Source organism: Spirosoma horti (assembly GCF_054776595.1).
In genome coordinates, this window is the sequence record NZ_BAAHBQ010000002.1 from 115,343 (window position 1) to 982,815 (window position 867,473).

The following is an 867,473-nucleotide window of genomic DNA, read 5'->3' on the forward strand; positions in this document are numbered from 1 at the left end:
GGTAAAAAAACGGATTCGTACAGATTGATCACTCAATAGCTTAGCAACTAGTTTCATGTCTGAATGAATCTGGCGAAACTGAGTCCAGCTCTTATAGACCAGCATGCGTTGTTCGGGTGTAGCAAGCGAAATTTCGGCGAACCGCATGGCTGTCCGGTTGAGCAGACCTGCCGTAGTAAGGGCATGGCCCAGGGAGGTAAGCATCGATAAATGGCGCAAGGTGTACCGAAACAGCCAGCGCCCCAGTCGGGAGTCTGTTGCCAGCCAATACCAGCGGTTGACGGTAATGCCGTCGGGAGCAATGAGCAGGAGCTGGTCAAGCCGATCTGCAAGAGCTTCGGCAGTTGCCAGCGCAAACCGCCCGCCCAGACTAAATCCTATTAGTGAAAACCGGTCGATGGCCTGTGCCCGTAAGAAATGATCGATCAATCGGCTCCAGTTGGTTTTGGTCAGCAGGCCCGTTCCCGTATAGCGGCTATTGCCATGAAAAAACAGATCAATTGAATAAAGTGTGAATCGGTTGCTTATGGCCGTTTCGAGAGGACTAAACGCGGTTCGGTCCTGGCCGAAGCCGTGAAACGCCAGCAAAACGCTTGGGCCGTTCCCAACTTTCTGGTACGTAATTTGGCTATCTTCAAACGAAAATTTATCGACGTTGTCGGCTTTTTGCATACACAACTAATTAAGCACAAGGGCCGCTGAACAAGTTCAGCCGGTTGTTCTTATTCATCATAAAGCACCCGTATGGTAACCACATTCACGGATCTATCGCATTTTTCGGCTCATGTCGGTCAATCGCTCGGTGAGACAGATTACTTGATCATCACACAGGAAATGGTTAATCTTTTCGCTGAGGCTACCGGCGATCATCAGTGGATTCATACCGATGCGGACCGCGCTGCGCGCGAATCACCCTACAAATCGACCATTGCACACGGGTTTCTGACACTTTCGCTGGCCCCTAAGTTACTGGCTGAACTCTACCGGGTTGAGTCGGTGAAGATGGGCATTAACTACGGAGCTAACAAAATACGGTTCACAAATGCTGTTCCAGTGGGCAGCCGTTTGCGCATGTCTGCTCATTTGCAGCGGGTTGAACCTCAAGTTAATAGCGTTCGGGCTACCATTTCGTGTATATTTAGCCTAGAGGGCGTCGATAAACCGGCTTGTATTGCCGAATTGGTCATACTTTTATTGGACTAGGCAGATAGTATGCGCGCATACTATCTGCCTATTTTTTCTTACTTTTACACTAGTCAACAGAACACAATGTTTATGAATTACAACGGATGAGGATGCATTGTGGGTCTTATCTACATCCCGAGAACTACAAACGGTTGTGTTCTGGTCACTTTCTCAACAAACGATAACGGTAATTAAACACAATTCAGATGGCAACGGCAACGCTGGACTTACAGGGATTGAATTTTAATTTGTCAGAGGAGCACTTGGCTGTTCAGGAGGCTGCTCGTGACTTTGCCCAAAATGAATTGTTGCCCGGCATTGTCGAGCGCGACAACGAAGCTCGGTTTCCGGCTCAGCAAGTCAAACGCATGGGCGAACTTGGCTTTTTAGGCATGATGGTATCGCCAGAGTATGGCGGGGGCGGTATGGACACCGTTGCGTATGTGCTGGCGATGGAAGAGATTTCTAAAATCGATGCTTCAGCCTCCGTTGTCATGTCAGTCAATAACTCGCTGGTCTGTTTCGGTCTGGAAGCGTATGGCACCGAAGAGCAAAAGCGCAACTATCTAACACGACTGGCCACGGGCGAAACCCTGGGGGCCTTTTGTTTGTCGGAGCCCGAAGCGGGTTCGGATGCTACCTCACAAGCGACAACTGCTGAAGACAAAGGCGACTATTATTTGGTGAACGGGACTAAGAACTGGATCACAAATGGTGGTTCGTCAGGCATTTGTCTGGTCATTGCCCAGACAGACCGGGAGAAAAAACACCGGGGAATCAACTGTCTGATTATTGAGAAAGGAACGCCTGGTTTTGTGGTCGGCAAGAAAGAGGATAAAATGGGTATCCGGGCGTCGGACACGCATTCGCTCCTGTTTACGGATGTGCATGTACCAAAAGAAAACCGTATTGGCGAAGACGGTTTTGGGTTCAAATTTGCCATGTCGACCCTCAATGGTGGGCGCATTGGTATAGCCGCACAGGCGCTGGGTATTGCAGCGGGCGCGTATGAACTGGCCCTGAAGTATAGCCAAGAACGGAAAGCCTTCGGAAAGCAAATTTTTGATCATCAGGCGATTCAGTTCAAACTGGCTGAGATGGCCACTAAAATTGAGGCCGCTCGCCTGCTAGTTTACAAAGCCGCCCGCCTGAAAGATGAGCATAAAGATTACGTACAGGCTGCCGCCATGGCTAAGTTGTTTGCCTCCGATGTGGCCATGTGGGCAACAACAGAGGCTGTGCAGATTCATGGCGGCTACGGTTATGTAAAAGAATTCCATGTAGAACGGTTAATGCGGGATGCAAAAATTACTCAGATTTATGAAGGTACATCTGAAATACAAAAACTAGTGATAGCCAGGGAGCTCGTCCGCTGAGTCTTTTCTTGGTAAAATAGAATTTTTCTAAAGGTGTAGTGCGTGTTCGATGCGAATACGCACTATTTTTTTTATTATTTGGAAACTTTTATACTTGTATTAGTTTTGTACAAATTATTAGTTTTGTGCAACTTTACGCACGAACACAATCTAGGGAGACACACCTTTCGGCTATGGAAGACTATAATAAAATAATCGAATCGCTGGGCGTGAAGTTTATCAAGGCCCGCAACATTCGGATTTTACAACCAATCACCATCAAAAATTTCTATGATGTTGAGAACACGCTACTTATTTTATTCAACGGTGATGTATCCATTGGCGATGAAAAAATAAAAGTAGAGGTGGGTGATATGCTGTTCATTCCGGGTGGCAAACACGTTACGGTTACCTACGGCGACCCGACAAACCCCAAAATTGTCTCTAATGAGGAATTCATGACGCATCGGGAGTCATATTGGGAAGGCAACCACGACCCTAAATTGATTGGCCATTTGCCAAACTCGTTTGGGTATGTGTCGTTTGAAGCAAAAGTCTTCGACTCAGTCAACTTCTTCAACTCACTCGATGTGCCGCCGTTTATCATCAAACGGGAGGAGCATCTGGCAACGACGATCGACCAGATTCTGGCGGAAGAAATGACCGATCTGGCTGGTAAAGGGCGGATTATTAAGATCAAAACCGAAGAGATCGTTATTGAGGTGGTTCGGTATATTTTGAAAAACCACCTGTTCGTCGAGCAACTCGTTACCAACAGTACGTATTTTAAAGACCCACGCCTGATCGACATCTTTGCCTATATCAAAGAAAACCTCGGTGGCGACCTGTCGAACAAGGTACTGGCCAACGTTGCCAACGTGTCGGAAGATTATGTAGGCCAGTATTTCAAGATGCTGACCGGTATCAACCCGCAAGATTACATCGAATATCAACGGATGGAAGCCGCCGTTGGGTTATTACGCACAAGTAAGAAGAGTATTCGGGCCATTGGTGCCGAGGTAGGCTATAAAGATACGGCTTACTTCTGCCGCCGGTTCAAGATGATGTTTGGTATTCCGGCCGGGAAAATGCGCCGTCGGGAGTCACTCATGAACGTATAAGTAGGTAAAAAACACAAAGTGGCTGACGTGGGCAACTTAACTTGCTCATTCGTCAGCCACTTTGTGTTTACTGATTATTGCAGACTTATTTCAATAGGAAGGGTATAAAACACCGCTACGTGTTTGCCGCCCACTTCACCGGGTTCCCAGCGGGGCATCTTTTCAATGGCCGAAATAATGTTAGTCATGAAGCCTTCCAGGCTTTTCAGCGTTTTCTTATCCTGCGGCTTCATCGTGATTCGAATATCATGCACATAGCCGAGTTCGTCGATGATGAATTTGGCGGCTATCGGGCCCGTATCATAACTCTTCTTGGCTACTGAGTTTGGTACGCGGATCGTTTCGGCCAGATAAGTGCTTAGTGCGGCTTTTCCGCCCGGAAATTCGGGCTGACGTTCGGGAACGGTATAAACCTTTTCATTTCTGGTTTGAGCAAAAGCACGGGTGCCCACGAAAAACGGGCTAAGGGCTGTCGTAATCAGCAGCAATAGCGTTGAGACGGAACGTTTCATAAATTAAGCTTGTACAACTGACTTGTTAAACTCCTGGACGACCGTCGATAGTTGAGGTAATAAATCCGGATCTTGCTCAATTCCATTGCCAACAACGATCAAGTCGGCACCTGCTTTCATTGCCTGGTAGGCCTTTTCGCCGGAGTTGATTCCACCACCCACAATGATCGGTACATCGACAACGCTGCGAACGGCCGCAATCATGTCGGCCGATACGGGCTTGCGGGCGCCACTGCCTGCATCCAGATACATCAGTTGCAGACCCAGCATTTCGCCGGCCATGGCCGTACAGGCCGCTACACCGGGTTTATCGTGCGGAAGCGGCATGGTGCCGCTAATGTAAGAAACCGTCGTCTGGGTGCCACTATCGACGACCATATAACCGGTTGGCAGAATTTCCAGTCCACTCTTTTTGAGCAGGGGTGCTGCAATGACGTGCTGACCAATTAAAAAATCCGGATTACGTCCTGAAATAAGGGATAAGAAGAAAATGGCATCCGCTGAAGATTCGATGTGTAACGGATTACCAGGGAACAGAATGATGGGCGTTGTCGATTGACGACGTATGGCCGCAATGACTTCTTTGTGCGAATAATCCGTTACCAGACTACCACCAACCAGAAAGAAATCAACGGGATAAGTTGCCGTGCGGGCAAGTAATTCAGAAAACGCGTTCTGCTCGATCTTATCCGGATCGAGCAGAACAGCAAATGCTTTTTGGCCAGATAGCCTATACTCCCGTAGTGTAGTCAACAGGCTCTGTGGACGCCTGTTCATGGTATTGGGTTGGCTCTGCGGTTGGATTGATGGCATTATTCGTACGTATGCGGGCTAAAAATCCGGTTAGCTGCTCGCGAGCGATGTTGGTAAGTACCGATGTGATCAGACCACCAATCAACCCGCTTGCGGCTGCTGACTTCTGCACTTTTTCCGCCTTCTGCCTGATTGCTTTTTGATTTGACGGATGGGGATGGTATTCGTCATCCTCGTCGCTTTCATCATAATCATAATCTTCGTCGTCCGGTTCGCCATATTTTTCGGCATACCGGTACTCGTCAGATTTGGGCAGAATGGCATTGACAACCAAATATACGGCTAAAGCAGCACCCGCTACAAACACTGCTGTTTTACCAACTTCAGTTGCATCGCCTTTTATGGCATCAACATTGTCAGAAATAGAGCTTTTAAAGCGCTCTGTAGCGGCCATCAACTGAGCTCGCCGAGCCGTCGTATCGGCAAAGGGTACTTTAGGGTCTTCCATTGTCGTTTGTCCTTGATTCGAAAAAATGAATCGATTTGTTTTGAGTTTAATCCTGTTTATCAGTGGGGTTACGCTGTGTTACCGGGCGGTTCCACCATCACTCATCGAGGAGCGCGTCTGGGCCATAAGCTCTTCAACTGCTTCTGATTTTTCTACCACTTTTTTCTCCTGACTTTTTTTCAGGGCGCTGTAGGCGGCTACCCGAATTTTTGATTTAAAGAAATCTTTAGCTGCCAGCCAGATCACCGTCAAAAGCAGAAAAAAGCCCGCGACAATCAAAAAGCCAAGATACTTGCTATTGGTTACTTCGTTCAGGTAAGCAGCTAACAGGCTGAATAAGAAAATAAGGGTCATGGTTCCCAGAAGGGCCAGTACAATACTATGTACGGCTACCACCACACCTTCTTCAAGTTTTCCCCGGCTCTCCAGTGTAAATAGCTCGATGCGGGCTTCCAAATAACGGAATATATTTTCCCGAATTTCTTCCAGGCGTTCGAACATGATTTCAGCTAATTAAATTTCTATATGCCGTATTTACCATAAAATACTCATTTTGTTTGAAAATGTGAGGAAAATAAAACGGCTACGGCACATTATGTGCCGTAGCCGTTTTAAAACCGCCTGGAGTGAAGGCTGAATTAATTACGTTTACCAACCAGAATAAGAAGTTATTATTTTGATTGCCGCAACTTAGCTTCGATGGTCTGTTGCGTATGGGGAACAGCCCGTAGCCGCTCTTTCGGAATCAGTTTACCCGTATCCTTACAGACACCGTACGTTCCGTTTTTGATGCGCACCATAGCCGCATCCAGTTGCTGAATAAATTTTTGAAGCCGGGCAGCTAACTGACTCAAGTTTTCGCGTTCGCTGGTATCGGCACCATCTTCCAGTAATTTTGAATTACCGGATGTATTATCCGTGCCGCTATCGTTTCGTTTGCTGAGCGATTCTTTTATGTAGTTCAACTCACTCCGAGTATCATCGAGTTTCTGACCGATCAGCTTTTCGAACTCTTTCAGATCCTCTTCTGAATAACGTTTTTTCTCTTCCTGAAGCATATCAAGTACTACATTAAATGGTGTGTACCTTATTTGGGCACAAAATTAATGCTTTGTCATCATTATTTCAATGAACAATTTTTAGAAGGTCTGTTTTTTTTGAAAATTCACTAAATTGACATTTTTCAATTTGGCAAATTAATCTATGGTCTAGAAACTTCCGAAGGATAAACTATACTGTAGTGAAAACAAATTATGAATGATTGTATGGTTTGTTAATATTACATTAATCTTAGAAAAAGTAGACCTTTCACAATATGGCTTTTGATTTGCTAAGTTTGCAAGACACTTCACAGCCAAATTTGTTTCTAAAAAAGAAGTAAAAGTAAAGACATGGGATATATTGAACCAGCTCCAATAAAAGACAAAGAGAATCCACTTCAGTCAATGATGTCGCGTTTCGATGCCGCTGCCAAACTGGTGGGTATTTCGGATGAAATGTATGATATTCTGAAAGTGCCGGCTCGGCAGGTCATCGTCGGATTACCCGTAACGATGGATAGTGGAGCCATCAAAGTTTTCGAAGGCTATCGTGTTATTCACTCGAATATTCTGGGCCCCGCCAAAGGAGGAATACGGCTTGATCCGGCGGTTCACCTCGACGAGGTTCGCGCCTTAGCGGCCTGGATGACCTGGAAATGCGCCGTGGTCGATATTCCATACGGTGGCGCGAAAGGCGGAATCGCCTGTAACCCACGGGAGATGTCGGCGGGCGAAATTGAACGACTTATCCGGCAATATACGGTAGCGATGCTCGACGTGATCGGACCTGACCGCGACATTCCGGCCCCTGATATGGGCACAGGTCCGCGCGAAATGGCCTGGATCGTTGATGAATACTCGAAGGCCAAAGGAATGACTGTCAACAACGTTGTAACGGGTAAGCCGCTGGTATTGGGCGGATCGCTCGGGCGTACAGAAGCAACAGGGCGGGGCGTTACGGTGGCGGCTCTGGCCGCGATGGACAAACTGCGGATGAATCCATACCGGACAACGGCAGCCGTTCAGGGTTTTGGTAATGTTGGTTCATTTGCTGCGGAGTTGCTTCATGAGCGGGGCGTTACCGTCGTTGCCGTGAGCGATATTTCGGGGGGCTATTATAACCAGAATGGTATCGATATTACCGCTGCGGTCGCTTATCGGAACGCCAACAAAGGCACCTTGGAAGGATTTGCGGGAGCCGAAAAAATCTCGAATGAAGAATTGCTCTCACTAGCCGTCGATGTATTGGTGCCAGCCGCCAAAGAGGACGTGATCACGGAGGATAATGCAGCCTCGATTCAGGCTAAAATGATTGTGGAAGGTGCCAATGGCCCAACCTCAGCCAGTGCCGATGAGATCATCAATAGCAAAGGTATTCTGGTTGTTCCAGATATTCTGGCCAATGCGGGGGGCGTAACGGTATCGTATTTTGAATGGGTACAAAACCGCATCGGCTATAAATGGACACTCGACCGGGTAAACCGGCGGGCCGACAGGGTCATGAAAGATGCCTTCGATCGTGTATTTGATACCTCTCAACGCTACAAAGTGCCCATGCGCTTAGCTGCTTATATCGTAGCAATTGACAAAGTTGCCAGCACCTACAAATACCGGGGCGGTTACTGATTTTCATAAAAGGTATGATGTGTACGGTATGATGGCTAATTTTGCTCGTACTTGATGCATTGACAATACATCATATCGCACGGGCAACCCCGATTATACACCATACAACTTATTTATGCGCTTACACCGCGAAGGTTTCACCATTATGCTTACGACGGGGCTGGTCTTACTGGCTCTCAATCTGTTCGCGTATTATTATTTGTTTTCCGATAATTCAACCGCGATTCTCTTATTAGCGATAATAAGCCTGGTCCTGTTTGTTCTAATCGTACAGTTCTTTCGTATTCCAAACCGACTGCTCACGACCGGCGACACGCAGGTGGTGGCCCCGGCCGATGGTAAAGTTGTTGTTATCGAGGAAACTACGGAGGGTGAATATTTTAAGGACCGCCGTCGGCAGGTATCCATATTCATGTCACCGCTCAATGTACACGTCAATCGCAACCCAATCACGGGGACTGTCCGGTATTTCAAGTACTTTCCGGGCAAGTATCTGGTGGCCTGGCATCCTAAGTCGAGTACCGAAAATGAGCGCACAACGGTTGTTGTTGAAGCGGCCAATGGGACGAGCATATTGTTTCGGCAAATTGCCGGAGCGGTCGCCCGGCGCATAATCTGGTACGTGAAAGAGGGCCAGCCCGTTAAACAGGGAGAAGAGTTCGGCTTTATAAAATTTGGCTCACGGGTGGACGTGTTTCTGCCGCTGGATGCCGAAATTAAAGTGAATATTGGGGATGTTACCAAAGGGGGCGTCACCGTAATTGCGGAGCTGCCAAGTTAAAAGAGGGCAGAAAGCCGGAAAAGAAAAGATAACGAGTCGTAAGTAGTTAATACGGGCGTAACGCCTGATGTTAGCCACTTACGACTCGTTGCCGTTTGACCGTATTTGTTGCGGATATTGCAAACCAATACGACCGGTAGGTTGTCGGGAACGTACCTGAAAATGTGGGTAGTGTTAATGAAGAACAAAAGGCTACCTGTAACAGAATTTACCACAACATTATCTCTGCAAGCGGTCAGTCGAGAACAATCACCGATTTTCCACTCAGTTTACCCCGTCTGGCTTCCCGGTAGGCTTCCCGGACGTTGGTGAAGGGATAGGTTTTATCCAGCACAATCTGTAAATCAGCTTCAGCTAGCTTTGTTAACGTATTGAGTCCTTCAACGGTCGGTTTCACGATCAGTATCTTACGTTTCTGGCCGGAGAATATATTATTGATGAATGAGGCAATGAGCCCTAACGGTGACGGAAGCGTACTGACAAAGACGGCTTTTCGCTTCATCAGGCTCTTTGCTTCGGTAAAGGACAGCTTGGTGGACAGGTCTATCACTGCGTCGAACGTCTGATTCAGGAGCTTGATAGGTTGTTTTGTGTAGTCGACTACCGTATCTGCGCCCAATTTTTTTGCTTCGGCAACGCCTTTCGTGCTGACAATCGCCGTTACACGGGCACCGCGTTTTTTGGCAATCTGTACGGCAAATACGCCAATCCCACCGGTGGCTCCGTTGATCAGTACGTCCTGGTTAGGGCCAACGGCGGTCAGTTGATCGATGATTTGCAGAGCTGACAGCCCGGTTAAGGGTAGGGCGGCTGCTTCCTCAAACGAGATATTGATAGGTTTCGGGGCAATATCAGTCTCTTTGACGGCAACGTAATCGGACAGGGCTCCCCCTTTGAATACATCCAGTAATCCCATTACGGCATCACCCGCCCTGAAGCGTGTAACAGCGCTGCCCGTTCGTTCGACAATCCCCGAGAAATCGATACCTACCGATTTAGGAAATGTAGAGCCCGACATCAGTTTCATTTCTCCCCCATACACCTTCCAATCCAGGGGATTAATGGAAACTGCTTTTACCCGGATCAATAATTGATCCTTCTCAATATCTGGCCTTTCCTGCTCAACTAATTCTAGGACGCTTTCATCGCCAAACTGGCTATACATTACTTTTTTCATGTTGTTTTTATGTTTTAGATGCACAAAATCCCGGTTACCGAAGAAGGCACCGGGCCTGATGGTGGGCTACAGGGGTGTGACTAATTCTTCCAATTCAGGATAGGCAGTGTACCCGCGCGCCCCAGGGGTGTATAAGGTTGTATAATCCACCTCATTTAGGGGAGCGTTTTTTTAATCCTCCTCATGAAGTCCAGCGGCATTAGTAAGTTTTTCATTACCGTGTGTTTTAGTTTTGTCATAGCAAAGTTGGGCTTTCCGGGGAGCTATAAATAGCGCAAAAAGCCGGAAAAATAGTCGAATACGACAGGGTATGGCAATCCAATAGTTAGCTGAAAGATGGGCTTGTGGTATTGTTGTGTGAGGCTGTGAACGGTATGACCTGGTTTGTCGAGTAGGACTGATTTATTGTCCCATCGGAATATTTTTCGATCGAAAGCCGGCCGTGATTTGTGGTGTATTTAAAATCAACTCATATGGAAAATCATAAGAAACCGTTCACCGTGAGCCCCGAAGCGGGCAAAAGCGTTTCCGTTGTTGGTGACACCTATCGAATCCTGATCAGCGGAGAGGATACGGGCGGAGCGTTTGCTACTATCGACATGCTTATCCCTCCCGGCGGTGGCCCCGGACCGCATGCTCACGCGGCTTTTAACGAATCCTTCTATGTGATCGAAGGAGAAATCGAGGTCAAATCTGAGTTTGGCAAGTACACAGCGACTAAAGGATCTTTTATTACGATTCCGGAAGGGGGCGTGGTGCACGGCTTTAAGAATACTAGCGGGCAGGTAGCCCATCTGCTTTGCACGGTGGTACCCGCTGGTCTGGAAACGTTCTTCGAGGAGATCGGTCAACCCGTTGCGGCCGGCCAATTCCTGCCTGTACCCCATTTTGATGAAGCAACCATTAAACAACTACAGGCTATAGCCGCCAAGTATGGCCAGCAAGTGTTCCCTCCCGATTACTTAGGGTAACCAGTGCGTTACGAATAAGAATACCGCTTCGGATTCAGGCCATAATGCTTCTCAAATAGTCGGCTGAAGTGACTCAGGTTGGAAAAGCCTAGTTCATAACCCACCTCGCCAACGGAATGCTTTCCCTGTTTCAACAGGAAGGCGGCTTCTTCCATTCTGGCTTGCTGGTAGTAATTGTAGATCGTACTGCCAAACGTTTGTTTGAAAAGCTGTTTCAGTTTTGTTTCGCTCATCGCAGCGACCTGTGCCAACTCACGGATTCGCGGAGGGACGCTCAGGTCGCTGATGATCTCATTGCGTATGTACAAGAGTCGTTCTGCATCGGCGCTGTTGATGGTTTGATGCGTAGCGCTTTCGCGTAAGGACAACTTATGGAAAACCAAATAAAGTAACTCCTGCACCTTGATTTGCATGTAAAAATTACTCAGGCTATTGGTCATGTCCACAGCGGCCATGTTTTTGAGTAGTAACTTGCTCTCCGCTTCCATACGTTCGAAGAAAAGAAACGAATTACCACTGCCGGTAATGGTCTGCAGTACCGAATTGGGCTGGCTGACGGCTAATAATTCGGTTAAACGGGCCGGCTTTATGGCAACAACTACATAAAAAATGGTTTGGTGGGCGGGAAAACGGATGGTTGAACTGAGATCGTTCGACGTAACCTGGATAGCCGACTCATCACGTTGAGAAAACAGTACCTGAGTGTCTTCATTGAAGGCGATCTGGAGCGCCTGCTCGTTATTGTAAAAAAAGACGGTGATCAGATCATTTCCCTGGCCGGATGTATTGCGTTTGATGATCAGGTCTTCCTTAAGACAGTACTGGTGGATGGTAATTTTGAAGTCTGACCCGAACGCTAGTTTACGAACGTACCCCTGTCCCAGATGATCAGGTATTACCAGGAGGTTGTTTTGTACTGTTGCCTGTATATGACGGGCAAAGTAAGTCATAAAGTCAAATTCAGGCGTGGCGTAAAAATTGAATAGCATGAGGACGGGGCTGTGTGTTGCCAAGGTTCAGCAATATGGCAGAATCGTACTTTATAAGTACAGCTTTAACGGTGAAAATAAACACACGCCGGTCAACGAATATTTGGTACTCTATGCAAACGCTCCTTTTGGAGACGAATGAGCTTTCATGGGTCGGCTTTTTAAATGAGCCGTTTTATCGGCAAATGATGACGGGTAAAAACTTTAACTGTAAGTTGTTACTAATACTACAGGTTGTATTTAGCAGTAGGAAACTCGTATGTAGAACTCTATTCTAAAATTAGTGGTCGTTTTATGCTTAAACACTGGTGGAAAGCCTTAACCATTCTGATTCTGGCCTATGTCTTCCTGGCAGGGCTGATGAGCCCCGTTCCCAAATTACCCATTTTACACGAAGCCATTCGAAATACATTCTTTCATCCGCCCCTCTGGATCGCGATGATGACCCTGCTGTTAGCGTCGACTATTTTCTCCATCCGCTATTTAAGAAAGGGCAAGTTGGATGATGATCTTATTGCTGTCGAGTTAGCTAATACCGCTCTCTTATTCGGTGTGTTAGGCTGTATCACAGGATCGGTTTGGGCTTATTTCGCTTGGGGTGATTTGTGGCCGAATGATCCTAAAACCAATGGAGTAGCTGTTGGCATGCTGTTGTATCTGGCCTATTTTGTATTGCGGGGGTCAGTGGATGATGAGATGCGTCGTGCGCGGATATCCTCTGTTTATAACATCTTTGCCTTTGCTGTTTTTATTCCACTCATCCTCATCCTGCCTCGATTGACGGATTCTTTACATCCAGGCAATGGAGGCAATCCAGGTTTCAATCAATATGATGCGGATAGTTCAATAAAGCGAATCATCAGACCGGCTTTTGTGGGCTTCACTTTACTTGGTTTTTGGATTACGCAGCTTCGGGTCAGATTGCGTCGGCTGGAAACGTTACTTGACGATCAGGATGAAGCAAGAAAGGTATCCATTAAACCCTCAACCTATTTATAAAATAGTCCAGACTTATAATTAACCTCTTATGGATCAGTTGACGGAATTATTACGCCAGGATGGAAAGATATGGGTGGTCGTGGCGGTGATGAGTATTATTTTATTAGGCTGGTTAGGCTATCTAGTCAAGATTGGGCACCGAGTCAGCAAAATCAAACGACGAAATAATAGTTAACAGCTGATTGGATTGACCCTCAGGTTTTCAAAAAATCGCTCTCATAGCCGACGAGTATTTTCACTTCTTGAGGCAAATGATAAGCTATCCGCACGAGCGGCCCCGTCCCTTTTCGCAGAACTACCCAAATGTGTTGTGTGTAAGGCACTTGATAGCCTAAAAATCAACGGTGCTTTTCGCATTAGATCAGTTTTGACAAGTAGGCGAGCTACCTGCCTTAAGAATCAAAAAGTGGCCAGTTGGTAGATATTGCGCTCCACTACTTCAATAACAACAACGGTTGGCCGCTCGGCTTTTAGCAGGGCGGGGTCTAATTTACTGCCCCGCATAAAATAAGACTCACGAAAATAGCCGGGTAGGTAATTCATCATCCCGTGGCTGAATGAATCACCAACGAAGAACAATCGCCCCGAGCCCGTCCCGGTAAAGCGAGTAGACGGATACCCGATGGCCTCATTGGGAATAAGCGCCGTTTGGCGGCCGATTCGCTCGGGTGATGGTTTGATGTAATAATAGATTGGGTCTTTTTGCTCGTTTTGCAGCGTCAGCATGGTAGTCAGATCGCCCGCTCCTCCATTCTGCTGCTCGATGTGGTAATCGGCCAGACGAACGGGGGGAATGGCTGGCTGATCAGCCCGAATGCGTTCTAGCAGGCTGGCACAGCCAATCAGCGTGCCATACTCATTCCAGTGCGTATCGGTCTGGTAATAAACAACATGGTCACGTTTGGCGGCCCGGAGGGTGTCCCGAATATCGATAAAGGGAAGGTTTGTTTGGGCGATGGCCTGTTTAAGGACATCCAAACGGGAAGGTTTCTCACTTTGTTGCAGATGGTCGGGCAGGAATTCCGGATAAATAGTATGCGAATCAGGCGCTACAAAAATGTACAGTTTAGCCCCCTGTCGGGCTAGTTCCTGTTGCCGCTGAATCAGGTGGCTGGCAATACGCCGTGCCGAATCGGCCGAAAGCGGTTGCAAGCCCCGATGCTGATCGACGACTTTATTGTAGCTGTTTCCCAGGTAAAGCCAGCCATTTTTGCCCACCACTACCTTCTCGGGCAAAGGCGATTCTTTCAATATGTTGAATTTCCAGCGGCTATAGACATAAAACAGAGCATTTCGCCAGCCGAAATTTTCTTTGTAATACCGATCGAACTGTTTAACAAAGCTCCGGACATGCGGAAAGTTCAGGGGAGGCATGCCCTTTAGCTGCCGGTTTTCGGTGCTGCTAAACCGTGATGACAACCCCAGCACCTGATCGAGGGTTGGCAGGAAGAGGACAAGGGCAAAAATGACAGCAACGATACGAGTGCGGCTACTATTCATGTTGTTTTTAAGGCCTATAGTTGGCCTAGAAAACCAATGTTTCGCTCAACAATCTCAAAGACGACAATGTCAGGGCGCTCCTTTTCTACCAGTTTCATGTCGCACGTATGATCGCGGACCAGATACGACTCCCGGAAATAACCCGGTAACGAGTGGTTCATTGAAAAACTAAAGGAGTCGCCTATGAGCAACAACTTGGGCAACTGGCTTGAGGCTGTAACAAATCGTTGAGAAGGCAACCCCTTCTCGAGGTTTTCTTTTTGTTCAATGTTTTGAGCAAGCAGAAACTTGGCTGGTTTTATTTTATAAGCTATTGAGTCAACAAATTCACTATTCAGCGCCAGCATTGTCACCAGATCGCCCCCAACCCCACGAATCGGCGAGACCCTATAGTCCGTTAGCCGGGCTACGGGTAGTTTAGGGAAATCTTTCCGCAATCGGTTTACCATCGTCAACGTGGCAATCAGCGAGCCGTACTCATTCCAGTGCGTATCGGTCTGATAGTACGTAACCCGGTCTGCTTTGGCCGCCATCAATTCCGGGCGCACATCGACTATCGGAATGGTCGTATGTTGACCCATGTACGTCTTGAACCGGTCAAAATTAGACACATGCGCGTTGATCGGCAAATAATTGGCTAAGTTCTCCGGATAAATCGAATAAGAGTCGGGAGCAACCAGGATGTATAACGTAGCGCCCTGTGCCTTTAACTGACGCTGAAACGTGCTCAAATGGCGCGCTATGGAGGCTAACGTATCCGGATGAAGTACCCATAAACCCCGGTGCTGGTCAGCAACATGGTTCAAGCTGTTGCCTGGATAAAACCAGTGGTTATTGCCGATTACAACCTTGTCGGGAAGGGGAGATGTTCCCAGAAGCTTGTATTTCCAGTGGGTATACTGATAAAACAAGGCATTCCGCCAACCGAAATTTTCTTTGTAATAGGTGTTAAACTGTTGAATGAAGGTGAGAACATGAGGAAATCGGGCTTCGGGAAAGGTAGCCAGAATCCGTTTTTCCGGGCTTTTAAAATTTACGGATAAGCCTAGCCATTGATCGAGCGTTGGCACAATCAGGAGCAGTACGAAGCCAAGGCTTAGTAAAGTCGCTTTAAAAGGCGGTCGTTTCGTAGGGGGCGTCCAGCGGTGGAGCGGCTGATGCGTATCGTGTACGGTCGAATGTTGTACCATCATGATGTGGATTGACGGTTTCTGTGCCTAAAATCGGAAGTAGATAAACGGATTGTAGGTATCGGCAGCCAGGTACATAACCGCTAATACGAACAAACTAAACAAGCCAACAATGTACACCGAGTTGAGAAAAAGCCGTACGGGTACCAGACGAGCCAGTGTGCGATCCCAGATCCGTTGAAAAGAAGGGTAAACCGGGGTGGCCAGTGTAAGCCCTAGCAGGAGAGAAACAACAAGCTCGCCGGTCAGGAAATAGGCGGGTGGGTAGGCTACGGCCGCTGACGGCTGTGCACCCAGACCAATCATTTTCTGAAGGAAATGAATGGCTTCCGGGAGGGTTTCGATCCGGAAAAAGACCCAGCCAACCAGAACGACGATCAGCGTGTAGGCATGTGCAATGGGTGGCCAGATACGTTCCAGCCGCTTGCCCAGACCAGCCCGCTCTACAAGCAGGAACAACCCGTGATACAGCCCCCAGATAATAAAATTCCAACTGGCTCCGTGCCATAAGCCCGTGACAAAAAAGACAATCAACAAATTTCGGTATGTCCGCAGTTTACTGCCCCGATTTCCTCCCAGTGGTATATATACGTAATCGCGGAACCAGCTGGACAGCGAAATATGCCATCGACGCCAGAAGTCCTGAATCGAGCGGGCGATGTACGGGTAATTGAAATTTTCTTTAAAATCGAACCCAACCATTTTGCCCAGCCCGATGGCCATGTCTGAATAGCCCGAAAAGTCGAAGTAAATCTGCAGCGAATAGGCTATAATGCCCAGCCAGGCTGTTGAGGTAGGGTACGAATCGATTGGAGCATTAAAAATAGTATCTGCCAGACTGGCAAACGTATTGGCCAGAAGCACTTTCTTGGCGAGCCCCAGAATGAACCGCTCGGCACCAACACCAAATTTTTCAATCGTTGTCGTTCGGTCTGCCAGTTCGGGAGCAATGTCGGCATAACGGACAATAGGGCCCGCTATCTGGTGCGGGAACATGGCTACATAGGTACCGTAGTCCAGAAAACTGCGGTTGGCCCGAATGCGGCCCCAGTAAATATCCAGCGTGTAGGAAATGCCCTGAAACGTATAAAAGCTAATGCCAATTGGTAAGGCAATGTGCGTGAGCGCCAGGCTATCCGGAACCGGCAGGGCGAAGGCATCCGCAAGACTACGGACTGAATCGACAAAAAAGTTGGCGTATTTGTAATAGAACAGCAAGGATAAACTACCTGCCAGCGAGAGCCATAGCCCCGCTCGCCGATGCCCCTGTTCAATCAAACGCCCCGCCATGTAATTGATCAAAGCCGACAGGAGCAACACCAAGACTACTGGCCCTTCGCCCCAGGCATAAAAGCACAGGCTGGCGGCAAATAGAAACGCATTGTGCCAGCGTTTGGGGAGTAAATAATAGGCGAGTAGAAAAAAAGGTAAAAACAGGAATAAAAAGATTGCTGAACTGAACAGCATAATGATTCATTTTTGAGGGGTGGATACAAAAATAAGTCTTTAGCTTTACACTTAGTGACTTAAACAACTACCAGGAAGGCTTGAGTTCTATTCGGATCAATAAATAAATTGACTGGAATAACGGCTGATTTTTGACTGTTTTAATCGATTTTAGGTCACCCGATACTCTAAAATAGGCCAAAAATAAATTGTTGGGGTGAAAGTAGTTTTTTTACGGTAACCCTGTATGTCGCATGAGTGTAATTAGATGAGTTGATGTGTAGTCGGCCCGGGCTTATATACCCATATAGATTGAACAGAATGAAAGCATTTGTTTATGCCGTTTATGCACTGGCCATCGTAGTCGTCACGGGTAGTTGTTCAAAGGATTACCCGGCTGCAGTTGGCAACAAAGCCACTACTGACCCATCGGCCGTGACATCGACAACGGCTTGCTCCTGTACTACATCGCCAGGAAGCAGCACCACGGCAACAACACCTGTTTCGGCTACCAGCAGCCCGCCAGTGTCTGTTCCTCAGATTGATACACTAAAAGTACCCGCTCCCGTCTTTTCCCCAGATGGTGGGACGTTTCATATTCGTACGCAGGTTAATTTAACCGCTGATACATTGCCTGCGGGAGCAGTCATTGAATACTCGTTGGATAACGGGCTGAGCTGGGAAACGGGTAAGCAGGTTACGCTAACCACGGGTGGGAGCGTGCTAAGCCGGATTCGCTCGGGCAATAAGGTATCACTTAGCCGGTCTTCGGCCCTGTTTAATCTCTACTTTGAGCGGATGCTGGTGATTGGCAACAGCATCATGAGCCACGGGCCCGCCCCCGACCTGGGGTGGTTCAGTAATAATGGAATGGCCGCTTCGGTGCCCGAAAAAGATTTCGTTCATTTGCTGACGAGCCGTTTGCGAGCGCTCTATCCCAATATGACCGTCACCCTTCAATCAGGGGGTAATTTCGAGCGCGAATTTGGAACGTCAGCGTATAGTTTCGATGAGTTCAAGGAGTCCTTACAACAGGTTCAACCGGACCTGATTCTGGTACGACTCGGCGAAAACATTGATGATTCACAAGTGCCAAAGCGCGGTTTTGAAACGCAGCTGCGTCAGCTGCTGGATGGACTGGCCAACTATGGTCGGCCGGTAAGGGTTGTCTGCACGACCAGTGTCTGGCAACAGCCACAAGCCGACGCGATCATCCGAAAAGTAACCATCGAAAAGGGGCATGCGCTGGTTGATCTCTCCTGCCTGGTTGGCCAGGGTCAGTATTTTGCCAGTCAATACGCAAATCCTGGCGTAGCCGCCCACCCAAATGATACCGGTATGCAGCGCATTGCCGATCTGATCTGGGAAAAAGTCAAATAGGCCATCAACCAGCAAACAAAAAGGCGTTTCCGAACCGGAAACGCCTTTTTGTTTGAAAATAGGGTGCGTTTTAAAAGAAGGAAAGCCGAAGCACAAACGGAGTACCGCCATAAACCTGATACGAAATAGGGTCGTTAGGCTTGTAGTTGAGGTTGTAAAGAGCCGTTAGGTTGACGCCAAAACGCCGGCTTATCGGTTGCATGTAGGTTATACCGACTAACGGAGCGGCAATAGTTCCGGTATAAGCTCCTGCAACCTGATCTATTTTTTGCTGGTAAGTATTAGTTTGTAGCTCGCCATGTAAATAGAGGTTCGGCAGTATGCTCGGTATAAATTCATACATGAGAAACCCTCTGAATCCATACTGATTAATTGTCACACCCTGGTTCGCATACAAAATACCGGGCTTATAGCGAGTATAGGTGTAATTACCACCAATACCAACGATCATTCGTTCAGTAGCCTGGTAGGCAATGACCGGCGAAATACCCAGGCTAAAAGGATTGCCGAACCGGAAGCCGTTAATGCCACCGCCAAACCGAAGTCGCTGGCCAAAAGGCAACGGGCGCCCTTCCGGCGTTTGGGTACGGAGAGGGTCCTTGCCCTGATCCTTTCGGTCGTCCGGGTCTTCGGTAAGTTGCCCGAAGGCAATACTACTACTTAATAAAAGCGTGATAAACAGTAATTTCTGGAGATAATTCATGGTATTTTATTCAGGAAATAACGCTTATACAGTAACGAAATCAAAAGGTGAATTCTTTTACCTCGGGGTCTCTCAACAAACGTTTAATGCACTTTTCATGGTTTTGTTCGGACCCGCTAACCCGCCAGTGACCGATGATTTCTGTGCCAATACGTTGTTGCTGATTTCGGGTCGATTTTAAGCTAAATTCTTCGAAAAGGTCTTCGTACTGTTTTAACGTCTTATTATGAAACGCTGTTACAATTTTATAATCACGAATTTGGTTCAATTTCTGAATCCGGCTTGCCAAGTTGACCAGCAAAAGTAATGACCCCAGAATAAAGACAAAACCAACCAGCGCAATATCGTAGTGGCCTGCTCCGACACACATGCCCAGAGCCGAGACGGCCCAGACGGTAGCGGCTGTCGTCAGGCCCTTTACACTGTTATTTTCGCGAAAGATAATGCCCGCGCCCAGGAAACCGATGCCATTGACAATGTTGGCTGCAATTCGGTCGCCAGAGCCGCCAATACGGCCCGAGATCATGGTGAACAGAGCAGACCCGACGCAAATCATGATCATGGTTCGCAACCCGGCCGATTTGCCATGATACTCGCGTTCGGCCCCAATCAGGCCGCCAATAACCAGCGAAATACTCAGCCGAATAAGGTCTTCCTGCGCAAAATCCATCTCGTATAGTAGCTAATACGGGTATTTGCCTGATCCCGTTGCAAAACCTCGTCTGTTTCAAAAACCAATAAGGTTTAAGAGAAACCATATCCCGAAATAAACCGTTAAAATCTAGATAGAGTTTACCCTCATTAACTTAGAATGACTCAGACTACGGAGACCGAACGCCGGACCGCCGGACCACAGCGTTCCGTTGATTATCTCGACCCCAAACAGTTTATTATTATCAAAGGGGCGAAAGTACACAATCTAAAAGGAATTGATGTTGCCATACCCCGTAACAAGTTAGTTGTCCTGACCGGCCTGTCGGGTTCGGGCAAATCGTCGCTGGCTTTTGATACCTTATTTGCCGAGGGCCAGCGCATGTATGTCGAAAGCCTGAGTAGCTATGCCCGTCAGTTTCTGGGGCGTATGGAAAAGCCTGAAGTTGAATATATTAAGGGCGTGTCGCCTGCTATTGCCATTGAGCAGAAAGTGTCGACCCGCAACCCTCGTTCAACCGTTGGCACCTCCACCGAAATTTACGATTACTTAAAGCTTCTCTTTGGCCGGGCCGGTATCACGTATTCGCCGATCTCGGGCCACGAGGTCAAGAAAGACACCGTTACGGATGTCGTTAATTTTATGTACGGCTTCGAGGCTGGGCAGCGGGTTATGGTCATGGCTCCCCTGCGCGTTCGGGACGATAGAACGCTGGCCTACGAGCTGAACATCCTGCTTCAGAAGGGCTATACACGTATTGTGGCCGAGGGCGGTCCGGCGGGTCGGCAGATCATGCAGATTGAAGATGTATTGACTGGCGACGAAGCGAGCGTACCGGAACCGTATACATCATTGGAAATTCTGGTCGACCGCGGCACGGTGCTTTACGACGATAAGGGCAATCCCGATGAGGATAACCAGTATCGTTTTTCCGACTCGGTGCAAACGGCCTTCAACGAGGGCGATGGAACCTGTCGCGTGGATGTCGTTGGCAAAGAATCCCGGATTTTCTCCGACAAATTTGAACTCGACGGCATTGTGTTCGAGGAGCCGAGCGTAAACCTGTTTACGTTCAACAACCCTTATGGAGCCTGTCGCCGGTGCGATGGATTTGGGAAAGTGCTGGGTATTGATCCCGATCTAGTCATTCCCGACAAAAATCTATCGGTATTCGAAGGGGCCATTGCGCCCTGGCGCAGTGAAAAAATGAGTGAAGAGTTTCTAAAACCACTGCTCAAAAACGGCATTCGATTCGACTTTCCCATCCATCGGCCTTATAAAGACCTGACCCCTGCCGAGCAGGAACTGCTCTGGACGGGTAACAAGTACTTCGAGGGAATCAACGCCTTCTTCGACTTTGTGGAAAGCCAGACTTTCAAGGTTCAGTACCGCGTTATGCTGTCCCGGTATCGGGGTAAAACAACCTGTCCTGAATGCCGGGGCTCGCGGCTGCGTAAAGATGCCGGTTATGTAAAGATCGCTGGCAAATCCATTACGGATCTCGTACTGATGCCCCTTACGCAGGTGACAACCTTCTTCCACGATCTGGAATTGCCCGAACATCAGCAGAAAATCGCCAACCGGATTCTGATCGAGATTCGTAACCGACTGGACTATATGGAGCGGGTGGGACTTGGCTATCTGACGCTCAATCGCCTGACCAATACCTTGTCGGGCGGTGAATATCAGCGCATTAAACTGGCTACTTCGCTGGGCTCGGCGCTGGTGGGTTCGATGTATATTCTGGACGAGCCAAGCATTGGCCTGCACCCGCGCGACACCCAACGGCTGGTGAGTGTACTCGAATCGCTGCGCGATATGGGCAACACCGTTATTGTGGTCGAACACGAGGAAGAGGTGATGCGGGCCGCCGACCAACTCATCGACATTGGTCCCGACGCTGGTTCTTTGGGTGGTCATCTGGTGTTTCAGGGAACGTGGGACGAAATTAAGAAATTGGGAGCGAGCAACGAGGAACGGGAGGTTGTTGACGCGTCAGAAACGACTCGCCCCTCACATACGATCGACTTCCTCACGGGACGTGAAACCGTTCCAGTACCCTCGTTTCGACGTAAGGCGACCAACTTCATTGACCTGAAAGGAGCCCGTGAAAATAACCTGAAAGGGGTAGATGTGCGGTTTCCGCTCAATACGCTTACGGTTGTAACGGGTGTTTCGGGTTCGGGCAAGAGCACGCTGATCCGTAAAGTGCTGTATCCGGCGCTTATGCGGCAACGGGGCGAAGGCACCGAAGAAGCAGGTAAATTCGATGGTTTAAGCGGCTCACTCGACCGTATTTCGGCCGTTGAGATGATCGACCAGAACCCAATTGGCAAATCGAGCCGCTCCAATCCCGTTACCTATATCAAAGCCTATGACTATCTCCGGCAGGTAATGGCCGATCAGCCAGTGTCGAAATCACGGGGCTATAAACCAAGTCATTTCTCCTTTAACGTGGATGGCGGCCGTTGCGAAGTATGTCAGGGTGAAGGTGAGGTGAAAATTGAGATGCAGTTTATGGCCGATATCTACCTCAAATGCGAGGGATGCGGAGGTAAACGATTCAAACAGGAAGTGCTGGAAGTTACGCTGCAGGATAAAAACATATCCGACATTCTGGATATGACCGTCGATGAAGCCATTAGCTTCTTTCGGAAAGTAGACAATAAAATGGCCGATAAACTCCAACCTTTGCAGGATGTAGGGTTAGGGTATATCGGGCTAGGTCAATCCGCCAATACCCTGTCGGGGGGCGAAGCGCAACGCGTCAAGTTGGCGTCGTTTCTGGGTAAAGGCAACCCAAACAAGGGTAGTACCCTGTTTATTTTTGACGAACCGACCACCGGCCTGCATTTCCATGACATTCGTAAACTGCTCTCGGCCATCAACGCCCTCGTTGACCAGGGAGATTCGGTGATCATCATCGAACACAACATGGAAGTCATCAAAAACGCCGATCACATCATTGACCTCGGTCCTGAAGGGGGCGAAACGGGAGGCTATGTTACCTTTACGGGTACTCCCGAGGAGATGGTGAAGCTAACCGACGGTAATTTTACCGCGCAGTATTTAGTCGGTAAAGTCTGACAAATCAATTGATACGTATCGCAAAGGCGGGTGGCAACATCCGCCTTTACGTTTGTGCTGTCTGCCCTGTGAAGGCGGTTATAAGTAACCGCCTTCACAGGTTCCTCAAAACCTATTGTGAGATGTTTCAATAGGTTTTGAGGAACCTAGTTTGGCAGATTTAAGAACCTGCCAGCACAAAACAGCATAAAAAGCGCAAATCGCAGCTATTTTGTTAAAAAAAGATACTTTTTATATATAAAAGAAGCCTCCCTTACCCCTAGTCAAACAAGGATAACTAACTTTCCAGTATTTTCGCGGAGTTACTATTTCCACCGTTCATGTCAAGGGTTGTCACGTGGGCCTTTTTTTTGCTTTTAGGGCCGGTTTTTGCTTTTGCTCAACTTCAGATTTCTCATCCGATGGCGCGCCTTGTGGTGCAGCGCGGGATCGATGGAAACGGCCGGATTTATCTGTCAGGGCGCTTTACGGGTTCAGTGGATCGGGTAGAAGCCCAGCTAACTCCCGCTGTGGCTGGTCAAGGGGTGGCTACTGGGTGGCAAACGATACAGACAAATCCTGCTAACAATCTTTTTCTGGGCTATGTTACGGGCGCTGGTGGCTGGTATACCCTCAACGTGCGCACTATCGCTGGCAATACCGTGCGGGAGCAGGTAAGTGTTCAGCCGGTTGGTATTGGCGAAGTGTTCGTTACGGCTGGTCAATCGAACTCACGCGGGCTGGGCATTGGCGACAACGATCTGGGAACCAATACCGACCGCGTCAACGCCATCGATTCCATCAACCATTATTATCCACAACCTCCGGCAGCACCAGCGTTGCTTTCTTCCGGTGATCCCTCGCCAGTACCGCGATTCAAGGCATTGACCGCTACCCGACGCATATTCCCGATGGCCGAGAGTTCGTGGGCATGGGGCGAACTGGGCGACTACATTGTGAATCGGTACAACGTGCCAGTGGCTTTCTTCGTGGCTGGTTGGGATGGGTCCACCATCGATAACTGGCAGAAAACGGCAAACGGTATTCCGACCTGTAATGCATATTACTGCACAGCAGGAAACTGGGAGAATCTGCAGCCCTACACTAACCTGAAAAACGTACTTCGGTATTATGGTTCGGTATCGGGCGTGCGGGCCATCCTCTGGCAGCAGGGCGAAGCGGAGGGTGATGTGGCCAGTAGTGATATTCCAACCTATGCCGATCGGCTTCGGGATGTTATTCAGAAAACCCGTCAGGATTTTGGGGGCCAAAATGTGCCCTGGATGGTCGCCCGGGCGTCATTTAATGGAACAAAGACAACGCCAGAGGTAGTCACCCAACAGGAAAATGTGATCGCTACGTCAGGATTTAATGTGTTTCAGGGGCCGTACAATGACACCATTCAAAACCGGAACGCAGGGAACGTCGATGTTCACTTTCGGAATGTATCGCGACCATCGCCCCATCCGCAATATTACCTGAATAACAAGCCCATTCCGGTGGATATGGGCCTGTCGCGGTATGCGCGTAACTGGAACAACAGCCTCAATAACGCCTTTTTCCAGAATGCCCAGCCCATCACACCGACACAATTTGCCGTAACGGGTAATCTGGCTGCCTATGTTTTACCGGGTTCTACCCTGGCCGTTACCTTCAGTACGCTGGGTACGTTCAATGCCGGAAATCAATGGCAGGTTCAATTGCTCGATTCACTGGGCCAGTATAAGAGCGTTTTGGGTAGCGGGTCGGCCAGCCCCATTCAGATTACCCTGCCCAGCGATCTTCAACGGGGCCGTTTTCAAATTCGGGTCGTGTCCACATCGCCTGCCTTGCCTGCCGTACCGTCCAATTTGTTTCAGATTTCGAATCAGGCCGACGTAAGTCTGGCTATGGGAATCAATCAGAGAGCTCCTGATGTGAATACGCCTGTTACCATCAGCCTGTATGTTCAGAACGCTGGACCGGGCCCGGCCAAAGGTGTGGTTGTTCGAAATCGTCTACCCGATAACCTGGCATTTGTCTCCTCTTCCGACCTGTCGGCCTCGGGAACGGTGCTGACCAGTGCCGCCTTTGACATTGCCTCGGGAGCTACCCAAAAGCTTAGTTTTATTGCCGTGCCGACCCAGTTAGGCACCTACAGGAACGCGGCCGAGGTGGCGCAGACAGTGACTATTGATCCCGATAGTCAGCCAAATTCCGGTACCGGCGATGGGCAGGACGATGCCGTTCAGCTGGATTTTCGTACGCGCCAGGGTAGTGCCGCCGTGTTTACCTCGCCGAATCCTAATCAGGTGCCGCTGCCAACCGTTAGCAGTAATCAGCCCACCCCTGATCCGGCAAAGGCCGATGTAAGCCTGAGAATATCGGTAAGCAATCGCACGCCCAGCGTGGGTAATGTACTTATTTATACCGTTACGCTGACCAATATGGGCGGTTTATCGGCAACGGGTTTAAGCGTAGCAGCCTATCTGCCCGCCGGTCAGGCGTTCGTGGCAGGTGATGATTTTGGATTGTCGGGTGGGGCGCTGGTTGGTGGGGTAAGCAGTTTAGCGGCCGGAAGTAGTATTTCCCTGCGTTTTCGGGCTAGTGCCACCGCCACCGGTCGGGGCGTTTGCACGGCTCAGATCGTGGCGGCCGGTGTGCCGGATCCCGATTCTACGCCCGGCAATGGCGTCACAAATGGGGAAGACGATACTGCTCAGGTAGACATCCGGGTGAAGTAAATCCTGCGCCAGTTAGGTGTTCATACTGAACAGTTTATGACTGGTTTGCGTTAAAATTAGCACTAGCCGTTTTTTTAATAGTACAAAAATCAGCCTTTCTGCTTTTAGACGTAGCGAATCGCTGTGTAGCTGTATTTTATGAAAATCAGGTGGATTCTTTTTGGCGCAGTTGGCATTGGGGTCGCCTTAATGCTTTCATCGTTTCTCGGCTTTTTTGAGAAACGGGTGGATTATAATACCCAGATCAAACCCCTGCTGAACAAAAACTGCATCGCCTGCCACGGTGGTGTCAAGAAAGCCGCCGGTTTCTCCCTGCTTTTCAAACATGAAGCGCTGGCGCCCGCCAAATCGGGCAAACTGGCCATTATTCCCGGCGATGCGGATGGGAGCGAACTGATTCGGCGGTTGACGCTGACGGACCCCGACGAGCGAATGCCGCTCGATCACCCCGCCTTGAAGCCCGACGAAATAGAGCTTCTTCGTAAATGGATCGATCAGGGGGCTGAATGGGGCGAGCACTGGGCCTACCAAACCGTTCAGCGGCCCGATGTGCCGAAAATTGGTACGTTATGGAGCCGGTTAGGGCTGGTCGACAATGACGAAACCGACTGGGCCAAGAATGAAATTGATCACTTCATTCTGGATAAACTAAAGCAGGATGGCCTCAAGCCTTCTCCCGAAGCTGACCGGGCTACATTGATTCGGCGGGTGTCGCTCGATTTAACGGGTTTGCCGCCAACCGAAAAAGAGGTCGCGGCTTTTGTCGCCGATCGATCGCCGGGTGCTTATGAAAAAGTGGTTGATCGGCTCCTCCAGTCACCCACCTACGGCGAACGATGGTCGGGGATGTGGCTCGATCTGGCCCGCTATGCCGATACCAAAGGATATGAACGCGACCCCGGCCGGAAAATATGGCGCTACCGCGATTGGCTGATCAAGGCTTTCAATACCGATAAGCCGTTTGATCAGTTCGCCGTAGAGCAACTGGCAGGCGATTTGCTGCCCAATCCGACCGACGATCAATTTATCGCAACGGGCTTTCACCGAAATACGATGACCAACGATGAAGGCGGTACGCAGGACGAAGAGTTCAGGGTAGCGGCCGTACTTGACCGAGTCAATACCACGTGGGATGTGTTTCAGGGCACGACCTTCGCCTGTATTCAGTGCCATAGTCATCCATACGATCCGTTTACCCACGACGAATATTATAAATACCTCGCGTTTTTTAACAACACCCGCGACGAGGATGTAACGAGTGATACGCCAACGCTGCGTTTCTATAAACCTGCCGACTCGCTTAGGGTACTGGCTCTACAACAATACTTAGCCAGCGCTACGCCAGACGCGAAGCAGGCACAGGCCAGCGTTAAGCAGGTTACGCAACTGCTGCGAACAGTCGAACCCAAACTAAATTCGCATGATTTCGATGCGTTAGCCAATGCGTCTCTGCTGGATGCGAAATACTTTGGTTTCCAGGACAAAGGGGCGGCTCGTATCAAAAACGTAACCCTGACGGGGCGGCCACGACTGCTCATTGCTTGGGGCACCAAAGCGCCCGATGCCGTTGTCACCATCCGGCAGGATAAGCCCGATGGGGCCATTCTGGCTACGCTGCCTGTTCCTAAAACGGGCAATCAGTGGAACGATACCATTCAGATGATTCCACTGCCACCGGTGACCGGGAAGCATACGCTCTATCTATCGCTCAACAGTCCCAAGGCCCCTAAAGAGTGGGTCATGATCAAGTGGGTCTCGTTTCAGCCGGTTATGCCCGGCCAGCCGCTTAACGCGCTTGGTGAACAGGACAAACTGCTCGTCGACCTGCTCAACGCCGACGTTGAGCAGACGCCTGTTATGCTGGACGGAACGGGTGATCTAAAACGTGAAACGCATGTTTTTGATCGGGGCAACTGGATGGTAAAGGGGAAAAAGGTAAGCCCTGATGTTCCCAAATCCTTTCCAGCGATGGACCCTGAATTACCCAGAAATCGTCTGGGACTGGCTAAATGGATGGTTAGCCGGGAGCATCCGCTGACGGCGCGTGTAGCGGTGAATCGTTTTTGGGAGCAGTTGTTCGGCACCGGCATTGTCGAAACGGTAGAGGACATGGGTACGCAGGGTATTCCGCCAACGCATCGGGAGTTGCTGGATTACCTGGCCGTCGAGTTTATGGAAACTGACCACTGGCAGGTTAAGAAACTGTTGAAACGAATAGTGATGTCGGCAACTTACCAGCAACAGTCAAAGGCTACGCCGGAGCTACTCGCCAAAGATCCATTCAATAAATTGCTCGCCAGAGGTCCACGCGTCCGGTTGTCGGCCGAAGCCGTTCATGACCAGGCGCTGGCCGTGAGTGGCCTGCTGAGCCATAAACTGTATGGGCCGAGCGTCATGCCGATTCAGCCGGATGGTATTTGGCAGTCGCCCTACGATGGTGAATCATGGAAACAAAGCACGGGCGAAGACCTGCACCGACGCGCACTGTACACCTACTGGAAACGGACAGCTCCCTACCCGTCGATGGTGACGTTTGATAGCCCCAGTCGGGAGTTTTGTCAGCTACGTCGGCTGCGGACCAACACGCCGTTGCAGGCCCTGGTCACGCTGAATGATCCCGTCTACGTAGAAGCTGCCCAGCAGCTGGCCAGTTATATGCAGGCGCACGGGAAATCACCCGTAAGCCAGATACAGGCTGGTTTCCGGCAGATCATGTTGTGCGATCTGTCTCCGAAAAAACTAATTGTACTTACCCGGCTCTATCAAAATACGGAGCAGTATTACCGCCAGAAACCAGATGAGGCAAAGAAGCTATTAGACTGTAGGGATGTTTCGCCCCAACGGGCTGCCCTGACTGTAACGGCCAACACGATGCTGAATCTGGATGAGGTGATTACGAAAGAGTAGGTTCATGTTTATTTAAAACACAATGAAAAAACTCCTTAACGAACTCCAGCAGGCTGCCGCCGAGCGCGAAACCCGGCGTCATTTCCTGCATACCTGCTCAACGGGCCTGGGCGCTATGGCCCTAAGCTCGGTATTGGGAAGTTGCGGGTTTTTCGGTAAACAGGATGCCCAAAACAACGTTGTTGGCTCTGCTTTATCGAGCGATGGGCCAGCCACGGCTCCCCATCCGTCTCAATATTTACCCAAAGCCAAACGGATCATTTACATCCATATGGCCGGGTCGCCGAGCCAGTTGGAGCTATTTGATTATAAACCCGAACTGGCCAAATACAACGGAAAAGACTGTCCGCAGGCGTTACTGGAGGGGAAAAAGTTTGCCTTTATTCGGGGTGTTCCCAAAATGCTGGGGCCGCAGGGGAAGTTTGCCCAATATGGCCAGTCGGGGGCGTGGGTGTCTGATTATTTACCCCATTTGCAGGGCGTTGTGGACGATATTTCGTTCCTCAAAGCGATGCATACTGATCAGTTCAACCATGCGCCCGCTCAGTTGCTCATGCACACGGGCAGTGCCCGGCTGGGTCGGCCGAGTATGGGCTCGTGGGTGACGTATGGCCTCGGAACGGAAAATGACAATCTGCCCGGTTATATCGTGCTGGCGTCGGGTGGAAAGCAGCCCGACGCGGGTAAATCCGTTTGGGGAAGTGGATTTCTGCCAACGGTGTATCAGGGTGTTCAGTGCCGTACGGATGGCGACCCGGTGTTGTATGCGTCAGACCCGGCAGGTATGAGCCGCGATGTGCGCAAACAAACCATCGACGCCATCAGCAAGATTAATCAGCAGCAATACGACGATGTGAAGGATCCCGAAATTCTGACCCGTATTGCCCAGTATGAACTGGCGTTTCGAATGCAGATGTCGGTACCCGATGCCATGGACATCAAGAGCGAACCGCAATACATTCTCGACAGCTACGGAGTAGACCCAAACAAAGGCTCCTTTTCGCGAAACTGCCTGCTCGCCCGTCGGCTGGTCGAGCGGGGCGTTCGGTTTGTGCAGCTATTCGATTGGGGATGGGATACGCACGGCACCAGCGCCGATGGGGCCATCGAGATCGGGCTTAAAAATAAATGCAAAGAGTCTGACCAGGCGGTTGCGGCCTTGCTGAAGGATTTGAAACAACGTGGTTTACTGGATGATACGCTTGTTGTCTGGGGCGGGGAATTTGGCCGGACGCCGATGCAGGAAAACCGCGATGGACAGGTGCTTCCCTTCATGGGGCGCGACCATCACCTCGAAGCGTTTACGGTCTGGATGGCGGGCGGTGGCGTTAAAAAAGGATTTTCGTTCGGCGAAACCGACGATATTGGTTATTACGGGGTCAAAGACAAAGTACACATTCACGACCTCCAGGCCACTATTCTTCATTTGCTCGGCTTTGACCATACCAAGCTGACCTACCAGTTTCAGGGGCGACCATTCCGGCTGACGGACGTAGCCGGAAAAGTCGTTAAACCCATACTGGCGTAAGAAATGGCAACAATTTCTTAATCGCATTCCTGGCTGGGTAACTTGCCTTCCGTAGCTGATCCATGTTCTTTTGCGTGTATGTTGACCGCTGGCCGATGCCATGATAACTCAAACTGCGCTTTCCTGGATCTATCTGATTGGAGCAGCCGCCTGTGAGATGGCCTGGATGTATTCACTTAAATACCTGCAATGGGACGCTCTGAAATCCCTGCGCTGGGATACGTTTTATCGCGCGGACCTGGGTTGGCCCATCTTGTTGCCCTGGATTGCCTATGTCTTTTTTGGTATTGTCAATACCATTTTGCTGGCCATTGCCATGCGGACCATACCCACCACAACCGCTTTTGCGGTCTGGATGGCGCTAACGTTGGTGTTTCTGAAAGCCGCCGATGTTTTTTGGCTGAAACTGAGCTGGTCGTGGAGCGAGCTGCTGTTCATTCTCCTGATCACCATCGGCATCATCGGGTTGAAGTTTGTTGGCCCGGTTGACTGAGCTTATGAATAAAATCCGTGATGTCGGGTTCTTTTACGGACTGTCAGTTTCTTAAAACCTATCGGATGGCGGTCAATTAAACAAGGTTTCTGGATCGCCTATTCCAATACTTTGGGGACCTCAAAAAACTGGTCATCATGCTGGGGCGCATTCGAGAGGGCCTGCTCACGGGAGAGATGATTAGCCACGGCGTCCTCGCGCAACACGTTCGTTTCGGCCGACATGTGCGTCAGTGGCTCGACACCTGTTGTATCTACTTCATTTAATTGCTCCATCCAGGTCAAGACGCCGTTCAGACTGTTCAGTAAGGCAGCTTCTTCGTCGGGCTTAACCTCCAGCCGGGACAGATGGGCAATTTTATGTAATGTTTCCTGATCTACTTTCATAAGTAAAGAGTGAATGAACGAAAGAGCGAAAGAGAATGGCTAATCCGCCGTAGCAGTTAGAGCATGAGGACTAGGCTGTTACTCTTTTATTACTCATCAGCTCTGAATCAATAATTTTATATGTTTCTTCTCTCAGGCGTACCACGTCATCCTGCGTCATACCTTTCGTCTCGATGGGCGGGTGAATGACCGCCCGAAGGGGATGCCAGTGAAAACGAATCGGACTCTTATCGGGTAGAATCTCGTAATTATTTAAGAGCGTAACCGGCACAATAGGCACCTGCTGCTGAATCGCCATAGTAAAAGCACCATCTTTAAAAGGCACCATCTGGGGCGGTTCGGGGGCGCGGATTCCTCCTTCCGGAAAAATCATGATGCTCCGTCCGGAAGCCAGCGTCCTGATGGATTTCGCCAGTGAATACGCCCGGCTGTTTGGCTGGTCGCGATCTACCTGTACGTGCAGTTTCGCGAACATATACCCCAGCAACGGAATGGTTTTTACGTCGCTCTTCCCGACAAAGGCGTAAAAATTCTTGACGATCACGCCCATGGCCGCTATGTCCAGGTACGAAAAGTGATTCGCGCAAAAAACGTAAACGCCTTTTGGCTCCAGCTTGAATCGGTACTCAACCCGAACGGGTATGCCTGCCCCAAGAAAAAAAAGGGTGCCCCAGATATAGTTGATCTTATGAGCAAGCGGTTTCCAGGCCTCACGCTGCAAAAACACAAACTGGATCGGGAACAGGAACAGGTATAATACCACAAAGTAAGTCGCGCACCAGATTGTGTACAGTAGTCGCATAGAAGAACTTTTTGTCTGATTGAGCAGATTGTCCTGCTCAATCAGACAAAAAAATTAATGTTTGAAATGTCGCACGCCCGTCGTAACCATAGCCAGTCCGTGTTGATTGCAATAATCAATCGAGTCCTGGTCACGAATAGAGCCGCCGGGTTGCACAACGGCCGTGATGCCTGCCTGACCCGCTATTTCGACACAGTCGGGGAAGGGGAAGAACGCATCCGACGCCATAACTGACCCCGCCAGATCGAAACCAAACGAATGCGCTTTGTCAATGGCCTGGCGCAAGGCATCGACACGGGACGTTTGCCCAACCCCACTGGCCAGAAGCTGGCTATAGGACGGCCCGGCTTCTTTTGCCAGAACAATGGTGTTCGACTTGGTATGTTTGCACACTTTCAAGGCAAACTCGAGCGCCCGGTTTTCACTCTCGGTCGGGGCTTTTTGCGTAACAACCTTGAACTGATCGGTTGCCTCGGTCTGGTTGTCTTTATCCTGCTCCAACACCCCGTTCAGGATCGTCTTGAACATAACGGTGGGCAGATTGATGGCATTGCGCTTCAGCAGAATCCGATTTTTCTTTGACTTTAGCAACGTCAATGCTTCCGGCGCGTAGTCGGGTGCAATCAGGATTTCCATAAAGAGCTTATTCAACTCTTCGGCCGTTTCCAGATCAACGGGTCCGTTGGTAATAACGACGCCACCAAAAGCCGATACCGGATCGCAGGCGAGGGCATTCAGATACGCTTCTTTTGGCGTTGGTGCGGTGGCAATGCCGCAGGCATTCGTGTGTTTGATAATGGCAAAGGCGCTGGCATCCGTGTCCGCAAACTCATCGATCAGACTGACACAGGCGTCAACGTCTACCAGGTTATTATACGATAGCTCTTTGCCGTGCAATTTTTCGAACATGGCTTCCAGATCGCCGTAGAACGTTGCCTGCTGGTGCGGATTCTCGCCATACCGAAGGTGGTTGGCAGGCATCGTTCTGAAATCATAGACGGTTCCGGTAGCATCAGGTTTTGGGCTTGGCGCACCGGCAAAATAGGCCTGAATAGCCGTATCATACTGCGAGGTTGTGGTAAACGCTTTGCCCGCATATTGCCGCCGGTCGTTCAGTTCGGTCGTTCCATTTTGCTGGGTCAGCAACGTCACTACGTCGGTATATTGGCTGCGTGAGGAAACGATCAGTACATCGTTATAATTTTTGGCAGCCGCCCGAATCAGCGAGATACCACCAATATCGATCTTTTCGATAATATCGTCGTCCGACGCACCCGATGCGACTGTTTCTTCAAACGGATACAGGTCAACGACCACCAGATCGATGGGTGGAATCTGGTGCCGCTCGGCCTGAGCCAAATCCTGGGGTACATCCCGCCGATACAAAATGCCGCCCATAACAGCGGGGTGCAGGGTTTTCACCCGACCGCCAAAAATGGATGGATAGCCGGTAAGGTCTTCGACGGCCGTTACGGGAATGCCGAGTTGCTCGATAAATGTCTGAGTGCCGCCCGTCGAATATATTTTGACGTTCTGTTCGTTCAACAGCCGGACTAAAGGTTCGAGACCGTCTTTGTAAAAAACGGAAATCAGCGCGGAGGAGATTTTGAGGGACATGAGGTCGATTGGAACAGCGTTGCGGCTGTTGACTATTGGGTTGTCCAATTATACGAAACAGTCACGTAACTGCGTCAACTGGAAGTGCAAAGATAACCAAAGGTCTTAACTTTGTCAGCCCGGAGCACAAAAGCCAAACCGAGCGGGTAAGTATTTCTTCTCTACATGAGTACGTTTAAAAAATTAGCGAGCGACACGGCCCTCTATGGTATCAGTACGATTCTGGCGCGCTTGCTCAACTACGCGCTGGTTCCCATTCAGACGTATGCGTTTCAAAAGCCATCGGCCATGGCCTCGAATGTGGAGCTGTATGGCTGGATTGGCGTGCTGCTCGTTGTCTATACACTGGGGCTGGAAACGGCTTTCTTTCGATTCATGGCCCGGTCCAAAGACCAGCCCATCGCCGAAAAGAACCGCATATTCAACCAGTCGCTAAGCATCGTTGTCCTCATCAGTGTATCTTCCTCTATTTTACTGTATAGTCTGGCTACGCCCATCACGAACTGGCTTCATTACCCTGGTCAGGAGCGATTTGTGCAATGGTCGGCCCTGTTGGTGGCCATTGATGCCATTGTCGCCATTCCGTTCGCTCGTTTGCGGGTCGAAAACCGGGTTCGTGAGTTTGTGAGGGCCCGAATTATCAACATCGTAATTGTGGTGGCGCTCAATATATTCTTCCTAATCATTGCGAAGGATATTTATGAGGGGAAGTATCTGACGGCTTTGCAGCCCATCGCCGACTTTATCTATGATCCCAAAATTGGGCCGGGTTATACGTTTCTGGCTAATTTACTGGGGAATGCGCTTTATTTTATCATCATCCGGAACGCCTTTTCTGGCTATCGTTTTCAACTCAATGGCGCACAGGTCCGGGTCCTGATTGCCTATGCTTTCCCCATCATGCTGACCAACTTGGCCAGTGTCCTGAATCTGCTAACCGACCGGCTGTTTTTACGGCATTTGCTGCCACCGGGCTTTTATCCGGGCTTATCGGCCGAAGCGGTGCTGGGTATTTATGGGAACTGCCTGAAACTGTCAGTTTTTATGGCCCTCGCCATCCAATCGTTTAAATTTGCCGCCGATCCCTTCTTTTTTTCGCAGGCCGAAGATAAGAATGCCCCAACGCTGCTGGCTAATGTAACAAAATGGTTCATCATCGTTTGTGTCTTGATCTGGCTGGCTGTCAGCCTGAATTTGGATTTGCTGGGTCAGTTGTTTTTACGGTCGAAAGCCTACCGGGTCGGTCTGAATGTTGTCCCGCTGCTGCTGCTGGGCAATCTGCTGCTGGGCGTCTACTACAACATTTCATTCTGGTTCAAATTAACCGACAAAACAAAATACGGCACCCTGATCACCGTCATCGGAACCATCGTAACCATTGGGCTTAACCTGCTGCTTATTCCCCTGATTGGTTATATGGGTTGTGCGGTCGCCTTTTTCGTTTCCAGCCTGATTATGATGGTTTTGTGTTACGTGCTGGGCGAAAAATATTATCCTGTTCCTTACCATATCCGGTCGGCAGTTGGCTACCTGCTCAGTGCGGGACTTCTGATTTACGTATCCTGGCAGTTTCCCATCGCTAATCTATGGGTAGCCGTGCCCGTACATACGGCTTTGTTCGGGCTATATCTGGCTGTCATGCTTTTTGTTGAGCGCGATACCATGCAGCCAGCCCTGGCCCGCCTGCGAAACAGGAACAGAAAACCGGTCAATCTCGGACAATGATTCGAGGTTCGCAGCGAACCCCTTAAGGATAGCAAGACAAAAAATGTAGTGAACGAGCTATATTTGGGTGTTTTTGTGGGTAAATTGCAAGATAATCTGCTAATTCTGCCACCGTAGAGGCACTGTCTATTTCATGAAACTAGCTTATCGAAACGGCGTCTGGTTATTGCCCGTCGTGTTTCTGCTCTTACTCTCTGGCTGCCGTGAAAAGCCCCTGTTTGAACGGCTCAATTCTTCCGAAACAGGAATTACGTTTGCCAATAACATCACCGATAGCGATACACTCAATATCCTCAACTACCAGTATATTTACAATGGGGGGGGCGTTGGCGTTGGTGATTTCAACGGCGATCAGAAACCCGATGTTTTTTTTGCCGGTAACCAGGTGTCCAACCGGTTGTATATCAACGAAACCGAAACGGGTGGTGGAAGCCTGCATTTTAAAGACGTTACCCAGACAGCTGGTGTGACCGGTGGTGGCCGCTGGTGTTCGGGCGTGTCGGTCGTAGATGTGAATGCGGATGGGAAGATGGACGTGTATATATCCACGACGCTGCATAAAAAAGCGGCCCAGCGCACGAATCTGCTGTACGTCAATCAGGGAAATGATATGGACGGAGCCCCGAAATTCCGGGAGATGGCTGCTGATTATGGCATTGCCGATACCACCTTCTCTACCCATTCCGCCTTTTTCGATTATGACAACGATGGCGATCTGGACCTGTTTGTTCTGGTCGATCAGATTGCTGATCCACGAAGTCCAACAAACCTACGCACCCGGGTCAATGATGGCACATCGCCCAATACGGACAGACTTTACCGGAATGATTTTGATCCAAAACGGGGTCATGCATTTTTTACGGACGTAACGATGCAGGCCGGTACGCTGGCGGAAGGCTTCGGCCTTGGCGTGAATATCTGCGACATCAACCGCGATGGCTGGAAAGATATTTACGTGACGAATGATTTCGCCAGTAGTGATGTGCTGTACATCAACAACCACGATGGCACGTTCACGAACCGGGCTCACGAAGCATTCAAGCACACCAGTTCGTCGGCTATGGGAAATGATGTGGCCGACATCAATGGCGATGGATTGGCCGACATCATTGTGATGGATATGCTGCCTGAGGATAACCTCCGGAAAAAGAGCCTGATGGGCCCCAGTAGCTATTTTGCTTACCAAGAATGGGATCGTATGGGCTACGAACACCAGTATGCCCGCAACACACTGCAACTTAATCAGGGGGTACGGCCTTCCGGGGTACGGCCTTCCGGGATACGGCCTTCCGATACATCGCACGCCAATGTGCCCATTTTTAGTGAAATCAGTATGCTGGCTGGTGTTGCCGAAACCGAGTGGAGCTGGTCGCCCCTGCTGGCCGATTTTGACCATGATGGCTACCGCGACTTGCTGGTTACCAATGGGTTCCCGCGCGATGTTACTGACCGGGACTTCACCAACTACTACAGTTCGGTAAATACTTACCTGAGTGACGAGCTTCGGAAAGGCCTGACGGAAAAAATGCCCCGAGTGAAGGTAAGCGATTATGCCTATCGTAACCGGGGCGATGCCCGGGCTGGCGGCCCCGCCTTCGAGAACGTTACGGACCTATGGGGCATGAGTGAGCCAAACTTTGCCAACGGAGCCGCCTATGCCGACCTCGACGGCGATGGTGATCTCGATTACATCGTCAATAATATTGATGACGAAGCCTTTGTGTACCGCAATACACTGGTCGATAAAAAAGCCGATAAGGCGCATTACCTGCGAGTTCAGTTTCAGGGAGATGGGGCCAATCGGATGGGGCTCGGTGCAACCATCGAATATGAATTGCCCAATGGCCATAAGGAGTTTTATGAACATACGCCTTATCGGGGGTTTCTGTCCAGTGTTGAGCCCATTGCGCATTTTGGCCTAGGCACAACCACAACCATTAAAAACCTGAAAGTAACCTGGCCGGGTGGCCGGGTCCAGATTCTCCCGAGTGTCAACGCCGATCAGACCATCACGCTCAAAGCGACTGATGCTCGGCAAGCGCCAGCCGTACAGAATGGCCCGGCAGCCCACCCGTTAGTCAAGGACGTGACCGCCGATCTGGGGGTTACGTATCGGCATGAAGAAACCGATATTATTGATTTTAACGGGCAAAAAACGCTTCTGCACAAACTCACTGAATATGGACCGGCGCTGGCCGTCGGCGACGTAAACGGTGATGGCCTGACCGATCTGGTGGTGGGCGGTAGTTCCAAGTATTCGACGGAGCTGCTCTTGCAGCAAAAAAACGGACATTTTATTCTGAAATCGTTGCCAACAAAACTGGCTGAAGATACAGGCTTGTTGCTCTTTGATGCCGATGCAGACGGTGACCTCGATCTATACGCAGCCAGTGGCAGTCCCGAATTTTCGACCGAGCAACTGGCCGAGGCCATGCGCCACCGCCTGTATGTGAACGATGGCAAAGGCAACTTTACGCTGGATCCGAACGCGCTGCCTGATTTCCGGGTGAATGGCTCGTGCGTGAAAGCCGCTGACTTCGATAAAGATGGTGACCTCGATCTATTTATTGGTGGACGCGTTGAGCCGTATAAATACCCAATGGGCGTACCGAGTTATTTGCTTCGAAATGACTATTCGGCCAAGTCGGGTGAAAAAGGTAAGCCGCATTTCACCGATGTGACGGCGCAGCTAGCCCCCGCCTTGACGAAAGCAGGTTTAACCTGTGATGCGCTCTGGACAGATTACGATAACGACGGCTATGTCGACCTGATGCTGGCCAGCGAATGGGCTCCGTTGACCATGCTGAAAAACGTGAAAGGCCATTTGCAACCGCTCGATAACAGTGGCCTGACCGATAAAATAGGTTTCTGGAATTCATTGACCCCCGGCGATTTTGACAACGATGGCGATATAGACTACCTGGCGGGAAACATGGGCCAGAATACGCTGTTCCGGGCCAGCGCCGAACGACCCGTTCGTATCTACGCGGGCGACTTCGACAATAATGGCTTTTATGACGCCTTTCCGTCTGTTTATTTTAAGAACGCCAAAGGACAATACGAAGAGTATCCGTATTTCGGGTGGGACGATATGGTGAAGCAGATGATCGGTATTAAGCGTCGATTCCTCAAATATGGCCCCTTTGGTGAAGCGACCATGAGCCAGATACTGACTGAGGACGAACGCAATCAAGCGTTGAAGCTCTCTGCTAACTATTTGACGAGCAGTTACATCGAAAACAAAGGGAACGGCAAATTCGAGGTTCATTCATTGCCCATACTGGCGCAGACTGCTCCGCTGTTTGGTATGCTGGCCCAGGATGTCGACGGCGATGGCAACCTCGATGCGGTGCTGGTTGGTAACGAGCATGGCAGCGACCTGGTAGCCGGGCGGATGGACGCTATGAACGGGCTGGTGTTGAGAGGAGACGGGAAAGGAGGCTTTTTGCCCCTGACAATCGCTCAGTCGGGCTTCTTTGTGCCCGGCAATGCCAAAGCCATGGTTAGCTTTCCCAATCCGCAAGGCCGTTGTGAGTTGGCTGTGACCGAAAACCGCGGCCCATTACGCCTGTTTGCCGTTCAGCAACCGCAGTCGTTCACGCCCGTCGATGCGCAGACCACGGTTGTCCATGTGCGTTTGAAAAACGGGCGTATACGTCGGCAGGAGATTCCCTTTGGCACTAGTTTCTACGGCCAATCGGCACGCGGGGTTTGGCTGCTGCCGGGTGAGCAACTCGTTAAAAAGTAAGTTAGAGGGCTTGCTCAGGAACGGTTTGCCGTTGCGAGGTAGTCCAGGCAACAATGAAAGCAGCCTTACCTTTTCTGTTTGTACTCCTTGTGATTGGGTGCTCGCCAGCGCGTCGTATAGCGCGTGAACTACGTACAGAATCCATGTACACGGATCATTTTACGGGCGTGGCGGTGTATGATCCTGCGCAACGGCGGGCACTTATTCAACACAATGCCGATAAGCCGTTTACGCCAGCGTCGAACACAAAGCTGTTTAGTTTCTATGCCGGCCTGCTGTCGCTTCGTGATTCGCTACCCGTACTGCGCTACGCCGTTCGAAATGACTCTCTGATCTTTTGGGGCGTGGGAAACCCGCTGCTTCTGCATCCTGATCTGCCCGATACCACGGCGCTGGCTTTTCTGCGAAATCGTTCGGAGCGGTTGTTTTATTCGCCCGCCAATTATGAGGGGCCGCGTTTCGGAGCAGGCTGGGCCTGGGACGATTATAATGATGACTACTCACCGGAGCTGGCGCCCATGCCCATCTATGGCAACGTTGTCCGCTTCACCAACGGAACCGCCATGCCGCATCGGTTTGCCGATAGCACACAGGTTAAGGCAACGGCTATGGGCGGAGTACACCGGGCTGAAAACGCGAACCAGTTTGTGCGTTCGACAGACGAGAAATCAACCCGGCAGGATGTGCCGTTCAAATGGTCGCCAACATTGGCTGCCCAACTGCTGGCCGATACCCTTCATCGGCCGGTGGGTGTTGTGAATCTACCAATTTCTCCCAATGCCCGGCTTATACGAGGAACCTCCACCGACTCGCTCTATAAGCGAATGCTTCACGTTAGCGACAATCAGTTTGCCGAACAGGTTTTGTTTATGGCCTCGGCAGAGCAGCATTCGGCGCAGCTCAACCCTACAGCCGAACTGCGCCGAATAGCCGATCGTTTACACGACTCATCCAGGGCAGGAAGCCCGGTAAGGTGGGTCGATGGCTCTGGTTTATCCCGCTATAACCTGTTCACGCCCAACGTACTAATTGATTTGCTTGGCCGCATTTACGCTAAAGTACCTCAGAAACGGCTGTTTGTGTTATTGCCGGCCGCTGGCCAGTCGGGAACACTGCGAAACCTGGCAACGACGGGTAATCCTTATATCTTCGCCAAATCCGGCTCCATGACGGGCGTGTATAACCTGAGTGGCTACGTACTGACGAAACGAAACAAGCTCCTTTATTTCAGCATTATGCATAACAACTTCACCCAGCCCGTCAGCGAAATGCGTCGTCGGACGGCGGAGTTATTGACGGAGATTCACGAACGGATGTAGGATGCAGCTATTCCGAAAATTCCTGGACCAAACGTTATTAAACGAATTCAAGCTGCTAATAGTCGCGTAGCGATCAACCAAACGCCTAGTTGGATCGCTACGCGGCCATTACACGACTTAAATATTAGTACTCGAAGTCTGGAGTAATTTATCTGGTTTTTATCAGTAAATAAACCGGGTAACTGACGGCTATGAAACCCAGCGCATACAAACTGCTCGAGAAGTCGCCGATGACGACGCCCAGAAGAAAAGCCAGTGATGCAACAAGCAGCGTCCAGGTTGAAAACGGGTATCCCCACGCCCGAACGGGGCGCTCAAGGTCCGGTTCCGTATGCCGGAGCCGAATCAGCGCGGCAAAACACGACGCGTAGCAAAGCACGAAGAAAAACGTAGCAATGTCGGAGAGCTTGCCATAAGTATTAGTCAGAATCATCAGGATAGAGGCTGAAGCTGTCAGAATGGTCGCATAAGTTGGCGTACCTCCCGTATTGACGTGCGTAACGAATCGAAAGAACAAACCGTCGCGGCCCATCGCGAAGATCACACGCGGATTGAACATGATCTGCGCATTGATGATGCCCATGATCGAGATCATCAGCAGGAACGTAACGACCTTGGCGCTCCCCGGTCCGAACAAAAGCTGAACGGCGTCAGCGGCTGGTAACTTCGATCCGGCAAGAGCCGACATAGGCAGCACGTATAGGAGGGCCAGATTGACCAATATGTAAATGCCAATAATCAGCAATACACCGCGGATCATGGAGCGGGGTAAGTTCCGGCTGGGATCAACATCTTCTTCTGTGAAGTAAGCCGCTGTATGCCAGCCGTCATAGGTATAAAAGACCGCCTGAAGCGCGGCAAGAATACCCACCCACAGGCCGCCTTCCGCCAGTGGCCGGACGGTACTGACCGGCACAGGTTGATCGGGTGTAATTACGAAGCAGATAACGACAAAGGCCAGCAGGCCAACCGCTTTCAGGACGCTCATCACTTCCTGCGCCCGGCTCGCTAACTGTACACCCAGCGAGTGGAAGGCAACGAAGGCAACCAGAATCCCAATGGCCATGATTTGCTGATAGGCTACCAATGCGGGTGACAATAAGCCAATATATTCACTCATAACCGCTGCCCCAAACGCCATCGCTGAGACGCTGCCCAGCCAACTACTGATTCCAATAATGAAACCGGCATAATTGCCAAAGGCCCGTCGGGCATATACGTACCAGCCCCCGGCTTTAGGAAGCATGGTGCCCAGTTCCATGACAGACAATGAACCTGCCAGGGCATAAAGGCCAACAGCGAGCCAGACGCCAATAATTAACGTTGGATTACCGATGTCCTGTGCAATGGGACCGGGTTTTCGCAGAATGCCCGTGCCTACGGTGCCACCAATGGTAACGGCTACACCAAAGCCGACGCCTAATAATTTTTTAAGTTGGTTTTGAGCCATAGCAGGCAGAAGCAAGAAGGGATAGGATTGGGCTATTTTACAATGATAGCGAAAAAAATGGCCCATCTATGATTCTACAGATGGTTCTATCTATCAGCATCCTGGTTTTTTGTAAGTTTGCCAACATGAGAGCTTTACTGATGAACGGCTATGTACTGGTTTTTTTCGGTGGTGGTCTGGGAAGCGTACTGCGCTATGCGCTTGGCCGACTGATACCGGCCACATTCACGAGTTCACCGTTTCCTACGGCTATTCTACTTGTGAACGTAGCGGCCAGTTTTGTGCTGGGAGCCATTGTCAGTTGGGTCGTTGGCCGGTCGGCGGGTGAGGAAGCCCGTCTGCTCATCGGCGTGGGTTTCTGCGGTGGGCTCAGTACTTTCTCAAGCTTTAGTAATGACACGGTTGTACTGGCACAGAATGGCCGTTTTGGGGCTGCCTTGCTCAATATTGGCCTGAATGTGATTTTATGCCTGATCGCTGCGGCCACGGGACTTTGGTTCGGACAAAAATTATGAGGAAGCTCTTCCTGTTTCTATTTTTTATTCTGATGATTTCGACTCATTTGCAGGCTCAGGATGTAGCCCGACAGTTACATGACGCACACGAAACCTATAAGGAAAAAAGCCTGACACACCGGCGTTTCAAGCATGCCGACATTGTGCCGTTGCTACAGGCCATATCTCAACCCTTGTCGGTGAGCCAGGTAGGAGAGTCGTTGGAGAAACGGGCTATTTACCAGGTTAAAGCGGGAACGGGTACAACCAATGTTTTGCTCTGGAGCCAGATGCACGGCGATGAAGCCACCGCCACCATGGCGTTGTTCGATATTTTTAACTTTCTGAGCGCTCAGGGCGATGTCTTCGATGCGTTCCGGCAGACGATTCTGTCGAAGACGACGCTCTATTTTTTGCCAATGCTCAATCCGGATGGGGCCGAGCGGTTCCAGCGCCGGACGGCTACGGATATTGATATGAATCGGGATGCCCTTCGGCTGCAAACGCCGGAGGGAGCATTGCTTAAACACATGCAGCAAACGCTGCAACCGCTGGTTGGCTTTAACCTGCATGACCAGAGTCCGCGCTACAGCGTCGGCAAAACGGGGAAACAGGCCGTCATGTCGTTTCTGGCGACGGCTTATGACGAAGAACGTAACGTCAATGACGTTCGGCAGCGGTCTATGCAGCTCATTGCGGGGATGAACCGTGTATTGCAGCCGCTTATCCCCGGCCAGATTGCGCGCTATGACGACGAGTTTGAGCCACGGGCGTTTGGTGATAATATTCAGAAATGGGGAACAACATTGGTGTTGATCGAATCGGGCGGATACAAAGATGATCCCGAAAAAATGGCGATTCGACGGCTCAATTTCGTCGCGATTTTGTCGGCACTGAAAGCCATTGCCGATGGCTCCTACAGGCAGGAATCCAAAGCTGATTACCAGGCTATCCCGGAGAATGGCCGGTCTTTATTCGACGTTTTAATTCGTAATGCAACGGTTGTACGTGAAGGCAAACCAGTCACGGTCGATGTGGGAATGAATTATGAGGAAATCAATGACAAAACCAATAAACAGTTTCAGTACAAAAGCCGTATTGAAGACATTGGTGATCTGTCGACGTTTTACGGAATCGACGAAATTGACGCCACGGGCCTGACGCTGGTGCCCGCTCATGTTCATGCCGATGTGCTGGAATCGCCCGCCGATCTGGATAAACTTGATCTGCCCGCTCTTCACCGCGATGGAGTTGTTATCTTTAAGGTACGGCAAGCGGCCAAAGAGAGCTTCCCGAATCAGGCTGTGCATCTACTTCTTGACGGCGAGATGCCTGCTCAACCGCTTCAACTGGAGCAGATTCCGACGTTCCTGTTGATGAAAGGAAAGCAGATCAAATACACGTTTGTGAACGGGTTTTGGAAAGACAATACAGGTAACTTGCGTAATGGCGTATTGGATTAAGTTGTTTCTTTAAACGTAATCTGCCCATAATACTGCCATAACGTTTGCATAATAGCTGGATGGTAACTTTGTGATACAGTTTGTTTCTGCAACAGACTATCCGTTATAATCATATTGGTGTCGTTCGAAAGGCCAGCGTGTTGCGCTGGCTTTTTTCTTTTGAGATGAATATGAATGGTAGAAAGTCAGTATTTGGTGGACTTTTTACGCCTAAACCCCCGAAGGAGACTTTGTTTACTCTTGAGTAAAATCCCCTTCACGGGATTTAGGGGTTTTGAGGGGCGGGGTAAACGAATTGAGCATTTTGCGTTAGGGAGATAAGAATTGAATTTTAGAACGTGTATCGGGCACCTACCTGCATCTGCCAGCGCGAACCCAGCGGATCAATCGAGTAGGGGGCAGATGGCGCACTCCAGGTAAACGTTGGATCGCCCGACGTTGGGTTCGTCGCCCGTGTCAGGCCAATAGAGCCTGTCGAGTTGAACGTGTTCGCTGCGAAGTAAGAATAGCCCAGCGTTTTGTCCAGCAAGTTCAGGAAGTTTATAATGTCGTAGCTAATCTGAATCGACTGACGACCTTTCAGTTTGAACTCGTGCAGGAAGCGGAGATCCATCGTGTTGTTCCAGGGTGTCCGACCGGCATTACGTTCCGTGAACGTGCCTTTACGTGTTTTCAAATACGAATCCGATTCAACGAAAGCCATGAAATCAGCGGCCTGCGTGCCCGTTGGAAATAGCTTTTGCGCTTCGGTCAGGTCGCGCGGAATGTACGCTAAACTATTGGCCTGGCCCGTTCCATCAACGGTCGTGTTGACATAGCCCCAGGAGAAAGGCGTTCCCGATTGCAGCGAGTAAAACAGCGTGACGGTGGTGGCATTCCGTGGATTCCAGATCTGGCGGTAATTCACCGTACCCACGATCCGGTGCCGGATATCGAAGTTCGAGTAGCCCAGTTGTGGATTGTTTGGCGTTAACGACTGGTTCAACTGCCAGTTCGACTCCATCGAGTTCCGAATGCCGTTCGTGATATCGAATGATTTTCCGTAGGTGTAGGCTGTTGAGAACCCGAAGCCAAACGGAAAGTTGCGTTGGATCTGGCCGGTCAGGCTGTAGCGATAGCCTTTGTTCGTGTTCGACAGCATGTAGGCATTGGCAAAATTGTTATCAATGCGCTGCGCCCCGGCAGACCCATTGGTCGCTACGTAAATAGGCTGCTGGTGCTGCGTGTCGTAGCTGTAGTACCGAACGACATCCTTCGTATTGACCTGCTGAAATTTCAAGTCCTGAATCACTTTCGTATATAACCCTTCGACCGTGAATTTATAGCCACCCACCACATAATCGACGGCCAGGTTATTGCGGAACATCTGCGGCATCTTGAAATTGTTGTCGATCAGATCGACTTGCGTGCGGGTTACTCCGCCGTTGGCCGAATTGTTGTTGATTAGCAGACCACCGTTGGGCACGAGAGGATCACCCACTAGTTTGGTTGTGGCCGTAGCGTTGTTATTGAAGTCATACGCGCCATAGCCTACGCCGTTGTTATAGAAGGCATAACCCAGCCAGGCAAAGGGAATCCGGCCCGTAAACAAGCCCGTTCCGCCCCGAATAACCAGGCTTTTGTCGCCATTGGCATCAAACGTAAAGCCCAAGCGGGGCGAGATTTGGACGTTGTTCAGGAAGTTGTTCGTGATCTTGTTCAGGGGCGTAAAGCTGTAGGTATTGCCCATGTTGGTTGGGTCACCGGCCGAACCCGTCACCTGCGGACTAAGCGTTGGTTTTTTAGGCAATCCTGAATAATCGAAGCGAACCCCCGGCGAAATTTTCAACTTGTCACTCAACTGAATATCATCCTGTAAGTAGGCACTCATCAGGTTGACATTGAAATGGGCGTATGGGTTGTTGAACTGGTTATCCAGGTTATTGGTGGCATCGGAAAATGGATATGAGCCACGTACGCGGTTAGGCAATTTTGCCAGAAATTCAGCCGGGCTACGGTACGAGATCCGGCCGTTCGGCGAATTGACGAACCCGTAATCAATGGTATAGAACTCGTTGTGCGTACCCAGCGTGAACGTGTTTTTGCCCAGATAAAAGGTGAAGTTATCGGTCAGCTCAAACGTCTTCTGGCGCATGTTGAATACCGATGCCTCCCGGTCATTGCCCAGGAAAATCGTTCCGCCATTGTAGCCGATTTCCACTTGCGGAAAGGTGCGGACATTGGACAGCGTATTGCGGTAATCATGCACACTCGAATAGCCAACGATCAGGCTGTTGGACGCCCGCCCGCTGAACTGACTTTTCAATTCGGCTACCGTGCTGCTCTGGTTGTTGGTTTGCTTGTAGTCGATGCTACCGAACCGGAAGTTCTGTGCGTCACGCTCCAGGTTTGTCGCTTCGGAAAAGACCGTGTTGTTGCGGATCGTCAGTTGGTTCTTCTCGTTGATGTTCCAGTCAATGCGGTTGAAGAACTTGGTACTGTTGGAATAAATGGCGTAATCACCAGCTGCACCCGCATCGAGGCCGTAATTGGTTTTAACGAAATCGCTGAGCTGCTGGGCCAGGGCTACGTCCTTAATGAGCGAGCTGGGCGACCCCGCCTGAAACTGGACGGGATCCTGCCGACGGGTGATTTCTTCGTTCGTAAAGAAGAATAATTTATTCTTGATCAGCGGTAGACCTACCCGAACGCCCGTCTGGTATTCATGAAACGTGCTGGGTAGTTTCTCTTTGGCATTCGACGCACCGTTCCAGGCACCGGTCAGCGACGCATTCCGGCCAAATCCGTATATAGAGCCCGTTACTTCATTCGTACCACTGCGGGTTACGGCATTGACCGACCCACCCAGGAAGTTTCCCAACCGGACATCGAATGGAGCCACGGCTACCTGAATGTCCTGAATAGCATCGAGGCTAACGGGGTTTGTGCGGGTACTTGAACCGGGTTGCCCCGATGTGCCGGTAGAGCCACCCAGCGAGGGACTGAACCCAATGGCGTCGTTGTTAATAGCACCGTCGATGGTCACGTTATTGTACCGGAAGTTGGTTCCGGCGAAGGAGTTGTTGTTATTCACCTGTGGCGACAGGCGGGTCATGTCGGTCAGGCTGCGGGAGATGGTGGGCAACCGACGAATGGTTTCGCTGTTGACGCTGATGCCAGCGCCCTGTTTTTCGCCTTCGCGGCTTCCTTTTACCACGACTTCAGACAATTGCGTACTGGCGTCCTGAAGCGTAATGTTCAGGTTGGTCGTTTCGCCCAGTTGTAAGGTAACCCCCGACTGTGTCTCGGTCTTGTAACTTACGTAGGTCACAACGATCTCGTAAGGGCCACCGGCATTCATGTTATTGATCCGAAAGCGGCCTTCCACATCCGTCACGGCTGCGTACTTCGTGCCGGTGGGTGTATAGGTCGCCTGTACGGTTGCTCCCACTAACGCTTCTTTCTTTGTGTCGATGATCCGACCGCTAAGACCGCTGGTGGTTACTTGCGCCCATGCTGTGGAAAAAGCGATAACTAGAAATAGTACAAGTAGTGATGTAGAACGAAAAAATTTCATCTGTTCGTAGATTGGTGATTTTCAGTGCAAAATTCACGCTTATCCGGATGAGGGCTGTTATGCCAATATTACGATATACGGCAATGAGGTTAAAATGTAATTAAAGGCCTTAGGAGCGTTTAAAACCCTGTTTTCAAGCTGAAAAAGCCTGTAACTGTACTACTTTAGGTTTACTGTAGAGTAAGTATTTTATGGCCTACAAATGGAGGAATGCCATCCATAAATACCTTCTTTTTGCCAAATTTTATTTTGTTAAAGCCTTTTTTTTGTAAAAAAAGCGTCGTTAAAAAAGATCAGGACGGTTTTAATGTGACGGAAATAACTGGGCAATACAAAATTGATAGTCAGGGGTTTGTGTTATTAAATCCGGATTAAAAGTTAACATTCGTGTAACATTGGCGTAACATTGGGCGGGTAGTTTTGCAGCGCTAAAAGCGATACCAAAACTAAAAAAATGAACCGTCACGTTTTACTTGTCCTATTTTCTCTACTGTCTACGGCCTTATGGGCACAGACCGGAACCGTCCGGGGAACCGTCAAAGACGGAAAAACAAAAGAATCTCTGATCGGCTGTACCGTGCGTGTTGATGGTACACAAATAGGTAGCACGACCGATATCGAAGGGAACTTCAACCTCGCCAACGTACCGGCCGGTACGCACAAAATCGTTATCTCGTACGTCTCCTATAAAACGAGAGAAATTCCAAACGTTCGGGTCGAATCGGGCAACACAACGGCCATCGATACCGAACTGGACGAAGAAGGGACTTCTCTTCAGGAAGTGGTGGTTCGGGCTAACAAGGCAACGAACACCGAGATCGCTGTTATCACGGAGATCAAGCAAATGAAGCCAATCGCCGTTGGCATTTCGGCGATGCAGATTCAGAAATCGCAGGATCGGGATGCGGCTGCGGCCATCCGCCGGGTGCCGGGCGTTAGTCTGGTCGACAACCGATTTGTGCTGATTCGGGGATTGGGCACCCGATATAACAACGTGCTGATTAATGACGTCATCGCTCCCTCGACCGAAGTAGAATCCCGATCCTTTTCATTCGACATCGTACCTAGTAATATCCTCGATCGGATGATCGTCTATAAATCTGGTTCAGCGGAGTTGCCTGGCGATTTTGCCGGAGGTGTTATTAAGATTTATACGAAGCGCCGTCCCGAGCAAAACTTCACCGATGTAGGTGTCACCGTAGGTTACCGGGCCAACACAACCTTTCAAAATGTACAGTCACATAAGCGGGGTGGCCTTAACTGGCTGGGAATGTGGGATTCAAAACAGCAGATTCCAACGAGTTTCCCTCAAAAGGCGGGCGAATTCAATAGCTTAAGTCCCATTCGGCGGGCTACCTACGCCCGGCTGTTGCCCAATAATTGGGGACTGACCAATGTGAATGTGGCCCCCGACGTGCGGATTGCGTTCAACACCGGCCGGCGGTTTGAGTTGGGAAACGTACGGGTGAGCAACCTGACTAGTATCAACTACGCCCTGACCAATCAATTTACTGACGTCAACCTCAAGCTGTACGAAAACACGACCGCAAATGACGTTCAGCAGGAGTATAATGACGCTACGTACGCCCGGTCTACTCGGTTAGGCGTTTTACATAACTGGACGTTTCGCTTCTCGCCTACTTTCACGCTGGAATGGAAAACGCTCTTTAATCAGTTAGGATCGACCGAAACGGTTGTCCGGAACGGGAGTTTTGTAATTGATGGTGTTGATGTGCGAAGCTACTCGGAGCGTTTTGAGAATCGGAGTATACTGAACTCCCAGGTATCGGGCGAGCATTCGCTGAGCCAGCTAACAAAAGTGAACTGGATTGGCAGTTATGGTTATTCCGGACGTTGGGAGCCCGACTGGAAACGCGCTCAGTATACACGTCCGCAGGGTGCTTTGGGGGCTGATGGACAACCTGAACCGTTTCGGCTGAATGTGCCGGTGCAGCCCAACCCACTTAACGTGGGTCGTTTCTACTCCAAGTTGAATGAGCAGGTCGTATCTTTGATTGGCAATTACGAACATACGTTCGGTAATCCAACCGACCGGGAGCCGAACCGCATCCGGGCCGGGGTGTATGGCGAGCGTCGTAACCGTGACTTTGCCGCCCGTTTCTATGGTTACGAGCGCGTAGGATTGATCAACAACATCAGCGGTTTGGGCGTTGGTCAGGCATTTGCGCCCGAAAACGTAACCGGTCGGGAAGGAAGCTTTAGCCTACAGGATGGTACGGTCGATAACGACTCCTATAATGGCAAGACAAGCTATGCCGCGGGTTATGTATCGGGCGACATCAATTTTGGGTCGCGGGCCAACCTAACGCTTGGTTTCCGGGGCGAGTTTTATAACCAGACCCTTCGGCTGGCCAATGCGCCCACCGGCAAAGCGCTGGTAGACAATAACATCTTCAGCCCGCTGCCCTCTGTCAATTTTACCTATAAACTTACTGAGCAGCAAAATCTTCGCATGGCGTACTCATCAACGGTCAACCGGCCTGAGTTACGTGAATTAGCACCCTTCCGATATTATGATTTCGCCCGGCAGATTGAAGTGCAGGGAAATACCGGCCTAAAAACGGCCACCATTCAGAACTTCGACCTAAAGTATGAGTTTTACCCGACGCCCAATGAATTGATTTCGATAACCGGGTTTTACAAAGGCTTTACCAATCCCATCGAATCGTTCCTGATCCCCATTCCGGGAGCCTTCACATTTACGTTTACGAATGCAATATCAGCACGAAACTACGGTGTGGAACTGGAGTTCCGGAAAGGGTTTAGTAACTCTAGCAGTGCCTTCTTACAAAACCTTCAGGTTGTTGGTAATGCTTCCTACATAAACAGTCGGGTAACAACAGGCGATGTCATTGAAGCACCGGGACCCAGCGGCATCATCGAGCGATTTGGTAACAGTACGGACCGGAATCGGTCCTTGGCCAATCAGTCGCCTTACCTGATCAATTTGGGCCTGTACTACGCTAATCCCACCTCTGGCTGGCAGTATAATGTATTATATAACGTAGCGGGTCCGCGCATCTTTCTGGTGGGTAACATCGAAGACCCGACCACCTATGAAATGCCGCGCCATGTGGTGGATTTCAACATCAGTAAGTCATTTAACAAGCAGCTTGAATTGCGCCTGGGTATTCAGGACATCTTTAATGCGCCCTTCCGGTTCTCACAGGACTTTAACGGAGATCGCAAGATTGGTAAGGATGTCACCTCACGCAGCGCCAATGCCGACCAGGATTATTTAAAATACCGCCGTGGCCAGTATGTAACTCTAACGGGTGTGTACACGCTGGGCCGACGAATTGTAATGCCTTAATAACCCGATTGATACTCAACTACTACCATAACAATTTAACCAAATCCATTTATGCAATTTATCAAGCGTTATCAGTCTCTGCTGCTTCTTGCCATTGGCCTGACCGTAACTATTTCGGCCTGTAAGAACGACGATGAGCCAACCATTGACCCGCTTTCCATTACGAGCATTAATCCAACGCAGGCTCCGGTAGGTGCGTCAATCGTTATTACCGGAACCAGCTTCAATGCTGCACCAACCAGCAACACGGTTGTATTCAGTGGCAATGCAACGGCCCAGGTTACAGCGGCTACTACTACTTCGTTGACGGTAGTTGTACCGGCAACGGCGCAAAACGGCCCGATTACGATTACCTCAGGTGGCGCAACGGTTCAAAGCCCATCGACGGCAAGCTTTACACTGGCTAACCGGCCTGTCGAAACGCTGCCTAGCTCGATTACGGCCAGCAGAACGCTTTCGGCCAATACCATTTACGCTCTGAAAGGGTATGTATATGTGACGAACAACGCGGTGCTCACGATTGAAGCGGGTACCATCATTCGCGGCTATAATGCCAGCCAGGACCCGGAAGCGCAGAACCACTCGGGAACGCTGATTATTGAGCGGGGTTCGCGAATAGAGGCCAAAGGAACGGCTACACAGCCAATTATATTTACATCGTCTCAGCCTGCCGGCTCACGGAAATATGGCGATTGGGGTGGCGTTGTGCTGATTGGTCGGGCACCGTCCAACCAGGGTACGTCGCGGGCGTTTGAAGGTGGTATCCGGGGAACGTTCGATGCAACTCTAAACGTGTCGGATGACAATTCGGGCACGATGCAGTATGTTCGGATCGAGTTTCCGGGAGTTGCGTTGTCATCGACACCGAATAGTGAAATCAACGGATTAACGCTGTATCAGGTAGGTTCAGGTACAACCCTCGATCACATTCAGGTTTCCTACAGTGGCGACGATGCGTTCGAATGGTTTGGTGGTACGGCTAACGCTAAATACCTAGTTGCTCTCCGCACATTCGACGATGACTTCGATACCGATTATGGCTTTAGTGGCAAGGTTCAGTTTGGTGTAGCGCTGCGCGATCCTAACGTGGCCGATCAGTCGGGTTCTGAAGCGTTTGAATCGGACAATTTCGATCCGGGTGTACCCGTTACGGCCGGTCTGCCAATAACGACTCCCATTTTTGCCAACATGAGCGCCTTTGCTTTCAATCCAGGTGTTCCCAGCAGTGCCAATACGGCGGGCGGTTCAGGTGCTTACCGGGCTGCTATGCACTTACGCCGGAACACAAGAATTAGTATCTATAACTCGGTACTTACTGGTTTTCCAGAAGGATTACGTCTGGAAGGAACAACCGCCGGTACATTGGCTAACATTGGTGACGGTAGTCTGGAACTACAGGGAATTGTTTTTGGCAACTCTGAAGTGCCTAACTCAACTACGGCTGTTCGTGGTATTGGCGACGTAACGACAGCGGCTGCTCAGGCCTACTTTACTCTGGCTTCCCGCAAGAACCAGATTGTCGGAACAGACATCACTTCGTTGTTGCTCAATGCACAGAACTTCAATCTGACGGCTCCTAACTTCCTGCCACAGGCGAGTTCCCCACTGTTAGTTGCTGGCAACGCGGCAACGGGCGGAAAACTGGCTGATTCGTTCTTCACAGCAGCTCCTTATCGGGGAGCTTTCAATACAGAAAACTGGTTAGCTGGCTGGACAAACTTCGATCCCCAGAACGCTAACTACGATAAATAAATTAATCAGTAAATTTTATATTGGTGTCGCCAAAAAGGGCCGGGGCTTTGCTCCGGCTCTTTTTATTGTTTAAAAAGCTACCGTTTAACAAATAAGTACGCAACTATTTACATTAAACGAATACTATACATATCTTTCAAATGGAGTAATATGAGGCTATTGAACACTGTAACTGCTTTGTAAATAGGATTTTTTGTCTGGCTACTAGTAGTTAGCCAATTTAATTGTTACTTATCCTATAACTTAGCGTCTAATACCCAAGTAAGTCCATGAACTTTTAGGCAAACTGTGTGTGTTTGGCAGTAAATTCGGGTTAATAAGCAGAACTGACCACCAAATGTATATTGTTCATTTTTCTTTATAGAATAGGGGCAACTTTTTGGCTGATAATTAGGGACTTATTAATTTGCCAGATAATACGCCCCTATTACATATCAGGGACAGGCTCACCATTTCACCATATCACCCTTAGTCACCGTAACGAATGATCTCTAAGAAAGCTAAGTATGCCATCAAAGCCCTTAAGGTTTTGACTGAAGAGTACGGAAAAGGACCCGTATTGATTTCCTATATCTCGGCGAAAGAAAATATCCCGAAAAAATTCTTAGAGGCAATTCTTTTGGAACTGCGTAATCACGGGATTCTGCAAAGCCAGAAAGGAAAAGGTGGCGGCTATTTGTTGCGCGTCGATCCGGGCCGGGTTAATCTGGCCCAGGTGCTACGGGTAATTGATGGGCCTATTGCGCCGACTCCCTGCGTATCGTTTAATTTCTATGTTAAATGCGACGATTGCAACGACGAAGTAACCTGTATGCTGCGGCCAATCATGGAACGCGTTCGGGATGCAAACTTAGGCGTTTACGAAAATACAACGCTGCTCACGTTCCAGAACCTTGGCTCACTCGAAACAAAAGAAGTGGCTATCGGTACGAATGCGGCCGACTTGATTGACACGCCGTCAAATCGGATGTCAGCCTAATAAATATAGTTAATTAAAAAGCCGTAAGTGGCTGATGTACAGCAAAATGTCGCTATACTTCAGCCACTTACGGCTTTTTTGTTGTCATGTCTACTCCGGCTGGTGTTCTTTCCGCAGTAGGTCGTTCACCGTTTTCACCGGATTGAACGTAATGAGCGGCACCTCAACGAAAATTGTGTTCCAGTCGGCCATAGCGCCGTTCCACAGCCCTGGCAGTTCCTGCGCCTTCAAGTCTTTTCCGTCTTTCGATTTCGCCGTAATGAATCCGGTGAGTGGATCGCGGTAAGCGGGCAAGTCATATTTGCGACCATTATGATCTTTAAGGCCGCACACCAGATCGACGGGGTTAAAGTGCGTTGCTTCATCGAAAATGGCTTTCTGCGCTGGGTCAGTCAAATCAATCTGAGCGGACTCAACAACCTGCAGAGACACGGAACCATCCTGATTTCTGGCCCAGAACGGCCCCCCGCCCGGTTCACCAACGTTTTTAACCATGCCACAAACGCGTACTGGCCGGTCTAATTTCCGACGGAGATAGTCCAGTTTCTCGGCTTTGGCCCACTGATCGAAGTCCGCTGGTGGTAACGTATAGAGCGTCCGTCGTAGAAGCTCGTCCGCTTCCGTCAGGTAACCGTCGCTGATGTTTCCTGAATCGCTCCCCTCCAGAAGACCTTGTAGGCGGGCAATCTGCTGCTGGGCATCGAGCAATACGGATGCCAGCACTTTCTTGTACGTTATGGTTGGCTCCTTGATCTGGTCGGGAACGACATTGTCGATGTTTTTGATAAAGACGATGTCGGCCTGAATATCGTTGAGGTTTTCAATCAGGGCACCATGGCCTGCCGGACGGAATAGCAACGAACCTGACTCACCGTTGCGGAAAGGCGAATTGTCCATATTCACCGAGATCGTGTCGGTGGATTTTTTCTGTTCGGAGAACGTGACGTCGAACGTCACGCCAAGCCAGGCTTCATAATCGGCTTTTTGTTCGTCGATAAGATGCTCGAAACGGCTGCGGTGCTCGGGCGAGACGGTGAAGTGAATTTTAACCAACCCATCCGAATTGGCATACGCGGCCCCTTCGACCAAATGCTCCTCTACGGGTGTACGAGGGCCATCGGGATACCGGTGAAACTTCAGCAATCCTTTCGGCAAACTGCCATAATCCAGGCCTGCTTCGGTCAATAAATAGTTCAGTACCGTTACTCTGTCATTTTCGGCAACGGCTTTGTTCAGATCATGGCCATCGGCGGCCATCGCGGCTTTGAGGTCGTCGTAGAAGGCGAAGTCGGTCAGGCGGGCAAACACCTCATCGACTGATTTATCAGATTTGCCATCCAGTGCCGAAAATAAGGATTTGAACATACGGGTAGCGGCTCCCGAAGCCGGAACGAATTTCACTAGGTCGCGTTCGTGAGCGGCCTCGTCGAACCGGTGAATATGCGTTGCCAGTTGATCTTCGGCAATACGAATGATGCCATCGCCAATGGTAGCGGCTTTAATGACATTGAGGTAAGGAAAGCCTTCTACAAAGTGTTTTATCTGCTGATCAATCTGGTCGAGTGAAACGCCCTGTAACAGAATCTGGTCCTGATCTTGCTCTGTGAATTGCATAGGGTTAACGGAAATAATGACATTAGGAATGGGGGGCAAATTGCGGATTTCGGAAATGGTACGCAAATCAAATCAGGACAAAAGAGCGGTAACAAAATAAGATTCTGGTTGTCTGCTTATCTTTGTTGCCCCAACCATTTTACCACCAGGCTCATGAAATTGATTGCGTTTGATGCCGACGATACCCTTTGGGCCAACGAACCAAACTACATTGATGTGAAGCTGAAGCTGTGCGAACTGCTATCGCCCTATGTTTCAGAAGAAGTTCTCTCTCAGCAGTTTTATGATTGCCAGATTCGAAACCTGGCCGTTTTTGGCTATGGTGCGAAGAGTTTTATGCTTTCTATGATCGAAACGGCGATCGAATTAACCAAGGGGGCCATTGTCGGATCAGAAATTCAGCAGATTATTGATGTCGGGCGGAAATTACTGGACTTTCCCATCGAGCTACTCGACGGGGTAGACGAGGTGCTGGAAACGCTCTCTAAACGGTTCGATCTGATGGTGCTAACCAAAGGCGACCTTTTTGATCAGGAGAGCAAAATTGCCCGGTCGGGATTAGGGCATTACTTTAAACATGTGGAGATCGTCAGTGAAAAAAATGAACAGGCGTATGAGCGTATTTTACAAAAATATCAGGTGCAACCGGCTGATTTCCTGATGATTGGTAATTCACTAAAATCTGATGTGTTACCGGTAGTGCATATTGGTGGCCGGGCCATACACATCCCCTTTGAAACGACCTGGGCACACGAAATGGTCGCTGATGAGCAGTTAAGCGGAAAGTCATTTACGACGCTGAGTAGCATACGGGAACTGCTGGATTTACTCGAAGATGCTAACGTCTAATCAACCAAGTGTTCCCAGAGACCGTTGAAACACAATACATGGGAAGCGGTATTATGGAAATAACGTAAAGGAATCGGCGTCCAGATTGGCCGGAAATTTTTCCCGGAACGCCCGCAGTTCATCCAGGGACAAGGTATGCTGATGGACGAGTTCAACATCGGACTGCCGGAACAATACATCACCTTTGAAGTCGATAACAGCCGAGTCGCCGGAATAGGGATGATGGTTGCCATCTTCGCCAACGCGGTTGACACCCACGACATAACTCAGGTTCTCGATGGCGCGCGCTTGTAGTAACGTATTCCAGGCGGTACGCCGGGCAGATGGCCAGTTGGCGACGTAAAGCAATAGATCGTAGTCGAAAGCCTGCGAACCGGCCGTGGCTGTATTGCGGCTCCAGACAGGAAACCTGAGGTCATAACAAACCAGCGGGCAGATGCGCCAGCCTTTCCATTCCTTTATAATCCGGCGAGTGCCAGCGGTGTAAATCGCGTCTTCACCCGCCATGCGAAACAGATGGCGTTTATCGTAGGTATCAAATTGCCCATCGGGCTGCATCCACACAAGTCGGTTGAAGAAGCGGCCATTTTCCTTCACCACATAGCTGCCCGTAACAACGGCGCCTGTTTGAGCCGCCATCTGTTTCATCCAGCGAAAAGTCGTCAGGTTCATGGGTTCCGCAACGGCTTGGGCCTCCATAGTGAAACCGGTTGTGAACATTTCGGGCAGGACAATTAAGTCTGTGGGGGCGGCCAGCGTAAAAATCTGTTCCTCCAGCATCGCCATATTGGCCACCGGGTCGTGCCAGTAAAGGGTAGTCTGGAGAAAGGTGATGCGCATGGAATAATAAATTATAAATGATAAGTTACAAATGACGAGCTGGTAAGAGGCACATTCATCATTTATAACTCGCCATCATTTTGGGAACTTCATTTTATATTCGGCATCCGTCTTTCCCTTTGAAATGTCGGCCAGTTTTTTCTTAATGAGCGTTCGGCGAAGGGAAGGCAGGTAATCGGTGAAGAGCTTCCCGTCGAGGTGGTCGTATTCGTGCTGAATAATCCGGGCGGCCATGCCTTCATATTCCTCCTCGTGCTCGTTCCAGTCGGTATCGAAATAGCGAATCACAATAATTTCGGGCCTAAACACTTCGCCCCGAATGCCCGGAATGCTCAGGCATCCTTCTTCGAATCCCCAGTCGTCGCCTGCTTCCTCGATGATTTCGGGATTAACAAATACCTTTTTAAAGCCAACCAGACTTTGATCCACGTCTTCTTCTGGCTCGTCTTCGTTCAGCGGCTCGCCGTCTACCACAAACATACGAATGCTCTGCCCGATCTGTGGCGCTGCTAAACCAACACCTGAGGCCGCATACATCGTTTCGAACATATTGTCGCTCAGCGCTTTAACGTCGAGGCTACCGGGCTCAATATCTTTAGCCCGTTTTCGTAAAACGGGGTCACCGTAGGCAATAATTGGGAGAATCATATTTTTAATGATGAATCATGGATGATGGATGATAAATGATTACGCTATAAAATCATTCATCATTTATCATTCATCATTCTTTTCTACTTTCCATGTATGACTGAAGAATAATAGCCGCACTGATTTTATCGATGTTGCCCTTTACCCGACGATCTTTTTTCGTGCTACCGTTGGCAATCATTGCCTGAAGAGCCATAACCGACGTAAATCGTTCGTCATGCCAGTAAACGGGAATATCGGGCAATGCATTTTCTAAATGGGTCACGAACTTCCTGACTCTGGGCGTGTTATCCGTATCGGCACCATCCAGCCCCTTCGGCAACCCCACCACAAACGCGTCGACCGGCTCCCGGGCTACATAGGCTCTTAAAAACTTCAGCACTTCGTGAGAAGGTACCGTTTCCAGCGCCGACGCAATGAGTTGCAAAGGATCCGTTACGGCAATGCCGGTGCGCTTCATACCATAATCAATTGCCAGGAGTCGTGCCATTTCGGAGCAAAGGTACGAAGGGAGGGCGCAAGGGGCAAGGTGTGTATGGCCCGGAGCGAAATAAGCTCTTCAAGAATGTTCGTCCTCTGCTTTAAATTTACCTTCTGTCCCGCGCCAGGCGTCTACATCCTGCCAGGTGTCAAGGTCAATGGCCGCTTGTGGAAACAATACTTCGCTGCAGTCATTGGCGTATTGCTGAATAAGTTTGCGGGCACCCGTATCGCCAGACAACTGCATAAACTCAGATCGATAACGGATGTCGAACAACGCCGGAACACCCAGATGCCCCAGTACACCATAACGGCAGGCAACGATGCCTCTATCCGTATGGTGTTGCGTGGTAATCAGTTGGCGTAGAAGATGCGCCGTGACATAGGGTTGGTCGGTCAGAACGATCAAAAAGGCATCCACGGGTTCGTCGCTCAGCTGATTCAGGCCAACCTGTATGGAGGACGACAGGCCTTGCTGCCAGTTGCCATTGGCAGGCGCATGGACAGGCAAATCGGTAAGTTCTGCCCGGATTCGTTCCTCGTTCCCGCCCAACACGACGACCACAGGACCCGCTTTTAGCGATAAGGCGGCCTCGGTAATCTGTCTGACGAGCGTTTTGCCGTTTTGGGTAAGCAATTGTTTAGGCTCCCCCCCAAGCCGGGTCGACCCACCAGCCGCTAAAATGATTGTTGCAACCGTCATGCTTAAATGACGTCTGCGCTGATCGCGTTGTAGCCACCAGCGTCCAGATCAACAGGATCCGCCTGCCGACGGTGGTTGGCCGAATTGCCCGAGAGTCGCTCATGAATAGGACCTGATTTATCTTTCAGAAAACCACCGGATCCCTTCGTGAAGAACGCTTTGATTTCAGCCATGATCGACAGCGCAATTTCATCCGGCGTTTCGGCACCGACATCCAGGCCAATGGGCGCATGAACCCGATCGAGCGAGGCTGCGCTGAAATGCAGGCCGTCTTTCCGGAATTCATCCTGCATCTTGTCGAATCGTTTGCGTGGCCCCAGCATACCAATATACGGTATGTCTGTTGTGAGTAGCTTTTCCAGTACAGCCCGGTCGTAGTTGAAGTTGTGCGACATCAGCACAGCCGCTGTTCGGTTGGTAATGGTCAACTTGTCGATAACCGCTTCCCGGTCGGCATACAGCACGCAGGTGGCAACCGGAAACCGTTTGGGGGATAAATGAGCGATGCAATCGTCGGTAACGGTTACCTGCCAGCCGAGTTCACGCGCCATTTTAGCTACTGGAATAACGTCATAACCCGCTCCAAAAATGACCAGCTCGATGCCCGGGTCGATCCGCTCGATAAATACTTCTGCGCTTCCCGACGAGACGGTATAGGTACGGGTCAGAGGTTTGCCCGTACTAAATACGTCGTTCATATCATTGTACAACCATTCGGGTACTGACGCATCGGATTGTTGAGTAAGCAAAAACCGGTTACCGGGCGTTAAGTTACTCTGCCCGTCGCTTTTCAGGACCGTGGCCAGCGCACGGACATCCCGTTTGCTTGTAAATTCCTTCAACAGAGCAACGGGATTTTGGGGGCTGTCGGGCGCGATGGGCTCAATCAGGACATCGATGATTCCGTTACAACCCAGACCAACGCCAAAGCTGTTCGCTCCGTCGTCCATTGTGTCGTAAGTAACCACAATCGGTTGACCGTCAAGCATCACCTGTCGGGCTTTCCGAAGCGCATCACCTTCCAGGCATCCACCGCTAATGGCGCCTTCCCAGCGGCCATCGTCGGTGATCAGCATTCGGGCACCGGGCCGCCGATACGACGATCCTTCGACCCAGACAACTGTTGCCAGGGCCGCTTTGCGTTGGGAGAAGTCGATTTGCTCAAAAACCTCGACAATACGGGTGATTTCTTTCATGATTATCAGTTTGCCGTTTACGGTATTCGGTTGGCTGACCAGACCAGCATACTATATCCTTGCGTCAGCCAGCCGAATATAATAAACCAAAAACCAGGCATTATATCTTTTCTAAATCAAATGGTAGCCGTCGGATGCGTTTGCCGGTGGCGGCAAAAACAGCGTTTGCTAAAGCAGGAGCCAAAGGCGGCAGGCCCGGTTCGCCAACGCCTTTGATGGTTGGACCACCTTCTGCCAGAATGTGGACGTCGACCGAGGGCATCTCATTGATGCGAAGCATGCGGTTGGCGTCGAAATTTGCCTGAACGGCCCGGCCATTTTCGAATGTGATACCATCTTTGGTGGCGGCTGTCAGGGCCATGGCAATGGCGCCTTCGACCTGGGCTTTCACCGTATCGGGATTGACCACGGTGCCGAGGTCGATGACGCAATAGACCTTATCAACCGTAATACCACCCGTCTTGTTCTTGGAAACTTCAACCACCTGACCGGCTAGCCCAGCGAAGAATTCCCACTGGGCAATTCCCCGTCCTTTACCCGCAGGCAGCGGTTTATCCCAACCCGAAACCTCTTTCAGTTTGAGCAGTACCCGTTTGGCATCACTTTCTTTAGTCAGCATCGACAGCCGGAACGCCAGTGGGTCCTGACCGGCTTTATGGGCCATTTCGTCGATAAAACACTCGTGCGAGAACGCCAGCGTCGAACTCGTCACCGACCGCCAGTAAGTGAGCGGAATGTGTATATCGGCATGGACATAGCGCGTGTTGAGGTTCGGGATTTCGTACTTCTGCTCGTTGGTTCCTTCGAGCATGGTTCCATCGGGCTTTGTCTTATCGTAGGTTGGGTTCATCGTCGCGTCGATCGACGGCGAGATAACCTTATGCTGAAGCGCACTGGCTTTCCCATCGGCAGACAACGCTCCGCGCATGGCCGAGAACGTCATGGGTCGGAAAGGGCCGAGCTGCGTGTCATCTTCCCGCGTCCAGATGACCTTGACGGGCTTGCCAATCGTTTTGGACAGCGATACGGCTTCGGTCGCAAAATCCTGCGTTAATCGTCGGCCAAAGCCGCCCCCGTTGAACAGCACATGAACGGTTATATTGTCGGCCGGAAGTTTAAAGACTTTGGCCACTTCGTCTTTGACCAAATCGCCCCCCTGCGAGGACACCCAAAGCTCCACTTTATCCCCTGCCTGATAATGCGCCAGGGCATTCATGGGCTCCATGGTTGAGTGGCTCACGATCGGGGTTTCGTAGAACGCTTCCAGTTGGTTCGGAGCATCGGCAAATGACTTATCGAAGTCGCCCGCGTTATGGCCCTGTACGCCATCCGTTTTTGCCAACTCGCGAAGCTGTTTCTCGAAGTCGACGGAGTTGAATGTCTCGTATTTGTCATGATCCCAGGTTACCTTCAGGGCTTTGCGACCCTGGAGGGCAGCCCAGTAGGTATCTGCAATAACGGCTACACCATCGTACTGATTCTTCCCAACGACCCGTTCCACTTTTACCACTTTCTGAACGCCTTTCACCTTCAGCGATTGAGCAGCATCGAAACTGACCAGCTTACTGCCAAAGACCGGGCACCGTTCGATGGAAGCATACACCATACCAGGCACCTTGGCATCTATACCGAACGTCGCTTTCCCGGCTACTTTGAGAGGAACGTCGGGCCGGGGCATCGATTTGCCGAGCATCGTAAACTGTTTCGGATCTTTCAGCGTCGGCTCTTTCGGGACCGGAAGTTTAGCTGCTACGTCGGCTAACTGGCCATAGGTTAGCTTTTTGCCGGTCGGTTTATGAATAATGGTCGCATTTTCGGCAACGCACTCGTCTACGGATACATTCCACTGCTGGCTGGCTGCTTGCCGAAGCATCTCGCGGGCCGAAGCGCCCACTTTGCGCATCTGCGTATAGCCACCCCGAATGGAGCCGCTACCGCCCACGGCCTGCGACCACATGCCGCCGTATTTACTCTCGCCCCCGGTTTGCAGAATCGTAACGTTGTCCAGCGGGACTTCCAGTTCTTCGGCAATGAGCGCTGGAACAGATTGGTAGGTTCCCTGTCCAATTTCGGGGCGGGGATTCATGATCGTGATGTGCCCCGATTTCTCGATCAGGATATAGGGCGTCAATTCAACAGAATCAGGTAGTGCACTGAGGTTTAAGACGGGACTGGCGAGGACGTTGGCCGACGGTAAGCCCAACGCAAAAGCGGCTCCGGCCAGTCCCGTAGCTTTCAGGAAATTCCGGCGGCTCGTACCGTTATCCGTTCCGGTAGACGTAGGTGTATGACTCATCGCTTGCCGATTTTAGGAGTTGATTTAGGCATTTTAGGGTTCGACGCCATATCGGCCGAGGCCGAATGAATGGCTTTGCGAATGCGCTCATACGTACCGCAGCGGCATATATTCCCCTGCATAGCCGTGTCGATGTCGGCATCTGTAGGCTTTGGGATTTGTTTCAGTAAGGCCGCTGCCGACATAATTTGCCCGGACTGGCAATACCCGCATTGCGGGACCTGGTGCTCGATCCAGGCTTTTTGAACCGGGTGGTCGGCGTTTTTTGATAGCCCTTCGATGGTGGTAATCTTATGACCCGCAGCGGCTGAAGCCGGGTAGCTGCAGGAGCGGATGGGTGCGCCATCGAGGTGAACCGTACAGGCTCCGCATTGGGCAATGCCGCACCCGAACTTAGTACCGGTCAGGCCGACCATATCGCGAATGGCCCACAACAAGGGCATATCCGGGTCTACATCAACCGTGTGTAGTTGGTTATTAATGGTCAATTTTACGAGAGCCATAGCCTGAAATGGATAAGGAATGAGCCGGTGTACAAGCGAACCGAAAGTTTCATTAAAATTAAGCTTTTTGACCGATAAAACAGAAACCTACGGATGGTTAATCACGGGTGCGGTAATCCGGCGCAAATTGAACGGGGATATCACACAAAAAGGTGGCCCGTTTTCAGGCCACCTTTCAGTATTGACTAATAGCGCAAGACTAAGCTACCAGATCGAAGCGGCCAAGATTCATCACCTTGGTCCAGGCGGCAATAAAGTCACGCACGAATTTCTCCTGCGAGTCGCCACATCCGTAGACTTCGGCGATTGCCCGGAGTTCCGAATTCGAGCCGAAGATCAGATCGACACGCGTGCCGGTCCATTTGATTTCGCCTGTTTTACGGTCGCTACCCGCAAATATGTTCTGCGCATCTGACGTTGCCCGCCAGGTCGTACTCATGTCGAGCAGGTTGACGAAGTAGTCAGTCGTGAGCGTTTCGGGACGATCCGTGAAGACGCCATGCTTCGAGTGATCGAAGTTCGTGTTCAGCACGCGCATACCGCCAATAAGCACCGTCAATTGAGGGATCGTCAACGTTAACAATTGCGCTTTGTCGATCAGCATATCCTCTGCCGCCGACTTATGTCTGGCGTTCAGGTAGTTGCGGAACCCATCGGCACCTGGTTCCAGCGCAGCAAATGACTGCAGATCCGTTTGCTCCTGCGAGGCATCGGTACGTCCTGGGGTGAAGGGCACCGTTACGTCGTGACCGGCGTTCTTAGCCGCCTGCTCAACACCTACACAGCCACCCAGCACGATCAGATCGGCGATTGAAATTCGGGTATCGCCCGACTGGGTACTGTTGAATTCTTCCTGAATACTCGTGAGCGTACCTAATACGGTGGCTAACTGAGCCGGATCGTTAACCTCCCAGTCTTTCTGGGGTGCCAGACGGACACGACCACCATTGGTGCCACCCCGTTTGTCGGAGTTACGGTAGGTGGAGGCTGAGGCCCAGGCAGTAGATACCAACTGAGGAATCGTCAGGCCGGAAGCAAGAATGTTTGCTTTCAACGCTGCAATATCCTGGTCGTTAACCAGCGTATGCGTAACGGCGGGAACAGGATCCTGCCAGATCAACTCTTCAGTTGGTACTTCCGGACCCAGATAACGCTCGATTGGCCCCATATCGCGGTGCGTCAGCTTAAACCACGCGCGGGCGAAAGCATCGGCAAACTCATCCGGATTCTCGTAGAAGCGTCTTGAGATTTTTTCGTAAGCTGGATCGGCTCTCAACGCCAGATCGGTCGTCAGCATCATGGGGGCATGGCGCTTCAACGGATCGTGTGCGTCGGGCACGGTTCCGGCCCCGGCTCCATCCTTCGGCCGCCACTGGTGGGCTCCGCCCGGGCTCTTGGTTAGCTCCCAGTCATAGTTGAACAGGTGCTCAAAATAGTCGTTGCTCCACTGGGTTGGGGTCGTGGTCCAGGTAACCTCCAGACCGCTGGTTATGGTGTCTGCACCATGACCGCTACCGAATGAGTTTTTCCAGCCAAGACTTTGCTCCTCGATGGTTGCACCAGCGGGTTCGGAACTAACGTATTGGCTTGGATCGGCCGCCCCGTGGGTTTTACCAAATGTATGTCCACCCGCAATGAGAGCGACGGTTTCTTCGTCGTTCATGGCCATACGGCCGAAGGTTTCACGAATGTCATGCGCTGAGGCAACAGGATCAGGATTTCCTGCCGGACCTTCGGGGTTTACGTAGATAAGCCCCATATTAGCCGCCCCAAGAGGTTGCTCCAGCGTACGCTCATGTGGATTGGCATAGCGAACATCGTCGCCCAGCCATTTGGTTTCGGAGCCCCAGTATATGTCTTCTTCCGGTTCCCAGACATCTTCACGTCCACCACCGAAGCCGAACGTCTTGAAGCCCATCGACTCAAGCGCGCAGTTGCCAGTCAGAACCAGCAGGTCAGCCCACGAAAGTTTCCGGCCGTATTTCTGTTTGACTGGCCATAGCAGCAAGCGAGCTTTGTCCAGGTTGGTATTGTCGGGCCAGCTGTTGAGCGGGGCAAAGCGCTGCGCGCCGGAACTGGCGCCACCACGACCATCGCCAATGCGGTAAGTACCCGCGCTGTGCCAGGCCATCCGAATAAAGAAAGGGCCATAATGACCGTAATCGGCTGGCCACCAGTCTTGTGAGGTGGTCATTAGATCAATAATGTCTTTCTTTACGGCCGCCAGATCGAGCGTCTTGAATTCTTCGGCATAGTTAAACGTCTCGCCCATCGGATCGGACAGCGAAGAATGTTGCCGCAGAATATCCAATCGTAGCTGATTTGGCCACCAGTCGCGATTTCTGGTGCCACCACCAGCGCTTTTGTTGAGTTCCCCATTTAGAAAAGGGCACTTGCCAACAGTGTTGACCTGGCTGTCATCATTGACGTCCCATACAGATGGGTCTTGTGTATCCTGTCTTTCGATGTTTTCCATCTTTGGTGGAGTTTTATTGTTTGACATGTCAAACTTACATTAACCTTTAGTATAATTTTTATTAATTGTTTTTATATAATCATAGATAATATCTATAAGATCAGTTTAGGGCTACTAAGGGTAGGTTCGGTAGGCAAACTAGCGTCATGGACTGACTGATCCAGCCAACATAAACGAGCGAATAAAGTAGTTCTTCAAAAGCAACCACCCTGTACAGGCAAAGCGCTGTTTCTACAAAAGATAAGAAACAAGGTAACAAATGATTGATTAAACCAAAAAATACTGGTAATTATACACGATTTCCTTTATTATGTTATAGTGACATAGAGAAAATTAAGGCCAGGCATGACATATACCGAACATCTAATTGCTTATTACAAAAAAGTAGCGAGTGAATGCATCTCAGGGGTATCGCTTGACTGTGTTATTTTTGGGTTTCATGATACAAAGCTTAAAGTACTGTTGCTGCGCTGGAAAGACACAAAAGAATGGAGCTTGCCCGGTGGATTTATCTACAAGGCCGAGTCGGTAGATGCTGCGGCCCAGCGGGTGCTACACGAGCGGACGGGCCTGAATCAGTTATTCCTGCAACAATTTCATCTTTTTGGCGACGCTGTTCGATATGACCAGAATGATACCTTACGGCGGCAGAAAATGCCCGACTTGTTGTTTGGTATTTGCCCTGACCGTACCATTTCGATGGGCTATTATGCGCTGGTTGATTATACGAAAGTGACGCCCACTGCCGATTTCCTGTCGGACGAATGTGTTTGGTGCGATGTATCGGACTTACCATCGTTGCTGTATGACCACCGACAGATCATTGATGTAGCGCTGCAAACCCTTCGGCTTCAACTGAACTGGCAACCTATCGGCCTGAACCTGATGCCCCAAAAGTTTACCATTCCTGAGTTGCAGCGGCTCTATGAAACCGTGCTTGGGCGACCCCTGGATGCCCGGAATTTCCACAAGAAAATAACGGGGCTGAGCATCCTGACCCGCCTGAATGAACGGCGGACGGGTGGTGCTCATAAGTCGCCTTATCTCTATCAGTTCGACCAGCAGAACTACCAGAAAGCACTCATTAACGGAAATCTGATTTTTGTCTAATCTAGTTGACCGGTTATCTTTGACCATCAATTTCTGGTTAGAAAAGACCGCTTATGACCGCTCGCGACACTGTTTCGACTTATTACAACGCGTTTAACCGCAAAGATTGGCAGACGATGCTCAGTCTGCTTCATGCCGATGTTCGCCACGACAGCAATCAAGGCGCTACGCGCACCGGCAAAGAAGTATTTCGGCAGTTTCTTCAGCATATGGATGATTGCTATGACGAGACCCTGACCGATCTGGTTATTATGACCGAACCAACCGGCAGCCGGGTGGCCTGCGAATTTGTCGTGAATGGCATGTACAAGAAAACGGATGGCGATCTGCCAGCCGCTACCGGACAAACCTACGTATTGCCCGCCGGTTCGTTCCTCGAAGTTACCGATGGGTTGATTACCCGCGTCACCACGTATTATAACTTGCCGCTTTGGGAGTCGCTGGTGTTAGGTAATCAATAGCAATTTGGTGAACGATTCATCCCTCACGTTTCTTCGACTGACAGGGCCAGCGTTTCGAACGGTTTTCGACGAGCTGGCTGCGTTGCGCATCGCGGTCTTTTACGATTTTCCGTATCTCTACGAGGGATCTGTTGACTACGAAAAAAGCTATCTGGAAACCTACGCCCGCGCCGAGCGTTCATTTTTATTTGCCGTCTACGACGGAGATCGAATGGTGGGCGCAACAACCGCTTTGCCACTTGGCGACGAAACGGCCGAAGTACAGGCGCCTTTCCTGACGGCAGGCTACGATCTGGATACAATTTTCTATTTCGGTGAAAGTATCCTGTTGCCCGCTTACCGTGGTCTGGGATTGGGAAACCGATTTTTCGACGAGCGCGAAGCCCACGCCCGACAGTTTGGTCAATACACAATGGCTTGTTTCTGCGCCGTTCAGCGCCCAATCGACCATCCGCTTCGCCCTGATGGCTATAAGCCACTTGATGGGTTCTGGACAAAGCGAGGCTATCGACGCGATGATACACTGAAAAGTACGTTTGTCTGGCCCGACCGAAACGAGACAGTCGAAACGGCCAAACCCATGATTTACTGGACGCGAATGCTCGATTGATGTAGCCACTAATGAGGCTCAGACAAGACTCTTTCCCAACATAAAGCCCGCTCATACGGTTGTCTTTGGTGTATACAACACGTAAGGGTATGGAAACAAACGCGAAAACCGAACGCGAAATCGGAATTGGAGTTATCGGTATGGGCGGCTTTGGCCTGTTTGCCGTACAGCAGTTTTTACAAGTCGGATCGCCGAACCACCCCCAGGCCAAACTGGTGGCCATTGCCGGATCGAAACGGGAAGAAGCGATTCGAACCGCTAAACGATTCGGTGCGGAGCAGTTAGGAAGCCTCGAAGAACTCGTCAATCATCCCGATGTGGATGTTATTTATATTGCCACCCCGCCTTTTTTGCACTATGAACAGGCCATGCTGGCACTTAATGCTGGTAAGCATGTCATATGCGAAAAGCCGCTGGCCATGAACCCCGAACAAGGCCGCGAAATGCTGGCGTTGGCTGAAGAAAAAGGGCTGTTGATGGTAACGAACCTGATGCAGCGCTACAACCCCATGTTTGCCCGGATCAAACACCTGATCGACAAGAACCTCCTCGGCGATTTCCTGCACGGATATTTCGAGAACTACGCGGGTGACGAAGGCCTTTCGCCCGAGCACTGGTTCTGGGACCGGACCAAAAGTGGCGGTATTTTCATCGAGCACGGCGTTCACTTTTTCGACATGTTTGCGGGCTGGCTGGGCGAGGGAACCGTGAAGTCGGCCCAGATTGTCAAGCGTCCCAACAGCAATGACATCGAAGACCAGGTCCAGGCGACCGTCGAATACGGTGACGACGTAACAGGCCGGAAACTGGTCAATTTCTACCACGGATTTACACAAACCGGGCGGATGGATCGGCAGGAAATGCGGCTGGTATTTGAGCGGGGCGACATTACGCTCTTTGAATGGGTGCCTACCCGTATGATCCTGCGCTGCGTGGCCGACGAAGAAACGACCCGGGCGCTTATGGATCTGTTCCCGGGCGCGCAACTCAACGTAACGGCCAATATTGGTGGAAAAGACTTACCCCTTCGCGGTCGGCACAAAGAATTTGACGCCTATCAGCAAATTGAACTGCGCTTCGGTTTTGGGGAAGAAAAGCAGCATTTATATGGTGAATTGCTCCGCCTGATGTTCCGTGATCAGATTAATGGCATTCATTATCCGGGTACGCACCGGCTTATTACGGAGCAGAACGGCTTAAGTTCGTTGGAAACAGCTACGATTGCGGATAAAATGGCCCGGCAAGAAGACAGGAGGTAGGCCTAAGCAGTTAATAAAAAAATTTAGTAATATTGGTTTCCAATCGAAATTTAACTGAAAACTAGCTGAATTTTTTCGACCTTTGTGCTGTCTCATCTTTTCTCCGCATAGCGCATCATGATTACGGAGTCTCCATTACTCGATAACCCGGACGGTCAAACGCCGGGCGCAGCACTCACCGGTGGCCCTATTCAGTCGGCCATCACGTATGAAAAAATTCCAACCCACATATACGCTGATGCCAAGGATGCATCGCGGGCAGTGGCACAGGAAATCGCTGATCTGATTCGTCAGAAACAAAGCGAGGGCAAGCCCTGTGTATTGGGCCTGGCAACCGGCTCGTCGCCTAAAACGGTTTATGCCGAATTGATTCGGATGCACCGCGAAGAAGGCCTGAGCTTTCGCAACGTTGTCTCGTTCAACCTGGACGAGTACTACCCAATGGAGCCCGACTCTCTGCAAAGTTACTGGCGCTTCATGCGGGAGCAACTGTTCGACCACGTCGATATTCCAGCAGGGAATTATCACGTGCCGGATGGTACACTCCGGACGGATAAAGTGGGCGAGTTTGCCAAGCAATACGAAGCGGCCATCGAAGCCGCCGGTGGGCTGGATTTCCAACTGCTGGGTATTGGTGGAAATGGACACATTGGCTTCAACGAGCCGGGTTCCCTGATCAATTCGCACACACGGTTGATGATGCTCGACAACTCGACCCGCGCTGCGGCATCGGTTGATTTTGGTGGATTACCGAAAACTCCCCGTAAGGCGATCACCATGGGCGTATCCAGTATTCTGGGTGCCCGTCGTGTGGTGTTGCTGGCCTGGGGGGAGCGGAAAGCGCCCGTTATTCGGGGAGCGGTCGAAGGGCTGGTTACCGAACTGAACCCGGCTTCGTACCTGCAAACGCATCCAAATGCTTTGTTCGTTATCGACGAAGCGGCTGCATCGGAGCTTACCCGCATGAAAACACCCTGGCTGGTGGATTCTGTGGAGTGGGATAATAAGATGAAGAAAAAAGCCGTCACGTATTTGTCTCTGACGCTCGGTAAGCCCATTCTGAAGCTGACCGACCGCGATTATAACGACAACGGGATGAGCGATTTACTGGCCCAATATGGTCAGGCGTATGATATCAACATTGACGTTTTCAATCAACTTCAACATACAATTACGGGCTGGCCGGGTGGCAAACCCAATGCCGACGATACAAACCGGCCAGAACGGGCGTTGCCTGCTCATAAACGCTGCCTGATTTTCAGCCCGCACCCCGACGATGATATTATCTCGATGGGGGGCACCTTCCAGCGGTTACGGGATCAGGGACACGAGGTGCATATTGGTTACCAGACATCGGGCAACATTGCCGTTGCCGATGATGAAGCCCTTCGGTTTGCCGATTACGTTGTCGATTTCAATACCAAATTTGGGATCAAAAGCCCGGAAGCAACCCGCATATTTCAGGATGCGGCTGCCTCCTTGCGGGAGAAGAAAGACTCTGAAATGGACACCGCCGAGGTGCGCTATGTGAAAGGGTTGATTCGGATGGGTGAAGCAAAATCGACCTGTCGGTTTGTGGGTATTCCTGTCGAGAACGCCCATTTTATGAACATGCCGTTCTACGAAACCGGCACCGTCGCCAAAAAGCCTCTGAGCGAAGAGGATATTAAAATTACAATGGCACTGATCGAAGAGATCAAGCCTCATCAAATTTATGCGGCCGGTGACCTGGCCGATCCACACGGAACCCACAAAGTGTGTCTGGATGCGATTCTGGAATCGGTTCGTCGGCTGAAACACAAGAATTTTATGAAAGACTGCTGGGTATGGCTTTATCGCGGTGCTTGGGCGGAGTGGGATATTCACGAAATTGAAATGGCCGTTCCTATGTCGCCCGATCAGGTGACGAAAAAACGGTTGGGTATTTTCAAACACCAGTCTCAAAAAGATGGTGTCGTATACCAGGGCACCGATTCGCGCGAATTCTGGCAACGAGCCGAAGAACGCAACCGGACTACGGCTGGCCTGTACAACAAACTCGGATTAGCCGAATACGAAGCCATGGAAGCGTTTGTCCGCTGGCGGTTTTAATATAGAAACCCATTCATAAAAATCCCTGTACAACATGTAAGTGTGTACAGGGATTTTTTATGAGTGACACTGTACGTTGACCGAGGCACAAGCCGTAAAATATTAAATACTTGTTTATTATAATATAGATTTTAGATATAATTGCATCAATATATAATAGTTGTATTATAATTAACTTTGACCAACGGTATGATAAGACAGAATAAGCAGAGAACACTCCGGCTTTTTGCGCTTCATGAGTTCATTCAGGACTACTTTACCAAGTCGGACTGGATCAAAGTGGCGTACCTGACCGATAGCCTTGAGCTGATAGAAGATCATCCCAGGTTGCTCCGCAGCCTGGATTTTAAAGATGATGATTATGAGGGGAATAGCCTGCAGGTTCTGTCCAAACTAATCAGCGAAAGCAACAGCAATCTATACGAGATAGAGCACTTTGTGGAAGCCAAGAAAGCAACGATGAACCGCCCTGTCCGGACGGTGCCGGATTTCATTTCGACCGTTCAAAATGTGGCACCCGAGCGGGTAATCACCTTTGCCCCCGACGTATTCCGAATTCCGGCCAAACCCGTTGAGCCCAATGTCTTGTCGGTCATGATGCCGTTTGAGAGTAAATTTTCGGGCACCTATGCCGCCATTCGGAATGTATGCGCCCGGCTGGGTATCGACTGCAAACGGGCCGATGATATTTGGGATAACAGTATTCTGATTCAGGATGTATTCGACCTGATTTTTACATCCAGAGCCGTAATTACCGACTTCACGGACCGGAATCCGAATGTGTTTTACGAAACGGGCGTTGCGCATACCCTGGGCAAACTCGTAATTCCAATCACGCAGTCCGTTGGCGACATTCCATTCGATTTGCGCCACCACCGGGCTCTAACTTATCTCTCAAACACGGAGGGGCTGCTGGTGTTGGAAAGAGATCTGGAAAAGAAACTGGCGAAGGTGTTTAGTTGAGGGCTTTATTAACTGTACCCACGGGCTTCAGCCCGTGAATAGCTAGCTTGTACAAAATGTATTGATTACAGATCGATGTTCATAAGTGGATCAAGGTATAAACTTTTATTTTCCTCTGAAAATTAATAGGTTAGGTGACTAATGCCGTAGCTTAATGATCAAGACTGAGTATGCTCGTAATCTACCCCATATCCAACCAATAGGGGCTACTTTTTTTGTGACGTTCTGTTTAAAAGGGACCCTTCCCGCTGCCGTAGTTCGTGAACTGATCGCCGAGAGGGATTGGGCGATTAAGACATTAAGCTCCCACAGAGAGACCGGTTTGGCTGATGAAATTTATAAAGAGCAAAAACGGTATTTTGCCCGTATTGACCGTATCTTGGATACCTGTCAGCATGGACCTGACTGGCTTAAAATACCCGATATAGCAACAATAGTCGCTAATCGAATTCTGAGGGCAGACAACAAGGAATATGAATTATTAGCCTACTGTATTATGCCCAATCATGTACATTTAGTGGTTGATACCGTCGTTCAATTAGACAGACTGGAATCTAATGAAACCATTACAACAGATAATTACCAACAATTGTATCAAACGCTGGGCTTGATAAAAGGGCATTCGGCGTTCAACGCAAATAGACTTTTAGCTCGTACAGGTTCTTTCTGGCTAGCAGAAAGTTATGACCACTATGTCCGGAATGAAGCTGAATTGAAACGAATAATAAATTATACACTACAGAATCCGGTGAAAGCTGGTTTGGTAGATGATTGGCAGGATTGGCCCTATACATATTTGAGTGGACGTTTTTGATTAAGTGATTTTATATGGAAACAAAAGAATATGGACTGGCGGAAAGTACCTACGGGCTAAAGCCCGTAGGTACAATGAGATTGCTCTCCCTCGACTTCTTTCGGGGGCTGACGGTGGCGGCTATGGTGCTGGTAAATAACCCCGGTGACTGGGGGCATATTTATGCGCCCCTGGAACACGCGCCCTGGAATGGCTGGACACCCACCGATCTGATTTTTCCGTTCTTTCTGTTCATCGTAGGAGTGTCGATTACGTTTGCACTGGATAGCAAAAAGAAAGACGGAAAGGGCGTAATTGGTAAAATCGTGCGACGGAGCGCAACCTTGTTTCTATTGGGGTTCTTTCTGAATTTCTTCCCGAAATTCGACCTTACAACGGTCCGCATTTTTGGGGTATTGCAACGGATTGCGCTGGTGTACCTGGTTTGCTCACTTATTTTTCTGAAGACTACGCCACGCCAGCAAGTGTACATCGGCTGTGGCCTCCTGGTTGGCTACTGGCTGCTGATGACGCTGGTTCCGGTACCGGGCGTTGGCTTCGCAAATCTCGAGCCTGCAACCAACCTGGCGGCCTGGTTCGATAAAACAATTATCACGCCTGCCCACGTCTACAAACCAGCCAAAGTCTGGGATCCCGAAGGGTTGTTGAGCACTTTGCCTGCAATTGTTACCGGGCTGATTGGCATCCAGACCGGAACGTGGCTTCGCAGCACCCGCCCGGTGGCCGAGAAAATTGCCTGGCTTTTTGCGGCTGGTTGTCTGATGACCCTGGGCGGTCTGATCTGGGATGGCCTGTTTCCCATTAACAAAGCCCTCTGGACAAGCTCGTATGTGCTACTGGCGGGTGGTCTGGCCATGCTCGGACTGGCACTTTGCTATTGGCTGATCGATGTGCAGGGTTACCGGCGGGGCGTGTTGCCATTTGTTGCCTTTGGCGTCAATGCCATTACCGTATTTTTCCTGTCGGGGCTGATTCCGCGAATTATGAATCTCATCCACATCACCCAGCCCGATGGAAGTGAAATCGGCTCGAAAGAATACCTCTACCGAACGTTCATTGCTCCGCCTTTCACTGATCCGAAAGATGCTTCTCTGGCCGGTGCACTGACGTTTGTGCTTATCTGGTTCGGAATTTTGTGGTGGATGTACCGAAAAAACGTAATTATCAAAGTATAGTCCATCCGCTGGGTGGCCGGATTGCCTAACTCCTGTTCTTTTCTTCCAGAGCCAGCCGAATGAGGTCGACCGTGTTTTTGACGCCCGCCTTTCGGATGATGCTCGCCCGCTGGTTAGCCACGGTATTCGGACTGATGCCGAAGCGATCCGCTATAGCCGGGCTGCTCATGCCATCGATCAGACAGGTTAACACCTGCGCTTCCCGTGAGGTTATTCGATTCCAGATCGACAAACCGGCTTTAGAACCGGATGCAGGCGCTTCCTGCCGGGGGCTCGTACCCGGTAAAATCAACGATCGGATGATGATCGAGGAGGCATTGGGTGGGTAATACAAATCACCCTTAACGACGGTACGAACCGCCCGAAGTATCTCTTCGAGACCCGTGTCTTTCAATAGATAACCAGCGGCCCCGTGCTGCACGGCTTTCAGAATATAATCTGGATTGCTGTGCATGCTGAACATCAACGTCCGAACGGAAGGGTATTGGCGAGAAATAACTTTCAACGCATCGAGGCCCGACATGCGGGGCATGGTGATGTCCAGTAACAAAACGTCCGTATCGATGCTGGCGAGCAGGTCGATCGCTTCGTCGCCATCAGAGGCTTCGCCCACGATCTGTACATCGGTTTCATCTTCCAGGAGCATCCGAATCCCTTTTCGCACCACAGAATGGTCATCGGCAATCAGAATTCGTATCGACATGACTAGTTAAGGTTATTGGATAAATCGACGCTTACCCGAACTTTCGTACCCTTTTTCGGTTTCGACGTAATGGTCAGCGCACCATTCAATAAACGGGTTCGCGTGCGCATGTTCTCAAGGCCGTTGATGGCGGGTAGGGGTTTTTCATCGGTCGGTACCGTTTTCATAATGAACCCCTTTCCATCATCGTCAATAGTTAAAACCAGCTTGTTCGTTTGCTGCTGTAAGGTAATTTTAATTAGTTGTGCATCGGCATATTTCACGGCATTGTGCAAAGCTTCCTGCGCAATACGATACAAACCAATTTCCATGGCGGGATTCAGTCGCCTGGCATCTATAGGACCCGTGAAGATGATAGGTATACCCGTCGAGCGGGTCGTTTGCTCAGCCAACAGCTGCAAGGTAGAGCCCAAACCAAAATCACTCAATGTCGATGGCATTAAATTGTACGAAATCTGCCGCGTTGTTTGAATCGTGTCGGCAATGAGATCGCATAATTCAGAGAAGCGTAGCCGCTGTTTTTCATCCGTAAACGAAGTCGACTTCAACTTCTCGGCGTGAAGTTTCAGGCCGGTCAGCATCTGGCCGATGCCGTCGTGAAGTTCGCGGGCGAAGCGTCGGCGTTCCTCTTCCTGGCCTTCGAGCAAGGCCGCCGACCGAACGGTGTCTTCGGCCAGTTGCAACTGGTATTTTTCCTGCGTTGTGCGCACCAATTCCTGTTGCGTATCCAGGAGTTTTTTATTTGAGGCTGCCAGGTTTTGATTGGTCGCTTCTAACTCGCGATTGGCAACTTCCATGTGGTTGTTCGCTAACTGGAGGGCCTTTTCTGACCGGGCCAGCCGACGAATAACATGCCGGGTATGATTGACCACGGGTCTGAAAATAAATAAGCCTTCAATTAGCAAGGTCAGCAGCGTAGCGATGGTCAGCAACCACTCAATTCGTTCGAGTTGTTTAACCCGATCGAAGCTTTCCGTATCGAACTGAAAGACAATATCGTTCATCTGCTGCAGAAAGGGAAACTCACTCTGCAGAATAATTTGAAGAGCTGCTTTTTTCTCGTCGGGCGTCGTTTTGGCGCTGTTGATGCGAGTAAAACTCTGGTAGATCGACTGGAAGAGGGGTTCGATCCGGGTAAACATGCTATCGAGCTGTCGGCTTTTTCGGACTGTATACTGCTTTTCCATTAGCAGCATCCCATTTCGTAGCTGAATATGGCTCTGGCCCCAGGAGTGAAGCAGCGAATCGGCTGAAACGGTATCGGCGGTGGAAAGGCCCTGGATTCGGAGCAAAGCCAATTTCGTCAACCGCTGGCTTAGCATCCGCTGGCGTCCGGCTACGTTCACGACCCGACTGTCGTTGTAGTGCGTGTTGATCGTGCGTTTGATAAACAGTAAACCACTCAGCGAAAGCACGGCAATGACAGCGAGGGCTATCCTATAAAACCGGGTTAATCGACTGGCTACCTGTTGATCGAGTTGAGTCATGAAAAGTCGGTTGACGATTTTCGGTTTGTAGTTTATGGTTTGTGGTTCATTCAGCCCGTAAGCGTTTGGCCAGCAAACGACAAATCACAAACTACAAACCTGTTACAACGCTTACAGCCCAATATACACAATCCCATTCACTGCTTTAACCGGAAAGGTATTTATTTCATACCCGTCATCGTTGAGGCAAGCACCCGTTTTAAGCGAGAATGTTTTCTTGTGGAATGGGCAGGCTACTTTGGGTTCCTCGCCCTGGCTGCCGATCATACCCCGCGACAGAGCCATTTGCTGGCGATGCGGACATTCATTATCCGTGGCATACCACTCACCCCGACGGGTGAAATTGAAAACGGCGATCTGCCGGCCATTGAGCAGCACACAGGCTCCGCCATCTTCGGGAATGTGATCGGTTGCACAGGCCGCGTGCCAGGTAACTTTATGGTTATTGACTGGTATTGTTTCCATGATTATTTCGGATGTTGGTTGAGTAACTGCTTTATCAACAGGGAAATAGCAATTACTTAAGGTGATACAACTAAACCCACTCTTTAGCCCGTTTCTGATCGCGTAATGACTCGAACGCAACAGTTGGGTCTTTCTGTTCGGGTACATTGACGAAGTGCGCAAACCGCGCGCGGAGCGCCGGATTTTCGACGGCTTCTTTCCATTCGCACTTGAACGTATCGACCAGCAGCTGCATTTCGCGTTCAAGATCATTGGCAATGCCCAATACATCATCGACGACAACGGCGCGCAGATACGTCATGCCGCCTTCCATCTTGTTCAGCCAGGTTGCCGTGCGGGTGAGTGGATCAGCGGTTTTGATATAGAACATCAGAAACCGGTCGATGTAGCGAATGCAGGTTTCCTTATCGACATCGGAAGCGAGCAGTTGGGCGTGCTGGGGCTTGGAGCCCCCGTTGCCGCCTACGTATAAATTCCACCCTTTTTCGGTCGCAATGATGCCAAAGTCTTTGCTCTGCGCTTCGGCGCACTCCCGGACGCAGCCCGAAACTCCCGACTTGAGTTTGTGTGGCGACCGAACGCCCTTATACCGTTCCTCCACCTCGATGGCAAACGAAACCGAGTCCTGCACACCATACCGGCACCAGGTGCTCCCCACGCAGCTTTTCACGGTGCGCAATGATTTTCCGTACGCGTGGCCGCTTTCAAAACCAGCGGCTATGAGTTCTTCCCAGATAAGAGGAAGATCACCAACGTGAGCCCCGAAAAGGTCAATGCGCTGGCCTCCGGTAATCTTGGTGTAGAGGCCATATTTCTTGGCAACCTGACCAATCACAATCAGCTTATCGGGGGTGATTTCGCCACCCGGAATGCGGGGCACAACCGAATAAGTGCCGCCTTTCTGGATATTGGCCAGAAACCGGTCGTTCGAATCCTGAATGGTGGCTCGTCCTTTTTCCAGAATGTTCTCATTCCACAGACTTGCCAGAATGGATGCCACGGCGGGTTTGCATACTTCACACCCGTCGCCTTTCCCGATATGGTCCAGTACGGCACCGAACGTTTTGAGGCTGTTGATTTTGACCAGATCTAGCAATTCCTGGCGTGTATACTCGAAGTGTTCGCAAAGGATATTCCGAACGTAGACGCCCTTTTGCTTCATGACGCCCTGAATGATGTCTTTCACCATGGGCGTACAGCCTCCGCAACCGGTACAGGCTTTGGTCGCTTTCTTGAGCGCATCGACGGTAGTATGGCCATTCTCGCCAATTTCATGGCAAAGCATGGCTTTGGTTACCGCTTCGCAGGAGCAGATCAGCGCATCGTCGGGTAACCCCATAACTCCGGCACCAGCTTCTTCGCCACCTCTGGAGCCCAGAATCAGGTCTTCGGGATCGGGAGGGAGAATGGTTTTGTTCTTACAGGTTTGCAACAGCATGTTGTACTGGTCGGCGTCCCCGACCAGAATACCGCCCAGCAATTCTTTTCCATCCGCCGATATATTAACTCGCTTGTAAACGCCCTTCGCTTTGTTTTCGTAGACAATCGTTTTACAATCCGACGCGAAGGGGTCGCCAAAGGAGCCTACGTCCGTGCCAATCAGCTTCAGTTTGGTTGACATGTCGTACGGCTTGAACTCTTTCTCTGTACCCGTCAGGCGGGCGGCTACCACCTCGGCCATTTCGTAGCCGGGCGCTACCAGACCATAAATCATATGGTGCGCCACGGCACATTCGCCAATGGCAAAAATGGATGGGTCCGATGTTTGCAGGAAGTTATCGACCAGGATGCCCCCGCGCGGGTGCGTCTCAATACCCGACGCTTTGGCGAGTTCATCGCGGGGACGAATACCGGCGGATATAACCAGCATGTCGACCTCGATGTGTGACCCATCGGCAAACTGCATCCCCGTAATGGCCTCGTCGCCGGTAATTTCCTGTGTACTCTTCGACAGGTGAATCGTCAACCCCAGCGATTCCAGTTGATGCTGCAAGATGCCCGATCCGGCATCATCGATCTGACGGGGCATCAGCCGGGGCGCAAACTCAACGACGTGAGCTTCATCCAGGCCCAGGTCAAGCAGGGCTTTAGCGGCTTCCAATCCTAACAAACCGCCACCCAAAACCGCCCCGCGCCGGGCCAATCCAGGCCGGGCTTTGCGCGCGTAGGACTGAATAAGGTCGAGGTCTTCAATGGTTCGATACACAAACACGCCGTCTTTTTCCACACCGGCTACAGACGGCACAAACGCCCCCGAACCCGTGGCCAGTACCAGATAGTCATAAGGTACTACGATGCCGTGGTGTGAACGGACCTCTTTTCGCTCCCGGTTAATGTCTGTAACCGGATCGGTGAGGTAGAGTGTAATATCATTTTCGGCATACCAGCTTTGGGGGGCAAGTGTCAGATCGTCGGCTGTTTTGCCATCGAAATAAGCACTTAAATGAACCCGGTCGTAGGCTACGCGCGGTTCTTCCCCAAAAACCGTTATCGTAAATTGGTACCCATTTTTTTCTTTGGCTACTAATTTCTCGCAGAACTTGTAGCCTACCATGCCATTGCCAATGACGACGACACGCCTGTTTTTGTTTGTGTTCATAGTTAATTGTAACTATATCATTGTGAAAACCCCGTTTTATTATTGTATTATATTTAGAAAATAGCCTTTTTCCTCCCAAAATAGGCTAGTCAAAAGTAAAAGGTGTTTTTGGTAAATCCTAACGTATTATTCCGCTAGAGGTTGATTATGAAACATATTTTTTCGAAAAAGACTTGTTTTTAAGAATTTCGTCTCTACTTTTGACCAAGAAACAGCGCATAGTTAAAGTTGCTTGTTGATAGTATAATAGTACTATTCCAGTATAAACGGTAAAGTCAAATGATGCCAAAGCTAACACTCGTGGGGGCGGGTCCGGGCGACGGCGAATTGATCACTTTGAAAGGGATCAGGGCGCTTCGGCAGGCAGATGTTGTTCTATATGACGATCTGGCCAACCACACATTACTGGAGTTTGCGCCCGAACAGGCGCTCAAAATCTATGTGGGAAAACGGGCTGGCCAGGCGTCGTTTACGCAGGAAGAAATCAACGAACTGATTGTTCGGTGTGCGCAGGAGCATGGCCATGTGGTTCGACTCAAAGGGGGCGATCCATACGTGTTTGGTCGTGGCTTCGAGGAGCTCGAGTATGTACGGCAGTACGCTATTGACTGCGAGGTTGTGCCGGGCGTATCGAGTAGCATAGCCGCACCCGCGTCGCAGGGTATTCCCGTAACGAGCCGGGGAGTGAGTGAGAGCTTCTGGGTCATTACCGGCACCACGCGGAATGGCGAACTGTCGGAAGACTTGTATCTGGCTGCTCAATCAAAGGCAACTATCGTTGTATTGATGGGTATGCGGAAAGTAAAAGAAATATGCGCTATTTTCTGCGAAGCCGGCCGCGGCCATTTGCCCATGGCCATTGTGCAGAATGGAACGCGTGCCGATGAGCAGTGCGTGATTGGTCAGGTCTGGAACATACCCCAGTTGGCGGCAGAGCAAGGCGTGGGGGCGCCTGCTGTGCTGGTCATCGGTGAAGTCGTTTCGTTGCATCCGTCTTATCTGGCGGAATCGATGCGAAACTTCGCTATGGCCTACTAACTGGTTTGTTGTTAATGAGTTTGTCGTTGTCGACAGAGAACCACAAACAACCAACCACAAACAAAAAAAGCCGATCCGGTGTGGGGGCACCTTTGGATCGGCCAAAACAGGGTTGTCTATGCGAAAAACACAAACGCTTCAAAGAAAATGAAAAAAAGCAGGTAAAGCAAATCGGCACCTTCCCGCCACTGGCCGCGCATTAGCCCGTCAGTCCGCTCCGTACCGCCTTCAGAACCATCGTTCGTTCTGTTACACACATCCTTACCCAACTGTGGGTAAGTCCACTCGCTATTGTCTTTGCCATTCATTTTCTTCTTAATCGGATTGCCTATTCTCATGAAGTATACAATCAACCGATTGACCATTGCCTGTGTGCTGTTGCTGGCGACCCGGTCAACAGGGGTCGCTCAATTCTCACTTGTTGGGCAGCTCCGTACGCGAACCGAACTCCGAAACGGGCTGGGTAATCTGGCACCGAAAGATGCGCCCGCAGCTTTCTTTACATCCCAGCGCACCCGCCTGACATTCGGTTACAAATGGGATCGGATTCAGTTTCAAACGTCGATTCAGGACGTTCGGGTGTGGGGGCAGGATGCCGCCACGATCAACAACGCCGATGGCAATCGCCTGATGGTTCACGAAGCCTGGGCCAACGTGAGTCTCATAAACAGGGCCGACACGACCATGAAATTCAGGCCTATCGAAAGCCTGTCGCTTAAAATTGGCCGTCAGGAGCTGGTTTACGATGATGTTCGGCTGTTGGGTAACCTCGACTGGCTCCAGCAGGGACGTCGGTTTGATGCCGCTCTGCTAAAAGCGCAGCACCTGGGCTGGGCCCTCGACCTTGGCGTCGGCTTTAATCAAAACACGGATGCGTTCGGTACGGTAGGCGATAACTACACACCCGGAAACGTGCCCGTATCCGGCCTGTCGACTAAGAATGTGACGCTGGCCATTCCGGCTGGGTTCATTCCGACGGCCGGAAAAGGGGGAGCCCCGGTGCTGGCAACGCCCCTGAGCACAAATGGCCAGAACCAACAATTCAAGTCGTTTCAGATGGCTTACCTGACACGTAAGTTTGGATCGTCCGGCCAGACAAAGTTCTCGGCTTTGCTCTTTAAAGATGATTTTCAGAAGTACCGGTCCGATTCATTGGGTAGTGCTACGGCTGGTTACGTATATGGTAGACGTTACGATGTGGCGGGCACTAATTCTCGGGTAACCTATGGGGCCATGCTGATTGGACAACTAGGTACTGCCGCATCCAAACTGGGCAAAGTGCAGTGGCAGGCGTTCGCTTATGGGCAGAACGGTAAAGACCGGGATGGGCTGCGCATAAAAAAAGCGTATCACTACGGCGGCAATGTCATGTTTCAGAAAGGGCTGTTAAGCTTCGGTCCTGGCTACGAAGTTCTTTCGGGAAACAACGCCACAACGATTCAGTCGGGCGAAACCAGCCGCTTCGATCCGCTTTATGGGACACCCCACCGCCACTGGGGTAACATGGACTACTTCTACGTGGGAACAGGGTCACCCGCGGGGGGCTTGCAGGATGCATTTCTGAAGTTCAAATACACAGCAACCCGCCTAACGACCACCTTCGATATTCACTATTTCGCCCTGGCCGCACCAACGTATAACAAAATGCCGGATGCACCCGTCGGTGCGCTTTTGTCGAACAAACTGGGTATGGAATATGACTTCGTGGCCAACTATGCCCTCAGCCGGTTTACGAGCCTGGAATTCGGCTATTCGATCATGCAAGGCACCAATAGCCTCGAGTACGCCAAGCAGGGCACGATGGACGAGAAAAATAAACTGGGTACCTGGTCCTACCTGATGATCAACATCCGCCCTGATTTTCTGGCTACCAAACGGTAGTCCTACCTAACCAACCTGTCAATCTCTAACCGTATAAACCGTATTGTCATGAATCCATCAGCCAATAAACCACTGGAGTCTTTAAACATCTTCCGTTTTAGCGGTGTGCAGATGCGGACTTTCCACATCACCTGGCTCACTTTCTTTGTCTGTTTCTTCGGCTGGTTCGGACTGGCTCCGCTGATGCCCGCCATCCGGGCCGATCTGGGCCTGACCAAACCGCAGGTGGGTAATACCATCATTGCTGCTGTATCGGCTACGATCCTGGCCCGGCTGGTCGTCGGTCGGCTGTGCGATACCTGGGGACCGCGAAAAACCTATACCGCGTTGCTCCTGTTGGGTTCATTGCCGGTGATGTTCGTCGGACTGGCGCATGATTACACCACGTTCCTGTTGTTTCGCCTGGCCATTGGCGTCATTGGCGCGTCGTTCGTGATTACGCAGTTTCATACGTCGATGATGTTTGCGCCCAAAATCAAAGGGACGGCCAATGCTGTGGCCGGTGGCTGGGGAAACCTGGGCGGTGGCATCACCCAACTGGCCATGCCCGTCATTATGGCCGCCATTGTTGGGTTCGGTTACACCAAACCCGAAGCATGGCGCCTGGCCATGATCGTGCCGGGTGTGCTGATGCTCATTATGGCGTTCATTTATTACCGCTTCACTCAAGATACGCCCGCTGGTAATGTTGATAAATTTGAGCGCTCCGTGGCAACGGGCGAAAAGGTGAGCTTCTGGGCGGCCTGCGCTGATATTCGTGTGTGGGCGCTGGCGTTGGCCTATGCCTGCTGCTTCGGGATGGAAATCACATTTGATGGTGTGGCTGCCCTTTATTTCTTCGATAATTTTAAACTGGCTGAAACCGAAGCCGGTTTCTGGGCCATGCTCTTTGGCGGCATGAACATTTTTGCCCGCGCGCTCGGTGGCATTGTGGCCGATAAAGTTGGGAATAAATACGGTATGCGGGGTAAGGGTATTTTGCTGGCAGGTATGCTGGTGCTGGAAGGCGTCGGTATTATGTTGTTCGCGCAGGCCGGCAGTCTGCCAATGGCGATTCTATCCATGATCACTTTCGCCCTGTTCCTGAAAATGTCGAATGGCAGTACCTACGCCATTGTCCCGTTCGTGAACCCCAAAGCCGTTGGTGTCATATCTGGCGTGGTTGGTGCCGGGGGCAACCTAGGTGGCATGCTCATGGCCTTCCTGTTCAAGTCACAATCAATCAGTTACGGCCAGGCTTTCCTGTATATTGGCTGCGCCGTAGCGGCTGCGGGGCTCCTTTTGTTCCTGGTCAATTTCAGTAAATCAGTCGTTGTCGAACCAGTTGAAGCCGAATTGCAGACAGCTTAAAAAATGATGAATGCTAAATGATGAGTTCAAATCGACCACAATTCATCATTTAGCATTCATCATTACCAATCTTATGACTCATCAAACGACCTGTTGCTATTGTGGTGTTGGCTGTGGAATTGTAGTCAAACAGGAACCGAACGGACGATTGACCGTTGAGGGCGATAAGCAGCACCCATCCAATCGGGGCATGCTGTGCTCGAAAGGCATGAATCTGCATTATACCGTTATGGACCAGTCGGACCGGCTGCTTTATCCGCAGATGCGGCTCAATCGCAATATGCCCATGCAACGGGTAAGCTGGGATGCGGCTCTGGAACGGACGGCTGCTGTATTTAAAACGTTTATTCAGAAATACGGTCCGGATTCGGTTGCGTTTTATGTGTCGGGGCAATGCCTCACGGAAGAATATTACCTGGTCAACAAACTCATCAAAGGGTTTATCGGCTCCAATAACATCGATACCAATTCCCGGCTCTGCATGAGTTCGGCGGTGGTGGGCTATAAGCTGTCACTGGGCGAAGATTCGGTGCCGGTTTGTTACGACGACATCGAAGAGGCCGACGTATTTCTGGTGCAGGGGGCCAACCCCGCCTGGTGCCATCCCATCCTGTGGCGTCGGATTGAGGCTCACAAAGCCGCGAATCCGCATGTTAAAATCATTTGTGTCGACCCGCGCCGAACCGATACGGCTCGTTCGTCGGATCTGCACTTGCCCATTCGTCCCGGAACCGACATTGTGTTGAACAACGCCATTGGCCGATTAATGATCGAGAACGGCGACATCGACGCTGGGTTTATTGCCAATCATGCCGATGGGTTTACCGCCTACAGCGAGCAGGTGATGCAGCGCAGTATTGACGAAGCCGCTGAAATCTGCGGTATTTCTGCCCAGTCTATCCGGCAGGCGGCTGACTGGATTGGCCGCTCAAAAGGGTTTCTGTCACTCTGGACAATGGGGCTGAATCAGTCAGTCATTGGGGTGAACAAAAACCTGTCGCTCATCAACCTGCACCTGATTACCGGTCGGATTGGTAAGCCCGGTAATGGACCATTCTCGCTCACGGGTCAACCCAATGCGATGGGTGGCCGCGAAACGGGTGGGCTGGCCAACGTCTTGCCCGCCCACCGCGATGTGACCAACGCCAGTCATCGGGCCGAGGTCGAATCCTTCTGGAACAGCCCGGTAAAGATTGCGGCAAAGCCCGGCCTGACCGCTACGGAAATGTTTGACGCGCTGGCTGACGATAAATTAAAGGCCATCTGGATCATCAATACCAATCCGTTGGTTAGTATGCCGGATGTCAATGCTGCCGAAACCGCCCTGAAAAACGCCCGGTTTGTGGTGGTTCAGGACGTATCGAACCGGGCCGATACGGTGCAGTTTGCTGATGTCGTACTACCCGCAGCGGCCTGGCTCGAAAAAGAGGGAACGATGACCAATGCCGAACGCCGGATTGCATACTTGCCCAAAGTGCTCGACGCGCCCGGTGAAGCCTTACCTGATTCGGAGATCATCTGGCGATTTGCCCAGAAAATGGGCTATGGCGACGCATTTGCCTATACGAATACCTCGGCTGTTTACGACGAATACGCCCAGCTTACGGCTGGTACGAATGTCGATATAACCGGGGTAAGTTATGACTTGCTCAAGGAGAAACGTACCATCCAATGGCCTTACCCTAAAAGTAAAAAGGGGCAGGAAAACCACATACCAAAAATCCCGTTGGGGAACCGCGAAAACCAAACGGGCACAAAACGACTCTTCACCGATTACAAATTCTATACACCGAATGGCCGGGCGCAGATTCACGCTGTGCCTGACGAAAATACCTCTGAACCAACGGATCATGACTTTCCGCTCGTCTTAACCACTGGTCGTATCCGCGACCAGTGGCACACCATGACCAAGACCGGGCGTGTGGCCAAATTAAATCAGCATATCCCGCAGCCCTTTCTGCAAATCCACCCGGCCGATGCAAAAGCACGCGGTATTGACGAGGGGCAATTGGTTGAGGTCCTGGGACGCCGGGGGGAGGTTCGGGTGAAAGCGCAACTCACGGAGGATGTTCGTCCGGGATTGTGTTTTCTACCCATGCATTGGGGAAAAGTGATGGCAGGGCCGTCGGGGGGCAGTAACCTGAACCGGGCAAACAACCTGACGAACTCGTTGGTTGACCCACGCTCCAAAGAACCTGATTTTAAGTTTTCGGCAGTCGAGGTTGTGCCATACAGCAAGCCGGTCGAAAAAATTATCATCATCGGCGCTGGTTCGGCCGGGTTAGGCTTCATCAATGCGTATCGCGCCCTGAAATCAGGTCGTGTCGAGAGCCCATTGACACCAGTTGATGATGAACTTCATGTTTTTTCGAAGGAAATCTACCCCTTCTACAACCGTGTCTTGCTGCCCGATTACATCAGTGGGGCGCAGTCGTGGGAGCAGCTTGTCAAACTGCGGGAAGATCAGTTCGAAGAGGCCCGCATCATCGTTCATAAAGGCGTTGGCATTGCCCATATAGACCGGAACGCGAAGGTTGTGGTCGATACCAACGGCATGGAGCATACCTACGACAAGATTATTCTGGGCACCGGTAGCCGGGCGTTTATGCCCAAAGGTATTCCTCGTTTGCCGGGAATCTTCAACATGCGGTCGCGGCTCGATGCCGATTCGCTGATGCCGTTTCTCAACCAACCGCCCGATGGCTCGGAGGCTCATACGGTCATTGTGGGTGGTGGCCTACTGGGCCTTGAACTGGCAGCATCCCTGCGGCAAATCAACGTTCGGGTGACGGTTATCCAGCGGGTGGGTCGGTTTATGGAACGCCAGCTCGACCCCTTGGCTAGCGAATTACTCTACCTAGAACTTCTCGACCGCGGCATCGACGTTTACTTTAACGAAGAAGTGCAGACGTTCATGGGTACGGATAAAGTAGAAGGCATTCAGCTGAAATCGGGCAAAAAGCTCAACTGTCAGGTGGTGGTCATGGCTATTGGCACCGTGCCCAATATCGAACTCGCCCGCGAAGCCGGGCTGACCTGCAACCGGGGCGTGGTCGTAAATGATTACCTGCAAACTTCCGACCCCGACATTTTTGCCGCTGGCGAAGTGGCGCAGTGGAACGGGCAGATGTGGGGCATTACTCTGGCCGCCGAACAACAGGCTGAAACAGCCGCGCGCTTCATTGCGGGCGATGTGTCGCAGCCCTATAAAGGCAGCCTGTCCATCAGCATCCTGAAAATGGAAGGGCTGCATCTGTGCAGTATGGGCCTGACGGACGTGCCCGCCAATGCCGGACGCGATTACGAAGAGATTGTCTTCATCGACAAATCGAAGCGCTACTACAAAAAGTGCATTGTCCAGGGCGACAGGCTTGTTGGGGCCATACTCGTTGGCGATAAAAACGAGTTTGCCGAATTTCGCGAATTGATCGCCAACGGCACCGAACTATCCGAAAAACGGCTTCAGCTTCTGCGGGCCAGCAAAAAGGTCGATCCACTGGAGGGCAAGCTGGTCTGCTCCTGCAACACCGTTGGCCAGGGTAACCTGGAACGGGCTATCCAGGCCGGTTGCACGGATTTTCATCAGTTATGCCAAAAAACCGGTGCCGGAACCGGCTGCGGCTCGTGTCGCCCAGAGGTGCGGAGTATTTTAGAGAAAATGAAAGAATTGGTGTAGAGACGCATACTTGCGTCTTATCTGGCCGGATGGATGTCTCACTTATCTGGCCGGATGGTTTACATGGCTGACGCACACTGAGACGCAAATATGCGTCTCTACATAAAAAAATATGCGCGATTATTATACATTAAAAATCAACTTACCTGCCGGGATTGTTTCGCCTGGTACGCTGCAAACGGTACTGTTGCTGGCGTATGAAGCGAAGGTTCGGCGGGTACGCTTTGGTGCCCGTCAGCAATTGCTGATGACGGTGCATTACGAAGATATGCGGTTTCTGGAAAAAGACCTGAAGCAGCATCAGATACCGTACGAGTTAAATACAGAACAGTATCCCAATATTATCAGCTCTTACTGCGGGGAAAACGTGTTTCGAACGGGAGCCTGGCTGCGGGAAAGCGAATACCATACGGTGCTGGATCAATTTGATTATCAGCCCCAGCTTAAGGTAAATCTATCTGACTCGAACCAGAGCTTTACGCCTTTTTTTACGGGAAATCTGAATTTTATCGCTTCGCCCGAACCCCATTTCTGGTACCTCTATGTACGCCCGAAACAGCATAATAACCTTTTTCGATGGCCGGAGCTAGTGTATACCAATGACATTGGCCGGTTGGCTAAAGCTGTTGAAGAAGCAATGCTGACACAGGATTATTCGGGCGAAGAGACCCTGTATAAGCTCGTTACGGCTGGGCAGAGTTTTATCACACAAGTTGCCAGTGAGGAAGTTGAACTGCCTGACTTTTCGCTACCGTATTATGAAGGATTTAACCGATACGGGGAGCGCTCGTGGTTGGGGCTTTATCGCCGGGATGAGCAGTTTTCGATTGCCTTTCTACTGGATGTCTGCACTTTATGCCTCAAAACCCGCATTGGAGACTTATGCGTTACGCCCTGGAAATCGCTGATTATCAAAGGAATTGAAGAAAAAGACCGCGCGGCCTGGTCATACGTACTCGGTAAGCACAACATCAACGTGCGCCATGCGGCCAATGAGTTGGCCTGGCAAACGGAAGATCATACCGATGCCGGTACAGAACTGAAAAATTATGTGATCCGCTATTTCGAAAAAAACGATACCCGAACGTTCGGCCTCTGTTTTGGGGTTCAGACGCGCGCTAAATCGGAAGTGTTCGGGTCGGTTTTAATTCGACAACGCTCCTTGATCCGGCTAGGGCAATTGGCCCTGTTTAGTGTGTATGATTTGTATTATACGGAGAATTTTAACCCCAACAGCCGGACCTATCATCTGGCCGAAAAAGGACTTCTGAAAATGCACGTGCCCAATCAGTTAAATCGGTTGTGCCGCAAGTTCAACGCGCACCGGGCGCAGGAGCGGATAGAGACGGTTCGGGTTGAGAAAGAACGACTAGAGCCTGGGTTAGGCGCCGAGGCTTTAGTTCATCAGTGTATGCACTGCTTCACGGTCTACGATGCGCAGTATGGAGACGCCCGACAGGGCATATCAGCCGGTACTACTTTCCAAGATTTACCTGTTGATTATATGTGTTCAACCTGTGATGCCCCTAAATCGGAGATGCACGAAGTAGAGGTAGCGTCAGTTTATCAAAACTGACACCACGAGTAAAAACAAAAATCAGTATTATTAGGGTATGAGCAGTCATACCAACGAACTCAAACAGCAAATCGAACACATCCTGCGCTGGGAGCAGCCGTCCCATTGGCGCCTGCGTGATTTTGAGTCGTTGAGTCAACTGGTTTTCCTTCATACCAACCGGCAGGTAGATGCGCGGGAGTTGCAGGCGTTCTGGGTATCGTCGGCCATACCCTCACAATCGTTTCTGGATACTCTTGCCTGTTACGCTGATTATTCGGACTGGAACGAGTTCTGTACACGAAATTTTTATGGTGAAGTCGGTCTCGACGATGAGTCAGTGACGCTTCATGCGCCGATGTGGGAAATTCCCATCAAATGGGTCATTTTGCTGTGCTGGTTATCGTTGATTGCATCAATTTTGGTTGCTGTACTTCTGGTGTGGAAGCACTAAGAAGCTGTTGGAATTAATCGTTTTTCGGCTCAAATCGCTAACTCAAACAGCTTCTAAACGATTCCCCTTGTCACAGCGTTATTGTTCCATAATTCCTAGTCAACAACTACAACCCAATTCAAGCGACCGAATGGTACGTTTTCCTTTATGTCTGGGCCTGTTGCTCAGCGCAACCCTGGTGCTGGCTCAATCCACACCCAAAGCGAAGTCAGCAGCAACAAAATCCACTCCCCGGTCCTCACAGGCCGCATTTCCCAGCCTCAATAGCCCAATCCCACTCGACCCCGATGTCAAAGTTGGAAAATTGCCCAATGGATTGACCTATTACATCCGTAAAAATGCGGAGCCAAAAAACCGGGCCGAACTGCGATTGGTCATTCGGGCGGGGTCGGTGCTGGAAAATGATAACCAGCAGGGACTGGCCCACTTCATGGAACATATGGAGTTCAATGGCACAAAGAATTTTCCTAAAAATGAATTGGTCAACTTCCTGCAATCGGCGGGTGTCCGGTTCGGCGCTGACCTGAACGCATACACGGGCTTCGATGAAACCGTTTATCAGTTACCCGTTCCGACAGATTCCGCCAATGTCTTCAACAAAGCCTTCCAGATCCTCGAAGACTGGGCGCACAACGCGACCATAGACCCAATCGAAGTCGATAAAGAACGGGGTGTCATTCTGGAAGAACGGCGGCTTGGGCGCGGGGCTGGTCAGCGGATGCGGGATAGCTATTTCCCGATTCTCCTGAACAACTCGCAGTATGCCAAACGTCTTCCGATCGGTACCGAACAGGTGTTGACCACATTTAAACCGGAAGTGCTGCGGCAATTTTACAAAGACTGGTACCGCCCCGATCTGATGGCTGTTATTGCCGTCGGGGATTTTGATATGAAGCAGGTCGAAGGGATCATCCGCGAAAAATTCGGCCGAATTCCAGTGGTAAAGAACCCCAAGCCGCGTACCGAATATGACATTCCGGCTCACAAGGACACGAAAGTGGTCATCGTTACGGATCCCGAACAGCCCAATACGGTAGTGCAGGTCATTTACAAACGGCCCGAAATCAAGGAAAAAACGCTGAACGACTTACGGGAGAGCATCAAACGAGGCTTGTTTAATACCATGCTTGGCAACCGGATTCAGGAGCTGACGCAGCGCGCTGACCCCCCGTTTTTGGGTGGCTACAGCAATTACAGCGATTTCCTGGGTAACCTCGATGCCTTTACGTCCATTGCCGTAGCCAAAGAAGGTAACGTCGAAAAAGCCATCCGGGCCGTGATCGATGAGAATGCCCGCGTAAAACAGTTTGGCTTTACGCCAACCGAGCTGGCTCGTGCCAAGCAGGAGTTTATGACCAATGTAGAACAGGCTTACAGCGAGCGCGACAAAACCCGGTCGGTCAATTACGTGAATGAGTACGTGCAGAACTTCACGGATAAGGCCCCATACACGAGCATCGAGTTTTATTACAACTTTCTGAAAAAGGAGCAGGATGGCATTAAGCTCGCCGAGGTCAATGCGCTTGTCGATCAGTTTATCCATAACGATAACCGGGCTGTCATTGTCATGGCTCCTGAGAAAGAGAAAGCCAAGCTGCCAACGGTGGAACAGATCATTAGCTACGTGGATGACGCGGGGAAAGGGCTGACGGCTTATGAGGATAAAACACTCAATAGCCCGTTGTTGGCTACGCAGCCAACTGCTTCGCCCGTGGTGAACGAAAAGCAGATCAAGGACATTGTCGTGACCGAGTGGACGTTGAAAAACGGTGTTCATGTGGTACTAAAGCCAACTAATTTCAAGAATGACCAGATTCTGTTTTCGGCGAGTAGTCTTGGTGGCACGTCGCTGTATGACTTAAATGACTTTCAGTCGGCGCGGTTCTCGTCTACGCTAACCGCTATGGGTGGTACGGGTGAATACAATCAGATTCAACTGGGTAAATTCCTGTCGGGCAAGCAGGTAAGTGTGTTCCCGTACGTGGGTGAGCTGAGCGAAGGCATCAACGGCAGCGCTGCCCCGAAAGACCTCGAAACAGCCCTGCAACTGCTGTATAGCTACTTTACACAACCGCGAAAAGACCCTGATGTGGTGAAAGGTTTCCTGTCGAATCAGCGAAGTGCTCTGCAAAACCGGATCAATACACCAACGCCACAGGGTGTATTTCAGGATACAGTGACCGTTACGCTGGGTAACAACAACCCCCGGCGGCAACCGCTCAAACCCGAAGATTTAGATAAAATTGACCTTGATCAGGCAATCAAAATCTATCAGGAGCGGTTTGCCAATGCCGCTGATTTTACGTTCTATTTCGTCGGTAATTTCAACCAAGACCAGCTAAAACCGCTGGTTGAGAAATACCTTGGTGGCCTGCCTGCAACGGGTAAACCGGAGAAATTCACGGATCTTGGCATCCGTGCCCCAAAAGGTCAGGTCAGCAAAACAGTTTATAAGGGCGTTGATCCCAAAGCCGCCGTGCAACTGGTTTATACGGGCGATATAACGTGGTCGCCGGAAACGGCTACGCAACTGGATGCACTGGCCGAAGTATTGGAAATCAAGCTGATTGAAAAACTTCGGGAAGAGGAAAGTGGCGTGTATGGCGTTGGAGCAAATGCGGCCTATGCCAAATACCCGGTGCCGCGCTACACCTTCCGAATCAATTTTGGTTGTGCACCCGAGAACGTCGAAAAACTCATTGCCAAAACGCAGGAGTTGATCAACGACCTCAAACAGAAGGGAGCTTTACCCGCCGATATTGCCAAGTTTAAAGCCGAAACCCGTCGCGAAACGGAAGTGCAGTTGAAAGACAACCAATTCTGGCTGGGCTACCTTCAGAATCAGTACTACAACGGCGATGCGCCAGACGAAGTTTTACACGAGAATGAGCAGTTGAACAAGGTGACTATAGAAAGCACGAAAGCTGCGGCCAATCAGTACTTTGGCCCGAATCTGATCAAGCTGGTGCTGATGCCGGAGAAGAAGCAGTAATGAAAAGCGGACAGTTACGAGGGCGTTTAAGCGCTTTGGTAACTGTCCGCTTTCGGTATCAGTGCGGCAACCTGTTTCGAATGGCTCCATATACCCCGGTGCCGCCAAGCGCACTTAGTAACGTAACCAGGACCACAGGATAACCCGCGCCGATTTGGGCAAAAAGTGGCCCCGGACACGCGCCGGTAATGGCCCAGCCAAAGCCAAACAAGAGACCGCCATATACCTGGCCCTGGCTGAACTGTTTTGGCTGGATAAAAATTGGGTCGCCCTGCAACGTTTTGATGGAGAATCGCTTGATGAGCTGGATGGATAGCATGCCAACTGCCACCGCCGTGCCAATGACGCCATACATATGGAAGGAGTTCAGCCGGAACATTTCCTGAATACGAAACCAGGAAATTACTTCTGCCTTGACAAACACGATCCCGAAGAAAATGCCCACCAGACCAAACCGCCAATTAGCCGTTTTGGGTCGTGTACTTTTTATCTCTGCTCTATCTTTCTGCTCTGTAGAAATCATAGACTTTTAGGTTGGTAATCATAACATGAATAATAGATTAAGGACCTGTCTAATCCTGCTAGAGATGGCCTGTCAATAGTTGTATAGCTTACCGTCTGATATGCTTGGACTTAAAACCCAACCAAATGCATCAGGTGAGGCAGAAAAAGGTGCGTCATGGCCAAGCCACCAATCATAAAACTGATGGTTGCTATGAGTGATGGCCATTGGAGATTCGACAGGCCCATGATGGCATGTCCGGAGGTGCAACCGCCCGCATAACGTGTGCCAAAACCGACTAGAAAACCACCAAGTATAAAAAACAGAAACCCTTTAGCGGTAAACAGGTTTTGCCAATTGAAAATATCCGCAGGCATTAATCCGCTTGTGAAGTCGTGGATACCCAACGTCTGTAAATCCCGTAGCGTGTCAGGAGAAATGGACATGGCGGCAGGGTTTTTTAATAATGTGCCGCCAATAAACCCACCGATCAGAATTCCACCGACGAACCAGAGATTCCAGGCTTCTTTACGCCAGTCGTAGTTAAAAAAACTAATGTTGGCCGGGAGGCAGGCCGCGCAAATATGCCGTAACGACGAGGATATACCGAACGCTTTATTCCCCAGAATAAGCAGAGTCGGTACCGTCAGGCCGATCAATGTTCCGGCTACGTACCAGGGCCAGGGTTGTGTGATGAAGTTGAGCATACCGGGTGTAATCAGTGATTGGTAGGCAGTTCCGTAACAACTGGTACATCGACTCGGCGAATGGCGGCCATGCCACCGGCCACATTTACGACATTATCGAACCCGCGCGCTTTCAGGATAGAATTGGCCACCATAGAGCGGTAACCACCGGCGCAGTGAACGTAGACGGGCTCGGTGCGGCTGATCTCGGCCATGTGGTCATTAAGGTTGTCAAGGGCCAGGTTTTCAGCGCCTTTAACATGTTCACCCGCAAATTCAGCGGGCTTACGCACATCAATAACCGGGATAGCCGGGTTTTGCTGCCAGCGTTTCGCGAATTCATCCGCCGAAATGGACTCGATGGAATCAACTTCTTTGCCCGACTGTTGCCAGGCCGAAAAGCCACCTTTTAAAAACCCGATACAATGATCATAACCAACGCGGGCCAACCGTAAGACCGTTTCGCTCTCCTGCCCTTCAGGAGCAACGAGCGCAATCGGCTGGGTAAGCTCCGGAATCAAAGCACCCACCCAGGGCGCAAATTGTCCATTCAGGCCAATATTGATGGCGTTTGGAATAAACCCTTTGGCGAAATCAGCCGCATCCCGCACGTCCAGAATCAACGCATTGACTTCATTGATGGCGGCTTCGAACGCATCGGGTGAGAGCGCCTGGCTACCCCGTTTCATCACGCGGTCGATGGGTTCATAGCCTTCTTTATTGAGCCGGGCATTCTCGGCAAAATAAGCTGGTGCCGCTGTCAGACCGTCAAGAACTTTTTCAATAAACTCGGCTTTGGATTTGGCTCGGAGCGCATAATTGAACCGTTTTTGGTTGCCGAGCGTGTCCGTCGTTTCTTTACTCATGTTCTTGCCACAGGCCGAACCTGCCCCATGAGCCGGGTACACGATCACGTCATCGGCCAGGGGCATAATTTTGGCTTGAAGACTGTCGTAGAGCATTCCGGCCAGATCGCGTTCGGTCAGATCGCCTTTGATGGCCAGATCCGGCCGGCCCACATCGCCAATGAACAGCGTATCGCCGGTAAAAATCGCCCGTTCTTTTCCGGTTTCGTCGATGAGCAGGTAAGTTGTCGATTCGGGTGTGTGGCCGGGCGTATGTAACACTTTTATCGTTACCTCACCCAGGGCAAACGTTTCGCCATCGGCTGCGTGGTAGGCTTCATAACTGGTCCTGGCATTCGGGCCGTAGACAATAATGGCCCCCGTTTTCTTTGCTAAATCGAGATGACCCGACACAAAATCGGCATGAAAGTGTGTCTCAAAAACGTATTTGATTTTTGCACCTGCTTTTTCAGTTTTTCGAGTGTAGGGCGAGGTTTCGCGAAGCGGATCAATAATGGCAGCTTCGCCGTTGCTTTCAATATAATAGGCTCCCTGAGCCAGACAGCCCGTGTAGAGTTGTTCGATAATCATACATAACGCGGACAAGATGCCCGCTTTTTTGGGTTCTATTGGTGCGGACAAGCTGTCCGCGTTACAGCAATTCCCGACTGATCATGTAAACGGCTACCGCCAGCACAAACCAGCCGAATCCTTTTTTGAGTTTGTCAGGCGCAATGAATTGAGCCAGGTACATCCCAATGAAAATGCCAATGATGGATAAACCCGTAAAAGGCAACAGAAAATTCCAGTTCAGATCGGTGTGGTGAATATCGCCCAAAAAGCCAACGATTGAATTGACGGCAATAATCAGTACGGATGTCGCCACGGCCCGCTGAACGGGTAAGCCTGCCAGCAGAACGAGCATAGGAACGATCAGAAAACCACCACCGGCACCAATAGTGCCTGTAAGTAACCCTACCGCCAGCCCATCCAGGCCCAAACTACCGTATCGTGGACGCCCATCGGCCGCTTCTCCCTGCTCCGGGCGATCACTGCGAATCATAGCCCGGGCCGCGATGATCATGACAATCGCAAAAAAGTAAAGAATTGCCTGGCTCTTTGATAGTATAAACTGCTCGAACTGAAAGAGCGGATCAGGTAAGGCCGGAACCAGAAACCGACGGCTCAGATAGACGGAAATAAAAGACGGAAGGGCAAAAGCTGCTGTTACCCGTAAATCGACCCGTTTATTCCATATATGGTTTACTGAGCCTATGGTTGAGGTGGCCCCCACAACAAACAGTGAGTATGTTGTCGCCAGTACGGCAGGCACGTGAAAGACGTAAACAAAGATGGGCACCGTCAGAATGGAGCCACCGCCCCCGGCCAGGCCAATAACCAAACCCACAATTACGGCTGAAGTGTACCCAAATAATTCTGTTGATGTCATGTAGTATCGTAACCCGTTTGCTGGTCAAACGTTCCGCCAAAGAAGGTCACTGCTTTATACGAATCCGATGAGGGCTACTGCCGACCGGTAAATATAGGGGGCATGAGCCAATCGGGGACATCATGAGCCAAACAGGGAAGAATGCGCTTTTGGGGAGTATCGCCATATCGTTGACTTGTTTATAGAATAACGCCACGAAGGTAATGCCACTATACCAATCGTTGTGTGACAAGAGTCACACAACGGATCACTGTAACTGCTGGCTATGCAGGCTGATCTTATTGCGGGCTATAGTTACCCAGCCACGCCGTTCCAGCTGTTTTAATAGGCGGGATATAACTTCGCGGGATGTGTGCAGGTCGCGGGCAATGGTCTCGTGGGTAATGTACACGTGACGCCCGCCAGCGTGGGCTGCTTTCTGATTGAGGTAAGCCAGTAAACGCTCATCCAATTGCCGAAAAGCAACCCAGTCGAGTGTTTGCAGGAGATTGTCAAACCGTTTCTGGTAGGTCTGAAAGACAAATTTTCGCCAGCTCGCATACCGTCCCAGCCAACTTTCGGCTCGCTCGGCAGGAATCATCAGGATGTGTGCTTTTTCCTCTACGATGGCCAGAATGGGGCTATCCTCTCCCGAAAGTAAACTGCTCATGGATAATGCACACGAGTCTGCCGGGTTTAGATAATACAGGAGTAATTCGCCCGAATCTTCATCGGGACGAACAATCTTGATACTTCCCTTCAAAACAATGGGTATGTAACGCATGGGCTGGCCGGGTTCCATCAATACTGTTCCTGTATCGGCTGCTCGAAGGTGAGCCACTAACTCAAGTTCAGCCAGTAAATCTGGTTCAAACGGATGAACTGAACGGACAGCCAGGGGAATATCGAGCATAGCAGAATGAGTAGATTGCCTTATAAACATAAAATGGCCCCCAACAAGTTGCTGGGGGCCATCTTTACGGATAGTAATAGTACAGGAAAAACTTATTCTACTGCTGGCTTATTCAGGTGGCTGTGTTTGCGGCTATAGGTGAAATAGACAATAAGTCCAATTACGCACCAGATCACGAACGAAATCTTGGTGTCCGTACGCAGGTTGTACATCAAGTACAGATTGGCCAGAATACCAAGGGTAGCAATAACGGGCAGTATGGGCGTCCGATAGGGGCGCTCCAGATTGGGTTCACGAACCCGTAACAGCCAAACGGCACCGCAGATCATAGCGAAGGCCAGCAACGTTCCCGAACTGGTTAATTCGGATACTTTGTCGATGGGCGTTAGAGCGGCTACGATCGATACGATAATGCCGACTAAAATCGTGCTCTTCCAGGGTGTTTTAAACTTGGGGTGAATAGAGGCAAACAAGCCCGGCGGAATCAGGCCATCTTTCGCCATACCCAGGAAAACCCGGGTCTGGCCAAGCATCATCACCAGCATAACGGATGTCAATCCTCCGAGAGCAGCAATGGTGATGATATAAACGGCCCATGTTAGCCCCTTATCCGCAAATGCCTGCGCAACAGGTGCTTTCAGGTCAAGATCCTTAAAAGGTACCATACCCGTCAGGACTAGTGAGACCAGAATATAGAGTACCGTACAGATAATGAGCGAGGCAATAATAGCGAAGGGGACGTCTTTCTTAGGATTGATGGCTTCACCCGCCTGGGTCGAAACCGCATCGAAGCCGATATAGGCGAAAAAGACTATGCTGGCTGCTGTTACAATACCATTGAAGCCATAATGCTGCTGGCCGGATTTATCGATAACTGGTTCAGGCAGGAAGGGATGCCAGTTGGCTGTATCCACATAAAATGCACCCGCAATAATTACGAAGATAACCACGGCTACCTTAACGATTACGATGATGTTGTTGGTACTGGCGGCTTCTTTGATGCCTCGAACCAGAATATAGGTTACGACAAGGACAATAAGGAATGCGGGAAGGTTGAAGGCAAACGAAAAGTCTGGAATAGCCACCCCTGTGGCCCGAAGGGCAGCTGCTTTTTCCTGAGCCGTAATCGGGTCGTTCATGAGCCAGATAGGTGGTTCAATATGAAACAGGTGAAGCAGCTTTTCAAAATAACCCGACCAGCTTACGGCCACCGTTGTGGCACCCATCATGTATTCCAGGATGAGATTCCAGCCAATGAGCCAGGCGAAGATTTCACCAACGGTTCCGTAAGAGTAGGCATAGGCAGATCCTTCGACAGGGAGAATGGAGGCAAACTCAGCGTAGCAGAGTGCTGCGAATGTACAGGCAATCCCGGCCAGTACAAATGATAAGGCCAACGCCGGACCAGCCCAGTCGTGAGCAGCAATACCTGTTAGTACGAAAATGCCGCCACCAATGACAGCGCCAATGCCCAGCGATGTTAAGCCCCAGCGAGTCAATACACGTTTGAGTTCACTTTTTTTCATGTCGGCCTCATAAGCCGCCAGGGGCTTCTTACGCCAGACACTCGTATCAACAGGTTTTAGTTTAGTCTCCATGTAGGAAAAATTAGAGTTTGGTGAAAGTGCTGATCAGGAAAAGATTATTAAGCATTTAGGCGAAATATACGAAATATAATGAGCGAAAGAATGAAAGAACGGTCTGCCATAGCGGTGAAAGAGCGAAGAAAACGGTTTACTAGGTTTCGCACGTTCACTCTTTCACCACTACAGCAGACCGTTCTTTCACACTTTCGCTCTTTAAATTACGATTGCGAAGGCCGAATCAACGGCTTTTTATCTTTCTTTTCCTTCTTTGCCGTAAACTCTTCGGGCGTAGCGGGTGCTGCGCTGGTGAAGTCGGCCGGAACAGCATCGAAGCCAGTTTTCTTCTCGGCTGCGATCACGGTTGGTGTGATGGTTTCGTTCTCCTGAGCGCTGCTCAGTGAGTCGACCACAATTGGCGTAGCCACAAACAGCGACGAATACGTACCCACGATAACGCCGATCAGCATGGCGAAGGAGAAACCACGAATTGTTTCGCCACCGAAAATAAACAGCACCAGCAGTACTAGAATCGTTGAGAAGCCCGTTACGGCTGTGCGGCTCAACGTACTGTTCAAGGCGTTGTTAATAATCGTAGCAATCGACTCTTTCTTGCCTTTGTTTTCGGCCAGATACTCGCGTACCCGGTCAAATACAACCACGGTATCGTTCATGGAGTAACCCATGATCGTTAGCAAGGCTCCTACAAACGCCTGGTCTACGTCCAGCGAGAAAGGCAGAATGCCGTTGAATATCGAGAAGATAGCCAGGATGATCAACACATCGTGGAACATCGCCACGACGGCTCCGTAACCGAAGGCCAGCTTTTTGAAGCGGATGAGAATATAAACAAACACAACCGCTACTGCCAGCAGAATAGACCATAACGCCGATGTCAGCAGGTCATTCGCAATCGTGGGGCCTACTTTCTGGGAACTCTCAATTTTAGCTGGGTTTCCTTTAATGGAGCTTAACCCCTGATAAACAGTAGCTTCTGCTTTTTTATCGGCTCCCTGTGAATTGTCGTCAACTAGAAAAGGGGTCGTTACTTTCACCTGATTGGCACCAATTCCTGTACCACCATAGGTTTTTACCTCCGGCGATCCGCCTAATACGGGCTCGAGGGCATTCCGAACGTCGTCCGTACTGATGGCCTTTTCGAAGCGAATGACATACGAACGGCCGCCTTTAAAGTCAACGCCCAGGCCGAAGCCTCTAAAAACAGCGGAGATAATACCCAGACCAATGATGATCGACGATACGGTATAGTACAGCTTCCGGCGTGATACGAAATCAAAGTCAGAATCTTTGAAGAGGTTCTTTGCCCACGAAGACGTAAACGACAGGGTTTTGCCATTGCGGATGTAGTATTCCAGCATCAGGCGGGTAATGAAAATAGCCGCAAACAACGATGTCAGAATACCGATGATCAGGGTTGTGGCAAAGCCCAGAATCAGACCTGTTCCGAAAATAAACAGGACGATACCGGTCAGGAAGGTCGTTACGTTGGAGTCGATAATCGACGAAAGCGCATTCTGGAAACCATCCGCAACGGCTTGCTTGAAGGTTTTACCTAAGGCCAGCTCTTCTTTGATCCGCTCGAAAATCAACACGTTCGCATCCACGGCCATACCGATAGATAGCACGATACCAGCAATACCTGGCATGGTCAGTACCGCCCCCAGCGAGGCCATAACGCCCATCAGAAAGAACAGGTTGACAAGCAAGGCAATATCAGCAATGAAGCCCGCCCGATTGTAGTAGAACACCACAAAGGCCAGCACTAACAAAATTCCGATGATGGATGACAGGACACCAGCGCTAACCGCTTCTGAACCCAGTGTAGCACCTACTACGTTTTCTTCAACGATGTTCGTTGGCGCTGGCAGTTTACCGGCTTTCAGTACGTTAGCCATGTCTTTCGTCTCCTCAACGGTGAAGTTGCCCGAAATACTCGACCGGCCGTTAGGAATCTCGTTCTGTACGTTTGGTGCCGTATAAACCAGGTTATCCAGCAAAATAGCCACTGGCCGACCAACGTTGGCTGCCGTCAAGTTCTTCCATTTACGAGCGCCTTCGGGGTTCATGTTCATCGTCACTTCAGGACGTCCCCGGTCGTCATAATCGTTAGACGCTTCCGTGATCACATCCCCTTCGAGCGGAGCGCGGCCACCTGCTTTCTTCAGGAAATAGATCGACAGGATTTCCCGTCCGTCGGTTGCTTTGAACGTCTTGCGATCCCAGGCAAAAAAAGCATCGGCAGGAAACAGACCTTTTACTTCCGGTGCGTTCAGAACGGCGTTTGCACGGGCGGTATCTTTCAGATAAACACCCAGTTGGTCCTGACCAACGGGCAGGAATAGTTGCGTAAGCGCGGTGCCTTGTGCAGCCGCTGCGCTCGTGTCATTTTTAGCCGTCGAATCTTTTTTGCTGCCCTGGGCCAGTTGCGACTCAAGGGTCGATGTTCCTTTAGCGGCTGTGCCAGTTGCAGGCGCTGTCGTTTTCAACGCGGCCTTCCGGGCGGCTTCCTGGCTGAGCAGGTACGCACCCATTCCTTCAAGGGCTGGAGCCAGTTCACTTAAGCGGTAAACTTCAGTGAATTCGAGCTTGGCGGCCCCGGTCAACAGACGACGGATACGTTCTGGATTATCGACACCCGGTAATTCGATTTGAATACGGCCTGAACCTGGTAAACGCTGAATGTTTGGGTTAGCAACCCCAAATTTGTCAACCCGTGCCTGAATGATTTGAAACGCCCGCTTCGTCGCGTCGTTTACTTCGTCGTTCAGCAACTTCCGTACTTCCGTATCGGTCGACTGGTAGTTGATTTTGCTCCGGTTGGCACTGGTGGCAAATACAGTTGCCAACTTGGTATCCGGCGAAATCTTGCTAAATGCGCTGGCGAACAGATCGACAAAGCTGGTGTTGCTCGATTTCTGATCCTGAACGGCTTGTTTCAGGGCCTGGTTGAATTTCGGATCGCGGTTGTTGCCTGACAGGCTGCGCAAAATATCAGCCGGTGATATTTCCAGCACAACGTGCATACCACCCTGAAGGTCAAGGCCAAGGCCGAGTTCGCGTTCGGTAACTTCCTGAAGGGTACTGCCCAGATAAACGGGTTCTTTCCAGAGTGAATCCAGGTAATGCTGTTTTTTGGCCCGATCAACAACGCCTTGTTTGTTGGTAGCATAAGCCTCTGCGTCGGATTTGATGCTCCGCGAGACAAATGTAAACGACAGGAAATAAATGCAGATAGCTGCAATAACGCCTGTCAGAATGAGAATTCCGGTTCTGTTTTGCATTGGGATACACGGGCAATTGCCCGTGAGTTGGCTATAAAAATACTAAGGTGATTAAGTATGGAGTCAGCTTTTTTGTGGGCATTGACTCAAGGAAAGAAACACGTGAGGCCAGTGGAAAACGCTGGATTTGGCCTGTAAACGCGTGTTAGGGCGCATTGGTGGCAATGTGATGCCCAAATACGTGCCTGAAATAAGAAAAATAGAAATGCGGTAAGGTAAAGAAGCGCAACAAGGGAACGCTCAGTAATAATAAGATCAGCAGCGTTGGCGCTGGCAGCAGAAAGGCGCTCTGCCCCGACTCGCCCAGTTGAATTGCGGGTGTAACAACGGCTTCAAATTGGGCCGTGCTTAACTTGGCTGATGCAGGGGCATCGGTCGCTTTGCCGGATTTTGCCTGCTCAGAAACGGCTTTATGGGCTACCGCTACTTTTGCCTGGGTCACATTACCACGTCCCCATACGGCCGTAAACAGCAGTAAGGTCGCCAGCGCAAGACTGGAAAGGCGTTGTAGGACACGAGGTTGCTTCATATATTTCCTTAGCGGATGACAAATTTCGTACCAATTCGGGAAGAATGCAAGTAGCCATGACAGGTTTTCGATGCCTTTATTCGGAAAGCTTTGTCTTTATATAAATTTAGTTAACGCTACGACAGAACTTGGCCTATCTATTACTCGTAAGTTTTCAACATACAGATTATCAGCCCACTTTAATAAACCACTATTATTTATACTACCTGTATGGTGTAAATATTTTATATATATATTACGCATAAATATAACTTATATGATAAACGCTATACTCACTTCCTTGTGTATATTGTTCACTCTGTCAAGTAAGGCACAAACTGGATCGACACCTGTTCGACTGACGGTTGTGTCTGTCATAGCCAGCGAGAATACGGGGCAGGATTATTCTCCCTGGCTGAACGACGATCTGACAAAACAGGTACAGAGTGTCTGGACCGGTAATGATAAATGGGTACAGGTAACCCTCAAGCTGGAGAAAAAAAGCCTGCTGTCGACGTTGTCTCTCTATGATGCAGAAGGGTCGTTTACGGACAAACCGGCTCTGCTCTATGCCATAACCGGTAACCAGCGAATACTGATCGGGTCGTTTGACGGAACAACGTATAAAAATTGGGTCACGCTCACGCCTTTTCAGCCGCTCGTTGCCGATGCCATCATGATTTATAAGTATGGCAATAACATACCACAAAAAATTAAAGCGTTTGGCCAGCCCATTACCGCCACTACGACTATACCGCACCCACTCGATTTGTTAACGCTTGCCTCGGCGAAAGACAATCCGGTAACCGGCGAAGATTACTCGGCCTACTTGAATGACAACATCGCTACTCTCGTCCCTACCTATTGGGAGCCCGCTAATTTTCAATGGACCGATGTGACAATAAAATTTAGTAAGAAAAGTCTGCTGACAAAACTGGATCTGTACGATTTTGAGGGCACATTTGAGTCGGCTCCGGCCCAGATCTATGCGGTCAATGGGAAGGAGAAAACGCTGATTGGTACGTTCACCGGCGACAGTTATAGGGTCTTCAAGCCATATACATTGACCGAGCCTCTGGTTGCGGAGGGAATTATCATTCATAAATACTGCAACAACATACCGGTTAAAATACGGGCCTATGGAAAGGTATTACCCGCTGATCCGCTTGATGCCATTTTGTATGCCCAGGAACGAGTCAAGGTAACGAGTGTGGCATCGAGTTTGCCTACGACACAGAGTTACGCTCCCTATCTGAATGATGATATGACTAGTCTGGTACAAACCGACTGGAATAGCGCCGACTGTGTATGGATGGATCTTACCCTTAAACTGGAAGCGAAAAGTACACTGACCAAACTGGAACTGTATGATGGTGAGAACGAATTTTCGGGCACACCAGCTATGATTTATGCCCTCAACGGAACGCAGAAAACATTGCTCGGCACATTTACAGGGCCTTCGTTTGCGGTCTGGCAGGAGTTGTCCGTTCCATCGGTAGTGGCCGATGCCATCCTGATCCATAAATATTGCAATGCGCTACCGCTTAAAGTTCGGGTGTATGGCCACCCCCTGGACGGTGCCGTAACGACAACAACGGGCAGTACCACTACCACCCCCCCCGTTACTACCACATCGCCAACGACATCAACGACTGCGGCTGTTTCATTAGGCAGCAAAATTCCCATTGATGCCAGCCGCTGGTATCAGCTCAATAACGTCAGCAGCGGTCTGGGGCCACTGTTTGATGGGAAAGTCACGGATGATATACAAACCGGCTGGGGTAAAGTGCTGAGTAATTACGATGCCTATTATCCGCTACAAACCGGCGAATCGATGGCCATTAAAGCCATTAAATTTTACGATGGAAATGGGAGTAATTCTACCGCTCCCATGCGGTTGTCCATAATCACCCGCGACTGGAAACGCATTGAACTGGCTCAGTTTCAGGGCCTGGAATACAATGCCTGGGTAGGTCCTTATCCGACCCGGTCAACATCGGGCGATTCGAAGTTTCTGCTCGATAGCATCGTGACCGGAGCGCGCTACCTGGTTATCAATACAACTGATTTCTGGCCTCGTGAGATCGAGCTTTACGGAACCTATCAGGCGAGTAGCGCCACCAGTGGCGCAGCGCCCAAAAAGAGTCCAACGTTTAAGAATCTGCTTGGCATAAACGGGTTCGAGTGGGACTTCTATCAGTCGGGTGTGCCCGGTATCTCGGCACCTAAAATGAAGGCTATCCAGTCGTTCGGTGTTATCCGGCACTATATGGATTGGGAAAAGCTGGAATTGGCCGAGGGGAACTACACCTTCAATCCAACCCATGCCGGTGGCTGGAATTATGATCTCATGTACGAACGCTGCAAAGCAGATGGCATTGAGGTGATGGCCTGCCTGAAAGACATGGCACCCTGGATGAAGGCGACCTATCCCGCAGACCAGCAGGGGAATGATAATGTACCCGTGCGTTATGGAAAAGACTTTGCCAGCCCATTATCCTACATTGACCAAGCGAAAGTAGCCTTTCAGTATGCGGCCCGATACGGTAAAAATACCGCCGTAAATCCAGCCCTGGTTAAGGTTAACACCGCCATTCGCTGGACATCCGATCCGCCCAACGTTGTGAAAATTGGCCTTGGCCTAATCAATTACATCGAGTGCGACAACGAGCGCGACAAGTGGTGGCGCGGCCGGAAAGCGTACCAGACGGGTCGGGAGTATGCGGCCAATATGTCGGCGTTTTACGATGGGCATAAGAATACAATGGGGGCGGGCGTTGGTGTGAAAAACGCCGACCCGAGCATGACGGTGGTCATGGGCGGCCTGTGTTCGATTGCCAATGGTACCGATTACATTCGGGGTATGATCGACTGGTGCAAAGAGTTCCGGGGCTACAAATCGGATGGGCGTGTCGATCTTTGCTGGGATGTTATCAATTACCATCTCTATCCCGATAATTCCAGCTCCATGCAAAATGGGAGTGGTGCATCGGCACGGGGAGCCGCCCCCGAATTATCGGTTGCCGCTCAAGTGGTCCGAAATGTGCTGAAACTGGCGCACGAAGCCTGTTATGACATGCCGGTCTACGTGTCTGAAACGGGCTACGACCTTCATCAGGGTAGCCCGCTACGCGCCATTCCCATTGGGTCTAAGTCGGTTTTGAGCACCCAGGCTGACTGGAATTTGCGGACGGCCCTGTTATATGGTCGGGAAGGCGTGGATCGAATCGACTTTTACCAGACGTATGATCTGAATCTGGATTGTCCGACCCAATTCTGTTCGATGGGCTTTATGAACGCCGATTTCACCCGTAAACCGACCGCCGATTATTTTTACCAGGCCAAAAAGCTCATTGGCGAGTATGTGTTCAAAGAGTCGATCAGTACAAACCCGAATGTGGACCGCTATGAACGTAACGGACAGTCGGCCTATGCTCTTTGGATTCCCGACGAAGTGGGGCGAACAGCCCAATATTCCCTGAATCTGGGGACGAGTTCAGCCGCACGGATATATACGCCCCAGGCCGGTCGTGATACGATGGCATTGCAGATCCGGCCAACGGTGAACAACCAGGTTACGCTGACCTTAACGGAGACGCCCCAGTTTGTTATCGTTGCGTCGGGAGCCGCCCGGTCATCTGCCGACTTGCCCGAGGTTAACGATGAATCGCTGCGTGTTTATCCGAATCCATCGGTAGAGCGAGTGGAAATTCAACTCAATAATGCCTATCTGGGCGATGTTGATGTCAGTGTGATCGATGCTAATTTGGGCGTTACCCGTCAGCAAACAACACTGCATAAAACGACCCGTTCCTTTTCTGGTACTGTGGACCTGTCGGCTCTCCCGTTCGGGATTTACCTTCTTGACGTGAAGCAGGGGAACGAACGAACCGTAAGACGGATTTTGAAAGCGCGTTGATCACTTTCCACCACCTGGCTCGCTGTTGCCGCTCTGTCGAAAAGAATAATCTGCTACCTTGCAGGTATGAATTTACACGAATTTATTCAGCTGGCGCTGGCCGAAGATGTCGGTGACGGCGACCATACATCCTTATCGACTATCCCGGCCGATGCACAGAAACGAGCACGGCTACTGGTGAAAGAAACAGGAATTTTGGCGGGTGTCGAGGTGGCACAGGCAATTTTCTCCGAAGTCGATCCCGCCTTTGAGGTGGATGTACTGATGCATGACGGAGCCTCCATCAAGCCTGGTGATATTGTGTTGACCGTTAGCGGAAACGCCCGTAACATTCTGACTGCCGAGCGATTGGTACTTAACTGTATGCAGCGGATGAGTGGCATTGCGACGCATACCCGGGAACTGGTTAACATTCTGGAAGGCACGCGGGCAAAACTGCTCGATACCCGTAAAACCACGCCAAACTTTCGCATTTGTGAGAAAATGGCCACAAAGATTGGGGGGGCAGTCAATCATCGGTTTGGCTTGTACGACCAGATTCTTATCAAAGACAACCATGTCGATTATGCCGGAGGCATTGAAGCGGCCATTACCAAGGCGGTTGCATACCTGAAAGAAACCGGTCGGCAATTGCGAATCGAAATAGAAACCCGTAACCGGGCCGAAGTAGACGAAGTACTTCGGATCGGGCAGGTAGATATTATTTTACTGGACAATTTCCCGCCCGACGGTATCCGCGACATGGTACGGCTTATTAATGGCCGCTTCGTGACCGAGGCATCGGGCGGCATCGACGAAACCAATCTGCGGGCTTATGCTGAAACGGGTGTCGATTATATATCGTCCGGAGCCTTAACACACCAGGTAAAGAGTCTGGATCTGAGTTTGAAAGCGTATTAACTCAGGGTTCGATTTTTCATTTTCACCGGGTTTTAACCCGGTGAAAATGAAAAAGTAATGACACTTTTTTAATTCAAATCAATGAACCCAATCTGGCATTTTTACCAATGTTATTTCTCCGGGTTCTCATCAATGCCCAGCCTTGGAAGTGCTGGATTTAGCACACGCGGCACGACCTTGATTCGGAAAACCCGAGCCCCGGCAACGTTGAAATCACAACTATAAAACTCCCGCTGTTTTATTCCTCGGTACACAGCCGTATAGTTGACTTTAGGCGGCCAATTGTTCAATGCCAGCTCCGCCGTAATCGCGTCAACTGCTTTGCGCAGATTCGAGAAGAATATAACTGTTGGTTCCCGTTGGCGTAACGCCGATAAGGAGCCTACGTATTGGCTGGTAACCTCATAAATTATACGGCCACTTAGCTTGAGTACCGGGCGTTTTGCTGCGTTATCAGATAAATCATTCATACGTATCAATAATACGAAAAACTATACGACTATTTTTCAGTGCCTAAACTTTTTTCCCCTGTCGAGGGTTTTACCTATAATTGCATCAAATACACTGCCCGGCCGTTGAAAAACAGTCGGGCTTTTTGTTAATAAAAAAGCGTCGACCGGGTGGATCGACGCTTTTTTTATAGAGCGGTCATTTAACAGCGCTCTATAGTACCTTGTTCATTACTTTTTATACATTACGGTTTCTACTGCCTGTAACGTACGTTTCACGTTTGGTAAAATAGCTTCAATGAGCGTTGGCGCATATGGCAACGGCAAATCCATGCTATTGACCCGAACAACAGGTGCATCGAGGTAATCGAACGCATTTCGCTGAATGTTGTAGGTTAACTCAGACGAGATAGCGGCTAATGGCCAGGCTTCTTCAACGATAACACACCGGTTGGTTTTCTTCACCGAGTTGATGATCGTTGCGTAATCAATGGGGCGCACAGACCGTAAGTCGATAACCTCCGCCGAAACGCCGTTTTTCGCTAACTCATCGGCGGCAGCAAGGGCCACTTTCATAATCTTCCCGAACGATACGATTGTTACGTCGTTTCCTTCCCGAACAACATTGGCCAATCCAATTGGAATCAGGTATTCTTCTTCCGGAACCTGGCCTTTGTCGCCGTACATCAACTCCGACTCCATAAAAATAACGGGGTCATTATCGCGGATACACGACTTGAGCAGCCCTTTAGCATCGTAAGGATTCGAAGGAACAACGACTTTCAGGCCCGACGTGTTGGCAAACCAGTTCTCGAAGTTCTGCGAGTGTTGCGAAGACAGCATCCCGGCGTTCCCGGTTGGTCCACGGAACACGATCGGACAGGAGTACTGGCCACCCGACATGGACATGATTTTAGCCGCCGAGTTGATAACCTGATCAATCGCAACAAGCGAAAAGTTAAAGGTCATAAACTCAATAATTGGCCGCAGTCCGTTAATGGCTGAACCTACACCAATACCGGCGAAACCAAGCTCAGCGATGGGCGTATCAATGACCCGCTCGGGGCCAAATTCGTCCAGCATTCCCTGACTAACTTTATAGGCGCCATTGTATTCGGCAACTTCTTCGCCCATCAGATAAACTTTCGGATCCCGGCGCATTTCTTCCGTCATGGCCTCCCGCAGGGCTTCACGGAATTGTATTTCTCTCATAATGAGTGCGTTGATTGCGTTTGGTTACTCATTCGGTTCATGTTGACACCTGAATGAGATGGCAGAAAACCTGTCAAAATTAGGCAAAATGCCCTGATTCGTCAAATAGCGTGTATAGGCTTATTTTCATAGGGTTCGTCAGAGGGTATTTTCCTGGTTTGCCTGGTGCGCAATTCGGGTACTATTGGGCTGGTTTAAGGGCTTGCCAGGCTGTGCCACACCGGCGTTAAGCCATGTTTATTCCCGCCAAAAAACACGCACACCACCTGGCTATTTATGCAATCCGGAGTCTAATTTCATCAACCCTGATAGGCGTGTAGTTTGGCCAGCGGGTCGAAATGTTAAATTTCCATAACGGTACACGCTCTTCGTTTACAGACACATAGCTTTGTTCCAGAATAGGGTAGGGAATGAACAACGTTGATTTACGGCCCCTTTCCTTCTCCTAAACTCATCCATATGAAACACCTGTTCCTGCTCTTTTTCTGTACGATCTCATTGCTGGCTTTTAGCCAGACAAACCCCGGCCGGATTCGCGGCACGCTTAATGACTCAACCACAACGAAGCCGGTTCCGTTTGCTACCGTGTCTATCCAAACGCTGGATAACAAACTTATCAATGGCGTTACCACCGACGAGAAAGGAAGTTTTCTGCTTGACAAAATTGCCGTTGGTACTTACAAGGTGGTTATTTCTTTCGTGGGTTACCAAACTAAAACGCTTGATAAACTAGCGATTACGACAGAGAAGCCGCTTATCGATCTGAAACAGATTCAGCTCTCGCCCGATAGTCGCAGTTTAAAGCAGGTGGATGTGGTTGGGCAGAAGGCGCTGGTGGAGGACAAAGGGGACCGGCTGGTATACAACGCCGAAAAGGATGTGTCGAACACGGGCGGAACAGCCGCCGACGTGTTACGAAAAGTGCCCATGCTGACCGTCGATCTGGACGGAAACCTCAAAATGCGGGGGAGTAGTAATATTAAAGTGCTGGTTAATGGCAAGCCGTCGAGTATTATGGCTCGTAATCTAGCCGATGCGTTGAAACAGATGCCCGCCAATATCATTAAATCAGTGGAGGTGATTACCAGCCCCGGCGCTAAATACGATGCCGAAGGATCGGCTGGCGTTATTAACATCATCACCAAAAAAGCCGTACAGGGAACCAACGGTACGGTAAACCTAACGGCCGGTAATCTGAACCGATCCTTGGGCGGTAACCTGAACGTAAAGGGAAAAAAACTTGGCCTGGCCATTTCGCTGAATGGGTATCAATACCGCAACATCGGCGAGAATTCAAGTACCCGTACGGCCCTGACAGATGGGCAACCTACCAGCATTTTACGTCAGAACGCGTATCGTGACAATACCGGTACGGGCGGCTATGGCGAGATGAGCCTCGATTATGACCCGGATTCGACCAACCGCATTAACTTTTCGGCCAACGCCTGGGGCGGCAACTTCCCCTCGAACAGTACCCTGGATAGCCGCCTGACCGATCCACAGGGCGGAGTTTTGCAAGAATACCACCGCGATATTCAATTTCGGAATCCCTACGGAAATACTGAGTTTAACCTCGGCTGGACAAAGTCATTCAACAAGTCGGGGAAAGCCACGGCGGGACGGGAGTTCTCGATACTGACGCAGTATGCACGGATGCCTGATAACTATTACTACTCGATCCGGCAGACCGGTATGCAGTCGGAAGTGCCAACTTATCTGGAACGAAGTACCAACCTGAGCCGCAATAATGAATACACCTTCCAGGCCGATTATACGCACCCATTTACGGCCCGCACCAAACACGATACGCTTGGTTTTAAACTGGAAGCGGGGGCTAAAACCATTTTGCGCGGCATAGGCAGCGAATTCGTCGTCGATCAGTCTACGACCGGGCTCGAAGCCGACTACGCGCTTGATCCATCCCGAACGAATGAGTTTACGTATGACCAGCGGGTTGTGTCAGGCTATACATCCCTCAAGATGGACTCGAAGCGCAAATGGAACCTGGCCGCGGGCGCCCGTCTGGAACATACCACAATTCACGGTGATTTTGTGTCGACCCAGACCCAATTCAATAGTCAGTATCAGAACCTGATTCCGAGCTTCACGATAGCCAAAACCATTCGCGACAAGCATACATTTAAGGTAAGTTATACACAACGAATTTCGCGTCCTCTGATCTGGTACCTCAATCCGTTCCGAAATTCCAGCGATCCGAAAAATATTCAGACCGGCAACCCACTGCTGAACCCTGAACTAACGCACGCGACGGAATTGTCCTATAGTACCTTTGGTAAGGAGGGCGCTTCCTTTAATGCGGCTCTGTTCTGGCGGCAGACGAACAACTCAATCGAGTTTTTATCGACGGTCGATGCACAGGGTGTCGCGCTGTCATCTCCGCAGAATATCGGGCAGAATGCCAGCTATGGGGCTAACCTTAATCTCTCGCTTCAGCCGAACAAGCAGTTTAATTTTAGTGTAGGATCGGATATTACGTACGTCGATCTGACCAGCGTTGCGCTCAACCAGCGGACGAGTGGTTGGGTTTGGAGCCTTAGTCCGAATGCGTCCTACAAATTGCCGAAAGACGTCACACTGCAAGCCAATGGTTACATTGGATCGGGCTGGATATCCTTGCAAAGCCGTAATTCAGGCTGGTATTACTACGGCGTATCGGCCAAAAAAGAGTGGATGGATAAAAAAATGAGCCTGACCCTGAACGTCAATAATCCATTTAACCGAAATGTCCGGATGACCAGTGATCAATTTGCCCCCTCTTACGCGGCTCAAGGTACATCACTCTTCGTTAACCGTTCGGTACGATTGACCCTCAGCTATAAATTTGGTCAGATGAGCGCTGGCGGTAAGCAAAGCAAAAAAATTCGTAACGACGATGGTAAAGGGGGCGGACAATAAGAAACACTGAGATCGTCGATGGGTTGAAGAGACAAGCCATCCGCTTTACACAAGCATTTGTCGGCTTTCTGCCAATAGCAGGCGTTTTTGCTCTATTGACAAGCTAAAAGGCAGCTGTGGGTGGCCAATCAGACGTCGTATCAGCTCAATGCCCGTGAATTGATGGCGTAGTTTTTCGTTGAAATGAGCTGGTTTTATATAGTTGGTCAATGCGGAGTTTATTGTTTCTGATGGCTGCTGAGCCAACATCAGGTGCGCGATCAGGATGCCCAGATCAAACTCGGCGGGACCGTAGAAACAAAACTCGGGATTGATGACTTTAAGGTGTTTATGGGACGTCTGAAGCCAGCTTCCTGGGTAAAAATCACCGTGCAGAAGTGTTTTTGACGCGTTTGCCTGCGGCTGACTATCGTCTGACAAATACAGTTGGCCCAATTGCCGGATACTCTTTTTCAGCGGTATGTCCTGCTTATAAGCCATGGCCAACTCTGCCAGACCTGGTTGTACGGTATCAAGATCAAGCCCGTTCTCTTCGTTGAAAGGAGCCACAAAAATAGATTCGTGGTTAAGCAGCCGCATCCCCTTATTGGTGAAGATCGGGCCGGGTTTTTCGGTGGCAAAATGATAATGAAGCTCGGACAGGTAGTCTGTCAGTGCCAACGTATCTGCTTCGGATAGCAATTGCCCTGAGTGGTACAAAAACGTATAGGCTCGGGTGTCCCCCAAATCTTCCAGAACCAGAATGTTATTTTCCCGATCTGTTCCCAATAGCAAAGGCATCGCATTGGCCAACATGGGAATCGGCTGTATCTCCTGATAAAAACTACCTTCGATAATGGCCCGATCGTCGGGAGCTGGTAACCTTGGGTGTTTCTCAATGTACGCCCGCGATTGTTTGACAACTAATGATCGAATGGAGGTCGTTACCCGAAGGGTATAATTCATGCTGCCTTCACCGGGAATCTCAACCGACGCAACAACTTCTTCATTATCGAGCCAGCCACGTCGGCGCAAATAGTCTTGCAGTGCACCCGTCTGTAGAATGTCTAAATGCATAAGCAGGCAGTTAGTAAGTTTGGCTAGACTAATATACAACCTGCTAACCAATTACGGATAAGCATTGGCTAGCGGACTACCGCCAGTTTTCCCGCCAGCCCTTCAGACCCATCAACGTTGACAACCACAATCAGGTAAATACCCGTTTGAGCCATGCGGCCCAGGTAATCTCGTAATGTCCAGGTGGCCGTGCCGCCCTGCGACCGGGTTTCGTAGACCAGTTGCCCGCCCGCGTTGAGAATTTTCACCGTGGCATTCTCCGTTAACCCGTTGATGCCGACGGTACCGGTAAAATCTGGCCGGACGGGATTTGGAAAAATAGTTATCTGGCTCAGAACCGGGGCTGGCTCCGTTGCCGAACCCTGATAGGAGACAATTCCTCTGGATTGATCTGCTGCGCCGGTTTCAATAAATACCTTGCCGGAGGTAGGTTCAATGGCTAGTGCCTGCACGGTATTGCTGGGCAAAGGGCTATTATCGGTCGTAAACGTGTCGAGCAGTTGTGATCCATCGGGCGAAACATGGTATAGACCGCTGCGTGTACCCAGCCATTTTCGGTTGCCCCCATCAACGGCTATTGATGTAATAAGCTCATTGGCCAGCAACCGGCGACCATTAATAATGGGCGATTGTGCTTTTACTACTGGATCGAAAGCACCATAGGGATTATCAAATACCATGGGACCAAGGTCGGTGCCAACCCAGATAACGCCGTTGCGATCTTTTACCAAAGCCCGAACGCTGTTCGTTAGCAGGGCGCCTTGGTTTGTCATCGTTCCTAAAGCCTGGCTGCGGTTTGTCTGAGGGTCAAAAACCAGTAAGCCGCCACCAACATCGGGCCGAAGCCACAGGAACCCATTATCATCGGGCACAATCTGTACAATAGTTGTCTGGCTGATTGCTGGAAAGGATTGATACTGTCCATCGGTTCGGCGAACGTGTAAGGTGGCCTGCTGGGCATTGCCCCGGCCCGTCGTGATCCATACATTTCCGTCGATGTCGGTAGCCAGACTGTTGATGAAAGGGCTAATGGTAGCCGGTAAGACAACTGGTGTCGGCGGTTGGCCTTCTACCTGACTCCAAAGACCCCCGCCAAAATTTCCCAGATAGAGTTTTTGCTCGGTGGTTACGTAGGCCGCCGAATTAAAGCCACGCGTTGAGCCCGTAGCCAGGCTGCTGGTCCATCGTTCCGCTGGCACGGATAATAGCTCAACCGGCGGCTGGTTTTGCGCTAAGGAAGTGGTTTCCTGTGGGCTATTGGGTAGGGCAACCAGCGTTTGCGCATAGGTGTATAATTGGGCAAACTGATCGCGTGTTGGTCCTTCGGGGGCAATACGCCGAAATGTACCAGCCGCTGTGGTCAAAAGTCCATTTCTAGCATCGGCAATCCAGAGGATATTTCCATCGACCTGCACCTCGCGCGGATCCGCCAGCAGCGAACTGGTAAAAGACCCCACGCCCGGCAAGGTTACGGCCTGATTGGTCGCTAAAATCAGACCCGATGCGCTGGAGAATTGCCTGATAATGGAGTTTGTGAGAGACTGGGTCAGCGTCCACCGGCCGAGTTGCCGGTCAAATGTGCCCTGGCCATTTACCGTTGCGGATAAACGCCCCTGGTTGGCGGCTATCGACTCAGTTTGCGGGCCGGGTGTGGCTACTGTTTTCCAGTTTACCGGATCGGCAATATTGACATTGGCCGCAAGTCGAATGGACCGCAGTTGACGTTGGGTGGCTGTTGTGCTTAAGGGGGCGGTTAAGACATACAGACTATCGGTCGTGGCGGCCGACTGCAAAATAGGAAGGGGAGAACCATCGGCCCGTTGGCTGAAATACGTGTCCCGAATCTCATTTTTTAAGAGATCCAGCACAACAAGGCCGAAATCAGTGCTCAGATAGACGTTATTGCCAATTCTATTGAGGTGATTAATGCCTCGGGTGTCAGGCAGAGACGATGCGCTAACGATTGTGTTTACATTCGAAACAGTACCTGGCTCGCCCGTGTCCGTTAGGGTCAGGAAATCCAGATTACCGTCCTGATAAGCAATAAACAACCGTTTTTGATCAGACAGATAGAGTAGCCGACTGATGCCTACGTCACTCAAACCATCCTGCTTCCCAAGGGTACGGGTTTCCTGAGTGGTTTTATCGAAATAGAATAACCCGTTTCGGGTAGCGGCATAAACGAAATTGCCAGTGACTGCCACCGATTGGCCAGACTGGTAGCTGACATGCGTTTGCCAAACACCAATCTGCGCGAATGAAGAAATAGGAAGTACCAGGCAAAGAATGATAAATGAGCCCCAGCATCTGTTAACTAAAGACTGGAGACGCTTTTTTGTGAATAAAAAATTAATTAAATCATTCATCATTCGCAACGTTCTCGTACGCCCACTCTTTTCGGCCAGCATCACTGCCGAGGTTAAAGCAGCGTCGGCAGCGGGCTTCGTAGCTATCGGTTTCGCCCAACAGCACGCGATCCTGTGAGGGGACGAGCCGGTAGGAATACTGGGCGATGTCGCCACAGACCACGCAAATAGCGTGGACCTTCGTGACATATTCGGCAATGCTCATTAGTTGAGGCATACAGCCAAAGGGTTGCCCGGAAAAGTCCATATCAAGTCCGGCAACAATGACCCGCTTTCCCTGGGTAGCCAGCAAGTTACAGACATTCAAAATGTCTTTATCAAAAAATTGGGCCTCGTCTATTCCAACAACGTCACAGTTACCGGCTAAGGCTGGAATTTGGCCCGCCGTTTGTACGGGGTTCGAATGAATCGCCAGCGCTGAATGAGATACGATGTTTTCGTCGTGGTAGCGAGTATCCAGTGCGGGCTTAAAAATCTCAACGTTCAGCTTGGCGATACGGGCTCGATTAAGGCGTCGAATTAACTCTTCCGTTTTTCCGGAGAACATCGATCCACAGATTACCTCGATCCAGCCAGTGCGGAGATGGGGCGGTTCGCGCCGTCGGGATGGTTCAATAAACATTGGAAATTGATTGATAAAGTACGGTAAAACGAGAAGAGAAAGTAAAAAGTCTCAGGGTGTCCCTGACAAATCGGAACGAAATTTGTTTCAATTACCCACAGGGTTTACCCACTGTAGTATTGAATCATGGTGTACAGCCCGTTGCATTTGATTTCTTCATGGACAACAGCCGGTTTGTGGCCGAAAGTTATATATTTACAAAACAAAGGCTTTTCCTAATGTCGAACAAGTTTAACGCCAACGCCCTCACAGAATATAGCAAGTCTTATGCTCGCCGGATCGCGTCCGATTTCTACCAGCATCATGCAACCATCAATGGTCAGCAAATTCTGTCGCTAACGCCCATTAATCAGATTAACCTGTTCGTTATTAGTAGCTTGTCTGATAAGTGGCAGGCAGACGCAGCTAAGTTTCGGAGCCCCTATTTTGATTTTACCGACGCCGATGTGGAGGAGGCTTTGCGCAACTTTATGAACGTTGTGTCGCAGCATATTTCGGTTCGGCGCGAGCATCTCGAACCATTATTGGCGGATGCGACTCGTCGGACGATCATTATGATCTTTGATCCCCGGGCTTACTTTGATGACGTGCTCCGAAGTCAGCCTGAGTTTACCGTAACGGTCGATGTCATTAGGCAAATGGTGCGGTACACGAAGATCAATCAATTCATCCCGACCCATATTATGCAGCGCATGAACGGTAAGCCGTTCGTGTATGTCAATCAGGCACTGGGTTTTTTGGACGAAGTGTTGAGCCAGCGTGCCCATGAGCTCGAACATTACGATAAGTTTGTGGCGCTTTTCTCGGAGAAGCTGCCCATGGATGTAGCGGGCCTGCTTCGTAGTCATGTACCCGATAGTATTCCCGGCGCTCCCCAGCGGTCGTTTTTCGATACCGCTACCGAACCATCGGTTCCACCAGCTCCTTTGGTAGCTACGGAGGCCACTATACCAGCACCAACAGCGGAGTCATTAGCCGACAGCCCGGCCAGCAATACACCAGCGACACCCCCGCAGGAATCTCCGGCAAAGTCAGCTTTTACCAGATCAGCCGATGAGTCGACGGCTACGGGTGGTGTCCTGTTCCTTGACCGGACCAGCGGGCCAGATCCCGTTTCGCCCATCAGTCAGCCGTCGCAGTTACCAGCTACAGATATCACCCAACCCGGCATACCTCAACAAGCGCAGCCTGACACCTCTGTTGAGGCCAAACCGACGCTGAATGATACCTTGCGCGAAAGCACACCTGCCGAGCCCACAACAGTAGCCGAAACATTCCATCGCGCGCCTATCGAGAGTGTTGCCCGCAGTATTTCACTGAATCAGAAGTTTCGCTTCATCAATCAGTTGTTCAACGGAAATTCGAGTGCGTACAATCAGGCGGTGGAGGAAATCGATACACTGAACAATTATGGACAGGCACTCGATTTAATCTCCTATCGTTATGCTTCGCAGTATTTGTGGGACATGAGCAGCGATGAAGTAAGCGAACTGGTTGAGATTCTGAAACGCCGGTTTGCCTGAAACTCACATCAATAGCCCGCTGATTTTTATGGTCAGGATGATTTTCGAAAGATGCTTGTAGAGGAATTATTTTAGTCTTTTGGTACTCTCCTTTCGTAAATCCCAGCTAAATCATCCTGACCACAAAAATCATCGGGCTACAGCCACATTACATATGTAACCTTTGTGCGGTATATTCGTCATAGACCTTATTCACTTGGTTAGTAAGGCCTTTGCGAAACGTTTATCTGCTCACTGTGGCCGGGTGGCTGATCGTTTGTTCAGCTTTTTGCCAGGCTAACCGACCTGTTTATCGAGTTCCTGATGGATCAGCCGATGCACTGAGCCAGCGTTTGCAGGATCTATTTCCCGTACAGACTGAAGGCGTCGATTACCAGTCGGTGTACGATGGCTTAACGCAACTCTACGCCAGTCCGCTCGATTTAAATATTGCTACGCGCGATGAGTTAGAAGCAACGTACCTCCTCTCGCAACGCCAACTGAGCAGTTTAGCTGCCTATCGGGCTGAATTTGGGAATCTCTTATCTGTTTATGAGCTACAGGCCGTACCAGACTTCGACGTGCCGACCATTCGGCGGCTATTGCCTTTTGTAACAGTAGGCGGTAACCAGGGGTTATTCGGTGCTTACACGACCCCAACGGATAACTACCTGATTGTTCGTTACGAACGACTTGTCGAAAACCAAAAGGGCTTTTCAGACGCCACACCCGATAAGAAAGGAAACCTCCCGACGCGGTATCTGGGTAGCCCTGGTCAATGGTATGCCCGCTATCGGTACAGCCGCCCTCGTGCGTTCAGCGTTGGCCTGACTGTGGAGCAGGACCCCGGTGAGCAGTGGGGATGGCAGCCTTCGGCACGTCGGTATGGCGTCGATTATGTATCCTTCCACGCGCAGGTGCAGAACCGGGGGAAATGGCGTAATTTATTGATTGGTGACTATCAACTGCAAATTGGGCAGGGATTGGTTCTGTCGGCAGGTTTTGTACTAGGCAAAAGTGCCGAAACGGTGCAAACTGTTCGTCGTCCAACGCTGGGTGCCCGGCCCTTTACATCGCTCACGGAATATGGTTATTTTCGGGGCGCAACGGCAACGTATAGCCTGCAATCCAATCTGGATTTAACCCTTATGGCCGCTCGTAACCGACGCGATGCCAATCGTGCTACGGACAGTCTGGGAGTGGGCGTTGTGGCTACGTCCTTACAAACGTCTGGTTTGCACCGTACGATATCAGAACGCGACGATCAGGGAAGTTTGCTGGAAACAAATATTGGTTTGCATCTGCTCTATCATAATCGGCAGCAGGTTCAACTGGGCGTAACGGTGCTACGCACCAGCTTTGACACCTTTTTTCGTCGGCGCGATCTGGCTTACAATCAGTATGAGTTTACAGGCAGGCAGAATTTAGTGGCTGGTCTTCACGGTGGCTACATCTGGCGGAACTGGAACCTGTTTGGTGAAGTAGCCCGTAGCAGCGGCTCTGTTACGAATTCGGGTGGGATTGGGGCTGTGGGCGGGGCGCTGGTCAGTCTGACAAAAAAGGTAGATATGTCGCTGATCATGCGGCATTATGACCGCAATTTTCATAGTTTCTACAGCAACGGATTCAGCGAAGGCAGTCGAACGATTAACGAATCCGGGGTTTATCTAGGATTGAAATACACGGTTTATCGTAAGCTAACGTTGGGGGGCTTTGTTGATTATTTCCGTTTTCCTTGGCTAAAATATCTGGTGGACAAACCGTCCAAAGGGTTTGATTATTTGCTCCAGGCCCGTTACTCACCCAATCGGCAGACAACCTTTTACGCGCTTTACCACGAAGAGCATAAAGAGAAAAACCTAACCATAGATAATGTTAAAGACGTAGTGAGAACCACACGCCGTAGCTACGTACTCAACGCCGACTATAAGCTTCGGCGCAGGCTATCGCTTCGTTCGCGGGTGCAGTGGGGTGGGTTTGGTTATGCGGGACAGCCGCCCTCGCGAGGGTTTGTGTTGGTGCAGGATGCCACGCTGGAGGTACGAAAATTTAGCCTGAGTGGCCGGATTGCTTTATTTGGTACGGATGATTACGACAGCCGACAGTATGTTTATGAGCGCGATGTTCTGTATGCGTTCTCCTTTCCCGCTTATTTTAACCAGGGTGTCCGGCATTATTTATTGGCTCAATATAATCTGAGTCGCCATCTGGATATTTGGGTACGATGGGCCAGAACAGACCTCACCAATCAGGATACGGTTGGCTCCGCCCTTGATCAAATCAATGCGTCTCATAAGTCCGAAGTGAAAATACAGGCCCGTTGGCGGTTTTGAGGGGCTGAGCCATCATGCGTACACATTACTTTTCCATTTCCCGAATCAGCTTGTTAGCATTTATAAATTCATTCAATTCTTTCACGTTTGAATGGATGAGCGTACTGCTGTCTCCCTGCCAGAGCTTGTGGCCTTCATAAAGAAACATAATCTGCTCGCCAATCTCCATCATCGAGTTCATATCGTGGGTGATCACAACGGTCGTAATTTGATACTCGTCGGTGATTTCAGAAATGAGCTGATCAATTTTAATGGATGTTAGTGGGTCCAGACCAGAGTTCGGTTCATCACAGAACAAATATTTGGGATTTAGGACAATGGCCCGGGCAATGCCAACCCGTTTTTTCATCCCGCCACTAATTTCGGACGGCATCCTGTCGCCCGCCTGGTCCAGCCCAACACGCCGTAAGCACTCCTGCGCCCGGTCTACCTTTTCACTTTCCGATTGATCGGTGAGCATATCCAGTGGGAAACGAACGTTTTCCAGAACGGTCTTCGAGTCAAACAGCGCCGAGCCCTGAAACAGGACCCCCATTTCGCGCCGAATGGCCTTTTGCGCTTCCAGATCGCTGGTCAGAAAGTCTCGCCCGTCATACAGAACCTGGCCGGAGTCAGGTTTGATGAGCCCAATCATACACTTTAGCAGCACACTCTTACCGGTGCCACTACCACCAATAATCAGGCTTGTGTCGCCCGGTTTGAAGCTCCCATCGATACCCGCCAGCACTTGTCGATCGCCGAACGATTTCGTAATGTTTTTAATGTCAATCATAGCCAATGATAGAATGAGTGAGTGATAGAATAAGTGAATGAATAATAGGTTTGCTTCCGTGATTCATTCACTCATTCTATCACTCACTCATTCAAAATTTACGTAAGTAACAACTGGGTGAGCACAAAGTCGGCGGCTACAATGGCAATACAACTGTTAGTAACAGCAGATGTCGATGCGGCACCTACTTCGAGCGCCCCCCCGCTAACGTTGTACCCCTGATAGGCCGAAATGGTCGAGATCAGGAAGGCAAATACGGTGGTTTTAATAAGCGCAAATGCAATACCAAAAGGCTTGTAATCAAAACGTAAGCCAGTTACATAATCCTCTGCGGATATGACACTCGCCAACGTACCGGCAATATAACCGCCTAGAATGGCCAGAAAAGCCGCCATAATAACCAGCAGTGGAAACATCAGAACCGATGCAACCACTTTGGGTAGTATCAGATAGGAGCTTGAGTTGATGCCCATAACCTCCAGCGCATCGACTTGTTCGGTAATACGCATCGTCCCTAATTCACTGGCAATATTTGACCCCACTTTACCCGCCAATACAATACACGATAGGGTAGGGGCCAGCTCCAGAATAGAACTGTCGCGTACAATAAGGGCGATAATATACTTCGGTACAAACGGATTGGTCAGGTTATAGGCTGTTTGAACGCAGGTAACGGCACCAATGAAGATATTGACCAGGGCAACTATAAAGATAGACCCGACGCCGATCGACATGCACTCATTTAAAATAAGGCCCACATAAACACGGAATTTCTCCCGGTTGCGGAAGAGGGTACCCAAAAAGATAAAATAACTACCTAATCGTGACATATAAGCGTGTAGAAAACAGTTGAACCTTGTTGAGGGTGGTCTGATTGGTATCCATTCGGGAGAACCCCCGTTAAGAGAGAATGGTTTCTGATGTAACTTGCGGCACCGCTTATCCCGATGGATAGCGGTTTAACTGCAAAGCAGGTTTTGCTGCGCAGGTTGACTCAGATTATCGTTAGTTATGAACCCATTGATTGTGGTAACCGGTGGCTCCAAAGGCATCGGTCGCGCGATTGCCAACCGATTTGTCGCCGAAGGTTTCGATGCCATTATTTGTGCCCGTTCGGTCGATGGCATCCGGGAACCCGGTTTGTTGCCTGTTGCCGCCGATCTGTCGACGCGTGATGGTGTCAATCACTTACTCAACTATATTCATTCGCTCAATCGGCCCGTCGATGTGCTGGTTAACAATACGGGCGTATTTCTGCCAGGTCAGATTCAGAACGAAGCCGAGGGCACGTTCGAGCAACTGATGAGTACCAATGTCGCGAGTGCGTATCATCTAACGCGCGGGCTGGTGGGTAACATGGTGGCCCGTCGGAAGGGACATATTTTTATGATGTGCTCTACCGCCAGTATTACGGCTTATACGAACGGGGGCTCTTATTGTATTTCTAAATTCGCGTTGCTGGGCATGAGCCGGGTGTTGCGCGAGGAACTGAAACCACATGACGTGAAGGTAACGGCCATCCTGCCGGGAGCCACGCTTACTGACAGCTGGGCCGGAACGGATCTGCCCGAAGAGCGCTTTTTAAAACCGGATGATGTGGCCGATAGCGCCTGGGCAGCCTATTCGCTCTCTAAAAGCGCCGTTATTGAAGAAATGCTTATTCGCCCTCAATTAGGCGATATTTAAGCTGGATGAAGGCCCGGATTGGGTAGGAACTAAGCAATCGGCTACCAACGCATGCCTATGGACTACCTACTTTTTGTATCTTGCGCCGATTTACGCGTCCCTGACCTGCTAATTGTTCACCATAAACTGACCAATATTAAGAATGGCTTCCGTTGAGTATCTGGGTATCGACGTCGGCGGTACGAACGTCAAAATGGGTATTGTCGATGCCAATACCGGTAAAATTTCTAATTTCTACAGCCACGACACCATTAGCTGGCGGGAATCAGGACACTTTGTTGATCGCTTTGGTGATGCCGTTGCGTTGCAATTACTAGCGAATAAAGAGGTAAAAAAAGTTGGTATAGGGTTGCCGGGTATGCTCAATCGAGAGCGGACTATCCCCCTCGAAATCACGGCTATTCCGGAAATCAATGACATTCCGATGGTCGATTTGCTAAGCAAGCGGTTTCCGGGTGTTCAGTTTTTTCTGGCGAACGATGCCAATGCAGCAGCGTTGGGGGAATATTATTTTGCTGAAGAGAAAATTACGGAAAATTATATTTTCATTACGCTTGGCACGGGTGTTGGTGGTGCAGCCATTATCAACAAAAAAATATTCACCGGGGGCGATGGCAATGCCATGGAGCCTGGCCATATCCCTTCCCGCAATGGCCGGGTACTGGAGCGGAATATTGGTAAAAAAGAATTACTCGATTTAGCGAACGAGCGCCGAAAAGAGTACAAAGGCGAAACTCACTTAGCCAGCGATGGGTCGATTTCGACAACCGGATTGGTCGCTGCTGCGGCAGAAGGTGATGAACTGGCGCTTCAGGTCTGGACCGAAGTCGGCGAAATGTTGGGCGAAGGCTTAGCTTCGCTAATTAAAATTCTGGATATCAAGCAAGTGCTAATTGGCGGTGGCTTGTCTGCTTCGTTCGATTATATTCTGCCTGCTGTTAATAAAACGCTGGAGTACTGGCTGAATCCCTACTACAAAAACGGCTTGAGTATTAAACGAGCTACACTCGGTAATGACGCAGGGCTGCTCGGAGCCGCTTCACTCTGCTTCGACTAAATGAATCGATTGAACCAGTCTTAACGTAGACAGGGGAGACAAGTTTGTCTCCCCTGTCTACGTTAAGACTGGTTTTCTGTTAAATGACGTTTACTTCGGGCGAAATCGTTACGCCAAATGTGTCCAGTACAGATTGCTGCACTTTCCTGGCCAGTGACATAATTTCGTTGCCGGTAGCCTTATCGTAGTTGACAAGTACCAGCGCCTGTTTGGCATGCACCCCCGCATCGCCGGATCGATACCCTTTCCAGCCAGCCTGCTCAATTAGCCAACCCGCCGGCACTTTCACTACATCGTCCCCTATGGGATAGCCCGGCAAAGCCGGATACGTTGCTTTCAGGCTATCGAACTGGCTTTTAATAATCTCAGGATTTTTGAAAAAACTTCCTGCATTACCAATCTGCGCTGGATCGGGCAGTTTGCTGCGTCGAATTCGAATCACGGCATCGCTGATCGCCTTAATGGACAATGTTTCGTCCGTTACGCCCATTTCGGTCAGCGTTTCCTGAATAGCGCCGTAACGTGTATGGAACGTTGGCCGCTTGTTTAGCTGGAACGTAACGCTCGTAATAATGTACTGGCCTTTTAGCTCCCGCTTAAATACGCTCTCCCGATACCCAAAGGCGCAGTCGGCATGGGCAAACGTTTTCTTTTCGCTGGTAAGAATGTGGATGGCCGTAAGCGACTCAAATACCTGTTCCAGTTCAACACCATAGGCACCGATGTTCTGCATGGGAGCAGCGCCCACTGTGCCGGGTATGAGCGATAGGTTCTCCATGCCTGCATAGCCGTGGCCAACGCAAAATAGAACCAGCTCATGCCAATTGACTCCCGCACCGGCCCTGATGTATACATGATTGTCATCGTCGCGAATGACATCGATGCCCTGAATATTCATTTTAACCACCAACCCATCGAAGTCATGGCATAGCAGAACATTACTACCGCCACCAAGGATCAATTTGGGTTGATTGATAAAGTCACTCAATTGAAGTACCGTCTGAAGGTCTTCCTCACTATTAACCTCGACCCAATACCGTGCGTTGGCATCAATTCCAAACGTGTTATAGGGTTTGAGCGATACGTGGCTTTGTATGTTCAGCATGTACTAAGCGTAATAAACGGTCAAAATTAACCAAATTATAGGAGGGGTTTATACAGATGATCGTTGGTTTGGTTTATTCCAGCCGCAAATGATTATTTTTACCCATTAATTCAAAGATGGTTATGCGTTGCCGATTTGCGGAAAGTATTGCATTTAGTTTATTACTTATGACGGGTTGTGCCACTAGCCGCTCGGTTACAACGGCTGTTGATTACAATAGTTACAATGAAGATCTGTCGTCGGTACGCCCTGTCTATAACCCGACAGCAACAGCTATTCCAACCACTACACCGCCACCCGTACCAACAGCTGCTCCTGCCCCTCGCCGGACAGATACGCGCAAGCCAAACGCACCCATAGAAGCTCTTCACATTAACCGTCGGCTCGATATGGTACTCGATACCATTGCCATGCAGAACCGTTCGATACGGTATGCTCCTGGTTTTCGTATTCAGGTTTATGTAGGCACGCAGCGAAAAGAAGTTGATGCGGCCAGATTGCTTCTTTCCCAGGAATTCCCGGAGCTGAGCCCTTATCTGAGTTATACGCAGCCAACGTATAAGCTTAAGGTGGGCGACTTTATGCGTCGGATGGATGCCGAACGGTACTATGCATCGATACGGCGTCTTATCGAATCAGCGCAGCTCCAACCCGACAAAGTGGACATTCGTCGTAGCCTGTTAATAAAATAAGTTATAAAATTTGCCTACCGGACATTACCTTTGGTCAATTTGATACACCTTTAGGCGTTGGCCTTGACCAGTTTATACTGATATGAAAAAAGCATTAGTTACCGGAATTACCGGCCAGGATGGGGCTTATCTGACCCAATTACTACTAGAAAAAGGATACGAAGTACATGGTATCAAGCGCCGAAGCTCACTCTTCAATACACAGCGGATTGACCACCTGTACGAAGACCCACACGAGAAAAACATACACCTCAAGCTTCATTACGGCGATCTGTCCGATTCGACCAATATTATCCGCATCATTCAGGAAGTTCAACCCGACGAAATCTACAACCTCGGTGCTATGTCGCACGTACGGGTTAGTTTCGATGAGCCAGAATACACCGCTCAGGTAGATGGAATTGGTACGTTACGTATATTGGAAGCAGTTCGGCTGCTTGGCCTTACCGAAAAAACCCGTATCTATCAGGCATCAACGTCTGAGCTGTATGGCGGTGTTCAGGGTCATGCCCAGTCAGAAACAACCCCATTTTATCCCCGTTCACCCTACGCTGTCGCTAAATTATATGGCTACTGGATTACGGTGAACTACCGCGAAGCCTACAACATGTATGCTTGTAACGGTATTCTGTTCAACCACGAATCGCCACTACGGGGCGAAACATTCGTGACGCGTAAAATTACACGGGCAGTATCGCGGATTGGTCTTGGCTTACAGGATAAGGTATATCTGGGTAATATGGACTCGCTGCGCGACTGGGGGCATGCCAAAGACTATGTTGAGGCTATGTATCTGATTCTGCAACAGGAAAAACCGGAAGATTTCGTGATTGCAACGGGTGTAACAACCAGCGTACGTGATTTTGTTCGGATGTCATTCTCAGAAATTGGTGTTGAACTGGCATTTACCGGCGAAGGCGTCAACGAAGTAGGTACGGTTGTGAGCTCGACTAACCCTGATTTCCCGGTTGCGGTGGGTCAGACAGTTGTTTGTGTCGATCCTCGCTATTTCCGTCCAACAGAAGTAGACCTGTTGCTGGGCGATCCTACCAAAGCCATGTCGAAACTAAATTGGACGCCGAAATACGACCTTCCTGCGCTGGTAAAAGACATGATGACCGCTGATATCAATCTATTCCGTCGGGACCAGCTCCTGGCCAGCAGTGGACATCAGGTTCTGAATTATTTTGAATAGTTGCTAGCCAGTTTCTAGCTTATCTTTCTGGACGGTCGGGTTTAAATACCCGACCGTTTTTTTAGGCACAAAAAAAGCGTCGGGTTTTAAGAACCCGACGCCAAATACTATTAAGAACGTGCTGATTACACAGGGACTGCGTAGTAGTACATCCGTGAACTGTTGGGGTACATACCGATAAGCATCAGTCCTTCGCCCTCTTTCACCGACGACATAATTGCCTGAAGGTCTTTTGTTGTTTTAACGTTCTTACCGTTCGCTTTCACAATAATGAATCCTTCTTCTACATCGGTTTCAGCTAACTTACCGTCCGTAATTTTCTTTACCCGGACACCACCGGTAATACCCAGTTGTTTAGCATCCTGAGCCGATAAATCTTCGAAGCTGGCACCCAGCGTACTCAACGATGTGTTCGCGGCTGCTACATCGGCTTTCTTGATCACATCCCGGCCACCGTTGCGGTTACGCAGCTCAACTTTGAAGTCACGCTCGGTACCATCCCGGTTAACGGTTACATTAACAATATCACCTGGACGGCGACGACCAATGATCTCACGCATCTGGGCGTCCGAATCAAGCGTCTGACCTTCCATTTTCACGATAACGTCGCCTTTTTTCAAACCAGCAGCTTCGGCAGCGCCTTTTTCGACAACGCTTTCAACATAAATACCACGGCCAATTTTTGCGCCTTTTTCTTTAGCTACCGTGCTGTTCAGTTCGATAGGCAGAATGCCGATATAGCCACGTTGTACGTTACCATATTTGAGCAAGTCGGCCGATACTTTTTTAACCAGCGAAACAGGTACTGCGAAGCCATAGCCACTATAGTAACCAGTTGCCGAAGCGATAGCCGAGTTAATACCCACTAATTCGCCACGTAGGTTGACCAGCGCACCACCCGAGTTACCTGGGTTAATGGCTGCATCCGTTTGGATGAATGCTTCTACCGGAGAATCAGGCTTGGCATCCGTCTTGCTGATATTTTGGTCTAAAATACCAATCCGACGACCTTTGGCACTAACAATACCAGCTGTAACAGTCGATTCCAGGTCGAGCGGATAACCAACGGCTAATACCCATTCACCCAATTTCAAGGCGTCCGAATCGCCCAGCGTAATGGCTGGAAGGTTGTTGGCATCTACTTTAATAACGGCTAAGTCAGTTAGTGGGTCGGTACCGATAACTTTTGCTTTGAAGCTCCGTTTGTCGGTCATAATAACTTCTACTTCATCGGCATCCTGAACAACGTGGTTGTTGGTAACGATATAACCATCCTTGCTGATGATTACCCCCGAGCCGGAAGCCTGGCCTTGCTGACGGCGTGGCTGCCGCTGGCTACCACCGAATTCGTCCCCAAAAAACTCCCGGAAAATATCAGGAACCTGCTGTTGGCGTACTGTACGCGTCATGGTGGTTCGGATGTGAACAACCATTGGTGTTACGGCTTCTGCCGCTGTAGAGAAATCGCCGGGAACACCACTTGGGTTGTTGCCGGGCATGGAGGCTAATCGCCCAGTAATCGTCTGAATTGGCGACGATTCGTTAAAAATTACATCCCGGTTGTTGAAGCCCAACAGGTTGTAAGCAGCCAACGTTACAACACTCGAGAGGAGTGCCATCAACGCCAATAATTTCCAGTTGCTTTTCATAATAAATGGGAAAATCTAATTGCTTTCTTTTTGTGTTAAAGGCAGTGGTTGTCTGTCTGATACTATAACGGAAAGTAGCGTCTGAAAAATCCGGCTACTGTGCGTCCTTAACAAAATTTAACAGGGCTTTGTTACCGGATAATTAGGTAATGAAAAGCCCGTGAGCACGACGCTCATCGGGCTTTTTTTGTACTAGTAAACAGGCCTGATCAACCACCTATTTCGATCTGCCGTGGTGGTTTCACTTTAGCTTCTTCGCGTTTGGGAACCTCAATTTTTAGAAGTCCATCGGTATAGGTTGCCTGAATGTGTTCGGCATCTATTGAGCTGGGCAAGGTGAAGGTCCGCTGAAATGACGAGTAGCTAAACTCCTTTCGGGTGTATTTTTCATGCCCTTTTTCAGCTTCTTCTTTTTGTGTTTCCTGACTAGCAGAAATGGTCAGGTTATTGTGATTCAGATTGAGTTTAAAATCCTCTTTCTTCAAACCAGGGGCGGCAACCTCAATCCGGAAGCCATCCTGATGCTCGACCACATTTACGGCCGGAACGTTTATCACTCCAGAGCCACTGGCATTAAAAAAGTCGTTCATGTCGCGTCCGAAAAAATTCTCGATCAACGATGGAAAGTGGTCGTTGGTGCGCATTAACGTATTCATGACTACTACGGTTTTAGGTTTGAAAATAGATTAACTAATTCTGAATAGCTATTTTCAAACCTTGTGCCAGTTGATTTACCAAGCAAATTTCTGATAATTTGACAGGTACAAAGGCAGCATAAAAGAGTAAAATCTGACAGAATGACGCCTACGCGCACAAGCTAGTACCAATGTCGGCAAATTTGACAAATTGAGCATCGATTTTATAACCTACTGATGGGGATGGTAAATGACCTACTTAAGCTCCAGCAATTCAAAGGCTTTCTCGGCGGCAGCCTGTTCGGCTTTTTTCTTGCTGTAGCCACTGCCCGTTGAGAATGGCTCGTCGTTGACCAATACTTGAGATATAAACTCACGGAAATGACTATTTCCTTTCTCCGACACAATTTCGAAGCGGATTTCTTTGCCTTCCCGTTGCGCCCATTCAATCAGGCGGCTTTTGTAGTTGCCATTGTTTTGAACAACGGACTCAATGTCGTAATGAGCTAGTAGATCTTTCAGGATAAATCGGCGTGTGAACCGAAATCCCTTATCCAGATACACCGCTCCAACTAGTGCTTCTAGCGCATCGCCATACATGGATGTGCGGGCCGGTAAGCTACGGGTGCGGCTTCCGTCGTATTCGATAAGCTGGTCGAGGCCAATTTTTCGGGCAATACCGTTCAACGTCTCTCGATTAACGATACGTGAGCGGATTTCTGTCAAAAAACCTTCGTCTTTGTAGGGATACTTTTTAAAAAGAAACTCAGCGATAACCATACCCAAAACGGCATCGCCCAAATACTCCAGCCGCTCGTTCGATTCCCGAAACCCTTCGATCGCCGTTGCTTTCGATGCCGATGTATGGCGCAAGGCGAGTTGGTAAAGCCCTAAATTGGACGGGCGTGCGCCAATGATATGGGCAATCGACCGACGCAGATTCTTACGAGGATCATCGTTGCCAGACCGGAACCAGTCGAGGGGATTAAATAAACTGCGTGGCAGAGCGATTTGCACGACTCAGCTAAGTTTACGGAAAATAACGATCGCGTTGTGACCTCCAAATCCAAAGGCGTTGCTCATCACGGTAGTGATTGGGCGTGCCTGTGCCGTATTGAACGTTAAATTAAAGCGGGAGTCGATTTCCTCGTCGTTCGTGACGTGGTTGATCGTTGGTGGAACAAGTTGGTGTTCCATGGCTTTAATACCGGCAATAGCTTCAACCGCGCCTGCAGCCCCTAGCAAGTGACCCGTCATTGACTTCGTCGAACTGATGTTCAACTTGAACGAATGCTCACCGAACAACTGGTGGATGGCTTTTAGCTCCTGCGGGTCGCCAATAGGGGTAGACGTGCCGTGCGTGTTGATGTAATCAATTTCATCTGGTGCAATACCGGCATCCCGAAGGGCATCTTCCATCGCCAGAAACGCACCTAAGCCTTCTGGGTGAGGAGCGGTGATGTGATAAGCATCCGAAGACATGCCCCCGCCGATCAGTTCGGCATAAATTTTGGCACCCCTCGACTGAGCATGTTCGTATTCTTCCAGGATAAGCGCCCCGGCGCCTTCGCCCAAAACGAAACCATCCCGATCCTTATCGTAAGGACGTGATGCTGTTTCGGGAGAGTCGTTGCGTTCAGAGAGCGCACGGTTCGCATTGAACCCTCCAATCCCCGCCCTGGTAACAGCCGCTTCAGAACCACCCACCACGCACATATTTAATCGGCCCAACCGAATGTAGTTGAATGCGTCGATAATTGCATTGTTGGTGGAGGCACAAGCTGAGACCGTTACATAATTGGTTCCCCGAAAACCGTAGCGCATCGAAATCTGACCGGATGCGCTATCCGCAATCATACGGACAATAAAGAAGGGATTAATCCGGGGTGTACCGTCCCCTTTGGCGTAATCAATCATCTCGTCTTCAAACGATTTGAGACCACCAATGCCGGATCCCCAGATAACACCAACCTTATTTTTGTCGAGCGAATCGAGGTTCATTCCCGAATCTTTCACGGCTTCGTCAGTGGCGATCAAGGCATAATGGGTGAACGCATCCATTTTGCGGGCTTCCTGACGAGGAATGTACTGCGTAACGTCTACGCCTTTAAGTTCGCAGGCGAAACGCGTGCGAAATTTGCTGGCGTCAAACTTCGTAATGGGACCGGCCCCGCTTACACCGGCGGCTAAGCTGTTCCAGTAAGAGGCTACATCATTGCCGATTGGTGTCAACGCACCGAGGCCGGTCACTACTACTCGCTTGAGTGTCATACGGGTTTACTACGTAATGGGAAAAGAAAAACAACGCCGATACCGTATTTGTTGGCGTTGGCTTCACAACTCAGTACCCGCTCCAAGGTAGACCTGGAATAGGCACCGAGATAATTCGTTATGACGTCTGCTAAATCTCGTTGAGACTTATTTACCGATATTTTTCTCCAGGTATTCGATGGCAAGGCCAACGGTAGAGATTTTTTCAGCCTCGTCGTCAGGGATAGGCAGGTTGAATTCTTTTTCAAATTCCATGATCAACTCAACAGTGTCGAGTGAATCGGCCCCTAAATCGTTGGTGAAGCTTGCCTCAGGCGTCACTTCTGATTCTTCAACGCCTAATTTTTCAACAATGATATTCTTTACTTTCTGTGCAATGTCCGACATTTTAGTAGTCCGTTCGAGTTAAAAAACTGCGCAAAGAAACGTATTTACCTTTGTATTATCAAACAATTTTTTAATCCTGAAATCGCTTGCTTATACCCCTGTGAGTGGCTTAACGTTCTCGTAATTAGTATTTTGTAGTGGAAATATGGGCCGAATCAGCGGATTACAACTGACTTGCAAACATAGGTAGGAATGATACCTGTACTCCGAATTAGAACCTCAGCATCCTGCGGTTGCGTATTTCCGGTGAGCACAAGAGCGGTATCCAGACCAAACTTATTACCCCCGAGAATATCTGTTCGAAGGGTATCGCCTACCATCAAAACATCGCGTTTACTAATATGGGTCGCGTTTTCCAGGCGCTCATAGGCAAACATAAAGAGTTGCGCATCGGGTTTGCCAAATTGAATAAACTGTTTTCCTACGATGGCCTCGATCATTCTGGCCACTGCCCCGATTGCAATAGCAATGCGGGTTTTTGAGACTGGATAGGTCGAATCGGTATTCGCGACAATAACGGGTATGTTCCGCTTGCGGAGTAAATTGACCGTTTTAGTCAGGTCGGTATTCCAGTCAAAGCCTTCATCGTCGAGCAAAACCAAGGCATTTATGTCGGCTACATCTTTTAGATCCACCTGGCTAATGGGTAATGTTTTGAGGCCAGTGGTTTCGAGGTAATGGGCTGATTTTTCCGTCCCAAGGTAGGCTACCGTCCCACTGGACACTTTAAGGTCCAGGTACTCCCGTGCCAGCATGCCCGACGAGATGATGCGCTCAGGCGGGATAGCGTAGAGATTTTGCCTATAATAAGATTCAGCTAACTCCTGTGGACTGCGAGAGGCATCATTCGTCAGTACGTAAAAGTCCTTTCCGTTTTCTTTGAGCCAATCGAAGGTGTGTTCAATTCCGGGTAAGAGGCCTTCCGAATTTTTCAGGACACCAAAGGCATCGAAGAAAATAACTTTGTAATTAGCCGCTATAGTTTTGAAATCAGTGAGTTGCATGAGGCACGCGGGAAAGATGAATAGCCATAAGCGAATCTCCGTGTTTACGTTGATCGCTTTGCCGCTGGAATTCTAGAAGAATATTGGTAAAAATACGATATAGGCCGATTCTTCAATCAGTGTTCCTGTAATAAGCTCCGAATATCGGCAATAAGCTGTTGCATTTCCAGCTCCAGAGTGCCATTATAAATACCCCGTATGCGTTTCTGCTTATCGACCAGCAAGAAATGCTCCGTGTGCAAAAATTCGGTGCTGTCTTTGCTAAAGCCTAATTCCTCTTCAGCAAAGTATGACTGTCGGGCTAACTGATAAATAGCTGATTTTGAACCTGTCAACAAATGCCAGTTTTTAGCTTGGATATTATTGGCCCGACTGTAGGCCTTTAGTCGGCCAATGCTATCAATCCAAGGGGTCACACTGTAAGAGAGTAATACCACATTTTTGTTATCCGGAAATGCCTTTTCAACTAGTTTCATATGCCTGGTCATCAGGGGGCAAATACGCCCGCAGGAGGTGAAGAAAAAATCAGCCACGTGAATTTTACCTTCAATATCCTTTTCGCTAATCGTAACGCCATTCTGGTCCCTGAAGGAGAAATTGCTGATCGTGTGTGGAATCTTTTCGGCCAACTCGCTTGCCGATTTAACAAAAATCGGGCTGAAATCGGGCGTATTATAATACGGTAGTTCCGGACCCGTTTCGTTCCGGCAGGCGATTAGCATGAGGCCAATAATCAGTACACTACTTCCTGAGAATACTGTCCGCCACATTTTTGCAGTGTTTGGTGCCCAATAACCCATACCGACGATTGTCCTTAATAATGTAGTTGGTTTTCACTTTTCCCGTCGTATACCAGCTTTGCTGAACGCCCGACTCTTCTCCTTTTTCATAATGCATATTTCGGAACAGCTTCCCATTCGGAAACCATTCCCTGTAACTACCCTCGAACAGATCATTATGAAAATGATACTCAAATTGGAGCCTGCCATTCGGATACCAGCCTTGGTGTGTTCCTTCTTTCCATCCATTAACATACAGTCGTTCGGCCTGACGACGTTTGCCTGGATAAAAAAAATGAGCCAGCCCGTTTTCCTTACCATTGCGAAAAGGCACGGTGAAGAGCGTATCGCCCTGAGTATCGGTTGTGAAGATAATTCCTGAAACGGGGTTGCCCTGTATGGATGTAATCCCTTCGCTGACCTGAATCGAGCACTTATTTGCATCGATATAAACGGGCGTTTCGGACGATGGCTGGCAGGCCACCAGGGCGCCTGCCAGCCACCATATTTTACTACTTCGACCAGGAACCAGCCGTGCCATAATAGCCATTCCCATTAATATACGGAGCATCGGCGGTAGTATGATAATGGTAAGTGCCATTCGGATAATCAGCGGTGGCGGAAGTATGCCCGTGGTAAACATCCAGATCGCTGCTGGTTAGTGTCTTTCCATTCTCGACGGGACCGTATACGGGGAAACCGTCCAGCAAAAACCCAATCAACGCACTGCTTCCTTTGGTCGTCGTTATATAGTTGGGCTCAATATGGTAATGATATTCACTAAATGGGGTTGGGTGGCCTCCATACAAATCGAAGGAAACATACTCATCCTTTCCGGGCGTCAGCAGATTTCCTTCCATCTGATACTGATTGAACAGTGGGACACCATTGATGGCGACGCCAATGGTAGCTGCTCCGAGCGCTTTATGGGTAGAGGCTACTACCGGACTTTTGGGAATTTTGAAGGTGTAACTGAACGAAGAAATCGTATTCGGATTTTGTTGAAAGCCAGAACGGGTGTCTGCTACATAAAGACTGGATGCCCACTGAGTGCCTTTATAATAAGGTGTTTTATGGTCTGGTAAACCCGTCGACTTAATGACAATGTAATCACCTTCTACATAAATTTGAGACGCTCCGTAAATCTTTTTATACACGTCGGCGACACCTGTACCAATGGATGTGATAGTAGTTGTGCTGCTACCGGTTGTCGTGGTTGTGCTGGTGCTGCCGGTTGTTGTCGTAGGCGAAACAGTATCGTTGCTTTTCGAGCAGGAGACGAAGGCTAATGAGCCTATTAGCGCAAATGTGCTCAGTATAGCGGCTAATGGTGGTTTGTTCATGATACAGTTAGTTTCTTTCGTCCTTAGACGAATAGATACTACCGAGTCACTAATTGCTGCTACTAAGGCATTAAAATTTAGACGCTTACGGAATATGTTTCTTTAAAATGTTAAGATAGACACTCTACGTGACCAGGCGCTATTAAGTAGCGATGCTACACCGAATACGCCACTTTATTGGACGTGATCAGCACAGATGCGGCTAAATCCCCAATGCCTTCAAAATTTTCTCGGCATCGAAGGTCTCAATCGACGGAAAGTAAATATCGTAGGCCTCCCGCTGGAGTTTGATGGCGTAGGTGCGATGAAAAAAATAACGGCCGTATTTTATGACGTAGTTGAGGATAAAAAAACGGTACGCTTCGGGCAGAAACCGAATCTCGCTCTCCGTCAGTGGGAATACCCGATGATACTCCTGGAGGAACAACAAAAAGCGGTCTTCCATCAACGGCCCGATGACGTAACTGAACACCGTTCGGTCGCCCGCGTTGGAAACCACCCGGCTGAAAAAGTAAAAATCCATGACCCGGTAGCTGATCCTGAACCAGTCATAATCCCAGCGGGAATAGAGTTCAAGGTTATCGGTAACCGAAAAGTTACCGATATTCCAGTCGACAAAAACGGGCATGGTCTCCACCGATTTGGCAACCAGCTTCTGGCGATTTTCTAAGAATAGTTCACACTGCCGTTTCAATTCATCAGTATGCATCCGATGCTCAAACTGACCCGTTTCGGTTTCCAGTAAGTCGAGCAAATCCCAGATGTCAGAGCGTAATGTTTTGCTGGATTTAGGCAGCACCGGACTAACGCGCGAGCAAGCTTTATGAAATCGGGCTACTTCGCGGCCAAGCATTCGAATATGGTGTTCTTCTAACCGGCGGGGCAGTTTTAACTGAATTCGAATGGGATTGTAGAACACAACCCAGGCATCCAGAAAACCGTCTTTGTGTCGATACGTATAGACCTGGCCGTCGCGTACCAGTGATTTTGCCAGTACGTTTTCAAACGGATAAAGCAGGTTATTCGCCAACGCATGGATAATCCGATGGTCTTCCAGAAACTGTTCGTAGGTCCCGAAGTAGGAAAGCTTGGCAATAATATGATCACCATCCTCAAACGTAACTCTGAAAACGTGGTTAGTCGAAACCTTGGCACTGATGTCTTCGATGGTCTGTACCTGAACCGAGCCATCAAATTCTGCCCAGGCTTTTTTTATAATGGATGAATAATCAACGAGACGCATTTTTTATGTGTGTAGAGACGCATACTTGCGTCTTTTCTCCTCAACAACGCCATCCGGTTGCTGAGACTCCTCAACAAGACCATCCGGTTGCTGAGACGCAAGTATGCGTCTCTACAGTTTAAATAATTTCAAAATATCGTTTCAGTTCCCAGTCGCTCACCTGGCGAATGTATTGGCGCCATTCCCAATCGCGCGTTCGGGTAAAGTGGTCAACAAACTCTGTACCAAACAGTTCAACCGCCACCGATGAATTGGCCATTACCTGGGTAGCTTCGGTCAGATTTCTAGGCAGGGTGCCATTGCGGGTGTCGGCATACCCATTGCCAACCGAAGCCGGGATGTCGAGCGATAACTTATGGCGGATGCCATACAAGCCTGATGCCAGGGATGCGGCAATCGCCAGATAAGGGTTCGTGTCGGCTCCTGACACCCGGTGTTCAACGCGGGTGTAGGCTTCTTTATGATTAAGGATGCGTAGTGCCGTTGTCCGATTATCAATCGACCAGGTGACGGTAGTTGGTGCCCAGGCTCCTTCTACCAGCCGTTTATAGCTGTTTATCGTTGGGGCAAACATGGGTGTAATATGCGGCAGGCAATATAGTTGTCCGGCTATGAACTGGCGCATCAGGTTGCTCATGTGGTTGGGAGCGGCAGGGTCATAAAACAGGTTTTTCGTCTGTTCCGGATTCCAGAGACTTTGATGAATATGGCCGCTACAACCGGGTAAGTCGGCATTCCACTTGGCCATAAACGTAGCCACGATGCCATGTCGGTAAGCAATTTCTTTAACCGCCGTTTTAAAAAGAGCGGCTTTGTCGGCAGCCCGAACAACTTCATCGTGCATAATGGCGGCTTCGTAAACGCCCGGTCCGGTTTCGGTATGCAAGCCTTCCAGCGGCACATCGAACTGCGCCAGTAAATCAAACAAGTCGTGGTAGAACGTACTTTCGAGCGAAGGTCGCAAAATGGAATACCCGAACATGCCGGGGGTAAGTGGCTCCAGTTGCTGGAAGTTTTTGTCCTGTAAGCTCCTGGGGGTTTCTCGGAAATTGAACCACTCGAACTCTTGGGCGTACTCGGCATGAAAGCCCATATCCTGGCACTGACTGGCTATACGCCGGAGTAGACTACGCGGACAGGCTGCCAGGGCATACTGGTTGGGCTGACTGGCTGGACCAGGGCTGAAGTCAGCGATAAAGAACGGAATGTTGTCTTCCCACGGAATCTGGCGGAAGGTTGCCAGATCAAGGCGAACCGGTGCATCGGGGTAGCCGGAGTGCCAGCCTGTGGTTTTTCCATTGTCGTAGGGTGTATCGGCCGAGTCCCATCCCCAAACCACATCACAAAAACCAAAGCCATCGGTCAACCCGTCCAGAAATTTCTGCCGGTGAATGATTTTGCCCCGCAACACGCCGTCGATATCCGTAAACGCATATTTGATTTTCGGACTGTCGCTTTGCTTGATGAAGTCGATGATGTCTTGCTGGTTCATGAATTCCCGGATGTGTAGAAGCCTGATCCGTGCGTCTTCGTTAAAGCTCCCTATGTCAGTCAAACCACCTCATAAGGAGCTATCATAGACTACAACGCTAAGTTGAGGCTGACCAAAGGTACTGACATCATCCCAAACTTTGCCCATTTCCTCACAAACAGGTGCCGCTCCGTGAAAATTGCCATAACGAGTACGATAAATGTATTAAACTGCCTCTGGCTGTTCGGCAACCGATAGGTTGCAAAAAGGGTTGACGGGTAGATTTGGTCTTACCAGACAAGAGGCCCCTTTTTGCAACGTTCCGTTGCCGGATGGCCGCTGTCAAACAGTTCAATACCCTACTTCACATTGTCCAGATTAAAGTGGAGACCGCTATTTTCGCGACGTGCCATCGCCATTTTGATGACCAGATACGCTACTTCGATCATGTTTCGAAGTTCGCAAATGGGGACCGACACTTTCGATTGCCGGTACAGCTCTTCGTGCTCCAGATAAATAAGCTCCAGTCGGTCCATAGCCCGTTTCAGACGCCGATTGGTTCGCACAATGCCGACGTAATTAGACATGATCGACTCCAGCTCCTTTTTCATTTCGGTGACTAATACCAGTTCTTCGGGATGAGTCGTACCGGCATCGTTCCAGGCTGGAATATTATCCGGCAAAACGGCCTGGTCAAGTAATTCGACCGTTTTTTCGTAGGCGCGATGCCCAAAGACAACGGCTTCGAGCAATGAGTTCGATGCCAGTCGATTAGCACCGTGCAGGCCCGTGCAGGAGCATTCGCCCACTGCATATAGAAACTGAATATTCGTTTGGCCCCATTCGTTCACACGAATACCTCCACATAAGTAATGTTGCGCCGGTACAACCGGAATATAATCTTTCCGCAAGTCGAGCCCCAGGTGGTCGCGGCAATAGGCCGTGATGTTGGGGAAATGCTCGATGAATTTTTCGTAGTCGCAATGGGTCACGTCCAGATAAACGTGCGGATCACCAGCCTTTTTCATTTCCGAATCAATAGCACGAGCGACAATATCGCGTGGGGCCAGGGAAAGGCGAGGATCATAATTTTCCATGAAGGTTTCCCCCTTACGTGTCCGCAAGATGCCTCCAAAGCCGCGTACGGCTTCAGAAATCAGAAAATTAGGCTTCTTGCCCGGTTCATACAACGCCGTCGGGTGGAACTGAATAAACTCCATGTCCTTGCCGATACCCTTGGCGCGGTAGGCCATAGCAATGCCATCGCCGGTGGCAATGTTGGGGTTGGTTGTATTCTGGTAGATATTGCCAATGCCACCCGTTGCCAGTAGAGTTGTTTTAGCCAGAAATAACTCGACCTTGCCGGTTTGCGTATTCAGCACATAAGCACCGAAGCACTTGTTGTCCGTATCGTACCGATGAACCGTTTCACCAAGCTGGTGACGGGTAATGAGTTCAACGGCGTAGAAATGAGTGAAAATCTCAATTGATTTCAGCGAATTCGCCTTTTCGAGCAAAGCCCGCTCAATTTCAGCCCCGGTGATGTCTTTGAAATGAAGAATCCGGAAATCGGAGTGACCACCTTCTTTGGCCAGGTCATATTCATCGCCATCGTGTTCTTTGTCGAAGCGCGTACCGTAACTGATCAGCTCCTGAATGCGGCCTGGCCCTTCGTTGACCACAATCTCGACGATATGCCGGTCACTCAGAAAATCCCCTGCCACCATCGTGTCTTCGATGTGCTTTTCGAACGAGTCGTCCTCCGACCAGACCGCAGCGATACCGCCCTGCGCATATTTGGTGTTGGTTTCATCGGCCTGCACTTTGGTAATGACGCCGATACGAACATCCTGTTTCAGGTTGTCGAAGTGCATGGCCAGTTTGGTGGCGTAACTCAGGCCCGCAATACCGGAGCCAATAACTAAGAAATCGAATTGATGGGGCATTGGTGTTTTATTTGGCGGGTCTTATGCGCAATCGGCGACAAACGAGCAATTATCCCACTTGAACATAAATGACTTCATTTTTACTGTTTCCGACGCAACTAGGATGCAGGCGTATTTACGCTGACTATTTACTCAACTCCAGCATTCGCGCCACGGATTCATACGCTTTCAACCGCACGTCTTCCGGCACAATGATCTCCGGTTGTTCGTAGAGCATGGCGTTATAAACCTTCTCCATTGTATTCATTTTCATGTACGGGCACTCCGAACAGGCGCAGGTGTTGTTCTGGGTGGCTGGTGCCGGAATGATCTTTTTGTGCGGCACCGCTTCTTTCATTTTGTGCAGAATACCCGCTTCCGTCCCTACAATAAACGTTTGCTCCGGGCTGTCGACTACATATTTCAATAACGCTGTTGTCGAACCTACAAAATCAGCCTCGCTCAGAATGTGTTCTTGGCATTCGGGGTGAGCAATGAATTTCGCTTCCGGGTAATCAACTCGGAGTTTGTGCAGCTTCTCCAGCGAAATGTCGATATGAACAATGCAGGCACCGTCCCAAAGCACCATATCACGACCCGTTTTTTTGGATACAAACCGGCCAAGGTTAGCATCAGGAGCGAAAATGATCTTTTGATCTTTGGGCAGACTCTCGACAATTTTCAGCGCGTTGGACGAGGTGACGATAATATCGGATAGTGCCTTTATTTCGGCCGAGCAGTTGATATACGACAGCACAATATGGTCAGGGTACTGCGCTTTAAACTCGGCAAACTTGTCGGCCGGAGCTGAGTCGGCGAGTGAGCAACCCGCATTGAGGTCGGGAATGACTACTTTCTTCTCGGGCGACAGTACTTTGGCCGTTTCGCCCATGAAATGGACACCACAAAACACAATCATGTCGGCGGGCGTTGCGGCTGCCTGCTGCGACAAACCCAGGCTGTCGCCTATGTAATCGGCTATGTCCTGAATGGCCCCATTGACATAATAGTGGGCGAGGATAACGGCATTCTTCTCTTTCTTGAGCCGATTGATCTCGGCCACTAAATCTATATCGTCAGCAACGGGTTTATTCACATACCCTACGCGTTGAACTTCTTCCAGGAGTGCTTCCATTGATGATTTTACAAGCGGTTTTATAGTAAACAATGAATGAGGGCAAAATGTCACGCTGTCGGCCAATCCACCCGTGGATTCTGACAATTTTACAAGAGAACGATTGACGTCGCTCTTTGGTCGCGTAGCGGCTAGCGAATGACCGCAACGGGGCGAATTTCAGTAAATCAACCGGGCTTTCAAACATCCGCCCTCATTTGATTAGTTTTGGCATAAAGCAGACCTGTTCATGACCGACGATTTTCTTACGCTCCGGATCACCCGTATTTATTCAGAGACGTCAGATGCCAAAAGCTACTTTCTCGAATCGGTGGATGGCCGACCCGTTCGGCACCGCGCCGGACAGTTTCTGACATTGATTCTGATTCACAATGGACATGAAGTCCGACGATCGTATTCGCTCAGTTCGGCGGCCGATGAACCGCTGCGGCTGACCATCAAACGGGTAGAAAACGGTGAGATATCCCGGTATCTGCTCGACACACTACAGGTTGGCGATGAACTGAAAAGCCTTCACCCCGCCGGGCGATTTATGGTTGATCAACAGACCACGGGCGATTTGGTGCTTTTAGGCGCTGGCAGTGGGATAACGCCGTTGTTCGCTATCATTAAGCAGGTCTTATGGACAGAACCGCACCGGCGAGTAACCCTGCTTTACAGCAGTCCCCACGAGCGAACCATTATTTTTCGAACGGAGCTGGACGAGTTACAGACGCAATACCCCGATCGGTTTCGGCTGATCTATCTGCTCAGCAACCCGTCTGACGACTGGCATGGCCTTCGTGGGCGGCTCAACAACGTTATGCTCGAACGATTGCTGCCTGACCTGGTCGGTACGTCAGATCCACGGACGCTCCAGTTCTACATCTGCGGACCGGGTGATTACATGCGGACGGCTCAGTTTACAATTATCTTCAGCGGGTTCCGCCCTGACCAGATTCGGCGGGAAGATTTCGTCATTAAACCGGTTGTGATGACGCCCCCGCCTGCACTGGCTCAGGACCGAACGGTATTGCTGCGTATCCGCCGACGGGAGGGAGAGTCTGGTGAGGTTGAGATTCAGGTTCCGGCTTATAAGTCTATTTTACAGGCGGCTCTGGATGAGGGTATCCATTTGCCCTACAGTTGCCGGGGCGGCCGCTGCTCTACGTGCGTGGCCCGTTGCGTGTCGGGGAGCGTCCATATGACGATCAATGACGTCTTGACCGAGCGAGACTTAAATGAAGGCTGGGTGCTAACCTGCACCGGTTACCCGGAAAGTGATGGCGTTGTGATAGAAATTTAAAAGGAGTAAAGGAGGGAGCCCATGCGAAGCTTTTTCCTTTACTCCCTCCTCCTTTTTTTACACCTTCGTTTTCAGAAACTCAATCACAACATCCAGCCCTTTCTGATAGTGATTGTTATTGGGGATCACGATGTCAGCTTCGGCACGGTAGGGTTTGATAAATTGCCGATACGTGGGTTTGACGTGATATTTCCAGCGGTACATAACGTCGTCGAGGTCATAGCCCCGTTCTTCGGCGTCCCGTTTCACGCGCCGTTCGAGTTTAATACTGTTTTTGGCGTCAATAAAGATTTTCAGGTCCATCTGGTCAGCCAGTTCACGGAAGTGAAAAACGAAGATGCCTTCAACAATAATGATTGGTGCGGGCTGAAACGTCAGCATCTTCGGAATAATGTTCGGATTGTTGAACGTGTATTCTTTCTGGATTACAGTTTCGCCCTTACGGAGCTGGCCGATATGCTGGGCATACAGGTGGTGATCGATTGTTTCGGGTAGATCGAAATTATGGATGCCCTGGTCGTCTACCGGAATCACGTCGCGGCTGAGGTAATAATTATCCTGCGAAATCAGGCAAATCTGGTCACTGTTAAAGGCATTAAGCACACCTTTCAAAAAAGACGTTTTGCCTGAAGCACTGCCGCCGGTGATGCCGACAATAAACGGTTTGGTGGTCATGTTTTCGTCAAGACTAGATAGCTGGAGATGAACTGTCAATAAAAAAAGCGGTCCACTTGGGTAAAGTGAATCGCTTTTAAGACAAAAAGAGATATTGTTTAGAGTACAATCGCTTCGGCAAGCACCAGTACTTTATTTTGAAGTACTTCAACGACGCCACCATCAACCGTGAAGGTTTGCTGCCCCGAAGCTGTTTGCACGACAATTTGTCCTTTATCGAGCGTACTAACTAAAGGTGCATGGTTGTTCAGAACCTGAAACTGACCTTGAGTACCCGGAAATGTAACCGCATTGGCCTCTCCAGAAAAAACTTTACGGTCGGGCGTAATAATGTCTACTGTCATACTATGGGATGATGAATTATAAATGATGAATTATAAATGATTTTATAGATCATTCCTCATTTACAATTCATCATTTTTTATAAAGCTCCTTTTACAAAATTAAGCACACTGTTGATCTGGCTCTTGGCTACGGGTTCTGCCGCTTTGGCGGCAAGGCCGCCTTGGTTGAGTTTGCCAACGGTTGCCAAGGCTGTTGATACCAGCGATTGACCAGCGGATGAACCACCACCCAAACCGGACAGCACGCTACCAATACCGGATAAACCACTGGTTAACTGGCTGCCTTTTCCTAATAAAGAACCGGCGGCTAAAATACCTTCCAGTTTGTTGCCACCCGAGGCAAGTTTAGCCAAACTGACCGCTTTTCCTAAAACACCACTGCCTAGTGCACCCGTTGGAATCAGGGGTAGTAACGCTTTTAGCTTGCTCGCTTGAGCCAGTAGCTTGTCTTTAAACGAAGTAGGCTTGGTCTGCGCTTCAGCCTCCAGGCCACTGATACCCGCCTTTAGCTCTTGGGTTGTTGTGGCTTTATCGCCCTTATTCAAGGCCGCTACGGCGTTGTCTAAGTGTGTCGTTGACGAAGAATCCTGTATAACGGTCGAGTCTATCACCCGTGCCATTTGAGCAACTGGAGTTGCAGCCTGTGCAGAGACCACCGCAGCAAAAAACAAGCTTGCTGATAACATAACTACTCCACTCTTTAGTCTAATCGTTTTCATAAAAATCAAGTGTATTTTTAATTTCAGACCATTAGACTAAAGAGTGGAGCGTAAGTCTCCGCGCACCGATTAACAACGCATTAAATTGTTGAATCGTTTATTGACCAGACTCTTTCAGGAGCCGTTCGCCTTTCGCAACGGCGTCTTCAATCGTACCAACCAGGTTAAAAGCTGCTTCAGGCAAGTGATCGTACTTACCGTCAATGATTTGGTTGAAACCTTTGATCGTATCTTCGATAGGAACCAGAACCCCTTTCAAGCCGGTGAACTGCTCCGCTACGAAGAATGGCTGCGACAGGAAGCGTTGTACCCGACGAGCGCGGCTTACGATCAGTTTGTCTTCTTCCGATAATTCTTCCAGACCAAGAATGGCAATGATATCCTGCAATTCTTTGTAGCGTTGCAGAATTTCCTTAACGCGTTGGGCGGTATTGTAATGCTCATCGCCAAGAATTTCGGCTGACAAGATACGTGATGTAGAATCGAGTGGATCCACGGCAGGATAAATACCCAACTCAGAGATTTTACGGCTCAATACGGTCGTAGCATCCAAGTGAGCAAAAGTCGTCGCTGGAGCCGGGTCAGTCAAGTCATCGGCAGGTACATAAACGGCCTGCACCGATGTGATCGAACCCCGTTTGGTGGAGGTAATCCGCTCCTGCATGACACCCATTTCGGTAGCCAGCGTAGGCTGGTACCCTACGGCCGATGGCATACGACCCAAGAGAGCCGATACCTCAGAACCTGCCTGCGTAAAACGGAAGATATTGTCAACGAAGAACAGAATGTCACGACCTTCGCCTTCACCGTCGCCATCGCGGAAGTGTTCGGCAATGGTTAAACCTGACAAGGCTACCCGGGCACGGGCGCCTGGTGGCTCGTTCATCTGGCCGAATACGAAGGTTGCCTGGCTGTTGGTCATTTCGGCCAAATCAACTTTGGACAGATCCCAGCCGCCTTCTTCCATCGAATGTTTAAAGGCATCACCGTACCGGATGATACCCGCTTCGATCATTTCACGAAGAAGGTCATTTCCTTCACGGGTACGCTCGCCAACACCCGCAAATACAGACAGACCTGCGTAGGCTTTGGCGATATTGTTGATCAATTCCTGAATCAATACAGTTTTACCAACACCAGCACCACCGAAGAGACCGATTTTACCACCTTTCGCGTAAGGTTCCAGCAAGTCGATAACTTTAATCCCTGTAAACAGAACTTCGGTTGAGGTCGCCAGGTCTTCAAATTTTGGTGCAGCACGGTGGATGGGCAGGCCAACTCCCGTCGTGGTCGGTTGCGGAATACCGTCAATGGCTTCGCCAACGACGTTGAAAAGCCGACCCCGGATACCTTCGCCCGTTGGCATCGTAATCTGATGGCCCAGGTCAACAACATCTATACCCCGGTATAGGCCATCTGTCGAGTCCATCGCGATTGTCCGAACACGGTCTTCGCCTAGGTGTTGCTGAACTTCCAGAATCACCTGTTGTCCATTGGCTTTAGTTACTTTGAGGGCGTCCAGGATGGCGGGAATCCGTGAGCCTTCGCCCTCGAAACTCACGTCCACGACCGGCCCGATTATTTGCGTAATCTTACCCGTATTGACTGCCGTTGCCGTACTCATTTGTATAGGATATTCTTTTAATTATATGTTGCCCATTGTTTGGGACTGCAAAAGTAGGAGAAAAACCGCGTAAGGTCAAGGATCGACCCAGTCATTTTCTCGCTGATTCTTACCGGAATAGGTTTGGCAATAAGGTTTTTACGATAAAAAGTAAACAAAAGTAGCTTCGGGCGGATTTGTACAAAAACAAGTCTGTGGTCAATGGGTGGTCTGTACCCATGGGCTTTAGCCTGTGGTTCTCTCCAATTTATATGCGGGCTAAAGCCCATGGGTACAGACCATCAAGCGACGACTCACAACTTCTCTTTTCATGCTGCAACAACGTTCGAGTGGTCTACTACTCCATATTACATCACTGCCTTCCGCTCACGGCGTGGGCGACTTGGGTCCTGAAGCGTATCAATTTGCTGATTTTTTGGCGAAATCCGGGCAGACCTATTGGCAGATTCTGCCATTAACCCCCATCGATCCGGGGGCCGGTTTCTCGCCCTACAGCAGCCCATCGGCGTTTGCGGGCAACACGTTGATGATTAGCCTCGAAAAACTGGCGGACGAAAAATTGCTTGATCCGGATGAATTAGCCGTATTTAACGAACAGCCCGTTCGCGACGTAACCATAACAGAAGTTCCTGCCACGTCGGATGACACAACGACGGTGCTGGCGGGGCCGCTCGTAATGGCTCCCTCTACACTTCACGCGGCCTGGATCAAAAAACGTCCGTTACTGGAGCAGGCGGCTCAGACTTTTCTGCGTGAGGCAAGTCCGGCGCAACGGAGTGATTATGATCGATTTTGTAGCTGGCAAGCCGACTGGCTTAACGATTACGCGCTTTTTTCCGCCTTGCAGGAGGCAACGGGTGAACCATTCTGGATTCGCTGGCCTGCAGAAATCGTTCGCCGTGAGCCCGATGAACTGGCGCGGCAGAAGGATTTGCTGCAGGACCGAATCGAGGTAATAAAAGTTCTTCAATACTTTTTCATGCGGCAGTGGAATGAACTGATCGCCTACTGCTACACCCGGAAAATTCACCTCATAGGCGATATTCCCATCTATGTCCAACTGAATAGTGCCGATGTTTGGGCAAATCCAACGTTGTTCAAACTGGATAAGCATTTTCAGCCCCTCTTTGTTGCCGGTGCTCCTCCCGACTATTTCAGCGAGGATGGGCAGCGCTGGGGTAACCCTATTTATGACTGGGCCGAACATGAGCGTACGGAATTTGCCTGGTGGATGCGTCGGTTACGGCACCAGATGTCTTTATACAGCCTGACTCGACTGGACCATTTTCTGGGATTTGCGGTCTACTGGGAGATTCCGGCCAGCGAACCGACGGCTAAAGTGGGCGAATGGGTTAAAGCACCGATCGAAGCGTTCATGCATGCCATGCACCGGCAGTTCGTGCAATTGCCCATTATTGCCGAAGACCTCGGGGCTAAAGCGGCCGACATTCAGGCGTATCTGCGCCATTATGGCATTCCGGGTATGCGGGTTGTCCAGTTTGGATTTGGTGAGGATATGCCCACGTCGACTTATGCCGTACACAACCACTCCGAAAATTTTGTGGTGTATTCGGGTACCCACGACAATAATACGACCCTGGGCTGGTTTCGGGAGTCCGATGACGAACATCGGCAGCGCATGAATGAATACCTTGGGTTTGAAGTAACCGAAGAAAATGTAGTGGACCAGGTTTGCCGTCTGACCATGCAGTCGGTAGCACGGTTGGCGATTATTCCTATTCAGGACATTCTCAATCTCGACGAAACAAATCGAATGAATACGCCCGGTCTGGGTGGACGAAGCTGGCAGTGGCGTTTACAACCCGGCCAATTGACAGATGAGGTGGCCGAAAAGTTGCTAAAACTGACAAAGATGACGGGCAGAGAATAGCTTTCGAAAAACCTGTGTCGTTAAACGACACTAACCCGGGGCTAACTGCGTTTCTTTTTCATGTCATCCTTATTTTTCTGGAAAGATTGGGGCCGCTCGTATAGGCTGACCTATCTGTTTAGCTTTATTGTCTTCATTTTCAGTATCGTTGCGTTAGCCGTCAGTTGGGCAAAAGGGCTTACCAATGTTGTTCATTGGGATGTCCTGAGTGAGCTCAATGAGGTGCCTATCACGTTTCATCGCTTCTCCGACGGCCTGCTCGACTATGCTGTCGATGGAAAAGCCTATGCCGTTTCCGAGCAATTTGTCCCCTCGGGCATGCAGGTGCGGCCGGGTGTCGCCACGGTCTTTATGGTTGGTATCTGCCTGTCGTTTGTGCTTTTGATGAGCGCCATTACCCGCTTTAGCCGCGTACGTTACCTGATCAGTATGGCTGTGCTCATACTCGGTCTGGCTTTCTTTCGGTGGGAAATGCTCGAAATACCCGGGCTGGGCAGTAACTATCTGTTTTTACTTCTAACGTTTATTTTCGGGTCGGTCAGCTACTATTTTCATGCGTTCCGGCCAGATCGTACCATCATTAGTCGGCTTGGTGTCTTTGCGCTGTTAACAGCACTTATTGCGGGGATTTTGGGCGCCTTTTCGCCGGTGAAGTTTCCCGCTTTGGTCATTGTGAGTTATGGAATGCCGGTGCTGCTGGTCTTTAGTATCGAATTTATTTTCTTCATTGCCACCGAAATCATTGCCGGACTGGTTTGGCTGACATCAGCCGGGCGTTCAGACGCAACAGCGGCTGCTTCCGGCCAACGGCGGGTTCTGGGGATGAATAACTTTTTGTTTATTAGCTTTCTGTACCTGATCAACCTGGTGCTCATCTGGCTCAAGAATACCAAATCCATTGATTGGGATGTACTGGCTATCAGCCCGTTTGTGCTGTATCTTATTTCCGTCACGCTGGGCCTATGGGGCTTCCGGCGGTTGATCGAGCAGCAGGAAGCGTTCTCATTCCGCGATGCCGGTGCTTATTTATATTTGGGGACGGCCCTGCTCACTACGCTCACCATGGGTTATGCCTTTGCCACAGCCAACGATCCATTGGTGGAGATGTTCGAAGATGTAATTGTGTACACGCACCTGGCCATGGGCGTGGCTTTTGTGGCGTATATTCTGATAAATTTCTGGCCAATCTTTCAGCAAAACCTGCCCGTTTATCGGATTCTTTACAAACCCAAACGGCTTGAGTTAAGCCTGTTTCGGGTAGTGGGCGTGTTTGGTGTCGTGGTGCTGGTCGCGTCGGGTGGGGCCATTGCGTTCCGACAGAGTATAGCGGGTTATTATAACGGTCTGGGTGATTTATACACAGCTGCCAACGAGCCTAGATCAGCCAATGCGTTTTACCAACTGGCGTTAGAGCAGGAGTTTCAGAACCATAAGTCGAACTATGCGATGGCCTCGCTGGCCTTGTCGCAGAACAATCAAACGGCGGCTGCTTTCTTTTTTCAGCAGGCGCTTCTAAAGCAACCAAATCCGCAGGATTATGTAGGGCTAAGCCAGACGTATCTGCAAACGAATCTGTTTTTTGAAGCCGTAAAAGCCCTTCAGCGCGGTATTCGGGCCTTCCCCAAAAGTGGCGAACTTCGGAATAATCTTGGGTTCCTTTATGCCCGTACGAGCGTAGCCGACTCAGCTTATTACTATTTAAAGTCGGCAACAACGCAGGCAGACCGGGACGAGGTTCCGGAGGCAAACCTATTGGCGTTTTATGCCCGTAATCCCCAAGTTATAGCGGCCGATTCGACAATACTTTCGGATAAGAAAGACCTTGCTTATGAGTCGTATCAGGCCAATGCATTCGCTCTTCAGCTAATTTCGCCAACGGCTAATAACCAACCACTTAAGCCTGCCTGGTTATCAAGTGAATTGGCTAAGCAGGGATTAAGTGTTGGGCGGTTTGCCAGTCTATACAACTATACGCTAGCCGAACAAAATCCTGACAGTTCCGTAACGGGTAAGCTTCAGCGCCTGGCGGAGGATCCTGTAAACCAGGATTTTACGGACGATTTGTTGCTCGCCCGTGCCGTTGGTGAATACAAGCGACATAATCAATCTGTGGCGTTTAGCCTGTTGAGCCAGTTGGCGGAGAATGACCAGCGCAACGGAGCGGCCTATCGATCCATAACGGGCTTATGGATGCTGGAGCAGGGCTTGTACCATCAGGCGGCCGAAACATTTGGCGCGAATTCAGACACCACGTCGATCTATTACCGGGCCGTGGCTTATACCAAAGCCAATGACCCCGCCCTGGCACAGTCATTTTGGGAAATAGCCGCTAAAAATGATTCGGCTGTAGCCGCCCTGAAGCAAGTGCTTTATCAGGAACGTAAGCCACAAACGGATCTGGAAAAAGCGTTTTACGCAATGTACAGAACCGATGATCCTAATCGGGGAGCCTATTGGGAAACAATTCTGGACCCCAGCCTGAAAACGGTGGCGGGTGTTGCTCTGATAAACGATTATCTCGATCAAATGCAGTGGCGAAATGCACAACTGGTGCTATCGGGATTACCTAATGCCAAACAGGTTAGCCCCATCGCAACCTCCCTCCGAAACGTGGCTGCCATTCGTTTATCGGCTTTCCGACGGAGTGTCGGTTCGGCGGAGACCATGGCAAAAGAGTTTATCTTGCCGCAACACCAGGCGGAGCGGGATTACTGGTTGGGGCAGACGTACGAACGTACCCGACACGTTGATCTGGCGCAAAAGATGTATCGGCAAGCCCTTCGGCTCGCGCCTTTAAACGCTCGGATTGTTACGGCGGCTGCCCAACTTGCCCAACAGAAAAAACAAACGAAGTCGGCGTACGATCTCATTCTGACGGCTTTGCCTTTCAACGAAGATAATCCTGATTTGCTTAAGACATACATTACGTTATGTCTGGCGTTAAGCTTACCCGATTATGCCGAAAGTGGACTGGCTAAGCTTCAGGCGGCTACAACCCCTGCCGATTATCAGGCATTTAGGGCAACTTATCAGGAAAAATTAGCGTCGATCGAAAAGAGTAGAGAGAAGTTTCTACAATAAAGTAGATTTGTCTATTCAGCCTTGCCAAACTATGAATATTATTGAAACCCGCAGTATTGCCAAGCGTTATGTAATGGGTACTGAAGTTGTTGACGCACTTAAGTCCATTACCATTAGTATTCAGAAAGGTGAATATGTTGCATTTATGGGTCCATCGGGTTCCGGTAAATCCACACTGATGAACATAGTCGGCTGTCTGGATTCACCGACCTCCGGTCAATATATTTTGAACAGCCAGGATGTGAGCGGCATGCGTGAAAATGACCTGGCCGAGGTACGTAACAAAGAAATCGGCTTCGTTTTCCAGACGTTTAACCTGTTACCCCGCCAAACGTCGCTTGAGAATGTGGCTTTGCCGCTCATCTACGCGGGTTATAGCAAAGCCGACCGTACTGAAAAGGCGATGATGGCGCTGAAAAACGTAGGTCTGGAGAACCGGGCTGGTCACCGGCCCAATGAGCTTTCGGGGGGACAGCGGCAACGGGTAGCCGTTGCACGGGCTCTGGTCAATGACCCAAGTATTTTGCTGGCCGATGAGCCAACGGGTAACCTCGATACCAAGACTTCCTATGAGATCATGGACCTCTTTGACCAGATTCATAGTAAGGGCAACACGGTGATCATGGTTACCCACGAAGAAGACATCGCCGAATATGCGCACCGTATAATCCGGCTCCGCGATGGCCTCATTGAAACCGACCGGGCAAATACAAATATCCGCAAGGCTCAGGTGCTGATGCAGTCACTGGAGTAAAAAGCTGGCTACTAATCTCTCTGCCCTTTTTACTCAGCCAAGCTAGTGACGTGAGTTCTACTACTACACGCACCAGCTTGACAGATTTTTCCTACGCCTTCAAATTTATTTTTTTACCCGTTTCGGCGGCCTGATAAATGGCCTGTAAAAGTTTAACATCGCGCAGTCCTTCGGCACCCGTAACGTGGTCGGGTAGTTGTTTGCCATCGAGAAGGTCTTTACAAACGCCATCCATATGAGCGGCCTGATGGTTCACAATGGGCATTTCTATCGGTCCTTTGCTGGTCATTCCTTTAAGTGGACCATAGCCAAAAGCGGGCGATAGCTCAAACCAGCCTTTCTCGCAGGAAGCTCTGAGCCGCTCGACACCCGCGGTATAACTTGTGGTTGAGTTGGAAACGGCGCCACTCGGAAACTGGAACTGCCAGAACATGGTCTCTTCAACTTCTTTGAATTTATCTGGTTCCGTTTTAGGTGAAAACTGAGCGGTTACTGAAATCGGCTCTTCGCCGGTTACGTATCGTGCGCCCTGGACGGCATAGATACCAACATCCATGAGTGGACCACCACCCGCCATCGACTTCTTCATGCGCCACTGCGTTGGATCGCCAATACGAAATCCATCACTGCTTTCCACAAACTTAACGGCTCCAAAGACTTTCTCCTGGCCTAAGCGCATCACTTCTTTCGTGAATGGCTCGTAATGCAGCCGGTAACCAACTGCCAGTTGTTTATTGGCCTTCTTACAGGCATCAATCATATTCTGGCAAGCCTTTGGCGTAATGGCCATTGGTTTCTCACAAATGACGTGCTTGCCCGCCTGAGCCGCCCGAACAACGAACTCCTCGTGCATGGAGTTGGGCAGTACCACATACACTACGTCAATATCTTTGTTATCGGCGATGCGGTCGAAGTTTTTATAGTCATAGACGTTTGCCTTCGGAATGTTAAATTTTTGCATCCACTCTTCGGCTTTCGCGGGTGTGCCTGTCACAATGCCGGCCAGACGGCAATTTTGGGTTTGCTGTAAAGCAGTCGCTAACAGGTTTTTGCTATAATAGCCCAATCCAACCAAGGCAATGCCTAGCTTACGACCAGGCTGGCCTGCGCGTTCATTGGCCGGATTTGTCAACAACGAATAAAGGCCGCTGGATTCATTCTGGACAAACTGGTCGTTACCATAGCCAAGAAGTGGCAATGATAGAGCCGATGCGCCTGTACCAAGATTACGTAGAAAAGTACGCCGGGAATTGAAGTCTTGATTTTTCATGAATAGCCGTTTGGGGAGACTCGTTGATACTATGTTAGTTAGACAGGCTTTCGAGTCTATAAAAAAAGCACCAAAGCCGGGTTTTCTACCAGCTTCGGTGCCAAGTTATTGCAGGTTATTAAGGTTATACCAGCTTAATCTGTATTTCAGTTACGCAACGCGCCGGATTTTCCCGATCAACAACAGCATAGACCTCCCGCAAATACCCATCGTTCTGATACCCGTCCCGATAAAGTTGACCAAAAAGTGTATCGTATAGTGGACCAAAATCGCTCCAGGGCCCCGCGTAGGTATAGAAGGCACATCGAAAGGAAGGAAATACCTTGTAGGGAAATGTGTCGGACTGACTACCTGGCTGGCGAACGGGTAAGGCAATCTCCAACTGGAATTCATTCGTTTCATCGCCGTTGACACCTGTGTAAATCCATTGAACCGGGCCGCTGACCTCCAGTTCAAGGTGAGTAGCTTCTGCGTAAAGACTATCCATAACGTTAAATACATGTCGCTCCAGTGTTGATAAGGTCGCGCGAGTCGTAAAACAAAGGGCCGTAAACGATTCTGTTTCTTCGATTTGTAGGGCTTTTTCAGGAATTTCCAGTTGCGTTGTCATGATTTTTGGCGTTTGTAAATAACATGACAAAGATCGCGTGGGGTAGTGACAGCCCTGTGTCAGTAGGGACTGCGTTTATTGACATGTCCACAAACAAACGAGCCAGCCCCTGTTCAAGGACTGGCTCGCTATGGATCGACTCTTTACGTCTTCTAAAAAATATACTTGTTCTCGGCAATCATCGCATCAGCAATCTGGCGCCGGGCGTCTTTGAGGTTCATCGGTTCAATTTTCGTAAACCGTTTCAAGCCCATCAGCATACCCCGTAGCTCATCGCCTTCGGCAAACGACGTAATAGCCGACCGCCCTGAGTTGTTGACTTTCTCAACCGCTTCGTGCAAGTAAACCAACGCCATCTGCTTCTGAAGAGCAACAGCTTCTTCGCCTTTGATTCCAATGAGTTTTTCAACGCGTAGCAACACTGATTCAGCTACGTAAATTTCGATAGCCATATCGGCCACGTTCATCAGAATTTCCTGCTCGTTCGAGAGGTTCATCATGAACTTTTGCACAGCAGCACCCGATACCATTAGAGCGGCTTTTTTCAGATTGCGAATGACTTTTTTCTCCGCAATAAATACACCGTCTTCCTCTTCGGTATTGAAATCAGGGATAGACATGATCTCTTTGGCAACGGCCATCGCCGGACCCATCAAGTCAAGTTCGCCTTTCATAGCCCGCTTCAGCAGCATATCTACGACCAGCATCCGGTTGATTTCGTTCGTACCTTCAAAAATCCGATTGATACGTGCGTCGCGGTAAGCCCGGTCCATCGGCGCGTCGGCTGAATAGCCCATACCACCGTATACCTGAACGCCCTCGTCAACTACATAATCCAGAGCTTCTGAACCGTGTACTTTCATGATGGCGCACTCGATAGAAAACTGCTCCAGCGCTTTCAATTTGGCCGAAGCGTCGTCGAGTCCCTGGCTTTTAAGGTCTTCGATCAGGTCGTCGATGTTTTGGCCAGCCCGGTAAGAAGCCGTTTCAGATGCATATACTTTCAAGGCCATTTCGGCTAGTTTGTGCTTGATCGCACCGAACTCAGAAATCGCCGTTTTGAATTGCTTCCGTTCGTTCGAATAACGAATGGCATTATTGATCACTTCTTTCGAGCCACCCACGGCGGCAATGCCCAGCTTAATCCGTCCAATGTTCAGAATGTTAACGGCGATTTTGAAACCATTACCACGTTCTGACAATAGGTTTTCAACCGGTACTTTGCAGTCATTAAAGAAAATCTGACGAGTGTCAGAGCCTTTGATGCCCATCTTATGCTCCGGCTCATTCATCGTGATGCCTTCATATCCACGCTCGACAATGAATGCCGACAGGTTTTTGTCCGGTTGGCCGTTGCCATCGTCAATTTTAGCAAAGACAATGTAGACATCGGCAAAACCACCGTTAGTAATCCACATTTTTTGCCCATTCAACACATAATGGGTACCATCTTCGGTTAGTACTGCTTTAGTTTTTCCCGAGTTAGCATCTGAACCCGAATCAGGCTCCGTTAAGCAGTAAGCGGCTTTCCACTCACCAGATGCTAGTTTAGGAAGGTATTTCGATTTTTGGTCTTCGTTCCCATAATATACAATGGGTAACGTACCAATACCGGTATGAGCTGATAACGCCACCGAAAAGGAATGGCCCGCACCTGTCACTTCAGCGACCAGCATGGACGTATTAAAATTGGTACCAAAACCGCCGTACTGTTCCGGTACGGATGTGCCCAGAATACCCAGTTCACCGGCTTTGTCCATCAATGATGAAATCAATTCGGGGGACTTGGCATTGTCAATTTCATTTAGACGTGGCCAGATCTCCCGTTCCAGAAATTCGCGGCAGGTAGCCGCAATCATCTGCTGCTCTTCAGTAAATTCTTCAGGAATAAAGACCTGTGATGCCTGCGTTTCCTTGATCAGAAATTCGCCACCTTTTAAGGAGGCTTTTGGTTCTGCCGCGATCATATCAAAAAGAGTTTATTATGCTTGCATACTAATTCGTTAACAAATAAAATCATTTCAAAAGTAGTATGCAAGCATACTAATAATATTTTTAGTGTAAATAATCCTATCCGTTTTTTTGGAAAGATAAGAGCGCTTTGAAAGTCCCTTTAACACAAAAACCGGATGCTGGAAGCCAGCATCCGGTTCAGTAAAAAACCATATAGTCCGTCAATTAAGCCGCTCAAAAATTCCGGCAACACCCTGTCCGCCACCAACGCAGGCGGAGACCATTCCGTATTTCTGATCGCGACGGCGCATTTCATTAAGCAATTGTACCGACAATCGCGCGCCCGTAGAGCCGAGTGCGTGGCCCAGTGCGATGGCGCCACCGTTTGGGTTTATCTTGCTGGGATCGAGGCCTAATTCCTGAATAACCGCTAATGACTGAGCCGCAAAAGCTTCATTCAGTTCAATTAGATCAATATCATCCTGCTTGAGCCCACCTTTTTTGAGCGCAATAGGGATGGCCGCAACGGGGCCAATACCCATAATTTTGGGCTCAACACCAGCTGTCGCGTAGGATACCATGCGAGCAACGGGCTGAAGATTTAACTCATTTACCAGGCGCTCCGACATGACGACGACAAACGCAGCTCCATCGGAGGTTTGTGACGAATTACCAGCAGTAACCGATCCACCAGCTGCGAAGACGGGCTTTAATTTAGCCAAGCCTTCGGCACTTGTGTCTTTGCGAGGACCTTCATCCTGCGCAACCGTCCACTCTCGGGTTTTCTTTTTATTGCTTTCTGCGTCGAAATACGTTTCGCTTACCTTAATGGGGACGATTTCATCCGTGAACTTGCCGTCTTTCTGGGCGGCCAGCGCCTTTTGGTGCGACGCGTAGGCAAACTCATCCTGGGCATCGCGGCTGATGTTGAATTGCTGGGCAACCTGTTCGGCGGTGAGGCCCATGCCTATATAATAATCGGGGTGAGCTTTGGCAATTTCGTAGTTGAGGGCTGTTTTCCACCCCATTACCGGCACCATCGACATGGATTCCGTTCCACCGGCAATAATACAGTCGGCCAGGCCAGCATGGATTTTGGCGGAGGCAATTGCAATCGCTTCCAGTCCAGAGCCACAATACCGATTGATGGTCATGCCGGGAACACTGTTGGGGAGTGATAACAACGCAATGTAGCGGGCAATCTGCATGCCTTGTTCCGCTTCGGGAACGGCATTCCCAACAATGAGGTCTTCAACACGAGCCGGGTCAAGTGAAGGAACCTGACTCAGTAAATGCTTAATAACGTCAGCCGCCATATCATCAGGGCGGGTAAAACGGAGCCCTCCGCGCGGTGCTTTACCCACGGCTGTACGGTATCCGGCTACAATGTATGCGTCCATAAAAATGCGATGTTGTTTTACTGATTAAGCAGGCAACTCAAGGCAATAACTTATTTCGTAGGCGAAAAATTACACTTGATTCGGAAATTATTATGCAAGCATACTATTTTCTTTTGATAAGTACAAGTTTTACCTGTGCGTCCCTCTCATTCGTTTACAGGGTGCCTAAAAACAAAAAAGCCGCTCATTGAGCGGCTTAAAAATAGAGAATTCCGATCAGAAATGGCGATCACCGGCTTCACGCTTGCCAAGCATGACTGCGCCAACCATGGCCACCAGGAACAGAACAGAGGCTAATTCGAAAGGCAAAATATAGTCGCTATAGAGTAACTGCCCCAGGTTCTCTACAAGTCCCGTTTTATTGCTGAAAGTCGCGGCACTAACCGTTGGAACCTGCGCACTTTTTGCCCGGAAAATTGTGATCAGCATAATCATCAGTATGCCGCCAACAACGACCGAAATCATTTTGGTCAGATTCGTTTTCGATTCTTCATCTTCTTTCCGCAGGTTCAGGAACATGATCGTGAACAAAAACAGGACCATGATAGCACCCGCATAGACAATGATATTCACCGCTGCCAGAAACTGGGCATTTAGTAAAATATAATGGCCTGAAAGGCAGAAGAAGGTAGCGATAAGCGCCAGAACGCTATAAATAGGGTTACGGGCCGTTACAACGCCAATCGCGCTAAATAGCGTAAGCGCCGTTAGGGCCAGAAACAGATAACCGGTTGGGGTTAACGTCTTAAAGAAAGTTGTAAACTCAGTTATAGATTCGGTCATAGCTCAATTAACTAGAGAATGGTAGAGAAGACAGCGAGCGGCTAGGTAGCCGCCCGCGTTAGGCTTGGTTCGGTTGGGGTGGTCTGCACTTCGGAGTTGGCGATTCGGATATACCGGTCATCCATTTTCTCCACCAGTTTGTCTTTGCCATAAATGACATCGTCACGCTCCATGAAAACCGGCACCATGCGGTCGTGGCGCAGGTAAACGGCCTGTTTCGGGCAGGCCTCTTCGCACAGACCACAGAAAATACAGCGTAACATATTTATCTCGTAAACAGCCGCGTATTTCTCTTCTCTATATAATCCTTCTTCCCCTTTTTTGCGTTCTGCCGCTACCATCGAGATGGCTTCGGCAGGACAGGCAACAGCGCATAGACCACAGGCTGTGCAACGTTCCCGGCCCTGTTCATCACGTTTCAGTACGTGGTGCCCACGGTAGATCGGGCCAAGGTATTTTTTTACCTCGGGGTATTGAATAGTTGGCTTCTTCCGGAAAAAGTGGCTGATTGTGATGGCTAACCCGCCCACAATGGCAGGTAGATACATCTTCTCGGCCAGCGTCATTTCCTTATTGCTGACTTGTTTGGAGCGATTCGTTAACTGCATGATCGTTTGTTTTTCGATACAGGTCGCCGGTTAAGCCCCTTGTGGTATAGCTTCCCGTTTCGGTGCCTTTGCTGATGAGACCATAACCATGACCACCATCACGACAACAATGAGCCAGGTTGCGTATTTAAAATTGTATAACAACCCTGCGCCGGTTAAAATCACATTCAGGATCGACAGGGGAATCAGTGTTTTCCAGCCCAGGTTCATTAGTTGGTCGTATCGGAAGCGCGGCAGCGTCCAGCGAACCCACATGAAGAAGAAGATGAAGAAGAAGATTTTACCGAAGAACACCACAAAGCCAATGGCGGTTGCGATGTTGTGCCCAGTAATCGCACCCATTGACTTTTCGAGTGCGCTACCAACTTCGTTCATGAATGGATAATGGAATCCACCGAAATAGAGGGATGAGATAAAGGCCGACGAAACGAACATATTGATGTATTCGGCGAACAGATAAAAGCCCAGTTTCATGGAACTGTACTCGGTATGGTATCCGCCAACAAGCTCGGTTTCACATTCAGGCAGGTCGAAGGGCGTACGGTTACATTCAGCAAACGAGCAGGTCAGAAAAATGATGAACCCGATCGGCTGTGTAAAAATATTCCACTCGAAGAAACCCGCCTGCTGATCAACAATGGCCCGAACGGATAAGGAACCCGTCATCATCAGAATGGCGATCATCGATAAACCCAGGGCAATTTCATAGCTGATGTTCTGGGAGGCCGCGCGTATTGCGCCCAACAGCGAAAACTTATTATTCGAAGCCCAGCCACCGACCATTACGCCATAAACGCCCAGCGATACGACACCAAAGATGTATAAGACACCGATGTTGATTTCAATGCCCTGAACGGGAATCGAATAATTATCAAACCGGATACTGTCGCCAAACGGAATAACTGCGCTCGACATGAGGGCGGTCAGCATGGCTAAACAGGGACCAAGGATAAACAGCCACTTGCTGGCCTGAGAGGGAATAAAGTCCTCTTTGAAAAACATTTTGCCCGCGTCGGCTATTGGCTGCAACAGTCCCCAGGGACCCGCCCGGTTGGGGCCAAGACGATCTTGCAGGAAGGCTGCAACTTTGCGCTCGGCGTACGTTGAATAAGTCGCAATCAGGAGCGTTATCCCAAAAATGACCAGGATAATGATACCCTTTACGAGTAATACGGTTAAGTCCATTTTTAAACGTTTTTGGTTCTTCGTTATCAATTGGTTTTCTGGCGATCACGTACGCATCAGCCAATCGAAAACCGTAAACTAACTACCAATGACTATCAAGGTTCTGGCTCCAGGGCTGATGGCAACACTTTCGCAAAACGTTCGGGAGGTAATTGCTGGATACCCAACTGCGAGGTGTCCCGCTTGTCGTCGATCAGTTTGTAGTCGGCAGCGGCCAGACGCTCGCCAAAACTTGGCTTGACCGTGTCGGCCCGGTATTTATTCGCCGAAATAACCGAACTCCGCGATATTTTTGTTGGGCCTTCGATTGTCCAGTCGCTTGTTTTCTTCGTATCGAAGCGGCAGGTATTACAGATAAACTCGGTTACTTCATTCCACTCATTTTTGCGGGCTGTTACCCGAATCACATCGTCGCCCCGATACCACAGGGTTACTTTTCCTGAGCAGGTTGGGCAATCGCGGTGCGCATCGACGGGCTTTGTAAACCACACGCGGTTTTTGAAGCGATAGGTTTTGTCGGTCAACGCACCAACGGGACACACGTCGATAACGTTTCCTGAGAAATCGTTATCAATTGCTTTCTCGATGTAGGTGCTAATCTCCGACGCATCGCCCCGGTTCATGACGCCATGAACGCGTTTGTTCGTAATCTGATCGGCCGTATATACACAGCGGTAGCACAGAATGCAACGCGTCATGTGCAGTTGTATGTACGGGCCGATGTCCTGTTTTTCGAACGTCCGGCGATCTTCTTCGTAACGGGTAGTCACTTTGCCATGATCGAAAGCAAAGTTCTGTAAATCACATTCACCGGCCTGATCGCAAACCGGGCAATCGAGCGGGTGATTCAACAGCAAAAATTCAACGATACCGTTCCGGGCATCAATAACTTGTGGACTAGTTTCATTCTCGACGACCATGCCATCCTGGACAGCCGTCAGGCACGATGCGACCAGTTTTGGCATAGGCCGTGGGTCTTTTGCGGATCCTGCTGCCACACGTACCAAACACGCCCGGCATTTGCCACCACTACCTTTCAGAGGCTGGTAGTAACACATGGCCGGAGGAGCCACCGCCGGACCTATTTTTCGAGCGGCCTGTAAAATGGTCGTTCCCGGCTCCACTTCAACTTCAATTCCGTCAATAGTGACTTTTAACAGTTGCGGCTTTACGTCTTCCATATGGTATACTGCGGCTAGGAAGCCGCAAATCATTCAGTTCAAAACGGCATTTCAGCCGCCGTATAATTAGACCAGAGCCATCTCGCCCCGATAAACAGCACCCGGTTGGGTCGCTTCGGTCGGGTGGTCGATATGCCATTGGAACTCATCCCGGAAATGCCGGATGGCGCTGGCAACCGGCCAGGCAGCCGCATCGCCGAGCGGGCAAATAGTATTTCCTTCAATTTTCTTAGCCACATCGACCAGCAAATCAATATCCTGCTGGTGCCCGTGTCCGTACTCAATTCGGTGAAGAACTTTCTCCATCCAGCCCGTGCCTTCGCGGCAGGGGCTGCATTGGCCACAGGATTCGTGGTGATAGAAACGCGAGAAATTCCAGGTGTTCCGAACGATGCAGGATGTTTCGTCGAAAACGATAAACCCACCGGAGCCCAGCATGGTGCCGGTGGCGAAACCGCCATCGGAGAGTGACTCGTACGACATCAATCGCTTCTCACCATTGGCCAGTGTCAAAGCCAGATTAGCAGGCAAAATGGGGACGGATGATCCTCCGGCAACAAGTGCCTTAAACTTATGGCCCGGACGGATGCCGCCACACCATTCATCGGCGTAAATGAAATCTTCGACTGGAACACCAAGATCAATTTCGTAGACACCCGGTTTGTTGATATGGCCCGAAGCTGAAATCAGCTTCGTACCCGTACTACGCCCAATGCCGATGGCCGCATAGGCATCACCACCATGATTAACGATCCATGACGTGGTGGCAATGGATTCAACGTTGTTGACAACCGTTGGCGATTGATACAGCCCTTTTACGGCTGGGAAAGGGGGCTTATTCCGGGGGTTACCGCGTTTCCCTTCCAGCGATTCGAGCAGGGCTGTTTCTTCACCACAGATATAGGCACCACCGCCGGGTTGAACGACCAATTCAAGGTCGTAACCACTTCCCAGGATATTCTTACCCAGGAAACCCTTTGCTGTTGCTTCGGCAATGGCTTTCTCGAGGATATGAATCACGTACATCAACTCCCCCCGAACGTAGATGAACGACTTATTCGCGCCCAGTGCAAACGACGAGATAATCATCCCTTCAATGAGCAGGTGGGGAATGTTTTTCATCAGGTAGTGATCCTTGAAGGTACCTGGCTCCGATTCATCGGCATTACAGACCAGATAACGGGGAACACCTTCGGGTTTGGCCAGAAAGCTCCATTTCATACCCATTGGGAATCCGGCACCACCCCGACCCCGCACGCCCGCTTTCTTCACCTCTTCAACAATGGCTTCGGGAGTCATTGTCTTGATTGCCTTTTCTACGGCCGTATAGCCGCCCTGTTTCCGATACACATCGAAGGTCTCGATGCCGGGAACGTTGATATGCTCGGTTAGTATTTTGGTCGCCATAGTGGGTTATTTCGACAATTCGTCAATGATCTCATCCACGCGTTCGTTGGTGAGGTTCATGTAATATTTCTCCCGAACCTGAAAGACCGGTCCCATGCCGCAAGCCGCCAGACACTCGACTTCTTTGAGGGTAAACTGACCGTCTACAGTTGTCTGACCGGTATCAATGCCAAGCCGTTGTTTCAAATGAGCGTATACTTCCTCGCCCCCCATCAGGCAGCAGGGGCCTGTCCGGCAGTACTCGATCACGTGTTTACCAACCGGGTTGAGGTGGTACATGGTGTAGAATGAAGCGACCTCATATACCTCAATCGGTTGAATATCGAGCATTCGGGCTACGTAGTCCATACCTTCAGGGCTGGTCCAGCCTTCCTGCTCCTGCAATAAGTGCAACAACGGCAATAAGGCCGATTTTTGCTTGCCTTCCGGATATCGGGCAATAATTTCCTGCGCTTTAGCAACCCGCTCGGGCGTAAATTGTACGGCGGGATTATTTGTCTCAGTTGTCATTATTTACAGCAGGTATTCAGCGTCAAAAACTTCATCCCAGGTTAACTCAGCCGGTTCAAATGTATCCTTTCTGGAAAGATTCATTTCAGCTTTGGCTCCCTCAACAGCCGCACTCGTATTTCGAGGCCAAACGCTTTCAATGTATTCTCGATTGAGCGATGGCATGTATTCCTGCAACTCTTTAATTTCCTGTCTTGCATTCACTATAGTACGAACCCAACTGGTAATACGCTTTTCTGGTTGGTATTTCCATTTAAGAATATGAACCATTAATCGGCGTAGTTGACTGCTTAAGGCATGCCGTTCGGCTCTTCCCATAGCTTCATAAAGCTCAGTCAATCCTTCTTGAGCTTCTTCGTAATGGTGCTCATCAACGAGTTGGCGTATTAACCCAACTGTGTCAAGATGAGAGGTTGTAACGAGCTCTTCCCAATCGACTTTCATGGCCAATTGTGTTTTAAGTTACGCGTCCAGTTCACCGGCAATGACGTTCATACTACTCATAATCACGATTGCATCGGACAGAGTCAGTCCTTTACACATTTCAGGGTAGGCCTGGTAGTAAATAAAACAGGGCCGACGGAAATGCAAGCGGTAAGGTGCCCGGCCACCATCGCTGATCAGGTAGAAGCCTAATTCGCCGTTACCGCCTTCAACTGCATGGTAAATCTCGCCAACAGGAGCATCGATCTCGCCCATCACAATCTTGAAGTGATAAATGAGCGCTTCCATGTTTTTATAAACTTCCTGTTTTGGAGGCAAATAATACTGGGGAGCATCGGCAAAGTAGGAACCTTCGGGCAGGTTATCGATAGCCTGCTGAATGATCCGTAAGCTTTGCTTCATCTCTTCGTTCCGAACCATAAACCGGTCGTAGGTATCGCCACTCTGACCGACAGGAATATCAAACTCAAAATCTTCATACGACGAATAGGGGTTCATAACCCGCACATCGTAGTCGACACCGGCAGCCCGCAGGTTTGGTCCCGTAAAGCCATAGCTCAGGGCCCGCTCAGCCGAAATTCCCCCCACGTTCACCACGCGGTCCATGAAAATACGGTTTCGGTTAAACAGGTTTTCAAACTCGTTCAATACTTTTGGAAAACGAACGAGCAACTCTTTAATTTTACGAATAGCAGTAGGGGAGAGGTCACGTTCCATACCACCAATTCGGCCCATATTGGTCGTCAGACGGGCTCCACAAACTTCTTCGTAGATATCGTAAATGTTTTCACGCTCCTGGTAAATATACAGGAAGCCTGTGAAAGCACCCGTATCGACACCCAAGATGCCATTACAAATGAGGTGATCGGCTATTCGGGCCAATTCCATCATAATGACGCGAATGTATTGCGCCCGCTTAGGAACCTCAACGCCTAGCAACTTCTCTACTGTCATGTGCCAACCCATGTTATTGATGGGCGACGAACAATAGTTCATGCGGTCGGTAAGAGTCGTGATCTGATAAAAAGGCCGACGTTCGGCAATTTTCTCAAATGCACGGTGGATGTAACCGATCGTTTGCTCGCCCGACACGATCTTCTCACCATCCATTTGGAGGATGTTCTGAAAAATACCGTGTGTAGCCGGGTGAGTCGGGCCAAGGTTGAGGGTGGTCAGTTCATTGACGTATTGAACCGGACCCTGCTCGGCGGGTAAGTTTTTGTTCGCTATATCGAGTTCTTCGGAAACCATAGGTAAAGAGCGAAAGAGCGAAAGAGTGGCAGAGTGACAAACAGTTGATAATACACCGCTCCTTCACTCATTCACTCGTTCACTAGTAGTTATCGTCCAAACAGTGCATCAATTTTATCTTTCCGGGTTGCGTCTTCGAGCGGATACTCTTTACGCATGGGATGGTAATCCATTTCTTCCATGTTCAGGATTCGGCGTAGGTCGGGATGACCATCGAAGAGAACGCCAAACAAATCGAAGGTTTCACGTTCCATCCAGTTAGCACTGGCATAGAGTGAAATCATCGTCGGGATATGAAGATCCTCGTTGGTCAGATAGACCTTAATCCGTATCCGGAAATTATTTTGCAGGCTATGTAAATGATAGACTACGCAAAATTCTTTTCCGGTCGAATCTGGGTAATGGATCGCGGTAATATCAGTAAGAAAGCCGATTTTCAAGGTCGGATGTTCTTTCAGGTACTTAACGAGCGGAATAATCTGATCCCGGCTGGTCGAACACGTTAGCAAGTTATAAGGATCATCAAAATCCGTAACGCTTTCGCCAAACTGGTTTATTATTATCTGCGCAACCTCTTCGTTGGTCAGCATTATCAGGGAGTGAATGAGTGACTAAGCGAACGAGTGAATGAAGCAGGAAGCAAAATGTTCCGTTACTCATTCACCCGTTACTATTTATTGAATGCTATAGGAATTCAGTAGCTTGGTATATTCTTCTGTATTACGCCGACGGAGCGACTCATTTTTGGCAAGCTCCTGCAATTGCATCACACCATCCAGAATCTGTTCAGGGCGGGGTGGGCAACCCGGTACATACACATCCACCGGAATAATGCGGTCGATACCCTGCAGAACGCTGTAGGTGTCAAAAATGCCACCACTCGACGCGCATGCACCAATCGCAATAACCCAGCGGGGTTCGGCCATTTGAAGATATACCTGCTTGACAATCGGCCCCATTTTCTTGGCAATTGTTCCGGCCACCAGCAGCATATCGGCCTGACGGGGAGAGAAGCTGGGCCGCTCTGAGCCAAATCGGGCTAAGTCGTAGTGCGAAGCCATGGTCGACATGAATTCGATACCACAGCAGGAAGTTGCAAAAGGTAGAGGCCAAAGCGAATTTGCCCGGGCTAGTCCAATAATTTTATCGAATGAAGTAGCCGAAAATCCCGGGCCATCATAACTCGCGGGGGCCTCAGCCAGCTTGATATCAGTTGCCATAAAAACACGGTCCGCCTTTGCGGTTGTAGTTGCTTACTGTAACAACGAATAAATATGCTCGAAAATTCATTTAAATGCTTATTCCCAGTTCAAAACTCCTTTGCGAATCACGTAATAAAAACCCGCCAGAAGGAGTCCCATAAACAGCACCATTTCGACAAATCCTGTTAAGCCTAACCCCTTGAAATTAACGGCCCAGGGATATAGAAAGATAACTTCAACGTCGAACAGGACGAATAGAATGGCAATCAGAAAATATTTGATGGAAATCGGCGTGCGGGCATCACCCTGAACCGGAATACCACACTCAAATGGATCATCCTTTTTCTGACTGTTGCGCTTAGGACCAATATTGTGTGTGACAATCATCGTTGTCACGATGAAGCCAAGTGCCAGACCTAGTTGAATGAGCACCGGCAGATAATCGGCCGGCAGATAAGTTGCGTTCATAGTAGTAGTTGACAGGAACGGCGCAAAGGTAGCGATAAAACCAATAAAGCCATTTACGTACGCATAGACGTTCGTTCCACTATCTTTCAAAGATAAGCTACAAGAGTTATTTTATCAACTCTGAATAAGCAGATTGGAGGAGCTAAACGACAGAAGCCACCCTATAAAGAGTGGCTTCTGTGAATGATAACCCGGAATAACGCTATCTGTTGATAATAATGCGCCGGGAGATATCGAAACCAGCCGAACGGACCCGAATGAGATAAATGCCCTGAGCCAGTCCTGAAACGTCAATCGCTTTCCGCTCATCCAGGGCGGGCACTTGCGTTGAAAAAAGCTCCTGACCAGTTAAGGAGAAGATGCTGACATCGGCATTTTTCAGGTCTTCAATAGTTTCTATCGTGACTGAACCAGTGGTGGCAGGATTTGGGTACACACTCAAGCCGCCATTCGACCGGTCGAATGTAAACGCTTTAGGAACGCTGAAATCAGAGTAACAAGTAAGCGTCGAACTGTTCGGTAATGTGTAGGTTGTTTGGGTGCGGGCCGAGTAATTGGCCGAAACCACTACTTTCACTACTGCGCTTCGTTGTGGAATCACTTCGGCTCCCCGGCGCCAGTCGAATAAGTCAGGTTGGCCGCCTGTTGGGGTAGGTAAGACAGCCTGTAAGCTATAAGCCCCGATCTGTTCAATGCTGGGCACTGGTACTTTAGGACGTACACTCAGTGTTATCGTAGCAGGCTGGGCTGATTTACACCCATATACGTTTACGGCCTGCACAGAATACGTACCTGATTGATTTAGATTAATCGCTTTGCTAACGGTTGTTGTCGTACTGACACTCCACACACCCGTGCTGTTTGCCGACGTGTTGGCTAGTAGGGACAAGCTGGAGTCGGCACACACCTGTAATTGGTTGGCCACTACAGTGCCCGGTCGACTGGCTAATGAAATAGTTGGCGTGGCCGGTTGAATAGGCCCTTGCACGTCAAGGGCGGGCGACAGGTACGTATTCCCTACTTTGTCTTTCAGAACGGCACGGTAAACGCCGGGCTGATTAACCGTTATGGTCTGTGTTTTCTGTCCCGAACTCCAGGTATACGAATTGTACAGGCTGGGCAAACTGAGTGTTATACTGTTATTGGTTGTGGCGCAAGCTACATTGACCGACGGCTGTGGTAGGGGAGGCAATGGCCGTGAGCTGGAAAAGAAAACCGCATTCATACTGGCGAACCAGGCTTGGCCTAAGTCATTAAGGCCTTTGTCACCGGGGTTATTTGTTGGTCGGTTGCCAAAGTGGACGTCATCGAAACGTGGAATCTGAATATTGTCCGTAAAGGGTCCGGCAAACACGTTATTGTTATACGTGTTAATTACGTCGTTTTGCGCCTGAATAATATCCTGACTTACCTGGCCATTATTGTAGGAAGAGCGAGCCAACACCCAGGCAGGATACCGATCGGTATCGACGCGCGTCTTATTGACCAGGTATTGCATGTTATCCGCGTAGTCTTTTCGGGTAGAATGCAGGGGGAAGTTGTCGAACTCGCCCTGTTGCCACAACACAGCCCTTAATCCCTGGAGCGAACAATAGTACCGTAACGCAATGACCAGATTGGCGTAGGGCATCCCGGTTGGAAAGTTTTCGTTCGGTGTTCCTAAGGCAAATAGATTTTTAGTGATCTTACCATCGGCGCTTTCCCGCCAGTTTTGGATGGTGGTGCCTTGCCAGGCTGTATTGATGAACAAGACAGGAACGTTATATTGCTTGACAAGTAAATCGCCCAGGTATCCCCAGCACCATGCACTCTGTCCACGGGGCCCGATTAAGGACGTGGCGGTCAACTGTTGGAAGGTCGGTGCCGGTGGGTCGCCCAGGGAGTTAGCCGTGCTGTTGTCATACGTGACACAGTTGACCCGGTCATCGCCAGCACCAACGGCGCCATAATTCTGGAAACCCTGCGCGTTGGATTGGCCTGTTATAATGAATACTTCGCCAATACCCACTTTACGGACTACATCAGTGCCAGTTGCTACCCCACCAACGAATGCCTGAACCTCTAAACGGTACCAGCCTCCTTTAGCTCGTAAGGCGCCCTGAAAAACGCCCCCCTGTGGATTTCGCTGGATGGTAACCCAGGCGGTATTGATCCCCTGCCCACTTTCTTCGGCCTGAACGCGAGCCTGGACGCTATCGGCCGGTTGGTATAAGCTTCCCGACAAATAAATGGTGCTGGTATTATCGTTTTCGCGCTGGAAAATAGCCCGGCTTTCTGGGTATGTAATTTTTATCACCTGGCTGGCAGTCTGAGCTGATATCCGCATACTGACGACCATCAAACCGAATGCTACCAGATGAACTAGAAAATAACGATTTTTCATTTTTGGTTTCTCAATAGCTCTTTATAATACGCTACTATCTCGAGCGAGTAATAGATAATAATATACACGAAAAAACAGACCCCTATTCAGTATAAAGTATGGTACTGAGCAGTAGGAATGTTTTCCCGATAAAGTGCAAAATTAAGGCTAATTTCTATGATTAAACGGTCACTCTGCGATTAATATTACAATCCGACAAGAATTCGTTTGGAAACGTCAAAGTTGGCCGACTGAACACGCAGAATATAAGAACCAGATGGGAGGCTCGTTAAGACAAGCTGTTTACGTTCATCAAATACAGGAACAGTAGCTGTTAGTGTTACCTGACCAGTCAATGTGTAAACGGTAACAATAGCGTTAGTAAGATTAGCCTGCGTTTCCAGGGTCAAGATCTTATCCGGATTTGGGTTTGGGTAAATACTCAGCCCTCTGTTGTTGGGGTCAATCGTAAAGGTGATTGGTGTTGACGGAAGGGAAAAGCAAGTTAGTGTCTGTGAATAAACGATAGAGGAACGGGCGGTGTAAACACCCGATTGATTTGCTTTAATAATGGCTGTTTGAGCCGCTAGCGAGTCGCTACCCTGGCGCCAGCGAAACTGAGTTCCATTGGTCGAGCTTACGGCCTCAAGCGTGTATGTACCGATAATGTTTATGGTTGGCGCTGGAGGGAGTGGTCTTGTTTCAACAACGACAGAGCCTGCCTGTAGCGACCGACAGCCATTTACATCTCGCACACTGGCCGAATAAGTACCCGGCGTTCCCGTTGTAATGCGTTGTGTTGAATCGCCGGTACTCCAAAAAACCGTATAATCCCCGTCAACTCGTAATGTAGCGCGGTCTCCTTCGCATATGATCGGAGATGGATTAGCCAGAATGATTGGCGTGGCGGGCAATGGGTTAACTTTTACAGCCAGAACAGACGAATAAGGCGATAGACAACCGTTCTGATCACGCGCCTGGGCTGCGTAATTTCCCGAGGTAGCCACAACAATGCTCTTATCTGTTTGGCCACTTGACCAAACGATGTTTATTGGACTGCTCGCGTTTAAGGTAACGCGGTTGCCTTCGCAAAACGTGGTTGCACCGGCTGCGCTGACAGAAGGAATGGCGGGCAAGGGATTTACCTGAATCGTGACCACATCCGACGGCACAGATGCACAGCCAAATTGGTTACTGGTCCGTACCGAAAAAGTACCCGACTGATTCAGGGTAATGCTTTGACTGGTTTGACCACTGGTCCACTGGTAGGCTACGTTTTGGGGCGCTGTTAGGGTAATGTTTCGATCGGCACAGAATGTCGTTGGGCCATTGGCTGCAATCACGGGCTTATCTGGCACTGGATTTGCCGTTACAACAATTGTATTGGACTGCGCCGATGTACAGCCGTTTTGGTCAGTTACGGTCAGAAAATAATTTCCTGAATTCCCAACGCTAACTACCTTAGCATTTTGGCCATCACTCCAGTTAAACTGGATATTATCGGCACTAGCCCGTAGCGTTGTATTATCGCCCTGACAGAAAGTTGTCGACTTCTCATTCGAAATAGTGGGCGTGGCTGGCAATGGATTTACAGTAACGTTCAGCGTATTGGACGTGAAGTCACAACCACTTATATCCCGATAACGAACAAAGTAGGCTCCAGCCGAGACCGTGGAGAATGTCCGTGAAGTAGCTACTGTTTGGTTGTTTTGCTGATTAAACCAGGTTACGTTATCATAATTTGTGGTTAAGGCTAAGCTACTGCCAATGCATACAGAAGGAGGACGGTTGTCGGTCGTGGCAGCTACAGGAGCATCTGACACCTTGGCTTGGCCTGTAAAAAGGGTATTTCCTAACGCATCTTTCACCTTAGCCCGGTAAGTACCCGCTCCTTTGGTAATGGTATTTCCTGATTCGCCCGACTCCCATTGCACGCTTGAATAACTTCCATTTACGGCAATATTGAGATTATTATTGCTGGCACAGGCAACCGAGAGAGTAGGTGATGGCTTTGGGTTGGCAGGTGTTGAACTTTGAAAGAAGGAGTCATTTAGGCTGCCATTCCAGGCGTTGGCCACCTCGATAAGACCGTTAAAGTCAAAGTGGAACCCCTCGGGGTCATTGAGAGGAGGACGATTGCGAGGTACCTGTATGGCATCTGTAGCGGGGCCAGCAAAGACATTCGCTGTTGCGGAAATAACCTGGTTCTGGGCCGCAATGACATTGGCGTCAACGCCAAAATTGTCACCATACGAGGCTCTGGCAACAACCCAGGGAACGGATTGACCAAAATCAGTGCGGCTACGGGCAATAACTGCCTGAAGTTGATTAATGTACTGGCTAGTAGGTACATTCAATAGATTGTCTGTTTCACCCTGTTCCCAAAGGATAGCCCGTACGCCAAGCGTGTTGGCATAAAATTGCAGCGCAATTTTAAGATTTATGTAGGGTTGACGAGGCAGGTAAGCGCCACCAGGGCCATAGGCTGTACCCCCTTCAACCGAACTATCATTCCAGTTTTGAGATGACGTACCGGTATAGGCGGCATTAAAAAACATAACCGGCACATTCAGCCGTTTAACCAAAAGGTCGCCTAACTGACCCCAGCACCAGCTTCCCACACCCCTGGGGGCAATCGTAAAACCGGGGGAATTATCGAGCAGCGTAAATACAGGGATTGGCGGGTCATTTGGGAAACCGTTGTCAGGATATCTATAGTTTACGCAATTCACCCGGTCGTTTTGTGGGTTTGGCGCATTTTGATGGATTCCCTGTGCGTTGGATTGGCCTGCCACTATAAATACTTCACCAATGCCCACCCGTTCAACCGTTGTTACATTGCCAACCTGTTGGTCGCCGTTCATACCCCGCACTTCCAGATTATACCAGCCACCTGACCCGGCTATGTCGCCGGCAAATACACCACCCGCTGGCTTATCCTGAATGGTACGCCAGTCAAGCGAAGTACCCTGACCATCGCGCGCCTGCAAGCGGGCCTCCACTCTGGTTATTGCCGACGTGTAATAGCCCGTAATACGAACAGTAGCCTGGTTGGCATTATTTCGCTGAAGAACCGCTCGACTTGTAGGAAAAGAAACCTGAATCTGGGCTATTGCTAGGAATGGGAGCAATAAAATAAAGGCCGTACCTAAGGCTACGGAGACGTTTTTCATAAGAATTAAAGGCGCAACCAGCCTGGCGAGCTAGTTGTTGATAAACAGATATGGGTATAATCAGACTGGCTCAATAGTTGTCAGATTTTGCCAGATAATATCTTTCAATTCATCCAGACCCCGTTGGCTTACGGCTGAGATATAGGCAATGGGTACTTTTTTGGGTAAATCACTTGCCAGCGTCAAACGAGTTTCCTCGTCAATAAGGTCAATTTTTGTAATAGCCAGCAAACGGGTTTTATCCATTAGTTCTGGATTGAACTCACGCAACTCGTTTAATAACGTATTGTATTCCTGTCGAATATTTTCGGATGTTGCCGGAATCAAAAAAAGTAAGATTGAGTTGCGTTCAATATGGCGCAGGAACCGTAATCCCAGGCCTTTCCCCTGCGAAGCGCCCTCAATAATACCCGGTATGTCAGCCATGACAAACGATTTGTAATCTCTGTACGCTACGACCCCTAAATTAGGAACAAGGGTTGTAAATGGGTAGTCGGCAATTTCAGGCCGGGCGGCCGATAAAACAGATAACAGCGTTGATTTTCCTGCGTTTGGAAACCCTACCAACCCAACATCAGCCAGTAACTTTAACTCTAGTACGACCCATTCTTCGCGACCAGGTTCACCAGGTTGTGCATAATCAGGCGCCTGTTGCGTGGGTGTTTTGAAATGGTCGTTGCCCATGCCGCCCCTTCCACCAGGGAAGAGAATAATTTCCTGACCCTCTTCCGTGATCTCGGCCAATTTCTCGCTTGTTTCGGGGTCTCGGGCAATCGTGCCTAGTGGTACTTCCAGAATGACATCCTCGCCCTGGGCACCACTCCGCCGACCACCTTCGCCTGCTACACCGTTGCCTGCTTTTACGTGCTTACGGTATTTTAAATGCAAAAGTGTCCACAGTTGCGAATTACCCCGTAGTATGATGTGACCACCCCGACCGCCGTCTCCGCCATCGGGCCCACCTTTTGGCGTGTGCTTTTCTCGACGAAAATGAACAGAACCAGCACCGCCCGCGCCCGAACGGCAGTTTATCTTTACGTAATCAATGAAATTTGATGAAGCCATGTTTGCTATTTACCGCCATCCGACTCATCAATTTGATGACATATTTCCTTGAAAATAGTGTCGATCTCACCAATGCCGTCGATGGCTGCGAATTTCCCCTGCTGACTGTAATAGTCAGCTACTGGAGCCGTTTTGTCATTATATTCTTTTACCCGACGACGAATCAACTCTTCGTTTTGATCATCTGGTCGGCCGGAGGTTTGTCCCCGGAGTAAAAGCCGCCGTGTCAGTTCTTCACTGTCCACAACCAGCGCAATCATTTTGGTTATTTTCGTATTATGTTGGCTCAAAAGTTCATCCAGCGTCTGCGCCTGTGGAACCGTTCTTGGAAAGCCATCAAAAATAAACCCTCCAGCGGATTGGTCCGCCAGTGCGGTCGCTGCAACCGATTTGTTCTCCTGTAATTTACTTTCGATCATCCCGATAACTACCTTATCAGGAACCAGTAAACCTTGATCCATTAATTGTTTTGCCTGTAAACCGAGTTCAGTACCAGCCGCAATCTGTGAACGCAACAAGTCACCGGTTGACAAGTGAACGAGATTATACTTTTTAATTAGATACTCGCTTTGGGTTCCTTTCCCGGCACCCGGGGGGCCAAACAGTACAAGATTAAGCATACGGTTTTCGTGGTAGTGTCGATCTGTCAAAAAATGCGCTCGCAAAGTTACGATACCCTTTGATAAAATTACGCTATTCCCTGAAAGCCACGCGCTTTATTCCATAGAAACAAAAAAAGCGTAGGTGTTAAACCTACGCTTTTATGACTGTAAATCTGAAAACTCAGTTATTTACTGGCTACTTTCTTTTTAACGGGGGCCTTTTGAGTAGGCTTAGCCGTTGGGGTTGGAGCCGCCTTAGGACCTTCCAGTGCCCGTTTGACGCTCTCGTCATTAGGGTCAATCGCCAATACTTTATCAAAATACTCCTTCGCTTTGGCATCGTCTTTCTTCAGAAGAGCAAAACCCGCCAATGCTTTATAGGCTGTTACCAGATAACGCTTATAGTCCGTTTTGTCCGTTGAATCGGGCGATAAAGCCTGCTCAATGAATTTTTCGTACAATGGACCTGCTAAGCTGGCAGCCTTTTCCTGCTCTTTTGGATACGCATAGTAATTGGCACCTGCACGGTAGTAGTAAGCTAATGGATACTTTTTGCCATCGGCTTCAATTTTTTGCGCCATCAGAGCAAATGCTGAATCAGCCCGCAGATAGTACTGCTGTTTTACCTGCCGGATCTGCGCTGTGTCCATAGGAGCTGCCGAACTATCCCGGCCAACCCGTGGAGCAAACTGATAATTAGAAAGACCTAACCACAGATAATCGTTATTTTGTGGTTTTTTATCGTTTTGAATCGTCTTCGCATAGTAATCAGCTGCCTTATCGTAGCGCTTGGTTTCGTAATACTTTTTGCCAATCTCACGATACAAGTTTTCTGTTGTGTCCATTGGCGCTGCCTTCTCCAGGTTAACGATACTCAGCGAATCTCCCTCTGGCGTACCTAACTGAGCTTCTGCCCGGCCCAGATACTTGTAATCGTCAGCCATCACTTTTTGTGGAGCTGTTGAAATGAACCGGTTAAGCGCTTCAACTGATTCTGCATTCTTACCTAAAGCACTGTATGCCCATCCATACATGCGGTCAATGATTGGGTTATTAACTTTCCCTTTCAATTGATCCAGGTAAGAAACCGCTCCCTGGTAGTCCTGCGCAAGGAATTTGTAACGAGCTACATCCAGTAACTGCTCAGGATCTGTCGTACCACTTTTCTGCACATACAGTTCATAGTTTTGAGCGGCTGCTTTATACGCACGGGAGTTAGCTAAAGCATCGGCGTAAGCACGATAGGTAGGCGCAAATTCAGGATCATTCTGGATCGCCAGTTTAAAGAATTCCTGTGCTTTGGCGTAGTTTTTACCACGCAGGTATAAACGGCCAATTTTGTAATTCGCTTCGGCCAGATTTGGGTTGATCGCCAAGGCATTTTCATACTTCGTGATGGCATTGCCACCATCATTTTTCAGAAAGTATGCATCGCCCATCAACATTTCGATTTCGGCGTTCTCGTTCTTTTTATCCTTTTCGTCAGCGACAGTCAATAAGCTTAGCGCAGCAGCAGGATCATTTTGTTTTGGCTGGTCTGATAAGGTGTACATTTCAGCACCCCGGATCAGTACATCCTGATTCTTGCTTTTCGTTTGTGCAACGGCATTATCGATCAGTGATTTCGCGGTTGCTCCGTCACCTTTGGCTAAAGCCACACCTGCCAGTCCAATATTATTCAACTGGTTCTTGGCGTCGGCAGTAGCACCCTTTTGAAAAGTTTCTTTTGCTTTGTCCAGCTGACCACTTCTTAGGTAATAATAGCCCAGATAAAATTGATTGTCAGCCGTCGGCGAGCTGGTGGCCAACTGCGTTAGCGTTTGCCCCGCCTTATTATATCGCTCAGCCTCTACATCTTTCAAGGCTGTCTGGACGTCCTGCGCCATTAAAGGGGCCGTCATAGTTGCCCCAACGAACAGGATGGTCATCAGCGATTGCTTCTGGTTGTTCATCATGTAATTCAAGTTGGAAATTAGGGAATTTGGTTAGTACCTATTAAACGAATTAGCAAATCTAAAAAATTGCGGGTAAACCCAAAAAACTTACTTATTTAGTTAGATTTATTATCCGATCGTAAGGAATTCTGGGCCAAAGGCCCAATTTACGAATGATTAGCGAACCTGCATCTCTAGCGATGTAGTTTATTAATCCCCCACCCAATCCAGGATGCGTTTCCCGGCTTATAATATAGACGGGCCGCCGTAGGGGATAACGCTGCATCCCTAGGTCTTCCTGAAACGGTTGAAAGTAGTCATCACGTTTCGTTGGATTCGGCTTGTCCGATACACCCATGACGCGCAAATCCTTCGCTAGTTCTACGGAGAGGGGTTCGTCGCTATCGCTAATCCAATTGACGCCGATGAAGCCCAATGCCGATGGATTCTTGCGCACAAAGTTTATAACTTCTCGATTTGAGCGCGTCGTGAAAATTCGTATGTTAGTAACATTTTTAATCTTGAAGGTGTTCAAAATAAATTCCAAATTGCTGGAATTGTTGTTGTCGAACACCAGCGTGATTGGGCTATTCTGGTTACCATTCTTTAATTGATTCCAGTTCTTCGTCTGCCCATTAAAAATGCGCTGCAATTCAGTCATTGTAATCAGGCTGTCGGTATTAGCCTTGTTAACAATGAGCGCTACACCGTCGGTCGCAATTTTTTCGGTCCCCCCTTTGATCTTACTTTTATCAAGTACGGCCCGCTCATTCGGTCTTAGCGGACGAGTCGAAAAGACTAATCGGGCACTGTCATGAAGCATCATATTGATAGCTTCCTGCTCAGGCTTAAAAACAACATCAAAATGAACATTCGGATAGATTCCAGCGTAAGCTGAGGTCAGTTGAGTAACCAGCGGCTGAAATGATTCATCGGCGGCAATCACAATGCTTCCGCGCGACGGATTGTCTAACGGGGGCTTCCCATTACCGCAGCCCATTAAACCAGCCAGACAGGCAATAGCCAAAAGTTGTCTAATCATCTTCCTGAAAGCGTTGATAAGCCCGGTACGCCCGAAAGGCGCCATAAATAAGCAATAAGGCTCCCATACTATACCGAAACGGGCCGGGCTCTGGGAGCACCCCAAAAGACTGAGAGGAGGCAATCAGTCCGATGCCTCCTCCCAAGTATGCCAGTGAAGCCAATACTGAAATATACAGCGTTAGCCGCGCTGGACCTCGATTTTGTCCGCGCATAGGGTTTATTCCAGCGTGAAGTTGATCGGTAGGTTGTATTTCACCCGAACCGGGCGGCCTGATTGTTTACCAGGGCGCCATTTCGGCATACCTTTTACTACACGTTGGGCTTCTTCATCTGTGCCAAAGCCCAGACCTTTCAGCACCTGTACATCCTGAATACTACCGTCCGTATTAACTACGAAGCTAACGAACACACGACCCGAAACGTTGGCCCGTTGAGCAGCTGCCGGGTAGCGCAGGTTTTTGCTTAGGTATTGGCCAAGAGCAGCCATGCCACCGCTAAACTCAGGTTGCTGTTCCACCACCGTAAAGATTTCTTCTTCTTTTGGGGCAGCTTCTACGGCAACTTCCACTTTGGTTGGAGCAGCGGATGCTTCAGGAGCGGCAATGATGTTTTCAGCATTTGGGTCACCTTCCTGCGTTTTTTCGGCAGCAACGGCTTCCTTCAATTCCTCAACAGCCGGTGGTGGCGTTTCTTCCGGTACTTCCTCATCCGGCTTTACTTCGGGCGGAAGGAATTTCACCGTGTTCACTTTCGGTAGTTCTACCGGTGGTGGTGGCGGTGGTGGCGGCTCGTTCGGGTCAATGGGTGGTGGTGGAAGCTTCATTAAGTCCACCTCTACCATTGCCTGTTCGGTTTTCTCCGGAGTTAGAGCGGTTATAATCGTTGGTGTCAATACCCCTAACGTGAACAGGATACCACCGATAATCAGGGCTCGTGTTACAGTTTTAGGGTATGACTTCCGCAGATCATAGGCACCATACGCTTTGTTCCGGTTGGCAAACACGATATCATCGAGTGTTGCCTGGGATTCTAGTTCTGCCATGGTGTTATGCGTCTAATTTTACTTTGTCTTTGAGAAGTTTCTTCTCGTCCGGAGTCAGTACATCCACTAGGGCGTACCGCTTAAGTTTCGTAATGGCCATCTCGTCCAGCACATCAACCATATTTTTATACGTTGATTCCTTTGTTGGCTTAATAACCACGACAAACTTTTCGCCACCTACTTTCCGGGCATTTTCCTGAAGTGCCTGACGGAATTCGTAGCCATAACCAACGGTCTTCACTTCGGGATCTTCGTTAGCGGCTTTACCGAAAATGTAATGCGCTTTATTGTCTTTCCCCAGAAAGATCGTCATTACGTTGGATGCCTTGATCGGCTCCGTTTCCTCTGTTTTTGTTTTATCCGGCACGTTGAGCGTCATTGAAGATGGTTTGCTCAGGGTAGTGGCCAAAATGAAGAAGGTAATCAGGAGAAATCCCAGGTCGACCATGGGCGTCATATCCACACGGGTTGACGCTTTCTTGGACCGTACCTTACCACCATCATGTTTACCACCACCACCGCCGGTATTAATTTCTGCCATGTTTTCTTAACAGATTCGCGTGGTGAAAATCAACTATAGTTGCAATCGCTAGGCAATTAATCAGCTTTCCAACCAGCCGGGGGCGCTTCCGTGCCCGTAATCAGGTTGAATTTGTTGATATTCTGCGCTTGTAGCGTAGCTAACACATTCTTGAACTCGGGGAATTTAGCGAGGTTATCGCCTTTCAACGCAATTCGAAGATTGTTGTTAGCCTTCCGGGCATTGTAAACCCATTCTTTCAATTCATTCGTTGGCGCTGCGCCGGTCGAATCGGTTGGAATGCCAGGTTGTTTTACCTTCGCCTGTTGTTCTTTAGGAAGGTTCAGGTAAGATTTCAACTGATTAATTGGCAGACCGAAGTTCGACATCAGCGAAAACTCTTTCTTTTCATTGTTTGAAAAAGAAAGCCCTTTGGCGGCAGCAATGTTATCCAGCATAGCAATGCGGTTTTGTGCATTGTCAATACCGAAATAGACTTTGCCATCTCTACCAAGACCAATGGTCATGATATCGTTATCGGGGACTTTGATCCCGGAAATGGACGAAGGAGTTTCGATGGCGGCTGCATCCTGCGACCGGAATTGGGCCGTTAGGATAAAGAACGTCAACAAAAGGAACGCCACGTCGCACATCGCGGTCATGTCCACTGAGGAACTGGCGCGTTTTACTTTAACTGCTGGCATAAGTTATTCTTAAATTTTAATAATGAGCGGCAAAGTTCTGCTGAATGCTCAAGCCGATTTCGTCGATGTTGTATGTCAGTACGTCAATACGGCTCGTAAAGTAGCTATACATGATCGTAGCGATAGCGGCTGTACCGATACCAAGAGCCGTGTTTACAAGGGCTTCAGAGATACCAGTCGAAAGTGCACCTGTGTCAGGCTGTCCCGTAGCACCCATAGCTGCGAAAGCGCGAATCATACCAAGTACCGTTCCTAGCAGGGCGATCAGTGTCGAAACCGAAGCCAGGGTAGCAATGATGGTCAGGTTTTTTTCCAGCATTGGTAACTCTAGCGTTGTTGCTTCTTCTACTTCTTTCTGCAGGGCTACCAGTTTCTGCTCTTTGTCCAACTGGGTGTCGGTCGCTAACTGCTGATACTTTACCAAGGCTGTTTTCACAACGTTGCCGATCGAACCTTTCTGACGGTCGCACTCCTGAATAGCAGCAGCGACTTCATTGCGGTCAAGCTGGCCTTTGATTTTCCGGACGAAATCATCGATAGAACCCGAACCGTTTGCGCGGCCGATGGTGATGAAACGCTCAATCGAGAATACCAGTACCGTTAGAAAACAGGTAAATAGAATTGGTACGATAAAGCCTCCCTTATAAACCGTACCGAAGTAGTCACCTGGAAGTGGTTCTTTCGTATTGTCGCCTTCCTGGAAGTGGCTGCCATCACCGAAGACGAACATGTACGTCAGGATACCGATCAGCAACAATACCGGAATTACTAACGCGGGGTTAAGACCACCTGACTTCTTTTTTGGTGCCGCTGCTTTGGCGGGTGCTGGAGAAGGAGTTTGTGTTTTCATTGGAACTGGACTGTAGGGTTAAATATTAAAAGTTGGTTTACCCGGTAAAAAAAGTGAAAAATTTAGACTCTTTCGGTTTGTGCATCTAAATTTTTAAAGGAAATGCCTTCAAACCTCCACAAAAATATGTGTTTTCTGCCAATAACAACACAATTCTCAAAGTCTATTGTTTCGCCTTAATTGCAGTCCAGCAACATATAGTTGGATAGAACTCACTTCTTGACCGAATGCCTGCCTTTGGCAAAGGCAGCATAACGCCTTGTTTCTCAACCGCCACACAAAAAAAAAATTGTTCGGGGTCCTTATTCATAACGGGTTAGGGCGGAGCATAGATCATAAAATAATTGTTAAGATTATTGAAAGACGCTTTCTAAAACAGCTTTTTAAATTCTTTTAGGATAGATGCTCTGGCAGCCTTAATTCCATAAAAGAGATAGAAAATTATTTCTGACTATCGGGAAAGAGTGAGGCAATGGCCGCCTGGAGCGAAGGTTAAGAGGAGAAGAATCCTATTGAAAGGGCAAAAAAAGAGAAACGCAGCCCCTGCATCTCTTCAAGAACAAGGATCAGGAAGGTGGGATTTGGCCTCATCATTTTCCCATTTCGGGCAGGACACGCAACCGGCCTGCGTTAATCAAACCCCTTGAAGTTGTGTTATGTTAGTGGGCTTAAAAACAGAACAGCCACCTACATAAATTGTAAGTGGCTGTTAATCGTTGTCGGGAAGGCGGGATTCGAACCCACGACCTCTTGCACCCCATGCAAGCACGCTACCGGACTGCGCTACATCCCGAATTGGATTGCAAATGTAATGAAGAGTGTAGAATGAACAATGAAGAATAGCGAATATTTGTACGCTCACTTGTTGCCACACGCTACACTCTTCATACAATATTTAGTTTTTCCCGCTACCCTGCGTAGCAGGCGGCTGGGTTGCCCGCCGTTGCTGTTGCATTGGATTTGGGCCCTGTGGACCAAAACGCTGCTGTTGCTTGAACAACTGGAAGCGGGTGGGTTGAGCCATCCGTGGGAATGCGTTATTTTCCGTATCTATATCAGCAATCTCCTGATAAGGGTCTAGAATCCATTGGGTTACTTTCTTTGGCGTAGCAATTACTTTCTTGATCGCTACATCGTTAAAACGCCAGATTTCGGCCGGGAAGCGGGCTACCGAGTCCGTACCGTCTTCAAATTGCATGCGGATGATCACAGGCATGGGTAACCCCCCTTTATTTTTCAACGACAGGGTGTAAAAGTTAGTCGCTGCGTTTGTTTCGAGGGTTTTCCGCTCGTCGGCGCTTAGGGTCGCCAGATAATCCTGATACTTCTTCTTATCCGCGTCTGTGACCGCATATGGGTCGTAGCTGTTGTAAAAATCGTTCATGGTCGAATCCTTGGCAACAACCGTTTCGGCCTGCGTAGCGGCATCCCGCTGCTTGCTGATGGTGCCGGCCCGACGCTTCGCTTCAGCACGGGCTGCGGCCTTTGTTACTTCCGGATTGCCCGAATCGACCTGGAACCAATCCACTTCGACCAGATCCTGATCAACCGGTTCAACACCGTAGAACCAGCCTTTCCAGAACCAATCTAGATCAACGCCTGAGGCATCTTCCAGCGTTCGGAAGAAATCAGCCGGCTCAGGTGATTTAAACGCCCACCGGCGAGCGTATTCTTTAAAGGCATAATCGAACAGCTCGCGGCCCATTACCGTCTCGCGCAGGATATTTAAAGCTGTTGCGGGTTTGGCATAGGCATTTGGACCAAGACCAATGACGTTATCGGACGATGTCATGATCGGAGACAGTACCGATTTGTCCGACTTCATATAATCGACAATGTACTGAGGTTCGCCCCGGCGGCTGGGAAAGTTATAATCCCATTCTTTTTCGGCCAGATACTGACAGAATGTGTTTAGCCCTTCGTCCATCCAGGTCCACTGACGTTCATCGGAGTTGACAATCATGGGAAAGAAGTTATGACCCACTTCGTGGATGATAACCCCAATCATTCCGGCTTTCGTCTGCTCGGAATACGTCCCATCGGCCTCTGGCCGACCCCCGTTAAACGAAATCATTGGGTATTCCATACCGCCACCGGCTGTAGCGTGGCATGAGATCGCCACCGGGTAAGGATATTTGATAGTCCGGTTACCGTACGACTTCAGCGTATGCTCGACCACGCGGGTCGAATATTGGCCCCAAAGCGGATTCCCCTCTTTAGCATAGTAAGACATCGACCATATTTTATGACCGTCGCCATAAACATCCGTCTGCATGGCGTCCCAGATAAACCGGCGGCTGCTGGTAAAGGCAAAGTCACGCACATTTTTTGCGTCAAATACCCATGTTTTCTTAGCGACTTTATCCGTTGGCTTAGTTTTCAGAGCAGCTTCTGCTTCGTCCTGCGTTACAATAACGACTGGGTTTTTTGATGTAGCTGCCTGCGCCAGACGTTTCTGCTGCGTGGCCGTTAGTACCTGCTTGTAGTTCTGACATTCGCCGGTAGCGCCAACAATGTGATCGGCGGGAGCTGTAATAGCCACTTTATAATTGCCGAAAATGAGCGTGAACTCACCCTGACCCAGAAACTGCTTGTTCTGCCAGCCATTTACGTCATTGTAGGCGCACAAACGCGGAAACCAGTGTGCAATGAAATAATTGTAGTTGCCATCTTTAGCAAAATACTCCATGCCGCTCCGGCCGTAATATTCCGTGACAAAGTAATTCCAGTCAACGTTGAACGAATAGGTCCCGCCCGGCTTGATGGCCGCTGGCAGATCGACTCGCATCATCGTTTGGTTGATCGTGTACTTCAACGCCGTACCCGACTTAGCGTCTTTTACGGACACAATTTTGTAACCGTATTTATCGGAAGCCTGCTGACTACTGCGCTCCCGAACCGAGGTCAGGTTCTGCAATTGCGCGAAACTCATACCGCTTTCGTTGACGCCCCCCGTCCGGGTTACACTTCCCGTTGAGCCTTTGGCAAACAGATTCTGGTCGAGTTGAAGCCAGATAAAGGGTAGCTCGTCCGTCGAATTGTTGTGATACGTAACCGTTTCCGTACCGATGATCTTTTGATTCGCATCGTCAAGTTCGACTTTGATGTCGTAGTCGGCGCGGTTCTGGAAATAATCTTTTCCGGGAGCACCCGAGGCTGTCCGGAAGGTATTCGGCGTTGGCAGGATCGGGCCGAGCTGCTCAAAACGGTTGTTGGCGTTTTGGGTAGGGGCTGCGGGTGCCTGTGCCATCAAAGCGGCCGACCAAAGGGTCAGGCCAGCCATTAACACGAGTTTTCTCATAGTTTATTGAAGTTAAGATTCGTTAGTTTCGGCCAGTACCTTGTTTCGCCGGCGATTGCTGCCGTTGTTGTTGCATTGGGTTCGGCCCTGTAGCTCCACCACCCCGCTGCTGTTGCTTAAACAACTGGAAACGAGTTGGCTGGGCAACCCGCGGAAACGAGTTGTCTTCGGTATTGATATCCGCAATTTCATAGTAGGGGTCGAGCGTCCATTGCTTGACCTTCTTGGACGTCGCAATTACTTTCTTGATCGCTACATCGTTAAAACGCCAGATTTCGGCCGGGAAACGGGCTACCGAATCGGTACCGTCCTCAAATTCCATCCGGACAATAACAGGCATGGGCAGACCACCGCTGTTTTTTAGGGATAGGGTGTAAAAATTGGTACCGGCTTCGGCCAGCAAGCGCTCTTCGGCCGACAGTGTAGCCAAGTAGTCCTGGTATTTTTTACGGTCTTCGTCCGTAACGGCGTATGGGTCATAGCGATTGTAAAAGTCTTTCATCGTGCTATCCTGCGCCACCACCGTCTCATCTTTGCTTAAGGCGTCCCGTTGTTTGCTGATCGTGTTCAGGCGTTGCTGAGCTGCTTTTCGGGCTTCTGCTTTAGTGATTTCAGGGTTTTGTGAGTTTGGCTGGAACCAGTCAACTTTCACCAGCGCCTGATCAACCGGCTGCACACCGTAGAACCAGCCTTTCCAGAACCAGTCCAGGTCAACGCCTGAGGCATCTTCCAGTGTCCGGAAGAAATCAGCTGGTTCGGGTGATTTGAACGCCCACCGACGAGCGTATTCTTTAAAGGCATAATCGAACAACTCGCGGCCCATTACCGTCTCGCGAAGAATGTTGAGGGCTGTTGCCGGTTTGGTATATGCATTTGGGCCAAATGTGTTCGGTAAAATATTATCCGAACTGCTCATAATGGGCACCTGCTGGGTCGAATCCAGCTGCATGTAGGGCACAATATATTGTGGATCAATGCCGTGAGCCGGGAAATTAGCATCCCACTCCAGACAGGCCAATCCTTCGAGGAAGCTGTTCAGCCCTTCGTCCATCCACGACCACTGGCGTTCGTCGGAGTTGACGATCATGGGAAAGAAGTTATGACCCACTTCGTGGATAACGACCGAAATCAGAAAGTTCTTTGTGCCTACCGAATACGTACCGTCCGCTTCAGGACGGGCTCCGTTGAAGCTCATCATTGGATACTCCATACCACCAACGGGACCATGTACCGAGTAGGCGGCCGGATATGGATAAGCAACTGTCCGGCGGGAGTAAGACCGGAGCGTGTGCGCAATAAGACGGGTTGAATACTGCCCCCAAAGTGGGTTGGCTTCTTTCGGATAAAGCGACATGGCCCAAACTCGCTTGCCTTCTATAGTCGGCTGAAGCGCATCCCAGATGAATTTGCGGCTACTGGCGAACGCAAAATCACGAACGTTATCGGCTTTGTAGACCCACGTTTTGGTGCCTGTTGGTTTGCCCTTTTCGGCGGCTTCGGCTTCGGTCTGCGTTACAATGAGCGTTGGGTTTTCACCTGGTTTATCACCTTTCCCTTTTGCGTCGTTCCAACGTTTCTGCTGGGTAGCGGTCAATACCTGAGCCGGGTTTTGTAGCTCGCCCGTTGCGCCGACCACGTGGTCGTTTGGCGCCGTAATGGCTACTTTGTAGTTGCCGAAAATGAGCGTGAACTCACCCTGGCCCAGAAACTGCTTGTTCTGCCAGCCGTATACATCGCTATAGGCACATAGGCGTGGGAACCATTGTGCCATCTCGTAAATGTAATTACCATCTTTTGGGAAGAACTCGTAACCCGACCGGCCACCTACGTTTTTGGCGTCGATGATCTTGAAATTCCAGTCGACCGAAAACGTAACGGTTTTGCCGGGCGCAACGGCCTGGGGCAGATCGACGCGCATCATCGTCTGGTTGATCGTATACTTGATCGCTTTCCCGGCCTGATCACGTACCGATGTGATTTTGTATCCGTAATCCTTTCCCGCAACAGCCGAACTAGGATCGATCTGCCGCATGGAAGCACCCCGGTCAGCGTTGATGCTGCTCGTCTTTGCGATGTTGCCAGTCGCATCGGGCTTGAACAGGTTCTGATCTAGCTGGAGCCACACATAGGGCAGCGCATCCGTCGAATTGTTATGGTACGTGATTGTTTCAGAAGCGGTTAGTTTCTGGCTCGTATCGTCGAGAGTAGCTTTTATATCATAATCAGCGCGGTTCTGGAAATAATCTTTTCCGGGGGCACCCGAAGCCGTTCGGAAAGTGTTCGGCGTCGGCAAAATGGGGCCGAGCTGCTCAAAGCGTGTGTTAGCATGCTGTGTTGGGGCTTGCGCCTGCACCAATCCTAGCGGAATGGCCAAACTCGCCACCAGCAAAACTATCTTTTGCATAAGTTAGATTGTAGTTGTTGATAAGAGGGGTAAAAGTACGAAAAAAAGAGATTGTGCCGTTTTTCAATATGATGAACGGAGATACAGTTAGGTTCCTGTTTCACTTCATCAACTCACTTAAATACTCATTATTGATAATAAGCGATAATGCCATCCCCGCCACAAGGCCTGATACGACGAGTGTCCAGCGTAGGCGACTTCGTTGTAACAGGTCGATCATCACAAAGGCCAGCCCAAGAATAAGGCTTACGATAACCAATTGGCCTAATTCGAGGCCGATATTAAACGCAAGCAGTGGTTTAATAATATCAGCTTCGCGGCCGAGCAGGCTCCGTAAATAGTTGGAAAAGCCCATACCGTGAATCAGGCCAAATACTAACGCGAGAATGTATCGCCCGGAGCGGTATGTTGGCGGTGTGATTGACGATCTCGATCTGGGCTCCTGAAAGGAAAAATTAATGATAGCGGTAATCAGAATGGTAATTGGGATGAGTAACTCGATCAGGGCCGTTTTATAATGAATGAGCTGGAGCGTCGCCAGCGCCAGCGTAATGGAATGGCCAATGGTAAAAGCTGTAACCAATATGAGCACCTGACGCCATTGCCGGATGGTGTAAACGGCACACAGGGCGACAACGAACAGAATATGGTCGTAACCACTGGGGTCGGTAATGTGGTCGAAGCCCAGGCGGAGGTAGATGAGGAAATCGTCCATATGCTATTCCTTGAACCAGCCTGCGTACATGACATAGTTGTTGGCCGTTCTACTGAAAATTTCAGCCTGTTCGGGCGAAACGGCTTTCAGAAATCGGGCCGGGTTGCCCGCATAAATAGAGCCGGGCGGAACAATCGTGTTCTGAGTCACAATGGCTCCGGCGGCAATGATGCTGCCCGTACCAATAACCGCCCCGTCCATAACAATGGCACCCATGCCAATCAGTACGTTATCTTCCACGGTGCAGCCATGAACAACAGCGTTGTGGGCAATCGATACACTGTTGCCAATAACGGTTTTGTGTCGTTGGTAGGTGCAGTGAATCACAGCCCCATCCTGGATATTGGTTCGGTCGCCAATGGTAATGCTGTTGACATCTCCCCGAATAACCGCGTTGAACCAGACTGTACAGTCGCGCCCCATGATTACCTCGCCAACAATGGTAGCGTTGTCGGCATACCAGCAGTTATCGCCGAATTGGGGGTGGTTTCCCCGAACAGATTTAATTAGTGCCATATCGCAAATATAGGTCGGTGGCGTGGTATGTGCTTTATCGTTCTGTTGGCTCAACAAAAAAGGGCTGATCCACTGGACCAGCCCTTCCTGTACAACCTCAATGAATTACTTATTTTTCTCTAATTTCTCGGCGGCTTTGTCAAGATCCTTGCCCATGTCGTCGATAATTTTAGACGTTTCTTTCTTCACTTTGTCGAAATCATCAGCGCTCGACCGTTGAACTTTATAGTACGAATCAGCTAATTGACGACGCTTGTCTTCGAGGTCTTTTACACGATCTTCGCGCTTCCGACGCTCTCTCTTGCTTTCGTTTTTAACCTCGGCTTTCGCATCGTCAAGTTGCTTATCAACTTTATCCATCTGCTCCGAAATCCGGTCGGTCAAATCACGCCTGTCCCGATCCGAACTCTGGTCATTGGATTGACCATTGTTGCGGTTGTTGTCCCGGTCGTTCATCCGGCTGTCGCGGTTATCACCGTTGTTTTGATTGTCGCGGTTATCGGAATTCCGGCGGCTGTCGCGGTCGTCAGATGAGTTGGAATTGCGGTCGTCAGAGCGGTAGTTGTCCTGACGGCTGTTCCGGTTATCATTACGGTCGTCATTCTGGCGATTGTCCCGATTATCATTCCGACGGTCGTCGTTCATGTTCCGGTTATCCCGGTCGTTGTCGCGGTTATCAGAATTCCGGCGATCGTTATCGCGGTTATCCCGCATGCGGTCGTCATCTCGACGGTTATCATTCCGATCATTCGATGAGTAACGATCATTGTTCCGACGGTCATAATTGCGGTCGTCATTCCGGTAATTATCCGAACGGCTGTTGTACGAATCGCGGGAATTGCGGCTATCGTAACGGTCGTTCGATGAGCGGTCATCATACGAATTACGACTGTCATCGTACCGATCACTGTATGAATTACGTCTGTCATCATTCCGATCATTATACGAATCCCGTCTGTTGGATGAGCGGTCATCGTAGCGATCGTTGTACGAGTCACGTCTGTTCGACGAACGATCGTCATAATCGCGATCCCGGTCATTGTACGAGTCCTGCCGATCATACGAGCGGCTGCTGTATGGATTGTTGTACGAATCGCCACCAGACATGCGGTTTGGGCGGTCTGCGTTATCACTGCGGTAGCCCATGCGATCATCCGACCGGTACGGATTCCGGTACGAACTGTTTTCCTGTGAGCCACGTGAGTCATTCCGGCTCATGCGGTCGTCATCATCCCGATCTCTGTTCCGGCGGCTGAAGATACCGCCTTCATCATTATCGTAGCTTCTACGTGCTCTTGAATTCTGGTTACTTCGCGAATCCCGCTGAACAATGTCTTCCCGGCTATTTTCATTGTTGCCGTAAATCAGCCGCTCCGTTGACGCACAGGACGATAAACCTGCCATCGCCACCACTAGAGCGCCTACTACCCATGTTTTGCGTTTCATAACGTTAGTATCATTGTGTTGAGTATATTTTTAAAATCAGCCAGACGATGTGTCAACGCTGTTTTGTCTGGTATAACAACGACAAGGAGTAAATGTTGAGAATTAGTACACCTAATGCCCTCTACCGAATGAGTATAGTTCCTGCACCGTTGTAACTACGATACTCAGCATTGTACATAGCATCGGCCGAAACCGGCCCCACCACAAAGCGGCCTTTCGATACGGCGCGTGCCAGGTAGTAAAACGTTCGTTCGGTACCGGTGGCAGTCGTGTAAAAATTGATCCGGTCATCGCGCAGATCAAAATGAGCGGGCCGGGTTGGCGTTCCGGTCGTTGATTTACCGATCCAGGCCATATCTCCGGTATCGCGCCCCGGCGACCCGGTCAGGCGTGGGTTCTCCACTTCCAGCCCGGCGGGCAGCAAATCGGTGACCACTACGTTGTCAACATGCAGCCCATTTGTACTGGTCAAGGTGATTTTTACGACAACCAGGTCATTTTGCCGTATGGCGTCCATGGGTTTGCCATCGCGGCTCAGGTATTGCCGCCGAACTCGTAAGCCATTGTCCTCTGCGCTGATTTTGCCGCTTGCTGGTACGCCTTCACTCTGGGCAAAATAATAGACATTCCCGGCGCCTTTGGCACTCAGGCTAAGGGGTACATTGGTCGGAACCCGTTTCAGATTCAGTAACCCATTGCTCATCGTACCAAGCGGTTTCCCGGCGGCCGTCAGTGTGGCCGTCGCTGTGCTGCCCGCCGTTTGGCGGGCCAGTTTGCCAAGGGCCAGGAAGGAGAATGCCGCTTCCTGTGTATTGAGATACGTGCTCTGCTTGAGCGCTGCGGCTAACTGTCGGGCCAATGCCGGAATCTGAATATTATCCCGGTCGGTATCCACCAGAGCGTCGAGGACAAGGGCCAGGTTTCGCAAAGGCGATGCATAACTACCGCCCGTTTGCCGCTCCGTGGTGTTATCCGAGAAGCGCTTCGGTAGAAGAGCCGCGTAGCTTCGGGTGTCGCCAACACGGAAGAAAGCCGATGCCAGTAGGTAGCGGCTGTCTGGCGTTAAGGTATTCGAACTCTGCTTATAATAGTTCATGGCCGACCGATTGGGCTTACCCGCCACCGCAAGCGCATAAAGTGCGTAGATACTCGTGCGACTGGCTACCTGCTTCACCGTTCGGGCCGATTGACTTTCACTCATGGTAACCGCATTTTCGGTAGCGGGGCTGTTGGTGAGGGTTGTCAGATAGTCGATGGCCGAACTCAGCACCGACGAGCGTACTTCGTACCCTGCTTCCTGCGCTTCAGACAGAAAATGAACGGCATAAGCTGTTGCCCATGGATCGACGGTTGAGCTTGTCGTTGAGCCATCTACGACCATACCCGGCCACATACTAAAACCGCCGTTCTGTACTTGTAGCCCTTCGACTTTTTGAACCGCCTGCCGAATGTTGGAGGCCGGATTCAAATCGCTGTCACCCGCCCGAACGAAGTACGTGTTGGTCGATAGCTGTTTGGATAAGTCCGCAAAGTATAGTTGTGGGAATGCTTTGGAAATGGTCTGTTCCAGGCAACCATGTGGGTAGCCGAGCAGGTACGATAATTCGCGGCCATACTGCGCCACCGGCGACCGGCTCAGGGTTATACTTGCCTGAGCGGTTCTCGGCAGAAAGTCATTGGCCAACTGGAGCGTTTGGGTCGATCCGGCAGCTATGGCACCCGATAACGTAGTCTTTTGCAACGATGCCGCCGGGCGAACCGTGACGTCCGTTTTCTCCGTAAAGGTTTCGTTAAGGCCGTTGACCGTTATAGTAATGGCTCCGGCACCGATGGCCTGTTTGGCCGAAACCCGAAATAGGGCGCGACTCTCCCGACCGGGCTGAATGGTCAGTTTTTGTGTGCTCACACTATCGGCTGTCAGTGGGCCAGTTAGGCTTAGCCGGGCGGTGACGGTGGCTACCTGTTTGGTCGTATTACTGAGATTGACGGGTAATTCCAGGTTATCGCCGGGTGTCAGGAAACGAGGAACGCCCGTGCTGATGACAATGGGGTCTGCGACTTTCATATTGGTATTGGCCGACCCAAAGGCATTGTCTTTGTACGCAACAGCCATCACCCGCAAATCGCCCGAAAACTGCGGAATGTCCACCGAAAATTCAGCTTGCCCATCGGAACCGGTTTCCAGAATTCCGCTCCAGAGCGCGACTAAGCGTACTCGACCGTTGCTGAGCGGATTAACGCGTCGTTCCAGATCATAGCCATCACCCCCGACGCTCGACGTCGATTTTAGCGAAAGTTCAGGGTAAAGCAGCGCGTACAAATCATGGCTGTCTACTTCCAGAGCGCGCTTTTGGTAGAAAAAGCCATGTGGGTCCGGCGTTTTGAAGTTCTTTAACTGCAAAATACCTTCGTCGACAACGGCCACTGTAACCTGGGCGTTAGCCGCCGTTTTGATCCGAATAGTCTGCTTTGTTTTTGAGCGGGACTGCGCAACGGCCGTTAGGGTGACGGGCAGCTTTGTATCCGGGTCCTGTACGGAAACCGGCGCAAATCCGTGTGCCACGGTGAGGGGAAGATTGGCTCCATCAATGGCCCGGATAAGCGTAGCCGTAACGTACACATTAGGCAAGTGATCTGCGCTTAACGAAAAGCTCCACTCGGCTGATTTATTGTTGGTGGTAAGCCAGTGTTGCTCCAGCACACGGTTGCGCTCCACGGTTACCAGCAGCTTGCCATCGAAGGGGGCCTTGAAAAGTACTTTTGCTTTGTCGCCGGTCTGGTAAACAGGTTTGTCGAGCGTCATCAGCACCTGACCTTCCTGACTGACGTCGAATGACGACGCGGACGTACTACCGAAGCCATAGGCATAAAAACGGGTCGTTGCATAAGCGGCTGCCGCTGCGCCCGGCCGACGAACGCGAATTTCGTATTCGCCGGAAACCGTCGGAACATACCGGAAAGCGGCTTTCCCGGATTTGAATAACAGCGTGTTGGCGTACACCGGCTTCTCCCGGCGTTTGGTCGTGTATTTAATGCGTGATTGATCCCCATCACCTTCTTTTTCAATCACGGTCTGGTACTCGTAGCGGACAACCTCAACCAATGCCGAAGCCGATGACCGCAACTGACCCGCCGGATCGAGGGCAACCAGATCGGCGGCCAGGGGCGTATTGGTGGCAACATAACTGTCAGGTATTCGCAGGCCAAAAAACGTGTCCTGCGTTAGAATGTCCAGCCGCCGGAGTCGATTGACCGGGCGGCCATTTTCGTCGAAAACAGTTACAAACAGTTTGCCTTCCAGTAAACCAATGTCCTGATAAAGTGCTGAGATCGGGAATTTTTCGCTTGCCTGACCACTGGCATTCGTTCGGCCCTGGCGTAGCTCTTTCGGAAATACGTCAGTTTTGACTTCGTCGCCCGTGGGTGACTGTCCATTGGAAATGCTGAAATCATACTCGCCGAAGCCTTTGGGGGCAAACGCCTTTCGCTTCAATTGGAATTCCACTTCATAATTTCGGTCAGATGCGGGCGGGCCGAACAAATTCATGGCGGTTAGCGAAAGCGTGATCGTTTGCCCCGCCTTGTAGATTGCGGGTATGGTTGGATCAGTCTGTCGATCCGTTGCCACATCCACCTTGATCCGATCCGGCACGAATTCTTCGACGCTGATTGGCTCTGAGGTCAGTAGAATATTGTTGGCATTCAACACCTCAACAGTATAGGTGCCGGTTACGGCCGCCGGATCGAGTAACACATCGGTAGCCACGGCCCCCTGCGCATTGGTCGTTTTGCGGAATACCCGAACTTCACGGCCATTTGGGGCCAGAAGGCGGACCAGCACGGGCACTTCGCCTACGCTTTGCCAGCTCTGCGACCGGATGACCGTGTTAATGTGTATTGTTTCGCCGGGGCGGTAAATGTTACGGTCGCCGTACACGAACGCATCAAAACCAGATTCATTGTCGCGTTTGCCGTCCACCTCGAACCGGGAGGTCTCGACTTGTGTATCGGGCAGAAATAGAAAGTTGAAGTCGTCCTGGTCCGATAGCTTTACAGCCGCCGTATTAGTGATGCTGGCCGTTAAGAGCGCTATTTTGAAGCCAGGGGCTTTCTCGCTCACCTTCTCGAATTTAACGAAGCCGGTGCCATCCGTTTTTAGCGTGTATACCGATTGATTGTTGCTACTGATTAAGGTTACCTCAACGCTTTGAAGGGGTTCGCCGGTGCGGATCGAATTGGCCCAAACCAGCACTTCGTCGTTCGTATGGCGCGCCACGAGCCCAATGTCAGATACCGAAACGAGCTGGCTCGCCTGCAAATACGCTTCGTCTTTCGACGATACGGAAACCAGATAAACGCCCCGCAATGGATGTTCCCGGAACGTATTGTTATGGTCGGGGAGGGCCAGATTTAACGCCGATACGCCCCTTACTTTGGGTAAATCGGCTGTTTCGACGGTTTTGTTGACCAGCACATCGCTCAAGTCACCTGCTTCGTCGTCGCTGTAATTAAAAGAGCCGGATGGCCCCCACTCGCCATTGGCCTTTTCTTTATACTCTTTGTACCGGTTAGCGCGTAAATAATTCAGGATGTTATTTTCATACACCTTCGCAATCTTGACCTGTACTTTGGGAACGTTGACGATGTTCAGGCCAATGTTTCGCGCTCCTTTTGACGAAAGGTACAGCGCCTTTTTAGTCGCGAACTGAATGCTGGCAGGCATTTTCCCGAAAAACAGATCTCGGCTTGTAGGCTCCTCCAGTTTCGTTCCCAATACGCCCCGGATCTGATCGGTCAACGTCAGAACATAGGTGTCTGTCTCCGTGAAATTTCCGCGAATAACGAAGCCATTCTCCGTTAGTTCAGCTGTTGTTTCGACCTGAGGCTGAATGGTGTAGTACTGGCTGAGTTCACCCGCCTGCAGTTCCTGCGTCGTAATGACCTTGACGACGCCCGTATTATTATCAAAACTTGTTTGTACATCGGCAATGTCAACCTTGAAGCGCGAGGGTAACGTACTGGTTTCTTCGATGGCCTCTTTGCTGACAAAGGCCGTGTTTGGCACCTTTACGCCTTTACCTAGTTTGATGGTCAGGGGCTGCTCGTTTTTCAAGGCAGGTGCATTCGTAAGCGTTAGCGCAACCGAGTTTTGGGCATCATTGGGCGTACTGACGATCGTAAGTGGCTTCTCGTCGGAAGAAACGGCTACTCGCTCAACCACGTTTGCGGCCGAAACCGGATAATTAAAGTTAAGGCGGGTTTTGGCAACGGGCTGACCGGTTTCCGGAGCGCGTGACCACCAGTTTTCGACGCCCGTCAGTTGCAGATAAGGCGTGTGAAAGGCAATGGTTTCGCCCGAAACTTTCAAGTCTTTTTTGTCAGAATTCTTTAGTAAATCGTCGGTCAGCTCTGCCCGGTAGTCCGTGGCGGGATCGAAGGCAAGGGCGGGCGAGAAGACCAGCTCGTTGGGAGCCGTCCATTTGAATTTCCCCCGAACGGCCGGAATGAAGCGTATGTACTGGGTCGAGTCCCAATCGCCGAACTGACTGGTTGGACCGACGTTTTTGTTGAAGGTAAACGTTAAGTTCTGGGTCTGTTGAACTTCATCGTCGAAGTTGCGACCAATAACCGATACGTCGTTGAATGGTAAGCGCGAACATTGGGAGAGAAGAGTAAATAATAGACTAACAAAGAGAAAGTTACGGAGATAGGACAGTGTTTGCATGAACGGTGGTTGTGAGGTGCCGAAGATAGACGAAAATGCCCATTCAGGATTAGTGGATGGGCTGAATTCCAGGATACCACTTACTGAACGGTTATTAATGTGCGGGTGTAAACTGGACATTGACGATTTTCCAGATGCCAGCCTGTTTGGCAATCACCACCGAAAACGTGACACTGTTGTCAAAGGCTTGCCCCTGAATGTTGCCCTTCGATTGCCAGACACCTGTCATTACCGCCGAGTCGTTGTTGTACACGCGTGTAACCTCATCCGAAACCGTGCCTGTTTCGATAATGATCGCTCCGCCACCCACGCTCTGTACCAGTAAGTCGCCATCTATGGATTGCCCGTCGAAGCTGATTACATCCAGATCGCTCGAAATGATACGCTCCAACGCTTTGCTGTCTTCATCGAGTAAGGCTTTGAAAAACGCCTGGCCAACCTCAGTAGGATCTTGTGAGGTTGCTGCCTGTTGCGCAGAAACGGTGGTCGTAAACAAGAACGTGATCAGCAGAGAGAAAAGGTAGTTCATTGCGTAGTTAATTAACTTTTTATGGGAAAAGTGTACATAAATTATGGAAAAGCAAAATCAATAAATCGTCACTCATTTTTGATAACCACCCGAATATCACGGCTCTGGCCCCGATCATCAGCGCAGGAAACTTTCAGCAGTCCTGGTCGTGGTTTGAAAAAGACGGCTTCCGTTGGTTTTGCCCGACGGTACAGCTTATCGTTTAAATACCAGAATACGGTTTGTACACCCGTAGGAGCCTGACAGGCTAGTTCTAACTCGGTCTGTTGTTTTGGATTGATGAAGTACTCGCTTCCGTCATTCAGACTCGTGATCAACGGCCCCGCCTGACCTGCATTCTGACTGCCAAACACGCGTTCACAAGTGGGATTGTGGGGCGGAATGGCTTCCATGGGAATGCTATGACTCTGGTAAAACGCCCTGATTTCGGGGGATACATTTGGGTAGTCCCGGCGAACGGCGCCAGAGTCGGGCATGCAATGAGCGCAATAGGAAATTGTTCTGGCTTCGTTGGTGAAAACGGCTTTCCGGTGCTGGCAACGCCGATAGCGGGAAACGCCCATGATGCAATAATCGGTTACCGGATTCAGGCAAAACTCACCCGGAACGTCGCCTGATTCGGGACAGATAAGTCGGCTACTTAGTTTAGAGGCCGCTTTTGGCACGTTGAACCAACCCGCCGGTGAATTATAGTCCAGCACATTGAAAAGCTGAAACAACAAGGGTGTTGCCGTATTGGCCCCGCTCAGCTCCGCGACTCCCGCCCCCGAAAAATTGCCAACCCAAACGCCAACCGTATACCGCTGATTGTACCCAATGCTCCAGGCATCGCGCCGACCGTACGACGTTCCGGTTTTCCAGGCAATTCGTGGCAGGTGATAGCTGTTGTCGAAATTATTGGGTAAGTCAGGCCGGGTAATCCGGGTAAGCGTATGCGTGACAAGGTAGGCGGCTTCGGGGGAGAGAAGAGGGACCGGTTCCGTTCGGCGTTCCGATGAACTGAACCGTAAGGGACTTACCCGGCCTGCATTTGCCAGACCCGTATACAATCGGGTCATTTCTTCCAGTGTAACGCCACAGCCGCCCAGAATCATGGAAAGACCTAAGGCTTTCGCCTGTTTCCTGATGGCCGAAAAGCCCGCTTTCCGGAGTGTTGAGACAAGAGCCGGCGTGCCCATTTCCTTCAATAAAGCGACCGCCGGAATGTTGAGGGAGTTGGCCAGCGCAAATTCTGCCGTGACAGGGCCATTGAATCGCCGGTCGTAGTTGTCGGGTTCGTAGCCGCCGAAGTTGGTGGGCACATCCGCTAGTTTTGTTTTGGGTGTAATAATGCCCGCATCGAACGCTAAGCCATATAGCAAGGGTTTTAGTGCGCTCCCCGGCGACCGGACCGCCCGCACACCATCTACTTGTCCCCCGTCGAACGTATTACCAAAATCGGTCGAGCCGACGTACGCAACGACCTCGTGGGATTGGTTATCCACAATCAGCACGGCCGAGTTGTGGATATTATAGGCTCGAATCCGGTTGGCATATTGCTGCACTAGCCGCTCAGCCGTCGACTGAATCGTTGGCGAAAGGGATGCGTGAATAATGGGCTGATCAGGGTTTTCCCGTCGAAGGCGACGCGATAGGTGCGGGGCCAGTTGGGGAGCTTCCCGCCGATAAGCCAAGAGTGGTTCATTCAGGGCATCGGCGATGGTGGTTTCAGTAAAAAGATGGCTCGCCCGGAAGCGGGCAAGCCAGCGATTGCGCTCCTGTATGACCAGGGCATTGTGTATGCCCAGTCGTAAACTCGATGGTCGGTTCGGAATGATGGTCAGTGTCGTCAGTTCGGCCAGACTCAGCAAGGCGGGCGATTTGCCAAAATACAGGAGTGAAGCAGACTTGAGCCCTTCGATATTACCGCCGTATGGAATCAGATTCAAATACAGTTGCAAAATCTCATCTTTTGAATAGTGAAGTTCGAGTTGCAGGGCCCGGAACAGCTCGATGAACTTACTGACGTAGGTTCGTTCACGGGGTTCGAGCAGGCGAATGGTTTGCATCGTAATGGTCGACGCGCCCGACGTTCGTCGTCCTGTCAGTAGGTTCCGGGCAGCCGCTCGTACCATTGCTATGGGATTGAAACCGGGATGATACCAGAAATATTTGTCTTCTTTAAACAGAATGGCGTTGCGGAGTGTGGGCGTAATCTCGTCCAGTTCGGCATACATACGCCATTTGTCGTCGCGGCTCAGAAAGGCGTGCAAAATTGAGCCATCACGGGCCGTAATAATGGTTGAATAAGGAACGCGGCTACGGATGGGGAAGAAAAAATCTAGCCCGAAAAAAATCAATAGAGCCACGAGAACGGTTTTTACCAGACGGTATTGCCACAACCGTTTGATGATACCACGTACATTTCTCAATATTGACCTGAACATTGCCATATAGGGTGTTACTTCTCCTTGTCCTTCGGTCTCAGAGAAGAATGCCTGCATCCCCTTGACCAACGAAACCTTACTTCAAAAATGACCATTCAATTCTTTGGTGCAGCCCGAACGGTAACGGGCAGCAAGCACCTGATTACCACCACCAGCGGTATACAAATTTTACTCGATTGCGGGCTATTCCAGGGTATTGATACGGACGAGCTTAACCAGCAGTTTGGCTTTGATCCGGCTCAGGTCGACTACATGGTACTTTCGCACGCCCATATTGACCATACCGGGTTGATTCCCCGACTGGTACGGCAGGGGTTTCAGGGGCCAATTTACACGACTTCATCCACAATTGACCTCTGTGAGGTTATGCTCATGGACAGCGCCCGAATTCAGGAGCGCGATCTTGAACGGGTCAACCAGCGCCGTACCCGCCGGGGGCAGGCTGAAATTGAGCCCCTCTACGATGAAGAAGACGTGAAAAAGGCGCTCGATCAAATGCAGGCCGTTGAGTATAACAAGCCCTTCGTCGTTTGTGATGGCGTAACAGCTTTGCTGACCGATGCGGGCCATTTGCTCGGAAGTGCGTCGGTCAGCCTGACGATTCAGGAGGGAAATGCAGAGAAAAAGCTATTTTTCAGTGGTGACATCGGTCGACCCGACGATAAGATTCTGCGTTCGCCCCAACCGTTTCCCCAGGCCGACTACATCATTTGCGAATCGACCTACGGCGACCGGCTTCATGAAGCAGAACCCGATATGAAAGCCCATTTGCTGCGCATCGTGCAGCAAACCTGCGTAGAAGGGCGGGGTAAATTGATCATTCCGGCTTTTGCCGTCGACCGGACGCAGGAGTTGATTTATGCGCTCGATCAACTATCGAGCGAAGGCCGATTGCCGCATTTTCCCGTTTACATCGATAGTCCGATGTCGGTAAAGGCTACTGAGGTGATGCGCGACCATGAGGAAGATTTCAATCCTGACATTCTGGCCTATATCAAGAAAGACGGTGACGCCTTTCAATTTCCCAATCTGCATTACATTACGGATGTTGAGGAATCGAAGGCCATCAATGACCTGAAGGAGCCTTGTATTATTATTGCCCCGTCGGGTATGGCCGAAGCGGGTCGGATCAAGCACCACATCAAGAATAATATCGGCAAAGCCAACACCACCATTTTGCTTGTCGGCTATGCCTCACCCAACAGCCTGGGGGGCGCCCTGAAGCGGGGCGACAAGGAAGTGACCATCTTTGGCGAGCGGTATGCGGTTGTTGCTCAGGTGGCCATTATGGATTCTTTTTCGGCTCATGGTGATTATCGGGAAATGCTAAATTTTTTGAGCTGCCAGGATGCTTCCAAGGTTAAATCCTTATTTCTTGTGCATGGCGATTATGAAAAGCAACTGATCTGGAAAGGCCATTTGCAGGCGGCTGGCTTTCAACACATCGAGATTCCGGAGATGCGCCAGAAAGTGACGTTGTAATGCCTTTTCACTATAGATGCTGTTTTTATCGAATCTTAATAAAACACAAATCCCCAGGCTTACAAGCCGGGGGATTTGTGTTTGAGAAAACGGATAACACCGTCAGGTGAACCGTACCCGAGCGAAACGACGATTTAAGACAGCGCGATACATTTTGCCAAACTGGACATAACACCAGCGTTTAAGTTGCTTTACCTCTTTTGGAATGAGCATTTTGATGGCTTTAGCCAGCTCTTTATCAAAAAGATTTTTATCAAAACTTACCTTCTGAAGGATCGTCTTGATATACTCAAGCATGGAAAGCATAGGGTAACATATTTTCGGTTGAAGAAGCTAGGATATTAAGAGAGGTTGGACAGTTCGTTCTTATCTTTGATACCTTAATTCGTAACGGCTGATTTCATACATTGTTGCTCAAAATTAATAATGTTTCTTGCAATATTCCGAAAAGTTGTTGTATTATTTTTTTGTTTCCTTTTCGTGGGATTTGGGCAATCTATTGATAATCTGTCATCTATCGAATTAGGGTCAACGACTTTTCCGATTGAACGGCCCTTCACCATTTCACTCATCATTCCCAACAGCGAAACTCGTGCCACAGTCACGTTTCCTGACATTGTCGGCTTTGTCAAAAAAGGTACGTCAACCAGTGTGACGCCGGTTGAGGTGGGTGGAAAAACGCTTACTAATCAAGTTATTACGCAAAACTACCAGGCAAAAGCACCCGGGCGTTTTCGACTGCCGCCGTTTATCATTATGATGAACGGCGAAATGGTCCGTTCAGAAGGGGCGACTCTCGTTGTTCAACCGTCGGCAAGTTTGTCAGTACCGGGCAGCGCAACCCTCAATACGGTTGCAGTGGTGCCCGAAGGAGCGGCATTTTTGTCACTTAGATCATCCCGGCAAGCTATCTATACGGGCGCTGAGGTAGGGCTGACGCTGTCTTTTTTCGTTGCCGATAACTACCCCTACGAACTTAGCTTTCAGGCGCTCGACAAACAACTGCAGGCAATCGTTAAAAAAATTCGTCCGGCCAATTCCTGGGAGGAAAACCTGCCGATCAATGACTTGAAACCAATTCCGGTGGTCATCCAAAAAAAGAAGTTCAGAGAGTATCGGATTTTTCAATCCGTATTCTTTCCATTATCCAACCAATCCCTGCGCATTCCCGCCGTATCGCTGCAGTTGAACCGTCGGCCGGTTATTGGACCGCCAGCTTCCCAGCCCGAAACGGCCGTTTTTAGCAGCCAGCCTCTTACCATCAGCGTTAAGGCGCTGCCTGTCCATCCCTTACGGGGCCGCGTACCGGTCGGAACGTTTCGACTGGAAGAAGCGCTGGAGCGGCAGCACGTGGTTGCCGGAAAAAGTGTGCGCTACACATTTTCTATTTCCGGGAAAGGTAATATTGCCACCTTGCCAGAACCTGGACTATTGAATGGGCGATCTGAAATAGATGTGTTTCCGCCGGAGGCAAAGCATACGATTACGCACGGCGGTAATGAGATAACCGGCCGAAAGACGTTTACATATTACATTGTTCCGCACCAGAATGGGGAGGTTACGTTGGCTAATTACTTTCAATGGGTTTATTTCGACCCACAAACGGCTCGTTATGATACGCTTCGGCCGCAATTGCAACTTCAGGTAGGGGGCAATGGATCGGGCATTGCAACGAACTCGGCCATAGCCAGTAGTTCAGTTGTTACGAACGGAGAGACTGTTCCGGGCGCACCGCTGGTCAATTCGATCTATGCTGGTATCGAAGGAATGGACAGCACCCGGCAGCCGGTTAGTGTGTCAGTACTTATCCGGTCGGTCGCGAACGTATTGATTTTGCTTATGTTGGTAGGGATGGTTTTTGTATTGGTTAGAAAATAGAGTGGAGAGGCAAAATATACAGCCAAAAGATGAGTTGTCTTTTGGCTACTAATCGGGGATGAAGCCCCAAAACAGGTAGCATGAGTAGTACGTACGGAACATTATTTAAGATTTCTACATTCGGTGAATCGCACGGGTCCGCCATTGGTGTTGTTATTGATGGCTGCCCGGCGGGGCTGGCGTTTGATACTGATTTTATTCAGCACGAATTAGACCGGCGGAAACCCGGCCAATCGCGGATTACAACCCAACGGCGGGAAGCTGACGAGTTCGAAGTGCTTTCCGGTGTTTTCGAGGGCCTTACGCAGGGAACGCCTATTGCCCTGATCATTCGGAACACCGATCAGCGTAGCAAAGATTATGGACACATTTCAGAGCAGTTTCGACCCTCCCACGCTGATTACACCTACCAGGCCAAATACGGTTCGCGGGATTATCGAGGAGGGGGGCGCTCGTCGGCGCGCGAAACCGCAGCCCGTGTAGCGGCTGGGGCCGTGGCTAAATTGCTGCTCGCCCACGAGGGTGTCCAGATTACCGCCTATGTCTCGCAGGTTGGTAAACTGAAGCTCGAAAAAGCTTACCCGGAACTGAATCTGGCACTTGCCGAAGAGAATGCCGTGCGTTGCCCTGATCCGGAAACGGCCGAACAGATGTTTCAGTACATCGATGGCATCCGCAAACAGGGCGATTCCATTGGTGGCATTGTCGATTGCGTCGTTACCGGCCTGCCGGCTGGTCTGGGCGAGCCCGTATTCGATAAACTTCATGCCGAACTCGGTAAAGCCATGCTTAGTATCAATGCAGTGAAAGGTTTCGAATATGGCAGCGGGTTCGCCGGTGTAGAACAACTTGGCTCCGAGCATAACGACGAATTCTACACCGACGAGAGCGGTCGGGTGCGTACGAAAACGAACCAGTCGGGGGGTATTCAGGGGGGAATCAGCAACGGCGAGGATATTTATTTCCGAACGGCCTTCAAGCCCGTAGCTACGATTATGCAGGATCAGGACAGTGTCGATGTGCATGGGCAGCCCGTTACCGTATCGGGAAAAGGTCGGCACGACCCCTGCGTGGTTCCCCGTGCCGTTCCTATTGTCGAAGCAATGGCTGCTCTGGTACTGGTCGATATGTATTTGCGGAACAAGGCAGCCAAGGTATAAACGACCCTGATCCAGTCAAAATCGGTATCTTTGACTAACCAGCAATGCTCAACATAGAAACAACAGCAACGCCTTCCCGCAAAAAACGCTCATCGGCTCCGCAGACAGTTGCTAAGTTTGAGCAGTGGCTTGCGCGTAAAAAAAGCTGGCTCGATTTATTTTTTCTTGAAGACAGCCTGCATAATGGCGAAGCCCAAAAAAGCAAAGCCAATGGCCTGCGCTGAAATGCCAACCGTCAGTAATGTACCTGTCGATTCCCATTGATGGCTTTTGCCATAAGCGCCCGCCAGCGTCAAGGCCAGACCAGTAAGCCAGAAACCGGCTGCCAGCAGGATAAATTTATTTTTGATAGTAACCATGGGTTGGTCAATTCTGGATGACGGCCTGCTAACTTATTTTGAACGTCCGTTTGTCTTTACGATTCCTGACCAGCTTGCTCGTTGTAGGTAGCCTACTGCCGGGAGTGGTCCTTGCACAACCCGGCTTGTCCCGTTTTTCGTTCCGACGGGGACTGATGGGCACACAGTTCAATGTCATTTTTTACGCACCGGATAGCCTGACGGCCAGACATGCTTATGCCGCTGTTGACGCCCGGATGGACTCGCTCAACCAAATTATGAGCGATTACCTGGACGGTTCCGAAATTAATGAATTGTCAAAAACGGCTGGCTCCGGGAAGTGGGTACCCGTATCGGTCGATCTATTTGCTGTGTTGCAAAAAGCAAAAATGGGTGCCAGTCGCTCCAATGGACGTTTTGATCCAACCCTTGGTCCCCTAACCTTGCTGTGGCGACGGGCCGTTCGGCGGAAGGAGTTTCCAACAAACAGGGAACGGCACCAGGCCAGACAGGCGGTCGGGTATCGGTTGATGGACCTGGATAGTACCACGCGCTCTGTTCGGTTGCGTCGGGCGGGCATGCGGCTGGATGTGGGTGGTATAGGTCAGGGATATGCTATCGACGAAGCCTTAAAACTCATAGCCACATTTGGGGTCCGATCTGCCCTAATTGACATTGGTGGAGATATTTTGGTCAGTGATGCGCCCCCGGGTAGCCAGGGTTGGCGGGTAAGCATTGGTTCGGGCAGATCGGATGACGCCGATACGGCGACGATCTACCTGAAAAATGCGGCCATTACAACCTCGGGAGATACTTACCGTTTTCTGGAACGCAAAGGTCGGCGGTATTCGCACATTATGGACCCGCGTTCGGGCTTAGGGCTTCGGCACTTTGTTCGGGCCACGGTGCTGGCGCCCGATGGTTACCGAGCCGATGCCTTAACAAAAGTATTTAGTGTGGCAGGCCTTCGCAAAAGCCGTCGGTTGTTAACGCGTTTTCCGGGTGTGAAGCTGCTAATTCTGGAAAACAAACGGGGCCGATTGCGAAAATGGCAATCGGCCCCGTTCCCGTAAGTTCACTATTACACCGTTACTGTTTTTCCGGGCACGGCAATTGGGTACAATCCATTGGCATCGGGGACGCTTTTCGGCATGGCGTCCCAGGCAAGTTTGTCCGGGAAAAGGTCGATTTGCGAATTGAGGGCTTCATCCCACTTGACGACTTTGCCGGAATAGGTAGCCATACGGCCCATAATGGCGGTCATCGTGCTCTTGGCTACGCGTTCGGCATCAGCGAACTTGTATTGGCCTTTAGCAATCGCGTCGAACAGTTCGTCGTGCTCAATTTGGTACGGGTTACCGTCGTTTTTGGCATTATGGCTGTAAATAGGCTGACCATTGTAGCCCAAGAGGGCACTGGTTTTCTTTTCGATGCCTTCCACCTTTCCTTTGGTTCCCAGGAACATTTCGTCTACCCGGCTGTAGGTTCCTTCGTAGTGGCGGCACTGGCTATTGATGGTCGTACCATCGGCATAAACGAAATCGACGATGTGGTGATCGAAGATCTCACCGTAATCCTTACCCGTCCGAACCTGCCGCCCCCCCGTTCCCTGACAGGAAACTGGATAACTGTTTTTTACCCAGTTGGCCACATCGATGTTGTGAACGTGCTGCTCATTGATGTGATCGCCACAGAGCCAGTTGAAATAATACCAGTTGCGCATCTGGTAGTCCATTTCGCTCTGGCCGGGTTTGCGAGGCTTCTGCCAAACGCCCCCACTGACCCAGTATACCTGTCCGCCTACGATATCGCCCAGCGCACCATCGTGAATGCGCTTGATCATCTCACGGTAGCTTGGCTGGTAGCGCCGTTGCAGGCCGACCACCACATTTAATTTTTTTCGTTTTGCTTCTTCTGCCGCTGCCAATACACGTCGAACACCCGGAGCATCGGTCGCTACGGGCTTCTCCATGAATACCTGTTTATTCTGGCGAACAGCTTCTTCGAAATGACTGGGCCGGAAACCCGGAGGTGTTGCCAGAATAACGACATCGGCCAGGGCCATTGCCTGCTTGTACGCATCGAACCCCACAAATTTATGGTCTTCCGGTATATCGACTTTAGGCGAACCATCGGCTGCTTTCAGTCCCCGTTCCGTCAATGCTTTGTAGGCATCATCCAACCGATCACGGAAGGCATCGGCCAACGCTACGATTTTGACATTTTGCTTCGTGTTCAGTGCCTGTTGAGCCGCGCCTGTGCCACGGCCTCCGCATCCGATCAGGGCTACTTTAATCGTATCGTTTACCGAAAAGTGGTAGCCTGGATTGCCAGCCGCTTTGGTTTGGAAAGGCAAACTGCCTAGCAGAGCACTTCCTGTTAACAGGCCGGATGCCTTAAGAAAGTCCCGGCGTGCCTGGTTCGATTCAGTTGTCATATATAGAAGAAATTTCAGTTGAGAAAGTTGTCTGATACAAAAGGAAATACGCGTTAAAATTTACTAATTGTTCAGCGTATGAGCGGTATAATTGCAGAGTGAAGCTGTTAATTTATTAATTACAAGAAAAAATAGAACAAAATGAAGACTTCTCTGTATGTTTAGCGCCTGAGACATTTTTGTAACCAAAGTTCCACTTATTACTCTACATCTATGAGGAAATTTATTACTTATTTGGCCTTTCTTATTCCGTTGTTCAGTGTCTTTAGCCTTGACGCTATTGCTCAGACCAGGGTTTCCGGGAAGATAACAGACGACGTAAAAAAAGAAGAATTAACCGGAATCAGTATTTCGGTAAAAGGCAAAGTCATCGGAACCATTACAGACCAGAAAGGTAACTTTTCGTTGACAACAACGACACCGACGCCCTTCACAATCGCGGTTTCGGCGGTGGGTTTCCAACCACAGGATTTTGTCATTAATGGCAACCGTACCGACCTGAATGTGAGCCTGAAAGAACAGATAACCATTGGGCAGGAGGTTGTTGTTTCGGCCTCACGGGTGGAAGAGAGCGTACTCAAATCGCCGGTGTCCGTTGAGCGGCTGGATATTCGCACGTTTCAGTCTACGCCAGCCGCTACCTTCTACGATGCGTTGCAGAACATTAAAGGAGTGGACATGAATACCCAAAGCCTAACGTTCAAATCAGTGAACGTGCGCGGGTTTGGCTCGAATGGTAATACGCGCGTGGTACAACTGCTCGATGGGATGGATAACCAGGCACCCGGTCTTAACTTCTCGGTAGGAAATATTGCCGGGGTGTCGGAGCTCGATCTGGAAAGTGTCGAACTCCTGCCGGGGGCGGCTTCGGCGCTGTATGGCCCGAATGCGATCAATGGCTTGCTGCTGATGAATTCAAAAAGCCCTTTCCTGTACCAGGGCTTGAGTGCCTACGTGAAAGGGGGCGTTATGAATGCCAGCAACCGGTCGACTGCTACAACGCCATTCTACGATGCCGCTTTTCGGTATGCCAAGGTATTTAACAATAAACTGGCGATTAAAGTAGGCGTTTCATACCTGTCGGCAAAAGACTGGCAGGCAACCGACTATCGGGACCAGGGTTTTTCGAACGGGTATAATCTTGAGACCGGCAATCGTGCTAACAATCCCGGTTATGATGGCATAAATATCTACGGCGATGCCAGTGCAAACCTGTACTCCAATCTATTAGGCAATGGCCAGCCTGGAACGGGAGCAAATGGGACATCCGCCATTCTGGGCGCTATTGCTACTACCCAGATTCCGCAGGCGGGTAATAGAACGTTACCCCAGCTGACGGGCCTGACTCCACAACAGATTTTCAATAACATTATCCCGAATCTGAACATTTCGCGGACAGGTTATCAGGAAAGCGATCTGGTCAATTACAACGCCACAAACCTGAAACTAAATGGCGCGTTGCACTATCGGCTAAATGACAATGTGGAAGCGATAGTTCAGGCCAACTGGGGCACCGGAACGACTGTTTATACGGGTGCTGACCGCTATTATATCAAAGGATTCAAATTGGGCCAGTATAAGCTTGAACTACGGGGCTCTAACTTCTTCGTTCGCGCCTACACCACGCAGGAGCGTTCGGGAGATGCCTATGCGACGGCCATTCTGGGGCAGGGTATCAATGAAGCCTGGAGTGGGAGCGCGGCCAAATGGTTTCCCACCTATTTCGGAACATACGCTCAATCGGCCTTACAGGGGTACGCTGGCGCTTACCTGACCGCGCTTGGGGCGGGACAGGCACCGGGCGCTGCTCTGTCGGCTGCACAAACCTACATAAGCAGTCAGCAAACGGCTTTGTTGAATCAGGCCCGCGGGGCTGCCGATCAGGGCAGGTTATTGCCGGGTTCGGCAGGCTTTCAGCAGGCTTTCGATGCTGTAACGGGAAAACCGATTCCGGGCGATGCAACGGGTGTTGGTGCCCGGTTCCTGGATAAAACCAATCTGTATCATGGCGAGGTGATGTACAATTTCACGAAATTGATCGACCCAAAAACGGTTGAGTTGATCGTGGGTGGAAACGTTCGTCGGTACGCGTTGAATTCGGAAGGTACGCTGTTTGCCCGTGACGAGAATGGGAAAGAGTTTACCATCGACGAATTTGGTGCGTATGCTCAGGCATCGAAAACCCTGGCTGATATTCTGAAACTGACCGGTTCGATTCGTTATGATAAGAACCAGAATTTCAAGGCACAGGTAAGCCCTCGTTTTTCGGCCGTCTTGACGGTTGCTAAAACGCACAACTTCCGGGCGTCTTTCCAGCGGGGTTTTCGCATACCCACCACGCAGGATCAGTACATCGACCTGAATACGCCCACGGCCCGGCTCATTGGTGGGCTGCCATTCCTGAAGGATAAATATAACTTCAACACGAATCCGACCTATACCCTTCAGTCTGTGCAGGCGTTTGGGGCGGCTTTGCAACAGGGCGGAGCCGCTGCTTTGCCGCAGGCACTTTCCCTGCTGCAAAAAACGCCCAACCTGGGCTATGATCCAGAACGCGTAGAAACGTATGAGGTTGGCTATAAGGGTCTTATTGGTAAACGATTATTTGTCGATGCCTATTATTATTACAACCGTTTCCTGAATTTCCTGGGTAGTCAGATTGTCGTGCAGGGAAAATCGCCGGTGTCATTGACGGATCCCGTCTCGGCGTTGCAATTGATCAGCGGATCAACTCGCTCGGTGTATTCATACCCAACCAACTCACCAACACAGTTGAAAAATGCGGGTTGGGCCATTGGTGCAGACTATGTGCTTCCGGGTAATTACATGGTCGGAGCCAACGTGTCGTCGAACTATTTAATCGATAAAGACAAGATCCCAACGGGCTTTGTCACGTTCTTCAATACGCCAAAGTATCGGTACAACCTGTCGTTCGGCAACCGGAATGTGCGCGGTACGGGTTTTGGTTTTAATGTGGTATATCGTCAGCAGGATTCGTTTCTGTGGGAGGGCAGCTTTGGCAATACAGAAGCCACGGCTCGCCAGCAGACAATTATCCCCTCTTATAGCACGCTCGATGCACAGGTCAGCAAGAAACTCACCGGCTTCAAGTCTATTCTTAAAGTGGGTGGTACCAACCTGACAGGTAAGCTGTATACCCAGGCCTGGGGAAATCCAAGCGTTGGCTCCATGTATTACATAAGCCTAACGTTCGATCAGTTGATGAACTAGGTAATCGGCCCAACTACTTTTTCAATGCCCTGCTTTTACGGAAAGCAGGGCATTTTTTTGTTCAAGGCAGGTCAGTGGTTTTCGAACTTTTAGCCGGTTTCTAGCCTTTCTCAAATAAATCAACACTCGCTCACGAATCCTGCCAGACACCGTTGTCTGGTTATCTGATTCGGTGTGGGGCAAGAACGAAAGCCTGTTATCCAGTACGCTATTGAGTAACGCTACTTCACCAGATCAACCGTCCGATGCCCCATCGGCTGCTTTGCCCCGCAACCTGACGCTTCTGCAAGGTACAGCGTTGAATATGATCGACATGGTCGGCATTGGGCCCTTTGTGGTGTTGCCCCTGGTGATCAAAACCCTGGGCGGTCCGCTTTTCATGTGGGCCTGGGTACTGGGTGCATTCGTCTCATTGATCGACGCCTTTGTCTGGGCCGAGTTGGGAGCCGCATTTCCACAAGCTGGAGGGAGCTATAATTTTCTGAAGATTTCCTACGGCGAACGGCGTTGGGGCCGGTTGTTGTCCTTTCTGTATGTCTGGCAAACGCTTATTCAGGCGCCATTGGTTATGGCCTCCGGCGCCATTGGTTTCGCACAATATGCATCGTACCTGATGCCCCTGGACGAATGGCAGCGCAAAGGGGTGTCGGGGGTGGTTGTTCTGATTATCATTGCCCTTTTGTACCGAAAGATCGATTCGATTGGTAAAATTGGTCTGATTATGTGGGGGGCCGTTCTCTTAACACTGGGCTGGATCATCATTGGCGGACTGACTAATGCTCGAATTCCACTGGCCGACACGTTCCAGTCAATTGGATCGGTGAGTGGTGGATTGCTGGCAGCGGGGCTGGGACAGGCATCTGTCAAAACGATTTACTGTTATCTGGGCTATTACAACGTTTGCCATCTGGGCGGTGAAATTCAGAAGCCCACCCGGAATATTCCGGCCAGTATGTTCATCTCGATCATCGGCATTGCGGGTCTATATCTGCTGATGAACCTGAGCGTTGTCAGTGTGGTACCCTGGCAGATTGCCCAAAATAGTAATTTTATCGTCAGCACCTTCGTCGAGACGCTTTATGGTCCCGGTGCCGCCAAACTTGCTACGATTCTGGTCCTGCTGGTGGCTTTTTCCTCCCTCTTTGCCGTTTTGCTCGGTTACTCACGCGTGCCGTATGCGGCTGCGGTGGATGGACAATTCTTCAAAGTTTTCGCCAAGCTTCACCCAACCCGGCATTTTCCGTATGTGTCGTTGCTGTTTCTGGGTGGGCTGGGCTTTGTGTTTAGTCTGCTATTCCGGCTGGGCGACGTTATTATGGCTATTCTTGCCATGCGGATCGTCATCCAGTTTGTTGGACAGGCCATTGGCCTGATGCTGCTTCATCGTCGGCGGGCTGTTTCTGAATTTCCGTTCCGAATGCCGCTTTATCCGCTCCCTGTACTACTGGCCATTGGGGTTTGGCTCTTTATCTTTTTCTCAACAGGCCTAACGTTCATGCTATCGGGGCTAACCGTCATTGGGTTAGGCATTGTCGCTTTTCTTATCTCTGCAGGCGTGCGAAAACAGTGGCCATTTGAGCGATAAGTGGCACTTTCTGTCTGACGTACCATGCTGGAATCAGGGTAACCCAACGCGCAAGTCGATCCAGGCAATGTCATCTTCACCGTTGACGTTATTGGCAGTTGGGGTCGAGGAGCCTGGTTTCGAGTCAGGATCAGCTACCGTCGATGACCAGATTTGCGCTACATTAGTTATGTAGCCTGTAGCACTGGTCAGGGCTCTAAAAACAACCTGTGTAGTTGCATTGGCAGCCAGCGAAGCAACCGTTCCTTCAATGATCGTGTAGCCCGCTCCAGTACTTACTACACTAAACACTGGCGATGAGCCGGTTAACGTCAATCCGCGTAAGGTATCACGGACAACAATGTTGGTAGCGGACAGGCCGCCTTCATTCCTGATACTGACGGTGAATGTAACGGACTGGCCCGCAATTGGTGTACGCAAATCGACCGCCATTGCCAGTGATAGGTCGGCTTTGTCTGGATCGGGAGCTGGCTGACTAGATGCAACGGCGGGTAAGGGAACCTGATTGGGGTTGGGCGAACTATACACGGTGCTGGTACTGGCTGCAGTGCGAATGTCGACCGAGGCTGCATCGTCCTGCCCGTCGCCAGTACCTGATCCGGGCTGGCTGTCGGGGTCGGGTAGACTGCTGGTCATAATTTGAGCCGCATTTACAAAGGTGCCTCCCCGGGTTGGAAAGAGATGATAAGCAAATGTAGCGGATTGGCCATTTGCCAGCGATAAGTTACTGCCGCTAACGGCCGTACCGGAATTGACGACATTCGCATCTCCACTGAAAAAGCTCATATTGGCCGGTAGCCGATTTTGCCAGCTAATACCCGTTGCGTCATCGGGGCCGGCGTTGCGGATAGTCAATGAGTAACTGACGAGTTGATTAGTTGCCAGCGTTCGGCTACTACTTTGCAGGGACAGACTAAGATCGGCCGACGGAGGAGTTGGGCTCACTACGTTTAGTGTATAGTCTTCGGCTTCCCCGTATGAATAGGTTCCGCAGGGAATGTTAGGAATGGTGGAATACGCAGTAATGGCCCGAATAGACAGCGCACCGGCCGATAAGCTGGCTGGCAGGGTAAGGCTACCCGTAAATTGCCCTGTCACGTAGGCAGACGTTTGAAACAGGCGCTCCCCCTGGGAGGCATCGAACGTTCCATCCCGGTTTAAGTCTGCCCAAATTGTTACGCCCTGGTCATAAAATGAGTAGAGGAAGGTGCCTGATATGGGATAAGACATACCGGCCAGGACGGTAGTCGATGTGCCAAAGGTTCCGTATCCATTGGGTGAACAGCCTGAGTTCTGGCTTAATGGCACATTATTCACCGTCATACTGGAAAACCCCACCGGATAATCACAGGCATAAGTAATGGACGGACGGCAGGCTGGCGTTTGGATGCTACTTACCTGACTTATTCCGGTTGTCGTTGAATTCGATGGTTTAACGCGGTAATAGTAGGTGATTACGGGAGCTGTTTTTGTGTCGGTAAACGTAGTCGTGTTGGGCCCAACGCCACCAACTGGCAAAAAGCCTGACGTAGGGGAGCGGGAACGTTCAATAAAGTAGCCCATTTCGTTGGTGCCATTGTCCTGCCAGGTCAATAAGACATTCCCATTGCTAATGGAGACCACCAGGTTCGTTGGCGCCGATACGGCTGTTGGCGGACAGTCTAACGAATAAGCCGTGTGTGTTTGGCGTAAGGCCAGCCCGGCCTGCATCCGTTCATACTGTCCTGCGGTAAAATCATGGGTACAGGGAAAATAATAGGACATAATGTTCGATATGGATGGGTCGTAAGCTTGCCCATTCGCGTCGCGGGCCGTACTACTCGGGTCATACTGCGGGCAATTGTTTACATAGGTAATATTCGCCCCATTAACATTATAAGGATCTGCGGGTGTATCGCATATGTAGTCACCTTCTATCGTGCAGTTGGCTCCGGGACCCCGCGTCACTAACTCGAAGGTGGTACCTGAACCTAACGTGCCATTGCCGGCACGCTCACCAAAGGTGTGAACAAGGTTAAAGTTATGGCCTAGTTCATGTGGAATGAGTCGATTGCCCATATCGTCTTCACCACCAGCTTCATTGAGGATAAACGAGTGAGTTGAGTATAGACCGTTAGCTGGGTAATAAGCATAGCCACCTGCACCTGATGCGAAGGAGTTGACGTAATACTGATTCATCGCATTCGTTACATCATGCCCTTGCGTTATAGCTGACTCATTATTGATATCGAAACTATTGTATTGCGTATCGTTATTGATGTAGTCCGGCGAAGTCCCACAGAAGTAGAACTGGATTCCGTAGCCATTCAACAAGTAGTAGCTATTTGTAACAGCTATGACCTGATTGAGGCTCGCCATTGACATGCCACCTGTGCCGTCGCTTCGCCGAAGAATGTGTGGTCGAATGGGTACATAGGTAATACTGGCGAATGCTGCATTCGAAGCGCGCTTCTGAGCCAGTGCCTGCGATGCCTGCAAGTTAAGTTCTTTCCGTTGCGCTGCTGTCAAATCGAAGGTAGCACAGAGCGGTAAGGTTGGATTTGTATGAACTGGCTGTTGAGCCAAAAGAATCGTTGGCAGCCACACCCACAAGAATAAAATTAGTACATACTTTCCCATAGACTAGTTTTTAGGGGAAAGTATGTACAAAAATTGTGCCTTTGTGTACTATTGATTATACCAGGATTACTGGTACTCTTCTTGGTTTAATTATTGGTGACAAAACTTTGGGTCTAATCAGGCTACACGCACGAAGTAAGGTCGTATAGGCTAGATAAAGCTGACTTTTAAGACAATCGGTTACACTATAGTTTACAAAAGTGCGTCAAATAAAATCTCGGCGGGGTGTTGTGATGTTCGATTTGTACCATCCTTGATCTGGTGGCGGCAGGAGGTGCCGGGGGCTGCAATAATCACGCCATCAGGCTGTTGGCGAACGGTCGGGAATAAAACAAGCTCCCCAACTTTCATAGAAACATCGTAATGTTCGGCTTCGTACCCAAACGAACCGGCCATACCGCAACAGCCCGATGGAATCAACTGCACGGTGTAATTTTTCGGTAATGACAACACTTTCTTGCCTGGCACCAAGGAAGAAACGGCTTTCTGCTGACAATGTCCATGTAATTTAATCAATCGGGTTTCGGTCGTGAACTGTTCCGGTTTAATGTGCCCGGCGTCGAGTTCCCGCGCTAAAAACTCCTCGAAGGTTAACGCATGTTCGGCAATACGTTTCGAGTCTGCTATCAGTGACTCATCGACCAGATCAGGATATTCATCCCGAAAAGTCAATATGGCTGATGGTTCCAAGCCAACCAGTGGTGTTTCGGCCGATACCACGTCTTTTAGCAAACGAACGTTCTTTTCGGCCAGTGTTTTGGCGTAGGTAAGCATCCCTTTCGATAAGGCTGCCCGTCCACTCTCGCCATGTTGCGGAATGATAACAGTATACCCCAATCGCTCAAATAGTTGAACGGCTTTTTGTCCCACTTCAACGTCATTGTAATTGGTAAACTCGTCGCAGAAAAGCAGGAGTGAGCGGCCGGATGACGTTGCTGTCCTGGTCTTCTGTGTTGTATGTCGATCAGAAAACCACTTTTTTAATGTTGTTTTACCCATCATGGGCATTGTCCTGTCGGGGTGAAAGCCGACCAGACGATTCGCCATGCGCCGGAGCGAAGGCGTGCCCAGAACGCCATTCCAGGCCCAGGGTGCCATAGATGCCAGGCTGGACAGGCGGGCAAAGTTGGCAATCAGCCGCGACCGGATAGGAATACCATTCGACTCGTAATAATGCTGTAAAAACTCCGCCTTTAGTTTGGCCACGTCCACATTGGATGGACATTCATTTTTGCACCCTTTACACGACAGACAAAGGTCATACGTTGCTTTTATTTCCTCGTGATCAAACCGGTTTTCCTTGGGTGAGCGGGTGAGCATTTCCCGCAGGATATTAGCCCGTGCCCGCGTCGTATCTTTCTCGTCGCGGGTCGCCATATAGCTTGGGCACATGGTTCCACCCGAAGCCTCCGTTTTCCGGCAATCGCCCGAGCCGTTGCACTGTTCAGCGTGCTGAAGAACATCCTGATCCTTATAACGGAAATACGTTTTGAAGGCGGGCGTTTGCTGACCAGCTTCATACCGAAGGAACGTATCCATGGGTGGCGTTTCGACAATTTTACCTGGATTGAAAATGCCCGCCGGGTCCCAGGTGTGCTTGAGTTGCCGCATCAATTCATAGTTGTGCGGGCCAACCATTTGCGGAATAAACTCGCCCCGAAGCCGCCCGTCGCCGTGCTCACCCGATAAGGACCCGTCGTATTTTTTTACCAGTGTGGCAATTTCTTCCGCAATCATCCGGTATTGCCGGTGCCCTTCTTCTGTTTTAAGATTAATGATAGGCCGCAAATGTAACTCGCCCGAACCCGCGTGGGCATAATGCACCGCGTGCATGTGGTGCTTCGTCAGAATTTCGTTGAAATCGCGGATATAGTCGGGTAGATCATGCACATCGACGGCTGTATCTTCAATGACCGCAACGGCTTTTTCATCGCCGGGCAGGTTACCTAACAGGCCCAGACCCGCCTTGCGGAGTGTCCATATTTTTTTGCTGTCCTCTCCGAACAATAAGGGATAATGATAGCCCATGTTTTGTGCCTGCATGTCGGCGATCATCCTGGACGAGAGCTGCTCAATTTCGGCCCGTGTCTCGCGTGAGAGGTCAACGACCAGAATAATCGGAAAATGGTCGGTGGGCGTTTTCTGAACGAAGAAGCTGTTTTTTCGTTGTTCCGGGTTGGTATCGGCCCGCTCCAGAATAATATCGTCAATTAACTCAACCGCATACGGCTTGTATTTCAACGCGATCAGCGTAGCGCGCAGAGCCTCGTCGATGGAATGGCAGTGAACACAAACCAGCCCGCTTTCCTTGGGGGGGAGGGGAACGATGTTCAACTTTATTTCGGTCAGAAAACACAAGGTTCCTTCTGAACCGGCAATCAGTTTGGCCATGTTGAACATCTCGCCTTCCGGGGCGAATGGCTGCATGTCGAGCAAAACATCCAGCGCATACCCGGTATTGCGTCGTTCAATGGTTTTCTTGGGGAAATTCCGCCGGATTTCCTCCTGATTAGTAACATCGGATAAAATGGCGTTTGCCTTCAGAAGGATCTTATCCGCCAGCGTGGCCGATCCATTTTTACGGCTTGCTTCTCCCACCCGTTTAGTGAAGTCCCAGCCATTGACCGGTCCAAATTCAGCCTCCGATCCATCGGCCAGCAACGCCTTTACCGATAGGGTATGTTCTCGGGTATCCCGATACACGACCGAGTTTGAGCCGCACGAGTTGTTGCCCACCATACCACCAATCATCGCCCGGTTCGCCGTCGACGTTTCGGGTCCGAAATAGAGGCCGTATGGTTTAAGAAACTGGTTCAACTCATCCCGGATAACACCCGGTTGTACGCGCACCCACCGCTCTTCGGGATTGACCTCCAGTATTTTGGTGAAATGCTTCGATACGTCGACAACAATACCGCTACCGACTACCTGTCCGGCCAGCGAGGTTCCCGCTGTACGGGGAATCAGGGCTGTTTTATGGGCATTGGCGAAGGCGATCAGTGTCTTAAGATCGTCAACTGTTTTAGGAATAGCAACCGCGGTTGGCATCTCCCGATAAGCCGATGCATCCGTTGCATACAGGGTTCGATACGTCGTATCGTCGAAGAGATCACCGGTTAACTGGTTGGCTAGATGTTTAAGGAGGTCCGCACTCATAGAAACACACAAACTGCCTATTGGCTAATAGGCAATGAAATAGTTAGGCAAAAGTAGGTGTAATTACCACATTTTTTTGAGTTGATAGAGTAAAAAATGGGCATAGGGTGTTTACTTGTAAAATTATAATTAAGCGTCATTGATTTATATTATAACGTGTTGATCATTAGACCGTAATAAAATATAATGTACTATTAAAAAGTGGAATTGTCTAAACAGGCTGATTTATTTTAACAATTATTGTGATACGATTTTGCCAGGAATTACTCGAATTTTAACCGCATCGTATTTGTATTTTCATCTTATCCTGATGTAATTCGCCAAATGGTTCGGTTTTTATTCAATAAATTCTCGCCAAGTTGATAGAATTCAAGCTCGTAGACACATATCTTATGTTTAAGTGCGTATCTGTAAACAAACGAGAATGAAGGGATAATTTTTAACCAAACGAATAATCAATATTTATTCATTTTTACTGCAAACCTATGATGGACAAATCCTACAAATTGAGTCACTTCGGTGGTAACGTAGGTCAGGTTGGTATCTGCCAACCCCAGGCATCAAATCAAAAGGCTTTCTTTAGCGTTTTGGCGATGCTGGTAATGATACTGCTGCTGGGTAATACCTCAGCGTGGGCACAAGGACGTACTGTGACTGGGAAAGTAGCGGATCCAACCGGGTTCGGCTTACCAGGTGTTAGCGTTCAGATTAAAGGAACGACACGGGGGACAAACACGAATGCGGATGGTGTCTATACACTAACGGACGTACCGGACAATGCCACAATTATACTGAGCTTTATTGGTTACACGACGCAGGAAGTTGCGGTTGGTAACCGCGCTACGGTAGATGTAAAGCTTGTTGATGACACCAAGGCACTTCAGGAAGTCGTTGTGATTGGGTATGGTACGCAAAAAGCCAAAGACGTTACCGGTTCGGTAGCGACGCTGGGGCCAAAAGACTTCAACAAAGGGGTCATTTCGTCGCCGGAACAATTGCTGCAGGGTCGCGTAGCGGGTGTGCAAATCACACCGGCCAGTGGGGAACCGGGCGCTGCCAACAACATCCAGATTCGGGGTGCTGTATCGTTGCGGGGTGGTAACACGCCGTTGTACGTAGTTGATGGTGTTCCACTCGATGGTGGTGACTTCAGCAGTGGTACGCCGGATTTCGGTACGGGTACAACAACGGCTCGTAACCCACTGTCGTTCCTGAACCCGAGCGATATCGAAAACATCTCGGTATTGAAAGATGCCTCGGCGGCTGCTATTTATGGTGCACGGGGTGCCAATGGTGTTGTCCTGATCACGACCCGGAAAGGCAAAGCAGGAGCGCCACAATTTAACTTCTCGGCCTCTGCTGCCGTTTCGACATCGCTGAAGAAGTATGATCTGCTTTCTCCCACTGACTTTCTGGCGGGTGTAAAAGCAGCCGGTGGCGACCCAACGCTGTCGACCGTTAACGCAGGCGCATCGACGAACTGGCAGGACCAAATTCTCCGTACCGGCGTATCGCAGATTTACAACGCCAGCTTTGGCGGTGGTACCAACGATACCCGTTATCTGTTCTCCCTGGGTTATCAGGATCAGCAGGGTCTTGTAAAAGGAACGGGTCAGAAGCGGATCACGGGTCGTATCAACGCTTCGCAGGATCTGTTCAATAAAAAAGTAACGATAGCGGTCAATGCAACGACTTCGTCGGTAACGGACCAATACGCACTGACAGGTAACCAGGCCGGTGCGCTGGGTAACCTGTTCGGCGCTATGATCAAAGCTAACCCTACGTATCCGGTTTTTGCAAATAGCAGCGATACAGCTTCTTATTACCAATTGGCGGGTGGTTCGTATCGTAACCCACGGGCTATGTTGGACTATTACCACGATAAAGGCGTTACGAATCGTACATTGGCCAACGTGAGTGCTACCTGGACGATTATGGATGGTCTATCGGTAAAAGCAAACTTTGGTGTTGATAACTCGACCTCGACCCGGACGACCACCATCGATTCACGATTGAATGGACAGTTCAACGTTCCGCTGGGCTCAGTAACGAACCCAGTGTATGCAGATCCAAATACGGGATTGGGCGGAGCGGCTTATATTAATAACCTGAATCGCTTGTCTAAACTGGTCGAGTACACCGTAAACTACAACAAAAATGTAGGTCCTGGCGTACTTGAAGCGGTCGCTGGGTTTGCCTATCAGACGTTCGGAACACGGACGAGTTATATAGCTGCCAGCCGTTTCCCCTTCAATGAATCGGTCATCGACTATGCAGATAACATTGGATCGGCAAACACCCTTACGGGAACGGCCATCGGTGGTGGTTCGACACGGAACCAGAATGACCTGCAGTCGTATTTTGGCCGGGCTAACTACAACCTCAAAGAAAAATACCTGTTGACGGCAACGGTACGGGTTGATGGATCGTCGCGCTTCGGTATTAACAACAAATACGGAACCTTCCCATCAGTGGCAGCTGCCTGGCGTTTATCGCAGGAGAGTTTCGTTCCGAAGAACATTTTCGATGACCTGAAACTCCGGGCCAACTATGGTATTGTGGGTAACCAGGACTTTACGGGCGGTGCCTCGAAAATCATTTATACCTACAACAACACGGGCGCACAGGTTCAGCAGAACAACCCGAACCCGGATTTGAAGTGGGAACAGAACACAACAACGGGTGTTGGTATCGACTTCAGTGTGCTGAAAGGTAGACTGGCCGGTTCGATTGATTACTACCACCGTGCTGGTTCGAACACGCTGTTGCAAGTATTCTATGCACAACCAGCTCCGGTTAACTACAAGTGGATCAACCTGCCAGGCGAAATCGTCAGCAAAGGTATAGAGTTGAACCTGACGTACCAGGTCGTTCAAAAGCAACAGTTTGGTTGGGAAGCGTTGTTTAACTTGACCACGGTTGACGTTAAAGCGCAAAATATTGCAACCGACCAGGCTGTAGGCGCTATCAGCGGACAGGGTCTGTCGGGTGCTTATGCAGAGCGTATTACCAGCGGATATCCACCATTTGCCTTCTTTATCCCGACCTTTACCGGGTATGATGCCAATGGGTACGCGACCTATGCCGACAATAGCCGGGCCAACTATCAGGGAAGTCCGTTTGCTAAACTGCGTTTGGGTTTAACGAACAACTTTACGTTTGGCCAGTGGACGGCCAGCCTGTTCGTGAATGGTCAGTTTGGCGGCAAAATCTACAACAACACAGCCAACGCCTTATTTGCTAAGGGAGCGCTTAAGAACGCGGGTAATGTAACGTATGATGTCGCTAACAGCGCAGAAAATGGCTTGAACCCAGCTTCGGTATCGACTCGTTTCCTGGAGAAGAGTGATTATGTACGGATTACGAACCTGACAATTTCGCGTCGGTTTGACTTACCCCAGGGTGGCTTTGCCAAGTCGCTTTCATTGTCGCTCACGGGCCAGAACTTGTTCATCTTCACCGGCTATACCGGGTTGAATCCAGATGTTAACACGGTGACGTTTAATAACAATGGCAATGGTATTCCATCGCTGGGTATCGACTATACGCCATACCCAACACCCCGTACAGTAACATTAGGATTAAACGTTGGATTTTAAGCAATCTTAAAGGCCTTCTGTTCGTATGTACTAATCAGATTGATTAGATATGAACGGAAGGCACAACACACTACTTATTTCTATACAAAATGAACGTATCTAAATATCAGACCATTGGAATACTGACGGCCACTTTATTAATTGGCTCGTTTGGTATCAATGGCTGTACAAACCTGGACGATAAAGTGTTTGGGTCACTTTCATCGACGGATGCTACACTCGGGGCCGTAACATTAGACCCGGCTGCTACATTGCAGGGTGCTTATCAAGCCCTGAATCCGATTGCCAACAGTCAGGGTCGGGCCTATGCGTTGGAAGAACACCCTTCTGATGAAATGATGGGGCCAACCCGTGGTACGGACTGGGACGATTTCGGCGTATGGCGGAAACTGCACCAGCACACCTGGGACTCTCAACACGTAGAGGTGTTAAATGCATGGAATGACCTGAATACGGGCGCTTTCCGTGCTTCGCAGGCCGTTTATGCGGCTGGATCGAATCAGTCCTTAGTGGCTCAGGCTAAATTCCTGCGTGGTTTCTTTACGTCTTACATCGTGGATTTGTTTGGCCGCACCCCCGTTCGCCAAGTAACGGATGCCGCTGATGCCAATCCAGCTGTGTTAAGTCGTCAGGCTGCGTCTAACTTCGTTATTTCTGACCTGCGTGCTGCTTTCAACGGGCTTCCTACCTACACGACGGCGACAGCTAGCATAGCTACCAAAGAGGCAGCAGCAACTATGCTGGCTAAGATGTACCTGAACCGGGCCGTTTATAATCAAGACCCTAAAAGTCCAGCGGGCCCTTACACATTTGCGAAAGCGGATATGGACTCAGCCGTATATTTCGCCAATCAGGTGATTTCTTCAGCTAAGTTTGCTCTGACCGCAAAAGGTAAATACTTCGATAACTTCCACTGGGATAACGATGCCCGTTCGCAGGAACTGATTTTTACCATTCAGAACACCGCGACGGCTCAGCCAGGCAGCGTTCAGAACCGGTATTTTATGACCGAACACTACAACCAGTACATCGGTGCCTGGAATGGCTTCACAACGCTGGCTGATTTCTACAATAGCTTCGAAGCCGCCGACGAACGTCGTGGTGCTTCTCCGTCTGATTTGACGCCCCAAACCGGTATGACGGCTGGTTTTCAGGTTGGTCAGCAGTATGGCGCGCCGGCTAAGGGTAGTACCGCGCTTGTTCCGCTGAAAGACCGTAGTGGTAACCCACTGGTCTTTACGCCTGCTGTAAACATCGCCCTGGCTAACGAGGTAGCCGGTATCCGGGTCATCAAGTACCTGCCAAACCCGCTTACCTACAACAACCCAACCAATGACTACGTCCTGCTGCGTTATGCCGACGTTCTGCTGATGAAAGCAGAAGCGCTTGCTCGCGGTGGTACCGATACACAGGGGCAAACAGCCGCTGGTATCGTAAATAGCGTGCGGACAACACGGGGTGCCTCAACGCTGTCAACGGTTGACCTGCCCGCTATTCTGGCCGAACGTGGTCGTGAATTGTATTGGGAAGGCTGGCGCCGGAGCGACCAGATTCGCTTTGGTGTCTTTACGAACCCAGTTGATCAGCGCCCAACCAAATCGCCTGATACAGCCGTGTTATTCCCATTCCCACAACAGGCCATTGACAGTAACCCAAATCTGCAGCCGCAGAATGCTGGGTACTAAACTAGCCTGATTCGATTGACAGGACAGCAGCCCGGTATTGGGCTGCTGTTTTGTTTTCCTATCCGTAGCAATACGCCTTATCTGGTAGCGTTTATTGGCCAATGAAAGCTGTTCTTCTCGTTCTTATTCTTCTTGCTTGTCTTTCCTGTCGTGATGATAAACCTCGATTCGTCGTTACGAATCCAGCTGAAACTGGTGTTGCCTTTACGAATCAACTGACCGAAACAGAAGAGGAAAACGTACTGGCATTCGAGTATTTTTATAATGGGGCGGGAGTAGCCGCTGGCGATCTGAATAATGACGGTAAAGTCGATCTGTACTATACCGGAAATCAGGTAGCCAATAAGTTATTTATCAATAAAGGCGGCTTTGCCTTCGACGATATAACCACAAAAGCAGGGGTGGCTGGCCGCACGGGTGGCTGGAAAACGGGCGTTACCCTGGCCGACGTAAATGCCGATGGCTGGCTGGATATTTATGTCTGCTACGGAGGCTTGCGACCAGATTCGCTCCGCAAAAATCAACTGTTTATCAACAACCACAACCTGACCTTTACGGATCGAGCCGCCGAATATGGGCTGGCGGACTCTGGCTATTCGGTGCAGGCTAATTTTTTCGATTATGACCTGGATGGCGACCTGGATTGCTTCCTCATCAATCATAATCTAAAGAATTACCAGCGCAAAGAAGCGTCGGTTATGCGGGCCGAACGGGATTATAATGCGGGCGATAAATTATTAAGAAATGATGGCAAAGTTGGAGCAGCCTCTATTCACTTTACCGATGTGTCAGAGCAGGCAGGTATCAAAGGAAATCCGCTGGGTTTTGGACTCGGCGTCTCCGTGTCGGATATTAACCGCGACGGGTATCCCGATGTCTACGTAACGAATGACTTCGTCGAGGATGATTACTGTTACATAAACCAGGGGAATGGCACGTTTCGGGACGAGCTACGAAGCCGGATCGATCATACATCCTACTCGGCCATGGGTGCCGACATTGCCGATCTGAACAACGACGCCCGGCCCGACATCATGACGCTGGACATGCTGCCCGAAAGCAACGCCCGTCAGAAACTGTTGCCCTGGCCGGATAACTGGAACGTGTATCAGGCCCAGTTGAAGAATGGGTTCTGGCACCAGAATATGCGGAATATGCTCCAGATTCAACAGCCCGATGGCGAGTTTGCCGAAATTGGTCAGCTGGCCGGTGTCGCCGGTACCGACTGGAGCTGGGGCGTCGTTCTCGCTGATTTTGACCTGGATGGCTACAAAGATATTTTTGTCAGTAATGGCACCCTTCGCGATTTTACCAACGCTGACTTTATAAAGTTCTCTGACGACAATGCGGCTCGACAGGCGGGTGGATCAGTACTCGACCAGATCAGGCAAATGCCGTCGACCCGAACGAAGAATTACATTTTTCGGAACAACCACGACCTCACGTTTACGAATGAACAGGCCGCCTGGGGCTTTGATGACCCAACGATCTCCAATGGATGCGCCTACGCTGATCTGGATGGCGACGGCGATCTGGAAATCATTACCAATAACCTGAATGAACCCGCCCGAATTTACCGGAACAATACGCAGGAAACAGCCCCGGCTAATTACCTCAGTGTTCAGCTAAAAGGCCCGTCAGGCAATCCGTTCGGTATTGGGGTCATCGTAACCGTCGGTGCCGATAAAGCACAACAGGTGCAGGAATATTTCCCGACGCGGGGATTTGAGTCGTGTAGTCACGGTAATCTACTGTTTGGAACGGGCACGGACGTCAAAACCATCCCTGTCACGGTACGGTGGCCAGATGGCAAAACGCAGGTTTTACCCGCTGTAACGCCCAACCAGACGCTCACGCTGGATTACCGTCAGGCAAACGCAGCTACATTGGCTCCCGCAACGCGCACTGGTGATCAGATCTTCTCGGCGGTCAATGCCATCGACTTCACGCACAAACTCGATTCAACCAATAATTTTGATCAACAGATCTTATTGCCCATTCAGTATTCAGCTACCGGCGTTCGTATGGCCACGGGCGACGTGAATAACGATGGCCTGATGGACCTGTTTGTTGGTGGCAATAAGTTGCAGCCGGGGCAACTGTTTTACCAGCAGGTAAATGGTTCATTTATGCCAGTCGCATTGCCGGATCAAATGAAAAGGATAACAACGGATGCCGTGCTGCTGGATGTCAATGGCGATAAGCAACTTGATTTGTATGTCGTAAACGGCGGCTATAGCGTTCGGGAGGCCAACCAACGGCAGGATCAACTCTGGCTGAACGATAAAGGCACCTTTATATCCAAGGCATTACCTACTGAAACCGAGAATGGAAGCTGCGTTAAGGTTATTGACATTGACCGCGATGGTGATTCGGATTTATTCGTAGGGGGGGCGGTTCGCCCGTTTAAGTTTCCGGCGTCTGACGAGAGCTTTTTGCTGATCAATGATGGCCAGGGAAACTTTAAAAAACAGCCACTTGGGCAAATCGGAATCGTGTCGGATGCGGCTGTTCTGGACATCAATAACGATAGTTGGCCCGACCTGGTGATTGTCGGTGAATGGATGCCCGTTACGGTTCTGCTGAATCAGCGGGGAAAGTTGTCGACTACCAATCAGAAAGTCTACGAAAATTTGGCGGGCTGGTGGAATCGGATCGAAAAGGCTGATCTGGATGGCGACGGCGACGATGATCTGATTCTGGGCAACCTTGGCCTGAATACGCAGATAAAAGCCAGTGAGGCCCAACCGGCTACGCTGACCTACGACGATTTTGATCAAAATGGCACCCTCGATTTCTTCATGAGCTATGCCATTCAGGGGAAAGTGTATCCGGCCTACTCGCGTGATGAGATTTGTGAACAGGTACCGTCGCTGCGAAAGCGGTTTACAACTTACCAGGCTTATGCCGACGCAACTCTGAATGAGTGCTTCGACGAACAGCAGCTTCGTCAGGCCAAAGTCAGGAAAATTAACGAATTGCAAACGCTCATGCTGGAAAATAACGCCGGTGATTTAGTTGTTCACTCACTGCCTACGGTCGCTCAGTATGCGCCTGTTTATAGCATTCTGGTGGATGATGTTGACCGGGACGGGAAGCCCGATCTGTTGTTGATGGGCAACAATTCCCGCATGCGTCTACGGATTGGTAAGGTTGACGCGAATCACGGCCTGCTACTGCATAACCAGGGTAAATGGCAATTCAGTGAGCGTTCAGCCCAGGAAACCGGACTGATGGTGCGGGGCGATGTGCGCGATGTGAAAAAAGTGAACGACTATATCGTTGTTGGTGTCAATGGAGAGAAGATACTGACGTTTAAACAAAAGCCTTGATAGCTGGAAATCGATATCCTGCCACACGGGCCAATTCGGTTGATTACGTAGCTTGATAAATTAACCAAACAAATGAATAAGAACGTAGGCTTGCTGGTCATCTGCCTGAGCGGATTGATTGCATGTCATAAGAAGCCCGAACCGCTTTTTGAGAATTTACCAGCCTCCGAAACCGGTGTTGATTTTGTGAACCGGAGTCTGGATAAAAAAAACTTCAATATTTTCAACTACCGCAATTTCTACAACGGGGGCGGGGTCGCCATCGGTGATGTGAACAACGATGGGCTGCCCGATCTGTTTCTAACCTCTAACTTCGAAGCCAACAAGCTGTATCTCAACAAAGGCGGGATGAAGTTTGACGACGTAACCACGAAGGCAGGGATTATCGGTAAGAAATTCTGGTCGACGGGTGTCACCTTTGCCGACATCAATGGCGACGGGCTACTGGATATTTACGTCTGTAACTCGGGTAGCCGCGACGAACGCGGCAATCAATTGTACATCAATCAGGGCGTAAAGAACGGTGTGCCCACCTTTGTTGAAAAAGCAAAGGAATATGGCCTGTTCGATGGTGGTTTCTCGACCCACGCGGCCTTCTTCGACTATGACCGCGACGGCGACCTGGACATGTACCTGCTCAACAATAGCTTCACACCCATGGATCGGCTGGGATTTGCTAACATGCGTGATTCCCGCGACAGACTGGGCGGGGATAAACTGTTTCGCAACGAAGGACCGGGTAAGCCGTTCCGGGATGTGAGCGCTGAGGCAGGCATCTACGGGAGCCTAATCGGGTTTGGGCTGGGCATTACCATTGGGGACGTGAACAACGATAACTGGCCGGATATTTATATCTCGAACGATTTCTACGAGCGCGATTACCTGTACATAAACCAGAAAAACGGCACGTTCAAAGAAGACATCGAGAACGAAATGGGGCACATTAGCCTGGCATCGATGGGTGCCGATATTGCCGATGTGAATAACGATGGTAATCTGGACATCTTCGTGACGGACATGCTGCCAGACGATGATTACCGACTTAAAACCACAACGGCTTTCGATAGCTATGAATTAAATGAACTTAAGGAAACCCGCGATTTTTACCACCAGGATTCCCGGAATATGCTTCACCTCAACAACGGTGACGGCACATTTTCGGAAATCGGGCGCATGGCGGGCACCAGCGCAACCGACTGGAGTTGGGGAGCTTTGTTGTTCGACATGGATATGGACGGCAAAAAGGATGTGTTTGTGGCCAACGGTATTCTGAAAGACTTGACCGATCAGGATTATATCGCTTATCTGGCCGACAATCCCGATCTGCAATCCATGATTCAGGGCACCAAGAAGTTTGATTACAAAGACTATGTGAATAAAATGGGGTCCAGCCCCATTCCAAATTATGCGTTTCGGAATACCGGCAACGGCATGCAATATGAAAACAAAGCCGCCGACTGGGGATTAGGTGAACCTAACTTCTCGAATGGTTCGGCTTACGGCGATCTGGACAACGACGGCGACCTTGATCTGGTCGTCAATAATAACAACTCGCCCGTGTCGATCTTCAAAAACACGTCGGTAGAGAAGGAAAAGAAGGCGTTTCTTCGCGTACAGCTCAAAGGAGGTGCCCAGAATCCCAACGCCATTGGCGCCAGAGTGTATGTGTATCAGGGTAAGGAAATGCAGTACCTGCAGCAGATGCCTAACCGGGGGTTTCAGTCGTCGGTAGACCTGACCATGGTGTTCGGTTTTGGGGGCGCGGTGGCTGGGAAACAGCCGGTTATCGATTCACTCGTTGTCATTTGGCCCGACCGGTTCGATGGTGCCGACAAGAAGCAGGTCATTCGGAACCCTGCTGTCAATACAACGCTGCATCTGTCGTACAAAAATGCGGATCAACTGGCGCTGCCACCTGCCAAACCAAGTGCCGCCACCCGCCTGTTTACCGATGTGACGCAGGCCGTTAAGCTCGATTATGTGCATAAAGAAAATGACTTTGTCGACTACAACCGGGATGGTCTGCTGAAGCAACTGCTCTCCCGCGAAGGGCCCGCACTGGCCGTAGGCGACATTAACGGAGATGGCCTGGATGACGTTTTTCTGGGCGGGGCGGCCAACATGCCCCGATCATTGTACGTGCAGCAACCGGGGGGTACCTTTGCCCTCCAGAAACAGCCGTTTCTGCTCGATGCTATTTATTCTGAAGACGTAGCGGCCACCTTTTTTGATGCTGATGGCGATAAAGACCTGGACTTATACGTGGCTACGGGCGGCAACGAATTTGACGATGTCACGTACCTGGCAGATCGGCTCTACCGAAACGATGGCAAGGGAAACCTTACCTGGGACAGAACCATGCCTCGTAGTTTGAACAATAACTCCTGCGTGGCTGCCGCCGATTTCGATCTGGATGGCGATCAGGATTTGTTTGTGGGTAGCCGGATGATTTCGGGGCAGTACGGCCAGAATCCCGACCAGTTGTTCATGGTCAACGATGGCAAAGGAAACTTCAGGAAAGCAACGCCGGAATTTATGCCGTTTGCCAAAGAGATTGGCATGGTGAAAGACGCCGTCTGGGCCGATATTGATCACGATAGCTACCCCGACTTGATTCTGGTGGGCGACTGGATGCCCATCACCATTTTAAAAAATAAACAGGGCAAGGGATTTGAGCGTGTCGAGAATGACAGGCTGACCAATTCGGGGGGCTGGTGGAATACGATTCATGCGGCCGACCTCGACAATGATGGCGATCTGGATTTTGTGCTCGGCAACCTCGGTCTGAACAGTCGGCTGATGGCGTCGGGTACGGAGCCGGCTCATCTGTATGGCAATGATTTTGATCGGAATGGCTCTTACGAGCAGATTATCACGTGTTATCGGCCAGGGCCTGACGGAAAAGAACACGAGTGTGTAGTGGTTCAGAAGCCGGATTTACAAAAACGGATTCCATCCATTAAGACCAAGTACATCAAGCATACCGATTACGCCAAAGCCAGTTTTGAGGATATTTTTTCGGCTCAGCAGCGCGAAGGAATGACCGTGAGGACCGCTCAAATGGCTGAGACATCCATCCTGATCAATGACGGAAAGGGTAATTTTACGCTTGAAGCCTTACCCATCCAGGCACAGACGTCGCCCATTCAGGCTATCCTGACAGGGGATTATAACCACGACGGAAAAACGGATATTCTGTTGACAGGTAACTTTTTCGATGTGCTGACCGAAGTAGGGCGGTATGACGCCAATTATGGGTTGCTACTGCTCGGCAACGGGCGGGCGAAGGATGGTAAGCTGCGGTTTACGGGTACAAAGCCCGAGCAGACCGGTTTCTTTGTGCGTGGGCAGATTCGGCGGATGCTGGCTGCCCGTGGGGCAAATGGAAGCCAGTTCATTGTCTTGGCCAAAAATAACGATCGGGCGCAGGTTTTCGCGGTCTCAAAAGGCGGTAAACCATGATACGATTCCTGTTTGTTCTTGTTGGTTGTGCACTTTTCCTGGCAGGTTGCTCGTCGGGGCCAGCGGTGCCCGAAAAACCGCTTTTCCAACGGCTGGATTCGGCCCAAACGGGTGTTAGTTTTCGCAATGAATTACGCAACACAGACAGCTTGTCTATCCTGGATTACCTGTATTTCTACAATGGTGGCGGTGTTGCCGTGGGTGATCTGAACAACGATGGCCTGAACGATATCTACTTCGTCTCTAATCAGGGCCCTAATACGCTTTACCTGAACAAGGGGAAATTTGCCTTTGCGGACATAACCGCTCAGAGTGGAACAAGGGGCCGGGCCGACTGGCAAACGGGCGTGACCATGGCTGATGTCAATGGGGATGGGTGGCTCGATATGTACGTGTGTGCCGTCAATCAGTTTAAAGGCTTGAAGGGCGTCAATGAGTTGTACATCAATAACGGGCCTGGCAAGGATGGTGTCCCGACATTTACCGAGCGAGCCGCTGACTATGGGCTGGCGTTTGCCGGTTTTTCCACCCAGGCTGCTTTTTTCGATTACGATCATGACGGTGATTTAGACTGCTTTCTGCTGAATCACGCCGTCCATACATCCCGCAGTTTCGATAATGTGTCGACCCGTAACAATCGGAACCGCGAATCGGGCGATTATCTGTTTCGCAACGATGGTGTTAAAGCGGGTCAGGCGCACTTTACGGATGTAAGTGAACAGGCGGGTATTTTTGGGGCGGCTATGGGCTACGGCCTGGGCATTGCCGTAGCTGATCTGAACAACGACGGCTGGGAAGACCTGTACGTGTCCAACGACTTTCACGAGGATGATTATTACTACGTCAATAACCACAAAGGGGGCTTTGTTGAGTCGGTCCGGCAGGCGTTTGCGCATACGAGCCGGTTCTCGATGGGAAACGACGTGGCCGACGTAAACAATGATGGTTTCCCGGATGTGATGACCCTCGACATGTACCCGGCTGATGAGACCGTCGAAAAATCCTCTCAGGGCGAGGATCCGCTGGACATTTACCGCTATAAGCTTTCGTATGGCTACATGAATCAATATAGCCGTAACTGCCTGCAAATTAGTCTGTCCGGAAAAAAATTCATGGATATTGGCATGATGGCTGGGGTTGCTGCCACGGACTGGAGCTGGGCACCTTTGTTAGCCGATTACGATAATGACGGAATCAAGGATCTGTTCGTGGCCAACGGTATTGCGCGTCGGCCAAACAACCTCGATTATATTAAGTACATCTCGAATGGCTCGTTGCAGAATGAGTTGAGGAATTCATCCCGGCTGGATGAAAAAGCAATTCAGCTCATGCCCGAGGGTAAAGTCCACAATTACCTGTATCGCGGAACACCCAACCTTGAATTTGAAGACAAGTCTGCAACCTGGGGTTTCGAGACACCAACGCTTTCGTGCGGGGCTGCGTACGCTGATCTGGATAATGACGGTGATCTGGACCTGGTTACGAACAACATAAATGATCCCGCCGGATTGTACCGGAATGAGGCAACGACGTTGTTCCCGGCAAATACCCATTTGACCGTTAAGCTCAAGGGCGATTCGCCTAACACATTTGGTGTGGGCGCTAAAGTCATCCTGAAGTATAGTGACTCCCTGCAATTCCAGCAGTTGATGCCCACCCGAGGGTTTGAATCGTCGGTTGCACCCGAATTGCTGTTCGGTTTGGGCAAACGGTCAACCATCGATTCGCTTATTGTGATCTGGCCGAATGGCCGGATGGAAGTTCAGAAGCATATTAAGGCGAATCAGGTTATAACTCTTCAGCAGGGAAACGCCCGGCTGGACGGCACCACGTATCGCTACACCCTTAATCCCGGTAAGCCCCTATTCGCTGATGTGACAACGACTGATTCGATACCGTACCGGCATCAGGAGGATACGGATTATTTTGACTTCGTTCGGGAGTCGCTAATGCCGTTTAAAGTGTCCACCGAAGGACCGCATCTGGCCGTGGCTGATGTGAATGGGGATGGTCTGGACGACATGTATGCTGGAGGTGCCCGCTGGCAGGCGGGTAGTTTGCTGATTCAGCAACCGAATGGTAAATTTTCTCCATCGGCTCAACCTGACTTTAGGAAAGACTCGGTCTATGAAGATGTCGACGCCGTTTTCTTCGACGCGGATGGCGATAAGGATCTCGACTTATACGTTGTTTCAGGGGGCAATGAGTTCTATAACAAAATGCCGGAGCAGTTCGACCGGCTTTATGTGAACGATGGCCGGGGTAATTTCAGCCGGTTGGCTAGTGCACTTCCGCCCATGTATGACAACAAAAGCTGCGTTCGGCCGGTAGACATTGACAAAGATGGTGATCTGGATTTGTTTGTTGGGGGCCGGGTGGTTGGCATGGCTTATGGAAAGTCACCGAATTCCTATTTGTTGATCAATGATGGCAAGAAAGGCAGCCAGCCACACTTTTCGGACAAAACGGATGAAATGGCTCCTGATCTGCGCAAAGCGGGCATGATAACGGACGCCGTTTGGGCCGATTATGATGGCGATAAAGACGTCGATTTGATCGTGGCGGGTGACTGGATGCCGATTCGCATTTTTGCCAATAACAACGGAAAGCTCTCGGAAGAGAAATCCATCACTGACCAGGAAACGCCCCTGAGTGGATTCTACCAGCGAATCACTGCGGCTGACTTTGATCAGGATGGCGATATTGACCTGATAGCGGGCAACTTGGGGACGAATACCAAACTTCGTAAAACGCCCGATTCGCAGCTACGAATGTGGATAAAGGATGTCGATAACAACCAAAGTACGGAGCAGATTATTGCCTACAATCGCGGTAACGAGTGGTTCCCGCTGGCGTTTAAAGATGAGTTGGGTAAGCAAATGCCCAGTATCGTCAATAAACGATTTACGGACTACGTATCTTTTGCCGGTAAGCCGTTCGAGGCCGTTTTTTCAGACGATGACCTGAAAGGGGCCGAAGAACGCACAGTCGATCAGTTTGCGTCCGTTTATCTGGAAAATGTGAATGGGAAATTTATCGTCCATGAGCTGCCTATGCTGGCTCAGGTCTCGAAACTATTTGCTTTACAGGCAATTGACATCGACCACGATGGCGATCTGGACGTACTGGGCGGTGGTAATTTTTATGGCGTCAGTACCTATCAGGGGCGTTACGACGCCAATTACGGCCTGGTGTTGCGCAACGATGGCAACGGTAAATTTGTCGCGCTCTCGCCAGTCAATTCGGGGTTCCTGCTCACTGGCGAAATACGGGATATTCGTCCGGTGCGCACTGCTCAGGGCGTTTTGATCCTGGTGGCCCGAAATGATGCTGGCCTACAACTTTTCAAGTTGCGTTAAGAAAGCTTGCCCTTGTAACTGAGATCAATCTTTATTTTGTCTGATATTTTCCGTTAATTTTGTAAGATGAATCAATTCTATTTGGATTGATTTCCACGTAAACTTGTCATTAAGAGTATGAATACTATGCTTCGCTTTGGCTCTCTGCTGGCTCTGTTGCTGGTCGGATTGAGCGGTTGCCAGAAGCCCGCGTCTCCTGCTGAATACAATGCAAAGGCGGCTAACCCCGAATACTATAATTCGGCGCTGAACAAACTAACGGAAGTTATTATCCACGATATTTTTTCGCCACCCGTTGCCAGCCGGATTTATTCGTACGCAAATTTAGCGGGCTACGAAGCGCTTGTTCCCTTTGATCCCCAATATCAGTCGCTGGGTGGTAAGTTGAAGCGATTTCAGAGCGGCCCGAAGCCGGAAGCCGGAAAAGAGTATTGCTTTCCATTGGCCAGTACCCGCGCGTTTATGACCGTTGCCCGGGCTCTGACGTTCTCGGTTGATTTCTATGACGAATTTGAGAAGCCATTTTATGAGCAGTACAAGAAAGACGGCGTTCCCGATGAGGTGTATGACCGCTCAATGGCGTATGGCGAAGCCGTAGCGAAGCATATTCTGGACTATGCGGCCAAGGATAGCTATAAACAAACACGAGGGTTCAAACATACGGTCACGAATGAAGAGGGCTCGTGGGTACCTACGCCCCCCGCGTATATGGATGCGGCTGAGCCTCAGTGGAATAAGCTTCGTTGCTGGGCTATGGATACCTGCAATCAATTTATGCCGCCACGGCCTTTCCCCTATAGTCTGGCTAAGGGTAGCCCCTACGAAAAGGAGCTGGATGAAGTCTATCAGATCGGTAAAAACATGGATAAGCAGAAACAGGATATCGCCTATTTCTGGGACGATAATGCATTTGTGATGAATGTAGCGGGGCACGTCATGTATGCCAGCAAGAAAATGACACCCGGTGGTCATTGGCTGGCCATAGCACAGACGGTTGCCCGGAAACAAAAGCTCACAATGATGCAAACTGTTGAAGCCTACGCGCTTACATCATTTGCGCTGAGCGACGGGTTTATATCCTGCTGGGATGAGAAATACCGGAGTAAAACGGTTCGACCGGAAACGGTCATCAATAAATCGTTTGATCCAAAGTGGACCCCTTTTCTGCAAACGCCCCCTTTCCCCGAATATCCCAGCGGGCATAGTGTTATTTCTACCGCAGCCGCCACGGTTCTGACGAATTTAATGGGGGATAATATTGCCTTTACCGATTCTACAGAATTCCCCTACGGGCATGGCGTCCGGTCCTTCACGTCTATCCGAAATGCGGCCGACGAAGCGTCGATCAGCCGGTTATACGGTGGCATTCATTACCGGTCAGCCCTTACGAACGGACAGATCGAGGGTGAAAAAGTTGGGAAGTGGGTAGTCGAAAAAATCCGTGCCCGTAAATCGGGCGTAGCACAACGGTAGAGTAGCCTCTCATGTTATAAAGTACCCCCGTTTGGGGTACTGGTCGAAACCGCTGATGGAAAAAATCCTTATTTCACTACCGGGGCAGGTGAAAGGCTGTAGGCTGTATTAAAAGGTTTTGGCTGGCCAAGTTTGGTGAATGTCAATCTATTGTAAACGGCTTATGGCTGCTTACCATTGGGCTACTGGCAAACGGCTAGACTGAAGCTCCAATTCAACATCTTTGGAACTAACGGCCATTTTGTTCAACGAGATGTAAATGGTTTTTATAGCATTTTCAATCCGTTGCCAGCCCTCTTCACTTCGCAGGTCGATGTTAATCATCGTACGATCGTTCTGGGCCATTATTGTAAGGTAGGTCATGGCACCAAGGATAACAGCTGAAATGGCTTGTGTATCAGCTCCTTTTACGAATGAAAGTTGACCAACGAGCCTTGTCAATTCTTCATCCTGAGCTCTGGCTGTTGTTTCAGCAATTGAATTGTTTTCTATGACACTTGCCTTGAGCACTTCACGGGCTGCCTTAAACGTACGGAAATATCTGTAGGTTTGAATGACTTGACGATACCAGATTCGAGCTACATCAGAGTCATGAAGCGGGCGGATTTGGTCTAGAGTGGCTGGCGTAAATACTGGGAACAGTTTTCCCATTTTTACGTAGTATTCCAGCAACCCTTCCATGCCACCAAAATATCTGTATATCAGTACTTTGCTGACGTTGGCCTTCTCTGCGATGCGATTTACGCCAACTCCTTCCAAGCCCCTTTCTGAAATCACTTCTTCCAAAGCTTCAACTATGCGTTGTGTAGTTTTTGCCCGGTTCCGTCTTATTTTTTCATCTGCTTCCATAGTAATCGTATTCATCGTAATTAAGTCCATGTCACCCCTTGGACTACTTATGCATGCGAAAGTCACTTTAATAAACTTCTATTTACCAGACAAAAAGTAATTTTTTAAAACGAACGACTTTGATTGTACTTATTAATATAATATTTGAGTAAATAAGTATATCAAAGTTAGTGCTACTTTTAGTTAGATATATATTATACAAGCAAAGTACTAGCTGGGTTATACAATACTATTGGTAGTGGTATATAAATTAGCGTTACTTAGTAAGTAGGGAGGTAACTATTGATTTATCGGAAAAAAGTAACTTCAACCCATCTCAGTAACCGTATCATTTGACTACACTGAGTTGGTATAGGAGGGAATAGGAGCCCTAAAATACTGTTTTCATACCTGCATCATTATGAGATGCTGGCAAAACGGTCTTCTGGAAGGCACTGTAACCGGCATTTATGTATATTGATAGGCCCACCAGATTAAAAGGCCCTGTAGGGGTAACCGGCCCCATCGGAGCCAGCCAGGAAGCTTACTAAATCGGCTTGCCATAGCCATATAGATATTAGCGGGAAACACTGCAATCAACAGAATCATAAGTCCCCAGGCCGATAGTGATCGGGTAGCCGGAAAAAGGAGCCCGATCCCCAGAACAATTTCAGCAATGCCGCTCAACGTGACCATCAGATTGTGTGCTGGAATATAAGGCGGCATAATGGCCAGATACGTTTTGGGGCTGATGAAGTGGTTCGCGCCAGCAGCAATGTAGACAAGCGCCTGAATATAAAGGCCTATATTAGCCATGAACGTGATGAATGAGAGTTAGTACGATTAATTAGGCCAATTAATGTCGATGAATGTGTGCTGACGGTAAATGAACGGGCTTCGACCAGCCCGTTCATAAGGTACCATTCGTCAATGGCTTCTCCTACCTGTTTACTCAATAATATGCCCGACAAAGCCAGCCGTATTGTCCAGAATCAGACCGCCCCTCCGAAAACCTAGTCCGCAGGCTTCACCTGCGTAGAAAACACCCGCCTGATAAGCGTTACCTGACGAATCCGTTGGAAACTCAACATACTCCTGATAGATTTTGGGGTAGTCGCCATAATCGCCATCTGTACTCTGCCGCTCGGTGCCGTCGGTGTTCAGGATGCGTGTATTAGCACCCTCCCGTCCAAATAACACTTTCTCGACGCAGGGCTTGCCAACCAGCGGTTTTGTGTCTGTTTCGAGCAAGAGCGGGTGGTTGGGATATAGCTCCCAAAGGATCTTTAAAATATATTTTGATTGAAAAAGTAGCGTGTAAGCAGGATTAAGAACAACGGCCAGCCGCTTACGGACAATTTCGGTCATGATTTGAAGTAACTCAGGCTCTTCTTCGGCAATGGATTCCCAGGGTACGAGCTTGAACCAGAAATCCAGTTTTTCGAACTCACCATTTTTAGGGTTCTGCCAGAAAATTCCTTCTTCCGCCGAAAAATCGACATTATCGATGAAATCGAGTTCTATATCGAATCCAGCTTCACGCGCTGCTTCGCCGAGTAACGCCACATTGGCATCATCTTCGGGAACGTCTCGAATGGCCGACAGCAAAAGTGTGGGTTGTAAGTCAGGATTTACCGCCAGCAATTCTTCAAACTGGCCGGTCAATGTCTCGAAGAGTGAGTTAAACTGATGGCTTTTATCAAGATTATTGGCCAGCAGATGAGCATGTTGTACCACCGCCGTTTCGGGCAGGCACGTGGCCGTATCAGCGTTGAACTCAATAAGCTTGATACTGGAATCACCACCAACGCCCCCTGCCAGGTCGAAACGTCCATAGAGGTGAATATGTCGGTCATCATTCCAGGTCAGGGTAATCAATTCAACAAGGTTGGCAGGAATGCCCAACTCGGCGAAGCGGTTTTCGTCGATCACATGCTGCCCGGCAGCTACAAACATCTCGAACAATTCGTTGGCGGCTTCGTAATAAGCATCTGCTTCAGCCGGCGTTACCGTAACAACTTCATTGGTTAAATAGGGCAGCGTATCCTGACCGAGCATCCAATCCCAGCCAAGATTGCGCAGTTGGGCGTCGGGTTGTGTCGTTAGTTTTTTGATCGAAATCATGGTCGTCAATAATTTAGAGAAGGTGAATTACGATTACTGAAAAAACAACCCGTAATTCGTGCTGGAACGGCCAGTAGTACCGCAGGGCTTTGTGGCCGTCCATAAACGTCCCGTAAATCTCGCTTAACCAAATGATTCGAACCTATTTATTTTCAGTTGGTGTGCTACTCAGTCTGACAGTCGGTGTAGTATATGGACAATTGGCCCCCGGAAATCAGCCCGTTTCGGTTATTTTCGATACAGACATGGGACCCGATTATGACGACGTAGGCGCTATTGCGATGCTTCATGCCTTTGCCGATGCAGGTCAGGCCCGGATTCTAGCAACCATTGCCAGCACTAATTATTCGAACGTAGCCCCGGTGTTGAGCGTGTTGAATACTTATTTCAACCGGCCGAATTTGCCTATCGGGGTGCCCAAAGGAAAGGCAATTAGCGACAGAGAATCGCAGCATTGGTCCGATACGCTGGTAGCTCGCTATCCGCACGCTATTAAGTCGAACGAGGATACCCCCGATGCTGTTGCCCTTTATCGACAGATTCTGGCCAAACAACCCGACCATAGTGTTACCGTCATCACGGTTGGCTTTCTGACAAATCTGGCTAATTTGCTTAACTCCTCCGCCGATCATTATTCTAACTTACCGGGTAAAGCGCTGGCTGCCAAAAAGATCAAACAAGTCGTGAGCATGGCGGGCAAATTTCCGGCTGGTCGCGAATACAATGTATTCAGAGATAGTACATCGTCAAAAATTGTGTTTGCCAACTGGCCGACGCCTATTTTGATGAGTGGGTTTGAAATTGGCGAACAGATTCATTCGGGCCTGCCACTCACGCAAAATAACCGGATTCAGCACAGTCCCGTAAAAGACGTATTTAAGATTTCGCTGCCCAAAGCGGCCGAAGATAAAAATGGGCGAATGAGCTGGGACCAGACTGCCGTTTTGGTTGGGGTAAAAGGATATGAGCCCTACTATACGGTTAAATCAGGTCGATTGACCATGAATCCGGACGGCTCAAATGGGTGGGATAATTCGGGGAAAGGACACCAGCATCTGGTGGTAAAAATGCCCGTTTCTCAAGTGGAGGATCTGATTAATACGCTCATGCAACATCAGCCCGTAAAGTAGGCTCTGGTAGATAAAATGCCTGCGCTGCTCGGGTTAAACTGAGTGATTTTAGGCTCACTTGTGTTATCATTTATATGACAGATTCAGTAAAGGATGCGCTTCGCAAAGCGGCTATGTTTTGTGCTTATCAGGAACGTACCCAGCAGGAAGTCCGAGATCGGCTGAAGGAATGGGGCGTTTCAGGTGATGATGCCGAAGAGGTCATTGCCGAGTTGATCCAGCAGAATTACCTGAACGAAGAGCGCTTCGCAAAATCGTTTGCCGGGGGTAAATTCCGGGTGAAAGGCTGGGGACGTCGTAAAATCAAACAACACCTTCAGCAGCGCGGTATCTCGGGTTACAACCTCGATCAGGCCATGAAGGAAATTGCGCCAGACGACTACCGCGAAACGCTGGCCGATCTGCTGGCAAAAAAACGCCAAAGTCTTCGCGATGACAATCCATTGGTTGTGAAGCAGAAACTCGTTCGTTACGCCCTTAGCAAAGGATACGAATCGGAGTTAATATTTACCGTGTTGAACGGCGAGGAGTAAACGCTGTCAGAACACAGGATTTTTGTTATTTTTAATTAACCCACTTGCCCATCTAATGCCTCGACTATTTCTGGAAACTGAACGAATGGCCAATCTGACTAGCGGCCTCGGTCAGCTTTGTTTACATCTGGGCCGCGAACTGGTACGGCAGAAACCACCCGACTGGGACCTGACATTTTTGGTTACTCGCGATCAGGTTGGCATTTTTGGGCCGTCGGTTACGTATCGGGTCGCCAGTCGCTGGAACCGGATCTGGCGCTCCTGGAAATTCGACATCTGGCATTGTCTGTATCAGGATACGCACATTTACCCTACCCGGTCGACCCGGTTTATGTATACGGTTCTGGATCTTAATTATCTGGCGCTTACCCAGTATTCGGCCCAGCGCAAAGACCGTCGTAAGAAACGATATCAGGCAAGGATCAACCAGGCACAGTGTATAACCACGATTTCAGCCTACGTAGCGCAGGATGTTCGCCAGCAGTTGGTCGTTCCTGCTCAAACTCCTGTGAACGTTATTTATTGCGGAGTCGACATTCCGGAGCCGGTTCCTGCTACGCCACCGGCCGTGGAGCCGGGTGGACCCTTCCTGTTTTTTATCGGGATGCTGCAATCCTACAAAAACGTGCACACCATGCTGCCTATCCTGGTGGCTAATCCCGATTACTGGCTGGTGCTGGCTGGCCCCGATAAACCGGAGTATAGCCAGACAATTCAGGAGCAGGCGCGGCAATTGGGTGTATCGAATCGGCTTCTAATGCCGGGACCCATCAACGAATCGACAAAGTGGTGGTTTTATTCCCATTGCGATGCGTTTTTGTTCCCTTCCCTGCTGGAGGGCTTTGGTATTCCTGTCGTTGAAGCAATGGCTTTTGGTAAGCCTGTCTTTAGCTCCAGCCTGACAAGTTTGCCTGAAGTTGGTGGGTCAGAAGCCTTCTATTTCCCATCATTCGATGCGGAAACTGTTGTCGAAACCTTTGGAAAAGGTATGGAAATGTATCGAAATGACCCCGCTATGCCAGACCGTCTGCGGGGGCAAAGCCAGAAATTTCGGTGGAAAATTGCCGCAGCCGAATACTGGAAACTCTACAAGGAGCTCATGCGTGCGCCCAAACCCTGACGTTGCCCAATGGAGCTCAATTTAACAGCTTTTACTGGCGCGTGGCTTCCAGCGCATAACAAAACGAATTAATGGGCGACCGGGTGGTTGTATAGCCCAGCGCCTGAATATAATGGTCGAAGGCATCGATATTGTTCAGGTTCTTGTCCAGGTTATGTACTTCAATGGTCATTTTTTTCGCCCGTCTGATTAGATCGGGGGCGGTGTTGTACATAATGTCATATTCACTTCCTTCGCAGTCCACTTTTAGCAGGTCAATGACATCCAGGTTATTTTTCTCAATGATATCGGTAAGTGTTATGCAGGGTACCATGATTTTCTGACTATTATTTTCATGAAAGGCGGAAAAGACAGAAGCTACGACCTGACTTTTGTCCTCGGTTTCAATGAAAAGCTCCAGTTGGTCAATGGGTTTTCCTGTTACGGCCATTGAGAAAAGTTTTATGCTCTGGCTCAGTCTGGGATTCTGTTGTAACGTATGCTGAAGAGTTTTTACATTAGCCGGTACAGGTTCGTAGGCGTAAATGGTCGCTTTCTCAATTTTAGACAATAACTGAATATCGAAAAAACCAACATTGGCACCAATATCGATTACGACTGGCGCTTTGGGTAGGGTGCTAACCAGTTCGTCCATCTCATAGACATCTGCCATAAATATCTCCTTGAATATCAGGTAAAGACTTGGAGGCACCTGGAAACAAATAGGAAACGGTTTCGTAGTAAAGGCCAGATCCTGTTTATGGCCGACTACTTTATGAAATAAGTATTCGCCAGGATTTGCGATATGTTTCCACAGCCTGAAATACCGACTAATTCCCTCTACCGCCATGCGTTGGTTCGACTAATGAACTACAAAGTAAGATACATTTACCATAGCTATCCTACAGTAAACACTAATTAAAGGAAGGAGGCCAGTAGCGCTACCTTACTTTAGCGCTAGATGTATTCAGAGTAGGAAAGTTTATTAAATAAATAATACGGAACCAGATTAGCACACAGGGTAATGCTTTTAGACTGTAGGGAACGACATAAGTACTTCTTATCGATGACGGAAATAAATCACTGGGAGACATTACGGTCAAAATAAAGCAACTTATCAAGAGAAGCCAATCCATCTTTGATTGTGGGCAAACAAACCACCAGCATAACACACCAGTAACGGCAATGATGTAGGCAGGAGACTCCGCAACTGGATTGAATATAACTTGAAAAATTAAAATAGAGCCCAAAAGCAGCATTTGAAAAGTATGCTCATTAAATCGGCGTCTATGTAGGTAGGCAGTGCAAAAAAGTATAACGCCTGCACAAATTATAACAGAGGCTGTAATGTCTGGCGATATGAATAAATTAACCAGACGGTGAATAGATATATTCAGCCATTTATCACCATCAGATTTTATAAACAGTTCCCGGACCCACAACTTATATTGCCACAGCATCTTGGCGGGTGAAGTTAATAATAAAGGTAGTAAGCCCAGTATAACCGACCAGAACACCATGGCCTTGATAAATTTCCCTTTCTGCGGATACAGTATAAATAACCCTGCTGCGACCAGGCTGTAGATTTTTATATTAAACCCGATCATAATGAAAAAGGCAGCCCAGAACGGCTGTTTTTTCTCAAAGCAGATAAAGACAAAAATAGACAAAGCCGTAATCAAAGGATTTGTCTGGCTATTAACTGTTGATGTGAATAGTTCATGTAGGCTAAACCAATAAGCAAATACCTTTTGTTTATCACTAATGGGTAAGATACGAATTGCATAAATCCACACGCCGGCAAATAAAAATTGCCATAAAAACAAACCAATGGAGTATGGAAGTGCAAAGATGGGGGCAAATATGACGGCGAAAGATGGAGCGTAGTGGTAGTGGTCTGTGTATTGAGCCGGGTATAATGTGTATAGACTTGTTCCTTCAATGAGGTGTTCTAGGGAGTAAAAAAAGATGGAATAATTATTAGACCCCTCCCAGCCCACTATACGAATGCTAGCGAAGAGAGTCAATAAAAAATAAACCAAGTAGATAAAGTAAAAGTTACTGAATATTGGCCTTTTTGTGAAATCTTTTAGAGATAAAGTGGGCATTTTTTTTGTTAATTAGCAACGTAACTTATGTGCAGGTATGGTGGATCAACTTATAATGCTATAAAAGTCAAATAAGTCGAAATTAATTTCGGCCATAAATTGATGTGTGTTTGTCCTGAAAAATACGTCTGAAAGCGCCAATGTGAGCAGGCGCATTTAAGGGAATTTCGTAGCTCGCATTTTTTAGGGCATCTGTAACAATGTATTCAACGCCTTCTTTATCAGCTATTTTGAAGAACGAAGTCAACGGTATTGGTCCATTTTTCTTGTCCAGAAAATAATAATACGTTAAGCCATGAATTTGATAATTACTGCCTTGACCCCAGAAAAAGCTGAGAGGGGCAATGATCTTTGTATGTTGAAGTGGCATGTGCTCGGCCAGCTCAGCGTTGTAAAAAGGGATGTATAGCTGCGTGTAATTTTCTTCCAGCACCTTAAAAATACTGAATAAGGAAAAGACAAAATAACCTGTAAGTAAACACTTAGCTACTGATCGATATCTGACTGAGATGTTTGGTAGATAAGCAACTACACAATGGGCAATAAACAGAGCCATCCAGGGGACAAACAAAATATAATAAAAATCGAAATTGCTTTTTGAAAGTACCCAAAATGTACTTATTAATAGAACCAAATATAGAAAAACAGGTTGTGTCAGCCGGACATAGTGCCTAAACGCTAATAGGGTTAAAAGGGTTAAAACAGTCAACGGAACTTCACCATGGCTATGAAAAAATAATTGGTGATAATTTAACATAACCAGTAGCTTATCTGTAAACCTTAAACCAGCTTGCGTAGCAGGATCATTTAAAAACTGCATTGACATTAGGCTGAAGTTATTAGTTAGTAAGGCGTCTAGCCCATACAAACTAAAGGTTAATCCACCAGCAATGCCAAACCACAGGCTGGAACGCCAATCGGTCCGTATAAACGACCACAAAAACCCGGCAGCAAGGTAAATTAGTCCATTTAGATGAGTGAGTGCCGCTAAGCCGGCGAAAATACCGGCAAGCACTAGTTTTGATCGTACTTTAGCTGATCGCGCCATAGAAACATAAGACGCGAATCCCAGCGACATGCACATAATCTCCGGGCGGTTAACAAAAAAGTAACGTATAATTGTACCACAACCGAAATAAATAAGAACAGCAATCCATCGTTCTTCAACCGGCTGTTTATTGGTGTAACGCCAAATGAGCCACCCTGTTAAACCGCCAAATAATGGCGTTATTAATTTGCTGACGGGTAACGAAAAATTTATGGTGCCCATTAGCAAAGCACCTGCGTAGATGAATAATTTATGAAAAATATAAATCCGGTCTTCCCAATGATTATACCCTCTGAAAAACTCTGATCGAACCCAGCCATTTTGCACTAACCAATAGGATTGTTCGGCAAACCAGGCATCGTCAAAATGGGCGGAACGGTGGTAAAAAGTTAACCCGATCATGACTATCAAAAAGCCGAAAGCATATTGATAAATGCGGGATTTAAATAAAATAAATGATTCCATTTAATTGAATACTCCCTAGGCTCCGACTAAAAATCGTCCATTTGAATCTAAGAAAAGCTTACAGAATGCAGGTAAGACTGAGAAAAGATACAAATTTGATAAAAAGAGTTGTAAATGGCTATAAATAAAGGACGTAATTCAAGTTATGGCTTGCTGGGACTAACTGCCTTACAAGAGAGGATAGAGCTTGTTTAGGCCGTATGGGTCTTCCGGACGTCGGCACTATGGCCTTGTTCATATGTTAGTCAATAAGCGCCTGAAATAGGCCACTATATAGCCCATTAGCTCAGGCCAAAATAGTCATAAAAACAAGCACCTGGTTTCAGATCGAGCCAGCTCTCCCGATTCTGAACCAGCTCATGGTAGGTAAGAGCCTGAATCTGAGCAGTGGTTAAATTAAGCATCGCGTCCGGTTTTTGACGGGTCACGATTCCCACCTCCTGATCAATATCAAGCACAAATACAGTTAAATCAGTTCGTTGACTGCTGAGGTGAAGGCTGGTACGCCATACGTCGCTGTTCCACTCAAAACTAGAAAAGCCCCGGTCTGAATCGCTCTGGACCGGGGCTTTTTTATAGAACGGCTTTTTGCCTACTTAAAAATCAGCGTCGAAAGTAATTCCTTTTGGCTCTTCGACAACGACAACGGGCAATGGGTTTTCTGCATCCTGTGGCTGTGAAGCGGCCGCTTTCATAGCTTTGAACTTTGACATTACTTCACCCCGCTGGTATTCACCAACCCGTTTCTCGAAGAAGTTGGTTTTGCCCTGCAATGAAATCATGTCCATGAAATCGAATGGATTTGACACGTTGTACAGTTTCCGCAAACCAAGAGTTGTGAGCAGGTGATCAGCCACGAAAGCGATGTACTGCTTCATTAACTCGGCGTTCATACCGATCAGCGATACTGGTAAGGCATCGGCTACAAACTCCTGTTCAATTTCGACCGCATTACGAATAATGTCGTATATCTGCGATTCAGGCAGTTTATTGGCGATGTGATCCGTGTAGAGCATACAGGCGAAGTCGCGGTGCAAGCCTTCATCGCGCGAAATAAGCTCATTCGAGAAGGTGAGGCCGGGCATCATTCCCCGTTTCTTCAGCCAATAAATGGAACAGAACGAACCCGAGAAGAAAATACCTTCCACAACGGCAAAAGCAATGAGCCGCTCAGCAAACGACCCATTGTCGATCCAGCGTAACGCCCATTCTGCTTTTTTCTGTACGCACGGAATGGTGTCGATGGCATTTAGAAGCCGATCTTTCTCGGCCGCGTCTTTAATGTATGTGTCAATCAGCAACGAATAGGTTTCTGAGTGGATATTCTCCATCATAATCTGGAAGCCATAGAAACACTTGGCTTCGGCATATTGCACTTCCGATAGGAAGTTGACGGCAAGGTTCTCGTTGACAATCCCGTCTGAAGCGGCAAAAAAGGCCAGAACGTGCGAGATGAAATGGCGTTCGCCATCATTCAGGCTATTCCAGTCTTTCATATCTTGGCCAAGGTCAATCTCTTCGGCTGTCCAGAATGAGGCTTCATGGGTTTTATAGTATTCCCAGATATCCCAGTGTTTGATAGGAAACAGCACAAAACGGCCTTTGTCTTCTTCTAAGATCGGTTCGATCACATCATTCTGTACCATAGCAATTGGAATACGGTTTATGTGGAAATAACCAGCCAGATAAACTGGTTAAGGCGATAACTGATGAGTAAGTTCAAGCTAACAAAATTACGGTTTCTGGCCACTTCTGCAAGCTAATCTGACAGGATAAATGGCATCAAATAAATGACTGGAAGTGCTAAATTGCAGTAAATCAGCAGGTTGTTTGACTAGCCGTTTACAAAGTTCTTGAAATAGTTCAGTGTTAGGAATGAGGGTGCTTTTTCCGTCAAACGTCAATTAATTTTACTCTTTACATGGTAAATCTATCTGAGCCTACGGTTCAGATCCCTCTCTTACAGCGTGCAGGAAAATTACATTTGGCGAAAAGTCAAATGAGCTGTAATATGATTTGAATACTGGCCAAATTCAGCCAGCCGGCCGAACAAACTGACATGTAATAATTCAATTAGCCTACGTATTGATCGATCTTTAATTGTGACTGATTAGAGTGATAACGTATTTGCGTTCACCTAGCATCTTTGCCCATCAGAATCCGGTACTGGCTATATGCATGAGGGAGGACGCCTACCCGATGCACCGTCATCCAACGACGTCGTGAAGGAAGGGCTAAACGTGGTAAAGATGAATGCTACCTTGCTGGAGAAGGTTGGAGAGCTAAGGTTGTGCTTGACTCAGCAACAGAAACGGATGAGATAATTAAAGAATCTATAATGGCCAGTCAAGGGGTCTTCACTGGCTACTTTTATCTGTATTCGTCAACCATAAAAAAACAGCCCGCCTACTATCAACTAGCAAGCGGGCTGTTTTTATGTTGTGCTCCCGAAGGGATTCGAACCCCTATCGTCGGTACCGGAAACCGAAATTCTATCCATTGAACTACGGAAGCAGACAATTTCCCTATTTGGGCCTGCAAATATAGCAGATTACAAGACTAAAACGCAAGCCAAACGATAAACAAGATTTAAGTTCGGATCATTTATTGACCCGAACTCTATAATCATTTACCGGCGTCCACGGCCCCCACGCCGGTTTTCACCCTTCGGTGCAGCGCTGTCTGAACCTTTAGAACGACCACCCGAACGGGATGAAGACGATCCGCGAGACGACCCGCCTGACCGACTACTACTCTCACTTCGGCCCGGCCGACGGCTGGTGCTCAGGTCGGTAGCCCGCCCGGCGCTGTCACTGACCAGCGCGAAGTCCATGCTTCGACGGGCCAGGTTGGTTTCTTTCAAGCGTACGACCACGGCGTCGCCAAAGGTGTACATCTTCTTGGTACGACTGCCAATAATGCGGTAATTGTCTCTGTCGTATTCGTAGAAGTCGTCGCTTAAATCCTGCATCCGAACTAAGCCTTCGCAGCTGTTTTCGGTGATTTCTACGAAAATACCGAACTCGGTAACGCCTGAAATCACCCCTTCAAATGTCTGATCGGGAGCCATACGGCTCATAAATTCGACCTGCTTGTACTTAATACTGGCCCGTTCAGCTTCGGCGGCCATCTTCTCCCGCTCCGACGAATGCCGACATTTCTCTTCATATTCCTCCCGGTCGGCGGGTTTACCTTTGTCGAGATAATGCTGCAATAACCGGTGCGCCATCATGTCGGGGTATCGACGGATGGGCGATGTAAAGTGCGAATACCGTCGGAAGGCTAAACCAAAGTGGCCCAGGTCTTCGGTGCTGTATCGCGCTTTCGACATGGTTCGAACGGCCAGTTGCTGAAGCATGTTCGCTTCGGGCTTGCCTTCGATACTGGCCATGAAGCGGTTCATTGAATTCGACAGGTGCTCGTCGTCGACGTTGAGTTTGTAGCCCAGTTTTCGGGCAAATTCCGAAAAGCTCCGGAGCTTGTCTTCCGCAGGAGATTCGTGAACACGATACACCATCGTGTTTTCCTCGCCACCCTTGTTTCGCTTCGAGAGCGAGTACACAAATTCAGCCACACGTTTGTTGGCCAGCAACATGAACTCTTCAATGAGTTTGTTGGTGTCCTGGCGAATTTTCGGGTAAACGGCCAACGGAACACCGTTCTCGTCCAGCCGGAAGCGTACTTCGACCGTTTCGAAATTGATAGCTCCATTCTTGAACCGCTCATCGCGTAGCTTGTAGGCCAGTTCATTCAACAATCGAAGTTCTTCCAGGTAATCGCCACTGTTGTGGTTCAGAATATCCTGCGCTTCTTCATAAGCAAAACGCCGGTTAGAGTGAATGGCCGTTCTACCAAACCACTCCTTCACGATCTGGGCGTTGGGCGTCAATTCAAACACCGCCGAGAACGTAAGCTTATCCTCGTTTGGCCGTAGGGAACACAGCCCGTTCGATAGTTTCTCCGGAAGCATCGGTACAACCCGGTCCACCAGATAAACAGACGTAGCTCGTTTAAAAGCCTCTTCCTCCAGCTTCGAGCCCGGCAATACATAGTGCGTTACGTCGGCAATGTGTACGCCAATTTCGTAATTGCCATTATCGAGTATCTGGACTGAAAGGGCGTCATCAAAATCTTTTGCGTCGATCGGGTCGATGGTAAAGGTTGTCACGTCGCGCATGTCGCGCCGTTTGGCCAAATCTTTCTTCAAAATCTTGGTCGGAATGGCTTCGGCTTCCTGCTCAACATCGGCGGGGAAGTGAATAGGTAAGCCAAATTCGGCCAGAATAGCGTGCATTTCAGTATTGTTCTGGCCCGCTATACCCAACACTGTCAGCACCTCGCCTTCGAACCGCTGTTTGCTGCTGTTAGGGTCCGGAAATTTCGTTAAGCGAACGATCACTTTCTCGCCATCGCTGGCACCCCCGAGTTTTTCTTTCGGGATAAAAATGTCGTCGTAGATCTTCTTGCTGTCGGGAACCACGAAGCCATAGGTAGGCCACACTTCAATGCGCCCGACCAACTCCGTGCGGCCTCGTTCGACTATGCTGGCTACTTTTCCTTCAATCCGGCGTTTGGTGCCATTGCGGCCTCCGTTGCGGGAATCGGTAAAGCGCACAACCCGCACCCGGTCGCCGTCTACGGCACCGGCAAGGTCATCGCTTGATACCCAAATGTCGTCATCTCTGTCGCGACGTACGCCGGCTTCGGTATCCGGCACAACGAACGCAAAGCGCGAGTTAACGTGGTCTACAACGCCTTCGACAACGTTCGCATCGGCGTCTGCCCGATAGCTGCCATCGGCCTGACGGGTCAGGAAGCCTTCGTCCTGTAATTCACCAATCAAGCCGTGCATGATGAGTTTCATGCGCCGGTCGCTGGTGTCGAAATGCTCAAGGACCTGCTCCTGCGTAAAGGATTGATTATCGTTGATTTGAAAAAACGCCATCAGGTCATTTTTCATTTCATCCAGAAACGAGTCGGTCTGTTGTATAGACCGAGCCCCTCCAGACCGGTTCTGGCTCTTTCCTGATTTTTCCACCCCTTTTTCCCGGGGGCGAGCCGGTTGAGACTGTCGGCTGGCGGGTTGGCCAGCGGTGTCTTTTGTATATTTAGTTTGTTTCGGTTTTCCGTTTCTCATGTTAATTGCCAGCCTTTATGGACTGGCTAAAAAATTATGGACTGCCATGGCAGTCTATGACGTATACTTGTGAGCTTCGTAGAAAAGCGCTACTTGCTCTTGTTTATTGGTAGTAACCAGGTTGTTCGGAATCCGGGTAGACAACCGGTCGTTTATCGAGTATCGGGCTACTCTGTTAGATTGACCCGGTTTACCTGAATGGCTTAGTCACTCAGGACAATATGCTCGTCGGCCACGAGCGGAGCACCCACCATCTTCAAATAAACCTGAACCAGCATTACCATCGAATCGCGGGCGTACTGCTCGATACGTGGCCAGTCGTGTTCACGGTAATAGACTTCGCTGGTTCGGTCGCCGGTCCATTCAAGTGGTCGGGTTGGCACATTCAGAACGGCGGCCAGCAGATCGAGTGGCACAAAATGCCGCTTATCGCCAAACTGCCAGAACTCCAGCGTGTCCCGGTGGGGTATCTCCCAGGGTTTCTTCCCCGATATCTGTAAAGCGGGCGGCAATGGCAAGCCATTGACCATCAGTCGCCGACACAAATAAGGGAAGTCAAATTCCTTGCCATTATGTGCGCAGAGGGTAAGTTCGCCGGGCGGGTATCGGTTTACAATGACCAGAAACTCATTCAGCAGGGTTTGTTCGTCGTCGTTGCTCAATAATTTCACTTTCAGGTGGGGCTTGTCGTCATCGTCGAAAAACAAACCACCCACACCAATGCAAATGATCTTGCCAAACTCGGCAAAAAAAGAAGCCCGTCGGTCATACCAGCCAGCCGCCGAAAGCTCATCGTCACTCTTGAAAAATCGACTTTTTTCTTCCCACTGTCGTTGCAAACGGGGCTCTACAGACAGAAGTGACGGCTCCCCCGCCACGGTTTTAAGGTCGATAAATAGGAAGTTTTTAAGGCGACGCTTCCAGGAAACGGGTTGAGGCATAGTATGTAGCGTGGGCAGAAACCCGCGAATCTAAATAATGGGCCCTTGAAGGAGGGCCCGGGTCGTAGAAACTTAAGTATCAAAATCACGGCTTTCTACCCGCCTTACTCAGGCGTGCAAAATTCCTTCCAACCCCAGAGCGGGTATCATCACCAGATTTTCGTCAACAATGCTGTCCGGTACGAAGATAAACTTCTTATCGAAGATCTGTTTTCCGATAAAGTAGCTCACCCAATATTCATTGTTGAGGTGAAATACATCCGGCATAATGGTTTCGACAACTTCGTGCGCTCCCGGTTGTATTTCGACAAAGAAATGCCGAAGGGTCGAGGTTTTCTGCTCTTCGTCGTCTTTGAGGCCGTATCCTTTCGAGGTAACAAAAACCGTTTGGATCGACACGTCATTCTGATTGATCAAAAAAACCTGCCAGTCATATCCGCCAAGAAGGTTCTCTTTCCGGGCAATTACAATGTGTACGCCCTCAACGGGCAAAAAATTAATGTCTTTCTTCATTATTCTCAACTAATTCCATGTCAAACAACTCGAACAAGTGCCGTTGAACATTGTTTGCTACTTCATCCAAAGCGACTTCACGACCCAGTTCTACGGCCAGTGAGGTAACGGCCTTATCGGTGATGCCGCAGGGGACAATATGAGAAAAATAACTCAAATCCGTATTAACGTTCAGGGCAAATCCATGCATCGTTACCCAACGGCTTGCTTTAACGCCCATGGCACAGATTTTACGCGGATTCGGGCCGTCGACATCGAGCCAGACGCCGGTGAGTCTGTCTGCGCCAGCGCCTTCAATCCGGCCCGCCTGTAACCCATAATCGGCGAGGGTCAGGATAATACTTTCTTCCAGCAACCGCATATACCGGTGAATGTCGGTAAAGAAGTTATCCAGATCCAGAATGGGGTAGCCAACCAACTGGCCCGGGCCGTGGTAGGTGATATCGCCCCCGCGCCGAATTTTGAAAAACGTGGCCCCAAGTTCATTGGTCAGCCGGTCTTCGTCGATCAGCAGGTTCTCCGGGTGCCCACTGGTGCCAAGGGTATATACGGGCGGATGCTCACAGAACAGCAGGTAATTGGCTGTGGGCTGCTGCTCGTCGGCAGGCTGGGTACGGTTCAGTAATTTTTGATTGACAATGGTGGCAAACAGACGCTCCTGTTCATCCCAGGCTTGCTGATACGCGATCAATCCTAACTTACGAACGTCAACTTGTTTATTAATGCGACTATTCATTGCTTTACGGAGGAACTGGCCTTTCATAAGGCAACTTCCTTTTATTAACAATCAGACGGCTCTGTTTCGTTCGATTGCTTACCCGTAACCTACTTAAAGCAATGGCGCAACATAACGAAACTGGGAAGCAGGGCGAACTCGAAGCGGCTCGTTACCTTCGGGAGAATGGGTACGAAATTGTTGCTCAGAACTACCGCCACCAACATGCCGAAATTGACATCATCGCCCAAAAAGGAAAATTATTGATTTTTGCCGAGGTCAAAACCCGCACCAATCTTAACTACGGCGACCCGGAAGAATTCGTGTCCTACACAAAGGCCAAACTGGTCATGAAAGCCGCCGAGCAGTATATCTTCGCCCACGGCTGGATGCACGATATCCGGTTCGATATCATAGCGGTTACCGTGTCGGGCACTGACTTGCGGGTTAAACACCTTGAAGATGCCTTTTCGTAGACGTGAAATTGTTTGGCTTCTTTTAGTATCTTTCGATACTCTCTTAACCTAATCCCTGTGTCCCAAACACCAGACTCAAATGAACCTCTGCTGGCTCAGCAGGAAGAAAAGCTGCGTGAGTTAACCACGCAGAGCTGGAATCTCGAACTGGTTATTTCGGGAGCCGCTTTGTTCGCCATCCTGCAACTGCCCGACCTGCTCGATGTCGCCTTCGATTACATCCGCTACAATCTGATGAGTCAAACAGCCGGAATGCAGGGATTATTGCCGACGATGGCTTATAGTATGATGAAAGCGACCTGCTATGTTTTGTTCCTGGCTTTTCTGGCCAACTTCGTCATGCGTGCATTCTGGGTTGGCCTGGTTGGCTTATTAGCCGTTTATCCGACCGGGATTCACTACGACCGGATCCCTTTCAGCACCAAGTATGCCCAGGACAGGATGGCGGCAGAACTAGGGTCGTTGGAAAGCTATATTCTACGGCTGGACCGACGATGCAACATCGTCTTTGCAGTCGCCTTTTTGTTTGTTTTTATTCTCATTCTGGTTGCTTTTTCCTATCTACTGCTCATCCTGATCTATTCGGTACTACACCCGATTATTCCCCTTGACTACTGGCAGAGCATTAAATTTATGACGTATGGGCTCTTCGTCTGTTACTTTCTGGCCAGTATTGTCTTGAGTTTACCTGCGGTCAGAGCGCATCCGAGCGGAGCCAGTATACATTATCAGTTTACCTCGCTGAACAAACTCATGTTTTGGGGCTTCCATAAGCCTTTTTCCTTTATCCTGAACACGTTCTACAGCCACCTGCCGTATCAGAAAATCCTCCGAACGATGGGCATTATGATGGTTGTTTTCTTTGTGCTGATTATGGTCGAATTCTTCATCGACTTTTCCCGGATAGAGCAACGTGTGGCCAGCCTGAGTCAACGCCATCTCTACTCATCCCGACTCGATAGTCTGTATATCAGTTCGAACGCGTATGATGACAAACGTACTGAAGATCAGTACGTTGATCGGGCCGCTATTCAGGCAGATGTGATCCGTGATCCGTATATTCGGCTATACATCGCTTATCCCAAAGCGTTGGATACCCTGCTAACCACTGTATCTCCTGAACCTGTATGGAACGACACCCTGCCAAGAACTGAAAAGCGCCGTCGATATGCCGAGAGGAGTAATCAACAGATTAACCGTCTGGTACGTATTAACGTCAACGACTCCTTATACCGTAACCCCGGTCTGCTGTTCACACAACGAAATCAACCGAAGCAACATGGTTGGCAAACAGTCCTTTTACCAACCAATCTTAGGACGGGCCGGAATACAATCCGGATTGGCATTCAGGCCGACTCATCTACTAAACCGTTGGAGATTACTACCATTCCCTTCTGGTACATACCCGAGAAATAAAAAACAGCCTGACGGTTTCATGAGTTGCTCCTGTTATCATTGAGCAGCCAATTCTTGTTCTATGTCCAGAAATACGTACGAATAACGGTAGAAGAAATAGCTTACTATAGTTGGGATGACTCGATTATTATAAATTATTTTAGGGATAATTACGTTATTAGGGCATTGCTTTTGCACATTGCCAACTGCTATGATAGAATTTTCCGTTTTTCGGCCGGTGCTGGCTCTGATTGTTTCGAGCCTGCTTCTGGTAACTTCCTGTAAAAAGAGTGCTGATGTTACTCCTAGCACATCACCCGTTACCAACGGGGAAGTGAATGAGTGGATTCTGGGTAACATGAAGACCTATTATTACTGGAACGACAAGCTTCCGGCAAATCCTGATACGTCGCAAGCACCGAAATCTTTCTTTACGTCCCTCCTAAACACCTATAATGCGGCCACTAATCCGGATGGGGATCGTTTTTCGTGGATCCAGGAAAGTGCCGATGCCCTGAAAGCATCTTTGAACGGAGAAAGCAAAACAGACGGGCTTGAGTATAAACTGTATCTGCGCACCGCCGGTAGTAATGAAGTGATCGGGAAGGTGTTGTACGTCCAGAAAAATTCGCCGGCTGCTAAAGCAGGCCTGAAGCGGGGCGATATATTTTACCAAATTAATGGGCAGACACTCAACACAGGCAACTACTCCGATTTGGTTGATGGCACCGTCGATACCAAAACGTATACACTGGCTAGTGTAGATGGCACAAACACCATTGTCAACACGACGACGACCCGGCAAACAACGGCCATCGTTTTTCAGGCCAACCCGGTTTTTCTAGATTCTGTTTATACAATCAAGGGCAGAACAATTGGCTATTTCGTTTATAATCAGTTTGCCACCGGCCCAACCGGCCCCGACGACCATACGTATGATAATCTGGTTGATGAGGTGTTCACCCGATTTAAGGCAAAGGGCGTTACCGACCTGGTGCTCGATTTCCGGTACAATCCCGGTGGTTATGTAACGGCGGCTCAGAATCTGGCCAGTCTGGTTGGAAAGGGGATTGACCCATCGAAGATTTTCTACAAAAAAGAGTACAACAAAACAATAACGCCCGACCTGCTAAAGCAATACGGAGCCGACTGGTTCAATGGGTATTTTTTGCAGAAGGCCAATAATATCGGCGCTAATCTAAGGAGCTTAACCGTGCTCACAACAGGCGGAACGGCTTCGGCCAGTGAATTGGTTATCAATGGGTTGAAGCCATTTATGGAGGTTTCAACCATTGGCACGACATCATATGGCAAGAACGTAGGCTCCATTACGCTTTCGGACGAAAAAGGCCGGATCAAGTGGGGGATGCAGCCGATCGTAACCAAGTCATTCAATGCACTTGATCAGTCCGATTATTCGACTGGATTCAAACCATCGGTTGAGGTAAAAGAGTACACGAACGAGGTTTGGAAACAACTGGGTGACGTCAACGAGTCATTGTTTAGTACGGCCATAGCGCGCATAACTGGTGCCGGACGGTTGGCTGCTCACGCAAATGAGCCGACCTATGAACTCGGCTCATCCATTGAGCGTAAGGCGGGTGGCAGCAACATGTTCTTCAACGACAAGTTGCCTGACTTACAACATTAATATTGTATTATTTTGCGTTTGAAGCAGCCCCAAAGGCTGCTTTTGGCGTTTTATACTGTAACTTTAACATCTTCAAGCCGAACAGACTATGTACGAAAAGAATATAGGTACGAAGCAGAAAGCTTTACGAGTCAATCTCGACCGTCGTATTTACGGCTCGTTTGCCGAGATCGGAGCCGGTCAGGAAACAGCCGCTATGTTTTTTAAAGCTGGTGGCTCATCAGGCACCATTGCCAAAACCATGTCGGCCTACGATATGACCTTTAGCGACTCGATTTATGGCGTTGAAGAAAGCGGCCGCTATGTGGTTGAATCGCGACTGGTGAAGATGTTGAATAAGGAATATAGTTTGCTGGAAAAACGATTAGCCGAAAAACGGGGCTCCGATACAACGTTCTTTGCCTTTGCCAACACGGTTGTTGCACTTAATTATCAGAAAACCAATGAAGCTCACGGCTGGCTTGGCTGCCGGTTTCAACTCAACCCTCAATCGGGCTATAACGATGTCATTATCCATGTCAGGATGATCGACAATGAGAATATATTACAGCAGCAGGCCCTGGGAATCATCGGGGTTAACCTGATTTATGGGTGCTACTATTATTCTAAATCGCCCGAAACGCTGGTGTTGTCGCTCATGGATGACCTGGCACCCGAGCGGATTCAGATCGATATGATCCGGTTCAGTGGGCCTGATTTCTCGGATGTGGATAACCGCCTGATGAGCTTGCATCTGGTTAAAAATGGCTTCACAGACGCGGCCCTGTTTGGCGCTGACGGACAGGTGCTACAACCGTCGGAAGCCCTTTACAAGAAGCATATCCTGGTGATGCGCGGCCGGTTAAGGCCGGTCACGAATGTGCAGATGGATATGATTGAAAATGGGCTGAAACAGTTTAAAGATGAGCCGGATGTCGATGCTAATCGGGTTATATCTATGGCCGAGTTGACACTGCATAACCTGAAAGCCAATGAGCAGGGTATCGACGAAAAAGACTTTCTGGACCGGGTCGATATATTATGTTCGATGGGGCAGACTGTTATGATTTCTAATTACCTGGAATATTATAAACTCGTTGCGTATCTGGCCCGCCTGACACGTCTTAAAATAGGGTTGATCGTCGGGATTCCGAACCTGGAATACATTTTTGAAGAGAGTCACTATGAGTTCTTGCCGGGCGGTATTCTGGAGTCCTTTGCTACGTTGTTTAGCCGGAAAGTGAAGCTGTTCGTATATCCAACCCTGAAAGATGGGAGCATATATACCTGCAATGAATTCAAGCTGCCGCCTGCGCTGGAGCCGTTGTTCCAGTATCTGGTACGGAATGATAAAATTGAGGACATTACGGATTACAACGAGCAGAACCTGCACATTTCGACCGATCATGTTCTGGAAATGATTCAGCAAGGCGAAGATGGATGGGAAAGTATGGTGCCCGATCGGGTTGCTGAGCAGATCAAAACCAATTGCCTGTTTGGTTATCCCTGCGAGGTAGAATACGTGCCCATTGGCCAGCAGGTACGGCAGCAGCAGGAAGAAGAGCAAATGCCCACCAAATAGGCTGTTGAACGGGTTGAGCCATTCAACGCATAGGCCTAGGCAGCCTAGGCAAGAGCCAGTTTAATATGCGCCAGGTGATGCTGCACATGCCAGGCCGATATGGCCAGGGCTTGTGCCTGATTGAAGTGTAGTTGACGGGTCGGATGGTAATAGCTAACGGCTAACATGGCTGGTGTCAGGGATTTAGCCAGGTACGCGTACCGACGATGAACACCTTCAAACAGATTGAGCGAGTCGCTGATCGGGGCATTGATTCCGTCGGGCGTGTTGGCCCACCCGTCCATATTGATCATGGTGGCTACCCCATAATCAGGGTTGGTCAACGCTTGTTTCATCCGCAGAAAATGCAGGAAGCTGATGTCGCTCACATGATGAATGAGTTGCTGTACGGTCCAGCTTCCTTCCCGATACGTTTTGGCTAACTCGCGATTCGATAAGCCCTCTACAACTTGCCGGTACGCTAATGGGCTGGCTTCGATCACATCAATGATGTGAGCCATCTGATCATCCGAATAGCTGTCCTGGCTGGCAAACGGTCCGATAGGGTATTTACGATTATCCATGTATAGTAAACCTATGGGCCATTCGCTAAGATGTGTGTACACTTTGACTACCTAGCCCTTTAAATTTCGTTAGTTAGCATAACGTAGCCCTTCCTTTATCCATTTTTGCCGCCACCGTTTTTAATGTCAGATTGACGTTTCAATACGTTTTAGAGGGGGCAATTTCATAAATAATTAGCAAGACTATGATTATTACGTTTGCGCAATATAGCATACTTACCGCTACATATAGCTGTGCAACCTGCAGTCAGCTTGAGAAACAAACGAGTTTTGATCGCATGATGATTAGTTACTACATCATGGGGCTTGTTAGTGTTGGTCTGATTAAGGCAAGTGATGAAAGCCCCAGTGAGACTACCTGCTATGAACTGACGGATCTTGGTATGACCTATATTGACGACTATGAGCGGGCAAATCCGGATCTGGTCATTAAGCGAGCCCTGATCTAGCTATTTATTCACTGAATTAAGTATAGCCTTATACGATACGCTCAAGATAAGATTGAGCCAATCGTATGATCAACTCCCTATTCATATCTGCTGACGAGAACTCCTCTTGCTCGTCGAAGGTAACAGCGCCCGAATCCACATTGTAAAGCCCTACGGGCGATGAGTCCGCGTCACTACTCGCTCTCTCAAGACAGTGCATAGCCTCCTCTTCGGAGGTAAATCCTCTGGCTATAGGAATGTCAAACAGCGTAAAAACAGCGATATACCGCATAACTTGCTGTAATTCGAATGTATTTACGGTAGACTTGTGCAACTGGATTTTGATTTAATAGTATAATTTCGATTGATATAAATGAGAAACTTCTGTTTTAATAACTAAAGAAGATACTAGTCCTATATTTTCACATTACACACTATACAAATGTAAAAAATAACCTATTAAAATAACTAATCATGTTGGTCTTATTTCGATGGAATAAACTTATAGTTATATTTGGTCGAAAAATTAAAAAGAATGAAATAAGTAAACCCGCCTGAGTTCTGCTTAGCGGGTTTTTTTGTTGATAAATACTTGTTAAGAGAGACTTAGTAGTTAACGAAACCTGTAGCCGGGTGTAGTTCGGTGAAGTAAATGTTGAGCTAACCGTCGTGTAGTACGAGGGCATATGCTCATTCAGAAGCTTTCTCTGTGCTGTATTTCACAGCTGTACAGGAAAATAAGTCAACAATTATTTATTGGCTCTAGGCAGGCAAATTAGCCTAATTAATGGACAAAAAATGCCCGTTTCTGTGCTGAAAATACCGTTTTTTTTGTTCTATATACAGGAACGTAAACAACAGATTTAAGCGAAGAAATGGAGTATTTTCAATTGTCTAAGCCACTGGCCCATACACCTGACCAGTCGGCTCGTCGGGCTACCCGCCGAAAGAGCAATGGGCAGGCAACTGCAGCGCTACTTATTCAGATGGCTACCGAAATACTGACGGCTTCACCGACACTTAGGAAGAGAGCCAATATTACACTGGTCGATTTGGCCGCGGCTGAAAAGGTCCGCAAAGATCTGGCTAAGAGCCAATCGGATAACCTTAAGTAAGGGTTCAGAAACAAGGTAGTCTCATCTTGCCCTTACTTCGCTCGACTATTTTCAAACGATAAAGCCCTGTCAGCATTGATGGGGCTTTACGGTTAAAGCTATCAGCCAGCCTGTTTTACGTGAATTATGCCAAGGGCGGCTGAGCTACTACCCATTCCTGAATTTCCCGTAATATAATCACAGCTGACTTTCTTGATGCGTCAACGTCACTGCGTAATTGCTTGAGCTGCGCTTCCACCGCGTTGGGCAGGTTCAGAAAAACACTATATGCATTAACATGTTGAGGCCCAGAAGGTAATGGACGATTGGCGAAGAAATTAATTAATTCCTGATGTTCTGTGCTCAGTTGCATGAAGCAAAAATAAGAATTAGTCGCCACGCTGCCATAATCTGAACGAAGTAAGCCTGCTTTTGAAAACAGACGAGGGTACCAAAAAACAAAGACCGGGCAGCGCCCAGTCTTGTTTAACCTTCCTCTTTTTAAACCTAATCAGTTACCAGTCAATAGCTTATTAAAGCATTATGTTCGGCGATCGGCCTATAGCAATGTAGTTCGTACTGAAAACATGTTCTAAAAAGCCCATCCACAATATGGATGGGCTTTTATAATCCTAGCCACACTAATATACTACCCTATCAATGTTTTGATGAAATAAAGTTAATGAAAATAATTAATTGTAAACAATATGGTTTCTAATAATTTGAAAAAATAAATATATTAGATAGACTCTGTAGAGTGATGAGTGATTCACCATCTATTTTTAGCTAGATCTTAAACGTTTTTTTAGCTAGTCATCAGGGAATAAAAGCTGAGCAGAAAGCAGGTATTTTTTTGTGAGGATACGGGTCAGGTATAAAAACAGCCGCCATCTAAGCAGACGACGGCTGTCGTACCCCACCATTCTTTAACTTGTAATGTAGGCTTTACTGTTTCCCGTTGAGTTTGTTGATTGGACTGAAAAATAATGAGAAAGTGGGCTTCGAAATGATTTATAGTTTATAATAAACGTTTGATAATGAGAAGCTAATGAAAAGGAAGGTGGGTAAGCTGCCTAGATTTTGGTTGTTTAGTTCATTACACTTAAACTGGTTATTTCAGGCATTGATGTGACGCGTAGGCAGCAGCTGAAAAATATAATTCTCAACCTCAACGAATTTGTAAGAACAAACAAGGTTTTGATTGTTAATAGGATTATTAGCATAGAAAATTAAACATATTGGTCAGGGTTTCTCCTGATCTGGGTTGAAGGCCGCTACTTGCTATTCTGGTTATTACCCAAAATTTTTTTATCATGGACACTCGACGAATCAACCAAACGCTGTCAATTCACCCTCATAAAGATTTGATCGCACTAACTGAAGAGCATCTGAGTGAATGGTTTCAGTTACTGGATGATTTACAGGACGCGCATGCGCCAACGGATCAGTTAGTTTATTGCCGGAAGGAAATAACGCGTTTGCAGCGAAATCTTTATCAGTTAAGAAACGCTTAAGTCAGAAGAAAACAGCTACAGTAATGCATAGCCCGGGAGTTAGCTTCCGGGCTAATTTATTCACATGGTCACAAAACGCTCTCATTTTGTCAGGATTGCCCCTCATGCCTGTACCCCGTCCAGTTTAACTTTGTGAAAACCCTACATGAATAGCAATCAAAATGAGGAAGGTCAGAATTTTGGAACATATCTCATTAGACGGTGTGATCCAGCACGAAGACAGCGAAGACTTCGCATATGGCGACTGGACGGCACCTTATCGAACTCCGGCTGGACTAGAGGCCGTCCTGGAAGCACAAGGCAGCCACTTCGATCTATTGCTCGGCCGCCGTACCTATGATTTGTGGGCCGATTACTGGCCCAAAGTTGGGAATAGTCCGATAGCGAACGCGCTGAATGCTGCGACCAAATACGTTGCGACCCACCGGCCGGACAGCCTCGAATGGGCCCCGGTCGGAGATTTGGGTGCGGACAGTCTGGTGGGTATCCGCGACCTCAAGTCAACGGACGGCCCTGACCTGATCGTTTGGGGAAGTTCAACGCTGACGTCTGCGTTGCTTGAACAAGGATTGGTCGACGAGGTTGTGCTACTGGTTTACCCAGTCTTGCTTGGCCGGGGCAAACGCTTTTTTTCGGATAGTGCTGACCCGCGCGAACTCGCTTTGGTAAGCACGAAGGTTACCTCGACGGGCGTGCTCATAAACACGTATCGACACGTTGGATCGCTGCACCCCTAAATCTGTTAGCGGACCGGTGTGCCGAGCCGTTTACACAGGAACGAGATGCGATTTTTACATGCCTACTCACAGATTGAAAAGTAGGCTGTCGAACGGATTTATGACCAGTTCAGAGCCTCTCCGGAGCAGTTACCAACATTATGCCGCTTAAATTAGATGTTATCCACAGGGTTGGGGCGTAATTTGTGGATAACTAGTTGGTCAACGTAGGTCACTCAATGATGTTCGCGGTGAAAATGGGAAAAAGTAATTCTTCATTCAAGTTGCGAAACGGGCTCGTGAGGACTCTCTTTGTCGGCGCTATTGGGTACCCCTCAACGTAGGGTAAGCCTTAGCCGTTGATGTGAAATAATCTGCCGGTAAACGTATGATATAGAGAAGATGGTGTAGTAGGTGTTCATGATTTATGCCTTTTTAGATGCAACTTACCTAGCCATTCGCGCATCTTCCTGACAAAGCATACACATATCCGATGACACGAATGAAAACATCTTTTTTACTTTTCGTATGGCTATTCCTGACTCAACTGGCCATTGCTCAAAATGATGTAGGCAAGCAGGCAGAAGTCGCTTATCAAAACAAACAATTCGATAAGGCCGCCACATTATTTCTACAGGTGCAGGACTATTACAATGCCGCTTGCTGTTTCGCGTTGGGCGGGAAAAAAAAGGAAGCCCTGACCACGCTCACCAAAGCGGTGGATGATGGCTATACCAACCTGAGCCACATCAATGAAGACCCCGATTTTGCCAGTCTGCGCGGAACACCTGAGTGGAAAACAACGCTGACCAGGATTGAAAAAACAATTAAGGAAACGGTTAGCACTATAAAAAAAGTTACCGTGCTGGAAAGCAATAATTACCTGCTCAACAACAAGGTCGACTACCTGAATTACCCCGATGACATCAGCAAGAAAGAATATGCCGATCTGAAAGCGCTCATTGAAAAAGACGTTAACGTTGCTGGTTTAAACGATCAGCAGCTCATCATCGAACTATTGAACTGGGTTAGTAGCCAGTGGGATCATGATGGCAATAACGAAGCCCCTGACTCGCTCAATTCATATCAGATCGTTCTGTCGGCGCGGGATGGTAATCGCTACCGATGCGTTGAATATGGGGGCGTGCTAAGCGATGCTTTGAAGAGCTTCGGCTTTGTCTCGCGGTCGCTCGGCCTGACAACGCCCAATGTCGCCTATGGCGGTTTTGGTATGGGCCATGTGGCCACGGAGGTCTGGTGCAACTCTCTTCAGAAGTGGATTTTTGTCGATCCCCAGTTCAGTATATATGTGCAGCACAAGGGCGAGTATCTCAACTATTACGACATATATAAACTCTACAAGCAGGGCAAATATGATGAGATTTCATTTCTGCCAACCCAGAAGTACGCCACTAAACGGAAGCTGGATCTAGCGGCCTACCAGCAGGAGTACAAGGGATTTCAACAGCAGTACTTTGGCTTTATCAACGCGGGTTATCGCTATCAGAATCAGAAACAGTCGCTGGCGCTGATGCTCGACGGAATGGCTCCTTACCTCACGTTTCAGGGCCAGGCATCGGGCAATATGGTGTTCACCAAAAATCCCGACGACTTTTATTTTGACATGAATCGGGTGAGCATCAGCTTTGCTTTTCAACAAGGATCCCGTTTTTCGGAGATTAATAAGAAATACAATATTCGTACCGACGGGCAATACAAGCGGCACATGGCTGAGTTTGCACCGGTACCTAATCTCACCCTTTCTCTACTACACAACATGCCCTGGTTCGACCACTACGAGGTGCGTCTGAATGGCAAGCTCCTGGAGGTCGATACCAAGGGGCGATACCCGGCTAATCTGACCGAAGGGCTAAACAATCTGGAAGCGGTGGCGATCAACAAGGCCGGCCTGAAAGGTATTCCAACCAAGATCGTCCTGCGGTATGGCACGGACCAGCTGACGGAAAAGTAATTGAGTCAGCGGCTTTGGCGGTGCTAAAGTCTGGACTTGATTTTTCTGTAAATAGCGTCAAAACAGATCTCCAGCGGGGCGCATCCAATGGCAGTTGCTGAATAAACGTAATTCCGATACCTATACTGTCCCTGAGGCTGGCTTTTTAGTGAAACTTATCAGAATAACTTAAGTACTAGTCGTTTACCTAAAGCACCATGCTTGGTCCGGTAGTCGGGAGGATAATGGTAAATTCTGTAAAACTACCTTCCTCCGTTTCCAGGGCTACGGTGCCGCCGTAGCCTTTCGTAATGATATCATAACTTAAGGAGAGTCCCAGACCGGTGCCCTCTCCGCTGGGTTTGGTTGTAAAAAAAGGCTGAAATACCTTCGGTCGTGCCTCCTTGGGAATTCCCGTTCCGTTGTCGCGCACGTGCAGTTCAATACTCGTCGCAGTTCGTTTTGTACTTATCCACAGCGTGGGTTTGTAGCCTGACTCGGTAGTTTGTTGTCGCTTGTGAAGGGCATAAAAGGCGTTACTGAATAAATTCAATAATACCCGTCCGATTTCCTGAGAAACGATGGAGATCAGGCCAAGATCAGCGGACAGATCCATATGTATATGAGCTTCGAAGCCAGGTGTTTTGGTGCGAATGGCGTGGTAGGCTAATTTGAGGTATTCCTCCGCGAGAGCGTTCAGATCAGTGGGATGCCTTTCCCCCGTAATGCTGCGGCTATGTTCGAGCATACCCTTAACGATGGATGACGCGCGTTGGCCATGATGGGTTATCTTCCCGAGATTCTGACGCAGGTCAGCTAATAATTCGGCTTCCAGCTCCCGATCACGAGTTGGGTTGTCGGCTTCCTCGGTGAGTTCAGCAACCAGTTCACTCGATACCTCGGAGAAGTTATTCACGAAATTCAGAGGGTTCTGAATTTCGTGAGCAATACCCGCCGTCAATTCACCCAGACTGGCCAGTTTTTCGCGCTGGATCAGCTGCGTTTGGGTTTCGCGCAGTTCTGTTAGGGATTGGCTTAATTCGGCTGTGCGATCGGCTACCTGCTGCTCCAGCCTTTCGTTTTGAGTCGCCAACAGCAACTGTTTTTCCTGCTCCTGAGCCAGCGTTTGCGCCGACAGTCGGCTTACGGTGTCGAACTGTTGCCGTAGGGCCTGGTAGGTGCGTGCATAGTCGCTTACGAGCGAAAAGGACAGGCCAATTGGAACGCTGAATAGCGCCACTAAGCCAAGCAGTACAATTGGAATGGTGAACCAGTCTGCTGCAGGAGTGATATCGGAGAAATTAGTCAGTAAACTCCCTGAAACGCCAAGTACCGCAATGGCTAGTATCGTATAAAGGGAAAATTTAAGTGAATTCCAGGGCAAACGGGCATCCGGGTCCGGGTTCCGGCGTTTTGCCAGCCAGCTTACCCGGCTATACTCGATCAGTACGATCAAAAACTGCATTCCGCCACTGCCTTCAGGTAAGGAGCTGATAAAAATGTTATAAATGACGATCGCCGTAAGCAGGGCAATTATGCCCCAGAAAACCCGGCCCAGCCGTCGGCCGAGATAGGTATAAACCGACAACAAGAGCAGTCCCAGTGCCAGATTGACAAATACGCTGGAAACGGATAACATGACTGAATCAAGAGTCAGTGTGCCCGTATCACTGTTGACCTGATCAATCAGGAAAATTAGTAAAAACGCCAGCATCGTCAGGGACAGTATCAGATTCACTCGTTGGGTTGGATTTGCCCTGTAAAACAGGAAATGCAGTAGGCTTAGTACCCCGAAAATACCGACCACCACATACTCCAGAGCGGCTGATCTGTTCTGATTTCTTAGCAGCTCGACAGCCGCCCGGTCGCGGGGTTGAAATCGTATCTCGAGCGGTATTTTTCGCACGGTATTCCCAATCAGAGGATCACGGCGAAAGGCATAACGTACGGCTAGCACGTGCTGATTTGTATCCGTAATCCGCAATGGGACGAATTCAACAAGCCGTTGCGAACCACCTGAATCGAACTTGAAAGGCCGTAGAGTAGCCAGTAGCCGGCCATCCAGATACAAGGTTGATGTGCCAAACTGCTGTACGGTCAGCGTTAAGCTGTCCTTATTTGGCTTCCGAAAGCGGATCGTTTTCCGGAACCAGCCCCGACCTGTTTTCCAAAGTGCCTTATTTTCGATGAGGCTAACGTGGGGATTCATCTTCTCCCAGTGACGGTTATTATAAGCAGGGCTGGCCCAATCGAGGCTATCGCCCGCCCGGAAGCGCCACGGATCCTGATTCACAATATCAGCGGTAGAGTAATTTTCTATCACGATGATCTGCGCGGTGGTGGTGAAGGCACTCAATAGCAGGAGCCAGCCAATGACTAAACGGTACAGGGGTCGGATCATAAGACAAAGTAACGTAGGTCGGGTTAGTTTCCAACAAATACCCGCTTATGGACCTGATTTCGTTGAATGTCAGGGCGGATCAGCTACTCGTATGGTCTGGCTTATCCATTTCACATAAGCTATTCCTGGAATCTTTGGGGATGGGCCGGCCTGTGACCGATACGGCTCCCGCCCTGCCACGGCCGGTATGTGAACACCGTAACGCTGACGGTTGCAAGTGTTGTACGTAGCACTGGTAACGTCAGAAAACGAGGCAATAGCCGCTGATTTAGGCTACGAATGGCTCATAAAACGGGCGAATGTAACGGGGCAGTTAATACTACTCATCATGGATAACTCCTGCTGCTTCGTATCCACCGCGTAATCAACAGCCCATAATTGTTGTTGAATGAATTAGCCGATAAGAACACCATTACCTCATTTACGTTGGTTTTTCGCTGACGGCTTACTCGTATCAGCGTTAGTTCACCTGTTTAGTAAACCATAACGCAAACAGAAATGAGCCAGGAGAAAGGATTAGACGATGTGCGTTTGAATATAAATGCGGTCAACATTACAGTCGATGATGGCTTCCGGGATAGGATAGCCCAGGCGTTGATAAAACTTCGGCGCTATTACAGTGGAGATCTGATTACGGCAGATGTGTTTCTGCGGGTAGAAGCCCACGGTGGCCCCAATGAGAAATCACTGCGAATCAACTATGGCGTGCCGGGCACCGGTGCCTTTGCCGAAGAGGAGGGCGACAACTGGGACACGATGCTCCATATCGTAACAGGTAAGCTAAAACATCAGCTCGAACGAAAGTTTACCAACTCACAAAACAGCTACCGAAACTAATAAGTACTCAAGTTGGTCGACCATTTCCAACCTCCTCATTTTTTAGGAAGAGGTTGGAAATGGAAAAAACAACCGCTCAACCGATCTACGTACTAGGTCAAATAGCACCTGAGAGGTAGCCAGACACTGGCCGGGAACTCAACTAGAGCTTACGGTCAGCTTCCATCGTCCAGATTGGCCTCTGTGCCCAGATCATCGCTGGTTCACGGATCGTCACGGGTACTATCTATATCGGGTAGCGCCATATCACCGTCCATTCTACCGCTGTATTCTTCCATAGTTCTGCCCGTGTTTGTTGCATCACGAGCATAACCACCGGCAGGTGCAAGCAGAAAGTCTACCTATCTGGCAGCGGAGGACCACTACCTAACTTCCCCTTTTTATAGAAAGAGCATGTAGTTCCCGGGAGTTGCCTTCTTATACAAATTCTGGTTGATAGCTAACTCATGACTAATCCAAAGGAAGTGTATCTCGTTGATGATGCCTATGACTACCGGTTTTTGGTACAGGGCATTTTCGCCCGGCACATGCCCGACTATCAACTTCGTTTGTTTGAGAGTGGGAATGCTCTGGCGTATCATGTGCTCCGGAGTCTTGAGCGCCCCGCGTTGATTTTACTGGATCGGCATATGCCCAATCGGGACGGCTATCAAACCCTACAGTTGCTTAAACAGCACCCAAACTGGCATGTAGTGCCCGTAGTAATGATAAGCGCCAATGCTAGTCCGGAAGACGTTCAACAGGGGTATCGGTTGGGGGCCAATTCATTTTTGAGAAAACCACTGGACTACGAATCGCTCCGGCGTTTAATGGAGTCTACCTGCCAGTACTGGTTATCACTCAATCAGCCATTCGACACGCCTATAGCTGCCTAAGGATCATCTATTTATACATACTGAGGTCATTGTCTATAGGCATTCAGTCACTACGCGACCACTTTCCAACCTGGCAGAGCGAAAAAGACTTTTTTACCACTCCCTGAGCCACGGCAGTCATTGATGAATGCATAGGGGCCAACGGGTGCATCGCTATGTTCTTTGCAGGCTTTCGGCTGTACAGTCAGGGACGTGAGTGCCGTTGTTCGATCAATGAAAAGCAGGGCGTCATGCCGCTCCGTCAGGCGCGTTGATACGTAGTTATCAGGCATCTAACTGAACGTCGCTTCCAGTCTAGGGCTGTTGGCTCAGGATGATTTTGGCTGAGTCCGACTTAAGCATAAAGCCCTCATCCTGTTTCTGCACGGCATAGGGCGTGTTATTGATACGAAGGCTATCGCCCTCCACTTTCCAGGTGAACGGTGTGTCTTTCGATACCATACCCATCTGGATGTGATTCGTGCCTTTACCGCCTTTGCTGAAGCTGTAAATGGCTTTGGAATCCAGCAGGTCGGCTAAACTCGAGGTATCTACCCCGCTGGTCGAATCGACATTGTAGGTTGCCGTAAATTGCTTGCTTTCAAAATCAATATCCCGAATACCGCTTTTACAGCTAGTCAGAAAACCGAGCAACACGGCCCAGACGCTTCGTTTCAGATAGGTCATGCGTTGTTAACGTTTATCGACTGAGCTCCTCGGGATGGTTCTTCGGCGAGCCGCCCTTGTTGTGCTTACTGCGGACAACCCGATTCGACTGGTGATGGAACCCGGTAGGCTTCTTGTTGCTCTACCAGCCCCCGAGGCTACACTCTACGACCCGTTCATTGGTTAGGCTTGCTCAACACCCGCCAGTTGGGTATGTCCGACAATTTTTGATGGGAGTGAGGCAATGGACTGCTGGGGCCGTTTGCTCACCAATTGCCTTGATTGACGGATAAGGAGAGCCGCTGGCCAGTTCAACACCCACGAACACGTCGGAATAGCGCCGTCTCAGGGTAGGTGACGGGCCACTGGCCTAACGAACAGCTAATGAACTATATCAACCACAAGTCCGCAACGAATAGCACCTTACAACGCCAGTCGGAAAGAGCCAATATAAAAAATACCCTGACCGCCTACGCGTTTAGTGGTCCCGGCGAGGTTCAGGACCTGGTTTGTTTTTCGCACCTGCGCTGGGATTTTGTCTATCAGCGTCCGCAGCATTTATTAAGCCGGGCCAGCAAACAGTGGCGGGTCTGGTATGTAGAAGAGCCTGTCTGGAGTGGCCAGCTTCGGCTGGAGATTCGGTCCGTTACGGATCGGATTCGGGTGGTGGTGCCTCACTTGCTGCACGGTGTCGACGACCAGGTCGCCGTTGAATTACAGCGCCAGCTGGTCGATCAGCTTTTAGAGCAGGAACGGCTCACCGATTTTATTGCCTGGTATTATACACCAATGGCCCTTCGTTTTACGGATCACTTGAAGTCCCGCCTGACTGTCTACGACTGCATGGATCAGTTGGCTGCTTTTGCTGGCGCTTCGCCTTTATTATTGACCCAAGAAGCCAGCCTGATGAAGAAAGCCGATCTGGTGTATACCGGTGGCTATAGCTTATTCGAAGCTAAACAAAACCGACATCCGCAGGTATTTGCCTTTCCAAGCTGCATTGACTTCGGGCATTTTTCGCCGGGCCGGGGTGATATGCCTGACCCCGACGATCAGCGGGAAATTGCTGGTCCCCGAATTGGATTTTGTGGTGTGATTGATGAACGGGTCGACCTGCACCTGCTAGGCGAAGTGGCCAGAAACCGGCCCGACTGGCAGTTCATTATGCTGGGGCCTGTTGTGAAAATTGATCCGGCCACGCTGCCGCAGAGGCATAATCTGCATTACCTGGGTATGAAAAACTACTGCGATCTGCCTGCCTATTTTGGCAACTGGCAGGTCGCCATGATGCCATTTGCCATCAATGAAGCTACTCGGTATATCAGCCCAACCAAAACACCGGAATACCTGTCGGCGGGTTTGCCGGTTGTGTCAACGCCCATTCGCGATGTGGTGCGGGACTACGGTGGCCGCGGGCCGGTTCTGATTGGCGAAACACCACAAGCCTTTGAAAAAGCCATCGAGTTAGCGATCAATGGTCGGTACGAAATTGACTGGAAATCTGTCGATGGATTTTTGCAGGAACAATCCTAGGATACTATCTGGCAGCAAATGCAGCGCCTGATGAACGCCCAGCTTCAGCAAGTTTATATAAGTCAACAACTGAATCCAGGACTTCTTTATGACTAGTCAGTAATATTTCCAGTATAGCCGCTAAAAACGAAAGGGCAGAAGCCCTCTTCGAAGACGAGCTGGACGTGCTCGTTGAAAATCCGTCACCAACCCCGGGTCTATCGGTACTTCCGGAATGGGTTACAACGTTTCGAAGCCGGCAAAAGACGGCTTTGGTTCTGACTTTCGCTTTTTCGTAAGCATCGATCACGCCGTTGGTCCGGTTGCGTGACAGGAGCCACCAGCCACCCAGCAGGGCTGCGCCCACAGCCAGGGCCATTGTGATGGTCATTCTCTTATCCTGTGCTACGTCATTGCGGTCTTTCATCAGGTTACGGATATTCTGTGCATTCACCGCATCGGGCAGCAGATAGCCGGAGGTAGCCTGCAACTTGGCCGATAAACCGGGGGCTACCTTATTTTTGTCGGCCATCAGCGCTTCGTAGCCTGCTTTGGCTACCTCCGCCGGAGTCTTCAAGCGCATATTGTCTGATTACCTGTTGCATCGAAATGAGTTCGTTAGTTGATTGGAATAATTACCTCGCCTGACTCGGCCTTTGGTTTAAAGACGGAGTTTAGGCATCAACACAGGCTAAACGAACGAGTTTAGGGCAACAGAAACGAAGTAAGGATACGGTACGGTTAACCAGAATACAGGGGCTCTGTCAGGCAGGCTGATTTAGGATAGAGAGTACGTTAAACACAAACAAGCCCGACTCATCACTGCTGACGAATCGGGCTTCTTTGTGTTTAACGCTGTGCTACTGAATCGCTAACAGGCGTTCACTAGTCATTACCGGTGTAGCAGCCTGCAAATTCACTTGCTTAACAATACGGCCCGAAGCGGAGGTAATCTCCAGTTCATAGGTGCCATCAGCCAGTTCATCCACATTCAGCTGAATGGCCGCTTTGGTTTGTTTCTTGCCAATTTGCCGCATGAAGACCGGAACGTTTTCACCAGCCTGCCGTAAGGTAATGGTTAATGACTCGGCCGTTGTTTTTTCTACGGCCAGACGAATCCTGTTGGCCTTATTGACGTAAACACTGGCATCAAATGTAGCTGGTTTAGTCGGTGCAGTTGGGTTCGCCAGGAGGCTGGTGCTGCTCAATAAAAAGAAGGCGACGAAAGTCTTGGCGAAAGCGGAAGTCAATGGATTGTTCATTGTCGTAAGGTGTTGTTTGAGTGATTTATACGTTCTCTTACCTTATGCCAATAAGTATGCCAATGAGATAATGCATTGATAATGAGAATATTGTATTTTGTCTTGCTTTGCTGCAATGTACGTAAGCGGACACGTTGCGTTCATTACCGTACAGAGCGGACAAATTTCAGCCTGCGTGGCCATTGGCCAAAACTATCTGGCAGAAGACAAGTTAGGTAATGATGAACTCCGCAATTCCTACCATTACACATATCGCTAAATTCCTTGACGATGAGTTGGCTGTTCACCGCTTTCCCACCGACGAAAGAGGGGGCGTTTATCAGCCGTCCGAACAGCCTGTTCAGCGGATAGGGCTAGCCCTTGAACCCTTTCCTGATCTGGCAAAATGGGTAGCCGAGCAGGATTTAGACGCTCTATGGTTACACCGTCCCTGGCAACTCAATCTAGCGCAGTTGCCGCCTGGGGTCGGTGTGTTAAGCCATCACTTGCCCTTCGATGAAGCGCTGACAATTGGGTATAACACGCATTTGTTCGAACAATTAGAGGGATTGGGTAAGCCGGAACAACTGGGCTACAAACAGGAAGCCGCCAACGGGAAAGCGGCCATACCTGAACGCCCTATCGGCATGCTGGTCGATGTGGTGGAACAGGAATTCGACTATTGGCTCGACTGTGTGAAAACCCTGTTCGGTGGTTATGACCGGGCCGAAGCTGGTCATAGTTCGTCCATTTGGCGGACCACTAACTCCAGAATTGCCGTTGTTGGGGCCATGACCGATGCGCTCGTTCGTGAAGCTGCTGAGCGGGGGGCGCATCTATACCTGACAGGTGCCTATCGAAAACCGGGTCAGCAGGCGGTCGATGAGACCGGCATTGCGGTTATTGCCGTTGGACATCGTCGCTGCGAGGAATGGGGATTACAGGCGCTGGGCGATCTGCTACAGGAGCAACTGCCCGTTGAGTGTGTGGTCCACCACCAACCGCAAGTCGTTAGAAATTAGACTTAGAGTATGTTGCGCGGATCGTCGGCGACGCGTGTGTTGTCATAAAACGTGTCTAATAACGCCATATCTTCCTCCGAAATAGTAAAGTCGAGTACGTCGAAATTTTCCTGGATACGTTCACGCTTTACGGATTTGGGAATCGTAACAACTCCGTGTTGCAACGACCACCGGATGAGAAGCTGGTAGGTTGACTTACCATATTTTTCGGCTAGCTCGACAAGTCTTGGGTCGTTCTGTTTCTGACCCCGTACCAGGGGAGCGTATCCTTCGGTCTGGATGTTTTTCTTCCGATGATAATCAAGCACTTCGGGTAGATACGAATAAGGGCTCAACTCGATCTGGTTGACCGCCGGTATGATCTGGGCTTCCGTTAACAACTCATCCAGGTGAGCGGGGTAGTGATTCGAAACGCCAATAGCGCGGGCTCTTCCTTCAGAGTAAATTTTCTCCAATGCTTTCCAGGTGTCGTGCCGGTGTTCTTTTATTGGCCAGTGGATCAGGTATAAATCGACGGCATCGATTCCCAGGCGTTCCAGACTCCGGTTGAAGGCGCGCAGCGTCCGATTATACCCCTGATCTTCATTCCATACTTTTGTCGTAATAAAAATATCGCTTCGGGGAATGCCGCTCGACCGAATGGCATTGGCTACCTCCCGCTCGTTGCCGTAAGCTGCTGCCGTATCAATTAACCGGCAGCCGGCTTCAAGCGCCCATTCGATGGCCGACTGTACTTCATCATTGTGACTTGGCGTATAAACACCAAGCCCCAGCAGAGGCATTTCGACACCATTATTAAGCGTAGTAGAGGGTATGTTCATGCGCTAAGATTGTTTCATATATAATAATTAAAATCAAGGCCCAGATGTTTTAAGAAACATACAATTTGGTAAGCAAACTCATTCGGGTAGGATGGCGTATGTTTGTTTGCCTGTTGAGACTATAGTTTTACCGAATTGATACTATATGCGCCCATTATACTTTTTTATTACCCTCTTTTTAGTGAACACGTCGCTTGTTCAGGCTCAGCAGCGCTCGCCTGGCATCGTGCGGTATTCGGCTGAAATTGGAGGATTAGCTACATCATCACCACAAAACCCGTTTTGGTTGCGGGCCAATCAATACAATACCACGCCGGTCGGAGGGTCGTTTGCAACAGCTCGGATTAGTGTGATGCGGGCGTATAAAACCAGACCAGATTCGGTCAGAAAAGGCAAATCCCGTTTCGACTGGGGGTTTGGTCTTTATGCCGTGGCAAATGTTGGTCCCCAGCCAACGAATAATAACCCGGCGGTCCTGCTGCCGGATGCCTACGTGAAGGTGCGCTTCAAATACCTGGAATTATACGGAGGTAATCGGCGCGAAGTGGTCGGGTTGGGCGATACAACACTCACATCAGGCTTTGTCGCCTGGTCGGGAAACGCAATGCCGTTCCCTAAAATACAGCTGCATACGCCGGATTTTGTCCCGCTGGGGTTTACCAAAAAACTGATTGCCATCCGCGCAGGCTATGCACACGGCTGGTTGATCGACTCCTATATACAAGGAAGCTATCTCCATCAAAAATACCTGTATGGCCGAATAGGCAAGCCAAACTGGCGCATCCAGATTTATGGCGGACTGAATCATCAGGTACAGTGGGGCGGTCATGCCGCTTATTTAATTGGGACGCCACTGGCCGTAAATGGCAGCTTGTCGACGTCGTTTCAGGATTATTTATCGCTTGTGACGGGCCGCTATCCCGATGCGCTGGAAAATGACCGATTTACAGATTTTGATGGGACTAACCGCCTGGGTAATCATGTTGGAAGCTACGATCTGGCCCTGGAATGGAAAGGTGACAAGGCTAACTGGTTGCTGTATCATCAGCACATGTACGACGATGCATCGGGGCTTGCCCTGCAGAATGTGCCGGATGGCCTAACCGGTCTTCGTTTTCTGAATCGACAGAAGACCATCGCCCGGTTTCAGTTCCAGCGCGTCGTTCTCGAGTGGTTGACGACCACCAATCAGAGTGGACTAACCTTCGATCCGGCGGCCCGGTATCAGGGAGCCGATAACTACTTTAACCATAGCCAATATACTCAGGGCTGGTCGTATCGGGGGCGCACCATTGGCACGCCCTTCATCATGCCCCGCTCCGACCTGGCACCGGCTATCGGCAATGGCTACGCGGGGAATGGCTACTATCCGAACAACCGGGTTGTGGCCTGGTATGCAGGCGCTACCGGGGCTTTTCGTCGCGGACCAACGCTCACGATGCGCGCGTCTTACAGCCGTAATTTCGGGTCATACAAACAACCGTATCCCGACGTATTTCACCAGCTATCTACTTACCTGGCTGCGCAATGGGTCGTGCCCAAATTTCCAGGAACCATCCTCACCACAACGTTTGCGCTCGACCGGGGCGAGCTGATGCCCAATAGCTTTGCCAGCTACGTAAGTGTAAAGAAAATGTGGTAAGTGAGCCAATAAGTATTCGAACTGAGCCCGAATTGGGTTATAAAACGTATTTATTTGAAGATTTTTTAATTTCTTTTTAATTCCGGAAATCCATATCGAGCGTATTAGCGTATAGTTACGTGCAGTTATCTGTACGAATTTCCCCTACTATTTTTCAACGAGAAAGACTATGACTACGCTTTACAAAAAACGGCTTCGGACGGTTGCGGGTATGCTGGTATTTGGCTCCTTATTAACGCTCAGCGCCTGCCAGGATCACCGCCTGCCACCCGATCCGGGCAATGTTCCCGATGCCACGGTTTATGCCCTGAATGATGCCAACCAACTGGTACGGTTGGCCATCCGAAATCCCAATGCGCCACTGGCCACAACGACCATTATGGGCGCTGGCCTTATGAATGGTGAGCGCATCATGGCCATTGATTTCCGCCCGGCTACAGGACAGCTCTACGGGGTCAGTAACATGAGTCGTCTATTTGTTATTAATACAACAACCGCCGAAGCCCGCCCGATAGGTACAGGACCATTTACACCCGCCGTTACCGGAAGTGTAGTCGCCCTTGATTTCAATCCAACCGTTGACCGGATTCGGCTTGTGACCAATACCGGACAGGATCTGCGCCTGAACCCCGAAACAGGAACCGTTGCGGCTGTCGATGGGGCCATCAATGGGGTAGCGGGGGTTATGGTCTCAGAAGTAGCCTATACCAACAACCGGGCAGGATCGACAACCACCACGCTGTATGACATCGACCCCGCCACGGATCGGCTTTACATTCAGAATCCGCCCAACAACGGCACCTTAACGGATGTTGGTCCGCTGGGACTGGACATTACGGGTGCTGCTGGTTTCGATATTTCACCTTCCGACAATTCGCAGGGGCTGGTTGCTGTAACCTTCAACGGCAGCTCCGAACTGCAACAGATCAATTTGTCGACGGGCCGTTTGCAAAAACTCGGTAACCTGCCTGGCACAATCATCGGTCTGGCTATTCCAACTGAACCCGTTGCGTATGCACTGGATGGGTCGGGTAACCTGTTGATTTTCAATCCACTCAGCCCGTCACCCATCGCCAAACCGATTACAGGCGTTCAGCCTGGCGAAACGCTGTTTGGGATTGACTTCCGGCCTGTTAACGGTCAATTGTATGCGATTGGTAGCACCAGCCGTCTGTATACGCTCAATACATCGAGTGGAGCAGCCGCCCTGGTCGGATCGGGCCCATTGAGTACGCTGCTTGTTGGTAACGACGTTGGCTTTGACTTTAACCCAACGGTTGACCGGATTCGGGTGATTACAAACTCAGGTCAAAATCTGCGTCTTGACCCAACTAATGCTGCTGTGGCTTCTGTCGATGGCCCTTTGAATCCAGGTACACCAACGGTAACGGCTTCGGCTTACTCCAACAACTTCGCTGGTGCTACAACGACGACGCTGTATAATATTGAAACCAGCATGAGCCCGGCCCGGCTCTTTACTCAGGTTCCGCCAAACAATGGTACGCTTGTGCCTGTAGGGCCGCTGGGCGTTGCCGCTGAGGGAGCTAATGGTTTCGATATTGGGGGCACATCGGGTACGGCCTATGCCTTGCTGCGCTCCAATGGCTCGACCATGCTGTATACAATCAACTTAACGAATGGCTCAGCGTCGGCTGGTCCATCGTTACCCGGCAATCCGATCATTCGCGGATTCGCACTTGGTTTAGGATTCTAAGTCGGTTACGGTTTACTCAACGGCAACGGCCCCCTTCGTCAGTGACGAAGGGGGCCGTTTTTTTACATTACCAATACATGGGATACGATTTATAGTGCCCAGCAGCCAGCATGATCGCTGTAGGTATGGACGAATATATTTCAATATACTAAAGGGAGATGTACGGCCAGATAAATGAAATAATATAGAAATGATCCGTCTAATATATACTAGTGAGACACTATTGTTTTTGAAGAAATCTTTTCGATAAATTAGGCCTGTTATTCGTTCATTATCAAGGCATAATAGCTTCAACTTCGCTGTTTTACTGATGATAAATGTCTGTTTGGTAACAAACCGTGTCACTTTGTAAACTGACCCGAGCCAAAATATGAAAACGGTAACTTTACTCAACGCAGAAATTTTGAGTGCTTTTCTTTTACATGCTATCTATCAACCATTACTAAAAAGCAATGAAGAACATTTCTGTGGCCGAGCGGATGAACCTGCCTTGGGTCGAATCCCCGTTTTTTGACGATCTCCTAGTAAAACACAGTCTCACTCCCGAGCAGCGGGACCTGGTTACTCACTATAACCGGGAAGGTTTTGTTGTGCTGCCTCAGCAGGTGAGCCATGAACTGATTGACCGAGCGCTTCAGGAGATTAAAGGTGAGTATCCGGATAACGTTGGCGAAGAACCTGCACGGCATCAGGACCTTTGGAAAAAGTATAGTACAGTCCGCGAATTAGCCTCGCAACCTGGTATTTTCGATGTGCTGCGCCTTCTTTACGACCGGGAGCCTATTCCTTTTCAAACGCTCAATTTCAAGTTTGGCACCCAGCAGCGTGCTCACTCAGATAGTATTCATTTTAGCTGTACACCCGCCCGATTCATGTGTGGTGTCTGGGTGGCCCTTGAGGAAACATCGGCTGAAAATGGCCCACTGTTTTATTATCCACGTTCGCACCGCCAGGAAGAGTTCAACTACTTCGATCTGGGCATAGAAGCGCAGGGCAACTACGCTGAATACCCTAAATATGAGGATTTTGTGGAGGAGTTTATGGCAGCTAAAGGCTACGAGCGCCAGGAAATCCATATGAAAAAAGGGGATGTGCTAATCTGGTCATCGAACTTGATTCATGGCGGCATGCCCATTACAGGAGGCAACGTGACCCGCTGGTCGCAGGTGACGCATTACTATTTTGAGGGCTGCATGTATTACTCTCCGCGTTTTTCGGATATGTTCTCTAAAAACTTTAACCTGCGGCACGTAGTCAACATTGCCACGGGCAAGGTGGTGCAACACAGTGAAAATGGGAAGCCTATTGAAACGATCAACACGGGCAATTTCCGGTATGCCGTGAGCCACAACTTTACGCTTCCCGTATTGGCTAAAGAGCTTGTTAAAAAGCTAATCGGCAAGAAACCCTTCTAAGTCATACTATATTTAGGATAAAAAAGGAGGCCGCTCATAAAGTGGCCTCCTTTTTGCTAGACTTTCCTACCGGCTCAAGTACAGATTCCGTTCGGAGTAGACTTTCTGGAAGTAATCATCTTAAGCAATATAGCGCTGGTAAAAATCAGAAGGATTTATAATCGTTACACCTCCAACTTCTTTTAAGTCCAGCAAGTCACGATCGCCAGTGATGATGAAGTTTGCTTTTACAAACAAAGCTACTTGTAGTACATTATTATCATCAGGATCTCGGGAGTTTATTGGTAAATCATTTGTCGGAATGACGAGTCGAGCATCTTTAGATACCTGCTCAAGGATTAACTTTTGAAGTGTTAAAGGCAACTTAAACTTTTTGCTTTCTAACTTCCGGGATAATTCTGTAAGCATCCATTCGGAAGTATAAAGTAAATACCGTTCAGTGCAATACTGATATACTTCACCAGAAAATTTCTTGAAAATGAAAGCAGAAAGAAGAACGTTCGTATCGAAGACAACTAACGTTGAGGCAGGTAAACGCAGGGGCGTTTCCATATAGAAAAGTAGGATAAATAGCTTGAATCAGCCAGCCCCTTTGACGAATTCGGTTAGTATACAAAGATACCAATAGAGAGTATACTATGAAATTTCTTTGTAAATATCTTCTTCGGTTAAAAAGCCAGCCGATTCCAGATATGGTTTTACTTCGATGCGAATCTGATCCATCCGTTGCTGACGCAAAAAGTTATCAACTGCTTTTTTGATAAGATCAATTTCACTAGTCTGTAATGACTCAGAAATCTGCTTCAACTCGCGAGCGAGTTTATCATCCAACTCAACAGATAAAGTAGTCATAGGTCAACAATTCTAGAAGTATAACGTAAATATCTGTCTTATAAACGCAAATCGCAATAAAACATCGGCCTTGAAAACAGTTGTGCCATGTCTGGATAAACATGGCACAACAACTTTAATACATACAGCCCTTACTTACCGGCTCAAGTACAGATTCCGTTCGGAGTAGACTTTCTGGAAGTAATCGTCGGTGAGGTCATCGATGAAATAAATGCCTTCACCGGTCGATTTCATTTCGGGACCGAGTTCCTTGTTCACGTTCGGGAATTTGCTGAATGAGAACACCGGAATCTTGATCGCGTACCCTTTTTTGACGGGTTTGAAATCAAAATCCTTCACCTTTTTATCTCCCAGCATCACCTTCGTCGCGTAGTTTACATAGGGCTCCTGATACGCCTTGCAAATAAACGGTACAGTACGGCTGGCGCGGGGGTTGGCTTCAATGATGTAGACCACCTCATTTTTGATCGCAAACTGAATGTTGATCAGCCCAACCGTCTTAAGCGCAATAGCGATTTTACGGGTGTGCTCTTCAATTTGCCGGATCACGTTGTCGCTCAGATCGAAGGTGGGTAGCACGGCATAGGAGTCGCCGGAGTGTATACCCGCTGGTTCGATGTGCTCCATGATGCCGATGATGTACACGTCTTCCCCATCGCAGATCGCGTCGGCTTCGGCCTCAATGGCGTTTTCGAGGAAGTGGTCGAGCAGAATGTTATTGTCAGGAATGTCCTGCAAAATTTTCATCACATGCTGCTCCAGCTCGTTCTCGTTGATCACGATTTTCATGTTCTGACCACCGAGTACGTAACTTGGCCGCACCAGCAGTGGGAAGCCTAGCTCACGCGATAGTTCGATGGCGGCTTCTGACTCGCGAACCGTTCCGAATTTCGGATAGGGAATATCGAGCTTTTGCAGCATTTCCGAAAAATGGCCCCGATCTTCGGCCAGGTCGAGTGCTTCCCAACTGGTACCAATGATTTTGATACCATAACGGGTTAATTTCTCGGCCATTTTCAGCGCCGTCTGGCCGCCCAGCTGCACAATAACGCCCTCTGGCTGTTCATGCATGATGATGGCATGAACGTGCTCCCAGAACACCGGTTCAAAATACAGTTTATCGGCAATGTCGGGATCGGTAGAAACGGTTTCAGGATTACAGTTAATCATGATCGTTTCATAGCCAGCCTCTTTGGCGGCCAGTACGCCATGCACGCAGGAGTAATCGAACTCGATACCCTGCCCGATGCGGTTAGGGCCAGAGCCCAGAATAACTACTTTTTTGCGATTGCTGCGGATCGACTCGTTGCCCGGCAGATCCGATACAGGCTCGGCATGGTCTGTCGTGATGGGCACCTGGTTATTGAACGTCGAATAATAATAAGGCGTTTTGGCCTCAAATTCGGCGGCACAGGTATCCACACATTTATACACCCGGCGAATATTGTGCGCCTGGCGGTAGTTATAAATCTTGCTTTCTTTTACCTGCAGCAAGTGCGCCAGCTGCCGATCAGCATAGCCCTTTTGCTTGGCTGTCCGAAGGAGTTCGGGTGGCATATCGTCCAGGTCGTACTGCTGGATTTCGCGTTCCAGCTCGATCAACTCTTCGATCTGATGCAGGAACCAGGGGTCGATGCGGGTGAGCTGCTGAATGGTCCGGAAAGACATGCCCGCCTTAAAGGCATCGTAAATATGGAATAACCGGTTCCAGCTCGGATGTTGCAGGCTTTCAGTCAGGGCGTTACGGTCGGTCAGTTCGTGGCCGTCGGCACCCAGGCCATTGCGACGAATTTCGAGCGACTGACAGGCTTTTTGCAGGGCTTCCTGAAAATTCCGGCCAATGCCCATCGTTTCACCAACGGACTTCATTTGCAGCCCCAGCGACCGGTCGGCACCCGGAAACTTGTCGAAGTTCCAGCGGGGTACTTTCACAATCACATAGTCGATCGCCGGTTCGAAGAACGCCGAGGTCGTGCCCGTAATGGGATTGGTCAACTCGTCGAGGTTGTAGCCGATGGCCATTTTGGCGGCAATCTTCGCAATCGGATAGCCCGTTGCTTTCGATGCCAGCGCCGATGACCGGCTAACCCGTGGGTTTACTTCGATAACGATGATGTCGTCGGTTTGTGGATTGACCGAGAACTGAATGTTACAGCCGCCCGCAAACTGCCCAATACCGCTCATGACCCGAATGGACAGGTCGCGCATTTTTTGGTACAACGTATCGGGCAACGTCATAGCCGGAGCGACCGTTATGCTGTCGCCGGTATGGATCCCCATTGGGTCAAAGTTCTCAATGGAGCAGATAATGACAAAGTTGCCGTTGTTATCGCGCAGCAACTCCAGTTCATATTCTTTCCAGCCCATTACGCTCTGTTCCACGAGTACTTCATGAACGGGCGACGCATGCAGGCCATTGGTAAGCGCTTTGTCGAAATCTTCGGGCTTATTCACAAATCCGCCCCCCGTTCCACCGAGTGTAAACGACGGCCGGATCACGAGCGGGAAGCCAATTTCCTGGGCAATTTCTTTGCCTTCCAGAAACGAGCGGGCCGTACGACCCTTACAAACGCCCGCGCCAAGTTGCAGCATCAGTAACCGGAATTTCTCCCGGTCTTCGGTGGTCTCGATGGCTTTAATGTCGACACCGATGATTGCCACACCATATTTTTTCCAAACCCCTGCTTTCTCGCAGTCGATAGCCAGGTTCAGCGCCGTTTGGCCACCCATCGTTGGCAATACTGCGTCGATGGGTTTGCCCATTTTCTGGTGTTTTTCCAGAATTTCAACGATGGATTTTTTCTCGAGGGGCAGCAGGTATACATAATCGGCGTTGATCGGATCGGTCATGATCGTAGCCGGATTGGAGTTGATCAATGACACTTCGATGCCTTCTTCCCGGATAGACCGGGCGGCCTGTGAGCCAGCATAATCGAATTCACACGCCTGGCCAATCACGATGGGGCCTGAGCCAATAATAAGAACGGAGCGAATGTTGGTATTTTTAGGCATTTTTCAGTAGGAAAATGAACCGGTCCGGCGATCTGGAGAACCAGTGGCCCGGTACACCCGATTGACTAAAAACTAGTGACTAGTTAATGAACACAACGAAGATTAATAGGTCGCAGACGGATACCCAAAAATCTTGCAAAAGTAGCGTATACACAGGAAAGGAACAGGGTATTCGTAAAAAAATAATGCTTTCTTTATAAATCAATTCCATATGGATGACTTCCTGACTCCATTTGATAACTATTGTTGGAAATAGGCGACAAGTGGTCTATTTTTGATTACGTATGTTTTTCGTACATCCCACTTATGATTCGTCCTTATTACCTGTTCATATACGTTCTGGTCAGTTGTCTGGCAGTTACCTGCGTTCGCGACTATCCCTCTACGACCCCCAACGCGCCCCCGGTTGTCAATCCGCCTTCGGGTGGGCTACCGGGTCAACCACAGCCCTCTACTCAACGACGGCTGTTTCTCGACAATGACAAACTTCGGGTCGGTATTGACCTGAACATGGGGGGCGCCATTACGTACCTGGCCGAAGCGGGAAGCAGTGAAAATATGGTGAATAACCCCGATTTAGGCCGCCAGATCCAGACGGCAATATATTCTGGTCCGATTTATTATGTCCAGAATGGAAAACAACCCGTTGAGCAGTGGAAATACCTCGGATGGAACCCGGTTCAGGCTGGTGATTATTTTCTGAACCCAGCCCAGATTGTTAGTTATCAGCAAACGAACAATGAGCTGTATGTCAAGTCGATACCGCACATCTGGCCGCTGCTGAATGAACCCGCCGAGTGTACGTTTGAGCATTGGGTAACGATTAAAGATAATGCCGTGCATGTGCGTTGCCGTATCGTTGTCAATCGGGCCGATACAACCCAATATGAGGCTCGTACACAGGAATTCCCCTGTGTCTATTTGAATGGTCCTTATGACCGGATGATTACCTATAATGGCCTGAAACCGTTTACGAATGATGCTGTTTCCGAATTTTCGGATCGGAACATGACAAACCGGTATGCTACCGAAAACTGGGCCGCTCTGCTGAACACGAAGGGCCGGGGAGTAGGTCTTTATAAACCCGGCCAGGTGCGCTTCAGAACGGCCGCATTTGGTCTGCCCAAAGTGGGTGGTGAGTTCGATCAATCATCGGGCTATATGAACAGCGAAGAGTTTCTGCTGGTTGATCACAATGGGCAGTATGAATTCGAATACACACTCATTCTGGGTTCGTTAACGGATATTCGTCAGTATGTTTACAGCCAGCCCCGGCCGCCATCGGCACCCAATTACAAGTTTGTGAATGATCGGCAGGGATGGTTCTACACCAATACGACCGACAAAGGCTGGCCTATCCAGAATGAACTGAATGTAACCTGGGCTCGTCAGAACACCCGCGATGCGAACTTCCGGATTGCCAGTCCGCTGAATTTTTGGTATGCCGAAAATGTCCCTAAACTATACATAGAGGCTGCTTTTCAAACAAAAGGTACAGTTGCCCGACTCTCCTGGCGGAAACCTGATGAAATCGACTTCATGGAAACGGCCGGTCGATACGTTGATTTTCCCATTGTGGGCGATGGCCAGTTCAGGACTTACGAAATAAACACTAGTCAACTGTCGGGTTGGGATGGGGTTATTTCGCAACTTTCTCTTGGCAGCCCCGCAAGCCAGTACAATTTTGAAGCCGGCTCCAGAGTGCGCCTACGCAGTGTGACTACGACAAAATTATAAGGTTTGGCATGAACAAGCCCTAGTATCCGTTTACTACGGTAACCATCAGCCAAAGCGGTTCTATGAAACATGATCACACCGTTGCTGATTCGCCCGTTCCCGTTTACCAGCTTCATTCATTTCCGCGCCACGAGCCCGATGAGTCTTTTTACATGACCCGGCTGGAACGCCTGGTTCAGGAAGTGAAAGGGATCGATAATTCCCATGCGCATACCTTTTACCTGGTTATGTGGATCGGGCAGGGAACCGGTACGCATACGATCGACTTCAGAACATACACGATTGAACCCAATCAGCTTTATTTTCTGACGCCGGGCCAGGTTCATAGTTGGGAGCTATCGGCCGATACGAAAGGATACAATCTATTCTTTGACGCTAACTTTTTTAAAGGGCGGTTTGGCAATCGGTTGCATCAGTATCCTTTCTTTCATTCGCACCAGCACCAGCCGCTTGTGTCTTCAGTTCCGCAACTGGACTTTTTTCGTGACCTGTTTTCGTATGCGTATCAGGAATACGAGGCTAGGTTGCCCAGTCGGTCGGAGGTGTTTTTATCATTCGTTCACATTCTGCTGGAAGCAGCCAGCCGGTTGTATCACGAACAGCGAATTGGTCCCGACACACACCTGTATGACCGGCTCCGGCAGTATGAAGAACTGCTGGAACAACAGTTTCTGACCGTTCGGGAAGTGCGTGCCTATGCCGATCAGATGAATTTGACGCCCAACTACCTCAATTACATCTGTCAGCACATTGTTGGCAAAACGGCCAGTCAGTTATGGCAGGAACGGCTGGTCATTGAAGCGCAGCGGTTACTGACCCATACCACGCAGTCGATAAAGGAAATTACGTTTCTTCTGGGCTTCAGCGACCCGTCGTATTTTGTGCGTTTTTTCCGAAAACAGACGGGTCGTACACCCGCTGAATTTCGGATGGTGCCTGCGCTCTTTCCGTAAGCAGACACCATCCGTTTGTTGCTAAACTCTTGCTTATTGGCAAACAATCGGTCTTACACGTAGTTGTAATAGGGAGTTCACAAACTATACAAACTAGACTACTATGATTACGAATAAAGAAATTGTTGACGATCTAAATGAACTGGTCAAAATAAACAATGACCGTATTCAAGGGTACGAAAAGGCAATTGACGATACCGAAGATGCCCAGTTAGATGACCTGTTCCGGCATTACGTTATTCAAAGCCAAAATTTCCGTAGTCAACTAGCTGAACATATTGTACGGATTGATGGCCTAGCCGTATCAGACGCGACATCTACGGATGTATCGAGTAAACTTCACCGTGCCTGGATTGACATTAAGTCAGCGCTGACGGGAAAAGATAAAGAAACGGTATTAAGCTCCGTTGAGTTTGGCGAAAACGCGGCTGTGGAATCCTATAAAGATGCTATCGAAAAGGATCACATCCCTGCTTACATAAAAGAAGACTTACAAAAGCAACTTTCATTGCTGGAAGAAGCTCTGGTGAAAGTAAAAGGCTTGAAATCAGCAGCGTAAGTGTTAGCTGTTTTTTGAGAAGTGCTAAAAAAAGCCTGCCACGCGGCAGGCTTTTTTATTGACTCAAGGGGCCTCACTCGTGGGGAGCCAGCCTGTCTGACCGTCGGGATCCCGAACCAGCTGGAATGAACTGGCCGTAGCCAATACGTCAACAGCCGCACCGGTCGGAAGTGTTTTCATAGCGGCCGCCTGGCTATGAGCTGCGTCGAGCAGGGGGCGGGGCGATGATAAAACCAACCGCCGAAGAGGCCGCTTTTCTACTTCAGTCGCATTGCTCATGACGTAGCCGGTCAGGCCATCGGGCAACTCAACCCGCAGCCAGGTTTCGGTGCCGCCGACAATGGTCAGGGCCGATGCTTTCGGTAGTTCACGAACAATGGGGGAGTCGCTGGTGGGGGCTAGCCGTACCACAGACCGGGCGGCCGAGATACGGACAGAGTCACCCAGGCGAGACGCCGAAAGCAGCGACTGCCGCGCTGGTCCGCGTCCCAGACGAATGAAGGGTAACGGATCTGTGGCACCGTCTGTAAAGCCATAAATGCCGAAATGAAGGTGCGGGCCTGTCGTCCGGGCATTGCCCGTATTGCCAACAAACCCTACCGTATCGCCAATGGATACGTGCTGGCCATTCTTGACATTCCAGCGGTCCAAATGGGCGTAATAAAGCCGGATATTCCGGTCAATGTCTGTCAGAAAAGCGACGTTGCCACCCAACTTGCTGGTGCCAACCCCCGAAATAATGCCGTCTACCGCGGCTAACGCGGGCGTCCCTTTGGGCGCAAAAATATCGACGCCTTCATGCCGACGACGACCACCATCGCGGGCAACGCCGAAGAAGCTACTGATCTGTCGGCTATCGCGGCCTTTGACCGGAAAGCTCAAAGCGGGTTCGCGCGTAACGGTAATCGTATATTGACCCGTTCGCAGTAGTTCGGGCTGAACCCGAATCAGGTACGTCTGGGTCCGTCGGGGCTCCCAGGCCAGCACATTCGTATCAGCCTTTGATGCCGCAATGAGGCTGGTTTTGTTGCGGGATTCCAGGGCAAATACATCAATAAAGACCTGGGTTTCTTTCTGCCCCTGCGTCTCGACGCGTATTAAAAATCGATCGCCCCGCTGGGCATCCAGCCTGTATCCAACGGCAAAGGCTTTGTTGGCCGAAAAATAGCCACTTTCCCGGTACGGAATTGTGATTTTAAGCGAGTCGCGGAGAGCTCGTTCACCAGCCGAAAGCCAGTCGATACCAAGCGCTGTCCGTTCGAGCTTTGCTTCTTTAAGTGATTGTCCATACTGCTCATGGGGCGACGATGAGCGAAATAAGTTTGCCGTTGGGCCAACCCCTGTGCAGGCGCTAAAACTGATCAGAAGCAGCCCTGCCCATACGAAACGAAAGGTGTGATTGAATACCATAGTAGTCCTATGTATTAAACGACTTTTTCGCGGTGATATTTCAGTAGGGCCAGGTAAACAACCATCACCAGGCCAACCAGAAAGCTCAGGAATGGGACCAGAAACGACAGGCCCGCTACGACTGTATAGGTAACCGTACTGATTAGTAGACTGGTCCGGATGGAAACGATTCGAACATCGACGGCTGGCCGTTTAAGGAGCTGGTAATTGTGGGTAGCATACATCCACATCCGGAGTAGCGTACCGGATATGCCTGCAAACAGCAGCATATAAATGGCGGCCGATAGTTCGTGGGCAGGCGTATTCAGGTAGTCGGCAATGAGTGAAGTCGTGAAGGGGACAATACTTACCAGCAAAAGGAGCAGTCCATTGTAAAACATGAAGCGGGCATCGCTGCGCCGGATAACGTTGTACATGCGGTGGTGATTCAACCAGATAATGAAGATGGTGGTGAAGCTGACAAAGTAAGCAATGTAGTTTGGCCATTGCTGGAGCAAGGCGTGGCCCAAATTGTAGTTGGACGTGGCAACTTTAAGGCTTGGGGCTTTAAGTTGAAAGGTAAGGAGGGTTATGTCAATCGCAAAAACGCCATCGCTGAACGTTTCCATGCGAAAGGTCTCATTTTTTTGGAAATTCTCCATTCGTCGGTTGTTGAGTCTATCTCACAAACGGCTTGTGCGGAGAATAGTTACGGGCATATAAGTCAGTTACTTGTGCTGAGTAAATAGGGAGTTATGTTCTACGCCAAAAGTAGGTTCTTACCATAGCCGTTAGGTTAAGTTCGCCGTGGTGTCAGCGGGGCCGCCCGCGCGGTTCTTAAAACTGACACCACGACCAATACGAAATCAAGCTACGTTTCGCTGGCCTCGTTTCGTGAAGTAGTAGACGGGTATGCCCAAGCCGGCAATGAGCAGGCCCATACCCGTGTTGAAGGTTTTGGTATAAAGCAGAATGGCGCAGATTGTTACACCCGCAATAATGTAAAGGGCCGGCACAACAGGATAGCCGAAAGCCCGATAAGGCCGCTCGGCGTTTGGTTCCGTACGCCGAAGCCGAAACAATCCGGCAATGGTAACGATGTAGAACAGCAACGACGCAAACGTGCAATAATCCAGCAAATCGCCATACTTACCCGACAGGCAGAGTAAGGAGGCCCAGATACATTGCAGCCACAGCGCCCGCCCCGGCACCGAGTTCTTGTTCAGGTGCGACGCTTGTTTGATAAAGAGTCCATCTTTCGCCATGGCATAATAGAGCCGGGCACCCGCCAGAATCAGGCCATTGTTACACCCAAAGGTTGAAATCATAATCAGGACGGCCATAATAGCGACTGCCACGTTACCAAAAACGGTTTCGACCGCTGCCGTAGCCACCCGATCGGCATCGGCAAACTGAATGCCCCGGCCTACAATATCGGTGGCTGTCGGAAGGCCCTTTAGCGGCAGTAAGGACAAGTAGGAAACGTTGGCCAGAAAGTAAATCGTTGTAACGATCAATGTGCCGAAGAAGAGCGCCAGCGGGATGTTGCGACGTGGGTTCTTGATTTCGCCCGCGATGAAGGTAACATTGTTCCAGGCATCAGCCGAAAACAGCGAACCGATCATCGATGTACCGAAGGCCAGAATCAGGGCCATTCCTGCCACGGGAAGCACGTCGCCCGTTGCTGATGTAGTGCTGGCGTCCCAGGCATTCGACAGGTTTGTCGATAGCAAGCCCGTACTCAACCCAATAGTAATACCAATGACAATTAGCCCGAGTAGGGCAATCAGTTTGGCCGACGTAAACACGTTCTGAATTAGTTTTCCACTCTGAACGCCCCGGCTGTTGAGCCAAGTCAACAAAACTAGGCTCGAAATAGCGAATATCGACCCGCCCGAGACATTCACCGGACCAATGGAAAACAAGACGTTGGCTGGGCTTAATGCGGGAATAAATACGGCAGAATATTTGGTGAACGCCACGGCTACAGCCGCAATCGTACCGGTCTGAATGACCATGAACACCGTCCAGCCATACACAAAGCCCGTGAGGTGGCCAAACGCCCGTTGAATATAAATATACTGTCCACCTGCTTTGGGCATCATGCCTGCCAGTTCACCGTAGCTAAGGGCTGCGGCTACCGTCAATATACCCGTCAATACCCACAGCATCAGGAGCCAGCCAGAAGAGCCCAAATTACGGGCCATATCGGCTGTAACAATGAAAACGCCGGAGCCGATCATCGAGCCGGAAACAATAAGGGTCGAGTCGAGGAGACTCAGGGAGCGTTTAAATTCTGTCGGTTCCGCTGTTACATCGGCCGATGAAAGAGCGTTCGGTAGCTTTGTTGACATGAAGAAAAGAAGATATACGTACAAGAAGCAAGCGTTTTACCGAAAAAGCAACTCTTTCTCTGGCTAATCGTCGGTTAAGCTTGTTTTTGTCTATGTACTTGTCCGAATATACTTCGTTCCCGGAGGAGTTCTTCTTACGCTCTCAATGGCCTTCACGGCGATCAGGCTGCCCTCTTTAACCGATCTATTTCCTCCTCCAGTTGCTTGATGTAGGCGCGTTGGGGGGCCAGCGCTTCTTCGATTTCTTCGGTTGTATAGCGCGGAATAATATGTTGCGGACAGTTCCAGTCAAAGGCCTTCACATGTAGCAATATCATCCGTTCGGGTGTGTGTTTGTAAGTGGTTGGGTCCAACTGGCTGAAAAGCTCCGGCCGGTCGGCCAATTCCACGATTTCGGCTTCAGCATATAGTTTCAAACGAGCTTGCCGGGGATAATCAACCAGGATGAGCGATACCTGTGGATGCGTAAGTACATTGCCAACCGAAATGTATTGCTTGTTACCCCGGAAGTCCACAAATCCGAGTGTGGTGTTGTCGATCAGATGCAGAAATCCCTTTGGTCCGCCCCGGTGCTGAATATATGGAAACCCGTTTTCGCCATAACTGGCGATGTAAAAGCTATCCCGATCGGCAATAAAGCTGGCTTCATTAACGGTCAGGCCTTCAAATGTTGTGTGTTTCTCAACGCGGGCGTAGGTCTGACGGCTTCCGTAGCGCTCCTGTAAGGCCTTAATGGGAGCGGTAAATGCCAGTGATGCATAATTGTGTGCCATGATACAATATCCTGGTTAATGAGACGATGCATTGGGTTTTTCCGTAGTTACTGGTAAATCGGCAACGGGTTGATTCATATCCAGGCGTAGTTTCTGTTGTGCTAGTCTTGCTTCGTGATCGGCCAATACCGCATCCCACATCGTATCGCCACATTCTTCGTTTACGAAAGGACGTTCATCATCTGCTTCTTCGATCGTGCTCATGGTCTTTTTTGAATTAGTGAATGTATTAATTAAATACAGAACAGTCTGTCTGACTATAGCTAAAAATTTTTAGAGAAGCCGATTTACGATGCCATAGGCCGTATCGATTGGCTCTCGACGTTGATAAAGCTGGCTGGTAATCAAAGCCCCTTCGAAAAGCAGCGTTATTTCCTCGGCCACATCGGGCCCGGCCGAAACCAGTAAATCGGCAAATACCTGATGCATGCGTCGTTTATGGGTTTGAATAAACTGCCGGGTATCGGTTTCGTCGATGGCCAGTTCAACCACTGCATTCTGAAAGTTACACCCTCGGAAATTGGTATTGGTTGAAACGTCACGCAGCATGTCAAAAAGAGCTAGTACTTTTTCTTTAGTGGTTGAGTGAGCGCCTATTGTCCTGTCGACCTGGTCAAACCAGGCCTGGCTGGTTTCGATTAAATAGGCCTTAAGAATGTCGTCTTTTGTTTTGAAATGCTGGTATAAACTAGCTTTAGCTACGCCAGCTTCCTCAATGAGTTGATTTATGCCTGTTGAGTTATACCCCTGTCGGTAAAACAAACGGCTCGCCGTATCCAAAATTCGCTGGCGGACGGATGGCGTTTCAAGTGAGCGTTTTACGTTTGCGGATGTCATTGATTGTGGACAGACAAGTCTGTATGGTTCTGTTTGTCCTGTTAACCAAAATAGTCAGTCAAATAGTTTCTTAGTGAGAAGAAAGTTGTAGACAGGTGAATGTCTGTGAAGCGACTTGGGGATAATTATAGTCGCATAGCGACTGCCTGTTTGTAGCTAAAAAAGTAAGATTTTCTAGTTTTTCGTATCGTCAGGTACGTACTATATCCTAGTTACGTACCTGACGGCACGAAGGAAGGTAGTTCGGCTGAGTTCTACAGACATTTCGTTGTTACGCGACTAGCTTGAGTTACAGCAGCTAGTCGCAACTTTCCAGAAATGGCAGAACGGCCCTTTAGTTGGGCAACACTTTTGGCCCCTGCCGATTGATTTCCGATACGTAGGCTTCGCTGGTGATGCCTACAGACAGGAAGGCCTGTTGCATAGCTGCGCCGATTTTTTCAGCTGTCTGGGCATCCCGACTCAGAGCAAACATGGACGGCCCCGATCCTGAAATACTGCATCCCAGGGCACCATTATCTAAAGCGGCCTGTTTGGCTTCGTTAAATTCCGGAATCAGAATCGCGCGTACGGGCTCAATGATCACATCAACCAGCGAACGGCTGATCAGGCTATAATCGGGGGTCATTAAACCGGCAATCAGGCCAGCTACATTGCCCATCTGAATGATGGTGTTTTTTAACGATACTTCGTTTTTCAGAATGAAACGGGCATCTTTCGTATTGACCTCGATATCGGGGTGAACCAGCGTGCAAAACAAGGTGGCTGGCGTTTCGATCTTGATAACATCCAGGGGGCTATAGCTGCGCACCACAACAAACCCGCCCAACAGGGAGGGGCCTACATTATCGGCGTGGGCCGAGCCGCAGGCAATGCGTTCGCCCTCCATGGCAAAGGGCAATAACTTCAGCGTTGGCAACGGCCGCCCCAACAATTCATTGACAGCAAAAACACCGGCTACAGCGCTGGCTGCGCTGGACCCCAGCCCACTGCCGAGCGGCATCTGCTTATGCAGCACAATATCGAGGCCGACATCCGTACGGTCAATGTGTTTTAAATAGGTCTGAATCGCAATGCCCGCCGTATTACGGGCTGCCTCGCGGGGTAAACGGCCATTGTCACCGATGATGTCCGTAATTCGAACGCCCGGCTCATCGCTGGTTGTCAGAACAATCTGGTCGCCTGGGTTATCAACAGCAAATCCAAAAATATCAAATCCACAAGCTACGTTCGCAACGGTGGCGGGAGCAAAAACACGAATAGAATCCACGATAGAAGAAAGAGGCAACGAAGCACAAATTTAGTTATTCGCCCGTGGAAACCAATTGTGCCTACATATTCACTTCTTCACAGAAAATGGTTGACGTTCATGGCTATACCTGATTCTTACGATAAACGGTAATTAGCTGCCTGGCCACCGTTTAGCTACAACGCTTTAAATGGCAGTATGTCGGGTCGGTCACTCCCATAAAAGCCAGCCGCTGAGGAGAGAGCTGGCTTTTATGGGAGTGACCAGAGATTACTCGCCAAACAGCTGATTCCAGATACCTTTCGCTTTTTCTTTCGCGACTTCCAGTTGTTGAGCCGCTTCAACTTTCAGCTCATCCAGCTTCACCTGGGCGGCTTCCAGTTGAACAGCTGCTTCGGCTTTCAGTTCGTCGAACTTATCTTCGGCCACATCCGACAGTTCGTCGGCTTTGGCGGACGCTGCGGCAAAGGCTGTTTCGGCCTGGGCCTGCAGGTTGGCCAGATTCTCGGCGGTAGACACTTTGGCCGCTTCAAAATGCTCGGTAGCCTTTGCTTTTATGCCATCAATATCAATGTCTTTGCCGAATTCCTGCGCCTGAGCAACCAGCTTATCTTTTAACTCATCGAGTTGCGTGCTGGCTGCATCCAGGTGCTGACCCGCTTCTGTTTTGAAGGCTTCCAGCTTTTCGGCAGTGGTTACTTTGGCGGCCTGAACCTCTTCAGTAGCCATGCGTTTTTCGTTACTTTCCATAGACTGACTTATAGGGTTTATGTACAGGCGAAAATTGACCAGAAACGAAGGGAAAAGCAATAAGAATGGGAAGAAAGGAAAGGGACACATACAAAAGGGCCCAGGAAACAATAGGCATATTGGTTAATCTCTTCCTTCGTTTCTCTTTATCAGCCCAGCCGTCGAACAATCAGGCTATTGACTAATTCGAATAAGCTGGCGGGTTTTAGAGTTCGCCAGTTTTCAATGTCGAGCGTACCGCCGAAGTTTATGTAATAGTCGAGGTGGTATTTTTTCCACTCCCGTTCAATAAACTCCGGCGAGTGAATGGCCGCAATCCAGCCATCTTCAACATCCTCAAACCATTCCTCGTAATAGCTGTCGTCGGAACCGTGAAAATTAAGTACGTTCTCGCTGATGAGAATAAAATACTTAATGTCTTCCTGCACAAGTGGATCAATGACCTGACGCTTCAGGTACATGATGTCGTTATGCAGGGTGTCGTTCCATTCACCAAAGAGTTCGATAACGACGAACTGACGGTCATAATTGGCAAATAGGATCTTGCAATAAAGAGTTTCGGAACCTATTTCGTCCCAGAGGGGATGGATGTAATAGCCGTAAATATTATTCTCATACTGCTGCATGTTATACTCCCGATCGTGGAACGGAGACCGTTCGTCCTCCGATGCGGTATAGTATTTTTCCCAGCCGTAGAAAGGTTCGATGTCCTGCATTGTTAAAAGGGAAAGAGTGAAACTGCGAAAGAGTGAACCATTAGTGCCGTGAAAAAGCCTGCCTCAGCAATTTGCTGTTTCACTGTTTCATTCTTTCGCTGTTTAAAAGGCATAACCTCAACTTGAGCGCGTTTGTTGAACTGGATTATGGGTATGTTTACACCATGAAGCCCATTAGTAAAAACATCCTTATTACCGGCGTTTCGACGGGCATTGGCTATGGTGCCGCAAAGCACTTTATCCAGCGGGGCTACACCGTTTATGGCAGCGTTCGAACTCCGTCGGATGCCGATCGCTTACAGCATGAGTTCGGTGAGTCCTTTACCCCGCTCTTATTCGACGTGACAGACCGTGAGGCCGTCACCACAGCCGCCCGTATTCTTGCCGAGCAACTGGCGGACAATGGGCTGGGAGGGCTCATCAACAATGCAGGCATTGCCATTGGAGGCCCCCTACAAGATCAGCCCATAGATACGATCCGAGCCCATTTCGATGTAAATGTACTGGGTTTAATCCAGGTTACCCAGGCGTTTTTGCCCTTACTTGGCGCACGGGATAACCATCCCGTTCAGCCGGGCCGCATTCAGAATATCAGCTCGGTCAATGGGCAGGTAGCCATTCCATTCATGGGGGCTTACGTGGGTTCCAAACACGCGGTAGAGGGATTATCGCACAGCCTGCGTCGGGAACTGGTTTTGTTTGGAATCAAGGTAATCATTGTGGGCCCTGGAGCGGTGAAAACGCCGATCTGGGGCAAAGGAACAGACATGAGCCCATATGCCCACACACCTTATTTTCCGGCTATAAATCGCTTTCTAAAACAGGTGGAAAAGTCCGAAAATAAAGGGTTTTCCGTCGACTATCTGGGTAAGCACATTGTCGATATTCACGAAACACCCCGGCCCGCCATTCGCTATGCACTGGTACCGGGTAAGCTGACAGGTTGGGTACTGCCCCGGCTGTTGCCCGCCCGAGCATTGGACTGGATTCTAGGCCGGATCAGTGGGTTACGGGAGCCAAAACTGTAAGTCCATTCTTCCTTGATTTATGCTAAAACCAGCCTTTCAAAAAGACGATTTCCTGCTGGCTGATATTGAATCGGCCCGCAACGAACCCAATGCGTTACATAGCTGGTGGCTCGGGCAAAGTGGTTTTTTGTTGCAGTACAACGGACACCATCTGCTGTTCGATCCGTATCTGTCGGATTCGTTGTCTGAGAAATATGCGCATACCGACAAACCACACGTTCGTATGTCCGAGCGGGTCATTTTTCCTGGCCACCTCGGCATGGTGGATGTGGTTACGTCGAGTCATAACCATACGGATCATTTGGACTACGACACTCTGGTGCCTTTGTTCGCGGCCAACGGGAATATTCACATTGTCATTCCCGAAGCAAACCGCTCGTTTGTGCTGGATCGGCTTGGCAACGGGCTTGGCAAAAACCAGCCCATTGGCCTGACCGACGGGCAAAAGGTTGCCGTTGGTGAGTTTATCTTTCATGGCGTTCCGGCGGCACACAATGACCTGGAGCGGGATGACCAAGGGCGTTGCAAATTCATGGGATTTGTGGTAGAGGTAGGCCCTTACCGGGTTTACCATTCCGGCGATACGCTCTGGTATGACGGCATGGTCGATATCCTGCGCCCTTTCGACGTCGATGTGGCGTTTCTGCCCATCAATGGCAACAAACCCGAACGACGGGTGGCCGGTAATCTGAACCCCGACGAAGCCGCCCGACTTGGCCGCGACATTGGGGCGAAGCTGGTCATTCCGCACCATTACGATCTGTTTGAGTTTAACACGGCCGATCCGGCCGATTTTGTGAACGCCTGCCAAGTGTATGGCACACCCTATCGCGTCCTGCAGTTAGGCGAACGGGTTAGCCTGCGTCGGTAGAAGCTGTACCCACCGGGCTTTGTCAGACATGAGAACAACCGTTATGAAACGTGCTCTTTTTCTTGGCTGTATAACGGCCTCATCCGTCATCGCGCAACCGGATACCACCCGGGAGAACGCCCTGAATTTTACCATTCAGGTGGTCGATAATCAGATCAGCATTGGGTATGGCCTCGCCATTGGCGATGTTGATGGCGACCGTCGCCCCGATATTCTGCTGGCCGATCAGAAAGAGATTGTCTGGTATCGGAACCCCGGCAACCGGACCGATGCCTGGCAACGGCATGTGATGGCGGCCAATCTGACTCCTCAGGATAACGTTTGCCTTGCCGCCCGCGATCTGGACGGCGACGGTCGGGTAGAAGTGGCTGTTGGCGCGGGCTGGAACCCGGCCGAAACGAGTGACAGCACAAAGTCGGGCGCCGTTTTTTACCTCATGCGTCCGCAAGACCCCACCCAACCCTGGGCACCCGTTCGATTACCGCACGAAGTGACAACGCACCGGATGCGTTGGGCTAAGGTGGGGAAAGATTCCTACCAGTTGATCGTTGTTCCGTTGCACGGGCTGGGGAACAAAAACGGCGAGGGTAAAGGCGTCCGAATCTGGGGGTATGAATTTTCGAAAGACCCGCGTGCTGTCTGGAAACGCTACTTGGTCGATTCGACTATGCACCTGACCCATAATATTGAGGTTTGGGAGGATGGCGAAAATGGCTCAGCCACGGGCCTGATCGTAGCCAGTAAAGAAGGCGGCAATATATTCCAGTGGCGGAAAAAGAAATGGCAGCCCGTCGAAACCGAATCGGCCAACAATGCGCTGCCTTTGTTGACCAAGGGGGTGGAGGGAATCGGTGAAATCAGGCGGTTGGATAACGGTAAAGGCATTGCGACCATTCAACCCATGCACGGCAATTTGCTACAGGTGGAAAGTGGCGACTACAGTCTCAAAAAAACAAAAAGCCGGGAAGCCGAAAAACAGATCAGCGTGCTGACGGATATACTTAGTCAGGGACATGCGCTGGTTTGTGGCGATTTTCTGGGTATAGGCAGCGATCAGGTTGTGGCTGGATGGCGGAATCCCAACGCCGACAAGAAAGTGGGTATCCGGTTATTTAAACCACAGGAGCAGGGAACCGTAGCGGGTTATGTAGTTAACGATAGCGTGCGCATGGCGTGTGAGGATTTACAGGCCGCTGACCTCGATGGCGACGGTGATCTGGACCTGATTGCCTCGGGCCGGGCTACGCTGAATGTGCTGATTTACTGGAACGGATTGAAATAAGGATAACGGTATTTTGAACCGCTCATGCTAAGCTCTTAAATAGAATGGTTGTGTCGGTTGCTTGAGAGTAACCGACACAACCATTCTATTTAAGTAAATTTATTACTGATTACCCATCTGACCGGCCAGCGATCGTAGTGCCGATGACAATGCATCTAAACGCGTTGCGATGTCGCCTTCCGGGCCCATCTTCGTGCTAAATTCGACAGTTTGGGTAGACAGGGTTTCCAATAGCTGAACCAGTTCCCCTATATCAGCCGGATTTTTTTCGGCCTGTGCCTTTATTTGCTCTAAGGTACTGGTAATGTCTTTGGTGTTCTCGGCCTTGTTCAACTGAGCCAGCCATTGATCAATAATACCAGTGCCGCTTTCAGGCGTTAGGCTGGCCAGATCGCCCTCCAGAATATCCATTGTGGAGTCGAGCAGCGTTGAGGATTCTTCGTGTGTAAACATATTAGAAGCGGTTACTGAGACTACGCAGCGCCTGAGCCAACTGGGCCAGCTGACTGGCCGTCGATGAATCAACTACAGGCTCATGCGAGAGAATAGAGGTATGGCTGGCCATGCTGAGCAGTAGATGCCGTATCTTTTCCAGATCGAAATCGCCTGTTTTCAGGTGGTCCCGGAGGGCAGTAATCTCCGCCATAATACGTTCGGCACCCACATCGCCGGGGAGTGCGTTTAACCAACCTTCGAGCAATAAGATACCCCGTTCGGGCGAAAGCGTAGCAAGGCTTTCTTCGCCAAAGGCGCCAAGGGTATCGGTAAGCATTCTGTGTTCAAGGGTTGTGCCTGTTCCTTCCATTTTGTGTAGTGAATTTAATGAGTGATGGTCTTTACGGGCTAGTGCCAGACGCTCGTAGCTATGCGCTGGCGCCCAAATTGCGTAAAATTTTTGACAAGCTCTCCAGCCCACCCGTCCAGGTACCCTCGGCGGTTGGTCCTTCGGCAACTTCCTGTGCGATGTCGGCCAGATTTGTTAGCAACGTTCGCAAGTGCTGTTCATCAGGCTGGGGCGACTGGAGAACCGTGCGCAACTCATTGAGCTTGTCGTTGAGCCGGTCAATGTTCGGGTCGCCATCCAGTGCCTGCAGCCAGCCATCAATTAACATAACGCCCTGGGCGGCTGATATATCGGCCGGGTCGGTACCCCGAAACAAACTGAGCGTATCGCTCAGCATGCTCTCTTCTAACTTGTTCGATCCTAGCATCCTGAAAGGGCCAATTTAAGCGTGACGTTTATGTTGATAAACCAATAAAGTTGTTAAAATCTTATCGGTTTGGACGGTTAGTAATATGCATTGACGTTTTTACATGCCTGCCAGCGAGCGCAGCGTAAAGGCTAGGTCATCCAGCTTGTTGGCCGTTTGCTCCTGAACGTTTCTCCCCTGCGCCACAAGGGCCGTATTGTCGCCAAGGTCTCTCAGCAAGCCCCGAACACGGTCTTCATCGGGTTCATCGCGTGTCAACTCATTACGAAGTGCTTTTAATTGCTCTTCAATAAGTTGTGTGCTGGTATCGCCGGCAATCACCCGTAACCAGTCGTCGATAAGTTCGACACCATCCTGGGGCGACCCAAGAATCGAATCATTTTCGTCGCTAAGGCTGTTTGTTCGCTCAAACAGCCGTTGATCTAATGCATGAGAAGGCATAGCACTTTATGGATTAATAACAGGCCGAAAATGCCCGAGCCTGAACGGACGTCAACCTGTTAGTGATTTGTTGTTCTGTAAATAACCCGTCTGGCGACGGTTTGTTTAGCGGACAGAAGGGCATGGCCAGCCAGACGAAAAACCGATCTAAGCCAGCAAATGTCTGCCTTCAGGACTAGCGGGCAACGATTCTGCTTTCGTTACAAAGACGACCGACCTCCAGACTGGATGGAATCCGAATCGCTGTCACCACCCGAAATGCCCATGCCGCCAATCCGTCCCGCACTAGCATCTGCTACGTCCGAAACCGAAGAATAGGAGTCGCCACCAGCCGTTTGTAAACCACCCGCGTTGCTGCTTTCATCTGAAGCAGTGCCGCTGGCGGCAGGTCGGGCATTACCGGGCACCGCATCCATCACCGTCGTTGGGCCACTACTTACGGTCCCTCCATTCCGGTTGGACAGGTCGTCATCGGTAGCGCCTACTGCCGAAATTCCAGCGCCACTGGTTGTCGATTCGCCCCCGACGGTGCTGGTCATGGGTGCCTGCCTGTCGGGATTAGTCATTGGCGTCGGTGAGTTCAGGTGCTGGTTAAACCCCTGCAACGCTTCTGCTAAGGTCGTGAGTCTTGGTTTATTGTCCGCTTCCGCCGAATCGGCCACTTTTGTCGTCTGCCCGACCAGATCGTTGAGGATATCCTGAATATGAGCGCCGTTGAGGTTGCTCTCCTGTAATTCTGTCCTTAGCTCAGTTAAGCGATTGGTAATTGGGTTATTTTCCTGTCCGTCAGCCTTCAGAAAGCTGATCCAACTGTCGACGAGTGACAGTCCATCCGTTGGAGAAATGCTGATAACGTCGCCGTTAAAAGCGTTGGCGGTTATATCGATTAAGTTTGACGCGTGTTGGTTTATGGCCATTGTATGGGTTGTTTTGTTTAATCAATAAGGCTAACTGCCTGGTGGTGCAGGTTTTCGAGCGTGGCGATCAACTGCGAGAGCTCATCCTGCTCGGCACTGGCTTCAGGTAAAGCCGCTACTTTTTGGGTCTGCTCGATGAGTTCCTGCAGTAAGCTGGCAATCCGCTGGTTATCTATCCGGTTGTAACGTTGCGCCGTGTCGATTTCGGGCCGCAGTCGTTCGAGTATGTCCGTAATGGTATCGGTGTTCTCCGTGCCAGCCTCATTGAGCCGGGTTAGCCACTTATCAATAAGCGACAGGCCGTCGGTGGCGGTCGTTTCGTCAATATTCCCATCGAACGTATTGACCGTTTCTTCGATGAGCGAGATCTGATTTTGGTCTTTAGTAATCATGGTCCAATTTCTTCTATATGTGGTTTGTTATCCTGCTTTTTACTTGGCCAGCCCCCGGGAAAAATCCTTTAGGGAGGTTGATAGATTCTGCAAATCTTCTTTGTAGTCACCCGTTTCGCCATCGTTCGCAAAGTCGATGGCAACACCGGAAAGGTCGCGCATGATCCGTTCAACTTCGTTTACATCGTTGGCCGTCAGGGCATCCCGAAGCTTTCGAAGGGGTTCAGCAACCCATTCCGTAGAGGCATTGGAACGAACAGTACCGATCCATTGATTAACCAGGTTGACACCTTCATCGGTTGTGGTTGAGGGCGAACCACCGCCCAGTACGGTTAACGTATCGCCCAGCATGGTGGCGATTTTCTGATCGTGATGAGCCATACCGTTGAATCCATTAGTTTTGGGGAAAAACTGACACATGTGCCGATTGTTCGCCGATTCAGTAGTTTTTCTATTCAATCCACAGATTAGCTTCATTAAGTATGGATACGTCCCGTTTACAGCCCGAATTACAGTATCAATTTGCCCGCAGTGGTGGGGCCGGTGGGCAGAACGTGAACAAAGTGGCAACTAAGGCTGAACTCCGGTTCAACGTGCTCCAGTCAACGGTGCTCACGGACGAAGAGCGGGCAGTTCTGGAAGAAAAATTAGCCGGTAAATTGACTACCGAAGGAGAGTTAGTGCTGACGCACCAGACTGAGCGGACGCAACTGGCCAACAAAGAGAAGGTAACCAAAAAATTTTACCGGCTGATTGAAAAAGCGTTCGAGAAGCCCAAACCCCGCAAAGCGACCAAACCATCAAAGTCAGCCGTCGATGAACGGATCGCCACAAAAAAACACAAGGGAGACGTGAAAGAGAAGCGCAGGAAGGTCGACTTCTAGGATTTGGGTGCAACCTGATCTCCGATAGCAAACAGACTATATTCTTTAATTAGTTTTATGTGATGATGCTCACCCGTTTTCTTCGTTTCTTATTTGGTATTCTTCTGCTGGCGGGCGCTGGCCTGCTCATTACGGCCTGGGTCCAGAAACCAGTTCCTGCGGTCCCCCCGAATGTTGTCCTGTTTTTTATGGACGATCTGGGCTATGGTGATCTGTCGGTGACCGGTGCACTGGATTACACCACGCCGAATTTGGATAAAATGGCGGCTGAAGGAACCCGTTTCACCAACTTCCTGGCGGCTCAGGCCGTTTGTAGCGCGTCGCGGGCGGCTCTTTTGACGGGTTGCTACCCAAATCGGCTGGGCATTTCGGGGGCGCTGGGTCCAAACTCGCCCATTGGCCTGAACCCAAACGAAGAAACCCTGGCCGATCTGCTCAAAGAGCGTGGTTATGCGACGGGGATGTTCGGGAAATGGCATTTGGGCGATAACAAGCAATTTTTACCGCTGCAACAGGGTTTCGATGACTATTATGGCGTACCGTATTCGCACGACATGTGGCCACTGCATCCCAATCAGGCTGCCGCACATTATCCACCTTTGCGCTGGATTGACGGCAATGAGCCAGGTCAGGAAATTAGGAATCTGGACGATGCCGGTAAAATAACTGAAACCATCACGGAACGAGCGGTATCCTTTATTCGGAATCGCAAGAAAAAGCCATTTTTTCTATATGTACCCCATCCGTTGCCACATGTTCCCCTGGCGGCTTCGGCGAAATTCAAAGGAAAGAGCGCACGCGGTATCTTCGGTGATGTGCTGATGGAACTGGACTGGTCTGTCGGGCAGATCATGAACGAGTTGAAACAGCAAGGGCTTGACAAAAATACGCTCGTCATTTTCATCAGCGACAACGGTCCCTGGCTGAATTATGGTGACCATGCGGGTTCGTCGGGTGGTTTCAGAGAGGGCAAAGGAACCTCGTATGAGGGTGGGCACCGCGTACCATGTCTGGTGCGTTGGCCGGGCGTTGTTCCAGCGGGTAGGGTGAGCAACAAATTGCTGACAGCCCTGGATATCTTGCCCACGGTAGTCAAACTCTGTGGGGCCCGATTGCCCAAACAGCGGATTGACGGGGTCGACTGGCTTGCGCTCCTCAAGGGCGATAACACCGTGACACCCCGGGATAAATTTTACTACTATTACCGTAAAAATAGTCTCGAAGCTGTTCGGCAGGGCGAATGGAAACTCGTGTTCGCCCACCCCGGCCGTACCTATGAAGGATTCCTGCCGGGGCAGAATGGACAACCCGGCCCCACTACAGAAAGCCATGAATTTTCGACTGCGTTGTACGATCTGCGCCGTGACCCCGGCGAGCGCTATGACGTTCGGGAGCAACATCCCGACGTTGTTGCCAGGCTGGAAAAAATTGCCGAAGAAGCCCGCGCTGACCTTGGCGATGACATTCAGAAGCGTACGGGAGCCAACGTTCGCGAACCGGGACGGATCAGCCAGTGAGTAAATCAGCAATTGCTATGTGAAAATGGAAACTGATATAGTTGTCATTGGTGGCGGGCAGAGCGGTCTGGCGCTGGGGTATTTTCTGCGCCGGATCAATCGGCCGTTCGTGATCCTGGATGCGGGCGATCAGCCGGGTGGGGCGTGGGTACACGGTTGGTACTCATTGCGCCTATTTTCACCGGCCGAAGCCAGCTCACTGCCGGGTTGGCCCATGCCCCGCCCCGCAGGTGTCCAGTCGGCAACCGATTTCCCTCCGCGCGACCATGTTATCGACTACCTGAGAGCGTATGAAGCCCGCTATCAATTTCCTATTCACAGATCCGTAACCGTTGAGCAGGTAGATCGTACCGAAACGGGTTTTCTGGTTCGCACAACGGCGGGGGAGTGGCGCACAAAAGTGGTCGTGAGTGCAACCGGTTCCTGGAGTCACCCATATATGGCCGATTACCCCGGTCTGGCCGATTATGAAGGACTGCAAATTCATTCGGCACACTATCAGTCGCCTGATTCGCTGGCGGGGAAAAAGGTGCTTATTGTGGGGGGCGGAAACTCCGGTGCACAAATTCTGGCCGAAATCTCGCGGGTAGCGCAAACGACCTGGGTAACGCTTACCGAACCAACGTTCCTGCCCGACGACGTCGATGGCCGCGTGTTATTCCAACGGGCCAGCCAGCAGTACCAGGCAGCTCAGTCGGGCGAAACAACGTTTGCGGGCCGACTTGGCGATATTGTTATGGTGCCTTCGGTTCAGGAAGCCCGTAGTCGGGGCGTTCTCAGGAGTGTTCGCCCGTTTACACGCCTGACCCGCACAGGTGTTGTCTGGTCCGATGGCCGAACCGAAGATATCGACGCCATTATCTGGTGTACGGGCTTCAAACCCGCTACTGACTATCTGCGCTCGCTCGGCCTTGTCGACGCCGACGGGCGGGTTGCCACCAAGGGAACCAGAGCTATCCAAGAATCCGGCCTGTGGCTGGTTGGCTATGGCTCCTGGACAGGCTTTGCCTCCGCTACATTGATCGGCGTTGGCCGCTCCGCCCGCAGCACGGCGGAGGAGATTAGTGACTATTTGAAGGCGTTATTGCCAACTGTCTTGTAGCGAAAAATAGGCTTTATACCGGTTTTAGCAGCGTTTTGACGACGCTAGTCATCCGCCAGCACGGCATAATCTGGGTCTTCCAGGATGTTGACGTCGATAAGGCTGTCTGCGTTTGTTAGAAGGCGTCGGCAGTCGTCGCTTAGGTGTTTGAGGTGAATCGTTTTGCCTGCCTGCTGGTAGCTGCTGGTCAATTTACTAAGGGCTTCGATCCCCGACATATCGGCCACCCGGCTATCCTTGAAATCGATAATTACTTCTTTGGGATCACCTGCCACGTCGAATTTCTCCCGGAACGTCATTACAGAGCCGAAGAACAGCGGGCCATAGAGTTCGTAATGTTTTACGCCTGCCTGATCGACGTATTTCCGGGCCCTGATCCGACGGGCGTTTTCCCACGCAAACACCAACGCCGAAATGATAACGCCAATCAGCACGGCCAGCGCCAGGTTGTGGAGCAGAACGGTGATGCCCGCCACCAGCACCATCACCAGCACATCGTGCCAGGGCATTTTGCCAAAGGTCTTCAGACTGGCCCATTCGAATGTGCCAATGGCGACCATGATCATTACGCCCGTGAGGGCGGCCATCGGTAGTTTTTCAATGATCGGCGCGCCAACGATGATGAAGAACAAGAGCATAACCGAGGCCACGATACCCGATAGCCGGGCCCGTGCGCCAGACGAAATATTGATCAGGCTCTGCCCAATCATAGCGCAGCCACCCATCCCCGACAGAAAGCCGCTTGTGACATTGGCCAGCCCCTGCGCCACACACTCTTTATTGCCCCGGCCGCGCGTCTGGGTGATTTCATCGATCAGATTCAGGGTCAGTAAACTTTCGATCAGGCCCACACCCGCTACAATGAGCGCATAGGGGAAAATGATCGACAGGGTTTCGAGCGTAAACGGTACGGCCGGGATGTGAAAGGGCGGAAAACCACCCTGGATAGACGCAATGTCGCCAACGGTGCGGGTGTCGATGTTCAGGCCAATGGTTATGAGTGAAACCGTAATAATGGCAACCAGCGAGGCCGGAACGGCTTTGGTCAATCGGGGCAATCCCCAGATAATGAGCATTGTTAAGGCGACCAGGCCCAATAAAATAACGAGCGGTGTTCCAGTCATCCAGTGGAGCGCACCTGTCGCATCGGCCACTTTAAACTGGTCCATCTGCGACAGGAAAATGACGATCGCCAGCCCGTTGACAAAGCCGAACATGACAGGATGAGGCACCAGCCGAATGAATTTTCCCAGCCGTAAAACACCCGCCAGTATCTGGATAAGCCCCGCCAGCACCACCGTCGCAAAGATGTATTCGACGCCGTGGCTCTTAACGAGCGCGACGATCACCACCGCGACGGCACCCGTTGCCCCGGAAATCATACCTGGTCGACCACCCAGTATGGATGTGACCAGCCCCATCGTAAACGCGGCATATAAGCCCGTCAGGGGCGAAAGACCAGCAATTAAGGCAAAGGCAACCGCTTCGGGAATGAGGGCAAGGGCCACGGTTAAGCCGGAAAGCACTTCGTTTTTATAATCGACGCGCTGCTTGAAATCGAATAAATTCAAATATTGATTCATGAAGAAATAACCTGATAGACAAAAAAAGACCCACTGGCTGATGAGCATCGTCCAGCATTATGCATGCACTACGAAAAGCAGGGGCTTTAGATCAGGGGGGAGTAACCGGATAGAGCGAAGAAGAGGCTATCATGCCACAAAGGTAAGGCTTTTTGGCCAGAGGCCTGATTGATAGCGGAAAGGAAACGCAACGTATAGCGACAATCCTTGAATAGGTATTATTTAATAGGCTAATAGTGAAAGCAAAAGGCCCTATTCCGATCAACAGAATAGGGCCTTTTGCCATAATATTGTTCAACTATAACTCCCGAATTTTTACATCTCGGTACCAGACACGCTCTCTGGGACTGTGGTTTTGCAGGGCTATTTTGCCTTTGGCATGGGGTGTGGCATAGGGCCAGTTCGCAAATTTGCTCTTCGCGACCAAGGCCTTCCAATCGTCGGAACCATACTGGTAATCGACTACTTTTTTACCGTTCAGGAAGTGCTCCACATGGCCTTTGTTGACCACAATACGACCTTTGTTCCATTCGCCGGGGGCTTTGGCAATACTGAAGTCAGAGGGGGGAATCATGTCGTAGTTGGCGCCGGTCATTTGGGTGTCTTTCAACTTGTAGGGTTTACCCTCGCCATCCAGGTAGCCTTTGTCGTCGATAACCTGGTACTCCGGTCCCGACATGTAGGTCGATTTAATATCGGGGCTGTCGATGATTTTATACACAACACCACTGTTGCTGCCTTTGGGAATTTTGAACTCGAATTCCAGCTCGAAGTTTTCGTATTCTTTATCCGTCACCAGGTCGCCACCCGTACCGTCGGGGGTCATGGCACCGTCTTCGACCGACCAGCCTACCACGCCATCTTTGTGGTAACTATGCCAGCCTTTTATGGTCTTGCCGTCGAACAGAGTTGTCCATTTTGGGGGTGCTGTAAACGCAAAAGCGCTGAGCAGAAGGCAGGAGATAAGTATCTTTTTCATGTAGTTTTGAATTTTAGGCTAATGTAAGTTTAAACCGCAAAGAGCGCAAAAGAGAAGCAAAGGTCGCTGCGTGTTTTTCTCGGCGATCCTGGCTTCTCTTTTGCGCTCTTTGTCAATAGGATTGTAAAAATCAACTTGCCATATCGCGGGCGGCCTGTGGATCGTTGTATTTTCGATCCAGCCCATCGGTCGATTTCTGGTCCGAACGGTCAGGTCCCGAAATCATATCCTGCGCTGTAACGCTGCTCTCATCGGCCAGTTCGCGGGGGAGGTTCTGCGCTTCCTTTGCTTCTTCCGGGCGCTCGCCTGGCTGATTCTCGTGCGTATTTTTTGCATTGACATCATACGGGCGCGCCGAGTTACCCGTATCAGGTTTATCTTCCATGCCTTCCTCGTCAGGTCCGGCGGCTGCCCCCTGATACGCTGTTCCCGCAACGGGTTCACTCGTTTCAAGCTCATCGGGGGGCATCACACTCGGTAGCCCCGAAGTGAACGTGCTCCGTGTTCCGGCATTGATCTCGTGCGAACGATCGGGTTCGTTGGGATCCTGAATCTCGGGAGAAACGGGTCTGGGTGAACCAGGTAAATCCGGAATTTCCGGACCGGGTACTGGTGGAGCCGGCGGGATTTCCGGGATACCTGGAACCGGTTGTGTTGGATCAGGCGAACCCGGCGTTTGCGGAATCATGTCGGCGGTTGGATAACCGCTTCCGATGAAGTTCCAGCCACCGAATGAATTGGTTGGCGTTTCTTTCTTATCCTGATCAGGCTCATCCTCGGAAGGTAACCCCGTATTCACGACGGAACCCGAGTCAGGATTGCCCGTAATATCGCCGACCGCAATGGGATCGTCTGGCATGACCGACGGATCGAACATGGTGCCCGCCCGCAAAGCCGCGTCTGAATTCTCGTATTTCTTTTTATCGTCGCCGGTTAGAGCCCGCTCTTCATCGCTACCCAACCGAATACGGGGCATATCATCGGAAACATCGTCTTCAGTGTCGCCCATAGAGACTAGTTTGCCGTCAACCAACTTCACCATATTGGTTTCGGCCTGATCTGCACTGAACATTGTTTCGGCGTTCTCACTGGAGACGGTATCGGCCTGTCTGGCTCCATCGGAGAGATTTGCGTTGTTTTCCATGACTTGTGAATGTTTTAGGTCTATGGAGAACCACTGGAAAGGCAAAAGGTTTTTGTAACGCGGTGGTACGGCGTTACAGCAGGGCGTCGAATAAAATTTCGGCGGGGTGCTGGGCTTTCCGGCCCGTACCGTCTTTGATCTGGTGGCGGCAACTGGTACCGGCTGCTGAAATAATGGCCGTTTCTGCCTGCCGGACCGCCGGGAACAGAACCAGTTCGCCAATCTGCATCGATAGGTCGTAATGTTCCGTCTCATACCCAAATGAGCCCGCCATGCCGCAACAGCCCGATGGTATCAGTTGAACAGTGTAGTTACGAGGCAGCGATAAGGCTTTCTTGACCGGCACCATGGACGATAATGCCTTCTGATGGCAGTGACCGTGTACTTTTACCAGTTGGGCTGCCGTTGTGAACAGGCTTCGGTCGATGCGTCCGGCATCAGCTTCCCGGGCGAGCCATTCCTCGAACAGAAAAACGTTTTTGGCAATCCGCTCGGCATCACCTTTCAGGTTGTCTGGCACCAGCAATGGGTATTCGTCGCGGAAGGTTAGAATGGCCGAAGGCTCAAGCCCGATCAGCGGCATATCATCGGTGACGATGTCTTTTAGCAGTGTTACGTTGCGAATGGCGATCGCCTTTGCGTCATCGACCAGCCCTTTCGAGAGGTACGTCCGTCCACTTTCTACGTGTTCGGGAACGGTAATCTTATAACCAAGCCGCTGCATTAACAGAATGGCTTTCTTGCCAACTTCTACATCGTTGTAATTCGTGAATTCGTCGATAAAAAGAAGGAGCGAGGAGGGTTTGGCATGGAGCGATGGCCAAAAATTCTTCTTGGTTTCGCGCCCAATTCGTTCGTTCTCCTCTTTTTGCTGTTCCCACCACCATTTTCGCAGGGTCGTTCTAGCCAGTTCCGGCATGGTACGGTCGGGGTGGAAACCAACTGCCCGGTTCGCTGCCTTTCGGAGTGTTGGGTTGTTATAGATGGCGTTATAACTCCATGGGACTTTACTGGCGAATGACATTAGCCTGGTGAAGTTGCCCACCAATCTTGCTCGTAGCGGAACGCCGGTTTCGCGGTACTGCTGCTGCAAAAATTCCGCTTTCATGCGGGTCATATCTACACTCGACGGGCATTCGGCTTTGCAGGCTTTGCAGGACAGGCACAAATCCAGCACGTCTTTTACCGCTTCGTAATCGCTTTCAACGGGTTTTTCGGTACGGCTGTAGAAGTGCCGCAGGATATTGGCTCGTGCCCGCGTGGTGTCGTGTTCGCGCCGGGTGGCCATGTAGCTTGGGCACATGGTCCCTCCTGAAATTTCGGTTTTGCGACAGTCGCCGGAGCCGGAGCATTTCTCGGCTAACTCGAGCAATCCGCCATCTTTCGAGAAGTCGAATATGGTTTTGGGCTGCGGAATAACCCGGTCCGCTTCCGAGCGCAATGACTCGTTCATGGGGGGCGTATTCACAATCTTGCCGGGGTTGAAGGTGTTGTGCGGGTCCCAGAGGTCTTTGACGTCTTTGCATAACTGGAAATTTTCGGGTCCCAGCATAAACGCAATGCACTCGCCCCGCAGCCGCCCGTCGCCATGCTCGCCCGACAGCGAACCACCGTATTTTTTGACCAGCTGAGCCGTGTCCATCAGCAACGCCCGAAACTTGGCCCGCCCTTCGGACGACTTGAGGTTGATCAGTGGAAGTACGTGAATTTCACCAGCCCCCGCATGGGCCGAGTATTCGAGTTTCAGGCCGTGCTGCTCCCAGGCCATTCGGTCCAGCTCGTCGATGTAATCGGGCAGGTCATGCACATCGACTGCCGTATCTTCAATAACGTTCGCGGGTTTATCATCGCCGGGAATATTGTACATGATACTCAAACCGGCTTTTCGCAGCGCCCAGGGCTTTTGCGTATCGGCATCGAATAAGGTCGGGTAGGCATAGCCCAGTCCGTTCTGCTGTAAGGCCGACACAAAATCGGTAGCTTTTTTTCGTACGTCCTCCACCGTGTCGCCAAAGAACTCGACCATCAGAATGGCCTTTGGATCACCTTCGACAAACGTGCGGTTTTTGGTTTGCTCGATGTTGGTTTTGGTAAGTTGCAGAATGTAATCATCGACCAGTTCCGACGCCGAGCAGCCATGCGCCAGCGCGACAAGATTGGCCTCCAGCGATTGCCGGATGGTAGCAAAATGCGCACAGACTAAAGCCGACTCTTTGGGCGGTAATGGCAACAGATTCAACTTGGCCTCGGTGATGAAGCAAAGCGTTCCCTCCGAACCGGCAATGAGGTGAGCGAAGTTGAACGTTACTTCAGGTTCATTCCCTGGCTGGGTCGGGAGTGACGATGTATCAGTCTTAAAAAACGGCACCAGCGCATCCAGTGCATAGCCCGTATTCCGGCGCGCAACGGTTGGTTTAGGATACCCTTCGGTAATGTGCCGCTGAACGTCCGGTGTTGATAACCAATCGCGGAACTGAACATAAAGCCGCTGTTCGAGCGGGCTCACAACGTTTTCGCCCCGGCACTTGGCCGCGAACTGATCGCGGGTGAGGGACCCGAAGGTTACTTCAGCGCCGTCACTTAACACGACTTTCACGTCGAGCAGGTGATCTCGGGTGGTACCCCAGATAATGGAATGCAGTCCGCAGGAATTATTGCCAATCATGCCGCCAATCATGGCCCGGCTGGCGGTAGAGGTTTCCGGGCCAAATAACAACCCGTGGGGTTTCAAGGATGCGTTGAGGTCGTCCCGAATGACACCCGGCTGAACGCGCACCCATTTTTCATCAGCCCTGATGTCCAGGATTTTGCTGAAGTATTTGGAAATATCGACGACAATGCCGCTTCCGACGACCTGCCCCGCCAATGATGTTCCGGCCGCCCGCGGAATAAGCCCCAGTCCATGTTGCTGGGCAAACCGAAGTAGCTGTTTTATATCGCCTACAGTCTTGGGCAGCGCCACCGCGATGGGCATTTCCTGATAAACGGATGCATCGGTTGCGTACAGAATCCGTTGGGCCGTATGTTCCGGTGAATTGTCGAAATACAGATCACCTTCGAAGGAAGGCAACAGGTTGGCAAAGGAGGGATTTTGGGAAAGGCGAAACATAGCAGCAAAAGCATCAAACGTCTTGTAAAGATACAAAAACGAATGGCGTTTGTGGAATCCTTGTGCCTATCTCATCAATCGGCTAAAGCCTTCAGTCGCCATGAAAACACGCCGTAGATATACCCCGATACGTATTGATTTCACCCCTTTTGTGTCAATTGCCTTGCTGTTGATTGTGTTTTTCTTCTGGTTGAAACTGGTACAGCGCCCGAATGTAGTTAGTGTTTGGGATGTGCAGGGCTGTAGGAAAGGTATTGAGCCCGAACGTTCTAATCGAGTATTCGAGATTCTTCTGCTTGATGAAGATACGATTCAGTTCTGTCACTTCACAACCGGATCATCTTGTCGTGCCAACTTTGTAACTGCCCACCGACACTCGACTAAGCTACGCGAAGCGTTGTTGCGTTACAGAAAAGAGGCTCTGACACCGGGTGAATTGGCAATTATTATACGGCCGAGCATGGCATCAACAATTGGTAGTTTCGTTGATGTGCTCGATGAATTTCGTATAGCTGGTAACCTTCCCTATCTAATTGACTATTGATCAGTTAATCCTCATCCCGGCGCAGCATTCGTTTCAAAAAAGTAATGAAACTAAACCCAGTATTGACCGGGAAGTAGTGACGAAAGAAGGGAATAAATAGTGGGTTGATTTTAAAGCAACGTAAAATGACCCGACTACTTAAGAGTGTCGAACCGAGATTTACTAGTGAGTTACGAACTACGGCCTAAGATTCCCAACAGTTATTTTCTGTTAAGGCGTAGACCGTAATTCGTAACTCGCCTATCCCTCTACTGGTTCACATACACATTACCGCTGCTGGCAGAAAGCGTGACGGCAACACCACCGCCATTTAAGGTGCCTTTGATACGGTCTTTTTCGGTATCGCCCGTGAAGTTGTTCAGCGGGATTTTGATCCGGTTGCCGCTCAGGTTCAGGCTGATACCTTTGTCGAGGGGCATTCGTACGTTGATGTTGCCTGCGCTGGTATTTAGTCGGACGAAATCGCCCAATTTGGTAAGGCTTACGTCAACGCTACCGGCGCTGGTACTGGCGTCGAGGCTACCCGCTACGTCGGTCAGCCGTACTGATCCCCCCGATGTGCTTGCTTTGATATCGCCTTCGATATCGTTGCCATTGACGCTGCCACCACTGGTCTGGGCATCAATCGTACCCTTCAGACCCGTGAGCCGGATGCTGCCTCCCGACGTGTGCAGGCGCATTGTACCCGTCGACTCTCTGGCTTCGATAGAGCCGCCTGAGGTTTGCAGGTCAATGTTTGCCGACCGGTTGCCACGGCACCGGTCCATGTGAATAGAACCACCCGAGGTTTGCCCGTTTATGTTGCCCTGAACATCACTGACATTCAGGCTGCCGCCACTCGTGCGAAACCGCTGATCACCCGTTAAGGCTGCTAGTTGAATGCTGCCCCCCGAGGTGCGCAGGTCGGTGTTGACATTGCGGGGCGTGTAAAACTTGAAACTGATGCTTAACGATTTTTTCCAGTCCCGGTCGTTGTTTCGGCGTTTGGCCATTGCCACAATAGTGCTGCCTTCCTGAGTAATCGTAATGTCATACTCTCTGAGCCGTTCTTCGATCTCGCTTTTGTCGAGTCGGTCGTTCCAGTTATTGGCGCGTACGTACATCTCGACTTTAGCATTCATGTCGGTTCCGCCTTCAATAGTCAGGCTACCACCCGATGTTTCGGCCCGTACAGCGCTGATCTTCCCCGAAAATGTTTTGGTTTGGTAGGGTGGTTGATCCTCGATGCGCGTACCGGCCAGTGATGTCAGCGCCAGGGTACCGGCGCTCAGGAGGGTTAGTAGAAACTGGTTGCGTTTCATGGTGTTTATCGGTTTATGCGGTAAAGATGGCTTTCCTGTAGGTAAGGTTGCATGACATCTGTAAATTCAATGCCACGCTGGTCTGAAAACAGTCGTATAAGGTTGGGCAAGTCTCGTGCCATCCATTCAAAGTATTAATTATCAGTTAGTTAATAGATTGCTTAAAACGTGAGCTGTCCGGCAACGGACATGATTTGTTCGGCGCCGGACAGCGTATAATTTAGGGAATAGTAGTCTATTCGACCCGTTTTTTCGGATCTGCGAAGAATGTGTACTTTGAGGGCTGTGAAGACACAACGCTCAGAATACAGCCTCAGGGCTAATTACAAGTAGACGTTTTATTTCAATAACAAGACTGTTTTGTCAGGCGACTGGACCGATATAAGCCATGGGCCGTTGAGATCCGTTTGTTTGCGTCAATACACGAAAATGGACCAGACCCTTCAGGCGGGTACCCTGTATTTCCTGAAGATGTTTCACCACCGGGGTAACCCTCCGCCGACTTACCGGCAACCAGGTGCCATCCACCAGTACGTCGGCACAACGGTCACCTTTCCGACGGACCTGTGCAACATGATAGGGGTTGACCGCCAGGCTCTTGCTCAGTCGGATGAAGCCGGGAAGTGTACCAACACATTTTTTTAATGTGGTGGCATTTACTTCAGGTGTTGAGTCAATCAGAAATACGCGGGTGTAATTGCCCCAACCCATTAGATACGTAATACGAGATGTGTTGTCAATCAGCCTACTAAATCTCATGTATATAAAATCTATTATATGTAAACTATAAGTTTCACATAAATATAGAGATTAAATTAATCTGGCACTTTTAAAATTTTTATAGCTACTAATTTTTTTCTGCTTTCAGCGTGATTTCAACGCGTCGATTTTTACTTCGTTCGGTTTCGAGGGTGTTGTCGGCGATTGGCTGTGCGCCCCCATACCCATTGGTGCTGATGCGGTTATCGGCAACACCCCGGCGTTTAAGATAAGCGGCTACCACTTTAGCGCGGTTTTCAGACAAGGCCAAATTCAGACGAGGGTCGCCTATGTTATCGGTATGGCCCGCGATCGTGATTTGCCAAAGCGGGTTCTTTTGTAAGGCTATGACCAGTTGGTCCAGCTCGGTCGAGGATTCGGGCAATAGATTGTAACTGCTTTGTTCAAACTGCACCTTGTGCAACACAACCGTTGTGCCCGGTTCAAATACAGGGGTGGATTCTAGACTAACCGTAGGGACTGGACTTAGTGGTGCGATTACAGGAGCACTGGTAGTCGCTGTTCTGGTTGATGGCGGACTAAGGATGGGCTTCGGCGTTACCCTGGCTACCCGTTTGGGCGTAATGATTTTGGTTGGCATTTTAACAACGATTGCCGAAGGTTCAGGAGCCGCGGGTGGCGTAGTTTTGGTTAAGGAAACTCGGACGGGCGATGGTTTTTGAAAGAAATAGTTTGTTGTGATGAGTTCGCCCGTTTGATTGAACGGGTTTAAGCTTGTCCTCTTCGCATCGGGTCGTTGCCAGTAGAGATAAATTTCACCTTCCAGCATGTCATTGAAATAATCTATACGCAGGTCGTAGAAATGCCCCGCTTCCAGAATAACACGACCGCTAAAATCTTTGGAGTCATTCAGTTGCCAGGAGTTCACGACGAGTTTATTGCCGACCCAAATACGGATTCCGTCGTCTACCTTGGCGTAAAACCGGTATTCTCCAGAAGCAGGGGCCAATAGTTTTCCCGTCCACCGAATTGAGTAATAAGATTCAGAAAGGCCGGGAGCGGGACTGCGTCCCCGCCAGTTGTAGTTCAGTTGAGGATCCATCCGGGTGTAGACTTTTCGCTCGAAATTCGTCCCGGTGTAGTACTCACCTTTCAGCCCCTGTTGTGCTAATGCCGACACTAGAGTTAACCAGAGGAATAAGCCTGAAAATGTGGTTAGTGGCTTCATGGCAAGGGCTTTATACCAAATTTCGGACTTTTGTCAGTACGTGTCAAAGCCGTTGATAAGTTTATCGTTCACGCGCGCTAGTGTTCTGATGGCGCGGGGCTCCGGCCTCGTGCCTATTATTCCCCGGCCTCTGGCCGGTATAAAATGTTTCTGGTGTTTCAACTAGTCAACATCAACCGGCCAGAGGCCGGAGAATAGTGGGCACGAGGCCGGAGCCTCGCGCCATCAGAAATCCACTTTATTCCGTCCGCAGGCTTCGGGCGGGGTCCATCCGGGCGGCTTTCAGTGACTCATAGCCGACGGTTAAGGCGGTAATCAGGGTAGCTACGGCCAGCGTAATCGCAAAAACCCACCAGCCGAAATTAATGCGGTAAACATAGCCTTGCAGCCACCCATTCATTAGAAACCAGCCTATTGGTGCAGCCAAGGCGAAGCTGATCAACACCAGCCGACTGAACTCTCGGCCAAATAACCACACCAGCTGACGCGGTGTTGCGCCCAGCACTTTGCGGACACCAATTTCTTTCGTCTTCGATTCGGCCATGAACGCTACGAGCCCATACAAGCCCAGACAGCCAATCAGTATGGCGATTAATGAAAACACTTGCGCCAAACCGAGTAGAATGTGCTCGGTTAGGTAAAAGTTATTCAGCAGGTCGTCCATAAAATCAGCTTTGAAAACGTGTTCAGGATACAACGTATTCCAGGTGCTTTCAACCGCTTTCAGCGTTGTCGGAATGGTAGTTGGGTTGAGTTTCAGGGAGGCCATTCTGTTCTCACGATAGTAGTTCAGGATGGTGGCAGGTGGAATGCTCTGGTTCAGGCTGCTCAGGTGAAAATCACGCACGACCCCAACCACAATTTTGTCGCTACCCCACAGGTTAAGGCGTTTGCCGAGTACATTATTGGGAGAACGCAGCCCTAATTCCCTGACCATTGTTTCATTCACGAGCGCTTCGCTGTTCGTTGTGTCATTGTTTCTAAAGTTGCGCCCGGCCAGCAACTTGATACCATAAAGCGGCACATAGTTCTTATCGCCAACTTTAACCACCGTAGGAAATTTCTCCGGTTGCGTATGAGTATCAAACGTGAAGGGCACAGGCAGTCGGCGGTAAGCCGCAGGCGGATCAGCCCCCAACGCTACGGCTTCGACGCCCGGTATCTGCTCCATCCGGGCACGAACAACGTCTTGCTTCAGGGCATTACCGGCCGGCACGGGTACGGTCAGAATCGCTTCTTTCTGAAAACCTAAATCAGCCTTTTGCAGGTGGCGAACCTGCGCCATCATGACGACTACACCAATGATGAATAGTTGGGTAATGAAAAACTGCAAGACGATCAGCCCGCGTCGAACCGACACTCCGCCAACCTGTTGCGTCGTCAGCCGACCGCGCAGAGCTGCCACCGGATTAAAGCGAGCCAGCACCAGCGAGGGATACAGGCCCGCGAGCAGAATGACGCCGACAATCAAGGCGATAAACCAGCGCAGTGAGTCGGGCCGAAACAAACTCCCGATGGAAATGTCGGTGTTCATGATCGACAGGGCGCTGTTGAGCATGGGCAAACAAAGGTGGGCCAGCAGCATTGCCAACAGGACAGCGGCCAGCGTAATGAGTGTTGTTTCAACCATAAATTGCCCAATGAGTTGCCAGCGCGAACTACCCATAACTTTACGTACGCCCACTTCTTTGGTCCGTTTCAACGCGTGGGCGGTGGCTACGTTAATGAAGTTGATGCAGGACGCCAGCACCAGAAACAGACCGACAATAATAAGGGCGTACAGAATTAGGTACGGCGACCGGCCGCCGTACTGGGGCAGGTGGTCCAACTCCGGGAGCGGAATGGCATGAAAGTCCAGTTTCTTCGCGTCGGGTGTGGTCAGGTATTTCTTGCTGATAACCGGAAAGGCCTCGAGTAGCCGTTCCACGGGTGTGCCTTCACGGAGGGTAACGAAGCATACGGTAAATACGTCGGCCCATTTTTGCATGGCCTGTTGGCCATCCGCTCCCAAAAGCGTGGGCACGGTCGCGTAGGAAATGAAGGCGTCGTACCGGAGTTTGGTATTGGACGGCAGATTTTTGATAAGGCCCGTCACGGTCAGGTTCGCCTGGTTGTCGAAGCGGAGTACTTTGCCCATTGGGTTGGCCGAACCAAAGTATTTCTGGGCGTATCGTTCCGTCAGGACAACCGTGTTTGGGGCTGCCAAAGCGGTTTTGGGGTTACCATTGATCCATTCGGTATCGAAAATGTCGAAATACTGCGGTTCAGTGAAACACAGGTTACGGGATTCGTCAAACTTCTTCAGGAACCCACCTTTCCCATCGGGCACAGCCATGATGCGCCGGGCGACATTTTCGAGCCGGGCCGCTGTTTCCACAAAGGGAAGCTCCTGCCGCAGCACCTCGCCCATGGGCCGGGGCGTAGCATCGGTTGGAACAACGTTTTCCTGTCGAATATCCGTAACGACCCAAAACGTTCGGTCGACTTTAGCATGATAGCGGTCGAAACTGAACATGTAGCTAACCAACAGAAAAATAACCAGGCTGCAAGCCAGTCCAATGGAGAGGCCGCCCGTGCTGATCAGGCTGACCTTCCGGTTACGCCACAGATTTCGGAGTGAGATCTTAAGAAAGTTGCGAAACATAAGGGTAGGATGAGTAGTAGTAATGAAGCAAATATATATAATTTTCTTATATATAATAGATATAATTTTCTTACGATTTGTTAATCTTTTTCCAGTTTTTTCAATAGCTGCGTATATTATATAACAGGCGTTCTGACCTTTATTCTCTATGATGAGTCTTCTTCCTACCTATTATTCCGAACACTATGAAAACAATAACAGCGCTACTGATAACCACCTTAGGCATTTTAAGTCTGGCTTGTAAGGATAATGTAGCGGATGATAAACCCGCTATCAAGGCAGTTTCATTCGTTGGCATACCAACACAAAATGTCCGTTTCGACGCCCCGAATTCACGTATTACGGTTCAGTTGCCAGCCGTTGTGAACGGAGGATTACAGCCTATTTTTGAGTTAACTGAGGGAACGCGAATACTTGATGGAGTAATGGCTGATAAGACAATAGACTTGTCTGCTTTCTGTGCCTGTACTACCTCCAGCCAACCGAAGAAAGTAATCTTGCGGGTAGGTAATCAGAAAGCAACTGCGGTCTATGAATTAGTGGTTGTCGCTACGGGCACCTTAAAGGCTCAGAATACAACGGATCAATTCACATTTTCACGAAAGACAAAACTATTGGATCTACGGCTCCCGGTCGAAAACCTGTACAGCAATCCGTCCGTAACTGCGCTGCTGTTTACGGATGTTGCGACGGGGAATGTGATCAATATTAGTGCCGATGCAGTTTGTTTAAACAGCTGTATTGGCACGGCTCCTAACCAGTTAGTCTTTTCACTGGGTTCGCCCATCGAACGTGAGTTGCTTCCAGGCACCTATGCCATTAGCTTGAATGGAATACGCTTTCCGCAGCGTCTGGTCGTTATTGAGTAGGGAATGAATGTCTGTTAGCTTGCTTCAACAGGATGCTCTCAGAAGAGTGCGTTGTTTGATCAGGTCTTCTTTCCGGACAAAGGTGATGGGGACAAAGTCATCCGTTGGTGCGCCAATGTAATAAAGAGCCCAGTCCTGGTCATAATCGGCCAGCAGTTGCTGGATGCACTCAACCCGGTCGAAGGTCGGTACCCGGCAGTCGCCCCAGTAAAACAGTTCGACACGGTAGTGCAGCGCCTGTTTTTGTCCATTGATCGTTACGTCGATTTCAATGTCCTGTTTACCAGGCAAGGAGGAGATAGGAATGGCGATGTATGACATAGCTTTAGGATTAAGGATAGGTGATCGATGTTATTCGTTTCTCAGGCTTTTCACGGGGTTCGTCAAGGCGGTTCGATAGGTCCGCCAGCCAATAGTCGTCCCGCCCAGCAGGAGCATGGTGCCGAAACAAAGGCCTAACGTGCCAATGCCCAGCGTAATATGGTAAGCAAACGCCATCAGCAAAAAGCTGCCCGCCAAATAACCGAGGGGAAGGGCAATAGTCCCGGCAATGAGTAAAAGCTTCAGAAAATCCCACGACAGTAGCCAGACAACCTGGTTCACGTTGGCCCCCATCACTTTCCGAACGCCCACCTCTTTGGTGCGCAGAGCTGTGGTATAGGTCACCATCCCCAACAGACCCAGACAGGCAATCGACATGGCTAATCCGAGCAGAAGGCCCATAAAGCTCAGGTCGTCCGTATTACTATGTCGATTGGTCAGGAAATCATCGTACCAGATCCCGGCAAAGGGTTCATAGGGGTTTAGCTTTTTCCAGATGCGGGCAATATCGGCACGCACCGCTTCGGGGTTGCCACCGGTAACGTTCACAGTAAGATACCGAAAACCAGCAGGTTGGTAGCGTACCATCAATGGCCTGATTTTGATAGCCATCGACGCAGCATGGAAGTCCTTCAGCACCCCCACTACCCGAACGTCGGTGCTGTCGTTCAGCCAGAGGGTTTGCCCAACGGCGGCAGCGGGTTCGCCCAGTTTAAAGACGCGCATCGCTTCTTCGTTAATCAGCACGAACCGACCGGCAGAATCGGCCACGGATACCGGCAGATTCTGGCCAGCGACCAGGCTTAGGCCCACTGCGGGCACCAGGTTGGCGCTGGCAGAGAAAAGGTCTGCTGCCGAAGAATCACCCCCGATCCGTTGCCGCCGAACCATCTGCCAGTTACCGCCATAATCGCCAAACAGGGCCGAGGTAGCTGCCACCTGGTTTACAGCTGCCAGCTTGTTGATCTCGTCGGTCAACTGCTTTGATGGACGTCCATTGAGGGGAATGGTGAGCACGCCCGCGCGCTGAAACCCATAACTCGCGGTACTCATGTAGTGCTGTTGCCGCGCCAGGGCCAACAGCGTAATCATGGCCAACAGGGAGATAGCAAACTGAGCTACAATCAGCGATTTGCGAAGGCTGAGGCCCCGAAACACGCGAAGACCCGTCTGGCTGCGTAATACCTGCGCTGGCTCGAACCCTGATAGCACCCGCGCGGGCAACAGTCCGGCCAGTAAACCCGTTACGATGCTGAACGAAATGAAAACCAGCCATAACGTACCGTTGTTTTCCCAGGCCACCCCGCCTATCAACCACTGCTGCACAAACGGCATCGGTTCTACAACCTGGAGCATACCATAGGCCAGCTCTAAACCGAGTAACGACAGAATCACGGATTCAGCCATAAACTGGCCCATCAACTGCCAGCGTAACGCCCCGGATACTTTCCGTATACCTACCTCACGGGCACGGCTCAATGACCGCGCCAGGGTGAGATTGATGTAATTGAATACGGCCAGCAACAATGTAAGCAACCCTACCCCCAACTCTGTCTCCAGCTTCCCGGCTGTAGGTTCGCGGGTTGAGTTTATAAGGTCCTCACGCGGGGGCGAAAGCTGCGTTAGGGCCTGGCTACGGAACGTATAGCCTTTTTCAGTTGCCAGTCGAAGTCCCTTTGTGGCTCGGCGGGCTAAGCCTGGCAGCACACGGTTGAGCGTTTCAGCCCGCGTGCCGGGTTTCAACAGGACATAGGTATAGGTGCGCGTATAGCTGTTGGCGTACTGATTCCAGTCGACTAGCTCCTGTCGCCAAGTCGGGCTGGACAGGGTCGCCATCGACACAACCATGTCGAAATCGAGGTGGGATTTAACTGGATTTTGAGCAAAAACGCCCGTTATTATGAGTGCGCCAAATTCCGAGTGTTTCATGATCTTGCCAATTGGATTGGCCGTGCCGAAAAACCGCTGGGCCGTTTGCTGAGTAAGCACAACGGTTTGGGGAGCCACGGCCGCCTGCCCAGCCGCCAGCTTGAACCCGAAGAGGGTAAAAAAGCCCGGATCGACGGCGCTGAATACGATGGGTAATTGCTTGCCGTTGGTCGTGACCTCGCCGTAGCTGCGAACAACACGGGTGACGGCCTCCACAAATGGGTAGTTCCTGGCCAGTGCGTCGGCCACGGGCAGGGGAGTCGTGGCGAAGCTCAGTTTATCATTGGTTCGAGTCGTTGCGTCGGTGATGATACGATACGTCCGGTCGCGGTTGGGGTGGAACGAATCGTAGTCGAAGGCACCTTTTATATCGATCATGGCCAGTAAACAGACCAGCATGCCCGAGGCCAGACCAAAGACGTTGATGAAGGAAAACAGCTTGTGTTTCCATAAGTTACGCAGGGCCGTTTTGAGGTAATTTCGTAGCATGAGGCTGGGCAGGAAAGGTCCGGTATCCCGGTTGATCACTACGCCCAAATGTTGTACCAGTATTGTAATTGCTTGTAATTTAGATAGTTATAATCGAAAATGAACGTGCTTTGTCCGATTACGGACAAAGCACGTTCATTTGTGGACAGGGAAGTTTAGGTCGCTTCGATAGTGCTGCTATTGTGTCTTACCCCCACCCCTCTGAATGGGGCTTAGTCTATTTACGAGCAAAGCTCCCTTCAGGGGGTTGGAGATAAGACACAATAGTTGCCGGTAAGATCAGGAATCCATCAATTTGGCAGCATGGTCGCTCGTTCGTCGAGGGTCTTGGCAATCTGGTTGGACAGGACCCTAATGCGCGAAGCGGTTTGTCGATCACACTCGTTGCTGAGGACAATAATGCCCATATCCAGCTCCGGGTAATTGACGCACAGGCTGCTGAAGCCGGGAATGTTGCCATCCTGCCAAATGACGCGATAGCCAGCGGTGTTGAGTACTTGCCAGTTTAATCCGGCCGAATATCGATTTTCGTCGCCCCAGGTTAGCTGATGGGACAGGTTGGCTGCCTTGTCCTGTTCGGCCACATTCCATTGGATGAATTTCAGCATATCGGCCACGGTCGACTTCATCGCGCAAGCGCCCTGAAGTTGATTCGGCGTATCCGGCATTTGTATGCCGTTGCAGTCGTAGCCGTTGGCCCTACGATCCAGATCGGCCGGGGTCAGCGTAATTTTCGTATCGTTCATGGCCAGCGGCTGGGTTATTTTCAGGCGGACAAGCTCCTCGAAAGACAGTTTATACACGCGTTCCAGAATGTAGCCCAGTAGCTGAGCCCCCGCATTGGAGTACCTGAATGTGTAGCCCGGCGCGGCATCGAGCCGTACTTTATGTAAATCCGCAAAAAAGTCGCTTGGCGTATAATTCTGCAACAGCGCGGTGGCAATGGCCGAAGAAGGTACAGCTGTGTTGGCGAAGGCATCCGGGCGATCGGGCAGCAGAAACGGTAAACCTGATCGGTGATTGATCAGGTGAAAAAGGCGAATGGGTTGTCCGTCAAATGAGAGGTTTGGGTAATGGCCCGGTAGGTAATTACGAATGTCGTCGCCTAACGTCACCTTCTTTTCGACTACCGCCTGAGCCAGCAGGGCGCCTGTAAGGGTCATACTAATGGATGCGATGGCATAGGAGGTCTGGCTGGTTGGGAGTTGCTGCCAGTCTTTTTGAACGGTACCATAGTTATACCGATACGTTTTTCCACCCTTGTAAATGCCAATCGAAAGCCCGACGGCCTGCGGGGCTGCCATGAATTGTTGAGCGGCCTGTTCAACCAGGTGATCGACCGGGCTTTTTAAGGGATTATCCGTCAGGGCTTCTATGGGAAGCGTAACCAGCGCAGCCGGGCACTTTGGGTAAATAAGTGCCGATGGAACGAGCATTAGGGCGGAAATGAGCCAGGCATTCATGGGTAGTCGTCTGGTTTTGGAGTTTTATCAATAGATGCAAGTTTGAGCAGACAGGTTGCGCCAGTGACTGTCGCAAACAGCTTCCAGCTGTTTAATAGCGTGGTGGCAGTTTTAAGAAACTGATACCACAACGACACTACGATGGGTCGCATGGGCTGAACGTTGCCTACTGTCCAGCCTTCTTTAGATACTCTATCGCGTTCGTATTCGCTGGGTTCAGCGCCAGTGATTGCTTGTAATTTTTGAGGGCCAACGCTCTGTTGCCAAGGCGGTCATAGGTCTCAGCCAAGCTGTCGTAGGTGTTGTAGCCTTTCGGATACAGGCTGACGTTGAGCTTGAAAATTTCGAGGGCTTCCTGAAGTTTGCCCTGCCAGGCCAGCGAATACCCCCAGTTGTTTACGTAGTTTTCGTCCAAATGGAGTTCGGGATGCTTCTTACGGACATCCTTCACCACATTGATCAGTTGGGCATAGCCTCGCTTTTTCAACGCGTCCTTCAACGCTGTCAGGGCGGCCGGTTCTCCATAGAGCGCGTCCATTATTTTTTTGGACAGTTCACCAAGCTGGCCCTGTGTTGTTTGATCCGAGTTGTTGGCAAATAACACAAGAGCCGTTTGCTGATCCGGATATAGGTCGCAGTAACTGGCAAAGCCGAACGTACCGCCCGAGTGTTCCACCTGCCGCTTGCTGTCGATGGTTTTGTGAAGAAACCAGTTTAGTCCAAAGGCCTGGCTATCGGGGCTGCCCCAGGTAAGTTGATGGCTCAGGTTTACGGCCTCATTACGCTCGTCTAGCTGATAGGCTGCGTATTTCAGCAAATCGGCCGCGCTGTAGCGAAGACCACCAGCCGCCTGCATTGCCTGTATGGTGAACGCGGGCATTTGAACTCCGGTACCGTTATAGCCGATAGCCAATTGGCCCGTAGCCGGTTCCAAAACGAAGGTGCTTCGCATAGCAAGCGGCTGTTCAATCTGCGTGTTAACCAACTCATGGTAGGGCATCTGGTAAATTTTTTCCAGGATGTAACCCACTAGTTGAGCCGCCACATTGGAATGGCGTGGATGCTGGCCAGGAGCCGCCTGAAGTGTCACCTTATGCAGGTCGTTGAAAAAATCCTGCTTCGTATAACCACTCAAGTCTTTACTGATTAGATAAGGAATGGAATCCGGGTTGGCCTGTTTGTAGGCATCGGGCCTATCCGGGAAGTTGTCGGGCAGCTCAGAGGTCCAGCTGGTCAGGTTTACCAGCCGAATGGGCTTCCCTTCGTAGGCCAGATTCGGGTAGTCGCCATCGAGGTATTTTCGAATATCATCGTTGAGCCGGACACGCTTGTCGACAACGGCCCGGGCCAGCAGCAAGCTCCCGAAGGTCTTGCTGATCGAGCCGATTTCATAAATGGTCTGTTCCGTGGGTAGCTCGTTTTTGCCTTTCTCCGTGGTTCCGAAGTTATAGAACGACGTCTGCCCGTTTCGAACAATCCCGATCGACAAGCCCACGTGCGACTTCTCCTGTATAAAGGCCGTTCCCAGTTGCTGGATAGTGGTTGCGGGCGGGTTGCTGACGGCGGAGGAGGTACGTTGACTGAAAGTCCTTGTGCCGGAGAACGCCAGTAAGCCGCAAATGAAAAAGAATTGGATGGTCATCATGGGGAGTAAGTCGGATATAAAAACAGAAGGTGCAGGTTGTATCGATTAGTTATGCGGTTGTGACAGCCGTTTTAAGTGCTCGGTCGCGTTTTTATTGTTGGGGTTCAGGGCCAGCGAGCGCGTGTAATTCTTGACCGCCAGCTCCGAATTGCCCAGCCGTTCGTAGCCTTCGGCCAGACTGTCGTAGCCGTTCCAGCTTTCGGGATAGAGGTCGACATTCAGCTTGAAAAGTTCAAGGGCTTCTTTCGTCTGGCCGCTGCTCATCAGGCGGTAGGCCCAGTCGTTCAATTCATCTTCGTTCGGCTGAAGATTTCGCTTTTTCAATTCGTTTGCCACCGGGATCGCCTGGTCGAAACCACGTTTCTGTACCTGTAACCGAAGGCTCGTAATCGGGTCAGATGCCGGAATGTCCGCGTTGTAATACCCCGCAATCTCCTCAATGAAGTTCTCCGGCGAAGAGCCTGCCAGATTGGTCAGCACGATAACCGCCAGGTCATCATCGGGATAGACCAGAAAGGCTGACCGCCCACCGCCCGACATGCCAACGGCTTTGTGTTTAGCCCGGAATTTAGTCAGCCCCCAGCCCAGTGCCCATTGCGTAGGTGAACCGTTAGTATATCGGCCCGCGGTCCACATCGTGTCGAGGGCCGCTTTGGTACGTACTAACTTCCCCTGTTGCAACGCGATAATCCAGTGAGCCATATCTTCGGCGGTGCTGTTCATCCCCGAAGCGGTCCGGCGGAAGGCTGGAAATTCTTCATAGGAGGGCGTAAGCTTAGGCGTTCGCAGCCCCTGCCCATCCAGCCGGGAAACATACCGGTAGGACGGGGCTTTATGTGGTATCACATCGCGGGAGTCACCAAAGCCGGTATTTGCCAGCCCGGCTATTCTGAACTGTCGTTCATCGAATACCTGAGCGAACGGTTTATCCCTGAGTTTGTCGATGATTTTGCCCAGCAGCGCGTAGTTAGTTTGGTTATAACTAAACTGCTCACCGGTTGGGAAATCCATCGGCATGGCCTTGATTCTAGCCCAGGCGGTTTCCTCGCTGATATCTTGTCCGGGTGTTCCGAGCACCCGAAGAATATCCGGCAGGCCCGAAACGTGGGTCAACAACTGGCGAATCGTTATGGGTTGCCAGGTTGCCGGAAGCCCGTCGAGGTAGCGTGAAACAGGTGCGCCAAGATCTAGGTTACCGTCTTCAACCAGTTGCATAATGGCCACGCCCGTAAACGCTTTAGTGCAGGAGTTAAGCGCAAAAATGGTTTTACTGGTTACGGGAACTGAGTCCTGTAGGTTGGCATACCCATACGATTTACTGAACAGCAGCTGCCCATGTTGCACGACGGCAACCTGCATGCCGGGAATTTTAAGCTGGCGCATCTGCCCACGCACAAACTTGTCGAGCGCATCCGTCGGTTTTTGTGTGGCGACAGAGGACGTAGCCGGAGCGGGACGATGTTGCCCGAAGCTGAACCTAAACGGGGCTACCAATCCCAACAAGCAGAGGGTCAGCCTAAGGAGAAGCATAGCCATGCTGATTACTTCGCTTTGCGGATGTAAATATTCCCGTTCATGTTCTTCATCATGACCTCCGGGCCGCCCCCGTTGATCTTGCCATATACCCAATCTTCGATCTTTACCTGATACATGCCCGACTGACTAGTACGGCTCACTTTGGGCTGGTTTTTATCGACGTCGATATCAAAGTCGCTGTAAATATCACCCCGGTCGGACTTGAGTTTGCTGTTCGCTTTCACGCTGGCCGGAAAGGTCACGTCGACGTTGCCGTTGAGTGTCGAAAAGGCCATCGGCGTATCGGAATCAATGGATTTGAAGGTAGCAATCAGGTTACCGTTTACCGTGTTGGCAACCGCCGAACCGGCCACATTGGTCAGGTGAATATACCCGTTCACATTCGTCGCTTCCAGCGTCCCGCTCACGTTCTCGACCTCAATGGTGCCGTTGTTGACGGTGCTAACTTTGAGCGAAAAGCGCTGCGGCACTTTGATCGTCAGATCGACCGTTTGCTTTATGGAGTTCGCATGAACGTTGACCGTATTGTTCTTCTCTTCCGCACTGACATCGAGCGGCATGCCCGTGGCAATGCGTTTCATGCCGTTGGCTGCCCGATCAGGACGGTCATCGTTATCATTATTTCGACCACGTTTGGCACTGGCGGTAATGTCAATCACGACGTCTTTGCCGCTGTAGCCGATCACGTGGATGGAGCCGTTTATCAGTCCTACTTTCAGGCTACCGGGTTTGGATGGATCGCTTAATGGGACCACTAGTTGCTCTTTTACATCGTTCTGAGCGGCTAAGGGCCGAACTGCCAGCAGGCCTAAGAACAAAAGCACGGTGGTGAGTGTATTCGTTTTCATCAGGATTGTTTTTTAATGTAAATGCTTCCGTTAAAAGTTTCGAACTTGAACGTCTTGCCGCCTTTGCCAATGCGGATGGCGGTGTTTTTGTTGAGCTTATACACCGTACCTGTACCTGTCTGCTGGGTCGTTTTTATCGCCTGTACGGGTAAGACTTCGGTATCAGGAAAATCGGTGAAGAACTTGCCCTGGAAGGTCTTGAACTGTAGATCAGCGGATAGGTTGGCCGGATAGCTCACGTTAATATCCCCGTTGAGGGTATAGTACGACGAGTTTTCGGGTGGGTTGGCTACGTAGTCGACATCAAGATTGCCGTTGATCGTATGGGCGTCTGTCGTGCCTTTTACGTTCGTAAGCGAAATAGCGCCGTTCACATTACGCGCCCTAAGCGTGCCTTCTACATCCTTCACTAACACGTTGCCCCGGTTTATGGTCGATGCAACGAGGTTTATCTTGTTGGGTACTTTTACCGTGAAGTTGAGCGTAAAATCATAGTCATCGTCCCGGTTGCGGTCATTGTCCCGATGCCAGTTGCGCCGGGGCCGCGAATCGAAGGGTTCGGCGATATAGGCGATGATGCTGTCGCCCTGTTGCTCGAACTTGAGCTGGAATTCCTTTTTGCCCAACTCCAGGCCCTGACTGCTTTTGGCGGTAATGGACTTGTCGATTTCCAGCACCACCTTGTCGCCCGAATACCCTTCGACCTTAACAAAGCCGTTGACGTTGTAGATGGCCAGTACGCTGCCGGCGGCTTTCGGCACTGTAAATTCTTTACTGATGTGCTCCTTAAATTCCTGAGCGGTGGCTGGCGATTGGGCACAAGAGAGCACCAGCCCCGCCAGTACGGGGATTAGTAGTAGTTTCATAGCATTTGTTTGGAGTTTGTTTCTGTCATCCCGACGCAGGAGGGATCTTAAAGCGTACTATTCCGAAGATCCCTCCTGCGTCGGGATGACAAAAAACTAGGATAGTTCTCTGATGCTTTGTTCGATTTTACCTTTTACCAGCCCGTTTAGGTTGTCGTCGTGCAGCAGTTGCCGGAGGGGCTTGATGGATCGCTTCTCCTGCAATTTTACCATCACATCGGCCAGGGCGGACTGCACCAACGGTGACTCCTGCCGGGTAATCGACTGCACCAGTCCTTCTCGTACATGCACATTGTCGGCTAGTTTGGCCAGGGCTTCCAGCGTAACCAGGCGCACATTGACATTCTCGTCGTTGTTGAGCGTTGTCAGTAAAGCCTCCACCACTTTATCATCCACGTTAGGAATCGCTTCCGTATAACTCACAGCCCGGAGCCGTTCCGAAGCCGACGGATTTTCCAGCAGCGAGAGCATCATCATCTGGCGCATGTCCTGTACCTGATTCGATAGTGTGTCAATCTGTTGTTGCTGAAGCGCTACGGTCGTGGTACCGGAGTTGCGAAACCAATAACCGGCTCCTATGCCGATAAGGAAGAAGGCAACACCATAAGCCAGTCGAAAAGCGTATTGAGGTACCCACAGTGACCGTAGTTTCATCAACAAACCGTCAAACACGCTTTCTTTCTGATCGGTCACGGTCTCCTTATACGTATCGAGCATGGCCTGGAACCGAACCCGCGCCGTAGCACTGGGCTCTGGTGTGGGCAGGTTGCCCATGAGTTGCCAAAGCTGGCGAACCGAATTGGCTTCGGCCTCACAAGCGGGGCACTGCTTCAGGTGCATGTCGAGACGGGCCCGGTCGGAATCAGGCAACCGATTGCTCAACCAGTCGGCTAGCTGTTCGTTTGTCTGTTCACAATTTGTGGGCTGTTCGTTCATGGTCAATAGTCAGATAAATTTTCTTCAACTCGTTCATGGCGCGGTGTACCCGAACTTTCACGGCTCCTTCGGTTGTGTTCAGCACCCGCGCAATCTCATCGTATTTCAATTCCTGAAAGCGGCTCAGCACCAGCACTTCACGGTGTTCGGTACTGAGTCTGGCCATCGCGCGGTGAAGCGTATCCATTTCCTGCTGTTTCAGGATTCGCTCATCAGCGGCTGGTCCACCACCCACCCGATCGGCTACGTCGGCCAGGTCATACTGCTGAGCCGATCGTTTGTTCTGCTTACTGTGGTCGACCAGAACATTCCGGGCCAGGTGGTACATCCAGGTTCGAAACTCCCCATCGCCCGTGAAGGTGTGGCGGTATTTCAGCATCCGGTAGAACACGTTCTGTACCATATCGTCGCTGGCTTCCCGCTGACTGGTCATGTGAAACAGGAAGCCGAACAGAGGCCGGTGGTATCGCTCAAAAAGCAATCCCATCACATCCATATTGCCTGCCTTTACCTGCAGCATGAGCGCGTTATCTGTCAGAGCGTTCAACCGTCTAAAGAGTATGTTTGGTGGATTTTGGACTGGAAACTGCGCGAAACCAGCAAGGTTACAGTGAAGAGAGAAAATTTTTGAAATTTTTTGTCGAATCGATGGCGCGAGGCTCTGGCCTCGTGTCTAGTATTATCCGGCCTCTGGCCGGTACATGGTTACTGTTGTGTTCGTGATTGATGAGCTTGTCCCTACCGGCCAGAGGCCGGATAATACTAGACACGAGGCCAGAGCCTCGCGCCAGCAAACAACAAAACAGGCCGCTGGGTAAGGCGACCTGTTTGTATGAAGGGTAGGATGGAAGTAGACTGTGAAAAGAAAGTTATTGATTGCCTGTTTTGATGCCGAAACTGCGTTCGGTTTCTTTGATGATCGCTTGTTTTTCGCGCTCTGTTTTGCCAACGACATTCGCTGTCCGTTCAATGACCAGTTCTTCGCCGTCTTTCTGGAACGTGTACTGCATCCACAAACGTCCATTTTCTTTATCCTCCCGAACCTGTACCGAAGAGGGAGCGACATCACTGGGTGATAACGACGAACTGGCGTTGGCTTCCAGGCGGTCAACCTGAGAGTCGGCAGAACTTGACGAGTAAACGACATGCTCCTCCGTTGCCTTTTTTATCCGTTGCTTTTCGTGTTTTTGCTTATTGACTAGTATCGATACGTCATCGGAAGAAGCCCGGTCCAGCGAATCGATAATGTGATTTTCCAGCGCTTTCACCGCGCTCTCGTCCAAATCGGCTACGTCGAACGTGCGACGGTAATGAACCGAGCGGTCAGGTTGCTCAATATCTACACGAATGCGAAGCTGCCGACCATCGTTCGTTATTTGCTTGTTGGACGAGCGCTGTGCGAACGCGCTGCAACCAACCGTAAGCAGGAACAGGGTAAAAAGCGTTTTCATAGTATCGGCAGAAATAATTAGATCAGGTAAGTAGATTTACGCTATCCATGATCGTGCCATCTCTTTATATTGCTGTATATCAGCTTGTTAATATATGGTATAAATAACAATTGTCCACTATCGGACAAATTCTGTACGACAGCGGACAATTGGTTTATTGAGTACAACAGGAATGCTTAATAGCTATCGTTTTGCTTCAGATAACCCGGTAGGTTAGACGCTCCGTCGATGGCTGTTTGCGGAATCGGGAAAATTCGCTTCAGCCTGTCGGTATTGGTCTTCTCCGTCCAGGTTCCTTCGTATTTGCCAAAGCGAATCATATCGGTACGCCGAACCATTTCCCAGTACAGTTCAAAGCCCCGCTCACGGAAGAGTAAATCGAGGGTCATAGACGTAAGGGCGGGCGGTGGCGTTGTAATATTCCGGGCGGCCCGAACGGTGTTTACATCGGCCAGCGCACTGGCGGCATCGCCACTTTTACGAAGTTTGGCTTCGGCCCGCATCAGGTAAATATCGGCCAGCCGCAGAATAATGATGTCGGCTTCACCGAAATTACGACCACTTACCGACTTTTTGCTGAACTCGTATTTCTCCACCCTGTAGCCGGTGTTATAATCGCTTCCCGCCACTGTATAGTCAATTTTTTCGCTGAAGTTTACGGGTAGCGTAGGTTTGTTGCGGGTATCATTGAAGAGCTTACCCACCTTGAATTTTCCATCCGGACACTTCAGGAAAACACCGTTTTTGCGAATCAGGCCGTACTGCTGTCCGCGCAGAATGCCCCGGTTGATGTTGAAATCAGCTTCGGCCACGCACGAATCTGCCGGGTTGGAATAGATGCTTAAATTCTGCTTGTAGAACCGTGGGTCGACTGCTGGATCTTTGGGCGCATAAGCCGTTACCCAGGTTTGGTAATAATCAGGCGTAATGGCGGGACCATCGGTACCATTAGCTGCCGGATAAGCCGGTATGGGAAACTGGTCACCCGATATCGAAAAATAAGCCATACGGTTATGCCCGTTGAGATCGGCCCGCTGATCGACGGCGAAAATCAACTCCCTGTTGTCATGGTTAGCCGAGCCGAAGATCGAAAAGAAATCATTCGACAACGAATACTGTCCGGATGCAATGATCTTGTCGCAGTACTCAACCACCTTATCCATGTCTGCCGGAGCAAAGGTGAACGAAGCGGCAAAACGGTCGCGGTATACCGCTGAATTGAGATAAAGCCGGGCCAGCAGCCCCCAAACGGCTCCTTTGGTCAGGCGGCCGGGGCCAACCGTTGTTTCCAGATTCGGCTCAACGGCCAGAAACTCCTTCATCAAATAATCCAGCGCTTCTGAATTTCGCAGAATAACCGAAGTAGCGCCCAGATCGTCTTTTAAGAATACGACCCCAAACATGTCGAAGAGCAGCATGTTGTAATACGCGCGCATGCCCCGGGCTTCGGCCAGATAGGTTTTGGCGGATGGGTCCTTCAGAGTGGGCAGCGTATTAATGGCCGTGATGGACCGTGACAGACCCTGTAAAATAAAGCCCCAGGTACTTCGGATGTTTGGGTCGGTGCTGGTATGCGTGTGCTGGTGCATGGCAATGTAAATGCCATTGTCGCCCCAGTCGGCACCGCCCCGATAGGGCAGAATGGCCTCATCGCTGGAAATTTCCTGCATCGTAAAGTAGTTCGTATGCAGGAAAATATCCGGCAATCGGGCATACACAGGAGCAATGATCCCATCGGCGGCCTGTTTGTCGGAAAGGCCCGTCGCCGATGTTTCGTCCAGAATAACTTCGTTCAGATTGGTACAACCATTTATGAACAGAATGCCGACCAGTGTCAGCAAAATAGGTAGTTTCAGTTTCATGATGTTTTACGGATTAGAGCGTCAGGTTCAAGCCAAATACAACCGATCTTGCTTTCGGATAGCTCAGGTAATCAATCCCGTACGATGAAATTCCATTGATTTGCCGATCTGAGTTTACCTCTGGATCATAGCCATTATATTTCGTGATCACGAACAAATTCTGACCTGTTACAGACACCCGTAAGCCTGATACCCAGCGTTTGATGCCTAATGCTTTGGTATTGACGTTATAGCCCAGCGACACATTGTTCAGCCGGAAGAACGAGCCGTTTTTCAAATAGCGCGTCGATACCGGCGCTGCATTGTTGACCGACTCATTGGGGTTAGCAATGGCCTCCGGTGTCGTGTTGATCCCTTTCGACAGGCGCAGTTTGTAGAAGTTGGAGTTGGCCGTATTGTCGTAAATCTTGTTGCCCGATACACCGTTGAAATTAGCGGAAAAGTCAAAGCCTTTGAACGACGTGTTGGCGTTGATGTTGAATTGCTTCGTTGGCAGCGCACTGCCAGCCGCCACCCGGTCTTTATCCGTGATCAATCCATCGCCGTCGGCATCGCGGTAGGTACTTAAGCCTTTATCGTCGAAGCCCGTGAACTCTTTCAGGAAGAATGTGCCAATGGGTTGCCCGTTCAGGTAGCCATTGATCGTTGCCGAGGTTAGGCCCGAGCCCGATGCTGAACCCGACGGAATAACCGAATACGGTGAGTTATTGACGACGTTGTTGATAAACGTAACGTTGCCGCCCACGTCGAAGCGGAAGCCGCTTTTCGCCGTGTAATGGTACATCAGTTCCAGTTCAAGCCCTTTGTTGGTGATCGTCATGTTCGGCACGTTCGTCCAGAACGTACCTGCTGGCTGAACGGGATCAGCGGGGATCACTTCGAGCAGGATATTGCTGGAGACTTTTCTAAAATAGTCGATCCCGCCCGAAATAGCCCCGTTGAACAGCGCGAAGTCAAGACCTACGTCGGTCTGGTTCGATACTTCCCACTGAATATCAGGATTGGCCAGTCGCGAGTACGATGTACCAGCCGGGTAGGGGCCCGTAGCGGTCAGCGGATAACTGGTTGATGCGGATACCTGTGAGGTGAACAGGGCTTGCGTGATTTTAGCCGGAATCTCCTGGTTGCCCGTTCGGCCCCAGCCCGCGCGAAGTTTCAAATCGCTAAATGGCGACGACTTCATAAACGCTTCTTCCGACAAACGCCAGCCCGCCGAGAACGAGGGGAAAATACCGTACTTGTTATTTGATCCAAACTTCGAGGAACCATCGGCCCTCACCGTAGCTGTGATCAGGTATTTGTCCTTGAACTGGTAGTTGACGCGGGAGAAAAACGATTGCAGCTCGTTGAGCGTTGTGTAACCCGTGGGTTTATTGTTCGTCAGTGTCAGGTCCTGCCCCAGACCTGGGTTGTAGATCGGTAGAATGTCCGAAATTGGGAATTTATTGATGCTGTACGTACGCCCCTGAATCGAAAACTTCTGGTATGAGTGTCCGGCCAGCGCGGTCAGGTTGTGATCGCCCTGAGTGAGGGTGTATGTCAGGTAGTTTTCAATAAGCCGGTTGTTGTTATACGTATTGTTCGTTTCTAACCGGCCATCCTGAAACGGCACCGCATTGGGCAGTGCCTGCAGATCACGCGTAGAACTGGAATTGTCGATCCCGAAGTTCAGCTTGTAAACAAGCCCTTTTATAATCCGGAAGGAAGGAGATATATTTCCAACTATGCGGGTGATCTTGGTGATGTCCTGGTTTAACTGGAGGCTGGTTAGCGGGTTCGAAATCAACTGGTACTGAGCCGGTTTGCCGAGGGCATCATAGGCCGGATAAGTCGGGTTGTTCGAAATGGCGCTACCCAGCATACTCTCGATGGGTGGCCGCTGGTTGTTCGTATACGATGCACTGAGGTTGGCATCAATAGTCAGCCGATCTTCCAGCAGTTTCTGCGACACGTTGATACGCCCCGTATAGCGATCCATCTGGCTGCCCTTCAAAATACCATCCTGATTCTGCAACCCAAATGAGCCGTAGAAGGTCGTTTTTTCGGAACCGCCACCCAGCGACAGGTTGTGGTTTTTGGTATAGGCTGTCCGGGTAATTTCCTTTTGCCAGTCGGTATTGCCCTTCAAATCATCCAGAACGCCCCCAACGAGCGGCACTTGTTGCCGATACTCATCGGGCGAAAATACAGGAAGGGCCCGCGCCAGGGTCGAAATCCCGTAACTGGTCGAATAGTTGAGCGTCGATACGCCCGCTTTGCCTTTCTTGGTTGTAATGAGCACAACACCGTTAGCGCCACGGGAGCCATAAATAGCCGTTGCGGAGGCATCTTTCAATACGTCGATCGACTCGATGTCCTGCGGATTCAGAAAGTTGAGCGGATTGATGGCCCCGCCACCGCCCGTACTCGAATTGTCGAGAGCCAGGCCGTCGAGCACAAAAAGAGGTGTGCTACCGGTCCGAACGCCACCCGGTCCACGAATGGTGATCGACTGGCTACCGCCGGGTTCGCCACTGGCCGAGGTAACGTTGACTCCGGATACTTTGCCCTGGAGCAGTTGCTCTGGCGAGTTAATGATCCCTTTGTTGAACTCCGTACTTTTCAGGGATTTAACCGCGCCCGTCATATCCTTCTTGGCCGCGCTACCATAGCCAATAACGACTACCTGCGACAATTCGGATGCTTCGGACTTCAGTTCTACGTTAAGAATGGTTCGGTTACCCACCACAACTTCCTGCTTTTCGTAACCAATAAAGCCGATAACCAGCACGGCATTCGCGTCGGGGACGGATATGGAGTAGTCGCCGTTGGCATCGGTTGTCGTGCCGCGCTGAGTACCTTTTATAACAATGGTACAGCCCGTCAGTGACTCGTTGGTCAGGGCATCTTTTACCCGGCCTTTAACAATAATGTCCGCTGTTTTGTGGTGTAGTGCTGCTCGGGTATGACCGTAGACCTGCGGGGCCTGAAATGCCAACGCGATAAGCAGACAACCCGTAATCAATAATTTTAGCGGAGGTGAAGCTGTGTAAAATCGACTCATAAGTGGCTTGGTTTGTGAAGAATAAATGGACAATAGTAAGGTTGATAAACGTAGTTACAATGTCAGACGGGCCTATTAATGATTCGATAACAAGCCGCTGAGCGCGCGAAACGTATATCCCTAAGGAAATCAATTAACTACGGAAATCTACTCAATTTAAAGGCCGGGAAGTAACCAATCGTATTAAGTAATTGAGAAAACGGGATTGAGCCCACAGACTCAATCCCGTTTTTTAGGCTTGATCGCCGTTATAACATGAATAAGATGAGCTAGTTATCTATATTACGGTCTTGTTAATAAGGCGGCCAAGCGATGGTAATCCATCAGACGTACGCTAGGAGGGTGTTATTCGGACCGTAAGCTTTTGACCGGATTCATCAGGGCTGCTTTGATGCTTTGGAAGCTCACTGTCAGGAGGGCAATACCCACCGCTAGCATGCCTGTCATCACGAACATCCACCATTCGATGTCAATTTTGTAGGGGAAATCGGCCAGCCATTTCGTCATGATATACGTAGCGATTGGCGAGGCAATGACCAGCGCGATTAGCACTAGTTTGACGAAATCAATGGAGAAGAGGCTGAAAATGTGTGCCGTCGATGCGCCCAATACTTTGCGAATGCCCACTTCTTTGGTGCGCGACTCGGCCATGAACGCCACGACGCCATAGAGGCCCAGGCAACCGATGAAGATGGCAATGCCCGCCAGCAACTGGAACAGCAGATACATGCGCTCTTCGCTTTTGTAGAAGTTTGTCAGCGTCTGATCCAGGAATTCGTACTTGAACACGAAATCAGGAAAGGTAGCATTCCAGTTTCGTTCGATCTCGCTGATGAGTTGGTGTATGGCTTCGGTGCCGCCCTGCTGCGTCGACAATTTTATGCCGAGCACATGATAAGCATCCCGTCGGGTCGTCAGTACACTTGGGTTTGTTTGCTGATGGAGCGAGAACGTGTTGAAATCTTTGACGACACCCACAATTTGCTTGTTGACGTTACCGCCACCGCCTAAGGTCAGGTATTTTCCAATAATTTGTTGCGGTTGCCGGATACCTAATTTTTTTACCAATGATTCATTCACAACTACTTCCCGCGTTGTATCGGCGGGCTGATACATTCGTCCGGCAATTAGTTTAAGTCCATACGTGTTGAAATAGGACGTATCGGCGAAGCGCATAACGACACCAAAATCAGCCTCTTTTGCCGCATTGTTATAGGTGAAACTTGTCCACCAATTGCCATCCGACGACGGTACCGAAATGCTATAACTCATCGATCTGATGTTGGGCAGGCCCGTTAATTTAGCCTTCAGCCTTTCGAGTTGCCCCGGTTTTTGCTCGGGAATTTGTACCGTCAAAACGGCCTCTTTATTATAGCCTAAATCCGCCGACCGGAAGTAGGTCATTTGGCTGTAGGCAATAATCGTCCCGATAAGGAGTATCTGCGAGATGGCGAACTGAAACACAATCAGGCTTCGGCGCAGCGTTAACTGGCTGTTGCCTGCCATGCGGATTTTCCCCCGCAGCGCCAGCACCGGCTGATAGCCTGACAATACCAATGCTGGATAAAAACCGGCCAGCACGGTTGTCAGCACGGCCAGTAATACCGCAAAGCCAATGACGAACGGGTCGAGCAGAGTCAGGGCGCCAACGTTAATGTCGAGTAATTGAGCTACATAAGGCAAGGACAGGTAAGCCACTATAAAGGACAGCCCAACGGCCAGACCCATTAGTAAACCCGTTTCGCCCAGAAACTGCCGCACTAACTGTGCCCGTGTACTGCCCAGTACTTTCCGAACGCCCACTTCTTTGGCCCGCCGGATCGCCTGCGCCGTGGCTAAGTTGATAAAGTTGACACAGGCGGTAATGAGGATAAACAAGCCAATCAGCGCCATCGCCCAAACCATTCGTTTACTAACCGTGCGGTTAGCCGAATTGCCCGTACGGGTGTCGAAATGAATGTTGGTTAGTGGTTGTAATTCGTACTGCAAGTGCTTGGCATCCTCCGGGTGCATGTATTTATTGACGAACGGCACGAACGCTCGCTCCATCTGAGCGGATGTAAGGGTTGGTGGCAGGGTCAGGTATAATTGAGCACCACTGTAGGTAGATTTCCAGTCGTCCCAGCCGCCGTTGGCTCCATATTGTTTGAGTGACGCAAATGACAGCAAAACTTCAAACGGGAGGTTCGTTGTGGCGGGTGGATTCTGTACTACGCCGGTTACCACGAAATCCATTTTGTTCTCAACCCGAATGGATTTGCCCATTGGGTTCGTGCTGCCAAAATATTTGTGGGCTATCCGCTCCGACAGCACGACAGTGTTTGGGTTCTTTACCGCCGTTCGTGAATTGCCTTCTTTCCATTGGTAATCGAACAATTGAAAGTATTCAGGCTCCACGAAAGCCATAACGCCCCCGTCTTCGAGAAACTTACTGGATTTGGTATCGTTCCGTTTCACTAAGCCGCCATACAATTCATACACCATTGTCAACTGGTGTTTAAGTTCGGGAAAGTCGGTACGAAGGGCAGCTAATGCGGGGAGTGTAACGCCCGTATTACGGTCATCGCCTTCTGAATCACGATAGTAGGTGATCATCCGGTATGTGCGATCCGCATTGGCGTGGTGCCGGTCGTAACTCAACTCATACCGAATGGCCAGAAATAACAGCAAACAGCAGGCTAGCCCGAACGTTAGCCCGACAACGTTGATGACCGTATAATTCCAGTTGCGCTTCAGGGCGCGAAGGGCCGTAGTGACGTAACTATGTAGCATAATTTTAGATCATGTAGAGCCGCATACTTGCGGCTTATTCGCGTCAGCAATTTTTTTCGTAGAAAAACTGCCGGAATAGGAGCGGCAACTATGCCACACCGGGATACCGGACCACGGCGGACCGGGCTCTACGTTATTCGCTTCGTAACGATTTGACTGGATTCATCAGGGCAGCTTTCACGCTCTGGAATCCTACCGTCATTAAGGCAATACCGACTGCCAGTAAGCCCGCCAGCGCGAACACCCACCATTCCAGGTCAACCTTGTAGGCAAAACTCTGCAACCATTGACTCATCGCGTACCAGGCTATGGGTGTGGCAATGCCAATCGCGATAACGACCAGCGTCAAAAAATCTTTGGACAGAAGCGACACGATGCTGACCACCGAGGCACCCAACACTTTGCGCACGCCAATCTCTTTGGTGCGTGCTTCAGCGGCCAACGCGGCCAGTCCGAACAGGCCCAGACAGGCAATCAGGACGGCCAGGATCGTAAACGAAAGCAACAACTGTCCCTGCTTTTGCTCGGCTCTATATTGCCGGGAAAAGTTCTCATCCAGAAAATGGAAACTAGGACTGGCTGATGGGTCGAATTTCTGGTAAACCGACTGGATATACGCCAGCGCTTCTTGGGCTTTACCGGACTGAATACGGACATACAGGTTGTCCTGATCTTCGGGTGCCGGAATTTGTAGGACCAGCGGTTCAATTTTGTGCTGAAGCGAATAGATATGAAAATCTTTTACCACACCAACAACCCGAAATTCAAGCGCTTTGTCCATGCTCACATACGATATGACCCGCTTGCCAATGGCAGACTGCCAGCCCATTTTCTTCACCAGCGCTTCGTTTACCAGTATGGCGCTCGTTGCATCGCCGGGCGATGAGGCTGAGAAATTACGTCCTTCCAGGAGCTTGATTTGCAGGGTGTTCAGGTAGTCGGCATCGACCGCGAATTTTTGGACTACCTGCGCACTGGCGGGCATTACCCCATTCTGCTCGAACTTCATTCCCTTGGTACCGATGTTGTTGTTGCCAATCGGGTTGCTGGCTGCCGATACCGCTTCGATAAGTGGGCTTGTGCGCAACTCTTCCTTCAACGCCTGAATTTGTTTGCGCGGAGCTTCGTTTTCCAGATGGAAGGTGACGACCTGGTCTTTGTTGAAGCCAAGGTCTTTATGCAGTACATAGCCCATTTGCCGGTATATGACCCATGAACAGGCGATTAGACCCACAGCCGCCACGAATTGAAAGACCACCAGCGCTTTTCTAAAACTAATGCCGCCAACCTTGCTGCTCGTTTGCCCTTTTAGCGCCACCACCGTTCGGAATCCTGATAAAAATAGAGCTGGATAGATTCCGCTCCCCGCACCCAATAGCAAGGCGAATAAGGTCACGACGCCCAGCATTAGCCAGGGGCCATAGGTCGTTAATGACAACGACTTGTCGGCCAGTTCATTGAACAGGGGTAAGGCCATGTTGGCGAATAGAATGCCAACCAGGCTGGCCAGCAGCGCCATTAGAACTGATTCGGTGATGAACTGCCCTACGAGCTGGCTCCGCTGTGAGCCGATCGCTTTCCGAACGCCCACTTCGCGCAGACGCCCTATCGACCGGACGGTGTACAGGTTCACATAGTTAATGCCCGCAATGAGCAGAATCAGAGCGGCCACAAGGGCAAAAATGTAAACGGTTTGGCTACTGCCATTGGCGCTGGCTTCATAGTCCAGATGCGAATGGAGGTGAATGGATGGCAATGGCTGAAGTTCCATCCGGTAGGTTATATTGGCTCCCATTTCCTTTTTCAGGTATTTAGGAAAGAAGCCCGCTAACTTGGCTTCCAGAGCTTTAGCATCGGCAGCTTTATTGAGTAATACGTAAGTATATAAATCGAAACTCTGCCAGCCGTTGGTGTAATTTGTCGGCATCGACCGCAAGGCGCTGAATTGCAAGTGCGAATTTGTCGGCACATCGGCCATAACTCCCGTTACGATATTGACAAAGTGATTGCTGAATTCAATCGGTTGCCCGACGGCTTTGGACGCATCACCAAACAGCTTTTCGGCGAGCGTTTTGGTGATCACAATGCGTTCGGGCTGGGCCAGCGCCGTAGCCGGATCGCCGTATAGAAAGGGAAACGTAAAGACATCGAACACCGATTGATCGGCGAACATGACATCGTTAGTTTCGATTTTTTTATCGCGGTAGGTAATCGTTCCACCGCCTTCGGGATAAAGCCGAACGGTCTTCTCTATTTCGGGGTAATCGCTTTTCAAGGCACCCGCAAACGGGGCCGAGGTGGGCGCTAGCTGCAGATTGCCGCCTGCCCATTGCGCATGCTGTACAACCCGAAAAACCCGGTCGGCATTGGCGTTGAAACGGTCATAGCTCAGTTCATGCCATACATACAAAACCATCAGGCCGACGGCGGCTATGCCCACGCCCATGCCCACAATGTTCAACGCGCTGAACAGCCGGTTTTTCCAAAGATTTCGGAACGCGATTTTTAAGTAACTGCGGAACATAAGCGCTTCTGGTTTAAGCTAGTTAAGAATACGCACAATATGCCAAAAGTTGTACCACAATGATAACTAATTGGCAGTCAATGAGATAGAATTAGGTGCAATCTGTACTGTCCGAATGTGGACATGTTTTTGTACAGTTGCGGACAACAGAACAAACCGACCGACTGCTTTCCCAATATAGACGCTTCCAGGCGGTAGTCCAACAATTTGATGTTGTTTGGCTTTTACTTTTTACGGGCAAAACCGCAAATGATATGAAAACAGAACTGGAAAAGATGCTGGCCGGTGAATTATACGACGCCAGTGAAGCAACATTAGTTAACATGCGGACCAAAGCCCGGGCGTTGTTCTCGGAATTCAATCGGACGCCCTACGATGCAGAACCGGAACGCCAGGCTATTCTGGGTCAACTACTGGGCAGTATGGGTACGAACCTGAATATACAGCCACCGTTCTACTGCGATTATGGGTCAAACATCAGTATAGGCGCCAACGGATTTCTGAACTTCAACTGCATCTTTCTGGATTGCGCCCAGATTACAATAGGCATCAATTTTCAGTGTGCGCCCAACGTGCAGCTATACGCAGCCTACCATCCCGTCATAGCGGCTGAGCGCATCAAAGGGCCAGAGCTGGCCGCTCCCATCACCATCGGCGACAACGTCTGGCTGGGTGGCGGAGTCATCGTTTGCCCCGGCGTCACCATCGGCGACAATACAACCATCGGGGCCGGGAGCGTAGTGACGAAAGATATTCCTGCCAACGTATTTGCGGCTGGCAATCCCTGCCGTGTCATCCGGGAATTGGTGTAGAGCCGCATACTTGCGGCTCCTGACCGGACGGTGTTGCTGACGCGCAGGAGACGCAAGTATGCCGCACCGGAATGCCGGACCACGGCGGACCGGTCTCTACGTTACTCGGATCGTAACGATTTTACCGGGTTCATCAGGGCGGCTTTTACACTCTGGAAGCTAACCGTCAGTAAGGCAATGCAAACAGCGAGTAGTCCGGCCAGGGCGAATACCCACCACGACAGGTCTATTTTGTAGGCGAAGTCCTGCAGCCAGCGATCCATGGCGTACCAGGCTACGGGTATCGAGAGCACGATGGCCACACCGACCAGCTTCAAAAAATCTTTGGACAGTAAGGCCACAATACTGGCGACGGATGCACCGAGTACCTTCCGTACGCCAATCTCTTTGGTACGCTGCTCGGCCATGAACGTGGCCAGCCCGAACAGACCCAGGCAGGCGACAAAAATGGTCAGACCTGCGAACAGACCCAGAATTTGTCCGATTTTTTGTTCCGTCCGGTAGGTATCGCTAAAGCGTTCATCCAGAAAGGAGTAGGTAAACGGAGCCTCGGGCGCGAGCTGGCTCCATTGTTTTTTCAAGTTTGCCAATAGGCCCGTCAGGTCTTTGGTTTTTACTTTTACTATGACTGTACCGGATGTGTTGCCCAGCACCATCACGAGGGGCGAAATACGCTCGTGCAGCGATCTGAAATGGAAATCCTTTACCACGCCAATGACCCGATACGTGCCTTTATTGCCTTCATTATTCGTATTGGTCAGGGTGTGCCCAATGGCTTTGTCGCCCCAGCCCAGGGTTTTTGCCGCCGTTTCGTTCAAAATGACGCTGGCCGAATCGGTACCGTATTGCCGAGAGAAATTCCGCCCGGCGGCCAGTTGCATACCCAGGGTTGGAATGTAGTTGTAGTCAACATCGTACCGGAGCGTTTTGACCAGCTGTGTGGAGTTCGCTTCGGGATAAACCATGAAGTTATTGTTGTTGCTGGGGCCAGCGGGCAGATAACCCGATGTACTCACATTCAGTACGTTGGGGTCCTGCATGATCTGGCTGCGGAACACATCTTCCTTTTGGCCCAGTAGCCACGTCTCGGGCAATACCAGCACCTGATCTTTATTGTAGCCCAGCTTTTTGTTCTGAATGTAGCTAAGCTGCCGATAAACCACCGTGGTGCTGACAATCAATGTGATCGAAATGAAGAACTGAACTACAACCAGTCCACTTCGCAGGCCAATACTCTTACTGTCTCCGGTAAACTTAGCGCCTTTCAGTACGGCAACTGGTTTAAAGGAAGAGAGGAAAAAGGCGGGATAACTTCCGGCCAGCACACTCACCAGCACTCCAAAAAGCAGCAGGCCCGGTAAGAGCCAGGCATTCGCCAGGAAGTTGAGCGCCAGCGTTTTGCCGGCCAGTGCGTTAAAGGCGGGCAACGACGCGTAGACGATACCAACGGCAATCAACAACGCAATGCCCGTGAGCAGCAGTGACTCAACCAGGAACTGGCTGGTCAGGCTTTGTCTGACCGAGCCGAGCACTTTCCGAATGCCCACTTCCTTGGCTCGCTTGGAAGCGCCCGCCGTGGATAGGTTCATGAAATTGATGCAGGCAATGATCAGCATGAACAGGGCAATAGCTCCGAATAGGTAGACATACTGGATATTGCCAGCTGGGGTGAGGTCGTAGCCAAAATTTGAGTAAAGGTGAATGTCTGTCAACGGCTGTAAAAACAGGCCAAGATCATTGCCTTTCTTGCGAAATTGGTTCATACTCATGCCAAACGACTTCTGGATCTGCGGACCCATGTACTTGTCCACCACCTGCGGTAGTTTGGCTTCGAGTTGCTCGTAGTCGTAGCCTTTGGGTAATACCAGATACGTGAAAAATTCGGACGTCATCCAGGACGGATCCCTGGCCTCCGGAAAGCTCGCCATGGAGGCAAAGAAGTCGGCCTGAATGTGGGAGTTTGTTGGTATTCGGTCAATGACACCCGTCACCTGATAGGTTGCGTTCCAGCTTTTGATCGTCAGGACCTTGCCAATCGGGTCGGCATTGCCAAAATATTTATGGGCCAAATCTTGTGTGATAACCGCTGTGTTGGGCCGTACGAGCGCTGTTTTTACATCGCCCTGAAGCAGCGGGAAGGTGAACACCTGGAAGAAATTGGAGTCGACATAAACAAGTGAGGCATCGCGAAACGACTTATCGCCGTAGGTAATGAAAGGTGAGCCACCTATACGCAGGCGTGTTGCTTCCTGCACTTCCGGGTAATCCGCTTTCAGTGTCTGGGCAACGGGCCGCATCACGTGTGCTTCGTTCATTTTCCCCCCCTGCATGGATCCCCGAAAAAAGACCCGGACAATGCGATCGGCCTTTTTATGAAAGCGGTCGTAGCTGAGTTCGTCGAGCACGAACAGGCTAATGAGCATGCAGGTTGCCAGGCCAAGCGCCAGCCCAATGATGTTGATCGCTGAGAAGGCCTTGTTGCGAATCAGATTGCGCCAGGCAATTTTAATGAAGTTCGTTAGCATGGGATACCGTATTTTTTCTTGCAATGTACGACACCGTGTAGTCCAAATGGCGTACCATAGTTGTAAATTATTGATTGACAGCAGGTTATGCTTTTCTTTGACCAGTTCGTGTCCGTAAGCGGACGATTTTCGTTCACTTACGGACACGAACTGGCGGACGATAGGGAGGAGCGCTACTCGCTGCGTAAACTCTTCACCGGATCCATCAGGGCGGCTTTGATGCTCTGAAAACTGATCGTCAGCAGGGCGATACCGATGGACAGTATACCCCCCAGCGCAAACACCCACCAGGCCAGATCAACCTTGTAGGCAAAGCCCTGCAACCATTGGTGCATAGCATACCAGGCCAGTGGCGACGCAATGGCAATGGCCAGCAGCACCAGCTTCAGGAAATCTTTGGAGAGCAAGCCAATAATATTGCTCACGGAGGCACCCAGTACTTTGCGAACGCCGATTTCTTTGGTGCGTTGTTCGGCGGTGAAGGCCGATAAACCTAACAGCCCTAAGCACGAAATGAAGATGGCCAGAAACGCGAAGTAATTGGCCAGACTACCCACAACGGTTTCGCTTTTGTAGAGCTTCTGGTACTCATCGTCGGCAAAGCGGTAAGCGAAGGGAAACTTGGGGTTCATCTGTTTCCAGAGCGATTCGATGCTGGCCAATGCCTGTTTGGTTTGCCCCGGCTGGGTGCGGATCAGAAAGTTCTGCGAGCCGGGTTCCTGGCTAAGCCGTAGAATCAGGGGTGAGATCGGGATATGCAGCGACTGGAAGTGAAAGTCTTCCATCACGCCAATTATTTTGCCCGGCTTTCCCCACATCGTAATGGGCTGGCCAACGAGCGATTCGGGCGACCCGCCCGATTTATACCCAATGCGTCGGGCGGTGGCTTCGTTGATGAGGTAGTTGGTGGTGTCGGTGCTGAACTCGGGCGAGAAATCCCGGCCCGCCAGTTTGATCTTCAACGTCTTCATCAAATCATAACCGACCGCCGTTTGGGTAATCTCAATATTAACGTTCGGGTCTTTGCCCGGCCAGCTTACCCCGCCCGTACTGCTGCCAATGTTGGTGGGCGCTTCCTGCATGGACGATACCGCCATAATTCCGGGCTGTCGCAGGAGCTCGTCCTTGAACGTTTTATATGCCGACTGTGCGGTGAGCTCTCCCTCAACCGGCACATAGATCAGGTTCTCGCGCTCGTAGCCAAGGTTGGTCGTTTGCACATAATTGACCTGCCGATATACGATGATGGTACCCACAATGAGCAGCATGGAGAGCACGAACTGGAACACCACCAGCCCCTGCCGAAACAGCCGGGCACCCGCGCCAAACTTGAGTGTACCCTTCAACACCCGAACCGGCTCCAGCGACGATAAGAAAAAGGCCGGGTAGCTACCCGCCACCAGGCCGGTAAACAGGGCCATGCCCACCAGCACCAGCCAAAAAGATGACTGTGTAGTTTGCAGACTGATGTGTTTGCCCGTCAATGAATTAAAGGAAGGGAGCAACAGAAAGACAAGCACCAGTGCAAGCGTCAAGGCCAGCAGCGTGAACAGCAAAGCTTCGCCGATAAACTGCCCGGCCAGCAAACTACGCACCGCCCCAATCACCTTCCGAACGCCCACTTCCCGCGCTCGTTTGACGGAGCGAGCCGTAGCCAGATTCATGAAATTGATACAGGCAATCAGTAACAGAAAAACGGCGACGAGCCCAAATAGGCGCACGTAGTCAATGCGCCCGCCATCCTGCTGACCGTTCTTAAAGTTTGAATACAGGTACCCGTCAGGATAAGCTTGCAGGAAAAGCTGCGCATCGAAATTAGTGCCGACATCTTTGTCATACTTCCGCAAAAAAGGCTTGAGTTTGGCGTCAAGGGTTGCGACGTTCGCATCCGGCCGAAGCATAATGCGCGTATGCGGCCCGTTGTTTCCCCATTGTTTCATCCAGGGGTTCCGGTTCAGGCAGTCCTGCCAGTTGATCAGGAAATCGTATTTGTCGGACGACATGTCAGGTAGGTTTTCGAAGACAGCCGTAACCTGATAATCCTGCTTGTTGTCGATGCGGATGCTTTTGCCCAGTGCCGCTGCCGGGCTACCGAAATAGAAGTCGGCTACTTTGCGGGAAATCGCCATACCGATGGGCGAATTCAGGGCCGTGGCGGGTGTACCGGCCAGCAGCGGAATGCTGAACATCCTGAACCAGTCGGCACCGGCCCAGTGGCCCGTTTCTTTGTTGATTTTGTCGCCTGCGGCAAACGTTAAGTTCGCATCCCAACCCGTGTAGCCAGCTGCATAGACAACTTCGGGAAATTGTTTCTTTAGCTCATCGGCCAGGATGCCGGGCGTAAAGCGACCTGCCTGTACCTTGCCGTCGTAAATCTGCCGTTGCATGACGTTGTACAACTGCGGGCCATTGGCGTGGTAATTATCGACCTGAAGTTCGTCCTGAATCCACAGGAAAATTAACAGGCTACAGCCCATGCCCAGGGCCAATCCCAGAATATTGATGACCGAAAAGGCTTTGTTACGAATGATCGTTCGCCAGGCAATTTTGATGTAACTGGTTAGCATATTTGCCTTGGTTAAGTTTTGGGAGCCCCCGAAATGGATTGTCGTTCGTTACAGCGGAGCTATACATGAACTTGTTTCTTCGAGCGCTATGTGTCAAATGTTTTGCCAAATTATAAAAAGAGCCCATACGTCCTGGAATGGGCTCTTTTTGAGAAATAGCGAATTTGCTTTGTCCAGAATCGGACAGGGTTCGTACGTTCGTGGACAGTAGAGACAACGCATGCGTTGTCTCTACTCCGACCGCAATGATTTCACCGGATTCATCAGAGCCGCTTTCACGCTTTGGAAGCTGACCGTTAGTAGGGCTATGCCAATGGCCAGTAAGCCTGTAAGCGCAAAAACCCACCATTCAATGGCAATCCGGTACTTATAGGCTTGCAGAAACTTGTCCATGCCGTACCAGGCAATGGGCGACGCGACCAGAAAGGCGATGAATACTAGCAATAGAAAATCGCGGGAAAGCAACGAAACGATGTTGGGTACGGATGCGCCCAGTACTTTGCGAACGCCAATCTCCTTGATGCGTTGCTCGGCCATGAAGGAGGACAGGCCAAAAAGCCCCAAGCAGGAGATGAATATAGCCAGGATAGCGAAAATGCTGGCCAGCTTACCAATACGTTCTTCTGCTGAAAATTTTTTCATAAACTCCTGATCGGCAAAACGATACTCGAAGGGAGCAGCCGGATTGAGTCTTTTGAATACGACTTCCAGCTTCGATAAAGCATCGGGAACGCTTACCGTAGGCTTCAGCTTGATATGAATAATATTCATGTTCCGTTCTTTCGTATCAATCATGAATACCGTGGGCGTAACGGACTCAAACGGTGATGTCATCACCATGTCTTTTACAACGCCAATAACTTTCCAGTTTTTGCCGTGCCATTTGATGATCTCGCCAACCGGGTTTAGTAATCCAGTCTGTTTAACAGCAGCTTCGTTAAGCAGAAACGTCGATGAATCGCTCGTGAACCGACTCGAAAATTCGCGGCCTTCCTTCACTTTCCAGCCAATCACGTTCCCGAAATCCGGGGTGACCGCAATCGTACCAAACGACGCTGCCCGGTTGGGGTTTTTGCCGCGCCACTCCAGGTTATTGGCCGACGACCAAATGCCCGTTATCGGGCTCGACGATTCACCCAGGTCGGCCACAACGCCTGTTTCGAACAGCTCATTCCGAACAGCCTCGTAGTTGCCCTGTAGTTCGGGGGTATTCATAGTAATATTTAGCAAGCCATCCCGGCTATAGCCTATGGGGCGATTTTTCGCGTATTGGATCTGCCGAAAAACAATGATTGTCCCGATAATCAGCGTGACTGAAACTGTGAACTGAACAACAACCAGTACTTTTCGGGGTATAGACGCAAACGGGCCAATCGTAAAGGTTCCTTTGAGTACTTTAATTGGCTGGAATGAAGAGAGGTAGAGTGCCGGGTAGCTGCCCGCTACGACGCCTGTAAACAGACAGAACCCAAGGCTCAACAGCCAGAACCGTAGATCGGACCAGTGCATGACCAGTTGCTTATCGGATACCTTGTTAAATAGCGGAAGAATGAGCCAGACGAAGGCTATAGACAGGCTAAATGCCAGCGCCACAACCAGGAACGATTCGCTAAAAAACTGACTAATAAGCTGCCCCCTCAATGAGCCGATGGCCTTCCGAATGCCGACCTCTCTGGCCCGTTTCTGGGAGCGGGCCGTGCTCAGGTTCATGAAATTGATGCAGGCTAGCAAGAGCACAAATCCCCCAATCAGACTAAAAAGCCAGACAAACTGAATGCGCCCACCGGTATTAACGCCGTTCTCCCAGCCAGAATACAAATGCCATCGATTCATGGGATGCAGGAAAAGAGCCGACTGGGTTTTATTCTGCGTGTGATTGCGAAACAGGTTGCTGATTTTTATCGAAACATCATTAAAGCGGCTGTTGGGGTTAAGCTGGGCAAAAATCCCGAATGAGCTGCTGCCCCAGTTATTCTTTTCTTCTTTATTATCGAAAAGAAGATCTACGGGAGCAATGAATGTAAAATCTTTAAAAGCCGAATTGTTGGGTACATCTTCGTAAATACCCGTTACCTGTACGGTATATTTATTGCCGATTTTAATGGCTTTTCCGAGCGGATCAGCGTCGGCAAAAAGCGCTTTGGCTACAGATTCAGACAGCAGGACAGAGTTAGGACTCGTCAACCCGGAACGCGATCCTTTGAGCATAGTCAGAGTCAGCAATTCCGGAAATTCCGGTTCGGCATAACAGCCCGTTTTCGTAAACGTCTTGTCCTGATAGGCGATGATCTGCTCAAAACTGGCGGTAGCGGCCACAACGTATTTAAAGTCGCTGGGGTATTTCGTTCGAATCTCCTGGCTTAATGGCAGGGGCAATGACGTAAACGTTTCAATGCCACCCTCCAATGTTTCATTCTCCAGCACCTGCGCAATATGGTCATGGTTCTGATGATAGGTGTTGAATGAAAATTCATCAAAAACCCACAAGCCAATGAACATGGCCACCGCCATACCTACCGCCAGCCCACCAATGTTAATGACCGAATACGCCTTATTCTTGACAATATTTCGGAAAGCGATTTTCAGATAGTTTCGTAACATGGTCGTATTAGTAGGATTGGGAAATTTACTCGATACTCGTTTGGGTTTTCGTTTTCGCACAAAAGGCGGCAGTACCGATACCACATTGAGCACATACCGCAGCGTAGCCTGGGCCTTGCCCGCGCGGGTATGCCAGTAGGCATACAGTTCGTCCAGATCACCCTCCACTTCTTCGAGGGTATTCTCGGGGTGCAGCTGTTGGAGCAGCCAGTGCGCCCAGCGCGGTGGGGTAGGGCTCATGATCTATTCGCTTTGTAAGCTTTTCGCGGGATTGACCAAAGCCGCTTTGATGCTCTGAAAACTGACTGTTAGCAGGGCCACGAACACGGTTACCAGTAGCGCTGTCAGAAAGATGCCGGGGTTAAGTGGAATACGGTACTGAAAATCCTGTAGCCAGCCGTCCATCACCCACCACGCTACGGGTACGGCAACGACAAAAGCCAGTGCAATCAGCTTGACGAATTCCCGACTAAACAGCCATAGTATGCTATAGGTGCTGGCACCCAGCACTTTCCGAATACCGACTTCCTTTGTCTTCTGCGCCACCGTAAATAACACCAGCCCATACAGCCCCATACAGCCGATGAAGAGCGCGACCCCGGCAAAGAAGTTAATGAGTTTGCTCATGGTCTGTTCGCGCTGATAAGCTGCCTCAATCTGCTGATCGACGAAAGACGGCTCGAAAAAACTGTCGGTGTACACCTGATTATACACGTTCTCCAACTGCTTCAACGCCCGACTGTAATTGGTTGATTTTAGCTGGATATTGGCTGAGAAATAGCCATCCGCAAACGTCGTAAGGAAGATAGGATTAATGCGTTCCTTCAGGTCCGACTGGTTATAATCTTTCAGCACACCAACGATCTTCATCGGGGCAAAGCCCCCTTTGTGAATCGTCTTGCCCACGATTTTCTCCGGTTGGTCAAAACTCAGACGACGCATGAACGTTTCGTTGATGAGCGTTTCACGAGCCGTATCCGACGGCTGTAAGTTGCGCCCGGCAACCAGCTTTAGACCATAGAGGTTGATGTAGTCGGCATCGATCCACACCTGTTGAGGTGTGTAGGGCTCTTTTTCAGGACGGTTGTCAAAACTAACCACCGTTTGACTGACCCAGCCCGATTGCGGGGCACCACCCATTGAGTAACTCAATCTGGCTACGTCGGGTAGAGCCGTAGCGAGGTTACGGAAGGTGCGCATTTTGCTCCGGTCCTGGGTGGGTAAATCAGGTAGATTAACGGTCAGGATGGCGTCTTTGCGAAAGCCCAGCTCTTTCTGCTGGACATACTCTAACTGGTTGGTAACAACGATCAGACTGATTATGAGTAGTTGTGAAATGGTAAACTGCGCAACGACCAGGCCACGTCTGACCGTGAAACCACCCGCTTGACTGGTTGTGATTCGACCCGCCAGCGCCACCACCGGACGAAACCCTGCTAACACCAGTGCGGGATAAAGACCCGCCAGCCCGATAACACTAATTACTAACAAGGCTAATCCCGCCAGCACCGACGGCGAATAGTAAAAGGTGAATCGGAACGGGCCATGCATAAATTGATGAACCATCGTTTGCCCGTACTGGAACAGGCCAACTGCCAGGGCCGTTGCAACTACAACAATGACTGTCGTTTCGCCCATGAACTGCAAGAAGAGCTGGGTTCGTGTGCTGCCCAGCACTTTCCGAACGCCCACTTCCCGCGCCCGGTTAAGGGCCTGTGCGGTGGCGAGGTTCACAAAGTTGATACTTGCCGTTCCTATCAGCAGCAGTCCAATGGCCAGCAGCGACAGCAGCAGGTTCCGGCTCACTCCGCCAAATTCGGGAGAGAGGTGCATCGTGCTAAAAGGAACAGCAGGATAGGAGGTTTCCTTTATTTTTTCCGGATTGTATTTTTTTACAAAGGAGGCCAGTTGCTGATTCCAGTCGGTGGGGGTAAACCGGTCGCTGAACAAAGCGAAACAGTGGGTACTTCCGTTGGTATTATCGAATCGTTCATTTTCGGGCCGGGCACCACGCTGCTCAGTTAGCGATGCCCAGGAACCGATGATTGAATAAGCCAGGTCGGTGTTGTCCTGATAATCAGCAAAAACTCCGACTACGCGAGCTGGAATTCGAGCGTTGATTCGAACCGTCCTGCCGACTACACCTGTACTGGTGCCGAAGCATTTACGCGCCATCTCGGCGCTCATTACGACCGTGCCAGGCTGGTTCAGGGCATCGGGGCTACCAGATAGCCACGTATAATCGAAGATGCGAAAGAAGGCCGGTTCCACAAAGGCACCGATGTGTTGTTTGTCTTTGATTTTCTTGTCTGCCCCTTTGGCTACAGGAACAGAAAGCAAGGGGGAGTACCACTCATCGACCATAGCCACCTGCTCTAGTGTGGGGTGATCAGTACGTACGGCCTGCCCAAACGCATAAGGAACTCCTCGGGTGCTGAAACTTCCATCGGCAGACGCGAAGCGGGAGGTAAACTGGTAAATACGGGCGTAATGGCGGTGATGCGTGTCGGTCTGGTAGTGGTAGCGGATCAAAGCAAAGATCAGAAGTGCGCATCCAATACCGATGGATAATCCTGTTATATTGATGAACGCATAAGTTTGATTCTTGCGCAGATTTCGCCAGGCTATTTTGAGGTAGTTGCGGATCATAGCGGGATGCAGGGGAGAGTAGTGTTCGTATGGTTGTTTCGCTTGCTTTCGTTTTCGCACAAAAGGCGGCAGTACCGATACCACATTGAGCACATACCGCAGCGTAGCCTGGGCCTTGCCCGCGCGGGTATGCCAGTAGGCATACAGTTCGTCCAGATCACCCTCCACTTCTTCGAGGGTATTCTCGGGGTGCAGCTGTTGGAGCAGCCAGTGCGCCCAGCGCGGTGGGGTAGGGTTGGATTTCATACCCCGCCGAGTTGAAGTGAGTGGGGTGGAACCATCTGCCATAACTCCTGCCGGAGCTGCTGAATCTCCTGCAACGCCCGGCTACCCAAGGCCGTAACCCGAAACAGCCGCTTGCGCCGACCACCCCGTTCGGCGGTGGCTCCGCCCAGTTCAGAGTTCACAAAGCCTTTCTCTTCCAGTCTGATGAGTGTGTTGTGGACGGTCCCGAAAGTAACCACCCGACCCGTATGCTCTTCCAGCGCCTGACTGACCGTAACGCCGTAGCCTTCGCCATCCAGAATGGCAACCATCAGCAGTACCACCTCCTCAAACTCGCCTAAATAGGTTCGACGCATTGCCTCTGCGGATTAGTTTATATTTTATCGTACAAATCAATTGCCAAAACCAAAAAAGGGCTATTCCGTTAAGGAATAACCCTTTCGGGTAGTCGCCTTTGTCCATAAACGGACAGTTTTTGTACGATCCTGGACAGGTGATTTGTGGAGTGGGCAGGGGCGTCAACGCGCGGTAGAGCCAACGCATGCGTTGGCTCTACATGAACGATTTCCCTATTCAGACCGGAGTGATTTGACCGGATTCATCAGGGCCGCTTTGATGCTCTGAAAACTGACTGTTAATAAGGCAATTCCCACCGCCAGCACACCCGACAGCGCAAACATCCACCACTCAATGGCGATTTTATAGGCGAATTTTTGCAGCCATTTATCCATCACGTACCAGGCTACCGGCGAACTCAGCACCAGGGCGATCAGGACAAGCTTGATAAAATCGAAGGAGAACAGCCCGAAGATATGGGCTGTTGACGCGCCCAGCACTTTCCGAACCCCCACTTCTTTGGTGCGCGTTTCGGCCATGAACGCTACAACGCCGTAGAGCCCAAGACAACCGATAAACAGGGCAATGCCCGCCAGTAACTGAAACAGCGAATACATCTGTTCTTCGTTCTTGTAGAAGTTTGTCAGGGTTTCATCCAGGAAGGTGTATTTGAATACGAAGTCGGGAAATGTGGCATTCCAGGCGGTTTCGACCTCTTTTACTAACTGGCTGATGGCCTCCGGGCTCGTATGCGCCGGGTCTAGTTTGATACCCAGACTCCGATACTGGTCGCGGTAGGAGGTCAACACACTGGGCTCGATATGCTGATGCAGCGAAAACGCGTTGAAATCTTTGACGACGCCAACAATTGGCTTTTTCATGACTTCGCCGTTTACCCGCATGAACTTGCCGATGATCTGTTCGGGCTTCTGAAAGCCTAAGCGTTTCATGAAGGCTTCGTTGATGACAAACTCGCGCATCGTATCGCCCGGTTGATACATACGGCCCGCCAGCAGTTTCAGGCCGTAGGTATGCACGTAAGCTGTATCCGCCGGTCGCATGAGGGCGCCGAAATCGGGTTCTTTATCGTCGTTCTCAAAGCGGAAACCGGTAGTCCAGTTGCTGGTCGAGGACGGGGTAGTCATGCCAAAACTCATCGACTGGATACCCGGTAAGCCCGTTAGTTTAGCTTTCAACGATTCTAGCTGACCCGGCTTTTTCTCCGGGATCAGCACCGTCAGTACGGCCTCCCGGCTGTAGCCTAAATCGGCTGAGCGGAAGTACTTCATTTGGCTATAGGCAATGATCGTTCCGATAATGAGCAACTGCGAAATGGCAAACTGCCCCACGATCAACCCCCGGCGGAGCAATAGCTGTGCGTTGCCCCGACCCGATGCCCGTATCTTTCCCTTCAGGGCCAGAATGGGCTGGTAGCCCGACAAAACCAGGGCCGGATAAAAACCAGCCAGCGTGGTGGTCAGTAACCCCAGCGCAAACAGAAAGAGAATGACGGTTGGGTCGAATAGCGTTGCGCCCCCCGGCTTTATATTGAGTAACTCACCCACATAGGGCAGCGCTGCCTGCGCAACCAGGAAGGCCAGAACCATCGCCAGCCCCGTCAGTACGCCGGTTTCACCCAGAAACTGGCGCACCAGTTGACCGCGCGAACTTCCCAATACTTTACGGACGCCCACTTCTTTGGCCCGACGGATGGCCTGTGCGGTGGCCAGATTGACGAAGTTGACACAGGCCGTTACCAGAATGAACAGACCAATCAGACCCATCGCCCAGATCATTTCCTTGCTCACGGTTCGCTTGGCATAATTGTCAGTCCGCGTGTCGAAATGGATACTGGTTAGGGGTTGTAGGGAATGAACAAGATCACGGGCATCGTCGGGTTTGTGGTATTTGTTGATGAAAGCGACCAGTTGTTTGTCCATCTGGGCCGCGGCCATCGGCTGATCGGCTAGCGCGTTGGGTAACTTCAGGTAGATTTGCGCGCCCCCGTATGTCGACTGCCAATCGTCCCAGTTGGTGTTGGCCCCAAACTGTTTCAGCGAGGCAAATGACAGCAGGATACTAAAGGGAACACTGCTTGTGGCAGGCGGCTCCTGTACCACACCCGTCACCACGAAATCTGTCTTGTTTTCAAGTCGGAGCGTTTTGCCCATCGGGTTGCCTGAACCAAAATATTTTTCGGCCATGCGCTCGCTCAGGACAACCGTATTCGGATTGTTGAGGGCTGTTTGCGGGCTGCCGCTTTTCCAGGTGTAATCGAACAGACGGAAGTATTCGGGTTCTGCGAACGCGATGATGCCATCACCTTCCTGAAATTTCTTAGTTGTTGCGCTGGCTTTTCCACGAACGCTGACAACCACATTCGCCATCCGATAAACCATTGTTATATCGTTTTTTAACAATGGAAAATCGTTGCGCAGGGCAGGTAGAGCCGGTAATGGTATGCCCACATTCCGACGATCTTCGTTCGATTTTTTATTGAACGACACCAATCGATAGGTTTGGTCGGCGTGTGCATTATGCCGGTCGAAGCTCAGTTCATAGCGAATGGCCAAAAACAACAGCAGGCAGCAGGCCAGGCCCAGTGTCAGGCCCAGCACATTGATGGTGGAGTAACTCCAGTTACGCTTCAACGCGCGGAGAGCGGTCGTGAGATAGCTTTTGAGCATAGGGGTATGGGGTTTAGGCAGAGGGATAAAGGTGTTGGGGCTGCGTCGACCCTTTGCCCTTACCCCTCTGCCCCGTACTATTCCGATCGTAGTGATTTCACCGGGTTCATCAGGGCCGCTTTTACGCTCTGAAAACTCACCGTCAGCAACGCAATGCCTACGGCCAGTAAACCAGCCAGTGCGAACATCCACCATTCGATGTCGATCTTGTAGATGAATTTCTGCAGCCATTTATCCATCACGTACCAGGCCACCGGCGAACTCAGCACCAGGGCGATTAGCACGAGCCGGACGAAATCGAGGGAGAACAAACCGAAAATGTGAGCCGTCGAGGCACCCAGCACTTTGCGAACCCCCACTTCTTTGGTGCGCGTTTCGGCCATGAACGCCACGACGCCATAAAGCCCAAGACAACCGATAAACAGGGCGATGCCCGCCAGTAACTGAAACAGCGAATACATCTGCTCTTCGCTCTTGTAGAAGTTGGCCAGCGTCTCATCCAGAAATTCATAGCTAAAAACAAATTCGGGGAAAGTGGCTGTCCAGGCGGTTTCGACCTGCTTCAAGAGTTGGCCGATGCCCTCGGTGCCGCCCTGGCGGGTCGACAGTTTGAGGGCGATGGTGCGGTAGTTGCCCGTCTGGGTGGTCAGGACGCTTGGCTCGACCCGTTCCCGCAACGAAAACATATTGAAATCCTTTACCACGCCCACAATGGGCTTCTTCACATTCTCACCCGCCACCGTCATCAGTTTCCCGAGCACCTGCTCGGGTTTTTGAAAGCCCAGCCGCTTCATGAATGTCTCGTTGATGACCAGTTCGCGAATGGAGTCGGCGGGTTGGTACATGCGCCCGGCTAGTAGTTTCAGTCCGTAGGTGCGCACGTAGGCGGTGTCGCCGGGGCGCATTAGAACGCCATAGCCGGGATCTTTGTCGTCGTTGCCGAATCGGAACCCCGTGGTCCAGTTGCTGGTCGAGGAGGGGCTGGTCATGCCAAAACTAATCGATTGTATGCCCGGCAGTCCCGTAAGTTTGGCGCGTAAATTGGCAATCTTACCCGCATCATTGTCGGGCAAGGGCATCGTCAGAACGGCGTCTTTGTTGTAGCCCAGATCGGCGGAACGGAAATAGCTCATCTGATTATAGGCGATGATGGTACCGATAATCAGGAGCTGGGAAATGGCAAACTGACCCACAATAAGCCCGCGCCGAAGCGTCAGATACCGCCCCGTCCCCGTTTCCTGAATTTTACCTTTGAGGGCCAGAATGGGTTGATAGCCCGACAGCACCAGGGCCGGGTAAAAGCCCGCCAATACGGTCGTCAGTACGCCCAGGGCCAGCAGAAACCCGATCACAATGGGGTTGAACAGGGTTACGGCTCCCGGCTTGATGTTGAGTAGTTCACCGACGTAAGGAAGGGCAAGTTGAGCAACAAGCAGCGCGAGAACAACCGCCACGCCGGTTAACACACTGGTTTCGCCCAGAAACTGACGCACCAGTTGTCCACGTGTACTCCCCAATACTTTCCGAACGCCCACCTCCCGCGACCGGCGGATGGCCTGCGCCGTGGCCAGATTGATGAAGTTGATGCAGGCCGTTCCCAGAATAAAGAGGCCAATGAGCACCATCGCCCAGATCATTTCGATGCTGATGCTTCGTTGGGCATAATTCGAAATGTTGGTCGCGAAATGAATATCGGTAAGGGGCTGTAACACGTACGCCAACGTTTTGGCATCCTCCGGGTCGTGGTATTTGTTGACAAAGCCCACCAACTGACGTTCCATCCGGGCGGCAGGCGTCTCCGAGCCGGCTGTGGCTGGGGGGAGCATCATGTAAATCTGAGCCCCACCATAGGATGACTTCCAATCGTCGGGGGGCGATGTCATGCCATAGGCCAACACCGACGCATGGGACAGGAACACATCGAACGGCAGGCTGCTCGTCGGGAGCGGGTCCTGAATAACGCCCGTTACCACAAAGTCCATCCGGTTCTCCAGCCGGATGGTTTTGCCCATTGGGTTGGCATCGCCGAAGTACTTGTGGGCGATACGCTCCGACAGAACCACCGTATTCGGGTTGGTTAGCGCCGTTTGCGGGCTGCCTTTTTGCCAGCTATAATCGAACAGGTTAAAATACTCCGGTTCGGCAAAGGCGATCACGCCATCCGTTTCCTGAAATCGTTTGGTCTCGGCCTTTGCTTTCCCCGGTATGGCTACCACCGCCGATTTGATCCGGGTAACCAGAGTGAGCTGGTGTTTCAAGTCCGGAAAATCATTGCGGAGTGCGGCCAGTGCCGGAAACGTGATGCCCGTATTCGGTTTGCCGTTAGGCTCCGTTTTATTCGCCCCGAGCATGCGGTAGATGCGGTCGGCATGAGCGTTGTGTTTGTCGAAACTCAGTTCATAACGAATGGCCAGAAACAACAGCAGGCAGCAGGCCAGGCCCAGTGTCAGGCCCAGCACATTGATGGTGGAGTAACTCCAGTTGCGCTTCAACGCGCGCAGGGCAGTTGTAAGATAGCTTTTGAGCATAATGTTGGGTGTTTGTGTGTCGGGACAGGGCATGAGACAGGGCATGCCCTGTCTCTACGGGGGAATTGCGTTCCTATTCCGTTTTTAAACTGTTTGCCGGGTTCATTAACGCAGCTTTTACACTCTGAAAACTCACCGTCAGCAGCGCGACACTCAGCACCGACAGGCCAACCAGGCCAAAAAGCCAGCCGGTCAGTTCCATGCGATAGACGAACGTATCGAGCCAGTTCCGGGCTGCATACCAGCCAATGGGCGTGGCGATTAAAAAGGCAATCAGGACTAGTTTCAGGAAGTTGACGGATAGCAACCGGGCTACCTCCAGCGTACTGGCACCCAGTACTTTCCGGATACCGATTTCCTTCGTACGCTGTTCGATCATGAGCGATACCAACCCAAACAGGCCTAAGGCGGCAATCAGCACCGCCAGCAGGGCGGCATCGGTAACCAGTTCCTTCCAGCGGGCATCGTCGGCGTAACTTTCCAGTCGGTCGTCTTCCATGAAATGATAGCTGAACGGCTGATACGGAATCAGTTTCCGGAACGTGCTCTCAAGGGTTTGCAGCCCGGCCGGTGTCTGGCTTGGATTGAGCTTGACGTACAACTGGTTCATCTGCTCGGGCTTGCCCAGCTGCAGCAGCACGGGTTCGGGCTTGTCGCGGAGAGAGCGATACTGGTAGTCGCGCACGACGCCCACTATGGTCAGGTCGTGCCGGACGTTATTTTCTTCCCGTTGCACCACCTTCCCAACTGCCGGTCGATCGGCCGACAGAAACTGTTTCACGAAGGTTTCGTTGACCAGAACGTTCGAGATGCTGTCGGTCGGGTTGACGTGGCTCAGGCCTCGACCCGCCACAATCGGAATATTCACAAAGGTCAGATACTGATCGTCGATGTACTCGCTGCCCGATTTAATGGGTTTGTTCTGCATGTAAAACGTACTCGATCGATGCCCACCCGACTTTCGTGCCACGGCCTCGATACCGGTTTGACCGGGTAGGGCCTGCTTCACCAGTTCACCCTGTCGCTCACGGCCCCAGGGCACATAAACCCGCACCCGATTGGCGCATTCAAAGCCCACATCGGCGTTTTGAATGTAGTTGAATTGCCCGTGAAGTACCGCTGTCCCGATCAGCAGCACAATGGCAATCACGAACTGCACAATCAGCAGTGATTTGCCGACGCTGTTGCGGCCTGTCAGCCTAACCCGGCCATACAGCACCTGCGTTGGATTGAAGCCGGACAGGACCAGCGCCGGGTAAAAACCCGCTAGTAGCGTAACGAGCATGATGAGGCCCCCGAACAGCCCGAGCGTTTGCGGAGTCAGCAGAAAACTAAGTTGTAAGGCTTTATTGGCCAGCGTTGAGAACTGGGGCAACAGACTATACACAAGGAGTATGGCGGGTACAAAAGCGAGCAACGTCAGCAGGAAGGTTTCGCCAACAAACTGCCCGATGAGCTGGGCGCGGGTGCTGCCCGTTGCTTTTCGGATGCCAATTTCTTTCGTCCGGCGTAACGACCGGGCCAGCGTCAGGTTGATGAAGTTGATGCAGGCCAGCAACAGAATCAGTCCGGCAATGCCACTCAGCACGTAGGAGTACACCGACGAAGAGCCCCGCATCAGCCCGTTGCTCAACTCGTAGCGGTCATTGAGGTGCATGTCGATGTATGGTTGCAGATGATAGGTCGAGCTAAAAGACCCTTGTTCACGCGCCAGTTTAGCCAGTTGCTGACTGGCGTGCCGGTTGAAAACAGTCGCCATTTTTTGCTCAACCGTAGCCGGATTAGCTGATGCCCCGTTCCGGTCGGCCCGCAACAATACGAACGTATTCAAAAAGCCATCCGACCAGTCGTTCTCGTTCCAATCGCTGCGGTTGGGCGGCAACGACGCCACAAACGGCCGCAGCGCATCGAAGCGGATGCTCGAATTCATGGGGGGCGCTTTCACGACGCCCGTAATGCGGTAGTTCTCGAAACTCCCACCTGCGTCGATCGTCACCTGCCGGTTCAGTACATCCGTTGTTCCGAAATACTTGAGGGCTAGTTCGTCCGTAATAACCACATTGCCGGGCTCACTCAGTACCGTTCGGGCATCGGCTCCGGCCAGCAGGTCGAAACTAAACAGCCGAAAGAACGACGTATCGACGTACATAACCTGTTGATAGATGCCTTCGCTTTTGTGGCGAAACAGCATCTCGTAGCCCTGCATCCGGCAAAAGCCCGCCACTTCCGGTATCTCTGCCTGAAACGTGGGGCCTTGTGGCAAGCCCGACGCACCAGTTACGACCTCAGTACCGGTAGCGGTTTTGGTGTCTATCACCACCCGGTAAAGCTGGTCGCCCTGTTTGTGAAAGCGGTCGAACGAAACTTCGTCCTGCACAAACAGCATGATGAACATGACGGCCGCCAGACCCGCACTCAGGCCAACGATATTGATCGTGCTGAGCGATGCATTGCGGACCAGATTTCGGATGGCTATTTTGAGGTAGTTAAGAAGCATAGAATAAGATGGTAGGGTATGTTGTCGTTAAAACCTGCCGGGTCTGTAGAGACAGGGCATGCCCTGTCTCTACAGACCCGGAAACCCTATTCCGACCGCAACGATTTCACCGGATTCATCAGGGCGGTTGCAATGGTTTTACTGCTAATGGATATGAGTACTAAAACCAGGATCAACAGGGCAGGTGCCGCGAAAAGCCACCAGTTCAGTTCAATGCGGGCCGCGTAATTGGCCAGCCAGTTTTTCACTATAAAGTAGGTGATAGGCAGGCCGATCAGGATAGCAATCAGTACGGTACGGATAAACTCTTTCGAGAGCAACAGCATCAGGTTGGTCGTGCTGGCCCCAATCACTTTGCGAATGCCGATTTCTTTCGTGCGCTTGGTAACGGTAAACGTCGCCAGCCCGAACAGCCCTAAGCAGGAGATCAGTATGGCGAAGCCCGTCAGGGTACCAAACACCTGCTGGAAGCGGTCGTCGGCCTTGTATTGCTTGTCATATTCGCTGTCCATGAAGAAATAGCTGAACGGCGAATAAGGGAAATTGGCTTCGTAAACTCGTTTCAACGTCGCGAGTTGTTCCTGGGGGTTACCCCCGGCAAACTTCACGCTGGCATAGGAGTCGAAGGTGGGCGAGTACAAATGAATGATCGGGATGTAAGCGGCCTTGGGCGACTCGTAGTGGTAATTGCTGACAACGCCCCGAATCGTCGCTTTACGTCCCCAAAGGTCGACCTGCTTGCCAATCGCTGCTTGTGGCGTTGGGATTTCCCAGAGCCGCAGGGTTTCCTCATTGACAATGAGTTGCCGATCGGTTGTATCTGAAAAACCGGGCCGGGTCGTGGCATCGAAGTTTTTTCCTGCCAACAGCTTGATGCTCATCAACCCGATAAACGATGTATCTATCTGCGTCAGGTAATAATTGTAGGCAGTTTTTTTGACAACGCCCGACAGATTAATCCCGGTTGTCGTATTCATTTGGGTCGATCCCATGCCCGGCACCGTACCGGACAGCGATACCGCCTTTACCTGCGACTGGTTGAGCAGCGTTTGCCGAAACGTATCATACTCCTTTCGGGCAGTAATGCCCACCGGGGCTTTCACCACGAGGGTACGATCAAGGTTTACGCCCAGGTTTTGTTCGCGCAGAAAATGGACCTGCCGGTAAACGGCGAATGTTTGCACCAACAGAATCAGGGTGATGGCAAATTGGAACACCACCAACGACTTACGCAGAAAAATACCTTTGGTAGAGCGCGAGAAATTGCCTTTCAGAACGGCAATCGGATCGAACGAAGACAGGACGAAGGCCGGATAAAACCCCGATAGTACGACACTCAGCAGCAGAAACGCCCCAACGCTTTCCCAGAAAAAGACATCCTTAAATACGGTGAAGCCTTCAGGTAGCCCCGCCACCTCAATAAACACCGGGCGAAGGATACTGACCAACCCCACCGCCAGGGCTCCGGCAACGACATTGACCAGCACGGTTTCTATGAAAATCTGGGTTCTGATCTGGTACTGGGTGGAGCCAACGACTTTTCTCATACCAATTTCCCGCGCTCTGTCGAGGGCTTTTGATGTAGTCAGATTTACATAGTTAACGAGGGCGCTCAGAAGTACCAGAAACGCTACGCCCAGCAGGAGATACACCGACTGTGCCTCGCCATTGGGCTCTGTTTCAAAGTTCTTGTGGGAATACAGATGAATGTCTTCGATCTTCTGGCCGATTATCCGGCGATCTTTTATCGTCTTTTCGCTAATCAACCGGTCGTTAAAGGCTGCCAGCGATTTTGTGAATCCTTCGTAACTGGCGTTATCGGCCAGTTGTAGATAAGTGAGGGTATTGTTGCCATCCCAGTTATCGTCCCGTTCGCCAAAATCGGAGAGCATGGTCGGGTACGAGAAAAGCATATCGAATTTCAAATGCGTATTGGCAGGGCTATCCGGTACTACGCCCACGACTTCCAGCAGCACACTGCTTTCCGACTTTGGAATTTTCAGGGTTTTGCCCAGCACATCCAGCGTGTTGAAGTAGGTCAACGCCATCGTTTTTGTCAGAACAACCTGCCGTGGTCTGGTAAACAGATTGGTTCGGCTTCCCCGTAGTAGGGGGTAATTGAACATCGAGAAAAAGGAGGAGTCGACCGCGAAGACGGTATTGACCAGGTAATATTTCTCGCCAATCTGGACTGTCACATTGGGTTCGCCGATCGGATACGCGCGGGTGTACTTGACAACCTCGTTCATTTCCTGTTTGGCTCTGGGACCAACTGGCGGATTGGTTTCTGTATCCTGCGAGTTCACTGTACCCCCGTTCATGTAGTCGATGGTAAGCCGCACCAGCCGATTTGCCTGTGGGTTGGTATGTTCATAGCTCAACTCGAACCGTACATATTGGATAATGAGCAGCGCCACCGCCAAACCGGTAGCCAGCCCCACCACGTTGATGAGCGTGAAAGTCGTATCCTTCCTGAAGATACGCAGGGCAATTTTTAGGTAATTCGTGAGCATAGTTTTTCCATTTTACATCATTCGCTTCGTAACGACTTCACCGGATCCATCAACGCGGCTTTAATGCTCTGGAAACTCACCGTCAACAGGGCAATGCCGACTGCCAGTAACCCTGCCCCGGCGAACACCCACCAGGAAAGATCAATTCGGTAGGCAAACCCTGCCAGCCAGCGATTCATGGCATACCAGGCAACGGGTATGGCCAGGATGATAGCGATGAACACGAGCTTTAAAAAGTCTTTGGATAAGAGCGCAATGATGCTGACGACGGATGCGCCCAGTACCTTTCGAACGCCAATTTCTTTCGTCCGTTGTTCCGCGGTGAAGGCGGCCAAACCAAATAAGCCCAGACAGGCAATGACAATGGATATGACCGCAAAAACCGTAAACAGCTGGCTTGTTTTCTGCTCCGTTTCGTAGAGAAACGCAAATCGCTCGTCCAGAAATGAATACGTAAACGGAGCCGGAGGAGTAAACGATTCCCACTGCTTTCGGAAAGAAGCTATAACATCCGAAACATCCGTCGCTTTCACCTTCACGATGATGGCACCCGAATTACGCCCCAGGAGCATCATCAGCGGAGCTATCTTTTGGCGGGCCGATACATAATGAAAGTCTTTCACCACCCCAATGATGGTGAACTCACGTTGGCCGGAACGAACAATTTTTTTGCCAAGCGGACTGGTATTTCCCAACCCTAACTCCCGGACTGCCGTTTCGTTGATAACCGTGGCCGTGGAATCGGTTGAAAACGCTTTAGAAAACGACCGTCCTTCTTTCAATTCCATGCCCAGCGTTTTCAGATATTCTTCGTCGACATGGTAAATATTGGTTTGGATTTCGGCTCGGTTCTGATCGCCTTTCTCCCGCTTTGCATAAATCTGCGTTCCGTCCATATTGCTCATGCCAACGGGAACATTGCCGGAAAGGCTGGCCTGCATGACGCGACTGTCCCGCTGAAGCTGCTGTTTGAAAACAGACTCGTTTTGCCCCAGCATATACGAATCCTGAATGACCAGTACCTGATCTTTGTCGAACCCGATTTTTTTATTCTGCATGAAATGCAACTGCTGGTAGGTGACCATGGTGGCCACGATCAACGCGCCGGAAACGGCAAACTGGAACACTACCAGGCCGCTCCTGAGGCTACTGCGACGGCTGGTCTGCACCGCCGATCCGCCTTTCAAAACCGCCGTTATCGTTGAAAAAGAGAGTAGAAAGGCCGGGTAAGCACCCGACAGAATACCGACGAAAAGGCCGAATGCCAGAAGGATACAGGCATTTTCTACCGATAGTAGGGAGCCAATCGAAATGGCCTTACCAGCCAGTTCATTAAAGGAGGGCAGCAGCAGCCCAACGGCAAAAACAGCCAGCAGCAGGGCAATAAATGTCAGTAACGTAGACTCGAGCAGGAATTGCCTGATCAGCTGGGTTTTGACCGAGCCCATTACTTTCCGAATGCCAATCTCTTTCGAGCGACCAGCGGCCCCCGCCGTGGACAAGTTCGTGAAATTGACAATGGCCAGGAGCAGGATGAAAATCGCCAGAATACTGAATATGTATACCGAATTAATGTCGCCGTTGGCAGCTAGTTCATATTTAGTCGCCGAATGGAGGTGAATATCGGTCAGGGGCATTAGAGAAAACCGGAATGTGTTAACTGATTTCTGGGCTTCGGCCAGGCTAACGCCCATATCCGCCCTTATTTCCGGCACCACATACCTGGCAACCAACTGGGGAAATTTCGCTTCGAGCTTCCGTGGATCGGCGGCTTTGTTCAACACCAGGTATGTGTAAAAGCCGATGTTGCTCCAGGTTAGTGGCTTGGCGGTCCTATCGGCCATACTTAAAAATGCGTCGAAGTGAAAGTGCGTGTTGCCCGGAATTCGGTCAATCACCCCGGTTACTTTTCGCACCTCCTGGCCTTTGCCGAAGAGAAGTGTCTTGCCCAGTGCCGGGCTTGTACCAAAATATTTCTGCGCAAAGGCTTTCGTCACAACTACAGAACCCGGCTCTTTCAGCGCAGTTTTTAGGTCGCCCTCCAGCAACGGGATAGAAAAGGTTTCCAGGAAGTTAGAGTCGGCCATGGCAATGGATTGCTCCTTGAATTGTTTGTCCTGGTACCGCATAAAGACTTGGGTCCACGGCATTAATCGAGTAAACGCCAGCACCTCCGGAAACGCAGCCTGGATGCCCGGCCCGACAGCCGCATCGACATTGGAGAAATCCGTAATGCCGCCATTCTCGGCTAAATGAAGTTCTACCCGATATATTTGGTTTGCCCGAGCCGGATAGCGGTCATAACTCAGCTCATCCGTAACAAAAGCCGCAATCAAAATACAGCAGGTCATTCCGACGGCCAGCCCCACGATGTTGATGAATGAAAAAGCCTTGTTTTTCATCAGGTTCCGCCAGGCAATTTTGAAATAGTTTGTAAGCATGGGGTGAGTAATTTATTCAGACCGTAATGACTTTACCGGGTTCATCAGCGCGGCTTTGATGCTCTGGAAACTGACCGTCAGCAGCGCGATACCTAACGCGCCTACTCCCGCAACTGCGAAAATCCACCAGCTTAGTTCGGTGCGGTAGCTGTACTTCTGCAACCACAGGTTCATGCCGTACCAGGCCGGGGGCGTAGCAACGAGCAGGGCAACCAGCACCAGCAGGACGAAGTCTTTGGAGAGCAACCCCCATAAGTTGCCTACGCTGGCACCCAGCACTTTGCGAATGCCAATCTCTTTGGTGCGCTGTTCGGCGATAAAGGAGGACAGGCCGAATAAGCCCAGACAGGAAATGAGAATGGCTAAGGTGGTGAACACACCCGCCAGCTTGCCTACCCGCTCTTCGGAAGAAAACTTAGTCGCGTACTCCTGATCCACGAACTGATATTCGAAGGGTAGATCGGGGAAGTTTTGCTTGTAAATGCGTTCGACAGCCGCAATCGACTGGCTGGCACTTTGGCTGGGGTTCAGCCGAAGGTTGTAGTAGCTGGCATCGTTATTTTTATCGAACACGTACATCGCTTGTTTCACCGGCTCGTAGGGCGAGGTCATAATCATGTCGTCGATAACGCCGATGACCGTCAGCGGTGGGTTAGAGCCCATGCGGATGATGGTGCCGACGGGGTTTTTCAGGCCCATGTAGGTTACGGCGGTTTTGTTCAGAATGACGGCGTTGGAATCGGTTGGGAACGCCCGCGAGAAATCGCGCCCGGCAATGATTTTTAATCCCAGCGATCGGACGTATTCGGGCGAAACCGCTGTGTAGGCAAGGTCCTCCTGAAAGCCTTCCGGTTTGCCTTTCCACATAAAACCGGAGCGGTTGGACGATACCTCAGTGGTTGGGCTGCTGGCTGAGGACATTTCAACCACCGCACCTGAATTGATAAATTCACGGCGCAGCAGATCGTATTTTCCCATAAAGGCAAATTGGGTTAGAGGAATTTGAATCAGCCCATCGCGGTTGTAGCCAATGGGGCGGTTCCTGGAATGCTGGATTTGCCGGAATACGGTGATGGTACCGATAATCATGGCTACCGACACGGTGAATTGCAGTACGACCAATACCTTACGGGGTAGAGTCGCGTAACGGCCCATTCGAAATCGTGCCGACGAACCGGTTCCCTTCAATGCGTTGATGGGCTGAAACGAAGATAAGTAGAACGCGGGATAACTACCGGAAAGCACGGTCGTAAACAGGATGAAAAATAGGGACGCTCCCCAGAAATAGCCGCTGGTCCAGGGGAATTCTATTCGCTTGTCGGCCAGCATGTTGAATGAAGGTAAAGTGGCCAAATTCAGACTTGTGGCCACCAAAAAGGCCAGCCCGACAACCAGGAAGGATTCGCTCAGAAACTGGGTAATAAGCTGAGTTCTGACCGAGCCCACCGACTTCCTGATGCCTACTTCTTTAGCTCGCTTTTCGGAGCGCGCCGTACTCAGGTTCATAAAATTGATGCAGGCAAGCAGCAGAACGAACGCCCCGATCAGGCCAAATAGCCAAACGTTGTCGATGCGCCCACCTGTCTGTACACCATTTTCAAAGCTGGCGCGCAGATGCCAGTCGTTCATGGGTAACAGGAATAACGCTGGTTTATACTGCCTAACTCCCTCGGGAGCGTTCTTCATTTTGGCATCCCGTATTCTGGCCGAAACCTGCGCCATCGTGGTATTGTCGGCAATCTGGACAAAAAGCTGCCAGGAGTTATCGGCCCAGTTGTCCGCCGAATTTTTTACCCATTCCGTATTGGTTACGTAATGTTCCCAGGGCGCAATGAACGTCGTGGCAGCGAAATCGTTGCTGGACGGTATATCGGCATATACGCCTGTTACTTTCATGGCATACTTGTTGTTGAGCTTCACGAGTTTACCCAGGGCTGCCTCATTACCGAAGAGAGCCTGAGCCGTAGAAGCTGCCAGCAGAATGGAGTTGGGGTCTCGCAATCCATCTTTTTGTCCCGAAAGCATGGTCAGGTCCAGCATATCCGGGGCTGCTTCCTGCATGAAGTTGCCCATCTTCACCAGTTTCTTTTCACCATGGGCCAGGATACTGCGAAACCGCCAGCTACTCATTACGATGTGCTTAAAGTTCTCGCTGTACTCGTTACGCAGAGTCATTTCCAGCGGCCGGGGAATGGACGATACCGTGCCGAATTCATCATTGAAAATCTGGTTTTGGTAGACCTGCGCAATACGGTCATGATCTTTGTGAGCATGGTTGAAGGTCAGTTCATCCGCAATCCACAGGCCAATGAGCATGGCCACAGCCATACCGATAGCCAGACCGCCAATGTTGATCGCCGAATACCCTTTATTTCGGGTTAAGCTGCGAAAGGCAATTCTAAGATAGTTCGTAAGCATAAGTCGTAAATCCCCAGGGGACTTTGTTTAAACGTAAACGTTAGCCGTTATTTCCCCTTGGGGGCAAAGGGTTTTTACTCCGACCGGAGTGATTTGACCGGGTTCATCAGTGCGGCTTTTATACTCTGAAAGCTTACAGTTAGCAGGGCAATGGCGATCGCGAACATACCGGCCAACACGAACATCCACCAGTCAATGGTAATCTTGTTGGCAAAGTCCTGTAGCCAGCGATTCATGGCATACCAGGCAATGGGCGAGGCAATGACGATGGCAATTAGCACCAGTTTGAGGAAATCTTTCGAAAGCAACGTTACAATACTGCCTACCGACGCTCCCAATACCTTCCGAACGCCGATTTCCTTGGTACGCTGTTGAGCCGTGAACGTAGCGAGACCAAGTAGCCCTAAACAGCCGACCACGACTGCCAGCAGGGAAAAAAAGCCGAATACCTGCCCAAATCGCTCGTCGGCCCGGTATTGTTTGTCGTAACGTTCATCCAAAAACGAGTAGGCAAACGGGTCGGTTGGAAAATAGCGCGCCCATGCTTGCTGAACAACAGCAATCGCCTGACTGGATTTGCCATCGGCTAGTTTAATGGATAGCTGGCCATTCACACCGGGATCTAATCGTAAAATAAGCGGCTCGTAGGCAGCCCGAAGCGACTGCTGGTGAAAATCGTCCACAACGCCAACGATGGTGAGAATGTCGCCCCAGAAATCAATTTTTTTACCCAATGCCTGCTCCGGGTTCGTGAAGCCTAGCTGTCTGATTCCGGTACGGTTAAAGACCACCGCATCCTTTTCGCCCAGCTTCGCGTCGAAATTACGCCCCGCGATCACCTTCATGCCATAAGCCTTGACAAAGTCATAGTCAATCCCAATAACGCGGTATTGCTTGCCCGTTTCCTGGGGCGTACCGGCTAACCGGATGCTACCCGCGTTGAACTCTACTTTTTCGCCGGGAATACTACTCGATATAGCAATACTCTTGATCGAAGACTGCTGAAGTAGTTCTTCTTTGAACGCCTTTGTCTGGTTGATTCGGGTCGAGTCATTCATCGGCCTGTCCAGAACGAGCGTTTGCCCAATGTCGATACCCAGATTTTGGCTGCGCATGAACTGCAATTGGCGGAACACCGTGATGGTACCAACCAGCAGGAAAACAGAGGCTGAAAACTGGATGACGACCAGTGACTTTCTTAGAAAGACACCCTTTTGGAAACCAACAAGCCCGTTTTTTAAGACAGATACCGGATTAAAATTAGAGAGCACAAAGGCTGGATAAGCCCCCGACAGCAGCGTTCCTATAGCGTACATACTCCCCAAACCAAACCAGAAACGGGTCGAGAGCAGGAAGGAATAGTCTAACTGCTGATCCGTGAACTGATTGAACAGCGGCAGCGCCATCAGTATCCCGATGAAGGCCGCAACAACGGCTAATAAGTTCAATAGCGCCGATTCAATCAAAAACTGGCTGATCAGCTGAGTCCGGTAAGAACCCACCGCTTTCCGGACGCCTACTTCTTTAGACCGGCTGATGGCGCGGGCCGTTGCCAGATTAATATAGTTGATCCAGGCTATGGCTATAATAAAAAAGGCGACACACAGTAGTACATACACCGAATTGCCGTCGCCATTCGCACCGGCTTCCATCATGAAATGAGAGTACAAATGAATGTCAGGAAGCGGTTGCAGCCGCAGCGCCAGTTTATCCCCTGTTTTTAAATCTGATTGTCCATTTTTTTGTAGAAAATCCGGAAACTTGGCTTCTAATTTTTCGGGGTTTACCCCTGGCTGTAGCAACAGATAGGTCAGGCAACCATCCCAGTTCCAGGCATTAGCCAGGTTCTTGTCAGGCTCATTTTTTGGATTGACTAACCGTTGAAATGTACTGAATGACATCAGGTAGTCAGCTTGCAGATGGGAGTTTTTAGGGAAATCCTGATAGACGCCCGTTACCCTGATGGGGAACTCCTTTTCTATGGTGATGACCTGGCCCATCGGATTTTTAGTGCCGAACAACCGCTTGGCCAAGGCAGCCGAAATGACACCCGTGTTGGGTTCGGTCAGGGCGGTTTGCCGATTACCCATTAACAGCGGATAAGAGAAAATAGTAAAGAACGATGGCGTAGTGAACGCCCCTTGCTCTACTTTATATTTTCGGTTGTTTGATTCCAGTAACAGGCCGTTCCGCATGTACACGTTGGTGTAATCGGCAACTTCCTCAAACGCACTTCTCAGGTGGCTACCAACCGCAAACGGCCCCCCCGCCCATTCGGTTGATAAAACACCTTTTTCGTATCGTTCGGCTTTCACCCGAAAAATACGGTCTGCTTTGTCGTGGAATCGATCGTAGCTTCGTTCAAAGGCAACGTACTGAAGAATGAGCAGGGTGGCCGCCATGCCTACGGCCAGCCCCCCAATGTTAATGGCCGAGTAAGCCTTGTTTGTGACGATGTTCCGCCAGGCAATTTTTAGGTAGTTCGTAAGCATGTCAGGATAATTTATTCAGATCGTAATGACTTGACTGGGTTCATCAGGGCGGCTTTCACGCTTTGAAAGCTCACCGTAAGCAGGGCAATTAATAGGGTGAGCCCACCCGCCAGCAAGAAGACCCACCAGTGAATGTCCGTTCGGTAGGCGAAGTCATTGAGCCAGGTGTGCATAGCATACCAGGCAATGGGCGAGGCTATCAACAGTGCTACCAGCACCAATTGCATAAAGTCTTTCGAGAAGAGCGCCACCAAACTCGCTTCCGACGCACCCAGCACTTTGCGAATACCAATCTCTTTGGTCCGTTGCTCCGCCATAAACATCGAGAGCCCAAACAAGCCCAGGCAGGAAATTAAAATGGCGACGCTCGCGAAGACGCTAAACAGCGTTTGCTGGGTCTGCTCGCGGGCGTAGAGCCGGTTAAACCGCGAATCCAGAAACTGGTAGTCGAAGGGGCGTTCCGGAAAAAACTGCTTCCACACCGACTCGACACGCTGGATAGCGGCCGGAACATTCCCTTTGATGGGAATGGAAATCCAGTTGAAGTTTTCTTTTGCCATCACCATGGCAATGGCCGCCATCTGCTGGTGCAGCGATTCGAAATGAAAATCTTTCGTTACACCGATAATTTGCCCGTTGGCCGGGCCGTAGCGAAAACGCTTGCCGATGGCCTGTTGAGGTGTCCAGCCTAACTGACGCACAGCGGTTTCGTTGAGAACCACCATCGATGTGTCGGTCGAGAACGAACGCGAAAAATTACGTCCGGCGGCCATTGCAATCTGGTACGTCGGAATAAAATCGTAGTCGACGCGCAAACTGCGCAGATTAATCTTTACCGGCGCCATGCTGTCACCTTTGGGAGCCGCAGCATCGTAGGAGTCCAGCAATCGGGACGATGGTATCCGGGATGAGCGGCCCATGTCGGCCACAACACCCGTTTGCACCAATTGCTGTTTCAGCGTTTCGTAGTTTGTCGTCGAGTCACCAACATCCGACAGGAGCAGCATCTGGTCTTTCTGATAGCCCAGTCGGTAATCCTGGATGTATTTCATCTGGTTATATACCACCGCTGTGCTGATGATGAGCACGATAGCAATGGCAAACTGGGTAATAACCAGCACCTGTCGCAGCTTGCCCGTGCGCATAGCCGACCCGATTTGCCCTTTCAATACGCCCAGTGGCCGGAAGGAAGTCAGGAAGAAAGCCGGATAACTGCCCGCCACCAGCCCCGTCAGCAGGGTAATGGCGATGAGTATGCCCAGAAAAGCTGGGTTAAGCAGTTGACGAAAGGCCAGTTGCTTTTGGGTAAACGCGTTCAGGGCGGGTAAAGACAGCACCACCAGGCCAATGGCAATGCCCAATGATAAAATAACCAGCAGAATAGACTCGCTCAGAAACTGGCCAATGAGCTGGGAACGCAAAGCCCCTACAACCTTGCGCATCCCAACCTCTTTGGCCCGCCCCGCCGAACGGGCTGTTGCCAGATTCATGTAATTGATGCAGGCAATGAGCAGAATGAATAAACCAATGGCCGAAAACAGATAAATGTACGTAATGTCGCCGGTAGGTTCCACCTCCGAATCCGTATGTGACCGCAGGTGAATATCCGTGAGTTTTTGCAGGTTCAGCACCGACCAGGTAGCGGCTTGTCGACCTTCTTCAGACGGGACGTGTTTGTTCTGGAATGCCGGGAAATTGTCGACAATTCGTTGCGGATCGGCACCCGGCCGCAGGAGCATATACGTATTGAAGGAGTTATTGCTCCAATTAGTACGTAGTCCTTCAGCGCTGTAGACGCGGTTGTCGTTCAGAGTGGAGAAGGAAAGCAGGAAACTGGGATGAAAATGGGCTTGTGTCGGCAGCGGTTCGTAAACACCCGTGACGGTTAAGTCGAACTGGTTGTTCAACCGGACAGTCTTGCCAACCGGATTTTCCTTGCCGAAGTATTTTTCGGCCATAGGGCGGGAGAAAAGAATAGAAAATGGATTGACAAGCGCCTGGTCGGGATTGCCGCTCACGAAGTCGAAACTGAATACCTCAAACAGGTTGTCTTCGGCAAAGAACATGTCTTCCTCGTTGAACGAATGCTCGCCATACCGTACCAGACCGCCATTCTCAAGTGTCCTCACCACGTGTTCTGCTTCCGGAAAGTCCTGCTTGATCAAAGGGCCAAAAGGAGGGGCTGCCTGCGCCAGTCGCAGCGATACCGTTCCTTCGGAGGATAAAAAGGTGCGGGTGACCCGGTACGTCCGGTCCGCATGGGCGTTATAGCGGTCGTAACTGAGTTCATCCTGCACATAGAGGGCGATCAGTAGAAAACAGGCTAGGCCAACAGCAACGCCTGCCATATTAATAACGCTAAATGCTTTGTGTTTACGCAAGTTGCGGAAAGCGATGAGCAGGTAATTACGTAGCATAGCTGGACTGGGCTAATGTGGCACAACAAATCAGTATGCCAAATGCCGTACCAGAAAGTTAATTCGCTGATTGGTAGGGAATTGTGTTGAATGGCTAATTGAGAAATGTCCGCAAACGGACGCAATACGTACAGTTGCGGACAGGCGTTTTGGCGGGCTGGTAGTCGGCAGGTTGGCGAATAGTAGTTAGCGCTGCGGAGTCGAATCAATGGTTGCCCATCTGCTGATAAAGTTACTTTAAAGAGGCCCTGTCTGCGTTTCTACATCTCTACAGATTTCCTACAGATTTCAGTAGTAGTCTTGCTATATAGAGTTGGTTTTTATCTAGTAAACCGCTAATACATATGCTGATGGTATAAAGCAGTACTCAACAACTAGTTTTAATTTTATGGAGTCGGAAAAGATGTTCCACCAAAGGAGTAGTATCCCTCTTTTGGTGGTGGATAAAAATAAAGATCATCAATTATTGATTGGATACTGTCTACGAACAAAAATTCCCCAGGTCGAACCAACCTTTGCGACGACAGCGCAGGAAGCGCTCTCCTTTCTGAAGCGTTCATTTTATCAAAAAGAAAGTTTCCCTAAACTACTTCTTTTCGACCTTAGCCTGCCAAAAACAAGCCACGGTTTTGCTTTGCTAGAGGAAGTCCGGATCCGTTATCCGCTTCTGCCAGTCATTGTTCTAAGCAGTGAACAAGAGCAGTCTCTTGTCAATAAAGCTTATCAGCTAGGCGCTCATTCTTTTATGGGAAAACCCTTGAGTCTGGAAGAATGGGAAAACCATTTTCAGATGATAAAAGAGTACTGGCTTTGGACCGTAACGCTGTCCTGAAAAAACCAATGCATTTGTGAGTTTTTCGCCCCTGCCTTTCAAGGCGAAGTTACTTGAACACTGTTTCTATCTGGTTTAGGTGGTTCACCAAAATCAGATAGAAACAGTAGCGAATGAATCGGGAAAACGGGATGGTGGCCTAACGGCCTATTATATGCCTCTACCTTGAATTAGACGCAGAATAATGGCTATAACGGCAATTACCAGCAGGATGTGGATAAGCCCGCTGGTGGCAATGCCGGCTCCTAGAACGCCCAGGAAGCCTAACAACCAGATAATAATGAGAATAACAGCAATGGTATACAGGAGATTGCCCATGGTTTTTGTGATAGATGGTGAACGATTAATTGGTTAACTGTTGCCGTTTACAACCTGGATTATTTTAAAATGTTTATCCAATAAGGTTTCACCGGTTAAACCAATAGGTTCATTTATTCATCCAATGCACAAAAAAGATTAAGGGCTAACTGCGTTTTCATCTCATGATCACAGGTGTAGTTTCGCGCTTGATCCGGCTTTATTTACCTTCGGCCGCTGTGTCATAATTGTAACCCTGATAAACTAAATGCGACGAGCTACGGCTAGTTTGACTAGCTTAGGCTGATGCCTGAAAACCAATCTTTTTTACTACATTAAACCCGAGTTTGACTGATAATGTGATGGACTTTTTTACTGTAATTAATTATTCGTTACGTTAAAACTATTCTTCAGTAAGTACATGGCAAAACAGCAAATGCAGACAGGTTTTGTATTTATTCCAGGTTACCGGGATCCTCAAAATACACAGAGAATGATCCGGTTAGAAGGTAATGGAAATTACACAATTATTCATTTTGCTGATAGCTCGAAAATTTTGATGGTGGCTCAAACATTAAGGTATTTTGAAGAACAAATACCCGATTTTATTCGGGTTAATAAGTCGGCCTTAGTCAATCCTGCTTATGTGGAAGAACTTATTCGAACGGGGCCAAAAACGATGATTTTACGCCTGAACGATGGGATTGAGTTGCTCGTTTCCCGACGTCGGATAAACGATGTAATGATGAAATTAGCCGCCTGATTCGGTTGCGCGATGGGTATAGCGGTATGCGCCTTACTCAGATCGTAAACTCTTTACCGGGTTCATTAACGCGGCTTTGATGCTCTGGAAACTGACCGTTAGCAACGCAATGCCGACAGCCAGCAGACCGGCCAGTCCAAATACCCACCAGGCAATATCAATCCGGTAGGCAAAGTCCTGTAACCATTTATTCATGGTCCACCAGGCAAGGGGCGAGGCAAGAAGAAGGGCAATCACAACCAGTTTGATGAAGTCTTTTGACAGAAGCGCTACGATACTGGCTACACTGGCCCCGAGCACTTTGCGGATACCGATCTCTTTGGTGCGCTGGCCAACCATGTGCAACACTAACCCGTATAAACCCAGGCAGCAGATCAAAATAGCAATGCCCGTAAACGCGTTGATGAGTTTGGCAATGAGGGATTCGGTTTGGTAAAAGCGAGCCACCTGCTCATCCATAAACTGGTATTCGAACACCTCATCCGGGAATAGTTGCTGCCACGTTTGCCGGATTCGCTGAAGTGTCTGCGCTGGATGATGCCCCGAAATCCGGATTCCCACTCGTGCATACCAATCAGCTTTACTGGCAATTAAACAGGGACCTATTACCTCCCGAAGTGATTTCTGATGGAAATCCTTTACAACACCAACAATGGGCAGCGGTACCAATGAGGGGTAGTACTGGAGTTTTTTACCCAGTATCTGCTGTGGGTTGCTGAAACCAAGCTGGTGCGCCAGGGTTTCATTGATCAGGTATTCGCGGATGGTGTCGCTGGGCACTAGGTTGCGACCGGCAATCAGTGTCAGGCCATACGTTCGAACGTAGTCTGCGTCGGCGAGCCGATCCCGAACCGGAAATAGAACCCACTCGTTGCTCCCGTTAAATTTAAAGGAGCCGCCAAACAACTGATCACTCGATGGCGGACGATGGCTCAAACTGACCGAAACAATATCGGAATACTGCGAAATCTGTTTCTTGAAGGCTTCCTGCCGGGCCTTTTGTTTGGCCGGTACAGTAACGAGCACCACGTTATCTTTCTGAAAGCCCAGGTCGGCCTGCTGTATGTACCGAATCTGATTTGCCACTACCAGCGCCCCGATAATAAGCGATTGACAAACGACAAACTGACTCACCACCAGCACCCGCCGTACGGTGAAGCCCCGCCCCGAGACGCCCGTCAGCTTTCCTCTCAGCGCGGCCCAGGGCGAAACCCCCGACAGAACCGCGGCCGGATAGCCACCCGCAATCAGGGTAATGCTCACTAGTACTAATCCGATAAATAAAGCCGTAGATGCGTCCATCCGGAAAGTCAGGGGCGCCTGAACCCAATCCGCGAAGAAGGGAAGCAGCAGCGAAACCAGCAACAGCGCGAGAGCCGCAGATGACAGAACGATCAGGCTTGTTTCGAGGAGAAATTGGCCGACTAACTGAATCCGCGAGCTACCCAGCGTTTTACGAACGCCAACTTCTTTGCCACGCCGGAGCGCCTGTGCCGTTGCCAGATTGATGAAGTTGATGCAGGCCGCTACAATCAGTAAGACACCAATGATGCCCAGCGACCAGATCATTGAGGCACGAATCGTTTCACCACCCCGCTTCACGTCGACGTGAATGTCTCGTAGAGGCTGCGTATGAAACTGAAAAAATTTGGCATCTGCACCGTATTGCTTTCGGGCCAGCGCAGGAAACGATCTCTCAAGGCTGAGGGCAGCCTCTGAATTTTTGAGCCTGACATACAGTCGATTGGTGCTGTTGAGATAGCCCCAATTGGTTTCCTCATAGGCTGGGTCGATCTGCTTTAACGTGGCCATCGAAATAAATAGCCCGAGGTTCGTATCGGTCATGGGCGGTGGATCGGCCACGACGCCCGTGATGGTTACATCGGTTTGGTTATTGATGGTCAGGGTTTGTCCGATTGGGTCGGTCGTGCCGAAATATCGCTTTGCCCACGATTGAATCATCACCGCACTGTTGGGCTGGCGGAGGGCAGTTTCCGGGTTACCCTGGAGCCATGTATAATCGAGTATGTCGAACCATTCCGGCTCAACCTGGCCCGTGCCTTTATGTTCGAGAAAACGGAGGGGAGCTTGACCCGTTCCAGCCCGTTTGACACTGACGGTTAACTCCCGGTTCATCGCCAGAAATGCCGCCTGTTCCACCTGCGGATAATCCCTCCGAAGGGTTGCTGCCAGGGGCAGGGGCGCTTCTGGATTGTACTCAATAGAGCCGTCAGGCAGATGAAGGTCTGTATTTATTCTGACAATCCGGTCGAGGTTAGCGTGGTGCCGATCAATGCTTATATGGTGGCGCAGGAACAGGAAGATCAGCAGGCCGCCCACCATACCAACGGACAGGCCAAGGATATTCAGCAGCGTATACGTAAGCTGTGAGCGAAGGTTCCGAAGGGTAATGTTTAAATAGGACCGTAGCATAAGCGTTTTTGTAAATTATTCACTGCGTAGGCTCATCACTGGGTTGGCCAGGGCCGCTTTGATCGTTTGGGTGCTGACAATCAGCGCCGTCAGTAAAGCCAGACAAGCGGCTACTAGCGCAAACGGCCACCATGACAGTTCAGTACGATACGCAAAATGAGTAAGCCAGTCACCTAACAAATAGTAAGCGATTGGCCAGGCAATGCCGTTGGCAATCAGCAGGATCAGGATAAACTCGTTCATAAACAGGTAGACAATGCCGATGGTCGATGACCCCAGCACTTTACGAATACCAATCTCCTTGGTTCGCTGGGTTACGTTCAGCGAAACCAGCCCCAGCACGCCCAGCAGAACAATGAGCAGCGCCAGCGTAGTTGCCAGCCGCGATGCCTTCTGGAGTTGAATCTCGGTTTTATACAGTTTCTGAAGGGTGTCGTCCATGAAGGCGTAATCGAACGGGGCGTCGGGGAACAGACGTGCCCATACCTGCCCGACGGCCGCTATGGTTTCGGGTAATTGACCGGAACCGGCCGCTATCTTAAGGGAGAAGTACCGATAAATTGGATTGCTCCGGTTATTGAGAAAAATGAGGGGTTTGATGGCTTGATGAAGAGACCCAAAATGGAAATCGGTCAGAACACCACTCACCCGATACAGTCGGCTGTTCCCCTGAAACCGAACTAATTGATCAATTGCCTTCGCCGGATTGGCCCAGCCCAAAGCCCGTGCGGCTGCCTGATTCAATACAACATGCAGTGAATCGCCCGGATTGGCCGTGAAATAGTGCCCTTCCTGAAGGCGTAGCCCATATGTTTCGGCAAATTGCTCATCGGTCGTCAGCACATCGGCTACAATGGCCTGGGTGCTGTCGCGTCCCTGCGAAAACAACCGACCACTACCACTCGTCCGGCCATCGGGAATCTCGAAAGAAAGACTTACAGCGCTTACACCAGGAATGCGCGCTAGTTGGTTTCGTATACCTTCCATCCGCTGTACGCCATCGCGTGACCAGTCTCGGGGCACCGACGATACCGTCATGATCTGGCTTTTCTGGTAGCCTAACTCTTTATTGAAGAAAAAAGAAACCTGCCGGCCAATCACCAAGGCCCCAACAAAAACCAGAATGGCTACAGTAAATTGAAAGACAATTAACGCCCGGCGAAATCCAGTGCCTTTTTGTGCCGGGGCCGTCAGCTTACCTTTCAGTGAATCGACTGAAGGAAGTCCCGACAGCACAAAGGCCGGATAACTACCGGCCAGTAAACCAATGATTACCATCAATACGATCACTGCCAGGAAAGCGTAGGGTGACCAGGTCAGCACTGAGGGGACTGGCTTTTCGAGCAACGCTGCGAAGGTTGATCGAAACAGTTCGTAGCCGCCCAGAGCCAGCACCGTAGCGCCTGTGGTTAGTAGCAGGGCTTCAATCAGAAACTGAGCAATGACCTGTTTTTTGAGGCCACCCAACACTTTCCGAACCCCAATTTCCCGTAGCCGGGTAGCCGACATGCCAATGGTAATATTTACGAAGTTGACTACCGCCATCAGCAGGATGAAGAGCGCAATAAGGGCCAGTGTCAACACCATTTTTTCGACTAAACCCCCGTTTGCCTTCAGGTACAACGTTTGTAGCGGACTGAGATAAGCGTCGAGGTTTTCTTTAAAACCGGGCGGAGCATAGGTGGCCAGCGTTTGCGCCATGGGGCGGGTTAGCTGGTCGGCGGTTATTCCCGGTTGCAGCTCCAGATACGTAGGAATGTACTGATTCTGCCAGGAGCGCATAGCGGCCTCCGGCATGAAGTAGCCAACATTGCGCATCGGAATGAACACCTGATCGGGGAGTGACAATAAGGTCGTGACGCTATTAACCGGAAGTTCTTTCAGGATGCCCGTAATGGTGAAAATTTGCTTCCCACTTACCGGCGTCTGTATCGTCAGTTGCTGGCGAAGCACGTCGGTTCTGCCGAAATACTTCTGGGCCAGAGCCGCCGTAATAACGATTGAGTTAGGGGCAAGAAGTGCCGTGTTCGGATCGCCATAGTCAAGCGGAAAGCCGAACATGGAGAGTAGGGTGGAGTCGCCAACCTGAATTTGTTCTCTAAAATGATTCTGGTCTTTGGACACAATGGCGGTAACCCCGTAGAACCGGTAATAACTGGCGACCAGATTCGGGTATCGCTCCTTAAGTGTCGGGCCAATGGGCGCCAGCGTGGTTATATCCATGCCCATACTCGGCTCTTTCCATCGGCTTTGGACGAGGTATTGCTGAGGAGCGTTTCGTAAGGATTTATTGACGGCTAATTCACCCAGAATGTAGTTTCCGATTAGCAGAAGAAACGTAATGCCAACCGTTAGGCCGAGCAGCGTAACCAGGGCGTAGAACCGACGCCGGAGCAGGTTACGAAGTGCAATTTTTATGTAATTCTGAAGCATGAGTCAACCGGTTTTAGCGGATTACCTACTGATGAGCAACTGGAAGATATTTGTTGCCGTGAAGGTATTAAGTATCGCGTTCCGTTTGTCTTTTCTTCTGATTAGCAGGGCGTTAAAAAATGTTAAGCTTTGGGATTGTGGCGTGTAGAAAAAAGAATGAACCACCGAGGCACGGACAACACAGATAGGTTGGCGGTTTACTTTCCGCGCATGATCTATGTGTTCTCCGTGCCTTTGTGGTTCATAAAAACCAGGCAATTAACCTCCTCAATTCGGAATCAGGCCATGTGGGTCGATCACGAATTTCTTGGCGGCTCCTTTGTCGAAATCCTGATAGCCCTTGGGCGCTTTATCCAGACTGATCACCTCGACGTTCACCGCTTTGGCAATCTTTATCTTATCATACAGGATGGCATTCATCAACTGGCGGTGGTATTTCATAACCGGACATTGGCCCGTGTAGAAGGAGTGGGATTTGGCCCAGCCCAGCCCGATCCGAATGGAAAGGTTGCCTTCTTTGGCCGCTTCGGTGGATGCTCCAGGGTCGCCGGTTACGTACAGGCCGGGGATGCCAATGGCACCGCCCGCACGGGTGACCGTCATGGCTGCATTCAGGACAGTCGCCGGTTGTTCCTTGCCTGCATCGGCGCCGTGGCCGTGTGCTTCGAAACCAACGCAATCGACGGCCGAGTCTACTTCGGGTACGCCGATGATTGCGGCAATCTGGTCAGCTAAGGGTGTATCTTTCCGGAGGTCGACGATTTCACAGCCAAAGCTTTTTGCTTGTTCCAGCCGTTCCGGAATCATATCGCCCACAATAACGACGGCGGCTCCCAGTAAATGGCAGGAGGCCGCACAGGCCAGACCAACGGGCCCAGCTCCGGCAACATACACAATGGAGCCGGGGCCTACACCCGCCGTAACAGCTCCATGATAGCCCGTCGGGAAAATATCCGAAAGCAGGGTTAAGTCCCGGATCTTCGCCATGGCCTGGTCCTTGTCCGGAAACTTCAACAGATTGAAGTCGGCATAAGGGACCATCACGTATTCGGCCTGTCCGCCAACCCAGCCGCCCATATCGACATAGCCATACGCGGCACCGGGTCGGGCCGGATTAACATTCAGACAAATACCCGTTTGACCCGCTTTGCAATTCCGGCATCGTCCGCAGGCAATATTGAATGGAACCGATACCAAATCGCCCTCCTTGATGAACTCCACATCACGCCCGGCCTCAATCACCAGCCCCGTTATTTCGTGGCCCAGTACCAGGCCCGCCGGTGCCGTTGTTCGTCCCCGAACCATGTGCTGATCGCTCCCGCAAATGTTTGTCGAAACGATTTGCAGAATAACCCCATGGTGACATTTTCGGTCGCCAATGGCCAATTTCGGGTAGTCAATGGACTGTACTTCCACCACGCCGGGTTTTATGTACGCAACACCATGGTTCTGACACATAGACTTGAGGGTTGAAGAAGGTAAGGAAAGTTAACGAAGCGCATCGACACCCGCCTGGGCTACGATATGGTCGTTCTCGACCGAACTGCCCGATACACCAATGGCACCAATAACTTCGCCACTGGCATTTTTAATGGGAATTCCACCCGGAAACGAGATCAGTCCACCGTTCGAGTGTTCGATGTTATAAAGCGACCCACCCGGTTGAGATAGCTTGCCAATTTCGCCCGTTGGCATATCGAAATAGCGGGCCGTTCGGGCCTTCTTTTGCGAGATGTCGGCCGAGCCCAGCCACGCGCCATCCATGCGGACAAAGGCTGTCAGATTCGCGCCGGCATCAACGACCGCAATGTTCATCAGCGTGCCTATTTCTACTGCTTTTGCTTTCGCGGCCTTTACCGCTGTTTCAGCTTGCTCTAACGTAATGCTCATGATTTTTTTTGCCAAGGTAGTAATCGATCCAACTTTTGTTGGCGAATTGTGAAGCAAAGCTAGAGGAACAGGGAAACGCTTAGTTGCACGATAATGCCAATAAATACGACTATTGTCCAATTCTATTAACTGGATCAGTAAATAATGTAGCTGGCCAGCGTTTATAGATACTAACCAGCACGATTATGTACACCGGCTACCCGCTTCAGACCATCAATTTATCCGATACCAATGAACTGAATTCGTTGGTGGAGCACCGCCGGGTTTTTACGCTGAATCAATGTGAGTTAAACATTTTTGAGACATACCGCCAATGTTCTGATGTGGTTTTGTCGTATAATGGCCTGGTAATCACCAGTATGTTGCGGGGCCGAAAAGTAATGCACTTGTCCAGGAACCCTGGGTTTGACTTTCTGCCCGGCGAAACCGTCATTCTACCGGAGGGTATTTCGATGAAAGTAGACTTCCCGGAAGCCGATGAGAAGCACCCGGTTCAATGCGCGACCATTGCGCTGGATTGGCAGGTGGTAACGACGATGCTGGATTTCCTGAATGAATTTTATCCCCGAAAGGACGAGGTTGCCGAGTGGAAACTGAATTTCAGTCAGTACCATTTTTACAACAACCGCGAACTGGCCAACGTGATGAACAAGCTGATCAGTATCAGCATGGAAGATGATCTGGGGAAAGATGCGTTGGCCGATTTAACACTGAAGTCACTGCTGATTCGGGTCATTCAGACGCAGAACATGGCGCAACTGGCCGACGGCCTGTCTGTGAATAACCGCTTTGCAGCCGTGATTGAATACATCCGCGAGCATTTGCCCGAGAAAATAGGCATCGACGTATTATGCCAGAAAGCCTGCATGAGTAAATCTGGTTTCTTTCGGGCGTTCAAAGAAACATTCGGCCTATCTCCGCTCGAATTCATCATTCGGGAGCGAATTAGTCTGGCCAAACGATTGCTGGTTAACCCAACCGCCACCGTCACGGAGGTTTGTTACCAGGTTGGATTCAATAATCTGCATTATTTTTCCCGTCTGTTCAAAATGCTGGAAGGCGTGACGCCCACCCATTACCGACAGCACAGTCTGGTACAGGGCTGAGTTAAACGTATAGGATAGGCAGGTGATGATTTGCGAGCCTAGTAGCTATCACAAAAGTCATTCATACGGCCCATACAGGTTGAGCGGCCCAACTATTGATCTACATCAACAGGTTTAATTATCATACCTCATCGGTTTGGCGGGGCGGATACCGGTAAGTTTGCTTCTGAATAAAAGAGCAGACGTGATGATACAAAGAACCGTTTCCCGCCTATATACACCACACAACGAACAAGGCTTTCTGGGCGCCGGGCATGTGGCCCGTACCGTTTTGACCGGCGGCTTCGCCAAAACAGATCCGTTCATTTTCCTGATGGACGATATGCTGGACAAAAAAGATGACGAACCCGCCGGAGGGCCTCATCCTCATGCAGGCTTTGAAACGGTGTCTCTTCTGGTCGATGGGGAAATAAAAGAGATGCTGGAGTCCATGAAAAAGGGCGACTTCCAGATCATGACGGCCGGTAGCGGTACGGTCCACACCGAAACGATCGACGGCCCTACCCAGGGACGTTTGTTTCAAATGTGGCTGAACCTACCCCGGAAAGACCGCTGGGTTACCCCCCGTATTCAGAGCTTACCCGCCGAACAGGTGCCGGTGTTGGACAAGGGCGGTGTCAATATGCGGCTGTACAGCGGCTCGCTGGCCGGGATTCACTCACCAGTCAAGAACTACACACCCCTCATTGCTGCCGAATTTACCATGGAAGCAGGCGCTGGTACCAGCGTTCAGCTTCCAGCCCGTTTCAACGCGTTTCTGTATGTCATCAGCGGTTCGGTACGGATCGCGGATAAAGCAGTAAACCACGATCAGGTGGCTTGGCTGGACTTGTTCGATACTGAAGAAGAGAGCAGCCTGACGATGCAGGCAGGCGAAAACGGAGTGCGCTTCGTGCTGTATGCGGCCGAGCCTACTCACGAAAATATCGTTTCCTATGGCCCTTTTATTGCCGATACCCAGGCAGAGATTGCCGACCTGTATAAACAATACAGAAATGGGAAAATGACGCACATCGCTGCCGCCCCCGAAGCCCAGAAAATGACCTATTAAATTTTAAACCAAACAAGAATGAGTTACACAATCGGCATCATCGGTTCAGGCCATATTGGCCGTGCACTGGCTACGCATTTAGCCAGAACAAACTACCAAGTATTGATCACCAACAGCCACGGACCGGCGTCCTTGACCGACCTGGTAGCGTCCATTGGCGGATCATTAACAGCCGCTGACTTTAGCCAAACCATTGCTCAGGCCGACGTTTTATTTATCGCCATTCCCTGGACACAATTACCGGATTTGACCAACGAATTAAAGGCCTACAGCGGCAAGATCATGGTCGATGCTACTAACAATATTGTCTCTGTCAGCCCGTTCCGATTGGCCGATACGGCGGGTAAATCAACGGGTGAGTACGTAGCGGCCCTGTTTCCTACCCAGCGGGTCGTCAAAGCGTTTAATACCCTGGCGGCTACGACCCTTGCCGAGCCTTCGCAAACCAGCCTGGGCAATACGGTCATGATCATGAGTGGTGATGATGCCGACGCAAAAAAAGAAGTAGCCGGGATCACGAAAGCAATGGGGTTCGAGCCGATTGACATTGGCACATTTAAACAGGGTGGTCACCTTCAGGATGTGGGTGGGGCTTTGTCGGGGATTGAATTCATCAAAGTAAACCGGTAAGCAACAGGCTAGTCCGGAAGTAGTCTGATGCCCCTTTTAACGCACAGGCAAAAACGAATCATACATGGACATTCAACATAAAGACAACGGAGAAAAAGGACTATTTTACGTAGCGGAAGACGGTAAAACAGAAGCCGAGATGACCTACGTATGGTCGGGCGAGAAACGAATTATCATTGATCATACTGGCGTAAGCGAAGCCCTGAAAGGCCAGGGTATCGGTAAACAACTGGTGCAGGCCGCCGTCGTTTTTGCCCGCGAAAAACAGCTTAAAATATTGCCGCTTTGTCCCTTCGCCAGATCGGTATTTGATAAAACGCCTGATTACCAGGACGTGCTCTTTTAACATTCGCAACCATGTGGACAACTCAGAATATTCCTGATCTGACCAGGAAGCAGGCGCTGGTAACCGGGGGAAATTCGGGGATAGGCTACGAAATGGCGCTGGCTCTATACAAGGCCGGGGCCACCGTAACCATTGCCGGTCGTGATGCTCAGAAGTTACGTCAGGCTGCCGGTGCAATAGAGGAGCTGGCAGGTAAAGGCAGCGTAGAAACGGCAGTCCTGAACCTGGCTAATCTGGCACAGGTAAAGCAGTTTACGCAGGAATACGTCAGTACCCATACCCGTCTGGATATCCTGATCAATAATGCCGGGGTAATGATGCCGCCCCAAAGCCTGACCGATGATGGCTATGAACTGCAGTTTGGTACTAACTTTTTGGGGCATTTTGCCCTAACGGGGCATCTCTATTCACTGCTGAAACAGACGCCCGGCGCACGGGTGGTTACGTTGAGTAGTGGAGCGTACAAATGGGCAACCGGTATTGACTACGACAATCTGCGCTCAGAAAAATCGTATGACTCCGTTCGTGAGTACGGGATCAGCAAACTGGCGAATATGTTATTTGCGCTGGAACTGCAACGAAAAATGGACCATACCGGTGTGGATATGTATTCCCTGGCGGCTCATCCGGGCATTGTTCGGACAGGGTTGCAGCGGCATATTGATCCCACAGCCCTGAACACCTACAACGAGGTAATGGAGCCCTGGCAGGGCGCTTTACCGGCCCTCTTTGCCGCTACATCCTTCGAGGCTATCAAAGGGGGATATTATGGTCCCGACGGTGAAAAAGAGCTAACAGGTTATCCGGCCCTCGCCTTCATCAACGAAACGGCCGCCAATATAGCGGCAGCCAATGCCTTATGGGCTTACGCCGAAAAAGAAACCGGAGTTTCGTTTGACAATCAATAATATACATGACGAAAGAATATAGCAACAGCGACATCACGATCAGCTGGCAGGCAGAAAAATGCATCCACTCGGGCAATTGTGTACGGCTGTTGCCAACTGTGTATCACCCCAAAGAAGCGCCGTGGGTTAAGCCCGAAAACGCCACGACCCAACAACTGGTCGACCAGATTAATCAATGCCTATCCGGCGCACTCAGCTACCGGGTCAATACCGACAAATAACGTCAACTAGGGCGTTTGCTCCTGGCCTTGCATCGGCAAGTCATGGAGTAGACTGTCAGGTTTTGTTGATGTACATCAACGGCGTTTTTTATCATACCTCAATGCCTGCCGCTTTCCTGAACGTTAGTTTTGTCGCGTCCCTGGAGGAACAGAATTTATCATTTTAACTCTTAACGGTTATATCCAATGAGCAGCACGGCACAGGAACGTCCCTTTAAAGGCGAGCAAGACCCACAGATTTTTGCGGAGGTCAGGACTTTTTTGCAGGCGCTAAATTCAGGCGACGGTAAGCCCGTGGAAGCCTTAAGTCCCGCCGATGCCCGGCAGGTATTAACCGGTGCGCAACAATCGGTCGAGGTCGATTACTCCGGTATCACCGAAACTGAAAAGATGATTTCGCAGAATGGCTATCAGGTAAACGTCCATATCGTAAAGCCCGAGCATGTTCAGGAGGGCGCGCCGGTGTTTATCTTTATCCACGGGGGCGGTTGGGTGCTGGGCGATTACCCCACGCACCGTCGGCTCGTGCGCGATCTGGTGGTACACAGTGGTGTCGTGGCCGTCTTTCCCGATTATACGCCTTCGCCCGAAGCGCAGTATCCAACGGCTATCAACGAGATTTATGCAGCGCTGCAATGGGTAGCCGAAAATGGCCGCGAAATAGGCGTGGATGGCAGCAATCTGGCCGTTGTGGGCAATAGTGTCGGTGGTAACATGTCGACGGTTGTGACCTTGATGGCTAAAAATAACAACGGTCCCAAAATCAAACTGCAGGTGCTGTTGTGGCCTGTTACGAATGCTGATTTTAATACCGAGTCGTACAACCTGTTTGCCAGCGGTCGGTTTCTCACCAAGAACATGATGAAGTGGTTTTGGGATAATTACCTGCCCGACGTCAGCAAGCGGAACGAGATCTATGCATCGCCCTTACAGGCAACCCTGGATGAGCTGAAAGGCTTACCTCCGACTTTGGTACAGACTGCCGAAAATGACGTATTGCGCGATGAAGGCGAAGCTTACGCCCGCAAGCTGAACGAAGCGGGTGTATCCGTAACCCATACCCGGTATAGCGGTCTGATTCATGACTATGGGCTGATGAACCCCATTGCCACCGTTCCGGCAGTGCAAACGGCCCTGTTGCAGGCGGCTGCGGTGATCAAAGCCGCTTTAAAGGCCTAATCATTCCAGAAAAACAGAAAAGAAGAAATTACCATGAGCAAGCTTAAAGGAAAGGTCGCTTTTGTTACCGGCGGTAGCCGGGGAATCGGTGCCGGCATCGTGCAACGGTTAGCCGAAGAGGGAGCAAATGTCGCCTTTACCTACGTCAGTTCACAAGAGAAAGCGCAAACGCTGGCCACTGAGCTGGAAACCCTGGGCGTCAGGGCCCTGGCGATCAAAGCGGATACTGGCAGCGACGAAGAGATCGATGCGGCCATAAACGCAGTGGTAGAAACGTTCGGCCAAATCGATATTGTCGTTAACAGCGCAGGCTTGTTTATCACCGGAACCATCGATGCCACTGACGCCGACAGGGCCGCCTTCCAGAAACAATGGGAAGTTAATGTACATGGTGCGGTTCATGCCGTTCGTAGGGCATTGCCTTACATGGGTGCCGGTAGCCGGATCATCAGCATTGGCTCTACCGGCGGCAGTCGCTCGCCTTACGCGGGCATAGGCGATTATGCAGCTACGAAAGCCGCCCTTGCTGCCTACACCCGAAGCTGGGCCAGGGATCTGGGAGGCAAAAATATAACCGCGAATATCATTCAGCCGGGGCTAATCGACACCGATATGAATCCGGCTGATGGCCCGCATAGTTCGGCCATGCTGCAATCTGTAGCTCTGGGACGGTATGGCAACCCAACAGACATCGGTGCTGCGGTGGCGTTCCTGGCGAGTGAGGATGCCCAATACATTACCGGTATAACACTGAACGTAGATGGCGGACAGACTACCTGAGTAGATGCATTGCCGCTTAAAACGCAAATGGTTCTATAAACCAAAAGAGCACCTTCGCCGGGTGCTCTTTTGGTTTATAGAACCATTTCATTCCGCGCTAATTAACAAGGACCAGTTCCTGGGTTTTATTGTCAATCAATACGATATGTGCATACGCGTCCGTAGTTGCCTTTTTTCCGGTCGATCGTACCAGACCCGTTGACTGGCCCATGTATTTTCCTTTGTCATCCGCCGTAAAGCGGTTTACCTCATAATCGGCTGTGTAAGGCGCTGTTTTTGAGCGTGTAAACGCCAGTGTATAGGAACCGTTAGGCTGCAGATTTGAAAAGATCTGTTCCACCAGATCGGCTAAGCCAACCGGGCGAACGGCCAACCTTCCCAGTCCATGGCCGTTAGTGCTGGCTGGATTAAGCATAATAAGCTGGGTGGCGGCTGAATCGGTTAATGGGGTCAGGTTGGCTCGGTTCCTGGCATCGGTCACGGCATTTTCGGCATACACCAACGCCTGTGGACTTTGCCCAATTTTCACCGGCGGCAGCGGCTGCCTGGTTTCCAGGTTAATGCCCTGCACGCCATCGGCATACTCCAGCCCCACATACGCCAGCTTCCCATCGGGGGCCGCCCAGATGCCATGCGGCAGGGTACCCACGTTGACCGTGTCGGTTTGTTTAAAATTCTGCGCCGGGTCGAACACCCGTACTTTATTTTCGCCACCTACGGTTGCCAGCATCAGCAGGTTGTTGCCCACGTTCGTAAACGTTACGTGGTTGGTAATGGCTCCCGTGTTCAGCACGTTGGCTATGGTCTGGGTGCGGGTGTTCAATACCGTTACCTTCCCGACATCTTTGTGTGTGAACGCAACCCATTCGCCTTTAGGACTGGTGAAGATATTGGGCGAAAAGGGGCTTACCACGGGTATCTTTTTGATGGTCTTATACGTAGCAGTATTGATAATGTCGAGTTCGGGTGTGAAGCTGGAACACACGTAGGCCAGCTTGCCATCGGGCGAAAAGGACACCATTCCCGGACCGTCAGCCACCGGAACCTGCTTTACTTCGGTCATGGTGGTTACGTCGATCACGCTTATGTAGGCTTCGCCCCGCACCGAGACCCACACCTGTTTGCCGTCGGGCGTGAACGTTGGCTCATGGGGCGAGCGCCCGACATAGACCGTTTTTAGCACCTTGTTGGTTTCGGTAGAAATGAAGGTAACGGAGTTGGAGCCGATGGACACCACCGCCAGTAGCTTTTTAGCCGGCAGGTAGCGCAGGCCATGTACCAGCGCCTGCCCCCGATACAAAGGCGACAGTACATTGGGGTACGGTTTACCCAAGTCGATTTCGCCTAAAAAAGTATTGGTTGAAGGGTCCACGACTGATACCGTATTGGATACCTGATTGGCCGTATATACCCGGTCGTGCGCATAGCGTGGTTGGGCGTGGGTCGTGGCGCTGCCCAACAGCAGCACGCCTAAAAGAAAATGTTTCTGGTCCATCGTATTACTTTAGGAAATCTGTCATTTGGTCGATCTCAATCTGCTGGTTGGCCATGAGTTGTCTTGCATACGCGGTTATAGGTCCATTCTCGCTGTATTGCAACAGCACTTTAGCCATATCGATAGCCGCCTGATGGTGTGGCTTCATGACGGCGGCAAACGCGTTATCGGTAGCCGTCAGCGCATAAGTTGAGGGCATCGTTTTCATCATGACGACCATCGTCTGGCCCATGGCCGATTGAAACTTTGGCGAAATGGTCGTGCCGTCGGCGCTGGCTGAAACAAGCCAGCGCTGCATTTGTTCGATTTCGCTTTTCTGTTCAACCCGGATGCTTTTGGCCAGCTGAATCATCTCCCTGTTTTTGCCATGAATGATTTCATAGTTCGCCATGTCAATAGCCCCCTGATGATGGACAATCATTTGGTGTAGGAAAGTAGTGGCCGGGCTGTTGCCAGCCGGTGCTTTTTCCATCCGCACCATCATTGTATCCATCATGGCCAGATAAACCTGTTTAGGCGTCTGATCCGGCGTTATGTGATGAGGATGTTGTGCTTTCAGGCCTCCAGCATAAACCAGGAAAGCGATAAGAAACCCGTATTTTTTCATGTGTATCATTGTGGTTTACAAGGTCTCAGATACCCGCAGGCAGAAACGTGTAGCCGCAACTCATGACCACGACAAAGGTAAGCTGGGTCCGCACCGCTACTCGTTGATGTATGATAATTAAGCGCGTTAGCAGGCGCAATGTTCATTCGAGGTACTGGTCTGAACGGGCCTGACGGACAGCCTTGGGCTTTTACAACGATCTTTATTGATCTACATCAACGTTTTACACCGAAAGCGACGCTTATTTTTGGGCAACCAAACCGTATCGTTCTAAGAAACAAACCAACCCGCCTATGGATGCCCAGTCAATGAATACGCTTCAGCAAACACACACCGCTGTCTGGAATGAAAAAGACCGTACAACGCGTGATGCCCTGATGCAAACCATCTATGCCGGCGATATAAAAATGTATGACAAGGATTTTATCCTTACCGGCATTGCCGCCGTTTCTGACTTTATCGACAAGCTATTTGCGGGCGATGCTACTTTTACTTTTACAGTAACAAAACACATGGAAAGTACGCAACATGGAGCCCGGCTCTACTGGGATATTCGTACGGGGCCGGATGTCTTAACCGGCATGGATTTTTTTGTCGTAGAAAATGAAAAAGTTGCGCATCTGTTTGTCTTTATGGATGCTCAATGAAGGGTTACAGCAGGCCGTCGTAAGGTTATTTCTTTATCAATTGATGACGAATGCGGCTCAGTGTTTCTTTAGTAATACCCAGATAGGACGCTATAATGTGCTGAGGAAAACGTTGTAAAAATTCAGGATAAAGTTTGATCAATTCTTCGTACCGATAATCAGCTGTGTAGTTTTTGGCCATATTCAGGCGCTTCTGAGCGGCCATGTGCTGATTGTCGTCTAGTACAATGCGCATTTCATTGAAGGCCGGAATGGTGTTGACTCGTTCGTAATAGCCATTTGCTTTGGGCAATAACAACAACTCGGTCTCTTCCCAGGCATCTATATTGTAAATAGAGGGTATTTCTTTATGAAAGCTTTCGCGGTCCGACGTCCACCAGTTTTCGATGCACAGATTAAGTATATGTTCGTGCCCTTTTTCATCGACCGTATATTGGCGGGTAGCTCCTTTCACAATGAAGGCGATGTATTTGCAGATTTCGCCTTCCTGTAACAGAAACTGTCTTTTTCTTAATTTTTTAGGAATAAATGCTTCCTCGATCAAGCTGATATCAGCCTCAGAGAGCGGACTGGATGACCGTTCCTGTATATAATGAATAAGCGAAGTGAACATCAAAGCAGAATTGTACAGTGGGATCTATCTTGAACGGACGCTTCAAGAATTTAGCTCCGTAAAGATAATAACTGGCAAACTGCATTTATCGAGAAAGACAAATTGTCTATAGCTCTCGATGGCGCAAGGCAAGAGCCAACATGGCCCGGCCTTACGCCATCGAGCCGACATTATTCACTCCGTAAACTCTTCACCGGGTTCATCAGAGCGGCTTTGACGCTCTGGAAGCTTACTGTCAGCAAAGCAATGCCTACGGCCAGTACACCCGCCAAGGCGAACATCCACCATTCGATGTCGATCTTGTAGGCGAAGTCGGCGAGCCATTGGTGCATGGCGTACCAGGCCAGGGGGGAGGCAATACCAATGGCAATCAGCACCAGTTTCAGGAAGTCTTTGGAGAGTAGGCCGATGAGGCTGGGGACACTCGCGCCCAGGACTTTGCGAACGCCGATCTCTTTGGTGCGCTGTTCGGCCATGAAAGCCGCCAGACCAAACAGACCCAGACACGCAATCAGGATGGCGAGGGCGGCAAACGTCAGGGCGATGGTGCCGATCCGCTGTTCGGCGCGGTACATCTCGTCGAAACTATCGTCCATGAATTTGTAGGTGAACGGCTGGCCGGGAGCCAGTTGTTTCCATTTCGCTTCGATCTGCTGCATCAGTACCGGCAGGTTCGTGCTGCTCACCCGGAAGGAAACAGCGCCCGGGTTGGCATCCAGCACCAGCGACAACGCCCCAACGTTACGCCGGAGCGACTCGAAGTGGAAATTCTTCACAATACCAATGACGGTGTACGTCTTTCGGGTTTTACCCTCGGCATCATCGAAACACCAGACGTGCTTGCCAATCGGATCTTTGAACCCCAGAATTTTGACGGCCGCTTCATTCAGGAGCATACCCGAGGAGTCAGAACCAAAGGCTTGTGAAAAAGCCCTTCCCTCCGTCACCTGAATACCCAGCGTCTTGACGTAATCATAATCGACGCCCCAGTATTGCATACTAACCCCCTTGTTCATGTTTACCTGGCCCTCCGGAAAGAACGCGTTGTCGTTCCGGTCGGAGGGGGTGGGCAGGTAACCGGAGAGGCTGCCACTCACCACACCCGGCAGATGCAGCACTTCCTGCTTGAAGGTTTCGGCCTGTTTTCCTATGGTATATAGATCGTTGATAGTCAGCACGTGGTTGCGGTTGAAGCCTACGCCGGTTGTTTGGATGTAGGTAAGTTGCCGGTACACGATGATGGTCCCAACAATGAGAACGACCGACATCATGAACTGAAACACGACCAGTCCGCTCCGTAAGCTGACCGCCCGGAAATTCATGCTTATGCGGCCTTTTAACACCGAAATGGGCTGAAAGGAGGACAGGAAAAAGGCCGGGTAACTGCCTGCCAGCAAGCCCACGATAATCGGCAGGAGGATGAGGACGGGTAACAGCACCGGCGAGACCAACTGAGACAGGCTGATTTCTTTAGCCGAAATGCTATTAAATCCCGGCAACGCAACGACCACTATACTAATGGCCAACCCCATTGCCAGCACCGTAGTCAATACCGATTCGGTCATGAACTGGCCCACCAGTTGCTGCCGTTCGGAGCCCATCACTTTACGGACACCAACCTCTTTTGCCCGATTCGAGGAGCGGGCCGTCGCCAGATTCATGAAATTGATACAGGCAATAATCAGAATGAACAGGGCTACCGCCGAGAAGATATAGACGTACTGAATGTCGCCGTTGGGTGCCAGCTCGACTTGTTGTTTGGAATGCAGATGGATATCGGTGAGGGGAATGAGCCAGAAGTTCATATGGTTGTTGGCCTTCCGGAATTGCTCCAGCGTAGTACCCGCCATTTTTAGCAACTGCGGCCCCACGTATTTTTCGATAACCGCGTCGAAGTTTCGGGAAAATACGATAGCGTCAGTGTCCGGCTTTAGCCGGATATACGTATGGTGGTTGTTGCTGAGCCACTGTCCCCAGGGGTATTTGTCGCTGAGCATGGTCACGAAGAAGTCGGTGCGGAAATGGGCATTCCGGGGCATGTCGCGCATGATACCCGTCACTTTGTAGGTCTCCTTGTTCGCAAAGATCAACGTCTGGCCCAGGGCGTTCTGGTTCCCAAAGTGTCGTTTTGCCGCCGATTCGCTGATCACCACCGTGTTTGGTTCCATCAGTGCCCGTTTGGGATCGCCCGCCACCAAAGGCAGGGTAAACACATCGAATACCGTAGAATCGGCAAACGTAATGTCGCTTTCCCGGAGGTTGGTTGCCTCCCCCGCTTTTTTTACCAACCAGTTTCCGCGCTGGTGCAGCCGAACAAACTGTTCCACCTGCGGGTAGTCTTTTTTCAGGGTGGGGCCTAATGGGTCGGGTGTGGTGGCGAAGTGCATGTCGTTGCCCCCGAACTTGATATCGGACTGTATCCGGTAAATGCGGTCGGCGTTGGCGTTGTAGCGGTCAAAGCTCAGTTCATCCAGCACATACAGCAGGATAAGCAGACAGCAAGCCAGCCCAACGGCTAGCCCGAAGATGTTGATAAACGCGAATCCCTGCTGTTTCCGCAGGTTCCGCCAGGCGATTTTGAGGTAGTTTGTTAGCATATATGTAGTGCCGACCGTCCCGGTCGGGTGTAACTTATCATGGCGCGAGGCTAGAGCCTCGCGCCATCAGCCCTTACTCACTCCGCAAACTCTTCACGGGGTTCATCAGGGCGGCCTTGATGCTTTGGAAACTGACCGTTACGAATGCAATGCCTATGGCCAGCACCCCCGCCAGGGCAAAGACCCACCACTCGATGTTGATCTTGTAGGCGAAGTCATTGAGCCACTTGTCCATGGCATACCAGGCAATAGGGGACGCCACCAGCAGCGCCACCAGAACGAGCTTTAAAAAGTCTTTGGAAAGCAAGCCCACGATGCTGAACACCGACGCGCCCAGCACTTTCCGGACGCCAATTTCCTTGGTACGCTGTGACGTTGTGTAGGCCGATAAGCCGAACAGACCCAGGCAGGCCAGGAAAATGGACAGAAACGCGAACACGCTGAAAATGCTGCCGGTCCGCGTTTCGGCGGCATATAGCTTGCTGAACTCCTCATCCATGAACTCGTAGGAAAACGGCCGGTCGGGGATGAGCATCCGCCATTTGCTTTCCAGAAACCGGAGCGTGTTGGGCAATTGGCTTCCCGATAGTTTGACCAGCAGAATCTCACCACCATTCTGCGGGAAAAGCACCAGCGGGCCAATCTTCTCCTTCATCGAGGCAAAGTGAAAGTCAGCAATAACGCCCTTTATTACGCCTAGTCGACCATTCATGTCCAGTCGCTGGCCAATGGCCTGTTGCGGTGCCCAGCCTAATTCTTTTACGGCGGCCTCGTTAAGGATAAACCGACTTCGGGTAAGACTGTCGTTATCCGTACGCGAGATACGGTCCATGTCGGCAGCATTCAGATTACTCCCCGCAATCAGGTGCAGACTCATGGCAGGTACATAATCTTCATCAATGGATAGCCCGGCTACCATCTTCCGCTGATCGGCCGCCATGTTAGTACTGCGCATACCATATCCCCCTTCAACAAACACCGGCGACTCCGACGCCAGCGATACATGCTGTACGTCCGAATTTTGCCGAAACTCACTTTTTATGGCCGCAATTTTCTCGTTGACCTGCTTATCGACGGGAAGCATAAGCACGTGGTCTTTATTGTAGCCCAGTTTCTTTTGCTGAACGAAGGCCAGTTGATTGCGAACCAGTAACGTACTGATGATGAGGAAGGCCGTAATGGCGAATTGAAAGACGATCAGCGCCCGACGGAACTGGCCCGCTCCGGCAGTTTTCAGATGCCCTTTCAGGACGCGAACCGGCTCGAACCGCGCCAGCACCAGGGCGGGGTAACTGCCCGCTATCAGGCTAACGACCAGCCCAATGCCCAGCAATAGCAGGATGTTGCCGGGTTCGAACCAACTGCTAATAGTGAACTGCCGGTCAGACAGTTCATTGAATATCGGTAATGTCAGGGCGGCCAGCAACAGGGCCAGCACCAGCGCGAGGGACGTAACAATAACGGATTCGCCGATGAACTGCCCGAACAGTTGCCCGCGCAAGGCACCCATTACCTTCCGGACGCCCACTTCCTGCGCGCGCTCCACGGCTCGCGAGGTCGCCAGATTAACGTAATTGACACAGGCAATCAGCAGAATCAACAGGGCTATCGACCCAAAAATGTAGATGTAAGTCAGGTCGCCGTTTGGCTCGAAGCTGCCCTCTACCTCCGAATGCAAATGCACCTGGCGCAACGGCTCCAGGTTATACGTCAGGTAGCTCCCCGCCGACGTTTCCTCTTTGCCGAACTGTGTTTTCATAAATCCCGGAATTTTGGCCTGTAGCGGACCCATGTCTTCGGGTTTACGGAGCAGCAAATAAGTGGCGTAGTTGGACGAAAACCACTCTTCGGTTTTGGCCGCTGGCAATGTCAGGAATGAGGTCAGCAGGTCGTATTTGATCTGCGAATTGGCCGGACTGTCCTTCACGACGCCGGTAACGGCATAATCCCGAAACGACCCGCCCGTATTGATCCGAAGCGATTTACCAACCGGGTTCTCGTCGCCAAAGTATTTGTGTGCCGTGCTTTCCGACAGCACAACCAGGTTGGGGCCAGCCAGCGCGGTTTGCGGATTGCCTTTCAGGAGCGGAAACGAAAACAGGGTAAACAAAGCGGAATCGGCGAAGACAATCCGTTTTTCGCTGAACTGACGGTCGCCGATATTGACCACCCCATCCCGATTAATGAGCCGAACGCCCGATTCGATTTCCGGAAACTGCCGCCCAAACTCTCTTACGACTTTGGTACCCGTTTGCGGGATTTTCGCGACTTTGCCTTCCATGCTGTACTCCATCGTGACGCGCACGATCCGGTCGGCTTTCTGCTGAAAATCGTCGTAACTCAGTTCATGCGTAATGTACATGAACAACAGCAGGCACGAGGCCAGCCCCACCGCCAGCCCGACAATGTTGATACCGGAGAACACCTTGTTTCTCCACAGATTTCGAACCGCAATTCGGAGATAGTTCTGGATCATAATTATGAAGAGTCGCAATCCCTTGCAGCCATTTTAGGTCGGCAAGTAATATCTATAAAAACCGTCCGGGTGCTGAGACGCAACGTATTGCGGCTCTACATTATTCCGACCGAAGGCTTTTCACCGGATTCATCAGAGCGGCTTTGACGCTTTGGAAACTCACCGTCAGAAACGCAATGCCCATAGCCAGTAAACCCGCCAGCGCAAACACCCACCAGGCAATGTCGATCTTATAGGCGAAGTCAGACAGCCATTTGTTCATGGCATACCAGGCAATGGGGCTGGCAATGACAATGGCGATGATAACCAGCTTCAGGAAGTCTTTGGAGAGCAGGGTCACAATGTTGGGTATGCTGGCACCCAGCACTTTGCGAACGCCAATTTCTTTGGTCCGTTGCTGAATCGAGATCAGAGCAATGGAAAACAAACCCATGCAGGATAACAAGATCGCGATGCCAGCCGCTGATGAGAAAATGGTTGCCAGCCGCTGTTCTTTTTTATACCAGCGCTGGGTGTTTTCATCCAGAAATGAACCGATAAATTCCTGCTTCGGGGCAATCGTTTTCCAGGCGCTCCTGATGATATCCATCGCGCCCATCAGGTTTTGCGGATTGACCCGTACCAGAATATACTGAACGGGATTTTCTGACTGCATGTGTAGCGCAATGGGTTTGGCTTTCTGATGCAGCGAATACAGGTTGAAGTCCGAGACGACGCCAACGATCTGAAACGATTTATTATCGGGCTTGATGAACTTGCCGACGGGATTGGCTTCGCCCAGGGCTTTTGCCATGCTTTGCGTAATCAGCACGGCTGAACTCGAATCGGTGCTGAACTTGGTGCTGAAATCGCGCCCCTGAATCAGTTTAATGCCCATTGTTTTCAGGTAATCAGTATCCACCCGCAACCAATCGCAGGCAATATCCCGATTGCCATACAGAAAGCCGAACATCATCCGAAACGAACTGTTGTCCAGGCCCGCGCCAATGTTCACCCCGGAACCCGATACGGCGGTAATAGTGGGTTGATTGGCCAGCCGGTCGCGCATCGCTTTCAGGGCTATCTCGCCGTTGAGTTCGCCACCTACCGGAATACTGATCACCTGTTCTTTGTCCAGCCCCATTGGTTTCTGTTGCAGATAGGCGATTTGCTGGTGAACGATGATTGTGCAAACGATGAGTAGACAGGCAATGGTAAATTGGCTCACGATTAGCGAGTTACGTAATAAGCCGGGGCGACTTACTTTCACGCGGCCTTTCAGCACCTCCACGGCATTGAAACGCGTCACGAACCAGGATGGGTAACCGCCTGCTATCAGAGAAATAAGTAAAAAGCCCAGCCCCGTTGCCAGTAATGTACCCGGATTCAGGAAGTCGGCCAGCGTTAGTTGGCTCCGAAAGAGCCGGTTAAAAGTGGGTAAACAGACATAAGCCAGGCCCATGCCGATAAGTAAGGCTACCAGGCATAACATAAGTGTTTCGCCCCAGATCTGCCCAAATAACTGCCCCCGTTTGGCGCCCAACGATTTACGGACGCCTACTTCCCGCGCCCGTGATAGTGATTGAGCAATGGTCAGGTTAATGAAATTGATGCAGGCAATGGCCAGTATAAACAAGCCAACCAGCAGCAATGTGTACACATAGGTCCGGCTAATACCCTGACCGTGTGTTGTTTCCGTGTCGAAATGAACATCACGTAAGGGCTCCAGCAGTAGACTCTTCTGGAAGCCCAGCTCATTTTTTGGATAGCCCTGTTTTTGCTGGTCTTTAATCTCCTGGGCAAAGTATTTCTCCATGAAGGCCTGCGTCCGGCGCTGGAGCGTTTGTGGATCGGTTCCGGCTTTCAGCTTGACATATACATCATGATTGCCATGATCCCAGCGGGTTTTGTTTTCCTGATAATCCGGGGCATTGTCGCTGCGAATCAACGCATCGAAGTCGAACGTGGAGTTTTTTGGGGCATTGCTCACGATACCCGTTACGGTAAATGCCTGCCAACTGTCGTTCAGACGAAGTTGAAGCGGTTGCCCAATTGGATCTTGTTTCCCGAAAACGTCCTGCGCCATTTTTTCGCTGATGACAATATCACTCAGGCTATTCATCGCCGATGTAAGACTGCCTTTCTGAAACGGAAAGGTAAACATGTGCAGAAAATCAGGATCGACCATCCTGACATCTTTACCAAACGTTTGGTTGCCCCGCCGAATGCTCGCACTACGGTCGAACCAGCGCGTAACCCCTTCAATTTCCGGAAATTCAGCTTTCAGAGCCGGAGAAATTGGGTAAGGCATGGTCGCCCCTTTGTCGGGGGTGCCATCGCGGTTCGTGGCTAGAAAGTTGAGCCGGAAAATTCGGTCGGCATCCGCATGGAACGAGTCGTAGGAGAGCTCAAAGGTAGCGGTCAAAAACAGCAACACACATGTCCCGAACGCTACCGACAGCCCAATGATATTAATGAGCGTGTGTGTCCGGTGTTTCCAGAGAGTGCGCAGGGCAATTTTGAGGTAATTGCTGAACATGAACGTTTTTGTTTGTAGAGCCGCCTATTTGCGGCTCTACGATGAAAATCTTATTCGCTGCGTAAGCTCGTTACCGGGTTCATGAGGGCTGCTTTTATGCTTTGGTAGCTCACCGTCAGGAATGCGATCAGAACGGCCAGCGCGCCAGCTATACCAAAGATCGACCAGGTGAGGTCTTCGCGATAAACGAAGGTATCGAGCCATTTGCCGAGCGCCCACCAGGCCAGTGGTGTTGCCAGGACAAGGGCGATAAATACCAGTTTCAGAAAGTCTTTGGAGAGTAACCCGACGATACTGGCAACCGATGCGCCCAACACTTTTCGAACGCCGATTTCTTTGGTGCGTTGCTCAGCGGTGAAGGCCGCCAGCGCAAACAGACCCAGACACGAAATCAGGATAGCCAGCATGCCGAAATAGTTGACCAGTGTGTTCACCTGTTGTTCACTCCGATACAGGTTCTCGTACTCCTCATCTACGAAGTGGTAGTTGAACGGATAGTTTGGATTGAATTGTTTGGCGAGTTGTTCGAGATCGCTGATGGCTTGCCGGGTTTGTCCAGCGCGGGTTTTAACCAACAGATAACTCGTATTCCGGCTGTCGAAGCAAAGAATTAACGGGCTTATCGCCTGATGCAGGGAGTTGAGGTGAAAGTCTTTCATAATGCCAATGATCCGGCCTTTGCCCATCCAGAACGTAACTTCCTTGCCTAATGGATTCTTGATGCCCATTAGCTTGGCGGTCGCTTCATTGATGATATAATTGGCCGAATCGGCGGGGCTGTCTACGCTGAAATCACGGCCAGCGGCCAATTTAATGTTCATCGTACGCATAAAATCGCCACCGACAAACATACAGGCTACGCTGACTTCCTGCTTGGGATCTTTACCAGCCCATTTTAAATCGCCGGACGTACTTTGCACATTGACCGGCAGCGACATGGCCGTGGTAGCAGAAGCCACCGTTGGTTTCCGCATCACTTCCCGCCGAAAGGCCTCTACCTTTTTGGGCTGGGCAATTTCGCCCTCCAGCGGAATATACACGACGTTCTCACGGTCGAGGCCAAGGTTTTTCGTGCGCAGGTAGTTCATCTGCCGTCCAACTGCCAGCATACCCACAATCAGGAAAATAGATAGCGAGAACTGAAAAACGACCAGCACCCGCCGGAACAGGGCCGGGCCAGACCCAACTTGAAGCCGTGACGATGCCCCATTTCCTTTCAGGATCTTGATCGGCTGAAGAGACGATAGGAAAAAAGCGGGGTAACTGCCGGAAAGAATGCCCGTAACGAGCACCAGACCCAGAATACTGATCCATACTGACGGATCGGCTGCGCTAAGCGTCAACTGCTTTTCGAACAAGGTGTTGAAGGCCGGTAAAAGCGCCCAGACGAACCCGAGTGCCAGTATAATTGCCAGCAGGCTCATGATGATCGACTCGCTCATAAATTGCCCGACCAGCGACGACCGCAGCGCGCCAACCACCTTCCGAACACCTACCTCCTTCGCCCGCTCCGACGAACGAGCCGTGGACAGGTTCATGAAGTTGATACAGGCAATGAGCAGAATGAACAGCGCGACGATGGAGAATATACGTACATACTCGATCCGGCCACCCACGGGCTGCCCATTTTTGTATTCTCCGTACAGATGCAGATCGGTGATTGGCTGGAGAGTCGGGCGTCCTGTCTCGAAATTTTTTCCTGCCGAACGGGGGTAAATGCTGGCCATGGCTGCTTCGGCCTGCGCCTGGGTCGTGTGGGGCTTCAGGCGGACAAACGTCTGAAAGGAATTATTTCCCCAGGTTTTCATCCAATCCTGCTGGTATTGTTTCCAGTTAGCCACCCAGTCAAATTGTAGTGTAGAGGTGGTGGGTAAATTGGCAATAACGGCCCCAACAACGTAGAATTTATTGTTGTCGAGTTGCAGCGTTTTTCCCAAAGCCAGTCCATTCGGGAAATACTTTTCCGCCAGCTTCTGGGTAATAATAATCTGATTGGTTTGGGCCAGCGCTGCTTTTGGGTTGCCGTAGATCGCAGGCAGATCGAAGACCCCGAAAAAATCGGTGGTTGCGTAATGGCCTTTTTCTTTGCCCGCTTTCTCGCCCACTTTAATCAGCGTCTCATTGGCGAAATTAATTTTCGTTACAGCGGCCACCTCCGGTATGTCCTGCGCTATGGCTTCCTGCAACGGGCCGGGCGTTACGAAGTTCGTTACCGTTTCGCCATTGTAGGGGAAATTGACGCGCACGTAATGGATATTGTCGGCATCGGTCAAAAAGCGGTTATAACTCAATTCGTCTTTTACCCAAAGACCGATCAGTAAGCTGCACGCCATACCCAGCGCCAGGCCAAAGACGTTGATTCCCGAGTAGAGTTTGTTTTTCATCAAACTCCGAACGGCTATTTTCAGGTAATTGCGAAACATGGTGATTGTGGTTAGGTTTGACCTTCTAGCAGACAGTGTACCGATGAACTATTCACGCCCAATTTCCTTAAAAACACTCGTCATGGAAGACGATATAGGCGTCAATGCCCCGATCATTCATCAGAGTGTAATTGCCCGACTGACGGCTGGACTCTACCCTCTTTATAAGTCAGGAAAAATTCCCTTTGAACCCCTGCCGGAAACGATGCTTACTGAAGGCTACAGCAGTCCTGTACCTGATGTTCTATTGTATGACTATCAAACTGAACAGGCAAAGGTCATTGTTGAGGTTTGTCAAAATAATGGCCTGAAACACGATACCAATAAGGTCATCAAATTAATCGAGGACAACGAATACGGTATTCTTGAAGGCTTTGTCTTTAACTACAAAACCCAGCAGTGGCTCCGCTACCGGCTCGGTGATGGCGGAGTGGCTACCAGTTCATCGTTCTCGGAGGTGTTGCAGGTGGACTTGAATACATTCCTGTAACCCCACCGTTCCGGCATCCTACACGTGGAAATTCTCCGTCACTACTCTTCCGTCGAACAGGTTCACAGTACGGTGCGCAAACCCGGCGTCGTAGGGTGAGTGAGTCACCATGATGATGGTAGTGCCTTCGTCGTTCAGTTCACCCAGCAGCTTCATTACTTCTTCGCCGTTTTTCGAATCGAGGTTACCGGTTGGTTCATCGGCCAGGATCAGCTTGGGTTTGGCGACTACGGCCCGGGCGATAGCCGTCCGTTGCTGCTGACCGCCCGATAGCTGTTGCGGGAAGTGGTTGCGACGGTGCATGATGCTCATCCGCTCCAGGGCTTCCTCTACGCGCTTTTTGCGTTCGTCGGGGGGCGTTTTCAGATAAAGCAGGGGGAGTTCGACGTTTTCATAAACGGTCAGTTCGTCGATCAGGTTAAAGCTCTGGAAGACGAAGCCGATAGAACCTTTGCGGAGTTGCGCCCGCTGGCGTTCGGTCATTTTGGCCACCTCGGTGCCATAGAAGTTGTATTCACCTTCGCTTGGGTTATCCAGCAGGCCCAGGATATTGAGCAGCGTGGATTTACCGCAGCCCGATGGTCCCATAATAGCGACGAATTCGCCGTCTTTGACATCCATGTTGATGCCATTCAGGGCGGTGGTTTCTACTTCTTCGGTCGAGAAGAGTTTCTGAAGGTTAATTGTCTGGATCATATAAAAAAGTTTGTCTGAACCGGATGGCGCGAGGCTCCAGCCTCGTGCCTGTTATTCTTTGGCCTCTGGCCGAAATTCCGGCTGGAAGCCGGGTAATAAACGGCACGAGGCTGGAGCCTCGCGCCATCTATTTTAAAATTCTAAAACTTCATTATCCCCAAAATTTTCATAGCTGCTGGTAATCACCTGTTCGCCGGGTTGCAGGCCGTCCAGTACTTCATAAAATTCCGGGTTTTTACGGCCCAGCGTAATCTGACGTTTGACCGCCCGTTTCCCCGATTTATCGACTACGTAGACCCAGTTGCCGCCCGTATCGGAGAAGAAACCGCCAACGGGAATCAGGGTCGCTTTAGCCGCCTTTCCTAATTCCAGCTGAATGGGTGACGACTGGCCGCGCTTGATACCCTGGGGCGTGCCGTTTACGAAGGTCATATCTACTTCAAACCGGCCACTTTTTACTTCAGGATACACTCGCTTGATTTCAAGTTCGTGCATTTTTCCGTTGAATTCAAACGAGCCTTTCAATCCGGCAAAAACCCGGCTAATGTAGTGTTCATCAATACCAACCCGCATTTTAAATCCATTCAAGTCATCAATCTGGCCGATGTTCTGGCCCCGGTTAATGTTCGAGCCAACTTCCACATCGATACTGGAGAGTTGTCCAGAAACCGGCGCTTTCACCACCAGATTGTCGAGTGTTTGCTGCCAAAGAGCCACATTTCGTTGCGTACGTTGCAGGGTGCCCTCAAGCTGTTTGATCTGGAATTTTGCGTTCTCTTCCTGATACTTCTGCGTCTCGATTTCGATGGTACGTTGTGCCGTCAATCGCTCGTAGGCGCGTTTCGCTTTCAGATAGTCTTCTTCCGACACGACTTTGTCTTTGTATAACTTTTCCTGCCGGTCGTAGGTATCTTTCGCCTGAGAAATCTGGGCATCTACATCTGCCAGGGTTTTGCGCAACGTAAATCGTTCGATCTGTATCCGCTGGCGGGTATTTTGCAGGTCATTGACAAGGCGGTTAGCTTCAGTTTCTGATTGTAGGAAGCTCAGTTTCAGGCTTTGATTTTCAAGTTTCAATAAGACTTCGCCTTGTTTTACCGTGTTGCCGCCTTCGACAAGTTTTTGCGTTACGTAGCCTCCTTCAATGGCATCGAGCCGGATGGTTTTCAGGGGTTGTACAACACCCGTTACGGCAATGAAATCTTCAAATGGCCCTGTTGAAACAGCTGAAACAGTAATTTTATCTTTTTCAACATTCAGCTTCGACCGACGATCAGCAAAGAGAAATGTGTAAGCTAATAAGCTTATAACCAGTACGCCACCTCCAAAAATAGCCAGGCGTTGGGTTGTCCAGAAACGTTTAGGTAAGACGCGATCCATTAGTTTAGATAAGCGAACGAGGGAAAGACTGGGTCACCAAAGCGGTGAACAAGCAGAATCTCATTCGCTACTAGGCCTTGTGCCAATAGTCATGCCAGTTGAGGCCTATTGCTGATAGTCAGTTGATTAGGATCTATTGCCCTGTTTCAATTGTCCGCTTTCGGACGAATCTTGTCCGTTTTTAGGGCTCAGGCATGCTGAAACGGCAGGCCAGGTAGCTATTTCATCGTATCGGCGGCCCGGTCTATCACTCGTTCACCTTTCAAGCCTACCTCCGCCAGAACATACGGTAACAGGGTTTTGGCGCGGGTGTCGGGGTTCATAAAATCGTACGTTAACTGGCTGACATGAAAATAAGGGAACATCGCCAGCCGCTTTACCTGGAAGCCGTGAGCTTCCAGCGAATCGGCATATTCGGCAGTCGTGAATACTTGCTGAGGGGTCTTTTGTACCTGTATCTGCATGGCCGAGTCGGTACGGGCGTATACAGTTGGCGCATGCGCGTAAAACTCATACGTCCAGAAACTGCCACCACCAACGCCTGTTCCCGGTTCATAAAGTACGGTGGGGCGTTTGGCTAGTTTGGCATCCGCGTTTACATAATCGGCCGTGGCCATGCCCGCCTGATAGCGCAGGAAGGTTGGGTATAAAAACAGGTTCAGTGTACCCGCCAGCACCAGCATGGAGCCGACCATGCGCCCCGACAAGGATAATAACGTATTCTTTTGGAAAACGGTGAGCGTGGCCAGGGTAATAACGACTACCCAAACCAACCCGCTCACCAGCCCAACCGGTTGAACCAACACGAGCAAGGCAATGGCAATGCCTGCAATGGCTAAGCCAATGATGGTTTGGCCAATCGTCCATTTTCGCAATTTAATTACGTTCTGGCTGACTAGAAATTGGGCCGTTATAACAGCAAAAAACGGGAAAACGATGTTCATGTAATGGGGCAACTGAAACCCCGATAATGAAAACAAGGCAAATGTAAGCAACCCGGAGCCCAGCGAAACATATTCCGGCGAGTTGGCCGGGGACGCGTTGTTTTGTCGTTTAACCAAGCCCATAATTTGCTTCCCGACGCCCACATATAGGGGTAATGACCAGGGCAAAAAAGCCCAGAGCAGCGTGTGAATAAAGAAAAACTTGTCGCCTTCTCCCTTGATGGGTCCTGTATTGAAAAACCGGCCAAACTGGCTGTCCCAGAAAAAGAAACGGATGCCAGACACGCCTTTATTCCCAAAAATAACCTTCTCCGGATGCAGATCGAACTGCTGATATAGACAGTAGATCTCGGGGAGGGTAAAGCCAAACGACAGAACGACCGCCAGGTACCAGCGAGGCTTGAGCAACTCCCGCCAATGGCCCGTCAGCAACCAATGCAGCACCAGGCCTCCACCAATTGGAATAAGGACAAAAACCCCCTTGGTCATCAGCGCGCACCCGGTCAGGAAGGAGCCAACGACCAGGTGAATCGCCTGATTTCTGTCTCCCAGAAATACCCGGTAAAAATGAAACACTGGCCCAATGATGAGCGGCATCAGATACGGCTCCGCCCGCACATCGCTGTTTGACAGAACGCCATGGAAGGCCGTTAGCAGCACCAGGGTTGCCACTTGCGCTGTTAGCTTTGAATAGGTCAGCCGAGCGAATGTATACGTGTACAGAACGCTGCTCAAAAAAAACAGCAGGGCTGGAAACTTGTAAGCAAACGTATTTACGCCAAAAATTCGAAAACTCGCGGCTGCTACCCAAAATGGAAAATGCGGCTTGTCGAGCCAGTCACTGCCAACGGCGTATAGGTTCACAAAGTCGCCGGTTTGGGCCATTTGTTTGGCAATAGAGGCATAAAGCGCACTATCTAATTCCATAATGGGTGGAAACAAACCCGTGGCGTTCAGAAACACACCGACGGCTACCAGCGCGTAAAACCAGCGGTCATCAAAAGGAGGATACTTGTCGGTCATTTGGTATCAATGTAGGGCTGCCCGAGTGGGTAGCATTCGCGGTCATCTATTGCCGAAGACCAGATGAAGAGTGAGTAATCTGCCAGGTCACGAGCCTTATACCGCTTATACTCCACCTACTGACAATATTGACCGCTTAACGACTTTTATCGGTCAAAGTACGTAAGAAAACCGTAATTCGTTGTTGAATCGGAACCGGCATGCAACAATTCGTTCTCTATTCTATCTTTGATCTATGCAAGATGCTAAACTCTTACTCGTCGATGATGATCCCGACGTATTACTGGCGGCCCGGCTGTTGCTGAAACGGCACGTGGGCGCGGTAGACATCGAGAAAAATCCGGAAAAACTGCCTTTTCTCCTCAACAACAACCGCTATGATGCTATCGTGCTCGATATGAATTTTCAGCGCGATGTAAGTAGCGGCCGTGAGGGGTTTGCCTGGCTCGATCGTATTCTGGATATTGATCCCAAGGCACGCGTCGTGTTGTTTACCGCGTATGGCGATGTGGAAATGGCAGTACGGGCTATCAAGGCCGGTGCCGTTGATTTTGTGCTGAAACCCTGGCAGAATGATAAGTTTCTGGACACTATTCGTGGGGCAGTTAACGGTAAGAAAGAGGAAGTCGAGGAACGGGACGACGCCCAGAAAACTAATCGTAAGAAAGGGAGTGCCGGGAGTACAACCATTATCGGCAGTGCGATGCGGCCCGTTCTGGAAACAGTTGAGCAGGTAGCCCCAACGGATGCCAATGTCCTGATTCTCGGCGAAAATGGGACGGGTAAGGATTTGATTGCCCGGGCGATTCACGAACATTCCAACCGGCGCGACAAGCCATTTGTAAGCGTCGACGTGGGTGCCCTCACCGAAAGCCTGTTTGAGAGTGAATTATTCGGCCACGTAAAAGGAGCGTTTACCGATGCCCGCGACGACCGCGCCGGACGCTTTGAAGAAGCCAATGGAGGTACTATTTTCCTGGATGAAATTGGTAATCTGACACCGTCGCAACAGGCAAGGCTATTGACGGTACTTCAGCAGCGGCAGGTAACTCGGGTTGGGTCGAACAAAGCGCGCGCGCTGGATGTACGGCTCATTTGCGCAACCAACGCTGATCTGGCCGAACGGGTAGCCGAGCGGGGATTCCGGCAGGATTTGCTGTATCGCATCAATACAATTGAACTGCATCTGCCCCCGCTGCGCGAACGGCCATCGGATATCGGGCTACTGGCCGATTATTTCCTGAAGAAGTACGCTAAACAATATAATCGACCAGTATCTGGATTGAGTCCGGCGCTGCTGGCTGAAATGAAGCAATACCGCTGGCCGGGTAATGTTCGGGAGTTACAGCATGCCGTTGAGCGGGCCGTTATTCTGGCACGGCCCGAAGGTGGCTCGGGTACACTGCTTGAGCCGAGTAATTTCGTTTTCAGAAAGGATGGAAATGCTGTTTCGCCCGTGAATGAGACGCTTCAACTGGAAGATATGGAGCGGCAACTGATTCAGCAGGCGATGCAAAAACACCGGGGAAGCATCACCGATGTAGCACGCGAATTAGGCGTGTCGCGGCAGGCGCTGTACCGCCGACTGGAGAAATTTGGGCTGTAAATAGAGCCAGTTTATGTCAATCGATCCAGTAACAGTGTCAAAATCTGTTGCTGGGTCTGCGCGACTTGGGTGAATTTTTGATTCACATCGTGAAACCCTTCTTTCATTTCCTGACGTAGTTTGGCCTGCTCGTCACTGAGTTGTTCAAAGCGAACGTCGACCTGTTCAAAGCGGCTATTCGTCTCTACTCGAAGCAGATCAATTTGATTCTGTTGTTGGCCAAACTGTTGACGCATCTCGATCGTAAGATCGGCAATGCCTTTAGCTGCCAGCTTTGCGTTAGTATCAGCACGGGTAGCAATCTCAAGAATCTGTCCGTTCGATTCAATGAGACGGTCAGTTTTCAGCGCTACATCAGCCAGGACAGGTTCGATCTGGTCGAGTCTTTTGTTTGGATTCATGATGTCAACAAAAATTTCGTAAATATATATAATAATATTTACTAGTTACAAGGCTTGTCTTCTTAGGTTAGTACTGTATAGAAGTTTAGTTAAGTTTGCTTAGTTCTGTAACGATAGCTTCCTGCGCTAGTTTGACAACTTCATCGGCGGGGCGGCCACTGGGTTCGATGCCCGGCAAGACCCGCCACGACATTTTCGAAAAGGAGCGGAGCGGAAATAAACCTTTGGGATTAAAATGGCCCGTTCCCCGAATCGCGATCGGTACGACAAGGGAGGCTGGTGCCCGTTTGAGCAACGTTGCCACGCCACCCGTCACAAAGGGGCGCATCTGGCCCGAAGCAGAACGGGTTCCTTCCGGAAAAATCATGGCCGAAAGGTTTTCCTGTTGAATGAGCTTACCTAAACGGGCAATCTCAACAATAGCCTGTTTAGGATCCTTGCGATCGATGAGTGCTGCGCCACTTTTACGCAGGTTGTAGGATACGCCCGGAATACCATGCGAGAGCTCGACTTTAGAAACAAATGTAGGGGTGTGTCGACGCAGAAACCAGATAATGGGCGAAATGTCGAACATGCTCTGGTGGTTGGCGACGAAAATAATGGGTCGATCGGTGGGGAGGTCGGTTAATTGCTGAAAACTGATGGTACTGCCCGTCAGATACCAGCCGTACGCAATACTGGCGTTCATCCAGTCGACGGTTTTTTTGTGTGCCGGGCGGCCAAACAGGTTAAACGCAGTGGCCTGCATGACATGGAAAATACATAGCACTAACCCAAAATAAATCAGGTATATACAGCTTAGTAAGTAATCTAAAAGTTTTTTCATACAGGCTACAGCCGTCGGTACAGGGCGATTTAAGCCCTAAAATTAATACGGAGTCCAGTATTGTCGGGAAGAAAAACGGGAGCTAATTTAAAACATCGGCTCTTTTAGCCGAACTTTGCCAAATACTGGGATAAATTGACTCGTTTCTTCGTTACCTATACATGATCTTATCTGGCACACGTTTGGATGTAATGCGATTCGTCGGTGAAAAAATCGACGCGTCTATAGATGAATTCCTTAAACCTATCGAGACCAACTGGCAACCCGCCGACCTGCTGCCCGATACCACAAAAGAGTCCTTTTTGGATGAGGTGAAATTACTGCGCGAAAGTACACGTGAGCTCTCCTACGACTACGTAGCCGTGCTGGTGGGTGATACCATTACCGAAGAAGCCCTACCGACCTATGAGTCGTGGCTGATGGATATGGAGGGCGTCGAGCAGGGTAGTCCGACGGCCTGGACGCGCTGGATTCGTAGCTGGACCGCCGAAGAAAACCGCCATGGCGATCTGCTGAACAAGTTTTTGTACCTGTCGGGACGGGTCAACATGCGGGCGATGGAAGTGTCTACGCAGTACCTGATTGCCGATGGTTTCGACATTGGAACCGGCCGGGATCCGTATCGCAACTTCATTTATACATCATTTCAGGAACTGGCCACAAACGTGTCGCACCGCCGAACCGCTACGCTGGCCAAGCAGGCCGGTTGCAATCAGTTGTCGAAAATTTGCGGGGTGATTGCATCCGACGAGATGCGCCATGCCAAAGCGTATAAAGATTTTGTCCGGCAGATTTTCGAAGTCGACCCGTCCGAAATGATGCTGGCCTTCGAAGATATGATGCGCAAAAAGATCGTGATGCCGGCTCATTTTCTCCGCGAAAGTGGGGTTAAGATTGGGCAGACCTTCAGCCATTTTTCCGATGCGGCCCAACGTCTGGGTGTTTACACAACCTACGATTATATCGAAATTGCCGAAGCCTTACTGGTCGACTGGAAAGTGGATGCGATCACCGATCTCAACGATGCCGGTCAACGGGCCCGCGATTATGTGATGGCGTTACCTGCCCGTCTGCGCCGGATTGCCGAACGGACAAAGGTGCCTACGCTTGAATACCCATTTAGTTGGATTGCCGGCTAATATGGATCGATTCGCGCTTGGTATAGGCTGGCGGATTGCTGGTATTGTCGGCCTTACCGGCGTGATTACGTATTTGCATCTTCAGGAAGTGAACAGCTTGCTGATCTTTCCCCTACTCATTCTTGACCTGTTTCTGACGGTCAATCTATACCGCTACGTAACCAGCCTGAACCGGAAACTGACGCGGTTCCTGGAATCCGTACGTTACTCTGATTTCGCCGTCGCCTTTCGGGCTGACAATAACCTTGGACCATCGTTTCACGAGTTAAACGATCAGTTCAATGAGGTGCTCGATGCTTTTCGGCAGGCTCGGGCCGAGAAAGAAGCCAACTTACACTATGTCAACACGATTGTTCAGCACGTAAATGTGGGCCTGCTGACGTTCGATGCTACCGGCCAGGTGGAGCTGGTCAACCAAACGGCCCTTCGGTTGCTGGGTATTTACCGGCTTCGTACGCTCAACGACCTCAACGCCACCCATGCTGATCTGGCCGACGTTCTTCGGTCGTCAACGACCTCATCGACGCCCGTTTCCTACCAGACCGGTGCCGATGGGGAACTATCCGTGCGTTGTACGGCTGTTCGGCTGCGGGGGCGGCTGGTAACGGTGGTGTCCATGCAGAATATTCGCAGTGAGTTGCAGCAGCGCGAACTCGATGCCTGGCAAAACCTGACGAAAGTCTTGCGGCACGAGATCATGAACTCCATTACGCCGATTGTCTCGCTAGCGGGTACTATGCGCGACATTGTTGAAACGGATTTGCTCCCCTTGTCCTCGGCCGACGATGATTCCAGTGAGGCCGCTAGATTTCCAGCCGTTGTGGCGGAATCGGTCAACGACCTCCGCGACGCCCTCCTGACTATTGAGCAACGAGGAGCGGGCATTATGCAGTTTGTGGATGCTTACCGGCATTTTACGACCATTCCGCAGCCGGTTTTCGCCGATGTGCCCATTGAGCCGTTGCTCCGCCATGTCGTACAGTTAGCAAAGGCCAGTGCGCCCCACTGCCAGATTGACGCGACGGTCGCGTCGCCCAATGTAGCGATTTGGGCAGATGCGGCCCAGATTGAAATGGTACTGCTGAACCTGATTAAAAACGCGGTTGAAAGCATTGGCAAAGCCAACTGTCCTACCATTCAGCTTGCTGCCGAAGCCATTGGTCCCCGGGTGATAATCCGCGTAACCGACAATGGGCCTGGTATTGAACCCGAAGCGCTGGAGCAGATTTTCATTCCCTTCTACACGACCAAGAAAACCGGATCGGGCATTGGGCTAAGCCTTTCCCGCCAGATCATGCAGCTCCATAACGGCCAGCTCACGGTGGATTCCAAACCGGGCGAGGGCAGCACGTTCAGTCTGGTGTTCTAAAGGATTTTGATTCGATAATCCTATGAGTTACATCTTAATGAAGGAGCCATAGTAGAACAAACAGGCTACGCTTACCGTAAAGCTTCGGCCGTCTTCTGCGAGTAATCCTCCAGTTTTTCTTCCTCAACGACGTTCACACGGGGCTGATTCGCTAACAACTGAATGGCCTGATCGTAAGGTTTATACAGTTTCCGATCCTTCGGACGGGCAACTAGTACATCGAAGCGTGCATTGCGTTGCTCTGCATACGCATTGAGAACTGTAAATTGGCCGACATTAAGGGTGGCCTTTTCGTTGATCGACTGCTCTAGCTTCAGGTCAAAACTAACAGGCTTTACTAAGTTAAAGCTACCGTTCTGCCAGGCAAATGGGAACTGATAAGTAAAGCTGGTTCCTTCCGGCTTTACCGTAATGGGCTGCTCAAAAGCTTCACGAGACAACAGACCATCCAACCGCTGACGAAGCAACTGCTTGTATTCCTTCAGCAGATAGGTTTCGTCATGCCGTGACCGATATTCGTCTTCATCGTAAAACGAGAGATACAGTTTGTAGAATTGGTTGCTAATAGCTGACACGTCTTCTGTGTATAAGACCGACGTTTTTACTTCACTAAACTGCAAGGCACTACTATCGCTAATAAGGATCTCGTTGTCAATCAGTTGGCGTGGATTCGCTTCATAGTCAGCGAAGATCTCAGGCTGTTTGGTTAGTTGATTGGTACGGGCGACGATACCCTTGAAGTAGGACCGGATGACCTTTACAGAGAATTTAGGATACAGCTTTCGAATACGGCCTAACCGCTCGGGATGAAGAAAAACAGCTGTGCGTTGCTCAGGGAACAGTAGCAACACGCCAATATTCAGTACCTCACCCAGCGACTGGGCGTACCGATATTGCAGGACGCTATAGTAAAAGACTGAGTTCACGGGGTTAGTGTGGGCAGTATTTTCGGCTGTACTTTAAGTTGTTTTGTAAATTTAAAAAAACTTACTCCCTCTTTCTCTCTAAGGCCTAAAAACACTGTTGTTATGATACTGTAAATAAAGAGAAGAGGGCTTGTTGCTGTCAAGTTTAGGAAGCAAGGATAACTTTTTTCCATGATATTGATAGTACTCTCGGCCATTGTTAAATTCTTCACGGATTCGTTTGCTAACTTCAATTTTAAAGTCAAGAGTGACCGTAATGTATCCATCATCAAATAGCTTATGCATATCAGAGCGCAATAATAGGCCGTTAGTGATTCGATTAGGGCCAGATTCAGCAACGGGTTGAATGTGTGCGGCCTCTAGAACAGGCAACGTTTTCTCTCCTGTAATTGCACACTTCTTTTCATAAGCATCAATAATTGAGAGACGAAAAGCTCCTTGTCCGATACGTACTTTTTTTAATATCGGGTTACCATATTGTGGTAAATCCTCAGCCACTGTAAAGGAGTTTTCAAGGATAGGTACTGTTGTTAAGTAGTTTGAAATAGTTACTTCAAGCTGCTTCCAGAGAGTTGCACCGATAGCGTCGTTTGTATTGTATTTCTTACCTTGTACAATACTATTACTCCAATCAGGAGGGGTGGGTATCCAATCTTCTCGCTTGAAGAAAATAGGGTTTGTAAGAGCTATACAACCTATAAATGGGTTCCTTTCGAAATCGTTACGGTACTTTTGAATGACAGATCTAAACTGTTCAAAAGTGTCGAAGCCATTACGGGATTGAAAAGTATCCCAAGCTAATGACAGTGGTAAGCGACTCTGAGCAGTAAAAAAGCCTGCTCCACCTATAGCATTATATGGACTTTTGAGTTTGAATAAAAATACGCCACCTGGTTCGAGGGCACGAAAGGCGGTTTGGCCTCCAGGTTGCCAAAAATTTACGTCTTCGGGTGCCCGGCTACTCAAATAATTATACCATTGCCAGTCGGTCACACCTAGATAATATTCCATTTAAGCAAGATAATTAAATCCGATGATTATTTCTTACCGGTAGATACACTATTTGTACAATAGACTTGACTATCACTTTTCGGTTGACAAACCTGTGAATAATTACTTGTAAATCTCTAAACCCACAAACTAAAATGTTGACACAAATTGGCAGTGAGTATAGAAACATTAATATAACACAAGGCATAGAGAAGGTAGTGAGACTTGCATCTTGAGTGTGATGCTGTATATTTTACAATAATTTTATCTGCACTTTCATGAAACAGCGTAAGCCCTCGAGTAGTCGTAATTTATTCATTCAGAAAGCGGACGATGGACAACTGCGTTCGGGTATTGGGCCGGGTGTTGGGTATGAGTTTAATCAAAGCCTACTTTCCGCTCATAAACCATACCGTTAGGATTGCTAGCGCCTACTTCAGTTTAAAAGGATACCGGTTGGGCAGGCCGCATATTCATGAGCATGTGATTGTTAAGATGTTGGTCGGCAAGGGCGATGCTAATGACGCACAGGAGGCTATTTTAGATGAAGTTGTAAAAGAGCTTAGGCAGCTTGATAGTGATTTATGGGAAACCATCAATGAGGTCGTTTCACGGATGAATACAGATCGTTTTTTTATTCGAGATGCCCGCTCTATCTCCAATCCATTTCACTGCAAATTTTATATCGGAGACAATAAATTTCTGTGGCATGGATCAGCTAATTACTCTGAAAATGGGCTATCTGGCAAAGCAAGATCAAATGCCGAACAGGTGAGTTTGCTTGTTGAACCTGATCAGATTGCCGATTTTACAAAATGGTTCGATGCAACAGCGAAGGATTCTAAAGATATACTAACGCCAGTTCGGGATTTATTAGAGCAGTGGTTGAAGATGGCAGAACCGTTTGATGTTTACTTAAAAGCGTTGTCGGTAATGTTAAGTAACAATGATGAGGAGAGTCGCCCGTTTGCTCCTGTTTATTTCCAGCAATTCATTATTCGAAACGCATTGCGGCAAGCCGAAGAATATGGTGGCTCCCTAATTGTGGCAGCTACCGGGCTGGGTAAAACAATCATTGGATCAGAGATCGCTCGTCATTTGCAAAATACTGGTGTCAGTAAACGAACTCTTGTAATTGCCCCACCCATTGTGCATCCCAAATGGGAAGAGCAGTTGCGAATAAAAGACATCAATTATTTTATTTACAGCACAACCGTAGCTTTCCTTGCTTCGACAGGAAAGGCAAACCACCAAATCACCGATCTCGAAAAAGAATTGGAGCGAGCGGATGCTCATACAGTAATTCTAATTGACGAAGCACACTATTACCGCAATCAACGCACAAACGAGCGTCTACATCAGCGTGCCAGCCGGGTTTACACTCTGTTTGTCCCGGCTGTTGCAAAAGGAGCTAAAATTTTCTTATTAACGGCTACTGCTTATGGTACAAATATTCATAATCTCAATGGCCTATTGCATCTGCTCCCGCACAAGGCACCTAAACCAGAACTGTTTTCTGAAACAGGACCTTGGGAAGTGAAAAAGCCTGATGAGTTCATCAACTTACCGGTTGTAACAGTTCTGGGACTACCTCACGTTTTATCGCTTGCTCGGCAAATGAACCACATTGACGATGCTGGAAGAACATATATACGATACGGCTCCCGTCAAGTGTATTTGCCGAAGACAATGCGCCTAAAGCCGATTTTCTACCGCCTACCACTTGACCAATCAGTCCAAGCTGCTTTTAATGATAAATACTTCGCTCAAGCGGGTAAGTTTACAACCTCGTTCATTGATGAAAATACGGATGAGATTGTCAAAGGGCCCGTTGATACATTGCAGAAAATAGCACTAACTAGTTGGCTGAGTTCGCCTGAGGCATTATTGGAGGTTATAACGTACAACCTTCGTACACCTAGTGCCGACGATGTAGATTCTGACCAAACATCGATTTTCCCTATTACAGATAGTGAACTCGGTGCAGTTGAAGAAGATATAGTCGACACAAATGAGAAACGCTATAAAGTTCTCTTACGCAGACCAAAACAAGAGAGAAAAAAACAACTTGGATCAATTCAAGCAGCCCTGAAAAGTGGGGTTAAGGATGATAAATACAATTGCTTAACAGCCGTTATCAATGAACGATTCATACAAAGCAGGAGCAAGATTCTGATTTTTATTCGACGTTATCCTACCGCAAATTACTTGCAGAAACTGCTTCAGCAAACATACGATAATCGTATTTTTGTGAGTTGCATGGTTGAGCAGGACGAAAAAGGTGTGAATAAGCTCAGAAAAGCACCTAATCGGCAAAAGAATTTAAAAGACTTCTCGCCTTCTGCTCATAACCACCATAAACCGGACCAGGAAATTGACATACTGATTTGTACAGATGCCGATAGTTTAGGCGTAGATCTACCCGACGTTGATACTATTGTTAATTATGACAGTCCGGAAAGCGCAGACATTTTATTTCAACGGGCTGGCCGAATTATGCGAATGACCGAGAATGCAGACAGAATAGTGTATTTCTACACGTTCATCCCATCAATGTATAATGAGCCAGACATACTCTCTGAATGCAGAACGGACATAAAAAAGCGTTTTAACCGATTGATTGATCGCCATAAAAAATCCACACAAATTATAGGTACCGATGTGCTATCGCATAGCCAGGAACTGAATGTACTGTTGGAAGATACTATTGATGTTGAGCATTTTACTCGTGACGAGGATGTTTTGGAAAGCATAGGAGGGTTGGGATCGAAAGCCATGCTGGCACATTCGCTAATGCTGGACAAGCACCGAGAAAGGAGCCAATTGTTACCTAATTTCCTGCATAGCGCTACTGTGTATGATGGGATTGACAAAAAACTATTTTTGCTATTACATCATGCAGAAAAAGAATATCCGATCTTGTATAATCTAAACAGCAAGGAATTAGAGTTACTGAGTGATTTACGCATTTTAGATACAATACGCTGTTTGGAGTCAACACCGAGAGCATTGGTTAACGTGGCTGAAATTGAGCAGGCTTGCTGTCAGGCGGCTGAGTCTTGGTGCAAGCGTTATGGCCAAGAGGATATGTCTAAGCCTGAAAAGGTATGCGCTTTACTATTAGTGCCTAAGTCATTGCGGAAAGACGATCTGATAAACGAGTTTGTTAAGAATAGATCTGATGATGAGGACAGATGATTTGAAAGACACTCATTTATAAAGACAATAGCAATATTAAACTGAATTCATATCTCCTAACCTTAAAAGACTCCTTTTTTAAGGTTAGCCGCCACTGATGACCTCATTTTTAAGGTACATTTGCCTAGTTAACCTTAAAAAAGGGCGATTTTAATGGCTGATCAACCGCTTTATCAAATAAATCCAGATAGAAATGTGCCCTGGAATGGGTTGCCAGATTTGCCGATTCACCCCAATTTGTATCGTACGATTGCTGTTTTCGAACAATTGGGGTATGCGAAGGAGGCATTAGGACGCTTGCAGGGTCGCAGTGTTGCCATTCCTAATCAGGGGTTGTTGATCAACTCGATTAGCTTGCAGGAAGCGAAAGACTCCAGCGCCATTGAAAATATCTTCACAACCGACGATGAACTGTATCAGGCGTTTAGCGAAAGTACGCCCGAGCAAGTTTCTGAGTCCACCAAAGAGATACTTCGCTACCGGGAGGCTTTGTGGAAAGGCTATTACCATTTGCAGGAGCAGAGCAGTTTTACGTTAGATTATTTTATTCAAACGTTTCAGGAGATCAAGCAGTCGGAGGAGGGGATTCGTCCGGTTTTCTCACAGGTATATATCCGGCAGGGGGGCAGCGGGCCTAACGCGGGTAAGCCTGTGTATACGCCCCCACGTGGGCAGGGCATTCTGGAAGCTAAACTGAGCAATCTGGCTGACTTTCTGAATGATGATCAAACATACCGAATTGATCCCCTACTAAAGATGGCTATTGGCCATTTTCAGTTTGAGGCCATTCACCCGTTCCGAGATGGGAATGGTCGTACGGGGCGTGTACTCAACATTCATTATCTGACGCATAAAGGGTTATTGGATTACCCTATTCTGTATCTGAGCCGCTACATTGTTGAGCATAAAGAAGACTATTACAGCGCGTTGGCGGGCGTTTCGCAACGAGGTGACTGGCAAACCTGGTTGTTATATATGCTCAGAGCCGTGGAAAAAACGGCGAACCTGACATATGAGAAAATCAATCGTATTATAGCCGCGCGCGACGCCGTGTTAGCCATCATTGCCAATAAGAAGGATATTCGCCGACCGGACCAGCTTACTCAAAAAATCTTCACACAGCCTGTCACTCGAATTCGACATCTTACCGAGGACCGAACCTTTGCTGAAAATACCGCTCGTGATTATTTAAATAAGCTGGTCGAAATAGGTATACTGGAGCGTAAAGTAGTAGGCGGGAATCATTACTTCATTAATCGGGAGTTGTACGCGATTTTAGCGGAGTAGAACACGTGAAAAGCCGTACCCATACAACATCCAAAAAACTTTACGTGATTTTTCATATGCCAATCAATGTATTGGACTGCCAGAAAACCAACAGGCCTACGACACAAAATGCCAGCAGACACCAGCCAGATCGATGACGTTCACTTCCCGGCCGTAGGGTTGGTCGGTTGGTTTGCTGACTCGGATACCAAACGTTTCGGGTAGTTGCTTTTCCGTTATTTCCTGCCAGAATTCGTCGGCGTTGCTGATCCGCACATTCAGCATCAGGTTTTCGGCAAACTCGACGTTGGCGTAGTTCTGTAAAATGAATTTACACCCATCTCGCTCAAAACCAACGTAATCACCCGCATCCCAATTGATTGTGAACCCGAGTGCCTGGAAGAATTGCCTGGCCTTGTTAAAATCAGCTCCTGATGGGATAAAGGGTTCTAGAGATAGAAATGTCATGGTCAACTACGGTTAAGCGGGTTTGTAAATTAGGATAAAAAGTATCACGGCAACTAACGGCTGCTAGGCCACTGCTTTCGCAAACATCCCGACCCGCTCCCGCAGCAGATACCCGCTCACGTCGGTGCGGAGGGTGCCCTGCGAATTGTAGGTCCGCAAGGCCAATGGCAGACTAGCGTATTTGGCCAGCGCATTGTACCAGGCGGTGCGGTCCATGTAAGGGGCCAGCAGAATGCGGGCCTGGCTTAAGGCGCGGTGCTGCCGGGGTGACCAGATGGGCCGGTTCCGGTAAACAGAGCCGTGTCCCGTCAGTAAATCAGGCAAAACCTGTGGCGGTGCCATCGGAACCAGCTCGGCCAGTAAGTAAAGTCCCAGCTCCACATTGAGCAGTCGGTTGGCTACCATGCCGGGTAGCGCATGCCGAAAGCGCAGCCGGGTCGCCAGTGGCTCCTGCCAGTGGAGAAGACTGGCAAGGGCCGGGCGGGAAACACGGGGGGTGGAGAGAAGAGTGTTCATCGTATTTGTGTTTATTGTTCTTGTTGTTGAATCAAATCTACTACTACAAGAACGTAACCTTTTTACGTTGTACTCTTTCTGTAAAAAAAATCTCAATTATTTTTTAGAAGGTCTTTCGCCGGGAATTCGCGAACCGGCTGACACAAAACAAAAGCCGCTGTCCGCAGTGACGATAGTCGTTTCTGCAGACAGCGGATCCCGTTGCCAGACGGCTGTGCCGTTGGATTGGCCTACTTTCGCACAGGGGCAAGCGTACGGCGTGGCGGAGTATCGTGGATGACGGTATGTAAATGCAGGTGTACGCAGAGCCGGATACACCGCCTGCATACACCTGCCAGGAAAAGAATGATAAAGAGTCTCATTGCAGCGAGGGCGCGAACCTCGGAAAGTGGAACACTCGGAACTTGCCATTATTGTCGTCGATGGTCCAGTTCTCCCACAGGCTGATGACGAACAGCCATTGGGACACATCGGCCTGTCGGGCTTCGTAGCCACGCCGACGAAGGGCATTTTTTACGGCAAGCGTTGTGGTACTGCCTTCGGCCAGAATAAGCGTCGTCGCGGCAAAACGGACGACCAGTGGGTCTAGTTTTTTGCGTTGTATCTCCATCTTATGCCTTGATTTTGACAATGTATCGAACAGTACATTGCGCTGGGTTGTAAACAATGAATTCGTTCTTTTGCAGGCTGACGCCCTGCCGCGCAAACACGGAATCGTAGCGCGCGTCCAGGCGTTTCAGCGCGTCGGCATCCAGTGTCATGTGCTGGGGCTCGTGTTGAGTCAGTGCCAGTTGCTCACCAACATGTACCTCATAAATAGCCAGATAGGCTTCGTTTTGCCGGCCGTTTGCCCAGACAGAGCCATTGAGCGAGGTGTAGTTGAGCGACTTGCTGAACTGATCGGCGAAGTAGATGCCATAGCCAAACATCTTGCCCGTAATGATGGCATTGGCCGGACGAAGCATCAAGCCGGTCTTCAGAATCGAGAGCCAGTTTTCGCTTCGGCTGCCGTGCCAGAGAGGCAGTGTTTTGCGGTTCTTCTGCTGACGAACATAGTGTTCGAAAGCTGCATCTGTAGCCGCATGCCGAACGCTAAAGGCCGCATCGAACTTGCTGGCGTCGGCACCCATCATTTTTTTGATAAGCGTGAGTATGTGGCTGTCTGTTACGGGTTCAACCGTCAGGTTCATGCTCTCCAGCAGGGTCAGCGAAGGCTGGTCTGCGCTATTGGCAGCCGGGGCCAGTTCAACCTGACCCCGCATTACGTCGAGGGTTTCCTGTTCGTCGGCAAGGGCGTCGCGCAGGGGTTGTAACGCAGCGACCGACTGGGGCGACTGGCTGGCCAGGTGCTCTTGTACCTGGCTCATCCGGCGCGGGATTACCTTAAACAGATCCAGTAACTTGGCGTTGTAAGCAACTGTATCCATGTCGACGCCCAACTGAGTCGCCAATTCATCGAGCAGGCGTTGGGCGGCTTCGACTTGCTTGCCCGTCACCTGTTGTGCCGTAACGACATAGTTCTGAAAAATGGACTGGTTTGCCAGTTCCAACAGCCTCGACATCAATCCCCGTACCTGCGGGTTAGTGATCGTACTGGCGTCAATTTCGGGGCTTGCCTCGGCAAACAGGTACGTCTGATCGGTGTAGCCTTTTGCTTTCTTCTCCCGAATTTTGCGTTCCCACTGCGCCATGGGGTGAATGGATTTACTCCGAAAACCACCCACACGGCCATAATGGGCCACGAATGTGCCGTTTTCTTTCTCCCGCATTTCGTAGAATTTGTTGTTGTTTTCGGCCGTCACCATCATAAGTTTCACTGTCCGTAAGTGCCGGATCGGTGGCGCAGGCAGGTTTATATCGGACGTAGACAGTACGGAGTTAATCGATCGATTTGCCTGAAGAAGGGCGGCCGGTGCAGACTGGCCCCATACCCGTTGTAGCAACTGATTAAGCATATGGATTGTACGTGTGTGAAGGAAGCGTGAGCGAGTTCACCCCGCCACAACGGTCGGCCAGAGAGCTGATTGGTTGTGGCGAGGGTAAGGTATTTAGGCGTACTACGCCAGCATTTTGCGTAATACACCCAGCCGATTACGGGAGAAACCAACGGTTTTCTCGGAAAAATGGCTGCAATCGCGGCTTAGGTCATAGGCTAGCCGGTGCGAAGGTGCAGCCGCGTAGGCGTCCAGTAAAGCCTGCCAATGGAAGCTATTGGCGAAGTGAGCCAGCAAAAGACGTCCTCGGTTCAGGTATTTTTTTTGTTTTGTCGAGAGGCTGAGCCAACGGGCGTCATCGGGCCGGAGCAGGGCCGGTAAGGCCGTTGGAGGTGCGCTGGGGTGTAGCTGCTGAAGCAGAAACAGTCCCAGTTCGAGGTCAACTAATTGCCGGGTCGAAAGCGACGGGCGGGGCGTATAAGCCGGGGTGTTTGAGTACGGACGCTGTGTATGAGTCATGAGATAGTCTATGTAATGTCCGGTTCAAAAGTATATCCCCCAAAACGTAATCTATTTACGGCCTTCTTTTTATTTGAAAAAACTTTCGTCTACTTTGCATAGACCTGGACGGATCGTTCATTCATCAGTTATAATTCATCATTCCTCACCATGCCCATAACCCGTTCCGCTTTCCAGCGATACCGGCTCATCGACGAGATCATCAGTCGGTACCCGCGCCGTTATTCCAAACAGAAGCTATTCGAGCTGTGCCAGGACAAATGCGGCATTCGGTCCATTTCGTCGCTCGAAAAAGACATTCAACGGATGCGTGAAGACCATGACGCACCCATCGAGTATGACAAACGGGCCAATGGCTATTATTACAGCAATCCGCAGTTTCGGTTGCTGAACCTGATGCTGGCACCTGAGGACATGGAAGCGCTCGATTACGCCCGCGAGGTGCTGGCGGCTACCCAGGGAGCTACCGTGGCCGATGAATTGACAAATGCCCTGCAGAAAGTACGACAGAGTTTGGACATCATTCGGGAAGTGAAAAGCGACGATAGAACGGCTCCGTCTACATCGCGCCGGATCGTGTATGTGGAAGAGAAAATTCTGGGCGGCAATCGTCAGTTTGTGCCAATGCTCATCCGGGCCGTCAACCAGAGTCGGCAGGTGGCGTTTCGGTATTTGAAGTACGAAGAGGTTAGCCCTGTCGTGACTGGCAAAGGTGCGCGTAAGGGGAAGGTCGTCAATCCGGTTGTCTCGCTACTGGATCGCCCCAAATTGCGCATTCTACATCCAATTCTGTTGCGGGAAGTTGCCGATAGCTGGTACGTCATCGGATACGATGCGGTGAGTGGGGGCGAGAAAACGTTTGCCCTCGACCGCATGAGCGAACTCGAACTGCTGGACGATCCCTGCGATGTTCCGCCTGCCATTCTGGCCAATGTAAGCGACCTTTTCGAACACATTTACGGGATTACCGATAGTCACGGACCCGTCGAAAATATCATTCTTTCGTTCAGTCCACTCTTTGGGCGCTATGTAAAAGCCAAGCCAATTCACCAGACCCAGGAAGTATTGAGCGACACCGACACGGAATGCATTGTGCGCTTACGTCTGGCGCCCAACCGCGACCTGCTCATGCACCTGCGGAGTTATGGTGAGCACCTGACGGTGCTGGAACCGGCCAGTCTGGTACAGGAAATAAAGGCATCGCTGGAAGCAACACTGGCCCGATATCAAGCAACCGCATAAGCCCATGCCCACGTTTACCACCATCCTTCAAAAGTTCGACGCGAAAGGTGAAAAAACCGGCTGGACGTACATCGACATTCCGCTCGATATAACCGAAGCCATCAAACCCGGCCAGAAAACATCGTTCCGTGTGAAAGGAACGCTGGACAATTACCCGATCAGCTTAGTCGCTCTGCTACCTATGGGCCGGTCTGGTGATGTGGAAGGCGGGTTTATTATGCCCATCAACGCGACCATGCGTCGAGGTATTCGAAAAGAAGCCGGTGCCACCGTTCGGGTTGACCTGGAAGTTGATGATTCGCCCATGCCGATTTCCGCCGATCTGCTGGCCTGCCTAGACGATGATCCGGCGGCACAAGCCCATTTCCAGACCTTGAGCCGCGGGCATCAAACCTATTTCAGCAACTGGATTGACGACGCTAAAACAACCGAAACTAAAACCAAACGGCTAACTCAAGCCGTTATGGGTTTGGCTATGGGGCTCAATTTTGGCCAGATGATCCGGCATTTCAAGAAATGACAGGGTGTACTAAACAGCCAGAAGCTGTTTGGTACACGGTCAATTAAATGGAATGGTCAGCTTCAGGCATATATTCCGGCCCATTCCAAACATGCCCAGACGCCCGTTTGGCGACTGCGTGAAGTACTCGAAATACTTCAACCGGCTCAGGTTCGACTGATAGGCTATATCGAAAATATTGTTGACTTGGAACAGAAGCCGAAGACCGGGCTTGTCTTTTCCAACGTGAATAAGCCCGTCGATACCCGCATTAACGAGCGTATAGCCCGGGGTCGCCGTTTCTGTATCATTTAAGCCCAGGTACCGATCCTGCCGGGCATTGTAATCGACATCGGCTTTGATCGTTACGTCCGAAAGCCATTGCCGTTTCATCGGAAAGTTCTGACTGACGCCCGTTGCCACCCGTAGGGGCGGAATAAACGGCAAATACTCGCCATTGGTGCCCGCATCCGTATAGCGTACACCCCGGTTGTAGCCATAAACGACGACGACGCTGTTATCGAAGCTGAACCCGCGCCAGGCAGTTGGGTGCAAGCTGAACTGCGTTTCAAAGCCATATAGCTGCGCTGATGATTGCTGATACTGATAGGTTTTGTTGCCCGGCACAATCACCACCGGCTCGCCCTGATCATCGACTAACTGGGTAAGCGAAATGTAATTCTCAATGAAGTTGTTAAAGACGCTGACGCCAATGTTGACATCGGGGAAGGTGGCGGTCAGGCCGATATCTTCCTGCAAACTGAATTCGGGCTTGAAGTTCCGGTTGCCGATGTACACAATGTGTGCGCCGGGATCGAGGCCATTCGACGCGATTTCGGTGATGCTGGGTGCCCGATAACCCCGGGCAATGTTTGCTTTTAGAGCCAGCTTTTCGGAGAATTCATACGTCACGCCAACACTGGCCGAAATGCCAGTAAACGATTGGTTGAGCCGGGGGAACTGCAGGGTGGCACCGGCTGTGTCGGGCAGGGTCGCGTGTTGGTCGAAACCCGTTTTAGGATCGGTGCGAACGTAAAAGTCATCCCCCCGCAACTGACGCTTGTCGTAGCGCAGGCCGCCACTCAGGGTCATTTTTTCGGCCTGGTATTTGAGGAAGACGAAGGTGCCTACATCAAACAGCCGGTAGTCAGGAATAGGAAACGCCGTTCCGTTCTTGTTTTTATTCGACTGTGCCATGCCATTGACGCCAATGGTGGAGGCTAGCCGGCCCAGATTAGGCAGGTTGTATCGCAGGCCGTAATTGAACGTGTTGAGCCGCACAAACAGACCGGCCTGATCGGGCTGCGTGGGGTGGTTATATTCCCGACGAATGTTTTGCTGGAAAGCCAGTAAAACGTCGATTTCGCCATTGCCGATCTGATAATGGTTGTTGGTATGTAGCCGGTAGTGCTGAATCCGTTGGTGCAGCGGACTTAGGTGATACGAGGATAACTCACTGGCCGGAACAATGGGGCGGTGCTTTATATCGTCCAGGTCGGATTCGGCTACCTGCCGCGTAAACTGCCGTGTAAGCGAATCCCGGCTACCGTCGGGAATGCCCTGTAAATTGTCGTACAGCGAAGCCCCAAACCGCGAGTAGCCCTTGTGTCCTGAGTACCCAAGCATGGTCGTTAACGTTCGTTCCGAGAAGCCCGTGTTATACACCAGCCCGTCAATGTTGTTCTTATAGTTGGTGGCCGCCCGAATCGATCCGCGCATGTTCCAGGCCCAACGCGATCCGCCCGATGCCAGGCTGATCGACTCGCCCAATAGCCGGTTATTCGACTGGTACTCCGTAACCAGTCCCACTTTGATTTTACCTTCGGTATCTTTTGGATACATGGGCAGCATACTGACGACACCCGCCAGCGCGTCGGAACCGTACATCAAACTGGCAGGGCCTTTGATCACTTCGGCCCGGTCGATGTTGTAATTGTCGACCTCCACGCCGTGCTCGTCACCCCATTGCTGACCTTCCTGCCGAACGCCGTCGTAGAGCGTAAGCACCCGATTGTAGCCCAGGCCTCGAATAAACGGCTTTGAGATGTTAGGCCCGGTTTTTACGGCATTCAAACCGGGCGCGTTTTTGACCAGCACATCGATAATGTTGCTGCTGGCCGTTGTCTCGATGGACTTGTGCGAAATGGCCAGAATGGCAACCGGATTTTGCCGAAGCAGGGTTCCCCGCGTAACCCCCGTGACAACGACCTCATTTAAGGCATTTACAATGGGCAATAGCGTTGCTGTATATACGTCGTTTCTGGGTCCAATCGCTACCGTGTCTGATTTATAGCCGATGCAGGAAATAATAAGCGAGTGGGGGAGCGAATCGGCTTTCATCGACAGCGAAAATTGCCCGCGGGCGTCGGTAAGTGCCCCTTTATTTTGTCCGCTCAGGCTTACATTGCCGAATGGGATGGGTTTGCGCGTATCGGCATCGGTGACCGATCCACGAATGGTACGAGTTGGACTAGGCTGTGCATAGACAAAGCCCTCGGTTAGTCCGAGACTAATCAACAGGAAAAATAATTTCATTCAGGGGGTATCGTTTGATGGACTATTTCAACAGCGTGCAGCAGAAACCACTGGTTTACAAACCAGTGCGTGCAAAATCAGGAAATTAGCAAACGACAGGCGGACCCCGATGAGAGAAGCAGCAGAACGGAGAATAAGACTGAAATAGCTGGCTGGTGAACAGAAAAACCGGCCGCAAATGCGTTCTGAGGAAAAAGAGAAAGGCAAAGAAACTACTGACAACGACAGGCAGATGCGCGGCCAGATCGAGCAGCAGGATTTCCTGAGCGGTATGCGTATTGGGTAAGATCGGGCTCTTTCCGAAAGGCCAGTAGGGGTGAGCGTGAACAATCAATCGGCCATCTGACAACCGGTGCGCGTGACGAAACACCACCCCATTGAGCCACATCGCCAGAAACAGGCCAAGCAGCAAGCGGGCTACGCGCAACCGATTCATATGGAGCCAATCAATCATTCAATACACGCTCAGTTGACAGAGTGGCAAACATTATACCGTCAAATATACGAATTGATGATTCGAAAGGTTTTAGACTCGTCTAAAAAATTTTTACTTTGATTAAACGGCTCTGACTTTCAGTACAGTCTGGGCAGAAACGAACAGTTTTTAGCGGTCGCTGGGCTATTTTTTCTAATTTGAATGCTTGGATAGATTATGTCTGGGCCAAGCCTGAGCTTGGCCCAGACATAGCTACCGTTGTTAGTCTGGAGGAGTATTACTTTGAGCTTGAGCGGACTGAGTTTTATACACTCGTTCATCGTGGCGTTGCAGGCGATCCTGCCGGGAAAACTTCTTTGCGAACTTTGCGCGAACCTTTGCGACCTTTGCGGGTAGAAAATCAATCCTATGAACGTAGAAAACAAAACCATTATCATTTCGGGCGCGTCGCGGGGAATTGGTCGGGCAACGGCCTTGCTGTTAGCGCAACATGGTGCCAACGTAATCGTTACGGCCCGTAGCGCCGACGACCTGAACCAGCTCGAAAAAGAAGCAACGGAAGGCCACGTTCGGGGCAAAATCGTTGCTGTCGCGGGCGATGTTGCCAGCGAATCGGACATGGCGGCTGTTGTACAAACCGCTCTCGATCAGTTCAGCCGCATCGACGTGGTGATCAACAACGCAGGCTACGGCGTATTTAAAAATGTAGACGAAATTACGGTCGAGGAATGGGATGCGCTGATGGCGACCAACGTAAAAGGGACGTTTGTGCTGACCAAAGCTGCCTTGCCCACACTCAAAGCACAGGGCTCCGGGCATGTTGTTGTGGTAGCCTCCGACGTTGCCAAACGCACCTTTGCCGGTGGGTCATTGTACACGGCCAGTAAATACGCACAGGAAGCGTTTACGGGTGCTTTGCGCAAGGAAGTTCGGCCATTCGGTATTAAAGTGACGGGTGTGTATTCAGGTCTGGTCGATTCCCATTTCCACGAGAAAGGACACGGCCACGAAACCTCCCAAAACTGGCTTAAAAGCGAAGATATGGCCGAGTCGATGCTGTTTATTATCAGCCGCCCCGCCCATGTTGTGATCGACGAGTTTATGGTGCACCCGTTGAGTCAGGAATATTGATTGATAGAGGATGTAGGGTGTATGCTATAGAATATACCCTACATCACTAATTTCATGCTCCTATCCTCACGGACAGAGAGATAGAGTAAGATAAAATCATCTCAAGATAATTTTATCTTACGTTTCGTGCGCGTTCCCAAAAGGCTAAACAGTAATCTTTGGCTCTATTCTCCTTCCTGTGATTGCAACAAATCGACCGGAAATGAAGGCACTGCCCGTACTACTTATCTTCCTCTCCAGTTTTCAGGTACTTGCCCAATCGTCGGTAAGTCCATCTTCCTCAAAGCGGTATTTCGGCCTTCATTTTGATTTTCATGCCGTTGCCAGCGATTCGCTGATCGGGCGAAACTTATCCGAACGGACGCTTGATTCACTGTTGACAGCGGTCAAACCCGATTTTATCCAGGTCGATTGTAAAGGGCATCCGGGTGTGTCGAGCTATCCGTCGAAAGTAGCTACGGCAACGGTGGCCCCCCACATCGTCAAGGACCCACTGGCGTTTTACCGGGCCGTTACGCGTAAACATGGCGTCGACCTGTACCTGCATTATTCGGGTGTATACGATGAATCGGCTCTGGCCAAACACCCTGGCTGGGCGGCACAAAAAGCCGATGGCACCATCAACCCCTTAAAAACGTCCGTACATGGCCCTTACGTCGATTCGCTGCTGATTCCGCAACTCAATGAGTTAGCTGATTCGGGGGCCGACGGCGTATGGGTCGATGGAGAGTGCTGGGCAACGGTGCTCGATTACTCACCCACTGCCCTGGCAAAATTCCGGGCCCAGACTAGTATTCAGGCAGTGCCGACTACGGACAAGGACGCTACGTATGGAGCCTTTAAAGACTTTGCCCGTCGGTCATTTATTCAATACATGGGCCATTATGTCGATGCCGTACACCGCCATCGGCCAACGTTTCGAATAGCATCCAACTGGGCGTATTCGTCCATGATGCCCCAGCCCATCCAGACAAACGTCGATTTTCTGTCGGGAGACCTGACGCCGAGCAACAGCGTAAACTCAGCGGCTCTGGAAGGACGGATTATGGCCGCCCAGGGTCGGCTTTACCGGAAGCCCTGGGATTTGATGTCGTGGAGTTTCTGGTATGAATTCAACCCCGTGCAACGGCAGGGCGATCAGAAATCGGCTGTTCACCTGATGCAGGAAGCGGCCGAAATCATTTCGCTCGGGGGCGGCTTTCAGGCCTATTATCAGCAACGTCGGGATGCCGCCATTGCGTTGCGGGAGTTACCTGCTATGGCGGCACTGAGTCGCTTTGTCAGAGCCCGGCAACCGTTTTGCGCTGGTGGCATTGCTGTTCCGCAGATTGCCGTTTTATATGCCAATACGACGGTAAGCGCCTTCAATGAGTCCCTCTTTGGCAATGGCCAGACGCAACGGATTAGTGGCGTGCTGACGGCGCTTCTGGATGCCCAATTGCCCGTCGAAGTACTAGCCGAGCAACACCTGCAGGGACGAATGAGTCAGTATCCGGTCATTGTCGTATCGCAGCAGGACTCCCTTGATCCCGCGTTCCGCCGTGAACTACTCGACTATGCCCGGCAGGGTGGCCATTTGCTACTGATCGGTGCCCAAACAACGCGTTCGTTTACGACTGAACTGGGCGTTGAGGCCATCCATGAACAGGCAGCCAGTCCGAAAGTGGTCTTTCATCAAGGCGCATCCGTCGTGTTAACGGGGCCGTTTCAGCCCGTACGCATCGTAGGGGCTGAAACAAAGTCTCTTGGGCAGTTTCTTAAATCAGAACCTGGTGATCCGGCACCCGGTGTGATCGCTACGGAAACGATGTTTGGTCGGGGGAAACTGACGGCGGTCTATGCCGATCTGAGCCAGGACTACAAAAAGCACCAATCGGCCAAACTTCGTGATTTCATTGCGTCACTGGCTCGCCCATTGCTGCCCAAGCTAGTGGTGGACGTGCGTGGTTCGCACTTGGTCCATGTTGTCCTGAACCGGAAAGGCAACCAACTGACCGTGAATCTGATCAACACCGGCGGTCGCCACGCCGACCCGCAGGTGTTTACCTACGATGAAGTGCCATCCCTGACGAACCTGACCGTTCGGCTCCGCACCAACAGGAAACCTACCCGCATCATTCAGCAGCCCGAAAACAAGTCGCTGCCCGTTCGCTACGCGAATGGTATCGCTACGGTAATCGTACCCGAACTGGCCGTGCATTCGGTATTGACAGTTGACTAAGATCATATGGCTTACATTGTCCTACATCATAACGTGTATTTCAACGCCAGATTAACAATCCGGCCTTCCAGCGGTGCCCAGATCGGGCGGAAGGTGGGCTGAGTGATAGGGCCGCTGACAACCGTTTCGAAATTGGCCTGTTTAACGTTAAAGAGGTTTTCGGCATTCAGTACCAGCCGCCAGTGGTCGTTGTAATGGTACTCGGCTGCCCCGGCGAAGAACCAGTAGTTCGCTACTTTCTGGTTGTTGTATAGGTATTGAGAACCAACATAGGCCGTCTCGATACCAAACCGGAAGTGCTCATTCTCCCAGGCCAGAGTAGTCGAAAATTTGTCTTGTGGAGCCAACGGGAGGTAACTGTTATCGGATGGGCCCGGACTGGATTGGCCCGGACTGGATGGGCCGTCGCGCCGGGCGAGGGTGTGGTTATAGCCTAAATAGAGTTCGTAGTCCTTGTATTCAAGCCGGACATAGGTATCCGTCCCGACACTGAACAGATTATAAGGCGCGTTGATCAGCTGCGTATAGGGCCCCAGGTTACTCGATGTGCTGGCAAAGGCCGACACCACCGGCGAGTTGACATAGGTGTAATAAAAAGCCTGATCGACTTGCAGCGATACGCCACTTTCGAACGTTTTTGAGTAAGCAATGTCCATATTGGCTCCCACCGATTTTTCGGCTTTTACCGTGGAAACGTCAATAGGCAGCAGGCGCGGGAAAATCAAACTGACATTTAAGGCACCGGGTGTCTGATTCACAAACAGGTTCGGGGTTTTGTAACCCGTTCCAACACTCAGCCGCACCGTCCACGGATCAGCTGGTTTCAGCTTGATGGATAAGCGGGGCAGCAGGAAGTTGCCAAACGTATTGTGATGATCGAACCGAAGACCGGTCTGTAAGGCTACTTTATCACCCACCTGCCAGTCGTCCTGCACGAACCCACCGATGGTCTGGTAGGTGTAGTCGACCAGCCGGGTGCTGTCGGGGTTTTTGTGAAAGGCCTCAACCGTCAGGTTGGCTCCGGCAATGAGTTGGTGTTTCCCAAACCGGATAAGGTCATTTCCTTCCAGATAAATTGACGATTGCCGTCCATCGGATAGTTTCTGGTAGTCGGTGTTCTTCCGGTGAAACGTACTCACGGCACCTTTCAGAGTCAGCGCGTTGGCTGGCGAGGTGTTATGTGTCGCGTCGAAATCAACGGTATGCCGTTGTAAGTCGGTGATGTTCCGATACGCGTTGGGCAGCGTGCCTTCCAGTGCCGCCAGATATCCACCTTCCCGATGTTCGCCCGTGAACGAATACCCGATGTTTACCCGCGTCTGATCGGATGGATTATAGAAAAACTTCGGGTGAAAGTTAAACTGCTTGATCTGCGGGCTATCGGTATAACCGTCGCTGGTGACATCGACGGCGGCCTGGTCTGTATACCCCGAGAACAGGGTCAGGCCTGTTTTTCCATAGCGTTGCGAATAATAGGCATTCAGGTTGTTCTCCTGCAGCCCCGAATGGTTGATCAGGGCGGTGAAGGTGGGTTTTTCGGAGGTGGGCGATTTGGACACAATGTTGATCATGCCGCCAATTGCGCCCCCACCGTAGAGGGTCGATACTGAGCCTTTTACGATTTCCACCTGTTTCAAATCCAGGGGTGGAATCTGTAATACCCCTAAATTGCCGGAGAAGCCTTCGTAGAGCGGCAGGCCGTCGCGCAGAATTTGCGTGTACTTCGGATCAAGGCCCTGCATTCGGATGGCCTGATTGCCGTTTACGGCCGATGTGCGCTGGATATGAATGATCGAAATATCGCCCAGAATGCTGCTTACGTTGCCCGGAACAACCGCACTTTCTTCGTCCATATCTTCCTGCCCCAGTACTTCTACTTTAATGGGCAAATCCTCGATTCGGGAGTTGGTTCGGGTGGCCGTTACGGTCACTTCGTCGAGGGAGGCATCCTGGCTGTGGAGCCGAAAAACGAGCGTATCGGCTGTTGTCGATAGGGGAAATGATTGCGTCTCGTAACCAACGGCGCTAACCGTCAGGGTGTTGATCGTAGCGGGCAGGTTGGCAATGATAGCTATGCCAGCCGCGTTGGTAACGGCACCCACAATCGGTTTAACTGCTGTACGTACGGTGGCCGCAATGATAGGCTCGTGGCTGATGCTGTCCTCCACCCGAACGATACGTCTGGCCTGACCGAATGCAGTGGTAATTCCCAGCAGGAGCAAGCCAATAAAAAAGAGATTTTTCATTAGTGAATGATTTGCCCACAAGTTTCGGAAGGAATTATGGAGAGAATTTGAAGAAAGGCAATTGGGTAAAGGAGCGGTATGAACCTTGCCGCTTTTTCGTTGTTTCGTAAGCGAACATAAGCAGCAACCTTGATGAGACCGAAAGGAATAAAAGATCGTCCGCATTTATTCAAGAAGTTCAATACCTACTCTGCCGCCGAAATTATTGCTGCGGGTGGCGCTACTGAGATTAGATACCAATAGTCTACTTTATATAGCTCGCGACAAGTCTAGTAGACGAGTAATCCAATTCATAAATCCCGCTGATGTTATTGTATATGTCTCATTTACGTCCATTGCAGAAATAGAATCAATTGCTCTGCAACAGCGATGGAGTGATGATAAAAAAACAGAGTTGAAATTTTTCTTGATAATGCACGTGTAATTGATATTACTGACTTGATCCTGAAAAATTACGTAGATCTCGACGCCTACAGCCAGCGGAATCACCCGGAGTTTTTAACATGTCCATTTACAGCGCCCCGTACTATAGGTAAACATGACTTGTGGATTGCGGCAACGGCGTCACTACTCAACCTAACGCTCGTAACGACCGATGGTGATTTTGACCATTTGCAGAATGTCTTTCTTGATTTGCGGAGAATCTTCCCGACCAGTTACGCCCCCTGTTGCAATAGCCCTATTCTGAATTCATGCGTACCCTTGTTGGCATCGTACTGGTACGTTAGCGGTAAATGATAGCGGTCACAGATTTGCTTGACCAGCGCTAAGCCCAAACCCGTCGAGTCAGGGCGGGCCGGGTTCTTGACGAACCGATGGAATAACTGGTTGTCCGCAAAGGGCAGCGGTTCGCCCGTATTCTGAATGCTCAACGCACGCGTGGTTAGCTCAATGTCAATATAATTGGCTGCCTCTCCATTTGTACGATGTCCATGCCGGGCACATCCATGCCGAACCGCATTTTTAAGGAGGTTCGTGAGAAGGACAACCACTAATTGCCGATTCATTTTCAGTGAAACGTCGGGCGCAATCTTCCGGTTGACAGCCATGTGTTTGTGCTCAAAAAACGGCGTGTATTCATCGGTATATTGATTGGCCAGTTCACTGAGGTTGACGAACTCGTCGTTGGCAAACTGGTTATTTTCTACCTGTGTAAGCAACAGCAGCGACCGATTCAGGTGACTGAGTCGTCCGAGGGCATCCGTAGCGCGCTGCAGATGTGCGTAATCGTTTTCGGTCAGGTGTTTCGATTGCATCAGGAAATCCAGTTCCGCCGAGGCAACCGCCAGGGGCGTTTGTAGCTCGTGCGACGCATTTTCGGTAAACTGTTTCTGTAACGAAAACTGGCGTCGGAGTTTTTGCGTCAACTCGCCCAGCGATCGATTCAGTAAACCGAACTCCCGAATCTGGTTATCCGGAAACACCGGTTCCGCACCCGAATCGAGCCGAACGCTGCTGATCCGGTCGATGGTGGCGTAGAAGGGTTCCCATAACTGTCTGGATAAACTCAGGCCAACAACTACAGACAAGACAACCAGAATCAGAAAGCCAATGATGACACCGACCGATAGCTCACGCGCCAATTCACTGAATTCATAGTACGGTTGTTGGATCGTAATCAGATAAATTTGCCCGTTAGCCGAAACGGTTTCCTGCAACTGCCGAATCGGTATTGGTTTGTTGCTATCGAGGGAATCCAGAACGGTTATATCCGTAAACGTTGGCGCTGCTGGGGAGTTTACCCGGGCAATACGGGGGTTGTTATCCCAGTCTGTAAGTTGGGCAAGGGGTTGTTTCTGAAGCCGTAAGGCAGTTTGTTTTACCTGAGTTGTCAGAATCTCATCTACTTCATACCGGATTTTCCGGTGAATGAGCGTATGAAAGCCGACCGCGCCGACCAGCGCAATGGTCAAGGCGGTGATCAGCAAATAGCGGGCTGTCTGACTGAGCAGGCTCATGGCAAACGGGTCGAAAATAAGTAGCCTGCGCCGTAACGGGTTTGAATATAATCGGGGCAGCCCGCCAGAATGAGCTTCCGGCGTAGGTTTTTAACGTGCGTGTACAGGAATTCGTGCGAGTCGGCTGCGTCCATTGCATCGCCCCAAACGTGTTCGGCAATGGCCGATTTAGAGAGGAGTCTATCCGCATTTGTGACCAGAAAAAGGAGCAGCTCATATTCTTTTCCCGTTAGTTTAACATCGGTATCATGCACACTGACGCGTTGCTGATCAGGCCAGAGCCGGAGGTCTCCCGCACTTATTTGTGCCTGCCCGCCAAATAATCGACGGCGCAACACCGACCGCAATCGGGCGTTGAGTTCGGGCAAGTGAAATGGCTTGGTGAGGTAATCGTCAGCGCCCGCGTCGAGGCCGGTTAGTTTGTCTATGAGCGCATCTTTGGCGGTTACGACAATAATTCCTGCCGTCGACTGGTGAATTTTCAATTCACGTACCAGGTCGAGACCATTGCCATCAGGCAACATCAGGTCGATGACTAAGCAGTCATAATCGTAATCATGTGCTTTTTCGGCTCCCTGCCGGTATGTAGTCGCTGTTGTCACGGTATAGCCTTCGCTTTCCAGATATTGCTGAACGGCAATTTGCAAGGCGGGCTCGTCTTCAATTAGTAGTATTTTCATAAGTTATGTACCAGACAGCTTCTCGCTGTATGAATCTACAGACAGCGAGAAGCTGTCTGGTACAATTTATTGGCTCCACTCAGTTGGCGTCCGGTCCCAGCGATGGCCTTTCAGTTCTTGTAAAAGCGCTGATGGTAAGCCTTGGCCATCACTGGCCGCAATGTTAGCCTCCACGTTGCGAATCTGGCGCATACCCGGAATGGTGGTATGCACATCCGGGTTGCTCAATATAAACCGAAGCGCCATTTCGGGCATGGTCATACCGGCCGGAATAAAGGGTCGTAACGCGTCGGCATGGTCGACACTGCTGTTGAGGTTTTCGGGGACGAAATACGTCGACCGCCAGTCGTTGGCCGGAAACGTCGTTTCTTTCGTAAACGTCCCGGTCAGTGTACCTTCGTCGAAGGGAACGCGGGCAATGACGCCGATATTCAGTTCCCGGCAGAGGGGGAATAGGTTATCTTCTGGATTCTGATCGAAAATGTTATAAATGACCTGAACCGCGTCGATGAGCCCCGTCCGGATCGTATTTAAGCTATTGTCCGGCTCCCAACGGTTAACCGATAGCCCCCACGCTCGCACCTTGCCCTGCTGGGATAGTTTGGTGACGGCTTCCTTCCAGTCGTCCTGATCGGCCCAGGCATCTTCCCAAACGTGAAATTGCTGCAAGTCGATCGTTTCGACGCCGAGGTTTTTCAGGCTTTTCTCGGTGTATTCAACAATGTAGTCAGCCGGGAAAACATCGGCTAGTTTAGACTCCGGTTTCGACGGCCACTGGCGGTTTTTTGGCGGAATTTTGGTGGCGGCATACAATTGCTTGTTGGGATTATTTTTCAGCAACTGGTTCAGGATTTCTTCGCTAACGCCATCGGCATAGGCCCAGGCAGTATCGAAAGAATTGCAGCCCAGATCAACGGCGCGTTGCAGCGCTCGTAAGACTTCCTCTTTGTCGGAGCCCGTCCAACCGGCCAGGCCCCACATGCCATAGCCTATTTCAGAGATTTTCCAGCCCGTGCGGCCAAATGTGCGGTAATTCATAAAAGGGTTTGTTATTTGTGGTTTGTCGTTTGAAAAGACAACTCGTCTTACAAACATCAAACAACGAACCACAAACAACAAACTAAGTTTTATAAATTATGCTCATTCGTATTGTTCGCATGACGTTTCAGGAAGATAAACTTGCTGACTTTCATGCCATCTTTGATCGCTCGAAGCAGCGCATCCGCACCTTTCCTGGCAACCACCAACTCGATCTCCTGCGGGACTCTGACCAACCCAACGTCCGGATAACATATAGCCTGTGGGAATCGGCCGATGCGCTGGAAGCCTATCGCCAGAGCGAGTTGTTTCGTGCGACCTGGGCCGCTACGAAACTGCTTTTCGCCGAGCGGGCGGTGGCTTTCTCAGCCGAAAAGCTGGAAACGGTAAGTGCTTGACAATGTGAGTAAAATCGCTTAGATTTCGTCTTCTCCGGTTGATTTGTCAACGGATGTCCCTATGAATCGTCAGCGCTCTATCGTTTGGTTGACTGCCTGTCTGCTAACCTGTCTGACGACGATCCTATGGGCACAAACCACAACGACGCTTACGGGGTATGTGACCGATGCATCGACAGGGAAGCCGATGCCGTTTGCCAATGTCTACCTGAACGGCACAACCCGCGGCACCGTCACCAACGAGCAGGGCCATTATTCCCTGTCGGGGGTTCCCCTCGGAACGGTTGAAGTAGTGGCCTCTTTCATCGGTTATCAGCCGCATCGGCGCATTTTTCGGCTGGATGCCAGCCCCGATAATAGAGCTAGTTTCCGATTGAAACCAAGTGACCAGACACTGGCTGCTGTAACGGTTCGGGGAAATCCGAAAAAGTGGCAGCAGCACCTTAAGCAGTTTAAACGGCAATTGTTGGGTGAGCCCTTTGGTGGGCAGTGCCAGATCATGAATACCGATGCCCTGAGTTTTCATGAAGAGAATAGCCATCTGAAAGCGACGGCCAGCGAGCCACTCGTCATTGAAAATCAGGCCCTGGGTTATCGGCTCTGGTACGACCTGCTCTATTTTGACGGAACATCGCAGAAAGTGTATTATGCCGGGGCTACCCGTTTTGAGGAATTGAAAGCCACCGACGAACGACAGGCGAACCGCTTTCGACGCAACCGAATGCGGGCCTATAAAGGATCGACCCGACATTTGATGGCCAGCCTGATCGATAGTACCTACGAGAAAGAAGGCTTTCTGGTTTATCAGGAAAACCTGGTTGTGCCGATTGCCCGAAACCACGAAAACCGGACAACCCTGTATGGGTCGGTGAATGGCCGTCTCAACCCATTACGCATAAGCAAACTGATTCAGCCAGGACGGTTGCCAACCGAACGACGACTGGTTTCGAGCCGCCCGCTGGTGGTTTTTTACACCAATGCTACGTCGACCTATTCGCCTTATCTGGATGCCCGTTTTGCTTATTCGCAGATCGTGCTGCCCGCCGGTCAACTGGAGATGACGGTCGACGGAACCATTACGATGCCCTTCGGTACCGAAATACAGGGCTCGTTGGCCGATGATCGCCTGTCGACAATGTTGCCGGCCGACTGGACACCAAACCCTGCCGATGCGGACCCTGTTACCACAGGGGCACCCATTGCTACGCAGGGAAAACTGATGCCGCCCGATGCCCGCATGAATCGAATCGCTACGGCGTTCAATGACCGTTTCAAGACGCTGGCTCCGGTTGTGTTTCTGCATACCGACAAACCGTTTTATGCAACCGGCGACCGGATCTGGCTCAGCGCCTATGTGCTGGATGCCGCGACTAACCGCCGACCACTGGGCGAAACCGCTATTCATGCCGATCTGCTAACCGCTTCCGGAAAGCTTGTGCAACACCAGTGGCTCCGGGTGCTGGATGGACGTGCTGTCGGCAATTTTCGTTTATCCGATTCGCTGGCGTCGGGCACCTATCGGCTGCGAGCCTACACAGATGAGGACAATGGGCAACACCGACCCGCATTTAACCGGTCGATTGCGGTCTATAACCTACTCCAGGGCGCAGCCAGTAAACGAATCGACACGGTCCGGAAGCCGCTGGATATACAGATATTGCCCGAAGGCGGGCGCTGGCTGGTCGGGCTACCCGCACGACTGGGCGTTAAAATCACGCAGCCAGATGGACATGGGCTCCTGATGCCGGGCAGGATCGTGAACGACGAAGGACTGGAAATTACCAAATTTACGACCAATGCCGTCGGGATAGGCAGCCTTGTGATGACGCCCGTGGCGGGTCGCAAGTATTATGCTGACGTACTTTATAATGACCTTCATCAGTTGGTGCCATTGCCCCTGGCCGACCAGGAAGGGCTCATGCTGTCGGCCGATGTGGTCAGTGATACCAATCGGCTGGCACTAGCTATTATTGGTACGAGTAAACCGGCAAAAGATTCGGTCTATATCGTCGTTCAACAGCAGGGGCGACTGGTCGATCAACGAAAGATCCTGCTCGAAAATGGGGTAGCACGGGTAAATCTGCCGACGGCTGCACTGCCAGCGGGCCTGAATCAGCTTACACTCTACGACGCCACCGCCCGTCCGCAGGCCGAACGCTTAGTATTTATTCCCGAACGAGTGCCTCCTGTGCGGGTAATACTTGGCCTAAATAAATCGCACTACCAGCCTCGGGAACAGGCGATTCTAAGTGTCAACTTGAATGATGACGGACTGCCCGTAGTAGCGGCTCTATCGGCATCTATTACCGACGTGGGGCAGGTTCCTTCCGACACGGGCGCAGCTACGGTACACACGCACCTCCTGCTAACGGGGGAGTTGCGGGGTCAGGTAGAGCAACCCAACCAATACATGCAGACAAATTCGTTGGAAACCCGCCGGGCATTGGATGACCTGCTCTTAACCCAGGGCTGGCGACGGGTGAGCGGTACGCCCGATACCGAATTGCTCGGTGGAGTATCGTTGATGGGCCGGGTGCTGAATGCGAAAAATCAACCAATGGCCGGCGCGCAGGTCATGGTCGCGTCTACCGTGCCCGGGCAGTCATTTGTCCGGTCGGCCGGCGCTGATGAGCGCGGACGGTTCCGGCTGGCGGGTTTTGCCTTTGCCGATACGGTTAGGTTAATGACTCAGATCACGGATCGGCAATTAAAAGACATACCGGCAAAGGAGGCCCGCCTGGTGCTGGAAGGGCCAGACACGTTCTGGGAGCCCGATACCGTTCATGTAATTCCCGACTGGGTTGCCCTGCGGGCTCAATTAGACGCGGCCCGAACCCGTCAGGAAAGTGATGCAGATCTGTACCGCGACAAAACCGTTAAAGTATTGAAAGAGGTGACTGTTCGGGCGAGAAAGCCGAATGAGCGCCCGGACTATGTGGGGCGGATGAGCCTGCATGGCGAAGCCGATGCCACGCTCGTGTTCGATGAAAAATCACCCCGATTTGCAAACCTGTATGAGATGATTCGGGGTAAGGTAGCGGGTGTTTCGGTGAGTCAAACTATCAATGGTGGGTATCAGGTCATAATTCGGGGTGTGGGAAGCTTCGTTAGCAGCCCGCAGCCGTTATTTCTGGTGGATGGTATGTCGATCCAGGACAATGACGGCACGGCCTTACTGACCTTCAATCCCGGCGAAATTGATCGAATCGAGGTTCTGAAAAACGCAACGACGGCGGGCGCTTACGGGATGCGCGGAGGGAATGGCGTCATTGCGTTTTTTACCAAACGTTTCCGGCCTGATCAGGAAAAAAAAGAAGAAAAAGCGGGAATGAAACCCTTACAGGTCATTGGTTATCCTTCGGTTCAGCGGGAGTTTTACGTTCCCCGGTATGAAACCGCCGACCGTCAGCCTGCCGAAGCGCCATCGGGGGCTGTCGACCGTCGGGATGTGCTGTATTGGAAACCGCTGATGCAAACCGATAGCCAGGGGCATAGCCAACTGATGTTTCCACTGTCGGATGTTGTACGGACCATGCGGGTTGTGGTGCAGGGGGTTACGGCCGATGGACGACCCGTGGTTGGCGTCGCGTTACTTCGGGTTCAATAAATGGATTACTTCCCCCAACTGGGTGTTGGCGTGCGGGCATCGAAGAGCTCGTCCAGGTAGTAGTCCCGACGCGGTCGTCGGTCACACTCGTCATTCCCAATTGGGTAACGACAGGTGGCATATAGGGTCACATCATTGGGATTCATCAAACTCACATAAGTGCCGTTCGGGAATTTGTCTGTTTTATGCGCCCTCGTCAGAAGGCAGTGCCCGAGCTCATGAAAAACCAGGCATTCCCGTTCATACTGATTCGCCTGCTGCCAGCAAAAGGCATCGCTGTTGAGCGTGATCCGGGGCGTTTTCCCGCTTTCTAACCGGCATTCGCCACAAATATCTTCGCTTACGGCCGTTCCGAAGGTAACGATCAGGTTATCCGTCGAAACGGGAATGTTTCGTTTTTTCGCTTCATCCCGAAACGATTTGACAAAGGGTTCCACCTCCGCTGGCACACTGTACTGGACCGGCTCGGGCTGTGAATCGGACTGGCAACCTGTCAGACCCGCTAGCAGGAGCAGGATCAGGAGCGAAACTGGGCGCATGGAAATTGGCTTAGGACTTGTCTTAAAACTACAGCCTGAAACGGGAGTTTGCAAGTCTGGTTGTCAGTGAGATGAGTCGCTACCCTGAACGGAGTATAATTCACCTGGGCTAATCTTATTGTAGTCGTTGAACCACGCTCTGTTTATGCGAATAACTAGTCTATTGCTGCTGTTTTTCGGTATCCTCATTCATGCCCGTGCTCAGCCGGAAGCCATCAAAAAGAAAGATACGTTTGCGGGTTATATCAACAACCGCAAACCGTTGCGACCCAACCCGTATATCGAATTGCCGTTGGGCGCCATCAAAGCGCAGGGTTGGTTAAAGGAAATGCTTGTGCGGCAAAAAAATGGAGCTTCCGGCCATCTGGACGAACTGTATCCGCTTGTGATGGGTCGGCGCAACGGCTGGCTCGGTGGCGATGGCGACCAGTGGGAGCGTGGACCCTACTGGATTGACGGTCTTTTGCCGCTGGCCTATCTCCTGGAGGACCAGGAACTGATCGCTAAAACCAAACCCTGGATCGAGTGGGCCATTGCCAGTCAGCAGCCCAATGGCTACTTCGGACCATTGAAAGACTACCCGCAGGAAGCGGGTGTTCAACGGGACAATTGTCAGGATTGGTGGCCAAAAATGGTCATGCTCAAAATTCTGAAACAATATTATTCGGCAACCCGCGATCAGCGGGTGATCACCCTGATGACTCGTTATTTCAAATATCAGTTGCAGCAACTGCCGACTCATCCGCTCGACCATTGGACGTTCTGGGCGCGCTACCGGGGTGGCGATAACCTGATGGTCGTTTACTGGCTGTACAACATAACGGGCGATGCCTTCCTGCTCCGGCTGGCTGATCTGCTGCATAAGCAAACGTTCGATTATACAGGTAGCTTTCTGAATACCAATTTCTTATCGCAGGAGGGGAGCATCCACTGCGTGAATCTTGCGCAGGGCATCAAGGAGCCGTTGATTTATTACCAGCACCATGCCGACCCGAAGTACGTACAGGCGGTCAATAAGGGTATGGCCGATATTCGCCGTTACAACGGCATGGCACACGGTTTATACGGGGGCGATGAGGCCCTACATGGCAACAACCCGACCCAGGGATCCGAATTATGCACGGCTGTAGAAATGATGTTCAGTCTGGAAAGTATGCTCGGTATTACGGGCGGTATTGCCTACGCTGACCAGTTGGAGAAAATCGCTTTTAATGCGCTGCCCGCGCAAATCAGCGACGATTTTATGGGCCGCCAGTATTTTCAGCAGGCCAATCAGGTACAGCTCACGCGCCATATCCGGAATTTTGATGTCAATCACGGCGGTACAGATGGCTGCATCGGCTTGCTGACTGGCTATCCCTGTTGTACCTCCAACATGCACCAGGGCTGGCCCAAGTTCACCCAGAATCTCTGGTATGCTACCGCCGACAGAGGGCTGGCTGCCTTGTTGTATTCGCCCAGCGAAGTCAACGCGTTTGTGGCGAATGGCACGGAAGTCAAATTTATGGAGGAAACGAACTATCCGTTTCGCGAAACCATAAAGTTTACGCTGACGACCGATAAAAGCGTAAAGTCGGTTGCCTTTCCTTTTCATCTGCGCATTCCGGCCTGGTGCACAAAAGCGACCGTTACTGTAAACGGCAAACGCTGGAAGGAATCCGCTGGTAATCAAGTTGTCGTGGTATCCCGGGAATGGAAATCGGGTGATGTTGTTGAGTTGACATTGCCCATGCACGTCTTTAAAAATCAGTGGTATGAGAACTCGATTTCGGTGGAGCGAGGCCCGCTGACCTATGCCCTTAAACTGGGTGAGGAGTGGAAAACGGTAACGAACGACAAGGACCCCATCGATTATGGAAGCCAGTATCTTGAAGTGCGCCCTACTACAGCCTGGAACTACGGGCTAGTGGACGTTCCCGACGCTAACGTAGAAAAGGCTGTAAACGTAACGCAGGTCAAAGAGGTGGCCAGCTATCCATGGAATCTGGAAAATGCACCTAGCGAAATCCGACTGAAAGCCCGGCGAATTCCCTCCTGGCAATTATACAACGAAATGACAGGCCCCATCCCCTACAGTATCACCTACGGCATGGTGACCGAAAAAGAAGAAGAGGAGGTCATTCTGGTGCCGTATGGTTGTACCACACTGCGGATATCCCAGTTTCCGGTACTGAGGAAAAGGGATTAAATACGGCTCATTAAATAACCGCAGCCCCTGACTTTATGGTGACGGCTGACCCATCGGCCAGAAAGATCGAACGGGGTGGCTGGTCAAAAAATGGCGCAAACTGGCTGCCGTACAGTGTCGCTATGTCACAGCGTACATCGTAGGTAGTCACGGGGAAGATCGACCAGGTAGGGTGCACTACTTCATACTCGGATGTACGACGGACGCCCCGACCTGTATACCCCCAGTAATGCTCCGTGATGAACGCTTCTTCGCTGTCCGCTACCAACGGGTGCCCAAGCCGATCTGCGCTGATCTCGATATGATTCCAGGACGAGCCTACTTTCCACTCGTAGCGGATATGCTGCGTTTGTTCATTGGTTTCCCAGCGGTGCCGCATGGGATGAGTGGCATACGGTTCGCCATAGAGCGTATTGGCTACCAGCGAAATCGCTAATTTCGGTACAATTTCTTTAACGAAAACTACTCCCCGTTTCCAGCCGGTTTGGGTTTTGCGACGGACATAGAAGCGGAGATTGAATTCTTCAAATTCCGTGTGAAACGGCACCGGTAGTCTACCCAGCAGCTTGACCCGCTGGAAATAAAACCCGACCAGGCTACCATAGCAAACGCCATTAAACTCATCCAGCTCCGTACCATAAGGAACCAGCGGCTCCAGCACCTTACGGTCCAGGACGTAGTTGGCAAAGATCAGGTTTCGCCATTCGGCGCTTAAAAAGGTAGTAGCCATTCAGGAGGTTCGTTACTAAGGGATGTGTGTATAAATAGGGTCTGAACGGTCTTCCGTTCATTGGCGCATTTGTGTGCCGGGGATGTGGTTCCGTTCCCAGGCCAGCCAGGCCACTACCGAAAGACAGGCGGCAAACCACCCGAAGGGCAGCCGTAAGTCGAGCAGGGATAACCCCCCGAATACGAGTGTTGTTACAAAACTGGCGACCCCTTGCAGGGCCTGGTTGATCCCAAAGATTTCGCCCCGGTCTTCATCCGTCGTTAGCTGCGCCATCAGCCCCTCAATCAGCCCCTGAATGAGGGAGAATGTCAGACAGTCGATGGTGACCAGAATATAGAGCCATAGCGTTGAGGTGCCCACCAGACCGTAGGCGCCCAAGATGGGAGCGCCCAGCAGCGCGAGCCAGAAAATGCCCCGTCGCTGGTTGATCCGGTCGGCGATGTAGGTATAAAATACGTAGCTGATGACAACGCTCAACGCGCCGAAATACATGAAGAAATAGGAGATGTCCTTCGCATCCATTTGCAGGGCGCCGAAACTGACGAAGGTGACAAAGTAGAAATAATAGCCGGTGCTGAGTGTAAGCGCCAGTTGCATCATGACGAGTTTCTTTAAGCCGTTATAGTGTCGATCCTTAGCCAGCAGGCGGGTCCAGAGTGTGTGTACATTCAGCGACTGGATCAGTTCCATTTTCAGCGCGGCCAGCTCTACCGAAGCCTCGGACCGTTCGGGCAGATTCGAATGGGTTTCGCGCAGGAGCCAGCTCAAAACCATATTCAGACCTGACAGACTAACGGCCATAATCGCCACCACCCTGGCCTGACTGCCCTGCACAACATCGAAGGTCGTGAGCAACAGACCTGACGCAGCCGGCCCAATCACGAAGCCAAGCGAGATAATAGCTCCCTCGATACCCAGGTTTTTGAAAAGGCTCTCTTTGGGTGAAATGTCTGTTATGGCCGACCGGACAGTGGCGTACATGCCGTTTGTGGTCCCATCGCTTATCCGGTTGGCGAAGTAATAGCCGACTCGCACGGGTAGCAGCAGGCAGTCGGCGAGAAACGTACCAATGGCCGAAATAATGAAAATCGGTCGTCGGCCATAGCCATCGGATAGTTTACCGAGCAAGGGCGCGGAGAACAGTTGCATCCCCAGAAAAAGTGCCGTACCCACCGCAAGCCACAGCTGCGGCCGTTGCAGACCCTTGACAAATTCCGGCAAAATTGGCCCTAAAGCCGAGCCTACTATGACATCAATAAAAATAATGGCATAAATATGAATCAAACGATAATCGCGGGCGGGCCGACGGATTGGCATATAAAAAGTTTGTAAGCTGATAGCGCGAAGCAAGCGCTTCGCGCTATCAAAATGTCAGTATATAAAATTGGCACAGAAATGACTGGCCAAATTCATGAACAGTGCGTTGGTATGTTGGTTCAAAACCATGCCGTTCGTAGAACTGCATAAGCTTGGGGCGGGTGGCATCGGTTTCGAGTTGTAAGGTGTTGATTCCCCGCTTCAGGCATTCATCCCGACAAAATCTGGTGATTTCTGCGAATAAATTCTACCCGCTGAAAGGCCGTCGAATGGCGAGTTTGTGAATAAAACCCGATGTGTTGGCGGGTACCTCGGGCCAGTAGAGCGGATCTTCCCACTGCAGAATGAAAACCGCAGCCGGTTCCGGGCCTGCTCCACTGTTGAGGTCGGCATACATCACATACAGGTTGTTTGTGGTATACTCATCCAACAGGTTTTCAGCGGTGAGTTTGTCGACATTCCAGAGTTCGCGGTCATTGTCGACAAGCCATTGGCCAACTTCACGTAGGATATTAATGGCAACCTCCGTCTGGTCGTTTCGGAAAGAAAACGTCATGGTCTTATTGTCTTAAATCCTGAGTTGTGGATAATGAGTTCCTTTGGCACTGATGGCGCGAAGCGCTTGCTTCGCGCCATCAGCCATCATCACTTCTTCCCTAATCCGGAACCGTCGTCGATTACGTTACTTAATGCCGACACGCCGTTTTCGTCAAAAGCCTCGATGGCAAAATAATACGGTACCCCAACGTTTAACGCCCGTAGCTCGAATGTGTTAGGCTGGTCGTTCCAGAACTGGTATGTTTGATAGAGTTTATCAGGAGCAATGCCCCAGCGTATGTTGTAGCCCACGGCACCCGGCACTTTGCTCCAGGAAAGATCGGCATTACGCTGGTCTTTTTGTCGCTTTGCCGTTAGGGTTGCGGGCGTAGCCGGTACCTTGCCCAGGCCATTGCCAAATACCCGAAACGCATTAATGGCCAGATGTGATCCTGCGACATACACATGTTCGTAGCGCACGTAGCGCGCCCGAGTTGGTTTCTCCAGTTCAACATAAGCGCAGGCCCGGTCGCGTTTAGGAACTTTGTGGTCCGGCGTATCGGTCAGATCTGCGGCAACTGTCCACTTTTTGTTATCGGTTGAGGTCAGTATTTTGAACTGCGTATAGACCGTCGAATCAGAATCATAAATGGTTTGGCGGTAGTCGATGTAATCCACCTGAACCGCCTGAACGTCGCGTTCCGCACCCAGATCGAGAGTCAGGGTTTCGCCGGGTTTATTCCGGGCCGCTACCCAGAACGTACGTGGGTTTTCATCCGTCGTTTTGTCGGCTGATAATGTATCGACGGCCGATGCCCTGAACGTCGACGATGCGACCGCTGGTTTACGATAGGAGAGGAGCATCCAGCCCGTAAATAACTCGTCGCTGGTCTGTCCGGCTTTTGTGGCCAGGTAGTGCGGGAAATCCCCGAACCGCGTGTTGACAAACAGGTGATCGTCTTTATCAAAGCCGGCCGGATTCATCACGATGCGTCGTTCCATGCCCCAATTATGGCCAATCCAGGTTGTGCCCGTATTCCAGTAATTGCCGAAATTATCCTGAAACGTGTTGCCATGGCCACAGCCCGTGGCGAACCCGCCTGGTTTGTAGGCAATAGGATTGTAGGGTGCATATTCGAATGGCCCCAGCGGGTCTTTACTCACATACGTACCGTTGCCATATACGTTGTATTCCGTGCCGGGAGCGCTGTATTGCAGATAGTAGGTGCCTTTGTACTTAGTCATCCAGGCACCTTCCATAAACGGCTTGAATGGGTCGGAGTGATTGGGGCCAAAGCGTTCCCAGCCGTGTTTGTATGGATCAAGCCAGAGCATAGCCTTGTACGATGCTGCCGGGTTATTGCCAGCGTAAGTCAGGTTGCGTTTTTTGTCCAGTTCGGCGCCGAAAAGCGGATACACGTTCGATGAACCCCAGTACATATACCATTTGTCGGTGTCATCGTCGTGAAACAGAGCCGGGTCCCAGGGGCCAATATCTTTGGGTAGTCGCGGCATCCAGCGATTCAGGAACTTGAGTTTTCCTTTCTCCGGTTCCGTCGAATAAAAAATAGGCCGTTGCTCAAATGTCGACTGAAAGAGGTACAGCGTGTCGCGGACAGATAGAGCCGCCGGGGCGCACATATCCTCCATCGGCCATTTATCAGGAACAATGTAATGCCAGTTTACCAGATCTTTCGAATGCCACCAGCCGCCCTGTATGGTCACAAAAAGGTAGTATTCATTTTTGTGGTTGATAATGACCGGGTCCGCCCCGGAACGGTAAGAAATTTTCTCGTTCAACTGCTCAAAATTGTACCGATAGCTTATGTCCATCGGATTGCAGTAGGTTCGGGCCGCGTTCGGTCGGGCTGCGTTCGGTTGTTCTGCGCTCAGTTTTTGCTGGCCGAGCGCTGGCTGAATGGTGAAAAAAAAGGAGCCGACCAGCAGGAAACGTAAGAATGGAAATCGCACGGAATGGTCAGGTTTAGGAGGGTCATTAACATTTGCACGGGCTTACAAGTTAAGCACCTATGACCGACATAAACAAAACTATCCTGCAATCATTGGGCAGTGGTTTGGCAGGCGCCTGCGCGCTGACGGCTCTCCACGAAACGGCCCGTCAGTTTATTCCAGAAGCGCCCCGTGCCGACATCCTGGGCATGCGAGCCATTAAGAAAATGATGAACAAGGTCGATGAAGAACCGCCGGCCGATGAAGAACTGCACGATTGGGCACTGGGCGGTGATATTGTCTCCAACGCCATCTATTACAGCCTGATTGGGCTGGCTAAACCAAACGATGCGTTACTGACCGGAGCGGCTTTAGGCCTGGCTGCGGGCGTTGGCGCCGTAGCGTTGCCCGGTCCCATGGGATTAGGAAAGGCCCCCAGCAGCCGCACGACAGCCACGGCTGCCATGACCGTTGGCTGGTATCTGTTTGGTGGACTGGTAACCGCCGGGGCCTATATCCTCATGAAGCGCCGGTAACATATTTATCCGTTGTGAGCCAGCCAGCGTATCCACAAACTTAAACAGCTACCTGTATTTGGCGGGTAGATAAATCTTCTTCCATCAATTCCCGATTTACCCAGACTCCAGCCAGACTACCATTGGTTACGGCCATGGATACCTGGCGCATTGGCGAACTGTTGTCCCCCGCTGTGTATACACCCGGCACGTTGGTTTTTCCGAACCCGGCGGTATTGATCAAACCTGACTCGGTCATGGCGCATCCGAGCTGTTCGGCCAGATCGGAATGCTGCCGGAACGGCACCCGACTATATAAGGCATCTATTGCATAGGCAGGCCCATCGGCAAACTGAAGTTCTGTCAGGTTGCCCTGCTCGTGCGCTATGGCGGAAAGGGGCTCATCCATAACGGGTACGTTAAGCTGGTCGATGATTCGGCGCTGTTCTGGCGTGAGGCTTGCGGGTCCGTTGGTAAACAGGGCCAGCTTGGGACTCCAGTGTTGAATAAGACGAACCAGTTCATAAGCCGTGTCGCCGTTGGCTAGAATACCCAGTCGCTGACCAGCCACTTCGTAACCGTGGCAATATGGACAGTGTAGGACAGAACGACCCCAGCATTCGGCAAATCCGGGGATGGGTGGCATCAGGTCCTCAACGCCGGTTGCCAAAATTAGCTTTCGGGACTTAAATTCTTGACCACCGGCGGTTTCAATCAGGAAGCCATCCGGGTCTGAAGCAGCTTTAATGGCCAAATCGGAAAGAAACGAAACAGAAGGGTAGCGAAGAACCTGTTCCCGGGCAATAGCCGCAATGTTGGCGGGTGTCTCCCCATCCTGAGTTAAAAAATTATGCGAGTGGGGCGTCTGTCGATTGCAGGGTTTACCGCTGTCGATCACGAGCACCTTTCGCAAAGAACGCCCTAATGTCATAGCTGCACTCAGACCAGAATAACTGCCACCTACGACGATCACATCAAAAAGAAGATTCGTTTCCATAGCTGCTTGTTTAGTTCCGTGCAAAGGTAAGGCGCTATTTTACAAATGCAACATAGTTGCATTTGTAAAATAGCGCCAGCTATGAATTATCTTCGTCAGATGATTGCTATTACACCGGATACACCTTATTACGCCGTCATTTTTACCTCCATCCGAACGGATTTTGAGGACGGTTACGCGGATATGGCCACCCGAATGGTCGAGATGGCTCATGCACAACCGGGTTTTCTCGGCGTTGAATCTGCCCGGACCGAAATCGGTATTACGGTATCTTACTGGGAAAGCCTGGAGTCGATCCGAATCTGGAGAGAAATGTTCGACCATCGAATTGCCCAACAAATAGGCCGCGAACGCTGGTATGAATGTTATAAAGTCCGTGTGTGCAAAGTGGAGCGGGATTATGGCTTTGAGCTATAATTTAGTTTTCATTCCGGAGGGCCAGCGTTGGCCACGATACCAACCCGATTCAACAGGAACAGAATCGGGCAAGTGTAGCCCTAACAGACTTCCGTTTTACATTCATCTTTCGTCGAGGTCTCCGTTTCGAGCGTAGCGTGGCTGATTTTCTGATGTTCGAGCCGGTGGCGGGCATCGTGTTTGAGAGCGGCAATCTGCGAATCGGAGAGGCCGGGTTGCAGTACCAGGTGAGCCGTTAAGGCGTTTTCGGTGGTACTCATCGCCCATACGTGTACATGATGCACATCCTGCACACCCGATACCGCCCGTAGGTCAGCCAATACGGTTGGCAGGTCGATGTCCGTTGGCACACCATCCATCGAAAGTCGCAGGCTATCCGTCAACAAACGCCAGGTAGAGCCCATAATCACGGCAGCAACCAGAATACCAATAACCGGATCGAGCCAGGTCCAGCCGGTATAACTGATAACGATGCCTGATACGACCACGCCCAGTGATACCAGCGCATCGGTTGCCAGGTGGAGGTAGGCCCCTTTGACATTCAAATCATGCTCTTTATCCCGGAAAAACAGCATGGCCGATGCGGCATTGACCAGCATTCCCAATCCCGCAACCCAGGCTACGGCTCCACCCGCCACCGGTTCGGGATGCCGGAACCGACTGATGCTTTCCCACAAAATGGCACCGATGGTGATCAATAGAATAACGGCATTGGTGAGCGATGCCAGTACCGTGCTTTTTCGAAAGCCATACGTAAAACTTGGCGTCTGGCGAACCCGTGCCAGGCGAAAGGCAAGCAGCGACAGCAACAGGCTGGCCACGTCGCTCAGGTTATGGCCCGCGTCGGCAACGAGGGCGAGCGAATTGTAATAGAATCCCAGAACGAACTCCACAACAACATAGACTGCGTTCAGAATAGCCCCGATAATCAGCGCCCTGTTGATGGACGTCAATACGGTGGGGCCGTGGTGGTGGCCTGCGTGGTCGTGAGTATGATCGTGAGCCATGGTTATAAGTTCAGTTTAATACCGCCATTAATGATTCGCCCGTCGGTTGGGGCGTAAATATCCGTAACAAAAGTCGGTTGGCTAACGGAGCCACCAACCAACGATTCGAACCGGGACTGGCGCACATCCAGAATATTTTCGAAATTAAGGAAAATACTCCCTTTTGTGGTCCGGCCTGGATTGGTCCGGCCTGGATTGGCCCGGCCTGGCCCCGTATTGAAACTCCATTTACGTTCGATCATGTAGCCTATGGTCCAGTAATCCCGCGTGGTTGTTCCGTTCGTCCGTTGCTGCTGTCCGGTATAAAACGCTTCAAAACCGGTCTTGATTCGATCCGTTTCATAGAGCGATGTAAAATACAGCCGGTGTTTGGCCGTCAAGGGTGTTATACCGGTCAGGTCGTCATATCGGCGTTGCGTATCAATAAACGAGTAACCCAGGAACGTGTGAAAATCATGATACACCAGCCGGATGTTCGTTTCAAAGCCGCGCGTCGATAGAGACCCATTGGCCGTCCGAAACTCATAGCCATTCGGTTGAGGGCTCAATACCGTCAGTCGGTTCAGTTTTGTGTAAAAGAATAACTGATTGATGGACAGTGTGGTTTCGTCGCCCAGTTTAGTCCGGTAATTAATATCCCAGTTAGCTCCCATAGACGACTCCGTTTGATCGCTGCGGATGGACCGTAAGTCGACTCCCTGAAATGATAGCCGTTCGGCATCTTCCGTAAAAATAGTCGGTGCTTTGTAGCCCAGCCCGCCCCCCAGCCGGCTTGTCCAGCGATCGGATACACGGTACAGAAGCGAGAACCGGGGCAGCAAAAATACCGTTGATCGCCCCGGGTCAGCCTGGTTGCTGGTGCTCGTATTGACAACATCGGCACGCAGACCGGTTTCCAGGCTTAGCTGTTCAGATAGGGTCAGCGTGTTCTGTACGAAAAGTCCAGTGATGGTCTGGTGATAAACATCGGCTGGCGCAGGTAAACGGATTGGGTTAGCATCACGAAACGTATCCGTCCAGAGATTCAGCCCCGCAATCCAGTCCGATTTGGGCTGATGAGTGAAGTAGCTGATTTCGGAGAACGAGGATTGCTGCAATCCGTCAAATCGATACGTGGGCAACACAATGGCCCGTTTAAAGCGACTGATGCTATTTTTGATCGTTAGAAGTCCGTTCGCAAACCGTTTTTCCAGTCTGAATTGAGTCGCTAATCGTTGCGAGTTATTGGCTTCCGTGTAGCCGGAGGTCGATTCGCTTTTGATGGTTGGCAGGTAGCCGCCCGTGCGTTGTTCGTCAGACCAGATCAAACCCGCTGATACGGTCGTTGTAGGATTTGGATACCAGAATAATTTTGGTTGCAGCGTGGTTCGCGCTGTTTGGGGCAAGTCCGAAAACTGATCGGCATTGGCATCGTAAGCACGTTGCAGATTACGGGTTGCGTAGAGCGTTAGCCCTACTTTTTCATTCCGTTGGGCATAGTAGCCGTTCAGGTCGAGGCCCAGCGCCGAGGTCCCGTTGATCAAAAAGGAAAGATCCCGCTCGCGGGTAGGTTCCTTCGTGACCAGATTGACTAAACCCGCAATAGCCCCACTGCCATACAGTGTTGATTGACAGCCTTTAACGACCTCCACCTGTTTCAGGTTCAGGGGCGGCACCTGCATCAGGCTCAGGCCGCTCGAAAAGCCGCTGTATAGAGGAAGGCCGTCCTGCAGAAGCTGGGTATAGCGCCCATCCAGGCCCTGAATCCGAAAGGTAGCGTTGGCCGACATAACGGAAGTTTGCTGCACCTGAATGCCCGGGCTTTCGCGGAGAATCACCGCGATGTTGGCTGGTTGCATGTTTGCTTTTTCGTCCAGCTCTTCCCTGTCGATCACTTCAACGCGGGTGGGCTCATCGGCAACGTTACGGCCCCCGCGCGTTGATGAGACGGTAACTTCCTCCAGCGCTTCCTCGGCTGTTTCGAGCGCTATGCGAATCGTATCTCGGACTGGCACAGCTATTGTCTGGGTAACTGATTGAAAGCTCACGGCCGAAACCCGAATTTGGTGCGTGGTGGCAGGCGGTGCATAAAGCTGGGCATATCCACCGACATCAGTGGTCGTGCCAGTGGTCGTGCCGATCAGAACAACGGTGGCACCGGGAATGGGTTGTTGCGTGGCGGCATGGCGAACAGAAATGCGGAGGGTATCCTGCGAATAGGCGACTCCGCTAACACTGGCCATAGCCACCAGTAGAACTGGAAAAACGTTTTTCATCGTGTATGGAGAATACAAGGAACAATCCAGCCGATGGATGATCGGCCGCGAAGAAATCCACGAAAAAACGCTTAGTATTTTGGGGGCTGCCAGACGGCAGAAAGAACCGTGGCCTGACTGGGCGAGTGATACGTGAATACCAGCCGGAATGGAATTGTGGCGCTCAGTTCGGATGGACGAGCATAACTGAACGGCCGGGGTACAGAAAAACCGGGGCAAGTAGCACAATGGCAAAAGGGACTACAGGGGGCTTTGTGTTCGTGCTCATCGTCGGAGTGAGCCCCCGCCGTTTGGGCAACCTTATCCGTATGCGCATGACATTCTGCATCCGGACAGGGCAAACCCGTCAGAAGCAATAGCCATACCGAAAAAAGATAAAGCAACCGGTTCATGCCCGCAAAGGTAAAACGTGAATGAATGCAACAGGTAGTCAAAAAAGGCGCCCTGTCGCTTTTGGATTAACGCCATTTGGTTGATGTATTATAGGCACATGGCGTTCGGCAGCGAACGAGATCGCCCATCTGGCTAAATCTGCCCAGCCATGTAGGCGAAGCTAAGGAAGTCGATCAGGCTGCATACCCGCAGAGTTTTTGGCCCGACGGCGGCTGCTCTTTTTCCTGGCAGCAACAAAAAATGGGAGACAAGCTACCCGAAACGTCCGCGAATTAGTTAAGGAATCAGTATAATAAATAATGGTCTTCTGTTATTAGTCGGAAGAAGACCCTATTTTCGCCACTATGAACTTCTGCGGACCATACGACAAACAGATTGCCGCTCAGTATCGGCCATCCCTGTGCACGCCCCTGCTGGCTGGTTGGGAGTTCAGACAGCGGCCTGATTCCTTTGTCGGGGATGCCGGATGGCGGGCATTGGCCAAAGCCCAGGACTGGGCTTTAACGGCTCCGGTTCGGCATGATTTGTTGAGCGACAAATGGACACTTGTAATCACGGATACCGATCAGATAATACAATACGTGAATTCAGGTTTCGAAAAGATGACGGGCTACGCAAATTATGAAGCCATTGGCCGTAAACCCAATTTCTTGCAGGGGGAGTCTACTTCCCCCAAGGTTCGTCAACGCATTCGGGAAGCCATTGCTCAGCGGAAGTCAGTCAGTGAGGTGGTCCTTAACCATCGAAAAGATCAGTCACCGTATTGGTGTCAGCTTATTATTCGACCGATCATGAACCGGCAGAAGGAGGTCGTCAACTTTATCGCTTTCGAGGAGGAGGTTCCATTTGATGAGTCTTACATCGACCACTAAGCACGAACACGTTGGCTGTCCGCGCTGCCAGCGCCATTTCGAGTGCCGCGTAGGCAGCATTAACCTGTGCCAGTGCCAGACACTTACCCTAACCGACGACCAGCATCAGTATATACGTTCCCTGTATGAAGGCTGTTTATGCGCCGACTGCCTGCTGGCTTTACGAGCTGAATACAACCAAAAATCCCATCGGGAAAAACTAACTAAATTAATCAATGGCCATTAATGAGCCCCAATCAATAGACGACCGGATTGCGGCCGCTGAAACACGAATCTTCAAAGCAGTTTTCCCGAGTACAACCAATCATTACGATACCTTGTTCGGGGGTACGGCACTGCAACTGATGGATGAAGTTGCCTTCATTGCCGCCACCCGCTTTTCCCGTAAACGGATGGTGACCGTTTCATCCGACAAAATCAATTTTACCAAGTCGATCCCGGCCGGTACGATCATTGAACTGGTTGGCCGGGTCGATCATGTCGGCAACACCAGTATTCGAATTGCGGTCGAGATTTTCGTTGAGGAAATGTATTCGATGGAGCGTCATCAGGCTATTCACGGAACGTTTACGTTTGTGGCGCTCGATGAGGATAAAAAGCCAATTCGGATTGTATGAACGAGCGATGCCGGTGCGAACCGCAACGACTTAGCAATTGCACAAACTTTTTGACTGCTGTCTGACAGATCACCAAAATCCCGCCCTACCTTTGCGCTTGAATGAAAAACGCACTGGTTTATATCCTCCTTATCGCGACGCTACTGCCGACCGTTAGCTCGTGGGGAACCATTGCGTATTATCAGGTCAATAAAGCGTACATTGCCCGTGTCCTCTGCGAAAATCGGGATAAGCCCCAGCTTCACTGCGACGGGCAATGTTACCTGGCCAAACAACTGAAAGCCCAACAGGACCGACAGGATAAGGAAACGACCGAGCGCGTGCAGAATACACCCGTTTTACACCTGTTTTGCCAGGTGAATCTGCCGTTTCAGTTTCGTCAGCACGGGTTCGACCGGGTGTCGGTCGCTTTTTCGACGTATCAATTCCCGGCTTACCTGGCTCCATTATCGGGCCTTTTCCGACCGCCCCAAGTTTAATCAGCTTCCTGGATTAGCTTTAGTTTCCGCCTGATGAGGACGGGGCTACGGCCTGCTTTGCAGCAAAGTAACGCTTGTCCATTAAGCGACAAGGGTGCTGCCGTATCCATTATCTGATGTAAACACTCCATGAACCGTACGATTCGTTACGCTTTATGCGGCCTGTGGCTGGCCGTATTTTCGGTTGCCTTTATACAGGACCCCGCAGCAAAATCCGGCAAAAAACCGGCTCACTCAACAACGCCGAACGCTATCAAAAAGCCCTTCGCTTTAGCGTCTACCATTGATCCCGTTTGTAAAATGCCGTTGTCATCCGGCGTGACCGATACGGCGACCTACGCAGGGAAACCGTATGAGTTCTGTTCCAAAATGTGCAAAGACCGTTTCAAGCAACGCCCAACGGCCTATGTCCGGTAATCACCCATGTTGATCCGGCTTCGTTCTGTTAAAACGTCCCCCATGCGTACGGTCATTATCTATTGTCTTTTACTGGCCACACTGCTGCCGACCGTCAGCCAGTGGGGAATTATTGCGCACTACCAGTTGAACAAAGCCTACATTGCTCGTGTCCTGTGCCAGAATCGGGATAAGCCTCAACTTCACTGTGATGGGCAATGTTACCTGGCCAAACAACTGAAAGCACGGCAGGACAAACAGGATAAAGAAACAACCGAGTGTGTACAGAGTATGCCTGTATTTCAGCTGTTTTGCCAGACGAGTGTGCCTTTTCAATTTTGTCCAGTCTGGATTTCAGTACTATCGTCCCATTTCTTTTCTTACTATTTAGCGTCTTCTGTGGCTTGTGTAACGAGTCTGTTTCACCCGCCAAAAAGTTGAGTCGGGCCGCTTCGGCGGTTGAGTGTTTCTTCTCATTTTCACGACTTAAACTAGTATCATGAATATTTTTAGAGTACTCATAGCCGTAGGGTTATGGGTCAATATTACCTTGTTTGCATCGGCGCAAGCTGTCAATCAGGGGCTTGTTTTCGACGCCCAAACCAAAGAGCCATTACCGGGTGTAACGCTGGTATTCCCGGATGGTAAAGGCACAAGTACCGACGGTAATGGCCATTTTATACTGCCGCGCGATAGCAATAGGATTACCGTATCAGCGGTTGGATACCGGAAACAGGAGGTCAGTCTACTGGCCGATCAGCCGGTTCGTATTGCCCTCGAACCGGCCGTGGAAGACCTGCAAACGGTGGTCGTAACGGCGAACAGAGAAGCCGCGCTGCGTACCGAAACACCCATTGCGATTTCCAAATTATCGGCCCGGCTGATCAACGAGACCAAGCCTATGAGCATTTACGAAGTCATCAACAAAACCCCGGGGGTGCTTATGGTGAACCTCAACAATGAGCAGCACATGATGGCCATTCGCCAGCCAATGACGACCAACGCCTATTTTCTGTACATGGAAGATGGCGTTCCCATTCGGCCAATGGGCGTGTTTAATCACAACGCCCTTCTCGAAATGAATCAGTTTACGGTTAGCTCCATCGAGGTAGTCAAAGGCCCCGTTTCGTCCATTTACGGGCCGGAAGCCGTAGGCGGAGCCGTGAATTTTATCACCCAGCGGCCAACGGCCGTCCCCACGGCCCGTATCGGTATTCAGGCCGATCAGTGGGGCTACCAGCGCGTGCAGGTTGGCGCGGGCGCTACCCAGGGCAAGTTCGGCATCTATGTTGGCGGCTTTGTCTCGCGTCAGCGCAACGCGTGGTTAGCCAGTTCCGACTACGACAAGTCGTCGTATTTTACCCGACTCGAATACGCGTTTACGGCCAGGACCCGGCTAACGGGCACTTTTTCGTATAACAACTACAATTCGCAGACCAGCGGCAGTGTCGACAGTACCGCTTTTTTCGCCCGTCAATACGTGAGTACGACCGATTTTACGTATCGGAAAACGGTTTCCCTGCGTAGTCGTCTGACGCTGGAACACGATTGGACGAACGGTTCGCAGTCGTTCCTGACGGCCTTTGTTCGAAACAATACGGTTGCTCAAAATCCAGCCTATTCGATCCGCTGGACAACGGGCGCTACCACGGCTACGGGGCAGATCAACAGCAACGATTTTAAAAGTTATGGCTTTATCGCGCAGCATACGCAAAAGCTGAACTTCCTGAACAGCAAGCTCATTGCCGGTACTACCCTTGACCTCTCGCCCAACACCTATCTGGCTTACCAGACTAATTTGACGGCGCAACTGCGACCCGATAAAAAATCAGTTGAAACGTATACGCAGATTGCCGAACGGCCCGATATTCAGTTGGCCAACTATCAGGCTGATATTCATAATACGGCGGCTTACCTACAATATGAGTTCGAGCCATTGGCCAAACTACGGGTATCTGCCGGCCTCCGGTACGACCGGATGGCTTTCGATTATACCAACGCACTGGACAAAAGTTCGGGTGGGAAGGCCTACAGTCAGGTAACGCCTAAAATCGGAGCAACCGTTGATCTGGGACGGGGCCGCGGCTTATATGCCAACTACGCAAAGGGCTTTTCGCCCCCGGCGCTTACCGCAATTTTTCTCAAGCGCACTACGCCAACCGCTACCGGCGATCTGTTTTACTATAACCTCCAGCCCGCCAAATTCGACAATATGGAGATTGGGGGCTGGGCCTCGTTGCTGAACAACAAAGTATATGTGGATGCCGCGCTCTATCAAATGAATGGCACAAACGAGCTTCTCAACATCCGCCAACCCGATAACTCAACCGACTACCAGTCGGCTGGTAAAACACGGCACCGGGGTGTTGAACTCGGGATTACCTACCGACCATCGAAGCAGGTATTTTTTCGATTTGGCGGTACACATGCCGTCCACCAGTTTGTGGAGTTTACGCTGAGCCAGCGATCGTCGGACGCCGTTCAAAATGTGAATGGAAAAGACATGCCCTCGGCTCCGCGAACGATCTGGAATACCGAAATAAGCTATTATCCATCCTGGCTGAAGAACTTCCGGACGTCGGTGGAGTGGCAGCATGTGGCGGGTTGGTATCAAAACCAGACCAACACGGTTCGGTATGATGGCTACGATTTTGCCAATGTTCGGGTGGGTTACCAGTGGAAAGGCATCGAAGTATTTTCGAATGCCCTCAATGTGACCAATGCTCTTTTTGCTACCAACGCGACAAGGGGAAACAACGCCACCGACCGAACCACCTATACCCCAGCAGCACCCCGCACGATTGTGGTTGGGGTTCAGTATAATTTCTCAGGAAACTAAATCAGTAATGGCAACGGGTGTGGGCGAGTTTGTTGGAAGACGCTACGCTCGTTGCCATAAAAAAACGAACGATGAAAAGCTTATTTATTTCCTTGCTCCTTTTTGGCCTGGCGGCTGAAAAACCTCTGACCGAGACCACGGTATCTGACCCTCAGTTTGTGGGTGCCGTTCCCCGGCTGACAACCGATGCCAATGGGGCTCCGCTATTGAGTTGGGTAGAGAAAATCAACGAAAAAGAAGCCGCTTTTTACTTCGCCATAGCAGCAGATGGACAGCCCTTTGGCGAGAAAGTCCGTGTGAAAGCCCCCGCCAATTTGTCAACACATGCGGAAGGTATGCCTAAAATGGCGGTGAAAGCCGACGGGACGCTGGTAGCGGTTTTTGAAGTGCCCAATCCCACAAAGGAATCCCGGTTTGCGGGTGATCTGCTCTACACGATGTCGGCAGATCATGGCAAAACCTGGGCTGATCCTAAGCCCGTTCATCAGAATACGGCACCCGGCAGCAGTCATTCCTTCAGTGATCTGACTCGCTTGCCTACGGGTGAAATTGGCATCGTTTGGCTCGATGAAAAACTGGCTGGTCAGGAGGGGCGCCCGGTCGTATTCGCGCAAACAACGAAAGGGAAAGGCTTTGGTCCGGCGGTACTGGTCGATAACAATGCCTGTCAATGTTGCCGGACGAACGTGTTTGTCGACGCGAAGAAAAACATTCACCTGACCTACCGCGATCTGTTGCCTGCGGCCAAAACCGGCGAAGTCGCTTCCCGCGACATTAGTACCGTTGTGTCGACGGATGGTGGCAAAACGTTCAGCAAGCCCCAGGTGGTCTATGCCGACCATTGGCAGGTCAATGCCTGCCCGCACGCGGGTCCGGTGGTGGCGCAGTTGGGTAATGATCTGTTGATGACCTGGTTCTCGGGAAAAGAAGAGGCCGTTGGTTTGCGGCTGGCGCAGTTGGGCTCCAAAAAGCTGGCGTCGAGTGTGCTCTCCAGCCGGGCAAAACATCCGCAGGTGGCTACTGCTGGCGATCAGCTTGTCTGGGTCTGGGATGAAGCCATCTCGACGGACGGCTCGGGCGAAATGGGCTCCTTCGTGCAGCGAATCGGCATGCGGACTTTCGCCCAGGGGAAGTCCAGTGCTACGACGTACATTACCCCTGAAACGGTTAACGCGACTTATCCGGCAGTGCTCGCTACGAAACACGGCGTACTGATGGCGTATGAACAAAAAAAGGATAACGGAAACTCTACCATTGTGGTAAGGACGATGGAAGGGCTGTAGAACAACGCTTTGCGTCACTTACAACTTCGCCTGAATGGTCACGTATAACCCGCGACCATCGGAAGGAAGAATGCCGGGCCCGGGATAGCCCGTGGCCCGGCGGGTGAAGTAAGCCCGGTTGGCCAAGTTATTGAGACTGCCCTCCAACCGAAACCGACGGAACTGATACGAAAGGCTGGCGTCCATGATGGAATAAGCCGGAATCAGGCCAATAACCGCCGAAACGCCCCCTTCGCGGGAGTTGGTTGCATCCGAAAATTGGTCGGAGAGATAGGTGTACTGAAATGATGCTTTCAGGTTTTTGTACCCCAGCCGAACACCGCTTTTCAGGTTTACATTAGGCACAAACTCAACCTGATTGCCAACCACCCCGGCAATTTCGCTGGCTTTGTAGGTCGAGTGAATCAGCGCGACGTTCGCGAACATAACACCACTTAGCGTTGGATTGCCCGGATTAGCTAAGCGCAGAAAATCGCCTTCGGCATAGGATTCCAGTCCCATAATAACGGCCTGCCCGATGTTGCCCCGTCGGCGAAGAACGCGGTCATTGGCATCGTAGAACTGAACTTCGCCGATGCGGTTGTTATAATTGAGGTAGAAGGCGCTGACATCGAAATTGTACAGTGTGGTTTGCGTACTCCGAATGCCCAGATCCAGGGAGTAGCCTTTTTCATCCTGCAAATTGGGGTCGATGACCGAAGAGGGGTTGGCAATCCGCATATCGCTGAACGTGATCGAGCGGTAATTCTGCGACAGGTTGCCATAGATATCCAGTTGGGCAATTGGTTTATAACTAAGGCCAAGTCCGCCAATAACAAAGTGCCGTCCGTTGGTGCGTACTTCATTGGTACGCGTAGCGTCGATGATGTTGCCCGCCAGGTCGCGCGTAATGGTGCCGTAAAAACCGTTGGCGGTGGTGTGGATGTATTCGAAGCGCACCCCCGGCGTAATGGATAGCTTGTCGCCCAGGTACAGGATGTTTTCGGCAAAGAGCGATACGTTTCGGTTCGGAAACTGATAGTCGGACGCAATGCCCTGCTCGTTGTCGACAAACGAAAAATTGGCGTCTTTCCCTGTGCTGCCCAAGCCTTGTATACTGTGGTTGTAGCCGTGGTAATAACGGGTTCCGACCAGCAAAACGGCCTGTTGTTTGCCCACGTAATACCGCTTTAAGTACCGGGCTTCGGCACCGTAGTTCTGGAAATCACCTTTAATCAGATCACGTTCGCTGTTATCATCGACACTGGCTACGCGGTTGGGACGGAACCCCAGCGAATACCGATACGCATACAGGCCGAAGACGCGCAAATTGACTTCGTTGTTGGCGTTGATTTTATGGTCGACATGCAGGGCGGGCATCGTCCAGTTGACCTTAAACCAGTTGCGTTCCCGATTGCTTTGCCGTGGATTTTCCTGAAACATGGCATCTGTCAGGCCACCGGGTTGCTGAGCCAGGTAACTCATTTGGGTGAAGTCGAGGCCAATCGTCGTTTTTTCTGAGAAACGATAGTCGATATCGGCAAAGGCCATGTAGTTGGTAAAGTGGGAATTTGGTCGCCAGCCATCGCCTTTCTTGTACTGAAAAAAGGTGTAATAACTCAGCTTGCCAACCGTACCACTGGCACTGGTAAAGGCATTGTAAAAGCCGAATGACCCAATGGTTTGGCGGGCAATCAGTTCCAGTTTTCGGTCGGTAACGGGCTTTTTCATGACGAAGTTGAGCAACCCGCCAAACTGCGTACCATATTGAAGCGAAGCCGCGCCCCGTACGATCTGGATGCGCCCAACGGCCTCGATCGGCGGGGTGTAATAACTCTCCGGATAACCCAGCGCATCGGCGCTGATGTCGTAGCCATTCTGGCGCACGTTGAAATTCGAACTTCGGTTCGGGTCGAGGCCACGACCGCCAACACTGAGTTGCAGACCGGCTCCTTCATTTTCCCAGATGTTCAGACCAGCCACACGGGCATAAATCTGGCGGGCGTTGTTGGTCGAGAGGTTCGCCACCAGTTGATCCGGAATGATTACTTCTGATTTTTTGCCTTCATAAATCCCCATATTCTCAACGCCCCGCATCCGGGTGAACCCAAAATCAGATTGCCTGTCGGTAACGGTTACCTCGTTTAGGGTTTCAAGTCGGCTCACGACCCGAATCACAACGGACTGATTCTGCCCGGCGATGCGTACAGTCTGCCGGGCGGCTTTATAATCGGGACAACTCGTGTGCAGGATGTAGTCGCCCTCGGGCAGATTCAAAAAGCTGAATTGGCCGAGACTATCCGTTAAAGCCGTGCGGTTGCCATTGTTCAAATAGATGGTGCAGCCGTTGACCGCCACACTATCCTGACGGGATTGGACCTTTCCCGAAAGCTGGTATTGCGCCAGGACGTTGGCCGTTGAGAAGCTGCTAAACAGGAGAACAACCAGCGAAACTAGCCGCTTCTTGTGGGAAAAGTCAACCGTTAACGCTGACTTAAGAAAACTAAAAACCGTAGATGTTGTCATTGAAGGGAGTGATCCACTCTTTGTGTATAAATGAGTCCTGCTGGATAGCCAGATTCGTTTTGGGGTCAATCAGGGGGCGGCCCAGACGGCCGTTGAGCGCCACATACGAATCGACGTATACGGCCGGTTGCTGAAATCCGTGCTGGGCGTAATAATCCCGGAGTATGTGCGCGTACTGCAACAACATATCCGGTTGGGTAGCCATCACTTTTTCCTGCAATGGCGTCAAAAATTCCGTGTTGTTCACAATGGTTCGGTGCCCCGCGTTGTCCTGCACCGTAAACTGTGCGTAGCCCGCTTTTTCCATCAGCATCACCCGCCACGAGAACCGGTAGCCCTGTTCGGTCCAGAATAATTCGCCGGGGTAAAGCAAATAGCGGAGCGGAAAAAGCAGTTGAACAATAAAAAAAAGCCCTATGAACGCACGAATCCCGGTGGCTGCGGCTGGCTGATACACGTACGTTCGGTGAATGAACAGAAAAGTGGCTGGTATCTTTAACCAATGGCTTATCGTCCGAACAATCGTCAGGTGAAAGCCGGGCGAAAAGAAGATCAGCGCTGTCACGATCATGATGTATGGGAACATGCCAATGGGAAACAGAAAGGCGGTTAACCCATGAAACACCACCACGGCGGCATAGGCCCAGAGCCGTGTGGGCCGATACCGAAGCAGGAACGGAATGCTCAAATCATATAGGCATCCAAACCAGCTAAACGCAATGGGTACCCAGGAATAGTTGAATAAAAAGCCAACTACGGGAACGTCATTGTGGGCAGGTAACCAGATGCGAAGCGGTAACGCATTTAACAGCCAGTCGCTATTGAGCTTGGCCATACCCGCGTATACATACAGAATGGTTACCAACAGTTTCAGCGCGTCGAGACACCAGGCCGGTATCTGGTCGGCGGCCAGACTACGACGCCGGTAAGCATCCACCGAAAAATAAGCATGGGCAGGCAGAAAAATCAGCAGCAGACAAACCATACTTGTAAAATAGTAGTGGTTCAGGTAGGTGCTCTTATCGATCAGTTCAATGTATGTGAAGCTCAGAAAAAGGCTTATGATAGCCACGCGATAAAACAGGCCGATGGCGACCAGCAGCGCCGAAAGGCCGCAAACGGCAAAAAGCCCGTAGGTGTACGAGCCCAGCGGCTTCACGAATTCGAAGCCATAAAAGGGGAAAAAGTAACGCGGTTGAATGTACAAGTCGGCAATCCAACCGTTGCTCCAGAAACGGACAATGCTCCCGAAGAGCATCAATCCAAACAGGAGCCGGAAAACGGCCAGTGGAGCCGAAGAAGTTGTTTTGCGTAAATAAGGTACCATGTATAGATGGTTTTGGGTTCACCGGTTGTCATTTCGAATCAAACCGGTAAACCCAAAACCAATTAATCGCCGTCATTATCCGTGTACGTTATGGTGATGCTCATTGCCGTGGTCATGTCGACTTTGAGCATGCGCACCGCTTTCTGCATCTGGGTATACACCAGCGCAACAGCCGCATTATTGGTTTTGATTTCGTCGGACAAATTGGGTTTCAGCGTATTGAGCTGCTGATTGACGGCGTCGAACTGCTTGTTAATGATGTCGACCAGCGAGGTGCCCGTACTGCTATCCTTTGCCCCAAGCGACGTCAGGTACGATTTCAGACCGGGGCCTTCCTGCCCCGTTTTTACGCTTTTCCCATTAAAGAAATCAACCGTGGCCTGGTGAGCGGTTTTGGCCAGCGTAAGTGACAGGTCTTTCTTGTAGTACCCTTCTACTTTGTCGGGGGCTGGCGTTCCATTGGTCATAGCGCCCGACGGAATCCCGAATTTTCCCGAACGAAGGTAGCGCTCGTAGTTGAGCACAAAGCCGTTGACTAGTTTAGAGGTCGAGCAACCTGCATTCAGGGCCGTACAATTGATGAACGTATCCCGGTAGCCACCCGTCGTCCAGGCGGTGTATACGGTCGTAAACTGGGCGTTCATTTGGGTGGTGAGCCGTTTGAGATAGGCGACCCGTTTGGCGGCATCAGCGGCTGTGGTGTACCGGGCTACAATGGCATCATCGGTCGTGCCGAGGCCATTAATAAGGTAATCCAGGGCCGGAAACCCCTGTTTAGGGTAAGAGGCCGGTACATCGAAAGAACCCGAACCGGCGGCTACGTATTCTTCAATGCCTGTGACGCTGGTTGGGTAAATGTTGAAGAAGTTGCGGAGCGTATTCTGTTCTGCCGGTCCTACATCGAACAGTTCTACTTTTTGCCATTCCGTATAGGCATCTGCCCAGGCCTGCCGCAAATCGGTAAGCGCTGCTTTGTCGGGCTTTGCCGCAAAGGCATCCGATTTGGTCAGCATCAGGTCAAACTTCGTTTTGAAGTTGGCGTAACTGGGCAGAATAATATTGTCGGCAATATTGGTCAGCATCGCCTTCCGGTCACTGCCTGCCTGATCGGTTGGTGTAGTGGGGGTAACCGGAGCCGGGTTATCGGATCCCCCACCCGAACAGGCCCATAGCGCGCTCACGAACGCACACACAAATCCAACTCGTTTCCAGCTATTTTTTGTCATGACGTAAAAAAAGGATAGAGCGACACGGTGAGTATCGCTCTGTACTGAGTAAAAAATGATTGGTTACCCTGGTGCTTAGCCGGGTATGTTAAATTTGGCACGAATGGCTGCCGAAGCTGCATCGATCTTCGCGTTGGTCAATCCCCAGAAACCATTGGGAGCTGAGATAAGGCCAGCCAGCACGGAATCAGAAAAGGCCGCATCGGCTTTGTTCAGTTTCGCATACCGGAGCGAGTAAATAAAACCTAAACCTTCGCCCATGGCGTGGGCCGCAGCGGCTGTGTTGGTACCGGCTGTTTTCCATTTGCCCAGATAGCCCAGTGCCGCATTGGCAATGGCTTTCTCCATGGCCAGATGAATAAACGCAGCCTGCTCTTTCAACACGGTCATATCGTTGTTGACAATAGCAGCCCGACCTTTCAGTAATGCTGAATAAATTTTGGGGAAATCATCTTTATTGTATTCCCAGATGTAAGAGCCAATAAAGCTTTCGCCTGATGACGTAGCCGTGGCTTTTGCGCCATAAATGGGGTTGGCGGTCAGAATACCGTAGATCTCGTCCCAGTTTTGCTCAAGCTGGGTGTATTTCTTTCCGGCAACCAGCGTGGTATTGTCCAGTGCAAGATTCTTTTCGCTCAGCAGGACGTTGCCGATGTAATCGACCTGAAACGCGCCAATCAGGCCCTTCTGGATGATCTGTCCGTATTCGATCCCTTGTGCATCAACCAGATAGGTGCCTAGTTTACCCGCTTTCCCTTCCGAAGCGACGGCAGAAACCGACTGACTGGCGGTAGCAATTTTCGGAAAACTGGCTTCAATTGTCTGCCGTTCCTTTTCTGCATCGGCGGCTGGCAAAGAGGAAGCTGTTACATTACGGAGTTGAACGCCCGATGTATTCAACGCTGTATTGGCCGTACCCGAGAATGGACTGCCCGTATTCGAGAACATGTTTTTCAGGACGTTGGCATCCAGCGTAGCGCCGGTGCCAACGGCTGTACCGTTGTAGGTATTGATAGCGCGGAACATGAGCAACCGATTGGCACCGGTGGTCAGGTCTACGGTTTTGACACCGGCGTCATCCACGAAAAAGTTGGCATAGGTCGTGGTGTCGGTGAGTTTGCTATACGAAATTGTCTTACGAAGCTGGGGAGTGACAGTTGTTGGATTATCCTGGTCGTTACAAGCTGATAAGCAAAATACTAGGGTTACAAGGGCTAATAGACGATTGAGTGTAGTAGGTGTTTGCATTCTATAATTTCCTTATTTGGAATGTTTCTACAAATGTATAGGAGATTTAGACTAATTATAAAGAATTGTTTAGAATTTTTTCAAATAATAACATAAGCGGTTGTTTAGTAAAGACTTACGAATCCTGTTGAGTATGGTAAAAACCTGATAAAATTGTAGTAAGCCAGTTAAATTGCTATTAATAAATTGATTGAATGGTGGTAATTCATTGGCTAAACCTATACCTTTGGTCTTTATGCCCGGCTATTGATAGCCAGATTGCAACGCTTTTCAGGAATCACAGCGTATGTGTATCAGGCATACGGAAAGAAATTAGTTGATGCGCTCTTTTTACCAGTAAACCTGTTCCAGGCTTGCTTTATACACCGTAGTCAGTCGGTGAGTTCAGTCTGTTAATGCACTTCATATTTAACCCATTCGCCATGGCTTTTCACTCACCTACGGACTTTGGGAAATCAGACGAACCAACCGTTTGGGTCGTCGATGACGACGAAGATGATCGGTTGTTTATTCGTTCAGCCTTTGAGGATACGCAGTCTCCTGTCAGCGTCCTGGCGCTGGCTGATGGCGATCAGCTTCTGCCAACGCTGGCCTCCTGCCAGACGTTGCCCCGATTAATTTTGCTCGATATCAATATGCGTCGTCAGAATGGATTTGATACCCTGACGCAACTTCGCAATACACCCACGTTTGCCCATTTACCCGTTGTCATGCTCACCACGTCGTCGGATAGCTACGACCTTCAGCGTTGTTTAGCGTTAGGAGCCAATCAGTTTATGACCAAACCTGCCAACTATAACCAGTTGGTCATGCTGGCACAGGGACTTACCGAGCAGTGGGCACTCGCCTGATTGCAAGCCCGACAAAATCCGGTTAACCTAACTTTCCTGACGGAGTCTGAACCAACTCACCCCCGTATCCGATTCTGTACGTATGTCTTCATCAATACGTTTAGAATTACGTACGCACTACACCGACGACCGGCCGGTGTTTGTGTCGGGTAATTTTTGTGACTGGCTTCCCGACCTGGATTTGTTTCGAATGCAGTCCATCGGAGAGGGCCAGTTTGTCTATGAGTTTCCGGTGGACCTGGAACTGCCCGAAAAGCTGGTGTATAAATACACACGGGGTGGTTGGGATCACGTTGAACTAGGCGCTTCGGGCGAGAGTGTGACGGACCGGATGGTGTCGGCTGCCGAAACGGTGAAACAGGATTATGTGCCCCACTGGCGGTGGTTTGGCATGCCTTATAATCCAGAGCTATTGCCTAAAATAGAACTGCTTGGCGATTCATTCGAGGCTCCCCAACAGGGGGCCACCCGCCGGGTTCATGTGTTGCTGCCTTATGATTATGAAACGTCGGGGAAAGCGTATCCCGTTCTGTATCTGCACGATGGCCAGAACCTGTTCGGTGGTGGCTCTGGATATGGTAGCTGGGAGGTGGATCAGAAAATGGCCATACTCGCTGCCCGCCGTCACCACGACGTTATCCTTGTATCCATCGACCACGCCAACGACGAGCGCATCCGGGAATTTACATTTGACCGGACACGGGCCGGGAAAGGCCGTGGACAATATTATCTGGACTTCATTCTACGTACCGTAAAGCCCCTCGTCGACAGGCGGTTCCGGACCTTGCCCGATGCGGCTCATACCGGGGTCGGGGGGAGTTCTTTAGGGGGCTTGATCAGCATTTATGCGGGGTTGCTGCATCCTGACGTGTTTGGGCGATTAATGGTTTTCTCGCCTTCACTCTGGATTTCTCCTAAAATTTACTTCGATGCCATCCGCTTCAAGGCACCCGTGCCCATGAAAATATACGCGTATGGCGGTGAGAAAGAATCAGAATATATGGTGCCCAATATCCAGCGGTTCAATGAATCATTGGTTCGGCAGAACTACGGCGGACATTCGATCGATATTCGCGTATCGGTCGACCCGACGGGAACCCATCAGGAAGCCCACTGGGGGCGCGAATTTCCGAAAGCAGTGGAGTGGTTGTTTTATTAATCAGGATCTATGACTATCACCTTAAGTACCCAATCGCCCACCACCGGCGATCTTATCATTCCGTTTATACAAACCGATGCGCTGGCTGATCAACTGACCAGCCTGGCGCCCCAACTGGGTATACCCGCCGACGTACTACAGCGCGATTTTACCGCCGGAGCCAACGTAGTGCTGGCTACGTATGGCCCTAATGGGCAGAAAACAACGTTACTAGGACTGGGCACCGACCCAAAGCAAATGGATTGGCTTCGTACCTTCAGGAAGTTCTTTTTTGACCAGAAAAGCAAGTTACCCACGCAGCTAAGCATTGACTTGACGCCCGTCTATGGAGCCGTAGTGGAAGGGGTTGTGCTGGGCGTTCGTGGCGGTGGCTATGACCTCAAACTTTATCAGACCGGCAAAGCCGATGCGCCGGTTTTCTTCTCCGAGGCTGGGGCATTAACGCTCTACGTTCAGGAAACGGAGCTGGCAACGGCGCAGGATGCCCTGACGCGGGGGGAGGCCATTGCCCAAACCCAGCTTCAGATGCTGGATCTGATGAATGCGCCCGCCAACTATAAAAACCCGCAAACACTGGCCGATTGGACCGTTGCATCGGGCAAGCAGTATAATTATACCGTAACGATTCTTGACAAAGCCGAACTCGAACGGCAGAAATTAGGTGCCTTGCTGAGTGTCAGCCAGGGGAGCGATGTCCCGCCGGTGCTGATCATTGCCGAATACAAACCCGAAGGCGTCGAAAATCTCCGCACGGTAGGTCTGGTTGGCAAAGGCGTAACGTTCGATACGGGTGGTGTATCCATCAAATCTTCCGCCAACATGCACCTGATGAAGAGTGATATGGGGGGCGCTGCGGCTGTGTTGGGGACGGTAGAAGTAGCGGCTAAACTGAAGCTGCCTATTCATGTGATTGGCATTGTGCCATCAACCGAAAACTCGACGGATGGGCGCTCTACAAAACCCGGCGATGTAATTACGGCCTATTCCGGCAAAACCATCGAGATCATTGATACCGACGCCGAGGGACGCGTTATTCTCGCGGATGGACTGGGATATATGGTGCGTAATTTTCAACCCGAGGTGCTGATCGATCTGGCTACCCTGACCGGAAGCGTCATTGCCGCTTTAGGCTATCATGCGGCCGGGCTGTTTACGCCAAACGATACGCTGGCGGCCCAACTCACCGAATCGGCTAACCAGACGGGCGAACAACTCTGGCGTTTACCTGTTTGGGATGCTTACCTGGAGGATATAAAATCGGATGTGGCCGATGTTAAAAATTACAGTGGGAAACCACTTGCGGGCTCCATTAGCGCGGCTAAATTTCTGGAATTCTTTAGTGAGAAACACCCGGCCTGGGCCCACCTGGATATTGCAGGGATGGCCTTCGCCGATACGGAATTTGGTTCTCAGAAAAATGCAACGGGCTTTGGCATTCGGCTGTTAATCGACTATTTGCAACGACTTACGGTAGAAAAAAGATAAGAAAGACTCGTTGTTTGCCCATTTGGCCGTATCTTTTTTGGCCGAATGAAGTTTGGCGGTTCGGTTACGGCCGGGTAACTTCCCCGTCGAGACCTCCTGGACTTATACAGTATCTGCGCCTGTATGAATCTGAAACTAAACTTGAAACAACCAAAGTATGAGCCAATTGTCTTTTCTATGTATTGCTACCTTTCTGAAGGGGCAGGATTTTATGCGGGCCTGTAAGGAACTGGGCAACAAGGTCTATTTATTGACCGACCAGAAACTTGCCAATGAATCGTGGCCCCGCGAGTCCATCGACGAGATGTTCTTCCTGAATTCGCCCAGCAACGCCCCCGAAGATTTAGAGCAAATGATCGTAGGACTGGCACACGCCATGCGCTCGCGCCGAATTGATCGGGTAGTGGCGCTGGACGATTTCGACGTGGAGAAAGGGGCGCTTATTCGGGAAACATTTCGTATCGATGGCATGGGCCAGACGACCTCGCGTTATTTTCGCGATAAACTGGCCATGCGGACACGGGCTTTTGCGGCTGGCATTCGGGTTCCGGCCTTCTGTCCCCTCTTTCATGACGAAACGGTAACTGCTTTTTTACAGACAACGGAGGCTCCCTGGCTCATTAAACCACGGTCGGAAGCATCGGCGACGGGTATCCGCAAAGTTCATTCGCTGGATGAAGCCTGGTCGGCTATTCATTTGCTGGGTGATAACCGGCACACCTATCTCATCGAAGAATTTAAACCCGGGAAGGTCTATCACGTCGACTCCCTGTCTGTGGATGGGAAAGCCGTTTTTACGCGGGTCAGCCAGTATTTGGCCACGCCAATGGAAGTGGCCCATGGAGGGGGCGTGTTCCGCACCGGAACGCTCCAGGTCGATACACCCGAAACGGACGCGCTTCGGCAAATCAACGACCAAGTAATGTCGGCTTTCGGGATGCGCTATAGTGCCTCACATTCTGAGTACATTCGGGGTGACCACGACGGCGAGCTGTATTTCCTGGAAACGGCATCCCGCGTTGGGGGAGCGCACATTGCCGAAATGGTCGAGGCTGCTTCGGGCGTAAACTTATGGCGGGAGTGGGCCAAGCTCGAGACGGCCATGGCTCGCAAGGAACATTATTTGCCGCCCACGGATAATGGCGGTCATTCGGGGCTCATTGTCTCGCTGGCCCGCCAGCAGTGGCCCGATTTATCGGTGTTTTCCGAACCGGAAATTTTCTGGCGCATGAACCGTGAATACCATGTCGGTTTAATTGTTCAATCGGAGGATCGGTCCCGTATTCGAACGCTGCTGGACGATTACATGCACCGGATTTACGAGGAGTTTCATGCCTCCGCTCCGCTGCCGGATAAACCAACAAGCTGACCAGAGACGAGACGATCTGCGGCCGTCGACGCGATAGCAGATCGTCTCATCTCTTTATAAAGTATCCCGTTTTGCCTTGCCAACCGGCACCGACACGCCAAACGCACGGGGATCGCTGGGTGGCAGGGTTTTCCTCTTTTTATTGTTTTGTACAGGAGGAACTGGATTCATGGGCGTTTGAGCCGTCATGCCGCCACCCGATATGGGCGTGTCGACACCCGGAATAGCGACCTGTCTTTCAACGGGTTCCTGTTGAGTTTGCTGCACTATTCTGGCCGTATCGCTTTGCGCGATACAAATGGAGCCAGTCAGGCTGGCCGCTAAAAAAAACACGAGCGTACGCATACGAAAAGATCAGTTGTTGAGTAAACAGATATCAACTAAATCGTTGACAATCTGGTATGCTATCAACTGACTTTTAAGCGTAAAGTTTTTAGATAATTAGGGTCACTTATGTTCCCTTGTTTCCTAAACGGACAAGGGCCTTATAAGGCTTAATCAAAAACCATTTATAGCTCGTCAATTCGAACAAGCGCATACCCTTTTTGCCCAAACTCAGTTAAAAAACCGTCCAGGTGTGAGTAGAGCTTGTCCGTTCGGGCGGGTGCTGTGCCTATGTGCATCAACAAGATAAAACCATTCAATCCCGCCGGTTTTTGCTGCTCATACGTGCGAATGGATTGAAGAATGGTTGCACTGCTTCGGTAGTTCCGATCCAAGGGGATGGTGTAATCAGCATGGCTAAGCGTGCCCGGTGTATAGTTGATTAACTGCACTCCTTCCGCCTTGGTCCAGGTGGCAATGCTGTCGTTATACCACTCGTAGGGCGGTAAAAACAAGTTCGCTTTGGCCTTAGCCTGTCCGTAAAGACGTAGCGCTGCGTAATTGGCCCGCAGATCAGCCCTGAATTGAGCCTGACTTACCAGCAAACTGTCGCGCTTTTCCCAATCGCAATACAACAGGTGTTGATCGGAGTGAGGGCCAATGTAATGCCCATCCTGCCTGAGTTGTTTTATTAATGAAGAAAACGCAGGGTTGCGCAAAAAGCGTCCGGTTAGAAAAAAAGAAGCCCGGACGTGATGCTTTCGCAACGTCCGAGCAATGATAAATCCGCCGTCGGCAAATTCATCGCCGGTAAATACCAGCGAAAATCGACGGGCGGTGGTATCAACCCTTATTTTAGCGCCTTTGAAATACGTTGATTTCGATTCGGCGGTAGGTTTCTGACTTACTTTGTTAACCGGCGGGTTTACTTTTTTTGAACCACTCACTTTTGGAGATGGTGTACGTTTCTCGGCGTGTTTGGCTGCCAGCAGATAAATGAGCGAGGCTGTACCGTCCATAGTTGGTTCGTTAGTACTATAATCGCCATAGTCATCGTGATAGACCGCTACCGGGCTCTGGAAGGACGCATATTCATCGGGTTCGTGCAGCGTGATACCAATCAGGTTGCCGTAAATGCTGCCACGCACGGGGCCGTCTACAAGTCCGCCGTCAATGGGATAGCCTTTCAAGTGAGTGAAAGCCGAATGGGGATCTTCCGGCGTGTCGGCATTGGCCGGTAAGCCATAGACAAAACTTGTTCCCCATGGATTGCAGCCAAACAGCCAGTCGAAGTTGGCCTGTTCGAGAGCCGCGAACTGATCGTCGTGGGTGAGTTGACGATACCAGAAGCACTGTGTCGCGAACGACGTGGTCAGGTTATTACTGCACCAGATAAAGGGAACGCCCCGATAAAATGCATTCCTGCCGGCCCGCTGCCAGACCAGTTCAATCCCCGATTTGTAAAAATCGGTAACGGTTTTTCGGGTAGTTGCGGGCAGTTTTTTTGCCAGTTCTGCATGCCCAATATTGACAAACGGATACCACTGGTAGTGTCGTGCTGTATCGTTCAGCATCCAGGGCGTAACCGGCTCCCGGCGGGCGAAAGCCAGGGCGGTGTTGCGTAGAGAACTAGCCTGAGCACCCGTTGGCCCCGTCGCATTGAGCAGTTCAACGGTAGCCAATTCCATATCATCGGTATAGTTGTCTTCTTCATAAAAATAGGGTGCCCGGCCGGGAGCTGTCTGGCAATTGCCGGGCTTTGCCAACCCCAACCGATACGCCGACTGTGCCCGCTGCCGTAGTTTGTCGACGTACTCTTGTTTAACATAGTCAGATTTACGGTTCCGAAATAGTTGATATCCAAGGGCGAAGGCGCTGCTCACTTTTCCGGCCGTTGACGCTACGCCCGTTGCTCGGTTTTTATGGTTGAATAACCCTTGTGGCTGACCAGTAGCAAAGTAAACAGGACGCTCGGCCCCTTTTCCATACATACTGTCAAGCTTGGGAATCCGCATCGCCGAGTGGTCGCGGTCGTCGCCAAGCTGATTGAAGAGCCACGTATCAGTAGGGTGCATTTTCAGTAACCAGTCGAGCCCCCACCGGGCTTCATCCAGCACATCAGGTTGTCCATTAACACCCAGTAACCCATTCGCCTGAACCTGATCGCCAAAGGCCGTCGGGAAGTCACGGGCCGCAGCCAGCAGGTGGTATGTTGCATTGGCGGACGTTGTTACATACTGCAAGTAATCCGACGCATCGTGCCAGCCCCCCGACGCGTCGATGTGCGTGCTATCGGGCATGGGGCCATACATGGTGTAGCCATCGTGGGTATGGCAGGAGTCTTTCAGGAAGGGATTATAGCCGCTCCGCTGCTGACGCATATACCGCAAACAAAAATCGGCCGCTCCGGCATAGACATCCTCGCCAATGCGAAAACCCGGCGACCGGGCACCGTCTGGCGTCCGCAGGTAATAGCGGCCGGGCTTTTGAACGGTTGAAAAATCGAGCCGATAAGTTTCCTTAAACGGCCCATAGGCCCCAAACGCCCGACCCGCCGGTAGCTGCTGACTAACCTGATTCGTCCGCTCATCGACGAGATCAAATTTATCTACTGTCTTGTCCGTCAGGCTTCCCCAAACAGCTATTTTTGGGCTACTTGGTCGATAACCGAGCAGATTAATCCGAATGACTGCGGATGGTTCTTCGTGCCTCGTGACGGCTAGTAAGCTGAAGAGCAGAGCGGTAATGAATGCTGTTCGAACAAGCATGGTTTTGATAAAAAAGAAGCGTATGACCAACAGTGTCAGCTGATTTTTTATTTATATCTTCTTTAACAGCCCCATCATCATTTCTTCAAAATACGCTCCGTTATAGGGGCCGAACCAGTTCATGTCGCGGGTTTCGTAGGTCGTCCGGTTATAATACCGGTCGGGGGTTACGTAGCCAATGTAGCCGCCATCGAAGCTGGTCACCATCAGGTTAACGCCTTTTTGAGTGGCTAGTGGGTTGAAGTCGGCCACGAATTCGCCTGAGTAATCGCAGGGGGTGCCGAGGAGTACGGTTTTGCCGATGCGCAGGGCTTTCAGATCGGAGGGATAGTCGCCATAGACGGCATAGAAAAGCCAGGGACGCACGCGCCAGTTGCCAATAACGCGCGGATGCGGTTCGCGCAAACCCAGCGGAAGTGTAAGAATGGCCAGCGCGCTATCGGGTCGGGTCTGAATTTGAGGAACCGTTCGTTCGATGCGAAGCGCCAGATCGCCGGCATAATTGCGGATTTCCTGAAAGTCGGTTTTGCCACGCGCCTGTGGACCGGTGCTGCCAACGGCCCCCGCCATAAACACGGCGAAATCAGCCGATTTCTTTTCGAGTCGATCCACCAGCGAACCGGGATAATCGCGGCTGAGGTAATTCCACATACTATCTTCGTACAGGGTTGCGTGCCCGGCAAACGTACACAGCAAAGCCGATTCGCCGGTTTCTTTCTTCAGTTTGAGCAGGCGAATCATCCCGTCGAGTGGCTGGGTTGGCCCCGAAAAGCCAATGCGGTTGTAAATGTGGTCACTGGCATCGGTCTGGCCGAAGCCTATTTCTACCGGAGCCATATTGCTTTGCGCATTCCGAATGGCGGTCAGGATACCGTCGGTCACGCGGGTGACGATTTTTTCGTCGTAGCCACCGGCAATTAACTGGCCGACGATGCCCGGTGCCCAACCGCCTACACTGTTGTGCGAGTGAATAGCGCCCATGTAGACATTCTCCCAGCGCAGCCCCAGTTCGGGTAGCCGTTTTTTAAGGGCCTCGACCACCGTTGGGGGCGTAATCAGCAGGTCGAGCCCCACTACAGCGACTTTGGTCCCGCCATTGTCGAGAACGATGGCGCGGGCAAAAATAGAGTCGGCCACCACATGCCAGTGCTTACCACGCCGGGCACCATACCCACCCGTCGGTGTCGAATAGGGGGGCGTGATGTTGGCTTTTGCCCAACCGGCCCGGAGGGGTGCTTTGGGCGTTGAGGGAGCGGGCAGTTGCGCCAGCCGCTCTTTGGTTTGCGTATAATAGGGCATCTGCTGGTAAGGCGTTTCATCGACCGGAGCCAGGCTAACAGCCAGAAAAAGCAGAATAATGACAACGAGTCCCAGCAGGACTTTCAGGAGGATACGGAAAAATTTCATAAGGCTTGCCGCCAACGCGAATGAATTTACAACGTACAGAACACGACTTTTAGAGCACAGGGAATTGCATAAATGGATAGTGCGTATCTTGTTCGTGTCGGTCAGATCAGAAAGTTAGCTCTTTTACCGTCTTTTTTGGTGAATAAAGTGTAGCGGACGGTTGCCGCAGACATCCAGAAAGTTGTTGCTGAAAGTAGACAGGCTTTCATAACCAACACGTTCGGCTAGCTCTGAGACATTATCAATGCCAATTTCAATCAACTCCAATGCTTTCATAATCCGGGCTATTTTGCAATAACTTGCGTAAGAGATGCCTATCTGTTTGGTAAACAGACGGGTCAATGAACGAACCGAGAAACCAAAATGACGGGCTATCTGCAGAATACTAATTTTTTCGTGTAGGTGTTGCTGGATATAATCGAGTGTCTGAGCCAGCTTTGTATGACTTGTCGACGGTAGGCAAATGGGAATGGCGTTGGCGATTTCTTCCGGTAACAAATCTTGCAGGGCTTGTATTAGGGTAGTGGCCTGTGAAGACTGTTGACTGCTCTGAGTCCATTTTTCTGTGTATCGAATCATTTCCCTGAGCAACGGAGAAACGGGGAATACCGCCAGCTGGGGATGCAGAGAAACCTCGGGATGTGCTATTGGGAAGCATACCGCTCGCATATGTAATTGTGGACTATCAGACCATATTTCATGATAGGTGCCGGGCGGAATCCAGGCCCCATACCAACCGGGGAGGAGTATCTTCTTGCCTTCACTATTCACATGAATACAGCCATTCTCGGCATAAACAAGCTGGCCCAATGGATGCTGGTGCCAATCTGAGTAAAAGCAACCCAGTTGTTGATGGTAGCTAATAAATGAGTCTGAATGCTGATCGGTGATAGAAGCACAACTTACAAATTGTCTGGACATGGCCGATATGAACAAAAGTTTGTCCGTTTTTCGTAATTTCTCCAAAGTTGGTGTATATAATTTTGTCGTCAAGTTTACACTACTGCACAATTTATGATACAGTCTCATCCCAACCTTGGCCTTGTTAATCGTTTTTTTCAAGCTTACGCGACGAATGATCAGGAGTCAATAAAAGAAATTCTTTCACCTAACATCCGGTGGATCATTCCTGGCAAACATCCGTTGAGTGGCGTAAAAGTCGGCGTTGATGAAGTTATGGCTTATTTTTCTCAATTAGGCAAAGCTGCTTTTCAAGCCAGCCCTATTGTGATGGGCGTCAACGATCAGTATGTGATTGACTGCCACGAGAACTGGACTACAGGGTCTGAAATACCTACTTTTAAAGGGATGTCGTGTTTACTTTGGAAAATTAAGGAAGGAAAAATAATAGAGGTCTATAACTTTCCGGAAGATCAACACAAAGTAGATGAATTCTTTCAGGCCGTTTATAACTAAAGAGACGGACTGGAGAGAATGAAGCACAAAAAAAGGCACCGGAGAAAATCCCCGATGCCTTCCGTCACCCTGCCGGTTTCCCGGCCTCCCTATATATGAGTTTTACCCCAAGAACGGTCCCGCAGCAGCTAAAACCTGCGCTTTGGTCAGTGGCTCGTCGAAGGCGCCACGGAAATTATCATCCGAAATGCCCGTTACGTTTGGCAGTGTTTTCAAATTAACACCGCCCTGTGTGAACGTGGTTTGTGTTGGGTCAGAAACCCAGCCTTTCATACCCAGTATCCGGCGAACTTCCGACGCGTGCCGGGCTTCAACGGAGTGAATCTGAAGGGCAGTCTTTAAAATGCCTTTGTCGTTGATCAGGTTACCGGCCTGGCCTTTATAAGCCTGAACCCCAGTATCTTCCAGAACACGGGCTGTCGCCAGGAAGGTGGCGTAGGTGGCAAATGTACCCGCTGGATATTTGAATGTCGGTTTGGCAATAGCGGCTGCACCCAGAGCACTTTTCAGCAGGGCAACGTGTGCCGTCTCGTGTTTGCTGATCTGGTTGATAACAGTCTGATCGGAAGCCGGAACCAGGCCTGCCGTTGATAGTCCGGTACGGTAAAATTCGTCCTCCAGGTATTCAAGCGTGAGGGCAAAGTTCAGCACGTCGATGGCTGCCTGCGAAGGAGCCGCCGATTGCGCAAGGGCTTTATTCAAACTAGCGGCAACCAAGGTTGGAATACCGGCGGCTGCCAGCTTGGAGCCAAATTTGAGAAGATTCCGGCGAGAATAGAAGCTGTAACGCTCGCTGATTTCGGGATCAACTTTTTCAATATCGGAAATTAAATTAAATAGATTCATGGCGTTGTGTCAGGTTTACTTGGGAAGATTGGTGGCCGTGATTTGCGTTTTCACGTAGTTCTGCGCGATGGGCAGCACAACCGATGGAGCATTGGACACATCGAGTCCGTTGCTTGGCGTGACCACATCGTCGCCAGCGAAGTCGGCTGATTTTGGATTCAGCAAATCGCGGATAGCGGCTGCGTGACGCGCTTCTACCGATACAATCTTACCCGCGAGCGCCAGGTAATTCACATCTGTAATTAATGGACCTGCACCATTGTAGGCGGATACGCCCAGATCTTCGAATGCCTTGGCCGTTCCCAATACGCTGGCCCGGTCACCGAAGTTGACGCTAGTGAAATTCGGTACCAGATCGGCAATACGACTGGCGGCTGGAATGGCTGCCTTGAAGAATTCGCGGTGAATAATTTCGTGATCGCGAATATCGGTCAGAATGGCTTTTTCCGCATCCGTCATGCCACTGTAAGGCGTAGTAAGAACTTGGGTGTAAAAAGCGGCTTCCAGTTGCTCCAGGGCAAACGCGTAGTTTAAAATACCGACATCGCCCGTTCCCAAATCAACTGCGGCCATCACTGTCGTTGGGTTTTCTTCACCATCCTTGCAGGATGCCAGAATAACGCCCCCCGCAGCAAAAGCGCCTGCGTAACGCAGAAATAACCGACGACCGACCATCACCGGCTCCAATTGGCCTGGAAGCATGGTCAGGCCCGATTCATTCTGTTGCTTGCTCATAACGTAGTATAATCTAAGTGTGTCAATACAACTGCTATTTGACCAGACAGTTCGACACACTTACGGCCTCCTGTCTAATTTGGATTTATTTTAATGAAGAAACTGGCCCGAAGAGTGCTTTAGAAGTCAGATACGGGCTGCTTACACGAATGGCCTGGACAAAAAATAGAATGGATAACTAACGTATTCGTGACCGTTATTCAAACCATTCAGATCATTGAGAGGGTCGGGAACAAAGGCGTTTGGTTCCGGTTTGCTTCATATACATAGTATAAAATAATCATGATTCGAACTTACTTGACGGCCTTTCAGATTGGTATTATCGCTGGCATGCGTAGCATGATGGCTCCGGCTTTGGTAAGCCATAACGTGTCGAACATAAAGCCGGGCCCGCTGTCTGATTCGCCATTAGCGTTTATGACCTCTCCGAAAACAGCGACCACGCTGGCCGTGCTGGCTGGTGGCGAATTGATTGGTGATAAACTGCCCAGTGCGCCTGATCGGACGGGCTGGCCACAAATATCGGGTCGTTTGGCGTCAGGGGCTCTATCGGGAGCCGCACTTACGCAGGCCGATGGACAATCGTTGGCGTATGGTGGTCTTGCCGGGGCGCTGGGTGCTGCGGTTGGCTCGTTTGCTTTTTTTCAGTTGCGACACTGGCTAACGCACGAAAAAGAGTTGCCCGATCCACTGGTTGCTCTGGCCGAAGATGCGCTGGCTCTTGGCGCAGGCTTACTTATCCTGCATCAAACGGATGTGGTGCCTACGGCAGCTTAACGGCAAAGAGATTTTTTATCAATAGAAAAAGCGCCCAACATCGGGCGCTTTTTCTATTGATAAGGATTTCGTTTCGACCGATGCTTCAACTGGTTTGACGATGACCAGCCACCCGTACATCGACCGCCATGAAAGTCGTGCCGGGTAAACACCCGAAAATCTGCCTGCCATGTTATCTTTGCACTCCAAAACTACCCTCATCAACATCGTCATCATTAACTTGCGCGAATCGAGTCGCCGTCTTATCGATGGCCCACTCGTTCGCTCGCTCACTCTTTCGCTTTCGTAGTAATGCAGGTTCTTAAATTTGGCGGTACCTCGGTAGGGTCCGTAGAAAGTATAAAGCAGGTTATCCAGATCATTGAAAATCATCGGCAGCACGGTGATCAAATAACGGTCGTTTTTTCGGCGATGGGCGGTATTACCAATCAGCTGATTGAGATCGGCCGCATGGCGACAACGGGAGAAACCGACTATATGGAACTGGTTCGGCGAATTGAAGATCGCCACTTCAATGTGGTCAAGGCGCTGATTCCGATAAAAGAGCAGAGTAAAGTGTTTGCCCATGTTCGGGGTATTATCAACGAACTGGAAGATTTGCTGCGGGGCGTCTCGCTCATTCGGGAGCTATCCTTACGGACCCATGATCTGATCACCAGTTTCGGCGAACGCCTGTCGACAACGGTCATTACCGAATGTGTGAAAAGTCGGGGCATTCCGGCGCAGTTTTGTGATGCGCGCAAAATCATTAAAACCGACGCGCAGTTTGGGCAGGCTGACGTAAATTATACGCTCACCAACCAACTCATTCAGGATCATTTTGCCAAAGTTACTGACCTTCAACTGGTGACGGGCTTCATTGGTTCGACCGAGAAAAATGAGACGACAACGCTGGGTCGTGGTGGTTCAGATTATACGGCCTCCATTCTGGGTGCCGCGCTGAATGCTACCGTCATCGATATCTGGACTGACGTGGATGGCATGATGACCGCCGATCCCCGCAAAGTGCCCAACGCGTTCAATATTCCGACCATTACCTATGCCGAAGCCATGGAGCTTTCGCATTTCGGGGCCAAGGTAATTTACCCGCCCAGTTTGCAACCGGCTTTTGCCCGCAACATCCCGGTTCGAGTGCTGAACACCTTCAACCCAACGCACGAAGGTACCATCGTTAGCCGCACCGCCGAACGTCGTCAGTATACCATAACGGGTATTTCAAGTATCGACGACATTGCCCTCGTAAACGTGCAGGGTTCCGGTATGATTGGCGTGGCGGGCGTATCAGCCAAATTATTTGGCGTATTGGCTGCGCACAAAATCAGCGTTATTCTGATCTCGCAGGCTTCCTCGGAGCACTCGATTTGCTTCGCCATCGACCCGCGTGGAGCCGAAAACGTAAAAGCTATTTTAGATGCTGAATTTGCTACTGAAATCGCACATGGGCATATCGACAACATCGCTATCGAACGCGATTTGTCGGTCATTGCCACGGTTGGGGAGGGGATGAAGAAAAGCTCCGGTATTGCCGGGAAACTGTTCTCGGTGCTGGGCAAAAACGGGGTCAACATTATCGCCGTTGCGCAGGGGTCGTCGGAGATCAACATCTCGGTGGTGATCAACAAAAATAACCTCTCCAAAGCACTCAACTCGCTGCACAACATCTTCTTCCAGTCCGAAGCCAGAGTCCTAAACCTGTATCTGGTTGGGACGGGCCTGATCGGTAAAACGCTGCTGAAACAGATTTTCGATCAGTCGGAATACTTACGCACGGAGAAACTGCTGAAAGTTTGTGTGGTAGGTATGACGAATACCAAGAAGATGGTGCTCGATACGAAAGGGGTTGCCTTGGACGGCTGGCAGGAGCGCCTGCTCACAGACGGCGTAACGACGTCCTTACCTGCTTTTGTGGAGAAAATCAAAGATTATAACCTGCCCAATTCGGTCTTTATCGACTGCACATCGGATAAAGACATTGTGCAGTTCTACGAGTCACTGCTGGATGCCAACATCTCGGTTGTCACGCCCAATAAAGTAGCTAATTCCGGCTCATACAGTGAATACCGGCGGTTGCAGCGTACGGCCCTTAACCGGGGCGTTAAGTTTCTTTATGAGACCAACGTGGGTGCTGGTTTGCCCATCATCAACACGGTGCAGGGGCTGATGACCTCCGGTGATCGCTTCCTGAAAATCGAAGCAATCCTGTCGGGTACGCTGTCGTTCATTTTCAACACCTTCCGGCCCGGCCTTTCCTTTGCCGATGTTGTGCGGGAGGCTAAAGAAAAGGGGTATACCGAGCCCGATCCCCGCGATGATCTAAACGGTCAGGATGTGGCCCGGAAAATCCTGATTCTGGCGCGTGAAGCAGGCTTCCCCCTGGAACCGGACGATGTAACCATCAACAATCTCTTGCCGCAGTCGTGCCTGGACGCGCCCACGATTCCGGCTTTCTTTACGGAACTGGAACGCAACAACGATTATTTCGAGAACTTACTTCGCGAAGCACACGAGCGGGGAGAAAAACTTCGATTCGTTGCCAGCTTCGAGAACAACAAAGCGACAATCGGCCTCCGGCCAGTCGACGCGGATCACCCGTTCTATCAACTGACTGGTGCGGATAACATTGTTTCCTTCACCACGGAACGGTACAAAGACCGGCCGCTTGTGATAAAAGGTCCTGGCGCCGGCGCCGAAGTAACGGCCTCCGGTGTGTTTGCCGATGTAGTGAGTATTGGCAGTTATTTGGCGTAGGAGTTGATTGTCAGTACATCAAATAAATTAACGGTAAACCACCCAAAATCTCGTAAATTCGTAAACGACAATTTCTCTTTCCTGTTTTGACTGATACCCCGCAACAAACACTCATTGACCGTATTCGTGACATTGGTCATCCCGAAGCTGTCCGGCGGTTCTTTGGGTTGTTGAAGGAGTTGATCGATATTGTCAACCTGCCCAATGGCGATGCCCGGCTGGCATTCACCGTGCGGCAGGAAAAAACGGCGATCATTGCCAATATCAATTATTTTCAGGCACTTCGCATCCAGCGACCACGCCGTGTGACGCCACGTGGGGGTGAAGTAGAGTATCACCTGACGGTTAAGAAATCCTGTCAGGATCGGCTGAACAGTATAGAAGAACTGGTTTTCGAGCCACTAACCGAAAAGTCCGATTACCTGGCCGTCATCATTGGTCAATCGAATGTTCACCTGCTTTACCAGCCCGCTTTGCGGACCTGCTGGGAAGACTGCCTGCTCGAACTGGTCGAGAGTAGCAAGCGGGGACCACATTCTGCCCGTCATAACGCCGATGTGTATCGGGCGGCCGAAGACGAAGCTTTTCTGACAGAACTGATGCGGCTGGCTGACGACCCGACGCTAAACGACCGGTTGCTGGACGGTATGGCCGTCGAAGAGCCGGAAGCGGAGTATGACGTTGAGCCGGGAAAACCTGCTCAGTCGCAAAACCTGATCCTGTTTGGGCCACCCGGTACGGGGAAGACGCATGCGTTGCAGCCGTATCTGCGGGAGAATAACGCATTTATCACGTTCCACCCATCCTACAGCTACGAAGAGTTTGTGGAGGGGATTCGGCCGGAAGTGTTCAACGGGCAAATGAGCTACCGGATCCGTAAGGGGATTTTTTATAAAGCCTGTGTTTGTGCCGTTCAGCAGGCGGGTTATGGCACATTGGCCGATTGCCTGCACGACTCGCCGGAAAACCGAAGCCGGAAGCTGAAAAAAGCGCCCGTTTATTATTTGCTGATTGATGAGGTCAACCGGGCCAATGTCGCCAGCGTATTTGGTGAGTTGATTACACTCCTCGAAACCGACAAACGACTTGGTGCTGAGAATGAACTTTCGTTGACCTTGCCCTACTCGCAGGAGCGATTTGGGGTACCGTCGAATCTGTTCATCGTGGCTACCATGAACACCACCGACCGATCAATTGCTCTGCTGGACATTGCTCTGCGACGACGATTTTCGTTTCGCGAAATGCTGCCCGACCCATCCCTTTTGGGCGTCATTGGTGAGGTCGACTTGAGTCAGTTGCTACGCACAATCAACGAACGAATCGAGTATTTACTGGATCGTGATCATCAGATCGGGCATGCCTATTTAACCGGCGTTGAAACCCACGCTGATCTGTGCGACGTATTCCGTAACCGGATTATTCCCTTACTACAGGAATACTTTTTTAACGATTGGGCAAAAATCCAGTTAGTGTTAGGTGACAATCCTGCCTGGGGAAAAGAGCCTGATTTGCGCCTGATTCGGATTAAGAAGAAATACAGCGCTGTCGCTACCAGCAAATTGTTTGGTGAAACGCCGGATGCGATTGATGAGGTTGTTACCTACGAAATTAATCCGAGCTTACAGGCCGGTGATTATGAACAGATACCCGTTGACGCATTCGTTAAGATTTATCAGAAACAGTAACGCGGTGATGCGGCATTCCGACAGGCTGGCCGCTTTATAAAACGAAAAAGTCATTATTCCAGCGGACAGGATGTTCGCACTACTCATGAAAGCGCTCGTTCTTACTCAATATAATCAGTTCGATTTACAGGATGTTCCTAAACCAGCTATTCGGCCCAGCGAGGTATTGGTTCGGGTGAAGGCTGTCGGCATTTGCGGCTCCGATGTGCATGGCATGGATGGCAGCAGCGGTCGGCGCATTCCGCCTATTGTCATGGGACATGAAGCCAGTGGAATTATCGCCGAAGTAGGGAGTGATGTACGCAACTGGGCCACCGGCGACCGCGTTACCTTCGACTCAACGGTGTATGCCCTCGATGACTGGTATAGTCGGCGGGGACAGTATAACCTCAGCGACGGCCGCGAAGTCGTGGGTGTGTCGACGCCGGACTTCAAGCGCAATGGTGCCTTTGCCGAGTATGTCGCGGTGCCACAGCATATTCTTTACGCTATTCCCGAAAATGTCAGCTTTACCCAGGCCGCGCTGGTCGAACCGGTGGCGGTGGCACTTCATGCAGTCAGTTTGACACCCATTCAGATCAATGATTCAGCGGTGGTGGTTGGCGCGGGCATGATTGGGCTTTTTGTTATTCAGGCGCTTAAACTCGCTGGCTGTGGGACCGTCATTGCCATCGATTTAGACGATGACCGGCTCGCACTGGCGCAGAAGCTGGGCGCTACGCATACGATCAATGCCGGAGCCACAGACCCTCAGCAGGCTGATGTACTCACTCAGGTTCAAAATCTTACGCACGGTCGTGGGGCCGATGTTTCCTTTGAAGTTGTGGGGGCTGGCCCAACGGTTAAAACGGCCATTGACTGCGTCCGGAAAGGTGCGACCGTGACACTGGTTGGCAATCTGGCTCCCACGGTCGAGATTCCATTACAAGCCGTCGTGACCCGACAATTGCGGTTGCAGGGTTCCTGCGCCATCAACGGCGAATACGAAGGCGCACTGGCCCTGATCTCATCCGGCCGGATCAATGTCGAAGCGATCCTGAGCGCCGAAGTGCCGCTCGAAGAAGGGGCTGACTGGTTCAAACGACTTTATGCTAAAGAGAAGGGCTTGATCAAAGTCGTCTTGAAGCCATAAGGAGCAGGCTTTTTTGAGTCCCTTTGAGTAGAAGACCTTCAGAAAACGCATTTCGTTGGAATACGTTTTAAAACTATGCCTGATCCCATACGCATTGCCATCATTGGCCCCGGTAAAGTGGCCCATCTCCACGCGAAAGCCGTTTTGGAAACACCCGATGCCGAATTAGTTGCCGTTTATGGCCGTACCTATCAAAAAGCGGAAGACTTCGCCAATCAATACGGTATTCGCGCTTATAGCGACGTGTACGATATGGTCGACCGGGAAAACGTCGATCTCTGCCTTGTTTGCACAACCCACCCGGCCCACCGTGAACCCACCGTGGCGGCCCTCAATGCCGGGTCGCACGTGTTGGTCGAGAAGCCACTGGCGTCGACGCTCGAAGACTGTGATGCCATGATCGACGCGGCCAAACGCAATAACCGTCAGTTGGGCGTCATTAGCCAGCGCCGGTTTTATGAGCCCAGCCAGCGCATCCGACAAGCCATTGATGCGAGTAAACTAGGAACACCGGTACTCGGAACGATTCAAATGTTGGGCTGGCGCAGCGAGGCTTACTACCAAAGTGATGCCTGGCGTGGAACCTGGGCCGAAGAGGGTGGGGGCGTTCTGGTCAATCAATCGCCCCACCAGTTGGACTTACTGCTCTGGTACATGGGCGAAATCGACGAAGTATATGGGGTCTGGCGCAACCTGAACCACCCCTACATTGAGGTGGATGATACCGCTCTGGCCATCGTGAAATTTAAAAATGGCGGTCTGGGCAATATCATCGTCAGCAATTCGCAGAAGCCGGGCATCTTCGGAAAAGTCCATGTGCATGGGCAAAACGGGGCATCGGTAGGTATTCAAACGGATGGTGGAGCGTTGTTTATTGCCGGTATGTCGACCATTACCGATCCACCCGTCAATGACCTCTGGACAATACCGGGCGAGGAAAATTTACTGGCGCAATTCATTGCCGACGATACTGCATTTTTCAACACAATCGACGCGACCGTCCATTATTTCGGCATTCAGATCGCTGAGTTTTGCGAGGCTATTCGCGCTGGTCGGGCGCCTTCCGTAACGGGCGAAGACGGCCGGAAGGTCGTAGCTCTTTTCCAGGCTATTTACGAATCAACCCGAACGGGCTTACCCGTAAAATTCTAAGCGTAGTAAAACAGGAAAGGGAATCGGGAGACACAAGGAAGTAGTAACTCCTATCGTCTCCCGATTCCCTTTCCTGTTTTACTGCGCTTAGTTTGCTGGATCGGTGGGCGTATTTGTGTTGTTGTTACGCTCCGTTAACGGGTATGGGAAGAAATTCCGGTTCCGTTCGGCACCGGTTGCGCCGGGTCCCGGACGGTTGAACCGGCGGCTGTCTTCCAGGCGAAATCCCTGATAAGCCAGCTCAATCTGGCGATTCCGGTAAATTTCCGTCAAGATAGCATCGGCCGTTTGTGCACCCGAATAAGTGGGCAACGCGGCTCCTAATCCAAAGGCATCCTGAGTCGCTGTTTTCGTCAGCACTTTGTTGAGCGAGGTCACGGCGTTCGCCAGATCACCTTTACGCGCATACGCTTCGGCCTGAATGAGCAAAACCTCGCCGGGCAGATAAACCGGAACGGCTGCGTTGTTGGCTGTATAGAATGCCGTTGCAATGACTGGCGCAACCGCCGGATTCGAACTTACTTTAGTTAAAAAACCAATCCGTTTATCGGCTGCATCGGGCGTCAGCGTACCTGTCAGACCAAGGCTGGCATTGGTTGGCTGAAACACGTTCAGGTTGCCAAAGGTGTATTCGAACAATGGGTTGCGCGTGTTATCATCAAAGTTGAAAACCGATTTTTTACTCAGATCAACTTTTGCTGCAGCCGCCAGGGCTTTATCATAATCACCCGAAAACAGGGCATACCGGGCAATCAGGGCCTGAATGGTGTTGGCAATGTCGATGCCAGTCACGATTTTCCCCGCAAAATCAGCCGAAACGGGTGCACTGGCGACCTGCGTGGCCGCTGTTTCGAGGGTGGTGATCGCTTCTTTGAACACCTGCGCCCGAGGCACAAACGGAACATTGTTACCGGTTGTGATTGGTGACTGCTCAAAAAATAGGCCCAGTGTGCCCAGTGATAACGCCCGGAAGATCGACCCATAGCCAACAATGCCGCTTTTTGTCCCGGCATCCGATACCACACCCGTATTGGCCAGGATCAGTTCGGCGTTTGAGCGTACCAGATGACTTTGTGTCCAGAGATTACGAACTACACTATTGATGTTATTGACGTTGCTGGCACCCAGCGCCAGATTCGCTTCATCGGCATTGCCTACATTTAACACGAAATCTTCCCGCGTCGTCAGACCACTACCGGCGGTGCTGGCATATAATACGCTCAACGCTCCACCCGTCGTATAGCGGTATTGAAGGCCATTGCAAAGCGTCATTAGCCCGTCCGGCGAACTAACGGCCTGCGCCTGACTAATGGAGCTGGGATTCAGATATTCCTTATTGCAGGCGCTCTGCGTGAGCATAAGACCCGTAAGGAGGATTGGTATCAGTGTTTTTTTCATGATTAAAATGTCGCCGACAGTTTAAGTTGATAGGTGCGTGGAATGGGGACGTTTCCGAAGTCGATACCACGTAAGAGATCATTGTTGCCTCCTGCGTTGGTTTCCGGGTCGAAGCCCGTGTACTTGTCCCAGGAGTACAGGTTACGGCCAACGAACGCTATGTTGAGCCGGCTGATACTCTTGATAAATGTAGGCAGCGTATAGTTGAGCGATACCTCACGCAGCTTAGTGTATGAACCCGGATCGACCCGGAATTCCTGCGTATTATAGACGCCAAAGATGTAGCCGCGCGGTAAGGTACCGCGTAGTTCCTGTTCGGCATAGTCGCCCAGACCTACGCCCTGACGAGTACGCTTATCGGCGTTGAAGACATCGACACCCTGAACCATGTCAAGCAGCACATGCAACGTCAGCTTTTTGTAGGATAGATTGGTACTGAACGAGCCTGTCCATTTTGGGTTTGGGTTGCCAATGATGACGTTGGCTGTTGGCTTGCTGACATCAAGCGAGCCATCGGAGTTGCGGGCGGGTACGTAATCAATGGCACCATTGCCCTGGCCATTGGCCCGTTCGGACTGTGGAAAGCCCGAAGGTGAAAGCAGGAGAGTGCCATCGGAATTCCGGGCATAGGCACTGCCGTAGAAGACCCCCACTGGTTGCCCAACAATCAGGTTAACCGGTGTTCCTGACGCCGACGAAGCATCGGGGTTGATAATGGGCAGACCACCCAGGCTCAGGACTTTATTCCGGTTGTGGTTGTAAATGAAGGTAACATCCCAGTTCCAGTCTTTGGACTTAATGGGCGTTGCGTCCAGAACAATTTCAAAGCCCTTGTTCTCCATTTCGCCGACATTGTTGACGATGCTTGTTCCGCCCGTCGTTGGTGCCAGCGTCCGGTTAACTACCAGATTTGTAATTTTCTGATGATAAGCAGTTATGCCCAACCCAATCCGGCCACTCAGGAACGACAGATCAGCGCCCCCTTCGAGTTCGCCCATCCGTTCAGGCTGTACGTCGGGATTGGCCAGCTGTGTTCCCGGCACAACGGTGTTCTTGCCCAGGAAACCGACCGGGTTGAACTGATAAAAACGAGCGTAGGAGCCAATACCCGACAGGTTACCCGCTTCGCCATAACTGGCCCGTAGTTTCAGACTGTTGAAGACGTTATTGGAAGAGATATTTTTCCAGAAATCAAGGTCCGACACAATGAATGAACCACTCACTTTTGGATAATACTGGTTGGTCTGCGTGGGCGAGAATTTCGATGACTGATCGCGACGAACGGCTCCTGTAATGAACGCCAGATTCTTATAGCCAAACGTAGCCTGCGCAAATAAGCCGCTCAAGCTGAAGCGATCTAAGTTGTAGGCGAGTGCGTAGGTTGTATTGCTGGCTCCACTGACCGTTTCGATAAAGGGCGACAAATTTTGGCCGCTGTTGATCGTGTAGTCGGCCTGAAAGTACTGGTAGCTATACCCTATTGCGGCATTCAGTTTGAACTTATCGCTGAATTGCCGCTCGTAGGTGGCGTTCAGGTCGTTATTAAACTGTAGCGACTGGTTGGTTGCCGTGGCCGCAAAGCCACCCGGATAGCGGGCGGCAGGTAAACCGGCTACTGCCTGATAGGGATACGGGCGAATGTAGTTTTTGCCGAACTGCGAATAGGCATCAACCCCTACAATGTAGTCGACGCTCAGTCCATTTAGAGGAGTCAGGTTCAACTGGACGCTGTTGATGGTGCGACTCACCGACTGCGAAAACTTCATATCCTCGATCGTTGACAATGGATTCACGCGCGTGGGCTCAACGGCCTGTAAGTTGCCGGCGGCATCCCGCTTGGTGATGTCATAAATATTGTTCGTGATGTTCACCGAATTGATCGGGCTATAGAACACATTCCCGTTGGCTTTCTCATTAGACAGGCTATTGATGTAGCTCAGCCCCACCGATATTTTGGCCCAGCTGGCGAGCCGCTGGTCGACACGAGCGCGGAGGTTGTAGCGCGTGAAGTCGGTGCCTTTGATAATGCCCTCGTTTTTCAAATAGCCAAAGGATACGTAATACTGTGTATTGTCGCGACCGCCCGAAACAGACAGGTTATTATCGGTGCCGTAGCCGGTCCGAAAAATCTGGTCGAAATAGTTGTACCGCTGCACATCGACCAGATTCGTAGCGAGTGGTGTATAAGCCCCATCGCGGTAGATATTGGTCGTCGTTGTGCCAGGATTGGCCGCAATCTGAGCCGCCGAAATACCGCCGATTGGGTACAGCCGCAAGGCCGCAAAGCCAAACTGCTTGCCATACGTATTGACCGGTACGCTTTTACGCAATTCATTGATGTTGAAAGACGTCGAAAACGAAACTTGTGCCTTGCCCGTCTGGCCACGCTTGGTGGTAATAATAACGACACCATTGGCCGCCCGTGAACCATACTGAGCGGCAGCGGCAGCGCCATTAATGACGTTTAGCGTGGCAATATCGTCGGGGTTAATATCCGACAGGCGGTTCTGGCCTACGTTGGCATTGCCTACATCATTGGAGAGCGCCAGTTGCGACACGTTGGTGCTGGCGTTACTCACGATCACCCCATCCACAACATATAATGGATCCGATGAGCCAACCAGCGATTTGATACCCCGCAAACGAATACTGATGCCACCCGCCGGGTCGCCGGAGTTCTGGGTAATTTGAGCCCCCGGTACTTTGCCCTGCAACGAATTGATCAGGTTAGCCGAGCCGCTCTGCTGTAAAGCTGAGCCGGTGATCGTGCTGATCGCGTTGCCTAATTCGCGCTTGGGTGCCGAGAGGGTAGAGCCCGTAACGACAACTTCATCGAGATTGGTTGTGGCAGCCGCTAATTCAGCATTGGCTGTGATCTGCTCCGCATTGCCGAGCGTTACGTTTTGCCGAAGCGTTTCGTATCCGATGGCGGTGAACGCAAGCGTTATCGGGCCAGGTTTTAGAGTTACGGGGAACGTGTAATTACCATCCGCATCGGTTGTGGTGCCAAGGGTTGTGCCAACAATCACCACGGTGGTGCCGGGGAGCGCGAGTTTGTCCGCGTCAGTAACGCGGCCTTTGATCGTGAAGCGTGCGTTTTGTGCGAATGTGCTTGTACAAAACAGCAGGGTTAACCAGAGTATCCATACATAAGGAATACGTTGGCCAACGATGGAGTACCTGTTTATCATAGGTAAGATAGTTGGTCGGTGAATAAAAATGAATAAGTTTTAACGTGAAATATACTTAAAAAAAGTAACCTGGCCCAAGTAGAATCTGGTATCTGCCGTAAAAAATGAAATCCATTTTTTTAGTAGCTTTGAATCTTTGATAAGTTCAATATACACTTCATGACCAATCGAAATAAAGTCAGCTGGCTGTTTAGTATGGCTTTGCTGTTTGCTCATCTGGCAACCGCACAACAGGCCAAACAACGGTACACAAATCTTCAACAAGCCGTATTTTCTGGCGGACAACTGGCTGGCTCACCAGGCCCACGCAGTGTAAACTGGATCGAAGGCGGCACTAAATTCTCGTTCATTGATGGGCAGAATACAATCAAGACGCTATCCCCGAAGGACCAAAAAGAGGGGGTTATTTTCGACGGGAGCCAACTGAAGTTTCCGGGTACCGATAAGCCGTTTGCGTACGGGTCTTTCCAATGGTCAAAAGACTCGAAAAATATTTTGTTTCAGGCTAATTTCCGGCCCGTGTATCGGCGGTCGGGGGTGTCCGATTACTACGTTTATTCCGTAGCTGACAAGAGCCTGAAACTAGTGGCCAAAGATGCACAGACAGCCGAGCTCGCTCCCGATGGTAGCAAGGTTGGGTATGAGCGGGGTGGTAATTTATTTGTGTTTGATTTCGTCACGCAAAAAGAAACTCAACTCACCGACGATGCCAAAGCGGCATTTTATAACGGGCGATTTGGCTGGGCTTATGAAGAAGAATTTGGTTTGGCCCAAGCCTGGGAGTGGTCGCCCGATAGTAAGTTCATTGCCTTCTGGCAGTCCGACGAGCGGCAGGTTCCGACTTACAAACTGACGGACTACAAAGGCTTCGATGAAAAGTTTGACTCGTTGCCCTACCCGCGCGTTGGTGACAAAAACCCGACAGTTCGTATTGGTGTGATTGAGATTGCCAACAAAGCCAATCCAGGCGGGGCCAATCCAGGCGGGGTAAAGCAATGGATGAAGGTAAATCTGGAGGATGGTTATATTCCACGCATTTACTGGACTTCGCAGGAAGGGCAACTTGCCCTGATGCACCTGAACCGCAAGCAGAATCATTTACGTCTGTTTATGGCCAATGCCCGCACGGGCGAAGCCAAACAAATTATGGAAGAAAAGTCGACGACCTGGGTGGATGTGTTCGACTTTTTTGCGGGAATCAATCACCTGATTTACTTTCCGGCGGGTGTTCAGGAGTTTTATTGGGTGTCGGATCGGGATGGATTTGCCCATCTGTATCGCTATGATTATACCGGGAAACTGCTCAATGCGGTAACCAGTGGCAAATGGGAGGTCAGCTATGTTCATCATATCGACCCAAAAACCAGAAAAGTCTATTTTACCTCTACAGAAGCATCGCCCATGGAACGGCAGTTGTTTGTAACGGATGTGGATGGTAAAAATAAGCGTCGGCTCACGACCATACCGGGTCGGCATGCGGTCAACTTTTCGCCTAATGGACAGTACTTCATCGACAAATATTCGAACGTGTCGACTCCCACGCAGGTGGAGTTGCGCGATACGAAAGGCCAACTGATCAAAGCGCTGGAAACGAACAAGCGGGTGGCAGATTACATAGCCAGTCACGACTATTCGCCTAAAGAATTAAGTAGCTTCAAAACATCTGACGGGCAGCAGATCGACATTTCGATCATTAAGCCGCTTGACTTCGATCCGACGAAAAAGTATCCGGTTATGCTGGATATTTATGGCGGCCCGGGAGCGCAGTCGGTCTATAACGATTTTGCCACCACGGGCTGGCATCAATGGCTGGCGCAAACGGGCTATATCGTTGTTGGGGTAAATAACCGGGGCAGTGGAGGCTATGGCCGCGAGTTTGAGAAAGTAGTCTATGAAAAGCTGGGGAAATACGAGAGCCTGGACTTCGCCGAAACAGCCGCCTACCTGGCCAAACAACCCTGGGTAGATGCCAATCGGATGGCCATTCGTGGGCACAGCTACGGCGGGTACATGAGCAGCTATACGATGCTGACCCATCCGGGTGTATTCAAGGTCTCTCTTGTCGGCGCTCCCGTAACGGACTGGCGGCTTTATGACTCGATTTATACCGAACGCTACATGGGCCTGCTGCCCGAAAATGAAGAGAAGTACAAGGTCAGTGCTGTGTCGACTTACGCGAAGAACCTTGCCGGTAAGATGTTCATTGCCCACTCAACGATGGACGAAAATGTGCACGTTCGGAATACCTTCCAACTGGTAAATGCGCTTGAAGACGCCGGGAAAGATGCCGATCTCAGAATTTATCCACCCGGTGCTCATGGTGTTGCTTATAGCGCTGGTACGCAGCTTTTACTGTTTCAGCAATACACGAATTATCTGGAAACCAACTTAAAAGGTACGCCTGTAAATTAGAGGACGCCTTCGGTACACTAAGGTCAAAAACGCCTAACTCGCTTCATGCCGGTTGGGCATTTTTGTTAGGACACCGCCGAGTTGCTCTTTCGGGTGAACAACCAATGAAAAGTGAGCAACCATGTTTTGTTATGGTAAACGTTATGCGCTGCTCTACACCACGAAGGTAATGAGTAGTTACAGGGAATAATACAAATCTTACTATGATATAAAGTTTTAATAAAAGAGAGAAAATTGATATAAAATTTTGATAAAAATTAGCAGTACTAATAATTTATTTTGATATTTTGAAAAATGATAAATAATAATAAATTTTATATTTTTTGATTTAAATGAGTAATAATAACTAAATAAAATATTTTATTTAGTTATGTGCTATTTTACACTTAAGTATATACGGGTTTATTGGAGGTTGATAGTTAGGCAGTTAGGTAATATTGACCGAAATAAGCCGAGTTAATTTTATTTTTCTAAATAGTCAATTAATTACATAAGCTGTCATAGGTTTCACTGCTATTAACTACCAAGTATTGCTTAAGTTTCAACTAACTTTTCAATTGACATTATATATTTCGTTTAATTCATATTTTGTAAAATTTTATTCCCTTCTTTTCTTAGTAAAAGTAGAATTATTGGAATATTGCAAAAATCCTTAGCGGAAAAGTATGATAACTCATGTTTCATGAATTAACTTTGTATTCCTGTAATAGGGTTTTACCACATATTTTAATTTTCATCATCTTATGAGCAAAATTTTATTGGGAAGCTGGCTTCTTTTGCTACTTTTCTGTTTGCCCGTGCTGGCACAGGATGTAGCAGTCAGCGGACGTGTCACTTCATCAGACGACGGGTCTCCTTTACCTGGAGTAACTGTACAGGTAAAAGGCTCCACAAAAGGTACAAATACCGATGCGCAGGGTTATTACAAAATAACGTCTGCACCCAGCAGCCGGTTAGTATTCAGCTTCATTGGCTACGTAAGTCAGGAAGTTGCTGTAGGCAATCAGACAACGATCAATGTTTCCCTCGCAGGGGATTCGCAGCAATTGAGTGAGGTCGTTGTGATTGGGTATGGCACCCAAACCCGGCAGGATGCAACGGGTAGTATTGGTTCCGTAAAAGGATCGGCCATTGCGCAAATGCCCATTCAAAGCTTTGAATCAGGACTGGCTGGCCGCACAGCGGGTGTACAGGTTACGGTTCCCAATGGTGTACTGAATAATCCTCCCGTTTTCCGGATTCGGGGTACAAATTCTATCTCGCTTAGCTCTTATCCGTTGATCGTTGTGGATGGCGTGCCTACGTTTACTGGTGATCAGGGTTCTACCAACGCGCCCAGTAACCCATTGGCCAGTATCAATCCCAATGACATTGAGAGCATGGATATTGCTAAAGATGCTGCGGCCACAGCCATCTACGGAAGCCGGGCAGCCAATGGCGTTGTTTTTATTACGACCAAACGCGGAAAATCGGGCAAAGTAAAAGTGAACTACGATGGCTGGTTAGGGTTTTCGAATACCTATCGCCTGCCTGAGATGTTGAATGCGAGCGAATACATCAAATTCAAATCGCAGGCGGTTGCCAACAACCCAACGGCTTCTGCTGTAAAATTTACGCAAACCAACGATGCGAACGGCAACCCGATTGACACCCGTTGGTATGACTACATTTACCGCCAGGGCGTTTCGCAAAGCCATAACCTGAATGTTTCGGGAGGTAGCGAAAACACAAACTATTACTTTGCCGTCGGTTATACGGGGCAGCAGGGTATCCTTCGCCGGAATGATTTTAATCGGATGAACGTGTTGTTCAACGTCGATAGTAAACTAGGCAAACTGTTTACTGTAGGTGGTAAAATAGCCTTTTCGAATGAGAAAAACCTGTCTTCCGGGACATCAGGCTCTTTGAACGGAGAAGCTTACAACACCAGCGGTTTAGGTCGTGTTGGCCTGGTACTGCCTCCGATTCTGTCGCCGTATAACAATGATGGTACCTATAACCTGAACGGGTCGGCAATAGGTTACGCCAATAACATCGTGGGTACATCCATTTCGTATCCTAACCCGCTCCCGATGCTGGATCAGAACCGGTCGAATACGGAAAACAACCACGTTCAATCCAACGCCTATATCCAGTTTAAACCGCTGAACTGGATCACCTTGAAGAGTACCTACGGGATCGACTATCTGTTGGTAGATAACGACTTGTTCCAGTCGCCTGTCAGCAGTGATGGGTATGCTTCTTCGGGTAACGCAACGAGCAACTTCCGTAAATTGAAAACCTGGTTGTGGACAAATACGGCCCAGTTTGATCACTCATTCGGCGGTGCCCATAACGTAAGTTTACTACTCGGTCAGGAACAGCAGCGGACTACGCAAACCGGCTACGGATTGAACCGTCAAACCCTGTCTGATCCAAATTATACGGTTATTCAGGCAGGCTGGGTTACCAGTAACGCGTCCAGTCTGCTGTATACCGAGAACTACCTATTATCGGGTTTCGGACGACTGAACTACAATTACAAGGAGAAATATTTCCTCAGTGGCAACTTGCGTCAGGATGAATACTCGGCCCTTGGCGTGAAAAAAGGGACTTTTTATGGTGCATCGGCAGGTTGGGAAATTGCCCAGGAAGGTTTCTGGAAGAATGCCCATCTTGATAATGTGTTCAGTAGTTTCAAAATTCGGGGCAGCTACGGGAAAGTCGGAAACATTGGCGGTATCAATGATTACACACCTTACTCGCTGTATGGATCTGGTTTATACGGTGGAGCCTCCACACTCTATTTCCAAAGTGTGGGGAACCCAAGTCTGAAGTGGGAAACCAGTACGAAAACAGACGTAGGTTTTTCGTTTGGCTTGCTGAATAACCGGATTACGGGAGAGGTCGCCTATTACAAAAACGATATTGATAACTTAATTCTTAATGTCGCCCAGGCTCCTTCTACCGGGATACCCGGCCCAACCGGTCCAGTAACAACGGTTACATATCCTCCTCAAAACGTTGGAAAGATGTATAATAAGGGTCTTGAGTTGTCCTTCAATGCCCGTGTTATCAATTCCAAAAATTTCCAGTGGAATTCTAACTTTAATATAACCTTCAACAAAAACGAAGTAACGGCGTTAGCGCCTGGCTTGAACGTACTCCAAACGTCTACATCGTCTCTGGAAACCGTAAACCAGACGGCGCCTGGATATTCGCTCGGACAGTTATGGGTGGTTCGTACGGGTGGCGTTGATCCGGCAACGGGCAAACGCATTTTCATCAACTCTGCCGGACAAAGTGTTTATTACCAATACTATGCGGCTCCTGGCGAGTACAACTACTCGACTACGCCCGATGGCAAAACCCGCTACGTGAATGCTTCGGGTGGAACGTCCATCACCCAGGCGGCCGATGCGGTCATGTACGCCAATGTGAACCCAAAGCAGTATGGTGGCTGGGACAACAATTTCAGGTATAAAAACTTCGATTTGAGTGTACTGCTAACCTATCAACTGGGTTTCAGCGTCTATTATGGTACCAATTCTGGTTTGCACGATCAGCGTTTCTGGAACAATGCCCGTGATGTACTGACCGATGCTTGGCAGAAAGAAGGCGATACGGGTAAAAAATATCCGAAGCCTGTCTTCAACGACAACGTTTCCAATGGGTCGTCTATTCCTATGGATATTAACGTGTTCAAAGGCGACTTCCTGAAAGTTAGAAGTGTCATGCTGGGGTATAATCTGCCAACAACGCTGGTGACAAGAATCGGAATGAGCAATCTTCGGGTTTACGTAAGCGGACAGAATTTGGCCGTACTGACGAAATACCCGGGTCCAGATCCAGAAGTATCTTCAAATGGTGCCAGCAGCGCCAGTGGCCAGGGTGTTGACCGGAACACAATTGGTAATGCCCGTACCATCACGGTTGGTCTTAAAGCTGGCTTCTAATTCTGACAAGAAACGATATCATGAAAAAAAGAATAAATTATTCGGCAATCATCTGTCTACTATTGATAGGAGTCAGTTCCTGCAACAGAGATTTGCTTAACCCAATCCCGCAAACGTCGGTATCGGATGCATCGGCGTTTAGCACCACAACCCGTGTACAAACGCAGCTTCTGTCGCTTTATGGTGCCCTGAAAGATGGCAATTTTTACGGAGGCCGGTATATCGTTTATGGCGATATTCGGGGGGAAGATTTCATTAACGAAACCTCTAACCTCGTTACGGGTTCGGACGTCTGGAGCCTCAATGCAACCAACAGTTCAACGGCGGTTGTAAACCTGTGGTACTACGCGTATCTGACCATCAATAAGTGTAACATATTTCTGGATGGTATGGAAGCCGGCGGGACTACCGTAGTGGGTGCTGAAGCCGCAGCTAAATACATTGCAGAAGCGAAACTGATCAGAGGGCTAACTTATTATAGCCTGCTGCAGTATTACGCCCGCCCCTATGTCGACGGAAATGGCAGCAAGCCGGGTGTACCCCTGCGGTTAAACGGAATTCGGGGCGTTGGCCAATCGAATCTGGCTCGTAGTACCGTTTCTGAAGTATACGCACAGGTGCTGAAAGATCTGAACGAAGCCGAAGCAGGGTTACCATCAACCTACGCTACGGCTGCCGATAACACAACCCGGGCGCACAAGAATACGGCGATTGCGCTGAAAACACGCGTGTATTTAAGCATGCAGAATTACGCTAGTGTTATTACGGAAGCCAATAAAATTGTTAGCGCAACGGCGCCTTTCAAAGCGCCAACGGGTGTGGCCAACGCCTTGCAGGCTGATATTGCTACCATCTTTACAAACTACACGACGACGGAATCGATTTTCTCGATGCCCATGACCACCACAACGGGTGATTTTCCGGGTACGCAGAACCAATTGGCTTATTATTTTTCGCCAAATGTCGCCAATGGGGGTGTAGGAAACGGCGAGTATTCGCTTAACCCGAAAGGAATTATCGCGGAGCCTACCTGGACAGCTACCGATAAAAGACGTGCGTTTGTAAAGCAGTCGGGTACGGGTGCTGCCGCGAAAAACTGGCTCATCAAGTATAAAGCTCCGAGTCCGTTTACGGATTATGTACCTGTTATCCGGTATGCCGAAGTATTGTTGAATCTGGCTGAAGCCAAGGTTCGTAGTACAAATACGGTCGATACGCAGGCGGTTGCCCTGCTGAATGCCGTTCGGAACCGTTCGGATGCTGCAACAACATTTACGACCGCCAACTTTGCCACCTCAGCTGATCTGGCCAATGCCATTCTGTTGGAAAGACGAATCGAGTTTCTGGGCGAAGGCCTACGGAATAATGATCTGGTTCGCCTGTTGCAAACGATTCCAGCAAAAGGAACGGTGCCCGCTAAAGCAGCTACGGAACCCGGTTATATCTGGCCAATCTCGTCGTCTGAGCTAGCCTTGAATAATCTAGCCACAGATAACTAATCATTTTTGGCCACTAACATAAAAAGGATGCCCGGTGCCGGGCATCCTTTTTATGTTAGTGGCTATCCCAGCGTCTAAATGAGCTGTGTTTACGCATATGAATGATACACGGCTATTGATTACATAAATGGATCTACTTTTTTAGACACATACTAAATTGCTTAAACTTCTTAAAACGCGTTGCTATTTATTTCACTGGTGTTCGCAGAGTAATGTGTTGATTATAAACTATTTAACTTAATTTATTTAGTTTCTATAGATATTGTAGAATAAAAAGATCAGCTAATAGCCTGTTAAACAAAATTGTTTTGTGTCTGTTAGGAATCATTACAATACCTTACACGATTGAGTACACTACACAAAACGTCAACTGTTATGAAAAAATTAATCATTGCCGCGTCGGCATGCGCGCTGCTAGCGGTAGCACAACCCGGGTTTTCACAGGCTGTTCAGGAAGGAAAAGCGGCCAAAAAAGAAATGAAAGCCGAAAAGAAAGTGGCTAAGGCCCAGGAGTACAGAATGGAAGCCAAAACCCACAAGGGATTAGAGGTCAAGGGCATTTCTGATCCGAAAACGAGAATGGCCAAGGCCGATCGGAAAATGGACAAGGCCGAAAAGAAAGTGCTGAAAGGCGAGGCAAAAGAACTAAAAGCGGCAGCCAAAGAGAAAAGTAAGCAGGCGGCTGGTGTAAATTAAACCCTGTAACGAAAAAGTGTAAGTGAACGGCTGCAAAGTCCTTTACTTACACTTTTTCGTTTCCAGTATGTCTTAGCGTAATGCCCGCCGGATAACGTCTTCGACACTCAGGTCCGGGTCTGCTTTCAGCGCATCATCGACGCTTTTCTCAGCTGTTGGTTTGGGTAGTCCCAATGCCACCAGCGCAGCCAGCGACTCTTCCCGAACAGGGTTTGCGGCTGGTTGCTGCCGGTACGTAGGCCCATCGGGCACAACGCCCGACTTTTTCATTTTGTCGCGAAGTTCGAGGATGATACGCTGCGCCGTTTTAGCGCCAATCCCCTTGATTGCCTGCACAGCCCGCACGTTTTCACCCAGGATAGCCAGTCGCAGATCGCCGGGCTGCATCGCCGACAGCATTCCTAAAGCTGTGTTCGGCCCAACGCCCGATACGCCAACCAGGTCCAGAAATAAGCTCTTCTCATCGGCATTTGCGAAGCCATAAAGCGCCTGTAAGTCTTCGCGGAAGAGGTGATGAATAAATAGTTTGATCCGATCGCCACCACCGGGCAGAACGGCATACGTTTGAAGTGATATATGAACTGAGTAACCAACTCCATGTACATCGATAATGACGAGAGTGGGTTCTTTATAGGACAGTGTTCCGTCTAAATAAGCAATCATTATTTGGTTGAAAAGCTTGTTTTCTAGCGTGTTATATGAGTTAAAGATACGAAAAACCCATGACTTTTCTGTGTCAAGTCATGGGTTTGATGAGTCAGTTTAGCCAAGGCTATCCTACGATCAGCTTCTGTCCGGGGCGAAGCGAGTTGCTTCGGATGTGATTCAGTTTCTTGAGCCGGTCGATCGTCAGACCATCGTAACGCTGCGCAATGTTCCAGAGCGTATCGCCATCCTGGACCCGATGGTAGCGTGGTTTGTAACGTTTGGTTTTAGCAATCTCCTCGGCTTTCTTACGCCCCTTCGACGTGCCCTGATCGGCTAGTCGTTCAGCACGGGTTTCGGCAACCTCTTTAAGAATAACCAATTTCTGGCCACGCTGAATTGTGGTAGACCGCAGATGGTTCCAGCGCTTTATGTCGTACAGTTCGACGTTGTACCGGTCGGCAATATCGCCCAGGTTATCGCCCTTCCTGACAACGTACGTTTGTTTCTTTGGCTTGCGCAGCACCACTGTTTCAATGTCCTCCTCCGGTTCATCGGCCGATTCTGCTACGGCTAGTTGGGCGGATAGTTTCGTTGATTTGCCCGCATTTTTTGCCGCAACGGCTTCCTCTTCAGTTAGCGTTGCTTCATTATTGATGCCCGCCAGCGGATTACGACTTAGGGCATTCCAGGCTCCCATGGAGTCATTACCGTAACGAACCTCTTCGGCATTAGCTAGCAGGATGTGCTCCATAACGCCTGGCCGCTGGCTTGCCGAATCCAGAATCGCCCGGCGACGGCTGGCGAAGTAGCCGTATTGTTGACGGGGTACCCGCAAGGGATATCGGTTTGTATATTCGGGCAGAATGGTGGTTGTAATGGCCGGATTCATCTTCTGCAAATCGGCCAGCGGCATTGTGCTGTGTTTAGCAAACGTTTCGAGGTTGAAATAACCACTCACCTGAATTGTATCGTGCGGGATAGGGTACTCATACGTTTCGGCAACAATGCCATGATCGTTGGCATGGTTCATCAGATACGTGAACGCGACAAACTGGGGAACATAACCCCGGGTTTCCTTGGGTAGTGCATCGAAGATGGTGTAGAATGAATCACCCCCCGATCGGCGCATAGCTCGTTTTACAGCTCCTGGTCCACAGTTATACGCGGCCATGGCCAATTCCCAATCACCAAAGATGTTATATAAATCGCGAAGGTATTTGCAGGCGGCTTCGGTTGCTTTGACGGGGTCCATCCGCTCATCGACATAATCGTCCTGATACAAACGAAGGTCACGACCCGTACCCGGCATTATCTGCCAAAGCCCACCGGCTCCCGCATGGGAAATGGCCCGTGGGTTCAGCGCTGATTCGACAATGGACAGATACTTAAGTTCATCGGGTAAGCCATACTGGGCCAGCATTCGTTCGTAAAGTGGAAAGAAAAGGGGCATTCGTTCCAGCATAGTCTTGGTGGTGCTGGCCTTGCGAAAGGTAAAGTAGTCCACGTAAGCCTGAACAGACTTATGGTAATTCAGCGGAATACTTTTCTGCAACTTCGCCAGCCTCTCCCGCAATACACTGTCGGGCACCGTTGGCACCAGGGCAATCGTATCTTTTTTGACGATACTACTATCTGATTGAATCGTAGGATTGGGCTGGACTAAGTTGGCCGGGTCCCGGCGGGGCACCGCTGGATTGGCGTAGGCCGTAGACAATAGTCCCAGAATCGTACTCAACAGCCCCAATCTTAACAGGCTACGGTTCATGTAGTTCATATAGATTTCGTTCAGTTAGGTTAATGATGTATGACATAGGGTGTATGATATTCTATACATCCTATGTCATACATCATACATAGTGTATCCTATATCAGCTAGCCAGCTCTTTTGCCATGGCAATCAACGCACCCTCGGCAAAAGGAGGAGCCATTAGCTGTAAACCAATTGGCAATCCTTGTCCATCACCAAGACTGTTGTCCGTGCCGTTGGGAATGGATATGGATGGGTAACCAACTACATTGGCCTGCACCGTGAAAATATCGGCGAGGTACATTTGTAATGGATCGTCATCTGGGCGTTGCCCCGTTTTTTCACCCAGTAAAAACGCGGGTGTTGGTGTTGTGGGCGACAATAAAAAATCGTACTGCTCAAACAACTGTTCGGTCTCCCGACGAATCAATCGACGAACTTGCTGTGCTTTCGTGTAATAAGCGTCGTAATAGCTGGCGCTCAACACAAATGTGCCCAGCAAAATCCGCTTACGAACTTCGGCACCAAACCCTTCTGTACGGCTTTTTTTGTACAACGACAAAAGGTCCAAAGGTGATGCATTCGTCGATACACTTCTGTAGCCATATCGTACACCATCGAAACGTGATAGGTTGGAGGATGCTTCGGCCGTTGTCAGGATATAATAAGTGGGAAGCAGATACTTAAGAAGCGAGATATCAACGGGTTCTACCGTGTGTCCTGCCTGTCTGAGTGACTCGATCCTGGCAAGAGTCGCTTCCCGGATGGCTGGATCAACCCCCGCACTTTCTACGCCATCGCGCAGATAGGCAATGCGGAGCGGTCGGTCAGGGAGGGTAGCCTGGGTATAAGCGGAAACAGGCTGACTGGATACGGTACTGTCTAACTCATCGGCACCGGCCATAATTTCGAGGAGCAATGCTGCGTCATCGACGGTATTGGCAATGGGGCCAATGCAATCGAAAGAAGAGGCATAGGCAATTAAACCCCAGCGGCTAATACGTCCATACGTTGGTTTCAGGCCTACAACGCCACAAAAGGCGGCTGGCTGACGAACGGAGCCACCCGTGTCGGAGCCGATACTGGCCAAACAAAGCCCGGCTTGTACGGCCACCGCCGAACCACCGCTCGATCCGCCGGGGACCCGGCTGGTATCGGCCGCGTTGAGAACCGGACCAAAGGAAGAGTTCTCGTTCGATGAGCCCATGGCAAACTCATCGCAGTTTTGCCGACCAATAATAATGACATCTTCGTCAAGTAGCCGTTGAACGGCCGTTGCCGTGAATTGAGCCGTAAAATCAGCCAGTATATGGCTTCCGGCCCGAAGGCCATGGCCGGCATAACTAAGCACATCTTTAATGCCGATCACCATACCGGCTAATCGGCCAGCGGTACCGGCAGCTATTTTTTTGTCAATTATGTCGGCTTGCTGTAAAGCATCGATGCCATAAACCTCGGTAAACACGTTGAGGTGACGATGGGCATCAATGCGGTCGAGGTATTGCTCGACCAATTGACGGCAGGTGACGGAGCCGGATTCGATATCGGCCTGAACGGAGGAAAAGCTACGGTATAGTGTCAAAATAGCAAACGTAACATGGAAACCCTACAAAGCAGAAACAGACAATCAAGCGGCTCCAATTCGGGGCTGCTTAATTGTCTGCCTATAAAAAGATTAGACTATTTCTCGGACTCCTTCAGACCTTCTTCAATATTTTCGCGAACGTCTTTGGTTGCGTCTTTGAATTCTTTGATGCCTTTACCAAGTCCCCGTGCTAGTTCGGGAATCTTTTTAGCGCCGAACAATAGGAGCAATGCCAGGAAGATAAAAATCATTTCCTGACCGCCCAAACCCATAAATGCCAAAATGCTTGCCGAAATCATATTTCCTGGGATTTGAATGTATGCAAAATTAACAAAACTCTCTCGTACAATCTATTAAAAGTCGGTGAAACTTACGCACCAGCGGGCTGTTTGGTTTCAATCGATGCGTTAATGTTTCAAGTTTCAGCCTGCCTGCCGGTTATTTCTTCTGTCAAAGGACCCGCATACGCTAAAAACAACAAACGGGCGCTTTTATACTTACCCGATCTTGATCGTTTTAGGCGATTGGGTGTTGTTGTCGCTGGCCGTTGTTTGTTCCCACTGGCGGAACTTCTCAATATCACTGCCGATCGAACTGAACAGCCAGCCAACCAGCGCAATGTCATCGGCAAAGCCGACAATTGGCAGAATGTCCGGGATAATATCCAGCGGGTTGACAAAATAGAGTAACACAGCCACGATGCTTATCAGTGTTTTCCAGGGTAACTGGCGATATTCGCCCGATGCGTACGCTTTGACCAGGCGCGTAACAATGCCCAACTGTTCTCTGAATGCCGCAATATTGTTACCTGACAAGCCGCCACTTTTTGCCAGAGCATCTTTAACCAACTGAAAGAGACTCCGTGAGTTACGGGCATATCGCACAGCACCCACGTTGGCTCGTTTAAAGAAAATAGACGATAATATACGCGAAATAAGACTACTGTTTGCCATTGTGTTTACTATTACTGGTCGCTGATCAGGAAAGCACTTGTGTGAATGTTTAACAAAAAAACATTGAATAATCTATAAACGTTGTAACCCACTATAAGTTTTAATCCATACACTTTGGTTTGTCTTAGTACGGAACCGTACTTTTGCGATCACTTGTTAACCTTTTAATTTCGAATACAGTATGAAAGTTACCGTAGTAGGAGCAGGGGCCGTTGGTGCCACTTGCGCCGACAACATCGCCCGTCGGGAACTCGCCCATGAAGTTGTTCTTTTAGACATCAAAGAAGGCATCAGCGAAGGAAAATCGCTTGATATGCTCCAGGCATCGACATTGCTCGACTGCGACATAAAGCTGGTTGGCTCAACCAATGATTATGAAAAAACCGCCGGTTCCGATGTTGTTGTGATTACCTCGGGCCTACCGCGTAAACCCGGTATGACGCGCGAAGATCTGATCGGTATCAATGCTGGTATTGTAAAAGGAGTAACGGAAAATATTCTGAAATACTCGCCCGACGCGATCTTCATTATTATCTCCAACCCAATGGACACCATGACCTACCTGGCGCTCAAGTCGTCGGGATTGCCCAAAAATCGGGTCATTGGTTTGGGTGGTGCTCTGGACTCTGCTCGTTTCAAAACCTATTTATCGTTAGCGCTGGAGTGTTCGCCCAATGATTTGCAGGCATCTGTAATCGGTGGTCACGGCGACACGACCATGATTCCGCTGACACGGTTGGCGACCAAAGCGGGTGTGCCCGTAAGCCAGTTTCTGGATGAAGAAACGCTGAAGAAAGTAGCCGCCGATACCATGGTTGGTGGAGCGACACTGACGGGTCTGATCGGTACATCGGCCTGGTATGCACCGGGTGCTGCCGGAGCCTACATGGTTGAAGCTATCCTGCGCGATCAGAAGCGTATTATTCCATCCTGTGTGTTGCTGGAAGGTGAATACGGTCAGTCGGACATTTGCCTTGGCGTACCGGTGGTGCTGGGCCGCAGTGGTTGGGAAGAAATTATTGACTATAAATTAACCGACGAGGAGCAGGCTGCTTTCAATAAATCGGCCGATGCCGTTCGGAATATGAATGGTGTGCTGAGCACGTTGAACATCGGTCTGTAGCAACAACCCGTTTTTCTAAAAAAGAGGCTTTCTATTTTCTATAGGTGAGCCTCTTTTTTTGCCTGAAGTGGTCCAAACTCTTTTTTGTCAAACACGTATCTTACATCACAACCATGAAGACAGTTTCTCTTGTCATGCTACTCTGCTTGAGTATGCTTGGCTCTGCTTTCCGGACTGACTCAATGCAGAAGAATACCACCAGTACGGACGATTTTGCTACTGTATATATTTACCGGGGTGGTCAGTTTTTTGGGTCAGCGCTAAACTATGCCATTTTCGCTAATGAAGAAATGATCTGTAAGCTCAGCAACAACCGGTACATCGAATACAAGGCCAAGCCTGGTAAGTTGTCGTTGACGGCGCATCGCGGGGGTGTCGAGATATTCAAGAAAGAAACAGGACTTGATCTCAACGTTGAGGCTGGCAAGAAATATTATGTCAAAGGCGATCAGAAATCGAGCATAACCCGCACTCGTCTGGAGCTTTCGGAAGTAACGGAGAACACGGCCAACCGGGATATGAAAGAAATGACAGTCGATGTCTGTCAGGAGGCCGCCAAGAAATAGTGACGCGCTACTTATGCATAAAAAAATCCCGCCAAATAAGGAGCGGGATTTTTTGATTTGTGCCGTGCCAATGTTTAAATCGACCGGCGAGTCCAACTTGCAAACACTTTAGTAAATACTTGATATTGAAGGGGTCAACTGGCCCCGTCGGCCGCTTGCTGAAAATGGAGACGTATTGTTCGCAAGCCGCCACCTGATTAGACAATCTGAAAAGTCGTAGTACTACGAGTAAGGTCTCCAACAAAGCTATAACGACCAGTTGTAGAAGAGCATGGTCTACTGGTTAAATTATAATTAAACTTAGAGCGTGTCCTTTTATACTTATATCTAACAAGTGTGTATAGGACAAAAAAAAGCCATCTGCTAGCAGATGGCTTTGGGTTTGAAATTATTTCCAGTCGCAGTCGGGCGAGAGCCACTCCTGACCCGGATCGATGGGTGCGCCATCGGGTGGCGCAAGAGTCGCAGCTACCGGAATTGAACCGGGATTCGTTTCGTATTGTCCGATCAGCCAGTACAGATAATCAGGCGTTTTACCTGAAGCAGTTTCATTGCCAGACGTTCTGACTGTTGGCAAAATAACCGTTGGTTCAACGGCGTACTGGCTCTTGATCCGCATAATACCTTCATGAGCGGAAGCCCGAACGGCCCCATCCAGCTCTTTGTCGACGGCCAATTGCATCAGACTTTCCAGCACTTTACGGTGCAACATGCGCCGAATCGCTCCGTCATAGGTGGCATCTTTTTTGTTTTGACGGTAGCCTTGCGGAGAGCCGTATGTCGACGTAATCAACTGATCGATCACCTGATCCAGACTCGGCAATTGACCGTTGACCACCCACCGCTGGCTCGCCAACCGGGCGCAACGCTCGGGGTTGAGCATCAATCTAAGGGTCATGCCTGCCGCAGCTTCGGGCGGACCCAATGGGTCGAACGTGATGCCGGTACGGCGTTTGAAAACTTCACGCGGATTGGGGTCGTATCGAAAAGGACGGGGTGGAATCAGGTTGAGTACGGCTTGGGGAACAGCCAGAAACGCAGGGTTCAGGGTTGACAACAAGGCGCTCAACGCCCGGTTCTGTTCCTCTGCCGGAACCGCCGACAGCACCGCCTGGCCATCGCCCCGTAAGGCATTCGTATACGTTTGGCCACCCAAGACTTTGGCGGCTGCCTCAACCTGATATCGATGAAACATGTACATCGGCACAAACACTTCCTCAAGGGTTGCCATAGGAGCACCGACGGGAATCTTCTTCTCCGTAAAATTCGCCAGGGCTATTTTACGCACGTCCATTACCCGCTTTAATTCATCTACGGCATTCGAACCATTGTCCCATAAATGGGTTCCGGGGTGCGATGAGCCTTCGGGCCGGGCGTCCTGATCGGTCAGGAAAGTGAGACCAGCCTTGTGCATGTCGTTGACCAGTTTATCCAGCGCCTGTTTTTCATTGGTGCTGCTGGGAAACTGTTCGTATCCGTAGCGAATGCTCCATTTATCGTAAGCGCCGATGCCCTTGGCGTAGGCGTCGGACAGGTCGATACCAGCTCCTTTTATTTTGGCAACCATAGTGGGGTAATCCATTACCGAGGCCCGACCAAAGCGTTCTGTGGCACCGGGCGCACTGCCTTCTGTACTGGCTATGTAATTATGCGGCAGCCCAAGGGTGTGACCAACTTCGTGAGCCGCCAGTTGTCGCAACCGATCGAGCGACATCGTCATCATGGGATCAGCCTGCGAAGAATCCTGTCCGGCTGCGGCAAAATTGCCAACCAGGCCTTGGGCGATCAGGTAATCCTGCCGGACCCGCAACGAGCCAAGCGTAACCTTTCCTTTGATGATTTCACCCGTTCGCGGATCGCTGATGCTACCGCCGTACGACCAGCCCCGCGTGGAGCGATGCACCCATTGAACAAGGTTATAGCGAACGTCCATGGGGTCGGCGTCGGCGGGGAGCAGTTTCACCTGAAATGCATCTTTATACCCGGCGGCTTCAAACGCCTGATTCCACCAGGCTGTACCTTCCATCAAGGCCGATCGAATGGGTTCGGGCGTTCCCGGATCAATGTAATAGATAATGGGTTTAACCGCTTCGCTGACTGCTGCCGACGGATCTTTTTTCTCAAGCCGATGCCGCGATATATATCGCTTCATAATTGGCTGGCTCACGGGTGTGGCATAATCGAAATATTCGATGCCGCCGTAGCCGATGCGTGGGTCGAATACCCGTGGTTTGTAGTTCTTATCTGGTAGCTGCACAAACGAGTGGTGTTGGTGCATGGTAACGGCCGAGGGAGTCGGCACGACCTCCCGCAGATAAGCGCCCGGATTATCGCCTGTGAGTGTAATGATCGTTTCAAATTCCGTATTCTGCGGGAATGCTTTGGTACGGGCCAGATACATAGCACTCCGGGTGGGATCGAATTTAAAAGTGCCCTGTCTTGTGCGACTAATCGCCTGCACCGCACCAACCGCATCCTGCATCAGAAACGGTGTCAGATCAACAAGTACCTTGCCGCCCTCTTCGGCCACAATGTCGAAGCCAGCATGCACCGATTTCGCAAAGGACTCTTCAACGGCTCTTCGCTCGAGTGGATCGTTGGTAATGGCCCGATAGGCATAATTGGGTTCAATCAGCAAGACCTTTGGGCCACTCCGCTGAAACTTGACAATGTGTTCCTGACCTAATCGCCCGCGATCCAGCCCGATGTCGTTGGAGCCAACGCCCTGCGCCAGGGTCGGATAATACAGGAATTCGGTATCGAAAGCCGCTATTTCGAGCCATACTTTCCCTTTTTTCGCATCCCAGTAATAGGTCATAAAGCCGGGGTTGCGTTCCATTCCTGATGTGAAGGAAGAAATGCTGCCTGCTGTCCCTGTTCCGCTGGTCGGTTGGGCAGAAATCACACAAGGGATTGTTAATATTGTTACTAATGAATAGTAAAAAAAGAGTACCTGTTTTCGCATTGTCAATTGAGGTTGTAATTGCGCTCAAGATACGGCAAAAGCGATTACAGACGGGTGGATGTGTCTATAAAAGGATAACCCGGCCAAACTTTATAGTAAGACCGGGCTATTTTGTAAATTTTCCTGCAAGTCATGTCTACCGTAGCCGGTCCGAACCCCGTACTAATTTCTCGTCCCGGCGAATGAACCGATTGGCAAGAGCGTTGAATACTAAGGCGGCAATAATGGCATAAAAACCAGTTAGAAAAGTACCCTGATCGGCCGGATTTCCGTATTCCTTACTCGCATAAAGCGTCCGATAAAGAATGATGCCCATAATGGCGGTCAACATGAGGGCGTTTACGGCACACAGGGCCGTTTGAGTTAGCCTATTTTTAAACTGGAAAATAGCGTAGAAAGCTAACAACCCGACCAGAGCAATCAACAAGGCCAAATACCAAAGAGAATCGGTGTACGTTGTTGGCAATGATTGAGCGGGCAGCCCTGGCTGCGTGGCTACGGCTTTTTGGGTGGTGTATTGTAAGGCAGTGAGATGCGCCATTTCCGGCGATTTTGTCCCGGCCTTTTCCCAAAGCGGATTGGTCAGGGCAATACCCATGGCTACGGTAATAAGAAACAAAAATATCGTTTGAACGCGTTGGATCATTAGAGTTAACAGATAAATGAATAGTAAGTACTGTATCAGGAGTAGGCCAGTATACCGTACATGAACGAGCAAAAATAGGCCAAAAACGACAGATAATGAAAGCAGACATTCACCTGGTGGTAACCGCCGATGGTTCACACACCGCCGTTAATGAAGCGTTTGACAAACCCTATCACTCCATTCATGGTGCCTATCAGGAATCGCAGCGGGTATATATCGAATTGGGCTTATTACCCGCGTTCGAAAAATTTCCTGATTCTCAACTGCATATCTTCGAAATGGGCTTTGGAACCGGTTTAAATGCCTTAATGACCGCTCGGGAAGCACAGGCCAACCAGCATCGTGTGGTCTACACTGCTATTGATTCGTATCCTATGCCCATAGCACAAGCTCGACAGTTGAATTACGACGAGTTTTTTGAGACAGCTTATCTACCGGTACTCCATGAGTCGCCCTGGGAGGAGCCAATTGCGTTAAATCCCTATTTCACGCTCATTAAACACGAGGGAAAGTTGCAGGACTTGCAAACCACCGACCGGTTTCATGTCATCTATTTCGACGCGTTTGCGCCCTCGGCCCAACCTGAACTTTGGGAGCCGGAAATATTTAGTCAACTGGCTCATTTATTGCTACCAGGTGGTATGTTGACAACCTACTGTTCGAAAAGTTATGTCCAGCGCAATATGCGGGCAGCTGGCCTGACGGTAGAAAAGCACAATGGGCCGTTGCACAAACGCGATGTACTACGCGCCGTTAAACCAGCAGGGTAGCAATCTTGCTAATTACTGTACGCTTTTTTAAGCTACGGAGACTAATTTTATTAACCACCGAACGTTATCTGTTAAAACAACAGTACATTATGAACCGTCTGCTTCTCATCTGTGCGGCTTTCGTTTTCTTCACGATCACCGCATTTCGAATCCCGTTGCCCATTGAACCAGCCGTGAGCAAGGTCAGTGACGAACCCAAACACATTAAATGGCTAACGATTCAGGAAGCGTACGCGCTGACACAAAAGAAGCCGAAAAAGTTTGTTGTTGATGTATATACAGATTGGTGTGGCTGGTGCAAAGTAATGGATCGCGAAACGTTTTCGAAACCCGCCATCGTCGATTATGTAAACCAGAATTACTATGCCGTCCGGTTCAATGCCGAACAGACGGGCGATGTGACGCTGGGTAACCAAACATTCAAGTACATCAGCGGAGGAAGCCGGGGTGTTCATGAACTGGCCGCAGCGTTGCTCAAAAATCAGATGAGCTACCCAACGACGGTATTTTTAGATGAGAAATTTAATCTTATCCAGCCCATTCCCGGCTATCTCGAACCCCGGACATTTCATCAGATCATTACGTATTTTGGGAAGAACTATCACCAAAAAGAACCGTTCGACCAGTATAAAGCCGGTACTTACAAAGAATTTCAAGCAGCCTTAACGGCAGGAAGATAAGCCGCCAGAAAGTAGGAGCGCAGCGTACGTGAATCAAGTGAATATAAACGGATTTATCTGTTTTTCTGCACTTGATCCACGTACGCTGCGTTCTTGTTTTTTCTTATTTTTGTAGGCTTTTATTAATATTAACTGTCATCATGACTAAACGAGTAACTTTTTTTCTTACAGTAGCTGTCGCTATCGGTATTATAGCAGCAGTTCCCCAAAAGTTCATCGATCCCCAGAATATGGACTTATCGGTGAAGCCGGGGGATAATTTCTACCAGTATGCCAACGGCAACTGGCTGAAGAAAAATGCTGTTCCTGCCTCCAAAACATCCTGGGGAAGCTTCAATGAATTACGTGAAAAGAGCCTCGATGCCATGAAGTCATTGCTCGAAGAAGCTTCCAAAACATCAACAAAAGGCCGCTTGTATCAAATGGTGGGGGATTACTACATGAGTGGTATGGACAGTGCTACCATTGAACAGCGCGGTTTCGATCCCATCAAACCCGATCTGGCCCGCATTGAGAAGGTTAATAACAAAGCCGCTTTTCTGGATGAAGTGGCCTACCAACGGACGCAAAGCAACGGAATGCTGTTTGGCTTCTTTGTTGGACAGGACCGGAAAAACGTTACCAAATACCTGCCTCAATTCAGTCAGGGTGGTACGACGCTTCCCGACCGGGACTACTATTTGAAAAGCGATGCCCGCAGCACGAAGATTCGCGATGCGTATCACGACAACCTAACCAAAATGTTTGCCCTCATTGGTGAAGAGCCAACACAGGCGGCTCAGGATGCCGATGTAATCATGCGTGTTGAAACCGCGTTAGCAAAAGCGCAGATGCCCCGTGTCGATCTTCGCGATCCCTACAAGACATACAACAAATTAACCGTTAGTGGTTTTTCGAAATTGACACCAGGCATCAATTGGGCTGATCAGTTAACAAAATATGGCGCCAAAGGGCAGGATACAGTTTTGGTACAAAGCCCGGCGTTTTTCCGGTCGCTCGATAGCTTGATTGCCGCAACGCCCATTGAGGAGCTGCGGACCTATATGCGCTGGAACATTCTGAAAGGATCGGCCCCTTACCTGAGCGATGCTTTTGTGAAACAAAACTTCGCCTTTTCGCGTGTTCTGACTGGGCAAAAGGAACAAACACCCCGCTGGCAGCGCATCAGCAGCCTGATTGATGGCTCATTGGGCGATCTGTTAGGCCAGCTTTATGTGCAGAAATATTTCAAGCCTGAGGCCAAACAACGGATGCTGACCCTGGTCGATAACCTGGAAGCTTCCTACAAGGAGCATATTAAGAATCTCGATTGGATGAGTGAGGATACCAAAAAGAAAGCCCTGACGAAACTTTTGTCGTTTAAGCGGAAGATTGGTTATCCTGATAAGTGGAAAAGCTATGAAGGTGTTGTCATCAACCGAAACGATTACTATGGCAATGTCAAATCGGCCGGTAAATGGTCGTATAACTACATGATCAACCGGCTGGGCAAACCCGTCGACAAGACAGAGTGGGGTATGACCCCTCCGACGGTAAATGCGTATTACAACCCGGTTAACAATGAAATCGCTTTCCCGGCCGCTATCCTGCAATTCCCATTCTATGATTTCGAAGCCGACGATGCCATTAATTACGGGGGTATCGGTGCCGTAATCGGTCACGAAATGACCCACGGTTTCGATGATTCCGGTCGGCAGTACGATGCAGATGGAACCCTGCGTGACTGGTGGACAAAAGCCGATGCGGACAACTTCAAAAAACGCGCTGATCAGGTGAAAGAGCAGTTCTTCGGCTTCAAAGTTCTTGATTCCATCAAAGTAAACGGTCAGTTAACACTGGGCGAAAACCTCGCCGATTTAGGTGGACTGGCCATTGCCTACGATGCGTTCAAGAAGACAGCTCAGGGCAAATCGAGTGGCAAGAAAAGCCTGATTGATGGCTTCTCGCCCGATCAGCGTTTCTTTTTGTCATGGGCGCAGGTATGGCGTATCAATGTGCTGCCTGAAACAGAGGCACAACTTATTATGACCGATCCGCACGCACCGGGTTTATATCGGTGCAATGGACCGTTATCCAACATCAATGCCTGGTATCAGGCGTTCAATGTTCAGCCCGGAGATAAGATGTATAAAAAGCCTGAAGACCGGATTAAGGTCTGGTAATAAGAAGGTTATCCGCATAACATAGCCATGCTTGGTTGACCAGGCATGGCTATAAATCTATCTACCATGATGCCATCACGATTTATTGCCGTTCTGTTGTTCTTTGCCCTATCCTGCCAGACCAAGCCCAAGCAGGAAACACAAACGGCCTCCGCAACAGAGACGGAAGATAGTGCAGCAGCCTTGGCTAAGCGCCCTGGTCCAGACACGCCCCGGTCGGCAGCGGATCGTTTGGTAAGAGCGCTTTACTTTGAGCACAACAAGGCCGAAAATCCCATGCGGGAGACAAAAGATCGGGCGTTAATTGACCAGTTTTTTGCAAAATCGACAGCTGATCTCATCTGGAATGACGCCAGAAAAGCGTCGGCTAAGATAAACCGGTCAAAAATAAACTTACTCTATAACGAGCCGGATGCATCCATAAAAAAGACCTGGGTATTACCCGCGGTCATCGGCGGATCGAAGGCTATCGTCTACGTAACATTCGAAAATAAAGCTAAGCCAGAAGAGATTAGAGTGGATATGCAACAAGCAGCCGGTCGGTGGCGAATTACGGAAATCCAATACCCAAACGGGACGTCACTGACACGATTATTAAATTAAAAGTTGTGTTTACTCAATTATTTTTGGAGCATGTGTTGACAACACCATAAAAACGTGTAATTTTGCAACTCCAAACCGGAAACGGGGCGGAAAATGTTCTTTAGCAGTGTTTTTTGGGGAGTTTCCAGAGTGGCCAAATGGATCAGACTGTAAATCTGCTGGCGTACGCCTTCGGAGGTTCGAATCCTCCACTCCCCACTATTTAGTGATCAGGTATTCGCCAGTTAATAACTAGCGCAGGTACCAACCGCTAAGTTTGCGGAAGTAGCTCAATTGGTAGAGCGATAGCCTTCCAAGCTATAGGTTGCGGGTTCGAGACCCGTCTTCCGCTCAGTTAATTACACACTGTTGAAAACAAGCCGTTATAGCTCAGTGGTAGAGCACTTCCTTGGTAAGGAAGAGGTCCGGGGTTCAAATCCCCGTAACGGCTCGAGACTTCTTCGTGAAGTCTTTTTGACGGGGCCGCCCGTGCGGTTTCAAGCCAAATGATGTCGAACCTTAACGGGGAGATATTGTGCGGCTTTATTGACGTTCAGCGAGTTCATCCAATAACAAAAACAGTTCACAATAGCGTTTTAAAAACATGGCAAAAGAGAATTTTGACCGCTCGAAACCGCACGTAAACATCGGTACGATTGGTCACGTTGACCACGGTAAAACGACGCTGACGGCTGCCATTACGAAAGTGCTGGCCGAAAAGGGTCTAGCAGCGGTACGGGACTTTTCCTCGATCGACAACGCTCCGGAAGAAAAAGAGCGTGGTATCACCATCAATACATCGCACGTTGAGTATTCAACGGCGAACCGTCACTATGCACACGTTGACTGCCCAGGCCACGCTGACTATGTAAAAAACATGGTAACGGGTGCTGCGCAGATGGACGGCGCTATCCTTGTGGTAGCCGCAACAGATGGACCAATGCCACAAACACGTGAGCACATCCTGCTTGCTCGTCAGGTAGGTGTTCCTCAACTTGTTGTGTTCATGAACAAAGTGGACATGGTTGACGATCCAGAACTTCTTGAACTCGTTGAAATGGAAATTCGCGAGTTGTTGAGCTTCTATAACTTCGACGGTGACAACATTCCAGTTATTCAAGGTTCGGCTCTTGGTGGTCTGAACGGCGATGCTAAATGGGTTGGTACCATTGAAGAGCTGATGCAGAGTGTGGATGATTTCATTCCTCTGCCTCCTCGTATGACGGATCTTCCATTCCTTATGCCTGTAGAGGACGTATTCTCGATCACTGGTCGTGGTACAGTTGCTACGGGTCGTATCGAACGGGGTATCATCAACTCGGGTGAGCAAGTTGAAATCCTGGGTATGGGTGCTGAAAACCTGAAATCAGTTGTAACGGGTGTTGAAATGTTCCGGAAAATTCTGGACCGTGGTGAAGCCGGTGACAACGTAGGTCTTCTGCTCCGTGGTATTGAAAAAACCGATATCCGTCGTGGTATGGTTATTTGTAAGCCAGGTTCAGTAACTCCTCACCTGAAGTTCAAAGCTGAGGTTTATGTACTGTCGAAAGAAGAAGGTGGTCGTCACACTCCTTTCTTCAACAAGTACCGTCCACAGTTTTACTTCCGTACCACCGATGTAACGGGCGAAATTACTTTGCCTGCTAACGTTGAGATGGTAATGCCTGGTGATAACATCACGATCGAAGTAAGTCTGATCAACAAAATCGCTATGGAAAAAGGTCTTCGCTTCGCTATTCGTGAAGGTGGCCGTACCGTAGGGGCTGGTCAGGTAACGGAGATCCTCGACTAAGGTAAATATCTCAGAACAAGTGCATTTCTTACCGGAGATGCACTTGTTTTTTTGATAATAGTTCGTACTTTTGCAGTCCGTTTCAGAGCACGCTGATTCGGGCATTTTAGTGAAAAACTATAAACGGGTGTAGTTCAAGGGTAGAATAGCGGTCTCCAAAACCGTTGATGGGAGTTCGAATCTCTCCACCCGTGCAAATCCCTTACTTTACCATGGACAAGTTTGTATCGTTTCTGAAAGCCTCCTGGGAGGAAGTTCAGCATAACGTGACTTGGCCCAAATTCAGCGATCTGCAATCCAGTTCAACGCTGGTACTGGTAGCATCGCTGATTTTTGCGCTATTAGTCGGTCTAATCGATTTAGTATTTGAGAACGGACTGAACGCATTTTATCAGTCATTCTAAACTGATTTATAAAAGGCCGTTTGGGCGATATGCTTTTATCGCTTTAATAAACGACCGGTTGTACATCGTAACGAGGCCGCCCACGCGGTTCCAAATCATAACATGAGCGTAAACGGCATACAATGGTACGTCATACGGGCCGTGTCGGGGCAGGAGAAGAAAATCAAATCTTACCTCGATAACGAAATTATCCGGCAAAAATTGGACGAAGTAATTCCGCAGGTACTTATCCCAGCGGAAAAAGTGTACGAAATGCGTAATGGTAAAAAACGCGTTCGGGAAAAGTCATTTTTCCCCGGCTACATTTTGATTTCGGCTGATCTGGGTAATAACCGGGCGCTTGATATGATTCTCAATATGCCTGGTGTACTGGGTTTCCTGGGTAATGCTCAAGTTGGAACAACCTCGAAAGTGCCCGTTCCTCTTCGCCAGGCTGAAGTAAACCGCATTCTGGGTAAAGTACATGAAGAAGCGCAGGAAGTTGCTGCGCCAACGGTGGCTTACATCAAGGGTGAATCTGTAAAAGTTGTCGATGGCCCATTTGGGGGTTTCATTGGTACCGTAGAAGAAGTATTTGACGACCGGAAGAAAGTGAACGTCGTTGTAAAAATATTTGGCCGGAATACACCGGTAGAACTCAGTTACGCGCAAGTAGAAAAGGAAATCTGATTGTCAATCAGATTCCGTGACCGGACGTCCTATGCTTCCCTCAGAGGATAAACGGTCAAAACAAGTTGGTTTGCGATGAAGGAACCTGGATCGGTTATGTGACTAACTTCCAGAAGACGTAAGTTGTAAATCGTAACTCAATTATCACAATGGCAAAAGAAGTAGGTGGCTACGTAAAGCTGCAAGTCAAAGGCGGGCAAGCCAACCCCTCACCTCCAATCGGTCCGGCTCTGGGTTCCAAAGGTTTGAATATCATGGAATTCTGCAAGCAGTTCAACGGCCGGACGCAGGATAAAATGGGTACGGTGCTTCCGGTTCTGATTACGTATTATAAGGATAAATCCTTTGATTTCGTTATCAAAACTCCGCCCGCACCGATTCTGCTGTTGGAAGCAGCTAAGCTGAAAGGCGGCTCTGCTCAACCAAACCGCAACAAAGTGGGCTCTGTTTCCTGGGAGCAAATTCGGACGATCGCGGAAACGAAGATGCCCGATTTGAACGCCTTTACGGTGGAGTCAGCAATGAAGCAGGTGGCCGGTACGGCCCGCAGCATGGGAATCACGGTGACGGGCACAGCGCCCTTCGAGAACTAATAGACTTGCCGAAGCAAACACAGACATGGCTAAGTTAACGAAAAAACAAAAGGAAGCTCAATCGAAGTACGATGCTGCCAAAGAATACTCCCTCCAACAGGCGGCTGAGATTCTGAAGGAGATCTCGTTCACGAAATTTGATGCTTCTGTGGATATTGACGTTCGGTTGGGCGTTGACCCGCGTAAAGCTGACCAGATGGTTCGTGGCGTTGCCACATTGCCACATGGTACAGGTAAAACGGTTCGCGTTCTGGTGCTTTGCACCCCGGACAAGGAGAACGAAGCGAAAGAGGCTGGAGCAGACTACGTTGGTCTGGACGAGTACATTCAGAAAATCGAACAAGGTTGGACAGACATCGATGTAATTATCACGATGCCAAGTGTCATGGCTAAAGTTGGTCGTCTGGGTAAAGTACTTGGTCCACGTGGATTGATGCCGAACCCAAAATCGGGTACGGTAACGCCAGACGTAGCCAAAGCGGTTCGCGAGGTGAAAGCCGGTAAAATCGACTTTAAAGTCGATAAGCAGGGCGCCATTCACACCAGTATTGGTAAAGTATCGTTTACGCCAGAAAAACTGGCCGAAAACGCGCAGGAAATTATTGCGACACTGATGCGCCTGAAGCCTTCATCGGCTAAAGGAACGTACGTGAAAACAATCAACCTGTCGAGCACGATGAGTCCGGGAGTAACGATTGATAAAGGCACAGTAGCCGGAATTTAAGCCATGAAGCGCGAGGACAAAGGAGCAATTATTGAGGAGTTAACTGGAAAGTTCCAGTCGATTCCCTTCTTCTACATCACGGAAGCCAATGGCATGACGGTTGCTGAAACCAACAACCTCCGTCGGATGTGTTTTGAGCAGGGCATTGAGTACAAAGTGGTGAAAAATACATTCATCAAAAAAGCGCTCGAAGCCCTTGATACGGATTATACTCCGTTCAACGATACGGTTTTGCATGGTCAATCGGCGGTGATGTTTCACCCCGAAAATGGCAAAGCACCGGCTAAGCTTATCAAAGAGTTCCGTAAAACGAACGACAAGCTGCAACTGAAAGCTGCATCTATCGATTATAGCTTATTCATTGGCGCTGAACAACTCGATACGCTCATCGCACTGAAGAGCAAAGAAGAGTTGATCGGCGAAATCATCGGTCTGCTGCAGTCACCTGCCAAAAACGTCATCTCGGCGTTGCAAAGTGGTGGCAACAAATTGGCCGGTATCCTCAAAACGCTGTCGGAGCGTGAGGAAGCAGCCTAGCTGTAACGCGGACATCCTGTCCGCTTATTATTAATCCGATATTTTTTAGTGCCATGCGGACAAGATGTCCGCGTTACATATCGTATCACAATCAAATAAAAAAAATACTACAATGGCAGATTTGAAAGCGTTCGCGGAGCAGCTTGTAAGCCTGACAGTTAAAGAAGTTAACGAGTTAGCTACTATCCTGAAGGATGAGTACGGTATCGAACCAGCTGCTGCTGCTCCCGTAATGGTAGCCGGTGGTGCAGGTGGTGGAGATGCTGCTCCAGCTGTTGCTGAGAAAACTTCGTTCGACGTTGTTCTGAAGTCGGCTGGTGCTGCTAAACTAGCTGTCGTGAAACTGGTTAAAGACCTGACAGGTCTGGGTCTGAAAGAAGCTAAAGAATTAGTTGACACAGCTCCGAAGCCAGTGAAAGAAGGCGTAAGCAAAGATGAAGCTGAAGCCCTGCGTAAGCAACTTGAAGAAGCTGGTGCTGAAGTAGAAGTTAAGTAAGCAGATAGCTCTTTCGCATATCGCTCCAGGCAGGGGAGGCCAGACCAACGTCTGGTCTTTTCCTGTTTGGAGACTTTTTGTCTAAGCTATTGCAAAAGACAAACTAATTTATATTGCCTTATGTTGTCTATTTACGCTCCTTGGGTCGGGTGACGCCCGGAGCCTGAATAGCCGCTTAGTTCGAGTGCCGTCGCAAATCTTCGCAACGCACTCATTGAGAATCGGTTACGCAACTAAACGAAGCACAATCTTGGCGACAAACGCGAAAATCAGTACGCGCAAAAATTTTGCGACGATTCAGCCAGTGATTGGGTATCCAGACTTTTTGGATATTCAAGTAAAATCCTTCAAAGATTTTTTCCAGCTTGATACGCCCTCCAACCAACGGTCGGAAGAAGGGTTGTTCAAAGTTTTCCAGGAAAATTTCCCCATTTCTGACTCCCGTGAGAATTTTAAGCTGGAGTTCATCGATTATTTAGTTGATCCCCCGAAATACTCGGTAGACGAGTCTATTGACCGGGGTTTGACGTATTCGGTGCCTTTGAAAGCAAAACTGCGCCTGACGAATAATGATCCCGACAACGAGGATTTTGAAACGATTGAGCAGGAGGTTTTCTTAGGGAACATTCCGTATATGACCGAGAAAGGCTCGTTCGTCATAAACGGAGCCGAGCGGGTGATTGTTTCTCAGTTACACCGTTCGCCGGGTGTGTTCTTCTCGATGAGTAAGCACACAAACGGTACCAAACTTTATTCAGCCCGGATTATTCCGTTCAAGGGTTCCTGGATCGAGTTCTCGACCGACGTTAACAATGTCATGTACGCGTACATCGACCGGAAGAAGAAATTCCCGGTTACGACGCTGTTACGGGCTATTGGCTTCGGTTCAGACAAAGACATTCTGGACTTGTTCGGTTTATCTGAAGAAGTGCCCGCAACGCCAGCCAACCTGAAGAAGGCCATTGGTCGTCGGTTAGCGGCTCGGGTACTGCGCACGTGGACGGAAGATTTCGTGGATGAGGATACGGGCGAAGTAGTGTCGATTAGCCGGAACGAGGTGCTCCTGGAGCGCGACTCGGCTATCTCGGCAGATGACATTGATGTCATCACGGAATCGGGTCAGAAATCGGTCATCCTGCATAAGGAGGACATGAACATGGCCGATTACAACATTATCTATAACACGCTGCAGAAAGATAGCTCGAACTCGGAGAAAGAAGCCGTCGAGCAAATCTACCGGCAACTTCGGAACGCCGATGCACCCGATGAGCAAACGGCTCGCGAGATCATTCAGAGCCTGTTCTTCTCGGATAAGCGCTATGACCTCGGGGATGTAGGTCGTTACCGGATCAATAAAAAGCTCGGTCTGGACATTTCGTCGGACATGAAAGTACTGACTACAGAAGACATTGTGTCGATTGTGAAGTACCTGATTGGTCTGATTAACTCGAAAGCCGTTGTCGATGACATTGACCACCTGAGTAACCGACGTGTTCGGACAGTAGGTGAGCAGTTATATGCACAGTTTGGCGTTGGCCTGGCGCGTATGGCCCGGACGATTAAAGAGCGGATGAACGTGCGGGATAATGAGGACTTCAAACCTGTTGACCTGATTAATGCCCGGACGCTGTCGTCAGTAATTAATTCGTTCTTCGGAACCAACCAGCTGTCGCAGTTTATGGACCAAACCAACCCACTGGCTGAAGTAACGCACAAGCGTCGGATGTCAGCACTGGGACCGGGCGGTCTATCTCGTGAACGGGCCGGTTTTGAGGTTCGTGACGTACACTACACGCACTATGGTCGTCTGTGTACTATCGAAACCCCGGAAGGTCCAAACATCGGTCTGATTTCATCACTTTGTGTCTATGCTAAGATCAATAGCATGGGCTTCATCGAAACACCGTACCGGATCATTGAAAACGGTAAAGTATCGATGGAGAAGCCGGTGATGTATTTGACGGCCGAAGAAGAAGATACGCACTACATCGCGCAGGCAAATGCCGACATCGACAAAAAAGGAAACTTCATGGTTGATCGCCTAAAGGCCCGTTTTGAAGGTGACTTCCCCATTGCCGAGCCGCAGAACGTAACCTTCATGGATATTGCCCCGAACCAGATTGTATCGGTGGCGGCTTCCATGATTCCGTTCCTTGAACATGACGATGCTAACCGTGCCCTGATGGGCTCGAACATGCAGCGTCAGGCTGTGCCGCTCCTCCGTCCCGAAGCACCAATCGTTGGTACGGGTCTGGAAGGTCGGGTAGCCGTTGATTCACGGACGCTGGTTATTGCTGAAGCCGATGGTGTCATTGAATTCGTTGACGCGACTAAAATTGTTGTTCGGTACAACCTTGATGAAGATCAACTGGCTGTTACGTTCGATGAAGATCGCAAAACGTACAACCTCATCAAGTTCCGTCGTACTAACCAGGATACCTGCATCAACATTCGGCCAACTGTTCTGAAAGGGCAGAAGGTGAAAAAAGGTGATGTGCTTTGCGAAGGCTATGCTACGCAGGCTGGTGAGCTGGCGCTGGGCCGGAACATGAAAGTTGCGTTCATGCCCTGGCAGGGATACAACTTCGAGGATGCTATCGTGATTTCGGAGCGTGTTGTACGCGAAGATATTTTCACATCGATTCACATTGAAGAGTTTGAACTGGAAGTTCGTGATACCAAACGGGGTGAAGAGGAGTTGACCTCTGAAATTCCGAACGTAAGCGAAGAGACCGTTCGTAACCTTGATGAGAACGGTATCGTTCGGGTGGGTACTGAAGTGAAGGAAGGCGATATTCTGATCGGTAAGATTACACCGAAAGGCGAAAGCGATCCAACACCAGAAGAAAAACTTCTTCGGGCTATTTTTGGTGATAAAGCCGGTGACGTGAAGGATGCTTCCAAAAAAGCACCGCCATCCCTGAAAGGCGTTGTCATTGATACCAAGTTGTTTGCTCGCCCGGCCAAAGAAGACCGTGGTAAGCACAAAGACGAGGTAAAAGCACTGATGAAGAAATACGGCCGTGAGTTGAATGACTTCCGGGCTCGTATGATCGAAAAATTAGTGTTGCTGCTGGATGGCAAAACCAGCGCGGGGGCTAAACACAAGTTTGGCGATGAGATTGTGAGTAAAGGTGTGAAGTTCAACCGTAAGAATATTACGGAGAACCTCTTCCCGGATCGCAATGCGTACCGCGATGAAAGTAGCTATGCCGTACCCGAAGAAGCCAACCTGCTGGCCGACATGAACCTTGAGGGCTGGACGGAAGATGATAAACTGAACCAGATGCTTGTTACGCTTATCAAGAGCTACAACAACCGTCGCAGTGAAATCACCGGCCGGTTCAAACGCGAGCGCTTTACGCTTGAGGTTGGTGACGAACTACCGGCTGGTATCGTGAAATTAGCGAAAGTCTATATCGCCAAGAAGCGGAAGCTGAAAGTAGGGGATAAGATGGCTGGTCGTCACGGTAACAAAGGGGTTGTTGCCCGGATCGTACGCGATGAAGACATGCCGTTCCTGGAAGATGGAACCAAAGTCGATATCGTTCTGAACCCGCTTGGCGTACCGTCCCGTATGAACATCGGTCAGATCTATGAAACGGTACTGGCCTGGGCTGGTCAGAAACTGGATCGTAAGTATGCTACACCGATTTTCGACGGCGCTACTGAACAGCAGGTTGCCGACGAGTTGGACGAAGCAGGTTTGCCGTCGTTTGGCCGGACCTATCTCTACAATGGTTTGACGGGAGAGCGTTTTGATCAGGCCGTAACGGTTGGTATCATTTACATGCTCAAACTCGGTCACTTAGTAGACGATAAGATGCACGCCCGTTCGATCGGACCTTACTCGCTCATTACGCAGCAGCCACTGGGTGGTAAGGCGCAGTTTGGTGGTCAGCGTTTCGGCGAAATGGAAGTATGGGCACTGGAAGCTTTTGGTGCATCACACATCCTGCAGGAAATCCTGACGGTGAAATCCGATGACGTAGTTGGTCGCGCGAAGGCATATGAGGCAATCGTGAAAGGTGAAAACCTACCGAAGCCGAACATTCCTGAGTCGTTCAATGTACTCGTACACGAGTTGCGTGGTCTGGCACTTGAAATTACACTTGAGTAAAGTAGTGTGTAGTTTGTAGTTTGACATATGTAGTTATTCTGGCGTCAGCCAACTACGAATTTCAAACTACAAACTACAGACTGCTCTTTTTAACTACTATAATCTCCAACCAATGTCGTTCAAAAAGAACAAAAAGCTCAACAGCGACTTTGCCAGCGTGACGATCAGTCTGGCATCGCCGGAGTCTATTTTGGAGAGTTCCTACGGCGAGGTAACACAGCCGGAGACGATCAACTACCGGACTTACAAACCCGAAATGGGCGGCTTGTTTTGCGAGCGCATTTTCGGGCCTGTAAAGGACTGGGAATGTCATTGCGGCAAATACAAGCGGATTCGCTATAAAGGCATTATCTGCGACCGTTGTGGTGTTGAAGTAACCGAGAAAAAGGTACGCCGGGAGCGTATGGGTCACATCGAACTGGTGGTGCCTGTTGCGCATATCTGGTATTTCCGCAGCTTGCCTAACAAAATTGGCTATCTGCTGGGCCTTTCGACCAAAAAACTCGATCAGGTTATTTACTACGAACGGTACGTGGTGGTGCAGCCTGGCGTAAAAGCTGAAGATGGTATCAACCAGCTCGACTTCCTAACCGAAGACGAGTATCTGGATATTATTGACAAACTGCCGGGTAACAACCAGCATCTGGACGATAAAGACCCAAACAAATTCATCGCGAAGATGGGGGCTGAAGCGCTTGAGATGTTGCTGTCGCGGGTAGAGTTGGACGAACTGTCGTACTCACTGCGTCACGCGGCTGCCACGGATACATCGCAACAACGGAAAGCGGAAGCACTGAAACGGCTTAAAGTCGTGGAAGCATTCCGGGAAGCCAATGGCCGTATTGAGAACCGCCCCGAGTGGATGGTGATCAAGATGGTACCGGTTATTCCACCCGAACTGCGCCCACTCGTCCCCCTGGACGGCGGTCGTTTTGCTACGTCTGATTTGAATGACCTGTATCGTCGGGTTATCATCCGGAACAACCGACTGAAACGCCTGATCGAAATCAAGGCTCCCGAAGTAATTCTCCGCAATGAAAAACGGATGTTACAGGAAGCTGTCGATTCGCTGTTCGACAACTCACGCAAGGTAAACGCCGTTCGTTCGGAAGGTAACCGGGCGCTGAAGTCCCTGTCCGACATGCTGAAAGGTAAGCAGGGCCGTTTCCGGCAAAACCTGCTCGGTAAGCGTGTCGATTACTCAGGTCGTTCGGTTATCGTCGTTGGTCCTGAATTGAAGCTCCACGAGTGTGGTCTGCCGAAAGACATGGCGGCTGAATTATTCAAGCCGTTTGTTATTCGCAAACTGATTGAGCGGGGTATCGTTAAAACCGTGAAGTCGGCCAAGAAAATCGTTGACCGGAAAGACCCTGTAATCTGGGACATTTTGGAAAATGTACTGAAAGGTCACCCTGTTCTGTTGAACCGGGCTCCAACGCTTCACCGTCTTGGTATCCAGGCATTCCAGCCAAAACTGATCGAGGGTAAAGCTATTCAGTTGCACCCACTTGTTTGTACCGCCTTCAACGCTGACTTTGACGGTGACCAGATGGCCGTTCACGTGCCGCTGGGCCAGGAAGCTGTGCTTGAAGCGTCGCTGCTGATGCTGGCGTCGCACAATATCCTGAACCCTGCCAACGGTGCCCCTATTACGGTACCATCTCAGGACATGGTATTGGGTCTGTATTACGTAACGAAAGGTCGGAAGAGCATTCCTGAATATCCTATTGTTGGTGAAGGCATGACGTTCTACGGCACCGAAGAGGTAATCATCGGTATCAATGAAGGTCGTGTATCCAAGCACGCCAACATTAAGTGTCGGGTGAAAGTCCGGGACGAAAATGGCGATCTGGTTTATAAAATCATTGACACGGTTGCGGGTCGGTTATTATTTAACCAGGCTGTTCCTGAAGAGGTTGGGTACATAAATGAGCTGCTGACGAAGAAAAAACTTCAGCAAATTATTGCCCTTATCTTTAAAATTTCGGGCGGTGCCCGGACGGCCCAGTTCCTTGACGAAATCAAAGAGCTAGGTTTCCAGATGGCGTTTAAAGGTGGTCTGTCCATCGGCTTGAGCGACATCATGATTCCTGAAGCCAAACAGGGCCTCGTTGACGAAGCGAAAGCGGAAGTACAGGCCGTTTGGGATAACTACCTGATGGGTCTGATCACGGAGAACGAACGCTACAACCAGGTTATTGACATCTGGACGCGCGTAAACTCCCGTCTGACCGAGACGCTGATGAAGCAACTCGAAGCGGATCAGGGCGGTTTCAACTCAATTTACATGATGATGCACTCGGGAGCCCGTGGTTCGCGTGAGCAGATTCGTCAGTTGGGTGGTATGCGTGGTCTGATGGCCAAGCCTCAGAAAAACCTGCAGGGTTCGGTTGGTGAGATCATCGAAAACCCGATTCTGTCGAACTTCAAAGAAGGTCTCGACGTATTGGAGTACTTTATCTCGACCCACGGTGCGCGGAAAGGTCTGGCCGATACGGCTCTGAAAACGGCTGATGCCGGTTACCTGACCCGCCGTCTGCACGACGTAGCCCAGGATGTTATCATCAGTGAAGACGATTGTGGTACGCTTCGCGGCCTGCAAGTGTCAGCGCTGAAAGACAACGAAGACATCGTTGAGCCACTGTCAGAGCGTATTTTGGGCCGTACCACGGTTCATGATATTTATGATCCGCTCACGAAAGAATTGATCGTAGCCTCGGGTGAGCTGGTAACCGAAGAAGTTGCTGCTCACATCGATGAAACGAGCATCGAAACCGTCGAAATTCGTTCGGTACTGACTTGCGAATCGCGTCAGGGTGTTTGCGCCAAGTGTTATGGCCGCAACCTGGCATCCGGTCGCATGGTAGATATCGGTGAAGCAGTAGGTGTAATTGCCTCGCAGTCGATTGGTGAGCCAGGTACGCAGTTAACGCTTCGTACATTCCACGTAGGTGGTACGGCTTCCAACATTGCTGTTGATGCCTCGATCAAAGCGAAGTTCGATGGTCTGATCGAGTTCGAAGAAATGCGGACGGTTCAATCGGAAGATAACGAAGGCAACCCACAAACGATCGTAATGGGTCGCTCGGGTGAAGTCCGGATTGTCAACCCAAGTGACCGGAGCGTCGTACTCATCAGCAACAACGTACCATATGGTGCATTCCTGCGGGTTAAAGATGGTGATATGGTGAAAAAAGGCGACGACATTTGCGCCTGGGATCCTTATAATGCCGTTATCCTGTCTGAATTGACCGGTACGCTGAACTTTGATGCGATTGAAGATGGTATCACCTATCGCGAAGAATTCGATGAACAGACTGGCTTCCAGGAGAAAGTGATCATCGAAAGCCGCGATAAAGCCAAGAACCCGGCCATTGTTGTTCAAGGCACAACGACCTTAACGTTGCACTTGCCCGATAACGACGGTGGACCGTTACAGAAGAGCTACAACTTACCTGTTGGGTCTCGTCTGGTCGTGAAAGAAGGCCAGAAAATTAAAGCGGGTCAGCCATTGGCGAAGATTCCACGTAACGTCGGTAAAACGCGTGACATCACGGGTGGTCTGCCACGGGTAACGGAATTGTTCGAAGCACGTAACCCATCGAATCCAGCTGTGGTTAGCGAAATCGATGGCGTTGTAACCTACGGTGCAATCAAACGGGGTAACCGCGAGATCTTCATCGAGTCGAGAGATGGTACCAAGAAGAAGTACCTTGTTCCTCTGTCGAAGTTCATCCTGGTACAGGATAATGACTTCGTACGGGCTGGTGCTCCGTTGTCGGATGGTGCGATTACACCAAGCGACATTCTGGCCATCAAAGGACCGACGGCCGTTCAGGAATACCTGGTAAATGAAATTCAGGAAGTGTACCGTCTGCAAGGGGTGAAAATCAACGATAAGCACATCGAAGCCATTGTTCGGCAGATGATGCAGAAAGTTGAAATTATCGACTCGGGCGATACCAACTTCCTTGAAGGTCAGGTTGTGGATAAGTGGTCTTTCCGCGAAGAGAACGACAAAGTTCTTGACGCTAAAGTGGTTATGGACGCTGGCGATTCGCCAAACGTTAAGCCAGGACAGATCGTTACAAGCCGTCAGTTACGGGATGAGAACTCCGGTCTGAAACGTCGTGATATGGCCCTTGTGACCGTTCGTGATGCGATGGCCGCCGTTTCGCAGCCAACGCTGATGGGTATCACACAGTCGTCGCTGGGTACGGATAGCTTCATCTCGGCCGCTTCCTTCCAGGAAACGACGAAAGTGTTGAGCGAAGCCTCGATTCGCGGTAAACGTGACGTACTCGATGGCTTGAAAGAGAACGTAATCGTTGGTCACCTGATTCCTGCCGGTACAGGCCTTCGTCGCTACCAAACGGCGATTGTTGGCTCGAAAGAGGAACTGGAAACGATTACCGAATCACGCGAACAATACGCTCGCAGTAAAAAGAAAGCTACGGTTTAACCGTCGACGAATACAGATTATGAAAAAGCCCCGGTCAGAAATGGCCGGGGCTTTTTTTGTATCAGTCTGCACACACTTACCTATCAACAGTATGATGCCTTCTTTTCTAGACCAGCCCAACGGAAAGGTTAATGAGCGCTGTTGTCGGATCAGTGTTTCGAAGCTGTACTGTTTGGTTCTGTAGCGTCAATGAATTTGAAGAACTCAGAAGCGATGGTTGAACATCGGCTTGATGTATGACTCGGCCATACATTTGGTAATCCTTATTTTGCCAAGGTTGTAAAGCTCAAAGCGCGTAAACAGCATACATTTATGTTACTACCGTATCAACTCATCGAACGTGATACTCAAATAATACAAGCCGCCAATGCGGGCCAATCCGTACCCTTGTGCATAATACTGATTCAAAATATTTGTGCCACCTAGTTTAACGATTGATTTAAACGTGGGCACTTTATACGACACCTGCGCATCGAGGCTTGTCCAGGAGGGTAGCCAGATGTCGCCCGCTGTCGTGCCTTGTTCTACCCACATTTTATCCGTCCAGCGATAGGTCAGCGTGGCACCGAGCCGGTCGGTAAGGCGGGCGTTGCTGAGGGTCAGGTTATACCGATTCTCGGGCGATATGAAGAAGTTACGCCCCTTTTGTGATACTTCGGGATTGCTCATTTTTCGTTTCACGATGGGCACTCCGGCATTGTCGTTCACAACGTTTCCCTGGGCGTCACGTAAGGTTACGGTTCCTACCTGATAGGTATAGTTCCCGCTAATCGTGAACCCGCGCCCTAAGCCATATTCCGAGCCGATGCCCCAGCCATCCACGAAAATCTCGTTATAGTTGTTAAAATTGATTTGCAGCGTACGATAGGCATTCGTCGAAAAGTCAGCGATTTGGCCATTGGTAGGCTGGTAGAAACTCTGTGCGGCAATAAAATCGGTGTATTTGCTGTGGAAGTAAAAGGCATCGACATAAAACTTATTCTGAATCAAAGTCTTGTAACCAACTTCCCATGTCTTTATTTTTTCTGTTGTGAAGTTGGCCGGATTGTAGGCCCGGCTGCGGAGCTGTGCTTCGGTAATACGTCCAGCCGTGAAATCCTTCACGTCACTATCGACATAAGCCGGGTTAGTGAAAAGGCCGGCCGATTCAGCGGCAAGTTGTGAGCCGCCCACATCGCCCCCTTTACCAGCCGCCGGAACGGCAAATAATTGGCCCGGTGATGGGTTTCGGAACGCTGATTGCCAAGAGCCCCGAAAATTATGAGGTCCAACACTAACAACTGCCGATGCGCGGGGAGTGACCCCACCTTTAAAATACTGGTTCTTGTCATAGCGGACGGCCAGGGTTGGTTTCACCGTTAGTCGTGTGCCTACTTTTACTTCTTTGGCGGCCTGAACATAGGCTCCATATTCGTTGATGGTGTATTCTGAACCATCGGCCTTCAGTGTAATGGCTGTACCGCCGGTATTGATGCCATAATGGCGAAGGCTGCCTCCTGCCAGCAGCTCAACCGTATTGTTTAGCAGTTTTGTGAAGTTGTACATGCCTTCATAATGCCACAACGCTGAATTATCCCGGAAACGGGTTCCTTTTGCGGTGGTTGAGCCGGGAATAAAATCAGTGTTGTACGTATTCGCGTACGCATCCCGAACGGCATCGAACTGGGCGGAGCCTGGTAGATAACGGCCACGGTCGGCCGTGGCGCGGGATTCACTGATGCCAAATTTGTTATCGATGTAGACCTGGCCAAACTCGGTGGCCCACTGGTTCAACGATTTCCAGCTATTGTTAATGGCGGTAGCCGTTTGGCCGATGTTCCAGCCTTCGGCCTGCTGCTGGGTGGTGTAGGCGCGCACAAAGAAATTATCACCCCGTAGCTCGGCTTTAAACTGATGGCGTTTGTAATCAGGGAAATATTCGCGGAAACCGGCGGTTCGGATAAAGTTGCCATTACCATAATACCAGCCAAGGGAGGCTTCGATATTACCCGGCAGTTTATAATGCAGGGAAACATTGGCCCGGTTATTAAATACTTTGCCGTTGTTGCCCAATACATCCAGTTCCGTGTAGCCCGTGCGGGTTACCAATTTGCCTTGCAACAGAACGTTGGCGTAATCCTTGGGGAAGGTGTAAGCACCACCGGCGTTGATGTCATCACCGTAAATGTTGACGCCGTCATACTCAAAATTTGTATTCGGATTATTATTAGGTACATACCCGATACCGGTAGCAATGCCGCCCTGACTAGGGTCGGTCGTGAAAAAATTGGCGCGTGCTCGCGTTGACCGATCACTGTAGTCATCCGCAATAAAATCCGTGCCGCTAAGACGCTGGAAATTTACCTTGAAGGCAAACCGGGTTCCCAGTTGTTTGGCATATCGAATGGCTATATCGCCGTATCCTTTCGGGCCGAAATCGCCTTTCCCAACGTTGTTTGCCCCTACTTTTACCTGGGCGCTCAGCCCCTGGTAGGTGAACGGGTTCTTGCTGGAGGTTAGCATCAGGCCCTGTAGCGCATCCGGGCCATAAAGAGCTGATGAAGCCCCTGGAATCAATTCGATACTCTCGACATCTAAATCAGAAATACCCGCCACATTGCCAAAGCCAAACCCCAGGCCAGGTGAGCGATTGTCCATGCCGTCGGTAAGTTGAAGAAACCGGTTGTTATTATTAGCCCCAAAACCACGTAAGTTCACTGATTTGAACGTCAGGCTCTGGGTTAGCAGATCAACCCCTTTTACGTTCTGAAGCGCATCGAAGGGACTTGCCGCCGGTGACTGCTGAAACTGCCGTGCGCCGAGCTTTTCGACCGTTACAGCCGCTTTCTGAATGTCTTCCGGTACACGACTCGCCGATACCACGACTTCATCGGTCAGGATCGCTTCTTCACTTAGCTTAACCGTGATACTCCGGAAGTTATTTCCCCGAACGGCCACATCTTCCCGTTTGTAGCCAATAAACGACACACTGATAGTAAGAGGGAGTGATTCATTGGTTTGTAAAGAAAATTGCCCGTTGGCCTGGGTAATGGTGCCTGTGTTTGTACCTCGGATAATAACGGTTACACCCGCCATGGGCTGATTACTTTCGTCAGTAACAATGCCTGCAAGGTTGGTTTGTGCCCAGCCCTGGCTAAGGCCCGTTAATGAGAAAAGTAAAAGTAAAAAGAAATGTTTCATAGGTTGATTGTGCTTAAAAGTTGGATATAAACAGGCTAAACGTATAAAAGCTGTTTACGCTAAATGAAATTAGCGTAAACAGCTTTTATAACTTCAATAACTTACAATCTGGTACTGACTCTAGTGTATGCTACTCGTTTTGGGGGCTGTTAATCGCTCCTAATACGGCTAAAACGTGTAGCGTAACGTAACACCGTAGGTTCTGGGATCACCGACAATACCGGCATAATGGCCTGCGCTGCCTGGAGCTGCCAGCAACTGCTCATAATAGTTAGTATTGAAAAGATTTCTGGCCCAGATGAAAATCGATATTCCAGTCGAAGCTCTGAATCCCAACCGGCTGTTTACCAGGGAGTAACCATCAATATTCAGATATTTTGACGGTGATGGACTCGACGAAAACGACGAGCGATAGAAGGCATCCAAACCAAAAAAGTAATTGCCTTTTAAACTGATGAGATTGCCTCTGGCAGTTACTTCACCACCGACAGAACCCGACCATTTTGAGATACCCGGTAATACGCCCCCCGAAATATCTTTGAAAGCCTGTTCGCCACCCGTTTCTTCAAGCGGCACCGGCGCATTCTTAAAGGAAACATACTTGCCATCCGTATAGGCAACGGCTGCATTTAGGGTTAACCGATTGGCAACCCGCACGTTTCCGTCTACCTCAACCCCCATTACCCGTACTTTCTCGGCATTGGCTAGATAACCCCTGTTAACGCCCGGCTCAGGCGTTTGTACCTGTGTCTGAAAGTCCTTGATGTCTGTGTTATAAACGACGAGATTCAGGGTAGAGTTGGGCGATGGTTTTGTTTTCAGGCCAAACTCGACGTGGTTCACATGCTCGGGCTTCACGCGGGCCAGGTCAAGCAAGGTCTGTCCATTGGCCGTTGGTAATCCGCCAATGTTAATCCCGACAGGTTTATAGCTGATAGCATACGTTCCGAAGGCATTGACTGCCCGCCCGGCTCTGTATTGTAGCGTGACCTGTCCGGAGAAGTTACCCTCCGATACGTCCGTATCGAACGCCTGATTCGTATAAACTGCGTTTTTTAAGGCTAACAGAGCTGGATCGGTCGTTTGCAGACCTCCATAGGTTTCCCGTTTGTAATTGGCTACTTTCTTGTCGTAATTATACCGGACACCTGGTAACACGTGGAAACTGTTTGTAATCGCCCAGTCGAGTTGGCCAAAGGCCGCCAACCCTGTGCTCTGGATTCTGTTGGTTGTGCGAATACCGAAGTTATCGAACAGGCCCGGCGTTTTCCAGAGGGGGCTGGTTGAACTTTGCGCAAAACGCCATTGAGCAGAACCCGCTTCTTCGGTCTGAACGGGGTCTGATTTTAAATCCTGCCACAGCCCGAACAAGCCAACGACACCGCTCAATCGGGGTGAAATTTTACCGGAGTACCGTATTTCCTGCGACCACTGATCATGAACCGAGTTGCCCGACGAAATTGTAAAAACGGGTAAGCCAATGTAGTCACGGTCATTCAACGGGGTCCACTGCCAGTGACGCCAGGCCGTTGTCGAGGTTAGCGTACCGTTGCCCAATTTGATGTCCGCATTCAACGATACGCCACCCAGGTTGTTATCCGCTTTGGAAGGCGTATCCAGGTCAACGATCCGTTCAAACGCGCTTGAATAGGGTAGTTTGTAATTTAAATCAGCAATAATGGCATTGAATTGACGATAAGCAGCTCGTTTGGTGGGAACAACACCCGCTACTGGCCACCCGTATCCATTTGGCTTCTGCTCCGAAACGTCGCCGATCAGGGTAATTCGTACATTATCGTTTGGTGTATACAGGAGTTGGGCCCGCACCCCGATGTTGTTGATGTCGTTGATCGGCAACTGGGTATGTACGTTGAAAAAGGTCCCGTTCCGTTGCGTACCGGTAAACGATACTCTGGCGGCAAGCTTTTTACTCAGTGGCCCTGTAAGTGACCCTTTGGCCTGGATATAGCCGTAATTACCATAACTCAGTTCAAACGTTCCGCTTGGGGTGAAACCGGCAGGCCGCGTTGTAATATTAAACGCACCAGCGGTTGTATTTTTGCCATATAGCGTTCCCTGGGGACCTCTTAACACTTCTACCTGCTCAATGTCGATGAAATCGAGCGCCGTAGCTGCCGGACGAGCGTAGTAAACGCCGTCTACATAAAATCCGACACCTGGATCAATACCATCGTTCGTTAACCCGAAGGTAGAACCTAAGCCACGGATATTAAGGGTTGTATTTCGAGCATTGGAGGCATATAACTGAACGGTTGGCACCAATTCTTTCAACCGGTTCACGTTGAACGCGCCCGCATCTTCGGCCCGGTTGCCACTAACCACGGAGATTGGAATAGGAACGTCCTGTGCCGACTCCTGCCGACGCCGGGAGGTAATGACGACATCGGCCAGTTGATTGGCTCCTTCTTCAAGCTGAATATCTATGTTGTTATCACTTATACTAATTTCTTTGGTCTGATAACCGACAAACGAAACGACAACAACGAAGGGAAGTTTCTGGCCAGTGAGCAGATTGAACTGGCCATTTATATCGGTAACGCTGCCGTTCGTTGTGCCTTTGATGGTTACCGTAGCACCAATTAAGAATTCTTTTGTGCGCGCATCAATAACTTTTCCGGATACCGTCGAATTGATCACGGGTGGATTTTGCGCTACTACAAATAGGGGTAGAAGAAGTACGCCTATAAAAAAAACCGAATTTAAAACTTGTCTCATACTACTTGTAATCGTGGTCATTGTGGTTGGTGGCAACTGCTTAGTGCGTTAGGAAGTAAGGCTCTATTCCGGCCTGTTCAAGCTGCGTTGCGATATAGTAGGTATTGATTTTTGATATACTCCCTATTCTCCCGGTTGTAGATAGACTATTAGTACTTATAGTCTATTGAACTAATAGGTTATGCAAAACAGTAAGTTATTGACGGGACTTCCAAATAATAAGTTGTCAACTGGTCTTCTTCTGTTAATATTCTTTTTTTAATAATAAACTATATAGCAATAAGATAAAATGAGCCTAAGCTCTCCATGATGAAAGTAGCTTTTACTACTCTATAGAGACGATATGCTATAGGGGTGTTATACCTAAGAGGCTGATAAATAGGGGATTTTATTAGAATGGGGTTGCTCTTAAGCTGGTTAGTGGCTGTGTTAGACAGGCGCCTATGAAAAAAGCCGTTTGGATACAGATGTATCCAAACGACTTCGAAAAACGGCGTTATTGACGAATAATTAAGCGGCCCGACTGCTTTGCGGCCGGCGTAATACCGTCGAGCGTAGCGGTTGGGTAGCATTCCGGGACTCTTCAATAACCTGTTCCGATACCATACCCAGGTGATTGGCCCGTTTCAGCACATAATCGAAAGGAAGATTGAAATAATTGGCTACTTCACTGCGGAAACTGTCGGGGAAACGCGACAGGCGCAGGCCAAAAAACTTACGCACTTCGGCTTCGGGCAACATAGCGGCCAGCGCAACACGTTCCGCTTCGGCCAGTAAGTCCTTCCGAACGGGATAGAGGTATTCAAGGCCGATGGAAGCCGCCAGAATATTCAGAAACAGATTTTTGTACATGGCCGACAACTCCGCCGGTAAGATAATCCAGCCCTGTTCCCGAAACTTGGCGGAGAAACCGGTCAGGCCTTTCTCCCCGCGAATTTCACCGGCAATGAGTTCTGACGGAAAGCGCAGGCGGCCGGTTTCGCCCTCCAGGTCGGCTTTTTGGAGCCGGAAAACGATGGCTTCGATTGGGCTTTTGGTAAACAACAGGTCAGCGGGCATCGCGCGTGTATTCTCCCACTGGTCCGTCATCCGCATAAACAAACTTTCGTTGACGGGCAGGTTTTCTGAGTTACCAAGACTGATCAGCATTTGGCGGAAAGCCGCCAGAAAATCAATTTGGAGTTGACTTGGATTTGAGCGTCCTTTTTTCATGCAGATTGAGTTGCCGGGCGATGATCTTGACACCAAAACCCGGCTCATTAGTATGGTTGTTTGTTGTAAATTGGGGAAGTAAATATACACAATAACCCGCTGACAACAAAGGACTAACGATAACAAAATCAGAAGCCGACAACCAGTCGCAATCCGGGATATACTTTCTTGAAAAACCCATCCATATAAATCTCAGGCTGTACTTTAAACAGGCCATTGTTATAGGCTGTGCCGCCCAACCGAATGGTGTTAGCCTCGAAGTAAGATCCCCTCCGATGAACGGGCATGCCCACATAAAATGAAGCCACCTCTCGCTCGAACGTTGTGGACTGACTATCTTTTTTGCGACCGTAAATCGTGATACCGGCGCTCAGAAAATCATTTCTGAATACCTGAAAACTACCATCGCTAGTTGATTGGTTAAAAAAGAAATTCGACGTGTACCCGATGCCATAGCCCAGCCGTTGAAAGCGACTGGGGATCAGGCTAACGAACAAGTTAAAGGAGGGCACCCATTGGTTGCGAATCAATCCCACGCCAATGCTGGGCTGTATATTGAGGAATGGGCTGCCGATCAGGCCCGGTTGCACAACGTTGCTCTTTCCATCTTCTCCCTGAAGCAGGGTATAGGCCAGCCTGGGACTGGTCAGGTTATGGACTTTGTACTGTTGCACCGCTTCGAGCGCTGTTTGCAGCTTTCGATTGATACCACCCGCACGAAGCAGACGCTCAATATCGTGCAGGCTGTTGACTAATAAATAGATACTGAAATCAGTGGGGATGGCCTGTGTGGTGGCTGACGTCCAGATGATCTGGAGCGTATCCTGTTGGGTTTTTACTTCAACGGGCTTGTCGTCGTCCCGAAAGCGGAAATTGGTTGTTTGCTGGGGCGTGTAGCGCAGGGCCAGTGCCCGATCGGTTTCGCCAAGTCGAAACAGCGCATGCGTTGCTCGGGTAGGACTTTGGGTCGTATCCTCCACCACCAGGTAATTGGCTACAAAAAGACGTAAAACCGAGTCGATATTTTTCCGGGCCTGCACCTGCACGTATCGGTTGAACCCCACGATCAATGTGTTGCGCTGACCTAAATCAACTTCGATGTGACTAAGGCCCACAAACTTCCGTTTGGCGCTCAGCTCGGTTAAGTGGGGAGTGGATGACTGAGATATAGCAATCCCGACTATGCTCAGCAGGAACACAGTAATCAGACAAAATAGACGCATGATTATTGGTTTGGTTTGTTCGTTAGAGACATGATCAATGCCGGACGGCCTGCTTCCGGCCTAGGTTCCTCTACTTGCCCGCTGCCCAACCGAACAAAATGGTCAGGGCGGTAGAGTTTCGGCTGGGCTTCTTCTTCGGCCCGGAGTTCGTTTTCGTGAACGACCTGAAAGCGTCGTTTAGGCTTCACCCGGGCTACTTTCGGCACGGCTGAAGCTGGGAATTTGTCAACAACGGCAGGCGTTTCGACCAGGGCTGACACGTCGTCGGGCGTTGGCAAGGCTGTTGAGGTGGCTACAGGTGCTGTGGTTACAAGTTCTAATTTTGTTTTCTGAGTGATGTGCGTGTGCAGGTCAGGATGAGGTCGCCCGGCTCCCGAAGCTACACGTTTTAGCCTGTCTGGTGCATCCGCCCGAGTTGAGCCGGAACGTTCCTGAGCCGGTGCCTGGGTTTTGGGAGACGTTTTATGGGCAACAGCAACGGTAGGTTCAGAAGCCGATTGATGAATTAACCAGAGCCAGCCAACGCTCAACGCGGCTACACAGGCGGCCGCCAGCCACCACATTGACCTGGCTTTCGACCGGGCAGCAGAAACGGGTTGAAGTTCAGGGCGTAGTTTCGCCCACAGCTGGTCCGGGTTGAAAGACGAACCCGGCGGGGGCGCATCGGGCAGTTGGCTGAGTGTCTGCCGCACCCACTGGTCAGGAGATTCGTCGGATTTCTGCTTCATAGCCGTGTTTGGTTAACCAGGTTTGCAACAGCGCACGTGCTTTGCTCAATTGTGATTTCGAGGTGTTTTCGGAGATGCGTAACTGGTCGGCAATCTCGCGGTGGGTATAGCCTTCAATGGCATAGAGGTTGAATACGGTTCGGTATCCCGTTGGTAGTTCCCGAATGAGGGCGTAAATCCGTTCGGCATCCAGTCCCGCATCAGGCAGCGGAGCGGGGTCGGGCTGGGATTCGGTTTCTTCATCGGCCCGGAAAAGCGGCAGGTGTTTGTTGGCGCGCAGAAATTGCAGCGCTTCGTTGACCACAATGCGTCGGAGCCACGCTTCCAGACCGTTATCGTCGCGATAGGAGAAATCACCGATGCCCCGAAAAGCTTTCAAAAAGCCATTCATCAGCACTTCTTCGGCCTCAGGCTCATGCCGCACATAACGCAGACTGACACGAAACAACCGATTCGCAAACTGATCGAACAGCCGTTTCTGAGCGAAGGCGTTACCTTGCTGGCACTGTTCGACGAGCTGCTTTGACATAGTTTCGATTGGTTTCAGCGACAGAAATGCCGGGTTTAGTAAAAGGGTTGCCCGAGGATGAAAAAATAGATGGATCGATACGTCACACCGCAATACACTATTATTTTGCTAACTATGGTATTGCCAATATAATTAAGGCTGACTTGTCTATAATATAGGCTTATTCCTATCAGGAAATACTACTTTTGCCATAGAAGTACACTTCCTCACAACCTGTATGCCAACGTTTATTCGTCCTATATCGAGCTTAACTGTCTCGATTTTTTTGCTCCTATTCCAACTGGGCTGGTTGTTTCCGGCGCAGGCACAGCCCAAAGCCAAATTAGAGGCTGCACCGAAATTCGAGATCGTCGAAACCACCATCAGCGATATTCATCGGGCCTTCCGAAATGGCTCGCTGACCAGCGAACAACTCGTGAAAGCGTATCTGGAACGTATTCAAACCTACGACCAGCCAACGAAACTGAACTCGATTATTCTGGTGAATCCCGAAGTCATTGCCACGGCCCGCGCCCTGGATGCTGAATTTCGGAAAACGGGCAAGCTGCGTCCTTTACATGGCATCCCGGTCATTGTGAAGGATAACTTCAATACCAAAGGCCTGCAAACAACGGGCGGCTCAATCGCCCTAAAGGGGTTCGTGCCAACTGAGGATGCTTACCAGGTCCGGACGTTGCGGGAAGCGGGCGCTATTGTGCTGGCCAAGTCGAACATGGCCGAATGGGCATTTACGCCTATGCATTCGCAAAGTTCGATGGCGGGTGAAACCCTAAACCCCTATAATCTGGCCTATGTCCCCGCCGGATCGAGTGGGGGGACGGCCGCTGCCGTAGCCGCCAACTTCGGGGCGGTTGGCCTGGGATCGGATACGGGCAATTCCATTCGGGGGCCATCGTCGCACAACGCGCTGGTTGGTTTTCGAACGTCGCTGGGGCTGGTAAGCCGGTACGGAATCATTCCGCTCTATACCCGCAATGATGTAGGTGGGCCCATGTGCCGGACGGTGGCCGATGCCGTGCGGCTGCTTGCCGTTACGGCGGGTTATGATCCTAAAGACCCAATTACCAAAAATAGCCAGGGGAAAGTACCCAAAAATTACACCCAGTTCTTACGGAAAGATGGCTTGAAAGGGGCGCGGATTGGTGTCATGCGTCAGCTTGTCGACAAGAACATTCACCCGGAAATCAAGCAGCTTTTTGATCAGGCGTTGGCCGACATGACCCGTGCCGGTGCTCAGATCGTGGATGTCACGATTCCGAATTTTGATTCCCTGCGCGCCAACCAATGGTGCTCGGAATTTAAAGCCGATGTGGAAACGTATCTCCGGACGTTCGTGAAGCGGGATACACTGAAAACGCTGGATGATATTATCCGCGTCGGTGGGTATTCGGACCTTGTTCGGGACCGGCTCGTGAACCAGAATACCCATTCCGGTCGGGCGAATCATCCCGAAATTCCCTGTGGTGATGCGTTTACGGACCCGCTGAGAATCGCCTACCGAAAGGCAATCGAGACCGAAATGAACCGGCTCAAGGTCAATGCGCTGGTTTACCCAAGCTGGAACTATCCGCCCGCGCTGGTTGGGGATGCCAAAGGCTACAAAGGAGACAATAGCCAATTGATTGCTCCCAGCACGGGCCAGCCCGCCTTTACCATTCCCATGGGCTACACCACCGGCGACTTGCCCGCTGGTATTCAGTTTCTGGGCCGAATTTTCGACGAGCCAACACTTATTCGGTTAGTGTACGGCTACGAGCGACAAACTCACCATCGGACAGCGCCTAAACGGTTTGTTGCCCTTGGTCAGTAAACTTGATTCGGACCAATTACTCACCCAATCTCAGACCTTACATCACCAACCTATGCATCGTTCCAGAGTACAGCCAATTAGCTTCATTTTAAGTTTATTTGTCCTGTTGACGAGTCACGCACTACAGGCCCAATCCGTTACGAAAGCCGAGATTACCCGCTGGCAGCAACAGGCCAAACAGGTAACGATTACGCGGGATACTTGGGGCGTTCCGCATATCTACGGCAAAACAGATGCTGACGTCATTTTTGGCCTTCTATTCACTCAATGTGAAGATGACTTTGACCGGGTGGAGGAAAACTACATTACGTCAATCGGCCGACTGGCTGAAGTAGAAGGCGAATCGGCGCTGTACCAGGATTTACGGGCGCGTCTGTTTCTGGATTCGACGCAGGCCATTGCCATCTATAAAAAAAGCCCGCTCTGGATGAAGAAACTGCTGGATGCCTTTGCCGATGGCACCAATTATTACCTCTATACCCATCCGGACGTTAAACCGAAACTGCTCAAACGCTTTCAGCCCTGGATGCCGCTGATGTTCAGCGAAGGCAGCATCGGTGGCAATATCAGCGTTGTCTCGACGGAACGGCTCAAAGCGTTTTACGAACAGCGGAAGTCAACTTCCTGGATCAATCGTGTCGACCATTACGAGCGCGAGTCCGTTGGGTCGAATGGGTTTGCGATTGCCCCGGCCAAAAGCGCGACCAAAAATGCGTTGCTGTTGATCAATCCGCATACATCGTTCTATTTCCGGTCGGAGGTGCACATGGTTAGTCAGGCGGGGCTGAACGCCTACGGGGCTGTTACGTGGGGGCAATTTTTCATCTATCAGGGCTTCAACGAAAACTGTGGCTGGATGCATACCACCAGCTACGCCGATTCGATGGACGAATACCTGGAAACGATTGAGAAAAAAGGAAACGTACTGTATTACAAGCATGGCAGCGAACTGAAACCGGTGCGTACGCAGAAGGTCAGGCTTCCGTATAAGACGGCGTCGGGAATACAGTACAAGGAATTTACGATGTACTTCACGCAGCATGGCCCCATTGCGGGCGAAAAAGACGGCAAATGGATTGCCATCGACATGATGAACACGCCGTTGAACGCGCTGTCGCAATCGTACCTGCGGACCAAAGCAACGAACTACGCCAGCTTTAAAGAGGTGATGAAACTAAACGGCAATGCCTCCAACAACACGATTTTTGCCGACCGCGACGGGACCATCGCCTACTGGCACGGTAACTTCATGCCGAAACGCGACCCTAAGTTCGATTGGGAACAACCTGTTGATGGCAGCAATCCCGAAACAGACTGGAAAGGATTACACTCGGTCGATGAGATCGTGCAAGTGCGGAACCCGGCGACCGGCTGGATTCAGAACTGCAATGCAACGCCGTTTACGGTGTCGGGCAGCAGCAGTCCTGACAAAAGCAAATATCCGGCTTATATGGCACCTGATGCTCAGAATTACCGGGGCATCAATGCCGTTCGCGTGTTGAGCCACAAAACGGTGTTTACGCTCGATACGCTGATTGCAGCCGCCAACGATCCGCACTTAACAGCTTTCGATGAGTTGCTTCCGGCTTTGTTGACCGCCTATCAGACGGTTTCGGGCGATGCCAAAAATCAGAGCAAAGACCTGACCGAAGCCATTCAGGTGCTGCAAGCGTGGGACAAGGCCTATGGGGCCACCTCGATTGGGCAAACGCTGGCCATTTACTGGGGCGAAAAGATACAGCGTCTGGCGCGTAGCCGGGCCGCTGGCGACCAGCGATTTGATAACCTGAGCCTGACCGCTTTCACCATCAGCAGCACCAGTCCGCAGGAGAAAGTGACGGCGCTGGCGGAGGTACTGACCGAGCTTACCCGCGACTTCGGCACCTGGAAAACACCCTGGGGCGACATCAACCGGTACCAGCGCCTGACTGGCAAGATTCAGGAAACCTACGACGATCAGAAGCCCAGCCTTCCGGTTGCCTTCACGTCTTCGGCCTGGGGCTCGCTGGCGGCTTTTGCCGCGAAGACGTATCCCGGCACCAAAAAGCGATACGGGAGCGTGGGAAATAGCTTTGTGGCCGTCGTTGAGTTTGGCAAGCGCGTAAAAGCCCGTTCGGTAGTTACGGGTGGACAGAGCAGCAAACCCGGCATGAAGCACTTCACCGACCAGGCCCCGCTCTACACAGTGGGCAAGTTCAAAGACGTGCTGTTTTACCCCGAAGATGTGAAGCAGCACGTGGAGCGAACGTACCATCCGGGGGAGTAGTGAGTTAATTCAACGTGGTTACTTCGTTGACGTATAAAGCTGCCGGTTCTAACGGGTAAATAAAACCGGCAGCGATGTAATCTAATTTTATAAAGAATATATACCGTTTAGTCAATTGGCGAAATGGGTGTTAGTAGGTCTCACGGCAAACAGGCTTCTTTGCAACTAGCGGGTATTGATTTGTTTCGCAAAGAGACTGCTGCAGAACTATTTTTCGTTGATTATCAGCTAGTTTTAGTTCCGCGACTTTGCGTACAATACTATGTTGGGTGATGCCAACAAGCCAGCGATTCAAAGTCCAGCATCCGGTCGACAAGCCGACTGGCTCGAATGAGGGTTTTAAACGTCCATTTCGAGCGGGTCTGCGACACAAGAAACGCGCCGATTAAGCGGCTATTAGCTCATTGGGCGGCTCCTGTTGACAAAATAACCGCCCAATGAGTCAAGCTTTAACAGGCGGGGTATCTTCCGGCGACATGACTCTTGGCCATGTGTAGCAAAATAGCATTACCTATTCGGCTTAAAATTTAGTATATTTACCATAATCGATTAACATCAATGCAAGAGAAGCAAGGATTAACTAAAGTTGATATCTCTTCGACTGCCATTGAAAAGGGTCTTGATATTGCAAAAGAGTTTTTGCAAAAATTAGTCCAACCTTCAGTAGAAGAACTTGGCCTTCTAGTTAGCGATCAGATAAAGTATTGGAGATTTAAAAACCAATTAAATACTGTTCTCAAAGCTCAAAAATATATTGAAGAGAAAAAGATTAATGTAAAACAAATACCATTGAAAATATTAACTCCTTTACTAGAATCTGCATCTTTGGAAGAAGATGAAAAGTTACAAGATAAGTGGGCTGCCCTTTTAGCAAATTCTGCTAGTTCGACAGCAGTTAGATTATCCAATATTTATTCTTTTATCCTTTCTCAGATAACTTACGAAGAGGCTACTTTTTTAGAACATATTGCGGAATTCAGAAGTGAAGATATTAGAAGAGCAAGGAGAAGTTTCTATTTATCTGAGGCTGAGATAGCAAATATAGTTCGTTTGGGTTTAGTTAAGTATGGATTGCCCCAAGTGTATGTTGTAGCAAGAACTGGATATTACGACTCACAGGAAATTTCTAATCTAGAAGAGAGTGAAGAACTATTCATAACGCAGTTAGGCCTTGACTTCATTCAAATGTGTACGTTGAGGTAAGGATTTGTTAGTATTGATCGCTCTATATGATCAGGCTTCCGCTGACAAGATGCACGTCCTGAAGGATACTTCGTAGCCCAACCTGGCGAGGGTGTAAAGGTTGACACTACGTCTGTTGTCTTGAGTGGTGTTCAAATCCATCAGCCCTCGGGGTCGTTGGGTGGTGCGCTAAAAGCAGTGCGTGTTTGCCAGGTCACCTGTGACAAGGCGCACTTTCCGACAGTCAGGCTTTATGACTTCTATTTCGGGGTTTCTGCTGACAGAGAGAATGCTCCGTAATTCGGGCTTTGATAGATTAGGCTGGTTTCGGTCGACAGGACAGCACCTGACAGGTATGGCTGAAACAAGATTTTACGAACACATATGGCTAAAATTAATTACCGTGATAAGCAAGATTTAGAGAAGCTTCTACAAATGGGCGGTGGATATGTTTTGGATTTTAGTGACACCACCTTTAGGAGCTTTGTTCATGATGTCGTTGAAAAAGATATAAATGATGAAAAATATGAAGCCGTAGGAACTTCCAAGGCTAACAGACTCAGAACGTTTTGGGAGTTAGAGCCAAATCATGTTGTAGGAAATTTAATATATGAGCTAGTGTTAATCGCAAAGGATAAGCCACAAAAATCTAATAGTCTTTCTGGCTTATCCGAACTACCTCATAAAGATTTAGTTGATAGGTGCCTTAAGGCTGCAAGTACATTAAAGGGTGAATCAGTAGTTGAAGATATTGATGCGATACAGGCAATTAATGCAGACAAGGATTTTAATTCTATAGCGAAATCAATTAGAGAAAGTATAGAAAAAAATGAACCGGAAAATGCCTTAGACCGACTACATACTTACGTTATGAAGTTAATCAGAACCTTATGCGAGCAACACGGTATATTTTTCAGTAAAGAAGAATCTTTGAACGCTGTTTTTGGTAAGTATGTGAAGTATATCAGAACTAATCAGATGATTGAGTCAGAGATGGCAGAGAAGATTCTAATATATTCGATTTCTATAATTCAATCTTTCAATGATATTAGAAACAACAGGAGCTTTGCACATGACAATCCTGTGTTGAACTATGACGAAAGTATTCTAATATTTAATAATGTTACAAACATGGTTAAATTTATTAACAAGATTGAAGATAAGATTCCTAAAACTAAAGATTATGAGAGCACTAAATCAAGTTGGGAAGAACTACCTTTTTAGATAGCTCAACATGGTAAGTTGCCTTGCGACAAGCCACACGTCCCGAAGCAAGCGGGTCAGCCCAATCAAACAGGGGTGTAAAGGTTGGAAGTGATTTGTGTTCAGGCACGTAGCGTTATCGACCATCAACCCCTGTGGGTGTTGGGTGGCGGGTCCAAAATGAGGGTCAAGGGCGGTTTATCTGCGACAGGCCGCACGTCTCATTAGCAAATTTAGTGTCGAATTTCCGGGTTCTGGCTGACAGTGGAAACGCTTGAGTTGAGCAATTTAGGTTTAAAAGGCAGGCTACGAGCGACATAAGTAATAGCCTCGCAATACATATTTTAACAATCTGTAATGGGCTATGAGACAGTCAACATTCCTGAGATATACAGTCAAAATGATCCCCATATTTGCGGTGGGATTTGCCATTTTTTTTCTATCCAGTACTTGGCAAACATTGGTTGATGCCTTTAATCACCCGCCCATTATTTTGAAAGGCTTAGGCGGAGTAAGATTATCTCTGTTCGTTGTCGAGGTTTCGGTCATCTTGACCAGCTCGATTGTGGTAAGTATAGGTGTATCGTTTGCGCTTTGGATGCTTTCTCAAGAAAAGCTAAAAGTTAAGCAAAACTAAAACTCTCCGCTTGGGTCAGCTTTCCGTCGACAAGAAGCCCGTTCCCAGGGAAAGACAGCAGTCCAACATGATGAGTGTGTAAAGGTTTAGGTGCGTGTGTTCAGTTTGATTGTGTACCCAAATCAACTCTCATTGGTGTTAGGTAAATAACAAAAAGCAACGCATGTTTGCCAGCCTCTTGGCGAAGGGCCGCCCGGGGTAAAGGCAGGTTACGGCTGACACAGGAAACGTTCCGAATAGGCAAGGCTGAGCTTCCATGTCAACCTCTGAGTGCCACAATAATGACCTGATGTAGTCAATTTCCTTACCCTACTTATCATTATGCTTTCAAATAAAGACTATTCCATGATGACACTTGACGAATTAGTGGCAGAAGAGAAAAAAATAAAATCACAAAAAATTCTAATGGCTCTGTTCATAGGTGCGTTGGTTGGCATTGCTGTTTGGTCGGCTACACATAAAGGAAGTGTGTTTCTTACTTTTGGTCTGCTGCTTTCTGGTTTGCTGGTTGGTTCAAGGTATTCAAAAACACTAAAAAACATTCAGGCGGAAATAAGTCGCAGGGATACTATTAATTAATTTGCTTCGTGCTGCCATTCTTCCCGGTAACAGGGAGCCCGTTCCGAAGTCAGGCGTTGGCGCTAGTCCGAAGGATGTCAGGGTGGGTCGCCTACGACGGCGTAGCAAGAGGTAAAGTAGGCCGTTACTCCGGGAAGGGTTTCGTGTGATATAATAAACGACTTAATCAGGCGGCTTATAAGCGACAAATTGAGCGTCTGTATGTCTATACAAAAAGAATGATTCAACGACCTAATATACTTGTCGTTTGTGGACGCAATAAAAAGCGAAGCAGAACCGCAGAGCACATTTTTAAAAATGACGATCGTTTCAACATCCGTTCGGCTGGCCTCAGTCCACAAAGTGACCACAAGATTACAGAAAATGACTTGAATTGGGCAGATTTAGTCTTTGTTATGAATGCGGGACAACGAGCCAGAATTTGGGAGCACTTCAGGCATTTGGAGCAGCCTCCGATCGAGGTGTTGGATATTCCTGATGACTACGAATTCATGGATGAGGAGTTAATCGATCTGTTGTCAGACCGCATGAATAGTAGACTAAGCATCGTATACAAGTTTTAATTGACAGAATAAAGGCCGAAAGTAGATAAACCGAGACGGGTTTAATGAGCGGGTTGCTATTATCATACGGAATACCTGAACGAGTACTCACTTTTAAATTCCTTACCAATGGCTGATAAAACCAATTTCAACACCACTAAAGTGGCGAGAATGTCTCAGGCTTTTCCGCAGGCAGTTATAGCCGACAAGCTTATTTTCCTTTCGGGAATGCCAGGGCTTGATCCGGCTACAGGCCTGATTGTTTCGGATGATTTTGAGGATCAGACAAGGCAATGCTTTCTAAATATTAAAACGGTATTGAACGAAGCGGGTAGTAGTTTAGAAAAAATTATAAAGACCACCGTCTTTATGGTTGCCGGAAATGACTTTAGTATAATCAATAAAGTTTATCAGGAATTCTTTCCCGAAAATCCGCCAGCCCGGAGCACGCCCCAGGTCATGCCCTTTCCGGCTGGTATTCTCATTTCTGTTGAATGCGTTGCGCTCAAGTAAGATAGTGAACCGGGCCAGTCTAGTCTATCATTATCCTGCATACGTATTATCTTGACCGTTCGATAAGTGCAGGTCCAGGTAAGCGATATGTCGAAGAACAGCAACCCATCAAATGCCTTATCTTAGAGCGGAATAAGCTAACGGAAAACCAAGTGGCTGGACGTCTTGATTAACTCTACCCACAACTGACTTCTGTAGGTAGGGCACAAGCCAGTTAGTTTAGTAAATGGGCCTTAAACGCAAATTGAATGGGATACTTAATTACGTTGCTCCTTGGTGTTGCCTGCCTTCTGGGCTCTTTGTATCTGCTCAATGCGTCTATGGAGTTTATTAAAACAGGTAACCGCACCAGTGCGACAGTTAATGAGCTACGACCGGAAAGAGGAAAAAAAGGGAGATACACCTACAGGCCTATTTTTAAATTTGTTACGATCACCGGTAAAGAAATAAAGTATGCATACAGCGTAGCAAGCTCTCCACCAGATTGGGCAGTAGGCGACAAAGCGACGCTTATCTACCAAACGAACGACCCCGAAAATGCGCTCGTGTTAACGTATTTTGGCGCTTTTCAGTGGGCCATTATTTTACTAGCCATTGCGGCCCCACTACTTATCATTGGAGGTGGCTATTTTGTGTTTGGCCTTTACGCGAAGCAATTTTTGGTATAAGTCATTGATGAAATCGACCCATTCACTTAACTTAAATTGACCAGAAAATAAACGATGAACTGTAAACCGTTACCTTTTCTAATTGCGAGTCTGGTTGCGTTGTATGGGTGCCAGTCAAAAGAAACATCCAGCCCAATCGTCGGAACCTGGGAGCTGGTTTCGGCCACCACAACGGAAAAAGATACGTCGTTTTCGACCTTCGATCCGACCCACAAAATGATCAAGATTATCAATGCAGACCATTTCTCGTTTCTGAATCACAAACTCAGACCGGGAAACGATTCGTCCGCCAATGAGTTCAGCGGAGGGGGCGGGAAATATACCTTAACCGATAGCGTCTACACCGAGCACCTGGATTATTTTACCGATAAGCAGTGGGAGGGCAACACCTTCAAATTCGTGGTTAAGGTGGCCAACGACACGTTAACTCAGAAAGGCGTTGAAAAGCTTGACAAACTCGGTATCGACCGGGTTATTGTTGAAAAATACAAACGGGTTACTGACTAGTTCTGGTTAACAGAATGACAACGTATAAATCAAAAATCGGACTTGAATTGGCCATCCCGCTTTTCCTGATTCTGGGCGGGACAGGCGCCCTGATGATTTATAATCGAGTTTGGCCCGGCTTATTCATTATAATCAGCGTCTCGCTGTTTATTGCTCATTTGTTTTTGACGACATATTACCAGATCGACGGACAAATGCTGATTATTCGCAGTGGATTTCTGTTCAGTAAGTCGCTCAATATCAGTACAATTAAGGGGATTGACGAGACTCGTAATCCGCAGAGTTCACCCGCAACGTCGATCGATAGACTTGAGATCCGGTACAATAAATTCGATAGTGTGCTTGTTTCGCCGAAGGATAAAACAGCCTTTATCCATGCATTGACCATGTTAAACCCCGCTATTGTCGTTCGATTAAAAAAAGAGAAGCAGGAGACTCATTATCAACAATAAAAAAGTCATGTAAAGCCGGTTAATTGTAACCGGCTTTACATGACTTTTTACGCCACTACGAATTCATATTTACTGCAATGAAATGGGCACCGCCACTACGGTTGTGTCCCAGCCCATGTACATGGTCGTCGTTTTGGCATCTTTCTTGGCGAACTGGATCGAGAAGTTTTCAAGTGGGGTTTCGGCCTTCTGCACCGGCACCGTTACCCGCGCTACATCCAGGGCCGGATTGTAGCTGTAAGCACCCCACTGATCAACATCAGAGCTGATGATGATCGTCCAGTCTTTTTCGGTTGGGATGGTCAGCAGGGCGTAGCTTCCGGCCGGTATTTTTTTGCCACCAATCGTCACATCCTGGTAAAACTTGATCTCCGGTGCTTCATTGGCACCCGCCCGCCACACTTTGTCGAACGGAACCAGCTTGCCAAAAATCTCCCGGCCATTTTTTGCCGGTCGGTTGTAGATGATTCGAACCATGGCCTTATCGGAGCCAATTTTGGCGGGGGCAAATTTCCGGTCATGGGCATAATCGTCCGGGTAATAGGCCATGTCCATGGGCGTCTTGTCGAGGCCTCTGAAGGTTTGGGCGTTCGTTGCGCCGATCGTCAGGCAAAATAGACCGAAAAGTAAGGCTGCTTTCTTCATGCTATAGTAAAATGAATAGTGAGTTTATACGACTTATTCGACGGTTACGGATTTAGCCAGATTCCGGGGCTGGTCCACATTACGCCCGCGCATGACGGCAATGTCGTAGGCCAGCAGTTGCAACGGAACGACCGACACCAGCGGCACAAGAATCTCGTGGACTTTAGGGATTTCAATGGTGAAATCGACCATGCCGGGCAGGTGTGTATCGCCCTCGGTGGTAATGGCAATGACGCGGCCTTTGCGGGCTTTCACTTCCTGAATATTCGACACTACTTTTTCGTAAGAGCTGTCTTTCGTAGCAATCACCACGACGGGCATATCCTCGTCGATGAGGGCAATGGGGCCGTGTTTCATTTCGGCGGCTGGATAGCCTTCCGCATGGATGTAACTGATTTCCTTCAGCTTCAGCGCCCCTTCTAGTGCGACGGGGAAATTCAGGCCCCGGCCCAGATAAATGAAGTTGCGGGCGTAGGTGAAAATATAAGCGATCTCCTTGATCTTATCGGCCGCCTGTAACACCCGCTCAACCTTCGCCGGAATGTTTTCCAGCTCCGCCAGCAACTGCCGGAACAGGGAGTCGGAAATAGTGCCTTTGCGCTTTGCTGCGGCCAGGGCCATCAACGTTAACACCGTTACCTGGGCCGTAAACGCCTTGGTGCTGGCCACCCCAATCTCGGGTCCGGCGTGGGTAAAGGCACCGGCGTGGGTTGCCCGTGCAATGGAGGAGCCCACGACATTACAAACCCCAAAAATCGTTGCCCCCTTCGACTTGGCCAGTTCAATGGCGGCCAGGGTATCGGCGGTTTCACCCGACTGCGAAATGGCGATCACAATGTCGCCCTCCTTGATGATGGGGTTGCGATACCGAAATTCCGACGCGTATTCCACTTCGACCGGAATGCGGGCCAATTCTTCAAAAATGTATTCGGCTACCAGACCCGCATGCCAGGACGTACCACAGCCAATGATGACGATCCGCTTTGACTTGGCCAGTTTGTCCAGGTAATCCCGCAAACCACCAAGCTGAAGCGTACCGTCGTCGGCTTTGACGCGGCCACGCATGGAGTCGGCAATGGAGCGGGGTTGCTCAAAAATTTCCTTGAGCATAAAATGGTCGAAGCCGCCTTTTTCGATGGCTTCCAGCTCCAGCTCCACTTTGTGGACATAAGGCGTTGTGGTGGTGTTATCGAGCGTCACAACGGTCAATTCGCCATTTTTGATAACGGCTACTTCGTAATCGTTGAGGTAAATAACATCTTTTGTGTATTCGACGATGGGCGTGGCGTCGGATGCCAGAAAAAACTCGTTCTCGCCAACGCCGATAACCAGCGGGGAGCCTTTGCGGGCCGCTATGAGTTGGGTTGGATCGGTTTCGTTCATGATCACGATGGCGTAGGCACCCACAACTTCCTGCAAGGCCAGCCGTACGGCTTCTTCGAGGGTGCCGCCGTGCGACGGTCCGACATTGTTTTCCCAGATATCTTCGATAAACTGGCCCAGCACTTCCGTATCGGTTTCGCTGCTGAAGGTGTGGCCTTTTTTGAGTAATGCCTGCTTGATGGCGGCATAGTTCTCGATAATGCCATTATGGATAATGGCCAGTTTCCGATGGAAGGAGTAGTGCGGGTGGGCGTTCACATCGTTGGGTTCGCCGTGGGTAGCCCAGCGGGTATGTCCCATGCCGATGGTGGAATGAACGTCTTTACCCGCCAGTTCCTGCTCCAGAGCGGCCACTTTCCCTTTTTTCTTGAATACGGTTAAGCCATGGGCATTCATTAACGCCACACCGGCACTGTCGTAGCCCCGATATTCGAGCCGTTTCAGCCCTTTTAGTACTAATGGACACGCTTCCCGGTATCCTACATAAGCGACAATACCACACATAACTTTGCTGCTACCGGAACGTCGGTGCGTTTATTTATGAATAGAGAAGAAAGTAAAAGACGCCAGTAGCGATCTTGTTTCGGGGGTAAAGTAAACGCAAAAAGCCGGAAATCTCCGGCTTTTTACTGAGTCGTTTGCAGGACTCCATTTTAATAAATTTTAATAAACAGATTCCTTGTCAATGTTGGGCAATGGCCTTGTGTGTTAACCCGCTAATTGCGTATACAGGTTATAATAGCGGTCGGTTACGTCCTCGTCATCGACCGTATCGAATTTGTGTTCCGGGAAATCCGTCAGAATCGCGTTGAGGCTTTCGCTGGTTTCTTCTTCTGCCCGAACAACTGCGTCGGCATACGTAGAACCAATGCGGATAAAGCCTTCAAAATCAGCCGTTTTCAATTCGGCCAGCATTTCATCGTCGATGTCCATCATGCGGGCTTTTTCGATGATATCGCCTTCAAAACGGTGCTCGAACGAGTTGTTATACACGGTAAAAACAGACTTGGTGTCCTTGAACATCGGGTCGTTTTTGTAGGTTGTCTTTAGGTACAGCGGGATCAGGGCTGTCATCCAGTCATTGCAGTGAACGATATCGGGTGCCCATCCTAGTTTCTTAACTGTTTCCAGAACACCTTTGCAGAAGAAAATCGCCCGCTCGTCGTTGTCGTCGTAGAATCGGTTTTCTTTGTCATGGAAAACATACTTTCGTTGAAAATAGTCTTCATTATCAATAAAGTACACTTGCAATTTAGCCGTTGGGATTGACGCAACCTTGATAATCAGCGGTTTTTCATCATCACCTACGGCAATGTTAATCCCCGACAACCGTACCACTTCGTGCAACCGGTTTTTACGCTCGTTGATGAGACCGAAGCGAGGCACCAGAATTCTAATCTCCATCCCACGCTCCTGCATGGCCTGCGGCAATTTGCGGACGAAATCAGCGACGTCAGACGTTTTCAGGAAAGGATTGATTTCGCTGGCAACATAAAGGATGCGAAGTTTGCTCATAAGTAGGGAAAGCGTGTGTGTTGTCTGAGTGAACCAAAAAACTTGCAAAATTATACAAATTTTTCCCGTATTTCAATACATTTTGTGCAAAAAAGATGCGGTTGCCGTATCATTGCAACCCCAAAAAAAACTTGTCAGTTATGCATCGTTTCGACACGGTTTCTGCGCTTCGCCACCATCTGAATTCCCTTCGTTCCGAAAAGACGATTGGCTTTGTGCCAACGATGGGTGCTTTGCATGAAGGGCACATTACGCTCATCGATGCGGCTCGCTCAGAAAATGATGTGGTGGTGAGCAGCATCTTCGTCAATCCGACCCAGTTCAATAATCCCGACGATCTGGCCCGGTATCCGCGTACGCTGGAAGACGATTGTCAGAAACTGGCAGCCGCCGGCTGTGATGTCGTTTTTGCGCCTTCTGTGGCGGAAATGTATCCCGAACCCACCACATTGCGGCTCAACTTTGGCGAGTTGGAAACGGTGATGGAAGGCGCTTTCCGGCCGGGACATTTTAATGGAGTAGGTACGGTGGTCGCCAAACTATTCAATATGGTGCAGCCCGATAAGGCGTATTTCGGCCAGAAAGACCTACAGCAGGTGGCCGTTATTCGGCGACTTGTGCGCGATCTGAGTTTCTGTGTCGAGCTGGTTCGGTGCCCAACTATCCGCGAGAGCGATGGGCTGGCTATGTCATCGCGCAATCGCAATCTTACCGACATCGAGCGGGAGCAGGCTACGGCCTTGTTTAAAGCCCTCACGCTGGCCCACGACCTGCTGGTGGAAGGTCATAGCACCACGCAGGCGAAAGCGGCTGTAACGGGCTTTTTTACGGGTAATCCTCATTTCCGGCTGGAGTACGTCGAGATCGTCAATGCCGATACGCTCCAGCTGGCCAGCGAGGTGCTGGCTCCCGGCCAAACGGCCATCTGTCTGGCGGCTCATCTGGGAAATGTGAGGTTGATCGATAACCTGGTGTTTTGAGTCGGAACCGACAAACGCTAGGAAAGCTGCATCAGCTTGTCATTTATCTAAATTCGCTACTCGCCAGGCGGTTTGAAAGACCAGCGTTGCCCGTTTCTGCAAGAGTTCGTAGATGATCTTGTCGGCGGTGTCGGTGGGCTGGTGATAATCGGTATGTTCTCCGTCGGTGAAAAACAGGACAGGTATGCCTACTTTGGCGAAATTGAAATGATCGGAACGATAAAAATACCTCTTTGGGTCTAGTTTGACATCGTAGCCGCCCTGATTCAGGGCTAAGTGAATGGATTGCTGATTGACCGCTTCCGCGATTTTTTGAAGCTCATTGTCCTGATTGCCGTTGATTAAATAACAGTAGTCCGGTTTCTTCCGATGGTCGTAGTCGATCCGACCCACCATGTCTATATTAAGATCGCACACGACTTGTTCCAACGGAAGAGGGCTATTTTTGACAAAGTACTGCGATCCAACCAGTCCACCTTCTTCTCCCGAAAACAGGACGAACAGAATGGTTCTGCGTGGCCTGATGCCCAGTTGAGCCAAACTATCGAACACTGCTGCCACACTCAAAACAGCAGCGGTACCGGATGCATTGTCATCGGCTCCATGAAAAACCTTTTTCCCAACGTGTCCCAGGTGATCGTAGTGAGCAGATATCACGACCACATCCTGTTTTAAATCGGTGCCGATCAGTGCCCCGGCTATATTGTCACCAAATAGGACATCGGTACTGTCTTTGGCCGTGAGCGGTGGCGCTGATAGTTCATAGCGTTTATACGTGGATGACACGCTTCGGTAAGCTCCAGGAGCACCAAAATTGGTAACTTCAGTAACGGTAAACGGATACGTTTGGCGAAACGAAAATTGGGCTGAATCTATCCGAAATACAGTAGATAAGTGATTTTTTCTAAATGTTTTCGTGCAGTAAAATGCCGCCTGTAGTTGCTCGGTCGTACCGGTTGCGCGGCCCTGCAAACTATCGGAGGCTAAAAAGAAAACGTGCTTTCTAAGCAGGGAGGCCGAAACGGATACGTTCGAAATATCCGGTTGGGCATAACTCGGAATGATGCTGAAAAGCGTGTATAGTAGTATACCAACTAAACCGATCCTCATAACGTAAGTGCTTGATAAAAGCGGTTAGTCAACAATTCGAAACACCATCTTGGCTTTTTCGCGGGAAAGCGCATTGAAGTGCCACCACTCGAATTCAATGGGACTGAATCCGCCCTGTCGCATGGCGGTGCGCAGAATCTGGCGATTGTCGATTTGTTGCTGGGTTAACTTCCCTGATTTAAGCAGTTCGGTTTCGCGGGATGGATACGCCAGTTCACCGAAAAAGTCATACTTGGTGCCCATGTCGAGGGGCTTGCCGTCCTGGTTCGCTACGGTTAGGTCAACCGCGCAGCCGTAGTTATGAATGGATCCTTTTCGGGGGTCAGCTACGTATTTCTGGCGTTCGTTTTCGGGCAGGTCGGGGAGGGCGTTCCAGAGTTTCCATTGCGCCGAGCGGGGGCGGGCCGCATCGTACACCAGCAGCCGGAGCGTTGGATGATGGGCCTGTAAGTAGTTGCTGGCCTCGGCAAGTTTTTTGGCGGCCATGGGTTGCATATACGCCCGCGTCAGGTCGCCATAGACATCTTTGCCAACGAAATTGTCCGTTGTCGAATACTTGAGCTCGACCAGAATGGATGGATCGACTTTCTGCACATCGACCAGGCCCTGTTTTACCATATCCTGTTCGAAGGATTGGGCTTTGAGGGTTGTTACGCAGAGAGATATAAAGAAAATCAAGAGATAGCTCCCTATTCGCTGCGCATCTTTGTTGGTCTCGGAGAATCGCTGTGTCACAATTTTTTTACGGTTCATCATAACGCAAATAACGCCAAAACGCGCTACTTTGCCTGCTAAACCGCCCGTAACATGGCCTTAAATTACATTTGGGTTGCCTTTTTTGTGATTGCTTTTCTGGTGGCACTGGCCAAGCTGATCTTTCTGGGCGATACCGAAATCTTTAAACTTATTGTCGAAGGCCTGTTCGATTCGTCGAAGATCGCCGTCATGGATATCGCCTTGCCGCTGGCAGGGGTCATGACGTTTTTTCTGGGTTTACTAAACATTGGAGAGAAAGCCGGAGCTATTAATTTCCTGGCACGCATCATTGGCCCGTTCTTTCATAAACTCTTTCCGGAAGTGCCCGCAAATCACCCCGCGAATGGGCAGATGATTATGAATTTTTCGGCCAATATGCTTGGGCTGGATAATGCCGCAACGCCATTTGGGTTAAAAGCGATGGCCAGTTTGCAGGAGTTGAACCCGACCAAAGAGACGGCTTCCAATGCGCAGATTATGTTTCTGGTGCTGCATACATCGGGCCTGACCATTATTCCACTCAGCATCATGGCCCAACGGGCTATTCTGGGGGCTAAAGATCCGTCGGATATTTTCATCCCCTGCCTGATTGCTACCTACGTGGCCACCGTGGTGAGTATGGTTGCCGTGGCCCTGAAACAGCGGATCAATCTGATAAACAGTACAGTGTTGGGCTGGTTGGGCGGTATCACCAGCCTGATCGCTCTGGTGCTGTGGTTTCTGTCGACCAAGACAAAAGAAGAAATTGAAGTTATCTCGAAAGTAAGCGGCAACCTGATTCTGATGCTGATTGTGGTTTCGTTTCTGCTCGGTGCGATACGCAAGAAAGTAGACATTTTCGACGCCTTTATCGAAGGGGCCAAAGGTGGCTTCGAGACATCTGTACGCATTATTCCGTACCTGGTCGGCATGCTGGTTGCCATTGGTGCCTTCAGAAATTCGGGTGCCATGGATTACGTAGTCGACGGGCTGAAATATGTATTTAGCCTGACCGGGATGAACACCGAATTTACGGATGCCTTGCCAGTGGCTCTGATGCGCCCGCTGAGTGGTTCAGCGTCGCGTGCCCTGATGATCGATGCCATGAAACAATTTGGTCCCGATTCGTTTGTCGGTCGGCTGGCCTGTATGTTTCAGGGGGCCGCCGAAACGACATTTTATATTGTCGCCCTCTACTTCGGTTCGGTCGGCATTCGCCATTCGCGCTACGCGATTCCATTTGGGCTATTTGCTGATCTGATGGGCGTCATTGCCGGCATTGCCCTGGGATATTTCTTCTTTCACTGAGCAAAAAACATCAGAAACGTGTTAGTTACTTAGCTAGCTAACGCAACAAACGAACCGCTTCGGCGGACTAACCGAATGAACATTAATCAGGTACGGGAAAAACTTCATCTGCTGATCGACGAGGTTGACGACATCTATGTGCTGAACGGTTTATACCGCAACTTACTATCCGACAAACAACAGCGCGAAGCGTACGAAAAAGAGCAACAGGAAAAAGCCAGAAAGCAGGGGCGGCCGGGTCAACGTTAACGTAGTAAGTTACCTAGGAAAGGCCGCCCACGGTCAGGGCAATAATGATCGCGTTGAACCCAAAGGATAGCAACCCATGAGCCAAAGCCATTCGGCGTATGCGTTTTGAACTGATCGAAACGTCGGAAACCTGGCTGGTCATCCCAATCACAAACGAGAAATAAGCAAAATCCAGATAGTCGGGTTCCGAATCATCCGGAAAGTCCAGGCCGCCGGGTCTCGTTTTCTGTTTCAGATCGTTGCCATAGTATAAATGGGCGTAGCGAAGTGTAAAAACGGTATGTACCAGAAGCCAGGCACTGGCGATGGCCGAAATGGCTAGTAGCCGGTTTCGCGGCCATTCCGGGCTGCTTTTATCAGTCGAATCCAGCAACACGATGACGGCATAGAGACTGGCTATGGCGGCCACAACCACGAACGCTAGTATGAGGGTCCGACTCGAATCTTCCAGTTGGGACATCTTGGGTAAATCGCGCGGGTGGGCAATGCTGATGCTGATCCACATGAGCACCAGAATCGTTACGGCAAACGAAACCCAGGCAACGGTAAACTGGGCGGATACGGAGAAATTTCCTGGAACAACGATGTAAACAAGGACCGCTACGGCCAGGCCAATCAGTAAGCGATAGTGGGAGTCAAAACGGGCAATCGACTGGATTAGGTTGGTTCTCATTGGTTGGAAAAGGCCGGGCAAAAGGCGAAGTACGTCCTTCGCGGGATACGCCCCAAATTTTCGGTTGTTGATTGCATCGATCGTACCTTTACCGCATTAACGAACGTACGCCATTATGTCGTCTCTACCGGCACAATACCAGGTTGTCCGAATAGGTACCGGAACCGAACCTCTTTCCAAATCGCAGAAAGAATTTAACCGGTTAACCCAAAAAATTGAACAGCTTACAACTGAACTGCACGAACTGCGTGGCGTTTCGGAACATATTCAGCAACGGGTTCAAGCCGACTATCACCCGCTGATCGATCAATACAGTCGGCTACAGGCCGATTTGGTTCGTCTGTTTGATCGGGCTTATGGAAATGAAGAGACGACAAAAGCGGAGAAAAAGAAGCTGGCCGAATTGATTCGAAGCATGGCCTCAGATCTGATCTCAGTGCACGGAATGGACAGTCTACGGGTCATTTACGACAAGTATACTTCACCGGAATTCAGTAATGAGCAGGAATTAGCCAACAAAGGAGAAGCCTATACTGGTACGAATGACGACGTTGAGGAGTATATACTTCAGCAGGAGGCCGCCGAAGCCGAACGTCAGCGGCAACGGGCTAACCAACCAAAGTCGGCCAAACAACTGGAACGGGAAGCCAAAAAACGGGCCGATGAGCAGAAAACCACGAAAGCCGTCCGGACGCTCTACATGGATCTGGTGAAAGCGTTTCACCCCGATCGTGAGCCCGATGAAGCAGAAAAGCTGCGAAAAACCGAAATTATGCACCGGGTAATAGCCGCTTATGAGAAAAGCGATCTGCTGGCTTTGTTTCGGTTACAACTGGAATTTGAGCGCATCGACCAAACGCACCTGGAAGCCCTTGCCGAAGACCAGCTAACGTATTACAACAAGATTCTGCGGCAGCAGGCGCAGGAACTGGAAACCGATTTGCTGACGCTCCAGAAGCAACTGACGGCCCTAACGGGTAAGTCTACGGTTACTGCAGGTTCACTGGTTGGGTTCGAGTTTAGTCTCAACAGCGACATTGCCCAACTGAAGCGGGATATCAAGCAATCGAAACAGGATTTGAAAGCACTGGCCAGTGTAAGTATCCTGAAGCAGTGGCTGAAAGGTTACCGCTAGCACCAGGTCAGTTGCTTACAGAGCTTAAACTAGTTTCTGCAATATTCCCCGAAAAAACTGTCTTCTCCAATGATTATACCGGGCAGGACGATTTTTTCAAAATTTTCAACAATCTTGCTATGTTATTTGGCAGTCTTATAGCCTGAAGCCGCTTTTGTTGAGAATCATGAAAGAGTATATCCGACCCATTCACCGTTTACTTGTCGCTAACCGGGGCGAAATAGCCATCCGCATCATGCGGGCCGCCACGGAGTTAGGCATCACGACCGTTGCTGTTTACACCTACGAAGATCGGTATTCGCTTCACCGCTATAAGGCTGATGAGGCTTACCAGATTGGGCGCGATGAAGACCCGTTGAAACCTTATCTGGATGTTGAAGGCATTATTTTACTGGCTAAACGGCATAAAATTGATGCTATCCACCCTGGATATGGCTTTTTATCCGAAAATGTAAAACTAGCTACACGGTGTCGTGAAGAGGGGATAATTTTCATCGGCCCCTCGCCCGAAGCCATGGACGCGCTGGGTGACAAAGTGCGGGCGAAAAACCTGGCCACCAAGGCAGGTGTACCCCTCATTCCAGATTCGCGCGAAGAGAATATGTCGCCCGAATTTGCGCTTACTGAAGCGGAGCGGATTGGCTTTCCGATCATGGTGAAAGCAGCGGCTGGTGGCGGTGGACGGGGTATGCGCGTGGTGCGGCAGGCCGAAGAGTTTGAAAAGGCCTTTGCCGAAGCCAAAAACGAAGCCCGGAACGCCTTTGGCGATGATACGATCTTCCTGGAGAAATTCATCGAAGAACCTAAGCATATTGAAGTGCAGTTGCTGGGCGATCAGCACGGAAACATCGTTCACCTCTACGAGCGCGATTGCTCGGTGCAACGGCGGTTTCAGAAGGTCGTTGAAGTAGCACCGTCATTTGGCTTGAAGCAGGAGACGAAAGATAAACTCTATGCATACGCTCTTCAATTAGGTCGGGCCGTTAATTATTCCAATGCCGGAACGGTGGAGTTTCTGGTCGACAAAGCCGAGAATATTTACTTCATCGAGGTGAATCCCCGGATTCAGGTTGAGCATACCATTACGGAAGAAATAACCGGTATCGATATCGTCAGGACGCAGATTCTGATTGCGATGGGCTATCAGCTTTCCGATAATGGAATCTACATAAATCATCAGGATGATGTGCCGCTCAATGGGTACGCCATTCAGTGCCGGATCACGACCGAAGACCCTGCCAATGGCTTCAAACCCGATTTTGGTACCATAACCGCCTACCGCAATGCGGCCGGTTTTGGTATCCGGCTCGACGAAGGCAGTAGCTATGCGGGCATGAAAATTTCGCCCTACTTCGATTCGATGATCGTGAAAGTTTCGGCGCGGGGCCGTACGCTGAAAGGAGCAACCCAACGCTTGACACGGGCATTGGTCGAGTTCCGGATTCGGGGCGTTAAGACCAATATCGGCTTCCTGCTGAACGTCATCAGCAACCCGGTTTTCCAGCGGGGCGAAGCGCGGGTGTCGTTTATTGAAACTCATCCCGAACTGTTCGATTTCCGCAAGCCGCAGGACCGCTCGACACGGGTACTCAACTACCTCGCTGATGTAATCGTAAATGGGAACCCGGAGGTTAAAAAGAAAGATGATAGCAAGGTGTTCAGAACGCCCATTGTGCCGTCGTTCGATGTTTACGGCCAGTATCCGTCGGGCAATCGTGACCGGCTCAAGGAACTGGGACGGGAAAACTTCACCAAGTGGGTAACCGACCAGAAGAGCATACTTTATACGGATACAACGTTTCGGGATGGACACCAGTCGCTGCTGGCAACGCGCGTCCGGACGCAGGATTTACAGAAAGTAGCCGAAGGATTCGCCAAAAATCACCCGGAGCTTTTCTCGATGGAAGTCTGGGGTGGTGCAACCTTCGATGTGGCCATGCGATTCCTGTACGAAAGTCCCTGGAAACGGCTGGAAGCGCTGCGCGAAGCCATGCCGAACATGCTGCTGCAAATGCTGTTTCGAGGTTCCAACGCAGTAGGTTACTCCGCTTATCCGGACAACCTGATTGAGAAATTCGTTGAGAAGTCGTGGGAAACGGGCATCGATGTGTTCCGGATTTTTGACTCGCTCAACTGGATTGAAGCCATGAAGGTGAGTATGCGGGCCGTGCGCGAGCGGACGGATGCCCTTTGCGAAGCGGCTATCTGCTACACGGGGGATATGCTGGACCCGAATCAGAAAAAATACACGCTCCAGTATTACCTGGATATGGCTCGTCAGTTAGAAGACGAAGGCGCCCATCTGCTGGCGATCAAAGATATGGCCGGTCTGCTAAAGCCACTGTCGGCCGAAGTACTGGTTCGGGAGTTGAAGCAGGCAGTGAACATTCCCGTTCACTTACACACGCACGACACACCGGGCATACAGGCCGCGACCTATTTAAAAGCCATCGACGCCGGTGTCGATATTATCGACTGTGCCCTTGGGGCCTTGTCGGGTCTGACATCGCAGCCGAATTTCAACTCGGTTGTTGCCATGATGCAGGGGCACGAACGCGAGTGCAAAGTCAACCTGTCGTCACTGAATGCCTATTCGAACTACTGGGAAGATGTTCGGGAATACTACTACCCATTTGAGTCGGGTATGAAGGCGGGCAGTGCCGAAGTCTATGAGAACGAGATTCCGGGTGGACAGTATTCGAACCTGAAACCACAGTCCATTGCCACGGGGTTGGGCGATAAGTTCGAAACCCTAAAAAAGAATTACTCGGTTGCCAACCAGCTCTTTGGCGATATTGTGAAAGTAACGCCTTCCTCAAAAGTAGTGGGCGATATGGCTATTTTCATGACAGCCAATAACCTCACCGCCAATGACGTATTGACGCGTGGTGAGTCGCTGTCCTTTCCTGAGTCGGTAAAAGATCTCATGAAAGGCATCTTGGGGCAACCCGTTGGTGGGTTTCCGGAGGATATCCAACAGGTCGTGTTAAAAGGTGAACAACCCATTACCGGTCGCCCGAATGAGCATCTGAAGCCCATTGACTTCGACGCTGATTTCAAAGCGTTTCAGGAGAAATACCCGCAATGCGACGGCTTCGTCGATTACCTGTCGTACCAGATGTACCCCAAAGTGTATGATGATTATTACAAGGCCAATGTGCAGTATGGCAATGTCAGCATCATTCCGACGCCCGCTTTTTTCTACGGTCTGAAAGAAAACGAAGAGATTCTGATCAACATCGAAGAGGGCAAAAATATCCTTGTTCGGTTGCTGTTCAAATCGGAGCCGGACGAGTTTGGGATGCGAACGATTACGTTTGAACTGAACGGCCAGAGTCGGCAGGTACAGGTTCGGGACCGGGCCTCGAAGGTGGAAAAAGCCATGAACGCCAAGGTGAGCAAAGCCGGCGATGTGGGGGCGCCTTTGCAGGGTCGGCTAACACGGATACTGGTTAAAGAAGGAGATGTTGTGAAGAAAAACCAGCCGCTCTTCGTCATTGAAGCCATGAAAATGGAAAGCATCGTGGCCGCTTCCAAAGAAGGGAAAGTAGCAAAAGTTGTACTGAAGGAAGCAACGACCGTTGAGCAGGACGACTGCGTGATCGAGCTGGCCTAACGGTTAATAACAAAAAAAGGGATCGATGTTCCAGACATCGATCCCTTTTTTTGTTACTCCCTATGAACGTCTTTAAAGCGTAACATATCACCCAATCGTAATTCCTTTTCTTCATCGAACCCACAGGTCGAGCGAAATTCCCTGGGATTTCGGTAGGTGCCGAACAGCATATCCCACCACACAATGTCGCCGTAGTTGTGCGTGTGTTTTTCATACTCGTGATGAATTCTATGCATTTCGGGGCGCTGAAAAATGTAGCCAACCCATTGGGGCGTTTTGACATTTGTGTGGTAGAAAAATTCGCCTAGCGCCGTACACAGTGTATAAATTGCCCCGGCTTCGGCATTTAGCCCCAGCAATGTGTACACCAGCAAGCTGCCAATGATGGAGTTGACCGTCATTTCGAGAGGGTGTTTGTAGAACGAGGTAATCACTTCCAGGCGTTGCGGACTGTGATGAATCTGGTGAAAATGAGTCCACAGAAAATCAACCTCATGCCGCCACCGATGCCACCAGTAAAAGATAAACGTAGCGATCACATAGGCAATAATGCCACCCGCTACATTTCCTACCTGTACCGAAAGGTGGAAAACAGAATAGGCTGACAGCCATTTTTCCCAGGTGAATCCCGCCACCACTACAATAATCAGTTGCACCAGGTTGATGGCCAGCACGCGAATTGTCCAGGTAGGTACGGCGGGAAGTTTCCAGCCGGGAGTCAGTCGCTCCAGCACAAAGCAAAAGATAAATACGCCAAAAATGATCGGTAACATAGCTGTAAGGGGTTGGTGAATTAATACCCCAAAGCAACCGCTCCAATGTCGCCGAAACATTGACGGATATCAATTTCGCTGTCCCCGCAAGCGACTGAGCGTTTCGGGGGAGATGCCCAGGTGCGAGGCTATGTGTTTGAGTGGTACCCGGCGGAAAATAGCCGGGAAGTCGGTTAACAATTGCTGATAGCGTTCGGGGGCGGTTTGCATGCGAAGGTTTTGGGTACGTAGTTCGCTCAGCACATAATATTTCTCGGTGAGCAATCGACCAATGGCATTGAACTCAGGGAAGTCGCGGTAGAGTTGTTGTAGCTGGGCATAGGTAATGGACCACACAACGCTATCTTCCAGCAACTCGATGTATTCCTGAGCGGGCTGGCGGCTATAAAAACTGACGATAGAAATAATAAAATCATTTTCCCGCATAAACCAGGCCGTTGCCTCGCGTCCGTCGCCCTGACCACCCGATTTCAAGTAATAGCCCCGTACGACGCCTTGCTCAATAAAATAGATTCGGTTAGCGATCTGGCCCGGCTGCAACAGCCAGTGTTTACGGGGTAAGGCTTCCCGTTGGAGGATTTTTTGCAGGGTAGCTTTTACATCCGGTGAGATTGGCCAAAACGCGTCAATAAGCGCTATAAGTTGTTCCATGAGTGTCGAATCGTTGTCGTAACATTGTATTAATCATACTTTTATCGCAACTTACTTTCCTACTTAAACCGCCTTTTTATCATAGAAAATCAGCCGCCATTGCCACCTGTATCACCTGCTCCTGTACCCTTGAGTGAGTCAGATGCCCGTATGTGGGCTATGCTTGCGCACCTGAGTGCCATACCCGGTTCCTTTGTGTTAATTGGCAGCGTGATTGCTCCGCTGGTTATTTGGCAGATTCAAAAAGAGCGGTCGGCTTTTGTGGATTATCATGGCAAAGAAGCCGTTAATTTTCAAATCACGATGGCCATTGCTGCGGCAATATCGTTTCTGCTCATGATTCTTGTCGTTGGGGTATTCCTGCTCTTCATTGTCGGTGTGGTGTGGCTCGTTTTTACTATTATTGCGGCAGTAAAAGCTAATAACGGCGAGTATTACCGATATCCATTAACGTTCCGATTTATAGGATAAACCAACTCCCGTTCTGGCGAATATCCGCTATTGATAACTAGTTTTTGTATGACTCCTCCCCAACAAAATCCTGAAGGTGCTATCGATGTTGAATTGAGCGAAGAGATCGCTGAAGGTGTTTATGCCAATCTGGCGATGATTGCTCACTCGAACAGTGAGTTTATTCTTGATTTTATTCGTCTGATGCCCGGCGTTCCTAAAGCCAAAGTAAAAGCCCGGATCATCCTGACACCCGAACATGCCAAGCGCCTGCTGGAAGCCCTGCGCGAGAATATAAGCCGTTTTGAAGAAGCCTATGGCGGTATCAATGAGCCAAATGAGTTCCGGTTTCCAGGTAGTGGCTTTAGTGGTCCGGTAGGGCAGGCGTAGGTATTTAGGTTTCAAGTTTTCAGTTTGCGGTACACGGTTGGCTAATGCAAAGATTATGCGCGTTAGCCAACCGTGTACCGCAAACTGAAAACTTGAAAACCCTTTGGCATTCAAACAGTTTTCCGTATCTTTGCACCTCAAAATTCGGGAAGACTGTTTTTTCGTAAACAAAACTAAGAATGCCTACTATACAACAACTCGTGCGTAAGGGCCGCGAAAAGCTGATCGACAAGTCAAAGTCGCCAGCTTTGGACTCTTGCCCACAACGTCGGGGCGTGTGTACGCGTGTGTACACAACGACGCCGAAGAAGCCAAACTCGGCGCTTCGGAAAGTTGCCCGGGTTCGTTTGACGAACCAAAAAGAAGTTAACGCCTACATTCCAGGTGAAGGTCACAACCTGCAGGAACACTCCATCGTACTGATTCGTGGTGGTCGTGTAAAAGATCTGCCAGGTGTACGTTATCACATCGTTCGCGGTGCTCTGGATACGGCTGGCGTAAGCGGTCGTCTGCAAAGCCGGTCGAAATATGGTGCTAAACGGCCAAAACCAGGTCAGGCGCCCGTTAAAGGTGGCAAAGGTGCACCACCAGCAAAAAAGAAAAAGTAAGAATGATGTAGGAAGTAGGATGTATTCGTAATGACATACCTCCTATAGCTGACATCATACACCAGGAACTGACTGGATGTTGGAAAGACTGCATCCAGAGTAAGATCAAAAATCTGAAGAAATTATGAGAAAGGCGAAACCGCCCAAGCGTTACGTATTACCCGACCCGAAGTATAAAGAGGTCCTCGTAACCAAATTTGTAAACAACCTGATGTACGAAGGCAAGAAAAGCCTGGCGTATTCCATCTTCTACGACGCCCTCGATGTGGTTGCCAAACGCACCAGCGAGAGTGGCTTAGATACCTGGAAAAAGGCATTGAACAACGTCATGCCATCAGTTGAAGTAAAAAGCCGTCGTGTCGGTGGAGCTACCTTCCAGGTGCCAACTGAAGTACGGGCAGACCGAAAAGTCGCGGTAGGCATGAAATGGCTTATTAAGTATGCTCGTTCACGTGGTGAGAAAACAATGGTAGACCGGTTAGCCGCCGAAATCGTCGCAGCCGCTAAAGGTGAAGGCGCAGCGGTTAAAAAGAAGGATGATACGCACCGTATGGCCGAAGCCAACAAAGCGTTCTCGCACTTCCGGTTCTAAACCAAATACAACTATACTGGCCAAAATCCCGATGGCCATTAACTTTGCAAAAGCTATCCAACATTGGGTAGCTTTTGTTGTTTCTGTGCTATATGGCAACTCTAGAAAATGATTCTCTGCGCGTTTCGATCCGGCCCAAAGGAGCCGAATTGACCTCTATTTTTCATAAGCCGAGCGGTATTGAACACCTCTGGCAGGCCGATCCAACGGTCTGGGCCTGGCACGCGCCCAACCTGTTTCCGGTCGTGGGCGGTTGCCTGAACAACCAACTGCTGATTGACGGGAAGACGTACCCGATAGAGCGCCATGGATTTGCCCGGCAGTCTGTTTTTGAGATTACCGAATCAACAAAAACGCATGCTATTTTCTCCTTACGGGCCAGCGATACGACGCGTGAGCATTTTCCCTACGAGTTTGACTTTCAAGTTATTTATGAACTGGATGGCCCCGCGTTGACCGTTACTTACCGGCTTGCGAACGAAGACGAGCAACCCATTTATTTCTCAGTTGGCGCTCATCCGGCTTTTGCAGTGCCCTTTACGTCGGGTGAAGCCTATGAGGATTATTTTATTGAGTTTGAGCGGGAAGAGCCTCTGGAAACGCACATGCTCTCGTCAGCGGGATATTTTACCGGCGAAACAAAGTTAGTTCCTACCGTGGGTAACCAGCTTCCACTGACAAAGCATCTATTCGACGAGGATGCGTTGGTTTTTAAAAATCTGGCATCCCGGCGCGTTGCTATTCGGAGTGATAAGCACAAGCATGCTGTTGTAGTATCTTTTCCCGAGTTTCCTTATTTGGGCTTGTGGGCCAAACCCGGGGCATCATTTGTTTGCATTGAGCCCTGGCTGGGTTGTGCCGACAGTGAAGGTGAACCTAAGCCAATTCAACAGAAGGAAGCTATTCAGGTGGTTGACGTAGACAAGGTATTTGAAGCCGCTTTCACAATCGAAGTGAAATAGGCTTGTGGTTTACGGTTTGTAGTTGGCTGATGTGGTAAACTACGAACCGTAAACCACAAACTACTGTGTCTCGTCCAAAGGCGTAAAATCCTTAAATGTACGTTTGAGAGCTTTATCAGTAGCTTCTTTCTTGCTTTGCCAGTTGGCATCCAATTCTAATGCAACCAGACCACTAAGGCTCATTGAATTGCGGAAGTCGTCCAGTTTTCGGATGAACTCGCCATTCCGGCGGGTCGATTTTAAGGCAAACTCGCGAGCAAATACGTCGCCTTTGTTCTGCAGCTCACTTCGCTTTCCCAACACGTAATTATAACGGTCGAGCAAGTCTTTCATTGATTTGCCAATAACTTCGGTGGCTTCCAGTGTGCCCATGGTTAACACTGCCGTACCGCCCACGGCTGAGATAAGTCGTCCGTTGTTTTGGGCCTGTGGGCTGGTGCTTGACCCTGTCACGGCTGGCGTTACACCCGTCACGGCGCCCAATGAGGCATTGGCTACCGAACGGTTGCGTTTGCCGCCTTTGGCTCGCTTGTAATCATGCTTAAGCTGTTCTTCTTTGTCGCCTAATTGCTCAATTAGTCCCCAGGCCTGTACCAGTACCTGCCGGTATTGATTGTAGTAGTAACGGTCCTTTTCGGCTTCGTTTATGGTGTTTAATACGGTAAATGTGATCCGCCGTTCCTCGCGATTCTGGGCTTTGTCGAGTACGTAAAAAGTTATTTGTGTATTCAGCGAATCGTAGGGATCCCGAACAAAGTCATAGCCTGGTTGCCAGATGAATTCGTACTGGTTATCTGTATTTTTGACTAACGCTGATTTCGGAATCTGCTGGTTATCAGACAGAAAACCAAATGTGGAGACATCATCTTCGCCGTTCGGATCGGAGAGGTAAAACTTAAGGTTTACCGTGGCATTCTCCTTTAGTTTGTAGTGTGTATCTTTCGGAATAACCGCAATGTCGGGCGGCAGGTCCATTTGCGTGACTTCTACCTTTAACCTGCCCTTCGTGCGGGTTTTGGCGGGTTGGTCTTCTACCCAAAATTCAATGTACTGGGGCGCTTGTTTTAGCCGGTTGAACTGATTGAGCGACAGCGTCCAGGTTAGCTCTCCCTGCGACGATAGCTTACTCCCTTCGGGCATCTGGTCCGCAATTGGGATAAACGCCAGAGGGTCACCGTCGTCATCGCGCACCGTCTGGGAATCCATCTTGTAAATATTCTGAGTCCGGTAGCTCACGTAAAATGGGCGCAGTTCACCGATAACGGGCGGGCGGTTTACGTGGACAATTTTGAACTCAGCGTTTTGCGTCGCTACCTGACCTCGATTATTGCGTACTTCAAAGCTAACAGGGTAACTTTTCGTCGTTTGGATGCGGTCGGCCAGATCGAAACCGGGTGTCCAGCTAAAATGACCCAGGGAATCAAGTTGCATGCCATCCTGCTTGTCATTTCCGAAAGCAAACCTCAGCGTGTCATTGGGAGAACCTGTAGCCTTCAGATCAAACCGAACTGTACTGCCTTCTGGCACAACGTTCCAATTGGTCTGTGTAGGTAGGAATAATTGGAGTGACTTGGAATCCTGCGCATGGAGGCTACCTATGGTACTGATAAGGAGCAACCACGCCAATATACCGGCAGTTCGGTTCATAGCGACGTTCAAAGGTGGTCTGTTTTGGAAAACGTAAAAATAAGCCTAAGATTTCGTCTCGGCCGGATTATAAACCAGTTTTGAGATTTTTCTTAGTTAATTTCAATAGGCAGCCAATTATAATTATATTTTTCCGGGATAAAAAGAATAATGATCAACTTAGGCTAACGGCTCAGGCTATTGTAAACCCACAAAAAAGGCGGTCTCTTTTCGAAAAGAGACCGCCTTTTTTGTGGGTTTACAATGCCTTAATTTTTCTTCGGTGTAGCGGCCGAGCCGGTTGCAGGAGTAGCCGGCTTGTTGGCTGGCGTGCTACCACCCGTAGCCGCTGGTTTTGCTGCAGCGGCTGCTTTCGCAGGGTCGATGCCCATTTTTTTCAGAACCAGTTCCGTAATGTTGTTCTCTTCAGGAGCAACCAGCAAAATGGGAATGGTATTGGCACCAGCGTCCAGGTTGAACACATATTGATAGCCATTATCTTTCGCAACGGCATCAATTGCTTTCTGAATTTTCTGCACAACCGGATTTACCAGTTGCTGATACTTCGTTTGCAGTGATTGTTCAGCGGTACGGCCGAACTCCTGAATACGAGCCTGAAGGCCCTGTAATTCCGTTTCCCGATCTTTCTTGATAACATCTGACATCTGGGCTGCTCCCTTCTCGTAAGCGCCGTATTTGTCTTCCAGCTCTTTCTGCATCCGCTTCAGTTCATTTTCTGATTGCGTACGCTGAATGGTTAACTGGTTTTGAATATCTTTTGCTTCGGGTGTTTGCGACAGAACGTAATCAATGTTCGTATAGCCTAACTTCAATGGACCAGCTGCAGCGGTCGTAGCTGGTGTTGTCGTTTGGGCTTGTGCCTGTGCGCTTAAGCCACCCAACAGTAGGGCCGCTGCAAACGCCATGACGAGGTTTTTCTTCATCTCGAATTAGTTGTTTGTATTACTTAGGTTTTGTGATTGTTTTATTGATTGGATTCGTATTTGTTGCCGTTGGTTTACTATCTAAACCTAATTCTTCCATTACATAATCCGAATAATCGTGCCTGGGGTTGGTATAGAGCATAACAAAGTCAGACGCTTTATCGAACATGAAGTCTAACTTTTTCTGAACACATACTTTCTCAACGGCTCTATTAATTAACTCCATCGGGACTTTCATCAGTTCCTTCTTTTTCTCAAAAAGCAGTCCCTGATACCCAAACACTTTGTTATTGTACTCTCTTGCTTCCCGCTCTTTGTCACTAATAGCCCGTTGCCGATCGCGTTTCATGTCTTCGGTCAGCAAGATTTCCTCCGCTTGATACGCTTTCTGAAGCTTATCTATTTCAACATATTTGTCCTGAATATCTTTTGACCACTTATCGGCAAATTTGTCAATTTCGCTAAGGGCTTTCTGGTACTCGGGCATTTTGCCAAAAATAAACTCACTGTCCACGTACCCAAATTTCTGTGCCTGCGCGGGTGTCGTCAGCCAAACAGCGCACAAAAGTACGAAAAATAGGGGTTTTTTCATTGGTTGCGCGTCAATATTTACGGGAAGTAATTGATTTCCAAGGCTGATGGTAGTAAACCGATAAAGCCTTGACGACCTTATCGGTTTATTTTACATCTGTATTAAAAACGTTTAATACGCCCGAATCTTATCTGAACTGCTGCCCAATCGTGAAGTGGAACTGACCTGATGCTTTTTCCTTAACGCCCGGAATCTTATCGAATCCATACCCATAGTCAATACCGATCAAGCCGAAGGCAGGCATAAAGATCCGTGCGCCAAAGCCTGCTGACCGTTTCAGGTCAAATGGGTTGTACTGTTTATAGCTACCCCAGTTGTTACCGGCTTCGAGGAAGGTCAGCACGAAAATAGTTGCCGAAGGATTCAACGATACCGGATAACGAAGTTCAGCCACAAACTTATTGTAAACCACACCGCCCTGGCTACGGGAGTTGGCATCAACCGCACGGTCATAATCGGCGGTGTATACACTCCGGTCATCGTACCCGCGAAGACCGATAATGTCCTGAGCCAGTGCAAACTGACCTTGCCCTGCCAGACCCGATCCACCCAATACAAATCGCTCAAATGGCCCGATCGATGTGCGGCTGTTATAGCTACCCAGGAAGCCTAAGTGAGCCCGCGTGTTCAGCACTAACTTACCGAAAATTGTCTGGAACCAACTGGCATCGAACATCCATTTGTGGTATTCAACAAACTTGTATTTGTCTTTCGGAGCCTCCGTTGCGGTCGTCGTGCGCCAAGCCGAATAGGGGGGCGTAAACGACCCACTCAGCGTGAAGGACGACCCGGCACGTGGGAATTGCGGGTTATCGATGCTGTTGCGCGACAAGGTCGTATTGAACGTAATGTTGTTCGAAATACCATCTTTGTAGCCGATATAGAACAAATCGAGGTTGTTCAGGTCATACCGCTGAAACGAGATCGAATTGCTTAAGCTAAAGTAATCGTCGGGAACTTTCAACTGCCGCCCTAACCCAATCGTAATGGCCGTATTGGTGTAAGAGCCCGTTGGTTTACGACCCTGTAAACTCTGATAGATACTGGCCGGGTTCAAGGGGTCATAGAACGTTTTGTAGACCGTATGGCTGGCACTAACTGACAACGCGTTGGGTTTGCGGCCACCTAACCAGGGTTCGGTGAACGACAACGAATACACCTGGTATTGCGAACCGTTTGCCTGAAAACGCAACTGTACTTTCTGGCCGTCTCCAGCCGGTAATGGACGCCACGCTTTCAGGTTAGGAATATTCCGGGCCGAGAAGTTGTTGAACGTCAAACCGAGCGTACCGACAAACCCTACGTAACCGCCCCAGCCACCTGATAATTCGATCTGGTCAGAAGGCTTTTCTTCTACTGTATACTCAATATCAACGGTACCATCGCTTTGCGGAACGGGGTTGATGCCAATCTTTTCCGGATCGAAGTAGCCGAGTGTCGATAGTTCGCGCTGCGTACGAATCAGGTTTGTTTTGGAGAACTTTTGCCCCGGCAACGTTCGAATGGTCCGCATAACCACATGGTCGCTGGTTTTAGTATTTCCATTCAGAATGACTTTGTTGATCGTTGCCTGCTTGCCTTCAAAAATACGGATTTCGAGGTCGATCGAATCGCCTTCAATGGCTCGCTCAATGGGCTGGGCGTTGTAGTACAGGTAACCCAGGTCCATGTATTGCGAACTCAAATCCTGGCCGGGATTACCATTCAGGCGTTTGTCGAGATCATCCGGATTATAAACATCTCCTTTAGTGATGCCCAATACCGAACGAAGCTGGTCGGAGGTATACAGGTAGTTGCCCGAGAAATCAATTTTCCGATAGAAATATTGATGCCCTTCGTTCAACTTCATGTTGATAGTGATAGCGTTACTGCCGTTGTTAACGATTGTATCATCTTCAATCGTCGCGTCGCGATAGCCAAGTTTGTTGTAATACTCAACTAGCTTTTGTTTGTCTTCTTCGTATTTCTTGGGGACGAATTTCGATGGCGTGAACACCCGGCCGAAGCGCTGTTGCTTCGTGCTTTTCATCTTCATCCGCACCGTCGACTCGTCTACCTCGTTCAGTCCTTCGAAGTTTATTTTGGCGATCTTTACCTTTTGGCCTTTGTCGACCAATACGCGCATAGTGGCGTTGTTGCGTGTGCTATCGGGAATGGTCGTGATTTTAACTTTCGTGTTCAGATAGCCTTTGTCAACAAAGTATTTCCGGGTAGCCATCTGGGTGTTTTTGGTAATCGTGTTGGTCACGATTTTACCCAGATTCAGTTTCACTTTGTCCTTCAGGTTGTCCTGCTCACCTTTTTTGATACCCATAAAGCTAACCCGATAAAGCCGGGGGCGCTCCTGTACCCTGAACATCAGCGATACTTTATTGTCTGTTACATTGGTGGCGAACATTTCCACGTTGTCTAACAGACCCGATTCCATTAGTTTACGAACCGCTGAGCCAACGGCTTCGCCCGGAATCCGGATTTTATCACCCATTTTCAGACCAGCTAACGAAACCAGTGAGTTTGGGTCCAGGTAACGGGTGCCTGTTACGGTCAGGCCAGCAATTTCATACTCTTTTGGGCTGGCATAATTAAGCAAATCGTTCGTTTCTGTAGGAGGAGCGATAGCGCCACGGCCAGCGCCAACGCGTACCTGTGCCCGAACGTGCGCAGGCAACAGACCTATGAGCAGGCAAACGGCTCCTACTAGTACTTTTATACGGTGTTCCAAGTTGTGTAATGCCTATTATGTTGTTGATTACGAGGAGTCAATTTATGATCGAAGGGTTGTAGCTAGTACAGCCTATTTCTTCTGGCTCATAGGACCTCCGTTCGCTGTCTTATTTAACTAATTGTTCACTGGTTTTACCAAATCGACGTTCGCGTTGTTGATAACTTAAAATAGCTTTGTATAAATGATCTTTACGGAAATCGGGCCAGAGTACATCAGGCATATATAGTTCAGAATAAGCGAGTTGCCAGAGCATAAAGTTACTGATACGCATTTCGCCACTGGTTCGGATCATGAGCTCGGGATCAGGGATGCCGCCCGTGCTGAGATGTTGTGCGAAGACCGTCTCGTCAATTTGATCCGGCGTTAGCTTACCGTCGCGCACATCAGCCGCCAGTTGCCGGGCTGCTTCCAGAATTTCCCAGCGACCGCTGTAACTCAGGGCCAGAATCAGCGTCAATCCCGTATTCTGGCTTGTTTCGCGGATTGCTTCAGCCAGCTCACGCTGGCAATCGGCGGGCAGGCTACCGATATGACCAATGGTGGCCAACTTCACGTTGTTATCCATCAGTGTTTTGATCTCCCCCCGAATGGTATGAACCAGGAGCGTCATCAAGGCATCGACTTCAAACTTCGGGCGATTCCAGTTTTCGGTCGAAAACGCGTAGAGTGTCAGGTATTTGATACCCAATTCGGCGCATCCTTCCGTTGTTTCGCGTACGGCCTTGATCGCGTTGCGGTGGCCAAATACCCTGGCAGCGCCCTGTCGTTTCGCCCAGCGTCCGTTTCCGTCCATGATAACGGCTATATGCTGGGGCAGATTGCTCGGGTCAATGTGTTCCTTCATCCCAATGGGGGAGTTTTAACATAAGTTAACAAGACCGCGAAGATACGGAATTTTAGTCAGTTAATAAGTTAGTTGAACAACTCGCAAGTCGATAAGTAGTCTGTCATAAGCCGGTAGTTCGTCCGTAACAGACGCAGTCACCCCGTATTTTTTACTGACGGAAGACTTACTCACTTCCCATTTATCAACTTACCCTGGACCGCTGTATCTTTGCGACTGAAGACTAATAAGCTGAGGGCTGGCGTTTTTAGGTACAGACCCTCGTTAACCCCGTCTGTTGTGATGAACTCCATTTTTTTGATAGGCACTCGCCAGATTTCTGTAATCGTTTTGCTGTTTATAGCGTTGTTGAGTTGCAAAAATGGTGACGATACCGTTGCTACCCCCAAAACCATCACGGATCGTATTATAGAAGATGATCAATTCACCCTGCTGCGGGCTGCCATGGTCTATGCTGAAGTTGGCGATGTCCTTAAAGGCGGCAATTTGACCCTGTTCGCGCCCAATAATGCGGCTTTCCAAGCATCGGGCTTGGCAACACCAGGTGCGATTACGGCTTACTCAAAGGAGCAAATGAGAGCCATTTTGCTGTATCATGTGTTGGGTGGCCCGGTCTCAGCATCCACGATACCATCGGGCCAGAGCCCGATTGCAACGGTAGGTAAATCCATTGCTTTTCTCAATAAAACGTCGGATGGGAAGATTTTCATCAACAATGCCCAACTCATTCAGGCCGATATTGCGGTGGCAAATGGCTACATTCACAGCATAGATCGGGTACTGATCCCGTCATCGGGTAATCTGTTGACGACCATTCAAAACAATCCGGATCTGACATTCCTGACGGCGGCCATTCAACGGGTTGGAACCAGTAATTCGACGCTGTTGACGACGCTGGGCAATGAGTCGACGTCCAATATCGTTACGGTGTTTGCGCCCAATGATGCCGCCTTTAAGTCGGCAGGCTATAAAGATCTGGCTGCCGTTAGTTCGGCTAACGTGCAAACACTAACCAACATGCTGCTTTATCACGTGGTGTCGGGCGCTTTATTTGCTAATCAGCTCCAGACAGGTAACCTGAATACGTTGCTCAACGGCAACCGATTGACTGTTACGGCTACTGCTAATCAAATCACAATTAAGGGCAACAAAAACTCGACAGCAGCGATCATTAAACAGGGTGACCAGCCCACAACCAATGGGGTCATTCATGTTATTGATCAGCTATTGTTACCCTGATTAACAAAAATTAACGGGTTTACAACGTCTTGCCACGTTTTGGGGTCATTGAGCGTAGTATTTACTAATTCTTAGTTACTCTTTTTTCATGCGTATCATTCAATTTGTCATTTTCGGCGCCCTTTTGATCGGTGGACTGGCCTCCTGCCAGCAACAAAATATTGACGCGAGTACCAATGCGGCTGCTACGTACACGGCTAATATGGCCGATATTAGCAGTTACACGCTTAGTCAGGGCCTTTCAGGTACGACGTCCGCATCGGGGCTCTTTTTCAAATCGACGAGTCCTGGTTCAACAACGGTAATACCTGCCTATGGGCAGGAGATCGAGTTTACTTATACATTGTATGTGCTGAAAGGTCCTAGCAATGTAAGTGGTTCGACAACAGTAACAGCTCAAAAGGTGGATTCGGCCTATGCCACAACCTCTACGTTCTTCCCATTTTTTGCTGGTTCACTTAAGCCTGGCCTGGAAGAAGGCATTCTAAAGATGCATGAGGGTGAGTCTGCCACTCTAATTATGCCCTCGATTTTAGCGTTTGGGAGTACTCAGGATGGTAGTATTCTCGCCAACTCACCCGTTCGTTTCGATGTAACACTGAAGCGCGCGCGGACGGAGGCTCAGCAAATTGACGATTATATTGCCGCCAACAAGCTGGTTGTTACCGAAACAACAGATTCAGGTGTGCGCATTATCAAAACAAAAGCAAATCCCTCCGGTGCTACGCCTTCTGCCAACCAGACAATAACGCTGAATTATGCCGGGAAACTCCTACGAGCTACAACCGGCTTTACGGGCGGTACGGGAACCGATACCAAAACGGTTGGGACAACTAAATTTGTACCTGGTTTTGAGGAAGGATTAAAGAGTCTGAAAGTAGGTGAAAAGGCAACCGTCATCTTTCCATCGTCGCTGGGATATGGGGCTACCGGTGCTGCCCAGAATGGAGTCTACGTTATTCCCCCTTACTCACCCCTTAGCTTCGATCTGGAGGTCGTTTCGGTAAAATAAGGCTGGGGGCCGTCTGCTCTCCAACTATTAATTAATAACTCACTAACTATGCACTGCTATTGGTCGTGCAACTTGACTTTTATCTATTTTCATGCGTAAACATACATTATCTATTCTCAGTCTTTTGGTAATCGGTGGGTTGTCAGCCTGCCAGCAAAACGATATTACATCTTCCGACGACTCGATTCTGCAATCGAATCAAGCCGATATTCAATCCTACGCAACCAGCAAAGGTCTGACCGGATCAATGACAAATACCGGCGTTTACGTAGCTTTGACCAAAACGGGTACATCTACTGTAACACCAGCAAACGGTCAGGAGGTGGAGTTTAACTACTCGATCTATGCCTTGACGCGCAACAGCAGCAATGTGGTTGTTGAGAGTTTTGTTGATTCGACGTATATGACTAAGTCGAGTTATGCTTACCTGGTCGCCACAAATCCGGGGCTGACAGAAGGGCTACTTCGCATGCATGAGAACGACCAGGCTGCCGTGCTGTTGCCCTCTGCTTATGCCTTTGGAACAACCGGAAGCAGCGACGGCAAAGTACCGCCCAATGCGCCTGTTCGCCTGAATGTAACACTCAAAAAAATCCGTACCGAAGATGAGCAGATTAACGAGTACATGACGGCCAATAAACTGACGCCGACGGAGGTAACGTTGAGCGGACTTCGGTTTATAAAAACGGTATCAAATCCGTCGGGCATTGCGCCAACGGCTACCCAAACGTTGAAGGTTCGTTATCGAGGAACATTATTACGGTCTCAGTCGGCTTTCGACAGCACAGGGACGGGTACGTTTGGCTTTACACTGGGTCAGGCCGTACCCGGTTTTGATGAGGGATTAGCTAAGCTGAAAGTTGGCGAAAAGGCCATCATCATTCTGCCATCCAAAATCGGCTACGGCAGTGCGGGCCGATCCATCATTCCGCCCTATGCACCCATGCGTTTCGATATAGAGTTAGTCTCGGCTCAGTAAGGTAAACAGCTTTATCAACAAGAAGGGGTTTAGTCTGTACAGACTGAACCCCTTCTTGTTGATAAGAACTTAAGAAATGTCTGCTGCTCTTCTATAATTCAGCTTCTATCTGAAACGAAGATTTAGATCTTTTCCGCAATACGCAGCTTTGCACTTCGGGCGCGGGGATTTCGGGCTATTTCTTCGGGCGTGGCTTCGATGGGTTTACGCGTCACCGATTGCAAAGGCTTCAAATCATTGCCAAATAAATCCTTCTCGACGTCCCCCTGAAATTTCCCTTTATTGATGAAATTTTTCACCAGTCGATCTTCCAGCGAATGATAGGACATAACGACCAGCCTGCCGCCCGGTTTGAGAATTTCGGGCACTTGCTCCAGAAATTCTTCCAGCGCTTGCAACTCTTCGTTTACTTCAATCCGTAATGCCTGGAACACCTGCGCGAAAAACTTATTTTCCTTGCCGCGTGGTGCATAGCGTTGAAGAGCGGCTTTCAGGTCATTGACCGTGTTGATCGGCCGGTTTGAGCGGGCAGATACAAGCGCGCTGGCTGCTGTTCGGGCATTTGTGATTTCGCCGTACATGCCTAAAATCCGGTGCAGCTCCGCTTCCGAATACTCATTGACCACCTGACGGGCAGTCCGGTCGGCCTGTTGGTTCATCCGCATGTCGAGGTCCGCATCAAAACGCGTCGAAAACCCCCGCTCCGGCGTGTCGATCTGGTGTGACGAAATACCTAAATCGGCCAGGATGCCGTCTACCTGTTCGGCTTTATAGAGCCGCAAGTAGCGTTTGATATTGCGGAAGTTGGAGGCTACAAACGTAAGTCTGGGGTCACCGATGGCCTGGGCATTCGCGCGGGCGTCGGCGTCCTGATCGAAGCCAAAGAGTCGACCGCCTTCCAGTTGATTGAGGATTTCACGGCTGTGACCACCTCCGCCAAACGTTATGTCGACGTAGGTGCCGCCGGGTTGCAAATTCAGCCCATCTATACAGGCCTGCAATAAAACTGGTTCGTGGTAATTACTCATTCAGAAACTAACCGTATTTATTGGTCGTTATTTTGGACGTTGATGCTCAGCTAGTAAACGGTATATGTCCGCATTTGAACGTATACTTGCTTATCAACTACAACCTGCATCCTGAATTTATTGAAAACTATGAAACATCTTCTTCCTCTGGTAGCTAGTACCCTGCTGTTGCTACCTGCTGCCTGCTCCGGTCAATCGGCCCCGGCAACCGTAAAACCTGGTATATACCGGGCTGTTCTGAAAACCAAAGGTGGCGAATTACCGTTCGGACTGGACATTCAGCCAACCGCGGGTGACGCCCGGACCTATGCCGTTTTTGCCATCAATGGGAATGAACGCCTGCTTATGGACCCCGCCACCGTACAGGGTGATTCGATTCGAATACCAATGGCCTTGTTTGAATCGGAATTAGTGGCAAAGATAGACGGTAATCTGTTGCGGGGCGAATGGCGCCGACGCCGAACGGCACAACAGGTGCAAACCTTACCCTTCGAAGCCCAGCATGGCGTAACGTACCGCTTCAAAACAGAAGGAAAGCCGGCCGTTAAAGCTGACTTAACGGGTAAATGGGCGACTGATTTTGGCAGTAAAACGGGCAGGGTGGATACGGTCAATGCCGTTGGTGTGTTTGCCCAAAAGGGGAATAAATTAAGTGGCACCTTCCTCACACCAACTGGCGATTACCGCTATCTCGACGGAAATGTCATTGGCGACAGCTTGTTGCTCTCCTGTTTTGATGGATCGCACCTTTATCTCTTCAAGGCCCGTTATGATGCAGTTGCAAAAACACTGACGGGTGGCCAATGGGCGGGCGTATCGGGCTACGAGTCGTGGGTAGCTCACGTTGACCCAAACGCCGACCTGCCCGATCCGGCCAAACTGACGTACCTGAAGCCAGGTGCTAAAACACTCAACTTCTCGTTTCCAGAACCCGGCGGTAAAACGGTGTCAAGTACCGATCCGAGGTTCAAAAATAAAGTGACCATCGTGCAGATTATGGGTTCGTGGTGCCCCAATTGCATGGATGAAACCAACTTCATAAGCCCCTGGTATAAGCGTAACAAGCAACGGGGTGTCGAAATCGTCGGGCTTTCATTTGAGCGCTCGCCTGACATGGCCGAATCGGGTCCGAAAATTGAACGCATGAAGCAGCGGTTCAAGATCGACTATCCCATAGTCTTGGCGGGTACGAACGATAAGGCGCAGGCTTCCAAAGCATTGCCGGACCTGAATGCCGTTGTGGCTTTCCCAACGACTATTTTTATCGATAAAAAAGGACAGGTACGACATATCCATACGGGCTTTTCAGGGCCAGGCACGGGCAAATACTACGACCAATATGTAGAAGAATTCAATCGGCTGGTGGATAAATTGCTGGCGGAGTAAGCTGAACCGGAATTTATATGATTTTGCTGGTTCAATAGTATTTGTCATAAAAATCAAGGTAATCTCATAAACCCCGCAGGGACGCCTGTGCGGTTTTGACTTATTAGTATGCATGCATACTGTTTCCAAAAAAAATAGTAGATTTACATCCAGAAGGGGACAGGACGACGCCAATCATGAAAAAAGAGAAAACGGTTGACTTTCATATAAAATGGGGCTGGCATGCCATTTCGCGCATGTATAACGCCAATGCCTCTCGCTTCGGGATCACCATGGCGATTGGCTACGTATTGCTGAATATTGACCTGGATGAGGGGACGCCTGCTACTAAAATTGGTCCGCTGCTGGGAATGGAGCCCCGGTCGTTGGTCAGAATGCTGAAAAGCCTGGAGGAACGTGGCCTGATTCGGCGAGAAGTCGATGGAAATGACAAACGATTCGTTCGGATCTATCTTACCGAAGAAGGAAAAGCAAAACGGGAGATGGCCCGCGATGGAGTTATTCTGTTCAATAACATGATTCGGGAGAAAATTCCCCTCGACAAACTGGTTATCTTTTTCGAGGTAATGAAAGAAATCAACAAGCTGGTTGAAGAAGAAAATATCAAGATCAAAGCTGGCGAGCCGGAAGAGTTGCCTTTGGATTGATCGTGTGTGATCCTACTTAAAACTAAACCGATAAAACGCGAATAAAACGAATGAGCGGAGATTCTGTCTTGATCCGTTTTGTTCGCATTCCTGACCGAGTAAAATAAAACGCATGGAAGCTACCTTAGAGAAACCCAGGACCCAAACCAAGAATCGTACGATCCGGCGCGTAGCCGTCTTAGGGTCAGGTATTATGGGCTCACGCATTGCTGCTCATTTCGCCAACATTGGCGCTGATGTTTTATTGTTGGACATCGTTCCCAAAGAACCGAATCCTGCTGAACAGGCTAAGGGCCTGACGACTGATAGCCCGGCGGTGCGGAACCGGATCGTTACTGATGCGTTCCAGACTATGTTGAAGGCCAGCCCAGCCTCCTTGTATAGCCCTAAGTTCGCCGAGCGCGTGAAGCTGGGTAATTTTGATGATAACCTGAAAGAAATTGCTGCCTACGACTGGGTCATTGAGGTCGTTGTTGAACGGTTAGACATTAAGCGGTCGGTTTATGAGCGCGTCGAGCAATTCCGTAAACCCGGAACGCTCATTACGTCGAACACATCCGGTATTCCGATGCACCTGTTGGCTGAAGGACGAAGCGAGGATTTTCGCCGTAATTTCTGTGGTACGCACTTCTTTAATCCTCCTCGTTATTTACGTTTACTCGAAATCATTCCCGGTCCTGATACGGATCCGGCTGTTATTGATTTTTTGATGAACTACGGGGATTTATACCTCGGTAAAACAACCGTGTTGTGTAAAGACACCCCTGGTTTCATTGCGAACCGGCTCGGAATTCAGTCGTTGATTCAAACGATTCGGGTGGCCGAGGAACTGGGGCTGACCGTTGAGGAGGTGGATAAGTTGACTGGTCCGGTGGTGGGGCGGCCTAAGTCGGGCACGTTTCGGTTATCGGATGTTGTAGGACTTGACACGACCGTCAATGTGGCGGGTAATCTTGTCAATATGGAGCACGACGAGTCGCGGGCGAGTTTTGCATTGCCGACGTCCGTGCAGAAGCTGATGGAAAATAAATGGCTTGGTGACAAAACCGGTCAGGGCTATTATAAGAAAACGAAGGACGCCACAGGACAGACGCAAATTCTGGCCCTCGATCTGAAAACGTTCGAGTACAAGCCGTCGCAGAAGGGAATTCGCTTTGCAACGCTCGAAGGAACAAAAGCAATCGACAACCTCAAAAAGCGTTTCCCGGTGTTGGTTGCCGGAAAAGACAAAGCCGGTGAGTTTTACCGCAAAACCTTCGCGGACGGCTTCGCTTACGCTACCCACCGCATCCCTGAAATCTCGGACGAACTCTACCGAATCGATGCAGCTATAACGGCTGGCTTCGGCTGGCAGTTGGGTTTATTTGAAACCTGGGATGCCATCGGGCTGAAAGCTGGTCTGGACATGATCGAAGCGCAGGGCAAGAAACCCGCTCAATGGGTCTATGATATGCTCGGCGCGGGCTTCGATTCCTTTTATAAAGTGGACGGCGGCAAGCGTAAATACTACGATATTCCAACCAAAAGCTACAAAGCCATTCCAGGCGTGGAGCAATTCACAATTCTGGAAAATTTAAGTAACAATGTGGTCTGGAAAAATGCGGATGCCTCGATCTATGATCTTGGCGATGGCATTCTGAACGTTGAATTCCGGAGCAAAATGAACACCTTCGGGCAGGGTGTATCCGAAGCCTTGCTAAAAGGGGTAACGCTGGCTGAAAAAGATTTTCGTGGCCTGGTCGTGGGCAACGATTCTACCGAAGCCTTCTCTGCCGGAGCGAACCTGGCTACCCTCTTCATGTTTGCCGTTGAGCAGGAATTCGACGAGGTAAACCTGATGATTGCCCAGTTTCAGAAACTCATTGCCCGGCTGCGTTACTCATCCGTGCCGGTCATTGTTGCGCCCCATACGCTCACGCTGGGGGGCGGTTGCGAAGCCGTACTGCACGCCGACCGCGTGGTGGCCCATGCCGAAAGCTATATTGGCCTTGTAGAAGTTGGCGTCGGTCTGATTCCGGCTGGTGGTGGTACTAAGGAAATGGCCGCTCGCGCGTCAGATCTTTACCAAACCGGCGATCCTGAGTTAAACATCCTGCAAAACGTGTTCATGAATATTGCCACCGCCAAGGTGTCAACGTCGGCCCAGGAAGCCCGGGAGATGAACTACCTCCGCTCAACGGACCAGATTGTGCTCAACCGCAGCCGGTTACTGGCCGAAGCTAAGCAGGCTGCTATTGAGCTGGCCGATAATGGATACACCCAGCCAAAGCCACGTACGGACATTAAAGTACAGGGCAAAACGGGTATTGCCTTGTTCAAAGCGGGTTTAACCGCCATGCGAATGGGTCGGTACATTTCAGAGCATGATATGAAAATTGCCGATAAACTAGCTTATGTTATTTGTGGAGGTGACTTGAGTGCACCGCAGGTCGTTTCAGAGCAATACTTACTTGATTTGGAACGGGAAGCCTTCCTCTCACTTACCGGTGAGAAGAAAACGCTGGAGCGAATTCAGAGTTTGTTAACGGGTGGTAAAACACTGCGCAATTAAGTAGCCCAATAATAATCAGTATATCTAAATAAAGAGTCGCCAAGTTTGTAGGGAAAATACGTTCCTACAAGCTTGGCGACTCTTTTGGTTTATAAAAAGACGTAGAAATTTAAATTATGAACAGAGACGTATCATTTGTGTCACTATATGTAGGTAAAATCTCTAAACAGTAACCAAAAATGAAATAATGAATGACTCTTTTTCATGATACGAATACAGGTGATGTACGAAAGCGTATCTGGATTGATCGACTCTGACGCGGGTTAATTGACTAAAAATGGACGAACAGGAGCGCGTTGTCTTTGTATAAAAATGAGTCATAAATTAGAAATAGTAAATATATAGTTAATTACTGTTGTTTAATTGTACTTTTCGGTAACAATGTCAAAATTTTACTCGATTATAGGCAAAACTAATTGTATTAATTTAAGATTTATCGGTAAAATAAGTTGCGGCATATCAATTTCTATGCCACTTAATATATTTACGTTAATTAAATGAAACCGAATATATAAGCTCTTGCTTAACTTGTAAACAGAAATTTACCTAGCCTGTAAATAACTAACCCATAAACTATAATGATCAATCAACCATTAAGTGACGAAGAGATGATTCGTCAGTATCTAACCAGTAAGCCTTCGCATTGCTTCGAGGCTCTTTATAATCGTTATGTGAACAAAGTCTATAGACGTTGTTTGTCAATGACAAAAGATCCATTGAAGGCCGAGGACTTTACTCACGACATTTTTCTGAAGGTTTTTCATAAGCTGGATGCCTTTCAGGAACGGTCAAGTTTTTCTACCTGGCTGTATTCCATCGCTTTTAATTACTGCTCCGATCAGATTCGGTTGGCCAGACGACTTCAGGTGACTGGTATGGACGATGATTTCAAGCACGATGTTGCCGAAACGAAAGAAGAACAGGTACACGAAGAAACGCTCTTCCTGGTTAACCGGGCTATGGAGTCGCTTTCTGTGAGTGAACAGGATCTACTGAAACTTAAATATGAAGATGGTATGAGTATTGCCGCTATCAGTGATCTATGTAATTTAAAAGAAAGTACCGTTAAAATGCGGTTGAAACGAAGCCGTGATAAGATTTATCATTTATATGAAAAGATGTATACTGTTTAGCTTACTAAATACTTTATTGTTAAATCAAATTCGCCAACAACTCAGGTCGTTGGCGAATTTGATTTTAAGGCATATCAACCATTAGCTTGTCAGCATAGATTATCGGGTAAACCGCATAAACTGATCCAGAGAGGCTGGATTACGGACGGTATCTTTACTCGTGGCCAAAGAGGCATCCATACCCGACAGGATTTTCTTGACCGGGGTTTCAAGTTTCTTGCCACTAATGGTATAGGGAACATCAGTGATGGCATAGATTGCATCGGGTACGTGGCGCGGGCTGAACTGATTTCGTAACGATTGCTTTATATGGGCAATCAAGTTGTCTGTTAAGGAAAAACCGTCGCGCAGAACCACAAACAAAGGCATAAAATATTGGCCGCCCGGTTGCTCCAAACCCACAATCAAACTATCGGCTATTTCGGGCAGGCTTTCGACGGCGCTATAAATCTCGCTGGTGCCAATGCGAACACCATCCCGGTTAAGGGTGGCGTCGGAGCGACCATAAATAATAACGCCATTACGCTCTGTGATGCGGATATAATCACCATGTCGCCAGATGCCAGGATAGACATCGAAATAACTTTTTCGATACTGTTCATTTTGGCGATCATTCCAGAAGTAAATAGGCATGGAAGGCATTGGCTCCAGAATGACCATTTCGCCTAACTCGCCCCGAACAGGTCGGGCATTCTCATCGAAAGCCTCTACTTTACAACCCAACAGCCGCGACTGAATCTCACCCTCATAGACGGGTAATAATGGGTTGCCGCCCACAAAACCGCTGCATACGTCGGTACCGCCACTCAGCGAGATTAACCAAACGGTTGGCTTTACCGATTCATAAATCCAGCGATAGCCTTCGGGCGGCAGGGGTGAGCCGGTTGAGCCGATGGTTCGTAAATAGCTTAAATTTACGGTATCGACGGGCCGTAATCCCGCTCGTAAACAAGCCAGATAATAAGCCGCCCCACTGCCGAAATGATTAATTCGGGCCGTATCGGCCAGTTTCCAAAGTACGTTTAGGTTAGGGTAACCCGGCGCACCGTCGTAGAGCACCAAGGTAGAGCCCACAAGCATGGAGCCAATGGCGTAATTCCACATCATCCAGCCTGTGGTGGAATACCAGAAATAGCGATCGCCCATTCGGACATCCTGATGAAGGCCCAGGGCTTTCAGATGTTCGAGCAAACAGCCGCCAACGCTATGGGTAATGGCTTTCGGCTTGCCGGTGGTCCCTGATGAATAAAGAACCCAGATTGGGTGGTCGAACGGGACCGGCTCAAACGTCAGGCCATCGGGTGCTGGGGTTTCCAGGGCGTCTTGCCAATTTGTTGTACCGGCTAGCTCACTTTCCTGATCCAGATAAGGTACCCAAATCACGTGTTGAAGTGTTGGCAATTGGGCACGAAGTTCCCGAATGGATTCTGTCCTGTCAATCGCTTTGCCGTTATAACTATAGCCGTCAGCCGCAATCAGCAGTTTAGGCTCGATCTGCTGAAACCTGTCAATGACACCCGACGTACCAAAATCGGGCGAACAGCTCGACCAGACCGCTCCAATGGCATTTGTTGCCAGAAAGGCGATAACAGCCTGGGGGCCATTCGGCAGTACGGCCACAACGCGGTCACCAACGCCTACACGCTGCTGGCGTAAAAAAGCAGTCATGCCCGCCACCTGCCGCTCCAGCGTTTCCCAGGATAGGCTCGCTACAGCCGGTTGGCGCTCTGAGGAAAAAAGAATGGCTGGACGATTGGGGCTCCGATGACGAAAAATATGCTCGGCATAATTGAGCGTTGCTTCCGAAAACCAGCTCACGCCAATCATATCTTCCCGGTTTGGTCTGAAAATAACCTGGTGATAGGGCGTGTGACTTTGTACATCGAAAAACTGCCAGATGCTTTCCCAGAAATCTTCCAGATCCGTTACCGACCAATCCCATAAATCATCGTAATCCCGAAAATACAGGCCTTTTTTTACAAAAAGCCAATCCATATAGCGTTTTAAAAGCGACTGTCCAATAGCGTTTCTGTTGGGTGTGTAGAGTGGCGTTAACGTTGGTCGGGCCATAAACGTAGGTTTCGATAGAATGAGGGATGTCAGGAGGCTGTTTGATACCATTGAAAACTATCTGTACCAATAGCTCGGTATTGACTAACGACTAAGGCCTTCTGCGGATTGTTTTTAGGATAAAAAGCGTTTCAGCAAAGTGGCCATAGTCGGGTTGGTTGTAAAAGCCCTACCTTTGTAGCCCATTTTGTATTTTCTAGTAACAGCTATGCTGACAATCAGTCGGATTTATCAAAATAAAATCTGATTTACTGTATTATTCCATGAGTCAAGATTCAGAACAGAACGATCGGGGAGGCAGACCAAGCCGTGATGGTGATCCGCAACGGCGGGACGGTCGTTCATTCGGGCGTCGGGATGACGCCCGCACCAGTGGTCCAACGGGATCACGCACCAATTCGAACAGGAGTGATGATCGCCCCCGGTTCAGCCGGGATAACGACCGCCCGAAATTTAGTCGTCCCGCTGATGGCGACCGGCCCCGATTTAATCGGGATGATCGCAGCAGTGGATCACGCGGTACGGATTCTCGTGACTCCGGATCGCCGAGCCGGCCGTTTCGGCCAGCCGCATCACGAGATAACACCCGTAATGACGGACCACGTTTTGAGCGTGGTCAGAATGACCGCCCAAAATTCAATCGGCCTGCTGAAGGTGACCGCCCTCGGTTTAGTCGGGATAATGACCGCCCTAAGTTTAATCGGCCCACCGACGGTGATCGTACGGGAGGTGGTAGCCGGGACAACGACCGCCCAAAATTCAACCGGCCTGCTGAGGGCGATCGGCCTCGGTTTAACCGGGATGACCGGACCTATCGGCCTGCCGGTGCCGGACCCCGTAGCGATAAACCAGCCGGTGCACCACGCGTCAACCGGGAAGATCGTCCGGACCAGCGTAACCGGGATACGGATTTTCCGCGTTCTTCAAATGACCGGGGCCGGAGTAATGATCGCTTTGGCAGCGACCGTCCAAAGCGGGAGGGCCGCCCGGATGGCGATCGCCCACGCATAAACCGTGCTGACTCGTCTCGCTCAAATGACCGTAGAAGCGATAACCGGAGTACGGGCTCATCCCGTTTTTCGCGCGATGGCGGGTCAGACAAACCGGGTTTCAAGCGGGTGGGTGGTTTCAGCCGCGAAGCCGATGAACGCAACCGATTTGGCAGCAACGATCAGAGCCGCGACAATCGCCGTAGCGACGGACCGCGTAGCGACGGACCTCTCCAGGCCGGACCGCGTAACGATCAGGATAGCGAAAGCCGGTTTACGGGTAAGCAACGAAAAGAGTCGGGTGATCGGCGAACGGGTAATTATACGAAAGCACCGGATTATAATCTGGAGCAGACACGCGCTGCCGACACCTTTAAGCGGGATCGGTCGGACGACAAACGGCAGTCTGGTCATAATGACGGACCAAATACGACTCGTTTGAACCGGTACATTGCCAATTCGGGCGTTTGCTCGCGTCGGGAAGCCGATGAACTGATCGCCCGAGGTGATATTTCGGTAAATGGCAAAGTCGTGACCGAAATGGGTTATAAAGTAAAAGAAGGTGATACGGTCAAGTATGGCACGAAGGTGCTGAATCCTGAACGGTTCGTGTATGTGCTGCTGAATAAACCCAAAGATTACATTACGACGACCGAAGATCCCGAAGAACGCAAAACCGTTATGGAGTTAGTGGCCGATGCGGGCAACTTTCGGATGTATCCGGTAGGGCGTCTGGACCGTAATACAACGGGTTTATTACTGGTAACAAATGATGGTGAACTGGCCGATAAGCTGACGCATCCATCGAATAATATCCGCAAGATCTACCAGGTCGAATTGGATAAGCCCATCACGGAGGAACATCTGAATGCCATTAAACAGGGCATTGAACTGGAAGATGGCCCGATCAAGCCCGACGCGGTAAGTATCGTTACGCCCGACGCTTATGTTGTTGGTATTGAAATTCACTCGGGTCGCAACCGTATTGTACGTCGGATATTTGAAAGTCTTGGTTATGAAGTAACCAAACTGGACCGTACGACGTATGCCGGTTTGACCAAAAAAGAGTTGCCACGGGGCAAATGGCGCTTCCTCGATCCAAAAGAGGTTGTAAAGCTGAAATATCTTAATTCTTAGATTTTAACGTGCGAAATCGGACCGCCGAAGCGGAGTGAATGAGTGAAAGAGCGATAAAGTACTGCATCAGTAATTCGCTCTTTCACTCTTTATTTTATGAACCATCTCTTCCCGTATATCGAACGGACATTGCTGCATCCTGGTGTGACCATCGGAGAGCAGTATAACGCGCTCGATGAGGTCATACAATTAGGCATGGCAGGCGTGACGGTTGCGCCTTTCTGGGTCAAGAAGTTCCGGCGCGAATTAGGCGAGACTCACCCCGCCATCTTGTCAACCGTCGTTGGGTTTCCGTTTGGCTATCAGCGTACGGAAGCCAAGCAAACCGAAATCGAGTGGGCACTACGCGATGGGGCTAGTGAAATTGAAGTAGTTCTGAATACATCAGCGTTGTTCTCGCCCACGTCCGTTTGGCTAAAGATTGAACTGGCCAAGCTGGTAGCACTGGTTCATGCGCAGGAAAAGTTTTTTACAGTTATCCTGGAAACAACGCTGCTCGATCAGGAGCAGATTCAGAAGACCGTTAAACTCGCTGCCGATGCCGGAGCTGATTTTATTAAAAATGCTACCGGGGCGCTGAATACTGAGTTTTCGCTTGATGCCGCTCAGGATTTCCGCAGGCTCGTTCCGACATCCGTCGGTGTAAAGATTGTTGCGGACAACGCTACGGAGCCTCAACTGGAAACCCTGATTTCAATGGGTGTGGAGCGGCTATCAATAGGACGCCTTCTCTTGTAGATAAATAAGTACCTTTTGGGTTAAGAAAGTCATTTCCATATATTTCGGACGATTTATTCATCGTCTCGTTATGAAGTACTGGCTTGCTCTATCCTTATTTCTCCAGGTCTCATTAGCTACTGCTCAAACGACCGTTTACCAGCCATTTGAAGCCGATAGCGCTGCCGAACCTCGTGGCGGCAGTCCCTTTTTTAACACATTCCTTCAAACGAATTTACATAAACCCACTGCGGCCGAAGCAAAAGGGGAAGGTGGACGCGTGATTGTGAGCGGCATTGTCGAAATCGACGGTAGCGTAAGCGATGTAAAGCTTAGTAAGACCTTTCGGCCCGATTGTGATCGCGAAGCTTTACGGGTGTTCAGGTTGTTCAATGCGTGGAAGCCAGCCATTAAAGGTGGTAAACCTGTGCGGCAACAGGTTGTTATGCCGATTACGTTCAAGCCTAATCCACCTTTCATTTACGAAAATGGCGTCCGGATTGCCTATTTCGACGCCGATAGAAAACCACTATCCGACAGCAGCCGGGCGCAGTATAAACAAGTTTTGCCAATTGATTCAATGGGTATTCCTACCGGTGATGCTGTCGTGTACAAAGCCAGCAAAAGCGCCTGGAAAGAAGACTTCCGTCTACCACTGATTCGTAAAGAGAATGGCTTGCGCGGAAAGTCAGGAAGGCCGGGTTACCTGATTGGCTATCAGGATGCTATCATACAGTGGGAGGGCCAGCTGATTAGCGTAGATGATCGGGGAGTGCTCCTCAGGAAGGCTTACTTTCAGGATGGGAAACGGGCTGACACGGAGTTGATCTATCACCCAAATGGCCTTGTCGCCGATAAAATCGACGAATTTGAGGCAAGTACCGCTACCACATCCTGGTATCAGAATGGACAGATAAAGCAAGTTCGAACGGTTCCTAAAGCGAAGCCTCAGCAGGCCAGTAGCCCGGAACAGGTAAATGCCTATTGGGATAGTACGGGCCATCAGCAAATCGTAGCCGGTACGGGCCTCGTGAAGTCTCGTACACGGGTAACGGCAACGGCCGATACAACCCAGTCTGTAATGTTCCTTGAAGAAGGTGCTTATCAAAATGGCTATAAACAGGGCGTTTGGCGGGGCCAATATGAGGATGGTTCTTATGGCTACGAGGAACAATATGAAAAGGGGGTTTGCCAGACTGGTAAGGCCTGGACCGTAGGCGGAGCCGCAACCCAGTATACCGTTGTGCAGCAACAGCCAGAGTTTATTGGCGGTATGCAGGCATTAGGACAGTTTCTGAGTCAGAATTTACAATATCCGCAAGATGCCATTCGGGCCCGGGCTCAGGGCAAAGTATTTATCTCGTTTGTAATCAATACCGATGGCTCCGTTCAGGAGGTCAAGGTGTTGAAAGGAGTGGGGTACGGTGCCGATGAAGAGGCCATGCGTGTTGTCAAGAAGACCAGTGGGCACTGGAAGCCCGGCGTTCAGCGGGGGCAAAAGGTGAGGGTGAAATACAATCTGCCGATCAATTTTAATATATCCTAAAGGGAAGCTGCTTATCGACTATGCGAAACCATTTACTTGTTTTCTTCCTGTTTTTTTGTTCACCCATTTTTGCTCAGCAAACCGTTTACAAAGGGTTTGAAGCCGATAGTGCTGCCGAACCTGTTGGTGGTATTGCGTTTTTGAACACCTTTATTCAGGCGAATCTGCGTAAACCTATAGCCGCTGAAGCGCTGGGTATTGGTGGACGTATCATTTTGAGTGGTGTCGTCGAAACAGACGGACATATTACGGAGGTAAAGCTGATGAACACGCTTCGGCCCGATTGCGACCGGGAAGCCCTGCGGGTGTTTAAACTGTTCAATAGCTGGAAACCGGCGTATAAAGACGGGAAACCTGTTCTTCAGGAGGTAAATATGCCCGTATTTTTTAAGCCTAACGCGCCGTTTGTTTATGAACACGGACTGAAAATTACTTACCTTGACGCTGACATGAATTTGCTTCCTGATAGTAGCAAGCAAGTTAAATTTAAGCAAGTAGCTCCCATAGATACGAATGGATTACCTACTGGTGATCTTGTTCTTTATAAGTTGGTAACTAACACATGGGCAGAGTATGCACGTGACTCGCTCGTTCGTAAACAAAGTGAACAAACTGATTTTCGGGAACGGCCTGCGTATCTAATTGGCCATCAGTTAGCGTTGCAGAAATTGAGCGGCTATTTATATACTGTAGATGCCAACGGGGTAATAAGGGCACAAAATTCTTACAAAGAAGGAAAAGTATCTGGCTCACAACTCGTCTATCACGCCAATGGGGCACTTGCCGAAAAAGTAGACTACAGTGAGAATAAGAAGACAATCATAGCGTGGTACCCTAATGGGCAAATTCAGCAAGTTCATGAATTAATCATGGGTTCGGCTGTTGAACCGGCTCTCTCGGATAGGGTTACGGCCGTATGGGATAGCACAGGCAGGCAGTTTGTTAAAGATGGAAATGGCCGAACGACATATTATAAGACGGTGAAATCCTATACAGATAAAAACCAGGAGACGTCACTTAGTGAGCAGGGAGTTTACAAGGATTATTACAAACAAGGTATCTGGACGGGTCGCTATAGTGATGGATCTTATTTTTATGAAGAGCGCTACGATAAAGGTGTTTTACTGGATGGAAGATCACGTTTGGCCGGTCATGACACTGTAAACTATGAACTAGAAGATCGGCTTCCCGTATTTTCCGGGGGGATGCAGGGGTTAAAACAGTTTTTAAATCAGAATTTACGTTACCCTATCGGTGCACAGGAGGCCCGGGTGGCAGGCCAGGTAGTGGTTAGCTTCGTGGTTTGTACAGATGGTACACTATGCGATTACGAAATAGTGAAAGGTGTTCGGTCTGATATAGATCGGGAAGCTTTACGAGTTGTCAAAAAAATGAGCGGTACCTGGATACCGGGCGTGCAACAGGGTAAGAAAGTTAGGGTAAAGTACAACCTGCCTATTAATTTTAATTTGTAATAAGGTTATCCAAAGCGTATACCGCAGAAACCCGCGTTTTTCGGTAAATTTGCCGGATAACCCCTCAGTACATGTCGCTTAAGCAAGTTCCTCTTCATCATATTCACCAACAGTTAGGCGCGAAGATTGTGCCGTTTGCGGGTTTTGAGATGCCCGTTCGCTATTCCTCCGATCTCGATGAGCACAACACCGTTCGCAATGGCGTTGGTGTGTTCGATGTCTCGCACATGGGCGAATTCATCCTCAAAGGAGAGGGAGCCCTGGGTCTGATTCAGCGTGTTTCGGCCAACGATGCCAGCATTCTATTTGATGGCAAAGTGCAGTATAGCTACCTGCCCAACGGCCGGGGCGGCATTGTCGATGACCTGCTGGTGTATCGGATCAGTGAATTGGAGTATATGCTCGTCGTGAATGCATCCAACATTGAAAAGGACTGGAACTGGATCAGTCAATACGCGCCTGACTTTGATCAGGAAGGCGCACCGCTCAGTATGGTAAACGTATCGGACGAAATGTGCCTGTTTGCGGTCCAGGGTCCGCTGGCGGCCAAAGCCCTTCAATCGCTCACCAATGTTGATCTGGACTCGATGGAATATTACACCTTCGAGAAAACGGATTTTGCTGGTTACGCCAACGTCATTGTATCGGCAACGGGCTACACCGGGGCGGGTGGGTTCGAAATTTACGTGTCCAACCACCAGGCCGAAGGTGTCTGGAATGCCATTATGCAGGCTGGAGCGCCGTTCGGTATCAAGCCAATTGGCCTGGGTGCCCGCGATACCCTCCGTCTGGAAATGGGCTATAACCTGTACGGTAACGACATTACCGACGAAACATCGCCCATCGAAGCGGGCCTGGGCTGGGTTACCAAGTTCACCCACGACTTCATCGATGCCGATCTTCTGAAAGAACAAAAGCAGCAGGGGGTTCCCCGTAAACTCGTCGGTTTTGAATTGCTGGAGCGGGGCGTTCCCCGCGGTCACTACGAACTGGCGGACGCTACGGGTGCGATTATTGGCGAGGTTACGTCAGGTACGCAGTCGCCCACCCTGGGCAAAGGTGTTGGACTGGGTTATGTTCAGACCGCCTTTAGTAAGCCAGGTTCGGAGATTTTTGTAAAAGTTCGTGATCGCCTGCTAAAAGCACAGGTCATTAAACCTCCTTTCGTGAAAAAATGACCTGATTTCGTTTACGTAGTGGTGTCGGGTTCTCGAACCCGACACCACTACGTAAACGAAATCAGGCAACTGTCTATGAAACAAATTGATGTTTGCTTAACGCCTGATTTACTGCACCTGCACAACGTTGAAAATACAATTGTTGTTGTGGCTGACGTGTTCCGGGCTACGTCGTGTATGGTGACTGCTTTTGCCTATGGCGTAAAGAGTATTATTCCTGTTGCTACCATTGAAGAATGCCAGCTCTACCAGGAACGCGGATACTTAGCCGCTGCCGAACGAAATGCCCGAAAGGTAGACGGCTTTGAGCTGGACAATTCACCGTTCACCTACATGGACGAACGAATTCGGGGGGCTAATGTAGCCATGACAACCACCAATGGTACCCTGGCTATTACCAAGTCACGCTCGGCGGTGAAGGTACTTGTTGGCTCGTTCCTGAATTTGGATGCGGTTGTTCAATTCCTGAAAACGGAACGCTATGACGTCATGGTGCTATGTGCTGGCTGGAAAGGACGCGTCAACATGGAAGATACGCTCTTTGCTGGTGCTCTGGTCGAACGGCTGAAAGATAGCTATGCCATGGCCGAGGATAGCGCTATTATGGCATGGCGGCTCTATTGCCAGGGAAAAGATAACCTGCCAAGTTACCTGTCCAGTTCGTCGCACATTCAGCGGCTTCAACGGCTGGGTATCCAGAAAGACATAACGTACTGCCTGCAACATGATCTGTACGACGTTGTTCCGGTACTAAGGGGCAATGCGCTGGTTAGTATGCAGATGTAGTATAAACGAAATGGGAGGCTCAGCAGCCTCCCATTTCGTTTATACTACATCTATTTTGTGCCGCTCGCCCTTGGCGAAACGGGTGCTGGAGTGTAGGTCAGGCAGTTGCCTGTTCTGACTCCAGATACGTCAATACACCCTGCATGGTCGTTAATTTCCCGTAGTCCTCATCAGGAATGCGAATGCCAAATTCCTTTTCAAGTTGCATAATCAAGTCAACCGAATCGAGACTGTCAAGACCCAGATCGCGTGAGAAATGAGTTTGGTCAGTTATCGCAGACTCTTGTACACCAAATTCTTTCAGAATTTCTATCACTCGCTTTTTCATGATGCGTTGTTCGTTTAATCAACCAGTGTCTTTTGTATAGAATCCTTCCTGTTGGCAGTTTAGTATGTAGGCTAGTGCATTTTTAACATACTTTAATGTGAAGGTGGGCTCGTTCAGACTCACTGCAGCTAAACGAAAGGCCTGTTTAAAACAGGCTTTCTCCCAGCAATCGTTTTAGCTCCAACTGGTTGAGCATTAGTTGATACTGGAAGTTTAACCGGCCGAGTTCAGCTTCCTCTACGCCCGTTTCGGCGCTCTGTAATTCAACATTTGTGATAACGCCGTTTCGTAGGCGGGCGTTGGCAATCTGGAGGGCCTTCCGGGCTTGCTCTACCTGGGTTTCCAGGTTAGCCAGCCGCGTTTGATTGCTTCGGATGTCGGCATTGACTTGGGCGATGCTCTGACGTAACTGAGCACTGGTATTCTCAACGGCATAACGGCTGGCATTAAGCGTCAACTGAGCAGCCTGATTTTGTAATCGGTAGCGCTTGCCCGCATAAAGCGGAGCAATAAAATTAATGCCCGCTGCGGTGTTGGCCCGGAGTTTTTCGACCTGGAGCGGATACCCGTTTTTATAACCGGCGTTACCACTGAACGTGATACTCGGCTGACCAGCCCGACTGTTGACCAGGACCTCCGTTTCGGCAGCCCGAACCTGATCCTGTGCCAGCAAAACAGCTTTGTTACCTGCAACGGCTGTCTGAAACTGGCCATTCAGGTCAAACAGGGAAACCGTTCCTGACTGAACGCCAAGCTGGAATTGCTCCACAGCCCGGCTCGTTTCGGGTTGTGGATTTCCGGTTAGGTAAGTCAGGACAGCTAACTGCCGCTCCAACTGATTTTGAATCTCAATTCTACGGTTCTGTGCGGCTTTCACCCGTACGGCTTCAGTCAATACGTCATATTGAAGAGCGTCGCCATTCTGCAACCGTGTCGATAAAAGCCTCACGTTGGCCGTTGCCGTTCGGATAACCGAGTCCTGAACGATCAGGCCGCGTTGTAAAAAGCCAACGCCGTAGTAAGCGGCTGCCACCTGATAGGCGAGTGATTGCTGCGTTAATTCGAAATTTCGACGCAGGATCTGTACATTGTCCGTGGCTTGCCGAATAGCCGCGTCCGTGCGGCCGAAGTCATAAATCGTTTGCCCAACCGACAGGTTTGCGTTCACGTTATTATTGGGAGCCAGCTTGGCGACCACATCCTGCCCATTAATTGGAATGGCAAATTGTGGTACGGGCGTTACGTACGTGTAGTTCCCGTTCAGGTTCACATTGGGGCGCATCGCTGTTCGGGCAATGTCAACCCGCACTTCGCCCGCCTGAATCTGTTGTTGCTGTTGTTTCAGCGTGGGATAATTTGTATTGGCTTGCTGAACCAGTGCACGCAAATCGTCGGGTATGGGCACCGGCTGGTTCTGCGCCTGAGCAACTCCCAGCGTTAGGAGCAAGGGTATGGTAAGAAGTCCTGGTTTCATAGTAAATGTAGTTTAAGGTTTTCAGCCGGTGGTGTTGGGTATACGGATTGATAAGACCAAACCACAAACTGAAACCAGAATCAGTGGGCTGCATCAGCAACAGCTTTGGCGGTTGCGGCATCCATCTTTTTGTTTTTAAGTAAGAATAGAAGTGGGAACGTGACCACGAAAAACAACCCTGCCAACTTGAACGTGTCCAGGTAAGACACCATAAGCGCCTGCCGTGAAATGATCAGATCCATATTTTTATAGGCGCCCGTTGCCGCATCAAATGCGTTAACGCCTTTGGCTATCAGGCTCTGTGTCATCGCGTTGAGCCGCTCCGTGGTAAGCATGTCTCCTGGTTGCAGGTTCGATACCAGATCGCCCCGGTGCACGGCTGTTCGTTGGGTAACGTAGGTATTCGTGATGGCTACGCCGAAGGCGCCACCCACCTGCCGCATCATGTTGACGATGGCGATACCGGTTGGCAACTGGCGCGGTTCCAGCGTGGAAACCGATTGGTTGATAAGCGGTACGTTCACAAAGGCAAGCCCAATGCCCCGAATGATCAGCGCGGTAATAAAGTCGCCGTTCGAGGCATCCATGTTGTAGGTCGACATGATGAAGCAAAAGCTCGCAAACGCAATATAGCCGCCAATAACGACGATCTTTGGCGACACGCCTTTGGCCAGTAAGCGACCCGCCAGGGCAAACATGGGCAACGTGACCAGGCCACCCGGAATCAGAAGTTTACCCGTTTGAGTAGCCGTCAGGCCAACAATACGCTGGGCAAACAATGGATACAGCAGTACGGACGTGAACAAGCCATACCCAATAACGACCATTAGAATAGAGCCGAGGGCCAGGTTGCGGTTCTTCAATGTGCGGAGGTCCACCACGGGGTCCTTCGTTCCCCGGAACTCCCACCAGATAAAGGCCGGGATCGTAATGACAGCCGCAACCGTCAGCCACATAATTACGTCGCTATCGAACCAGTCGTCGGCCTCGCCCCGTTCCAGCACGTACTGTAAACTCCCGATACCAACGGCCAGCAGGAGAATGCCCATCTGGTCAATGGGTATGCTTTTGCGGTCGATATTCAATTCATCTTCTTTCTTGTCGATGAACGCTGAACTCAGCAGAACGGCAACAATACCAATCGGCACGTTGATGTAGAACATCCAGCTCCAGTGGTAATTGTCGATAATGTAGCCGCCGAGGGTTGGGCCAAGCGTTGGGCCGAGCACAATACCCATCCCGAATAAGGCCGAAGCAACGGGACGCTGTGCGGGGGGGAACGCATCGAACATCAGCCCCTGCGACGTGGATAGAAGAGCTCCGCCACCAATGCCCTGTAAAAACCGGAAAGCAACCAGTGTCCATAAACTATCCGCAAAGCCACAGCCATAAGATGCAACGGTGAACAGAATGATGGAGCCGATGTAGTAGTTTTTACGACCAAAATACCGTTGTAAAAAGCCCGTCATCGGAATAACGATAACGTTGGCAATGGCATAGGCCGTTACTACCCACGATACATCCTCAATCGTGACGCCGAGGTTCCCGGCAATGTCGGTCAGGCCGACGTTCACAATGGAGGTGTCGATCAATTCAATGATAGCCGCCGAGATAGCCGTGATGACCACGATCCACCGGCGAAATCCTGTTGGTTGAGACATAATCGGGCTCGTTCCTGGGATGTTTCTTAATTGGCTACCCGTACTTCAGCGTCAACGCTCAAACCTGCCCGCAGTTGGTTCTTGTATTTTTCCGGATTCAGGATTTCAATTTTTACCGGTACACGCTGGGTGATTTTAACGAAGTTCCCCGATGCATTATCGGCGGGTAACAGCGCAAACCGAGCGCCCGTCGCATCAGAAAGGGAAGATACGCGCCCTTTGATGTCAAGGTCAGGATAAGCATCGAGTTTAATATCGACCGGCTGACCAAGCTGCATTTTCTCCAGTTGGGTTTCTTTGAAGTTGGCCACAACCCAGAATGTTGAATCAGCCACAATGGTGAACAGATTCTGGCCGGGTTGTACGTATTGACCCACAACAACGTTTTTACGGCCAATCTTACCGGCCACTGGCGCTACCAGGCGTGCATAGCCTACCCGCAGTTTGGCGTTGTCGATGGCAGCCTGTTTCACTTTCAAGACTGCCTGGATTTTCTGAATATTCGCTTCAGCTCTGGCAATACCGGCCCTTGCAACACCCTCTGACGTTTTGGCCAGATTAATCTGCTCCACGTTAGCGTTATATTGTCCAGACTGCACCTCCACATTATTTTGGGTATCTTCCAATTGTTTTTTAGTGAGCGACTGTTCTTTATACAGGTTTTGATCACGCTGTAAATCCTGCTGGGCTTTATTGCGCCGGACGGCCTGTACCTGCGCGTTTGACTGAGCAACGCGGGCGTTCTGGGTTACGTTACGAACCGTAGCCTGCGCTGTTTGCAAATCGGCCCGTGCTGTTGCCAAATCAGCCAGTGATTGTTGATAATCGGCTTCGGCCTGAGCCAGTGCGACATCATATTCTTCTGGATCGATCGTTATCAGAGGCTGGCCTTTCTTGACCATCGCGTAGTCATCAACATTGACCGACTGCACGTAACCGGCTACACGGGCCAATACAGGAGCCGAGTTGCCTTCAATCTGAGCATTGTCGGTGGTTTCGTAATGCTGGCTGTGTACATAGGCTTTGTAGCCAAAGTAGCCGCCGACCAATACGACGAGAGCAATAATGATACGAGGTAAATACGTTTTTATACCGCTTTTCTCTTCTGAGGTTGCCATTTCTGTTGTTAGAGTTGCCATAAAATCAGTAATGTTTTAGTCATAGCCTGCTTTGAAGTAAAGAACTGAAGGAGTGGTCAATCGCTCCGGTGCCCCGACTGCTTAATTATTGTTGAGCAAAAGTAAACCAAGTTGACTACAAGGTCAAGCAAGTTGACTATATTTGTACAATCTTTTGCCAGAAATTGTTTCAGTGTTTTTTAAATTGCCAGTATGTTCGTGGAAACAGATAAAGATTTCTTTGATTTTGACCAATATCGTACAGTCCGAGAACGGTCTATCGGGCGTATTTTTTGGCGTATAAAGCGTTATACGAGCAGCTTCATCGAGCCGCGTCTTCATGCGTTGGGGTACACTGATTTTAAAATGAGTTACCTGATGTTTCTTTCGAATATTGAAGAGAGCGGCATTACCAATAATGAGTTAGCGAAGCGGGCTTGTGTAACCAAGCAGATGATGAGCAAAATTGTCGGGTTGCTCGAAACCGAGGGCTATATCTATACAAAGAAGAATCCGAATGACTCACGGTCCAGTATTATTTTTCTCAATGAGCGGGGTAAATCCCTGTTTGTAAGCCTCAAGGCGTGCATGCAGGAGGCCCGCGAAAAGTTTGACCTGATTGTAGGCCATGAGCGAATGGAGCAGGTTGTCGACACGATGGTCGAACTGGTCAATAAATTGGAAAGTGAAGAACAATAAAGAGAGCTGTAGGGTATAAGATGTATATAGGATGTAGGTCGCATAAACACCCCCCATATCGTACGTCCTATAGCCTACTTCATGAATCCCTCTTTCTATGTTTACGTCCATAAATCCATATACGCAGAAAACGCTTAAGACTTATCGGGCCGATAGCGTCAGCACAATCGAGCGAAAACTTAAACAGGCCGACTGGGCATTTGCCGACTGGTCGGCTTTGTCCATTCGGGAGCGTGCTCATTACCTGCGGAAAGTTGGTCAGTATTTAGCCAGTAACAACCAGCGTTACGGCGAGTTAATAACGGCCGAAATGGGCAAGACGCTGAAAGAAGCGGTTGGTGAAGTGGATAAGTGCGCAGCAGCCTGCACGTTCTACGCCGATCAGGCCGAAGCATTTCTGGCTGACCAACAAATCGATTCCGATGCGCAGACCAGCTTTACGACTTACCAGCCATTAGGGCCGGTGTTGGCCATCATGCCCTGGAATTTTCCATTCTGGCAGGTCATGCGCTTCGCTATTCCGGGCCTGATTGCCGGAAACGTTGGTTTGCTGAAGCACGCGCCCAATGTGTTCGGCTGTTCTTTAGCCATCGACGAAGCCTTTCGGGCGTGTGGCTTACCCGTTGGTGTCTTTCAATCGCTTCTGGTCGATGTACCGGCTGTTGACGGGTTGTTGAGCGATAAACGGGTAAAAGCGGTGACGCTCACCGGCAGCGGACGGGCGGGATCGTCGGTGGCCAGCATCGCTGGTCGGGAAATTAAGAAATCGGTTTTGGAACTGGGCGGCTCCGATGCCTTGATCGTGCTGGCCGACGCCGATCTCGATAAAGCTGCGGAGGTGGCCGTCAAATCCCGCATGCAGAACGCCGGGCAAAGCTGCATTGCAGCCAAGCGGTTTATCGTCGAAAAGGCCGTTAAAAAGCCATTTACGGAACGACTCCTGCACCAGATTAGCCAGATCAAACAGGGTGACCCAATGGACGATGCTACCACAATGGGTCCGATGGCGCGGCTGGATCTGGCCGATGCTATTGAACGGCAATATCAGGCGACGCTGGCAAAAGGAGCCAAACGGCTGACGGGCGGTGAGCGGGATCAGTGCAACGTGCAGCCCATGCTGCTGGACAAGGTAAAGCCCGGTATGGCTGCGTTTGATGAAGAAACCTTCGGCCCGCTGGCGGTACTTATTGACGCTAAAGATGAAGCGGATGCGGTTCGGCTGGCAAACCAGTCTGATTTTGGCCTGGGCTCCGCCATCTGGACGCAGGATTTAGATCAGGCTGACCGGCTGGCCCGCCGGATTCAGGCTGGCTCGGTTTTCGTCAATGGGCTGATGCGCTCCGATGCCCGCGTGCCTTTTGGCGGTATTAAACAGTCTGGCTTTGGCCGCGAATTGTCGGAGGCAGGCATTAAAGAGTTCGTAAATATAAAAACGATCTGGGTCGAGAAGTCCTGACACTAAGCGTCGCCGGTTTTACTTTGTTTTTCTCTTCGGGCATTCAGATAACCCTTGACAACCGTGAAGGTGGTAATGGCCAGGAAGAACAGAATAATGTATTGAACGTAATCAACGATCCAGGGAAACCGCTCACCGAAAAAGAAGCCTCCACCAACCAGCGTTAATACCCAAATACCCCCGCCGATGATGTTGTAGAGCATGAAGAAACGAGCGGGCATGTGAATCAGGCCAGCCAGAAGCGGGGCGAAGGTTCTGACGATGGGCAGGAATCGGGAAATAATTAAGGCGCTATTTCCATATTTAATAAAGGCTTCCCGTGTGTTTTCAATGTATTTCTGTTTGAAAAACAGGGAATCTGGCCGATTCTTGATCTTCCCGCCAAAATAATAGCCCGTCAGGTAGCCGATCAGCGATCCAATTACGGCAGCCCCGAAAATACAGCTCAGCAGGAGCCATAAGGGAACATTGAGCAATTTAATGCCGGCAAATACACCCGATAAAAACAGGAGGTAGTCGCCCGGTAGAAAAAAGCCGAAGAAAAAGCCATTTTCGACGAAGACAATGGCCGTAATCAGCACCAACCCACCCGTTCGAATAATTTCTTCGGAGTTGAGCAACGTTTGGAAGAAAGTAATTATCTGATCCATAAGTAAAGGGTGAAAGAGAGAATGAGTGGTCAACCGGAGCGGTGAATGAGTGAACAAGTTGGCTGGTTGCACCACTCTTTCGCTCTTTCACCGCTCCGGCGGACCGCTTTTTCGCTCTTTAAATATACTCCGCCAACTCCAGCCAGCGGTCTGATTTCTGAGCAATGGTTTGGTCAATTAACTCAATTTCCCGCGCCCAGGCCGTTAATTGCTCATGTGGGCCTCCTGAATTCAGAAGGTTCACAAGATTGCTTTTGTGTTCTTCCAGCGAATCGATTTCTTTCTCAATGGTTTCATACTCCTTCATTTCTTTAAATGACAGTTTCCGTTTAGCACCATTGGCGCTGGACGCTGCGGAAGAGGCTACCGGTGTCGAAGGCTTGGTTTCTGCTGGAGCCGTTTTGTTGGCACGCGTAGCCTTAGGCTGTGCATCCCGCCAATCGCGATAATCGGTATAGTTACCGGGATAGTCGCGGACTTTTCCCTCGCCTTCCATCACGAAGACGTGCTCAACCAGCCGGTCCATGAAATACCGATCGTGGGTTACAATGAGCACACAGCCGGGAAAGTTAAGCAAAAAGTCTTCCAGCACATTCAACGTCATGATATCCAGATCGTTGGTCGGCTCATCCAGAATCAGGAAGTTCGGGTTCTGCACCAAAACCAGCAGCAGTTGTAACCGTCTTTTTTCACCTCCGCTCAGCTTGGCGACAAAATCATACTGCTTGGAACGGTCGAACAGAAACCGGCTAAGAAGCTGCGTCGCGGTGATGGTATCGCCATTGGCTAGCTTCATTACTTCGGCTACATCCTGCACCACGTCGATTACCCGTTGGTTTTCGGGCAGATCCAGTTCCGTTTGGGTATAGTAGCCAAATTTAACGGTGCCGCCTGTCGTAATTTTCCCCGAATCGGGCCGTAGCTGGCCGGTCAGCATATTCATCAGCGTGGTTTTACCCATGCCATTTTTGCCAATCAATCCTACGCGGTCGGGGCGTTTGAAGGTATAATTGAAATGGTCGAGCAGGACTTTATCGCCAAAACGTTTGCTCAGGTTTTCGACTTCCAGGATTTTACTGCCCAGTCGCGCCATGCGCAGGTTCAGATCCAGTTCGCCGTCGTTCCGTTTGCCGCTGGTTTTTTCTTTCAGATCCTCAAAGGCATCGATGCGGTACTGGGCTTTGGTGCCCCGTGCTTTGGGTTGCCGACGCATCCATTCCAGCTCGCGCCGGAAGGTGTTGCGGTCTTTCGACAGCTCCGAAGCTGCTGCCATTTCTCGCTCTTCTTTCTTCTCTAGAAAATACGCGTAGTTGCCTTTATAGGTATAAAGCTGTCCATTGTCCATCTCGGCTATCTGGTTGCATACCCGATCCAGAAAATACCGGTCGTGGGAGACCATCAGCAGCGTGCCGTTGTTTGTATTCAGGTAACTTTCGAGGTATTCGATGGCCTCCAAATCGAGGTGGTTGGTGGGCTCATCCAGAATCAATAAATCCGGATTCTGGATGAGCACCCGCGCCAGAGCAACCCGTTTGCGCTGGCCACCCGACAAGGAACCGGCAATCTGGTTGACATCCTGAATGCCCAATTCGCCCAGAATCTGGCGAATCTGGGCTTCATAATCCCAGGCTTCGAGCTTTTCCATGTTCGACATGGCTTCTTCCAAGGCGTCATGGTCTTCGTTAGCCAACGCCTGTTCGTACGATCGTACGGCATCGAGTTGAGCGCTTTCACCCGCCAGCACCACCTCCATGATCGTGAGGGCATCATTGAGGTCTGGCTGCTGATCAAGATAGCCAATGCTAATGTCTTTGCGGTGGCTAACAAGTCCGGCGTCGGGTGGCATGGCCCCGGCCAGAATGGACAACAGGGTGGTTTTGCCTGAACCGTTGGCACCAACGATGGCTACTTTATCGCCCCGGTTTATACCGAACGTAAGGTTTTTGAACAGAGTACGGTCGCCGTAGGACTTCGCTAAATTTTCGGCTGATAGATAATTCATTCGTTAATCGGGTAGCGGGCGGAGTCGAAAAGGCTGCTTCAGGAAGATCAGTCCAGTCGACTTAACGGATAGGTTAGCCCGGCCACATTTTGATTTATTTCTACAAAGGTACAACAAAGGAAATCGTTCGTACTTTTACCTGTTAATCAATACAACTTCCTTTTCCTGAATAACCAACAATGCGTCTGAAATATCTCTTTTCAACCATCGCTTTTCTGAGTGGGGTTGTGGCTAGTACAAGCGCTCAAACCACGAGTTCAATCAAATCCTATACGCAGGCCGTACCAGGCAGTAATCAGACCTATGCGATGGTCGCTATTCCGGGCGGATCTTATCTTATGGGTAGCCCCGCCACGGAGAAAGGGCGTAATGCCGATGAAGGACCCCAGCACAAAGTACAGATCGAGCCCTTTTATATGGGTCAATATGAGGTGACCTGGGATTTGTATGACCTGTTTGCCTTCACCAACATGGAGAAGGAAATGGCCGCCAAGTATACCGAATCAGACGCCAACTTAACGAAGACAGATGCTACCACACGGCCAAGTCCGCCTTATGTAGACATGTCGTTCGGGATGGGCCGGGCGGGTTATCCGGCTATTAACATGACCCAATATGCAGCCATTAAATTCTGCGCCTGGCTCTATGCCAAAACAGGGGTGTTCTATCGGTTGCCAACGGAAGCCGAGTGGGAATATGCCTGCCGGGCCAATACGACAACGCCGTATTCATTCGGGGCCGACGTGAAAAAATTGAGCGAGTATGCCGTGTTTACGGGTAACAGCGACGGGGCCTATAAAAAGGTTGGGACAAAGAAACCCAATCCGTTCGGTCTGTACGATATGCATGGCAATGTAATGGAATGGACCAAGGATCAATACATTGAAGACTATTATCAACAGGTGGCCAGTGGGAAAGCAAAAGAAGCTTATGCACCAACCACTGCGCTTTACCCCAACTCAGTACGCGGGGGCTCCTGGGATGACGAGGCAACTGTACTGCGGTCGGCTGCCCGGACGCCTTCGGCCCCGGCCTGGAAAGTGCTTGACCCACAGAGCCCCAAGTCAGACTGGTGGTTAACGTCCGCTTCCTTTGTTGGCTTCCGGCTCGTCCGGCCCGCCAAAACGCCCAGCGAAGAAGAAATCAAGGCCTATTACGGTATCAAACCGATTAAAGACTATTGATTGATGTAGGCGGTATGTGGATCGAGTGATCAGGTTATACGCCGACCGCACGGCCCATAGACAAAATGACAGTATACTACGCCATATAGGCTAAAGCTCACATCATGATGTACCTTCTTCTGGGCGCTAATCTCGGCGACCGTGTGCAAACTCTTCGGCGAGCGGCCAGCCTGATTGCGAAACGCCTTGGAACAGTGGGCCAACAATCATCTTTATATGAAACAGCGCCCTGGGGTGTCGTGGATCAACCGACGTATCTGAATCAGGTGCTGGCTATTCATACTATGCTGCGACCAGAAGATGTACTTGTACAAACGCAGATCATTGAGCAGGAGCTGGGGCGCGTCCGTTTCGAAAAGTGGGGCGCACGTGTTATCGATATCGACATGCTCTATTATGACCATCTCGTTTTGCAAAGCGATACGCTGACCATTCCGCATCCGTTCCTCCATCAGCGACGGTTTACACTTGTTCCCTTAGCGGAGATCGCACCGGATTTTGTGCACCCTGTTTTATTAAAGACAAATGCTGAATTACTGGCGGAGTGCGCGGATGAAGGAGAAGTGGCAACAGTTTGATAGTAGACGTCTGTGCTTAGCTCAACAAGACGCCTGCTGGTATGCCTAATTCTTTATGAAAGAATTTCGCCATTTCGAGCGTAAGCGGTTTACGTCGGTTTAAAACTGCCGATACGTAACTTTTACTCCCTAGTTTCCCGACAAAATCTTTATTTCTAAAGCCCTTTTCCTCCATTTTCAGGCGGATAGCATCAATAGGGTCTGGGGCTGGAATCGAATAGTGCTCATCTTCATAGGCCCTAATGAGTAGCAGAGCTATCTGTAAGGTTTCGCCTTGAGAACTATTGGGTGGTGTTTTGAGATCGAATTGCTCATCAACCCAGTTCATCAGTTCATCGTACTCCTGCTCTGTTTTAATGGGTTTGAGCTTCATGGTTTCTGAAATTGCACAGTTGTCACATCAATTTTATCATATTCAGCATGCGTGCCAAACCATTTGATTTGAATGGTCTTGTACTCGAAGGCAATACGGACCACTAAACAGTATTTATTTAAAAACAACCTGATCATCACCAACAATACTTACTGAGCCGTAAACAGCCTTTAGATCGTTGAAACTCGCAAAGTCTCGCTCAAGCCACTCGGCATACCATTGCTTTAATGCATTAGCGGCTGAAGGATATTGGCTGCAATAGGCTAGTAAAGTACGCCTAGCTATGATATTAACCATTGTATTGAACTAGAAATCCATCAGCAGCCCCTTTGCATCTGGTATGTTCAGTGAAGAACTGTTTTTTTATAAAAAGTTTACTATAAGTGGACAAAACTACAGAGTTACATTTTGTGATTTATTTGAATCGACGTCTTACTCATATCCGCTGTAACTAACCTTTTTTAATTTCCCAAAATCCGCACCCTTCCGCTGAAAACCTACTACCTTTGCGGTCAGTTTGTTATCATTTTCCTAAAACATCACCGATTATGTCTGCCACGCTTGACACCGTGAGTTTGTTAGCCGACCGCATCAATGCGCTGGAGGAGTCGTCCACGCTGGCGATGACCAAAAAAGCTCGTGAATTGGCCGCTCTGGGCCACAAAGTAATCAGCCTGAGCGTTGGAGAGCCCGATTTTAAAACACCCGCGCATATTTGTGAAGCGGCCAAAAAAGCCATCGATGATGGGTTTCATGGCTATTCGCCCGTTGCTGGTTATCCTGATCTGCGCAAAGCCATTGCCGATAAGTTCAAGCGCGATAATAATATTGACTGGAAACCCGAAAATATTGTTGTGTCGACGGGTGCCAAACACTCACTGGCCAATGTCATTCAGGTGTTGGTAAATCCCGGCGATGAGGTGATCATTTTCTCGCCTTACTGGGTTAGTTACTCCGAAATGGTGAAGCTGGCCGAAGGGAAAGCCGTTGTCATTGACGGGAGCTTTGACAATAACTTTAAGGTAACGCCCGAGCAATTTGAAGCCGCCATTACGGACCGGACCAAAATTGTCATGTATGCATCGCCAAATAACCCAACGGGATCGATCTATTCAGAGGCTGAACTTCGTGCGATTGCCGAGGTTGTTGCACGGCACGAAAATGTTCATGTGCTGGCTGATGAAATCTACGAATATATAAACTTCACGCCCGAGGGCCACTTCAGTATGGGCTCGATTCCTGAAGTTGCGGAGCGAGTTATTACGGTAAATGGTGTGGCAAAAGGATATGCCATGACCGGCTGGCGTATTGGGTATATAGGTGCGGCAAAATGGATTGCCGATGGTGTCGAGAAGCTACAGGGCCAGGTCACTTCGGGTACGAACTCGATTGCGCAGAAAGCTACCGTTGCTGCTTTGAACGGACCTATGGAGCCATCTCAAGAAATGGCGAAAGCCTACCACCGTCGGCGCGATCTGGTTGTGAAGTTGCTCAAAGAGGTTCCGCACTTCCGCACTAATGTGCCGGAGGGGGCTTTCTACGCTTTTCCTGATATCAGCTATTACTATGGCAAATCGGATGGGACAACAACCATCAACAACTCCGATGACTTTGCTTCCTGGCTACTCAACACCGCTTACGTAGCAACTGTTGCCGGTTCTGGTTTTGGCGCTCCTGATTGCTTACGTATTTCAACGGCAGCAGCTGATGAATCACTTGTTGAAGCTGTGCAACGTATTAAAGACGCTGTAGCGACACTGAAATAGCGTTAGAATAGAGTCACTTTTAAGGGTTCGGCTCTCACATCCAGATTGATGTGGGAGCCGAACCCTTTTTATTTTTAAACACGCTGACCGGTCGTTGCGTCAACGAGTACCTAGTTTGCTTGGGGAAAAGCTACTCTCCTCATAAACAGAGATATACTAGCGGTCTTGTCAATGATAACCACCTATCTGCCGCTTTTCTACGAATGCCACATGTCTGAAAAGCATTGCGGAACTCGTTAAAAGCACTGTTCCATTTCTTTAGCAAATGCCTACAATCTCAAAACAATCCTATATGAGTCAATCTAAAGTAATTTCATATAAATAAAGAATATTGTTTGGTATAAAGGCTAAATGGAAGTTATTTATTAACTTTATAACATAGCTGTCTAAATAAATTTAAAAACCAGGTCTTTTTTAAATTTCTGGCACAGTAGTTGATATCTGTTTAACAGATTGAGAGTGACAACAACTTTACCTAACTTAATCGTAAAGTTGTATATTCACTGACAAACTTTTTGAGACTAACCTTGTTTTTGTACTAAGTCAAGGTTAATTTTGAATATGAATAGAATGGATTTTTAAGGCCGACTAATGGAAGTACTCTTTTTTATTTTGCCGTAAACTTAATCTATAATTATCCCCTAAGCTGATGAGAAATTTTCGAGTGTATATGATCTTTCAGTGGGTATTTTTCCTGCCCATCATACTTCCGTTATGTATCGTATTCGGAGCTTTAAGGGGAATTGTTCAAATGATTGATCGTGTTATGGAGCAAATTGTTTTGGATATTTCACCGTCGGAATCAAGTACAACACAGACTGTAACCGAACACTGAGCTACGTTTGGTGTCTACTAAATAGAGGGCCGCATTTTCTGATCTCGAGAAAATGCGGCCCTTACTGTTGTGGCACCCCTGGAATTGAACTTACTCAAATGTAATATCCAGGTTTTTATCATTGTATACTTCATCATCCAGGGCCAGAAATTCTTCCCAGAACGGATCATTTGGTAAACCCGCTTTGCAAATCAGTGGCCGGTCTGGTGCGCCTGGCTGTTTAATCGGATGAATGAAATACAGCCGGCGGGCGTGTAGGTAGATTTTCTTGTCGGCAACGGCCCGGTCGTATCCATATTTAATATCGCCCCGAATCGGGCAACCCATATGGGCCAGCTGAGACCTGATCTGGTGCGGTCGCCCCGTAATCGGGTTTACCTCCAGCAAATAATGCTCGTTGATCTTGCCCAGTACCCGATAGGAAAGTTCAGCCTTCTGCGACTTGGGTACTTCAAAATCGTGGACGGTTACCTGGTTCTTTTGCTCATCTTTCGTAATCCAGCCAACCAGCTTGTCGGCATCCTTGGGGGGCTTCCGCCGAACAATGGCCCAATAGGTTTTCTGCACCTGCCGTTTCCGGAAGATTTCGTTCATGCGTTCCAGGGCTTTGGAGGTACGGGCAAAAACAACCAGACCACTCACCGGACGGTCGAGCCGATGAACCAATCCCAGAAATACCTCGCCTGGTTTATTATATTTTTCCTTTACGTAGTCTTTCAATAAATCCAGCAGCGTAACGTCGCCGGTGCGGTCACCCTGTACCAAAACACCTGGCTCTTTATTAACGATGAGCAGGTGATTGTCTTCGTAAATGACCTGAAATGGTTTATGCTTCATATCTCTGTTAACTCAATATGCCTCTTTCTCGTTCGGGAAGTCATTGGTTTTCACATCGTCGACATAATGGGCAATAGCCTCTGTCATAACCTTATGCAAGTCGGCGTACCGGCGCAGGAAACGGGGTTTGAATTCATTCGTAATACCCAGCAGATCATGAATAACCAGAATCTGGCCATCCGCATCCGGCCCGGCACCAATCCCTATGGTTGGAATAATCAGGCTGCGGGACACTTGTTTTGTCAGGGCAGCGGGTATTTTTTCGAGCACGACACCAAAACAGCCAATATCCTGAAGCATGTGCGCATCGTCGATCAGCTTCTGGGCTTCGGCATCTTCTTTAGCTCGTACGGCATACGTGCCAAATTTATAAATGGATTGTGGCGTTAGGCCAAGGTGCCCCATAACGGGTACGCCCGCGCTTAAAATACGAACAATAGACTCTTTAATCTCCAGGCCGCCCTCCATCTTCACGGCGTGTGCGCCCGATTCCTTCATAATCCGAATGGCCGACCGCAATGCTTCTGTCGAGTTGCCCTGATACGAGCCAAAGGGCAGATCGACGACAACCAGTGCCCGCTTAACGCCCCGTACAACCGAACTGGCGTGGTAGATCATCTGATCGAGCGTAATAGGAAGAGTTGTTTCGTGCCCGGCCATCACGTTCGAAGCCGAGTCGCCCACCAAAATCAGTTCAACGCCAGCCGCATCAACAACCTGCGCCATGGCATGGTCGTAGGCGGTTAAGGCCGAAATTTTCTCACCTTTATTTTTTAATTCCTGAATGGTATGCGTTGTAACTCGCTTGATATCGGGATTATGTACAGACATGACTCAAGTTTGTGGTTTGTCGTTAATGGTTGTACTCAATCAACCACGAATCAAAACTACAAACTCTGCACTACAAACTATGAATTACCTTGGTGTCAGCCACGATTCGGGATTAAGTTTGGTGAATTCCTTCCAGATCTGGAACTGGATTTCGGATACCCCATTTTTATCGGTGGCTACTGTACCAATCGACTCGCGGGCTTTCACCCGTTGCCCAATCCGAACGGATACGCTACGGAGTTTGGCATAAACCGTGAAGTAATCGCCGTGTTGAATCGCCACGACGTTGTTCATGCCCGGCATGCTGGTTACGTCCTGGACAATGCCGTCGTATACGGACCGCACGCCCTCACCTGCGTTCGTTTGAATATCAACGCCCTGATTTTCGACGTAAATGCCCCTGAGTACGGGGTGGGGTTTACGGCCAAAGTGATCCGAAATAAACCCTTTTGTAACGGGCCAGGGCAACCGCGCGCGAGCCCCCGTAAAGGACGATGCCAGGGCCGTCTCTTCGTCGTTCAGGTTGTTGTTCCGTCGTTCGTCGGGCTTTTTGGCGGCTGGCTCAGGCTCAGCCGAGCGTTCTACTTTGGCTACATCGGCGGGGGCTGGTTTTTCGCCCGCTTTCTCGGCTGCCGCAATGGCGGCTTCGGCGCGTTTTCGTTCGGCCGCTTTTCGCTCAGCCTCCAGCCGGGCAATGCGTTCGCGGTCGGCGCGTTCGCGGGCTTCGCGTTCTGCACGTTCCTTTGCTTCGCGCAGAATCAGTCGTTTGATCAATGACTCAAGCTGGGCCACAGATCGGCGGCTTTCATCCAGTTCGGTTTTAAGCTCCGACTCTTTCTGACTTAATTCTTTGACAACCTGGTTCTTGACGACTTTCAGGGTTTCGAGGCTTTTTGTTTCATTCACTTTGGCCCCAATGGTGTTTTTCTGCTCCTGCCGTTTGCGAAGGGTGGCCTGTTGTTTGCCCTGCAACATGGTTTTGACATTGTTCATTTGTCGAACCTGACTTAAGCGGGCGTCGGAGTACTGGCGCAGATACCGATACCGGGCTACGAGTTGGTTAAAGTTATCGGCAGCGAACAAAAAACCCAGTGGATTTACCTGTTGTCGTCGTTTGTCGGCGGCATAAATCATGGAGCCATACTCGGCCCGCAGTTTGTTGAGGTCTTTAGTCAGGGTGGTACTCGCCTGGCGAAGTTCAGCAATTTCAGACTCGGTCAGTTGCAGGTCTTTATTCAAGAGGCCAATCTGCTTCGACTGCGTTTGAATCTGTTGATCCAGTGCTTTCAACTGCCCCAGGCCCGCTTGTTTCTCCGACGCTGTTTGTTTTAGAATAGTCCGAATCTGGTTCATTTTTTCCAGATTCTGCTTTTTTTCTTTTTCCAGTACTTGCCGGTTGTGTACTGTCTGCTGCGCCTGTAGCGGATTTGTCAGGCATAAACAACCGATGACAAGCAGGCTAATGACCGACCAGTGAACAACGTTGGAAAAGGGACGAAACGTGACGTACATAAGAAATAAAACCAACGACTAAGCTTAGGGTCGGCGAGTATAAGAAGCGGGTATTGAAAATGGGAAGCCCGGATTTTTGTCGACCAGTTCAACTTTATTATGCTTGATACGCAGCAGGGTTTGGTAAAATTGACCATCAGTTTTCGACTTATAATCGACCGTTACCAGACTGGTGTAGGGAAACAGAAAATTGTTCAATGAGGTAAAGTTATCATAATCAAGGCGCAGCGTATTTTTTGTTGGCTGCTCCGTAACCATCAGCTTTTTAAGCTTTCTATCCTGCTCACCGATATAATTTTCGACCAGCACTTTTCCCTCACTCTGCCGAAGGAGCAGGTAATCCCGCTCGTTTTTAATTTTTTGGGCCGGGCGTTTGGGTAAAGGTAGGTTCCCGACAATCAGGGCTTGCAGTAGTTCGAAATTCATGTCGAAATTGAACTGTTTGCTCAGCGTCGGAAAGTCGTAAACAGAGTATTCCCGGTGAATCTTGTCAACAATCGTAATGGAATCACGGGTAATCAACCCTCGAACGGCTTCGATGCCCAGTTTCGAAACAGATAGCCAGATGAGGCTGTCTTTCCGAACCCGGATGTTCACATTCGCATTGTCGATATCCTGTTGCTGACCTTTGAAGGAGATCTTCGATTTGGCCGTTAGATAGCGAAAATCAATTTCGGCAACATTGGTTCGGGCTTCTTCGATTCCGGGCCTGACGGGATCCGTTTTAGGTGCAGTCGGGCGTGTATTGGCGGAAGAATCAGCCGATAACGGTTGAGCCGGGTTGCTGGCAAGGGTTGAGTCGATAGGAGCAGGCACTGACGAAACCGGCATTGAATGAGTGCTGTGCGACATGTGATGCCGTCGACAACCTTCCGATTGTAGAAATATGCCTAACAGGAACGCAACTAAGAGGTGTTTATTCATTTAGGTGATTTCAATATACGGTTTCTGGCTCACGGAGTCGGCACAAGTAAATACGCTGACTCCGTAAAACCAGAAACCGTATACTGGTTTACATTTTGCCAGAGGCTATTTTCTTCTCTAAATCGGTACTGGCCCCGCCTTTAAGTTTTGCCTGTTTCCACTGCTCAAGCGCTTTATCGCGCTCCCCCAGTTGATAAAGCACATCGCCATAATGTTCAATGATCGTTCCGCTCACATTGGCCGGATCGGCCAGGGCTTTTTCCAGATACTGTTTTGCTTTGGCGTAGTCTTTCGAGACGTAAAGTACCCAGGCGTAGGTATCCAGATAGGTAGCGTTCGTTGGGTTCCGCTCAACGAGTTTTTGCGCCAGTTGCACCGCTCTGGGCAAATTCTCTTTTCGTAAGGATAGAAAATAACTGTAGTTATTCAGGACGTGATCGTTCAGCGGGTCTACTTTCAGAACGGCTTCGTAGGCTTCGTCCGACTTCGCGTGATCACCTAAGCCATTGTAAGCGTCGCCCAGTTGGGCATAAATGCCTTTTTTTAGTTCGTTATTTGAACTGGCCGCTAGTAGCTTCTGACTTTCTTCGAGGGCATCGACGGCTTGCTGGTATTTGCGCTTGTATAAATTGGCCGATCCATTGGAGTACCAGAAATAGCCTTGTGTGGGGAATACTTCCAGGGCTTTCTCGGAATGAACCAGTAAACTATCCACCTGATTTAATTCGCCGTCCAGTTGCAACAACGCTTCCCAAACCTCATAGATGGACCCATCCAGGCGAGCCGCTTTGGCGTATGCATCGCGGGCTTCGGCCTTTTTCCCCTGCTGCACCAGTAGATTAGCCAGCATCACCTGTGTTTTTGGGTCGTTGGGGGAGGTTTTAGCCAGTTTCTGCGCCATGCCAAGCGCATCCTGCTGCGCTGCCGGGTTTGATCCCGTCATACCCATGTAGCTCGACAAAATACGGGCTTTCAGACCCGCTTCCAGGTTCGGGTTAGCCAGCACCTGATTCAACTCTTTGCTGACGCGGTCCATATCGCCTTTCTTGCGATAAATATCTGCCAGCAACACATGGGCCTGCGGTAAGTCAGTGCTTAGTTTGAGCGCCCGGTCAATCCAGCCGATTGCCTGATCGGTTCGGTCGTTGGCAATCAATAATTCAGCTCCTTCGAGCAGATAGTCCGGGTCCGATGGTTCCGACGCGACTAGCTTTTCAGCTTCTTCAACGGCTTTGTCTATTTTATTTTGTTTAAGATAGATGCGTTGTTTCTGCCGGGTAATTTCTTCATTCAACCCTAATTCACGCTCCACTTTATTATAGGTTTCCAGCGCTTTGTCGGGCTTATCGTTGAACAGATAAATGGCCGCCAGTTCAACCCCGTATTCAGCGTTTTCGGGCCCTTTTTTCAGGAGTGCTTCATAGAGTTCTTCAGCCTCGCCATAGCGTTTTTGTTTAACGTACAGTTCCGCCAGCAGCAGCGAGTAAAATTTATTTTCTATGTCCAGCGAGTGGGCTTTTGTGGCATAGGGAATGGCCTCCGCCGTTTTGCCACTTTTCAGATAAGCACTGGCGGTTGAATACTGAGCGGCTGCGTTATTGGGGTCTTTTTGTAATACTTTGGCAAACTGCGCAATGGCTTTGGTCGGCTCGTCGGTCATCAAATACCGGACGCCTTCCGTGAACTGCGTTTCTTCCTCCATCCGCACAGTCGTTGTTGAGGCTGAGCCTGGTTTTGCCAGGGCGGTATCGGCTTTTTCGCGTTTGCGCTGTGCAAGAACTGGCTCGGCCGACAGCCCAAGCAGTAGCCCCAAACTACCCGCTAAGCCTAGAAACAGATGACGGGTCCGGTATGGTATAGATAATGGAGTCATGTTGGTCTGCGTGTCGTGATGCATACGTACGAAAAACGCGGCTCAACCCGGTCTATTGCGGCTTTGATTTAAATAAACCGCTAAGACAAAGGTAGTTTAAAATGATGGAATGTCAGTAAATGACCAAACCCGCCTGAACAACTAACCTTTTTATCGGGAAACCGTCTGGTAAATGAACGCAAAAAGTTTGCCTTAATCGTAACCGTGAACGACGGATTCGCCAATAAAACGGTTTAAGGCCTGCCATCGCTTCTTTCTTTATCGCTGGTTTGTGAACAAGTAGCGTTTCTTGAGTGTATACTACACCAATTGGCCACGTCAGTGCCGGTTGATACTTATCAAAACTTAATAGAATGGAAACCTTGTATACGGCCACCGTTAGTAATGTTGGCGGGCGCGAAGGCGACGTTAAGTCGCTCGATGGTATTTTAGAATTAGACGTTAAACGTCCGGTAGAAATGCACGGCCAGGGTGGGGCTCCCAATCCCGAGATGTTATTTGCGGCTGCTTACAGCGCCTGCTACAACGGAGCGCTCATGGCAGTTGCCGAACGGCGGAAGGTTATTCTGCCCGAACATTCCGTAGAGGTCAGTATTTCCCTCAACAAAGACGGAAACAACATGTTTCTGTCGGGAAAAATTACGGTCAAAGCGCCCCATATGGATCATGACCAACTTCAGCAGTTGGCGGAATCTGCCCATGCCGTGTGTCCGTATTCCAAAGCTGTGAAAGGAAATATGGATATGAAGATCGAGGTACTGGTATAAGAGTTAAGTAATAGGAGCGAGGAGTTAGATGTGAGAAGCTGCTGACGCACACTGTGCCGCCGGATGTCTTCTCACGTCTAACTCCTCGCTCCTATTACTAACTTACGGCGTCATAAATCTGAACGCGTTCCCACAGGTGCGAACATTTGTCAACGAAGGCCAAATGGCCCGGGTGGACCTGATAAGCATCGTGAGCGGCTCTGTCAGCAAAGACGAGCGTTAGAGAGAAGTCATAGCTGTGGTCGATGACAGGCCGACGGGTGTCGGCGGGCGTGCCAACGTAAGCGGTCGTGATGTCGGTGATCGACTTGAGGCCTTCCAGGCCAGCGCGCAGGGCCTGGTGGTCGTCCTGGCTTTCGGGATGACGGAGCCAGAAAAAAACGGTATGTACAAACATAAGAGTTGGGGCAGGCTAAGGTATTGGCTGCCCGTAAAAATAAGCATAGTTTTTGGTACACGTTACGGCAAACGTGCATGAAAAGTCGTCCGAAAACAGCAATTGTTGCCCTCCCGGATTATCTGCAGGAGCGGTTACTATTTTTTTAACATCATATCTTCTTTCTGGCAAACATTTCGCTACCTTCAAAACGTTATGGCAGTATAAGAGACACCACTTACGAGACGAACGAATGGAGGGAGATAGCAACGCTACGAATAAACCTGGCGGTCATGAAGTTGATGGGCGCGGAAACCGGATTCAGAACGATAAAACGACGGTTCGGATACCCATGTTGCTGGGCATCACCCTGGCGGGTGGAATGCTTATCGGGGCAACATTTTTTGGGGGAACAAAAAGCATGAATAACATCGGGAAAGGCTACGCCAAATACCGGGAAATTTTGCAGCTAATCGAGAATAACTACGTTGATTCGGTCAATACCGATGAACTGGTAGATTTTTCGATTACAAAAATGCTCGAAAAGCTTGATCCGCACACGGCCTACATGAATCCTCAGGATGCCATTGCGGCCCGCTCGCAGCTCGAAGGTGGTTTTGATGGCATTGGCGTCGAGTTCAATATTTACAAGGACACGGTTTATGTGGTAACGCCCCTGGCCGGTGGCCCATCGGAGTCGGCGGGAATCCAGAGTGGCGATAAAATCATTAAAGTGGATGATAAAGCGCTGGCAACGGGTGGTAAAATTGAAAACAGTGCTGTCTTTAAAGCGCTTCGCGGCAAACGGGGAACCGATGTAAAATTAACCATTCTTCGGAAGGGCGATAAGCAGGCCAAAGAGTTTACGGTAACTCGTGACCGGATTCCAACCTATTCGGTCGATGCCGCCTACATGATCGACGCCAAGACCGGTTATATCAAAATCAACCGGTTCTCCGAAACAACGTACGACGAGTTTAAAACGGCACTGGCGTCTCTGAAAGCCAAGGGGATGACCCAACTGATGATGGACCTGCGCAACAATCCGGGCGGCTACATGGATCGGGCTACAAACATTGCCGATGAGTTCATTTCGGGCAATAAACTGCTGGTTTATACCGATGGGAAAGACAATCGCTACGACCGCAAAACGATGGCTCATATTGCGGGTCAGTTTGAGGAAGGTCCGTTGGTGGTGCTGATCGATGAAGGCAGTGCGTCGGCATCGGAGATTGTTTCGGGTGCATTGCAGGACCACGACCGGGCGCTGATTGCGGGTCGTCGTTCATTCGGGAAGGGGCTGGTACAAATGCCGGTACAACTGTCTGACGGGTCTGAACTACGGCTGACGATCTCGCGCTATTATACACCCAGCGGCCGGAGTATCCAGAAGCCCTACGTGCCTGGTCACGAGGGCGACTACGAGAAAGATCTCGAACTACGGTCGAAACGAGGTGAATATTACATCGCCGATTCGATCAAGAATGACCCTAAACTCAAATTCAAAACCGACGGTGGACGAGTTGTGTATGGCGGGGGCGGCATCACACCCGACTACTTTATTCCGCGGGATTCGACCTGGCAAACGGCTTATTTAGTACAACTTTATGGCAAAAACATCATTCGTGAGTTCGCCATGGAATATGCCAACGACAACCGGAAGAAGCTGGAAAAAGTCCCCTTTGAGGAGTTTGATCGCACCGTTACGATCAATGACGAGCAGATGAACCGCTTAGTAAAAGACGCAACGGCTGAGGGAATTAAGTTTAACGAGAAAGAATATAACCGCTCGAAAAACTACCTGAAAAATCAGATCAAGGCGTTGGTGGCGCGATCCATTTACCAGAAAAATAATAAAGGCGGCCAGAACAACGAGTTTTTCCGGGTTATCAGCCAGACAGATGATACGTACCAGAAAGCACTCAAGCTTTTTGACCGGGCCAATAAGCTGGAACATGGAGCAATGACGTATAATCAGAAGTGAGGGTAGGGTACGGTTTGTAGTTTATGGTTTGTAGTTCGTGCTCATTCACGAACTACAAACCATAAACTACAAACCGTATATCACTTTTTGCTGAACTGATAAACGATTCCCAGGAACGACTGGAGATTTCCTGTCTTGAAATCCTTGCGGGAGTAGGGGGCTAACTCGAAAGCAACACGTAAGTTGGGGATCATGATAAGCGGCTTGATTCGAACGCCTACATGGAGCGAATACCCTTCCAGCACATCACGATCATCGATTCCGTTCAGCGCGTTAAAGCGCACGCCCAACCCTGTGTAATAATTTACCTGAGCCTTTCGGGCCACATTGATCATTGGGCAGATGGTGGTGCTCAAGGAGCCGAATACGGTATTGGTTTGGACCCGGGCATCGGCCCAGAAGGCCCGATCGGCATTGGTACTAACCGTAACCAGGTTATTGAACGGGTAGTAGGCTACCGATGCCTGACCAAAGGCCGACAGGGTGATCGCCAGCAGTAAAGCGGTTAATGCGTGTTTCATGGCCGCAAAACAACGACTTTATCGGTATAAAAAAATGGTATACAGCGTAAACCGACTGTTTGGTTAGCCTCGATACGCACCCACCAGTTAGCCAGGCTTCTCTTTTGAATAGACAAAGGGTAGCGTTGATCGTGCTTTTCTTTGTACCTTTGTCGTTCCTTTCCTGATAATTACTTACTGAAAATGTCTTGGTTCGTCCGAAAAGATAAGGGTATTCAAACCCCAACCGAAATGAAGCGGGAAGCTCCCGATGGGTTGTGGTATCAATGTCCGAACTGCAAAAAAGTAATGAATACGCGGGAGCACAAACTCAACGCCTATACCTGTGTTCATTGCAATTACCACGAAAAAATAGGCTCCGAAGCCTACTTCTCCATCCTGTTCGATGACAATGAGTTTACCGAGCTCGATGCCAATATGCAATCGGCTGATCCGCTTAAATTTGTCGATACCAAAGCTTACCCAGACCGCGTAAAGGCAACCATGGCCAAAACGGGGTTGAAAGATGCCGTACGAACAGCCTATGGTCCAATGAATGGCCTGACTGTAACGGTGGCCGTTATGGATTTTAACTTCATTGGGGGCTCAATGGGGTCTGTTGTAGGCGAGAAGATTGCCCGCGCTATCGATCATGCCATTGCCAGCAAGACACCCTTTCTAATGGTATCGAAGTCGGGTGGTGCGCGCATGATGGAAGCTGGTTTCTCGCTGATGCAGATGGCGAAAACATCGGCAAAACTGGCTTTGCTGGAAAAAGTCAAATTGCCTTATGTATCGCTATTGACCGACCCGACAACGGGTGGTGTTACAGCCTCTTATGCCATGCTCGGCGATTTTAACATCGCCGAACCCGAAGCACTGATTGGCTTTGCTGGTCCGCGTGTTATTCGTGAAACGATAGGTAAAGATCTGCCCAAAGGCTTCCAGAGTGCAGAATTTGTCCTCGATCATGGTTTCCTGGATTTCATCGTCGATCGGAAAGACCTGAAAGACAAATTGGTGAGCCTGTTTAAGATGCTATTGTAGAGACGCATATTTGCGTCTCACATGCGTCAGCAAATATTTGCGTCTCATATGCGTCCGCAAAAACCATCCGGATATGAGACGCAAGTATGCCGCACCGGCGGACCGGTCTCTACACATACATAAATGCGCCTTGTCTCCCATCCCGTTTTGTGCAATTACTACCTGACGTATCGCTGCAATGCGAGCTGTAGTTTTTGCGATATATGGGAGCGGCCCTCACCCTACGTGACGCTTGAGAATGCCCGCCAGAACCTGCGGGACCTCAAAAAGCTGGGTGTGCGGGTAGTTGATTTTACAGGGGGCGAACCGTTGTTGCATCGCCAATTGCCCGAATTGCTTCAGGAAGCCAAGCGTCTTGGACTGATTACGACCGTTACCACCAATGGGCTTCTCTACCCCAAACAGGCCGAACGGCTGCGCGGCCTGGTCGATATGCTGCACTTCTCGCTCGATTCGCCCATTGCCGAAGAGCACGATGCCTCACGGGGCGTAAAATGTTTCGATAAGGTGATGGAGTCCATTGCCATTGCTCGTAATCTTGGCGAACGGCCCGATATTCTGTTTACGGTTTTTGAACACAATGTGGACAAAATCAAACAGATGCACGAGACCATTTGTCTACCCAACGACCTCGTACTTATCCTTAACCCCGTATTCGAATATAACTCCGTTGAAACGGGCGATCGCTTTTCGGAGAGTGCTCTGGCGCAAATGTCGTGGTGGGGAAAGCAGAAAAACGTGTACCTGAACGATGCGTTTATCCAGCTTCGGCGCGATGGTGGCAACCACATTGAAGACCCCATTTGCCGCGCGGCCAGCACAACAATTGTTCTTTCTCCCGAAAATAAACTCGTTTTGCCCTGCTATCATTTAGGGTTGAAAGACTTTTCTGTTGATGATAATCTGTATGCCCTTTATAACTCCGCAGAAGTACAGAAGCTGGTGGCGCTGGAGGGGCGTTTGCCCGCCTGCGAGGGTTGTGCCATCAATTGCTACATGCAGCCTTCTTTTGCCGTCGAAGTGAACAAATATTTCTGGCGGGCACTTCCCAGCACGCTCAAGTATAACTGGGTCAAAGGTACCTGGAAGCAGTTGCTATAGAGCCCCAAGCTATCGCTTTACTACCTTTCGCACCAGAGTCCGTCCGCCAACTACAGCCTGAATTAAATAAACGCCCGGTGCCAGGCTACTCAGGCTGATAACTTGTTCGTGCTGGCGAGTCAGTCGGGGAAAGCTTAATTCGTGAAGTTTACGACCGTTGGCATCACTTAATTGGACCGTGGCGGTTGTCGGGTTGCTGGTTTGAATAACCACCTGCAACCGGTCATCTACCGGATTGGGAAAGGTGATGAGATGGAAATTCACGTCTTCGCGCCCCTCAACGGCCGTCACCAAGCCTGTAAAAGCGCCTTCAAAGGCGGGTTCATAGGGTGGAATTGTGCCGGGTGTGCCGGGTAGATCGTCAACGATCAACGGGATTTCCTGAACGGTTTGGCTGATAAGATTGCCACCACGGTATTCGTCTAGGGTTATCGCCACGCTATAATAGCCTACTTCTGTAGGGGCGTCCCAAACCAATTCTCCCGTACGACTATTGATTTTGAAGGTGCCTTTTTTGGTCAAATCATTCGGAAATTGATACGACGTAAGCGGTCGATAACTGCATTGATCCTGGCTCGTATTCGTTAGTGGCTTAGCGAGGCCATATACTAAACTATCCCCATCGGCATCCGTGGCGGTCAATAATAGTGTGGCCTTCCGATTTGCCTCAATATGAAAGCCATTTTGAGGAAAGCCGGGCGTTGGCGTTTGATTGGCCGTAGGTGAAGTAATGGAAAATGTAGTTCGGAGGGTGAATAACTGGCCATCAGCATTGGTAATATTCTTAACACCTGTTCGGTTCGACTGGGAAACCGCCAACTGATAAATGCCCGGCCCGCTATAGGTATGGATTGCACTGTAGCTATTGATACTCGTACTTTTATCGTTTATCAACAACCGACTTGCCCGATAAGCTATACCGATGCTACCATCGCCAAAGCAAACCGAAATCGACGTGGCCTGATCGGCAGCCGGTTTTCCACGAATTTCGTCCATGTAAAGAACGGCTGTTATCTGATAGCTACCTGCCGAGCCAGCAACAGGTTTTGCCTGGATGTAGCCGCCGAGTAGATGCGTAGCCTGAGAAATCTGTATACTCAACAGAATCAGGCAGAGGGTTAGAGCCGTTTTCATGACGAATTGGAAAGGTTGGGAGAATAGACTTATCCAGATAACTTTAAATGGATACATAACCATATAAGCAGGGCCAGACATTTCGTAAGCGGTATTTTTGTACTTTTCAGCCATGCTCTATTCTCCTGATCAAACGGCTCAACTACCGGTCGAAGGGTTTCGCTACCTGCTCACGTCGCTCAATGAGCATGTGCTGACCATTACGCTGAACCGACCCGAAAAAAAGAACGCGCTTCATCCGCCAATGCTGGCTGAATTCGCGTTCGCGTTGGCCTACGCGCAGTATACGGCCGATGTCTGGCTGGTGGTGCTGGCTGCTGCGGGCGACACATTCTGTGCCGGGATGGATCTGAAAAGCCTGTCGGCAGGCAGTAATGAACCCATTTCGGTTCCTGAACCAGCGGGGCCGGTTCGTTTGGGCGAGCTTATGGCCGGTTTGCATAAACCTTCTATTGCCCGTGTGCAGGGGCCGGTTTATGCCGGTGGGTTTTTGCTGGTAGCTGCAAGCACATACGTGGTGGCCACTGCGTCGGCTACGTTTAGTTTACCCGAAGTGAAGCGAGGATTGTTTCCCTTTCAGGTGATGGCCGTCCTGCTCAATATAATGCCTGCTCGTACTGCCCTTGACCTATGCCTACGAGCTAAGACGATCCAGGCGCCGGAAGCACTGGCGCTCGGTCTGGTAACAGACATTGCGCCCGCCGATGCGCTCACCGATGCGGTGACCCGGCTAACCGACGAGTTAAAACAATTTTCGCCGACAGCCATGCAATTTGGACTGCGGGCTTATCAACAACTAAAAGACCTGCCATCCAGTGAACAGCAGGCCTTTTTGTATGATCAATTTACGCAGCTCCAGCAAACGCCGGATGCACAAGAAGGCATGGCTGCTTTTCTGGAAAAACGCCAGCCGAGGTGGAGCGCCAGTTAAGTACCAAACAGCCTCTGGCTGTTTGGTACACTACCTTTACGACTTTGGTAAATCCGGGCAGTTGTCTTTCCGGCGTGTGTCGATAATGGATTGGATTTTCCAGTTGCCGTTTACTTTTACAAGGGTAAAGGCATTCACACCACAATGGCTTTTTTGGTCCTTCAAATAAAAGACGTAGGGCGTCCAGGCCGTAGCCAGCTCGGCATCGATTTTAATATCCATGCCAGATAGGCGCTCATCGAGCGTAAACGCTGGATACTTCACGACAGAAGCCGCAAATTTCCCCATATCGTCAGTGCGTACCGACACATCTCCATCCTTATTCTTGGCGATAGTCTGTAACGAGCCACCGGGCAGAAACGTATTTTTAATCTGCGTCGAGTCACCTTTACGCATGCCATCGAACATGAGCTTGATGGTTGTGCGCACGGCAGCTTCGTCAGTAGACGTTTGTGCAAAAGCCGAAAGACTGGCCAGTAAAAGGAGTAGCGTTTTCATTGGAAGGATGAAACGCAGATTGTTATGGTTTTTAAGATTTGCGCTGATAAAAGCATACCTAATCTTAAAAATCATAACAATCTGCGTTCCATTACGGGTTAAATATACTGGTTGACAATCATTTCGTACAATTCCTGCTTGCCGCTTAGTTGTTTCGGCTCGCCATTAGTCATGGCATACTGGCGAAGATCCTCAAGGGTCAACTCGCCTTTTTCGAAGCGTGCGCCCTCGCCCGAATCGTAGCTGGCGTAACGCTCAGCCCGCAATTTTTTGTACTGCGATTTGGCCAGAATCGCTTCGGCGGCAATGGCCGCCCGGGCAAAGGTGTCCATACCACCGATGTGGGCAATGAAAATATCGTCCAGATCCGTTGAGTTCCGGCGCGTTTTGGCGTCGAAGTTAACCCCGCCTGATTTCAGACCACCCGCTTCCAGAATGACCAGCATGGCTTCGGTCAGTTCATACACATCCACCGGGAACTGGTCGGTATCCCAGCCGTTCTGGTAGTCGCCCCGGTTGGCGTCGATACTGCCCAGCATGTTGTTATCAGCGGCAACCTGCAACTCGTGCGCAAAGGTATGATTGGCCAATGTCGCGTGGTTGGTTTCGATATTCAGCTCAAAATCGTCCTGCAGGCCAAACCGGTTCAGGAAGCCAACGACGGTAGCCGCGTCGAAATCATACTGGTGTTTGGTTGGCTCCATCGGTTTAGGTTCAATGTAAAATGATCCTTTGAACCCTTGTTTACGGGCATAATCGCGGCTGATTTGCAGGAATTTACCCAAATGTTCCTGTTCGCGTTTCATGTTGGTATTCAGCAGCGACATATACCCTTCACGGCCTCCCCAGAAGGTATAGCCCGCTCCGCCCAACTCAATCGTCGCATCGATGGCATTTTTCACCTGCCAGCCGCCATGGGCCAGTACGTGGAAGTCAGGGTTCGTCGATGCACCATTCATGTAGCGCTCGTGCGAGAATAAATTGGCCGTTCCCCAGAGTAGTTTTACGCCACTGGCTGCCTGTTTCTGCTTGGCATAGTCGACAATAGCACGGAAGTTTTTCTCGAATTCGGCATTCGAGTTGCCTTCTGGAGCTACGTCGACATCGTGGAAACAGTAGAATTCCATGCCGATTTTTGTGATGAACTCGAACGCTGCGTCCATTTTATCGTGAGCCGCTGCCAGCCGATCGGGGTTTGCATCCCAGGGGAAATGCTTAACGCCGGGACCAAAAGGATCAGCGCCGGTGCCGCAGAAGGTATGCCAGTAAGCCGTTGCAAACCGGAAAATATCCTTCATAGGTTTGCCCAAAATGAGCCGATTGGCATCGTAAAACTTGAACGCCATCGGATTGTCGGACTCGCGGCCTTCGTAAGCGATGGGCTTCTCTATGGATGGGAAATACGTTTTCTCGCCGAGTGTTAATTTAATTTCAGACATGAAAATGGAAATTAAGGTAATAAGTAGAAAAGGAAACCAACGGTAATTTCTCCTTATTCAGGTAGCAAAGCCTTTTGTTCATACGGGTTACTTACTTCACTTCTACGGATTGACCGGCGCTGGCAACGGCTTTGCCTTTTTCAAAAGACAGATCGATACGGCCGAGATTGATTCCCGCAAAACCAACCTGGTTAATCCAGACAGGTTGGCCATTGAGGTTGTTGACCGCAACCGGTGCATCCAGGAACGTATGGGTGTGCCCGCCAATTATGAGGTCGATGTGCTGCGTTTTGGTCGCCAGTACAGTATCGGAAACCGTCGGCTCATTGGTGTATTTGAACCCCAGGTGCGACAGGCAGATCACGTAATCGCATTTCTTGTCGTTGCGAAGTTTGGCGGCCGTGTCGTTGCCAATTTCGATAGGATCGAGGTATTTCGTTTCCCTATAAGCATCTCGGGGAATCAGGCCTTCGGGCTTGATTCCAAGGCCAAATACCCCAATCCGGACGCCATCTTTCTCGAAAACTTTATACGGTGTTGTACGGACATCCATCACCGTATTTTTAAAGTCGTAGTTGGCAATCAGCATGGGAAAATTTGCCTTCCCAAATTGCGTAACCATGTTATCGATGCCCCCGTCAAAATCGTGGTTCCCGATGGTGCCCGCATCGTAGCCAAGCCGGTTCATGGCCAGAATTTCGGGCTCCCCTTTGTACACATTGAAATAGGGCGTTCCCTGAAAAATATCGCCTGCATCGAACAGCAGTACATGGCGGGGATGGCCATCCACTTGTTCCTGTCGGATTTTCTGAATCAGTGTGGCCCGACGGGCAACACCGCCTTTGCCCGCATTCCGGCTTCCATCCATTGGGAACGGGTCCAGCCTGCTGTGTACGTCGTTGGTGTGTAGAATGGTCAGCGTTGTGGATCGACTGCTGTTGGCTGGTCGGGCTATTAGGTCAGGCGCAACGGAGCCAACTACCGCGGCAGTGCCTAACAATTTCAGGAACTGGCGTCTATTCGATGCTAATGCGTCCATCAGAAACGGGATTAATGAGTTGTCCGGTTTTGCCCTGTTCCCGAAAATAGTCGATCAGGGCATCCCGCATGAGGTAATTGATATTTTCACTTTTGAGGGGATTCTTTAGAAAGCCAGCGTCATCGCCCCCGTTAGCCACATAGTCGCTCATGACAACGGTATATGTCTCATCGGGCTGGAGGGTTCGCCCATTCGTAAACGTAACAGACTGCACCTGTTCATTATGGATCTTAGCCCGCAGGCCACCCACCACCAGTTTATTTCCTTTGGCAAAATGATTCAGCATTTGCCGGAGCATATCGCCTTTAACCGTCAATACGATCAGCTGATTATCGAACGGCATCACCTCGAAAATAGAGCCGGTTGTAATGTTACCTTCGGGTAAATTACTGCGAATGCCACCGTAGTTGAGATGTGAACAATCAATGGGTTTACCATACCGCTGGCTAGCCTGTTTGAGCAGCGCATCGGTTAATAAATCGTTGAGTGGTGCTTCGGGCTGACCTTTCTCGATACGTCCGCTCGATCGGGCCAGTACCTCGTTCATGGTCTTTTCGAGACCCTGCCGGTAGGGTTGCAGGAACATGGCAACGCTACTGTCGGCCGAAGCGGTTACCGAATCGACACCAATCCGGTTGGCCGTTCGATTGGTCAGGTGATAGCTTGGGTTACAGGCTGACAGGGCGGCCAGGGCCAGTATCAGGATGTGTTTCTTCATATGGGTAGCAAGTTCGGAAACTCTGGGCAATGATGTGTTAACAAATCATTAGAAACCGATGCATAGCGGGCAGAGGGTACATTCACAGAGCCGCTGCTTCAGTTCAGGTTCGTGCCTTGTAGAGGAATCAGGGTGTGCTCGGATTTATAAGTCACCTTACGAACGCGGCTAAAGCCGCCGAGACTAACTTGCAGATTGATCAGCCCACCCGAAAACGTATCGTTAGACAGCAGTGGACTGTAGGAAACTTTGGTGCGTACAAACCAGAAACTGTCTTCCGAATGATCGGCTTTGGGGGTATTATTGCCCAATTTTATATCCAGGATAAGGCCAGCCGTGGGCGCATGATTGAGCAAGGATAACCCTTTGTAGCGCTCGTCGTTCTGGTCGCGCGGGGACAGATCAAGCAGCCGATAGCCAATGTAAGGAATCAGCCGACGATGAGTAGAATTGGCCAGGATATGGCCTAAGCCTACTTCAAATAAACTTGAGGTAACCTTCATGTCTTCGGCCCAGGTTTGATTGCCGTGCGAAAAGCCAGATCGAAGGGTGCCGTTATACAAGGTCGGATGCAGCAGAAGTACAGTTCGCCGGAATGTAATGTCCAAACCAACGACAACGCCAGCTCCCGGATTAATGGTTTTCGTTACGGGGCCGGTTGGCAAAAAGCCGCCCACGCCCAGAAACATACCAAAGCCAACTTTGGAGGAGAGAAAAGTCGTTACCAGATCGGGTGTATCATATAGGCGCTGTGCTACTTTTAGCTGCCACTGTTTCAGGATTGGTAAATCGTCGCCACCACCCGTTTCAGCCCTGAATTGGTTGACTTCGGCACCCAGTTCGGCATTGGTCAGGTACTCGATCTGAGTGGCCTGTTGTTTAAAATGACGATCGGCCCGAAGAGCAATCAATTTCGCCTTCATCAGCCGGGTATGTACTTCGACAAGGTCGAACAAAACCTGATTATAGGCTAGTGTCCGCTCATTGCGAGCCGTCTCCGATACCCACGACAGATTGCGGAACATGAGGCAGAAGGCATCAATGGCGGGTTGGCTCCATACCGAGGTGGGCCGAACTTCGTAACCAATCTGGTAATGGAAATCGGAACCACCGAGCCCGGGCTGGGTTGGCGAATGGAAATCAGTGAGTTGCAGCCGCCGGGTTGCGCTCCAGTGCAGCGTGTCGATTGTTGCCTGCGCCGAACCGAGCAGGGGCGACAATAACAGCACGAGGAGCAGACGGTTCATGTCGAGTAGTGTTTCCTGGGGTCAATACTAGTAAATTTAATGCAAAAAAGCGCGACCCCGTTTTCGGAGTCGCGCTTGGTTATCTAAACTTTGATTTTTATGATTTAGTTAATTAGCTTGATTTTTCCTGACTGAAATAACGAAATCATGTTAATCAGCTAAATCATAAAAGTCCAGATTCAGATTAGTACCGATACATTTCTGATTTGAACGGACCCTGAACCGATACACCGATGTAATCAGCCTGTTCCTGTGCCAGTGGTTCAAGTTTTGCGCCTACGTGAGCCAGGTGAAGCGCAGCTACTTTCTCATCAAGAATTTTAGGCAGCACATATACTTTGTTCTCGTATTTATCGGCGTTAGCCCACAATTCCAGTTGGGCCAGCGTTTGGTTCGAGAACGAACACGACATCACAAAGGAAGGATGCCCCATGGCACAGCCAAGGTTTACCAGACGGCCTTCGGCCAGAATGATAATTTCCTTCCCATTGATCTCGTACATATCCACCTGTGGTTTGATCTGGCTCTTTGTCTGACCGTATTTTTCGTTCAGCCACGCCATGTCGATTTCGTTATCGAAGTGGCCAATGTTGCAGACAATGGCTTTGTCGCGCATGGCTTCGAAGTGACGGTCTTTGATGATACCGACATTACCCGTTGCCGTTACGAAAATTTGCGCCCGATGAACGGCTTCGTCCATGGGAAGAACTTCAAAGCCATCCATTGCCGCCTGGAGCGCGCAAATGGGGTCAATTTCGGTTACCAGCACGCGGCAACCGGCACCCCGAAGCGATTCGGCCGACCCTTTACCTACGTCACCGTAGCCAGCAACAACGGCCACTTTACCCGCCAGCATCAAGTCGGTAGCCCGTCGGATGGCATCGACCAGCGATTCGCGGCAACCGTATTTGTTATCGAATTTAGACTTCGTTACCGAGTCATTCACGTTGATTGCAGGCAAGTGCAGCGTGCCGTTCTTCATGCGCTCATACAAGCGGTGAACACCGGTGGTTGTTTCTTCCGACAGGCCTTTGATGCCCTGAATCAGCTCTGGGTAATCGTCGAAAACCATGTTCGTCAAGTCACCACCATCATCAAGAATCATATTCAACGGCTGACGATCTTCACCGAAAAACAGCGTTTGCTCAATACACCAGTTGAACTCTTCTTCATTCATGCCTTTCCAGGCATAAACGGGAATACCCGCAGCCGCAATAGCCGCAGCCGCATGGTCCTGTGTCGAAAAAATATTGCAGGACGACCACGTAACGTCAGCGCCCAACTCAACCAGCGTTTCAATGAGAACCGCTGTTTGGATGGTCATGTGCAGACAGCCAGCAACGCGCGCGCCTTGCAACGGCTTCGATGGACCGTACTCGGCACGAAGGGCCATAAGACCTGGCATTTCGGCTTCGGCCAGTTTAATTTCCTTGCGGCCCCACTCGGCCAGCGCGATGTCCTTAACTTTATAGGGGACGTAGGTTGATGTTTGCATAGTTGATTTGAAAGACGGTTATGCGTCTGTCTATACGATTGCCTCAATCAAGGGGACGATTTCTTAGGAAAGTGCAAAAATAAGCAGAGACGGGCAGAATCCCTATTTGAAACAAAAGACTTTAGTGAATGGACGTAGTTTAGCAGCAGGAATAGCAGAGTCAGATGGATTTACCAGTTGGCCCGGCGCAGTTTATCCGGTTGAAGTACACGAATACCGGAACTGCTCACGTCAATCAGCCCATCTTGCTTAAACTCGCCGAGTGTGCGGATCAGCGATTCGGTCGCCGTTCCCACCACCGCTGCCAGGTCATCCCGCGATAGCTGAATAGAGCCGCCCGCTAATTGCTCATGTAACCGTAGCAATGCATCCGCAATACGACGGCGCAACGACCCATAGGCCATACCCAGCAACTGTTTTTCGGTTTCATCGACGCGACCGGCCAGTAACCTTACGAACTGACGGCTTACGTCGGGTTGCGCCATCAGAAGCTGTTGAAAGTCGGCCTGTGGAATGTAAATTAATTCGGAATCATCCAGCGTAACGGCTGAGTCGGTATAGGGTGTATTGTCGAATAAGGCCAAGTAGCCGAAAAACTCACCCGATCCGTACAGACCCGTTACCAATTCTTTGCCGTCAGAATTGGTGCGTGTTGTTTTGACACGTCCGCTTTTAAGGAAATACAGTCGCGTTGGCTCATCTCCTTCGGTGTAGATAAACTGTTTTTTGGGGACACGATGCGCCTTTCGGTCAACCGATAGCGCCTGTAGGCCGCCCGCAGATTGAGCACTGTCTAAAAATTGGTTCAGTTCATTGGGCTGTATTCGACTGGCCGGATCGGCCGATATTGGCCCGACATTCCGGAAGCGGTTCAGCCGACCCTCCACAGCACTCAGCAATTCGGTATCGTCGAAGGGCTTCGTCAGGTAATCGTCAGCGCCGAGTTCCATACCTTTGCGGAAGTCTACCCGTTCGGATTTGGCTGTCAGAAAGATAAACGGAATGCCGTTCAGGCCAGGATTGCTATTAACGATGTGCAGAACGCCATAACCATCCAGAACCGGCATCATGATATCGCAAATGATCAGGTCGGGGCGGCTGGCTAAAGCTTGCTCGACTCCCAGTTTGCCATTTTCGGCGGTCAGGACCCGGTAACCGGCCAGTTCCAGTATCTCTGCCGTGTTCTCGCGAATGTCGGCGTTGTCTTCAATGAGCAGAATTGTTTTCATAAGGTAATGTCAGCGTAACGGTGGTGCCTTGGCCCAACTGGCTGGTCAGGTCGATAGTGCCGCCCAGCAGTTCAAGGTATTTGGCAACGATGTGGAGGCCAAGACCTGTACCGGCAAAATTGGTAACATTCTTGGCCCGGAAAAACCGTTCGAACAGGTGTTTCTGGTCGTCGGGCGATATGCCGACCCCTTCATCGCGGATGGTTATTTTCAAGGCGCTGGTCAGGCAGTCGGCCTGAAGCCAGACAGATTGATTTTCGCCTGAATACTTGATGGCGTTGGATAATAGATTCACCAGAATCTTACGCAATAACGAAGGGTCAGACGGTACCGTCTTTGCGCCGTTGAACACGGTTTGAATGACCTGCCCCGCTTTCAACATGCCCTGTAAATCGGCTATCACTTCACCGACCAGGGTTGGTACGTGTACAGATGACCAGTTGGCCTCCACACGCCCTTCTTCGAGCCGACCAACCGACAGAAACTCTTCCAGGATGTCATTCAGGTGGTTAACGGAAGATTTGATGCGCAGGATATGGCGCAGCCGCTTATCTTGCTGATCACCACCAGGGTATTTCTCAATGAGCGAGGCCGAGGTAAGTACGGCACTTAGGGGCGTTCTGAACTCATGCGAAGCCATCGAGACGAAGCGGGATTTAAGCTCGCCCAATTCGCGTTCGGCGGCCAATGCTTTGGCCAGTTCATCTTTCGATTGCTCAAGCTGATGGAGGGTTGCCATGAGTGCATGCGTGCGGTCGGCGACCTTCTGCTCCAGCTGTGCGTTGAGCTGCTCGATTCGGTCTTTGTGCTCCAGCAGCATCCGCTCGGCTTCTTTTTTGAACGTAATGTCGATGATGTAGGCAACTGCGAACAGCGCTCCTTTCTGATTATAATAACTTAGGCTTATTTCGGCCGGAAACACTGACCCATCGCTTCGTTTGGCGTACAGATCGCGGCCATGACCCATTGCCCGTACCTGCGGATTGGCGTTAAACGAAGCCCTGAGCCGCTCGTGTCGATTGACCACCGAGTCTGGAACGAGCGCTTCAATGCGTAATTCGGTCATGTCCGTGTTGTAACCAAACAGCGTACGGGCGGAGCGGTTAGCGGAAATAATATGTCCCTGATCATCCGAAACGAGGATGGCTAATGTGGCATGGGAAAAAACGGCCTCGAATGAGTCGTTGGACATACGATAGGAATTTCAACGGGCGAAATTAACACGAATTGGCATCGGAACAAGTGATAAAAATCAGTTTGTCACGTGATGCAGATCACAGTTTAGCGGTACTGACTGGCGCAACTTTACAGCGGTAAACTAATTTGTTGTCATGATGTCCCCTTCTTCGTTGCTGACGCCGGTTCAACTACCCGTGCTGCTGGTTTTTACACCCGCGACTTTGACCCAGCGGGCCGAGGTAGACCAAATGATAGAAAAAGCCCGGTCGGTACTTGACCCGGCCGTACGGATTATGCGTATCACGGAAACTACTCACCCTGAGGTGGTCAGTAGCTTTGAGTTTGCGACACAGCCGTCATTTGTGCTGCTCCAGCGCGGACTGGAGTTGTGGCGACATACGGGTAGCATCGATGGCCCGGACCTCCTTCAGCAGTTAAGTGCCCGGCTTGGTCAATCCATTTTCAGAAACTTTACCGATTAAACCTTATGAATTACACCCCTTTTTGGCAATCGGATGCACTCACCTTACCTGCCTGTCGGGCGGGATACCAAGGTCAGCAACAGACTATTGATCGGCAAGCCGAAGAAATAGACCAGCTTCAGACGCTGCTGCTCGACGTCCTGAATCGCTACAACTACCGGAGTCTGCGCCACTCGGCTGTAGAATACTACCGTAAGTTGAACAACCTACGCACGCGTCTTAACTGGCTGCATCGTGACTTCGTCTGTGAGGGCGCGAACTGCGGAGTCGTCTCGGGGACTAAAGCCTGTTACGATGCCCATTTTGGGCTGTCAGTTAATCTGGAGCGTCACATCACAACTGTAACGGATGAGTTTGAACGAATCAAAGCCGACTGTGTCCAATTCCTGTCGGGTATGGTGACGTTGAATCTTCTTTAATGCCTTCATTTCCAGAAAGGCGTCAGGCTCTCAAACCTGACGCCTTTTAGTTTATCCGTACGCTCAACAGGAATGGCCACCGAAGGTTGGCTGGATCAAGTCATGATAAGCTTGATCCAGCACTGAATCGTTAGGCTAGTTGGAACCGTTTTCCTGGTATCTGAGTCACCTCACACGCCTACATGTAGTTTAAATCGTTATTGGCCTTTAGGCGTATAACCCCCATACTGTTCAGCAGGCGTATAATAGGGTAGGTTGGATCGAATTCATGCCAGCGGAAGCCACCAAAATTGGCCCGGCCACCAAACTTATGATGGTTGTTATGATACGACTCACCCATCATCAGAAAATCAAATGGGAGTAGGTTCTTAGCTGTGTCATCTACGGGAAAATTTACGTAGCCATATCGGTGTGCATACCAATTAATGATGGCTCCGTGGATTGGTCCCATCAGGTAATGCACTGGCAACAACGCAAACCACCAGGCCGATGGGGCGTAGAAATAATAGATGAGCGTATACGCTGTTCCCCACGCCAGACGCACCGGCCAGCGGTCGCCGAGCCACTCCATGAACGCCCAGTTTGGTACGCCCTTCTTGAATTTGGGGGCAATGTGGTCGCGATTATTGAGAATGTCATTATAGAATATCCGCGTTTTCCACATCATATCGAGCAATCCCTTTGCGTAGGAGGGTGAGTGCGGGTCGTCTTCCGTATCGGCATGGGCGTGGTGCAGGCGATGCATGATGCCGTAAGCACGTGGACTCAGAAACGACGATCCTTGCCCAATGAATGTCAGGATATAGAAGAATTTTTCCCAGCGGGGGCTCATAACAAACATTTGGTGAGCCGCGTAACGATGTAGAAAAAAGGTCTGCGTAAAAATGGAGAGATACCAGTGGCAGGCAAAAAATGTAAGAATAATCAGCATGGAAGAAGCGGAAAGCTGTAGCACAAAGTTGAGTCGTGTCCATCGCCGATACTATGACAAGTGTCAGGCCGACGTATGAAGTCGATCAGGTGTGAATCGATAATTTCGTGTTTTTTGTCGGAGTTGGGTGAGCCATCCTGTTGATCAACCAACGGTAACATTAAGAAGCCGATAGTATAAAGCCCTCAATCCACTGGATTGAGGGCTTTATACTATCGGCAATTTGCCCCTATACTTATAGCACATCGATCAATATGATCAGCAGGTGAATCACCACGCTGATTGCAAATGTTGGTAGTATGTATTTAACGGACATGGCCGATAGCACCGGGACCAGTACGAGCATGAAGCTCAGCATACCAACCAGAAACTGCCAGTCGCCCCCACCGAAGTAAAACATCACCAGTAACAGGGCAGGTGCCAGAATACAGCCCTGAATAGCAACGGCAGTGGCCGCCCAGCCAATGCGGTTAAACTCGGCTTTGTTGGCGAAGTTCTGGTAAGTTGTGAGCCAATTCGACGATGGGTTCGTCGTATATACGGACGATTGAGTGAGCGTTGCCATGAGGATTGTTCGTTTTAAATGATATGGCAAAATAACCACCTGTATCCCGGCGCTTGCATGACGTTGGTCAGCCCTTTCGCTGATTATTATCGGGTCACGATCGACCTGTTGCGGATAGATTGCATAAAGTTTTCTGAAGACTACCAGGGATCTTTCTGTGTGTTTCGTTTACGAATTGCTTCTTCAGTTCTTGGGATAAAGTTTTCTCTTACATTTAATTCGGCTTCGGCTTGAACGTCGTCAATAAACGGTCGTAAAGTTTTGTTGTAATCCGTAAACGCTAAGCTGAAATTCCCGTTGTGTTTTTCCAGCGCATCGGCTAGCGCTGCCGCCCCTTCCATCGCTAAAGAACCTCCCATTCCGGCAGCGGGCGAAGCGCAATAGGCTGCATCACCTACCAGGGCTACTCTGCCTTTTGTCCACGACGGCATTTTTATCTGACAGAATTTATCGAAGTAAAAATTTTCTGATTTTTCTATTTCTTCCAGTAATTCGGTAGTTCTCCATCCTTGTCCCGAAAATTGTTTCAGAATGATATTCCTTTGCTGCTCAATATCACGGTAGTCGTAGGGGATTTGTTTTTCAGAAAGAAAGCAAAAAATAATGTCAGTTTTGTTCTTGTACGCATTAAGCATATATGCTTTGCTCGGCACATTATAAAATTGCATTGTGTTCTGTTTTATCAATAATTTATTTACGATGGAGATGGAAAAGTAGGCGCCAAGAAAATAGCTATAGTCGATGTTCTGATCGAACCAGATTTTCCGTACGCCCGAATGTGTGCCATCACATCCAAATACCAGATCAAATGCACGTTGCGTACCATTTTTAAAGGTAACATGCATGCTGTCTTTTGTTTCGTCTAAGGCTGTAATACTGTTATTGAAAATAAATTCAACATCATTTTTTATACTGTTAAATAAAATGCCAACTAATTTGTCCCGTTCAATTTCTATTTCATCACCCGGCGATTGAACGCCTTCGTCTTTCAGTAGAATCGAGCCTTCTGTATCATCATCGGCATTTTTAAATTCTATTAATTCCAGGCTCAATCTGTCTGGTTTTAACTGGTCGAAAATGCCCATGCGCTTAATCAGGTCTATGGTATTTCCACGCAAATCAACGGCAGTGCCGCCCTTTCGGAGCTCGCTTGCCATTTCGACAACCGTTACCTTGTACCCCAGCTTATTCATCCAGTAAGCGGTTGAGAGCCCGGCTATACTTGCTCCTGAGACGAGCACTTTTCTTAATGAGTCCATGTATACACGAGTTTATTTAACCGTGCAAAGGAACAGCACCTAGCAAAGATGAAAAATGGCAATACAGGGTAGGTATTGGACTAATCGAGGTTTTTATTTCGAAAACCTAGAGCCGTCATGCCTGTAACTTTGGTGAAAAGCCGCGAAAAATAAGGGTAATCGTCGTAGCCTAATTCGGTCGCAATTTCTTTTACCGATTTGTCAGAATGAAAAAGTAATCGTTTCGCTTCTAAAATTACACGTTGCTGGATGTGATGTGAAACGGAATAGCCTGTTGTATTTTTGACGCATTCGTTTAAGTAAGGTGTCGATATGTTTAGCTTTTGGGCATACTCTGCCGGGCGTTTAGTAGAAGCATAATCACATTCTACTAGTTTTCTGAAGGCTTTTGTAATGATTTCGGCTCGTAAAATTTTGTCTGTTGAGGCAGGTTGTTCTAAATACTGTGAAGCAACTAAGGCAACCAATGTGTTGCAACTATCTTTTAGGAATGAATGATATAGCTTGTCGTTTTTTCGATCAAAAATTTTTAGACAAAGCGATACTGCTTCAGAAATAAGAGAAAATGTTTCTTTCGTCAATACCAACGGTTTTACGGGTGTACTATCCTCCAACAGTTTCAGATAGTCAGGGTTCAGGTTTTCAGTATCGATTGACCAGCTACTGACAGTTACATTGTTGAAGGCTATTATCCGATGCACTTGATTCGGGTGCATGTAGACAACAGACGGAGGGTTAATTGTATATTTTTTAAAATCGATTTCAATATGAACTGTTCCCCTTTCAAGTAAAAAGAATGAATGACCATCATCCCGATGTGATTGTTTCGCTTCATCGATGGGTAAATCGTCAAACGAAATTTTTTCGATAGAAATCCCTATGCCGAATTCATTCGCCATAGTATTTACCGGAATGGAGGAGTTTTTTTTGCGCATCGTTTTCACTGGGCGAAGACAGGTTTTGCGACCGTGTCGTATGTTGAACCGAATGTCCTCATAAACTATAAAATCGACGGTTATTCGGGCAGCAGCTATGTTATCCCGTCTGTCGGCTTACACGTCGCGCAAATGCCGCTGGGGTTGTGCCGCTGTAGCGTTTGAATTCCTTGCTTAGATGGGCTTGATCGGTATAGCCCAGTTCATGCGCTAAGCCAGCCAGATTGGTATCCGGATAAAGCTGTAAGTGATTTCGTACCTGCTCAAAGCGTATCAGACCGGACACGTCTTTAACCGTATAGCCAGCAGATTTCCTGAACTTCCTTTCCAGGGTACGAACCGTCGCATGAGCTGCTGCCGCGACCTGACTTACCGGCATGGTGCCGTTGGCTTCTCTCATGGCAACGCCTGCTTTGACCAGCGTATGGTCAGTGGCAGTCCTGAGCCGTGCATCCAGGAAATACTGTTTTGCCTGCGCTACCGCTTCGTCTATCTTACCCGCTTGAATCCACTTAGCCAGTGTAGCCTGAAGCTGGGCGATCGGATGCTCAACGATCGGCACGCCATCTTTACCGGATGGTAGTCCGAGTAAATCGAACACGGTCCAGGGAAAGCACCGGATACCAATGATTTCCAGTCGGTTCTTGGTATAAAAAACCACCGGCTGATTGAGCAATCCCAGCATAAACGGTGATGGCAATGGCTGCAAGCTTCCATTCGTAGAAAGGCTGCAGGAGCTACCAAAATGAAAAATTATTTCGGCGTAACTATCGGGGAGGACCTCAAAACTCGATTCTCGTTCTCCGACGTCTCTACTGTTATACCAAAAGCATTTTATGGTATCCTGTAGCGCTGAAGGGGGTTCAAACTCTTGGTGCTGCATGTTGAAAGATCGCCAGTTGGGGGGTATTAGCTACACGTATGGAGGAAAGTAACGAAGTCGTACGTCGGCGATGTTCCGAAATCCATTGATTTATTTGTGGACATACTGCTCTGCGTTAAATTCTCCCAATTGCGGCTGGTACATGGAGTCGACAACCCATTAGTCAGGCGGCTATCAATGTTTAAGTCTTCGCAAAACAAACTCTTCCAGGGTATTGATAGCCGCATTATTGGCTATGTGTTTAATCAGCGATATATGCGTATCGGCTAGTTTGGGGAGCAAAGAAGCATCGATGGCCTGCAAATCGTCAGGGATCATTGTTTGGGGCATCACCGAAATGCCCATGCCCGCCCTGACAGCCGCAACAGCGCCGGCATAGCTGGGACTGGAAAAGACAAGCCGCCAGGACCGACTCGCTTTCTCGAGTGATTTAACTGCAGAAGCACGATAGACGCAGGGCTGCGGAGCCAGAACCAGCGGAACGGGCTTTCCTGAATCAATCAGGCTTACATCCCCGACCCATTTGAGGGGCTCCGACCACACATCCAGGCCGTTCGGGAAGTCTTCGGGCCGATTCATTTTCACCAGAACCAGATCAAACTCATTCTTCTTAAAACGATCGAATAGATTCAGGGTCAGATCGCATTCGATGTTGAGCAGTATTCTTGGATGAATACGGGAAAAATCAGCCAGTACTTCGGATAGGTAGACACTGGCGAAATTTTCCGGAAGGCCAAACCGTACTTCCCCTTCGAGTTCGGGCTCTTTAAAGCGGTCCAGTGCTTCCCGATGAAGCGCAAAAATTCGACGTGCATACCCCAGGAAAATTTCTCCTTCGGGCGTTAGCGTAAATGCTTTTCCTCGCACCAGCAGCAACTTTCCTAACAAGCTCTCCAGCTTGGTCATCTGCTGACTAATGGCTGATTGGGTGCGGCCTACTCGTTCGGCAGCCTTCGTAAAGCTACCCGTTTCGGCAACGGCAATGAAACATTGCAAGGCGATGGTATCGATGTTCATAAGAATTTCTAATATAAGGTATTAGAATTTCGAGTTTTTCTAATATTAGGATAGCTAATACATTTGAGCGCTGAAACAAATATAACTTATAAACAGGATTACGAATGATTCTTTCATTACTCAGTGCACTTGTTCATTTCGATCGATTGTCCATAACCATGATGCTATTGGTGGACTTCGTCGGTTTATGCGTTGGCAGCTTTGCTTCCCGGTATCTGAAAGGAGATGGCCAATATCGACCGTTTTTTATTCGGCTGGCGGTACTGATTGGCTCGGTCATGATTATGGTCAGTGCGGATCATCTGCTCCTCCTGTTAGTGGCCTGGTGTGTAAGTAATGGGCTGCTGGTTCAGTTAATGATTTACAAAACGGGCTGGAAAGCCGCTAAAGCCGCCGGGCTTCTGGCAACAAAAAATTTCATCGGGGGGAGCGTATGTGTAGCCAGCGCTTTCGGCCTAGTGTATGTAACAACTGGAGAAACCAGTATCCAAACCCTGATTCACCAGCATCCGCTTTCTCCCATTATGCTGCCGGCGTTGGGCTTGCTGCTGATCGGAGCAATGACCCAGTCGGCCATATGGCCCTTCCACCGTTGGTTGATTAGTTCACTTAATTCGCCAACGCCGGTTTCGGCCATCATGCATGCTGGCCTAATTAACGGAGGAGGGTTTTTACTCGCCCGGTTCGCGCCACTCTATCTGCAAAGTCCATTTCTGCTGACAGTACTAGTCGTTACTGGGTTCTGTACGGCGTTGCTGGGTACCTTATGGAAGCTCCTGCAACCGGATGTAAAACGGATGCTGGCCTGTTCGACAATGAGCCAGATGGGTTTTATGTTCGTGCAGTGCGGATTAGGCCTGTTCCCGGCAGCGGTGGCGCATCTGGTCTGGCATGGCCTGTTCAAAGCCTATCTGTTCCTGTCCAGCGGGAGCGCTGCCAAGGAAAAACGCGTAGATCAGGGCTATCCACCCACACCCGTTGCCTTTATCTGTGCCCTTATCTGCGGGTTAGCCGGCAGTTTCAGCTTCGCCGTTTCCAGTGGTAAAGTCTGGATAACAGACGATACGACACTCGTGTTGATCGTCGTAGCTTTTCTAACCGCCAGTCAGTTTGCCCTGCCAATGCTCCAGCCCAAACCCTTACGAACGCTACCACTGGCATTGATCGGCACCGCCCTTTTTGGGGCAGCTTATGGATGTAGTGTGCAACTGATCACGTGGTTTATGGCACCGATGGCGTTGATGCAGCCACAGCCCCTAAATGGCTTTCACGTTGCGGGCCTGCTGGCGCTCACGATGGCCTGGCTATCCAGACTATTCCTGCGAACACCTGAGACAGCAGCCTCCTCTTCAGACTGGATGCGGAAAGGATACGTGACGGCGCTCAATGCAAGTCAACCCCATCCGGATACCATAACGACACACCGCAACCACTATCAGTATCAATAAACCCACCTCATCCATCATGGAAACAACCGTCGTGATCAGCCCAGACGTCCAAACCTTACAGCCAGCCGAAAACCTGGATACTACCTCAGTATCCGATCTGGTTGCGCAAAGTTTCAAAACAATAGCGCCATTCTGGCCACTAAAGAACCTGATTGCTGTTAATCCCCTCCAGGGATTGGAAGATTTACCTTTTGAGGAAGCCCTGCCCCTGGGCAGCGCCTATTTTCAGCAGGCCTCCTTACCAGTGCCCATAGAGGCTGTCAATCGTCAAACCATCAAATGGTTGCAGGCTTATTTTGACGATGGGCAGGCGACTCTGTCCATGCCGCTGCGCCGGGAAGGATTATATGCCGCCTGGCGACAGCTTGCCATCCATGATACGTGCTTACACGCTAATGATAAGCAAAAACAGGCATGGTTGGCCACTTTGCCCGAAAACCCAGCGCAGGCCATACTGGAGTGCCTGCTTCATCTTGGCATTGCCCCCGCCGAACACCAGCAATTTCTAACCCTCCTGCTCACGACCTTGCCGGGCTGGGCATCCTACATCCGGTACCGCACAGACTGGGCGGGACTCGATACCAACCATCCCCATCCGGTAACCCAGGTCGAGTATCTGGCCGTTCGGCTCATCATCACCCAGTTGTTATGGCCGGATGCGAAAACGTTATTGACCTGGCATCAGCAGGTTCTGGAACAGGCTTCGTCAAAAACTAACGTGCTAGCGAAAATTCAACAGGCTGAAAATACGTATCGCCTGCCGCTGCTTCAACAACTAGCGGCCCAGCCCCTGGAAGGGCCACGCACACCCGACGCACAGCTTGTTTTCTGTATCGATGTCCGGTCGGAGCCCTTTCGTCGGACACTGGAAGCGACGGGAGATTATCAGACACTGGGGTTTGCTGGCTTCTTTGGCATCCCGGTTCAGATCACCGATACCGTAACGGGCGAATCGCATGCCTCCTGTCCGGTGCTCCTCTCGCCCAAACATACGGTCTACGAATCGCCTTGCTGTAGCCCGGCTGAACGGGAGGATGATCGCAAGGGTTATGTTCGTTTGACCAAGCTCAGGCAACTCTATCAATCCCTGAAATATACCTTCACGACGCCCTTTGCGCTGGTTGAGAGTCTGGGGTTGGCCAGTGGTGCCTGGATGGGATTACGCAGTCTGGCACCCGGCTTTGCCTCCCAGCTTAAGCGCAGCGTTACCCAGTCGATCCGAAAACCGATGGCGGTAGAATCATCGCTGGCAACGCTTCCACTGGCGGACCAATGTGCGTATGCCGAAGGAGCGTTGCGGTTAATGGGACTAACCCACCATGTTGCTCCGCTGGTCGTCTTTTGCGGACACGGCAGCACGACCCAGAACAATGCCTATGCAACGGCGCTCGACTGTGGCGCCTGTGGCGGACGGCACGGCGCCCCGAACGCCCGTATTCTGGCGGGACTTCTCAACACGGCTGAGGTCAGAACGTATCTGGGTCAGAAAGGAATTTCGATACCTGATACCACCCGGTTTATGGCGGCCGAGCACAATACGACCACAGATGAAGTGACCCTTTATGGCAATGACGCATCCGAAGCGTGCCAAAAGTTAACACAGGATCTGGCAAAAGCGCGACAGGCCAACAGCATCGAGCGGCTGAAGCAGATGCAAAAAAACGCTGACCGTAACGGTGGAGCCCGGCAAACCTGGCTGCGGTCGCAGGACTGGGCCCAAGTTCGTCCAGAATGGGGGCTGGCTCGTAATGCGGCCTTTGTTGTCGGTCCGCGTGACCTGACGGCGGCTCTCAACCTGGAAGGGCGCTCCTTCCTCCACTCTTACGATTATATACAGGACCCAACGGGCTCATCACTCACCACGATTCTCACGGCGCCCATGGTAGTCGCCGAGTGGATTAATACACAATATCTGTTCTCTACGCTGGACAATGTAGCGTTTGGCGGTGGCAGCAAAATAACGCAGAATATCACCGGTAAAATCGGCATTATGCAAGGGAATTCAAGTGACCTGATGACCGGCCTGCCTTTGCAATCCGTCTACGCCAGCGACCAGCTTGCCTATCATCAGCCCCAACGATTGATGACCGTAGTATATGCTCCCCGCCCGCTGCTGGATGCCATTATTCAGGCTCAGCCCGTTCTGCAAAAACTGTTTGGGAACGGATGGGTACAATTAGCCTGCATCGAACCAGAGGATCGTCAAACCTATCTATTGACCCGTGACCTACTATGGCAGCAAGCGAAGTGAAACGCCCGTCAGCGTATGCAGGAAGCTGTATTCTTCTCACCACCAAACAGGCTAAGTCTATTGCCATAGCCCCTCCATTCTGGGAGGAGCTGGGTGCGAGTGTCCTGGAGTATGTGATAGATACGGATCAGTTTGGGACATGTACGGGTGAGGTAGACCGGTCTGGCAGTGACCTCGACTGTGCCCGACGCAAATGCGAATCGGCCTTTCACCGCCTGGGGAACAAGGTTGACTTTGCCCTGGCCAGTGAGGGTAGCTTTGGCCCGCACCCACTTCGGCCATACCTGCCGTGTGATCGTGAGGTACTTTATTTTATTGACCGAAGAAAAGGCTTCCATTTGCATCTTTCGTATCAAAGTGAAAAGACGAATTATGGCATGGGTAGCGTGGATTCCTGGGAAGCATTGCAGTTATTCGCCAGGGCTTCCCTGTTTCCCTCGCATGCGCTGATCATACGGCCCAACGACCGGCATACAAAGGCACCCATCTTTAAGGGTATTGAATCACTAGCGGCTCTGGAGGAGGCTTATAAGGAGGCAAAGCGGTATTCGGCGCAGGGTAAAGTTTGGGTAGAAACGGACATGCGGGCCTCCTACAATCCGACGCGCATGCAACTGATTGGCGAACTGGCAACGTTGCTGGCCAAGCGTCTTTCCTGCATATGCCCCTCTTGTCAAACACCTGGCTGGGGAAACGTTAGTCTTGAAAAAGGGTTGCCGTGTCGTGAATGCGGCAACGAAACCCACCTGATAAAAACAAAAATCGATGGCTGTGTAAAATGCAATTACAAGCAGTTTAGAGGTCGTTCGGATGGTCTGACGCAGGCTGACCCAGGGCAGTGTAATGTTTGTAATCCCTGCTGAAAGGGTTTAGAATTTGTCGGTATATCAGCGTTGCCCGAATGGTTTTTCTGACGAATGGATTTTTTTTGCACAAGCTCTTTATCCTGAAAGGCGGGTCAGTGGTTTTTGGTAGGGATGTTTGCTAATCGCCTGTTTAATAACACAATAAGTCTTGATTTGCTGATTTTTTATGCCCAAATTGCCTGAAAACTTCTGATACAATGGAGCCGCGGGAGCCATTTCAACCTAAACAGGATAAAGGGAAATTATCGGGTGGAGTGAGTTCAATGCCTGCACGCACTCAGCTAACGACAAAGTTTGGCGCTCCCATACTGGATTACAGTGTTATGAAGGCCCAAAAAGAGGGAAGGTTCAGAACGGGCCGGGCAAAGTTTGGCGTTGTCAAAAGTTTACAGGACTGGATAAAAATGTTTAACCAGGCCCTGCAAAAAGGCCATAAAAACGACGCACTAAAAGCGCTCAATGGGCTGAAGGAAACGCTTATCAAAGATAGCAAGTCAAAATTAAAACCCCCCAAAAAGGGAACCTTGAGTAGTAATGCCCCGGAGGAGGCCCAGGGATTTTATAAACGTTGGATTGAAGCAACCGAAGCCCACATTACCCATATTACTACCGAAACAAACTGGCTTGCCGATTTACGCAGTGACTACCTGAACATCGACGACTTGTCGGGTACATTTACCCGAGACGTATTCCTGGAACGGATCAAGGTTTTAGAGATGCGAAATGTACCTGTATCCTGTTTAGCGTGTCTATGGGATTATGCCAGCCCACGGCTGCAAAAGCGGATAATTAAGGTATTGAGCTTCAGCGAAGAGCTAAAATCGGTTGATGGAATTGATTATTTCCTGGAAGCCATCACTTCCGGAGGCCTTGGCAGTAAGCTCGCGGAAGACCTCATGCACTGGACGAATGGAATTGAGCATTATGACGTTGAGTCCTACAAGATATCCTTTGACGACTGGCTGAAAGAAAAAGACAAGCTGGAGTTAACGGTCCCTTATTTCAACAAAGAGCAGCGGGAAGCGTACCGATTAACGATCCGCGACGGTAAATTCTATAAAGCCAATGGTGAGCCCATTACAGGTAATAATATTTATGTTCTAAGTAGCGATGATGTATTTTATGGAGGAGCTGACGGTGTAAAAGGCCTTCATCACACGTCCTTTATGGCCGGTAAGCCCGTCAAATGTGCCGGTCATATAATTACCGATTCTGTGGGTAATTTGTTGGAAATCAACACGACCAGTGGCCATTACGCACCCAGTACTGCAAACCTGATGCGCGCCAAAGTGGTGCTTAAAAAGGTAATGAATGTAGAAAATGTAAAATTCGATAATAAATTTGGTTGAGGTTGCTTCTTAGCCACTGTATGCACCCAGACCCACCCTATAGTTCCTGGCTACTTTGGTATTCATGCAGATCAGGGATGGATACCAGTGAAGGAGCCGATAAGTCGCTCAGATACCACTGATCTGGATCGAGTTCCGCTGCGTTCAGCAAGGGAAAAGCCTCTTTAAGTTGCTGGTCGGCATACGTTTTAGCCGCTGCCGACAAACGTCCGTCCGCAAAAGCCCTGTCAATTACCGACTGAGTGCTTAGTCTGCATGTAGTTACCAGAGCGGCTAAACCATTATGCCGTATGGTAAGGTCAGTCTGGTTAAGCAAATCGACGATGGCATCCCCATCGTCTGGTCGGGACAACGTAAATAAAGCGGTTGATGCCTGAACCGCCAGTACACTGGGGCTAGCTTGTATAATTTTCAGAAGTCGATTGATAATGACTTTGTGGTCATTTTCTGGAAGTTCGGTGTCATACCGTTGCAAACCAACAAGGGCCGCCAGCACGTAATAACTATCAATTAATTGATGGAGTCCTTTTCGCAGGGTGTCCCAGCGAACGTCGGCCGGTATCAGGTAAGGATGCATCAATAGATTCGCGATGGCCTGTTCGTCATTCCACTGCTCAATGAGCGTCGTAATGACAGCCTTTTCCTGCGTTGTGGAGTTTCGGAGTTGCCTGGCCAACAGCGACGCATCGTCCAGCGTAGTGGCACGAAGAAACTGCTCTAGGGTTGTTGTCATAAGTTTTCCGGAGGTCCAGGTTCGTTCCTTAAAGATACAAAACGGCAACACCTTTGTCAAAATGGTCGTGAATCGAGGCTTCCAGTTGCTGGGTACGCAGCGGCACTAGTTGAACCGATAAGCGACGAAACCAGGCTTCACTTTCTCAATCTCCGGACGAATCTTGGTCAATCAACTGGGTTTTTCGGATCAACATCCGGCCAAAACCTGGCACCGGTCACCAGAAATAGGTCAGGCTCAATCGGGCGAAGAAAGGCGTACCGGGTGTAAAGTGAATTTCTTCGACTGGGGCCGCTTCGCCTTTTAGTCGACTCTCGGTGGCAAACTGCGTTTCTTTCCAACGGGTATTCAGCAGGTTCTGAATCGATAACCCAATTGTGTAGGCTTGTTTGGCATAATTGACCTGCATGTCGGTAATAAAATAACCGGTTGCGACAATCGTATTGTCCTCATTCGCAGGCCGATCTGCCATATACCGGTAGCGGAGGGAGCCGCTCAACCCATAATGCGTTTGTAACGAAAGGCCACCCGTCGACGTAAATGTTGGTGCCAGCGGCAGGTAATTCTGCCCCTCTGCCACATCCAATGACCGGGGATTTGCCGTATTCAGATCAACATCCGCGTATATGCTTTTCGTCAGCTGGTAGCGTACCGATAGGTCAAGTCCCTGTCGGCGTGACCGCCCACTGGGCTCGACCACGCCCTCGTCGCCCACATACACAAACTCCTGCCGCATCCATAAATACCAGGCTGCCGCATTGATCAGCAGTCTCGGGAAAGGTTTTAGTATGACGCCCAGATCGGAACCATAAGCTCCCGGCAGAATCTCGCGTCCGTTCTGTGCGGTAACCACGCGGGCATCATTGGAATGAAAGCCTTTGCCGGTATTCAGGTAAATCTGAACCCTTGGATTAACCGTGTAATAGACATTCAGTTTAGGCGATACAATAGCCTGCGTAGCTCGTTTTGTGCGATCGGCCGGGGCCGCGCTCAACAACGCCAGCAAATCGTCATACTGGCTGCGGAAGTAATCGACCCGCACGCCAGCATTCATTGTGAAACGGCTCGTTAAGTGGACCAGTTCATCGGCATAGAGCGCTGCGTTGATTTCATTAACATTGCCCAACTGAATGGGATTCAGGGTTTCAATCCGATTTTTAGTGTGGGACAACTCTGTTCCGTGGGTTATATCCTGGCGATATTGAGCACCCAGCGTTGTTGTCCCGTTGGTTTTGCCAATACTAGTCCGGGTCGAGTAACTGCCATTGTACCCGAACAGGTTTCGGTGCTCTTTCTGACGAATCTGGTCGCCATTCACGGTGTCTTTGAGAAAGAAAGTAAAGTTGGAATAGAGCTCAAAAGTATAATGGCTATAGAAAAGCTGATTCTTGATAACGTGGTTGCGGGGAGTCACCGTAACGAGCTGGGCATTAAAATTAGTCCGGCTTGTTTCACCACCTTCGGTTGGGTCGATGGAGCCAAACCAGTCCGTCAGTCCTGAAGCAACCGCCCGATCCGGAATCTGCCCTGAATGGTTCCATTGGCTCCAGAAGGTAGAGCCTGTCAGGGTCAGATTCGTATTCGTGCCCAAATGGCCATGGTATTTGCCAAGTACATTGAGCCGCTTGAAGTACTGGGGATTATCGAAGTACGAATTCGTGGCTGAATATTCTGAGGCCAGATACGCTGATTGGCTTTTCTTTCGCCCTGCTTGCCCCAATAAATCGATCCCGGCAACGGCGCGGTAAGAAGCATACTGACCAACTTCCAATTTCGCGAAACTTTTATCCAGTGCAGTACGGGTTCGAAAATCAACCCAACCCGCTGTTGCCAGGTTTCCTTTGTCGGTCGTATAAGGGCCTTTCTTGAAGTCCACTCCTTCAACCAGTTCAGGAATGACGAAGTGTAAATCGGCATAGCCTTGCCCATGCGCATGGGAGATCATATTGACCGGCATACCATCGACCGTCAGGCGAATATCGGTACCGTGATCCAGGTCAAATCCACGTAGAAATATCTGTTCGGCCTTACCCCCTCCGGCATGCTGGCCGATGAACAGGCCGGGTACAGAACGGAGAATCTCCTGCGAGTTGGTGATGGGGCGCAGTTTTATGTCCAGACTGCTGATGAGTTGCTGATCGTGTGCACGGGTTGCCGACACCTGTACCTGACTCAGTTCAATCGGTGCACTGATCAGCGTGACGGTAATAAACGTAGTCTGGTCATTTCCGACGGTTGCGGTGACCAGCTGGTTTTGAAAGCCTACATGAGAGAACTCCAGTTTATAAGGAGCTGCTACCAAGTTCGTAAAGCGAAATTGTCCCAACTCATCGGTGAGTACCAGTTTACCGACGCCCGTCAACTGGACGGACACATGGCGCAACGGCAAATGGGTCGATTGATCATAGACAATACCGGCGATGTTGCCTAGATGAGCAAACGCAGCATGGACGGTTATTAATCCTAATGCCAGCGTAGCAAGTAATTTTTTTAGTGTCATGTACTACAAATGCCTCCGCCAACCAGAAACGAGCGGTAGTGCCACAAGAGACACACCAATCACTACCTGTTTACCGTGAATTTTGAACCAGGCCACCCTTTCAGGAACGAGATGAGTTACAAAAGTAGGATAACCTCGGTTCTGGATGGAATAAATGTGGTTGATGAGTCAATTTTTGGCGTAAATGAACAGGGTATCATCGGCTGCGTTTGACGGACACTGATTTCAGCACATACCGGCTAAGGACAACCAGTGGGATGGTCAGGCAAAACCAGGAAAGACCATCCCAGACATCATCGCCGATCAGAGCAGCCAACAGCCCGATTACGCTGATGAATCCTATGGCGATGGGTAAGGTCCAGACGTGCCAGTAATCATAGTTCCCCTTCCCGGTACGCGCTCGTCTGCGGATAAAACGTCTGTGTTTCAAAGTTTTCTATCGGCTAAAGGATGGCTGGGCAGTTGATTTCTGGCGGGATAGCTGGGCCTGGGTGGCTTTGTTGCGGGCAAACCATAAATAGAGGCCGCTACCTAAGACGATGATGGTAATTACGTCGAACAGCGCCCAGATGATTTTCAGGGGTAAGCCACCATAATCGCCGAAGTGCAACGGTTGCGAAATGAAAACAGCATTGACATACCAGGGCATGCTTCGCATATCGGTCAATTTGCCCGTTTTGGCATCGATCAGAGCTGGTTTCGCCAGCCGTGATGTCAATGGCGTGGTGCCTTTCATAAAAACAGCATAATGGTGCTGGCTGGAGTACAACGTACCCGGATAAGCCACGAACGACGGTTCCATGCCGGGGGCTGCTTCCCGGGCTATTTTCATGGCCTGATCCAGTGGCGCCAGGGTGCCCCGCAACGGAGCCGCCCCTTTGTAAGGAGCTACCATCTCGGCCAGTTGCCCCTGTTGCCATACTCCCTGTACCACTTCGGCCAGCGTGTTGAGCACGCCCGTAAAACCTACCACTGTGGCCCAAACGACCGTTACTACCCCAAGCAAATTGTGCAAATCGAGCCATTTCAACCGGGTCGATCGTTCGGTGCGGATCATGCCAAAGTTGAAGCGACGCATAATGGGACTGTAGAGCATCAGGCCTGACCCAATCGCCACGACAAACAGCAAGCCCATCAGGCCAAGAAATAATTTGCCGCCAATTCCCATGAACATGTCGATGTGCAGTTGCAGCATCACGTACATGAAGCCTTCCTGTAGCTTGGGTTCTTCCAGCACGCGGGCGGTGCGGTTGTCGTAAATAACCAGCTTGTAATTATCCGCCGGAGCCGTCATGGAATCAGACAGGGTGAACGTCGTCGTGTTCGGCTCATGTTCGTCCCAGTAAACGAAGCGAATCACTTTTGTTGGAAACTGCTCGCGAGCCGTCTGGGCGAGCCGTTCCAGCGGTACCGTTGGCGTTCCGGCTGGCAGGGAAGGTGCCAGCGGAGGCTTGCCTTCGAGGGCTTCTATCTCTTCGTGAAAGATAAGCGGTAAGCCCGTCAGACAGAGCATTAACAGAAAAGCTGTACAAATCAGACTCGTCCATTTGTGAATCTGAAACCAGGTTTTAACTTGGCTGGTGGTGCTCATGAGACCACTGGATTAGGTGACTTGAACTAAACAAGAAAACAGCCTGGCTCCGGCAGTTGCCGGAGCCAGGCCGATCAATATTCATTAAAACTTGTAGGCAACACTACCGGCGAAGCTTCTCAGTTTCTGGGCGTTCATGGTGGTGTAGCCAATCCAGTAATGCTGGTTGGTCAGGTTATCTACTTTCGCCGATATCCGGAACTTCCGCCGGTCGTAGAAGGCCGACGCGTTGAGAACTGTGTAAGCCGGTAAAATGAATTCACCCTGGCTAATACTATTCTGAATTTTGTTGTCGCTGGCGTAATTACCACCAATGCCAAAGCCCAGTCCACGGAGCCCGTATGAGTTGAAACGGTAGCTAAGCCATAAATTGGCCAACACGGGTGAGGAGGCCGTCGTAGGTCGGCGACCGTTCACATCGGCATCGGCCTTCGTCAGTTTTGAATCATTGTAGGAGAACCCGGCCACCACGTTGAAGCCCGTAAACGGATTCGCCACCACGTCGATTTCAACCCCCCGGCTTAACTGTGTGCCGTCCTGTGTCTGGGCAAATTTGGCTGCTGCCTGCGGGTTCGGGTCGGTACGCAGCAGGTTCTGCACCTGAATGTCATAGTAGCTGACCGTTGTGGTGAGCCGTCCGCCAAAGGCGTTTAGTTTCACCCCGGCTTCAAACTGGTTGGCCTGTTCCAGCTTGGCAAACTGCTGGGTCAGGCTGTCGGAATCCGTCACGTCGTAGGCATTATAAATCCCCTGGTTATTGAAGCTGTTCTGGTAATTGGCAAACAGCGATACCTTGTCTTTAAGGGGCTGATAAACAAGCCCGAACTTTGGCGAAAAAGCCGTCTGGGTATAGCCCGCCACGGGCGAACCGACAACGCCACCCTTGTTGTGAAAGTCATCGACCCGCAAAGCCGCCAGTACGCTTAACTGATCGGTTAGGTTCAGGACATCGGAAACGAAGGCGCTGTAGGTGTCCCGAATACCAGAGGAGGGATAGGTGAAATCCGGCGCTTTCGTAGCATATAGGGCAGTCAGAGCGGCCCCGGTGAATTTGCTGTAATCATAATCCCTGGCAACCGGGACCGTATCATAGACACTGCCGAAGAACAGTTGATTCGAGTTCACGTGCAGGTAATCCAGGCCAACGACAATCCGGTTACGCAGGCTGCCCAGCCGGAAATCGCCATTGAAAAGTTGTTGCACTTCAAACACATCATTGGTGCTGTTGCGCGTCGACTGATCGGCCCGAACGAGGTTGTTGTTGCCGAGTCCCCGATCCGATGGCAGGAAGTAAAAATAAGGTCCGAACCCATTAGAGTAGCTGTGGCTGGTGCTGATGTTTGTCGACGATGTAAAGGCGGGGGAGATCCGATAATTCACCTGACCAAACAGGTTCGTACTGCGCGACTGCTGGCTCAGGCCGTTGCCCATATACGAGTTCCGGTAGTCGACATTCAATTGGTCGGCGCGGGTGGCACCAAGCGTGTAGCCCGGCACATAGAAAAAGAAGAGTTGTTTGCCAACGTTCTCATTCCGGTAAATTTCGGCATCGAGCTGAATGGACAAACGCTCGGTAGGCTTGAACAGTAAACTGGGAGCCAGTGCAACCCGGCGGCTGAAGCCCTGCGTCTGAAATGTGCCTTCGTGATGGAACGCCGTATTGACGCGCAGCATCAGATTCCGGCTTTTGTTGAGTGGCGTATTGACATCAAGGCTGGCCCGCTGGAAATCGTAACTGCCTGCCGACAGGGTAACTTCGCCACCAAACGTTTCGTAGGGCTTCTTGGTAACCCGGTTGATCAGACCGCCATAGGAGGTCAGGGCGCTCCCAAACAGGGTAGCTGATGGCCCTTTTATCGTTTCCAGCTTTTCCAGGTTCACGGCGTCGATATCGCTGGTAACGTTACCTGCCAGGCCATTTCGCAGTTGGCTTTGCACAATGAAACCACGGGTATTGTAGTAACTTCCGCCATCGCCCGACCGGCCGGTGGCCTCCCACATTTTCTGAACACCCGGCGCATTCCGCATGGCGTCATCGACCGAAAAAACGAGTTGCTCGGTCAGTAATTCCTTTCCGATGGTGTTGTATACCTGCGGATTTTCCAGGTTCTTCAACGGCATCTTCGATACGTAATCACTCGATGAGCGGGAAAACCGGTTCGTACGACTGCCATTGACCGTTACTTCCGTCAACTGAGAGGCACTTTCTGATAAGGTAAAGTCAATGATAGCGGCTTCATTACCAGATACAGTAACGGACTGTTCTACTGTTTTCAGACCGATGGCAGATACCTGAAGCTGGTAGGTGCCCGCTTTTACGTGGTTGATCGAGAAGTCACCTTTTGCATTTGTCAAGGCACCCTGTCCTTTTCCTTTCAGGCTTACCGTTACGGCTTCGACTGGATTTCCGTCAGAGGTTTTTATATGGCCCCGGATCGTTCCTCCTGTCTGGGCCTGAGTAGTAAGAGCACTTAGTGAAAACGCAAGTACGTAGAGTAATTTAATGGCATTCATTTGCGGGTATTATATAGATTCATTCTAAAGAAGTGCAAATGAACGACAGATTTCGCTGAGATAAAATTTATTTTTAATAAATCTAAATAAAGGGAACTTCAGTAGGATTCAGAGAAGATACGTTTGGATACCAGCCATAATTCTCCAGCCCCGACTCTGTCATAGGTACTGGAGAAGTAGATGGACTCCGTGAGGGGTAAGCCAGTACAGGCGATTGACTACGAGAGCTCCTGTCCGAAAAAGATTGGTTGATTCCTTAAAATTTAAGCGCAATCAAGGCAGGTGCAAAGGCGGCCAGGGTAGTAAAGGACGCTACCTGCTGATAAGGTCTGTATTCTGAATGGCGAGTCGCTTTCTGGGCTAGAATATTGGTGGCTACGAACCCTGTCAGGTGAATAATGGACAGATATTGATGCAGCCTGAGACCACCGGAAGTTGCCTTGTGGCCGGTTCGTAATTTCGGGGGAGCTGTCAGCGAAAGAAGGGCCGTTGTGCCGTAGGCAATGTTTGTCATGGTCAGCGTCGTTTGCTGTGCAGTAAGCAAGCGGTTGTATTCTCCACCGGTGGCCCTGGATAGTTTGGCGTTCAGGATGCTCTGCATAACAAATCCCGCCAGGGTCGCATAACCGGTAATCTGATGAGCCACCAGCATAAAGCCACGTATTTTTTGTTCTTTCTGTCGCCCTTCGGGCGTCAGGGGAGCGGCTTTAATGACCCGAAGAAGCCCATTTGGTCCCCAGAAAATGCGCTGTGTAAAAAGCATCTTTTCGGGTAGAATCGGCTGAACAGCTAGCTCGTTCGCTGATGCCTCTAGCCGTAGGTTATCAGCCGTGGTATCCACCAAAGCAGCTGATGGCTGACGCACATAGGACGTGTCCTGAGCCTGATTTTGTAAAGCTGAACACAGCAGAAAGCCGATAAGGGTTGTTCGCAGAAGGGTAGAATAGCCTGGCATACCAAATGGATTTAATGGTTAGTGACGGGTTTCGAGGACTCGTTCTATGAGCCCTTACGGCCATGCGCCCCGTCCGGTTGCGTTCTTGCTAAGGATTTTCTTGACTTTATAAAATACTTTGCCTATCTATGTAAGAACTTACGTAAGTTCTTACATAATATGGATTTTATGGCCGAAATGGCCGAGTTGGCACTTGCCAGCCGACTCAGGCGATTAAGTGATATTTACTGGCAGGCGGTAACGGCAACTTACCGACAGTCGGGAGTGGATTTTGATGTGCGCTGGGCTACCATTTTTGTGCTCATTGCCCAACAGGGACCCGTTGCCGTTATGGAAATTGCCGAACGCCTGGGCATTACGCACCCGGCCGTGGTTCAGGTGATCAATGAGCTTGAAAAGCACGGGCTCATCGTGTCGGCAAAGTCTGAGCTGGACGGGCGCAAGCGTTTGTTGACATTGAGTGAATCCGGCAAGGCCATGCTGCCGAAGCTTCAGCCACTTTGGGACGCGTTCATTGCGGTTAACAAAAGCATGCTGGGCCAGCAAATGCACAACCTGTTGCTGTCGCTTGAGGACATGGAAGGACAACTAGCCGAACGAAGTTTTTTCGACCGAATACAGGACCAGTTAAATCAACAGCGTACTTCTTGATCTATTATGAACGACATGTCCATTATTCCCTACAGTGCCACTTATCAATCGGATTTCAAACGACTGAATATTGAGTGGATTTCCCGTTTTTTCGTTGTCGAACCGCACGATCTGGAACAGCTGGATCACCCGGAGGTCCATATTCTGCCAAATAATGGACAGATATTTTTAGCCAGCCTAGGTGATGCGATCGTAGGCTGCGTGGCGATGATCAATATGAGTGATCCAATCCGGGAAGATTCGGAATTTGAACTGGCCAAGATGGCCGTTTCGCCGACGGTTCAGGGCAAAGGAATTGGTAAAAAGTTGTGTATAGCCGCCATTGAGTACGCCCGGCAGTTAGGGGTTAAAACTATCTGGCTGGAATCCAATCGCATACTGACGCCGGCCCTGACCATGTATGCCAGCGTGGGTTTTCGTGAAGTGCCCAGTGTGCCAACGCCCTACTCACGCGCTGACATTCGGATGGAAATGACGTTGTGATGCGTACCAGGTGAGTGAACGCGTGATAGGCTAATACCAGTCACGGGTTCACTCATCTCTTACTTTTTCGCCGTTTCTTTCGGCCATACGTACTGAAAGGTGTTGTTGATCGGAGCGCCGAAATAATTGACCTTCAGGTAGTCCAGCCGCTTCTTATGAATTTCCAGCCGCTGTTTGAAGTCGTCGATGTTCCGGCTTGCCTGCGGGGTCCAGCCCGTTTCGGCAAGGGCAATAAGGCGTGGGTAAGCCATGTACTCGACCGAGTGCGTTGTTGGCAGGTATTCTGACCAAACGTTGCCTTGTATACCCAGAATGTGTTTCGATTGGTCGGCAGTCAGACTATCGGATACGGATGGGTTAAAACTATAGACTTTTTCGAGGGGGAGCAAGCCGCCAATGGTTACGGGTTGCGTTTTGGGGTCGGCCTGATAATAGTCGAGGTAACAATAGGTGGTGGGACTCATCACGACATCATGATTTTGCCGGGCTGCGGCAATGCCGCCACTAATGCCCCGCCAGCTCATCACCGTGGCGTTGGGCGACAGGCCGCCTTCCAGAATTTCGTCCCAGCCAATGATCCGGCGGCCTTTCGACGTAACGAATTTGTCGATACGCTGAATAAAATAGCTTTGTAATTCGTGCTCGTCTTTCAATCCTTTTTCTTTCATCAGTGCCTGACAGAAACGACTCTGTTTCCACTGTGTTTTGGGGCATTCATCACCACCAATGTGAATGTATTGACTCGGAAATAAGCCCATCACTTCAGTCAGGACATTTTCCAGAAACGTAAAGGTCTCTTCGCGCGGAAATAGCACATCGTCATGAACGCCCCAGTTGTAGGACACATCCAGAATTTTATCAGGATTGCTTCCCAGCTCGGGATAAGCAGCCAGCACGGCTACAGAATGGCCGGGCATTTCGATTTCAGGTATAACTGTAATGTAGCGTTCCTGCGCGTACTTGACCACATCCCGAATCTCATCCTGCGTATAAAAACCACCATAAGGTTTGTTATCATAGGCGTGATCCCGATAGTGACCGGCCATCGTCTTCTTGCGAACGGAGCTGATTTCGGTCAGCTTGGGGTATTTCTTGATTTCAATCCGCCAGCCCTGATCTTCGGTCAGGTGCCAGTGAAAGGTATTCATTTTATGCAACGCCAGCAGGTCGATGTACTTCTTGATGAATGGCACCGGATAAAAATACCGGCCAACGTCGAGCATCGATCCGCGATAGCCATATCGGGGCTGATCGGTGATGGTGCAGGCGGGCACCGTCCAGGCGACACCGCTTACTTTCGTTGGACTGAATACGGCCGCGGGCATCAATTGCAGGAGCGATTGCATACCATAAAAAAAGCCCTGCGGCTGTTCAGCCGTGATGACGATCTGTTTGGGCGATACCACCAGCGTATAACCCTCGGTGCTTAGTTTCTTTCCTTTTGCCTCCACGAAGGCAATGCCCTTCGATGCGTTTCCCGTGGTAATTACCGGACTTGATCCGGTAGCCTTCGCTAGCTGATCGGCCAGTAGCTGCGCAATCCGGCGTACGTCCGGATTCGCCGATTGCACAGAAATGGTTGGTGTAGCCGGTAACGCGTAGCTGCCCTTACCCACTTCCAGTTGGGTTGGCTTGGGCAAAATGGCGTAAGTAGCCGTCTGTGCCACGATGGACTGAACCGAAACCAGCAGGGCGACGGCACTGAGAAGAACTTTTTTCATGGAAGGAATTCGTTTCGTAAACCTACAGGGTATAAAGCTGCTGATTCCGTGCGATTTACTTTAAATAAGGCCTTAGTACAGTTGTCCAGCGCTCATACCCGGCGGGCAGCATGTGCAGGCTGTCGGGTTTAAACAAAGCGGGCACCGGCTGTCCATTTTGCCCAAGCATACTGGGGCGAATATCCACAAACTGCGTGTTTTTCTGTTTGCCCAAATACTGCCTGATGAGCTGGTTAGCTATGTCATTTTCCGGAAAATACTGCCGACGGGAAGGGCTGGGCTTGATCGAAATAAACGTGAACGTAGCCTTCGGCAGCTTTTTTCGAACGTGCTCGAATAAGGTCACAAACCGATCGAAGGTTTGTTTACCGGTTTGTTTGCCCGTCGCAATGTCGTTCTCGCCAGCATACAGCACCACCTGTTTGGGATGATACGGAATAATAATCCGGTCGGCATAGCGGATAACGTCGTTTAATTGGGAGCCGCCAAAGCCTCGTTGCAGGATTTGTTTGCCAGGGAAATAGGTGGCCAGATTTTCCCACAACCGGATGGATGAACTGCCCGTAAAAACAATAGCGTTCTGGGGTGGGGGCGAGGTCATATCGGCTTGCTCAAAAGCCCGGATTTCCGCTTCAAACGGGTGATTCGTTGCTACGGGTTGTGCTTGCCCCAGTGCCCAGGTACTAACAAAAAACAGGCCTATACACCAACTGATTTTCATGCGATTGACTACGGCAAGATGAACGTTTTTAAAGGAAAGGCACAACCGATTCTAAACTCATGCCCCGCGATCCTTTGACCAGGATATGCGTATCCGTCATTGGGTTGTCCATCAGCCAGTTATGGAGTGAAAATTTGTCGGGAAAATAGTACGCTTTCGGCAGGTAACCCAGTGCATAGTGCATGTCTTTTCCCGCCAGAATGACCAGATCGAATTTGCTTTCGGCAATGAGTTTTCCTAAAGCGGCATGTTCGGCTTCACTTTCCGGACCGAGCTCATACATATCGCCCAGAATCACCACTTTCCGTTTGGCGGGCGTCGCAGCAAACTGCTGAATAGCCGCTGCCATCGAACTCGGATTGGCATTGTAAGCATCCAGCAATACCGTGTTTGTGCCCTTCGTGATGTGCTGCGACCGATTATTCGTTGGATTATAGTCGGCGATGGACCGGTTGGCCTCGTCGGGCGAGACGCCGAAATAATCGCCAATGGCCAGAGCCGCCAGCATATTTTCGAAGTTGTAGCGACCTGGTAGGTGGGTGGTTATCTCATGCCCCGCGCTATCCCGATAAACGACCACCGGCGATTCGCTGAGTAAGGTAATCGGTTCCTGATCCGTATCAACGGCTGGGTAAAAGATGGCTTCGGCGAATGTCGTCTCAGAGCGAATGGCTTTCAATCGCTCCCGGTACATGGCTGTCAGGGTTTTGTCGCGGGAGTTAATAAAGACTGTTTTCGCGTTTTGGGCCAGGTAATCATACAGTTCTCCTTTGCCTTTTCGGACGCCTTCTACGCCACCAAACCCCTCAAGGTGCGCCTTGCCCACGTTGGTGATCAGGCCGTGCGTAGGCTGGGCAATGGAGCAGAGTAACTCGATCTCTTTCTGGTGATTAGCGCCCATTTCAACGATGGCCAGTTCGTGCTGTTCGTTGAGCGCCAGGAGCGTAAGGGGTACGCCGATGTGGTTGTTGAGATTACCGACCGTAGCATATACCTGATAATTCTTCGACAGGACGGCGGCTATTAGTTCTTTCGTCGTTGTTTTTCCATTCGAGCCGGTTAAGGCAATGACCGGAAAGGTAAACGTTTGGCGGTGATGACGGGCCAGATCCTGAAGGGCCATCAGCCCGTCGGCTACCAGCAGGCAACCCGGAACACGGCTGGCCACGTCAGGATCGTCGACAACGGCATAACGAGCGCCCGCAGCCAGGGCCTGTTCGGCAAATTTATTCCCGTCGAAGGTATCGCCTTTGAGCGCAACAAACAGGCAATCGGGTGTTATACGGCGGGTATCGGTCGACACGCCCGTGCATTCCTGAAATTTATGATAGAGTTGTTCGGTGGAGACCATCATATTCGGGTCGGTTTCAACGTTTTCTAAACGCAACGGATGTGATGAGAGCGAGCGTTCAATTCGCGTTCGGCTTACTACTCGGCCAAGAGATACCCAAAAATAGATGAAAAAGCTGTTTACGCTTTGTTTTTTAGTAATTCCCCTCATGACGTTCGCGCAGTCGGGCGGAAAGATCTCGTTTCGGTATGAGCAAAGCCCAACGGTGAGTATGAATGGGCGGGCCTTGCTCAATCCCTGGGCGGGTGGGCTCAACACCACGCAGTACTCAACCATCCGATTGAACAACGATTCGCGCGATGATCTGGCCGTATTCGACCGGACAACCAATAAAGTCAGCACGTTTATCGCCGTTGATAATCCCATTGGCAGTGGCATTGCCTGGCAGTATGCGCCGGAATACGAAATTGCTTTTCCACCCGTCATGTATAGCTGGATGTTGCTGGTCGATTATGACCTCGACGGCCGGAAAGACATATTTACCAACAGCGAAAAGGGCGTAGCCGTCTACCATAATGAATCACAGGGTGGAGTCGTATCGTTCAAGGTGGCGGTCGATCCGCTCAAAACGATTGGCTTTAGCGGTTTTCAGACGCTTTATGTTACCTCCGTCGATTTACCGGCCATCACCGATTACGACGATGATGGCGACATCGATATTATTACGTTCGATGCCGACGGAAACATTATTGCCTACCAGCAGAACATGAGCGTAGAGAAAACCGGCAAAAAGGGGGGGCTGGACTTTATGCGGACCGGCGACCAGTGCTGGGGCCATTTTCATAAAGAATATTGCAACGATTTTACGTTTGGTATTCAGTGTGCGGACATTTCGGGTTCGGGCCGGGTTGCTGCCAATCCAGGCGGGGCCGATCCAGGCGGGGCCAATCCAGGCCGGGCCAATCCAGGCAGGGCAAGGCCCATGCATACAGGCAATACGCTCACCGTTGTCGATACCGATGGCGATGGCAACAAAGACCTGCTGTTCGGGTTTGTGAGTTGCGAGAACATTGCCCGCTTGAACAATGCCGGTCCCAACAGCGACAAAGCTAATTTTGTCGGCTACGATAGTTTGTTTCCGGCGACTAACCCGATTCTATTTCCCGCCTTTCCGGCAACGTATTGGGAAGATGTCGACGGCGATGGGCAGAAAGATTTACTGGCCTCGCCCAACGTGAATTTTAATGACGGTCACGCCTTCGATTTTCGGGCATCGGGCTGGTTTTATAAAAATACGGGTACCACCCAGAAACCAGCGTTTCAGCTTATTCAAAAAGATTTTCTGCAAAACGACATGCTCGATCTGGGCGAACGGGCCGCTCCCGCGCTGGCCGATCTGGATGGCGATGGTGATATGGATATGCTGGTAGGTTACGGTGGAGTAGGGCTGGGCTCCAGCTACCGCGCCGGTATCTGGCATTTTGAGAATAAAGGCACTACGCAAAACCCGGCTTTTGCGCTCGTGACAACCGACTACCTGGGCATGCAATCGCTGGGGTTGACCAACACGGTGCCATCTTTCGCTGATGTGGATAATAACGGAAGCCTGGATCTGGTGCTTACCGGCGCTTCGGCAACGGATGTTGAGATACGGGTGCTCATTAATTCGGCGGCCAAAGGGGCTGCCGCTCAGTACAATCTGGCCGGAGCTATCCGCTGGCCTAAGCCCGATCTGATGGGCTTCCTCGACCTGCTGACCGTAACCGATGTCGATAAAGATGGTAAACCTGACCTGCTGATTGGCCGCTATAACTTCGGGACTATTTTGTACTACCGAAACACCGGAACGGCGGCCAAGCCGGTATTTCAATTGCAGAACCAGACTTTTGGCGGATTCACTACCGACGATTTTGTCTACGCAAAAGCCCGTTCGCTGGTTGTTGCCGATCTCAACGGCGATCAAAAAAATGAACTGATTGCCGCAGCCGACAATGGTACGGTTCGCGTATATCAGTTTCCCGACCGCCCCGACCAGTCGTTTACGCTGATTGACTCGCTGGCGTCGGTGGGGCTGCCCGGCAAAGGGCTGATTGCCGCCGTTGCCGATCTCGATGGCGATCAGCTTCCCGATCTGATGCTGGGCAGCACGGCCGGTGGCTTGCGTTACCTCAAAAATACCTCGCAGAAAGTGGTCGTAACGGGCGTCATCGAAGACGAGCCGGTCAGTCCCTGGGTATTCCCGAACCCAACGGACCGCTACCTGACGGTTCGTCCGCACTTCGATGGCCGCATCGAACTGGTGTCGTTATCGGGCCAATCCATGTTACCCATACAGGCCGTCAAGACGGGTGTTGAAACGATTCTTGATCTGGGGAATCTGGCCGACGGCACGTATCTGTTACGGCTCATGACAGACAACCGCCCTATTCAGGTTCAGAAAGTAGTTGTCTGGAAATAACACCGGAATTTCTGAAAACTCTTTTTATTTCCGGTAGTTAGAGAGGAACAACTGGTGACCGGAAACTGGCAGGCAGTTAAGCCAGTCATTCACCACCAGCAACGCAATCACTATGGAAAATACGAGTAGCTCCGGTCAGCAACAGGTTGACCAAAGTACAGGCGGGCCATTGGAAGGCATGTCGCCCCAAAATACGAATATGCCCGAAAATGATGCGGAGCAGGATGCCGTCGTATATGCCGGGCTGGGCGTCAACAACGAACCTGATATCATGAATCAGGGAGACGACGAGGCCACAGACACGTTGCTGTATACCGATACGGCTACGGCACGTCATGCTACCGATGAGCTCTCCAACGATGCAGAACTTGACGAGTTTGTGGATGATGCCAGCGACGATTTGTCGGACGACGAACTGGATGCTGAAATCACAGAGCTGGCCGAGGAAGAAGACGAAGGCAATGAGCGTTATTGATCAATAAGTATAGCTATACCCAAAAAGTCCCGCTCGGTCGAGCGGGACTTTTTGTTTTGAAAAACGACAAACATAGTTGCATCGGGTAGGCGCTCTCCACTTGAGATTACCTGAATTACCCGTCAATTAAATATAATGGCGAAGTAAACCGTAGAGAATACGTTGGTTTCCCTTTATAGAGTATTCAGGCATAAAACGACCGCTGGCGTCAGGCAGTCAAGTCGTTGTGTACGAATGACAAGGACTATCTCTTAACTTTTTTATGAACTGCCGAAGCCACCACTGCCGAAAATTGCCTGACGGCTTCCGGCTATTTTAACCCGTACCTATTTATGCAGACGAGACGCACATTTTTGAAAACATCGGGTTGTTTGGCGGCCGGTGCGCTGTTAGCTCCCAATCTGGCAAAAGCCGCGAAGGTGAAGAATGTCGGTATTCAGCTATACACCGTTCGGAAAGAGATGCTGGGCGATGCCGCTGGTACCTTGAAAAAACTGGCTAAAATCGGCTATAAAGAGCTGGAGTCGGCCCGCAGTGACAAAGGGAATTTTTATGGTCTGCAACCCAAAGAAATCAAAAAGATTGCCAATGATCTGGGAATGACCGTTCGCAGTGGGCATGTGCACATCGACAAGGATTGGCAACGTTCCATCGATATGGCCGCCGAAGCGGGCCAAACCTATCTGGTATGCTCATCACTGCCATCGGAGGGCCAGACCGTCGCCAATTACCAGCGTTGTGCCGATGCCTTCTCGAAAGCGGCCGAAGCCTGTAAAAAAGCCAATCTGGTGTTTGGGTACCACAACCACGAGTATGAGTTCGACAAAGTAGACGGGAAGGTGCTGTACGATATTTTGCTGGATCGTACAGACCCAAATCTCGTTAAAATGGAGATGGACTTAGGCTGGGTCATCGTAACCGGCAACGATCCGCTGGCTTATTTTAAGAAATATCCGGGTCGTTTTCCGTTATGGCATCTCAAAGACATGGACAAAGCAAAAAAAGAAAGCACGGAGTTTGGCAAGGGGCAGATCAATGTGAAACAGATGTTGCAGAACATGGATAAGTCGGGGGTGAAATACTTCTTTGTCGAGCAGGAAGAATATCCAAAAACGGCCCTTGAGAGCGCCAAATATGATTACGATTACCTGGCCCGGCTCGACTATTAATGGCTGTTTAACACAACTCGCTATGCTGAACCCTACATCGTTAGTTTACCGATTCGTCGTAGTCCTGCTGCTAGGTGGATTTCCTATTGCCGTTTCGGCGCAGGGAAGCCCGGTCGAGATATCCCTTTGGCCGAAAGGGGCACCTGGCTTCGAGGACCGACGCACGGAACCCGAACAGGCCAAAGATTACTGGGTGCGCCATATCAATAACCCATCTATAACCGTCTATTTGCCACCCAAAGAGAAAGCGACGGGAGCGGCCGTTGTTATTTGCCCCGGTGGCGGACATCGTGAGCTTGTTTTCAACGCCGAAGGCCGTCAGCCAGCCGAGTACCTCAATAGCATCGGGGTAGCCGCTTTTGTGCTCAAATATCGGCTGGCTCGGGAAGAGAATTCGCCTTATTCGCTCGATAAACACCCGCGTGAAGATGCTTACCGGGCCATGCGACTCGTACGGAGCAGAGCAAAGGAGTTTGGCATTGACCCCAATCGGCTGGGTATGCTCGGTTTTTCGGCGGGTGGCGAAGTGGTCGAAATGGTGGCGTATGCGCCCGGCAAAGGCGCTGCTGATGCACCCGATCCCATAGACCAGCTCAATGGAAAGCCCGATTTCCAGATACTGATTTACCCGGGTCCGCTCGGTGTTCCCGAAACCGTACCCGCCGACGCACCACCCGCCTTTATGCTGGCCGCCAACGACGATATGTGCTGTTCGGGACCTGTTGTCACTTTACTTCAGAAGTATCGGGCGGCCAAGGTACCGGTGGAAGCCCATATCTATACGCAGGGGAAACACGGTTTCAATATGGGCGATCGGTCTAAATTAAAGTCGATCAACACCTGGCCGCAGCGGATGGCCGATTGGCTGGCCGACAACAATTTTTTAAAACCAGCCACCACCAGCTCAACTGAGAACGCGACTAAATGAAGGTAGATTGTTCGTTCAAAACCGCGCCCAGTATTACGAACAGGTAAAAACTAGGGATCTTCTTGGAATAAATGGGTAGCCTGTTTAACTTGATGAACTCATTTTAAGTCAGTTAGCGATGAACTGGTGGATCGTGTTTCAGGTAGGTCGTTGGTTAACCAGCCTAACTGGCTTATCGGAAGCTTATTTGCTAAGCGATGAAGCATTTTTCGCGCAACCGATTAGTCAGCAGACGATGGTGCTGACTAAGCCTGATAGCGCTCTTCTGGATGTCGCTTTGTTTCAGGCTACCAATGAAGCCCGCCGTGTAGCGGGCTTGCCCATTCTCCAGTTCGATTGGGCCTTGTACCGGGCTGCCCGAAGCCATGCCGAATCAATGATCCAGTATGACTATACGAGTCATGAAGACCTCTATAAGCTATCTGACCTGACGCTGCTGAAACGGGTTCAGAAACAGACAAACCGCTTCAGCAGGATAGCCGAAAACATCGGTAAATACCAGACCATCGATACACCCGAGTGGTTTGGCGTGCGGTTCAATGCCCGGCGTCAACAATACGACTACCTGGATTCGGAGAATAAGCAATTGTATGGACCTTATACCTACGCGGCTTATGCCCGGTATGCGGTGATGCAGTGGCTTAATTCGCCCCATCATCGGGCCAATCTCCTGAATCCTTTATATACCCACGTAGGTTGTGCTGTGCGTTTATCGGCTAATCCGTTTAAGCAGCGTCGCCCGCCGTTCGGCCAGTTGGTCCAAAACTTCGGTACACTGTATACCACCACTCAGGTTGGTCGGTAGCAAACGGCTGATGGCGAACGATAGATGCCTCCCCAAAACCGGTGATCACTGGTGAGGGTATCATGCTTCTTTTGTCTGGCACTGTAACTCATCGTTAGCCGCAGGCCTTTCGCCCATCCGTTTTTCTCTCTGTTTTTGCTTCATGATTTCAGGTTTGCCAGTACCCACGCGGGTTGGCGAGACATCTATTCCCAAAAGTATCAGCGATTGACTCATTTGTGACAGGGCTTCCTCTGCTGTGTGCCGACCTTTGACCTATCAAAACAGATCATTAATCACAAAAACACATAGATCATGAAAGCGCTCATTAATCCCCTCGTCATTGCCTTTTCCTTAACCATCGCTACGTTCCAGGCTTCATTTGCTGATGCCAATCCTGGGGGACGCCCTGCTACAGTAGCCAGCTACAAAACGGGAATGTATACTACCGCAGCAGGAAAGCTTCAAGTCGCTGTCGACAAAGAAGCGACGGGTGCGGTCGATATTCAACTGGTGAATGCAGATGGTAAAGTACTGTTTGCTCAGCGGGTCGCCAAAAAAGAAACGGTGGCTCGTCTTCGCCTGACATTGACTGATTTGCCCGACGGAGTGTATCAGGTGCGGGTCAGTAACGGCGTTGACGTAACGACTCACTCGGTGACCTTATCAACTAACCAGCCCAGTTTTCCCAACCGTCTGGTGGCTATCAACTAAAATAAATTTCCTCCTGAACCCGCAAAGGGCTGCCATTCGAGTGAATGGCAGCCCTTTTTTATAAGAACTTGATTGCTCGCCAGAACCGCCAGATAAATGCTCGTTCTTCGAGCGAAACACCATGGTGGGCCTTCGCCACCCGAAGCAGGAGGTGAATGAACCGTTTTTTCGTTTGCTGGCTGAGTTCGTCCCGTTTATGAGTCATCCGGCGAAGGCCAAAGGCGAAGGCCTCTTCAACGCTTTCGCCTACATGATCGCGCAGGAAAACAGCCCCAATTGTCAGGCTGCCATAGGGATAAGCTGCCAGCAATTGGCGGACTGCTTTTGCTTCCTGCGGCTGCAATTGGCCGTCTGATTTTGACAGGGCGTAAACAATACTGCCCAGCCCCACGGCTACATCGGGTGAATACATACTTTATGAAAAGAATAAGGGCCAGTCTTCGGTTAAATACGCACGGTGCCTGAGCTCGATTCGCCATCGGCTGTCGAGACGCAGGCACCGTGCGTGAATAGTTAAATCAAAAGAGGTAGCTATCCAGTCGTTAAACTCTTGTCTGTACACTTACTGCCCCGTTTGAGGAGGGTTCTGTTGGCCAGGTGTCGAATTGCCGGACTTGGCCAGTTCGGTAGCGGTGGAGTTCGGCACGCTCACGCGCTGAATTTTATAATTCCGGAGGGTTACATCCGTTTCCGGCGTGTGCGGCATCACCACGCCACCCACAGGCGCGGCACCCGGTACCGGGTGTTTGTAGTTGGCCAGCGGACCCATGGTTAACCCTGGTGCCTGGACTGAAGCGCCTGACTTGTTTTCCCATTGGCGAGCCGTGGCTGCTTTATTGGCGTGTTTGTAATTATGAGTCGAATACGTGTGGTCGTTCCGTACTTTCCGATCATCCTGGGCCGAGGCTGTTACGAGCGAAAGGCCGCTGAGGGCTGCAATTAATACGATCCGTTTCATGGTTTGTGTGTTTATTTAGTCAGATCCAGACCGCCGTGAGATCAATGAATCTCATCTGCTGGTTGACTTTACAAAGGTCGCTCACCGGTGTTAGGCTCGTGTTAGAGCCACATTAGAACGGCATTAGAAATGCAGGTAGTCTGGTCGAGAACCAGAACTTGTTCGGGGAGCAATACTGATTCCAGCTACCTGGAACAACTCTTGGCAAGGTGGTAATCAACACCGGATAGCATGCACGAGCAAACGCATGTTGAAGGGTATAAAAACAACGATGCAGACTACTTATAGCCTGCATCGTTTACGAGTTAGTATGCGTTCAAAAAACACGTCACCTGGTTTTGGCCTGCGACAGGCTAACGGTAAAGCAGGTTCCATCGCCGGGAGTTGAGTGAATCGTCATTGATCCGTTCAGGGTATCGACCAGGTGTTTGACCAGCGGTAAGCCAAATCCATAACCCGATTCCCCGGCGGTGCCCTGGCTGGATTGGCCCTGGCCGTTGAGAATGTGGTTGACTTTTTCCTCACTCATACCCACGCCTGTGTCCTGAACCGTAAGGCGGAGCATATTGTGTGTGCCCTCCATGGTCAGCTTGGTGTTGACCTCAACGCGGCCTTCCTGCGGAGTGAATTTGATGGCATTTGAAATCAAATTGCCAACAATCTGAAGTACCTTATTGCGGGAAAAAGGCATCAGTTCCGTAGAGGTATCTGTCGTGACAGACAGCTGAACCCCTTTTACCATTGCCTGAGGGGTGTACAGCTTTTCTAAGGTCTCCTTCAATTTTACCTGGTTGAATACCTCTTCTGCCGACTCATTTTTGTTTTTCCACTTATCGTCCTGAACGAGTATTTCATCGGCCAGTTCGAGCAGCGATTTACTGCTCATTTGAATTAGCTCGATAAATTCCAGCATCTCTTTAAGCTTGATCGTATCCCCGCTGCTGGTAACTAGTTGAGCCATGGTAATAATGCCGCCTAACGGCCCCCGAATGTCATGCGCTACCCGTTTGCGTGATTCATTCAGTTCAGACGCGTGCCGTTTCAGGTAGTGAATTTCCCGGACGGTGTTCAGTCGGCTAACGATTTCAGCGGCTATAATTCGTAAGAGTTCAATTTTCTCGGGAGAAATCTCTTTAGGGGTCGTATCGAGTACACAAAGCGCGCCCAGTGAGTTGCCCTTACTCGACTTGAGAGGTATGCCAAAGTAATACCGCAGTCGAGGATCTTCGGCTACGTACCACTGTTTGGCAAATCGATCATCGTTTTGTAAGTCCTTGACCTCAAAGCTATCCTCCTCCAGGATGGTGTATTGACAGACGGATTCTTCCCGGGGCATGAACTGTAAATCCAGCCCGTGATTAGTAATTGTCCACTGTGTGTAGGAATCAATAAGATTAATTAAAGAAATGTCGGTCCCCGTAACTTTAGCTGCGAGGGTAGTCAGATCCTTAAACTTGTCCTGCAGGGATGTATAATCCAGATCAAAGTCGGCTAGGTCAACAAGACGTTGAAATTCATTCTCGGCAATTGGGTAGCCCGGTTTCATATACTTCAGAATAGTCCAGTTCGTTTGTTTGTGTTCTGGTAAGCCGGTAAGATCGTCCGTCATACTTGACTGTCCTCGACGCCATGGATTTACCCAGAAGCTCTATACCTATCCTTTAGCTTACCAATTATAGGTTCGGCAATTTACTGATTATTGATTTACGGTAAGTTCTTATTGTCATATATTTGATATTTGGTAAATAAAGTATCTTATAAGTTAAAAATTTATCCTAATATGTAAGGGTAATCAGCTTCGCATGACAAGGGACTGGCTGTAGTTAGAAGCGTTTAGGGAGTGCCTGTGGGCTTATGCGCCTACTGAGTTTACCGGAAAAACGAAAACTGGTTATGCATAGCTACTGGTTTACCAACTGTGTTTTAACCGCAGCCTGGTCGGCCAGATCTTCACTGGCTGTTTCCAGAATTATATCACCCGGCTTCAGGTCGCCAAAAACCTGCGTCTGTCCGGCCGCATCGTCGCCTTTTTGCACCGTTGTCCGAACGGCTTTGCCATTCACAATTTTCTGGACAAACGTCCGATCGATCGTACTAACAACCGCCGATTTCGGTACATATAGACTTCCTTCGCCCGATGAATTGACGGGCAACCGCACCGAGGCAAACATACCGGGTTTCAGCTTGCTGCTTTTGTTCGAGAAATCGATCTCAACCATTTCTGACCGGGTTTCAGGCCGGACGTTGTTGGAGATACGGTTGATACGTCCCGTAAAGGTCTGATGTTGAAAACTACGTACGGAAAACTGAACCGGAGCCCCCCGACGAATGTCACCCAGGTAAGCTTCCGGAACGGCGATCCGCAGCCGCAACCGGTCGAGCTGTTTGATCTTCAGGATAGGAACGCCATTTTGTCCGCCTGGTCCCACGAATGCCCCCGGCGAAAGCCGACGGTCGGTAATAACACCGTTAAAGGGCGCGGTAATTTTCAGGTAACTCACGAGTTGCTGCACGGAACTATAATGAGCATTGGCTGCCACAACAGCCAGACTATCGGAAATCGCTTTAGTCCGGGCGGTTTCCAGATCGACAGGAGAGATAGCACCCGCAGTTCGGCTGGTACGTAACACCCGCAGAAAAATACCTTTGCTGGCTCCATAAACGGCTTCGGCCGCTTTTACTTTCGAATAAGCTTCCGTCAGGTTGGCCGTTAGTTCGGGCGCTTCCAATTCGGCCAGAACCTGCCCTTTGCGCACCTGATCACCAATATCGGCATGCAGGGCTTTCACGTAGCTGCTGACGCGGGGGTATAGATCTGTTTCATAATAGCTCTCCAGCTCACCGGGCAGATTCAATTCTGAAGTGGGGCGGGAAGCGGTAACCCGAATGGCTTCGTACCGGATTTCTTCATCAACCGGCGTTTCGGCTATCTTATTTTTTTCCGCCGACGAGTTTCCACACTGGCTGAGTAGAAAAGTCATACTCACCAGAAGGGTTAGGCGCAGGCTTGATCGGAGAACAGCGTATAGATCCATAGTGTTGGTCGGCTGATTAGAAGGTAAGTGTGCTTTCGGCAAGAGCTGGGTGCTGGCCATCGTAGGCCGTACTGGTTGGATCATCCGGATCGAGGGAGGGCGAATCGAACGTTGTTTTTCGTTGCACCGAGGCAAAAACGACGGGCAGAATCAACAACGCAGCCACGGTCGAGAAGAGTAATCCACCAATCACCGCCCGGCCCAATGGCGCGGTTTGTTCGCCGGATTCACCAAGGCCGCTGGCCATCGGCATCATCCCGGCAATCATGGCTAATGCCGTCATGAGAATTGGGCGCAGACGTGCCGCCCCCGCTACCCGTGCCGCTGCCCTGGCGTCGCGGTAGCGAAGCCGCAACGATTCTGCATTCGTTACCAACAGCAGCGCATTGGCTACCGATACACCCACCGACATAATAATGCCCATATACGATTGCAGATTTAACGTCTGCCCCGTAATGAGCAACAAGGTTAGTGAGCCCGCCAGTACCGCCGGAATGCTCACCAGTACCACACTGGCCACTTTGAACGATTGGTAATTGGCGGCCAGTAGCAGGAAGATGACCACAATGGCTAGTCCTAATCCGAACTGTAAGCTACTGAGCGTTTCCTGAAGCAGTTGAGCCAGGCCACGCAGTTCAACCACGGAGCCTTTGGGTGGATCGCCAGCCGCAGTAATGGCTGCCTGTACATCGCGGGTGGCCGTACCTAAATCCCGGTTGTTAATGTTGGCCGAGACAGTTATGATTCGCCGGGGGCCGATCCGGTCATACTGACCCGGTGCGGTGGTTGGCGTGATGTTCGCTACGTCGCCCAGGGTTGGACGAAGCTGTCCTTTCACCAACGGAATCGCCTGAATGTCTGCTACCGACTTCATCTGATCCTGCTCCAACTGAATCTGTACCTGATAGGCAAAGCCTTTCGACTGATCGAGCCATAGGTTTTTGGCGGTAAATCGACTCGATGAGGTAGCGGCCACCAGCGATTTGGAAATTTCGTCGATACTTAGTCCCAACTGAGCCGCTCGCTCCCGGTCTATTTTAACCGACACCGTTGGGTAGCTCAGCGGCTGATTGATTCGCAGGTCACGCAGATATGGAATGGTGCGCAGGTGCGTCAACAATCGATTGGCGTAGTGCTGGCCTTCGGTGAGGTCTTTTCCTCCAACCAGAATTTCGATGGGCGTTTGCGCTCCCTGGCTCATGATCTTGTCGGTCAAGTCGATGGGCTCGAACGACAGGCGGACGTTAGGCATTTTTTGGCGAACCCGCTGACGAATCTGCTCTTTGAGTGCATCGAGCGACTCGACTTTGTATTCTTCGGAAAGGTTGATTTGCAGAACGGCTTCGTGGGGCCCGGCATTAAATACATACAGCGCGCTGGTGCCGTAACTGGACGGTGTCATGCCGACAAAGGCCGACGAAATCGATACGTTATGCTCACCAACAAGGTCGTTAATCTGTTTGATCACCCGTTTGGTCAGTTCCTCGGTGCGTTCGATCCGTAATCCCTGCGGCCCAACAATACGTACTTGAAACTGGTGTGCATGATTCTGGCGCGGCATCATATCCTGGCCAATCTGCGTGAACCCAACGCCAATCAACAGCGCACACACCAGCGCATAAATCCCAATGACCAGCGCCCGCCGGGCCAGTAAACCGTCGAGGAGCCGTAGGTAACCGAGTTTAAAGCGCTCGAAACCCGTCACTTTTTCGGTATGCGTTTCTTTATACAACTCCTGCTGCCCTTGGGGCTGATTATCCAGATCGGGCAAAAGAGCTAGCTCATGGGGTTGAGCATGTGCGTGGCTTTTCAGCCACCAGTTGGCTACGACCGGCACAAACGTCTGCGACAGTATATACGAGGCTATGATCGAAAAGCCAACCGACAGCGATAGCGGCAGGAACATCCCGCGCGGTACGCCATTCATGAGGAAGGCTGGAGCAAAAACCGCCAGAATACAGAGTGTAATCAGAAGGAGCGGGAACGACATTTCCTGGCAGGCATCCAGAATGGCGCGGGCTTTGGGCTTAGCTTTCGTGCTCCCGCCCATTTCCAGGTGCTGGTGAATGTTTTCAATCACTACCGTTGCCTGATCGACCAGAATCCCGATAGCCAGCGCTAATCCCGACAGCGTCATGATGTTGATGGTCTGCCCCGTCAGGTTCAGCAGTAAAATGGCGCTTAGGATCGAAACCGGAATAGTCAGAATCACAATCAGCGAACTGCGCCAGTCACCCAGGAAGAGCAGCACCATCAGACCCGTCAAAATTGCTCCCAAACCACCTTCCACAGCCAGGCTATGCACCGCCTGCGTGACGTAAACCGACTGGTCAAATTCATAGGTGAGCTGCACATCGTCCGGCAGCAGCGCCTTCATTTCGGGGAGTTTGGCCTTCAGCGCATTCACCACGCTCATGGTCGAGGCATCGGCACTTTTGGTTACCGGTATATAAACCGACCGTTTACCATTGACCAGCGCATACCCTACCGTAATGTCGGTGGCGTCTTCGACCGTTGCCACATCGTGTAAAAACACAGTGGGACCCACGCCTTTGCGCAGCGGAATGTTCAAAAATTCGCTTACCTTGTCGAGTACTGTATTGCTGGGCGTCATGACGGTGTAGTCGCCCATACGTACACTGCCGGCGGGCGAAATCTGGTTGTTTTTTACCACCGCCTGCACAATTTCGTCGGGCGTCAGCTCGTAGCTGCGCATCCGTTCTGGATCGACTTTGACGACCACCGTACGTTCGTTACCACCGAACGGAGGGGGAGCTGATGCGCCCGGAATTTGGGAAAACAGGGGACGGATCCGAGTTGAGGCCAGGTCCTGCATTTCACCCAGCGAGGCCCGACGGCTCCTGAACACCAGCTGACCCACGGGTAAGCTCGACGCATCGAACCGGACAACAGTGGGCGGCACGGTGCCCGGTGGCAGGTAGTTCATGACCCGACTGACCTGGTTAGCCACTTCGCCCGATACCTGCGCCATATTGACATCTTCGTAAAAGCTACATTTGACCAGGCAAAGCCCCTGAATGTTCTTCACTTCCACATTCTTGATACCCGATACATACAGCAGCTGGTTCTGGTAGCGGGTGGCAATGAATCCTTCCATCTGGGCGGGGGTCATACCGCCGTAGGGCTGGGCAATGTAAATCGTGGGCAGGTTGAGCCGCGGAAAAATATCGACCGGAATCTGAAGCAGCGCCAGCACCGCAAACAGAACAACTCCTGCCAGCGCGACGATGACGGTAATGGGTTTGGCCAGGGCAGCTTTGATCATGGCAGTTAGCGGGGAAGTTGTTGAAGAAATGAGTCTAAATCACCGAACGTAGCCGCTCGTAACAGGAGTGCCCGCCACACGCTATTGGTGACCAGTGCCTGATCAATCTCCGCTCGGTTGAGCAGCGCGCTCGTTTGGGTTAACGCCTGAATATTGTCCAGCCCCGATTCATACCGGGCCTGAGATTGACGAAAGGCCTGTCTGGCCGCATCCAGCTGAAGTGGAGCCTGCCGGGCGCGTGCCTGAGCCAGTTGCAGCTGCAACACTGCATTTTGCCCGGCGGCCTGGATGCCCAGCGCTTGCTGATCGTAGACTTGCTGGCTGGCATTGATCCGTTCCCGCTGGGCCGATACCGCATATTTGGTACGCCATAAATCCGTGGGGTGCCAGAGGGCCGTTACGCCCACGATGTAGTTAAAGGAGCGCAGAGGCAGGCCAGCGCCCAGCGACGGATCGATGCGAAACGAACCATCGGGCTGGGCCTGTTCACTGATGCCGGAACCGCGTCCCTGAAGCGAACCAAGCACTGAAATCGACGGTAGTGCAGCAGCTTTCAATAAAGTTTCACCCGCTCGTCCCAGGTCAATATTCTTTTGAAATACGCGAAGTTGCGGATGAAGCGACGGATTGCTGCCGGGGGCCAGGGGCAACTGGGGGAGTTGATTATAAAAAGCCATGGAGTCCAACGACACCGTCGGATTGGGTTGGCCAATCAATTCGGTAAGGCGAAGCACTTGCTGCTGAGCCAGTTGCTGGCTTTCCAGCACTTGCAACTGGGCGCGGGCCACTTCGGTATTGGCAACGGCGCTGTCGATACCGGGTCTAAGGCCACCTTCGGTGCTGGCCCGGATGATCCGCTGGAGCTCCTGCGCCCGCTGAAGATTGGCGGTTTGCAGCGCAACGGATTTTTGAGCGTTTAAGGCCAGCAAATACGCATCGCACACCCGAACCTGATGGGTAAACGACTCGCCTTCGTAGTCGGCCTGGGCCTGCTCAACGGCCAACCGCGCCTGTACACGTCGGGCCTGTCGGCGTCCGAATGCAATGGCTTCCCAGTCAATGACCATCGAAGCCCCACTGGTCCAGGTGGCATTGGTATTAAATCCATCGGTCCGTACGCCGGAAATAGGGAGGAGCAATCCACCATTAGACACGTAGGCGCCCCGCACCTGATTGGACGTTGCATTTAGCGCCTGTGCCTGAACGCCCGCCTGTGGCAGCAGCGCAAACGTTAAGGCCTGAGCTTCAGCTTCGGTAGCTCGAATCGTGGCCAGTTTACCCCGTAGGCTGGGGTAATTCGTTCGGGCCAGTTCAAGCGCTTTGGGCAAGGTCAGCTGGGTTGCCTGAGTCGACAATGAAGAACCCGATTGCGCCCAACTTTGACTGAGCCAGAAACTGGCCAGGATTACGGGTGTCCAGAAATTTAGGGTTCTTTTGCTACGCATGAGCCTCTTTGAGTGAATGAGGCAAAGCTAGGGGGCAGATATTAGAGCCAGATTAGAGCCAAATTAGTTAGTATTAGAATGGGTAAAATTAAGGTCGGTATAATGGCAAATTAACTTCCGTAATTGTACCCTTGCCTGGCCGGGGGCGTAACAGGAGCTTACCCTGATGCAACGTGATAATGCGATGGGCGAGGGTTAACCCAATACCGAAGCCATCAATTGATTGTACATTAGAACCTCGTACCAACGGCACCAGAATCCGTTCTTCTTCGCCTGGCGCAAGGCCAATGCCCTGGTCTTCGATGCGGATACGAGCCCGCTCTTCGGTATCCATTTCCAGACATAGCGTAACAGGCTGGCCACTAGAATATTTAGCGGCATTGTCCAATAGATTCAGTAGGGCTGTTTTCAATAAATACGAATTACCCCAGATTGTAATGGGCGTTGGTTGTTCGAGAACACCATCGCTTAGTTGTACGGACAGGGACTGCCCATGGCGCTGTTGACCGAGCGTGTCGGCGGCATCGAGGACAATCTCGACCAGTTCAAGGGGCTGGCGTTCCAGTTGAGCATCGACGCCATCAATGCGGGCCAGTTGTAACAAGCCATTAGACAGGGCCGTCAGCTTATCCAGTTCCGTAATGGCCTGGATCATACCTCGTTTGAGGCTATCCGCGTCCGCATCATATAGCATGGACGTTTCCAGCCAGCCTTTGATCGTGGTCAGGGGCGTTCGCAGTTCATGCGAAGCCTGAGCAATAAACGCGCGTTGATTCTCGACTAATCGTTCCTGTCGGGTCAGCAGGTCGTTGAATGCCTGTGCCAATACGCCCACTTCATCCTGGGGATTTTCAGTCCGCAGTCGAAAGGGGGTAGACGTCGCTGTAGGCGTGTTTATCTGATCGATCAGGTCATTCAATGGCTTAAGGGCCTGCCGGGAAAAAAAGTAACCCAGCAAAATAACCAGACTAATGGCCGCTACATTTCCAGCGATAAACAGGTCGCGCAAATCTCTCTGTCGCTGATATCCGTCCTGGTCATAGGCTGTGGCGATGGCCACATATTCCTGCCCATCGGCGGAGGGCGAAACCCCCGGATAGGTCAGTGCTACGCCATCTTTACGGTACGTATGGCCGGGGCTTTCGTACTGAAACCGTACCAGACGTTCCCGCCGAACGCGTTGGCGAAAAGCGGGAGGAGCTACGAAGTCGTTTGTCGGCTGGCTGGCATAAATCAGGCTATCGGTAGGCGAGTAAACAAATTCGACTTGTTCGGGCATCGAGCTTATGACGCTACCTGCGACGGCTCCTCTGAGCGTGAGCAACTGCTCCGTTACGCGCGCCTTTCGTTCCAGGCGATCTTCGATAGAACGTTGTCGGAAGCTGGCATAGGTACTGTATATATACGCTGAAAAAACCAGCAGGATTATGGCCACCAGCGACGAAAACCACAGAATGAGTTTATGTTTGATCTGCATACCTAGCCTCGTAAGACATACCCCATTCCTACAACTGTGTGTAATAATTTAGGGCTAAAGTCTCTGTCTATTTTCTTGCGTAGATAATTAATATAGACGTCGATGACATTGGTGTTCGTATCGAAGTGCAGATCCCAGACTTTCTCCGCAATATCGACCCGGCTGACGGTTCGGCCCTGGTTGATCATCAGGTATTCCAGTAAAGCGTATTCGCGGGCGGTAAGATCAATCGGCTGCCCGGCCCGACTTACGGAGTGAGCCACCGTATCCAGTACCAGATCCGCCACCCGGATTGTCGGAGCTAATCCGGAAAATGCCGTAGTCCGGCGGACCAGTGCTTTTATCCGTAGAACCAGTTCCCGGAAGACAAACGGCTTGGCCAGGTAATCATCGGCTCCGGCGCCAAATCCGCTTTCTTTGTCGGACAGGCTATCCATAGCTGTTAGGATCAGGACAGCCTGCTGGGGCGATTGCTGCTTGATATATCGGCACAGCTCAAATCCATTGATGAAGGGCAAATTAACATCCAGAATAATAATGTCGTACCGATTGTAATCAGCCAGGTGTTTCCCCACCAGTCCGTCATAGGCAACATCAATTTCATACCCTTCACTCTCGATGCCTTTGCGGATGAACGATGCCAGACTTACTTCATCTTCAACGAGCAATACTTTCATAATTGGTTAAAGTAGTGATTTCCAATCGGTATATTCTATTCACCCTGCTTTTTATTGCCAGTAAGCTCAATAACGCTTTCGAAAGATTTGCCTGAGTTTTCGCAGCCAATGCGGCCAGCCGATCGTGATCTGATTAGGTCTTTCTGGTATGGCGCTGATTTCTTTCCCTAGTTTAAGCCGGATAGCCGCCGATTTACTGATGGTCAGAAGTTGGGAGCTATACAGACTACGATGCCCCGACAACAGAAAACTAATCACGCAGGCAACCGCAGCGTAGGGAGCGACTGTAGCGCCAAATAGCTCAATCGCTAAGATACTACAGCCAATGGGTGCATTGGCAGCGCCCGCCAACAGGCTTACAAATCCAATAGCCGCAAATGTCGAGCGGTCTGCTCCGACAACTTCCGCGTAGAAGCTACCAGCGGTGGCACCAATGAATAAAATAGGGGTAATGACGCTACCACTCCGGCTAATGCTGAGGGTAATGATGGTAAAAAGGGCTTTTAGCAAAAACGTATAGGAAACAACAGGATAGCCTTTTATGCAGTTTTCCATCAGGTCGAGGCCGAGTCCCAGGTAAGCGCGCGAAAATAAAAGGGTCAACCCCACCAATACCAGGCCGCCCAGCAGGCCTTTCCAGGGACGCCAAATGGGAATAGCGTTTGTAAAAGCTGTACTGGCCTGAATGGCTCGAATGATCCCATAGGCACATAGGCCAAAGAAGATGCCACCGCCCAGCAACTGAAGAAAAAAGCCCTGTCCGAACGACGGAACAAATTGAAGTGGATAATAAAAAAAAGTAACTCCCAGCGCTGAAGAAACCTGATAAGCCGTGATGGACGCCACGAAAGCGGGCAGCAATACATCGTAGAGAATAACGCCTACGGCCAGCAATTCAATGCCGAACAAGGCACCTGCAATGGGAGCGCCGAACACACAGGCAAAACCGGCGCAGAAGCCGCACAAGACCATTTTTCGCCGGTCCAGATCGTCAACCCGAAACAGATTGGCACAGAGGCTACCAAGACCGGCCCCGATTTGAGCACAGGGACTCTCTTTACCGGCCGAACCACCCGTCGCCAGAATCAGGATAACATTGACCACTTTTGTCGGCACGAAGCTCCCTTCAATTTTTCCGTAATTTCGGTTAATAGCAGCAATGAGAGCATCGGTGCCAACGTGCTGCTTCAGAACGAATTGACTAAGCAGGTTAGCCAAAAAAAAACTGATTGGAAGCAAATAAAAAACATGCTCATAGTGATCACTCTGCTCGATCACGTAATGAATAAATAGAATAAATCCGGATGCGGCCAAACCCGTCAGGCTGCCGATTAGTATGGAAAGAGTAATCCACTTAAGGACGCTAAAAAACAGAACCAGTTCTTCATGGATACGCATGCTCTCTTAACCCGCCAACGGCTTTATCTGTTAAAATCTATACTGCAGAGCACCCAAAGGACAGTAAATAAGTTGCCTGCTATACTAGGGTTTCCAAACGGTGAATAGCCTATACCTCCAGTGTTGAATAAAGGTGACAAGCAGGCGATAGCGGAAAAAGCTATTGTCTCCAAGCCGGAACGTAATCCAGCGATGTTGCGGATGAATCCCGTATAGAAAACAGATAGCCACTTAGTTTTAATTGGGGCTATCGTTTACTTTCGTTCATAAAATAAAAATCCAGGCCTGGCAGTCGCCTATGTTAGATCAGTATAAACAGCAACATCCCTATTTACTGGCGCTGGATTCCATCATTTTTGGTTTCGACGGTGAAAGCTTAAAGGTCTTATTGGTTAAACGTGGCGTAGAGGAGAAAACCTGGTCGCTTATGGGGGGGTGGTTGCAACCGGATGAAGGCCTCGAGCAAGCCGCAGCCCGCATCCTGTTCGAACTCACCGGGCTAACCAACGTATACCTTGAGCAATTATTTGCCTTTGGCGATCCACACCGTGATCCGATTGTTCGCACTATATCTGTCGCTTACTTCTCGCTGGTTAAAGTGGCGGATTACGAATCGAAGATTTCGGAGACATTTCAGGCTCACTGGTTTTCCATCTACGACCTGCCCCCTTTACTGTTCGATCATGGTGACATGGTTGAGCTGGCTATAAGGCGGTTACGCTACAAAGCGGCACAGCATCCCATCGGCTTTGAATTATTGCCCAACAAATTCACGATTCCCCAACTGAAGAAGCTGTACGACGCTATCTATAATACAGACTTCGATAAGCGCAACTTCAGCCGGAAAATTCTCTCGACGAATCTGCTGATCAAGCTGGATGAGAAACAGAAAGGTTTTTCAAAACGGGGTGCCTATTACTACCAGGTAGATATGGCTAAGTATCAACAAAATAGCGACTCCTTCTTGAATTTTATTCCTTCCTGATCGGGTTTGTGGCCTGAACTTCCGGTAGCGCTGATTCTGGGTTTCTGGCGGATCCCAAGACACGGTTATTTTATGGAAATTTTTGTGTGTCGATTTGACATTTAAAATATTAGTGTCAATTTTACACTAATAAATCAACCACCAGTATCAGCTGCTTTTGAGCCGTGAATTTCTCCGGGTACCAATCTGCTGAATGCTTGTTTTGATTTCGTCAGTCCAACGCATAACTATATAAACCACTTACCAAATCATGTCGACGATCTTAGTAGGCGATCAGGAGTATTTCAAAGGCATTGGTGCTATTGGCTATGAAGGCCCTAAATCCAAAAATCCGTTAGCCTTCAAATGGTACAATCCCGACTTAATTGTCGGCGAGAAAACCCTGCGTGAGCAGTTGCGCTTTGCCATCAGTTATTGGCATACCTTCTGCGGAACCGGTGGCGATCCCTTCGGACCCGGTACCCGCGTTTTTGCCTGGGATCAGGATAACGATGCCAATGTGCGGGCGCGGATGAAAATGGATGCAGCCTTTGAATTCTTTACCAAAATTGGGGCACCTTACTACTGTTTTCATGATATTGATCTGGTCGATGAAGGGTCGTCGGCGAGTGAGTACGAAAGCCGGTTGCAGAAGATCGTCGACTATGGCAAGCAGAAACAGCAGGCGAGTGGGGTGAAGTTGCTGTGGGGTACGGCTAACGTATTCTCGAACCCGCGCTACATGAACGGCGCATCGACCAACCCGGATTTTTCCGTGCTGGCTTATGCCGGTACCCAGGTTAAAAACGCCATTGACGCAACCATTGCGTTAGGTGGCGAAAATTACGTGTTCTGGGGTGGGCGGGAAGGCTATATGTCGCTGCTGAACACCAACATGAAGCGGGAGGTCGAACACCTGGCCAAGTTCCTGACCATTGCCCGCGATTATGCCCGTAAACAGGGTTTCAAGGGAACGTTCTTCATTGAGCCCAAACCAATGGAACCTACGAAACATCAGTACGATTACGATGCGGCTACGGTCATTGGTTTCTTGCGTCAATATGGTCTGGATAAGGACTTTCAATTGAATATCGAAGTCAACCACGCAACGCTGGCGGGCCATACATTCGATCATGAATTGCAGGTGGCTGCTGATGCGGGTATGCTGGGCAGTATTGACGCCAACCGGGGCGACAACCAGAATGGCTGGGATACCGACCAGTTCCCGATTAACCTGTACGAACTGGTTGAAGCCGCGCTGGTGATTCATCAGGCAGGAGGTATTAAGCCCGGTGGCATCAACTTCGACGCGAAAGTGCGCCGGAACTCAACCGATCTGGAGGATTTGTTCGTCGCTCACATCAGCGGTATGGATGCCTTTGCCCGTTCATTCATCGTGGCCGATGCCATTTTGCGGGATTCCGACTACCTTAAATTCCGCCAGGAACGGTATGCCACCTTCGATAACGGCCAGGGGAAAGCGTTTGAAAACGGTACTCTGACACTGGAAGATCTACGAAGCTACACGCTCGAAAATGGCGAGCCAAAACAGCGCAGTGGCAAACAGGAATGGCTCGAAAGCATCATCAATCAGTACATCTAATCAGGTTCGTCCAATCTCACCGCATGAATTTTTTAAACGATCAAAAGAATAACAACCCGTTTATTGCCGCATGAAACCTACTGACTTAGAAAAAGTAGCCTCCCAGGTGCGCCGGGACATTGTGCGCATGGTACATGGTGTGGCCTCGGGGCATCCGGGCGGCTCCCTGGGTTGTACGGATCTGCTGGTCAGTCTGTATTTTGACGCAATGGATCTGAAAACAGATGAACAGAATTCGGTCGTGTTTGACATGAGCGGCTCGGGCGAAGACATGTTCTTTTTGTCTAACGGGCATATTTCGCCGGTGCTCTATTCCGTTCTGGCACGTCGGGGCTACTTCCCCGTTTCGGAGCTTGCTACGTTCCGCAAACTGGATTCCCGCTTACAGGGGCACCCGGCCACTGCCGAACACCTGCCGGGTATCCGCATCGCATCGGGGTCACTGGGGCAGGGACTTTCGGCAGCTGCTGGAGCCGCTTATGGCAAAAAAATACGCAAAGATCCGCACCTGGTTTATTGCCTGATGGGCGATGGCGAACAGCAGGAAGGACAAATTTGGGAAGCGGCCGCGTTTATTCCGCACCGACAACTCGATAACCTGATCGCGTTTGTCGATTTCAATGGGCAGCAGATCGACGGGCCAACGGATGTCGTATTGAACAATCGGGATCTGGGTAAAAAATACGAAGCCTTTGGCTGGACGGTGCTGCACATGGATGGAAACGACCTGGCCGATGTGGCCGCAACGCTCAAAAAAGCGAAACAGGCTTCGGGCAAAGGTTCGCCGATTTGCATCATTATGAAAACCGAAATGGGCCAGGGCGTCGATTTTATGATGCACACCCATAAATGGCACGGAACAGCGCCCAACAATGAACAGTTGACGGCCGCGCTGGCTCAACTGGACGAATCTCTCGGCGACTATTAACCCCTATGCCCCATGAAAACCTACACATTTACCGAAAAGAAAGACACCCGTTCTGGTTTTGGCGCGGGCATGGCCGAACTGGGCCGCCAAAATCCCGATGTTGTGGCCTTATGTGCTGATTTGGTCGCTTCCCTCAAGCTCGATACGTTCATCAAAGAAAACCCGGAGCGATTTATTCAGTGCGGTATTGCCGAGGCCAACATGATTGGCGTGGCGGCTGGCCTGACGCTGAGCGGCCTGATTCCCTACGCAACGACGTTTGCTAATTTTGGCTCCAGCCGGGTATACGACCAGATTCGGCAGGCCGTAGCTTACTCGAACAAGAATGTTAAAATCTGCGTTTCGCACGCTGGCCTGACACTGGGCGAAGACGGTGCTACCCACCAGGTGCTGGAAGATATCGGCATGATGAAATCGCTGCCTGGTATGACCGTTATCAATCCCTGCGATTTTAACCAGACCAAAGCCGCTACCATCGCCATTGCCGACTATGAAGGGCCGGTTTATCTGCGGTTTGGTCGGCCGGTGGTTCCCAACTTTACGCCCGCCGATCAACCGTTTGAGATTGGGAAAGCCATTATGTTGAATGAGGGAGCCGACGTATCGATTTTCGCTACGGGCCATCTGGTCTGGCAGGCATTGGAAGCGGGTAAGTTACTGGCCGAGCAAGGGATCGATGCGGAAATCATCAATATCCACACAATTAAGCCATTGGATAAAGAAGCAATTTTGAAATCGGTTTACAAAACGGGTTGCGCCGTAACAGCCGAAGAGCACCAGATGAATGGTGGACTGGGTGACAGTGTAGCCCAGGTTTTGTCCTTGAATCATCCGGCTCCGCTGGAAATGGTAGCCGTAAACGATTCGTTCGGAGAAAGTGGTACACCGGACCAGCTCATGGAAAAATATGGTTTAACGGCAGCTTCTATTGTGGCTAAAGCAGTAGCGGTTATTCAACGGAAAAAGTAAGATAAATTGATCGTTTCCTACGGTTGGTTTGATGGCCAATAAGTACAGTTAGCTGATAATGAATATATTATATTTTACTATAGGGTAGTAGTTGAGAAGGCTCCACTGGATTCCAGTGGAGCTGTTCTTAACTATAGAGCGTTGCCAGTATTGGCTCGCAGTCGTTCGCAAAAAAGCGTACAGACTTGCCGGATCGCCGGTTGAAAATCCGATTATTGTACAATTTGGTGTATATTTATATGTTTTCTTATTTTACCTGAGTAAATACCCTTAAGCTTCATGATTCCTGAAGACCACGTGTTATGGCAATTATACCGTGAGGGCGATAAACAGGCATTTGGTCTGTTAGCTGAACGCTATTATCGAATGCTAAGACACTACGGCCTGAAGTTCATGGTTGGTGAAGTTGTCGTCGAAGACTGTATTCAGGAGTTGTTTTTACAACTCTGGCAAAATCGCTTACAGATCAATGAAACAGAGTCGGTTAAGCATTATTTGCTGAAAGCGCTCAGGTATCATATTCTTCAGTATTTGCGAAGCCAGAAACGGCTGAGCCAGGAAGAAATAGACTGGGATAGATCGATAGGAGAAGAAACTGACTCCGAAACACTGCTGATTCAACAGGAGTCCCTCACGTTACTGACCAATACCATACAGGCTCAATTAGCATCTTTACCCGCCCGCGAGCGGGAAGCTCTTTATCTACGCTTTTACGAAAGCTTATCCATACCTGAGATTGCCGAAGTAATGAATGTGAATCGGCAGTCGGTTTCCAATTTCCTACAAAAAGCGCTCAGTAAGCTTCGTAATCAATGGCTTGCCCATACGGTTTTGACTATTTGCATTTTTTTTCAAAAAAATTTGCTTTAAGAAGGGTATCACTCGTACGATTCTCCATACTATCAAGGAAAATCGCTGAAAAGTACCAATGGGCCTTCCTTTCGAGAATTTTTCTACAATTGATGATTTTTTAGAAAACGACGCTTTTCGGACGTGGGTGCGGGAACGGCGGCCAGACGATCAGGTATACTGGCAACAATGGTTGGCCCAATATCCTGAGAAAAGGCATCTCTATGAGCAAGCCGTTGCTACCTTACTGGTCGTGCAGGGAAAACAGGCGGAGTTCTCCGAGCAACATAGTAAAGAAAATACAAAAAAAATTCTGGATCAGCTTGCTCCATCGGTTACGGTAGTAAAGCCTTTCGTTGGCTGGCACTGGGGGCGTTGGGTGGCTGCAGCATCGGTCATTAGTGTACTTGTCTGGTGGCAAATGGATAACTCCATTTTCAGGAAGATAGGGCTAGTTGACGGGAAAGGGGAGCAGACTATACAGAATGCCGACTGGAAAATTGTTAAAAATATAACGGGTCAGCCATTGGTCGTGTTGCTGCCGGATAATTCCTCCGTATTGCTATCATCAGGAAGCCAATTGCGGTTTCATAAACAAAACACCCATACGCTTCGGGAAGTGTATCTGCAGGGAGAAGGTTTTTTTGAGGTAAGTAAAAATCCGGCTAAACCCTTTCTCGTTTACACGGCCAATCTGACCACTAAGGTGCTGGGTACTAGTTTTCAGGTGCGTTCCTTCGACAAGGAAACGGCTGCTTATGTGAAAGTAAAAACGGGTAACGTCTCGGTTACTACCGTTGATTCACCCGGCGAAACGGTATTACTGACAAAAAACGAACAGCTCAGTCTTGAAACCAAGACGGACAAGGTTAGTAAACGTACCGTCACTCCATCAAGAGAGGATTCGTCGCTTATTGTCAATCAGCCCTTTAAGTTCGAATTCACGCCCGTATCAGACGTATTTACGCAACTGGAATCCAGTTATCATATGCCTATTCGCTATGATCGCCAATTGCTTGACAAGTGCACCTTTACGGGTCAACTCAACGATGTTCCTTTTCTTGAGAAAATCCGGCTTATCTGCCTGACCACGGAGTCTACTTTCGAAGTGGTTGACAATCAGGTCATTATTCAAAGCCACGGGTGTAATTAATTGTCTCCTAACTTTTACCAAAACAGCTGTCTATGCACTAAAAACTATCCCTTTTTTTAACAGAAAAGCGATAGTGCTACCAACACTATCGCTCGAATGTCTACAAATGTGTCACACATACACATTGTCTCTTTTTGGAGAGACGAGACATCATTTTTGTCATTTTTTCCTAAAACCAACAAAAACGCATAAATGTATGCAATACCCTTCCATCAATCGCAATGTTTGGATCAGGATTATGAGAATTTCAAGCCTGCAACTCTTACTTGCCCTAACGTTAACCAATATCGGCTTTGCCCTCGATAGCAAGGCGCAGGAACTGCTGAGTCGACGAGTCAGTATCTCCGCTCAGAATGAGGATGTTGAAGTGACGATCAGCCGAATTGAAAAACAAGCGAACGTTCAGTTTTTATTCAGCCGGGAAATCATTCAATCGCAGCGGAAGGTGAATTACCGGGCTAAGAATGAACCGCTCTCGAAGGTGCTGAGTCATATCCTGACGCCACTTAACTTGAGCTATGAGGTTGTCGGCCAGCAAATTGTCATTAAAAGAGAACCATCTCCATCGCAACCGCTTCAGGACAAAACAGCTGACGATAGTAAAGTTGACCAACCGCAGGATGTGCAGATTTCGGGCCGGGTTACGGACGAAAAAGGCGAAGGGCTGCCCGGGGTGAACATCCAGATAAAATCCACTATGCGGGGGACAACAACCGATGAGCGGGGTAATTACAAACTCGTGGTTCAGGATGCAGGAGCCGTGTTGGTGTTCTCGCTCGTTGGGTTTACGCCACAGGAGGTTGCAGTTGGCTCGAGAGCTACCCTCAACATTACGATGGTCGCGGATGACAAGACGCTTGATGAGGTAGTGGTAGTAGGGTACGGAACGCAACGCAAACGGGACGTAACCGGCTCGGTGGTTTCCGTCAATGAAGCGACGTTAAAGGAGGTGCCAGCGCCCAACCTGGTGAACCAGTTGAAAGGCCGGGCTGCCGGGGTGTCAATCATCAGTAATGGGTCGACACCGGGTTCTCAGGGGCAGATCCGGATTAGAGGAAACCGAACCCTGACCACGAGCTCTGGCTCAAGTGATGGCCTCGATGGCCCCTTGGTAGTTGTCGATGGAATACCCTATGGAGGTCTCAATGATATAAACCCGGATGATATTGTCAATCTTGAAATTCTGAAAGATGCTTCCGCCACGGCCATCTACGGATCGCGAGGATCGGGGGGCGTTATTCTGATAACCACCAAACGGGGTAAAATTGGCAAGCCCGTTTTCAGCTATGACGGCTATCATGGGATAACTACGATCATGGGCAAATTCAACGTCATGAACGGACCGGAATATGCCCAGTTTAAAGACGATGCAGCTAAATACAACCGTACCAGCCCGGGTACGACGGCCTATCCGTTAACCCAGAAAGAAAAAGATGCCCTGGCGGCCGGGGTCTCTACCGACTGGCAGGATTTATTGTATAAGCCTGGATTCATGACCAACCATCAGTTGGGCATGACCGGTGGGAGTGAAAATACCCAGTATTCGCTGGGCCTGGGTTATTTCAATGAGACGGGTATTATTCCCAGTCAGGATTTTACCCGGGTCAACATCCGGGCAACAATCGACCAGCGGGTCGGGAAACACGTTAAGGTAGGCGTAAATACGCTGAATACACTCACGTACCAAAATACACCGGGTGGGGGTGGTATTCCCGGCGGGCTGGTGCGGCTGACTCCTCTGGCTTCTCCGTATAATGCAGACGGTACGGTAAACCTGTTTCCGGCGGAAGGCTCCATCGATGCGGCTACGATCAGTCCACTGACGATCCTTACCAAAAAGGATTCGTATTTAGGCCGTACCCGCTCGTTGCGCACCTTCAATAGTTTATATGCTGAGGTGAATATCCTGCCGGGCCTGCGCTACCGGTTCAACGCCGGGTTGAATTACAGCCAGTCGAGTTACAATGGCTATGGTGGCCCACTCACCTATTTTAACAATGCCACGGTGCAGTCGTCGTCCAGTGCCGAGATCAGTAATACGGAGTATTGGGATGTGAATCTCCAGCACTTGTTGTACTACGATAAAACCGTTGGAAAGCATAAACTAGGTTTTACCGCGCTTTATGAATACACGAAAAACCACTCGCTGGGCAGCCGCTTTACGGTAACGGGCGTTCCGGCCGATTACATTAAAACATCCAATTTTTCGCTGGCTTCCGGAACACCCGTTGCTCCTACGGACTTTGGCAACTCGTTTTCGGAAACAGGTCTGCTGTCCTACATGGGGCGGGTTAATTACAGCTACAATGACCGCTATCTGCTAACGCTGACCCTACGGCGGGATGGCTCCTCTACCTTGTCGCCCGGTAACCAGTACTTTAATTACCCCGCTATTGGAGCGGGCTGGAACATCATGGAGGAAAGTTTTATGAAAGGCTCTCCGGTTGTTTCGAACCTGAAAGTACGAGGCAGTTGGGGTTTATCCGGCAATAGAAACGTAGGAGCATATGCCACACTGGGAGCCTTATCGGCGGGGTATTACAACTTCGGTACGGGTACGGCCGGGCAGCAGCTGGCCTATACCGTTACCAGTTTGCCCGCCACAGGGCTGGGCTGGCAATCCACCGCTCAGGTAGATATCGGAATTGACTTCGGCTTCCTGAATAACCGGATATCGGGTTCGGTCGATTATTATCACCAGAAGACGAAGGATATTCTGCTGTCGGTGCCCCTGCCGCCCAGCAACGGTGCCGGATCTACCTTGAAAAACCTGGGCAGAACGGAAGGGAAAGGCCTGGAAACCGCGCTGACGTTTGAGATTTTCAGGAATCCGAAAGGATTTAACTGGAGCGCCGATCTTACGTATTTCTTCAATCGGGAACAGATTACCCAGCTCACCACACCCGCCGAACAATCCAATATAGGCGCAGGCTGGTTTGTTGGCCAACCGCTTTCGGTCATTTATGACTACAAAAAGATCGGTATCTGGCAGACATCGGATAAGGAGAACGGGACGCTGGCTAAGCAAACCTCACCAACACAGTTTCCGGGTCAGATCCGGGTGGAAGATCTCAATGGAGATGGAAAAATCGATCCCGCTGACCGGCAGATTCTCGGCAATTTCCAACCCAAGTGGGAAGGTGGGCTGACCAACCGGTTTCGGTTTAAAAACTTCGATCTGTCCATTGTCACCTTTGCCCGCATGGGTATGAAAGTGATCGTACCGTATCTAACCGGTAATTCGACGGGTTCGGGCGGTTTTGCTTTCTTCAACCAGGGCCGGGTCAACCAGGTAAAAGTTGATTACTGGACCGAAACGAACCCAACCAATGCCTTCCCGGCGCCCGATGCGGGTAGTGCCGTCGCCAATTATGGCTCGACCCTGGGCTATTACGATGGATCGTTCATCAAAGTCAGGAGCATCAACCTGGGTTATACCTTTTCCAACGAGTTAATCAAAAAAATCGGTTTGAACTCTGCCCGGGTTTATTTCAACGCGACCAATCCGTTCATCCTGTATTCGCCACTGGTTCGCGACCACCTTGCCGTCGATCCGGAAGGGAATGGGTACGCCAGTGGTCAGTCGACGCTGAATCCACAGGGGGCCTCGGAACGTGGAACGCCGGAGCGTCAGATCGCCGTAAACCTGAACAACCCGCCCGTACGTCAATTCACGCTTGGGGTAAATCTTAAATTCTAACCGCTGATAGAATCATGAAATCATTAAAAGTCTGGACCCTAGTTGGCCTTACAGCGTTAGCCAGCACTGGCTGCGAAAAAATATTACAGGAGAATCCACAGTCACAGATCGTCCCCTCTTACTTCAATAGTCCATCTGGCGTATTGGGCGGTATTGCGGGTGTATACAACGATATCCGGGGGCAATGGGGCACCGAAGGCTTCACCGTCGAAATGCAGGCGGGCACCGATGAATTTTTACAGGGTGCCAGTAGCGGAGGAGTACCGCCCTATACCTATAACAACCTGAACGGTAGCAACTTCGGGGCTGCCTGGGGCACGGCTTTTCAGGACATCAACACGCTGAATGGCGTACTCAAATACGGACAAACGATTGATCTGCCGGAGGCTACCCGAAAACAATATCTGGCCCAGGCCAAGTTTCTTCGTGGGTTCTGGTATTTTTATCTGGTGCAGACCTGGGGCGATGTGCCGCTGAGTACCGAGTTTATTACGGTGCCCTCACAGGCCGCATCACGCCAACCCGTAGCGCAGGTTTATGAGCTGATCATTAAGGATTTAACCGAAGCCGCTGCTGATTTACCCAACCAGCCAACCGCTCCATTTTTAGGAAAAGCTGCCACCAAACCCGTGGCTCAGTTACTGCTGGCTAAGGCCTATCTGACCCGGGGCTGGCTCAACAACACAGCCGCTGATTTTACACAGGCCGCTAGCCTGTGTGCCGACATCATTGCCAATAAGTCAACGTATGGCCTCGATTTATGGCAGGATTATGGCGATGCGTTTGTTCCCGCCAACGACTACGGCAAAGAAACCATGTTTGTCAGCGATCACGTGCTCGATGCAAAATACGGTTATTATAGAGTAGGCGCTGCGGAAGGTGGTGGATTTGCCAATAACCTGTCTCCGTGGTTTACGAACTGGAATTACCCCAACAATAGCGGTATCAACTCCTATAAAAGTGCTGCGGGTACTTATGTCAACAATGGTACCTCCCTGATGATCCGGGATTCGCAATACGGTCGTCCCTATACACGCATGCGCCCAAACAGCTACAAATGGCCATCGGGGGCCAATGCCGGTAAGAATTACTTTCTGGATCAGGCTTTCACGAACCGGACTGTCGATTCCCGCTTTATAAATTCATTCTACACGGTTTATATCGCCAACACGGCTGTGACCAATACGCCTACGGCTGCCAACAACAAACGCGGCATTGGCTATACAACAGTGGTGGGGGCAGACACCGCCGTTTGGTTGCCTGACTTTGAAGTAGAAGGTGCCCCACAGTTTATCGGGACAAGACCCTTTAAAGGGCTTGTTGTCCCGCCCAGCTTGTGGGATAATGGAATTTTTCCGGCCCTTAAGAAATTCATGGATCCCAGCCGGGGAGCTAACTTCAATGACCCATCCACCAGGCCCTGTGTGCTATACCGTTTTTCGGATGTGTACCTGACAGGTGCCGAAGCTTACCTGAAAGCCGGTGATCCGACAAAAGCGGCTACGCTGCTCAATGTGGTTCGGCAGCGGTCGGCTTACCGCAAAACGAACACGGCTGCCCAGAACGCAGCCGCTGCAACGGCCATGACTATTTCGGCGGCCGACGTAACCGTAGACTTCATTCTGGATGAGCGAACCCGCGAATTATTTGGAGAATGGCAACGCTGGCATGACCTGGTTCGTACCCGTTCGCTGGTTCGTCGCGTGAAAGCCTGGAATCCGGAAGCGGCTCCTTACATACAGGATTTTCATATGCTGAGACCCATTCCACAAACGCAGATCGACCGGGTTGTCGATGGTCCGAAGTTTCCTCAGAATCCGGGTTATTAAACGTCAGTATTCTGAATTGACAGTAAACGTACGGGGAGGAAAGCTTTTCTCCCCGTACGTTTACTGTCAATAATGTAGGCGTTTTTTCAACTAGTCAGGTACCCTATGAGACCATACCTTTTCCTTATTCTTATAAGCTTATCGACGGCTGGCTTTTCGCAAAAAAAGCCAGCCTTAAAACTTTGGTATACCACCCCCGCCGGTAAAACCTGGGAAAATGCCTTGCCGGTTGGAAACGGACGGCTGGGGGCTATGGTGTATGGCAATGTGGAGACGGAAACGATCCAGCTGAATGAGCACACCCTCTGGTCGGGGAGTCCGAACCGGAATGATAACCCGGCGGCACTGGCGTCGTTGCCCGAAATCCGGAAGTTGATCTTCGACAATAAGCAGAAGGAAGCCGAGGCACTGGCCAACAAAACCATCATCACCAAAAAGTCGAACGGGCAAATGTTTCAGCCCATGGGCAGTTTTCACCTGACCTTCAACGGACACGATAAGTACACCCAGTATTACCGGGAACTAGACATCGAGCGGGCCGTTGCCAAAACAACTTATACCGTTGATGGTGTAACCTACACCCGTGAAGTCCTGACGTCGTTTCCCGATCGGGTCTTGGTGATGCACCTGACCGCCAGCAAACCGGGCCAGCTGTCGTTTTCCGCTTTCTATTCCACCCAGCACACGAATCCAGTCATTAAAACATCTACGCCCAATGAACTGACCATTGCCGGTACCACCTCGGACCAGGACGGCGTTAAAGGCATGGTGAAATTTAAAGGCATAGCCCGCATCAAAACCGAGGGCGGTCGTATCACGGCCAACGACACCGCGCTGATGGTGAAAGGGGCCAATGCCGCGACGATCTACATCTCGATTGCTACCAATTTTACTAACTACAAAGACATCAGCGGAGATGAAAACGCACGGGCGGCCATGTACCTCAACAAGGCCTATCCGAAATCATACGCTACGCTACTGGCCCCGCACGTTGCCGCTTATCAGAAATACTTCAACCGGGTTACATTCGACTTAGGGTCGAGCGGGTCGCGTTCGACCGCGACAGAAGCGGCTAGCCTGCCCACCGACGAACGGCTAAAGAATTTCCGTACGGCCAACGACCCGCAGATGGTCACGCTGTACTATCAATATGGTCGCTATCTGCTGATCTCATCGTCGCAGCCCAACGGGCAGGCGGCCAATCTGCAGGGGATCTGGAACAACAAAATGCGGCCACCCTGGGACAGCAAGTATACCATCAACATCAACGCCCAGATGAATTACTGGCCCGCCGAAAAAGCCAATCTGGCCGAGCTGCATGAGCCATTTTTGCAGATGGTGAAGGATATGTCGGAGACGGGGCAGGAAACGGCGCGGGTCATGTACGGTGCACGCGGCTGGATGGCCCACCACAACACCGATATCTGGCGGGCAACGGGTGCCATCGACGGCGCTTTCTGGGGTATGTGGATTGCGGGTGGCGGCTGGACCAGTCAACACCTTTGGGAGCATTATCTGTACAGTGGCGACAAAGCCTATCTGGCAACCGTCTACCCAATTCTGAAAGGGGCCGCTACGTTCTACGTCGATTTTTTAGTGGAGCATCCGAAATACCACTGGCTGGTGGTGAATCCCGGCAGTTCGCCGGAAAACGCGCCGAAAGCCCATGGCGGCTCGTCGCTGGATGCGGGTACGACGATGGACAACCAGATTGCGTTTGACGTGTTCAGCAGCACGATCCGGGCCGCACAGATCCTGAAGAAAGATGCCGCCTTTGTCGATACGCTCAGGCAAATGCGCAGCAAATTGCCCCCTATGCATGTGGGCCAATACGGTCAGTTGCAGGAATGGCTGGACGATGTCGATGACCCCAATGACCATCACCGGCACGTATCGCATTTGTACGGTCTGTTCCCGGCGGTTCAGATTTCGCCCTACCGCACACCCGACTTATTCAATGCCGCCCGCACATCGCTCATCCATCGGGGCGATGTCTCGACGGGCTGGAGTATGGGCTGGAAAGTCAACTGGTGGGCCCGGTTGCAGGATGGTAATCACGCCTACACGCTCATTCAAAACCAGTTGTCGCCCCTGGGCACCAATCCGGAAGGTGGTGGTACGTACAACAATTTGTTCGACGCACACCCTCCGTTTCAGATCGACGGGAATTTCGGTTGTACGTCGGGCATCACGGAAATGCTGATGCAAAGCGCCGATGGAGCCATTCACCTATTACCCGCCCTCCCCGATGTCTGGCCAACCGGTCGCATTAGCGGCTTGCGGGCCATCGGTGGGTTTGACGTGGTCAGTATCGACTGGAAAAATGGGAAGCTGGCCAAGGTCGTGATAAAATCCAATCTGGGCGGGAACCTGCGTGTGCGGACACCGACGGCGCTGGTTATGAGTGCTGGTGCCGGATTGAAAACGGCATCGGGTCCGAACCCAAACCCCTTTTACCAGATCGAACCGACAGCGACGCCTATTATCGCCGAAAAAGCAACCAGGACAGCGCCCGTTCTGAAGGAAACGTTGCTTTATGATCTGCCGACGCAAGCTGGCAAGGTGTACTCGCTGGTGGCACAGTAATATTTTCTGTCATCCCGACGAAAGAGGGATGACAAAACAGGATGATAAAAGCTAAATAAGTGAAAATAAGACAAATACGCATGAAGAATCGCCTTTCCTGGGCTCTTTTGGCAATAATCAGCCTGATTCTAATCCAGAAGAGTTTCGCGCAGACTACGCTGGTCAACCCGATTATGACCGGCTTTTACCCTGATCCGAGCATCGTTCGCGTCGGAGCCGACTACTATCTTGTCAACTCGACGTTCTCGTACTTTCCCGGTATTCCGGTCCTGCACAGCAACGATTTGAAGAACTGGAAACAGATCGGCAACGTCATCGACCGGCCGTCGCAGATGGATTTCATGGGCGAGCGCCTGACCCGCGGCCTTTTTGCGCCAGCCATTCACTACTACAAAGGCACGTTCTACGTCACCTGTACCGACATCGACCACGACGGTAATTTCATCGCAACGGCTAAAAATCCGGCGGGTCCGTGGAGCGATCCGGTCAAAATTCCACAGGTAAAGGGCATCGATCCGTCATTGTATTTCGATGAAGCGACGGACAAGGCATATATCATCTACAACAGCGACGCGCCCGACCGGAAGCCCCTGTATTCGGGCCATCGGACGATTCGTATCTATGAGCTTGATTACAAGAATCTGAAAGTAATCGGCGACGAAAAACAACTGGTGAACGGGGGCGTCGACCTGTCCAAAAAGCCCGTCTGGATCGAGGCTCCGCACATCATGAAAGTGAAGGACTGGTACTACCTGTATGCCGCCGAAGGCGGTACATCCGTTAACCACACCGAAGTAGTTTTTCGATCTAAATCTGTATGGGGACCCTTCGTTCCGTACGAAAACAACCCAATTCTGACCCAGCGGGGATTGCCCGCCGACCGCAAAGACCCGATTACGTCGGCCGGTCACGCGCAATTTATCGAAGGGCCCGACGGCAACTGGTATGCCATTTTTCTGGCCGTACGGCCATATGAAGGTGACTACTACAATACGGGCCGCGAGACCTTCATTGCACCCGTCACCTGGAAAGATGAGTGGCCAATTGTGGATCCTGCCAACAAGGTCATTCAATATGCCTACGCGGGTAACTGGAAGGAAATGAAGCAGAAAGACGCCCTGCCGCAATCGGGCAATTTTGCCTACACGCTCCGCTTCGACAAGGCGCTCGATCCGTCGTTTCTGTTCATGCGCACCATCGATAAAAACTCGTTTTCGCTGTCGAAAAAAGCCGGATTGACCCTGAAACTGAAACCGGAAACGGTCATGGATCTCGGTAATCCCTCGTTTATCGGAAAACGGCAACAGCACTTGTACAGCACAGCTGAAACCGAACTGAGTTTCGCGCCAAAATCGGAAAAAGAAAAGGCGGGGCTGGTGATTTTTCAGGATGAACGCCACTTCTATTACCTGTGTAAATCAACGGCGCAGGGAAAAGACGTATTGCAACTCTTCAAAAGCAACCCGAAAGACAAAGCGATGGAGTTGCTGACAGAGGTACCACTGACGCCAAAAACCGGTAAAGTAGGTCTGCGAATTGCGTCTATGGGTGATACCTACAGTTTTTCGTTTTCGGAAGATGCCAAAAACTGGAAATTGCTGAAAGACAGCGTCGATGCTAAATTCCTGAGTACCAAAGAAGCTGGTGGCTTTATCGGCTGCCTCTACGGCCTGTATGCTACCTCATCAGGTGAACCTAGTACCAATTCGGCGTCTTTTCACTATTTGACTTACAAGGGCGACGACCCTATGTATAAGAAATAAATAGAACCGTCAGGATTATGTATGATACGCTACTTGACGTGTGGTCAGTTTCTTAAAACTGACCACACAGCGACCCAGCACACTCGACGGTTAAAACACAACCTTATCCCTTGAAAACAAACGTAGTTTATATCGCATTTTTCGTTCTGCTAAGCCTCCCGTCGCTGGCGCAGATGCAGCCGTTTGCCTTGCAGGACGTGAAACTGACGGACGGACCGTTTAAGAATGCGCAGGATATTGATCTCAACTATATCCTGGCACTCAACCCCGATAAACTGCTGGCTCCGTACCTGATCGATGCTGGGCTGCCGGTAAAAGCACCGCGTTATGGCAACTGGGAAAGCTCGGGGCTGGACGGACATATTGGCGGCCATTACCTGTCGGCGTTAGCGATGATGTATGCCTCGACTGGGAATGCCGAAACCAAAAAACGGCTCGATTACATGGTCGGCCAACTGGCGCAATGCCAGGCCAAAAATGGTAATGGCTATGTGGGCGGCATTCCGCAGGGTAAAGTGTTCTGGGAACGGATTCATAAAGGGGATATCGATGGCAGCAGTTTCGGGCTGAACAATACCTGGGTGCCCTTATACAACATTCATAAGCTGTTTGCGGGCTTGCGCGACGCCTACGAGTATGCCGGAAACAAGCAGGCGAAACAGGTGTTGATCGGGCTGGGCGACTGGTTTGTCGAACTCATCAAACCACTCTCCGACGAGCAGATTCAGCAGGTGTTGCGCACCGAACATGGTGGCATCAACGAAACCTTCGCCGATCTGTACATCCTGACAAAGGACAAGAAATACCTCGAAACGGCGCAGCGGATTTCACATCGGGCTATTCTGGAGCCGTTGTTAGCAAAACAGGATAAGTTAACGGGTCTTCATGCTAATACGCAGATTCCGAAGGTGATTGGTTTCGAGAAAATAGCCACGCTGACGGGGAAAGCTGACTGGTCGGAAGCAGCTCAGTATTTCTGGCAGAATGTGTCGCAAACCCGCAGTGTGGCGTTTGGTGGCAACAGTGTGCGGGAGCACTTCAACCCCACGACCGATTTCAGTCAGGTGCTACGGTCGAATCAGGGGCCGGAGACGTGTAACTCGTTCAATATGCTGCGCCTGAGCAAAGCGTTGTTTCTGGATAAGAACGACGTAAGCTATCTGGACTTTTACGAACGGACCCTGTACAACCACATCCTGTCGAGCCAGCATCCCGAAAAAGGCGGATTTGTGTATTTCACGCCTATTCGGCCGAACCATTACCGGGTGTATTCGCAGCCCGAAACCAGCATGTGGTGTTGCGTGGGCTCGGGCCTCGAGAACCACACGAAATATGGCGAGTTAATTTACAGCCATTCCGCCGATGAGCTGTTTGTCAACCTGTTTGTTCCCTCAACACTGAACTGGACCGCCAAAGCCGTCCAACTGACTCAGCGTACTGGTTTTCCCTACAAGAACCAGTCGGAGCTAGTTGTAAAGACTACAAAACCACAGGTATTTTCCGTAAACATCCGCTATCCAAAATGGGCTGAAAACCTGGAAATTCTGGTCAACGGCAACGCGCAACCCATTACCGGCAAGCCAGCTAGTTATGTCGCCATCCATCGCAAATGGAAGTCGGGCGATACGGTAATCGTCCGCTTCACCACCTCGACGCGGCTGGAGTACTTACCCGACGGCTCGAACTGGGCGGCTTTTGTCAACGGCCCCATTGTGCTGGCTGCTAAAACATCGACGGACGATCTGAAAGGGCTTTTCGCCGATGATAGCCGGATGGGCCACGAAACCAAAGGCAAGCTGTTCCCAATCGATGAAGCCTATGCGCTGGTTGGCGAACCGGCCACGTACCTGAATCGACTAAAACCGGCGGACAACTTACACTTCAGACTGGATTCGCTGACTCTACAGCCGTTTTACGAAGTACATGATGCCCGCTATCAGATGTATTTTCAGACCTTATCCAACGCGGCCTTCGATGAGCAGAAAGCCCGGTTGAAACAACAGGAAACCGAAGCGTTGGCCCTTGATGCCAACACGGTCGATAAGGTGAATTGTGGCGAACAGCAACCCGAAGTAGACCACGCGTTCAAAGGTGAAAAAACCGAATCGGGTTATGATGATGAGCGTTTCTGGCGACGTACTCGTTCGTACATCATTTACCAGTTGCAGAATAAAAATCGGGTGGGTAAATACATCGACATCCGCGCTTTAGAGAATATAATACCGGATACTGTCGATTTCCTGATCAACGAAAAGCCGGCCGAAATTCTTTCTAAAGGGGAAAAAACGATCCGACTGAAAGCAAATGACAACGACGTGATTACGTTGAAAATTATAGCTCAGTCTGGAAAAAACACACCTCGCTTTCACCAAATCAGACTTGTGACCCAGTAACGACTGTTTTTCAACATGAACAAACGAATGATGACTGCCTATAAATGTGTCATAATAACACTATTTGTCTTCTTGAGTAGTTTACGTGCCAGTGCACAATCCAATTTCACCAGTAAAACGATTGGCATCGGTGTCGTGGTCGCCGACCTCGACCGCTCACTTGATTTTTACGTAAATGGCATCGGCATGGTTAAGACGGGCAACTTTACCATCAATGAAGACTTTGGCAAACGCTCCGGACTGACCAATGGTGTAGCAACGAACGTAGCCATTCTGAAACTCGAAAACAGCCCCGAAGCCACCGACTGGAAGCTGATGAGCTTTGGCAAAAAAGCATCCCATCCGAAGCCAACCTACATTCAGGACGATACAGGCATGCAGTACATCACCATCAACGTAAAGGCGTTGCAACCCATCATCGACCGGCTGACGAAACTGAACGTGCCGTTTCTGGGCAGCACCCCAACGCCCCTGAATGCAAAAGCACACTTTGTTTTTGTACAGGATCCCGATGGGAATTTTATTGAGCTGATCGGACCACTCCAGTAGTCACAAAAAACGGCCCTACTGTTTACCTCCATGAAAAACAAGCTATTTCGATACGGCCTGCTGGGGAGTCTGCTGTTCTGGTATGTCGCGGCTGTTGCTCAAACCGCTCAGAACCCGGTCATTTTTGCCGACGTGCCGGATATGGCCATGATTCGGGTGGGCGGCACCTATTACATGAGCAGCACCACCATGCACCTGAGTCCGGGGCTACCCATCATGAAATCGAACGATCTGATTAACTGGCACTTGGTTGGCTATGCCTACGATACGCTGGCGAACGTGGATGCCCTGAATCTGACCAACGGTAAAAGCACCTACGGCCGTGGGTCATGGGCCAGCAGCCTGCGCTACCATAACGGCACCTACTACGCGACCACCTTTGCCCAGACCACCGGCAAGACATATATCTTTACCACGAAGAACATCGAGAAAGGGCCCTGGAAAGAAATCTCGTTCAAACCGTCTTACCATGACCACAGCCTGTTTTTCGATGATGACGGCCGGGTGTATCTGATTTACGGCGCAGGAAAACTCCGGCTGGTCGAATTGACGGCCGATGCGTCGGGGGTGAAGCCGGGCACTACCGAACAGGTGCTGATCGAGAACGCCAGCGCGCCATCCGGTACGGGCGGTGGTCTCCCGGCCGAAGGGTCGCAATTGGTCAAGGTAAAGGGGAAGTATTATCTCTTCAACATCACCTGGCCGAAAGGCGGTATGCGAACGGTGGTCATTCACCGGGCGGATAAACTAACCGGTCCCTGGGAAGGTAAAATTGGCTTACAGGATTTAGGCGTGGCACAGGGCGGTCTGATCGATACGCCCGACGGCCGGTGGTTCGCCTATCTGTTCCGCGATTTTGGCGGAGTAGGCCGGATTCCTTATCTGGTGCCGGTCAGTTGGGAAGATGGCTGGCCCGTGCTCGGCGTTAAGGGCAAGGTGCCCGGAACGCTCAATCTTCCGGCCAGCAAAGGCCTGATTCCCGGCATCGTGAACACCGACGAATTTACCCGCAAAAAAGGCGATCCTGCCCTGCCGCTGGTGTGGCAATGGAATCACAATCCCGACAACAGTCTCTGGTCGGTGACGGAGCGGAAAGGCTTTCTGCGTCTGAAAACCGGACGTACCGATACGTCGTTCGTAATGGCCCGAAACACCCTGACCCAGCGCACCATCGGTCCCGAGTGTTCGGGCTCGACGGCACTGGACGTAGCGAACCTGAAAGACGGTGACTTTGCGGGGCTAAGTCTTTTGCAAAAGAATTACGGACTGGTCGGTGTAAAAATGGAGAACGGAGCCCGGTCCCTTGTCATGGTTAGTGCCGGTTCAGGAAAACCGGTTGAGATACAGCGCGTTCCGTTGAACCAGAAAACGGTCTACCTGAAAGCTGCCTGTGATTTTCGGGATCGTACCGACACCGCTCATTTCTTCTACAGCCTCGACGGAAAAGCATGGACACCCATCGGCGAACCACTAAAAATGCCGTACACAATCCCGCATTTTATGGGCTACCGGTTCGGGCTGTTCAATTATGCTACCCAAAATGTGGGCGGTTCTGCCGATTTTGACTATTTCCGTATTGATAAGTCGCTGAAAAACAGATAGAAATACAGCGTAAGTACTGGGAGAATCCTAAACCAACCGAAATCATGAAAACAACGTCTATTCGCTTTCTGACAATTGGCCTTGTGTTACTGAGTCTAAACGCATTTTCTCAGGACAAAAACTTTTACATTTTCCTCTGTTTCGGACAGTCCAACATGGAGGGGAATGCCAAAATTGAGCCGCAGGATACGGTTAATGTGAACAGCCGCTTTCAGCTGATGGAGGCTGTAGACTGTCCGGATCTCAATCGAAAAAAAGGAAACTGGTACACCGCCGTTCCGCCTTTATGCCGCTGTAAAACCGGTCTTACGCCTGCCGATTATTTTGGCCGGGAACTGGTGGCTAACCTTCCCGAAAAGGTCCGGGTAGGCGTCATCAACGTAGCCGTGGGTGGTTGTAAAATCGAGCTGTTCGATAAAGACCATTATGAGTCGTATACCACCAATGTGCCCGGCTGGATGAAAAATTTTATTAGCCAATACGATGGCAATCCATATGGGCGACTCGTCGAGATGGCGAAACTGGCGCAGAAAGACGGGGTCATCAAGGGCATTCTGCTGCATCAGGGCGAGTCGAATACCAACGATACGCTGTGGACCAAAAAGGTTAAAGTGGTTTACGATAACCTGATGCACGACCTGGATCTGAAACCTAAAAAAGTGCCGTTGCTGGCGGGCGAAACGGTCAATGCCGATCAGGGTGGCGTGTGTGCGAGCATGAACAAGATCATTGCCACGCTTCCCCAAACGATCAGAAACGCGCACGTGATTTCCTCGGCGGGCTGTACCGACGCAGCTGACAACCTGCACTTCAATGCGGCTGGTTATCGGGAATTAGGCAAACGGTATGCGACTCAGATGCTGTCGCTGCTCGGCTATAAACCGACCGCAACGGAGTAAAGCGATTCCAGAGAAAGATATTTAGTTAACCCTTTTTATATCTAGGCCCTTACCCCCGGCCCCCTGAAGGGGGTGCAATTCAATGCCAGCATGCACCCCTTAAGGGGGCTGGGGACAAGGGCCAAAGCTCCGACAAGATGAAGCGTTTTAGCTTGTTAATATCATCCGATAGTGCCCGGCGTAAAGCCGGAAGAACAAAAGCCGGGGCATGGTTAATCAGCCTGTTATGGCTTGCTCCATACGTCATGCAAGCGCAGGAAATCATACCCTTGTACTCGGCTTCGGTTCCCAATTCAAAAACGTCGGATGTACAGGAGTCGGGGGTAGAATCGGGTGTGTTGAAGGGGATAACCAAACCCACCTTAGCCTATTTCAAACCTGCACCCGACAAGGCGTCCGGCGCGGCAGTCATTATTATTCCCGGTGGCGGCTACGGCGTGGTCGTGTACCAGGGTGAAGGTATTGCTATCGCCAAAGCAATGGCCGAAAAAGGAGTCGCTGCGTTTGCGTTGAAATACCGCCTGCCCAGCGATGCGATCATGCCCGACAAAAGAATCGGACCGTTGCAGGACGCTCAGCAAGCCATTAAACTGGTTCGCGAAAATGCCCAAAAATGGGGTATCGACGTCAATAAGGTGGGTATCATGGGTTTCTCGGCGGGTGGTCATCTGGCCTCGACAGCGGCCACGCACTTCGAGAAAGCGTATGTCGATAATGCGGGCAATACTAACCTTCGGCCCGATTTTCAGATTCTGATTTATCCGGTCATCAGCATGCAGGACAGCCTGACACACGGCGGTTCGAAAGATAACCTGTTGGGCAAAAATCCGGCGCGGCAGGACGTTGACCTCTTCTCGAATGAACTACAGGTACGGGCCAACACGCCCCCAACGTACCTGACCCACGCAGCTGATGATAAACTAGTCGATGTAGACAACAGCATCATATTTTTCGAGAAGCTCCGGCATCAGAACGTGCCCGTTGAAATGCACATCTATCCCAAAGGCGACCACGGCTTTATTTTCCGACACCCCGGCTGGATGGAACCCTTATTTGCCTGGATGAAACTGAACAACTGGCTCATTAATTAAGCCCGACTATGCCTATCTCCTTATTTGTCCGACTGTCGCTTTGTTTGCTGACGGGGCTTGCCGGATTTGCACAATCAGCGCCACCTAAACCCGTTGGACCCCTGCCCAGCGAAAACCAGTTGCGCTGGCAAAAGATGGAATACTATGCGTTCATCCATTTTTCGATCAACACGTATACCGATATGGCCTGGGGGCTGGGCAATGAGGACCCGAAGCTGTTTAATCCCGCAAATCTGGACTGTCGGCAGTGGGCGCGTATTTGTAAAGAGGCCGGGATGAAAGGCATCATTTTTACCGCTAAACACCATAGTGGGTTTTGCCTCTGGCCTTCCAAATACACCGACTACTCTGTGAAAAATATCCCCTGGTGCAACGGAAAAGCCGATATCGTGCGGGAAATGGCCGATGCCTGCAAAGAATATGGCCTGAAATTCGGTGTATACCTCTCACCCTGGGACCGCAACCATGCTGACTACGGCAAGCCTGAATACATCACCTATTTTCGCAACCAGTTACAGGAGCTGTTGACCAACTACGGTGACATTTTTGAAGTCTGGTTCGACGGAGCAAACGGCGGGTCGGGGTACTATGGCGGGGCAAACGAAACGCGTAAAATTGATTCAAAAACGTATTACGACTGGCCGGATACCTACAAACTCGTGCGCAAACTCCAGCCCAAAATCGTCATCTGGAATGACGGGGGCGACCGGGCCGATCTGCGCTGGGTAGGTACCGAAGCCGGGTATGTGGGTGAAACCAACTGGAGTTTGTTAAATGCGACCGGCGATGTATCGGAGAAAATGCTGCGCTACGGCGTCGAAAATGGCAATGCCTGGGTACCCGGCGAAGTAAACACCTCCATTCGGCCCGAGTGGTTTTACCATGAACGAGAAGACCGCAAGGTGAAAACACTGCCCCAACTGATGGATACGTATTACAATTCCATCGGTCGAAACGCGACACTGCTGCTCAATTTTCCGATCATGCCTAATGGCCTGATTAACGAGTTAGACGAAAAAGCGGTGCAAGCCTTCGCCAAAGCCCGAAAAGAGGCCTTTGCCGTGAATCTGGCCGAAAATGCGAAAGCAACGGCCTCGCAGGTACGCGGGAACCGTTCGGCTTACGACGCGGGCAAAGCCATTGATACCGATCAGGAAAGCTACTGGGGAACCGATGATAACATCAGGCAGGCATCTCTGACGCTACAGTTTACGAAACCCACGGCGTTCAATCGGTTTCTGGTGCAGGAGCCGATCCGTTTGGGGCAACGGGTTAAGGCATTTACCGTCGAAGCACTGGTCGGTGGTAACTGGAAAGAGATTGCTAAAGAGACAACCATTGGCTATAAACGCATTCTCCGGTTTCCGACCGTCGAAGCTACGCAACTGCGCCTGACGATTCTGGATGCCAAAGGCAGCCCGTTGATTTCAAATCTGGCCGTTTATAAAGCCCCGCTGATTCTAACACCACCCATTGTCACCCGCGATCAGGCTGGGGCTATTCACATCAAACCCGGTGATACTGAATCGGAAGTGTACTATACCCTCGACGGAAGTTCACCAACCGCAACCTCGTCCCGATACTCAGCTCCCGTGCAAACCAGCAACGGTAAAGTTGACGTAAAGGCCATGGCCTACAATCCGTTCACGAAGCAAAGTAGCGTGGTCAGTGAAGATAAGTTTGATATCGCCCGCAGCACCTGGAAAATCGTGAGTACGGATGCAAACTCGGCTTATCAGGCATTGGATGGAAACCCCAATACGTCCTGGCATCAGAACAAAACCCAGCAGATGCCCGCCGATCTGGTAATCGATCTGGGCAGGGAAGAAAAGCTGGTCGGGTTCCGGTATTTACCTGCCCAGAACTGGTGGGAAGAAGCCAGTATCATTACCCAGTATCAATTTGAGGTGTCGGCTGATCATGTGACCTGGAAACGGGTGAGCGAGGGAGAATTTTCAAACATTAAAAACAGCCCGGTCTGGCAAACCAAATCGTTCGAGCCGGTGCGCGCCCGATACATCAAACTGCGTGCTCTGAAAAATACACAGGAGGGTTCAGCATCGGGCTATGCGGAAGTAGATGTCATGACACAATGAATGCATTTTATCCCCAACCCCCTGAAGAGGGCTTACGTTGAGAATAGTTAAGCAAAACCCCCTTGGGGCTGGGGATAAAATACCAAACGCAGGAAAACTCGCTTTACGTAGTATTGAATCTAAACCTTAATCGATTATGAACAAACAACTAATCGGTCGATTGTGGCTCGTCTGGACCATAATTTGCCTGTACGGCGGGGCAATGGCCCAGCCGCCACGCGGCCCGCTGGTCGTGTCGCCCCAGGTGAATGCAGACAAGTCGGTCACGTTTCGCTACCTGGCGCCTTCGGCTAAATCGCTGGAAATGAGCGCCCAGTTTGAAAAAGCACCCGTTGCCATGACCAAAGATGCGCAGGGTATCTGGAGCGTTACCGTCGGCCCTGTCAAACCGGATATTTACCCGTACAGTTTTCGGGTGGATGGTGTCACGGTGATGGACCCGGCCAACGTCGCGTTCTTTCCCAATGAACGGTTCAAAGCCAGCCTGGTCGACATTCCCGGTGATACGCTCCTGATCCATGCCATGCGCGACGTCCCGCACGGTTCGATCAACTATGAATATTACCCGTCGATGGAAGGGACAACAGGCTCTCTGGTCGTGTATACGCCACCCGGTTACGACCAGTTGCCAGCCAAAAAATACCCCGTTTATTACCTCATCAGCGGCACGACCGATACCGAAGAGACCTTTTTTAAAGTTGGCAAAACCAACCTGATTCTGGACAATCTGCTGGCAAAAGGGAAAGTGAAGCCAATGATTATTGTCATGCCCTATGGCAACATCGCGGCTCGCGTAGCTGAACAAAAAGGCGGGGTAAAGCCCGCCGACCCAACCGTTCGGGATGGGGCCGACGCGGTGAAACGGGCCAACGATTTCGCGACCGATCTGGTCAGTAATGTCATTCCGTATGTCGAGAAGAATTACCGGGCCATTGCCAATCGGGAGAACCGGGCCATTGGTGGATTTTCGCGTGGGGGCGGGCAAACGTTGCGGACGGCATTCAGCAACATGGACAAGTTTGCGTATGTCTGCGCCTACAGCTCCTACCTGTCGCCCCAGGAGATGGATGGTAATTTCAGCCAGATCGTGGCTAAACCCGATCAAACCAACAAGCAGCTAAAACTGCTGTGGGTGAGTGTGGGCAGCGATGATTTTCTGTACAAAGGCACGGTGGAATTTATGGATTACCTCAAGGCGAAAAAGGTGAATTATAAAAGCCTGATTACCGACGGGGGCCATACCTGGATGAACGTGAAAACATACGTTGCCGCTACCACGCCACTGCTCTTCCAACCATAAAACTCACGCCCATGAAACGCATTCTATCGATTCTTCTGACTGTTCTTGTTTCGGGTGTTTCGGTTCTAGCCCAGCAACGCCCACCCGCTATCAGCTCGCCCGATGTTCACCCGGATCACAGCATTACGTTCCGGTATTTCTCCCGAAACGCGAAAAAGGTGACGGTTTCCGGCGAGTTTCTCAAAGCACCGGTCGCCATGACCAAAGACACGTCGGGCATCTGGAGCGTGACGGTGCCGCCGGTGAAACCTGATATTTATCCCTATAGCTTTATGGTCGACAGCGTGTCACTGGCCGATCCGAGCAATACATACATTTTCGCCAACGAGCGGTTCAAACGCAGCATCGTCGACGTACCCGGCGATCAGCCGCTGGTGCATTCGCTCCAGAACGTACCCCACGGCAAGATCAGCTACCGCTACTACAAATCGGGTACATTGGGCACTACGCGGCAGTTGCTGGTCTATACACCACCGGGTTTCAACGCCAGTGGAAAAACAAAATACCCGGTGCTGTACCTCATTCACGGTGGCTCCGATACCGAAGAAACCTGGACCAAAGTGGGCCGCGCCAACCTGATTGCCGACAACCTGATTGCGCAGGGAAAAGCCAAACCCATGCTGATCGTGATGCCTTATGGCAACGTTCGCCCGGCGCCGATGGCTGATTTTACCAAGGATATGGTCAATGACATTGTGCCGTTCGTGGAGGCCAATTATCCGGTCATAAAAGAAAGCAAAGGTCGGGCGGTGGCTGGCTTTTCGGTGGGTGGCGGACAGACGCTCAACATTGGCCTGACCAACCCCGATAAGTTCGCTTATGTGTGCTCGTATGCACCCTACACCGCCACCGACGAGTTTAAAGCAAACTTTTCCAACTGGTCGCCAAATGCGGATCAGATGAATAAGCAGCTGAAATTATTCACTGTCAGCGTGGGTACGGACGATTTCCTGTACGAGCCGGTGAAGCAGAACATCACTATGTTCAACGAGAAGAAAATCAACGTCAAGCCGCTTATCGTGCCGGGTGGTCATACCTGGATGAACTGCAAACTGTATCTGGCGGATACGCTGCCGCAGCTTTTTAAATAAAACGATAAGGCCTCACCCCCAACCCCTAAAGGGGGCTTTTTCTACGCACGAGCAAAGCCCCTTCAGGGGGTTAGGGGTAAGGTAATCCTTTCAAATTTTCCTAACATAAACCATTAACCAAATGATTACTAAAAGTTTAGCTGCATTCGTGGTAGCCACGTTGATCAGCGTAAGCAGTTATTCGCAAACGGCATCGGGCATTGCGGAAGATTTCAAACCCTCCTCGCTGAATCAGCCGGGGCAGGAGTATCCGCAGGTAAACTCGCAGGGTTACGCCCGTTTTCGGATACTGGCCCCCAAAGCGGATAGTGTCCGGGTAAGCTTGGGTCTGGGTGGCCGGGGAGGCACGATCCTCACCAAAGGGGCCGACGGATTCTGGACCGGCACGACGGAAGGGCCGATGGACGAGGGTTTTCATTACTATAACGTAAAGATCGACGGTGGGAAATTTAACGATCCAGGTGCCCTGAATTACTACGGGTCTATCCGGTGGGAAAGCGGCATTGAAATTCCGGCCCACGATCAGGACTTCTACGCCCTGAAAGACGTCCCGCACGGCAACGTACAGCAGGTGTTGTTTCCCTCGAAAAGCACCGGTACACCCCGTCGGGCATTTGTGTACACGCCACCGGGTTACGAGAAATCGACGTCTAAAAAATACCCGGTGCTCTACCTGCAACACGGCTGGGGAGAAGACGAAACGGCCTGGAGCAATCAGGGACACGCCAATCTGATTATGGACAACCTGATCGCCGAAGGCAAAATCAAGCCGTTCATCATCGTGATGACCTACGGCATGACCAATGAAGTGAAATTTGGTAAAATAAGAGAGTTTAAGATTGACCCATTCCAGACGGTCCTGACCAACGAGTTGATTCCCTACGTGGACACCAATTTCCGCACGCTGGCCAACCGGGACAATCGGGCTATGGCGGGCCTCTCGATGGGTGGTATGGAAACCAAAATGATCACCCTCAATAAGCCGGACGTTTTTGGGTACTACGGCCTGCTCAGCGGTGGCGTTTATGCGCCGGAAGACCTCACCGGCAAAGCCAAACCGAAGCTTGTGTTCATTAGTTGCGGCAGCAAAGAACGGCCAGATGGGGTGAATAAGTCGGCCACCGACCTGAAAGCCGCCGGGTATAATGCGGTTTCGTACGTGTCGGACAAGACGGGGCATGAATTCCAGACCTGGCGTCGCAGTCTGCACGAGATGGCCCCATTGCTGTTTACCAAATAGCCTGGACAATCAACCCTATGAGGTCTTCAAGACCTTATAGGGTTCCCTAAAACAGACTCACCTCAAGTACGATACTCGACCTATTTTTATGGTACAATTAATTGGAGTGAAAGGAAAGCGTAAGGTCAGTTTATGGCTAATACTGGTCGTGCTTTGTAGCGGACAGGGAGTCGTCTTTGGGCAGAATAAAAAGACACGTCCGCCCGCTTACCGGAACCTGTTTCGGGAAGCAGGCTATAAACAGGCCGACATCGACGCCAAAGTGGCGAAAGCGTATCACGACGTTTTCGAAGGTCCGAACAAAGTTTATTTTGAAGTCGGCGATACGATGGCGTATGTGTCGGACGTGAAAAACAAAGATGCCCGGACGGAGGGCCTTTCCTACGGCATGATGGTGGCCGTTCAGCTCGGCAAAAAAGACGTATTCGACCGGATCTGGCGGTGGTCTAAAAAGTATCTGCAGCACCAGAGCGGACCCCGGGAAGCCTATTTTGCCTGGAGTATCAATCCGCAAACGATGAAGAAAAACTCGGAAGGGTCGGCGTCCGATGGCGAGTTGTATTACATCACCAGTCTGTTGTTTGCGGCCAATAAATGGGGTAATAATACGGGCATTAATTATTATGGAGAAGCCCGGCGGATTCTGGATGCGATGTGGAAAAAAGACGGTACCGGCAACATTTATAACCTCATCAACACAGACGCCAAGCAAATTTCGTTCGTGCCCGAAGGCAGCAATTACACGTGGACCGATCCGTCATATCACCTGCCTGCCTTTTACGATGCGTGGGTCATGTATGCCAAAGACGGCCACGAAGCGTTTTACAAGGAATGCGTCGATACGTCGCGGGTGTTTCTGCACCGCGCCTGTCATCCCGTAACGGGTCTTAACGCCGACTACACCGAGTTCAGCGGCAAACCGCACGACACCCGCTGGTCGCCCTCGGCCTTTCGCTACGATTCGTGGCGCGTGCCAATGAACATTGCGATGGATTATACATGGTCGGGTAAAGACAAAGCCTGGCAGGAAGACTACGCCAAACGGTTTCAGGGTTTCCTGCGGTCAAAAGGGATGGACACCTACGAGGACCAGTTTAACCTGGATGGCTCACGGCCCGAGTTTATTCTTCAGGCGGGGCCGGTAAAAAAGCTCCGACACTCGATTGGCCTGGTATCGACAGCCGCTACGCTCTCGCTCATCAATAAAGAGCCGAACAGTCTCGACTTTGTACACGCTTTATGGAAAGCCAAACTGGAACCGTTTGACGATGGCTATTTCGACCCCTATTATGATGGTCTCCTGTACATATTCAGTCTCATGCACCTGAGCGGGAAATACCAGATGATAACGCCCCAGGCAAAATAACTCACCAAAAACCATGAAAACGATTTTACACAATACAACTGCATTTCTGGTCCTAGCCATTGGGCTGCTGCTGGGGTCATCAACCCTCGCGCAGACTATTCTCAACGAAGCGCCCAAAGGTTTCGACCAGCTACGGACGGGTATCGCCACCGGAAGACTCGACTCGATAACCTATCCGTCGAAAACCGTTGGTACTACCCGGAAAGCCTTAATTTATACCCCTCCGGGCTATTCGAAGAAGAAAAAGTATCCTGTCCTCTATCTGCTGCACGGCATTGGGGGCGATGAAAAAGAATGGCTCAAAGGAGGTTCTCCCCAGGTAATTCTGGACAATCTGTACGCCGAAAACAAGCTGGAACCGATGATCGTGGTGATGCCCAACGGCCGCGCCATGAAAGACGACCGGGCGGTGGGCAACGTGTTTGAGAAAGACAAGGTCGAAGCGTTTGCTACGTTCGAAGAAGACTTGCTGACCGACCTCATTCCGTTTATCGAGAAAAAGTACCCGACGCTGACCGACCGCGAACACCGTGCCATTGCGGGGTTGTCGATGGGGGGTGGTCAGTCGCTGAATTTCGGACTGGGAAATCTGGATAAATTCGCCTGGGTGGGTGGGTTTTCGTCGGCCCCAAATACCAAACGGCCCGAAGAACTGGTCCCTAACCCGGCCGAAGCCAAACAGAAGCTGAAGATGCTCTGGATTTCCTGCGGGGACGCCGACGGGCTGATCACTTTCAGCAAACGTACGCATGACTACCTCTACCAGAACAATGTGCCGCATATCTATTACGTAGAGCCGGGCGGCCATGATTTCAAGGTCTGGAAAAATGGGCTGTACATGTTCTCGCAGTTTCTGTTCAAGCCGGTCGATGTCTCGTCGTTGTCGAAATATACGGTCCTGGGTACGCCAGCAGCAACCAACATCCGGAACGCCAAATACCCCCAGATTTTACCGGACAACCGCGTGGTGTTTCGGGTGAAAGCGCCCGATGCGCAGAAGGTACAGGTGGATTTGGGGAAGAAGTACGACATGGTGAAAGACACCAGCGGTTTCTGGACGGCCACCACCGATTCCATCAGTCGCGGGTTTCATTATTATTCGGTTCTGATCGATGGCGTTGCCGTGGTTGACCCGGCCAGCGAAACGTTCTATGGTATGGGCCGTATGGCCAGCGGTATTGAAATTCCTGACAAAGATGAGGCCTTCTACGCCCTAAAAGACGTTCCCCACGGCGATATCCGCATCAAACGTTACCTCTCGAAAGCCACCAACAGCTGGCGCGAAATGTACGTCTACACCCCGCCGGGCTACGATAAATCGACCGAGAAATACCCGGTGCTGTATTTGCTGCACGGCGGTGGCGAAGATCAGCGCGGCTGGGCTACGCAGGGTAAAACGGATATGATTCTGGACAACCTGATTGCCGACAAAAAAGCTAAACCGATGTTGATCGTGATGCTCGACGGCAACATGGGCGGGGCTGGTGGACTGGCGGGTTTCAACGAAAATGTATTGAAGTCTTTTGAGAACGAACTAAAATTGGGCGCTATTCCCTTCGTGGAAAGCAACTTCCGGGTCGAAACCGATGCCAAAAGCCGGGCGCTCGCGGGCCTGTCGATGGGTGGGTTGCAGACGTTATATGCGGGTATCAAAAACAACAACATGTTCTCGTCGCTGGGCGTGTTCAGCTCGGGCTGGTTCGCTAATAACCCTAAGCTGTCTGATCCCCAGTATGACTTTATGAAAACCAATGCGGCTGCTATCAATGCCAACCTGAAACCGCTCTGGATTTCGATGGGCGGCAAGGAAGACATTGCTTACCAGAACTGCCAGGTCATGATGAAGAAGTTCGATGAGATGGGGATCAAATACCAGTACAGCGAATACGCGGGTGGGCATTCATGGCCGGTCTGGCGGCACGATCTGATGATGTTCAGCCAGGTGCTGTTCAAGTAAAAAGCTGGTATTCCGATTGGCATTTTGCGCTATATGTGTTTTGTCATTCCGACGCCAGGAGGAATCTTGAGTCAAATCAACCCTACGATTCCTCCTGGCGTCGGAATGACAAAATTCGCAAGACTTACTTGGCGAAAAGGAAAACAGCAATCCATTAACAATGCACTCAACTCAAAAATCACACAGCTTATGCTCCTGAAAAAATATATGCTTGCTACTAGTGCAACTGCCCTCGTACTGGCAAATCTGTCGCTGCTGCCGAATGCTGCGTTGGCGCAACCTATTCCGTCGTTAAAGGACACCTTCAAAAAAGATTTTGGTATTGGGACGGCGCTGAACAACGCGCAGATTGAGGAACGTGACCCCCAAATGACGGCTTTCATTGTTCGCCAGTTCAACAGGGCTACGCCGGAAAACATCATGAAGTCGGCGCTGATCCATCCCGGCTGGGATACGTATAATTTCGAGATGGCGGATAAGCTGGTTGCCTTTGGAAAAAAGAACAACATCCAGATCAACGGTCATACACTGATCTGGCACAGCCAGTTACCGTCGTTCATTCGGGGCATTCACAGTGCCGATTCCATCCGGACATTTTTTACCAACCACATCAAAACGGTAGCCGGACGCTACGACGGAAAGGTGCTTTCGTGGGATGTCGTCAACGAAGCTCTCAATGAAGATGGAACGATGCGGAAATCCGTTTTCCTCCAGTATCTGGGCGATGATTTCGTTACGGAAGCCTTCCGGCTGGCGCAACAGGCCGCGCCCAAAACTGAATTGTATTACAACGATTATAACAATGAACAACCCAACAAGCGGGCAGGATGTATTCAACTCATAAAAAAGATAAAAGCCGCCGGAGTACGTATCGATGGTGTGGGTATTCAGGGGCACTGGCACGTAGGAAAAATACCCCTGAATGACATTGAAGAAAGTATCCTTCAGTATGCCGCTTTGGGAGTAAAGGTCATGTTCACCGAACTGGATATTGAAGTGCTCCCCCGCAACTTTCAGGGGGCTGATGTCGGTCAGCGGATGACTGCTAACGCCCAGTCGAATCCCTACCCTGACGCCTTACCCGACAGTGTGCAGCAACAGTTAGCGGCCGACTACGAAGCGCTGTTCAAGCTGTTTCTGAAACACAAAGACAAAGTGACCCGCGTAACGTTCTGGGGCGTCAACGATGCCCAGAGCTGGCTCAACAATTGGCCCATTCGCGGCCGGACCAGCTACCCGCTGCTATTTGACCGGAACAACCAGCCCAAGCCTGCTTTCGAAAAGGTCATTGCCTTAAAGAAATAGAGTTTTAGAGAGACCAGTTTGTAAAAATGACCTTCTGTTACATCGCTTTCCAAATTGTACTAACTCAAAATTAAGATGTTGTCTTTTTCTTTTATGAAACGTTTATACACAAGTCTTACGCTCGCTACGCTGATCGGTTGTTCCCTGACCGCTGTTGCACAAACCAGTGGTGGGAAAACGCCGATTTCCCAGCCGCTGGTATCGCACATATACACGGCTGATCCATCAGCCCACGTCTTCAATGGTAAAATTTACATCTACCCCTCGCACGACATCGATGCCAAAGATGTCAAAGAGGACGACGAAGGGGGCCATTTCGCCATGCGTGATTACCACGTATTATCGATGGATAAGATTGGTGGCCCAGTCAAGGATAACGGAGTCGCGCTCGACCTCAGCGATATTCCCTGGGCGGGTCGTCAACTGTGGGCACCTGATGCTACAGCCAAGAATGGTACGTATTATCTCTATTTTCCGGTCAAAGACAAACAGGATATTTTCCGGATCGGTGTAGCGACCAGCAAGAGCCCGACTGGCCCGTTTAAAGCCGAACCGGAACCAATCAAAGGCAGCTATAGCATCGACCCCACGGTGTTTCAGGATAGTGATGGCAAGGCATATCTCTACTTTGGGGGTATCTGGGGAGGGCAATTACAACGTTGGAGTGCTAATCAGTACGACCCGAAAGGTGCGTTGAAACAGAAAGATGAGGTGGCTTATCTGCCTCGCATTGCGCGGTTAAGCGCTGATATGAAAAGTTTTGCCGAGCCGGTGCGGGAGGTGCAGATTTTGAATGAGGATGGGAAACCATTTCTGGAAAAAGAGAACGACAAGCGGTTTTTTGAAGCGGCCTGGCTGCACAAATACAACGGCAAGTATTACTTCTCCTATTCGACGGGTGATACCCATAACCTGTGCTACGCCATCGGCAACAATCCGTACGGGCCTTTTACGTACAAGGGTGTGGTGCTGAAACCTGTTCTTGGCTGGACAAATCACCATTCCATCGTGCAGGTGGGTCCCAAATGGTATCTGTTCTATCACGATGTGCAACTCTCCGGAAAAACCCATTTACGAAACGTAAAAGTAACCGAACTGACCTACAACTCAGACGGTACGATCAAACCGATCGACGCCTACAAATAAGTAGTCTCAGGCATATGTAGACCGAGTTTCTGCCCCCAGATTGCACGAGTAGCTGCGTTCGTTACGCTTGGAAGAGTATTGGGAAATTACTTCTCCATCGTATTGGCCATCTTAATTGAAGGAATGACGAAATTCTAATGGAGAGGAACTGGTCTTATTTTTAAATAACTTACTGAACGACTGAGGGTGTTCGAACCCCAATCCATAGGCAATCTCACTAATCGATAAGGTAGTTGTCGAGAGCATTTCCTTGGCTTTTTCAATGAGCTTCTCGTGCATATGCTGCTGGGCGTTTTGCCCGGTCAGGGTTTTCAGTAAACTGCTTAGGTAAGTAGGGGAGAGATTGAGTTGCTCGGCCATATACCCAACCGTTGGTAGACCGGTTTTCAAAAGTTCAGTGCTGCTAAAATAAGCCTCAAGTACGGTCTCAAATCGGCTTAGCACGTTGTGGTTAGTAATCTTACGTGTCACAAACTGCCGTTGGTAGAACCGGTCGGCATAGTTCAGCAACACGTCAAGCTGGGCGATGATAATATTTTGGCTGAATTTATCGATGGGAGCCTGGTATTCCTGCTGAATCTGCTGAATAAGGCCGACGATCACTGACTGCTCTTTTTCCGACAAAAACAGGGCTTCCCGAATGGAGTAGTCAAAATAGTCGTACTGCCGAATTCGTTTGGCCATGGGTGTATGCCACAAAAAATCAGGGTGAATCATCAACAACCAGCCCGTATGGTCATGGGACTCATCAGCCGTAACGGTGAGCACCTGGCCGGGAGCCAGGAAAACCATCACCCCTTCGTCGAAATCATATTCCTGCTGGCCATATTTTATACGGCCGTTGAAATTTCGTTTTAGCGCAATTGAATAGAAATTATTGACAATGCTCTTCGGCCTGTCGAGCCCCTTTGGCCTGATATCGTCGAACCTGACTACACTAATGAGCGGGTGGGCTGGCTTGGGAAGGCCAGCCAGTCGATGATAGGCGGCTATCGTGTCGATGCGGTGAAGCAGTTCGGTTGGCATAATTAAATGGCTTTATGGCCTGGCTTTACCATGAATAAAGCCAGGCGATGCGTGTTACAGAGTATACAACGAGGCTAACCCTTCTTTGAGTGCTGTCGGCTTTCGACCAAGCAGGTTTTCCAAATCAGGGCTTATGATGTCTTCCTGACCATTGGCAATATCGGTTATAAATCCGGTGATTCGCCGGGCCACGACATCCGGCAAACCACGTTCAGTTAATTGCCTTTCAAACGTGGCTGGTTCGGCTGGTGTGTAAGCGACTGACTTGCCGGAAAGGGTAGTCAGGGCAGCGGCTACGTCATAAAACGAATACGACTCACTACCCGTTAAGTAGTATGTTAGGTTGCCGGCATTGGTAGAAGCCATCGCATTCGCCATCGCTTCGCCCAGTTCGCTTCGTAGGGCCAGGGCCACCCTGCCCTGACTGGCAGGTACGTAGATACCGCGCTCAAAAACGGCATCACCGCCCACAAACTGCGGAATAGCATCCATATATAGACTATTCTTAAACAGCGTATAGGGCAGTCCGCTGGCTTTGATATACTCTTCGGTTTGAAAGTGGCCTTTCATTAACTGGTTGACCAGCGTTGCAGGGTTTTTCAGCGCCCGGCTCGTATAGGCGATCCGTTTAATATTCGCTTTTCTGGCCGCATCGATGACATTCTGGTGTTGGCTCACTCGTTTTTCCTCATCCGTACCCGCAATTAACAGAACGCTGCGGATCCCCTGCATAGCGCTGTCGAGAGTATCGCTGTCATCGTAGGTGCCGATACGTACAGCCACACCCTGTTTAATGAGATTGACGGCTTTGGTTTCGTCGCGCACGAAGGCCGCAATCTGACTGGCCGGTACTTTTTGCAGTAGCTGGCGAATGACGGCGGTACCTAGCTGGCCAGTGGCTCCGGTTACTAAGATCATGGTCTTATTATGTTTTGGTTAAGACAAAGGTCCGCTATGGCCAATTCACAGACGTAGCCAGATCTGTGGTTGTTGTAGCCGAATTAAAGGTTCCCTTCACCGAACGAATCTTGACTGGCGATTATGTTCAGAAAATACTATTTAGAACGTGAAGTATATAAATGCCTGACAACGTATAACTAAGTTACCTTTTAAAACAATACAACGGCCTAGGAAAGTTGTATTTTAAAATTCCTTGAAAGTATATCTAAATACTTATCTTTATAAACCGGAATACAGAACTTTCTTATAAAAATGGGTAGGAATTGAAAAATTCTACCTTTGTAGTTAACTGAGCTACAAAGTGTATAATTTGCTCTTAGCCGAGAGGATGTTGTATTGATTTATCCTCTTGTTCTTATTAAATCCGTTCGGCATCATGTTTCGTTATCCAGGGTTAATTAGTTGGTAGTAAAGGATTTGACTAGTTTGGGGGTGTTTTCTGGCCTTTTACCGCCATCAGTCGGCTGACTGTTTGTTGAGTCGATGTACCATCATTGCAGCATTTCTAAAGGTAATAGTGTGAAAGCGGCTATACAGTAAATCATTGGGTATCTGTCGCTATTGGTATCTGTCTTTATTACATGTAGCAACGCATTAGAAATACTTCGGAGTGAGTACTTGGACTTACGCTTGTGGGCAAGGATCTCTTCAACAACTTGCCAAGCAGAAATAATCAGATCTGTGAGTTATATCCTAAGTCAGATTACTTCACCTTATAGTTTGGTTCTCTCTTTTTGAGCTTTATATCATCTTTAAAGGGTTCTACCGAAAAAGTAAACTAAATTTGCTAGTTCTTATGCCTGTGATAAACTAAATTTTTCACTTAATTAGGATACACATATAGATAAATCATTAGCATGTAGTAGAAAATATAGTATAGTAATACCACGTACTACAGTTATATCTAAAAATTCATATCTACTGACATAAATATTAGTAGTTTGAACCCGTTGTTTTTGCACAGATGCATCAATACAATCCATTAATAAGTGTAATTATTGCTGTTTATAATGGTGCTCTATATATTGAGGGCGCAATAAAAAGTGTAATCAGCCAGAGTTACAAAAATTTTGAGTTAATTATTATTGATGGTGGATCGAAAGATGGTACAACTGACGTAATTAAGCGTTATAAAAATTACATTAAGTATACGGTAAGCGAACGGGATAAAGGTATTTATGAGGCCTGGAATAAAGGCCTGAAAATGGCATCAGGCGATTGGGTTACTTTTATCGGATCCGACGATGTACTTTATCCAGATGCAATCGAATCATACGTAAATTACATTAGTTTACAACCTGATAAAGAGAGTTTGGATTTTGTTTCATCTAAAATTGAATTTACTGATGAAAAACTGAATGTCATACAAATATTGGGAGAAGCTTGGACGTGGCCACTTTTCAAAGAAAGGATGATTACCTGGCATGTGGGTACATTTCACGCAAAGAAACTATTTTTGACTTATGGATTATTTGACGATACATACAAAATTTCAGGAGATTATGAGTTACTACTACGTCCGATGAGTTTGTTGAAGACAGCTTATTTACCTAAAATTACCGTTCGCATGCGTGACGGTGGTATAAGTTCAGTATTATCCTATAAGTGTGTTGATGAGATTCACAAAGCTAAACGTAAGCATAGAATTATTTCGCCTTTGGCCAGTCCTTTCATTAAAGTATATACTATCTTGAAATATTTGACGAAAAAAGGCTTATTTCGGACACTTGGAAAAAAGAAAAGTATGTCATTATTAACTTACTATCATTCTATTGTAAGATGAACAGGTTTTTATGTTCAGCCTTGGTATATAGGTTGAAAGCAATTTAACTTATACGCTCTTTATGCCGATCAATTGTTTCACTGTGAATAGTAAAAATGATAATAATGATAAAAATAAAATAATATTTAAATAGAAGCTATTAAAAGTATAGCTAATACAATGGATGAAAAGTGTAACGATCATTGGCAAGTAAACCCCCTTTAATAGCTTATGACTGGTGATATTCAATTTTTTCATACATCTAAAATTTAAAAGCAAAGTTAAACTGTATCCTATATTACCTATACAACCAGCTACTACACCAAATTTTACGGACAAAATATAAATAGCGCATAGGGCGAGCCCCCCTGAAGTGAGGACTATAGTTGTTACAAACCGTTCGCTTCCCAAAGCCAGTAAAGAAAAATAGCCAACTGCATTAAAAGAATAAATAGAGTATGTTATAGCGATTACAAGCAAACATTTTCTAATTAAATCTGGGCCCAAGGTACTTGCTTTAAATATAAAATTAACTAACTCTGGAGAGAAAAAAGCTAGCCCGCTTAGACAAATGAGGATTATACTAGCGTTAATAGCAAAGGCCTTTATGATTATTTCCTCTATAAGTATATTGTTGCTAATTTTTTGAGAAAATTCACTTAACACAGGTAATAAAGGTTGAATTGGCATGGAAGAGACTATATTTATCTGATTAGCGATAGATGTACTGGCAGAATATATACCTGCCCATTCTAAGCCAAATAGCCTAAGAATAATTAAACGGTCAAACTGTGAAAATAGCGTAGTCCCAAAAGCCGCGACTAACATTCTGGATCCATACTTGACAAAGTGAGTAAATGAGTTGCTAGTTGATTTAGTGAAGAATGAGTGAGATAAATACCCTAGATGTAAACAGTATATGAAATATAAAAAAAACATTATTACCGCTGTGACGAGTTGTAATAGCTGAATTAATAATAAATCTTTCGAAGTAAAGGATACGTAAAGTATTAATAACGTGCTCGCTACCGTATGCAAGGTAGAGAATATATTGGTAATACCGTATGCTTTATTGGCTTGAAGAAGGCCGATGAAAAATTGACTAAAAAGACGGACACTTATTATAAATGACCCTATCTGTACAATACTTATAAGTAGAGATTTTTCTGATACATTTAAATTATTAAAAAAAAACGTTAACCAATCAATACTAAAATAAACTAAAGTAGTAGTCAATAAAGAAACTATTATAACGTATATGGCAGGTACAGAAAGGTTATTAACTTTAAATAAAGTATGCTTTTTCGTAATTGATGATATATCTTTTGAATGATAAACAGTAATGGAAGCCGCTAACGCCCATTCAGAAAATAATGCAATATTTATAATTGCGTTGCTAGTAGCATAAAGGCCATAATTCTCTGTACCTAAATTCCTTATCAATAAGGGAATACTAATTAAACCTAACCCTAACCTAATTATACCGCCTATGGTATTATATGTACTATTTTTCCACATAGTATTTTTGTGAAACGACCCTATCTATATGGCCTATAATTTAAACGCGCCAGCTTCGATATGGCCGGTAAAAAGCACCTTATGCCTTATATATTTAAACAGTTAAAATCTCTGTAAAATATAGCAGTACAAGAATCATGGTGAACAATGGGACACATTCCCCAAAAATAAATACTTCTATAGCCTAAGCTGTGTAAGTAATCTACTGATTCTTGTGATTCTACATAATCGACATTGTCAACTATTATTACACCTGTTTCTTTTACAGAATTAACGGAATTGACGATAGAATTAGCCCTAAAAATTCCATCAATTAATATTATATCGTATAACTTATTGGTATTCTTTATCTCCGAAGAATAAGAAGATTCATCAGCCAAAGACATATAAGTAATTGCTGAGTAATCTCCTTTTACATCAACCTCTCTTAAGGTAAGTTCTACATTCGCTGGCTTGTTTTTTGAAATTTTATTATACCATTCTCTATCATGTTCGACAGAGTATACTTTATCTACATGCTTGGCGAACCATATAGTTGAACTACCGCTACCATATTCGAACATTAAGAATGTTTCTTTTAATCTTGGTTCGATGAAATTTATAAATGGATAGGTAAGCCAGGGTAAGTCTTCCCCATCTTTTCCAACAGACTTGGCTTCTTTGTTACTTCTAATCCAGCCTTGGTCAATTAAATAGCTGTTTTTATAAGTAAATAGTTTAATCAAATTAGCTATTTTTAAACTGGTTGCCACAGATGCTAGAAGGGTTTTGCCAATGCTTTTTGGCGCTTGCTGAGGAACGTGTTGTTTAATCATATATTATCTTTACTCGTAATAATCTCTCAAATGCACACTTGAGAACAGAAAATAGTATGGTCTCTTTGCTTTTTATTTTTCAAATGTACTTATAAACTCAAAAGAATCGGCTAAACAATAGTAGCAGAGAATTACTTTGTTTCACTTGAGTCCGAAGACGTGGTAATTTTTGGCGTAATTAAACAAAACAAAAACCTTTTTCAAGGATAGAAAAGTAGGCTTAAAAGTGCCTTAAACCAAAACCTTTCACAAATTGCTTTACCCGATTCATCAAAAGGTTCTTCCCCTCATGTATATATTGGTTGACAACTGGTACACCAATGGCGAGAATATCAATGTCGGCTTAGTCACCAAAAAGCACCGGTAGGCACTGTCAAAACAAATCCGGAAGTCTCCTCCAAACATGACCATGCTAATGGAAGCTTTGTACCGATTAGTACGGGTACTCTTTACATTTAATGGTCTCGGTTTGTGCATTTGTCAACTTAGAGCGACTGAAACTTGCTGAATACAGCAATCAGTCTTCTTTTCATAGCCAACTTCACTTTAAAGCTATTTAGAATGCCTTGGTGAAAATCAAACTTATCCAACAGAAGAATAGGCTGGCAAACATACTGCTTGTGCAGCTCTAGACAGTATTTTATGAAAAATATCCTGACAAGTTACCGTTTAGTAAATAAAGAGGCTTTATGATCTGTTTAATTTATCATTAAATTAAATATGTATATATAGTAAGGGCTAGATTAATCATATAAATTTGGGTTTAGGTATTTGTGTTATTTGTTGATTATGAATGGGTTAATAATTTTATAGTTCTTTATTTATATTTTTTAATGAATAATTATATTATTATTAATAGCTTATTGGTTACATTAAATTGCTGTTATATATTAAATGGTAGTTGTTTAATGTAACTGGCTTTTTAACTTTGCCCAGCAATATAGAATACAATTATATATTGGCAAATTGCAAAGATCATACCTGCTATCGTTGAGTTTGTTTATAGCAGAAGCCACTATTCACACATCGATATGAAAATATATTCTCTTCACTCCTTTGTCGGCAATCGACATCGTCATTCTATAAATGGCAGTTTGCCTGTTTCCTTACTGATAGTAACCCGGGCCTACGGGAAATTGCTCTACCAATTAACTTCCTGAAAATCAAATAAGTGGTGTTGCCGCCATTGTTGATGACATCGTCAGCATACCAGTCTTCTGTGGCAGAGTTTAAACCTATCTGTGTAAGGTATTCGCCTTTATACAGTGTAGTCAGCATGGAATGTATGGTTGATTAAAGCAAGTTCATTTAACCCTCATTATGAATTCAATGAAAACATTCTTTTTTCTTGGTACCGCTATGCTGGCCACTGCTACTGCTTCTGCTCAAAATACAACTGTCGTCAATCAGCAAGGAAGTAATCATGAAGTCACAGTTGTTCAGGAGGGTATTGGCAATGTATCTATCGTCAATCAGTCAAATCAAGCTTCGAACCGGGCGGTAATCTCACAATCTGGTTCGGGTAATTCGGCTACGATCAACCAAGGCAGTCAAATAGGGGGTGGCTCAGGTCAATCAGTAAGTATTTCTCAATCAGGCGCTTCTGAAACAGTTGTTAATCAAACTGACGGCAGTAATTCGATCAGCGTACACCAGCGGTCAATGCCTTCAGTTTTACCCGTAGACGAACCAGCCAAAAAAAGCAAAAGACGCGATTCTACCACAGGCCGCAAACGAAAGTAAAGCCAGCTGCTTGTTTTTTTACAGGTTTACCACATCGGTCAGGCTATGTATAGGCTACCCATAATGCCTTTATCAATCTTACAATACCTTTCTTTCTGTTTATTTTAAACCTTTTTTTTATGAAAAAAATTATTCTCACTGGCACAGCCTTATTGGCTTTTGTAGCAGCAAGTTATGCCCAGAACACAGCCACACTCAATCAAAATGGTAACAACCAAACGGCAGTGCAACAGCAGAATGGCGATTTACAAAACTCGATCATTAGCCAGTTGCAGGGAGCTGGCAACAACAATGGCAATTTCGGACAGACCAGTCAAACTGGTACTGCGCTTAATACTGCCACACTGAATCAGAATGATGGTTCCAAGGGTAACCGGTCATATATTACCCAGGGAGCGGGTAGTGGTAATACCGCTACCACAAATCAAAATGGTGGTGCGTTAGGTAATAGTGGTGGTGGTAATACACAAGCTACAGTGGGAGCCTCAGGTGGTGAAGGTAACTTTACGGGTATTTTACAGCAAGGCACTGGTAATGATGGTGTCATTAACCAAAATAACCTCAGTAAAAGTAACAATGCCGAAATTTGGCAGAACGGTAATACCAATAATACCACCACGATTAGCCAGTCGAACAACTCCAAAAATAACCAGGCCAATGTCTACCAAGGCTTTACGGCTGATGGGGTATATGGCCCTGTTTCTTCAAACAATCAGGCTACTATTCTCCAAAACGGGGATAATACTCAAGGCGGAGCCAGCCTTCGTAATCAGGCTAACGTAAGTCAGACCGGCGATGACCAGACATCTAGTGTTCAACAAAACGCAAATGCTGGTTCCAACAGCAGCGATAACGAAACTACGATTGGTCAGACAGGCACAAAGCAAAATGCGGCTGTTCAACAAAACGCTGGCGCAACTGGCAGTAGTAAGGGCAACACGGCTACGGTCACTCAGTCGGAAATCGACAACGTGACTACAGTTTACCAAAATAACGACAGTCAGGATAATACCGCTACGGTTAGCCAGTCTGGTTCAATAGCTTCTCATGCCAATGAGGCTACTGTTAGCCAATCAAATACTTCAAAAGGCAATGGGGCTACCGTTACACAAACTGGCCGTGACCACACAACTACCATCGACCAAAATAACAATAGTAAGGATAACACCGCTACGGTTACCCAGTCTGGTTCGATCAACAATAATGGACAGGATGCTACGGTTAGCCAGTCAGATAATTCGAAGAATAACAACGCTACTGTTACACAGAGTGGCCGTAGTCAGTTGGCTACCGTTACTCAGGATGGATTTGGTGGTAACGCTAGTAACAACAACACGACAACCGTTGGGCAGACAGGAAGAACCCAGGAAGCTACAGTAAATCAAAATGCCGGGTCAGCTGGTAATAGTAAGGACAACATCGCAGCGGTTACCCAATCAGGGTATAATAATGACGCGACGGTTGACCAAAATAACGATAGCCAGATGAACACCGCTACCGTTAATCAGACCGGATCAGCGAGCGTGGCTAATAACAATGATGCGACAGTTAGTCAGTCAAATAATTCTAAAAATAACGGTGCGACGGTTACACAGAATGGCTTCCGTCATCAGGCATCTGTTACTCAAAATGGGTCTGGTAGTAACGCCAGTAATGGTAACACCGCTGGAGTCACACAAGCCGGACTACGTCATGAGGCTATTGTTCAGCAGAACGCTGGTGGAGATGGGGCAAGCGAAGGGAATCAGGTGGCAATCAGCCAGACAGGCACAAGCCTGGTCGGTTTGGTAAGCTCAGATCACGAGGCTTATACCCAGCAGAATAATAATAGCCATGACAACCAAATAAATATTGCTCAGATTGGCACGAACCAGACGGCTACTGTCCGCCAGAATGGGAGCGGGAACGGAGCCAGCCGGGATAATAAGGCTACAGTAGGTCAATCGGGTCTTACGCAAACGGCCACTGTCAATCAAAATGCCGGTTCGAATGGAGCCAGTAAGGAAAATGAGGCCATGGTTACTCAGTCGGGTAGCGCAAACCTGGCAACCGTTAATCAGAATGATAAGTCGATTCACAACGGAGCAACCATAAACCAAACCGGTACAACGAGTGCTGCAACCATCACTCAAACGGGCGGTATCGGTTCCACCGAGGACAATAAGGCCACCATTACGCAGTCTGGTCTTTTGAATGGCGCGTCTATCCTACAAACCGACGGTTCGAAAAGTGCTGAAGCTGTGATCACGCAGGTGGGCGGTAGCTTGAACGGAGCATTCATCGATCAATTTAAAGGTACAGGAAATGATGCTACCATCATTCAAAATGCAGGTATTGCCAATCTGGCTCACATCCGGCAAGGTGCTGATAACGTTTTATTGGGCTCCAGTGATAACACCGCTATAATAACTCAGACTGGCAACGGGAACGTAGCTCAGCTAGATCAGTTGGGTGGTGATGGGAACAATGCTGATATTACACAGACCGGTAATGGACACATCCTGCGCGCTGCCAGTGGAATACCAGGTACGTTTGCACTTCAGCAGGGATCGGGCAATAGTCTGTTGGTGCAGCAGACAGGCAATGCAAACATTGTCAATACGAGCCAAGTCGGAACGGGTAACTCAGCTACGTTTACACAGAACTAAGCTTTTGTTCGTGCCGAAGAATACCACTATGTCAAAAACTGATCCCCTTTTGGGGATCAGTTTTTTTGCAAAAATTTAGGTTGATAACTAAGGTATATACTATGTAGAAATTAAATAGATATATACTATCGGACAGTTAATTGATATTGCCTTTTGTTAATCGAATGTAACTTTTATGAACAGTACTCAATATATTTGGTACACCTAAATCAAGATTACTATGAATGCCTTTTTTACCCTACTGTTATCGACTGTTTGTTTTGTGACACAAGCGCAGACAGCCGATACGGGTCTAGATGCCTATTGGAATATAAACCTTACCAAGGAACAGAAACTCAATACAGTGCTACTTGAAAGCCAAACGGCAATTTCAAATCCAGCCGCTGCTTTAAACACGATTACTCTTCAGCAAAACGGCATAGCCAACCAAGCCATTTTGCAGACTAGCGGTAGTCAAAATCTTTTGGAAGTAAGCCAATTCAACAACGGCAACATGACAAATGCCACCTTGTCGGGCCTGAATAATAGCCTCATAATTGGCCAAACGGGTGGTGGTAACATGGCCAACATAGATTTAAGTGGTACTAATAACCGCTTTTTGGTAACTCAGGATGGTGGTGATAGAGTGAACATGCTTGGTTTGCAAAAAGAGAATACCCGGCTTGAGCTAACTCAGGGTAGCGGTAATAATTCCTTTACGCTGGATAATACTACCTTATTCAAAGACCCTCTTAGCCAGGGAATTCCAAATCTGCGTATTGAGCAGAGCGGAGGAGCCAATGTGACTATTCAGCAAGGGAAAGTAATTGGGAATTAATTATATGAATAGGCTGAGGTGGTTAACGCTTGTTTTAAGTTTTGTTAGTTATGCCCAAGATCCTGACCTTGAAGGCAAACTAGAAGAGGAGTCAATGAATGAGGCCGTGGTGGCCGAAGAGGGAACTCAGACATTACTACTGGACAATACTCGCTCCAAAATTGGTCGCGACTTCTACGAAGCCTTTTTCCGACATTATGCGGAGTTACCGAAAGCCGTTGCTCCCCTGGCTCCGGCGGATACGGTTACGAAAATAACACCAAATCTCGAGCTGGATCTGAATGCATTTATCGTCACGATTGACGAGCTACCGGCTTTTGGGATTGGAACCACTATTATTTCCGTGACGCTAAATGATCAGCTTATCTGGCAAAATTACGTACAGACCCGTCAGGAAATCATTGAGGCATATGCCTTCAATGCCGCTGAAATAATTAATCAGTACGTTGTGAATTACCAGGAGGTTCAGCGCTCTCTCGAGAGTGAAGACCAGAAAGGTAGTGGCATATTCTGACACAATAATGGCTTACTATTTGATTTTTCTTTACCTATTTTCAGCATGAAACAGTTTATACTCGCCGTTCTTTTTTTAGTTATAGCATCTACCTACTCATCCGCACAAGCGTTTGTGTATCATCCTAACAACCCCAATTTTGGCGGTAATACATTCAACTATGCCTGGATGCTAAGTCAGGCTCAGGCCCAAGATCGGAACGTTGATCCATCCGTAAAGAAAAACTCGTCAACAACCACTACCAGCACACTTGACGCTTATTCGCAGAGCCTGCAAAATCAATTACTTAGCCGCATTACGAGTAACCTGGTGAGTAATCAGTTTGGCGAAGGGACCCTACAGCCCGGCACCTATAAATTTGGGGACTATCAAGTCGAAATTCGTAATGGAACAGATGGAGTCGTAGTTCGAATCGTAGATGGTAAAGGGGGCGAAACCTCTATTACCGTTCCTTATTTCTGATTAGTATCATCATCCCCATTCATGTTTAACGGCAGATTCTGCGGTGTCTATTTCTTCTTTACCATAAAATGAAAGTTTGTTTAGAAAAAGCCATACGGCTGTTCATTTTGGGCGGTCTGGTAGGTGCGGTGTCTGGTTGCACCGCCTTTTTTTACCAGCCTACAAAAGCCCGCCGTGCCCGGCTAGGCGAAGAAACGCCAACTACGGCCGATCTACGTCAGTTGCCTCCTGCCAAGGAAAAAGTAGTTGCGGCTGTTTATAAATTTCGGGATTTGACAGGCCAGTATAAGCAAACCGAAACCGGCACAGGTTTTTCGACTGCTGTTACGCAGGGAACAACCAACATCTTGCTCAAAGCCTTGGAAGAAAGTGGCTGGTTTGTGCCCATCGAGCGGGAAAACGTCAGTAATCTGCTCAACGAACGAAAGATTGTGCGCTCCAGCGTAGCTCAGTTTAAGGAAGGCGAAAACCTCCCTCCACTTCTGTTTGCCGGTATTATCCTTGAAGGAGGGGTTGTGTCTTATGATGCGAATATTATTACCGGTGGTGGGGGGCTTCAGTATTTCGGGGCAGGTGGGGCTACCCAATACCGTCAGGATCGCGTAACCGTCTATCTACGAGCGGTATCGACAAAATCAGGTAAGATTTTAAAAACGATTTATACATCCAAAACCATTCTATCGCAAACCGTCAATGCCAGTCTATTTCGGTATGTTACCTTCAAGCGGCTGCTCGAAACGGAAACCGGCCTGACCACGACAGAGCCTGGTCAGTTAGCCGTTACAGAAGCTATTGAAAAAGCCGTTCATGGGCTCATTGTCGAGGGGGTTCGTGATGGTCTGTGGGTGGCAGCAGATAAGTCGGCTGCCGCTATGAAAACCACGCTTGAGGCCTACGAGAAAGAAAAAACGGTGATGAGCGAGACCGATGTATTTGGCATACGACCAGAGATAGCTCCACCCTTTCTCAGTCTGCACACCTATGCCGGTGTTATGCGGTATTACGGTGATTATGCTCGGCATACGCTCAAAGGCAGTTACGGCGCATCGCTGGATTTCCACATTACCCCAACCTTTGGTATTCAGGTAAACGGAGCTACCGGTGTTTTAGCTAGTGAAGGTGCTTTCTCCAGTAATATTACCTCACTGGAGGGGAACCTGATTTTCCGGCCAACGCCCTACCAGCGCTGGACACCCCTGTTGTTTGCTGGTGCAGGCATGGTCTCGCAAAGTGGTTCATCTCCATTTAAGTTGCAGGGTGCTAGTTATTTACAGGCCCAGGGTGGCGTTGGTATACAATTCTCCGCCAGCAAAGCGATTGGCTTTCGGTCTACGCTGTCCTACAATCAACCTTTTACGGATGCTTTAGACAGTAAAGTAGCGGGTGCCAGAAATGACTACTATTTGCGGGGCACCCTCGGTTTAGTTATACACATTGGGCGGTTTCCTCAATCTAAATCCAGGCCTGTCACATCCTCCCAGACTACTCCTAAAAAATAACGACACCTCGACTTACTACCACTACTAACTGATCTTTCTATTACGAATGAAATCTCTTTTTTATCTAACAATAGTTCTCGCCGGGCTACTAGGACTGTGGAGTTGTAACGAGGATACGTATGTTGATCCTATTCAACTGACAACTGTTCGGGGACGTGTACTGTATAGTAGCAATCAGCAGCCCGCCCGAAACGCATCTGTGAAATTATCGCCGACCAGCCGTATCATTACCACCGACTCAGCCGGAAATTTCCGTTTCGACAGTGTTGTGGCGGGTAAATACACGCTTCAGGTATCAAAAGCCAATTATGGAACCGAAGTAGCTACTGTCGAAACCTCGGCTGACACATCGCCCCTAATAACAATTCTGCTGACAGACGATAAAACACAGAACCGCCCTCCATCTTCACCAACGTTGGTGTCGCCTGCTACGAATAGCACAACACAATCAACCACGTTAACCTTGAAATGGAGCGCGACTGACCCGAATCGTGATAGTCTTACCTACGATGTGTTACTATTCCGGGCCGGAAGTACCACACCCACAGCATCCTATACGGGCCTCACAGCAGATAGTGTACGGGTAAATCTGGATTACAATACCACTTATTTATGGCAGGTCATTGTTAAAGATGGAATCAACACCGTTAACGGGCCCGTATGGTCATTCATGACTGGCTCATTCCTGGATTATAGCTACCTGTTTGTCCAGCGTCTAAATGGACAATATCAGATTTTTGGCTCAAATGCTACGGGGGGGATGGCTCAACTGACTCGTAATGGCAGTAACTGGCGGCCTGTAGCTAGCCCAAATCGCCAACAAATCGCCTTTATTTCCAATGTAAATACCGATCTACAGTTGTACGTCATGAATACGGACGGCAGCAATATACGTCAGGTTACAACTGTTCCCATTGCCGGTCTGTATTCAACTGATTTATCATTCAGTTGGTCGCCCGACGGCACCCAGTTGCTGTATCCAAGCAACGATCGGTTATATACCATTCGCACCGATGGCACAGGGTTGCGCATCGTAGCTCAGGCACCTAGTGGGCGTATTTTTTCAGGCTGTGACTGGACACCACAAGGCAACCGAATTGCCGCCCGGACAACGGGGACCAGTGTATATGATAATGAGATAACGACTTTCCAGGCGGATGGATCGGGAATTAAATCGGTCTTTGTTCGTAAAGATAATCGCGTGGGTAACCCTGCCTTCTCGGTCAATGGTCGTCAGTTGGTTTTCTCGGCCGATTCTAGTGGCTTTATGAATGAACAGGGCCGCCAACTAGATGCCCGAATTTACCTACTTGATTTGACAACGAACGGAATAACGAATCTATCCGCCTTCCAGAACACATCAAATCAAACCCAGAACGGGACTGGCAAACCAGCCGGTACGAACGATTTGGACCCCCGCTTCTCACCCAATGGTTCACAGATACTATTTACCAATAGCGACAACACAGGCACTGGGATTCGTTTTGTTTACTCATTAGAACTGAACGGAAGTGGGCAGAATAATTCAAGTCGTAAGCTATTGTTTACATCGGCTGAAATGCCTTATTGGCGCCAATAAATGGGGGCTTATTATCCGGTTGCCTAAAACTGAGGGATGGTCATTGGTCCTGAATAATGGCTTTTCTAGATCGCTGAAAGATGCCCACACAAATTGGTTGGGTACAATAGCCGGGTTGCCATTAGATGGGGCTAGCAAGATTCTGAGATTTGCTTGCTAGCCCTAACCCCTTAACCCTAGTCAATTTCTCAACACGCTCTTCTCGATAAAAAGTAGAGGACGAAAAAAAATCACGCCCGTTCCTGCTGGAGCAATAGAAATCAGCTCAGCCCCATCTGCCCAAAGTGAGCAGATGGGGCTGAGCTAAACTATATACGTAAAAGTTGCATATACAACTCAATTCGTAGGGTCGATACTTAAATAAGTTAGTCACAGGGTTTCTACGGTGATGTTGAGCAATATACCAGCGCAATGGCTGGTCTGAATATACACAAAAGAAAATTTGTTCATTTAAAAGCTTTGCGGAATTTTAATCAGCTTATACCTTTGCACGCTTATCTCTTTCAGCAATTTTACAACTACTACTCAAACATGAAGAAAATATTACAGGTCTGCCTGATGCTGACTTTGCTATGCTGCTCGTCGCTTGTTAGGGCGCAACAGGCCGAAGTAAGCGGAATTGTTTCCACGGATGGCGATGGGACTGCCCTGCCTGGCGTAAACGTATCCGTGAAGGGCACCACAACCGGAACCTTGACTGACGCCGACGGGCGTTATAGTCTTCGGATCAATTCAGCGAATGCTGTCTTAGTCTTCAGCTACATTGGGTATGAAAACCAGGAGGTTGCCGTTGGCAGTCGCCAGAGTATCAATGTGGCCCTGAAGCAGGACAACAAAGTGTTGAATGAAGTGGTGGTGACCGCGCTGGGTATCAGTCGCGAAAAGAAAGCACTTGGCTATGCCGCACAAAGCGTAAACTCAGAACAGCTTGTCCAGAATCACCAGACCAACTTAGTCAATGCCTTGCAGGGAAAAGTAGCCGGGGTAACCATCTCCAGTACAGGCGGAGCTCCGGGCCAGGGAGCCCGGATTCTGATTCGGGGCATAAACTCGATCGATGTAAGCCGTGATAACCAGCCGCTTTTCGTGATCGATGGGATTCTGCTCGATAATAGTACGATTACGGGAACAACCAATTCAGGCGCGGATGGCCGGGGCATGACAAACCGAGCCGCCGATATCAACCCGGACGATGTTGAAACCATTAATATTCTGAAAGGTGGGGCAGCTACGGCGCTGTATGGTCTGCGTGGGGCCAATGGTGTGGTGGTTATTACAACCAAGTCGGGGAAAGCGGGTGCCCTGCGCGGCAATTACAGCGGTACGTACGGCTTTGAAAATGTCAACAAATACCCGGAGGTACAGGATAAATACACCATTGGCTGGCAGGGGCAATATGATCCCCATAGTTTCTGGCCTTCGTTTGGCCCTACCGTAGCCGACGCGATCAAGATTGACCCAACGCACCCGGCAAAACTGTACAATCAGTTCAAGGACGCGTATAATACCGGAAAACAGTTCCAGAATAACCTGTCTTTCTCTGGCGGTACGGACAAGATCAACTTCCTGTCATCGATTTCCCATTTGACGCAGGATGGTATCATTCCGTTTACGAACTACGAAAAGTTATCCGTTCGGTTAAATACGAACGTCAAATTAAGTGACAAGTTCAGCACGGGCGTCAACCTGAATTACATCAACTCCGGGGGCGACCGCTACAACGCCGGGCGTTACAGCGAACTCCTGAGCTACTGGTCACCGCGCTACGATGTCCGTGATTATCTGAAACCCGATGGCACCATGAATACGTATTCCGGGGATAATGCGAACCCGATCTATACGGCCATGACCAATAAATACCGGGACAATGTAAACCGCCTGATCGGTGGGGTAAACTTCGTTTATACACCCTTGAGCTGGCTGACGCTGAATTACCGGGCTGGTCTGGATACCTATTCCGATGATCGGCTTGGCACGGGCCCCGGCCCAACAGGCCTGGCGGGCGAGTACATATCAGAAGACAATGGATTGGGTTTCATCAACCAGTATCATACGAACTTCCGGGCGATTACCTCGACGTTTGCAGCCAGCGCGACGCATAAATTTGGTCAGAATTTTAATACCACATTGCGCCTTGGACACGATTTATATGACCGGAAAATCCGCGGGTTTGGCGCGGAAGGTACCGAACTGACGGTATACAACTATTTCGATCTGCGGAATGCCAAAACGGTGGTACCTACTCAAAATGCCGAAGATTACCGCCTGATGGGGATATTCGGTGAATTGACGATGGATTATCGGGATTACCTCTACCTGACGCTGACCGGGCGAAATGACATTACCTCGTCGCTTCAGGCACCGAATAACTCCTTCTTCTACCCATCCGTAAGCCTTGGGTATTTGTTTTCGCAGCAGTTCAAGTTACCCCAGTTCATCAGCCTAGGCAAATTGAGAGCCTCTTATGCCAAAATCGGGAAAGATGCCGCCCCCTACTCGACAGCAACGGGCTATGCGTCCTATCAGAGTTTACCGTCCGGGCTGACCGGGTTCACAAGAGGAGCCTTGCTCGGCAATCCGGGACTGCGGCCCGAATTTACCGATACGTTTGAAGGGGGGCTGGAAATGAGCTTTTTCAACAACCGCCTGGGCCTCGACCTGACCTACTACAACTCAACCAGTAAGGATCAGATCATTCAGGTGAATGTGTCGTCGGGTACGGGTTATGAAAAAGCAGCCATCAACTCGGGTCAGATGCGCAACCAGGGTATCGAACTGATTCTGCGGGGCACGCCCGTCCGGGCAGGCAAGCTGAGCTGGGACGTGAACCTCAACTTCTCGGCCAACCGGAATAAAATCCTCAGCATTCGGGAAGGACTGACCGAAATAAGTTACGCCACGGAGTACGGCTATGCCAACTCGACGGTGACGATGAAACTGGTGCCGGGTCTGGCCTACGGAAATCTGTATGGCCGGAGCTACCAGCGGTACTACGCCAATGCCGGCGAAGACAATTCGACGACGGTTGACAAGAGTCGCCCGATCGTGATCGGTGCCAATGGGTTCCCGGTTATCGACACCAAACAACGCCTACTGGGCAATACGCAGCCAAAATGGATTGGTGGTCTGACGAATACAGTCCGCTATGGCAACTTTACCCTGACGGCGCTGGTGGACGCCCGCGTGGGTCAGGATCGGTATAACCAGATGGGTAACTTCTTTTCGGCCTTTGGCATTGCCAAATACACCGAGGATCGCAACGACACCAAAGTATTTGACGGCGTGCTGGCCGACGGGAGTAAGAATGCGAAAGCAGTTTGGCTTGGTCAGGGTAAAGGGCCGGACGGTGTAGACTACGGCAACGGGTTCTACCGGAACGTGCACCGGGGCGTATCCGAAAACTTTATCGAAGATGCCTCCTGGGTTCGTATCCGTTCGGTCGGCTTGTCTTACAACCTGCCAACGTCGGTGCTCAAAAAATCATTTGTGAAAAGCGCACGCGTGGGCGTAACGGGTAATAACCTGGCGTTGTGGACCAAATATACGGGCTACGATCCGGAAGCAACCACCACCAACAGCGGCAGCAATATAGACGGTTTCGCCGGCTTTACTTACCCAGCTGTTCGAAGCTTCTTGTTTACGCTGAACGTTGGTTTTTAATTCATTTCTTTTCTGATCTCCATGAAATCATACCCAAAACAATATATACGACTAATTCTGACGGCGTTCGTGATGAGCCTGATGAGCAGTTGCAAGGATTACTTCGATCTCAACAGCAATCCAAACCTGATATCGAACCCGCCGTTAGCGTCGTCTCTGTCGACCACGACCCAGAAAACTGGTCTGAATTCGCAGCGGGTAGCGAACATTACGTCTTACTTCGTGCAGTATCTGGCTAGCCCAGGTACGGCCAGCCCGACCGACACCTACCAGAGCACGGATTATACGGGCACCTGGGATTATGTTTATTTTGGCATGGCCGATTTGTATGACATGAAACGAAATGCTCAGGAACAGGGCGCATCGGAGTATGTGGGTGTGGCCGATGTCATGTTGGCCTACCACCTGACGCTCATTGCGGATATGTTTGGCGATGCGCCGTTTTCTGATGCGTTTACCGGTACTACCCTCACGCCAAAATACGACACAGGGCAAACGTTGTACTCTACGGCCCTCAGCTTACTCAATGAGGCCATTACGGAACTTGCCAAAACGGATTCGAAGCTTAAATTAAGCGCGGCCAATGACCTGATTCATAAGGGCAGTACGGATGCCTGGATAAAAACAGCCTATATGCTGAAAGCCCGCATGCTGACGAAAGTGTCCAAACAGGCTACCTACAAAGCGGCCGATGTGCTGGATGCCGTCTCGAAGTCATACACGTCGAATGCCGATGACGCTCAGATGGCCTCGTTTCAGCTACGTAACCCCTGGGCGCAGATCGCTCGCGACAATGCCAATCTGTTGCTCGATGGGTGGCTGTCAGCGCAGTTGATCAATCAGCTGAATGGCACGACGTATGGTGTTTTTGATCCGCGAATCGAGAAGATTACCGACAAAACTGTCAACAACGATTATAAAGGAACCGTAAATGGCCAGGGTAATGTAGGCGCAGCCAACACCATTAAAGATGAGAACTACATTTCGCTCAATTCGCCCCTTACCGGCGATGCATCGCCCCTGCTGATTGCGACCTATGCGGAGTTGAAGTTTATCGAAGCGGAAGCCGCCTTCAGAGCAGGCGATAAAGCTCGCGCGTATGCCGCTTATTTAGCCGGTATTCAGGCGAATATGAATAAATACGGGGTAGCCGCTGCTGCCCGTGATGCCTATCTGGCCAATCCGGTGGTTGCTGTAGGAGCAACGGCGCTAACCATTGATCTCATCTTTAAAGAAAAGTACGTCGCCACGTTCCTCAATCCGGAAGCCTGGAATGACGCCCGCCGGTATGATTACCAGTACAAAGGGTTTAAGTTACCGGCGAACGCGGCCCTGCCTGCGTTTATTCGGCGGGCCGCCTATCCCAGTGGGGAGATATCCAAAAATGGAATCAACGTGCCGGCTGAAGTTACGTTATCAGAACCACTCTGGTGGGATAAAAAATAAGTCGGATTAGAATCGGGTTGCTATGAACAGGTGCCACTGGACGAACCAGTGGCACCTGTTTTTTTATGTAGAACCTACGTCCAGATTGTAAGCTACAGACAGGCTGGGAACTGCCTGCCCACGTCGGAAGGTCAATTTATAGGAACACCGGCCGCGAAAATTACGGCTTCGAAGAAGCAGGTGACGTCGGTTGATGGGGTAAACCTGTTTTAAGGCTTGCCGCTGCTTCAATAGGTCGATCTGACTCCAGAATGCTGGCTCCGTCGTTGATGATCGCCTGGTAAGCAGCCGCCCGCTCTTCCGGGTTCGGCAGCTTATCGTATGAAGAAGCCGCCGAAATCATGCACATGATGCCACGGGCGTTCAGTAATCGGTAAAGTTCCTGGTTTTCTGGTTTAACCGTCGGGCCTATGTAGGCAATCATATTGGCCGCTGGAATACCCGCTTTTTCGTAGGCTTCCAGTTCCTGTTTGCTTTTAATAAATACCGAGAACATTCGGTCCTTATTTTCTTTGTAATAGTACTGAGCCTGTTCGGGAGCATGAACGGTCAGCATGATAAAGGCATCGGCTTTGTGCTTGCGGATTAGGGCCGCCGTCATGGCAAAGGGGACATCTTTTCGATCCAGGTTCAGGACGGTTTTTCCCCGTGCCCACTCGATGGCCTCGGCCAGAGATGGAATCCGGTGTTGCGTAACCATCCCCTGTGCGTCTTTCAGGCGGAGTTTTTTCACTTCTTCCCAGGTGTAATCCGATAGCTTGCCGGTACCCGTGGTCATTCGGTCTAACGTTGCGTCGTGCAGAAGAACGATAACGCTGTCTTTCGTCAGGCGGGGGTCGGTCTCAAAAAAAGCGGGGGTATATGTCAGCGTATTTTCAAAAGCAGCCAGCGTGTTTTCGGGAAACCCGTTGGCCATACCGCCCCGGTGCCCACTAATGATCGGCATTTTTTTGTTCGACCAGTGAAAAAAGGAGTGGAGATCCTGAACCGTTTTAATGGGTAAGGTATGCAAGGTCTGCGCGCTGGCGGCATGGGCAATACCAAGCCCTAATCCCAGGATCAACATACATGTCAGTCGGCTCGACGCAAGTAATCGACTCCATTGGTGAGCAGTTACCTGATGGCTGGTTTGGCGGTTCATTCGTATGAGTATAGTAGGTAAGGCGCTGACCGGCCGAACGGGCACGGCCGGTGCTAACTGTCAGGCGAAGATAGTTAATAGCCTGTATTCTGGGTTAGTAGCGAGTTCAGACCAACTTCGGCAGCTGGAATGGGGAAGAGCAGTCTAAATGGAGTAACAACACGACCATCTGTTGGCAGGTAGTTGGCCTGCGCTTTGATTTTTGCTCCGAACGCATTCAGCGTTGCCACGGCTGTGCCGCTGCGTACCAGATCGTACCACCGCTTATTTTCAAAGGCCAGTTCTACCCGTCGTTCGTGCAAAATCACCTGACGCATTGTGGCCTGATCGGCGGCCTGCGCATTGGGTAACCCAGCCCGATTACGCACGGCATTCAGGGCAACTAACGGCGACTTCCCCTGTTCATTCTGGGCTTCGGCGAGCAGCAGCAGGGCCTCTGCATAGCGATACACCGGAACGTTATCCGCCGAACCGGTGAGCGCCGTCAACGGGGCGTGTAAATACTTTTTTATGTACGGAACGGCTACCCGGCCCGTAGGTGGGGTAGTGTAGCCTACCACACTTTTGACCGCCGAGAAGGTAAATAAATTACTGGCGTTGTAGGTGCCCTCGGTTATTCCGATGGACGCATCCAGCCGTTTGTCTGCCGGTTCGTAGGCGCTGATCAGATCGGGCGTGGGCGTGTTAACCCCACCCGCGCCACTACTATTGATGGCTGCACCCGTTAACAAAGCGGTATTGGTGCTGCGGGGTAGAAAATTGAACGTTAGCGTATTCGGCGTAGTGCCCGTTGTGGTGCCATCCAGGTACTGCACCTCAAAGAGCGATTCTTTGTTGTTTTTGTTCGCTGGCAGAAACGCACTGGCATAGTCGGCGTTGAGGCCGTAGCCCATAGCAGGCAGGGTCGTAAGCAACGTTTCGGCTTCGGCCCAACGCTGCAAGGTTACGAATACATCGGCCAGCAGCACCGTGGCTGAACCCTTGGTGGCCTCACCAGTTTGCGGAAACTTGGCTGGTAGGTTCAATTCCTGGATGGCATCGGTCGCATCCGCAATAATTTGCTGGTATACCTGCTCCACCGTAGCGCGGGGCAGAAAGGCTCCGTTGGCATCCTTGACTTCATTGACAAACAGGGGGACTCCCCCATAGAGCCGAACCAGCCTGAAATAGGCAAAGGCCCGCAGGAACTTACACTGTCCATCGTAGCTGTTGGTGGAAGCGGTCGCGAGTCCGGTAGCCCCCTTCAACCGGCCAATGACAATGTTGGCCCGCGAGACAATCTGATAGAGATATTGCCATTCAGCCGCCGTATACGAATTGGTGGCTCCATCTTTAAAATCCGAAATGTTTTCCCGAAACACAAAGGCCGTTCCCCGATTGGCCAGTGCCGACTGATAAAAGGTGTTGTCCGAGCGCATCTCGGATACATAAAAATCATTGTTCATCAGATCGAGCAGGGGTGCATAGGTGGCCGTTACAGCCTGTCTGAACTGGGCGTCCGTCTGAAAATAGGTGTTATCCGTGTAGGCCGCTTTGGGGGCTAAATCCAGGAAATTTTGCTGGCAGGCAGAAACTGTCAGGCTGATTAGTAAGGCGTATAATCTATTTGCTTTCATGTTGAGCGGAGAAGAAGACATTACTTGAAGGTAGCCGAAAGGCCGACCGAAAAGGTTCGGGGAATGGGATAGGCATTCTCATCGACCTTCAGGCCCAGGGTCGCATCCTGACCGGCGAAGTTGATCTCGGGATTCATGCCGCTGTACCCCGTTAAAACAACTGCCTGCTGGACGGAAGCATATACCCGCAAGCCCTTCAGCGCGAACCGGTCGCTGAGGCCTACTGTATAGCCCAGGGATATGTTCTTGATGGTAAAGTAGGAGGCATTTTCCAGCCACTGCGAATTGACACTCCGGCCCAGGCCGGTGGTGTTGGTTTTCGTACGCGGGTAAACTCCCGAACCCGGATTATCCACCGAGCGCCACCGGTCGGCGGCAGCCGCCAGCGGTACCCGCGATCCATCCAGATTGGTCTGATACGCCCACTTGGCCGCATTTAGCAGTTGGCCACCCACGGAAAAGGCCGTACTGATGCTTAAATCGAATTTTTTATACGTCAGATTATTGCTGAATCCGCCCGTAAACGTAGGCGTAGGATTCCCGATGAACGTTCGGTCGTTGACGTCGTCAATGACCCCGTCGCCATTGATGTCCTTCACTTTGATGGTGCCAATGTCCGATAGACCATTCGGCGCGGTGGCCGTAGCCTGGTACTTAGCGGATTGGTCCAGGTCGGCTGCGTCTTTATAGAGACCCTGAAAAACGAACCCGTAAAACTCGCCCAGGTGATGGCCTACCTGATTACGAAAATAGTCGGAGGTCACGGTATTGTTCCGCCGAATGTAGCCGGGGTCCACCAGCGTTTTGATCAGGTTGCGATCGAACGACAGGTTAAAGCTGCTGTTCCAGCGGAAGTTCGGCCGGCTGATATTAACGGTATTGAGGCTTATTTCATGCCCCCAGAAAGCGAGCGCTCCCACATTGTCTAAAATAGTGGTGAAGCCCGACGACGTGGGGAGCGGCCGACTTTGGATGAGGCCGTCCGTATTCTTATAGTAGTAATCATACGTCAGATTGAGCCGGTTGTTGAGCAGTGTCAGGTCAAATCCCAGGTCGAACTGGCGACTCCGTTCCCAGCGCAGGTTCGGATTGCCCAGATTGCCGATGGTTGTGCCCTGCGTAATAACGTTGTTAAAATCGTAATAGTAGTTGGATGTGGTCGATTGGGCGACGTAGTTTCCAAAAAAATTGTTGCCCGTAACCCCGTAGCTAGCCCGCAGTTTCAGCAGATTTATGCCGCTGACGCGCTTCATGAACGATTCATCGCTAAGAATCCAGCCTGCCGATACGGACGGGAAATCACCATACTGGCGGTTGGTGCCGAACCGCGACGAACCGTCCCGCCGAAAGGCTCCCTGTAGCAAGTAGCGCCCTTTGTAATTGTAGTTTAGCCGCACCAGCGTCGACAGGAGGGAGTAGGCCGTGTAGGTGCTGCTACCCGTCACGCTGGTAGCCGCCGACAGATACGTGATGTCATCGCTGGGAAAGCCCAGCCCCGTAAGCGAATTGCTTTCCTGAGTAAACTTTTGGCCTGAATAACCCGCCAGCAGGTTGAGGTGATGGTCGGTTTTAAAATCATGCGTATACTCCAGATACCCCTCGACCGTATACGAACCGTTATCAATAGCGCTGCTTGTACCCGTTGGGTTGTTGACCGTTGAACTAACAAGGCCCGACTGGTAGTAGTGGCGTATTTCGTTGCCTTTGTCGACGCCCGCATTGACTTTGACCTGCAACCCTTTCAGCAGGTCGTAGGTCAAAAAGGCATTTCCCAGAATGCGGGTCGTTTTATAATCGTCATTCGTCAGGTTGAACTGAGCCAGCGGATTGATGTACGCAACCATCCCCGGCGAATACGTATCGCGGTTGTAGCTGCCATCGGGATTGTAGGGCGATTTAAGCGGGCTGGCTTCAAAAATACGCTCGAACAGACCGCCTACGCCATCTGTCGCCAGCCGATTGTTGTGGTCGATGCGGTAGCTGGGTGCCAGGCCAAAGCCCAGCTTGAGCCGTCCCCCCGAGAGGGTCAGGTCTTTATTCAACCGACCGCTAAACAACCGGGTGCCCGTATTGATCAGCACGCCCTGCTGCTCCTGGTACCCAAAAAGAGCCGTAGAAGACGATTTCTCGGTAGCCGACTGTACGGTTAGATCATAGTTCTGGATTGGGGCCGTTCGGGTCAACAGCGCGTACCAGTTGGTTCCTTCGCCATATTGCGCCGGATTTTCGTACTCGGCAGGGGTTACGGCAGCTGGATTCTCGTACCGTCGAATGTCCTGGTACCGCTCATTCATAAACGTAGCGTACTGTTGAGCATTCATGACCTTGGGAACCCGTTTGCCCGCTATTTTCTGCACCCCGTAATTGGCATTGAACTCAATTTTGGTATCGCCCGCTTTCGCATGTCTGGTCGTGATGAGTACGACCCCGTTAGCCGCCCGTGAGCCATAGAGCGCGGTAGCTGAAGCATCTTTCAGCACACTGTAGCTTTCGATTTCGTTCGGGTTGATGTTGTTTATACTGCCGGTGATGGGCAGGCCATCCACCACAAACAGGGGCTGATTGTCGGAGTAAAAAGAAGCCGCTCCACGAATCCGGAAATCGACGCCCCGGCCGGGCTGCCCGCTGCTTTGCTGAACCGATACACCGGCAATCTTTCCCTGGAGTTGCTGAGCAAACTGTTGAACCGGCATGTCCTGAAGCAACGAAGCGTCCAGGGTTGCTACCGAACCGGTAATTTCCCGACGGCGTTGACGCCCGTAGCTCACGGTAACTTCCTGCAACGGATTGCCCTCACCCGCGCCCAGTTGTATATCGACCACCCGCTCTGTTCCGGCACTCACGCTTACGGATTTGACTTCTTTTCGGGCGTAGCCCACAAAGGTAACGGCCAGGGTATAGGTGCCAGGGGCAACGCTTAATCGGTACTGCCCATTGGCGTCCGCAACGGCTCCCGTTTGAGTGCCCACCAGGAGCACCGTCGCGCCCGGCAGCGGGCCCGTATTGTCGGATATTAACCCTCGGATAACGCCCGTGGCTGGCTGGGCCTGTGTTTGATGAAATACACCCAGCAGGATACAGCCAAGAAATAGGCCTGTTCTACGAAGTGAAAAAGAGAAAAGTCTGCGCATAAACGTACGAAAAGAGCCGTCAACGAAGTGACCGAATGCCGTTGAGTTTAAATCGACAAACTTCGGCACGCAATATTTCGTCAGTATGAAGCAGATGTTACTTTAGTATGAATATATGAAATTGTGTTTGATCCTTTGAATAGACCAGCTTCTCTGAAAACCGGTTGTTCCGGCGTATAGTACATGCCGTTCGGGCTGCTTAATAATGAGTTAATAGTGCATGACTACTTTTGCCCTTATCACAATTGTCCTATAGATATGCGCTACTTTTTAGTTCACTATGTAATAACTTCCCTGCTGGGCGGGGCTATGCTCGTAACGGCAACCCAAAGCCCTGGCCAGCCTGTGGCGACCGCAGAAACCGTACTCAACGCCCCCGGACCGCCCAGTGTCGTTAAGTCCGGCGATTTTTCGCTGGCCATTATTCCTGACACGCAATACTATCTGGCGCAGGCCCAGTTGGGAGGCACCTTCGATATGTTCAAGGCGCAGATCGAGTGGATCCAGAAAAATCAGGTAAAGGAAAACATTGCCTACGTGGCACACATGGGCGACATCACCGAACACGGCGATAACCCGGTGACGGCCCGTTCTGAGTGGTATCTGGCTAAAACGGCGCTGTATGGCCTGGAAAATCCGGTAAGCATTCCGTATGGTCTGGCTATCGGCAATCATGATCAGTTTCCGTCCCAGCATGCCGTTACGGGGACAACCAATTTCTACAACCAGTACTTCGGTGTTAAGCATTTTGAGGGGCGACCCTATTACGGCGGACATTACGGAACTAATAATGACAGCCATTACGACCTGTTTTCGGCGGGTGGGCTGGCGTTTATCGTGCTCTACCTGGAGTTTGATGCTTACAACGAGGACCGTACCAATTTGTACGACTGGGCAAATACGATATTAAAACAATATGCAACGCGTAAAGCAATTGTGGTGAGCCATTCACTGATCCATTTCAATCCAGTAAAAGGAACCAATACGCCCCAGGCCCCCTTCAACGCCGAAGGAAAAGCCGTTTACGAGAGCTTAAAAGCTAACCCCAATGTGTTTATGATGCTTTGTGGCCATGTGGGCGATAATGGCGAGGGATATCGTACGGACGTGTATAACGGACACACGGTCAAAACGTTCCTGAACGATTACCAAAGCCGTCCAAACGGGGGGAGCGGTCTAATGCGCCTGTACACGTTTTCTGTCAAAAAGAATGAGTTGAGCGTGAAAACGTTTTCGCCTTATTTGAACAAAGAAGAAACGGACGCAGACAGTCGGTTTACAGTACCCTTATTCGATTGACTTCGGTTCATGTCAGCTTCCGGAGTTTTTTCACTGCGTGCTCCCGCCAAACTACGGGCAAACCTCATCTAATCTCAATATAAACAGGTGGTCAGGGGTATCTTGACCACCTGTTGTGTTGAATGAGCGCCTGGCGGGTATATTCACCAAAGGGTATCAGGTCTTATTTTTCATTCGTTATACATCGGTTTGGCCAACACCCGATGCCGAATGGCGTGAAAACGTTCCTTACTTACCGACTATCGTTTAATATCTGTCAATGGCTATCTGTAGCCTGTGTATTTTATCTTACATTGTATCCGCTATGGCAGGCGTCGACTAATCTATTTCCTGAAGTTATGCAGTACGTTCTCTATTGGCTGGTTATTATCATAAAACTTTTAGGCTACCTGGCTTTACCGGTAGCCGCCATAGCAGGTATTCGGGCCCTACTTAAGTACCTGCGCAGAAAGGCTTAGTCAGCCGTACTGCCTAGCATCAGAAAGACTGAGAACGTCTTTTCCAGAAGGTTGAAATAATTTGTTTTCCCACCCATCCCACTGGTAGTATGAACCACAATGGACCTGTCATTCTCATTGAAGATGATGCCGATGATAAATTTTTATTTGAGCAAGTCTTTAAAAAATTAAATTATCAAAATGAAGTCAAGTACTTCCCCGACGGGCAGGAAGCCCTTGACTATTTATTGTCGACCACGGAGCTACCTTTTCTTATCCTTTCTGATATCAATATGCCCAGGCTGAACGGTATCGAACTTAGAGAGAAATTGCATCGGGATGCTGCCTTACAACTCAAGTGCATACCTTATTTATTTTTCTCAACGGCCGCCAGTCAAGAGATGGTGATCAATGCCTACAGCCTATCAGTTCAGGGTTTTTTTGTCAAACAAAACTCGCTGCAGGAACTGGAGAAAAGTATCTATTTTATTATGGAATACTGGAAACGATGCGCAGCGCCCAACAATTTTTAGATCGATAACCTGCCTGCGGATGACAACGGCTGGAAACGACTCGTAGATCAGGTATCTTTAAGTGGGGGATGAGTGGTGGGGAAATCGAATAATGTAGGACACTTACGAGTCGATAACCACTTGCAGCCGAGTGCCATAGCCAGGAGTCGACTGCACTTCGAGTAAACCACCCATGGCTTCGGCCCGCTTCTGCATACTGGTCTGGCCGGTGCGGGTACTGGCTTCATCCCGGACAAATCCCCGGCCATTGTCTGCGATAACCACCCGCAGTTGATTGCCTTTCTGTTCAAACCGAACGGTAGCCTCCGTAGCCTGAGCGTACTTGATCAGATTATTAATGGCCTCTTTGCCAATTAGATATAAGTTACGGCGAACCTCCATCGAGATGGGAATATCTACTAAGGCCAGATCGTTCTGAAACGAGAAATTAATTTTTTTAGAATCCATCATGGGTTGGGCATACTCCTGCAACCGCTGAGCGATTCGGTGCAGGGAATCGTTACCGGGATTGATGGTCCAGATGATCTCATCCATTACTTCCAGAATCTGGCGGGCATCGGTATAAATCTTTTGCACCATCTTCTGAGCCGTTTCGGGTTGGTTCTGACTCAGTAGAACAGTGGTATGGCCACTCAGCATAGAAATACTGCTGAGCGTACTGCCCACCTCGTCATGCAGGTCGTGGGCAATCTGCTTGCGTAACCTCTGGGCTTCTTCAAGTCGGCGAACCCGGGCGCGATTTAATAGCCAGGCGCTCGCGCAAACACATAACAGAATCACCAGCACAGAGCCAGCCATCAATACATTCGTTCGGAAGCGGATGCTTTCCCGCTCCTGCTGGTTGAGTTTGGCCTGCTGTTGAAGAAGTTTGATTTGGCTTTCTTTCTTTTCCGTTTCATATCTGGTCATCATTCGTTGTACTTCGACCGAGGTACGAATCGCCGTGATGGAATCCATTCGCTGGTTTCGTTCCAGTTGAAAGACGTAGGCTTGTTGAAAATCTTTCATGCTCCCATACAAATCGGCCAGGCCCTGGGTATAGATGGCTATTTTGTTTTTGTCGTCCAACTCATTGGCCAGGGAAAGTGCTTTTTTCATGTTCCACTGCGCCTGTTTATAGTCCTTGAGGTCTTCATATACTTGCCCCAGGTTGAAGTAATCGGTGGACATGGCTTCCTTATTCCCCTGCTTACTGGAAATGGCCAAGGCCTCCTCTATGGCGCGTCTGGCTTGCTGAGTCCGTTTTACCTTTCGTAAGATCAGACCCGTATTGACTAAAATATCAGATTGCAATAACGCTGATTCTGACTCTTTGGCGTGCCTGAGGGCTGTCTGGTAGTAGGCTAATGCGTTTGATTCCTGTTCCAGATCGGCATAGCATCGACCAATGTTCTGTTCGGCAATAGCCATGCCGTAAGAAGACTTTACATGCTGGTTCAGGGCCAATGCCTGTTGAAAATACCCAATGGCTTGGCGGGTTCGCCGGATGTTTTTCAATGCCAGGCCAATGCCCATGTAAGTGGATTCATTCCGGGGCTGTATGGTAAACTGTTCCTGTAATCGTAGCGAACGTAACAGAATGTCGAGTGCTTTATCGTATTGATTCAGTTTGCTGTAAGCCGTTCCCAGGTTCGTCATCGCGTTCGCCATCAGGCGGGGAGGAAGCTTATTCGCTTCCGCGATCGTCAGTGCCTTCCGGAGGTATTCCAGCGTCTGCTGTGGCCTATTCGACAGGTAATAATTGGCGCCTAAGAACGTACTTGCCTGATAAATACCCCGGCCAAAATGTAGCTTGATCGCTAGCTTTTCAGCCTCGCGTAACAGCGAATCGGCTCGGTTGTAATTGGCCTTCGTGCGGGTAGTCAGATTCCCCAATAGTAACAGGGCATTGACATACGATGTATCGGCAGGCGTATGCGTTTGCGTATAGATTTCCAGTGAATCGAGCGATTTGGGGATTTGTGCGGTTGCAGGATCGCTACTTACGAGGGTCAGGCAGAACGTGATCAGCGGTAAACAGTAAATACGTTTCATCAATTTTGGATGCAGCTTTAGTTCGTAGTTTATCTGGTAAAATCAATTGCCAGCCCGAGTAGGATATCCTGGTCTCAATCAGAACCTTAATGTGGTTTGAACTGGTCTGTTACGATGAAAATGAAGCCTAAAAAACCTTTTTTACTGTACTACCTAAAGTAGTTGACAAATATTAAAAAATGATCGGTCAATTATAGACGGATTTCTTTTAAATGGTCGATGAATAGTAGGGCCGACTTTAACGTATCTATATCGGTGGAAGTCATTTATATTAACCTAGTTATTAATTATGTGTCAGTTTTAAACCACTTTTTTATGTCTACAAACGGGTACTGTATAGCTGTTTTTTCTGCAATAGCCTATTGGTTTACGGCTTGTAAACAGGAAACTACTTCAGCGCCTTGCCAGGCCATTAAGTTGATTACACCCCAAAGCCAATGTTACGATTCCAGCCGGGGACTAACGCTGGTGGCTTCGGGGCAAAGCAATTCGCAAGGCCAGTTTATTTGGTATATCTTTCCGCAAAGCGATACAACCGTTGCCAACCGAAATATTGCCCAGTCAAGAGCGAAAGTAATTGCAGGCGGAGAACGAATTGTGGTGCCAGACTCGCTTTTAAAAAACTCCCCTCTGTTTGTTGTTAAAAGCGTTATGAACTGTGAAGGCAGAGAACTTCATTCCATCTATTACAGCCTTGTTAAGCGGCAGTCGGCAAACTTATCCTGTCCAATTTGGCAAGTGCAAACCCAATAACAAGTCATCCAACTCACCAGGTAGGATAATCCTAAATTCCTACTCATTCTTCAGTACTTCCGCCGGATTACGCTTCGCGGCCTGCATCGTCTGCGATCCGATCATCAGGCATGCGATCAGTAATACCACCAGCAAGCCAACAAATAGCTCGACGATTTGTACCGGGGTATGATACGGGAAATTCGTGAGCACAACGTTTTCGAAGAAAAGATACGTGATGGGCAAAGCGATGAGTGCCGATAACGATAGCTGTGCGAAAAAACTGCGACTCAATAAGTAAATGAGGCTGGCGGAACTGGCGCCCATCACCTTACGGATGCTGATCTCCTTCAGCCGTGTTTCGGTCGTGAAGGCCACCATGCCGAATAAGCCCATCGATGCGATCGAAATGGCCAGGAATGAAAGGAAGCCAATGATTTTGATTAGAGAAGAAAATTCGCTGTAGGCCTCTTCGATGGCTTCGTCATAAAATTCAGCTTGGAAGGGATGAACACGATCCATTTTCTTCCAGACAGACCCGATCCTGGCCCTGGTTGCCAGCATGTTGGGGCTTTGTAGTTTGGCATTGATAATTGCCCTGTCTTCGGGCGTCCAGAACATGAAGGCTACCGGCCCGATGAGGTTGTCGACCTTGCCATAGTGAAAGTCCTTCATGACGCCAACAATGGTCATCTTGCGTCCATATCCCTGGGGATTACTGAAGGTGATCTCCTTCCCGATTGCTTTCTGGGGATCGTTGGTACTGATGTTAAATCGTTTTAAGACCTGCTGGTTTACGATCACTTCGCTGACCGCTTTGGCTGTAGTGGGCCGCGCCCTGAAATTCCCTCCGGCAACGAGCTTGTATCCATGCAGAGGCAAGTAGTTTTCGTCGACGTGGTTGGTCATGACCAGAGCAGAGTCGCGCGAATCGTTGTATGTCATATAGCCGCCCCAGGCGTTCCCAACGCTGGTGATTATTAACGACCGCGATAATGCAGTCACCTCAGGCATCTCACTTAGCTCCTTTAGAAACGCATCGGGTTTATTTCCCTGCATATTGATGTTCAGGATGTTTTCGGTGTTGAAGCCCAGATCGAATGCCAGTATGTTTTTATACTGAACATAGCCGACGGCGGTCGTTGTAATAAAGACCAGGGTAAGCGTGTATTGAATGACCACTAGGGCGCGTCTGAGTGTTCCATACTTGAGGTATGCCGGAGCGGACACATTCCTGAGTGCACTCATCGCGCTGACTTTCGAAAAGAACAGGGCAGGCATCAAGCCGGCAATAACACCGACGGTGACCGAAAAGATAATAAACGCAATGACCCTCGACGGACTGAGTTCGAGCTTCACCATGCGTTGCATCTCCGGAGCCAGGTTGATCAACTGCGGCCGCAATACCAGAAACATGAGGTAGGAGAGGACCAGGGCGGCCAGAGAAATCATGATCGATTCCATTAAGAACTGCTGCCATACCTGGCTCTTGCCGGCACCGATCGCTTTTCGAATCCCTACTTCCTTAAAACGGCGCATGGCTCGTGCTATCGACAGATTGGTATAGTTGAAACATGCAGACAAGATCACAATAAGGGCCAAGCCGCCGAGTAACCAAAGTACAACCGGAGGCATGTGAGGCCCTATCGAGCCTGGCCCTCCCTCGGAGCGACGGAGGTTCTCTCCGACAACGATCTTAGTTAAAGGAAGAAGTTCGAGTTGGATAGTCGTGTTTTCTTCGGCGCGGTTTTCTTCGCTGGCAATGGCGTCCAACTGCGACTGAATTGATGGTAGGTCGGCAGTTTCCGGCAACAGCAGATACACAAAGTTCGACGACATGCTTGTCCATTTTTGGAAACTGTCGTTATTCTTGTTGAGCTGCTCGGCCGTCGACAGCGATACCAGCGCTTCGAAGTTGATGTGCGAAAAGAAGGGAACGTCCTTCATGACACCGGTCACCTGGTAGTTTAATGTATCGAATTTGATCGCTTTGCCGAGTGGAGATTTGCTTCCGAACAGCTTTCGGGCCGCCGTTTCTGTCAACACGATCGAGTACGGATCTTTCAGGGCGGTTTCGGGATTGCCTTCCAGCATCGGAAATGTGAATACCCTGAAAAATGCCGGATCTGCCCAGAAGCCCTTGATGGGAAGAGTAGCGGAGCCAACCTGTGCGTCCTGCGAAAAGTCGTTGTGTAGAATAGCCACTTCTGCACCGGCGTATCGGCCATTGCCGGTCACTTTCTGTCGGATAAGCTTTCCTGCCTTTATGGATGTAGTGGCAAACTTGCCATTTTGTTCATGATTTGCCGTCAGTACGCTGGTAATGCGATAGATCCGGTCCCCATTCTTGTGGAACTTATCGTACGAATGCAGGTCGAGCACGAAGGCGATTAGCAATAACCCTACGGACATGCTGATGGCAAGGCCAACAATATTGATGAACGAGAACAGCTTATTGCGCATCAAGTTGCGTGCTGATGTTTTGATGTAGCTTCCGATCATGATCCAGTTTATAAAAGGTTAATACACCTTGGTCTTCGTATGGTATATAGTTATGATGAACCCGAAGCGTAAAAAATCTCCGCGAAGCGGTTTATCCAGATCAATTCTTTGGCAAAAATGTAAGCTGAAATGCGCATCGGTGACCGAAATAAAAAGCTCGGCTTTAATCGCCCAAATCCAGTGCCAGTAACTGTAGCCACTTAACCCAGAGCCTACAGGCCGTTGTTACCTTTTCAGGCTGGCTTGGTTGTCCAAAAACGGACACTTTCAGTCTGAAAACGGACAGCTAGTTGCTAGTTACTTTCCTGTGGAATAATGACTATTCAATGACGAACGACACCTGTGAGAAAGAGACGGGATCTTTGTTTATCGTAATATTGCAATGAATAAAAAATCGACTATCTTTGGCCCATGGGACTGACCAAAACCGAAATATTTACAGAAGAGCAAAATCGCATTGCCGATTTGGCCAAGGCATTTGCTCACCCCGCACGAGTGGCCATCTTGCAACTGTTGATCGCCCGGAAAGCCTGTGTTTGCGGTGACCTGGTCGACGAGTTGGATTTAGCGCAGGCGACCGTTTCCCAGCATTTGAAAGAGTTGAAACGTATTGGCATCATTCAGGGCGAAATCAACCCGCCCCGCGTGTGCTATTGCATCAATCCGCCCGTATGGGAGGAAGCCCAACGCACGTTTGGAGCCTTGTTTGACACGTTCGTACCCGTAACCTGCTGCTAGTCGTCATCAAGACGCTAAAGCAGCAGGTATTTTTTGGGCTGAATCAATCGCAATATTACATTATACCAATAAGAAAAATAGATGGAAACCGCCGAGCAAATCAAAGAAGCCGTGCGTCAGAAATACGGCGCAATTGCTGAACAACAAGATGCCAATGGCTGCTGTGCACCATCCAGTCCGGGGCCATCCAGCCTGGGACTCACATCCTGCTGTGGACAAGTCAGTCCGGGACCATCCGGTCTGGGGCCGTCCAGCCTGGAACCGGGAACAGTGCCCAGTGTGCCTATTGATATGACTGTGGGTTACGACGAGTTGAAGGGCTACGTTGCCGAAGCCGATTTGGGTTTGGGTTGCGGCCTACCGACGCAATTCGCCCAGATCAAGCCCGGGGATACAGTGGTGGATCTCGGATCCGGCGCAGGTAACGACTGTTTTGTGGCCCGTGCCGAAACCGGCGAAACCGGTCGCGTGATCGGTCTGGACATGACGCCTGCCATGATCGACCGGGCCCGTGTTAACGCCAAAGTATTGGGTTTCAGGAATGTGGAGTTCGTGTATGGAGACATTGAAGACATGCCGCTGCCCGAAAATCTGGCCGATGTGGTGGTCAGTAATTGCGTCATGAACCTGGTGCCGAATAAGCAAAAGGCCTTTTCCGAAACCTACCGCATTCTTAAGCCTGGTGGCCATTTTAGTATTTCCGATATCGTTTTGAGGGGTAAATTGCCGGATAGTCTGCAACAGAATGCCGAACTCTATGTAGGCTGCGTCTCGGGCGCCATTCAAAAGAACGACTATTTGCAGCTTGTGCAGGCGAGCGGCTTTACCAATATTGTTGTTCAAAAGGAACGTGAAATAGCCCTGCCGGATGCTGTTTTACAGAAATACCTTTCTGCCGATGACATCGCTGAGTACCGTCAGCAGGAGAAGGGCAGTCCAGCCCGGGGCATTTATAGCGTTACGGTGTTTGCCCAAAAGCCTGCCATTGGCAACGTAACCCGCCCCGCCCTGGTCGAAGTTGCTGGCACAACAGCCGAGGCTTCCTGCTGCAGACCCGATTGCTGCAACTAAATCCCAACTACAAAACAGCCATGAAAAAGATTTTAGTCCTTTGCACTGGCAATTCTGCCCGATCTCAAATTGCCCAGGCCTACCTGCAACATTTTGCCGATAGGTCAGACCACGGTGACCGCGTTGAGGTTTTGAGCGCAGGTGTCGAACCCAAAGGGGTCAACCCAATTGCCATTCAGGTGATGGCCGAAGATGGTATCGATATATCGCATCACACGTCCAACCATGCGGATGAATATCTGCATATTCCATTCGATTACGTCATTACCGTCTGTGACAATGCCCGTGAGCAATGTCCCATTTTTCCTTCGGCGGGGAAGACGATTCACCACAGTTTTCCCGAGCCAAGCCATATGGCGGGGAAAGATAAGTTGACCGCATTTCGTGAGGTGCGGGAGTTGATCAAGGCCTATAGCCGGGATTTTATTGCTACGCACATGGCTGCCAGTCAGTCGGTTTCAACTCGATAGCCCCATGATCGTACAACTCGAAAACGCCCGCCCAGCCGATCGGGATGCAATCATAGCCTTGCTGCAACAGGGCCAGTTACTGACCGATGATCTGCCAGCGGATCTAACTGACTTTGTGATCGCAAAAGAAGCGGGCAACGCCATAGGGGTCGCTGGTTTGGAACGGTTTGACCGCGTTGGGCTTCTGCGCTCGGTGGTTGTTGCTCCGCACTATCGAGGCCAGCAGGTTGCAGCCAACCTAGTCAATCAATTGCTGGACAACGCCAACGCGCTGGATGACGTGTACTTGATCACTACCACGGCCCACGGTTATTTCCAGCGACACGGATTTCAGGTGGTCGATCGGCAGCATGTGCCCATGTCCATCCAGCAAACGCGACAGTTCAGTGATCTGTGTCCGTCTACGGCCCTTGTCATGAAACGCACGTTAACCCAGAATCAACTATGAATTCGCCCCGTCTGTCGTTCCTCGACCGTTTTCTAACGCTGTGGATCTTCCTGGCCATGCTGATTGGCGTGGGTATCGGGTATTTCATCCCCCAGTCGCAGGGTTTCATCAATCAGTTTAATTCCGGCTCCACAAATATACCCCTGGCGATTGGCCTGGTGCTGATGATGTATCCGCCCCTGGCGAAGGTGCGTTACAGCGAGCTACCGAAGGTGTTTGCCAACACCAGAATCCTGGGTCTTTCTCTTGTTCAGAACTGGATCGTCGGCCCGCTGCTGATGTTCGGCCTGGCGGTCGTCTTTCTGCCCGATAAACCCGAATACATGACGGGTCTGATTATGATCGGCATTGCCCGCTGCATTGCCATGGTGATCGTCTGGAATGATCTGGCTAAAGGGGACCGGCTGTATGCAGCTGGCCTGGTGGCTTTCAACAGCCTTTTTCAAGTGCTGTTCTATTCGGTCTATGCCTACGTGTTTATCACGGTGCTGCCGCCCTTGTTCGGGCTGAAAGGCTACACGGTCAACATTACCATTGGCGAAGTGGCTCAGAGCGTTTTCATCTATCTGGGTGTACCGTTTCTGCTGGGGCTTTTCTCGCGCATCATTCTCACGAGGCTCTTTAGCCGCCAGTGGTACGAGGAACGGTTTCTACCTGCTATCAGCCCCATAACGCTCATCGCGCTGCTGTTCACCATCGTCGTCATGTTCAGCCTCAAAGGGCAGTTGATCGTGTCTATTCCACTCGATGTAGTACGCATCGCCATTCCGCTGACGATCTATTTTGCGATCATGTTTTTTTCGGCCTTTTATCTCTCGAAACGGGCCGGAGCCGATTACGCTAAATCCACATCGCTGGCCTTCACCGCAGCGGGCAATAATTTCGAGTTGGGGATTGCGGTGGCCATCGCTGTTTTCGGTATTAATTCCGGGGCTGCCTTTGCCGCTGTGGTTGGCCCGCTGATTGAAGTGCCGGTGCTGATCCTAATGGTCAACTTTGCTCTGAAACAAGAGAAAAAGTTTGCCCCTTACTACACAAAAGCCGTTCAAAAACACGCCTGAAAATTGCCCTGTTTTCCGACATTCACGCCAACTTGCCGCCCTCGATGCGGTGTTGGCGGATATCGACTTAGTCAGAAAAGAGCACCAGCCTGAGTTAGTTCTATACCCGGTTCTCCTTCCAGTGCCTTAATCGGTTGGCCAGAGCAGGTTGGATCACTTATACTAACGGCCTGAACATTATTTGTTCGACTCGCGTCCGCTCAGCACGTTGGCCAGTACCTGCCGAGCGGTATCGGCCTGCTGTTTGCCGACGCTGGTTTCAATCAGTGAAATCAGTTCCTTGAGTTGCCCTTCGCTGAGGCCTACCTGCAGGCCGGCTCCCATATGAAACTGCAGCTGAGATTCAACACCGACCATACTGGCAAGACACGAAATGGTTACCAGTTCCCGTTGGCGATAGGTTAGTACGTCGCGGCTGAATATGTCGGCAAATAGATGTTCTTTCAGAAAGGTGTCGATTACCGGAGCAAAGGCACTTGCACCACTCTGGGTCGTATTGTCTGGTTTGCCCATCAGAACTTCCAGCGTTTTCCTGCCAACGGCGTACTTATCGGCCGTTTGGTCAATTGGCGTAGCCTCTTTACCAACCAGGTCAATCTTGCCCGCAGCCTTTCGCTGGTCAACAACGGCCATCAACGCATTGAGGCCGTTCAAACTACGGGGAAAGCCGCAATAGGCATATAGTTGAACGAGTACTTCCTTTAGTTCATTGATCGTCAGGCCCGCGTCAAGTCCGGCGTTTAGTGCCTGCCTGAGTTTCGGCATATCACCTGTGGTCGTCAGCGCCGAAATGGGTACGATAGTCCGCTGTTTGGCATCTAATGGGTCCGAGGATTTGGTTTGCGCGTTCATTGGGCACGTTTTGCTAAAGAATAAACTGAACAGAATGAATGTCTGAAGGTGTAAAATTGACATAATTCAACAGATTGACTGAAAAGCCCCGACTACTTATTTCTAATTGTATTCCGCATTCGTAACAGGCTATAACCAGTTGATGATGCGTTTTCGATATTCGCAATACTATAGACGTGGGTGATTTTACGGCCAGGGCTGGCTCCGGGCCACTGAACCACATTTGGCGGACACTTGACCACGTCGCCTTTCCGAATCACTTGCTTTGATTCTCATTTTATCGGGTAATAACCCACCCCATCGGGAACACTGAAGAAATCTTTCTGTATCGTTTTGCATCAGGCATTGAGGCTGAGCTTATCAATTAGTTTGTCGAGGGTAATGGGGTACTCTCGAACCCGGATACCCGTGGCGTTATAGATAGCGTTAGCGACCGCTGCTGCGACACCTACCAGCCCCAGCTCACCAATCCCTTTGGCTTTCATGGGCGACATGGTGGGGTCGAGATCTTCGAGCAGAATGACCTCCAGATGCGGAATATCGGCGTGTACGGGCACTTCGTAACCGGCCAGGTCATGGTTGACAAAGAAACCAACCTGTTTGTCGACCACGAGTTCTTCCATCATAGCCGCGCCCACGCCCATCGTCATGGCCCCGATGACCTGGCTGCGGGCGGCTTTGGGATTTAGGATACGTCCGGCATGACAAACCGCCAGCATTCGCCTGACCTGGATCTCACCGGTATAGCGGTTCACACCCACCTCCACAAAATGAGCGCCGAAAGTGTCCTGCGCGTATTCTTTGGAAAGGGTGCCGTACGTCATCTCATCCTGGACGACGAGTTCGGCACCTTTGGCGGCCTCGCCCAATGGGTAGCTGCGGTTGCCCGCGCGCACCTGTCCACCTACGAACTCGGCCTCCCCAATACTGACTCCCAACGAACTGGCTGCGGCTTCGCGCAGTTTAACGCAGGCAGCATAGACGCCCGACGTAGCCGAAGCTGCTCCCCACTGCCCACCCGATCCGGGTGATTCGGGAAACGTCGAATCGCCTAGTTTGACGACGACCTTGTCCAGGCTAATGCCCATCATCTCGGCCGCTGTTTGCGCAATAATGGTATAACTGCCTGTTCCGATATCGGTCATATCGGTTTCGACCGTCACGATACCCTCCCGGTTCAGCCGCACACGGGCCGCCGACTTCATAACGGGTGCCCCCCGAATGGCCGACGCCACGCCCATCCCGATCAGCCATTGCCCCTCCCGGACGGTGCCGGGTTTGCTCGGCCGCTTAGTCCAGCCAAACTGCTCAGCCCCGGTTTTTAGGCACTCGACCAGTTTACGGGACGAAAATTTGCGACCTGGTTTTTCGGGGTCCTCCTGCGTGTCGTTTTTGATGCGGAAGATCACCGGATCCATCTTCAGCTTCTCGGCCATTTCATCCATGGCAATTTCCAGGGCCATCATGCCCGTAGCTTCCCCCGGTGCGCGCATGGCACTTCCTTCGGCCAGATCGAGAACGGCTAACCGGAGTTGGGTAAACCGATTAGCTCCCGCGTACAGTAGCCGGGTCGATGCGGTGGCCGTTTCGGATATTCCGCCCGGCAAATTACCCGACCAGCTTTCGTGCCCGATGGCCGTGATGGTTCCGTCCGGGGTGGCTCCGATCCGGATGCGTTGGATGGTCGCCGGGCGGTGGGTCGTGTTATTCATAATCAGCGGCCGGGGCAGGGCTACTTTTACGGGTCGGCCCGCGGCCCGTGCCGCCAGTGAAGCCGCGATGATATCGGACAAGACGGTACCTTTACCGCCGAAGCCGCCACCAATAAAGGTTGATATCAATCGGACATCTTCTTTCGGGATACCCAGTACCGTGGCTATATCACGAACGCCCCAGTTGATTTGTTGAATGGATGCCCAGCACGTCAGCTTATCCCCATCCCACTTAGCAATGGTCGCGTGAGGCTCCATCATGGCATGGGTCTGATCGGGGGTGGTGTAGGTTTCGTCCAGCCTGACCGGGGCCGATGCAAACGCACCGTCGAAATCACCGACGTTCGTTGTTGGGGGTGGACTGAACTGCCCCTGCTTGATAAGGGGTGCCGAGTCTTTGGCGGCTGCCAGATCAAAGGCTCCTCTGGCTTTGGTATAGCTTATTTTCAGAAGCGACGCTGCTGCACGGGCCTGCTCAAACGTCTCAGCCACCACCACGGCGACAGCCTGGTGATAATGGTCGATGTCTGGTCCGGCCAGCAGCCGGTCGACGTAGAACTGACCCGGCTTGAGCGGTCCGGCGTTGGCGGCCGTTACGATTGCCAGTACACCGGGCGCGGCCTTAGCCTTCGTCTGGTCGATTGCCTTGATGCGTCCTTTGGCAATGGCCGCGCCCACTACGTACCCATAAGCGGGATTCGTCACGGCGTCGTTGTGCTCGTAGGCGTATTTAGCCATTCCTGTTGTTTTCAGGGGGCCTTCGATGCGGTCGGTTGGTTTGCCAATGACCTTAAGCTGGTCGATTGGGTTGGTTCCGGCAGGCGTTTCAAATTTCATGTCAGTGGTTGGCTTCGTTTAAAACGGCTGCCAGGGTTCGTTCGACCAAGGCTACCTTATATTCGTTCTCTTTCGTGGGTCGGGCTCCCTTCAACAATTGGGTGGTAAAGGCCTTCGCCCCGGATGGCAGCAGTGGTTCTGCCGACTCAATCCGCCAGGGGCGGGGGGCTATCCCTCCAACAGACACCCGGCTTGTGCCATCTTTCTTAAGAATAGCCCCCACCGAGACCAGGGCAAAAGCGTAGGAACTGCGGTCGCGTACTTTGTGGTAGATCTGCACCCCTCCTACCGGGGGCGGCAGGACGACACTGGTAATCAACTCGTTTTTCTCCAGCGTCGTTTCCAGGTGCGGAGTTTGACCCGGCAGGCGGTAAAACTGATCCAGCGAAAGGGTGCGTTTGGCACCGTTGGCTTTTACCGTTTCTACGCTCGCATCGAGGGCCCGCATCGCCACGGCCATGTCGCCCGGATAGGTGGCGATACACGAGGTACTGGTACCGATGATGCCCAGTTGCCGACTAAAGCCAGCAATGGCCGCACACCCGCTGCCGGGCACGCGCTTGTTGCAAAGCTGGTTGGTATCGTAAAAATAAGGACAACGGGTTCGCTGCAACAGATTACCGGCGGTGGTGGCTTTGTTACGCAACTGCCCCGATGCACCCGCCAGCAGGGCTCTGGCCAGCAGCCCATAATCCCGGCGGACGATGGGGTGAGCTGCCAGATCCGTATTGCTCACCAGTGCCCCAATGCGCAGGCCTCCAGCCGGGGTTGATTCGATGGTATTGAGGCCAATTTTACCAATATCGATAATATGCTGTGGCGCTTCAATTTCCAGCTTCATTAAATCGAGCAGGTTAGTGCCCCCAGCCAGGAATTTGGCCCCCGGCGTTCGGGCCGCAGCAGCAGCAGCTTCGACGGGCGTTTGAACGCGTTCGTAGGTGAATGTTTTCATGGGGCCTTATTTAATTATCCTGGCTATGAGTTGATAATGATTCTCTATGACTAAGGGCTTATGCATTTTTTTTGGCTACCTCAGTCATCGCTTCGGCGATGTTGGAATAGGCACCGCAGCGGCAGATGTTGCCACTCATCCGTTCGCGCAGTTCCCTGTTGGTGGCCTGTGGTTTTTCCAGCAGACTGGCGCTGACGTGGCTGGGGATGCCCGCTTTTATTTCGTTCAACACCGCTACGGCCGAGCAGATCTGTCCCGGGGTGCAGTAGCCGCACTGGTAGCCGTCGTGCTTGATGAAGGCTGCCTGCATGGGGTGGAGCTTGTCGGGTGTTCCCAGTCCCTCAATGGTGGTGATGGTATCGCCCTGATGCTGCAGGGCTAGCGATAGGCAGGAATTGATCCGCTGATTATTGACGAGTACCGTGCACGCGCCACACTGGCCGTGGTCACAGCCTTTTTTGGTGCCCGTAAAGTGCAGGTGTTCCCGGAGGGTATCAAGCAGGGTCGTTCGCGTGTCCATTTCCAGGTTATGGGGCTGCCCATTGACGGTGAATGATACCTTCGCCAGCGACAGGGGAACAGAATGCGGAGCTGCCTGTGTGCCCGTCACGTTCGCCAGGGTAAAAGCGGCAATTGCAGCGGTTGTTCCAGCAATCATTTCACGCCGGCTAATCGTCGACTCGTTTGACTCTTCCATAGTGGTGCCGTTTTACGGGATTAATCGGTATTCGTTCGTGTCAATAAGTCAGCGCATTGGAACGCTTACCTCAAGGGCATAGGGGCTTGGTATGACCAGACCCAGATGTATACCCAGATTGATGTATAAGACGGATGTGGTTATACAGCTTTGCTGTTTTTCGAGCGTATAACCTCTACAAATTTCGGCTGTTAAACAGTAGCTTATTATACGAAAAGCCCTGCTCTTTTTATGAAAATCAGAGATTTATGCACAATAAGAAAAGATAGTCGGGCAATGGTCAGGACAATCGCATCCTTATTCGTCATCCGTGTTCCTGGCTCGAGTTACTGGTGGATTTGCGCAAAACGAATGGTCGCTCAAGGAGGTGTTGGCCTGGCTTTTTTGGCCTACAATTGATTTGATTGACTTAACGCCCTACCATTTTCTGCATTTGTTCGGGATACCGGGCGCCCTGAATGTCAATCGCTGAAACAGCCTCAGTGATTTCGTTGAGGTCATCTGTACTGAGTATAATGGCCACTGCTCCATTATTTTCGGCTAGTCGATTCAGTTTTGTGGTACCCGGAATCGGGGCAATCCAAGGCTTTTGTGCCAATAACCAGGCCAGGGCTATCTGGGCCGACGTCGCCTTTTTCTCGTGAGCAAGCCTGCCAAGTAAATTAACCAATCCCAGGTTCGCTCTCCGATTTTCTTCGGAAAAACGAGGAACAATGTTGCGAAAATCAGTCTTATCAAACGCCGTGTTTTCGTCAATTTTACCGGTAAGAAACCCTTTTCCTAACGGGCTGAAAGGAACAAAACCAATCCCTAATTCGTCGAGAGTTGGCAGAATCTGGCTCTCCGGTTCCCGCCACCAAAGCGAGTATTCACTTTGCAGGGCCGTTACGGGCTGAACGGCATGGGCCTGTCGAATGGTGCCCGCACCCGCTTCGGAAAGGCCAAAGTGCTTTACTTTCCCTTCCCGAATTAACGCGCTAACCGTTCCGGCAACCTCCTCAATAGGAACATTAGGGTCTACCCGGTGTTGATAAAACAAGTCAATTGCGTCGGTTCGAAGACGCTTGAGGGCTGCTTCGGCAACGGCTCGGATGTTTTCGGGGCGACTATCCGTCCCTAAGGCGGGTTGGCCTTCTTTGAAGCCAAACTTGGTAGCAATCACCACCTCATTCCGAAACGGCTCCAGGGCCTCGCCCAGCAGTTCTTCGTTGGCACCCAGCCCATAGGCTTCGGCTGTGTCGAAGAAGGTGACACCCTGTTCGAAAGCCGTCCTAATTAATTTAATAGCCTGTTGCTTGTCAGTAGCGGGGCCATATCCAAAACTCAGTCCCATACAACCCAAACCGAGGGCTGAAACTTCCAGGCCACTCTGACCTAACATTCGTTTTTGCATCGTTTTTACCGTTTAGTGAGTTAAGTTTTGGACCTTTTGCCTCGCTTTCTTCATTTGACAAGACAAAGGTCCGGGTATTTTTTTGTCTGAACGGTATACAGATTACGGACATGACTACCAATATTACTGATTAATATATAGCCATTGAGGAAAGGGCCCATAAAGCAGTAATTTCGGCTAGAGATAATCAACCAGGACATGGATACACGGCGATTTGAGACAATAAACGATTATAACGTCCTCAACAACAATGAAACACGTCACCCGTTGGTAAGCGTGGTTGACTTGTCGAAGGCAGCTCCAAGGCAAGCCTCGAACCTGTATTTCGGTTTCTACACCATCATTTTAAAAGAGGTGAAATGTGGGGATCTGCGGTATGGTCGCCATACGTACGACTATCAGGAAGGGACGCTGGTATTTATTGCCCCCGGACAGGTGGTTAAAGTCAAAAACACGGGAGAGCCGTATCAGCCCAAAGGATATGCCGTTGCTTTTCATCCTGATTTGATCCATGGTACTTCCCTTGGACGGCATATTCAGGACTACTCCTTCTTCGGCTACCAATCGTACGAAGCGCTTCATTTATCCGAACGAGAAAGGAAAATCGTTTTGGATTGTTTTTCAAAAATTGACTATGAATTAGACAATGCCATCGATAGGCACAGTAAACGGCTGATCATCAATACTATTGAGTTATTCCTGAACTATTGCGTCCGTTTTTATGAGCGTCAATTCATTACCCGTGATACGGTGCATAGAGGCTTTCTGGAGCGATTCGAACAACTGTTAAATGCTTATTTCCAAACGGATAGACCACAAACAATTGGGTTGCCTTCGGTAGCGTATTGTGCGGGTGAATTAAACTTATCGGCTAACTATTTTGGGGATCTGATTAAAAAAGAAACGGGCCAGTCCGCTCAGGAATACATCCAGGCAAAGATGATTGAGGTGGCTAAAGAGAGAATTTTCGACCACACCAAGTCGGTTAGTCAAATTGCCTATGACCTAGGCTTTAAATATCCCCAGCATTTTATCCGTCTATTTAAACAACGGGTTGGGCAATCGCCCAATGAGTATCGGATGCTGAAATAAGGAATTCGTCTATGCCTAAAGTTGACGGGTAGCCTTTAAACCCCATATGTGCTTGTTCAGGCAAACACTAGGCAAAACCAACAAAAAAGCACTTAACATTTTTGTTAAGTGCTTTGTGATCAGGAGCCTCCTATAGGACTTGAACCTACGACCCCTTCATTACGAATGAAGTGCTCTACCAACTGAGCTAAGGAGGCTTTTTACTGCTCTGCAGCAGCTTTTGGGAATGCAAATATAATAGAGTGGAATTTAAGAACGCAAGTATCCGTTCTATTTTTGGTAAATTTGCATCCATGATTTCCATTACGAACCTATCGTACTACCTCGGTAGCCGGGCTTTATACGAAAATGCCTCGCTACATATTAAGCCAAACCAGAAAATCGGCCTGATCGGCCTCAATGGTACGGGCAAATCAACACTACTCCGTATTATCAATGGTGAATATCAACCCGACGGAGGGATCATCTCCAAAGCGGGTGATGTGTCCATAGGCTTCCTGAATCAGGATTTGCTGTCCTACCAGACCGACGATTCCATCCTCGCCGTAGCCATGCAGGCATTTGCGCGGCAAAATGAACTGCAAATCAAGATCGAGGAACTACTCCACAAAATGGAGACCGATTATACGGATGATCTGGTTGATAAATTAGGAAAGGCTCAGGAAGAATTCGATGCACTCGATGGCTATACGATCCAGTCCAGAGCCGAAGAAATTCTGGAAGGCCTTGGCTTCTCAACGGACGATTTGAGCAAACCACTCAAGTTGTTCTCCGGCGGGTGGCGGATGCGGGTAATGCTCGCCAAACTGCTGCTGGAAAAGCCATCCCTGCTGATGCTTGATGAACCGACCAACCACCTGGACTTACCGTCGATTCAGTGGGTTGAAAAATACGTTCAGAATTACGAAGGATCTGTTATTGTCGTTTCCCACGATCGGGAATTCGTTGATAACGTGGTGGATACCATTGTTGAAGTGTCGGGTGCCAAGCTGAATTATTATGCGGGTGACTACTCGTATTACATGGAGGAAAAAGCGCTGCGGAACGAGATTCAGAAAGGTGCCTTCGAAAACCAGCAGGCTAAAATCCGCCAAACGGAACGCTTCATTGAACGCTTTAAAGCAAAAGCTTCCAAGGCTAAACAAGCTCAGAGCCGCGTGAAACAGCTCGAACGGATGGAGCTTGTCGATGATGTGATCGACAGCAGTGCACGGGTCAATTTTAAATTCAATTTCTCCCAGCAACCCGGTCGGCACATTCTGCATTTAGATAATATTTCGAAGGCTTACGGAGAGAAACGAATTCTGACCAACTCCACGGCCCGGCTCGAACGGGGTGATAAAGTTGCCCTGATTGGTGCCAACGGGCGCGGTAAGTCGACGTTGTTGCGCATTATTTCGGGTTCCGAACCTATCAATGGCGAACGTGTTCTGGGGTATAACGTTTCGTTTAGCTTCTACGCCCAGCACCAACTTGAGTCACTACGGGTAGAGGATTCGATGCTGGAAGAGCTCAAGCAGGCTAACCCAACAAAGTCGGATGGTGAACTTCGGGGTGTACTCGGCTGCTTCCTGTTTTCAGGCGACGATGTGTTCAAAAAAATCAAAGTGCTGTCGGGGGGCGAAAAATCGCGGGTAGCGCTGGCGAAGGTATTGCTTTCTCAGGCGAACTTCCTGCTGTTGGACGAACCGACCAACCACTTGGACATGCAGTCGGTGAATATCCTAATTCAGGCTTTGCAACAGTATGAAGGCACGTATGTGGTGGTTTCCCACGACCGGTATTTTGTCTCGCAGATCGCCAACAAAATCTGGTATATAGAAGACGAGCAGATCAAAGAATATCCTGGCACGTATGATGAATACGAGTGGTGGCAGGAAGAGCGCAAAGCGCAGGGTATTGGCACAGGCAAACAACCCGTCGAAAACCCGAAAACGCAGCACGTGGCTAGTCCGGTACCCGCTACCAACGGACAGTCGTCGAACGGCAATGGGCAGAAGGCCACAAACGGCCGGGCTTCCGACGACGAACGTCGAGAATGGCAGAAAACTCATAAGAGTCTGACCCGTCAGGCTGAAGAGGCTGAGACGAAAATCGGACAGTTGGAAAGCCGAAAAAAGAAACTCGAAGTTGAATTGGCGGATCCAGCTACTTATGGCGACGATAAATTGATGCAGGCTAAAAACGATGAATACAGACACGTCATGGCCCAAATCAATCAGTTGCAGGATGAATGGGAAAATGCCCTGCTCGAAGCCGAAGAGTGGGAGAAGAAGTTAGCGTAAAAGAATGAGTTTGTGGTTTGTCGTTGGCTGACGCATAGCATTATTGATGCGTCAGCCAACGACAAACCACAAACTATAAACCATAATCTCATTCTTTGTCGTACAAATGAAATATAATTATATTTTATTTGTACGATTATGGCAGACTACAAAAAAGGGCGGGGCGCGCAATTTAATTCAGCCAATTCTTTCTCGACGCATCGATACGACCCAGATGAACTGGCTGCGTCGTATGACGATGACTTTCCGGAATCATCGTTAAAAACCCAGTTCTTCGAAGAAACACCCAAACAACTAATCAGTCGGTCCACGAGTCCTGATGTTGGGTTTTCTGCCTCTATCAACCCATATCAAGGATGCGAACATGGCTGTATTTACTGCTACGCCCGTCCTTCGCACGAATACTGGGGGTTCTCGGCCGGGCTGGACTTTGAGAGTAAAATAATGGTCAAAAAGAACGCGCCAGCTTTGCTCGAGAAGGAGTTTCAGGCACGCTCTTATAAGCCAGCCGTTCTTCACTTTTCGGGAAACACGGATTGCTATCAGCCCGCCGAACGAACCTATCAGCTAACCCGACAACTGCTCGCGCTGTGTCTGCGCTACCGAAATCCGGTATCAATTATCACCAAAAACGCGCTGATCCTCCGCGATCTGGACATCCTGAAGCCGCTGGCCGAACTCAATCTGGTTAGCGTCGCCATCTCAATCACGACGCTGAATGAATCCCTGCGGTTACTGATGGAACCCCGTACGGTTACGGCCATACAACGGTTGAGAACGATGGAAGCGCTACATGGGGCGGGTGTACCGGTTGGCGTTATGACGGCACCTATTATTCCCAGCCTGAACGATCAGGAGATTCCGAAACTGATCGAACAGGCCGCCGAAGCAGGCGCTTGCTGGGCGGCTTATACCGTAGTCCGGCTGAATGGGGCGCTTGGTCCTTTGTTCACCGACTGGCTTCGGCAGGCCTTCCCCGACCGCGCCGACCGAATCCTGAATCAGATTGCCGATTGCCATGGCGGGCAACTGAATGATTCCCGTTTCAAGACCCGCATGGCAGGTGAGGGGGCCTACGCCCGGCACATTGCGCAATTGCACCGGATCGCCTGCCAGAAATACCTGGCAAACCGCCAACCCCCCGAGTTAAGTACGGCGTTGTTCAGGCCCGCCGGGCAGTTGGGTTTGTTTGAGTAATCAGCCGTCTTAAACATCAATACTTAAGCTTTTAATTGCCTCATTTTCAAAGGTAAAACTATACTTGAGCGGTAACGGGCTTCCTGCGAAATTTCCAGATACCATAACGGTTAAAATACCTCCTTTCTCATTTGTTGAGAAGTCGATTGGTGCCAGGGTTACCCGGTACTTTTTATTGGTTTCTTCATTCCACAGCTGTATTTCAGCGGGTCCCTTATATACTTTACCTTCATCCTGTACAATCGCGTTGTTGGCAAATAAGGCAGCATAGCTATGGCTATCATATTTGTTTTGAGCTTCAACTAAAGCTGCAATGAGTTGTGGGAGCACTAGGGTAGTCGACATACGTGTTTCAGTTAAGGCTAGACTGTTGGTATTGTTCCACCATCAATTACATATTCTGTTCCTGATAAATAAGCCGCGCGGGGCGAAACTAGAAACGCAATCAATTCGGCGACTTCTTCGGGCTTTGCAGGTCTGCCCATCGGTATTCCGCCCAGGGAATCCATTAGCCCCTGTAAAGCTGCGTCAATGCTAATCCCTGAGCTTTCTGCCAGCCGTTCGATCATTCGTTCGGCAGCGTTTGTCTGGATAAAACCCGGTGATACTGTTAAGACCCGTACTCCCTTTGGGGAGACTTCGTTTGACAGGCTTTTGCTATAGTTGACCAACCCTGCTTTAGCTGCGGCATAAGGCAAGGTGGAGTCGTATAGGGGAAGTCTACCCTGAATGGATGCGATATGGATGATTACCCCGGCAGCCTTGTTGAGCATGTAGGGCAGCAAGCCCCGATCGAGTCTGACAGGTGCCAGCAGGTTCGTGTTAATGGTTTCTTCCCAGTGTTCGTCAGTTAGAACCTGAAAGCCGCCACCCGGTGTTTCCGAACCACCAGCATTGTTGATCAATATGTCAACACCGCCGAAACGGTCTGTCAGTTCGTCAATAACTTTTTGAGTACCCGCCGGCTTACTTAAATCCGCTGCGATAAAATGGACGTTATTATCTTGTACTTCAGGTTTGTTTCTGGCCGTTACGATTACCCGGGCTCCTGCTGTTGCTAATCGTTCGGCTATTGCTTTTCCCGTACCCTTGGTTCCACCTGTAACCAAGACTGTTTTGCCTGATAATTCATTGTCAATAGTCATAACTTCGTGATTGAGCAGGCAAAGGTCAATACGAATGACAGGCTCTACAAGTAGGGAAAATCGATTCAGATAGGGATAGATTTATCCCTATTAAACAGGTTCAAAACAGCAAATTAGTTGACGTATGCATGACCGTAAAATTCCCATTACACTAGATTGTGGCCTCGACCTGGTGGCAGAAGTTTTATACGGAAAATGGAAAATCAGACTGCTTTACTTTATCGCTGAAGGCGCGATAAGGCCAAGTGAATTACAGAAAAAGATTCCTGCCGCCACCCCCCGCGTGTTAACCATGCAGTTGAAGCAATTGGAAGAGCACGAACTTGTCGCGAAAACTATTTATCCGCAGATACCCTTGAAAGTGGAATACAACTTAACCGACTTTGGGCGGTCTTTACTGCCCATCATCACTATGTTGGGGCAGTGGGGTGATGACCACCAGGACCGCTTACGGGATCTCATAAAAAAACAACATACCCGCGAACAACCTACACAGGATCAAGAGGTTTAAGGCTAAGAGGGGTCTGCCAAGCTACATAAACGGCTTATTTCTCAACTGAAAAACCCTTTGGCGTTCGGCTCAGTTGGTCAGTCAGGGCCAACTGCTCGGTGTGGTCAAATGTCTGCGTAACGGTCTTTTGAATGCCCTTGCAGATCGTGTCGAGCGGGAGGTCATTATCATCGGTGCCAAACGGATTCTCAATCTCTTCGGCAATCACTTCCAGGCTGGCCAGCACATAAAAAACGAATACCACCAGCGGCACAACCAGAAAGTGAAGGTTCGACACGTAACCAAAGGGTAGCGTAAGGCAATAGATAAAGATGAACTTCTTGATGAACGAGCTATAGGAAAACGGAATAGGCGTATTTTTGATCCGTTCGCAGGCCCCACAAACGTCCATCAGGGATTGAATTTCCGGATTCAGCAACAGCAGGTGTTCAGGTAAAAGTATTCCCTGTCGTTGTAAATCATGCATCTTCCCGAAAAGCGACAGGGCAATCTGCTGAGGAACATGCTCAGTCAGGCGCAGGTTATGGACACCAAATAATGTACTTTCCGTAAACTCCTGTTCAATGGTATGCTGACGCAGGTGATTTTTCAGCGAATAAGCGAAATTGGGAATCATGGCCCGGAAAAACTGGCGGGCTTCGGTTTGCGAAGGTTCCAGAAGCTGGTCCATTTTGAGTGCCATATTCCGGCTGTTGTTTACCAGAGCGCCCCATAATTTCCGGCCTTCCCACCAGCGGTCATAAGCCGTGTTGGTACGGAACACCAGCAGCATTGAAATAACGAAGCTCAGCAGGGTGTGCATAAGCGAGAAATTCTTAAGATGAGCATTGTCGCTCAGTCCCATGAACTCAATAATGTAGACGACAGTAAACGAGTAAACGCCAACGGCTACCAAAACGGGTAGTAGCTTTCGAACGGTATCGGCCCGGTTGAAAGTGATGATAAACCGAAACCAGTCTTTTGGATTATAATTGACCATAAATGGATGCTATTGGTTGAGTAAACGACAGGCTTAGGCCATTTCGCTGGGGTTATCAACAGTTGGAGTCAACGAATGTTGATAAGAGTGTATAATCCCGACAGCGTCATGGCGTTCAGTTAGTAATAGGGTACAATAAAAACAGATTGATGCGTAATTCCTTCAGAATTTTTGCCGTTTTGTGCTGCCTGATGCTGGCGCTGCCTGTGTGGGCGCAGCCACTTCAACCGATTGATCACATCTATGACCCCAAGATTGAGACCGTACTGCTGTTTCCGCAAGTCAGTGCCAATCAACTGGACCCCGCGTTAACGCTTAATTCACCCGTTATTTCGCTCGATGAGGCCGTTTCTTTACAACTTGAGTTCGATGATCTGACGGCTAACTACCGCTCTTTTCGGGCGCGGCTGATGCATTGCAATGCTGATTGGCAGCGGTCAATCCTGAACGATATTGAGTTTACGTATGAATACAACGACAACCCGATAACCGATTACCAGATTTCGATCAATACCAAGATTCCGTATTACCATTACCGGTTTATCCTGCCACGGGTGAAGTTACCCGGTAATTATGTGCTGGTCGTCTATGATGAGCGGAATCGGAACAATATCCTGTTTACGCGTCGGTTCTGCACGTATCAGAACCGGGTAACGGTGGCGGCCGATGTCCGTTTTTCATCCAATCCGGCTCGTCAGTTCAGTGATCAGCAAATTGATATGACGCTGAACTATAAGGGGTATCAGGTTATTTCGCCCCAGGACGATTTTAAAGTCGTTATTCGCCAGAACTACCGCGACGATCGGGAAATTCGGGGCCTTCGACCAACCAACGTGCAGGCGTTCGAACAGGTACTGGACTACCGATTGATTGATTTAAGTAATACCATGCCGGGTGGTAATGAATTCCGGTTTTTCGATACGCGAACGATTCTTTCCCGCGCCAATTATATCGACCGCATCGACCGCCCCGCCGACCGCAACATTGCGTATGTGCAGGTCGATCAGCCGCGTAATCGCGGAGTTTATATTCAAAGTGATGATTTCAATGGCCAGTTCGTGATCGATCACCGGGAAACAGGCAACGGCGCGACCAATGCCGATTATATTGAAACGGTTTTTACGCTCAAAACACCTGAAGTTTCAGGGTTCGATGTGTACGTTAATGGGGCCTTTAATTTCTGGCAACTTACGGACCGAAACCGGATGGTGTATGACCCGTTACTGGGCGCTTACCGCGCTACGATGATGCTGAAACAAGGTGTCTACAATTACGACTATGTTGTTGCGACAACCGGGCCGCAACCAAAAGTGGATGAGAACTTCATTGAAGGAAGCTTCTCATCCACCGAAAATGAGTACGAAGTATTTGTCTACCATCGTCCGCCAGCCTCCCGCGCCGATCAACTGATTGCCTATCGTCGGGTAGGGGTAAACAAACGAAAGTAAGGCGTTGGTGCGGCATTCCGACATCCTGTCGGAATGCCGCACCAACGCCTTACGGTTAGGCGCTGTGGAGGAACTCCATAATATCGCCGTCCTGCACTACATATTCTTTGCCTTCGACGGCCAGCTTGCCCGCTTCCCGAACGCCCGCTTCGGTTTTAAACTGTGTGAAGTCAGGGAGTTTCATGACCTGCGCCCGAATGAATTTTTTCTCAAAATCGGAGTGAATCACGCCAGCTGCCTGGGGCGCTTTCCAGCCCCGGTGAATCGTCCAGGCGCGAACTTCTTTAACGCCCGCTGTGAAGTAGGTAATCAGGCCCAGCAGTTTATAGGAGGCTTTGATCAGTTTACTCAAGCCCGATTCGGTCAGGCCATATTCGCCCAGAAAGAGTTCACGTTCTTCAGGATCTTCCATTTCGGCAATCTGCGCTTCGATACCCGCGCTGATCACGATCACTTCAGCGCCTTCATCTTTGACGGCTTCCCGAAGAGCATCCGAGTACTTATTTCCGTTCGGCAGGGATCCTTCGTCTACATTGGCTACATAAATAACAGGTTTCACTGTCATCAACGAGATATCACCAATGGCAGCTTCGGCTTCTTCGGGCGATAGCTGAACCGTGCGGGCACTTTTACCTGCTTCGAGAGCCGTTTTGTAAAGTTTCAGGATTTCCAGTTCGGCTTTTGCCTTGGCATCGCCCACGCGAGCGGCTTTATCAATCCGCTGGATCTTTTTATCGACCGAATCCAGATCTTTCAATTGGAGCTCGGCGTCGATGATTTCTTTATCGGATACCGGATCGACTTTTCCTTCGACGTGAACGATATTATCATCTTCAAAACACCGGACAACGTGCACAATGGCATCGACTTCCCGGATGTTCGCCAGGAACTTGTTGCCCAATCCGGCACCCTGACTAGCGCCTTTTACCAACCCGGCAATGTCAACAAACTCAATGATAGTTGGCACGACGCGTTGGGGTTTTACGAGTCCTTCGAGTGCATCCAGGCGTTCATCGGGTACCGTCACGACGCCCACGTTAGGTTCTATTGTACAGAACGGGTAATTGGCAGCTTCGGCCTTCCCGCTCGAAATTGCATTAAATAGGGTTGATTTACCCACATTAGGCAAACCTACGATTCCACATTGAAGTCCCATAAATAATTGTGAATGATTAAATGACTAAATGAGAGAGTAGGTTCTATAAACGAACTAGTCAATCATTCGATCATTCAAAATTCAATCATTGATTTTTACAAAAATACAACCGTAATGGCGGACCGCAAAAAAGCCCTCGGCATTAATAGGCCGAAGGCTAAGGGCACGGTGAGTAAAGAGTCGGGTTTGTTGAGTAAAGGAATCGGGCAGTAAAGTCTAGTTCATTCGTAAGCGGTCAGGGAATCACTCGCGGTCATCCGGTGTAGATTTATTTTATTCCCACTTTAATTCGCTGGCGAAGTCGTCCTGTTCGTCCCGTTCGCGCTGAACGAACTGGGAGAAGTCAACTTCGGGCATAAGTTCGGTTTTGACATGGTCGACCGTTTCCTGCAGGGCTTCGACAAACTTATCGAAATCTTCTTTGTAGAGGAACATCTTATGCTTCTCGTAGACGAATCCTTCGCCCTGCGGGTGCCGGCGACTTTCGGTAATGGTCAAATAATAGTCGTTTGTACGGGTTGACTTAACGTCAAAAAAATACGTTCGTTTGCCCGCCCGAACCCGCTTTGAATAAATTTTTTCCCTGTCTTTTTCGTCCACAATTTAGTCGGTTTAGTCAGTTCACAGGCGCTAAAGTACGTTCAATCAGGATAGAACAAAAAAAATGTTCTCAAATATATTTTGGGGTTATTTGACCTCAAAAACGAGCGGGTTTGTGGAGACCATTCCACAGTTTTTTGGCTAAATGCTTGGTTATAAAGCCTGTGTAAACTATCTTTGTTTTACAGGAATTGCACTTTTTGGGGGCGGATGGTATGTAGAAAGCTTTTAGACATGCCCTACGCCTATTTTTTTCACGTAACCAAGAGCTGTATGAGTTTAATCATGTCCCTTATGTTGTTCTTTAGCAACATAAACCCGGCGGAGGCTCTCCCGAGCCTCATACAGAAAGGCAAAGCGTCTTTTTATTCCAAGAAGTTCAATGGTCGCAAGACCGCATATGGTGAGCGCGTTAGCTCAGAATCCCTTGAAGGTGCCCACCTTCACCTGCCCTTAAACACGTTGGTGGAGGTGACGAACCTCGATAACCAACGGTCCGTAATTGTACGAATCAATGATCGGGGCCCCTTTTCTAAAGGTCGTGTCATTGATCTTACCCTTGCCGCAGCGCATGCACTTGGCATGGTTTCTAAAGGAATCGCTAATGTATCGCTCCGGGTTGTTGGCAAAGGGCAGGCTATTGCCATGACGCCTTCTGCTTTTACAACACCCATTGCTTTTCAGCCTATGCTGGAACCCGTTATGTAAGTCGGTTTAGCCGCATTATCAGAACCGTTCGATATTTCCCTGTGCAATTCCTGCCTGAGATGTCGAACGGTTCATTTTTTGCGTTTTATATATTAGTTTGACGTTTGTAGTTTGAGGTTTGACGTTGGCTGTTGGCGCAGTCGACTATTCCTGGGGCAGCCAACGTCAAACCTCAAACTACAAACCCTTATATGAAACAGCCCCTTAATCTTGGCCAGGTACGTTCGTTTGGAAACGTCGAATTTTTGGCTCGTCAACTGGTCGAAGGATTTATTACTGGGCTTCATAAATCGCCCTTTCATGGCTTCTCGGTGGAGTTCGCCGAACACCGGCTCTACAACACGGGCGAAACCACGCGGCACATCGACTGGAAAGTGTTTGGGAAGACAGAAAAACTGTTTGTCAAACGTTATGAAGAAGAAACAAACCTGCGCTGTCATTTATTGATCGATACATCATCGTCGATGTATTATCCGGAAGCCAACTACGGCAAGATGACGTTCAGCGTTATGGCGTCGGCCTGTCTGGCTTATATGCTTCAACGCCAAAAAGATGCTGTCAGCCTGACAACGTTTGCCGATCAGATCGACCTGCAAACACAGGTAAAGTCAACGCCTTCGCACGTGCATAAGCTGTTCACGCAACTGGATCTGCTCATGCAGCAACCCAAACCACTACGCAAAACATCAGCCGCCGACGTGATTCACCAGGTGGCTGAAAAGATTAACAAACGGTCGCTGGTCGTTATTTTTAGCGATATGTTCGACAATAGCGAAAAGGCGGACGCGCTGTTTTCGGCCCTTCAGCACTTGCGTCATAATTTACATGAGGTGCTGCTGTTTCACGTAACGGACAAAAAAACGGAAGAAGATTTCGCGTTTGATGAACGTCCCTACGAATTTATCGACCTTGAAACGGGCGAGAAAGTGAAAGTCCAGCCAGGGCAGGTGCGTGAAACGTACCAGCAAGCCGTGAAGACCTATTTTCAGGAATTGAAAATGCGCTGTGGGCAGTATAAAATTGACTTCATCGAGGCCGATATCGCCCAAGGCTTCGACCAGATTTTACAGGCTTATCTGGTGAAACGGACCAAGATGAGGTAAGTAACGTGCGTTATGATTAATAAGCCCTAGAAGGGCGACATCTTTGTAGGGACATTGATTTGACAATCATTTTTTAGCCCCATCGGAGCACCATCTAAAAAGTCAGATGGCGCCCCGATGGGGCTAAAACTTTTAGGCACCTATATTGCTACAAAGATGTCGCCCTTCCGGGGCTGGCCTCCACGTTACTTTTTCACAGGTGCCTTGACCGAGGCAGTAACGGGCTTTTTAGACGCCTGCTGCCGTTTATGGAACAGCACAAAATCTTCAATTTGCTCGGCTGGCAGCTTGCGGGCAATGATTTTCTTGTCCTTATCGAGCACATATACGGTTGGCGTAGTCCAGACATCATACTGATGCCGATAGTCGGTGCGGAAAGAATAGTCGTAGCCGTTGATAGCATTGCCGAGTTTAAATTCTTTAATGAATTTTTTCCAGTCCTCCGGATTCTGATCGATGGCAATCGCTACGACTTCCACACCTTTGCCTTTGTAATCATCTGCAAATTTCTTGAGTTTGGGCGCACTCTCGCGGCAGTGCCCGCACGTTGGAGAATAAAAGAAGACAACCGTATAGTCCGCTTTGATGTTCTGAAAAGCAATTGGCCGACGCAAAGTATCGCTGATTACGGGCGCAACCAGGGTTTTGCCAATTAAGTTAGGCTTCATAGTGGCGACTCGTTCGCCAATACTCTTCAGGGTCGACGAATCGGAAACAGTCATCACGCCCGTCTTGTAGTACTTCTCAAACATGTGCACAAACAACCCGTCGGTACCCATCACCTTGGGTTGTTCATACTGACTGGTGATGTAGTAAATCGTGTAGTATTTGACCTCCTTGTTTTTACCCGCTATGGCTTTGTTGACTAAAAAGTCCGCTTCTTTAATGAGCGAGTCTGGAACCTGCACAGTTAGCTCTTTAATGTACCGCTCGATTTTGCGCTGCATAATGGGCGTTCTAACGAAGCGCTCATCGGCGAAGTCATAGTCGTCCCAAAAATGCTGTTTGAAATAGTTGAATACCCAGACTGAGTCGGGCCGGCCATTGGCGGCTTTAGGAGCGGGCGGTACATCGGGCTCGGCCGTTGCTTTGAGTAATTTAACGGCAAACGTACCCGGATTGTCCTGGAGAAATTTTGTTCGATGCTCGTTTGCCTGTTTTTGCAGGTCGCCCAACTGCTCGTTGACCATGGCAACTGAAGCCGCGTCATTACGTAGTTTTTTCTGGGTATTCAGCGCCTGCGCTTCCTCCGACAGCTTGCCAAGTTGCTGCTGATAGCCATAGAAGGCCTCGTTTTCCTTAGATCCCGTTATCTTCATGTTTTTGATGACGTCGGCGGTATCGGTTTCAAAGGTAAACTGCTGGTCGTCGGTCATCAGAAACTCTATGTATCCTTTCTTTGGCATCACCACAATGAAGAGGCCTTCAGGCAGGGCTTTTTTACCTTCAAAAACCATATTTCCTGCGCCATCTACCCGGGCTGTGTCTTTGGTAATGTACTGAGTTGAGCCAAAATAATGGGCTAATACGCAGGTTGTATCTTTCAGGCCCTTAATGCGACCCGTAATTTTAAAGCCTTCGCTGGTCGTTGACGAAGTGGATTGCGCCCGGGCTTGAGAAAGTAACGCTAACCCAAACAGGGTGGCTAAAAGAAGTTTTTTCATACAGGGTGGTACGTATCTTCGCAACAGTATAGGGTCAAATTTACGGTATTTTACTGGTACGGTTGTTATCTATCAAAACGCTTGCCATGTCCACTATAGTCTATGTTTTATTTCTTTTCTAAAACGATTACCTATCTGCTCACGCCCGCTGGATGGCTCATAACCACTCTATTACTGGCTTTTTTTGCAAAAAAAGTGCATTCCCGACGTCGACTGATTGGTGTCGCAATAAGTATCTTCTGGGTATTCGGCAATTCGTTTTTGATGAATGAACTGGCCTTGTGGTGGGAATATCCGATTCAGCCTACGCTGGCTGCCTCAACCGACTCTACGAACCGGATCGCCGTTGTTCTCACGGGTAGCTTGATAAACACGCTGAAAGAAGTCCCGGCATCCGTACCCACAAAGTACGGCACGTCTCGTTTTTTGCTGGGACGGGAAACCGATCGCGTGGGGCAAGCCCTGTTTCTGTATAAAACGGGAGCCGTACAAAAAATCCTGATTAGTGGTGGCAACGGAGATCTGCCCATCCAAGTCAAACAGGCGAGTGATGAAGGAGAAATGACCGCTCAGTTTCTGGTCGTAGCAGGTGTCAACCCAACCGATATTGTGCTGGAGCATCGGTCGAAGAATACGCACGAAAATGCACTTTTTACGGCTCAGTTGCTTCGAAAGCGTTTTAGAACGAACCAATGCGTATTGATAACCTCGGCCTGGCACATGCGTCGGGCGGTAGGTTGCTTTCAAAAAGAGGGTGTTCAGGTAACGCCCTTCGCCAGTAGTTTCATCAGCCGACAACGCTCATTCCTGCCTGGTGAATGGCTGCTTCCGCACGAATCTGCGTTCTTCGACTCGTATTACCTGGTTCGGGAACTGGTTGGCTATCTGACGTATAGGATAGCCGGATACATATAGCTTGTTAAACCGCGTCTTCTCTCTGTCAGACCTATAAGGTTTCAGAAACCTTATAGGTCTGACAGAGTGGATTAAACAGACAGGATCTTTACCATCCTCAGTAAATCTTCACTGATTGGCTTGGGTAGCCGAATGGTATCGCGGAACGGTGTGTAGACCAGTTCGTTGTTGATGATACCCGCCATTACGTTTTGTTCGCCATTCATTAGGCCTTCCAGCGCACCAAGCCCCAGACGGCTGGCCAGAATCCGGTCGTAAGCGGTTGGTATGCCGCCCCGCTGAATGTGACCCAGGGTTGTAACCCGCATGTCAATGTCGGACTGGATTTGCTGACGTATTTTTTCGGCGATCTCCGTGGCATTACCGGCTTCTTCACCTTCTGCAATGACCACAATCGAAGAGGATTTCTGACGACTCCAACCCGATTTCAGGGTTTCAATAACTTCTGAGATGGGCGTTAGCACTTCAGGCACCATGACCATTTCGGCACCACCAGCAATACCCGACTGAATGGCAATGTAACCAGAGTCCCGGCCCATTACCTCAATGAAGAAAATCCGGTCGTGCGAGTCGGCTGTATCCCGAATTTTATCGATGGCCTCAAGCGCTGTGTTAACGGCTGTATCGAAGCCAATGGTGTGGTCGGTTCCATACAGGTCGTTATCGATGGTGCCGGGTGCGCCAACAGTTGGAATACCATACTCATCGAAAAAGAGAGTGGCACCGGTAAACGTACCGTTGCCGCCAATGGCTACTAAGCCCTCAATATCAAATTTCTTAAGTTGATCGTATGCTTTGGCACGACCTTCGGGGGTCATGAATTCTTTGCTGCGGGCCGATTTCAGAATGGTACCTCCGCGTTGTACGATATTACTTACCGAATGCGAAGACATCTGAAAAATGTCGCCATTTATCATTCCGCTGTACCCCCGGCGGATACCGAAAACTTCCAGCCCGTGATAGACCGCCCCCCGAACCACAGCCCGGATACAGGCGTTCATACCCGGTGCATCCCCACCCGAGGTAAAAACAGCTACTCGTTTCATAGGTTAAATCAATTATTTAAGGAAATTTCACAAAAGGTTACGAGGGTATCGTTTTAAACCCCGCAAATTTATCCGCATTTATTAATCTATGGGCACTGAACCGGGAATTATCCCATTGTTTTCACACAAATTTCACAAAAAGGCTGAAACAAAGTGGTTTTAACTTTTCTATTTTGCCTTGTCTCTTTATCACATGCTACCAAATATTGTTTTTTCCTCGTCAACTTACTGCAAATTATGTATTGACTTTAAACCGCCCCGCCCGTAGAACAATCTGGATATGATTGAACAACGTAGTCAGCAGGCCAAAATGCCGAACGAGAACCTTAAATCGATCTGTGAGCGATCGGCGATGTTGCTGCACGGACAATCCACCAATTAGATACCTACACAAGACAAAAGGCACATATTCGATAGTTTGGGCCTTTTTCAGGCATCGGATTTCCCAGTCTAAATCGGCACTCAGATTAGTAAGCAAATAGTCGGGAGCAAGGGCCCGTTTGACAACAAAGGCTTGATGGCACACTTTCATACCGAGCGCCATATCGTGCCAGTCCAAATTTTTTGGCAAATCATGGGGGGTCACCTGACTGCGTAAGCCAACTGGAACGGTCCGGATAGTACCCTGTTCAGAAACGTCGCGCACAAAGAGCGCATCACTGTAATACACATCGGCATGGGTGGTATTGATGCGGGCCAGCAGCTTCGCTACGGTGTCAGCGTCGTAGATTTCGTCACCGGCGTTCATAAACCAGACATACTGCCCCGTGGCCTGGTGAAGTCCCTTATTCATGGCATCGTACAGCCCCTGGTCAGGTTCGGAAAACCAGCGCGCAATGTCTGTTTGATGTTGCTTGATAATACCTAACGTGCCATCCGTCGAGGCCCCATCAATCACAATATACTCAATATCCGTTGCCTGCTGGTCAACGATGCTTTGAATCGTGCGCTCCAGAAATCGCTCGGCATTGTACGTAATAGTAATGATGGAGATGGTTGGCGGCATAGATGAATGACTGACTAATAGATTGATAGATTGAGTGAATAATTGGCGCACCTATTCAATCATTTACTCAATTTATCAGTCAACATTTTGTGATACAAATCAATATGTTGCCGGGCTACGACATCTTCTGAAAAACGGGCTTCGGCTGACTGACGGGCGTTCTGACGTAATTCCTTCGGGTTAGGATGCGTTAAAATAAACGCCAGACCATCCGCGAGTTGCTGTACCGACCCAATATCAGCCAGATAACCATTTTGCTGATGGTCGATCATTTCCGGAATGCCCCCCGTACGAAAACCGACCACTGGCGTGCCACAGGCCAGGGCCTCAATGACCGTGTTAGGAAGGTTGTCTTCCAGAGAAGGCACAACCATCGCATCGGCTGCGTTGTAAGCAGCTACAATATCCTCTTCTGCCGTTAATAAACCAAGGTGTCGAACCGTGTAAGGTAACTCGTTGAACAGATAGGAGCGGCCCTTGCCAAATAAAATAATTTCGAGTGCCAGGTTGGGGTGTTGCTGGCTGAGTAACGTCAGGGCTTCGGCAAATTGCCTGAACCCTTTGCGGACATCTGTCACGTTCGCACTGCCAAACAAAAGTCGGGGCGACCGACCGGTTAAGGGTTCGTTTGTATTGGGCAGGTTGAGCTGCATGTTAGTCTCGGCCCAATCCATTGGCCGGAAAGCCATTTGATCGATGGCGTAGGGAATAACCGTAAACGGAAACTCCCGCAGTAACGCACTCCGCCTGGCTTCGTTGGCTAGCCAATGGCTGGGTGGAGTAAAATGCACCTCCGCGTCATGGAAAAGTGCCCGTTTTTTCTCGAAAACGTTGTTGGATAAATCATGTTCACCGGGCTTTTTCAAATAAGGGCAGTTCCGGCAATGGCTTAGGAAATGATCGCAGCCACGCGAGTAATGGCACCCACCCGTGAAAGCCCACTGGTCGTGTAATGTCCAGACAATGGGTTTCTGTAAGGCAAATAGTGACCGCAGGCCTTCGAGCGATAAAAAACCGAAGTTGATCCAGTGCAGATGCAGCACATCGGCCTGTTGAATGGCTGGATGAAAATTGAGGGTAGCGCCAAACCTGGCGGGCGAGAACTGAAACCGTACCGAAGGGTCGCGCTCGTGGGGCAGGAAGTACAATCGTTCGGCCACAAATCGCCCAAAGGCCGTTTGCTCAGCCAAAAAATTGTTCGCCAGGTAAAGCACTCCGGGCTCGGGTTTATGTTTCTCGAGTCGATTGGGTACGCCTACGAGCATCGTACTCTCAATGCTGTGATCGGTCCACACCTGTTTTTGCAAGGCTCGATGAAGCCGGTTGGCCGCCACGGCCGCCCCGCCAAATAAGTGGTAGTTGCTCAGGTGTGTAACTCTCACCGCCCCAGTAGTTTATCGAATTTTTTAACGACTTCGGGCCAGAAGCCCAACCCAACTACGCGTCCCCAAATCCGCCGACGGGAATAGGATTCCATTTCGGCGAAGATTGGGTCCGAAGAAAGACTTCTGGCTTTTTGGGTTAAAATCAGCGCAAAGCCATGTTGCCTCAACGTTGTGGCGAAAACCCAGCCCAGCAACAGGTTGCGTTGTGTGAGCGTCGTTTCGTCGGCAAATCGGTTCAGGTAGGTCATTTCGCCCCAAACGGCGCTGTTTTTCAACGAAAACAGAACGAACTTCTTCAGCAATGGCTGGCTGGTGAAGCTGTCTAACAACGCAGGAGTAATACGGGGTGAGCCTTTAGGAATCAGTTCGGCGAGCCAGTGACTGCCCGTTTCCTCCATGAATTGCAAAACCTGATAGAGCTTGTCTTCGCCATCATAAATCGAGGCAATGCCCGGCTCAAACTCGGCGGTGATAACCTGCTTTGCCCGCTCTGGCCCAAGATTGCGAAACAACCGAAGGTCGGTGCCCTGCGAGTCAGTTTTGAACCAGTCGACCTGTTTGATCTTTAGGCTATCGAGCGTAGACTTCAGGCTCCGCGTTTTTAACTGAACCACTTTGGTTGGTTCAAATTTAGGCGCAAAGGCGTATTCCTGAATCAGATCGGGCCGGGGACGAAGCAAGCTCGAACAATGGGGCGACTCGGTGAGGTAGAAGTCTGCCCGGCCCGTGTCTGCCGTTTCGCTATCGTCCTCCGCCGTTGGTCCGGTAACAATGTTGTTAAAGGTGTACAGCTTCCGAAAATGGCCAGACTCACTTTCTACATAGCCAAAATCACGGTCGTCGGCATCGAACGCAATGCACACGGCGTATTTGGCAAATGCTTTCCAGCGACCATGCAATTGCCCCGATGCACCGATGTCCACCAGCACAGGTGGCTCTGTCTGAAATTCAGGACGGGAAAGTATTTTGTCGATCATTTGGTTTGTGAGTAGTGGTTTGTGGTTTACGGTTTGTGGTTGGCCCATTCCGCGGCTCGTGTCCTCACAGGCCATGGAATGGGCCAACCACAAACCATACACCACAAACCACCAATCTATTTTCTGTACGCAAAGATATTCAATTGTAAATCCATGCTGTCGTTGCCTTTGTAGCGATGGTTGACCAGCGGAGCGTGTCGGTACTGACTGGTGTTGATGTAATACCGAAAACCACTGGCTTCGAGTACCTGAACGACCTCCGCCAGCGTTTGCGGATGGTCGAGGTAGGCATGAAATTCGACGAAAAGATTTTGAACGTGAGCCAGGGCGTCCCGGCAGTCGGTAAGCACTGCCGTTTCGGCCCCTTCTATATCCATTTTGAGCATATCGATTCGGGTTTCGCGCAATAGAACATCGCGCAATCGGACGGACGGAACGAGCTTGCGGTCAGTTTGAGAGAAAATCGACGCCGAGTCGGCCTGGTCACTGCCAAACCAAATGCCTTCGTCATTCGTCCAGACGGCTTTAGTGACGACATCGACACCCGAAATCTGATTTTTTCGCAGGTTATCCTGCAAAATGGCGCTGATTTGCTCATCGGCTTCGAAGGCTACGATTCGGGCATTGGGATAAGTCTGATGAAAATACACGACACTCGTGCCGATGTTAGTCCCACAATCGAAGATGACAGGTGCGGGACTGGTGCTGTAGAATCGGTAGAACTCATCCACGAATATCTCCCGGAATTGCCAGACAAACGACAGTGCATCCGGTACCCGAAACCGGTATTTTCCGAACGTAATATCCGTAGCCTGATTGCGCGGTTTACTGCCGTAGCGTAGGGCTAACACCAGCAATCGACGCCCTTCCGCTGAGCGCAGGAGCCGGGCTGTTTCTGTAAATAAAAAGCGAAAGACCCACATGGGAAGAAGGTTCGTGGTTTACGGTTCGTAGTTTACGGTTTGTAGCGGGAACTGTGAACCACAAACCATAAACTGAATACCTAATGTAAAAAACGTTTTTTCAGGCCATCTACCGTCTGGTTGATGTCCGATGACAATTTTAGGGCGAGGACCGATCCACCGAACAAGCCGCTAATCAATGCCGACCGCCAGCCGATGTCCAGAATGAAGCGCCATTTTGGGGCATTTGCGTCGGGATAAGGAAGCTGTACCACGATCCACCATACGGCGAGACCCAGTAAAATGACGACCAGATTTCGCCAGGTAAACGGCTGCATTTTAAAGGCAAACCCCACAAACAGCGTCCGGGCGAGGTTAAACAGCGTTGTTGCCAGCGCGGCTCCTATAGCGGCTCCATTAATGCCAAAACGGGGTATCAGGTATAAGTTAGCCGCAATGGTAATGAAAACGAGTGCCACAAAGAACAACGAGTCGTAGGTGTAATAGCGGGATGTGTTCAGAATAACACCATTTACGCCGGTTGCCATGTCGATCAGTTTGCCCAGCCCAAGCCATAAAATTACGTAATAACCAGTTTCATAACTGGCGGGTAAAAACCGGAACACACTGGGCAGGTTAGCGGCCACGCCGACAAAGACCAGACAGCCAGCAATCAATTGATTTAAACAGCTTTTTCGATAGATGCTGGCAATGTTTTCCAGATCATTCGTTTTCCAGGATTCGGCAATCAGCGTACCAGAAACTTTGTACAACGTTGTGGCGGGAATGGCAATAACCGTAGCAAAATAGGAGGCTGTGCCATAAATACCCGTATCGCCAAGGCCCTGTCTGCTGTTGATCATAAATTTATCAATCGTCCAGACAATCTGTGTTGAGAGAGCCGAGGTGAACGTCAATCCGGCATAACGCATCATGTTTCGGCGCAAATCCGCACCGAGGGACACAAACCTGCGGTTGAGAAACAAAGCCTCATCCCGGGCAACGCTAATAACCATAAGTATCAACGGAACGAAAAAGGCCACCAGCCAGACGCCCAGAAACTGCGGAAGCGTAACCCAGCCCAGCCAGTAGAGTACCCCCGCCAGAAGGATCAACATACGCTGCACAAACTGTTGCAGGAGGGTTCCTGTAACGGGGTCGTAGAGCAAACGGGCGTAATTGTCAAAAACGGTAAAATAGACGGTAAATAAGGTGAGTGGGATGAGCAGGTAATAATATTCGACAAACAGGGCCGAATCTTTCTGATACCACACAACGATCCAGGGGCGCGCCAGCCATAGGCCTAATACACATAAGCTGAAACCAACGAGCGTAGTCAGGCAGGCAATAAACAGATAGCCATTATGCTGTTTTTCGGCATCGCGAAAAAACGGAAAGTACCGTCCGCCCGCACCATTTATGCCCAGGTTCGATGCCTGGGATAGCACCTGTGCCAGAGAGATCAGCAGGGTCAACAACCCGACCACCTGGGTTCCTTCAAATAAATTCGGAAACCAGAGTCCCTGCGTAAAAAAGCCAACAGCCACACCCGCGTAAGTGTAAATTGAACTCTGAATGGTTTGCCGTTTTATGATACCCACGTGGTGAATGATGAATTATAAATGATGAATTATGAATGATGAACCTGAAGCACTAGTTATCATTCATCATTTATAATTCATCATTGATTTATTAAGTCCCACGTCAGCGCTGTGCCTGCGGAGATGTCGGTGGTGGCAGTTTTGCCAAGGATGTCGTCGTAGTAGCGGGTATGCAGGCCATTGGCCGGGCGTATGCTGCGGACGTTTTCGGGAGTGAATGGTTCACCCGCCTTTATCGGTTGCACGATGTACAATGATCGTTTGAACTGCAAGCTCTTGGCCTCTTTGGGCGTCAGCGTGTAGCTAACCTGTCCCATCGCCAGATGCGCCCGTTCGGTTTCGATGACGAGATTTTTCAGTTCGTCCGGCTCCAGGGAGAAGGCCGAGTCGACACCACCATCGGCCCGGCGCAGCGTCACGTGCTTTTCCAAAACGACGGCACCTAAAGCCACAGCTGCTATAGCCGCCCCAATTCCCATCGTGTGATCGGATAGGCCAACGGGCACGTCGAACAACTGCCGCATGTGCGGAATGGTCTGTAAGTTGGTCGTTTCGGGCGTGGCAGGGTAAGTACTCGTGCACTTGAGAAGGATCAAATCTTTACAGCCGTTTGCCCGCAGAATTTTGACCGATTCATCAAGGTCCGCAACGGACGCTACACCCGTACTCATAATGACGGGCTTACCCGTTTGCGCTACTTTTTTGAGCAGAATATGATCGGTATTCTCGAAAGACGCAATCTTGTATAGCGGCACATCGAGTGACTCCAGAAAATCAACGGCAGTCGTGTCGAAGGGCGAGCTGAAGGCAATCATGCCTCGCTTTTTAGCATGATCGAAAATGGGCTTGTGCCATTCCCAGGGCGTGTAGGCTTCGGCGTAGAGTTTGTACAGATTTTTGTCAGCCCAAAGCGACTTGGCATCCCGAATGTAAAACTCCTCCGTTGCCCCATTAAACGTGATGGTATCGGGGGTGTAGGTTTGTAGTTTGAGCGCGTGCGCCCCGGCATCGGCCACGGCGTCGACAATTTCCAGCGCTCGCTCGAGCGACTGATTATGGTTGCCCGACATCTCGGCAATAACAAACGGCCGATGCGCTGGGCTGATGGTATATTGGGCAACCTGGATCGGTTGGTTCGTACTCATTGACTGTTTACGTAAAGCAGACATGGCTTATCAGGGACTGATGTGGGCCCGCCTGGCGTGGTCCGGCCTATCGTGGCCCGGCCTGAAACGTCAAATTTACCGCTTTCACCCGACAATCTGAAACCAGCCCGTTCGAAGGCCCGTACCGATGCCTGATTTTCGGGTTTGATGTAGGCATGAATCGTAACGGCTCCCCACTCTTTCCGGCATACCCGGCATCCTTCTGTAATGAGTTGAAAGGCTAATCCTTTGCCCCGATGCCGGGCATCGACCGATAGGCCGATGATGATTTCATCGGGCATATCCGCAACGGGCGTTCGCTCAAAACGTACCTGACCAACCGGCTGCTTTGTTTCATCCGTGAAGACGAGCAATAAGGCATTCGGGTCGGCTAGTTTGCGCGAAAACCAGGACGTGTGCGTTTCCAGCGAAATAGGCGCAGAATGGAACGACTGCCGACGGGTATCGGGGTCGTTGGCCCAGTCGAAATAAAGCCGGGCATCAGCGGGTTGGGCAGTTCGATAGGTAAGCATAGTCGTAGCCAGAACGTCTTGACGTATCGAATTACGTATTTAATTGGCACAACGTACTAGTCTCAAACTAAAGTTTGAAAGAGCGCCCGGAATCGTTCGGGCGATCGACCGTCGAAAAACCGACGTTGATTCGCTAACGAGTCGGCCACAATGTCGGGCGAAAACTCAAAGGATTGAATGGCAAGTTTCAGCATCTGATCCAACGCAATAACCGGGGTCAAGCGTGTCAATAACGTCGGGAAGTTGACCGATAAGGCGAGCTTTTCTTCCGATAAAAACTGCGCCAGCCGCGCCTGGTTGTCGGCTGTCACGACGGTGATGAGGGGACGGTTGATGGCGCACACTTCGTAGGCTATTGTGCTGCAAGCCGTGATGGCCAAACGACAGACCGTTACTTCCTCGACCATTTGTTGAGCCGTCAGATTTTGCAGAATCGTCAGGTTGGGAAGCTGGTGTTGAAAAGCGTCGATAGCGGCCCGATTTGGATGAAATGGCCCCAGAACAAGATGAACGGGCAGTGTCGAATCAACCTGCCAAATAGCTTCCAGGACCGTTAGAGATATGTTTTGCGGATCGGCTCCACCCAGACTAACGAAGATGGGGCCGTCTGCTGGTGCGGACCCAAAACCGGCCGGATTCAAAAACGCAGGCCGAAGCAACGCATAGTGTGGTCCCAGGTAAAACTGCGTATCGGGAGCGGCATCATACTCAGCGGCCGTAACGCCACCAGTATGATTGATCAGCACATCAGCCACCTGATGCCCGGTTAGTAAGTCGTCAATAAAAACCAGCTTCTTCGCCCGGGAGCGCACCAACTGCTGAAACGCTTCATCGAACGAATAACCATCCAGCACTACCACATCATCTGGCTCAATCAGCGCAAAAAAAGCATTTTGCGGATCGGCTTCGGGTAGCGAAATCACGGATAAGCCAGCTTGCTCAATAATCGAGCAAACGTTAGCAGCCGGTTCGACAAGCGCAAACCGCATGGTGTAATGTCCTGTCAGCATATCGGCCAGCGCCAGACAACGCATAACATGGCCTAAGCCGATCTGCGCGTTTCCGTCTGCCCGGAAAAGAAGTTGATTCATTGACTGGTCAGCAATTTAAATTTTAACTCGGCTAGCTGCCAGTCTGTTTCAGAATCAATGTCCTGCGCCTGCATCTCGGAAATGACAAGGCCCCCCGAGTTAGTGGTGATCAAGCGCTGGTTTTTCTGAAATGACATTACCCGAAAAAAGTAAAACTGCCCAGCGTCGTGATACGCGGGTTCCAGATCCTGCGAGCGGGTGAGCGCGTACTCGGGTTGATACCATTGCACGCTGGCATCGCGCAGGAACACCGCCCGCTGAATGGGAAAACCAAACGGCTGGACCGGATAGACCGTATCGAACTTTTTTTCGGTAAGGGTTTCGAATGCCTGCCGCAACAGATCGGGCGTTACGAACGGAGCGGTAGGATAGAGGCAGCAGGCGTAATCGAAAAGCTGTCCCTGCCGGGCATATTGGGCTAAAACTTCATCAAGAACCTGAGCCGTAGTGGCATAATCATCGGCTGTTTCGAAGTTTCTGAGGAACGGAACCGATGCGCCATATTGCCGGGCGATATCGGCAATTTCGTCATCGTCAGTAGATACCATGACCTCATCGAACAGGCCCGACTGCAAGGCCGCGTCAATGCCGTAAACCAGAATAGGCTTGCCCAGAAACGGACGGATATTTTTGCGGGGAATGCGTTTGCTGCCGCCCCGCGCCGTGATGATGGCTACGTTACTCATGCGCCAATGAACTCCTTAACTGATTCAATGACATAGGCCTGTTCCTCATCGGTCAGGGTTGGGAACATGGGCAGGCTAAGGCATCGGGCGTAATACCGCTCGGCGTTCGGGAAGTCGCCGGGTTTCCAGCCGAATTGCCGGTAGTACGGCATCAGATGTACCGGAATGTAATGCACCTGCGCCATGATATTTCGAGTTCTCAGAAAGTCGTACAGCCCTTTCCGGTCATCGGCCTGAATCACATATAGGTGATACGCATGACCAACGCCAGCGGGCGGCACGATAACGTCTACAGCGGTTCCCACAAAGGCGTCGTCATACCGTCGGGCAATTTCCTGCCGACGGGCCAACATGGCGTCGACGCGGGTTAACTGGCTATTTCCCAAAGCCGCCTGCATGTCGGTCAGGCGGTAGTTATACCCCAGTTCCTGCAACTCCATGTACCAGCCACCGCGCTCGGGTTCTCCCAGGTAAGGCTCCGTAAACTCGGCTGGTTTGTTGGTAATGCCGTGGGTCCTGAGCCGGAGGAGGTGTTTGTATAAGGTTTCGTCGTTTGTCGTAATCATGCCCCCTTCACCAGCGGCAATGTGCTTAACCGGGTGAAAGCTAAAAATGGCAAGATCTGCCAAGGAGCCATCGCCACAGCGGTGCTCAATGCCATCTTTATCGGTAAATGACCCGCCCGGCGAATGGCAACTGTCTTCCAGCAACCACAGGCCATACTCGTCGGCCAATTCGCGGAAAGCGGCCATGTCGACGGGATAACCCGCGAAATCGACCGGAATAATACCCGAAAAATAGCCTTTGGGATGCTGTTCGAGCAACGTACGAACGGCCTGTATGTCGAGCAAAGCGGTTGCCGGATCAACATCGGCAAAGAATACCTCTCCGCCACAGTACCGGACACAGTTGGCCGAAGCCGAGAAGGTGATCGGGGTGGTAATCACCTGGGTGTCCGTCGTTACGCCCAGCGCTATGCAGCACAGGTGCAGGGCGGCCGTACCATTGGCTACGGCTACTGCATACTGACAGCCAATGTACTGGGCAAAGGCACTTTCAAACGCACCGATATGGGGCCCCTGGGTCAAAAAGGGACCGCGCAGCACGTCGGCAACAGCGGCAATATCCTCGTCCGTAATGTGCTGCCGACCGTAGGGAATGGGTTGATTCATAGGTTGCTTGCTGGGTTCAAGGCCTTTGCAAGGGCTCGTGAGAGTCAATAGCGTTGGACTTTTGTCCGGAACAATTAATTAAACCGAAAAGGCTGGATCCACGTGCTCCCGGATTTGCTCCCGCAGTTGATCTACGTCGAGCCACTCGGTATTGGTGCCGGAATTGTACTTGAAACCCATATCCACCTGACGACCATTGAACGCTTTCATGTAGTCGTCAATGCTCCAGGTTGGGGTTGACGGGGTAATAACGTAATATTTATCCGTCTCGACTGTATTGAGCGAGTCCGTTTCGGTGATCATTTCCTCGTGAAGTTTCTCGCCCGGACGAATGCCCACCAGTTTCTGTTCGCAGTCAGGGCCGATGGCTGTTGCGACATCGGTAATACGGTAGGAGGGAATTTTAGGAACGAAAATCTCGCCACCCCAGGCGTGTTCGAGCGCATGAAAGACCATTTCAACGCCTTCTTCGAGCGAAATATTGAAACGCGTCATGTCGGGGTGCGTAATGGGCAGGACGCCGTCCTTCCGTTTCTCGAGAAAGAAGGGAACAACCGATCCCCGCGACCCGATTACATTGCCATAACGAACGACCGAGAACCGCAGATCGCGGCTGCCTTTCATGTTATTGGCAGCGACAAACAACTTGTCGGAGCAAAGTTTGGTAGCGCCGTACAGGTTGATTGGCGCAGCGGCTTTGTCTGTCGACAGAGCCACTACGCGTTGGACGCCATTATCCAGTGCTGCGTTGATGACGTTTTCGGCCCCGAACACGTTGGTTTTGATACACTCCATCGGGTTGTATTCGGCTGCGGGGACCTGTTTCAGCGCGGCCGCGTGAACAATGATGTCGACGCCCTCACAGGCACGCTTGAGCCGCTCGCCATCCCGCACATCGCCAATAAAAAACCGAATGGATTTGTATTTCGATTGCGGGTAGTACTGCGACATTTCAAACTGCTTCAGTTCATCGCGGGAGTAGATCACCAGGCGTTTGAGATTCGGGTGACGCTGGTACATCATTTCCACGAACTTCTTGCCAAAAGAGCCGGTACCACCGGTGATTAAAATGGATTTATTGCTGAGGTCAAGCATGAGTTGATAATGAATAAGTCAAGTTGGACGGTTCGGCATGAATGCTAACACGAACCTAAAACGCGATCGGTCAGCTTTTTAGTGGCTAATCGGCTGGTTCACGGGCGTTCGCTCAAACGCATCGATATAGCTCTTAGCGCTGGCATTTATAAGTTGAACACCCCGATAGTCGGCATAGTTGCGTAGCACTTCGTAGCCCCGAAATACTTTGTGCAGGGATAAAAACTGCGACGCCATCGAAAACGTGCGCTGCCGCTGCGCATCGGAATAGACGGGCTGGTGCGTTAAATCTTTGGGTTTGTCGTAGAAGTGTATCTGCTTGATCAAGAGCTGGTTTTGATCATTTAATCTGATTTGTTCATGCCAGGATGTATCGGCCCCGAACAGGTAAATGGTATCGAACTTTCGGTTGATCATCAGCGTCAGGGCGGCAATGATAACCGTTTGCGCCTGGGGCATGCCCAAGCCCTTCGAATAGAGCCAGTAAGTTAACTTTTGAAAACCACGGACAACCGTATAATTAAAGTAGACGACCTTTATTTGTGGGTTGGTCTGCTCAATGACGTTCAGCAGATAAGAGCCTTTGGCAAAATGGGGTACGTACAGGAACATAGGCCAGGTAACCTGCTCCTGAAAAATGGACAGGGTTTTTCGAATGTCGTCGCGGTCGGTGGTCTGTTCGGTAAAAACGAAATAATTAGGATCCGATATAACGTAATCCTGTGGCCGAAGCCGGAAAAAAACCGCTGCGTGGGCAAAGTTGTTGACGCACACAATTTCGGTTTGCCGGATAAAGTCGAATTGATCCGCTAACGACTCGTTGAGCGACGGCCCGTTGCCCAGAACGGAGCAAATGGGGAATTGCCGATCCGGTAAACGAGTGGCATGCCGACCACGAATTGCCACTTTGAGCAAGGAGACCAGCGATGCGAACAAGTCGCTCAGAAATTGACTAATGCGATTAAAACCAGCTTCGACCATGCAAACAGCACCTACTTGCGTGCCTTTTTTCTACAAAACAACGAAAAAAACAGCAGATCAGGAGAGTGTGGCTGGAATGAACGGTTTGACGATTCGTGTATTTAGCCGGTCCGGCCAGGTGACAGCGGTGCCGAATCATTAACAAAATTCCGTTACTTCTTTCACAACGCCTTTTCGAACGTTGACTTGGGTGATTCCTGCGCTCCCAGATTGCGCTTGAACCGCATCAGACCCGGCTTAGGTTGTTTATTAGCATCCAGCGACACGCCTAAATCGAGTAGCCGTATTGTCTGTTTCTGGCAATAGCAAAAAAGCCCGTCGGTAAGCATAACCATCGGACTCGACGTCTGGTAATCGGGATGAGATGCCGGTAGGAAATTGTACAAAATGTCGTGCCGGACGCGTACGGTTATTGTTACCGCAGCCAGACGTGATCCATCCGTTACCGTAAAGGCCACAAACTGATCGGGAAACTGCTGGCATAACTCCGTCAGGCGACTACTGCTTACAGACATGGGATATCCTTTCTGTTGCCGGGTTTCCTGGATAAAATCAACCACTTCCGTTGCGTCTGACGATGGCCACCGGTCAAACCGAAAGCCCGTTCTTTGGCATCGTTGCAATCGTCGGCGCTCGGCGGCTACAAGCTGGCTGTCGAATGAATGGGTACCAATGGGTAAATAATAGGTAGGATGAACGGATTTTTGATCGAAATTGTGAGCGAAAAGCCCGTTCATCAGACGATTTGCCTGTTGTTGTGCATAACACTGTGGATAACTGGTGATTCGTAGCTTTTTTGCCCCTTCCTCACGCGCAGCCGCCGTTAGTTCGAAGAGGAATTCGTCCAGAACTGCATCGGGTAATGTTTCCGAAAATTCGATGGAGCCAAAAGGGGCAGCCGCGGGACTGCAGGCTTCACCGGCCCGGATAAAAAAAGCGCAACGGGCTTCGGTTTGCTGAGTTTCCTGGTTTAAGGCCGAGAGAAGAATAAATTTTTCGGCCGGTTGCTGCTGTAAATGGGCATGCTCATTAAAGAAAAACCCCGCTTCGTAAAACTGAGGAATAGCAGAGAGTGTTGGGTTTTGTTGACGGAGAAAGACGTAGTTGGCCATAGCGCACTGGAGTAATAAGTGTACAGACGGACCATGTAGACGAAAAGTAACGAGGGACATTTTGCATCGGCGTGACGCACCAATTATTCTGAAGTCGAAATACAGTATATACATACATTAATACAGGATAATCCGGCGGTCATGGTTCTCGTTGACTGGCCATATAGACTGGATATCCTATAGAAACAATATGAGGATGGCGCTTATGATGCGGAATGGCGGACGAAGGTCCTGGCCGGAATGGCTTTGGATTGGTTACCTGAGCTTGTTCGCCTTGTTGATTACTCCCGTACTAAAAGCGCAGCCTACTTCCTGCCCCCGCATCACCAACCCCGCCCTGACATCCTTAACGGTTTGTACCGAAAGCATTATTAACCAACTAGAGGTCAACACAACGGTTCTGCCCTCCGATACGATCGAGTTTGTGCGGTTTGATACGCATCAGGCAAACCCTTATGTTGAACAGGGGGGCGTGCCGTTGGGTGAAGTCATGCCCGGGCAAGGAAAGGCTACGTTACGAAACGTGATTTTTCCCGCCCACTTTGATCTGCCCGACCGGGTGTATTACGTGTATGCCCGCCTAAAAACGGCACCCGCTGATCCCAATTGTTCACCGTTTGCCTTAATCACCGTATTCATCAGAGCCAATCCAATGGCTGCGTTAGTGGTGAAGGAGGCCACCTGTTATGCCACAGAAACGCAACGTGATGGGCAAGTATCCCTAACCGGATACCAACCAACCGATACGTATGAAATGGCCGTAAATGGTCACTTTTCGGGTCGGGGGCGTACTATACCGGCTGATGGTGTACTCGTGAGTGGGATTAGCCGAACGGGAATTCCGAAAGCATACGGCGTTCGGATCTACAATTCGTTGGGTTGTTATGTCGATCGGTCCATGATCATGACAAATGCGATGTGCACCTGCCCCACTACCCATTGCATACCCATTGTGATTGTTAAAGTGAAAACGGGGCGGGGGAGCAAATAAATAGTTGTTTTTCACAGTAAACCCCGGCCTGATGAGTTCAGGCCGGGGTTTACCATTTTTGGTCGGGGCAAAATGATAGGTAAGCCGAGTTACTTCCGCTTCTTTACCTGCGCGTAGACCAACTGAATAATCCCGTCTTTTAGGCCCAGATCAGGAACGATAATCTTGTTGGCGCCCGCCCACTTCATAACGGAGATGTAAATGTCAGCGGCTGGCACGATCACATCGGCCCGGTCGGCATTCAGGCGAAGTTTGTTGATACGATCCTCCTGGCTAAATCCGGCAATGAAATCCCGAATGCGCTCGATCTCGGATCGGGTGGTTTCGGTTTCCGAAATTTTAGAGGCCAGATTGAACAGTTTACTAATGTTGCCGCCCGTGCCAACGGCTGTTACCTCCTGAAAAGAGTCGATATTATCTTCGACCCAATCTTCGATTTTGCGCCAGGCTCCTTTATGTTCCTTGCCCTCCAGCAGGCGAACTGACCCGATTTTAAAGGATTTGGAATTGATTTTTTCCCGGTTTACATACACGTTTAACTCTGTGCTGCCGCCACCAACGTCGATGTGTAAGTACTGCCGGTCGTCGAGGGCATGCACAACGACGTCATTAATCAACTCGGCTTCTTTGCGGCCGTCAATTATATGAATTTTGATGCCCGTTATGTCTTCAATTCGTTTGGCGACCTCCTGCCCGTTAGAGGATTCCCGCATGGCGGAGGTGGCACAGGCCATGTATCCTTCAACCTCGTGCAGCTCCATCAGAAGTTTGTAAGCCTGCATGAGTTTGGTTGTCCGGGCTTCGCTTTCGGGGGTCAGGGCCCCGTAATTAAATACGTCGTGGCCCAGCCGAAGCGGGAACCGTACATATTCGACGCGTTTAAAGCTAACAAGGTCATCGTTGTGCAATACCGTCGAGATTTGCAGACGGGCTGCGTTTGAGCCGATATCAATAGCTGCTAGTTTCAATATCTGTAGAGCTTTGTGAATAGGCCAAAGGTAATTTTTTTGCGTGTATGAGCGAAACGCTATCTTTATTTTCGACCGGTCAACACCTGTATCATGGCCTTTGATACGCCTATTTTTGGCGTAAGCAGTAGAGAGGCTGTGAGTAGATTCGAGTTGACAGGCGATTTATCCTATCCGTAAAGTATAGGGTACAGTACGAAGGATTGGACCGTTTTCTCGTTAATCGGGACCGTTTTCTCATTATTTTTGCGGCTGTAATCAAAGACTGACTTGTTGGTGTTAGGTTTAGTCAATAGACGACACAAAATAGCGTTAGCACATTCATAAGGCACCTGGAGTGCCCTCTAAACTACTAGTATAGGAGTCTCCGTTAGTAATTTGTTATGCTCTACGGTAAAGTATGGGTTAAAGGAGTTGCAATATCATTTCTTAGTTTCATTTTTAGCTGGTTAGCGCTGGAAGGAATATCCAGTCTCCTGCTGCACTGGAAACAAAGGCCGGCAGCCCAGTATGATACACCCTCCGACAAGGATGAGCCGTTAAAAAACTCACTCGTATTAGTGCGAAATGACGCCCTGGGCATTGTTCGGCCGGCTCCCGGTCCATATGAGGTAAGCTATCGCATAAAACAACCGGCCACGGGTAACAGGCATCTGTCTCCATTACAAAAGCAGGTCTCCATAACCTACCACATAGATAGCCTTTCCCGCCGAATTACCCCTTTCAACACCCAGCGGGCTGTGGGTAAGTACGCTTTATTTCTGGGTTGCTCGTTCACCTATGGCGAGTCGGTTTCTGATTCGAATACGATACCCTATTATTTTGGCCAGGCAACCGGTTTTCGACCCTATAATTATGGCGTATCGGGGTATTCACCTGCCCACATGATTGCGCTTCAGCAATCGGTGAACATGCGGAACCAGATCGCGGAAAAAGACGGAATCGCCATCTATACATACATCGAAGATCATCTTGCCCGGGTAGCACCCAGTACCAAATGGATCTATAATTCGAATGGCTACTGGCCCTACGTCAACCCGAAGACGGTAGCTGTGGAGGGAACTTATGGACAAAAACATCCCATCACCCTGCAGTTGATTAACGGGATGTATAAAAGCAACATCGTTAACCTCTTCAACATCAATTTTCCCCGCCGGTACAGCACGGAGCAGTATGAACAATTTGTTACGATTGTGAAAAAATCGGAGCAGCTGTATCGCAACCAGTTCGGTAATGATAATTTTTACGTGGTTATTTTCCCGGCCTATCCAATGGCTCCCGAACTGCGTCAACTTTTCCAGCAGGCTCAGTTAAAAGTAATTGATTATTCGACCTTACTTTCCTGGAAAACAACCTTCGACGGCATGCATCCGGATGGAGATGCGTATAAGCGCGTGGCTGAGAAGCTAGCCCATGACCTTCACCTCAAGTCTATTTAAGTGCTTACCTCCTTTCTACTTATGAACTGGACAGCAGGTCGTAATCGACCGCTTTCCTTCTTTTAAGTTAGTTTAATAGCCACTACGATAACTTTGCGAGTGGACCGGAAAGTAATTGGTACTGAGCCTAATGATTCGTATGCCAAAAAAAACCGTTACTTTTGGCCTTGTTTGACCAGTAACATAGTTCATGACCATATTAGGCATTTCTGCTTTTTACCACGATTCAGCAGCCGCAATAATTGAAGACGGACGTATCATTGCCGCTGCTCAGGAGGAGCGGTTCACCCGTAAAAAGCACGATCCTGGTTTCCCGGCTGAAGCCATCAAATACTGTCTCCAGTATAGTGGAGCAGACCTCAATAAGTTAGATGCTATTGTCTTTTACGACAAGCCATTGCTCAAGTTCGAGCGATTGCTGGAAACGTATTATGCGTTTGCTCCTCAGGGACTACGATCTTTTTTGATGTCGATCCCGGTCTGGCTTAAAGAGAAACTGTTCCTGAAGCGGCTCATCCGGCAGGAACTGGAGAAGTTGGGCTACGACCCATCCCGTAAGGTAAAACTGTTATTTCCTGAACACCATCTCTCGCATGGTGCCAGTGCCTTTTATCCGTCGCCCTACGAACGGGCGGCTATTCTGACAATCGACGGCGTTGGCGAATGGGCAACGGCCTCGATTGGTTTGGGAGAAGGGAAAAATATTTCCATTCTCAAGGAAATGCGGTTTCCGCATTCACTGGGTCTTTTGTATTCCGCTTTTACCTATTTTCTGGGCTTCCGCGTTAACTCCGGCGAATATAAGCTGATGGGCTTGGCGCCGTATGGCGATCCAAATTCACCCGATGTAGCCCGGTACATGGCTATTATTAAAGACAAACTGGCCGACCTTAAACCCGACGGTTCCGTTTGGCTGAATCAGGAGTACTTCGATTACGCCACGGGCCTGAAAATGGTCAACGAGGCCAAATGGGCCGAGTTATTTGGTTTTCCGAAGCGTCAGCCCGAAGATGAGCTATTGCCCCAACATTGTAACCTTGGTTTGGCCATTCAATATCTGACCGAAGAGGTTGTGCTGAACATGGCCAAGGAGGCCAAGCGCCTGACCAATGCCGATGCGCTGGTACTGGCCGGTGGGGTTGCGCTCAACTGTGTATCGAACGGAAAGCTGCAGGCATCGGGTCTGTTCAAGGATATTTTCATTCAGCCAGCCGCCGGTGATGCGGGTGGCGCCCTGGGTGCTGCGCTTGCTGCTTACCATATCTATTTTGGCAAGGAGCGGATCGTTACGACCGAACGCGATGCCATGCGGGGTTCCTATCTGGGGCCGACATTCTCCGATCTGGATGTGGAGTTGATGGCTAAAAAATACAAAGCTGTGGCTACACATTACACCAACTTCTCGGACTTAACCCAGGACGCGGCCAAATTACTGGCCGATGGAAATGTGCTGGGCTGGGTTCAGGGGCAGATGGAGTTTGGGCCACGGGCGTTGGGTGGGCGCAGTATTCTGGGCGACCCTCGCAATGCCGAGATGCAGAAGAAACTGAACCTCAAAATCAAATACCGCGAATCGTTCCGGCCGTTTGCCCCGTCGGTATTAGCCGAAGATTGTGCCGAGTATTTCGACTATGACGGCATCTCGCCGTATATGCTACTCGTTCATCCGGTCGCGCAGAAGCGCCGGACGCCGGTACCGGCCGATTATGCCAGCTTCCCGCTGCGTGAAAAGCTCTACTACCAGCGGTCTGATCTGCCCTCGATTACGCACATCGACTATTCGGCGCGTATTCAGACCGTTCATAAAGACACCAATCCCCGGTACTACGAACTGATCGACTCGTTCAAGAAACTAACGGGCTTCGGCGTCATCGTGAATACCAGCTTCAATGTGCGGGGCGAACCCATTGTCTGTACGCCCGACGACGCCTATCGTTGCTTCATGCGGACTGAAATGGATTACCTGGCCGTTGGTAACTACCTCTTCGACAAGCGCCAACAGCCCGAATGGCAGGAAAAAGATAACTGGAAAGAAGAATTTGTTTTAGACTAACGAACGATCTGTTTTAATGCAATCAAAACTTGTTTCCAGTGCCGTTCGCCTGCTTCTGCTGGGATTTTTAACCTTTTTTGTTTTCTACGGCGACCATTTCGGGGTTAGTTTCGACTATCCTCACAAAGGGTTATTTGATAACATATACGTTCGTCTGATTAAGTGCTGTCTGTTTCTGTTGCTCATTATCGAGCTGTTACGGGTGTACTACTACGGCGTTGTCAAAAACCCGAATCCACCTAAACTACTCGGTAACGTCGCCACTCTGTTTGTGCCCCTGATTGTGCTGATGTTCTTTGTCGAGATGGCGTTTATGTTTATCTCGCAAAGCCAGGAGGGTGGATTAACGCTGGCGTCGCATATCTGGTTTGAACGCTACTGGCCGCCCATGACGGGCGATTACCGCGACGCGCCCAAAACCGATACGCTGGGCAAAAAGAAAGTATTCATCGTTGGTGACTCCTTTAGCGCGGGTCATGGTCTGAAAACTGCTGAAGAGCGTTACGGTAATATCCTGGGCGAAAAATTAGGAACCAAACAATACGTGACCTACAACCTCGGTATATCTGGTTCGGATACGCGCGATGAATATGCCCGGCTGCTGAAGTTTGGTAAAACCCCCGATATTCTGGTTCTGCAGTACTTCCCAAATGACATTGAAAAAGTGGCGCTGGAGCATGGCCTGGTTCCGCAGGGATTCCGGCCTTATTCCGATCTGCCCCGCTTCATTCAGTCGCTGTTCATGCGGTCGTACCTGCTCAATTACCTGTACTGGCAGTTTCCGCACGGTAACTTTGCCCCCTTCGATGTATACGCCCGGACGGCCTATGGAACACCGGCAATCATCAACGATCACCTGAGCGATCTCACCAAATTCATTACCTATGCCAAAGAGCATAACTGCCGTTTCTACGTGGTTATGTTCCCGTTCTCACACAACATCGAGAAAACGGCTGAGTATGTTAAGCCGGTCGTGACTCTTTTTCAAAGCAACAACGTCCCGATGCTGGACGTGGGAAAACTAATGGTTGATATTGACCCGAAGGATCGGGTTGTGGGCCGAAATGATGGCCATGCCAGCTCGATCGTGAATCAGCGGGTAGGTGATGCGCTTTTCAAATTGGTGCAGTCGAATCCGGGAACGGGCCAGCTCGTATCTAGTATTAAGTAAGTTAACTCAAATAAATATATGGAATTCTTACAGGATATTTTCAAGTTCATGAAGCAGCGCAAAAAGTGGTGGCTGGCTCCAATGATCATTCTGTTGCTGCTCATTGGGGTTCTGATCGTCATTGGCGGTGGGTCGGCGGTAGCTCCGTTTATCTACACATTGTTCTAAACACATGGATATTACCGAAAAAGTAAAAGCCCAGCTCGTTATCGTAACTGGGCTGGTTGTACTGTATTTCATCACCAAGTCGCCCTGGTTTCTGTATGGAGCCGCGGCTGTAGGGGTGCTGAGTCTGGCCATTCCGGCCGTGGGCGACCTTATCGTAAAAGCGTGGTTCAAACTGGCAGAAGTGCTGGGAAACATCAACGGCAAAATCATTTTGTCGGTGCTGTTTTTTGTCTTCCTGTTTCCCATCGCCCTGCTGTATCGTATTTCGGCCAAGAATCCGCTGGCGATCAAGCGTACAAATGATGCGTCGTTCTATACCGAGCGAAACCATCTCTATACCAAAGAGGATATGGAAGATGCCTGGTAATTAGGATTAAATGCATGTTGATTTCGGGCGTCTCGATTGTCGGGGTGCCCGATTTTTTGTTTAATTTTGTGAAAGCTTATCCAGAAAGACGGAGGGAACGGACCCGATGATGTCTTGGCAACCAACCACCCCAAGGAAATGGTGCCAATTTCCTCCCGTTATATGGCGGGGTAGATAAGTTAGCCCTGCGCTATCTGTCTTACTGTATCTAAGCTGTTTTATTTATTGGACTTTTTTTAGTCTGCCAGTTGTTGGTACACTACGAATAACGCCTTCTATTACTGCCTTTGAAAACGATACACGAACTTCTTCACGAACGTATCCTTGTCCTCGATGGGGCCATGGGAACGATGATTCAACGGTATAACCTGACGGATGGTGACTATCGGGGCGAGCGATTCCAGGATTGGCCGCACGACCTGAAGGGAAACAACGACTTGCTGTCGTTGACCCGGCCCGATATTATTCAGACCATTCACAAACAGTATCTCGAGGCCGGTTCCGATATTATCGAGACCAATACCTTCAGTGCTACGTCCATTGCCATGGCCGATTACCACATGGAGGAGCTGGCCTATGAGCTCAACTACGAGTCGGCCCGGCTGGCCAAAGAAGTGGCGGTTGAGATTAGCCGTCAGCAGCCCGACAAACCACGGTTTGTGGCCGGGGCTATGGGGCCAACTAACCGGACGGCGTCACTGTCGCCCGATGTCAATAACCCGGCTTATCGTGCGGTTACGTTCGATGATCTGGTGAATGCGTATTATGAGCAGGTGAGTGGTTTGGTCGATGGCGGATCGGATCTGCTGCTCGTCGAAACCATCTTTGACACGCTCAACGCGAAGGCGGCTATGTTCGCCATCGACAAGTACTTTAACTTAAATCCTCAGAAGACGCCCCTGCCGATCATGATCTCGGGCACCATTACGGATGCCAGTGGTCGAACCTTATCGGGGCAGACAACGGAAGCGTTTTTGTATTCTGTTTCGCACTTGCCTTTGCTCAGCGTAGGGCTTAACTGTGCGCTGGGGGCGGCCCTGATGCGGCCGTATATACAAACACTGTCGAAGGAAGCGCCTTTCTTCACGTCGGCCTATCCGAATGCGGGCTTACCCAACGAATTTGGGGAGTACGACGAAACACCGGATATGATGGCGTTGCAGATGGAAGACTTCATCAAAAGCAGCTTTGTCAACATCGTTGGTGGTTGCTGCGGCTCAACGCCCGATCACATTCGGGCCATTGCCGATGTTGCGGCCAAGTATCCACCCCGGCAGCTACCGGAGCCCGAGCCTTATCAGAAATTGAGTGGTCTGGAACCGCTCAAGATTACGGAGCAAACCAACTTCCTGAACGTCGGTGAACGGACCAACGTAACCGGTTCCAAGAAGTTTGCCCGGCTCATTAAAGAAGGAAACTTCGACGAAGCCCTTAGCATTGCCCGCGGACAGGTAGAAGGAGGTGCCCAGGTGATCGACATCAACATGGATGAAGGCATGTTGGATTCGGTAGAAGCCATGACCACATTCCTGAACCTGATTGCCGCCGAACCGGATATCGCCCGTGTGCCCATCATGGTCGATTCGTCCAAATGGGAAGTCATTGAGGCTGGCTTGAAGTGCGTACAGGGGAAAGCCATCGTTAACTCCATTTCGCTCAAAGAAGGCGAAGAGGCCTTCATCGAACGGGCCCAGTTGGTGAAGCGCTACGGTGCTGCTGCCGTGGTGATGGCGTTCGACGAAAGTGGCCAGGCTGATTCCTACGAACGACGCATCCAGATTTGCGAACGCGCCTACCGGATCCTGGTCGACAAGGTTCATTTCGCTCCGCAGGACATTATTTTCGACCCCAATATTCTGACCGTTGCCACGGGCATCGAAGAGCATAATAACTACGCGGTCGATTTCATCAATGCCACCCGCTGGATCAAGCAAAATCTGCCGCTGGCCAAAGTAAGCGGTGGCGTATCCAATATTTCGTTCAGTTTCCGGGGCAACGATGTTGTTCGGGAGGCCATGCACTCGGCCTTTCTGTACCATGCCATCCGGGCGGGTATGGACATGGGGATCGTGAATGCCGGTCAACTGGAAGTATACGACAGCATTCCAAAAGAGTTGCTGGAGCGTTGTGAAGACGTACTGCTCAATCGTCGGGACGATGCTACCGAACGCCTGGTCGATTTTGCTGAAACGGTGAAAGCGAAAGGGAAAGCCATTGTTCAGGACGAAAGCTGGCGGCTCGAACCCGTTCGGGAACGGCTCAAGCACGCGCTCATCAAAGGCATCACGGATTATATCGATGAAGACGTGGAAGAAGTTCGGCTACAGGTCGAACGGCCATTGCACGTCATCGAAGGGCCGCTTATGGATGGCATGAGCGTTGTTGGTGATCTGTTTGGGGCGGGCAAAATGTTCCTGCCACAGGTCGTTAAATCAGCACGGGTGATGAAAAAGGCGGTGGCGTATTTGACCCCGTTCATCGAAGCAGAAAAGTCGGGAGAAGGCTCGTCTTCGGCCGGAAAAATCCTGCTGGCAACCGTTAAAGGCGATGTGCATGACATTGGTAAAAACATTGTTGGCGTGGTGCTGGGCTGTAATAACTACGAAATCATTGACCTTGGTGTGATGGTGCCCACCCAGAAAATTCTGGATGCGGCCCGCGAACACAATGTCGATATCATTGGACTGAGCGGCCTGATTACACCCTCGCTGGACGAAATGGTTGGCGTTGCCAAGGAAATGGAGCGGCAGGGCTTTACGCTGCCGTTGCTGATTGGTGGTGCCACGACGTCGCGCATTCACACCGCCGTTAAAATTGACCCGCATTATTCGGGACCCGTTGTCCACGTGTTAGATGCCAGCCGTAGCGTACCCGTTGCCGGAAAGCTCGTTAGCGAAACGGATGGCACGAAGGAAAAAATCTTTACCGAGATTAAGGCCGAATACGTCAAGCTTCGTGCAGACCATGCGAAGCGGCAAAAGGATAAAGCCAGTCTGACGATTTCAAAGGCGCGTGAGAACCGCACGAAAATTGACTGGACGACCTTTGAGCCAACCAAACCAACGTTCCTGGGCAACCGGTATTTTGAGGATTATGATATTGGCGAGCTGGCTAAATACATCGATTGGACGCCGTTTTTCCAGACCTGGCAGTTGCACGGAAAATACCCCGCTATTTTCGACGATGCCATCGTTGGCAACGAAGCGAAACAGTTGTTCGACGATGCTAACAAGCTTTTGCAGGAAATCATCGACAAGAAACTGTTGAAAGCAAAAGCGGTGGTTGGGTTCTATCCCGCCAACTCAGCCGACGACGACGTACTGTTACACGATTACGAAGAATACGTGCGTGACATTCCCTGCGAACGGCATGGATCTCACCAGCACATCGAGTATAAGATCAGTAAGGCGCAGTCGCAAGCGGCAGTCACTCCCGCTGGCGAGTTGATTTACGATACCAAGACGGTGCTTCATTTCCTGCGTCAGCAGAATCAAAAAGCACCGGGTTTACCAAACTTCTGTCTGTCAGACTTTATTGCTCCTCTGGAGAGCGGTCGAGAGGATTACATTGGTGGATTTGCCGTAACGGCGGGGATCGGTATTGAAGCTTTGCTCGATAAATACGAACGGGATCATGATGATTACAACAGCATCATGGTAAAAGCCATTGCCGACCGGCTGGCCGAAGCCTTTGCCGAACGGATGCATGAACGCGTTCGGAAAGAATTCTGGCCGTATGCAACCGACGAGAATCTGGCCAATGAGCAACTGATAAAAGAAGCATACCAGGGAATCCGGCCCGCTCCGGGCTACCCGGCTTGCCCCGATCATACGGAGAAGCAAACGCTATTCGATCTGCTGGATGCTAACAAGATCGATATTGAACTGACCGAAAGCTACGCGATGTATCCGGCTTCATCTGTGAGTGGCTTCTATTTCTCAAACCCTGAATCGAAGTATTTTGCCGTTGGGAAAATCAACAAAGATCAGGTACTGGACTATGCGCAGCGGAAAAATAGGCCTGTCGAAGAGATTGAAAAATGGCTCAGCCCAGTGCTGAGTTATGATGTGTAGATTTCTAATACTGAGGCAAATATAAACGCGAAAATGCCCGGCTGTCAGGCCGGGCATTTTCTATTCAGTTGGATAGAGCGCACTTTCTTATTAAGGCATTAGCACGGTATCGATGACGTGAATGACACCGTTCGACTGGTTTACATCAGCAATGGTAACCGTAGACGTACCGCCTTTAGCGTCCATCAATTCGATTTTCTTGCCTTTCTGCATGGCTGTTAGTGTACCACCTTGCACGGTGGTCAACGTTGCTTTGCCACCGCCATCAGCAATGGCTTTCATCAGATCGGCCGCACTCATTTTGCCTGAAACGACGTGGTAGGTCAATATTTTAGTCAGCGTTTCTTTGCTTTCTGGCTTTACCAGTGTTTCTACTGTTCCTTTAGGCAGTTTGTCAAACGCTTTGTTCGTTGGCGCAAACACCGTGAATGGACCAGGACCCGACAGGGTTTCAACCAGACCAGCCGCTTTGACAGCTGCCACAAGGGTAGTGTGATCTTTCGAATTTACAGCATTTTCAATGATGTTTTTCGATGGGTACATCGGAGCACCACCTACCATTACTGTCTTTTCCTGTGCAAAAGAAACCTGGCTAATTGCCGATAAAGCGACTATAGAAAATAATAATTTGAGCGTCTTCATGTTGTTATTCTTTTTTAAGAAGTTGAAATGTGTACTGAATGTTTTTACTCTGTTTGTCGACAACATGAAGACTTACGGCCGTACGGTATCAGTTGGATTTAACTTTATTGAAAATATTTTTAATCGCTTAATTTTCAGTAGAATATACTAAAGGGCTTGTCGTGTGAGATAACTAATCCTATGTGAAATTTACTGTAAATGATTAACGAAAATGTTTATTGCGATTAAGTAATTTTACATAATATAACAAATTTATAATGCTTAATCAATGCATTTATTACGTCAAAAAAAGGGGGTGTACAAGCCAGAAATTCCCGGCTTGTACACCCCCTTTTTTTTGACGTAATGCCTACGGCGATTACTTACTTGAGCTTCCGGATTGTAACGTTCCTAGCCAGCGCTCATAGGCATCCCGGTAGCCTTCCTGAGCGCGCATGTCAGGTTCGATGGTTTTCGTGACGTGTAGTCCGGCAAAGGCTTCCTGCGCATTTTTATAATGACCCAAGCCCAGTCCGGCGCCCCGAGCTGCCCCCTGTGCTCCGTCGGTATTATACAACTCGATGGTAGCGCCTGTCAGGTTGGCCAGGGTGTCGCGGAAGAGTGGACTGAGAAACATGTTAGCCTCGCCGGCACGGATCGTTTGCAAACCGACTCCCACACTTTCCATGATTTGAATGCCGTAGTATAAGGCAAAAACGATGCCTTCCTGAGCGGCCCGGATCATGTGTGGCAAGCCATGCCGGGTAAGATTCAGCCCCTGAAAGGAAGCCCCCAGGTCGGCGTTTTCGAGCATGCGCTCGGCACCATTGCCAAAGGGGAGGCATACGAGTCCGTCAGCACCCACCGGAGCTTCGTGCGCCAGGGTATTCATGTCGGGGTAGCTGATCGATCGTTGCAACATCTGATTCCGTAGCCAGCTGTTCAAAATTCCGGTGCCATTTACGCACAGCAGAACCCCGTAGCGCGGTGCTTCGGTAGTGTGGCTAACGTGCAGGAAGGTGTTGACCCGTGATTTTGGGTCGTAGCTAGCCTGATCACTAACGCCATACACGACACCCGATGTGCCCGCCGTAGCGGCAATCTGGCCGGGCTCCAATACGTTGAGCGAGAGCGCGTTATTTGGCTGATCGCCTGCCCGGTAGGTGACGGGCGTTCCGGCGGCAAGGCCCAGTTCGTTAGCCGCCGACTCCATCAATTCACCCTGGGGCGCAAACGTTGGTTTGATTGTGGGAATGAGCGAGGCATCGAAGCCAAAATAATCGAGCAGGAACTGGGCAGGCTGGTTGGCCTGGAAATCCCAGAATGCCCCTTCTGACAGGCCCGATGCCGTGGTAACGATATCGCCCGTCATGCGGGCCGCCAGATAGTCGCCGGGAAGCATAAACTTATCCACCTGGGCGTACACCTCCGGCTCATTGGCTTTTACCCAGGCGAGTTTGGCAGCCGTGAAATTACCCGGTGAATTGAGCAGGTGATGCAGCGTACGGTCGTGGCCAAGCGCATCGAATGCCTGGTTGCCATAGGGAACCGCCCGGCTATCGCACCAGATGATCGAGGGCCGTAAGACGTTAAAGTCTTTATCGACAACGACCAGGCCGTGCATTTGGTAGGATATGCCAATCGCCTTTACATCGGCGGGTTGCACACTCGCTTTCTGCATAACGGCTTTGCTGGCCAGGCAGGCATTTTTCCACCAGTTTTCCGGTTGTTGTTCGGCAAAACCGGCCTGGGGCGATTCGATAATCATTTCCGTTTCCGGAAAAAAGGCCGATGCAACGGCTTTGCCGCTATCGGCATCAACTAAACACGCTTTGACGGACGAACTGCCGAGGTCAAATCCAAGAAGATACATGTGGTTATCCGAGTTAGGAAATCTACCACGAAAGTACAACCAGAAGGCGATAATCAGTAAGTCAAGAAAAAATGTACCTTATCTTGCACATTATTCTGCTTCTATGAAACGGTTTCTGTTTACGGCCCTCTTTTTAGTAACGCTCTCGGCGAGCTATGCCCAATCAACCACCCCCGACTGGACAAATCAATACTGGACGGCCCGCTGGATTCTGCACCCGACGGCCCCGGCTCGTCAATATGGTATCTATCATTTCCGTAAGGCGGTTGAATTGCCGCAAAAGCCCGGTCGCTTTGTGGTGCACGTCTCGGCCGATAACCGCTATCGGCTGTTTGTAAATGGCAAATCGGTGGCTATAGGACCCGCTCGCAGCGATACCCAAAACTGGAATTACGAAACGATCGATCTGGCGCCTTACCTGCAGGCGGGCCGCAATGTGCTGGCCGCTCAGGTGTGGTATATGGGGGAGGGGGCGCCTTTCGCGCAGATGAGCTACCAGCTTGGGTTTCTGGTACAGGGAAACAGCGAGGCCGAAAAACTCGTCAATACCGATGCCAGTTGGAAAATCTTCCATAACCTGGCCTATTCGCCCGTTAAGAATGATATTCCGAAACTGAAAACCTACATCGTTGCGGGGGATGGCGACCGGGTCGATGCGGCTCAATATCCGTGGGGCTGGGAGCAGCCGAATTTTGACGATAAAGCCTGGGTAGCCGCCAAACCGCTGGGCTTCCCGACGAAACCCCGTGGCCTGGGAACCGACGGCAACTGGGGGCTGGTGCCGCGAGCTATTCCCATGATGGAAGAAAGTACCGTTCGGTTGGTGAGCGTTCGGCGCACTGAAAACGGGAAAATGGACGCTGCTTTTCTTCAGGGAAAATCGCCGGTTACGGTGCCGGCCAACACAAAGGCTGTGTTTCTGTTCGACCAGGGCCATCTGACCAATGCCTATCCCGAATTGACGGTGAGCCAGGGCAAAGGAGCTACCATAACGTTGGGCTATGCTGAGGCATTGGTGGATGCTAAGAACAAAAAAGGCAATCGGAACGACATAGAGGGACGAACATTGCTCGGGTTTGAGGATCAGTTCCTGCCCGACGGCAGCAGCAAACGAACGTTCCGGCCGCTCTGGTTTCGAACGTATCGTTATTTGCAGGTCACGGTCGAGACGAAGGGAGAACCGCTTGTTCTGGAGGATTTGGCTGGGCAGTTTACGGGCTATCCTTTCCAGCAAAAAGCACAGTTTGCTACCAGCACTTCCATGCCGGGCACGTCCATGCCGGGCACCTCCATGCCGGGCGACACAACGCTGAAAGCCATCTGGGAGGTGGGCTGGCGAACGGCCCGGCTGTGTGCGGGCGAAACCTATTACGACTGTCCGTACTACGAGCAACTGCAATACACCGGCGACACCCGGATTCAATCCCTGATTTCGCTTTATGTTACGGGCGATGACCGGCTGATGCGTAAGGCCATTCTCGATTATGACCATAGTCGATTTAATGACGGTCTGACACAGAGCCGCTACCCATCGGCCGATTTTCAGGTGATCCCGACCTTTTCACTGTTCTGGGTTTGCATGGTCCATGATTACTGGATGCATCGGCAGGACGATGCCTTCGTGAAGTCGATGTTGCCGGGCATCCTGAGCGTACTGAACTGGCACGAGCAACGGATTGCCAAAACGGGCCTGAACGGCCCGCTCGAATGGTGGAACTTTGTGGATTGGTCGGCCTGGAAGAATGCGAAAGACGAAATTGCGGGTGGCGTTCCGGCGGGTGCACGCAAGGGAGGCTCGAGTATTTTGTCGTTGCAGCAGGCCTACACGTATTTCCGGGCGGGTGATTTGCTGGCGCATTATGGCCAGAATCAGCTCGCCGAACACTACCGCGAGCTGGGTCGCCGGTTAAATAAAGCGGTTTATGCCCAGTGTTGGGATGCCGGGCGTGGGCTGTTCGCCGACACACCCGATAAAACGTCCTTCAGTCAGCATGCCAATATCCTGGCTGTTCTGACCGATGCTGTACCCGTTGCCCAGCAGGCCGGTTTGGTTCAGAAAACAATCGCGGATACGTCTCTGACCCAGGCTACCTTTTACTTCAAGTTCTATTTGTTCGAAGCTCTTAAAAAGACTGGACTCGGCGATCAGTTTATTGCCCAACTGAAGCCCTGGCGCGATATGCTGGCCATGGGACTGACCACATTTGCTGAAAACCCCGAGCCGACGCGCTCCGATTGCCATGCCTGGAGCGCATCCCCGCTCTATGAATTTATGTCGACTACTTGCGGCATTCGACCCGCTGAACCCGGATTCAAGTCGGTACGCATCGAGCCGTTTATGGGTGATCTGACAACGGTCGATGGAAAAATGCCGCATCCACTGGGCGACATAGCCGTGCAGTTTCAGAAAACGCCAACGGGCGGCCTGACGGGCACCGTTACCCTGCCCAACAGCCTGACCGGCACACTGCGTTGGAAAGGAAAATCATTGCCGCTCAAGGCGGGCAAACAGACGGTTAGCTTGTAAGGAAGCGGCTTTTGCCTGGACTTTACTTGGCTAGAAAAGACAAAATCACTTAGGATATGCCCAACACCCATAAGCGCTACCAACTGACTGTTGCGAATTTGCTGTTAAGTAGGCTTGTCGGCTCTGAAACTGTTTTATACGCGTGAGTTATTGCTCTGTCAGTCAGGAATTTACTAGCCAGTGGTAGGTGTTTGTCTAGTCTTGTTGCCCGGTTTTGGGCTGTAAAACCAGGTAAGGGGCCTCAATTCTGTGAGGCTACGTTCCAGCGGTTATAGCTGTTTCGCACCAACCACTTGTCCATTGTCGGTGCGTTGAACATACACAAGCACGGCTGTCTGATCGGCAGAAAGGCCCGTAGGTAAAGGAAGAGACAAACGGCCTGACGTTCCCGTTTGGTCAACGGTTTTAAATTGCCGGACAACGTTCGTATTCGTCAGGGTACGGCCACCATTTTCACCGTTTTTCACCGCCGTAACAGCTTCCTTCTGCACCAGGGCCACATTGACCCGGTAAGGCCCGGCAGCCGAGAGTTCGTACTGAACCGTCACCTGTCCGGCATTGCGGGCAACGCTGCCTTCAACACCGATAAATCCCGAAGCAGGCTGTTTTTGAATGCTCTGAATCGCTTGCTCAATTTTCGCTTTTTGCCCGCCAATCACATCCTGTTTCCCGTTGATAACCAGTTGGGGCGTATAGGTTTGACTGTTCAGAGCGCGGTCGTACTGGCGCTGGCGGTCGGTGAAGAGCTTATTGCTGAAAGGGTCCTGCCAGCCCAGGCGATTCCAGTAGTCGACATGGAACGATAGGCTATAAACCATCTGCCCGGTACTGGCGGCCTGGCGGGTTATTTCCTGCACGGCTCTGTCGGCAGGCGGGCAGCTGGAACAGCCCTGCGAGGTGAATAATTCCAGGACAACAACGGGCTGAGGAGCGGGTTTGATCGGGCTTTTGTCGGGTGCCCAAAAGGCCATCACGTAAGCTGTCAGGAGCAACAGTAAGTAGTTCATAAGGAGCTGGAAATGCCTGTTTATCTAAAGTCCTACGTAGTAATCATAGCCTCGTTCGGCCCAGAAGTCGCGGGGGCGTTCATCCGAAAAGAAAATCCGGCCAATGCGTTTGAGATTTTTGACGCCATACTTCACCGGGATAATCAGCCGGAGCGGGGCACCGTGCGGTGCGGTGATTGGCTCGCCGTTCAGTTCATAAGCCAGTAATGTTTGCGGGTGCATGGCGCTCTCTATATCAATGCCAACATAATACCCCTTGTCGGGCGTTTCCATCCCGATGTACTTGAACAGGTCATCGGTGTTATCCGGATTGGGCGCGTTGCCGCTTTTGGTGCCGAGTTTGTGAGCCACCAGAAAATCAGATAGCCGTGCTCCGCCCCAATGCTGTATCTGACTCCAGCCTTCAATGCACTTGAATTCGTAGGCCATTTCATGCTTTGGCAGTGCCTTGATGTCGTCGATAGTCAGCATAAGTGGCTGACTTTGCTCGGCCGGGGCGCCCCCTTTTCGGTCGATCTGTAATTTCCAGTCTTCGGCAACGGGCGTCTTGATGCCGTCGTAGCCATTGACCCGCGCTTTTTTTACCGCCTGGTTTACGGGATACGTACGGACCAAATGTGTATTGCTGAAATACGTTCGGGCCACCTGTTCATTGGCATCGAGTACCCGTCGAAACGGCTTTTTGGCACCCAGCAATTTAGGGCTATTAGTAATCCATTCGTAGATACCCACGGGCACGGCAGCGGCCAGCGCAAACCAGCCAAATGATTTCAGCATGCGCCGACGAACGGCCGATTCAGGCACGTCGCTTTCGGGTAATTTAGGTTCGTTTGACTGGCTCACGACAGAGAGGGTTTAGGCGTTAACAAGGGTTCCGATGGCCCGACGGGTTGTGTCCCATTCGGTTGGGGTGTGGGTAGGACGGGTGTTATGGGTGGTTCGGGCATTGCCTGTTTTTTGGCAGGAGCAACGGTTTCAACGACCTCAAAACCCGTTACCATGGACTGGAAATTACGCCAGCCTGCCCGGATTACCTGACCGATATGAACAAAGAAAAACAGCACATAGCCAACCGTAAGCACGAAGTGTTCCAGCCGGGCGGCTTCATATCCGCCCACCAAACGGGTCAGCCACGAAAACTGGGTGGGTTTGTAAATGGCAAAGCCGGTCAGTACCGATCCCACGCCCATGAGCATGATGGCAAAGTAGGCTATTTTCTGCGCGCCGTTGTACTTGATAAAAGGCGGTTGTGTTTTGCGAAGGCCCAAATCATACAAGGTTACCTGAATGGCTTCGCGGAAGGAGCGACGGTCGGGCACCAGATGACGCCATTCGCCCGAGGCAAACGTGTAGATGACGTAGGCCAGCCCGTTCAGCATAAACACCCACATGAATACCCAATGCCAGGCCATGCCCTCGGCCAGCCGACGCGGAACGTTCAGGAATTCATAAAAGCCATCCGGAAAAAAGGAAAGAAGCGTATAGCCACCGATGGTAATTTTATAGGGATCATACGCCCAGTAGATCAGCAGACCGCTCCAGATCATGACGAACAGAACCGGGAAGTTGATCCAGTGAAACCACCGGATAGCCAGCGGGTGTTTGTGAACGATGCGTTTCATACGGTAAGGTGAGTGAAGGAATGATTCGAGTACAATCAATAAAATTGACCGTCTATCAACTTTACAACAAAGTTCGGGCGCAAAAGATCAGCTAATTAACCGATTCAATGGCGGCTTTCAGCAAATTGCCCGGCATCCGCTCCTTAAAGTTGGGGTTAATGTATTCAAATTTTATAACTCCCTGTCGATTAAGCAAAAAAACGGCGGGTACTGGCAATAACTTCTCGACATTTTTTCCGCCACTCCCTTTTTCCAGTGTCGAGCCATAGGCAGCTGGTGCCTTGAAAGCCAGTCCGAATGCTTTGGCTGCGGTTACGTCGGAGTCGGAAAGAAGCGTATACGGAAGTTGATTTTTGTCGAGAGTACTCCTTAAATTTTCGGGACTATCCGTACTGACGGCAATGAGCTGATACCCTTTTTTGTTTAGGTCCGGTTCCAGTGTGCGCAGTTCCGCTAACTGTCGGCTGCAATAAGGGCACCAGCCTCCCCGGTAAAAGACCAAAACAGTCGGCTTTTTAGCGACCTCCGACAATAGGGAAATGGATTGATTGTCAACGGATTGAAGGCGAACATCCGGAATCGTTTCGCCAATCAGCAGCGGGCTGATGTCTTCTGGCTTTTGGGGAATAGAATCTCCTGTTGTAAAGGCAAGCAAAAGGACGGATAAGCCAATAAAAAGACTGTTTTTCATGATTCTTAAGAATGAATAGAATAGGCTGATAGTAAGGACTTCGGCTGAAATCAGGCCTCAATGCTTTCGAGAGCGGGGGCCGCAGGGAAGTCGACAGGAAGGTTAGTCATACTGTGCAGATAGTTTGACATGATCTTATCGCCAACCATCAGAATCAGATCAATGACGCTGCTCTGTGCATAGCCAGCCGCGATATACGAGTCAACCAGTTCGGTGGCAGGATGACCTTTGGTTTCGGTAATGGCTTGCGCTAGTTTAACCAGCGCATCGAGTTTAGGGTCAAAGTCAGCATGACCAGCGCGGAGTTGCAATATCTGCTTGTCTGTAAATCCGTTCATTTTGCCCAGAGCCGTGTGGGCAGCCAGGCAATAGACGCACTCGTTTACCTGCGACACCACCAGATTAATCGCTTCGCGTTCTTTCGCTTTGAACGCCCCTTTGGTCTGACTCTGCTGAAACGCTAAATAAGCGGCCAGGCCATTGTCAGATAAGCCAAACGTAGCATAGAGATTCGGGACGAAGCCGAGACCTTTTTGTAACGTATCGAATAGTTGTTGATTTTGAGCTGAAACCTGATCTCGTGTTGGTACTGTGAAACTTGCCATTTTCGTGTTGGTTTATTTTGTCGTTTTGACAATGCAAAGGTGCAGCGCCTAAACGCAGCCGAAAATGACCGTACTGCCCGACCTATTATCAATTCTTCCCGAGCGTCGATTATAGGGACAGGTTACTTTTTATCTGCTCCTTAAATTCAGATGGGGGTAGGTTGACCTGGTTCTTGAAAAAACGACTGAAATGGGGGACTTCTTCAAAGCCTAGTTCATAGGCAATTTCTTTCGTCGATTTGTCGGTATAGAGAAGTAACCGCTTGGCTTCCAGTATGATTCGTTCGTGAATAAGTTGCAGCGGACTTTTCTGATTATAGATCGCAAACAGATTAGACAACGTTTTGGGCGATTTATTAAGCAGCTCCGCGTAGTCACTAACGGCGTGAAGCTTCCGGTAATGAATTTCGACCAGCAGATTGAATCGCCGAACCAGGTCGAGGTCTTTCTCACTGAGGGTTGGATCAAGGTATTGCTCTTTTGCCAACCGGGTAAGTTTGATGATCAGCCGCTTCAGCAGCATGCGGAGCATTTCGCCCTGTATGTTATCATGGGTCGAAAATTCATCGTGGAATACCGTCAGCAAGGCATCGAACTTCGTTTGCTCGCCGGGGCTAAGCGCCAGGAAAAGGGGGTCTTTAGCGCCGTAAAACAGAAAACCAACACAGGATACTTCCTTATCGTGATCCACAATGCAATAAAAGGCCCGATCAAACTGCCAGGCAACAATGGTATCGGGGTGTTCAAAACTGACCGATTGGCTGACCATCAGGGGTAGCATAGTCTGCCGGGGAAACAGGTAATTGATGCCATCGATCAGGACGGCCTGGTCGTCGCCAACGTTCCAGGCAATGGTCAGCAGGCGGCTTTGTGGGTTCCGGAAGAAATGGCGTTCGAAGCCAGGTTCCTGACAGATCAGGTTCAGTATACCCGCCGTTTTTGGCTCCTGATACGTATGCAGCATACAAACGATAAGTAATTTCGGTCTGAACCTATATCCAGTTCCAAAAGTAACATGAATTAGGGCATAAGCCTACAGTCCCTGATTCGACCGTCGTTCCGGGTTGTCAGGGAATGCATTTATATTTGTCCGGTAACTTTATCCTGTCTGTATGCTGATCAAACCCCTTGATACCGGCCTTTTCAAACTCGATGGTGGCGCTATGTTTGGCGTGGTTCCCAAGTCGATCTGGCAAAAACAAAGTCCTGCCGATGAGCGAAATCTGTGCAACTGGGCCATGCGCTGCCTGCTTGTTGAGGAAGGCAACCGGCTTATGCTGGTCGATACCGGTTCGGGTGACAAGCAGGACGCTAAATTCTTCGCCTATTATGACCTGCCCAACGGGAAAACGCTCACAGGCGCGGTTGAACAGGCCGGTTACTCCATTAATGATGTTACCGACGTCTTGCTGACGCACCTGCACTTCGATCATGCGGGTGGAGCTGTGCGTTATGCGGATGCCAATCGCACAAAGCTCGAAGCGACTTTTCCGCAGGCAAATTACTGGAGCCACAGTGGCCAGTGGGACTGGGCTACGAACCCCAACCCCCGCGAACGGGCTACGTACCTGCGTGAAAACTTTATGCCCTTGCAGGCGAACGGCCAGCTTCGGTTTATTGATCAGGAAGACCTGGCCATACCGGGTGTTGAGTTGCTTTATGTAGATGGGCATACTGAAAAAATGACGTTGCCTGCGTTTCAGGTCACGGGTAGCCATGGGCAGTCACGTACGGTCGTTTTTTGCGCCGATCTTATCCCGTCGGTAGCGCATATACCCGTTCCTTACGTAATGGGGTACGACGTACGACCGCTCCTTACCCTCGATGAGAAAACGGAATTTCTGAATCGGGCCGTTGCCGACGATTGGATATTAGTGTTCGATCACGATCCAAACGTCGAAGCCGCTACCCTGGAGCGCACCGAAAAGGGCGTCAGAGTAAAGGATACCGGGCGGTTAGCGGAATTTTTGTAGTCGTAGCGTGGTGATGCGGCATCACCACGCTACGACTACAAAAACTAAAAAAGTATACAGGCCGTTATCTAACCAATAGTCTGAGATATATGAAAATAGGGTTAGTATTGTCAGGGGGAGGGGCTCGTGGAATTGCCCATCTGGGGGTCATAAAAGCCTTACAGGAAATGGGTATTCAATTCGATCAGCTTGCTGGCACCAGCGCTGGGTCCATTACAGGGGCTTTGCTGGCACAGGGCTATACCCCCGACGAAAGTCTGAAAATCATCGAATCGTCCTCATTCATGCGCCACCTGCGGCCCGCCTGGAACCGCATGGGTCTGTTGCGCCTGGATATGGTCGTCGACTTATACAGAAAGTACATTCCGCACGACTCATTTGAAGGGCTTAAAATTCCGTTACACGTAGTTGCGGTCGATTTAAACGCTGGTGAACAGGTGGTTTTTGAGACCGGAGAGCTTATTAGGCCCGTCCTGGCATCATGCTGTTTACCAGGCATTTTCGAGCCAATGCTCATTAACAAACGCCAGTTCGTTGACGGTGGTGTATTGAACAACCTGCCCGTTGATGTGATTGAAAACAAAGTTGATTTTCTAATCGGATCGCATTGCAACGTATTAGGTCCACGGAAACCGATCACTTCCATGCGGGGCGTTATTGAGCGTAGTCTGGTACTTGCCGTGCAGAGTAAGACAAGAGACCGTTTTGCCAAGTGCAACGTATTGATCGAGCCGCCCCAGCTTTCACAATATACAACAACGGACATCAGCAAAGCGCGCGAGTTATTTCGAATCGGTCATCAATATACCCGCTCGATGGCTCCTGACATTACTAAAGCCTTGGAGCGGGCAACGCTCGAACTATCATAGCGTATCGCCTGGTACGCTCATCAAACGATTTCCATACGATTCTCGTAATTTGCTTTCTCTGGTCGTAGCCTGGTTAACAGGCGAAGTGAGTTGCCTGTGGCTAGTCGCTTATATTACTTCCTAGGAATGCGCAGTAACCTAAGCACAAGACGGCTACCAGCGAAAATGAACCCTGCTCTCCCCAGTCAGGCATGTGTTTATCTATTAGGATGGGCAATTACTTAAGTAATTTTCTGTAATTCCGGCGTTTAGTCCGATAAGAACTAATTGATAATCCACAGACACATAGGGTAATAGTTAAATTTTACTATTTCTATCGCTGCACTAGCACATACAGAAAAGCCTCATTGTAAGTATAGTTACATTATGCTCTTTAGTAAGAGGTTGTCCCATATATAATAAAAATACTATTTAGTATAGTTCTGTAATGGTGGCTTAAGTTGTATTTAAGTGCGTATATTTTATATTTTTCTTCTAATTGATAAGTATATGTAAGAAATACTCAGTTTGTTTTTGTTCTGAAATTGGCGAAAAAATTATCATGCGGCCATGTGGCTAATGATGTAATTTTAATAAAATGAAAATAATATTCTGTAATTATAGATAAAGTCACTATAAAAACTTATATAGGTCTAAAGTATAGAAATTTTGTATTGCGTTTTTTTGCTCATAGTTTTGTTGACAGGGAAAAGTAATTCATCCTAACTAACAACACTTATGAGTAGAATTCTATTATTGAGTTTCCTTTTAGTTAACTCAGTATTGTCCACGGCGTGGGCGCAGGAAAGGAAAGTCGTCGGTAAGGTTATATCGGCCGAAGACGGATCAGCCCTACCAGGGGTGTCAGTTGTCGTAAAAGGAACAACGAAAGGCGCAAATACCGATGCCAGTGGGGTATACGTCATTTCAATACCCAGTACAAAAGGTATTTCGCTGGTATTTAGCTTTGTGGGCGTTGTTACCCAAGAAGTAAAAGTTGGTAATGAGTCGGAGATAAACGTCAGTCTGGTATCCGACTCCCGCCAGTTATCCGAAGTCGTCGTAACCGGCGTCGGGGTAGCCACCACCAAGGCTAAACTGGGTATCGCCGTCGAATCCGTTTCGGCGAAAGATTTACCTGCCGCTCCAACGGCTTCTATCGATCAGGCACTTGTTGGTAAAATTGCGGGTGCCCAGATTGTCAGCGCCAACGGTACGCCGGGTTCAAAAGCAAATATTCTGCTTCGGGGTATCAACACCATCAACCGGGGTACGGCGCCTATCGTCCTGATGGATGGGGTTCAGGTTGGTTCGACCGATCTTAACTCATTGGATCTGAACACGATTGACCGGGTAGAGGTTATTCAGGGCGCTGCTGCCGGTACACTCTATGGCGCCCAGGGGGCGAATGGTGTTATTCAGTTGTTTAGCAAACGCGGCAAGGATGGCCCAGCTCAGATTAGCTTTTCGAACAGCTACGCCAGTAACTCGTATATCAATCAGGGTGGGGTTGGGCAAGCCGACAAACATGCCTTTGTAACGGATGCCAGCAACAATGTTATCGGTGTGTCGGGCAAGCCGCTCACGTTCGATCAGGCAACCAGCACCTGGAGCGAAAACGTGCAGTATAACGCGCTGGATGTGAACAGCCAGGCTAATAAACCATACGATCAGAACCTGAAGTTTTACGATTACTACAGCATGTTTTTCAAGCCTTCCGAAACGATCAACAACTCGTTGAACATATCGGGCGGGAGTGGAAGGGCTGATTACAGCATTACGGCGTCAAACAGCTATCAGACCACAATTCTGAAAAACAACGGCGCCTATAATCGGAGTAACCTCGTCAGCAACATAGGCATGACGCTGGCCAAGAACCTGACTTTGCGCAGTGTTACGCAATTGGTTTACACCAAAAACACAATCAACACCTATGACCGGGCCGTCTGGTATGACATCAACAATACCCGCCCTTTCAATAACTACGATTATAAGGATCCGGATGGAAACTACGCTGCTTATTATGGTAGCGCTTCGGGCGTAAACGGCTATAATCCAAATTACCGCCTGCAGTACCGGAACCATTATGACAATAAGGTCGATGTTATTCAGAGCATAGAATTGGATTATAAGCCAATCAAGTACCTGGACTTCAACGCTAAATATGGCCTAAACTACACCCAGGAAGAAGAACGGTACAACTACGCGAACCAGACACTGAACCGCAACATCATTGCCAACGGGGCTGGTTATGCTACGTCCACAAATGCCAGTGATGCCAAAGGAGAGATTTCTACATACGAATACAAAACGGTATTCCAGAATTTCCTGGCCAGTGCGTTCATCAAAACTGATTTTCAGGAGGATTTTAAACTGAACATCCCCATCCGGACATCGACGCAGATCGCTTTTGATTACCGGAAAAACAATTACAAGGAATTTGACACGTATGGTCTCGGTATTCCTACCTACACGCCGTATACGGGTGCTCAGGCCAGTACGTACCGGATATCACTGGATAACAGCACGCCGTTTGTAACATACGGTTACTTGATCAATCAGCATATCGAATACGGTGAATTACTGGGTGTAACGGCTGGTTTCCGTTCAGATTACTCGTCTGCCTTCGGTGGTGGGTCGACGCCGTTCACGTTCCCCCACGCCGATGGATATATTCGTCCTTCGTCGCTTAAGTTCTGGCAGAACAGCGCTTTAGGAACATACGTACCCGAATTCAAACTACGGGCAGCTTATGGTGAAGCCGGTATTCAGCCAAAACCATTCGACCGCTACGTGACATTAGGTACCCGGACATTTGGTACTAACAACGTATTCTATAACACGACGACACAAAGTAACCCGGATCTGGGTGTAGAGGTCTCGAAAGAACTCGAAATTGGCACTGATTTTACGGTGAAAGGCGGTAACGGTGACTGGCTCAAACGGCTTAATTTCTCGTTTAGCTACTGGAACCGCTCGACCGATAACGCGATTTACAATGTGAACTCGGCTCCGTCGACCGGCATCGGTACGGTTAAAGATAATGCATTCTCACTATCCTCTAAAGGAACGCAGTTATCCATAAACGCAACGGTTTACCGCGGTACTAACTTTACCTGGAATCTTACGACCAATTTCGGGCATCAGAGCTCACAGATCGACGCCGTAAAAGGAAATCAGCAGATTGTTGTCACATCCAGCGCCGGTAGTACGAACTATGTGCTGAAAGCAGGTCAGAAAATTGGCCAATTGTTCGGTTACTTAGGCATTCACAGCCTGGACCAGATTCTCCCTGATGGCACCCCCGCTATTTCGGAAGCTAACAGACCTAACTACGAAGTCGCCAGCAATGGATACGTCGTTAACAAAACGACCAAACAGCCGCTCTTTAGCTCAGGTCAATACAGCTTTGGCGACCCGAACCCCAAGTTTGTTTCGTCGTTCATCAATGATATTTCATTCCGGGATATCGTGACGCTGAATTTCCAGTTCGATTGGACGCAGGGAAGCCATTTATACAACCAGACGAAAGAATGGATGTATCGCGATGGTATCCATAAGGATTACACGACACCAATCACGATCAATGGGCAGACCGGTGCCTGGACCGCTTTCTACCGGGGTATTTATCAGGCCGGTGCCAACAACGGCACAAAGGATTACTTCTACGAAGACGCTTCATTCGTTCGTTTGCGGAATATCGCCTTAGGTGTCGAGTTAACGAAACTCATCAAGTTACCCATGCGTCGTCTACAGGTTGTCTTTAGCGGCCGTAACCTGCTGACATTCACGAAGTATACTGGTTTCGATCCTGAAATTAGTTCGGGTCAGACAACGGGTAGCAATTTAGCCAGCGGTGGTGGCGAAAACTCGGCCTGGGACCGGGGCACAGATCACAACACGACGCCAAACAATCGCTCGTATCAGGTCTCGCTTAACTTCGGTTTCTAATTTATTTTCAGCACGAAAAACTCATGAAAACATCTATAAAAAATACGGTTTTATCGCTTGCCATGGTTAGCCTTCTGGGTGCCTGCAAGGAGCAACTGGATGTCAAAAATCCCAACCAGCCCACCCCCGCGAGTGCCTCTACCGAAACGGGGGTCATTGGTCTGGCTCAGGGTAGTGTGTACATCAACGGATTCAAAGACGGGATTAAATATTCTGATGGTGTTCCCGGTTATTTTTGGACAGGCGCTGTCGGGTTCCACGAAATGATGGGCGATGTGGTTGGCGAAGAGGCTGCCAACGTATATGGAAATCAGATTGGTATGCCCGATGTCGTCATTCTGGACGATGGCACGAAAGTGGTCAACCCCAGTTCGATCAATAGCCAAATTGCGCTGATCCGGACAATCAACACGAATGCCAATGCCGGAGCGAATCCGTTATTCTACGAATGGGGGTATATGTACAACCTGAATAACGCGATGAATAACGTAATTGACATTACTAAAGCAACGACCTTCTCGGGTGATGCTACTGGTTCGGCTGCTAAAAAGAACACGATTTTGGCCTGGGCTTACTGGTGGAAAGGGTATGCCTATTCCCGGATTGGCTCGATGTACTATGCGGGTTTAATCAACGACAAAACGGCGGCTACCAATGCCAACTATGTCACGAAAGAGAAAATCATTGAGGAAGCCAATAAAAACCTCGATCAGGCAGCTACGTTACTGACGGCGCTGGGCTCGGATGCCAACTACACCGCCACCATTACGGCATTGGTTCCGCAGTTTAACCAGGTTGGTAAAGGCGTTCCACCAACGACGGACATGTGGAAACGCAGCATCAATACGCTCAAAGCCCGCAATATTCTGGCGAACACGACAGCCGCTGCTATGACGGCCGCTCAGTGGGGGCAGATTCTGACGTTGACGAATGATGGCGTAAAATCGACAGACAACGTATTTACGGGGCGTTCGACGGATAACGCCGATTTTATCTCCAGTGTCAACGGCAGCATGGCCGCCAAATCGACGGGTGTACCGGGTACGGTTACGTATAAAATCAGCGAGCGCTTGATTCAGGACTTCCCGACGGGCGACAAACGGTTGACGAATAATTTCACGCAACTTGCAGCCCCAGCGCTGTTCAACTCTGACCGTGGTAACTCGTTCAACACACGCTGGCAGTTAGTGAGTGGTGGTAAAGGACAGGCCGGTGTCGTTGTCCTGAGCAACCTGACGGTTGGTGCCTACGAACTTTACCTGGCTAGTACGTACGAAGAAAACGAACTGATGAAGGCCGAGGCTAAAATCTACACGGGCGATATTGCTGGTGGCTTGGTGTCTATCGATGCGGTTCGTTCGTTCCAGGGCGCTGGTTTGGCACCGTTGAGCGGTCTATCGCTGGCCGAGGCTAAAGAAGCCCTTCGCAAGGAACGTCGGGTTGCTCTGGTCTTCCGCGGCTTATCCTTCTACGATGCCCGTCGCTGGGAAGTCATTACGAAAGGCCGTACGGGTGCTGTTGTGGTCGATAAAGCCGGTAAGGTGAACACGAATGCCACCATCCAGTATAACTTCCTCGATTATTGGGATGTGCCCGATAACGAGTTAGCCTATAATCCGGCTGCTACGGGTAGCGCACCCATAAAGAACCCGAAGTAATCTCGACGCATACTGTTTTACTATTACATAGCTAATGAAATACGGTTATAAAGGCTCTCTGCTACTGGCAGGGAGCCTTTTTGCTTTACTGAAACGAACTTAGTGGCTAAAATGTAACCGGTTCTGAATCGAACGGACGAAAATTGACGTATAGGCAGTAAAATCAGGTAGATCGACGCTCAGGATTGAGTAAAGAAAAGGATCCGTAGGCCACCTTCCTCCGTCCGTAGATTTATACGATAGAGGTGATTTTTGCGTTTGAAAAAATAGTAGCTTGCTACGTTTTCTAGTATATTGTTTTGTTTGTTTGCGTACCAGAACTTTAAATGACTTTACTTGGAGTATAACATATACATGAGGAAATTTTATCGTGGTATTATCTGGTCAGCATGGCTACTCATGCTGCCGGGCTATTTGCTCGCCCAAAGTCAGCGTATAACGGGTAGAGTGACTTCGGCGCAGGATGGACTGCCCATTCCCGGCGTCAATATTGTCGTAAAGGGAACAACCAATGGGGTCAGTACCGACGCTAATGGTAATTATAGCATCACCGCTCCTGGCCCTACGGCTGTCTTGTTGCTTTCTTCAATTGGACTGGTATCGCAGGAAGTAACCGTTGGTAACCGCACGGTGGTCAATGTGAAAATGCAGGAAGCCGTCAATGAGTTGACGCAGGTAGTCGTTACGGGCTACAACACAACCCAGCGTAAAGACATTACCGGTTCTATTGCGTCCATTTCGCCTGATAAATTTAAAGATATTCCCGTAGCCAGTTTCGATCAGGCCCTACAAGGGCAGGCGGCTGGCGTACAGGTAACCCAGTCATCGGGTACACCCGGTGGAGGGCTTACCGTTCGTATCCGGGGGAATACGTCGATATCGGCCTCTAACCGACCCTTGTTCATTGTCGATGGTGTTCCGGTGGAAGATGGGAATCTATCTGATCGTGATTTTGGCGGGCAAACGGACAATGCCTTTGCCCTGTTTAACCCCAACGATATTGAGTCTATACAGGTATTGAAAGATGCCTCGGCAAAAGCCATTTACGGATCAAGGGCGGCTAATGGTGTCGTGCTGGTGACGACTAAACGGGGAAAAGCGCAGAAAACGACCTTTACCGCTGATGTACAGCGGGGAATGACGGATGTGGTTCGTCGGCCCAATCTGTTGAATGCAACGGAATTGCTCGATCTACAGCGGGAGGCTGTTACCAATGCCGGACTGGATCCCGATAAATTAGGCTTAATTAAAGGGGTCACCGATGGGCAAAATACCGACTGGATAAATGCTGTGCTTCGGAAAGGGGTTTATCAGCAATATCAACTGTCGACCCAGGGTGGTAATGATCGCACTCAGTTTTACCTCAGCGGTAGCTATCGTAACGAGCAGGGTGTTCAACTGAACAACCAGTTTACCCGTTTTACGGGTCAGTTAAAGTTAGATCATAAGGCGACCGACAAGCTTTCATTCGGAACGAACCTGACGCTGTCCAGAGTGCTGAACAAGCGCGTAAAAGGTGATAATTTCCTGGATGGCGTTTATTCAGGAGCGATAAAAAGCCTGCCTTATTACTCCCCTTACAACGAACAGGGTCGGCTTTATGGCCCCGCTGATGCCGAGTACCCGGGCTTTCCAAATTTTAACCCGGTGGCTCAGGCCTTATTACCACGTTTCAATGCGTATACCGTTAAAATTCTTGGCGGCCTATACGCTGAATATGAAATTCTACAGAACCTGCGCTTCCGCTCGAAAGTCAGTATCGACTATAATAATGTAACAGAAGATCAGTTTGAACCGTCTACAACGGCCATTGGTGGTTTTCTGACCAGTGTAGGTGGACAGGGTTATGGTGTTTTTATCAATACAGCCGTATCGACTTTTGTCAATACAAACACATTGACCTATAATTTTCAACTGGCTGAAAAACATCAGTTCAACGCATTAGCGGGCTTTGAAGTCTTGCAGCGTACGCAGCGGAGTGGCAATGTTCAGGGAAGGTTGTTTCCCAGTGATGACTTTACTTACATAAATTCAGCCGGTATCGTTGATCAGGGCGGATCGACTGTGGTGAATAGTGGTTTGCTATCTTCTTTCGGCGAGGTCCGGTACAGCTATGATGAGAAATACCTGGCCACGATAACTGCTCGCTACGATGGCTCGTCACGTTTTGGTCAGAGTAAGCAGTTCGGTGTATTTCCATCTGCATCGTTCGCCTGGCGCCTGTCAAGCGAGAAATTTATGGAGCGTTTTCGGTTCCTGAGTGATTTGAAGCTGCGGGCTAGTTATGGCTTTACCGGTAACGAACGTATTGGTGATTTTCAGTTCCTGGGTACCTGGTCGTCAGTTACTTATAGTGGATCAACGGGTGTAGGGCCTCAAGCACTGGCCAATGCCAGCCTGCAATGGGAGCGTACCCGCGAATCGAACATCGGTCTGGACGCGTCTTTCTTTAGTGGACGACTCAATGTGATTCTCGACGCGTATGACAACCTGACGGATAAGCTGTTATTTGCTCAGCCTATCCCGCAAACCACAGGTTTCAGTACGGTGCAGGGCAATATCGGGAAAGTATCGAACAAAGGTCTAGAACTGACTATATCGACGGTCAATTTAAACCGGGCTGTTCGCTGGAGTACGGATCTGAACCTGTCGCACAATAGCAATAAAGTAGTGGAACTGGCCAGTTCAGAGCCGGTTTTTCGGGGATATACAGGAAATGGAGTTTCAAATACGAACGTTGTATTAGCAGGCCAGCCTCTGGGAACATTCTGGGGATTGAAGTTTTTAGGTGTTGATCCAGCCACGGGCGATGCCATTTACGACGATAAAAACGGCGATGGTCGCATTACCCCTGCTGATGGACAGGTTATCGGCAATGCCCAGGCTAAGTTATACGGTGGCCTAACGAACAAAGTCTCCTGGAAAGGGATTGATTTGAGCGCTCTGCTTCAATTTTCGTACGGAAACAGCATTCTGAATTTTTCAAATCAGACGCTGCTGAACTCCGGTGCCGATATCCAAAATAACCAGACCCGGCAGGCGTTGAAACGGTGGCGTAAAGAGGGAGATATCACGAGCGTTCCCCGCTACGTGTATCAGAATACATATAATAACTACACGAGTAGCCGGTTTATCGAAGATGGATCGTATCTGCGTTTGAAAAACGTATCGCTGGGGTATAATTTTCCGAAGGCCTGGATCAATAAATATAAGGTCAGCAATGCCCGACTGTATGTTTCAGCAACGAATATTCTGACCTGGACACGCTATTCAGGACCCGACCCGGAAGTAAGCACGCTGGATGGATCGACCACCGCTCAGGGTATTGACTTCTTTACGTTACCTCAGGTAAAAACTCTGGTTGTGGGAGCAACGCTCAATTTTTAATCTGCTACTTCGCTTACCGATGATTCGCTATATACGATATACATTATTGATTACGCTGATTGGCCTGGCTGCCTGTCAGGAAGTATTGGAGCCTAAACCGGTAACATTGCTGGTCGATGAGCTGGTACTCAACGAGCCAAACGACGTGCAGCCGGTTCGGATTGGTCTTTACAGTGCTTTCCGGAGTATGGCGGCTCCAAATATCATAGCCGGCGATTTTACCGCCGATTACATTCAGGCCAATGGTACATTCAACGATGAAATTGAACTGGCTACCAAGCGGATCACCGCTACGAATGGGGCCGTCGATGCGTTATGGAGCGGATTGTACCGGACTATCTACGTAGCTAACTTTATTCTGGAGCGGTTGCCTGCATTAACGACCGTGCCGGAAGCTACCCGCAAACAGGTACTTGCCGAAGCCCGGTTTATGCGCGGATGGGCCAACTTCATCGGTGTTTATACCTATGGAGACATCCCTAAAGTTATATCAACCGATCAGGCGGCTAACCGAACTATTCCACGAACGGCCAAAGCCGATATGCTGGCGTCTGTTCTGGCTGACTATCAGGCGGCTTTGGCTGATTTGCCAGCCGTAACTCTTCCAGCTACCAATGCAACGACGAATGCCGCTTACCTGAATAAAATAAATTGTCAGGCGGCCCTGTCCCGCTATTATTTATATCTGAAAAACTGGGCACAGGCCGAACAGTTGGCTACGGTTGTTATCAACTCAGGCGTGTATACCTTACAAACCAATTTTTCTGATATCGTTACAAAAGATTTTACCAGCGAATCAATCCTCGAAGTGGGTTATAATTTGACCGATGATCCGGGAACCAGCAATGACCCTGTTACCAATTCGCCTGGGTTGAACAACTTGCTGGTTGGCCGCCGTGAAGTCATTCCCTCCAATCAATTAGTAAGTTCACTACTCTCAGTCGAAGCCGGTACACGGAGTGCAACTATTAGTTTCAATGCGCAACAGCAACGGGGTAATGATAATGGTTGGACCGTGCGAAAATATGGGACAGCCTCTGAAGATAACAACAACATTGTGTTGATGCGGTTGGCCGAGATGTATTTGATTCGGGCTGAAGCGAGGGCACAACAGGGCAAACTAACGGGTACAACGGGGGCCATCGCCGACTTAAACGTGCTTCGTATCCGGGCAAAAGCACCAGCGGTAACAGCAGGGGCTCAGGCCGATGTGTTGCTGGCCGTTGAGCGAGAGCGAGTGTATGAACTGGCGTTTGAAGGGCAACGCTGGTATGATCTGGTGCGAACGGGGCGGGCGCAGGCTGTTATGTCGGCGTTTTCGCCAAGCTGGAATAGTCGCTATGAGCTTTGGCCTATACCCCAGCGGGAAATTCAACAAAATCCGGCCCTTCAACAGAATCCAGGTTATTAAGTAACAGAGCGTTCTACTAATTATGAGAAAACATAAACTATACGGGCTAATCGGAATGGTCGTGTTGCTTGGCATGGGAATAGTCGCCTGTGAAAAAAGCGACGTTGACCGTACGTTCGAAGGACCTTATTTTGTCCGCTTTACCGATACGACCGTCACCTATAAAGAGAGCTATAGTAAACCGATTGCTATTCAAGTTCATAATGTTGGTCCCATCCTGGACCAACCCATTACGGTCAATTACGTGGTAAGCGGCACCGCCCGCGAAGGGAAAGACTATACTATAGTTGGCACAAAAGGAACGGTGGTTATTCCCGCTAAGGCAAGTACGGGTAACATTATGGTGCAGTTAATTAACAACGCCAATAACATTCTGGAATCATCCTCGCTAACGTTTACCCTCACGGGTGTTCAGCCGAGCACCTTGCAGGTTGGATTTGGACAGAATAACGTTGTTGGGAAAACTCTGGCGTTGACTATCCAGGACGATTGTTTGTTAGGTGGCTCCTATACGGGTACACAGAAATATGGCGCACAGACAGCGACCGTTCCTAATATCGCCATTACCAGCACCGACTGTAAGAGCTACCTGGTGAGCAACTGGAATTTGGGTATTCCCTTTTTCTCGTTCGATGCCATTAAGCCAACCCTGACCTTTATCGATAATGGGGATAATTCACTTACCGTTCCGACGCAAAGCAATTCGGAATTAGGCTCAACGGATACCATTAAGGGAAGCGGTGCCTGGAATCCACGCAGCAAAGTAATTACCTTGAATCTTCAGTTCAAGATCGCACTCAGTGCCACAAAAGACACAACCCTGAATTACGTACAAACCTATACGCCCCAGTAAGGCATTTGACGAATTTCGACTATGCGACAGTTTATACGCTTATTATTCATTCCGGCTGTGATCGGATGGCTCCTGGGGGGCTGTTCGGAGAAGATAGAGCCCAAGCCCGCTACGTATTCGCAACTGCTAACCGGCACTGATAAGAAATCCTGGCGCATGGTTTCCCTTCAGATTATTGACAACGGTACGCCGTCGGGCGTCATACCCATTTCTCAAAGTGGCGTCAATCCCTGTATAACAGACGACATTTGTACGTTTTACGCCGATGCGGAACACAAATTTGAAGCGAGCGAGGGAGCATCCAAGTGTAGTGCCTCCGACCCGGATGTTTACGTAACCGATACATGGACGCTCGTTAATGCCAATGCGACGGTAGAATTTTATCTGCCGGTATTGAATGGGAAATATCCATGGACGATTAAAAACCTGACAGCCACAGTGCTCACGATTCAGTATTATTTCCCGGATATTGATGCTAGCTACCAGTTTACGTTTAACTCGACCACAACTAAATAGGCGTATGTTTCGATTATTACTCAGCCTACTACTGCTCATTCTGGTCACTGTTGGTGTTCGTGCTCAGACACCTCAGCAATGTAGTACCATGCAAATGGACAGCTTGCTTCGCGCCAAACACCCCGAAATGGGAACCCTCGCTGATTTCGAGCGGTCGTTGCAGCGCAAAATGATCGAGCTGAAAAAGCAGATGGCCAATGGCCGGACTGGCCTGGCTACGGTCATTACCATTCCGGTTATCGTTCACGTGGTGCACAATGGCGAGTCGGTTGGCGCGGGCCGAAACATCAGTCGGGCGCAGGTTCAGGCCCAGTTGGCCACGCTGAACGAAGATTACCGCCGGAAAGCAGGGACACGAGGGTTCAATGACAGTCCCGTTGGAGCCGATATTGAAATTGAGTTTTGTCCCGCCGTGGTCAATCCGCAGGGGCAGGCCATGGCTGAACCAGGCATTGACCGGTACAACGGCAACCAGGCCAACTGGAATCAGAATAATATCGAAGGCGTATTGAAACCCAGCACCTACTGGAACCCCGATAAATATTACAACATCTGGGTGGTTGACTTAAACGACGTTGTGGCGGGTGGCGGTCAACTGCTGGGCTACGCACAGTTTCCAAGCCAGTCGAACCTGGCCGGTATTCCCAGCGACAGCCCGGCCAGTACCGATGGCGTAGTGATCGATTATCGTTCCTTCGGTAATGTGGATAAAGGAAGCTTTCCAACCATGCGGGCTACGTATAACCTGGGCCGTACGTTAACGCACGAAACCGGCCACTGGCTGGGCCTGCGCCACATTTGGGGTGATGCCAATTGTGGTGACGATTTTGTGGCCGATACCCCACCGCAGGCATCGGCGAGTAGTGGCTGTCCGGTAGGTCGGGTAAGTTGCGGGGCCACGAACATGGTGCAGAACTACATGGATTACTCTAATGACGCCTGCATGAACATTTTCACCCTAAATCAGAAAGACCGCATCCGGGCGGTGATGGCGTTGAGTCCCCGTCGGCTTAGCCTGTTATCGTCCAACGTATGTGGTACGTTGGTGGCTACCCGCCCCGTGTCGAACTTCCGGGCCGATAACCAGCAGGTGTTGCTGGGCGGACAGATCAAATTTAACGATCTGTCGGATGGTTTCCCGACGAGCTGGTTGTGGACATTTGAAGGCGGCACACCCGCTACGTCAACCGAGCAGAACCCGACCGTTACCTACACCCAGCCGGGTAAGTTCAAGGTGACGCTGGTTACCACGAACGCCATTGGTCAGTCTGACCCCGTCGTTCGTACAGAATACATTGAAGTCCTGAATGCAGGTCTTTGCAATGAAATGACCAACTTCAACGGAACGCCAACCGTATTGCGGGAAGTGAACGGAACGGGCTATGTTGCCGGTCAGAATAGCCACCGGAGCCAGGCTGTTTCGGAGTTTTTTGCCAACAAGCTGGGGTATTCAAATCTGGCCGGAGCCTCCCTGAAATTCGGCGTAGCGAAAGCGGCCAAGGGAGCAACAACCGAGTCGGTGGTGACGGTGACGGTCTGGAACGGACGGGGCTTCCAGAATGGGCCGGGTGCTATTCTGACGCAGAAAGATGTTCCCTTACGAGTTATTCTGGCTGACGTGGCCGCTAATCGGCCAACGACAGTAACCTTTGACCGGAACGTACCGTTGAGCAGTTTACCCTTCCACATTGGTATCACTTTGCCCTATGCGTCGGGTGATACGGTAGCGCTGGTGACGACCAAAAATGGGGAGTCGCTTTCGGCAACATCCTGGCGCCAGAATCAAAAAGGCGACTGGCTGCGGTATGCCGATAGTCTGGGGCTAAACGTGGCGCATAACATCGCGGCTGTTGTGGGTCAGAAATCATTCGTTCAAATCGCGGCCTCCGCTATCTTCATCGATCCGGGACAAACCGTTACCCTGAATGCCCGTGGGGCCAGCATTTTCACCTGGTCGGGAGCGGGGCTGAATACGACCCTGGGACCACAGGTCATTGCCCAACCGACACAAACGACGTCGTATACGGTAGCGGGTTCGGGGCTGGATCTGTGCAGCACCACGGCCGTCGTGACCATCAACGTTCGGGCGGGAACCGTCACGGCGGCAACGCCCCTGGCTGAGCAGTCCTTACAAGTAACACCTAACCCGAGTGACGGGCAAATAATGGTGTTGTTCAACAGTCCGCAGCGGGGCACCTTAACGTTGGGTGTACGTAACGTGAACGGAGTTGAACTTACCCGGCAAACTCATCAGAAAACAGCCGACCTGTTCCAGCAACCTCTCGACTTGAAAACCGTCCCCGCAGGCGTGTATTTTGTGGAGGTCAGGGTAGGAGAACAGGTATTTAGGAGACGGATTGTGAAGCAGTAGAATGAAAAAGAGTAGGCGGATCGCCTACTCTTTTTCATTCTGCCTGTTTTTTTATTCACCAGCTTCTTCACTAATTAAGCGATTGACAGGCCAAATGCCCTCATTGGCCGGGCGTAGTTATTGATGTAGTTTTGTGTATCAGACAAAGGGGCTTAATCATAAGTGAAAATGGAAATGGACAATCTGATAAAGCAGGTAGCTTTTATTAAGGAAATTGATAAACTCAAGTATATACAGCGGAAGACCAGGTTGTTCAACAGTGACAGGCATGAAAATGACGCCGAACATAGTTGGCATCTTGCCATGATGACCCTTGTTTTAGCCGAGCATTCGGATGTTCCGGTCGATGTATTGAAAGTCCTTAAAATGGTCTTGATTCATGATATTGTGGAGATTGATGCTGGTGATACATTTATCTATGACACGCAGAAAAATCATACGAATACCAACGAAGAATTAGTGGCGGCAAAGCGAATTTTTGGCCTATTACCACAAAAGCAAGCGGATGAGTTTATTGCTATTTGGGCGGAGTTTGAGGAAGGGTTAACCAATGAAGCGAAATTTGCACGAGCCATGGACAGGTTTGAGCCACTGCTGCAAAATACGTCCAATGAGGGCGGTACCTGGGCAGAGTTTGATGTAAACTACCAAAAGGTGTATGACAAGAAAAAAGCAATCAAAAAGGGCTCAACCAAAATTTGGGATTATGCAGAAGGATTAATCAACCAAAGCGTTGATCGTGGAATACTGAAAAAATAATGAAAAGCGCTGAACAGGTAGTGAAGTAGTTAATAAAGTTCTAAAGGTAGATTTACACAGAAGAAGCGGTTGGCAGAGATTCATAGAGAATCTCTGCCAACCGCTTCTTCTGTGTAGTCTTATATGGGAATAATATATATTAATTCATTGTATGATATACTATAATTTTATATTAGTACATTATTTTGCTTATCAGGACAAAGATGCGATGTACTTTAAATTTACAATCTAGGATTTATGTAGTTATTCTTGATAATACAGAATATTGCTTTGTACTTTTGTCGTTTTATAAATTTAATCTATCAACAAATGAGAAATCTTTTACTACTTCTGTTGATTGCCTGGTGCAGTGTTCTGACAACCAACGTCAGCGCTCAGCAGGAGCGTCGAGTGACGGGGAAAGTCAGTTCGGCAGAAGATGGGTCCCCGTTGCCGGGCGTATCGGTCGTTGCAAAGGGAACCACCAAAGGCACGCAAACAGATGCCGACGGAAACTACTCGATTACGCTGCCAGCCAACATTGGCACACTGGTGTTCAGTTTCGTCGGGGTAACAACGCAGGAGGTAGCCATCGGTAATCGGTCTGCGGTCAATGTAACCATGGCTAATGACACGCGTGCCCTGGATGAGGTGATCGTGACTGGATATGGAGCCCAGTCGAAACGTAACCTGACCGGCAATATCGCCAAAGTAGGTTCCCGCGATATCGAAAATATTCCCGTGCCCAGCGTCGAGCAGGCGTTGCAGGGTAAAGTAGCCGGGGTTCAAATTACATCGCTGAATGGTAAAGTGGGCCAGGGGCTTCAAATCCGGGTGCGGGGCTCCTCGTCCCTGACGGCCAGCAGCCAGCCACTTTATGTCATTGACGGTATTCCGATGACGTCGGCCGACCAGTCGTCGACAACGGCACCAACCAACCCCATTGCCGACCTGAACCCCAACGATATCGAGTCGCTGGAAATTTTGAAAGATGCTTCGTCTGCCGCTATTTATGGCGCACGGGCTTCGAATGGCGTGGTGCTGATTACGACTAAGAAAGGTCGGGCTGCCAAAACAACCTTCGAAGCATCGGCCCAAATGGGTGCCAGTAATCCCACGCACCTGCGCCAGTGGCTCAATACCCAGCAGTACGTTGAGCTGTTGCAGGAAGCACGGGCCAACACGGACGCTACATCGGCGACTTCACTGGCTAACCGGTTTACGCGTTATTCCGCTGGTGATCCGACGGGTTGGCAGGGTGAAAATCCAAAATACAACACCGACTGGCAGAAAGAAGCATTTCAGAAAGCCCCTTCGCAGCAGTATGACCTGAGTGCGCGGGGGGGAGATGCAAAGACCCGTTTCTTCATTTCGGGCCAGTATTTCGATCAGAGCGGGATTATTATCAAGAACCGCTTTCGCCGGTTGAGCGGCCGGGTGAATCTGGACCACACAGCCACGGATAAGCTGACCCTGGGGGTGAACTTCAACCTGTCGCATTCGATCAACGACCGCGTATCGAATGATAACGCTTTCTCGACGCCGATGCAGATTGTGGCTTTACCGGCCATGACGCCCGTTATTGATCCGCGCACTAACCAACTAAGCGGTGATTATACACTGTATTATAACCCGCTCTTGAACCGCGACTACGCTGCCTTGCAGGCGCGTGTGTATCGGGTCATCGGCAATGTCTATGCGGATTACAAACTTCTGCCCGGTCTGTCGTTCCGTACGGAATTTGGAACCGACCTGCTGGGCCAGCAGGAAGATGAATATTACGGACGGGAAACCCAGCGAAATACGGGTGCCCCAAATGGCCTGGGGTCGAACAGTTTCCGACAGGTAGCCAACTACACGACCAATAACTATTTCTCGTTTGGCCGGACCTTTGCCGAGAAACATGACATAGACGCTACTCTCGGTATGTCGTTTCAGGAATCGCGACTGAATCTCAATTCCGTTACGGGGCAGCAGTTCCCGAGTAACGCCTACAAGCAGATTTTGGCCGCGGCCAAAATTACAGCGGGCGATGGTCAGCAAAGCCAGTTCAGTTTCCTGTCATACTTTGCGCGGGTGAATTACCGCTTCAACAATCGCTATTTAGTAGGGGCTTCGGGTCGTATTGACGGCTCCTCCCGATTCGGTATCAACAGCCGGTATGGTTTCTTTCCGGCAGTATCAGCAGGCTGGATTCTGACTGAAGAGCCCTTCCTGAAAAATGTTCGTGCATTGAGCCTGCTAAAGCTACGGGCCAGCTATGGCCTGACCGGAAATGCTGAAATCGGCAACTACAGTTCACTGGCGTTATACGCTGCCACGAACAATGTGAACACATCTGCCGGTTACGCGGGCGTACCGGGGCAGGCTCCTTCGCAGATTCCGAACCCGGATCTGACCTGGGAGAAAACATTGCAAACCGACATTGGTCTTGAATTCGGTTTCCTGAACAATCGCTTCTCAGGTGAAATCGATTACTACCAGAAAAACACGAGCGGCCTGTTGCTGAACGTAAACGTGCCGGGTTCGTCAGGCTTCCGGACGCAGTTGCGGAACGTAGGTAAGCTGGAAAACAAAGGCTTTGAGTTCGTCTTCAACTCCAACAACCTCACCGGTCCGTTCAAATGGACAACCTCCCTGAACATTGCTTACAACAAGAACGTCGTCACTGATTTGGGCGGTACGACCATTACGGGTAGTTTCCTGAACCGGGCGCAGGAAGGCCAGCCGCTGGGCGTATTTGTAGGACCTGAATACGCTGGTGTGGACGTGCAAAATGGGGATGCGCTGTATTACCGAAACTCGACCAAAGCTGATGGAACGCTGGATCGGTCGACCACAAATAGCTACAACGAGGCCACTTATGTGCCGCTGGGTAGCCCATCGCCCAAGTTTATTGGTGGTATCACCAATACGTTCAATTACATGGGTATCGACCTCAGCGTATTGTTCAATGGACAGTCTGGAAACTACATCTACAATGGGGGAGGTAAATTTCAGTCAGCCAATGGCGATTACTTTGATAATCAATCGATTGATCAGTTGAATCGCTGGAAAAAGCCGGGTGACATAACCAATGTTCCTCAGGCTCGTTTGTATGGCGGAAATGGCACCGGCGAATCGTCCCGGTACCTGCAAAAGGGGGATTACGTTCGCTTACGGACCATCACGCTGGGCTATACCTTGCCGAAAACGCTCCTGACCCGCCTTCATTTGAGCCGGATCCGGGTTTTTGCTACGGGGCAAAACCTGCTGACGTTTACGAAGTACACCGGCTGGGATCCGGAAGTTAACTCGGATGCCTATACGAGCAATCCCGTTAACCTTGGTGTTGATTTTTATTCCGCTCCACAACCACGCACCATCATCGGTGGGCTACAAATTGGCTTCTAAGCGATAACACAACTTATGAGAACGAAACAATCAATCATACTGGCGTCGGTCATGTCGGTTGGCTTATGGCTGGCCTCCTGCAATAGCCAACTGGATATCAAACCGGTAAACTCGGTGGCTACGGGCCAGGCGCTGTCGACGGCATCGGACCTGAACGCGCTGCTCGTAGGGGGCTATGATGGCCTGAGTGGTATTAATTTATATGGGGGCAGTTTGATCCGCGATGGTGAATTGCTGGCGACTGTACCCTCTACCGGCGATGTAAACTGGACGGGCACCTATGTAGGGCCTCAGCAGATATACACGAAAAATATACTGGTCAACAACGATCAGGCGGATGTTACCTGGACGAATGCTTACCGCACGATCAACATCTGCAACACGGTACTGGCTAACCTGAACCTGGCCGCTACGGCCGATCAGGCCCGGATTGAAGGTGAAGCGAAATTTATTCGTGGCTCATTGTATTTCGAACTGGTACGATTCTACGGAAGAGACTGGAGCGATGGCGATCCGAATGCCAATCTCGGCGTTCCCATTGTAACGACACCAACGGTCAATCTCGATGCCAACTCAAATGTGTCACGTAGCACCGTGGCGGCTGTGTATGCACAGGTGCTAAAGGATTTGACTGATGCCGAAGCCAAACTGCCAGCCACAAACAGCTTCTTCGCCACAAAAGGTGCGGCTGGGGCGCAACTGTCACGGGTGTATCTGCAAAAAGCCGATTACCCGAATGCGGCCAGTGCAGCCAATCGGGTCATTACCAGTGGGAAATATCAATTGGTCGATATTGAAAGTGTGTTTGATACGCGGGAATTCCAGAACGGGATTAATACCAACGAAACGATTTTTGCGATTCAAATTACGGATCAGGATGGGATAAACGACGTCAATACATTCTACGGCTCATCGTCTGAAGGTGGCCGGGGAGACATCGATATAAACGAAAGCTTCCTTCAGCAGTTTGATGCCACCGACCAGCGGGCAAAGTTGTTCTATGACGACGATGGCCTTTTCCGGACTGTCAAGTTTATCAACCAGTACGGCAACATTCAGGTGTTACGCCTGGCCGAAATGTACCTGACCCGCGCTGAAGCCAACTTTCGGGCCGGTACTACGGTAGGCGATACACCGCTCAACGACATCAATGTTATTCGCAACCGGGCCGGGGCCACACCCCTGACCGCAGCACAGTTAACGCTGGCGAACATCCTGAAAGAACGTCGGCTCGAACTGGCTTTCGAAGGGACGTACATTCATGACATCAAACGGACAAAAGGCAGTGTGGGTGCATTGCCTTACAACTCGCCCAAACTGATTTTCCCAATTCCGTTGCGGGAGATAACGACCAACCCTGCGCTGGTGCAGAACGCTGGTTATTAATTTTTAGTAGTTTTACTGTCGAAATGGCGTGCCACGGTGTTAAGCCAAGGCACGCCATTTGCTTTTGTAACGTGGTGATGCGGCATTACTAAAGAACTCATGATCAAGATACTATCTGTTTTTTTGCTGTTCCTGAATGGTGGCATTGCCTCACTACAACCACTATCGGCACAACCCGCACCAGCCTATACTACCTGGACGGTGGGCGATACCGCCGATGTTGTCCGCCAGCCGTTGGGTGGTGTCGTATTGGCGGGCGGCAGCACCGATGTCGATGCGGCTATGCGCTGGTTTCTCCACCAGTCGGGTGGAGGTGATGTACTTATCCTCCGGGCATCAGGTAAGGATGGCTACAATGAGTATCTCTACCAGAAATTAGGCGAAACAGTTAATTCAGTGGAAACAATTCTGCTGAACAATCGCGAATTAGCCAGCAATCCGGCCATTGTCAGGAAAGTGCACACGGCTGAGGCCATTTTTCTAGCCGGGGGCGATCAGGGTAATTATGTGAAGTTTTGGCAGGGAACGCCCGTCGCTGATGCGCTGAATGAGCGTATTCGCCAGGGTGCCGTTGTGGGTGGCACCAGTGCCGGTTGCGGTATTTTGGGGCAGGTCTATTTTTCAGCCATTGAGGGGACTGTCACGTCGGAAGAGGCTTTGACAAACCCGTATGACAAACGAGTCGATCTGCGTCGGGATGATTTCCTGAAACAACCCTTATTAGCGAACACAATTACCGATATGCATTACAGCGCCCGCGAACGACAAGGGCGTCATCTGGCCTTTCTGGCTCGCGCCCTGACCGATTGGGGGCTGCCCATGCGGGGCATTGGGGTCGATGAGAAAACGGCCATCTGCGTCATGCCAGATGGTGCCACGAGCGTTTTTGGACAAGGGAATGCCTATTTTCTGCAAACGATGGGTACGAAGCCCGAACGTTGCCAGGCAAATCAGCCTCTGACATGGAAGCAGGCTGGCAAGGCTGTGCAGGTGACAACCGTAGCCGGTTCGGCTACGGGTACAGTCGGGTTTAATTTGGTAACTTTCCAGCCGGAGGTTACCGGACAGAGTCAGTATTGGTCTGTTGAAAATGGGGTGAGGCATTAAACCGGGCCGTTATCGACCGGTTACGAAGCAATCTGTTAAACCCTAAACTACCCGGCATAGTCAAACGTTTATATAACGAACGCTTTGTTTTCAACGACTATGAACCGCCGATTGCTTACCTGTCTGTTTTTATTGCTGGTTGCTTCAGGCCTACGCGCGCAGGTACAGTTTACGACTGAAAATCCCCGCGTAGACGACGTTAATGATGCCGACGTGAGCATACAGCGCGTTGAATTAACGGCCCAATACACCATTGTTTACATGAAGTTTCAGGCCCGAAGAGAGGGCTATAATGGCCGGTCGTTACCATTCTCCATTCCAATGCCAAATGGGCGCAGGGGCGACCTGGAAACATCAAATAACATTGGATTTGAGCCAGCATCAAGGCTGTATGTAAATCAGGGCGAACGGTCTTATAAGTTTATCCGTGCTGAAAATATCCCGCTCGACCTTCGACGCCGGGTACAACCCGGTGAGCGCGTCGACTTTGTGGCGTATTTTGAACGAATAGATCCTGGCTACACAACCTTCGACTTGTTTGAATGCCGGGACAAACGGGACTTAGTTTGTTTCAATTTCTGGGGGGTACACATCATCAATCCACCCCGCAAAAATCAATATTCGCAGCGTACACCCCCCAAAGTGCCTGTACAGCCCAAACCGCAGCAACCCCGCTATACGCCCCGAACAAAACCCGGCGCGGGCGAACCTGCCAACCCAACGGAGCCCACAACACCCGCCCCGGTTCAGCCAAAGGAAATGCCTGCACCGGCGGCAGTAGCGATTAACGGCATCACCCGCGATGCGAAAACAAAACAACCCATTGGGGCTACCGTTACCTATCGGCTGTTATCAGGGGCTGAAGCATCGGGCAATGACCCGGCTGATTCCGTAGAGAGTGCTACTCCCGGTGGGAAATATAAAATAGCCATTGACCGGAGGGGCGTCTATGCTGTTACGGCGTCGGCAAAAGGGTATTTCAGCCAGAGTGATACGCTGGCAACGAACCGAGTCGATATCGTTCGTGATTTTGATCTGGTACCCATCGAAGCGGGGGCTAAAATCACGCTGAAGAACATTTATTTCAGTGCGTCGAAGTATAACCTGAAGCCGGAGTCATTTCCAGAACTGGACCGGCTGGTGACGGTTATGCAGACCAATCCAACGATGCAAATCCGGCTCGAAGGGCATACGGATACCGTGGGAGAATTTGACGCCAACGTCGAACTGTCGCGCAACCGGGTCAATGAGGTGAAGCGTTATCTGGTCGACAAGGGCATCAGCTCCGGCCGGATTGAAACCGTTGGGTATGGCCCATCCAGGCCAATCAACACTAATAAAACGCTGAAAGAGCGTCCTGAAAACCGGCGTGTGGAGATGGTAATTGTCAAGGTATGAAAACTTGTCAAACAGTTTACGGTTTGTAGTTTGAGGTTCGCACATACTACACAGGAACCGTAAACTGTTTGAATGAAACCTACCTTTGACCTCGACGTTGTTCTGGCCCGTATCGACGAAGCCATTCGCCCCTATCCAAAAGCGGCTATGTTCGATCTGTTCGAGCGGGGGTACAATACGTTATTTGAGCAATTGATTTCGTGCATTGTGTCGATCCGAACGCTGGATGAGACAACGATACCCGTATCACTACGCCTATTTGAACGGGCGCGAACACCCCAGCAGCTTCTCCAGCTCGACGTCGCCACGTTGACCCAGCTGTTGTACGGCACGACCTACCCCGATCAGAAAGCCTATACGATGCTGGGCATCGCTGAACGAATCGTGAATGAGTTTAGTGGGGAGCTTCCCGCCAATTACGAGACCCTGATCTCGCTAAAAGGGGTTGGTCCCAAGTGTGCTAACCTGGCGCTGGGTGTAGCAACAGGACAGGCCGCTATAAGTGTCGATGTGCATGTGCATCGGGTTGTCAATCGGTGGGGCTATGTGCAGACTAAACAGCCTGAACAAACGCTGAAGGTTCTGGAAACCCAGGTCCCCCGCGAACAATGGGTCAATATAAACCGCTTGCTGATGCCTTTCGGTAAGCACATCTGTACGGGTACATTACCGCATTGTTCAACCTGCCCGGTACTGGCCTGGTGCGAGCAGGTAGGCGTAGAGCGGCACCGTTAAACCCGTCGGCTAATTTGCGGTTAACGAATGCTTCAGATTTGCCAGGGTCTCCCGGCAGGATTTGTCAATTTGCCGATATAACTCGGTCTGATCGGCAGCGATCTGTTCGATCACGCTTTTATCTTTAACTGTACTGTCAGCCGCTTCAACCAGCTCGTCGATCGTTGAGGTGGCGGCCCGCACCGGTTGTGTACGGCCATTGTCGTCAATAATCAGATCGGTTATCGTGGCGCGGTACCGACCAAATTTGGTTTCAACGGTCAGTGTATAGCGTACGGATTGATTGCCAATCGAATAAAATGTTCGAACGAACAGGATGTTATGTTCCCGGTCATATTGTTGTTCAGCCTCGTTGCCTAACGGGTAATACTTGGTGGCCCATGTATGTACCTGTTCCATAAGCTGCCGGGCTGGTCGTTTACTATCCGGTACACGGACAAGTTCCTGGTATTGCACCAGACCTGCTTCATTCGTTGGCAGCCGAACCTGGGCCAATGAATTGATTGATGAGAATAAAGCGAGAATAAACAGGTATTTCATGGCAGATAAACGTCGGGTGGTCGTGTCTATTTAGTTACTTTTTCTTCCCGCTTCCAGACGATAAAGTCTGTTACGGGTGCTTCCTTAACCATTGGCCGGATGAGCTGAACGATCTGGCCCCGGTGGTAAGCTGCATGATGGCTAAGGTGGGTTAAAATGTCCAGCAGCGAGTCTTTATAAGGTACATCCTTTGAATTGACATACTCGACCGGCTCAAGCCATTCGGCCTCCCTGAGCGCTGATACATGGCTCACCAACTGCCGGTGCTGGCGTTCAGCGGTTTCGACCATCCAGCTAACCGGAATGTCTTCCCAAATGGCCACAAAGATCGACTCATGCATAATACGGCCATACCAGACATGTTGAGCCGATAAAATATGACCCATTAGCGCCAGCGCGCGTGCGGGTGGATTGTCGATCTTTTCGAGCGCGTCGATGATTCGTCGATTGGCCCAAAGCTCATAGTCCAGTAGTTGAATCAGGTGATTTTTCATCAGAGTCCACGTTTAGTTGCCTGATACAGTGCTTCAACAATATTGGTGCGGGTGTTTAAGTTGCCAAGTTTAGGGTTATTTCTGGTCGGATAAACGCGATTGCACAAAAATACATACGTCAGGTTATAGGCCGAATCTGGTTCAACCCAGACAAACGTACCGGTGTACCCCGAATGGCCATAACTGGCTTTGGTCGCCGACTTGGGCGCATTGCCGTTGTAAGTAAACGCTGGCTTGTCGAAGCCCAGTCCACGGCGGTTGCCCCGGTCCGGAAACTGGTAGCGGGTAAACTCGGCTATTGTTTTGGCCGAAATAAACTGCTGGCCGGCATAACTGCCTTTCTGGCGATACATCTCGTAGACTTTCATCAGGTCATTGGCATTGCCGAACAAACCTGCGTGGCCCGACAACCCATTGAGCATGGCCGCGCCTTCATCATGTACGCGCCCCCAAATCAGCGTCTTGCGGAATAAAGAGTCGTATTCGGTTGGAACGATCCGATCCAGCGAATAAAAACGGCGTGGTAAAAACGTGAGCGTTGTCGCGCCGAGCGGTTTGTAGAATGTCGTTTTCAGATAATCTTCAAAATCCACGCCCGTCAGGCGTTTCACAATCTGCGGATACAGGATGAACGATAGGTCAGAATAAACATATTCTTTCTTGGCATTCAGAGGAGAATCCCGGATCTGCTCAAAAATGATTTTCGGATAGCCTTTGAACTCATACAGACTGTCGGTTACCTCGATCGGATACCGCACTGAACGTTCATTTTTAAATGTTTTCGGTTTCCACGAGCCATCTGGATTTTTGGTGTCCATCCAGAACGGTATAAATGCCTTCAGTCCGGCCTGGTGCGTCAGTACGTCCCGCCAGTGCAGATCTGCTTTGTTCGACTTCTTGAAACTGGGCAGGTAGTCGGCCATTTTTCCGTCCAAGTTGAATTTCCCGTCGTCTACCAGGTGCATTAATGCGGGCGTTGAGGTACTTACTTTGGTAACGGATGCCATGTCATAGAGATCGTCCAACTGTACGGGCCTTGGCTCGGCACCGAGTGAGGCATCGTAGGTGTGCTTGCCATACGCTTTTTGGAAAATGACTTTGCCATTCCGGGCCATTTGCACCACGCAACCCGGAAACGCGCCCTGCGTCAGCGCTACGTTGACTAGTGAATCCACCTGCTGGGTCAGGAATCGGCTGTCGATACCCACTTCTTCGGGAATGGTATATTTAAGGCGCCCAATCGGCTGAATCGTCAGGCCATCGCCCAGCCGGAAACGCTGATTGACCGTAACAGGTAGCTTTCCTGATGCACCAATGGCCCCAAAAATCAACTGCGCCGATAGCTCTTCCGTATAGTTAGTTAGCTGGTAGGGCATAACGATGGCTCTGGCTTGTTCAATAGTACGGCCCGGCTGGGCGGTATCAGCCGGGAAGGTTAGTTTGTCGAGGGCATACACGTTGCCGAACACCGTCACAACGGCTTTTCCGGTAGCGACCAACTCACTCAGAATACCAGCCGTTTTAGGTTGCAAACCGTATTTGACGGCCGGGCGAATGTTATTGAGATGAACATCGACCAGAATCAAGTTATAGTTTTGTAAGGAATCCCGAATCTGGGCCAGCGTCGAATCGGGGGTGCGGGATGTCAGGTTAAAGTGATCGATTTTTGTATAATTGGCCGCCATTTGCTGGAAAGCTGTGAGCTTGTCGCTCTCAATGGCCACCGAGGCAATCCGGAGCGTGTCCAGACGTTGTAGCGGCAATATATTTCGGTCATTTTTGAGGACCGTCAGGCTTTTTTCGGTGAGCTTCCGATTTAGCAGTTCATCCTGCACAGGGTTAAGGTCATTGACCAGGTTATCAAGCACAATCGGCTTGTACTGATCCAGTCCAGCCCAGGCTTTAGCCTGTAATACTTTCAGGCACCGGGCGTCGATGGAAGCCTGGCTGATGCGTCCATCAGCAATGGCCTGTTTAACCTGCGCCAGCGCATTGGGCACATCCTCTGTAAACTCCAGTACGTCCATACCCGCTTCCAGACCGAGTTCATCGGCCTTGCCTGACGGGTAAAATTTCGTCACGCCTTTCATGTTCATGGCGTCGGAAAAAATCAGCCCTTTAAAGCCCAGTTCGTCTTTAAGCAGGTTGGTGACAATGGCGGGTGATAGTGTCGATGGGCGGTTGCGGGTCGTATCGAGGGAAGGAATGCTTAAATGGGCAATCATTACGCCGGTTGCCCCCGCTTTAATCAGTTCCCGGAACGGATACAATTCCAGCGAGTCGAGTTGCGCCCGGCTCTTGCTGATCAGCGGAAGGTCGTAATGAGAATCCGTGCCCGTATCGCCATGACCAGGAAAGTGTTTTAGACTGGTTAGCAACTGGTTATCCTGCATGCCGCGCATGTAGGCGAGGGCTTTGCGGGCCACGGCATATTTGTCTTCGCCAAAGGAGCGGAAATTAATGACGGGATTGTTGGGGTTATTATTAACATCGACCGATGGGGCGAAATTGACGTGCATACCCAACCGGCGTGCCTGTTTGGCCAAATTGGCCCCCATCTGATAAAGAAGCGAGTCAGAACCGGCACCCTGCATAGCCCCAAGCGTCATCTGGTAAGGGTAGCGAACGGTACTGTCCAGGCGCATGGCAATGCCCCATTCGGCATCCATAGCAATAAGCAGGGGCACGGGAGAGTTGCCCTGAAGGCGGTTCGTTAATGTGGCCTGCCGAACGGGCCCGCCCTGAAACATAACCACTCCGCCCAATTTATTGGTGCGTACCAGCGTGATCAGCGAGTCTTCGTAAGCGGGTTTGCGGTTGGAATAACCAGCTACCATAATCAACTGGCCGATCCGATCCTCGGGGGCCATATTCGTGAACACCGAGTCGGCCCAGCAGCTTTGCCGGGCATTGAGTTTAAGAAACGTTGATGGCGCTGTTTGCGCAAAGGTCGAAACGGACAGTAAAACGCTGAGAAAACCAAAAAAAGCAGACCGGCAGAAGGGCATGAGAAAGAGAATTGGGTCGTGATAGGCCAAAAATACAAAAAAGTGTCCTCGCTAACTCATTAAATAAGTCGAGCGAGGACACTTAGTAGAAAGCAGGAATCGACTATTTCCGGTACCGGCTGGGGTGTTCGGGACCAACGCCGAAGCCGTAGCCAAGGGTTAAGGTGATCGTCGAGTTGTTGACATTGCGGCTATCGTTGAGGGTAATATCGCTCAGACCGTAGCGGTAGCGGGCATCGATCAGGAACCGTTGCCGTTCAGCCAACCCCTTGAAGTTGAGCTGAAAACCAGCGATCAGACCTAGGTCCATCGACCGAAATTCGGCGCTGCTATTGAAATCTGGCTGGGCAACTCCCTGTGCTATGTAGTTTGTCCGTTTGGCATTCAGCTTGAAGCCAAATGAGGGGCCAAAGAACACGTTGGGCCGAAAATTGCCGCTCAGCGTCAGGAAATAGCGTAAAGCAATGGGGACCTCCAGATAGTTGATCCGTTGTTTAAATGAGTTGGCCTGACTATTGGCGGGGTCTGCATATTTACCCCCCATTTGTGAGTAAAGAACATCACCCGAGATACCGAAATGGTTCAGCGAGCTGTACATTAAAAAAGCACCGGCTGTTACGCCCGGGCGTAACGTATAGTCCTTGGCATCCATACCAAATGTGGACAAATTTAAGCCAATGCGTGGGCCTGCACTGAACCGTTGCTGACCAAAACTGCTTGATAAACAGGCAGTAACAAGGATAAACGAGAAGAGGATAAAACGTAGTGAATTTGCGCGAAACATAGAGAATCCAATAAAGTTGATATGTCCGGTTAACGTCTTACGTTTTATAAATGTTTTATTTATCGCTAAAGATTATCGGGAGTTTTACCGAAAGGGATAGGAATAGATTGACGAAGGAACTGTGAAAGGGCAAGGCGCTCCTACGTTTTCAGCAGCCCTAATGGCATACTATTGAGCGGCATAGCCATCACCGTCGGGGCTGGTTTCGGCATCGGCTTAAGGGGTTGTTTAGGGGCAAAGAAGATAAAATAAATGGCCATGGCGAGCATAAACAGAATAGCCGCCGTAGTGGTCGCAATCCAAAGTGGCCATAGCCGTTTCTGATTGGCCGAGGCATGAATACGTTCATGCAGGGCATCCCGCAGATCGGCCAGTTGTTCGGTAGTGGGGCGAGTGGCGGCATCGGCTGCCGTTTGCTGCATAGCCTCCAGCCCGGCCAGGGCATCGGCATAAAATGGATTTTCGAGTAGAAGCCGCTCTACACGATATCGGGCCGGGCCACTTAACTGACCGGCTTGATAGGCCTGTAAATCGGTAAAACTTAGTTGGTCGTTCATGGTAGTAGCGCAGATGGAAACCTGCTATCAACTAAAAAACGAGCTTTCGCCCGCGTTACTTACGCATACAAATTTTCAAATTTCGGCGCCCATTTTGCAAATAACTTTTTACCTGTTTTAAGTCGTAGCCCGTCAGTTCGGCAACTTCCGTATAGGTCTTGTGGTCCAGGTAAAAGAGCGTCAGGCAAGTTTGCTGTTCGTGGGGCAACGTTTTTAAGCAGGCTTCCATAGTTGTCAGGTCTTCCTCAAGTTCTGACTTATCGACATCATCTGTCGAGAGTTGCATAACGGGCTCATCGTCGAGGTCGGCTCCGGTGCCGGTTACCAAAGCGGCTTTAGGGTGGGCCTGCATCTTACGAAGCTGCATTAAACAGTAATTACGGGCCACACTATGGAGCCAGGGGCCAAACTGCTGTACGTCGTGTTTACGCAGGTCGGTTACCAACTGTTCAAACAGATTCATAACGGCATCTTTGGCCTCATCTTCATCGCGCAGGTAATTGAAGCAAACGGCATAGACAAGGTCCATGTGTTGCTCATAAAGTTCACCCAATATAGCCAGATCGCCGGTAGCGCGATAGGCGGCAATGTAGTCAGCCGGTTCCCTGCGGGATTGATCGGAATTGACCTTGGGCTTACGAAACAGTTTTAAAAACATACACGAACTGGCTGCTTACCCCATAACGATGCAGGAACAGCCTGAATTCCACATTTTTTGCCGACTGATTGCAAATTGACGCGAAACGGTAGACCAGTTAATCAGGTCATATAATCAATAACTCGCCAGGATCATAACCTATTGTCAGCCCAAGTCGTTACAATCTGGTACAACTTTATCAAACTTATGAAGCGGTTCTTGTTCAGCACGTTAGGCCTACTGTTCGGCATTAGTGCATTGGCACAGAGTAATCAGGCTCCAACGATGCAGCAATCGACCTCAACGACGGAAACTCGACAGGCTAATCCTGTCCGGCCCAAAATGAAGCCTGCCAATCGGCAGGAGCGCCTGAAAATGGAAGCGGGTGTGGATTCGACTTTGCCCAAAAATCGGAAACAAAAACGATTACGGCCCGATTCTCTCCGTCGGGGGGGCGCTACGAAGGTAGATAGTGTTCGCCGATAAGTTTTTGTGCGTAAATTTTTAGTGACCAAACTCAACCAACTGTTATGATCAAAGTATTGCTCGGTGTATTACTGATGGCGACTCCTGCTCTGGCTCAGACTACGCCCCAAACGGCTACGAAAACAAGTGCGCCGAAATCGGCCTCGGGTTCAGCTAATTCGGCCAAACCTATGTCAGCTTCAGCGGTCGCCCGGTCAAAAAAGCCCATTCCACCCCCTTCGTTGAAGGATAATCTGGAAAGTAAGGACAATGCGATTCCTTCGTACAAGAAAGAAAAAGATGCGGGTGTACAAAAGACCCGTAACCGCTATAAACCCCGCCGGACGGAGTCGGGCGCTCGTAAAGATACCCTGATTGATCGGCGCAGGAGCCAGTAGAAATGAGGGAAAACCATAATGGCCTGTAGTCGGAACGTATGATTGTTCCGACTACAGGCCATTTTATTTCTGTTTCTTTTCTTTTTCTGCCTTACGCTTTGCCCGCTTCTGTTTTCGTTCTGCTTTTCGCTCGGCCCGTTTCTCTTTCCGCTCGGCTTTCCGTTCAGCCCGTTTGGCTTTAAAATCGTCTTTAAAGCTTTTAACCGCATCCTGTAAGGTGATGTTGTTGTCGAATTCACCCTTGAACGCTTCGATGTATGCATTGCGCAGAACACCAAAAATAGTTGGCCAGGTGGCCGTTTTAACATCATCGATGGTCCCGTTGAGCGGAATACGCGTGGCTACCTGGTCGTGCTTTTGATTTTTAAGAATGGCCGTTCCCGCCTGTGCCACCAACTCCGTGAAAAACTTCCCGATCGATCGGCCTTCGTGTTCATTGAGCTTGAAAATCTGCATGCCCTTGGTGAGCGGCTTCAGGTAGCCGTTAAGCTTGCTGTTGAGCATGGCCATCTCGCTGTAAACGCTTACGGTTCCGCGCTCGAAATCAAGATTGGCATAGTGACGGGCGAGCGGGTTAAGTTTCACCAATTGCAGGTCGCTGAACCGGAGCTTGTAATCGAAGTCCGGCGTTTCTTTCAGCAGATTCATGTTGGCCGCGAAATTCATGGTGCCCCCATAACCCGGTACATCGCCCGTCGCTTCGACCGGCGACGGGAGTTTGTTATTCTTGTCTTCTACGTTCCGGATATTGCGGATTTCTCCCTGAAACTTCTTGATAGATAAATCGGCGCGAGGTTGCGTAACCAGACTGGTCAGATTGACTTCCCCGTTGACAACCGCGAATCGGTTGATATTGATGGGCAACAGTTTCTTCAGATACACTGTCCAGTCTACATCGGCGCCTGTCTGGTTGCTGGATTCACTTTCACTAAAAGCAAAATTAATTTTTGGCTCGTAGCATTCCACTTCGCTAACCAGTTTTCCCTTGAACAGTGATTTCCATTCGACGGATAAATCTGTTTTAGGGATGAAAACAAAGGGCTCTTTCAGCTTCCCATTGATTTTGCGAATGTTCAGGTTGTCGAGCTGATAAGCGCCCCGAATAAGCTGGATGTCGATATCATCAACGTGACCCGTGTAGCCTCCCATATCGGCCAGCGTTTTATTGACATACCGCAGCACGAAATAGGGCAATAGTAAGCGGGCGATGATCAGCAGTACGACAAGTGCAAGTACGATTTTTGTTGTTCGTTTCAAAACGTTGATTGACTTGGTATAACGTTTTGATAAACACGTAATCGTATAAATGGTTGGCTCTGGTACCGGACTTTGACTCAAAGCCGGGTACCAGAGCCAACCATGTTCTTGTGGTTTTGTGTCGTTAGGCGTTACCGGCCATTCGGCGAGAACCGGCGCCCATCAAGGGTTGTGTATTTAAAATCAGTGGACCCATTGAAGCGGGTATTATCGAAGTTGGTACCCCGGGGCAGGTGCGTATATTTAAAATCGGCGTTGCTGCTGAAGCGGGCCTGGCTGAAATCGACGCGTTCATCGAATTTAGTGTATTTGAAATCGGCATACCGCTCGAAAGCTACTTTCCGAAACGAAGACGACTCATCGAACTTGGTGTATTTAAAGTCGGCATACTCCCCGAAGGTCGAGCCGCTGAAATCGGCCTCATTCCGGAATTTGCTGTACTTGAACAAAGCGCCATCCTGGAAATCTGTATCGGTAAAAATCGCCCGCTGACTAAAATTCGAATACTTGAACGCGGCATCGTCCGTAAACTGACAGCCTTCGATGGTAACGGCTTCGGTAAAATCGGTATTATAGACTTTATTCGTCATGTTCAGGAGTTTGCGCCCTTCCTGTTGCTCTGTCCGATAGGCCAGGAATTTACCCTTGAACGTACAGTTCTTAAAGGTTAACGGAACATCAACTGTACTCAAGAACTCCTGCGATTCACCTTTCCAGTTACCCTCGCGGACTTCTTTTCGATTCGCCAGGCTGGTCAGGTCAAGATCGCCGGTGATGGTGGTATTTTGATAAGAGATGGATTCTTTGCGATTGATCCGGTCAATGATTTCTTTGGCATCAACGGTCTTTTGAGCCAGAACGGGGGCCACCGCAACGCAGGCAAGCAGCAAGGAGAGGAAAATCGTTTTCATGCGTTTGTATCGGTCTTGTGGTTGTTTTTTTACTAAAGATGCAAAGGCAGGACAAAACGTTGCGTGAGGCTAAAAACAACACTACCCAACCTAAAGCGATTTTAGATTGGGTAGTTTGGATGACGTAAATGTGATGTCAATTCTCCGGTATTCACAGACACTGAAAAGCGTGCTAATGACCCATTCTCGTATGACTTAATCTAACCACATCACTTTATCATACGCTACTTCATAATCGAGTTCTTCCAGGGCTATTAACCCCGCGAAGTGGCCAGTTTCGTCGGTCTGGACGGCATTCCATAAGCCCGATGCATCGCGCAGAAGTAGCCGATAGCCGTAAAGCGGATGAAGTGTATCGGCGTCAGTTCGATGATCCCAGCCCGTCTGAAGTTCGATAGCAAACGCAATGCGGTCCATTACCTCGCTCATCTGACCAGCCAGGCTATCGGCTCCATCCAATTCTTCAATCCATAACACCAGCCCATCGGTTCCCCAATCGAAATGGAGATCAGTAGGGGTGAGGGTGATGATCGATGCGTTCATAACGGTTCGTTGTTAGTAGTTTACGGTTTGTGGTTCACAGTTGGCTAACCACACCGATGAGCCAGCGAAAGCAACTGCCTCCGTGGCCCGAGTCCTCACAGACTACGGGGGCTGCCAACTGTAAACCACAAACTTCTTTTAAGCAATCATACTCCAGGCAGGCGCAGCCAGCGTTTCGGTGGTCTGCTCGTCGCGCCATTTGCGGAGCCAGAAGCGGTACTTCTTGCGGCCATAATCGATAAAGCCGGGAATGGACGTTGCATCGACGGCAAAGAGCCGATACGGGCTTTGTTTCATGACACCGATGAACACAAAGCGAAACTGCTTCGTGGTGCTCCACTCGCGTCCGTCGGCATGACGGAGGCTGTCTAGGTAAAAAGCGGCCTGCCGGTCGTAATCATACGTATAGCACGATTCCAGAAATTGCGCCTGGGTGCGGGCCGACGTTGTTTTTAGGTCGATTACCATCGCATTTCGGCGTTTGGGGCTGGTATAGACCATATCCAGTCGCGCCTTGCAGGCGATACCGGTTGTTGGTTCTGTCGAAAGCACAATGCGCTCTCGCTCCGACAGCCGCAGATACCGTCGGCAAAAGCCATCCTGCCGAATCGTCTGCATTAGCGTATGCAGTTGTTTGGTTTGAGCAGGCGCAAGGCCATCTGACCCTAAGGCCGGGTCCATCATGTCGGGCAGAAACTGCGATAGAACCGTACCGACCGTTTCGGGTTCGAGCAGGTGCTGGTGAAACGCCCGCCCAAACGCCTTGGTCTTTTCCGGAATGAACCGCGCCGAGGGTACCGACCAGTAGCCCAAATGTTCTTCTTTCAATCGGGTCAGATCGGAGTTTGACACGCGCGGTAATGCCCGGTAATCATCACCGGGCATTAGGAGCGGTTGGGGCAATGGGGTCAACAGTTGAGAAATCATAAGCAAGGAGAAACGGTAAATGAAACGATCACAAACTACCCGGCTGCCAGCAACGCTGGCTCTTCTACCGGGTTTATGAAGGGGTTGTAGTAGTTCATGGCCGTCTTGATGTTGGCAATGTCTGTTAGCGTTTCCTGGCGGAACACCTTAACCTCCTGCGCAAACTGTTTCAACTCTTTCGTCTTCTCCACGTCAGCCATCTTATAGGTGAAGTTGGCAATATAATACACCCCTTTTGGCTGAATTTTGTTATTCTCTTTCTTCTCGGCAACGGCTGTAATGACCACATCGGCCAGTGTCAGGTCGTCATAATAAAGGGGTTCGATCAACCGAAATATATTATCGACCGAGTAGCCGTGAAATAACACCGCCGATACGCAGTTCTTCTCGTCGACAAAGAAAATCTCCGCCCAGTTTTTGGTGCCCATATTCAGGATGTTGTCCGTGAAAATGCGCCAGGCAATTGGCTGAAACGTGAGGGTGCGCCCCAGTTTCTCACTTCCGTTGATATTGAACACACCTTCCTTGGCATCGAACCGATATTGACGGGGATGGCCCTCCAGATATTTGTATTTATTGACGACCTCGCCAGTCAACTCGTGAATCTTTTGGTACGGTTTAAGTTCATTACCGCTTTGAATTGTCTCGATTTGGCTTTTGTTTTGTGTGTTCATTAGTATTTGTTGTTTACTGTTCAAGCAGGGGGCCCATTTTGAGGTCCCTTTTGCCTTTTTAAGACCTTGTGTTTACTGATTTAAATTTACATAGTTTTGTGTAAAAAAACAACCCCGGTTTATAAGTATTCTTGAGGCTGTAGAAGGCTGTTTTCTGGTTTTTCAGGGATAATTTAGGCTGATTTGACTTCGCCCAACCCAGCCTGTTTAGAACGCCTTCTTTTCTGTGTATTCTTACATACAAATCTGTAAATTATGACGATCAATCTCCGCCTTCAGCAACTCATCGACTCGCTCGACATTAGTGTGCTCGAATTCGCCCGGCAACTGGGCGAACACCGGGGCGAGAAAGTTTATCATATTTTACACGGCCGACTGAAACCTCGGTACGATACACTCGAAAAAATTCTGGCGGCCTACCCACAAGTGAACGGCGACTGGTTGCTCCGGGGGGAAGGGCTGATGTTTAAAGCGCTCAATTCGCCTTCAGCTGCCATCACAACTGAAGAGCGGTTGCGGAATATGGAGTTTCTGCTGTTTCAGCTTACCGAGCGGGTGGCTCTACTGCAACAAACCAACGATCAGCTTCTGGCCGAGCTAAAGGGACAGAGAGAATAGACAAAAAAGGAAGAGGCTGGTGCTCAGGGAGCCGGCCTGCTGTTGTTTTGGCTTCGTTACTTCAGGTCCTTTCCAAACAACCGCTCTCCTTTCGGGTTATAGTCTGAAAAAACACGTAACGTTATGGCAACTACATCACCGTTCGACCCGGATAAACTAGATCCTGAATTTTATTCCCGTGACCCTAACCAGCATGGCGATTCCGATTACGGTCGCGAGTCGGAAGGCGTTGGAAATAATTCGTACCAGGATGCTACATCGGGTATGGATATGGAAACAGAAAATCTGAATATCACGAAGGATACCCGTGCGGAAAATGAAGGCACAGGCCGCGTGGGTGAACCAAAAGGCGAAAGTCTGGGCGGAACGCAGGAATGGGACGTCAATGCTGATGCCATTTCCGACCAGCCTAAAGGTCGTATGATGAGTGATGAGGCCGCTAAAAAGCTGGGTGAAGTGGCGGAGAATCCCTCCGACGATGCGCTGCTACACCGGGCTGATGCAACATACCTCGAAGAGGGAGACCGGCCTGGCGAGGGCTACGACCCCCATAACGTAGGCTATGACGGCAAGGAAAAAACAGACGTCTCGACAAACAACGAGAACTAAGTTTGCAGGATAGATAACGATCAAAAAAAGCGACCGGGTCATGACCCGGTCGCTTTTTTTAGCGTAAGACGGTACGGCTCATCTTTATCCTGCCGATTCTTTCGTAAACTTGTCGTTTAATTATTTAGCCAGCGGACACCTGATCCGCTACTGATTTGCTCATCGAAACCCGTGCCTATGCCCGGGCGGGACTACTCGGCAACCCGTCCGATGGATTTTTTGGTAAAACCATTGCCATTTCTGTGCGCAACTTTGGGGCGTCGGTAACGCTGTATCCCTCTCCCGAACTGCACATTGAGCCACAGCCGCAGGATACCAACGTATTCCGTAGCTTGTACCACCTGCGCGACTCGGTCAGCACGCTGGGCTATCATGGCGGTGTTCCGCTGTTGAAAGCGGCCATCAAGAAGTTTGCCGAATACTGCGAAGCCGAACACATCCGCCTTCCAAACCAAAATTTTTCGATTCGGTATAACACCTCTATTCCCCGGCAGGTTGGTCTTTCGGGCTCCAGTGCCATCATTGTCGCCACTTTTCGGGCACTCATGCAATTTTACGGCGTCGAGATTCCGCAGCCGATCTTACCCAATCTGGTACTGGCTACGGAAGCCGAAGAACTGGGCATAACGGCTGGTTTGCAGGACCGCGTAATTCAGTGTTATGAGGGGTGCGTCTACATGGATTTCGATCGGCATACCATGGAGCGTCAGGGCTATGGGCAGTACGAACCACTCGACTCGCGCTTGCTGCCTAAACTGTACATCGCTTATAATACAGATCTGGGTAAGCAGTCGGGACGGGTGCACAATGATGTTCGGGCGCGATGGCTCAAAGGGGAACCCGCTGTGGTTGACACCATGAGTGCCATTGCCGATGTGGCCCGTGAAGGCCGGGAGGCTATGCTTCGGCAGGATGGTAAAGCGCTCAATGAACTGGTGAATCGTAATTTCGATCTGCGGGCGCAGATTTACAACATCACCGATCGCAACCGAAGTTTGATCGAAACCGCCCGTGTCTGCGGAGCATCGGCTTCGTTCACGGGCTCGGGGGGCTCTATTATCGGTCTCTACCGCGATGATGCTATGCTGAACCGGCTTTTTGTTGAATTAAAGAAAATCAATGCCCGCGTTATCAAACCCTACGTAGTTTAACGACTGTAGAGACGCATACTTGCGTCTCCATGCACGTCAGCAACATCTGGGTGGAAAGCCATCCGGCTACAAAGACGCAAGTATGCGTCTCTACAAAAACATAAAAATGATAAAGAAAGCCGTTATCCCCGCTGCCGGTCTTGGAACCCGGTTTCTGCCCGCCACGAAGGCGCAGCCCAAAGAAATGTTGCCCATTATTGACCGCCCGACCATCCAGTACGTGGTGCAGGAAGCCGTTGACTCGGGTATCGAAGATATTCTGATTATTACGGGAAAAGGGAAGCGGGCGATCGAAGACCATTTTGATCGTAACTACGAACTCGAAACCCGGCTCGAAGAAAAAGAAGATCAGTTACTCCTGGACGAGATGCGTCGTTTGTCGGACATGGCGAATCTGCATTACGTTCGCCAGCGTGAACTCAACGGGCTTGGCGATGCCATTCGGTATGCTCGGCACCATGTTGGTAATGAGCCGTTTGCCGTACTACTGGGCGATACCATCATGGATTCGGTTATTCCGGTCACGCAACAGCTTATTGATACCTACGCTCAGTTTGGCGGTTCGGTCATTGCTGTTGAAGAGGTGCCTCACGACAAAGTAAACCGCTATGGAATTGTGGGCGGGAAGTCGTTGAGCGATCGGATATTTGAGTTGGATACCCTGGTCGAAAAACCATCCATCAGCGAAGCCCCATCGAACCTGGCTATTGCCGGACGCTATATTCTGACGCCCGAAATTTTTGCCATGCTGGAACAAACGCCGGTTGGTAAAAACAATGAGATTCAACTGACCGACGCGTTGCTGCTGCTGCTAAAACGCGAGAACCTGTATGCACACCGCATCGAAGGCAAACGCCACGACATTGGCAATAAATTGGATTTCCTGAAAACAACCGTCGAGTTCGCCCTGAAGCGACCCGAATTTGCGGATCCGTTCCGGGCGTTTCTGGAAGAAATCATTAAGAAGTAACTAAAAAAGGCCCCGCTCCGAGCGGGGCCTTTTTTAGTCTAAACGTAGTCACCTCATCCGCACACTCAGCGCAGCTTCATCGTCTTCTCCTTTGGTATAGCCATTGCCCGGCGTCGAGTCGGGGTCGGCCTCGGCGACGTCAAGAATCTGGGCTTTTAGACGGCCACTACCCGTGGGTTGCCATTGCAGTACAATAGTTGAAGACTGGCTCGACGCTAGCTGGTTTATGTATTTTTTATAGGTTTGATTATCAACCTGTATCCAGCCCGATTGGCTCGCCTGAAGGGCTACGCCGTTAGGCAGCACTACCTGGACAACGATTGAAGAAGCTGATGAACCGCCCCGGTTACTGACAGTCAGACTTGTGCTCACTGTCTCATTTGCTCCTGGGCTAAGCTTATCGACTTTCATGTCAAGACTTAGATCGGCCGTGTTAGGGTCAGTGACTGGTTGGCTGGACAATACCGCAGGTAGAGGAACCTGGGCAGGGTTGGCTGAAGTTGCCAATGAACCGTTAACTGTTGTGCGGAGATCAGCGGTGGCTTCGTCATCTTGTCCATCACCCGTGCCGGAATTAGGCTGGCTGTCGGGATCAGGCGTTTGACTACCCGTAATCTGGGCCGATGCCGCAAAGGTGCCGGGTAGAGTAGGACTAGCCAGGAACGTGACACTAACCTGATTATTGGCAGAAACGTTACCAAGACTCGCACTGACCACGCCATTGGTATTACTGATGCTTGGGCTGCTGGAGCTTACAAAGGAAAGCCCCGTAGGCAGTACACTGGCGAGCTTTACACCAAGGGCATCATTGGGTCCGGTATTGACGGCTGTCATCGTATAGCTGACAACATTACCCACATTAGGGCTACGGGTGCTAACGACCATCTGGAGAGAAACATCCGCACTACCCGTTCCAACCGACACGCTGGCCTGGCCAGACGTTGTTCCCGTGCCACAGGCGTTGATCACCGAGGCAAGTTGATACGTTGTCGTGCTGGTTGGAGACACCGTTAATAAATAAGGATTCTGGTAAATTGCTGTTACTGATTGGCCATTGGTAAGGGTGAACGACCAGGGGGCTAGTCCGGTGAATGTAACCGGTAAGTTAGCAGTAGTCCCACTACTGATTAGCGCATTGCCCGCGAGCAACGCGCTTGTTGGCTCCCCAATTTTAACCTCTATCGGATCTGATTCGACGGTGCAGCCTCCGAAGGATGAATAGGTAACGGTATAAAATCCGGATTGAGTAGCGTAAAATGAATTCTGAGCATTGATAGCGATAGGAATGCCGTTTCGTTTCCATGTCAGAGAAGAACCCGTATAAAAAGGAGCTTCCAGAAGCACGCTGCTATTAAGACAAGCGGTCCGGGTGTTTCCGGTTACTTGAATAATCGGTTTAGACAGTTTCCCGATCGCTACATACACTCCCTTTGATACGCCTTGACAGGAACCGCTCGTAACCCGGATTGTATAAGTACCTGTCTGCGTTACATTGTAGCCGGAGTTCGCGGCTCCTTGTATGGCTGTTCCATCCTTAAACCACTGGTATTGATAACTAGTCTGTGGGTAAGCTCCGCTTTGGTTTGAATATAAATATGCGGATGAACAGGTTTCTGCACCTGTTTGATAGGTTATTTTGGGCGTGACTGTATTCGAGAATGTGTAAGAGACTGGGGCTGATGTTGCGGAACAACTATCACTAAAAACGCGGACTGTGTAAGAGCCGGTCTGTGTAGCAGCATAAGAAGAACTGGTTTGACCGGGAATATCGACACCGTCTTTCTGCCATTGGTACTTTATGTTATAAGGCTGTGCACTTAGGATGACGCTTTCACCGATGCACACAGAAGTGTTCTTGTCTGTAGAGTTCGTCTGAATTACAGGAATAAGCTGATTTGCTGGGCGAATTACGATTGGATTACTAAATGTACTGCAACTTCCCTGCCTGATAGCTAACGTGTAGACGCCAGGTCCATTCGTAGAATAGCCTGAACTGGTCGCTCCTGAAATAGCTAATCCACTTTTATACCACTGATAGGTGTATAAGCCGGTAGGGTTATTCCCCTGACTAAATAAGTACACACTCCGGCCAGAGCTAGAAGCGCACAGTAGTGTATCGCCAGCACTACTCGGGGCAATACGTACGGCCAGGGATCGACCAAATTGAAAGTATGAGTTCGGTGATATAACTGAGGCACAGGCACCATCTGTGATACGAACAGCGTAGGTTCCGGTCTGATTGATAGCAAGCGAGTAACTCGACACGCCTGCTACAATACTACCGTCGCGTATCCACTGATAACTTCCCGTTTCACCAGCGTAATCAGCCTGAATTTTCAATGGGGTGTCATCACACTGCGGAGACGTGCCCGCAGGCGAGACGATGTCATTCGCAAAGATTGATGAGACAATATTTAGCTGATATGTATTTGATTGTAGGCTACAGCCTGCCTGTTTGATAATAACGCTATAAACCCCAGCCGTCTGTGCCGAATATGTGCTGGAGGTTGCCCCGGCGATGGGCGCACCATTGAGCAGCCATTGACTCGAATCTATAGAAGTAAGTAATGGATTGCCAGTCGTATTGATTCGCCTGAGCGTGACACTACCACCCGCACAGATAGACCCATCTTGATAGTTAACGCCAGCATCGGATCGACGGTCGCTGATACCAAAGCTTCCGGATAAATTACCAATTGCTAGTGCGCTACTTACCCCGCTCTCTGCGTCGGCGTTCGGAGCGATAAGCTTCACACGATAGTTGGTCCCATAAGGTACTGCACTAAAACCACTTGGTAGCGTTGCCAAGACGGGGCTGGTTACACCACTACCAATTTTCTTCTGATTAGTGAAACTTCCGTTGGCATCCGATAACCAAACCTCAACGGTTGATCCAGTTGCGAAAGCTGGTCCCGTAGTTGTAAACGATACGTTAAAGGAGCTCCCCGCACAAAGAGTCGCGTTAGAGACACTGGTCAGTGTAATAGTTGACGGGGTATAAGGTATCGCAAACGCATCCGACGTGAAGATACCTCGTCCATTGGTGGCGGCCGTCATGCGACCATCCGATGCCCGGTAGCGCAGTTGGTTTACCTGTGTAGTTCCCAAGCCTGTACTGGTAAGTGTCCAGCCAGGGTTTGGCGCTATGATGTCATCCGTAGACCAGATGCCTAGATCAGTGCCCAGCAAGACTTGTTTGCGGCTTTGGGGGTTGAATAGGGCCGTGCGTACGGGCACATCAGGCAACCCATAATTGGACTGGTCTTTACCCATCCAGGTGTTGCCCCCATCGTTTGTATACCAGACCGATTGAACACCGTAGTTTGACAGCGTTACCAAGAGTTCATTATCGGTCGCGCCCACATCAATACAGGATATGGTTGTGTTTGGAGGAAGAGCGCCATTGTCGATGGCTGTGACAGTAGGCGTAAGCTGATTAACATTAGTGATTTTGTAAAGTTTGCCCGAATAAGTACCCGCAAACAGAGCTGTTCGGTCTTTACTTAGTTTAAGATAAGATAACGAATTCGTTAGGCCCGATAGAGGTAATTGTGTAGCGGTAGTTGATGAACCGATACCCGTTAATTTACGAAGAAAATATTGACCAGTTGACGAGTTATAGTCTGCGGCATAGAGCGTGTTTGACTGGCTGTCGTAGTCCGCTGATCCACCATTACCATTTATGCTGGCGAGGTATTGTGTAGAAGCTCCGTCGTAATAATAAATAGTGCCTGCAGTAAGAAATAACTGAGACAAGGGCGTTTCTTCGTCAATAAAGCTAAGCCCCATAGGGTAGTTATATGTAAAAAATATGTCTCCTGTTGATAAGCCTGCTGTTGTTAATTTAAACGTACCATTCCGGCTCGTAGCCAGTATGTATGAACCACCACCAGCAGCCCTTAACGAAACAGAATTTATCTCACTGACGCGGTAACCGTTATTTTTATTTAGAACAGTCGGTTGAGCAGCAGTTACGTCGCTCCAGTTGGCCGACCAGAAAACACCCTGATCGTTGCAGAAAGCCGCTGACTGCGTGTTGCCCGGCTGAAACAGCAGGTAATGCTGATACGAATAATCATTAATGAGTGGTCTACTCCATGTATTGCCACTGTCGATCGAGCGAAACCAATTATACCCCCCAGCATACACAGTAGTAGGATCCGTTGGGTGAACCACCAGACTCAATGCATAGTACCCATTACCATTCGTGAAATGATTGCCCCCCGTAAAGGTTGGCACCCGTATATCCGTCCAGGTAGTGCCGCCGTCAGTGCTTTTCTTGAACCAGTTAATATCTTGTCCATAATCAGAGGCACTATACGCCACTGCTACACAATAGAGCACTTGTCCGGCTCCGCTGGTAGAAGGAGCCAGCGCTAATTCCGTTCGTCCCACAAGTGGAGCACCTGCCGGAGTAATAGTTACCCAGGTTATACCGTCGTCTGATTTATATAATCTATTGCCATAAAAAGCGGCATACATGACCCCATCAGAACCAATTTCCAGATCCGTTACCTGCTCAGCTATGGGGTTCATCGCGACGCCAGTTGTGCCTATACTCTGTGCCGGATCCAGTGCATAGCTCCAGCTATTACCACCATCCGTTGATTTGACAACTCCGTACTTTGACGCAACAAAAAGATGGCCTGAGCTATTAACGACTATCCGCTGTATATAAGAGAAGGCCACATTGACTGAAGGGTATAAACCGCCCGGAATAGTGCTGGTAAGCCGTGTCCAGTTCGTTCCTCCATTGGTCGTCTTCCAGATGCCCCCACCAGGTCGGCTATTGTACATGTCGCCAGTACCGGCGTACATTACCTGTGAATTGGATGGGTCGGCGGCAATAGCTGTTACAATGGTGCTTTCCCAGCTATCGCTAACGGGTGTCCAGGTAGCGTTGGCGTCGGTAATGTCAGTAGTATACCAGAGTCCACCGACTACACTGCCCGCCCATACTTTCGTATGCGTGGGATCATTAGGATCGAATAATAAGGTACGGGTACGTCCGCCAGAATTAGAAGGGCCTCGTTCCTGCCAGGTAATGTTGGGTATACCTGCTCTGGCCCCCTTACCTGACGATTTATTCGCGAGTTGCTGTCGGGCTTCCTGCAACCGCTCATAAGGCACTCGATTTATGGCCGGATCAATAAGTCGTTTTTGTTCTTCTTCGGCTATCCGGCCGATCGTATCCTGCCTGGCAGAGATTGGTGAAATTTGGGGAAAAGCCAGCGTAGTTTGCAATAAAAACAGCATGGCCGCTATCGGCCGACAATAAGTAAAAATTGACATGAAGACGAGTTACAGTGGAGATACTAAGAATGGCTGATAGTGTATCGGGTGTAACTCGTTTTCAAGCAATAATTGTGCCTTTGATTAAATGTTCACCTCATCCGCACACTCAGCGCAGCTTCATCGTCTTCGCCTTTGGTATACCCATTCCCCGGTGTCGAGTCGGGGTCGGTGGGGGAAGCGCTGAACACCTGAGAACGTACAGTTCCCAGACTTGGCACACGTGCATACAGGATCATGGTGGTAGAACTACCCGCTGGAATGGTGCCTACCGAGCCTGTCACAGTTTGTCCGTTAATCGTTAAACCTGTCGTTACAGTCAATTGCCAGCCTGTTGGGAGTAGTGTTTGTACGTTTACATTGGTGGCGTTCGCTCCCCCGAGATTACTAACGACCAGGCTCAGGCTAATCACCTGATTTGTACTGACAACTAAGTTGCTTGCGGCAATGGCTAAACTCAAATCGGCCTTATTTGCATCCGTAGGCGGTTGATTGGGGCGAGTAGGAGGCAGAGGAGCCTGGTTAGGGTTAGCCGATGCGACGACAGGACCACTGGCACCGGGTGTGCGCAAATCGACAGTGGCTACGTCATCCTGCCCGTCACCAGTTCCGGAATTGGGCTGGCTGTCGGGGTCTCGCTGGGCACTGGCCGTTATTTGGGCCGCTGTGGCAAAGGTCCCCTGCTGGCTGGGTTTAACCCGAAAAACAAATGGCTTACTGACCCCATTCGGTACGGTCCCTGCATTGATGGACACGGTGTTGGCTGATGCGCTCGTGGCCGTCGATGTGGCGTCGATAAAGTCCATTCCCGTGGGCAGTAAACTTTGGGCTCTTACATTCGAGGCATCGGCCGGGCCGCTATTTGTGATCACCAGCGTAATGGTAACGGGCTGGCTGGGCTTGGGAGTTCGGCTACTGACACTCATACTCATGGAGAGATCAGCTCCTCCGGGGCAAATGGATAACGATTGGCTGGGCGCGCTGGCCACATTGGGGTTACTCCCCACAACCCGAATGCGGTAGTTGGTTCCGGCCGGTAATGAAGGCGACAAGGTGGCCGTAATGGGGCTGGTTGTACTACTGCCAATGGTCGTTTCGTTGGCAAACGAACCGCTGGCGTCAGATAGCCGGACACTGAATACGTTGCCGCTGTTCATGACGCTATCCGTTACATCGACCGCCACATTGAACGAGCCACTAAGACAGGATGAGTTTAGCGAACTGGCAATGGTTAGAACGGGTGGAATGGCGCCAATGGGCTCCATGGTATAATAGAGGATCTGGCGGCCGTCGAGTAGTTCCATTTCGAACGATATGCCCTGACCCGTGTCTCCCTGCCGACGAACGGAAAACCGGTATCTCCCCGGAACTACACCCGATACACCAGCCTGCGGAGCTGGATAATTCTGGATGTAGTTGAAATCACTGAACGCATCGAAGTCCGGTGCCTGCGAACTGGGTGGAACAACAAGCCAGTTGGAATTAATAGTGGCATTACTGCCAAGACTCTCCAGTTTAACTTCTACAGGCGCTGTTGCCTGAATCAGCCCCCAAAACGTGGTGGCCCCTTTCTCATACCGGTAACCAAAACGACGGATGATGGAATCGGCCGTACCAACAACAATCGGTTGCCGGTATACAGGGAAGGCAATACTGGGGCTTGCATCCTGCTGTACGTTGAACGGTTCGCCTAGCGTACCCAGAACAACCGGACGGGTTGAGCGGGTTCGTAGCCGGTACTGCCCATTCGGTAGGGTGAAGGGTAAGGTCACCATAATGGGGTTATCGGTGCTTGGGTCCGATTCAAAAACCGTCGCCCCGTCGCTGACTCTGACGATTTGGGCAATGTACTTATTGTCCGACTCGTGCGGATCACTGCGTAGAGAGGCAGCCGCTATGATTTCACCCGGTCGGCGGGTAAGGGGTAATGTGTAGCCGCTGGTTATCTGCGCGGCCGAATCCGTTGGCATGAAAGGTACCGAATTCTGAAAGAAAGAAGCGGTCAGGCTGGCATCCCAGGCTTCGGTGAATCGGATGCGGCCATTCCCCTGAAAGTGAATATTGTCGGGACGATTATCCGTCCCAATGATATTGTCGGTAGCGGGTCCCGCAAATACATTGGCAACATTATTGATCAGCTGATTCTGGGCGTTGATCACCTGCGGATTTGTTTGCCCCAGTATATAACTTGCCCGTGAAATAACCCAGGCCAGCGGCTTCGAACCAACCTGCTGCCGACTTTTCTCGATTACGTATTTAATGTTGTCGAAATACGTTTGGGTAGACGAGTTAATATCACTCTCACCCTGATGCCATAGAACGGCGCGTGCTCCCGTTCGGGCAATGTAGTGGAGCAAAACAGCACCTAATCGGCGATAAACAGCCGGGTTTGGCGTTGTGCCGATGTTTCCCGCAGCCGACTGTCTCCATTCTGTACTACTGGTGCCGCCAAGAGCAGCGCCTATGAACAAGACCGGAACGTTGAGCCGTTGCACAAGTTTATCACCCAGCAGGCCATACATGTGGGGCGGCTGACTCGGGCCCATGTTGGAGCCATAATTAATATGGCTGAATTGAAGTGGCAAGAGTTGTTCGCTCAGGCTATCCTGTCTGAAATCAACACACATAACCCGATCTTCGGCAGCGACCAGCCCCCGCTCAATGCCACCAAATGCGTTTGATTGACCTGCAATGACAAATACTTCGCCAACGCCCACCCGGTTGACCTTGGTCTGAGAAAGAATCGTCGTGCCGGCTTTGGAACGGACGTCCAGCCGATACCAGCCCGCCGAAACGGTCACTTTTCCACGAAAAGCTTTCGAACCTGTCAGGAAGTTCAGGGGAGTCCAGGCCGTAACGGAGCCCTGACCAGAGGCTAAGGGGACGAAACGGGCTTCGACCGTTGTTGCCGTTGGTGAAGCCATGCCCGTTACTGTTACTATGGCTTCATTCGCTAAATTGCGCTGGAATACCATTCGGGGAACAGGACTTGTAATGCTGAGTTGAGCAAACAAAGGCACCGAAAAAAAATGGCACAACAGCCCCCATACCGCCACCCATCGGAGAAATACGGTCATGAATATTGATATTAATAGTTGAATAAAGCAATACCGCTATATGCAATTATTGTGCCCTATATTGTTACTATTAGGATTAAATTTCTTGAAATAGTTTTTTGTAAAGCTTATGTGGTAACAAGTAGTAAATCGAAATGTCGAATGCTATTTCGCAACTAGTTAATAATCAGTATTGTATATGAATTTTAATATAAAATATACTTGTAGGTTTTTTGTATATAAATATATACTTATTAGTGTCTATGGCCTCTTTTTTAATCTGCACTCTGTTTGGGCCTTATCCGGAGGCCCTCTAAAGGATAAACTCAGTAAAAATTCTGCTGGAGCTATACGCCTACAAGCTGACCCGCGTCCGAATATTGTCTTGATCGTATCCGACGATCATGGCCGTGAAGCGCTTGGTTGTTATGGAGATCTGGTTGGTAACCGGCCAACGGTTCGAACGCCCCATATCGACCAACTGGCAGCCGATGGTGTTCGCTTCGCCAATGCGTTCTGTACAACGGCCAGTTGCAGCCCCAGTCGATCTGTCCTGCTGACGGGTGTCCATAATCATGCCAACGGGATGTATGGGCTGGAGCATCAGGAGCATCATTTCAGTTCATTTGATACCGTCCGTTCGTTGCCCGTTTTGCTCGAACAGGCAGGCTATCGTACCGCCCGAATCGGGAAGTTACACGTGGCCCCCGAGCGGGTTTATCATTTTCAGCAGATACTGAAGGGTGGTGGAGTTAACGACCCGGCGTCTATTGGGCGCAGTCCGGTAGAAATGGCCCGGCTTTGTTACTCCTTTCTGGATACCAACTCCACACAGGTGGACAAACCAGATCGGCCATTTTTTCTTTATTTTGCCACCGATGATCCGCATCGGAGCAATACGGTAGCGGCTGATGGCTCTCCTATTTTTGATGGGTCGAAACCGAATCTGTTTGGGAATCGCCCTGGTGGATACCCGCAGGTCGGCGATCATTTTTACCAGCCGCGCGAGGTTCGGGTGCCTCCCTATCTGCCCGATACAAAAGCGTGCCGGGCCGAACTGGCGCAGTATTATGAGTCGATCAGCCGCCTTGATGCGGGCGTCGGTCGCCTGATCGACTACCTGAAAGACACGGGCCAGTATGACAACACACTGATCGTTTACCTGTCCGACAATGGCGCGCCGTTTCCGGGCGCAAAAACAACCTTATACGAACCGGGTATGCGGTTACCGTGCATTATAAAACTGCCCAAGCCGAAGAAGCGCGGATTTATACAGAATGCCCTGATTTCCTGGGTCGACATAACGCCTACGCTTCTCGACTTTGCCGGTGCCTGGACCGGTGGGCTGGGAAAACAGGGGCGGTCGTTCAAGGAAATTGTCGAGCAGGAGAACGTTTCGGGCTGGGATGAGGTCTATGCGTCTCATTCCCTGCACGAAATAACGATGTATTACCCCATGCGGGTAGTCCGCGAACGTCGCTATAAGCTGATTGTTAATTTGGCGCATCAGCTTCCATACCCGATGGCGCTCGATTTATACAACTCCTTTACGTGGCAGGACATCCTGCGGACGAAGCAGAAACTATTCGGAAAACGAACGGTGGCCGCTTATTTACAACGGCCACCGATTGAATTATACGATCTTCAGACAGACCCTGATGAGGTGAAGAATCTGGCGACAAATCCTCGCTATCAGCCTGTATTGATTCGACTACAGGCCAAACTGAAGCACTTCCAGCAACAGACCCGCGACCCATGGCTAGATAAAGGAACCCGTGAGTAATGGCGTGTTGCAATCAGCGATCCCTGAATGTATAGTAAGAAGTAAACAAGGTTAACCCTGTTTACACTCGACTCTTTATTTCGCTACGGTTGCGATTTTTAGTTCGTTTAGTTGGGCCTGCGAGATGGGCGAGGGCGAATCGATCATAACATCGCGACCCGAGTTGTTTTTTGGGAAAGCAATGAAATCGCGAATCGAGTCGGCACCGCCGAAGAGCGAACACAAACGGTCGAAACCGAAAGCAATTCCGCCGTGGGGTGGTGCACCAAACTCGAAGGCATCCATCAGGAACCCAAACTGGGCTTTCGCTTCTTCGTCGGAGAAGCCCAAAATGCTGAACATGCGCGCCTGCAAGTCGCGGTTGAAGATCCGGATCGAACCACCGCCTACTTCCGTTCCGTTGATGACCAGGTCATAGGCATTGGCCCGAACAGCGCCCAGATCAGTATCCAGCAAGGGAATGTCTTCGGGTTTGGGCGAGGTAAACGGGTGGTGCATGGCAAACCAGCGCTGCTCTTCTTCGCCGTATTCCAGCAAGGGGAAATCAAGCACCCATAACGTGCTGAATACGTTGGGATCACGGAGGCCCAGACGGCTTCCCATTTCCAGACGCAATTCACTCAGTTGTTTACGGGCTTTTGCACAATCGCCCGAAATGATCAGCATCAAGTCGCCGGGTTTGGCGCCAAAGTGAGCGGCCCAGCCTTTCAGATCCGCTTCGGAATAAAATTTGTCGACGGATGACTTTAATGTTCCATCTTCATTGTAACGAACATAAATCAGGCCTTTGGCCCCAATTTGCGGCCGTTTGATCCAGTCGGTCAGTTCGTCGAGTTGTTTACGGGTATAGTGAGCGCAGCCGGGTACGTTGATGCCGACGACTAATTCGGCCGAATCGAACACGCCAAATCCTTTTCCCGATGTCATATCGACCGTATCGAAGGTGCCTTTGAGCTCCACAAACTCCATCCCAAACCGAGTATCGGGTTTGTCGGAACCATAAAACTTCATGGCATCGGCATAGGTCATGCGGGGCACAGTGGCCATATCAATGCCTTTAACGGCTTTGAACAGGTGCCGGACCAGCCCTTCAAACATATTCAGGATATCTTCCTGCTCCACAAACGACATTTCGCAGTCGATCTGGGTAAACTCCGGCTGACGGTCGGCACGGAGATCTTCGTCACGAAAGCACTTGACAATCTGGTAATACCGGTCAAAACCCGATACCATCAGCAGTTGCTTAAACGTTTGGGGCGACTGGGGAAGGGCATAAAACTCGCCCGGATTCATCCGGCTGGGCACCACAAAATCCCGTGCCCCTTCCGGCGTCGATTTGATCAGGACCGGCGTTTCAACCTCAATGAAGTTCTGCCCATCCATGTATACCCGGGTTTGCTGGGCCATGCGGTGGCGCAATTCCAGGCTCCGGCGAACGGGATTCCGGCGTAAATCCAGGTATCGGTATTTCATCCGGAGGTCATCGCCCCCGTCGGTTTCATCTTCAATCAGGAAAGGCGGTAGCTTGGCGGGATTCAGTACCTCCAGCGACGTTACTTTCAATTCAATATCACCCGTTGGAATATTGGGGTTCTTCGATTTGCGTTCGATAACCGTCCCGGTCGCTTTCACGACAAATTCGCGGCCGAGCGAACGGGCCGTGGTGAATAATTCAGGCGCGGTTTGCCCGTCTTCGAGCAACAGTTGGGTGATGCCGTAGCGGTCGCGGAGGTCAATCCATAAAACACCGCCTTTGTCGCGGATTGTCTGAACCCAGCCGCAAAGGGTGGCTGTCGTGTTATCGTCGGTAAGGCGGAGTTCTCCGCAGGTGTGCGTCCGAAGCATGTTTGGTAATAAGCGAAAGAGTGAAAGAGCGAAAGAGCAAAGAGTCACGATGGTAACGATTCCATCTATTCACTCTTTTGTTCTTTCACTCTTTAAATTCTGCCGCAAAGGTACAGACTTCGACCGCACCGGGCAAGGCTATTTCCGGTAATCCAGGGCTGGTTTTCTGTCGCCGAGCAGAGCCTCGTATTTAAAATTGGCTCCGCGCTTCTGCAGCCACTCGGCACGGGCTTTCTCGATGAGGGCCGGAGACTTGTATAAATCCAGGGCAGTAAGGGCCAGGGTTTTGGCCGCTACGATCATGCCTTTCTGACCAATGCTCATGCCACTGGCCGCCGTCGACTGCCAGCTATGGGCCGATGAGCCCGGCACCCAGGTCGCCGTTTGTAGCCCAACCGTTGGGACCGTCCAGCTAACATCGCCAACGTCGGTAGAGCCGCCACTGGTCGCGCTTTCGGACGCATCGCGGAAATCTTTGACCAGCGCTGCGTTCGTTACGGGTACTTTCTGTTCGCCAAACGTCTCACTGATTTTTTCGGCAAAGGCCGTTTCTTCGGGTGTATAGGTGACACCACCCACCGTTTTCAGGTTCTGGTGCATCACTTCGGCCAGGGTTACGTTGGGAAGCAGATTAAACACGCCCCCGAGTACTTCCCATTCTACTTTGGTACCGGTTCCTTTTGCCGCTCCTTCGGCTGCGTTCTCAATTCGTTTCCAGACACTTTGCAGAATGTCCCGATCTTTATGCCGGGCGTAATAATAGACCTCGGCGAAAGCCGGAACCACGTTTGGCGCGTCGCCCCCTTTCGTAATCACGTAGTGAATGCGGGTATCCTGCGGGATGTGTTCGCGCATCATGTTCACCATGTAATCCATGGCCTCAACGCCATCCAGCGCCGACCGGCCCCGTTCGGGCGAAGCAGCCGCGTGGGCGGCAATCCCCCGAAAACGAAACTTGGCGTTTTTATTCGCCAGCGACGTGCCCGCATCGGCGGCATTCTGCGAGCCGGGATGCCAGTGTAAAACGACGTCGACATCGTTGAATAAGCCTTCACGCACCATGTATACTTTACCCGAGCCACCTTCTTCGGCGGGGCACCCATAAATTTTGATCGTTCCCGAATGGCCCGATGATTTGAGCCAATTTTTTACTTCTACGGCAGCCGCCATCGAAGCCGTCCCGAACAGGTTATGGCCGCAGCCATGTCCTCCGCGCTGGCCCTGTATGGGCGTGAAATCGGGTTTAGCCTCCGTTGCGAGTCCGGGCAGGGCGTCGTATTCACCCAGGATACCAATGACGGGTTTGCCCGAACCATAGGTCGCCACAAAAGCCGTTGGAATACCCGCTACACCCGTTTTTACCTCGAAACCTTCCTTTACTAGTTGTTCTTCGAGAAGTTTGGCGCTTTTTTCTTCCATATAACCCAGCTCAGCGAAGTCCCAGATTTGCTTCGAGATACCGGCAAATTCGGGCGACCGTTTGTCCAGATCGGCCAGGATCGCCTGCTTGTCTTTGTCGACTGTAGCGGTCGCTGCTTTTTTGGGCTTGGGTTGGGCAAAGGCCAGCATGGGCAGCAACAGGGCTACGGTAAGAAGTTGTGTTCTCATGAAGTTAGTTGTATTCGGACAATAGAGATTAATGATCCATAAAATTAGGATAAAAAGACCAGCGCGTCAATTTGATAAGGAGATTGTTAGTAGAGCCCAAATAAAAAATGGTTTCATGTTATATTGGCTCTGGAATAGGATATGCCACAGAGATGCAGAGAGGATAAAAAGATTCTTGGAGATTTAATGTTTTTTTTCTCTGTGCATCTCTGGGTTACGACCTTTTTATTTTGTCAGTAACGTTAGGGCTTCAGCTATTACTGACTGAGGTCCCTGGGCGTCTTCTTCCCGGATAATCCGATGGCGGCTGGTGTCGAGTGGCCCCCATTCGGCAGGGCTGGCGGAGGTGAACAGGACAACACTGGGTGTGTGACAGGCCGTTGCCAGATGGGCCACGCCCGTGTCATTGCTAACGAGCAGGGCCGAAAAATGCAGAACCGCGCCTAAGGTGCTGAGGTTGGTTTGCCCGGCCAGCGAGAGAGCCGGGTGCTTCATTCGTTCCTGGACTTCCTCATGAATGGGGTTCTCGGCGGCCGTTCCGGTCAGGATAATAGTATACCCTTTCTCGGCGAGGGCATCCCCGACTTCGGCAAAGCGATGAGCAGGCCAGCGCCTGCCCGAAATGCCGCCGGGGTGCAGACAAACGTAGTGGCCGGGCGTTACCTGTAAATTTGTAAGGAGGGCGAGCACCTGTTGTGTTGCCGCGTCACCGGGGTCAAATTCTAATTCGTCGCCTTGTGGTTTGATTCCTAAAAAAGCCATCAGTCCCACGTGGCGAAGCACTTCATGACTGGTGATGGGGTAGGGCTGAAACAGGCCGGTTTGGGCTGCCCAGGCTTCTGAGGGTACATCGGTTGGGTAATAGCCTGCTAACACCCTGGCATTGATGAGGCTTACCATGGCGTTGACCAGCGTTCCATTGCCCTGCATTTGCAGCACCACATCCCACTGACGGGCCTGCATCTGTTGTAAAAACTCTATCGTCCGAACGGGATCGACGGGTTGTTCGGGTAAACCAGGCCAGCCGGGGAACGTGATGAACTCATCAATGTAGTGTGGATAGCTGGCAACGAATTCCTGCGCCCAGGGTAAGCCAATCAGGGCAATTTGAGCTTCCGGGAAGGCCATTCGCAATGCCCTGAAAGCAGGTACGGCACATAAAAGATCACCGAGTTTGATGGCCCGGAAAATGGCTATTTTTTTAGGTGTATACCCTAGCGCGCTGGTCAGTTTATCCATGTTGGTGAGTCGGTGGCGTGTTGTTAATCAAAGGTTTTACAAGTACCAGACCCGATACGAAAAGGCACCATATAGCCGCCAGTATACTGACAGAAATGGGCTCAGCAGGCTGGTTAAAAAAGCCGGTTTTATAGTTGTCCAGCGGAGCCGCTGGTCGGCTAACCGTTCACTCATTAAGGCCAGCGTGAGCAACAGCCAAAGGTAAAAACAAATAATAGTCAGCGGCCTATTGTCCGTAGCCAGCGCCAGCAGCCCAATGAAAAAAGCCAGTACGGTGATGTAATACCGGACAACCAGCCATTTATAAGCCGGGATGCGCTCCCGGAACAACGCCGGATGCTTTTTGTAAAGAAGGGCATCGTAGCGGTTCTTCCGTTCGTCGCGGAGGGTAGCATACCAGAGGGCTGGCCGGAGTGGGTGCACAATAATCGCTTCGGGGCAGACCAGGATCGGGATGCGCGCCTGTAAAATCTTAAAGTGCAGATCACTGTCTTCGCGCCAGGCGATGTCAAACCGCTCATCGAAACCACCCACTTGCTCCAGCACCGCCCGTCGACAAAACAGGTTTGCCGTTACGAATTCGGCGGTTTCGAGCAGGGCCGTTGTTTTGTCGTGGTGCGTGGGCTGTTCGGGCATCGGCATGCGCACACGCCCGGTGATGACCTGCGCTCCCCGGCCAAATTGCGCCATTGCCGTACTGAGCCAGGCGGGTTGGGGTAGGCAGTCGTCGTCGGTAAAGGCGATGTAGGGCGTGCGAGCCGACCGCCACCCGGCGTTTCGGGCGGCTGCCGGTCCCCGACGCTGTGTCTGACCAAGATACCGGATCGAAAGGCCGGTTTGCCGGGCTACATCCTGGCTTGCCTGGGCCACCGCTGGTTCATTGCCATCGTCGACCACGAGCACCTCAAACTGATCGGTCGGCAGTTGCTGGTTGGCAAGGGCTTCCAGACAGGTTCGCAGCAGGGCGGGTCGCTGGTAGGTAGGAATGACCACGGTGACTACCGGTTTTTCCATCGTTTACTGGGCGTCAGCGGTGATGCTTTCCGGCTGGGTTAAGGTCGTGTATGTATTTTTTGCGCCATCGCTGTTTTTCTCCAGCATAAACGAGCCGATCACCAGCGCATCGAGGGGCGATGTCCAGAACGATTCGACCGCATCGCGGGGCGTACAAACAACGGGTTCGCCCCGGGTGTTGAAAGACGTGTTTACCAGAACCGGCACACCCGTTTGTTCGGCAAAGGCCTTGATCAGGTCATAATAGGGCTTGTTCTGCTGCTCATTCACCGTCTGGATTCGGGCGGTTCCGTCGGTATGCGTAACGGCCGGAATCGTACTGACCATGTTGGGTCGTACGTCGTTGACGAACAGCATAAAGGGCGACTGCCGGGCATTTAGGAAATAGGTGTCGGCGGCTTCTTCCAGCACGGCCGGGGCAACGGGCCGGAAATCTTCCCGGTCTTTCAGGTCGTTCAGTCGGGCCTGCATCTCGGCCGGGAACGGAGGGGCCAGGATAGACCGGGCACCCAGGGCGCGCGGTCCAAACTCCATGCCCTGCTGAAACCAGCCAATAATATGTCCCGATGCCAGGTAGGCGGCTACTTCCTGAGATACATCGGTCAGGCGCCGATAGGGGAGCTTCGACCAGCGCAGGAACGCTTCGATATCGTCGTCGCTGAACTGCGGACCCAGGTAGGCGTGGTGCATCTGGTAGCGACGTTCGTTGCGGTCACCGGTCTGGCGTTGCTGGGCGTCTATCCACATGGCGGCTCCTAAAGCCGTACCGGCGTCACCAGCGGCTGGCTGCACCCAGATGTTTTTAAACGGTCCTCTGTCGCGGAGTCGGGCATTCATGACGCAGTTGAGCGCCACGCCACCCGCCAGACAAACGGAATCGACCTGCGTTTTTTCGTGGAGCCACGTGAGCAACGTAAGGACGGTTTCTTCCAGAACGGCCTGTACCGAATGGGCCAGATCGAAGTGGCGCTGCTCTAGTGGGCCACCGCGCTGGCGGGCCGGGCCGAAGGTTTCATCCAGCTGAAGCGGAGCAATCGTGTACTGACCACCTTCCCCAACCTGAATAAGTTGCCGGAACTGATCGACATAAACGGGTTGACCATACGACGCTACGGCCATGACCTTATACTCATCCGACGAGTGCAGAAAGCCCAGATAGGTAGTTAGTTCTTCATAGAGCAGGCCTAGTGAATGCGGCAGTTTTACCTCATCCAGCAAGGTCATCTGATTGCCTTCACCCAGCCAGTAGCTCGTTGTGGCCACTTCGCCCCGGCCGTCGAGCACCAGAACGGCGGCCCGTTCGTAGGGGCTGGGCAGAAATGCACTGGCTGCGTGGGCGAGGTGGTGATTCACAAAGTGCCATTGGTAAGGCCCCTGGGCCGTAGCCCCCCTGAACCGGTCGGCCAGGTGCAGCGGAACGCCATCGACCAAATGGCCGGGCGCGTTGAGAATGGACGATAGAAAAAGGCCGTCATACGGATTTTGCCAGCCATTCAGGGAGGAAACGCCCGGCCGGAGCGGAATTTCCACGGTATTTTTGTCCTCATGATCACCGATGACCAGGCCTGGGTCGAAGGAGTACGCAATATGATCGACGTCAGTCAGATTGATACCGGCTGTTTTTAAGCAAAAGTCGATGGCGTTGTACGGAAGTTCGTAGGTAGAAAAAGGGATGGGGCGTTTGCCGTGTTTGATATGCGTAAAGCGCTCCTCTTCGGCGGCTGCCAGTACGATGCCGTCTTTGACAAGGGTGGCGGCCGGGTCGTGGAAAGCCGCGTTGATTCCTAAAGTGTACATACGTTGTGTGTGTTAAGCAATGGGTTGCCATTCGGCCATGAGTTCCGTTACGGCCTGAACGATAGCCTCCGGAGATGCTTCCGTTCCGGGAGACGCTGGAAACTGTTGTAAAAGGGTATTTTTTGAGCGTAAGCTGGCCGGTACATCGAAATACAAAACCCGGTTGGGCACCAGCCAGGGTGTGTGCTGAGGATTTGTTTTGGCATACAGCACCACCACGGGCGTTCCGACAGCAGCCGCAATATGCACCGGGCCCGTATTGTTGGCGACGAGCAGCGGAGCTTCGGCAATGACGCCCGCCAACTGGCCGATAGTGAGCTGGCCCGCCAGATCGAGTACCTGTCCGGTTAGCTGATGTTGAATCGCTTTGGTAAGTACCTGTTCGTCTTTTGTACCGGTCAATACGACCTGATAATCGAAATCCTGTATAAGCCGGGCTATGGCCTCGGCAAACGTCTCGGCCGGGTAGCGCCGTTTCGCTTCACTGACGCCCGGATGCAACACCAGCCAGGGGCGGTGCAAATCGAGTCCGGCGGCTGTCAGTTGCTGGTGAGCCTGTTGCCGGTCGATCATCGGCACCCGAAATGACAGGCGCTGGTCATCGGTGTAGCAACCGATTCGCTGTACCAGCTCCAGTTGCCGAATAACTTCATGGCGCGTCGCGACCAGCACTTCAGGATCGGGCACCCAGTCGGTCATGAGCTGGTACGGATTCTCGCGACAATACCCCAGCACCCGGGGAATGCCAGCCATATAGCATAGCATGGCCGCTGGCAATGGGCTCTGGCTTTGCACCGTGAAAATAATGGCTTCATCAAACGAGTGCTGACGCAACTGAGTCGCCAGTTCCGCAATCCGTTGCGGCTGGTTGTTTTTCCCCGCTACCCATGGCACATCGAACGAAATAACGTCATCCACATCGGGGATAAATTCGGCAACGGCTGCGCCCACGGGCGAGGTCAATAAGGTCAGGTGGCAGTTGGGCCAGGTCGTTTTGATCGCCCGAAAAGCCGGGCTTGTCATCAACACATCGCCCAAATTATCCAGCCTGATACAGACTATCCGCAGGCCATCTTTCCAGAAATCCATATCGTTACTGTTGGCGTTTTCGTCCGGGCCAAGCTCCGGCTTGGCCTTCATCACGTATTCACTTACTTATGACATTATAGCGGTCAGGTTAGGGCTATAAGCATAACACCGGCCAAGCCAGAGCTTGGCCCGGACAGTTTAGGGAAGGCTAGCCGGTTGTTTCCTTCAACATATACTCCGTGGCTTCGTCAAGCGTAGTGGCTGTGGCTGTTGGCTGTCGATGGCTATTCATCAACCACTCCGTTTCGTTGCCCCGGTCGATCAGTATTGTCCGGCAACCCGCCCGGTTGCCGGCCGCAACATCGTTCAGAATATCGCCCACCATCCACGACTGGCTCAGGTCTATCTGGTGGTCCAGTGCCGCCCGTATCAGCAGACCCGGTTCGGGCTTCCGGCAGGTGCACCGCTCCGCATAGGGGTGTACGGAACCGTTGGGGTCATGTGGGCAATAGTAGAAGCCATCGGGCTCCGCTCCGTATTGGCCCAGCAGTTGGGTGAGCCGTTCCCAAACTGCTGTCAGTTCCTTTTCGGTAAAGTGCCCCCGAGCTACGCCCGACTGATTGGAGATAACGATCAACTTGTAGCCAGCCGTTTTCAGCCGGAACAGGCTAGGGCCTGCATCCGGATAAAGGGTGATTCTGGCGGGGTCGACATTATACGGTATATCCGGAATCAGAGTGCCATCTTTATCCCAGAAAACAGCCTTGTTCACGGCATTCCCGGCATCTGAAGTGATGATGCCGGATGATCCGCTGTCCGCAGCCGGATACTTTTTCGGGTACGCCCATTGGTGATCAGGTCATACAGGTCGGCTGTTTGCTGCGCCACCCGCGCCCAGGTGTACCCTTCTTTTACGTGCTGGATGGCCTGTTGGCTGTAGCGCTGGCGAAGCGTTTTATTCGTGATCAACACCGCCAGTTTCTCGGCCAATGCCGATGAATCATTTGGCGGCACCAGGAAACCCGTTTTGTTGATCAGAACGGTGTGTTTAATTCCCCCAACGGCGGCCCCGATTACGGGTGTGCCGCAGGCCATAGCCTCCAGGGGTGTAATGCCAAACGGTTCATACCAGGGCGTGGTTACGAATACATCGGCCGCACTGTAATAATGTCGAAGTTCGTCCCGGTTGCGGCTTCCGGTGAAGGTAACCAGATGAGCAACGCCCAACTCAGTTGCCAATTGCTGGAGCCGCCCGATTTCGGGTGTGAGGGCCGGGTCTGGATTCCGGGAGTCACCGCCTACAACCAGAAGCCTTGCTGCGATACCGTGCCGTTGCAAAAGAAGCGATACCGCCCGGATGACATTGTCGATACCTTTGCGGGGAACCATCCGGCCCAATTGCAGCAGCAGGGGCTCTTCGACGTTGAGATTCAGGGTTTGGCGAGCCAGCTCCTGCCTGATCGGGAAGAAATCCTGCGGGTTGTACCCGTTCGGAATAATCGTAATTTTTTTGGCATCGGCTCCGTAAAGTTTTAGTAGATCATCGCTATCCTGCGGACAAAGCGCCACAATGCCATCGGCTTCCTGCATAATTCGCTGTTCAAGCCGCGTTCGTTCGATGGGGAAACCGTCGCTGCTGCCCTGGCATAACCGCCGAACCAGCCCCAGCGCATGAAACGTGATGACAAATGGAATCCGATATTCCCGTTTGAGCTGCATGGCGACCAGTCCCGACATGAAAAAGTGCGCGTGAATAACCGAATAGGTAAGCGCCTGCTTCTGAATAAAGCGGCTCATGTTCCGGGCAAACTCATCCATGTGCGGGAGCAGGTCTTCCTTGGGCAAACACTGCTGTGCCCCGGCCGTGATGTGGATGACGCGTACGCGGGGGTGCCAGTAGACAATTTCAGGCTCCGTTGGCGAACAGCACCGGGTAAATACATCGACGGCAAACCCCAGCCTGGCTAACTCTTTTGCCAGCTCGGCCACAGCAATGTTCTGTCCGCCCGCGTCGACGCCACCAATGGTTGCCAGTGGAGACGCGTGTTCGGAAATAAGCGCTAGCCTTTTGTTCATAGCCTATTCGCGGTTTTGTGTTGAGTAGAATTGTCCATAGTATAGGGCTTAACTACACCTCACAGGTCACAGTTAGTCTCCAGCCGTATGACGAAGCGTTTATGTTCAAATAGTGAGGTAGCGGACGCTGATCAAAAAAAGGCGGGTGAAACGGATTCCGCCAGAAACAGTTGGCTGGCCCGTGCGGTTAGGCACCTCGATATAAAGGGGCTAACCGGTTCCTGAACTGATTAATTTACCTTCAATGAGACGATTGAATATCCTGATCTGGCACATTCACGGGGCCTATTTGACGGCCATTACCCAGACTGAACACAACTGGTATCTGCCCACAAAACCCGGCGCGCCTGAAGGCTACAGCGGCCGGGGCAACGGCTCGACCATGCCCGACTATGTTCGGGAAGTACCGGCCGACGCCGTACGTAATCTCGATCTGGACCTGATTATTTGCCAGACTCCTCAGAATTACCTGACCGATCGATTCGAAATTCTGTCGCTGGCTCAGCGACAGCTGCCGACTATTTACCTCGAACACAATACGCCCGAGCCGCATCCCACCGACTCGCGGCATCCGGCCGCCGATGATCCGGCTGTGGTGCTGGTTCATGTAACCAACTACAATCGCCTGATGTGGGATAATGGCCAGACCCCCACGCGGGTAATCAACCATAGTGTGGCTATAGACCCCACTGTTCGTTATACCGGTCGGCATCAGCAGGGGATTGTGGTCGTCAACGAGTTGCAACGGCGGGGGCGCATGGCGGGCTTTGATCTGTACGAGCAGTTTCGGCAGCGGCTTCCCCTAACGGTGGTCGGCATGAAATCGGCCGAGATCGGGGGGATTGGTGAAATTCACTATTCCCGGCTGCACCAGATGGTGGCCGAGTACCGGTTTTTGTTCAGCCCGATGCGTTACAGCAGTTTGCCCCTGGCGGTTATTGAAGCGATGACGATCGGGATGCCCATTGTAGCCCTGGCCACCACCGAATTGCCCAGGGTTATTCTGAACGGCGTTCATGGCTTTGTCTCGACGGATCCCGACGAACTGATGGACGCCATGCAGCTTTTGCTAGACAGTCCCGCCGAAGCCCGGCGCATGGGCGACAATGCCCGTGAGCTGGCGTTGCGGGATTTCGGGCTAGCCCGGTTTGTGAAGGATTGGAATGCGGTTTTTGCTGAGTTAACCCAGACCGTAATGGGCTAGCCTTTAGGTTGTCTTCCTGAGACGGTGCGGCCATCCTAGTTGTGGCGATAGCCTGATTGGTTTGGCGTACGTAAGCGACGAATCGACCCTCTATCAGCCCACCGCTTTAGCGGTGGGCTTGCACAAATACCCATGTTTCAACCGGGGATAATGAAAAAAATATAGTGAGAATAAAAAGATCGGCGTTTATCTGGTACGAATCAATTAGGCTAACCAAGCTCAAAAAGTGAGGAAACGGGTTCCTGTCAGGTTATTACCGCGTTACCAGGCCGGGTTTTTGGAGGAACGTATCCTGCTGAAAAATGAACTGATGCAGCCTCTGGGCCCGTTCCCGGTTTTCAGTAGCCTTGTTGAAGAACCGTTCGGCCATTTGTTCATCACCACCCTGGGCCGACGCTTTACCCGATTCTTCGAGCAGTAGGATCGATTCCTCAATGGCCCGTACCGACTTCCATAGGTTATCTTCAATGGATTTGTCCACTTCGGCCAGCAACGACCCTGCCGTGTAGGTATGGCCCGTATGGCACCGGTAACGGATCAGTTTGCCTTCGTTAAACTGAACGAGCACACCGCTGCACTCCGGACAGGTAAGAGGTGATAGTTTACCAATATCGAATAGTCCCATCTCAAAGGCATTTTTTTGAGCCGCAATGCTAATTTCCGTTTGCAGTCTGGTGTCCTCTTCTTCAGAGAGTTCGGGGGTTTCCGGAGCGTACTCCGTCGTGACCTGGCAAAGCAGGTTTCCCAGTTCGGTTAGCGGAGCCACATAATCAGCATCAACGTATTCGAGCACACTAGCGGGCATGCTGGGAAACTTGGCGTCGTCGGGTGCCTGAACGATGCCAAGGCCCCCTAATCGCTTGATGGACCACATACCCGAGGTGCCATCGTCGAGCAGACCGGTTAACACAACGCCCACCACCCTCGACCCGAAGGTGTAGGCCGCCGAGCGGAATAGCGCATCGATGGACGGGCGGAATCGGTTTTCTTTCGGGCCTTTTTTCACCAGCACCCGGTCTTTCTCAACCAGCAGGTGGTGGTCGGGCGGGGCCAGATAGATGTAGCCTACCTGAATGGGGTCGCCATCCTTAGGGTGTATTGCTTTAAGCGGACCGGCATGGTTTAGAATTTCCGGCAGCAAACTGGTTGCATAAGGAGCTATATGTTGTACGATAAAAATGGGTGCCTTGAAGTCGGCTGGCAATGAAGTAACTAACTCTTTGAGGGCCAGCACACCTCCGGCCGATGAGCCGATGACAACTATATCCCGTTTTGCCATTTTTTTTGTGATTCAGTACCTACTAACTACTCGGTTCGTCCTTTTATTCCTGTGCGGCTATTCGTAAGTTTCGACTTCTGAAAGCCGGTATTGGTACTACTCTTCGACGCACCGATGCAGAAATAAAGTACTCAACAACGAAACCATCAATTGGTTTACCCATAAATTTAGACACACATGCCCACTACCCCTGTCTCTTCAACCCTGCAACCTGACAAGATACCACCCGTACCGGTCGTCGCTATCGGCGCATCGGCTGGCGGTATGGAGGCCTTTTCCGAACTGTTGGCAAACCTTTCGCCCACGACTGGACTGGCCTATGTATATATCCAGCACATGGCCGCAAGCCACGAAAGTCAACTGGCGGCCATTTTGGGTCGGGTAACCCAAATGCCGGTTATGGAAGTTGAACACCTGGCCCCGGTTGAAGCCAATAAGGTCTACATTATACCACCCAATAAAAATATGGAGATCGTCGACGGGGTGCTAACGCTGATGCCCCGTCGACGTAAACCTGTCTCGGAGTTGGAAACGGTGTCGGAAAGCCTACAGCATCTGCCCATCGACCAGTTTTTTGTGTCGCTGGCCGAGCGGCAAAAAGAGGGAGCCATTGGCGTGGTACTGTCGGGGATGGCACACGACGGTACGCTGGGTTTGCGGGCCATCAAGGTGGCCGGTGGAATCACTTTTGCCCAGGATAAAACGGCCAAGTACCAGAGTATGCCTCAATCGGCCATTGCCGAGGGCGTTGTCGATCTGGTGTTGTCACCTAAGAATATGGCTGCCGAACTGGAACGGCTGAGCCAGCAGCCAGCGATCTTTCAGCAAACGGCTCTGGCCGAAGCCCAGGCCGAGTTGGTAACAGATGTTGATGAAACGCCCGAAGAAGACCTGCGGGTTATCATTCAATTCCTGAGAAAAACCATCGGTGTCGATTTTAGCCAGTATAAAATGACCACCATCCGTCGGCGCATCATCCGGCGCATGGTGCTCTACAAACAGGAAACCCTGAAAGCTTACCTGCACTATTTACGGCTGCACCCGGCCGAAGCAGGGCTGTTATATAACGATTTGTTGATCAACGTGACCAGTTTTTTCAGGGATGAAGAAACGATGACCTTCCTGCAAACGGATATACTAACCAGGCTCATCAAGCATAAATCTGAGCGCAATCCGCTTCGTATATGGGTGCCGGGCTGTTCGACCGGGCAGGAAGCTTATTCAATAGCCATGCTGCTGCTGGAACTGGTCGCCGAAGACGCGGACACGGTGGGCATTCAGATTTTTGCGACCGATCTGAGCGAAATAGCTATTGGCCGGGCCCGGCAGGGTACGTATTCGCTGAGCGAAGTGGCCAACGTGTCGCCCAAGCGGCTGCAACGCTTTTTTACGAAAAATCAAACGACTTATCAGATCAGTAAAACCATCCGGGATCTTTGCGTTTTTGCTCCGCACAATATTTTCAAAGATCCGCCCTTTTCCCGAATCGATCTGGTTAGCTGCCGAAATCTGTTGATTTATGTAAATACTATTTTACAGCGAAAAGCCCTTATCACCTTTCATTACGCAATGAACCCCGATGGATATTTGTTGTTGGGAAAGTCCGAAACGGTTGGCTCTACTGTATCTTTGTTTACGCCCGTTGAAAAGAATTACAAACTATTCAGCCGTAAAAATGAGCGGTCAGATACGATAGCAGTTAGTGAGGCCATTATTGACCGCTCAAACGGGGGGGCAATGTCTCCAACAATGATTCCTAAAACTACCGACATTAGTAGCGGTAGACATCCGTCAGGTAAAAGTCGTCAAGCTGTGAATGATTTAGATAAACGGGTCGATCAGGTAATCCTGAACCACTTCATGCCGGCCAGCGTACTGGTCGATCAGGAGTTGGATATTTTACAGTTTCGCGGGGAAACCAGTTTGTTTCTGGAACATGCATCGGGCCGAGCTAGCCTGAACCTGATGAAAATGGCACGCCCCTCGCTGGCCTTTGAGATTCGCAACTTGATCCATAAGTCCCGGAAGTCGGGTCAGCCAATGCATAAGTCTGGCCTGTCGATCACGGTAAACGGGAAAAACCACCTCGTTTCCATCGACGTGCTGCCCCTGGGCGATGGAGCTGAAGCTGAAGAACGGTTGTTTCTGATTCTTTTTCAGGAGATTTTGCCGACTATACCCCCTGGGTTTGAGCTGACAGATGGCTTCCACAACCCTCTGGAGGAAGAACTGGCCATCGTTCGGGAGGAGATGCGGGCCATCATTGAAGAGCATGAAATAGCCAACGAGGAACTGCAATCGGCTAATGAAGAGATTGTGAGCAGCAATGAAGAGCTGCAAAGCATCAACGAAGAGCTGGAAACGAGTAAAGAAGAGATCGAATCCACCAACGAAGAGCTGCAAACGATCAATCAGGAGTTACAGCTCCGCAATGATCAGCTTACGGAAGCCTACATGTATGCCGAAGCCATCTTTTCGACCATCCGCGAAGCCACGCTCGTACTCGATAAGGATCTTCGGGTAAAGAGTGCCAACCAGGCGTTTTTTCAGAACTATGGCATGAGAGAGGAGACGACCGTGGGGCAGCTGATCTATGAAATTGGGAACCGGCAGTGGGATATTCCCCGTCTGCGCGATTTGCTGGACGAGGTCTTCCGGCAGGATAAGTTTATTCAGGGATTCGAAATGAAGAACGTGTTTCCTGATATTGGCGAAAAAGTAATGCGGGTACATGCCCGCCGGGTTATTCAGCAGCAACGGCAGGAAGCCATTCTGCTGGCTATCGAAGACATTACCGAGCAGCGGCAGGTGCAGCAGATGCTGGAAGAACGCCAGGTCTGGCTACATGACATCATCGATTCGGCCCCCACGCTGATCTGGGTAGCCGGGGCCGACAGCCAGTACACGTTTTTCAATAAAGCCTGGCTCAATTACACGGGCCGTACGATAAGTCAGGATACAGGACGGGGCTGGGTAAAAGACATTCACCCCGAAGACCGCGCAGAGTATATTGCCTTATACAAAACCAGTTTTATTGCCAAGGAGCCCTATCAGGCCGAGTATCGCCTGAAGCGAAGCGATGGTGAGTATCGCTGGATGATGGAAAATGCGCAGCCCACCTTTGGCCCCGACGGTACCTTTAGTGGCTTTATCGGAACCTGTGCCGAGGTACACGTTCAAAAAAGCCTGAATCAGGAATTGGATAGCCGGGTGCAGGAACGCACACACGAGTTGACCGTAGCCAATACCAAACTCGTACAGGCCAATGGTGAACTAAGCCAAACGGCCGAAAACCTACAGGCCGTCCTCGATACATCACCAGCCGCCATTGGCTTACTGAAGGCTATCCGGTCGGAGCAGGGCGAGGTGGTCGATTTTAAACTGGTGGTCTGGAATCAAAAATTCGCCCAGATTGTGCATGAGTCGATGAAATGGCTCTCGGGTAAACTGGCCAGTGAACTGGCTGATGGCTTATGGCAGGAAGAAACCCTGGATCAGCTTCGGCAGGTACATGCCAGCGGTAAAGCCGCCTATCGGGAGCAGCAGGAGATTGTGGGCGGTCAGGAGCGATGGGTGAGCATGTCCATCAACAGGCACGATGATGGCGTTATTCTGACGGGGCTGGATATTACTCAGTTAAAACAGGCCGAACAGCAGCAGGATCGCTGGCTTCAGGAACTGGAACGTTCGCAGCAGACCATGCTGGACCTGGAGCAGATGCGCCGGTATGTGCGGGAACGGGGCGAATTCCTGCGGACAACTTCGCACGACCTGCGGGGTAGCTTCGGGGTTATTCAGGGGGCGGCTTCCCTGCTGAACTTGATGGATACCAAAGAAGAACGGGAGCAAATGCTGAGTATGCTGAACCGAAACCTTGGTCAGGTAACCTCCCTGCTGACTCAACTGCTCGATTACTCGCGTCTGGAGTCGGGCCAGGAGCAGGTATTTAATCAGTTCTTCGATGCCTCTACGCTCCTGCGCGAACTTGGCCAGAGTATGAAACCCGTTGCCGCGGAGCGGCAACTGTTGATCCATGTTGAAGGACCGGATACATTGCCCGTAACGGGCGACCAAGTGAAGGTTCAGCGAATTGCGCAAAACCTGGTCCTGAACGCCCTGAAATACACCCGGGAAGGGAGCGTAACCATTACCTGGGGAGCAAGCAACGATGGCGGCTGGCAACTCAGCGTGCAGGATACGGGGCCGGGCATGCCCGAGTCAACGACCCGTCAGTTGCTCAACAAGACTGAAGCGACGCTGCCTAGCGGACAGGAGCCCTTTGTGTCACCGGCTTCGGGCGAGGGCATCGGTTTATCCATTGTCAAACAGCTCAGTACGATGCTGAAAGCACGGATTGAGGTAGAAAGCAAGGCTGGTGTAGGTACGGTGATACGGGTAGACTTCCCCTAGTCCTCGGGCAACTAGGATTGATAGGCATAAAGCCGCTGATTTCAGCCGTTTTATGCCTGTTGGTCGATCAGAAAATAAGCGTAAAAATATAAAAGCGAATGCAGCAAAATGGATTGCCTCAACGTATTGAAAGTTATAAATTGATCGCTCCGGGTTGCCTATGGTCGTAAACCGAATGATCTATATCGTCGATGACGGAGCAGACTACCGTTTTTTGCTTCAGCAAGTACTCGCCCGATTCTTGCCCGACCTCCGTGTGCACTTTTTTGAAAGTGGCGACGCGTTGCATCAGCATATCCTGACCGAAAGCTGTGGCCCGGCCGATGAAGTCCGGCCTGCGCTTATTATCATGGATCTGAACATGCCTGGTCTGACTGGTTTACAAACGCTGGTCCTGCTGAAGCAGCAACCAAGTTGGGAGCAAGTCCCTGTCGTTATAATGACGAGTGAGGGTTCACCGCAGGAAATCGAGCAGTGTTATCGTGCGGGCGCTAACTCATTTGTTCTTAAACCAACTGAGTTTATGGCCCTGAAAAATACGCTGACCGAGATTTGCCAGTACTGGACAATACTTAACCAGCGCCCCTATTCCTGAAGATTACAAAGCCGCATCGGGTAATGGTCGAGTCAAAACCTCGTTCAATGAGCCCATCTGCCCCATCGGTTCAACGGATCCATCTGCGCCTAGTGATGGATGAAAACTACAGAACACGGGCGGATTCCAGCAGACAGGAGGCCTCGTTATACGGTCGTGTTTTTTTGGTTATCCTAAGTAATTGAGCCCCTGACTAACCTAGGAAATGTATCTTTTTTTAGCTCATGACCACATCGCTCCTTGCTGTTGAAGAAGTGTTGCGTATATAGGTATAGGTTATAGATTCAGGTCTATGAATGGTCAGTAACGCTGTATGAACAGTACACGTAAGTAAGCAGCCCCATTTTTTTATGCCATAATCTGTTCGGGGCCTGCTTTGCTACAGTTAATTGCTTTCCTTATCTGCTTTGAGTAAGCTATTCTGGGCTGCATTGTCGTCTTTGGCTGGTAGCTGATTTTTTACTTTTTGTGCATGAAAATGAGGGATTTGAATACAAATAAGGCTCTATAAGTGGTGCTTACTTAGGTTTGTATATTTACTTAGTCATTGTAATGCGTAATTTCGGGGCAACTTATTGCATGGAATCGTTTATTGGTAACAGTAAAAAGATCATTCATGTAATAATCGGTTTTTGGTAAGCCTCGCCCTTCGATACTATCGAAAAAAATAATGAGATTTGATTGGCAGGAGTTAATGCAATCGGGCGGTATTATCGCCGATTTTCCTTGCCGTTTAGTGGCCTGAAGTAGCCTAAAGTGCTGTTAGCTAACTTTACTTTTTGTTCTATGATCGAGTTGCCGAATCTGATTTGCGTCAGTAACCGGCAAATGATCTATAGGTTGCCATAATCCCACCGTCTCTGAAACTAGTATGCTTAAGCTATCCGATCAAGAACTTATTACGCGTTACATTACCACCGGTAAGAAGGAGTACTTTGCTCAGATTTACATTCGCCACCGCCAACTGGTCTATCAAAAGTGCTTGTTCTATATGAGCAATACGGATGATGCAGAAGACTTCGTACAGGATATTTTCGTCCAATTGACCCGGAAGGTTTATAGTTATAAAGGCGAGTCGAAATTTACCACCTGGCTGCATTCCGTTACGGTAAACTACTGCATCGATCAATTGCGGAAACAGCAGCAGAACCAGACCATGTGGCGGAATTATCAATACGATCTGTCGCAGATGACCGACTGGGTGAGTTCGTCAGATGAGGCATACTTTCAGGCCTTCGAGCAGGTGCTTACCCAACTGCCTCCCTACCAGCGTGACCTGCTGCTGGCTAAATACAAAGAAAGGGCACCGATCAAGGACATTGCCTTCAGTCAGGATATAACCACGAGTGCGGTTAAGATGCGGATCAAACGAGCGCGTGAATATGCGCGGCTCCTGTACGACAAAATTCTGGCTGAGCAGGAATGCTGAGGTGTGTTTGAAGAAAGGAGTTTTGGTTCAGCCTGAGTAAGAAAGCTATTAACGGCAGCTTTTAGGCTGCAGCGTGGCCAATTGTGACCAGCATGACGAACTCATTTAATGGTTTAACCGTATGAAAAATCTGCCCATCATCGATCTGGCTGTCATTGTCGGCTACTTAGTCGCCATGGTGTTGGTGGGTGTTTATTTTTCCCGGAAAAACAAAAGTGCTGATCAGTTCACGAAAGCGTCCGGCCTGATTCCGGGCTGGGCAACGGGCTTATCCATCTACGCTACGTTTCTAAGCAGCAACACGTTTCTGGGCGTGCCCGGAAAAGCGTTTGGTGGCAACTGGAATGCGTTTGTTTTCAGCCTGTCGATGCCCCTGGCGGCTTATACAGCCGCTCGCTTTTTTATACCGTTTTACCGGCGTACCGGCGAAATATCGGCGTATACACATCTCGAACATCGGTTTGGTCCCTGGGCCAGAACCTACGCCGTTGTCTGCTTCTTACTGACTCAGCTGGCTCGGATGGGCTCTATTTTCCTGGGGATTGCGCTCAGTTTACAGGCGCTTACCGGCTATTCCATGCAACTGATCATGGTTATCATGGGCGTTTGCATCATTGTTTATACCGTTCTGGGTGGGATGGAAGCTGTCATCTGGACCGAAGTCGTGCAGGCGGTTATCAAAACCGCTGGTGCGTTGCTTATTCTTTACCTGATTGTCGAATCGGTGCCCGGCGGAACCGCTAAAATTGTCGAGATCGGGCAGGCTAATGACAAGTTCAGTCTTGGTACATTCTCGTTTACCTTCACAGAGTCTTCCTTCTGGGTCGTATTGCTGTATGGTTTTTTTATTAACCTGAACAACTTCGGAATGGACCAGAATTACATTCAGCGGTATCATACAACGGCTTCCACCAAAGAAGCGTCGAAATCACTCTGGCTTTGTGTGTGGCTCTATGTACCGGCGTCGCTGCTTTTCTTTATCATTGGCGCGTGTTTGTTCTCCTATTATCAGTTTCATCCCGAATACATCGAGGCCATTAAACAAAAAGTGGCGCTGGATCGGTTGCCCGCCAGTGCGTCGGCGGCTGACATTACCCGGCTGGTGTCTACGCTTCAGCCCGCCGATTATGGCGACAAAATCATGCCGCATTTTATGGTAACTAAAGTGCCACCGGGGCTGATGGGCCTGATCATTTCGGCTATTCTATCGGCCGCCATGAGCACCATTAGTTCAGGAATGAATGCATCGGCCACAGTATTTACCGAAGATATCTATAAACGCTACATAAACGCTCACCTGTCGGGCCGCAACTGGCTGAGGCTGCTGCATCTAACAACGGTGGTGTTCGGGCTGGCGGGCTTGGGAGCGGGGCTGGCCATGATTGGGGTAAAAAGTATTCTGGATGCCTGGTGGACATTATCCGGTATTTTTGCCGCTGGTATGCTCGGACTATTTTTGCTGGGATTGATCAGCCGCCAAACGAGCAATCCTGTAGCCTTGACGGCAACCACGATTGGCGTGCTGGTGATTCTCTGGATGACGTTTTCCGGCAACCTGCCCGACGAGTACAGTCACGTCCGTAATAGCCTGCACAGCAACATGATCATCGTTGTGGGGACATTGACTATTTTCCTGACGGGCGTACTATTGACAACATTTACCAACCGTAGCACCAGACATCGTTCTGAAGGCGCTGTTGTTTCGCACGATTAACATGAAAACATCCGAAAAAGGCTTCATTCCTGTTATGCTTACGCCATTTACGACAACTGGCGCTGTTGATTTCGAGGCACTTACCCGGCTTACGGAATTCTATTTGCAGGCTGGGGCGGCTGGTTTGTTTGCCAATTGCCTGTCGAGTGAAATGTTCGAGCTAAGCGAATCCGAACGGCTTCGGGTAATCGAACATGTAGTAAAGGTGGCCAATGGCCTGGTGCCCGTGGTCGCGACGGGAACGTTTGGCGGGCCTATTGATCAACAGGCCGATTTTGTGAAAAAAGTACATGATACGGGTACGCAGGCGGTAATTCTGATCACGGGTTTGCTGGCTAATGAAACCGACCCGGATTCGGTATTCAACGAACGTGTTTTTCAGTTGCTGGATCGCACGGGCACTATCCCGGTCGGTTTTTATGAATGCCCGGTTCCGTATAAACGCCTGATTTCGCCCCCGCAACTGCAGCTGTTTGTGGATACAGGGCGGGTGATTTACCACAAAGATACCTCGCTCGATCTGGGGCAGATCAAGGAAAAGCTTCGGTTGGCTGCAAGGCCCGGCTTTGGATTGTACGATGCCTACATGGTCCATGCTGTCGATTCGTTACGGGCGGGTTCGGCGGGACTTTCCTGCATTCAGGGTAATTACTTCCCCGAGTTGATCGTCTGGCTTTGTCGCCATTACGATGACGCCAGCCAGCAGGAAGCCGTTTCCCGTGTGCAACAGTTTATCATCGACCATATGGACGTGATGCACACCGTCTACCCAACCGTGTCAAAATACTTTTTGCAGTTACGGGGATTCGATATAACAACCGTTACCCGACGGGAGGTAGGCCTCTTTACCCCTGAACTGGCCCGGCAAATTGATGCGCTGTTTGGGGACTACACCCGTCTACAGTACGAACTGGCGCTGGCGGTTGCTCTTTAACGGTGCCCGTTCGCTCGTAAATGGTCTGGCAGACACGCTCCCGTTACGGGTGCAGGTGTCAGGAAACGGAACGGTTTCGTAGCTTGCCGCGATTTTCCTGAAGTTATGAAGCTCACCTGGACATTCTATCCCAAGGGGGACCCCAGCATTACGCTCACGGTTGTGTATGTGCCTCCGTTAGACCGGTTTCCGGCCGCCGGTTATCTTGAGGTGGATACCAATACCGCCTATGTGAGCTGGACTACTTTTCGCGTCTTTGATTCAACGGATCAATCGGCAAAGAAAGCGCTCTTTGGCTCCCTGATCCGGGTGGAGCGGTTCGATGTATCCATGCTTTTTTTGTCCTGAAACCCGTTCGGTTTGCTGCCCATTAACGTGCAGGTCGATGTAAAGGTTACCGTCTGGTTAAGAGCTGAACGGGCGGAGGTGCCGTTGGCGGAAGAAGCGTGATCTCGTACCAGTATTTTCTCAAAATGCTGATGTATTCCTTCCAGCCAGCTAGATCTTGAGGTTTCGTTGTATAGGCAACTGCCCCTAAAGAATAGGCTTGTTTAATGAACGATGGCAAAGTCGACACGGTGAACATGACAATAGGAACTTGCCCTCTGAACCGACTATGTAGATGAGGGAGTAAGCTTAAGCCGTCTACATCCTGACGCAAATCAATATCGAGTAAAATTAGCTGCGGTAGTTTGTTTTTTGGATTTTCCAGGTAATCGGTCACTTGTTGAGAGGAAAGCAGGCAAATAAAATTGGCTTCTGGAAACAGTTCATTTGCCAGGTGTTCGATCAAATCGAATGTTGCTTGATCATCATCAATGACTAAAACATCGAATCGGGAATCTTGTACCATTATCTTAAGGGCTAACGTTCAGTCTGTTATGTACTCGTTCTTATCGATTGTAAAGGGCAATAAAGGTAGAAAATGTATCTCAGTTATTTTTGTATGTCACAGCTGTATTACTATACGAGTACATACGGGATACAAATGAAACGTGTGGAAGCATTGATGCCATCAATGATCAACTCCATAAGAACGCAGCTTTTATGTGTATTCTTGCTGAACTGTGTCATTGACTACTAGCCATGTACTATGTATTCCTATATCTGCTCTTCCTGCCTTGGTGCGTTGGCGTTTCACCCAACGTGGACGGATTGGGCCATTATTTGATTGGTGTTACTTCGCCTGAATCGTTGGATAGATCTGTCTTTAAAGAAGAAGATCAGGTCTATGTCAAAGGAACGCTAACCCTAACCTGCCCGCACATTCGTGTGTTTAAAGCACCCACGGCGGAGGTGGCAGCCATCCGGGTCAGCAATCTCTCGCTGGCTTTCTATGATAACCAGTTGTTCGCCATTTCCTGCGACTATAGTCCTGCGCTAAAGAACGCCTTTGTTGCGAAGCATGGAAACGGCAACCTCCTGTCGAAAACCAACCTTTCGCTTTGCCTCAGCAGGCCGGATAAGCCCCTACAGATCATGGGCGAAAGCTGGAAGAGCGGAGACATTCGGGCAATGGCTATTCGGATGGAGGGCTACACGTCCGATTGTCGGCAGGAGGAGAGTACCTGGTTGCTGATTGCCAGCCAACGGGTTACCGCGCTATCATCCGAATGCGATCTGGGGAGCAGGCAGGATTTGTCTGATCGTCTGTTGAATGGCCAGCGCCATGAAGAGTAAACGGCTAACGATCAGTTAAAGGGACTCAAATAAGGCGAACCCACGTATCTACTCTTACCGTTGCGACCAGTAGAAAAAGGAGAAATCCAACCAATCGCCAATATCCAGTATGCGTATGTTTCTCTAAAAACGCTGGCTCTACAAGTGCCAGCGTTTAGTTTCTATCCACAACTCTGCACATCGATAGGTATACCGATGCGAGAGTGGGGAGTAAAATTATCGGTTCAACCTCTATTCTGTTAAGTTAAATTTCACTGATTTATATACTATTTTCGTATTTAGGACAAAAGGTAGTATTTATTGTTATTTAGATAGTTGATTTGGTGCTTAATAGTAGTCAACTTAGCATTTCTAGTCAAAATTTGATCTGGAAGGGCTGGTTGAAGACAGTAGCGCTCGTTTTCTTTTATTTTTCTCCAATTCTATTCAATATATAAATCAACATTGGGATAGACTTATATGCTAAGTAGGTGACCTTTAAGAGACAAATCAAGTTTTACAAAATTCTTGCTGGCTCTATGTGAACGGCTTAGCACTAGCCTAGATCTTGGTCTCATGGCCAGGAAGGCATTAATTGAAATACTTCAACCCGCAGCTAGATTAAGTTGGAGAGTACAAAAAGGCTATTTGAGCTGTGATGTTTGGTATAGACAAAAAATCCTGCAAGTAGTTACATAATAATGCCTGCCTTCTAGTCAGTTGGCAGGCATTGTCGTTTCTGCTATCACTCAAACATTGCTCAATATGCCACTTAAAGAATCTCTTGCCCATTTAGAAAGGGGTATCATCAAGCCCTACAAACTTCCCAAACTGTATGATTGTGGCGATAGCTTAACAAACAAAAGCGGCAAGCCCGCCCGTTGGTTCGTGTATTATTCCTACCTCGATCCCGAGACCAAGAAATTCAAGCGATTCAAAGAAGCTGGTAAGCTGAACCAACTAAAAACTAAGGTTGATCGCCATAAGTATGGAGCTCAGGTAATAAAGCACTTTACGGAGTTGCTTAAAAAGGGCTACAACCCATTTTTACCAATAGAAGAGCAGGTATTTGGCGAAATCACCACGCTAGCACAGGCAGTAAAAGTTTACATTGAGGTCAAGAAAAAGGGGCTGCGTGAAAAGACTATGCGGGGCTATTGCTCTACTTTGAACAACTTATTAAAATGGAGCAAAAGAAGAGGTCTGTCGAGCTTACCGCTGAAAGAAATTATATCTGCTGATCTGGAAGCATATTTCGACTTTGGACAGTCTGAGAAGAAGTGGAAGGCTACAACGCACAATTCTGCCCTCAAGACCATTCGAGCGTTTTTTGCTTACTGGAAAGACAGGGAGCTCATCCGCACTAATCCGGCCAAAAGCATCAAGAAACTCCGTGAAGAGGCCGGACGTCATACAGCTTATAATGACAAGATGGTTGCCGAGATTACCGAGCACCTGAAAGGGCAGAACACCCCAAAGGGTTTGCAGCTATACCAGTTTATTCAATGGCTGTACTACACCTGTATTCGACCTAATGAGCTGATAGCACTAACAATAGGAGACATTCAATGGAAGACCAATACTATCCTAGTACCAGGAAGCGTCTCGAAGACTGGCCGAACGGAGCCGGTTGATCTTTCACCGGGCTTGGCTGAGGTGATAAGCAACATGAACTTAACTAATCTACCTTCGGATTGGTACATTTTTGGCAACCAAGCTAAAGGTGTAGCAGGTGATTACTGCGACCCTAAGCCAGGTCTAAAGCCAGTAGGCCCCAATTTCTTTTCTAAATACTACCGACAAGTCCTTAATGAGTTAGGGGTGGGTGCTGAGTACACTATGTATGGGTGGGAGCATACGCGTAATGTTCACCTATGGATACAAACGAAAGATCTGATGAGGATCATGCGTCACAACCGGCATACCGACCCCAAAGTAACGATGCGCTACCTGCGGAGCCTAGGTCTGTTGGTAGATACCCGGCTTGATGATAAACGGAGGATATAATGGAGATATTAACGACAATCTTTTTTATCTCAATGGGCAGGACATTATAAGCCCGGTCTCAATGAGGCCGGGCTTCACTTATTAAGATTCAGATTTAGTTGATTTGTTTAGCCATGTAAGCTATCCAGCCGATAGTTAATCTGAGTCGATCAAAGACTGGATTAATCCCTTCTCTTGAATCCAGATTAAATTTCTTAAAAACTTTCTCTAAAATAATCTGGTCTCCACAATCCATGTCCGTCCTTATTGCCATAATTTTCAGTAAAAAACTCTCTTAACTCAGCCTCACGCGCCTGGAATTGATTTATATAAATCCCCGCCAACACATTCCCTGTGGCCCAGGTGCCATGTCCCTGATAATTGGTAGCGTGGGCTATCTCAATAAGCTCATAAGTCTGAATAAGTTCTTTAACCTCTTTTACGAAGGCTTCCGCTGCTGCTTTATAAATCTGTTTTTTTCCTTCTCCTAAAACTGGTACTGGGTTAGTTGTTTGTTTGGCTTCCATAAAATAGTAAGGTTGGTGTTCGTAGGGGTAACTTCAAAATACCGAAATCAATTCAGGGGCAGTTTCTAATTTACTACTTGGTTTAAGTTGCTGTAAACCTGATAAATAAATTAATCAACCATATCCATCTCTATATGCCGGTTTACTCTTGCGCATTGGTTTGAAGTCGGTTACCGCCAGCGTAACAAACGCTGAAGTAGAGTTAAATGAATCAGCTATTTACTCAACTCTTCACTAAAAAGCTCAGCCAAAAACGGTTCCAGACAGTTTGCGTGAAAAAGTTAATTTATCTTGCCGATTAATAAATTTATAAAACTTAGTACCCTCGTTTTGCATTAATAAAGACACGCTAAAACATATTAACATGCAAAACCCTTTCATAAGTGAAGCAGAGCGTAATACTCTTATTCAGTTTTCCCGACGCTTGCATACCGACCCAGACATAAAAGAAGTAGTAGACAAAAATGATGGAGGTACTACGACGAATGTCGATTTCCACGACGAAATACCGTTAAGAATTTATCAGAAACTACTGATTTACCTTGACAACGAGTACAGAGAAGAGGCTTATAAAATAGGGTCCAACAGAGGTCACTATACACTGCCTGATAGATTTGGCCTCATAACTCTCCTGAAATACGCTCACAATGATGGTCCTGAGGGAATCATGAAAAAGATAACTCAGTATTTAGTCGATCAATCGAAACTTAACGACAGGCCTGTTGGGTCATTAACGTTTGATGAATTGACAGAATACATACCTATGCTTTTAGAAAACCTAAAGAAAAATAATTTGATTTAATGCTAAAACGAAGAAGCCAAGCACGGCTGCTTGGCTTCTTCGTTTTATAAATGAACACTAACCGGGTGCTTGAGTGCTTGTACAGGCGGATAGGTTACGTTATTCTTTATCTTAGGATAGTTGAAATCCGGTTTCTTAAGCGGCAGCCATACTCATTTGGAGTATTCTGTGTACGTCGTCAACCGAAAGTGGACAGATGCGGGTGAAAAGAGATGAGACGGTTTTAACCGCTTTGTACTCGCTGAAAAATATGACTTTTCCGTCGTTTGAGCATCGATAACTGCTTAGTTTTTTG

681 protein-coding genes, 7 tRNA genes and 1 riboswitch (1 of these 689 cut by a window edge) are annotated in these 867,473 nt (G+C 50.1%); of the genes, 311 read left to right on the forward strand and 377 right to left on the reverse strand.

The annotated features are described in order from the left end of the window. Positions 1–672 carry the 5' portion of an alpha/beta hydrolase gene (locus ACYVAM_RS04555; RefSeq protein WP_461064393.1) on the reverse strand. It extends 129 nt beyond the left edge of the window, so 672 of the gene's 801 nt are visible here — the first part of the coding sequence; the start codon lies at positions 670–672; its stop codon lies beyond the left edge, outside the window. Between the two features lie 72 nt (positions 673–744). Here ACYVAM_RS04555 and ACYVAM_RS04560 point away from each other — a divergent pair, with 72 nt between their 5' ends. The 3 genes from ACYVAM_RS04560 (at position 745) to ACYVAM_RS04570 (ending at position 3,661) form a co-directional block, all read left to right on the forward strand. Further along, positions 745–1,203, forward strand: coding sequence for a MaoC family dehydratase (locus ACYVAM_RS04560; protein ID WP_461064395.1), 459 nt, complete (start codon positions 745–747; stop codon positions 1,201–1,203). Between the two features lie 188 nt (positions 1,204–1,391). After that, positions 1,392–2,561 carry an acyl-CoA dehydrogenase gene (locus ACYVAM_RS04565; RefSeq protein WP_461064396.1) on the forward strand — a complete coding sequence of 390 codons (1,170 nt, stop codon included), beginning with the start codon at positions 1,392–1,394 and terminating at the stop codon, positions 2,559–2,561. Between the two features lie 173 nt (positions 2,562–2,734). Beyond that, positions 2,735–3,661 carry an AraC family transcriptional regulator gene (locus tag ACYVAM_RS04570; protein WP_460935381.1) on the forward strand — a complete coding sequence of 309 codons (927 nt, stop codon included), beginning with the start codon at positions 2,735–2,737 and terminating at the stop codon, positions 3,659–3,661. Between the two features lie 74 nt (positions 3,662–3,735). Here the strand turns inward: ACYVAM_RS04570 and ACYVAM_RS04575 are convergent, their stop codons facing one another. The 5 genes from ACYVAM_RS04575 to ACYVAM_RS04595 form a co-directional block, all read right to left on the reverse strand. Beyond that, positions 3,736–4,173: a hypothetical protein gene (locus tag ACYVAM_RS04575; RefSeq protein ID WP_461064398.1), complete on the reverse strand. Its 438-nt coding sequence runs from the start codon at positions 4,171–4,173 to the stop codon at positions 3,736–3,738. A 3-nt stretch (positions 4,174–4,176) separates the two neighbouring features. Continuing rightward, on the reverse strand, positions 4,177–4,950 hold the full coding sequence (locus ACYVAM_RS04580) for a phosphoglycerol geranylgeranyltransferase (RefSeq protein ID WP_461064400.1): 774 nt from the start codon (positions 4,948–4,950) through the stop codon (positions 4,177–4,179). After that, positions 4,904–5,434: a hypothetical protein gene (locus ACYVAM_RS04585; RefSeq protein ID WP_461064402.1), complete on the reverse strand. Its 531-nt coding sequence runs from the start codon at positions 5,432–5,434 to the stop codon at positions 4,904–4,906. Before ACYVAM_RS04585 ends, ACYVAM_RS04580 begins: the two co-directional genes overlap by 47 nt. Positions 5,435–5,512: 78 nt before the next feature. Further along, the gene (locus tag ACYVAM_RS04590) at positions 5,513–5,935 is read right to left on the reverse strand and encodes a phage holin family protein (protein ID WP_461064404.1); all 423 of its coding nucleotides are present in this window, start codon (positions 5,933–5,935) and stop codon (positions 5,513–5,515) included. A gap of 170 nt (positions 5,936–6,105) precedes the next feature. Continuing rightward, the gene (locus ACYVAM_RS04595; RefSeq protein ID WP_046578528.1) at positions 6,106–6,492 is read right to left on the reverse strand and encodes a TraR/DksA family transcriptional regulator; all 387 of its coding nucleotides are present in this window, start codon (positions 6,490–6,492) and stop codon (positions 6,106–6,108) included. A gap of 333 nt (positions 6,493–6,825) precedes the next feature. Here ACYVAM_RS04595 and ACYVAM_RS04600 point away from each other — a divergent pair, with 333 nt between their 5' ends. Then, complete coding sequence (locus ACYVAM_RS04600) at positions 6,826–8,100, forward strand: Glu/Leu/Phe/Val family dehydrogenase (protein ID WP_461064406.1); 1,275 nt, start codon at positions 6,826–6,828, stop codon at positions 8,098–8,100. Positions 8,101–8,215: 115 nt separating this feature from the next. Then, positions 8,216–8,881, forward strand: a complete 666-nt coding sequence (locus ACYVAM_RS04605) for a phosphatidylserine decarboxylase family protein (RefSeq protein WP_461064408.1) — start codon at positions 8,216–8,218, stop codon at positions 8,879–8,881. A gap of 235 nt (positions 8,882–9,116) precedes the next feature. Here ACYVAM_RS04605 and ACYVAM_RS04610 read toward each other — a convergent pair whose 3' ends face one another. After that, positions 9,117–10,058, reverse strand: coding sequence for an NAD(P)-dependent alcohol dehydrogenase (locus ACYVAM_RS04610; protein WP_461064410.1), 942 nt, complete (start codon positions 10,056–10,058; stop codon positions 9,117–9,119). Between the two features lie 473 nt (positions 10,059–10,531). On the opposite strand from ACYVAM_RS04610, the gene ACYVAM_RS04615 reads away from it, so the two are divergent. Beyond that, positions 10,532–11,029 carry a cupin domain-containing protein gene (locus tag ACYVAM_RS04615; RefSeq protein ID WP_461064412.1) on the forward strand — a complete coding sequence of 166 codons (498 nt, stop codon included), beginning with the start codon at positions 10,532–10,534 and terminating at the stop codon, positions 11,027–11,029. A gap of 8 nt (positions 11,030–11,037) precedes the next feature. Here ACYVAM_RS04615 and ACYVAM_RS04620 read toward each other — a convergent pair whose 3' ends face one another. Beyond that, positions 11,038–12,018 (reverse strand): helix-turn-helix transcriptional regulator, encoded by a 981-nt coding sequence (locus tag ACYVAM_RS04620; protein ID WP_461064414.1) that lies wholly within the window; start codon positions 12,016–12,018, stop codon positions 11,038–11,040. 234 nt (positions 12,019–12,252) lie between these two features. On the opposite strand from ACYVAM_RS04620, the gene ccsA reads away from it, so the two are divergent. Both ccsA and ACYVAM_RS04630 read left to right on the forward strand, forming a co-directional pair. Next, positions 12,253–13,017 carry a cytochrome c biogenesis protein CcsA gene (ccsA, locus tag ACYVAM_RS04625; RefSeq protein ID WP_461064416.1) on the forward strand — a complete coding sequence of 255 codons (765 nt, stop codon included), beginning with the start codon at positions 12,253–12,255 and terminating at the stop codon, positions 13,015–13,017. 28 nt (positions 13,018–13,045) lie between these two features. Next, positions 13,046–13,192 carry a CcmD family protein gene (locus ACYVAM_RS04630; RefSeq protein WP_461064418.1) on the forward strand — a complete coding sequence of 49 codons (147 nt, stop codon included), beginning with the start codon at positions 13,046–13,048 and terminating at the stop codon, positions 13,190–13,192. A 224-nt stretch (positions 13,193–13,416) separates the two neighbouring features. Here ACYVAM_RS04630 and ACYVAM_RS04635 read toward each other — a convergent pair whose 3' ends face one another. From ACYVAM_RS04635 to ACYVAM_RS04645, 3 genes are read right to left on the reverse strand one after another with little or no spacing between them, the layout of a single operon-like run. Continuing rightward, positions 13,417–14,517 (reverse strand): alginate O-acetyltransferase AlgX-related protein, encoded by a 1,101-nt coding sequence (locus ACYVAM_RS04635; RefSeq protein WP_461064420.1) that lies wholly within the window; start codon positions 14,515–14,517, stop codon positions 13,417–13,419. Positions 14,518–14,531: 14 nt separating this feature from the next. After that, positions 14,532–15,710, reverse strand: coding sequence for an alginate O-acetyltransferase AlgX-related protein (locus tag ACYVAM_RS04640; RefSeq protein ID WP_461064422.1), 1,179 nt, complete (start codon positions 15,708–15,710; stop codon positions 14,532–14,534). A gap of 24 nt (positions 15,711–15,734) precedes the next feature. Further along, entirely contained in the window at positions 15,735–17,174 is a 1,440-nt protein-coding gene (locus ACYVAM_RS04645) for an MBOAT family O-acyltransferase (RefSeq protein WP_461064424.1), read from the reverse strand. Between the two features lie 300 nt (positions 17,175–17,474). Between ACYVAM_RS04645 and ACYVAM_RS04650 the strand changes: the two genes are divergently transcribed. Further along, the gene (locus tag ACYVAM_RS04650; RefSeq protein ID WP_461064426.1) at positions 17,475–18,533 is read left to right on the forward strand and encodes an SGNH/GDSL hydrolase family protein; all 1,059 of its coding nucleotides are present in this window, start codon (positions 17,475–17,477) and stop codon (positions 18,531–18,533) included. A 70-nt stretch (positions 18,534–18,603) separates the two neighbouring features. Here ACYVAM_RS04650 and ACYVAM_RS04655 read toward each other — a convergent pair whose 3' ends face one another. Both ACYVAM_RS04655 and ACYVAM_RS04660 read right to left on the reverse strand, forming a co-directional pair. Then, complete coding sequence (locus tag ACYVAM_RS04655; protein ID WP_461064428.1) at positions 18,604–19,236, reverse strand: hypothetical protein; 633 nt, start codon at positions 19,234–19,236, stop codon at positions 18,604–18,606. Positions 19,237–19,276: 40 nt separating this feature from the next. Beyond that, on the reverse strand, positions 19,277–19,906 hold the full coding sequence (locus ACYVAM_RS04660) for an MgtC/SapB family protein (protein ID WP_461064430.1): 630 nt from the start codon (positions 19,904–19,906) through the stop codon (positions 19,277–19,279). A gap of 141 nt (positions 19,907–20,047) precedes the next feature. Here ACYVAM_RS04660 and uvrA point away from each other — a divergent pair, with 141 nt between their 5' ends. From uvrA to ACYVAM_RS04685, 5 genes are all read left to right on the forward strand, one after another. Continuing rightward, complete coding sequence (uvrA, locus tag ACYVAM_RS04665) at positions 20,048–22,975, forward strand: excinuclease ABC subunit UvrA (RefSeq protein WP_461064432.1); 2,928 nt, start codon at positions 20,048–20,050, stop codon at positions 22,973–22,975. A 401-nt stretch (positions 22,976–23,376) separates the two neighbouring features. Next, positions 23,377–25,677: a DUF11 domain-containing protein gene (locus ACYVAM_RS04670; RefSeq protein ID WP_461064434.1), complete on the forward strand. Its 2,301-nt coding sequence runs from the start codon at positions 23,377–23,379 to the stop codon at positions 25,675–25,677. A 138-nt stretch (positions 25,678–25,815) separates the two neighbouring features. Further along, positions 25,816–28,584 (forward strand): DUF1553 domain-containing protein, encoded by a 2,769-nt coding sequence (locus ACYVAM_RS04675; RefSeq protein WP_461064436.1) that lies wholly within the window; start codon positions 25,816–25,818, stop codon positions 28,582–28,584. Positions 28,585–28,606: 22 nt separating this feature from the next. Further along, positions 28,607–30,112, forward strand: coding sequence for a DUF1501 domain-containing protein (locus tag ACYVAM_RS04680; protein WP_461064438.1), 1,506 nt, complete (start codon positions 28,607–28,609; stop codon positions 30,110–30,112). Between the two features lie 100 nt (positions 30,113–30,212). Further along, on the forward strand, positions 30,213–30,605 hold the full coding sequence (locus ACYVAM_RS04685) for a DMT family transporter (protein ID WP_461064440.1): 393 nt from the start codon (positions 30,213–30,215) through the stop codon (positions 30,603–30,605). A 98-nt stretch (positions 30,606–30,703) separates the two neighbouring features. Here ACYVAM_RS04685 and gatC read toward each other — a convergent pair whose 3' ends face one another. From gatC to purH, 3 genes are all read right to left on the reverse strand, one after another. Then, positions 30,704–30,991 carry an Asp-tRNA(Asn)/Glu-tRNA(Gln) amidotransferase subunit GatC gene (gene gatC, locus ACYVAM_RS04690; protein WP_461064442.1) on the reverse strand — a complete coding sequence of 96 codons (288 nt, stop codon included), beginning with the start codon at positions 30,989–30,991 and terminating at the stop codon, positions 30,704–30,706. A 70-nt stretch (positions 30,992–31,061) separates the two neighbouring features. Continuing rightward, positions 31,062–31,793 carry a lysophospholipid acyltransferase family protein gene (locus ACYVAM_RS04695; protein ID WP_461064444.1) on the reverse strand — a complete coding sequence of 244 codons (732 nt, stop codon included), beginning with the start codon at positions 31,791–31,793 and terminating at the stop codon, positions 31,062–31,064. A 54-nt stretch (positions 31,794–31,847) separates the two neighbouring features. Continuing rightward, entirely contained in the window at positions 31,848–33,410 is a 1,563-nt protein-coding gene (purH, locus tag ACYVAM_RS04700) for a bifunctional phosphoribosylaminoimidazolecarboxamide formyltransferase/IMP cyclohydrolase (protein ID WP_461064446.1), read from the reverse strand. A 165-nt stretch (positions 33,411–33,575) separates the two neighbouring features. Between purH and ACYVAM_RS04705 the strand changes: the two genes are divergently transcribed. The 3 genes from ACYVAM_RS04705 to ACYVAM_RS04715 all read left to right on the forward strand — a co-directional run bounded on the left by ACYVAM_RS04705 (position 33,576) and on the right by ACYVAM_RS04715 (position 40,202). After that, on the forward strand, positions 33,576–35,135 hold the full coding sequence (locus ACYVAM_RS04705) for a polysaccharide biosynthesis protein (RefSeq protein ID WP_461064447.1): 1,560 nt from the start codon (positions 33,576–33,578) through the stop codon (positions 35,133–35,135). Between the two features lie 133 nt (positions 35,136–35,268). Further along, the gene (locus ACYVAM_RS04710) at positions 35,269–38,883 is read left to right on the forward strand and encodes a CRTAC1 family protein (protein WP_461064449.1); all 3,615 of its coding nucleotides are present in this window, start codon (positions 35,269–35,271) and stop codon (positions 38,881–38,883) included. Between the two features lie 53 nt (positions 38,884–38,936). After that, on the forward strand, positions 38,937–40,202 hold the full coding sequence (locus ACYVAM_RS04715) for a D-alanyl-D-alanine carboxypeptidase (protein WP_461064451.1): 1,266 nt from the start codon (positions 38,937–38,939) through the stop codon (positions 40,200–40,202). Positions 40,203–40,350: 148 nt separating this feature from the next. On the opposite strand, the gene ACYVAM_RS04720 is transcribed toward ACYVAM_RS04715, so the two are convergent. Further along, positions 40,351–41,652, reverse strand: a complete 1,302-nt coding sequence (locus ACYVAM_RS04720; RefSeq protein ID WP_461064453.1) for an APC family permease — start codon at positions 41,650–41,652, stop codon at positions 40,351–40,353. 125 nt (positions 41,653–41,777) lie between these two features. Here ACYVAM_RS04720 and crcB point away from each other — a divergent pair, with 125 nt between their 5' ends. Then, positions 41,778–42,167, forward strand: coding sequence for a fluoride efflux transporter CrcB (crcB, locus tag ACYVAM_RS04725; protein ID WP_461064455.1), 390 nt, complete (start codon positions 41,778–41,780; stop codon positions 42,165–42,167). After that, a complete protein-coding gene (locus ACYVAM_RS04730) occupies positions 42,164–43,609 on the forward strand; it encodes a M14 family zinc carboxypeptidase (RefSeq protein WP_461064457.1) in 1,446 nt (481 codons plus the stop codon). Before crcB ends, ACYVAM_RS04730 begins: the two co-directional genes overlap by 4 nt. Before the next feature lie 331 nt (positions 43,610–43,940). On the opposite strand, the gene ACYVAM_RS04735 is transcribed toward ACYVAM_RS04730, so the two are convergent. Beyond that, positions 43,941–47,165 carry a TonB-dependent receptor gene (locus ACYVAM_RS04735; protein ID WP_461064459.1) on the reverse strand — a complete coding sequence of 1,075 codons (3,225 nt, stop codon included), beginning with the start codon at positions 47,163–47,165 and terminating at the stop codon, positions 43,941–43,943. 454 nt (positions 47,166–47,619) lie between these two features. Here ACYVAM_RS04735 and ACYVAM_RS04740 point away from each other — a divergent pair, with 454 nt between their 5' ends. From ACYVAM_RS04740 to ACYVAM_RS04750, 3 genes are all read left to right on the forward strand, one after another. Continuing rightward, positions 47,620–50,499: a TonB-dependent receptor gene (locus tag ACYVAM_RS04740; RefSeq protein WP_461064461.1), complete on the forward strand. Its 2,880-nt coding sequence runs from the start codon at positions 47,620–47,622 to the stop codon at positions 50,497–50,499. Between the two features lie 51 nt (positions 50,500–50,550). Beyond that, a complete protein-coding gene (locus tag ACYVAM_RS04745; protein WP_461064463.1) occupies positions 50,551–52,251 on the forward strand; it encodes an IPT/TIG domain-containing protein in 1,701 nt (566 codons plus the stop codon). A 484-nt stretch (positions 52,252–52,735) separates the two neighbouring features. Continuing rightward, the gene (locus ACYVAM_RS04750; protein WP_460935322.1) at positions 52,736–53,230 is read left to right on the forward strand and encodes an RrF2 family transcriptional regulator; all 495 of its coding nucleotides are present in this window, start codon (positions 52,736–52,738) and stop codon (positions 53,228–53,230) included. 90 nt (positions 53,231–53,320) lie between these two features. Here ACYVAM_RS04750 and ACYVAM_RS04755 read toward each other — a convergent pair whose 3' ends face one another. Beyond that, on the reverse strand, positions 53,321–54,844 hold the full coding sequence (locus ACYVAM_RS04755) for a DUF4301 family protein (RefSeq protein WP_461064465.1): 1,524 nt from the start codon (positions 54,842–54,844) through the stop codon (positions 53,321–53,323). Between the two features lie 153 nt (positions 54,845–54,997). Here ACYVAM_RS04755 and ACYVAM_RS04760 point away from each other — a divergent pair, with 153 nt between their 5' ends. Continuing rightward, entirely contained in the window at positions 54,998–55,693 is a 696-nt protein-coding gene (locus ACYVAM_RS04760) for an HAD family hydrolase (protein WP_461064467.1), read from the forward strand. A gap of 51 nt (positions 55,694–55,744) precedes the next feature. Here the strand turns inward: ACYVAM_RS04760 and ACYVAM_RS04765 are convergent, their stop codons facing one another. From ACYVAM_RS04765 to katG, 8 genes are all read right to left on the reverse strand, one after another. After that, complete coding sequence (locus tag ACYVAM_RS04765) at positions 55,745–56,533, reverse strand: amidohydrolase (RefSeq protein WP_461064469.1); 789 nt, start codon at positions 56,531–56,533, stop codon at positions 55,745–55,747. A 75-nt stretch (positions 56,534–56,608) separates the two neighbouring features. Next, on the reverse strand, positions 56,609–57,181 hold the full coding sequence (gene def / locus ACYVAM_RS04770; protein WP_461064471.1) for a peptide deformylase: 573 nt from the start codon (positions 57,179–57,181) through the stop codon (positions 56,609–56,611). Positions 57,182–57,254: 73 nt separating this feature from the next. Continuing rightward, positions 57,255–57,671, reverse strand: coding sequence for a Holliday junction resolvase RuvX (gene ruvX, locus ACYVAM_RS04775; RefSeq protein ID WP_461064473.1), 417 nt, complete (start codon positions 57,669–57,671; stop codon positions 57,255–57,257). 69 nt (positions 57,672–57,740) lie between these two features. Next, positions 57,741–58,364, reverse strand: a complete 624-nt coding sequence (locus ACYVAM_RS04780) for a nucleotidyltransferase family protein (protein WP_461064475.1) — start codon at positions 58,362–58,364, stop codon at positions 57,741–57,743. Between the two features lie 2 nt (positions 58,365–58,366). Then, positions 58,367–59,560 carry an XdhC family protein gene (locus ACYVAM_RS04785; protein ID WP_461064477.1) on the reverse strand — a complete coding sequence of 398 codons (1,194 nt, stop codon included), beginning with the start codon at positions 59,558–59,560 and terminating at the stop codon, positions 58,367–58,369. Positions 59,561–59,660: 100 nt separating this feature from the next. Further along, on the reverse strand, positions 59,661–61,856 hold the full coding sequence (locus ACYVAM_RS04790) for a xanthine dehydrogenase family protein molybdopterin-binding subunit (RefSeq protein ID WP_461064479.1): 2,196 nt from the start codon (positions 61,854–61,856) through the stop codon (positions 59,661–59,663). Further along, positions 61,853–62,359, reverse strand: a complete 507-nt coding sequence (locus ACYVAM_RS04795; protein WP_461064481.1) for a (2Fe-2S)-binding protein — start codon at positions 62,357–62,359, stop codon at positions 61,853–61,855. Before ACYVAM_RS04795 ends, ACYVAM_RS04790 begins: the two co-directional genes overlap by 4 nt. Positions 62,360–62,558: 199 nt before the next feature. Beyond that, on the reverse strand, positions 62,559–64,835 hold the full coding sequence (katG, locus tag ACYVAM_RS04800; RefSeq protein ID WP_461064483.1) for a catalase/peroxidase HPI: 2,277 nt from the start codon (positions 64,833–64,835) through the stop codon (positions 62,559–62,561). 345 nt (positions 64,836–65,180) lie between these two features. Between katG and ACYVAM_RS04805 the strand changes: the two genes are divergently transcribed. The 8 genes from ACYVAM_RS04805 (at position 65,181) to ACYVAM_RS04840 (ending at position 73,318) form a co-directional block, all read left to right on the forward strand. Then, entirely contained in the window at positions 65,181–65,945 is a 765-nt protein-coding gene (locus tag ACYVAM_RS04805; protein ID WP_461064485.1) for an NUDIX hydrolase, read from the forward strand. 53 nt (positions 65,946–65,998) lie between these two features. Then, positions 65,999–66,406, forward strand: coding sequence for a ketosteroid isomerase-related protein (locus tag ACYVAM_RS04810; RefSeq protein ID WP_461064487.1), 408 nt, complete (start codon positions 65,999–66,001; stop codon positions 66,404–66,406). A gap of 7 nt (positions 66,407–66,413) precedes the next feature. Then, positions 66,414–67,016, forward strand: coding sequence for a GNAT family N-acetyltransferase (locus ACYVAM_RS04815; protein WP_461064489.1), 603 nt, complete (start codon positions 66,414–66,416; stop codon positions 67,014–67,016). An 89-nt stretch (positions 67,017–67,105) separates the two neighbouring features. Next, positions 67,106–68,275: a Gfo/Idh/MocA family protein gene (locus ACYVAM_RS04820; RefSeq protein WP_461064491.1), complete on the forward strand. Its 1,170-nt coding sequence runs from the start codon at positions 67,106–67,108 to the stop codon at positions 68,273–68,275. Positions 68,276–68,392: 117 nt separating this feature from the next. Continuing rightward, the gene (gene nagB, locus ACYVAM_RS04825; RefSeq protein WP_461064493.1) at positions 68,393–70,366 is read left to right on the forward strand and encodes a glucosamine-6-phosphate deaminase; all 1,974 of its coding nucleotides are present in this window, start codon (positions 68,393–68,395) and stop codon (positions 70,364–70,366) included. Positions 70,367–70,555: 189 nt separating this feature from the next. Further along, positions 70,556–71,329 carry a hypothetical protein gene (locus tag ACYVAM_RS04830; RefSeq protein ID WP_461064495.1) on the forward strand — a complete coding sequence of 258 codons (774 nt, stop codon included), beginning with the start codon at positions 70,556–70,558 and terminating at the stop codon, positions 71,327–71,329. Positions 71,330–71,483: 154 nt separating this feature from the next. Then, positions 71,484–72,143, forward strand: coding sequence for a transposase (locus ACYVAM_RS04835; protein ID WP_461064497.1), 660 nt, complete (start codon positions 71,484–71,486; stop codon positions 72,141–72,143). A gap of 74 nt (positions 72,144–72,217) precedes the next feature. Then, entirely contained in the window at positions 72,218–73,318 is a 1,101-nt protein-coding gene (locus tag ACYVAM_RS04840) for an acyltransferase family protein (protein WP_461065672.1), read from the forward strand. 25 nt (positions 73,319–73,343) lie between these two features. Here ACYVAM_RS04840 and ACYVAM_RS04845 read toward each other — a convergent pair whose 3' ends face one another. The 4 genes from ACYVAM_RS04845 to nirB form a co-directional block, all read right to left on the reverse strand. Continuing rightward, the gene (locus tag ACYVAM_RS04845) at positions 73,344–74,021 is read right to left on the reverse strand and encodes a response regulator transcription factor (protein ID WP_461064499.1); all 678 of its coding nucleotides are present in this window, start codon (positions 74,019–74,021) and stop codon (positions 73,344–73,346) included. A 2-nt stretch (positions 74,022–74,023) separates the two neighbouring features. Beyond that, positions 74,024–75,508, reverse strand: coding sequence for an ATP-binding protein (locus ACYVAM_RS04850; protein ID WP_461064501.1), 1,485 nt, complete (start codon positions 75,506–75,508; stop codon positions 74,024–74,026). 111 nt (positions 75,509–75,619) lie between these two features. Further along, complete coding sequence (nirD, locus tag ACYVAM_RS04855) at positions 75,620–75,973, reverse strand: nitrite reductase small subunit NirD (RefSeq protein ID WP_461064503.1); 354 nt, start codon at positions 75,971–75,973, stop codon at positions 75,620–75,622. 70 nt (positions 75,974–76,043) lie between these two features. Then, the gene (nirB, locus tag ACYVAM_RS04860) at positions 76,044–78,572 is read right to left on the reverse strand and encodes a nitrite reductase large subunit NirB (protein ID WP_461064505.1); all 2,529 of its coding nucleotides are present in this window, start codon (positions 78,570–78,572) and stop codon (positions 76,044–76,046) included. Between the two features lie 279 nt (positions 78,573–78,851). Here nirB and cobA point away from each other — a divergent pair, with 279 nt between their 5' ends. Beyond that, a complete protein-coding gene (cobA, locus tag ACYVAM_RS04865) occupies positions 78,852–79,610 on the forward strand; it encodes a uroporphyrinogen-III C-methyltransferase (protein WP_461064507.1) in 759 nt (252 codons plus the stop codon). 116 nt (positions 79,611–79,726) lie between these two features. Here the strand turns inward: cobA and ACYVAM_RS04870 are convergent, their stop codons facing one another. Continuing rightward, the gene (locus tag ACYVAM_RS04870; RefSeq protein WP_461064509.1) at positions 79,727–79,948 is read right to left on the reverse strand and encodes a hypothetical protein; all 222 of its coding nucleotides are present in this window, start codon (positions 79,946–79,948) and stop codon (positions 79,727–79,729) included. Here ACYVAM_RS04870 and ACYVAM_RS04875 point away from each other — a divergent pair. From ACYVAM_RS04875 to ACYVAM_RS04900, 6 genes are all read left to right on the forward strand, one after another. Then, a complete protein-coding gene (locus ACYVAM_RS04875) occupies positions 79,947–81,491 on the forward strand; it encodes an alginate export family protein (RefSeq protein WP_461064511.1) in 1,545 nt (514 codons plus the stop codon). The genes ACYVAM_RS04870 and ACYVAM_RS04875 overlap by 2 nt on opposite strands. A gap of 48 nt (positions 81,492–81,539) precedes the next feature. After that, positions 81,540–82,841 (forward strand): MFS transporter, encoded by a 1,302-nt coding sequence (locus tag ACYVAM_RS04880; RefSeq protein ID WP_461064513.1) that lies wholly within the window; start codon positions 81,540–81,542, stop codon positions 82,839–82,841. 73 nt (positions 82,842–82,914) lie between these two features. After that, positions 82,915–86,517: a molybdopterin-dependent oxidoreductase gene (locus ACYVAM_RS04885; protein ID WP_461064515.1), complete on the forward strand. Its 3,603-nt coding sequence runs from the start codon at positions 82,915–82,917 to the stop codon at positions 86,515–86,517. A gap of 112 nt (positions 86,518–86,629) precedes the next feature. After that, entirely contained in the window at positions 86,630–88,093 is a 1,464-nt protein-coding gene (locus ACYVAM_RS04890; RefSeq protein WP_461064517.1) for a rubredoxin, read from the forward strand. A gap of 37 nt (positions 88,094–88,130) precedes the next feature. Then, a complete protein-coding gene (locus tag ACYVAM_RS04895) occupies positions 88,131–88,526 on the forward strand; it encodes a hypothetical protein (RefSeq protein ID WP_461064519.1) in 396 nt (131 codons plus the stop codon). Between the two features lie 130 nt (positions 88,527–88,656). Further along, positions 88,657–91,518 carry a M16 family metallopeptidase gene (locus tag ACYVAM_RS04900; protein ID WP_461064521.1) on the forward strand — a complete coding sequence of 954 codons (2,862 nt, stop codon included), beginning with the start codon at positions 88,657–88,659 and terminating at the stop codon, positions 91,516–91,518. A 58-nt stretch (positions 91,519–91,576) separates the two neighbouring features. Here ACYVAM_RS04900 and ACYVAM_RS04905 read toward each other — a convergent pair whose 3' ends face one another. From ACYVAM_RS04905 to ACYVAM_RS04940, 8 genes are all read right to left on the reverse strand, one after another. Beyond that, entirely contained in the window at positions 91,577–92,041 is a 465-nt protein-coding gene (locus ACYVAM_RS04905) for a DUF6691 family protein (protein WP_461064523.1), read from the reverse strand. A 110-nt stretch (positions 92,042–92,151) separates the two neighbouring features. Next, positions 92,152–92,727 carry a YeeE/YedE family protein gene (locus ACYVAM_RS04910; protein WP_461064525.1) on the reverse strand — a complete coding sequence of 192 codons (576 nt, stop codon included), beginning with the start codon at positions 92,725–92,727 and terminating at the stop codon, positions 92,152–92,154. An 11-nt stretch (positions 92,728–92,738) separates the two neighbouring features. Then, positions 92,739–94,142 carry an MBL fold metallo-hydrolase gene (locus tag ACYVAM_RS04915; RefSeq protein WP_461064527.1) on the reverse strand — a complete coding sequence of 468 codons (1,404 nt, stop codon included), beginning with the start codon at positions 94,140–94,142 and terminating at the stop codon, positions 92,739–92,741. 61 nt (positions 94,143–94,203) lie between these two features. Then, positions 94,204–95,001 carry a sulfite exporter TauE/SafE family protein gene (locus ACYVAM_RS04920; RefSeq protein ID WP_461064529.1) on the reverse strand — a complete coding sequence of 266 codons (798 nt, stop codon included), beginning with the start codon at positions 94,999–95,001 and terminating at the stop codon, positions 94,204–94,206. A gap of 247 nt (positions 95,002–95,248) precedes the next feature. Further along, positions 95,249–95,893 carry a Crp/Fnr family transcriptional regulator gene (locus tag ACYVAM_RS04925; RefSeq protein WP_461064531.1) on the reverse strand — a complete coding sequence of 215 codons (645 nt, stop codon included), beginning with the start codon at positions 95,891–95,893 and terminating at the stop codon, positions 95,249–95,251. Between the two features lie 92 nt (positions 95,894–95,985). Continuing rightward, the gene (locus ACYVAM_RS04930) at positions 95,986–97,491 is read right to left on the reverse strand and encodes an APC family permease (RefSeq protein WP_461064533.1); all 1,506 of its coding nucleotides are present in this window, start codon (positions 97,489–97,491) and stop codon (positions 95,986–95,988) included. 206 nt (positions 97,492–97,697) lie between these two features. Next, positions 97,698–100,778, reverse strand: coding sequence for a protein translocase subunit SecDF (secDF, locus tag ACYVAM_RS04935; RefSeq protein WP_461064535.1), 3,081 nt, complete (start codon positions 100,776–100,778; stop codon positions 97,698–97,700). Positions 100,779–100,923: 145 nt separating this feature from the next. Then, entirely contained in the window at positions 100,924–101,307 is a 384-nt protein-coding gene (locus ACYVAM_RS04940) for a hypothetical protein (RefSeq protein WP_461064537.1), read from the reverse strand. Between the two features lie 289 nt (positions 101,308–101,596). On the opposite strand from ACYVAM_RS04940, the gene ACYVAM_RS04945 reads away from it, so the two are divergent. Further along, positions 101,597–105,205 carry a T9SS type A sorting domain-containing protein gene (locus ACYVAM_RS04945; RefSeq protein ID WP_461064539.1) on the forward strand — a complete coding sequence of 1,203 codons (3,609 nt, stop codon included), beginning with the start codon at positions 101,597–101,599 and terminating at the stop codon, positions 105,203–105,205. A gap of 66 nt (positions 105,206–105,271) precedes the next feature. After that, entirely contained in the window at positions 105,272–106,105 is an 834-nt protein-coding gene (gene nadC, locus ACYVAM_RS04950; RefSeq protein ID WP_461064541.1) for a carboxylating nicotinate-nucleotide diphosphorylase, read from the forward strand. A gap of 110 nt (positions 106,106–106,215) precedes the next feature. Here the strand turns inward: nadC and ACYVAM_RS04955 are convergent, their stop codons facing one another. Next, on the reverse strand, positions 106,216–106,575 hold the full coding sequence (locus tag ACYVAM_RS04955) for a hypothetical protein (protein WP_461064543.1): 360 nt from the start codon (positions 106,573–106,575) through the stop codon (positions 106,216–106,218). 210 nt (positions 106,576–106,785) lie between these two features. Next, positions 106,786–107,766 carry a pyruvate dehydrogenase complex E1 component subunit beta gene (locus ACYVAM_RS04960; RefSeq protein ID WP_046578651.1) on the reverse strand — a complete coding sequence of 327 codons (981 nt, stop codon included), beginning with the start codon at positions 107,764–107,766 and terminating at the stop codon, positions 106,786–106,788. A 459-nt stretch (positions 107,767–108,225) separates the two neighbouring features. On the opposite strand from ACYVAM_RS04960, the gene ACYVAM_RS04965 reads away from it, so the two are divergent. After that, positions 108,226–110,682, forward strand: coding sequence for a TonB-dependent receptor (locus tag ACYVAM_RS04965; RefSeq protein WP_461064545.1), 2,457 nt, complete (start codon positions 108,226–108,228; stop codon positions 110,680–110,682). Between the two features lie 45 nt (positions 110,683–110,727). Here the strand turns inward: ACYVAM_RS04965 and ACYVAM_RS04970 are convergent, their stop codons facing one another. From ACYVAM_RS04970 to ACYVAM_RS04980, 3 genes are all read right to left on the reverse strand, one after another. Beyond that, a complete protein-coding gene (locus ACYVAM_RS04970; protein ID WP_461064547.1) occupies positions 110,728–111,738 on the reverse strand; it encodes a phosphotransferase in 1,011 nt (336 codons plus the stop codon). Between the two features lie 68 nt (positions 111,739–111,806). Next, a complete protein-coding gene (gene porZ / locus ACYVAM_RS04975; RefSeq protein ID WP_461064549.1) occupies positions 111,807–114,107 on the reverse strand; it encodes a type IX secretion system anionic LPS delivery protein PorZ in 2,301 nt (766 codons plus the stop codon). Beyond that, a complete protein-coding gene (locus tag ACYVAM_RS04980; RefSeq protein ID WP_461064551.1) occupies positions 114,097–114,726 on the reverse strand; it encodes a thymidine kinase in 630 nt (209 codons plus the stop codon). Before ACYVAM_RS04980 ends, porZ begins: the two co-directional genes overlap by 11 nt. Before the next feature lie 218 nt (positions 114,727–114,944). Between ACYVAM_RS04980 and ACYVAM_RS04985 the strand changes: the two genes are divergently transcribed. Together ACYVAM_RS04985 and ACYVAM_RS04990 are read left to right on the forward strand one after the other, a co-directional pair. Next, a complete protein-coding gene (locus tag ACYVAM_RS04985) occupies positions 114,945–116,249 on the forward strand; it encodes a hypothetical protein (protein WP_461064553.1) in 1,305 nt (434 codons plus the stop codon). Between the two features lie 212 nt (positions 116,250–116,461). Beyond that, positions 116,462–118,561 carry a ComEA family DNA-binding protein gene (locus ACYVAM_RS04990; RefSeq protein WP_461064555.1) on the forward strand — a complete coding sequence of 700 codons (2,100 nt, stop codon included), beginning with the start codon at positions 116,462–116,464 and terminating at the stop codon, positions 118,559–118,561. A gap of 25 nt (positions 118,562–118,586) precedes the next feature. On the opposite strand, the gene ACYVAM_RS04995 is transcribed toward ACYVAM_RS04990, so the two are convergent. Beyond that, a complete protein-coding gene (locus tag ACYVAM_RS04995; protein WP_461064557.1) occupies positions 118,587–119,333 on the reverse strand; it encodes an ABC transporter ATP-binding protein in 747 nt (248 codons plus the stop codon). A gap of 98 nt (positions 119,334–119,431) precedes the next feature. Further along, the gene (locus ACYVAM_RS05000; protein WP_461064559.1) at positions 119,432–120,163 is read right to left on the reverse strand and encodes an MlaE family ABC transporter permease; all 732 of its coding nucleotides are present in this window, start codon (positions 120,161–120,163) and stop codon (positions 119,432–119,434) included. 181 nt (positions 120,164–120,344) lie between these two features. On the opposite strand from ACYVAM_RS05000, the gene ACYVAM_RS05005 reads away from it, so the two are divergent. After that, complete coding sequence (locus ACYVAM_RS05005; protein ID WP_461064561.1) at positions 120,345–121,019, forward strand: SDR family oxidoreductase; 675 nt, start codon at positions 120,345–120,347, stop codon at positions 121,017–121,019. Between the two features lie 142 nt (positions 121,020–121,161). After that, positions 121,162–122,076, forward strand: a complete 915-nt coding sequence (locus tag ACYVAM_RS05010; RefSeq protein ID WP_461064563.1) for an ROK family protein — start codon at positions 121,162–121,164, stop codon at positions 122,074–122,076. A 79-nt stretch (positions 122,077–122,155) separates the two neighbouring features. Here ACYVAM_RS05010 and murB read toward each other — a convergent pair whose 3' ends face one another. After that, complete coding sequence (gene murB / locus ACYVAM_RS05015; RefSeq protein ID WP_461064565.1) at positions 122,156–123,181, reverse strand: UDP-N-acetylmuramate dehydrogenase; 1,026 nt, start codon at positions 123,179–123,181, stop codon at positions 122,156–122,158. A gap of 122 nt (positions 123,182–123,303) precedes the next feature. On the opposite strand from murB, the gene ACYVAM_RS05020 reads away from it, so the two are divergent. Both ACYVAM_RS05020 and gmd read left to right on the forward strand, forming a co-directional pair. Beyond that, positions 123,304–123,873: an SPOR domain-containing protein gene (locus ACYVAM_RS05020; protein ID WP_461064567.1), complete on the forward strand. Its 570-nt coding sequence runs from the start codon at positions 123,304–123,306 to the stop codon at positions 123,871–123,873. A gap of 82 nt (positions 123,874–123,955) precedes the next feature. Continuing rightward, entirely contained in the window at positions 123,956–125,068 is a 1,113-nt protein-coding gene (gene gmd / locus ACYVAM_RS05025; RefSeq protein ID WP_461064569.1) for a GDP-mannose 4,6-dehydratase, read from the forward strand. A 125-nt stretch (positions 125,069–125,193) separates the two neighbouring features. Here the strand turns inward: gmd and ACYVAM_RS05030 are convergent, their stop codons facing one another. The 13 genes from ACYVAM_RS05030 to nadA form a co-directional block, all read right to left on the reverse strand. After that, a complete protein-coding gene (locus tag ACYVAM_RS05030) occupies positions 125,194–126,717 on the reverse strand; it encodes a Do family serine endopeptidase (protein ID WP_461064571.1) in 1,524 nt (507 codons plus the stop codon). Between the two features lie 209 nt (positions 126,718–126,926). Next, positions 126,927–127,373: an Hsp20/alpha crystallin family protein gene (locus tag ACYVAM_RS05035; RefSeq protein ID WP_461064573.1), complete on the reverse strand. Its 447-nt coding sequence runs from the start codon at positions 127,371–127,373 to the stop codon at positions 126,927–126,929. Between the two features lie 234 nt (positions 127,374–127,607). After that, positions 127,608–128,369 (reverse strand): ribonuclease III, encoded by a 762-nt coding sequence (gene rnc / locus ACYVAM_RS05040; RefSeq protein WP_461064575.1) that lies wholly within the window; start codon positions 128,367–128,369, stop codon positions 127,608–127,610. Between the two features lie 3 nt (positions 128,370–128,372). Continuing rightward, positions 128,373–129,623: a beta-ketoacyl-ACP synthase II gene (gene fabF, locus ACYVAM_RS05045; protein WP_461064577.1), complete on the reverse strand. Its 1,251-nt coding sequence runs from the start codon at positions 129,621–129,623 to the stop codon at positions 128,373–128,375. A gap of 147 nt (positions 129,624–129,770) precedes the next feature. Beyond that, positions 129,771–130,010 (reverse strand): acyl carrier protein, encoded by a 240-nt coding sequence (locus ACYVAM_RS05050; protein ID WP_012929621.1) that lies wholly within the window; start codon positions 130,008–130,010, stop codon positions 129,771–129,773. A 155-nt stretch (positions 130,011–130,165) separates the two neighbouring features. Further along, a complete protein-coding gene (locus ACYVAM_RS05055) occupies positions 130,166–131,014 on the reverse strand; it encodes a TIGR01459 family HAD-type hydrolase (protein WP_461064578.1) in 849 nt (282 codons plus the stop codon). A gap of 116 nt (positions 131,015–131,130) precedes the next feature. After that, positions 131,131–131,784: an SCO family protein gene (locus ACYVAM_RS05060; protein ID WP_461064580.1), complete on the reverse strand. Its 654-nt coding sequence runs from the start codon at positions 131,782–131,784 to the stop codon at positions 131,131–131,133. Beyond that, complete coding sequence (locus ACYVAM_RS05065; protein WP_461064582.1) at positions 131,756–132,364, reverse strand: toxin-antitoxin system YwqK family antitoxin; 609 nt, start codon at positions 132,362–132,364, stop codon at positions 131,756–131,758. The genes ACYVAM_RS05060 and ACYVAM_RS05065 overlap by 29 nt, the downstream gene beginning before the upstream one ends. Beyond that, positions 132,306–133,136, reverse strand: a complete 831-nt coding sequence (locus ACYVAM_RS05070) for a YHYH protein (protein WP_461064584.1) — start codon at positions 133,134–133,136, stop codon at positions 132,306–132,308. The genes ACYVAM_RS05065 and ACYVAM_RS05070 overlap by 59 nt, the downstream gene beginning before the upstream one ends. A 202-nt stretch (positions 133,137–133,338) precedes the next feature. Continuing rightward, positions 133,339–134,379, reverse strand: coding sequence for an aminoglycoside phosphotransferase/kinase family protein (locus ACYVAM_RS05075; protein WP_046578690.1), 1,041 nt, complete (start codon positions 134,377–134,379; stop codon positions 133,339–133,341). A gap of 118 nt (positions 134,380–134,497) precedes the next feature. After that, on the reverse strand, positions 134,498–135,871 hold the full coding sequence (locus tag ACYVAM_RS05080) for a glutamine synthetase family protein (protein ID WP_461064586.1): 1,374 nt from the start codon (positions 135,869–135,871) through the stop codon (positions 134,498–134,500). A gap of 338 nt (positions 135,872–136,209) precedes the next feature. Further along, a complete protein-coding gene (nadB, locus tag ACYVAM_RS05085) occupies positions 136,210–137,796 on the reverse strand; it encodes an L-aspartate oxidase (protein WP_461064588.1) in 1,587 nt (528 codons plus the stop codon). Positions 137,797–137,920: 124 nt separating this feature from the next. Then, positions 137,921–138,910, reverse strand: a complete 990-nt coding sequence (gene nadA, locus ACYVAM_RS05090; protein WP_461064590.1) for a quinolinate synthase NadA — start codon at positions 138,908–138,910, stop codon at positions 137,921–137,923. 229 nt (positions 138,911–139,139) lie between these two features. On the opposite strand from nadA, the gene ACYVAM_RS05095 reads away from it, so the two are divergent. Then, complete coding sequence (locus ACYVAM_RS05095) at positions 139,140–140,195, forward strand: 2Fe-2S iron-sulfur cluster-binding protein (RefSeq protein WP_461064592.1); 1,056 nt, start codon at positions 139,140–139,142, stop codon at positions 140,193–140,195. A gap of 57 nt (positions 140,196–140,252) precedes the next feature. Here ACYVAM_RS05095 and udk read toward each other — a convergent pair whose 3' ends face one another. The 4 genes from udk to atpD form a co-directional block, all read right to left on the reverse strand. Beyond that, complete coding sequence (udk, locus tag ACYVAM_RS05100; RefSeq protein ID WP_461064594.1) at positions 140,253–140,870, reverse strand: uridine kinase; 618 nt, start codon at positions 140,868–140,870, stop codon at positions 140,253–140,255. 98 nt (positions 140,871–140,968) lie between these two features. After that, a complete protein-coding gene (atpC, locus tag ACYVAM_RS05105) occupies positions 140,969–141,214 on the reverse strand; it encodes an ATP synthase F1 subunit epsilon (protein WP_046578701.1) in 246 nt (81 codons plus the stop codon). A gap of 77 nt (positions 141,215–141,291) precedes the next feature. Continuing rightward, positions 141,292–141,933, reverse strand: coding sequence for a hypothetical protein (locus ACYVAM_RS05110; RefSeq protein ID WP_461064597.1), 642 nt, complete (start codon positions 141,931–141,933; stop codon positions 141,292–141,294). A 97-nt stretch (positions 141,934–142,030) separates the two neighbouring features. Then, positions 142,031–143,557, reverse strand: coding sequence for a F0F1 ATP synthase subunit beta (gene atpD / locus ACYVAM_RS05115; RefSeq protein WP_461064599.1), 1,527 nt, complete (start codon positions 143,555–143,557; stop codon positions 142,031–142,033). A 310-nt stretch (positions 143,558–143,867) separates the two neighbouring features. Here atpD and malQ point away from each other — a divergent pair, with 310 nt between their 5' ends. The 3 genes from malQ to ACYVAM_RS05130 are packed head-to-tail and all read left to right on the forward strand — an operon-like array spanning position 143,868 to position 149,283. Continuing rightward, complete coding sequence (gene malQ / locus ACYVAM_RS05120; RefSeq protein ID WP_461064601.1) at positions 143,868–145,448, forward strand: 4-alpha-glucanotransferase; 1,581 nt, start codon at positions 143,868–143,870, stop codon at positions 145,446–145,448. A gap of 60 nt (positions 145,449–145,508) precedes the next feature. Next, positions 145,509–148,529, forward strand: a complete 3,021-nt coding sequence (locus ACYVAM_RS05125) for a tetratricopeptide repeat protein (RefSeq protein WP_461064603.1) — start codon at positions 145,509–145,511, stop codon at positions 148,527–148,529. A 31-nt stretch (positions 148,530–148,560) separates the two neighbouring features. Further along, a complete protein-coding gene (locus tag ACYVAM_RS05130) occupies positions 148,561–149,283 on the forward strand; it encodes an ABC transporter ATP-binding protein (protein ID WP_461064605.1) in 723 nt (240 codons plus the stop codon). A 91-nt stretch (positions 149,284–149,374) separates the two neighbouring features. Here the strand turns inward: ACYVAM_RS05130 and ACYVAM_RS05135 are convergent, their stop codons facing one another. The 35 genes from ACYVAM_RS05135 to pbpC all read right to left on the reverse strand — a co-directional run bounded on the left by ACYVAM_RS05135 (position 149,375) and on the right by pbpC (position 193,913). Then, positions 149,375–150,553, reverse strand: a complete 1,179-nt coding sequence (locus ACYVAM_RS05135; RefSeq protein ID WP_461064607.1) for a Gfo/Idh/MocA family protein — start codon at positions 150,551–150,553, stop codon at positions 149,375–149,377. Positions 150,554–150,677: 124 nt separating this feature from the next. Beyond that, entirely contained in the window at positions 150,678–151,163 is a 486-nt protein-coding gene (locus ACYVAM_RS05140; RefSeq protein WP_461064609.1) for a GyrI-like domain-containing protein, read from the reverse strand. Between the two features lie 152 nt (positions 151,164–151,315). Further along, on the reverse strand, positions 151,316–153,130 hold the full coding sequence (locus tag ACYVAM_RS05145; protein ID WP_461064611.1) for an acyl-CoA dehydrogenase family protein: 1,815 nt from the start codon (positions 153,128–153,130) through the stop codon (positions 151,316–151,318). Positions 153,131–153,337: 207 nt separating this feature from the next. Then, on the reverse strand, positions 153,338–154,516 hold the full coding sequence (locus ACYVAM_RS05150; RefSeq protein ID WP_461064613.1) for an acetyl-CoA C-acyltransferase: 1,179 nt from the start codon (positions 154,514–154,516) through the stop codon (positions 153,338–153,340). Positions 154,517–154,732: 216 nt separating this feature from the next. Next, complete coding sequence (locus ACYVAM_RS05155; protein ID WP_461064615.1) at positions 154,733–155,299, reverse strand: NADH-quinone oxidoreductase subunit J family protein; 567 nt, start codon at positions 155,297–155,299, stop codon at positions 154,733–154,735. A 41-nt stretch (positions 155,300–155,340) separates the two neighbouring features. Continuing rightward, on the reverse strand, positions 155,341–155,907 hold the full coding sequence (locus ACYVAM_RS05160; RefSeq protein ID WP_461064617.1) for a NuoI/complex I 23 kDa subunit family protein: 567 nt from the start codon (positions 155,905–155,907) through the stop codon (positions 155,341–155,343). A gap of 30 nt (positions 155,908–155,937) precedes the next feature. Beyond that, complete coding sequence (gene nuoH, locus ACYVAM_RS05165) at positions 155,938–157,092, reverse strand: NADH-quinone oxidoreductase subunit NuoH (RefSeq protein ID WP_461064619.1); 1,155 nt, start codon at positions 157,090–157,092, stop codon at positions 155,938–155,940. A 95-nt stretch (positions 157,093–157,187) separates the two neighbouring features. Further along, positions 157,188–158,273: an NADH-quinone oxidoreductase subunit G gene (locus tag ACYVAM_RS05170; protein ID WP_461064621.1), complete on the reverse strand. Its 1,086-nt coding sequence runs from the start codon at positions 158,271–158,273 to the stop codon at positions 157,188–157,190. 66 nt (positions 158,274–158,339) lie between these two features. Further along, positions 158,340–159,680 (reverse strand): NADH-quinone oxidoreductase subunit NuoF, encoded by a 1,341-nt coding sequence (gene nuoF, locus ACYVAM_RS05175; RefSeq protein WP_461064623.1) that lies wholly within the window; start codon positions 159,678–159,680, stop codon positions 158,340–158,342. Positions 159,681–159,686: 6 nt separating this feature from the next. After that, the gene (locus ACYVAM_RS05180; RefSeq protein ID WP_461064625.1) at positions 159,687–160,190 is read right to left on the reverse strand and encodes an NADH-quinone oxidoreductase subunit NuoE family protein; all 504 of its coding nucleotides are present in this window, start codon (positions 160,188–160,190) and stop codon (positions 159,687–159,689) included. 3 nt (positions 160,191–160,193) lie between these two features. Further along, positions 160,194–160,634: a DUF29 domain-containing protein gene (locus ACYVAM_RS05185; protein WP_461064627.1), complete on the reverse strand. Its 441-nt coding sequence runs from the start codon at positions 160,632–160,634 to the stop codon at positions 160,194–160,196. Between the two features lie 18 nt (positions 160,635–160,652). After that, positions 160,653–161,885 (reverse strand): NADH-quinone oxidoreductase subunit D, encoded by a 1,233-nt coding sequence (locus ACYVAM_RS05190; RefSeq protein WP_461064629.1) that lies wholly within the window; start codon positions 161,883–161,885, stop codon positions 160,653–160,655. An 89-nt stretch (positions 161,886–161,974) separates the two neighbouring features. Then, complete coding sequence (locus ACYVAM_RS05195) at positions 161,975–162,475, reverse strand: NADH-quinone oxidoreductase subunit C (protein WP_461064631.1); 501 nt, start codon at positions 162,473–162,475, stop codon at positions 161,975–161,977. An 84-nt stretch (positions 162,476–162,559) separates the two neighbouring features. Next, positions 162,560–163,105 carry an NADH-quinone oxidoreductase subunit B gene (locus ACYVAM_RS05200; RefSeq protein WP_460933669.1) on the reverse strand — a complete coding sequence of 182 codons (546 nt, stop codon included), beginning with the start codon at positions 163,103–163,105 and terminating at the stop codon, positions 162,560–162,562. Positions 163,106–163,183: 78 nt separating this feature from the next. After that, positions 163,184–163,555 (reverse strand): NADH-quinone oxidoreductase subunit A, encoded by a 372-nt coding sequence (locus tag ACYVAM_RS05205; RefSeq protein ID WP_461064633.1) that lies wholly within the window; start codon positions 163,553–163,555, stop codon positions 163,184–163,186. 202 nt (positions 163,556–163,757) lie between these two features. After that, positions 163,758–165,938 (reverse strand): T9SS type A sorting domain-containing protein, encoded by a 2,181-nt coding sequence (locus tag ACYVAM_RS05210; RefSeq protein WP_461064635.1) that lies wholly within the window; start codon positions 165,936–165,938, stop codon positions 163,758–163,760. Positions 165,939–166,123: 185 nt separating this feature from the next. After that, positions 166,124–169,090 (reverse strand): T9SS type A sorting domain-containing protein, encoded by a 2,967-nt coding sequence (locus ACYVAM_RS05215; protein ID WP_461064637.1) that lies wholly within the window; start codon positions 169,088–169,090, stop codon positions 166,124–166,126. A 60-nt stretch (positions 169,091–169,150) separates the two neighbouring features. Next, the gene (obgE, locus tag ACYVAM_RS05220) at positions 169,151–170,155 is read right to left on the reverse strand and encodes a GTPase ObgE (protein WP_461064639.1); all 1,005 of its coding nucleotides are present in this window, start codon (positions 170,153–170,155) and stop codon (positions 169,151–169,153) included. A 5-nt stretch (positions 170,156–170,160) separates the two neighbouring features. Next, on the reverse strand, positions 170,161–170,775 hold the full coding sequence (locus ACYVAM_RS05225; RefSeq protein ID WP_461064641.1) for an adenylate kinase: 615 nt from the start codon (positions 170,773–170,775) through the stop codon (positions 170,161–170,163). Between the two features lie 167 nt (positions 170,776–170,942). Next, positions 170,943–172,712 carry a tetratricopeptide repeat protein gene (locus ACYVAM_RS05230; RefSeq protein WP_461064643.1) on the reverse strand — a complete coding sequence of 590 codons (1,770 nt, stop codon included), beginning with the start codon at positions 172,710–172,712 and terminating at the stop codon, positions 170,943–170,945. Positions 172,713–172,803: 91 nt separating this feature from the next. Continuing rightward, a complete protein-coding gene (locus ACYVAM_RS05235) occupies positions 172,804–173,733 on the reverse strand; it encodes a PstS family phosphate ABC transporter substrate-binding protein (RefSeq protein WP_461064645.1) in 930 nt (309 codons plus the stop codon). Beyond that, positions 173,726–173,947 (reverse strand): hypothetical protein, encoded by a 222-nt coding sequence (locus ACYVAM_RS05240; RefSeq protein WP_046578745.1) that lies wholly within the window; start codon positions 173,945–173,947, stop codon positions 173,726–173,728. The genes ACYVAM_RS05235 and ACYVAM_RS05240 overlap by 8 nt, the downstream gene beginning before the upstream one ends. Before the next feature lie 5 nt (positions 173,948–173,952). After that, complete coding sequence (locus ACYVAM_RS05245) at positions 173,953–174,777, reverse strand: energy transducer TonB (protein ID WP_461064647.1); 825 nt, start codon at positions 174,775–174,777, stop codon at positions 173,953–173,955. 4 nt (positions 174,778–174,781) lie between these two features. Next, positions 174,782–175,318: an ExbD/TolR family protein gene (locus ACYVAM_RS05250; protein WP_461064649.1), complete on the reverse strand. Its 537-nt coding sequence runs from the start codon at positions 175,316–175,318 to the stop codon at positions 174,782–174,784. Between the two features lie 56 nt (positions 175,319–175,374). Further along, the gene (locus tag ACYVAM_RS05255; RefSeq protein ID WP_460933687.1) at positions 175,375–176,001 is read right to left on the reverse strand and encodes an ExbD/TolR family protein; all 627 of its coding nucleotides are present in this window, start codon (positions 175,999–176,001) and stop codon (positions 175,375–175,377) included. Between the two features lie 16 nt (positions 176,002–176,017). Then, the gene (locus ACYVAM_RS05260; RefSeq protein WP_461064651.1) at positions 176,018–176,851 is read right to left on the reverse strand and encodes a MotA/TolQ/ExbB proton channel family protein; all 834 of its coding nucleotides are present in this window, start codon (positions 176,849–176,851) and stop codon (positions 176,018–176,020) included. A 719-nt stretch (positions 176,852–177,570) separates the two neighbouring features. Then, positions 177,571–177,644 (reverse strand) — tRNA-Pro (locus tag ACYVAM_RS05265). Between the two features lie 102 nt (positions 177,645–177,746). After that, a complete protein-coding gene (locus ACYVAM_RS05270; RefSeq protein WP_461064653.1) occupies positions 177,747–180,152 on the reverse strand; it encodes a M1 family metallopeptidase in 2,406 nt (801 codons plus the stop codon). A gap of 22 nt (positions 180,153–180,174) precedes the next feature. Continuing rightward, positions 180,175–182,556 carry a M1 family metallopeptidase gene (locus tag ACYVAM_RS05275; RefSeq protein WP_461064655.1) on the reverse strand — a complete coding sequence of 794 codons (2,382 nt, stop codon included), beginning with the start codon at positions 182,554–182,556 and terminating at the stop codon, positions 180,175–180,177. A 100-nt stretch (positions 182,557–182,656) separates the two neighbouring features. Continuing rightward, a complete protein-coding gene (locus tag ACYVAM_RS05280; protein WP_461064657.1) occupies positions 182,657–183,271 on the reverse strand; it encodes a HupE/UreJ family protein in 615 nt (204 codons plus the stop codon). Between the two features lie 3 nt (positions 183,272–183,274). Beyond that, positions 183,275–183,787 (reverse strand): gamma carbonic anhydrase family protein, encoded by a 513-nt coding sequence (locus ACYVAM_RS05285; RefSeq protein WP_461064659.1) that lies wholly within the window; start codon positions 183,785–183,787, stop codon positions 183,275–183,277. A 105-nt stretch (positions 183,788–183,892) separates the two neighbouring features. Beyond that, the gene (locus ACYVAM_RS05290) at positions 183,893–185,233 is read right to left on the reverse strand and encodes a hypothetical protein (protein ID WP_461064661.1); all 1,341 of its coding nucleotides are present in this window, start codon (positions 185,231–185,233) and stop codon (positions 183,893–183,895) included. A 121-nt stretch (positions 185,234–185,354) separates the two neighbouring features. Then, a complete protein-coding gene (locus ACYVAM_RS05295) occupies positions 185,355–190,958 on the reverse strand; it encodes an alpha-2-macroglobulin family protein (protein ID WP_461065674.1) in 5,604 nt (1,867 codons plus the stop codon). 94 nt (positions 190,959–191,052) lie between these two features. Beyond that, on the reverse strand, positions 191,053–191,487 hold the full coding sequence (locus tag ACYVAM_RS05300; RefSeq protein WP_461064663.1) for a nuclear transport factor 2 family protein: 435 nt from the start codon (positions 191,485–191,487) through the stop codon (positions 191,053–191,055). 68 nt (positions 191,488–191,555) lie between these two features. Then, the gene (gene pbpC / locus ACYVAM_RS05305) at positions 191,556–193,913 is read right to left on the reverse strand and encodes a penicillin-binding protein 1C (RefSeq protein WP_461064665.1); all 2,358 of its coding nucleotides are present in this window, start codon (positions 193,911–193,913) and stop codon (positions 191,556–191,558) included. A gap of 87 nt (positions 193,914–194,000) precedes the next feature. On the opposite strand from pbpC, the gene ACYVAM_RS05310 reads away from it, so the two are divergent. Next, entirely contained in the window at positions 194,001–195,395 is a 1,395-nt protein-coding gene (locus ACYVAM_RS05310; protein WP_461064667.1) for an MBL fold metallo-hydrolase, read from the forward strand. 102 nt (positions 195,396–195,497) lie between these two features. Here the strand turns inward: ACYVAM_RS05310 and ACYVAM_RS05315 are convergent, their stop codons facing one another. Beyond that, a complete protein-coding gene (locus ACYVAM_RS05315; RefSeq protein WP_046578814.1) occupies positions 195,498–195,701 on the reverse strand; it encodes a hypothetical protein in 204 nt (67 codons plus the stop codon). Positions 195,702–195,875: 174 nt separating this feature from the next. Here ACYVAM_RS05315 and ACYVAM_RS05320 point away from each other — a divergent pair, with 174 nt between their 5' ends. Together ACYVAM_RS05320 and aroC are read left to right on the forward strand one after the other, a co-directional pair. Next, entirely contained in the window at positions 195,876–197,273 is a 1,398-nt protein-coding gene (locus ACYVAM_RS05320; protein ID WP_461064669.1) for a BatD family protein, read from the forward strand. Positions 197,274–197,353: 80 nt separating this feature from the next. Further along, complete coding sequence (gene aroC / locus ACYVAM_RS05325) at positions 197,354–198,433, forward strand: chorismate synthase (RefSeq protein WP_461064671.1); 1,080 nt, start codon at positions 197,354–197,356, stop codon at positions 198,431–198,433. A 155-nt stretch (positions 198,434–198,588) separates the two neighbouring features. On the opposite strand, the gene ACYVAM_RS05330 is transcribed toward aroC, so the two are convergent. Then, positions 198,589–198,792 carry a hypothetical protein gene (locus ACYVAM_RS05330; RefSeq protein ID WP_461064673.1) on the reverse strand — a complete coding sequence of 68 codons (204 nt, stop codon included), beginning with the start codon at positions 198,790–198,792 and terminating at the stop codon, positions 198,589–198,591. A gap of 50 nt (positions 198,793–198,842) precedes the next feature. Between ACYVAM_RS05330 and ACYVAM_RS05335 the strand changes: the two genes are divergently transcribed. Then, positions 198,843–199,844, forward strand: coding sequence for an FAD:protein FMN transferase (locus tag ACYVAM_RS05335; protein WP_461064675.1), 1,002 nt, complete (start codon positions 198,843–198,845; stop codon positions 199,842–199,844). Between the two features lie 8 nt (positions 199,845–199,852). Here the strand turns inward: ACYVAM_RS05335 and ACYVAM_RS05340 are convergent, their stop codons facing one another. Continuing rightward, positions 199,853–201,208 (reverse strand): Gfo/Idh/MocA family protein, encoded by a 1,356-nt coding sequence (locus ACYVAM_RS05340; RefSeq protein ID WP_461064677.1) that lies wholly within the window; start codon positions 201,206–201,208, stop codon positions 199,853–199,855. 213 nt (positions 201,209–201,421) lie between these two features. Here ACYVAM_RS05340 and ACYVAM_RS05345 point away from each other — a divergent pair, with 213 nt between their 5' ends. Together ACYVAM_RS05345 and ACYVAM_RS05350 are read left to right on the forward strand one after the other, a co-directional pair. Next, complete coding sequence (locus ACYVAM_RS05345; RefSeq protein WP_461064679.1) at positions 201,422–204,439, forward strand: TonB-dependent receptor; 3,018 nt, start codon at positions 201,422–201,424, stop codon at positions 204,437–204,439. Between the two features lie 211 nt (positions 204,440–204,650). Then, positions 204,651–206,024 carry an APC family permease gene (locus tag ACYVAM_RS05350; RefSeq protein ID WP_461064681.1) on the forward strand — a complete coding sequence of 458 codons (1,374 nt, stop codon included), beginning with the start codon at positions 204,651–204,653 and terminating at the stop codon, positions 206,022–206,024. Between the two features lie 33 nt (positions 206,025–206,057). Here the strand turns inward: ACYVAM_RS05350 and ACYVAM_RS05355 are convergent, their stop codons facing one another. Further along, positions 206,058–208,643, reverse strand: coding sequence for a GEVED domain-containing protein (locus ACYVAM_RS05355; protein WP_461064683.1), 2,586 nt, complete (start codon positions 208,641–208,643; stop codon positions 206,058–206,060). A 192-nt stretch (positions 208,644–208,835) separates the two neighbouring features. Beyond that, positions 208,836–211,799, reverse strand: coding sequence for an FAD-binding and (Fe-S)-binding domain-containing protein (locus tag ACYVAM_RS05360; protein WP_461064685.1), 2,964 nt, complete (start codon positions 211,797–211,799; stop codon positions 208,836–208,838). A 485-nt stretch (positions 211,800–212,284) separates the two neighbouring features. Between ACYVAM_RS05360 and ACYVAM_RS05365 the strand changes: the two genes are divergently transcribed. The 6 genes from ACYVAM_RS05365 (at position 212,285) to ACYVAM_RS05390 (ending at position 228,709) form a co-directional block, all read left to right on the forward strand. Further along, a complete protein-coding gene (locus ACYVAM_RS05365; protein ID WP_461064687.1) occupies positions 212,285–215,398 on the forward strand; it encodes a SusC/RagA family TonB-linked outer membrane protein in 3,114 nt (1,037 codons plus the stop codon). Positions 215,399–215,487: 89 nt separating this feature from the next. Further along, the gene (locus tag ACYVAM_RS05370; RefSeq protein WP_461064689.1) at positions 215,488–217,083 is read left to right on the forward strand and encodes a RagB/SusD family nutrient uptake outer membrane protein; all 1,596 of its coding nucleotides are present in this window, start codon (positions 215,488–215,490) and stop codon (positions 217,081–217,083) included. Positions 217,084–217,184: 101 nt separating this feature from the next. Further along, on the forward strand, positions 217,185–220,415 hold the full coding sequence (locus ACYVAM_RS05375; protein ID WP_461064691.1) for a VCBS repeat-containing protein: 3,231 nt from the start codon (positions 217,185–217,187) through the stop codon (positions 220,413–220,415). A 72-nt stretch (positions 220,416–220,487) separates the two neighbouring features. Continuing rightward, positions 220,488–223,877 (forward strand): VCBS repeat-containing protein, encoded by a 3,390-nt coding sequence (locus ACYVAM_RS05380; RefSeq protein WP_461064693.1) that lies wholly within the window; start codon positions 220,488–220,490, stop codon positions 223,875–223,877. Continuing rightward, the gene (locus ACYVAM_RS05385; RefSeq protein WP_461064695.1) at positions 223,874–227,236 is read left to right on the forward strand and encodes a VCBS repeat-containing protein; all 3,363 of its coding nucleotides are present in this window, start codon (positions 223,874–223,876) and stop codon (positions 227,234–227,236) included. Before ACYVAM_RS05380 ends, ACYVAM_RS05385 begins: the two co-directional genes overlap by 4 nt. A gap of 117 nt (positions 227,237–227,353) precedes the next feature. Further along, positions 227,354–228,709 (forward strand): vanadium-dependent haloperoxidase, encoded by a 1,356-nt coding sequence (locus ACYVAM_RS05390; protein ID WP_461064697.1) that lies wholly within the window; start codon positions 227,354–227,356, stop codon positions 228,707–228,709. Positions 228,710–228,880: 171 nt separating this feature from the next. Here ACYVAM_RS05390 and ACYVAM_RS05395 read toward each other — a convergent pair whose 3' ends face one another. The 3 genes from ACYVAM_RS05395 to ACYVAM_RS05405 all read right to left on the reverse strand — a co-directional run bounded on the left by ACYVAM_RS05395 (position 228,881) and on the right by ACYVAM_RS05405 (position 231,661). Beyond that, a complete protein-coding gene (locus tag ACYVAM_RS05395) occupies positions 228,881–229,558 on the reverse strand; it encodes a TetR/AcrR family transcriptional regulator (RefSeq protein ID WP_461064699.1) in 678 nt (225 codons plus the stop codon). Positions 229,559–230,005: 447 nt separating this feature from the next. Then, positions 230,006–230,353 carry a DoxX family protein gene (locus ACYVAM_RS05400; protein WP_461064701.1) on the reverse strand — a complete coding sequence of 116 codons (348 nt, stop codon included), beginning with the start codon at positions 230,351–230,353 and terminating at the stop codon, positions 230,006–230,008. 132 nt (positions 230,354–230,485) lie between these two features. Beyond that, complete coding sequence (locus ACYVAM_RS05405; protein WP_461064703.1) at positions 230,486–231,661, reverse strand: glutathionylspermidine synthase family protein; 1,176 nt, start codon at positions 231,659–231,661, stop codon at positions 230,486–230,488. A gap of 131 nt (positions 231,662–231,792) precedes the next feature. Here ACYVAM_RS05405 and ACYVAM_RS05410 point away from each other — a divergent pair, with 131 nt between their 5' ends. The 3 genes from ACYVAM_RS05410 (at position 231,793) to ACYVAM_RS05420 (ending at position 234,444) form a co-directional block, all read left to right on the forward strand. Then, positions 231,793–232,791, forward strand: coding sequence for a nucleoside hydrolase (locus ACYVAM_RS05410; RefSeq protein WP_461064705.1), 999 nt, complete (start codon positions 231,793–231,795; stop codon positions 232,789–232,791). 74 nt (positions 232,792–232,865) lie between these two features. Next, the gene (locus ACYVAM_RS05415; protein ID WP_461064707.1) at positions 232,866–233,324 is read left to right on the forward strand and encodes a regulatory protein RecX; all 459 of its coding nucleotides are present in this window, start codon (positions 232,866–232,868) and stop codon (positions 233,322–233,324) included. Positions 233,325–233,379: 55 nt separating this feature from the next. After that, positions 233,380–234,444: a glycosyltransferase family 4 protein gene (locus tag ACYVAM_RS05420; RefSeq protein ID WP_461064709.1), complete on the forward strand. Its 1,065-nt coding sequence runs from the start codon at positions 233,380–233,382 to the stop codon at positions 234,442–234,444. A gap of 31 nt (positions 234,445–234,475) precedes the next feature. Here ACYVAM_RS05420 and ACYVAM_RS05425 read toward each other — a convergent pair whose 3' ends face one another. The 10 genes from ACYVAM_RS05425 to lipB form a co-directional block, all read right to left on the reverse strand. Then, entirely contained in the window at positions 234,476–235,096 is a 621-nt protein-coding gene (locus tag ACYVAM_RS05425) for an FkbM family methyltransferase (RefSeq protein WP_461064711.1), read from the reverse strand. A gap of 268 nt (positions 235,097–235,364) precedes the next feature. Beyond that, positions 235,365–236,531, reverse strand: a complete 1,167-nt coding sequence (locus tag ACYVAM_RS05430) for a glycosyltransferase family 87 protein (protein ID WP_461064713.1) — start codon at positions 236,529–236,531, stop codon at positions 235,365–235,367. 82 nt (positions 236,532–236,613) lie between these two features. Beyond that, positions 236,614–238,044, reverse strand: coding sequence for a hypothetical protein (locus ACYVAM_RS05435; RefSeq protein WP_461064715.1), 1,431 nt, complete (start codon positions 238,042–238,044; stop codon positions 236,614–236,616). Between the two features lie 281 nt (positions 238,045–238,325). Further along, on the reverse strand, positions 238,326–238,502 hold the full coding sequence (locus ACYVAM_RS05440; RefSeq protein ID WP_461064717.1) for a hypothetical protein: 177 nt from the start codon (positions 238,500–238,502) through the stop codon (positions 238,326–238,328). 138 nt (positions 238,503–238,640) lie between these two features. Beyond that, positions 238,641–239,690: a ribonucleotide-diphosphate reductase subunit beta gene (locus tag ACYVAM_RS05445; protein WP_461064719.1), complete on the reverse strand. Its 1,050-nt coding sequence runs from the start codon at positions 239,688–239,690 to the stop codon at positions 238,641–238,643. A gap of 796 nt (positions 239,691–240,486) precedes the next feature. After that, positions 240,487–240,558 (reverse strand) — tRNA-Arg (locus ACYVAM_RS05450). A 115-nt stretch (positions 240,559–240,673) separates the two neighbouring features. After that, the gene (gene rnr, locus ACYVAM_RS05455) at positions 240,674–243,181 is read right to left on the reverse strand and encodes a ribonuclease R (RefSeq protein ID WP_461064721.1); all 2,508 of its coding nucleotides are present in this window, start codon (positions 243,179–243,181) and stop codon (positions 240,674–240,676) included. A gap of 203 nt (positions 243,182–243,384) precedes the next feature. Further along, a complete protein-coding gene (locus ACYVAM_RS05460; RefSeq protein ID WP_461064723.1) occupies positions 243,385–244,122 on the reverse strand; it encodes a 3'-5' exonuclease in 738 nt (245 codons plus the stop codon). Between the two features lie 108 nt (positions 244,123–244,230). Continuing rightward, positions 244,231–244,635, reverse strand: coding sequence for a hypothetical protein (locus tag ACYVAM_RS05465; RefSeq protein WP_461064725.1), 405 nt, complete (start codon positions 244,633–244,635; stop codon positions 244,231–244,233). After that, positions 244,619–245,371, reverse strand: coding sequence for a lipoyl(octanoyl) transferase LipB (gene lipB / locus ACYVAM_RS05470; protein WP_461064727.1), 753 nt, complete (start codon positions 245,369–245,371; stop codon positions 244,619–244,621). Before lipB ends, ACYVAM_RS05465 begins: the two co-directional genes overlap by 17 nt. Positions 245,372–245,472: 101 nt before the next feature. Here lipB and ACYVAM_RS05475 point away from each other — a divergent pair, with 101 nt between their 5' ends. From ACYVAM_RS05475 to ACYVAM_RS05490, 4 genes are all read left to right on the forward strand, one after another. Beyond that, a complete protein-coding gene (locus ACYVAM_RS05475) occupies positions 245,473–245,826 on the forward strand; it encodes a YraN family protein (protein ID WP_461064729.1) in 354 nt (117 codons plus the stop codon). Positions 245,827–245,883: 57 nt separating this feature from the next. Next, complete coding sequence (locus tag ACYVAM_RS05480; RefSeq protein WP_461064731.1) at positions 245,884–247,242, forward strand: hypothetical protein; 1,359 nt, start codon at positions 245,884–245,886, stop codon at positions 247,240–247,242. Between the two features lie 190 nt (positions 247,243–247,432). Next, the gene (locus ACYVAM_RS05485) at positions 247,433–248,872 is read left to right on the forward strand and encodes a S41 family peptidase (RefSeq protein ID WP_461064733.1); all 1,440 of its coding nucleotides are present in this window, start codon (positions 247,433–247,435) and stop codon (positions 248,870–248,872) included. 88 nt (positions 248,873–248,960) lie between these two features. Continuing rightward, positions 248,961–250,433, forward strand: a complete 1,473-nt coding sequence (locus ACYVAM_RS05490; RefSeq protein WP_461064735.1) for a TonB-dependent receptor — start codon at positions 248,961–248,963, stop codon at positions 250,431–250,433. Positions 250,434–250,477: 44 nt separating this feature from the next. Here the strand turns inward: ACYVAM_RS05490 and ACYVAM_RS05495 are convergent, their stop codons facing one another. Next, entirely contained in the window at positions 250,478–250,996 is a 519-nt protein-coding gene (locus tag ACYVAM_RS05495) for a DinB family protein (RefSeq protein WP_461064737.1), read from the reverse strand. A 278-nt stretch (positions 250,997–251,274) separates the two neighbouring features. Between ACYVAM_RS05495 and ACYVAM_RS05500 the strand changes: the two genes are divergently transcribed. Beyond that, positions 251,275–251,445: a hypothetical protein gene (locus tag ACYVAM_RS05500; protein WP_461064739.1), complete on the forward strand. Its 171-nt coding sequence runs from the start codon at positions 251,275–251,277 to the stop codon at positions 251,443–251,445. 28 nt (positions 251,446–251,473) lie between these two features. Here the strand turns inward: ACYVAM_RS05500 and ACYVAM_RS05505 are convergent, their stop codons facing one another. Continuing rightward, entirely contained in the window at positions 251,474–251,716 is a 243-nt protein-coding gene (locus tag ACYVAM_RS05505) for a hypothetical protein (protein ID WP_461064741.1), read from the reverse strand. Between the two features lie 583 nt (positions 251,717–252,299). Between ACYVAM_RS05505 and ACYVAM_RS05510 the strand changes: the two genes are divergently transcribed. Continuing rightward, a complete protein-coding gene (locus ACYVAM_RS05510) occupies positions 252,300–252,539 on the forward strand; it encodes a hypothetical protein (protein WP_461064743.1) in 240 nt (79 codons plus the stop codon). Between the two features lie 124 nt (positions 252,540–252,663). Here ACYVAM_RS05510 and ACYVAM_RS05515 read toward each other — a convergent pair whose 3' ends face one another. Beyond that, on the reverse strand, positions 252,664–252,891 hold the full coding sequence (locus ACYVAM_RS05515) for a DUF6965 family protein (protein ID WP_461064745.1): 228 nt from the start codon (positions 252,889–252,891) through the stop codon (positions 252,664–252,666). A 940-nt stretch (positions 252,892–253,831) separates the two neighbouring features. Between ACYVAM_RS05515 and ACYVAM_RS05520 the strand changes: the two genes are divergently transcribed. The 3 genes from ACYVAM_RS05520 (at position 253,832) to ACYVAM_RS05530 (ending at position 256,720) form a co-directional block, all read left to right on the forward strand. Then, complete coding sequence (locus ACYVAM_RS05520; protein ID WP_461064747.1) at positions 253,832–254,032, forward strand: hypothetical protein; 201 nt, start codon at positions 253,832–253,834, stop codon at positions 254,030–254,032. Between the two features lie 161 nt (positions 254,033–254,193). Continuing rightward, the gene (locus ACYVAM_RS05525; protein ID WP_461064749.1) at positions 254,194–254,769 is read left to right on the forward strand and encodes a dihydrofolate reductase family protein; all 576 of its coding nucleotides are present in this window, start codon (positions 254,194–254,196) and stop codon (positions 254,767–254,769) included. Between the two features lie 481 nt (positions 254,770–255,250). Next, complete coding sequence (locus ACYVAM_RS05530; protein ID WP_461064751.1) at positions 255,251–256,720, forward strand: TPR end-of-group domain-containing protein; 1,470 nt, start codon at positions 255,251–255,253, stop codon at positions 256,718–256,720. Positions 256,721–256,907: 187 nt separating this feature from the next. On the opposite strand, the gene ACYVAM_RS05535 is transcribed toward ACYVAM_RS05530, so the two are convergent. Then, complete coding sequence (locus ACYVAM_RS05535) at positions 256,908–259,100, reverse strand: sensor histidine kinase (protein ID WP_461064753.1); 2,193 nt, start codon at positions 259,098–259,100, stop codon at positions 256,908–256,910. Between the two features lie 498 nt (positions 259,101–259,598). On the opposite strand from ACYVAM_RS05535, the gene ACYVAM_RS05540 reads away from it, so the two are divergent. Together ACYVAM_RS05540 and ACYVAM_RS05545 are read left to right on the forward strand one after the other, a co-directional pair. Continuing rightward, complete coding sequence (locus tag ACYVAM_RS05540; protein ID WP_461064755.1) at positions 259,599–259,937, forward strand: HPF/RaiA family ribosome-associated protein; 339 nt, start codon at positions 259,599–259,601, stop codon at positions 259,935–259,937. A 446-nt stretch (positions 259,938–260,383) separates the two neighbouring features. Further along, positions 260,384–260,812 (forward strand): response regulator, encoded by a 429-nt coding sequence (locus tag ACYVAM_RS05545; RefSeq protein WP_461064757.1) that lies wholly within the window; start codon positions 260,384–260,386, stop codon positions 260,810–260,812. Positions 260,813–260,862: 50 nt separating this feature from the next. Here the strand turns inward: ACYVAM_RS05545 and ACYVAM_RS05550 are convergent, their stop codons facing one another. Beyond that, the gene (locus tag ACYVAM_RS05550; protein ID WP_461064759.1) at positions 260,863–261,084 is read right to left on the reverse strand and encodes a hypothetical protein; all 222 of its coding nucleotides are present in this window, start codon (positions 261,082–261,084) and stop codon (positions 260,863–260,865) included. A 22-nt stretch (positions 261,085–261,106) separates the two neighbouring features. Further along, complete coding sequence (locus tag ACYVAM_RS05555) at positions 261,107–261,478, reverse strand: hypothetical protein (RefSeq protein WP_461064761.1); 372 nt, start codon at positions 261,476–261,478, stop codon at positions 261,107–261,109. A 363-nt stretch (positions 261,479–261,841) separates the two neighbouring features. On the opposite strand from ACYVAM_RS05555, the gene ACYVAM_RS05560 reads away from it, so the two are divergent. After that, positions 261,842–262,990 (forward strand): glycosyltransferase, encoded by a 1,149-nt coding sequence (locus ACYVAM_RS05560; RefSeq protein WP_461064763.1) that lies wholly within the window; start codon positions 261,842–261,844, stop codon positions 262,988–262,990. A gap of 4 nt (positions 262,991–262,994) precedes the next feature. Here the strand turns inward: ACYVAM_RS05560 and ACYVAM_RS05565 are convergent, their stop codons facing one another. Beyond that, entirely contained in the window at positions 262,995–263,552 is a 558-nt protein-coding gene (locus ACYVAM_RS05565; protein WP_461064765.1) for a hypothetical protein, read from the reverse strand. A gap of 277 nt (positions 263,553–263,829) precedes the next feature. Next, positions 263,830–264,231, reverse strand: coding sequence for a hypothetical protein (locus ACYVAM_RS05570; protein ID WP_461064767.1), 402 nt, complete (start codon positions 264,229–264,231; stop codon positions 263,830–263,832). Between the two features lie 218 nt (positions 264,232–264,449). On the opposite strand from ACYVAM_RS05570, the gene ACYVAM_RS05575 reads away from it, so the two are divergent. Further along, positions 264,450–265,232, forward strand: a complete 783-nt coding sequence (locus ACYVAM_RS05575) for a Nif3-like dinuclear metal center hexameric protein (RefSeq protein ID WP_461064769.1) — start codon at positions 264,450–264,452, stop codon at positions 265,230–265,232. Between the two features lie 2 nt (positions 265,233–265,234). Here the strand turns inward: ACYVAM_RS05575 and ACYVAM_RS05580 are convergent, their stop codons facing one another. Next, on the reverse strand, positions 265,235–266,053 hold the full coding sequence (locus ACYVAM_RS05580; RefSeq protein ID WP_461064771.1) for an aldo/keto reductase: 819 nt from the start codon (positions 266,051–266,053) through the stop codon (positions 265,235–265,237). Between the two features lie 145 nt (positions 266,054–266,198). Between ACYVAM_RS05580 and ACYVAM_RS05585 the strand changes: the two genes are divergently transcribed. The 3 genes from ACYVAM_RS05585 to ACYVAM_RS05595 all read left to right on the forward strand — a co-directional run bounded on the left by ACYVAM_RS05585 (position 266,199) and on the right by ACYVAM_RS05595 (position 270,824). Further along, a complete protein-coding gene (locus ACYVAM_RS05585) occupies positions 266,199–267,695 on the forward strand; it encodes a capsule assembly Wzi family protein (RefSeq protein ID WP_461064773.1) in 1,497 nt (498 codons plus the stop codon). A gap of 169 nt (positions 267,696–267,864) precedes the next feature. Continuing rightward, positions 267,865–269,409 carry a DUF4394 domain-containing protein gene (locus ACYVAM_RS05590; protein WP_461064775.1) on the forward strand — a complete coding sequence of 515 codons (1,545 nt, stop codon included), beginning with the start codon at positions 267,865–267,867 and terminating at the stop codon, positions 269,407–269,409. A 452-nt stretch (positions 269,410–269,861) separates the two neighbouring features. Beyond that, positions 269,862–270,824, forward strand: a complete 963-nt coding sequence (locus ACYVAM_RS05595; RefSeq protein ID WP_461064777.1) for a phytanoyl-CoA dioxygenase family protein — start codon at positions 269,862–269,864, stop codon at positions 270,822–270,824. 120 nt (positions 270,825–270,944) lie between these two features. Here ACYVAM_RS05595 and ACYVAM_RS05600 read toward each other — a convergent pair whose 3' ends face one another. The 3 genes from ACYVAM_RS05600 to carB form a co-directional block, all read right to left on the reverse strand. Beyond that, positions 270,945–271,376 (reverse strand): putative toxin-antitoxin system toxin component, PIN family, encoded by a 432-nt coding sequence (locus ACYVAM_RS05600; protein ID WP_461064779.1) that lies wholly within the window; start codon positions 271,374–271,376, stop codon positions 270,945–270,947. A gap of 84 nt (positions 271,377–271,460) precedes the next feature. Then, a complete protein-coding gene (locus ACYVAM_RS05605; protein ID WP_461064781.1) occupies positions 271,461–271,676 on the reverse strand; it encodes a hypothetical protein in 216 nt (71 codons plus the stop codon). A 135-nt stretch (positions 271,677–271,811) separates the two neighbouring features. Beyond that, positions 271,812–274,688: a carbamoyl-phosphate synthase large subunit gene (carB, locus tag ACYVAM_RS05610; protein WP_461064783.1), complete on the reverse strand. Its 2,877-nt coding sequence runs from the start codon at positions 274,686–274,688 to the stop codon at positions 271,812–271,814. A gap of 306 nt (positions 274,689–274,994) precedes the next feature. Between carB and ACYVAM_RS05615 the strand changes: the two genes are divergently transcribed. The 3 genes from ACYVAM_RS05615 to ACYVAM_RS05625 all read left to right on the forward strand — a co-directional run bounded on the left by ACYVAM_RS05615 (position 274,995) and on the right by ACYVAM_RS05625 (position 277,937). Continuing rightward, positions 274,995–276,425: a hypothetical protein gene (locus tag ACYVAM_RS05615; protein WP_461064785.1), complete on the forward strand. Its 1,431-nt coding sequence runs from the start codon at positions 274,995–274,997 to the stop codon at positions 276,423–276,425. A 62-nt stretch (positions 276,426–276,487) separates the two neighbouring features. Next, positions 276,488–277,378, forward strand: coding sequence for a helix-turn-helix domain-containing protein (locus ACYVAM_RS05620; RefSeq protein ID WP_461064787.1), 891 nt, complete (start codon positions 276,488–276,490; stop codon positions 277,376–277,378). Between the two features lie 103 nt (positions 277,379–277,481). Continuing rightward, positions 277,482–277,937, forward strand: coding sequence for a ferritin-like domain-containing protein (locus tag ACYVAM_RS05625; protein ID WP_461064789.1), 456 nt, complete (start codon positions 277,482–277,484; stop codon positions 277,935–277,937). A 63-nt stretch (positions 277,938–278,000) separates the two neighbouring features. Here the strand turns inward: ACYVAM_RS05625 and ACYVAM_RS05630 are convergent, their stop codons facing one another. The 9 genes from ACYVAM_RS05630 to ACYVAM_RS05670 form a co-directional block, all read right to left on the reverse strand. Continuing rightward, positions 278,001–279,347, reverse strand: coding sequence for a peptidoglycan DD-metalloendopeptidase family protein (locus ACYVAM_RS05630; RefSeq protein ID WP_461064791.1), 1,347 nt, complete (start codon positions 279,345–279,347; stop codon positions 278,001–278,003). A gap of 14 nt (positions 279,348–279,361) precedes the next feature. Further along, positions 279,362–279,988 (reverse strand): TMEM175 family protein, encoded by a 627-nt coding sequence (locus tag ACYVAM_RS05635; RefSeq protein ID WP_461064793.1) that lies wholly within the window; start codon positions 279,986–279,988, stop codon positions 279,362–279,364. 204 nt (positions 279,989–280,192) lie between these two features. Next, positions 280,193–281,680 carry an APC family permease gene (locus ACYVAM_RS05640; protein ID WP_461064795.1) on the reverse strand — a complete coding sequence of 496 codons (1,488 nt, stop codon included), beginning with the start codon at positions 281,678–281,680 and terminating at the stop codon, positions 280,193–280,195. Positions 281,681–281,841: 161 nt separating this feature from the next. Next, positions 281,842–282,453 carry a pyridoxamine 5'-phosphate oxidase family protein gene (locus tag ACYVAM_RS05645; RefSeq protein ID WP_461064797.1) on the reverse strand — a complete coding sequence of 204 codons (612 nt, stop codon included), beginning with the start codon at positions 282,451–282,453 and terminating at the stop codon, positions 281,842–281,844. 15 nt (positions 282,454–282,468) lie between these two features. Then, a complete protein-coding gene (locus tag ACYVAM_RS05650) occupies positions 282,469–282,657 on the reverse strand; it encodes a hypothetical protein (protein WP_461064799.1) in 189 nt (62 codons plus the stop codon). 69 nt (positions 282,658–282,726) lie between these two features. Beyond that, positions 282,727–283,290 (reverse strand): TetR/AcrR family transcriptional regulator, encoded by a 564-nt coding sequence (locus ACYVAM_RS05655; protein WP_461064801.1) that lies wholly within the window; start codon positions 283,288–283,290, stop codon positions 282,727–282,729. A 334-nt stretch (positions 283,291–283,624) separates the two neighbouring features. After that, a complete protein-coding gene (locus ACYVAM_RS05660) occupies positions 283,625–284,560 on the reverse strand; it encodes a homoserine kinase (protein ID WP_461064803.1) in 936 nt (311 codons plus the stop codon). Between the two features lie 249 nt (positions 284,561–284,809). After that, positions 284,810–285,289, reverse strand: a complete 480-nt coding sequence (locus ACYVAM_RS05665; protein WP_461064805.1) for a hypothetical protein — start codon at positions 285,287–285,289, stop codon at positions 284,810–284,812. Positions 285,290–285,438: 149 nt separating this feature from the next. Continuing rightward, complete coding sequence (locus ACYVAM_RS05670; protein ID WP_461064807.1) at positions 285,439–286,005, reverse strand: hypothetical protein; 567 nt, start codon at positions 286,003–286,005, stop codon at positions 285,439–285,441. Between the two features lie 164 nt (positions 286,006–286,169). Between ACYVAM_RS05670 and ACYVAM_RS05675 the strand changes: the two genes are divergently transcribed. From ACYVAM_RS05675 to ACYVAM_RS05685, 3 genes are read left to right on the forward strand one after another with little or no spacing between them, the layout of a single operon-like run. After that, entirely contained in the window at positions 286,170–287,033 is an 864-nt protein-coding gene (locus ACYVAM_RS05675; RefSeq protein ID WP_461064809.1) for an SDR family NAD(P)-dependent oxidoreductase, read from the forward strand. A 19-nt stretch (positions 287,034–287,052) separates the two neighbouring features. Next, positions 287,053–287,904, forward strand: coding sequence for an MBL fold metallo-hydrolase (locus ACYVAM_RS05680; protein ID WP_461064811.1), 852 nt, complete (start codon positions 287,053–287,055; stop codon positions 287,902–287,904). 43 nt (positions 287,905–287,947) lie between these two features. Then, positions 287,948–289,186: an FG-GAP repeat domain-containing protein gene (locus tag ACYVAM_RS05685; protein WP_461064813.1), complete on the forward strand. Its 1,239-nt coding sequence runs from the start codon at positions 287,948–287,950 to the stop codon at positions 289,184–289,186. 102 nt (positions 289,187–289,288) lie between these two features. Here the strand turns inward: ACYVAM_RS05685 and ACYVAM_RS05690 are convergent, their stop codons facing one another. The 7 genes from ACYVAM_RS05690 to ACYVAM_RS05720 form a co-directional block, all read right to left on the reverse strand. Then, positions 289,289–289,639: a hypothetical protein gene (locus ACYVAM_RS05690; RefSeq protein WP_461064815.1), complete on the reverse strand. Its 351-nt coding sequence runs from the start codon at positions 289,637–289,639 to the stop codon at positions 289,289–289,291. Position 289,640: 1 nt separating this feature from the next. After that, the gene (locus ACYVAM_RS05695) at positions 289,641–289,991 is read right to left on the reverse strand and encodes a hypothetical protein (RefSeq protein WP_461064817.1); all 351 of its coding nucleotides are present in this window, start codon (positions 289,989–289,991) and stop codon (positions 289,641–289,643) included. Between the two features lie 58 nt (positions 289,992–290,049). Beyond that, positions 290,050–290,397, reverse strand: a complete 348-nt coding sequence (locus ACYVAM_RS05700; protein ID WP_461064819.1) for a hypothetical protein — start codon at positions 290,395–290,397, stop codon at positions 290,050–290,052. A gap of 99 nt (positions 290,398–290,496) precedes the next feature. After that, positions 290,497–290,838, reverse strand: a complete 342-nt coding sequence (locus ACYVAM_RS05705) for a hypothetical protein (RefSeq protein WP_461064821.1) — start codon at positions 290,836–290,838, stop codon at positions 290,497–290,499. A gap of 200 nt (positions 290,839–291,038) precedes the next feature. Next, positions 291,039–291,755 (reverse strand): hypothetical protein, encoded by a 717-nt coding sequence (locus ACYVAM_RS05710; RefSeq protein ID WP_461064823.1) that lies wholly within the window; start codon positions 291,753–291,755, stop codon positions 291,039–291,041. 17 nt (positions 291,756–291,772) lie between these two features. Next, on the reverse strand, positions 291,773–292,147 hold the full coding sequence (locus tag ACYVAM_RS05715) for a hypothetical protein (RefSeq protein ID WP_461064825.1): 375 nt from the start codon (positions 292,145–292,147) through the stop codon (positions 291,773–291,775). Positions 292,148–292,186: 39 nt separating this feature from the next. Next, the gene (locus tag ACYVAM_RS05720) at positions 292,187–292,528 is read right to left on the reverse strand and encodes a hypothetical protein (protein ID WP_461064827.1); all 342 of its coding nucleotides are present in this window, start codon (positions 292,526–292,528) and stop codon (positions 292,187–292,189) included. Between the two features lie 101 nt (positions 292,529–292,629). Between ACYVAM_RS05720 and arfB the strand changes: the two genes are divergently transcribed. The 3 genes from arfB (at position 292,630) to ACYVAM_RS05735 (ending at position 295,650) form a co-directional block, all read left to right on the forward strand. Continuing rightward, positions 292,630–293,031, forward strand: a complete 402-nt coding sequence (gene arfB, locus ACYVAM_RS05725; protein ID WP_461064829.1) for an alternative ribosome rescue aminoacyl-tRNA hydrolase ArfB — start codon at positions 292,630–292,632, stop codon at positions 293,029–293,031. 62 nt (positions 293,032–293,093) lie between these two features. Then, the gene (locus ACYVAM_RS05730) at positions 293,094–294,548 is read left to right on the forward strand and encodes a sulfatase family protein (RefSeq protein ID WP_461064831.1); all 1,455 of its coding nucleotides are present in this window, start codon (positions 293,094–293,096) and stop codon (positions 294,546–294,548) included. Between the two features lie 25 nt (positions 294,549–294,573). Next, positions 294,574–295,650 carry an ArsO family NAD(P)H-dependent flavin-containing monooxygenase gene (locus ACYVAM_RS05735; protein WP_461064833.1) on the forward strand — a complete coding sequence of 359 codons (1,077 nt, stop codon included), beginning with the start codon at positions 294,574–294,576 and terminating at the stop codon, positions 295,648–295,650. A 44-nt stretch (positions 295,651–295,694) separates the two neighbouring features. On the opposite strand, the gene ACYVAM_RS05740 is transcribed toward ACYVAM_RS05735, so the two are convergent. From ACYVAM_RS05740 to ACYVAM_RS05755, 4 genes are all read right to left on the reverse strand, one after another. Continuing rightward, complete coding sequence (locus ACYVAM_RS05740) at positions 295,695–297,233, reverse strand: SulP family inorganic anion transporter (protein WP_461064835.1); 1,539 nt, start codon at positions 297,231–297,233, stop codon at positions 295,695–295,697. Positions 297,234–297,531: 298 nt separating this feature from the next. After that, positions 297,532–298,212, reverse strand: coding sequence for a 3-keto-disaccharide hydrolase (locus ACYVAM_RS05745; RefSeq protein WP_461064837.1), 681 nt, complete (start codon positions 298,210–298,212; stop codon positions 297,532–297,534). A gap of 130 nt (positions 298,213–298,342) precedes the next feature. After that, positions 298,343–299,356 (reverse strand): hypothetical protein, encoded by a 1,014-nt coding sequence (locus tag ACYVAM_RS05750; RefSeq protein WP_461064839.1) that lies wholly within the window; start codon positions 299,354–299,356, stop codon positions 298,343–298,345. A 73-nt stretch (positions 299,357–299,429) separates the two neighbouring features. Then, a complete protein-coding gene (locus ACYVAM_RS05755; protein ID WP_461064841.1) occupies positions 299,430–302,465 on the reverse strand; it encodes an FAD-binding and (Fe-S)-binding domain-containing protein in 3,036 nt (1,011 codons plus the stop codon). Between the two features lie 100 nt (positions 302,466–302,565). On the opposite strand from ACYVAM_RS05755, the gene ACYVAM_RS05760 reads away from it, so the two are divergent. Beyond that, the gene (locus ACYVAM_RS05760) at positions 302,566–303,009 is read left to right on the forward strand and encodes a biopolymer transporter ExbD (protein ID WP_461064843.1); all 444 of its coding nucleotides are present in this window, start codon (positions 302,566–302,568) and stop codon (positions 303,007–303,009) included. A gap of 248 nt (positions 303,010–303,257) precedes the next feature. Here ACYVAM_RS05760 and ACYVAM_RS05765 read toward each other — a convergent pair whose 3' ends face one another. From ACYVAM_RS05765 to ACYVAM_RS05780, 4 genes are all read right to left on the reverse strand, one after another. Next, positions 303,258–304,310, reverse strand: coding sequence for a DUF4097 family beta strand repeat-containing protein (locus tag ACYVAM_RS05765; protein ID WP_461064845.1), 1,053 nt, complete (start codon positions 304,308–304,310; stop codon positions 303,258–303,260). A gap of 363 nt (positions 304,311–304,673) precedes the next feature. Next, complete coding sequence (locus tag ACYVAM_RS05770; protein ID WP_461064848.1) at positions 304,674–305,069, reverse strand: LytTR family transcriptional regulator DNA-binding domain-containing protein; 396 nt, start codon at positions 305,067–305,069, stop codon at positions 304,674–304,676. An 88-nt stretch (positions 305,070–305,157) separates the two neighbouring features. Beyond that, entirely contained in the window at positions 305,158–306,258 is a 1,101-nt protein-coding gene (locus ACYVAM_RS05775; RefSeq protein WP_461064850.1) for an OmpA family protein, read from the reverse strand. A 238-nt stretch (positions 306,259–306,496) separates the two neighbouring features. Further along, positions 306,497–308,902, reverse strand: a complete 2,406-nt coding sequence (locus ACYVAM_RS05780; RefSeq protein WP_461064852.1) for an ABC transporter permease — start codon at positions 308,900–308,902, stop codon at positions 306,497–306,499. Positions 308,903–309,087: 185 nt separating this feature from the next. Here ACYVAM_RS05780 and ACYVAM_RS05785 point away from each other — a divergent pair, with 185 nt between their 5' ends. Next, positions 309,088–309,771 (forward strand): hypothetical protein, encoded by a 684-nt coding sequence (locus tag ACYVAM_RS05785; RefSeq protein ID WP_461064854.1) that lies wholly within the window; start codon positions 309,088–309,090, stop codon positions 309,769–309,771. A 24-nt stretch (positions 309,772–309,795) separates the two neighbouring features. On the opposite strand, the gene ACYVAM_RS05790 is transcribed toward ACYVAM_RS05785, so the two are convergent. The 14 genes from ACYVAM_RS05790 to ACYVAM_RS05855 all read right to left on the reverse strand — a co-directional run bounded on the left by ACYVAM_RS05790 (position 309,796) and on the right by ACYVAM_RS05855 (position 331,456). Then, positions 309,796–310,092 carry a hypothetical protein gene (locus ACYVAM_RS05790; protein WP_461064856.1) on the reverse strand — a complete coding sequence of 99 codons (297 nt, stop codon included), beginning with the start codon at positions 310,090–310,092 and terminating at the stop codon, positions 309,796–309,798. Positions 310,093–310,122: 30 nt separating this feature from the next. After that, positions 310,123–312,510 (reverse strand): ABC transporter permease, encoded by a 2,388-nt coding sequence (locus tag ACYVAM_RS05795; protein ID WP_461064857.1) that lies wholly within the window; start codon positions 312,508–312,510, stop codon positions 310,123–310,125. A gap of 290 nt (positions 312,511–312,800) precedes the next feature. Beyond that, positions 312,801–313,973 carry a serine hydrolase domain-containing protein gene (locus ACYVAM_RS05800; protein WP_461064859.1) on the reverse strand — a complete coding sequence of 391 codons (1,173 nt, stop codon included), beginning with the start codon at positions 313,971–313,973 and terminating at the stop codon, positions 312,801–312,803. 166 nt (positions 313,974–314,139) lie between these two features. Further along, positions 314,140–315,618: a serine hydrolase gene (locus ACYVAM_RS05805; RefSeq protein ID WP_461064861.1), complete on the reverse strand. Its 1,479-nt coding sequence runs from the start codon at positions 315,616–315,618 to the stop codon at positions 314,140–314,142. 45 nt (positions 315,619–315,663) lie between these two features. Further along, complete coding sequence (locus ACYVAM_RS05810; RefSeq protein ID WP_461064863.1) at positions 315,664–317,148, reverse strand: serine hydrolase; 1,485 nt, start codon at positions 317,146–317,148, stop codon at positions 315,664–315,666. A gap of 11 nt (positions 317,149–317,159) precedes the next feature. Beyond that, positions 317,160–318,002 (reverse strand): DUF4097 family beta strand repeat-containing protein, encoded by an 843-nt coding sequence (locus tag ACYVAM_RS05815; protein ID WP_461064865.1) that lies wholly within the window; start codon positions 318,000–318,002, stop codon positions 317,160–317,162. Continuing rightward, positions 318,002–318,868 carry a DUF4097 family beta strand repeat-containing protein gene (locus tag ACYVAM_RS05820; RefSeq protein ID WP_461064867.1) on the reverse strand — a complete coding sequence of 289 codons (867 nt, stop codon included), beginning with the start codon at positions 318,866–318,868 and terminating at the stop codon, positions 318,002–318,004. Before ACYVAM_RS05820 ends, ACYVAM_RS05815 begins: the two co-directional genes overlap by 1 nt. A gap of 96 nt (positions 318,869–318,964) precedes the next feature. Next, positions 318,965–319,804: a HEAT repeat domain-containing protein gene (locus ACYVAM_RS05825; protein WP_461064869.1), complete on the reverse strand. Its 840-nt coding sequence runs from the start codon at positions 319,802–319,804 to the stop codon at positions 318,965–318,967. Continuing rightward, positions 319,779–320,324 (reverse strand): RNA polymerase sigma factor, encoded by a 546-nt coding sequence (locus tag ACYVAM_RS05830; protein WP_461065677.1) that lies wholly within the window; start codon positions 320,322–320,324, stop codon positions 319,779–319,781. The genes ACYVAM_RS05825 and ACYVAM_RS05830 overlap by 26 nt, the downstream gene beginning before the upstream one ends. A 349-nt stretch (positions 320,325–320,673) precedes the next feature. After that, a complete protein-coding gene (locus ACYVAM_RS05835) occupies positions 320,674–321,255 on the reverse strand; it encodes a hypothetical protein (protein WP_461064871.1) in 582 nt (193 codons plus the stop codon). A 176-nt stretch (positions 321,256–321,431) separates the two neighbouring features. Beyond that, the gene (locus ACYVAM_RS05840; protein WP_461064873.1) at positions 321,432–323,117 is read right to left on the reverse strand and encodes a RagB/SusD family nutrient uptake outer membrane protein; all 1,686 of its coding nucleotides are present in this window, start codon (positions 323,115–323,117) and stop codon (positions 321,432–321,434) included. 13 nt (positions 323,118–323,130) lie between these two features. After that, positions 323,131–326,160: a SusC/RagA family TonB-linked outer membrane protein gene (locus ACYVAM_RS05845; protein WP_461064875.1), complete on the reverse strand. Its 3,030-nt coding sequence runs from the start codon at positions 326,158–326,160 to the stop codon at positions 323,131–323,133. A gap of 345 nt (positions 326,161–326,505) precedes the next feature. Then, on the reverse strand, positions 326,506–328,932 hold the full coding sequence (locus tag ACYVAM_RS05850; RefSeq protein ID WP_461064877.1) for an ABC transporter permease: 2,427 nt from the start codon (positions 328,930–328,932) through the stop codon (positions 326,506–326,508). Positions 328,933–329,065: 133 nt separating this feature from the next. Then, positions 329,066–331,456: an ABC transporter permease gene (locus tag ACYVAM_RS05855; protein WP_461064879.1), complete on the reverse strand. Its 2,391-nt coding sequence runs from the start codon at positions 331,454–331,456 to the stop codon at positions 329,066–329,068. A gap of 254 nt (positions 331,457–331,710) precedes the next feature. Between ACYVAM_RS05855 and ACYVAM_RS05860 the strand changes: the two genes are divergently transcribed. Continuing rightward, on the forward strand, positions 331,711–332,268 hold the full coding sequence (locus ACYVAM_RS05860; protein WP_461064881.1) for a sugar O-acetyltransferase: 558 nt from the start codon (positions 331,711–331,713) through the stop codon (positions 332,266–332,268). 101 nt (positions 332,269–332,369) lie between these two features. On the opposite strand, the gene ACYVAM_RS05865 is transcribed toward ACYVAM_RS05860, so the two are convergent. The 13 genes from ACYVAM_RS05865 to ACYVAM_RS05925 form a co-directional block, all read right to left on the reverse strand. Continuing rightward, complete coding sequence (locus ACYVAM_RS05865; protein WP_461064883.1) at positions 332,370–334,793, reverse strand: ABC transporter permease; 2,424 nt, start codon at positions 334,791–334,793, stop codon at positions 332,370–332,372. Between the two features lie 173 nt (positions 334,794–334,966). Further along, positions 334,967–337,360: an ABC transporter permease gene (locus ACYVAM_RS05870; RefSeq protein WP_461064885.1), complete on the reverse strand. Its 2,394-nt coding sequence runs from the start codon at positions 337,358–337,360 to the stop codon at positions 334,967–334,969. Between the two features lie 231 nt (positions 337,361–337,591). After that, the gene (locus tag ACYVAM_RS05875; RefSeq protein ID WP_461064887.1) at positions 337,592–340,201 is read right to left on the reverse strand and encodes an ABC transporter permease; all 2,610 of its coding nucleotides are present in this window, start codon (positions 340,199–340,201) and stop codon (positions 337,592–337,594) included. 3 nt (positions 340,202–340,204) lie between these two features. Beyond that, on the reverse strand, positions 340,205–342,856 hold the full coding sequence (locus ACYVAM_RS05880) for an ABC transporter permease (RefSeq protein ID WP_461064889.1): 2,652 nt from the start codon (positions 342,854–342,856) through the stop codon (positions 340,205–340,207). Then, complete coding sequence (locus tag ACYVAM_RS05885; RefSeq protein ID WP_461064891.1) at positions 342,853–343,191, reverse strand: PadR family transcriptional regulator; 339 nt, start codon at positions 343,189–343,191, stop codon at positions 342,853–342,855. The genes ACYVAM_RS05880 and ACYVAM_RS05885 overlap by 4 nt, the downstream gene beginning before the upstream one ends. Positions 343,192–343,404: 213 nt before the next feature. Next, positions 343,405–345,858 carry an ABC transporter permease gene (locus ACYVAM_RS05890; protein WP_461064893.1) on the reverse strand — a complete coding sequence of 818 codons (2,454 nt, stop codon included), beginning with the start codon at positions 345,856–345,858 and terminating at the stop codon, positions 343,405–343,407. 77 nt (positions 345,859–345,935) lie between these two features. Beyond that, positions 345,936–348,386, reverse strand: a complete 2,451-nt coding sequence (locus tag ACYVAM_RS05895) for an ABC transporter permease (RefSeq protein ID WP_461064895.1) — start codon at positions 348,384–348,386, stop codon at positions 345,936–345,938. A 73-nt stretch (positions 348,387–348,459) separates the two neighbouring features. After that, positions 348,460–350,883, reverse strand: coding sequence for an ABC transporter permease (locus ACYVAM_RS05900; RefSeq protein ID WP_461064897.1), 2,424 nt, complete (start codon positions 350,881–350,883; stop codon positions 348,460–348,462). Between the two features lie 86 nt (positions 350,884–350,969). Continuing rightward, a complete protein-coding gene (locus ACYVAM_RS05905; RefSeq protein ID WP_461064899.1) occupies positions 350,970–353,396 on the reverse strand; it encodes an ABC transporter permease in 2,427 nt (808 codons plus the stop codon). 17 nt (positions 353,397–353,413) lie between these two features. Then, positions 353,414–355,837: an ABC transporter permease gene (locus ACYVAM_RS05910; protein WP_461064900.1), complete on the reverse strand. Its 2,424-nt coding sequence runs from the start codon at positions 355,835–355,837 to the stop codon at positions 353,414–353,416. A 12-nt stretch (positions 355,838–355,849) separates the two neighbouring features. Then, entirely contained in the window at positions 355,850–358,255 is a 2,406-nt protein-coding gene (locus ACYVAM_RS05915) for an ABC transporter permease (RefSeq protein WP_461064901.1), read from the reverse strand. Between the two features lie 74 nt (positions 358,256–358,329). Then, entirely contained in the window at positions 358,330–360,747 is a 2,418-nt protein-coding gene (locus ACYVAM_RS05920; RefSeq protein ID WP_461064902.1) for an ABC transporter permease, read from the reverse strand. 11 nt (positions 360,748–360,758) lie between these two features. Beyond that, entirely contained in the window at positions 360,759–363,164 is a 2,406-nt protein-coding gene (locus tag ACYVAM_RS05925; protein WP_461064904.1) for an ABC transporter permease, read from the reverse strand. 388 nt (positions 363,165–363,552) lie between these two features. Here ACYVAM_RS05925 and ACYVAM_RS05930 point away from each other — a divergent pair, with 388 nt between their 5' ends. Further along, a complete protein-coding gene (locus tag ACYVAM_RS05930) occupies positions 363,553–363,996 on the forward strand; it encodes a response regulator (protein WP_461064906.1) in 444 nt (147 codons plus the stop codon). A gap of 150 nt (positions 363,997–364,146) precedes the next feature. On the opposite strand, the gene ACYVAM_RS05935 is transcribed toward ACYVAM_RS05930, so the two are convergent. Further along, on the reverse strand, positions 364,147–364,314 hold the full coding sequence (locus tag ACYVAM_RS05935) for a lmo0937 family membrane protein (RefSeq protein WP_148562506.1): 168 nt from the start codon (positions 364,312–364,314) through the stop codon (positions 364,147–364,149). A gap of 400 nt (positions 364,315–364,714) precedes the next feature. Between ACYVAM_RS05935 and ACYVAM_RS05940 the strand changes: the two genes are divergently transcribed. After that, positions 364,715–365,056 carry a LytTR family DNA-binding domain-containing protein gene (locus ACYVAM_RS05940; protein WP_461064908.1) on the forward strand — a complete coding sequence of 114 codons (342 nt, stop codon included), beginning with the start codon at positions 364,715–364,717 and terminating at the stop codon, positions 365,054–365,056. A gap of 33 nt (positions 365,057–365,089) precedes the next feature. Here ACYVAM_RS05940 and ACYVAM_RS05945 read toward each other — a convergent pair whose 3' ends face one another. The 4 genes from ACYVAM_RS05945 to ACYVAM_RS05960 all read right to left on the reverse strand — a co-directional run bounded on the left by ACYVAM_RS05945 (position 365,090) and on the right by ACYVAM_RS05960 (position 371,812). Beyond that, complete coding sequence (locus ACYVAM_RS05945) at positions 365,090–367,489, reverse strand: ABC transporter permease (RefSeq protein ID WP_461064910.1); 2,400 nt, start codon at positions 367,487–367,489, stop codon at positions 365,090–365,092. Between the two features lie 15 nt (positions 367,490–367,504). Continuing rightward, positions 367,505–369,922, reverse strand: a complete 2,418-nt coding sequence (locus ACYVAM_RS05950) for an ABC transporter permease (protein ID WP_461064912.1) — start codon at positions 369,920–369,922, stop codon at positions 367,505–367,507. 267 nt (positions 369,923–370,189) lie between these two features. Continuing rightward, entirely contained in the window at positions 370,190–371,380 is a 1,191-nt protein-coding gene (gene fdhA / locus ACYVAM_RS05955) for a formaldehyde dehydrogenase, glutathione-independent (protein WP_461064914.1), read from the reverse strand. 30 nt (positions 371,381–371,410) lie between these two features. Then, positions 371,411–371,812, reverse strand: a complete 402-nt coding sequence (locus tag ACYVAM_RS05960; protein WP_461064916.1) for a GlcG/HbpS family heme-binding protein — start codon at positions 371,810–371,812, stop codon at positions 371,411–371,413. Between the two features lie 185 nt (positions 371,813–371,997). Here ACYVAM_RS05960 and ACYVAM_RS05965 point away from each other — a divergent pair, with 185 nt between their 5' ends. From ACYVAM_RS05965 to ACYVAM_RS06000, 8 genes are all read left to right on the forward strand, one after another. Then, a complete protein-coding gene (locus ACYVAM_RS05965) occupies positions 371,998–372,918 on the forward strand; it encodes a helix-turn-helix domain-containing protein (RefSeq protein ID WP_461064918.1) in 921 nt (306 codons plus the stop codon). Positions 372,919–373,105: 187 nt separating this feature from the next. Further along, positions 373,106–373,969, forward strand: a complete 864-nt coding sequence (locus ACYVAM_RS05970) for a pirin family protein (RefSeq protein ID WP_461064920.1) — start codon at positions 373,106–373,108, stop codon at positions 373,967–373,969. Between the two features lie 18 nt (positions 373,970–373,987). Then, positions 373,988–374,599, forward strand: coding sequence for an NADPH-dependent F420 reductase (locus ACYVAM_RS05975; RefSeq protein WP_461064922.1), 612 nt, complete (start codon positions 373,988–373,990; stop codon positions 374,597–374,599). A gap of 64 nt (positions 374,600–374,663) precedes the next feature. Then, positions 374,664–374,945, forward strand: a complete 282-nt coding sequence (locus tag ACYVAM_RS05980; RefSeq protein WP_461064924.1) for a GNAT family N-acetyltransferase — start codon at positions 374,664–374,666, stop codon at positions 374,943–374,945. A gap of 11 nt (positions 374,946–374,956) precedes the next feature. Beyond that, the gene (locus ACYVAM_RS05985) at positions 374,957–375,853 is read left to right on the forward strand and encodes an oxidoreductase (RefSeq protein ID WP_461064926.1); all 897 of its coding nucleotides are present in this window, start codon (positions 374,957–374,959) and stop codon (positions 375,851–375,853) included. A gap of 5 nt (positions 375,854–375,858) precedes the next feature. Next, the gene (locus ACYVAM_RS05990; RefSeq protein WP_461064928.1) at positions 375,859–376,074 is read left to right on the forward strand and encodes a (4Fe-4S)-binding protein; all 216 of its coding nucleotides are present in this window, start codon (positions 375,859–375,861) and stop codon (positions 376,072–376,074) included. A gap of 186 nt (positions 376,075–376,260) precedes the next feature. Further along, a complete protein-coding gene (locus tag ACYVAM_RS05995; protein ID WP_461064930.1) occupies positions 376,261–377,253 on the forward strand; it encodes an alpha/beta hydrolase in 993 nt (330 codons plus the stop codon). Between the two features lie 33 nt (positions 377,254–377,286). Then, on the forward strand, positions 377,287–378,033 hold the full coding sequence (locus ACYVAM_RS06000; RefSeq protein ID WP_461064932.1) for an SDR family NAD(P)-dependent oxidoreductase: 747 nt from the start codon (positions 377,287–377,289) through the stop codon (positions 378,031–378,033). A 97-nt stretch (positions 378,034–378,130) separates the two neighbouring features. On the opposite strand, the gene ACYVAM_RS06005 is transcribed toward ACYVAM_RS06000, so the two are convergent. After that, positions 378,131–379,528 carry a YncE family protein gene (locus ACYVAM_RS06005; RefSeq protein WP_461064934.1) on the reverse strand — a complete coding sequence of 466 codons (1,398 nt, stop codon included), beginning with the start codon at positions 379,526–379,528 and terminating at the stop codon, positions 378,131–378,133. Between the two features lie 4 nt (positions 379,529–379,532). Next, positions 379,533–380,135 (reverse strand): DUF305 domain-containing protein, encoded by a 603-nt coding sequence (locus ACYVAM_RS06010; RefSeq protein WP_461064936.1) that lies wholly within the window; start codon positions 380,133–380,135, stop codon positions 379,533–379,535. Positions 380,136–380,428: 293 nt separating this feature from the next. Here ACYVAM_RS06010 and ACYVAM_RS06015 point away from each other — a divergent pair, with 293 nt between their 5' ends. After that, the gene (locus tag ACYVAM_RS06015; RefSeq protein WP_461064938.1) at positions 380,429–380,782 is read left to right on the forward strand and encodes a nuclear transport factor 2 family protein; all 354 of its coding nucleotides are present in this window, start codon (positions 380,429–380,431) and stop codon (positions 380,780–380,782) included. A gap of 25 nt (positions 380,783–380,807) precedes the next feature. On the opposite strand, the gene ACYVAM_RS06020 is transcribed toward ACYVAM_RS06015, so the two are convergent. The 5 genes from ACYVAM_RS06020 to ACYVAM_RS06040 form a co-directional block, all read right to left on the reverse strand. Continuing rightward, complete coding sequence (locus ACYVAM_RS06020) at positions 380,808–381,395, reverse strand: Crp/Fnr family transcriptional regulator (protein ID WP_461064940.1); 588 nt, start codon at positions 381,393–381,395, stop codon at positions 380,808–380,810. A gap of 170 nt (positions 381,396–381,565) precedes the next feature. Beyond that, positions 381,566–383,992 (reverse strand): ABC transporter permease, encoded by a 2,427-nt coding sequence (locus ACYVAM_RS06025; RefSeq protein WP_461064942.1) that lies wholly within the window; start codon positions 383,990–383,992, stop codon positions 381,566–381,568. 73 nt (positions 383,993–384,065) lie between these two features. Next, positions 384,066–386,468: an ABC transporter permease gene (locus ACYVAM_RS06030; protein ID WP_461064944.1), complete on the reverse strand. Its 2,403-nt coding sequence runs from the start codon at positions 386,466–386,468 to the stop codon at positions 384,066–384,068. 100 nt (positions 386,469–386,568) lie between these two features. After that, positions 386,569–388,986, reverse strand: a complete 2,418-nt coding sequence (locus ACYVAM_RS06035) for an ABC transporter permease (RefSeq protein ID WP_461064946.1) — start codon at positions 388,984–388,986, stop codon at positions 386,569–386,571. Between the two features lie 50 nt (positions 388,987–389,036). Further along, positions 389,037–391,409 (reverse strand): ABC transporter permease, encoded by a 2,373-nt coding sequence (locus ACYVAM_RS06040; protein ID WP_461064948.1) that lies wholly within the window; start codon positions 391,407–391,409, stop codon positions 389,037–389,039. A gap of 82 nt (positions 391,410–391,491) precedes the next feature. On the opposite strand from ACYVAM_RS06040, the gene ACYVAM_RS06045 reads away from it, so the two are divergent. Beyond that, positions 391,492–391,899: a hypothetical protein gene (locus tag ACYVAM_RS06045; RefSeq protein ID WP_461064950.1), complete on the forward strand. Its 408-nt coding sequence runs from the start codon at positions 391,492–391,494 to the stop codon at positions 391,897–391,899. Between the two features lie 18 nt (positions 391,900–391,917). On the opposite strand, the gene ACYVAM_RS06050 is transcribed toward ACYVAM_RS06045, so the two are convergent. The 3 genes from ACYVAM_RS06050 to ACYVAM_RS06060 all read right to left on the reverse strand — a co-directional run bounded on the left by ACYVAM_RS06050 (position 391,918) and on the right by ACYVAM_RS06060 (position 395,942). Beyond that, on the reverse strand, positions 391,918–392,595 hold the full coding sequence (locus tag ACYVAM_RS06050; protein ID WP_461064951.1) for an ABC transporter ATP-binding protein: 678 nt from the start codon (positions 392,593–392,595) through the stop codon (positions 391,918–391,920). Positions 392,596–392,727: 132 nt separating this feature from the next. After that, a complete protein-coding gene (locus ACYVAM_RS06055; protein WP_046577601.1) occupies positions 392,728–393,975 on the reverse strand; it encodes an efflux RND transporter periplasmic adaptor subunit in 1,248 nt (415 codons plus the stop codon). Between the two features lie 218 nt (positions 393,976–394,193). After that, on the reverse strand, positions 394,194–395,942 hold the full coding sequence (locus tag ACYVAM_RS06060) for an ArnT family glycosyltransferase (RefSeq protein ID WP_461064954.1): 1,749 nt from the start codon (positions 395,940–395,942) through the stop codon (positions 394,194–394,196). A 235-nt stretch (positions 395,943–396,177) separates the two neighbouring features. Between ACYVAM_RS06060 and ACYVAM_RS06065 the strand changes: the two genes are divergently transcribed. After that, positions 396,178–397,548 carry a sigma-54-dependent transcriptional regulator gene (locus ACYVAM_RS06065; protein WP_461064956.1) on the forward strand — a complete coding sequence of 457 codons (1,371 nt, stop codon included), beginning with the start codon at positions 396,178–396,180 and terminating at the stop codon, positions 397,546–397,548. A gap of 11 nt (positions 397,549–397,559) precedes the next feature. Here the strand turns inward: ACYVAM_RS06065 and ACYVAM_RS06070 are convergent, their stop codons facing one another. Then, the gene (locus ACYVAM_RS06070) at positions 397,560–397,949 is read right to left on the reverse strand and encodes a hypothetical protein (protein ID WP_461064958.1); all 390 of its coding nucleotides are present in this window, start codon (positions 397,947–397,949) and stop codon (positions 397,560–397,562) included. 85 nt (positions 397,950–398,034) lie between these two features. Beyond that, on the reverse strand, positions 398,035–398,775 hold the full coding sequence (locus ACYVAM_RS06075) for a lysophospholipid acyltransferase family protein (protein WP_461064959.1): 741 nt from the start codon (positions 398,773–398,775) through the stop codon (positions 398,035–398,037). Positions 398,776–398,936: 161 nt separating this feature from the next. On the opposite strand from ACYVAM_RS06075, the gene ACYVAM_RS06080 reads away from it, so the two are divergent. Continuing rightward, positions 398,937–399,914 (forward strand): acyl-ACP desaturase, encoded by a 978-nt coding sequence (locus tag ACYVAM_RS06080; RefSeq protein WP_461064961.1) that lies wholly within the window; start codon positions 398,937–398,939, stop codon positions 399,912–399,914. A gap of 1 nt (position 399,915) precedes the next feature. Then, positions 399,916–401,283: a sensor histidine kinase gene (locus ACYVAM_RS06085; protein ID WP_461064963.1), complete on the forward strand. Its 1,368-nt coding sequence runs from the start codon at positions 399,916–399,918 to the stop codon at positions 401,281–401,283. A gap of 71 nt (positions 401,284–401,354) precedes the next feature. Here the strand turns inward: ACYVAM_RS06085 and ACYVAM_RS06090 are convergent, their stop codons facing one another. Beyond that, positions 401,355–402,209: a DUF3037 domain-containing protein gene (locus ACYVAM_RS06090; protein ID WP_461064965.1), complete on the reverse strand. Its 855-nt coding sequence runs from the start codon at positions 402,207–402,209 to the stop codon at positions 401,355–401,357. Between the two features lie 78 nt (positions 402,210–402,287). After that, entirely contained in the window at positions 402,288–403,220 is a 933-nt protein-coding gene (locus tag ACYVAM_RS06095; protein ID WP_461064967.1) for an HNH endonuclease, read from the reverse strand. Positions 403,221–403,532: 312 nt separating this feature from the next. On the opposite strand from ACYVAM_RS06095, the gene ACYVAM_RS06100 reads away from it, so the two are divergent. Further along, positions 403,533–406,397 carry a helicase-related protein gene (locus ACYVAM_RS06100; protein ID WP_461064969.1) on the forward strand — a complete coding sequence of 955 codons (2,865 nt, stop codon included), beginning with the start codon at positions 403,533–403,535 and terminating at the stop codon, positions 406,395–406,397. Between the two features lie 153 nt (positions 406,398–406,550). Next, positions 406,551–407,684 (forward strand): Fic family protein, encoded by a 1,134-nt coding sequence (locus ACYVAM_RS06105; protein ID WP_461064971.1) that lies wholly within the window; start codon positions 406,551–406,553, stop codon positions 407,682–407,684. Between the two features lie 96 nt (positions 407,685–407,780). On the opposite strand, the gene ACYVAM_RS06110 is transcribed toward ACYVAM_RS06105, so the two are convergent. The 5 genes from ACYVAM_RS06110 to ACYVAM_RS06130 all read right to left on the reverse strand — a co-directional run bounded on the left by ACYVAM_RS06110 (position 407,781) and on the right by ACYVAM_RS06130 (position 411,100). Continuing rightward, positions 407,781–408,131 carry a VOC family protein gene (locus ACYVAM_RS06110; RefSeq protein ID WP_461064973.1) on the reverse strand — a complete coding sequence of 117 codons (351 nt, stop codon included), beginning with the start codon at positions 408,129–408,131 and terminating at the stop codon, positions 407,781–407,783. Positions 408,132–408,194: 63 nt separating this feature from the next. Next, a complete protein-coding gene (locus ACYVAM_RS06115; protein ID WP_461064975.1) occupies positions 408,195–408,647 on the reverse strand; it encodes a pPIWI_RE_Z domain-containing protein in 453 nt (150 codons plus the stop codon). 358 nt (positions 408,648–409,005) lie between these two features. Then, positions 409,006–409,257, reverse strand: a complete 252-nt coding sequence (locus ACYVAM_RS06120; RefSeq protein WP_461064977.1) for a hypothetical protein — start codon at positions 409,255–409,257, stop codon at positions 409,006–409,008. Between the two features lies 1 nt (position 409,258). Next, the gene (locus ACYVAM_RS06125; protein WP_461064979.1) at positions 409,259–410,602 is read right to left on the reverse strand and encodes an ADP-ribose polymerase; all 1,344 of its coding nucleotides are present in this window, start codon (positions 410,600–410,602) and stop codon (positions 409,259–409,261) included. 102 nt (positions 410,603–410,704) lie between these two features. Then, the gene (locus tag ACYVAM_RS06130; RefSeq protein ID WP_461064981.1) at positions 410,705–411,100 is read right to left on the reverse strand and encodes a pPIWI_RE_Z domain-containing protein; all 396 of its coding nucleotides are present in this window, start codon (positions 411,098–411,100) and stop codon (positions 410,705–410,707) included. A gap of 150 nt (positions 411,101–411,250) precedes the next feature. On the opposite strand from ACYVAM_RS06130, the gene ACYVAM_RS06135 reads away from it, so the two are divergent. Beyond that, positions 411,251–412,342: a helix-turn-helix transcriptional regulator gene (locus ACYVAM_RS06135; protein ID WP_461064983.1), complete on the forward strand. Its 1,092-nt coding sequence runs from the start codon at positions 411,251–411,253 to the stop codon at positions 412,340–412,342. 4 nt (positions 412,343–412,346) lie between these two features. Next, a complete protein-coding gene (locus tag ACYVAM_RS06140) occupies positions 412,347–412,862 on the forward strand; it encodes a DUF1905 domain-containing protein (RefSeq protein WP_461064985.1) in 516 nt (171 codons plus the stop codon). 39 nt (positions 412,863–412,901) lie between these two features. Here ACYVAM_RS06140 and ACYVAM_RS06145 read toward each other — a convergent pair whose 3' ends face one another. Together ACYVAM_RS06145 and ACYVAM_RS06150 are read right to left on the reverse strand one after the other, a co-directional pair. After that, the gene (locus ACYVAM_RS06145) at positions 412,902–415,376 is read right to left on the reverse strand and encodes a TonB-dependent receptor (RefSeq protein WP_461064987.1); all 2,475 of its coding nucleotides are present in this window, start codon (positions 415,374–415,376) and stop codon (positions 412,902–412,904) included. 85 nt (positions 415,377–415,461) lie between these two features. After that, positions 415,462–415,830: a hypothetical protein gene (locus ACYVAM_RS06150; protein WP_461064989.1), complete on the reverse strand. Its 369-nt coding sequence runs from the start codon at positions 415,828–415,830 to the stop codon at positions 415,462–415,464. A 390-nt stretch (positions 415,831–416,220) separates the two neighbouring features. On the opposite strand from ACYVAM_RS06150, the gene ACYVAM_RS06155 reads away from it, so the two are divergent. Continuing rightward, positions 416,221–416,943: an SDR family oxidoreductase gene (locus tag ACYVAM_RS06155; RefSeq protein WP_461064991.1), complete on the forward strand. Its 723-nt coding sequence runs from the start codon at positions 416,221–416,223 to the stop codon at positions 416,941–416,943. A gap of 178 nt (positions 416,944–417,121) precedes the next feature. After that, complete coding sequence (locus ACYVAM_RS06160) at positions 417,122–419,164, forward strand: hypothetical protein (protein ID WP_461064993.1); 2,043 nt, start codon at positions 417,122–417,124, stop codon at positions 419,162–419,164. Between the two features lie 26 nt (positions 419,165–419,190). Here ACYVAM_RS06160 and ACYVAM_RS06165 read toward each other — a convergent pair whose 3' ends face one another. Then, positions 419,191–421,410 (reverse strand): TonB-dependent receptor, encoded by a 2,220-nt coding sequence (locus ACYVAM_RS06165; protein ID WP_461064995.1) that lies wholly within the window; start codon positions 421,408–421,410, stop codon positions 419,191–419,193. Positions 421,411–421,809: 399 nt separating this feature from the next. On the opposite strand from ACYVAM_RS06165, the gene ACYVAM_RS06170 reads away from it, so the two are divergent. Beyond that, entirely contained in the window at positions 421,810–422,148 is a 339-nt protein-coding gene (locus ACYVAM_RS06170) for a type II toxin-antitoxin system VapC family toxin (RefSeq protein WP_461065679.1), read from the forward strand. Here the strand turns inward: ACYVAM_RS06170 and ACYVAM_RS06175 are convergent. The 3 genes from ACYVAM_RS06175 to ACYVAM_RS06185 form a co-directional block, all read right to left on the reverse strand. Further along, the gene (locus ACYVAM_RS06175; protein WP_461064997.1) at positions 422,067–423,368 is read right to left on the reverse strand and encodes a sensor histidine kinase; all 1,302 of its coding nucleotides are present in this window, start codon (positions 423,366–423,368) and stop codon (positions 422,067–422,069) included. The two genes, ACYVAM_RS06170 and ACYVAM_RS06175, sit on opposite strands and share 82 nt — an antisense overlap. Then, positions 423,365–424,048 carry a response regulator transcription factor gene (locus ACYVAM_RS06180; protein ID WP_461064999.1) on the reverse strand — a complete coding sequence of 228 codons (684 nt, stop codon included), beginning with the start codon at positions 424,046–424,048 and terminating at the stop codon, positions 423,365–423,367. The genes ACYVAM_RS06175 and ACYVAM_RS06180 overlap by 4 nt, the downstream gene beginning before the upstream one ends. Positions 424,049–424,114: 66 nt before the next feature. Further along, on the reverse strand, positions 424,115–425,086 hold the full coding sequence (locus tag ACYVAM_RS06185) for an aldo/keto reductase (RefSeq protein WP_461065001.1): 972 nt from the start codon (positions 425,084–425,086) through the stop codon (positions 424,115–424,117). Positions 425,087–425,184: 98 nt separating this feature from the next. On the opposite strand from ACYVAM_RS06185, the gene ACYVAM_RS06190 reads away from it, so the two are divergent. Both ACYVAM_RS06190 and ACYVAM_RS06195 read left to right on the forward strand, forming a co-directional pair. Further along, positions 425,185–425,484, forward strand: coding sequence for a putative quinol monooxygenase (locus ACYVAM_RS06190; RefSeq protein ID WP_461065003.1), 300 nt, complete (start codon positions 425,185–425,187; stop codon positions 425,482–425,484). A 61-nt stretch (positions 425,485–425,545) separates the two neighbouring features. Then, positions 425,546–429,091 (forward strand): carboxypeptidase regulatory-like domain-containing protein, encoded by a 3,546-nt coding sequence (locus ACYVAM_RS06195; protein WP_461065005.1) that lies wholly within the window; start codon positions 425,546–425,548, stop codon positions 429,089–429,091. Positions 429,092–429,096: 5 nt separating this feature from the next. Here the strand turns inward: ACYVAM_RS06195 and ACYVAM_RS06200 are convergent, their stop codons facing one another. Continuing rightward, positions 429,097–429,630 (reverse strand): hypothetical protein, encoded by a 534-nt coding sequence (locus tag ACYVAM_RS06200; RefSeq protein WP_461065007.1) that lies wholly within the window; start codon positions 429,628–429,630, stop codon positions 429,097–429,099. Between the two features lie 145 nt (positions 429,631–429,775). On the opposite strand from ACYVAM_RS06200, the gene ACYVAM_RS06205 reads away from it, so the two are divergent. Continuing rightward, positions 429,776–431,818, forward strand: a complete 2,043-nt coding sequence (locus ACYVAM_RS06205) for a beta-L-arabinofuranosidase domain-containing protein (protein WP_461065009.1) — start codon at positions 429,776–429,778, stop codon at positions 431,816–431,818. A 10-nt stretch (positions 431,819–431,828) separates the two neighbouring features. Here the strand turns inward: ACYVAM_RS06205 and ACYVAM_RS06210 are convergent, their stop codons facing one another. From ACYVAM_RS06210 to ACYVAM_RS06225, 4 genes are all read right to left on the reverse strand, one after another. Next, on the reverse strand, positions 431,829–432,548 hold the full coding sequence (locus ACYVAM_RS06210) for a YqjF family protein (RefSeq protein ID WP_461065011.1): 720 nt from the start codon (positions 432,546–432,548) through the stop codon (positions 431,829–431,831). 57 nt (positions 432,549–432,605) lie between these two features. Continuing rightward, the gene (locus ACYVAM_RS06215) at positions 432,606–433,865 is read right to left on the reverse strand and encodes an MFS transporter (protein WP_461065013.1); all 1,260 of its coding nucleotides are present in this window, start codon (positions 433,863–433,865) and stop codon (positions 432,606–432,608) included. Positions 433,866–434,112: 247 nt separating this feature from the next. Beyond that, positions 434,113–434,421 (reverse strand): hypothetical protein, encoded by a 309-nt coding sequence (locus tag ACYVAM_RS06220; protein ID WP_461065015.1) that lies wholly within the window; start codon positions 434,419–434,421, stop codon positions 434,113–434,115. Between the two features lie 89 nt (positions 434,422–434,510). Continuing rightward, a complete protein-coding gene (locus ACYVAM_RS06225; protein WP_461065017.1) occupies positions 434,511–436,373 on the reverse strand; it encodes a family 43 glycosylhydrolase in 1,863 nt (620 codons plus the stop codon). A gap of 59 nt (positions 436,374–436,432) precedes the next feature. Here ACYVAM_RS06225 and ACYVAM_RS06230 point away from each other — a divergent pair, with 59 nt between their 5' ends. After that, positions 436,433–436,888 carry a hypothetical protein gene (locus tag ACYVAM_RS06230; protein WP_461065019.1) on the forward strand — a complete coding sequence of 152 codons (456 nt, stop codon included), beginning with the start codon at positions 436,433–436,435 and terminating at the stop codon, positions 436,886–436,888. 40 nt (positions 436,889–436,928) lie between these two features. Here the strand turns inward: ACYVAM_RS06230 and ACYVAM_RS06235 are convergent, their stop codons facing one another. Continuing rightward, positions 436,929–437,864 (reverse strand): NAD(P)/FAD-dependent oxidoreductase, encoded by a 936-nt coding sequence (locus ACYVAM_RS06235; RefSeq protein ID WP_461065021.1) that lies wholly within the window; start codon positions 437,862–437,864, stop codon positions 436,929–436,931. 81 nt (positions 437,865–437,945) lie between these two features. Between ACYVAM_RS06235 and ACYVAM_RS06240 the strand changes: the two genes are divergently transcribed. After that, complete coding sequence (locus tag ACYVAM_RS06240; protein ID WP_461065023.1) at positions 437,946–438,281, forward strand: antibiotic biosynthesis monooxygenase family protein; 336 nt, start codon at positions 437,946–437,948, stop codon at positions 438,279–438,281. Between the two features lie 80 nt (positions 438,282–438,361). Here the strand turns inward: ACYVAM_RS06240 and ACYVAM_RS06245 are convergent, their stop codons facing one another. The 3 genes from ACYVAM_RS06245 to ACYVAM_RS06255 form a co-directional block, all read right to left on the reverse strand. Beyond that, complete coding sequence (locus ACYVAM_RS06245) at positions 438,362–439,288, reverse strand: cation diffusion facilitator family transporter (RefSeq protein WP_461065025.1); 927 nt, start codon at positions 439,286–439,288, stop codon at positions 438,362–438,364. A 2-nt stretch (positions 439,289–439,290) separates the two neighbouring features. After that, complete coding sequence (locus ACYVAM_RS06250; RefSeq protein ID WP_461065027.1) at positions 439,291–441,543, reverse strand: TonB-dependent receptor; 2,253 nt, start codon at positions 441,541–441,543, stop codon at positions 439,291–439,293. A gap of 71 nt (positions 441,544–441,614) precedes the next feature. Beyond that, a complete protein-coding gene (locus tag ACYVAM_RS06255; RefSeq protein WP_461065029.1) occupies positions 441,615–441,935 on the reverse strand; it encodes a hypothetical protein in 321 nt (106 codons plus the stop codon). Between the two features lie 345 nt (positions 441,936–442,280). Between ACYVAM_RS06255 and ACYVAM_RS06260 the strand changes: the two genes are divergently transcribed. From ACYVAM_RS06260 to ACYVAM_RS06295, 8 genes are all read left to right on the forward strand, one after another. After that, complete coding sequence (locus tag ACYVAM_RS06260) at positions 442,281–442,808, forward strand: PAS domain-containing protein (RefSeq protein ID WP_461065031.1); 528 nt, start codon at positions 442,281–442,283, stop codon at positions 442,806–442,808. After that, a complete protein-coding gene (locus ACYVAM_RS06265) occupies positions 442,786–443,034 on the forward strand; it encodes a cysteine-rich CWC family protein (RefSeq protein ID WP_461065033.1) in 249 nt (82 codons plus the stop codon). Before ACYVAM_RS06260 ends, ACYVAM_RS06265 begins: the two co-directional genes overlap by 23 nt. Then, positions 443,024–443,425, forward strand: coding sequence for an acyl-CoA thioesterase (locus ACYVAM_RS06270; protein WP_461065035.1), 402 nt, complete (start codon positions 443,024–443,026; stop codon positions 443,423–443,425). The genes ACYVAM_RS06265 and ACYVAM_RS06270 overlap by 11 nt, the downstream gene beginning before the upstream one ends. Positions 443,426–443,526: 101 nt before the next feature. Beyond that, entirely contained in the window at positions 443,527–443,904 is a 378-nt protein-coding gene (locus ACYVAM_RS06275) for a hypothetical protein (protein WP_461065037.1), read from the forward strand. Positions 443,905–444,033: 129 nt separating this feature from the next. After that, positions 444,034–444,321, forward strand: coding sequence for a YHS domain-containing protein (locus ACYVAM_RS06280; protein WP_461065039.1), 288 nt, complete (start codon positions 444,034–444,036; stop codon positions 444,319–444,321). Positions 444,322–444,363: 42 nt separating this feature from the next. After that, a complete protein-coding gene (locus tag ACYVAM_RS06285; protein ID WP_461065041.1) occupies positions 444,364–444,741 on the forward strand; it encodes a hypothetical protein in 378 nt (125 codons plus the stop codon). Between the two features lie 58 nt (positions 444,742–444,799). After that, positions 444,800–447,139 carry a TonB-dependent receptor gene (locus ACYVAM_RS06290; RefSeq protein ID WP_461065043.1) on the forward strand — a complete coding sequence of 780 codons (2,340 nt, stop codon included), beginning with the start codon at positions 444,800–444,802 and terminating at the stop codon, positions 447,137–447,139. A gap of 71 nt (positions 447,140–447,210) precedes the next feature. Continuing rightward, positions 447,211–448,422: a sialidase family protein gene (locus ACYVAM_RS06295; protein WP_461065045.1), complete on the forward strand. Its 1,212-nt coding sequence runs from the start codon at positions 447,211–447,213 to the stop codon at positions 448,420–448,422. An 18-nt stretch (positions 448,423–448,440) separates the two neighbouring features. Here ACYVAM_RS06295 and ACYVAM_RS06300 read toward each other — a convergent pair whose 3' ends face one another. From ACYVAM_RS06300 to ACYVAM_RS06315, 4 genes are all read right to left on the reverse strand, one after another. Then, entirely contained in the window at positions 448,441–450,927 is a 2,487-nt protein-coding gene (locus ACYVAM_RS06300; protein WP_461065047.1) for a TonB-dependent receptor domain-containing protein, read from the reverse strand. Continuing rightward, on the reverse strand, positions 450,905–452,254 hold the full coding sequence (locus ACYVAM_RS06305) for an HTTM domain-containing protein (RefSeq protein WP_461065049.1): 1,350 nt from the start codon (positions 452,252–452,254) through the stop codon (positions 450,905–450,907). Before ACYVAM_RS06305 ends, ACYVAM_RS06300 begins: the two co-directional genes overlap by 23 nt. A 62-nt stretch (positions 452,255–452,316) precedes the next feature. After that, a complete protein-coding gene (locus ACYVAM_RS06310; protein ID WP_461065051.1) occupies positions 452,317–453,480 on the reverse strand; it encodes an imelysin family protein in 1,164 nt (387 codons plus the stop codon). 75 nt (positions 453,481–453,555) lie between these two features. Then, positions 453,556–454,728, reverse strand: a complete 1,173-nt coding sequence (locus ACYVAM_RS06315) for a DUF4856 domain-containing protein (RefSeq protein WP_461065053.1) — start codon at positions 454,726–454,728, stop codon at positions 453,556–453,558. Positions 454,729–455,150: 422 nt separating this feature from the next. On the opposite strand from ACYVAM_RS06315, the gene ACYVAM_RS06320 reads away from it, so the two are divergent. The 4 genes from ACYVAM_RS06320 to ACYVAM_RS06335 all read left to right on the forward strand — a co-directional run bounded on the left by ACYVAM_RS06320 (position 455,151) and on the right by ACYVAM_RS06335 (position 459,592). Further along, positions 455,151–455,579 (forward strand): response regulator, encoded by a 429-nt coding sequence (locus tag ACYVAM_RS06320; RefSeq protein ID WP_461065055.1) that lies wholly within the window; start codon positions 455,151–455,153, stop codon positions 455,577–455,579. An 82-nt stretch (positions 455,580–455,661) separates the two neighbouring features. Continuing rightward, a complete protein-coding gene (locus ACYVAM_RS06325) occupies positions 455,662–456,738 on the forward strand; it encodes an alpha/beta hydrolase (RefSeq protein WP_461065057.1) in 1,077 nt (358 codons plus the stop codon). A 9-nt stretch (positions 456,739–456,747) separates the two neighbouring features. Continuing rightward, positions 456,748–458,223, forward strand: coding sequence for a leucyl aminopeptidase family protein (locus ACYVAM_RS06330; RefSeq protein ID WP_461065059.1), 1,476 nt, complete (start codon positions 456,748–456,750; stop codon positions 458,221–458,223). A 157-nt stretch (positions 458,224–458,380) separates the two neighbouring features. Continuing rightward, on the forward strand, positions 458,381–459,592 hold the full coding sequence (locus ACYVAM_RS06335; RefSeq protein WP_461065061.1) for an ATP-grasp domain-containing protein: 1,212 nt from the start codon (positions 458,381–458,383) through the stop codon (positions 459,590–459,592). Positions 459,593–459,646: 54 nt separating this feature from the next. On the opposite strand, the gene ACYVAM_RS06340 is transcribed toward ACYVAM_RS06335, so the two are convergent. From ACYVAM_RS06340 to ACYVAM_RS06355, 4 genes are all read right to left on the reverse strand, one after another. Next, a complete protein-coding gene (locus ACYVAM_RS06340) occupies positions 459,647–459,937 on the reverse strand; it encodes a hypothetical protein (RefSeq protein ID WP_461065063.1) in 291 nt (96 codons plus the stop codon). 164 nt (positions 459,938–460,101) lie between these two features. Next, on the reverse strand, positions 460,102–462,684 hold the full coding sequence (locus ACYVAM_RS06345; protein WP_461065065.1) for a glycoside hydrolase family 9 protein: 2,583 nt from the start codon (positions 462,682–462,684) through the stop codon (positions 460,102–460,104). A 51-nt stretch (positions 462,685–462,735) separates the two neighbouring features. Beyond that, positions 462,736–464,091 (reverse strand): neutral/alkaline non-lysosomal ceramidase N-terminal domain-containing protein, encoded by a 1,356-nt coding sequence (locus ACYVAM_RS06350; RefSeq protein WP_461065067.1) that lies wholly within the window; start codon positions 464,089–464,091, stop codon positions 462,736–462,738. 123 nt (positions 464,092–464,214) lie between these two features. After that, positions 464,215–465,012: a helix-turn-helix domain-containing protein gene (locus tag ACYVAM_RS06355; RefSeq protein WP_461065069.1), complete on the reverse strand. Its 798-nt coding sequence runs from the start codon at positions 465,010–465,012 to the stop codon at positions 464,215–464,217. 93 nt (positions 465,013–465,105) lie between these two features. On the opposite strand from ACYVAM_RS06355, the gene ACYVAM_RS06360 reads away from it, so the two are divergent. Beyond that, positions 465,106–465,507 carry a nuclear transport factor 2 family protein gene (locus tag ACYVAM_RS06360; protein WP_461065071.1) on the forward strand — a complete coding sequence of 134 codons (402 nt, stop codon included), beginning with the start codon at positions 465,106–465,108 and terminating at the stop codon, positions 465,505–465,507. A gap of 102 nt (positions 465,508–465,609) precedes the next feature. Here ACYVAM_RS06360 and ACYVAM_RS06365 read toward each other — a convergent pair whose 3' ends face one another. Both ACYVAM_RS06365 and ACYVAM_RS06370 read right to left on the reverse strand, forming a co-directional pair. Further along, positions 465,610–466,353: a ferritin-like domain-containing protein gene (locus ACYVAM_RS06365; protein WP_461065073.1), complete on the reverse strand. Its 744-nt coding sequence runs from the start codon at positions 466,351–466,353 to the stop codon at positions 465,610–465,612. Between the two features lie 15 nt (positions 466,354–466,368). Continuing rightward, positions 466,369–467,088, reverse strand: coding sequence for a ferritin-like domain-containing protein (locus ACYVAM_RS06370; protein WP_461065075.1), 720 nt, complete (start codon positions 467,086–467,088; stop codon positions 466,369–466,371). Positions 467,089–467,370: 282 nt separating this feature from the next. On the opposite strand from ACYVAM_RS06370, the gene ACYVAM_RS06375 reads away from it, so the two are divergent. From ACYVAM_RS06375 to ACYVAM_RS06395, 5 genes are all read left to right on the forward strand, one after another. Beyond that, positions 467,371–467,865, forward strand: coding sequence for a DUF4126 family protein (locus ACYVAM_RS06375; RefSeq protein WP_461065077.1), 495 nt, complete (start codon positions 467,371–467,373; stop codon positions 467,863–467,865). Positions 467,866–468,156: 291 nt separating this feature from the next. Next, positions 468,157–470,613, forward strand: a complete 2,457-nt coding sequence (thrA, locus tag ACYVAM_RS06380) for a bifunctional aspartate kinase/homoserine dehydrogenase I (protein ID WP_461065079.1) — start codon at positions 468,157–468,159, stop codon at positions 470,611–470,613. Positions 470,614–470,699: 86 nt separating this feature from the next. Continuing rightward, the gene (locus ACYVAM_RS06385) at positions 470,700–472,298 is read left to right on the forward strand and encodes an McrB family protein (RefSeq protein WP_461065081.1); all 1,599 of its coding nucleotides are present in this window, start codon (positions 470,700–470,702) and stop codon (positions 472,296–472,298) included. 85 nt (positions 472,299–472,383) lie between these two features. Next, a complete protein-coding gene (locus tag ACYVAM_RS06390; protein WP_461065083.1) occupies positions 472,384–473,430 on the forward strand; it encodes a galactitol-1-phosphate 5-dehydrogenase in 1,047 nt (348 codons plus the stop codon). A 75-nt stretch (positions 473,431–473,505) separates the two neighbouring features. Then, positions 473,506–474,582, forward strand: a complete 1,077-nt coding sequence (locus tag ACYVAM_RS06395; protein WP_461065085.1) for a Gfo/Idh/MocA family protein — start codon at positions 473,506–473,508, stop codon at positions 474,580–474,582. 87 nt (positions 474,583–474,669) lie between these two features. On the opposite strand, the gene ACYVAM_RS06400 is transcribed toward ACYVAM_RS06395, so the two are convergent. Both ACYVAM_RS06400 and ACYVAM_RS06405 read right to left on the reverse strand, forming a co-directional pair. Beyond that, entirely contained in the window at positions 474,670–475,980 is a 1,311-nt protein-coding gene (locus ACYVAM_RS06400) for a RagB/SusD family nutrient uptake outer membrane protein (protein WP_461065087.1), read from the reverse strand. 2 nt (positions 475,981–475,982) lie between these two features. Continuing rightward, the gene (locus tag ACYVAM_RS06405; RefSeq protein WP_461065089.1) at positions 475,983–479,171 is read right to left on the reverse strand and encodes a SusC/RagA family TonB-linked outer membrane protein; all 3,189 of its coding nucleotides are present in this window, start codon (positions 479,169–479,171) and stop codon (positions 475,983–475,985) included. Positions 479,172–479,330: 159 nt separating this feature from the next. Here ACYVAM_RS06405 and ACYVAM_RS06410 point away from each other — a divergent pair, with 159 nt between their 5' ends. The 4 genes from ACYVAM_RS06410 to ACYVAM_RS06425 all read left to right on the forward strand — a co-directional run bounded on the left by ACYVAM_RS06410 (position 479,331) and on the right by ACYVAM_RS06425 (position 487,713). Next, on the forward strand, positions 479,331–481,583 hold the full coding sequence (locus ACYVAM_RS06410) for a S9 family peptidase (protein ID WP_461065091.1): 2,253 nt from the start codon (positions 479,331–479,333) through the stop codon (positions 481,581–481,583). 743 nt (positions 481,584–482,326) lie between these two features. Continuing rightward, on the forward strand, positions 482,327–485,518 hold the full coding sequence (locus ACYVAM_RS06415) for a SusC/RagA family TonB-linked outer membrane protein (protein ID WP_461065093.1): 3,192 nt from the start codon (positions 482,327–482,329) through the stop codon (positions 485,516–485,518). Positions 485,519–485,538: 20 nt separating this feature from the next. After that, positions 485,539–487,017 carry a RagB/SusD family nutrient uptake outer membrane protein gene (locus ACYVAM_RS06420; RefSeq protein WP_461065095.1) on the forward strand — a complete coding sequence of 493 codons (1,479 nt, stop codon included), beginning with the start codon at positions 485,539–485,541 and terminating at the stop codon, positions 487,015–487,017. A gap of 375 nt (positions 487,018–487,392) precedes the next feature. Continuing rightward, positions 487,393–487,713 (forward strand): hypothetical protein, encoded by a 321-nt coding sequence (locus tag ACYVAM_RS06425; RefSeq protein ID WP_461065097.1) that lies wholly within the window; start codon positions 487,393–487,395, stop codon positions 487,711–487,713. 72 nt (positions 487,714–487,785) lie between these two features. Here ACYVAM_RS06425 and ruvA read toward each other — a convergent pair whose 3' ends face one another. The 5 genes from ruvA to ACYVAM_RS06450 form a co-directional block, all read right to left on the reverse strand. Further along, entirely contained in the window at positions 487,786–488,376 is a 591-nt protein-coding gene (ruvA, locus tag ACYVAM_RS06430; protein WP_461065099.1) for a Holliday junction branch migration protein RuvA, read from the reverse strand. 109 nt (positions 488,377–488,485) lie between these two features. After that, a complete protein-coding gene (locus ACYVAM_RS06435) occupies positions 488,486–490,135 on the reverse strand; it encodes a lytic transglycosylase domain-containing protein (RefSeq protein ID WP_461065101.1) in 1,650 nt (549 codons plus the stop codon). Positions 490,136–490,229: 94 nt separating this feature from the next. After that, positions 490,230–491,690: an Asp-tRNA(Asn)/Glu-tRNA(Gln) amidotransferase subunit GatA gene (gene gatA, locus ACYVAM_RS06440; RefSeq protein ID WP_461065103.1), complete on the reverse strand. Its 1,461-nt coding sequence runs from the start codon at positions 491,688–491,690 to the stop codon at positions 490,230–490,232. A 98-nt stretch (positions 491,691–491,788) separates the two neighbouring features. After that, positions 491,789–491,992, reverse strand: coding sequence for a Sec-independent protein translocase subunit TatA/TatB (locus ACYVAM_RS06445; RefSeq protein ID WP_460937199.1), 204 nt, complete (start codon positions 491,990–491,992; stop codon positions 491,789–491,791). 198 nt (positions 491,993–492,190) lie between these two features. Further along, positions 492,191–492,646: a YkvA family protein gene (locus ACYVAM_RS06450; RefSeq protein WP_461065105.1), complete on the reverse strand. Its 456-nt coding sequence runs from the start codon at positions 492,644–492,646 to the stop codon at positions 492,191–492,193. A 181-nt stretch (positions 492,647–492,827) separates the two neighbouring features. Between ACYVAM_RS06450 and mdh the strand changes: the two genes are divergently transcribed. After that, the gene (mdh, locus tag ACYVAM_RS06455; protein WP_461065107.1) at positions 492,828–493,769 is read left to right on the forward strand and encodes a malate dehydrogenase; all 942 of its coding nucleotides are present in this window, start codon (positions 492,828–492,830) and stop codon (positions 493,767–493,769) included. Positions 493,770–493,882: 113 nt separating this feature from the next. After that, entirely contained in the window at positions 493,883–494,335 is a 453-nt protein-coding gene (locus tag ACYVAM_RS06460; protein WP_461065109.1) for a DUF2846 domain-containing protein, read from the forward strand. A gap of 388 nt (positions 494,336–494,723) precedes the next feature. Here ACYVAM_RS06460 and ACYVAM_RS06465 read toward each other — a convergent pair whose 3' ends face one another. Both ACYVAM_RS06465 and ACYVAM_RS06470 read right to left on the reverse strand, forming a co-directional pair. Next, positions 494,724–497,300, reverse strand: a complete 2,577-nt coding sequence (locus ACYVAM_RS06465; protein ID WP_461065111.1) for a zinc-dependent metalloprotease — start codon at positions 497,298–497,300, stop codon at positions 494,724–494,726. Between the two features lie 136 nt (positions 497,301–497,436). Continuing rightward, entirely contained in the window at positions 497,437–497,946 is a 510-nt protein-coding gene (locus ACYVAM_RS06470) for a DUF4293 domain-containing protein (protein WP_461065112.1), read from the reverse strand. Positions 497,947–498,041: 95 nt separating this feature from the next. Here ACYVAM_RS06470 and mnmC2 point away from each other — a divergent pair, with 95 nt between their 5' ends. From mnmC2 to rpoC, 17 genes are all read left to right on the forward strand, one after another. Then, on the forward strand, positions 498,042–498,716 hold the full coding sequence (gene mnmC2, locus ACYVAM_RS06475) for a tRNA (5-methylaminomethyl-2-thiouridine)(34)-methyltransferase MnmC2 (protein WP_461065114.1): 675 nt from the start codon (positions 498,042–498,044) through the stop codon (positions 498,714–498,716). A gap of 89 nt (positions 498,717–498,805) precedes the next feature. Next, positions 498,806–499,396 carry a thioredoxin family protein gene (locus ACYVAM_RS06480; RefSeq protein ID WP_461065116.1) on the forward strand — a complete coding sequence of 197 codons (591 nt, stop codon included), beginning with the start codon at positions 498,806–498,808 and terminating at the stop codon, positions 499,394–499,396. Between the two features lie 140 nt (positions 499,397–499,536). Then, the gene (locus tag ACYVAM_RS06485; protein ID WP_461065118.1) at positions 499,537–501,558 is read left to right on the forward strand and encodes a M13 family metallopeptidase; all 2,022 of its coding nucleotides are present in this window, start codon (positions 499,537–499,539) and stop codon (positions 501,556–501,558) included. A gap of 66 nt (positions 501,559–501,624) precedes the next feature. Continuing rightward, the gene (locus ACYVAM_RS06490) at positions 501,625–502,161 is read left to right on the forward strand and encodes a hypothetical protein (protein WP_461065120.1); all 537 of its coding nucleotides are present in this window, start codon (positions 501,625–501,627) and stop codon (positions 502,159–502,161) included. 115 nt (positions 502,162–502,276) lie between these two features. Then, positions 502,277–502,359, forward strand: a tRNA-Tyr gene (locus ACYVAM_RS06495). A 60-nt stretch (positions 502,360–502,419) separates the two neighbouring features. After that, positions 502,420–502,492 (forward strand) — tRNA-Gly (locus tag ACYVAM_RS06500). 27 nt (positions 502,493–502,519) lie between these two features. Next, positions 502,520–502,591: transfer RNA gene (locus tag ACYVAM_RS06505), tRNA-Thr, on the forward strand. Between the two features lie 153 nt (positions 502,592–502,744). Then, positions 502,745–503,932 carry an elongation factor Tu gene (gene tuf, locus ACYVAM_RS06510; protein WP_046577464.1) on the forward strand — a complete coding sequence of 396 codons (1,188 nt, stop codon included), beginning with the start codon at positions 502,745–502,747 and terminating at the stop codon, positions 503,930–503,932. A gap of 123 nt (positions 503,933–504,055) precedes the next feature. Further along, positions 504,056–504,126: transfer RNA gene (locus tag ACYVAM_RS06515), tRNA-Trp, on the forward strand. 18 nt (positions 504,127–504,144) lie between these two features. Next, a complete protein-coding gene (gene secE, locus ACYVAM_RS06520) occupies positions 504,145–504,336 on the forward strand; it encodes a preprotein translocase subunit SecE (RefSeq protein WP_093832236.1) in 192 nt (63 codons plus the stop codon). A gap of 102 nt (positions 504,337–504,438) precedes the next feature. Continuing rightward, positions 504,439–505,005: a transcription termination/antitermination protein NusG gene (nusG, locus tag ACYVAM_RS06525; protein ID WP_461065122.1), complete on the forward strand. Its 567-nt coding sequence runs from the start codon at positions 504,439–504,441 to the stop codon at positions 505,003–505,005. Positions 505,006–505,154: 149 nt separating this feature from the next. Beyond that, positions 505,155–505,598 carry a 50S ribosomal protein L11 gene (gene rplK / locus ACYVAM_RS06530; protein ID WP_046577462.1) on the forward strand — a complete coding sequence of 148 codons (444 nt, stop codon included), beginning with the start codon at positions 505,155–505,157 and terminating at the stop codon, positions 505,596–505,598. 25 nt (positions 505,599–505,623) lie between these two features. Continuing rightward, the gene (rplA, locus tag ACYVAM_RS06535) at positions 505,624–506,322 is read left to right on the forward strand and encodes a 50S ribosomal protein L1 (RefSeq protein ID WP_461065124.1); all 699 of its coding nucleotides are present in this window, start codon (positions 505,624–505,626) and stop codon (positions 506,320–506,322) included. Positions 506,323–506,325: 3 nt separating this feature from the next. Then, positions 506,326–506,859, forward strand: a complete 534-nt coding sequence (gene rplJ, locus ACYVAM_RS06540) for a 50S ribosomal protein L10 (protein WP_460937226.1) — start codon at positions 506,326–506,328, stop codon at positions 506,857–506,859. A 112-nt stretch (positions 506,860–506,971) separates the two neighbouring features. Further along, the gene (rplL, locus tag ACYVAM_RS06545) at positions 506,972–507,355 is read left to right on the forward strand and encodes a 50S ribosomal protein L7/L12 (protein ID WP_460937228.1); all 384 of its coding nucleotides are present in this window, start codon (positions 506,972–506,974) and stop codon (positions 507,353–507,355) included. A gap of 250 nt (positions 507,356–507,605) precedes the next feature. Then, positions 507,606–511,475, forward strand: coding sequence for a DNA-directed RNA polymerase subunit beta (gene rpoB, locus ACYVAM_RS06550; RefSeq protein ID WP_461065126.1), 3,870 nt, complete (start codon positions 507,606–507,608; stop codon positions 511,473–511,475). Positions 511,476–511,587: 112 nt separating this feature from the next. Then, positions 511,588–515,937, forward strand: coding sequence for a DNA-directed RNA polymerase subunit beta' (gene rpoC / locus ACYVAM_RS06555; RefSeq protein WP_461065128.1), 4,350 nt, complete (start codon positions 511,588–511,590; stop codon positions 515,935–515,937). A gap of 318 nt (positions 515,938–516,255) precedes the next feature. Here the strand turns inward: rpoC and ACYVAM_RS06560 are convergent, their stop codons facing one another. From ACYVAM_RS06560 to ACYVAM_RS06585, 6 genes are all read right to left on the reverse strand, one after another. Then, positions 516,256–519,117 carry a TonB-dependent receptor gene (locus tag ACYVAM_RS06560; protein ID WP_461065130.1) on the reverse strand — a complete coding sequence of 954 codons (2,862 nt, stop codon included), beginning with the start codon at positions 519,115–519,117 and terminating at the stop codon, positions 516,256–516,258. Between the two features lie 168 nt (positions 519,118–519,285). Next, positions 519,286–521,853, reverse strand: a complete 2,568-nt coding sequence (locus ACYVAM_RS06565) for a TonB-dependent receptor (protein ID WP_461065132.1) — start codon at positions 521,851–521,853, stop codon at positions 519,286–519,288. Between the two features lie 510 nt (positions 521,854–522,363). Further along, a complete protein-coding gene (locus tag ACYVAM_RS06570) occupies positions 522,364–523,065 on the reverse strand; it encodes a hypothetical protein (RefSeq protein WP_461065134.1) in 702 nt (233 codons plus the stop codon). Between the two features lie 128 nt (positions 523,066–523,193). Next, the gene (locus ACYVAM_RS06575; RefSeq protein WP_461065136.1) at positions 523,194–524,288 is read right to left on the reverse strand and encodes a hypothetical protein; all 1,095 of its coding nucleotides are present in this window, start codon (positions 524,286–524,288) and stop codon (positions 523,194–523,196) included. Positions 524,289–524,290: 2 nt separating this feature from the next. Continuing rightward, the gene (locus ACYVAM_RS06580) at positions 524,291–525,016 is read right to left on the reverse strand and encodes a hypothetical protein (RefSeq protein WP_461065138.1); all 726 of its coding nucleotides are present in this window, start codon (positions 525,014–525,016) and stop codon (positions 524,291–524,293) included. Next, positions 524,988–525,545 carry an RNA polymerase sigma factor gene (locus tag ACYVAM_RS06585; RefSeq protein ID WP_461065140.1) on the reverse strand — a complete coding sequence of 186 codons (558 nt, stop codon included), beginning with the start codon at positions 525,543–525,545 and terminating at the stop codon, positions 524,988–524,990. The genes ACYVAM_RS06580 and ACYVAM_RS06585 overlap by 29 nt, the downstream gene beginning before the upstream one ends. 217 nt (positions 525,546–525,762) lie before the next feature. On the opposite strand from ACYVAM_RS06585, the gene ACYVAM_RS06590 reads away from it, so the two are divergent. The 11 genes from ACYVAM_RS06590 (at position 525,763) to ACYVAM_RS06640 (ending at position 535,904) form a co-directional block, all read left to right on the forward strand. Continuing rightward, entirely contained in the window at positions 525,763–527,355 is a 1,593-nt protein-coding gene (locus ACYVAM_RS06590) for an amidase (protein WP_461065142.1), read from the forward strand. A 52-nt stretch (positions 527,356–527,407) separates the two neighbouring features. After that, a complete protein-coding gene (locus ACYVAM_RS06595; RefSeq protein WP_461065144.1) occupies positions 527,408–529,621 on the forward strand; it encodes a penicillin acylase family protein in 2,214 nt (737 codons plus the stop codon). 558 nt (positions 529,622–530,179) lie between these two features. Continuing rightward, positions 530,180–530,824, forward strand: coding sequence for an Abi-alpha family protein (locus ACYVAM_RS06600; RefSeq protein ID WP_461065146.1), 645 nt, complete (start codon positions 530,180–530,182; stop codon positions 530,822–530,824). A 363-nt stretch (positions 530,825–531,187) separates the two neighbouring features. Then, the gene (locus tag ACYVAM_RS06605; protein ID WP_461065148.1) at positions 531,188–532,027 is read left to right on the forward strand and encodes an abortive infection family protein; all 840 of its coding nucleotides are present in this window, start codon (positions 531,188–531,190) and stop codon (positions 532,025–532,027) included. A 343-nt stretch (positions 532,028–532,370) separates the two neighbouring features. Beyond that, positions 532,371–532,643 carry a hypothetical protein gene (locus ACYVAM_RS06610; protein ID WP_461065150.1) on the forward strand — a complete coding sequence of 91 codons (273 nt, stop codon included), beginning with the start codon at positions 532,371–532,373 and terminating at the stop codon, positions 532,641–532,643. Between the two features lie 321 nt (positions 532,644–532,964). Beyond that, a complete protein-coding gene (locus ACYVAM_RS06615; RefSeq protein WP_461065152.1) occupies positions 532,965–533,222 on the forward strand; it encodes a hypothetical protein in 258 nt (85 codons plus the stop codon). Positions 533,223–533,440: 218 nt separating this feature from the next. Further along, the gene (locus ACYVAM_RS06620) at positions 533,441–533,785 is read left to right on the forward strand and encodes a low molecular weight protein tyrosine phosphatase family protein (RefSeq protein ID WP_461065154.1); all 345 of its coding nucleotides are present in this window, start codon (positions 533,441–533,443) and stop codon (positions 533,783–533,785) included. Between the two features lie 108 nt (positions 533,786–533,893). Next, a complete protein-coding gene (locus tag ACYVAM_RS06625) occupies positions 533,894–534,277 on the forward strand; it encodes a RidA family protein (RefSeq protein ID WP_461065156.1) in 384 nt (127 codons plus the stop codon). A 248-nt stretch (positions 534,278–534,525) separates the two neighbouring features. Then, positions 534,526–534,945 carry a DUF3592 domain-containing protein gene (locus tag ACYVAM_RS06630; RefSeq protein ID WP_461065158.1) on the forward strand — a complete coding sequence of 140 codons (420 nt, stop codon included), beginning with the start codon at positions 534,526–534,528 and terminating at the stop codon, positions 534,943–534,945. Between the two features lie 54 nt (positions 534,946–534,999). Further along, positions 535,000–535,452, forward strand: a complete 453-nt coding sequence (locus ACYVAM_RS06635; protein ID WP_461065160.1) for a lipocalin-like domain-containing protein — start codon at positions 535,000–535,002, stop codon at positions 535,450–535,452. A 14-nt stretch (positions 535,453–535,466) separates the two neighbouring features. Next, the gene (locus tag ACYVAM_RS06640) at positions 535,467–535,904 is read left to right on the forward strand and encodes a PH domain-containing protein (RefSeq protein ID WP_461065162.1); all 438 of its coding nucleotides are present in this window, start codon (positions 535,467–535,469) and stop codon (positions 535,902–535,904) included. Positions 535,905–535,973: 69 nt separating this feature from the next. Here ACYVAM_RS06640 and ACYVAM_RS06645 read toward each other — a convergent pair whose 3' ends face one another. The 3 genes from ACYVAM_RS06645 to ACYVAM_RS06655 form a co-directional block, all read right to left on the reverse strand. Continuing rightward, positions 535,974–536,549: a DUF2911 domain-containing protein gene (locus ACYVAM_RS06645; RefSeq protein ID WP_461065164.1), complete on the reverse strand. Its 576-nt coding sequence runs from the start codon at positions 536,547–536,549 to the stop codon at positions 535,974–535,976. 33 nt (positions 536,550–536,582) lie between these two features. Then, positions 536,583–538,436, reverse strand: coding sequence for a glutamine--fructose-6-phosphate transaminase (isomerizing) (gene glmS / locus ACYVAM_RS06650; protein WP_461065166.1), 1,854 nt, complete (start codon positions 538,434–538,436; stop codon positions 536,583–536,585). Positions 538,437–538,640: 204 nt separating this feature from the next. Then, positions 538,641–539,447: a glycogen/starch synthase gene (locus tag ACYVAM_RS06655; RefSeq protein ID WP_046577411.1), complete on the reverse strand. Its 807-nt coding sequence runs from the start codon at positions 539,445–539,447 to the stop codon at positions 538,641–538,643. Positions 539,448–539,587: 140 nt separating this feature from the next. Here ACYVAM_RS06655 and panC point away from each other — a divergent pair, with 140 nt between their 5' ends. Next, entirely contained in the window at positions 539,588–540,427 is an 840-nt protein-coding gene (panC, locus tag ACYVAM_RS06660; protein ID WP_461065168.1) for a pantoate--beta-alanine ligase, read from the forward strand. Positions 540,428–540,466: 39 nt separating this feature from the next. On the opposite strand, the gene ACYVAM_RS06665 is transcribed toward panC, so the two are convergent. Then, entirely contained in the window at positions 540,467–541,537 is a 1,071-nt protein-coding gene (locus ACYVAM_RS06665; protein ID WP_461065170.1) for a M20/M25/M40 family metallo-hydrolase, read from the reverse strand. A gap of 24 nt (positions 541,538–541,561) precedes the next feature. Next, positions 541,562–542,293 carry a M15 family metallopeptidase gene (locus tag ACYVAM_RS06670; RefSeq protein WP_461065172.1) on the reverse strand — a complete coding sequence of 244 codons (732 nt, stop codon included), beginning with the start codon at positions 542,291–542,293 and terminating at the stop codon, positions 541,562–541,564. Positions 542,294–542,344: 51 nt separating this feature from the next. Here ACYVAM_RS06670 and ACYVAM_RS06675 point away from each other — a divergent pair, with 51 nt between their 5' ends. Further along, positions 542,345–543,580, forward strand: a complete 1,236-nt coding sequence (locus ACYVAM_RS06675) for a nucleoside recognition domain-containing protein (RefSeq protein ID WP_461065174.1) — start codon at positions 542,345–542,347, stop codon at positions 543,578–543,580. Positions 543,581–543,655: 75 nt separating this feature from the next. Then, positions 543,656–543,829: a hypothetical protein gene (locus ACYVAM_RS06680; RefSeq protein WP_461065176.1), complete on the forward strand. Its 174-nt coding sequence runs from the start codon at positions 543,656–543,658 to the stop codon at positions 543,827–543,829. A gap of 13 nt (positions 543,830–543,842) precedes the next feature. Here the strand turns inward: ACYVAM_RS06680 and ACYVAM_RS06685 are convergent, their stop codons facing one another. Next, positions 543,843–544,502, reverse strand: a complete 660-nt coding sequence (locus ACYVAM_RS06685) for a DUF1345 domain-containing protein (RefSeq protein WP_461065178.1) — start codon at positions 544,500–544,502, stop codon at positions 543,843–543,845. A gap of 115 nt (positions 544,503–544,617) precedes the next feature. Between ACYVAM_RS06685 and ACYVAM_RS06690 the strand changes: the two genes are divergently transcribed. Both ACYVAM_RS06690 and ACYVAM_RS06695 read left to right on the forward strand, forming a co-directional pair. Next, the gene (locus ACYVAM_RS06690) at positions 544,618–545,637 is read left to right on the forward strand and encodes a hypothetical protein (protein ID WP_461065180.1); all 1,020 of its coding nucleotides are present in this window, start codon (positions 544,618–544,620) and stop codon (positions 545,635–545,637) included. Between the two features lie 166 nt (positions 545,638–545,803). Then, positions 545,804–549,253, forward strand: coding sequence for a pyruvate carboxylase (locus ACYVAM_RS06695; RefSeq protein ID WP_461065182.1), 3,450 nt, complete (start codon positions 545,804–545,806; stop codon positions 549,251–549,253). Between the two features lie 53 nt (positions 549,254–549,306). On the opposite strand, the gene ACYVAM_RS06700 is transcribed toward ACYVAM_RS06695, so the two are convergent. Together ACYVAM_RS06700 and ACYVAM_RS06705 are read right to left on the reverse strand one after the other, a co-directional pair. Continuing rightward, entirely contained in the window at positions 549,307–550,026 is a 720-nt protein-coding gene (locus ACYVAM_RS06700) for a sterol desaturase family protein (protein WP_461065184.1), read from the reverse strand. A 69-nt stretch (positions 550,027–550,095) separates the two neighbouring features. Next, positions 550,096–550,677, reverse strand: coding sequence for a Crp/Fnr family transcriptional regulator (locus ACYVAM_RS06705; RefSeq protein WP_461065186.1), 582 nt, complete (start codon positions 550,675–550,677; stop codon positions 550,096–550,098). 129 nt (positions 550,678–550,806) lie between these two features. On the opposite strand from ACYVAM_RS06705, the gene ACYVAM_RS06710 reads away from it, so the two are divergent. From ACYVAM_RS06710 to ACYVAM_RS06730, 5 genes are all read left to right on the forward strand, one after another. Beyond that, entirely contained in the window at positions 550,807–551,148 is a 342-nt protein-coding gene (locus ACYVAM_RS06710) for a DUF4870 domain-containing protein (RefSeq protein ID WP_461065188.1), read from the forward strand. Between the two features lie 48 nt (positions 551,149–551,196). Further along, the gene (locus ACYVAM_RS06715; protein WP_460937287.1) at positions 551,197–551,517 is read left to right on the forward strand and encodes a DUF3467 domain-containing protein; all 321 of its coding nucleotides are present in this window, start codon (positions 551,197–551,199) and stop codon (positions 551,515–551,517) included. A 179-nt stretch (positions 551,518–551,696) separates the two neighbouring features. Then, positions 551,697–552,125 (forward strand): 30S ribosomal protein S12, encoded by a 429-nt coding sequence (rpsL, locus tag ACYVAM_RS06720; RefSeq protein WP_046577394.1) that lies wholly within the window; start codon positions 551,697–551,699, stop codon positions 552,123–552,125. 124 nt (positions 552,126–552,249) lie between these two features. Then, the gene (rpsG, locus tag ACYVAM_RS06725; RefSeq protein WP_012928933.1) at positions 552,250–552,717 is read left to right on the forward strand and encodes a 30S ribosomal protein S7; all 468 of its coding nucleotides are present in this window, start codon (positions 552,250–552,252) and stop codon (positions 552,715–552,717) included. Between the two features lie 92 nt (positions 552,718–552,809). Continuing rightward, positions 552,810–553,679 carry an aldose 1-epimerase family protein gene (locus ACYVAM_RS06730; protein ID WP_461065190.1) on the forward strand — a complete coding sequence of 290 codons (870 nt, stop codon included), beginning with the start codon at positions 552,810–552,812 and terminating at the stop codon, positions 553,677–553,679. Between the two features lie 60 nt (positions 553,680–553,739). Here ACYVAM_RS06730 and ACYVAM_RS06735 read toward each other — a convergent pair whose 3' ends face one another. The 5 genes from ACYVAM_RS06735 to ACYVAM_RS06755 all read right to left on the reverse strand — a co-directional run bounded on the left by ACYVAM_RS06735 (position 553,740) and on the right by ACYVAM_RS06755 (position 560,410). Then, a complete protein-coding gene (locus ACYVAM_RS06735; protein ID WP_461065192.1) occupies positions 553,740–555,326 on the reverse strand; it encodes a hypothetical protein in 1,587 nt (528 codons plus the stop codon). A gap of 248 nt (positions 555,327–555,574) precedes the next feature. Beyond that, on the reverse strand, positions 555,575–556,249 hold the full coding sequence (locus tag ACYVAM_RS06740; protein WP_461065194.1) for an OmpH/Skp family outer membrane protein: 675 nt from the start codon (positions 556,247–556,249) through the stop codon (positions 555,575–555,577). 19 nt (positions 556,250–556,268) lie between these two features. Further along, entirely contained in the window at positions 556,269–556,841 is a 573-nt protein-coding gene (locus ACYVAM_RS06745) for an OmpH/Skp family outer membrane protein (RefSeq protein ID WP_461065195.1), read from the reverse strand. Positions 556,842–556,968: 127 nt separating this feature from the next. Beyond that, the gene (gene bamA, locus ACYVAM_RS06750; RefSeq protein WP_461065197.1) at positions 556,969–559,563 is read right to left on the reverse strand and encodes an outer membrane protein assembly factor BamA; all 2,595 of its coding nucleotides are present in this window, start codon (positions 559,561–559,563) and stop codon (positions 556,969–556,971) included. Between the two features lie 109 nt (positions 559,564–559,672). Then, entirely contained in the window at positions 559,673–560,410 is a 738-nt protein-coding gene (locus tag ACYVAM_RS06755) for an isoprenyl transferase (RefSeq protein ID WP_461065199.1), read from the reverse strand. 282 nt (positions 560,411–560,692) lie between these two features. Here ACYVAM_RS06755 and ACYVAM_RS06760 point away from each other — a divergent pair, with 282 nt between their 5' ends. From ACYVAM_RS06760 to ACYVAM_RS06770, 3 genes are all read left to right on the forward strand, one after another. Further along, positions 560,693–561,649 carry a fasciclin domain-containing protein gene (locus ACYVAM_RS06760; RefSeq protein WP_461065201.1) on the forward strand — a complete coding sequence of 319 codons (957 nt, stop codon included), beginning with the start codon at positions 560,693–560,695 and terminating at the stop codon, positions 561,647–561,649. Positions 561,650–561,737: 88 nt separating this feature from the next. Continuing rightward, positions 561,738–562,661: an FKBP-type peptidyl-prolyl cis-trans isomerase gene (locus ACYVAM_RS06765; RefSeq protein WP_461065203.1), complete on the forward strand. Its 924-nt coding sequence runs from the start codon at positions 561,738–561,740 to the stop codon at positions 562,659–562,661. 91 nt (positions 562,662–562,752) lie between these two features. Further along, positions 562,753–563,640 carry an FKBP-type peptidyl-prolyl cis-trans isomerase gene (locus ACYVAM_RS06770; protein WP_461065205.1) on the forward strand — a complete coding sequence of 296 codons (888 nt, stop codon included), beginning with the start codon at positions 562,753–562,755 and terminating at the stop codon, positions 563,638–563,640. Positions 563,641–563,762: 122 nt separating this feature from the next. On the opposite strand, the gene rsmH is transcribed toward ACYVAM_RS06770, so the two are convergent. Then, complete coding sequence (gene rsmH / locus ACYVAM_RS06775) at positions 563,763–564,668, reverse strand: 16S rRNA (cytosine(1402)-N(4))-methyltransferase RsmH (protein ID WP_461065207.1); 906 nt, start codon at positions 564,666–564,668, stop codon at positions 563,763–563,765. Positions 564,669–564,797: 129 nt separating this feature from the next. Here rsmH and ACYVAM_RS06780 point away from each other — a divergent pair, with 129 nt between their 5' ends. The 4 genes from ACYVAM_RS06780 to ACYVAM_RS06795 all read left to right on the forward strand — a co-directional run bounded on the left by ACYVAM_RS06780 (position 564,798) and on the right by ACYVAM_RS06795 (position 570,385). Then, positions 564,798–566,054, forward strand: coding sequence for a TlpA family protein disulfide reductase (locus tag ACYVAM_RS06780; protein WP_461065209.1), 1,257 nt, complete (start codon positions 564,798–564,800; stop codon positions 566,052–566,054). A 176-nt stretch (positions 566,055–566,230) separates the two neighbouring features. Next, entirely contained in the window at positions 566,231–566,701 is a 471-nt protein-coding gene (locus tag ACYVAM_RS06785) for a MarR family winged helix-turn-helix transcriptional regulator (RefSeq protein ID WP_461065211.1), read from the forward strand. Positions 566,702–566,813: 112 nt separating this feature from the next. Beyond that, the gene (locus ACYVAM_RS06790) at positions 566,814–569,252 is read left to right on the forward strand and encodes a 3-hydroxyacyl-CoA dehydrogenase/enoyl-CoA hydratase family protein (RefSeq protein WP_461065213.1); all 2,439 of its coding nucleotides are present in this window, start codon (positions 566,814–566,816) and stop codon (positions 569,250–569,252) included. A 701-nt stretch (positions 569,253–569,953) separates the two neighbouring features. Then, positions 569,954–570,385 carry an RNA polymerase sigma factor gene (locus tag ACYVAM_RS06795; protein ID WP_461065215.1) on the forward strand — a complete coding sequence of 144 codons (432 nt, stop codon included), beginning with the start codon at positions 569,954–569,956 and terminating at the stop codon, positions 570,383–570,385. A 99-nt stretch (positions 570,386–570,484) separates the two neighbouring features. Here the strand turns inward: ACYVAM_RS06795 and ACYVAM_RS06800 are convergent, their stop codons facing one another. Further along, positions 570,485–572,455 carry an acetoacetate--CoA ligase gene (locus tag ACYVAM_RS06800; protein WP_461065217.1) on the reverse strand — a complete coding sequence of 657 codons (1,971 nt, stop codon included), beginning with the start codon at positions 572,453–572,455 and terminating at the stop codon, positions 570,485–570,487. Positions 572,456–572,718: 263 nt separating this feature from the next. On the opposite strand from ACYVAM_RS06800, the gene ACYVAM_RS06805 reads away from it, so the two are divergent. From ACYVAM_RS06805 to ACYVAM_RS06830, 6 genes are all read left to right on the forward strand, one after another. Further along, entirely contained in the window at positions 572,719–574,581 is a 1,863-nt protein-coding gene (locus ACYVAM_RS06805) for a pseudouridine synthase (protein WP_461065219.1), read from the forward strand. Between the two features lie 96 nt (positions 574,582–574,677). Continuing rightward, a complete protein-coding gene (locus ACYVAM_RS06810; protein ID WP_461065221.1) occupies positions 574,678–575,319 on the forward strand; it encodes a deoxyribose-phosphate aldolase in 642 nt (213 codons plus the stop codon). Between the two features lie 70 nt (positions 575,320–575,389). Beyond that, positions 575,390–576,844 (forward strand): TonB family protein, encoded by a 1,455-nt coding sequence (locus tag ACYVAM_RS06815; RefSeq protein WP_461065223.1) that lies wholly within the window; start codon positions 575,390–575,392, stop codon positions 576,842–576,844. Between the two features lie 20 nt (positions 576,845–576,864). After that, positions 576,865–578,319 (forward strand): TonB family protein, encoded by a 1,455-nt coding sequence (locus tag ACYVAM_RS06820; protein WP_461065225.1) that lies wholly within the window; start codon positions 576,865–576,867, stop codon positions 578,317–578,319. A 71-nt stretch (positions 578,320–578,390) separates the two neighbouring features. After that, positions 578,391–579,497 (forward strand): glycine cleavage system aminomethyltransferase GcvT, encoded by a 1,107-nt coding sequence (gene gcvT, locus ACYVAM_RS06825; protein WP_461065227.1) that lies wholly within the window; start codon positions 578,391–578,393, stop codon positions 579,495–579,497. 75 nt (positions 579,498–579,572) lie between these two features. Continuing rightward, positions 579,573–580,283, forward strand: a complete 711-nt coding sequence (locus ACYVAM_RS06830; protein WP_461065229.1) for a 2-phosphosulfolactate phosphatase — start codon at positions 579,573–579,575, stop codon at positions 580,281–580,283. A 97-nt stretch (positions 580,284–580,380) separates the two neighbouring features. Here ACYVAM_RS06830 and ACYVAM_RS06835 read toward each other — a convergent pair whose 3' ends face one another. The 4 genes from ACYVAM_RS06835 to ACYVAM_RS06850 form a co-directional block, all read right to left on the reverse strand. Continuing rightward, entirely contained in the window at positions 580,381–580,611 is a 231-nt protein-coding gene (locus ACYVAM_RS06835; RefSeq protein WP_461065231.1) for an acyl carrier protein, read from the reverse strand. Positions 580,612–580,756: 145 nt separating this feature from the next. Beyond that, the gene (locus tag ACYVAM_RS06840; RefSeq protein ID WP_461065233.1) at positions 580,757–582,085 is read right to left on the reverse strand and encodes a TolC family protein; all 1,329 of its coding nucleotides are present in this window, start codon (positions 582,083–582,085) and stop codon (positions 580,757–580,759) included. Positions 582,086–582,165: 80 nt separating this feature from the next. Next, positions 582,166–583,746, reverse strand: coding sequence for a DHA2 family efflux MFS transporter permease subunit (locus ACYVAM_RS06845; RefSeq protein ID WP_461065235.1), 1,581 nt, complete (start codon positions 583,744–583,746; stop codon positions 582,166–582,168). Positions 583,747–583,772: 26 nt separating this feature from the next. Then, on the reverse strand, positions 583,773–584,885 hold the full coding sequence (locus tag ACYVAM_RS06850; RefSeq protein ID WP_461065237.1) for an HlyD family secretion protein: 1,113 nt from the start codon (positions 584,883–584,885) through the stop codon (positions 583,773–583,775). Positions 584,886–585,242: 357 nt separating this feature from the next. Here ACYVAM_RS06850 and ACYVAM_RS06855 point away from each other — a divergent pair, with 357 nt between their 5' ends. Further along, entirely contained in the window at positions 585,243–585,563 is a 321-nt protein-coding gene (locus ACYVAM_RS06855) for a MarR family winged helix-turn-helix transcriptional regulator (RefSeq protein ID WP_461065239.1), read from the forward strand. A 97-nt stretch (positions 585,564–585,660) separates the two neighbouring features. Continuing rightward, positions 585,661–587,019 (forward strand): NAD-dependent succinate-semialdehyde dehydrogenase, encoded by a 1,359-nt coding sequence (locus ACYVAM_RS06860; RefSeq protein WP_461065241.1) that lies wholly within the window; start codon positions 585,661–585,663, stop codon positions 587,017–587,019. A gap of 2 nt (positions 587,020–587,021) precedes the next feature. On the opposite strand, the gene ACYVAM_RS06865 is transcribed toward ACYVAM_RS06860, so the two are convergent. Together ACYVAM_RS06865 and ACYVAM_RS06870 are read right to left on the reverse strand one after the other, a co-directional pair. Continuing rightward, on the reverse strand, positions 587,022–587,669 hold the full coding sequence (locus ACYVAM_RS06865) for a DedA family protein (protein WP_461065243.1): 648 nt from the start codon (positions 587,667–587,669) through the stop codon (positions 587,022–587,024). A 118-nt stretch (positions 587,670–587,787) separates the two neighbouring features. After that, positions 587,788–589,671: an ABC-F family ATP-binding cassette domain-containing protein gene (locus ACYVAM_RS06870; protein ID WP_461065245.1), complete on the reverse strand. Its 1,884-nt coding sequence runs from the start codon at positions 589,669–589,671 to the stop codon at positions 587,788–587,790. Positions 589,672–589,850: 179 nt separating this feature from the next. Between ACYVAM_RS06870 and ACYVAM_RS06875 the strand changes: the two genes are divergently transcribed. Then, positions 589,851–590,855: a formylglycine-generating enzyme family protein gene (locus ACYVAM_RS06875; RefSeq protein WP_461065247.1), complete on the forward strand. Its 1,005-nt coding sequence runs from the start codon at positions 589,851–589,853 to the stop codon at positions 590,853–590,855. 104 nt (positions 590,856–590,959) lie between these two features. After that, entirely contained in the window at positions 590,960–591,433 is a 474-nt protein-coding gene (folK, locus tag ACYVAM_RS06880) for a 2-amino-4-hydroxy-6-hydroxymethyldihydropteridine diphosphokinase (RefSeq protein ID WP_461065249.1), read from the forward strand. A 16-nt stretch (positions 591,434–591,449) separates the two neighbouring features. Here the strand turns inward: folK and ACYVAM_RS06885 are convergent, their stop codons facing one another. The 3 genes from ACYVAM_RS06885 to ACYVAM_RS06895 are packed head-to-tail and all read right to left on the reverse strand — an operon-like array spanning position 591,450 to position 592,103. After that, positions 591,450–591,806 carry a helix-turn-helix domain-containing protein gene (locus tag ACYVAM_RS06885; protein WP_461065251.1) on the reverse strand — a complete coding sequence of 119 codons (357 nt, stop codon included), beginning with the start codon at positions 591,804–591,806 and terminating at the stop codon, positions 591,450–591,452. After that, the gene (locus ACYVAM_RS06890; protein WP_461065253.1) at positions 591,803–591,943 is read right to left on the reverse strand and encodes a type II toxin-antitoxin system HigB family toxin; all 141 of its coding nucleotides are present in this window, start codon (positions 591,941–591,943) and stop codon (positions 591,803–591,805) included. Before ACYVAM_RS06890 ends, ACYVAM_RS06885 begins: the two co-directional genes overlap by 4 nt. Next, a complete protein-coding gene (locus tag ACYVAM_RS06895) occupies positions 591,921–592,103 on the reverse strand; it encodes a type II toxin-antitoxin system HigB family toxin (RefSeq protein ID WP_461065254.1) in 183 nt (60 codons plus the stop codon). Before ACYVAM_RS06895 ends, ACYVAM_RS06890 begins: the two co-directional genes overlap by 23 nt. 251 nt (positions 592,104–592,354) lie before the next feature. On the opposite strand from ACYVAM_RS06895, the gene ACYVAM_RS06900 reads away from it, so the two are divergent. Further along, the gene (locus tag ACYVAM_RS06900; protein ID WP_461065257.1) at positions 592,355–593,572 is read left to right on the forward strand and encodes a pyridoxal phosphate-dependent aminotransferase; all 1,218 of its coding nucleotides are present in this window, start codon (positions 592,355–592,357) and stop codon (positions 593,570–593,572) included. A 925-nt stretch (positions 593,573–594,497) separates the two neighbouring features. Here the strand turns inward: ACYVAM_RS06900 and ACYVAM_RS06905 are convergent. The 5 genes from ACYVAM_RS06905 to ACYVAM_RS06925 all read right to left on the reverse strand — a co-directional run bounded on the left by ACYVAM_RS06905 (position 594,498) and on the right by ACYVAM_RS06925 (position 600,384). Next, positions 594,498–595,244: an RluA family pseudouridine synthase gene (locus ACYVAM_RS06905; RefSeq protein WP_461065259.1), complete on the reverse strand. Its 747-nt coding sequence runs from the start codon at positions 595,242–595,244 to the stop codon at positions 594,498–594,500. Positions 595,245–595,256: 12 nt separating this feature from the next. After that, positions 595,257–596,075, reverse strand: a complete 819-nt coding sequence (gene panB / locus ACYVAM_RS06910) for a 3-methyl-2-oxobutanoate hydroxymethyltransferase (protein WP_461065261.1) — start codon at positions 596,073–596,075, stop codon at positions 595,257–595,259. Positions 596,076–596,159: 84 nt separating this feature from the next. Next, the gene (locus ACYVAM_RS06915) at positions 596,160–597,587 is read right to left on the reverse strand and encodes a murein hydrolase activator EnvC family protein (protein ID WP_461065263.1); all 1,428 of its coding nucleotides are present in this window, start codon (positions 597,585–597,587) and stop codon (positions 596,160–596,162) included. Positions 597,588–597,611: 24 nt separating this feature from the next. Next, positions 597,612–598,511 carry a DUF4292 domain-containing protein gene (locus tag ACYVAM_RS06920; protein WP_461065265.1) on the reverse strand — a complete coding sequence of 300 codons (900 nt, stop codon included), beginning with the start codon at positions 598,509–598,511 and terminating at the stop codon, positions 597,612–597,614. Positions 598,512–598,599: 88 nt separating this feature from the next. Beyond that, a complete protein-coding gene (locus ACYVAM_RS06925) occupies positions 598,600–600,384 on the reverse strand; it encodes a tetratricopeptide repeat protein (protein WP_461065267.1) in 1,785 nt (594 codons plus the stop codon). A gap of 353 nt (positions 600,385–600,737) precedes the next feature. On the opposite strand from ACYVAM_RS06925, the gene ACYVAM_RS06930 reads away from it, so the two are divergent. Further along, positions 600,738–601,151 (forward strand): Ohr family peroxiredoxin, encoded by a 414-nt coding sequence (locus ACYVAM_RS06930; protein ID WP_461065269.1) that lies wholly within the window; start codon positions 600,738–600,740, stop codon positions 601,149–601,151. Between the two features lie 97 nt (positions 601,152–601,248). On the opposite strand, the gene ACYVAM_RS06935 is transcribed toward ACYVAM_RS06930, so the two are convergent. Next, entirely contained in the window at positions 601,249–601,548 is a 300-nt protein-coding gene (locus tag ACYVAM_RS06935; protein WP_461065271.1) for a Dabb family protein, read from the reverse strand. A 232-nt stretch (positions 601,549–601,780) separates the two neighbouring features. Between ACYVAM_RS06935 and ACYVAM_RS06940 the strand changes: the two genes are divergently transcribed. Then, positions 601,781–603,511, forward strand: a complete 1,731-nt coding sequence (locus ACYVAM_RS06940; RefSeq protein WP_461065273.1) for a S41 family peptidase — start codon at positions 601,781–601,783, stop codon at positions 603,509–603,511. Between the two features lie 80 nt (positions 603,512–603,591). Here the strand turns inward: ACYVAM_RS06940 and ACYVAM_RS06945 are convergent, their stop codons facing one another. Next, positions 603,592–604,032, reverse strand: coding sequence for a hypothetical protein (locus tag ACYVAM_RS06945; protein WP_461065275.1), 441 nt, complete (start codon positions 604,030–604,032; stop codon positions 603,592–603,594). A 183-nt stretch (positions 604,033–604,215) separates the two neighbouring features. On the opposite strand from ACYVAM_RS06945, the gene accD reads away from it, so the two are divergent. Together accD and ACYVAM_RS06955 are read left to right on the forward strand one after the other, a co-directional pair. Next, entirely contained in the window at positions 604,216–605,058 is an 843-nt protein-coding gene (gene accD, locus ACYVAM_RS06950) for an acetyl-CoA carboxylase, carboxyltransferase subunit beta (RefSeq protein WP_461065277.1), read from the forward strand. 123 nt (positions 605,059–605,181) lie between these two features. After that, the gene (locus ACYVAM_RS06955; RefSeq protein ID WP_461065279.1) at positions 605,182–606,159 is read left to right on the forward strand and encodes a radical SAM protein; all 978 of its coding nucleotides are present in this window, start codon (positions 605,182–605,184) and stop codon (positions 606,157–606,159) included. 9 nt (positions 606,160–606,168) lie between these two features. On the opposite strand, the gene ACYVAM_RS06960 is transcribed toward ACYVAM_RS06955, so the two are convergent. Next, positions 606,169–607,293, reverse strand: coding sequence for a T9SS type A sorting domain-containing protein (locus ACYVAM_RS06960; RefSeq protein ID WP_461065281.1), 1,125 nt, complete (start codon positions 607,291–607,293; stop codon positions 606,169–606,171). Between the two features lie 112 nt (positions 607,294–607,405). On the opposite strand from ACYVAM_RS06960, the gene ACYVAM_RS06965 reads away from it, so the two are divergent. Further along, the gene (locus ACYVAM_RS06965) at positions 607,406–608,224 is read left to right on the forward strand and encodes an enoyl-CoA hydratase/isomerase family protein (RefSeq protein ID WP_461065283.1); all 819 of its coding nucleotides are present in this window, start codon (positions 607,406–607,408) and stop codon (positions 608,222–608,224) included. A gap of 36 nt (positions 608,225–608,260) precedes the next feature. Here ACYVAM_RS06965 and ACYVAM_RS06970 read toward each other — a convergent pair whose 3' ends face one another. The 8 genes from ACYVAM_RS06970 to ACYVAM_RS07005 all read right to left on the reverse strand — a co-directional run bounded on the left by ACYVAM_RS06970 (position 608,261) and on the right by ACYVAM_RS07005 (position 617,081). Next, the gene (locus tag ACYVAM_RS06970) at positions 608,261–608,722 is read right to left on the reverse strand and encodes a nuclear transport factor 2 family protein (RefSeq protein WP_461065285.1); all 462 of its coding nucleotides are present in this window, start codon (positions 608,720–608,722) and stop codon (positions 608,261–608,263) included. A gap of 98 nt (positions 608,723–608,820) precedes the next feature. Further along, the gene (gene xylA / locus ACYVAM_RS06975) at positions 608,821–610,161 is read right to left on the reverse strand and encodes a xylose isomerase (RefSeq protein ID WP_461065287.1); all 1,341 of its coding nucleotides are present in this window, start codon (positions 610,159–610,161) and stop codon (positions 608,821–608,823) included. A gap of 91 nt (positions 610,162–610,252) precedes the next feature. After that, entirely contained in the window at positions 610,253–611,200 is a 948-nt protein-coding gene (locus tag ACYVAM_RS06980) for a bifunctional metallophosphatase/5'-nucleotidase (protein ID WP_461065289.1), read from the reverse strand. After that, the gene (locus tag ACYVAM_RS06985; protein ID WP_461065291.1) at positions 611,178–611,918 is read right to left on the reverse strand and encodes a 5'-nucleotidase C-terminal domain-containing protein; all 741 of its coding nucleotides are present in this window, start codon (positions 611,916–611,918) and stop codon (positions 611,178–611,180) included. Before ACYVAM_RS06985 ends, ACYVAM_RS06980 begins: the two co-directional genes overlap by 23 nt. Positions 611,919–612,016: 98 nt before the next feature. Continuing rightward, a complete protein-coding gene (locus ACYVAM_RS06990) occupies positions 612,017–613,165 on the reverse strand; it encodes a hypothetical protein (protein ID WP_461065293.1) in 1,149 nt (382 codons plus the stop codon). A gap of 184 nt (positions 613,166–613,349) precedes the next feature. Continuing rightward, entirely contained in the window at positions 613,350–614,660 is a 1,311-nt protein-coding gene (gene ahcY, locus ACYVAM_RS06995) for an adenosylhomocysteinase (protein ID WP_461065295.1), read from the reverse strand. 170 nt (positions 614,661–614,830) lie between these two features. Further along, complete coding sequence (locus tag ACYVAM_RS07000) at positions 614,831–615,889, reverse strand: response regulator (protein ID WP_461065297.1); 1,059 nt, start codon at positions 615,887–615,889, stop codon at positions 614,831–614,833. Beyond that, entirely contained in the window at positions 615,867–617,081 is a 1,215-nt protein-coding gene (locus tag ACYVAM_RS07005) for a PAS domain-containing sensor histidine kinase (protein WP_461065299.1), read from the reverse strand. The genes ACYVAM_RS07000 and ACYVAM_RS07005 overlap by 23 nt, the downstream gene beginning before the upstream one ends. Before the next feature lie 139 nt (positions 617,082–617,220). Here ACYVAM_RS07005 and ACYVAM_RS07010 point away from each other — a divergent pair, with 139 nt between their 5' ends. Then, positions 617,221–617,550 (forward strand): thioredoxin, encoded by a 330-nt coding sequence (locus ACYVAM_RS07010; protein WP_461065301.1) that lies wholly within the window; start codon positions 617,221–617,223, stop codon positions 617,548–617,550. Positions 617,551–617,555: 5 nt separating this feature from the next. Beyond that, positions 617,556–617,969, forward strand: a complete 414-nt coding sequence (locus ACYVAM_RS07015; protein WP_461065303.1) for a hypothetical protein — start codon at positions 617,556–617,558, stop codon at positions 617,967–617,969. Positions 617,970–618,147: 178 nt separating this feature from the next. Here ACYVAM_RS07015 and ACYVAM_RS07020 read toward each other — a convergent pair whose 3' ends face one another. The 6 genes from ACYVAM_RS07020 to ACYVAM_RS07045 form a co-directional block, all read right to left on the reverse strand. After that, positions 618,148–618,897, reverse strand: coding sequence for an acyl-CoA desaturase (locus ACYVAM_RS07020; protein WP_461065681.1), 750 nt, complete (start codon positions 618,895–618,897; stop codon positions 618,148–618,150). A gap of 238 nt (positions 618,898–619,135) precedes the next feature. Next, entirely contained in the window at positions 619,136–619,465 is a 330-nt protein-coding gene (locus ACYVAM_RS07025) for a hypothetical protein (protein ID WP_461065305.1), read from the reverse strand. Between the two features lie 140 nt (positions 619,466–619,605). Next, the gene (locus tag ACYVAM_RS07030) at positions 619,606–620,724 is read right to left on the reverse strand and encodes an FAD-dependent monooxygenase (protein ID WP_461065307.1); all 1,119 of its coding nucleotides are present in this window, start codon (positions 620,722–620,724) and stop codon (positions 619,606–619,608) included. An 80-nt stretch (positions 620,725–620,804) separates the two neighbouring features. Further along, complete coding sequence (locus tag ACYVAM_RS07035; protein ID WP_461065683.1) at positions 620,805–621,659, reverse strand: helix-turn-helix domain-containing protein; 855 nt, start codon at positions 621,657–621,659, stop codon at positions 620,805–620,807. Between the two features lie 100 nt (positions 621,660–621,759). Further along, positions 621,760–622,542, reverse strand: a complete 783-nt coding sequence (locus ACYVAM_RS07040) for a DUF6597 domain-containing transcriptional factor (RefSeq protein WP_461065309.1) — start codon at positions 622,540–622,542, stop codon at positions 621,760–621,762. A gap of 174 nt (positions 622,543–622,716) precedes the next feature. Beyond that, the gene (locus ACYVAM_RS07045) at positions 622,717–623,559 is read right to left on the reverse strand and encodes a LysR substrate-binding domain-containing protein (RefSeq protein ID WP_461065311.1); all 843 of its coding nucleotides are present in this window, start codon (positions 623,557–623,559) and stop codon (positions 622,717–622,719) included. Between the two features lie 104 nt (positions 623,560–623,663). Here ACYVAM_RS07045 and ACYVAM_RS07050 point away from each other — a divergent pair, with 104 nt between their 5' ends. From ACYVAM_RS07050 to ACYVAM_RS07065, 4 genes are all read left to right on the forward strand, one after another. Further along, complete coding sequence (locus ACYVAM_RS07050) at positions 623,664–625,007, forward strand: proton-conducting transporter transmembrane domain-containing protein (RefSeq protein ID WP_461065313.1); 1,344 nt, start codon at positions 623,664–623,666, stop codon at positions 625,005–625,007. A gap of 16 nt (positions 625,008–625,023) precedes the next feature. Next, positions 625,024–627,258, forward strand: a complete 2,235-nt coding sequence (locus tag ACYVAM_RS07055; protein ID WP_461065315.1) for a DUF2309 domain-containing protein — start codon at positions 625,024–625,026, stop codon at positions 627,256–627,258. Further along, the gene (locus ACYVAM_RS07060) at positions 627,240–628,121 is read left to right on the forward strand and encodes a DUF6671 family protein (RefSeq protein WP_461065317.1); all 882 of its coding nucleotides are present in this window, start codon (positions 627,240–627,242) and stop codon (positions 628,119–628,121) included. The genes ACYVAM_RS07055 and ACYVAM_RS07060 overlap by 19 nt, the downstream gene beginning before the upstream one ends. Before the next feature lie 200 nt (positions 628,122–628,321). Further along, positions 628,322–629,473 carry a hypothetical protein gene (locus ACYVAM_RS07065; protein WP_461065319.1) on the forward strand — a complete coding sequence of 384 codons (1,152 nt, stop codon included), beginning with the start codon at positions 628,322–628,324 and terminating at the stop codon, positions 629,471–629,473. A 37-nt stretch (positions 629,474–629,510) separates the two neighbouring features. Here ACYVAM_RS07065 and ACYVAM_RS07070 read toward each other — a convergent pair whose 3' ends face one another. From ACYVAM_RS07070 to ACYVAM_RS07095, 6 genes are all read right to left on the reverse strand, one after another. Continuing rightward, positions 629,511–630,206 carry a hypothetical protein gene (locus ACYVAM_RS07070; RefSeq protein WP_461065321.1) on the reverse strand — a complete coding sequence of 232 codons (696 nt, stop codon included), beginning with the start codon at positions 630,204–630,206 and terminating at the stop codon, positions 629,511–629,513. A gap of 217 nt (positions 630,207–630,423) precedes the next feature. Beyond that, a complete protein-coding gene (locus ACYVAM_RS07075; protein WP_461065323.1) occupies positions 630,424–632,706 on the reverse strand; it encodes a TonB-dependent receptor in 2,283 nt (760 codons plus the stop codon). Positions 632,707–632,902: 196 nt separating this feature from the next. After that, the gene (locus ACYVAM_RS07080) at positions 632,903–633,136 is read right to left on the reverse strand and encodes a hypothetical protein (RefSeq protein WP_461065325.1); all 234 of its coding nucleotides are present in this window, start codon (positions 633,134–633,136) and stop codon (positions 632,903–632,905) included. A gap of 6 nt (positions 633,137–633,142) precedes the next feature. Beyond that, positions 633,143–634,297 (reverse strand): PepSY-associated TM helix domain-containing protein, encoded by a 1,155-nt coding sequence (locus ACYVAM_RS07085; protein ID WP_461065327.1) that lies wholly within the window; start codon positions 634,295–634,297, stop codon positions 633,143–633,145. An 84-nt stretch (positions 634,298–634,381) separates the two neighbouring features. Next, a complete protein-coding gene (locus ACYVAM_RS07090; RefSeq protein WP_461065329.1) occupies positions 634,382–636,811 on the reverse strand; it encodes a TonB-dependent receptor domain-containing protein in 2,430 nt (809 codons plus the stop codon). A 256-nt stretch (positions 636,812–637,067) separates the two neighbouring features. Beyond that, complete coding sequence (locus ACYVAM_RS07095; RefSeq protein WP_461065331.1) at positions 637,068–637,766, reverse strand: hypothetical protein; 699 nt, start codon at positions 637,764–637,766, stop codon at positions 637,068–637,070. Between the two features lie 159 nt (positions 637,767–637,925). Here ACYVAM_RS07095 and ACYVAM_RS07100 point away from each other — a divergent pair, with 159 nt between their 5' ends. Further along, entirely contained in the window at positions 637,926–638,417 is a 492-nt protein-coding gene (locus tag ACYVAM_RS07100) for a MarR family winged helix-turn-helix transcriptional regulator (protein ID WP_461065333.1), read from the forward strand. A gap of 6 nt (positions 638,418–638,423) precedes the next feature. Beyond that, positions 638,424–638,900, forward strand: a complete 477-nt coding sequence (locus ACYVAM_RS07105; RefSeq protein WP_461065335.1) for a GNAT family N-acetyltransferase — start codon at positions 638,424–638,426, stop codon at positions 638,898–638,900. A gap of 59 nt (positions 638,901–638,959) precedes the next feature. Here the strand turns inward: ACYVAM_RS07105 and ACYVAM_RS07110 are convergent, their stop codons facing one another. From ACYVAM_RS07110 to ACYVAM_RS07120, 3 genes are read right to left on the reverse strand one after another with little or no spacing between them, the layout of a single operon-like run. Then, a complete protein-coding gene (locus ACYVAM_RS07110) occupies positions 638,960–640,621 on the reverse strand; it encodes a beta-N-acetylhexosaminidase (protein WP_461065337.1) in 1,662 nt (553 codons plus the stop codon). Positions 640,622–640,676: 55 nt separating this feature from the next. After that, positions 640,677–641,342 (reverse strand): GDSL-type esterase/lipase family protein, encoded by a 666-nt coding sequence (locus tag ACYVAM_RS07115; RefSeq protein ID WP_461065339.1) that lies wholly within the window; start codon positions 641,340–641,342, stop codon positions 640,677–640,679. Between the two features lie 28 nt (positions 641,343–641,370). Then, on the reverse strand, positions 641,371–642,693 hold the full coding sequence (locus ACYVAM_RS07120; protein WP_461065685.1) for a UDP-N-acetylmuramoyl-tripeptide--D-alanyl-D-alanine ligase: 1,323 nt from the start codon (positions 642,691–642,693) through the stop codon (positions 641,371–641,373). 106 nt (positions 642,694–642,799) lie between these two features. Here ACYVAM_RS07120 and ACYVAM_RS07125 point away from each other — a divergent pair, with 106 nt between their 5' ends. The 6 genes from ACYVAM_RS07125 to ACYVAM_RS07150 all read left to right on the forward strand — a co-directional run bounded on the left by ACYVAM_RS07125 (position 642,800) and on the right by ACYVAM_RS07150 (position 649,161). Beyond that, positions 642,800–645,091 carry a T9SS type A sorting domain-containing protein gene (locus ACYVAM_RS07125; RefSeq protein ID WP_461065341.1) on the forward strand — a complete coding sequence of 764 codons (2,292 nt, stop codon included), beginning with the start codon at positions 642,800–642,802 and terminating at the stop codon, positions 645,089–645,091. A 112-nt stretch (positions 645,092–645,203) separates the two neighbouring features. Continuing rightward, complete coding sequence (locus tag ACYVAM_RS07130; protein ID WP_046375478.1) at positions 645,204–645,566, forward strand: hypothetical protein; 363 nt, start codon at positions 645,204–645,206, stop codon at positions 645,564–645,566. Positions 645,567–645,898: 332 nt separating this feature from the next. Then, positions 645,899–646,735 carry a sugar phosphate isomerase/epimerase family protein gene (locus ACYVAM_RS07135; protein ID WP_461065343.1) on the forward strand — a complete coding sequence of 279 codons (837 nt, stop codon included), beginning with the start codon at positions 645,899–645,901 and terminating at the stop codon, positions 646,733–646,735. A 22-nt stretch (positions 646,736–646,757) separates the two neighbouring features. Further along, a complete protein-coding gene (locus ACYVAM_RS07140; RefSeq protein ID WP_461065345.1) occupies positions 646,758–647,663 on the forward strand; it encodes an alpha/beta hydrolase in 906 nt (301 codons plus the stop codon). 118 nt (positions 647,664–647,781) lie between these two features. Further along, positions 647,782–648,468, forward strand: a complete 687-nt coding sequence (locus ACYVAM_RS07145) for a CAP domain-containing protein (RefSeq protein ID WP_461065347.1) — start codon at positions 647,782–647,784, stop codon at positions 648,466–648,468. A 294-nt stretch (positions 648,469–648,762) separates the two neighbouring features. Continuing rightward, a complete protein-coding gene (locus ACYVAM_RS07150; protein ID WP_461065349.1) occupies positions 648,763–649,161 on the forward strand; it encodes a T9SS type A sorting domain-containing protein in 399 nt (132 codons plus the stop codon). 58 nt (positions 649,162–649,219) lie between these two features. Here the strand turns inward: ACYVAM_RS07150 and ACYVAM_RS07155 are convergent, their stop codons facing one another. The 9 genes from ACYVAM_RS07155 to ACYVAM_RS07195 form a co-directional block, all read right to left on the reverse strand. Beyond that, the gene (locus tag ACYVAM_RS07155; RefSeq protein WP_461065351.1) at positions 649,220–649,573 is read right to left on the reverse strand and encodes a TerB family tellurite resistance protein; all 354 of its coding nucleotides are present in this window, start codon (positions 649,571–649,573) and stop codon (positions 649,220–649,222) included. A 150-nt stretch (positions 649,574–649,723) separates the two neighbouring features. Continuing rightward, positions 649,724–650,119, reverse strand: a complete 396-nt coding sequence (locus ACYVAM_RS07160) for a hypothetical protein (RefSeq protein ID WP_461065353.1) — start codon at positions 650,117–650,119, stop codon at positions 649,724–649,726. Positions 650,120–650,447: 328 nt separating this feature from the next. Beyond that, positions 650,448–651,728, reverse strand: a complete 1,281-nt coding sequence (locus tag ACYVAM_RS07165) for a GAF domain-containing sensor histidine kinase (RefSeq protein ID WP_461065355.1) — start codon at positions 651,726–651,728, stop codon at positions 650,448–650,450. 292 nt (positions 651,729–652,020) lie between these two features. Then, positions 652,021–653,100: an efflux RND transporter periplasmic adaptor subunit gene (locus tag ACYVAM_RS07170; protein ID WP_461065357.1), complete on the reverse strand. Its 1,080-nt coding sequence runs from the start codon at positions 653,098–653,100 to the stop codon at positions 652,021–652,023. A 70-nt stretch (positions 653,101–653,170) separates the two neighbouring features. Continuing rightward, positions 653,171–656,440, reverse strand: a complete 3,270-nt coding sequence (locus ACYVAM_RS07175) for an efflux RND transporter permease subunit (RefSeq protein ID WP_461065359.1) — start codon at positions 656,438–656,440, stop codon at positions 653,171–653,173. Between the two features lie 5 nt (positions 656,441–656,445). Next, on the reverse strand, positions 656,446–657,885 hold the full coding sequence (locus ACYVAM_RS07180) for a TolC family protein (protein ID WP_461065361.1): 1,440 nt from the start codon (positions 657,883–657,885) through the stop codon (positions 656,446–656,448). An 88-nt stretch (positions 657,886–657,973) separates the two neighbouring features. Next, the gene (locus tag ACYVAM_RS07185; protein ID WP_461065363.1) at positions 657,974–659,362 is read right to left on the reverse strand and encodes a HAMP domain-containing sensor histidine kinase; all 1,389 of its coding nucleotides are present in this window, start codon (positions 659,360–659,362) and stop codon (positions 657,974–657,976) included. Positions 659,363–659,364: 2 nt separating this feature from the next. Further along, positions 659,365–660,039, reverse strand: coding sequence for a response regulator transcription factor (locus ACYVAM_RS07190; protein WP_461065365.1), 675 nt, complete (start codon positions 660,037–660,039; stop codon positions 659,365–659,367). Positions 660,040–660,105: 66 nt separating this feature from the next. Then, on the reverse strand, positions 660,106–661,437 hold the full coding sequence (locus tag ACYVAM_RS07195; RefSeq protein ID WP_461065367.1) for a chloride channel protein: 1,332 nt from the start codon (positions 661,435–661,437) through the stop codon (positions 660,106–660,108). A gap of 298 nt (positions 661,438–661,735) precedes the next feature. Here ACYVAM_RS07195 and ACYVAM_RS07200 point away from each other — a divergent pair, with 298 nt between their 5' ends. The 23 genes from ACYVAM_RS07200 to ACYVAM_RS07310 all read left to right on the forward strand — a co-directional run bounded on the left by ACYVAM_RS07200 (position 661,736) and on the right by ACYVAM_RS07310 (position 695,816). Then, the gene (locus ACYVAM_RS07200; RefSeq protein ID WP_461065369.1) at positions 661,736–662,422 is read left to right on the forward strand and encodes an NUDIX hydrolase; all 687 of its coding nucleotides are present in this window, start codon (positions 661,736–661,738) and stop codon (positions 662,420–662,422) included. Positions 662,423–662,672: 250 nt separating this feature from the next. Then, entirely contained in the window at positions 662,673–664,004 is a 1,332-nt protein-coding gene (xylA, locus tag ACYVAM_RS07205) for a xylose isomerase (RefSeq protein WP_461065371.1), read from the forward strand. Between the two features lie 70 nt (positions 664,005–664,074). Then, positions 664,075–664,932, forward strand: coding sequence for a transketolase (locus ACYVAM_RS07210; protein WP_461065373.1), 858 nt, complete (start codon positions 664,075–664,077; stop codon positions 664,930–664,932). Positions 664,933–664,944: 12 nt separating this feature from the next. Beyond that, complete coding sequence (locus ACYVAM_RS07215) at positions 664,945–665,901, forward strand: transketolase family protein (protein ID WP_461065375.1); 957 nt, start codon at positions 664,945–664,947, stop codon at positions 665,899–665,901. 279 nt (positions 665,902–666,180) lie between these two features. Next, positions 666,181–666,771 (forward strand): RNA polymerase sigma factor, encoded by a 591-nt coding sequence (locus ACYVAM_RS07220; RefSeq protein ID WP_461065377.1) that lies wholly within the window; start codon positions 666,181–666,183, stop codon positions 666,769–666,771. Positions 666,772–666,829: 58 nt separating this feature from the next. After that, positions 666,830–667,903 (forward strand): FecR family protein, encoded by a 1,074-nt coding sequence (locus tag ACYVAM_RS07225; RefSeq protein ID WP_461065379.1) that lies wholly within the window; start codon positions 666,830–666,832, stop codon positions 667,901–667,903. Positions 667,904–668,141: 238 nt separating this feature from the next. Continuing rightward, positions 668,142–671,603, forward strand: coding sequence for a TonB-dependent receptor (locus ACYVAM_RS07230; RefSeq protein WP_461065381.1), 3,462 nt, complete (start codon positions 668,142–668,144; stop codon positions 671,601–671,603). A 14-nt stretch (positions 671,604–671,617) separates the two neighbouring features. Next, positions 671,618–673,432 carry a RagB/SusD family nutrient uptake outer membrane protein gene (locus ACYVAM_RS07235; RefSeq protein ID WP_461065383.1) on the forward strand — a complete coding sequence of 605 codons (1,815 nt, stop codon included), beginning with the start codon at positions 671,618–671,620 and terminating at the stop codon, positions 673,430–673,432. Positions 673,433–673,537: 105 nt separating this feature from the next. After that, positions 673,538–676,018 carry a glycoside hydrolase family 95 protein gene (locus ACYVAM_RS07240; RefSeq protein ID WP_461065385.1) on the forward strand — a complete coding sequence of 827 codons (2,481 nt, stop codon included), beginning with the start codon at positions 673,538–673,540 and terminating at the stop codon, positions 676,016–676,018. Between the two features lie 80 nt (positions 676,019–676,098). Next, positions 676,099–677,781 (forward strand): glycoside hydrolase family 43 protein, encoded by a 1,683-nt coding sequence (locus ACYVAM_RS07245; RefSeq protein WP_461065387.1) that lies wholly within the window; start codon positions 676,099–676,101, stop codon positions 677,779–677,781. A gap of 173 nt (positions 677,782–677,954) precedes the next feature. Beyond that, positions 677,955–680,174: a glycoside hydrolase family 127 protein gene (locus ACYVAM_RS07250; protein WP_461065687.1), complete on the forward strand. Its 2,220-nt coding sequence runs from the start codon at positions 677,955–677,957 to the stop codon at positions 680,172–680,174. Between the two features lie 30 nt (positions 680,175–680,204). Then, complete coding sequence (locus ACYVAM_RS07255; RefSeq protein ID WP_461065689.1) at positions 680,205–680,723, forward strand: VOC family protein; 519 nt, start codon at positions 680,205–680,207, stop codon at positions 680,721–680,723. A gap of 30 nt (positions 680,724–680,753) precedes the next feature. Further along, the gene (locus ACYVAM_RS07260; protein ID WP_461065389.1) at positions 680,754–682,325 is read left to right on the forward strand and encodes a glycoside hydrolase family 43 protein; all 1,572 of its coding nucleotides are present in this window, start codon (positions 680,754–680,756) and stop codon (positions 682,323–682,325) included. Positions 682,326–682,369: 44 nt separating this feature from the next. Then, positions 682,370–683,224, forward strand: a complete 855-nt coding sequence (locus tag ACYVAM_RS07265; protein ID WP_461065391.1) for a sialate O-acetylesterase — start codon at positions 682,370–682,372, stop codon at positions 683,222–683,224. Positions 683,225–683,469: 245 nt separating this feature from the next. Continuing rightward, complete coding sequence (locus ACYVAM_RS07270; protein WP_461065393.1) at positions 683,470–684,315, forward strand: alpha/beta hydrolase; 846 nt, start codon at positions 683,470–683,472, stop codon at positions 684,313–684,315. A gap of 8 nt (positions 684,316–684,323) precedes the next feature. Then, positions 684,324–686,411, forward strand: coding sequence for an alpha-L-fucosidase (locus ACYVAM_RS07275; RefSeq protein ID WP_461065395.1), 2,088 nt, complete (start codon positions 684,324–684,326; stop codon positions 686,409–686,411). A gap of 136 nt (positions 686,412–686,547) precedes the next feature. Then, positions 686,548–687,711: an alpha/beta hydrolase gene (locus tag ACYVAM_RS07280; RefSeq protein ID WP_461065397.1), complete on the forward strand. Its 1,164-nt coding sequence runs from the start codon at positions 686,548–686,550 to the stop codon at positions 687,709–687,711. 11 nt (positions 687,712–687,722) lie between these two features. Continuing rightward, complete coding sequence (locus ACYVAM_RS07285) at positions 687,723–688,802, forward strand: alpha/beta hydrolase (RefSeq protein WP_461065399.1); 1,080 nt, start codon at positions 687,723–687,725, stop codon at positions 688,800–688,802. A gap of 121 nt (positions 688,803–688,923) precedes the next feature. Then, positions 688,924–690,042: an alpha/beta hydrolase-fold protein gene (locus tag ACYVAM_RS07290; RefSeq protein ID WP_461065401.1), complete on the forward strand. Its 1,119-nt coding sequence runs from the start codon at positions 688,924–688,926 to the stop codon at positions 690,040–690,042. Positions 690,043–690,130: 88 nt separating this feature from the next. Beyond that, positions 690,131–691,408, forward strand: a complete 1,278-nt coding sequence (locus ACYVAM_RS07295) for a glycosyl hydrolase family 8 (RefSeq protein ID WP_461065403.1) — start codon at positions 690,131–690,133, stop codon at positions 691,406–691,408. A gap of 13 nt (positions 691,409–691,421) precedes the next feature. Next, positions 691,422–693,365 (forward strand): alpha/beta hydrolase-fold protein, encoded by a 1,944-nt coding sequence (locus tag ACYVAM_RS07300; protein ID WP_461065405.1) that lies wholly within the window; start codon positions 691,422–691,424, stop codon positions 693,363–693,365. Between the two features lie 189 nt (positions 693,366–693,554). Further along, positions 693,555–694,670: an endo-1,4-beta-xylanase gene (locus ACYVAM_RS07305; RefSeq protein ID WP_461065407.1), complete on the forward strand. Its 1,116-nt coding sequence runs from the start codon at positions 693,555–693,557 to the stop codon at positions 694,668–694,670. A 93-nt stretch (positions 694,671–694,763) separates the two neighbouring features. Then, entirely contained in the window at positions 694,764–695,816 is a 1,053-nt protein-coding gene (locus ACYVAM_RS07310) for a glycoside hydrolase family 43 protein (protein WP_461065409.1), read from the forward strand. A gap of 111 nt (positions 695,817–695,927) precedes the next feature. Here ACYVAM_RS07310 and ACYVAM_RS07315 read toward each other — a convergent pair whose 3' ends face one another. Beyond that, complete coding sequence (locus tag ACYVAM_RS07315) at positions 695,928–696,842, reverse strand: helix-turn-helix domain-containing protein (protein WP_461065411.1); 915 nt, start codon at positions 696,840–696,842, stop codon at positions 695,928–695,930. A 54-nt stretch (positions 696,843–696,896) separates the two neighbouring features. Next, on the reverse strand, positions 696,897–697,760 hold the full coding sequence (locus tag ACYVAM_RS07320) for an SDR family oxidoreductase (RefSeq protein WP_461065413.1): 864 nt from the start codon (positions 697,758–697,760) through the stop codon (positions 696,897–696,899). A gap of 1,006 nt (positions 697,761–698,766) precedes the next feature. On the opposite strand from ACYVAM_RS07320, the gene ACYVAM_RS07325 reads away from it, so the two are divergent. Beyond that, positions 698,767–699,585, forward strand: coding sequence for a glycosyltransferase family 2 protein (locus ACYVAM_RS07325; protein WP_461065415.1), 819 nt, complete (start codon positions 698,767–698,769; stop codon positions 699,583–699,585). Positions 699,586–699,633: 48 nt separating this feature from the next. On the opposite strand, the gene ACYVAM_RS07330 is transcribed toward ACYVAM_RS07325, so the two are convergent. Next, positions 699,634–701,082 carry an oligosaccharide flippase family protein gene (locus ACYVAM_RS07330; protein WP_461065417.1) on the reverse strand — a complete coding sequence of 483 codons (1,449 nt, stop codon included), beginning with the start codon at positions 701,080–701,082 and terminating at the stop codon, positions 699,634–699,636. An 86-nt stretch (positions 701,083–701,168) separates the two neighbouring features. Further along, a complete protein-coding gene (locus ACYVAM_RS07335) occupies positions 701,169–701,897 on the reverse strand; it encodes an O-methyltransferase (protein ID WP_461065419.1) in 729 nt (242 codons plus the stop codon). Between the two features lie 1,329 nt (positions 701,898–703,226). Between ACYVAM_RS07335 and ACYVAM_RS07340 the strand changes: the two genes are divergently transcribed. The 9 genes from ACYVAM_RS07340 to ACYVAM_RS07380 all read left to right on the forward strand — a co-directional run bounded on the left by ACYVAM_RS07340 (position 703,227) and on the right by ACYVAM_RS07380 (position 716,265). After that, the gene (locus ACYVAM_RS07340; RefSeq protein WP_461065421.1) at positions 703,227–703,640 is read left to right on the forward strand and encodes a hypothetical protein; all 414 of its coding nucleotides are present in this window, start codon (positions 703,227–703,229) and stop codon (positions 703,638–703,640) included. Between the two features lie 119 nt (positions 703,641–703,759). Continuing rightward, positions 703,760–706,288, forward strand: coding sequence for a beta strand repeat-containing protein (locus ACYVAM_RS07345; RefSeq protein WP_461065423.1), 2,529 nt, complete (start codon positions 703,760–703,762; stop codon positions 706,286–706,288). Between the two features lie 220 nt (positions 706,289–706,508). After that, entirely contained in the window at positions 706,509–707,105 is a 597-nt protein-coding gene (locus tag ACYVAM_RS07350; RefSeq protein WP_461065426.1) for a hypothetical protein, read from the forward strand. Positions 707,106–707,199: 94 nt separating this feature from the next. Next, positions 707,200–707,619, forward strand: a complete 420-nt coding sequence (locus ACYVAM_RS07355; protein ID WP_461065428.1) for a CsgE family curli-type amyloid fiber assembly protein — start codon at positions 707,200–707,202, stop codon at positions 707,617–707,619. 45 nt (positions 707,620–707,664) lie between these two features. After that, complete coding sequence (locus ACYVAM_RS07360) at positions 707,665–708,081, forward strand: curli production assembly/transport component CsgF (RefSeq protein ID WP_461065430.1); 417 nt, start codon at positions 707,665–707,667, stop codon at positions 708,079–708,081. A gap of 68 nt (positions 708,082–708,149) precedes the next feature. After that, entirely contained in the window at positions 708,150–709,580 is a 1,431-nt protein-coding gene (locus ACYVAM_RS07365; RefSeq protein ID WP_461065432.1) for a CsgG/HfaB family protein, read from the forward strand. A 46-nt stretch (positions 709,581–709,626) separates the two neighbouring features. After that, positions 709,627–711,159, forward strand: coding sequence for a carboxypeptidase regulatory-like domain-containing protein (locus ACYVAM_RS07370; protein WP_461065434.1), 1,533 nt, complete (start codon positions 709,627–709,629; stop codon positions 711,157–711,159). A 531-nt stretch (positions 711,160–711,690) separates the two neighbouring features. Next, entirely contained in the window at positions 711,691–714,819 is a 3,129-nt protein-coding gene (locus ACYVAM_RS07375) for a SusC/RagA family TonB-linked outer membrane protein (RefSeq protein ID WP_461065436.1), read from the forward strand. A gap of 21 nt (positions 714,820–714,840) precedes the next feature. Further along, positions 714,841–716,265, forward strand: a complete 1,425-nt coding sequence (locus tag ACYVAM_RS07380) for a SusD/RagB family nutrient-binding outer membrane lipoprotein (protein ID WP_461065438.1) — start codon at positions 714,841–714,843, stop codon at positions 716,263–716,265. A 160-nt stretch (positions 716,266–716,425) separates the two neighbouring features. Here the strand turns inward: ACYVAM_RS07380 and ACYVAM_RS07385 are convergent, their stop codons facing one another. From ACYVAM_RS07385 to ACYVAM_RS07395, 3 genes are all read right to left on the reverse strand, one after another. Further along, entirely contained in the window at positions 716,426–717,406 is a 981-nt protein-coding gene (locus ACYVAM_RS07385; protein ID WP_461065440.1) for a glycerophosphodiester phosphodiesterase family protein, read from the reverse strand. Between the two features lie 74 nt (positions 717,407–717,480). Continuing rightward, positions 717,481–719,022, reverse strand: a complete 1,542-nt coding sequence (locus ACYVAM_RS07390; protein ID WP_461065442.1) for a RagB/SusD family nutrient uptake outer membrane protein — start codon at positions 719,020–719,022, stop codon at positions 717,481–717,483. Positions 719,023–719,042: 20 nt separating this feature from the next. Beyond that, entirely contained in the window at positions 719,043–722,153 is a 3,111-nt protein-coding gene (locus tag ACYVAM_RS07395) for a SusC/RagA family TonB-linked outer membrane protein (protein WP_461065444.1), read from the reverse strand. Positions 722,154–722,411: 258 nt separating this feature from the next. Here ACYVAM_RS07395 and ACYVAM_RS07400 point away from each other — a divergent pair, with 258 nt between their 5' ends. The 3 genes from ACYVAM_RS07400 to ACYVAM_RS07410 all read left to right on the forward strand — a co-directional run bounded on the left by ACYVAM_RS07400 (position 722,412) and on the right by ACYVAM_RS07410 (position 724,422). Then, positions 722,412–723,452 (forward strand): metallophosphoesterase, encoded by a 1,041-nt coding sequence (locus ACYVAM_RS07400; RefSeq protein ID WP_461065446.1) that lies wholly within the window; start codon positions 722,412–722,414, stop codon positions 723,450–723,452. A gap of 115 nt (positions 723,453–723,567) precedes the next feature. Then, complete coding sequence (locus tag ACYVAM_RS07405; protein ID WP_461065448.1) at positions 723,568–723,702, forward strand: hypothetical protein; 135 nt, start codon at positions 723,568–723,570, stop codon at positions 723,700–723,702. Between the two features lie 297 nt (positions 723,703–723,999). Next, a complete protein-coding gene (locus ACYVAM_RS07410; RefSeq protein ID WP_461065450.1) occupies positions 724,000–724,422 on the forward strand; it encodes a response regulator in 423 nt (140 codons plus the stop codon). Between the two features lie 102 nt (positions 724,423–724,524). Here the strand turns inward: ACYVAM_RS07410 and ACYVAM_RS07415 are convergent, their stop codons facing one another. Beyond that, the gene (locus tag ACYVAM_RS07415; protein ID WP_461065452.1) at positions 724,525–726,456 is read right to left on the reverse strand and encodes a tetratricopeptide repeat-containing sensor histidine kinase; all 1,932 of its coding nucleotides are present in this window, start codon (positions 726,454–726,456) and stop codon (positions 724,525–724,527) included. Between the two features lie 255 nt (positions 726,457–726,711). On the opposite strand from ACYVAM_RS07415, the gene ACYVAM_RS07420 reads away from it, so the two are divergent. Beyond that, on the forward strand, positions 726,712–727,209 hold the full coding sequence (locus ACYVAM_RS07420; protein ID WP_461065454.1) for a hypothetical protein: 498 nt from the start codon (positions 726,712–726,714) through the stop codon (positions 727,207–727,209). A 39-nt stretch (positions 727,210–727,248) separates the two neighbouring features. Here the strand turns inward: ACYVAM_RS07420 and ACYVAM_RS07425 are convergent, their stop codons facing one another. Beyond that, the gene (locus ACYVAM_RS07425) at positions 727,249–729,690 is read right to left on the reverse strand and encodes an ABC transporter permease (protein ID WP_461065456.1); all 2,442 of its coding nucleotides are present in this window, start codon (positions 729,688–729,690) and stop codon (positions 727,249–727,251) included. A gap of 411 nt (positions 729,691–730,101) precedes the next feature. Between ACYVAM_RS07425 and ACYVAM_RS07430 the strand changes: the two genes are divergently transcribed. The 5 genes from ACYVAM_RS07430 (at position 730,102) to arsB (ending at position 733,478) form a co-directional block, all read left to right on the forward strand. Continuing rightward, on the forward strand, positions 730,102–730,428 hold the full coding sequence (locus ACYVAM_RS07430) for an ArsR/SmtB family transcription factor (RefSeq protein ID WP_461065458.1): 327 nt from the start codon (positions 730,102–730,104) through the stop codon (positions 730,426–730,428). A gap of 81 nt (positions 730,429–730,509) precedes the next feature. After that, the gene (locus ACYVAM_RS07435) at positions 730,510–731,499 is read left to right on the forward strand and encodes an arsenite methyltransferase (RefSeq protein WP_461065460.1); all 990 of its coding nucleotides are present in this window, start codon (positions 730,510–730,512) and stop codon (positions 731,497–731,499) included. A gap of 20 nt (positions 731,500–731,519) precedes the next feature. Beyond that, entirely contained in the window at positions 731,520–731,969 is a 450-nt protein-coding gene (locus ACYVAM_RS07440) for an arsenate reductase ArsC (RefSeq protein ID WP_461065462.1), read from the forward strand. 4 nt (positions 731,970–731,973) lie between these two features. Continuing rightward, a complete protein-coding gene (arsN2, locus tag ACYVAM_RS07445) occupies positions 731,974–732,417 on the forward strand; it encodes an arsenic resistance N-acetyltransferase ArsN2 (RefSeq protein WP_461065464.1) in 444 nt (147 codons plus the stop codon). After that, on the forward strand, positions 732,414–733,478 hold the full coding sequence (gene arsB, locus ACYVAM_RS07450; protein ID WP_461065466.1) for an ACR3 family arsenite efflux transporter: 1,065 nt from the start codon (positions 732,414–732,416) through the stop codon (positions 733,476–733,478). The genes arsN2 and arsB overlap by 4 nt, the downstream gene beginning before the upstream one ends. Before the next feature lie 177 nt (positions 733,479–733,655). Here the strand turns inward: arsB and ACYVAM_RS07455 are convergent, their stop codons facing one another. The 5 genes from ACYVAM_RS07455 to ACYVAM_RS07475 all read right to left on the reverse strand — a co-directional run bounded on the left by ACYVAM_RS07455 (position 733,656) and on the right by ACYVAM_RS07475 (position 739,921). Next, positions 733,656–734,393, reverse strand: a complete 738-nt coding sequence (locus ACYVAM_RS07455) for a carboxymuconolactone decarboxylase family protein (RefSeq protein ID WP_461065468.1) — start codon at positions 734,391–734,393, stop codon at positions 733,656–733,658. A gap of 275 nt (positions 734,394–734,668) precedes the next feature. After that, entirely contained in the window at positions 734,669–736,879 is a 2,211-nt protein-coding gene (gene paoC, locus ACYVAM_RS07460; RefSeq protein WP_461065470.1) for an aldehyde oxidoreductase molybdenum-binding subunit PaoC, read from the reverse strand. 1 nt (position 736,880) lies between these two features. Then, positions 736,881–737,831: an FAD binding domain-containing protein gene (locus ACYVAM_RS07465; protein ID WP_461065472.1), complete on the reverse strand. Its 951-nt coding sequence runs from the start codon at positions 737,829–737,831 to the stop codon at positions 736,881–736,883. A gap of 58 nt (positions 737,832–737,889) precedes the next feature. After that, positions 737,890–738,528, reverse strand: coding sequence for an aldehyde dehydrogenase iron-sulfur subunit PaoA (gene paoA, locus ACYVAM_RS07470; RefSeq protein ID WP_461065474.1), 639 nt, complete (start codon positions 738,526–738,528; stop codon positions 737,890–737,892). Between the two features lie 409 nt (positions 738,529–738,937). Beyond that, positions 738,938–739,921, reverse strand: a complete 984-nt coding sequence (locus ACYVAM_RS07475) for an aldo/keto reductase (protein ID WP_461065476.1) — start codon at positions 739,919–739,921, stop codon at positions 738,938–738,940. Between the two features lie 198 nt (positions 739,922–740,119). Between ACYVAM_RS07475 and ACYVAM_RS07480 the strand changes: the two genes are divergently transcribed. Continuing rightward, positions 740,120–741,013 carry a helix-turn-helix domain-containing protein gene (locus tag ACYVAM_RS07480; protein ID WP_461065478.1) on the forward strand — a complete coding sequence of 298 codons (894 nt, stop codon included), beginning with the start codon at positions 740,120–740,122 and terminating at the stop codon, positions 741,011–741,013. Positions 741,014–741,137: 124 nt separating this feature from the next. On the opposite strand, the gene ACYVAM_RS07485 is transcribed toward ACYVAM_RS07480, so the two are convergent. After that, a tRNA-Thr gene (locus ACYVAM_RS07485) sits at positions 741,138–741,210 on the reverse strand. 96 nt (positions 741,211–741,306) lie between these two features. Between ACYVAM_RS07485 and ACYVAM_RS07490 the strand changes: the two genes are divergently transcribed. Together ACYVAM_RS07490 and ACYVAM_RS07495 are read left to right on the forward strand one after the other, a co-directional pair. Further along, on the forward strand, positions 741,307–743,298 hold the full coding sequence (locus ACYVAM_RS07490) for an ABC-F family ATP-binding cassette domain-containing protein (RefSeq protein WP_461065480.1): 1,992 nt from the start codon (positions 741,307–741,309) through the stop codon (positions 743,296–743,298). Positions 743,299–743,436: 138 nt separating this feature from the next. Next, positions 743,437–744,495 (forward strand): PA0069 family radical SAM protein, encoded by a 1,059-nt coding sequence (locus tag ACYVAM_RS07495; protein ID WP_461065482.1) that lies wholly within the window; start codon positions 743,437–743,439, stop codon positions 744,493–744,495. Positions 744,496–744,504: 9 nt separating this feature from the next. On the opposite strand, the gene ACYVAM_RS07500 is transcribed toward ACYVAM_RS07495, so the two are convergent. Both ACYVAM_RS07500 and ACYVAM_RS07505 read right to left on the reverse strand, forming a co-directional pair. Then, positions 744,505–744,840 (reverse strand): nuclear transport factor 2 family protein, encoded by a 336-nt coding sequence (locus ACYVAM_RS07500; protein ID WP_461065484.1) that lies wholly within the window; start codon positions 744,838–744,840, stop codon positions 744,505–744,507. A 17-nt stretch (positions 744,841–744,857) separates the two neighbouring features. Continuing rightward, a complete protein-coding gene (locus ACYVAM_RS07505) occupies positions 744,858–745,640 on the reverse strand; it encodes an SDR family oxidoreductase (RefSeq protein WP_461065486.1) in 783 nt (260 codons plus the stop codon). 124 nt (positions 745,641–745,764) lie between these two features. Here ACYVAM_RS07505 and ACYVAM_RS07510 point away from each other — a divergent pair, with 124 nt between their 5' ends. Further along, a complete protein-coding gene (locus ACYVAM_RS07510; RefSeq protein WP_461065488.1) occupies positions 745,765–746,151 on the forward strand; it encodes a winged helix-turn-helix transcriptional regulator in 387 nt (128 codons plus the stop codon). 34 nt (positions 746,152–746,185) lie between these two features. Here the strand turns inward: ACYVAM_RS07510 and ACYVAM_RS07515 are convergent, their stop codons facing one another. After that, positions 746,186–747,130: a bestrophin family protein gene (locus ACYVAM_RS07515; RefSeq protein WP_461065490.1), complete on the reverse strand. Its 945-nt coding sequence runs from the start codon at positions 747,128–747,130 to the stop codon at positions 746,186–746,188. A 191-nt stretch (positions 747,131–747,321) separates the two neighbouring features. On the opposite strand from ACYVAM_RS07515, the gene ACYVAM_RS07520 reads away from it, so the two are divergent. Then, a complete protein-coding gene (locus tag ACYVAM_RS07520; RefSeq protein WP_461065691.1) occupies positions 747,322–748,578 on the forward strand; it encodes a type IX secretion system plug protein in 1,257 nt (418 codons plus the stop codon). Between the two features lie 55 nt (positions 748,579–748,633). On the opposite strand, the gene ychF is transcribed toward ACYVAM_RS07520, so the two are convergent. Then, the gene (ychF, locus tag ACYVAM_RS07525; protein WP_461065492.1) at positions 748,634–749,734 is read right to left on the reverse strand and encodes a redox-regulated ATPase YchF; all 1,101 of its coding nucleotides are present in this window, start codon (positions 749,732–749,734) and stop codon (positions 748,634–748,636) included. 273 nt (positions 749,735–750,007) lie between these two features. Next, entirely contained in the window at positions 750,008–750,334 is a 327-nt protein-coding gene (locus tag ACYVAM_RS07530) for a DUF3276 family protein (RefSeq protein WP_461065494.1), read from the reverse strand. 273 nt (positions 750,335–750,607) lie between these two features. Here ACYVAM_RS07530 and ACYVAM_RS07535 point away from each other — a divergent pair, with 273 nt between their 5' ends. Together ACYVAM_RS07535 and ACYVAM_RS07540 are read left to right on the forward strand one after the other, a co-directional pair. Continuing rightward, positions 750,608–751,042 carry a septal ring lytic transglycosylase RlpA family protein gene (locus tag ACYVAM_RS07535; RefSeq protein WP_461065495.1) on the forward strand — a complete coding sequence of 145 codons (435 nt, stop codon included), beginning with the start codon at positions 750,608–750,610 and terminating at the stop codon, positions 751,040–751,042. Positions 751,043–751,233: 191 nt separating this feature from the next. After that, on the forward strand, positions 751,234–752,145 hold the full coding sequence (locus tag ACYVAM_RS07540) for a DUF58 domain-containing protein (protein WP_461065496.1): 912 nt from the start codon (positions 751,234–751,236) through the stop codon (positions 752,143–752,145). A gap of 185 nt (positions 752,146–752,330) precedes the next feature. On the opposite strand, the gene ACYVAM_RS07545 is transcribed toward ACYVAM_RS07540, so the two are convergent. Then, positions 752,331–753,809, reverse strand: a complete 1,479-nt coding sequence (locus ACYVAM_RS07545; protein ID WP_461065497.1) for a thioredoxin-like domain-containing protein — start codon at positions 753,807–753,809, stop codon at positions 752,331–752,333. A 102-nt stretch (positions 753,810–753,911) separates the two neighbouring features. On the opposite strand from ACYVAM_RS07545, the gene ACYVAM_RS07550 reads away from it, so the two are divergent. Further along, positions 753,912–754,724, forward strand: coding sequence for a YdcF family protein (locus tag ACYVAM_RS07550; RefSeq protein ID WP_461065499.1), 813 nt, complete (start codon positions 753,912–753,914; stop codon positions 754,722–754,724). A gap of 71 nt (positions 754,725–754,795) precedes the next feature. Here the strand turns inward: ACYVAM_RS07550 and pfkA are convergent, their stop codons facing one another. From pfkA to ACYVAM_RS07615, 13 genes are all read right to left on the reverse strand, one after another. Next, complete coding sequence (pfkA, locus tag ACYVAM_RS07555; protein ID WP_460937486.1) at positions 754,796–755,770, reverse strand: 6-phosphofructokinase; 975 nt, start codon at positions 755,768–755,770, stop codon at positions 754,796–754,798. Positions 755,771–756,005: 235 nt separating this feature from the next. Further along, positions 756,006–756,776 carry a glycosyltransferase family 2 protein gene (locus ACYVAM_RS07560; protein WP_461065501.1) on the reverse strand — a complete coding sequence of 257 codons (771 nt, stop codon included), beginning with the start codon at positions 756,774–756,776 and terminating at the stop codon, positions 756,006–756,008. A 59-nt stretch (positions 756,777–756,835) separates the two neighbouring features. Then, positions 756,836–758,158 (reverse strand): glycosyltransferase family 4 protein, encoded by a 1,323-nt coding sequence (locus tag ACYVAM_RS07565; protein WP_461065503.1) that lies wholly within the window; start codon positions 758,156–758,158, stop codon positions 756,836–756,838. Continuing rightward, positions 758,155–759,138: a hypothetical protein gene (locus tag ACYVAM_RS07570; RefSeq protein WP_461065505.1), complete on the reverse strand. Its 984-nt coding sequence runs from the start codon at positions 759,136–759,138 to the stop codon at positions 758,155–758,157. The genes ACYVAM_RS07565 and ACYVAM_RS07570 overlap by 4 nt, the downstream gene beginning before the upstream one ends. A 116-nt stretch (positions 759,139–759,254) precedes the next feature. After that, the gene (locus tag ACYVAM_RS07575) at positions 759,255–760,061 is read right to left on the reverse strand and encodes an FkbM family methyltransferase (protein ID WP_461065507.1); all 807 of its coding nucleotides are present in this window, start codon (positions 760,059–760,061) and stop codon (positions 759,255–759,257) included. A gap of 80 nt (positions 760,062–760,141) precedes the next feature. Further along, entirely contained in the window at positions 760,142–761,641 is a 1,500-nt protein-coding gene (locus tag ACYVAM_RS07580; RefSeq protein WP_461065508.1) for a lipopolysaccharide biosynthesis protein, read from the reverse strand. 80 nt (positions 761,642–761,721) lie between these two features. After that, the gene (pseI, locus tag ACYVAM_RS07585) at positions 761,722–762,786 is read right to left on the reverse strand and encodes a pseudaminic acid synthase (RefSeq protein WP_461065510.1); all 1,065 of its coding nucleotides are present in this window, start codon (positions 762,784–762,786) and stop codon (positions 761,722–761,724) included. After that, complete coding sequence (locus ACYVAM_RS07590; RefSeq protein WP_461065512.1) at positions 762,783–763,319, reverse strand: GNAT family N-acetyltransferase; 537 nt, start codon at positions 763,317–763,319, stop codon at positions 762,783–762,785. Before ACYVAM_RS07590 ends, pseI begins: the two co-directional genes overlap by 4 nt. Positions 763,320–763,381: 62 nt before the next feature. Beyond that, a complete protein-coding gene (pseG, locus tag ACYVAM_RS07595; RefSeq protein WP_461065514.1) occupies positions 763,382–764,410 on the reverse strand; it encodes a UDP-2,4-diacetamido-2,4,6-trideoxy-beta-L-altropyranose hydrolase in 1,029 nt (342 codons plus the stop codon). Beyond that, positions 764,407–765,096, reverse strand: coding sequence for a pseudaminic acid cytidylyltransferase (pseF, locus tag ACYVAM_RS07600; RefSeq protein WP_461065516.1), 690 nt, complete (start codon positions 765,094–765,096; stop codon positions 764,407–764,409). Before pseF ends, pseG begins: the two co-directional genes overlap by 4 nt. Further along, the gene (gene pseC, locus ACYVAM_RS07605; protein WP_461065518.1) at positions 765,093–766,268 is read right to left on the reverse strand and encodes a UDP-4-amino-4,6-dideoxy-N-acetyl-beta-L-altrosamine transaminase; all 1,176 of its coding nucleotides are present in this window, start codon (positions 766,266–766,268) and stop codon (positions 765,093–765,095) included. The genes pseF and pseC overlap by 4 nt, the downstream gene beginning before the upstream one ends. Positions 766,269–766,346: 78 nt before the next feature. Continuing rightward, complete coding sequence (gene pseB, locus ACYVAM_RS07610; RefSeq protein WP_461065520.1) at positions 766,347–767,363, reverse strand: UDP-N-acetylglucosamine 4,6-dehydratase (inverting); 1,017 nt, start codon at positions 767,361–767,363, stop codon at positions 766,347–766,349. 78 nt (positions 767,364–767,441) lie between these two features. Continuing rightward, positions 767,442–768,344 carry a hypothetical protein gene (locus ACYVAM_RS07615; protein ID WP_461065522.1) on the reverse strand — a complete coding sequence of 301 codons (903 nt, stop codon included), beginning with the start codon at positions 768,342–768,344 and terminating at the stop codon, positions 767,442–767,444. Between ACYVAM_RS07615 and ACYVAM_RS07620 the strand changes: the two genes are divergently transcribed. Beyond that, positions 768,343–768,486 carry a hypothetical protein gene (locus ACYVAM_RS07620; RefSeq protein ID WP_461065524.1) on the forward strand — a complete coding sequence of 48 codons (144 nt, stop codon included), beginning with the start codon at positions 768,343–768,345 and terminating at the stop codon, positions 768,484–768,486. The genes ACYVAM_RS07615 and ACYVAM_RS07620 overlap by 2 nt on opposite strands. 19 nt (positions 768,487–768,505) lie before the next feature. On the opposite strand, the gene ACYVAM_RS07625 is transcribed toward ACYVAM_RS07620, so the two are convergent. Then, positions 768,506–769,456 (reverse strand): GNAT family N-acetyltransferase, encoded by a 951-nt coding sequence (locus ACYVAM_RS07625; protein WP_461065526.1) that lies wholly within the window; start codon positions 769,454–769,456, stop codon positions 768,506–768,508. 190 nt (positions 769,457–769,646) lie between these two features. Here ACYVAM_RS07625 and ACYVAM_RS07630 point away from each other — a divergent pair, with 190 nt between their 5' ends. After that, positions 769,647–770,447 (forward strand): hypothetical protein, encoded by an 801-nt coding sequence (locus tag ACYVAM_RS07630; RefSeq protein WP_461065528.1) that lies wholly within the window; start codon positions 769,647–769,649, stop codon positions 770,445–770,447. Positions 770,448–770,536: 89 nt separating this feature from the next. On the opposite strand, the gene ACYVAM_RS07635 is transcribed toward ACYVAM_RS07630, so the two are convergent. Next, positions 770,537–771,415 carry a Ppx/GppA phosphatase family protein gene (locus ACYVAM_RS07635; protein ID WP_461065530.1) on the reverse strand — a complete coding sequence of 293 codons (879 nt, stop codon included), beginning with the start codon at positions 771,413–771,415 and terminating at the stop codon, positions 770,537–770,539. Positions 771,416–771,798: 383 nt separating this feature from the next. Here ACYVAM_RS07635 and ACYVAM_RS07640 point away from each other — a divergent pair, with 383 nt between their 5' ends. The 6 genes from ACYVAM_RS07640 (at position 771,799) to metH (ending at position 780,686) form a co-directional block, all read left to right on the forward strand. Continuing rightward, positions 771,799–772,854, forward strand: a complete 1,056-nt coding sequence (locus tag ACYVAM_RS07640) for a hypothetical protein (protein WP_461065532.1) — start codon at positions 771,799–771,801, stop codon at positions 772,852–772,854. Positions 772,855–773,044: 190 nt separating this feature from the next. Continuing rightward, entirely contained in the window at positions 773,045–774,907 is a 1,863-nt protein-coding gene (locus tag ACYVAM_RS07645) for a carbamoyltransferase family protein (protein WP_461065534.1), read from the forward strand. A gap of 16 nt (positions 774,908–774,923) precedes the next feature. Beyond that, positions 774,924–776,078, forward strand: a complete 1,155-nt coding sequence (locus ACYVAM_RS07650; protein ID WP_461065536.1) for an SGNH/GDSL hydrolase family protein — start codon at positions 774,924–774,926, stop codon at positions 776,076–776,078. 18 nt (positions 776,079–776,096) lie between these two features. Beyond that, positions 776,097–776,246 (forward strand): DUF5989 family protein, encoded by a 150-nt coding sequence (locus ACYVAM_RS07655; protein ID WP_012928744.1) that lies wholly within the window; start codon positions 776,097–776,099, stop codon positions 776,244–776,246. Between the two features lie 4 nt (positions 776,247–776,250). Beyond that, positions 776,251–776,613, forward strand: a complete 363-nt coding sequence (locus ACYVAM_RS07660; RefSeq protein ID WP_461065538.1) for an SxtJ family membrane protein — start codon at positions 776,251–776,253, stop codon at positions 776,611–776,613. A gap of 73 nt (positions 776,614–776,686) precedes the next feature. Further along, positions 776,687–776,794, forward strand: a riboswitch (SAM riboswitch). Between the two features lie 106 nt (positions 776,795–776,900). Next, complete coding sequence (gene metH, locus ACYVAM_RS07665; RefSeq protein ID WP_461065540.1) at positions 776,901–780,686, forward strand: methionine synthase; 3,786 nt, start codon at positions 776,901–776,903, stop codon at positions 780,684–780,686. A gap of 90 nt (positions 780,687–780,776) precedes the next feature. On the opposite strand, the gene ACYVAM_RS07670 is transcribed toward metH, so the two are convergent. Continuing rightward, positions 780,777–781,328, reverse strand: a complete 552-nt coding sequence (locus ACYVAM_RS07670; protein WP_461065542.1) for a fasciclin domain-containing protein — start codon at positions 781,326–781,328, stop codon at positions 780,777–780,779. A 358-nt stretch (positions 781,329–781,686) separates the two neighbouring features. Beyond that, positions 781,687–783,180: a xylulokinase gene (locus tag ACYVAM_RS07675; protein ID WP_461065544.1), complete on the reverse strand. Its 1,494-nt coding sequence runs from the start codon at positions 783,178–783,180 to the stop codon at positions 781,687–781,689. 103 nt (positions 783,181–783,283) lie between these two features. On the opposite strand from ACYVAM_RS07675, the gene ACYVAM_RS07680 reads away from it, so the two are divergent. Beyond that, entirely contained in the window at positions 783,284–785,707 is a 2,424-nt protein-coding gene (locus tag ACYVAM_RS07680; protein WP_461065546.1) for a family 78 glycoside hydrolase catalytic domain, read from the forward strand. Positions 785,708–785,976: 269 nt separating this feature from the next. On the opposite strand, the gene ACYVAM_RS07685 is transcribed toward ACYVAM_RS07680, so the two are convergent. From ACYVAM_RS07685 to ACYVAM_RS07710, 6 genes are all read right to left on the reverse strand, one after another. Next, positions 785,977–786,714 carry a DUF1223 domain-containing protein gene (locus ACYVAM_RS07685; RefSeq protein WP_461065548.1) on the reverse strand — a complete coding sequence of 246 codons (738 nt, stop codon included), beginning with the start codon at positions 786,712–786,714 and terminating at the stop codon, positions 785,977–785,979. 24 nt (positions 786,715–786,738) lie between these two features. Further along, positions 786,739–787,557 (reverse strand): molybdopterin-dependent oxidoreductase, encoded by an 819-nt coding sequence (locus ACYVAM_RS07690; protein ID WP_461065550.1) that lies wholly within the window; start codon positions 787,555–787,557, stop codon positions 786,739–786,741. Next, a complete protein-coding gene (locus tag ACYVAM_RS07695) occupies positions 787,554–788,336 on the reverse strand; it encodes a cytochrome b/b6 domain-containing protein (RefSeq protein ID WP_461065552.1) in 783 nt (260 codons plus the stop codon). Before ACYVAM_RS07695 ends, ACYVAM_RS07690 begins: the two co-directional genes overlap by 4 nt. A gap of 91 nt (positions 788,337–788,427) precedes the next feature. After that, positions 788,428–789,027, reverse strand: a complete 600-nt coding sequence (locus ACYVAM_RS07700; RefSeq protein WP_461065553.1) for a peroxiredoxin-like family protein — start codon at positions 789,025–789,027, stop codon at positions 788,428–788,430. Positions 789,028–789,077: 50 nt separating this feature from the next. After that, complete coding sequence (locus ACYVAM_RS07705; RefSeq protein WP_461065555.1) at positions 789,078–789,632, reverse strand: carboxymuconolactone decarboxylase family protein; 555 nt, start codon at positions 789,630–789,632, stop codon at positions 789,078–789,080. Positions 789,633–789,741: 109 nt separating this feature from the next. Then, positions 789,742–790,596: a helix-turn-helix domain-containing protein gene (locus ACYVAM_RS07710; protein ID WP_461065557.1), complete on the reverse strand. Its 855-nt coding sequence runs from the start codon at positions 790,594–790,596 to the stop codon at positions 789,742–789,744. Positions 790,597–790,744: 148 nt separating this feature from the next. On the opposite strand from ACYVAM_RS07710, the gene ACYVAM_RS07715 reads away from it, so the two are divergent. The 15 genes from ACYVAM_RS07715 (at position 790,745) to ACYVAM_RS07785 (ending at position 815,357) form a co-directional block, all read left to right on the forward strand. Then, positions 790,745–791,605, forward strand: a complete 861-nt coding sequence (locus ACYVAM_RS07715) for an MBL fold metallo-hydrolase (protein ID WP_461065559.1) — start codon at positions 790,745–790,747, stop codon at positions 791,603–791,605. An 89-nt stretch (positions 791,606–791,694) separates the two neighbouring features. Beyond that, a complete protein-coding gene (locus tag ACYVAM_RS07720; protein ID WP_461065561.1) occupies positions 791,695–792,474 on the forward strand; it encodes a patatin-like phospholipase family protein in 780 nt (259 codons plus the stop codon). A 717-nt stretch (positions 792,475–793,191) separates the two neighbouring features. Beyond that, positions 793,192–796,404 (forward strand): SusC/RagA family TonB-linked outer membrane protein, encoded by a 3,213-nt coding sequence (locus ACYVAM_RS07725; RefSeq protein ID WP_461065563.1) that lies wholly within the window; start codon positions 793,192–793,194, stop codon positions 796,402–796,404. 23 nt (positions 796,405–796,427) lie between these two features. Beyond that, on the forward strand, positions 796,428–798,062 hold the full coding sequence (locus tag ACYVAM_RS07730; RefSeq protein WP_461065565.1) for a RagB/SusD family nutrient uptake outer membrane protein: 1,635 nt from the start codon (positions 796,428–796,430) through the stop codon (positions 798,060–798,062). Positions 798,063–798,416: 354 nt separating this feature from the next. Then, on the forward strand, positions 798,417–801,449 hold the full coding sequence (locus ACYVAM_RS07735) for a SusC/RagA family TonB-linked outer membrane protein (protein WP_461065567.1): 3,033 nt from the start codon (positions 798,417–798,419) through the stop codon (positions 801,447–801,449). A gap of 19 nt (positions 801,450–801,468) precedes the next feature. Then, positions 801,469–802,860 (forward strand): RagB/SusD family nutrient uptake outer membrane protein, encoded by a 1,392-nt coding sequence (locus tag ACYVAM_RS07740; protein WP_461065569.1) that lies wholly within the window; start codon positions 801,469–801,471, stop codon positions 802,858–802,860. A 22-nt stretch (positions 802,861–802,882) separates the two neighbouring features. Next, positions 802,883–803,713, forward strand: coding sequence for a hypothetical protein (locus ACYVAM_RS07745; protein ID WP_461065571.1), 831 nt, complete (start codon positions 802,883–802,885; stop codon positions 803,711–803,713). Between the two features lie 21 nt (positions 803,714–803,734). Further along, positions 803,735–804,229, forward strand: coding sequence for a hypothetical protein (locus tag ACYVAM_RS07750; RefSeq protein ID WP_461065573.1), 495 nt, complete (start codon positions 803,735–803,737; stop codon positions 804,227–804,229). A gap of 4 nt (positions 804,230–804,233) precedes the next feature. Continuing rightward, positions 804,234–806,600, forward strand: a complete 2,367-nt coding sequence (locus tag ACYVAM_RS07755; RefSeq protein ID WP_461065575.1) for a M43 family zinc metalloprotease — start codon at positions 804,234–804,236, stop codon at positions 806,598–806,600. Between the two features lie 168 nt (positions 806,601–806,768). Next, on the forward strand, positions 806,769–807,359 hold the full coding sequence (locus tag ACYVAM_RS07760) for an HD domain-containing protein (RefSeq protein ID WP_461065577.1): 591 nt from the start codon (positions 806,769–806,771) through the stop codon (positions 807,357–807,359). Positions 807,360–807,668: 309 nt separating this feature from the next. Beyond that, a complete protein-coding gene (locus tag ACYVAM_RS07765) occupies positions 807,669–810,731 on the forward strand; it encodes a SusC/RagA family TonB-linked outer membrane protein (protein ID WP_461065579.1) in 3,063 nt (1,020 codons plus the stop codon). Positions 810,732–810,746: 15 nt separating this feature from the next. Further along, positions 810,747–812,117 carry a RagB/SusD family nutrient uptake outer membrane protein gene (locus tag ACYVAM_RS07770; protein ID WP_461065580.1) on the forward strand — a complete coding sequence of 457 codons (1,371 nt, stop codon included), beginning with the start codon at positions 810,747–810,749 and terminating at the stop codon, positions 812,115–812,117. 99 nt (positions 812,118–812,216) lie between these two features. After that, a complete protein-coding gene (locus tag ACYVAM_RS07775; protein WP_461065582.1) occupies positions 812,217–813,224 on the forward strand; it encodes a cyanophycinase in 1,008 nt (335 codons plus the stop codon). 99 nt (positions 813,225–813,323) lie between these two features. Next, positions 813,324–814,622, forward strand: a complete 1,299-nt coding sequence (locus tag ACYVAM_RS07780; protein WP_461065584.1) for an OmpA family protein — start codon at positions 813,324–813,326, stop codon at positions 814,620–814,622. A 72-nt stretch (positions 814,623–814,694) separates the two neighbouring features. After that, positions 814,695–815,357, forward strand: coding sequence for an endonuclease III domain-containing protein (locus ACYVAM_RS07785; protein WP_461065586.1), 663 nt, complete (start codon positions 814,695–814,697; stop codon positions 815,355–815,357). Between the two features lie 9 nt (positions 815,358–815,366). Here the strand turns inward: ACYVAM_RS07785 and ACYVAM_RS07790 are convergent, their stop codons facing one another. From ACYVAM_RS07790 to ACYVAM_RS07815, 6 genes are all read right to left on the reverse strand, one after another. Continuing rightward, positions 815,367–815,897 (reverse strand): hypothetical protein, encoded by a 531-nt coding sequence (locus ACYVAM_RS07790; RefSeq protein WP_461065588.1) that lies wholly within the window; start codon positions 815,895–815,897, stop codon positions 815,367–815,369. A gap of 26 nt (positions 815,898–815,923) precedes the next feature. Continuing rightward, a complete protein-coding gene (locus ACYVAM_RS07795) occupies positions 815,924–816,391 on the reverse strand; it encodes a DinB family protein (protein WP_461065590.1) in 468 nt (155 codons plus the stop codon). Next, positions 816,391–819,399, reverse strand: a complete 3,009-nt coding sequence (locus ACYVAM_RS07800) for a glycoside hydrolase family 3 N-terminal domain-containing protein (protein ID WP_461065592.1) — start codon at positions 819,397–819,399, stop codon at positions 816,391–816,393. The genes ACYVAM_RS07795 and ACYVAM_RS07800 overlap by 1 nt, the downstream gene beginning before the upstream one ends. A gap of 103 nt (positions 819,400–819,502) precedes the next feature. Further along, the gene (locus tag ACYVAM_RS07805; protein WP_461065594.1) at positions 819,503–820,183 is read right to left on the reverse strand and encodes a porin family protein; all 681 of its coding nucleotides are present in this window, start codon (positions 820,181–820,183) and stop codon (positions 819,503–819,505) included. Positions 820,184–820,323: 140 nt separating this feature from the next. After that, positions 820,324–820,740 carry a hypothetical protein gene (locus ACYVAM_RS07810; RefSeq protein ID WP_461065596.1) on the reverse strand — a complete coding sequence of 139 codons (417 nt, stop codon included), beginning with the start codon at positions 820,738–820,740 and terminating at the stop codon, positions 820,324–820,326. A 55-nt stretch (positions 820,741–820,795) separates the two neighbouring features. Continuing rightward, the gene (locus ACYVAM_RS07815; protein ID WP_461065598.1) at positions 820,796–821,398 is read right to left on the reverse strand and encodes an RNA polymerase sigma factor; all 603 of its coding nucleotides are present in this window, start codon (positions 821,396–821,398) and stop codon (positions 820,796–820,798) included. Positions 821,399–821,584: 186 nt separating this feature from the next. On the opposite strand from ACYVAM_RS07815, the gene ACYVAM_RS07820 reads away from it, so the two are divergent. After that, positions 821,585–821,863: a hypothetical protein gene (locus ACYVAM_RS07820; protein ID WP_461065600.1), complete on the forward strand. Its 279-nt coding sequence runs from the start codon at positions 821,585–821,587 to the stop codon at positions 821,861–821,863. Positions 821,864–821,907: 44 nt separating this feature from the next. Beyond that, complete coding sequence (locus ACYVAM_RS07825) at positions 821,908–822,240, forward strand: hypothetical protein (RefSeq protein WP_461065602.1); 333 nt, start codon at positions 821,908–821,910, stop codon at positions 822,238–822,240. Between the two features lie 63 nt (positions 822,241–822,303). On the opposite strand, the gene ACYVAM_RS07830 is transcribed toward ACYVAM_RS07825, so the two are convergent. The 5 genes from ACYVAM_RS07830 to ACYVAM_RS07850 all read right to left on the reverse strand — a co-directional run bounded on the left by ACYVAM_RS07830 (position 822,304) and on the right by ACYVAM_RS07850 (position 826,552). Further along, entirely contained in the window at positions 822,304–823,497 is a 1,194-nt protein-coding gene (locus tag ACYVAM_RS07830; RefSeq protein ID WP_461065604.1) for a DUF748 domain-containing protein, read from the reverse strand. Positions 823,498–823,628: 131 nt separating this feature from the next. Further along, positions 823,629–824,408 (reverse strand): pentapeptide repeat-containing protein, encoded by a 780-nt coding sequence (locus ACYVAM_RS07835; RefSeq protein WP_461065606.1) that lies wholly within the window; start codon positions 824,406–824,408, stop codon positions 823,629–823,631. Positions 824,409–824,603: 195 nt separating this feature from the next. Next, the gene (locus tag ACYVAM_RS07840) at positions 824,604–824,951 is read right to left on the reverse strand and encodes a hypothetical protein (protein WP_046375581.1); all 348 of its coding nucleotides are present in this window, start codon (positions 824,949–824,951) and stop codon (positions 824,604–824,606) included. A gap of 138 nt (positions 824,952–825,089) precedes the next feature. Beyond that, the gene (locus tag ACYVAM_RS07845) at positions 825,090–825,878 is read right to left on the reverse strand and encodes a PD-(D/E)XK nuclease-like domain-containing protein (protein ID WP_461065608.1); all 789 of its coding nucleotides are present in this window, start codon (positions 825,876–825,878) and stop codon (positions 825,090–825,092) included. Positions 825,879–825,913: 35 nt separating this feature from the next. Next, positions 825,914–826,552: a hypothetical protein gene (locus ACYVAM_RS07850; RefSeq protein WP_461065610.1), complete on the reverse strand. Its 639-nt coding sequence runs from the start codon at positions 826,550–826,552 to the stop codon at positions 825,914–825,916. A gap of 255 nt (positions 826,553–826,807) precedes the next feature. On the opposite strand from ACYVAM_RS07850, the gene ACYVAM_RS07855 reads away from it, so the two are divergent. The 4 genes from ACYVAM_RS07855 (at position 826,808) to galU (ending at position 829,900) form a co-directional block, all read left to right on the forward strand. Next, a complete protein-coding gene (locus ACYVAM_RS07855) occupies positions 826,808–827,170 on the forward strand; it encodes an XRE family transcriptional regulator (RefSeq protein WP_461065612.1) in 363 nt (120 codons plus the stop codon). A gap of 123 nt (positions 827,171–827,293) precedes the next feature. After that, a complete protein-coding gene (locus ACYVAM_RS07860) occupies positions 827,294–827,779 on the forward strand; it encodes a hypothetical protein (protein ID WP_461065614.1) in 486 nt (161 codons plus the stop codon). 155 nt (positions 827,780–827,934) lie between these two features. Further along, positions 827,935–828,930 (forward strand): mevalonate kinase family protein, encoded by a 996-nt coding sequence (locus ACYVAM_RS07865; RefSeq protein ID WP_461065616.1) that lies wholly within the window; start codon positions 827,935–827,937, stop codon positions 828,928–828,930. Positions 828,931–829,036: 106 nt separating this feature from the next. Beyond that, a complete protein-coding gene (galU, locus tag ACYVAM_RS07870; RefSeq protein WP_461065618.1) occupies positions 829,037–829,900 on the forward strand; it encodes a UTP--glucose-1-phosphate uridylyltransferase GalU in 864 nt (287 codons plus the stop codon). 48 nt (positions 829,901–829,948) lie between these two features. On the opposite strand, the gene ACYVAM_RS07875 is transcribed toward galU, so the two are convergent. Both ACYVAM_RS07875 and ACYVAM_RS07880 read right to left on the reverse strand, forming a co-directional pair. Then, positions 829,949–835,192 carry a hypothetical protein gene (locus ACYVAM_RS07875; protein WP_461065620.1) on the reverse strand — a complete coding sequence of 1,748 codons (5,244 nt, stop codon included), beginning with the start codon at positions 835,190–835,192 and terminating at the stop codon, positions 829,949–829,951. Positions 835,193–835,284: 92 nt separating this feature from the next. After that, positions 835,285–838,269 carry a sialate O-acetylesterase gene (locus ACYVAM_RS07880; protein WP_461065622.1) on the reverse strand — a complete coding sequence of 995 codons (2,985 nt, stop codon included), beginning with the start codon at positions 838,267–838,269 and terminating at the stop codon, positions 835,285–835,287. Positions 838,270–838,633: 364 nt separating this feature from the next. Between ACYVAM_RS07880 and ACYVAM_RS07885 the strand changes: the two genes are divergently transcribed. Beyond that, complete coding sequence (locus ACYVAM_RS07885; protein ID WP_461065624.1) at positions 838,634–840,031, forward strand: sulfatase family protein; 1,398 nt, start codon at positions 838,634–838,636, stop codon at positions 840,029–840,031. Positions 840,032–840,106: 75 nt separating this feature from the next. Here the strand turns inward: ACYVAM_RS07885 and aspS are convergent, their stop codons facing one another. The 8 genes from aspS to ACYVAM_RS07925 all read right to left on the reverse strand — a co-directional run bounded on the left by aspS (position 840,107) and on the right by ACYVAM_RS07925 (position 850,639). Then, entirely contained in the window at positions 840,107–841,876 is a 1,770-nt protein-coding gene (aspS, locus tag ACYVAM_RS07890) for an aspartate--tRNA ligase (protein WP_461065626.1), read from the reverse strand. A gap of 138 nt (positions 841,877–842,014) precedes the next feature. Beyond that, entirely contained in the window at positions 842,015–843,484 is a 1,470-nt protein-coding gene (locus tag ACYVAM_RS07895; protein ID WP_461065628.1) for an amidohydrolase, read from the reverse strand. Between the two features lie 225 nt (positions 843,485–843,709). Further along, positions 843,710–844,723: a glycosyltransferase family 9 protein gene (locus tag ACYVAM_RS07900; RefSeq protein ID WP_461065630.1), complete on the reverse strand. Its 1,014-nt coding sequence runs from the start codon at positions 844,721–844,723 to the stop codon at positions 843,710–843,712. A gap of 36 nt (positions 844,724–844,759) precedes the next feature. Continuing rightward, positions 844,760–845,737, reverse strand: coding sequence for a glycosyltransferase family 2 protein (locus ACYVAM_RS07905; RefSeq protein WP_461065632.1), 978 nt, complete (start codon positions 845,735–845,737; stop codon positions 844,760–844,762). 3 nt (positions 845,738–845,740) lie between these two features. Next, a complete protein-coding gene (locus ACYVAM_RS07910; RefSeq protein WP_461065634.1) occupies positions 845,741–847,534 on the reverse strand; it encodes a carbamoyltransferase family protein in 1,794 nt (597 codons plus the stop codon). Between the two features lie 12 nt (positions 847,535–847,546). After that, positions 847,547–848,674, reverse strand: a complete 1,128-nt coding sequence (gene waaF, locus ACYVAM_RS07915; protein ID WP_461065636.1) for a lipopolysaccharide heptosyltransferase II — start codon at positions 848,672–848,674, stop codon at positions 847,547–847,549. A 97-nt stretch (positions 848,675–848,771) separates the two neighbouring features. Further along, positions 848,772–849,335 carry a D-glycero-alpha-D-manno-heptose-1,7-bisphosphate 7-phosphatase gene (locus ACYVAM_RS07920; RefSeq protein ID WP_461065638.1) on the reverse strand — a complete coding sequence of 188 codons (564 nt, stop codon included), beginning with the start codon at positions 849,333–849,335 and terminating at the stop codon, positions 848,772–848,774. Continuing rightward, positions 849,332–850,639: a glycosyltransferase family 4 protein gene (locus tag ACYVAM_RS07925; RefSeq protein WP_461065640.1), complete on the reverse strand. Its 1,308-nt coding sequence runs from the start codon at positions 850,637–850,639 to the stop codon at positions 849,332–849,334. Before ACYVAM_RS07925 ends, ACYVAM_RS07920 begins: the two co-directional genes overlap by 4 nt. A 244-nt stretch (positions 850,640–850,883) precedes the next feature. Here ACYVAM_RS07925 and ACYVAM_RS07930 point away from each other — a divergent pair, with 244 nt between their 5' ends. Beyond that, positions 850,884–851,843 carry a glycosyltransferase gene (locus ACYVAM_RS07930; RefSeq protein WP_461065642.1) on the forward strand — a complete coding sequence of 320 codons (960 nt, stop codon included), beginning with the start codon at positions 850,884–850,886 and terminating at the stop codon, positions 851,841–851,843. A gap of 253 nt (positions 851,844–852,096) precedes the next feature. Here ACYVAM_RS07930 and ACYVAM_RS07935 read toward each other — a convergent pair whose 3' ends face one another. Beyond that, a complete protein-coding gene (locus ACYVAM_RS07935) occupies positions 852,097–853,122 on the reverse strand; it encodes a chemotaxis protein CheB (RefSeq protein ID WP_461065644.1) in 1,026 nt (341 codons plus the stop codon). Between the two features lie 177 nt (positions 853,123–853,299). On the opposite strand from ACYVAM_RS07935, the gene ACYVAM_RS07940 reads away from it, so the two are divergent. From ACYVAM_RS07940 to ACYVAM_RS07965, 6 genes are all read left to right on the forward strand, one after another. Further along, positions 853,300–857,532 carry a chemotaxis protein CheB gene (locus ACYVAM_RS07940; protein WP_461065646.1) on the forward strand — a complete coding sequence of 1,411 codons (4,233 nt, stop codon included), beginning with the start codon at positions 853,300–853,302 and terminating at the stop codon, positions 857,530–857,532. Between the two features lie 175 nt (positions 857,533–857,707). Continuing rightward, on the forward strand, positions 857,708–858,127 hold the full coding sequence (locus tag ACYVAM_RS07945; RefSeq protein WP_461065648.1) for a response regulator: 420 nt from the start codon (positions 857,708–857,710) through the stop codon (positions 858,125–858,127). An 871-nt stretch (positions 858,128–858,998) separates the two neighbouring features. After that, complete coding sequence (locus ACYVAM_RS07950; RefSeq protein ID WP_461065650.1) at positions 858,999–859,556, forward strand: RNA polymerase sigma factor; 558 nt, start codon at positions 858,999–859,001, stop codon at positions 859,554–859,556. 121 nt (positions 859,557–859,677) lie between these two features. Then, positions 859,678–861,270: a sodium:solute symporter family protein gene (locus ACYVAM_RS07955; protein ID WP_461065652.1), complete on the forward strand. Its 1,593-nt coding sequence runs from the start codon at positions 859,678–859,680 to the stop codon at positions 861,268–861,270. A gap of 1 nt (position 861,271) precedes the next feature. Next, positions 861,272–862,204 (forward strand): dihydrodipicolinate synthase family protein, encoded by a 933-nt coding sequence (locus tag ACYVAM_RS07960; protein WP_461065654.1) that lies wholly within the window; start codon positions 861,272–861,274, stop codon positions 862,202–862,204. A gap of 105 nt (positions 862,205–862,309) precedes the next feature. Then, positions 862,310–862,552 (forward strand): hypothetical protein, encoded by a 243-nt coding sequence (locus tag ACYVAM_RS07965; protein WP_461065656.1) that lies wholly within the window; start codon positions 862,310–862,312, stop codon positions 862,550–862,552. A gap of 46 nt (positions 862,553–862,598) precedes the next feature. On the opposite strand, the gene ACYVAM_RS07970 is transcribed toward ACYVAM_RS07965, so the two are convergent. Further along, on the reverse strand, positions 862,599–863,057 hold the full coding sequence (locus tag ACYVAM_RS07970) for a response regulator (protein ID WP_461065658.1): 459 nt from the start codon (positions 863,055–863,057) through the stop codon (positions 862,599–862,601). A 233-nt stretch (positions 863,058–863,290) separates the two neighbouring features. Between ACYVAM_RS07970 and ACYVAM_RS07975 the strand changes: the two genes are divergently transcribed. Then, a complete protein-coding gene (locus ACYVAM_RS07975) occupies positions 863,291–863,884 on the forward strand; it encodes a hypothetical protein (RefSeq protein WP_461065660.1) in 594 nt (197 codons plus the stop codon). A 744-nt stretch (positions 863,885–864,628) separates the two neighbouring features. Continuing rightward, positions 864,629–865,870 (forward strand): tyrosine-type recombinase/integrase, encoded by a 1,242-nt coding sequence (locus tag ACYVAM_RS07980; RefSeq protein WP_461065662.1) that lies wholly within the window; start codon positions 864,629–864,631, stop codon positions 865,868–865,870. 194 nt (positions 865,871–866,064) lie between these two features. Here ACYVAM_RS07980 and ACYVAM_RS07985 read toward each other — a convergent pair whose 3' ends face one another. Then, positions 866,065–866,376, reverse strand: coding sequence for a hypothetical protein (locus ACYVAM_RS07985; RefSeq protein ID WP_461065664.1), 312 nt, complete (start codon positions 866,374–866,376; stop codon positions 866,065–866,067). Between the two features lie 364 nt (positions 866,377–866,740). On the opposite strand from ACYVAM_RS07985, the gene ACYVAM_RS07990 reads away from it, so the two are divergent. Continuing rightward, a complete protein-coding gene (locus tag ACYVAM_RS07990; RefSeq protein WP_461065666.1) occupies positions 866,741–867,178 on the forward strand; it encodes a hypothetical protein in 438 nt (145 codons plus the stop codon). Positions 867,179–867,473 lie beyond the last annotated feature (295 nt).

Bases quoted from the DNA above. Each gene is read 5' to 3' on its own strand.
- ACYVAM_RS05975 (WP_461064922.1), top strand. From the start codon at position 373,988: ATGAGTTACACAATCGGCATCATCGGTTCAGGCCATATTGGCCGTGCA.
- ACYVAM_RS05065 (WP_461064582.1), bottom strand. From the start codon at position 132,364: ATGCTCCGTATATTAATGGGAATGGCTATTATGGCACGGCTGGTTCCT.
- folK (WP_461065249.1), top strand. From the start codon at position 590,960: ATGATGTACCTTCTTCTGGGCGCTAATCTCGGCGACCGTGTGCAAACT.
- purH (WP_461064446.1), bottom strand. From the start codon at position 33,410: ATGTCCCTCAAAATCTCCTCCGCGCTGATTTCCGTTTTTTACAAAGAC.
- nadA (WP_461064590.1), bottom strand. From the start codon at position 138,910: ATGGAAGCACTCCTGGAAGAAGTTCAACGCGTAGGGTATGTGAATAAA.
- ACYVAM_RS06180 (WP_461064999.1), bottom strand. From the start codon at position 424,048: ATGAAAATACTACTAATTGAAGACGAGCCCGCCTTGCAAATTGCCGTT.
- ACYVAM_RS06920 (WP_461065265.1), bottom strand. From the start codon at position 598,511: ATGAATAAACACCTCTTAGTTGCGTTCCTGTTAGGCATATTTCTACAA.
- ACYVAM_RS05000 (WP_461064559.1), bottom strand. From the start codon at position 120,163: ATGTCACGATTAGGTAGTTATTTTATCTTTTTGGGTACCCTCTTCCGC.
- ACYVAM_RS07085 (WP_461065327.1), bottom strand. From the start codon at position 634,297: ATGAGCACCACCAGCCAAGTTAAAACCTGGTTTCAGATTCACAAATGG.
- ACYVAM_RS07560 (WP_461065501.1), bottom strand. From the start codon at position 756,776: ATGCCGCCAACCATCTCCATCATTACTATTACGTACAATGCCGAGCGA.
- ACYVAM_RS07110 (WP_461065337.1), bottom strand. From the start codon at position 640,621: ATGAAAAAAGTTCTTCTCAGTGCCGTCGCCCTGCTGGTTTCGGTTCAG.
- ACYVAM_RS05765 (WP_461064845.1), bottom strand. From the start codon at position 304,310: ATGAAACGCAACCAGTTTCTACTAACCCTCCTGAGCGCCGGTACCCTG.
- ACYVAM_RS07940 (WP_461065646.1), top strand. From the start codon at position 853,300: ATGCCCACTACCCCTGTCTCTTCAACCCTGCAACCTGACAAGATACCA.
- ACYVAM_RS06980 (WP_461065289.1), bottom strand. From the start codon at position 611,200: ATGGACGCATTAGCATCGAATAGACGCCAGTTCCTGAAATTGTTAGGC.
- nagB (WP_461064493.1), top strand. From the start codon at position 68,393: ATGATTACGGAGTCTCCATTACTCGATAACCCGGACGGTCAAACGCCG.
- ACYVAM_RS04630 (WP_461064418.1), top strand. From the start codon at position 13,046: ATGGATCAGTTGACGGAATTATTACGCCAGGATGGAAAGATATGGGTG.
- ACYVAM_RS06065 (WP_461064956.1), top strand. From the start codon at position 396,178: ATGCAAGATGCTAAACTCTTACTCGTCGATGATGATCCCGACGTATTA.
- ACYVAM_RS07925 (WP_461065640.1), bottom strand. From the start codon at position 850,639: ATGAACAAAAGGCTAGCGCTTATTTCCGAACACGCGTCTCCACTGGCA.
- ACYVAM_RS04595 (WP_046578528.1), bottom strand. From the start codon at position 6,492: ATGCTTCAGGAAGAGAAAAAACGTTATTCAGAAGAGGATCTGAAAGAG.
- ACYVAM_RS05030 (WP_461064571.1), bottom strand. From the start codon at position 126,717: ATGAAAAGCAACTGGAAATTATTGGCGTTGATGGCACTCCTCTCGAGT.
- ACYVAM_RS05920 (WP_461064902.1), bottom strand. From the start codon at position 360,747: ATGCTTACGAACTACCTAAAAATTGCCTGGCGGAACATCGTCACAAAC.
- ACYVAM_RS05985 (WP_461064926.1), top strand. From the start codon at position 374,957: ATGTGGACAACTCAGAATATTCCTGATCTGACCAGGAAGCAGGCGCTG.
- ACYVAM_RS06745 (WP_461065195.1), bottom strand. From the start codon at position 556,841: ATGAAAAAACCCCTATTTTTCGTACTTTTGTGCGCTGTTTGGCTGACG.
- ACYVAM_RS05890 (WP_461064893.1), bottom strand. From the start codon at position 345,858: ATGCTCAAAAGCTATCTCACGACCGCTCTCCGCGCGTTGAAGCGTAAC.
- ACYVAM_RS07735 (WP_461065567.1), top strand. From the start codon at position 798,417: ATGAGGAAATTTTATCGTGGTATTATCTGGTCAGCATGGCTACTCATG.
- ACYVAM_RS07780 (WP_461065584.1), top strand. From the start codon at position 813,324: ATGAACCGCCGATTGCTTACCTGTCTGTTTTTATTGCTGGTTGCTTCA.
- ACYVAM_RS06100 (WP_461064969.1), top strand. From the start codon at position 403,533: ATGGACAACTGCGTTCGGGTATTGGGCCGGGTGTTGGGTATGAGTTTA.
- ACYVAM_RS07535 (WP_461065495.1), top strand. From the start codon at position 750,608: ATGAGTTTAATCATGTCCCTTATGTTGTTCTTTAGCAACATAAACCCG.
- ACYVAM_RS07175 (WP_461065359.1), bottom strand. From the start codon at position 656,440: ATGATCAAAGCTGCCCTGGCCAAACCCATTACCGTCATCGTCGCGCTG.
- ruvA (WP_461065099.1), bottom strand. From the start codon at position 488,376: ATGATTGCTTATTTAGACGGAACACTGTCCTATAAAGAACCCACTCTC.
- ACYVAM_RS06190 (WP_461065003.1), top strand. From the start codon at position 425,185: ATGCTCATTCGTATTGTTCGCATGACGTTTCAGGAAGATAAACTTGCT.
- ACYVAM_RS05655 (WP_461064801.1), bottom strand. From the start codon at position 283,290: ATGACATCCGCAAACGTAAAACGCTCACTTGAAACGCCATCCGTCCGC.
- ACYVAM_RS06355 (WP_461065069.1), bottom strand. From the start codon at position 465,012: ATGTCCAGACAATTTGTAAGTTGTGCTTCTATCACCGATCAGCATTCA.
- ACYVAM_RS05155 (WP_461064615.1), bottom strand. From the start codon at position 155,299: ATGACCGAATCTATAACTGAGTTTACAACTTTCTTTAAGACGTTAACC.
- arsB (WP_461065466.1), top strand. From the start codon at position 732,414: ATGAATTCGCCCCGTCTGTCGTTCCTCGACCGTTTTCTAACGCTGTGG.
- ACYVAM_RS06030 (WP_461064944.1), bottom strand. From the start codon at position 386,468: ATGATCCAGAACTATCTCCGAATTGCGGTTCGAAATCTGTGGAGAAAC.
- ACYVAM_RS07415 (WP_461065452.1), bottom strand. From the start codon at position 726,456: ATGAAACGTATTTACTGTTTACCGCTGATCACGTTCTGCCTGACCCTC.
- crcB (WP_461064455.1), top strand. From the start codon at position 41,778: ATGAGAGCTTTACTGATGAACGGCTATGTACTGGTTTTTTTCGGTGGT.
- ACYVAM_RS06620 (WP_461065154.1), top strand. From the start codon at position 533,441: ATGATTCAACGACCTAATATACTTGTCGTTTGTGGACGCAATAAAAAG.
- ACYVAM_RS06250 (WP_461065027.1), bottom strand. From the start codon at position 441,543: ATGAAAAACGTTTTTCCAGTTCTACTGGTGGCTATGGCCAGTGTTAGC.
- ACYVAM_RS05360 (WP_461064685.1), bottom strand. From the start codon at position 211,799: ATGAGTGCGGACCTCCTTAAACATCTAGCCAACCAGTTAACCGGTGAT.
- ACYVAM_RS06070 (WP_461064958.1), bottom strand. From the start codon at position 397,949: ATGAATCCAAACAAAAGACTCGACCAGATCGAACCTGTCCTGGCTGAT.
- ACYVAM_RS07660 (WP_461065538.1), top strand. From the start codon at position 776,251: ATGGATATTACCGAAAAAGTAAAAGCCCAGCTCGTTATCGTAACTGGG.
- tuf (WP_046577464.1), top strand. From the start codon at position 502,745: ATGGCAAAAGAGAATTTTGACCGCTCGAAACCGCACGTAAACATCGGT.
- ACYVAM_RS07295 (WP_461065403.1), top strand. From the start codon at position 690,131: ATGGTACAATTAATTGGAGTGAAAGGAAAGCGTAAGGTCAGTTTATGG.
- ACYVAM_RS04810 (WP_461064487.1), top strand. From the start codon at position 65,999: ATGACCGCTCGCGACACTGTTTCGACTTATTACAACGCGTTTAACCGC.
- ACYVAM_RS06040 (WP_461064948.1), bottom strand. From the start codon at position 391,409: ATGTTTCGCAATTACCTGAAAATAGCCGTTCGGAGTTTGATGAAAAAC.
- rplK (WP_046577462.1), top strand. From the start codon at position 505,155: ATGGCAAAAGAAGTAGGTGGCTACGTAAAGCTGCAAGTCAAAGGCGGG.
- ACYVAM_RS04695 (WP_461064444.1), bottom strand. From the start codon at position 31,793: ATGCGACTACTGTACACAATCTGGTGCGCGACTTACTTTGTGGTATTA.
- atpD (WP_461064599.1), bottom strand. From the start codon at position 143,557: ATGAGTACGGCAACGGCAGTCAATACGGGTAAGATTACGCAAATAATC.
- ACYVAM_RS06150 (WP_461064989.1), bottom strand. From the start codon at position 415,830: ATGATTGATTGGCTCCATATGAATCGGTTGCGCGTAGCCCGCTTGCTG.
- ACYVAM_RS07670 (WP_461065542.1), bottom strand. From the start codon at position 781,328: ATGAAGACGCTCAAATTATTATTTTCTATAGTCGCTTTATCGGCAATT.
- ACYVAM_RS06485 (WP_461065118.1), top strand. From the start codon at position 499,537: ATGACTAAACGAGTAACTTTTTTTCTTACAGTAGCTGTCGCTATCGGT.
- secDF (WP_461064535.1), bottom strand. From the start codon at position 100,778: ATGCAAAACAGAACCGGAATTCTCATTCTGACAGGCGTTATTGCAGCT.
- ACYVAM_RS04885 (WP_461064515.1), top strand. From the start codon at position 82,915: ATGACTCATCAAACGACCTGTTGCTATTGTGGTGTTGGCTGTGGAATT.
- ACYVAM_RS06015 (WP_461064938.1), top strand. From the start codon at position 380,429: ATGGATGCCCAGTCAATGAATACGCTTCAGCAAACACACACCGCTGTC.
- ACYVAM_RS05865 (WP_461064883.1), bottom strand. From the start codon at position 334,793: ATGCTAACGAACTTCATTAAAATTGCCTGGCGCAATCTGATTCGCAAC.
- ACYVAM_RS05505 (WP_461064741.1), bottom strand. From the start codon at position 251,716: ATGCGGTATATCGCTGTTTTTACGCTGTTTGACATTCCTATAGCCAGA.
- ACYVAM_RS07905 (WP_461065632.1), bottom strand. From the start codon at position 845,737: ATGGAAAAACCGGTAGTCACCGTGGTCATTCCTACCTACCAGCGACCC.
- ACYVAM_RS06795 (WP_461065215.1), top strand. From the start codon at position 569,954: ATGACAAAAGATCCATTGAAGGCCGAGGACTTTACTCACGACATTTTT.
- ACYVAM_RS06255 (WP_461065029.1), bottom strand. From the start codon at position 441,935: ATGAACCGGTTGCTTTATCTTTTTTCGGTATGGCTATTGCTTCTGACG.
- ACYVAM_RS06280 (WP_461065039.1), top strand. From the start codon at position 444,034: ATGAACCGTACGATTCGTTACGCTTTATGCGGCCTGTGGCTGGCCGTA.
- fdhA (WP_461064914.1), bottom strand. From the start codon at position 371,380: ATGTGTCAGAACCATGGTGTTGCGTACATAAAACCCGGCGTGGTGGAA.
- ACYVAM_RS07345 (WP_461065423.1), top strand. From the start codon at position 703,760: ATGAAAAAAATTATTCTCACTGGCACAGCCTTATTGGCTTTTGTAGCA.
- ACYVAM_RS05240 (WP_046578745.1), bottom strand. From the start codon at position 173,947: ATGCGCGGACAAAATCGAGGTCCAGCGCGGCTAACGCTGTATATTTCA.
- ACYVAM_RS05800 (WP_461064859.1), bottom strand. From the start codon at position 313,973: ATGAATGCCTGGCTCATTTCCGCCCTAATGCTCGTTCCATCGGCACTT.
- ACYVAM_RS05830 (WP_461065677.1), bottom strand. From the start codon at position 320,324: ATGCTGCAGGTAAAGGCAGGCAATATGGATGTGATGGGATTGCTTTTT.
- ACYVAM_RS07355 (WP_461065428.1), top strand. From the start codon at position 707,200: ATGAATGAGGCCGTGGTGGCCGAAGAGGGAACTCAGACATTACTACTG.
- ACYVAM_RS04985 (WP_461064553.1), top strand. From the start codon at position 114,945: ATGTCGAACAAGTTTAACGCCAACGCCCTCACAGAATATAGCAAGTCT.
- uvrA (WP_461064432.1), top strand. From the start codon at position 20,048: ATGACTCAGACTACGGAGACCGAACGCCGGACCGCCGGACCACAGCGT.
- aroC (WP_461064671.1), top strand. From the start codon at position 197,354: ATGAGTAGTACGTACGGAACATTATTTAAGATTTCTACATTCGGTGAA.
- ACYVAM_RS06415 (WP_461065093.1), top strand. From the start codon at position 482,327: ATGAGCAAAATTTTATTGGGAAGCTGGCTTCTTTTGCTACTTTTCTGT.
- ACYVAM_RS07130 (WP_046375478.1), top strand. From the start codon at position 645,204: ATGGAAAATACGAGTAGCTCCGGTCAGCAACAGGTTGACCAAAGTACA.
- ACYVAM_RS06285 (WP_461065041.1), top strand. From the start codon at position 444,364: ATGCGTACGGTCATTATCTATTGTCTTTTACTGGCCACACTGCTGCCG.
- ACYVAM_RS07055 (WP_461065315.1), top strand. From the start codon at position 625,024: ATGGAAACAACCGTCGTGATCAGCCCAGACGTCCAAACCTTACAGCCA.
- ACYVAM_RS06690 (WP_461065180.1), top strand. From the start codon at position 544,618: ATGTCGTCTCTACCGGCACAATACCAGGTTGTCCGAATAGGTACCGGA.
- ACYVAM_RS05625 (WP_461064789.1), top strand. From the start codon at position 277,482: ATGATTACGAATAAAGAAATTGTTGACGATCTAAATGAACTGGTCAAA.
- rpsL (WP_046577394.1), top strand. From the start codon at position 551,697: ATGCCTACTATACAACAACTCGTGCGTAAGGGCCGCGAAAAGCTGATC.
- ACYVAM_RS06020 (WP_461064940.1), bottom strand. From the start codon at position 381,395: ATGTTCACTTCGCTTATTCATTATATACAGGAACGGTCATCCAGTCCG.
- ACYVAM_RS05555 (WP_461064761.1), bottom strand. From the start codon at position 261,478: ATGACCTATCTGAAACGAAGCGTCTGGGCCGTGTTGCTCGGTTTTCTG.
- ACYVAM_RS07640 (WP_461065532.1), top strand. From the start codon at position 771,799: ATGCTCTACGGTAAAGTATGGGTTAAAGGAGTTGCAATATCATTTCTT.
- ACYVAM_RS07545 (WP_461065497.1), bottom strand. From the start codon at position 753,809: ATGAAAAAACTTCTTTTAGCCACCCTGTTTGGGTTAGCGTTACTTTCT.
- ACYVAM_RS05135 (WP_461064607.1), bottom strand. From the start codon at position 150,553: ATGAAAAATCAAGACTTCAATTCCCGGCGTACTTTTCTACGTAATCTT.
- ACYVAM_RS07100 (WP_461065333.1), top strand. From the start codon at position 637,926: ATGGATTTTATGGCCGAAATGGCCGAGTTGGCACTTGCCAGCCGACTC.
- ACYVAM_RS06120 (WP_461064977.1), bottom strand. From the start codon at position 409,257: ATGGAGATACAACGCAAAAAACTAGACCCACTGGTCGTCCGTTTTGCC.
- ACYVAM_RS07440 (WP_461065462.1), top strand. From the start codon at position 731,520: ATGAAAAAGATTTTAGTCCTTTGCACTGGCAATTCTGCCCGATCTCAA.
- ACYVAM_RS07970 (WP_461065658.1), bottom strand. From the start codon at position 863,057: ATGGTACAAGATTCCCGATTCGATGTTTTAGTCATTGATGATGATCAA.
- xylA (WP_461065371.1), top strand. From the start codon at position 662,673: ATGTCGACGATCTTAGTAGGCGATCAGGAGTATTTCAAAGGCATTGGT.
- ACYVAM_RS06115 (WP_461064975.1), bottom strand. From the start codon at position 408,647: ATGAACACTCTTCTCTCCACCCCCCGTGTTTCCCGCCCGGCCCTTGCC.
- ACYVAM_RS05930 (WP_461064906.1), top strand. From the start codon at position 363,553: ATGGAGTCGGAAAAGATGTTCCACCAAAGGAGTAGTATCCCTCTTTTG.
- ACYVAM_RS04615 (WP_461064412.1), top strand. From the start codon at position 10,532: ATGGAAAATCATAAGAAACCGTTCACCGTGAGCCCCGAAGCGGGCAAA.
- ACYVAM_RS07045 (WP_461065311.1), bottom strand. From the start codon at position 623,559: ATGAACATCGATACCATCGCCTTGCAATGTTTCATTGCCGTTGCCGAA.
- cobA (WP_461064507.1), top strand. From the start codon at position 78,852: ATGATGCCAAAGCTAACACTCGTGGGGGCGGGTCCGGGCGACGGCGAA.
- ACYVAM_RS06810 (WP_461065221.1), top strand. From the start codon at position 574,678: ATGAACCATCTCTTCCCGTATATCGAACGGACATTGCTGCATCCTGGT.
- ACYVAM_RS04590 (WP_461064404.1), bottom strand. From the start codon at position 5,935: ATGTTCGAACGCCTGGAAGAAATTCGGGAAAATATATTCCGTTATTTG.
- ACYVAM_RS05715 (WP_461064825.1), bottom strand. From the start codon at position 292,147: ATGATTACTAAAGACCAAAATCAGATCTCGCTCATCGAAGAAACGGTC.
- ACYVAM_RS05210 (WP_461064635.1), bottom strand. From the start codon at position 165,938: ATGAAAAATCGTTATTTTCTAGTTCATCTGGTAGCATTCGGTTTGATG.
- ACYVAM_RS05080 (WP_461064586.1), bottom strand. From the start codon at position 135,871: ATGAACCAGCAAGACATCATCGACTTCATCAAGCAAAGCGACAGTCCG.
- ACYVAM_RS06590 (WP_461065142.1), top strand. From the start codon at position 525,763: ATGCCAACGTTTATTCGTCCTATATCGAGCTTAACTGTCTCGATTTTT.
- ACYVAM_RS07160 (WP_461065353.1), bottom strand. From the start codon at position 650,119: ATGAAACGGATCGTATTAATTGCAGCCCTCAGCGGCCTTTCGCTCGTA.
- ACYVAM_RS06155 (WP_461064991.1), top strand. From the start codon at position 416,221: ATGAACGTAGAAAACAAAACCATTATCATTTCGGGCGCGTCGCGGGGA.
- ACYVAM_RS06210 (WP_461065011.1), bottom strand. From the start codon at position 432,548: ATGGCTACTACCTTTTTAAGCGCCGAATGGCGAAACCTGATCTTTGCC.
- ACYVAM_RS06490 (WP_461065120.1), top strand. From the start codon at position 501,625: ATGATGCCATCACGATTTATTGCCGTTCTGTTGTTCTTTGCCCTATCC.
- ACYVAM_RS05950 (WP_461064912.1), bottom strand. From the start codon at position 369,922: ATGCTTCAGAATTACATAAAAATTGCACTTCGTAACCTGCTCCGGCGT.
- ACYVAM_RS05590 (WP_461064775.1), top strand. From the start codon at position 267,865: ATGACTACGCTTTACAAAAAACGGCTTCGGACGGTTGCGGGTATGCTG.
- ACYVAM_RS07165 (WP_461065355.1), bottom strand. From the start codon at position 651,728: ATGACGGACGATCTTACCGGCTTACCAGAACACAAACAAACGAACTGG.
- obgE (WP_461064639.1), bottom strand. From the start codon at position 170,155: ATGGCTTCATCAAATTTCATTGATTACGTAAAGATAAACTGCCGTTCG.
- ACYVAM_RS07475 (WP_461065476.1), bottom strand. From the start codon at position 739,921: ATGCAAAAACGAATGTTAGGTCAGAGTGGCCTGGAAGTTTCAGCCCTC.
- pseB (WP_461065520.1), bottom strand. From the start codon at position 767,363: ATGCTTGACCTCAGCAATAAATCCATTTTAATCACCGGTGGTACCGGC.
- lipB (WP_461064727.1), bottom strand. From the start codon at position 245,371: ATGAATAGTCGCATTAATAAACAAGTTGACGTTCGTAAGTTAGGATTG.
- ACYVAM_RS06365 (WP_461065073.1), bottom strand. From the start codon at position 466,353: ATGAATCTATTTAATTTAATTTCCGATATTGAAAAAGTTGATCCCGAA.
- ACYVAM_RS04635 (WP_461064420.1), bottom strand. From the start codon at position 14,517: ATGAATAGTAGCCGCACTCGTATCGTTGCTGTCATTTTTGCCCTTGTC.
- ACYVAM_RS07505 (WP_461065486.1), bottom strand. From the start codon at position 745,640: ATGACTATTGACAATGAATTATCAGGCAAAACAGTCTTGGTTACAGGT.
- ACYVAM_RS05880 (WP_461064889.1), bottom strand. From the start codon at position 342,856: ATGAAATCCAACCCTACCCCACCGCGCTGGGCGCACTGGCTGCTCCAA.
- ACYVAM_RS06460 (WP_461065109.1), top strand. From the start codon at position 493,883: ATGAAGACAGTTTCTCTTGTCATGCTACTCTGCTTGAGTATGCTTGGC.
- glmS (WP_461065166.1), bottom strand. From the start codon at position 538,436: ATGTGTGGTATTGTCGCTTATGTAGGATACCGGGAAGCGTGTCCATTA.
- ACYVAM_RS06840 (WP_461065233.1), bottom strand. From the start codon at position 582,085: ATGAAACCAGGACTTCTTACCATACCCTTGCTCCTAACGCTGGGAGTT.
- ACYVAM_RS07240 (WP_461065385.1), top strand. From the start codon at position 673,538: ATGAGACCATACCTTTTCCTTATTCTTATAAGCTTATCGACGGCTGGC.
- ACYVAM_RS07400 (WP_461065446.1), top strand. From the start codon at position 722,412: ATGCGCTACTTTTTAGTTCACTATGTAATAACTTCCCTGCTGGGCGGG.
- ACYVAM_RS06610 (WP_461065150.1), top strand. From the start codon at position 532,371: ATGAGACAGTCAACATTCCTGAGATATACAGTCAAAATGATCCCCATA.
- ACYVAM_RS05600 (WP_461064779.1), bottom strand. From the start codon at position 271,376: ATGGAAACGCCCCTGCGTTTACCTGCCTCAACGTTAGTTGTCTTCGAT.
- ACYVAM_RS07260 (WP_461065389.1), top strand. From the start codon at position 680,754: ATGAAAAACAAGCTATTTCGATACGGCCTGCTGGGGAGTCTGCTGTTC.
- ACYVAM_RS07805 (WP_461065594.1), bottom strand. From the start codon at position 820,183: ATGTTTCGCGCAAATTCACTACGTTTTATCCTCTTCTCGTTTATCCTT.
- ACYVAM_RS07235 (WP_461065383.1), top strand. From the start codon at position 671,618: ATGAAATCATTAAAAGTCTGGACCCTAGTTGGCCTTACAGCGTTAGCC.
- ACYVAM_RS05700 (WP_461064819.1), bottom strand. From the start codon at position 290,397: ATGCTAGGATCGAACAAGTTAGAAGAGAGCATGCTGAGCGATACGCTC.
- ACYVAM_RS05580 (WP_461064771.1), bottom strand. From the start codon at position 266,053: ATGAACATACCCTCTACTACGCTTAATAATGGTGTCGAAATGCCTCTG.
- ACYVAM_RS05640 (WP_461064795.1), bottom strand. From the start codon at position 281,680: ATGTCAACAAAGCTACCGAACGCTCTTTCATCGGCCGATGTAACAGCG.
- ACYVAM_RS07480 (WP_461065478.1), top strand. From the start codon at position 740,120: ATGGATACACGGCGATTTGAGACAATAAACGATTATAACGTCCTCAAC.
- ACYVAM_RS06450 (WP_461065105.1), bottom strand. From the start codon at position 492,646: ATGGCAAACAGTAGTCTTATTTCGCGTATATTATCGTCTATTTTCTTT.
- ACYVAM_RS05980 (WP_461064924.1), top strand. From the start codon at position 374,664: ATGGACATTCAACATAAAGACAACGGAGAAAAAGGACTATTTTACGTA.
- ACYVAM_RS07435 (WP_461065460.1), top strand. From the start codon at position 730,510: ATGGAAACCGCCGAGCAAATCAAAGAAGCCGTGCGTCAGAAATACGGC.
- ACYVAM_RS06230 (WP_461065019.1), top strand. From the start codon at position 436,433: ATGACCGACATAAACAAAACTATCCTGCAATCATTGGGCAGTGGTTTG.
- ACYVAM_RS05160 (WP_461064617.1), bottom strand. From the start codon at position 155,907: ATGCAGTTAACGAATCGCTCCAAACAAGTCAGCAATAAGGAAATGACG.
- ACYVAM_RS05565 (WP_461064765.1), bottom strand. From the start codon at position 263,552: ATGCGCTTGAAGACTCCGGCGGAGGTAGCCAAAGCAGGCTACGAAGCG.
- ACYVAM_RS05410 (WP_461064705.1), top strand. From the start codon at position 231,793: ATGATTCGAACCTATTTATTTTCAGTTGGTGTGCTACTCAGTCTGACA.
- ACYVAM_RS05775 (WP_461064850.1), bottom strand. From the start codon at position 306,258: ATGAAGCCACTAACCACATTTTCAGGCTTATTCCTCTGGTTAACTCTA.
- ACYVAM_RS06835 (WP_461065231.1), bottom strand. From the start codon at position 580,611: ATGAAAAAGCGAGTGATAGAAATTCTGAAAGAATTTGGTGTACAAGAG.
- ACYVAM_RS06075 (WP_461064959.1), bottom strand. From the start codon at position 398,775: ATGAAAAAACTTTTAGATTACTTACTAAGCTGTATATACCTGATTTAT.
- ACYVAM_RS07370 (WP_461065434.1), top strand. From the start codon at position 709,627: ATGAAATCTCTTTTTTATCTAACAATAGTTCTCGCCGGGCTACTAGGA.
- ACYVAM_RS04720 (WP_461064453.1), bottom strand. From the start codon at position 41,652: ATGGCTCAAAACCAACTTAAAAAATTATTAGGCGTCGGCTTTGGTGTA.
- ACYVAM_RS06205 (WP_461065009.1), top strand. From the start codon at position 429,776: ATGCGAATAACTAGTCTATTGCTGCTGTTTTTCGGTATCCTCATTCAT.
- ACYVAM_RS05540 (WP_461064755.1), top strand. From the start codon at position 259,599: ATGAGCCAGGAGAAAGGATTAGACGATGTGCGTTTGAATATAAATGCG.
- ACYVAM_RS05465 (WP_461064725.1), bottom strand. From the start codon at position 244,635: ATGAAGAAAGACATTAATTTTTTGCCCGTTGAGGGCGTACACATTGTA.
- ACYVAM_RS05945 (WP_461064910.1), bottom strand. From the start codon at position 367,489: ATGCTACGGTCCTATTTAAACATTACCCTTCGGAACCTTCGCTCACAG.
- ACYVAM_RS07230 (WP_461065381.1), top strand. From the start codon at position 668,142: ATGAGAATTTCAAGCCTGCAACTCTTACTTGCCCTAACGTTAACCAAT.
- ACYVAM_RS05415 (WP_461064707.1), top strand. From the start codon at position 232,866: ATGACAGATTCAGTAAAGGATGCGCTTCGCAAAGCGGCTATGTTTTGT.
- ACYVAM_RS05705 (WP_461064821.1), bottom strand. From the start codon at position 290,838: ATGCCTTCTCATGCATTAGATCAACGGCTGTTTGAGCGAACAAACAGC.
- ACYVAM_RS06640 (WP_461065162.1), top strand. From the start codon at position 535,467: ATGACAACGTATAAATCAAAAATCGGACTTGAATTGGCCATCCCGCTT.
- ACYVAM_RS04575 (WP_461064398.1), bottom strand. From the start codon at position 4,173: ATGAAACGTTCCGTCTCAACGCTATTGCTGCTGATTACGACAGCCCTT.
- ACYVAM_RS04880 (WP_461064513.1), top strand. From the start codon at position 81,540: ATGAATCCATCAGCCAATAAACCACTGGAGTCTTTAAACATCTTCCGT.
- ACYVAM_RS04900 (WP_461064521.1), top strand. From the start codon at position 88,657: ATGGTACGTTTTCCTTTATGTCTGGGCCTGTTGCTCAGCGCAACCCTG.
- ACYVAM_RS04845 (WP_461064499.1), bottom strand. From the start codon at position 74,021: ATGTCGATACGAATTCTGATTGCCGATGACCATTCTGTGGTGCGAAAA.
- ACYVAM_RS06895 (WP_461065254.1), bottom strand. From the start codon at position 592,103: ATGGTTAATATCATAGCTAGGCGTACTTTACTAGCCTATTGCAGCCAA.
- ACYVAM_RS05310 (WP_461064667.1), top strand. From the start codon at position 194,001: ATGACCATTCAATTCTTTGGTGCAGCCCGAACGGTAACGGGCAGCAAG.
- ACYVAM_RS06060 (WP_461064954.1), bottom strand. From the start codon at position 395,942: ATGACCGACAAGTATCCTCCTTTTGATGACCGCTGGTTTTACGCGCTG.
- ACYVAM_RS06005 (WP_461064934.1), bottom strand. From the start codon at position 379,528: ATGGACCAGAAACATTTTCTTTTAGGCGTGCTGCTGTTGGGCAGCGCC.
- ACYVAM_RS05820 (WP_461064867.1), bottom strand. From the start codon at position 318,868: ATGAAACTACTACTAATCCCCGTACTGGCGGGGCTGGTGCTCTCTTGT.
- malQ (WP_461064601.1), top strand. From the start codon at position 143,868: ATGCTGCAACAACGTTCGAGTGGTCTACTACTCCATATTACATCACTG.
- ACYVAM_RS07500 (WP_461065484.1), bottom strand. From the start codon at position 744,840: ATGTCGACTACCCTAGTGCTCCCACAACTCATTGCAGCTTTAGTTGAA.
- ACYVAM_RS05230 (WP_461064643.1), bottom strand. From the start codon at position 172,712: ATGATGAACAACCAGAAGCAATCGCTGATGACCATCCTGTTCGTTGGG.
- ACYVAM_RS07360 (WP_461065430.1), top strand. From the start codon at position 707,665: ATGAAACAGTTTATACTCGCCGTTCTTTTTTTAGTTATAGCATCTACC.
- ACYVAM_RS04795 (WP_461064481.1), bottom strand. From the start codon at position 62,359: ATGGCTCTCGTAAAATTGACCATTAATAACCAACTACACACGGTTGAT.
- ACYVAM_RS07700 (WP_461065553.1), bottom strand. From the start codon at position 789,027: ATGAAAAACAGTCTTTTTATTGGCTTATCCGTCCTTTTGCTTGCCTTT.
- ACYVAM_RS04705 (WP_461064447.1), top strand. From the start codon at position 33,576: ATGAGTACGTTTAAAAAATTAGCGAGCGACACGGCCCTCTATGGTATC.
- ACYVAM_RS07835 (WP_461065606.1), bottom strand. From the start codon at position 824,408: ATGAAAACGATTTTCCTCTCCTTGCTGCTTGCCTGCGTTGCGGTGGCC.
- ACYVAM_RS06300 (WP_461065047.1), bottom strand. From the start codon at position 450,927: ATGACAACATCTACGGTTTTTAGTTTTCTTAAGTCAGCGTTAACGGTT.
- ACYVAM_RS05500 (WP_461064739.1), top strand. From the start codon at position 251,275: ATGATGATTAGTTACTACATCATGGGGCTTGTTAGTGTTGGTCTGATT.
- ACYVAM_RS06670 (WP_461065172.1), bottom strand. From the start codon at position 542,293: ATGATGAACCGTAAAAAAATTGTGACACAGCGATTCTCCGAGACCAAC.
- ACYVAM_RS05785 (WP_461064854.1), top strand. From the start codon at position 309,088: ATGAAAACAATAACAGCGCTACTGATAACCACCTTAGGCATTTTAAGT.
- ACYVAM_RS05050 (WP_012929621.1), bottom strand. From the start codon at position 130,010: ATGTCGGACATTGCACAGAAAGTAAAGAATATCATTGTTGAAAAATTA.
- ACYVAM_RS07990 (WP_461065666.1), top strand. From the start codon at position 866,741: ATGCAAAACCCTTTCATAAGTGAAGCAGAGCGTAATACTCTTATTCAG.
- ACYVAM_RS05825 (WP_461064869.1), bottom strand. From the start codon at position 319,804: ATGAACGAACAGCCCACAAATTGTGAACAGACAAACGAACAGCTAGCC.
- ACYVAM_RS06680 (WP_461065176.1), top strand. From the start codon at position 543,656: ATGAACATTAATCAGGTACGGGAAAAACTTCATCTGCTGATCGACGAG.
- ACYVAM_RS06260 (WP_461065031.1), top strand. From the start codon at position 442,281: ATGAACTTCTGCGGACCATACGACAAACAGATTGCCGCTCAGTATCGG.
- ACYVAM_RS06815 (WP_461065223.1), top strand. From the start codon at position 575,390: ATGAAGTACTGGCTTGCTCTATCCTTATTTCTCCAGGTCTCATTAGCT.
- ACYVAM_RS07955 (WP_461065652.1), top strand. From the start codon at position 859,678: ATGAAAAATCTGCCCATCATCGATCTGGCTGTCATTGTCGGCTACTTA.
- nirB (WP_461064505.1), bottom strand. From the start codon at position 78,572: ATGAACACAAACAAAAACAGGCGTGTCGTCGTCATTGGCAATGGCATG.
- ACYVAM_RS06865 (WP_461065243.1), bottom strand. From the start codon at position 587,669: ATGGATCAGATAATTACTTTCTTCCAAACGTTGCTCAACTCCGAAGAA.
- ACYVAM_RS04710 (WP_461064449.1), top strand. From the start codon at position 35,269: ATGAAACTAGCTTATCGAAACGGCGTCTGGTTATTGCCCGTCGTGTTT.
- ACYVAM_RS05435 (WP_461064715.1), bottom strand. From the start codon at position 238,044: ATGGAATCATTTATTTTATTTAAATCCCGCATTTATCAATATGCTTTC.
- ACYVAM_RS05550 (WP_461064759.1), bottom strand. From the start codon at position 261,084: ATGCCTGATAACTACGTATCAACGCGCCTGACGGAGCGGCATGACGCC.
- ACYVAM_RS04750 (WP_460935322.1), top strand. From the start codon at position 52,736: ATGATCTCTAAGAAAGCTAAGTATGCCATCAAAGCCCTTAAGGTTTTG.
- atpC (WP_046578701.1), bottom strand. From the start codon at position 141,214: ATGACAGTAGACATTATTACGCCCGACCGTAAAGTTTTTTCTGGAGAG.
- ACYVAM_RS04745 (WP_461064463.1), top strand. From the start codon at position 50,551: ATGCAATTTATCAAGCGTTATCAGTCTCTGCTGCTTCTTGCCATTGGC.
- ACYVAM_RS04570 (WP_460935381.1), top strand. From the start codon at position 2,735: ATGGAAGACTATAATAAAATAATCGAATCGCTGGGCGTGAAGTTTATC.
- ACYVAM_RS06295 (WP_461065045.1), top strand. From the start codon at position 447,211: ATGAAAAGCTTATTTATTTCCTTGCTCCTTTTTGGCCTGGCGGCTGAA.
- ACYVAM_RS07095 (WP_461065331.1), bottom strand. From the start codon at position 637,766: ATGCCAGGCTATTCTACCCTTCTGCGAACAACCCTTATCGGCTTTCTG.
- ACYVAM_RS06340 (WP_461065063.1), bottom strand. From the start codon at position 459,937: ATGCGTACGCTCGTGTTTTTTTTAGCGGCCAGCCTGACTGGCTCCATT.
- ACYVAM_RS07980 (WP_461065662.1), top strand. From the start codon at position 864,629: ATGCCACTTAAAGAATCTCTTGCCCATTTAGAAAGGGGTATCATCAAG.
- ACYVAM_RS05525 (WP_461064749.1), top strand. From the start codon at position 254,194: ATGAGGAAGGTCAGAATTTTGGAACATATCTCATTAGACGGTGTGATC.
- ACYVAM_RS05815 (WP_461064865.1), bottom strand. From the start codon at position 318,002: ATGAAAACGAATACACTCACCACCGTGCTTTTGTTCTTAGGCCTGCTG.
- ACYVAM_RS04605 (WP_461064408.1), top strand. From the start codon at position 8,216: ATGCGCTTACACCGCGAAGGTTTCACCATTATGCTTACGACGGGGCTG.
- ACYVAM_RS07960 (WP_461065654.1), top strand. From the start codon at position 861,272: ATGAAAACATCCGAAAAAGGCTTCATTCCTGTTATGCTTACGCCATTT.
- ACYVAM_RS04680 (WP_461064438.1), top strand. From the start codon at position 28,607: ATGAAAAAACTCCTTAACGAACTCCAGCAGGCTGCCGCCGAGCGCGAA.
- ACYVAM_RS06310 (WP_461065051.1), bottom strand. From the start codon at position 453,480: ATGACAAAAAATAGCTGGAAACGAGTTGGATTTGTGTGTGCGTTCGTG.
- ACYVAM_RS06305 (WP_461065049.1), bottom strand. From the start codon at position 452,254: ATGGTACCTTATTTACGCAAAACAACTTCTTCGGCTCCACTGGCCGTT.
- ACYVAM_RS07820 (WP_461065600.1), top strand. From the start codon at position 821,585: ATGAAGCGGTTCTTGTTCAGCACGTTAGGCCTACTGTTCGGCATTAGT.
- ACYVAM_RS05285 (WP_461064659.1), bottom strand. From the start codon at position 183,787: ATGGCACTAATTAAATCTGTTCGGGGAAACCACCCCCAATTCGGCGAT.
- ACYVAM_RS05075 (WP_046578690.1), bottom strand. From the start codon at position 134,379: ATGCGTCTCGTTGATTATTCATCCATTATAAAAAAAGCCTGGGCAGAA.
- ACYVAM_RS04850 (WP_461064501.1), bottom strand. From the start codon at position 75,508: ATGACTCAACTCGATCAACAGGTAGCCAGTCGATTAACCCGGTTTTAT.
- ACYVAM_RS06480 (WP_461065116.1), top strand. From the start codon at position 498,806: ATGAACCGTCTGCTTCTCATCTGTGCGGCTTTCGTTTTCTTCACGATC.
- ACYVAM_RS05260 (WP_461064651.1), bottom strand. From the start codon at position 176,851: ATGAAAACACAAACTCCTTCTCCAGCACCCGCCAAAGCAGCGGCACCA.
- ACYVAM_RS07825 (WP_461065602.1), top strand. From the start codon at position 821,908: ATGATCAAAGTATTGCTCGGTGTATTACTGATGGCGACTCCTGCTCTG.
- ACYVAM_RS04685 (WP_461064440.1), top strand. From the start codon at position 30,213: ATGATAACTCAAACTGCGCTTTCCTGGATCTATCTGATTGGAGCAGCC.
- ACYVAM_RS04890 (WP_461064517.1), top strand. From the start codon at position 86,630: ATGCGCGATTATTATACATTAAAAATCAACTTACCTGCCGGGATTGTT.
- ACYVAM_RS05010 (WP_461064563.1), top strand. From the start codon at position 121,162: ATGGCTTCCGTTGAGTATCTGGGTATCGACGTCGGCGGTACGAACGTC.
- ACYVAM_RS07775 (WP_461065582.1), top strand. From the start codon at position 812,217: ATGATCAAGATACTATCTGTTTTTTTGCTGTTCCTGAATGGTGGCATT.
- ACYVAM_RS05620 (WP_461064787.1), top strand. From the start codon at position 276,488: ATGAAACATGATCACACCGTTGCTGATTCGCCCGTTCCCGTTTACCAG.
- ACYVAM_RS06845 (WP_461065235.1), bottom strand. From the start codon at position 583,746: ATGTCTCAACCAACAGGATTTCGCCGGTGGATCGTGGTCATCACGGCT.
- ACYVAM_RS05060 (WP_461064580.1), bottom strand. From the start codon at position 131,784: ATGTGGCGGACAGTATTCTCAGGAAGTAGTGTACTGATTATTGGCCTC.
- ACYVAM_RS07985 (WP_461065664.1), bottom strand. From the start codon at position 866,376: ATGGAAGCCAAACAAACAACTAACCCAGTACCAGTTTTAGGAGAAGGA.
- ACYVAM_RS05235 (WP_461064645.1), bottom strand. From the start codon at position 173,733: ATGATTAGACAACTTTTGGCTATTGCCTGTCTGGCTGGTTTAATGGGC.
- ACYVAM_RS05545 (WP_461064757.1), top strand. From the start codon at position 260,384: ATGACTAATCCAAAGGAAGTGTATCTCGTTGATGATGCCTATGACTAC.
- ACYVAM_RS05150 (WP_461064613.1), bottom strand. From the start codon at position 154,516: ATGGACGCATACATTGTAGCCGGATACCGTACAGCCGTGGGTAAAGCA.
- ACYVAM_RS07455 (WP_461065468.1), bottom strand. From the start codon at position 734,393: ATGTCAATTTTACACCTTCAGACATTCATTCTGTTCAGTTTATTCTTT.
- ACYVAM_RS05250 (WP_461064649.1), bottom strand. From the start codon at position 175,318: ATGGCAGAAATTAATACCGGCGGTGGTGGTGGTAAACATGATGGTGGT.
- ACYVAM_RS06905 (WP_461065259.1), bottom strand. From the start codon at position 595,244: ATGAAGCATAAACCATTTCAGGTCATTTACGAAGACAATCACCTGCTC.
- ACYVAM_RS07315 (WP_461065411.1), bottom strand. From the start codon at position 696,842: ATGCCAACCGAACTGCTTCACCGCATCGACACGATAGCCGCCTATCAT.
- nusG (WP_461065122.1), top strand. From the start codon at position 504,439: ATGAGCGTAAACGGCATACAATGGTACGTCATACGGGCCGTGTCGGGG.
- ACYVAM_RS05255 (WP_460933687.1), bottom strand. From the start codon at position 176,001: ATGCCAGCAGTTAAAGTAAAACGCGCCAGTTCCTCAGTGGACATGACC.
- ACYVAM_RS06185 (WP_461065001.1), bottom strand. From the start codon at position 425,086: ATGAATTACCGCACATTTGGCCGCACGGGCTGGAAAATCTCTGAAATA.
- ACYVAM_RS06695 (WP_461065182.1), top strand. From the start codon at position 545,804: ATGAAAGAGTATATCCGACCCATTCACCGTTTACTTGTCGCTAACCGG.
- gmd (WP_461064569.1), top strand. From the start codon at position 123,956: ATGAAAAAAGCATTAGTTACCGGAATTACCGGCCAGGATGGGGCTTAT.
- ACYVAM_RS06655 (WP_046577411.1), bottom strand. From the start codon at position 539,447: ATGAGCAAACTTCGCATCCTTTATGTTGCCAGCGAAATCAATCCTTTC.
- ACYVAM_RS07645 (WP_461065534.1), top strand. From the start codon at position 773,045: ATGACCATATTAGGCATTTCTGCTTTTTACCACGATTCAGCAGCCGCA.
- ACYVAM_RS07425 (WP_461065456.1), bottom strand. From the start codon at position 729,690: ATGATCGGAAGCTACATCAAAACATCAGCACGCAACTTGATGCGCAAT.
- ACYVAM_RS06350 (WP_461065067.1), bottom strand. From the start codon at position 464,091: ATGAAATTTTTCCGTATCCTCCTGAAAGTCCTGCTGGGACTCGTTGTC.
- ACYVAM_RS04560 (WP_461064395.1), top strand. From the start codon at position 745: ATGGTAACCACATTCACGGATCTATCGCATTTTTCGGCTCATGTCGGT.
- ACYVAM_RS07650 (WP_461065536.1), top strand. From the start codon at position 774,924: ATGCAATCAAAACTTGTTTCCAGTGCCGTTCGCCTGCTTCTGCTGGGA.
- pseG (WP_461065514.1), bottom strand. From the start codon at position 764,410: ATGAATCAACTTCTTTTCCGGGCAGACGGAAACGCGCAGATCGGCTTA.
- ACYVAM_RS05935 (WP_148562506.1), bottom strand. From the start codon at position 364,314: ATGGGCAATCTCCTGTATACCATTGCTGTTATTCTCATTATTATCTGG.
- murB (WP_461064565.1), bottom strand. From the start codon at position 123,181: ATGCTGAACATACAAAGCCACGTATCGCTCAAACCCTATAACACGTTT.
- ACYVAM_RS07615 (WP_461065522.1), bottom strand. From the start codon at position 768,344: ATGGTCGAAGCTGGTTTTAATCGCATTAGTCAATTTCTGAGCGACTTG.
- ACYVAM_RS06135 (WP_461064983.1), top strand. From the start codon at position 411,251: ATGCCCATAACCCGTTCCGCTTTCCAGCGATACCGGCTCATCGACGAG.
- ACYVAM_RS06600 (WP_461065146.1), top strand. From the start codon at position 530,180: ATGCAAGAGAAGCAAGGATTAACTAAAGTTGATATCTCTTCGACTGCC.
- ACYVAM_RS07725 (WP_461065563.1), top strand. From the start codon at position 793,192: ATGAGTAGAATTCTATTATTGAGTTTCCTTTTAGTTAACTCAGTATTG.
- gcvT (WP_461065227.1), top strand. From the start codon at position 578,391: ATGTCGCTTAAGCAAGTTCCTCTTCATCATATTCACCAACAGTTAGGC.
- ACYVAM_RS06955 (WP_461065279.1), top strand. From the start codon at position 605,182: ATGCGCCTTGTCTCCCATCCCGTTTTGTGCAATTACTACCTGACGTAT.
- ACYVAM_RS07380 (WP_461065438.1), top strand. From the start codon at position 714,841: ATGAAATCATACCCAAAACAATATATACGACTAATTCTGACGGCGTTC.
- rplJ (WP_460937226.1), top strand. From the start codon at position 506,326: ATGAAGCGCGAGGACAAAGGAGCAATTATTGAGGAGTTAACTGGAAAG.
- ACYVAM_RS06715 (WP_460937287.1), top strand. From the start codon at position 551,197: ATGACTCCTCCCCAACAAAATCCTGAAGGTGCTATCGATGTTGAATTG.
- ACYVAM_RS06010 (WP_461064936.1), bottom strand. From the start codon at position 380,135: ATGAAAAAATACGGGTTTCTTATCGCTTTCCTGGTTTATGCTGGAGGC.
- ACYVAM_RS07550 (WP_461065499.1), top strand. From the start codon at position 753,912: ATGTTTTATTTCTTTTCTAAAACGATTACCTATCTGCTCACGCCCGCT.
- ACYVAM_RS04920 (WP_461064529.1), bottom strand. From the start codon at position 95,001: ATGACATCAACAGAATTATTTGGGTACACTTCAGCCGTAATTGTGGGT.
- pseI (WP_461065510.1), bottom strand. From the start codon at position 762,786: ATGAGTACGAACCAACCGATCCAGGTTGCCCAATATACCATCAGCCCA.
- ACYVAM_RS07320 (WP_461065413.1), bottom strand. From the start codon at position 697,760: ATGATCTTAGTAACCGGAGCCACTGGCCAGCTAGGTACCGCCGTCATT.
- ACYVAM_RS06945 (WP_461065275.1), bottom strand. From the start codon at position 604,032: ATGAAACACGCATTAACCGCTTTACTGCTGGCGATCACCCTGTCGGCC.
- ACYVAM_RS07025 (WP_461065305.1), bottom strand. From the start codon at position 619,465: ATGGCAACGCTCACTCAATCGTCCGTATATACGACGAACCCATCGTCG.
- ACYVAM_RS05035 (WP_461064573.1), bottom strand. From the start codon at position 127,373: ATGAATACGTTAATGCGCACCAACGACCACTTTCCATCGTTGATCGAG.
- ACYVAM_RS04805 (WP_461064485.1), top strand. From the start codon at position 65,181: ATGACATATACCGAACATCTAATTGCTTATTACAAAAAAGTAGCGAGT.
- ACYVAM_RS06420 (WP_461065095.1), top strand. From the start codon at position 485,539: ATGAAAAAAAGAATAAATTATTCGGCAATCATCTGTCTACTATTGATA.
- ACYVAM_RS04905 (WP_461064523.1), bottom strand. From the start codon at position 92,041: ATGATTTCTACAGAGCAGAAAGATAGAGCAGAGATAAAAAGTACACGA.
- ACYVAM_RS07765 (WP_461065579.1), top strand. From the start codon at position 807,669: ATGAGAAATCTTTTACTACTTCTGTTGATTGCCTGGTGCAGTGTTCTG.
- ACYVAM_RS05535 (WP_461064753.1), bottom strand. From the start codon at position 259,100: ATGATCCGACCCCTGTACCGTTTAGTCATTGGCTGGCTCCTGCTATTG.
- ACYVAM_RS06850 (WP_461065237.1), bottom strand. From the start codon at position 584,885: ATGGCAACTCTAACAACAGAAATGGCAACCTCAGAAGAGAAAAGCGGT.
- ACYVAM_RS07705 (WP_461065555.1), bottom strand. From the start codon at position 789,632: ATGGCAAGTTTCACAGTACCAACACGAGATCAGGTTTCAGCTCAAAAT.
- ACYVAM_RS05910 (WP_461064900.1), bottom strand. From the start codon at position 355,837: ATGCTTACAAACTATTTCAAAATTGCCTGGCGGAACCTGATGAAAAAC.
- ACYVAM_RS07015 (WP_461065303.1), top strand. From the start codon at position 617,556: ATGAATTACACCCCTTTTTGGCAATCGGATGCACTCACCTTACCTGCC.
- ACYVAM_RS06125 (WP_461064979.1), bottom strand. From the start codon at position 410,602: ATGCTTAATCAGTTGCTACAACGGGTATGGGGCCAGTCTGCACCGGCC.
- ACYVAM_RS04585 (WP_461064402.1), bottom strand. From the start codon at position 5,434: ATGGAAGACCCTAAAGTACCCTTTGCCGATACGACGGCTCGGCGAGCT.
- ACYVAM_RS05755 (WP_461064841.1), bottom strand. From the start codon at position 302,465: ATGTTTCGCCTTTCCCAAAATCCCTCCTTTGCCAACCTGTTGCCTTCC.
- ACYVAM_RS06165 (WP_461064995.1), bottom strand. From the start codon at position 421,410: ATGAAAAATCTCTTTTTTATTGGCTTGCTCCTGCTGGGAATTACCACT.
- ACYVAM_RS05490 (WP_461064735.1), top strand. From the start codon at position 248,961: ATGTACGAAAAGAATATAGGTACGAAGCAGAAAGCTTTACGAGTCAAT.
- ACYVAM_RS06315 (WP_461065053.1), bottom strand. From the start codon at position 454,728: ATGCAAACACCTACTACACTCAATCGTCTATTAGCCCTTGTAACCCTA.
- ACYVAM_RS05130 (WP_461064605.1), top strand. From the start codon at position 148,561: ATGAATATTATTGAAACCCGCAGTATTGCCAAGCGTTATGTAATGGGT.
- ACYVAM_RS05740 (WP_461064835.1), bottom strand. From the start codon at position 297,233: ATGAATCAATATTTGAATTTATTCGATTTCAAGCAGCGCGTCGATTAT.
- ACYVAM_RS04715 (WP_461064451.1), top strand. From the start codon at position 38,937: ATGAAAGCAGCCTTACCTTTTCTGTTTGTACTCCTTGTGATTGGGTGC.
- ACYVAM_RS05365 (WP_461064687.1), top strand. From the start codon at position 212,285: ATGATGGACAAATCCTACAAATTGAGTCACTTCGGTGGTAACGTAGGT.
- ACYVAM_RS05900 (WP_461064897.1), bottom strand. From the start codon at position 350,883: ATGCTTCTTAACTACCTCAAAATAGCCATCCGAAATCTGGTCCGCAAT.
- ACYVAM_RS06290 (WP_461065043.1), top strand. From the start codon at position 444,800: ATGAATATTTTTAGAGTACTCATAGCCGTAGGGTTATGGGTCAATATT.
- ACYVAM_RS05605 (WP_461064781.1), bottom strand. From the start codon at position 271,676: ATGACTACTTTATCTGTTGAGTTGGATGATAAACTCGCTCGCGAGTTG.
- ACYVAM_RS06565 (WP_461065132.1), bottom strand. From the start codon at position 521,853: ATGAGACAAGTTTTAAATTCGGTTTTTTTTATAGGCGTACTTCTTCTA.
- ACYVAM_RS05110 (WP_461064597.1), bottom strand. From the start codon at position 141,933: ATGAAAACGATTAGACTAAAGAGTGGAGTAGTTATGTTATCAGCAAGC.
- ACYVAM_RS06935 (WP_461065271.1), bottom strand. From the start codon at position 601,548: ATGTTTGTACATACCGTTTTTTTCTGGCTCCGTCATCCCGAAAGCCAG.
- ACYVAM_RS07040 (WP_461065309.1), bottom strand. From the start codon at position 622,542: ATGCAGCACCAAGAGTTTGAACCCCCTTCAGCGCTACAGGATACCATA.
- ACYVAM_RS05690 (WP_461064815.1), bottom strand. From the start codon at position 289,639: ATGTTTACACACGAAGAATCCTCAACGCTGCTCGACTCCACAATGGAT.
- ACYVAM_RS04830 (WP_461064495.1), top strand. From the start codon at position 70,556: ATGATAAGACAGAATAAGCAGAGAACACTCCGGCTTTTTGCGCTTCAT.
- ACYVAM_RS05445 (WP_461064719.1), bottom strand. From the start codon at position 239,690: ATGGTACAGAATGATGTGATCGAACCGATCTTAGAAGAAGACAAAGGC.
- ACYVAM_RS06875 (WP_461065247.1), top strand. From the start codon at position 589,851: ATGCGTCTGAAATATCTCTTTTCAACCATCGCTTTTCTGAGTGGGGTT.
- ACYVAM_RS06830 (WP_461065229.1), top strand. From the start codon at position 579,573: ATGAAACAAATTGATGTTTGCTTAACGCCTGATTTACTGCACCTGCAC.
- ACYVAM_RS06925 (WP_461065267.1), bottom strand. From the start codon at position 600,384: ATGACTCCATTATCTATACCATACCGGACCCGTCATCTGTTTCTAGGC.
- mdh (WP_461065107.1), top strand. From the start codon at position 492,828: ATGAAAGTTACCGTAGTAGGAGCAGGGGCCGTTGGTGCCACTTGCGCC.
- ACYVAM_RS06085 (WP_461064963.1), top strand. From the start codon at position 399,916: ATGGATCGATTCGCGCTTGGTATAGGCTGGCGGATTGCTGGTATTGTC.
- ACYVAM_RS05710 (WP_461064823.1), bottom strand. From the start codon at position 291,755: ATGGCCATAAACCAACACGCGTCAAACTTAATCGATATAACCGCCAAC.
- secE (WP_093832236.1), top strand. From the start codon at position 504,145: ATGGACAAGTTTGTATCGTTTCTGAAAGCCTCCTGGGAGGAAGTTCAG.
- ACYVAM_RS06780 (WP_461065209.1), top strand. From the start codon at position 564,798: ATGAAACATCTTCTTCCTCTGGTAGCTAGTACCCTGCTGTTGCTACCT.
- ACYVAM_RS04960 (WP_046578651.1), bottom strand. From the start codon at position 107,766: ATGAGAGAAATACAATTCCGTGAAGCCCTGCGGGAGGCCATGACGGAA.
- ACYVAM_RS04910 (WP_461064525.1), bottom strand. From the start codon at position 92,727: ATGCTCAACTTCATCACACAACCCTGGCCCTGGTACGTAGCCGGAACA.
- def (WP_461064471.1), bottom strand. From the start codon at position 57,181: ATGATTCTCCCAATTATTGCCTACGGTGACCCCGTTTTACGAAAACGG.
- ACYVAM_RS06785 (WP_461065211.1), top strand. From the start codon at position 566,231: ATGAAAAAAGAGAAAACGGTTGACTTTCATATAAAATGGGGCTGGCAT.
- ACYVAM_RS06035 (WP_461064946.1), bottom strand. From the start codon at position 388,986: ATGTTCAGCAATTACCTCAAAATTGCCCTGCGCACTCTCTGGAAACAC.
- ACYVAM_RS05990 (WP_461064928.1), top strand. From the start codon at position 375,859: ATGACGAAAGAATATAGCAACAGCGACATCACGATCAGCTGGCAGGCA.
- ACYVAM_RS04930 (WP_461064533.1), bottom strand. From the start codon at position 97,491: ATGGAGACTAAACTAAAACCTGTTGATACGAGTGTCTGGCGTAAGAAG.
- ACYVAM_RS06375 (WP_461065077.1), top strand. From the start codon at position 467,371: ATGATTCGAACTTACTTGACGGCCTTTCAGATTGGTATTATCGCTGGC.
- ACYVAM_RS06345 (WP_461065065.1), bottom strand. From the start codon at position 462,684: ATGCTTGTTCGAACAGCATTCATTACCGCTCTGCTCTTCAGCTTACTA.
- mnmC2 (WP_461065114.1), top strand. From the start codon at position 498,042: ATGAAAGCAGACATTCACCTGGTGGTAACCGCCGATGGTTCACACACC.
- ACYVAM_RS06915 (WP_461065263.1), bottom strand. From the start codon at position 597,587: ATGTACGTCACGTTTCGTCCCTTTTCCAACGTTGTTCACTGGTCGGTC.
- ACYVAM_RS06585 (WP_461065140.1), bottom strand. From the start codon at position 525,545: ATGTCAAAGCAGCTCGTCGAACAGTGCCAGCAAGGTAACGCCTTCGCT.
- ACYVAM_RS07875 (WP_461065620.1), bottom strand. From the start codon at position 835,192: ATGTCAATTTTTACTTATTGTCGGCCGATAGCGGCCATGCTGTTTTTA.
- ACYVAM_RS05425 (WP_461064711.1), bottom strand. From the start codon at position 235,096: ATGGCAGATGTCTATGAGATGGACGAACTGGTTAGCACCCTACCCAAA.
- ACYVAM_RS06245 (WP_461065025.1), bottom strand. From the start codon at position 439,288: ATGGCTCACGATCATACTCACGACCACGCAGGCCACCACCACGGCCCC.
- ACYVAM_RS05850 (WP_461064877.1), bottom strand. From the start codon at position 328,932: ATGCTACATAGTTACGTCACTACGGCCCTTCGCGCCCTGAAGCGCAAC.
- ACYVAM_RS07785 (WP_461065586.1), top strand. From the start codon at position 814,695: ATGAAACCTACCTTTGACCTCGACGTTGTTCTGGCCCGTATCGACGAA.
- ACYVAM_RS06870 (WP_461065245.1), bottom strand. From the start codon at position 589,671: ATGAATTATCTATCAGCCGAAAATTTAGCGAAGTCCTACGGCGACCGT.
- ACYVAM_RS07630 (WP_461065528.1), top strand. From the start codon at position 769,647: ATGAGGATGGCGCTTATGATGCGGAATGGCGGACGAAGGTCCTGGCCG.
- ACYVAM_RS04840 (WP_461065672.1), top strand. From the start codon at position 72,218: ATGAGATTGCTCTCCCTCGACTTCTTTCGGGGGCTGACGGTGGCGGCT.
- ACYVAM_RS06860 (WP_461065241.1), top strand. From the start codon at position 585,661: ATGTTTACGTCCATAAATCCATATACGCAGAAAACGCTTAAGACTTAT.
- ACYVAM_RS06890 (WP_461065253.1), bottom strand. From the start codon at position 591,943: ATGATCAGGTTGTTTTTAAATAAATACTGTTTAGTGGTCCGTATTGCC.
- ACYVAM_RS06370 (WP_461065075.1), bottom strand. From the start codon at position 467,088: ATGAGCAAGCAACAGAATGAATCGGGCCTGACCATGCTTCCAGGCCAA.
- ACYVAM_RS06055 (WP_046577601.1), bottom strand. From the start codon at position 393,975: ATGGATCGCGTCTTACCTAAACGTTTCTGGACAACCCAACGCCTGGCT.
- pseC (WP_461065518.1), bottom strand. From the start codon at position 766,268: ATGAATCAACCCATTCCCTACGGTCGGCAGCACATTACGGACGAGGAT.
- gatC (WP_461064442.1), bottom strand. From the start codon at position 30,991: ATGAAAGTAGATCAGGAAACATTACATAAAATTGCCCATCTGTCCCGG.
- waaF (WP_461065636.1), bottom strand. From the start codon at position 848,674: ATGAAGGCCAAGCCGGAGCTTGGCCCGGACGAAAACGCCAACAGTAAC.
- ACYVAM_RS06940 (WP_461065273.1), top strand. From the start codon at position 601,781: ATGGAGGGAGATAGCAACGCTACGAATAAACCTGGCGGTCATGAAGTT.
- ACYVAM_RS05885 (WP_461064891.1), bottom strand. From the start codon at position 343,191: ATGCGTCGAACCTATTTAGGCGAGTTTGAGGAGGTGGTACTGCTGATG.
- ACYVAM_RS06970 (WP_461065285.1), bottom strand. From the start codon at position 608,722: ATGAAAACGCTACTCCTTTTACTGGCCAGTCTTTCGGCTTTTGCACAA.
- ACYVAM_RS05345 (WP_461064679.1), top strand. From the start codon at position 201,422: ATGAGGAAATTTATTACTTATTTGGCCTTTCTTATTCCGTTGTTCAGT.
- ACYVAM_RS06930 (WP_461065269.1), top strand. From the start codon at position 600,738: ATGGAAACCTTGTATACGGCCACCGTTAGTAATGTTGGCGGGCGCGAA.
- ACYVAM_RS06595 (WP_461065144.1), top strand. From the start codon at position 527,408: ATGCATCGTTCCAGAGTACAGCCAATTAGCTTCATTTTAAGTTTATTT.
- ACYVAM_RS05385 (WP_461064695.1), top strand. From the start codon at position 223,874: ATGATACGATTCCTGTTTGTTCTTGTTGGTTGTGCACTTTTCCTGGCA.
- ACYVAM_RS07190 (WP_461065365.1), bottom strand. From the start codon at position 660,039: ATGAAAGTATTGCTCGTTGAAGATGAAGTAAGTCTGGCATCGTTCATC.
- ACYVAM_RS06765 (WP_461065203.1), top strand. From the start codon at position 561,738: ATGCGTATCATTCAATTTGTCATTTTCGGCGCCCTTTTGATCGGTGGA.
- ACYVAM_RS07035 (WP_461065683.1), bottom strand. From the start codon at position 621,659: ATGCGCAAAAAAAACTCCTCCATTCCGGTAAATACTATGGCGAATGAA.
- ACYVAM_RS06465 (WP_461065111.1), bottom strand. From the start codon at position 497,300: ATGCGAAAACAGGTACTCTTTTTTTACTATTCATTAGTAACAATATTA.
- ACYVAM_RS05650 (WP_461064799.1), bottom strand. From the start codon at position 282,657: ATGAGCACGATCGAAGAAGCAGATGATGAACGTCCTTTCGTAAACGAA.
- ACYVAM_RS04755 (WP_461064465.1), bottom strand. From the start codon at position 54,844: ATGCAATTCACAGAGCAAGATCAGGACCAGATTCTGTTACAGGGCGTT.
- ACYVAM_RS05635 (WP_461064793.1), bottom strand. From the start codon at position 279,988: ATGGAGAATTTCCAAAAAAATGAGACCTTTCGCATGGAAACGTTCAGC.
- ACYVAM_RS07465 (WP_461065472.1), bottom strand. From the start codon at position 737,831: ATGAAAACATTCACCTACGAACGCGTTCAAACGCCCGTCGAAGCTGCT.
- ACYVAM_RS06625 (WP_461065156.1), top strand. From the start codon at position 533,894: ATGGCTGATAAAACCAATTTCAACACCACTAAAGTGGCGAGAATGTCT.
- ruvX (WP_461064473.1), bottom strand. From the start codon at position 57,671: ATGGCACGACTCCTGGCAATTGATTATGGTATGAAGCGCACCGGCATT.
- ACYVAM_RS04995 (WP_461064557.1), bottom strand. From the start codon at position 119,333: ATGATTGACATTAAAAACATTACGAAATCGTTCGGCGATCGACAAGTG.
- ACYVAM_RS05695 (WP_461064817.1), bottom strand. From the start codon at position 289,991: ATGGAAGGAACAGGCACAACCCTTGAACACAGAATGCTTACCGATACC.
- ACYVAM_RS07250 (WP_461065687.1), top strand. From the start codon at position 677,955: ATGCAGCCGTTTGCCTTGCAGGACGTGAAACTGACGGACGGACCGTTT.
- ACYVAM_RS05405 (WP_461064703.1), bottom strand. From the start codon at position 231,661: ATGATTTCGATCAAAAAACTAACGACACAACCCGACGCCCAACTGCGC.
- ACYVAM_RS05300 (WP_461064663.1), bottom strand. From the start codon at position 191,487: ATGAACTACCTTTTCTCTCTGCTGATCACGTTCTTGTTTACGACCACC.
- ACYVAM_RS05005 (WP_461064561.1), top strand. From the start codon at position 120,345: ATGAACCCATTGATTGTGGTAACCGGTGGCTCCAAAGGCATCGGTCGC.
- panC (WP_461065168.1), top strand. From the start codon at position 539,588: ATGCATCGTTTCGACACGGTTTCTGCGCTTCGCCACCATCTGAATTCC.
- ACYVAM_RS05340 (WP_461064677.1), bottom strand. From the start codon at position 201,208: ATGACAACTGAATCGAACCAGGCACGCCGGGACTTTCTTAAGGCATCC.
- ACYVAM_RS07285 (WP_461065399.1), top strand. From the start codon at position 687,723: ATGAAACGCATTCTATCGATTCTTCTGACTGTTCTTGTTTCGGGTGTT.
- rplL (WP_460937228.1), top strand. From the start codon at position 506,972: ATGGCAGATTTGAAAGCGTTCGCGGAGCAGCTTGTAAGCCTGACAGTT.
- ACYVAM_RS05095 (WP_461064592.1), top strand. From the start codon at position 139,140: ATGACCGACGATTTTCTTACGCTCCGGATCACCCGTATTTATTCAGAG.
- ACYVAM_RS04955 (WP_461064543.1), bottom strand. From the start codon at position 106,575: ATGAATGATTTATCTGATAACGCAGCAAAACGCCCGGTACTCAAGCTA.
- ACYVAM_RS07280 (WP_461065397.1), top strand. From the start codon at position 686,548: ATGAACAAACAACTAATCGGTCGATTGTGGCTCGTCTGGACCATAATT.
- ACYVAM_RS06445 (WP_460937199.1), bottom strand. From the start codon at position 491,992: ATGATTTCGGCAAGCATTTTGGCATTTATGGGTTTGGGCGGTCAGGAA.
- ACYVAM_RS06270 (WP_461065035.1), top strand. From the start codon at position 443,024: ATGGCCATTAATGAGCCCCAATCAATAGACGACCGGATTGCGGCCGCT.
- ACYVAM_RS04895 (WP_461064519.1), top strand. From the start codon at position 88,131: ATGAGCAGTCATACCAACGAACTCAAACAGCAAATCGAACACATCCTG.
- ACYVAM_RS05290 (WP_461064661.1), bottom strand. From the start codon at position 185,233: ATGAAACGCAAAACATGGGTAGTAGGCGCTCTAGTGGTGGCGATGGCA.
- ACYVAM_RS05675 (WP_461064809.1), top strand. From the start codon at position 286,170: ATGAAGCCCATTAGTAAAAACATCCTTATTACCGGCGTTTCGACGGGC.
- ACYVAM_RS07265 (WP_461065391.1), top strand. From the start codon at position 682,370: ATGAAAACAACGTCTATTCGCTTTCTGACAATTGGCCTTGTGTTACTG.
- ACYVAM_RS07540 (WP_461065496.1), top strand. From the start codon at position 751,234: ATGAAACAGCCCCTTAATCTTGGCCAGGTACGTTCGTTTGGAAACGTC.
- ACYVAM_RS07310 (WP_461065409.1), top strand. From the start codon at position 694,764: ATGAAACGTTTATACACAAGTCTTACGCTCGCTACGCTGATCGGTTGT.
- ACYVAM_RS07125 (WP_461065341.1), top strand. From the start codon at position 642,800: ATGAAAAAGCTGTTTACGCTTTGTTTTTTAGTAATTCCCCTCATGACG.
- ACYVAM_RS05280 (WP_461064657.1), bottom strand. From the start codon at position 183,271: ATGGACGATTTCCTCATCTACCTCCGCCTGGGCTTCGACCACATTACC.
- ACYVAM_RS05315 (WP_046578814.1), bottom strand. From the start codon at position 195,701: ATGCTTTCCATGCTTGAGTATATCAAGACGATCCTTCAGAAGGTAAGT.
- ACYVAM_RS06050 (WP_461064951.1), bottom strand. From the start codon at position 392,595: ATGATCCAGACAATTAACCTTCAGAAACTCTTCTCGACCGAAGAAGTA.
- ACYVAM_RS07185 (WP_461065363.1), bottom strand. From the start codon at position 659,362: ATGCAGATCAAACATAAACTCATTCTGTGGTTTTCGTCGCTGGTGGCC.
- ACYVAM_RS05510 (WP_461064743.1), top strand. From the start codon at position 252,300: ATGGAGTATTTTCAATTGTCTAAGCCACTGGCCCATACACCTGACCAG.
- ACYVAM_RS07910 (WP_461065634.1), bottom strand. From the start codon at position 847,534: ATGTACACTTTAGGAATCAACGCGGCTTTCCACGACCCGGCCGCCACC.
- ACYVAM_RS05735 (WP_461064833.1), top strand. From the start codon at position 294,574: ATGGAAACTGATATAGTTGTCATTGGTGGCGGGCAGAGCGGTCTGGCG.
- ACYVAM_RS05495 (WP_461064737.1), bottom strand. From the start codon at position 250,996: ATGGATAATCGTAAATACCCTATCGGACCGTTTGCCAGCCAGGACAGC.
- ACYVAM_RS07050 (WP_461065313.1), top strand. From the start codon at position 623,664: ATGATTCTTTCATTACTCAGTGCACTTGTTCATTTCGATCGATTGTCC.
- ACYVAM_RS07010 (WP_461065301.1), top strand. From the start codon at position 617,221: ATGATGTCCCCTTCTTCGTTGCTGACGCCGGTTCAACTACCCGTGCTG.
- ACYVAM_RS07180 (WP_461065361.1), bottom strand. From the start codon at position 657,885: ATGCGTAGCAAAAGAACCCTAAATTTCTGGACACCCGTAATCCTGGCC.
- nuoH (WP_461064619.1), bottom strand. From the start codon at position 157,092: ATGGACTTAACCGTATTACTCGTAAAGGGTATCATTATCCTGGTCATT.
- ACYVAM_RS05330 (WP_461064673.1), bottom strand. From the start codon at position 198,792: ATGGTTACTATCAAAAATAAATTTATCCTGCTGGCAGCCGGTTTCTGG.
- ACYVAM_RS07275 (WP_461065395.1), top strand. From the start codon at position 684,324: ATGCCTATCTCCTTATTTGTCCGACTGTCGCTTTGTTTGCTGACGGGG.
- ACYVAM_RS05245 (WP_461064647.1), bottom strand. From the start codon at position 174,777: ATGGCAGAACTAGAATCCCAGGCAACACTCGATGATATCGTGTTTGCC.
- ACYVAM_RS07325 (WP_461065415.1), top strand. From the start codon at position 698,767: ATGCATCAATACAATCCATTAATAAGTGTAATTATTGCTGTTTATAAT.
- ACYVAM_RS07090 (WP_461065329.1), bottom strand. From the start codon at position 636,811: ATGAATGCCATTAAATTACTCTACGTACTTGCGTTTTCACTAAGTGCT.
- ACYVAM_RS06615 (WP_461065152.1), top strand. From the start codon at position 532,965: ATGCTTTCAAATAAAGACTATTCCATGATGACACTTGACGAATTAGTG.
- ACYVAM_RS06405 (WP_461065089.1), bottom strand. From the start codon at position 479,171: ATGATAAACAGGTACTCCATCGTTGGCCAACGTATTCCTTATGTATGG.
- ACYVAM_RS07950 (WP_461065650.1), top strand. From the start codon at position 858,999: ATGCTTAAGCTATCCGATCAAGAACTTATTACGCGTTACATTACCACC.
- rplA (WP_461065124.1), top strand. From the start codon at position 505,624: ATGGCTAAGTTAACGAAAAAACAAAAGGAAGCTCAATCGAAGTACGAT.
- ACYVAM_RS06275 (WP_461065037.1), top strand. From the start codon at position 443,527: ATGAAAAACGCACTGGTTTATATCCTCCTTATCGCGACGCTACTGCCG.
- ACYVAM_RS05645 (WP_461064797.1), bottom strand. From the start codon at position 282,453: ATGGCACACAATTATGCATCACTGGCATTTACCGCTCCCATTAAGGCC.
- ACYVAM_RS06675 (WP_461065174.1), top strand. From the start codon at position 542,345: ATGGCCTTAAATTACATTTGGGTTGCCTTTTTTGTGATTGCTTTTCTG.
- ACYVAM_RS07215 (WP_461065375.1), top strand. From the start codon at position 664,945: ATGAAAACCTACACATTTACCGAAAAGAAAGACACCCGTTCTGGTTTT.
- ACYVAM_RS07685 (WP_461065548.1), bottom strand. From the start codon at position 786,714: ATGAACTACTTACTGTTGCTCCTGACAGCTTACGTGATGGCCTTTTGG.
- xylA (WP_461065287.1), bottom strand. From the start codon at position 610,161: ATGTCTGAAATTAAATTAACACTCGGCGAGAAAACGTATTTCCCATCC.
- ACYVAM_RS06200 (WP_461065007.1), bottom strand. From the start codon at position 429,630: ATGCGCCCAGTTTCGCTCCTGATCCTGCTCCTGCTAGCGGGTCTGACA.
- ACYVAM_RS06360 (WP_461065071.1), top strand. From the start codon at position 465,106: ATGATACAGTCTCATCCCAACCTTGGCCTTGTTAATCGTTTTTTTCAA.
- ACYVAM_RS05750 (WP_461064839.1), bottom strand. From the start codon at position 299,356: ATGGAAAACAACGCAAATCTCTCCGATGGAGCCAGACAGGCCGATACC.
- ACYVAM_RS05125 (WP_461064603.1), top strand. From the start codon at position 145,509: ATGTCATCCTTATTTTTCTGGAAAGATTGGGGCCGCTCGTATAGGCTG.
- ACYVAM_RS05835 (WP_461064871.1), bottom strand. From the start codon at position 321,255: ATGAAAACGCTTTTTACCCTGTTCCTGCTTACGGTTGGTTGCAGCGCG.
- ACYVAM_RS05670 (WP_461064807.1), bottom strand. From the start codon at position 286,005: ATGCAGGACATCGAACCTTTCTACGGCTGGGAAAAATACTATACCGCA.
- ACYVAM_RS06580 (WP_461065138.1), bottom strand. From the start codon at position 525,016: ATGAAGCAGAAATCCGACGAATCTCCTGACCAGTGGGTGCGGCAGACA.
- ACYVAM_RS05180 (WP_461064625.1), bottom strand. From the start codon at position 160,190: ATGACAACTGAGACAAATAATCCCGCCGTACAATTTACGCCCGAGCGG.
- ACYVAM_RS05570 (WP_461064767.1), bottom strand. From the start codon at position 264,231: ATGAACAATCCATTGACTTCCGCTTTCGCCAAGACTTTCGTCGCCTTC.
- ACYVAM_RS07720 (WP_461065561.1), top strand. From the start codon at position 791,695: ATGAAAATAGGGTTAGTATTGTCAGGGGGAGGGGCTCGTGGAATTGCC.
- nuoF (WP_461064623.1), bottom strand. From the start codon at position 159,680: ATGGCGACCAAAATACTAACCGAGCATATCAACGTTCCCGGCATCGAG.
- ACYVAM_RS05995 (WP_461064930.1), top strand. From the start codon at position 376,261: ATGAGCAGCACGGCACAGGAACGTCCCTTTAAAGGCGAGCAAGACCCA.
- katG (WP_461064483.1), bottom strand. From the start codon at position 64,835: ATGGAAAACATCGAAAGACAGGATACACAAGACCCATCTGTATGGGAC.
- ACYVAM_RS06320 (WP_461065055.1), top strand. From the start codon at position 455,151: ATGGCTTTTCACTCACCTACGGACTTTGGGAAATCAGACGAACCAACC.
- ACYVAM_RS06560 (WP_461065130.1), bottom strand. From the start codon at position 519,117: ATGAAACATTTCTTTTTACTTTTACTTTTCTCATTAACGGGCCTTAGC.
- ACYVAM_RS06265 (WP_461065033.1), top strand. From the start codon at position 442,786: ATGAGTCTTACATCGACCACTAAGCACGAACACGTTGGCTGTCCGCGC.
- ACYVAM_RS07750 (WP_461065573.1), top strand. From the start codon at position 803,735: ATGCGACAGTTTATACGCTTATTATTCATTCCGGCTGTGATCGGATGG.
- ACYVAM_RS05875 (WP_461064887.1), bottom strand. From the start codon at position 340,201: ATGAGCCCTACCCCACCGCGCTGGGCGCACTGGCTGCTCCAACAGCTG.
- ACYVAM_RS04785 (WP_461064477.1), bottom strand. From the start codon at position 59,560: ATGAAAGAAATCACCCGTATTGTCGAGGTTTTTGAGCAAATCGACTTC.
- ACYVAM_RS07880 (WP_461065622.1), bottom strand. From the start codon at position 838,269: ATGACCGTATTTCTCCGATGGGTGGCGGTATGGGGGCTGTTGTGCCAT.
- ACYVAM_RS06390 (WP_461065083.1), top strand. From the start codon at position 472,384: ATGAAAGCGCTCGTTCTTACTCAATATAATCAGTTCGATTTACAGGAT.
- ACYVAM_RS05810 (WP_461064863.1), bottom strand. From the start codon at position 317,148: ATGCTTCTCCTTAGGCTGACCCTCTGCTTGTTGGGATTGGTAGCCCCG.
- ACYVAM_RS05430 (WP_461064713.1), bottom strand. From the start codon at position 236,531: ATGCCCACTTTATCTCTAAAAGATTTCACAAAAAGGCCAATATTCAGT.
- fabF (WP_461064577.1), bottom strand. From the start codon at position 129,623: ATGACACTCAAGCGAGTAGTAGTGACCGGCCTCGGTGCGTTGACACCA.
- paoA (WP_461065474.1), bottom strand. From the start codon at position 738,528: ATGGAAGAGTCAAACGAGTCGACGATTAGCCGGCGTGAAATGATTGCT.
- ACYVAM_RS04620 (WP_461064414.1), bottom strand. From the start codon at position 12,018: ATGCTATTCAATTTTTACGCCACGCCTGAATTTGACTTTATGACTTAC.
- ACYVAM_RS05940 (WP_461064908.1), top strand. From the start codon at position 364,715: ATGGCAAAACAGCAAATGCAGACAGGTTTTGTATTTATTCCAGGTTAC.
- ACYVAM_RS06080 (WP_461064961.1), top strand. From the start codon at position 398,937: ATGATCTTATCTGGCACACGTTTGGATGTAATGCGATTCGTCGGTGAA.
- ACYVAM_RS07900 (WP_461065630.1), bottom strand. From the start codon at position 844,723: ATGGATAAACTGACCAGCGCGCTAGGGTATACACCTAAAAAAATAGCC.
- ACYVAM_RS06575 (WP_461065136.1), bottom strand. From the start codon at position 524,288: ATGCGTCTATTTTGTCTGATTACTGTGTTCCTGCTGAGCATAGTCGGG.
- ACYVAM_RS05200 (WP_460933669.1), bottom strand. From the start codon at position 163,105: ATGGCAACTGATATCAAGCTGGCTGAGGCCCCCGCGAGTTATGATGGC.
- ACYVAM_RS07390 (WP_461065442.1), bottom strand. From the start codon at position 719,022: ATGAAAGCAAATAGATTATACGCCTTACTAATCAGCCTGACAGTTTCT.
- ACYVAM_RS06425 (WP_461065097.1), top strand. From the start codon at position 487,393: ATGAAAAAATTAATCATTGCCGCGTCGGCATGCGCGCTGCTAGCGGTA.
- ACYVAM_RS05215 (WP_461064637.1), bottom strand. From the start codon at position 169,090: ATGAAAAACGTCTCCGTAGCCTTAGGTACGGCCTTTATTTTATTGCTC.
- ACYVAM_RS07975 (WP_461065660.1), top strand. From the start codon at position 863,291: ATGTACTATGTATTCCTATATCTGCTCTTCCTGCCTTGGTGCGTTGGC.
- ACYVAM_RS06130 (WP_461064981.1), bottom strand. From the start codon at position 411,100: ATGACTCATACACAGCGTCCGTACTCAAACACCCCGGCTTATACGCCC.
- ACYVAM_RS07570 (WP_461065505.1), bottom strand. From the start codon at position 759,138: ATGATCGACAAAATACTTTCCCGTCCTGAATTTCAGACAGAGCCACCT.
- ACYVAM_RS07300 (WP_461065405.1), top strand. From the start codon at position 691,422: ATGAAAACGATTTTACACAATACAACTGCATTTCTGGTCCTAGCCATT.
- ACYVAM_RS07575 (WP_461065507.1), bottom strand. From the start codon at position 760,061: ATGTGGGTCTTTCGCTTTTTATTTACAGAAACAGCCCGGCTCCTGCGC.
- ahcY (WP_461065295.1), bottom strand. From the start codon at position 614,660: ATGCAAACATCAACCTACGTCCCCTATAAAGTTAAGGACATCGCGCTG.
- ACYVAM_RS07150 (WP_461065349.1), top strand. From the start codon at position 648,763: ATGAAAGCGCTCATTAATCCCCTCGTCATTGCCTTTTCCTTAACCATC.
- ACYVAM_RS05925 (WP_461064904.1), bottom strand. From the start codon at position 363,164: ATGCTACGTAATTACCTGCTCATCGCTTTCCGCAACTTGCGTAAACAC.
- ACYVAM_RS06645 (WP_461065164.1), bottom strand. From the start codon at position 536,549: ATGAAGAAAGCAGCCTTACTTTTCGGTCTATTTTGCCTGACGATCGGC.
- ACYVAM_RS06330 (WP_461065059.1), top strand. From the start codon at position 456,748: ATGACTATCACCTTAAGTACCCAATCGCCCACCACCGGCGATCTTATC.
- ACYVAM_RS07845 (WP_461065608.1), bottom strand. From the start codon at position 825,878: ATGATTTCTCAACTGTTGACCCCATTGCCCCAACCGCTCCTAATGCCC.
- ACYVAM_RS07760 (WP_461065577.1), top strand. From the start codon at position 806,769: ATGGAAATGGACAATCTGATAAAGCAGGTAGCTTTTATTAAGGAAATT.
- ACYVAM_RS06960 (WP_461065281.1), bottom strand. From the start codon at position 607,293: ATGAAAACGGCTCTAACCCTCTGCCTGATTCTGTTGAGTATACAGATT.
- ACYVAM_RS04835 (WP_461064497.1), top strand. From the start codon at position 71,484: ATGATCAAGACTGAGTATGCTCGTAATCTACCCCATATCCAACCAATA.
- ACYVAM_RS05630 (WP_461064791.1), bottom strand. From the start codon at position 279,347: ATGGTATTCAATCACACCTTTCGTTTCGTATGGGCAGGGCTGCTTCTG.
- ACYVAM_RS06400 (WP_461065087.1), bottom strand. From the start codon at position 475,980: ATGAAAAAAACACTGATACCAATCCTCCTTACGGGTCTTATGCTCACG.
- ACYVAM_RS06195 (WP_461065005.1), top strand. From the start codon at position 425,546: ATGAATCGTCAGCGCTCTATCGTTTGGTTGACTGCCTGTCTGCTAACC.
- ACYVAM_RS05770 (WP_461064848.1), bottom strand. From the start codon at position 305,069: ATGAGATTTAGTAGGCTGATTGACAACACATCTCGTATTACGTATCTA.
- aspS (WP_461065626.1), bottom strand. From the start codon at position 841,876: ATGCTTCGGACGCACACCTGCGGAGAACTCCGCCTTACCGACGATAAC.
- ACYVAM_RS05520 (WP_461064747.1), top strand. From the start codon at position 253,832: ATGGACACTCGACGAATCAACCAAACGCTGTCAATTCACCCTCATAAA.
- ACYVAM_RS07855 (WP_461065612.1), top strand. From the start codon at position 826,808: ATGACGATCAATCTCCGCCTTCAGCAACTCATCGACTCGCTCGACATT.
- ACYVAM_RS06025 (WP_461064942.1), bottom strand. From the start codon at position 383,992: ATGCTAACAAACTACCTCAAAATCGCCTGGCGGAACCTGCGGAAACAG.
- ACYVAM_RS07375 (WP_461065436.1), top strand. From the start codon at position 711,691: ATGAAGAAAATATTACAGGTCTGCCTGATGCTGACTTTGCTATGCTGC.
- nadB (WP_461064588.1), bottom strand. From the start codon at position 137,796: ATGCCCCATCAATTCGATTTCTTAGTTATTGGCTCCGGTATTGCGGGC.
- ACYVAM_RS07800 (WP_461065592.1), bottom strand. From the start codon at position 819,399: ATGCCCTTCTGCCGGTCTGCTTTTTTTGGTTTTCTCAGCGTTTTACTG.
- pseF (WP_461065516.1), bottom strand. From the start codon at position 765,096: ATGAGTAACGTAGCCATCATCACGGCGCGGGGCGGCAGCAAACGCATT.
- ACYVAM_RS07135 (WP_461065343.1), top strand. From the start codon at position 645,899: ATGCAGACGAGACGCACATTTTTGAAAACATCGGGTTGTTTGGCGGCC.
- ACYVAM_RS05185 (WP_461064627.1), bottom strand. From the start codon at position 160,634: ATGAAAGTCGATTGGGAAGAGCTCGTTACAACCTCTCATCTTGACACA.
- ACYVAM_RS05915 (WP_461064901.1), bottom strand. From the start codon at position 358,255: ATGCTTACGAACTATCTTAGAATTGCCTTTCGCAGCTTAACCCGAAAT.
- ACYVAM_RS07140 (WP_461065345.1), top strand. From the start codon at position 646,758: ATGCTGAACCCTACATCGTTAGTTTACCGATTCGTCGTAGTCCTGCTG.
- ACYVAM_RS07290 (WP_461065401.1), top strand. From the start codon at position 688,924: ATGATTACTAAAAGTTTAGCTGCATTCGTGGTAGCCACGTTGATCAGC.
- ACYVAM_RS07930 (WP_461065642.1), top strand. From the start codon at position 850,884: ATGAGACGATTGAATATCCTGATCTGGCACATTCACGGGGCCTATTTG.
- ACYVAM_RS05840 (WP_461064873.1), bottom strand. From the start codon at position 323,117: ATGAAACTGAAACTACCTATTTTGCTGACACTGGTCGGCATTCTGTTC.
- ACYVAM_RS06855 (WP_461065239.1), top strand. From the start codon at position 585,243: ATGTTTCTTTCGAATATTGAAGAGAGCGGCATTACCAATAATGAGTTA.
- ACYVAM_RS05190 (WP_461064629.1), bottom strand. From the start codon at position 161,885: ATGGTTTCCGAAGAACTCGATATAGCGAACAAAAACTTACCCGCCGAG.
- ACYVAM_RS07730 (WP_461065565.1), top strand. From the start codon at position 796,428: ATGAAAACATCTATAAAAAATACGGTTTTATCGCTTGCCATGGTTAGC.
- ACYVAM_RS07510 (WP_461065488.1), top strand. From the start codon at position 745,765: ATGCATGACCGTAAAATTCCCATTACACTAGATTGTGGCCTCGACCTG.
- ACYVAM_RS06705 (WP_461065186.1), bottom strand. From the start codon at position 550,677: ATGGAACAACTTATAGCGCTTATTGACGCGTTTTGGCCAATCTCACCG.
- ACYVAM_RS04660 (WP_461064430.1), bottom strand. From the start codon at position 19,906: ATGGATTTTGCGCAGGAAGACCTTATTCGGCTGAGTATTTCGCTGGTT.
- ACYVAM_RS07385 (WP_461065440.1), bottom strand. From the start codon at position 717,406: ATGAACCGCCAAACCAGCCATCAGGTAACTGCTCACCAATGGAGTCGA.
- ACYVAM_RS05895 (WP_461064895.1), bottom strand. From the start codon at position 348,386: ATGCTCAAAAGCTATCTTACAACTGCCCTGCGCGCGTTGAAGCGCAAC.
- ACYVAM_RS06410 (WP_461065091.1), top strand. From the start codon at position 479,331: ATGACCAATCGAAATAAAGTCAGCTGGCTGTTTAGTATGGCTTTGCTG.
- ACYVAM_RS06235 (WP_461065021.1), bottom strand. From the start codon at position 437,864: ATGGAAACGAATCTTCTTTTTGATGTGATCGTCGTAGGTGGCAGTTAT.
- ACYVAM_RS07155 (WP_461065351.1), bottom strand. From the start codon at position 649,573: ATGTATTCACCCGATGTAGCCGTGGGGCTGGGCAGTATTGTTTACGCC.
- ACYVAM_RS07410 (WP_461065450.1), top strand. From the start codon at position 724,000: ATGAACCACAATGGACCTGTCATTCTCATTGAAGATGATGCCGATGAT.
- ACYVAM_RS07815 (WP_461065598.1), bottom strand. From the start codon at position 821,398: ATGTTTTTAAAACTGTTTCGTAAGCCCAAGGTCAATTCCGATCAATCC.
- ACYVAM_RS05615 (WP_461064785.1), top strand. From the start codon at position 274,995: ATGATTCGTCCTTATTACCTGTTCATATACGTTCTGGTCAGTTGTCTG.
- ACYVAM_RS07000 (WP_461065297.1), bottom strand. From the start codon at position 615,889: ATGAAAACAATTCTGCTCATTGAAGACAACGCCGACATTCGCGAGAAC.
- ACYVAM_RS07680 (WP_461065546.1), top strand. From the start codon at position 783,284: ATGAAACGGTTTCTGTTTACGGCCCTCTTTTTAGTAACGCTCTCGGCG.
- ACYVAM_RS05970 (WP_461064920.1), top strand. From the start codon at position 373,106: ATGATACAAAGAACCGTTTCCCGCCTATATACACCACACAACGAACAA.
- ACYVAM_RS06820 (WP_461065225.1), top strand. From the start codon at position 576,865: ATGCGAAACCATTTACTTGTTTTCTTCCTGTTTTTTTGTTCACCCATT.
- ACYVAM_RS07770 (WP_461065580.1), top strand. From the start codon at position 810,747: ATGAGAACGAAACAATCAATCATACTGGCGTCGGTCATGTCGGTTGGC.
- ACYVAM_RS05515 (WP_461064745.1), bottom strand. From the start codon at position 252,891: ATGCAACTGAGCACAGAACATCAGGAATTAATTAATTTCTTCGCCAAT.
- arsN2 (WP_461065464.1), top strand. From the start codon at position 731,974: ATGATCGTACAACTCGAAAACGCCCGCCCAGCCGATCGGGATGCAATC.
- ACYVAM_RS04600 (WP_461064406.1), top strand. From the start codon at position 6,826: ATGGGATATATTGAACCAGCTCCAATAAAAGACAAAGAGAATCCACTT.
- ACYVAM_RS06990 (WP_461065293.1), bottom strand. From the start codon at position 613,165: ATGAACCGTCTGCTCCTCGTGCTGTTATTGTCGCCCCTGCTCGGTTCG.
- ACYVAM_RS04780 (WP_461064475.1), bottom strand. From the start codon at position 58,364: ATGACGGTTGCAACAATCATTTTAGCGGCTGGTGGGTCGACCCGGCTT.
- rsmH (WP_461065207.1), bottom strand. From the start codon at position 564,668: ATGAGTAATTACCACGAACCAGTTTTATTGCAGGCCTGTATAGATGGG.
- ACYVAM_RS07030 (WP_461065307.1), bottom strand. From the start codon at position 620,724: ATGGACTCATTAAGAAAAGTGCTCGTCTCAGGAGCAAGTATAGCCGGG.
- ACYVAM_RS07340 (WP_461065421.1), top strand. From the start codon at position 703,227: ATGAAAACATTCTTTTTTCTTGGTACCGCTATGCTGGCCACTGCTACT.
- ACYVAM_RS04650 (WP_461064426.1), top strand. From the start codon at position 17,475: ATGAAAGCATTTGTTTATGCCGTTTATGCACTGGCCATCGTAGTCGTC.
- ACYVAM_RS07005 (WP_461065299.1), bottom strand. From the start codon at position 617,081: ATGTCCAACGACTCATTCGAGGCCGTTTTTTCCCATGCCACATTAGCC.
- ACYVAM_RS07210 (WP_461065373.1), top strand. From the start codon at position 664,075: ATGAAACCTACTGACTTAGAAAAAGTAGCCTCCCAGGTGCGCCGGGAC.
- ACYVAM_RS06435 (WP_461065101.1), bottom strand. From the start codon at position 490,135: ATGAACTACATGAACCGTAGCCTGTTAAGATTGGGGCTGTTGAGTACG.
- ACYVAM_RS07335 (WP_461065419.1), bottom strand. From the start codon at position 701,897: ATGATTAAACAACACGTTCCTCAGCAAGCGCCAAAAAGCATTGGCAAA.
- ACYVAM_RS07170 (WP_461065357.1), bottom strand. From the start codon at position 653,100: ATGACTTTTCTACTCAGCCAGTGTGGAAACTCGTCGGCGGAAAAAAAT.
- ACYVAM_RS07305 (WP_461065407.1), top strand. From the start codon at position 693,555: ATGCTCCTGAAAAAATATATGCTTGCTACTAGTGCAACTGCCCTCGTA.
- ACYVAM_RS07065 (WP_461065319.1), top strand. From the start codon at position 628,322: ATGGAGCCGCGGGAGCCATTTCAACCTAAACAGGATAAAGGGAAATTA.
- ACYVAM_RS05370 (WP_461064689.1), top strand. From the start codon at position 215,488: ATGAACGTATCTAAATATCAGACCATTGGAATACTGACGGCCACTTTA.
- ACYVAM_RS05270 (WP_461064653.1), bottom strand. From the start codon at position 180,152: ATGAGAAAACTCGTGTTAATGGCTGGCCTGACCCTTTGGTCGGCCGCT.
- udk (WP_461064594.1), bottom strand. From the start codon at position 140,870: ATGACCACCAAACCGTTTATTGTCGGCATCACCGGCGGCAGTGCTTCA.
- ACYVAM_RS05870 (WP_461064885.1), bottom strand. From the start codon at position 337,360: ATGCTAACCAGTTACATCAAAATTGCCTGGCGAACGATCATTCGTAAC.
- ACYVAM_RS05790 (WP_461064856.1), bottom strand. From the start codon at position 310,092: ATGTCATACATCGCCATTCCTATCTCCTCCTTGCCTGGTAAACAGGAC.
- ACYVAM_RS07675 (WP_461065544.1), bottom strand. From the start codon at position 783,180: ATGTATCTTCTTGGATTTGACCTCGGCAGTTCGTCCGTCAAAGCGTGT.
- ACYVAM_RS06095 (WP_461064967.1), bottom strand. From the start codon at position 403,220: ATGGAATATTATCTAGGTGTGACCGACTGGCAATGGTATAATTATTTG.
- ACYVAM_RS07590 (WP_461065512.1), bottom strand. From the start codon at position 763,319: ATGCTTACCTATCGAACTGCCCAACCCGCTGATGCCCGGCTTTATTTC.
- accD (WP_461065277.1), top strand. From the start codon at position 604,216: ATGTCTTGGTTCGTCCGAAAAGATAAGGGTATTCAAACCCCAACCGAA.
- ACYVAM_RS07245 (WP_461065387.1), top strand. From the start codon at position 676,099: ATGAAGAATCGCCTTTCCTGGGCTCTTTTGGCAATAATCAGCCTGATT.
- ACYVAM_RS04925 (WP_461064531.1), bottom strand. From the start codon at position 95,893: ATGCTCGATATTCCCCTGGCTGTCCGTTCAGTTCATCCGTTTGAACCA.
- ACYVAM_RS05680 (WP_461064811.1), top strand. From the start codon at position 287,053: ATGCTAAAACCAGCCTTTCAAAAAGACGATTTCCTGCTGGCTGATATT.
- ACYVAM_RS04790 (WP_461064479.1), bottom strand. From the start codon at position 61,856: ATGAGTCATACACCTACGTCTACCGGAACGGATAACGGTACGAGCCGC.
- ACYVAM_RS05730 (WP_461064831.1), top strand. From the start codon at position 293,094: ATGATGCTCACCCGTTTTCTTCGTTTCTTATTTGGTATTCTTCTGCTG.
- galU (WP_461065618.1), top strand. From the start codon at position 829,037: ATGATAAAGAAAGCCGTTATCCCCGCTGCCGGTCTTGGAACCCGGTTT.
- ACYVAM_RS07060 (WP_461065317.1), top strand. From the start codon at position 627,240: ATGGCAGCAAGCGAAGTGAAACGCCCGTCAGCGTATGCAGGAAGCTGT.
- thrA (WP_461065079.1), top strand. From the start codon at position 468,157: ATGCAGGTTCTTAAATTTGGCGGTACCTCGGTAGGGTCCGTAGAAAGT.
- ACYVAM_RS05460 (WP_461064723.1), bottom strand. From the start codon at position 244,122: ATGCCTCAACCCGTTTCCTGGAAGCGTCGCCTTAAAAACTTCCTATTT.
- ACYVAM_RS06735 (WP_461065192.1), bottom strand. From the start codon at position 555,326: ATGAACCGAACTGCCGGTATATTGGCGTGGTTGCTCCTTATCAGTACC.
- ACYVAM_RS04640 (WP_461064422.1), bottom strand. From the start codon at position 15,710: ATGATGGTACAACATTCGACCGTACACGATACGCATCAGCCGCTCCAC.
- ACYVAM_RS07655 (WP_012928744.1), top strand. From the start codon at position 776,097: ATGGAATTCTTACAGGATATTTTCAAGTTCATGAAGCAGCGCAAAAAG.
- ACYVAM_RS04670 (WP_461064434.1), top strand. From the start codon at position 23,377: ATGGCGCGCCTTGTGGTGCAGCGCGGGATCGATGGAAACGGCCGGATT.
- ACYVAM_RS05560 (WP_461064763.1), top strand. From the start codon at position 261,842: ATGAACTATATCAACCACAAGTCCGCAACGAATAGCACCTTACAACGC.
- ACYVAM_RS04610 (WP_461064410.1), bottom strand. From the start codon at position 10,058: ATGAAAAAAGTAATGTATAGCCAGTTTGGCGATGAAAGCGTCCTAGAA.
- rpoC (WP_461065128.1), top strand. From the start codon at position 511,588: ATGTCGTTCAAAAAGAACAAAAAGCTCAACAGCGACTTTGCCAGCGTG.
- ychF (WP_461065492.1), bottom strand. From the start codon at position 749,734: ATGGGACTTCAATGTGGAATCGTAGGTTTGCCTAATGTGGGTAAATCA.
- pbpC (WP_461064665.1), bottom strand. From the start codon at position 193,913: ATGTTCAGGTCAATATTGAGAAATGTACGTGGTATCATCAAACGGTTG.
- rpsG (WP_012928933.1), top strand. From the start codon at position 552,250: ATGAGAAAGGCGAAACCGCCCAAGCGTTACGTATTACCCGACCCGAAG.
- ACYVAM_RS05420 (WP_461064709.1), top strand. From the start codon at position 233,380: ATGCCTCGACTATTTCTGGAAACTGAACGAATGGCCAATCTGACTAGC.
- ACYVAM_RS05905 (WP_461064899.1), bottom strand. From the start codon at position 353,396: ATGCTCACGAATTACCTAAAAATTGCCCTGCGTATCTTCAGGAAGGAT.
- ACYVAM_RS04645 (WP_461064424.1), bottom strand. From the start codon at position 17,174: ATGCTGTTCAGTTCAGCAATCTTTTTATTCCTGTTTTTACCTTTTTTT.
- ACYVAM_RS06805 (WP_461065219.1), top strand. From the start codon at position 572,719: ATGAGTCAAGATTCAGAACAGAACGATCGGGGAGGCAGACCAAGCCGT.
- ACYVAM_RS07330 (WP_461065417.1), bottom strand. From the start codon at position 701,082: ATGTGGAAAAATAGTACATATAATACCATAGGCGGTATAATTAGGTTA.
- ACYVAM_RS05575 (WP_461064769.1), top strand. From the start codon at position 264,450: ATGATGAACTCCGCAATTCCTACCATTACACATATCGCTAAATTCCTT.
- ACYVAM_RS05530 (WP_461064751.1), top strand. From the start codon at position 255,251: ATGAAAACATCTTTTTTACTTTTCGTATGGCTATTCCTGACTCAACTG.
- ACYVAM_RS05375 (WP_461064691.1), top strand. From the start codon at position 217,185: ATGAAAGCTGTTCTTCTCGTTCTTATTCTTCTTGCTTGTCTTTCCTGT.
- ACYVAM_RS05780 (WP_461064852.1), bottom strand. From the start codon at position 308,902: ATGTTTCGCAACTTTCTTAAGATCTCACTCCGAAATCTGTGGCGTAAC.
- ACYVAM_RS05965 (WP_461064918.1), top strand. From the start codon at position 371,998: ATGTACACCGGCTACCCGCTTCAGACCATCAATTTATCCGATACCAAT.
- ACYVAM_RS05595 (WP_461064777.1), top strand. From the start codon at position 269,862: ATGAAGAACATTTCTGTGGCCGAGCGGATGAACCTGCCTTGGGTCGAA.
- ACYVAM_RS05760 (WP_461064843.1), top strand. From the start codon at position 302,566: ATGAAAACACGCCGTAGATATACCCCGATACGTATTGATTTCACCCCT.
- ACYVAM_RS07070 (WP_461065321.1), bottom strand. From the start codon at position 630,206: ATGACAACAACCCTAGAGCAGTTTCTTCGTGCCACTACGCTGGACGAT.
- ACYVAM_RS04740 (WP_461064461.1), top strand. From the start codon at position 47,620: ATGAACCGTCACGTTTTACTTGTCCTATTTTCTCTACTGTCTACGGCC.
- ACYVAM_RS07395 (WP_461065444.1), bottom strand. From the start codon at position 722,153: ATGCGCAGACTTTTCTCTTTTTCACTTCGTAGAACAGGCCTATTTCTT.
- ACYVAM_RS04820 (WP_461064491.1), top strand. From the start codon at position 67,106: ATGGAAACAAACGCGAAAACCGAACGCGAAATCGGAATTGGAGTTATC.
- ACYVAM_RS07365 (WP_461065432.1), top strand. From the start codon at position 708,150: ATGAAAGTTTGTTTAGAAAAAGCCATACGGCTGTTCATTTTGGGCGGT.
- ACYVAM_RS07105 (WP_461065335.1), top strand. From the start codon at position 638,424: ATGAACGACATGTCCATTATTCCCTACAGTGCCACTTATCAATCGGAT.
- ACYVAM_RS04970 (WP_461064547.1), bottom strand. From the start codon at position 111,738: ATGCATTTAGACATTCTACAGACGGGTGCACTGCAAGACTATTTGCGC.
- ACYVAM_RS06220 (WP_461065015.1), bottom strand. From the start codon at position 434,421: ATGACGTTTTCTTTCCGAAACGACCAGACGGAGGTTGCCATTAATATC.
- ACYVAM_RS05485 (WP_461064733.1), top strand. From the start codon at position 247,433: ATGATAGAATTTTCCGTTTTTCGGCCGGTGCTGGCTCTGATTGTTTCG.
- ACYVAM_RS04675 (WP_461064436.1), top strand. From the start codon at position 25,816: ATGAAAATCAGGTGGATTCTTTTTGGCGCAGTTGGCATTGGGGTCGCC.
- ACYVAM_RS06175 (WP_461064997.1), bottom strand. From the start codon at position 423,368: ATGAGCCTGCTCAGTCAGACAGCCCGCTATTTGCTGATCACCGCCTTG.
- ACYVAM_RS04980 (WP_461064551.1), bottom strand. From the start codon at position 114,726: ATGTTTATTGAACCATCCCGACGGCGCGAACCGCCCCATCTCCGCACT.
- ACYVAM_RS06885 (WP_461065251.1), bottom strand. From the start codon at position 591,806: ATGAAGCTCAAACCCATTAAAACAGAGCAGGAGTACGATGAACTGATG.
- ACYVAM_RS07195 (WP_461065367.1), bottom strand. From the start codon at position 661,437: ATGCGTATCCATGAAGAACTGGTTCTGTTTTTTAGCGTCCTTAAGTGG.
- ACYVAM_RS07145 (WP_461065347.1), top strand. From the start codon at position 647,782: ATGAACTGGTGGATCGTGTTTCAGGTAGGTCGTTGGTTAACCAGCCTA.
- ACYVAM_RS07620 (WP_461065524.1), top strand. From the start codon at position 768,343: ATGCAAACAGCACCTACTTGCGTGCCTTTTTTCTACAAAACAACGAAA.
- ACYVAM_RS07255 (WP_461065689.1), top strand. From the start codon at position 680,205: ATGACTGCCTATAAATGTGTCATAATAACACTATTTGTCTTCTTGAGT.
- ACYVAM_RS05795 (WP_461064857.1), bottom strand. From the start codon at position 312,510: ATGCTACGAAATTACCTCAAAACGGCCCTGCGTAACTTATGGAAACAC.
- ACYVAM_RS05195 (WP_461064631.1), bottom strand. From the start codon at position 162,475: ATGCTGACCAACGAAGAGGTTGCGCAGATAATAATAAACCAGTTTGGC.
- ACYVAM_RS04735 (WP_461064459.1), bottom strand. From the start codon at position 47,165: ATGAAATTTTTTCGTTCTACATCACTACTTGTACTATTTCTAGTTATC.
- ACYVAM_RS06105 (WP_461064971.1), top strand. From the start codon at position 406,551: ATGGCTGATCAACCGCTTTATCAAATAAATCCAGATAGAAATGTGCCC.
- ACYVAM_RS05390 (WP_461064697.1), top strand. From the start codon at position 227,354: ATGAATACTATGCTTCGCTTTGGCTCTCTGCTGGCTCTGTTGCTGGTC.
- ACYVAM_RS07120 (WP_461065685.1), bottom strand. From the start codon at position 642,693: ATGGTCTCCACCGAACAACTCTATCATAAATTTCAGGAATGCACGGGC.
- ACYVAM_RS04765 (WP_461064469.1), bottom strand. From the start codon at position 56,533: ATGCGCATCACCTTTCTCCAGACTACCCTTTACTGGCACGACCCGGTG.
- ACYVAM_RS05855 (WP_461064879.1), bottom strand. From the start codon at position 331,456: ATGTTCCGCAGTTACTTAAAAATCGCGTTCCGAAATCTTTGGAAAAAC.
- ACYVAM_RS06110 (WP_461064973.1), bottom strand. From the start codon at position 408,131: ATGACATTTCTATCTCTAGAACCCTTTATCCCATCAGGAGCTGATTTT.
- ACYVAM_RS06000 (WP_461064932.1), top strand. From the start codon at position 377,287: ATGAGCAAGCTTAAAGGAAAGGTCGCTTTTGTTACCGGCGGTAGCCGG.
- ACYVAM_RS07625 (WP_461065526.1), bottom strand. From the start codon at position 769,456: ATGGCCAACTACGTCTTTCTCCGTCAACAAAACCCAACACTCTCTGCT.
- ACYVAM_RS06665 (WP_461065170.1), bottom strand. From the start codon at position 541,537: ATGAGGATCGGTTTAGTTGGTATACTACTATACACGCTTTTCAGCATC.
- porZ (WP_461064549.1), bottom strand. From the start codon at position 114,107: ATGATGAATGATTTAATTAATTTTTTATTCACAAAAAAGCGTCTCCAG.
- carB (WP_461064783.1), bottom strand. From the start codon at position 274,688: ATGCCTAAAAATACCAACATTCGCTCCGTTCTTATTATTGGCTCAGGC.
- rnr (WP_461064721.1), bottom strand. From the start codon at position 243,181: ATGAGAAACGGAAAACCGAAACAAACTAAATATACAAAAGACACCGCT.
- ACYVAM_RS06335 (WP_461065061.1), top strand. From the start codon at position 458,381: ATGAGCCAATTGTCTTTTCTATGTATTGCTACCTTTCTGAAGGGGCAG.
- ACYVAM_RS05665 (WP_461064805.1), bottom strand. From the start codon at position 285,289: ATGGAAAGTAACGAAAAACGCATGGCTACTGAAGAGGTTCAGGCCGCC.
- ACYVAM_RS06700 (WP_461065184.1), bottom strand. From the start codon at position 550,026: ATGTTACCGATCATTTTTGGCGTATTTATCTTTTGCTTTGTGCTGGAG.
- ACYVAM_RS04580 (WP_461064400.1), bottom strand. From the start codon at position 4,950: ATGAACAGGCGTCCACAGAGCCTGTTGACTACACTACGGGAGTATAGG.
- ACYVAM_RS05960 (WP_461064916.1), bottom strand. From the start codon at position 371,812: ATGAGCATTACGTTAGAGCAAGCTGAAACAGCGGTAAAGGCCGCGAAA.
- ACYVAM_RS07225 (WP_461065379.1), top strand. From the start codon at position 666,830: ATGGGCCTTCCTTTCGAGAATTTTTCTACAATTGATGATTTTTTAGAA.
- ACYVAM_RS07795 (WP_461065590.1), bottom strand. From the start codon at position 816,391: ATGAAAAATCACCTGATTCAACTACTGGACTATGAGCTTTGGGCCAAT.
- ACYVAM_RS05720 (WP_461064827.1), bottom strand. From the start codon at position 292,528: ATGGCTCATCACGATCAGAAAATCGCCACCATGCTGGGCGATACGTTA.
- ACYVAM_RS05225 (WP_461064641.1), bottom strand. From the start codon at position 170,775: ATGCTTAATCTTGTACTGTTTGGCCCCCCGGGTGCCGGGAAAGGAACC.
- ACYVAM_RS06605 (WP_461065148.1), top strand. From the start codon at position 531,188: ATGGCTAAAATTAATTACCGTGATAAGCAAGATTTAGAGAAGCTTCTA.
- panB (WP_461065261.1), bottom strand. From the start codon at position 596,075: ATGTCTGTACATAATCCCGATATCAAGCGAGTTACAACGCATACCATT.
- ACYVAM_RS05355 (WP_461064683.1), bottom strand. From the start codon at position 208,643: ATGGGAAAGTATGTACTAATTTTATTCTTGTGGGTGTGGCTGCCAACG.
- ACYVAM_RS05205 (WP_461064633.1), bottom strand. From the start codon at position 163,555: ATGAACGCAACTTATCTGCCGGCCGATTATCTGCCGGTGCTCATTCAA.
- ACYVAM_RS07755 (WP_461065575.1), top strand. From the start codon at position 804,234: ATGTTTCGATTATTACTCAGCCTACTACTGCTCATTCTGGTCACTGTT.
- ACYVAM_RS04655 (WP_461064428.1), bottom strand. From the start codon at position 19,236: ATGAATTATCTCCAGAAATTACTGTTTATCACGCTTTTATTAAGTAGT.
- ACYVAM_RS07790 (WP_461065588.1), bottom strand. From the start codon at position 815,897: ATGAAATACCTGTTTATTCTCGCTTTATTCTCATCAATCAATTCATTG.
- ACYVAM_RS04870 (WP_461064509.1), bottom strand. From the start codon at position 79,948: ATGAGAATAGGCAATCCGATTAAGAAGAAAATGAATGGCAAAGACAAT.
- ACYVAM_RS07710 (WP_461065557.1), bottom strand. From the start codon at position 790,596: ATGCTGCATACGTATCAGGAGCCAAAAACGGCGGGTATACTGAACCTG.
- ACYVAM_RS06470 (WP_461065112.1), bottom strand. From the start codon at position 497,946: ATGATCCAACGCGTTCAAACGATATTTTTGTTTCTTATTACCGTAGCC.
- ACYVAM_RS07350 (WP_461065426.1), top strand. From the start codon at position 706,509: ATGAATGCCTTTTTTACCCTACTGTTATCGACTGTTTGTTTTGTGACA.
- ACYVAM_RS07945 (WP_461065648.1), top strand. From the start codon at position 857,708: ATGATCTATATCGTCGATGACGGAGCAGACTACCGTTTTTTGCTTCAG.
- ACYVAM_RS07935 (WP_461065644.1), bottom strand. From the start codon at position 853,122: ATGGCAAAACGGGATATAGTTGTCATCGGCTCATCGGCCGGAGGTGTG.
- ACYVAM_RS06730 (WP_461065190.1), top strand. From the start codon at position 552,810: ATGGCAACTCTAGAAAATGATTCTCTGCGCGTTTCGATCCGGCCCAAA.
- ACYVAM_RS05685 (WP_461064813.1), top strand. From the start codon at position 287,948: ATGAAACGTGCTCTTTTTCTTGGCTGTATAACGGCCTCATCCGTCATC.
- ACYVAM_RS04965 (WP_461064545.1), top strand. From the start codon at position 108,226: ATGAAACACCTGTTCCTGCTCTTTTTCTGTACGATCTCATTGCTGGCT.
- ACYVAM_RS06045 (WP_461064950.1), top strand. From the start codon at position 391,492: ATGGAAGACGATATAGGCGTCAATGCCCCGATCATTCATCAGAGTGTA.
- ACYVAM_RS07520 (WP_461065691.1), top strand. From the start codon at position 747,322: ATGCTGGCGCTGCCTGTGTGGGCGCAGCCACTTCAACCGATTGATCAC.
- ACYVAM_RS05140 (WP_461064609.1), bottom strand. From the start codon at position 151,163: ATGACAACGCAACTGGAAATTCCTGAAAAAGCCCTACAAATCGAAGAA.
- ACYVAM_RS06760 (WP_461065201.1), top strand. From the start codon at position 560,693: ATGAACTCCATTTTTTTGATAGGCACTCGCCAGATTTCTGTAATCGTT.
- ACYVAM_RS05475 (WP_461064729.1), top strand. From the start codon at position 245,473: ATGGCGCAACATAACGAAACTGGGAAGCAGGGCGAACTCGAAGCGGCT.
- ACYVAM_RS04730 (WP_461064457.1), top strand. From the start codon at position 42,164: ATGAGGAAGCTCTTCCTGTTTCTATTTTTTATTCTGATGATTTCGACT.
- ACYVAM_RS06145 (WP_461064987.1), bottom strand. From the start codon at position 415,376: ATGAAATTATTTTTCCTGTTGATTAGTCTCGGACTAACCGAGGGCTTT.
- ACYVAM_RS05845 (WP_461064875.1), bottom strand. From the start codon at position 326,160: ATGAGTCGATTTTACACAGCTTCACCTCCGCTAAAATTATTGATTACG.
- ACYVAM_RS04565 (WP_461064396.1), top strand. From the start codon at position 1,392: ATGGCAACGGCAACGCTGGACTTACAGGGATTGAATTTTAATTTGTCA.
- ACYVAM_RS05380 (WP_461064693.1), top strand. From the start codon at position 220,488: ATGAATAAGAACGTAGGCTTGCTGGTCATCTGCCTGAGCGGATTGATT.
- ACYVAM_RS05745 (WP_461064837.1), bottom strand. From the start codon at position 298,212: ATGAAAAAGATACTTATCTCCTGCCTTCTGCTCAGCGCTTTTGCGTTT.
- ACYVAM_RS05145 (WP_461064611.1), bottom strand. From the start codon at position 153,130: ATGATCGCGGCAGAACCAAAAGCCTCCTTAAAAGGTGGCGAATTTCTG.
- ACYVAM_RS05805 (WP_461064861.1), bottom strand. From the start codon at position 315,618: ATGATGACCATCCAATTCTTTTTCATTTGCGGCTTACTGGCGTTCTCC.
- ACYVAM_RS06635 (WP_461065160.1), top strand. From the start codon at position 535,000: ATGAACTGTAAACCGTTACCTTTTCTAATTGCGAGTCTGGTTGCGTTG.
- ACYVAM_RS05395 (WP_461064699.1), bottom strand. From the start codon at position 229,558: ATGGAAGCAGATGAAAAAATAAGACGGAACCGGGCAAAAACTACACAA.
- ACYVAM_RS05170 (WP_461064621.1), bottom strand. From the start codon at position 158,273: ATGGAAGACGTAAAGCCGCAACTGTTAAAAGTCACTATTGACGGAATT.
- ACYVAM_RS07075 (WP_461065323.1), bottom strand. From the start codon at position 632,706: ATGACACTAAAAAAATTACTTGCTACGCTGGCATTAGGATTAATAACC.
- ACYVAM_RS06740 (WP_461065194.1), bottom strand. From the start codon at position 556,249: ATGAAGAAAAACCTCGTCATGGCGTTTGCAGCGGCCCTACTGTTGGGT.
- ACYVAM_RS07745 (WP_461065571.1), top strand. From the start codon at position 802,883: ATGAGAAAACATAAACTATACGGGCTAATCGGAATGGTCGTGTTGCTT.
- nadC (WP_461064541.1), top strand. From the start codon at position 105,272: ATGAATTTACACGAATTTATTCAGCTGGCGCTGGCCGAAGATGTCGGT.
- ACYVAM_RS05295 (WP_461065674.1), bottom strand. From the start codon at position 190,958: ATGCAAACACTGTCCTATCTCCGTAACTTTCTCTTTGTTAGTCTATTA.
- ACYVAM_RS05020 (WP_461064567.1), top strand. From the start codon at position 123,304: ATGCGTTGCCGATTTGCGGAAAGTATTGCATTTAGTTTATTACTTATG.
- ACYVAM_RS07850 (WP_461065610.1), bottom strand. From the start codon at position 826,552: ATGAACACACAAAACAAAAGCCAAATCGAGACAATTCAAAGCGGTAAT.
- ACYVAM_RS06965 (WP_461065283.1), top strand. From the start codon at position 607,406: ATGCTCTATTCTCCTGATCAAACGGCTCAACTACCGGTCGAAGGGTTT.
- ACYVAM_RS06800 (WP_461065217.1), bottom strand. From the start codon at position 572,455: ATGGCCCGACCAACGTTAACGCCACTCTACACACCCAACAGAAACGCT.
- ACYVAM_RS05070 (WP_461064584.1), bottom strand. From the start codon at position 133,136: ATGAACAAACCACCATTAGCCGCTATACTGAGCACATTTGCGCTAATA.
- ACYVAM_RS06395 (WP_461065085.1), top strand. From the start codon at position 473,506: ATGCCTGATCCCATACGCATTGCCATCATTGGCCCCGGTAAAGTGGCC.
- ACYVAM_RS06770 (WP_461065205.1), top strand. From the start codon at position 562,753: ATGCGTAAACATACATTATCTATTCTCAGTCTTTTGGTAATCGGTGGG.
- paoC (WP_461065470.1), bottom strand. From the start codon at position 736,879: ATGAAATTTGAAACGCCTGCCGGAACCAACCCAATCGACCAGCTTAAG.
- ACYVAM_RS05860 (WP_461064881.1), top strand. From the start codon at position 331,711: ATGAAAACAGAACTGGAAAAGATGCTGGCCGGTGAATTATACGACGCC.
- ACYVAM_RS07965 (WP_461065656.1), top strand. From the start codon at position 862,310: ATGAAGCTCACCTGGACATTCTATCCCAAGGGGGACCCCAGCATTACG.
- ACYVAM_RS06630 (WP_461065158.1), top strand. From the start codon at position 534,526: ATGGGATACTTAATTACGTTGCTCCTTGGTGTTGCCTGCCTTCTGGGC.
- ACYVAM_RS04760 (WP_461064467.1), top strand. From the start codon at position 54,998: ATGAAATTGATTGCGTTTGATGCCGACGATACCCTTTGGGCCAACGAA.
- pfkA (WP_460937486.1), bottom strand. From the start codon at position 755,770: ATGAAACGAGTAGCTGTTTTTACCTCGGGTGGGGATGCACCGGGTATG.
- ACYVAM_RS07695 (WP_461065552.1), bottom strand. From the start codon at position 788,336: ATGAAACGCATCGTTCACAAACACCCGCTGGCTATCCGGTGGTTTCAC.
- ACYVAM_RS07490 (WP_461065480.1), top strand. From the start codon at position 741,307: ATGATTTCCATTACGAACCTATCGTACTACCTCGGTAGCCGGGCTTTA.
- ACYVAM_RS04915 (WP_461064527.1), bottom strand. From the start codon at position 94,142: ATGATTATCGAACAACTCTACACGGGCTGTCTGGCTCAGGGAGCCTAT.
- ACYVAM_RS07495 (WP_461065482.1), top strand. From the start codon at position 743,437: ATGGCAGACTACAAAAAAGGGCGGGGCGCGCAATTTAATTCAGCCAAT.
- ACYVAM_RS07715 (WP_461065559.1), top strand. From the start codon at position 790,745: ATGCTGATCAAACCCCTTGATACCGGCCTTTTCAAACTCGATGGTGGC.
- ACYVAM_RS06755 (WP_461065199.1), bottom strand. From the start codon at position 560,410: ATGAAGGAACACATTGACCCGAGCAATCTGCCCCAGCATATAGCCGTT.
- ACYVAM_RS07270 (WP_461065393.1), top strand. From the start codon at position 683,470: ATGCAAGCGCAGGAAATCATACCCTTGTACTCGGCTTCGGTTCCCAAT.
- ACYVAM_RS07200 (WP_461065369.1), top strand. From the start codon at position 661,736: ATGTTAGATCAGTATAAACAGCAACATCCCTATTTACTGGCGCTGGAT.
- ACYVAM_RS07220 (WP_461065377.1), top strand. From the start codon at position 666,181: ATGATTCCTGAAGACCACGTGTTATGGCAATTATACCGTGAGGGCGAT.
- ACYVAM_RS06325 (WP_461065057.1), top strand. From the start codon at position 455,662: ATGTCTTCATCAATACGTTTAGAATTACGTACGCACTACACCGACGAC.
- ACYVAM_RS06685 (WP_461065178.1), bottom strand. From the start codon at position 544,502: ATGAGAACCAACCTAATCCAGTCGATTGCCCGTTTTGACTCCCACTAT.
- ACYVAM_RS07515 (WP_461065490.1), bottom strand. From the start codon at position 747,130: ATGGTCAATTATAATCCAAAAGACTGGTTTCGGTTTATCATCACTTTC.
- ACYVAM_RS06985 (WP_461065291.1), bottom strand. From the start codon at position 611,918: ATGAAGAAACACATCCTGATACTGGCCCTGGCCGCCCTGTCAGCCTGT.
- ACYVAM_RS04940 (WP_461064537.1), bottom strand. From the start codon at position 101,307: ATGAAGCAACCTCGTGTCCTACAACGCCTTTCCAGTCTTGCGCTGGCG.
- ACYVAM_RS05055 (WP_461064578.1), bottom strand. From the start codon at position 131,014: ATGCAACTCACTGATTTCAAAACTATAGCGGCTAATTACAAAGTTATT.
- arfB (WP_461064829.1), top strand. From the start codon at position 292,630: ATGGATACGTCCCGTTTACAGCCCGAATTACAGTATCAATTTGCCCGC.
- ACYVAM_RS07895 (WP_461065628.1), bottom strand. From the start codon at position 843,484: ATGAGAACACAACTTCTTACCGTAGCCCTGTTGCTGCCCATGCTGGCC.
- ACYVAM_RS06790 (WP_461065213.1), top strand. From the start codon at position 566,814: ATGGAAGCTACCTTAGAGAAACCCAGGACCCAAACCAAGAATCGTACG.
- ACYVAM_RS06900 (WP_461065257.1), top strand. From the start codon at position 592,355: ATGTCTGCCACGCTTGACACCGTGAGTTTGTTAGCCGACCGCATCAAT.
- nirD (WP_461064503.1), bottom strand. From the start codon at position 75,973: ATGGAAACAATACCAGTCAATAACCATAAAGTTACCTGGCACGCGGCC.
- ACYVAM_RS05275 (WP_461064655.1), bottom strand. From the start codon at position 182,556: ATGCAAAAGATAGTTTTGCTGGTGGCGAGTTTGGCCATTCCGCTAGGA.
- ACYVAM_RS07115 (WP_461065339.1), bottom strand. From the start codon at position 641,342: ATGAAAATCAGTTGGTGTATAGGCCTGTTTTTTGTTAGTACCTGGGCA.
- ACYVAM_RS07430 (WP_461065458.1), top strand. From the start codon at position 730,102: ATGGGACTGACCAAAACCGAAATATTTACAGAAGAGCAAAATCGCATT.
- ACYVAM_RS07860 (WP_461065614.1), top strand. From the start codon at position 827,294: ATGGCAACTACATCACCGTTCGACCCGGATAAACTAGATCCTGAATTT.
- ACYVAM_RS07740 (WP_461065569.1), top strand. From the start codon at position 801,469: ATGATTCGCTATATACGATATACATTATTGATTACGCTGATTGGCCTG.
- ACYVAM_RS07840 (WP_046375581.1), bottom strand. From the start codon at position 824,951: ATGAACGCATCGATCATCACCCTCACCCCTACTGATCTCCATTTCGAT.
- ACYVAM_RS06140 (WP_461064985.1), top strand. From the start codon at position 412,347: ATGCCCACGTTTACCACCATCCTTCAAAAGTTCGACGCGAAAGGTGAA.
- ACYVAM_RS05400 (WP_461064701.1), bottom strand. From the start codon at position 230,353: ATGGCTAATATAGGCCTTTATATTCAGGCGCTTGTCTACATTGCTGCT.
- ACYVAM_RS07810 (WP_461065596.1), bottom strand. From the start codon at position 820,740: ATGAACGACCAACTAAGTTTTACCGATTTACAGGCCTATCAAGCCGGT.
- ACYVAM_RS06240 (WP_461065023.1), top strand. From the start codon at position 437,946: ATGAATTATCTTCGTCAGATGATTGCTATTACACCGGATACACCTTAT.
- ACYVAM_RS06215 (WP_461065013.1), bottom strand. From the start codon at position 433,865: ATGCCAATCCGTCGGCCCGCCCGCGATTATCGTTTGATTCATATTTAT.
- ACYVAM_RS04875 (WP_461064511.1), top strand. From the start codon at position 79,947: ATGAAGTATACAATCAACCGATTGACCATTGCCTGTGTGCTGTTGCTG.
- ACYVAM_RS06570 (WP_461065134.1), bottom strand. From the start codon at position 523,065: ATGAAAAAAGGACGCTCAAATCCAAGTCAACTCCAAATTGATTTTCTG.
- ACYVAM_RS05585 (WP_461064773.1), top strand. From the start codon at position 266,199: ATGCGCCCATTATACTTTTTTATTACCCTCTTTTTAGTGAACACGTCG.